The sequence below is a fragment of the Spirosoma aureum genome (genome assembly GCF_011604685.1).
Classification (GTDB): Bacteria; Bacteroidota; Bacteroidia; order Cytophagales; family Spirosomataceae; genus Spirosoma; species Spirosoma aureum.
Genome location: NZ_CP050063.1, coordinates 2,257,303 through 3,180,048, shown reverse-complemented (window position 1 = coordinate 3,180,048; position 922,746 = coordinate 2,257,303). Strand labels below are relative to the sequence as shown.

719 protein-coding genes, 3 tRNA genes and 1 pseudogene (2 of these 723 cut by a window edge) are annotated in these 922,746 nt (G+C 47.6%); 345 read left to right on the top strand and 378 right to left on the bottom strand.

All coding sequences use genetic code 11. The annotated features are described in order from the left end of the window. On the top strand, positions 1–1,165 hold the 3' portion of the coding sequence (locus G8759_RS35860; RefSeq protein WP_232074228.1) for a hypothetical protein. The gene continues 548 nt to the left of window position 1, outside the view; 1,165 of the gene's 1,713 nt are visible here — the last part of the coding sequence; the start codon falls outside the window, past its left edge; the stop codon is at positions 1,163–1,165. 82 nt (positions 1,166–1,247) lie between these two features. Here G8759_RS35860 and G8759_RS12580 read toward each other — a convergent pair whose 3' ends face one another. The 6 genes from G8759_RS12580 to G8759_RS12555 form a co-directional block, all read right to left on the bottom strand. Beyond that, a complete protein-coding gene (locus tag G8759_RS12580; RefSeq protein WP_167208439.1) occupies positions 1,248–2,813 on the bottom strand; it encodes a WG repeat-containing protein in 1,566 nt (521 codons plus the stop codon). Between the two features lie 103 nt (positions 2,814–2,916). Further along, complete coding sequence (locus G8759_RS12575; protein WP_167208437.1) at positions 2,917–3,735, bottom strand: hypothetical protein; 819 nt, start codon at positions 3,733–3,735, stop codon at positions 2,917–2,919. Between the two features lie 4 nt (positions 3,736–3,739). Further along, positions 3,740–7,300, bottom strand: a complete 3,561-nt coding sequence (locus G8759_RS12570; protein WP_167208435.1) for a hypothetical protein — start codon at positions 7,298–7,300, stop codon at positions 3,740–3,742. Between the two features lie 104 nt (positions 7,301–7,404). Beyond that, positions 7,405–8,901, bottom strand: a complete 1,497-nt coding sequence (locus G8759_RS12565; RefSeq protein ID WP_167208433.1) for a hypothetical protein — start codon at positions 8,899–8,901, stop codon at positions 7,405–7,407. 86 nt (positions 8,902–8,987) lie between these two features. Then, complete coding sequence (locus G8759_RS12560) at positions 8,988–9,362, bottom strand: hypothetical protein (protein WP_162386180.1); 375 nt, start codon at positions 9,360–9,362, stop codon at positions 8,988–8,990. A gap of 9 nt (positions 9,363–9,371) precedes the next feature. Then, positions 9,372–10,688, bottom strand: a complete 1,317-nt coding sequence (locus G8759_RS12555; RefSeq protein WP_232074227.1) for a hypothetical protein — start codon at positions 10,686–10,688, stop codon at positions 9,372–9,374. Between the two features lie 313 nt (positions 10,689–11,001). Between G8759_RS12555 and G8759_RS12550 the strand changes: the two genes are divergently transcribed. From G8759_RS12550 to G8759_RS12490, 13 genes are all read left to right on the top strand, one after another. Beyond that, positions 11,002–12,828, top strand: coding sequence for an Ig-like domain-containing domain (locus G8759_RS12550; RefSeq protein ID WP_167208431.1), 1,827 nt, complete (start codon positions 11,002–11,004; stop codon positions 12,826–12,828). Between the two features lie 83 nt (positions 12,829–12,911). Beyond that, positions 12,912–13,919, top strand: coding sequence for an ankyrin repeat domain-containing protein (locus tag G8759_RS12545; protein ID WP_167208429.1), 1,008 nt, complete (start codon positions 12,912–12,914; stop codon positions 13,917–13,919). 283 nt (positions 13,920–14,202) lie between these two features. Continuing rightward, a complete protein-coding gene (rsmA, locus tag G8759_RS12540; protein WP_167208427.1) occupies positions 14,203–15,027 on the top strand; it encodes a 16S rRNA (adenine(1518)-N(6)/adenine(1519)-N(6))-dimethyltransferase RsmA in 825 nt (274 codons plus the stop codon). A 58-nt stretch (positions 15,028–15,085) separates the two neighbouring features. After that, the gene (gene mgtE, locus G8759_RS12535; RefSeq protein ID WP_167208425.1) at positions 15,086–16,438 is read left to right on the top strand and encodes a magnesium transporter; all 1,353 of its coding nucleotides are present in this window, start codon (positions 15,086–15,088) and stop codon (positions 16,436–16,438) included. A 16-nt stretch (positions 16,439–16,454) separates the two neighbouring features. Further along, entirely contained in the window at positions 16,455–16,991 is a 537-nt protein-coding gene (locus tag G8759_RS12530; RefSeq protein WP_167208423.1) for an arsinothricin resistance N-acetyltransferase ArsN1 family B, read from the top strand. Between the two features lie 277 nt (positions 16,992–17,268). After that, positions 17,269–18,009 carry a hypothetical protein gene (locus G8759_RS12525; protein WP_167208421.1) on the top strand — a complete coding sequence of 247 codons (741 nt, stop codon included), beginning with the start codon at positions 17,269–17,271 and terminating at the stop codon, positions 18,007–18,009. A gap of 88 nt (positions 18,010–18,097) precedes the next feature. Continuing rightward, on the top strand, positions 18,098–18,550 hold the full coding sequence (gene dtd, locus G8759_RS12520; protein WP_167208419.1) for a D-aminoacyl-tRNA deacylase: 453 nt from the start codon (positions 18,098–18,100) through the stop codon (positions 18,548–18,550). Beyond that, entirely contained in the window at positions 18,550–18,927 is a 378-nt protein-coding gene (locus G8759_RS12515) for a DUF2237 family protein (RefSeq protein ID WP_167208417.1), read from the top strand. The genes dtd and G8759_RS12515 overlap by 1 nt, the downstream gene beginning before the upstream one ends. Before the next feature lie 141 nt (positions 18,928–19,068). Beyond that, positions 19,069–19,710 (top strand): O-methyltransferase, encoded by a 642-nt coding sequence (locus G8759_RS12510; protein WP_167208415.1) that lies wholly within the window; start codon positions 19,069–19,071, stop codon positions 19,708–19,710. Positions 19,711–19,751: 41 nt separating this feature from the next. Next, the gene (locus tag G8759_RS12505; RefSeq protein WP_167208412.1) at positions 19,752–22,118 is read left to right on the top strand and encodes a LysM peptidoglycan-binding domain-containing protein; all 2,367 of its coding nucleotides are present in this window, start codon (positions 19,752–19,754) and stop codon (positions 22,116–22,118) included. A gap of 169 nt (positions 22,119–22,287) precedes the next feature. Continuing rightward, on the top strand, positions 22,288–23,673 hold the full coding sequence (locus G8759_RS12500) for a T9SS type B sorting domain-containing protein (protein ID WP_167208410.1): 1,386 nt from the start codon (positions 22,288–22,290) through the stop codon (positions 23,671–23,673). 68 nt (positions 23,674–23,741) lie between these two features. After that, the gene (locus G8759_RS12495) at positions 23,742–24,308 is read left to right on the top strand and encodes a DUF3109 family protein (RefSeq protein WP_167208408.1); all 567 of its coding nucleotides are present in this window, start codon (positions 23,742–23,744) and stop codon (positions 24,306–24,308) included. Positions 24,309–24,360: 52 nt separating this feature from the next. After that, positions 24,361–24,696 (top strand): MGMT family protein, encoded by a 336-nt coding sequence (locus G8759_RS12490; protein WP_167208406.1) that lies wholly within the window; start codon positions 24,361–24,363, stop codon positions 24,694–24,696. 64 nt (positions 24,697–24,760) lie between these two features. On the opposite strand, the gene G8759_RS12485 is transcribed toward G8759_RS12490, so the two are convergent. From G8759_RS12485 to lgt, 6 genes are all read right to left on the bottom strand, one after another. Continuing rightward, a complete protein-coding gene (locus G8759_RS12485) occupies positions 24,761–25,048 on the bottom strand; it encodes a hypothetical protein (RefSeq protein ID WP_167208404.1) in 288 nt (95 codons plus the stop codon). A gap of 118 nt (positions 25,049–25,166) precedes the next feature. Beyond that, positions 25,167–25,871, bottom strand: coding sequence for a LytR/AlgR family response regulator transcription factor (locus tag G8759_RS12480; RefSeq protein WP_167208402.1), 705 nt, complete (start codon positions 25,869–25,871; stop codon positions 25,167–25,169). After that, positions 25,852–26,904, bottom strand: a complete 1,053-nt coding sequence (locus tag G8759_RS12475; protein WP_167208400.1) for a sensor histidine kinase — start codon at positions 26,902–26,904, stop codon at positions 25,852–25,854. Before G8759_RS12475 ends, G8759_RS12480 begins: the two co-directional genes overlap by 20 nt. Further along, positions 26,901–28,040 carry a serine hydrolase domain-containing protein gene (locus tag G8759_RS12470; RefSeq protein WP_167208398.1) on the bottom strand — a complete coding sequence of 380 codons (1,140 nt, stop codon included), beginning with the start codon at positions 28,038–28,040 and terminating at the stop codon, positions 26,901–26,903. Before G8759_RS12470 ends, G8759_RS12475 begins: the two co-directional genes overlap by 4 nt. A 174-nt stretch (positions 28,041–28,214) precedes the next feature. After that, positions 28,215–28,829 carry a transposase gene (locus G8759_RS12465; RefSeq protein WP_317166781.1) on the bottom strand — a complete coding sequence of 205 codons (615 nt, stop codon included), beginning with the start codon at positions 28,827–28,829 and terminating at the stop codon, positions 28,215–28,217. Between the two features lie 249 nt (positions 28,830–29,078). Further along, a complete protein-coding gene (gene lgt, locus G8759_RS12460) occupies positions 29,079–29,927 on the bottom strand; it encodes a prolipoprotein diacylglyceryl transferase (protein ID WP_167208393.1) in 849 nt (282 codons plus the stop codon). A 97-nt stretch (positions 29,928–30,024) separates the two neighbouring features. Between lgt and yidD the strand changes: the two genes are divergently transcribed. From yidD to G8759_RS12435, 5 genes are all read left to right on the top strand, one after another. Then, a complete protein-coding gene (yidD, locus tag G8759_RS12455) occupies positions 30,025–30,234 on the top strand; it encodes a membrane protein insertion efficiency factor YidD (protein ID WP_167218909.1) in 210 nt (69 codons plus the stop codon). Positions 30,235–30,364: 130 nt separating this feature from the next. Continuing rightward, entirely contained in the window at positions 30,365–30,745 is a 381-nt protein-coding gene (locus G8759_RS12450; RefSeq protein ID WP_167208391.1) for a co-chaperone GroES, read from the top strand. Between the two features lie 85 nt (positions 30,746–30,830). Next, complete coding sequence (locus G8759_RS12445; RefSeq protein ID WP_167208389.1) at positions 30,831–31,268, top strand: DUF4174 domain-containing protein; 438 nt, start codon at positions 30,831–30,833, stop codon at positions 31,266–31,268. Positions 31,269–31,559: 291 nt separating this feature from the next. Then, positions 31,560–32,246: a CAP domain-containing protein gene (locus tag G8759_RS12440; RefSeq protein WP_167208387.1), complete on the top strand. Its 687-nt coding sequence runs from the start codon at positions 31,560–31,562 to the stop codon at positions 32,244–32,246. Between the two features lie 134 nt (positions 32,247–32,380). Then, positions 32,381–33,307 (top strand): YihY/virulence factor BrkB family protein, encoded by a 927-nt coding sequence (locus G8759_RS12435; protein WP_167208385.1) that lies wholly within the window; start codon positions 32,381–32,383, stop codon positions 33,305–33,307. A gap of 115 nt (positions 33,308–33,422) precedes the next feature. Here G8759_RS12435 and G8759_RS12430 read toward each other — a convergent pair. Beyond that, positions 33,423–34,195: pseudogene (locus tag G8759_RS12430) on the bottom strand (mandelate racemase/muconate lactonizing enzyme family protein); the annotation flags it as partial. 48 nt (positions 34,196–34,243) lie between these two features. Between G8759_RS12430 and G8759_RS36170 the strand changes: the two are divergent. From G8759_RS36170 to G8759_RS12400, 7 genes are all read left to right on the top strand, one after another. Beyond that, on the top strand, positions 34,244–34,378 hold the full coding sequence (locus G8759_RS36170) for a hypothetical protein (protein WP_262890662.1): 135 nt from the start codon (positions 34,244–34,246) through the stop codon (positions 34,376–34,378). Between the two features lie 194 nt (positions 34,379–34,572). Beyond that, the gene (locus tag G8759_RS12425) at positions 34,573–35,607 is read left to right on the top strand and encodes a M4 family metallopeptidase (protein WP_167208383.1); all 1,035 of its coding nucleotides are present in this window, start codon (positions 34,573–34,575) and stop codon (positions 35,605–35,607) included. Between the two features lie 15 nt (positions 35,608–35,622). Then, positions 35,623–35,913, top strand: coding sequence for a protealysin inhibitor emfourin (locus G8759_RS12420; RefSeq protein WP_167208381.1), 291 nt, complete (start codon positions 35,623–35,625; stop codon positions 35,911–35,913). A 185-nt stretch (positions 35,914–36,098) separates the two neighbouring features. Continuing rightward, positions 36,099–37,871, top strand: coding sequence for an ABC transporter ATP-binding protein (locus G8759_RS12415; RefSeq protein WP_167208379.1), 1,773 nt, complete (start codon positions 36,099–36,101; stop codon positions 37,869–37,871). Positions 37,872–37,937: 66 nt separating this feature from the next. After that, entirely contained in the window at positions 37,938–39,338 is a 1,401-nt protein-coding gene (locus tag G8759_RS12410; RefSeq protein WP_167208377.1) for a PQQ-dependent sugar dehydrogenase, read from the top strand. Between the two features lie 420 nt (positions 39,339–39,758). After that, positions 39,759–39,998: a hypothetical protein gene (locus G8759_RS12405; RefSeq protein ID WP_167208375.1), complete on the top strand. Its 240-nt coding sequence runs from the start codon at positions 39,759–39,761 to the stop codon at positions 39,996–39,998. A gap of 365 nt (positions 39,999–40,363) precedes the next feature. Then, entirely contained in the window at positions 40,364–40,699 is a 336-nt protein-coding gene (locus tag G8759_RS12400; RefSeq protein WP_167208373.1) for a YXWGXW repeat-containing protein, read from the top strand. Positions 40,700–40,941: 242 nt separating this feature from the next. Here G8759_RS12400 and G8759_RS12395 read toward each other — a convergent pair whose 3' ends face one another. Beyond that, positions 40,942–41,298 (bottom strand): winged helix-turn-helix transcriptional regulator, encoded by a 357-nt coding sequence (locus G8759_RS12395; protein WP_167208371.1) that lies wholly within the window; start codon positions 41,296–41,298, stop codon positions 40,942–40,944. A gap of 167 nt (positions 41,299–41,465) precedes the next feature. Between G8759_RS12395 and G8759_RS12390 the strand changes: the two genes are divergently transcribed. Then, positions 41,466–42,341 (top strand): pirin family protein, encoded by an 876-nt coding sequence (locus tag G8759_RS12390; RefSeq protein ID WP_167208370.1) that lies wholly within the window; start codon positions 41,466–41,468, stop codon positions 42,339–42,341. A 244-nt stretch (positions 42,342–42,585) separates the two neighbouring features. Here the strand turns inward: G8759_RS12390 and G8759_RS36370 are convergent, their stop codons facing one another. From G8759_RS36370 to G8759_RS12375, 3 genes are all read right to left on the bottom strand, one after another. Continuing rightward, entirely contained in the window at positions 42,586–42,765 is a 180-nt protein-coding gene (locus G8759_RS36370) for a helix-turn-helix domain-containing protein (protein ID WP_394353324.1), read from the bottom strand. 222 nt (positions 42,766–42,987) lie between these two features. Beyond that, positions 42,988–43,185, bottom strand: a complete 198-nt coding sequence (locus G8759_RS12380; protein WP_167208368.1) for a hypothetical protein — start codon at positions 43,183–43,185, stop codon at positions 42,988–42,990. 40 nt (positions 43,186–43,225) lie between these two features. Then, on the bottom strand, positions 43,226–44,014 hold the full coding sequence (locus G8759_RS12375; protein ID WP_167208366.1) for a ThuA domain-containing protein: 789 nt from the start codon (positions 44,012–44,014) through the stop codon (positions 43,226–43,228). A 186-nt stretch (positions 44,015–44,200) separates the two neighbouring features. On the opposite strand from G8759_RS12375, the gene G8759_RS12370 reads away from it, so the two are divergent. Then, the gene (locus G8759_RS12370) at positions 44,201–45,241 is read left to right on the top strand and encodes an endonuclease/exonuclease/phosphatase family protein (RefSeq protein WP_167208364.1); all 1,041 of its coding nucleotides are present in this window, start codon (positions 44,201–44,203) and stop codon (positions 45,239–45,241) included. 27 nt (positions 45,242–45,268) lie between these two features. Here the strand turns inward: G8759_RS12370 and G8759_RS12365 are convergent, their stop codons facing one another. From G8759_RS12365 to G8759_RS12355, 3 genes are all read right to left on the bottom strand, one after another. Then, positions 45,269–46,081, bottom strand: a complete 813-nt coding sequence (locus G8759_RS12365) for an MIP/aquaporin family protein (protein WP_167208362.1) — start codon at positions 46,079–46,081, stop codon at positions 45,269–45,271. 170 nt (positions 46,082–46,251) lie between these two features. Next, a complete protein-coding gene (locus tag G8759_RS12360; RefSeq protein ID WP_167208359.1) occupies positions 46,252–47,202 on the bottom strand; it encodes an alpha/beta hydrolase in 951 nt (316 codons plus the stop codon). Positions 47,203–47,385: 183 nt separating this feature from the next. Beyond that, positions 47,386–48,384, bottom strand: coding sequence for a type I glyceraldehyde-3-phosphate dehydrogenase (locus G8759_RS12355; RefSeq protein ID WP_167208357.1), 999 nt, complete (start codon positions 48,382–48,384; stop codon positions 47,386–47,388). A gap of 261 nt (positions 48,385–48,645) precedes the next feature. Here G8759_RS12355 and G8759_RS12350 point away from each other — a divergent pair, with 261 nt between their 5' ends. Then, the gene (locus tag G8759_RS12350) at positions 48,646–49,251 is read left to right on the top strand and encodes a 2,3-bisphosphoglycerate-dependent phosphoglycerate mutase (protein WP_167208355.1); all 606 of its coding nucleotides are present in this window, start codon (positions 48,646–48,648) and stop codon (positions 49,249–49,251) included. Between the two features lie 141 nt (positions 49,252–49,392). Continuing rightward, positions 49,393–51,009 (top strand): catalase, encoded by a 1,617-nt coding sequence (locus G8759_RS12345; protein WP_167208353.1) that lies wholly within the window; start codon positions 49,393–49,395, stop codon positions 51,007–51,009. Between the two features lie 241 nt (positions 51,010–51,250). Here G8759_RS12345 and G8759_RS36165 read toward each other — a convergent pair whose 3' ends face one another. Continuing rightward, a complete protein-coding gene (locus G8759_RS36165) occupies positions 51,251–51,352 on the bottom strand; it encodes a Uma2 family endonuclease (protein WP_262890661.1) in 102 nt (33 codons plus the stop codon). Continuing rightward, on the bottom strand, positions 51,319–51,528 hold the full coding sequence (locus tag G8759_RS36365; protein ID WP_394353323.1) for a PDDEXK family nuclease: 210 nt from the start codon (positions 51,526–51,528) through the stop codon (positions 51,319–51,321). The genes G8759_RS36165 and G8759_RS36365 overlap by 34 nt, the downstream gene beginning before the upstream one ends. Before the next feature lie 404 nt (positions 51,529–51,932). On the opposite strand from G8759_RS36365, the gene G8759_RS12335 reads away from it, so the two are divergent. Continuing rightward, positions 51,933–53,270: a Gfo/Idh/MocA family protein gene (locus G8759_RS12335; RefSeq protein ID WP_167208351.1), complete on the top strand. Its 1,338-nt coding sequence runs from the start codon at positions 51,933–51,935 to the stop codon at positions 53,268–53,270. A gap of 61 nt (positions 53,271–53,331) precedes the next feature. Here G8759_RS12335 and G8759_RS12330 read toward each other — a convergent pair whose 3' ends face one another. The 5 genes from G8759_RS12330 to G8759_RS12310 all read right to left on the bottom strand — a co-directional run bounded on the left by G8759_RS12330 (position 53,332) and on the right by G8759_RS12310 (position 58,496). Then, on the bottom strand, positions 53,332–54,297 hold the full coding sequence (locus G8759_RS12330; RefSeq protein ID WP_167208349.1) for a Kelch repeat-containing protein: 966 nt from the start codon (positions 54,295–54,297) through the stop codon (positions 53,332–53,334). Between the two features lie 161 nt (positions 54,298–54,458). Next, positions 54,459–55,361 (bottom strand): 3-keto-disaccharide hydrolase, encoded by a 903-nt coding sequence (locus G8759_RS12325; protein ID WP_167208347.1) that lies wholly within the window; start codon positions 55,359–55,361, stop codon positions 54,459–54,461. A 166-nt stretch (positions 55,362–55,527) separates the two neighbouring features. Next, entirely contained in the window at positions 55,528–56,196 is a 669-nt protein-coding gene (locus tag G8759_RS12320; RefSeq protein ID WP_167208345.1) for a class I SAM-dependent methyltransferase, read from the bottom strand. A gap of 403 nt (positions 56,197–56,599) precedes the next feature. Next, entirely contained in the window at positions 56,600–56,878 is a 279-nt protein-coding gene (locus G8759_RS12315) for a helix-turn-helix domain-containing protein (protein ID WP_197933121.1), read from the bottom strand. Positions 56,879–57,305: 427 nt separating this feature from the next. Beyond that, positions 57,306–58,496, bottom strand: a complete 1,191-nt coding sequence (locus tag G8759_RS12310; protein ID WP_232074305.1) for an asparagine synthetase B — start codon at positions 58,494–58,496, stop codon at positions 57,306–57,308. A gap of 380 nt (positions 58,497–58,876) precedes the next feature. Here G8759_RS12310 and G8759_RS12305 point away from each other — a divergent pair, with 380 nt between their 5' ends. The 4 genes from G8759_RS12305 (at position 58,877) to G8759_RS12290 (ending at position 63,212) form a co-directional block, all read left to right on the top strand. After that, positions 58,877–61,420, top strand: coding sequence for a M1 family metallopeptidase (locus G8759_RS12305; RefSeq protein WP_232074225.1), 2,544 nt, complete (start codon positions 58,877–58,879; stop codon positions 61,418–61,420). A 2-nt stretch (positions 61,421–61,422) separates the two neighbouring features. Beyond that, entirely contained in the window at positions 61,423–62,337 is a 915-nt protein-coding gene (locus G8759_RS12300) for an AraC family transcriptional regulator (RefSeq protein WP_167208341.1), read from the top strand. Between the two features lie 71 nt (positions 62,338–62,408). Further along, positions 62,409–62,876 carry a hypothetical protein gene (locus G8759_RS12295; RefSeq protein WP_167208339.1) on the top strand — a complete coding sequence of 156 codons (468 nt, stop codon included), beginning with the start codon at positions 62,409–62,411 and terminating at the stop codon, positions 62,874–62,876. An 18-nt stretch (positions 62,877–62,894) separates the two neighbouring features. Continuing rightward, positions 62,895–63,212: a DUF3817 domain-containing protein gene (locus tag G8759_RS12290; RefSeq protein WP_162386229.1), complete on the top strand. Its 318-nt coding sequence runs from the start codon at positions 62,895–62,897 to the stop codon at positions 63,210–63,212. 19 nt (positions 63,213–63,231) lie between these two features. Here G8759_RS12290 and G8759_RS12285 read toward each other — a convergent pair whose 3' ends face one another. Beyond that, positions 63,232–65,232 carry a M56 family metallopeptidase gene (locus G8759_RS12285; protein ID WP_167208337.1) on the bottom strand — a complete coding sequence of 667 codons (2,001 nt, stop codon included), beginning with the start codon at positions 65,230–65,232 and terminating at the stop codon, positions 63,232–63,234. 9 nt (positions 65,233–65,241) lie between these two features. Further along, positions 65,242–65,646, bottom strand: coding sequence for a BlaI/MecI/CopY family transcriptional regulator (locus G8759_RS12280; RefSeq protein ID WP_167208335.1), 405 nt, complete (start codon positions 65,644–65,646; stop codon positions 65,242–65,244). A 179-nt stretch (positions 65,647–65,825) separates the two neighbouring features. Between G8759_RS12280 and G8759_RS12275 the strand changes: the two genes are divergently transcribed. Then, complete coding sequence (locus tag G8759_RS12275; RefSeq protein WP_167208333.1) at positions 65,826–67,370, top strand: serine hydrolase domain-containing protein; 1,545 nt, start codon at positions 65,826–65,828, stop codon at positions 67,368–67,370. A gap of 78 nt (positions 67,371–67,448) precedes the next feature. On the opposite strand, the gene G8759_RS12270 is transcribed toward G8759_RS12275, so the two are convergent. Further along, positions 67,449–67,751: a hypothetical protein gene (locus G8759_RS12270; protein WP_167208331.1), complete on the bottom strand. Its 303-nt coding sequence runs from the start codon at positions 67,749–67,751 to the stop codon at positions 67,449–67,451. A 147-nt stretch (positions 67,752–67,898) separates the two neighbouring features. Between G8759_RS12270 and G8759_RS12265 the strand changes: the two genes are divergently transcribed. The 7 genes from G8759_RS12265 (at position 67,899) to G8759_RS12240 (ending at position 75,064) form a co-directional block, all read left to right on the top strand. Next, positions 67,899–68,612, top strand: coding sequence for a lysoplasmalogenase (locus G8759_RS12265; RefSeq protein WP_167208329.1), 714 nt, complete (start codon positions 67,899–67,901; stop codon positions 68,610–68,612). A gap of 188 nt (positions 68,613–68,800) precedes the next feature. Beyond that, positions 68,801–70,303: a catalase gene (locus G8759_RS12260; protein WP_167208327.1), complete on the top strand. Its 1,503-nt coding sequence runs from the start codon at positions 68,801–68,803 to the stop codon at positions 70,301–70,303. 434 nt (positions 70,304–70,737) lie between these two features. Next, a complete protein-coding gene (locus G8759_RS12255; protein ID WP_167208325.1) occupies positions 70,738–71,418 on the top strand; it encodes a response regulator transcription factor in 681 nt (226 codons plus the stop codon). Further along, positions 71,418–72,803 (top strand): sensor histidine kinase, encoded by a 1,386-nt coding sequence (locus G8759_RS12250; RefSeq protein WP_167208323.1) that lies wholly within the window; start codon positions 71,418–71,420, stop codon positions 72,801–72,803. Before G8759_RS12255 ends, G8759_RS12250 begins: the two co-directional genes overlap by 1 nt. 76 nt (positions 72,804–72,879) lie before the next feature. After that, positions 72,880–73,533, top strand: a complete 654-nt coding sequence (locus tag G8759_RS12245) for a hypothetical protein (protein WP_232074224.1) — start codon at positions 72,880–72,882, stop codon at positions 73,531–73,533. Further along, the gene (locus G8759_RS35850) at positions 73,530–73,829 is read left to right on the top strand and encodes a hypothetical protein (protein WP_232074223.1); all 300 of its coding nucleotides are present in this window, start codon (positions 73,530–73,532) and stop codon (positions 73,827–73,829) included. Before G8759_RS12245 ends, G8759_RS35850 begins: the two co-directional genes overlap by 4 nt. Positions 73,830–74,023: 194 nt before the next feature. Then, on the top strand, positions 74,024–75,064 hold the full coding sequence (locus G8759_RS12240; protein ID WP_232074222.1) for an endonuclease/exonuclease/phosphatase family protein: 1,041 nt from the start codon (positions 74,024–74,026) through the stop codon (positions 75,062–75,064). Between the two features lie 48 nt (positions 75,065–75,112). On the opposite strand, the gene G8759_RS12235 is transcribed toward G8759_RS12240, so the two are convergent. Both G8759_RS12235 and G8759_RS12230 read right to left on the bottom strand, forming a co-directional pair. Beyond that, entirely contained in the window at positions 75,113–77,158 is a 2,046-nt protein-coding gene (locus G8759_RS12235) for a xanthine dehydrogenase family protein molybdopterin-binding subunit (RefSeq protein WP_232074221.1), read from the bottom strand. A gap of 639 nt (positions 77,159–77,797) precedes the next feature. Further along, positions 77,798–78,277, bottom strand: a complete 480-nt coding sequence (locus G8759_RS12230; protein ID WP_167208317.1) for a hypothetical protein — start codon at positions 78,275–78,277, stop codon at positions 77,798–77,800. Between the two features lie 291 nt (positions 78,278–78,568). On the opposite strand from G8759_RS12230, the gene G8759_RS12225 reads away from it, so the two are divergent. The 3 genes from G8759_RS12225 to G8759_RS12215 all read left to right on the top strand — a co-directional run bounded on the left by G8759_RS12225 (position 78,569) and on the right by G8759_RS12215 (position 84,653). Then, entirely contained in the window at positions 78,569–81,214 is a 2,646-nt protein-coding gene (locus G8759_RS12225; protein WP_167208315.1) for a DUF7133 domain-containing protein, read from the top strand. A gap of 93 nt (positions 81,215–81,307) precedes the next feature. Beyond that, on the top strand, positions 81,308–82,849 hold the full coding sequence (locus tag G8759_RS12220) for a sensor histidine kinase (RefSeq protein WP_167208313.1): 1,542 nt from the start codon (positions 81,308–81,310) through the stop codon (positions 82,847–82,849). 211 nt (positions 82,850–83,060) lie between these two features. Next, entirely contained in the window at positions 83,061–84,653 is a 1,593-nt protein-coding gene (locus tag G8759_RS12215; protein ID WP_167208311.1) for a hydrolase, read from the top strand. Positions 84,654–84,707: 54 nt separating this feature from the next. Here the strand turns inward: G8759_RS12215 and G8759_RS12210 are convergent, their stop codons facing one another. Next, positions 84,708–85,727 (bottom strand): glycosyltransferase family 9 protein, encoded by a 1,020-nt coding sequence (locus tag G8759_RS12210; protein WP_167208309.1) that lies wholly within the window; start codon positions 85,725–85,727, stop codon positions 84,708–84,710. 30 nt (positions 85,728–85,757) lie between these two features. On the opposite strand from G8759_RS12210, the gene G8759_RS12205 reads away from it, so the two are divergent. Beyond that, positions 85,758–86,993, top strand: coding sequence for a M16 family metallopeptidase (locus G8759_RS12205; RefSeq protein WP_162386250.1), 1,236 nt, complete (start codon positions 85,758–85,760; stop codon positions 86,991–86,993). Between the two features lie 70 nt (positions 86,994–87,063). Here G8759_RS12205 and G8759_RS12200 read toward each other — a convergent pair whose 3' ends face one another. Further along, positions 87,064–89,115: an alpha-1,4-glucan--maltose-1-phosphate maltosyltransferase gene (locus tag G8759_RS12200; protein ID WP_232074220.1), complete on the bottom strand. Its 2,052-nt coding sequence runs from the start codon at positions 89,113–89,115 to the stop codon at positions 87,064–87,066. A gap of 375 nt (positions 89,116–89,490) precedes the next feature. On the opposite strand from G8759_RS12200, the gene G8759_RS12195 reads away from it, so the two are divergent. From G8759_RS12195 to G8759_RS12175, 5 genes are all read left to right on the top strand, one after another. After that, positions 89,491–91,665: a hypothetical protein gene (locus G8759_RS12195; RefSeq protein ID WP_167208304.1), complete on the top strand. Its 2,175-nt coding sequence runs from the start codon at positions 89,491–89,493 to the stop codon at positions 91,663–91,665. 135 nt (positions 91,666–91,800) lie between these two features. Further along, positions 91,801–92,574 carry a hypothetical protein gene (locus G8759_RS12190; RefSeq protein WP_167208302.1) on the top strand — a complete coding sequence of 258 codons (774 nt, stop codon included), beginning with the start codon at positions 91,801–91,803 and terminating at the stop codon, positions 92,572–92,574. A gap of 83 nt (positions 92,575–92,657) precedes the next feature. Further along, positions 92,658–93,779 carry an aminoglycoside phosphotransferase family protein gene (locus G8759_RS12185; RefSeq protein WP_167208300.1) on the top strand — a complete coding sequence of 374 codons (1,122 nt, stop codon included), beginning with the start codon at positions 92,658–92,660 and terminating at the stop codon, positions 93,777–93,779. Next, a complete protein-coding gene (locus G8759_RS12180; protein WP_167208299.1) occupies positions 93,776–94,762 on the top strand; it encodes a T3SS effector HopA1 family protein in 987 nt (328 codons plus the stop codon). The genes G8759_RS12185 and G8759_RS12180 overlap by 4 nt, the downstream gene beginning before the upstream one ends. Positions 94,763–94,771: 9 nt before the next feature. Continuing rightward, entirely contained in the window at positions 94,772–96,055 is a 1,284-nt protein-coding gene (locus G8759_RS12175; RefSeq protein ID WP_167208296.1) for a lanthionine synthetase LanC family protein, read from the top strand. A gap of 74 nt (positions 96,056–96,129) precedes the next feature. Here G8759_RS12175 and G8759_RS12170 read toward each other — a convergent pair whose 3' ends face one another. From G8759_RS12170 to G8759_RS12140, 7 genes are all read right to left on the bottom strand, one after another. Then, positions 96,130–97,614 carry a phosphatase PAP2 family protein gene (locus tag G8759_RS12170; RefSeq protein WP_167208294.1) on the bottom strand — a complete coding sequence of 495 codons (1,485 nt, stop codon included), beginning with the start codon at positions 97,612–97,614 and terminating at the stop codon, positions 96,130–96,132. Positions 97,615–97,719: 105 nt separating this feature from the next. Then, on the bottom strand, positions 97,720–98,631 hold the full coding sequence (locus G8759_RS12165; protein WP_167208292.1) for a hypothetical protein: 912 nt from the start codon (positions 98,629–98,631) through the stop codon (positions 97,720–97,722). A 199-nt stretch (positions 98,632–98,830) separates the two neighbouring features. Next, complete coding sequence (locus G8759_RS12160; RefSeq protein ID WP_167208290.1) at positions 98,831–100,378, bottom strand: phosphatase PAP2 family protein; 1,548 nt, start codon at positions 100,376–100,378, stop codon at positions 98,831–98,833. 11 nt (positions 100,379–100,389) lie between these two features. Beyond that, positions 100,390–101,286 carry a transporter gene (locus tag G8759_RS12155; RefSeq protein WP_167208288.1) on the bottom strand — a complete coding sequence of 299 codons (897 nt, stop codon included), beginning with the start codon at positions 101,284–101,286 and terminating at the stop codon, positions 100,390–100,392. Between the two features lie 70 nt (positions 101,287–101,356). Beyond that, positions 101,357–103,579, bottom strand: a complete 2,223-nt coding sequence (locus tag G8759_RS12150) for a TonB-dependent receptor family protein (protein ID WP_167208286.1) — start codon at positions 103,577–103,579, stop codon at positions 101,357–101,359. A gap of 182 nt (positions 103,580–103,761) precedes the next feature. Continuing rightward, entirely contained in the window at positions 103,762–104,883 is a 1,122-nt protein-coding gene (locus G8759_RS12145; protein WP_167208284.1) for a hypothetical protein, read from the bottom strand. Positions 104,884–105,152: 269 nt separating this feature from the next. After that, positions 105,153–105,692: a hypothetical protein gene (locus G8759_RS12140; protein ID WP_167208282.1), complete on the bottom strand. Its 540-nt coding sequence runs from the start codon at positions 105,690–105,692 to the stop codon at positions 105,153–105,155. 429 nt (positions 105,693–106,121) lie between these two features. Here G8759_RS12140 and moaA point away from each other — a divergent pair, with 429 nt between their 5' ends. After that, positions 106,122–107,102: a GTP 3',8-cyclase MoaA gene (moaA, locus tag G8759_RS12135; RefSeq protein WP_167208280.1), complete on the top strand. Its 981-nt coding sequence runs from the start codon at positions 106,122–106,124 to the stop codon at positions 107,100–107,102. Between the two features lie 74 nt (positions 107,103–107,176). On the opposite strand, the gene G8759_RS12130 is transcribed toward moaA, so the two are convergent. Next, positions 107,177–108,136, bottom strand: coding sequence for an ABC transporter substrate-binding protein (locus G8759_RS12130; RefSeq protein ID WP_167208278.1), 960 nt, complete (start codon positions 108,134–108,136; stop codon positions 107,177–107,179). 118 nt (positions 108,137–108,254) lie between these two features. Next, positions 108,255–109,028: an NUDIX hydrolase gene (locus G8759_RS12125; protein WP_162386267.1), complete on the bottom strand. Its 774-nt coding sequence runs from the start codon at positions 109,026–109,028 to the stop codon at positions 108,255–108,257. An 86-nt stretch (positions 109,029–109,114) separates the two neighbouring features. Here G8759_RS12125 and G8759_RS12120 point away from each other — a divergent pair, with 86 nt between their 5' ends. Genes G8759_RS12120 through G8759_RS12110 form a run of 3 tightly spaced genes read left to right on the top strand, consistent with a single transcriptional unit; the run spans position 109,115 to position 113,831 of the window. Next, positions 109,115–111,889 carry a PQQ-dependent sugar dehydrogenase gene (locus tag G8759_RS12120; RefSeq protein WP_167208276.1) on the top strand — a complete coding sequence of 925 codons (2,775 nt, stop codon included), beginning with the start codon at positions 109,115–109,117 and terminating at the stop codon, positions 111,887–111,889. A gap of 52 nt (positions 111,890–111,941) precedes the next feature. Continuing rightward, a complete protein-coding gene (locus tag G8759_RS12115) occupies positions 111,942–112,967 on the top strand; it encodes a sugar phosphate isomerase/epimerase family protein (RefSeq protein WP_167208274.1) in 1,026 nt (341 codons plus the stop codon). Between the two features lie 21 nt (positions 112,968–112,988). Further along, positions 112,989–113,831: a ThuA domain-containing protein gene (locus G8759_RS12110; RefSeq protein WP_167208272.1), complete on the top strand. Its 843-nt coding sequence runs from the start codon at positions 112,989–112,991 to the stop codon at positions 113,829–113,831. 61 nt (positions 113,832–113,892) lie between these two features. Here the strand turns inward: G8759_RS12110 and G8759_RS12105 are convergent, their stop codons facing one another. From G8759_RS12105 to G8759_RS12095, 3 genes are all read right to left on the bottom strand, one after another. After that, positions 113,893–114,753: a polysaccharide deacetylase family protein gene (locus G8759_RS12105; protein WP_167208270.1), complete on the bottom strand. Its 861-nt coding sequence runs from the start codon at positions 114,751–114,753 to the stop codon at positions 113,893–113,895. A 119-nt stretch (positions 114,754–114,872) separates the two neighbouring features. After that, positions 114,873–115,808, bottom strand: a complete 936-nt coding sequence (locus tag G8759_RS12100) for a polysaccharide deacetylase family protein (protein ID WP_167208268.1) — start codon at positions 115,806–115,808, stop codon at positions 114,873–114,875. A 233-nt stretch (positions 115,809–116,041) separates the two neighbouring features. Next, positions 116,042–116,347, bottom strand: coding sequence for a hypothetical protein (locus G8759_RS12095; protein WP_167208265.1), 306 nt, complete (start codon positions 116,345–116,347; stop codon positions 116,042–116,044). A 225-nt stretch (positions 116,348–116,572) separates the two neighbouring features. On the opposite strand from G8759_RS12095, the gene G8759_RS12090 reads away from it, so the two are divergent. Together G8759_RS12090 and G8759_RS12085 are read left to right on the top strand one after the other, a co-directional pair. Next, a complete protein-coding gene (locus tag G8759_RS12090) occupies positions 116,573–119,005 on the top strand; it encodes an endonuclease MutS2 (RefSeq protein WP_167208263.1) in 2,433 nt (810 codons plus the stop codon). A gap of 144 nt (positions 119,006–119,149) precedes the next feature. Then, the gene (locus G8759_RS12085; protein ID WP_232074219.1) at positions 119,150–119,785 is read left to right on the top strand and encodes a Uma2 family endonuclease; all 636 of its coding nucleotides are present in this window, start codon (positions 119,150–119,152) and stop codon (positions 119,783–119,785) included. Positions 119,786–119,794: 9 nt separating this feature from the next. On the opposite strand, the gene G8759_RS12080 is transcribed toward G8759_RS12085, so the two are convergent. From G8759_RS12080 to G8759_RS12060, 5 genes are all read right to left on the bottom strand, one after another. After that, on the bottom strand, positions 119,795–119,998 hold the full coding sequence (locus tag G8759_RS12080; RefSeq protein ID WP_167208261.1) for a hypothetical protein: 204 nt from the start codon (positions 119,996–119,998) through the stop codon (positions 119,795–119,797). A gap of 315 nt (positions 119,999–120,313) precedes the next feature. Next, entirely contained in the window at positions 120,314–121,366 is a 1,053-nt protein-coding gene (locus tag G8759_RS12075) for a sugar phosphate isomerase/epimerase family protein (protein WP_167208259.1), read from the bottom strand. 244 nt (positions 121,367–121,610) lie between these two features. Then, positions 121,611–122,756 (bottom strand): Gfo/Idh/MocA family protein, encoded by a 1,146-nt coding sequence (locus G8759_RS12070; protein WP_167208257.1) that lies wholly within the window; start codon positions 122,754–122,756, stop codon positions 121,611–121,613. Between the two features lie 98 nt (positions 122,757–122,854). After that, on the bottom strand, positions 122,855–123,262 hold the full coding sequence (locus tag G8759_RS12065) for a four helix bundle protein (RefSeq protein WP_167208255.1): 408 nt from the start codon (positions 123,260–123,262) through the stop codon (positions 122,855–122,857). 44 nt (positions 123,263–123,306) lie between these two features. Further along, positions 123,307–124,440, bottom strand: coding sequence for a Gfo/Idh/MocA family protein (locus G8759_RS12060; protein ID WP_167218901.1), 1,134 nt, complete (start codon positions 124,438–124,440; stop codon positions 123,307–123,309). A 435-nt stretch (positions 124,441–124,875) separates the two neighbouring features. On the opposite strand from G8759_RS12060, the gene G8759_RS12055 reads away from it, so the two are divergent. The 5 genes from G8759_RS12055 to G8759_RS12035 all read left to right on the top strand — a co-directional run bounded on the left by G8759_RS12055 (position 124,876) and on the right by G8759_RS12035 (position 131,341). Continuing rightward, positions 124,876–126,126 (top strand): MFS transporter, encoded by a 1,251-nt coding sequence (locus G8759_RS12055; protein WP_167208253.1) that lies wholly within the window; start codon positions 124,876–124,878, stop codon positions 126,124–126,126. 96 nt (positions 126,127–126,222) lie between these two features. Continuing rightward, positions 126,223–127,086, top strand: coding sequence for a LytR/AlgR family response regulator transcription factor (locus G8759_RS12050; RefSeq protein WP_167208251.1), 864 nt, complete (start codon positions 126,223–126,225; stop codon positions 127,084–127,086). Between the two features lie 123 nt (positions 127,087–127,209). Beyond that, a complete protein-coding gene (locus G8759_RS12045) occupies positions 127,210–127,932 on the top strand; it encodes a hypothetical protein (RefSeq protein WP_167208249.1) in 723 nt (240 codons plus the stop codon). A 191-nt stretch (positions 127,933–128,123) separates the two neighbouring features. After that, a complete protein-coding gene (locus G8759_RS12040) occupies positions 128,124–129,674 on the top strand; it encodes a DUF1800 domain-containing protein (RefSeq protein WP_167208247.1) in 1,551 nt (516 codons plus the stop codon). A gap of 101 nt (positions 129,675–129,775) precedes the next feature. Then, positions 129,776–131,341 (top strand): DUF1501 domain-containing protein, encoded by a 1,566-nt coding sequence (locus G8759_RS12035; protein ID WP_167208245.1) that lies wholly within the window; start codon positions 129,776–129,778, stop codon positions 131,339–131,341. Positions 131,342–131,344: 3 nt separating this feature from the next. Here G8759_RS12035 and G8759_RS12030 read toward each other — a convergent pair whose 3' ends face one another. Next, positions 131,345–132,811, bottom strand: a complete 1,467-nt coding sequence (locus tag G8759_RS12030; RefSeq protein ID WP_167208243.1) for a dihydrolipoyl dehydrogenase family protein — start codon at positions 132,809–132,811, stop codon at positions 131,345–131,347. A 69-nt stretch (positions 132,812–132,880) separates the two neighbouring features. After that, positions 132,881–133,789, bottom strand: a complete 909-nt coding sequence (locus G8759_RS12025; RefSeq protein WP_167208241.1) for an LEA type 2 family protein — start codon at positions 133,787–133,789, stop codon at positions 132,881–132,883. A 182-nt stretch (positions 133,790–133,971) separates the two neighbouring features. Here G8759_RS12025 and G8759_RS12020 point away from each other — a divergent pair, with 182 nt between their 5' ends. Next, the gene (locus tag G8759_RS12020; protein WP_167208239.1) at positions 133,972–134,610 is read left to right on the top strand and encodes a 3-keto-disaccharide hydrolase; all 639 of its coding nucleotides are present in this window, start codon (positions 133,972–133,974) and stop codon (positions 134,608–134,610) included. Between the two features lie 84 nt (positions 134,611–134,694). On the opposite strand, the gene G8759_RS12015 is transcribed toward G8759_RS12020, so the two are convergent. Further along, positions 134,695–135,708 (bottom strand): SMP-30/gluconolactonase/LRE family protein, encoded by a 1,014-nt coding sequence (locus G8759_RS12015; protein ID WP_167208237.1) that lies wholly within the window; start codon positions 135,706–135,708, stop codon positions 134,695–134,697. Between the two features lie 279 nt (positions 135,709–135,987). On the opposite strand from G8759_RS12015, the gene G8759_RS12010 reads away from it, so the two are divergent. From G8759_RS12010 to G8759_RS12000, 3 genes are all read left to right on the top strand, one after another. Continuing rightward, positions 135,988–136,347 carry a hypothetical protein gene (locus tag G8759_RS12010; protein ID WP_167208235.1) on the top strand — a complete coding sequence of 120 codons (360 nt, stop codon included), beginning with the start codon at positions 135,988–135,990 and terminating at the stop codon, positions 136,345–136,347. 120 nt (positions 136,348–136,467) lie between these two features. Continuing rightward, positions 136,468–137,511, top strand: a complete 1,044-nt coding sequence (gene queA, locus G8759_RS12005; protein ID WP_167208232.1) for a tRNA preQ1(34) S-adenosylmethionine ribosyltransferase-isomerase QueA — start codon at positions 136,468–136,470, stop codon at positions 137,509–137,511. A gap of 68 nt (positions 137,512–137,579) precedes the next feature. Next, positions 137,580–138,263, top strand: a complete 684-nt coding sequence (locus G8759_RS12000) for a 2-C-methyl-D-erythritol 4-phosphate cytidylyltransferase (protein WP_167208230.1) — start codon at positions 137,580–137,582, stop codon at positions 138,261–138,263. A gap of 24 nt (positions 138,264–138,287) precedes the next feature. On the opposite strand, the gene G8759_RS11995 is transcribed toward G8759_RS12000, so the two are convergent. After that, the gene (locus G8759_RS11995) at positions 138,288–139,730 is read right to left on the bottom strand and encodes a pyridoxal phosphate-dependent decarboxylase family protein (RefSeq protein ID WP_167208228.1); all 1,443 of its coding nucleotides are present in this window, start codon (positions 139,728–139,730) and stop codon (positions 138,288–138,290) included. A gap of 113 nt (positions 139,731–139,843) precedes the next feature. Here G8759_RS11995 and G8759_RS11990 point away from each other — a divergent pair, with 113 nt between their 5' ends. From G8759_RS11990 to G8759_RS11975, 4 genes are all read left to right on the top strand, one after another. Continuing rightward, complete coding sequence (locus tag G8759_RS11990; RefSeq protein ID WP_167208226.1) at positions 139,844–140,719, top strand: LysR substrate-binding domain-containing protein; 876 nt, start codon at positions 139,844–139,846, stop codon at positions 140,717–140,719. Positions 140,720–140,724: 5 nt separating this feature from the next. After that, a complete protein-coding gene (gene meaB / locus G8759_RS11985; protein WP_167208224.1) occupies positions 140,725–141,720 on the top strand; it encodes a methylmalonyl Co-A mutase-associated GTPase MeaB in 996 nt (331 codons plus the stop codon). Positions 141,721–141,924: 204 nt separating this feature from the next. Then, positions 141,925–142,995: a plastocyanin/azurin family copper-binding protein gene (locus G8759_RS11980; RefSeq protein ID WP_167208222.1), complete on the top strand. Its 1,071-nt coding sequence runs from the start codon at positions 141,925–141,927 to the stop codon at positions 142,993–142,995. A 74-nt stretch (positions 142,996–143,069) separates the two neighbouring features. Next, the gene (locus tag G8759_RS11975) at positions 143,070–144,581 is read left to right on the top strand and encodes a PQQ-dependent sugar dehydrogenase (protein ID WP_167208220.1); all 1,512 of its coding nucleotides are present in this window, start codon (positions 143,070–143,072) and stop codon (positions 144,579–144,581) included. Here the strand turns inward: G8759_RS11975 and G8759_RS11970 are convergent. From G8759_RS11970 to G8759_RS11915, 12 genes are all read right to left on the bottom strand, one after another. Next, positions 144,558–146,195: an ArnT family glycosyltransferase gene (locus G8759_RS11970; RefSeq protein ID WP_232074218.1), complete on the bottom strand. Its 1,638-nt coding sequence runs from the start codon at positions 146,193–146,195 to the stop codon at positions 144,558–144,560. The genes G8759_RS11975 and G8759_RS11970 overlap by 24 nt on opposite strands. Positions 146,196–146,273: 78 nt before the next feature. Continuing rightward, entirely contained in the window at positions 146,274–146,732 is a 459-nt protein-coding gene (locus tag G8759_RS11965; protein WP_167208218.1) for a hypothetical protein, read from the bottom strand. An 89-nt stretch (positions 146,733–146,821) separates the two neighbouring features. After that, a complete protein-coding gene (locus tag G8759_RS11960) occupies positions 146,822–147,343 on the bottom strand; it encodes a hypothetical protein (protein WP_167208216.1) in 522 nt (173 codons plus the stop codon). A gap of 798 nt (positions 147,344–148,141) precedes the next feature. After that, positions 148,142–149,689 carry a SusD/RagB family nutrient-binding outer membrane lipoprotein gene (locus G8759_RS11955; protein WP_167208214.1) on the bottom strand — a complete coding sequence of 516 codons (1,548 nt, stop codon included), beginning with the start codon at positions 149,687–149,689 and terminating at the stop codon, positions 148,142–148,144. 21 nt (positions 149,690–149,710) lie between these two features. Continuing rightward, on the bottom strand, positions 149,711–152,947 hold the full coding sequence (locus G8759_RS11950) for a SusC/RagA family TonB-linked outer membrane protein (RefSeq protein WP_167208212.1): 3,237 nt from the start codon (positions 152,945–152,947) through the stop codon (positions 149,711–149,713). Between the two features lie 262 nt (positions 152,948–153,209). Beyond that, positions 153,210–154,694 carry a SusD/RagB family nutrient-binding outer membrane lipoprotein gene (locus G8759_RS11945; RefSeq protein WP_167208210.1) on the bottom strand — a complete coding sequence of 495 codons (1,485 nt, stop codon included), beginning with the start codon at positions 154,692–154,694 and terminating at the stop codon, positions 153,210–153,212. A 45-nt stretch (positions 154,695–154,739) separates the two neighbouring features. Beyond that, a complete protein-coding gene (locus G8759_RS11940; RefSeq protein WP_167208208.1) occupies positions 154,740–158,000 on the bottom strand; it encodes a SusC/RagA family TonB-linked outer membrane protein in 3,261 nt (1,086 codons plus the stop codon). A gap of 561 nt (positions 158,001–158,561) precedes the next feature. Then, on the bottom strand, positions 158,562–160,055 hold the full coding sequence (locus G8759_RS11935; RefSeq protein ID WP_167208206.1) for a glycoside hydrolase family 130 protein: 1,494 nt from the start codon (positions 160,053–160,055) through the stop codon (positions 158,562–158,564). A 94-nt stretch (positions 160,056–160,149) separates the two neighbouring features. Then, positions 160,150–162,471: a glycosyltransferase family 4 protein gene (locus G8759_RS11930; RefSeq protein ID WP_197933120.1), complete on the bottom strand. Its 2,322-nt coding sequence runs from the start codon at positions 162,469–162,471 to the stop codon at positions 160,150–160,152. 299 nt (positions 162,472–162,770) lie between these two features. Then, on the bottom strand, positions 162,771–163,118 hold the full coding sequence (locus tag G8759_RS11925; RefSeq protein WP_167208204.1) for a WYL domain-containing protein: 348 nt from the start codon (positions 163,116–163,118) through the stop codon (positions 162,771–162,773). Between the two features lie 297 nt (positions 163,119–163,415). Beyond that, positions 163,416–167,912: an endonuclease/exonuclease/phosphatase family protein gene (locus tag G8759_RS11920; RefSeq protein ID WP_167208201.1), complete on the bottom strand. Its 4,497-nt coding sequence runs from the start codon at positions 167,910–167,912 to the stop codon at positions 163,416–163,418. 274 nt (positions 167,913–168,186) lie between these two features. Next, positions 168,187–168,489, bottom strand: a complete 303-nt coding sequence (locus G8759_RS11915; protein WP_167208199.1) for a DUF4286 family protein — start codon at positions 168,487–168,489, stop codon at positions 168,187–168,189. A 61-nt stretch (positions 168,490–168,550) separates the two neighbouring features. Between G8759_RS11915 and G8759_RS11910 the strand changes: the two genes are divergently transcribed. Next, positions 168,551–168,985 carry a cytochrome B gene (locus tag G8759_RS11910; protein WP_167208197.1) on the top strand — a complete coding sequence of 145 codons (435 nt, stop codon included), beginning with the start codon at positions 168,551–168,553 and terminating at the stop codon, positions 168,983–168,985. A gap of 56 nt (positions 168,986–169,041) precedes the next feature. On the opposite strand, the gene pyrF is transcribed toward G8759_RS11910, so the two are convergent. Then, positions 169,042–169,893: an orotidine-5'-phosphate decarboxylase gene (gene pyrF, locus G8759_RS11905; protein ID WP_167208195.1), complete on the bottom strand. Its 852-nt coding sequence runs from the start codon at positions 169,891–169,893 to the stop codon at positions 169,042–169,044. Between the two features lie 115 nt (positions 169,894–170,008). Here pyrF and rfbC point away from each other — a divergent pair, with 115 nt between their 5' ends. Further along, the gene (gene rfbC, locus G8759_RS11900; protein WP_167208193.1) at positions 170,009–170,554 is read left to right on the top strand and encodes a dTDP-4-dehydrorhamnose 3,5-epimerase; all 546 of its coding nucleotides are present in this window, start codon (positions 170,009–170,011) and stop codon (positions 170,552–170,554) included. 60 nt (positions 170,555–170,614) lie between these two features. On the opposite strand, the gene G8759_RS11895 is transcribed toward rfbC, so the two are convergent. Continuing rightward, positions 170,615–171,307, bottom strand: coding sequence for a type 1 glutamine amidotransferase domain-containing protein (locus G8759_RS11895; RefSeq protein WP_167208191.1), 693 nt, complete (start codon positions 171,305–171,307; stop codon positions 170,615–170,617). A 157-nt stretch (positions 171,308–171,464) separates the two neighbouring features. Continuing rightward, on the bottom strand, positions 171,465–172,970 hold the full coding sequence (locus tag G8759_RS11890; protein ID WP_167208189.1) for a 4Fe-4S binding protein: 1,506 nt from the start codon (positions 172,968–172,970) through the stop codon (positions 171,465–171,467). 223 nt (positions 172,971–173,193) lie between these two features. Between G8759_RS11890 and G8759_RS11885 the strand changes: the two genes are divergently transcribed. After that, a complete protein-coding gene (locus tag G8759_RS11885) occupies positions 173,194–173,589 on the top strand; it encodes a hypothetical protein (RefSeq protein ID WP_167208187.1) in 396 nt (131 codons plus the stop codon). Positions 173,590–173,652: 63 nt separating this feature from the next. On the opposite strand, the gene G8759_RS11880 is transcribed toward G8759_RS11885, so the two are convergent. The 6 genes from G8759_RS11880 to G8759_RS11860 all read right to left on the bottom strand — a co-directional run bounded on the left by G8759_RS11880 (position 173,653) and on the right by G8759_RS11860 (position 181,115). Next, on the bottom strand, positions 173,653–175,182 hold the full coding sequence (locus tag G8759_RS11880; protein WP_167208185.1) for a hypothetical protein: 1,530 nt from the start codon (positions 175,180–175,182) through the stop codon (positions 173,653–173,655). Positions 175,183–175,278: 96 nt separating this feature from the next. After that, positions 175,279–176,316, bottom strand: a complete 1,038-nt coding sequence (locus tag G8759_RS11875) for a DUF6807 domain-containing protein (RefSeq protein WP_167208183.1) — start codon at positions 176,314–176,316, stop codon at positions 175,279–175,281. Between the two features lie 174 nt (positions 176,317–176,490). Next, a complete protein-coding gene (locus G8759_RS11870) occupies positions 176,491–177,108 on the bottom strand; it encodes a hypothetical protein (RefSeq protein ID WP_167208181.1) in 618 nt (205 codons plus the stop codon). A gap of 56 nt (positions 177,109–177,164) precedes the next feature. Further along, positions 177,165–178,805: a DUF3857 domain-containing protein gene (locus G8759_RS11865; RefSeq protein ID WP_232074217.1), complete on the bottom strand. Its 1,641-nt coding sequence runs from the start codon at positions 178,803–178,805 to the stop codon at positions 177,165–177,167. Beyond that, positions 178,781–179,074, bottom strand: a complete 294-nt coding sequence (locus G8759_RS35845) for a hypothetical protein (protein WP_232074216.1) — start codon at positions 179,072–179,074, stop codon at positions 178,781–178,783. The genes G8759_RS11865 and G8759_RS35845 overlap by 25 nt, the downstream gene beginning before the upstream one ends. A gap of 7 nt (positions 179,075–179,081) precedes the next feature. After that, a complete protein-coding gene (locus tag G8759_RS11860) occupies positions 179,082–181,115 on the bottom strand; it encodes a DUF3857 domain-containing protein (protein WP_167208179.1) in 2,034 nt (677 codons plus the stop codon). A 562-nt stretch (positions 181,116–181,677) separates the two neighbouring features. Here G8759_RS11860 and aat point away from each other — a divergent pair. The 3 genes from aat to G8759_RS11845 all read left to right on the top strand — a co-directional run bounded on the left by aat (position 181,678) and on the right by G8759_RS11845 (position 184,773). Continuing rightward, entirely contained in the window at positions 181,678–182,319 is a 642-nt protein-coding gene (gene aat / locus G8759_RS11855) for a leucyl/phenylalanyl-tRNA--protein transferase (protein ID WP_167208176.1), read from the top strand. Between the two features lie 85 nt (positions 182,320–182,404). After that, positions 182,405–183,439 carry a glutamate 5-kinase gene (gene proB / locus G8759_RS11850; RefSeq protein ID WP_167208174.1) on the top strand — a complete coding sequence of 345 codons (1,035 nt, stop codon included), beginning with the start codon at positions 182,405–182,407 and terminating at the stop codon, positions 183,437–183,439. A gap of 83 nt (positions 183,440–183,522) precedes the next feature. After that, positions 183,523–184,773 (top strand): glutamate-5-semialdehyde dehydrogenase, encoded by a 1,251-nt coding sequence (locus tag G8759_RS11845; RefSeq protein ID WP_167208172.1) that lies wholly within the window; start codon positions 183,523–183,525, stop codon positions 184,771–184,773. A gap of 94 nt (positions 184,774–184,867) precedes the next feature. On the opposite strand, the gene G8759_RS11840 is transcribed toward G8759_RS11845, so the two are convergent. The 3 genes from G8759_RS11840 to G8759_RS11830 all read right to left on the bottom strand — a co-directional run bounded on the left by G8759_RS11840 (position 184,868) and on the right by G8759_RS11830 (position 188,080). Further along, entirely contained in the window at positions 184,868–185,179 is a 312-nt protein-coding gene (locus G8759_RS11840) for a hypothetical protein (RefSeq protein WP_232074215.1), read from the bottom strand. An 86-nt stretch (positions 185,180–185,265) separates the two neighbouring features. Then, positions 185,266–186,738, bottom strand: coding sequence for a gluconokinase (locus G8759_RS11835; protein WP_167208170.1), 1,473 nt, complete (start codon positions 186,736–186,738; stop codon positions 185,266–185,268). A 130-nt stretch (positions 186,739–186,868) separates the two neighbouring features. After that, positions 186,869–188,080: an ROK family transcriptional regulator gene (locus G8759_RS11830; protein WP_167208168.1), complete on the bottom strand. Its 1,212-nt coding sequence runs from the start codon at positions 188,078–188,080 to the stop codon at positions 186,869–186,871. Positions 188,081–188,473: 393 nt separating this feature from the next. Between G8759_RS11830 and G8759_RS11825 the strand changes: the two genes are divergently transcribed. The 3 genes from G8759_RS11825 (at position 188,474) to G8759_RS11815 (ending at position 191,870) form a co-directional block, all read left to right on the top strand. Next, positions 188,474–189,628 (top strand): glycoside hydrolase family 18 protein, encoded by a 1,155-nt coding sequence (locus tag G8759_RS11825; RefSeq protein WP_167208166.1) that lies wholly within the window; start codon positions 188,474–188,476, stop codon positions 189,626–189,628. Between the two features lie 211 nt (positions 189,629–189,839). Further along, complete coding sequence (locus G8759_RS11820) at positions 189,840–191,399, top strand: FG-GAP repeat domain-containing protein (protein WP_167208164.1); 1,560 nt, start codon at positions 189,840–189,842, stop codon at positions 191,397–191,399. 114 nt (positions 191,400–191,513) lie between these two features. Next, positions 191,514–191,870, top strand: a complete 357-nt coding sequence (locus tag G8759_RS11815) for a nuclear transport factor 2 family protein (protein WP_167208162.1) — start codon at positions 191,514–191,516, stop codon at positions 191,868–191,870. Between the two features lie 104 nt (positions 191,871–191,974). Here the strand turns inward: G8759_RS11815 and G8759_RS11810 are convergent, their stop codons facing one another. The 4 genes from G8759_RS11810 to G8759_RS11795 all read right to left on the bottom strand — a co-directional run bounded on the left by G8759_RS11810 (position 191,975) and on the right by G8759_RS11795 (position 198,019). Further along, a complete protein-coding gene (locus tag G8759_RS11810) occupies positions 191,975–192,955 on the bottom strand; it encodes a type I phosphomannose isomerase catalytic subunit (RefSeq protein WP_167208160.1) in 981 nt (326 codons plus the stop codon). A gap of 165 nt (positions 192,956–193,120) precedes the next feature. Continuing rightward, entirely contained in the window at positions 193,121–194,485 is a 1,365-nt protein-coding gene (locus G8759_RS11805; RefSeq protein WP_167208158.1) for an alpha-L-fucosidase, read from the bottom strand. 101 nt (positions 194,486–194,586) lie between these two features. After that, the gene (locus G8759_RS11800; protein WP_167208156.1) at positions 194,587–196,698 is read right to left on the bottom strand and encodes an outer membrane protein assembly factor BamB family protein; all 2,112 of its coding nucleotides are present in this window, start codon (positions 196,696–196,698) and stop codon (positions 194,587–194,589) included. A gap of 58 nt (positions 196,699–196,756) precedes the next feature. After that, positions 196,757–198,019, bottom strand: a complete 1,263-nt coding sequence (locus tag G8759_RS11795) for a hypothetical protein (RefSeq protein WP_167208154.1) — start codon at positions 198,017–198,019, stop codon at positions 196,757–196,759. A gap of 106 nt (positions 198,020–198,125) precedes the next feature. On the opposite strand from G8759_RS11795, the gene G8759_RS11790 reads away from it, so the two are divergent. After that, entirely contained in the window at positions 198,126–198,638 is a 513-nt protein-coding gene (locus tag G8759_RS11790) for a DUF2911 domain-containing protein (protein ID WP_167208151.1), read from the top strand. Between the two features lie 105 nt (positions 198,639–198,743). Here G8759_RS11790 and G8759_RS11785 read toward each other — a convergent pair whose 3' ends face one another. From G8759_RS11785 to G8759_RS11745, 9 genes are all read right to left on the bottom strand, one after another. Continuing rightward, positions 198,744–201,044: a GH92 family glycosyl hydrolase gene (locus tag G8759_RS11785; protein WP_167208149.1), complete on the bottom strand. Its 2,301-nt coding sequence runs from the start codon at positions 201,042–201,044 to the stop codon at positions 198,744–198,746. A gap of 81 nt (positions 201,045–201,125) precedes the next feature. After that, a complete protein-coding gene (locus G8759_RS11780) occupies positions 201,126–202,289 on the bottom strand; it encodes a glycoside hydrolase family 88/105 protein (RefSeq protein WP_232074214.1) in 1,164 nt (387 codons plus the stop codon). Positions 202,290–202,429: 140 nt separating this feature from the next. Beyond that, on the bottom strand, positions 202,430–203,863 hold the full coding sequence (locus G8759_RS11775; protein ID WP_167208147.1) for a RagB/SusD family nutrient uptake outer membrane protein: 1,434 nt from the start codon (positions 203,861–203,863) through the stop codon (positions 202,430–202,432). An 18-nt stretch (positions 203,864–203,881) separates the two neighbouring features. Then, positions 203,882–207,472, bottom strand: a complete 3,591-nt coding sequence (locus tag G8759_RS11770) for a SusC/RagA family TonB-linked outer membrane protein (protein WP_167208145.1) — start codon at positions 207,470–207,472, stop codon at positions 203,882–203,884. 28 nt (positions 207,473–207,500) lie between these two features. Beyond that, a complete protein-coding gene (locus tag G8759_RS11765; protein WP_167208144.1) occupies positions 207,501–208,553 on the bottom strand; it encodes a FecR family protein in 1,053 nt (350 codons plus the stop codon). A 44-nt stretch (positions 208,554–208,597) separates the two neighbouring features. After that, entirely contained in the window at positions 208,598–209,248 is a 651-nt protein-coding gene (locus G8759_RS11760; protein WP_167208142.1) for an RNA polymerase sigma-70 factor, read from the bottom strand. A 135-nt stretch (positions 209,249–209,383) separates the two neighbouring features. Next, positions 209,384–210,469 (bottom strand): M20 family metallo-hydrolase, encoded by a 1,086-nt coding sequence (locus tag G8759_RS11755; protein WP_167208140.1) that lies wholly within the window; start codon positions 210,467–210,469, stop codon positions 209,384–209,386. 60 nt (positions 210,470–210,529) lie between these two features. Beyond that, positions 210,530–211,174 carry an SDR family NAD(P)-dependent oxidoreductase gene (locus tag G8759_RS11750; protein WP_167208138.1) on the bottom strand — a complete coding sequence of 215 codons (645 nt, stop codon included), beginning with the start codon at positions 211,172–211,174 and terminating at the stop codon, positions 210,530–210,532. Next, positions 211,174–211,614 carry an OsmC family peroxiredoxin gene (locus G8759_RS11745; RefSeq protein ID WP_167208136.1) on the bottom strand — a complete coding sequence of 147 codons (441 nt, stop codon included), beginning with the start codon at positions 211,612–211,614 and terminating at the stop codon, positions 211,174–211,176. The genes G8759_RS11750 and G8759_RS11745 overlap by 1 nt, the downstream gene beginning before the upstream one ends. Positions 211,615–211,862: 248 nt before the next feature. Between G8759_RS11745 and G8759_RS11740 the strand changes: the two genes are divergently transcribed. After that, complete coding sequence (locus G8759_RS11740) at positions 211,863–212,117, top strand: hypothetical protein (protein ID WP_167208134.1); 255 nt, start codon at positions 211,863–211,865, stop codon at positions 212,115–212,117. Between the two features lie 57 nt (positions 212,118–212,174). On the opposite strand, the gene G8759_RS11735 is transcribed toward G8759_RS11740, so the two are convergent. The 3 genes from G8759_RS11735 to lysM form a co-directional block, all read right to left on the bottom strand. Continuing rightward, on the bottom strand, positions 212,175–213,059 hold the full coding sequence (locus tag G8759_RS11735) for a S1 family peptidase (protein WP_167208132.1): 885 nt from the start codon (positions 213,057–213,059) through the stop codon (positions 212,175–212,177). Between the two features lie 247 nt (positions 213,060–213,306). Next, the gene (locus tag G8759_RS11730) at positions 213,307–214,218 is read right to left on the bottom strand and encodes a DUF937 domain-containing protein (protein WP_167208129.1); all 912 of its coding nucleotides are present in this window, start codon (positions 214,216–214,218) and stop codon (positions 213,307–213,309) included. Between the two features lie 138 nt (positions 214,219–214,356). Continuing rightward, positions 214,357–214,830 carry a peptidoglycan-binding protein LysM gene (lysM, locus tag G8759_RS11725; RefSeq protein WP_167208127.1) on the bottom strand — a complete coding sequence of 158 codons (474 nt, stop codon included), beginning with the start codon at positions 214,828–214,830 and terminating at the stop codon, positions 214,357–214,359. A gap of 225 nt (positions 214,831–215,055) precedes the next feature. Between lysM and G8759_RS11720 the strand changes: the two genes are divergently transcribed. Further along, positions 215,056–215,832, top strand: coding sequence for an outer membrane beta-barrel protein (locus G8759_RS11720; RefSeq protein ID WP_167208125.1), 777 nt, complete (start codon positions 215,056–215,058; stop codon positions 215,830–215,832). 73 nt (positions 215,833–215,905) lie between these two features. On the opposite strand, the gene G8759_RS11715 is transcribed toward G8759_RS11720, so the two are convergent. Continuing rightward, positions 215,906–216,514, bottom strand: a complete 609-nt coding sequence (locus tag G8759_RS11715) for a hypothetical protein (RefSeq protein WP_232074213.1) — start codon at positions 216,512–216,514, stop codon at positions 215,906–215,908. Positions 216,515–216,582: 68 nt separating this feature from the next. Beyond that, on the bottom strand, positions 216,583–216,921 hold the full coding sequence (locus G8759_RS11710; RefSeq protein WP_167208123.1) for a winged helix-turn-helix transcriptional regulator: 339 nt from the start codon (positions 216,919–216,921) through the stop codon (positions 216,583–216,585). Positions 216,922–217,583: 662 nt separating this feature from the next. Here G8759_RS11710 and miaA point away from each other — a divergent pair. Continuing rightward, entirely contained in the window at positions 217,584–218,483 is a 900-nt protein-coding gene (miaA, locus tag G8759_RS11705; RefSeq protein WP_167208121.1) for a tRNA (adenosine(37)-N6)-dimethylallyltransferase MiaA, read from the top strand. A 51-nt stretch (positions 218,484–218,534) separates the two neighbouring features. On the opposite strand, the gene G8759_RS11700 is transcribed toward miaA, so the two are convergent. The 8 genes from G8759_RS11700 to G8759_RS11665 all read right to left on the bottom strand — a co-directional run bounded on the left by G8759_RS11700 (position 218,535) and on the right by G8759_RS11665 (position 225,684). Beyond that, positions 218,535–218,828 carry a rhodanese-like domain-containing protein gene (locus G8759_RS11700; RefSeq protein ID WP_162386339.1) on the bottom strand — a complete coding sequence of 98 codons (294 nt, stop codon included), beginning with the start codon at positions 218,826–218,828 and terminating at the stop codon, positions 218,535–218,537. 74 nt (positions 218,829–218,902) lie between these two features. Further along, entirely contained in the window at positions 218,903–220,870 is a 1,968-nt protein-coding gene (locus G8759_RS11695) for a T9SS type A sorting domain-containing protein (protein ID WP_167208119.1), read from the bottom strand. Between the two features lie 23 nt (positions 220,871–220,893). Continuing rightward, complete coding sequence (locus G8759_RS11690; RefSeq protein WP_162386341.1) at positions 220,894–221,673, bottom strand: PASTA domain-containing protein; 780 nt, start codon at positions 221,671–221,673, stop codon at positions 220,894–220,896. 140 nt (positions 221,674–221,813) lie between these two features. Further along, a complete protein-coding gene (locus G8759_RS11685; protein WP_167208117.1) occupies positions 221,814–222,407 on the bottom strand; it encodes a riboflavin synthase in 594 nt (197 codons plus the stop codon). Positions 222,408–222,484: 77 nt separating this feature from the next. Continuing rightward, positions 222,485–223,249, bottom strand: a complete 765-nt coding sequence (locus G8759_RS11680) for a class I SAM-dependent DNA methyltransferase (protein WP_167208115.1) — start codon at positions 223,247–223,249, stop codon at positions 222,485–222,487. Next, positions 223,246–224,184, bottom strand: coding sequence for a glycosyltransferase family 2 protein (locus G8759_RS11675; protein ID WP_167208113.1), 939 nt, complete (start codon positions 224,182–224,184; stop codon positions 223,246–223,248). The genes G8759_RS11680 and G8759_RS11675 overlap by 4 nt, the downstream gene beginning before the upstream one ends. A gap of 4 nt (positions 224,185–224,188) precedes the next feature. Further along, positions 224,189–225,280: a DegT/DnrJ/EryC1/StrS family aminotransferase gene (locus G8759_RS11670; RefSeq protein WP_167208111.1), complete on the bottom strand. Its 1,092-nt coding sequence runs from the start codon at positions 225,278–225,280 to the stop codon at positions 224,189–224,191. Next, positions 225,277–225,684, bottom strand: a complete 408-nt coding sequence (locus tag G8759_RS11665) for a sugar 3,4-ketoisomerase (RefSeq protein ID WP_167208109.1) — start codon at positions 225,682–225,684, stop codon at positions 225,277–225,279. The genes G8759_RS11670 and G8759_RS11665 overlap by 4 nt, the downstream gene beginning before the upstream one ends. 192 nt (positions 225,685–225,876) lie before the next feature. Here G8759_RS11665 and G8759_RS11660 point away from each other — a divergent pair, with 192 nt between their 5' ends. The 10 genes from G8759_RS11660 to G8759_RS11615 all read left to right on the top strand — a co-directional run bounded on the left by G8759_RS11660 (position 225,877) and on the right by G8759_RS11615 (position 238,199). Continuing rightward, on the top strand, positions 225,877–226,512 hold the full coding sequence (locus G8759_RS11660; protein ID WP_167208107.1) for a DUF1684 domain-containing protein: 636 nt from the start codon (positions 225,877–225,879) through the stop codon (positions 226,510–226,512). A 105-nt stretch (positions 226,513–226,617) separates the two neighbouring features. After that, the gene (gene pheT, locus G8759_RS11655; protein WP_167208105.1) at positions 226,618–229,062 is read left to right on the top strand and encodes a phenylalanine--tRNA ligase subunit beta; all 2,445 of its coding nucleotides are present in this window, start codon (positions 226,618–226,620) and stop codon (positions 229,060–229,062) included. Between the two features lie 90 nt (positions 229,063–229,152). After that, positions 229,153–229,491: a coiled-coil domain-containing protein gene (locus G8759_RS11650; protein ID WP_167208102.1), complete on the top strand. Its 339-nt coding sequence runs from the start codon at positions 229,153–229,155 to the stop codon at positions 229,489–229,491. Positions 229,492–229,538: 47 nt separating this feature from the next. Then, positions 229,539–229,826 (top strand): cell division protein ZapA, encoded by a 288-nt coding sequence (locus tag G8759_RS11645; RefSeq protein ID WP_162386350.1) that lies wholly within the window; start codon positions 229,539–229,541, stop codon positions 229,824–229,826. A 105-nt stretch (positions 229,827–229,931) separates the two neighbouring features. Continuing rightward, positions 229,932–231,542 (top strand): ribonuclease Y, encoded by a 1,611-nt coding sequence (gene rny / locus G8759_RS11640; protein WP_167208100.1) that lies wholly within the window; start codon positions 229,932–229,934, stop codon positions 231,540–231,542. Positions 231,543–231,725: 183 nt separating this feature from the next. Continuing rightward, positions 231,726–232,379 carry a DUF4230 domain-containing protein gene (locus G8759_RS11635; RefSeq protein ID WP_167208098.1) on the top strand — a complete coding sequence of 218 codons (654 nt, stop codon included), beginning with the start codon at positions 231,726–231,728 and terminating at the stop codon, positions 232,377–232,379. A gap of 56 nt (positions 232,380–232,435) precedes the next feature. After that, a complete protein-coding gene (locus tag G8759_RS11630) occupies positions 232,436–234,442 on the top strand; it encodes a M1 family aminopeptidase (protein ID WP_167208096.1) in 2,007 nt (668 codons plus the stop codon). Between the two features lie 15 nt (positions 234,443–234,457). Next, entirely contained in the window at positions 234,458–234,916 is a 459-nt protein-coding gene (locus tag G8759_RS11625; RefSeq protein WP_167208094.1) for a VOC family protein, read from the top strand. Positions 234,917–235,232: 316 nt separating this feature from the next. Beyond that, positions 235,233–236,837 carry a sensor histidine kinase gene (locus G8759_RS11620; RefSeq protein WP_167208092.1) on the top strand — a complete coding sequence of 535 codons (1,605 nt, stop codon included), beginning with the start codon at positions 235,233–235,235 and terminating at the stop codon, positions 236,835–236,837. Positions 236,838–236,984: 147 nt separating this feature from the next. Continuing rightward, positions 236,985–238,199, top strand: a complete 1,215-nt coding sequence (locus G8759_RS11615; protein WP_167208090.1) for a glycosyltransferase family 1 protein — start codon at positions 236,985–236,987, stop codon at positions 238,197–238,199. Positions 238,200–238,242: 43 nt separating this feature from the next. Here G8759_RS11615 and G8759_RS11610 read toward each other — a convergent pair whose 3' ends face one another. Continuing rightward, positions 238,243–239,919, bottom strand: a complete 1,677-nt coding sequence (locus G8759_RS11610; RefSeq protein WP_167208088.1) for an NFACT RNA binding domain-containing protein — start codon at positions 239,917–239,919, stop codon at positions 238,243–238,245. A gap of 311 nt (positions 239,920–240,230) precedes the next feature. Between G8759_RS11610 and G8759_RS11605 the strand changes: the two genes are divergently transcribed. From G8759_RS11605 to G8759_RS11595, 3 genes are all read left to right on the top strand, one after another. Beyond that, entirely contained in the window at positions 240,231–243,521 is a 3,291-nt protein-coding gene (locus G8759_RS11605; protein ID WP_167208086.1) for a SusC/RagA family TonB-linked outer membrane protein, read from the top strand. A gap of 84 nt (positions 243,522–243,605) precedes the next feature. Then, entirely contained in the window at positions 243,606–245,345 is a 1,740-nt protein-coding gene (locus G8759_RS11600) for a RagB/SusD family nutrient uptake outer membrane protein (RefSeq protein ID WP_167208084.1), read from the top strand. A gap of 113 nt (positions 245,346–245,458) precedes the next feature. Next, positions 245,459–245,722 (top strand): hypothetical protein, encoded by a 264-nt coding sequence (locus G8759_RS11595; protein WP_167208082.1) that lies wholly within the window; start codon positions 245,459–245,461, stop codon positions 245,720–245,722. A gap of 326 nt (positions 245,723–246,048) precedes the next feature. Here the strand turns inward: G8759_RS11595 and G8759_RS35675 are convergent, their stop codons facing one another. Next, a complete protein-coding gene (locus tag G8759_RS35675) occupies positions 246,049–246,246 on the bottom strand; it encodes a hypothetical protein (RefSeq protein ID WP_197933119.1) in 198 nt (65 codons plus the stop codon). Between the two features lie 144 nt (positions 246,247–246,390). On the opposite strand from G8759_RS35675, the gene G8759_RS11585 reads away from it, so the two are divergent. The 5 genes from G8759_RS11585 (at position 246,391) to G8759_RS11565 (ending at position 249,288) form a co-directional block, all read left to right on the top strand. Next, on the top strand, positions 246,391–246,981 hold the full coding sequence (locus G8759_RS11585; protein ID WP_167208080.1) for an RNA polymerase sigma factor: 591 nt from the start codon (positions 246,391–246,393) through the stop codon (positions 246,979–246,981). A 62-nt stretch (positions 246,982–247,043) separates the two neighbouring features. Beyond that, positions 247,044–248,066, top strand: a complete 1,023-nt coding sequence (locus G8759_RS11580) for a S1C family serine protease (protein ID WP_167208078.1) — start codon at positions 247,044–247,046, stop codon at positions 248,064–248,066. A 64-nt stretch (positions 248,067–248,130) separates the two neighbouring features. Continuing rightward, on the top strand, positions 248,131–248,412 hold the full coding sequence (locus G8759_RS11575) for a hypothetical protein (protein WP_167208076.1): 282 nt from the start codon (positions 248,131–248,133) through the stop codon (positions 248,410–248,412). 151 nt (positions 248,413–248,563) lie between these two features. Further along, entirely contained in the window at positions 248,564–248,812 is a 249-nt protein-coding gene (locus G8759_RS11570; protein ID WP_167208074.1) for a MoaD/ThiS family protein, read from the top strand. A 65-nt stretch (positions 248,813–248,877) separates the two neighbouring features. Then, positions 248,878–249,288: a molybdenum cofactor biosynthesis protein MoaE gene (locus tag G8759_RS11565; protein WP_162386365.1), complete on the top strand. Its 411-nt coding sequence runs from the start codon at positions 248,878–248,880 to the stop codon at positions 249,286–249,288. 67 nt (positions 249,289–249,355) lie between these two features. On the opposite strand, the gene G8759_RS11560 is transcribed toward G8759_RS11565, so the two are convergent. Then, positions 249,356–250,489, bottom strand: coding sequence for an endonuclease/exonuclease/phosphatase family protein (locus tag G8759_RS11560; RefSeq protein WP_167218889.1), 1,134 nt, complete (start codon positions 250,487–250,489; stop codon positions 249,356–249,358). A gap of 185 nt (positions 250,490–250,674) precedes the next feature. Between G8759_RS11560 and G8759_RS11555 the strand changes: the two genes are divergently transcribed. From G8759_RS11555 to G8759_RS11530, 6 genes are all read left to right on the top strand, one after another. After that, positions 250,675–251,187, top strand: a complete 513-nt coding sequence (locus G8759_RS11555) for a ribosome maturation factor RimP (RefSeq protein WP_167208072.1) — start codon at positions 250,675–250,677, stop codon at positions 251,185–251,187. Positions 251,188–251,267: 80 nt separating this feature from the next. After that, positions 251,268–252,512: a transcription termination factor NusA gene (gene nusA, locus G8759_RS11550; protein WP_162386367.1), complete on the top strand. Its 1,245-nt coding sequence runs from the start codon at positions 251,268–251,270 to the stop codon at positions 252,510–252,512. 164 nt (positions 252,513–252,676) lie between these two features. Next, positions 252,677–256,141: a translation initiation factor IF-2 gene (gene infB, locus G8759_RS11545; RefSeq protein ID WP_167208070.1), complete on the top strand. Its 3,465-nt coding sequence runs from the start codon at positions 252,677–252,679 to the stop codon at positions 256,139–256,141. A gap of 149 nt (positions 256,142–256,290) precedes the next feature. Next, complete coding sequence (locus G8759_RS11540) at positions 256,291–256,995, top strand: metallophosphoesterase (protein ID WP_167208068.1); 705 nt, start codon at positions 256,291–256,293, stop codon at positions 256,993–256,995. A gap of 88 nt (positions 256,996–257,083) precedes the next feature. Beyond that, positions 257,084–259,171, top strand: a complete 2,088-nt coding sequence (locus tag G8759_RS11535) for a BatA domain-containing protein (protein WP_167208066.1) — start codon at positions 257,084–257,086, stop codon at positions 259,169–259,171. A gap of 475 nt (positions 259,172–259,646) precedes the next feature. Continuing rightward, positions 259,647–261,620, top strand: a complete 1,974-nt coding sequence (locus G8759_RS11530; protein ID WP_167208064.1) for a HAMP domain-containing sensor histidine kinase — start codon at positions 259,647–259,649, stop codon at positions 261,618–261,620. Positions 261,621–261,648: 28 nt separating this feature from the next. Here G8759_RS11530 and G8759_RS11525 read toward each other — a convergent pair whose 3' ends face one another. Continuing rightward, the gene (locus tag G8759_RS11525; RefSeq protein ID WP_167208062.1) at positions 261,649–263,409 is read right to left on the bottom strand and encodes a tetratricopeptide repeat protein; all 1,761 of its coding nucleotides are present in this window, start codon (positions 263,407–263,409) and stop codon (positions 261,649–261,651) included. A gap of 441 nt (positions 263,410–263,850) precedes the next feature. Between G8759_RS11525 and G8759_RS11520 the strand changes: the two genes are divergently transcribed. From G8759_RS11520 to G8759_RS11420, 21 genes are all read left to right on the top strand, one after another. Then, positions 263,851–264,636, top strand: a complete 786-nt coding sequence (locus tag G8759_RS11520) for a response regulator (RefSeq protein WP_167208060.1) — start codon at positions 263,851–263,853, stop codon at positions 264,634–264,636. A 334-nt stretch (positions 264,637–264,970) separates the two neighbouring features. Continuing rightward, positions 264,971–265,798, top strand: coding sequence for a type 1 glutamine amidotransferase domain-containing protein (locus G8759_RS11515; RefSeq protein ID WP_167208058.1), 828 nt, complete (start codon positions 264,971–264,973; stop codon positions 265,796–265,798). Next, positions 265,788–267,497: a thiamine pyrophosphate-binding protein gene (locus tag G8759_RS36540; RefSeq protein ID WP_167208055.1), complete on the top strand. Its 1,710-nt coding sequence runs from the start codon at positions 265,788–265,790 to the stop codon at positions 267,495–267,497. The genes G8759_RS11515 and G8759_RS36540 overlap by 11 nt, the downstream gene beginning before the upstream one ends. 151 nt (positions 267,498–267,648) lie before the next feature. Then, positions 267,649–269,166: a GMC family oxidoreductase gene (locus G8759_RS11505; protein ID WP_167208053.1), complete on the top strand. Its 1,518-nt coding sequence runs from the start codon at positions 267,649–267,651 to the stop codon at positions 269,164–269,166. Between the two features lie 75 nt (positions 269,167–269,241). Then, a complete protein-coding gene (locus tag G8759_RS11500; protein ID WP_167208051.1) occupies positions 269,242–270,117 on the top strand; it encodes an ester cyclase in 876 nt (291 codons plus the stop codon). Between the two features lie 122 nt (positions 270,118–270,239). Next, complete coding sequence (locus G8759_RS11495; protein WP_167208049.1) at positions 270,240–271,100, top strand: DUF2182 domain-containing protein; 861 nt, start codon at positions 270,240–270,242, stop codon at positions 271,098–271,100. A gap of 39 nt (positions 271,101–271,139) precedes the next feature. Further along, complete coding sequence (locus G8759_RS11490) at positions 271,140–271,766, top strand: DUF1326 domain-containing protein (RefSeq protein WP_167208047.1); 627 nt, start codon at positions 271,140–271,142, stop codon at positions 271,764–271,766. A 9-nt stretch (positions 271,767–271,775) separates the two neighbouring features. Further along, entirely contained in the window at positions 271,776–272,555 is a 780-nt protein-coding gene (locus tag G8759_RS11485; RefSeq protein ID WP_167208045.1) for a nuclear transport factor 2 family protein, read from the top strand. Between the two features lie 22 nt (positions 272,556–272,577). After that, positions 272,578–273,759 (top strand): nuclear transport factor 2 family protein, encoded by a 1,182-nt coding sequence (locus G8759_RS11480; protein WP_167208043.1) that lies wholly within the window; start codon positions 272,578–272,580, stop codon positions 273,757–273,759. 56 nt (positions 273,760–273,815) lie between these two features. Beyond that, positions 273,816–274,256: an ester cyclase gene (locus G8759_RS11475; protein ID WP_167208041.1), complete on the top strand. Its 441-nt coding sequence runs from the start codon at positions 273,816–273,818 to the stop codon at positions 274,254–274,256. A 72-nt stretch (positions 274,257–274,328) separates the two neighbouring features. Further along, on the top strand, positions 274,329–274,721 hold the full coding sequence (locus G8759_RS11470; protein WP_167208039.1) for a nuclear transport factor 2 family protein: 393 nt from the start codon (positions 274,329–274,331) through the stop codon (positions 274,719–274,721). A gap of 90 nt (positions 274,722–274,811) precedes the next feature. Then, positions 274,812–275,237 carry a hypothetical protein gene (locus tag G8759_RS11465; RefSeq protein WP_167208037.1) on the top strand — a complete coding sequence of 142 codons (426 nt, stop codon included), beginning with the start codon at positions 274,812–274,814 and terminating at the stop codon, positions 275,235–275,237. 95 nt (positions 275,238–275,332) lie between these two features. After that, positions 275,333–275,902, top strand: a complete 570-nt coding sequence (locus G8759_RS11460) for a DJ-1/PfpI family protein (RefSeq protein ID WP_162386387.1) — start codon at positions 275,333–275,335, stop codon at positions 275,900–275,902. A 92-nt stretch (positions 275,903–275,994) separates the two neighbouring features. Beyond that, on the top strand, positions 275,995–276,417 hold the full coding sequence (locus G8759_RS11455; RefSeq protein ID WP_167208035.1) for a VOC family protein: 423 nt from the start codon (positions 275,995–275,997) through the stop codon (positions 276,415–276,417). A gap of 50 nt (positions 276,418–276,467) precedes the next feature. Then, a complete protein-coding gene (locus tag G8759_RS11450) occupies positions 276,468–278,363 on the top strand; it encodes an AGE family epimerase/isomerase (RefSeq protein WP_167208033.1) in 1,896 nt (631 codons plus the stop codon). 109 nt (positions 278,364–278,472) lie between these two features. Further along, complete coding sequence (locus tag G8759_RS11445; RefSeq protein WP_167208031.1) at positions 278,473–278,811, top strand: STAS domain-containing protein; 339 nt, start codon at positions 278,473–278,475, stop codon at positions 278,809–278,811. A 2-nt stretch (positions 278,812–278,813) separates the two neighbouring features. After that, positions 278,814–280,931: a glycogen debranching protein GlgX gene (gene glgX / locus G8759_RS11440; RefSeq protein WP_167208029.1), complete on the top strand. Its 2,118-nt coding sequence runs from the start codon at positions 278,814–278,816 to the stop codon at positions 280,929–280,931. Positions 280,932–281,058: 127 nt separating this feature from the next. Beyond that, positions 281,059–281,373 carry an STAS domain-containing protein gene (locus G8759_RS11435; protein WP_162386392.1) on the top strand — a complete coding sequence of 105 codons (315 nt, stop codon included), beginning with the start codon at positions 281,059–281,061 and terminating at the stop codon, positions 281,371–281,373. A gap of 262 nt (positions 281,374–281,635) precedes the next feature. Next, a complete protein-coding gene (locus G8759_RS11430; RefSeq protein ID WP_167208026.1) occupies positions 281,636–282,061 on the top strand; it encodes an ATP-binding protein in 426 nt (141 codons plus the stop codon). 26 nt (positions 282,062–282,087) lie between these two features. Next, complete coding sequence (locus tag G8759_RS11425; protein WP_167208024.1) at positions 282,088–285,237, top strand: nSTAND1 domain-containing NTPase; 3,150 nt, start codon at positions 282,088–282,090, stop codon at positions 285,235–285,237. A 12-nt stretch (positions 285,238–285,249) separates the two neighbouring features. Continuing rightward, a complete protein-coding gene (locus tag G8759_RS11420) occupies positions 285,250–287,943 on the top strand; it encodes a TonB-dependent receptor plug domain-containing protein (RefSeq protein WP_167208022.1) in 2,694 nt (897 codons plus the stop codon). Here G8759_RS11420 and G8759_RS11415 read toward each other — a convergent pair. Then, positions 287,876–288,646, bottom strand: a complete 771-nt coding sequence (locus G8759_RS11415; RefSeq protein ID WP_167208020.1) for a hypothetical protein — start codon at positions 288,644–288,646, stop codon at positions 287,876–287,878. The two genes, G8759_RS11420 and G8759_RS11415, sit on opposite strands and share 68 nt — an antisense overlap. Positions 288,647–288,852: 206 nt before the next feature. Here G8759_RS11415 and G8759_RS11410 point away from each other — a divergent pair, with 206 nt between their 5' ends. From G8759_RS11410 to G8759_RS11390, 5 genes are all read left to right on the top strand, one after another. Then, positions 288,853–291,705, top strand: coding sequence for a HEAT repeat domain-containing protein (locus G8759_RS11410; RefSeq protein WP_167208018.1), 2,853 nt, complete (start codon positions 288,853–288,855; stop codon positions 291,703–291,705). A gap of 100 nt (positions 291,706–291,805) precedes the next feature. Further along, positions 291,806–295,525, top strand: a complete 3,720-nt coding sequence (locus G8759_RS11405; protein ID WP_167208016.1) for an ATP-binding protein — start codon at positions 291,806–291,808, stop codon at positions 295,523–295,525. Between the two features lie 32 nt (positions 295,526–295,557). Continuing rightward, a complete protein-coding gene (locus tag G8759_RS11400; RefSeq protein WP_167208014.1) occupies positions 295,558–296,424 on the top strand; it encodes a sensor histidine kinase in 867 nt (288 codons plus the stop codon). 42 nt (positions 296,425–296,466) lie between these two features. Continuing rightward, positions 296,467–297,639, top strand: a complete 1,173-nt coding sequence (locus G8759_RS11395; RefSeq protein ID WP_167208012.1) for a PP2C family protein-serine/threonine phosphatase — start codon at positions 296,467–296,469, stop codon at positions 297,637–297,639. Positions 297,640–297,673: 34 nt separating this feature from the next. Continuing rightward, complete coding sequence (locus G8759_RS11390; RefSeq protein ID WP_167208010.1) at positions 297,674–298,687, top strand: bestrophin family protein; 1,014 nt, start codon at positions 297,674–297,676, stop codon at positions 298,685–298,687. Positions 298,688–298,745: 58 nt separating this feature from the next. On the opposite strand, the gene G8759_RS11385 is transcribed toward G8759_RS11390, so the two are convergent. The 3 genes from G8759_RS11385 to fmt all read right to left on the bottom strand — a co-directional run bounded on the left by G8759_RS11385 (position 298,746) and on the right by fmt (position 301,309). Beyond that, entirely contained in the window at positions 298,746–299,267 is a 522-nt protein-coding gene (locus G8759_RS11385; protein WP_167208008.1) for a dihydrofolate reductase, read from the bottom strand. Between the two features lie 55 nt (positions 299,268–299,322). Beyond that, a complete protein-coding gene (locus G8759_RS11380) occupies positions 299,323–300,309 on the bottom strand; it encodes a polysaccharide deacetylase family protein (protein WP_167208006.1) in 987 nt (328 codons plus the stop codon). A gap of 76 nt (positions 300,310–300,385) precedes the next feature. Continuing rightward, a complete protein-coding gene (fmt, locus tag G8759_RS11375; protein ID WP_232074212.1) occupies positions 300,386–301,309 on the bottom strand; it encodes a methionyl-tRNA formyltransferase in 924 nt (307 codons plus the stop codon). 318 nt (positions 301,310–301,627) lie between these two features. Between fmt and greA the strand changes: the two genes are divergently transcribed. Then, the gene (gene greA, locus G8759_RS11370; RefSeq protein ID WP_162386404.1) at positions 301,628–302,101 is read left to right on the top strand and encodes a transcription elongation factor GreA; all 474 of its coding nucleotides are present in this window, start codon (positions 301,628–301,630) and stop codon (positions 302,099–302,101) included. Positions 302,102–302,191: 90 nt separating this feature from the next. Next, positions 302,192–302,581: an HIT family protein gene (locus G8759_RS11365; RefSeq protein ID WP_167208004.1), complete on the top strand. Its 390-nt coding sequence runs from the start codon at positions 302,192–302,194 to the stop codon at positions 302,579–302,581. A 92-nt stretch (positions 302,582–302,673) separates the two neighbouring features. Here G8759_RS11365 and G8759_RS11360 read toward each other — a convergent pair whose 3' ends face one another. The 14 genes from G8759_RS11360 to G8759_RS11295 all read right to left on the bottom strand — a co-directional run bounded on the left by G8759_RS11360 (position 302,674) and on the right by G8759_RS11295 (position 320,373). After that, a complete protein-coding gene (locus tag G8759_RS11360) occupies positions 302,674–303,594 on the bottom strand; it encodes a metallophosphoesterase family protein (protein WP_167208002.1) in 921 nt (306 codons plus the stop codon). A gap of 352 nt (positions 303,595–303,946) precedes the next feature. Further along, positions 303,947–304,465 (bottom strand): GNAT family N-acetyltransferase, encoded by a 519-nt coding sequence (locus G8759_RS11355; protein WP_167208000.1) that lies wholly within the window; start codon positions 304,463–304,465, stop codon positions 303,947–303,949. 243 nt (positions 304,466–304,708) lie between these two features. Further along, a complete protein-coding gene (locus G8759_RS11350) occupies positions 304,709–307,117 on the bottom strand; it encodes an FtsX-like permease family protein (RefSeq protein ID WP_167207998.1) in 2,409 nt (802 codons plus the stop codon). Between the two features lie 15 nt (positions 307,118–307,132). Beyond that, complete coding sequence (locus G8759_RS11345) at positions 307,133–307,840, bottom strand: ABC transporter ATP-binding protein (protein WP_167207996.1); 708 nt, start codon at positions 307,838–307,840, stop codon at positions 307,133–307,135. Between the two features lie 65 nt (positions 307,841–307,905). Then, the gene (locus G8759_RS11340) at positions 307,906–309,126 is read right to left on the bottom strand and encodes a helix-turn-helix domain-containing protein (RefSeq protein ID WP_167207994.1); all 1,221 of its coding nucleotides are present in this window, start codon (positions 309,124–309,126) and stop codon (positions 307,906–307,908) included. A gap of 104 nt (positions 309,127–309,230) precedes the next feature. After that, positions 309,231–310,769 carry a sulfatase family protein gene (locus G8759_RS11335; protein ID WP_167207992.1) on the bottom strand — a complete coding sequence of 513 codons (1,539 nt, stop codon included), beginning with the start codon at positions 310,767–310,769 and terminating at the stop codon, positions 309,231–309,233. 45 nt (positions 310,770–310,814) lie between these two features. Continuing rightward, the gene (locus G8759_RS11330; protein ID WP_167207990.1) at positions 310,815–312,995 is read right to left on the bottom strand and encodes a hypothetical protein; all 2,181 of its coding nucleotides are present in this window, start codon (positions 312,993–312,995) and stop codon (positions 310,815–310,817) included. Positions 312,996–313,042: 47 nt separating this feature from the next. Beyond that, positions 313,043–313,369 carry an L-rhamnose mutarotase gene (locus G8759_RS11325; RefSeq protein WP_167207988.1) on the bottom strand — a complete coding sequence of 109 codons (327 nt, stop codon included), beginning with the start codon at positions 313,367–313,369 and terminating at the stop codon, positions 313,043–313,045. 2 nt (positions 313,370–313,371) lie between these two features. Continuing rightward, positions 313,372–314,763 carry an L-fucose:H+ symporter permease gene (gene fucP / locus G8759_RS11320; protein ID WP_167207986.1) on the bottom strand — a complete coding sequence of 464 codons (1,392 nt, stop codon included), beginning with the start codon at positions 314,761–314,763 and terminating at the stop codon, positions 313,372–313,374. A gap of 118 nt (positions 314,764–314,881) precedes the next feature. Continuing rightward, a complete protein-coding gene (locus G8759_RS11315; protein ID WP_167207984.1) occupies positions 314,882–315,667 on the bottom strand; it encodes an L-fucose dehydrogenase in 786 nt (261 codons plus the stop codon). A 75-nt stretch (positions 315,668–315,742) separates the two neighbouring features. Beyond that, the gene (locus tag G8759_RS11310; protein ID WP_167218885.1) at positions 315,743–316,567 is read right to left on the bottom strand and encodes an amidohydrolase family protein; all 825 of its coding nucleotides are present in this window, start codon (positions 316,565–316,567) and stop codon (positions 315,743–315,745) included. A 78-nt stretch (positions 316,568–316,645) separates the two neighbouring features. Then, the gene (locus tag G8759_RS11305; RefSeq protein WP_167207982.1) at positions 316,646–317,503 is read right to left on the bottom strand and encodes a fumarylacetoacetate hydrolase family protein; all 858 of its coding nucleotides are present in this window, start codon (positions 317,501–317,503) and stop codon (positions 316,646–316,648) included. Between the two features lie 324 nt (positions 317,504–317,827). Further along, positions 317,828–318,601: an SDR family NAD(P)-dependent oxidoreductase gene (locus G8759_RS11300; protein ID WP_167207980.1), complete on the bottom strand. Its 774-nt coding sequence runs from the start codon at positions 318,599–318,601 to the stop codon at positions 317,828–317,830. 98 nt (positions 318,602–318,699) lie between these two features. After that, a complete protein-coding gene (locus tag G8759_RS11295; RefSeq protein WP_167207978.1) occupies positions 318,700–320,373 on the bottom strand; it encodes a UxaA family hydrolase in 1,674 nt (557 codons plus the stop codon). Between the two features lie 188 nt (positions 320,374–320,561). Between G8759_RS11295 and G8759_RS11290 the strand changes: the two genes are divergently transcribed. The 6 genes from G8759_RS11290 (at position 320,562) to G8759_RS11265 (ending at position 326,088) form a co-directional block, all read left to right on the top strand. Next, positions 320,562–321,722 carry an acyltransferase family protein gene (locus G8759_RS11290; RefSeq protein ID WP_167218883.1) on the top strand — a complete coding sequence of 387 codons (1,161 nt, stop codon included), beginning with the start codon at positions 320,562–320,564 and terminating at the stop codon, positions 321,720–321,722. 3 nt (positions 321,723–321,725) lie between these two features. Continuing rightward, positions 321,726–323,429, top strand: coding sequence for an adenine deaminase (ade, locus tag G8759_RS11285; protein WP_167207976.1), 1,704 nt, complete (start codon positions 321,726–321,728; stop codon positions 323,427–323,429). Positions 323,430–323,530: 101 nt separating this feature from the next. Continuing rightward, complete coding sequence (locus G8759_RS11280) at positions 323,531–324,130, top strand: RNA polymerase sigma factor (protein WP_162386425.1); 600 nt, start codon at positions 323,531–323,533, stop codon at positions 324,128–324,130. 94 nt (positions 324,131–324,224) lie between these two features. Further along, on the top strand, positions 324,225–325,496 hold the full coding sequence (locus G8759_RS11275) for a replication-associated recombination protein A (protein WP_167207974.1): 1,272 nt from the start codon (positions 324,225–324,227) through the stop codon (positions 325,494–325,496). 32 nt (positions 325,497–325,528) lie between these two features. Next, a complete protein-coding gene (locus G8759_RS11270) occupies positions 325,529–325,864 on the top strand; it encodes a DUF6883 domain-containing protein (RefSeq protein WP_167207972.1) in 336 nt (111 codons plus the stop codon). Positions 325,865–325,875: 11 nt separating this feature from the next. After that, positions 325,876–326,088 carry a DUF4926 domain-containing protein gene (locus G8759_RS11265; RefSeq protein ID WP_167207969.1) on the top strand — a complete coding sequence of 71 codons (213 nt, stop codon included), beginning with the start codon at positions 325,876–325,878 and terminating at the stop codon, positions 326,086–326,088. A gap of 46 nt (positions 326,089–326,134) precedes the next feature. Here the strand turns inward: G8759_RS11265 and G8759_RS11260 are convergent, their stop codons facing one another. The 7 genes from G8759_RS11260 to G8759_RS11230 form a co-directional block, all read right to left on the bottom strand. Beyond that, a complete protein-coding gene (locus G8759_RS11260; RefSeq protein WP_232074211.1) occupies positions 326,135–327,028 on the bottom strand; it encodes a hypothetical protein in 894 nt (297 codons plus the stop codon). A 99-nt stretch (positions 327,029–327,127) separates the two neighbouring features. Next, entirely contained in the window at positions 327,128–328,108 is a 981-nt protein-coding gene (argC, locus tag G8759_RS11255) for an N-acetyl-gamma-glutamyl-phosphate reductase (protein ID WP_167207967.1), read from the bottom strand. Between the two features lie 121 nt (positions 328,109–328,229). Beyond that, entirely contained in the window at positions 328,230–329,486 is a 1,257-nt protein-coding gene (locus tag G8759_RS11250; RefSeq protein ID WP_167207965.1) for a glycosyltransferase family 4 protein, read from the bottom strand. Next, the gene (locus tag G8759_RS11245; RefSeq protein WP_167207963.1) at positions 329,470–330,684 is read right to left on the bottom strand and encodes an argininosuccinate synthase; all 1,215 of its coding nucleotides are present in this window, start codon (positions 330,682–330,684) and stop codon (positions 329,470–329,472) included. Before G8759_RS11245 ends, G8759_RS11250 begins: the two co-directional genes overlap by 17 nt. Positions 330,685–330,841: 157 nt before the next feature. Next, positions 330,842–331,423 (bottom strand): hypothetical protein, encoded by a 582-nt coding sequence (locus G8759_RS11240; protein ID WP_167207961.1) that lies wholly within the window; start codon positions 331,421–331,423, stop codon positions 330,842–330,844. Positions 331,424–331,432: 9 nt separating this feature from the next. Then, the gene (locus tag G8759_RS11235; RefSeq protein WP_167207959.1) at positions 331,433–332,311 is read right to left on the bottom strand and encodes a diacylglycerol/lipid kinase family protein; all 879 of its coding nucleotides are present in this window, start codon (positions 332,309–332,311) and stop codon (positions 331,433–331,435) included. Between the two features lie 168 nt (positions 332,312–332,479). Continuing rightward, the gene (locus G8759_RS11230) at positions 332,480–333,217 is read right to left on the bottom strand and encodes a beta-ketoacyl-ACP reductase (protein WP_167207958.1); all 738 of its coding nucleotides are present in this window, start codon (positions 333,215–333,217) and stop codon (positions 332,480–332,482) included. Positions 333,218–333,340: 123 nt separating this feature from the next. Here G8759_RS11230 and G8759_RS11225 point away from each other — a divergent pair, with 123 nt between their 5' ends. Beyond that, positions 333,341–333,784 carry a YybH family protein gene (locus G8759_RS11225; protein ID WP_167218879.1) on the top strand — a complete coding sequence of 148 codons (444 nt, stop codon included), beginning with the start codon at positions 333,341–333,343 and terminating at the stop codon, positions 333,782–333,784. A 17-nt stretch (positions 333,785–333,801) separates the two neighbouring features. On the opposite strand, the gene G8759_RS11220 is transcribed toward G8759_RS11225, so the two are convergent. Beyond that, positions 333,802–335,043 (bottom strand): acyltransferase family protein, encoded by a 1,242-nt coding sequence (locus G8759_RS11220; protein ID WP_167207956.1) that lies wholly within the window; start codon positions 335,041–335,043, stop codon positions 333,802–333,804. A 204-nt stretch (positions 335,044–335,247) separates the two neighbouring features. Between G8759_RS11220 and G8759_RS11215 the strand changes: the two genes are divergently transcribed. Continuing rightward, positions 335,248–335,664 (top strand): MaoC family dehydratase, encoded by a 417-nt coding sequence (locus tag G8759_RS11215; RefSeq protein WP_167207953.1) that lies wholly within the window; start codon positions 335,248–335,250, stop codon positions 335,662–335,664. A gap of 73 nt (positions 335,665–335,737) precedes the next feature. On the opposite strand, the gene G8759_RS11210 is transcribed toward G8759_RS11215, so the two are convergent. Next, entirely contained in the window at positions 335,738–335,923 is a 186-nt protein-coding gene (locus G8759_RS11210; protein WP_162386436.1) for a histone H1, read from the bottom strand. Positions 335,924–336,066: 143 nt separating this feature from the next. Next, on the bottom strand, positions 336,067–337,371 hold the full coding sequence (locus G8759_RS11205; protein ID WP_167207951.1) for an aminotransferase class I/II-fold pyridoxal phosphate-dependent enzyme: 1,305 nt from the start codon (positions 337,369–337,371) through the stop codon (positions 336,067–336,069). A 223-nt stretch (positions 337,372–337,594) separates the two neighbouring features. Between G8759_RS11205 and accC the strand changes: the two genes are divergently transcribed. Further along, positions 337,595–339,103, top strand: coding sequence for an acetyl-CoA carboxylase biotin carboxylase subunit (gene accC, locus G8759_RS11200; RefSeq protein ID WP_167207949.1), 1,509 nt, complete (start codon positions 337,595–337,597; stop codon positions 339,101–339,103). Between the two features lie 31 nt (positions 339,104–339,134). On the opposite strand, the gene G8759_RS11195 is transcribed toward accC, so the two are convergent. From G8759_RS11195 to G8759_RS11170, 6 genes are all read right to left on the bottom strand, one after another. Further along, positions 339,135–339,419 (bottom strand): osmoprotectant transporter permease, encoded by a 285-nt coding sequence (locus G8759_RS11195; protein ID WP_167207947.1) that lies wholly within the window; start codon positions 339,417–339,419, stop codon positions 339,135–339,137. Positions 339,420–339,661: 242 nt separating this feature from the next. Next, complete coding sequence (locus G8759_RS11190) at positions 339,662–340,918, bottom strand: hypothetical protein (RefSeq protein ID WP_197933118.1); 1,257 nt, start codon at positions 340,916–340,918, stop codon at positions 339,662–339,664. Positions 340,919–341,312: 394 nt separating this feature from the next. After that, the gene (locus G8759_RS11185; protein ID WP_167207945.1) at positions 341,313–344,735 is read right to left on the bottom strand and encodes a ThuA domain-containing protein; all 3,423 of its coding nucleotides are present in this window, start codon (positions 344,733–344,735) and stop codon (positions 341,313–341,315) included. A gap of 251 nt (positions 344,736–344,986) precedes the next feature. Beyond that, positions 344,987–345,763, bottom strand: coding sequence for an META domain-containing protein (locus G8759_RS11180; protein ID WP_167207943.1), 777 nt, complete (start codon positions 345,761–345,763; stop codon positions 344,987–344,989). Positions 345,764–345,902: 139 nt separating this feature from the next. Next, positions 345,903–346,475: a DUF1572 domain-containing protein gene (locus G8759_RS11175; RefSeq protein WP_167207941.1), complete on the bottom strand. Its 573-nt coding sequence runs from the start codon at positions 346,473–346,475 to the stop codon at positions 345,903–345,905. A 117-nt stretch (positions 346,476–346,592) separates the two neighbouring features. Further along, complete coding sequence (locus G8759_RS11170) at positions 346,593–347,306, bottom strand: hypothetical protein (protein WP_167207939.1); 714 nt, start codon at positions 347,304–347,306, stop codon at positions 346,593–346,595. Between the two features lie 211 nt (positions 347,307–347,517). Between G8759_RS11170 and recQ the strand changes: the two genes are divergently transcribed. From recQ to G8759_RS11145, 5 genes are all read left to right on the top strand, one after another. Continuing rightward, positions 347,518–349,650 carry a DNA helicase RecQ gene (gene recQ / locus G8759_RS11165; RefSeq protein WP_167207937.1) on the top strand — a complete coding sequence of 711 codons (2,133 nt, stop codon included), beginning with the start codon at positions 347,518–347,520 and terminating at the stop codon, positions 349,648–349,650. Positions 349,651–349,832: 182 nt separating this feature from the next. Then, the gene (locus G8759_RS11160; protein WP_167207935.1) at positions 349,833–350,918 is read left to right on the top strand and encodes a lytic transglycosylase domain-containing protein; all 1,086 of its coding nucleotides are present in this window, start codon (positions 349,833–349,835) and stop codon (positions 350,916–350,918) included. A gap of 473 nt (positions 350,919–351,391) precedes the next feature. Continuing rightward, positions 351,392–351,772: a hypothetical protein gene (locus tag G8759_RS11155; protein WP_167207933.1), complete on the top strand. Its 381-nt coding sequence runs from the start codon at positions 351,392–351,394 to the stop codon at positions 351,770–351,772. Positions 351,773–351,910: 138 nt separating this feature from the next. Continuing rightward, positions 351,911–353,080 carry a lytic transglycosylase domain-containing protein gene (locus G8759_RS11150; RefSeq protein ID WP_394353308.1) on the top strand — a complete coding sequence of 390 codons (1,170 nt, stop codon included), beginning with the start codon at positions 351,911–351,913 and terminating at the stop codon, positions 353,078–353,080. A 139-nt stretch (positions 353,081–353,219) separates the two neighbouring features. Then, positions 353,220–354,386, top strand: a complete 1,167-nt coding sequence (locus G8759_RS11145; RefSeq protein WP_167207929.1) for a lytic transglycosylase domain-containing protein — start codon at positions 353,220–353,222, stop codon at positions 354,384–354,386. On the opposite strand, the gene G8759_RS11140 is transcribed toward G8759_RS11145, so the two are convergent. The 7 genes from G8759_RS11140 to G8759_RS11110 form a co-directional block, all read right to left on the bottom strand. Continuing rightward, positions 354,387–355,409 carry a DUF4249 domain-containing protein gene (locus tag G8759_RS11140; RefSeq protein ID WP_167207927.1) on the bottom strand — a complete coding sequence of 341 codons (1,023 nt, stop codon included), beginning with the start codon at positions 355,407–355,409 and terminating at the stop codon, positions 354,387–354,389. Between the two features lies 1 nt (position 355,410). Beyond that, complete coding sequence (locus G8759_RS11135) at positions 355,411–357,768, bottom strand: TonB-dependent receptor (RefSeq protein WP_167207926.1); 2,358 nt, start codon at positions 357,766–357,768, stop codon at positions 355,411–355,413. 63 nt (positions 357,769–357,831) lie between these two features. Further along, complete coding sequence (locus tag G8759_RS11130) at positions 357,832–359,142, bottom strand: cryptochrome/photolyase family protein (protein ID WP_167207924.1); 1,311 nt, start codon at positions 359,140–359,142, stop codon at positions 357,832–357,834. Positions 359,143–359,249: 107 nt separating this feature from the next. Further along, complete coding sequence (locus tag G8759_RS11125) at positions 359,250–359,597, bottom strand: hypothetical protein (RefSeq protein ID WP_167207922.1); 348 nt, start codon at positions 359,595–359,597, stop codon at positions 359,250–359,252. 267 nt (positions 359,598–359,864) lie between these two features. Next, positions 359,865–361,787 carry a CocE/NonD family hydrolase gene (locus G8759_RS11120; protein ID WP_167207920.1) on the bottom strand — a complete coding sequence of 641 codons (1,923 nt, stop codon included), beginning with the start codon at positions 361,785–361,787 and terminating at the stop codon, positions 359,865–359,867. Positions 361,788–361,979: 192 nt separating this feature from the next. Further along, positions 361,980–364,250 carry a heavy metal translocating P-type ATPase gene (locus G8759_RS11115; RefSeq protein ID WP_167207918.1) on the bottom strand — a complete coding sequence of 757 codons (2,271 nt, stop codon included), beginning with the start codon at positions 364,248–364,250 and terminating at the stop codon, positions 361,980–361,982. A 58-nt stretch (positions 364,251–364,308) separates the two neighbouring features. Then, complete coding sequence (locus G8759_RS11110; RefSeq protein ID WP_167207916.1) at positions 364,309–364,536, bottom strand: heavy-metal-associated domain-containing protein; 228 nt, start codon at positions 364,534–364,536, stop codon at positions 364,309–364,311. Positions 364,537–364,973: 437 nt separating this feature from the next. Between G8759_RS11110 and G8759_RS11105 the strand changes: the two genes are divergently transcribed. After that, positions 364,974–366,533 carry an ATP-binding protein gene (locus G8759_RS11105; RefSeq protein ID WP_167207914.1) on the top strand — a complete coding sequence of 520 codons (1,560 nt, stop codon included), beginning with the start codon at positions 364,974–364,976 and terminating at the stop codon, positions 366,531–366,533. Between the two features lie 33 nt (positions 366,534–366,566). Here G8759_RS11105 and G8759_RS11100 read toward each other — a convergent pair whose 3' ends face one another. After that, entirely contained in the window at positions 366,567–366,929 is a 363-nt protein-coding gene (locus G8759_RS11100) for a hypothetical protein (protein ID WP_167207912.1), read from the bottom strand. Positions 366,930–367,046: 117 nt separating this feature from the next. Then, positions 367,047–369,308, bottom strand: coding sequence for an FG-GAP-like repeat-containing protein (locus G8759_RS11095; RefSeq protein ID WP_167207910.1), 2,262 nt, complete (start codon positions 369,306–369,308; stop codon positions 367,047–367,049). A 124-nt stretch (positions 369,309–369,432) separates the two neighbouring features. Between G8759_RS11095 and G8759_RS11090 the strand changes: the two genes are divergently transcribed. Both G8759_RS11090 and G8759_RS11085 read left to right on the top strand, forming a co-directional pair. Continuing rightward, complete coding sequence (locus G8759_RS11090) at positions 369,433–370,782, top strand: UDP-N-acetylmuramoyl-tripeptide--D-alanyl-D-alanine ligase (protein ID WP_232074210.1); 1,350 nt, start codon at positions 369,433–369,435, stop codon at positions 370,780–370,782. Positions 370,783–370,954: 172 nt separating this feature from the next. After that, a complete protein-coding gene (locus G8759_RS11085; protein ID WP_167207908.1) occupies positions 370,955–371,614 on the top strand; it encodes a GDSL-type esterase/lipase family protein in 660 nt (219 codons plus the stop codon). A gap of 27 nt (positions 371,615–371,641) precedes the next feature. On the opposite strand, the gene G8759_RS11080 is transcribed toward G8759_RS11085, so the two are convergent. Then, on the bottom strand, positions 371,642–372,616 hold the full coding sequence (locus tag G8759_RS11080; protein ID WP_167207906.1) for a bifunctional helix-turn-helix transcriptional regulator/GNAT family N-acetyltransferase: 975 nt from the start codon (positions 372,614–372,616) through the stop codon (positions 371,642–371,644). A 137-nt stretch (positions 372,617–372,753) separates the two neighbouring features. Here G8759_RS11080 and G8759_RS11075 point away from each other — a divergent pair, with 137 nt between their 5' ends. The 8 genes from G8759_RS11075 to purQ all read left to right on the top strand — a co-directional run bounded on the left by G8759_RS11075 (position 372,754) and on the right by purQ (position 380,705). Then, on the top strand, positions 372,754–373,218 hold the full coding sequence (locus G8759_RS11075; RefSeq protein ID WP_167207904.1) for a RidA family protein: 465 nt from the start codon (positions 372,754–372,756) through the stop codon (positions 373,216–373,218). A gap of 18 nt (positions 373,219–373,236) precedes the next feature. After that, positions 373,237–373,524: a hypothetical protein gene (locus G8759_RS11070; RefSeq protein WP_167207902.1), complete on the top strand. Its 288-nt coding sequence runs from the start codon at positions 373,237–373,239 to the stop codon at positions 373,522–373,524. Between the two features lie 225 nt (positions 373,525–373,749). Then, a complete protein-coding gene (ahcY, locus tag G8759_RS11065; protein ID WP_167207901.1) occupies positions 373,750–375,060 on the top strand; it encodes an adenosylhomocysteinase in 1,311 nt (436 codons plus the stop codon). A 207-nt stretch (positions 375,061–375,267) separates the two neighbouring features. Then, a complete protein-coding gene (locus G8759_RS11060; RefSeq protein WP_167207899.1) occupies positions 375,268–376,413 on the top strand; it encodes a hypothetical protein in 1,146 nt (381 codons plus the stop codon). 37 nt (positions 376,414–376,450) lie between these two features. Beyond that, on the top strand, positions 376,451–378,115 hold the full coding sequence (locus G8759_RS11055; RefSeq protein WP_167207897.1) for a M1 family metallopeptidase: 1,665 nt from the start codon (positions 376,451–376,453) through the stop codon (positions 378,113–378,115). A 115-nt stretch (positions 378,116–378,230) separates the two neighbouring features. Then, a complete protein-coding gene (locus tag G8759_RS11050) occupies positions 378,231–378,977 on the top strand; it encodes a 5'-nucleotidase C-terminal domain-containing protein (protein ID WP_232074209.1) in 747 nt (248 codons plus the stop codon). Next, the gene (locus G8759_RS11045; RefSeq protein ID WP_167207895.1) at positions 378,955–379,878 is read left to right on the top strand and encodes a bifunctional metallophosphatase/5'-nucleotidase; all 924 of its coding nucleotides are present in this window, start codon (positions 378,955–378,957) and stop codon (positions 379,876–379,878) included. The genes G8759_RS11050 and G8759_RS11045 overlap by 23 nt, the downstream gene beginning before the upstream one ends. A gap of 140 nt (positions 379,879–380,018) precedes the next feature. After that, the gene (purQ, locus tag G8759_RS11040; protein WP_167207894.1) at positions 380,019–380,705 is read left to right on the top strand and encodes a phosphoribosylformylglycinamidine synthase subunit PurQ; all 687 of its coding nucleotides are present in this window, start codon (positions 380,019–380,021) and stop codon (positions 380,703–380,705) included. Between the two features lie 93 nt (positions 380,706–380,798). Here the strand turns inward: purQ and G8759_RS11035 are convergent, their stop codons facing one another. Both G8759_RS11035 and G8759_RS11030 read right to left on the bottom strand, forming a co-directional pair. Then, positions 380,799–381,893 (bottom strand): alkene reductase, encoded by a 1,095-nt coding sequence (locus tag G8759_RS11035; protein ID WP_167207892.1) that lies wholly within the window; start codon positions 381,891–381,893, stop codon positions 380,799–380,801. A gap of 97 nt (positions 381,894–381,990) precedes the next feature. Continuing rightward, positions 381,991–382,260 carry an ArsR/SmtB family transcription factor gene (locus tag G8759_RS11030; RefSeq protein ID WP_167207890.1) on the bottom strand — a complete coding sequence of 90 codons (270 nt, stop codon included), beginning with the start codon at positions 382,258–382,260 and terminating at the stop codon, positions 381,991–381,993. 132 nt (positions 382,261–382,392) lie between these two features. On the opposite strand from G8759_RS11030, the gene G8759_RS11025 reads away from it, so the two are divergent. Further along, positions 382,393–384,030 carry a CotH kinase family protein gene (locus G8759_RS11025; protein WP_167207888.1) on the top strand — a complete coding sequence of 546 codons (1,638 nt, stop codon included), beginning with the start codon at positions 382,393–382,395 and terminating at the stop codon, positions 384,028–384,030. Positions 384,031–384,101: 71 nt separating this feature from the next. On the opposite strand, the gene G8759_RS11020 is transcribed toward G8759_RS11025, so the two are convergent. Then, complete coding sequence (locus G8759_RS11020) at positions 384,102–385,589, bottom strand: hypothetical protein (RefSeq protein WP_167207886.1); 1,488 nt, start codon at positions 385,587–385,589, stop codon at positions 384,102–384,104. 316 nt (positions 385,590–385,905) lie between these two features. On the opposite strand from G8759_RS11020, the gene G8759_RS11015 reads away from it, so the two are divergent. After that, positions 385,906–386,844, top strand: coding sequence for a PLP-dependent cysteine synthase family protein (locus G8759_RS11015; RefSeq protein WP_167207884.1), 939 nt, complete (start codon positions 385,906–385,908; stop codon positions 386,842–386,844). 338 nt (positions 386,845–387,182) lie between these two features. On the opposite strand, the gene G8759_RS11010 is transcribed toward G8759_RS11015, so the two are convergent. Then, positions 387,183–387,869: a class I SAM-dependent methyltransferase gene (locus G8759_RS11010; RefSeq protein ID WP_167207882.1), complete on the bottom strand. Its 687-nt coding sequence runs from the start codon at positions 387,867–387,869 to the stop codon at positions 387,183–387,185. Positions 387,870–388,011: 142 nt separating this feature from the next. Then, entirely contained in the window at positions 388,012–389,652 is a 1,641-nt protein-coding gene (locus tag G8759_RS11005; protein WP_167207879.1) for a CehA/McbA family metallohydrolase, read from the bottom strand. A 126-nt stretch (positions 389,653–389,778) separates the two neighbouring features. On the opposite strand from G8759_RS11005, the gene G8759_RS11000 reads away from it, so the two are divergent. Continuing rightward, positions 389,779–390,531, top strand: coding sequence for an SDR family NAD(P)-dependent oxidoreductase (locus G8759_RS11000; protein ID WP_167207877.1), 753 nt, complete (start codon positions 389,779–389,781; stop codon positions 390,529–390,531). Between the two features lie 85 nt (positions 390,532–390,616). Here G8759_RS11000 and G8759_RS10995 read toward each other — a convergent pair whose 3' ends face one another. Both G8759_RS10995 and G8759_RS10990 read right to left on the bottom strand, forming a co-directional pair. Beyond that, on the bottom strand, positions 390,617–393,118 hold the full coding sequence (locus G8759_RS10995; protein ID WP_167218873.1) for an ABC transporter permease: 2,502 nt from the start codon (positions 393,116–393,118) through the stop codon (positions 390,617–390,619). Positions 393,119–393,229: 111 nt separating this feature from the next. Further along, on the bottom strand, positions 393,230–393,919 hold the full coding sequence (locus G8759_RS10990) for an ABC transporter ATP-binding protein (protein WP_167207875.1): 690 nt from the start codon (positions 393,917–393,919) through the stop codon (positions 393,230–393,232). A 215-nt stretch (positions 393,920–394,134) separates the two neighbouring features. Between G8759_RS10990 and G8759_RS10985 the strand changes: the two genes are divergently transcribed. Next, entirely contained in the window at positions 394,135–394,848 is a 714-nt protein-coding gene (locus tag G8759_RS10985) for an arylesterase (RefSeq protein WP_167207874.1), read from the top strand. Between the two features lie 83 nt (positions 394,849–394,931). On the opposite strand, the gene tamL is transcribed toward G8759_RS10985, so the two are convergent. Then, complete coding sequence (tamL, locus tag G8759_RS10980) at positions 394,932–397,409, bottom strand: translocation and assembly module lipoprotein TamL (RefSeq protein WP_317166776.1); 2,478 nt, start codon at positions 397,407–397,409, stop codon at positions 394,932–394,934. 6 nt (positions 397,410–397,415) lie between these two features. After that, on the bottom strand, positions 397,416–402,503 hold the full coding sequence (locus tag G8759_RS10975) for a translocation/assembly module TamB domain-containing protein (protein WP_232074208.1): 5,088 nt from the start codon (positions 402,501–402,503) through the stop codon (positions 397,416–397,418). Positions 402,504–402,998: 495 nt separating this feature from the next. On the opposite strand from G8759_RS10975, the gene G8759_RS10970 reads away from it, so the two are divergent. The 29 genes from G8759_RS10970 (at position 402,999) to G8759_RS10830 (ending at position 434,241) form a co-directional block, all read left to right on the top strand. Beyond that, complete coding sequence (locus G8759_RS10970) at positions 402,999–404,141, top strand: outer membrane protein assembly factor BamB family protein (RefSeq protein WP_167207872.1); 1,143 nt, start codon at positions 402,999–403,001, stop codon at positions 404,139–404,141. A gap of 13 nt (positions 404,142–404,154) precedes the next feature. Continuing rightward, positions 404,155–404,946, top strand: a complete 792-nt coding sequence (locus tag G8759_RS10965; protein WP_167207870.1) for a hypothetical protein — start codon at positions 404,155–404,157, stop codon at positions 404,944–404,946. 64 nt (positions 404,947–405,010) lie between these two features. Next, positions 405,011–406,171 (top strand): caspase family protein, encoded by a 1,161-nt coding sequence (locus tag G8759_RS10960; protein ID WP_167207867.1) that lies wholly within the window; start codon positions 405,011–405,013, stop codon positions 406,169–406,171. Between the two features lie 178 nt (positions 406,172–406,349). Next, positions 406,350–408,692, top strand: a complete 2,343-nt coding sequence (locus tag G8759_RS10955) for a hypothetical protein (RefSeq protein WP_167207865.1) — start codon at positions 406,350–406,352, stop codon at positions 408,690–408,692. A 35-nt stretch (positions 408,693–408,727) separates the two neighbouring features. Then, positions 408,728–409,498 (top strand): hypothetical protein, encoded by a 771-nt coding sequence (locus G8759_RS10950; RefSeq protein WP_167207863.1) that lies wholly within the window; start codon positions 408,728–408,730, stop codon positions 409,496–409,498. Positions 409,499–409,511: 13 nt separating this feature from the next. Beyond that, positions 409,512–410,039 (top strand): OmpA family protein, encoded by a 528-nt coding sequence (locus G8759_RS10945; RefSeq protein ID WP_167207861.1) that lies wholly within the window; start codon positions 409,512–409,514, stop codon positions 410,037–410,039. Between the two features lie 86 nt (positions 410,040–410,125). After that, a complete protein-coding gene (locus tag G8759_RS10940) occupies positions 410,126–411,274 on the top strand; it encodes a caspase family protein (protein WP_167207859.1) in 1,149 nt (382 codons plus the stop codon). A gap of 27 nt (positions 411,275–411,301) precedes the next feature. Then, on the top strand, positions 411,302–412,057 hold the full coding sequence (locus G8759_RS10935) for a caspase family protein (RefSeq protein ID WP_167207858.1): 756 nt from the start codon (positions 411,302–411,304) through the stop codon (positions 412,055–412,057). 267 nt (positions 412,058–412,324) lie between these two features. Beyond that, complete coding sequence (locus tag G8759_RS10930) at positions 412,325–414,856, top strand: ATP-dependent Clp protease ATP-binding subunit (RefSeq protein ID WP_167207856.1); 2,532 nt, start codon at positions 412,325–412,327, stop codon at positions 414,854–414,856. 75 nt (positions 414,857–414,931) lie between these two features. Further along, on the top strand, positions 414,932–415,387 hold the full coding sequence (locus G8759_RS10925; protein WP_167207854.1) for a hypothetical protein: 456 nt from the start codon (positions 414,932–414,934) through the stop codon (positions 415,385–415,387). Positions 415,388–415,507: 120 nt separating this feature from the next. Beyond that, positions 415,508–416,554, top strand: coding sequence for a hypothetical protein (locus G8759_RS10920; RefSeq protein WP_167207852.1), 1,047 nt, complete (start codon positions 415,508–415,510; stop codon positions 416,552–416,554). Between the two features lie 28 nt (positions 416,555–416,582). Beyond that, a complete protein-coding gene (locus G8759_RS10915; RefSeq protein WP_162386490.1) occupies positions 416,583–417,038 on the top strand; it encodes a hypothetical protein in 456 nt (151 codons plus the stop codon). 42 nt (positions 417,039–417,080) lie between these two features. After that, the gene (locus G8759_RS10910) at positions 417,081–418,454 is read left to right on the top strand and encodes a type VI secretion system contractile sheath protein TssC (protein ID WP_167207850.1); all 1,374 of its coding nucleotides are present in this window, start codon (positions 417,081–417,083) and stop codon (positions 418,452–418,454) included. 39 nt (positions 418,455–418,493) lie between these two features. Beyond that, on the top strand, positions 418,494–418,886 hold the full coding sequence (tssD, locus tag G8759_RS10905; RefSeq protein ID WP_167207848.1) for a type VI secretion system tube protein TssD: 393 nt from the start codon (positions 418,494–418,496) through the stop codon (positions 418,884–418,886). A 160-nt stretch (positions 418,887–419,046) separates the two neighbouring features. Beyond that, complete coding sequence (locus G8759_RS10900) at positions 419,047–419,445, top strand: hypothetical protein (protein WP_167207846.1); 399 nt, start codon at positions 419,047–419,049, stop codon at positions 419,443–419,445. 55 nt (positions 419,446–419,500) lie between these two features. Next, entirely contained in the window at positions 419,501–420,181 is a 681-nt protein-coding gene (locus G8759_RS10895; protein ID WP_167207844.1) for a hypothetical protein, read from the top strand. A gap of 60 nt (positions 420,182–420,241) precedes the next feature. Continuing rightward, positions 420,242–422,113 (top strand): type VI secretion system Vgr family protein, encoded by a 1,872-nt coding sequence (locus tag G8759_RS10890; protein WP_167207842.1) that lies wholly within the window; start codon positions 420,242–420,244, stop codon positions 422,111–422,113. 1 nt (position 422,114) lies between these two features. Beyond that, on the top strand, positions 422,115–422,648 hold the full coding sequence (locus G8759_RS10885) for a hypothetical protein (protein ID WP_167207840.1): 534 nt from the start codon (positions 422,115–422,117) through the stop codon (positions 422,646–422,648). 5 nt (positions 422,649–422,653) lie between these two features. Further along, positions 422,654–423,076 carry a GPW/gp25 family protein gene (locus G8759_RS10880; RefSeq protein ID WP_167207838.1) on the top strand — a complete coding sequence of 141 codons (423 nt, stop codon included), beginning with the start codon at positions 422,654–422,656 and terminating at the stop codon, positions 423,074–423,076. A 10-nt stretch (positions 423,077–423,086) separates the two neighbouring features. Continuing rightward, positions 423,087–424,889 carry a type VI secretion system baseplate subunit TssF gene (locus tag G8759_RS10875; RefSeq protein WP_167207836.1) on the top strand — a complete coding sequence of 601 codons (1,803 nt, stop codon included), beginning with the start codon at positions 423,087–423,089 and terminating at the stop codon, positions 424,887–424,889. Beyond that, entirely contained in the window at positions 424,890–425,855 is a 966-nt protein-coding gene (locus G8759_RS10870; protein WP_167207834.1) for a type VI secretion system baseplate subunit TssG, read from the top strand. Between the two features lie 81 nt (positions 425,856–425,936). Beyond that, positions 425,937–426,785, top strand: a complete 849-nt coding sequence (locus tag G8759_RS10865) for a TssN family type VI secretion system protein (RefSeq protein WP_167207833.1) — start codon at positions 425,937–425,939, stop codon at positions 426,783–426,785. Between the two features lie 72 nt (positions 426,786–426,857). Beyond that, positions 426,858–427,997 carry a hypothetical protein gene (locus G8759_RS10860; RefSeq protein WP_167207831.1) on the top strand — a complete coding sequence of 380 codons (1,140 nt, stop codon included), beginning with the start codon at positions 426,858–426,860 and terminating at the stop codon, positions 427,995–427,997. An 84-nt stretch (positions 427,998–428,081) separates the two neighbouring features. Beyond that, entirely contained in the window at positions 428,082–428,381 is a 300-nt protein-coding gene (locus tag G8759_RS10855) for a PAAR domain-containing protein (protein ID WP_167207829.1), read from the top strand. 100 nt (positions 428,382–428,481) lie between these two features. Further along, entirely contained in the window at positions 428,482–428,982 is a 501-nt protein-coding gene (locus tag G8759_RS10850) for a hypothetical protein (RefSeq protein ID WP_167207827.1), read from the top strand. A gap of 115 nt (positions 428,983–429,097) precedes the next feature. Continuing rightward, complete coding sequence (locus G8759_RS10845) at positions 429,098–430,057, top strand: hypothetical protein (RefSeq protein WP_167207825.1); 960 nt, start codon at positions 429,098–429,100, stop codon at positions 430,055–430,057. A 45-nt stretch (positions 430,058–430,102) separates the two neighbouring features. Beyond that, positions 430,103–431,635 (top strand): C1 family peptidase, encoded by a 1,533-nt coding sequence (locus G8759_RS10840; RefSeq protein ID WP_167207823.1) that lies wholly within the window; start codon positions 430,103–430,105, stop codon positions 431,633–431,635. A 172-nt stretch (positions 431,636–431,807) separates the two neighbouring features. Further along, the gene (locus tag G8759_RS10835; protein WP_167207821.1) at positions 431,808–432,620 is read left to right on the top strand and encodes a TerC family protein; all 813 of its coding nucleotides are present in this window, start codon (positions 431,808–431,810) and stop codon (positions 432,618–432,620) included. Positions 432,621–432,702: 82 nt separating this feature from the next. Further along, a complete protein-coding gene (locus G8759_RS10830; RefSeq protein WP_167207819.1) occupies positions 432,703–434,241 on the top strand; it encodes an NADH-quinone oxidoreductase subunit N in 1,539 nt (512 codons plus the stop codon). A gap of 14 nt (positions 434,242–434,255) precedes the next feature. Here G8759_RS10830 and G8759_RS10825 read toward each other — a convergent pair whose 3' ends face one another. From G8759_RS10825 to G8759_RS10805, 5 genes are all read right to left on the bottom strand, one after another. Further along, positions 434,256–434,888 carry an ABC transporter ATP-binding protein gene (locus tag G8759_RS10825; protein WP_167207817.1) on the bottom strand — a complete coding sequence of 211 codons (633 nt, stop codon included), beginning with the start codon at positions 434,886–434,888 and terminating at the stop codon, positions 434,256–434,258. A 98-nt stretch (positions 434,889–434,986) separates the two neighbouring features. Then, positions 434,987–435,781 (bottom strand): acyl-ACP--UDP-N-acetylglucosamine O-acyltransferase, encoded by a 795-nt coding sequence (gene lpxA, locus G8759_RS10820; RefSeq protein ID WP_162386509.1) that lies wholly within the window; start codon positions 435,779–435,781, stop codon positions 434,987–434,989. A 97-nt stretch (positions 435,782–435,878) separates the two neighbouring features. Continuing rightward, complete coding sequence (locus G8759_RS10815; protein ID WP_167207815.1) at positions 435,879–437,273, bottom strand: bifunctional UDP-3-O-[3-hydroxymyristoyl] N-acetylglucosamine deacetylase/3-hydroxyacyl-ACP dehydratase; 1,395 nt, start codon at positions 437,271–437,273, stop codon at positions 435,879–435,881. Positions 437,274–437,389: 116 nt separating this feature from the next. Then, positions 437,390–438,418, bottom strand: a complete 1,029-nt coding sequence (lpxD, locus tag G8759_RS10810) for a UDP-3-O-(3-hydroxymyristoyl)glucosamine N-acyltransferase (protein WP_167207813.1) — start codon at positions 438,416–438,418, stop codon at positions 437,390–437,392. Positions 438,419–438,596: 178 nt separating this feature from the next. After that, positions 438,597–439,850 (bottom strand): HD domain-containing protein, encoded by a 1,254-nt coding sequence (locus tag G8759_RS10805; protein WP_167207810.1) that lies wholly within the window; start codon positions 439,848–439,850, stop codon positions 438,597–438,599. 127 nt (positions 439,851–439,977) lie between these two features. Between G8759_RS10805 and G8759_RS10800 the strand changes: the two genes are divergently transcribed. After that, positions 439,978–440,051 (top strand) — tRNA-Ile (locus tag G8759_RS10800). Positions 440,052–440,207: 156 nt separating this feature from the next. Here G8759_RS10800 and G8759_RS10795 read toward each other — a convergent pair. The 13 genes from G8759_RS10795 to G8759_RS35825 form a co-directional block, all read right to left on the bottom strand. Then, complete coding sequence (locus G8759_RS10795) at positions 440,208–440,669, bottom strand: transposase (protein WP_232074207.1); 462 nt, start codon at positions 440,667–440,669, stop codon at positions 440,208–440,210. After that, positions 440,593–440,901, bottom strand: a complete 309-nt coding sequence (locus tag G8759_RS35840; RefSeq protein WP_232074206.1) for a transposase — start codon at positions 440,899–440,901, stop codon at positions 440,593–440,595. Before G8759_RS35840 ends, G8759_RS10795 begins: the two co-directional genes overlap by 77 nt. Positions 440,902–440,953: 52 nt before the next feature. Further along, a complete protein-coding gene (locus G8759_RS35835; RefSeq protein ID WP_232074205.1) occupies positions 440,954–441,604 on the bottom strand; it encodes a transposase in 651 nt (216 codons plus the stop codon). 4 nt (positions 441,605–441,608) lie between these two features. After that, positions 441,609–441,857, bottom strand: a complete 249-nt coding sequence (locus tag G8759_RS35830) for a hypothetical protein (RefSeq protein WP_232074204.1) — start codon at positions 441,855–441,857, stop codon at positions 441,609–441,611. An 883-nt stretch (positions 441,858–442,740) separates the two neighbouring features. Beyond that, positions 442,741–442,995 carry an IS3 family transposase gene (locus G8759_RS10785; RefSeq protein ID WP_167207808.1) on the bottom strand — a complete coding sequence of 85 codons (255 nt, stop codon included), beginning with the start codon at positions 442,993–442,995 and terminating at the stop codon, positions 442,741–442,743. 152 nt (positions 442,996–443,147) lie between these two features. Then, positions 443,148–443,438, bottom strand: a complete 291-nt coding sequence (locus tag G8759_RS10780) for a transposase (RefSeq protein WP_167207806.1) — start codon at positions 443,436–443,438, stop codon at positions 443,148–443,150. A gap of 36 nt (positions 443,439–443,474) precedes the next feature. Then, positions 443,475–444,161: an integrase core domain-containing protein gene (locus tag G8759_RS10775; protein ID WP_167207804.1), complete on the bottom strand. Its 687-nt coding sequence runs from the start codon at positions 444,159–444,161 to the stop codon at positions 443,475–443,477. A gap of 342 nt (positions 444,162–444,503) precedes the next feature. After that, complete coding sequence (locus G8759_RS10770) at positions 444,504–445,145, bottom strand: IS630 family transposase (RefSeq protein WP_232073998.1); 642 nt, start codon at positions 445,143–445,145, stop codon at positions 444,504–444,506. A 20-nt stretch (positions 445,146–445,165) separates the two neighbouring features. Then, positions 445,166–445,645, bottom strand: a complete 480-nt coding sequence (locus tag G8759_RS10765) for a helix-turn-helix domain-containing protein (protein WP_167207802.1) — start codon at positions 445,643–445,645, stop codon at positions 445,166–445,168. A 30-nt stretch (positions 445,646–445,675) separates the two neighbouring features. Continuing rightward, the gene (locus G8759_RS36350; protein WP_394353321.1) at positions 445,676–445,801 is read right to left on the bottom strand and encodes a transposase; all 126 of its coding nucleotides are present in this window, start codon (positions 445,799–445,801) and stop codon (positions 445,676–445,678) included. Between the two features lie 28 nt (positions 445,802–445,829). Beyond that, a complete protein-coding gene (locus tag G8759_RS10755) occupies positions 445,830–446,048 on the bottom strand; it encodes an IS110 family transposase (protein WP_167207798.1) in 219 nt (72 codons plus the stop codon). A gap of 447 nt (positions 446,049–446,495) precedes the next feature. Next, entirely contained in the window at positions 446,496–446,747 is a 252-nt protein-coding gene (locus tag G8759_RS10750) for a transposase (RefSeq protein ID WP_232074304.1), read from the bottom strand. Beyond that, a complete protein-coding gene (locus tag G8759_RS35825) occupies positions 446,675–446,821 on the bottom strand; it encodes a hypothetical protein (protein ID WP_232074203.1) in 147 nt (48 codons plus the stop codon). The genes G8759_RS10750 and G8759_RS35825 overlap by 73 nt, the downstream gene beginning before the upstream one ends. Before the next feature lie 418 nt (positions 446,822–447,239). Here G8759_RS35825 and G8759_RS10745 point away from each other — a divergent pair, with 418 nt between their 5' ends. Beyond that, positions 447,240–447,809, top strand: coding sequence for a Crp/Fnr family transcriptional regulator (locus tag G8759_RS10745; RefSeq protein ID WP_167207796.1), 570 nt, complete (start codon positions 447,240–447,242; stop codon positions 447,807–447,809). Positions 447,810–447,883: 74 nt separating this feature from the next. Then, on the top strand, positions 447,884–448,474 hold the full coding sequence (locus G8759_RS10740; protein ID WP_167207794.1) for an HD domain-containing protein: 591 nt from the start codon (positions 447,884–447,886) through the stop codon (positions 448,472–448,474). 245 nt (positions 448,475–448,719) lie between these two features. Here G8759_RS10740 and G8759_RS10735 read toward each other — a convergent pair whose 3' ends face one another. Further along, positions 448,720–449,265 carry an alpha/beta hydrolase gene (locus G8759_RS10735; RefSeq protein WP_167207792.1) on the bottom strand — a complete coding sequence of 182 codons (546 nt, stop codon included), beginning with the start codon at positions 449,263–449,265 and terminating at the stop codon, positions 448,720–448,722. Between the two features lie 208 nt (positions 449,266–449,473). Next, complete coding sequence (locus G8759_RS10730) at positions 449,474–449,989, bottom strand: dihydrofolate reductase family protein (RefSeq protein WP_167207790.1); 516 nt, start codon at positions 449,987–449,989, stop codon at positions 449,474–449,476. Positions 449,990–450,070: 81 nt separating this feature from the next. Between G8759_RS10730 and G8759_RS10725 the strand changes: the two genes are divergently transcribed. The 3 genes from G8759_RS10725 to G8759_RS10715 all read left to right on the top strand — a co-directional run bounded on the left by G8759_RS10725 (position 450,071) and on the right by G8759_RS10715 (position 452,098). Then, positions 450,071–450,448, top strand: a complete 378-nt coding sequence (locus tag G8759_RS10725; protein ID WP_167207788.1) for a winged helix-turn-helix transcriptional regulator — start codon at positions 450,071–450,073, stop codon at positions 450,446–450,448. Between the two features lie 556 nt (positions 450,449–451,004). Further along, positions 451,005–451,934, top strand: a complete 930-nt coding sequence (locus G8759_RS10720; protein WP_167207786.1) for a hypothetical protein — start codon at positions 451,005–451,007, stop codon at positions 451,932–451,934. A gap of 11 nt (positions 451,935–451,945) precedes the next feature. Then, positions 451,946–452,098, top strand: a complete 153-nt coding sequence (locus G8759_RS10715) for a hypothetical protein (RefSeq protein ID WP_167207784.1) — start codon at positions 451,946–451,948, stop codon at positions 452,096–452,098. 42 nt (positions 452,099–452,140) lie between these two features. On the opposite strand, the gene G8759_RS10710 is transcribed toward G8759_RS10715, so the two are convergent. Beyond that, positions 452,141–453,307: a glycoside hydrolase family 43 protein gene (locus G8759_RS10710; protein ID WP_167207782.1), complete on the bottom strand. Its 1,167-nt coding sequence runs from the start codon at positions 453,305–453,307 to the stop codon at positions 452,141–452,143. Positions 453,308–453,583: 276 nt separating this feature from the next. Beyond that, a complete protein-coding gene (locus G8759_RS10705; RefSeq protein WP_167207780.1) occupies positions 453,584–454,972 on the bottom strand; it encodes an FAD-binding oxidoreductase in 1,389 nt (462 codons plus the stop codon). Positions 454,973–455,500: 528 nt separating this feature from the next. Between G8759_RS10705 and G8759_RS10700 the strand changes: the two genes are divergently transcribed. The 3 genes from G8759_RS10700 (at position 455,501) to G8759_RS10690 (ending at position 458,819) form a co-directional block, all read left to right on the top strand. Then, the gene (locus G8759_RS10700) at positions 455,501–457,108 is read left to right on the top strand and encodes a glycoside hydrolase (RefSeq protein ID WP_167207778.1); all 1,608 of its coding nucleotides are present in this window, start codon (positions 455,501–455,503) and stop codon (positions 457,106–457,108) included. Positions 457,109–457,371: 263 nt separating this feature from the next. Continuing rightward, positions 457,372–458,085, top strand: coding sequence for a DoxX family protein (locus G8759_RS10695; protein WP_167207776.1), 714 nt, complete (start codon positions 457,372–457,374; stop codon positions 458,083–458,085). A 143-nt stretch (positions 458,086–458,228) separates the two neighbouring features. Then, positions 458,229–458,819: a DUF308 domain-containing protein gene (locus G8759_RS10690; protein ID WP_167207774.1), complete on the top strand. Its 591-nt coding sequence runs from the start codon at positions 458,229–458,231 to the stop codon at positions 458,817–458,819. A gap of 52 nt (positions 458,820–458,871) precedes the next feature. Here the strand turns inward: G8759_RS10690 and G8759_RS10685 are convergent, their stop codons facing one another. Continuing rightward, positions 458,872–459,459 carry a Crp/Fnr family transcriptional regulator gene (locus tag G8759_RS10685; protein WP_167207772.1) on the bottom strand — a complete coding sequence of 196 codons (588 nt, stop codon included), beginning with the start codon at positions 459,457–459,459 and terminating at the stop codon, positions 458,872–458,874. A gap of 334 nt (positions 459,460–459,793) precedes the next feature. On the opposite strand from G8759_RS10685, the gene G8759_RS10680 reads away from it, so the two are divergent. From G8759_RS10680 to G8759_RS10655, 6 genes are all read left to right on the top strand, one after another. Continuing rightward, entirely contained in the window at positions 459,794–460,651 is an 858-nt protein-coding gene (locus G8759_RS10680) for a helix-turn-helix domain-containing protein (RefSeq protein WP_167207770.1), read from the top strand. Between the two features lie 63 nt (positions 460,652–460,714). After that, positions 460,715–461,707, top strand: coding sequence for an aldo/keto reductase (locus G8759_RS10675; protein WP_167207768.1), 993 nt, complete (start codon positions 460,715–460,717; stop codon positions 461,705–461,707). A 648-nt stretch (positions 461,708–462,355) separates the two neighbouring features. Beyond that, entirely contained in the window at positions 462,356–465,571 is a 3,216-nt protein-coding gene (locus G8759_RS10670) for a putative Ig domain-containing protein (RefSeq protein WP_167207766.1), read from the top strand. A gap of 311 nt (positions 465,572–465,882) precedes the next feature. Beyond that, positions 465,883–467,247, top strand: a complete 1,365-nt coding sequence (locus G8759_RS10665; protein ID WP_167207764.1) for a DUF418 domain-containing protein — start codon at positions 465,883–465,885, stop codon at positions 467,245–467,247. A gap of 383 nt (positions 467,248–467,630) precedes the next feature. Continuing rightward, positions 467,631–470,936, top strand: coding sequence for an efflux RND transporter permease subunit (locus G8759_RS10660; RefSeq protein WP_167207762.1), 3,306 nt, complete (start codon positions 467,631–467,633; stop codon positions 470,934–470,936). Next, positions 470,920–472,041, top strand: a complete 1,122-nt coding sequence (locus tag G8759_RS10655; protein ID WP_167207760.1) for an efflux RND transporter periplasmic adaptor subunit — start codon at positions 470,920–470,922, stop codon at positions 472,039–472,041. The genes G8759_RS10660 and G8759_RS10655 overlap by 17 nt, the downstream gene beginning before the upstream one ends. A gap of 11 nt (positions 472,042–472,052) precedes the next feature. Here the strand turns inward: G8759_RS10655 and G8759_RS10650 are convergent, their stop codons facing one another. The 3 genes from G8759_RS10650 to G8759_RS10640 form a co-directional block, all read right to left on the bottom strand. After that, positions 472,053–472,568 carry a DUF6169 family protein gene (locus G8759_RS10650; RefSeq protein WP_167207758.1) on the bottom strand — a complete coding sequence of 172 codons (516 nt, stop codon included), beginning with the start codon at positions 472,566–472,568 and terminating at the stop codon, positions 472,053–472,055. Beyond that, positions 472,540–472,737 carry a hypothetical protein gene (locus tag G8759_RS10645; RefSeq protein ID WP_167207756.1) on the bottom strand — a complete coding sequence of 66 codons (198 nt, stop codon included), beginning with the start codon at positions 472,735–472,737 and terminating at the stop codon, positions 472,540–472,542. Before G8759_RS10645 ends, G8759_RS10650 begins: the two co-directional genes overlap by 29 nt. Before the next feature lie 79 nt (positions 472,738–472,816). Beyond that, positions 472,817–474,178, bottom strand: coding sequence for a M24 family metallopeptidase (locus tag G8759_RS10640; protein WP_167207754.1), 1,362 nt, complete (start codon positions 474,176–474,178; stop codon positions 472,817–472,819). A 214-nt stretch (positions 474,179–474,392) separates the two neighbouring features. Between G8759_RS10640 and G8759_RS10635 the strand changes: the two genes are divergently transcribed. The 8 genes from G8759_RS10635 (at position 474,393) to G8759_RS10600 (ending at position 482,477) form a co-directional block, all read left to right on the top strand. Further along, complete coding sequence (locus G8759_RS10635) at positions 474,393–477,110, top strand: DUF5686 and carboxypeptidase regulatory-like domain-containing protein (RefSeq protein ID WP_167207752.1); 2,718 nt, start codon at positions 474,393–474,395, stop codon at positions 477,108–477,110. Positions 477,111–477,126: 16 nt separating this feature from the next. Then, positions 477,127–477,711, top strand: a complete 585-nt coding sequence (locus G8759_RS10630) for a Crp/Fnr family transcriptional regulator (RefSeq protein WP_167207750.1) — start codon at positions 477,127–477,129, stop codon at positions 477,709–477,711. Between the two features lie 280 nt (positions 477,712–477,991). Next, on the top strand, positions 477,992–478,177 hold the full coding sequence (locus tag G8759_RS35670; RefSeq protein ID WP_197933117.1) for a SnoaL-like domain-containing protein: 186 nt from the start codon (positions 477,992–477,994) through the stop codon (positions 478,175–478,177). A gap of 53 nt (positions 478,178–478,230) precedes the next feature. Continuing rightward, entirely contained in the window at positions 478,231–478,737 is a 507-nt protein-coding gene (locus G8759_RS10620; protein WP_167207748.1) for a DoxX family protein, read from the top strand. Between the two features lie 195 nt (positions 478,738–478,932). After that, complete coding sequence (locus tag G8759_RS10615) at positions 478,933–479,394, top strand: VOC family protein (protein WP_167207745.1); 462 nt, start codon at positions 478,933–478,935, stop codon at positions 479,392–479,394. 172 nt (positions 479,395–479,566) lie between these two features. Beyond that, the gene (locus G8759_RS10610) at positions 479,567–480,457 is read left to right on the top strand and encodes an oxidoreductase (protein ID WP_167207743.1); all 891 of its coding nucleotides are present in this window, start codon (positions 479,567–479,569) and stop codon (positions 480,455–480,457) included. Between the two features lie 176 nt (positions 480,458–480,633). After that, the gene (locus tag G8759_RS10605; RefSeq protein ID WP_167207741.1) at positions 480,634–481,434 is read left to right on the top strand and encodes an SDR family NAD(P)-dependent oxidoreductase; all 801 of its coding nucleotides are present in this window, start codon (positions 480,634–480,636) and stop codon (positions 481,432–481,434) included. A gap of 236 nt (positions 481,435–481,670) precedes the next feature. Continuing rightward, positions 481,671–482,477: a helix-turn-helix domain-containing protein gene (locus G8759_RS10600; protein ID WP_167207739.1), complete on the top strand. Its 807-nt coding sequence runs from the start codon at positions 481,671–481,673 to the stop codon at positions 482,475–482,477. Positions 482,478–482,576: 99 nt separating this feature from the next. Here the strand turns inward: G8759_RS10600 and G8759_RS10595 are convergent, their stop codons facing one another. From G8759_RS10595 to G8759_RS10555, 9 genes are all read right to left on the bottom strand, one after another. Beyond that, entirely contained in the window at positions 482,577–483,584 is a 1,008-nt protein-coding gene (locus G8759_RS10595; protein WP_167207737.1) for an IS110 family RNA-guided transposase, read from the bottom strand. A 258-nt stretch (positions 483,585–483,842) separates the two neighbouring features. Continuing rightward, positions 483,843–485,135 carry a Zn-dependent hydrolase gene (locus G8759_RS10590; protein WP_167207735.1) on the bottom strand — a complete coding sequence of 431 codons (1,293 nt, stop codon included), beginning with the start codon at positions 485,133–485,135 and terminating at the stop codon, positions 483,843–483,845. 69 nt (positions 485,136–485,204) lie between these two features. Beyond that, positions 485,205–486,368 (bottom strand): DmpA family aminopeptidase, encoded by a 1,164-nt coding sequence (locus G8759_RS10585; RefSeq protein ID WP_167207733.1) that lies wholly within the window; start codon positions 486,366–486,368, stop codon positions 485,205–485,207. Positions 486,369–486,382: 14 nt separating this feature from the next. Continuing rightward, positions 486,383–487,402 carry a proline iminopeptidase-family hydrolase gene (locus G8759_RS10580; protein WP_167207731.1) on the bottom strand — a complete coding sequence of 340 codons (1,020 nt, stop codon included), beginning with the start codon at positions 487,400–487,402 and terminating at the stop codon, positions 486,383–486,385. A gap of 135 nt (positions 487,403–487,537) precedes the next feature. Next, positions 487,538–488,404 (bottom strand): alpha/beta fold hydrolase, encoded by an 867-nt coding sequence (locus G8759_RS10575; RefSeq protein WP_167207729.1) that lies wholly within the window; start codon positions 488,402–488,404, stop codon positions 487,538–487,540. A 44-nt stretch (positions 488,405–488,448) separates the two neighbouring features. Continuing rightward, positions 488,449–488,952, bottom strand: coding sequence for a RidA family protein (locus tag G8759_RS10570; RefSeq protein ID WP_167207727.1), 504 nt, complete (start codon positions 488,950–488,952; stop codon positions 488,449–488,451). Between the two features lie 246 nt (positions 488,953–489,198). Beyond that, on the bottom strand, positions 489,199–489,777 hold the full coding sequence (locus G8759_RS10565; RefSeq protein ID WP_167207725.1) for a hypothetical protein: 579 nt from the start codon (positions 489,775–489,777) through the stop codon (positions 489,199–489,201). A gap of 114 nt (positions 489,778–489,891) precedes the next feature. Beyond that, complete coding sequence (locus tag G8759_RS10560; protein WP_167207723.1) at positions 489,892–491,151, bottom strand: hypothetical protein; 1,260 nt, start codon at positions 491,149–491,151, stop codon at positions 489,892–489,894. A 140-nt stretch (positions 491,152–491,291) separates the two neighbouring features. Then, positions 491,292–493,070 (bottom strand): hypothetical protein, encoded by a 1,779-nt coding sequence (locus G8759_RS10555; RefSeq protein WP_167207721.1) that lies wholly within the window; start codon positions 493,068–493,070, stop codon positions 491,292–491,294. A gap of 448 nt (positions 493,071–493,518) precedes the next feature. Here G8759_RS10555 and G8759_RS10550 point away from each other — a divergent pair, with 448 nt between their 5' ends. Further along, on the top strand, positions 493,519–493,929 hold the full coding sequence (locus G8759_RS10550; protein ID WP_167207719.1) for a DoxX family protein: 411 nt from the start codon (positions 493,519–493,521) through the stop codon (positions 493,927–493,929). A gap of 185 nt (positions 493,930–494,114) precedes the next feature. Then, the gene (locus G8759_RS10545) at positions 494,115–494,639 is read left to right on the top strand and encodes a lipocalin family protein (protein WP_167207717.1); all 525 of its coding nucleotides are present in this window, start codon (positions 494,115–494,117) and stop codon (positions 494,637–494,639) included. 166 nt (positions 494,640–494,805) lie between these two features. Here the strand turns inward: G8759_RS10545 and fbaA are convergent, their stop codons facing one another. Continuing rightward, positions 494,806–495,885, bottom strand: a complete 1,080-nt coding sequence (gene fbaA, locus G8759_RS10540; RefSeq protein WP_167207715.1) for a class II fructose-bisphosphate aldolase — start codon at positions 495,883–495,885, stop codon at positions 494,806–494,808. Between the two features lie 349 nt (positions 495,886–496,234). Here fbaA and G8759_RS10535 point away from each other — a divergent pair, with 349 nt between their 5' ends. Continuing rightward, positions 496,235–497,041 (top strand): sugar phosphate isomerase/epimerase, encoded by an 807-nt coding sequence (locus G8759_RS10535; protein WP_232074202.1) that lies wholly within the window; start codon positions 496,235–496,237, stop codon positions 497,039–497,041. Positions 497,042–497,139: 98 nt separating this feature from the next. Next, positions 497,140–498,702: a hypothetical protein gene (locus G8759_RS10530; protein WP_167207713.1), complete on the top strand. Its 1,563-nt coding sequence runs from the start codon at positions 497,140–497,142 to the stop codon at positions 498,700–498,702. Here G8759_RS10530 and G8759_RS10525 read toward each other — a convergent pair. After that, positions 498,671–498,901, bottom strand: coding sequence for a DUF2905 domain-containing protein (locus G8759_RS10525; protein ID WP_167207711.1), 231 nt, complete (start codon positions 498,899–498,901; stop codon positions 498,671–498,673). The two genes, G8759_RS10530 and G8759_RS10525, sit on opposite strands and share 32 nt — an antisense overlap. Before the next feature lie 525 nt (positions 498,902–499,426). Here G8759_RS10525 and G8759_RS10520 point away from each other — a divergent pair. Then, entirely contained in the window at positions 499,427–501,493 is a 2,067-nt protein-coding gene (locus tag G8759_RS10520) for a DEAD/DEAH box helicase (protein ID WP_167207709.1), read from the top strand. A 69-nt stretch (positions 501,494–501,562) separates the two neighbouring features. Here the strand turns inward: G8759_RS10520 and G8759_RS10515 are convergent, their stop codons facing one another. Then, complete coding sequence (locus tag G8759_RS10515; RefSeq protein WP_167207707.1) at positions 501,563–502,636, bottom strand: zinc dependent phospholipase C family protein; 1,074 nt, start codon at positions 502,634–502,636, stop codon at positions 501,563–501,565. 103 nt (positions 502,637–502,739) lie between these two features. Between G8759_RS10515 and G8759_RS10510 the strand changes: the two genes are divergently transcribed. From G8759_RS10510 to radC, 3 genes are all read left to right on the top strand, one after another. Continuing rightward, positions 502,740–503,138 (top strand): Dabb family protein, encoded by a 399-nt coding sequence (locus tag G8759_RS10510; RefSeq protein ID WP_162390201.1) that lies wholly within the window; start codon positions 502,740–502,742, stop codon positions 503,136–503,138. A gap of 105 nt (positions 503,139–503,243) precedes the next feature. Then, complete coding sequence (rpsT, locus tag G8759_RS10505; RefSeq protein WP_167207705.1) at positions 503,244–503,510, top strand: 30S ribosomal protein S20; 267 nt, start codon at positions 503,244–503,246, stop codon at positions 503,508–503,510. A 123-nt stretch (positions 503,511–503,633) separates the two neighbouring features. Then, the gene (gene radC / locus G8759_RS10500) at positions 503,634–504,329 is read left to right on the top strand and encodes a RadC family protein (RefSeq protein WP_167207703.1); all 696 of its coding nucleotides are present in this window, start codon (positions 503,634–503,636) and stop codon (positions 504,327–504,329) included. Positions 504,330–504,349: 20 nt separating this feature from the next. Here radC and G8759_RS10495 read toward each other — a convergent pair whose 3' ends face one another. The 6 genes from G8759_RS10495 to G8759_RS10470 all read right to left on the bottom strand — a co-directional run bounded on the left by G8759_RS10495 (position 504,350) and on the right by G8759_RS10470 (position 510,238). Next, positions 504,350–505,501 (bottom strand): site-2 protease family protein, encoded by a 1,152-nt coding sequence (locus G8759_RS10495; protein WP_167207700.1) that lies wholly within the window; start codon positions 505,499–505,501, stop codon positions 504,350–504,352. 72 nt (positions 505,502–505,573) lie between these two features. Further along, positions 505,574–506,212 (bottom strand): HAD family hydrolase, encoded by a 639-nt coding sequence (locus G8759_RS10490; protein ID WP_167207698.1) that lies wholly within the window; start codon positions 506,210–506,212, stop codon positions 505,574–505,576. Between the two features lie 371 nt (positions 506,213–506,583). Beyond that, positions 506,584–507,792 carry a glycosyltransferase family 4 protein gene (locus G8759_RS10485; RefSeq protein ID WP_167207696.1) on the bottom strand — a complete coding sequence of 403 codons (1,209 nt, stop codon included), beginning with the start codon at positions 507,790–507,792 and terminating at the stop codon, positions 506,584–506,586. Between the two features lie 193 nt (positions 507,793–507,985). Further along, on the bottom strand, positions 507,986–508,765 hold the full coding sequence (locus G8759_RS10480; RefSeq protein WP_167207694.1) for a glycosyltransferase family 2 protein: 780 nt from the start codon (positions 508,763–508,765) through the stop codon (positions 507,986–507,988). Next, positions 508,762–509,355, bottom strand: a complete 594-nt coding sequence (locus tag G8759_RS10475) for a WcaF family extracellular polysaccharide biosynthesis acetyltransferase (RefSeq protein WP_167207692.1) — start codon at positions 509,353–509,355, stop codon at positions 508,762–508,764. The genes G8759_RS10480 and G8759_RS10475 overlap by 4 nt, the downstream gene beginning before the upstream one ends. Further along, positions 509,321–510,238: a glycosyltransferase family 2 protein gene (locus tag G8759_RS10470; RefSeq protein ID WP_162390209.1), complete on the bottom strand. Its 918-nt coding sequence runs from the start codon at positions 510,236–510,238 to the stop codon at positions 509,321–509,323. Before G8759_RS10470 ends, G8759_RS10475 begins: the two co-directional genes overlap by 35 nt. 133 nt (positions 510,239–510,371) lie before the next feature. Here G8759_RS10470 and G8759_RS10465 point away from each other — a divergent pair, with 133 nt between their 5' ends. The 3 genes from G8759_RS10465 to G8759_RS10455 all read left to right on the top strand — a co-directional run bounded on the left by G8759_RS10465 (position 510,372) and on the right by G8759_RS10455 (position 514,130). Beyond that, on the top strand, positions 510,372–512,357 hold the full coding sequence (locus tag G8759_RS10465; protein ID WP_167207690.1) for a sialate O-acetylesterase: 1,986 nt from the start codon (positions 510,372–510,374) through the stop codon (positions 512,355–512,357). Positions 512,358–512,422: 65 nt separating this feature from the next. Continuing rightward, positions 512,423–513,187, top strand: a complete 765-nt coding sequence (locus G8759_RS10460; RefSeq protein ID WP_167207688.1) for a methionyl-tRNA formyltransferase — start codon at positions 512,423–512,425, stop codon at positions 513,185–513,187. An 88-nt stretch (positions 513,188–513,275) separates the two neighbouring features. Continuing rightward, positions 513,276–514,130, top strand: coding sequence for a polysaccharide deacetylase family protein (locus G8759_RS10455; protein WP_167207686.1), 855 nt, complete (start codon positions 513,276–513,278; stop codon positions 514,128–514,130). Here the strand turns inward: G8759_RS10455 and G8759_RS10450 are convergent. The 20 genes from G8759_RS10450 to G8759_RS10355 all read right to left on the bottom strand — a co-directional run bounded on the left by G8759_RS10450 (position 514,099) and on the right by G8759_RS10355 (position 538,237). Continuing rightward, positions 514,099–515,250, bottom strand: coding sequence for a glycosyltransferase family 4 protein (locus tag G8759_RS10450; protein ID WP_167207684.1), 1,152 nt, complete (start codon positions 515,248–515,250; stop codon positions 514,099–514,101). The genes G8759_RS10455 and G8759_RS10450 overlap by 32 nt on opposite strands. A gap of 16 nt (positions 515,251–515,266) precedes the next feature. Next, a complete protein-coding gene (locus G8759_RS10445; protein ID WP_167207682.1) occupies positions 515,267–516,460 on the bottom strand; it encodes a glycosyltransferase in 1,194 nt (397 codons plus the stop codon). Next, the gene (locus G8759_RS10440; protein WP_167207680.1) at positions 516,460–517,839 is read right to left on the bottom strand and encodes a hypothetical protein; all 1,380 of its coding nucleotides are present in this window, start codon (positions 517,837–517,839) and stop codon (positions 516,460–516,462) included. Before G8759_RS10440 ends, G8759_RS10445 begins: the two co-directional genes overlap by 1 nt. 85 nt (positions 517,840–517,924) lie before the next feature. Continuing rightward, a complete protein-coding gene (locus tag G8759_RS10435; RefSeq protein ID WP_167207678.1) occupies positions 517,925–518,818 on the bottom strand; it encodes a glycosyltransferase family 2 protein in 894 nt (297 codons plus the stop codon). A 4-nt stretch (positions 518,819–518,822) separates the two neighbouring features. Beyond that, positions 518,823–519,926, bottom strand: a complete 1,104-nt coding sequence (locus G8759_RS10430; protein WP_167207676.1) for a glycosyltransferase family 4 protein — start codon at positions 519,924–519,926, stop codon at positions 518,823–518,825. Positions 519,927–520,031: 105 nt separating this feature from the next. After that, the gene (locus tag G8759_RS10425) at positions 520,032–521,048 is read right to left on the bottom strand and encodes a glycosyltransferase family protein (RefSeq protein WP_167207674.1); all 1,017 of its coding nucleotides are present in this window, start codon (positions 521,046–521,048) and stop codon (positions 520,032–520,034) included. Positions 521,049–521,066: 18 nt separating this feature from the next. Beyond that, positions 521,067–522,089 (bottom strand): glycosyltransferase family 2 protein, encoded by a 1,023-nt coding sequence (locus tag G8759_RS10420; protein ID WP_167207672.1) that lies wholly within the window; start codon positions 522,087–522,089, stop codon positions 521,067–521,069. Between the two features lie 9 nt (positions 522,090–522,098). After that, positions 522,099–522,926 carry a DUF5672 family protein gene (locus tag G8759_RS10415; protein ID WP_167207670.1) on the bottom strand — a complete coding sequence of 276 codons (828 nt, stop codon included), beginning with the start codon at positions 522,924–522,926 and terminating at the stop codon, positions 522,099–522,101. Further along, positions 522,923–523,957: a glycosyltransferase family 9 protein gene (locus tag G8759_RS10410; RefSeq protein WP_167207668.1), complete on the bottom strand. Its 1,035-nt coding sequence runs from the start codon at positions 523,955–523,957 to the stop codon at positions 522,923–522,925. Before G8759_RS10410 ends, G8759_RS10415 begins: the two co-directional genes overlap by 4 nt. A gap of 1 nt (position 523,958) precedes the next feature. Beyond that, positions 523,959–524,966, bottom strand: coding sequence for a glycosyltransferase family protein (locus G8759_RS10405; RefSeq protein ID WP_167207666.1), 1,008 nt, complete (start codon positions 524,964–524,966; stop codon positions 523,959–523,961). 52 nt (positions 524,967–525,018) lie between these two features. After that, positions 525,019–526,137: an acyltransferase family protein gene (locus G8759_RS10400; protein WP_232074201.1), complete on the bottom strand. Its 1,119-nt coding sequence runs from the start codon at positions 526,135–526,137 to the stop codon at positions 525,019–525,021. A 57-nt stretch (positions 526,138–526,194) separates the two neighbouring features. Further along, positions 526,195–527,310, bottom strand: coding sequence for a glycosyltransferase family 4 protein (locus tag G8759_RS10395; protein ID WP_317166775.1), 1,116 nt, complete (start codon positions 527,308–527,310; stop codon positions 526,195–526,197). 139 nt (positions 527,311–527,449) lie between these two features. Further along, the gene (locus G8759_RS10390) at positions 527,450–528,103 is read right to left on the bottom strand and encodes an acetyltransferase (protein WP_167207664.1); all 654 of its coding nucleotides are present in this window, start codon (positions 528,101–528,103) and stop codon (positions 527,450–527,452) included. Positions 528,104–528,189: 86 nt separating this feature from the next. Continuing rightward, positions 528,190–528,891: a WbqC family protein gene (locus G8759_RS10385; RefSeq protein ID WP_167207662.1), complete on the bottom strand. Its 702-nt coding sequence runs from the start codon at positions 528,889–528,891 to the stop codon at positions 528,190–528,192. Positions 528,892–528,933: 42 nt separating this feature from the next. After that, positions 528,934–531,030 (bottom strand): ArnT family glycosyltransferase, encoded by a 2,097-nt coding sequence (locus tag G8759_RS10380; RefSeq protein WP_167207660.1) that lies wholly within the window; start codon positions 531,028–531,030, stop codon positions 528,934–528,936. Positions 531,031–531,071: 41 nt separating this feature from the next. Then, positions 531,072–532,166: a DegT/DnrJ/EryC1/StrS family aminotransferase gene (locus tag G8759_RS10375; protein ID WP_167207658.1), complete on the bottom strand. Its 1,095-nt coding sequence runs from the start codon at positions 532,164–532,166 to the stop codon at positions 531,072–531,074. Between the two features lie 101 nt (positions 532,167–532,267). Continuing rightward, a complete protein-coding gene (locus G8759_RS10370) occupies positions 532,268–533,524 on the bottom strand; it encodes an ABC transporter ATP-binding protein (RefSeq protein ID WP_167207656.1) in 1,257 nt (418 codons plus the stop codon). Positions 533,525–533,610: 86 nt separating this feature from the next. Continuing rightward, positions 533,611–534,441 (bottom strand): ABC transporter permease, encoded by an 831-nt coding sequence (locus G8759_RS10365; RefSeq protein ID WP_167207654.1) that lies wholly within the window; start codon positions 534,439–534,441, stop codon positions 533,611–533,613. A gap of 45 nt (positions 534,442–534,486) precedes the next feature. After that, the gene (locus G8759_RS10360) at positions 534,487–535,599 is read right to left on the bottom strand and encodes a GumC domain-containing protein (protein WP_167207652.1); all 1,113 of its coding nucleotides are present in this window, start codon (positions 535,597–535,599) and stop codon (positions 534,487–534,489) included. Between the two features lie 13 nt (positions 535,600–535,612). Beyond that, a complete protein-coding gene (locus G8759_RS10355; protein ID WP_167207650.1) occupies positions 535,613–538,237 on the bottom strand; it encodes an SLBB domain-containing protein in 2,625 nt (874 codons plus the stop codon). Positions 538,238–538,489: 252 nt separating this feature from the next. On the opposite strand from G8759_RS10355, the gene G8759_RS10350 reads away from it, so the two are divergent. The 3 genes from G8759_RS10350 to G8759_RS10340 all read left to right on the top strand — a co-directional run bounded on the left by G8759_RS10350 (position 538,490) and on the right by G8759_RS10340 (position 542,371). Continuing rightward, on the top strand, positions 538,490–540,388 hold the full coding sequence (locus G8759_RS10350; protein WP_167207648.1) for a DNA topoisomerase IV subunit B: 1,899 nt from the start codon (positions 538,490–538,492) through the stop codon (positions 540,386–540,388). Between the two features lie 99 nt (positions 540,389–540,487). After that, positions 540,488–541,561, top strand: coding sequence for a prephenate dehydratase (gene pheA / locus G8759_RS10345; RefSeq protein ID WP_167207646.1), 1,074 nt, complete (start codon positions 540,488–540,490; stop codon positions 541,559–541,561). A 99-nt stretch (positions 541,562–541,660) separates the two neighbouring features. Next, positions 541,661–542,371 (top strand): sulfite oxidase-like oxidoreductase, encoded by a 711-nt coding sequence (locus tag G8759_RS10340; RefSeq protein ID WP_167207644.1) that lies wholly within the window; start codon positions 541,661–541,663, stop codon positions 542,369–542,371. A 39-nt stretch (positions 542,372–542,410) separates the two neighbouring features. On the opposite strand, the gene G8759_RS10335 is transcribed toward G8759_RS10340, so the two are convergent. Further along, a complete protein-coding gene (locus G8759_RS10335; protein ID WP_167207641.1) occupies positions 542,411–542,968 on the bottom strand; it encodes a D-sedoheptulose-7-phosphate isomerase in 558 nt (185 codons plus the stop codon). A gap of 14 nt (positions 542,969–542,982) precedes the next feature. Next, positions 542,983–545,211: a phosphoribosylformylglycinamidine synthase subunit PurL gene (gene purL / locus G8759_RS10330; RefSeq protein ID WP_167207640.1), complete on the bottom strand. Its 2,229-nt coding sequence runs from the start codon at positions 545,209–545,211 to the stop codon at positions 542,983–542,985. A gap of 175 nt (positions 545,212–545,386) precedes the next feature. Between purL and G8759_RS10325 the strand changes: the two genes are divergently transcribed. The 3 genes from G8759_RS10325 to G8759_RS10315 all read left to right on the top strand — a co-directional run bounded on the left by G8759_RS10325 (position 545,387) and on the right by G8759_RS10315 (position 548,081). Then, positions 545,387–545,471: transfer RNA gene (locus G8759_RS10325), tRNA-Ser, on the top strand. A 136-nt stretch (positions 545,472–545,607) separates the two neighbouring features. Further along, positions 545,608–546,564, top strand: coding sequence for an MrcB family domain-containing protein (locus G8759_RS10320; RefSeq protein WP_167207637.1), 957 nt, complete (start codon positions 545,608–545,610; stop codon positions 546,562–546,564). Positions 546,565–546,575: 11 nt separating this feature from the next. After that, a complete protein-coding gene (locus G8759_RS10315) occupies positions 546,576–548,081 on the top strand; it encodes a caspase family protein (protein ID WP_167207635.1) in 1,506 nt (501 codons plus the stop codon). A gap of 371 nt (positions 548,082–548,452) precedes the next feature. On the opposite strand, the gene G8759_RS10310 is transcribed toward G8759_RS10315, so the two are convergent. From G8759_RS10310 to G8759_RS10290, 5 genes are all read right to left on the bottom strand, one after another. After that, a complete protein-coding gene (locus G8759_RS10310) occupies positions 548,453–549,334 on the bottom strand; it encodes a CHC2 zinc finger domain-containing protein (RefSeq protein ID WP_167207633.1) in 882 nt (293 codons plus the stop codon). Between the two features lie 396 nt (positions 549,335–549,730). Next, positions 549,731–550,810, bottom strand: coding sequence for a hypothetical protein (locus G8759_RS10305; RefSeq protein WP_167207631.1), 1,080 nt, complete (start codon positions 550,808–550,810; stop codon positions 549,731–549,733). 87 nt (positions 550,811–550,897) lie between these two features. Next, positions 550,898–551,110 (bottom strand): hypothetical protein, encoded by a 213-nt coding sequence (locus G8759_RS10300; RefSeq protein ID WP_167207629.1) that lies wholly within the window; start codon positions 551,108–551,110, stop codon positions 550,898–550,900. Beyond that, positions 551,107–552,396, bottom strand: coding sequence for a site-specific integrase (locus G8759_RS10295; protein WP_167207628.1), 1,290 nt, complete (start codon positions 552,394–552,396; stop codon positions 551,107–551,109). The genes G8759_RS10300 and G8759_RS10295 overlap by 4 nt, the downstream gene beginning before the upstream one ends. 20 nt (positions 552,397–552,416) lie before the next feature. Then, the gene (locus G8759_RS10290) at positions 552,417–552,635 is read right to left on the bottom strand and encodes a hypothetical protein (protein ID WP_167207626.1); all 219 of its coding nucleotides are present in this window, start codon (positions 552,633–552,635) and stop codon (positions 552,417–552,419) included. A 124-nt stretch (positions 552,636–552,759) separates the two neighbouring features. Here G8759_RS10290 and G8759_RS10285 point away from each other — a divergent pair, with 124 nt between their 5' ends. Then, on the top strand, positions 552,760–553,245 hold the full coding sequence (locus G8759_RS10285) for a helix-turn-helix domain-containing protein (protein ID WP_167207624.1): 486 nt from the start codon (positions 552,760–552,762) through the stop codon (positions 553,243–553,245). A 51-nt stretch (positions 553,246–553,296) separates the two neighbouring features. Then, the gene (locus G8759_RS10280) at positions 553,297–555,429 is read left to right on the top strand and encodes a WD40 repeat domain-containing protein (RefSeq protein ID WP_167207622.1); all 2,133 of its coding nucleotides are present in this window, start codon (positions 553,297–553,299) and stop codon (positions 555,427–555,429) included. 1,023 nt (positions 555,430–556,452) lie between these two features. Here the strand turns inward: G8759_RS10280 and G8759_RS10275 are convergent. From G8759_RS10275 to G8759_RS10260, 4 genes are all read right to left on the bottom strand, one after another. Next, entirely contained in the window at positions 556,453–558,066 is a 1,614-nt protein-coding gene (locus tag G8759_RS10275; RefSeq protein WP_167207620.1) for a RagB/SusD family nutrient uptake outer membrane protein, read from the bottom strand. Between the two features lie 10 nt (positions 558,067–558,076). Further along, the gene (locus tag G8759_RS10270) at positions 558,077–561,190 is read right to left on the bottom strand and encodes a TonB-dependent receptor (protein ID WP_167207617.1); all 3,114 of its coding nucleotides are present in this window, start codon (positions 561,188–561,190) and stop codon (positions 558,077–558,079) included. Between the two features lie 305 nt (positions 561,191–561,495). Further along, positions 561,496–561,861 carry an RING finger protein gene (locus tag G8759_RS10265; protein ID WP_167207615.1) on the bottom strand — a complete coding sequence of 122 codons (366 nt, stop codon included), beginning with the start codon at positions 561,859–561,861 and terminating at the stop codon, positions 561,496–561,498. A gap of 409 nt (positions 561,862–562,270) precedes the next feature. After that, on the bottom strand, positions 562,271–562,870 hold the full coding sequence (locus tag G8759_RS10260; RefSeq protein WP_167207614.1) for an RNA polymerase sigma factor: 600 nt from the start codon (positions 562,868–562,870) through the stop codon (positions 562,271–562,273). A gap of 1,226 nt (positions 562,871–564,096) precedes the next feature. Here G8759_RS10260 and G8759_RS10255 point away from each other — a divergent pair. Both G8759_RS10255 and G8759_RS10250 read left to right on the top strand, forming a co-directional pair. Beyond that, positions 564,097–567,063: a polysaccharide lyase family 8 super-sandwich domain-containing protein gene (locus tag G8759_RS10255; protein WP_167207612.1), complete on the top strand. Its 2,967-nt coding sequence runs from the start codon at positions 564,097–564,099 to the stop codon at positions 567,061–567,063. A gap of 363 nt (positions 567,064–567,426) precedes the next feature. Next, positions 567,427–568,068: a LuxR C-terminal-related transcriptional regulator gene (locus tag G8759_RS10250; RefSeq protein WP_167207610.1), complete on the top strand. Its 642-nt coding sequence runs from the start codon at positions 567,427–567,429 to the stop codon at positions 568,066–568,068. A gap of 254 nt (positions 568,069–568,322) precedes the next feature. On the opposite strand, the gene G8759_RS36345 is transcribed toward G8759_RS10250, so the two are convergent. Continuing rightward, positions 568,323–568,412: a winged helix-turn-helix domain-containing protein gene (locus tag G8759_RS36345; RefSeq protein ID WP_167207607.1), complete on the bottom strand. Its 90-nt coding sequence runs from the start codon at positions 568,410–568,412 to the stop codon at positions 568,323–568,325. A 666-nt stretch (positions 568,413–569,078) separates the two neighbouring features. Between G8759_RS36345 and G8759_RS10240 the strand changes: the two genes are divergently transcribed. Then, positions 569,079–569,732, top strand: a complete 654-nt coding sequence (locus tag G8759_RS10240) for a response regulator (protein WP_167207605.1) — start codon at positions 569,079–569,081, stop codon at positions 569,730–569,732. On the opposite strand, the gene G8759_RS10235 is transcribed toward G8759_RS10240, so the two are convergent. Then, on the bottom strand, positions 569,662–572,694 hold the full coding sequence (locus tag G8759_RS10235; protein WP_167207603.1) for a sensor histidine kinase: 3,033 nt from the start codon (positions 572,692–572,694) through the stop codon (positions 569,662–569,664). The genes G8759_RS10240 and G8759_RS10235 overlap by 71 nt on opposite strands. 849 nt (positions 572,695–573,543) lie before the next feature. Between G8759_RS10235 and G8759_RS10230 the strand changes: the two genes are divergently transcribed. The 7 genes from G8759_RS10230 (at position 573,544) to G8759_RS10200 (ending at position 584,813) form a co-directional block, all read left to right on the top strand. Continuing rightward, positions 573,544–574,194, top strand: coding sequence for an RNA polymerase sigma factor (locus G8759_RS10230; protein ID WP_232074199.1), 651 nt, complete (start codon positions 573,544–573,546; stop codon positions 574,192–574,194). A gap of 83 nt (positions 574,195–574,277) precedes the next feature. After that, positions 574,278–575,345 (top strand): FecR family protein, encoded by a 1,068-nt coding sequence (locus G8759_RS10225; RefSeq protein ID WP_167207601.1) that lies wholly within the window; start codon positions 574,278–574,280, stop codon positions 575,343–575,345. A 120-nt stretch (positions 575,346–575,465) separates the two neighbouring features. Continuing rightward, positions 575,466–578,852 (top strand): TonB-dependent receptor, encoded by a 3,387-nt coding sequence (locus tag G8759_RS10220; RefSeq protein WP_167207599.1) that lies wholly within the window; start codon positions 575,466–575,468, stop codon positions 578,850–578,852. Positions 578,853–579,061: 209 nt separating this feature from the next. Next, entirely contained in the window at positions 579,062–580,378 is a 1,317-nt protein-coding gene (locus G8759_RS10215) for a RagB/SusD family nutrient uptake outer membrane protein (protein WP_167207597.1), read from the top strand. Positions 580,379–580,389: 11 nt separating this feature from the next. Next, positions 580,390–581,946, top strand: a complete 1,557-nt coding sequence (locus G8759_RS10210) for a sulfatase family protein (RefSeq protein ID WP_167207595.1) — start codon at positions 580,390–580,392, stop codon at positions 581,944–581,946. Between the two features lie 76 nt (positions 581,947–582,022). After that, positions 582,023–583,426, top strand: coding sequence for a sulfatase family protein (locus G8759_RS10205; RefSeq protein WP_167207593.1), 1,404 nt, complete (start codon positions 582,023–582,025; stop codon positions 583,424–583,426). A 67-nt stretch (positions 583,427–583,493) separates the two neighbouring features. Beyond that, a complete protein-coding gene (locus G8759_RS10200; protein WP_167207591.1) occupies positions 583,494–584,813 on the top strand; it encodes a sulfatase-like hydrolase/transferase in 1,320 nt (439 codons plus the stop codon). A gap of 572 nt (positions 584,814–585,385) precedes the next feature. Here the strand turns inward: G8759_RS10200 and G8759_RS10195 are convergent. From G8759_RS10195 to G8759_RS10165, 7 genes are all read right to left on the bottom strand, one after another. After that, positions 585,386–586,846 carry a TolC family protein gene (locus G8759_RS10195; protein WP_167207589.1) on the bottom strand — a complete coding sequence of 487 codons (1,461 nt, stop codon included), beginning with the start codon at positions 586,844–586,846 and terminating at the stop codon, positions 585,386–585,388. Then, the gene (locus G8759_RS10190; protein WP_167207587.1) at positions 586,815–590,027 is read right to left on the bottom strand and encodes an efflux RND transporter permease subunit; all 3,213 of its coding nucleotides are present in this window, start codon (positions 590,025–590,027) and stop codon (positions 586,815–586,817) included. The genes G8759_RS10195 and G8759_RS10190 overlap by 32 nt, the downstream gene beginning before the upstream one ends. Before the next feature lie 90 nt (positions 590,028–590,117). Continuing rightward, the gene (locus G8759_RS10185; protein WP_167207585.1) at positions 590,118–591,257 is read right to left on the bottom strand and encodes an efflux RND transporter periplasmic adaptor subunit; all 1,140 of its coding nucleotides are present in this window, start codon (positions 591,255–591,257) and stop codon (positions 590,118–590,120) included. 190 nt (positions 591,258–591,447) lie between these two features. After that, on the bottom strand, positions 591,448–591,933 hold the full coding sequence (locus tag G8759_RS10180) for a hypothetical protein (RefSeq protein WP_167207583.1): 486 nt from the start codon (positions 591,931–591,933) through the stop codon (positions 591,448–591,450). Positions 591,934–592,094: 161 nt separating this feature from the next. After that, entirely contained in the window at positions 592,095–594,986 is a 2,892-nt protein-coding gene (locus G8759_RS10175) for a type IIG restriction enzyme/methyltransferase (protein WP_167207581.1), read from the bottom strand. A 109-nt stretch (positions 594,987–595,095) separates the two neighbouring features. After that, positions 595,096–595,575 (bottom strand): hypothetical protein, encoded by a 480-nt coding sequence (locus G8759_RS10170; RefSeq protein ID WP_167207579.1) that lies wholly within the window; start codon positions 595,573–595,575, stop codon positions 595,096–595,098. Positions 595,576–595,725: 150 nt separating this feature from the next. Further along, entirely contained in the window at positions 595,726–596,292 is a 567-nt protein-coding gene (locus tag G8759_RS10165; protein ID WP_167218857.1) for a hypothetical protein, read from the bottom strand. A gap of 124 nt (positions 596,293–596,416) precedes the next feature. Between G8759_RS10165 and G8759_RS10160 the strand changes: the two genes are divergently transcribed. The 4 genes from G8759_RS10160 to G8759_RS10145 are packed head-to-tail and all read left to right on the top strand — an operon-like array spanning position 596,417 to position 599,634. Further along, positions 596,417–596,632, top strand: a complete 216-nt coding sequence (locus G8759_RS10160) for a hypothetical protein (RefSeq protein WP_167207577.1) — start codon at positions 596,417–596,419, stop codon at positions 596,630–596,632. Then, positions 596,629–597,489: an SDR family NAD(P)-dependent oxidoreductase gene (locus G8759_RS10155; protein WP_167207575.1), complete on the top strand. Its 861-nt coding sequence runs from the start codon at positions 596,629–596,631 to the stop codon at positions 597,487–597,489. The genes G8759_RS10160 and G8759_RS10155 overlap by 4 nt, the downstream gene beginning before the upstream one ends. Before the next feature lie 56 nt (positions 597,490–597,545). After that, on the top strand, positions 597,546–598,388 hold the full coding sequence (locus G8759_RS10150; protein WP_167207573.1) for an MBL fold metallo-hydrolase: 843 nt from the start codon (positions 597,546–597,548) through the stop codon (positions 598,386–598,388). A gap of 22 nt (positions 598,389–598,410) precedes the next feature. Further along, the gene (locus tag G8759_RS10145) at positions 598,411–599,634 is read left to right on the top strand and encodes an FG-GAP repeat domain-containing protein (protein WP_167207571.1); all 1,224 of its coding nucleotides are present in this window, start codon (positions 598,411–598,413) and stop codon (positions 599,632–599,634) included. Positions 599,635–599,718: 84 nt separating this feature from the next. Here G8759_RS10145 and G8759_RS10140 read toward each other — a convergent pair whose 3' ends face one another. The 11 genes from G8759_RS10140 to G8759_RS10090 all read right to left on the bottom strand — a co-directional run bounded on the left by G8759_RS10140 (position 599,719) and on the right by G8759_RS10090 (position 607,567). Beyond that, a complete protein-coding gene (locus tag G8759_RS10140; RefSeq protein ID WP_167207569.1) occupies positions 599,719–602,049 on the bottom strand; it encodes a PDZ domain-containing protein in 2,331 nt (776 codons plus the stop codon). A gap of 93 nt (positions 602,050–602,142) precedes the next feature. Then, a complete protein-coding gene (locus G8759_RS10135) occupies positions 602,143–603,273 on the bottom strand; it encodes a RagB/SusD family nutrient uptake outer membrane protein (RefSeq protein WP_167207567.1) in 1,131 nt (376 codons plus the stop codon). After that, a complete protein-coding gene (locus tag G8759_RS10130; RefSeq protein ID WP_167207565.1) occupies positions 603,270–603,743 on the bottom strand; it encodes an RNA polymerase sigma factor in 474 nt (157 codons plus the stop codon). The genes G8759_RS10135 and G8759_RS10130 overlap by 4 nt, the downstream gene beginning before the upstream one ends. 303 nt (positions 603,744–604,046) lie before the next feature. After that, positions 604,047–604,397, bottom strand: a complete 351-nt coding sequence (locus G8759_RS10125) for a hypothetical protein (RefSeq protein WP_167207562.1) — start codon at positions 604,395–604,397, stop codon at positions 604,047–604,049. 1 nt (position 604,398) lies between these two features. After that, entirely contained in the window at positions 604,399–604,746 is a 348-nt protein-coding gene (locus G8759_RS10120) for a hypothetical protein (protein ID WP_167207560.1), read from the bottom strand. A gap of 63 nt (positions 604,747–604,809) precedes the next feature. Continuing rightward, positions 604,810–605,154, bottom strand: a complete 345-nt coding sequence (locus G8759_RS10115; protein ID WP_167207558.1) for a hypothetical protein — start codon at positions 605,152–605,154, stop codon at positions 604,810–604,812. A gap of 92 nt (positions 605,155–605,246) precedes the next feature. After that, the gene (locus tag G8759_RS10110; RefSeq protein ID WP_167207556.1) at positions 605,247–605,585 is read right to left on the bottom strand and encodes a hypothetical protein; all 339 of its coding nucleotides are present in this window, start codon (positions 605,583–605,585) and stop codon (positions 605,247–605,249) included. A gap of 90 nt (positions 605,586–605,675) precedes the next feature. Beyond that, entirely contained in the window at positions 605,676–606,038 is a 363-nt protein-coding gene (locus tag G8759_RS10105; protein WP_167207554.1) for a hypothetical protein, read from the bottom strand. A gap of 138 nt (positions 606,039–606,176) precedes the next feature. Further along, positions 606,177–606,797 (bottom strand): hypothetical protein, encoded by a 621-nt coding sequence (locus tag G8759_RS10100; RefSeq protein WP_167207552.1) that lies wholly within the window; start codon positions 606,795–606,797, stop codon positions 606,177–606,179. 35 nt (positions 606,798–606,832) lie between these two features. Next, entirely contained in the window at positions 606,833–607,204 is a 372-nt protein-coding gene (locus G8759_RS10095; RefSeq protein WP_167207550.1) for a hypothetical protein, read from the bottom strand. Between the two features lie 21 nt (positions 607,205–607,225). Further along, the gene (locus G8759_RS10090) at positions 607,226–607,567 is read right to left on the bottom strand and encodes a glycoside hydrolase family 95 protein (RefSeq protein ID WP_167207548.1); all 342 of its coding nucleotides are present in this window, start codon (positions 607,565–607,567) and stop codon (positions 607,226–607,228) included. Positions 607,568–607,671: 104 nt separating this feature from the next. Between G8759_RS10090 and arfB the strand changes: the two genes are divergently transcribed. After that, positions 607,672–608,076, top strand: coding sequence for an alternative ribosome rescue aminoacyl-tRNA hydrolase ArfB (gene arfB, locus G8759_RS10085; RefSeq protein ID WP_167207546.1), 405 nt, complete (start codon positions 607,672–607,674; stop codon positions 608,074–608,076). A gap of 167 nt (positions 608,077–608,243) precedes the next feature. Here the strand turns inward: arfB and G8759_RS10080 are convergent, their stop codons facing one another. From G8759_RS10080 to G8759_RS10065, 4 genes are all read right to left on the bottom strand, one after another. Then, a complete protein-coding gene (locus G8759_RS10080; RefSeq protein WP_167207544.1) occupies positions 608,244–608,936 on the bottom strand; it encodes a 3-keto-disaccharide hydrolase in 693 nt (230 codons plus the stop codon). A 130-nt stretch (positions 608,937–609,066) separates the two neighbouring features. After that, complete coding sequence (locus tag G8759_RS10075) at positions 609,067–610,158, bottom strand: hypothetical protein (RefSeq protein WP_167207542.1); 1,092 nt, start codon at positions 610,156–610,158, stop codon at positions 609,067–609,069. A 203-nt stretch (positions 610,159–610,361) separates the two neighbouring features. Next, positions 610,362–613,337: an FAD-binding and (Fe-S)-binding domain-containing protein gene (locus tag G8759_RS10070; RefSeq protein WP_167207540.1), complete on the bottom strand. Its 2,976-nt coding sequence runs from the start codon at positions 613,335–613,337 to the stop codon at positions 610,362–610,364. 24 nt (positions 613,338–613,361) lie between these two features. Next, complete coding sequence (locus G8759_RS10065) at positions 613,362–613,841, bottom strand: hypothetical protein (RefSeq protein WP_167207538.1); 480 nt, start codon at positions 613,839–613,841, stop codon at positions 613,362–613,364. 105 nt (positions 613,842–613,946) lie between these two features. Here G8759_RS10065 and G8759_RS10060 point away from each other — a divergent pair, with 105 nt between their 5' ends. After that, a complete protein-coding gene (locus tag G8759_RS10060) occupies positions 613,947–614,510 on the top strand; it encodes a biopolymer transporter ExbD (protein ID WP_167207536.1) in 564 nt (187 codons plus the stop codon). Positions 614,511–614,531: 21 nt separating this feature from the next. Beyond that, positions 614,532–614,975 (top strand): biopolymer transporter ExbD, encoded by a 444-nt coding sequence (locus tag G8759_RS10055; protein WP_167207534.1) that lies wholly within the window; start codon positions 614,532–614,534, stop codon positions 614,973–614,975. A gap of 24 nt (positions 614,976–614,999) precedes the next feature. Here the strand turns inward: G8759_RS10055 and G8759_RS10050 are convergent, their stop codons facing one another. The 4 genes from G8759_RS10050 to G8759_RS10035 form a co-directional block, all read right to left on the bottom strand. Next, on the bottom strand, positions 615,000–615,263 hold the full coding sequence (locus G8759_RS10050) for a hypothetical protein (protein WP_167207532.1): 264 nt from the start codon (positions 615,261–615,263) through the stop codon (positions 615,000–615,002). Between the two features lie 56 nt (positions 615,264–615,319). Beyond that, complete coding sequence (locus G8759_RS10045) at positions 615,320–615,667, bottom strand: hypothetical protein (RefSeq protein WP_167207530.1); 348 nt, start codon at positions 615,665–615,667, stop codon at positions 615,320–615,322. Between the two features lie 84 nt (positions 615,668–615,751). Then, on the bottom strand, positions 615,752–616,801 hold the full coding sequence (locus tag G8759_RS10040; protein WP_167207528.1) for a DUF4097 family beta strand repeat-containing protein: 1,050 nt from the start codon (positions 616,799–616,801) through the stop codon (positions 615,752–615,754). Between the two features lie 256 nt (positions 616,802–617,057). After that, on the bottom strand, positions 617,058–618,815 hold the full coding sequence (locus G8759_RS10035) for a S41 family peptidase (RefSeq protein WP_167207526.1): 1,758 nt from the start codon (positions 618,813–618,815) through the stop codon (positions 617,058–617,060). Positions 618,816–619,213: 398 nt separating this feature from the next. On the opposite strand from G8759_RS10035, the gene G8759_RS10030 reads away from it, so the two are divergent. Then, positions 619,214–622,459 (top strand): SusC/RagA family TonB-linked outer membrane protein, encoded by a 3,246-nt coding sequence (locus G8759_RS10030; protein ID WP_167207524.1) that lies wholly within the window; start codon positions 619,214–619,216, stop codon positions 622,457–622,459. 22 nt (positions 622,460–622,481) lie between these two features. Beyond that, on the top strand, positions 622,482–623,918 hold the full coding sequence (locus G8759_RS10025; RefSeq protein WP_167207521.1) for a SusD/RagB family nutrient-binding outer membrane lipoprotein: 1,437 nt from the start codon (positions 622,482–622,484) through the stop codon (positions 623,916–623,918). 63 nt (positions 623,919–623,981) lie between these two features. Here G8759_RS10025 and G8759_RS10020 read toward each other — a convergent pair whose 3' ends face one another. Beyond that, complete coding sequence (locus tag G8759_RS10020; RefSeq protein WP_167207518.1) at positions 623,982–625,070, bottom strand: OmpA family protein; 1,089 nt, start codon at positions 625,068–625,070, stop codon at positions 623,982–623,984. 26 nt (positions 625,071–625,096) lie between these two features. Next, positions 625,097–627,472, bottom strand: coding sequence for an ABC transporter permease (locus tag G8759_RS10015; RefSeq protein ID WP_167207516.1), 2,376 nt, complete (start codon positions 627,470–627,472; stop codon positions 625,097–625,099). A 48-nt stretch (positions 627,473–627,520) separates the two neighbouring features. Here G8759_RS10015 and G8759_RS10010 point away from each other — a divergent pair, with 48 nt between their 5' ends. After that, entirely contained in the window at positions 627,521–627,970 is a 450-nt protein-coding gene (locus G8759_RS10010; protein WP_167207514.1) for a PDDEXK family nuclease, read from the top strand. Positions 627,971–627,991: 21 nt separating this feature from the next. On the opposite strand, the gene G8759_RS10005 is transcribed toward G8759_RS10010, so the two are convergent. The 42 genes from G8759_RS10005 to G8759_RS09800 all read right to left on the bottom strand — a co-directional run bounded on the left by G8759_RS10005 (position 627,992) and on the right by G8759_RS09800 (position 712,233). Continuing rightward, complete coding sequence (locus G8759_RS10005; protein ID WP_167207512.1) at positions 627,992–630,376, bottom strand: ABC transporter permease; 2,385 nt, start codon at positions 630,374–630,376, stop codon at positions 627,992–627,994. Positions 630,377–630,570: 194 nt separating this feature from the next. Then, complete coding sequence (locus G8759_RS10000) at positions 630,571–633,024, bottom strand: ABC transporter permease (RefSeq protein WP_167207509.1); 2,454 nt, start codon at positions 633,022–633,024, stop codon at positions 630,571–630,573. A 339-nt stretch (positions 633,025–633,363) separates the two neighbouring features. Then, positions 633,364–635,769 carry an ABC transporter permease gene (locus G8759_RS09995; protein WP_167207507.1) on the bottom strand — a complete coding sequence of 802 codons (2,406 nt, stop codon included), beginning with the start codon at positions 635,767–635,769 and terminating at the stop codon, positions 633,364–633,366. A 43-nt stretch (positions 635,770–635,812) separates the two neighbouring features. After that, a complete protein-coding gene (locus G8759_RS09990; RefSeq protein WP_167207505.1) occupies positions 635,813–636,109 on the bottom strand; it encodes a hypothetical protein in 297 nt (98 codons plus the stop codon). A 39-nt stretch (positions 636,110–636,148) separates the two neighbouring features. Next, positions 636,149–638,539 (bottom strand): ABC transporter permease, encoded by a 2,391-nt coding sequence (locus tag G8759_RS09985; protein WP_167207503.1) that lies wholly within the window; start codon positions 638,537–638,539, stop codon positions 636,149–636,151. Between the two features lie 12 nt (positions 638,540–638,551). Then, the gene (locus G8759_RS09980; RefSeq protein WP_167207501.1) at positions 638,552–639,166 is read right to left on the bottom strand and encodes a hypothetical protein; all 615 of its coding nucleotides are present in this window, start codon (positions 639,164–639,166) and stop codon (positions 638,552–638,554) included. 12 nt (positions 639,167–639,178) lie between these two features. Then, positions 639,179–641,578: an ABC transporter permease gene (locus G8759_RS09975; RefSeq protein WP_167207499.1), complete on the bottom strand. Its 2,400-nt coding sequence runs from the start codon at positions 641,576–641,578 to the stop codon at positions 639,179–639,181. A gap of 42 nt (positions 641,579–641,620) precedes the next feature. After that, complete coding sequence (locus G8759_RS09970; protein WP_167207497.1) at positions 641,621–642,157, bottom strand: GIN domain-containing protein; 537 nt, start codon at positions 642,155–642,157, stop codon at positions 641,621–641,623. 28 nt (positions 642,158–642,185) lie between these two features. Then, complete coding sequence (locus tag G8759_RS09965; RefSeq protein ID WP_167207495.1) at positions 642,186–644,624, bottom strand: ABC transporter permease; 2,439 nt, start codon at positions 644,622–644,624, stop codon at positions 642,186–642,188. 49 nt (positions 644,625–644,673) lie between these two features. Then, positions 644,674–647,139, bottom strand: a complete 2,466-nt coding sequence (locus tag G8759_RS09960) for an ABC transporter permease (RefSeq protein ID WP_167207493.1) — start codon at positions 647,137–647,139, stop codon at positions 644,674–644,676. 9 nt (positions 647,140–647,148) lie between these two features. Beyond that, positions 647,149–649,575, bottom strand: coding sequence for an ABC transporter permease (locus G8759_RS09955; protein WP_167207491.1), 2,427 nt, complete (start codon positions 649,573–649,575; stop codon positions 647,149–647,151). Between the two features lie 13 nt (positions 649,576–649,588). Next, entirely contained in the window at positions 649,589–651,979 is a 2,391-nt protein-coding gene (locus tag G8759_RS09950) for an ABC transporter permease (protein WP_167207489.1), read from the bottom strand. A 26-nt stretch (positions 651,980–652,005) separates the two neighbouring features. Further along, complete coding sequence (locus tag G8759_RS09945; RefSeq protein WP_167207487.1) at positions 652,006–654,465, bottom strand: FtsX-like permease family protein; 2,460 nt, start codon at positions 654,463–654,465, stop codon at positions 652,006–652,008. A 34-nt stretch (positions 654,466–654,499) separates the two neighbouring features. Further along, positions 654,500–655,396, bottom strand: a complete 897-nt coding sequence (locus G8759_RS09940; protein ID WP_167207485.1) for a PD40 domain-containing protein — start codon at positions 655,394–655,396, stop codon at positions 654,500–654,502. A 117-nt stretch (positions 655,397–655,513) separates the two neighbouring features. Continuing rightward, the gene (locus tag G8759_RS09935; RefSeq protein ID WP_167207483.1) at positions 655,514–657,949 is read right to left on the bottom strand and encodes an ABC transporter permease; all 2,436 of its coding nucleotides are present in this window, start codon (positions 657,947–657,949) and stop codon (positions 655,514–655,516) included. A gap of 93 nt (positions 657,950–658,042) precedes the next feature. Then, positions 658,043–658,672 (bottom strand): hypothetical protein, encoded by a 630-nt coding sequence (locus G8759_RS09930; protein ID WP_167207481.1) that lies wholly within the window; start codon positions 658,670–658,672, stop codon positions 658,043–658,045. A gap of 170 nt (positions 658,673–658,842) precedes the next feature. Next, complete coding sequence (locus G8759_RS09925) at positions 658,843–660,078, bottom strand: exo-beta-N-acetylmuramidase NamZ family protein (protein WP_167207479.1); 1,236 nt, start codon at positions 660,076–660,078, stop codon at positions 658,843–658,845. Between the two features lie 123 nt (positions 660,079–660,201). Then, positions 660,202–661,014: a C10 family peptidase gene (locus tag G8759_RS09920; RefSeq protein WP_167207477.1), complete on the bottom strand. Its 813-nt coding sequence runs from the start codon at positions 661,012–661,014 to the stop codon at positions 660,202–660,204. A 70-nt stretch (positions 661,015–661,084) separates the two neighbouring features. Further along, positions 661,085–662,263, bottom strand: a complete 1,179-nt coding sequence (locus G8759_RS09915; RefSeq protein ID WP_167207475.1) for a helix-turn-helix domain-containing protein — start codon at positions 662,261–662,263, stop codon at positions 661,085–661,087. 24 nt (positions 662,264–662,287) lie between these two features. Next, the gene (locus G8759_RS09910) at positions 662,288–664,960 is read right to left on the bottom strand and encodes an ABC transporter permease (RefSeq protein ID WP_232074198.1); all 2,673 of its coding nucleotides are present in this window, start codon (positions 664,958–664,960) and stop codon (positions 662,288–662,290) included. A 97-nt stretch (positions 664,961–665,057) separates the two neighbouring features. Continuing rightward, on the bottom strand, positions 665,058–667,700 hold the full coding sequence (locus tag G8759_RS09905; RefSeq protein WP_232074197.1) for an ABC transporter permease: 2,643 nt from the start codon (positions 667,698–667,700) through the stop codon (positions 665,058–665,060). A gap of 94 nt (positions 667,701–667,794) precedes the next feature. Next, the gene (locus G8759_RS09900; RefSeq protein WP_167207473.1) at positions 667,795–670,458 is read right to left on the bottom strand and encodes a permease prefix domain 2-containing transporter; all 2,664 of its coding nucleotides are present in this window, start codon (positions 670,456–670,458) and stop codon (positions 667,795–667,797) included. Between the two features lie 47 nt (positions 670,459–670,505). Then, on the bottom strand, positions 670,506–673,256 hold the full coding sequence (locus G8759_RS09895; RefSeq protein WP_167207471.1) for an ABC transporter permease: 2,751 nt from the start codon (positions 673,254–673,256) through the stop codon (positions 670,506–670,508). A gap of 16 nt (positions 673,257–673,272) precedes the next feature. Next, positions 673,273–673,608 carry a PadR family transcriptional regulator gene (locus G8759_RS09890; protein WP_162384896.1) on the bottom strand — a complete coding sequence of 112 codons (336 nt, stop codon included), beginning with the start codon at positions 673,606–673,608 and terminating at the stop codon, positions 673,273–673,275. Between the two features lie 220 nt (positions 673,609–673,828). Then, positions 673,829–676,441 (bottom strand): ABC transporter permease, encoded by a 2,613-nt coding sequence (locus G8759_RS09885; protein ID WP_167207469.1) that lies wholly within the window; start codon positions 676,439–676,441, stop codon positions 673,829–673,831. A gap of 25 nt (positions 676,442–676,466) precedes the next feature. Continuing rightward, entirely contained in the window at positions 676,467–677,189 is a 723-nt protein-coding gene (locus G8759_RS09880; RefSeq protein WP_167207467.1) for a hypothetical protein, read from the bottom strand. A 45-nt stretch (positions 677,190–677,234) separates the two neighbouring features. Next, positions 677,235–679,874, bottom strand: a complete 2,640-nt coding sequence (locus G8759_RS09875) for an FtsX-like permease family protein (protein ID WP_167207465.1) — start codon at positions 679,872–679,874, stop codon at positions 677,235–677,237. Between the two features lie 27 nt (positions 679,875–679,901). After that, complete coding sequence (locus G8759_RS09870) at positions 679,902–682,499, bottom strand: FtsX-like permease family protein (RefSeq protein WP_167207463.1); 2,598 nt, start codon at positions 682,497–682,499, stop codon at positions 679,902–679,904. Between the two features lie 38 nt (positions 682,500–682,537). Then, positions 682,538–685,135 carry an ABC transporter permease gene (locus G8759_RS09865; RefSeq protein WP_232074196.1) on the bottom strand — a complete coding sequence of 866 codons (2,598 nt, stop codon included), beginning with the start codon at positions 685,133–685,135 and terminating at the stop codon, positions 682,538–682,540. A gap of 82 nt (positions 685,136–685,217) precedes the next feature. Continuing rightward, positions 685,218–687,899 carry an ABC transporter permease gene (locus tag G8759_RS09860; protein ID WP_232074195.1) on the bottom strand — a complete coding sequence of 894 codons (2,682 nt, stop codon included), beginning with the start codon at positions 687,897–687,899 and terminating at the stop codon, positions 685,218–685,220. A 37-nt stretch (positions 687,900–687,936) separates the two neighbouring features. After that, positions 687,937–690,555, bottom strand: a complete 2,619-nt coding sequence (locus tag G8759_RS09855) for an ABC transporter permease (RefSeq protein ID WP_197933116.1) — start codon at positions 690,553–690,555, stop codon at positions 687,937–687,939. An 88-nt stretch (positions 690,556–690,643) separates the two neighbouring features. Beyond that, on the bottom strand, positions 690,644–690,982 hold the full coding sequence (locus G8759_RS09850) for a PadR family transcriptional regulator (protein WP_167207461.1): 339 nt from the start codon (positions 690,980–690,982) through the stop codon (positions 690,644–690,646). Positions 690,983–691,256: 274 nt separating this feature from the next. Next, a complete protein-coding gene (locus G8759_RS09845) occupies positions 691,257–693,611 on the bottom strand; it encodes an ABC transporter permease (RefSeq protein ID WP_167207459.1) in 2,355 nt (784 codons plus the stop codon). A 149-nt stretch (positions 693,612–693,760) separates the two neighbouring features. Beyond that, on the bottom strand, positions 693,761–696,409 hold the full coding sequence (locus G8759_RS09840; protein WP_167207457.1) for a permease prefix domain 2-containing transporter: 2,649 nt from the start codon (positions 696,407–696,409) through the stop codon (positions 693,761–693,763). Between the two features lie 43 nt (positions 696,410–696,452). Continuing rightward, positions 696,453–699,086, bottom strand: coding sequence for an ABC transporter permease (locus tag G8759_RS09835; RefSeq protein ID WP_167207455.1), 2,634 nt, complete (start codon positions 699,084–699,086; stop codon positions 696,453–696,455). A gap of 63 nt (positions 699,087–699,149) precedes the next feature. Further along, entirely contained in the window at positions 699,150–701,834 is a 2,685-nt protein-coding gene (locus G8759_RS09830) for a permease prefix domain 2-containing transporter (protein WP_232074194.1), read from the bottom strand. A 79-nt stretch (positions 701,835–701,913) separates the two neighbouring features. Further along, complete coding sequence (locus G8759_RS09825) at positions 701,914–704,571, bottom strand: ABC transporter permease (protein ID WP_232074193.1); 2,658 nt, start codon at positions 704,569–704,571, stop codon at positions 701,914–701,916. A 64-nt stretch (positions 704,572–704,635) separates the two neighbouring features. Then, on the bottom strand, positions 704,636–707,269 hold the full coding sequence (locus G8759_RS09820) for a permease prefix domain 2-containing transporter (protein WP_232074192.1): 2,634 nt from the start codon (positions 707,267–707,269) through the stop codon (positions 704,636–704,638). A 99-nt stretch (positions 707,270–707,368) separates the two neighbouring features. Then, positions 707,369–709,984: an ABC transporter permease gene (locus G8759_RS09815; RefSeq protein WP_232074191.1), complete on the bottom strand. Its 2,616-nt coding sequence runs from the start codon at positions 709,982–709,984 to the stop codon at positions 707,369–707,371. Further along, positions 709,981–710,325 carry a PadR family transcriptional regulator gene (locus G8759_RS09810; protein ID WP_162384887.1) on the bottom strand — a complete coding sequence of 115 codons (345 nt, stop codon included), beginning with the start codon at positions 710,323–710,325 and terminating at the stop codon, positions 709,981–709,983. Before G8759_RS09810 ends, G8759_RS09815 begins: the two co-directional genes overlap by 4 nt. A 278-nt stretch (positions 710,326–710,603) precedes the next feature. Next, the gene (gene fdhA / locus G8759_RS09805) at positions 710,604–711,794 is read right to left on the bottom strand and encodes a formaldehyde dehydrogenase, glutathione-independent (RefSeq protein ID WP_167207453.1); all 1,191 of its coding nucleotides are present in this window, start codon (positions 711,792–711,794) and stop codon (positions 710,604–710,606) included. 28 nt (positions 711,795–711,822) lie between these two features. Next, positions 711,823–712,233, bottom strand: coding sequence for a GlcG/HbpS family heme-binding protein (locus G8759_RS09800; protein ID WP_167207451.1), 411 nt, complete (start codon positions 712,231–712,233; stop codon positions 711,823–711,825). Between the two features lie 176 nt (positions 712,234–712,409). On the opposite strand from G8759_RS09800, the gene G8759_RS09795 reads away from it, so the two are divergent. Continuing rightward, positions 712,410–713,324 carry a helix-turn-helix domain-containing protein gene (locus tag G8759_RS09795; RefSeq protein WP_167207449.1) on the top strand — a complete coding sequence of 305 codons (915 nt, stop codon included), beginning with the start codon at positions 712,410–712,412 and terminating at the stop codon, positions 713,322–713,324. 82 nt (positions 713,325–713,406) lie between these two features. Here the strand turns inward: G8759_RS09795 and G8759_RS09790 are convergent, their stop codons facing one another. The 5 genes from G8759_RS09790 to G8759_RS09770 form a co-directional block, all read right to left on the bottom strand. Further along, a complete protein-coding gene (locus G8759_RS09790) occupies positions 713,407–714,300 on the bottom strand; it encodes a winged helix-turn-helix domain-containing protein (protein ID WP_167207447.1) in 894 nt (297 codons plus the stop codon). A gap of 59 nt (positions 714,301–714,359) precedes the next feature. After that, positions 714,360–714,887: a hypothetical protein gene (locus G8759_RS09785; RefSeq protein WP_167207445.1), complete on the bottom strand. Its 528-nt coding sequence runs from the start codon at positions 714,885–714,887 to the stop codon at positions 714,360–714,362. 12 nt (positions 714,888–714,899) lie between these two features. Further along, positions 714,900–715,310: a hypothetical protein gene (locus G8759_RS09780; protein ID WP_167207443.1), complete on the bottom strand. Its 411-nt coding sequence runs from the start codon at positions 715,308–715,310 to the stop codon at positions 714,900–714,902. 155 nt (positions 715,311–715,465) lie between these two features. Next, on the bottom strand, positions 715,466–717,820 hold the full coding sequence (locus G8759_RS09775; RefSeq protein WP_167207441.1) for an ABC transporter permease: 2,355 nt from the start codon (positions 717,818–717,820) through the stop codon (positions 715,466–715,468). A 59-nt stretch (positions 717,821–717,879) separates the two neighbouring features. Then, positions 717,880–720,282 carry an ABC transporter permease gene (locus G8759_RS09770; protein ID WP_167207439.1) on the bottom strand — a complete coding sequence of 801 codons (2,403 nt, stop codon included), beginning with the start codon at positions 720,280–720,282 and terminating at the stop codon, positions 717,880–717,882. A 38-nt stretch (positions 720,283–720,320) separates the two neighbouring features. Here G8759_RS09770 and G8759_RS09765 point away from each other — a divergent pair, with 38 nt between their 5' ends. Continuing rightward, a complete protein-coding gene (locus G8759_RS09765) occupies positions 720,321–720,764 on the top strand; it encodes a hypothetical protein (RefSeq protein ID WP_167207437.1) in 444 nt (147 codons plus the stop codon). Positions 720,765–720,785: 21 nt separating this feature from the next. On the opposite strand, the gene G8759_RS09760 is transcribed toward G8759_RS09765, so the two are convergent. The 17 genes from G8759_RS09760 to G8759_RS09680 form a co-directional block, all read right to left on the bottom strand. Beyond that, entirely contained in the window at positions 720,786–723,203 is a 2,418-nt protein-coding gene (locus tag G8759_RS09760) for an ABC transporter permease (RefSeq protein WP_167207435.1), read from the bottom strand. 103 nt (positions 723,204–723,306) lie between these two features. Beyond that, positions 723,307–725,733: an ABC transporter permease gene (locus G8759_RS09755; protein ID WP_167207433.1), complete on the bottom strand. Its 2,427-nt coding sequence runs from the start codon at positions 725,731–725,733 to the stop codon at positions 723,307–723,309. 51 nt (positions 725,734–725,784) lie between these two features. Next, a complete protein-coding gene (locus G8759_RS09750) occupies positions 725,785–726,894 on the bottom strand; it encodes a DUF2911 domain-containing protein (RefSeq protein WP_167207431.1) in 1,110 nt (369 codons plus the stop codon). Positions 726,895–727,238: 344 nt separating this feature from the next. Beyond that, positions 727,239–729,656, bottom strand: coding sequence for an ABC transporter permease (locus tag G8759_RS09745; protein ID WP_167207429.1), 2,418 nt, complete (start codon positions 729,654–729,656; stop codon positions 727,239–727,241). A gap of 184 nt (positions 729,657–729,840) precedes the next feature. Further along, positions 729,841–732,255: an ABC transporter permease gene (locus tag G8759_RS09740; RefSeq protein WP_167207427.1), complete on the bottom strand. Its 2,415-nt coding sequence runs from the start codon at positions 732,253–732,255 to the stop codon at positions 729,841–729,843. Positions 732,256–732,313: 58 nt separating this feature from the next. Then, positions 732,314–732,766: a YybH family protein gene (locus tag G8759_RS09735; protein ID WP_167207425.1), complete on the bottom strand. Its 453-nt coding sequence runs from the start codon at positions 732,764–732,766 to the stop codon at positions 732,314–732,316. A gap of 2 nt (positions 732,767–732,768) precedes the next feature. Next, complete coding sequence (locus G8759_RS09730; protein ID WP_167207423.1) at positions 732,769–735,174, bottom strand: ABC transporter permease; 2,406 nt, start codon at positions 735,172–735,174, stop codon at positions 732,769–732,771. A 19-nt stretch (positions 735,175–735,193) separates the two neighbouring features. Then, positions 735,194–737,575: an ABC transporter permease gene (locus tag G8759_RS09725; protein ID WP_167207421.1), complete on the bottom strand. Its 2,382-nt coding sequence runs from the start codon at positions 737,573–737,575 to the stop codon at positions 735,194–735,196. 69 nt (positions 737,576–737,644) lie between these two features. Continuing rightward, on the bottom strand, positions 737,645–740,020 hold the full coding sequence (locus G8759_RS09720; protein ID WP_167207419.1) for an ABC transporter permease: 2,376 nt from the start codon (positions 740,018–740,020) through the stop codon (positions 737,645–737,647). 376 nt (positions 740,021–740,396) lie between these two features. Next, positions 740,397–740,993, bottom strand: a complete 597-nt coding sequence (locus G8759_RS09715; RefSeq protein ID WP_167207417.1) for a hypothetical protein — start codon at positions 740,991–740,993, stop codon at positions 740,397–740,399. A 196-nt stretch (positions 740,994–741,189) separates the two neighbouring features. Continuing rightward, a complete protein-coding gene (locus tag G8759_RS09710) occupies positions 741,190–743,640 on the bottom strand; it encodes an ABC transporter permease (protein ID WP_167207415.1) in 2,451 nt (816 codons plus the stop codon). 33 nt (positions 743,641–743,673) lie between these two features. Then, positions 743,674–743,868 carry a hypothetical protein gene (locus tag G8759_RS09705; RefSeq protein WP_162384866.1) on the bottom strand — a complete coding sequence of 65 codons (195 nt, stop codon included), beginning with the start codon at positions 743,866–743,868 and terminating at the stop codon, positions 743,674–743,676. A 64-nt stretch (positions 743,869–743,932) separates the two neighbouring features. After that, positions 743,933–746,350, bottom strand: coding sequence for an ABC transporter permease (locus G8759_RS09700; protein ID WP_167207413.1), 2,418 nt, complete (start codon positions 746,348–746,350; stop codon positions 743,933–743,935). A gap of 182 nt (positions 746,351–746,532) precedes the next feature. After that, complete coding sequence (locus G8759_RS09695; RefSeq protein WP_167207412.1) at positions 746,533–748,890, bottom strand: ABC transporter permease; 2,358 nt, start codon at positions 748,888–748,890, stop codon at positions 746,533–746,535. A 333-nt stretch (positions 748,891–749,223) separates the two neighbouring features. Further along, positions 749,224–749,901, bottom strand: coding sequence for an ABC transporter ATP-binding protein (locus G8759_RS09690; protein ID WP_167207410.1), 678 nt, complete (start codon positions 749,899–749,901; stop codon positions 749,224–749,226). Positions 749,902–749,926: 25 nt separating this feature from the next. Next, positions 749,927–751,174, bottom strand: a complete 1,248-nt coding sequence (locus tag G8759_RS09685; RefSeq protein WP_167207408.1) for an efflux RND transporter periplasmic adaptor subunit — start codon at positions 751,172–751,174, stop codon at positions 749,927–749,929. Between the two features lie 181 nt (positions 751,175–751,355). Next, positions 751,356–753,050, bottom strand: a complete 1,695-nt coding sequence (locus G8759_RS09680) for an ArnT family glycosyltransferase (protein WP_167207406.1) — start codon at positions 753,048–753,050, stop codon at positions 751,356–751,358. Between the two features lie 169 nt (positions 753,051–753,219). On the opposite strand from G8759_RS09680, the gene G8759_RS09675 reads away from it, so the two are divergent. Continuing rightward, the gene (locus G8759_RS09675; protein WP_167207404.1) at positions 753,220–754,596 is read left to right on the top strand and encodes a sigma-54-dependent transcriptional regulator; all 1,377 of its coding nucleotides are present in this window, start codon (positions 753,220–753,222) and stop codon (positions 754,594–754,596) included. Positions 754,597–754,678: 82 nt separating this feature from the next. Here G8759_RS09675 and G8759_RS35665 read toward each other — a convergent pair whose 3' ends face one another. Both G8759_RS35665 and G8759_RS09665 read right to left on the bottom strand, forming a co-directional pair. Beyond that, on the bottom strand, positions 754,679–755,137 hold the full coding sequence (locus G8759_RS35665; RefSeq protein WP_197933115.1) for a hypothetical protein: 459 nt from the start codon (positions 755,135–755,137) through the stop codon (positions 754,679–754,681). Positions 755,138–755,206: 69 nt separating this feature from the next. Further along, the gene (locus tag G8759_RS09665) at positions 755,207–755,959 is read right to left on the bottom strand and encodes a lysophospholipid acyltransferase family protein (protein WP_167207402.1); all 753 of its coding nucleotides are present in this window, start codon (positions 755,957–755,959) and stop codon (positions 755,207–755,209) included. Between the two features lie 201 nt (positions 755,960–756,160). Between G8759_RS09665 and G8759_RS09660 the strand changes: the two genes are divergently transcribed. Together G8759_RS09660 and G8759_RS09655 are read left to right on the top strand one after the other, a co-directional pair. Next, entirely contained in the window at positions 756,161–757,105 is a 945-nt protein-coding gene (locus G8759_RS09660) for an acyl-ACP desaturase (protein WP_167207400.1), read from the top strand. 3 nt (positions 757,106–757,108) lie between these two features. Beyond that, on the top strand, positions 757,109–758,491 hold the full coding sequence (locus tag G8759_RS09655; protein ID WP_167207398.1) for a sensor histidine kinase: 1,383 nt from the start codon (positions 757,109–757,111) through the stop codon (positions 758,489–758,491). Between the two features lie 130 nt (positions 758,492–758,621). Here the strand turns inward: G8759_RS09655 and G8759_RS09650 are convergent, their stop codons facing one another. From G8759_RS09650 to G8759_RS09640, 3 genes are all read right to left on the bottom strand, one after another. Further along, a complete protein-coding gene (locus G8759_RS09650) occupies positions 758,622–760,004 on the bottom strand; it encodes a RagB/SusD family nutrient uptake outer membrane protein (protein ID WP_167207396.1) in 1,383 nt (460 codons plus the stop codon). Between the two features lie 7 nt (positions 760,005–760,011). After that, the gene (locus tag G8759_RS09645) at positions 760,012–763,212 is read right to left on the bottom strand and encodes a SusC/RagA family TonB-linked outer membrane protein (protein WP_167207394.1); all 3,201 of its coding nucleotides are present in this window, start codon (positions 763,210–763,212) and stop codon (positions 760,012–760,014) included. A 366-nt stretch (positions 763,213–763,578) separates the two neighbouring features. After that, on the bottom strand, positions 763,579–764,982 hold the full coding sequence (locus G8759_RS09640; RefSeq protein WP_167207392.1) for an MATE family efflux transporter: 1,404 nt from the start codon (positions 764,980–764,982) through the stop codon (positions 763,579–763,581). A gap of 115 nt (positions 764,983–765,097) precedes the next feature. Here G8759_RS09640 and G8759_RS09635 point away from each other — a divergent pair, with 115 nt between their 5' ends. The 3 genes from G8759_RS09635 to G8759_RS09625 all read left to right on the top strand — a co-directional run bounded on the left by G8759_RS09635 (position 765,098) and on the right by G8759_RS09625 (position 767,882). Beyond that, entirely contained in the window at positions 765,098–765,907 is an 810-nt protein-coding gene (locus G8759_RS09635; RefSeq protein WP_167207390.1) for a DUF4290 domain-containing protein, read from the top strand. An 83-nt stretch (positions 765,908–765,990) separates the two neighbouring features. After that, positions 765,991–767,298, top strand: coding sequence for a UDP-N-acetylglucosamine 1-carboxyvinyltransferase (murA, locus tag G8759_RS09630; RefSeq protein WP_162384851.1), 1,308 nt, complete (start codon positions 765,991–765,993; stop codon positions 767,296–767,298). Between the two features lie 128 nt (positions 767,299–767,426). Continuing rightward, entirely contained in the window at positions 767,427–767,882 is a 456-nt protein-coding gene (locus G8759_RS09625) for a ferritin-like domain-containing protein (RefSeq protein WP_167207388.1), read from the top strand. Positions 767,883–767,957: 75 nt separating this feature from the next. On the opposite strand, the gene G8759_RS09620 is transcribed toward G8759_RS09625, so the two are convergent. From G8759_RS09620 to G8759_RS09610, 3 genes are all read right to left on the bottom strand, one after another. Continuing rightward, on the bottom strand, positions 767,958–768,305 hold the full coding sequence (locus G8759_RS09620) for a hypothetical protein (RefSeq protein WP_167207386.1): 348 nt from the start codon (positions 768,303–768,305) through the stop codon (positions 767,958–767,960). A gap of 69 nt (positions 768,306–768,374) precedes the next feature. Further along, the gene (locus G8759_RS09615) at positions 768,375–769,235 is read right to left on the bottom strand and encodes an aldo/keto reductase (protein WP_167207384.1); all 861 of its coding nucleotides are present in this window, start codon (positions 769,233–769,235) and stop codon (positions 768,375–768,377) included. Between the two features lie 183 nt (positions 769,236–769,418). Then, positions 769,419–770,042 (bottom strand): TetR/AcrR family transcriptional regulator, encoded by a 624-nt coding sequence (locus G8759_RS09610; protein ID WP_167207382.1) that lies wholly within the window; start codon positions 770,040–770,042, stop codon positions 769,419–769,421. 69 nt (positions 770,043–770,111) lie between these two features. On the opposite strand from G8759_RS09610, the gene G8759_RS09605 reads away from it, so the two are divergent. Beyond that, positions 770,112–771,314, top strand: coding sequence for an FAD-dependent monooxygenase (locus G8759_RS09605; RefSeq protein ID WP_167207380.1), 1,203 nt, complete (start codon positions 770,112–770,114; stop codon positions 771,312–771,314). On the opposite strand, the gene G8759_RS09600 is transcribed toward G8759_RS09605, so the two are convergent. From G8759_RS09600 to G8759_RS09590, 3 genes are all read right to left on the bottom strand, one after another. Then, positions 771,277–772,134, bottom strand: a complete 858-nt coding sequence (locus tag G8759_RS09600; RefSeq protein WP_167207378.1) for a prephenate dehydrogenase — start codon at positions 772,132–772,134, stop codon at positions 771,277–771,279. The two genes, G8759_RS09605 and G8759_RS09600, sit on opposite strands and share 38 nt — an antisense overlap. After that, the gene (locus G8759_RS09595; protein ID WP_167218836.1) at positions 772,134–773,288 is read right to left on the bottom strand and encodes a pyridoxal phosphate-dependent aminotransferase; all 1,155 of its coding nucleotides are present in this window, start codon (positions 773,286–773,288) and stop codon (positions 772,134–772,136) included. The genes G8759_RS09600 and G8759_RS09595 overlap by 1 nt, the downstream gene beginning before the upstream one ends. Positions 773,289–773,411: 123 nt before the next feature. Beyond that, on the bottom strand, positions 773,412–773,963 hold the full coding sequence (locus tag G8759_RS09590; protein WP_167207376.1) for an NUDIX hydrolase: 552 nt from the start codon (positions 773,961–773,963) through the stop codon (positions 773,412–773,414). Positions 773,964–774,415: 452 nt separating this feature from the next. Between G8759_RS09590 and G8759_RS09585 the strand changes: the two genes are divergently transcribed. Next, on the top strand, positions 774,416–775,003 hold the full coding sequence (locus G8759_RS09585) for a hypothetical protein (protein WP_167207374.1): 588 nt from the start codon (positions 774,416–774,418) through the stop codon (positions 775,001–775,003). A gap of 59 nt (positions 775,004–775,062) precedes the next feature. Here the strand turns inward: G8759_RS09585 and G8759_RS09580 are convergent, their stop codons facing one another. Beyond that, positions 775,063–776,001 (bottom strand): nucleoside hydrolase, encoded by a 939-nt coding sequence (locus G8759_RS09580; protein WP_167207372.1) that lies wholly within the window; start codon positions 775,999–776,001, stop codon positions 775,063–775,065. Positions 776,002–776,213: 212 nt separating this feature from the next. Here G8759_RS09580 and G8759_RS09575 point away from each other — a divergent pair, with 212 nt between their 5' ends. Next, positions 776,214–777,878: a M28 family metallopeptidase gene (locus G8759_RS09575; RefSeq protein WP_167207370.1), complete on the top strand. Its 1,665-nt coding sequence runs from the start codon at positions 776,214–776,216 to the stop codon at positions 777,876–777,878. Between the two features lie 113 nt (positions 777,879–777,991). Here G8759_RS09575 and G8759_RS09570 read toward each other — a convergent pair whose 3' ends face one another. Together G8759_RS09570 and G8759_RS09565 are read right to left on the bottom strand one after the other, a co-directional pair. Further along, positions 777,992–778,612, bottom strand: a complete 621-nt coding sequence (locus G8759_RS09570; protein WP_167207368.1) for a thioredoxin family protein — start codon at positions 778,610–778,612, stop codon at positions 777,992–777,994. Between the two features lie 5 nt (positions 778,613–778,617). After that, positions 778,618–779,106, bottom strand: coding sequence for a TlpA disulfide reductase family protein (locus tag G8759_RS09565; protein ID WP_197933114.1), 489 nt, complete (start codon positions 779,104–779,106; stop codon positions 778,618–778,620). Positions 779,107–779,370: 264 nt separating this feature from the next. Here G8759_RS09565 and G8759_RS09560 point away from each other — a divergent pair, with 264 nt between their 5' ends. The 9 genes from G8759_RS09560 to G8759_RS09520 all read left to right on the top strand — a co-directional run bounded on the left by G8759_RS09560 (position 779,371) and on the right by G8759_RS09520 (position 791,919). After that, a complete protein-coding gene (locus G8759_RS09560; protein ID WP_167207364.1) occupies positions 779,371–780,708 on the top strand; it encodes a sigma-54-dependent transcriptional regulator in 1,338 nt (445 codons plus the stop codon). 480 nt (positions 780,709–781,188) lie between these two features. Continuing rightward, the gene (locus G8759_RS36280) at positions 781,189–781,269 is read left to right on the top strand and encodes a potassium-transporting ATPase subunit F (protein WP_162391580.1); all 81 of its coding nucleotides are present in this window, start codon (positions 781,189–781,191) and stop codon (positions 781,267–781,269) included. Positions 781,270–781,310: 41 nt separating this feature from the next. Then, positions 781,311–783,029, top strand: a complete 1,719-nt coding sequence (gene kdpA, locus G8759_RS09550; protein WP_167207362.1) for a potassium-transporting ATPase subunit KdpA — start codon at positions 781,311–781,313, stop codon at positions 783,027–783,029. A gap of 71 nt (positions 783,030–783,100) precedes the next feature. Continuing rightward, complete coding sequence (gene kdpB, locus G8759_RS09545; protein WP_167207360.1) at positions 783,101–785,170, top strand: potassium-transporting ATPase subunit KdpB; 2,070 nt, start codon at positions 783,101–783,103, stop codon at positions 785,168–785,170. A gap of 52 nt (positions 785,171–785,222) precedes the next feature. Further along, positions 785,223–785,786, top strand: a complete 564-nt coding sequence (locus tag G8759_RS09540; RefSeq protein ID WP_167207358.1) for a K(+)-transporting ATPase subunit C — start codon at positions 785,223–785,225, stop codon at positions 785,784–785,786. A 61-nt stretch (positions 785,787–785,847) separates the two neighbouring features. Continuing rightward, positions 785,848–786,975 carry a porin gene (locus G8759_RS09535; RefSeq protein WP_167207356.1) on the top strand — a complete coding sequence of 376 codons (1,128 nt, stop codon included), beginning with the start codon at positions 785,848–785,850 and terminating at the stop codon, positions 786,973–786,975. Positions 786,976–787,025: 50 nt separating this feature from the next. Continuing rightward, entirely contained in the window at positions 787,026–788,150 is a 1,125-nt protein-coding gene (locus G8759_RS09530; RefSeq protein WP_167207354.1) for a sensor protein KdpD, read from the top strand. Further along, positions 788,147–789,940: a sensor histidine kinase gene (locus G8759_RS09525; protein ID WP_167207352.1), complete on the top strand. Its 1,794-nt coding sequence runs from the start codon at positions 788,147–788,149 to the stop codon at positions 789,938–789,940. The genes G8759_RS09530 and G8759_RS09525 overlap by 4 nt, the downstream gene beginning before the upstream one ends. 29 nt (positions 789,941–789,969) lie before the next feature. Continuing rightward, positions 789,970–791,919: a KUP/HAK/KT family potassium transporter gene (locus G8759_RS09520; RefSeq protein ID WP_167207350.1), complete on the top strand. Its 1,950-nt coding sequence runs from the start codon at positions 789,970–789,972 to the stop codon at positions 791,917–791,919. Between the two features lie 238 nt (positions 791,920–792,157). Here the strand turns inward: G8759_RS09520 and G8759_RS09515 are convergent, their stop codons facing one another. After that, a complete protein-coding gene (locus G8759_RS09515) occupies positions 792,158–793,327 on the bottom strand; it encodes a threonine aldolase family protein (RefSeq protein ID WP_167207347.1) in 1,170 nt (389 codons plus the stop codon). 259 nt (positions 793,328–793,586) lie between these two features. Here G8759_RS09515 and G8759_RS09510 point away from each other — a divergent pair, with 259 nt between their 5' ends. From G8759_RS09510 to G8759_RS09495, 4 genes are all read left to right on the top strand, one after another. Continuing rightward, the gene (locus G8759_RS09510; protein ID WP_167207345.1) at positions 793,587–794,759 is read left to right on the top strand and encodes a DUF4856 domain-containing protein; all 1,173 of its coding nucleotides are present in this window, start codon (positions 793,587–793,589) and stop codon (positions 794,757–794,759) included. A 72-nt stretch (positions 794,760–794,831) separates the two neighbouring features. Beyond that, complete coding sequence (locus G8759_RS09505) at positions 794,832–795,986, top strand: imelysin family protein (protein ID WP_167207343.1); 1,155 nt, start codon at positions 794,832–794,834, stop codon at positions 795,984–795,986. A 95-nt stretch (positions 795,987–796,081) separates the two neighbouring features. Next, positions 796,082–797,431 (top strand): HTTM domain-containing protein, encoded by a 1,350-nt coding sequence (locus G8759_RS09500; RefSeq protein WP_167207341.1) that lies wholly within the window; start codon positions 796,082–796,084, stop codon positions 797,429–797,431. Then, positions 797,409–799,829, top strand: a complete 2,421-nt coding sequence (locus G8759_RS09495) for a TonB-dependent receptor domain-containing protein (RefSeq protein WP_167207339.1) — start codon at positions 797,409–797,411, stop codon at positions 799,827–799,829. Before G8759_RS09500 ends, G8759_RS09495 begins: the two co-directional genes overlap by 23 nt. An 89-nt stretch (positions 799,830–799,918) precedes the next feature. Here the strand turns inward: G8759_RS09495 and G8759_RS09490 are convergent, their stop codons facing one another. The 4 genes from G8759_RS09490 to G8759_RS09475 all read right to left on the bottom strand — a co-directional run bounded on the left by G8759_RS09490 (position 799,919) and on the right by G8759_RS09475 (position 804,048). Then, entirely contained in the window at positions 799,919–801,538 is a 1,620-nt protein-coding gene (locus tag G8759_RS09490; RefSeq protein ID WP_167207336.1) for a SulP family inorganic anion transporter, read from the bottom strand. A 41-nt stretch (positions 801,539–801,579) separates the two neighbouring features. Next, positions 801,580–801,867, bottom strand: coding sequence for a hypothetical protein (locus G8759_RS09485; protein ID WP_167207334.1), 288 nt, complete (start codon positions 801,865–801,867; stop codon positions 801,580–801,582). A gap of 126 nt (positions 801,868–801,993) precedes the next feature. Continuing rightward, positions 801,994–803,361 (bottom strand): HAMP domain-containing sensor histidine kinase, encoded by a 1,368-nt coding sequence (locus G8759_RS09480; protein ID WP_167207332.1) that lies wholly within the window; start codon positions 803,359–803,361, stop codon positions 801,994–801,996. A gap of 3 nt (positions 803,362–803,364) precedes the next feature. Then, positions 803,365–804,048, bottom strand: coding sequence for a response regulator transcription factor (locus tag G8759_RS09475; RefSeq protein ID WP_167207330.1), 684 nt, complete (start codon positions 804,046–804,048; stop codon positions 803,365–803,367). A 366-nt stretch (positions 804,049–804,414) separates the two neighbouring features. On the opposite strand from G8759_RS09475, the gene G8759_RS09470 reads away from it, so the two are divergent. From G8759_RS09470 to G8759_RS09420, 11 genes are all read left to right on the top strand, one after another. Further along, positions 804,415–807,096, top strand: coding sequence for a M14 family zinc carboxypeptidase (locus G8759_RS09470; RefSeq protein ID WP_167207328.1), 2,682 nt, complete (start codon positions 804,415–804,417; stop codon positions 807,094–807,096). A 66-nt stretch (positions 807,097–807,162) separates the two neighbouring features. Continuing rightward, positions 807,163–808,377, top strand: coding sequence for a sterol desaturase family protein (locus tag G8759_RS09465; protein WP_167207326.1), 1,215 nt, complete (start codon positions 807,163–807,165; stop codon positions 808,375–808,377). A 51-nt stretch (positions 808,378–808,428) separates the two neighbouring features. Next, positions 808,429–809,397: a DUF1684 domain-containing protein gene (locus tag G8759_RS09460; protein WP_232074190.1), complete on the top strand. Its 969-nt coding sequence runs from the start codon at positions 808,429–808,431 to the stop codon at positions 809,395–809,397. Between the two features lie 15 nt (positions 809,398–809,412). Then, positions 809,413–809,688, top strand: coding sequence for a hypothetical protein (locus tag G8759_RS09455; protein WP_167207324.1), 276 nt, complete (start codon positions 809,413–809,415; stop codon positions 809,686–809,688). Between the two features lie 21 nt (positions 809,689–809,709). Then, positions 809,710–810,870, top strand: coding sequence for a methionine aminotransferase (locus G8759_RS09450; protein WP_167207322.1), 1,161 nt, complete (start codon positions 809,710–809,712; stop codon positions 810,868–810,870). 12 nt (positions 810,871–810,882) lie between these two features. Next, entirely contained in the window at positions 810,883–811,368 is a 486-nt protein-coding gene (locus G8759_RS09445; RefSeq protein ID WP_167207320.1) for a DUF4395 domain-containing protein, read from the top strand. A gap of 9 nt (positions 811,369–811,377) precedes the next feature. Then, the gene (locus G8759_RS09440) at positions 811,378–811,926 is read left to right on the top strand and encodes a carboxymuconolactone decarboxylase family protein (protein WP_167207318.1); all 549 of its coding nucleotides are present in this window, start codon (positions 811,378–811,380) and stop codon (positions 811,924–811,926) included. 3 nt (positions 811,927–811,929) lie between these two features. Continuing rightward, complete coding sequence (locus tag G8759_RS09435; RefSeq protein ID WP_167207316.1) at positions 811,930–812,733, top strand: mycofactocin-coupled SDR family oxidoreductase; 804 nt, start codon at positions 811,930–811,932, stop codon at positions 812,731–812,733. A 49-nt stretch (positions 812,734–812,782) separates the two neighbouring features. Further along, complete coding sequence (locus G8759_RS09430; protein WP_167207314.1) at positions 812,783–813,268, top strand: GNAT family N-acetyltransferase; 486 nt, start codon at positions 812,783–812,785, stop codon at positions 813,266–813,268. 369 nt (positions 813,269–813,637) lie between these two features. Next, positions 813,638–816,856 (top strand): SusC/RagA family TonB-linked outer membrane protein, encoded by a 3,219-nt coding sequence (locus G8759_RS09425; RefSeq protein WP_232074189.1) that lies wholly within the window; start codon positions 813,638–813,640, stop codon positions 816,854–816,856. A 48-nt stretch (positions 816,857–816,904) separates the two neighbouring features. Beyond that, entirely contained in the window at positions 816,905–818,401 is a 1,497-nt protein-coding gene (locus G8759_RS09420) for a SusD/RagB family nutrient-binding outer membrane lipoprotein (protein ID WP_167207312.1), read from the top strand. A gap of 72 nt (positions 818,402–818,473) precedes the next feature. Here the strand turns inward: G8759_RS09420 and G8759_RS09415 are convergent, their stop codons facing one another. Next, positions 818,474–819,760 carry a DUF1501 domain-containing protein gene (locus G8759_RS09415; protein WP_167207310.1) on the bottom strand — a complete coding sequence of 429 codons (1,287 nt, stop codon included), beginning with the start codon at positions 819,758–819,760 and terminating at the stop codon, positions 818,474–818,476. Between the two features lie 132 nt (positions 819,761–819,892). After that, positions 819,893–821,497, bottom strand: coding sequence for a DUF1800 domain-containing protein (locus G8759_RS09410; RefSeq protein ID WP_167207308.1), 1,605 nt, complete (start codon positions 821,495–821,497; stop codon positions 819,893–819,895). 315 nt (positions 821,498–821,812) lie between these two features. On the opposite strand from G8759_RS09410, the gene G8759_RS09405 reads away from it, so the two are divergent. After that, on the top strand, positions 821,813–822,208 hold the full coding sequence (locus G8759_RS09405) for a T9SS type A sorting domain-containing protein (RefSeq protein ID WP_162384809.1): 396 nt from the start codon (positions 821,813–821,815) through the stop codon (positions 822,206–822,208). Between the two features lie 199 nt (positions 822,209–822,407). Beyond that, positions 822,408–823,604 (top strand): hypothetical protein, encoded by a 1,197-nt coding sequence (locus G8759_RS09400; RefSeq protein WP_167207306.1) that lies wholly within the window; start codon positions 822,408–822,410, stop codon positions 823,602–823,604. A 154-nt stretch (positions 823,605–823,758) separates the two neighbouring features. Here the strand turns inward: G8759_RS09400 and G8759_RS09395 are convergent, their stop codons facing one another. Continuing rightward, on the bottom strand, positions 823,759–824,826 hold the full coding sequence (locus G8759_RS09395) for a PLP-dependent cysteine synthase family protein (protein WP_167207304.1): 1,068 nt from the start codon (positions 824,824–824,826) through the stop codon (positions 823,759–823,761). Positions 824,827–825,134: 308 nt separating this feature from the next. Between G8759_RS09395 and G8759_RS09390 the strand changes: the two genes are divergently transcribed. From G8759_RS09390 to G8759_RS09380, 3 genes are all read left to right on the top strand, one after another. Continuing rightward, positions 825,135–826,382, top strand: coding sequence for a TolC family protein (locus G8759_RS09390; RefSeq protein WP_232074188.1), 1,248 nt, complete (start codon positions 825,135–825,137; stop codon positions 826,380–826,382). 1 nt (position 826,383) lies between these two features. Next, a complete protein-coding gene (locus G8759_RS09385; RefSeq protein WP_167207299.1) occupies positions 826,384–827,343 on the top strand; it encodes an efflux RND transporter periplasmic adaptor subunit in 960 nt (319 codons plus the stop codon). 88 nt (positions 827,344–827,431) lie between these two features. Continuing rightward, positions 827,432–830,614, top strand: coding sequence for an efflux RND transporter permease subunit (locus G8759_RS09380; RefSeq protein WP_167207297.1), 3,183 nt, complete (start codon positions 827,432–827,434; stop codon positions 830,612–830,614). A gap of 65 nt (positions 830,615–830,679) precedes the next feature. On the opposite strand, the gene G8759_RS09375 is transcribed toward G8759_RS09380, so the two are convergent. From G8759_RS09375 to G8759_RS09325, 11 genes are all read right to left on the bottom strand, one after another. Then, complete coding sequence (locus G8759_RS09375) at positions 830,680–831,228, bottom strand: RNA polymerase sigma factor (RefSeq protein ID WP_167207295.1); 549 nt, start codon at positions 831,226–831,228, stop codon at positions 830,680–830,682. A 441-nt stretch (positions 831,229–831,669) separates the two neighbouring features. Further along, positions 831,670–833,892 (bottom strand): TonB-dependent receptor, encoded by a 2,223-nt coding sequence (locus G8759_RS09370; RefSeq protein ID WP_167218830.1) that lies wholly within the window; start codon positions 833,890–833,892, stop codon positions 831,670–831,672. A gap of 235 nt (positions 833,893–834,127) precedes the next feature. Then, positions 834,128–834,526, bottom strand: coding sequence for a hypothetical protein (locus G8759_RS09365; protein ID WP_167207293.1), 399 nt, complete (start codon positions 834,524–834,526; stop codon positions 834,128–834,130). Between the two features lie 55 nt (positions 834,527–834,581). Then, on the bottom strand, positions 834,582–835,907 hold the full coding sequence (locus G8759_RS09360; protein ID WP_232074187.1) for a tetratricopeptide repeat protein: 1,326 nt from the start codon (positions 835,905–835,907) through the stop codon (positions 834,582–834,584). Positions 835,908–836,055: 148 nt separating this feature from the next. Then, positions 836,056–838,317: a DUF4331 family protein gene (locus tag G8759_RS09355; protein WP_167218826.1), complete on the bottom strand. Its 2,262-nt coding sequence runs from the start codon at positions 838,315–838,317 to the stop codon at positions 836,056–836,058. Positions 838,318–838,371: 54 nt separating this feature from the next. Further along, positions 838,372–840,132 (bottom strand): DUF4331 domain-containing protein, encoded by a 1,761-nt coding sequence (locus G8759_RS09350; protein WP_167207291.1) that lies wholly within the window; start codon positions 840,130–840,132, stop codon positions 838,372–838,374. A 601-nt stretch (positions 840,133–840,733) separates the two neighbouring features. Next, the gene (locus G8759_RS09345; RefSeq protein ID WP_167207289.1) at positions 840,734–841,867 is read right to left on the bottom strand and encodes a cellulase family glycosylhydrolase; all 1,134 of its coding nucleotides are present in this window, start codon (positions 841,865–841,867) and stop codon (positions 840,734–840,736) included. 127 nt (positions 841,868–841,994) lie between these two features. Continuing rightward, on the bottom strand, positions 841,995–843,188 hold the full coding sequence (locus G8759_RS09340; protein ID WP_167207286.1) for an aldose epimerase family protein: 1,194 nt from the start codon (positions 843,186–843,188) through the stop codon (positions 841,995–841,997). A gap of 149 nt (positions 843,189–843,337) precedes the next feature. Continuing rightward, the gene (locus tag G8759_RS09335) at positions 843,338–844,456 is read right to left on the bottom strand and encodes a glycoside hydrolase family 43 protein (RefSeq protein WP_167207284.1); all 1,119 of its coding nucleotides are present in this window, start codon (positions 844,454–844,456) and stop codon (positions 843,338–843,340) included. 107 nt (positions 844,457–844,563) lie between these two features. Further along, positions 844,564–845,079, bottom strand: a complete 516-nt coding sequence (locus G8759_RS09330; RefSeq protein WP_167207283.1) for a Fur family transcriptional regulator — start codon at positions 845,077–845,079, stop codon at positions 844,564–844,566. Between the two features lie 240 nt (positions 845,080–845,319). Then, positions 845,320–849,963 carry a translocation/assembly module TamB domain-containing protein gene (locus G8759_RS09325; RefSeq protein WP_167207281.1) on the bottom strand — a complete coding sequence of 1,548 codons (4,644 nt, stop codon included), beginning with the start codon at positions 849,961–849,963 and terminating at the stop codon, positions 845,320–845,322. Positions 849,964–850,095: 132 nt separating this feature from the next. Between G8759_RS09325 and tsaD the strand changes: the two genes are divergently transcribed. From tsaD to G8759_RS09285, 8 genes are all read left to right on the top strand, one after another. Further along, positions 850,096–851,115: a tRNA (adenosine(37)-N6)-threonylcarbamoyltransferase complex transferase subunit TsaD gene (tsaD, locus tag G8759_RS09320; RefSeq protein WP_167207279.1), complete on the top strand. Its 1,020-nt coding sequence runs from the start codon at positions 850,096–850,098 to the stop codon at positions 851,113–851,115. 16 nt (positions 851,116–851,131) lie between these two features. Next, positions 851,132–852,028: an MOSC domain-containing protein gene (locus tag G8759_RS09315; protein WP_167207277.1), complete on the top strand. Its 897-nt coding sequence runs from the start codon at positions 851,132–851,134 to the stop codon at positions 852,026–852,028. A gap of 72 nt (positions 852,029–852,100) precedes the next feature. Continuing rightward, positions 852,101–852,928 (top strand): hypothetical protein, encoded by an 828-nt coding sequence (locus G8759_RS09310; protein ID WP_167207275.1) that lies wholly within the window; start codon positions 852,101–852,103, stop codon positions 852,926–852,928. 598 nt (positions 852,929–853,526) lie between these two features. Continuing rightward, complete coding sequence (locus tag G8759_RS09305; protein ID WP_167207273.1) at positions 853,527–856,706, top strand: SusC/RagA family TonB-linked outer membrane protein; 3,180 nt, start codon at positions 853,527–853,529, stop codon at positions 856,704–856,706. Between the two features lie 29 nt (positions 856,707–856,735). Continuing rightward, positions 856,736–858,259, top strand: a complete 1,524-nt coding sequence (locus tag G8759_RS09300; RefSeq protein ID WP_167207271.1) for a SusD/RagB family nutrient-binding outer membrane lipoprotein — start codon at positions 856,736–856,738, stop codon at positions 858,257–858,259. 132 nt (positions 858,260–858,391) lie between these two features. Beyond that, complete coding sequence (locus G8759_RS09295; RefSeq protein ID WP_167207269.1) at positions 858,392–861,292, top strand: tetratricopeptide repeat protein; 2,901 nt, start codon at positions 858,392–858,394, stop codon at positions 861,290–861,292. Between the two features lie 32 nt (positions 861,293–861,324). Continuing rightward, positions 861,325–862,812 carry a S10 family peptidase gene (locus G8759_RS09290; RefSeq protein ID WP_167207267.1) on the top strand — a complete coding sequence of 496 codons (1,488 nt, stop codon included), beginning with the start codon at positions 861,325–861,327 and terminating at the stop codon, positions 862,810–862,812. A gap of 55 nt (positions 862,813–862,867) precedes the next feature. Next, a complete protein-coding gene (locus G8759_RS09285) occupies positions 862,868–864,454 on the top strand; it encodes a S10 family peptidase (RefSeq protein WP_167207265.1) in 1,587 nt (528 codons plus the stop codon). A gap of 79 nt (positions 864,455–864,533) precedes the next feature. Here the strand turns inward: G8759_RS09285 and G8759_RS09280 are convergent, their stop codons facing one another. Further along, positions 864,534–865,763 carry a proline dehydrogenase family protein gene (locus G8759_RS09280; RefSeq protein WP_197933113.1) on the bottom strand — a complete coding sequence of 410 codons (1,230 nt, stop codon included), beginning with the start codon at positions 865,761–865,763 and terminating at the stop codon, positions 864,534–864,536. 427 nt (positions 865,764–866,190) lie between these two features. On the opposite strand from G8759_RS09280, the gene G8759_RS09275 reads away from it, so the two are divergent. Continuing rightward, a complete protein-coding gene (locus tag G8759_RS09275) occupies positions 866,191–867,078 on the top strand; it encodes an AraC family transcriptional regulator (RefSeq protein ID WP_167207263.1) in 888 nt (295 codons plus the stop codon). Between the two features lie 110 nt (positions 867,079–867,188). Here G8759_RS09275 and G8759_RS09270 read toward each other — a convergent pair whose 3' ends face one another. Continuing rightward, entirely contained in the window at positions 867,189–867,647 is a 459-nt protein-coding gene (locus G8759_RS09270) for a GNAT family N-acetyltransferase (protein ID WP_167207261.1), read from the bottom strand. A gap of 72 nt (positions 867,648–867,719) precedes the next feature. Here G8759_RS09270 and G8759_RS09265 point away from each other — a divergent pair, with 72 nt between their 5' ends. After that, on the top strand, positions 867,720–868,112 hold the full coding sequence (locus G8759_RS09265) for a VOC family protein (RefSeq protein ID WP_167207259.1): 393 nt from the start codon (positions 867,720–867,722) through the stop codon (positions 868,110–868,112). On the opposite strand, the gene G8759_RS09260 is transcribed toward G8759_RS09265, so the two are convergent. Beyond that, the gene (locus G8759_RS09260; RefSeq protein WP_167207257.1) at positions 868,109–869,092 is read right to left on the bottom strand and encodes an alpha/beta fold hydrolase; all 984 of its coding nucleotides are present in this window, start codon (positions 869,090–869,092) and stop codon (positions 868,109–868,111) included. The two genes, G8759_RS09265 and G8759_RS09260, sit on opposite strands and share 4 nt — an antisense overlap. Before the next feature lie 243 nt (positions 869,093–869,335). Continuing rightward, positions 869,336–869,884, bottom strand: a complete 549-nt coding sequence (locus G8759_RS09255; RefSeq protein WP_167207255.1) for a PAS domain-containing protein — start codon at positions 869,882–869,884, stop codon at positions 869,336–869,338. Positions 869,885–870,142: 258 nt separating this feature from the next. Here G8759_RS09255 and G8759_RS09250 point away from each other — a divergent pair. Further along, positions 870,143–870,219 (top strand) — tRNA-Asp (locus tag G8759_RS09250). Positions 870,220–870,638: 419 nt separating this feature from the next. Here the strand turns inward: G8759_RS09250 and G8759_RS09245 are convergent. Then, complete coding sequence (locus G8759_RS09245) at positions 870,639–871,139, bottom strand: DUF3299 domain-containing protein (RefSeq protein ID WP_167207253.1); 501 nt, start codon at positions 871,137–871,139, stop codon at positions 870,639–870,641. Between the two features lie 88 nt (positions 871,140–871,227). Here G8759_RS09245 and G8759_RS09240 point away from each other — a divergent pair, with 88 nt between their 5' ends. From G8759_RS09240 to G8759_RS09220, 5 genes are all read left to right on the top strand, one after another. Then, positions 871,228–872,772, top strand: a complete 1,545-nt coding sequence (locus G8759_RS09240) for a sensor histidine kinase (RefSeq protein ID WP_167207251.1) — start codon at positions 871,228–871,230, stop codon at positions 872,770–872,772. 4 nt (positions 872,773–872,776) lie between these two features. Then, a complete protein-coding gene (locus G8759_RS09235; RefSeq protein WP_162391556.1) occupies positions 872,777–873,415 on the top strand; it encodes a response regulator transcription factor in 639 nt (212 codons plus the stop codon). 200 nt (positions 873,416–873,615) lie between these two features. Continuing rightward, on the top strand, positions 873,616–874,251 hold the full coding sequence (locus tag G8759_RS09230) for a peroxiredoxin (RefSeq protein ID WP_167207249.1): 636 nt from the start codon (positions 873,616–873,618) through the stop codon (positions 874,249–874,251). Positions 874,252–874,440: 189 nt separating this feature from the next. Beyond that, on the top strand, positions 874,441–874,686 hold the full coding sequence (locus G8759_RS09225; RefSeq protein WP_167207247.1) for a hypothetical protein: 246 nt from the start codon (positions 874,441–874,443) through the stop codon (positions 874,684–874,686). A 112-nt stretch (positions 874,687–874,798) separates the two neighbouring features. Then, entirely contained in the window at positions 874,799–875,572 is a 774-nt protein-coding gene (locus G8759_RS09220) for a glycoside hydrolase family 25 protein (protein ID WP_197933112.1), read from the top strand. A 68-nt stretch (positions 875,573–875,640) separates the two neighbouring features. Here the strand turns inward: G8759_RS09220 and G8759_RS09215 are convergent, their stop codons facing one another. Together G8759_RS09215 and G8759_RS09210 are read right to left on the bottom strand one after the other, a co-directional pair. Further along, on the bottom strand, positions 875,641–877,305 hold the full coding sequence (locus G8759_RS09215; RefSeq protein ID WP_167207245.1) for an ArnT family glycosyltransferase: 1,665 nt from the start codon (positions 877,303–877,305) through the stop codon (positions 875,641–875,643). A gap of 129 nt (positions 877,306–877,434) precedes the next feature. Further along, positions 877,435–878,283: a 2OG-Fe(II) oxygenase gene (locus tag G8759_RS09210; protein WP_167207243.1), complete on the bottom strand. Its 849-nt coding sequence runs from the start codon at positions 878,281–878,283 to the stop codon at positions 877,435–877,437. A 225-nt stretch (positions 878,284–878,508) separates the two neighbouring features. On the opposite strand from G8759_RS09210, the gene pgi reads away from it, so the two are divergent. From pgi to G8759_RS09170, 8 genes are all read left to right on the top strand, one after another. Then, positions 878,509–880,164, top strand: coding sequence for a glucose-6-phosphate isomerase (gene pgi, locus G8759_RS09205; RefSeq protein WP_167207241.1), 1,656 nt, complete (start codon positions 878,509–878,511; stop codon positions 880,162–880,164). 289 nt (positions 880,165–880,453) lie between these two features. Then, positions 880,454–881,329: an outer membrane beta-barrel protein gene (locus G8759_RS09200; RefSeq protein ID WP_167207239.1), complete on the top strand. Its 876-nt coding sequence runs from the start codon at positions 880,454–880,456 to the stop codon at positions 881,327–881,329. Between the two features lie 217 nt (positions 881,330–881,546). Further along, positions 881,547–882,452, top strand: a complete 906-nt coding sequence (locus tag G8759_RS09195) for a hypothetical protein (RefSeq protein ID WP_167207237.1) — start codon at positions 881,547–881,549, stop codon at positions 882,450–882,452. A gap of 103 nt (positions 882,453–882,555) precedes the next feature. Beyond that, positions 882,556–883,122 (top strand): precorrin-2 dehydrogenase/sirohydrochlorin ferrochelatase family protein, encoded by a 567-nt coding sequence (locus G8759_RS09190; RefSeq protein WP_167207235.1) that lies wholly within the window; start codon positions 882,556–882,558, stop codon positions 883,120–883,122. Positions 883,123–883,144: 22 nt separating this feature from the next. Further along, on the top strand, positions 883,145–883,678 hold the full coding sequence (locus tag G8759_RS09185) for an NADPH-dependent FMN reductase (protein WP_167207233.1): 534 nt from the start codon (positions 883,145–883,147) through the stop codon (positions 883,676–883,678). Between the two features lie 278 nt (positions 883,679–883,956). Beyond that, entirely contained in the window at positions 883,957–884,832 is an 876-nt protein-coding gene (locus G8759_RS09180; protein WP_167207231.1) for a helix-turn-helix domain-containing protein, read from the top strand. A 91-nt stretch (positions 884,833–884,923) separates the two neighbouring features. Continuing rightward, positions 884,924–885,766, top strand: coding sequence for an SDR family oxidoreductase (locus G8759_RS09175; RefSeq protein ID WP_167207229.1), 843 nt, complete (start codon positions 884,924–884,926; stop codon positions 885,764–885,766). A 199-nt stretch (positions 885,767–885,965) separates the two neighbouring features. After that, a complete protein-coding gene (locus G8759_RS09170) occupies positions 885,966–886,502 on the top strand; it encodes a YceI family protein (RefSeq protein WP_167207227.1) in 537 nt (178 codons plus the stop codon). Positions 886,503–886,671: 169 nt separating this feature from the next. Here the strand turns inward: G8759_RS09170 and G8759_RS09165 are convergent, their stop codons facing one another. Further along, complete coding sequence (locus tag G8759_RS09165; protein ID WP_167207225.1) at positions 886,672–887,025, bottom strand: hypothetical protein; 354 nt, start codon at positions 887,023–887,025, stop codon at positions 886,672–886,674. Between the two features lie 76 nt (positions 887,026–887,101). Here G8759_RS09165 and G8759_RS09160 point away from each other — a divergent pair, with 76 nt between their 5' ends. After that, positions 887,102–887,560, top strand: a complete 459-nt coding sequence (locus G8759_RS09160; protein WP_167207223.1) for an OsmC family protein — start codon at positions 887,102–887,104, stop codon at positions 887,558–887,560. 180 nt (positions 887,561–887,740) lie between these two features. Here G8759_RS09160 and G8759_RS09155 read toward each other — a convergent pair whose 3' ends face one another. The 3 genes from G8759_RS09155 to G8759_RS09145 form a co-directional block, all read right to left on the bottom strand. Then, positions 887,741–888,922, bottom strand: coding sequence for a glycoside hydrolase family 88 protein (locus G8759_RS09155; protein ID WP_167207221.1), 1,182 nt, complete (start codon positions 888,920–888,922; stop codon positions 887,741–887,743). Between the two features lie 30 nt (positions 888,923–888,952). After that, positions 888,953–889,783: a 5-dehydro-4-deoxy-D-glucuronate isomerase gene (kduI, locus tag G8759_RS09150; protein ID WP_167207219.1), complete on the bottom strand. Its 831-nt coding sequence runs from the start codon at positions 889,781–889,783 to the stop codon at positions 888,953–888,955. A 404-nt stretch (positions 889,784–890,187) separates the two neighbouring features. After that, positions 890,188–890,658 carry an Lrp/AsnC family transcriptional regulator gene (locus tag G8759_RS09145; protein WP_167207217.1) on the bottom strand — a complete coding sequence of 157 codons (471 nt, stop codon included), beginning with the start codon at positions 890,656–890,658 and terminating at the stop codon, positions 890,188–890,190. A 108-nt stretch (positions 890,659–890,766) separates the two neighbouring features. Between G8759_RS09145 and G8759_RS09140 the strand changes: the two genes are divergently transcribed. The 13 genes from G8759_RS09140 (at position 890,767) to G8759_RS09080 (ending at position 908,076) form a co-directional block, all read left to right on the top strand. Further along, positions 890,767–892,224, top strand: coding sequence for a CoA-acylating methylmalonate-semialdehyde dehydrogenase (locus G8759_RS09140; RefSeq protein WP_167207215.1), 1,458 nt, complete (start codon positions 890,767–890,769; stop codon positions 892,222–892,224). Between the two features lie 40 nt (positions 892,225–892,264). Continuing rightward, positions 892,265–893,614 (top strand): aminotransferase class III-fold pyridoxal phosphate-dependent enzyme, encoded by a 1,350-nt coding sequence (locus tag G8759_RS09135; RefSeq protein WP_167207212.1) that lies wholly within the window; start codon positions 892,265–892,267, stop codon positions 893,612–893,614. Between the two features lie 55 nt (positions 893,615–893,669). Next, a complete protein-coding gene (locus G8759_RS09130) occupies positions 893,670–894,713 on the top strand; it encodes a nucleoside hydrolase (RefSeq protein ID WP_167207210.1) in 1,044 nt (347 codons plus the stop codon). Between the two features lie 94 nt (positions 894,714–894,807). Then, positions 894,808–896,316 (top strand): NCS1 family nucleobase:cation symporter-1, encoded by a 1,509-nt coding sequence (locus tag G8759_RS09125; protein ID WP_197933111.1) that lies wholly within the window; start codon positions 894,808–894,810, stop codon positions 896,314–896,316. Between the two features lie 54 nt (positions 896,317–896,370). After that, complete coding sequence (gene hydA / locus G8759_RS09120) at positions 896,371–897,753, top strand: dihydropyrimidinase (RefSeq protein WP_167207206.1); 1,383 nt, start codon at positions 896,371–896,373, stop codon at positions 897,751–897,753. Between the two features lie 93 nt (positions 897,754–897,846). Next, a complete protein-coding gene (locus tag G8759_RS09115) occupies positions 897,847–898,713 on the top strand; it encodes a nitrilase-related carbon-nitrogen hydrolase (RefSeq protein ID WP_232074186.1) in 867 nt (288 codons plus the stop codon). An 89-nt stretch (positions 898,714–898,802) separates the two neighbouring features. Next, positions 898,803–900,146 carry an NAD(P)-dependent oxidoreductase gene (locus G8759_RS09110; protein WP_167207204.1) on the top strand — a complete coding sequence of 448 codons (1,344 nt, stop codon included), beginning with the start codon at positions 898,803–898,805 and terminating at the stop codon, positions 900,144–900,146. A 62-nt stretch (positions 900,147–900,208) separates the two neighbouring features. Then, positions 900,209–900,619 (top strand): GxxExxY protein, encoded by a 411-nt coding sequence (locus tag G8759_RS09105; RefSeq protein WP_167207203.1) that lies wholly within the window; start codon positions 900,209–900,211, stop codon positions 900,617–900,619. A 29-nt stretch (positions 900,620–900,648) separates the two neighbouring features. Next, a complete protein-coding gene (gene preA / locus G8759_RS09100) occupies positions 900,649–901,917 on the top strand; it encodes an NAD-dependent dihydropyrimidine dehydrogenase subunit PreA (RefSeq protein ID WP_167207201.1) in 1,269 nt (422 codons plus the stop codon). 17 nt (positions 901,918–901,934) lie between these two features. Continuing rightward, positions 901,935–903,290 (top strand): uracil-xanthine permease family protein, encoded by a 1,356-nt coding sequence (locus G8759_RS09095; protein ID WP_167207199.1) that lies wholly within the window; start codon positions 901,935–901,937, stop codon positions 903,288–903,290. 63 nt (positions 903,291–903,353) lie between these two features. Beyond that, positions 903,354–904,769 carry an FAD binding domain-containing protein gene (locus G8759_RS09090; RefSeq protein ID WP_167207197.1) on the top strand — a complete coding sequence of 472 codons (1,416 nt, stop codon included), beginning with the start codon at positions 903,354–903,356 and terminating at the stop codon, positions 904,767–904,769. Between the two features lie 54 nt (positions 904,770–904,823). After that, positions 904,824–907,139 (top strand): xanthine dehydrogenase molybdopterin binding subunit, encoded by a 2,316-nt coding sequence (locus tag G8759_RS09085; RefSeq protein WP_167207195.1) that lies wholly within the window; start codon positions 904,824–904,826, stop codon positions 907,137–907,139. Further along, a complete protein-coding gene (locus tag G8759_RS09080; protein ID WP_167207193.1) occupies positions 907,102–908,076 on the top strand; it encodes an XdhC family protein in 975 nt (324 codons plus the stop codon). The genes G8759_RS09085 and G8759_RS09080 overlap by 38 nt, the downstream gene beginning before the upstream one ends. A 59-nt stretch (positions 908,077–908,135) precedes the next feature. Here the strand turns inward: G8759_RS09080 and G8759_RS09075 are convergent, their stop codons facing one another. Then, the gene (locus G8759_RS09075; protein ID WP_167207191.1) at positions 908,136–909,806 is read right to left on the bottom strand and encodes a RagB/SusD family nutrient uptake outer membrane protein; all 1,671 of its coding nucleotides are present in this window, start codon (positions 909,804–909,806) and stop codon (positions 908,136–908,138) included. 81 nt (positions 909,807–909,887) lie between these two features. Then, positions 909,888–912,914 (bottom strand): SusC/RagA family TonB-linked outer membrane protein, encoded by a 3,027-nt coding sequence (locus G8759_RS09070; protein ID WP_167207189.1) that lies wholly within the window; start codon positions 912,912–912,914, stop codon positions 909,888–909,890. 615 nt (positions 912,915–913,529) lie between these two features. Here G8759_RS09070 and ureA point away from each other — a divergent pair. The 9 genes from ureA to G8759_RS09025 all read left to right on the top strand — a co-directional run bounded on the left by ureA (position 913,530) and on the right by G8759_RS09025 (position 920,208). Continuing rightward, on the top strand, positions 913,530–913,832 hold the full coding sequence (gene ureA, locus G8759_RS09065) for an urease subunit gamma (RefSeq protein WP_167207187.1): 303 nt from the start codon (positions 913,530–913,532) through the stop codon (positions 913,830–913,832). A 95-nt stretch (positions 913,833–913,927) separates the two neighbouring features. Continuing rightward, positions 913,928–914,302: an urease subunit beta gene (locus G8759_RS09060; RefSeq protein ID WP_167207185.1), complete on the top strand. Its 375-nt coding sequence runs from the start codon at positions 913,928–913,930 to the stop codon at positions 914,300–914,302. Continuing rightward, the gene (gene ureC, locus G8759_RS09055) at positions 914,299–916,020 is read left to right on the top strand and encodes an urease subunit alpha (RefSeq protein WP_167207183.1); all 1,722 of its coding nucleotides are present in this window, start codon (positions 914,299–914,301) and stop codon (positions 916,018–916,020) included. The genes G8759_RS09060 and ureC overlap by 4 nt, the downstream gene beginning before the upstream one ends. Positions 916,021–916,241: 221 nt before the next feature. Beyond that, the gene (ureE, locus tag G8759_RS09050; protein WP_167207181.1) at positions 916,242–916,751 is read left to right on the top strand and encodes an urease accessory protein UreE; all 510 of its coding nucleotides are present in this window, start codon (positions 916,242–916,244) and stop codon (positions 916,749–916,751) included. After that, the gene (locus G8759_RS09045) at positions 916,748–917,434 is read left to right on the top strand and encodes an urease accessory protein UreF (RefSeq protein ID WP_167207179.1); all 687 of its coding nucleotides are present in this window, start codon (positions 916,748–916,750) and stop codon (positions 917,432–917,434) included. The genes ureE and G8759_RS09045 overlap by 4 nt, the downstream gene beginning before the upstream one ends. 87 nt (positions 917,435–917,521) lie before the next feature. After that, a complete protein-coding gene (ribA, locus tag G8759_RS09040) occupies positions 917,522–918,034 on the top strand; it encodes a GTP cyclohydrolase II RibA (RefSeq protein ID WP_167207177.1) in 513 nt (170 codons plus the stop codon). Between the two features lie 35 nt (positions 918,035–918,069). Beyond that, positions 918,070–918,708 carry an urease accessory protein UreG gene (gene ureG / locus G8759_RS09035; RefSeq protein ID WP_167207175.1) on the top strand — a complete coding sequence of 213 codons (639 nt, stop codon included), beginning with the start codon at positions 918,070–918,072 and terminating at the stop codon, positions 918,706–918,708. Then, complete coding sequence (locus tag G8759_RS09030) at positions 918,705–919,517, top strand: urease accessory protein UreD (RefSeq protein WP_167207173.1); 813 nt, start codon at positions 918,705–918,707, stop codon at positions 919,515–919,517. The genes ureG and G8759_RS09030 overlap by 4 nt, the downstream gene beginning before the upstream one ends. After that, complete coding sequence (locus tag G8759_RS09025) at positions 919,507–920,208, top strand: hypothetical protein (RefSeq protein ID WP_167207171.1); 702 nt, start codon at positions 919,507–919,509, stop codon at positions 920,206–920,208. Before G8759_RS09030 ends, G8759_RS09025 begins: the two co-directional genes overlap by 11 nt. 30 nt (positions 920,209–920,238) lie before the next feature. Here the strand turns inward: G8759_RS09025 and pucL are convergent, their stop codons facing one another. Continuing rightward, positions 920,239–921,099 (bottom strand): factor-independent urate hydroxylase, encoded by an 861-nt coding sequence (gene pucL, locus G8759_RS09020; RefSeq protein ID WP_167207169.1) that lies wholly within the window; start codon positions 921,097–921,099, stop codon positions 920,239–920,241. A gap of 157 nt (positions 921,100–921,256) precedes the next feature. Between pucL and allB the strand changes: the two genes are divergently transcribed. After that, positions 921,257–922,600: an allantoinase AllB gene (allB, locus tag G8759_RS09015; RefSeq protein WP_167207167.1), complete on the top strand. Its 1,344-nt coding sequence runs from the start codon at positions 921,257–921,259 to the stop codon at positions 922,598–922,600. After that, positions 922,597–922,746: the start of an allantoate amidohydrolase gene (locus G8759_RS09010; RefSeq protein ID WP_167207165.1), read on the top strand. 1,098 nt of this gene lie beyond the right edge of the window; 150 of the gene's 1,248 nt are visible here — the first part of the coding sequence; the start codon lies at positions 922,597–922,599; the stop codon falls past the right edge of the window. The genes allB and G8759_RS09010 overlap by 4 nt, the downstream gene beginning before the upstream one ends.

Below are 922,746 nucleotides of genomic sequence, written 5' to 3'. Positions count from 1 at the left end.
TGTCAACACGCAGCAGGTAGCCTTCAGCTATGTACCCCTGCCAACAGACATTAATCTGAACGCTGCCGACCTGTTCACCATCAAGATCGATGTATTAGCCGATTCAGGGCGAGTACCTACAGGCGGGCTGCTGTTTGGCGTAAAAGATTCGTTGAATTTCAGCGCCTTTACCTTAAATAACAAAGGGGAAGTTTCGATTATCCGGGTGTCCAATGGCGAAACATTTACCGACTATATGCCCGGTGATTTTTTCAAGCCAGGCGTACCCGTCGATCGAAACCGAAATCGACTTACTATCCGACGGAAGGGGTATGCGCTCCACTTCTACGTGAATGAACGGGAAATTCGTGACAGCCCCTATCGCTTCAAAATGCTGGCAGGTAATAATGTAGGTATGATCTCCTCTGCCTATTGGACTGCTTTTCAGAAATTAAGCGTCACGTTAGGAGCATCCGGGCCCGACCTGCCCACGGCTTACACAACTACGGTTGAGACGCCTACGCCCACCGTAAGTACACCGATCCCGGAAAAAAAACCAGCGCCGGTCGTGGAAACTCCCGTTAGTGAAGCACCTAAACCTATCAATTCCGCTCCAAACACATTCAGCGAGACATTCACCAAAAATCAGAACCGCTGGTTGGTGGGCCAGAAGAATGGGTATGAGCTTGAAATAAGTCTTGGCAATTATTACATCCATAAAACGTCTGCATCGACCGTAAATCCCGCTCGCAGCTACATCAGCCTACCGCCATCGATTGATTTAAATAAAGCGGAATCGTTTACTGTAACGATCGATATGATCGTACCTCCGGGTGTCCAGCCTGATGGTGGCTTACTGCTCGGTGTAAAAGATGTCAACAATTTTTGCCAATTCCGGCTGATGGGAACGAATCAGGTATCCATAAAGTCGCTTATCAACGGTGGCACATTTGCGAACTACATGCCGGGAAAACCCACGCCCCCCCGGGTAAATGTGAATCGGGAACGGAATACTTTAATGGTAAAAAAAGAGTTGAACCAACTTCATTTTTACATCAATGGAGAAGAGGTGGAGGATAGCCCGCACGTTTTCAGAAAGTTCAGCGGGAATAAAATTGGCGTTATAACGGCTTCCAAAACGGTTAAATTTCAGAACCTGAATGTAGAGGTTGCACCTGGGCAGTAGGCGGTGGGCAGTCTTCAGTAGGTAGTTCACGATAAGGCCTCTGCCAACTGAAGACTGCAAACTGCTCACTGCCTGCTGAAGACTAATTCTTCACCTGTTCGCCTGCCCGATTTATTTTCATAAGCTGTCCGTTGAAGAAAACAGACGCTACATTTCCCCGAAATGGGGTTGTTGCCTCAAACTGGGGTTCAATGACCCATTCGTCGAATTCATTGACATAGCCCCAGCGTTTCCCTTTTCGAGCCATCCGCCAGCCCTGCTCATCGGTGCGATTGTCTACTTTGTCGTAAGGCTTATCATTGGGTTCCGAATACTGTGGCTTGGCGGTTTGCGACGATGACCGTGTTTCGGATGATTCACTTCTGATCGGCTTGGACATAGTCTGAACCGGCGTTTCCTGTTTTTCAGGCTTGGTTTTCGGTGCGGGCTCAGCCCTGGCAATGGTTTCTGTTGGTTTTTCTGACTCCGGCTTAGTCGTTCTGGCCGTTTTTTTTCGCCGTTTCCCGGCCAAATGCACAGGCGTTTTTCCAGTCCGTTCGGAGGTCTTTTCCGTTCGCGGCTTTTCGACTGGTTCCGTTTTCTCTGAATTCGTATTTTTAATGAACCAATAGATCAGAGCCAGCAACGCCAGCGCGAACATGACCCCATAAACTCCGCTTCGATCAGGCCGTATGACCTCCACCCGAACGGTACTCAATGGATTATTATTGACATCGAACAGGGTATAATCCGTGGTTTTCACTGGCTTTACCCAACCCCTGTTCTGAGGAGACAACCCGGCTCCGAGATCATCGATCGTAACCGCCAGCAGATTCTCTACCTCCCAGGCCAGCGTCACGGCTTCGCCCTTACGGACACGGGCTGGCTGGGCTGTAAACGAGCGTACAATTGGCTGAGGTTCGGGAATGCGCGATGGCTCCGGACGGTAAGGCTCGGGTGTTACAACGGGGGCAGGTTCCGGATTGACTTTAAATAGAACGTTTTCCCAATCGGCTGACACCAATCGTTCCCGCAGCGTGTTTCCCTGTGGTTCGCGGGCGGCTTTGAAAAAATTACTGACGAGATACGAGAATATCTCCTCCGTTACGATCGATTCATCACCATTGATCGCATAAAGCAAATCGCGCAATACCCAGGCAGGAATGGTCCGTTGTGATTTATAGTCGTCTAGTTTGGCAGCAACCTTTCGGCGCACCTCGTCCCGGCTCAGGCTTGTTGGAACAACGGGAACAACAGGGGGCGGAGTAACGGGCGCCGGTGGCGGAACCGGTACGGCAACCGTTTCTGATTTAGGCGGATCTGGAATAGTTGCCAGAATTGCCGGAAGCCAGCGTTTTGTTACGAAGTTTCTGGATAATGTCAACCGCTCGGCTTCAGCAACTAGTTCGTCGAGGTGAAGTGGCAGAAGCTGTTTTTTATCGGCTCGGGCGTAGGTCTCGGCCGTGGACTTCAGCGCATTGATCCGAGGGAACAGCCCTCCAAGCTGATAACTCACATCATTAACCAGCCGCATGAATTCTGCGGAGGCAATACCATCCTGCTCGGCTTCGGTTAGCAGACCATTTCTGCGCCACTGCCATTCTTTCAAGTCACCCTCATGCAGGACAACTTCTTCCTTAATTCGTTCTTTTAGTTCGGTAAGCGTCATCTTGACTGCCTAAATACGTAGCAAAGGTAATTGGGTAAGTAAGGTAAATGGCAACGAGTGAAACCCAATTCCTCAGTTACCTTACTTACCAAACACTAACACATTAGACATAGAAACTAATTTCCGCTTTTTCAACAATATGCCACTTTTCACCCTGTAATTGCAGTTTTCCGTCGGAAATCATGTGAATCCGGCTATTTATCTCGGGCCGGGACTGATAATTACAGGCATCGCTCAGGTACGAATACGGATCGCTCAGAGCCAATCGCTGGGCTTCAGGATCGTCGGTTACGCGGAAGGTGGCCTGAGTTGGCCCGGTTGGCGTTATCACAAATACCATTGGGCGATTGGGCGTTTCCACCAGGCTGCTTACGCTGAACCCACCAGGAACATCGGCAGTGCGGGCATACAATTTAACCGGGGGTGTAATAACCGGTGCTGGCCGCTGCGACTGCGCTGATACGGCTGCCGACTTTTGGACAGGTTCACTGGGCCGAACCGGTTGTTGCGCAGGAGCTTGCCGTGGTTCAACAGCTGGTGTTGACGGAACAGCCGTGGCCGCTTGCCGGTTATCACTGCGAACAAGTTGCCGTAGTTGTATTACCTGCTCGTCCAGGGCTTTCATCTTAACAATCAGCGCTTTGTTATCGCGCTCCAGCGACATCACCCGCCCGCTTAACTCCCGAACTCCATCGGAATTACCGGTAGCGGATCGTCTTTCCGAGTTGATCTTGTCCCAGGCCAGTCGATTCTGCCACCAGAGTAGAACAAGACCAATGAGGGCAAGCAGGGCAAGAATCAGCCCCAGGTACGTATAAAAAGATGGTTTTGACGCCGTTTCACCATCCTGAGCCTGCGCTACCAGACTGACTGTCAACCCAATTACCAACAGCCAGCCTTTTCTGAATCGTTGCATCATCATTCCGTTACGACTGGTTTTTGGCAATGTATTTCGACAGTTCGTAGAGCGCGTTTTTAAGTGGCAGGAAAAAGAACGTCTCCGCCAGCCGCGCATCAGCGTCGCGCTCAAGAGGCAGTTTAGCCAGCATGTAACTATCATGCAACACGCTGCTTCGGGTTACATCTGATCCAACCAGGAAGTCATAATAATCCTGTGTCCGGCGAATACCAAAATCACCCAGAAACGCCGATACGGAGTTATTTTTTAGTGTTTTCTCCAGAAAATCACGCACGTTGCGTAACACCGAATCATGGAAATCATTCTCGTGCCCAACGGTATCAACGGTCGTTTCATTATACGTAAACGTTACCGGATGCGTCGGTTCATTCCCCCAATAAGCTGTAGTCTGATTACCCCGGTATTGATCCCGATCCGTAGCAGTCTGATAAAGCACAGCGCCATTAGCCGTCGTTTCCTTCGGATTGTCGGTCAACAGAATCTGGAAGTTGGCCGGTACTGATTTCGTGGTATAAGCCGCAAACAACCGCTTCGTGTAATCGACCAGGTCGGCCCGCGTTCCAAGCAGGTTCAGGTACTGGCTTCCCCGGCCCGTAAACGTCAGAAAACGCGGTAGCTCAAGCGCAGTACCACCTTCCTGTTTTTCCTGCGATTCAATCAGTTGAACCAGGTGATAAATAATGGCTGCATAGTGCAAATACAGCACAATCAACAAAGCAGGCTGCTGATTCTGAATTGCCTTCGTAAACTGGAAGTGGTCATCGTATTTAAACAATAGACTGACCACATCTTCGGGCGACATCCGGCGTTTGGGGTCCAGAAAGGCATCCAGCGTTTGGTCGGCACCCGTTTTCTGGCTCGATGGGTTATTGCTGCGGTATGTCAGGAAATTCGACACAAATCCGTTATCCATCCGGCCCGAAGGCGCCCCGGTTTCATCGAGACCACCGCCCCAGATGTCGTTGGCCGCAAACCGGAACGACGTATTGAAGTAATGCCGTTGCCCCTGCGCAAAAAACATCAGGTCCGACGTACCTCCCCCGATATCGACGTTTACGGCATTGGCTGTCGGAAGAACACCCTGACGCTGAAGATAAAAATACGGCGCCAGTGATTCCAGAATCGGTTCATCCTGGAAATAAGCTGTAGTACCGAACACTTCCTGCATGGCTTTGTTCCACTCGGCAGTCAGGCGATTTCGGGTGCGCCGGGTCATGCTCGACGGTGCCAGCCAGACAATCTTCGTTAGCGCAACGTCGCCTTTGTTCTGAACCACTTTATGGCGAATCAGAAGCAAAAGCGTCTCAAAAAACGCCCGTACGCGCAGGTCATTCAGCGTGTCGTTCGGTTTGTTTTCGAACAGCCATTTCAGAGTCGATACATAACGATTGTTATCGCCAACGGTAACCTGCTCGAGGTCAATGTTAAAACCAAGATTCAGTTTCGTAAACAGGTAATCGCCACCCTGGGTCAGGCCCTCGCGCTCGTAGATGGTTGTTCGTAGCGGGAAAGCAAACGGCGTTCCAAGCCGTGGATTACGGCCAATGAGTGGGGGAACAAACTCCCGCCGAACCAGCGGTTCCAGCTGTTCGAACGCGCCAAAACTACTTTTGACACTATATCGATCATAGTCACGACTAATACCCGGCCCCGAATACGGCTTGTTCAGCAGCACCATCTGAAGATCTTCATCCGTAACGGTCAATGGCTCAGGATCGGGCTTGGCTCCACCCTGATCTTTGACAAGGTAGGCCACGTGTGTATTCGACGTTCCGAAGTCGACAGCAAACGTAAACTCTTCGTAACCGCGATTGGAAACCGTCGTAAATTCCGGCATCACAATTCCCCGGTACGGGATGTCATTATGCGCCAATTGAATCTCGACCAGATCGAAGGCTTCGTTGACTTTGTAGTAGTACGAGGCAGGCCGTTCGCCCACTTTTGGGCTTCGGGGCTGTGGTTTTCCGCTCGTGAGCGCGTGTCGATTGACGACATCCGGGAAACGGTAGAAACTGGCCTGGGTCGCCTGCGATGTTGTGCCATCGGCCAGTAGAACTGTATATTTGTTCAGGGCCTGCTGGTCGGGAATTGTGAGTCGGTAAAATGGAAAGAAACCCATACCGACCGGCAAATCAAGCACTTTTTCGGGCTCGTTCAGTTCATAGGTTTTCCGGAACTCCACAAAGCGCACACCCTGTCCCCGTACAGGAACTTTGAGCGTAGCCGTTACCCGCAGGTCGCTGATGTCCAGCACCAGGTAATTGCGAAGGTCTTCGAGCGTGAAAAAATTAAAGTATTCTTTCCGGATCGGCAGCAGGAAATCGCAATCGGCGCGATTGACAGTTCCCGTAAAAAACCGTTCATTATTGATCTTGAACGGCATCCGAATCAGGAAATCCTCCAGAAAATCGTCGGTCGAAACAAATGGGTACTGCACATTGTCAACACCCGGTAGCCGACGGTCGGCCAGTAGCCCACCCGCTCCCAAATCGTTGAGCAATGAGGATGGAATGACCGTCCGCGAATCCCAATCGGTGTTTTTCACGTAGCGACCACGCACATCCATGCGCGAAGCCAGCGCCAGTGGTGGCCGCACGTTTGTTTTGACGCCGTTTTTGTTGGTTTCTTCTTTATAATAACCAACTGTTGGCAACATCACAAAATCACTGTTGCCTTCCACTTCACGCAACACATCGTCGGCACGGACGCTGTATAGCGGCAATCCCGTTACAACCTGAAGCGTGCTGAATCCTTCGATATTCGTACTGATCGGATTGAAATCATTCAGCGTTTTGCCGCCATCTACGGGCAGTGGATACGGGTTATCGCGGAAGAGTTTGTCCAGAAACTTGGTCAGACCGCTGTTTTCGGGCAACAGGCTTTTGTATTGCTCAAATAACCGGCTTAAATACGTCACGAACGTCCGGTCGCGGCTTTCGAGCGGTACATATTCCTGCTGGAACAATACCCGGCCCGTGCTGCTCTTGGGCGGGTCCAGAAATTTGTTCTGACGCTCCTGCTCCCAGTTGGGCGACGTAAATACCAGCGTTAGTGGTGAGGTACCGCCCAATAGTGCCCCTTTGTAATAAATCAGGGTGAATGTTTGCAGGTTGGCCAGATCGTGGCGCATATCCAGCTCAAGCGCTTTGGCCAGCACCCGATGCGGATGCCGACGATTCGGCGCATTCGGCAATGGAGCTTTCTGGTTCAGGGCGCTCAAACGATCGGCCCGGCTCCAGACACGGTAGGTCAGATCGGGGCTACCACCTGCCTGAAACAACAATTCGAGCAGATCGAGGCAGTGTGACACCAGTACGTGATACATGGTCGGCTGAGCCGGTCGGAGGTCGTTCATGACCAGCCTGAAAGCCGCGTCGAATAAATACAACCGCGCAAACGGCGACGGAATCGACGTACCCGCTTTGGCCGCCAGACCAGCCTGATTCAGCAGCGTGTCGGGAATGTGTTCAATACGATTACCAACCAGCCCGACGGTTCCGCCTGTCCAGCCGAGGTGATTCTGTTCGACCACGTTCGGGTCGTTGTCAATGCGAAGGATATGGGGCATACTGAAATTTTCCGTTTTCAGTTTTCAGGTATATGTTTCGGTAGTAACGTGCGAGCGTATAATCTCAGCAGGTAATCTACCAAAACGATACCCTGCAAACTCATTTAAACAAGTTGCCGGTTGAGGTCGCCAAGTTTTTGCATGCACTTGTCCGCTACGACCATCAGCATTTGCATCAGGCGCGTTTCGGGCTGAGGGTATTGCGCGAGTAGTTTCGGTTCGGCGTCGCCCGCTTCGTTAAGCAGGAAGCTTTCACTGATGCCTTTATCGCCAAAGCCCATGAACGTTTTGGGTTCAATCTGTTTGGCACGAACCAGCGCATTGAAATCTGTCTGAAAGTTGAACGGGTCAAATTTCCGGTCATTATCGCCCATTTCAGCGAGCCATTTGCGGAAAGCTTCACCCATAAATTTCGTCAGCGCCACAAAATAGGTACTGCTACCCAGTTGCTGTTGCAGCCCCAGACTCTTGGCAAACGATTCCCGCAGGTTGGCCGGTATGTATTCTGTGTAGAACTTGCTGGCGTATGCAAACCGAATTAGCGGTTGCATCACATTGCGGAAAGTTGAATCGGCAAAATGAACAAAGTCTAACTGGCGATCATCGCGCCGAAGGCCATATTCGTAATAGGTTTTCGCCCCGGCAAACTCACCGGCTCCCCGGTTGGCAAAATCCAGTACGGTTTCGGCCGCCAGCAATTCGACGATATGCGCATTGTTGGCCTGTTTGGAACCTCCCTCTACGTTTGCATACAGTTTAGCGCCGGGTTTATCGCCAATGTAATACAGCGAATCCAGATGAATCTGGTTCTGATAGTACGACAGTGCCGCTTTGGTTTTGGAGTTAAAGCGATTCTGGTCGATGGCACTTTGCCCGTTTTCTTCCAGTGCGAAATAGGGCATCACCGTAACGGCACCCTTCCGGGCGTTGCGAATCGGCATTTTCTGGCTCGGTTCCTGCAACAGTTTCACCAACTGCGGGAAACCCGATGATCCGGTTCCGCCAAAGATGGAACTGATGATAAAAATCCGGTCCGTTTCGTTGTTAAACGCTCCGACGAAGTATTTGTAAAGTGCCGAATCTTCCAGCGCGTTGAAGACTACGCTGCCGATATTCGGATTCCCCTTAAAACCAACCGAGAGATCGAGTTTAAGCTCGGCACTGGTCGGTTTTGCTGAATTATCGTAGAGGACTTTGAGCAGTTCACGGTCAATATCATCCATGGTACTGACATTCAGGAACTCCTCGAACGTACCCTGATGCTCGGTCAGCTGGGGCAAAAATGAATCGCCGATCCGCTCCTGAGTGGTTTCGCTCTGGAGCGTTCCCAGCGACTGGATCGGGGTAGCAAAGAATGGTCGGGGTGCATCGCTCTGACCAGCCGGTGCTGCCCCGTTTGGATAAGCCGCATTGCGAATAGTTCGGTACAGTTCGACGCCGTTCAGAGCACGAGCCGTATCGCCGTTCTGCATATCCATATCCAGCAGAATCGGAATAATGGTCAGGTTGTCGGGCACTTTAGCCCCAGCTGCCAGCAGCATCGTTAGCGAGCGCAACACACGTGCACCCGTACCACCGATGGCAAAAACGAAAAGTTTCATACTTAAACGATTTCAGTCTTCCGTTTCCTGCGTAGCGCAACAGAGCTTCGACCCAGTAAACGGAAGACTTTTTTTAAAACTGAAATTTAAAAAGGTGTGTACCGGGCGAACTTCGATCCACGCCGGAACAGGAGCGAAAAACCAAAAAACAATAGCCCGGCCAGAATTAAATTAACGCCACCAAAACCAAGCATATAGCTGTCGGCTTCGGGCTCACCCGTTGCGTCTTTGGCGTAGCTGACAGCCAGCGAAAAGGCAATAATCAGGGCGACAACCAACGTAATCACCCAGTGACTGGTTCGGTGAAAAATCGCTTTCCAGCGGCCCAGCAACAGGTAAAAAATAGCCGCCAGGCCCAGCATCAGCACCAGCGTTAGCAGGCCGACGGGCGTAAAAACAGTGTTGCGGTACGTAGGATCAGGGTTTTTGCCAATCAGCAATTCATACAAAGCAGTGAACATGGGTGCCGTTTATTGTTCGAGGGTGATGGTAAGTTGTAGAAACGATTTATCAGCGCCGGAGCCTGTTTCATAGGCATCGCGGACACCATTCATGAGGTGTTCAAGTGCAAAGGTTTTGCCCTCCCGGCCAGCCGAAGTACGGTCGTCCATTGTGGACTGATTTAGGTACCAGGTATCGTAGCGCACAGGTAATTTGATGGAAACGGGCGTTTCGTTTTCAAAAAGCTGTGTTACCCGAAAGGTCAGCACGTGGGTAGCCTCGCTCAGCATTCGGGCTTCATTGGTTTTCAGCTTTTCGGTACCTTTCACATCGTCTTTTGGCTCAATTTTCAGCAATTTAACCCCGGCATTTCCTGCCGAAACGATCAGGTTTTTGGTCAGATAGGCTTCCGTTTGTGCGTAGGCAGGCAATCCGCTCAGATTAACACCGATTGCAAACTCAGCCGGTTGATCGGCCCGAACCCCTTTAAGGTTCGTGATGCGCTGCCCATCGGCATTCCAGTTTTCACCCTTCCGATTGAGGGTAAAAAACAGGTTGTAACCCGCTGTCGAGCCGCTCCCGCCAAAATCAAGTTGCTTATCAGGTTTGGTCGTTAAGGCAGCCTGTAACTTCTGATTGAACAGATTCAGGATGCGTTGTTTACCGATAACCCAGATATAAAATGGCCGCGATTCGCCATTGAGTTTCTGCTTTTTGTTCTGATAATCGTAGTATGTGCCATTGAAAGCCGACGAATAGGCATAAACCGTTGCATTGATAGTGTCTTTGCTCAAGGCAGCAAACTGTCGGTTGATCTCGTTTTTCAGGACACTCGATGCATCGGTCGCATTGATCTGCGGATTCTTCTTAATGTCTCCGTCCGGAAACGAGAGAATACAATCGGATACCAGAAGCGCCACGCTGTTGTTGCGCGCCTTTTCGCCCACTTGCCGAAAAATGGTGTGAAGTTCCGAACTACGGGCGTTGGCCAGCGGAACCGTGGCCAAGCTTGTCACAAACTTATCCACGTCGCCAGGATAGGCCTGTGCTTCGGCACTGATGGTATAAATGGCAAGGGGTTTACGCACCGGCTCAATCTGGCTGATCTTGTTGGCGAATTCAGAAACAATATTTTTAAATTCCGTACTCCCATTCAGGTAACCACCCATGCTGGCCGATGTTTCCAGAAAAAAATTGATCTGATTTATTGTATCAGCTTTAACGGTTGGCTTTTGCTCTTCTTTAGGAGCCAGATTACAGCTCTGTAAAAAGATAGCCACCCCTAAGCCAAGAAATAGGTGGAACCGGCAGATTCGTGTGCGGACCATGAATAAATTTTTCGTCATTACGGGAATGTGTGAGGAGCAAAAGTACCAAACTGCCCCGTTCTCTACCCTCCGTTGTGGCGGAGACCTTTAATTTTTCTTAAAATTCTACTTAAGGTAACGAAGCAGACATCCATTTTATGTCAGTCGGTACAGTTTAACGATGAACGGACGTTTACCTTTGTAGCCTGATTGCACTGGATACTTAGTTTATGGTTTTAAGTTTGTGGCTGATTGTTGTCAGAAATTATTCCTGACAGTCTCTGAACAGGCAAATACATAAACCATAAGTCGCTCAGTTGACGACTGCCAACTGTATACTGCCTATTAACGTATGACGCTTCGCCATTTTATAGTATTTTTTTTACTGTCACTTCCCATTCTGCTTCAAAATTGCGCCCAGGTTGCTCAGCCGCCCGGTGGCAAGAAAGACACCCTGTCGCCCAAACTGGTGAGCAGCATGCCAACGGCCCGACAGTTGAACTATACCGGCAAGACAGTTGAACTGGAATTCGACGAGTACGTCAATGTCGAAAATATTCAGCAAAAGGTCACCGTTACACCCCAGGATAGCAATACGTTTGTTGTAAAAGCCCTGCCAAAAGGCCTGCGGCTGAATTTTAACCGGCCACTGCAACCGAATACCACCTATACCATTAACTTTTCTGACGGCATAAAGGATATTACAGAGCGCAATATTGCTAAAGATGCCAAGATTGTGTTTAGCACCGGCCCTGTTATCGATTCACTTTATTTGGGCGGTACTGTTCTGGATGACGAAAGCCGTCTGCCTATCCTCAACTTCGTAATCGGCCTGTTTGCACCGACCGATACGCTCCCTATCAACCGGAAGCGTCCCGCCTATTACGCCCGAACCGATAGCAATGGCGTTTATCGCATTGAAAACGTGAAAGCAGGCCAGTATAAAGTGTATGGATTCGACGACAAGGATTTGAATCTGGTTAACAACACACCGGGCGAACGGGTGGCCTTCCGCGACAGTCTTGTGAATCTCAACCGCAATTATACCGATATAAACATGGTAGCTTTCCGGGGATCGTCCAAGCCTCGAATCAGCCGACGCGAGCGCACCGACGAAACGTTGGGTCTGGAACTTAGCAGCGGCATTGCCAGCTATAAACTACGTTTTGGTAAAATGGTCTCCACCACAGTCGTATCTACATCGGCGGCTTCCACGACGGCTGCTTCCACGACGGCTGCTTCCACATCGGCTGTTTCCACGACGGCCGCTTCCACGACAGCGACGACAGGTGTATCAACCTCAGCGGTCTCTTCAACAGCAACATCGGCAACAGCTGTTCCAACCTCAATGTCGTTTGTACCGTCGACCGATACGCTGGTGTCATTTTTAGAAAGTCCCAAGATGATCCGGCTTTTTCGGCCAGCAAACCGGGCGGCTAACGATACGATCAATTTGATCATTATGGCTCAGGATTCGGTCGGCAATATTACGGAACTCAGGGAGCGCATTTATTTTTCGCCCATCAAATCGCGGGCAAAAGACCGGAAACCCCTGACCGTTCAGGTGGCACCACCGGCCAGTGAACCGATTGATAACAATCTGGATTTCTCTATCAAATTCTCCAAACCCATTCTCCGCTTCAGCACCGATCTTATCGTCATTGGCCCCGACAGTACAAAACCCTTTAAGTTTACACCAGAAGAGCTGGCCTGGAGTAATAGTTTCAGTCAACTAGTCATAAAACGAAAAACGAATCTTAAAGACACACTGCTCTTCAGGCTACTAAAAGGGGCATTTATCAGTGTTCAGGGCGATACGCTGGCCCGGTACAATGGTCGGTATAAAATTGCGGATGAAGACAGCTACGGCCTGATCGCTGGTCGGATCAACCCAGCAACTGTCGGCGGGGCCAATAAGAACTTTATTGTTGAGCTACTTGACGATAAATATACGGTTATCCGATCCTCTTACGGAACAACAAACTACAGTTTTCCCCGGCTTAAACCAGGCCGCTACCGGGTCCGCCTGATCATCGACGCCAATGGAAACCGAAGGCGTGACATTGGCAATGTGCAGAAGGGTATTCAGCCCGAAACCATTATTTATCATCCCGGTGCCGAAGAAGGAGGTATTATTCCACTCAAGCAGAATTTTGAGCTAACCGACATCGATTTTTGATTTTACCCGCTACTTATTAAGTAAGTAGTACCAGTTATGGATTACCGATAGACATGCTCATACATAAGAGCTTAGTTAGCGGCATGAAAACGATCACACTCATTAACTGGGCCATTCTAAGCTTTTATGGGTTTATGCTGCTCTGGGCGTTTCTAACACCGGCAGGCTCTGGACAAGATGCGGCTGGTCGCGGAATGGCTGCCGGAATTTTATTTCTGGCTGTGATCATTCTGGTAGTGCTTGTTGGCTTAAACCTGCTACCCTATTCCTTTACAAAAATACTGACCCTGATTCTTAGCGGATTTCCAATAGTCGGCTACCTGCTGAGTCTGATTTTCGGACCAATAATTGCGGATCGACGCCAGAAAAATTACGACAAGGAACTCAGCGACCGAGCCAATGGCGCTTACTACTTTCAGGACCCTGTCAGACGGCAGCTTGCCGCAGCGATAGCCAGCGGGAATGTAGCTCAGCTAAAACTTGGGCTACAACAGCCGATTCCTGCCATCAACGAGAGCGGCACGGATCATACGACATTACTCGATTTTGCCACCCTTCGCGCGAAAGAGAATCCTTCACCCGAAGCCATTCAGTGCCTCGATTTGCTCATGGCGCACGGAGCCACGGTAGAAACGGCGGATAAGCTTCGATCACCAACCCATTTTCTGGTGACCGACGGCGCCCCAACTCTTTTAGAGTGGTTTTTAAAGAAAGGAGCCAATCCAAATGCAACCGAATATCCTACAGGGAGGCCAATCCTGTTCAATGCCCTCTATTCGGGAAATGATGATGGCTTTAAAACCCAAAAGGTAAATCTATTGCTTGCGCACGGGGCTGACCCGAACTCTATTCCGCCCCAATACGATGAGCGCGTTATTATTACCTCAGCATTGATGTATGCAGCCGACAACGATCTGTGGGATATCTGCCAGTTGCTGCTGGATAAAGGAGCCAGCCCGGTCTATAAAACGGCCAGTGGCCTCGATATATATCGGGTAATCGATTACAAAGAAAAAGGGTATACCGATTTTGGCAAAACCCCACCACAAGCGCTTACCGCCGTGAAAGAACGGTTGCGTACCCTACAGTAAACAGGTGTATGTAAACAGATCCCGACATGCATTCAACGTGGATGAACGGTCTCCATTTTCTCAAGTTAAAAGATTGATTATCAGCTCATTTTTAGACTTTTACGGATACTGATTCCGTGTCGTAATTTTGATTCGAAACAATAGACGACTCAGGTTACACACAATAAACGAAAACCGTCCATATAATTCGCCCAATGCCCCGTACCTTTGTGGTCGAAAACTAATCGCATGGGTTGACGTTCCGTTTCGGCGACAGCAACCTGCGATCTGACCCTCCAGCATCGTGTACGTTAAGCCTAAAAAAGAACTCGGTCAGCATTTTTTGAAAGACCTCAGCATCGCCCAGCGTATTGCCGAATTATTGACCGGTCATGGTACCCGCAATGATGGTGATGCGCCGGTACGATCTTATAAAAAAGTACTCGAAATTGGGCCGGGCACGGGTGTGCTGACGCAATATTTGTTGACCAATGACCAATTCGAAACCTTTGTCATTGAAATTGACCGCGAGTCGGTTGATTACCTCAAACTACATTTCCCTAAACTGGAGGGGCACATCCTGGCAGCCGATTTTCTGAATATCCGGCCCGATCTGCTACCGAATAAACAGCCCGACAACACTGAGCCTTTTGCTGTGATCGGCAATTTTCCGTATAATATCTCAACGCAGATCCTCTTCAAAGTGCTGGATATGCGTGATAGGGTTCCCGAAGTAGTCGGCATGTTTCAGCGCGAAGTCGCTCAGCGTGTGGCATCAGGACCTGGCAATAAAGATTATGGCATTCTCAGTGTGCTGTTGCAAGCCTGGTACGATATCAAGTATGAATTTACCGTCGATCCGGGGGTCTTTAACCCTCCGCCCAAAGTATACTCGGGGGTACTTTCGCTCCGACGCAACGACAAAACCGATCTTGGCTGCGACGAGCGAAAGTTTGTTCAGGTCGTTAAACATGGCTTCAGTCAGCGTCGAAAAACCCTCCGTAATGCGCTAAAACCGCTTAATCCGACCGAAGCCGCTTTGGCGAGCCCGTTCATGGATAAGCGGGCTGAACAGCTAAGCGTGGCTGAGTTCGTGCAACTGACGCTGTTAATGAAGAATGAGGAATGAAACGTGAAGAATCCATAATAACTCTTCATTCTTCATCTTATATTCCTCATTCTTCACTATGACTTTCGAACTCACCAAAGACTATCTTGAGCATATCCAGTCGGCTATTGAAGCGGGCGACGACGCGCTGCTTCGGACCGAAATGGAGGAGTTGTATCCAGCCGATATTTCGGGAATTCTCTATGAATTAGAACCCGAACCTGCTCATTACCTGCTGAGCTTATTAGATCAACCCGTTGGCGCTGAGATTCTGGCAAACCTCAACCCCACCGATCGCACAAACCTGATCAAAACCTTTACGTCGGAAGAACTGGCCCCGTTTATCAACCAGATGGATTCCGACGACGCCGTTGACTTGCTCAACGAACAACCCATTCAGGTTCGTGAAGAAGTGATCGGTCTGCTCGAAGACCGCGAACAGGCTCGTTTTATTCTTGATCTGCTCCATTACGACGACAGCGTGGCGGGGGGATTGATGCAGAAAGAGCTCATCAAAATCAACGTGAATCTGACCGTCAATGCCTGTATTGAAGAAATCAGGCAACAGGCCGAAGATGTCGAAAACGTGTATGCCGTTTATGTAATCGATGACGTTGGTAAACTGCTTGGACTGGTTTCGCTCAAAAAAATCGTATTGGCCCGCAAAAATGCTAAAATCGCTGACATCTACGACGACGACGTTGTTTTCGTAGAGACGTATCGCCCGGTGACGGAGGTGGCTGAAGTGATGCGAAAGTACGATTTAGATGCGATTCCGGTCGTCAATATTCAGCAGCGATTGCTCGGCCGGATCACCATTGATGACGTGGTCGACGTTATTACCGAACAGGCCGAAGAAGACATTCAGGTGATTTCAGGTTTATCGGGTGAAGTAGAAGAGGCAGATAGTGTCTGGCAGCGCTCGAAAGTACAGTTACCCTGGCTGGTAGCGGGGGCTATCGGGAGTTTGCTGGCAGCTACAGTCATCAATGGGTTTCAGAGCGAACTGGGCAAAGTAGCCGCATTGGCGGCTTTCATTCCCATCATTGGGTCAACGGGGGGCAATGTCGGTATTCAAACCTCCTCGCTAATTCTGCAAAGCCTGACCGATACCTCAGGACTAAGCATGACACTGGCCAAACGATTACTCCGGACGCTGCTCGTAGCGATTATCAATGGGTTGGTCGTTGGGTTAATTGCCGGAACCTACACCTTCATTATTGGTGAACCACGCTTGTTTTTTGTGGTTGCCACATCTTTGCTGGCGGTGGTGCTACTGGCCTCGTTTATGGGCACGGTAACGCCATTGCTCCTCAACCGCATTGGCATAAATCCGGCAGTAGCTTCCGGACCGTTTATTACCACGGCCAACGACTTGATCGGCATTGGCGTTTACTTCCTGATTGCCCAGTGGTTACTTGCCGAAGTTTGATTATTTTGCAGGTACCATGACCATTCGTTTTGCTAAACTCACCGACACGCCAGCTATTCTGGCCATTTATGCGCCTTACGTCAATAACTCGGCGATCACATTCGAGTATGTTGTTCCCACCCTGAGTGATTTTTCGGAGCGAATCCAGATCATTCAGGAGCAATTTCCCTATCTGGTTGCCGAATCAGACGGTCGGGTACTTGGGTATGCCTATGCGTCGCGGCACCGCGACCGAATGGCCTATCAATGGGCTGTCGAAACGTCGGTCTACGTTCATCCGGATGGGCAGCGGCAGGGAATTGCCCGACAGCTTTATACCACCCTGTTCGACCTTCTACGCCGTCAGGGCTATTACAATGCCTATGCTGGCATAACAGCGCCCAATCAGAAGAGTGAAGCACTTCATCAGGCCATGGGTTTCGAACCCATCGGCATCTACCCAAACGTGGGCTATAAACTCGGTGCCTGGCACGATGTTGCCTGGTTTAAACTGACTTTGCAACCTCACCAGGTTAATCCGACAAGGCCGATACCGATTACCCGGCTTATCTGACAACCGACAATACGTTTAAGGCTGTTTTTGCCAGCTTCTCGGCTGGAAAGTGGCGTCATTGGCTCCTATGTGGTCAATATGAGCTTTGCCTGCCTTTTATCACAAACCCACTTTTAACACATTGATTCACGAGCTGATCAATTTTAGCGACTGTATTAACGATTTGTTAGCGATCAACCATAAACCGTTCACTCAAAAGGAGACAGCTAAACGCTATTCTATGTTAATAGCTCGATAAGTTATCGCGACTCAACTGGCAACATCAAACCTCTTTGCCATGAATCGATCATCTTTTTTTGTCGCGTTAACATTATTGATCCTATCCCTTTCGTCTTGCCGATCCACTTATTTGCTCAAGGAAAATTTTTCGGGCAATGCCATCGGCAGTTTGCCTTTGCAAAATATCCCCGGCGATCCTACCGGCGACTCTGTCTCGTATACATCGGTGCTTCATCCGAGGCTTGGTATTCAGGCTTCCAGTGTAACATCCGGTAGTAAATCGCTGGTTTTTTCGGAAGCTCCGATCACGGGTGAAACCGCCTTCAATCAGTGGCTTGCTTTTAAAGGCATCGTATCTGACTACGCCCAACCGATCTGGTTCTACTGGACAGCTAAACAACGGAACTCGCAGGGGCAGCTGATGATCGATATTCAGGGTGTACAGGGCTTATGGGTTGCCCGCCTTCGTATTCTGCCCGACGGTCAGCTTGTTCGCACGACCAACGTTGCCACTGGAACACGGGAAGTACTTGGCCACTTTAACCCAACACAAACGCACACCATCGTTATTTCGCTTAGTCCTGCTGCCCGAACCTACAATATTACCGTATTTGGTACGCGGGAAGGAACCGCTTCCAATCGTTTGAATGTGCCGGTACTGACCGAACCCAGCCCCGGCAGGCCCGTTTTAGATTTTGAAAAACCAGCGATTTATTTACGCTACGAGAATGAAAGCTTTAACGCGAACCCGGCTTATGTTTTCGAGAGTGTTTACATCACCCGCAAACAACCCGATTGACATTTCTTTTTCAACTTCCGCCGGTTCGTTCTTATTTTTAAGCCCCGTTTTGCGCAAAGCAGGACGGGCTTAACTGTTATATTGGTCTATGCTCGCCGTTATTCAGCGTGTTTCTCACGCTTCCGTTACTATCAACAATCAGGTGAAAGGTCAGATTGGGACAGGCTTTCTCGTTCTGATCGGTATAACGCATGCTGATACCCGAGACGATGTAGACTGGCTCAGCAAGAAGATCGTTGGTATGCGGATTTTCAACGATGCTGATGATAAAATGAACCTCGATCTGGCTACTGTTGGCGGAGATATTTTGCTCATTAGCCAATTTACGCTCCACGCCAGCACCAAAAAAGGGAATCGTCCCAGCTTTATCGAAGCGGCCCGGCCTGATATAGCCATTCCGCTCTATGAAGCAATGATTAAGCAATTATCGACCGATTTAGGCAAGCCCGTTCAAACCGGCGAATTTGGCGCCGACATGAAAGTATCTTTACTCAATGATGGCCCAGTAACGATTGTGATCGACTCAAAAAACCGAATCTGATGCCAACAAATCCAGAACCCCGGAATGTGTTGGGAAGTAGCCTCGGCTGTTGCTGCACCAGCCCCATGACCGGGTTTTATCGCGACGGATTTTGCCGGACGAATGCGCAGGATCAGGGGCACCACGTCATTTGTGCGATCATGACCGAGCCATTTTTGCGATTCACCCGCAGCCGGGGCAATGACCTCTCAACACCTTATCCGGAATTTCAATTTCCCGGCTTAAAACCCGGCGACCGGTGGTGTCTCTCTGTCCTTCGCTGGCTCGAAGCTTACGAAGCAGGCATGGCACCACCAATATTGCTGGCCTGCACACATGAGCGTGCTCTCCAGTACGTCACCATCGATATGTTACGTGAGCTTGCATTCGAAGAATAACTACCTTAAGTTCCCATTTCTATTTTTTTAGTACTACGAAATCATTTTGAACGTTCGTTACCTAAAAAACACTACTTTTACTTAAACCAGCCCATTGGTTATGCCATTCGCCCAAAGCGAGGGGATAACTAAGTCAGCCGAATGGATTTTTTGCCCTCCGATCTTACTGCCTATGCCGAAGCGCACACATCGCCCGAGAGCGATCTGCTGCGCCAGCTCAACCGCAATACCCGCGCCCATATCATGGCTCCCAGGATGCTGTCCGGACATATGCAGGGTCGTTTCCTATCCATGATTTCCTGGATGATTCGCCCCCGGCGCATTCTCGAAATAGGCACTTACACAGGTTATTCAGCGCTTTGTCTGGCCGAAGGGCTAACAGACGACGGTCGGCTGATAACGATTGACCACAATGAAGAACTGGAAGGTTTTGCCCGCTCCTACTGGCAGCAATCGCCATTGAATGCTAAAATCGATTTTCGCCTTGGCCTGGCCGCTGCCATTATTCCAACCCTCGACGAGACGTTCGACCTGGTATTCATTGATGCCGACAAGCGCAATAATTCATTGTATTTCGACCTGATTTTCGACAAACTCCGACCGGGTGGTTTTATCCTGGCCGATAATGTTTTATGGAGTGGCAAGGTTATTGAATCCCTGAAACCAGCCGACCAGGACACGCCCGCTGTACTGGCTTTTAATCAGAAGATACAAGCCGACTCACGCGTTGAAAATGTGCTTTTGCCCGTCCGGGACGGGATTATGATGATACGCAAACGCTGAATTACGATTGACAAAAACGGGCCGCCGTAGCGGTACGATTTATGAAAAAATTGACGTACTCCCTAACCCTTTTATTCGCACTAATCAGCCTGGTAGTAGCAGCCCAAACATCGGTGCCCGTTGTACCTGAGCAAGTGACGTTTGCCGATATTTCGGTTCGGTTAGACCCCGACGCCCGACGCATCGTTCAACAGGATGTCAATGCCTTACTATCGAATCGACAATACTGGACGGCCAAACTCGATCGCGTGGTCTTGTATTTTCCGATGATCGAAGCGATTCTGATTGACGAAGACGTACCTACCGATTTCAAATACCTCGCCGTACAGGAAAGCTCGCTCACACCTGATGCCGTCTCGGCGTCAACGGCTGTTGGCTACTGGCAGTTCAAGCGCGAAACGGCTACTGATCATGGTTTGCGGGTCGATGACGAAATTGATGAGCGTAAAAGTATCACGGCTTCTACCCACGGGGCCGCTAAATATTTAAAAAAGAGCAATTCACAGTTTAACAACTGGGTAGCATCGCTCTATTCGTATTACCTCGGTGCGGGTGGTATTTCCAAACTGATTCCACCCGATTGGTCCTATGCCCGCGAGGTAGCGCTGGATGGCCGCACGGATCGGTATATCCTACGCTTCTTCGCCCATAAGGTAGCCATTGAAAATGCCCTGAAATTCCACCAGACAACGAATCAGTTCGCCCTGATTGAATATGCAAACGGGGGAGGAAAAAGCCTTAAATCCATTTCGGATGAACTGGGTGTTGATGAGTTCGAACTTCGTAAATACAATCGCTGGATTCTGGGCGATGCTGTTCCAACAGACAAGGCCTATGTGATGGCTATTCCGGTTTTAAATAATCAGATCAATGACGTTCGGCAGAAAATCGTTAGCGTTGGTGCCCGGAAAACCCCCGATTTTGTGCAGAATGATGTGGGTTTCCCGGTTCTGCGTCGCGTAACAACGGGCCTCAGCAAAAATGAGCCGGTGCTGTATGAAATCAATGGGCTGCCGGGCATTCAGGCACAGGCGGGAGACAACAGCGCATCACTGGCCCGGAAAGCAAAAATCAGCCTGTCGAGCTTTCTGCGTTACAATGACATGAGCGAGCGCGATCCGATCATTGTCAATGATGTGTATTACCTGGCCAAGAAAATGAAAAAAGCCCTGGTGCCCTTTCATACAGTACGCCAGGACGAAACATCGCGCAGCATCTCGCAACGCTACGGTATCAGGCTCAAAAAACTGATGCGCTACAACCGTCTCGACCGACTTCAGAAACTGGCCGTTGGCCGGGTAATGTGGCTGCGCGAACGTCGGCCAGCGAACAAACCCATTGAGATCATCAATGCGCCAACACCACCAGTTTATGACCAGACGCCTACCCCGCCCACCCGTGCCGATGTGGCTGATCGTAGCTCCGGAGGGCCAAACCGACCAGTAACGGGCATTGACAATGTCCCCCGGAATGCATCGGAGCGAAAAAAATACCAGCCTAAACTGGTTGAAGGAGGGATTACGCCTAATGATGGAACGTCGGAACCAGCAACTGCGCCCCGTCAGGAGCCAGCGCGCCCGTCGATCAGTCCCGTTGGCGAGAATAATCCGGTTGTCAACGACCGTCCGGTTCCGACCACAACCAGTCGGTCAACCACTACCGACGGCTCGCAGCGTGTGGTAATCGTTCGTACACCCGATGCGTCAGAAGCACCCCGTACCGTTCCGGTCGCCACCGCACCTGAGCGCGAACAACCGGCGACAGATATACCAGCCGCGCCCGTAAAAACAGCAAAACCGTCGGATACCTACGCCAGTAACCGTCCCGTCAAGGCAGCGCCTGTCCAGCAGAGCGGCTACGAAGGCCCACGTGAACAGCAGGCCGATGGCACCTTATCCGCAGTAACTCCACCATCGACCCGCCCAACTTCGCCAGCGGTCGTCAAAACGGAACCACGCTCAACTCCTCCTGCCGAAAAACCTTTGCCAGAGCCGGTTAAGCCGTCACCATCCGTTATGAATCGGGTCACTCCGTCGACCAGTTCGGTCACTAAATCAGCCGCCACCCACACGGTTGCGCCTGGCCAGACTTATTACAGTATTTCCAGACTATATGGCTTACGTGTCGAGGAGTTACTGGCGTTAAATAATCTGACCATGAACAACGTGCTTGAAGTTGGTCAGCAGTTAACTGTAAAACCAACCGCTGGCCGTGTCGTTCAGCCATCGCGCACCAGTGATGCCCCGGCAACAAAAGCAGACGTGACCTATCATACCGTCGAAAAAGGCGAAACGATGTTCCGCATTTCGAAGCAATATGGTGTAACGATCGAACAGATTCAGGAATGGAACAACCTCAGCGACAATAGTGTCAAAGTGGGTCAACGGATTAAAATTCTGAAGCAGTAGATAAGTTTATTGCCTCATTTTTTCTTAAAAAAGCCGCTCTGTCATCACTGAGCGGCTTTTTTCGTGCATTCGACCGGCAACACCGATTGATACGCATCAATTATACACTTAATTTAGAGTAATCGGTATAGCTATATAAAATGCTTTATCTTTATTCAACTACCCATAAATGAACCGGTTCCTACGCTTATGCGGAGTTCTGGCTGTTCTGTTTTCCTGGCTACTACCAACGTATCACCTTTGGGGAATGCATGCGGACGTTACGACAACCCTTGCGGCCCCCGGTGCGTGGGGTGATTGTAAAAGCGGTTATGACCAATCGATAGTAGTTCAGGCTTATGGACCTATAAAGCTCGAACGTCCGGCAAAAACATCCCTATGTCCGGGTTCTGATGCAATCGTACTGAAAGCACCTGACTTACCAGCAACGTACACCTGGTACTGGAACGGTTCAGCGATAAGCGGATTAAACGCCAATACACAGGTTGTTTCGCAACCGGGCAGCTATTATGCCCGCGTTCGGGACAAGAGCACTGGCCTGGAAACGAATACCGATACCATCACGCTGACCAAAGCAATAAATCCAACTGCCACGCTTAGCGCAGCGAATCCTGGTGGTACCTTCTGCGAACGTGATTCGTTACAGCTCATAGCCGGAGGTGGCCTTTCGTATCAGTGGTTTTTAAACGATCGGGAGATCATTGGACCACATAGCCCGACGTTCACGGCCAAACAGGCCGGACGCTATTCGGTAACGGTAACTGATGCAAACGGTTGCCATGCGAATTCAGACCCACTTACGATTACAGTACAAGCTCGTCCGAAACCCGCCATCGACTCCATTCCACCAGTTTGCGGCATCGATGCATCGGCGATCAGCCTTCGTGCCTCTCCGCCAGGCGGCACATTCAGCGGACCGGGCGTCAGTGGTTCGTCGTTCGATCCGAAGCTGGCCGGATTTGGGGTCCATACAATCAGCTATCGATCTCCACCTGCCAATGGTTGTTCGGGCGAAAACGACCAGCGGCTGGTTCGCGTGAATCCGCTACCGACGGTCCAGCTTCCGGAACAGATCGAGACTAGCCCTCAGGGTATTTTCACACTTGAACCAATCGTTACAGGTACCGGGCCCTTCTCGTACCAGTGGCAACCGGCCATCTGGCTAAACAATTCAACACAATCGGCGGTCAAGGTTATCTTCCCCAGGCAGGATACGACCTATATCGTTCGTGTACGGGATGTGTTCGGTTGCGTAGCTGAAGGATCGATACGAATCATCGTCCGCTCAAAAGCCAGCATTCCAGATGCCTTTACCCCAAATGGTGATCAGATCAACGACACCTGGAAATTGCCCGGTATCGAGTCATATCCAAAGGCACAAATGACCGTTTTAACTCGCTGGGGTGAGGTCGTATTCCGTTCTCAGGATGGCTATATCACTCCCTTTGATGGCCGCTACAATGGTGAACCTTTGCCTACAGGAGTGTATCTTTACATACTGAAACTATCGCCCGATGCCGAGCCGCTGCGCGGATCGGTTGTGCTGGCGCGATAGAATTAAGTATAAAGCAGGGAAAACCTGCATCAGATACGATATGGCGGTTTTCTATCCGCTTTACTGCTATGATTCTCATTGACAATACGTGCATCAGTGACGATGTTGCTGAAAAATTTTTCGTCTGCAACCTCGATAAATGCAAAGGAGCCTGCTGCGTCGAGGGCGATATGGGTGCCCCGCTCGAAGGCGACGAACCGGCTATTCTGGACCGGATTTATGACGATATAAAACCTTACCTTTCGCCGGAAGGTATTCGGGTAATTGAGCAAAAGGGCGGCTACGAATCCGACGGTGACGGTGGCTTTGTCACCAATACGGTTGGCGGTCGTGAGTGCGTTTATGCTACCTGGGACGATCGCGGCATTCTAAAATGCGGCATTGAAGAAGCCTACAACGATGGCAAAGTAGACTGGAAAAAACCCATCTCGTGCCACCTCTACCCGATCCGCGTTACCAAATATGAATCGTTTCATGCCCTTAACTACGACCGTTGGCCCATTTGCAGCCCCGCCTGTAGTTTCGGCGAACAGTTGAATGTACCCATTTATAAGTTTGTTCGTGAAGCCCTGGTTCGGGCCTACGGCGGAGAATGGTACACCCGATTAACGAAAGCCATTGAAGAGAAGGAATAAGGACTGACGGCAAAACCGAATTGATCAGTTATCCTACTTGCTGAATTTCCCGATGTCTGAACAGCGCGACTATTTTGAAGAAGTGTATGAGGTTGTGCGTCTGGTCCCTAAAGGACGGGTCACAACCTACGGGTCTATTGCCCGCTACCTGAGCCTGCGGGCGGGTGCCCGTATGGTTGGCTGGGCCATGAACGGCTGCCACAACCGCCCGGATGTACCGGCCCATCGGGTGGTTAACAGCGTTGGGCTATTATCTGGCAAGCATTTCTTTGGTGGACCAACGATCATGCAGCAACTGCTGGAAGACGAGGGGGTTCGGATCGAAAAAGACCGGGTTGTGGATTTCAAAACATTACTTTGGGACCCATCGCTGGAGTTAGCCATCTAGCTTCTGACATGATTCTGTTCGCCTGATTAGGTGAGATTCGTTGTCGCAAAGCGGATTGTGACATTTAGGGCAGCAGCTTTGCAGCCTGCTTAACCTTGTTCCGAAGCCGCCACAAAGCGGAATCGTCGCCCTCTAAATAAGCAACAAGCTCCGTCTTACAGATCTCTTCGACGAGTCGGCCCGCTGGTATATAAGGCACTACGTCATCGTCTTCCACAGAGTCGAGCAGACAGTGCATTTCGGTTCTAACCTCTACGAAAGCCTGAGTAATGTCAAGCGCGCTGGCCGTATCGGGTAGCCGACAAAGCTGACGGACAGCGGCACGAAAGCGGTCATGTGGATCGTATGACATGGGTAGTGGCTATCGAAAACGATAAGCGAAGTTAGTTTAATGCTTAACGAAGTCAATACCACTGAGTCAACGGTATAATTTTCCGGGTAAATGGTCCAGTTGCTTTTTTAGATGCACTCTACCGGGGGCTTTTCAACGGGCGGCCAATCGATTGATAAAAACGTTCCCGATACGTATCCGATATAGGAATCAGGGTATTCTGAATCCGAATCCGGTCGCGCTCAATGGCTTCTATTTTATTCAGAGAAACCAGATACGATTTGTGAACCCGACAAAACGTCGATTCGGGCAATTGCTGCGCCAGTTCGCCGAATGTTTCGAGCGTCATAATTTTCTCCGTGTCGAGATGAATCCTGCGGTAATCCCGCATGCCTTCAACAAACAGGATGTTTTCAAGCGATACTTTCTGGAGCCGGTATTCCGTCTTAATAAACAGGAAACGGCTTTGTGTCGCTTCGTTTTCTTTGCCTGTAGGTATGGATTCATACGCCCGCGTTACGGCCTGCAGGAAACGCTCAAAGGTGTAGGGTTTAAGCAGATAATCGACCACTTGCAAATCAAATCCTTTCAGGGCATATTGATCGAAAGCGGTCGTTAAGATAACGGCGGGTCGTTTGGGCAATGATTCCAGAAGCTGGATTCCCGAAAAGCCATCCATCTCAATGTCCAGAAAAAGTAAATCGATTTTTTCTTTTTGCAGGACACCAATCGCATCCAGCGCATTATCCAGCGCGTGGTTTAGTTGCAGGAACGGTACGCGCTGTACGTACTCTTTGAGCCGAAGCATGGCCAGAGGTTCGTCTTCAACGATGAGGCAGTTCATGGGCTTTTACCTGTACAAGTAAATCGACACGGTATTCGTCCTCTGTTGCCCGTACGTCCAGCTTATGCTGATCGGGATACAAGAGCGCTAACCGTTGGCTTAATAATTGATTGCCTAAGCCGCCATGCGTTTGCACGGTAGTTCTGCCTTTGTCGATCACATTGACACAGCAAAATCGTAATTCTTCGCCATCTATTGCGATCTGAATTCGAATCGCATCGTTCACCTTTTTATTGGTGGCATGCTTAAAGGCATTCTCAATGTAGGGAATAAAGATCATTGGTGCAATGGTCAGCGATCCGGGTTGACCAATGATCTGGAAATCGACAAAGTGGGAGTTGGTCGTTCTTATTTTCTGTAATTCAACGTATTTCCGGATGTATTCCAGTTCATTAGTCAGCGAGATCTGATCGGCCTGAGCTTCATACAGGACGAATCGCAGTAAATCTGAGAGCTTATTCAGATAAAGTGACGCGGTTTTGGCGTCATGTTCGATCAGTACATCAATGTTGTTGAGCGTATTGAACAAAAAGTGAGGATTGATCTGGGCTTTCAGTAACGACAATTCAATTTGCAGGTTCTTGTTGACTAAAGCTTCCTTTACGCGGATTTCGTCGAACCAGGTAATGAATCCGCGAATGATAGTACCCAGCAATCCATTGACCAACGCCAGCACGGTAAAGGTGCTTACCAGCGTCACCTCCCCTTCTACTTCCGGAAAAATTGACGCAATGCTATAAACCGTAAGGGATATAACCAGTGTCGTCAGAAAGCCCGTGACAACGCTGACGGCCAGCCCGTACGCGATGAATTCCGGAACGCGCTGCTTCGTCAGATAAATTGGAACCAGCCAGCTGTAAAATGCATAGAAACTGATAAATCCGGTGAGTGATGCCAGTCCAATAATGACTGCCCAATCGTCGTCGAAGATAGCATGCGAGGTAGCTCTGGACAGGAAATAGAGAAAGGTGAACAGAAACCAGTAGAGCAGCCAATAGCCAATATGTAGAAAAATAATGACCGGCTTTTTCATCGGTTTGCTCTGTTGCCAGCCGTCGACCTGGTGGGCGCAGCGCTACGAAAAAAATTGGCCAATGCTTCCATTTCGGGCAAATTAATGGTAACACCGCTCATGTTGGCCGTAATCGCAATAACCAGATCATCATCCGGATATAGGATCAGGAAAGCCCTTCCGCCATCGATTGTTCCGCCGTGGTGAATAATTTTCCGGCCCTTAGTGTCCTTCCCAATACGCCAGCCCAGGCCGTATTCTGTATTCTTTCCATTCTGGAGTAACTGTGGGGTAAATAATAACGTAAGGGTTTCTTTTTTGAAATGCGTTGGCTGCAAGAGCTCACGGCCCATACTGACCAAATCGGAAGGAGTTGACAATAAGCCGCCACCGGCCCATTTATAGCTGTTGTCAACCTGATTCGCATTGACCAGTCGCCCTTTACTGTGTTCGTAAAAGCGCACTCGGTTCACCACAATGCTATCGCTGTAGTCGGGTCCGGTATGCGCCATATGCAACGGGTTGAAAACCGTAGTCTGCAAAAACGTCAGAAAATCGGTGTGGCTGGCCCCTTCAATAGCGGCACTCAGCAGGTTGTAGCCATATGTCGAATAATTGTAGGCCGTGCCCGGTTGAAACAAGAGGCTGTCGTCGCGAAAGATAACCAGTGCTTCGTTGACAGATGTGTAGCGTTTGAGGCAGTTCAGCGGATCGTCGCTTCGGTAATGGCGGATACCGGCAGTGTGGGTGGCGAGTTGCCGACCGGTGATTGGGAACTTTTTCGGGGGAAATCCCGGCACATATTGCTGAATGGGTACATCCAGATTCAGTTTTCCATCTTCAACCAGTTTGCCGACTGCCAGCGAAGTAACTGATTTGGAGACCGAGCCCAACCGAAACCGGGACTGCACGGTAACGGGCAATTTATTTTCGACATCGGCATAGCCGAAACCTTCCGCCCAGAGTATTTTATCGTGAGTTCCGACGGCTATCGAGATGCCGGGAATGTCTTGCCTGATCCGGAGTGAATCGACAAATTGTTCTGCTTTTTGTATGGCCCGACGGTGGGCTTTATCCTTGAACGCGTCGGGTGATAAAGTGAACTGGGCAGCAGCGCTAAACGAAATCAGGCAAAAAAATAAAACTGTTTTTTTCATGGCAGGGCGTTGTTCGTTGAATTGTAGGCCAAATTTGCAACGCCTTATTCCCGTTCCTAAAACCAGTCTGCATATAGCCCTTTTTTATCTGCGAAAGGGTTATTTTGACTGTTAAACCTGTACCGGTATTCGATTTATGAGCATACAAATACAACCGAATACCGGTAGCTACTTTTATTTCAAACTGGCCAGCTTCGACAGGTCAACATCTTCGAGTATGGATTTGATTTTGTCCATGCTCATGCCCCGCCCTTTCACCGTTACGATAAACCGTTTCGCGACCAGTACGGCGATTTCGCCTTCTTTATTGGCATTATCGTATTTTTCGTACGATTTATAATCACCCATTTTGCCTGTCTTTTCGTAGCCGTTTTCGGTTTCTTTATCAACTTCGATCATCGACCAGGCAGCCAGTCCCATCAGCATGCTGGAACCGCCCCCGTCAACGATTGCCAGTTCAACCGTTTCGCTATTATCGTCATTGGCATATTTTGCATTGGCCGTCGAAATGACCATTCCGGCGGCTCCATTTTTCTCGCCGTTCGCTTCTTTACGGGCCAGGCCATCAGCATCAGCCGGAAGCAACTCTTTTAGCGTTCGAAAATCAATCGCTTCGACAGGGCCGTTTTTTTGTAGCTCCTCAGCCTGTTCGGCCATTTCTTTCATGGCGCTTACTGCTCCCCGTGCCGAAACGGATTCTTCATCTTTTTTCTCTTCTTCTTTATTGCCCCCGCAGCTGGTCAGAAGTGCTGCACAAAGCAGGCCGGTATAGAGTAGGGTATTACTCATTTGCATAACAGGAAAAAGGGTTATAAAAGAAAACCAGAACTTTCGCCGTTCTGTCAACCATATCGTGTTTACCACATGAATTTAAAACCTGATCTGGCTAACTGAACGACTTAAGCTCTGGTTCTGGATTCAAATAACGGGTTTCTGGCAACGCAATCATCAATCTTTTGAGTAAACGTATGGTCGAATCGTCGTAAAACCGAAAAAGGGGCGAACTGCCCCTTTTTCATATGGTTTTCTACACTTCTATCATGACTTGATTTTCTTCGGTATATCGTCCGGCTCTGCCAATACGACCGGTGTGCGGTAGCTGCGAACGAGGAAGTAAACGCCCAGCAAAACGGCCGGAATACTAAGAATCTGCCCTACGTTCAACGGCAGACTATCTTCAAAAGGCACCTGATTTTCTTTCAGGTATTCGTAGAAGAAACGCAGACCGAATACCCAGATCAGGAAGATGCCCAGCATACTGCCACGCGGAGTACGTTCTTTGTAATAATTCCAGAACCAGAGCAGAAAAAAGAACAGCACCAGACATGACAGCGATTCATATAACTGCGCAGGATGGCGCGGAATTTTTGCGTATTCGCTGTTATTCAGGAAAATAAATGCCCAGGGAACGTCCGTTGGGCGGCCAACAATTTCGGAATTCATCAAATTGCCCAGCCGTATGCTTGCACCTCCCAGTGCTACCGTGATCACGATACGATCAGTTACCCAGAGGAACGTTTGCTTTGTCAGGCGGCTTTCTTTCCGGCGTGAATACAACCACAAACCAGTCAGAATACCGATCGTAGCACCATGGCTGGCCAGTCCCCGATAGGGTGGCAAAATAACTTCGAGCGGATTTTTAAGGAGAACTTCGGGTTCATAGAACAGAAAATGCCCAATACGAGCGCCCAGAATGGTGGCAACGACCATGTAAATCAACAAGGTATCGGTGTCGGCAACGGGTTTGTTTTCTTTTTTGAAGATGTAGGTCATGATCTGCATTCCGATCAAAAAACCCATTGCGAATAACAGGCCATACCAACGCACTGAGAATGACCCAATGTGAAAAATTTCGGGATTAACGTCCCAAATCACGTATTGCAGCATAACGAATCAGAGTCAACGTCGATTGATAACGAGCGACGGCGGACAAATATACGGATTGCGGGAAAGTTTTTAGTCGTTTTCGTGTTATAGACGTATGATGAAATCTGTTCTGATTGGGATGGTCAGGATTTATCAGGCCGCAATCTCCCCTTATTTCCCGAATGCATGCCGTTATACGCCAACCTGTTCGCAGTATGCGATCGAGGCTATTCATAAGCATGGGCCTATTCGGGGCGGGTGGCTTGGTCTGAAACGGATCAGTCGGTGTCATCCCTGGGGCGGTCAGGGTTATGATCCGGTACCCTAACTGCGCTGATAGTCGATCCTTCTGACTAAAATCCGTTTTCTGACTGTCAATTTGTCTGTTTATGCAGCTTTTGTCCCAAAGTTGCTGCTACCCTTCCCTGACGATTATTGATTTTTGACTAGCAACTGACATGGTTAATATTACAGCTGACAATAAACTTACACGCCTGATTGTGGTTGGCGATCGGGTTCTTATAAAACCCAAAGATCCATCCGACCGCACGGCCAGTGGCTTATACCTGCCGCCAACGGTGCAGGAGCGTGAACAAGTCCAGTCTGGTTATGTTATTAAAGTAGGACCTGGTTATCCAATTCCTTCGCCTGCTGATGATGAGCCCTGGAAAGAAACGGAGGAGAAAGTGAAATACATGCCCCTTCAGGCGCAGGAAGGCGACGTTGCGATTTACCTGCAACGAAATGCCATTGATCTGCAATATGAGGGCGAGCAATATGTCATTGTTCCACAGGCTTCTATTCTGATGCTGGAGCGGTCTGAGGATTTGTTTAATTGAACTGAACATAGCTACCGGACGCTAGCCTGATTTAATTCAACGTCCAGTATCCATCGTCCAACATCTTTTATCGTCGATAAACACTATGCGCTACCATTGGTTGATACCACTAATTGGTTTATTAATTGGACTCACCCCTATTATGGAAAGCGTAGCGAATCAGCAGAAATCGCTCAAGGCGATATTGAGTGAAAAGAAAGATCATCGGCGCGTGTTATTGCTTTATGGCCGCGACGACGCTCAGCACTACCTCATTGAGCAGCAGGAATCCCTTAATGAAGCGAAAGATGGCCTCACCGAGCGCGACCTTGATGTTATTGTCATTGTAGCCTCTGAATTACAGGAACCCGATCGCCAGTTTCTGATGCACGATTACAAACTGGTCCCTTCCGCAGATTTCATTGGCTGGCTCATCGGTAAAGATGGTGGTGTCAAGCAAACCTATCAAAAGCCTGTTGCCTCGCAGGATCTGTTTCGCACCATTGACAGTATGCCGATGCGGAAACAGGAAACAAAGCAATAACCTGACTTGCGTTAACGGGCAGGCTTGCGAAACGATCAACAGCCGCCTGGTTATAGTTCTACTTTTTTTCAGTCCCGTTTTTGCGGGACTTTTTTTGTGCTTAGCCGGGCTTTTGTCAGGAGGTTTACCACCGCACGGCGGAGCGTGGTTTGTTTGCGCATCAGTAGTAACCGTGGCACACCTTCTGACAAAAGCCCGGCTAAAGTAGAATAGTGTTTTCAGCCGCTTTTTCCTTCACCTTGCGACATTCATTTCAACTGACAGAGAATGCCTTAACGTAGTTCTGAAATCATGAACTGGTGGATCATTTTTCAACTATACCACTGGATAACCGCAGCGAACACCATACCTGCTTATTACCAGTTGACGGATGAAGCTTTTTTCGCCCAACCCGCGGGCTGTCAACTCATATCGCTGGCCAATCCCGACACACTGCTGCTGGATGCGGCTCTATTTCATGCTACCAATGAGGCTCGCCATCACGCAGGTTTACCTTCTTTGCAATATGACCTAGCTCTTTATCTGGCGGCCAGTTCTCATGCCGAGTCGATGATTAAACGAAAGTACTATAGTCACGAAAATTTATACAGTTTAGCTGAGCTTACCGCAGCTAAGCGTATCCGTCAGCGAACAGACCGGTTCAACTGGACGGCCGAGAACATCGGACAGTACCAAACCATTGATACGCCCGAATGGTTTGGGGTTCGTCGGAATGCTCGTACGGGGCGTTATGAGTATTTAGATAGTGAGACCAAGCAGTTGTATCAACCCTATAGCTATGCTGATTTTGCCCGCTATGCTGTTCGGCAATGGCTGGCTTCTCCTCATCACCGGGCTAATCTGCTCAATCCGACCTTCTCGCATGTAGGTTGTGCTGGTCGTTTATCACCTAATCCGTACGTTGAGCTGCATGCTCCGTTTGGTCGGCTGGTGCAGAATTTTGGCGGGAAACACGATTCTGCCCAGGCTTCCAACTAACGAAATCCAGCCTGAACAATAGTACGTTTAACCAAACTGAGTCGGCAGATCGGTACCCATCATTAAATCACAACATTGGCAAAACTCTATGGTTGTACATCGGGTTACTTCATTGTACCTGACCCGTTTAGCCGTTGAAAAAAGTTACTCCTGTCTTATTACTCCTAAAGCAAGCTTTCGACAACTTACGGGCTAACGATCCGATACGCATGGCCGGGGCTACGGCCTTCTTTACCTTCTTTGCGTTACCACCCATTGTTATTATTCTCAGCAATGTACTTAGCCATGTCTTTAACGATCATTATCAGCAAATCAGTGGGCAGCTATTTGATGAGCTGGCGGGCTTGTTTGGCCCAAAAAGTGCCAATCAACTAGAAGCTATTTCGCATCGCCTTAAACAACCCAGGGCCGGGCTCCCATTAACGGTGCTTAGTATTCTGTTACTCTTTGTAGCCTCAACTACGTTGTTTGCAATCGTTAAAAATTCGATAAATCAACTGTGGAATATTAAAACGAAACCAGGGCGTAACTTCCTGTATGTCTTGACGGATAAGCTGATTGCACTGGCAATTATTGTTGGCTCTGGCTTTCTATTCAGTTTATCCGTGACCCTGGAGCAGTTTATGGCGCAGACACCGATCAAAACGTTCTTTTCTTCACTCGCCTATTATGGTGGCATGGTAACGCTCTGGAATTCCTTAACATCTATCCTGATCCGCACAGTCTGGTTTGCATTACTTCTCAAGTTTTTGCCGGATATCCGAATCCCCTGGCGTGCCATTTGGCTCGGAGCCCTTTTTACAAGCGTTCTGTTTAAAGTAGGCGAGGTTGTTTTAAATCGCCTGCTGATTCATGGTCAGATAGCGTCGCTATATGGAACCTCAGGGTCTATTATTTTATTGCTGCTTTTTGTCTTTTACTCCTCCTTGATTTTCTATTACGGAGCCGCTTTTACCCGTCAATACAGCGAGTGGACTCATTTAAATGCAGAACCCAACAACCGCGCGGTCTCCTATACCATTACCGAGAATCCTGAAAATGCAGTAAGCAGTGAGCAGTAGACAGTCTTCAGTTGGCAATTGGCGATGCCTTACTGAAAACTGCCTACTGCTTACTGAAGACTCTTACACCTAACTCCACTCCCGGTCGGGGCAAACCAGGTACCTCCTTTCAGAGGGTGTCATACCCGACATTCTCGCCTACTTTGCCAACGTGCTCCACTAACCTTTGGTAACCTGAATACGGGTGAACGGGTGCTTTGTATTGGCCTAGTTCCCCAGTTTACCAGGCTCTGAGTCATTCCGTTGTCTTTTTACACTCCAGTTATTGGCATTGACCAGCATGCCCGGCTGATCGGCCAGCATCCCGATACCAAAGTCCATTTTCAGGAACGTATAACCCTGATCCCGGCGTTTCTTCATGTTCTCAGCAAAGCCTTCATAGGTATCAGCTTCAGGCGTATCGGCATACAACCGGATAAAATCGCGGTATTTACCGCCCAGCAGTTGATAAGCCGGTACGTTATAGGCTTTACCGGCCAGATTCCAAAGGGCCATTTCTACCCCGCAGACCCCACCGGCCGCCCGGCTCTGACCACCAAACTGCTTGATCTGATTGAAGATCTGCTCAACATTACAAGGATTTTTGCCCAATATGCGGCTTTTGAGCATCAAGGCATAGCTGGCGCTGGCTCCGTCGCGAACTTCTCCCCAGCCTACAAGTCCCTGATTGGTATCGATGCGAATGATGGAGCTGCTGAAGGGCACACCGTTCAGCACTGCAATCTGCATATCGGCAATTTTCAGCTCCGATGGTTTGGAATCTCGGCTAACCTTCTGCGTGATAAACTCCATCTCGGCATCCGGGATGCTGTCTATTGTGATTTTATGTATAGTCAATCCAGCGAAGAAAATCCCTAAATGATTGTGAAGGTTCCCGCTATAATTCAATCAAATAAATTAATTTATAACTTTTTCAAGTTACCGGACGATGTATTTATGAAAAATAATTTGGCAAATACGAATCGATTAGCCACTTTTATACTAGTAAACACCACAGGCAATTCTGATTCAGGATCGATTTTCGACCTGACAAGCTACTACGATCCGGGCGTAACCATTGTCGAAAGTTAAGCCTAATTCTATTGATTCTCTGGCAACCTACCTCCTCAGTAACAGACGTATATTTTATATAAGTAGCCGGATTAAGGCAAAGAAATCAGTAAATACAACACTTCGCACTGGCAGTCAATCTGTTATAGATTAATCGTCGATCAACTATCCTATTTCACCCCAGCACGTCAACCCAGTTTAAATCCCTTTATTTTATGAAAAACTATCATGCCTGCAATTGCCACATTATACCGCCATTTGTGGTCGATGAACTGAAAAAATCAGGGGTGAATATCTCCACCCAAACGAAAACGATCAGCCGCGAATTCAGGGCACGCCGTGCTGAACAGATATCGTTACGCAACAGCCAGCCTTTTCTGCTGGCTCCTCCAACTAAAAATTCCGACCGCTTTGTCTATGACTCCAAAGCAACGCAGCATCAGCGCCTTCTGCTCGTTCGTAAAGAAGGAGGTGTCGCTTCGACCGATCAGGTAGTCAATAAAGTCTACGAAAATGCCGGAGCCGTACGCGATTATTACAAGAAAGCGTTCAATTATCTGTCAGTAGACAATCACGGGGCCGATCTGATTCTGAACGTACATTTCGGGCAGGAATACGCCAATGCGTTCTGGGATGGCGATCAAATGACGTTTGGCGATGGCGACGGTCAGGTTTTCATCAATTTAGCGAACGCGCTGGACGTAACGGCACATGAACTTACGCATGGAGTTGTGCAATACACGGCCGGACTGAATTACCAGGGCCAGTCGGGAGCGCTCAACGAGCACTATGCCGATGTGTTTGGCTCGGTGATCAAACAGGTGGCTAAAAATCAGACCGCAGCAACGGCCGACTGGCTGATTGGTGATGAAATTATGGGGCCAGCGCTTCAGGGTCAGGCGCTGCGGTCGATGAAAGCGCCCGGCACTGCGTATAATAATTCGCTGATGGGCAAAGACCCGCAGCCCGATCACATGAATACAATCTACAAAGGATCGGCAGACAATGGCGGAGTACACATCAATAGCGGCATTCCCAATAAAGTGTTCTTCCTGGTCGCTACGGCCATTCAAACCGACAAAGCGGCTTTGCTATGGTTCGAAACGCTGAAAACGCTCAAGCCAACAACAAGCTTCAAGAGTTTCAAAACGGCGATGCTTAAACTGGCAAAAAAACTGGCGAAAGCAGGAAGCGTGCCAGCAACGACCGAAGCAACCGTGAAACAATCGTTTGAGGCAGTCGGTTTGTAAAGAAAGGTGCCAACCATGAAATTAGTTTATTCGCGCGAAGGGGGCTTATTTCCTCAGGTAGCCCAAACGGAAATTAAAACCACTGACTTACCGGCCGATTTACAAAAGTTGGTAGATCATCTTATAGCGCATCCCGATGCTTATACATCCGGCTCAGGGAACCCTGCAATGAGGGATGGTTATCAATACCGGCTCGATCTGCATGACGGCTCAAAGAAGGTCAGTTTGACTTTCGATGACACGAGCCTGCCCGACGACGTTCAGCCGTTAATTCATTTCCTGCAAAAACGCACCGGCAAGCCGTAAGGCAGGCAGCCGGCCTGCGCATAGAACGCTTATAGTATGGCAAAAAAGCCGGTTGGAAACATCCGGCTTTTTTTCATTTTATTGACTCAATACGATTTTTTTTGTGTTATAGAAACAGATCAGACCGGCATTCTGTACAGCCGGAATAACAACAAATACGAACTGCATTTACTACCAACTCACTTATGCAACTTCTTTACACCTATTTACGGCGCTATTGGGGCCTGTTGGCGCTTGCGCTATTATTGGCAGCTATCAATCAGATTTTCTCGCTGCTCGACCCTTATATCTTCCGAAAAATTATTGACCAGTCTGTTGTGAAGCCCGGCGGTACACTACGCACCATCGATTTCTGGGGATTTCTCAAAAACGGTGCTGGTGTCCTGATTTTGCAGGCACTCGGCGTCGCGATGGTGAGCCGGATTGCCAAGAATTTCCAGGATTACTATGTCAATGTAATTACCCAACGGCTCGGCGCACAACTCTATACCGATGGGCTCCGGCATTCGCTCGAACTGCCCTATCAGGTTTTTGAGGACCAACGATCCGGCGAAACATTAGGTAAACTACAAAAGGTACGTTCCGATGTCGAAAAACTGATTCAATCGTTTGTGAATGTTCTCTTTACATCGGTGGTGGGCATTGTGTTTGTCATGTGGTATGCTGCCACAGTGTACTGGCCCATTGCTCCGGCCTATTTTCTGACCATTCCGCTGCTGGGTTTTGTGAGTTCGCTGCTGAGCAAAAAGATCAAGACTGTACAGAAAACGATTGTGGCCGAAACCACCGCCCTGGCCGGTTCAACCACGGAAAGCCTTCGCAACATCGAGCTGGTAAAAAGCCTTGGTCTGGCCCAGCAGGAAACTGAACGACTGAACGCCACAACCGGCAAAATCCTGAAGCTGGAACTCAAAAAAGTACGATACATCCGGTCGCTCTCGTTTGTTCAGGGAACGTTCGTAAACCTGCTCCGCAATGCCATCATGCTGCTTATGCTGTTCCTGGTGGTGCAGGAGCGCATTACGGTGGGCGAATTTTTCTCGTTGTTCATTTATTCGTTTGCCATTTTCGGACCGTTGCAGGAACTGGGTAATATCATCAACGTTTATCGGGAAACGGAAGCTTCGCTCGCTAATTTTCAGCAAATCCTGAATACACCCCGCGATGTTCAACCGATTCACCCGCAGCCGGTCAAAGCACTCAAAACTCTGGCTTTCGAAGATGTGCATTTCAAACACCTGACCGCCGAAAAACCAGCGCTCGATGGCATTTCATTCGATGCAGGAGTTGGTGAAACCATTGCGTTTGTTGGTCCGAGCGGCTCCGGCAAAACCACACTCGTGAAGCTGCTGGTCGGTCTGTACAAACCCCTGAGTGGCCAGATTTTGTACAACAACATTCCGGGTTCTGATGTAAATCTGGATGAGTTGCGCGAGCAAATTGGTTTTGTGACGCAGGACACACAGCTTTTTGCCGGAACCATCCGCGAAAACCTTCGGTTCGTAGCACCCAACGCTACCGATGCCGAATGTTTGACAGCACTGCGTCAGGCGGCTGCTGATTCGCTGCTTTCCCGCGCACCTCAGGGTCTCGATACGGTCATTGGCGAAGGTGGTGTCAAAGTATCCGGTGGCGAAAAGCAACGACTGAGCATTGCACGCGCCCTGCTCCGCAAACCAGCACTACTGGTTTTCGATGAAGCTACCTCGGCCCTCGACTCCCTTACAGAAGAAGAAATTGGCCGAACCGTTCGCGAATTGTCGGGCTCGCGCCAGCATATTACGATCCTGATCGCTCACCGGCTGAGCACCATCCTCCACGCCGACCGGATTTTCGTTCTGGAACAGGGACAGGTGGTCGAACAGGGTTGCCATGCTGATTTATTAGCTCAAAAAGGACTCTATTATGCCATGTGGCGTCAACAGATTGGTGAGCGCAAAGAGTTGGCAGTATTGTAACTACCCAAAAAATTAGTTAGTAAAATTGCCCCTTCTCATGCTTCATTCCTAAAACAACCTGTCTGTATGCTACGCTATACCATTGGTGCTGCCTTTGCGGTCGTGTTCTGCCTGAGCAGTTTTCTTATCGACCAAAAACCAGTCGTTAAAACCGCCCGGGAGAATTATCAGACTTATTGCTCTTCGTGCCATGGCGAAAAAGTGGAAGCTTTCGTGGATCGGAAGTGGAAACATGGTACGGGAAAAGCCGAACTCATGACGAGTATTTCGGGAGGATACCCTGACCTGGGAATGCCGACCTGGAAAGCTACGTTGAATGAAAAAGAAATCGGCGAACTCGCTGACCTGATTCTGGAAAGCCTGAAAAACGTTGATCAGTATAAGTTTGCCAGCAAACCGACATCAAACGTTTTTTCGTCGGAAGGCCAGACCGTTAAGCTTGATACGATTGCGAAAGATTTAGGCTCTCCGTGGGGGCTGGCTTTCTTACCCGAAGGCGATATGCTGGTGAGCACCCGTTCCGGCGATATTTACCGGGTTGGGCAGAACCAGCAAAAAACCAAAATTTCGGGCGGCCCGACTGTTTTGGCCGAAGGGCAGGGTGGCCTTCTCGACGTTGTATTGCATCCTGATTTTGCCAAAAATCAGTTTGTGTATTTTTCGTATTCTGCGGTCAAGAATGAAGGCGATCAGAAACTTTCTACGACGGCCATCATGCGTGCCAAATTAGCAGGCAACACGCTGACCGATCAAAAGGTCATTTTTGAAGCGATGCCCTACTCAAAAACCCGTCACCACTATGGTTCCCGGATGGCCTTCGATAACAAAGGTTATCTGTTTGTATCCGTGGGAGAGCGAGGAAATGAAAAGGAAAACCCGCAATCGATTGCCAACGATCTGGGTAAAGTTCACCGACTGTATGACGATGGCCGAATTCCGGAAGATAACCCGTTTGTAAAGGATAAAAATGCACGTGGCTCCATTTATTCTTATGGGCACCGCAATCCACAGGGCATGCTCAAACACCCGGTTACAGGCGAAATCTGGACGAATGAGCACGGTCCTCGCGGGGGCGATGAGTTGAACATCGTTAAAAAAGGAGCTAACTATGGCTGGCCGATTATTTGCTACGGCATCAATTATGATGGAAAACCCATCACTAACCTTACAGCAAAAGAAGGTATGGAACAGCCACTTACCTATTGGCTACCGTCTATTGCGCCATCGGGTCTGGCCTTCGTCGACAGCCCTAAATACCCCGGCTGGAAAGGTAATCTATTGATTGGGTCCCTGCGGTTCCAGTACCTGAATCGTTGTGTGATGGAGGGTAACAAAGTTGTTAAGCAGGAAAATCTGCTCAAGAACGTCGGACGCCTTCGCAACATCAAACAGGGGCCAGACGGTTATCTGTACGTATCAGTTGAAGAACCGGGCTATATATTCAGGTTGCAGCCTGTAAATCAGTAAACCTTTAAGCAAAACCGCTGGGCAGAGAAATCCGGCGGTTTTTGCTTTTATGATAGTGAACTTTTGTCACTCCATTTGTAGACACGCAGCCGTTCGTTCACTCTTCCTTAACTGCTGCTATCAGATATCAGGCCGCATAGAGTAGCCATTGTTCAGCCCATCGCTGCACTAACTGCCTGCTACAGCCAAATGGATTATTTACTTTGTGAGTCAAGGCCAGTTTATAAGCCATTGACCGTTTTATGATTTTTTTGATTGCTTTCTGAACGTCGGTCGAAGCCAGTGGATAATAATAGACCAGACTAACTACGAATAACTAATTGTATAGTTCAATTTATTTAGGTAAATCAGATTTAACGGAAAGACTTTAGGAGTGCTATCTCTCGTTTTAGGGATACAATAAAGGATCAATCAATAAGCATGCATTCAATTTCATTACGCTTTTCCCAGGAATTAACCCAGCGCCTTAACCAGATGAAAATCCGAAGTACCCGTTATAAGGTAGCACTGTATAAACAACTTAATCAGGAGCAGCCAGACGGACACAAGTTGACCGAGATTAAGGGAGAAAATACAGAGTTTGCCTTCAACATTATGTTTGAGCGCAAAAATCCAGAGTCAGAATGGCGATTAGTAACCCCACTAAAATTTACGGATTAACCAAGAGTTCCATGAGTTGGAGCTATATGTTCAGTTCAGTTTCATTAAGGTATTGAAGTAGTTTCGTAGACGAATCAAATAAGTTCATTAATTGTACTTTTAAAAGAAGTGATCAGCTATTATTATCTATAATTTATGCCAATCATATAGTTCATTAAAGTGCCTTTCAATCCTTCCCCAATAGGACCAACCTCCTGAGAACTCCAATACGTTATAACAATATCGCATTAAGATAGGTTGATATATTGCCAGGTTTGAAACTTTTCGGTTTATAAACTATAGCCTAGCAATGATAATTGGAGCAGAAAACGGTCTTCAGACTTGATGAAGTTTGCGGTTTCTGCCGAACTTAATCAGTAAACGCTATGAAAACGAATGTGAAAGTATTGGCATTAGCAAGTTTATTACTCCCTGCGTTGTGTACAATCGAGTCAGATACGGCTACGGCACAAACGCCCAGTAGGGTCATCGTCATTCCTAGTACCCCGCCCATGCATAAAGCACCAATAGAGCAAGTATGGGTTCCGGGGCACTACGTCCAGCGAGGGCGGGATCGCATCTGGATAAATGGTCACTATCAGACAGTTACACCTAGATATGCTACTTATTCAAAACCAGACCGGTATAAAACCTGGAATCCCGGCTACTGGCGCCAAACACCCCGAGGGCGGGTTTGGGTTGAAGGGTATTGGAGTTATTAGAGAATAATAAAAAAACGTCCTGAGCACTTACTCAGGACGTTTTTTTATTATTCTCTATTACTGGGTAATAACCTGATGCTCCAGTGGCTTGCTTCCCAGGCCCCTTCGGTTTGGATACGAGTAATAACCCGACGTGTAAGTGCTACATTTAACCGAAGAATACTTCAAACATACTCTTACTGTTCAGTTAAAGGTAGTAAGCCAATGTTTTTTAAGACGGTCCAGCTAAAATTTCCTTTCCTTCATTTATCGTTCGAGATCATCTTTTTCCGGTGTAACTCTCCCCATTTTCGTAAGGATTCAATCACTTCATGTAGCGTTTGGCTATGAGCTGTTAACGTGTATGTCACCTTAGCGGGATAGGTATCGTATAAGTGGCGCTTGACCAACCCGTTCAACTCCAGATCCCGTAATTCTTTGGATAGCATTCGATCCGTAATCCCGTGAACCTCTTTGGCGATTTCCCCAAAACGCTTCTCCCCGAAGGTAAGGGCTACGATAATAGGCAACTTCCACTTTCCATTTAATACATCCAGTGCATCTCGGATTGGACGCAAAGTACGGCCACATTCCTCAGGTATTACGTTTGTTGGTTCCATAGAATATCGGTTTGTTATGAGCTGGTTGCTTATCTTATTGGGATTGGCACTATACTTGAGTATAGTACTATACTCAAGTATATTACTTACCAAAGTATAGTAAATGTAGTAAATTTGCCGAAGAAAAGGGTACCCAATCATTGACCCTTCATAAACCAGGTAGTGGTATGATCATTCAACGAAATCTTGCCAACATATATACACCCCAGGCCCAGCGGGGATTTTTAGGAGCGGGCCATCTTGCCAGTCCTCTCATTCAGGTTGACTTTTCAGAGAGCGATCCGTTTATCGTGTTGATGGATGATCGGCTCGAAAAACGGGATGAACAGCCAGCCGGTGGACCACATCCCCACGCTGGTTTTGAAACGGTATCCCTATTGCTGGAAGGTGAAATGGGTGATGAGGCTTACCGCATGAATGGGGGCGATTTACAACTAATGACGGCTGGTAGTGGCGTGATTCATACCGAAACCATCGAGCGAGAAGCGAATATGAGACTCTTGCAATTATGGTTGACTCTGCCCAAGAAAGACCGCTGGGCTACACCACGGGTACAGGATATTCCTTTAAACCATGTGCCCAGCGTCACGGATGGGTCAGTGGATATCAAGGTATACAGCGGCTCTTTGGCGGGTGTAACGTCACCCGTTCAGAATTATACGCCCTTGATTCTGGCCGATATCCGGTTGTCACCCCATACATCTACCGTACAATACATCCCTGCACATTACACCGCCTTTTTATATGCGCTTGAAGGTAGTGTGGAAGTTGGCGACGCGATGAAACATTTAACGCAAGATCAGGTGGGCTGGCTTGACAGATTCGCGAATGATGATGCCCTGAGCGAACTTAGATTAGCGGCCGGTGAAACGGGCGGTCGCGTCATTCTTTATGCTGGCGAACGTCAGGGGGACGAAATTGTATCACATGGGCCTTTCATTGGCGATACGCAGGAGGACATTCGTCGGCTTTACCAGGATTTTAGACAGGGTAAGCTGAACCATATTTCAACCATTCCTAAAGGGCAACGAATTCTATACTAATAAGCTGTGTGCTATTTGGATGGACTAGTTCACAGGGGTTACTAACCAGAAATGACCGTTTCTGATTGTAACCTCTGTTAGATAAATTCTCTTTATTCGCTCCGCTTAAGAAGCATATATGAAAGTAGTTTTTCGTCTTTTGTAGGAGCGTTTTGTTGGCCGATTAGTTTCTACTAAAGGAAAACTCCAAGGAGTAGGCTATGGACTTTCAGCTCATGGTCTTGATCGTAATAACTGTATTGTGTTACAAATCCGAAGCGTTGACGCCAAACTTTTTTTTAAAGGCAGTCGAAAAATGCGACAGGTTTTCAAAACCAACTTCCAAATACACCGCTGAGGGACTTAGCTTTTTCGTTGAAATCAGATAGTAGGCTTGCTCCAAACGCTTTTTCTGTAAGCACTTTTCGGGTGTTGTGTTGAAGATTTTTATAAAATCCCGCTTAAACTTCGTCCCGAAAGCTTGGCAAAGGAGGATAGGGAAATATTGTATTGATAATGAGGGTTCATATACGTCTCCAGATCGATCTAATACGGTTCCTGAAAATCAAACAAAAAAGGCAGAAACAGATTCCCTGTTTTGTAGCAGCAACCCAATGGCATCAGCTGTTTTAAGTGCCGCCATTTTTTCCATTTTTTTACCGGACCACTAAATACCGGCTCCCGTATTGTTGAGTTGAAAATTCGGAATGGTAAGTTGTCGATCAGCGACAACAATCGCTTTATTTGCTTTACTGCCCTCATAACCAACCTGGTTGGTAAGCACCTGAACGGATTGCGCACGCAGTGTTTGAGTAGCAGGCTGGAAGTAGAGTAAAATTCCCGCCCTGCTTAATTTCCCCGGCATTGGTCTATGTATCGTTTGGCTACGTAAATAATCTCTTCACTCATTTTCCGGCACCCCAAAATATAGCATTTCTGAAAATAGTTGTGAAGACATTGTTCCTGAACAGATCAGGATGATGGCCCATAAAAACGTATACATTCCGTGCCTTCACGTGCTCATTTGACCACACTACCGGGTGATCGCCCCCCATTTTTATCTCCGAATCGGGTGAATAACTCGATTCATCAACGGTTGCCAGCACGTTGACATTCGGGCGGGGACTTTTGTTGTACGTATACCATTCCTCTTTTTGCACCTCAAACGTGGCCGGTACTCCTTTCATGCAAGGATGATTTTTAGCCTCGACCTGTACGGTTGCTTTAGCAAAGCTTGCGATGTAATTTTTATAACGGATGCCGCCCATAAACTCCGAAAACCAGGGCCACATCGGATAACCGTCGAACTCGCCCAGCAGCGTAGCGTGATGAAACCCAACCCAGCCTCCTTTGCCCTGCGTGATGTAGTTCCGGAAAGCCTCCTTTGCCGTATCGCTCCACATGTAAGGGGGATAATTTAACTGGATAAATAGCTGATAATTAGCCAAAAATGCATCATTGACAGGTTCTGCGTTTTCGATGTAATCAATTGTAAAGTTGTTTTCATCGGCCAGCTGTTTTAACCAGACTTTAGCCGCAGCCACAAAAGGCGCATGGATGCCACCAGCTTCGGTCATGGCCAGGACCCGAAACTGTGGTTTCGAGGTTTGTCCAAAGGTTAAAGTTTCCGAATAGATAACCAGAAGAGTAAATAGACAGCTGCTGACAAGTCGCCCGATGGCCCGTTTTTTCATGCTTGTTTTTTTGGCGTGTGCTAGACCGTAAAGAGACCAATGAGCCTTTTTTAGCTATATTTGAGAAGTATCCAACACATTTAAGATCAACCGACGGATAAAACTACTCGTTGATAACGACGAGAAACCCGACCAAACAGGCTATTCGTTAGTCAAAATCGTTGTCGGGTATGATAGCTTTACTCTATGCTTGCCTCGACTTCATCTGCCGCATACCGATCTCGTTTACCCAAAAAACAAATTAATGCGCACTGGCTTAATCGCTGGCTAGCGGTTTTGTCCATTGGGCTCTTTACCTGTTCATTAGCGGGTCGGTTTCTGGGGCGTTTCTATTTTTTTGAACTGTTCAGCCATTTTACCATTCAATACCAATGGTTATCGTACGGCTTCATTGGGCTATGGTTTCTTTACTGGCTTATTTATTGGAAAGAAGTAAAGCCAGCTCTATCAGTTCTGGCAATTGTATCGCTGATCGGTACGGCTTATCTGAATCAAACTCCCTGGATACCGGGCGATTATGATTCGGTAATTCCATCGCCGAAGGGCGATGTCCGGGTAGTTCATGCCAATGTGCTTTATGCGCGCGAGGAGTATGCGACTACAGTAGCCATGCTCAAACAGAAACGTTCTGACCTGTATGTATTGCAGGAGATGACACCCGATAAAATTCGTTTCGTAACAGCTCAGGTAGCAGCCGAATTTCCCTACTGGTTTGCCTGCCCGTCGAAGCAGCAGGTTTGGACGCTCGTTGGAAGTCGTACTGCCTTCCAGATCGATTTGCCGCTGGCTCGCAAACTTCACATTATCTCCCTAACTACACAGGTTCGTGGTCGGGCGATAGAGCTGGTTACGGTTCATCCACACACACCGGTAATTCCCAGCTGGTTTCGCGAACGGAATGCGCAACTGGCTTATGCTGCCCATAAAACCCGGTATAACGCAAGGCCAACGATCCTGATTGGCGACTTTAACATTAGCCCGTTTTCGCCTATTTACGAAGAATTGTTCAAGCCTGATGAGGGCCGTATGAAAACGGGCCAGAAAGGAGTATTGGTCGCTGCCCGGCAAATCAAAACGCAACCTACCTGGCCAAGCTTTTTACCGCCCATGATGATCCCGATCGATCATGCGTTTGTGAACGGCGGTTTCACTCCACTGTCCTTTCGAACCCTCGATCAGGAAGGTTCTGATCACCGCGCGATCGTGGTTGATCTAAAATTTCGATAGCTTTCAGGCAACATATTCACCTTTAAATCAAGAACTTACCCCAACCGGCGCCGTTTCTTTGAATAGGTTATCGGTTGTTTTTAAACATTGGGGCGTATAACTGTTGTGATAACTAACCCGAGCCGCTTCAAGGTGGTAATAATGGTGTAACCGGAGCAGCCGGAATACGGTCACGACCGCAATGACACCCGTCAAAGGAGCCAGCCAGTATAGCCAATAATCCGTGAAGTACTGACTAATAATGGCAGGCCCAAAACTACGCGCCGGATTCGTGCTACATCCGGAAAAAGGGGCCTCAGCCCAAACCATAAATCCGTATAGAAAAGGGATCGTATAAGGCGTATAATTCCGAAGCTTTTTATTGCCAACGAACAGGAACAAAAGAAGAATCAGGCAGGCCGTGGTTAACGCTTCGCCAATAAATGCCACTTGTATGCCTGCGTCGCCGGGCAACGTGATTCCATAGCGTATGCTTTGGCCTTGTTGTTCCCAAAATAACAACGGCAGACTGCCAATAACGGCCCCAATTAACTGGCTAAAGACGTAGCCAATCATAATCCGGGTTTTCATTTTACCCCGAAGCCAGAAAGCTATACTTACTGCTGGATTGATGTGTGCTCCACTGATTTTGCCAACCGGCGACAGTGTTATCAGGCAGCCCGTTAAACCAAACAGAAAACCGGTTATGACCCGACGTAACGATTCTGAGGGGACAAGCGTTGCCATAACAGAATCTGTTCCCCAGTTGAAAATAACAACACTCAACCCGATAAAAAGCAAGAGAGCGGTCCCTACCAATTCGGCGCCGAAAAGCGCTGTATTAGAACGAGTTGATGCCATAAAGGTTGTATCTGATCAAAATACAAAGATCGGCAAGCTCTGGCAAAAATTGATTTAGTACAATTTAAAATAGTTGTATCTATCTTATAGATAATTAAATAAATCAATTATTTTCCCTACATTTCTAACTATATCACAAATATACTATACGTCTTACCAGGCAATATTGGCTATTTTCCAATGGTTTGTAAAAAATGCTGAGTATCTCGAATCCACGCTCGTTTGTATTGTTTTAAAAAATTTTCATGTCCGGCAAGTGGATACGTTATTAGCTCTTTTTTGCCGGTTAAATTTTTGTAAATGTCATCGATTTCCTGCCTGCTTACATTCTTATCCTGCTCGCCGTAAAGTAGTAGCGTTGGGCATTTCACACGGGTTGCATAGTCGGTTGGGTTATGCCCGAACGCCCAAAAGTCATTTTGAAAACCTCCCCAGAAAACCAGCAGTCCGGCCATTGGAAACGAAGGAACTTTCATAGCTGTAAACCTTGCACAAGTCGTTTGATACATTGACCCAAAGGGGGATTCCAGTATGATTCCCTTCGGACTAAGTGGGTAATCGTAGAGTGCCTTCAAAATCGCAACGGCCCCTTGCGAGGTTCCAAACAGATAAATGTGTTTCTCTCCATTTCTTGACAAATAATCAAATGCGGTTTTTACTTCTTCGGCTTCTTTGAAACCAATGGTTGTTTGATTCCCCTCCGACTCGCCACTTCCCATAAAGTCCACCAAAAAAGTATTATAGCTCTGTTTTAAAAACTCATCTGACTTATCAAGCATTTTTGATTTGTCACCAGCGTAGCCATGGAATAAAATTATAGTCCCTTTCGCGCTATCGGCCTTTATATGCCAGCATCCGATTGACTTATTGCTTTGAAGCTTTACGGTTTCAAACAGCTGTGTTGGCTTCATTCTATTTTCTGGCCTTGGATTATTTATACCAAAAAGCAAAGGCTCTATTTTATCGATCACAGAAAGCTTATCAGGGCTTTCTGTGATTTTACCTTCAGTATCAGCGAAATGGGTAAACTTATAGGCGTGAAAAAAGGCAACAACATTCACTAAAATGAAGCCAATGGCTAATCCCCAAAGTATACGTCTTTTTAATTTCTGTCTGTTCATTTACGAATAGCCAAGTATCAGAATCGTTTAAATATATAAAATTTATAATTATACATACCTTCCCTATTTTTAACGGATACTATTAACAGCTTCATTGCTCTCTTTGCAAAAAAAGAGCCAGGGGCAGGATAGGCCATATATTGAAAATATAGTCTATCCTGCCCCTGGCTCCAATTCATTACTCTATTTCGATGCTAAATGAGCGGCTACTTCAGCCAAACGGGTAGCATAGCCCCATTCGTTATCGTACCAGGCCGCAACGGATAACAGGTCACCCTGTTTGGCCGTCAAAGGCAGGTCAATAATCGATGAGTGTGGATCAGCAACAATCCGGTTCGATACCCATTCGCCTTCCAGTACATCCATGACCCCATTGAGCGGACCTTCAGCAGCTGCTTTCCGGAATGCCTCGTTTACCTCCTCAACCGAGCAATCTTTTTCGGTCAGCAGGTTCAATTCGGCGATACTGCCTGTCCGAACCGGTACGCGATACGCTTTACCCGTGATCTGTAAATCTGGCCAGATAAATTTCAGCGCCTTGGCCGCACCTGACGAAGACGGAATCACGTTCTCAGCCGCTGCCCACGAATCGCGCCGGTCTTTCATTGGCTGGTCGGTCAGCGACTGGGTGTTAGTATAAGCATGAACCGTGGAGAACAGACCCGATTTGATGCCAAAATTATCTTTAATAACCTTTACAACAGCCGCCAGCGCATTGGTTGTACAACTGGCCATGCTGATAATTTTGTGTTTTTCCGGATCGAATGTTTCCAGATTAATGCCCTTCAGCAATACAGCATCACAATCGTCCAGTGTTTTACTGGCCGCGCTGATCAGGACGCGTTTAGCACCCCGGTCGATGTGAGCTTGTGCTATCGAGCGAACCGTAGCCCGCCCTGTACAGTCAATGACCAGATCGACGCCCATAGCGCCCCAATCCGGAATTTCTTTTGCCGAATTGTAATAAGGAATGTCACGATCGCCAATTTTCAGATGGCCTTCTGTTCCACTAACGGGCTCATGCCAGCGACCGTAGTTGGTATCTACAGAAAAAAGGGCTGCCAGTGTAGATTCGTCTTTGATGTCGGCGATAGCGACAGGCGTAAAGAGGTTATCGCGCAGAGCGATTCGGAGAGCTGTACGACCAATCCGGCCGAAACCAAACAAAGCAATTTTGCTCATAATAATTGGTTGGTATGTGAAGGAAAAATCGCCGGTTAGAAACGGCAACCGACGCACGATTAATTGAGATTAGCTCAATTTGACAACACACTAAATCAGGTGGCGGTTTCAAAAAAATCAGTTTTCATAGGGTGCCCCCTCAGAATCAGCCGGGGAGGAGAAGTAATAAGCCACTGGAATGGCTGTAGCCAGGAACCAATCCATTGGCAAACACTTTGTGAGTCAAACGAGTAGTATTAAACAGGACCATTCGCCCACCTCATGCCTTTATTTGTCATCGTCCGACACGGACAATCCCAGTGGAATCTGGAAAACCGGTTCACTGGTAATGTAGACACGCCCTTAACCGAACTGGGTCGGCACGAAGCCCGAGAAGCAGGAATCCTGCTAAAAGACGATCGATTCGGCATTGGATTTACATCCGAATTGCAGCGGGCTATTGAAACGATGGCCATTATTCTGCAGGAAATCGGACAGACCGACCTCCCCATCCAACGCAATGCCGCCCTCAACGAACGCATGTACGGCGATTTACAGGGCATGAATAAAGACGAAGCCGAACAACGATTCGGTGCCGAACAGGTGTTCCGCTGGCGTCGAGGTTTCACAGACCGCCCTCCGCATGGCGAAAACCTGGCCGATACGTATAACCGCGTCATTCCGTATTTCGAATCGACTATTCTGCCTTGTCTGCAAGCCGGAAAAAATGTGCTCGTAGCCGCCCACGGCAACAGTCTGAGGACATTGGTTATGAAACTGGAATCGATCAGCCCCGAAGACATCGAGAAAGTTGAACTAGCCACCGGTATTCCGCGCCAATACAATTTCGACCCGACCACCGGCTCATTTGACCTGTTGCCCAAATAGCAGAAATCAGCTTTTGGCCTGCCAACTTCCCGAAAGAACAGCCCGTTCAGTATGCTCCCTTCGTACATTAAATTTCCGTATCTGCCTAAACACCCTGCAAAGTCTGGTGGTTAACTAGATACTACGTTTAATCTTTTCACTATGGAAACGAAAAACCAGAATGGCAATGGTCATCCGGCAAATGGCCAGTCAGATAAGGGCAATGCCAATGCCGATGATCAAACGCTAACAACCCGACAAGGCCACCCCATTAGCGATAATCAGAACACGCGCACGGTTGGGAGCCGCGGGCCAACGACACTGGAGAATTATCAGTTTCTGGAAAAAATCACCCATTTCGACCGAGAGCGGATTCCGGAGCGGGTTGTGCATGCACGTGGCGCAGGTGCCCATGGGTATTTTGAAGCCTATGGTATGGTGGGAAACGAGCCCATTGCGAAATATACGCGGGCGAAATTGTTCCAGCAGAAAGGTAAACAGACGCCCGTATTTGTGCGGTTCTCGTCCGTCATTCACGGCGGCCATTCACCCGAAACACTACGCGACCCACGGGGTTTTGCGACCAAATTTTATACGGAAGATGGCAACTGGGATTTAGTCGGGAATAATCTGAAAGTGTTTTTCATTCGGGATGCGATGAAATTTCCGGATCTGGTTCACGCTTTCAAACCCGACCCGGTAACGAATCGGCAGGATGGCGAACGTATTTTCGACTTCATTAGCAATACGCCGGAAGCCATGCATATGATTACGTTTCTGTTCTCGCCCTGGGGTATTCCGGCCACTTACCGGCAAATGCAGGGCTCAGGGGTCAACACCTACAAATGGGTCAATGACGCCGGCGAAGGGGTTCTGGTAAAATACCACTGGGAACCGAAACAGGGAATCAAAAACCTGACCCAGGAACAGGCCGAACAGATTCAGGGTAAGAATTTCAACCACTCGACGCAGGATCTGTATGAAGCTATTGAGCGGGGTGAGTTTCCGGAATGGGAATTCTGCGTACAGATCATGAGCGACGACGACCATCCCGAACTCGATTTCGACCCATTGGATGATACCAAACTCTGGCCAACCGACCAGTTTCCATTTTTACCCATTGGCCGGATGGTGCTAAATCGTAATCCCGAAAACTATTTCGCAGAGGTTGAGCAGGCAGCATTCGGGACAGGCGTACTCGTTGACGGTCTGGATTTCTCGGACGATAAAATGCTTCAGGGACGGACGCTGTCGTATTCCGACACGCAACGGTATCGCGTTGGCGCCAACTACCTGCAACTTCCGATCAATGCACCGAAAAAACGAGTGGCAACCAACCAGCGCGATGGTCAGATGGCCTATATCGTAGACACCGCACCGGGGCAAAATCCACATGTCAATTACGAGCCATCATCACTGGGTGGCTTGAAAGAATCGACAAAACCCGGTCCCGACCACACGCCTTACGTTGCCGGGAATCTGGTTCGGCAAAAAATTGAGCGTACCAACGATTTTAAACAGGCAGGCGAACGGTATCGGTCGTTTGAAGACTGGGAACGCGATGATCTGATTAATAACCTGGTTGGGGCGTTGAAACCAGCTCATAAAGTCGTTCAGGATAAGATGATCGAGTTGTTCACGAAATGTGACGAGGATTACGGGCGTCGGGTGGCAGAAGGTATTCGACAGGACAACACCGGTCATGCTACACCGAATGAAACGCAGGCAGAAGGAGTCCGTCAGGCAGCTGAAGAATCGCAGTCGGCCCAACCGTATTGATTTTCGGATCGGAAGTCCGCGCCACCAACGATTTTCCGGTTTAGCGAACTTTCGGTCGTTCACGCCATAAGAATGCCCCGCCTGACATCAGGCGGGGCATTCTTATAGTATGAGCAAGAAGTTATAACTCCAGAATATCGGCCAATACTGTCTCAAAACCCGGCAACACATCCTCTCCATAAAGTGTACTGGCGAAAAGAATCAGGCTGACTTCCTGACCTGATCGGTAACGATACGTCTGCTATTCACGGGTTGACACTAACCACGCCAACCGAACACCATTCTGAATAAATTTTTCCATCTTTCTTTTCAGGTCATTGATGTTGTCAGAATCAGATTGCAATTCCAGGACAAAATCAGGAGCCAGGTACGGAAATGATTTTTTTCATCGTGACTCTGTGCATCCCAACGATCTTTACGAATCCAGGCTACATCCGGCGCTTTCAAGGATTTATCTTTCAGAAAAAACCCACCATTCGAGTCTATGACCTTCCCGGCTTTGCTCTTTCGATTCCAAATGACAAATTCGCCAATTAGCTCACTATTATTAGAACTGGTTAGAAGGTGGGGGAAGACCTAGTAATAAACAATATGCCGTTCTCGTCACGCTCAACATTCAGTTCTGGATTAGCAAGGCAAAACCGAAGCAGTTCATCATCACAGAATTGTTCGATTTGAGGTATGTGCGAAGGCAATTGCATAGGCCGAAAAAGTGACATAACAAACAAAGAGAACAAACTAGTCGATCGCCAATCAGCAAGCTGAATCATAGCTATTCGTAACAATGTGGGCCATTTGTATAGATTTCCAATCAACCACTATTGCCGATTAGCGCAAAACTTACAGTGAATCGTAAAGAAAAAATGATTCGCTGGCTTTTGGTAGTACTCCTAACTAACTCCTGGCTCTTACTACCTTTTTTCATGACGACGCGCCGACAATTTCTACAAAACTCTACTCAGCTGGCTGTTACCACGGGCTTGACAACGTTGCTTCCGAATGAGCTGACAGCAACTGACCTGCAACGAAAGTTTTCAGCCGCCGACACCGTATCGATTGGCCTGATTGGCTGTAACAATATGGGCTGGGCCGACCTGACATCGATGCTAAAAAATCAGGGTGTACGTTGTATCGCGCTGTGTGACGTCGATCAGAACGTACTCAATAAACGGGCGGCCGAGCTGGCAAAACTACCCGCAGCAGCAGGTCAGAAGGCTACGCTCTATGCTGATTTCCGAAAGCTTTTGGAAAACAAAGACATCGACGCGGTTATTGTTGGAACACCCGACCACTGGCACTGCCTGCCAACGGTTTATGCCTGCCAGGCGGGTAAAGACGTGTATGTAGAAAAGCCATTAGCCAATAGTATCGAGGAATGTGATCTGATGGTGGCGGCCGCTCGTAAACACAAGCGCATTGTGCAGGTTGGGCAATGGCAGCGAAGTGGTGAGCATTGGAAAGCAGCTCTCGATTTCGTACGATCTGGGCAAATCGGCAAAATCAGGTCGGTGAAAACCTGGGCTTTTATGCCCTATGGCAAAACCTTTCCGGTAGTTGCCAATGAGCCCGTTCCGGCAGGTGTCGACTATGCGATGTGGCTGGGACCATCACCCCAACGTCCATTCAACCGCAACCGTTTCCATGGAACTTTCCGTTATTTCTGGGATTATGCCGGTGGTTTAATGACCGATTGGGGAGCCCACATGATCGATATTGCGTTATGGGGAATGCAGGTCACTGCGCCCAAATCAGTGATGGCGATGGGTGGCCGATTTGGCTTTCCGGATCACGACGGCGAAACCCCCGACACCATGCAGGTCCTTTATGATTATGGCAATTTCTCCCTGTCGTGGGAGCAATCACTCGGTACTGGGCGCGGCCCCTACGACCGCGATCACGGGGTGGCTTTTATTGGTAATCTGGGGACAGTAGTTATTGATCGGGGCAAGTGGGAGGTGTTGCCAGAGGTTGAAGCGGGCAAGTACCTCACTCCCGCTATGCCAGTGCGATTCGGCGATGGCAAAGATCTCGACAGACACACGCTTAACTTCGTTGAGTGCATTCGAAGTCGTCAGCAGCCTAACTGCCCGGTCGATGTGGGGCGTAATGTAGCCGTACACGCACAATTAGGAAACATGGCGCATCGGCTGGGACAGCAATTATTCTGGGACGATGCGACAGGCACAGTTACCAGTAATCCTAAAGCAAACGAGCTGGTAAAGGCGCACTACCGTAATTCATGGCAATTGCCGACCGTTTAAGATAACCGACAGTTCCACTGGCATCAGTAGAAGATTTTCCTGATGCCAGTGGAGTCAACGCTTATTTCAAGACCTCAACCGTATTCAGTTCAGGCCCTCCACCGTGATTGGCCGAACCGGCAACAATATAAATTTTTCCGTCGTACACAACCGCCTGTGTACCATGACGACCCTGGTTCATTTTCGGGCCGGATGTCCAGCGATTGGTTTTGGGATCGAGGGCTTCGGCCTCGTTATGGGCTAGTAGCTGTGTTGTTTCACCGCCAATTACCCAAACTTTTCCGCCCTGCGTAACCGCCGTGCTACCGGCCCTTTGCGTTGGAATGTTGGATGTGGCTGGCAGTGTTTCCCAGCGATTGGTCTTGAAATCATAGACATCGACCTCCGCGATAGTCGTTTCGAGCACTTTATTGATACGAGCCGTCGAATTTCGACCACCTGCCAGATACATTTTGTCGCCGACTACAGCCGCTGAAATGTGATCGCGGGTGCGGGGCGCATCGGCCAGTCGTTTCCAGGTATTGGTTTTCGGATCATATTCATCCAGCCAGGCAACATGGCCGTCCCAATGGCCATCGATTATTCCGCAGCTCAGGTAAATTTTGTCTTTGTAAACCACAACGCCTGCCGAACCGCGAAGCCGCTCTTTCGGAATTTCTGGTCCTTTGCGCCATTCGCCCTTTTTAGGGCTGTAGATATAAATGTTCGGAATGGGTGTTTCGTGCGGGTATTTCCCCTCAAAAGCACACATTACATAAACTTCGCCGTTGTAGTTGATCGCCTGAAAATGATTCATCTCGACCGGTGGAGTCGGTAAACGTTTCCAGATTAATGTTTTCAGATTGAGTGCCTCAAGCGGTTTTATCCCTCGTCCGCCAATGGCATACAGGCTGTCTCCAACCAGAGCGGCCGCGTTTTCATGACGGGTTTCACAGGTATTTTGCGGAGTAACCGGTTGCCAGGACTGTGCATGAGCAGAAAGTCCACCGATCAGCAGACCAAGTGTATAAAGACAGGAACGATTCATCAGGTTTGACGTAAAGGAAGATTGAGAAACTGGTTAAATCCGTACACTTACTTTTTCTTATCAGGGCTTTGACTTCGAGCCGTGCCACCGCACGGCGGACAGTGGTTTATTTGCTCATCAGTAATAACCGTGGCACGGCTCTACGGCTCGAAGCGAAAATCCTACTTATATCGACACTGGGTGTTATCTGATTTCAGGAAATAGGACTTGTAGTTCAGCGCTTTCGGGTCAGTACAGCCCTTCAGATTAAGCACTTCAACGCTTTTAAAATCAATTGGATGGCTTTCGGCCTGGAGAGCAATGTAGCCTTCGCTCAGGGGTGTGTTGGCACGGCTAATCCAATAGGAAGCCGCTTCCTGGCTGAAATGGCCAGCATTCCAGTCGTGATCGCGACTGACAAACCCACCACCAACCTGTGTTTTTTCGTAGGTCAGAACGGTGTCCCTGCCAATCAGGTGATGGACTATGGAATCGCCCAGCACAATGGCCGACGATGTTACCCACTGATCACCATTGTAGGTTTTAGAATCGGAGTCGATGCAATGTTCGGCCCGGAGTTTGCCACCCATGTGTACTTGTGTGCCGGGCGTACACAGATTGGCGGTATGACGCTCTCCTTTGTCTAATCCGCCCAGTAATTGCAATTCCAGCGATACGGGAAACGTCTGCCCCAGCGATAAGCTCGAAGCCGACTGCGAATGCACCATAACTCCGCTATTGCGAACATTCCACGAATCTCCGCCGGGTGTCTGGTTGCCAACGAAACGGTATGTAAACCGGACGATGTAGTATGAAAAGGGCGTTTTGTAATACATGTGCCCATATTTCCCATCGAACGTTTTGTATTGATCGTAGGCTATTCGAAGCACCCCATTTTCGACCCGGAAGGTATTTTTGTAATTATCATTCAGGGGAAGCCCGGCAATCTTGATGTCCCAGTCGCGCAGGTCCTTACCATTGAATAGTGGAATCCACTCCTCTTTACTGGCGTTTGGCTGTGCAACAACAGGAAGAGACATCATAAGCAGGACAAGACTGGCGAACACACGTACGACTACGTTCATAAATCAGCGTTTTTCGAGAGAATACGGTTACCAAAGGCAATTGAGAAGCATTGCCTACTGTTGCTGAACGGAGTGATTTCGTCAATCCTTTCAACCTGTCGCAACAACTGTTGGCAATTGGTCTCTTTACTGATGCTGATTAACGCCCTGAAAATAGTGGATCGGCTTACGGCTTTTTTAGTTGTTTGGTGCATTCAAGCACAACCGCCGACTGAAAGCGGTCAGGGTCCTCTACATAGCGAAACATCGGATCGGTTGAGTCGTTAAATGCACAGGGTCGGATACTGACAAAGCCAGCGGCTTGCAGTTCGTTGGTTAACGAATGGCGATCCCACATCCACAGATGGTGCGAATTACCCAACAAAGCCGTTAAAATGCCCTTCGCCCCGCGCGGACGACTCTCAACGCCCAGCATGGCGCGTTCACCCCAGGGTGATAAAAACCGGTGACTGGCCCTGGGGTCGCCCGATTCAAGTTCGGCAACATATTGTCGGGCATACGTCTCCAGATCGGGAACGATGCAGCGAAATAACCCACCCGGTTGCAGGATGGTATACGTATTTTCCAACGCCTTCCGAAAATCGTTCAGGCATAGGTGTTCCAGTATGTGCGAACTATACACACCCAGACAGGAATTGGCTGGTACGGGCAATCCCGTGATAATATTACCAATACGAACATTGGCGGGGAAAGTGCAGGGAAGCTGATTTTTAAGCAAACGCCCCAGTAAGGGTATTTTTTGAATACGTAGAGTTGGGGAGGTGTCAAAGTTAATCCATTCTGTGGGTGCCGATAACCCACAACCATATTGTACGTATAGTCCCTTCTGGCTCATAGTCTGCTGGTTTTCAACCCTAAATATAACAGGCCGTTACACATTGACATGGTAGTCTCGTCGAGTTAAATGAAGGCCTGAAAAACCTTTTTCAACTAACTACTTAGCCGGGCAGGATCCGTTTTTAGTTGGCAGTAAGCCGAACCAATAAGGTATGGATTAGCCATCAAGTCGTTCTACTTCTATCCCAATGGCGACGATCATCCGTTGGTATCTGCCTGAAATCGGCCCTGATTTGGCTGTTGCGACCTATTGCGTAAAAGTATAGCCACTTTTTGTAGACGCTTTACTTATTCGGGACATTTTCTATCAAATTTGGGACAGTAGGCTAGTAGATAACAGTAGTCTGACCGGGAAACCGGTGAGGCCAGTCATGTTGGTCAATCTGATGATTTCAGAATTACTATTTTATCAAAGAATCAGGAGAATAGCCAAACTGTTTTTTAAACGCAAAAGAGAAATGCGAGAGGCTTTCGAAACCTACTTCAAAATAAACCTCTACTGGTTTCCGCTTTTTCCTCGTCAACTGATAATGCGCTCGTTCGAGTCGTTTTTGAGTAAGCCATTTCTGCGGTGTCGTGTTGAATGCCTTCTTAAAATCACGTTTTAACGTGGTAAGACTTCTGCCGGTCAGGTAACCAAATTTCTCCATGGTCATATTGAACATGAAATTCTTATCCATGAAACCCGGAAAGCCATCCACCCCGCAACGGCGACCACGTAGTAATCTACAGTTTTGTAATTCATCTCTTCTGCGCTAAATACCAGTCAATTCGACAGTTATATTGCGTCGAGAGCAGGACTTTGGCTTCGAGCCGTAGAGCTGTGCCACGGTTCGCTTGTACATAATTAGTAACCGTGGCACAGCTCTACGGCTCAAAGCCAAAGTCCTACAGAGTTTAAAGCCTTTCAGGGCTCTGTATGGATCATTTTCTGCCGTTTTGATGGAACAAAAGTAGACGACACCCCCGCAATCGACTTTGTTTTAAAGGCCAAAACAATTATAAAGCTGGTCAATAGCGAAAGCGTTACGCTCTATAAGCACAAAAAACCAAAGAGTCGATTACTATCAACTCTTTGGTTTTTTGTGCTTATAGAGCGTTATGGCATTATGTCTTCCGTTTCTTCTTCCGGGCCGACGGAAAGAGTACATTATTGAGAATCAATCGATAACCCGGCGAGTGAGGATGCAGATTCAGGTCCGTCGGGTTGCGAAAGTTACCCCCGCCCCCACCGCGTGCTCCTTCCGGATCATGACCGCCGTAGAATGTCCACTGCCCTCGACCTACTTCACCATAGATGTAGCGATCGGAGGTTTTACCTTCACCCATTACCAGACTACTCGGCTTAACGGCTCCCTTACGAAAAGCCGTCGTCTGCCCGAAGAATTCCTTGATAATCGACTCGTGGTTCTGCGTGAGCATGGCCGGAATAACATCCCATTTGGCCGAGAAATTGAACAGTTCAAAGAAACCACCCGGCTGATCGAAACCGCGTCCACCCGCCGAATTAATGTCGGAAAAAGTCGAAAAACCGCGGTAACCATTGTCGCCTTCCAGCGTAAAATTTCCAAAGGCTAATGTTTTTGTAAAATCGAGTTTATCCTGAGCGTCGGGATCAGCTCCATCACCGTCGTAGGCGCTGCCGACAATGTCGACCCCTTCGGCCGCCAGTGCAATATCGAGCGTTTCAGCGGCTGAGCACATTGCAAACAAATAACCTCCACCGGCGCAGAATTCCTTAATCCCTTTGGCAACGGCCAGTTTCATCTGTGATACTTTCGAGTAGCCATATTTCCGGGCAATATCCTCCTGCGCTTTTATATCGGCCAGCGATTGCCGATGCATATTGCGGCCGTATTGACCGGTAAAATCCTCATGGTGTAAGTGAAGCCAGTCATATTTGGGCAGGTCGCCTTTCAGTATTTCTTCATCATACACGAGTTCATACGGAATTTCAGCATACGTCAGTACCAGCAACACGGCATCGGTATTCTCGAACTCCGCCGGGCTAACTTTGATTGGTGAGTACACGATAATTTTAGCCGCCTTCTGCAACGTTACGACGTTCATATTCAGATCAGGATCAGACAGTTGCTGCCTGATCGACGCAGCTTTGGCATCCGATATGGCTTCGAACGAAACACCCCGAACGCGGCATTCTGTTTCAACGGCCTGCGTCTGCTTAACCAGAAAACTACCGCCCCGATAATTCAGGAGCCAGTCAACATCTTCGCCGTCTTTCAGCACTTTGTAGGCAATGCCGTAAGCTTTGAGGTGATTACTCTGCTGGTTATCCATCGGAATCAACACCGAACCAGCGCGGCCAGTAACAACTAGCAGAAGCAACAGGAAAGAGAAAGCAATTGATCGGAAACGGCTGAAACGAATGCCGTAACCAGCAGATAAAGGATTTATTTCGGCTGTATTCGACCAATCACCACGAAAAGTAAGATGCCATTTCATAGTGTGCATTATTTTTGACCCAACGTTGCGAACTCACTGCCAAACCAGGTTTAGTTTGTAGCTTAAGGGTTTGTTGTTTATCATTTCCGGTTGATCGGCCGCCAATACGCGATAATCAACAAACTTTGCACTTCCTTCAACTACGTAAAATGGTCTGGAACTCTCCACGAAATACTCGTTACGGCATTACTGCAAGCCTACTCTATGTACTTACTATGCTTTCTGGTCACCACCCTGTACTTGCTCAATCGCCACCGGTCGAAACCGGTGTATCGCAGGCTTTGGCAAAAACCCGGAAGCAAACCATCAGTAAAGTGACTTATGCTTTAAAGTTCGACATTCCGGAGCAAAAAAACCAACCTATTCCAGCGAGTGAATCAATTACATTTAACTGGGCGACCTCCCGCAACAGGAAAAATGAAACTATGGCTTCACTCCAACTTGATTTTAAGGAAGAACGCGCTCATTTGCAGTCAGTTTCTGTCAACGGAACCGTCATTCCCATTGTCTTTGAGAGCGAACATCTGTTAATTTCTACTGCTTTTCTGAAGCCGGGAAATAATACTATTTCGATTCAGTTTACGGCAGGCAATTCATCACTTAACCGTAACGATGAATACCTCTATACATTGCTCGTTCCTGACCGCGCCCGAACAGTGTTTCCCTGCTTCGATCAACCCGATATAAAGGCCTCGTTTCAACTGTCCCTCACCGTTCCGAAAGGCTGGCAGGCTATGACAAATGCTTCCGTAAAGGATTCATCGGCAACAGGCAACCGGAAGACGATCAACTTTCTAGCTTCGGAAGTCATCCCGACGTACCTATTCTCGTTTGTAGCCGGTAAATTCACGCCCATTTCCCGGACAGTGAAAGGTCGACCGATGACGTTACTTCATCGCGAAACGGATACGACCAAAATCCGGCTCAGCCTGGACCCGATCTTTAACCTCCATGCTGATGCTTTAACGTTTCTCGAAGAATACACCCAGATTCCCTACCCATTCCGGAAGTTTGACTTCGCAGCCATTCCCGATTTCCAATATGGTGGCATGGAACACGCGGGAGCCATCGATTACAAGCTGTCGAGTTTATTTCTGGACAATGGAGCTACCCGCGATCAGAAATTGTCCCGCGCCACGCTGATTTCGCACGAAACGGCCCATATGTGGTTCGGCGATTTGGTAACGATGCGCTGGTTCGACGATGTATGGTTAAAAGAGGTATTTGCCAACTTCATGGCTGACAAAATCACCGAAGTTTCTTCGCCGGATGCGAATTATGACCTTCAGTTTGTGGTCGATCATTTTCCAGCGGCCTATGCCGTTGATCGCACCGAGGGAGCGAACCCAATCGGGCAGCCACTGGCAAATTTGAAAGAAGCCGGTACGCTTTATGGCGGCATCATCTACCACAAGGCACCCATTATGATGCGGCAACTGGAGCGATTGATGGGCAAAACCGCCCTGCGCGACGGGTTACGAGCGTATCTCAAAAAATACGCCTTCGATAATGCTACCTGGGCCGACCTCATTGCCATTCTGGACCCTTATACGCCCACCGACCTAAAAGCCTGGAATCGGGTTTGGGTCAATGAAACCGGGCGGCCAACATTCACGTATCAGCTCGACCAGAAGGCCGGCAAAATCAACCGGTTTGTTATTACGCAGAAGGGCGAAGATGGCTCGAACCGGTTATGGCCGCAGGGATTTGAGGTTTCGCTGGTTTATCCGGACCATGTCGATGAACTGACCGTAGCCATGACGAAGTCGCAGGTCGAGTTGCCGGAAGCAGTCGGTAAAACGGCACCTTCTTTCGTCGTATTCAATTCATCAGGGCAAGGGTATGGCCTTTTTCCGATCGATACGGCCATGATTTCGCAACTGGCTACGCTTAAAAATCCGGTAACGCGGGCAGCGGCCTACATTAACCTCTACGAAAATATGCTCTCGAGGCAGGTCATCGACCCGGCACGTCTGGCCAAAATCTACCAAAGTTTGCTGGATAAAGAACCGGAAGAACTGAATCTTCGCCTGTTAACGAACCAGTTATCGGACATCGTCTGGAATTTCACAAAACCAGACCAACGCACGAGCCTTGCAGCCAGCGTTGAGCAGGCCACCTGGCACGCAATGGAACACGAAACCGCTTCTGGAAAGAAGAAATTGTTGTTTCGTCTTTATCAGGCCATTGCATCCAGCCCGGAAGCCCGCGACAGGCTTTATACCATCTGGAACGACCAGAAAGCACCAGCGGGAGTCACGCTTACCGAAGACGATTATACCAGTCTGGCTCTCGCTTTGGCGGTACGCGACTATCCGGCCGAGGGCATTCTGGCCAGGCAATTGATTCGCATCAAAAACCCGGATCGGAAGAAACGGTTAGAATTTATGATGCCCGCCCTTTCATCCAACGTTGCCGAACGCGATGCTTTTTTTGCGTCGTTGGCCAGCGAAGCAAACCGCGAACGGGAAGCCTGGGTAACAGCCGCACTGGGCTATCTGCACCATCCATTGCGAGCACAAACCTCAGCAAAATACCTCGCAAAGAGCCTGGAGTTACTGGAAGAAATTCAGCGAACGGGCGATATTTTCTTTCCGGAATCGTGGCTACGATCCATTCTGTCAGGCTACCAGACACCCGAAACAGCGCAGTTGGTGCGTAAATTTCTGGCAGAACGGCCGACCTATAACCCACGTCTACGGGCTAAATTGCTCCAGGCTGCCGACAGTCCGTTTCGGGCTAGTAAATTACTGTATTAGCCATGACAAACGGTGATGTTTTTCCGGCGATTAGTCCGGAGATGGCCCGCGAACGGTTTCTGATAAAAAACGAATCGTGGTCAGAGCGGTTTAAGGATAACTTTAACCAGTTCATAATTGCGCCCCTTGCGTATAGCTGGCCGGTTATTAAACTCCCCCTCCCTCCTTCCCGAACCAGCAATCACGCGCTGATTATGCTCACGAGCGGACAGGTCGATCTGACCGTTGGGCATCAGGCATATACGCTCACCGGGCAGGATCTGGTACTTGTTCCGGCCTTACAGATTTTCACGTTAAACGCTATTCGTAACGATTCGGTGGGGTTTATGTGCTTTTTTAGTCAGGAATTAGTGCTTAGCGCGGTTGGCGATACCGATTTTGAATTTCTAAAACTGACCAGCAATCCCCATGTTTCGCTATCGGCACAGCAAACGACATTCGTAAACAATATCCTGGATAGGCTAACGATTGAATACACCGAAAACGGATCGGCGAAAACGGATCTGATTCGGCCCTATCTTTTAGCCCTGCTTACCGAAATCAACCGGGTATATACGGGTGCTGTCACGACAAAAATCGATGCAGGCGACCGGCTTGTGCAGCGATTTATGGATTTGCTCACGATGCAAATCCGCGAAACCCGATCAACCAGTCAATATGCAGACCAGTTGAATGTCAGCCCGAACCACCTCAACAAAGTGATCAAAAGCAGAACGGGTAAATCACCTTCGGTATGGATTGACGAACGGATTGTACTGGAAGCAAAAGTATTGTTGTTTCAATCTGGCTTAACTATAGCTCAAATTGCTCACGAGATGGGCTTCGACGACCAGTCGACGTTTGGCAAGCTTTTCCGAAAATATGCGCAGGTTAGTCCAACTGATTTCCGTCGAATGATTGATTCAAACCAATCTTAGCCGGTTTATGACTACTCATGACAAGTCAGACTGACAGAACTTTGCGTCGATTTACCTGACTTGTCGCTTCAATGATCTACCCTATTCTTTTAGTTGTTCATAACACCCTGCGATGGCTCGTCTTCGGTAGTTTACTGGCATCCCTTGGCGGAAGCTATTGGGGCTGGGTAAAAAACAGCACTTATCGGCCATTTGATCAGACGTTACGGGTTGTTGCCACGTCGCTTGCACACACACAATTACTCGTTGGTTTCTATCTTTACGCCAAAAGTCCCATTGTCAGCTACTACTGGAAATTCTCGCCCGATGCCAGCCAATCGCCCGAATTTCGTTTTTTTGCCCTGATTCACATTAGCCTGATGATTGTATCGGTAGTAATCATGACCATTGGGTCAAGCAAGGCCAAACGCCAGCGGTTGGCCCAACAGAAATTTAAAACAACCGCTCTTTATTTTACCATCAGTCTCCTGCTAATTTTAGTCGCTATTCCGTGGCCATTTTCGCCCCTGGCAGCCCGGCCCTGGCTTCGTTCATTCTAATTCGTTAACATACCAGCTATGCATTTCTTCAATTCGCCCAAAATCCGGTTACGCTTCGTTAGTTTCGCAGAAGGTCTTTCGTATGTTCTGCTGTTATTTATCGCTGTGCCCTTAAAACGAATCGGCGGCCATCCGGAAGCAGTACAGATCATCGGCCCGATTCACGGCTTACTCTTTGTAATGTATGTTCTGACCGTCATTCAGGCAAAAACAGAATACGGCTGGCCATTGGGTAAAACAGCCTTAGCGTTGCTGGCGTCCATTATTCCCGGTGGTACATTCTATGCTGATTATAAAGTCTTTCGCCACCTACCGGCAACAACCGAACAGGTATGAATTTGGACTTCGCACTATGTCATAAATCGCCTTTATCCAGGAATATACCGGTGCCAGTCATCTGTACGGGTCCATAGTATAGTCCGTATCTGGGCTTTATGTCGTAGTGCGCTTTCAATCGTTGGTGAAGTTCATCTGGTTGTTTCTTTCCGTTCACAATCAACTCTTCTTCACTTAGACCGAACCAATCTACCGACGCCGGATCAGTAACCACCTTCTCTTCGACCAGCGTTGCAATTATGCCGCGTACACGCTCCTGATCACGGCTTATATCCGGTGGCGATGGCCGTCTTTTCTTCGGCCATGACTGTTGTTTAGCCACACTGTCGGCCTGTGCGATGTATCTTTTTTTGTCGCCAGGTTCTTTCCCGATCTTATCCGTTTCAGCAGGCAGTCGTTTTTGCTTACTTACTGGATCGGCCCATTTTTTTTCCGGATTGCCAGTCTTGTTAAACGCTTGCTGGTGGTTTGCCTTATTCAACTGACTTTCCTTCAGGCGTTGTAGTTGCTGCTGTCTTTCCGTTTCTCTTTTCAGGTTAACTCCAGCGATTGCCTCCTGCTTTTGCTGCCGTTTTTCGGCCAATACGGCATCGATCTGACGAAGCAAATTCTGGTACTGATTCAGGTTTGACTCTGGGACAACAACACCATTAATTGCCAGCGACTTAAGTTTATTGTCTGCGATTTTCAGGTGATAGCGATTCCCGGTTTCATCGCGAACATCCATCTCCCGGTTCATCATATCCCGATTGTTATTGACAAAAAGAATACTGGTAAACTGTATTGTCGTGTCCTTTGGAAGTTCAGTGCTCACCCTTGCGATGGCTGGCCTGGCAACTGGACGACTTCTGGAGAGCTGATGCGATAGGGCCTCACGAAGGCCAACCTGTTCATGAATTGGATTTACTTCGGGCCTGTCATTTGCCACCGCCAGCCTATTCTTTTTTATAGCTATTGTAGTTGGGCGACGTTCGGGCTTTAGTTCAGGGATCAGAAAGGAGGTCATAACCAGGAGTAGTCCGGCTACCAGCGCAATTTTTTCAACCACATTTAACCGTTTGTTTTCCTGTGTAACAATCCGCCTTAACCGATCAACCAACAGTTGACTCCTGAAACCCAGCGGCATAGCAAACTCGGCGGACGGGTTGTCGTAGCCCTGAAAAGCAAGCAATGCTTCCAGGTAATTGCTTTTGCTGGTCGTCTGAGAAAGTACGATGTCATCACAGCAGATTTCCCGTTCTTCGCGAATCAGCGCAGAAATCCACAACAACGCCGGATTAAAGAAGAAAACTGTTTCGACCAGACTCTGCAGCAGGTTCATGAAGTAATCGCGTCGCCAAACGTGCGCCAGTTCGTGCCAGAGAATTGTTTCGATCTGCTCAGGAGGCAATTGCACCAGCAGGCCCATCGGCAACACAATAACCGGCTTCAAAAGCCCCACGGTTACCGGTACTTTCACCAACTGAGACTGTAGCAAGGTTATTGACTGACGAATGCCCAGACGCTGGCTAAAGGCCAATACTTTATTCTGCCATTCTTCGGCGGGGCCATAAACCTTATGCGTTCGGATGCGATGAATGTAGAACAGCCCGCCAATTACGTTCAGGCTTTTCAATACGAAAAACAGGAACCAGACCGCTAAAATCCAGACCGATTCACGATTGATGAAGGCGATCAGCCCATTAACCAGATTCGTATTTTCGACGATTATATCGTTAGGCGAGGTTGTTACCGAATTAATGAGGGCAGTGCTTGCTGAGGTCGAGCTAATGACGGGCTGCATTGATCTATAGTTCGTCAGTTCCCGATAAAGGACAAATCCTGACAATAAGACAAACAACAGCAGGCTACCGCACAAAAGTTGATACCGCAGGCGAGACGATGATTTTTGCGTGCCGATAATAATTAGTCCGGCAAGCAAGGCAACGATCACGCCTAGCCATAAGGAATGAATCAGTGTCCAGCAAATAGCTTTGGCTATTGGCCCGGACAACCATTGGGTTAAAAACGGCGCTTCCATCGTATTATGCTATTGCTTTTGGTCTATTTTTTTCAGTAACTCACGAAACGTTTCGATCTCCTGCGGGGAGATTTTTTTATTGCCTAACAGTTGCATCATCAGATTTCCCGCCGAACCATTGAACAACGTATCCACCACCCGATCCAGGAGAAATCCTTTCGTTTTCGCTTCTTCGACGGCCGCCCAATAAATGTGTTTCATCTGGCTTTCGTCCTTTTTCAGCAATCCCTTTTCCACCATGATCTGCATTAATTTCAGTGTGGACATATAGATGACTTTTCGGGTGTGCTGATTGAGGTGATCGTTTACGAAACGAGCCGTTGTTGGCCCAAACTCCCACAGGATCTGTAGAATCTCAAGCTCCGATTTGGTTGGCTCCGATGGAGCGCTATTTTCATGTTTAGTCGCTTTCATGACACAAACCTAAGAAAGTTTTCTTAATTGCACTAAGAAAACTTTCTTACTTTCAAAAAAAATAATTAACCTTGCCTCGAAGTTTGTCAATCAGTGCTTTAAACATAAGAATAATTTCTTACACTTAAAGCACTGATTGACCCTTCATCACTTAACGCTAATTAAAACCGCTAAAAACAATGAAGACAAAAACAATGATCAAACACGTATTGGGCTTGCTCCTGATGGGATTAAGTAGACCCAACTTTGCACAATTGCCCGCCCAGACCCAGCACCCCAAAGTTTCCCGGATCGATTCGTTTATAACGACTCTGGCCGATCACCGCTTGTTTAATGGAAGCATTTTAGTAGCTGAACACGGGAAGATTATTTATCAGAAATCTGTAGGTTATGCCGATTTTGGCCGTCGCATTCTGAACACCGATACGACCCATTTTAATCTGGCTTCTCTGTCCAAGCCCTTTACAGCCATTGCCGTATTGCAATTGGTGCAAAAGGGCAACATAAAAGTAGATGATGCCCTGGCAATCCACTTTCCGGACTTCCCGTACCCCACCGTTACGATACGGCATTTGTTAACTCATACTTCCGGTTTGCCAATTCTTGAGCGTCAGGAAGATTCCTATATAATTGCCCATCCGGATGAATTAATAAGCAGTCAGAAAGTCTATACCCATCTGGTCGAGCAGAAAAAACCACTCCTTTCCCAACCGGGCGATACCTGGCGTTACAACAATACCAACTATGTCGTACTGGCTATGCTGGTCGAAAAAATTAGCCGCCTTTCGTTCGCTACGTATCTGAAAAAAAACGTATTCACTCCTGCCGGTATGACAGGAACGTATGTGCGGGAAGCAGGTATGCGCAATACAGTTCGTTATACCCGGCCGACTCAATACATGTCGGCCTACCTAAACGTCGATTCGCTGGATCACAACCAGTTTTATACCTATTATCAGTTGGGAAGTCTGGCAGGCCCAGGTAATGTTGTAAGCACCATCCAGGATTTATGGCGCTTTGACCAGACTTTATTGACCGGAAAACTGATCAGTCCGGCCTTACTGGAAGAAGCCTTTCAGCCAGTGACATTAACAAACGGAAAGGTTTATCACATGGGTAGCAGCAGCCGTTCCTACGGTTTAGGCTGGAGCCTTTATAGCAGTAAAACGGAGCCTGTCAACAAATTCATTTTTCACGATGGGCATATCGTTGGCCTGACCACCTTTCTGCATCATAACCTTACGAACGATCAAACCATACTCTTTTACGACAATACCGATAATAATCCCATTCAGGTCATGGTCTCCGTTTCTAACCTCCTGAATGACCTTGCTCCCCTTAACATTCAGCTCAGGCAATCGCTGGTAAGGGTATACGGAGAGGCTCTGGTAACGAAAGGACCCGATCACGCCATTAGCAAATTCAACGAATTAAAAGACGACAGTACCCATTATTACCTGGATGAGCTGGAAATGAATCGATTAGGATTTGACTTACTAAAAGCAGCCTTGCCCAACCATAATGAGCTATCTCTGGAGGCCTTCAAGCTGAACACGCTACTCTACCCGAAAAGCGGCAATACCTACGATAGCTATGCCATTGCTCTGGCGCAAACTGGTAAGAAAGAAGAGGCTATCTCCATGTACCGAAAGTCTATTCAGTTATGGCCTGATAATAAAGATGGCAAGAAAGCATTGCAGAAATTAGTCGGGCAAGAAGAATAAGGCTTGGGGTTAGTCACCAAACAGAACAAGCCGGACGAATCGATTCGTCCGGCTTGTTCTATTGTGATTATGTGTAGATTATTTCACGGCTTCTATGGCCGCAGCGGCTTCGGCAGCGGCAATGGCAGCACCATTCTTTTCGGCATAATCATCGCGCTGGGTTTCGAAGTGAGAGAAAATCTCATTGATCGAATCGACGTTTTCCGCGATTTTCGAATGCATATCGCCCAGGTTTTTCTCCAGATACGAATCGTTCAGCCCATTCATATTGTCTACTTCAATCTGGCTGATTTTAGTAATGAGTGCCGTCTGGCTGTTTTGAAGGTCTTCCAGTTCACGAACAACTTTGTTCATCAACTCAAACTTCTGTGCCTTATCCATGGTGATCCTATTTTTCGTTGAGTACTTATTTATAAACGGGCTACCGGGCAAATGGTTTGATTATCTGCTATTTTGATTCACTTTGGCACCGGTTAGCTGAACCAATTAACCTGTACTTTTGATCAACCTAAACCACCCACCAACACCATGTCGGCCAGTCCAACCCGCTCATTTACACTTACGTTCGCTGCTATTACCCTGCTCGAAATCATCGGCGATACCCTTTCCAATCGGGTGCTTCACTACGGCTGTAAACCACTAATTATGGCCCTTCTTATTCTTTATGTCCGCCAGTGCTGCCAGTCGATCGGGTATTCGGCCTACATACGATGGTTGATGACCGGCATGGTTTTCGCGCTGATCGGCGATATATTTCTAATGATCCGCGAAGTTGATCTATTCGCCTTAGGGCTCGGTGCTTTCCTGTTGATGCAGTTATGTTACAGCAGGGCTTTCTGGTTATCAATGCGTCAGGACAGAAAACGTAGCTGGACAAAATCGGTCTGGTTGTATGCTGCCGGATTTGCCCTGTACGATACCATCTTTCTGGTCATGCTCCGACCTGAATTTATCGAAAATTCGCTGCTAAACGGACTTTGGTGGCCTGTGGTTGTTTACGTAGTCTGTTTGAGCCTAATGGGCATACTGGCTACTCAACGCCGAAGTTTGCCGGGTTTCGCGTGGGTTGTTGCCGGAGCCCTGCTGTTTATTCTTTCCGATTCAGCTATTGCCATCGATAAATTTCTCCACCCTTTTACGGAAGCGGCCTGGGTAATTATGAGTACCTACGCGGCTGCCCAATATTTGATCGTGGTTGGTATGGTGCAGCAACTGGTTTCCGAGAAGCCCCAAAACGCATGATGGCTGATCAGTAGCAAGATACTAGTTTATAGTCTATAAATTCATCCACTCTCATAGTTGTTCTCGATACTATAATCAATTAAATCAATTTGATTGATAAGTAGCTTACTCTTACTATTGTCTTGTTAAACGTGCCATCACCCATCTGGTGTGGCTATTATTCACTACTAAACCGTTCGTTTACCCGTATGGAAAACCAACCTAAAAAACTCACTACGGCATCGGGAAGCCCTTATTACGAAAACGAAAATTCCATGTCGGTCGGGCCGCGCGGTCCGCTGTTGTTGCAGGATTATATTCTGCACGAGAAAATGGCTCATTTCAACCGGGAACGTATTCCGGAGCGTGTCGTACACGCCAAAGGATCGGGGGCATTCGGAACATTTACCGTAACCCACGACATCACGAAGTATACACGGGCGAAAGTGTTCAGTGAAATTGGCAAACAAACCCGGACATTTCTACGTTTTTCGACGGTTGGTGGTGAAAAAGGATCGGCTGATACCGAACGCGACCCACGTGGCTTTGCCTTAAAATTCTACACCGAAGACGGTAACTGGGATCTGGTCGGCAACAACACGCCCGTATTTTTCATCAAAGACCCGAAAAAATTCGGCGATTTTATTCACACTCAGAAACGCGACCCGTATAACAATTGCAAGTCGCCAACGATGATGTGGGATTTCTGGAGCCTGAATCCTGAAAGTCTGCACCAGGTTTTGATTCTGATGTCAGATCGGGGCACGCCCGACGGTTACCGGCACATGAATGGCTACGGCTCACATACGTTCTCGCTGATCAATGCTGACAATGAGCGGGTTTGGGTGAAATTTCATTTCAAAACGGCCCAGGGTATCAAAAACTTTGAAAACGATGAGGCTGTAAAAATGAAAGGGCTTGACGCCGATTATGCACAGCGTGATCTGGTAAAAGCCATTGACGGCGGGGATTTTCCACGCTGGAACGTAAAAATTCAGGTTATGACCGAAGAACAGGCCAAAACCTTCCGCTGGAACCCTTTTGACCTGACGAAAGTATGGCCACATGGCGACTTCCCGCTGATCGACGTTGGCGTTCTGGAACTGAATGAAAACCCGGAAAACTACTTTGCCGATGTTGAGCAGTCAGCATTCGCTCCAGCCCACGTTGTCGATGGCATTAGTTATTCGCCCGATAAAATGCTTCAGGGTCGCATTCTCTCCTACCCCGATGCACACCGCTACCGGCTTGGCGGCAATTACGAGCAGATTCCGGTAAACCGGTGTCCTTTTGCGGTTACCAACTACCAGCGTGACGGTAAGATGCGTGTCGATGGCAACGGAGGCCGTAACCCAAACTATTTCCCGAATAGCTTTGATAACATCGTGGCCGACGAAAGCTACAAACAACCGTCCTGGGAATTGGGTGATTCACTGGCAGGCTGGTATGACCGCAATGCACCGGGCGAAAACGACCATTATACGCAACCGGGCAATCTGTTCCGCCTGATGACGCCCGATCAGAAGCGCAATACGATCAATAACATTGTTGGTGCGATGAGCGGAATTGAAGGCCCTAAACGCGATCAGATCATTAATTTACAGTTGTGTCACTGGTTCCGTGCCGACCTTTCTCTGGGTATGAGCATTGCCCAGGGATTAGGCATCAACATGGAAACGATCCAGAATGCAATGCCTGCACAGCACGCATAATTTTTAGCTTTCTCCATATGTAAACACGCCGGGCAAATTTGTCCGGCGTTGTTTTTTGCAAAAATTTACTTTATAGTCAGTAGCTGGTATTATTCGAAATTTTATTCATCTATCATCACTGATCGTTTACACTTTCCCCTAATTCCATCGGCATAGATATACCTTTAGTTACTAATTTCAGATACAGACGTAACTCCCTTGTAGCTAGGCATGTCTACCAATGAGAATCGTTCGTTATCTTACTGCAAATTGTGTCCCCATGCCTGCATTAATTCGATCCAGAAAGAACCGGTCTATATCTCATCAGAAAGCCAATAGGTAGTCAACTTGGGTAAAGATGACCGATTCAGTATCGGCAAAAAGGCCCGTTATCGATCGATAAAGCTTATTTAATGCTTTATTTCTATAAATTCGACTGCAGAAATAGCAGTAACATGAGAATTCTGATTATTGAAGATGAGGTCAAAACAGTCCAGAGCATTAAACAAGGCCTTGAAGAACATCAATGGGAGGTTGATGTAGCTTATGACGGGACTATGGGTTTTCAACTGGCTTCCCGATCGTCCTACGCACTCATTATATCAGACATTATTTTGCCTGGCATGAACGGTCTTGAGCTTTGCCGAAAGCTGAGAGAATCCGATGTATCTACCCCAATTTTGATGCTGACAGCCCTTGGAACGACCGATGACAAAATCGTGGGGCTCGATGCAGGAGCGGATGATTACCTGATGAAACCCTTTGAGTTTCGCGAACTGATGGCCCGCGTCAGGGCGCTGACCCGTCGAAATAACAGTACGGTTCAAACGACCAATCTACTGAAAATCGCCGACTTGGAATTAAATCCCGATACTAAAAAAGTGGTACGGGCGGGTAAAGAAATCTCGCTGACAGCCAAAGAATTTCAGTTGCTCGAATACTTTTTGCGTCATCAGGGGCGGGTAATCTCCAAAGTTGAACTAGCGGAGCGGTTCTGGGACCTGACATTCGATACCGGTACGAACATCATCGAAGTGTACATAAATTTCCTCCGCAAAAAGATAGATAAAGACTTCGATTCTAAATTGCTCCATACCCAGATTGGGATGGGATATGTCGTAAAGTTATTGTCGTAATGATCAATATCCGTACCCGGCTCACCTACCAATTCTCCTTTCTGGTAACGCTAATTCTGCTATTTTTCTCGCTGGGTGTTTATTTCTTCAGCAAGCTTTACCTCGAAAAGCGGTTCTTCAAGCGGCTTCAGGATCGGGCCATTACCACAACAACCCTGCTTTTCGATTTACAGCAGACCGATAGCACGGTTTTGCGGCTCATTGACGCGGCCAATAAAGAACCGTTGCTTAACGAGAACATTTCGGTCTATAATGAAAAAACCAAAGAGGTTCTGTTCTCCACAAACCCGGCAAACACCCAATTCCACGAGCAATTCATTCCGCAGTTCGACTCCACAGCCCAGACACTGTATCTGCATCAGAATGAGTACCAGATCGTAGCCATCCACCTGACCGGCGGAGGAAAGAGCAGTAACTGGGTGATCGTTAGCGGTATTGACCAGGCCGGGAAAGAAGCGCTGGATGATTTAAAGAAAATTCTGATGGTCATGATTCTGGCCGCCATTCTTTTACTGGGCATTTCGGGCTGGCTTTTTGCCGATCGGGCGCTGGCTCCAATGTCGCGCATTATCCAGCAGGTAAATACCATTTTTCCGGCCAATGTGGCCAAACGGGTTGAGCACCCGAATCGTTCGGATGAAATTGGTTTGCTGGTCGCCACCTTCAATCAATTGCTCGACCGCATCGAGCAGGCGCTGAACACGCAAAAAATGTTTATCGCCAATGTCTCGCATGAGTTAAAAAACCCCCTGACCAAGATCAATTCGCAAATCGATGTCGCGCTTATTCAGAAACGCAATCCGGAGGTTTATGAGCGCACCCTTCAATCGCTCCAGGAAGATACCCGTACGCTGATCCAGTTGACCAATACGTTGCTGGAACTGGCCAACACGTCGATTCAGGCCAATGCGATGCCATTTGAGCCGGTCCGGATGGATGAGTTGCTCTGGGAAACGAAAACGCAGTTGCAGGAATGGCACGAAGACTATCGAATCATACTGACATTCACTGACTTTCCCGACGATGAAGACGCCCTGATTACACCGGGAAACAGAGCCTCGCTTCAGGTTCTGCTGATGAATCTGATTGATAATGCCTGTAAGTTTTCACCGACGAAAACCGCGAAAGTTAACTTTAAATCCAACGGAGGAACGCTCACTATAGCAGTTTCTAACGAGGGCGTCCAGATACCTGAAGCTGATTTACCTTATATTTTTCAACCTTTCTTTCGGAGTAATTCAACGGCGCTGTCAAGCAAAGGGCATGGTGTAGGATTGGCCATTGTTTCACAGATCACCCAGATCCATCAGGGCAACATTGCGGTGCGTTCTACACCCGAAGGAACCACCTTTACCCTAACACTTTCTACTATTTTTTCATTTTAAGGTAAATTTAAGGTCAGCTTAAGTCCTCCTTAAGTTCAGTGTTGTTGCTTTGTGCACTACCTACTGAAAGAGGGCGATGGAAGCAGAAGCGACGAATAATAAGCAGGGAGTATTAAATATGACTATCGGGGCTCTGGCAGGCATTCTGGCTTTGCTGGCCTATCTGTTCATTGGCTCCCGGAACGAAACTCTGGAAGTCCAGAAATTACTTACCTCCAAAGTAGAGCAATTTGCCACTACTCAGCTTAAACTCGACTCCATTTCAAAGGTACTGGATGAGAAAATTGTCGAAGTGCGTCGGCTTGGCGGCAGCGTTTCTGAACTCGAGCGAATCCGAAGACAGTTAAACAACGACAAGAAGAAACTGAAGTACGATCTCTCCTTTTCGGTTCAGCGTTACAATTTAAAAATCAGGGATTATAAAAACTTTCTCGCCCTCCATGAGGACGACAATCGTAAGCTGAAAGACGAAAATGGCTCGCTACTCAGCCGAACCCGCGCACTCGAAGAGGAAAAGCAAACCATCATCACTGAAAATGAAGGCTTAAAGCACGAAAAGGCAGCACTAGCCAGAACGGTCGTTGATTATTCTCTCCAGAATGCCGATCTACAGGATAAGGTTACGCTGGCTTCTGCCATGAAAGCGGTCAATGTGGAGGTAATCGCCCTGGCTGCCAACGGAAAAGAACGTCGGGGGGCACGTATAAAGCCTCACGCATCGACCGATTGAAAATTACGTTCATCATGCCGTCGAATCCGCTGGCACTCAAAACGAACAAAGACATCTACGTGCGCATATTAGACATCAATGGGGCTGTTGTCAATGAAAGCGGCCTTGGTGGTGTTTTGTGGTTCGAAGGTCGCGAGATTGGCTACAGCACACGCCAGTCAGTCCCTTTCGAAAATAATGACCAACAGGTCGATATTTTTTTCCGCCGGGATACCTCCTACAAGCCAGGCAGCTACACTGTAGAGTTGTACTCGGAAGGCATCAGAATTGGCGATGGTCAATTCGATGTGAAGTAATCAGGGCTGCGTTTGCCGCTCCATCAATTAATCTCAACGTTCACGCTATGTCAATTTTTCACAAATTCGCCGGTCTTTTAATGGGGGTCCTACAGCTTCTTTGGGGAACATTAACTAACGCAGGCAGGCTATTCGTCAACAGATACCGTCAGTTCCCTATCGCCTATACAACACTCAGCTACTTCTTTTTTACAATGGCTTTTTGTTACTATCCCGTTGTTGGCCATTGGCTGACCGGGTTTGTTATGATGAGCTTACCCCTGGCCATTCCGTGTGGCTTAATCTCCTGTATCTATCTACTCTACAAGCAACAGAAGATGATTGCTACGGCTGGTCTGATCTGGGTTTTATTCTCATTTCTGGTCGTAAAAAGGCTGGTAGGAACAAGTGTTGGCGATATCGATATGAGCCCGACACAGACGCTGAAAGTACTGAGTTTTAACAGCGAAACATTTCCAACAAACATCAATAACGGCTTCGATGCCTCTCCACTGAAGGCCGATATTGCCTGTTTTCAGGAATATTCACCCAATCAACAGATTGAACGTCAGTATGCAGCCAAAGTAGAAAAGCTGACCTGTTTTGATAAAGATCGGGAAATAGGGCTGGCTTTATTTTCCAACTACCCCATTGTGAATCAGTATGGTCGTATCTGGAACAGAATTCATGGTCCTGATATCAATGGCTTTCTGTGCGCCGATATCGCGTACGGAACCGATACCATACGGGTAGTCAATGTGCATCTATGGTCGATGGGCGTTCGAACCAATCAGGCGGTAAGCGCTCTGAAAGAAGGGCATATCGGCCAGTTTTGCTTTGAGGTGATCGATACGTTTCGTCGCTTGAAAGAAGGATTTAAAAATCGAAACGAGCAGTTACTGGAAGTTGAATCATACGTAGCGGGCAGTCGCTACCCGGTCATTATTTGTGGGGATTTCAATGAAACGCCGATGGGCTATTCGTACGGAAAGCTAAGCCAAAACTTCAGGAATGCATTTGAGGAAGCTGGTCAGGGACTGGGCTTTACACTGAACCGTCATCCTTTTTGTGTACGGCTTGATCAGCAATTCGTTAGCAGTGATTGGCACATTAAAACCTGCGAGACCCTGTCAGGCATCTCCTTTTCTGACCATTTTCCGGTCGTGGCTCAATATGTGCTCAAAAAATCGTTAGCTATTCCAGCGAATATACTGGCTCAGCGGAAACCGCTTACCCATACAATGGCCAGGAATTGATAGCACGTCTACTACTCTTAGCTCCCACTGCGAATCTGTTCGTCAACATTAGGGCTTCCCAATATCGTCCAGTCGAATCGGCAGGCGCCGAAACCGTTTGCCGGTAGCTGCGAAAAGTGCATTCGCAAGCGCCGGCGCAATGGGAGGAACACCTGGTTCACCAGCCCCGCCCATGCTTCCTGTACTCGGCACGATATGCACCTCGATCACTGGCATTTCATTCATCCGCAGCATGCGGTAGTCATGGAAATTACTTTGTTTTACCTGCCCATTCTCCAGGGTTATCTCGCCATAAAGCGCAGCTGTCAGGCCATAAACGATGCCCCCTTCCATCTGCGCTCGAACGCCATCGGGATTTACCGCCAGCCCGCAATCAATAGCACAAACGACACGGTGTATCCGTATTTGCTGGTTGTCAATCGATAACTCAACTACCTGTGCAACATAACTGCCCATTGCTGCGTGAACCGCTACACCACGAAATGCCCCTTTAGGCAAGGATTTGCTCCATTCTGCTTTTTCGACCGCCAGATTGAGCGCAGCCAGGTGCCGTGGATGATGGTTCAACAGAATGCGTCGATAGGTAACAGGATCGGTTGAGGCCAGCACCGCCAGTTCATCAATCAGCGTTTCCATAACAAAGGCGGTATGCGTATTCCCTACAGATCGCCAGGGCAGAACCGGAACACCAACAGTAGTGGTGTGTAACTCAAACGAATGATCGGGAATGGCATCGGAGTAAGGCCTTCCTGTCGTTACTGAGCTATAATCAATCCCATTCTGAACGATTACATCGGCTAAAGGCGTGTTCACAAAAAGGGATTGCCCAACAATCCGGTGTTGCCAGGCTACAGGAAATCCAGTGGAGCCGACGCCAATTTGCACACGATGCACATAAACCGGTCGGTAATAGCCACCCTGAATATCGTCTTCCCGCGACCATACCAGTTTGATAGCTTTGCCGCTTGCTTTAGCGATATGGACTGCTTCCATGATCCAGTCAGAACTAAAGGAACCACGCCGACCAAAACTGCCTCCCAGAAAAGGTGTGTAAAACGCGACCTGTTCAGGCTTTAACCCCAAAAACGCAGCGACTTCTGCCTGATGCAGTAAAGGCGATTGGGTACCCGCCCAGATTTCGCATTTATCGTCAGAAATCGACACGGTACAGTTCAGCGGTTCCATCGGTGCGTGGGCGAGGTATGGAAAATAGAACTCCGCATCGATCGTGTTAACGGCATTTTTCAACGCTGAAGCCACATCGCCTTTTTTCTGAACGATTACCCCTTCTGTACTGGCTAATTTTCTGTATTCTTCCCGTTGCGCGTTACTGTCTATAGCCGAGTTCTCGCCAGGCTCCCAGTCAATTTTCAGAGCATCCCTTCCAAGTTTGGCGGCCCAGAAATGATCGGCAAGCACAGCAACGCCCGAAGGAATCTGGACTATCGCACGAACACCCTGTATTGCTTTTGCCGGCGTAGCATCAACTGACTTTACTTTTCCGCTAAAAACAGGAGCATGGGCAACAAGGGCTACCAGTAAACCGGGGAACTGAATATCCAGGCCATATTTTGCTTTACCGTTCAGCTTGTCGGGGCTATCCAGCCGCTTTTGCGATTTACCGATGTACTTCCAGTCTTTAGGGTCTCGAAGTTTAACCGAAGGGATTGGTAACGTTGAGGCTTCGGTTGCCACTTCACCATAGCTGAGACGCCTTGTACCAGCTAAGACATACCCATTTTCTGTTCGACAATCCTGCGGTAAGACGCCAAATCGTTTTGCTGCGACACTCACCAACATCGTTCGGGCTGTTGCACCCGCCTGTCGATAGCGATCAAATTCAGACACAGTTGACTCCGATCCGCCAGTAGAGCTTCGGATTAAAGGTTCGGTAAAATCAGCCGCCTTTCCTGGGGGGCTGTGTTCTACCTTGATGTTGTTCCAGTCACAATCCAGTTCTTCGGCAATGAGCATCGGTAAAGTTGTCCAGATACCCTGTCCCATTTCCACTTTTGACAGGACAATATGGATGCTATTATCCTCGCTGATCCGCAGAAACGCATTCAGGGTAGCTGTTGCTGGCGCAGATACCATGGCTAAGCGCGGGGTAGCTCTGGCAGGTATAACCAGGGAGATTAACAGGCCTCCGGCAGCACAAGTACCGATTTTCAGGAAATCTCTACGATTAATAGGCTTAGCTTTGGTCATTTTTTGCCAGCTTGTTTAGGCGTTGCGGCAAGATGAATGGCTTTACGGCTACGCTGATACGTCCCGCATCGGCAACAGTTCCCCGACACTGCCTGGTTACCACAACCGGACAAAAGAAAGCAACCAGCAGAGAAGGAAAAAAAGAGATTGACCACCGGCGTACCTGTAGGGATCAAGTGCATTTTTTGGCTGACAATCGTTCATCATTCTTACAAGGCAATTGGTTAGAAGGAAGTTATTGTCGAAGGAAGTTCTACTTTGACACATTCACACCGCATTAACGTCCTGAAGTCATCTTTGCCCTGTTAATTGAGAGGCCGAAAAGCCAGATCAGGCAAAACAATCTGCATGGATAAAACGAATACCTGATTGTTACACTTTTTTTTCAGGTCAGATTAGGCAGATTTTCTTTGGCCCACTTGCGGATCGCTATGGGCGCTTACCTATTTTAAGCGTCGGATTTGTCCTTTACATAGCCCAGTGTACGCGATCAATTTCAGGGCATCGATCTTGCTTCTTCCTGTTTCACTTACTCAACTGACCAATTGGCTCGCTCCGGCTGGTTACCCATGAGATCGGCAAGCCCACGCTCACCAATAAAATGCCAAGGTTGAGGATGGCATTGGCCAGATTGAACGGACCTCTGGATACGTTGGACAGAGGAACCACTCCCAGATTCATCACCGCCCAGACAAAAGCTCCGTAGAGTAATCCCGCTAACACCCAGTGCCGACGGAGCCATCTTATCTGCCCGGAGATCAGGACGAAAAACACCGCAAAGAGCATGGCAATCAAGTAATGAAAGAAAACACCCCATGCCAGCATTGGCCATCCTCCACCGAAGGCCGCCCGACCAAAAACGCCACTAGCGATGTAGGGAAACACACCCAGCGGATTTTTACCAGTAGCGTTATAATACAGCCAAAGCCCCGCTATTCCGTCAAGGGTCCCGGCTAGCAAGCCAGCCTGTAAACAAGTGCGAAGCAGCGATTGAGAACGTGCCATAATTGAAAATGGAAGGAGGATTTAGCCTTAAAAGCAAGCCGACTACCGTTTTCTACCGAATTCAAGGGACTCACATTCCATTGTTACTTAACCAAACCTACCAGGAAGGCATAAGAATCTCTACGGCATTCTGGCTTACCCACGGTCGGAATAACCGAAAGGCTACATCAATGATAATAGTATGGGCGGGCAAATAGAGTATGATTTTTATGTGAAAGGACTTTTATTAGCATGAGCATCCTTTAACACCAGTCGGCTGGATCTGGAACAAATACATGCTCTTTGTAAATCATGATAAAATCTACATTAACGCTTTTTTCAGCTCTTTTTATTTTATTCTGGCATAACACAAACCGGGAGACTGCTAAAACAGAGGCAACCTCAAACAGTCTTAACCGGGTTGACTCCTTACCCAAAACAACCACCTGGCCTCCCGAACTCAGTTTAATCAAGTTTGCTGGTTCCGATCTGACGCCAAGCCCTGCCTGTCTGGCGGTTGCACCGGCTGGCGAGGTATACGTAGGCGTCGATATGATTGGTTCGCTTGGTAAAAAGCCTGGGCAGGGACGCATTGTCAGGCTGGTCGATGCCGATAACGATGGCAAAATAGATCAGCATACCACCTTTGCAATGGTTGATAATCCACGGGGTATTCTGCCGGTTGGCGATCAACTATTTGTTTTGCACACCACCTTCTCAAAAGAAACGGGTATCGCTTCGGGCATGGATCTGGTCGTTTTTGACGATAAAGACCACGATGGCGTTGCAGATGGCCCCTCACGGCCCCTCATTGAACACATCAGTTCGCCTAAATTTCTGCAAAGCCGGGGTACTGACCACGCTACCAACGGCATCCGCATGGGAATCGATGGCTGGATTTATATTGCCGTCGGTGATTTTGGCTTTCATGATGCGACAGACCGCTCTGGCAAAAAATTAACCATGCTGGGCGGAGGTATTGTCAGAGTAAGACCCGATGGAACCGGGATGGAGATCTATACACACGGGTTACGGAACATTTATGACGTAGCTATCGACCCATACATGAATATATTTACCCGCGACAATACCAATGATGGCGGGGGCTGGAACATCCGGTTCAGCAATCAGATCCAGTCTGGAGAGTATGGTTATCCGGTTCTGTTCAAACAGTTTACCGATGAAATTATACCTGCTTTGGTTGATCTGGGTGGAGGTTCCGGGACAGGTGCTTTGTTCATGGACGATTCTACCTGGCCGGATCAATACAACCACGTTCCGATGATGGCCGATTGGGGGAGAAGCCAGCTCTTTGTTCACCGCCTTACGCCAGATGGAGCCAGTTTTACCCAAAAAGAGGAAGAGTTTATTAAACTGGCACAAATCACCGATGTGGATGTCGATGCTTCGGGTCGTGTATACCTATCGGCCTGGGATGGTGCGGGTTATTCGGGCAATCCCAGCAAAGGATTTGTGGTGCGGGCTGTTCCTAAAAACTGGGCTTACAAGCCATTCCCGGTCATTCGAAAAATGTCGGTAAAAAAACTGGCTTCGCTCCTGAAATCTGGTAGTGCCGTGGCCCGTTTAGCCGCTCAGCAGGAATTGCTGACCCGGCCTTCCGAGAAAACGGCCCCGGTAGCCTGGAAAATTGCAGCAGATAAGAGCATCCCACTTTATGCGCGGGTCGCCGGGATGTATACCTACGCTCAGGCTACTGGCACCAACGGCATCGATAAACTGCTAACCCTGACATCTGAAAACGAGATGCGGGCCTTTGCTCTTCGTGCCCTGTCGGATCAGAAACCGATGCTGAGTAAGGTCCCGATTGAACCCTTCCTGACTGGATTAAAAGACCCCTCGCCCCAGGTTCAGATCGCGGCCATTATTGGTCTTGGCCGACTCGGTCGGCAGGAAGCCGCCCCGGCGCTGTTGCAGGTCAGTGTCCCCGCTTCATTCACAGCCCCAGCTATTGGTATCGAAGGGCCACATGCTACACCTAACTCGGCCATAATTCCGGCGCATCTGGCTGTTCGGGCATTGGTTAGCCTCCAGGCCGTCGACGCCTGCGTGAAGGCCATAGGGTCAGCCAACTCAACGCTTGCGCTTTGGGCGTTACGCTACATGCACGATTCTAAAGCGGTCAATGGATTGCTAGCCGCTTATACTGCCACAGCCGATGCAGCCCTAAAAAAGCAACTGCTGATCACGCTGGCCCGTCTGTACAAAAAAGAAGCAGATTATGACGGTTCGTGGTGGTGGAGTACCCGCCCCGATACACATGGTCCCTATTACAAAGCTATTACGTGGGAATCTTCGCCTACGATCAAAGATTTTCTGATCAGGGAGTGGAATCAATCCAGCGATAAGCCATTTTTTGCTGACCTGAACAGCAGGCATCGCATGGAGATCAGTGAACTGGGCGGAGATGAGCCAGTGGTTGCCAAAGAAGAGGTAAAAATAGATCTGGATAAAATCCGGAATAAAAAAGGTCAGATTGGCGAGTCGTCCATTGAAGATGTGATGCTGGCAATGGCCCGGATTAAAGGCGATGCCGCTTTAGGGAAAACGCTGTTTACCCAGCAGGGTTGCGTAGCCTGCCACAGCCTGACTAAAAGCGAAACCATGAAAGGCCCTTTTATGGGGCAAATCGGTTCGATTATGAACCGGGACCAGATTGCTGAGTCAATTCTCAAACCGAATGCCTCCATTTCGCAGGGATTTGCTACGGTTCTCATCACGGCCAAAGGCAACAAAAGCTATACGGGCTTTATTACCGAAGAATCGTCAACACGAATTGTTCTTCGCGATATTACCGGGCAGGTTTATACCCTGAAAGCGTCGGATATAATCAGTCGCAAGGAAATGGAAACCTCGATGATGCCGACGGGGCTGGTCAATGCGTTGTCTTACGAGGAATTTGCCTCGCTTATCACCTTTCTATCTCAACAGAAAAAGTAACCAGCCGTAAGCTTACTTAGTTGATGGTGTTTCATGGGATGAATGAATAATCTTTTATTTTTGTAAGCATCCCTTATGTAATGAATGAGTGACATGAATGAGCCGTCTGCTACACTAGCCCATGAACGGTTTGAATTACTGGCCAAAGCTACCCACGACGCGGTTTGGGACTGGAACCTGCTAACCGATCAGGTGTGGTGGAATGAAGGCTTTCTGGACTTATTTGGCTATCAACCCGGAACCATCCAGGACGGCGCCAACTTTTGGGTCACCCGAATTCATCCCGCCGACAGGCAGCGTGTTCACGACAGTATTTATCACACCATCAAACAGGGGAAAACGAACTGGTCTGACGAGTATAGGTTCCTGAAAAACGATGGGTCCTATGCTTATGTACATGACCGGGGATATACGCTATTTCAGGACGGCCAGGCTGTGCGGATGGTGGGCGCGATGCAGGACATAACGCAGCAGGTAACCGAAATGGCCCGTCAACAGCAGGCCGAGCAACTCAAATTTATTACCGATAGTGCGCTTACAGCCATTGGTCTCTATTCAATCATTCGGGATAGCCATACTGGCGAAGTGATCGACTTGCGGTATGAGCTCATTAACCAAATGGCTCAACGAATGACGGGCCGACCAGCCGAAGAATTAATTGGTCGAACCATGCTGGAAGTCTTCCCCGGTATTGGCCTCAGTGGGGTTTGGCAACAGTATAAAGAGTTGGCGCAAAGTGGCGTTCCCCTCCGCTATCAGAATCATTACACCTACGAAGGCTATGATCTATGGTATGAGGTACAGGGTGTCCGACACGGCGACTGGATCGTTTTATCGTTTCTGGATATTACTGAGCTAAAGAAAACACAGCTTCAGCTTGAATCGCTCAATGAAGAACTGGTACGATCCAACGAAAGTCTTCAGCAATTCGCTTATATCGCCAGTCATGACTTACAGGAGCCTTTGCGTAAAATTCAATCGTTCGGCGATATTCTGAAGAACAACTACGCCGACCAGCTAGGTACTGGCATAGACCATCTCGAACGCATGCAGTCGGCAGCTGGGCGCATGGCTGTTCTAATTAAGGATCTATTGAATTTCTCCCGAATTTCCACCCATCATGACACCCCGACTTCGGTTTCGCTGGAACGGGTTGTGGAGCGGGTTCTGGATGATCTGGCTTTGAGTATTCAGGAAAAGCAGGCCGACGTGCAGGTAGAATCATTGCCTACCGTATCAGGCGACGCATCGCAACTACAGCAGTTGTTTCAGAATCTGCTGTCCAACGCTCTCAAATTTCATCGACCAGCGGCACCACCTCACATTCGGATCTGTTCACAGCTGGTAACCGCAACGGACTTACCCGCAACGATAAAACCCAGTCGGCAGGCACCAGCCTACTACCGCATTAGCGTATCAGACAACGGTATTGGATTCGATGAGCAGTATCTTGGGCGCATTTTTCAGGTCTTTCAACGACTTCATACCCGAAGCCAGTACGCAGGAACGGGCATTGGGCTGGCTATTTGTGAGAAGGTGGTAACAAATCATGGAGGAGCCATCACGGCAACGAGTGAGCCAGGAGAAGGGGCGACATTTGATGTGTATCTGCCCGCGACACCACAAAACTACTAAGCTACAAGTCTATTTTTATAACTTTATTCCCCATAAAATAAACACCATGTTTTTCCAGAACTGACAGATGACGGCTACTACGAAAATGTCCGTAAAGAAACTTATTGATTTATAACGTAACAGAATAGTAATACTTTACTTAAATTGTCATCAGTAAGAATTTAGATTTTTGCAGGGTTTTTACTTGTAAATCACTAAAACGTTTATTCTGATGCTCAATTTGTTCACCACAAAGAACACGCTCATTACCTGCCTGGTTGTTGGAGCAGTACTGGCAGGTTGCCATTCTCTTGACGAGTTTACACCCGCGGTTACAAACGTGAGTCAATTGGGCTCAGCCCGGCTTCAGGCAATCACTTTATCAGAAGGATTTGAAGTGGGAGCCAGTAGTCCCAAAACAGCCTATGACGTCACTCCAACGGGCTCATCCAGTGGCGACAACGTTACCCTCCAATCGAAATCCTGGAATCTATATGATGCCCTGATCGGCAACTTAAGTGGCGATTTAAAAGCAGGCTCCTGGTCGGCCCGGATTCGGAATTCGGGGAAGATCACCATGCTATTCGACGTCACAACGGGAGCCAGCACCGTTACGATCAAACATGGTACCTACGGCAGCGATGCTGCGAGCCAATGGGGATTGTGGTACTCGGTTAACAGTGGCAGTAGCTGGGCTCAGGCTGGCTCAACCATTACGACCACAACTACGCTTCAGACCCAAACGTTTACGCTTAATGTATCGGGTACTGTCCGCCTGGAGATCAGAAAACTATCCGGATCAACGAACCGTATCAATATTGACGACATTGTCATCAACGACAACGCGGGGGGCGGTACGCCTACGGGCAAGAAGTTTTTATTTGATGCCAGCAAACGCGAGAATGCAGGTAGTGCCGATTGGCAGATTGATGCGGATGGCACCGAAAGCGTCCCGATCTACACCGGTGGAACTACGGTAGAAACCAAGGCACAGCGCTATCCAACGCCTTCTTATACAGGCATCACCGCAACAACCTCCGAAACCTACTGGAAAGGGGGAATTTCGGCATGGGCGGTTGATCTGGTAAAACGTGGCAATCTGGTAGAAACGTTACCCAACACGGCATCGCTTACCTATGGCAACGCATCCAACGCGCAGGATTTGAGTAATTACGACGTATTTATTGTGGTGGAACCAAACCGTCTTTTCACAACGGCCGAAAAGACAGCGCTGATGAACTTTATCGCGAATGGTGGCGGACTGATGATGGTTGCCGACCATACGGCTCCTTCACTAACCGGCACCGATCCAAATGGCTACAATCCATCAGACAGAGATGGTGATGGCTACGATTCGCCACGCGTCTGGAACGATCTGATGTCAAACAATGGCATCAACAACAACAAGCCCTTTGGTTTCACCGTAGATTATGTTGACATCAGCGAACAACCGACAACGAAGGTATATACAGGCACAAACACTAATGCCCAGAAGGTGTTAGGCGGTTTAGCCGGTACAGCGTCTAAACTGGCCTTTTACAATGGGACCACTGCTACGCTTTACCCGACCAATAACGCTTCCGTTCAGGGTCTGTTCTGGCGAATGAGCGGTACGGTGGGCAGCACCACCAGTGTAATGGCCCTTCTATCGACTTACGGAAATGGTCGTGTCGTCTTTATTGGCGATAGCTCTCCGGCCGATGATGGCACCGGCGACACGAACGACAATCTGTTCAACGGATGGTCGGGCGATGTTCCATCGGGTTACACGTCTCACCCGGCTTTGCATATCAATGCATCTTTGTGGCTGGCAAAAGTTCAGTAGGAAAATCTCAATAATCAGTGGCCCGTTTTCAGTAGGCAATTCTCCGTAGAGAGTCTATTGGAAATGGGCCATTTCGTCAACTGATATTCCCCAGGCACAGCGAAAGTGTCCCAGTGGACATGCCGACTTGCCATGTAAATTACACGGTTTACAATCGAGTTCTTCAGTCGTCTGAACAACTCTCGATTGATCGGCCAGTGGGCCAAAGCCAAATTCGGGCACCGTCGAGCAAAAAACGGCGGTTGTTGGCGCATTCATTGCCGAACACAGGTGCAGGGGGGCCGAATCGTTCACATAGTTCATAGCTGCCCCGGCTTGCAAAGCCGCTGATTGCAATAAACTTAACCTCCCCGCCAGATTAATGACCGATCCCGGTGCTAACCCTGCCCGTGCGATCATCGCATTACAAGCCTGGGCATCGGCGGGCGCTCCCAACAAATAAATCACGGTACTACCCGGCAACTTCTGGATTAGTTCAATCCAGCGTTCGGATGGATATTGCTTTGTAAACCAGACCGATGTTGGCGCAATGCAGATATAGGGTTTATTCTGATAAATCCTGACCGCATTGTAATCAGCTACCGACGGGTAGAGCTTTGGGCGAGTCAACCGCACAATGGGCGAAGCCAGATTTAACGGTTTCAGCAATTCAGCATTCCGCTGTATTTCGTGAATACCTGGCTCGATCCGGTGTTCGATTCGATGAGTAAAAAATCGCGAAAAGGGGTTTTTCGTAAAGCCAACGGTTGTTTTCGCGCCCGAAAAGGCAGTTAACAAACCGGTTGTACCAAACCGCTGAAGGTTGAGTACGGCATCATATTTCCGGGAACGGATGGTTTGAAGTAGTGTCCAGAGACTTCGGTATTTGGCTCCTTTTTTATCCCAGATCAATACCTCATTCACAAATGGGTGATTAGCCAGCAGACTCTCGTTACCTTTGCGAACCAAAACGTCCAGCACTGCATCGGGCTGGGCCTGATGCAACTGCTCCAGAAGAGCCGTTGCCAGAATCACGTCGCCAATAAAGGCTGTTTGACTAATCAGGAACCGGGGCGAATTAGTTACGGTTATCATTAGTGCGCCTAGAGCGTCAATTGCTTAAGAATGGAAGATTACGAAGTTTATACCCTGCCAAACGGAATCCGGATCGCTCACAAACAGATACCGCATACCCAGATTGCTCATTGTGGTATCATGCTTGATATCGGAAGCCGAGATGAACAACCACACCAGCAGGGACTGGCCCACTTTTGGGAACATATGGCATTCAAAGGTACGGAGAAACGAAAATCGTACCACATAATTACACGACTAGAAACGGTTGGTGGCGAATTAAACGCATATACAACGAAAGAAAAAGTTTGTTTTCATGCATCCGTGCTGGGTGCTCATTTTGAGAAAGCAACTGAACTACTGTCGGATATAACGTTTCATTCGGTCTTTCCCGAAAAACAGATCGAGCGCGAGCGGGGTGTTATTCTGGAAGAAATGGCCATGTACTATGATTCACCTGAGGATGCCATTCAGGACGATTTCGATGAGTTGGTCTTTCCTAACCATGCCCTTGGTGGCAACATCCTCGGCACCACCGAAACCGTCAGCTCGTTCCGGCGCGAAGATCTGCAGAGCTTCATTGCCGAGAATTATGACACCAGCCGAATTGTATTTGCGTCCGTAAGCAACCTGCCATTTAAGCAGGTCGTTAAAGTAGCCGAAAAATATTTTCGTGATGTACCGGCCCAGCATACGACACGGCTTCGCAAGATGCCAACGGATTACGTACCACGCCACAACCGGGTAGAACGCCCGATTACGCAGGCACAATGCGCAATTGGCCGCCCGGCTTATGGCCTGACCGATCCGCGTCGACTACCGTTTTTTATGCTCGTCAATCTGCTCGGCGGACCCGGTATGAACTCCCGGCTCAACCTGAATTTACGCGAGAAATACGGGCTGGTCTATTCCATCGACGCCAGTTACACGCCCTATCTGGATACGGGTTTTCTGGGTATTTACTTCGGTACCGACCCTAAGAAAGTGGAGAAAGCCATCGGATTGATCAACAAGGAACTAAAGCGACTTCGTGAAGAGCCGCTCACGACCCTGCAACTTCACCAAACCAAGGAGCAGCTTATTGGCCAGTTGGCTATGGCCGAAGAAAGCAATAATAGCTTCATGCTCATGATGGCCAAAAGTCTGCTCGACATCGATCGGGTAGAAGCGCTGAACGACATTTTTAACGACATCAAAGCCGTAACAGCCAATCAGTTACAAACGCTGGCTCAGGAAATTTTCGATGAAGGCCAGTTCAGTTCCCTGACCTTCGTACCCGAAAAGTAGGTATTCAGTCACGTGATGTCGGTTTCAGGAGCGCTAACATTGCCTAAACCGACATCACGTTTATAATTAGTTACACTTCAATCCGGAGCAGGTGCATAGGTAGCACATACGGGTCGAGCTCCACATAATTCCATTCGCCCTTCCAGGTGTAATAGGCTTCCGTCAGTAAATCGTGGACTGAATAGGTCTGGTCTGGTTCGATACCCAACTCCCAGATCGGAACCTGAACCATACCCGCCCGACGGCCGTAAGCTTCCGTATTGACGACAATAAGCAGTCTGTTCTCGCCCGACGTTTTAAGGTAAGCCATAATAGCGTCATCGCTAACGGTGCAAAACGTCAGGTTATTTGTCTTTTGTAAAGCCACATTCTCATTCCGGATGCGGTTCACCAGCGTAATGAGGTAAGTGAGTTTATTGGTTTTATTCCAGTCCCAATGCCGGATTTCGTATTTCTCCGAGTTTAAATACTCTTCTTTATTTGGGAACGGAACGTATTCCATCAACTCAAACGATGGGCCGTAAATACCATAGTTGCTCGATAGCGTTGCCGCCAGGAAATAGCGAATCAGGAACTGCGGCTCGTGTCCCGGTTGAAGGATATTGGGATTGATGTCGTGGGTTGTTGGCCAGAAGTTCGGGCGAAAAAAATAGCTGATCTCGTCTTGTGTCAGCTCGGTCATGTATTCCTCCAGCTCAGCCTTCGTATTGCGCCAGGTGTAATACGTATAAGACTGCGAAAAGCCCCGTTTGGCCAGTTCCTGCATCACCTTGGGCTTTGTAAACGCTTCGGCCAGAAACAACATATCCGGAAACTCACGCTTTACTTCAGCAATGATCCACTCCCAGAAGCCAAACGGTTTCGTGTGCGGATTATCGACCCGAATGATGCGAATACCCCATGAGGCCCAAACCAGTAAAACCCGCTTTAATTCGTCCCATAAGTTCTGCCAGTCGTCGGTCTCAAAATAAATCGGATAGATATCCTGGTATTTTTTGGGCGGATTCTCGGCATACTGAATGGTGCCGTCGGGCCGTTTTTTAAACCATTCGGGGTGGTCCTTTGCCCACGGATGGTCAGGTGAACACTGAATGGCAAGGTCCATCGCGACTTCCATGCCATAGTTGGCTGCAATAGCAATGAGGTGCTTAAAATCGTCTACCGTGCCTAGCTCGGGGTGAATCGCATCATGCCCGCCTTCAGGAGAGCCAATACCATATGGAACCCCAGGTTCACCAGGCTGGCAAACAACCGAATTATTTTTCCCTTTACGATAAGCCATACCGATCGGGTGAATAGGCGGCATATAGAGCACATCGAAACCCATCCCCGAAATACGTGGCAATAAGGCTTCAACATCTTTAAACGTACCATGAACGCCCTCCTGCTGCGAAGCCGAACGGGGAAACAGGCAGTACCATGTGCTAAAGCCAGCCCTGGTGCGATCAACCTCAATACCAAGTTCATGAACATAGCGGGTTGGGTACTGGCGTTCGGGATACCGGCTTGCGTAGAACGTAAACTGATCGCTTTCAGCCACCGAAACGGCTTCGTCATAACGACTCTCTTCCCGAAATAACGCAGCCATCTCCCGTAGTGCAGCGGCATCGGCCGATTCGTCAACTGACGCCACGGGTGTTTTCTTTTTCCCCTTCCCTGCTTTTATCTCCTGCCCGCCAGCTCGCTTAAACATTCCATCCAGAAACTGCGCACCAGCCAGCAGTTCGCTCGTAATACGCTGCCCATCGGCTACTTTCAGATGAATTTCGTGCTGCCATGAGGCCGGATGGTCGACCCAGGCTTCAATTGTATAAACGTAACGGCCCTGCTTTTCAACAATAAAGGATGCACCCCAACGGTCATTGTTGAGCAACGTCATGGCCATTTCAGTCCAGTCAGACTCATCACTATGCCTGTAGAGAAGCAAAGCCGCTAAATGATCATGACCATCAGCAAAAACATCAGCTTCAATAGCGATTACATCACCAACAGTTGCTTTTATCGGAAATCGGCCACCGTCAAGTTCGGGCGTTACATGCTCAATAGCCACGCGCACCTGACCGGATCGGGCCGGATAGTCGGAGGCTGGGTGTATATTCTCAACAACTGATATCGCTGGCACGGCTAACGCTGTGCCGGTAGTAGGTAATGCAGATTCCTTCGATCTTTTTTTCGGTGAGTTCATTCGTAATTCATGTATGTTAATTAATCCATTTGGGAGTAATTCTGACCGTTAAGCAATGTTACGAAGAAAACGCACATTAGTCGTTTTTTGCTTCTGAATGGTAAACAGCTTACCCCCACAATGCGTACATCTACGCCCCAAAATCCTACCATTTACCTGCGCTGCAAAAACGAGTAATTGTGCGCTAAAACACTGACTACCAATACTATAATTTTACCAAACCAACGCACCTACTTCATTGATTCGGTTTCATTGAAGCGTTCATTCCTGTGGAACGATTTAGTCACGGGCTATCTTAAATAAACCCTTTTCATGTTCACATCACCTTCTCCCAATGACCCAGAGAACGGCACAACGCTGTCTGATCATAACGCAACCGAATTTGCGTTAGAGCAGTTGTTTGGGCCCACAGATCCGAATCCGGCCGCCCCCATTGTTGCCGATCCGGAAACATTTCATGATACCATTCAGGAACTGATTCCTGAATTGCCGATTCCACCGATACCACTGGTAAAGAACCGGGTGAGTGGAAGCTACCGTAGTGCTGCTTCGAGCGGCTATGAACTGGAATTACGGGTCGATGTCGATGGCGTCGGGCCAACCCAACGTGTGAGTGGTGATTACTACTCGGTATCGGGCGCGACTAAAACGTATTTCGGGTCATTTATCGTCAATGTAGTTAGTGTAACGTTCACCACTACACAAGCCACGCTTACGGGTACTGCCGAGTGTACGTGGACAACGGATTTCCGCCGGTTGCAGATTACGATTCAGCGAACAACGATCTTTCAATCACCGGCACCCGCACAACTGCGTTGGTTTTCAGTAACAAACAACGCTCCGGGTGCCGCTTATCAGTGTAACTATGTATCCCGCTACTTCCGCACGGTCGTGCTGGAACAGGATTCATTGGTTGGTGTAACACCATTCAACTCCTACAATACCGGCGGTTTACCATCGGGCGGGGCAGCCCGAACCCTGGGCGTTATTCCGTCCTACCGGGAAGCAGGCATCGACATACAGATTGGGGGTACGACCAATGTGATCGCCAACAGTGGTGCTGGCGCCAATGGAACCTGGAGCGACGCCGAGTTACACAACGCGATGCAGGCAAATTTCGCGCTGTGGCAAAACATTCCGCAGTGGAAAGTATGGCTGTTTCATTCGTATCAGCACGATCTGGGACCGGGTTTGTATGGCATCATGTTCGATCAGCAGGGGCGGCAGCGTCAGGGTTGCGCAACGTTCTACCGGGGTATCGGTGGCACCACCAATGATCAGCTCAGGCTTCAGTTGTACACCAACGTGCATGAACTCGGCCACTGCTTCAACCTGATGCACTCGTGGCAGAAAAGTTATGCCCAGCCAGCGCTACCTAATCGCCCATCGGCTCTATCCTGGATGAATTATCCGTGGAATTTTCCCGGAGGACCAGCTGCTTTCTGGAATTCCTTTGATTTCCGGTTCGACAGTCAGGAGTTGATTCATTTACGGCATGCGTTCCGCGATAAGGTCATCATGGGCGGTAATCCTTTTACAGAAGGTGCTGCGCTTGATTCGGGCGATCTGTTTGCCGATACTATTGAGAACAATACAGGTCTGCAAATCGAACTGGAAGCGAAACCAAGTTTTGCGCTGGGAGAACCGGTAGTCGTCGAGATTCGTCTACGCACCACCAGCACCCTAGGCAAATCGGCCAATACCTGTATCCATCCCAAATTCGGCTACGTACACATCGGTATTGTGAAACCAGGCGGAAAGGTGGTAACCTATGAACCGCTGGCCGAATACCTGATGGAACCGGATATAAAACTGCTTACCGAAGAAAGCCCTTCGGCCTACGACAGTGCTTATATCGGCTACGGCAAAGACGGATTCTACTTCGACCAGCCGGGCACCTACCAGATCCGGGCATCTTATTTCCACCTCGATGGATCACGGATTGTATCCGACATTATCAAAATCAGGGTCAAATCGCCCCTATCGGCCGACGACGATTCGGTAGCCGACCTACTTCTGGGCGATGATCAGGGCCAGCTCTTTTATCTGCTAGGCTCTGATTCTCCCTACCTCAAGGCTGGAAATGAAGCATTTGACCAGATAATCGATCAATTCCCAACGCATCCGCTCACGATGTATGCCAAATTGGCTAAAGGCGTGAATGATCAACGGAGCTTTAAGTCGATCACGGACGATAAAGAACTAACCGTTCGATCAGCCAAGCCAACCGAGAGTGCAGCCCTGTTAACGGACGTTGTCGACCAGTCGAAAGCAGGTGTCGGGTCGAAGGCGAGTATCGGGCTGGATAACATCTCACTGAATATGGCTATGCGCAAATTGGCCAAAGCGCAATCGATGGAAGGCAACGACGAGGCAGCAAAAGAAACGCTGACCGACATGGTGAACTTCCTGGGCAAACAAACCAGCCGCCCACACGTGCGCAAGCTGATTCGGGAGCAGGCTAAAAACGCCCTTAAAGAGCCTTAGAGCCAGCTAACGCCCTGTAGCCTACAGCATTGTTTCGCCTAAAAGCGGGGCAATGCTGTAGGCTCCTTAATTACCAGCACCTACATCGAATCCAATCAACCGGATTATACTGACTAATTCTAAACCCTTTTTATCATGGCAGATCAAGCAAAGTTCGAATACGACGACTGGGTGGGGGCCGTGCGCCCTGATCCACGTAATACCGACCAGGTAACGCTCCTTCAGGGCTATATTGGCCAATCGTCGGAGAGCGGCCATATCCGCGTATACGCCGACGATTCATTGAATGGCTTCGTCGAAGTACCCGAAGAAGCCATCGTGTATGCCCTTAAACTAAGTGCAACCGAATCATCGCTGGGTGGAAGCCGAATCTGGATCCGTTCCGATACGGTTGTTACCCACGGTGACCCGAAGCTGGCCAACCGGCCCAGGAGTACCTTTCTGGAAGGTGACATTATGCAGCAGTATGGCGCATTCGGTCAACCCGACACGACGCAGATGCAGGGATTTGCGGCTGCCGGACAGCCCGACACAACGCTCCAGGCGGCAACGATTGGTATTGCGTGCGGGCCATTAACCCGGGTTTCTGTTTGTCAGATTTGCGTTTCCACGCCAATCATTTGCCGGACGAGAATAAGCATCTGTCAATTACGGACCTGTTTCGTTACCCAGTGTGGATTTGCAACCTGTCAGATTACATTCTGCGGTAAATCGTGCTTCAGAACCGTTTGCTGCATTCCAGGGGATCGGTTCCCGATCACAAAGACGCCTACCTTCCCAACCACCGAGCCAACGGTCGGCCCCGCCGGACCATTTGGACAGCCGGGTGGTGCCGGATTCATGGGCGGTCAGCCGGACACGACGCAGATGGGTGGTTATTACGGCACCTTCAATCCGTATATGTATTGATTAGACTGGCAGCGACTGGCAATTCCAAAGCTACCCAAAAGGCTACAGCTGCCAGTCGCTGTTTCTTAACTCCCACTCAGGCTATGCTACTAACTGGTTTTACTATCGCCCACTATCTGCTGGATAAAGGCTACCTATCTTCCGAATCGATACTCGATGGTCGGTTTACAGCTCATCTGGCATCCAGCCGCAATACGAACTACCTCATCAATCGGGATGCCGATAAAGGCTCACTATTCGTCAAACAGGTACAAGCCTGGGATCAGGAGAAAATAGAGACCCTACGCACAGAAGCTACCTGCTACTGGCTTGCCGAGAATGAAGCAGAATACGCCCAGCTCCGAAAATTTCTGCCCCCCTACCTCGCCTTCGATTCACAAAACCACATTCTGATTACAGAGGCAGTACAGGGGGCCATAAGCCTCAACGATTTTTATTTACAACAGCGGTCGTTTCCGCTACAATTAGCCACACGTCAGGCCGAACTGCTTGGCTCATTCCACAAAACCATTGCCCGATCCGTACAGGAAGCACCAAGTTTTCGACTGTTCAGGAAACAGGAGCCGGTGGTGTTTTTGTGGAGTTCATCGGGTTTTCCGGCCTATTCGGGTCAGCAAAGTCAGGCCGAGCGCCAGATGGTACAACTGATCACGAAAAACGAAGACTATATGACACGGCTGTCAGCCGTTCGGGAGAAGTGGCAGGCAACCAGTCTCATCCACGGCGATATTAAACCGGCTAATTTCCTGATCAATCAGGATGCTCTGTCAACGGGTCGTTACGATCTGCGCCTGATTGACTGGGAAACCGCCGATATTGGCGACCCCTGCTGGGATGTTGCGGCTATTTTCCAGAGCTATCTGTTCTACTGGATATACTACGAACCTCTACAGGGCCAGTCGGCACAAAACCCCTATGCCAGCTATGGCTTCTCGCTCGAAACCATGCAACCATCCATGCGTCAGTTCTGGCAGACTTACATTCGCTTAATGGACTGGACTGCCGAAGAAGCGGATACCAACCTAAGCAAAATTGTTGGGTATTGCGCTCTGAAACTGATTCATACCTGTTATGAAACGATTCAGCAGGCTTCGGCCATGCCGCTCCACAGCGCCCGTCTGCTTCAATTAAGTTTAAACATGCTACGCTCACCTGACGAAGCGATCTGGTCAGTGCTGGGTATTCCAAACGCGGTACGGCTATGAAAACCCACTACGAACAGCAACTCGATGCGATCCTCAACGGATTACACATTGATCAGGCTCAGTGCCAGATAACGCTTAAAATTGACGGCTATCAGACTAGCTATAAACCGGATACACTACAGGTGACCCTAGCGGGTTTGATCTATCAGCATTTTTACTGTGCCGCCGATACAGCTGCCCCAACTCTCGCTGGTTTGCCGACCGACAATTCGTTTATGGACGAATTGAGCAGAAACAACCATAGCGTTGAAACGTTCGACACGGCCTGGTCTGTCGAAACGGTAGACCAGGCCGGAATACCCTACGTCACGAAAGGCAATGACCGACGGATGGTCTATGCGGGCGAGTTCGTTTACGACAGCCCGAAGCGCGGACCGGCACAGGCTGGGGATACAGTCAGGCTACTCATGCACCGCGAACTTCGGGATTTACAGAGTGGCTTTTATTATGTATTCGGCCAAAAGCCCGGCGAGGATTCGATTACCCTACAGACCCGGCTCTATTTTCACTCGACACCGGAAGGCAGTCTTCGGCTGGTGTCCTGGGTGACGCAGACGCTCAATACGTATCGGATACCCTTTCAATTTAAATGCCTCAACCATCCCGATTTATATGGTCGCAGCGACTCGGCTGTGCTTTATCTGTCAAAACCATACGTGAATGTTGTACTGGATTTATTGACGGAAGCACTGCCTGATTTGGAACCCTGGCTACAACCGTCCATTCCGCTCTTCACCCGATTGATCGCACCGGGCATTGGCTTTGCCGAAAGTCCACCCAACCCAAGCGAAAGTTTCGGGACAAGCCGAAGTGGTCTTATTGCGCAGGGAATTGCCAATGCCGTAGCAAAACAGCAATCTGGCGAAACATACAACGAAGCCGTGCAGTCGCTATTCGACAAGCTAGGTCTTTCGCTTGATCAACCCTACCGCAATCCTCAGTCAACGTACCCTTACACCTTCCCCACTCATTCGACTAACTAAATCCGGCCCATGGAAACGCTTACCGCCCCTCAGGTTTCAACTACAGCTACGACACTCGAAACGAGTTTTATTGAAACAGCCGCTCAAATTGGCCGGACTCTATGCCGTGATGCGATTTGGTTTGGCTCTCGCTGCAACTTTTTGTCATCGACCAATGACCCGGCTTTTGAGTATCCCAAGCCTTATTTCAAATCGCTCGAAGCCGATTTTTATTCCGGATCAGCGGGCGTAGCGTTTTTTCTGGCAGCCCTCTACAATGCCACCGGCGATCGCCTTATCCGAAAAACAGCGATAGGAACCCTGCAAAATTCCCTGGAAACAGCCCAGTTCATTCCTGCAAACTCGACTTTAGGTTTCTTTGCCGGTTGGACAGGTATTGCCTATTCAACGATTCAGGCGGGACAGTGGCTACATGATGACGAACTGGCTATTCAGGGACATCACCTGCTCGACAGGATTACGAAACTCGATGTGCAACAGGCCGGAATCGATGTAATTGACGGAGCAGCTGGTGCCATTCCGGCCCTGATCAAGCTAGAACGTGCCCAGCCGTCGCGCGCACTTCGTTCGCTCATCGTTCAGCTCGCCGATCAGTTGGTGAGTAAAGCCGAACGGTCGCCAGAAGGCACGTCGTGGAATACCGTCATGGGTGCCGACCATCGGAACCTAACCGGGCTGGCTCATGGGGTTGCAGGCATTGTCAACGCCCTGCTCGAATCGTTCGCACTGACCCAGGATGTTCGTTATCAGGATACTGCCTTTGAGGGCTTGCGGTACGAAAATGCCTTTTTCAATCAGCAGGAGCAGAACTGGCCCGATTTCCGCATGAAAAGCCAGCCAACGGCTTACAATCTTACTGAAGAATCGGCCGACCCAACCTGTTCGTGTGCCTGGTGTCATGGTGCACCCGGCATTGCCCTCTCGCGGTTGCGCGGGTATGAACTCACCCGGCATCCGGCGCTGAAAACCGAAGCGCTTACAGCTCTGCATACAACGTCAAAACAGCTCACCTGGGATCAGCAGATGAATTTTTCGCTATGTCACGGATTGGCTGGTAATGCGGATGTATTGCTGGAAGCTGCCAACATTCTGGCCATGCCCGACTGGCACACGCAGGCAACAACCATTGGCCAACTCGGACAGGAACGCTACCACCAGACGGGCCTGTGGGCGAACGGCTTATACAACGCCTTTCAGATTCCTGATTTTATGCTCGGCTTATCAGGTATCGGCTATTTTTACCTGCGGCTGGCTGATGCAACGACCTATAAATCGGCACTTATAATGCGCTAAAGCCAGCTTTATCGTGTTTGAGATGGTCAAACACTACAAAGCTGGCTTTAGCGCGTAATTTTTAAACTCTTTCCCTACTTCGACCCGTCGGCCTTGGCCGATTCAACCGCTATGGCACCAACTGCCGCACCAAGCTTTGCCCCGGCTTCATTATCGAATCGGAACGAAGTGCCACCATACAATTCGGACAACGTTGCTTCAGTAAGCTGTGCATTCAGCGCAGTGGCTTCTTCCGGGAATACATAAAGTAAAACTGCCGTAGCAGCCGACGCAAAGGTGGCATGCTCGGATGGGTAACCCGGCGTATTGGGAATAATGGTTGCCGTTTTGATGGTTGGATCGATCTGCGAAGGACGGGGTACAAAATAGGCAAATTTGGTTACCCAGCAGGCCGTACCCCCATCCTGTAGGGCACGATTCACGAGCGCATAGGTACGGGCGGCCCGAAGTTCGTTCTGGCGATATTGATGAATAAACTCTTCAGTTATCATATTCCAATGGCCTGGAATCGTAAAGGTGCCGGTGCCATCGTCCCATTTAGCCGCAATGCGTGATTGATCGCGGGTGCGGGCGTCTGCCATCGTGCGAACTTCTGTCAAATCCTTTTGAAATGACGCCGATGTTGTTGATGGGGGCGCAGCAGGAAGGCTTTTGGCAATTGCCGTTGAGTCGAACCAGGTTTTTACTTTTCCTGCTAAAGGCAGTATGGGCGGTCGGGTCGGTATAATCAGGCTTGTCCACTTAACATCGTAAGGTGCCTTGGCAAGCAAGGTTGTCCAGGTGTTATTCGGGTCGCTGGCCGTGCTGAAACGGTCGATTTTAAGCCGATCGACCACTTTTGTCGTTACGGCAGCCCCAATATCCTCACCCCCTTTTATATCGCTCGATACGTTGGCCCCATTCCAGATCCGGCTCTGCTTATGCTCGGCCGCTTTCGTCTTAAGCCAGGGCGCTTCATTCGGAAAGAAATAAGCCAGCATCTGACACGAAACCTCAGCAACTGCGGCATCTTCTGACGGATACGAGGGTACGTTGGCAATGGGTGCGCGGGTGGTCACCCCCTGATCGACCAGCGAAGGGCGGTTGTATTGATACTTGGCTCGCCAGGCTACGACCAAAGCATCATATTGTGCAATGCTGAGCGCAGCATAGAGTCGGGCCGCAAACGGCGAACTGGCCGGTGAGTTCGTTGCATCCAGCGGATTACCTGATTCAGTATTGTATTTCGCTACTAATTGACGGGCAATCTGGTTCCAGCGGGTCACTCCGCCAACTGCCCAATAGTTGATGGCCGTAATTTTTTCCGGTTCCAGGCTCGCTACGCCATTTTTCACCTGAGCGAATTCGCTTTTGTAGGCATCGGAAGTAATCGCATCGGGTTGCGGAACACTAATATCAGCTGCGGATTTGAGGACAATCGTTCGCCAGTTTCCGCCACTGGGATCCACCGTAGCCGGTTCGCTGAACGGCAGAACACCCTCGTCGATAACGGGTTCCTTGCAGCCCGATACCCACAGGAAGAGAACGCTTAAGGAAACGATAGAAAGTAACTTATTCATTCTTGATTTGATCACAAAGCGTACGAAGTAGATGAAATGTACACGACGAATTTCTTGAGACCATTGAGCCTTTTTGTGCTCATGGTGGCTCTGTTTTACTCTACATTATCTGGCAATCCGCCCAATTACCAACCCACCCGTCACTCGGGTAGACTTACCAATATTTTGCCCATCGAGGGTTGTGCTATAACCCGCCGTTAAACCGAGCTGGCCCACAACTTTCAGATAAACCGTAGCCCCTACCTTCGAGAAACCAACTGCATTTGTTGGAAATGGAATGCCCGGCGCAATATTCGTTCCTTTGCTATAAGGCGTTTGTTGCTGAAACCAGGCGTCTACATAAAGCGGCTTGGTAACAATTCCCGTTCGAATAATCAGCTCGGTTACGTCAGGCACATTGACCTTGGAGCCACTGTTTGAATTTGGCTGATCAGGATCATAGTAATTAACGACACGGTCGAGGGTGACCTGACCACGCCGAATATAGCCGTATTGGCCTGTCAGGAAGAAAGGGCCGCTTTTAAAGTGAAGCATCGTACGACCATCGAGATTTTTAGAACCACGCCCAATCGCAATCAGATCGTCGTTCATGTAATTCTGGAGTGGCATTGAATAACCAATCGCAAACAGCCAGGATAGCCGGGCTTTCCCAAACTTGTAGTCGTAGGCCTCCCACCGCAATGCGGCCGAGATGTCCTGAAAACCTTCCTGTTTCTGTCGATAACCCGCGCTGGATTCGGTACGAATATAGGGTGCCGATACGACCAGGTCGAGGTCATAACCCAGACCGAAACTCCCATACAGATTAACCGCCTGCGACGTGACTGTACCCAGATTAGGATCGCGCGTCTGGGTTTTGTTGATGTAGTAGGAGTCGTAGGTTTCCTGCGAATAAGAAATCCCTAAATTGGCCTTACGGTCACCGCGCATAAAGCCGTCTACTAAGCCCTGAGCGTGTATTGGCCGGGCTAGGCTCAGCAGGACAATAGCAACGAATGTGAATGGTATAAATCGCATAATTCTGCTTTAGGCAGGTAAAGGTAGCCGTTAGCCTGTATCGTTCCCATTAAATTGGGTGATTCTGTGCCAGTGGTCTTTGCTAGTAACGATCAGAATCAGGAATGTCTTATGATACGTACCAAAAACAATAGTCCCCGGCCACAAAGTAGTCGGGGACTTATAATTAACCTATGATTAAGAAAACTCTGAGCGTCTTTTACAAGCCAGACCCGTCGGCTTTGCCACGAGCGACTGCATAAGACCCAATATTTTTACCACACGTCAGTCCTACTGTACAATCGAACCGGTAGTGAATTAATCCGTAAATCCGCGAGTTCGACGCTTCCTGCGCCTGTGCCCAGAAGGCATCGGCCTGATCAGGGAAAATGCTGCCCAGCACCACAGCGGCAGCTGCTGAAAAGGTGGAGTGACCTGATGTATACGACGGAAAGTTGGGTAATCCGACTGACGTTTTAACCCCAAATTGCTGCGGCCGAGGATAGTAATAATAGTACTTCGTTTCCCAGCAGCAGATACCGGCATCCATGAGCGCCGTATTGACCAAAGCCAGTGTTCGCGCCATCCGTACCTCACTATATTTGGCATCCATGCCCGCATTGGCCGCCGTACGGTTCCAATGGCCCGGCGGTGTATAACTACCCGCGCCATCGGCCCAATAGTTAGCAATCCGGGCCTGTTCTCGCGTTTGGTTTTTATTGATGTCTTTCAGCTCATTGAGAGCCGTCGTGAATTCCTGGCTGTTCAGGGCTGGTGGTGCTTCGGGCCGTAGTTTCACTTTGGTTGCCGCATCAAAGTTCCAGGTGATTACGGCTCCGTAATTCGGCAACATCGGCGGCCGGAGCGGGCTCTCCTGACTTAACCAGACATCGGCCAGACCACGTGCTTTGGCCGATTCAATCATACCAGCTGTTAGCGCCTGGTTATTGGCGGCACCCATACCATCGGCTCTGGCCCGTGTCATTACTTTTGCCGCTACCTGATTTCCCAGATCAGCGCCAGCCGTAAGATCGCTCGCCACATTCATACCCGCCCACAAACGGCTATTCTGATGTTCGGCCAGTTTGGCATCCAGGAAAGGCCCTTCGCCGGGAAACATCGCTTTCAGAACCGTGTAGGAAGCAGCAGCCACAACCGCATCTTCAGATGGATACGATGGTAACGACGATGTGGGCAATGCCACCCGAACCGTAGCATCAACTTTGCCGGGAGCCGACCGCTTATACTTGTATTTATAGCTCCAGGTAGCTACCAGCGCATCGTATTGCGCCACGTCCAGATAAGCCAGTGCACGAGCGGCATAGGGCGGATTGGCAAACGGGAACTTAGGGTCAGCCAGTGGATTGGCGGCATCGGGCACCGGGTATTTATCATCAGCATTTGAAGCAGGTGGTACATTATACCGGGCCGCCAGTTCGCGAGCGATCTCATTCCACCGGTAAACGGCACCGGTTCCCCAGTAAACAACGGCCTGTTGCTGTTCGGCTGTCAGGCTGGCTGATTTTGTCTTTAGATCAGCCAGTTCGGCCAGATAGGCTGACGACGTGGTTGATGTTGGTTCAGCAACCGTCACATCGGTAGGTGCGCTCAGCACGTAGGTTTTCCACGTACCCGCTTTTTCATCGACGCTGGTCGGTGTGTAGCCTACACGCAAAGGCTCTGTAATACTTTTGTCGCAGGAAACAATCGCGACAGACATGCCTGCTACTGCACTGCAAATGGACAGAAAGTGAATATACTTTTTCATGACGCTACGGTCTATTTCTTGAAATCGATTTGGTATAATAATCCTACAGTAAAGCTGGTGCTCTGGCCAACGTTGCGCCCATCAACGACATAGCCAATACGAGCGTTGAGGCCGATGTTTCGGGGCTGTACTTTGCCATACCAGCCAACGGATGTTGCTTCCATGTTATTCGTCGGATAAGGCATATCGTTCCGGCGAATGTCGTCACCACTGAGTCCGGCCATGCGTTCGGCCCAAACTTCGGTTTGCCAGATCTTCCGTAAAATACCCAGTCGAACAGCAGCATCGTAGGTATTTGGCACATTTACTTCGTTGGTATTATAAACCCGCCCGTCGGCCTGATAGGCATCGCGGTCAACCTTAATGGTACTTCGCCAGTTATACGAACCGTGGGCAGTCAAGTAAAGGCCGGTTTTGGAGTGTCTGTAATTAAGCAATAAGCGGCCTGTAGCCGTGCGAGCCTGTAAACCAATCGACATCGGCAGAAAATCCGGCACATAATTACCAACAGGCAATGATCCGCCAAGGATGGTATGCACCGAAAAACCACCCGCCTGCCAGGCATTTACCTTCAACCAACCCGACAGATCCTGAATTCCTTTCTGCCCCATCAGATTACCCGCGCTGGTGCTGGTCCAGACATAGGGCAGACTCAAAATCACATTCACCCGACTGCTTATTCCGATGGCAGGCATCAACATCACGCTCTGTGTCGTATGCTTACCAATATTCAGGTTTTCGCGTTTGAGCGAACCTTCCCAGTACTCAGTCCAGGCACTTTGGCTGTACATTCCGGCCACGCAGACGGAACCTTTACCCATGTAAATGGCATCATTCGGCATCTGTGCTTTAGCCACGAATGGAGCCAGCAACGATGCGCTAATCAGGTATTTTAGAATTGTTTTCATTTGGTATTAGGTAAGTCAAACGTTCACGATGGTAATCGTTCAATTCGTTTATTAGTAGAAAAACAGATTGTTACAACCTAAATCCAACCGTCAGCACGGCACTTCGGCCATCGGAGGGCCACACACCAGGCCCCGGATAAAAGGTCGGACGTTTAGTAAAGTATTGCTTGTTGAGCAGGTTATTGATACTGCCCCTCAGGGTTAGTTGACGACCAAGAGGCCAGGTTCCGTTCAGATCCCAAAGGCTGTAAGCCGGTACTGGCCCAACGGCTCCATTGGCCGAAGCGGCTCCCGTATTGAGCGCATCCGAGAAGGTTTCGCTCACGTAGCTGTACTGGAGCGTCAGACTCGCCGTTCCATAGCGGGCCGTCAACCCATTCCGCGTTGTCCAGCGAGGAGCCGACTCCACCCGATTGCCTGTAACCGATCGATTCTCAGTTCCTGCCGATACACGACCGTTCAGGTAGCGGGCATTGTTGTAGGCTGTTGATGTAAAGCCACTGATCAGCACTTTTTCGGTCCGCAGAATTTGTGATTCGATCAGTGCTTCAACACCTGTACTGCGGCTATCACCAATGTTTGTCCGGAATATGTAATTCGTTCCATCGGTATTCGTCAGCAGCACTGTGCCCAGCCGATTCCGATAGAGTAAATCGAAGGCTGTAATATTGATATGCAAGCCCTGCCAGCGGCCCTCGATGCCTAATTCGGCATTATACCCATAGGCGTCTTTCAAATTCTTGTCAATCCGTTCGTAGACCGACGTTGGGATAATGTCTTTAAACACCACCGGCCGATAAGCCTGCGCCCACCCACCATATACTTTGACCGCTTCATTAAACTGGTATTGCGCGTTGATACCCAGCAAAGCAAACTTGTGGCTGATGTTGGTTGGCAGATTCTCCGGGTCATAATACGTAATGATACCCCGCATTTCTGTCGTTCCATTTTCGATCCGAATGCCGGGCGAAACCGTTAGCCGATCGGTCAGATGAAACTGGCTTTCGGCAAAGGCAGCCAGATTCTTCGTCCGAAAATGCAGATCGCGTCTGAAAGGGCTGGTCAGTGATAGATCGAAATCGCTGGCGGTGGTTCCTACGCCGAGTTGCCGCCGGTGCAAATCGGTGCTCATCAGTTGAACACCTCCAGCCGCCGTTGCCTGTACCGGACCCAGCTTATAGTAGTGCAACAACCGGATTTCGGTGGTATAACTATTGAAATTATCAATATCGACCTGCCGGGCTCTATACTGTCCTGTAGCCCGATTGATGGTATCGGGTACCGTTGCGAAGGCATCCACCTGAACGCTGTTTCGGGCACCCAACACGGCCGATGATGTCCAGAGCAGGCGTGTCCGGTCAGAAAGCTGCCAGTCCAGTTTTAGCGATGGCACATAAATATCGGGGTTAAAGTAGTTGCGGCTCCGGGTCGATTGACGCGGGTCCTGCGCAAACATCGCATCGGTAAGCGGGCCAGGAATCTGGTAGGTGTAGGCTGATCGCCCCATTTCGGCCGTTATACCCAAACGCTGGGTGGCCTGATAGTGTAATCGTCCAAATTGAGCGTCTGCTTTGGATTCGCTATTCTGCCGATAGCCGTCCGAATGGCGCCGATAGTAATACGCATAATATGTCCATTTACCGACCCGCCCCCCAATGGCATTGTAGGTACTCAGCAAGCCATAGGACCCAATCGAGTTAACCGTCTCGAACCCAAAGCGCCGTGTACTGTCGGCCCGCTTGGTCACGTAGTTCAGCATACCCCCAAATTGGGCTCCATACTGAAGCGAAGCCGTTCCGCGAACGAATTCGACCCGTTCAATACTTTCCATGGGCGCCGAATAATGACTGGCTGGATAACCATACATATCGGAATTGGTAATGACCCCATTCTGACGAATATTATTCTCCCAGGATCGGTGTGGGTCCAGCCCCCGCGTCGAAATATTGACCTGATTACCGGTTCCATCCATATCATAGACGAACACGCCCGGAATCCGGGCAAACACCTGCCGGGGTGTTTTCTCGGCCACATTGGCATCAATATCCGATAGCTTAATCACTTCACTGCGCTTACCGCCCATCAGATAGGTACCATGCACTTCGGGGAGTGCGTCAATAACTGTTGACTTAATTCCTTTTACCGTTACCTGGTTTAGCATACGGGCTGGTAAAGAATCGGTGTCCTGTTTTGGGCTTAATTCCCGTTTAGCAGTTATATCCTGAGCAGATAACTGCGTGGATAGAAAAATCACAAATCCGATAAGCTTTATTTTTAGTTGAGTTTTTTTCATAATCAGGCGGTAATGTTTACTCGCATTCTATTCGGGATCTAATGCTAAATCCCGAGCAGTATTGATTCTTTATTCTACTGACAAACTCTTGCTTTATGGCTACTAATCAGCTTACTCACAATGATCTGATTAGTAGCCATTCGGGCCAGTTTTTCACCGAAAATGCCTTTTCGGCGGAACAGTTAGAACCACCGGGATAAACTGATAGATACCAAGTAGTCTGCAAAGGCCGCATCACCATGTTTCAGACCTAATGGATCTAACCGATCGGCATAGCTCTTAATGCGGTTACGGTAAACGGCAATCGGCACCGTTGCAGCCACCGACGTTTTGTGACGCATATAAGCCAGTCCAGGCTCAACAGACACGATGTAACCCGGCCGGCGGAAACCTGCACTGCCACCAAACGCATCGATAGCGGGCACCCCCTCAACCCGGCCGCCCAGCATCACCGACAATCCAGGAATGGCCGAAATAGACTGGCTTAAGCCAATGCGGGCAGCAAACTGGTCAGCAACCGAGAACGTACCCGTTACCAGATCAATGGAAGTAGCCAGTGGATTACGCAAAACACCATTGGTTTCGCGCGGATTGAACAGGTAAAAACCATTCGCATAAGCTGTCAGGCCCTTCGTCAATTGAGCATATCCCTGTAATTCAACACTTACGCCAACACCCCCGTCACCGAGTTGAATCGACTGATCGACCGGTAGTTCTACGGTATAATCCTTTCCTTCCTTATTCAGTTTATGAAACTGGTCGGTTGCCTGATAATTCCCCGTCGGCAATTTGACGCCCAACCCAACAGCCAGGTTAGCTTTCGGTAACTTGACCGGATTAACGATCCAGTAGCTACCCGAAAGGCGCAGGTCGCCAATACCGTCTGAACCCGTATGAAACCGCTTCTGATCCGGATTTTGCGCTACTGCGTTGCCATAATGTTCATAGAGCGAAGAACGGTCATTGTATTGAATTGGCAGATTGACCGAAAACGAAAGTCGCTGATTAACCAGGTAAGTCAGCCCTAAATCGATGGCATGCGACACATTGATAACCTGAGTTCCCTGCTCCACGCGCTGTTTCTGTTCTTCATCGCCCACAAAATGCTTGTAGGAGCGAAAGAAGCGATAACCTGCTGATACCTGCCAGTGACCGTTACGTTGTTTGAAATAATCGGCAGAATTTGCGCCGGCGGGAGCTGTAGAACTCATATGGCGAACAGCCACGCAGCCCTGTGCCGAGGTTTGTGTATAAGAAATTAGTGTATAGGCTACCGCCAGAACGATAGTATAAATCGTTTTCATACTTGAAATGTCTGAGTTAAACGAACTGAATAACTGAATGCCCAATGCAGGCAGGATATGCATTTACAGAACCCATCTCCCCACCATCAGGGAATATGCTGGCTCATCGGTAAAAGCAATGTTTGTGCAGTGTTCGATGCATATGAATCAGCCAGTAGGTTTTATTACCTACTGAATGCATACCAGTTGGTGGTACTGTACCCAATGACACAGCCAACTAATCAGCATGAATTACTGATAATACACGACACAACGATTCAGGAAATACCTCAGACTTCGGGCGGGGGGGAATGAACGGGCAGGGAGCGAGCCGCAATCACGAATGCTAGTTCGGGAATACGAATGGCATCACGCCAGGTTGGGGGGAGAAAACTAAATACGGTTCGCGGATTAGGCGAATATTCCTTCAACAGGAACTTCAGGAGTTGATTTGCCTTTTTGTTGGACTCGGTAGATCCGGTAATACGATCATTCAGGAACGAGAGTAAATCACTTTGCCAAAACGAGCGGCCTTCCGTTTCCAGACCCGCAATATGAAGCGTATCGCCCTGAATTTCCAGACTTACTACACTGTAATAATGACCACGATAGGTAAATCCATCCGTTGTTGTGTTGGTGATGGTACGCTCATCGGGCTTGTCTTTGAGCGGAATCTGGAACTCAACGATACTATCTACCGATCGATAAACCAGAAGCCGTTCGGATAAGTCATGTTCCGCCTGCCACCATGCGCCCACGCCCACTAATACATAGGCCAGCGTATGGTACAGAAGTAGTACAAAAAGACCGATCGAAACGAGTTTCTTCACCAGAGACCAGTTAAATTTATCCCAAAAATAATACTAAAAATCAAACAAATTCCAAGAAAGTCTGGTTACCGCGTATTTTTACCTAATTTTTATAGAGTATTCAGCCAAACACCTGGTTCAGACAAATTAAAGCCCGTGGCCCAGGTTGATAGCAGTATAAGCAAATTACGAATCAAATTCTGAAATATATAGCCTACTTTAGCCATTCGAATAAATGTTCGGATCTCATTCATTGATCAGGAAGATAACCATCACCTCACAAGTATACACTTATCAAAATGTATGCCACATTACACATTTACTTCTTCAGTAAACAGAATTTAACGATTCAACCTGACTATTAAGCGAGTAAATCCTGTTATCATACATGGTGATATCTGCCGGTCAATGCAATCAAATTGCGTATTTTTGTGTTGGTTCAACATCCGTATGATCTACGACAACCACAATCGCCCCATCTCCTACCTTCGGCTGGCCGTGACAGACCGCTGTAATTTGCGTTGCTTTTACTGCATGCCCGAAGAAGGGATCAAATATCTCCCTAAGCATCAGTTGCTTACGTATGAAGAAATGGAGCGAATCGTGCTGGTTCTGGCCAGGCTGGGCGTTCAGAAAGTGCGGATTACGGGAGGAGAGCCTTTCGTAAGGGCCGGTCTGATGGATTTTTTGCGTCGGCTCGCTGAAATCGACGGTCTCAAGGATATTTCGCTCACAACGAATGGCGTATTGACAGCACCGCATGTAGCTGACCTGGTTGCTCTTGGAGTTTGCTCCGTCAACTTAAGCCTGGATACACTCGACCGCGAACGGTTCCGGCAAATTACCCGGCGCGATGAATTGCCTGCTGTGCTGAAAACACTGGATGCGCTGCTGGATGCCGGTATCCAGACAAAAATCAATGCCGTTGTAATGGATGGGCAGAATACCCAGGATCTGATTCCACTGACCGACCTGACCCGGACACTACCCGTCGATGTGCGGTTTATTGAAGAGATGCCCTTTAATGGCGAGGGTAGTCATTACCCGGTTTTACACTGGACACACCGGCGTATTATCGACGAAATCCGGACTTATTACCCCAATCTGCAAAAAATACCAGATCCGCTGTTTTCCACATCGGCAAATTACCAGATTCCAGGCCATCAGGGAACAATAGGTGTTATTGCTGCCTTCAGCCGTACCTTTTGTGGCACTTGCAACCGCATTCGTCTGACAGCGCAGGGTACGCTTAAAACCTGCCTGTATGACAACGGCGTACTGGATGTTCGTGCATTGATCCGATCGGGTGCATCGGATGATGAACTGACCAGTGCGTTTCTTCGGGCGTTTGCTCATCGTCCGGCCAACGGTTTTGAAGCCGAACAAAGCCGGGATACCGTTACGGAATCCATGTCGACAATTGGTGGCTGATCAGTTGTAGTACCACCTGATTGTGTTGTCAGACCGAACACTTTACTACTACAGATGGGCGGCACCAGTCGAACTTATAATCGAATTGGCACCGACACGTTTTCCAGATATTCGTTTGTAAACAGCGAATCAGCATTCATTTGCTGGATTAGTTCGCCTTCGCGATCGATCAGCATGTGATTGCGAATCATCCAGTTGGCAAACGATGCCCAAACACTTCGGTGCATAAAGCCCCAATTACCTTCACCATCCAGGTAGTAACATGATGCTAAACGCTGGCTTTGCTCAACAAAATTACGATCGGCTAATGAGGCATGTCCGGCCGTTTTGACCAGCATACGAGCTGCTTCATCAGGCTTCCTGACGGCAAACCGAAATCCAGCCCCTGTTGCTTCCAGAAATCGTCGTAAAATATCAGGATTTTGATCAATCCAGGTTCGATGCGCTGTCAGCACCGGATTATAGCCGTAAGGTATTCCATAATCATCAAACAGAAATTGATTGATGTCGATGCCTTCGATGTCGGCCCGAACGCCTTCCCACGTTAACCAAAACCAGGCTGCGTCAACTTCACGCGTCAACAAGGCACGCCAGATTCCCGACCACGCTGATTTATGGGCAACGAACTGCCCACGTCCATCGTCGTTCTGAATCAACTGCCGGATAATATCTTCCTCATACCGAGCGCCATACGAAGCATATACTTTTCCATCTAACTGCTGCGGCCGGTCGATTCCACTTTCCCGAAGCGTCACAATTGCGCTGACATCACGAGCAAGCACCGTGGCAACTGCCACTAACGGATTACCGTTCGTTTGATAACTAATAACGCTTTCTGAAGGCGTAATAGCCAGTTCGCACCTATTCTGAGCCACCCGCCGGGCTGGCATCAGTTGATATTCATCCTGATCAGGAGAGATGAATTCTACATCAAGACCGGCTTTCTGGTAAGATCCGTTCGCCAGAGCGACGTAAAATCCGGTGTGGTTAGTGTTAGGCGTCCGATCAAGCGCCAAACGAATTTTTGTATTCATGGTATTCGGTACTGTTACGGCTTATTTAACCATCCTGACGTGGGAAGGTTTTTTTGCAAACGTATGGAAATAGTTGATAGTTTGTATTACGGAAAGGCTAACAGCTCGAAAAAATCATTTAGCCCACAAACAGGCTTTCATTGGCCAATGCTTTTTCATACTTCTCTTTATCAAATCGATATAAATAGGGCGCCTTGTGAGCTCCCCCAAATTTCCGTTCCTCCAGCCGCTCCAGAATGTTATAGCCCAGCATCCGCTTCTGAAAATTTCGACGGTCAAGCTCCTGGCCTAGTATGGTTTCGTAAAGCTGTTGTAAATCAGGCATTGTGAACTTCTCAGGCAACAATTTATAACCGATCGGCTGATAGCTAAGCTGCCGCCGAAGTGTCTTTAACGCTATGGTAATCATATCATTATGATCAAATAAGAGCAGCGGAATCTGATCCACGTCCCACCATCGACACTCTTCTGTAAAAAAATCGGGTGTTGGTGTCACTTCGGCAAACTCGACCAGTGCGTAATAACCAACCGAAACATCTCTCGAAACCAGTTCCCGCTGTGCTTCATCAGGCAACCCCAGCTTAAGCAATGTTTCCTGCTTGCTAAAATTTTTATAGCGCATGACATCGCCAAAGGTGTGGAATTGTTGAAGAAAAATCTCACTCAACCCCGTTCGCTCGCGCAGGCTTCGGTACGCGGCCTCATCCAGATTTTCTTCATGTAAAATTCGCCCACCCGGCAAACACCAGTCATCAGTCCCTTTCCAGCGAAGAAGCAGAACTTTTAGCTGACCATCGTGAAAACCAAATATAACTAAATCAATGGACACAGAGGATAGGTAGTTGGTCTTAAACTCAGCAATCAGCCGCTGTAGCTCTTTTTTGTACTCCATCGTGGATATTTAAAAATATTTTTAGTGTGTTCTCAATACACAATAAAAATTTGTCTTTATTATTGTGTTCAATTTACGCATTGAAAATGAAACGCAATTTCTTTTCTCTACAATCGTATCGAACGGTGGCGGTGCTGTGTATTGGTGCCATTGGCCTATGGGCCTATTCAGCCAGACCCGTCGTTGATCCCGGTGGTTTGCCCGACGAAAATCGATTCACAAAAGTAGTACTGGCCGAAAAGCTAAATGAACCGCTAGAAATGGCAATTTTGCCCGATGAGCGAGTCTTATTTATCGAACGGCATGGCGACGTCCGGCTTTACTCGCCAACGACAAAACAACTCAGGACGATTGCGACCATCCCGGTCAGTACGAAATATAAAGATAAGGAAGGCCATGAAAGTGAGGCAGAAGATGGCCTTCTGGGCATCAACATAGACCCTAATTTTGAGAAGAACCACTGGATTTATCTTTACTACTCCCCCGCTGGTAGCGAATCAAAAAATAGCCTGACCCGTTATGAACTCCGTGGCGATGAGCTAATTCTTTCGTCGAAGAAAGTACTGCTGGATGTCCCCGTACAACGCGAGTCCTGCTGCCATACGGGCGGCTCAATCGATTGGGATCGTAACGGTAATCTTTACCTATCCACTGGCGACAACACCAGCCCCCGCGCGACACTCTACGCTCCTATTGACGAACGACCCGACCGTGGCCCCTGGGATGCGCAAAAATCATCGTCAAATACCAATGATCTGCGTGGCAAAATCCTACGCATTCATCCCGAAGCCGATGGCACCTACACCATTCCGGAAGGAAATCTTTTCCCGAAAGGAACCTCGCAAACCCGCCCGGAAATTTACACGATGGGGCACCGCAATCCATACCGTATTTCGGTAGACAAACGAACCGGCTATGTGTATTGGGGTGATGTTGGGCCTGATGCAGGAACCGATTCTGTGGGCGTTGGTCCAACGGCCGAAGACGAATACAATCAGGCAAAAAAGCCCGGTAACTTTGGCTGGCCTTATTTTGTGGGCGATAATAAGGCCTACAACGATGTCGATTTTGTAACGAACAAGTCAGGTGCCTTATTTGATCCGGCGCATCCGTTCAACGACTCGCCCAACAACACGGGTATGCGTGACCTCCCTCCTGCCCAGCCCGCTCTGATTTCGTATCCGGCAACCGATAGTAAGAAGTTTCCGATCATGGGCAGTGGCGGGCGCAGTGCGATGGCCGGGCCGGTCTATTATAAAGACGACTTCAAAAATGCGAAACGGCCTTTCCCGGATTACTACAATGGTAAAGTTTTCCTGTTTGAATGGATGCGCGACATGATTCTGGCAGTTAGTTTCAACGAGAAAGGCGGCATGGATAAAATCGAGCGATTTCTGCCCAACATGCCGTTTAGTCACCCGATCGATATGGCCTTTGGTCCAAATGGCGATCTGTACGTTCTGGAGTATGGTACAGGCTGGTTTCTCAAAAATGACGACTCGCGGTTGGTGAAAATTGAATTTAATGCCGGAAATCGCAAGCCGAATGTGCAGGTAGCAGCCAATCTGAAAGCAGGGTCGGTTCCGTTGAAAGTAAATTTATCGGCCGAAGGCACGAAAGATTTTGACGGCGACGCATTGACATATCAGTGGAAAATTGTCAGTCGGGCCGGTGGTCAGCCAACGGTTCTGAACGAACCAAATCCAACGTTTACCTTTCAGAAGCCAGGCCAGTATAAAGCTATATTGACCGTTACAGATGCACATGGACTGAAAGATTCCCGCGAGATCGACATCATGGCGGGCAACCAGCCTCCCCAGGTAGCGCTGAATCTCGTTAAGGGCAACAAGAGCTTTTACTTTCCCGGTCAGCCCATTGCTTATCAGGTGAACGTAACGGATAAAGAAGATGGAAGCCTGGCCAATGGCCGTATCCAGGCTAAGCAAGTCCTGGTACAAGTGAAAGCCCAGAATGAAGCGACCACCCAGAATTCAACCGAAGCGGGCCATAAATTCTCGGAAGCTACGTACTTGTCTACAGGGCGGGTGCTGATGGAAAAGAGCGATTGCAAAGCGTGTCACTTTACGGATAAAAAATCAGTAGGGCCGTCATTTAGGGACGTTGCCAAACGATACAAAGGCGATGCCAATGCAGTAGCCAGCCTGTCGAACAAAATTATCAAAGGCGGTGGTGGTATCTGGGGCGATGCAGCCATGACCGCACACCCTCAATTGGGCTTACCCGACGCTGGTGAGATTGTCAAGTATATCCTTACCCTGTCGGATAAGAAAGTGGCCAGTCCGTCGCTGCCAACGCAAGGAACATATACGCCTGACAAAAATGAGAAAGACGATTTGGTTTTACAGGCCTCCTATAAAGATAAAGGGGCAAACGGCCTGCCTCCTCAAACAAACGAGCAGGTATTGGTACTGCGAAATCCGCTGGTAGCCCTCGGAACAAGCAACAGCCAGTCAAAAGGGATTACCTTATTCAAGATGGGTGGTCAGCCTCATCCGCTGGTGATCGTGATGGCCCCCGATACCTACGTACAATTCAATCAGCTCGATCTGACTGGTATTCGATCGATGGCGTTTGCGGTAGCCGCACCCAAAGCTCAGTTAAACGCGGTTGGTGGGCGCATTGAGGTCCGAATGGACTCGCCCACCGGTCAGCTTCTGGGACAAACGGACGATATTTTACCGACCGATAGCAAAGATCCGGCCGCTATGTTTCAGCCCGGCATTGTGAAGGCATCGATCACCCCTGCCACCGGGCTTCATAACCTCTACTTTGTCTTTAAAAACGAAAAAGCGGGTAAAGCTCCCCTGTTTGTACCCATAACCGTTCAATTTTCTAACTAACCTTACTCCTGCCCTTTCCTGAAGTCAGGAAAGGGCTTTCATCTACTGAACCATGACACAATCTCGTCGCGAATTTCTGAATCAGCTGGGTCTGGCAGCCGCAGGTATGAGCCTGTCAACCGCTTTTCCATCGTCAACAGTGGCCAATACGACCGCTAAAAAATTCAGTTTCGATATTTCACTGGCGGAGTTTTCGTTTGCCGGTGAACTGATGTCGGGCAAGATGACAAACATGGATTTTCCGGCCAGGGCCAAAAACGATTTTGGCATCAATGTGCTCGAATATGTTTCCATGTTTTTCAATAATAAGCATACCGATCAGGCTTACCTGAAAGAACTTAAACAACGATGCGATGATCTCGGTCTGAAAAATAACCTCATTATGGTTGATGGGGCTAATATTGCCGATCTGGACGCGACCAAACGCCAGCAAGCTGTGGAGGCACACTATCCTTGGGTCGATGCGGCCAGGTACCTGGGTTGTAGTTCGATTCGGGTCAATTTCGGCGATACGTCAAAAGCCATTTCGGGTGCTGCCGATGATCCGGCCTCTGAAGCCGCCAAAACCGCAGCCGATGGCTATCATAAATTACTGGAATATGCCGCCAAGTCAAGCATGAACGTCATTGTTGAAAATCACTTCGGCAATTCAACCGACATCGACTGGCTGGTGGGCATTCTTAAGCAGGTAAACATGCCCAATGCTGGCTTACTACCCGATTTCGGCAACTTCTGCAGGCAGCGTAGCAAACCCGAATCCAACGACATCAAAGGCATTATGGGCACAAAATGCATTCAGGAATATGATCGCTATGAAGGCGTCAAAAAAATGATGCCTTACGCCAAAGGTATCAGCGCAAAAACACACAAGTTCGATGCGAATGGCAACGAAACCGAAACCGATTTCCGGCGCATGTTCAAGATCATCAAAGATGCCGGTTTCAAGGGTTATGTAGGCATTGAATACGAAGGCGGCATCATGAGTATGTACAATCCAACGGGTGGCTATCTGCCCAGTACCGAAGGAATCAAAGCAACCAAAACGCTGCTCGAACGGGTTCGAACAGAACTTGCTTAAACGCTTAATAATCTACTTTTTATGCTGCGTAAATTTCTGAAAATCCTGCTGGGCCTGGTCTTGTTTATGGTTCTTCTAGTAGGTGGATTCGTTGTGTTTGGCATGTATGTTACCCGTCAGCTTCCCTGGCAAAAGCCCGTGTTCGACACCGTTCGGCCAGCCGATCCCGGCCAAGTTGGCGATAATGGCGTTTTGATCTTCTCGAAAACCAACGGTTTCCGCCACGAATCGATTGAGCCGGGTATCGAAGCACTCAAAAAAGCGGGAAAAGAAAAAGGCTGGGACGTTAGAACCACAGAGAATGGTGCGTTTTTCAATGATGATTACCTACGCCGATTCAAAGTGGTCGTATTTCTCTCCACGACAGGCGACATTCTGATTCCGGATCAGGAAAAAGCCTTCGAATCCTTTGTCGAAAATGGGGGTGGCTACGTAGGCATTCATGCAGCTTCCGACACCGAGTATAGCTGGGATTGGTATGATCACCTGCTGGGTACGCACTTCCGCGATCACCCTCTATATCCCGAACATACGCCTGAAGCTGAACTAATTACCGATATTCGTACACATCCAACTACGAAACATCTACCCGCTAAATGGCGGAAAGCTGATGAATGGTATAACTTCAAACAAAGCGTTCGGGGAAAAGACAGCATTCAGGTATTACTGACATTGAACGAAGCCTCTTATAAAGCAACCTGGCCTAAGGCGATGGGTGGTGATCACCCGATTTCATGGACCAATGTGGTTGGAAAAGGGCGTATTTTTTACACAGGCATGGGGCATACCAACGAAACCTTCACAGATCCAAACGCAATGCCGCATATAGTAGCCGGGATCGAATGGGCTGGACGGTTTGAGTAACCTAAGCCTTTTGCCGGATGCTTTGGCGGGGTCAGGTTTCAGAGCCTGGCCCCGCTTTCGTTTATTTAGTCAGATTATTGTAGCCAATTAGCTGAATACCTTTGGCTTTGATGAGTTCTTTCACGCGTGGGTTGGTCCAGATATCCGTTACGCCCTGACGGTCACTAGCAACGTTCTCATAACCAATGTGATGAATGGCCCGCACTTCGGGCGTATCAAGCCCAGGATGATCGACGAACAGATAGGTTTTCCCAGGTTCCAGGCTTTCCAGCATCTTCGTAAAACTTTGTAGCTTTTCTTCAGAAGTCGCATGTTCTCCTATGTAACCCGTATAGGTAACTCCCGATTCGGCCAGACTCATATCGTAGTGAGGAACATGATACTCCTGCGCCAATTTCTTAACAAGGGCTTTCACCTCATCATTCAGACTGGTACAGCCCATGTGGCCGGAAAAGTGGCTTATTTTGGGAATTTTCTTGAACGCAAGCTCTATTTGAGCCCGAAATTCTTTTTCTACTTCGGCCAGTTTCCAGTCATTTTCTACCACCGAACGCTTCGGATAATTTTTGTTTGGGCGAACCATGGGGTAAAAATAGCCATCGGCATCGCGAAGACTGGGGCAGTCGGACAGCGGTCGCCACTTGATATTATCCCACTCGCTGGTTAGCGTTAAATGAATGCCAATGTCCGCATCCGGAATCTGTTTCAGCATCTCAACGGCTTCCGGAAACCACGGTGAAGGAACAAGTACTTCGATCGATTTTTCGATCCCGTCTTTATAGCATTTAAGAATTGCTTCATTGCCCGCGTGCGAATAACCCATGTCATCACCACGAATGATCAGACGGGGAGGATTTACCTGAGCATCAGCCGGATATAGACTGGCCAGAAGCAGGCATGAAAGCAGAATTTTTCTAGTCATCAGTTGCAGGAAGGGTTTTAATTGTAAGAGCGAAAGTAAATTAAACTTTTGTACGAATTTCTCCCAAACGAAGAAAGCGGCTGCTCTGCCGCTTTCTTCGTTTGGGAGGGAGCCCACTATTATTTATCATCAAAACTCTGGATCATGTTCCGATACATGGTTTTCGTTTTCCACTGTCCGCCCGCAATAATGCGCCGTACTGTATACAACGGCATCTGATCATCGCGCTTGTCAGCCAGCGTAAATGCCGCCAGATAACCGCGCTTTTGCAGCTCAGGAAGGGCTGCTTTATTCCAAAGGCCAAATGGATACGCAAAGTATTTGATCGGCTTACCGACAATACTTTCCAGCTTGGCATTAGGCTCTTCAATCTGAATTTTCCAGTCATCGCCCTGGTATTTCTTCACGTTGTGGTGATCCCATGTATGCGCACCGATTGTATGGCCGCGATCCGACAGGTCTTTGATCTGGGTCTTGTCCATATAGGGCTGCTTACCATGTCGGCCAATAGCAACCGTCATGATAAAAAACGTACCCTTAAAGCCATGTTTTTCGAGTTCGGGAGCCGCAACGGTATATTGATCAAGGTCGCCATCGTCGAAGGTGAGCATCACCGGCTTTTTAGGTAACGGTGCCCCTGTGGTCATATACGCATAAAGCTGGTCGGGCAATATAGTATGGTAGCCACTGTCAGCCAGCATTTGCATCTGCTCGCGGAAAGCCGCTACGGGTATGATGTAATCTTTCGACGTTTGCGAGTCACTGGGCCGCCAGTCGCGAATTTGGTGATAACAGAGGATCGGTACCTGAGGACGCGCCAGAATGGTTGCCGCATCGGCGATTTTATCGGCCGGAATGCTTGCCGGATCAACCGTGGGTGTTGTTTCAGCTTTAGCCTCATCTGGTTTATCGGCTTTGGGCGCATCAGTCGCAGCCGTTGTGTCTGCTGTTTCGGCCGTATCAGACCCTTTGGATTGACATCCGGTTAAGCCACTGGCTATAAACGTAGACAGACAGATTGCTGCCAGGAAAGGAAATAAGTTACGCGAAATCATAATAGTCTAGTATGTCCCCAAACATACAGAAAAGAGTTTGGCTGATAGTAGACTTTTTACTTGATCAGGTGAAATTTAATGCTACGGCCCTGCATAGTAAGGCCGCGCCAACTATAAAATGTGTTCAGCGCAGCCACACAGGTGCTATTTTATTCTATTAGTCTACTAATCCTTATTGAGAAATAATTACTATAATCAGTCTTCCTATCAAAAATAATTACTACAAACCTCTTCTAAACAGCTGATTTAAAAAACTTTATGCCTATCCAGTTCAGGAATGACTTGACCAGAGAACTACTGGTAAATCCGTCTAGTAGAGATGGACGTGCCACCGCATTTAGCTCACCCACTAAATTTTTACCTTTTCCGTAATAAATAATTTTATCGGTTGCTACTTCGACGATTGACAACACGTCATTCTTCGCATTCTTTTGACCGGCCGCCATCGATATAGCATATGTACGAGCCGTATCAACAGTTTCTGTATAGATAAATGTGGGCTCACTGTTTCTGTAGTAAACCACTAAGTAATTATTCATGTCAGAGGTACAAGTGTTGTGAATTGGAGTTACCTTTTATTTAAGCTAAACCACTAATTACTAACTCAAATGTAAACTATTGGATGCCTAAAACCCAATAAGTAACTTTATGACTTACCAATAGGATTGTTGGTCACATTTAACGAATGATATTTTTATAACGAACCTCCCTTTTCTTAAAAACGTTATGTAAAAGGCTATTCATAACGCCCTTTCTCTGATTAAATGCTTTACCCCAATACACTAGAACTAAAATTAGGTTTTGATACCATTCGCGAACGGCTCAAAGACGCCTGTGTCAGTCAGCTGGGTCAGGACTATGTTGAGAAGATTCGCTTTACGGATAATATTCAGCTGATCGATAAATTACTGCGTCAGACGGACGAGTTTAAACAGATCGTTCAGTACGAACCCGATTTTCCAAGTAGTAATTACATTGACGTTCGTCCGCACCTGAATCGTGCCCGGGTTGAAGGACTTGCGTTGACAGAGACCGAGTTTTTTGACCTGAAACTGGCACTTCGGACCATTCAGGATTGCCTGAAATTTCTCTCGAAACGTGAAGAAAACAGTGCTAATTCGGATCGTAGTTTCCCATTCCTGCGCGAATTGGCAGGACCAATCGGCGTTGATAAAAAACTAACTGATGGCCTCGAACGAGTTATTGATGATCGTGGACTTGTCCGCGACTCTGCCTCACCTGAGCTGGCCAGCATTCGTCGGCGTATTATCAGCGAACAGGCCAATCTGCGCAAACGGCTGGACAGTATTTTGCGGCAGGCCCGGCAAAATGGCTGGATTCCCGATGACCTGAGCCTGACCATTCGGGGTGGACGGCTGGTGATTCCAATTGCCGCCGAACACAAACGCAAGATTAAAGGCTTCGTGCATGATGAGTCGCAAACGGGTCAGACGGTCTTTCTCGAACCAGCCGAGGTTTTCGATGCCAACAACGAAATTCGCGAACTGGAGTACGAAGAACGGCGGGAAATTTACCGTATTCTGCTGGCGCTGACAGACCTGATCAGGCCAAACCTTGATGAGTTGAGAAAGGCAATTAATTTTCTGGCCCAGATCGACTTCATCCGCGCGAAAGCAAAGTTAGCCATACAATTGGAGGCTATCATGCCAAAGCTGAACGAACGCCCACTTGTTGACTGGACGAATGCACGACATCCTTTGCTTCATTTATCGTTTCAGAAGCAAGGCAAATCAGTGGTGCCGTTGAGTGTCCGGCTCGAAGAAAAGACCCGCATTCTGATCATTTCCGGTCCGAATGCGGGTGGTAAATCGGTGGCTCTGAAAACCATTGGACTCATTCAGTACATGCTGCAATGCGGTTTGCTGGTACCAATGGCCGATTATTCAGAGATGGGTGTGTTTCAGAATCTGTTTATCGACATTGGCGACGAACAATCGCTTGAAAATGACCTGAGCACCTATTCGTCGCACCTGACAGCGATGAAGCAGTTTGTGATCGGAGCCAACAAACGAACCCTCTTTCTGATCGATGAATTTGGAACGGGAACAGAGCCCGGTCTCGGTGGTGCCATTGCCGAATCGATTCTGGAGGAACTGAACAAGTCGGGGGCTTATGGTGTCATCAACACGCACTATACCAACCTGAAAGTTTTTGCCGACAAAACACCGGGCCTGATCAATGGGGCCATGCGTTTCGATGGCGAGCATTTGGAACCACTTTACCAGTTGGAAATCGGCAGACCGGGCAGCTCTTTTGCGTTCGAAATTGCCCAGAAAATTGGATTGCCCAAAAACGTTATTGATCGGGCAAAAGAAAAGCTGGGTAATCAGCAGGTGAATTTCGAGAAATTGCTGAAAGAACTGGATATTGAGAAGCGTGTCTTCTCCGAGAAAAATCTGGAAATCAGCATTAACCAACGCAAACTTGCCCAGCAACTCGCTGAATACACAGCCCTGAAAACCCGCCTGGATAACGAGCAAAAGCAATTGCTTAATAACGCCAAGCAGAAAGCCAAAGCGTTGGTACAGGAAGCCAATCAGCGGATTGAAAACACGATCCGCGAGATTAAGGAAAACAAAGCAGAACGCGACCCAACCCGGCAGGTTCGACAGGAACTGGAACAGTTTGAACAAAAAGAATTAAAACCGGAAGTTCTGGAGGTCGATGTTCCGAAGCAAACCGAAGAGGAGTTTGAAACCGATAATGGTGCTATTGTAGTCGGTAGCTACGTTCGCATTGCCGGTCAGAACGCAATTGGACAGGTATTGTCGTTACGCGGAAAAGACGCCGAAATTCGGATTGGTGATCTGAAATCGAACGTAAAATTGAACCGGCTTGAACGGGTAAGTAAGAAAACATTTAAAGACGCAACCGAAACGAAAGATGATCGCCCACGTAGCCAGGGTGTGGATATGAACGAGAAGATGCAGAACTTCAGCTTCAACCTCGATATTCGGGGCAAACGGGGCGAAGAGGCTCTGGGCGAAGTAGACCGCTTTGTCGATGACGCCCTGATGCTTGGCTATCCTGAGTTACGCATCGTTCATGGCAAAGGCGACGGTATCCTGCGGACACTCGTCCGAAATCACCTACGCGGCTACAAACAGGTTGGCAAAATGGAAGACGAACACGCCGACCGTGGTGGTGCGGGCGTAACGATTGTGAAGATGAAGTAAGTGAAGTAACACAGCCGGAAACCGTGCCACGGCTTCTGGTGAAATTCCTGATCGCAAGAATCCTCTTATCTGGCGTTTAGATGCTGCTGGATAAGGGGATTTTCACAATAAATCGTCGGGTAAAATGTGTAGTATTGTCAAAGTATGAATCGAATCGACAAAGTCATGCCAGTAGCTGTAGCCATCGTACCCCAGAAGCGGAAAAGGTCGAAGGTGCCATCGTACCTGATTTACGAGACACTGAACGGTCGGCCTTTGTACTACCGTAACTATAAGACCGTTATTGCCGGCCAGAAAAAACCCGCCGAAATTATGGGAAGCAGTTCACTACAGGCCGCTTTGGTTGCAACTTTAGTCATGTTTTTAGGCCGTACTATAAACCGAAAAAAGTACTTGGTCGTCACGAATGAATCCGGTGTACACGTTGACCGAGGAAATAACCTATCGAATGACATTGCCATTTTCGATAAAGCGACCAATATTATATTAACCAACAAATATTTCGATACAGCTCCCAAAATTGCCATCGAAGTGGATGTGCGTATCGAACCCGAAGAATTTGAAGGAAAAGAATCGGGTTATGTCTATGAAAAAACGCAGCGACTGCTCGACTTCGGCGTTGAGCGCGTAATCTGGATTACAACCCAACCCAGAAAGATTTTTGTTGCCACCCAAATCGCGCCCTGGACCACTCAGGATTGGGCTGTAACGATCCCCGTACTGGATGATGTGGAATTGAATCTAGCGGAGTTGTTAACGGAAGAAGGGATTGAGTTTTAGCCTGCAAGTTCATTTGGCGGGATCGTATCGGGCGGCATCAATAATAGACCAAAGGTGGACTAGCCAGCCCATCAGAAAGAACCAAAGAACGGCAGCTAAAACAAATTGCAAAATTGCCATCAACAGGCGACCCTGTAAAAGCTGTCCCAAACCCGGAATAAAGAAACTACAAAGAGCAGCAAGTACATTGCCTCCCGAACCTTGACCTGCCATAGTTTAGCCGTGTTAAGTTTTTAAAGCTGCTTTGTTATTGTTATCCTGTTATTTCCTCCTGGTTTTCCAGATAAAGGCTTCAATTTTCGATGAAGCTGATCTTCAAATTGCTAAACTGACAGACTGCCTTTTAGTTCTATATAAACAACTGTGAATGGAAATTGATCAACTCCAATCCATTGACTAAGCTGTAATAAATCCTATTATCTGACCATTTGATTTTAGGCAATTCAAAGATTCTCTTTTCAACTGATATAAAAGAAGTGTCGGGTTATCAAACCCGACACCGTGAAAAAAGCAAGAGCCCATTTCATCTTACAATCCCAGCACCTTTTTATTGAAGGCGTCGTCGGCACCCGTTCCGGCGAAATCGTCGAAGGCGCGTTCGGTGACACGGATAATGTGACTTTCGATGAATGGTGCTCCTTCTGCGGCTCCCTGTTCGGGGTGTTTCAGCGCGCACTCCCACTCCAGAACTGCCCAACTATCGTAGTCATACTGCGCCAGTTTGCTGAAAATACCACTAAAGTCGACTTGTCCATCGCCCAGCGAGCGGAAACGCCCGGCTCGCTCGACCCAGCCCTGAAATCCACCGTAAACGCCCTGCTTACCCGTCGGATTGAATTCAGCATCCTTAACGTGATAGGCATAAATTCGCTCGTGGTAGAAATCGATGAACTGGAGGTAATCGAGCTGTTGCAGCACAAAGTGGCTCGGATCATAGTTGATACCTGCCCGAGGATGGTTGCCTACTTTTTCGAGGAACATCTCGAACGTAATGCCATCGTGCAAATCTTCGCCGGGATGCAGTTCATAACCCACATTGACGCCCGCTTCATCGAATGCATTCAGAATAGGTAACCAGCGCGTAGCCAGCTCCGTAAAGCCCGTCTCGACCAGACCCGCCGGACGTTGCGGCCACGGATACACGAACGGCCATAGTAACGCACCTGAGAACGTAACGTGGCCGGTAAGACCGAGATTTTTAGATGCTTTTGCAGCCAGCATCAACTGGTCAACCGCCCAGGCTTGCTGCTCTTTCGGTTTGCCGGCCAGTTCGGCCGGACCGAAGCCATCGAACATGGGGCCGTAGGCCGGATGTACGGCGACTAACTGTCCTTGCAGGTGGGTCGACAATTCGGTGAGTTCGACACCAATGTCTTTGAGTTTACCTTTATACTCGTCGCAGTACGTCTGACTCTCGGCAGCCTGCTTGAGGTCAATCATACGCGGATCCCAGGTAGGAATCTGAATACCTTTATAGCCCAGATCAGCCATATATTTGGCAATCGTATCGAGCGAATTAAATGGGGCCGTATCGCCCAGAAACTGGGCAAGGAAAATGCCCGGACCTTTCATGGTTTTCATTTTTCAAAGAGCGAAAGAGCAAAAGAGTGAATGGATGAAAAAACCATGCAACATAATAATCACATCGGGCACTTTTCATTGATTCACTCTTTCACTCCTTATTTCAGTCGCTCGCTGTTTTACGTGATTTGGCTAAAATTTTCAGTATTTGATATCCCTCCCCTCGCTTATAGCCGATCTATCCCCTATCTTCCATAAGCTCGCTTTCAGACATCGCTCTTTCATTCATTCGCTCTTTCGCCATTTAAATCTCCACCCAGGCCTGCTTGCGGTTGCTCTCCAGGATTTTTTCGCAGATGAGCAACTCACGGTAACCATCGGCAAAGGTTGGAAAGGTTGGATTCTCAGGCTGCTTTCCGGCGGCAACCGCATCATAAACCTCCTTGAACAACTGCTTCGATGTGTCGGGGAAGCCTTCGTTGTGGCCACCGGGGAAACTGATAACCGAGCGGGCTTCGGGGTGAGCCAGTGAAGGGTCACGCATGAAGGATTCATTGGCACCATCCCGGTTACCAATCCACATCTCGTTAGGCGCTTCAGAGTTCCAGGCAAACGTTTTCTTCGATCCGGCAATTTCCAGTTTCATCTGATTTTTCCGGCCCGCTGATACCTGCGATACTGTAATTACCCCCCGGTTGCCATTGTCGAAGCGGAGCAGCACGTTGGCGTGATCTTCAGTATTAATGGGTACGTCAGCATAATCTTCTGGCTGGAGCATTTTACCCGAATAGGTTTCAACCGGTTTCAGGGGTTTCTTACGCACCTTATGAACGGTGTTGAAATCAGCCATGACAGCTACGGTTTTCAGCCCAGTGATGTATTCAAGACTGTCCATCAGGTGGGAGCCAATATCAGCAATGGCCCGCGAATCGCCCGACTTATCGGGTTCCAGACGCCAGTTGTAATCCGTGTCGTAAAAGAGCCAATCCTGCAAGTATGAACCAATAATTGAATAGATATCACCCAGTTCTTTCCGTTCCCGCATGACTTTCATCTGCCGAACCAGTGGATAATAGCGCAGGTTGAAATGAACAGCATTAACCAGGCCAGTTTCTTTCGCCAGTTTGACCAGTTCTTCGGCTTCGTGCAGATCTTTAGCCAGTGGCTTTTCGCACACTACATGTTTGCCAGCCTCCAGCGCTGCTTTCGACTGCTGATAGTGCAGGAAGTTTGGTGTACAGATATGTACCACCTGAATGTCATCCTGTTTCAGAAGTTCGTCGAACGTATACGCCCGTTCGATACCGAGCTGATCGGCTTTCTGACGAGCGAGCTCGGGGGTTACTTCGCACAAGGCAACCACATTTGTGTTTGGCAAGCGACGGAGAGCTTCGATGTGTGCGGGTCCGATAAAACCGGTGCCAACGACACCAACATTGATTTTTTGCATGAGGGTTTAAAAAGCGATAGAGTGAATGAGTGAATGAGTGAAAAGACTACGCGAACTACCGTTTGTGGTAACACTCATTCGCTCGCTCACTCTTTATTTCAGTCGCTCACTGTTTTACGGGATTTAGATAAAATTTTCAATAACTGATAGCCTTCATCAATTAAGTCAGCCAATCGGTGTTCAGCTATAATTTCGGTAAAGATGAGTGTCTCGAGCCAAAAGAGCGATTCATCCAATTCTTCAATTGTAATACTGAGCTTGGCATAAAACTCCTTTTGGCTTCTGCCTCTACGAACCGCCCGAAAGTTGGCCGCAGCAGACGAAGAGGAACGAATAAGCTGATGACCGAAGTGCTGAGCGTCATATTCTTTCGGCAAAGTACGACATGCTTTTATGCAGCGCAGCATAAACAATTTCAGACGTTTTTCAATGTCGTCTAAAAACTGGTTTTTTGTATGAGTCGAATAGTCTACGCACGCTTCACTAACACTGTCTTCAACCTCCATATTACTGGTTCAGCCTTTCACTCATTCACACTTTCACTCATTTCTTATTGAACAAATTTCGTCCATTTCTCCTCTGTTTTTGAGGAGGCAATGACCGTGTCGATAAATGCCAAACCACGAACGCCATCGTCAACGCTGGGGAAGTCGTAAATTGGATCGGCTTGACGACCTTCCATGTGTGCCTTCACAGCATAGGCAAAGTTGCGATAGATGTTCGCAAATGCTTCGAAAAAGCCCTCGGGATGCCCGGACGGTAACCGCCAGTGCGCTTTAGCGGATGCCGACAAATCGCCCACGTTTGGACGGATGATCCGCTGCCCTTCCTGCGTTTTGTATTTCAGCGTATTGGGCTCCATCTGATGCCATTCAAGACCGCCCAGTTCGCCATAAACGTAGATCTTCAAGGCGTTTTCTTCCCCATTGGCAATCTGGCTGGCGTGAAGAACACCCTTGGCTCCCCCCTCAAAATGCAGCAATACATTGCCGTCATCATCCAGTTGCCGTCCTGGTACGAACGTGCTCAAATCAGCGCATAATTCACTGATTTTCAATCCCGTAACATATTCAGCCAGATTTTCGGCATGAGTACCTATATCGCCCATGCAACCAGCCGCCCCCGACTTGGCCGGGTCTGTGCGCCAGATGGCTTGTTTGTAATTGTTATCTTCTTCTTTTTTCGATAACCAGCCCTGTGGATACTCGACCACTACTTTCCGAAGCTTTCCCAGTTTGCCGTTACGGACCATATCACGAGCTTCTTTCACCATTGGGTAACCCGTATAGTTGTGGGTCAAGCCAAAGACGAGGCCTGATTTCTCTACGATTTTCACCAATTCTTTAGCCTCTTCCAGATTCAGCGTCATCGGTTTATCACAGATAACATGGAAGCCATTTTCGAGGGCCATTTTGGCCGGAGGGAAATGTAAATGATTAGGTGTAACAATGGATACGAAGTCCATACGTTCACCATCGGGCAGGGTTTTCTCGCGTTCGATCATCTCTTCAAACGACGTATAAACGCGGTCTTCGGGTAGATAGAGCGCATGGCCAGTGGCTTTCGACTTGTCGGACGATGCGCTAAAGACACCACATACCAGTTCGATTTCATTATCAAAACCAGCAGCCCGTCGGTGAACGGCCCCAATGAAGGCATCAAGCCCCCCGCCTACCATACCCATTCGCAATTTTCTGTGCATCGGTGTTAGAGTTGAGTGTACGTAAAGGATAATTTATGATTGATCATGAGCGTTTTTGTTATGCGGTATTTGCACGAGTCCGACGCCAACAGACTCGACAACAAGGAAATGCAAAAAAAGCAGTCGCAGTCTTACTACGTCAAGGCTCACTTCTAAGGAACCTACTCTTGTTTTTGCGGCCGGAAATTAGCTGTTTTCTATTATTTTTCGGAAATTTTGCACAAATACAGCTAGTCTGCGGGGAGTTTATTCTTCCAGCTGCCTTTAGCAAACAACTGGATAAAGCAAAAAGAAGCAGAAAATAAGGATTATTAATTTCGATAAATCCATGATAACTCTTGTTTTCTCTTGCCTGTCCAGCAACAACCCTTTAACTTTTAAACGGATTACAAACCACTAAATCCCCTTCTTTCAAAAATGGATCAAACCGTTAATCCTTCGCGGCTCTTTCTGGCCAGTTGCCTTGCCATTATTACAACAGCCTTTTCCTTCAGTATCCGGGCGGGTATTCTGCCTCAGTTAGGTACTGAGTTTGGGCTGACTGCCGAGCAGTTAGGCTTTATCAATTCAATGTTCTTTTTTGGTTTCCCCATTTCGATGATCATTGGTGGTATCGTCTATCACACGGTAGGGCCTAAATTGATTATGCAGGTTGCTGTTGTTGCGCACACATTGGGTATTCTGCTAACCATTTATGCAGGTGGATACACTGGTCTGTTATTCTCAACGTTCTTCATCGGCTTTGGTAATGGTTGTACCGAGGCTGCCTGTAACCCGATGATCGCCGACATGTATCCCAATAATAAGCTGAATAAAATGCTGGGCCGGTTCCACATGTGGTTTCCCGGAGGAATTGTAATTGGTAGTTTAATATCCAAGTTTATGACTGAAGGAGGTTTTAACTGGCAGGCTCAGATTTGGGTGCTTATGTTGCCGACCGTGGTCTATGCATTCCTGTTTTTCGGCCAGGCGTTCCCGAAACCAAAAGTGGAGGGCGTTACCTCATTGGCGAAAAACTTCCAGGCCATGCTAACTCCTTTGTATATCGCCCTTTTCTGCTGTATGGCGCTGACAGCCATTACCGAATTTGGTCCTAACCAGTGGGTAGCTGTAGTGTTAGGCAGCAGCGGAGCTGATGCTATGTTAGTATTAGCGCTGACATTCGGCGTCATGACGATTGGCAGGCTTTTCACCGGCCCGGTTGTGTCTGCATTGGGTCAGACGGGTGTATTACTTGGCGGTGCGATCTTAGCCACCGTCGGTATTTATATGTTCAGTACCGTTACGGGCCCAATAGCCTATCTGGCCGCTGTTATATTTGGTCTGGGTGTATGTTTCAACTGGCCAACCATGATTGGCTTTGTTGCCCAGCGGGTTCCCCTAAGCGGAGCCTTAGGTATGTCTATTATTGGTGGTGTCGGCATGCTGTCTACATCCATCTTCCAGCCTTTTATTGGGAGTTGGATCGATGCAGATCATGCTGAAGCAGCAGCTAAGGGTCTTACCGGACCAGCACTGGAACTAGCAGCGGGTCAAGCTACGCTGTCTACCATGATGACCTTTCCGATTATTCTGATTTTTGCCTTTACGGGCTTATGGTTCTGGATGCGTAACCGCAAAGCAGGCCATATAGACGAGAATATCGTGCTGGAACAGCCACAGTTGTAAGTTCAACTTTAGCTCAGCTATTAAAATCCCCGTAATGTGATCGTTGCGGGGATTTTAGTTTAAAAATGGATGCGGCATAGCGCTATTTTTGCCCCTATGGCTCCTCTCACTCGTCAGCAAAACCGTTACGCCCGACTCATTGCAGTACCTATAGCTGCATTTGTCGCATCCCATCTGGTATTTTATCGGCACTTTCCTTACGAAATCGGCTACCAGTTTCCGTGGGTTTATTTTCTTACGGTGTCGACGGTAATGCTCAGTTGCTGGGAAGTCAATCTGGCCGTTTTCCGCCATCTGGATCAACGATCTCCTTTCTACCGAAACCCGGTCAGGCGTGTTCAGCAACAGATTCTGTTGGGTGGTGTAGCGACTATGCTCACCTTTTCAGTGGTCTTTCCAGCCGCAATCAGGCTCTATTCGGGCAACTGGCCTTCACTGCCTATCGTTACATCCGGCGTTTTCGTTTGTGCCACCATTGCTACCGTCGTTAATGGAGCCTACGTGGGTCTATATCTACTACAAACCATTTATCTCGAAAAGCAACAGAGCACCGATGAGGTGAATGCTCAGTTAAAGCAGTTACAACTCCCTTCATCGCCTTCATCCATTCTTATTGAAACCGGAATACGACAGCTTCGTTTACAACCCGATGAAATTGCTTATTTCTATTCGACTGGAGGAGTAGTGTTACTCATCAGAGCAGACGGTCAACAGATCACAACTGCCTATAACTCGTTCAACAAACTGGAGAACCAATTACCGGCTGCTTTCTTTCAGCTAAATCGTCAGTTTATCGTACATCTAAATTCGATTCGGTCGGTTCAGGATGATAGTAATCAGAAGCTTATTGTCGACCTGGTGCCTGCTCTCCACAAAAATCAACCCTACGAACAGGTTGTTATTAGCCGCTATCGCAGGGCCGAATTTAAAAAGTGGTTTCGTCAAGCCACTTTAGCCTGACCATTCATTGCAAAATCAGCTACCATTCGTTGATTTTGCGCGTTTTAGCCTTGCAGCCATATTTTAGTCATTGTTTCCTTTGTGACATCGGGCCATTCTCCCGACACGAAATCAATCGAAACAATGCTACCAAATTTAGCTTACCTCACCACCGAGCCACCATTCTGGCTGGCTGTTTGCTTCGCCATCGTCACCGCGTTGACGTTAGCTGGTTTTATGCGGGCTGTTCATCGGGCAAAACCCAGCTTAACTATCGCCGTTTTCGCCGGGTTATTTGCCTGGCTTTTCCTGCTTGGCCTGTTAGCCTCGCAGGGCTTTTTTACACTGCTCGGCCCCACACCGCCCCGCCTTTTCCTGGCTGTTTTAGTTCCACTTCTACTGATTTCCGGATTGTTTGTTTCGGCGAATGGCCGCCGGTTTCTGGATGCCTTACCCCTTTCGACACTTACTTATCTGAACAGCATCCGGGTATTTGTTGAGTTAATCCTTTACGGGTTGTATATCCATCATCAGATTCCAGAACTCATGACCTTCGAGGGTCGTAATTTCGATATTCTAGCAGGATTGACAGCGCCCGTTATTGCTTACTTTAGCTTTAATAAACCCATTCTGCCAAAGCAATGGCTATTTGTCTGGAATGTGTGTTCGTTACTCCTTTTGCTCAATATTGTTATTCATGCGATGTTATCGGCACCATCCCCCTTACAACAAGTAGCCTTTGATCAGCCGAATATTGGCGTGCTGAAATTCCCGTTTATCTGGCTTCCTGGCTTTGTTGTCCCGGTAATTCTCCTGGGACACTTCGTTTCTCTTCGGCATCTTCGCGCTACTAACTTCCCTGATTAATCCAGGTAGGTCTAAGCAATTCCCACAAGTTAACAATATCAATCTATTGCCAACAAATTGTAGGCAAAAATTCATTTTTACTCATTTAACTAATTAAAAATCAGTTAATTAACACTCAAAAACTAAACCCTTATTGTCGTATATTGTCATGGCTTTGCGGACCTATTCTAAAGACCTTATCCTTCTATGCCGTGGCTTTACTCGATGCGTACACGCAACCTCTGACAGCAGCACAAGTCGGCCATCTACTCCGGCGAACGATGTTTGGTCCCACGCCCGATCAGATCAAAACCCTGACGGGCCAAACAGCCAATCAAATCGTTACCAAACTTTTAGCCGATCAACCAGTTCCTGACCCTCCGCTGGATCTCACAACCGGCAAAGTCTTTCACGACCAACCGTTCGACACAGTAAATGCGGGCAAACGAAATGTGTATATCAAAAACTGGTGGGCAAATCTTATGCTTAATCAGCCGGTGTCACTGCTTGAAAAAATGACTTTATTCTGGTCAAATCATTTCGTAACCAATACCGCAACGGTCAATGACTATCGGTACATGTATCGATATAATATGTTACTCAGGCAACAGGCACTTGGAAATTTCAAGGCATTCACGATAGCCATTACGCAGGACCCGGCTATGCTCCGGTTTCTGAATGGAAACCAAAACGTAGTTGGAACTGCCAATGAAAACTACGCTCGGGAGCTTCAGGAGTTATTTACCATCGGCCGCAAGGGTGGCTATACCGAAGATGATGTTCGGGTAGCGGCAAAAGTGCTTACTGGCTGGGCCGATACGGGTTACCGGGATGCTGTAAATGCAGCCATTGGCAGTACATTTCGGGCCAATCGGCACGATACGACGGATAAAACGTTTTCGGCAACCTATCAGAATACAGTCATCAAAGGGCGATCGGTGGCCAGTGCCGGGTTGGATGAATTGACTGATCTGCTCGACATGATCCTTCGAAATACGGAAACACCACGCTACATCTGTCGTCGGCTCTATCTCTGGTTTGTCAATTCCGATATCACACCAGACATCGAATCAAACGTTATTCAACCCTTGGGCGACCTCTTCAGAAAAAACAATTTTGAGATCAAACCTGTATTGGCAGCCCTGTTTCAGAGCCAGCACTTTTTCGATGAAAATTTGCGGGGTGCTCTCATCAAATCGCCAGCGGATCTGGTTATTGGCACTTTGCGATTCTGGGGAATGCTGGCCCCCGACCCCAAACAGAACATAACGGCTTTTTATCAGGTTGGCAATTACGCATACGCCCGTCTGAAAGAGCAGCAACAGGATCTGCTAGACCCACCAACCGTGTTTGGCTGGACGGCTTACTACCAAACGGGATATTACCAACAGTGGATCAATTCAACAACATTAGGTCTGCGTGGCAGTTTCGGTGATTCGCTCACCAACGGAGCTTTAAAACTGGCGGGCAAACCTGTTGTCGATATACTGAGCTATGTCAAAACCCTGTCGGACCCAACCGATCCGGCTAAGCTGGTAAACGACATGACGGCTCAGCTATTTGCCATTCCGCTCGCCCAAACGCTGAAAGATTTTCTGACCGATACGATCCTGCTCAACTCCATTCCGCGCTATGAATGGACCGGCGAATGGAACGACTATGTCAAAAACCCGAACGATGCGGCTAAGAAACAGGCTGTTCAACTGAAACTGACCAATTTTCTACAGTACATTTTCCGCATGGCCGAGTATCAGGTAAGTTAATACTTGATTGATTGAGTGGTTGAATGATCGAATAGAAGAATCCCTATCCAATCATTCAACTACTCAATCAGTCAATCATTTAACCAGTCAATCATTTCCTTATGAAACGTCGTAATTTTCTACAGTATGCGGCTTCGTCGCTGGTGTTACCCGTTCTGATTGATGGCTATGGAGCCAAGGCGTTTGCCCGGCCCTCGTCGTTCGTTCGGTCATTAATCAATCTGGCCAATCAGACCGACCGGGTTTTGATCATTATTCAGTTGCAGGGGGGAAATGATGGGTTAAATACGGTCATTCCGCTCGATCAAATGAGTGTATACACTTCGTCGAGCTTTCGGGGAAACATTGCTATTTCGGAAGCGAAGGCCCTAAAGCTGAAGAATTATTCGGGAACGGGCCTCCACCCGTCCATGACGGGCATGCAACAACTTTTTAATGACGGCAAACTGAGCATCATTCAGGGCGTATCGTATCCAACGCCAAATTTCTCCCATTTTCGGGCCAGTGATATCTGGATGACCGCCGTCGATTCCAGCCAGACCTCTACGTCTGGTTGGGCTGGTCGTTACCTGGATAAACGGTTTCCCAACTTCCCGGATGCCTACCCGACCAGCGAGATGCCCGACCCACCAGCTATTCAGATCGGTTATGTGACAGCCACAACCCTGCTTGGTCCAACCGACTCGATGGCCATTGTCCTTCAGGACCCGGATACATTTGCCCGTCTGGTCGGCGATAAACCAAATAATCCTACAAGTACCGTTTCGGGCTATGCCGGTCCACAAATTGACTACATTCGCCAGCAACAGGCCAGTTCGGTTAGTTATGCCGGACAAATCAAGACTGCTGCCGGAAAAGGGAAAAATCTGGCAACCTATCCAACCGGGAATGCCCTTAGTGATCAGCTAAAAATCATTGCCCGGCTTATCAGTGGTGGCTTGCAGACTAAAGTGTATTACGTTACTCTGGGTGGCTTCGACACGCACGCCAGTCAGGTAGACGCGACCGACACTACTATTGGCACACACGCTAACCTCCTCAAAACGCTCTCTGATGCCGTTCTGGCTTTTCAAACCGATTTAGGGAAATTAAAACTTGAAGACCGGGTTGTGGGCATGACTTTTTCCGAATTTGGTAGACGGGCAGTCTCAAATGGAAGTCGGGGGACAGATCATGGCACCTCCGCCCCAATGTTTGTTTTCGGTACGGCAATCAAGTCGCCACTGGTTGGTAAAAACCCAAACCTGAGTGATCTGGACAATAATAACCTGAAAATGCAGACAGATTTTCGGCAAGTCTATGCGGCTATTCTGACCGACTGGTTCGGTACCGACGCGACTACCGAAACCACAACGCTCCTGCGGGATTTTGCTATAGCGCCTGTATTTCGGGAAACCGTCACGGCTGTTGAACCAAGCCTCTCCGATGCCCGGCTGTATCCCAATCCGGCATCGTCAGAAGTCGTTCTGGAGGCCGACGGAATCAGCCGGAGCCTACAGTCGGTTGCACTGACTGACGCTCAGGGACGCCTATTGGTCCTCAATGCATCGCAAATGACTCCCGGTGCCATAAGGTTCAATGTTGGTATGCTGCCTACCGGTTCGTATGTGCTTCATGTGGCTACCAATCAGGGAACACTAACTAAACGGCTGCTGGTAGCCAGGTAAGCATCAATACAACCACTTTACGGCCTTCCTGACCACACCGGGCAGATTGTCGGAAATATGATCGACCCAGATCGATTTATTTACACGACTGGCCGTTGGGTAAGGATAAATTTTGTTAAAGAAATCGCCTGCGGTCAGCTTTTGCTGAACAGCCAGAATCAATTCCTGCGCTAATTCACCCGCGTTAGGCGCAATCATAGTTCCACCTAATATTCTGGTGCTGAACGGGTTGATACCCGTTGGTTCAGTAAACAGTATCAGCCGGGCATATTCATAGTCTTCGATCACGGCACGATCATCGTGATCAAAGTCATAATCGATACGTTCGTAGCTAATTTTACGCGTCTTAAGCTCATGTTCTGACAGGCCGAATGTCACTACTTCCGGATCGGTAAACGTCACCCACGAAAAATGATCGTAGCTCAATTTTTTATCGAGTACCTGACCGGGGGTAATAAAATTTGCAATCAACGTCGAAACGTGTAATTCGGCAGCATGGGAGAAATAACGCTGACCGGCGGGTAATCCGGCAGCGGCATCACCAGCAGCAAAAACGTGTTCGTTGGTGGTTTGGAGGTAATCATTGAGTTTGACCTGTCCCTTATCGTTCAGTTCGATACCCGCAGCAGCCAGATTAAGATCATCAAAATTGAATGTACGGCCAATAGCAACCAGTACAGCATCAAATTCGATCCGTTCCGTTAAGCCATTCTCCAACTCCAGTTCGGCCGTATTCGCATCAGGAAAGGCCTTGACTTTCCGATTCAGCTTAACGATTACGCCTTCTTCTGTCAGTCGTTTTTGCAGTAGATCAGACACATCGGGCAGTTCTTTTGTTAAAATTCGTTCTTCTGCTCCCACAACCGTTACCTGGCTTCCCATCCGCTGAAATGCCTGGCACAGTTCAATGCCAATCGGCCCGGCACCAACGATCATCAACCGTTCTGGCAGCGTTTCGAGCGAAAAGATCGTCTCGTTGGTATGTAGTTTTACCTGTTCAATCCCATCGGCGTTCAGCATCTTTGGCTTTGAACCAGTACAGAGAACAATATTTTTGGCAGAAACCACCCGCGACCCATTATCCCCGTTAACCTCAATGGTTTGTTTATCAACGAATCTGGCCGTACCCAATTCAACATCAAGCCCTTCGGTTTCACGCAGGTAGGCGGCATTCTCGTGAACGCGAATACTATCCTGACGCTCACGTACATACTGCATCACAGCCGCCAGGTCTGTCTTTCCTTCAACTTTCCATCCGAAGGGTTGTGAGCGTTTAGCCGAATGAATCAGTCGACTCACATGGATCAATGCTTTACTCGGAACACAACCATCATTCAGGCAATCGCCCCCAATCCGATGATCATAACGATCAATAAGCAGGACGTTAAAACCGAGCCGCTTCATGGCAATACTTACTCCCAGGCCCGCCGAACCAGCCCCAATAGCAATAAGATCGTACTGTGATTTCATACGTATGCAGTCGGCTTTTGGCCGCCTTTATTCATCTAAAAATAGTTGGTTCAAGGCTAAGTGGTGGCGTCATTTCTTCTTGAAATCATCCAATGTTCCTTTGATCGTTGCAATAAACTTGCTGTTTTTAAACATTGGGTTATCATTTTTATCCAGCATCTTACACCGAAAATCAATTACATACGGCGTATCCTTTTTGTCGAAAAGCATCTTGGGCAACAAGCTCAGTGTTTTTCCCGGCTTACCGGTTACCGGAAATACGACGGGCGTAGTACTCTGTGCCTTGATCAGGATAGGTTCCGGCTGATCGCCCTCCGCAATCTGCTTTCCATCGATCGTGACCGTATAATGAGTGTCCGTAAAATTGTACGGAAATTTATTCTTATTCCTCACATTAACTTTCGCGGCTACATCTGCCCGCTTGAAGCCAAGTTTTCCGAAATCAATATCCTCAATCTTAATCGTTGGAATGTGGTACGTCGGTAACCGTCGCTCGGTTGTGGCAGCGAACGTTTTTTCACCCAGAATCGGTACATCAAGCGCAAACGAAGCCCGTATTTTGTAGGTAGTACTGTCAATATTCCTGCGCTCCAGTGTTTCCAGTACCTTCGTTAGTTTCTTGCTGAATAGTTTAGCGGGCATAACAATGAGCGTACTATCCCCTGATTTGACCTCAATCGGCTTTTTGTAGGAGTCAACGACCACAGGCGTATCGGCAATATAAAACGTATAGTCAAGCTGGCGAGCTTTAAATCCGACAGGAAGCGGATTGTCGACCAGCATGTACATGTTCATTGTAATCACATCGTCACTAATGTCCGTAAAATCAAACCGACTAAGTTCAAGTCGGGGTTTGAGCGTATTATCGTAAGGGCCGTTCTCAGCGGCAGCGTTGCTTTTGAGTTTACTATACCAACTGTACCCCCCGATTACACCGGCCAGCAATATGGCCAGGGCAATGATCCATCCTTTTTTCATAACGTGTCGCACATAGCATAAGACATTGTAACGCTTGTTGGAAGCAGACTGTTTAACAGTTCATTTCCTGTCTGACTATGACGCTATCAGGTGGAAGACTTCTTATCTTTTTTGCTGACCGGAGAGTAAAGATTGGCTCATTTCTTCTTACCTAAGTACTCCTAAACATGTTACTCTATCACATGAGAAAACTTTCGTTTATTCTGGCAATCGGATTAGCCGGAATTTTTATGAATCTGACTATTCGTCCGGCAGCCGACGGTTGGGTTAGCATTTTTGACGGCAAAACATTCAATGGCTGGAAAGTCACCGAGGAGAGCCCGGCAACGTTTAGTGTTCAGGACGGTGCCATTGTTGTGGCAGGCCCCCGCGCTCACTTGTTCTATGAAGGGCCTGTTCATAATCACGATTTCAAAAATTTTGAGTGGAAAGCACAGGTCATGACAACGCCTGGCTCAAACTCGGGTATGTTTATTCATACGGCCTATCAGCCATCAGGATGGCCCTCCAAAGGATACGAAATCCAGGTGAACCAGAGCCACACCGACTGGCGTAAAACGGGTAGCGTTTATGGGCTTCAGGACGTAAAAGAGGTGTTTGTCAAAGACAATGAATGGTATACCGAACACATCATTGTGCAGGGCAAAAAAGTAACGATCAAGGTCAATGACAAGACGATCAATGAGTATATGGAACCCGACAGCATTAGTACGGGCAAGTCAATGAAAAAGCTTAGTACGGGCACGGTTGCCCTGCAAGGCCACGACCCGAAAAGCAAAGTCTTTTACAAGGACATCATGATAAAGGTTCTGCCCGATTGATCTGGTTAATAGCTAAAACGGGGAATGGGTAATTGAGGTAGAATTCACCTCAATTACCCATTCCCCGTTTTATAGCTGACGTTTCTAATTGCCTCCTTCTCTCGGTTTGAATTGCTGAATACTATACTCATTCGCCTGAAGTTGATTGGGATTCTTGGCCGCTACGGCAGCATTTACCTCACCGATGCGGGCATTCAGCGTGAAAATCTTACCATTAACCTCTGCACTGGTCGTTGCCTGATCATAACCACTGGTGTCGGTCTCCACAACAGTGAATGTATTCCATCCATCGGAACTACGCACCCGCGAAACCCGATTACGATTATTGACGATATACAACTCGTTGTTATAGAGAACCATACCATCGGCATTGAGCAATGTTGGACCGGTTATCTGCTGAGGGAGGGTCGGTTTATTCAGATCAACCCGGTATAAGCTCCCTTCGTTGGATTTGGCCACAATCAGAAATTTGTCGGGATGATAGACAATACCATTCAGATTAAAGCCCTGGCTTCCAGTAAACAAGGGAGAATTGACCAGTATGCTGGGTTGAGTTGAATCGGCGGGGACTTTATAAATCACCGGGGAAAACGAGTCCGTAACGTACGCGTTTCCGCTAGGGTCAAAAGCTACATCATTGGCAAAATGAGCAGAATTCGGGAACCACTGGGTCAGATCGACCCGCTTGATATTTTGACCTGTGGCAAGATCATACACAAACAAGCCAGCTGTTTTGCCTGTCGTTTCCGGCTTGCTTTTGGTTGATACGCCCAAATCACCATTGCAGACATAGAGTTTCCCTTCCCGTACTTTAATACCAATCGCACTGATGAGCATCGCATCGTCAGCAATTGGGCTTATATCGATGTAGCGACCATTCTGATCGACCGTTCCAACTTTTCCCTGAGTGATTGAACTGATCAGAAATTTATCGAGCGCGGGCGAATAAGCAACCCCTTCCGGGTACTGTCGATTAGCCAAAAACTGGATGCGGCCGGGAAAAACCGACGCGTTAAATTCAGGATCCAACGTATTGCAGGCCGACAGGCAACAAACTAATGCAAGCAGTCGGCAGGCTCTTTTGACGAAACTATTCATTGGCATAAGATCTTACAGACGGTCAATCAATTCATACGTTCACGCTATATACAGGCTGACTGTTCATTTTTTTACTTATTAGTCTTCTGTTTGAGTTTAGGTCCCTGCCACCACAGCATGAACCTAAACCCAAACAGAAGTCTTAACCTATACACTGAAGTATAATCTAACTAATCTTTTACTCAACTGTGCAAGATTGAGGCCAATCGATTCGATGGCGAATGCAAAAACTATCCCTTCGTTTTCGTGTTCTATATAAACACAACTCCTTACAACGCTATGAAACATTTTGAGACCCTTACTGAAGCGATGGAGGACCTGCGCAGCCGTGGCTACACGCATGAGTTTGCTCCCAAGAAAGATTTTTTGATCGAAAAAAGCACCGAAACCAAATTAAGCGGTGAAGAATTTAACGTAGACGAATTTCACCGTTTCGAAGGCACGTCCGATCCCGGTGATGAAATGACCTTGTATGCCATTACTACGAATGGCGGCTTGAAAGGTGTATTTGTTTCGGCGCAGGGGACTTATGCCAACGAAGTGTCGTCTGAATTAATGGCAAAGTTCAACATAGTCGACCGCCGGGAGGTAAATACACAAGGTTCTGTTGAGCCAATTGCGCATTTACCGGCCAGCTGATAAATGTTTTTGATCATATTTGCAAGAAAACAACCCGGAACATGTCAAATTTTCCGGGTTTTACACTATATTTGCGGCCTTTACACAAAAACGCGCTGTTCTTTTCCGTACTGATACGCCATGAAGTTATCCGAGTTTAAATTTGATTTGCCCGAAAGTTTAATTGCCAAATACCCAGTTGAGCGGGGTGAATCACGGTTAATGGTTGTTGACCGTAAAACAAAAACCATTGAGCACAAGCAGTTTTCGGATATACTGAGTTATTTCGGTGACGGCGACGTGATGGTCATCAACAATACAAAAGTATTTCCGGCAAGATTATACGGCAATAAAGAGAAGACTGGTGCTAAAATCGAAGTTTTTTTGCTGCGCGAACTCAACCGTGAGATGAAGCTCTGGGACGTATTAGTCGATCCAGCCCGCAAAATCCGCGTTGGAAATAAACTCTATTTCGGTGATAGTGATCTGGTAGCCGAAGTGATCGACAATACAACATCACGCGGCCGCACGATCCGGTTCCTCTTCGATGGCAATCATGAAGAGTTTATGAAAGCAGTTGATGAACTGGGCGAAACCCCACTTCCCCGCGAGATCAATCGCGATGCTGAGCTTTCTGACCGTGATCTTTACCAAACAGTTTTTGCTGAACACGTTGGTGCAGTAGCTGCCCCGACGGCTGGTTTGCATTTTACGCGAGCCATGATGAAGCGGATGGAAATTAAAGGCATTCATTTTGCCCCCATCACCCTACACGTCGGCCTGGGCACCTTCCGTCAGGTTGACGTTGAAGACCTCACCAAGCACAAAACCGACTCAGAAAACTATCGTATTCCCGAAGATGCGGCTCAAATTGTCAATACAGCCCTCGATGGCGGCAAACGTGTTTGTGCTGTTGGCACCACATCGCTTAAAGCCATTGAATCGTCGGTATCGGCCAACAGCCGCCTGAAGCCCGTTGAAGGCTGGACCGATAAATTTATCTTTCCTCCATACGACTTCAAAATCGCAAACTCACTGCTGACCAGTCTGCACCTGCCAGAGTCGATCCTGATTATGATGACCAGTGCGTTCGGTGGGCATGAACTGATCAAACACGCATACGAAGTAGCAATCAAAGAAAAATATCGCTTTTTCAGCTACGGCGACGCGATGCTAATTCTTTAAGGCAATTAGTTGGTGAGTCAATCACCTGGTAAGTACTTTTGAGGGGCTTTATGGCCCCTCATTTTGTTATGACGAATTCAGGCACCAACGCGCCAAACCATCACCATTTTGCGATTATTGTTGCCGGCGGAAGCGGCAGCCGGATGAAATCCGATGTACCCAAGCAGTTTCTATTGCTCGGCGGCAAGCCCATTCTTCAACACACACTCGAACAGTTTCTGGCCGTAATCCCTGCTTCTCAGATCATTCTGGTACTCCCTTCCCGTGATCAAATGGTCTGGGATGCCCTCTGTGATCAACATAATTTTCATCCTTCGATTCAGACCGTTACGGGTGGAGCCACTCGTTTCCAATCCGTTCGTAACGGGCTGGCTGCCATTGTGTCCGATGAAGGATTGGTCGCTGTTCACGACGGTGTTCGGCCGTTTATTACGCCGGATATCATTAGTACCAGCTTCGCGACAGCCGCCCAAACGGGATCAGCCGTGACCTGCGTTTCCGTGAAGGATTCGGTACGAGTTGTCGATGCCAACGGAAGCAGCAAAGCTGTTGACCGAAGTCTGTATCGCCTGATACAAACTCCTCAAACCTTCCGGCTGGGTTTATTCCGGCAAGCGTTTAAGGCCGAGGAACAACCATTTTTTACCGATTGCGCCAGCGTAATGGAGTATTCTGGCTTTCCGATTACGCTCATCGAAGGATCGTACGAGAATATCAAGATTACAACACCCGACGATTTGAAAGGGCGTTAATTGCAAGAATCAGATGGGACTAACCTAGAGAGTAGGGAGGTAATTGACACTTATTTGATGGATCTGCTCAAGCAACTCCTCCAGTTGAACGTCTGTTGTTAGTGGGTTCATCAGCGATACTCGCAGGTAAACCCGGCCCCGTAATGTCGTTTGTACGATGTAAACCCGGCCATTTTTCAATAACCGATCGCGGAGTCGCGTATTCAGTGCATCAAGTTCGGCGGGCATATGCGCACCGCCTAAATACCGAAAACATACGATATTGCTTTCTGGCTCAACGGCGAGTTCGAAGTCAGGCCGGTGTCGTACCAGATTGGCAAAACGCTGTGCCAGCCCGTAAAGTGTTTCGACGTTGGCCGTAAAGATTTCTTCACCATACGTTCGTAAAACAGTATATATTTTCACGCTCATCATCAGTTTGGTACACTCAAAAGCCCGCTTACCCGAATTGAACCAATCTTTTGCCGTGGCATCGGCCCAGAGGTACTGCGCTTTTTGCTGAAATGTCTGGTACGAGTCGGCGTCACGCTGGTAAAGAACTGCCGTCACCAGCGCGGGAATCATCATCATTTTGTGGAAATCGATCACTACCGAATCGGCACGTTCGATACCCTGAACCAGGGACCGGTACTTATTCGAAAGTACGACAGCCCCACCATGCGCCCCGTCCACATGGAACCACAACTTGTGTTTCTGACAGAAATTGGCGATGGCTACCAGATTATCGTACGAGCCTGTCGAGGTTGAACAGGCACTACCCACAACGGCAAAAACCGTTAATCCTGCGGCTTTTGCCTGCTCCAGATAGTTCTCCAGCAACTCGGTTCGCATCTGAAAACGATCATTTGTCGGAATTTTGATAATGCCTTCGCTACCGAGCCCCATAATTCGGGCGGCCCGATCTACACAATAGTGGGCTTCTTCAGAAACCATAATCGCTAACCGGGTAGTATGGCCTGCTTCCCAGACGTCTGTAGGGGCCGTTACGGCACGGGCTGTGAGCAGGGCTGTCAGGTTTGCGAGAGTTCCTCCCGAGGTTAGCACACCACTGGCATTATCACCAAAATTCATTTTCCGGGCGAGCCACTGGGTTACAATGCGTTCGAGCGCGTTGGCCGTCATCCCCATTTCATATACTGCCATCCCGTTATTAAGCAAGCCGGTCAACATGCCGGTCATAGCCGCCAGAGGCAGTGGAGGGGCAACCTGATGCCCCATAAATCGAGGATTGTGTAAATGGATGGATCGCTGCACGATGTCGGCTAGTAAAGGCAACGGATCATCATTGGCTGGCTTCTGAAAATCGGCTTCCCAGTAGGCCAACTGTTCATCGGGTTCAGCATAGGGCAAAACGGGTTGTTCGGCCTTTTCAGCTGTATCGAGATGATCTGCCAATAAATCGACCAGCGCGTGTGCCTGCCGGCGAAATGTCTCGGAAGAGTAAGCAGCAATTAATGAATCATTCATGGCATTAGCTACCTGACGGGGAGTTTGTTGGTGTCATTCTGCGACAAATGAAGAACTTAATTTTGATACACGGAAATGCTTAATTTTGATGAATTGATAGCAAAATCGCATCAGTGGATATCTACCAGCTCAGGCATTTTCTGGCTTTAGCCAGTACACTAAATTACCGAAAGACTGCCGAAAACGTCTTCATTGCCCAACCTGCCCTGAGTCGGCAGATTCAGCAGCTGGAGCGTGAAGTCGGTGCCTTGCTATTCAAGCGTGATAAACGCAACGTTGCCTTAACGCCGGCGGGTATCTACCTGCAACAGGAAGCAGGTCGTTTGCTTGAACAATTGGAACAGGCTTTTCGACGAACGGCCCAAATTCATCGGGGCGAAGCGGGCGAGATTCGGATTGGCCATGCCAGTTCGGCCATGCAGTCGATTCTGCCAAAGTTGCTGGTCAGTATTCGTGAGAAAACGCCTGATCTGCGGGCAATCCTGATGGAGACGCCCAATCGCTTTCAGATGGAAGCACTCCTGAACCGGGAAATAGATGTAGGATTTTCGCCTAACATCATCGCCCCACCAGCTATCAGTAGCCGGGTTGTTTACACCGAGAACTTCGTAGTGATCCTGCCCGAAAATCATCCTGTAAGTCCGGAATCCTTTTCGAATCTCTCTGTTTTTACCCACGACTCATTTATCTTGCCACCCCAGTCTGAAGGAAGTGGCTATGTCGAAAGCATTCAGGCGATGTGCCAACAGCATGGTTTTCTGCCGCATATTGCCTACGAATCGGCTTATTCGGGTACGGTTTTGCGGTTGGTAGAAGCAGGTATGGGTATATCTATTGAGCCGATGTCAGCCTTGCGTGGTCAAAATCTTCGACTCAAAACCATTGCCTTGATCAACGTAGCCCAGAAAGCAGAGATGCATATGCTATGGCTAACTGAACGGACCACTGAGCTCCAACCATTTTTTTCGTTAGTCGACCAGATTTTATAAGATACATGCGTAATCGACTATCTTCCAATCAATACGCCAATGGTATCCTGGCCGGAGATCGGCTCCTGTTGAGCCGGGCCATTACGCTCATCGAAAGCCGACGCTCCGACGATCAGGCGCTGGCACAGGAGGTGCTGGCAAACGTAGTCGCTCAAACGGCCAGTTCACGTTCAGAATCATCCATTCGGGTCGGCATTACGGGTGTACCGGGCGTTGGTAAAAGCACATTCATCGAAGCGTTGGGTAAACACCTGACCGAACTTGGCCATCGACTGGCGGTGCTGGCCGTTGACCCCACCAGTCAACGCTCGGGCGGAAGCTTACTTGGCGACAAAACCCGCATGGAAACGTTGTCCATGAATCCAGACGCTTACATTCGTCCTTCGCCAGCAGGCGACGCACTGGGGGGTGTGGCGCAACGCACGCGCGAAACCATTCTTTTGTGCGAAGCCGCCGGATTTGATATCATTTTGGTTGAAACGGTTGGCGTAGGGCAATCAGAAACGGTTGTTCATGGTATGGTTGATTTCTTTCTGCTGTTGATGCTGGCAGGAGCAGGCGACGAACTCCAGGGCATGAAACGTGGCATCATGGAGCTAGCCGATGCACTGACCATTACCAAAGCCGACGACGATAATATAGCGCACGCCCGGCGTGCCCAGGTCGATTACCAGAATGCCTTACATCTCTTCCCGCCTACCGGCACAGGCTGGTTTCCGCCCGTACTGACCTGCTCGGCCCTGACTGGCGATGGCATAGCGGCCATCTGGCAAACGATTCTGGAATACCAGCAGCTAACCACAGCGAATGGCTATCGTAAACAACGGAGACAGGAGCAGCAATTAACCTGGTTTCGCTCGTTGATACAGCACGAACTGAATGCCCGGTTTTACGCCCAGGCAGGTATGCGCGAGCGGCTGGAAACCATCGAAACTAAGGTAAAAGCAGGTACCTTACTGCCCGTTCCGGCCGTACAGGCTTTGCTGGATTCCAGCCTTTAGTGAGCTGTGTCGAACGGATTGTAGTGCAAGCAATGAAATAAAAATGTCGATCAGGCAAACCGAACAGCTAAACACATAATTTACTGACAAAGAAGCCATTAATTACTCTATTAAGTGAACCGTTAACTACTGCGCAACGACTAATCACGGCGAACCACCTATCGACAACAGCAACCTGCTTACTTCTTTTTTATTTTTACACTCATGCACAGATTTCTATTCCTTGTTAGCTTTCTGCTGTCTACAATGGCAGCTTCTGCTCAACGAGATACATTGATCACGATCACCTCATCGGGCGGCCTACAGTTTGACCAGAAACGGCTTATCGTTAAACCGAATACACGCCTTCGGCTCATTTTTCAGAACAAAGACGACATGGCCCATAATCTCGTTGTAACGCGGCCAAACTCACGTCTGCGGGTGGTTGAGTTTGCCCTTGCTCTGGGCGCTAAAGGTCCGGCTCAGCATCATGTGCCGGTCATGGATGATGTACTGGCGCATACAACGAGCATTGAGCCGGGCAACTCCGACTCGCTCACCGTCACACTGGCCGAAGGGGCTTATCCGTTTGTGTGTACCTACCCCGGACATGGTTCGATCATGTATGGCGTCATTTACGCTACAAATCAACCGAAACTTCTCCCCGCTCCCGAAACGGATCGGAACCTTCCGAACCCCGAGCGGACAGCCGAAGCAGCCCACCATCACGCGGCAGCGTCCGGCCATCCTTATTCTCTACAATTACCCGCTGTGTACCGAACATTCATGCCCGATTGCGGCCCTGCAGCTATTGCGGTAGGTTTGCCCGGTCCCGAAGGTGGTCAGTCATATGTGTTCGATGCTGGGCAGTGCCGGTTGCGTTATGCCTGGTCGGGTGGCTTTGTGGATAATACGGAGCAGTGGGATGGCAAGGGGCAACGATTTACGAAACTGGTTGGCGACATCTATTTTCGGGATACGGGCGGCTTTCCCTGGAAAATCGGTACAACAAAGCAGGAAGTACCCCAATTTAAAGGCTATCGATTGATCAACCAATATCCTGAGTTCCGGTATATCGTCAACGGTGTCGAAATTCGGGAATTGATCAAACCAATGGCGAGCGGGCGGGGGCTTGTCCGAATCTTTACGCTTAGTCCATCAAAACAGCCCGTCACTTTTGTCACAACGTCCCAGCCCGGCATCCATTTCAAACCCTCGGTCGGTCGAGTGCAGAACGGAGCGATTCAGCTACCCAACGGAACGCGTCAGTTCTCTCTAACCGTGTCAACGCTCTAAACTTACAGGAGGTAGGCCATCAGCTTTAAAATGGCTGCATAGCTGATTGTATGCCTCCAGCACCCTCCAAAACCATGCTTGCTACCCTTCTTCTCTCGGCCTTGCTTGTAACTTCGGCACCGGCTGATACCATAACTGATTATTACGAAGTCGAAACCATTCCTACGCCACCGGGTCTGGTGGCTGAAACAGGTGGTCTGTCTTTTTTACCCGATGGACGACTGGCGGCTTGTTTCCATCGGGGCGAGGTAATGCTTTACAACCCAAAAACAAAGGTCTGGAAGCTCTTCGCCGAAGGTTTGCACGACCCTCTGGGCGTTGTTGCCGTTAGTAATAATCAGTTATTAGTTATTCAACGACCTGAACTGACACGCATCACCGACACAAACGGCGATGGTCTGGCCGACCAATATGAAACCGTAACGGATCAGTTCGGCATGTCGGGTAATTATCATGAGTTTGCGTTTGGGCCTGTGCGCGATACGAAAGGAAACTTATACATCAGCCTGAATACAGCGTCGAATGGAGCTGGTATCCGCGACGAAGTGCGTGGGCAGTATGACGCGCTTGGGCGACAGGGACGCATGTATGCCTGCGTACCTTATCGGGGCTGGGTTATGCAGATTACGCCCGATGGCAAGGTAAAGCCCTATGCCAGTGGTTTCCGGTCGCCCAATGGCCTTGGATTCGACGCACAGGGGCGGCTATACGTTACCGATAATCAGGGCGACTGGCTCGGAACCAGCAAGTTATTTCACGTGGAAGAAGGTAAATTCTATGGCCATCCGGCCAGTCTGGTCTGGCGACCGGGGTTCCCCGACATTGACCCACTGACGTTGTCCGTAAAAACCCTGGATAGCATGCGTACGGTTGAATCAATTTCTTTTCCGCATGAGGTCATGGCTCACTCGCCAACGCAACTGGTTACGGATAATACAGGCGGTAAATTTGGCCCATTTGCCGGACACCTCTTTGTGGGTGAAATGGATTTTTCGCGCCTTATCCGCATACTGCCCGACGAAGTAGACGGGCAAATACAAGGGGCCTGCATTCCATTCTACGACAAGGCTGGGGGAAAAATTCCACTCCGGATTGGTAATAACCGACTGGCTTTCGCCCCCGACGGCAGTTTGTGGCTTGGTCAGACCGATCACGGCTGGCTTGGCGATCGGGGCATACAGCGAATCCGGTATAAAGGTGCAGCTGCCGGCGTTCCACTAGACATTCTTGGCATGAAGTTAACGACCACCGGTTTCGACCTGACGTTTACGCAACCGCTTGATGAAGCCACAGCCCGTGATCTGGCCAATTATCGATTCAAGAGTTATTATTACGAGTACCATCGAGCCTATGGTTCACCACAGATGGATGTTCATACGGTAGCCGTTGCAGCTGTTAAATTATCCGCTGACCGTAAAACAGTCTCTTTAATGATCAATGAGTTGAAGGCCAGCCGTATTTATGAACTGAATTTAGGCAGTTTGCTGGCCAGTAACGGGCAGAAAAAACTAGCGAATCACCTAGTTTGCTATACACTAAACCGACTTGTTAAAGACGACACATCAGCGGTCCGTAAAACGCACTAACCGGGCAGGATGGCGGTCAAACAGACGCATCGTATCGATGGTCTCATAACGTTCACCCAGCAAGCTAACCGAATCGGCGATATAATACGCATTGGCCAGTTTACGATCCGTCTTTCGGAGAATCTCTCCTCTAAGCGCAGCAATGTGAAACGAATTTACATCCGTTGCCCCGGTACTGCCAATCGTTTCCCGATAGCCATACAAGGGTGAACCGATCGTTTTTCGGGCAATACGTTCCGATTCATTTTTATAAAACTGTCGGGACGCCAGCCGACCTGGCAAGGCTATCCAGTTGATTCCGATTCGCACTACAACCATCACCAGTAACATTCGTCCGAGCCGGTTTTCGGTATCCTGCCACAACCACCAGGCACTGGCCGCCAGCAGGATAAAAACTAGGCCCGTTTTCCAGATTATACCATCGACTACGCGCGTTTTAGGATGAAAAACGGCTACCCAGCAGCCTATGGTAACAATACCAGTTAGTACCAGCCAAATCCATTCGACCCATTTGCGTGGCGAATGAGCTGGTGTACTTTTTTCGTAATAGAAATAGGCTAACACCGTAAACAAAAGTGGTAACAAACCAATAAGATAGCGTGCATAGACCTGTGGCGATGACCAGTAAACTAGCACATTGGCCAGAAATATGATCGCATTAAACGCAATAAAGGACTCTGCTTTAATCTGAGCCAGGCTACCCCGACGAAAAGGTAAACAGATTAGTAAAAGATAGGGCACGAAATGATAAATCATCTCAAACGGAAACGTAAACAGATGGAGCAGCGTCTCCCCTACACCAAATGTAACCACTGTCCGTTTTGTGCTTTCGTCGAATAGAACGCTGGCTACGTTTTCCAACGGAATCTGATTTCGGCTAAAATAAGCAACGTAATAACTCCCCGTAATGAGAAGAAATAAGCTAATACCTACAAAATGAGCAGGATGCCACAACCGTCGGAACTGGCGGGTATAAACAAACCAACTCATCAGCGTAAGCCCCTGAAATACAAGCGATGGTAAGCCTTTTGTTAGAAAACCAAGAGCTGTCAGCGTGTAGGTGGCCAGAAACAAGGCCCAATAGTTACGGCGTTGATCAAAATGATAAACCAGCATCATTGCCGAATAGGTCAACCAGGCAAAGGGGATGTCAATTGAGCTCCAGAGCGAGTCGTAAATCAGAACCCGGCCATTCGTCAGTACCATCATCGCCACAACGAAAGCGATCATTGTTGAGCGATCAGCGCGAACGGGCATGTATCGCCGTACGAAGCCGAATATTGTCAGGCCAAACAGCAACAAGGCAACTACCATCGGCAGCCGCAGCGTAAACGACGAGTAACTGCCAAAGAGCTTATAAGAAGCGATAATAATCCAGTTGTAAAGCGGTGGTTTATTAAAGTACAATTCACCGTTCAGCGTTGGGGTAATGTAATCGCCCGATAGTATCATTTCGAGCGCTACCAATGCCCGGCGCGGCTCGTCAGAACTCGTATCGAGTGGCAGGTAACCCAGATGTGACAGTAAAGCGATCAATAACAGGCTCACTGTCAGTGCAGGCCAGCGAATCAGGTAAAGAAGCCAGGAATGATGAGTTACTGTATTATTGACCACAAATACATTGAGTTTACATTTCTACCACAAAAAAAGGCGAACCATCGGTTCGCCCTACATTTCACTTAAAATTAATCCCTATGAATTTCCCAGAGTCCGGTCTGGCTCATCGGTCCGATTTACGGGAACTGAGCTTTCCGACGTGCTACGGTTCCAGTCAGCATCGGCTACTTTTCCGGAATCCGATACGGTAGTGTCGTTTGTTGGCTGCTGATAGGCCGTCATTGGATTGTCTTCATCGGTTGATGCGTCGTCGGCATCGACAGACAATGGCGGCTGTCCCCAAGACGCTCGCTTTGCTTCTTCGACATCGGCAGCGGTAGGCTGATTATCTTCGGTCGCTGCCCGTGCCTCGGCCTCCTCAACATCACCCGGCACATCGGTATCGCTACTGGATGCGACTCGAGATGGCAATTCGTTATCCAGATTCTTATCGTTCAGTTGTGCCAATTCAGGAGCAATGCCCATTGTATTGTGCATCTGCTGAGCAGCATACGACTCCGTGCTTTCTTTGCGGCTTTTACTACTTACGCTCATAACGTTGTTGGTTTAGTGTTGAGTTAGTAATGTGATCGGTAATCTGCTCAATCGAGAACTCATTACACAATCAGTATTCGTTGACTATATCAGTAAGTTGGCTGATTGTTAAGATCGGTCCCCGTATGCGCAATATCGTGATCGGTTTCCTCCTGCGAGTCATCAGCAGACTCGTCAGCTTTTGCTTTATCGTCCTGTTTCTTAGCTTCTTTCTGTGCTTCAGGAGTATCTACTTTGTCGGCAGAGGCATAATCGTCGGGGCCGCTCGTAGTTACATCGACCATAGCCGTGTTTGTTTTTCCCTGATCGCCAACAGCAGTATCAATGCCCTCCTGCGTTACCTCCATGGTACTGTTATCCTGATCGCCCATACGCAGAATACCATTTTTACCATCCATATCCGTACTTCCAATGGCACGATCATTGCGGCCATCCTGCCCTCCACGAACTTGCTGACTATCCAGACCGTTGGCGGAGTTTTCCTGCTCGTACTGATGTTTATTATCCTGTTCGCGCCGATCGACATCGGCGTCATCCGAACCAAAAGGGCCTTTGGTCCGTCCGTTAATTTGCGCATCGTCGCGCTTTACGTCTTTCGTGTCGTTTTCCATGGCGTTGAGTACTATTTGTGTTTAGAATAACTTGGATTTCCCGAAAAGGTTTGTCTTTCAGATCGCTGATATGTGGGTATGTAGTAGCTATTTTCAGCGAAACGACTAGTCCTGCAATAAGACCATTTGGTTAAAAAATAAGATATTTTCGCTATAAATCAGTAACTACCGCTTAGTAAATACTACGCATTGGCATCACCATAAACACATAATAATTATATTAAATATATTAATAGCTATACTTTTTGTAAACCGATTAGTGGTCTGCAATGTACTCAGGGACTTTATTTATTCGACGGTATGTTAGCCTGTTAGAAAGGATAGGTTCTTTGTAGCCGCATATACCCAATCTCAATGGCCAAATCGATTCGGCCATCGGGTAAGATGCTTCATTTTAGAATAATTTAATAGTTGGATAAAGCGTAATGCGAAAAACGGGCTGACATTGTCGGCTCGTTTTTTTGTTTTTTTCTCAATCAACAAATAAGATCAGACACCTTGATGAGGATAACCTAATCGAACTCGCAATTCTATTATTTCTAAAAACCCTACAATAATAGCGCCAGAATTACTACTTACTTTATTATCAGTGAAATTTTTAATCAGTTTAAATTGTGTCTCTCTAAAGTTAATCAACTGTAGTAGAGAACATCCTTATTGGTTTCAAAATTAGTTTTGTACTAACCGCCTAAATCGGTCATGTTCTGTCGCCAGCTAAACGGTGGTAAACAGCTTCTGGCAAAAAAAAGGAGGTCATCAAATTGATGAGCCTCCTTTTCAGAAAACGATCCGGGTCGTTTAGTCTACGTCCCAGAACAGTTTCGTCGCAAATGCGTCAATATTGCCCTGAGCGGTTACGTTGGCCGTATTTGAACCAGACTCCGTATTGGGGTAGAAAAACCGCACTGGACGTTTGTTGTCAGGCACCTGAATACTCTGCGGAATAACCGGCAGGTTCGTCCGTCGGTATTCAGCCCAGGCCTCCAGACCGTTGAAGTTTACGAACGAAATCCATTTCTGAATAGCTATCGCGGCCAATTTATCAGTCGATGCATCCCAGTCATAGTTTTGAATTTTGCTACCTTTAAAAGCTGCAGCACCGGCAGTATTTGCTCCCAGGACACGGAACGACTGAACAATACCTTCTTCAAAATATGCTTTCGCAGTATTCGGTAGTGTTACATCTGTATAGCGTTGTTTCGCTTCTGCCAACAGAAATTGCACTTCGGAGGCTGTCATAAGAATGTAAGGACGGTTGTATTCCCCTTTCACGATCAGACTTGGCCCCAGCGAGGTTGTATTGGCGGGTAAGTAGCCAGAACTGGCCCCAAACGGTGTACCAGAATAGTTAGCTGCGACTTCTTTGAGGGTACTTACGCCCGGCGTACTGGAATTCTCACCGCCATTGGCATAGGCAATCCGCTTCAGGCGTAGGGTATCACCAGACGCTTTGAGGCTATTGACGAGAAACTGCGTTAACCGCGGATAGTTGTTAAGAGCTCGTTTTGCGCCGTTAGCGTCATAACCCCAGCGGTCGTATACAGGATTTAGTTTCCCGGCCGTCGCTAAAAAGAACGAAGGCCCACCAACCGCAACCTCTGATGCCGTAATAAAACCAGAACCTTCAGTAACAATCTTATTGATTTCAGTTTTGATATACGTATCGCGCCCTGAAACTTTAGACTGACGAATAAGAATTCTCATTTTGAGGGAGTTGGCAAATTGAACCCATTTGGTAATATTACCACCGAAGACAATATCGGAACCAGTAAAAGCACTGGCAAAGGCGTTGGCTTTTAAATCCGTAATAGCCTCGTCTAACAAGGCAATAAGCGATTCGTAGACCGCTTTCTGATCATCGAATTTTGGGGCCAGCGACGTTGTCGCTTTCAATGCATCTGAATACGGCAAATTCCCATACATATCGACCAATTGCTGGTACAGCATGGCTTTCATGACTTTTGAGGGCCCTTTCAGATACTTCTGGCTATTTGCGTCAGCATTGTCGATTACAAACTGGTAATCCTGCAAATTATCATAATACGGGTCCCAATAGTTGAAATCGCCATTGGTAAATTGATAGGCGAATTGAGCCGTATTGATGATATACCCATTACCCTGCGTCCATTGGCCAGACCAGTAGAAACCGATTTCGCTTGATCCCTGTCCATCTGTATTTCCAGCAATATTTCTGGCTGACGTATTCAGGGCATTCGTAAAGACAAAGCTCGGTGAAGCGGTTGGCAACTGATTCGGATTGGTGTTAACGTCCAGATATGATTTCGGATCACAGCTCGTACCAATCACGGCCACTAAAGCGGCTATAATTATTGTTTTGAATTTCATGTCAAGTCAATCGTTGGGTGATTAAAACGAAAGGTTAATGTTAACCCCATACTGACGTACAGGTGGAGTCTGGCCCGTGGTGTTAATACCAAGGCCGATAGCTGACGTAGTGGTCGGCGTTGACGTTGCCTGGCTTCCTGGTAGCGGATTACCCTGGTAACTAAACTCAGGATCCGTATAGTAGTTGAGCTTATCGACAATGGTGATAAGATTCCGGCCATACAAGGCAATGCTGGCTCCCGAGAAGATTTTCGTTTTAGACAGCAATTTCTGGGGCAAACGATAGGACAGGTTAATGTCACGCAGTTTGATGAACCAGGCTGGTGTAACAAAGTTCTCCGAGATCAGCCGGTAGTTATCTACCCATAAAGAATATTCAGCTTCGCGTACATTAACGCTCGTATTCGGAATCACCGTTGTTCCATCAGGGCCCAGATAAGCTGAATTCGCGAAGATGTGCGGTGCACGGTCTTCGGTCCATTTACCTGTTCCGGTAAAGGTCATCTGCCGACCCAGATCGCTGAACATTACGTTGCCACCCCGGTATTCGAAGTTAAACGTAAAGCCAAAATCACCGTACTCGATTTTCGAACCCAGCCCAGCAATATGCCGGGGCAGAACACCACCCCGACCCGTTAAGGTAGTCTGACGCAATGGATAGCCCGTGGTTGCGTTAACCAGTACACGACCTGATCCATCCGGCGCATATTGATAGCCGTCGGTTTTCAGGTAAGGGAAACGCATATCTTTAATTACGTTCGTATTGGCGTAAGAAAATCCACCGTACTGGAATTCTGTGATGCCCGGATAGAGGTCAACAACTTTGTTATCGTTGTAAGAATACCGTACGCTGGCATCCCACGAAAATTTACCTCCTCTGGCAATCAGGTATTTAAACTCAGCTTCGTAACCCCAGTTTTTGGTTTCGCCGACGTTGATCAGCAGGTTCTGAAACCCGGTCGTGTTTGGAATTCTAACCGTAATAACCTGCCCTTTAGAGGTTTGCGAGTAAGCGGATACGTCAATATTAATCCGGTTGTTGAGCAACTGGAATTCAGCTCCAACTTCGCCAGAATAAACGTTTTCCGGTCTTAAATTAGCATCGGGCAACGTGTTTCCTACTGTCAGGCCAACCGTATTGCCATATGGAAAGCCTGCTCCGTTCGGATAGGTTAGATCCAGCCCATACAACGGAATGTTGTCGTTAGCGTTTTTGTTGTAATTCGCCCGCAACTTCATGTAGTTCAGGAACGAACTCTGTATCCTTGGGAAGGCATCCGTCGCAATAAAGGAAAGAGCGGCTCCATAGTATGGATAAGACCAGTAGTTGGTTGGACGAGTGGGTTTAAAGAACTTGGATGTCTGATCGAAACGGAACGAACCATTCAGTATCAACCAGTTTTTATAGTTCATTGTGAGGTCAGCATAATAACCCAGACGGCGTTCCTGCGTTGTAATCTCTCCACCCTGTAGTTCGCCCTGACGGTTCGATACGTTGTAGATATCAGGTACGACAATCGAAGTCGATCCTACACCGATACTCTTGGTTGTGCGCTGGTACAAGCTACTACCTAACAACAGTTTAGTAGACAATGGTCCAAAATCTTTGGATGCTGTAGCCTGAAACTCGTTGTTAATAACATTCTCCGTTCCCGAATAATCCAGCACCGAGCCCAGGATATCCGTAATGGCGCGGTAGATACCCGTTCCATCACCATCGCGGAAAAAGGGAGCCGGAATAAACGATTTGCTTTTAGCCCAGTCCGAATATAAAAACTTACCCGTCGTATTTTTGCCTGTCCGGGAGTTATTCATCACCCCTATCCGCTCATTGAACGATAGCCAGCTGGTCGGTCTGAAATTCAGGTTCAAGTTACCGTTCAGGTTAGCATCTTTGTATTTCATCCGGTTATTGTCGGCATTAAAATACGGGTTGTTGTAATAGTCGTTATAGAAACCGTTGGGATTGGCAAACTTGTTGTTTTGCCAGTCGCGCAGGTCGTTTAACGGCAGGTTTGAAGGCTGGTTGAGTACATCATTGTAAAAATCGGATGAGGTACGATCATAATTTGCCTGGGTGAAGGCAGCGTTAAAGCTGGCGGTCACTTTACCATATTCTTTCGTAGCCGACATGCGGGTACCCGTCCGTTCGCTTTGGTCATGAGGTACAATACCCGCAATTTTCTGGTTTTCAATCGACATGTAGAACGAACTGGTTTCGTCGCCCCCCTGGAAGCTCGCCTGGTTATTTACTGACACTCCCGTATTAAAAGCTTTCCGGCGAGCATTTGGAATAGCCGAATAGGGTAACATAAGTTGCCCCCCATCTTCAGTTGTCCGGCCCTGCATGCGGATCGAACCATCGAATGCATCGCCATACTGCTGGTTTTCATACGAGCGCCAGTTGTCCTTCATGCGCTCCAGATAATCAGCCTTGTAGCCAGTTGTACCAAAGGCAGTCGCATAATGTGATCCGGAGCCATACTTATCCTGAAGTTGAGGCATGAAGCTGATCTGATCAAAGTTCGTGCTGTTCGAGTACGACACCTTCAGCTTTCCCTTCACACCCTTTTTGGTTGTAATTAAAATGGCGCCATTGATACCAGCCGAACCGTATAACGTCGCGGCCTGACCACCTTTCAATATCGTTACGCTCTCAATATCATTTGGGTTGATGAGTGCCAATACAGTCGAGGTAGTTTGCATACCATCGAGAACCACCAGGGCTTCGTTGTTACCGGTTAATGAGCGATAACCCCGTAAAACGACTTTTACGGCGGGATCAACGCTGTTATTGATGTTATACACGGCCAGTCCAGTTACTTTACCGGAAAGTGCCTGCGCTAATTGTGGCGAACGACCAACCGTTACATCTTCGGTTTGCACTTTTGAAATGGCATAGCCGATTTCACGCTGGCTTTTCCGAACGCCCTGGGCCGTTACAACAACCTCCTGAAGTTGAGATGCATCGGGTTTAAGAGAAAAATCAAGTGTTGTTTGATTTTCGAGCTTAACGCTGGCCGTAGCGAAACCAATAAAGCTGGCCTGAATTACATCGCCTTTTGAGGCATTAAGCTGGTAGGTGCCATCGGCATTCGTTGTTGTACCCTGGTTTGTCCCTTTGATCAGGATGGTAACTCCTGGTAACAACGAACCGTCTTCTGATGAAGTGATCTTTCCAGTGATGCCCCGATTTTGGGCAAGCAAAGGAATAGCTAGTAAACACAGTAGGAACTGCGTCAGTAGAAATTTGTACATATCACAAAGTTTAAGTTAAGAAGTAATACTCTATTTACTCACTAGCTTCAAAGATATTAAGAATTGCTTAAAGTCATCTCAATGAGTCACCATATTTATACTTAATTGATGGGTCAATTTCCAAAACAAGATAAATAAGCCATAAAGCCGAATACACAATAGAATTACAAAGCATATTACCCGATACCCATATACCCTAAAAGCAAAAGCGGAGACTTCAAAAAAGTCTCCGCTTCGAAAAAGGGTTTTTGACTATCGAAAATTACTTATCCCACCAAACGCGGGAACTCGTTTTATCACCATTTGTCAGCTTGCCTATTGCCTCATTATAGGCTGTTGTATTCAGTGTTGGTTCAGTATTGGGATAGCCATATCGACGCGGAATCTGCTTGCTTTCATTGACAGCATATGGCGTTGGTTTTAGGTCGGGATAACCCGTACGACGCCATTCTGTCCAGGCTTCAGTACCATTCGGGTAAAGTGAAATCCAACGCTGATCACCGATTTTAGCCAGGAAGTCAGCTGTTGTTGGGGCAACTTTTGCACTGGTCGTATAAGCCGTGAACTTAGCTGCGTCATACACTCCATACTGCTCCCAGGATGCCCGAATAGCCGCATTGTAGGCAATCGTGGCATCATCTGTAATCCAGCCCCGAACGGCTGCTTCTGCCTTGGCAAGTAACATTTGCGAGGCCGTAATTATATAGCCCGGTTGCGTTTTTGCCAGGATTTTGGTTCCCGGCCGCGAGAAATCATTCGCCCCTGTATACTGAATCAACAGGTTACGGTTCAGCCCGTAAGGCAATCCGGAGTAGTCACCAGCCGTAGTCGGTGCGGCATAAATCGGTAATCGCGGATCACTCAGGTCTTTCAGCTTATTGACCAGCACATCACTGACACCATAATCATCACGGCCATCGAACAAGGCGTTATCAGGATTCCGGAATTGGTTTGCATCGGTATAAGCCACGAGCGCATTATCGGCATTGGCGCTTATGTAGCCCCCCGCATCCGCATACGCAGCCGTAAACTCTGTTTTGGCGGTAGCCGGATCTACTTTCGTGAGTCGAAGAGCCATCAGCATTCGCATCGAATTGGCAAATTTCTTCCACTTTGCCGCACTACCACTGTAGATGATATCCCCGCTGAACACAGTACCGCCGTCAAACTGAGCAGACGCTTCTTTCAGTTCCTTGAAGAGGTCAGCATAAATGGCCTGCTGCGAATCATATTTAACCTGGGTATCCTGCTTCAACGCACCGAAGTATGGAATATCGCCCCAACGATCCGTCGTTACCCAATACATATATGCTTTCAGGATTCGAGCAATGGCCAATTGGTTGTTGTTTGAGCCAAACTGTGCCACGTAGGCTTTCGTAGCCGGATCGTTATTGTAATTGATAATCGTTTGCAGATCCTCAAGCGTAACGGCGTAGTATCGGCTCCAGTCAGCAAATGTTGTCGAGTAAAGTGAGCTTTCAGGGTATTGAGTCTGCGACCAGTATTGCGCAAACAAGCGTGGCTCAGGAGCCAATCCCGTCAAACGACCGGCAACCCCGTCTAACAAGGCTCCCGTTGCGGTTGTAGGTGGAACGCCCGTAATAGCCTCCGTTAGCAGAGCCGACGTAACTGGCGTAAGAGCCGCATTGGGCGTTACGTTTTCATTACCAAAATCGCTGCAACTGGTCATAAAACCCAATGCAGTGAGGAGGCTGAGCGCCAGAACTTTATTTTTTATCGTTATCATGTGTAAGCTTATGGATAAGCTGAGCCGATGCGGCCCAGACTGTTTTTAGAGACCTAACCGAATGTTGAAACCAAGTGAGCGCGTGCCAGGCTGCTGGCCATTCTCACCAAAACGCTGCGACAATTCTGAGGGATCTATGTTGCGATTGGTTGCATAGATTAACCAGGGGTTACGAGCTACTACAGAGACGTTGATGCTCTGAACAAATTTGTTTGCTCTGATTGGTAACCGATAACCCACGCTTACTTCACGCAGTTTTACATACGACGCATCGAACACCGAATTGTCGATGATTGAGTTATTCCCAAACTGGTGGTAATAGTCATAGGCTCCAACATACGTATCAACGGCTTCGCCATTTTCGTTAACGCCTTTTACATGTACACCACCGCCATCGGCTACCTCATCACGAACATTTTTGCCTTTGTCATTTGTCGCAGCGGTTTCGGCATAAAGCCCGGAATAGGTTCCCCAGAAGTTCGACAGTGAGAAGTATTTACCACCTTTCTGGTAATCGATACTGAAAGCAAGCGAAATGTCTTTATACCGTATTGTATTCACAAAACCACCTGTAAACGTTGGCAGTACAGAGCCAAAGTACTGGTTTGTCGCGAACTGGTATGTGCCATCAGAATTCAGCACAGGCTGACCATTTTTGTAAACAATGCCATTGCCACGAAGTTGCCCCCAACGGTTGTTTCCGCCGTTATCGACGCCCGTTGAGTGAATAACATAGGCATAATTAAACGCATCGTTGGTGGTGTAGGACTGAGTCGTCTGACCGAACGGTATTGCCGATGTTGCCTGAATGGAATTTACACCAGGTGCCAGACTAATAATGCGCGAATTGTTTACGGCAAAGTTCAGGGTCATATCCCAGTTGAAGTTTTTACCAACAACGGGTTTACCATCCAGTTGAATTTCAACCCCATCCCGCTCGATCCGTCCGGCATTGATTACTTTTTGGGTGAATCCACTGGTAGCAGTTACATCAACATTCAGAATCTCATTGATCTTATTCTCGTGGTAGTATGTAACAGCTAAACCCAGACGGCTTTTTAGGAAGCGTAAGTCAATCCCCGCTTCGTAAGCCGACGACAAAGACGGGATAATTCCAGCATTAGGCAATAAGTTAGGCGTCGTCATCAGGCTATTAACGCCATTATATTTGGCCTGATCGACAGCATACGTCAATGCCAGCTGATAGGGATTCAGGTCCGATCCGACCTGTGCCCAGCTACCACGTAGTTTACCAAACGACAGGAATGGAAGCGCTCCTCGGGTCAACTCGGAGAAAACGAAGCTGCCACCTACCGATGGATAGAAGTAGGAGTTGTTATTGGCCGGTAATGCCGAGCTCCAGTCATTACGTCCTGTTACTTCTAGATATACCAGACTACGCCATCCCAACGAAGCCCGTGCATAAGCACTTCGAACGGTTTTGCGGAATCGGTTATTTGTCTGCGTAAATGCCTGCAGGGAGTTACCGATCGTGAACAAATCCGGCACAAATAAGCCACCATTCGTAGACAGATCGACACGCGTGTACATATTGTCGCGAATGTTGCCACCGACGTTGGCATTCACATCAAACTCGCCAAAGTGATTATCGTAGGTCGCCAGGAACTCGTAGTTATCTTCGCGCTCTGTGATCTGACCTGTTGTATAGGTCGCCTTCTGCCCTGTCTGACCACCACTGGTTTCAATAATCGTTGGCGTTTTATTCTCGTAATTCGAGTTGCGCTGATTCCGGCGCATCCAGCCTTGTACTCGAAAATGGTCGTTCAGTTTATATGTCAGGTTCACGTCGCCAAACAGTCGGTCGCGGTTGCTCGTATTGTTAATACTATTCAGATAAGAATACCAGTTGTACCAGTAATTCCCCTTGTTAAAACCTGCCGTTGTGAAGTTAGTTGTAGCAGTTGGGTTCGTATGGTTCCAGCTGGCAAAGTTTCCTGTTGGTGTTCTAAAATCCTGCAATTCCTTGATAATGCCCATATCAAGGTCCCGGTGAAACCACTGGTTGAATGATCCCGCTCCTGAATAGTTACCATATCCATCGCCGAAATTACCCAGTAAGTGCTCTGTCGTGAAGTTCAGGTTAACCCCTGCTGTCAGGTGTTGCCCCAGATCAAAGGTACTAGCCGCTGTAATGTAATTCCGCTTCAGTGACGTACTGGGTAAAATACCTGTTTGGTCTAGATTCGTGTAAGACATACGCAACGTATAACCAGCCCCACCGCCCTTCAGGCTAATGCTGTTGTTAAACGAACGGCCAGTGTTGTAGAAATCGCGGACGTTGTTTGGCTGCGCCGTATAAGCGGCTGTCTTAAACGAATACGGATTGTTTGGGTACCAGGCATACCAGGGTATATACTCACCACCGTCGATTTTTGGTCCCCACGACGCATCATCCGAATAATCGTGGTACCGCTTCCCATCAAGCGCCTTCCATTCTGCCGGATTGCCTGCTGCCCAGGTAAATGTACGCCAGTCAGATTCACCCCCGCCCCCGTATTGGTTCTGATACTTAGGGATAATGTTAATCTGCTCGAAAGTCGTTGTACTGTTGATGTCGACTCCAATCCCTTTTCGGTTCAGCCCTTTTTTTGTCGTAATCACAATAACGCCCGCATCGCCACGCTGACCATACAGGGCCGTTGCGTTAGGCCCTTTCAAAACAGAGATATTTTCGATGTCATCTGAATTGATATCGAGTGAACCAGGGGTATCGCTATCACTTGTTAGCGGGGTGCCATCGATTACGTAGAGTGGGTTTTTATCGACCAGTGAAGCTGCTCCGCGAATACGAACAACGGCCCCTGAACCAAGTTTTGAACCGGCCTGGCTTAGCACCTGCAAACCAGCAACTTTACCGGCCAGTGCATTAGCCGCATCGGGTTGACGGGTTACTGTCAGCTGCTCAGCACTGACCTGTTGCGTAGCGAACGATATTGATTTCGCATCCCGTTTAATACCAAGCGCCGTTACAACAACTTCCTGGAGTTGCGCAGCATCGGATACAAGACTTACATTAATAATTGATTGGTTACCAAGTTTAACTTCTTGTGAGATGAAGCCTATGAAACTAAAAACCAGCGTTGAGCCCGCTGGTGCATTTAACTCATACTCACCGCTGGCATTTGTACTTGCCCCCCGCGATGTACCTTTTACAGTAATGTTTACTCCAGGAAGTAGTGAGCCGTCTTCTGTCGATGTGACTTTACCGCTGACTGCTATGTCCTGGGCTAGCAACGGCAAGCTGAAAAAGCACAGCATTAGCTGTGCAATTAGATGTTTTCTCATAAAGCAAATTCGTCTAGGTTAATAATAAGTTTACAAAGAAACTTATATCAAAATTGTACAAAAATTAATTCACAACAAAATTTCCTATTCGGTAGATTATGCCGAATAAATAGTTAGACTTATTACCTTTTCTGATATAATTACTTAAGTTGGATTTAATATTTTGATAATCAATCTATAACGTATACATTAAAATGGGATTAAAAATTAAAATTCCCTAAAAATTCATAGCAACAAAATGAGTAATAATATTGTTTTTTCAAGTATCGAAAATCTTACTCAATGACTGAAAATCTTACCCAAAAATTAGATTAGTTATATTTACCTAGAAATATACTTATTACTAAAATCACTGCGTATTTATACTTAAAGTATATAAAGGAATATTTAATTTGTAAAAATTAGCCGTGCATTAATTATCCGTTTTCTTTGAAGTATATATAAAATGGGTAAGGGCTTTGGCACTGGTTTCACCTCGCAGGAGAAACACTCAGTACCAAAGCCCTTATCTACTTTTACTTACATGCTCGGCAAAACAATAACTGATTACTTTGCCGGTATTTACGAAACTACTTCCTGAGAGTTCACCACTTCTGGTTTGTTCTGCCCGACCAATTCCGTCAATAATTCATCAACATTTACCGTTGCGAAACTACTGGCATAGTCAGACATAGCGTAAGGAATGATCAGTTCACGACCATTAAGAAGTCCACCGCAGCTGTACACCACATTAGGCACGTATCCCTCGCGCTCATTTTCATCAGGACTTAGAATTGGCTCACTCGTACGGCCAATTACTTTAGCTGGGTCATTCAGATCCAGTAAGAAAGCGCCGATCGCATATTTCCTCATCGGACCCACGCCATGACTTAGTACCAACCAGCCAGCTTCGGTCTCAATGGGTGAACCGCAATTACCAAGCTGTACATACTCCCAGTGGTAGGTCGGCTTCAGAATCAGTTCTTTGGTTTGCCAGAAATACAGATCATCTGAATACATCAGATAGATATTTTCACCATCCTGCCGGGATATCATCACGTACCGCCCACCGATCTTACGCGGAAACAGCGCCATGCCTTTGTTGGACACTTCAGCGCCGTTCAGTGTGCTGATGCTAAAGTGAGTAAAGTCTTTCGTTTCGAGCAGTTGCGGGAAGGTAACTTTGCCGTTGTAGGCCGTATAGGTGGCATAGTAGGTCACTTCGCCATTGTCGTCGGTGAATTGTACGAAACGGGCATCTTCAATACCATTTGTTTCATTGGGCGAGGTCGGGAAAATACAGCGCTCATCCAGGCTCTGATCCTCCTCAAAGTGAATCTCGTAATTCGATTTGGCAAGCGCCAGCAGACCACCGGCAATCGTCTCATATTCAGCATTATAACGATACTGAGCAGAAACCCGTTTGATCTGGGCGTCAAGTTCGGGGAGACTAAATTCATCCCCAAGCCCAGCCATCATTTTTTCCTGAATACTGTTTTCCAGCCGTAGTTCATACAACTTACGCTCAAACTGTGCACGATTGAAGCGGTGGTTCGATACAATTTCGGGCGATGTAACATAACGGGAGGGCTTCCTCAATACAATTTTACCCTCTTCATCAATATACCCCATCCGAAACGAGATGGAGGAAATATGCCCCTCCCCCGTTGCCCGAAGGCTTAAAATAAAGCGCTTATAACCTGGCGGCACATTGCTCTGATCGGGGTGCCAAATCATGGAAGGGTTAAACAGCGCGGCCGATTCCAGCGAGTACTCCATTGTGAAGTAAGCCCCCAGTAAAAGCTTCCGTTCGAGCGTTAATGGCTCATCGGTCAGCAATTGTGGCTTAATCTGCTCAAAACGCTGTAACAAAAAACGTTCGAGCTTATAGTGGCGCCCCCCAAATTCGCGGATTACCTCGTCAAGTTTCTGTTCGGCTTCCTCGTCGGTCATACCACCAACCCGGGCGATAATTTTAAGAGTGCGCGTAGTGCTACCCAGCTCAAAAGGGCGAAACAAAACGCGGGTGGGGTCAGGCCTAAGCACAATGCCTGTACGGGTGGCTTTTATACTCATGTACGTTAAATTGCTGAATAGTAGAATCGTTGAACGATTGAATTTAGGCGATTTTGCGTAAACTCAATAAGTCAACGATTCAATTACTCAATCATTATCCGTTTACCAGCGATGTAATGGCAACCTTAACTGATTTCGTTTCCAAACGTCGCTTCTGGGTGTTGTATAATTCGGCTAACGCCAGTAGATACGATAGGGTCGATTCGGCTCCCTGATTCTGATTTACCCGATCGATATGCAGCCCGTCGCGGCAACCGCCCGTTTGCTGGTCATAAATAGGAAGGCTCAGGTCATTAAGGCCCGTAAACCATTTGAATACACGGATGGCAGAACGATGCCACTGATCATCGCCCGTTATATCGAAAGCGGACAGACAGGCGGATACGGTACTTTGAGCTTCTAACGGCTGCTGATCGAAATAGGCACGACTCTGGCCTCTTGTATAAAATCCGTTAGAACCAATAGGCTGGAAATGACCACGTTCCGATGTTTGCAGATTCACTAACCAGCGCAACGACCGCAACCCGATTTCAGCTAATCGTTCATCACCCGAACGGATCAGAACATGAGCCAGCACAGCGTTATCGTACGATAAAACGTTCTCGAACCAGGGCCACTCTTCCGTTGCCGTTTCCGAATACCGGAACATCAGCTTATCCAGCAACTGGCGTTGAATCGTTTTTGCCAAACGGTCGTCATTGAACCGTTTCTGATATTCGTAAATGCCTAATAACGCAAATGCCCAGGCACGAGGTGATGTCATATCGGCAATAGTAGGAAGCACCTTTTCCAGTAGGCTCATTGCCCAGGTAACGGCATTTCGATCTGTTGCGCGACCAATGCAGACACCGAGTGCCCAGATGGTTCGTCCGGTGCTGTCGTCAGAACCGAATTCTTCGAGCCAACGGCGGTCATAACTCATAAAGTTTCGAAAGCGCCGGTGATCTTCTGTATAGGCATGATTCAGGAATGCACAGTAGTTATCAGCAGCCTGACTCAGTTTACGGTCGCTCAGACCAGCTTCCTGAAGGGTAATAGCCAGAATTAGCGCTCGGGCATTATCGTCGGTACAATAGCCTTCTTCATAAAAGGGCAAATGATAGCGGGCATGCTGGGCAATACCCGTTGAGTCGGTCAGGCGGTATAAATGATCGAGCCGGATTTCAGGAAGTTTGAAAGCGGCACTGCCATTTCCTCCCATATCGTAAGGAGTCTGGTTATTAATTGTGGACATACGCTCCCGACGTGCTTTCGCAAATGATCCGGCATATTCCTGAATCACGCGCTCCCAGATCATATCGCGCCCCATCATGTATCCTTTCTTACGCATGGCATGACGGGTCGGTTCGTCGGTCAGCAGGTTAATAATCTGATCGGCAATAGCTTCCGAATCGCCAAACGGCACCAGAACACCACGGCCTTCTGCCAGTAGCTCCTCAGCGTGCCAGTAAGGTGTTGACACGACAGCCTTGCCACAACCAAACGCATAGGATAGCGTTCCCGACGTAATCTGGGCTGGATTGAGGTAGGGAGTTACATAAATATCTGCCGCACCCAAGTATTCCAGGAGATCGTCAAGTTCAACAAACTGATTGTAGAATTGTACATTGTCGCGCACACCGCACTCATCGGCCAGTTTTTTCAGGCTATCACGATAGACTTCTCCTTCATGGCGAATCAGATGCGGATGCGTAGCCCCAAGTACCATATAAACCACATTCGGAAACTGCTTCACGATGCGTGGCAAGGCACGTATCACATTTTCGATGCCTTTGTTTGGCGACAGGAGTCCGAATGTCAGCAACGTTTGTTTCCCCTCCATACCAAAGCGATCTTTATAAAAATGCGGATCGACAAATGGCATGTCGGGAATGCCATGCGGAATCAGGTCGATTTTTTCTTCGGGTACTTCGTAGATGTTGATCAGAAAATCACGGCCTTTTTCAGACATGCAGATCACTCTTGACGAAAGGTCTGCAATGCTTTTCAGCACGAGTAATTGTTCTTCATTCGGATTTTTAAGAATTGTATGGAATGTTGTGACAACCGGCATGTTAAGGTTTCGTAGCAATGTCAGGATATAGCTACCGGCCGGTCCACCAAAAATACCGTACTCATGTTGTAGGCAAACGACTTCAGTATCCTTCGCATTCAGGAATTCGGCAGCTTTACGGTAAGCTTCCTGATCATGCTGGTAAAAATCGTATCGAACTTCGCTGGGATAATCGTATCCGTCGGGTGTATCATTGACCGAAACAACCATTGCCCGCGAATCGGGAATGAATGAGTTGTATGATTTATATAGATCAGAAGTAAACGTAGCAATGCCACATTGACGGGGAAGATAATCGCCAATAAACGCTACATTTTTAGGATTGTGCGCCCACACTACCGAATCATTCATATGTGTTGTCATAGCCGTTGAGGAATGTCTTTAAGCCCAAACTTTAGAACTGTAGAGGCTGCTTAGAGCACTGTTTGTCTATGATAAATAGACTTACGGGGGCTTTTGTTTGGCCAAAAAGCACCTTTTTGTCTTATATGACACTAATTAATAAGCATATAGGACTATTATACAATAAAACCTACATTTTACCATAATCTCATTCGTATTATCCCAAAAAAAACGTTCGCTACCAGATATAGGTAGCGAACGCAAAGGAATTTCGGCTTGCTGCTTTTAGCAGATAATGGCTAGTGTCAGTATACGCTTTCTCATCGGCCGGCAGGTATACCAGGAGCCAATTTCATGTACACGGGCTGCATTCGGTCATAGTTACCCGTGTATTCAAGATGAGGCCGAAATTCATAATACGTCAACTCAATGTCTTCAATGTCACTAAAACGAAAGATCTGCCACCGGTTATCCTTATCTGTATAGAGCGTTGGTATGACGTCACGGCAAAATCCATACAGACTTGGCATTTGTGATTCTTTGTGCAATCCGGCCATGTAGGGTTCAACAGTTCGCCAAATGCTATTATGCTTGATTTGGATTACTCGATGGTCAGTTATTGCGGTACCAATAATCGTCAGAAAGTGATTTTGTGATTGTGGGGTCATAATGTTGGCAGTTTGAGGTCTTTCATAGAATTTGTGTTGAGGAGACGTTGATTATCTGAACTAATTGCCCCACATAACATGCCAAATGCTTTCAATCAACTATTTTTTTTCATATTTCGTGTTCGGTATTAATACAATAAAAATACCATCAACAAAACGCCACCATTCGTTAAAAATGGTGGCGTTCTCAGTAACAACACAACAAGTAAGGATATTCCAGATTACGCCGTGCCAAAACTGCTACTTACACGTAAGATAATTTTGGCGGGCATTACCCGAGAGGTATATACGAGCTATTTATTTTTTTATAAGTTCCTGAAGTAATTGCTCCAAACGAGCCTGTTTCTCCTTAACAGCCTGTAACTCCTGTTGTTGTTTTTGATTAGACTGTTCCAGTTGAATACTGTATAACGTAAGCTCTTCTATCTTCTCCAATAATTTGGCATTCATCTTACCGAGATCAACACCCTGTTCAACCACCTCGGCAGCTGAAGGTATTCCCGGCAAATGCCGATACTGACGGATATAGGCAGCAACTTCAGCTAATGGCTTTAGCCGGTAATCGGTTGCGAATACATAATCAGACCACTCTGATGTGTTTTTGATCGCTACCTTTACCTTCTCAGTCAGAATTCCTTCTTCTACAAAAAGCTTATATCCTTTTGGGGTTTTATTTAAACTGGTACCGATAACAACGGAGTTCCCATCTATACTACGAAGCACCTGACCATTGCGCTCCCAGAAAGCGGCAGTTGTGGTTTCACCCTCTCGTGCTCCACTTGCAATAGTACCCAAAACGACATTACCGGCTACATCAACAGTAAGAAATTTCGTAGTTCTTAATGTGGTAGTTGTTCCTATTGGCAAGTTTGTTAATTTAAGACCCGCTGTTCCAGCACTTCCGCTAACAATTTCGAGCTTGGTTGTCGGCGCTGAAGTACCGATGCCCACGTTGGCTCCCTTTCCCAGCACAACGCTGTTATTGGCCGATACCTCTGCTCCATACCCGATTGCTGTTGCATTGACCAGGGCAGGATTGGCTGGATTAACGCCAGCTCCGGTACCCAAAAAAGTATTTTGACTGCCAAGCGTATTCTCTAAACCTGCTGCTCCGCCAATCATCACATTGTCGGAACCCGTTGTCTTGAAGCCGCTATTGAGCCCAACGAGGGTGTTGTTACTACCTGTCTGATTATAATATCCTGCTCCATTACCCACAAACGTGTTATATACGCCCGATGTATTGGTATAGCCCGTTTCAGTTCCCATAAACAGGTTAAAATTTCCACTCAGGTTGTTAAACCCTGAATGATAACCCAGGAAGACATTATTTTCTCCATTGATATTGCCATAACCACTAAAAAGGCCTATGAAAGTATTAAAGCGGCCACCGGTATTCGTGAAACCTGCGCTAGGCCCTAAAAACAAGTTTTCGCGGCCCGACGTATTGCCTGCTCCAGCGTTGTCGCCCACGAAGAGATTATAACTACCGGTTGTATTGCTCAATCCTGCCTGTGTGCCCAGAAAGGTATTGAAACTGCCAGCGGTCGTGTTAAGGCCACTTTTGTAACCAATAAACGTATTCGACAACCCATTGCTCGATAAGCCAGCCGAATCGCCGACAAAGGTGGCTCGTACACCGGTCGTATTGTTCAAACCAGCTTTGGCGCCAACAAACGTATTACCAGAAGCCAGATTCTGGTAACCAGCCGAGTCGCCCACTGCTACATTGTTTTTGCCAATTAGATTTAAAAACAGTGCTTCAGGACCAAGCGCTACATTGTTACACCCCGTTGTATTAGAAAAACCTGCTCCTGTGCCCATGAACAGGTTATCGCAGAGGCCAACTGTACCCGTACCATTAGTTACTGTTACCGATGTAATTGCCGAAGCAGTTTGACTGGAAGCATCTGACACTTTAACGGTAAATGATTTTACACCTGAAGCCGTCAGGCTGGTAACGCTAGCCGTATTGCCACTTAGCGTGATCGTTCCTGGCCCGGTAAACGAATAGCTGAATGGCGCGGTACCACCCGACGTTGTTGCAGATAATGTTGTCGTTCCTGTTGTCACCAGAGCAGGATCGGCCGTAAGTCTAACCGTCAAAGGACCCTGTAAAGTACCCAAATTAAACCGGGCCAACACCGGATTGTGATCGGAAGTTGTACTGGCATAGGGCCCTTCTATACCCGTCGTTGGTCGTAATACCGCTGCTGAATTGCTAATGTAAGCCTGTACCAGCTCATTGCCAATGGTTATGTGGTCAATAAAAACAACCGATGAATTGACGGTAACACAACCTGTTGTTTCAAGCGGTTTGGTAATAATCCGGTAATTAGTGGCATCCTGATCAAAATTAGCGTAAGAGGATGGCTGGCCAGTTGTTATGGATGTTGTAATCCGGTCATTAAAATCACCGAGCATAATCAGATTCGCTTTCGGATAATTCTGATCCAATTCGGCCTTCAGATCAATAATATCCTGTTTCCGGCGGCTGTAATCGGCGGCTGCACTTCCCGATTTAGCATGTATACCGACAACGTGAATTTTACGGGTCTGCCCATTAACCGTAACATCTGCAACAAACAGATAAGGTAATCTCCCCGATTCCCAACTATTGCTGCTCGGGTAACTGTATTTGCTTGTCAACAGTGGTTTGCTTTCGGCAAGAACTGGCGTTACGGTAGCCGTATTATACATCACGCATACTTTTTGGGCGAATTTGGTCGGCCCAAAAACTGTTCCATCGCTATTAATTGCCTGATCGCACTCATTCTGGAAATAATAGGAGAACTTATCGGAGCACACATAGCTATAACTACCGGGCAGCGATCTGACAACGCCAGCATAACGAGCCTCGTCGCTTACTTCTTCATTAACAATAATATCGGCGTTTAATCGCTGTAGGATTGTTTTTACGTTTCGTGCCTGTTTATCCTCGTCAACAGGTCCCTGATCAGGGTAGGCTCGGCTAGTCGGCGCTGTTGTACAAGCAATTGAACCAGCATCAGCGCCGAAAAAATCAATATTCCAGGTAGCGATGTCAAATGTCTGATCAGTTGATAAGCCTGACCCACCCGTTCCGCCACAAGCCTGATCGGCCAGACTGGACCCGGACACATCAGCCAAAATTCTGGGAAACAATTCGGTGATCGTGGCGGTACCACTGGTAACACGATCCGCAATACCCACGATCGTAATCGGCCCCGCTGGTTTACTAGCGCCATTCAACTCCGATTGTGCTTTAATGAAAAGCGTCCCAATACCTGATACGGCAGAAAGCGAATAAGTCGTGCTGGCAAAGGTGGCTCCTGTTCCACCGATTGTGGTATTTTGCACCTGTACCAGCTGGCCTTCATACGAAGACAGTTGACTAACCGATATTACTCTGGGCGTTGGAATTTTGGGGGCTCCCGCAACGACCGTATAGCTGGTAATATCAAGTTCCCGTGCCCCCTGATAAGTGTTGACAGTACCTATCACCTGAATGGAGTCTCCTAACTGAGCCAGTCCTCCTATAGCAGTTGTACTGTTAAAGACAGAAATACCGCCGGTAACATCCTGCATATAAAACAGATTGCCCCCGAACTGGCTGCTTACTGTGACCCGGCCACCTATTTTACCACCGGGCAGGGCTAACGTCGATGTTCCATCGCGTTGACTTCGGACAGTTGCAATGGACGTTCTGGGTACATTAGGATCACCGACCGTGCCCGTTACCACGACTACAGTACGGGCCGTTCCTGCTGCTGTCGTAGCCGTGTTCGTAACAGTTGCACTAACGGGGCCAACAGTAGCTCCTGTCAAACGAACCTTAATGGCTTGATCGATATTTCCTGCAATCGGCGTTATTGAAATAGTTGGTGTATAAATACTGCCGATCGGGTCATTACTGATCTCTATTCCTGCTGTAACTGACAGCGTAACAGGCCCCGTTAGGTTACGCCCCGTAATAGTGTATGAACCCGGCGCTGAGGTTACACCAACAAAAGTTGCCAGTCCTGTTATACTGGCTGGTGCAACCGATAATGTCTGATTCGGGGTCGGCCCGGTCGTTGTAGCCGTTACGGCTATGTCATCAATCGCTAAGCCATGATCGTTACCTGTTTGATCAGGATCATACCAGCGTAACATTATTTCGGAACCAGCCGGAATTGAAAGGCCGGAAAGAGTAGCGGTTCGGGTGGTACGATTAGCGGCTAAATTCCCATTAAGTGCCCCAATAGCAACGCTGGAACCAGAAATAGGGCTGGTAAAGTCCAAAGCTGGCACAGCCGTATAACTGACTGGAAGAGCAGCGTTAACGCTTAGACTTGTAATAGGGGTTGCTGATACCAGATAGGAAAAGCTGACTGTCTGAGCTGCAGCCTGACTAGTACGCCACTGTTCACCGGTATAATTAATTTGTAGTGAAGTAATCGTAGAGCCTGTGTTGTTTTTTAAGCGAAGCCCATGAACGAAATTGCCGGTTGTGGCCGTGGTGGACCCTATTGCCCCCAGTGCCCGGTCGTTGGCAATGCCCGTACCAAAGCTATATAAAGCACTAGTTGCTGACGATCCGTCACTTGCGGTAATTGTGGTGCCAGTTCCAGCGAATTCTGTATAAACTCCTGGTATAGTTGTGTTCTGAGTAAATGTTGCCGTACTGCTTTTGGGCAACGCATCGAAAGTCTGCGTAACAGGTACACCGGAAGCAGTAATAGAAATCTGGGCTGCGGCTGGCAACACCAATGCAAGCCAACAATATACCACCAGGCAGAACTGACTATAAAAGAATCGGTAGATATTGCTCATACTATCAGTAGATTAAAAATTGTAGCAAATCTACCAACTTCCCTCATAAACACTATTTTATGATTTGTCTCTTACATTTTTTTTATTAAACAATTGCTATAAAAGCCAAAACCGTGTTACCAATATGCCAAGAAAATATGACTAACAGAGACTATGGTTTTCTATAATGCATTTTAGAAACATACAGACTCACTCTTCAACACATTGCAGCGTATATACTGGTTTCGGTATGTTATTTCGCTTCAGCTTCGCTGAGAACTGGCTCAACTGCCATCTAAGCGTCTTCCAGTAAGGTATCGAATGAAACAAATTGATTGGCAAAACGGTCATGGATCCGCTGTTGCATGGTATCAGCGTGTAAACTCTGATAGGTGAAGTAATCCTCCATTGCATTAAAATCGAGCTGCACCGAAAAGGTAGTTCCTCCATTATCGAGTTCGGTTAGAAGCCGTAGCATCTTATGGCCAACAGGTAATCCCGTAGCAAGAATCGTCGGAATATGGTTGGTTTTCATCCAGTGAAGCCACTCTCGCTCAACTTCGTTGGCAACGCTATACGTTGTGTTGTAAAGAATCATGTTTGTCAAACAACCTAAGTTAGCGTTTTGGTTGTTTCTTTACGGTTAAAATCAATTTTGTATGTACACCGGCTTAGTTCACATGCACTCTGGCTTGCGCTGGATTGCGCTCGTTTTATTGATTGCCGCCGTATTTACTGCGCTTAGCAGATGGCAGGGACGCAACGGCTACACTGATGGCAATCGCAAACTGTATTTATTTACGCTGATCAGTATTCATCTTCAGTTAGTTATTGGTCTGATTTTGTACTTTATCAGCCCTAAAGTGAATTTCGGTATGATCAGCGATAAACTGTATCGTTTCTATACCGTTGAGCATCTCACAGGCATGTTGGTCGCTATCGTATTGATTACCATCGGCTATTCGCGTTCCAAACGCGCTTCCGATCCCACAACGAAACAGCGTTTAATTGCCATTTTTTACGGACTTGGTTTACTGCTTATTCTTGCCATGATTCCCTGGCCATTTCGAAATCTGGGCGCAGGCCTGTTCTAAACTAGAAGCAGTCTTCAGTTCAGTAGGCAGTTCCCTATTCAGTACTGCCTACTGAACTACTTAATGGCCAGTACCCCTGCATCCAGATACCCTGCCATTTCTGTTTGCAATAGCTGCGCTTCTGCTCGAGCACGATCGGCAAAATCCGTTCCGCCCGATGCATATAAAATGCTCCGCGATGCATTGACTAACAGGCCACCATCAGCAGTTAAACCCCGGCGCGATACATCCGCCAGCGAACCACCCTGTGCTCCTACTCCGGGCACAAGCAAAAAACTATCGGGCGCCAGCTCGCGAATTCGACTTAATTCATCAGCCTGGGTCGCTCCAACAACAAACATCAGCTTATCGGAACCTGCCCAGTTTTGGGCTGTTTTAATAACCACCTCGAATAATTCCTGTTCACGTGCGGAGTCTGTAAGAATTCGCTGACGCTGAAAATCTGCACTACCTGAATTTGAGGTTAAGGCCAGTAGAATTACCCATTTGCCGGCATAATCTAAAAATGGCAGTACAGAATCTCGACCCATGTAAGGCGCCACTGTAACCGAATCGAAATTCAGACCGGCGGCATCGGGGTCAAAAAAAGTACGGGCATAAAGGCTCGATGTATTCCCGATGTCTCCTCGTTTTGCGTCAGCAATGGTGAAACAATCAGCAGGAATATATTCCAGCGTTCGTTGCAGGCTTTCCCAACCACGAGGGCCCTGGGCTTCATAGAATGCAATGTTGGGCTTGTAAGCTACTGCAAGATCGGCGGTTGCATCGATAATGGCCTGATTGAAAGCAAATACCGGATCCGGTTCTTTTAATAAATGAGGGGGCAATTTGTGCGGATCGGTATCGAGACCAACGCAGAGATACGATTTTTTGTTAAAAATATGGCTACTTAATTCCTTGTACGTCATGCTCATAAGGCAAACCCACTCAATAAATAGGTTTACGGCAAAGGTACAAACTATGGCTACGGTTTTGTAGCTTTGTAGCCAAAGAGCAGCATTTTTTACTATTCAACTATTCTCTATGCAGGTTCGCGAAACGGCTATTAGTGGCCTGATTGAACTGATTCCCCGCGTGTTTGAAGATGAACGTGGCTACTTCTTCGAGTCCTACAATAAAACGCTGTTTACGGCGCTGGGCTTGCCGATGGAGTTTGTACAGGATAACCAATCGTTCTCGGTGAAAGGTGTACTCCGCGGGCTGCACATGCAAAACGAACCTTTTGCACAAGGCAAGCTTGTCCGGGTTATTACTGGTCAGGTACTTGACGTAGCCGTCGATTTACGTCCAGATTCACCCACATTCGGGCAATATGAAACGTTTCTGCTTGACGCGAAACTAGCCAATATGGCCTACATTCCTGAAGGGTTCGGGCATGGTTTCGTAGCCCTGGAAGACAGTATTTTCAGCTATAAATGTACGAATGTGTACAACAAAGCGTCTGAAACGGGTATTATCTGGAACGACCCTGACCTGAATATTGATTGGGGTGTCACTAATCCCATTGTTTCTGAAAAGGACTTAGAATTAAAATTCCTGCGCGAAGTATTTCCCGATGTAGTCGTTTAAGGACCATAGGTCAGCAGGCAGTATCCGCCATCCTGCCTGCTGGCTTATAAAAAGGACTACTTACTTCTCATACATTTCCTCCATCACCTTCCGGCCAACTTTCCGCGCCGACAGTGGGTTTTGCCCTGTAACCAGGCGCTCATCTACCTCAATGTAGGGTAAAAATGGAATGAGGCTTTTGCTATACAGCGCATTTTTTTGCCGCAATGCATCTTCCAGAAGAAAGGGTACCTGATCATCGAGACGAACTAGCTTTTCTTCCATATTTGAGAAGCCAGTTACCTGCCGGTTGTCAATCAGTTGTGAACCGTCGGAAAGTTTGACGTTTAACAGGCCACTTACTCCATGGCAAACGGCGGCCACCAGCCCTCCATTTTCATAAATATACCGGGTGATGTTTTGTAAGGCCTGATTATTCGGGAAATCCCACATAGTGCCATGACCACCCGTAAAGTACAGGATTTGATAGTCGGCTGGATTTACTTCGTCTAACCGTAATGAGTTATCGAGTTTATGCCGAAATATGGGATCGTTGTACCATTTTTCGTTAATGGTATCACGTCGGTCAATACTTTTTTCGTCGATTGGCACTCGGCCACCATTCGGACTTGCGATGTCATAGGGCAATTTACGGTCAGCAAGTTCATCGTAAAAATGCGTCGCTTCGCTCAACCAAAGTCCAGTTTTATGCGGTTTAGTTGGGTAGTCTGTATGGTTAGTACAAACGATTAACGCTTTATAAATAGGGTCCATGTGTCAACAGTAGGCAGGGACAGTCTTCAGCAGAAAGTGAACAGTTTGCCCTATACAACCGCCCACGGGAGACACGAAGATAAAGGGTTTTCCTGAATCTGTCCGCTACCAATCAGCTTACTCTCTTCCGTAGCCTCCTGAATGCGATCCGTTAGGATCAAATCTTCCGCGATGACACCGGCCCAACTTCCAGATTGAGCACTCCGCGCGGACAGACTGCCGAACATATGCCACATCCAACGCACGACGACCGCACGATATCCTGCCCACGCTGCGCATAGGCGCGCACATCAATTCCCATCTCGCAATAAGCCGAACAATTTCCGCACGAAATGCATTGTCCGCCATTGGTGGTAATCCGAAAGCGGGATTTAAACCGCTGAACCAGCCCTAAGTAAGCCGCCAGTGGACAGCCAAATCGACACCAGACACGATTACCCATCAGCGGGTAAAAGCCCGTTCCTACCACACCTGCAAAAATCGAACCGATATAAAGACCGTAGGTTGAGCGGATGCTATAACTATCCAGAAAACCAAGCACAGTCGACTGGCCGGTAAAGTATGTATAAAGTACCAGCAGTGTCATGACCACCGCAAACACTAAAACGCCATGAACGATAACCCGCTCAGCTTTCCAGGCCTTTAGCGTCTTATCCGATAAATGCCGATACGGATCGCCGAGCGTTTCTGCCAGTCCCCCACAACCGCATACCCATGAACAATACCAACGTTTGCCAAAGAAATAGGTCATCACCGGCACCGCTACCAGCGCCAGAACAATACCCCACACGAGCATAAAAATACCCAGCGAACCAGCCTGTAATTTTTCATTTAGCTTGTAGTCGAAGAAGAATGTATAATCGAGTGGCCAGATATTTTTCAGATCCTGATACGGCTGATTAAGTCGCTGCATGATTTCTGGAATCAGGAACGCAAATGCCGTCTGGAAGAACATGACCGATAAGGTACGAAGTTGTTGGTATCGGCTGTGTCGATAATTTATCAGCATCCGAATCCCCATGACCAGAATTACCAGCGTGTATAAAAACCCATATAGAAACCAGCGACTGGCCGGACCAGCGTTCAGCGCACGACTAATTGGGTCTACTAACAACACCCAATTGGTCAGGTACTCCGGATAAAAATAAAGTGCAATATAAAATCCGATCAGAAAAACCCCCACACTAATTCCAATCCACCCCCGATCGGTAGCCGGGTGTCGATACTGTCGATTATTTTGAATTCCGGGCAGTCGTTTAGTCCCTGCCCATGCATACAGCAAACCACCTAGAGTAGCCAGCCCAAAACTCAACCAAAACCAAATCCATACGTTATTAGTCGTCAGCATTCCGAGTGATGCACGTTTCGCTACGTCGAACGTATAATTGTCGTAAATAACCTCACTCCAGGCTTTTTTAGCCCGCATATCGGCATTGTACGTAGCAATTGCTCCCCGAAAATCCTTAATAAACGCCCAGTTACTTGAATAGAGTTTATCTTTTATGAAGGCCGTTTGCCTATGTACAACAGCCTTATGTTCTGTTTTGACAACCTGATTGATAATCGCATCAGTCAGGCGGTATTGGCTTAAGGTCAGCGTAAAAATCCAACAGGCGAACCCAGTAATGAATAGAACCAGGCCGAAACGATGCAGGGATTTCATAATAGAATTGATTTGGGATAGCAATGTAAGCCAACCTTTTTATATACGCGGTTGATTAGCCGGTAGTTTTTGAAAGTCGATTAAACCGAATTGCATTATTCTTGTCTAATCATCGGCTATACTACCGTTTAACAAATTAAAATTTTCCGAAACCAAGAATTAACACATTGAAAAGTCGGCGTAATATGTATATTTGTTCGTAAACCGTATTGTACTGATTGCCATGAAAACTGTCTCTTATGAAGCACTTCAGGCCGAACATGCCTGGATGATTGTTTCTGATCAGCTCCAGCAGCGCAATAATGTGCTTGCTAAGGGAATTTCACATATGGAACGTAATCCGGCAGAGCTACCGATGGCCAGCCGGTTGATGATTCTGCGCTACCACCTGAAAATGAGCCTGCGCCAATTAACGCAGGAAGCACGGCAGCAGGCACGTACGTTGCAGGATACAAATCGGCTGCATCAACAGTGGCAGCACGTTCATCAGTTATTCTTTCTCCTTCGTCAGATCGACGCAGAACTCAACCGCGCCAGCTACGAGAATAATACCCTCCGATCGTGGATGGACACACTCGAAGGGCGCGTCTACCGTTCTGCGCTGGTACATCTTAACTAATGCCAATAGGGGCACTCAACCGAGTGCCCCTATTGCATGATCCTTTCCGGACAGATACGGCTATTAATGCCCATGTATCAGACGGATTTTTTGTACGCTTACAGGGGCGATACCGGGTTCGCAAACAGCAGGAGCCAGAGGGTCATTGGGTACAACAACTACAGAATTATTATTCCCCTTAGGGCCATTGGTACTGGTGGCCAGCCATTCCATTTTTACCCAGCCGTTAACATCCGGCCCATTTGGTGGCGGCCGAAACTCAATCAGCCCAATGTTAGCATTCAGCCAGCCCTGCTTATTACTTAGGTCAATTTCATAAGTGTGAAATTGACCATCATTAATAATCGGGAAATCAATATACTGATCCTCAGTTCGATAAAGAGTAGCATCATCAGGCTTTCTCCACGATAGACGAAAAGCGGTATTTTGCGTTTGAAAGGCAGCCCGCAGGTATAGTTTAGGGTTACTGCTACCCTGCCAGAAAACATTTGGCGATTGGATAAGATCCCGCTGTTTGTTGGTCAGCTGAACAGTCAAATTACCCTGAACAGGCCATCCCGAATCGACAGCATTGAAATAATGCCAGCCTTTGCGCGATGTATCGAACCGATAATTTGGGCCAGTTTCTGGCCTTGGTTTATCGTACATGTACCGCCGAATGTCGGTAATATGCCCAACGACCATTTCATAATCCCATTCATGCGTAAAGTTATGATCAAAAACAATATACGGTGTATTGGCAATGTAAGAAGCATCAGCCGTAAATTCATCCCCAGCCAGATCAGTACCAAAATAGCCTTTTTTCCAATCATACGAATTCTCAGAAAAAAGCCCAACACCAAAACCTCTGTCATCCGTTGAAGCCATCCAGGGTTCTGTCGGGTGAATATCGCCGAAACCAATAGGTGGGCGTATCTGCGTTAGCCCATCGTTTAAGAATGGTTTATTACCTGTGTAAGCATATATATTGTGATAATTGCCATTCAGATAAATACACGGCATTTCCTGCTGACGACCTTCATATTTGGTTTGGTCCGATCGAAAGAGTGTCACTTTTGCGTGAACTTTCACTACGTTATTCTCTAATCGTATCCAGTGTTCTATATACGATTCCCCCAACACGTCATTGAGGGCAAAATGCCGGGGATGGGTCTTTACATACAACAGATTAGCCTCTTTCCGGAAGGCCAAAATATCGGATGGATTACCGTAAACGTCACCCGCCTGAATTGGATTCCAGCCCAATCCAGTCCAGTTAGGGTTCGGTTGCTTGCCTTTCTCGGTATACGGATTAGGACCACTGTACAGGCCAACCTGCACCTGGCGGCCAAGGTCAAAATTATTGACCATGTTCTCACCATTGGCAAACGACAGGTAGGTAATAGCTCCTCCATACCGAGAATCTACACCAACCATTATACGGTCATTCTGAATCGTTTGTAAGCCGCTAAACGCGGTTACAGCTGGATCATGTGGCGTGTAAGTACCAACACGGCCTTTTGTTGAGCTCGGAGCCGTCCTCAGCTGAGCGCTTACCGCCCCTATTGTTACCAGCCAGATACTAACACAAAGTCGGAAAGATAAAATTCGCATAGGGGTGCAAGGCATACGTACTACTGATTGTATGTACTTGTATGATCCTCAACAATAAATATGCCAATTGCACCCTATAGAATAACGCGTTTATGATTAACGGTTAAATGCTGAAATTTGCTCATCAATAAACGTATTGGGCGTATTGCCAGACCGCACCAGCAACCGGTATCTGAACGTAACCGATTTGCCCGCCGGGAGCGTGTAGTTCAGAGCAGGAGCCTTTCCTTCCGAAAGAACTGAAGGTCCTAACGGATTGGCGGCAAACAATCCATATCCTCTGGCATGCCAGTAGGTTGGATAACCAACATTTTGTGGATGGTCTAACAACACTAACGATACGGCTTCTCCATTAACTGTTCCGGTCAGATTTACCCATTTTCCCCGTGTGCCCCAGACAGCATCGCCTTCTATCCCCTCGCTGCTATGGTATTTCCCCGTTACACCGGCATTGTCGAGTACGGGCACTTTTGTCGCTACACCCTGCGCATCCGTGAATACTTCGGGTTTGGTTGATGGTTGTTCGAGCTGACGGGCCAGGCGAAGTGCAATGAGCCCTTCTTTATTATCCTTGAAAACGACCTCCTTATCCACCGCTTTCAACGTAGTAACACGATCAATGGTCCGGCTATCAGTTGTTCCCTTAAACTCGTAGGTTGTCGTTTCCTGAAGCATCACTTTATTGTCTTTATCGAGCCAGTCGGCCGTGACAACTAGTTCTGCTTTATCCTTGCCGCTTTTCATCGATTTGACGCCCGTATGAACGATGGTTCCGAACGGACCTTTGTGTTCAGGGCCAACAGCCGTTGAGTTATTCCAGAAATCATGGCCATTCACATCGCCATAGTTGAACCACATACCAACGTGGTGCGGATGGTCGATTCGTTCGCCGGGTCGTGGGTCCATTGGCCAGCCCCGCGTAATAAAGTTCCCGCCTGCCGACCGAATCGGATAGAGAACGGGCTTTTTAAGCACAGTTGGGCCGGGATAAATGTAGGCCGTAAATGGCTTGCCATCTATGGTAACATCCACTCGCTTTTTGGCTTCGTCGTGGGTTAGTTGAATCCGGTTCGTTTGGGCTTGCGATAGCGTTGCTGTGGTAGCAAGCAGCAAGGTAAAAATGAGTTGGCGCATCGGGTTGTATCGTTTAATCGGTTTAATAAGCCCTATCTGGATTGGGCTATTGTAAAAAAGCCCCGGCCTAAAAAGCCAGGGCCAACGAAATGCTACTGATATATGCGGTCGGGAATTGGAAGAGATTACCGATTGGGTCACTTGATCCGCATAAATATCGGTTTCCCAATTACCTTAATTCCCCATCAAAATTTTGTTTGTCACGTCCTGATCAATCGTAATATAACCCGGATAATTGACCTGTTTGCCGAGCAAATCCAACGTTGGTTTGATTCGGATGGTCAGTTTTGATGCCTGTGTACCTGAAGCTCCCGACAGATTCTGCACAAGTTGGGTAAATGCATCTCGGGTTTTAGGATCGGTCAGAAGTTGGTAGGCATTAGTGTTCAGGCGAACCGGAACACGGGTCCGGCCTCCACCGGGCTGCACTTCAATCCGCTGATTCAGGAAACCATTAAACAATTCCTGACCAGCCAGCAGAATTTTATACTCTAACTGATTGATACCGGCCAGTTTATTGGTCGGATTTGTGATATCAAGATTAATTCGGGCATCCAGCGGGACATTGCGTGTCAGCAGGCCAGTGGCTAAACGCGGAAACCGGGCCGGATTGAGGTCTTCTAGCTTACGCAATTGCCGGACATCTATTCCTGCCAGATAAATACTGTCGGCCGACGCAATCGTATAGCGGCAATCGCCAAGAGTTTTCGCCTGCGAAATCTGCTTGTTCATACTACACTGGCTAAACAGTAATGGCAGGGCAACCAGCGCTAAAATAAGTCCTTTTTTCATGGTCAATTGTTAAATCATTTTACACGTAACGTTCGACAGTACGGAAAGGGTTTGGTTTAATTACTTTTAACGAACACTAGCTGGGCCCGATCTGCTTTGGCAACCTTTTTACGAAAATCTACCCACTCCGCATAAGCCGTGGCTGGAAAGCGCCCCCGATGCATGATTACACGCCGAATATAGACAACCCGGTCACCTTCCATTACTAACTGCGCCGTATATGTCCCAAATTTCGAGTCAATTTTCAGGGGATCTATTCTATACTCTGGCAAATACCCTTTAGGAAGTTGGTAGGTAATTGTGTCGCTATCAATAAAATCATAAGCCGATCCTAACTCCATCGGCGACTTACGGGATTGCGTCAAGGGTGTTGCCGACGAAAGCGATGACATCAGATTAAGGGGTAAAAACAGGCGCGTACCACTGGCATTCGCCCACCGCCGAATAGTCAGCTCCAGTGTTTCAATGACGGCAGGTACGTCGCCCACCTGTTCGCTATACGCGAACGTGTTTAATTCAAACGCAGGTATGGTAATCCGTTTGATAAGCCAGCTGCGCTGATCATCGTGGTTCAGGCGATGAAGAATGCTGCCATAATCGTCCTGTTGCAGACCCGTATAGCGCGTTATCACTTGAGCTGCAGCATCACCCTGTTCGTTGATTTTAATGGCGATCCGTCGTTGCTGAAGATTATCTGCTGGCTGATAGGCAGGCGTTTTTATCAATCGGCCACCTTCCGGCAAAATAAGCAGAACATGCCGGTTTCCGGTAAAATCACTGACATATCCGGCCGGATCATGGCTGCTTGTGCACTCCAGAAAGAGCGTATCCCGTTTATCAGGCACGCATAAAATAACATGGTTAAACTGGAAACTCGGAAAATCCGACATGGTATCCGGCTCTTTTTCGCCCGCTCGCACCAACGCCGGGTAAGCCACTACACCAGCTGCCTTTAACATTGCCATCGTATAATTTGTCAATGCCTTGTAATCGCCATAATTGCTAACAGCCACTTTCTCGGCTTCAATGGTTTGCCAACCGCCTATGCCGAGCTGAACACTTACATAGCGAGTCTGCTCCTGTAAAAAGTGGTAAACCTTACGAACTTTCCCAACTGTGGACGCTTCATTTTTTGTCAATTCGATCACCTGCCGACGCAGGTCTTCCGGTATGCGATCACGACCATCATTGAGGCTATAATAAAATCGGCTTACATCGCTCCAGTTGGTAATTTTTCCCTTATATTCCTGTACTTCAAAGTCTGTCGGAGCTGTATAAACGATGGGTAACTGCTCTCGTGCCGGTGGCGACAGCGGTTCAAATTCGACTGCCGGACGATTGGCCAGTTTCCAAACATACGTTTTACTCCCGTTTGCAGCCATCTCTTCGACCACAGGTGTTGGAATATTCACTTCTTTGTAGCGCAACGCAAGTCCTGGTGGCATATTCAACGTAAACGTCGCCTGCTCAACGGACAGATGCTCTTTATCCTGGGGAATCCACGTCGGATAAAACATCAGGTTGCGTTCGATAGTCACGACAATAAATTCAACCGTGTACGGATAGGTTGGCTGCTTCGGGAAGGAGGCTGCTTTGAGCCGGTTATCGTCGAATAAATTATAGTCTGAATAGGTACTATAATCTTCAATATCAGCTTTCTTAAGTTTCCTGATCAATTTCCCCGATGCATCGTACAAAGCTCTTCCAGGTTGGTTATTTTAGACAATTTATCATAACCGACTACCATTTTGGCATGCTCATCACCCTGCTCATCCAGCACTGTGATAACACTACGCACGCGCTGAGTAGCCTCTCCTGCTGATTTGACAGTAAATGTTGTTTCATGCCGACGAACTACGCCGTGTGCATTTTCTTTTAGCGCAGGCTCTACTATACCGGCCTGGTACTCGACCTGGGCACAGACCGTTTGACTAACCAACAGGGCTAGTGAAAGAAGTTTTTTCATGCTTTACTTATTTCTTCTCCGCTACGGTTCCACGTTTCAGAACAATCTGCTCGGCATGTTTCGCCACAATTCGACTGAACAACTCCCGTAAAGAGCCATATTCTTCGGTGAGATATAGTTGACGGCGTAGCACAATCCGGCTGGCAATCTGAATCTGATTAGCTGCATTGACAGATACCTGAAACAAAAATCGGCCGCCATCCTGAGGAAGTAGCATGGATACTGGCTTGGGCATTTCTTCTACCAGAAAGCCGGTCGGTAACGTATACGTAACCGAAAATGTCTTCTCCATTGGTACGCCAAAATCTACCGGGTAAAGTCGTTCCAGTTCCTTAAATGGATTAGCCGCGAATGCTTCAGTCAGCATAGGTCTGAAATAGAGCCGATCTCCCGCTCTGGAACAGGCCTCCGGAATAGCCATTGTGTACTCTACGTTAAAGGCACTACTTGATACATCAGCTCCTGAAAAATCAGCCATCTCGATCTGCCAGGCAGGTCTTGTTTTTTGAATGTTTTCAAGAAATTTCGATTTTCCTTCTTTGGCAAATTGCTTGCGGGCTTTCCGGGCGCTGTAGCCACCGTGAGAATGGAGCAGCTTACCCGACACCTCTCCTTCAGCATCAATTGTAAATGAACCCGTATGCATATCAACGTCGCGCTCCAGCGCCAGCAAGGGTATAAAACGGGAGTTCGTCTCATGAACAAGTCGTCCGGTTTCGTTCAGGCAATGTACGGGAAGCATTCCGGGCGTTAGGTAAGGATCGGTAGCATCCAGCAGCATATCTTTCCCGCCAACGGATACCTGCGCGATAACGTAATTAAACTTTTTCAATAACGCGTAGGCTTCACTAATTCGCCCATGCGAGCGAGTGCTAAGAATAACCGGATTGGCACTGATGTCCATTTCACGCAGGAGTGCAACCAGCATCAGGTTGATATCGGCGGCATTGCCTTTTTTGTTATCGAAAACCTTCTTAATACCATCCATCGACCATAGCGAAGCCTCATCGTTCCATTTGACAGTTTTCCGGATAAAATCATACGCTGCTTTTATGCGCGACAGGGTATCTGATTGTTGAGCTAGTAGTGATCTGGCCGTTTCCCGCATAAAACCAGCCCGCTTGATCTGTCCGCCAAAGTTGGCATCACTAAGGAGCGTTTTATCCATAGCATCCCAGCCAACCGATAAATTATGATTCCGTAGACCACCAGCGCCGGGTAACTGATAACTGGCCAGTTCAAAATCAATTTTGGACAGGTAATCGTCATCCGTTGTAATGTAAGCCTCATCTCTGAAAGCCGGTACATCTTTCATGGCGAACCGATAGGAGGAGGCCGACACACTCCCCTGGCCTGGCAGGAGATCAATAGAACTCTTTTTCTGTTCATTAACCACCATGCTCAGGTAGCCACTCATCAGCATTTTGTAATAGAAATAATCAGGGATCGTGATACGGTATTCGCTCCATTTAACCGGTATATCCTGCTGAAATCGCCACGTTCGAGGATTATGATTAACACTAAAGGGCGTATGAACGGTGTATTTATAGTCAAGGATAGCCCCTTCCCGGACGTTGGGCAGTGTATATTTTTCAATCCAAAACTGATCTGATGCTTTTTCGGTAAAGTGGCCAGCGTCGGTCAGTCGGTCAAAAGATACATTTCCATCAACCAGTTTATAGGTATAGGCCTCAAAATCCGAGATAAATTCATGCTGCCCTGCCTTTCCACGACGGGTAAACAGTTCAATTGTCGCTCGATCGTAGGCCGATTTCTTACGGATTTGTAGCCTGATATGATGCTGGGATACAAGCCACAAATCAGTGGCATTATGCTCAAAGGTTACCTCTCCATAATCGTAAAGAACCACGGCTTCTGCGCTGGAATCTGAAATGGTATGCGTAAACTGGTCGGGGGTGATCTTACCAAATTTAATGGCTGGGCCTGGATCGATTTTCTTCTGGGCAAATGCAATAGAAAGGCACAACCAAAAACATACGGCTACAATAAGTAGACGATACCAGGTAAAAGTAGGGACCATAAATGGTGGGTAGTATGAATGAATTAAGGGCGGAAAGGTATTATTTAATGAACTTATCTCAAAATATAGACTAATTCTTACTAGTCATTTATCCATTTTTACTCTATAAGTTAATTACATTGGCTGATCATTCGTACAAAACTTGAGCAATATATTCATGGAAATGATAACGGATCGGCAATGAAGAAAAGTAATCCGAGATTCGAAACGAACGGTCAGGACCGATTCTATCACTTATTGACACTAAGCTTTGGGGTTTTCTGAACTATATGAATCCTCCAAAACTTACTCTGATTTAAACGGAGTTTACCATCAGTCTCAAGTAAGTAATAACTAGCCGTCATAAAGAGGTGAAATAGCGATTTTTCTAAATAAACAGATAAATGAGGATGGCAGCAGGAAGCTATAATTGAAATTTTATAACCAGATGCCCAATTTATTACGTCCACTCATATCCAGACGTTTAAAATAAGGGCATTATTTCAGAAATAGAGCCAGCAATAGGCGTGATAACTGTTCATAGAAATCGCTATCTTTGTCCTGGAACGCACCGTCAATTTTAATGAACAAGCTGACCGCCGACGACCTGATTTACGGGTACATCCACGGTATTTTTCCGATGGCCGACGCAGACGGTACGCTCTACTGGTATGCGCCCGACCCGCGTGCTGTAATTCCGATCGATACCTACAAACCAGCCCGTTCGTTACGTCCTGTATTAAATAAAAAACATTTTGACATTCGGGTAAATGCTGATTTTGAACAGGTTATGCGATACTGTTCGCTGCCCCGATCGGAGACAGACAGCACCTGGATTTCAGAAGAAATTATTGAGGCTTATACGGAGTTACACCGGATGGGGCTTGCTCACAGCATCGAAACGTATATAGACAACCGTTTAGTTGGCGGATTGTATGGTGTATCGTTGGGAGCTGTTTTTTTTGGCGAATCGATGTTTCATCTTGTCGATAATGCCTCGAAAGTCGCGTTTCATTACCTGATCATGACGCTTCGTGAGCAGAAATTTGAACTCCTTGACACTCAATTCATTAACGACAATGTTCGACGTTATGGGGCTATTGAAATTCCCAAAGCGGACTACATGAAACAACTCAAATCGGCCCTCCGTAAGAAAGCCCGTTTTACCGAGCCTGTGCTGGAGCATTTATTCAGAAACCATGCAGATGATTCGGTAACTGACTAGCCTGCATACACACATCTTGCCAGCAATCATTATTTTTGTGCCCCTTTTGTTCAGGAACATCTTCGCTGATAAAAGGGATTTTTACATGTCAAAACCTGTTCTTGTACTTAAATTCGGAACGGCGTCCATTACGAAATCCACGGGCGAACCGAATGAACCTGTTATGGTGGACATTGCCCGGCAAGTGGCGGCACTGCACCCCTACTATAAAATTGTACTGGTATCGTCGGGCGCAGTCGGTGCAGGCAAAGCTCAAATCCGGGATTATCGGGGTGATATTAGTCAGCGTAAAGCCGCTGCCGCAGTTGGTAACCTGTTGCTACTCAATCAGTATTCTCGTTTTTTTTCGATTTACGGCATTTCTATTGCGCAGAGCCTTTGCGAACGGCACCACTTTGCCAACCGTGACCAGTTTCTGCAACTCAAACAAACGTATGAGGAGCTTTGGGCCAACGATATTATTCCCATTGCCAACGAAAACGACGTTGTCAGCAATCGAGAGCTTAAATTTTCGGATAACGACGAGCTGGCGACATTAATTGCTGTTGGTTTTGGGGCAGAAGCCCTGATGTTATGTACCTCCGTCGGTGGATTGCTGGATGCAGATGGGCAGATTATCCGGCAAGTCACTCACTTCGATGAACGAATCTTCAGTGTCGTCAGAACCGAGAAATCATCACTGGGCCTGGGTGGAATGGCCTCTAAACTGACGTTTGCCAAGCTCGCTACACGCATGGGAATTCGGGTCGTCATTTTTGGGCTTAACGAACCCGATAGCATGGGAAAGGCCCTGCGAGGTGAAACTGGAACAGAATTTTCACCTCAACCAACAACCATGTCGGCTCGCAACCGCTGGCTGGGCAGTGGTAGCCTGGCTGTTGGACAGATATGGGTCGATGCAGGCGCTGTACGGGCGCTGCAACAACGTCGAAGCCTACTGGCAGTTGGCGTGCGTGACGTGATAGGCGAATTTGCTACTGGCGAAATGGTCGAAATTCTGGATGAACAGGAAATGACCATTGCGGTTGCGCGAGCCCGTATATCATCCGCAACGCTGGCGCAACAGCTTAATCAGCAAAATGTTGAGGTAGCAAATGCAAATGATATTGTACTTTTGTAGCCGTTGCCCGGATGGTCACGTCCGGTTGTAATACAACTAGTTGCCTGACTTTATGCTCGGACATAGCCGTCCGTGTTACTTTTATGACACCGATCACCCCACTCCTTCAGGATACGCAACAGGCTTCTGCGGCCGTTCGACGGCTCAGCTCAGAACAGAAGACCGAGTTACTGAACCGGCTTGCCGACGTTCTGGCGTCTCATACGGCTGAGATTATTACTGAGAATCAGAAAGATCTTGACCGAATGCCGGAAACGGACCCGAAATACGACCGGTTGAAGCTGACAGAAGCACGCATTGCCGATCTAGCCAAAAGTCTGCGGGATGTAGCTCAGCTACCCGATCCGGCTGGTGAAGTCATTTTTGAGCGTACGATTGAGCAGGGGCTGAAACTAAAAAAAATTGCGGTTCCGCTGGGTGTTGTTGGCGTCATTTATGAATCCCGACCCAATGTAACGGTCGATGTCGCGTCGCTTTGCCTGCGGTCGGGTAATGCCTGCGTTTTAAAAGGTGGCAAAGAAGCTGATTTTTCCAATCGTTATCTGATCGGATTAATTCAGGGCGTTCTGGAAGAATTTGGCGTACCTAAGGCTGCTGTAACGCTGTTACCGCCCGATCGGGCCGTTGTCAATGAGCTTTTGACAGCAACGCGTTATGTCGATATTATTATTCCCCGCGGTTCCGAATCGCTGATTCAGTTTGTTCGCAAAAACTCGCTGGTGCCTACCATCGAAACAGGTGCTGGTGTCTGTCATGCCTACGTTGAAAAAACGGCAGATCTGGACAAAGCGGCTGCCATTGTTGTTAATGCACGCGTTTCACGTCCGTCGGTTTGCAACTCCCTCGATTGCGTCCTTGTCGATGAAGCCATTGCGGATACCTTTCTGCCCATGCTGACGGATGATTTCAGGAAATGGAACGTTGAGGTTTTTGCCGACGAATCTTCATACAACATTTTCGAGAAAGCCGGATACGAAAACCTACAACACGCTCGCCCTGACGATTTTGGACGTGAATTTCTGGATTACAAATGTGCCGTAAAGGTCGTTGCCGGACTCGAAGACGCGTTGTCGCATATTCAGGCGTATTCGTCGCGGCATTCTGAAGCAATTTTATCGCAGGATCAGTCGCTTATTGACCGCTTTCTGTTCGAAGTTGATGCCGCTGCTGTTTACGCCAATGCATCTACCCGTTTCACTGACGGAGGAGTGTTTGGATTGGGGGCCGAAATTGGCATTTCGACTCAGAAACTACACGCCCGCGGGCCATTTGCCCTCGAAAAACTGGTGACCGAAAAATGGGTAGTTGTTGGCGATGGGCAGGTAAGATGGTAACAAAAGCAAACGCTTAATCCATCAGAATTTTTTCTTTGTAAACAGAACGTGGAGTCGTGTTTAAACATCTGACTCCACGTTCTGTTTACAAAGCTTAATTAACAGTATCAGCAATGATAAGCGTATCTACTGTTCCCTGGTAACGGTCATCAATATTCCCCGAGCTATCTCTGAGCAAGAGGGTTACGTCATAACTTACTGCATTACCATTGATCCGAGGGTCGCTAATGTCCACAATTTGCCTCAGAATGTGGTGGTCTCCGTCCGTGTACCGAACATCAAAGCCATTTAAGGCAATATGAGCGGTGCGTACCTGGCTAGGGAAACTAACCGTCCGGGGTTCATTTTGAATCTGGCCCTGAGTTGGATCGAATACGACCCGATCGCGAATAAATCGAAGTGCCATTGTGTATAAGGGTTTATGTGCACCTGATTAGTCGCCTTACCCTAACAAAACGGAAACACTAAATTTATGATTGGCCCAAAAACGATTTATAACCGTTTCTGCAAGGCATTTTCCCACTGTTCAAATACGGTTTGATACCATTTGTGGCATTCTGGATCTGGTTCAAATGCCTGACCGAATGATACCTCTCCGGCCAGTTTTTCGAGCGATGTGGTCAAGTCCGAAATCAACAAAACAGCGCCCATTGCACTGCTTTCGTTACTGGCATTAAGCCGTACGGGCACCCCAAATACATCGGCCATCATCTGCACCCAAAACGTTGATTTGGCGAAGCCACCATTCGCATAAATCATGCGCGTTGGACCCGTTTGCTTTGCCAGTAACTTTTCAATACTTAACAGATTGAACATAACGCCCTCTAACGCAGCCCGAACAAAGTGCGCCCGTGTATGCCTGTAATCAACATTCAGGTAGGCTCCCCGCGCAGAGGCATCCCAGAGCGGGGCCCGTTCACCATGCAGATAGGGCAGAAAAAGTAAGTCCTCCGCACCCACCGGAATCGTACCAGCCTCGGTTAATACCTCATCAGTTTCCTGCAACGTCAACTTTTCGGCCAGCCATTGCAGTACATTGGCCCCATTGTTTGTCGGTCCACCCACCACATAATAAGGAGTCTCGTTCCGTTCGTCCAGATAATAACAAAACAGCCGTCCGTGCGGATCGCGCTGGGGTTTATGAACCGTCTGTCGTACCGCACCGCTCGTACCGATTGTAATGGTCGTGATACCAGGCTCAATACAGCCAGATCCAAGATTAGCGAGAACCCCATCCGATGCTCCAGGAAATAATTGCACACCCGCAGGCAATGCCGTTTTCATGACGCCTTCTTTGCCTGGATCATAGTCTACCACAAAGGTAGTCGGGTGCGGCTCCGAAAGCTGGTCAGACCGGATGCCCGCAAAATCAAGGGCAGGCTGAAACCAGGTTCGCTTTTCCATATCGAACAATCCAGTGGCAGTAGCCATCGAATAATCGATATCATAGCGAGCTGTCAGCTTCCACCAGACGTATTCTTTCAGCGAAATAAATTTTGCGGCCTGGTTCAATAAGTCAGGCTGATTCGCTCGAAACCAGGCTAGTTTGCAAAGCGGAATCATCGGGTGAATGGGCGTTCCCGTTTGGGCGTAGATAGAATCACCCAGGTCCTTTTGCGTCGTGTGAAGCTCAGTCGCCTGTGGTTCAGCCCGATTATCGGACCACAGCAGCGCGTTTGTTAACGGTTTGCCTACACTGTCAACCGCCAACAGGCTATGCATTCCGGCGCTAAAACTAATGGCCTTAATAGTAGCCTGTTGTCTTTTTGCGCCAATAACCACTTCACTCAATCCCTGCCGAACCGCCTGCCAGATGGCTTCAGGCTCCTGCTCAGCATAGCCCGGCTCGGGCGACAGTGTCGTTAGCGGCAACGATGTATGAGCAATGATTTTCCAATCGTGGGGAGTGACAGCGAGGATTTTAACGTTGGTGGTGCCGATATCTACGCCGAGCAGACAATTCATAGAACAAGAAATAATTTACGAAATGCCAAAGCAACGTATTTTTCCGATTCATCGCTGCGAAAAGGTGAAAAAAGCAGGCAGTCTTCAGTAAGTCTGATGCCCTCTGAGAACTGCTTATAAAGACTTATTTTTACGGTATCAGTTCATGTTGCAGTAAATTCTGAACAACATAAGCCTGCGTTCCGTAAAACTTGGCCATCTCACCTAATTTGGAGAGTTCAATGGAGAGATTATCCCGATAATTAGGCAAACAGTATTTATCGATTGCTTGCTCAATTGGCCGTGTAATCGACTTTTCGGCTTTGGCCAGCACACCGTTTACGATAATCAGTTCAGGGTTGAATAAATGTACGGCGGTCGATAAGGCTTTCCCTAACGCACTCCCGACATCGCTAAGCAGATCAATGGAAAATGCATCGCCAGCATTTGCTTTGGCGATAATACTCTCTATATCAATGGCATTCGTATCCATTTCGGACAGGAGCGATACCCGCCCTTCCAATAACCCTTCTTTAGCCCGACGAATCAGCGAAGAGGCCGATGCGAGCGTTTCCAGACAGCCAACTTTGCCACAGCTACATAGCTCCCCGTCTGTTTTCATCTGGATATGGCCCAGTTCTCCGGCAAATCCTGCTGATCCCTGCAAAATTTCACCATTGGTGATAACACCTAACCCAATACCCCAGTCGATATTGACGGACAATACGTGTTTTTTACCCTGTGCCAGACCAAACCGGTGCTCCCCAAAAATGGTCGCCTTTGTATCATTGATCAGGTAAACCGGTGCATTGAATATTGTTTGCAGGAGCTGATCCAGCGGCTGATCGGGACTGTTTATGCTCGGATAGGTATGGTTAACCGCTTCCCAGGGATTTACCAAACCGGGCAAGACAGCTCCCACGCCTATTACCTGAAGTTTGTCGGTTTTGATACGTTGGGCTAATTGGTCCAGTGGTTCGGCCAATATCTTTAGCAAGGCAGGGGATTTATCCAGGCGTAAATCTACCTCCAGACGATGGACGACCTGGTTAGCCAGATTAAATACCAGCAGTTTCGTATCATGAATATTAATATCGACTACTACGGTCACGAATTGAGTGGTATCGAGCGCAAACAGCGACGGTTTTCGCCCATACTGGGCAGCTCCGGTGCCAATTCCCTGTACCCAATGGGCCAGACTTAATTCATCGATCAGCGATGTGGTCGATGGAATACTGGTATGCAACCGATTGGCCAGCTGCGAAATAGTGCGCGACTCAGAACGATATAATTCCGTGATAATCTGACGCTTCAGCTTATTTTTTTTCGCATCTATGACGGAAAAGAAGACATTATCCTGCATATATAGATAGCGCAATAAGTCATTTTACCGACCCTGCACTTGCCGGTTTTATTGGAATTTACGAAATCTTCTCCGCAAGCAGTTTGCAAACGATTCTTTCGAAGAGCATCTCTCTTAAACTATAAACACTACAAGGTAGGTCCAATACCCTTCTTTTCTACTTTTCTTATACCAAATATTCGTTTTTTTTCTAAAGGGTTTTAGCCTATATCCTATTTTATTCAGGACTTTCGCTTAAAGCCGTGCCACGGTTACTAATTATGTCAAGCAAACCGTGGCACGGCTCTAAGCGAAAGTCCTGTTATTGTTTCCCGAAAAATACACTTGATACCGGTATAGTACCTTATTTTGCGTTTACCGCTTGTTCGTACAATGTTCTTTTAACTTAAATGCATGAAAAATCAACTTAGCGTTCTTTTGCTTATCATCCTTACATTCTTCTTCATCGACTACCCGTATCAGTCATCCGGGCAGTCAGCCCCGGCCTCCCCTTACGTCATTATTGGCTACATCAGTGGAAATGGCTGGACAAAGAACCAGATTGAAGCTCAGAAACTTACCCACATCAATTATGCTTTTGCCGTTCCGGCCGCGAATGGAGAGCTGGCCCCGTTGAGCGCCAAAGATTCCGAAAATCTGGCAGCGCTAAACACGTTAAAAGCCGACAATAAAAACCTGAAAATCTTAATTTCCATCGGGGGCTGGGGTGGTTGTAAGTACTTTTCTGATGCAGCCCTCACAGAAGCTTCTCGTCTGAAATTCGCGAATAGCGCGGTGGCCCTACTGAAAAAACACAAATTGGATGGCGTCGATATCGATTGGGAATATCCCGACCAAATTGGCGATAATAACATCTTCCGACCAGCCGACAAACAGAATTATACGCTCCTCTTTAAAGCCCTGCGTGAACGCCTAGACGAAGCTGGAAAGCAGGATAATCGCACAGGAGCCAATCACTATCTACTCACAACGGCTACTGGAGTGGATACCGCTTTCGTTAATCACACCGAGCTGGGCAAAGCACAGAAATACCTGGATTACGTCAACATCATGACGTATGACATTTATCATGGAAATGACAAGGTAACCGGCCACCACAGCAATCTCTATCAGTCGAAAAAGGGGAACCAGTCGCGCAACAGCTCAGCTGATGGCGTCGATGGGCACATCAAAGCTGGTGTTCCGGCCAGCAAAATTGTTCTGGGTCTTCCGTTTTATGGACGGGGCTGGGCGGAGGTTAACCCAAAAGATAACGGTCTCTACCAACCGTCAACGGGTAAGCACTCCTTCATCAGTTACGACGAACTGGCGGACAAATACATTGGCAAAAACGGCTTTACTCGCTATTGGGACGACGACGCCAAAGCGCCCTACCTCTGGAACTCAACCACTCGCATGTTCATTTCCTACGCAGACGAAGCCTCTTTCGAGCCAAAAATTGCTTATGTCAAGTCAAAACATCTTGCTGGTGTGATGTTCTGGGAATACATCTATGATTTACACCAACAGAAACTTCTGAACAAATTGGTTAAGGATTTGGGGAAATAACGGATGCCATGCTAATCGAATAATTTCCAGTATGACTACCAAACAGTGCCAGGGTTTTAATAGAGAAGCGAGCTACGGTTATCAGCGAAAGTATCAGTAGCTACCATCCGCGGCTGCGGTGGCACGCTTCTCAGCTAAAATCCTGAGAGCGATATGGTATACTTTAATTGCCTGGGGCTTTAGTATTAAGTTGTAACCTTTATGCTAAACTATGTTTCAGCTCCGATTGGCGGTCATCATCCTTTATAGCTTCTTGTTATTTTCGTCCTGCCGGTCATCATCGTCAAATGAAACGTCCAGTCCGGCTGCTCCGCCGGTTGCCACTCAGCTCACGGGCAAACAACTCAGTCAGAGCTACTGTGCTAGTTGTCACCAGTTTCCGGAACCGTCATTGCTCGATAAAATAACCTGGCAACGGGGCGTATTACCCCAGATGGCCTTGCGGATGGGGCAATCGGGCAACTCGATGGCGGAGTACATGCGCATTAGTCATGCAGATGAACTGACACGGCTTATGGAAGCAAAGGTATTTCCCGATACGCCCTTGCTCCACCCCACCGATTGGCAAAAAATCGTGGATTATTATGCATCCGAAGCACCCGTAAAACTCCCACCTCAATCCGCTCATACACCCTTGCAGGTGGGTTTGCCGCTCTTCCAGGTACAACAGTCGAAGCAGGCCATCGATGCATTCGTAACGCTTCTTCGCTTTGATTCAATTTCGCACCGGATATGGGTTGGCGATGGACGCTCTAATCTATATGCCCTCAATCAGAATCTAATCCGGATGGATTCTGTCCACCTGGACAGTCCGGCGACTGATTTGCATCCACAATCGGATGGTAGTTTTGATCTGCTTACGGTAGGTGTATTAAACCCAAATGACCGGCAAATGGGAATATGGCGGCATTTCACGCAAACAGGTATTGTTCCCCCTCCCTTACTGAGCGGCTTGCAACGACCCGTTCGGGCTATACCCGCCGACCTGAACCGCGATGGGCTGGACGATGTAGTTATCTGCCAGTTCGGAAATCATTTAGGCAAGCTAACCTGGCATGAACGACTGTCTGAAGGGTATCGTGAGCACATACTTGATAGCCTGCCCGGCGCACGGCAACTTATTATTCGGGATCTTAATAATGACCAGTGGCCCGACATCATTGCTCTGCTGACCCAGGGCAATGAACAGGTTTCGGTTTATTATAATCAGCAAAATGGTCAATTCCGGAAAGAAACGGTATTGCGTTTTCCGCCCGTTTATGGCTCCAGTGACCTTACTCTGGCAGACATTGATCACGACGGCGATCTGGACCTGATCTATACAAACGGCGACAATGCCGATTATTCCATCGTACTGAAGCCCTACCATGGCATCCGTATTTTTATGAACGACGGCCGCTTTCACTTTCGACAGGCCTGGTTTTATCCGATGTATGGTGTAACGCAGATCCTTGTGCGGGATTTCGATCAGGATGGCGACGACGACGTTGCGACAATTGCCCATTTCCCTGATTTTTCGCGCCAGCCCAATGAAGGCTTCGTGTATTTCGAGAATCAGGGAAATCTACGCTTTTTGCCCCGAACATTCCCGGATGCAGAACAGGGTCGCTGGCTAGTCATGGAGACTGGCGACGTGGATCAGGATGGCGATGACGATATTCTACTCGGCTCATTTTTCCGGCCAACCGGTCCCGAACACATGGACTTAATGAATCGCTGGAGAAAACCGGGAACGGGTATTCTGTTGCTCAAGAACAATCTAAAAAAGTAAGCGTTTATAATTCCTGCCAGGCAATTAATACAGTAGATCTGGTGATCATACTGACATAGGGCTGTCACTCTTGTGCTGCAACTTTGTGTTTTAATCGACTAAAAAGTTATAAACATGGCAAGTAAAACAGGCGTAAAAGAGGTAGTATCTGCGTTTATAACAGCACTCAACAATGAAAACTTTGATGAGGCTCGTAAACGAATTAGCGATGACCTGACCTTCGTGGGTGTTTTAGGCACTCGCCAAGGCGGAGATACCTATATCGAGGACATGAAAAAAATGCGGCTGAAATATACCATCCAGAAAGTCTTCGTAGACGAACAGGACGTCTGCCTGTGGTATGAGATCGATATGTCCGGAGTTAAGGTATTAAGCTCCGGCTGGTATCAGGTCGAGAACGAGAAAATTACGCAGTTCAAGGTGCTGTTTGACCCACGGCCTGTTCTGGAGGCAGCAGCGAAAAAAAGCTGAATTTACGTTTTTCACCAAAACAGCAGTATATAAAACAGGGGCAGAAACAAAATATGTTTCTGCCCCTGTTTTATATACTGCCAGATTCTAACCTTACACTTCAACTACGGCACATAGGTTTCCAGAACCGTCATCGACCCGTCGGGAACGAGCGTAACAATATCGACGGATGCCGGAATGAGTGCACACTGACCCATTTTGAGCGGTGTACTGTAGCCACCTTTCGTCTCAATAGTCAGTGAACCATCGACACAGATCAAGATCACAAACGAGTCGATATGCGTATAATCGTGCTCTACCTCTTCATCGAAATTGAGCACGTTCGTAACGAAATAATCACTCGCTACGGTATTTACGCTTTCGTTCAGTTTCTTTTCGTATTGTGTTTTATAATGATCATAATGGTGATAATCGATCGCATCTACTGCCAGTTCAGTATGGAGTTCGCGTTTCTGCCCCGTCGTAGCGTCGACCCGATCGAAATCATAAATCCGGTACGTTGTATCGGACGTCTGCTGAATCTCGGCTAATAGCAGCCCTTTGCCGATGTAGTGAACGCGACCGGCTGGCAGAAAAAATACATCGCCCGGTTTGGCCGGTTCGATGTTCAGAATATCCTGAATGGTGTTGTCGGCTACGGCTTTAACATACTCGTCTTTTGTAACTTCCTGATTAAAGCCCGAATTGAGTTTTGCGCCTTCATCGGCCTGCATGATATACCACATCTCGGTTTTGCCGAAACCGCTTTTACGCTTTGCCGCTAATTCATCATTGGGATGCACCTGAATCGAAAGGTCGTCATTCGCGTCAATGAACTTGATCAATAATGGAAAACGGTTGCCGTAGGTATCGTAAACATGGTTACCGACCAGCTCACCTTTGTATTGCTCCACTAACTCGCGAAGGGATTTGCCCTGCAAAACGCCTTCTTTTACAATGGACACATTACCTTCTACATCAGAAACTTCCCAGGTTTCACCACAATTCGGCAGTGGCGAAAAGTCTTTCCCCAAAATGGTATTTATTTTCTGTCCACCCCAGATTTTGTCTTTAAAAATGGTCTCGAATGTAAGAGGATATAGCATGATGTGCTTGAGAAATGTATAATGAACAATGAAGAATAACTTCAAAGAACGGCATTTGTTACCGTCTGTACGTATTTTTAAAGGTAGTTTTTTCAATACATAGGCCCAATAAATGTGGAGCTGTTACTTTCTCCACGCTTATTGGGCCTATGCAAACCGTCAATTTTATTCCCGTGCCGATGCCTTAAATACACCAACCTCGGCCAGTTGAACAGGGCCATTGGCATTGGTAATGAAGAGCCGCAGTTTCGATGATTTCACTTCGGGGAACCGCAGGAGACGCTTATGCCCTACAGTCGTGAAAGTCTGAAGGGGTTGCCAATCAGTGCCATTCCAATACTCTACCCGGCCGCTGGCCACCCGCTGGCCAGTGGCGATGTTCTCCTGAATCGACATTCGATCGAATGATTTTTCCGATCCCAGCTCAATAATCAATGGCTGGTTAGCCGATACCGTTGAGTAGGTATTCAATTGTTTATCGGTCAGCTTAGGCTGTTTAGCTACCAGATTGGTTTTGAATGTCTCGTCCAGAATACTCCGGAATTCCCGCAGGCTGGCAATATCCGGCTCCGAAAACAACCCATCCCGATTGGGTGGTACGTTAAGCAACAGGAGGCTGTTCCGCCCAACGGACTGATAATATAGACTTACCAGATTCTTACCCGACCGAACCTTAGCGTCTTCAGCAGCATGGTAAAACCAACCCGGACGTATCGATACATCGGTTTCGGCGGGCACCCATTGCTTACCCGTTGCATCGCCCCGGTTCAGGTATTTTGAGTCTGCCTTACCCGGAGCCAGCCCTTCGGTATTGATGGTCGACCAGCAGGTCTCACCCGCATTGCCAGCTTCGTTACCAACCCACCGAACATCTGGTCCTGCATCTGAAAACATCACCGCATTGGGCTGTAATTCACGAACCAGAGCCCAGTAACCCGCAAAATCATAGGTCATGTCTTTGGCGTTTTCACCCTTCGCGCCGTCAAACCAGACCTCCGAAATGGGGCCGTAATTCGTCAGTAATTCGCGCAACTGGCTTTTATAGTAATCGTTGTATGAAGCGGTGCCATAACGTGGCTCATGGCGGTCCCAGGGTGAAAGATACACCCCAAACTTCAGGCCAAACTCGCGGCAGGCATCAGCTACTTCTCTGACAACATCCCCTTTCCCATTCTTCCAGGGACTGTTTTTAACCGAGTGTTCCGTCATTTTCGATGGCCACAGGCAAAATCCATCGTGGTGCTTGGCGGTGATAATAGCCATCTTGAAACCCGCATCCTTCAGTGCTTTAATCCACTGCCGGGCATCGAGTTTAGTTGGATTAAAGATGCTTGGACTTTCTGTGCCATCGCCCCATTCCTTGTCGGTATAGGTGTTGACGGTAAAATGCAGAAAGGCTGTTGTTTCAAGGGGTTGCCAGGCAAGCTGGCGGGCAGAAGGACGGGGTAACGCAGGACTGGTTTGCGCCTGGCATACCGTTTCGAATAGCAGGCTGATCAAAAATAAGCACACACGAGATACTGGTGTCATAGAGTCGAAAAAAGTAGAGCGGTTTTGTACGAACTACAAAGAAGCCAATAAATTCAGTGCAATGAGGTTTCTTCTACCGAAAAAAAATAATTTACCGCATCCTACGGCAACGAAAAGGCTACATATTTGTCACCAGACTTCGTATTCAACTTACCGCCCCCACAGGCAATAACTACAAACTGTTTTCCTTTGATCGAGTACGTACTGGGTGAGGCATAACCAGCTGCGGGTAATTTTGCCTGCCACAACTGCTTACCTGTCTTTACATCAAATACCCGAAACTGTTCATCACGACTGGCCGCAATAAAAAGCAGCTTACTGGCCGTAACCAGTGGTCCACCGTAATTATCCGTGCCGGTCAATGGAACACCCCGCTTTGTTAGTTCTGGGTATTCACCCAATGGCACCTGCCAACGACGATCACCCGTATTTAGATCGATAGCGGTCAGCGTTCCCCAGGGCGGTGTGCTGACAGGGTATCCATTGGCATCATACCACCGGTTATAGCCCGTGTGCTGGTATGGAACGTCGGTCTGCTGAGTCGTTGCCACTGTCGATTGTACAGCTTTCTGATCCAGGAAGTCGATAATTGCTTTCCGCTCCGCTTCGGGCAGATGTACAAAAGAAGGCATCATACCGCGTCCTTTCAACAATAGCTGATTGATCTGCCCGTCAGAAAGTCGTTTATCGATGCCAATAAGCGACGGATAGGAACCATCGTGATTACCGCGACGATCGGCTCCATGACAGGCAGCACAACGAAGGCCATACAATTTTGCTCCGGTCAATGCACTTCCACTGGTATTCTGTTCCCGTTTCACTAACGATGTATAGACCGGAATTTCCTTCGACGGAACATAGAGCGTCCCTTCCGGATCTGTAGCCGCTCCACCCCATTGGCCACCCCCATCCGTACCGGGGAAAAACACAGTCATATCCTGCGTGAGCGGAATGTAGGCTTTCCCTGTGCGCCCTTTTCGCAGCACAGCAATCAGCGAATCGCGGTTAGCCACGAATGAATTAAAGTCTTTTTCGGTGAACGATTGACGGGAAAAATACGGCTTTACCGGAATTGGCTGTGTTGGACTCAGTTGTTCACCGGCAATAGCCTGCTGAGAAACGGGCTGTTCATTGGTTGGAAACAATAGCTTGCCCGTTACCCGATCAAACACGAAAACATAACCTTGTTTGGTGATCTGAGCCACCGCATCGATGCGCTTGCCATTCTGCACAATTGTGAGCAGGTTGGGTGGCGCGGGCGGATCGCGGTCCCAAACGTCATGATGAACGAGCTGGTAATGCCAGAGCCGTTTTCCCGTACTGGCGTCCAGAGCCAACAGGCAGTTGGCAAACAGATTATTTCCCTTCCGGTTGCCGCCGTAAAAATCATAAGCAGCAGAGCCAGTCGGTATATAAACGATTCCCCGCTGACGGTCAATGGCCATCCCGGCCCAGGCATTTGCCCCGCCAATGTGCTGCCGGGCTGGTCGTGGCGACCACGTTTCATAACCAAACTCCCCGGCTTGTGGAATCGTATGAAATGTCCAGACAAGCTTCCCCGTTCGTGTATCGTAAGCCCGGATGTCGCCCAGTAAGGCAGTTTCGCTTTCGGCCACTCGTACGCCAACGATTATCAGGTTTTTGAAAATTGTATTGGGTGTATTTGACAGTACATAATTATCAGCGCCGGGTCGCTCAAGGCCTTTTTTGAGATCGATCCGTCCCTGTTCACCAAACGATTCAATTGGTTTGCCAGTACGGGCATCGAGCGCATAGAGCCACTTACCGGCACCAAAGAAAATGCGATTGTCTGCATTCGGTGTGCCGTCGGTCCAGTAGGTCACACCCCGGCTCGTGGTTCCTCCGTTATCGCTGATGCTCGTCTTCCAGCGTTCCTGGCCGGTTGCCGCATCCAGTGCAAATGCCTGCGTATTCGCCGAAACACCATACAATGTACCATCAATAACAATCGGGTTGCATTGCATCTGGGTACGATTCAGCACCGTATCGGCTCCACCCGATGAATAAGTCCAGGCCACTTGAAGCTGATGGACATTCTGCGGGGCGATCTGAGTAAGTGGGGAGTAGTGACTACGGGTGCCGTCACCATTATATTCGGCCCAGTTGGTATCAGGTGTAGGGTCAGGCAAGAACTGATTTTCCAGAAAAACAAAAGCGCCAATAGTCAGTGCATACAGTAGCAGGTATTTCATGCAGCGAAAAACGTCTAGACTTGTAAGGTTCGTCTAGACCTATAAGGTTTTGAGAGCCTTATAGGTCTACATTTTGAAAACGGGCAAACTTTACGGTTCCTGTTCCCAGAAATCCGTAACGCAGTCCGACGACCTGTCCAACATCACCACTTTCGTTGCCCTGATAAACCAGTCGATTGTTGACATATACGGAAGCCTTTTTCCCATTTACCTCGTATCGAACAAGCACCCAACGGCTGAAATCTACCCCTAAACCAGTTAAATCGGTAGTCTGACCACTAACCATCGTATTCCCCGTCACCAGTCGCAGTTCGCCCACACAACCCGGTACTGATAACGGAATCCGATGGAACCCCGTTGAACACAACAGCGCAATGCTAACGGGCTGGCAAACAGCTTTCCCCTGGCTAAATGTACTTCGTACGGCTGTTTCAAACACAAAATGCCTCCCGTCGACGATCCCCGTACTATCAATCAGAAACAGGCTTGTTTCGGGTATATCACCCGTTAGCGATATACCGACAGTTTGTAGATCAGCTTGCGTAATCGATACTTCGCCCGACTTTTTAACCGTGTTTGCCCGAAGATAGAGCGGGATCGGCTCCCGATCGACAGTGCCAAGCCAACCATCCGAAGCGACAAAAACGTCGTGTTCCCGCACGATCGAATCGTTCAGAACCAATTTAGCCCGATAATAACCGGGATAATAATAAGTACTGGTGTACGTATGACCAGTTTTATCGACACGGGCACGGAGTCTGGGGTCCCAGCTTTGCTGAATAAAAACGCTGTCGGCATTGGAGTCGGTCGCATCATATTGAAAAATAACCGTGTTGGGTGCACCTTTTGCCACCGGGCGACTCGCGAACGATACCGGGCCATACCGCAGGGTAGTATCCCGCTGGCGATACGCCCATACGATGCAAATAACCAGCAGTAAACTCAGCAACGATGCCGTCAGCCAGCGTCCGATGCGAGGTGTGACAGGCAACACTCTTGGTTCTGGCAAGGGCTCTTGCTGAGGTTCAGGAATAACCAGGGATTGGTTGCCGGTGTCCTTTTGCCGGAAGGACCGCCAGCTGTCATGTCCAACAAACCGAGCGAGGGTATCGAGGGTAGTGGGTGTCGGAACACTGTCGTAGCGTATGCGGCCCCAGAGCCGCTTTAGTGTACTCACGCTTAACGACACACCCGTTTCGGCCAGAATCTGCTCGCTAAGTTGCTCAAAGTCGCGGTTCTGCCAGTGTTCACTATCGCCCCACCCAACTTTCTGTTCTACCAGCCGGCGGCAACGAACCCAAGTATCTTCTTCAGAAATCATTGTTAATCAGTGTGAACGCACTTGAATAAACATGAATAACACCTGCTCACCTCATTTCAGCTCCGGCAGAACACCTTTGTGAGGTTTTTAAACAAAGATAAACAAAATGAACGCAAAGCAACTTCTGCTCACCCTGACCTGCCTCCTGGCCACATTAACGATCAACGCTCAGGACGATCCGGCCAAACGACCCAGTCCACCTGCACAGGCTAAAGCGACAGTCGGTGGTAAAACCATCACGATTAACTACAGTCAGCCATCGGTGAAAGGGCGGGAGCTCTGGGGGAAACTCGTTCCCTATGGGCAGGTATGGCGTACGGGTGCCAATGAAACCACTTCCATCGACTTTTCGGACAATGTTACGCTCGAAGGTAAACCACTTGCCAAAGGCCGCTATGCGCTGTTCACCATTCCGAATGAAAAAGAATGGACGATTATCATTAACAAGACCATCAAATGGGGCGCTTTCACCTATAAACAGGATGAAGACATATTGCGGGTCAATGTACCCGTGAAACAGTCAAAAGAATTCGCCGAAAAAATGGCCTTCACGATTTCCCCCAAGGGTGTGGTGTCGCTGGTGTGGGGGAATGCAAAAGTCGATTTTACGGTAAAGTGATTTAGAAACAATGTAGTTCGTATCCTGAATAGGCAACTGTAGGGGTTTTGTTGTGGTTTCAGCGGGCGATTTTCTCCAGTCTGATCTCAATAAGACCCTTAACAGTTATTCCGGCAAAACCGATGGCATGGCATCTTCAGGCCTATTTCCCCAATTTTTATTCGGTAAAGGGCCCATCTGAAGAATCAACTCTCCACCCTTCACTAGCTCATTGTGAGTCAGATAAGTACGACTAAAAGACTTTCCATTCAGCGTAGCCGATTGGATATAGACATTTTGAGGAGAATTAGCCAGCGCTTTGATTGTAAATGAAGCGTTGCCAGCCCCCGGCCTGATCGTTACAGCATCAAGCGTCGGGCTACCCAGCACGTAATACGGCGTTCCGGGACATACCGGATACAGTCCCGCCATACTAAACACCAGCCAAGCCGACATTTGTCCACCATCTTCATTGCCGCTCAGCCCCCCCGGCGACGTATCGTATTCGTCCTGAACAAGCTGACGAACGCGAGCCTGTGTTTTGTAAGGAGCGCCAGCAAAGGCATAGAGGTACGAAATCTGGTTATTCGGTTCATTACCATGCCAGTAGCGCCCGTCGTTAAACAGGGTATCCAGTTTGGCCACGAACCGCTCCCGTCCGCCAACGAGTTTGGCAATTCCCTGCACATCCTGCGGCACAAAAAATGTGTACTGAGCGGGCGAACCTTCGGTAATAAACGATACGCGCAACGCAAATGGATCAAATTTGGCAATCCATTGTCCATCTGCATAACGTCCACGTACATAGCCCGTCGCGGGATCCAGTACATTCCGGTAGTTTCGGGCACGCTGATTCAGGGTAGTGGCATCGCTCGTTTGACCAAGCGCTTTCGCGAGTTGGCCAAGGCAAAAGTCATCGTATGCATATTCGAGGGTTCGCGAAACCTGTTCCCGCTTGTGAAATGCCTGCCAGACCGAATCTTCAAGCGGAATGTACTGGTATTGAAGGTAGGATGCCAACGCTCGTCGCCCTTTACCGGCTTCGTAGCTTTTGGGATCACTGTTTACATCAAACGCGTTTTTACGCAGGTACTTATAAGCCGCTTTTACATCAAAATTCCTGACTCCTTTGCTGTAAGCATCGGCAATAGCCGATTGTGCATGATCGCCGATCATGGCCGCAGTATAGCTATTCCAGCATGGAAAAATAGGCATCCATCCGCCCTGTTCGGCCTTTTTCACCAGTGATTGCATCATATCGCCCGACCGTTTCGGATTCAGCAGATTTTGCAGCGGCTGACAGGCCCGAAAGGTATCCCAAAGGCTAAAATCACAATAATAGTCGAAGCCGCTGGCCTTGTGAATGGCCGTATCATCCGCAAAACCAGGATAGGCTCCGTCGCTATCCGAGAAGATGCGGGGGGTCAGATTCGCATGATAAAGAGCCGTGTAAAACATGGTCTTATCCGTATCGCGCCCCGTAGCCTGCATCCGGCCAAGTTCGCCATTCCAGGCTGCCTCCGTTTGCTGGCGAACGCGGGCGAGATTCCAGTCAGGCAGTTCGGTTTGCAGGTTTTTTCGTGCTCCGTCCTCGCTCACGAACGACGTTCCAACCCGAACACGAACAACTTCGCCCGGTTTCAGATTCCAGCGAACATAAGCGCCAATGGACTCTTTTCTGCCGGCTCCTTTGGCCTGTTTCGACCCGGCCGATGGTTCATAATTTGTCCAGGTCCCGAAGGTGGTGAGCGGCCGGTCGAACTGCACTACAAAATGGCCACTAAAACCTGCCGATTGCCCGGCACCCTGATAGATTCGATGAGCCGGATTGTAGCCTACGATCTCGTTCCGTTCAGGATGAATTTCGACATATCCTTCCCCTTCATCGCTGTTCGGCTCAACAAGAATAGCGTTGTCGCCACCCTTACCAAACGTAAACTGCAACAGTCCCGCCCGCGTATGCGCCGACAACTCTGCCCAAATATTCGAGTCTGTTAACCGAACATCGTAATAAGCAGGAGTAACCGTTTCGGTTTTGTGATCAAAGTGCGACCCTCGTTCAGCCGGACGTAACGCGAGTTTTCCGGAAACTGGCATAATCGTGACGCTACCATAATCCTGAACGCAACTGCCATTGAGCCAGTGGGTTCCGCGAAACCCGTTGATTTTGGGATCGTTGTAATAGTAGGGAGCAATGCACTTTGTTTCTGTTGCCTGTGTCTGCGGTGTCCAGGTTGTCATGGCATGCGGTCGCCCGATGGCAGGAGCAATCTGCCCTTTCAGTTCACTCCCCGCTTCGCTATGCCGCTTGGCAGTTGGTGTCTGACTGGGTGCTGAACCAATCAGCGGATTAACATAATCGACCGGCTGTTTTGTCTGGGCAAAGAGTGGTCCCGCCAGCAGAAACAGGAAGAGAATTTTACGCATATGATGTTGGCTTAAGCTAAACAAGGTCATACTAACCATTTCTGTAGAGACGTGATACCTTGCCGCTTCCGTAAGGCATCTCTACGGTTTTAACTTGATAATTTGTGAACCGGCCAGCAGAAAAGCACCCGTACCGTAAACCTCCCAACTGTCTTCGCTGAAATTACGCCGGGGATCTCCACCGATGGGCTGCACCCACCCTACCCGGCCTTCGGGCGAAACAAGCTTTGTTAACGCTACCCATGCTTTTTCAACAGCGGGCTGGTAGGTTTTCTTCGGCAGAATTCCCTGATTGATTCCCCAGGCAAGGGCATAGCAATCGAAACCGGAACCACTCGCTTCGCCACCCGGATAGGCGGCCGGGTCCAGCAAACTGGCTCGCCACAATCCGTCGGCTTGCTGAAGCGCCAGCAGGCGTTCACTCATCTGCCGATATAAGGTCAGATAAAAAGCTCGGCTTGGGTGTTTGGCGGGAAGCTCCTCCAAAACGCGCACCAGACCGCCCATAACCCAGCCATTGCCCCTCGACCAGAAAATTTTCTGACCGTTTGCTTCTTTCTTTCCAACACCGTTTGCATCGACCAAGTAATTGGCGTCGCGGGCAAACAAATGCTCCTGCCGGTTGTAAAGAAGAGTATAGGTCTGTTTGAACAACGAATCCGAGAAGGTATTATAGGCAGGGTCGTTTAACGTCGTACTCAATTTTGCCAGAACGGGTGGAGCCATAAATAAGGCATCACACCACCACCAGGTCTGTCCATGTTTGGCAAGTTCGGGCCCTGTCACTTTTTGCATTTTCTGGACCGTATCGATCGTCGGCTGAATCATTCGCCGATCTTTTTTAAGCCGGTACAAATCAATATACATCTGACAAACCGCTATATCATCGGCATGATCGAAGCGTTTGCCGGGACGCCACTGATTTCGTTCACCGATCGCCATCAATGAGTCCAGAATCAGTGGCGATTTTGTGGTTTCATAAGCGGCAAAAATACCTGCATAGAACGCCCCATTGGTCCAGTCAGTTGGGCTGTGCTTGGGATGCTGCAATTGCCACTGCGTTGTTTTCAGGAGGACATCTTTAATGTATTTCGGAGAAAAAACTTCATCACGAACCCCATTTCGGCGCATCGGGATGGCTTTTCGACCTTTTTCTTTGGGCACATTGGCAAATCCCGTTCCAACGAGTAGAGTTACACTCAGAACTGCAATCAATAATCGTTTAAAGCTCGGCAAATTATCCATTTTCAATCGTCTGTTTCTCCGAGAAAGAATAAGTTGGGGCAGAGACTACTCATCCGGCAACACGCCCGGCGAGATAAAGCAACGACTGCCATGACGGTTAAGTTATGGCAGTCGTTACCTCCTCCCGACCTATTCAGGGGCTAATAACCAGGGTTTTGCTTGATCTTGGTCGGGTTTATATCGATCTGACTTTGGGGAATTGGGAATACCAGATTATTCTCCGTCAAAGCCGTTTTGATACCAATCGACGTTGCTTTAGCCTGTAGGATCGGCAATGCTCTTCCTGTACGAACGATATCGAACCAACGATGCCCTTCAAAGGCCAGTTCGACCCGTCGTTCCTGCTCGATAGCCAGTCGCAGATCGGCCTGGGCGGTAATGGCTTTGTCGGCCAGCCCAACCCGCTTCCGTACCTGATTCAGATAGGGTAATGCCTCGGCAGTTTTACTGGTTTCGTTCAGCGCTTCGGCATACATCAGCAACACATCGGCATAGCGCAGCACATACCAGTTATCGTCTGAATCACCGTTAACAACCGGTGGATCAGCGTATTTTTTGATGTAATAGTAATCGATCTTAACCCCGCTCGTGTTCACGTAGCTACTGGCCATCGAGACATTCCGGCGGGGATCGCCGGTTTCGTAGCTATTATCCAGATCGGGGGTTGGGTGATTATTGCCTCCTCCGCCAAACGTAATCACGGCATTACCCGAATTTTCGGGCGCATACGAGTTAGCAAAGGGGCTTCCTTCGCCAATATTCCCTTTCTTGTATTGTACTTCAAATACCGACTCTTTGCTGTTTTTATTGGCCGCTTTAAACAGATCGGCATAGTTAGGCAACAGGGAATAGGTAGCCTTATCAATCACTTCCTTCAGTTTGGTAACCGCATCAGCATACCGCTTTTGAGTCAGATATACTTTGCCCAGCAAGCTCTTGGCGGCTCCCGCGGTGGCGCGGCCCACATCGGCTCCGGTATAGCTAACCGAGAGAACCGCTTCGGCATCGCTCAAATCTTTGATGATCTGGGTGTATACATCAGCAACCGGAGTCCGGCCATATTCGTAACCTTGTAGGGGATCTGTAATCTCGGTCAACACCAGCGGAACATCACCAAAAACGCGTACGAGGTTGAAATACATCAGCGCCCGCAAAAATTTGGCTTCACCAACAATGCGTTTTTTGAGTGTTTCGTCCATCGTAACCCCGCCGATCCGTTCGATCACGGCGTTAGCCCGATAAATACCCTTATAGCCATCATTCCAGCGGGCCAGGGTGTAGGGGTTTGTCGTCCGGACGTAGAATTTATCAAACTCATCCTGGTCTGTTACTGATCCCGACAAAACCGGGCTGGTGTCGTCGGATGGGATCTCCGAAACGACATACAGTTGCCCATACTGCCCGTTGAACTGCAACGCTCCATAAGCGCCGTTCAGGGCTGTTAGCACGTCGGACTGGGTCTTGAAAAAAGTAGAGGTACCAACCGCAGAAACCGGTGACAGATCCAGAAACTGCTCTTTGCAGGCTGTCAGGCTTAGCATTAGCAGACCAGCAAGGATATATTTTGTTTTCATGATGATCAGGAAGAAGGATTAAAAGCCCAGGTTTAAGCCAATGGTATAGGTACGCGCCAACGGATACGATCCGTAATCGACACCGCCCGTCAGTGGCCCTTCGTAGCCGCTCACTTCCGGATTGTAGGCCAGGTATTTCGAAACAGTAAGGGCGTTCTGCACACCAGCATAGACCCGCAACGACTGTACTTTAATTTTTTGCAGGAAAGGCCGCGGCACGTTATAGCCCAGGGTGATATTCCGAATCCGGAAATAGGTCGCACTTTCTACCCAGCGGCTCGACACTTGGTTGTTGTTACCCGTTGAGCGCGTATTGGCCCGTGGGGTTACACCATCGCCAGGTTCCTGCGGAGAACGCCAGCGACCTAGTACGGTCGTTAGCTCGTTGGCATTCCCTTCCAGGTTCTCGTAGAATCGGCGGGAAAGGTTCAGAATCTGACCGCCCTGAACGCCCTGCGCAACAATATTCAGATCGAATCCTTTGAATGACAATGAGTTGGTGATACCGTAGATAAAATCAGGCTGGTTATTGCCGATCGTTGTCCGGTCATTTGCATCGATCTTTTTATCCCCGTTCACATCCTCAAATTTCACATCACCGGGTCGGCTATCGGCAAAGTGCGGATAACTATCTAGATCGGTCTGATCGCGGAAAATGCCCAACTGTCTGTAACCAAAGAAACTCCCCAGTGGTTGACCGATAACGGTGATATTGGTTTCGCCCACACCGGTGCCGCTCCGGATCGGATCACCCGTGGGTCCGAGTGCCAGCACTTTGTTCCGGTTGAAGGAAATATTCAGATCCGTTGTCCAGGTAAAGGCACCCGCGCCCGATCCATTGATATTCCGGGTCGACAAGGCAAACTCCATTCCCTTATTTTCAACCTGCCCAATGTTCCGAACGGCCGTTGAGAAACCGGTTAGTGTTGGCACCTGAACTTCGAGCAATAAATCGGTAGTGATGCGTTTGTAATAATCCACCGTCAACAGAATGCGGTTCTGAAAGAATCCCAGATCGAGGCCAACATCCGTCTGCCGACTCTTTTCCCAGCTCAGTTGTGGATTGGCAATACTGCTGGTGGCCAGACCGTTTGCCAGTGCACTACCCAATACATAATTGTCTTTACTCAGCACACCAATGGCCGGGTAGTTGTTCGTAGAGCCGTCGTTGTTCCGGAACGCATTATTACCCGATAAGCCATAGCTGGCCCGCAGTTTCAGTTCCGAAATCAGGGGCACCGCTTTCATAAACGGCTCTTCAATGACCCGCCAGCCAACAGAAGCCGATGGGAACGTACCGAAACGGCTGGTTTGCCCAAACCGCGATGAACCATCCCTCCGAACCGAGGCATTGAATAGATACCGGTCTTTGTAGCTGTAGGTGACGCGGGCAAAATAGGATGCCAGCGACCACTGATCCCGGTAGGAAGTTCCCCCTATTATGGTACCTGCATTGACCGAGCGAACAATATCATTGGGGAAGTTATTGGCATTCACTCGGCTCTCTTCATAATCGTTGCGCTGCGACTCCAGACCAACCAGGGCATCCAGATGGTGGGTTGTTCCCAGATCGAGCGTGTAGCTCAGCGTATGGTTTGTGACCCAGTTGATGTTCTGATTGGTATAGGCCGAACCGGTGCTTACGTTTGGCGGCAGCAACTGGTTCAGGGGTATTGCCGATGTCTGATACTGATTCTGGCGAAGGTAGTTCAGATCGCCCCCAATGGTTCCCCGGTAGCGGAGTGTTTTCCAGATCGATAGTTCAGCATATGCGTTACCCAGCAACCGAAGCTGCGTTACGCGGTTATCGACCTCGGTGATATTGGCAACCGGATTGGTAATGCCGGGCCAGTCGTAGGGGGCCGCGTAGAATGCCTGAGAGTTGTAGGTTATGCCGTTTGCCTGATAGATGGGCATAAACGGTGGTAGCGAAAGGGCCGCGTTGATAACCCCATTGCTGGCCCAGTGACCATCGGAGTTGACCCGATTTTCGGCCATGAACGAGGGACTGAAACTCAAGCCAACTTTAAGTTTGGAAGAGAGTTGTGCATCAATGTTCGAACGAACCGTATAACGGTCAATTCCCGACTTTTTAATGATCCCATCCTGTTTCAGGTAATTTCCGGAGATAAAATACTGTACTTTTTCAGTACCTCCCGATGCCGACAACTGGTAGTTGCTGATGGGCGCTTTCCGGAAAATCATATCCTGATAATCGTAGGACGTTAAGCTGGTCGGATCGTCGAAATTCGCGCCCGGAAATTCACCCCTTGGATACCGATAGCGTAGCAGGGCGGGGCGGGCACTGTTCGGATCGGTAATTTTTGCGCCCGGAACGCGCTCCAGATAAGCCGTATTGAAGGCTTCTTTTGAATACTCCGCAAACTGCTGTGCATTGAGCATATCCATTTTCTTGCTCACCTGCTGCGTACCGGTATAGTAATCGAAATTGATCCGGCTTTGCCCCGATTTCCCCCGTTTGGTCGTGACCATTACTACGCCATTTGATCCGCGCGACCCATAAATAGCTGTTGCCGACGCATCTTTGAGCACGTCGATCTTCTCAATATCATTCGGATTCAGTTGGTTTAGACCACCGGCATTGGTTAGTCCACCCGAATTCAGTGGCTGTCCATCGACGACCACCAGCGGCCCATTACCCGCGCTAATTGACCCTAACCCACGCACTTTTATGGAAGGTGCGTTACCCGGAGCTCCTGTATTCTGCTGAACCAAAACACCCGGCATTCGACCAGTAAGCCCTTCAACTACGTTCGTTACGGGCTGATCTTTAATGGTTTGTGTTTGAAGCGAAGCTACAGAACCGGTTAACTCACGCCGATTTTGGGTACCATAACCCACAACCACAACCTCATTCAGGGTTTTGTCGTCGCTGACCAAGGCTACATTCACCGAACTCCGATTCCCGACAACTACTTCCTGCGTGGCGTAACCAATGAAGGAAAAAACGAGTGTCAAATTACTGCCGGTATTCTGATCTGGTACATTAACCCGGTAATTTCCTTCGCCATCGGTTGTGGTACCCCGGCTTGTTCCCTTCACAACCACACTCACTCCGGGCAGGCCATTACTTGTCGTGCCGTCGGTAACCCGCCCGTTTATTGTCTGATCAACAGTAGTTAGTGTCAATTCTTTGGGCTGGAACTGCCCCAACTGCACTGACTGCGGTTGTTCGTTAGACGCTGCCACAGCCGTTGGCAACGTATTGATGTCCGCCATCGATGTCTGTTTTCTGGATTTATTCTCTTCCAGTACGACATAGACGCCGGTTTTTACTTTCGAGAAGCGAAGCCCCTGTGGCTTTAACAGTTTCGTCAGGTTTTTTTCCAGCGAAGCCGACAGATCAATTACGCCGGGATTGACCAGTTGGTCGCTTACCAGCCGATCTTCAAACAGAATATCAACCTGATAACGAATTTTAAACTGATTCAACACCTCTCGCAGCTGTTGGGTCTGAGGGCGTTCGACCTGATGGGTCGTTCTAGGAAAAGCTTTGGCCGTTGCCACAAATTGTGCCAGTCCGGGACGGCCTCCTGCCAGCAGCAAACTGATCAGTAAGGCACGGAATACGCGTACAGAGTACATCATTTAAGTGATTGGTTTTTGTGGTTAGGAGTCAATCAGTGAACGAGACACGGTTATTCTCGCGGATATAATTTATTTGTAGTAATTGCGCGATCAGTTGCAACACTTCATTCGCGTTTCGGGCAGTAAATGAGCCTGAAATAGTCCGTCCAGCCAGCTCCGAATTTTCGATGGTTACGGCCAGGCCATAGTTCTCGTGGAGCATATCGGCAATCTCGCGTAGGGGTGTCTGCTCGAATACAAACCGATGGTCTTTCCAGGAAGCCATTGCTTCCGGATGCGTAATTCGGGTCAGTGCCAGTCTTCCCTGTCGGTTAAGCGTTACCAGATCGCCGGGGCGCATGATGAGCGGGGGTTCGTTTTTTTGCTGTGTCGTTAGCTGAACCCGGCCTGAGCGTAACGCGACCCGCGTAGCCCGTTCGCGGCTGAAGACCGTAAACTGCGTTCCCAATACGATCACATTCAGCCCTTTAGGTGTCACAACCACAAACCGCTGGTGATTCGGCAGATGCCGGACCGAGAAATCGGCCTCTCCGGTCAATTCCACCGTTCGCTGATTCTGATGTGAATCATCGGTCATGATCGTCAACTTGCCGAAGCCAATCGGCGTGTCAAACCATCGCGGGAAACGGAGTGATGAATTCGCATTTAGCGTTACGACCGAACCGTCGGGTAAGGCTACGCTTTTTGTTTCACCAAACCCTGTGCGAATGGTCTGATACAGCAGCACATCACGAAACAGCCAGCCTGCCAGGCCTATTATTAGCATTATAGAGGCAGCCGCTAACCAGACGTGGTTTATCCACTGCATCGCGCGTCCAGATCGCCAGTTGGCTGGTGGTTGCTCATTTTCCTGCTGATCTACAGCCGATGTGTCGGTGATACGCATCGACGTTCTTTCGTAGGCATGCTGCCAGTTGGCATTGGTTTGTAATCGGTTCAGTTCCCACTCATGGAGCCACTGATAATAGAGCTCCAGATTACCTGAGACGGATAGCCAGCTCTCCACTGACTTCTTCTGTAACGGACTCACCCGACCCGAAAAATAGTCGAACAGAACCGCTTTGTTGACGATGTCTTCCATGAACAGACGTTTGCTTATTTTGACACAAGCGAATAGCGTTACCCTTAGTGAAATGGGAGAAAAAGAAACAGACCAATCGGTAGAAACACGCGACGCAATTGCTGAAGGGCGCGAGCCATATGCGCTTCAACGGTTTTGAGCGCCAGGCCCAGTTCGTCGGCGATTTCCTGATTTTTGCGATTCTCGAAGCGGCTCATCAGGAATATTCGCTGGCATTGCGGAGGCAGTTCGTGAATTACTTTTTCTACCCGCTGGAATGTCTCATCGTATTCAATGAGCGTTTGGGGCGTTTCGTCCAGGCTTGTTTCGTCTATGTCGTCGAGCGATGCTGGCGTTCGATTACCCGTTAGTTCGTCGCGGAGGTAGTTATAAGCCCGATGCCGAACGGCTGCATAGAGATATGTTCGGTAGGTGTGCTGAATCGTCGCATAACTACCCGTTTTCCAAAGCTGGTAAAACACTTCGCCGACAATGTCTTCGGCGACTTCACGGGTATAAACAAAGCGTACCGCGTGGCTGCAAAGGGGCAGATAATAAAGCCGGAATAAAGCCTCGAACCCCTTCTGGGGCGAGTTGGTAAAGGCAGATCGGACAATATGTTCGTTATCCACGATCGACGTAACACGGTCAGGTGTCTGGAACGGACGCGGGAAATTGCCTTGATTAGATAGAGGTTGGCCTTCAGATTCAGTCATCGGTTAGGCGGTCAGATACCAGAGTGACACGAACAAGAAGGCTTACCCTTAGTCTAATCTATCGATTTGATTAAAAATATTCCTGATTTTTTCACAAAAAGGTGATACGGCCGTAGCACCTTCCGGAAAACAGTCTTACAACACCTGCTCAAGCATCCGAATGTATCCATCCACTCCTTCGATAATTTCCCGAAGATAGATAAATTCATCGGCCGAGTGCGAGCGCCCCGAATGACCAGGACCGCATTTCAGTGAAAAACAGTTCAGTACAGCCTGATCGGAGGTGGTGGGTGAGCCATACGTATGTCGACCCAATGCAATGCCTGCCTTTACGATCGGATGATCGATCGGAATGCTCGACGGTTTCAACCGAATGGAGCGTGGTTTGACTTCCGACTCGATGTTTGCCTGTATCGTTTCAATAACCTCCTCCAGCGTGTATTGCTCCGTAACGCGTACATCGATCGTAAACGTGCATGTATCGGGGACAACGTTGTGCTGAGTACCGGCATTAATGATCGTGACGGATAGTTTAACCGGCCCCAGCGTTGGCGACACCTTCGGAAACTGGTAGGTTGTGAGCCAGTTTATATCCTTGATTGCTTTGTAAATAGCGTTGTCGCCTTCGTCTCGGGCAGCATGGCCACTGATACCATGGGCGATGCAATCGATCACGAGCAAGCCTTTTTCGGCAACGGCCAACTGCATTTCGGTCGGTTCGCCTACAATGGCAAAATCAATTGGAGGTAGTTCAGGGAGCAGCAATTCCAACCCATCGCGACCCGATATTTCTTCTTCAGCCGAAGCAGCTATAATCAGATTATAAGCCATGTCGGCCCGATCGTAAAAATAGGCGAACGTGGCCAAGAGCGAAACCAGACACCCACCCGCATCGTTAGAACCAAGACCATACAGTTTGCCGTCGCGTTCCAGTGGCTCAAACGGATCAAGCGTCCAGGATTTATTGGGCTTAACCGTATCGTGATGCGAGTTAAGCAATACAGTGGGTTTCTGTGCGTCGAAATGGCGGTTTTTTGCCCAGATGTTATTCTTTAGCCGCTCAAATGGAATCTCTTTTTCGCTTAAAAAATCGTCAATCAAAACCGCCGTTCGATCCTCTTCGCGACTAAACGACTGCGTTGCAATGAGACGTTTCAGCAACGCAAGCGCGTCGGTCGTAAGGGACGTTTGCCTGGAGGTCAGCGTTGTTAATTCGGACATAAAAAAAGTGTTGGCCGCTCAAAGATACAGCCAACACTTGGTTGTTCGGTCACGAACCGATTAGAACCGCACTTCCACCGTACTGCGATCCGAATACAGTTTCCAGAATTCTTCAGCAATATTATCGGGCGTGTGTTTCTCAGCTGTAGGCCGCACAGTTCCGCTGACGGTTATAGTGCCTACGAATATGCCCGCAGGTTTCAATGTTTTATTTAACAGGTTTGCCAGCGTTACAGTTGCTGCCTTGCCTAATGTCAGTGACAGGTAATCTGTTGCATTCATGTAAGCCAGTCCCCCACCTGTTAACAGAATGCCCCCCTCACCCGGCACCATTTTTCCACGCACCGTATTGACAGCCAAAACAATATTGGCCGTATTAACCCGAAAATCGGCAACGAGTGAATCCGCCGTTTCCTGCTCAAGGCTTCCTTTATGGAGCGAAGCCGCATTATAGTGAAGCACAGTGGTTGGGCCAAGCTGCTTTTCAACCTGTTTCAGGGCTGTTTCGAGGGAGGCCGAATCAGCAGAGTCATACTCAAAAGCACCCGCTTCAATACCAGCGGCTTTTAGATCGTTAACGTAGCCTTCAACCTTTGCCAGATCACGTGAGATCAGGGCGACGGCAAAACCCTCGCGCGCAAACCGATGTGCCACCGCCAGACTAATGCCAGGTCCGACACCGACAACTGAAAGTACTTTTGCCATTATGCTATGAGCGTTGCAACTTTCGTTACGTTAATATTGGGATTCAGAGCCTGCGAAATGATACACGTTTTGGATGCACTCGACGCGATTTCCTCGAATTGCTCCTGCGAAATGCCGGGCACTTTACCCGTAATCTGTAAGTCGACAGCCGTTATTTTGGGAGCGCCATCGGTTTCTAAGGTCAGTGTCGCATTAACGCTCAGTTCGTCAGCGGTGAAACCAGCCTGCCCAAGCACTGCACTGACGGCCATACCATAACAACCGGCATGGGCTGAGGCCAGTAGTTCTTCAGGATTAGTACCGGCTTTACCATCTTCGCTGACGAGCCGGGTTTTAAACGAATACGGCGTGTTATTCAGCACACCACTAAAGGACGAAATAATACCAGAACCGTCCTGTAGGCCACCTTTCCAAACGGCCGAACCTCTGCGTTTTAACATGTTTCTGTAGTGAATGCGAATTAGTGACATCCAACCTGTTAACTGCTGAAAGCTATCGAGAGTTTTCGAGGAATTGAAATAACACTCGGTCCATTATTCCCCTAAAATGGCTAATCCATCCGCCTGAAAAGTGCAACTAATCAACTCACTTTAAGAGCCTTTTAACATCATTTTAAAAGCCATTTAAGACCATTTTGCCACTTTTGATGCATTGAAATACACAAGAATTTAATAAAAAAGGTTTCGTTATGAATGCAATCAAAAAGTGGGTTGTCAGCCTCCTGATCGGTGGCTGGCTCGTGAGCTGCTCATCGGCCGATAAACCCAACGCAACAGTCGAGCAGGCATTTGTCAAAAAATTCGGTAATGTTTCAGCCATTAACTGGACCGAAAACGCCGACTATTCATTTGCTCATTTCACGCAGCACGGCAAGCCCGTTGTGGCTGTATTTGGCAACGACGGCCAACTGATTGCCACAGAACCGGCCCGGCCAATTCATTAAACAGTTAAGGATATTGTTTCACTAAACAATGACGAAACGCCGTATGGGCAGACCCGGCTATCCTTCGTAATACTTCACGCCACGCTCCCGTAAAAATGCCTTGATCACATCAACGTGAACGCATTGCCCAACATTCAGAAATGGATAGTTCGACACGCGGCTTTTACGTCCATTGACCAATACTTCACGGTCTTCGATGTCAAATCCGAGATGGAGGTGGCGAGTCGCTGACTGCATGCCATAGATCAGGCCATTGGTGTCAAATAAAGGTCCCCCACTTTGCCCTCTAAGGCCCGGAGTACTTAGCTCGATACCGGTTATACCACCGTTTTCGCTCAGTAATCGGGTCACAATACCATCAATTGGAAAACGGGGGGATGTTACGCGACCATCGGCCGTCCATTCGATATCATCAACGGATGCATTATAGCGGAAATTCGTAAACTCAGGAAATGGGTAGCCCAGGCGGCAAAGGCTCCGGCCAGGTTTTACCCGGTTGCTATCACCCAGAAACGTGGCATAGGAACCGTATAGCAATCGATTGTACCCCTTAAACCGTAGAAGAGCCAGATCTTGTGTAGGGTGCATATCAATGGTCAGCTCTTTATACTGATCAACGCACCCCACAAAACTATTACGGACCCGAATAATCGTTTCAGACTGGAGTTTAAATTTTACTTCCAGCTGGCTAATTCGCTGTGCTGCGTCTTTTTCGCGCAGAACGTCCCGGCGTGCCCCCTGAAAATCGCGATAATTATGATAAATGGCGTCGGCTTTGGCAACCAGTTCGGCAACATGCTTACAAGTAATCGCACAGCCTTGTTCGTTCACAAAAAACAGGGTAGCACTGCCCGGTACAATTTCGTTGTGGCCATATAGCCGAACAATGGAATGAAGAGGTCGGGTAAAGAGATCAATGCGCTCAATGGCGTCAACAAACATAATGAAGTCGGTAAGTCAATCAGACGGCAATATAGGTCATATAGGGATTGACTCACCGACTTCCGGGGTTATTTCTTCGCTTTCACTTTAATTTCGGCAGGGACAACTGCTCGCCGAGCATCGGCACTATCGGGAGGGGCCTGAATGGGTGCATTCAGGCTTGTGTTTATAGTAGAGACATGATAGCGGTTAGTCTGTTTGCTATTACAGTCAGGGCTGTCTCCTACTCTAACGTCATAGCCTTTGTTTATGGACGGGACTGAGCTGAATCACGGCTCCCTAATGGGCCAGAAGCGGTTGAATCATCAACCTGACCGTGGGCTTCCTTTATACTTTGCTTTGTTGCTGCCGACGTATCTTCTACAGCATTTGATTCGACCCGACTGGTTGAGTCAGTACTGACACCATCGACACCGTTTTGGTTTTCGCGGCACTTTTGCACGAGTAAGGCCAGAACCAAAGCGGCAATAGCAAACATAACCCAGCGCAACCAGCTAACATTTTCACGTCGCCGGTCGCCTTCAGCACTTTTCGGAATATTAGGATTCAGAACCGTACCGCTGAAATTATCTTCACCCTGCACCTCGGTTGTTGGTCCTGATGTTGTTTCCAGTTCGTTAAACCCAAGCAAACTTCCAACGGCATCCAAACCGCTAGGCAGCGCCGTTCTGAAATCGGAAGCCTGTCCCTGTAACAATGTGGTAAGGCTGTTGGCAGTCAGGCCTTTTTCCTGTTCCTGTCTTCCCAGAACACCCATTAGTACCGAGCCAGCTAATTCCAGAATTATCAGCGACGACTCTGGTTTCACACCACTGTATGTACTGATCAGGCCGGTGGTTCGGGTGAGTTTATCCTCAAAAACCGCATCCAGAAAAGCACGTCCAGCGGCAGATGTGTCGGCAGTTTTCGGCTGCGAATCGGTCACCTGCCCCACATCGAGGGGCGTATCACTGTAATCACCTTTTTCCAGAAAACTAATAATTGACATAGCCCCTCCGCTTGACTGAATCCGCCGGGTTAAAGCGCCCAGCAAAGTGGGTAACGAACCCGTAACAGCTTTAAGAGTGCCGGCGGGGGTCTCGCCAAGATCGCCACTGAGCTGATCGATCACGCCCGGCGTGAACTGTTCTTTCAGGTAGGATAATAAATGAATAGCCATATGTTTTCCAGTCAGTTGAGACTACTAGAACTGGTCCATTCGTACGAATGTTCGGAAAGCTTATTCAATGCTCTACAAACGAAAAAGGGCTGTGTGATTATCTGCATAATCACACAGCCCTCAAAAATTTCAATACAATTACAACGTAGGAATACGCAATACCTGATCAGGATAGATCAGATCCGGATCTTTCAGCATTGGCTTGTTAGCCTCGAAAATAACGCCGTATTTCATTGGATCACCATAAACTTCCTTGGCGATTTTTGACAATGAATCTCCCGATTTCACCGTGTAATATTTCCCTTCTGGAGTCGGCTCGGCCACATCCAGTTGGTTATCCACTGCGCTAACACCTTCTACATTACCAACAGCTAAAGCGATCTTTTCTGAGTCTTCCTGCGACTTAACAGAACCTGTCAGCGTAACAGTATCACCTTTCGTTTTAACAGTCAGACTGTTATACGACAATCCCAATTGTTTGACATGATCAAGCAATGCCTGGGCACGTACTGGTTCGACCTTTTCTGCTTGTACCGGATCAGCGGGGGGGGCCGTTTGCTCCTTATGGAAGATCTTTTCTCCAACTCCTTTGAAAAACGATAAGAGACCCATTCGTTTAGCGTGGTTTATAGTGAAACATCAATTTAACGGTCGGCAAATAAGCCAATAAATCTATTTCAAACAACCATCCTACCCTGTTAATGTTTACTCTATTATCAAGAAAGGCTAATAACAATTCGATAATAAAGCCCGTTTTAGATGCAGGAACGCTTATTTTCGCGCTTCAACGTCAATTATTTCTCATTTTTTTACTATTGGTAGTTAGCTGACTCATTCATGAAACGACTAAAACTTGCTGCGCTGGTGTTCTTCACAAGTACGGTAACTGCATTAGCTCAGGGTAATTTTGAAGGTGGCCTTAAAGGAGGTGCCACATTCACACATGGTCACACAACAATCCCGTCAGTTCCCCTTTCCGCTTCTCTTGCCATTCCTCAGTTGAATAATCAGAATAACGGGGTTGGCTATGGCTATTCGTTCGGACTTTGGGGTCGCCAGAACTTCAACAAATTCTTTATACAGGTTGAAGTTGACTACAATAGGTTCGTTCTCAATCAGAAAACGGACTTCACAGTACCCGCAGCCGTTGCTGCCGTTCTGGCTGGCCAAACGCTTCCTGCACAAATACCGGCTTCAACTCCCGCCAGCATCAATACCGTTTCGGAATCAGTACTTGAATCCGTCAATATTCCAATCTTACTTGGCAAAAAATGGGCGGGTGGTAAATTACGGGCATTCATTGGGCCAAATCTGCTGTTTACAACCAAAGCCCAGGCTAAGCGAACATCGACAGCAACAATTTTGTCGCTTAGTATCCCAACGCCGGAAACGACATCTGATTTAAAAAATCCGAACCCACAAAGCCCTACGGAAAGTATTCTTGAGGTTAAATCATTTACATACGCGGCCGAAATTGGCGTCGGGTATACATTCTTCAATCGCTTGGATCTCGACGCCCGGTATGCGGTACCCGTGGGCGGAATCTACAAAAACAAAGATATTACCGGTTATCTGGGTATTGCCACTTTATCACTTGGCATTCGATTATTTTAGGAAAAGAAGTTCCCGGGAAAAAAGAGAACGCAACCGTATGGCTGCGTTCTCTTTTTTCCCGGGAACGTGTGAACTATCTGCCTGCCGATTGGTCGGTTGGCTGATCTGGAATAAGCGTAAAGGATTGCCCACTGGGCCGCAACCGGTATCTTTGCATCTTTACTCCGCCGGTTGGTTCAGCATTGGCATCCCCCGAGTTGTAAATCGGGAATTTCCGGCACAGAACGTCCCGCTCGACCCACAGACTGTCATGTCCCATATAGCCTTCAAAGCCTTTTAACCAGTTTGGAGTCTGAATAGGAGCCATTCGTTCGGGTAAGAACTGCCAGCCATAAACTCGTCCAAATGACCCGCTTCCATCGCTGGTGCTGTAGACATACAGCTCAGGAAATCGGTTGTTATCCAGATCGGCGACTTCAGCACCAGTAACGGCTCCATCGACGCGGGTATGGAAATTGGTGAGCAATAAAGTGCCCCGATACGCCTTTACGGCCAGATCACGAACGGCACCACTATCAGTTGCCGTAATGGTGAATGTATAAATGTTAAATCGTAATGAGGTTTCATACAGAACAGTTGTAGCAGTGGTTGCCTGGCGATAAATGCTGCTCTGAAGAGGAGCAACGTCTGGCCTCAGCAACCATAACACACCCGCAAAAAAACTGCTAATCAAAAGTTTCATGTATTCTTCGTACCCAGCGATTCAGATCGAATAACGATACGAAGCCAAAAATAGTTACGTCCTTACAACTATGGCACAAGAAACGTTTTTCCAATGACCATTATCTGTTGTAAAATAGGTAGTATTTCCCGTGCTTTTTCGGTAAGGCCGTATTCAACACGTGGAGGGACTTCGTTATACGATTTTTTCTGTAGCACCCCTAGTGCTACTAAAGCTTTCAACTCCTGGATCAATACTTTTTCGCTGACATCAGGTACCATTCGGCGCAATTCACCATATCGTCGATCCTGTTCACTTAATTGGAAAATAATGTAAAGGCGCCATTTGCCGCAAATAATATCCAATGTTTTTTTCAGAACCGGATGCGAGACGTCAGATAGGATTTGAGTATGGGTATTATCGTTCATGGGAAAGGATCACACTAACCTTTTGGTGTGCAACATACTGATTAGTAGGTAATTGTACCAACATGGGCAAATATAAATGATTATGCCAACTTTATTATATATGACAAAACCTTAGATTGAGCCACATCTAAAAAAGCACTTGTAACTACCTACCATTCAGCAGAAAGCCCTTTAGCTAAGTAAGCAGCAAAAAGCGTTTTTTTAGTATCTATCTCTATAAACTGGCATCTTCGGATATAGTTAAAAAATCACGCAAAATAATTAATACAAAATTTAAAAATAATAGTTACATATCAGAGATGAATCATTATACTATTTCTGGTTAGATGAACTTTATTATTGTATAAATTTCTAATAAATTCCTCCTTGTTCATAGACTCGAAATCCTGAATAAATATGTTTATGTGAGCTAAATTTTTTGAGCTAAATAAGTATAATTAACCATAGAAGTTAAGTGATTAAATACCCGTAATTAATACAATATTTTTCACAATTCTTCTTAACCATCAGTCGGAAATAATTTACTTAGCCAGTCAGGAATGAACGGATTAGAAAGTAAATGCCTGACAGCCATATCGATGCAATACAACGAGATGCCTATAGAGCCCTTACGCTTAAAAGCTACTACTTTTGTCTTTTCTGGTATTTTGTATTTATAGTAGTTGAAGACATTGCTCATCGTAGCCGGGCCTACAGCTGTAGGTAAAACGGCTCTCTGCGTCCGGCTCGCCCGGTCACTCCATACCGACGTCGTTTCTGCTGACTCACGGCAGCTATATCGTGAATTGAACATCGGTACAGCCAAGCCCAGGCCTGATGAAATGCAGGGTGTCCGGCATTATTTTATCGATTCCCATTCGATAACCGACGCCGTAAATGCGGGCCGTTATGAGCGCGAATGCCTGGCTTTATTAGATGAACTCTTTCAGAAAAAAGACATTATAATTTTATCGGGCGGAACCGGTCTTTACATCAATGCCGCATCTTTTGGCCTGGATGATATGCCTCCCGTAGACCCGAACCTACGTCAGCAATTACGAATCAGGTGGCAAACAGAAGGGTTAGAAGTGCTTCAGAATGAATTACGTCGACTAGATCCTACCTATGTAGAAACTGCCGATATGCAAAACCCCGCCCGAGTATTGCGTGCGCTGGAGGTCTGTTTATCAACGGGAAAACCCTATTCATCGTTTCGACAACAACGCAAGGCTAATCGCCCTTTCCAATCGATGTTTATTGCCCTCGATCGGCCGCGCGAAGAACTTTACGACCGCATCGATGCCCGAATGGATGCCATGCTCAATGCCGGATTAGTTGATGAAGCTCAATCACTCCTTCCCTATCGGCATTTGTCTGCGCTCCAAACGGTGGGCTACCAGGAAATTTTTCCTTATCTGGATGGTGATTATGATTACGACGAGATGGTGCGTTTACTCAAACGCAACTCCCGGCGTTATGCCAAACGGCAACTCACCTGGTTTCATAATCAGGGCGACTATCACTGGTTCGGCCCTGAAGATGACAAAGCGATTTTTGAGTTGGCAGTAGGCGGTCTACAGTAGGCCGTTTGCTCATTGCTTACTGCTCACTGAAGACTGCCTACTGTCGATTATTTATTGTGCCCGGTAGGCCAGCATGCCGCCAATAACATTGCGAACATTGTTGAAACCATTCTGTTCCAGAATTTGCTGAGCCATCGCGCTACGCTTACCCGACCGGCAATGAACAATTACTTCTTCATCCTGAAGGCCGTCGAGCTCGTCAAGTTGATACGGCAAATCACCTAATGGAATAAGCTGTGCGCCAATGTTATCGGCTTCGTATTCGTTTGGTTCCCGGACGTCGATAAGATTCAATTTTTCGCCTTTTTCAAGCCGTTCTTTCAATTCCTGTACTGTAATATCCATGTTTATCTTAAGCAATAAAATGTTCTGTTTGGGTTTATGCCCCGGAAAAGTGCAACACTAAACAACATGCCTGTTTAGTGTTGAATAATTACTTTTTGAATAGCTGACCGATCGCTCTCAACGAATCGAAGCAGATACAAACCATCGGGCAGATGACTCAGATCTAACGTTTGCTGCCCCCGACTTGGTTCGACTGAATGCAGGATTCGGCCAGTCAGATTGATTACGTCCAATCGATTTACTCGTTGACTGTCCCAATGAATGAGTCCTGTTGTTGGATTAGGGTAGGCCTGTAGTGGAATCTGTGGTCTAGGTTCGTCAATAGCGGTTACAAGGCCCGTTCCTTTACCGCCCATTACCGGACGAAGCATAAACGCACCGAGCAAATTTACGCCTGCATTATTGGGGCTAGTCGCATTCGCTAAGTTCTGTTCCCAGAGACTTCCTCCATTATAGAAAATCTGCGAACCGAAGGGACTGTTTTTGTCAAAACCCAATCGCAGAAATGTTGTATCAATCGTACTTATCTGCTGATAACCAATATAGAATGTATCTTTAACGGCAATACCTCTGTCAAACTGAAAGTTTATAAAACCATTGCGCGAGGGTGGATACTGCATGGTGAAGGCTTTTTGATAGAGGACTGGGCCTGGTTGTCCATCAACCTTTCCATTGTTGCTTCGGCCAGTATTACCATACACAGTAATCACAAAAGGCTGACCAGTCTGATTGGTCCGGAACGGCACAATACAGGCCTGAACGCCAGCCATTGTATCGGGTTTGTTCAGGATAAAGCGCACAGCAACCCGTTCGCGTGGTCCAAGCTGCAGGCCATACTCCCAGGTTCCATCGTCATAAGCATAGTAATTATCGAGTACCGCCCTGGTTGAAATGGTATCATTCTGCTTCAGTACACTGCCTGGAATAGTTGGATTCTGCTCATCTGACGTTTTTATGCTATACTCATACCGCAAAACAGCACGGGTGGCTCCACTAAGGCTCCTGGCTGAAATCGGTCGGACAGTTTTACGCAGTAAAGCTGACTCTCCAATCAGAAATCGGTTTGTAGCTTCTAGTGTATCGGCCTGCAACACCCGACCCGACACCTCATCACGAACGATGAAATTGTATTTCAGGTTGTTCAGTACATTGTTCAGGTTCCTGACATCGGTCGTAATGGTATCGGCCGTTTCAGCATCCGGCTTAACCAGATATTGGGCCAGCGGCATAGCTGTGTATCGTTTTAGAAACGGGCTCAGTGCCTGTCGCATAGCCGCATCCAGCACAAATTTATCGTTTGGTGAACGACCTTTATTCAGGTACACATAATCGATGTGCCAGGTATCGAATGGACCGGATGCCCGCCCAAACGAGCGAAACCGAAAAGCAAAGCCGGGGTGGAAATAGATTGGATTAGTAACTGGTACAAATGTCTGAATAAAATTATTGTTGGTTGTATCACCCGCAATTGCCCATACATTTCGCCATACATTGTCTTTTCCCAGAAACTGAAGCAATAGCGAATCGGCCGGCTGATTCACGATGGTATCAAATTTCGTAGTCGTATCACCGGGAACAACACTCTTCCTTGGCAAAATGGATATACTGCCTCCATCGGGCTGCTCGCCCAAGCCTTTAATCTGATAAAAGAAACTAAGATAAACGCCACTACTGGCAGTCATAGCGCCCAGATTAATAGGCTGGGATGTGAGCGTATCGGTATAATCCTGAGCGAGCTGATTAGTCTGAATATAGGGTAACCCATTGGCCCGTAATCCATCAAAGGTGGCTATGTTGACGGTGGGCTGATTAATACCCATCGTATTGTTAATGTAAACGCCACTGCCCGGCATCCAGAGCGCTGTATTCGGCTGCTCTCCTGTTGCACCGGATGGTTTCGAGAAATCATCGAAGAAAGGTAAGTTCAACGGGGTTTGGGCCAAGCCAATCGACGCTGACAACAAACAAGCCAAAAGAAGAAAACCGCATAAAAACACCCGACGAATGTATCGATGCGGAATAACAGGTAGCGCAATATCCATGTATAATCGGTTCCCGAAACGGGTTATTCCTGATTTGGTTCAATCGGCCCTACAACCCACAAATCCATTGTTTCGCCAACACGGATTCGCTCGCCCGATCGGGCTTCGGGCCGTTGCCGAACAACCGTACCAACTTCCTTTTCAGGATCTTCTACGGAAATTTTCGTGCCAACTTTCAGGTTCGAGCCACGAATAGCCGCTTCGGCCTCATCAAGTTGCAATCCTACAACGTTAGGAACCTCAAACATCGTATTCCCTAGCCCATCGCCAACTTCAAGATCAATTCGGGCACCCTTTGGCACAGGAGTACCGGGCACAATTTCCTTGCCATTATAGAGCTGGCGGAGTACTGAATTCTTGGCGACATCCGGCACATAGGTCCGCTCGCCCTCAACCAATCCGAGCGATTCTAAGGTTCGGGCTGCGCTACGGTCGATCATATCGACCAGATTAGGCATCGATACCATCGGTGGAACGCGCTTAATAAGCGTAAGGTAGATTTTACGACCTTCTTTCACTTTTGAATTGGCCCGCGGATACTGCTGAAAGACTGTCAGTGGCTGCGCACCCGCCACAAATGTACAATCACTGACTTCATAGCGAAGATTACGGTCGTTCAGGATATTTTTCATCTCGTCAAAACTCAACTTGGAAACATCCGGAACGGTAATCGTTTGGCCATGATTGGTTGTAAATGGCAAATACACAAAAAAGAAACCCAGAAATAAAACGGCTACCAGAGCCAGGATGATGCCAATCTGAATCAGCAGGTCAGGAAGGGAGCGTGTGCTGATTTTAGCCATTCAGGTGATAAATTGCGTAATTAGGGATAAATAGTAAACGATGGATGGTAAATGAAGTCACAAGAAATCTACTACTATTTATGTATCCTCTTATTTGATTAGTTACCAATGGCCACAAAAGTAGCAGAATCTGAAAACGCTTACCGATAGCCTACCAGCATTTTTTTAATATACTTCCCTACAACGTCAAATTCCAGATTAACAATATCTCCGGATTTCAGATCCCGAAAACTCGTGTGTTCATACGTGTAGGGTATAATTGTTACCCGAAAACCGTCGTCATGTGAATTGAAAACGGTTAGACTGACTCCATTGATACAAATCGATCCTTTTTCAACTGTTACATTGCCCGCCAGATTGGGGTCGTACTGAAAATCAAACAGCCAGCTCCCATCCAGATCCTGCACATTGGTGCAGATTCCCGTTTGGTCGACATGACCCTGAACGATATGGCCATCAAACCGACCATTGGCAGGCATGCATCGCTCCAGATTGACCCGTTCGCCAATCTGAAGCTGACCCAGATTGGTTTTTTTCAGGGTTTCGTCAACGGCCGTTACCGTATAGCTTCCATCGGCAACGCTCGTAACAGTCAGGCAGACGCCATTATGGCTGACACTTTGATCAATTTTCAATTCAGCAGCCAGCGACGATTCAATACGAAAGGTCAAATTAGTGCCCTCAGCTTCGATACCTGCCACCAGGCCAGTGGTTTCTATGATTCCAGTAAACATTTCTAATCGTTAATTACGTAGCTCCACCAGCTAACCAATTTGGGGATTATCACATCCTGCAAACTACCACAATCAGTTTAAACTGGCTTCGAGACTATAAACAGCGAACTTCCAAATGGGGTTCGGGGAAGGATTTTTGCTTCGGCGCTGACAATCGCATAAAGCGTTTCGTTAAGCCATGCGCCGGGCAAATATACATCCGACTGGACATTTTCGGGCTTTATCCAGCCAGATCGAAGCTGCCAGCTTTGCCACTGCCGGATCGCCAGGATGAGCGGTGACAAAATAAAACTCCAATACGTTGCTTTTCTGATGCGTAATCCAGCATCTGGCATCAGCTGATTAAAATCGGACTGAACAAACCTTCGGCCACTTCCTACAGCCAGATCGTGCTCCCCCCGAAATACATTGAAGGCGTTGTTGTTACTGATCAGCAGCCCATCGGGTTTAAGTCGATGAGCCAGCGCTTTTACTAAATTGAGCAAATCGTCATCCTCGAAATAGCAAAAGACATCGTTGCAGACAATGACATCGTAGCGTTCATCCGGTCTAAAGGCAGCCAGTTCATTCAGATTGACTAATACAACGGGTAAGCCGCGTTCATGACAGAACGCTACGGCATCCGTCGATCCATCGATACCATTGAGATTTTTGTAGCTGAGTTTTCGCAAAAAGTCCAGTAACCCACCGGTTCCACAACCCGCATCTAGAATCTGAATATCCCGACGCTCACCGAAGTAGTTTTTGATTGTAGCAGCTACGCGCTCATGCAGAATACGATACCACCATAACTGCCCTTCCAGCCGAAACATTTTTTCATATTCTCCTCTGTGCTCAATCATTGTAACTCGTCAGCTGAATGTCGATTTGATTGTTTCTTTTCTACATAGGTAGGAAGCCCGCTATAGGCCATAAACAGTTTACCCAGATATTCGCCTATTATGCCTAAAAAGAGGAGCTGTAACCCGCTGGCGGTTCCAATTGCCCAACAGACAATAATCCATCCCGCAGGATTTATGAGATCAGTTATATAGCCTATCCACAACCCGGTACCCATTATTAACCCGAAGCCGAACAAAACAACACCAATCATCGTGAAGACACGAATTGGCCAGAGCGAATACCCAATAAATACAGTCAAAAACAGAGCGACCAGTTTCCTGATCGTATAGTTTGAGCGACCTTCCGTACGGCTATGATGAGGTACTTCGACCCGGCCAATGTTCGCTGTAACCCGAAAAATCAAGCCGTCAATATAGGGGTATGGTCCTTTGTATTTAATAATCTCTTCGACAACTTCACGACGAATAAGTTTGAAACTGGACAGATACAAATCACGCGGTTTATCCAGCGAATATGTTGTTAACGTGTTAACCAGCCAACTACCTGCGTTTCGGAACCAGTGATGTTGCTTTTGGGCATAATAACTGTAAACCACGTCATAGTTACCGACTGTTGCTTTCGTGAGCAGGGTCAGTATCGCTTCGGGAGGGTTCTGAAAATCGTCGTCAATAATAACGACATACTGGCCTTTTGCATGGTTTAGTCCACACATGACGGCGTTAAACTCACCGAAATTTCTGCGTAATGAAATAAAGCGAACGTTGGTATACTTATCGGCAACTTGTAAACAAACGGCTTCTGAATCATCGGCACTACCATCGTTCACTAATACCACCTCAAACGAATGCTGCGTTATACAGGACTGCAACCGTTCTACCAGTGGCCCAATTGTCCGCTCGCTATTGTAGACTGGTATAACGACGCTTAGCTCCATATCATCAGTCGCTAAATTGATTTATCGTGTCAATTATATAAATCACCTCTTCGTCTGTCAGCGATGGATTGAGTGGCAAACTGAGTACTTCACCATGCAGTTGCTCCGAGATTGGCAGCGAGCAGTGAGCATACTGTTTGTAAGCATGTTGCCTGTGAGGTGGAATGGGGTAATGAACATCCGTACCAATACCTCGTTCAAGCAGAAATGTGCGCAGTATATCGCGCCGAGGGTATCTGATCACAAACAAATGCCAAACATCCTCTTCAAGTTGATCGGCCGGTGGCAATAGCACTTCAGGATTGGCAATACCCGTCAGATACAGTTTTGCCAATGTTCTGCGTCGCTTATTTTCCAGCATCAGCGATGGTAATTTTGCCGACAAAATAGCGGCTTGTAGTTCATCCAGGCGGCTGTTGTGTCCGATAAAATTATTGACGTATTTCTGCGATGATCCATAATTCCGCAACGCCCTGATCCGGTCAGCCAGAACATCGTCGTTTGTGGTAATGGCCCCGGCATCACCTAAAGCACCCAGGTTTTTGCTGGGATAAAAACTCCAACCGGCAGCATCTCCAAGGTTTCCTGCCTGTTTTCCGTTATAAGTTGCACCGTGGGCCTGAGCAGCATCTTCCAGAATAGTCAGGCCATATTTTTCGGCTACCTCACGAATCGGCCCCATATCACAGCAGCGACCGTATAAATGAACAGGGAGAATCGCTCTGGTGCGGTCGGTTATAGCCGCTTCAATACAGGCTGGGTCAAGGAGATAGGTATTCGGATCAGGTTCGACCCAGACAGGTATCAGGTTAGCCAGTGTAACGCTGAGGACGGATGCGATATAGGCATTGGAAGGTACGATTACTTCACTATTGGCCGGGAAGTCCCACGCTTTCAGTACCAGCGTGAGTGCGTCAAGCCCGTTGGCAACGCCAATGCAGTGACGAGTTCCGCAAAAATCAGCAAACTGGCGTTCAAAGCGCTCAACTTCCTGCCCCAGAATATACCAGCCCGAATACAATACTCGCTCGTTGGCTTCACGTATCTGCTCCAGATGGGGTTGATTAATACGCTTTAAGTCCAGAAAAGGAATCATTCTGAATCGGCTAGTACCGACTCATCAGTACGTCGGCTGTTCGGGTAGGGTTCGTGGATATAGTCGTCTTTATCGTAAAGCTCATTCGAAACAACGAGCAGAATCGCATCGTCCGAAAATTCATCCATGATATGCCAGTCTTCAGGCTCCAGAACAAGGCACTGCCGCGGATCATCCAGATAATAAGTATTTTCTACCTTTCCGTTATGATTGTATACACGGCAACTTCCATTCAGACAAATAAGCGCATTCCACGCACGCACGTGACGATGACCGGCACGTGGATTCTGCCCAGCTCCATATATATAGAAAACCCGCTGGATTGTCCCCGGAATCACGTTTTCGAAGACAGTCAGGTTTCCGTTATCAGAAACAAATGTTTTTAGCTCGTAGAGTTTAGCCATTGACTAATGTGAAAATAAGCAATCTGGAGGGCTCTAAATTACCCAAAGATATTAAAGTAGGATTAAAAACTAAATTAAGTAAAAATCATCATTTGTAATGATAGTCACTTTAACACAAAGAAAGTGCAGTCTTGCGCGATTTATTTATATGATTTTAGCACATTATAAATAAAATTTCGCACGTTTGCAATTATGTTGACGAACAAATATTTATTAATTGGCCTTTCATTTCTTGTTCTGCTCGTTCTGTATTTCAGCTTTTTCGATGGCAATCAATCGGGTTCATCAGAAGGGCTGAATGCGTCTGTTCAACCTGAAGAATACAATCGACAACTACAGCAGGAACGTCAAAAAAAGGATCAGCTTTTCAAAAGCGGTACTGACTCACCAATTACAGATAAAGCGAATTTCAAAGGTCTCTCCTATTTTCCATCTGATCTGAACTTTAGAGTAATCGCTAAACTTGAGCCTTTCGCCGACAAAACGCAGAAGCTCGTTGTTCGAATGAGTGATGGCTCTGAGGAAGTTTATGATAAATTTGCCCATGCAGTTTTCACTCTTAATGGCGAAACATGCAGGCTACTTATTGTAAGAGTCCAAAATACGTATTCGATACTCTTCCGCGATGCGACCTCCGGTACTGAAACTTATGGTGGAGGCCGTTATCTGGAGATTGCCCCGGCCCAACTAACAGATTCACAGGCATTATTAGACTTTAATTCGGCCTATAATCCCTACTGTGCCTACAATCCTACTTTTGCCTGTCCATTGCCTCCTGCCGAAAATAAACTTCCTATAGCCGTAAAAGCGGGAGAACGCTATCATTGAACAGACAAGACGGGAGTAATAAAGCTGGGCAAATAGTTCTTTCTACTCCACTCCCCTTGTTCCTATTTCTCCTTACCTTTGCGATATTTATCGCATTGGCATCGTATGGAGATTTCCTATAAATGGTTGCAAGAGTATATTAATTTACCCGAGTCACCCGAAGAAGTAGGCAAAATACTGACCGGAACTGGCCTTGAAGTTGAAGGAGTCGAGAAAGTTGAGGCTATACCTGGTGGGCTGGAAGGCGTCGTCATTGGCGAAGTGCTGACCTGCACTCCCCACCCCGACGCCGATAAACTGAGTCTGACAACAGTGGATGTCGGTGCCGAACAACCACTTTCTATTGTTTGCGGAGCACCCAACGTTGCGGCTGGGCAGAAAGTGGTGGTAGCTCTTGTGGGAGCAACATTGCATCCAGCATCGGGAGAGCCATTCCAAATCAAGAAAGCCAAAATTCGTGGGGCTGCCTCCGAAGGGATGATTTGCGCCGAAGATGAAATCGGATTAGGGGTTTCTCATGCGGGCATTATCGTGCTGGACACGAGCGGGCCAGCGGCTCAAATACCCAATGGAACACCAGCCGCCCGCTATTTCAATCTCGAAGCCGACTATCAGATTGCGATCGGTCTGACTCCGAACCGCATCGATGCCGCTTCGCACTTCGGCACTGCCCGCGATCTGAAAGCTGCCCTGAACCGACCACTGAACATGCCATCAGTGGCCGATTTTGCAGTGAATAATCGTGATCTTACGCTCGACGTACGTGTAGAAGACCTTGCGGCCTGCCCGCGTTATGCAGGATTAACCATTACCGGGCTGACTGTTGGAGAGTCGCCAGACTGGTTGAAGAAACGATTGATCAGCATTGGGCTCAATCCGATCAACAACGTGGTGGATGTGACCAACTTTGTCTGTCATGACCTTGGGCAACCGCTCCACGCTTTCGACACAGGCAAGATTGCAGGTGCTCAGGTCATCGTTAAAACGTTGCCGGAAGGGACGCCCTTTGTAACCCTCGATGGCATCGAGCGCAAACTCAGCGCTACCGATCTCATGATCTGTGATGAAGAAAAACCGATGTGCATTGCGGGTGTTTTCGGTGGTCAAAATTCAGGGGTAACTGCCGAGACGACAAGCATCTTTCTGGAGTCGGCTTATTTTTCCCCGACATCTGTTCGAAAAACGGCCCAACATCATGGCCTTAAAACCGATGCCTCCTTCCGATTCGAGCGAGGTACCGACCCTAACATACCCGTATTCGCACTGAAACGTGCTGCTTTGCTGATTCAGGAAGTGGCAGGTGGTGTGGTGAGTTCTGAAATAACCGATCTGTATCCAGACCCTATAGAACCGTTCCGGGTGCTGGTACGCTACCGGAATATCGATCGGCTGATTGGCATAGCGATTGACCGGACAGAGATTCACCGTATCCTGAACGCGCTCGATATTCAGGCTGACGAAATGAGTGCCGACAGTTTCATCGCTGTTGTTCCTCCTTATCGAGTAGACGTTACGCGTGAAGCCGACGTTATTGAAGAAATATTGCGGATCTACGGGTTAGACAACGTGCCTTTATCGGTCACGCTTTCTGCCGACTCGCTATCTGAGTTTCCTAAAACCGACCCCAATCAGTGGCAAAGCCGTGTGGGCCAGCTTCTGGCGGCTAATGGCTTCTACGAAATTCTGACCCTCTCGCTTACCCGGCCAGCTTATAATGATGCAATCCGGTCTACGCTGCCTGGTGAGGACGTCACGTTACTGAATCCACTGAGCGAGGAATTATCGGTTATGCGGCAGACAATGTTGTTCTCATCACTCGAAACGCTGGTCTATAACCTGAACCGCAGGCAGAAAGATCTGAAGACATTTGAGTTTGGCAAGGTTTACCACAAGATCCAGAACGACGATGGAACCAGTAGATACAACGAGCGGATGCGGCTCAGCCTGGCATTGGCTGGTAATCAGGAAGCCGAAAGCTGGCTGCAAAAAGGCCAGGCAGTAGTTTACCATGATATAGCAACAGCAGCCCAGCGGGTGTTGAATCTATTTCGAATAAAATCGGTTGATACACAGCCTGCTGACCCTGCTATATTCCAGTATGGCTTGACTTATCTGGTTAATAAGAAACCGCTGGTAAGCTTGGGACTGGTTCAGCCAAAATTAACCAAACTGGTTGACTTGAAACAACCCGTTTTTTACGCCGATTTCGACTGGAGTGCCTTGCTGAAGCTGGCTAATACTAAAGCCCGTTACGCAGAAGTACCCCGTTTTCCGGAAGTCCGGCGCGATTTATCACTGGTGCTCGACAAGGCAGTTACATTCGAACAGATCAGCCGATTGGCTCATCAAACGGAACGCAAATTGTTACGTTCGATAAATGCCTTTGATGTATATGAGGGAGAAAGCCTGGGCGCGGGTAAAAAATCATACTCTGTTAGCTTTACGCTGCAAGACCCGACCCAGACACTGACTGATGCAGTTATCGAAAAAACCATGCAGCGGCTCATGACTGGTTTTGAGCGGGATCTGGGCGCCGTAATTCGTAAATAATGCGAAAATAAGTGCGAGCGAAATTGCATTTTGGGAGAGTACACTAGTCAATTGATCAATCACTCATTTACGTAATCACTCAAATAAACCGTGGTTAGTGAGCATCAAATCGTGGCATTGGTAGAGCAACTCGAACGCAAGATCGGGTTGCTAAAAGATGTATATGATGATGCCAAAAGGCGTATCAGGCAATTGGAAAGTCAGAATAACGACCTGAATAATCGCCTGAAGGAACAACAAACCCAAACAAAAGAGTTACAGAAAAAATTAGATAATTCAGAGAAAAAGGTACTAAAGTCAAAAGACTTTGGTATTATTGTAAGTACCAATCTGTCAGAGACAGATACGAATGCCGAATTAAAAAAACAACTCGACGAGTATATCCGGGAATTAGAACGGTGTATAGCTCACTTGAGTAGTTTGTCATAAACCCAAATTGGCTCCAGGCTTAAGCCTATTCTGAGCCGACCGCAGCGATGGAAGAACTGTCTATTCGCGTAAAAATTGCCGACCGATATTACAAACTGTTTGTAGAATCGGAGTCGGAAGCAATCGTGCGCGAGGCCGCCAAACTGCTTCAGGATGAACTGAAGCAATATCGGGATCTGGGCATCAGCGATACGCAGGATGCTTTAGCGCGAATAGCCTTCGATTGCCTGATTACCAAGCTCAGAGGAGAACGACAGGTGCAACGATTACAACAAATGGTGTTTGACAAAATAACTCAGTTAGATCAGGTCGTCACGCCGGCCATAACAACATAAAAAACGGCGGGTCACCCACCCCACAATGCTCCGGGTCATATACTGGGCACTCGTATCGCGGCAGGTTGAATGGTTTATTTGTTCACCCCAAACGATATAAGTACAATGGATATCCCACTTTGGTTAGCCGTCTTTGCCGCCCTTGCGGGTGGCGGAATCGGGCTAGTGATCGGTCGCCGGATGATGGCGGGCGCTCATGCCAAACGCGAACAGGAAGCTGAAGAAAAAGCAGCTTCTATATTGAAAAATGCAGAATTACAGGCCGAAACAATTAAAAAAGATCGGATGCTGGAAGCGAAAGAAAAATACCTTAAGCTGAAAGCCGAATTTGAAGAGACAACCAATCAGAAACGAAATCTACTTCTTCAGAACGAAACAAAACTCAAGCAGCGCGAGCAGCAACTTAGCCAACAGGCCGACCAGCAGCGAAACCGTGAAAACGAATTAAACCAGCAACGGAACGAACTTGCGCAACAGAAAAATAGCCTATCGCAGCAAATCGATGCGCTTAACCGACGGAAAGAAGATGTTGATCGTCGTCAACAGGAGGCCGACCGTATGCTGGCCGATCAGGTTGCGCAACTCGAAAAAATAGCTGGCCTCTCCGCCGATCAGGCCCGTGAACAACTTGTTGATACGCTAAAGGCCGAAGCTGAAACCAGGGCGTCATCGTACATCAAAAATATTGTTGAGGAAGCCAAACTAACGGCTACCAAAGAAGCCAAAAAGGTGGTTATCGAAACCATCCAGCGGACAGCTACCGAACATGCCATCGAAAACTGCGTTTCGGTTTTCAACATCGAATCCGACGATGTAAAAGGGAAGGTCATTGGCCGGGAAGGTCGTAATATTCGAGCCCTGGAAGCAGCAACCGGCGTCGAAATCATTGTCGATGATACGCCCGAAGCCATCATTATTTCCGGTTTCGATCCGGTTCGGCGCGAAATTGCCCGATTATCACTACACCGACTCGTGCAGGACGGCCGCATTCACCCGGCTCGCATTGAAGAAATAGTTGCCAAAACCCGTAAAAATATTGAAGATGAAATCGTGGAGATCGGTGAGCGAACCGTTATTGATCTCGGCATTCACGGCCTTCATCCCGAGCTGATCAAGATGGTTGGGCGGATGCGATTCCGGTCCAGCTACGGCCAGAACCTGCTCCAGCACTCTCGCGAAGTAGCTAAACTCTGCGCCACCATGGCGGCTGAATTAGGGCTGAATGCCAAGCTGGCTAAACGTGCCGGCCTCCTTCATGACATTGGCAAAGTTTGGCCCGAAGAAGCCGAACTGCCCCATGCCATTCTGGGCATGGAGTTAGCCAAGAAATACAAAGAGAATCCCGAAGTAATCAATGCCATTGGTGCCCACCACGATGAAATCGAGATGACGAGTATGATCTCGCCCATCGTTCAGGTTTGTGATGCCGTTTCGGGCTCACGGCCGGGTGCCCGTCGTGAAATGATGGAATCGTACATCAAACGGCTCAAAGAACTGGAAGAACTGGCAGGCAACTTCCCAGGTGTAACGAAATGTTATGCGATTCAGGCTGGTCGCGAACTACGCATTATGGTCGATGCCGATCACGTTTCAGATGAGCGGGCAGGTGTGTTATCCTACGAAATTTCGCAGAAGATCGAAAAGGAAATGCAATACCCTGGCCAGATCAAAGTGACGGTTATCCGGGAGATGCGGGCGGTGGCCTACGCGAAGTAGTCGTCAGTCGATAAAATTTATAGATACGAAAGGGGGTCATTGCTGGCCCCTTTTTGTTTTCAACAAACCCACGCAAAATCCGTTTCTTTGCCAGCGTATAAGCAGGTTATTTCCTGCTTTTTGCCAATCAGCGAGTGACACCCGGAAGTGTAAGTCGTCAAACGATAACTTGATTTTAACCCAATGGATTTCTTAACCACCGTACTTCTTCTCATTGTCGGCGCAGGCGGAGGTGTTGCTTTCGCGAATTTTCTGCGTAATCGTTCAGGTGTCACAGACGTCCGCCATGAATCAACCCTCCTACTGGAACGCATCGAGAAAGTATTCAAGGTCGTCATGGCCGAAGGGTACTTCTCGGAAATTTATAATTATCAGGATCAAAAGAAAATTCTTTATTTGCTCAATGACCCCAAAAAGGCAATGGTCATTGCAAAGTCAAAGGTTCTGGTTGGCTTTGATTTTGCTAAAGTCCGGTTTCGGGCTTCCGACACTGGCGATAAGAAATTAATCATCGAATCGTTTCCGGAGCCAGAAGTGCTGTCCATAGATACCGACTACAAATTCTATGACATTCAGGCAGGAATCCTTAACCACTTTAGCGGAGCTGATTATACGCAGATTCTGGATGAAGCCAAGCAGGCAATGAATGATCGGGCCTTACAGAGCGATCTGCCTAAAATTGCCAACAATCAGATTCAGTACATGATGTATCAGCTCGCCAGTTCGATGGGCTGGCAACTTCAGCTCCCCGAGGCTGAACAGCGACAACTCGATGTCTTGAAGGAACGGGCAGAAGAAAAAATAAAGGAGCAAAAACAACTATCATCAGGCCAATAACTTTCCATTCGTTTCAGCGTTTTCGGGTATAGTACCTCAATAGGTGCAGTTCTATTATGCGTTTAGTCTCTATTTTTTTTCTTCTACTTTCGCATCTTACTCAGGCACAGACCGACACACTTGATGACGGCGGAGTAGCCTGTCGGACAGGCAAAGTTGGCTATTATGATCGATTAGCCACGAATCCTAAAGCGCGTATTGCCTTTGCTGGCGATCCGACCATCGACGTTACCTATTATGGCCTTGATCTTTCTCTGACTCACACGCCAAATTACCTGAAGGGGGTTGCCACGATTACGCTCAGAAGTACAAGCTCAATCCGTAGTTTCTTTCTGGATCTGAACTCAACTACGACGCCAACAGGACAGGGGTTGCGCGTTGATTCCGTAAAAGCCGGTAATCAGAAACTCACCTATCAGCATGCGCAAAATCAACTAACCATTACTCCTTCGCAACCATTGACTACTGGGCAGGCGCTGACGTTAACCGTCTACTATCAGGGCATTCCCAATAGCCGTGACTTGGGCACTTTTGTATTCAGCAAACACGAATCGACTACCGATCCGGTAATCTGGAGTTTGAGTGAGCCCTACGGTGCACCGGACTGGTTCCCCTGCAAAGACACTCCCGGCGACAAAGCCGATTCATCAGCGGTCAGCATTACAGCACCCGCCCGATTTGTATCCGTTTCCAATGGAATCCTGATCGGCACCACCGACAACCCTGATGGCACCCGAACCTATCGCTGGCGAAACAGCTACCCAATTGCCCAATACCTGATCTCCATTGCGCTGACAAACTACGAGCGTTATGACACCCCGGCAACGCTCCCAACTGGTGGGCCTCCCTTGCCAATTACCCACTACATTTATCCGGAAACCTTACCGAAGGTTAAAGCCGCTCTGGATCAGACACCCGCCATGATTCAGTTATTTACCGATCGTTTTGGACCATATCCATTTTTGCGCGAAAAATATGGCCATGCGCAGATTGGCCTGAATACAGGTGGGATGGAGCATCAAACAATTTCATCGATGGAAGAGCGGGCGTTAACGCCGAATGTTATCGCTCATGAGTTGGCCCACCAATGGTTTGGCGACAAGATCACCTGCCGCGACTGGCAGAATATATGGCTTAATGAAGGATTTGCCTCTTATGCCGAAACAATCTATGCCGAGTCGACAACGGGAATGACGGGATACCAAACGGCCATCACTAATTTCATGAATCGCGCCCGTAACGCCCGTGGCTCCATATACGTCCAGAATATTACCAACTTCGGCAATATTTTCGATGGTAACCGCACTTATGCAAAAGGAGCAACTGTACTGCATATGCTCCGGGGTGTTGTGGGTGATGAGACATTTTTCAAGATTCTTCGTGCATACGCAGCCTCACCGACCGTTGCCTACAAATCGGCCGTAACAGACGATTTTCAGGCCGTTGCAGAACAGGTTTCCGGTCAAAAATTAGGCTATTTCTTCCAGCAGTGGATTTACGGCGAAGGGTATCCAACCTACCGCGCCACAGCTTCGATCATAAACGGGTCGCGTACTATACAACTACGGCTTGAACAACGCAATACGGTTGCCACTAACCCTGCTTCGTTTACAATGCCGGTTCAAATACGGGTGCAATCGGCCTCAGGCGATACAACCGTAACAGTGTTAAACGATCAAGCCGATCAGACCTTTACCTTACCTACGCGCGGGGCGGTAACGGGCGTGTTGATAGACCCGGCCAATTTAATTCTGAAAACAGTCGAACCCGTTGTTCTGGCCCCCATAACGGCGATTAACGAACCCGTGTCGGGTCCTATACGCGTATACCCAAATCCAACAGTAGAAACCTTGACCGTTGATTTTTCAGCACAGTCGGCCGGACCTGTCACATTAACGCTGACGAGTATGCTCGGGCAGAGGCTGCGAACCATAACCGAGTCAATTCCCGGTGCTGGCGATTATTCCCGAACAGTTAATTTACGCGGCCTTCCTTCCGGACGTTATATACTCACAATTGATCAAAAAAATAGTCAAACTACCCAAGTCGTTTTAATTCATTGATTACTTTCGTGGACTATGAAAAAGCGACTTATTTTATTTCTATTGGTATGTATTGGCTTCACATCCGGTACACTTTTCGGCCAGGATAAACTTGGGATCATCCGGCACAATCACCTGGCTATTCACGTAAAAGATGTCGCGAAGAGTGCCCTCTTTTATCGCGATGTTATGGGCTTAAAACCAATTCCTGTTCCTGATAATCTGAAAGCGATCCGTGCCTGGTTCGATTTAGGTGATGGTCAGCAGATTCACCTCATGGACGGGCGAACGGAACAAATTACACACGACAAGAACGGAAGCCATTTTGCGTTATTTGTCGCGGACATTAGCAAGGCCGAACAATACCTGAAAGCCCAGAACATACCCTTTCACAAACAGGTGCGTTTCGATGGCGTGGTTCAGGTTTACTTTTCTGACCTTGATGGCTATTTGTTTGAACTGAATGAAGGTAAAAAATTGACACCAGGGTCCTGATCCGTTTGCTCCCTGCCCAAATACTGTCAATGATATACAATCATTATGCGTCAACGCATGGCTCGACAGAAACTTGGTTATTGGCAATTTCCATTCATTTATTTAACGGTATTTCTGCTAAATAGGGCGATTGGAGTCAAGTAACAACGCATTCATTATCAACACAATGCCCAAAACGCTCACGAAGAGTGCCAGGGCATTTTTTTTAGACCAACTAGTACGCATTTCTCCCAATTTTATTGTTTTTTTTATACCAAACTCATAAATCCTGAAGTTCTATAGATGCGTATCTATCCTTAACTATACCGTAACCTTCATGAATCACCTATCTTCTTTTAATGCAGCTCCTCCCGGATTTGTACTATCCACCGAAGAGCAGGCATTCCTCTGGCAACAGGTACTGGCTCATTCAATTAATGGATTAGTTGGTTTGATAGCCGTCCGTGAAGGTTCCGCTCCTGATGGGCCAATCATTAATTTTCAGTATCAATTTGCGAACCAGACTGCGCTGAAAGACACCTTTCCTGGTAGCCAGAGCGAAAAAACAGCTATTATAGGACGGCTATTGACGGATTTTTTTCCATCCGTCCGCGAAACAAAACTCTGGCAAACCTACCTCAAGGTGATCGAAACAGGCGAAGCGCACCGCATCGAACAGAATTACAAGATTGACGATCGGGAGGTCTGGGTAGTTCAATCAGCTGCTCCATTTGGTCGGGATGGTCTATTGCTTTCCTATACCGAAACGAGTGATTTACACCAGACTGCCCGTCGATTGGCCCGGCAAACTACGCTGCTCAATGGCGTTCTGAATTCATCGCCTAACGCCATTGTGGTGTTTGAAGCAGTTCGTAATGCTCAACAGGCAATCATTAATTTTAAGATTACACTCACCAATCGGCAATTTGACGAACTTGTCGGGCAGGCTGATATGCGCTTTACGGGCCTGTTATTAACCAATATCTATCCGCTTAAACCCCAGCGCATGGATCGATTGCGGCAAATGCTTAACACGGACGAAACGATTCGGATTGAAGAATTTGTGCCAGCATTGGGGCGATGGTTCGACGTTACGCTGAATCACCTCAACGATGGATTTGTGGCTACCGTGCAGGATATTACGACGGCCAAACAGATGCACCAGCAACTGGAGGTTACTGTTCAGGAACTCCACCGTTCTAATCATAACCTGGAGCAATTTGCCTACGTAGCTTCGCACGATTTGCAGGAGCCTTTACGTAAGATTGTTTCTTTTGGCGATGTACTGAATGATCAGTTCGCCCATGAATTGAGCGAATCAGCAGCTGATCTGATCCGGCGAATGCAGACATCGGCCGGGCGCATGCGATCATTGGTACAGGATTTACTGACTTTCTCCCGGTTGTCGGGCAATTCAACTACGTTTGGCTTAGTAGATCTCAATCATCTGGTTGCATCGGTGGCCGACGATCTTGAACTAACAATTTATGATCGAAAAGCCCAGTTGACGATCAATATCTTGCCAGCCGTTTGGGGTGATGCCTCTCTGCTTCGGCAATTATTCCAGAATTTATTAAGTAATGCACTTAAGTTTCAGAATAGCACTCCGACTGGCGGCCCGATACCTCCCCGAGTTAGTATTGGTGGTTACGTAGCCACCGAATCTGAGCTACCTGCTGCTCTATCCCAGTCGGATGTGTCGCAGGCAGGTCGTCGTTTTGCCGTACTGACTGTTTCCGACAATGGTATTGGATTTGACGAACGGTATCTGGATCGCATTTTCACTATTTTTCAACGGCTCCATGGACGGATGCAATATGCCGGAACAGGCATGGGTTTAGCGATTTGTAAAAAGGTAGTTGATATTCATGGTGGGCATATTACGGCAAAAAGCCAGGAAGGAAATGGCGCTACGTTCAGCATCTTCCTGCCTATGATGTAGGCTGCTGGAGCGACCAGGGGCCACTCCCTCAATTAATTATTTTTGCAATCAACATTTCATATACAGTCATGTTTTTTAAATTGGAGGAATACCGGTCTAATCAAGTTCTGATTGGACTATTCAATCAATTTTCTTCACAACCTGTTTATGGAAATTACGGACTCATCGCCTGATTCAACCAAGGCTATTAACCTATCTACCCGGCAGCTCAACCCGGCTACAGTAAATCACAGTGCCACTTCATTCCCAGTCGACGATGTCCAGGATCTGATCTGTTTCTCTCACCTCCGCTGGAATTTTGTGTATCAGCGGCCTCAGCATTTATTAAACCGGGCGACCAGAAATTACCGGGTCTGGTTTATTGAGGAACCGATTTGGGGAGACCAGTTGACACTTACCCGTTGCCATCAAACCGATCGTCTGACGGTTCTGGTGCCTCATTTACCCCACGGAACCAAGCCTGCCGAAGCAATTCGCTTACAACGACAATTGATCGATACGTTCATGGCGAATGAACGAATTAACAACTTCATAGCCTGGTATTACACACCGATGGCTCTTCTGTTCAGCGATCATCTTACACCCAGAATAACCGTCTACGACTGTATGGATGAGTTATCGGCATTTTGGGGAGCACCACCACAATTACTGGAAGAGGAGAAACGACTAATGGAGCGGGCTAATATTGTTTTTACTGGCGGACACAGCCTTTATGAAGCAAAGTGTACCCGACACCCACATGTATTTGCGTTTCCAAGCAGCATCGACTTTTCACATTTCTCGGTAGCTCGACAGCCACAGCCTGATCCTGCTGATCAACGTGTAATTCCCCAACCCCGTATTGGCTTTAGCGGTGTCATTGACGAACGGTTCGATTATGAGCTATTACGCGAACTCGCACAACGCCGACCACAGTGGCAGTTTATGCTGCTGGGCCCAATCGTCAAGATTAACCCAGCTATACTGCCCCGTACCTCCAATGTCCATTACCTGGGCATGAAGTCGTATAAAGACTTGCCCGCCTATTTCAGCAACTGGGATGTTGCTATGCTGCCATTTGCCCTCAACAACTCGACCCGGTTTATTAGTCCGACTAAAACTCCTGAATACCTGGCAGCTGGCTTACCAGTCGTATCAACACCCATCCGCGACGTTGTACGAACCTATGGTAATGCCGACTTTATCCAAATTGCCGATTCGGCATCAGCCTTCGAATCTGCTATCGAAACGGCCCTTACGGGTGGGCACCCAACAGATTGGACCGCCATTGACGAATTCCTCATGGAAAACTCCTGGGATCATACCTGGAGTGAAATGAACCGGCTTATTGTGGCCACAATGAGCCTCTCTGTAGAGCAATAGCGACGACCAGTACGTGAGCAATCCGGACTGCTCACGTACTGAATTATTCTTTAGGTACGACCAGAATACTAGATTCTTTCTCTACGATCACTTGCCCTTCAGCAAGCCCTTTTGGCTTACGAACGAATTTCTTAGGTGTCACAATAACCGGGCACAGGCTATCTGTTCGGCGTTTTGAGTACCATGCGGCCAATTCAGCGGCCCGCTCGATCACGTTTTTAGGAAATGGCTTACCAGCCTGATGTTTTATGATAACATGTGAGCCAGCCACATCGCGGGCATGAAGCCACAAATCGTCTTTGTAGGCGTATTTCTGCGTCAATAAATCGTTGTTCCTGGCATTGCGCCCAATCAGAATTCGGAAGTTATCCACTGTTACTTCCTTAAAAAGCTGGATGGTGCCATCCTCATTTATTCCCTTACCCGGTTGATCGCCCAATAGATTATGCTGTTTTGTATACCGGCGTAATTCTTTTAATGTCTGAATAGCTTCCAGATCGGCTTTTTGTTGATCAAGACGAATAATTTCTTCCTCACGAGCCGTTACCTGCGCTGTTAGGTAATCTGCCTCCAGTTTCTCGTTCTTGGCCTTTCTGTAATAATTTTCGGCATTCTTCTGCGGACTTAGATCGGGCTTCAGTCTGATTGTAATAGGTTGATCCCGGTAAAAATCGACCAACGTTACTGTCTCAGGCGACTTCGCTCCTGGGCCTTTCGGAATGTCGTGTAAATTAGCCATCAGGATATGCCCTATTTCTTCATGGCTTGCCCCCTCCTCCCGGTCAATCATTCGCTGAAGATTGACTTCAATGAGTGACTCAGCTCGTTTCCTCCTTTTTTCAAGTAACCGTAATAAATCCCCTTTTTCGCGCTCAAAGACGTTTAAGCCATTATAGGAGATAAAAAAGCGATTGGCAGCCTCTATGGAATCATCAAATTCACGCTGTATGTCGCCAATGGGCACCAGGCTAAGTGTCGGTCTATGATCTAGCCGGGTCAGATAGTAGCGGGGTTGTTCCAGCCTTTGTAATGTTTGCTGAATTATTTCCCACTCTTCATGCGGCCCTATCTTTTCTTCAAGCCCAGCTTTTTGCTGGGAAATCCACTCATTTACTACTCTGCCAAATGTCGGGAAGAGCTTTCGATACTCAAATCCTGCCTGAACAAATGCCTCCCAGGATTGATCGATAGGCCGGTCAAAGGCGTCGAGGACGAGTTGCTGATCTGAGGCCAGCTTTTGATTAAAGAGTTCAATAACTGCATTCCCGTGAAAGGCCAGCAAATTGGGGCGATTACCAAAAAACTTAAACAGCAACGTATATTGGTCTTCGAGCAAAATTGCCAGGCAACGTTCGTTCAGAAAAAAACGAACACCGACTACCGCTCGGCCGGGTCGATTGGCAGTAACTTCTTCGGCAACATTGCTGGCCAATTGATCCTGTTCATGTGCTCGCACAGGATTGATCACCTCCTCAAACAGGTCGATACTATTGGTACGGGCACGCTGCACTCGCTCCGGAAACAATAAACCCGAAAAGTCCGGGCGGAGCGTTGCCTTGATATAAAAGGGCTTGTAGTAATTCAGCCTCCCCTTCGCCTGAGCAAATACGAGCACGACTTCGTCGCGATCCTGACTAAAGCACTCGACAAACCGAAGTCCTGCTAATTGTAAGTCAAGAGCAGGTGCAAGCTGACGAAGAAAATAATAATTAGTATGCATAAGTTGACAAAGGTAAACCGTCAAAACAGCCGATCCTCGGCCTTGCAGCCACCTTTTGAAATATTTTATTAGATTTTTTAAAAATTCATTGATAGTGCATTATCTATACCAATTATATAGTAATTGATTGTTTTTCAGCTATTTGCAAAAACGCAATAAGTGATATTACCTAGAATTTGTACTTCGCGAAGGCAAATACGCTAAATTTTATTCTGATTCTACTTTGGAATATGATTAAACAGCTATAATATTTGTATGATTATTTTCTCTATAGAATTAGTACAACCCTTTAAACCAATTTTTGCCAACCTATGAAGTCAACACTTTACAGACTTCTGCATGCCTCAATTTTAGGTGCAGTCATGCTGCTGTGGAGCTTAAATGCTTCCGCTCAAGACCGTCGGGTGACGGGTAAAGTCACCGGCGCAGATGGACCAGTTCCAGGTGCCAACGTCGTTCTGAAAGGAACAACTACGGGTACCGCCACCGATGCAAATGGTGCTTACAGTTTGAATGTTCGGGGTGCTGCCCCGATAATCGTTATTTCCGCGATTGGTTTTAAAACGCAGGAGGTAACCGTGGGTAATCGCACGGCCGTAGACGTTACGCTTGAGGACGAATCCACCGCCCTGAGCGAAGTAGTAGTAACGGGTTATTCGACCGAAAATCGCCGGGATGTTACCGGTGCCGTTTCGACCGTAAAGCCAGCACAGCTTAAAGTCGTTCCCTCAACAAACGTTGAGCAACAGCTACAGGGTCGTGTTGCCGGGGTAACCGTTATCACAAACGGACAGCCTGGTACGACCAGCCAGGTACGGGTTCGGGGCTTTGGCTCCTTTGGTGGTAACCAGCCTTTATATGTTGTCGATGGTGTTCCTACCCAGACTTCTCAGTTCATTGCACCAGATGATATCGAAACAACCACCGTACTGAAAGATGCTGCTTCGGCTTCTATTTATGGAGCGCGTGCCGCGGCTGGGGTTATTGTTTTAACGACCAAGAAAGGTCAGCGCCGGGCGCAAAAACTAAGCGTTAGTTACGATGGATTATATGGTGTTACCGATCCAGGACACGGTCCCAAAATTTTGACTCCGCAAGAACAGGCCGATTGGACCTGGCAAGCTCGCAAAAATGATAATTTCCAGACCGGCACTCCAATCGGACCAGATAGCTTTACAGGTATAGCCAGTAATCAGTATGGCACAGGCCAGACGCCAGTTCTACCCGATTACATCCTGGTAGGCGGCCGGTCAGGCCTGGCTGCCAGTAGTGTTGATTTAGCTGCGGAAAAACTTAAGTACAATACTGACCCGGCCAACGGAGCTATTTACAATGTTATTGCTGCCAACAAGCAAGGTACCGACTGGTATAAGGAAATTACTCACGTAGCTCCACTGACCCGGCATACATTAGGCTTTTCGGGAGGCACCGAATCCAGCCGTTACTACATCAGCGTTGGTGTGCAACAGCAGTCAGGGATCATCACCTATAACAATTTCTCTCGTTACAACTTCCGGGCAAATACGGAATTCGACATCACGAAGAAATTACGTTTTGGTGAAAACATTCAGTTTGCCTATGTCTCGGCAACGGGTCTACAAGGTGGCACAGGGGGAACACTTGGGAACAATACCAACAACAACTCGAGTGTATCGTCTGATGAAAATGACATTCTGTTAGCTTTCCGGATGCCGCCAATCATTCCAGTTTATAACGCGTTTGGCGGTTATGCAGGCACGGCCGCTCCTGGTTTCAACAATGCACGGAACCCGGTAGCTAACCGCATTGCAGCTGCTGATAACAAAAATTTCACGGTGTTTGGCTTTGGTAATGCTTACTTAGAGTACGATGTTATTCCAGCATTAACGCTCCGCAGTAGCATCGGTGGCACGTACTTCAGTAATTACAACAATAACTACTCGCGGGCCCAGTACGAAAACTCCGAGAACAATACGAACTATACCTATAGCGAAGGTTCGAACGTTGGCTTAGCCTGGACGTTTACCAATACGGCCTCTTACAAGCAAAAATTCGGCATTCACGAGGTTGGTGCATTAGTAGGTATCGAAGCGCTGAATACCGGAAAAGGCCGGGGTGTTAGTGGATCGGGTCTCAACCCGTTCACCACTGATCCAAACTACGTAACGATCAGTACAACAACTCCAGGAGCTACGCGCCAGGTTGGTAGTTATTATAGCTTAGGCAACAATTTCTACTCGCTGTTTGGCCAAGTCAAGTATACCTACAATGATAAATACATTGTAACTGGAGTTGTTCGTCGTGATGGTTCGTCGCAGTTTGGTGCCAACAATCGGTATGGGGTCTTCCCAGCGGCTTCGGTAGCATGGCGGCTTTCGTCGGAGGATTTCATGAAAAACCTTCCCTGGGTATCCGATCTGAAAATTCGGGGTGGTTATGGATTGATGGGTAACTCAAATTACCTGAGCTCTACAAACCAGTATAACCTCTTTGCCTCTAACGCAGGTAATGGTTATGACATTGGCGGTGCCAATACATCAATCTCCCCTGGTTTCTACCGGAGCCAGATTGGTAATGCCAATGCGAAATGGGAAACCAGCGTCACATCTAACATCGGTATCGATGGATCGTTTTTCAACAATAAATTAGAAGTTGTACTCGATTTATGGCAAAAAGATACCAAGGATCTGCTTTATCCGCTGGCTCTGCCTGGTGTAGTAGGTGTACGTGCCAATGCTCCTTATGTTAACGTTGCCAGTATGCGTAACAAAGGGATTGACCTCTTAATTACGACACGTGGCAATATTACCGGCGACCTGAACTATGAGGTTACTGCCATCGGTAGTATTCTGGACAACAAAATCACGGCTATTGCTCCATCGGTTCCCTATTTTACGGGGGGTGGTACACGCCTGGGTACGCCTGTTGTTCGGAATGAGCCTGGTCATGATCTGTCTTCGTTCTATGGCTATAAAGTTATTGGCTTGTTCAATAGCAAAGAGGAAGTTGCCGCTGCTCCAACACAAGATGGTAAAGCTCCAGGCCGTTTCCGCTACGCCGATACAAATAACGATGGTAAGATTGACGACAACGACCGGCAGTATCTGGGTAGCCCGATTCCTAAATTTACAGGTAGTTTAACGCTGACGCTGAAATACAAAGGATTCGATCTGAACACAAACCTGTATGCATCGTTGGGCAATAAGATTTTTAATAACCAACGCTGGTTTACCGATTTCTATCCTTCGTTTACGGGAGCTGCGGTTAGCGCTCGGGTGAAAGATTCGTGGCTGCCAACACACACAGATACGAGTGTCCCCATTTTCGAAAACACATCGAACTTCAGCACGAATACACAGGCCAATTCTTACTACGTGGAAAATGGCTCGTATGGCCGTATGCAATACCTGAATATCGGTTATACGTTCCCAGCTGTTTTGCTGAACAAGATCAAGTTTAGCCGGTTGCGTGTTTCGGCTTCGGCTACCAATTTGTTCACCATCACGAAATACGCGGGCTTAGACCCAGCCGTAGGTGGATCAGCCGATACAAACTTTGGTATTGATGTTGGTAACTATCCTGTCACGCGTGGCTACAACGTTGGCTTGAGCTTTGGTTTCTAAACGACTTTGGTAAGAAATGGGGAGGTTAACTGACATCTGATAATCTCCCCATCTACAAATCTAACTTTTCAGGTACATTTCACTATGAAAAATCCTATTACAAAAGGAACCATAGCCACAGCAGTGCTCATGTTGGCTACGTTTTCTTGCAAAGAAAAATTCTTAGAAGTGCCGGCCACTGGCCAGTTGGCCAGTACCCAGTTAACGTCCAAAGCGGGTTTTGAAGGACTGTTGCTCTCTACTTATGCACAGTTAAACGCTCGGGGCTTTAGCCAGTCGGCCAGCTCCTATAACTGGGTTCGGGGTAGTATCTCAGGTGGAGATGCCAACAAAGGCTCAAACTCGGGCGATTTTAACGCACTAACTCCCTACGGAACGTACCAGCTCCTTGCTTCCAGCGGTGAAGTAAATGCGAAATGGAACGCTATGTATGAAGGTGTAAGCCGTGCGAACATCGTACTTCGGTCTCTGCCTTCGGCTGGGACAGATGTAACAGCTACCGATAAAACACGGCTCACCGGTGAAGCCCGTTTTCTGCGGGGTCACTATTATTTTGAATTGAAGCGAGCTTTCAACATGGTTCCCTACGTCGACGAAACAGTTGATTATGGAACAGGTATCGATCAGGTTAAGAACGATGTTGATATCTGGCCTAAGCTTGAAGCTGATTTCAAATTCGCGTATGACAATTTGCCCGAAACACAGACCGCAGCTGGTCGTGCCAATAAATGGGCAGCTGCTTCGTACCTGGCGAAAACATATTTATATCAAAAGAAATATGCGGAAGCCAAAGCGCTGTTTGATCTGATTATTGCCAATGGTCAAACAACCAATGGAAAAAAATATGGTCTGGTACCTCAGTATGCTCAGGTCTTCAATGCAGCAAATGATAACAATGAAGAATCGATCTTTGCCACTCAGGCTGCAGCTAACACAGGTAGCTCCGACAATGCTAACCCCGATCTGGTTCTGAACTTCCCGTACAACACGGGTTCTAATGGTCCTGCTGGTTGCTGTGGTTTCTTTGCACCTAGTTTCGAGCTAGGTAATTCTTTCCGGGTAGATGCCAAAGGGCTTCCTTTGCTGGACGGTTCCTATAATACAGGAGCTAACCAATTGAAAACAGATCAGGGGCTTGCCTCAAGTGCTCCTTTCACACCAGACGCAGGTACGGTTGATCCACGTTTAGACTGGTCAATTGGACGTCGTGGTATTCCTTATCTTGACTGGATGGTTCACCCAGGCCTTGACTGGATTCGTGATCAGAGCTTTGCCGGTCCTTATTCTCCTAAAAAGTTCGTCTTCTACAAATCGCAGGATAAAACCCTTACCGATGGTAGCTCCTGGACAGATGGCTATTCAGCAATTAACTACTGCATTATCCGTTATGCCGACGTACTGCTGATGGCGGCTGAAGCCGAAGTCGAAGTAGGTAGCTTAGAAACAGCCCGTAAATATGTTAACCAGGTTCGTACGCGGGCAGCCAATGCCGACGGTTTTGTTAAAGGTGCAGATGGTAAGCCAGCGGCCAATTATTTGATCGCTAACTATACGACTCCCTTTGCCGATAAGGCAGCAGCTCGCACCGCCGTTCAGTTTGAGCGCAAGCTAGAATTATCAGGTGAAGGCCACCGTTTCTATGACCTTGTTCGCTGGGGCATCGCTGCTACTGCTCTTAACGCATTCCTAGCATATGAAGGCGCAAGGTTGACAGTGGCTTATGGTGGCGGAAAATTCACCGCTGGTAAAGATGAGTACATGCCTATTCCACAAACTCAGGTTGACTATCAGAAAGGCATTCTAAAACAGAATCCTGGCTACTAATCGTAGTGTTATGCAGTCATAAACAAAAAGACCCGCTGCAAGGCGGGTCTTTTTGTTTATGAACATTTCAGATGCCAGTCAGTTTTTAGATTACTCAACAAAAGACTAAAATCATGGCTAACAACAAAACCACAAACCAACCAGGCTCCAATAATTTGCAGCCAAATGATGGTCGGACCCGTAATCAGAATGCTCACGATACCGGAGGTCAACGTCCTAATGGCGAGCGCACGATGATCAATGCCAATAAAAGCAAACAAGGGCCCGAAGACGAGCATAACGTTGAGGGTAAGACTAAGAGCGAATTAGCTGAAGAACGAGGAGGGCATGGCCACTCCGGGCATAGCGATAGTCGAAATGGAAGCCGGAAGCATTAACGAATTTGAGACTGAATGGTGACTGCTTGTCGGTCACCATTCGTCATACTAGACCTTAGCCAGTAGTATGGCAGAAAAAGCTTTACCTGAAGAAATGTAGATTGGACAGCTACAAAAATAGGCTCCGGTTGATTGACGTTCTTTATTGGCAATATTCGGTACGATTTATGCGTGAGCACTACATGTGAGCCATTCTTTACCGCGAACGTCTTTTACTTTATTCTTGTAATGTATATAAAAAAGAAGAAGCCCTTCGACTATCGAGGGGCTTCCAAGCGTTTATAGCGTTGTCGGTATTATTACCGGCAGTTGTGCCTTAGCAAAAATTACTTCGCGCTATCCGACGACATGGTCGAAGCCGAATCGCCAGCCATCGTCGAGTCCGTAGCGGTCGTCGAGTCAGACATCATGGTCGAAGTAGAATCGGTCGAAGTCGTCTCAGTTTCAGTCTTTTTCGAGCTGCAAGAGGTTGCAAGGGCGATCATAGCCATGAAAAAGAAGGCAGATTTCGTGAATGCTTTCATAGTTTTGGGGCGTTTTTGTTTACGTGTGATTACTGTAACAATGTCAACGTTAATACGCCATTGGAAAAAAGGTAACCCAATTTTTTTTAACTTTTTTTTGGGTTACGTTCGGAATGATTTTGTATTAAGTAATGAAGCAATGCAATGAAGGAAAGTAGGCGGCCCGTATTAACCGACGATGAATTGCTGGCGGGCCTGGCCACTGGTTCCGACGATGTGCTGAACCAATTGTATCGACGGTATTTTCCGATGGTATTACATTTCGTCACCAGCAATAGCGGTAGCGAAGATGATGCTAAAGACATTTATCAGGAAACCATCGTCGTACTATACGAAAAAGCACAGAGTGGTACGCTGGAGTTGCATTGCCAACTAAAGACATACTTGTATTCTGTTGGTCGTCGTCTTTGGCTGAAGCAGTTGACGCAACGTAATCGATTCATGGTACGCGATATAGAAACGCCTGCCGCTGATGATTTTGCGGGGCAGCAAATCGACGCTGATTTAACTGAACACGAAGAGCGGGATCGGCAATTCGATTTAATGGCTGATTCGCTCGACCGACTTGGCGAACCCTGCCGCACACTGCTGGAAGATTTTTATATCCGGCACCTGAGTATGCAGGCTATAACCGACAAGTTTGGCTATACGAATCCTGACAACGCAAAAACGCAGAAGTATAAATGCCTGATGCGGCTTAAGCGATTGTTTTTTTCCGAGTACAAACAAAGCTAAGGGTGCTTCGGCACCTCTGCCAACCGTTATACTTAACTGACTGTAAAGTCTGCACAACAACAATGGAGACTAATGACGAAAAAGACATTGAAGGCACATTGCGGGCGTATGGCGAACGAGTTCGGCTTCAGCAAAAGCTGACAGCCATTCACAGCAAACTGGATATGGATGCCGTACGTGAAGAAGTTGGTCTATACCAGGCTGAAGCACAGCAGTCAGGTCAGATTCGTTCGCTCTGGCGTACATACCGTACGACACTGGCCGTTGCGGCTTCTGTTGCCGTTATTACAACATTCGGATCAATTTTTCTATACCGATCCTATCAGCAGGGCCATCGACAGCAGGAACAGCAATACAGCTTATTAAGTAAGGAGATTCAGGCCGTTAAATCATCGCAGCGCAAATTACTGAGCGATCTTAACGGCCGAGGCCGCGCCCTCTCGGTTAATCCGGCCCAGGTTTCAGGGTCAGGATTTATGCTGACAGCCGATGGCTATATGGTTACCAATAACCACATTATCCGGGATGCTGATTCGGTGTACGTACAAAGCCCAACCGGAGAAGTCTATAAAGCGCGTGTTGTTCATGCCGATCAAACATACGATCTGGCATTTCTACAACTCTGCGACGACAGTGCGTTCCGGGCGCTCACGCCAGTTCCCTACAGTTTCGATGCACACCAGTCAGATCTGGGCGAGCGGGTCTACACACTTGGCTATCCTCGCGAAGAGATTGTCTATGGAGAGGGTTATCTTAGCTCTGGGACTGGCTACCGGGGCGATTCGACGGCCTATCAGGTAGCTATTGGCGTTAACCCAGGAAACTCGGGTGGACCCCTGCTGGACGAAAAAGGCAATGTGATCGGTATTATCAGCGGTAAGCAAACAACATCGGAAGGAGTTAGCTTTGCGGTAAAAACCAATTATCTTCTTAAAGCCTTGAATAACATACCGGTCGACTCACTAAAGGGTCTGCCTTTACGACTGAACCGGAAAAATACCCTTGCCAGGCTGCCGCGCAAACTGCAGATTAAACGGATGCAGGCTTACGTTTATCAGGTAAAAGTTTTCAAGCATAAAGACTAACTCATTAAACAATTGAACTCGTTGGGCGGTTGTACAAGCGTAAATTCGCAAACACTCAATGACTATGAAAAAGTTAATGACGTTGGCCGCAGCGCTGGTCTTTACTCTGTCTGTTGCCTTGGCCCAGGATACCAAAGAGAAAGCTAAAGAAACAGCCAAGCAGGCTGGTCAAACCGTTGACGCAGCTGCCGATAAAGCTGGCCGTGAGACAAAAAAAGCAGGGCGAAAAGTATCGAGGGCCGCTAAAAATACGAAAGAAGACGTAAAAGACGGAACGAATAAAGCGCTCGACAAAACCGATAAAAAGTTAAAAAAGGCTGAGCGCAAGCTAGATAAGTCCAATTAATCAGCAATTTCCCTAACTCTCCTAATAAAAATGGTGACATTACCTTCGGGTGGTGTCACCATTTTTATTGGTTACGAGAAACTTCATTAAACGATTATTATGTTACCAGCATACAATTGTTTGCTGTTCCTTTAAAGCGTTATTTTGACTAATGAACACCCCTATTTCAGTACTTCTGTTTGGTATAACCCGTGACCTGACCGGCCAGTCGGCAGTTTCAGTGCCGGTTGGTGAAGGAGCCCGTGTGAGTGATCTGCTGGCCCAACTCTATCAAGACTATCCTGACTTGTCGGGTATTCGATCATTGTTGGTAGCAGTTAATGGCGAATATGCCGAAACAGATCAGTTACTCACCAGCAAAGATGAAATTGCCCTTATTCCGCCCGTTAGCGGAGGATAAATCCGCTTAAACTTTCAGCTTATCAAAGCTGCCACAGTAGACCGCTAACGATCAACTAACCTGCAATGATTTCACTTGTCACGAATCCTATTGATGTTGCTTCGGCTCTAAGCTACCTACAAACCGATCAGGCTGGAGCACTTGACTTATTTCTGGGTGTTGTGCGCGATAATACACAGGAGCGCCCGGTTGATCGGCTCGAATATGAAGCCTACGACCGTATGGCGATCATGGAGATGCAGAAAATTGCGGATGAAGCCCACCGTCGCTGGCCAATCCTCCGTTATACGATTATTCATCGAAAAGGCACATTACTCACGGGCGAAATAGCCGTACTTATTGGCGTAGCTACTGCTCATCGCGCTGATGCCTTTGAGGCATGTCGGTACATAATCGATACGATAAAACAAACTGTACCGATCTGGAAGAAAGAAGTTTTTACAGACGGCGAAGTGTGGGTAAATGCCCATCCGTAGGTGATGAGCCCGAATTTCCCTGATTACGAAAAGCAGTCCTGAATTTTCTAATTACTAAACGAGTAATTTATTTCTTTGCTGCCCGACCTAACAGATACGTACCTACAATCGGATAATGATCGGAGTACGCGATATAATTGATTGTCTCGAAATCCAGTAGTGATAATTTAGGATCATGAAATTGGTGATCGATGCGTATGAAACCGGGTAAGCGGTTATACGTGAAGCCAAAACCACGACCAGCGTCCTCAAAACTATTTGGCAACAACCGTCGGAGCCGTTCATACACAACACTATAAGGCGTATCGTTATGGTCACCCGTGACGATTACCGGAAATTCGCTCTCGCGGATATGCCGCTCAACCCGTTGAACCTGTTGCCCTCGTTCAATAAATCCGAACCGCAAGGCACTCAATACTCCTCTTGTTTCGTGGCGAACACCGGTAAGTTTTTCCTGATCCAATACTTTACCGACCCGGATACCCATCGATTGTAAATGTACATTGATGATCCGGATCGTATCATTGCCAACTTTTATATTAGCCCAAACCAGCCCGTTGCCCCGGCTAAATACTTCCCGACCAGAATGAAGAATCGGGTAAATAGAAAAGATCGCTACGCCAACACCACCATCAGCCGTTTCAGCCACTTCGGGGTGTAAGAAAGCTGAATATCCATAACCCTTCTGACGGAATCGGCGAACAACATCATAGTCTGCCACAGCGGTGGATGTGTAAAATTCCTGAAAACATTTTACGGGTGCATCGTAGCGCAACGCATAATTCATGATCCGACGAACTCTGGGCGAACTATGGTTCCGTTCCCATGCATTATCCAGTCCAAATGATTGAACATTATAGCTAAATACTTTTAGTGGCGTGTTGGTACTCACCAACTTACCCGGCGAATTCCAGACAAACGTACGCTGACCAAACAGGACGATACCAACAATAAGGACGAGGCCCGACAGCCAGCTTCGCCAGGGACGTATAGTAAGCCAGATCAGGACACATACGAGATTGAAAATCCACACAACCGGGATCGAAATCATAACCATTCCCGCCGACCAGTGCTGGATCGGCAGCGCATACAAAAGCCAGTAGCTTAATAGCGTATATAAAGCAAGGAGTAAATTCAGCGACCAGAATAAAGATCGAAAGAAAAAAGTAATGAACCGACTAACTTGAGCACCTACCGCCATAGCATCATTGAGCAGCCAAAAATTCGTTTTCGGGCTAAAATTAGGCATTAGCCACGCAAACCCGCTATACACTACAGCAAGCGAGGTTGCAAAACACTAAAGTATGTCGTATATTTGTGACATAATTACCGTATGGCGTTAGTAAAGAAAGGGAGTCGGACTCCCTTTTTTGTTAGCCCTACCTTATGGACGATAAAGCACGCATAACCGAACTACTGCAACCATATCTGAACGATGGCCAGTTTTACATTGTTGATGTTCAGGTAGTTGGTCGACAAGGTGGCCGAATCAAAGTCACAATTTTAGTAGACAGCGATGCCGGTATTACCATTGACGAATGTGCAGATATCAGCCGTCGTCTTGGTTTGCAGATGGATGAGTCAAATTTCTTTGGCGAATCTGCCTTTACACTTGAAGTTTCTTCGCCCGGTGTAGATTATCCGCTGCTGTTTCCGCGTCAATATGTTCGTAACTTAGGCCGAAATCTACTTGTTACGCTGACGAATGGAACTGTATACAAAGGTCAATTGGAGTCTATAGACGACACCTCCATTGTGTTGGTAATTGAGCCAGAGAAAAAGTCGAAGAGTAAAAAGAAAAAAGAAGTGAGTTTGTCTATTGAAGCTCCAGCGGTTGGCCCTACGCCAATTCCATTTGAGCAGATTAAGAAAGCTAATGTAGAAGTATCATTTAAATAGTGGGCAGCAGGCAGTTGCCAGTAAGCATTCGCTTCTACTGAACAACTGCTGTCTGTGAACTGTAAACTGCTAACTTGAAAATGACCAGTGGATTATTAATCGAATCGTTTGCCGATTTCGCACGGTCGAAAAATATTGACCGGCCTACAATGATCGCTATTCTGGAAGAAGTCTTCCGGACGATGATTCGTAAAAAATACGGTACTGACGAAAATTTCGACGTAATTATTAACGCCGAAAGTGGCGACCTGGAAATGTGGCGAACACGCGAAATCGTGGACGACAACTCCGAAGACATTTGGGATTACGACAAAATACCACTCACCGAAGCCCGTAAAATTCAGGATGACTTCGAAGTGGGTGAACAGGTTGCTGAAGAAGTAAAGCTCGAAGACTTTGGTCGTCGGGTTGTACAAACGGCGCGCCAAACACTGATTCAGAAGATAAAGGACATGGAGAAAGAGCTCCTTTATCAGAAATATAAAGATCAGGTTGGCGACCTGATCGGCGCTGAAGTGTATCAGCTCCTAAAACACGAAATCATACTGGTTGACTCGGAGAACAATGAACTGAGCCTGCCCCGTACGGAGCAAATCCCGAAAGATCGCTACCGGAAAGGTGAAGCTGTAAAAGCAGTTGTGAGCCGTGTTGACATGCTGAATGGTACACCCAAGATCGTGTTATCACGCACATCGCCTGTTTTTCTGGAACGCCTGTTCGAAATTGAAGTGCCCGAAATTTACGATGGCCTGATTTCGATTCGGAAAATCGTTCGGGAGCCTGGTGAGCGGGCCAAAGTAGCTGTAGAATCATACGACGACCGCATCGACCCCGTTGGTGCCTGTGTCGGTATGAAAGGGTCACGTATACACGGCATTGTACGGGAATTAGGGAATGAAAATATCGACGTCATTAACTATACCGAAAACCTCGAACTATTAATCAGTCGGGCATTGAGTCCGGCCAAAATCAGTTCGATGCAGATCGACCGCGAGGCAAAGCGTGTATCGGTCTTTCTGAAACCCGATCAGGTTTCCCTGGCAATCGGAAAGGGCGGTCAGAACATTAAACTGGCTGGCCGGTTAGTAGACATGGAAATTGATGTCTTCCGCGATAACGAAGGCCACGAAGATGATGAAGACGTTGACCTGATGGAGTTCTCGGATGAGATCGACGAATGGATGATCGACGAACTTCGCAAAGTTGGTCTCGACACAGCAAAGAGTGTTCTGGCCCTTAACAAAGAAGAACTTGTTCGCCGTACGGATCTGGAAGAAGACACCGTGGAGGAGATTCTGAATATTCTGAAACAGGAATTTGAATAAAATTGATGGGGAATGAATAATAGAAAATGGGAAATGATCGACTAATCTGCATCCTCCATTCTACATTATTCATTCTACATTTAAAAAGACGGGATTTTTATTGCAGTAACTGTTGTTCATACCATATCAACAACCATTAAATTTGCCGAATATAGACCGAACGTATGGCAGAAGATAAGTCAATGCGCCTAAGCCAAGTGGCAAAAATTCTCAACAAAGGGCTTTCCTCTGTTGCGAATAGTCTGTCTGCCAAAGGGTTTAAGGTTGAAATTAATCCTAACACCAAAATCAACATGGAACAGTTGGAGGTGTTAGCGAAGGAGTATAAATCAACGGAACTCCTGAACGGAGCTCGCCGGGCCGAACCGTCGGTTGCGGTCGCCGAGCCACCGCGTCGTCGGGAGGAAGATGTCATTTTGTACCGTCGTGATGACGCAGGCCGTCCCATTGTGGACGCGAAGGCGGACGCCCCTAAAACAGACGTCCCTCGGGTAGATGCGCCTAAACCAGCGCCAACCGAGTCAAAACCAGCCCCAGAAACCGTTTCAACCGGTTTACCAGGGTTAAAAGTGATCGGCAAAATTGATCTTAACGCAAAACCAACTCCGCCACCTGTTCCGGTAGCGAAAGCACCGGTTCCGCAGGAAGCGAAGCCAGTAGAAACACCTCGTGCAGAGCCAGTTAAGGCAGAGACTCCAAAGCCTGTAACTCCTCAGCCGGTAGCTGTTCAGCCTCCGGTACAGGCAGAAGTTCCGAAGCCAGCTCAGCCAACAGAGGCTAAACCTGCCGTTACACAACCCACAGTAGCTCCGGCTCCTGTCGAAGTACCTAAGGTAGAAACCCCACAGCCAATAATAGCTCAGCCTAAAATCGAACCAGTACAGACTGCTCCCGTTCAGCCAAAACCTGAACCGGTGCAGCCACAGCCATCAGCTCGTACAGAAGCGCCACGTGTGGAGCCGCCTAAACCAGCTGAACCCGTAAGCCAGCCAGCTCACAAAGCTGAACAGCCCCAGCCCCGTCAGCAGGATCGCGAGAAACCCATAAGCAATCAGCCAAAAGCGAATGTCCCTCAAGCGACACCGCCAGCCGCTACCAATGATGTCGATGAGCCAACCGCTAAAACCGAAACGATTCGGGCAGCTGGTAGCCATCAACTTGGCGGTCTGAAAATTCTTGGTAAAATCGAACTGCCGGTCAACAATCCGCGTCAGGGAGGAAACAGCAATGCTGACAAGAAAAAACGGAAGCGAATTCGCGGTGGTCGCGAAGGAGCCGTCGGTGGTACCAACCAACCTAATCAGGGCGGTAACCAGCCACAAGGGCAGGGCAATACCAATAACCCTCGCAACGACCGTGGCCCACGTGAGGGTCAGGGCGATCGCGGACCAGCCAACCGGGTAGCAGGCGACCGTAATCAGGGCGGCCAACAACGGGATGGTAATCGTCCACAAGGCGACCGTAATCAGGGAGGTGGTCAGCGCGATGCCAATCGTCCGGCTAATCCAGCAGCAGGCAATGGTCAGCCACAGGGTCAGGGGAATAACCAGAACCAGGCCAACCGGGGAGGTCAAAACAATGCCAATGCAAACACCAACAACCGGACCGGTGGCGGTGGAGGTAATACCAACAATAATAACAATCGCTCAGGTGGCAATAATGCCAACCGGGGTGGTAGTAATACCAACAACCGTGACCGGGGTGGTAATCGCCGGGAAGCGCCAACTCAGGCTGACGTACGGAAGTCCATTCAGCAGACCAACGCCAGAATGCAGGGCAATACGCCCAACCGGGGTGCTGATCGCCGACGGGATCGTCGTGCCGACCGCGCCGAACGGGACCGTCTGGCCAGCGAACAGGAGGAACTGGAAGCAAAAATCCTGAAAGTAACCGAATTCGTATCGGCTAACGATCTGGCTTCACTGATGGATGTATCGATCAACGAAGTTATCTCGGTTTGTTTGAACCTGGGTATGTTCGTTTCAATCAACCAGCGACTGGATGCCGAAGCAATCACGGTCATTGCCGATGAATTTGGTTACGACGTACAGTTTGTATCGGCTGAAGATGAAACAGAAGCGGGTATCGATGTTGGTGAAGATGAGCCAGATGAATTACAGCCACGGGCTCCGATCGTAACGATCATGGGTCACGTTGACCACGGTAAAACATCCTTGCTTGACTATATCCGTCGGGCAAAAGTGGCAGCCGGTGAAGCCGGTGGAATTACGCAGCACATTGGTGCCTATAGCGTGAAAACCAGCGACGACCGTATGATCACATTCCTCGATACACCGGGTCACGAAGCCTTTACGGCGATGCGGGCTCGGGGTGCGAAGGTCACAGACGTCGTTATCATTGTTATTGCTGCTGACGATAGTGTCATGCCGCAAACCCGTGAGGCTATCAACCATGCCCAGGTAGCTGGTGTTCCAATCGTGTTTGCCTTTTCGAAGGTAGATAAACCAGGAGCCGATACCGAAAAAATACGATCAGAACTGGCCTCGATGAACCTTCTCGTTGAAGAATGGGGTGGTAAATACCAGGCACAGGAAATCTCATCGAAGTCGGGGATGGGGGTTGACGAATTGCTTGAGAAAGTTTTGCTTGAAGCCGAACTGCTCGAATTAAAAGCCAATCCAGATCGTCGTGCGTTAGGTACAGTTATCGAAGCATCACTGGATAAAGGGCGAGGCTATGTTTCGACCGTACTGGTTGAAAATGGAACGCTTCATCAGGGAGACATCATGCTGGTTGGTGCGCACTACGGTCGCATCCGGGCGATGACTAACGACCGGGGAGAACGGATTAAAGAAGCAGGACCATCAACACCGGTTCAGATTCTTGGTCTTCCAGGCGCTCCACAGGCAGGTGATAAATTCAACGTGATGGAAACGGACCGTGAGGCCCGCGAAATTGCAAACAAACGGGAGCAACTCCTCCGTGAACAGACACTCCGCACACGCAAGCACATTACGCTTGAAGAAATTGGCCGCCGGAAAGCGATTGGTACCTTCAAAGAGCTCAATGTGATTGTGAAGGGTGACGTGGATGGTTCAGTTGAAGCCTTGTCGGATTCGCTGCTACAGCTCTCAACGGAAGAAGTTCAGGTGAACATTATTCACAAGGCTGTCGGTCAGATTTCCGAATCGGATGTCCTGCTGGCATCTGCATCGGATGCGGTTATCGTTGGTTTCCAGGTACGCCCATCATCGAGCGCACGGCGACTGGCAGAACAGGAGCAGATCGAAATTCGACTTTATTCGATTATCTACGATGCGATCAACGAAGTAAAAGACGCAATGGAAGGCCTGTTGGCACCAACTGTTGAAGAAGTTATCGTTGGCAATATCGAGGTACGCGATGTGTTCAAGATCAGCAAAATTGGTACGGTGGCGGGTTGCTACGTAACAGAAGGCAACATCAAGCGGAACAACAAAATCCGTATTATCCGCGACTTTATCGTCATTCATACTGGCGAAATCAGTGCACTGAAACGGTTCAAAGACGATGTCAATGAAGTGAAGTTTGGCTACGAATGTGGCTTGAGCATCAAAAACTTCAATGATATCGAAGTTGGTGACGTTATCGAAAGCTTCGAACTAAAAGAAGTGAAGCGGACGCTGTAAACTGGTTAACCTCAGTTCATAAGTTTGCCCCAACCGGATAACCGGTTGGGGCTTTTTTTTGTTGTAATACAAACTTATCCACGACTCGCCCTGCGGCAACTTTCACATTCTGAACTGGATGGTTTTATCAGGCGGAGAAAACAGACAGCATGACGATCCTAACCATCAGTGATCTGCACGGGCGATCCGTTTGGCGGGAAGCAGACCTCAACACCTATGATCAGGTTATTTTTCTGGGCGATTATACCGACAGTTACATCTTCGATGATGAGACAATTTATAACAACCTGAGCGCTATCATTGAGTTAAAACATCGGGAACCCAACCGGTTTGTGCTCCTGATTGGCAACCACGATGCACAGTATCTGCATTATCCACAATATCGGTGTTCTGGCTTTCGGAGCTGGGCTCAACCCGAATTAAGTGTGTTATTTGATAAACATCGGGATTTGTTTCAAGTGGCCTATCAGCATGGTTCTTATTTATTTAGCCATGCGGGTGTAACAAATCAATGGTTGGCACGACTATTGGCGAAAACTAGGCAGGAAGAGACAACGATCAGTCCTGATAAAAACCTTGCCGACTTGATTAATAATAGCCACAAGCAACCTTTACCAATACAAAGCGTCCTTTTTGAGGTTAGTGCAAGGCGGGGCGGTTACGATGCGTTCAGTGGCCCTGTCTGGGCCGACCAATCTGAATCAAGCCTTGACTATTTACTCAATTTTCATCAGGTCGTAGGCCATACTCCAGTTGATAAATTCACGACAATCGGTACTAAAAGCAGTTCGATAACCTATACAGACGTATTACAAACAAGAACAGCATTTTATGAAATCATAATCCCTGATTAACTTGGGCTTGCAGAAACCAAAGTCCTGAGTTGGGTCGTTAATAAAATGACCTACGTTTGCAGCAATAATTTCGTCGAAAACACCCTGAATGAATTTTCTATATCCGTCCTTCCTCTTCGGCCTGCTGGCTGTATCGGTACCAATTGCGATTCACCTCTTTAATTTCCGGCGGACACGACGGGTGTTTTTCACCAATGTAGCCCTGCTCCGTACTGTTCAGACCGAAACTAAGTCGTTCAGGCGGTTGAAACACTGGCTTATTCTGGCGGCTCGCTGCCTGTTTCTGATTTGTCTGGTCCTGGCATTTGCCCAGCCGTTTATTCCCAGTAAAAATAAACTGGGGTTATCGCGGCAGGGTGTTACCAGCCTGTATCTGGACAATTCGTTCAGTATGCAGAATGAGCGTAATACCAAACGCTATCTTGACATCGCTACCGGTCGATTGGATGAACTATTGACGCTCTTTCGAAACGCCACTTCCCTACAACTCCTTACGAACGACTTTTCGGCGGCTGAACAACAGACCGGAACTGCCGAATCGATTCGCGACCGCGTCACCTCAATACATTTCGCGCATACGCCACGAGCCCTTGAAACGGTTTACCGGCGGCAGCGGAACCTGCTATCGAGTTTAAATCCGGGAGGGCGTAATCAGTTATTCTGGTTTTCTGATTTCCAGAAAAGCACTGTCGGCGATTTATCGCGGCTACAGATCGATACGACTGACCGGTTGTTTGTTGTGCCTTTAGAGGCTCAGGCTACTAAAAATGTCTATGTCGATTCGGTCTGGCTGAGTACGCCGTTTATCCGCGAAATGCAGAATAATAGCCTGAATGTAAAACTAAATAACGGAGGACGCGAGAATGTAAAAAATCTTCCGGTACGGCTTTATCTGGATGACACGCAGACGTCGACGGCTTCGGCTACCCTGCAGCCGGGCGGATCGGCAACGATATCGCTCAACTTCAATGTGACGAAAAAAGGATATCATAGGGGCCGGATCGTGTTCGAGGATTTTCCTATTACGTTCGATAACCAGTATTTCTTTGTTATTGAAGCCTCCCCCGCTGTTCGTGTTCTGCATTTGTTCGAGCAGAAATCCAGCTCTCCGGGTCGTTCTACTGATTATGTTGATGCCGTTTATTCGAATGATAGTTTATTTGTCCGGCGAAGTTTCAATGCGCAGAATTTCGATGTCGGTCAACTGAAAGAAACGGATCTGGTGATCCTGGAAGGTGTTGCTCAGGTGAATGGCACCCTTCGAACTGAACTGGAGCGGTTTGTTCAACAGGGCGGCAGTCTGACGATTATACCGCCCACGAATCCCGATATGGCTACTTACGGGCCATTTCTAAACACCTTAGGACTAGGTAATGTGCAAAGTACAGCTGGCACGCCGGGTAGCAGTCCCTCTCCCCTACCCGTTGCTGATCCTGATCGCCGGAATCCATTCTTCCGGGATGTGTTCCAGCAGAGCTATCAGTCAGAGCCTCTCAATATGCCGAGTGCGGCTCCTGTCTGGCGATGGAACGCGGGCGAAAGACTTCTGAGCACACGAGATGGCAGTCCATTGCTTACTCAGTCGAAGGCAGGTCAGGGAAGCGTATACCTGATCGCTAATCCCTTAGCGAGCGCCTACGGTAACTTAGCCGAACATGCCCTTTTTGTTCCGGTAATGTACAAAATGGCAGCGCTTAGTGTCCGGGCACAACGAACGGCCTACTCCTTCGATGATAACCTGATCACGATTCCGGTCACAAACCCATCAGAACGGGCAGTTTATAAACTGAAGCACGGCAAACTGGAAATTATCCCCGTACAGCGCACCATCGGTAACCAGCTCCTGCTCGAAATGCCCAAGAGTAATGAATTGAGCGCTGGTCAGGAAATCGAATCCGGGTATTATGAACTGCAGCTTGATGGAAAAACCGAGCGTTTGTTAGCGTTCAATCATGGCAACAAAGAATCGGTCATGGATTTTTATTCGGCCGATGAATTACGCCGGGCGTTTGCTAACCAGCCCAACGTTGAAGTTTTCGACAGTATTCAGGATGGTGATTTTGTGCAGGTTCTGGAACAGGAAAATTTAGGGCGTAGTCTCTGGAAATATTTCCTGCTGGCCGCACTCGCCTTTCTGTTGTTTGAAATTGGGCTGGTGCGATTCATGAAGGGCTAAATCCATAGTCATTTACTTTTCCGGCCTTATGCATCTCGCCGATGGCTGTCTATCTGCTCAGATAGACAGCCATCGGCGAGACTTTTTATTAAACCTGTCCTTTTACTCAATATACGTCATCGGTAGTTTCTAATTACCCTAAGTTTGCAACCAGATTCTTCGCGAACGCAGCGGTTTCGCTAACGCTCAGACGCTTATCATTTTGGCAGCGGCAACGAAAGTCATGCCCAAAACCATGTCGTTTACTCCATGTCTCTCGTAGTTCGCGGCAAATACACGCTATCCTTTAGCCAATTTATTAGTTTCAAATGTACTATTGATGTATTCGCCATGCCCTAGTAAACTTCATGCCTATTCATATAAAAGGCTCTTTTTCTGTGTTTTAGCTATTAGTGATAATGGCTCCGGCTATTATTACTAGATGATCAATAAGCAGCATCGACATACATCTGTAGCCCATACACTACTTAGCAAAATGGATCTGATTTTACTGCATACGCATTCAGTAATGGCTTACATACTTGTCCTGGTGTCGAGTAGTATGTACGTATACCTCGTCAATCTCAAGGTCGAGGCTCCTGGTAAGCAATGGTTTAAAATCTTCTATTTCAGCCAGATCGTCTGGCAAACCGGCGATATGATACGGTACAGTATTCATCCCGCTTATGTTGGTTCACTGCTCTATCAACTTCAGATCATACTCATGTTTGTGCCCGCTTTGGGCCTTGTTGAAATTGCCTACATTCAATTCCTCTACCGCTTTGTTAAGCCCGCTTTTGAACGCGAACGAAAGATCGTCTTTTACGTAATGATCGCTTATGTTGTTGGGTTGATTGCGTTTAACAGCTGGAATGAATTCTATAACCAGAGCCATTTGCTCCTGATGCAATCGTCTATGTTTGTCTATGGCTTACTAACAAACCTATGGGCCATTTATCTGGGGTGGCGAAAAGGGCGGCTATTCGCCAAACAGGGCAATGAACGGGCAGCAAAAGGGAATTCGTACATGGCAATTGTCAATTTATGCTTTGTAATACCCTGCATTGTTGCGGTTATTTACGGGATTTATAGCACGGTTGGTTTCTGGACGTTTTTCATCCTGATCTGGTTGGGAAATCTGGCTCAGATTGTCGTTTCGATTACCTATGCTGCAGTGCCGACCAGCTTTCAAATCAAATTAGTAGGCTTTACCTTCGTCATGATAGCCACTGTGCTGCTGATCGTGACACTGGTATTTTATCCACCCTTATACCCTACGGATTACGGCCCTCGTATGGCTCAGCAGGACGGCATCGTTAAACTACTGGCCATCATTACCTTATCTACAGCTGGTCTGATTTTAATTCTCCCCCGAATTCTCCGCGTTACCCTCACCCGTCCGTTACAGCAATTACTGGAAGGTGTTCAGCAGGTTAATTCGGGCAATCTGACAACCGTTGTTCCCGTTGGTTTACCCGACGAAATCGGCGATCTAACGCAGAATTTCAACTGGATGACTCAATCCCTTAAAAAAGCGAATGATGAGTTGACAATGTACACAGAACAACTGGAGGAACAGATTGTAGAACGAACAGCCGAGATAACCCAGCAAAAGAGCGAACTGGAAATTCAGCGGGATTCTCTGGAGAAAACCCTACTCGAACTGAAGGAGACTCAGGTGCAGCTTATTCAGAAAGAGAAAATGGCTTCGCTGGGAGAATTGACTGCTGGAATCGCTCACGAAATCCAGAATCCGCTGAACTTCGTCAATAATTTCTCGAAGATCAGCATTGAACTCCTGGAGGAACTTAAAGAAGAAATTACGGCCGACCATAAAACGGATGCCACTGATCTCGCTGATGATCTTATTCAAAACGTGCAGCGTATTTCAAATCACGGACAGCGCGCCGATAGCATTGTCAAGGGAATGTTGCAGTTGTCGCACAGCAGTACCAGCACCGGCAAAAAGCAGCCTACTAATCTGAATGACCTGGTATCGGAGTATTTACAACTGGCTTACAAGGACATAGTGTCCAAAAATAAAAACTTTAACGCAGAATTGTCGGTACAATTAGACGCTGCTATTGAGCACGTGAAAGTAGTACCGCAGGATATCGGCCGGGTACTGCTTAATGTTTTCAATAATGCCTTTTATGCTGTCAATGAAAAACAGAAACAGCTCAACACCGATTATAAACCGACAATTGTGTTGAGTACCCAAACTGATCCAGGGAGTCAAATGGTCGTTGTTTGCATTCGCGACAATGGAACGGGTATCCCGGAGACCATACTCGACAAAATTTATCAGCCCTTTTTTACAACAAAACCAACGGGCCAGGGAAGTACCGGCCTGGGGTTATCGTTGAGCTATAACATTGTTACACAAGGCCATGCAGGTATTATGACAACGGCCTCTGAATTCGGTCAATACACCGAAGTGACTATTCGACTCCCCGTTAGCGCAGAATAAACCCAAAAATTTGGCCAACTGAGTGATTTTAAGCATTTAAGCGGCTCTGCGGAATGATCAGTCGGAACAGTGTTCCATTATGTTTTATCACCTCAAACATACCGTTCAACTGTTGACTGAGCAGTGTGACCAAATGCTTACCGAACGTATTCCGCTTCCCGGTCTGTTGCCAGTCAGCCATGTCTATGCCGGGTCCGTTATCCTGAACTTCGAGAATAATATCCGAATCCGATAACCTGTTGACAGTGCCTAACCAGATGTGCAATAAAGGCCGTTGGCCGCACTCATAAGCGTACTTTAACGAATTGGTAATCAACTCGTTGGCAATTAATCCTAGCGGCATGGCAATGTCTACATCCAGTTCTTCAACATCGATTGTAAGCTGGAGATCAAAATCATCGACCTGATAACCATACGCTTTCAACAGGCTTTCGGCCAGGTCGGTCAGGTAGTCTGCCATTTCGATAGTAGTTGTCTGGTCGGTCTGATACAACCGCTGATGGATAAGGGCCATAGCCTCTACCCGCTGCTGACCTACCCGCATGGTCTGGATAACGTCGTCATCGTCGAGGCTAGCCGTCTGTAAGTACAGCAAACTTGATACGATTGCCAGATTATTTTTTGCCCTATGATGAATCTCCCGCATCATCAGCGTTAACTGCTCAGACTGATGCTGGATTTTCTGACGGTTCCGACGGACACGTTCATACAGATTATATAAAGTCCCCAGCAATATCGCTAAAAGTATCAGTCCTCCCACAGCAGCCCAAATTTGCCGATTCTTCTCGGCATTGGATTCAGCCAGCTTCTGTATTTCGGCTTCCTTCTGCCGGGTTTGGTAGCGGGTTTCCAGCTCAGCCACCTGCCGATTTTTTTCAGCACTAACAATACTATCATGGCTAACCATCTGTAGGCGATAATACTGAAAAGCCTGCTGGTAATTTCCCCGTTTCTCCCAAAGATGGCTCAGGTGCCCATTGATCTCCTCCAGAAATGTATGTTTCTCTCCACCAACCTGATTCACCCAGGCCAAAGCCAATCGGCAGCAAGTCTCCGCTTCATCGAGTTTGTTTTGAGGAATCAGCGCATAGGGCAAACTGATGTACGCATAACCAATTAGAAAATCGCTCTTCTGGCGCTTTCCATAGGCCAGAACATCCTTGAACGCCTGCTCCGAACGACCGTATTGGCCCATATTTTTGTACAGTAAACCAATATTATACAGCGCCTGGTAATAAGAAACCGAGTCTTTAGTTGACTCATAATAAGCCAATACTTTTTTTCGAAGCGTTAGTGCCTGCTGGTACCGCTTAGCCTTTGATTCATAGATAGCCAGCCCTTCATAGCCTTGCATTACCAGATCAGTGTATTGATATTTCTCGGCTAAGGCCAGACTCTGTTTAATATAGTTTAAGGCTTGTTTGAAATCCTGTAATCGATCATAACAGGCGCTGACAAATCGCAGCGTTCGGGCATACTGCTTCGTGTTACCACTCTCCTGAAATGCCTGCAATGCCTGCTGATACCAGGCAATTGCCTGTCCGTAATCGCCCGTTTGTTCATGCCAGAAACCCATACCCCGATTCCCCATTGCAATCGCATTCCGATCGCCCTTTGCCTGCGCCAAAGCCAGTGCCTGCTGAAAAGCCTGCTTAGACATGACGTACTGTCCTGCAAAAATTAATGAATCGCCAACCTCTCGTAAGGCCCACATCTTTACCGAATCTGGTGCATTGGCCAGCGAGTCAGGTAACAAAGTAGTCTGAGCAAACGAAGTATTTAGGATCAAAAGGTAAATTATTAATGAAAAGTAAAGTTTATTCATCGTTTTTAGTTACATCAGTAAGAGAGATCCCCTTACTGATATTCGTTTTACAACTACTTCAAAAGTATATGATTTTCCATTTATATTTGTTGGGATATGGAATGGTCCCTTTGGTGATCGTTTTCCTTAAATGACCGTTTATTCCCTGTTTATTCTTCTGCGTATTTTAACAATGCATTTGTTTATTGAGTCATTGTTTTTGTATTAAATAAATACTTTTTTTTATTAACATAGTTAGTAGATGTCATTGTTATTACCGCTTAGTTAATAAAGTCCAAATAATAAAGGAATCGCGGAAAAAATAGTGATTTTATCAGCTTTAACTCGGTATTTCGTGTTAGCTTGATGCATTTGGCCAGGAAACTGTGATAACCTTATCAATCTGTAAATAAGAGTCGATAAATCATGACCACCATCCCTGTTAAACCTGTTTCTATTCTAATCGTTGAAGACGAAGCGATACTAGCACTAGAGCTTTGTGTTAAACTCGAAGCTGAAGGGTATAACATTGCTGGCACGGCTACAACTGGTCGGCAAGCCCTTGCTCTGCATAAAGAACAAAGCGCCGATATTGTAATCTGCGACATTAATCTGCGGGGCGACTGGAGTGGCATTGAAACTGCCCGACAACTATCCGCCCTGAATCCAATACCCATTATTTATCTCTCAGCATTAACCGACCGCGCAACCCTCGAACAAGCCAAATTAACAAAGCCTGCGGCCTACCTGACGAAGCCCGTTACGACCGACAGTTTGCGGATTGCCATTGAAATTGCGTTAAGTAACTTTGCCTACGTAACAGCCAGTAATGCACCCGTCATTCATGAGCCAATGTCAATGCCAATGGCAGCCCGCGAAGGCGAGACGATTTTACAGGTTGGCGACTATATATTTATCAAGCAGAACTACCAATTTGTGCGTTTACACAAAGGTGAGGTACTTTATATCGAAGCAGAAGACAAATACACAACGGTTGTGACACCAACCAGAAAGTTCGTTTTACGGCTTTCACTGGCCGTTTTATTGCAGCGGCTGGCCGACATGACCCTGATTCGGGTACACCGCTCGTTTGCGGTTAATCTCTCTCATGTGGAGTCATTCAGCGACTACGAAGTGCAGGTTCCGGGCCAGACTGTACCGCTCGGAAGAGTATACAAAGAAGAGTTTTTACACCATTTTCGTTTCCGCTAAAAAACCGCTTTCTTATTCACGCCCAAAAGCGTGTCGTTTACTCCATGTCTCTCGTTGTTCACGGCAAATATCTGTTTTGGAGATTTTAAACTGATAGTTTTGATCAGTAATCCAAGACAGAGCCATCACCTAAATTCCCTTCCTCTTTTTATGAAACAAGTTAACTTCCCAATTTTTTGTAGGTCCTCATCCTACTTCTAGCACACATCAGCTAGTACGCTTCATTTTTTCTTACACACAGCCAGAGGACTACTCAAGTCCTCACTCGCCCGGCGAGTGTTGTCGGTTATTCTACGCACTTATCTCTCTTTTTTTACTATAACTACTCTGTTACATGTCTAAGAAAGTTCTGGCTATCCTATCAGAATACGGATACTGGGGAATTGAACTGGTGGGTCCATTAACAAAACTCGAAGAAGCTGGGTACACCGTCGAGTTTATGACCCCCAAGGGAAAGAAAGCAGAGGCTTTACCGCCTAGTTATGACACAACGTATGTAGATCCACCGTTAGGAACTTGTGTTACGACCCCGCTAGCCGCTGAAATGGTAACAGCATTTGAGGCTACGAATCGTTTAGAGACACGTCGTAACATGTCGGAGGTAGTGCCAGAACGTCCTTATTTCTCGGTCCCCGACTTCCTGCGCACCTTTGAAAAATACTTTAGCGACCTGAAAACCGTTCAGGAAGAGCTAACAACAGAATATGCCGCCTTACTCCTCGTTGGCGGTAGTGGACCGATCATCGATATGGTTAACAACCAGCGGGTTCACGACATTATTCTGGCTTTCTACAAGAAGAATATGCCGATCGGAGCTATCTGCTACGGTGTGGCTCCATTAATTTTCGCCCGTGATTTCAACGAACGGAAATCGATCATCAAAGGAAAGCACGTTACAGGCCACTGCATCGAGTACGATTACCACGACAACACCGGATTCCTGCACACAGACCTGAACATGGGGCCACCGCCATATACGCTGGAATATATTCTGAGCGATGCCGTTGGACCAGAAGGCCAGTATCATGGCAATTTTGGGAAAGAAACATCCGTCATTGTCGACTATCCATTCATAACTGCCCGCTCATTGCAATGTGCGTTTGAGTTTGGCGATCAGTTCGTTAACGTTCTCGATAATGGATTGAAGCGATATGGCTGGTAAGACTGGGAATCAGAAGATTATCGAACAGTTTCTGGCCGATGGGATGAACCACATGTTCGGAAATCCCGGTACGGTTGAACAGGGATTCCTGGACGCCGTTGCTGACTATCCGGACATGAAATACATCCTGACGCTTCAGGAGAGTGTGGCTGTTATGATGGCCGATGGATACGCTCGCACAACCCAGAAACCAACGCTGGTACAACTACACAGTTCGCCAGGGATCGGTAATGCTGTTGGCGCCCTTTATCAGGCCAAACGAGGCCACGCACCACTGGTCGTGATTGGAGCCGATGCCGGTTTGCAGTATATGAACATGGACGCCCAGATGGCCAACGACCTCGTGGCTATGATGGCCCCTGTGACCAAATATTCGACACTGGTACTCAGCCCGAAATCGCTTTTGCGCACAATACGCCGAGCCATTAAGATTGCCTCTACGCCCCCAATGGGTCCAGTGTATGTCTGTTTACCAATGGATGTACTGGATGCAGTCAACGACGAGCCTGTTGTACCAACCAGTTTCCCGTCAACACGGGTAGCTCCTACTCCCGAGCAAATCGATGAGGCAGCCAACATGTTGTTAGCAGCCGAAAAACCAGTCATTTTTGCCGGCGATGGCGTTGCCTATTCGGGCGCGAACGATGATCTGGTCCGAGTGGCTGAGCTACTGGGAGCCGACGTGTATGGAGTCGATTTCGGTGATGTATTTATCGATACGACCCATCCGCTCTATCAGGGTACGACAGGGCACATGTTTGGTGAGTACAGTCACCCCATGACCAGTAAGGGCGATGCCAACCTGATTGTTGGTACGTATATGGTTCCGGAAGTATTTCCGAGACTGGAAGACATCTACCAGCCCGACGCGAAAGTCATTCATTTTGACCTGAATGCGTACGAAATAGCCAAGAACCACCACGTCGACTTAGGCGTTGTCAGCGATCCTAAACTGTCATTGCAGGCACTTGCGAAAGCCATAGAAAGTAAGCAGAGTGACTCACAGAGGTCCGCTGCCGATAGTCGATTAAAGGCCGCTCGTGACGCTAAAAAACCAGCTCCAATCGCTGAGCCGGTAACTGTAGCTGCTGAATCGGCAGAAGCCAAACCGCTCAAAATGGCACAGTTTGCCGAGGTGCTTGCGCAAAAAGTACCCGACGATGTGGTTATTTTCGACGAAGCGCTGACAAATTCTCCTCCTGTTCAACAGGCGATACCACCCCGTAAACCAGGTTCGTATTTTACGACCCGAGGTGGTTCGTTAGGCGTTGGATTTCCGGGAGCAATCGGGGTTAAATTGGCCCATCCGGATAAAACGGTGATTGGCTTCTCAGGCGACGGCGGTAGTATGTACACGATTCAGGCCTTATGGTCGGCGGTACGACACAATACCGGGGCTAAGTTTGTAGTCTGCAATAATGGTTCTTACAAACTGCTGCAACTGAACATTGATGTATACTGGCAGGAACGCAGTATTGCCAGCCGTGAACATCCGCTCTCATTCGATCTTTCGTATCCGCCAATCCGGTTCGACATTCTGGCCCAATCAATGGGTGTCGATGCCGTTCGGGTTGAACGCGCGGAAGAAATCGGCCCCGCCATCGACCGAATGCTGGCCGATGATAAACCATTCCTGATTGACCTGGTGCTGGAAGGCAACCATCATAGCGATTGGGTAAAGACAAATTGCTCGCAATAAAGTAAGCAGCAGGCAGTTGGCAGTGCACAGTCTTCAGTAAGCAGTAGGCATTTTCGATCTGGAAAATGAACACTAGTTACGTACTGACGATTGCTTCCTGCAAACTGCCTGCTGAAGACTCTAATATCCTACCTCTTTTTTAACCGTACTCATGAATTCACACTGTCACTACGCCATTATTGGAGCGGGTGCATCTGGGAGTGTTATCGCCAATCGGCTCAGCGCAAACCCTGATTGTCAGGTTGTGTTGCTGGAAGCTGGTGAGTGGGATAAAGGTCCTAATGTGGCAGATCCGGGAGGCTTTGTCCAACTATGGGGATCACCCATTGACTGGGCAATCCCAACGACGCCACAGGAGGGTTTAGCTGGTCGCGAACTGACTATTAATCAAGGCAAAGTCGTGGGCGGCAGTACGTCAATCAACGCCATGATGTACGTTCGCGGAAATCCGGCCAATTACAACCAGTGGAAGGCACTGGGAGCCGACGGCTGGAGTTACGACGATGTGTTGCCCTACTTCAAAAAGATCGAATCCTACGAAGGTGGACCATCTGCGTACCATAATACCGATGGCGAACTATCTGTACGGGACTGTCCGGATGACGTAATGCGTTCACCTGAATTTCTGGAAGGTGCCGTTGAACTTGGATATGATGGGCCAAATTGGGATTACAACGGTGCCCGGCAGGAAAATGGTGCCGGGTTGTTGCAGTTCCACATCACTCCCGATGGTCATCGTGCCAGTGGCGCAACAGCCTTTCTTCAACCCGTACTGGACCGCCCGAATCTGACCCTGATTACCGGGGCTCAGGTAAGCCGCATCCTGATTCGCGAAGGCCGGGCCGTTGGTGTTGAATATCTGTTAAATGGCGAAAAGCACCAGCTTCTGGCAGAAAAAGAAGTCATTCTCAGCGCAGGGGCGCTCAACTCGCCCAAGATTCTGCTGCTATCAGGCATTGGCCCAACCGACCATCTGCATGAATTTGGCATTCCGGTCCATGTAAACTTACCTGGTGTTGGGCAAAACCTTCAGGATCACGTTCAGTTACCCGTTATTTTTCGGGCGAAAATCGACCGGCCGCATACAACACTGTTAACGGGCAATGTGCTTTTTGTCAAGACAAATGATGAAGCACCTGCGCCCGATCTGCAACTGAATTTCACGCCTAGCATTCCTGCTCCTCTGGCTCCGTTTCTACCCGACTTTGGCGGTAACGTTTGTATTTTTCTGCCCATTCTGGTACAACCCAAAAGTGTAGGTACGGTTAAACTTCGTTCGGCCGATCCACTCGATAAGCCAGTCATAAACCCCAACTATCTGCAGGAAGAAGCTGATGTTGAGGTATTTAGAAAGGCGTTGGACATTATCAGAAAGCTGAGTGAGACCGAAGCGTTTTCGTCACTTAATGGCGGGGAACTGGCTCCGGGACCCGGCGATCCTGATGGCTTTATTCGTACGCAAAGTTCTACCCTCTGGCATCCAGCCGGAACCTGTAAGATTGGTACCGATGCGCTGGCCGTAGTCGATTCTAAATTGCGGGTTCATGGCATCTCTGGCCTTCGTGTGGCCGATGCTTCGGTGATGCCCGTAGTGACGAGTGGCAATACCGTTGCAGCCTGCTTCATGATTGGCGAGAAAGTCGCCGATATGATCCTGTCTGATGCCTAGCGTTTCATTCGTTACGGCATCCGTCAACTAAGTACTGTAGACCAAAACCATTAACCAATAATCTCCCCCCTTCCAATGGCACAAGGAAATTCAAACAAAGCCCTCTCACGACGCTATTTTCACGAAATCATGAATCAGGCCAATAAGGAAACGGCCTATGAGATTCTGTCCCCCGATTTCGTCTTTACGTTACCGACACACCCTGAGCCGTTTCATGGCCCCGATGGCTTTCTTGGCCTGATCGAGATGCTACATGGAGCGTTTCCGGACTTTTACATCGATCCCCAGGATATGGTAGCCGATGGCGACTGGGTTGCAACACGCTGGCTGGGTGGTGGTACGCATACCGGCGGACCATTGCTGACGGTGAAAGGCAACGTTGAAGCAACGGGTAACTTTTTCCAGATCGATGGCATGACCTGGCATACCATTAAAGACGGTAAGATTGTCGAATCGATCGGTCACGAGGATACGCTCGGCCTGATGCTGCAACTCGGTGTTCTGCCTCCTCAGGAGGGTGCTCCTGCCCCAACTACGCCAGCGGAAAATGAAGCGCTCGTTGCCCGCTATTTTGGCGATATCATGAGCGAGGGTAAACTGGAAGTAATCGAAGAAATTCTCGATCCCTTGTTTGCCTTCATCATCCCAACGCAACCGGAGCCAATCAGTGGTTACGATGCATTCCGGGGCTTTGTTCTTTACCTCCGCAACGCCTTCCCCGACATTAAATTCACTGTACTTCGCCAAATGGCCGAGGGCAATAAGGTGGCCAGCCGCTGGCAGATCGAAGGGACGCACCAGGGTGAGTTTTTGGGCGCTCCGGCTACGGGCAACCACATCAAAGACTTCGGTATCGACATTTTCACGATTCGCCACGGCAAAATTGTATCGGTACATGTCAACGAAAACGATTTTGGATTGATGCAGCAGTTGGGTGTTATTCCAGCTTAAAAGTTGACTGTAGGCAGTGAGCAGTCTTCAGTAGATAATTTAGTTACTGAGAACTGCTCACTGGAAGCTACCAGACAAAGACTGCTCATTGTAAACTTTTATCCCCTTAACGGAGCAAGCGTATGTTGATGATTGTTGATGTTCCGGTTGAAGTATCCCGCCGGATAAATTGGGCATTCTTTTTCATATTATCGGCCGTTACAGTGCTGGCCTGGGTGGCTACACTGTCGCCCAAAATGGGTTCGGCAATGATGGTCGACTTAGACGCGCTCTCGGTCAATCAGGCGTCTAACTATGTCGTGGCCTGGGGTGTTATGATGGCCGCCATGATGCTACCCAGTGCCATGCCGATGATATTGCTCTACGGCATCCTGCGGCAAAAACAGGCTAAGCTTGGGCAGAAAGGTCTCTCGCCATTCATTTTCGCGCTGGTCTATATAATCGTCTGGCTGGCCACTGGCATTCCCATTTATCTGGTTAATGTCTCCATCGGTTTGCTCGAACGAGCCTACACTGCTTTTTCGGCCGCTGCACCCTACCTGTTAGGAGCATCGTTTGTGCTGGCTGGCTTGTTCCAGTTTTCTGATTTCAAGAAAAAATGCCTGAAAGTATGCCAAACGCCCTTTCAGTTTCTGATGGGGCACTGGTATACGGGCTATACCGGAAGCCTGCGTCTGTCGTTTGAACATGCGCTTTATTGTGTCGGCTGTTGCTGGGCACTAATGGGCATTATGGCCCTTCTCGGTTCGATGTCGCTCCGGTGGCTGCTTCTCATTACGGTTGCCGTGTTCATCGAAAAAATCATGCCGCGCGGACAATGGTACGCCAACTCAATTGGTGTAGTACTCATTGCACTGGGTTTGGTGATTGGTTTCCGTCCCGATCTGATTTCGATCATTCAGGGACCGCCAATGCCCATGGAACACGCCCAGTCATCGCTTACGATACCACTATGCGCTCCTGATGCACCCAAACTAAAATAAACCAACTCCTTCCTATCATTTACTAAAACAAACTCTATTATGGAAGCACCAGTTAAGTGGCATATTCAGGGTGATTTCTTTGGTAACTGTAGCTGCGAATACCTTCGCTGCCCTTGCCCGATCAGTAATTTCACGGAAATGCCTACGCAGGGTTTTTGTAAAATCTGCATCGTTTTCGACGTCGAAAAAGGGCACTTTGGCGATGTGCAACTCGATGGTATTGCCATTGCACTAATTGTTGACGTTCCGGGCATTATGGGCGATGGCAACTGGGCACTTGGTCTCATCGTCGACGAGCGCGCTACGCCAGAACAACAGGGTGCGCTGGCTACGATTCTGGGTGGTCAGGCAGGTGGTCCTATGGAACTGGCTTCCGGTTGGGTAACCAAATTCCTGGGTATGGAAGCCCGGCCGATGACGATTGAGAAAACCGACAAAACCTTCTCGATTTACGTGCCCAATATGGTCGATTACCTGGTCGAGAAAACGGAAGGCCTGATTCCAGGCGAGCCGATCTATATCGAAAATACAATTCACCCGGCCGCTCCCCGTTTCGCCCTGGGTCGTGGCAAACGCAGCTACATGCACGCCTTTGGCGTTGATTTCGAAGGTGTTGATGATCGGCAAAATGGGGTCTTCACCAAGTTCAACTGGTCTGTTAACTAATCGTTGATCATGGAAAACGACCATCTGAAAGCTGCACAGGAATTTCAATCAAAACAGATTGACTATCTGGTAAAAGGCGACGTCGACGGATTGGTAGCAGCCTGCTATACCGACGATGCCCGCCTGCATGGCTTTCAGTTTCGGGCACAGGGTCGCGCGGCCATTAAAGATGTGCTAACGCTCTATCTGCAACGGTTGAGCACACTGGGTGCCCGAACGATCGACAAGTTTGCTGCCGGCAAAAATTACATCTGGCTTGAACTGACTATCGAAAATCCAGCGGGTGAGCCGGTCAAGGTATATGAAGTAAAATTTCTACGGGATGGCCAAATCTACCTCCAGCTCTATGGGCTTCGGCAGGGTACAGTTTGGCAATCTGGCGATTTTGCGGGCTTTATACCTCCGGATGCTACCGCTGCTCACGAGTTTCACAACAGGTACCTCGATTTTCATAGCCGGGGCGACGCCGACGGGCTAGCCGACGACTTTTTCACATTAGATGCTCAGTTAGTTACCGCTCGGGTGGATGTGTCTGGCCGGGAAGCCATCCGGCAAATGTTTCGCGAACTGTTCAGCAAGGAGGCCGACTTTACTCCGCTCTCCGTCGAAAACATTACGAGTGACACGGATTACGTCTGGTTCGAAGCCACGGTTACGAGTACCCTCGGTATGCGTCGCGTCTATGATGTGATGCTGGTGCGCGATGGTGAAGTTTATCTGCAACTGGTCGGTCAACTGATGGGCGTACTGCCCACCGAAGCGGCATTTGGCCAACTGCAAAATCAATAGCCAGTTTAACTACTCGACAACGATGACAACCACAAACGGACAACAATACTGGCTATCTGAAACGGCGGAACAACCGTTGGTTATAGCCGACTTTCAGGCAGACGACGATGTATTGGTGCTGCCTTATCCGAACCTGTCGCGTTCCGACCTGGAACTGGTTCAGGAGGGGACAGATACGGTAATTCGGGTGAATGGCTCCCTAATAGGCCGGGGCGACGAACCCGTAACACTGGCCGTGCTGTCGAATACACAGGTTTATGACGTCAACCCCGTTCCGCTACTCCAGGCATTTTACGCGGCCTTGTCAGCAGGCGACCTCTCGGGCGTTCTCGACCGGGTAGCCGATGATGTTACCTGGCAAGTATCTGGTCCAACCGATCTGTTACCCTGGTCGGGTGAGTGGACGGGAAAACAAGGCGTGTCTGATTTCTATGATCGCTTACGGGAGCATGTAACATCGCCAAACTGGGAACCCAAACAGTATGTCGCGCAGGGAAATACGGTTGCCGTTATTCTCACACTCAGTGGTACATCCATAAAGAGTGGTGTGAGCTTCTCGGGCGACATTGTTCACTGGATAACGGTGCGGAATGGTAAAATCAGCCTGCTACAATTCTATCTGGACAGTTTTCCGATCGTTGTAGCCGTTGCCGGTGGACGCCCCTTTACGATAGGAGCCAGCGACAAGCCAGAGCCGCACTATGTTGCCAAACCGTTAACCTCTAACCGGGCAACCGACAGTATCGTTCTGGACCCGGCGCTTCTGGAAAACCCGCCCCAAACTGTCCACACGGTTCGGGCGATGTATGCTGCCTTGCAGGGACTGAACGTACCGGAAGTACGGAAAGTATTTGCGCCCGACGTTGTCTGGGACATTTTCGGTGCACCCGATTTACTGTCCTGGGCTGGAGAACGCAACGGCCCGGATGCTGCCGCCGAATCGGCTAATCAGATCCTGGAGACCATGCACTTCGATCATTTTAAGCCAACCCGTATGATTTATCAGGGCAACACGGCGGCCATTGTCATCGACGAAGGTGGTACATCGCTCGCAACGGGTGTTCCGTTCAAAACCAGCGTCGTGCATATTGTCGTGGCCAACGAGGAGGGGAAAGTAGTGCTTTTCAGAAACTACATCAATACCACCTGGATCGTCGAAGCCTTTCTGGGCGGTCGCCCCTACTCAGTTCCGGCGCTTCCCTAGCCTTTTCTGAAACCAAACAACTATCTCAAGTAATAAACCCTCAAACAAGCTGACTTATGTCATTTACACCCGAACAAAATAACGCCATTTGTCTGGAATTTTTCGAAACCGCCTGGAACACTGGTGTCGTACGCGAAGACCTGCTTTCTGAAGATGCGGTCGATCATTCACTGGTTGGTGGCAAGAGCAAAGCAGAACCTGGTTCAGGTAGCTTCAAGCACATCATTGGTATGTTCCACCATGCCATGCCAGACATTCATATTACTCTGCTGGACCAAATTTATACTGGAGACAAGGTTGTTCACCGCTGGAGCCTGACCGGAACCGACACGGGCGGTGTGATGGGGATGCCGCCAAGTGGCAAGACCCTGACGTTCACAGGAACAACGACGGTTCGGATGGCCGATGGCAAAATTGCAGAACGCTGGGCTAACGTCGATGAACTGGGGCTGTTGCAACAGCTCGGCGTCGTACCGCCACCACCAGGTGCTGAGTGATCGTAATCTGCAAACAAAGATGCTGTCTCATAAACCAGCAATCCAATCATCACATCAAGCCTTCCTTTTTCAATGACTAACGTACCCGACAGCCCGCTGGGCAAGATGTACCGCGAACATATTCAGCATATCCTCGACAAAAACATTGAGGCTTTGCTGGATCAGTATACCGACGATGCCTTACTCATCAGCAGTTTCACGAAGAAGCCGATCATTTACAAAGGCCGTGAGCAGATTCGTGAGCATATGCAGGGCATTCTGGGAATCGATGGCCTGGAAACCGATATCATTTTCTGGGCAGAAACCGAAGATCCGCAAACACTGATGATTACAGAACAAATCACGATGAAAACCAAAGACGGTGATGCCAACATGCGCTTTGCCGATAGCTGGGTTCTTCGTGATGGCCAGATCGCTATTCACTTTGCTGGGATGGTACAACACCCCGACGGTTCGCTGGCGTAAATCTGATTTTGGTTTACGGTATTCGCAGAATTCCCGGCGAATACCGTAAACCAAAACCGTAAACCAAAAAACTACTTAACGCAATACACAATGTTGACTCAAGAATCTATACAGGCGTTTGTTGCCGATTGGTACCACAAATTAGACGTTCACGTGCCGATGGTAGAAGTGCTGCCTTTGCTGGCAGATGCTGAACTGGAATGCGTATTTCCGGAGGTAACTGTTTACGGCTATGCCGGTTTTGAAGGCTGGTACCAGCGTGTTATCCGTACGTTTTTCGATGAAGTGCATACCGTTACGAAAGCGGAAGCCGACATCCAGGGTGATACGGCTACGGTGTCTGTAGTAGTACAGTGGGAAGCCAGTGTCTGGACTGCCCCTGAAGCAAGCAGCAAGCGCATTAATGCCGATGCCTATCAGACGTGGACCTTAAAAGCTGGCCCAGCCGGTACGCCCATCCTCACAAAGTACGTAGTCGATGATTTCGTACCCCGCGAAGGCTCGGCCACCCTATAAAGCTGATTTGCGGTTTTGGCCAGCGGGTACGTCAGCGCGTCCCTGCAAATACCTAAAACCCTAAATCATCCCGAAAAATACTAAACCAAAAACTCATGAAACTGAGCGGCAAGAAAATCGGAGTTCTACTGGAAAGCGACTACTTCGAAAATGAAATCTTCTACTACAAGTTCCGCTTCCCCGAAGAAGGGGCTGACCTGCACTTCCTGACACGGCTGTGGGGGAATGAACGCATCACCTTCCACGGGCACGAATACAGAGCACCGATGGATTGCTGGGAGAGTTTTGAGAACATGAGCGACGAGGAATTGCGGAGTTATTCAGCCATCATTGTCCCTTCGGGCATGGTATCGGACCGGCTTCGCTACACCGAAGACGTTGAAAAAATTCCGCCCGCAACGGAGTTCCTGAAACGGGCGTTCGCCGAGAAGTCGATCCTTAAAGGAATTATCTGCCATGGTCTTTGGCTGACAGCGCCCGCTACTGAACTGATAAAAGGGCGGCCATTGGTTTGCCATAACAACCTCATTGGCGATGCCAAAGCATACGGGGCCATCTATACCAACGAAGACGTTGTGGTTGATGGTGATCTGGTAACGGGTCGGTCGGGTGGACATGCCCATCTGTTCGCAAAAAAAATCATTGAGCTTCTATCCACACCTTAACTATGTACACGGCACACGAAGCCAATTAAGGTGTTGACTGGCCATTTGCCACTTACCTCGCTTCGCTGGCTTTCCATTGTACCAATTAATCTATGGCAGACATGGTTTTTTCACACATCGCGCTGTCCTGCGCAGATCCGGCCCGAACCGAACAGTATTATAGTGATCATTTTGGATTTCGCCGGGGGCGGGTAATTCCACTGGGCGGTGATAATGAGATCGTTTTCCTGAAAAACGATCAATCCGTTTATCTGGAGTTATTCCGGGCCGATGCCGAGAATCCGGGCGTGCCTGTCGCCATTAACGACGGACCGCACTATGCCGGAATCCGGCACCTTGCTTTTCAGGTATCCGACGTCGACGCCACAGTGAAGGCCATGGGAAGCGCGGCCGAGATAACGCTGGGGCCATTGGATTTCAGTGATTTTATACCTGGCTGGAAAACGATCTGGCTCAAAGATCCCGACGGCAACATCGTCGAAATCAGCCAGGGTTATACCGATCAGACCGCCTAACGGCACACCAATACGTTTTTTTTCAACCTCAAACCTCCAATCAAGCATTTATGGAAACTGACATCACAAACATTGCTCCGGGTGCCGATGGGCAAACCTCCGCTACGCGAACTGCTAACATGCGGATCGACTTCACGTTTTCGGATACAATTTCGGGCTATATCGTCGAATTTATCCCGGCCGAAAAAGCCTTCATTCTGGAAACATCTGATGGTCGTCAATTCAAGCTGTATCTGATTGCGTCTACCTACGCCCGGTCAGTGCGCAACCTGAATGAGCCGTATCAGGACGCCACGGGAGTCATGTTCGAGATGCTTTCTCAAAAAGGCCAGTTCGTTCATGCCTATGGTACCTTCTACCCGGGTGTTGACGAAGGAGAACCCGTATTTGAAGTACAGTGGCTGATCTTCCCGGGCTCCCACCCACTGGAGTATCGGCATGAAAGCCAGGATTGGTGGATTCACCAGATCAGCTCCATTGCAACGAGCTACCTCAAGTGGCAATTCAACTACCCCGAGGAGCCAATTGACTACAGCCGCTATCGGACCATGCTGCACCTGGCCGGAGCCAAAAAAGGAGATTATCTGCAGGAAACCGATACCATCTCCCGGATGATTTATGGGTTTGCTTCAGCTTACATGCTCACCGGTAACGATGCGTTCCTGGAAGGTGCCGAAAAAGGAACCGCGTATCTGCGTGAGCACATGCGTTTCTTCGATCAGGATGCCGACCTCATTTACTGGTATCACGGTCTGAAAGTAGATGGCGCTAAAGAAACGAAACTGCTTACCTCAGAATTCGGCGACGATTACTATTCGATTCCGATGTATGAGCAGATTTATGCGCTTGCCGGACCAACGCAAACCTTCCGCATCACCGGCGATAAAAACATTTTGTTCGACATCGAAAAGACCATCGACCTCTTTGAGATGTATTACAAAGACAAAGAGCAGGAAGGCTATTTCTCCCACATCGACCCAATCGGACTCGATCCACGCGATGAGTCGCTGGCTCACAACCGCGCACGTAAGAACTGGAACTCCGTTGGTGACCACGCTCCTGCCTATCTGATTAACTTATACCTGGCTACCGGCGAAAAGAAATACGCCGACTTCCTGGAGTATACCTTCGATACGATCACCAAGTATTTCCCAGACTACGAAAACAGCCCGTTTGTTCAGGAGAAATTCATGGAAGACTGGAGCAAAGACCAGACCTGGGGCTGGCAGCAAAACCGGGCGGTAGTAGGTCACAACCTCAAAATTGCCTGGAACCTGATGCGTATGCAGTCGCTCACGCCCAAGCAGGAATACCTCGATTTTGCCAAGAAGATTGCCGAGCTGATGCCCAAAGCGGGTTCTGATCAGCAGCGGGGTGGCTGGTATGATGTTGTAGAACGTCAGGTAAAACCAAACACAAAGCGCCATCAGTTTGTCTGGCATGACCGCAAAGCGTGGTGGCAGCAGGAGCAGGCTATTCTGGCCTATATGATCCTGTACGGGATTCTGGACGATAAAGAATACGAAAAGCAAGCGCGCGAAGCAGCAGCCTTCTATAACGCCTTCTTCCTGGATACCGACGATGGTGGCGTTTATTTCAACGTTTTCTCCAACGGGATGCCTTATTTGTTGGGTAACGAACGTTTCAAAGGTAGCCACTCGATGAGTGCCTACCACAGCACCGAGTTATGCTACCTCTCAACGGTATATACCAACCTGCTGATTACCAAACAACCAACGTATTTCTACTTCAAGCCGTATCCAGATTCTTTCAAGGATAACATCCTGTATGTATCGCCGGACATTCTGCCTAAAGGAAGCATCTACATCAGTGAATGTTTTATTAACGATGAACCCTACACAAACTTCAACGCCGAGGAACTGACCGTTAAACTGCCAGACTCCAGCGAACAGGTACGTGTAAAGGTTTTGATTACACCGGTTTAACAGTCGGTCGGTTGGTGAGTCAGGAAATCGGTACCGTTACTTCTGAACCGATTTCCTCCTCCTGACTGACCAACTGACCAATTCACTGACCAACTAAACACAAACAGGCATGAACGTAACGTCAAGTACGGTTGAGGCCATCACCGTCATCGAAGCATCTGGTAGTATCGACAGCAAAACAGCACCCGAGTTCGAACGGACAGCTATCGCGGCTATTCAGGGGCAAAAAGAAGTCATCATCGACCTGACCAATGTCGAGTTTTTATCCAGTGCCGGTTTACGGGTACTGCTGATGATTTACCGACAGGTAAAAACCCAAAGTGGCAAAGTGGTGCTGGTGGGCACGTCCGAAGAAATTCAGGACATTATGGCCAACACCGGGTTTCTATCCTTCTTTATCACGGTCGATACGCTCGACGAAGGCGTCAAAACCCTTAAAGCCTCGTAACCATGACCGATAATCGGATTGATTATTACCCAACCCACGAGCATGAGGGCATCAAGTTTCGGCGCGGCCATACACTACCATTCGGAGCAACAATGGTGGCGAATGGTGTCAATTTCAGCATTTACTCCAGCGCATCGACTTCCTGTACGCTCGTGCTTTTTGAACGGGGTGAAGCCGAACCTTTTGCCGAAATTCCGTTCCCCGATGAATTTCGGATCGGGAATGTGTATTCCATGATCGTTTTTGAGCTCAATTACGAACGGCTCGAATACGGTTATCGGATGGATGGGCCTTATAATCCAGCCGCCGGGCTGCGCTTCAATAAGTCGCTCATTTTGAGTGATCCTTATGCAAAAGTTATTGGTGGACGGGACACCTGGCTGGCCAAACCCAACTGGGACAATGTGTACCAGTATCGCTCACGGCTGGCTTTCGAAGACTTTGACTGGGAGCACGATCACCCACTCGAAACACCCATTGAAGATCTGGTGATCTATGAAATGCACGTTCGGGGTTTCACGAAACACGAATCGTCGGGTGTTAAAAATCCGGGCACATTCAGCGCCATCCGATCCAAAGTTGCCTACCTGAAAGAGCTGGGAATCAATTGCGTCGAGCTATTACCCATCTACGAGTTCGATGAGTGGGAAAATAGTCGCGAAAGCCCCACAACAGGTGAAGTTCTGGTTAATTACTGGGGCTATAGCACCGTTAACTTTTTCGCCCCAAAAGCTGGGTATGCCGCTACGGGTAAGTTTGGTATGCAGGTCGATGAGGTCAAAACGCTCATTAAGGAACTGCACAAAAACGGCATCGAGGTAATGCTTGATGTGGTTTTCAACCATACTGCCGAAGGCGATCATCGGGGACCAACGATTTCATTCCGGGGAATCGACAATAAGACCTATTACATGCTGACGCCGGAAGGCTATTATTTCAACTTCTCCGGCACCGGCAATACGTTGAACTGTAATAATCCGGTGGTTCGTAACATGGTGCTCGATTGCCTGCGTTACTGGGCGTCGGAATACCACATCGACGGTTTTCGCTTCGATCTGGCCGCCATTCTTGGGCGTGCTCAGGATGGTCGGCCGCTGAGTAATCCGCCACTGCTGGAGTCGCTGGCGTTTGACCCTATTCTGGCCAAGTGTAAACTGATTGCCGAAGCCTGGGATGCAGGTGGCCTGTATCAGGTTGGCTCTTTCCCAGCCTACGGTCGCTGGGCCGAGTGGAACGGTAAGTATCGCGATAGCGTCCGCAAGTTTCTGAAAAGCGACCCTGGTGAGGTTGGTGGCATGATTCAGCGGGTTATGGGTTCGCCGGATTTATACAGTCTGCGCGGCCCAACGGCCAGCATCAACTTCATTACCTGCCACGATGGTTTTTCGCTGTACGACATGTTTGCGTATAACGATAAACACAACGAAGCCAACGGCGAGAACAATAACGACGGAGCGAATGACAATAACTCCTGGAACTGTGGCTGGGAAGGCGAAACGAGTGACCCGGCCATTAACTTCCTGCGTCATAAGCAAGTTAAAAATGCGCTCGCGATTCTGCTGGTAAGCCAGGGCGTTCCAATGGTGCTGATGGGCGACGAAGTGGGCCGGACTCAAAAGGGCAATAATAACACCTATTGTCAGGATAATGATCTTAACTGGTTCGATTGGACGCAGAAAGAAACAAACGCCGATCTGTACAATTTTGCCCGGTGCATGATCAATTTCCGACGCGTTCACCCCGTATTGCGAAGCCCAACGCATTTTCAATATTGGGACTACGTTGGCAGTGGCTATCCGGACATCAGCTTCCATGGTACCAAAGCCTGGAACTGCGACCGGTCGTCATCAAGTCGGTCATTTGCTTTCCTGCTCTGTGGTGATCATGCCAAGCAGGGTATTGTGAAAGACGATATGATATACGTTGCAATGAATATGTACTGGGGAGGGCTTCATTTTGAGCTGCCTGCGCTGCCCCCCGAAAAAAAATGGTATCTATTCGCCAATACCGATATGCCATCTCCAGTCGACATCTACGAAAATGGACAGGAATCATTACTAGCCAATCAGTCTGATTTTCTGGTTGGTAGCCGTAGCGTAGTTATCCTGGTCGGAAAGTAGACCGATGATTTGTGGTATGCGATAAAGGAGGAAAACGACAGGTAACCGAACTGAAGCCTTCATCCATAAAACATCGTATAGCATACATCCTAAAACGCATCTTTTTCACCTTAAATCAAGCATTGTCATGAGTTTTACAATACTCGCAGAAGCTAAAAAAATTGCCAAAATTACACTGACGGGCGAAATTGATTCGCTGTCGGCGAGAGAGTTCCAGAAAGAGATCGAGAAGATGGCGGCAGAGTCGCCGGATGAGCTCGTACTTTTTGTTGAGAACCTCACGTTTATCTCATCAGCCGGTTTACGGGTGCTGATTTTTGCCAAGCAAAAAATGGGTTCCGGCCTGGCGATCTATATCGTGAAGCCTCAGGAGTCGGTTATTGAAACGCTGGAAAAAACCGGCCTTCAACACAGCGTCAACATCGTGGATCAGTACCTCTAAGGTCGAACCCGAACGGTTCGGCCCGGTGGGAGCGTATTCGCCTGACTGTGGCCCGGTTAAAGGTTGGTACAGATCTGCACAAATAGTTGGGGGAATAGTCTTCCATTGGCCGTTTACAGTGTGTAATCAGTGATCTAGTTAGTAACTGACACTGTCCACAGCCAACGGAAGGCTATCAACCTCCCTTCAGACAAGCCACAGTTAAGCGAATGAACTCCCACTGCCCCTGTCCGGGCGTATATCACATTTCAATCCTATACCGATGGAACGTATAACGTTTCCGGGTACCCTCGATTCGCTTGAGGGTATCCGGCAGATAGTAAAAGAAGAATCCCAGCGGGCCGGATTGTCCAAGAAAGCCGCTTATAATCTCATACTGGCTATCGATGAGATTGCTACCAATATCATCGTTCATGGCTACGAGGAAACAGGTAACGAAGGACCGGTAGATGTGTTAACCGAGAATGCTGACGGCAAACTCACAGTCATTCTCGAAGATGATGCCCCGCCGTTCAATCCGTTGAAACGGGAGTTACCCAACGAAGACTTTTTCAATAAGCCTCTCGAAGAGCGGCCCATTGGAGGCATGGGTATTCACCTGACAATCAACGCCGTTGATGAATTCAAGTATGAACTGGCCGACAATCGAAACCGCAATATTTTCATCGTAAAAACCGGCGACGACTAAACAAGTAGCGACTTTGGAAACCAGAGATGATAGAGATTTACAATAAAATCGACTATACAAATCCTTTCCCTGGGTTAAGGAGTTTCGATCACGAAGACTCCTACTTGTTTTTTGGCCGTGATCAACACATCCGCGAACTTAAAGCGATGTTGCAAACGGCTCCCCTGTTAGCTATTGTCGGCAATTCAGGGAGTGGCAAATCATCATTAATTAAAGCTGGATTAATTCCTACCCTACAACGCGAAAGCACAAACTGGGCAGTTATTGCGCTAACACTGGGCAGCAGTCCGTTTCAAAGTCTTACAGCAGCTCTCCAGCAATATTTTACTGATCAGAAAATCGATATCAGCAATCTGGATATCGAATACATGCTGCGGAACGACTCAGATACGCTAACCAAGCTCCTCCCTAATCATCAACAGCAATCCATTCTGCTGTTTATCGACCAGTTTGAAGAAATTTTCCGGTATCGACTTGACGACACGGAAGGAACAACCCAACAAGACGACGTTACCCTTTTTATTCAGCTACTGCTGACGGCCACCCAACAGCGCGATAATCCAATTTTTATCGTGTTGACAATGCGTTCTGATTTTCTGGATTATTGTACGCTCTATGAAGGGCTTACGGAGGCCATCAATTCAGGATCGTATTTACTGCCCCGAATGAACAAGGCTGAAATTCAGGAAGTAATCACGAAACCTGTAGAAACGTTAGGTGCCCGGATAACCCCTTCACTAACCGAACGATTACTGCTCGACACGGGCCAGAATGCGCATCAGTTGCCGGTTTTGCAACATGCACTGATGCGCATTTGGAAGTGCTGGAAAGAAACGGCCACTCCGGATCAGCCGATCGACATTGTCCATTACGAAGCCATCGGCACAATGGTGAATGCGATATCGATCCACGCCGAAGAATTGTACGCCAGCCTGTCATCAGATAAAGGTAGACAGGCTACCGAAAAAATTTTTAAGTCGTTAATTACGCTGGGAATCGACGATAGGAGTGTCATTAATTCACTCAGTATCAATACCATTAAAGCAATAACCGGTTTACCGGAATATTTAATTTTCGACATAGTTGATCGATTTCGGGCACGCGAAGCATCATTTCTGATGCCTTTTGCCGGTACATCGGTTGGTCAGGATACGGTTATCAGTATTTCGCGGGGCCGCATCGTCCAGTTATGGGAGCGGCTGCTGGTCTGGAGTCAGGAAGAAACCGAATCGGCTAAACTCTACAAAGAAATTGCCAAATCATCGGCACAATATCAGGAAGGAAAAACAGGTTTACTGGTCCCCCCTGAGTTACAGATTGCCCTCAAGTGGCAGAAAGAAAATAAGCCAACCCTGGCCTGGGCTCAACGCTATGACATTTTCTTCGAACGGGCTATCACCTATCTAGAATATAGCAAAGACCAGTATGAGTTTGAGGTTCAAAGCCGGGAAAAACGCCAAAAACAAGACATTCGCCGAACTAGGACCTTAGCCGTTACTGGAATTACACTAGCCGTTCTTGCCATCATAACGGCTATTTATTTTACTCTACTGGCGGGTGAAGCAAAACAAGCCCGGAAAGATGCGGAAAGCAACGCTCAAAATGCCCGACGAGAGCAACAAAACGCCGAAAGCCAGACCAAAGAAGCGGTTTCCCAGAGCAAAATTGCCAAGCAATTGCAGGAGATCGCCGAACAGCAACGACTCTTAACCGAAGAGCAACAGAAAATTGCTGAATCACAACGCCAATATGCGCAGGAACAACAAAAACTTGCGATCAGTCAGCAGATCAGAGCCGACAAAGAACGAGGTATTGCTGTTCAGCAGAAAACTCTGGCCGATATAGCAACTGGCATTGCTTCGTCTGCCGAAAAACGGGCCAAAAATGCCAGCAGAATTTCGGACAGCTTAAAAGTGCTTGCCGAAAGGACCAGTGAGCGAGAGAAACAAAATGCCAAAGAAGCGAGTCGGCTGGGTATGCTGGCCATTGCCCAGTCCATTGCGATCAAGTCGCAACAGTTGCCCGAAAAAAACAAAGATTCACTGCCGCAACTGCTATCGGTAGTCGCCTATCAACTCAATATTGCCAACGGCGGCCAGCCCAATTCGCCCGCTATTTTTGCCGCCCTATCGAAGGCGGGCGAAAAGAAGGCTATCTTTGAAGGACATCGCGACAATGTCAGAGCAGTGGCAATTAAGCCGGGTGGCAACTTCATTGCCTCATCGAGCGACGATGGCACCGTTCGGGTCTGGCGTCTGGATAATGATCAACCTGTTACTATTTTTACACCTACCCGCCGGACAACGGGCGGGTTTCGATCGGTGGCCTTCTCGCACGATGGAAAGCAACTTTTTGCTGGTAATACCGATGGGCGGCTCCATGTCTGGGACATGGCCCAGCCGAAAAAAGGAATGTATTATTCAACGACTCCCTCCCCTATTTTTGACTTACTACCCTATAAAGATGGGTCACAACTGGTGTCAGTGAGTACGTCGGGAAATGTCAGAATCTGGAAAATTACGCCGAGGGGTCTCGACTCGCTGGCACATATCTCAACCGGCTATAAACTCTACGCGGCCCAGCTATCTCCTGATGGCTCTCATCTGATTTGTGGGTCTGATAATGGGCGGCTAATAGCCATTAATCTAGCCGACAGAACCAAAGAACCAGTGGTTACGAGCCGGCCTGAGTTTAGAGGGAACCGCGTATCAGCTCTTGCTTTTAGCAATGATGGAAAATCACTTGTTACAGGTAGTTTGTCGGGCGATGTAATACTCTGGAACTTTAGTAATAACAGAATTAATAGCCTGGTATCATTTCTGCCAGGTGCTCACGCAGCCAGCGTGACAGGTGCCCTTATTTCGCCCAATGGTGAATTTATCCTGACGAGTAGTCTGGATGGGTCGGTTCACATCTGGACTCATGCCGACATTCGGCAAGCACCAATCGTGATCAGCGATTACCGGACCTGGATAATGAACATCACCCTTAGCGCCGATGGGAACACCTTGTTCTATTACGGGGCAGACCAGACAATTCGTTCGATGAGCATCAATACGAAGAAGCTCTACGACAAAGTATTTAAAGTGGCCAAAGGTAACCTAACGGATCAGGAATGGAACAAACTAATGGCTGGCTACCTGGCACAACCAGGCATTTTACTCAATACAAACTAGATGTAAAGCGTTATGAAACCAATAGTTTACCTGGTGTTTTTGGCTGCGTTACTGGGCATCCTTGCTTCAGCAACGTCAGCTACTGCCCAAGGTGGATGCGGGGATTATAAAATCAAAGATGCACAGGATAAGTATGATCGGGCCAATTTCAATGAAGTATTTGACCTGCTGATACCCTGCCTGAACAATGGGTTCGATACAAAGCAAAAGATACTGGCCTATAAGCTGCTTTCATTGACGTATCTCGCCCTCGACTCAACCCAGCAGGCCAACGAGGCCATCGCCCAAATGCTGGTTTATAACCCAGGCTACGAGCCAGAGGCTGACTTGCTGTTGCCCTATCGCTTTGTTAACATGGTTAATGTGATCAAGCAGACACAGACACAAGTCATTCGGGTCACATCTGTCTCAAAAAAGCCAGAAGAACTCTACAAGGCGCCAGCCACGGTTATGGTCATTAGCGATGAGGATATTCGTCAGCGTGGATACACGGATCTGGAGATACTCTTTAATGATTTACCTGGTTTCGATGTATCCCGGACATACGGGCTGACATATTCCAACATCTACCAGCGCGGCTATCGCTCCGATAATACGGAACGGACGCTGTTTATGATTGACGGTATCGAAGAAAATGACTTATGGAGCAACATTGTTTACTGGTCTACGCAAATACCGATTTCGAATGTAAAGCGGGTTGAAATCGTGTATGGACCAGCTTCTACAATTTACGGAGCAAATGCCTTCCTGGGAGTCGTTAATGTCATTACCAAAACACCCAAGGAGCTATTAGGCACTAAGAAAGCGGCTGTAATCGCCGATTTAGGGTATGGCTCCTACAACACACGCTATGCCGACGTTACGGCGGCAGGTCGTCTGGGAAACATGTCGGTCAGCGTTACAGGCAGGGGCTATTTTTCGAATCTGGCCGATTTATCAAAATACCCGGAATATGACTTCAATCCAGATGATTATAACAATGTAAATTACAAAAAGTCCCTGAGCTTCAAGGGAGCTGGTAACGCCCAAAAATATGGAATAGGAGGGCCTTATTTTACAACAGTTGGCGATTCGGTTTTGCTGACAGCAGCAGGCATCACCGCTGCCCAGAATCTCGATAAGCAGGCATTGCAACAAACGCCGAATGGCAATCCGGTTGCCTATTCAAATGAGCTGAAGGCTTATTACCTGAAAGCAAAACTAGCCTTCAATGATATTACACTTGGTTTTCAGACCTGGAATCTGAGTGAAGGAACGCTCAACTCCGCCAACGACAATTCGCGGGCAGGTTCAAAAAATGGCAATATCTGGCGGCCGATGCAAAGTCTGGTTTTTGCGGTTTACAATAACGAAATCATCAAAGATAAACTGTCCATTATCAATACAATCCAATATCGAGTGACCGAAGTTGGCGATCAATCACGCTCCGTTACGTTGCGGAATTACAGCAATCTGGGGTTGAATACACTCGCCAGAACGGCCAATGCTCCAATCGCGAGCGACCCTTCCAGCGTTCGATTGGCTTATAACTTAAGTCAAAATACGGTTCCTTACTGGGAAACACAGTATTTCTATCAACATTCAAATCAGTTCAGAAATGAGTTGCGCTTGCTGGCTACTCCTAATGACCGGCTGGATCTGGTTGGCGGACTTGAGTTTCGAAGCAGTAGTATTCAGGGCGACTATAAAACAATTACGATAAGTAAAACGCTGACCACTCCAATTGATACGAGCGCAAAAGATTATGGCAGAAGCACGCTAGACAATACGGCTGGCGGCAATTTATTTGAATACTTTAACTTGGGTGCTTTTTTCCAGGGCACTTATGCCGTTAATAGTCTCTTTACGATGACGCTAGGCGGTCGATACGATTACGCCCAAATACGTAAATCTGGTGGTTACGGATCAGAATTTAACCCGAGAATTGCCCTGATCTTTACACCTGGCCGGCTGGCCTTCAAAGCCATCTATGCAAAAGCATTTCAGGATGCGTCTAGCCGTGACCGGTACGCCATCAGTTCAACCCGGTTACTATCAAACCCAACGCTTCAACCCGATCGCATCGACAATTTTGAGCTTGCTGTCACGTATGCACAGAGCAATCGATCACAAATAGGGATAACCACCTATTATTCAGCCTTTTCTGACATTGTCGAGGAAAGTTCTGTCAGCTTTGGCACAGGTCGAACCCAGCAAAAGCAGAATACGGGTAAGGCCAATGTGTTTGGCATACAGGCAACAGCTGACTTGCAGTTAAGCAGTCGCTTTAAGGTATATGCTAATTATACATACACCAACGGAACACGGGAAGACACGCTGAAAAAAAATGAAACGCAGCGAACAGCACTTACAATCGGCGATATTGCCAAGCATCATTTTAATGCTGGCATCAATGGTCGATTTCTCAAAAATCGGCTCAACGGCAATCTGAGAGTAAATTATGTTAGCGATAGGCTGGTAGGGCCGGGTACATCGGTACCAACGAACACCTTACAACCTGGCGGTGTATTCCCGGCTTATTTACTTGTTAATGGAGCAGTTACTTATCAACTAAACAGAGTGGCTCAGATTCAGCTCATAGGCAACAACCTTCTTAACCTTGAGTATTTTGACCCTGGGACTCGATCAGCTAACGGAACTAGTCAGTCTTATCGGATGCCCCAAAAGGGAATAAATGGTATGGTTCGTCTGATGGTTTCGTTATAGCACAATTTGAAAGCAGGTGCTGAGGCCCCCAGAAAAAAATGACACGATCACCCATTGTTTCAATTACACCAAGCCGTTGCAAGAAAAGCTTTTCTGCTTCAGGAGCTTTATCAAGATTTACCTGTTCGAAATCACTGTAACGCTGCGGAAGGGAAGTTGTAAACTTAAATGGATGAGCATCTTCTAAAACAGTAATACCTAACTCGTTTTTAAGCCGGGAAACTAGTTGAGAGCCCCGTTCTGAAAAAGAGCCGTCGGAGAAAGGCTCCATGTATTCGCAAACATTTCGGTAAGCACGTAATGCATAAGGATTTGATGTAATGGCATATAAAAGAAGTTTCGAATTTGTTTTCTCGATCCGGCGGTTAAATTCAGCCGTAGCGAACGAAATAAGATTCTGAATAATTCGCTGGTTTCGATAACGAAGATCTGTAACAGCATAACCGTTATATACGGCAGAAAAACGTTGATTTTCTAAGACAACCGTGCAACGTTTTTGATAATTAAAGAGCAAAATACCAACAACATCAGCGCCTAATTTAGCCACAAAAGCAATGTCATTCACCGAATAAACACGTTCAATAAGGTCAGTCGGATTCAGATAACTTTGACCAACTAAATGAACAAGTACATTTTTCAAATATGCATTTTCCTTGAAGGCATCATCCTCAAGGATATCATAAGTTAGCAAGAAGTTATCCATAGGTAAAAAAAGCGAAACAAAAAATATGGCACTAAACAAAAATACAAATTTATTGAATAAATATCTAAATAATAAGTCAAAATAAAAGTCATGTACAGAATAAGCAGATCCGAAATTACTTGTAGAAATTAAGATCAAAATTATATAACTTTACAGTAAAGCAAACAACAGATAAAATATTGAAAAATTGTGTAAATTAAATTAAAATGACAAAAAGTGACGCTATAGCAAATTTTTTAACAATCAGACAGGAAGAAAAACCAATGGTACTTCTCTTGTTTGGTTATTCATTTTGCATTAGTCTGGGATTATATATATATTATACTGCTGCCACAACATTATTTTTAACAAGGTTCGATGGAGCGATGTTACCAGTTGCTTACATAGCAGGTGGCCTATTTCTTTTCATAATTGCCAAAAGTAATTCTTTCATTCAGAAGTATATTAAATTTTCGTCACTGGCAATTGGCTTGGTATTATCTCTTACTTTTTCGTTAGTTATACTTCTGATCTGTTATGAAATTACCGAAAATAAATGGATAATTTTTCTGCTTTACCTTTGGATTAGAGCAAATTTATTTGTTTTTAGTTTTACTTTTTGGGTATCAGCGTCCAGAATTTTTGATTTAGGGCAGGCCAAACGATTATATAGCTTAATCGGCACAGGAGAAGTGTTAGCCTCTATAGCAGCAAATTTTCTCGTAAAAACCTTAATAAGTGAGAAAATAGTTCAGGTCGAGGAACTGCTCTATATAGCACTATTTTTTATAGCCTGCTCATTATTTTTCATTAGTAGAATCACAAATAAAGACAGAGAAAAGTTATCATTCAAAAGAAGTACACGCGCAGCAGTCGATAGCACGATAAGTTCAGTCAGCAAAAAATATTCAGTATTAATGTATTTATTAGGGCTACTACCAGTGGCTTGTCTTTACATTATCGAGTTTAGCTTTTCAGTAGATAGCAAAGCTTTCTTCCCTGATAAAGAACAACTTGCGATATTTCTTGGCCAATTTTTATTCATCTGTTCTATCATTGAGTTCCTGGTAAAAGGAGTTCTATTCCGTTATGTTGCAGCTACTTATGGAATCATGTCAGGATTGATATTGATGCCTGTTTCATTAATAATAGTCACAGTTTTATTATTTTTCATGACGACTATTAATGTAAAGGTATTTTTCTTAATTCTAATTAGTCGATTTTTAATCACGTCAGTCCGTCGATCATTCAGCGATACATCGTATCAACTATTATATCAACCAATCCCTGGCAGAGAAAGTATAAAACTCCAAAATCAAGTTGAAACATATGCAAAACCATTAGGGTATGTTATCGCAGGACTATCATTAATTATTTTATTGAAATTTAACTTATCCAGTGCAATATACGTATATGCCTTTTTATTGATCTTTCTAATAATATGGGCACTTTTGGCCTTCATGATGCGGAAGGAATACAAATCTACATTATTAAATATTCTTCAGCTGACGGAAACATCTAGAAATAATTTATCAAAAATCGTAACACCAGTTTCGATAGATCAAGAGAGAGCTTACAAGGCCAGTTCAGAATTTGAAGACATAATTAGTCTAGCTGAATCTACAAACAGCGAAGACAGAAAACGGTCTGCCAGTTTGTTAACTAGCTCGGGTCGATATTCTTCATTCAAATATATTATAAAGCTTCTTGAAGATAAAGATATTAATGTGCGCCTTGCAGCTATTACGGCTTCACCTCAAATGAACCGTCCAGAAGTAGTTCCCTATTTATTACCATGTATTGTCCAGCCTGAACTCAAGTTGGCAACCCAAACTAGCTTACAAAAGATTGGTGAATCGGCAGTAGATTATTTTGTTAGTTATGTCAACAAAAATACTAACAATATAGAAGTAATAACCAGTCTAATTGAGAGCGCGGAAATAATTGGCGGGCCAAAAGCATCTCGGTTTCTCCGTTCAAAATTAGTTCATCAATCAAATGAAGTGGTCGATAGAGCTATTGAATCACTGATCGAAATTGGGTACACCCCAAATACGAGTGAAGAATCTCAGCTAATAGCACAGATCGACTTAAAAGTAGATATTTATCTGTGGATTGTTTCTGCCGAAATTGATCTAAAAAAATCAGAAGAAGGTAATACACTAATTAAAGCATTAAGCAATGAACGTAAAAGCGTAATGTTAAAAATATTGAAAATATTATCTCTATTACGTGGCGACAAGCAATTCGAAAAGGTTGTAGAATTGATGTACAATCCTAAATCTAAAGCAAAAAGTTATTTGGCTGATTTAGTTAGTTTCTTAATTGAATTAGAAGAAGTTAGAATGAGAGTATTAACTCTTTTCGAAAATATTTCTGATTACGAAATTCTGCTAAAATATCAGGACCGATATCCGCAACAGTATTTATCCCCTGAGCAACGACTATTATCAATATTAAACAGAGATAATCTAAGTGTTTGGACAAAAGCGCTTGCCCTAAAGCAGCTTCTAAGTTATACCGACGAAAAAGCAATAAATGCCCTGGCGGCCAATACTACTACCGAAAGTATTGTACTTGCAGAAACGGCACTTTTTGGATTAATGAAACTAAATCCGGAGCGATTTATTGAGTTGTCAACCTATTTTAAAGCGAAAAATGATCGCAAATATGCTACCCTTTGCTCGAAGGTTCAATCCTATAACAACAAATATGATCTAGCCATTAGCAAAGCTGAAGCACTCGTTTTTTCCAGGGCGACAAGGAACTGGAATCTAGATTATCTGCAAACTATAAGCGGCTCGCTTACAGTTGTTTCTTTGGAGGAAGGTCAATTGTTAGAGCCTGCTTTGGGTAGTTCTCAATCTAAAACCATCACGGGATTTATTGTCATAGAAGGGTCTATACAGATAACTAATGAAGACACCACCGAGACTATCTTAGCGGCATTTGATTGTCAATCACTTCCAGACTCGGTAAAGTCTATTCGAGCTATTGATGGCAGCAGCAGACTTTATGTGACAGTGTATCCCTTAACAGTCGAAAAACCAGCCGAGCAACGCTTAGTAACAACAGCCTAAAAGCCTGAAGCTAAGTAAAGCATTTATGAATAGAATCAGAAAAATAGCGCCCTACTCTCTTTTGCAAACTTACTTGTGGGTTAGTATTCTATTGACTGTCATGTCGAATTTGGTACTGGCTCAATCACATGAGGCAGCAAGCGAAAACGGCGCGCTATTTATCAAATTATTTTCTGCAGATGAATACAAAAACCATGACGAAAATTTTGCAATAGCTCAGGATAAGCGAGGAGTCATGTATTTTGGTAATTTCGGTGGAATACTGGAATATGATGGCGTAAACTGGCGAACGATTATTACAACAACCCAAACAAAAGTATCTTCGCTTTTTTATAGCCGTTCAGGCACTATGTATGTAGGGGCCCGCGATGAATTTGGTTATTTATATCCTGACAAATCAGGAAAATTACTTTTCAAATCTCTCGCCAACACAATCAATTCATCAATAGGAGAAATAAGCAGAATTATTGAGTATAAAAATCAAATTTATTTTATTTCCAACAAAAAGATATTTATATTAAAAAATAACAAAATAAAATCGATATCGCTCAGCGAACAAACCCGATCTGTATATTCTTTAGACGATAAACTGGCCTTAGTTCAAAAAAACAATGCTATTGTCTTTCTGGACAAATTATCATTAAAGCTTAGTGAACAAATAAACACTGGTTTAAAAGATATTGTTGATATTATACCCATAAGCTCAACAACTAACCTACTATTTACAGAGGATAGTGGAATTTATAAGCAATCAGAAAATTCTGTAAGTCTATTCAATTGTGCTGCTACTACTTTATTAACCAATAGTGCAGTAACTAGTGTTTATTCTTACAATAAAAATACTATTGCAGTATGGTCGGCAAAAAAAGGATTATTATTAATGAATAATGATGGGTCAATAACCAAATTAAGCAACAGTAAAGAAAAAATAGAAAACAGTAGGGTAAACTCTATTTTTAAAGATAAAGATTCAAACTTATGGCTAGCTCTTGATAATGGGCTAGCTCAATTAAGCATTAATTCACCTATATCTCAGTTTTTGGCTTCAACCAATAATTTTGGAAGTATCAATGGTATTATTCGCTATAAAGGTAAATTATGTTTAGCAACTAATAAAGGGTTATTTTATCTGGAAAACTCCAGGTTCATCCCTGTAAATGGGATTAATATAGGCTGTTGGGGTCTGCTACAGGTCAACGGAAATTTATTGGTAGCCAGTAGCAATGGTGTATATCTTTTAAGTTCTTTAGTATCTGCTCCGCAACGAGTAAATAAAGAATACAGCTTTTGTCTTGTTCAGGGTAAAATAAATTCAAACAAAGTATATGTTGGTAATAGAGATGGGTTAGCGCTCATAACCTTCACCAACAATACAACTACTTACCAGCAGCTTGAAAAATATGACGCTAATATTACCAATATTTTTTGCGATGATACCGGTGATATCTGGATGGAAAGTATTACAAGAGGAATCTACCGCTATTCGCCCACTAGCGGAGAAACTAATAATTATCATTATACCTCACCTAACGGCGAATTAACCAGAGTTGGCAACCATATTTTGCAATCAGATCAGGGAATCATATTATATAATGCAAAAGGAGTTTTCCAATATAACCAGCCAGTTAATGCATTCCTCCCATCGCCTTTTCTGACGGAAAAAAACACTAAAACTAACTTCAGCAACAAAAATTGGTATGGCTTAATTTCCAAAGATCGTTATAATAACTATTGGGTAACGAGAGGTGACGACAAAAATATTTCTTATTATAAACGGACAGGTACTTTATTCAAGAAAGATACAAACCGTTTTTTACCGCTTGCCGATGTATCCATACGTACCATTCACACAGATACAAATCGTATCGTGTGGTTTGGCGGTTCAGAAGAGCTGATCCGGTTCGATCTAGCTTTTAAAGAAAAAAACGCAGGACCATATCAAGCTTTTATTCGTAAAATTACCAGTGGCGATAGCGTATTATTTAATGGATATAGCGTGACCGGGAGCCTGGTCGATAAATCACTGGACCCAGATGGGGATGTAGTATTTAATTCTCAGATAAACGATTTAAAATTCGACTTTTCGGCAGCCAGCTATGCGCCTAATGATAAACTACAATTCCAGTATTATTTAGATGGATTTGATAGCGATTGGTCTGACTGGACAAATCAGACTACCAAAGAATACACAAATTTGTCACCAGGGAGTTACACATTTTATGTAAAGGCAAAAAACATATATGGTCTTGAAAGCACAGACTCCTCTTTTTCATTCACAGTAAAAACACCGCTATATGAGCGATGGTGGGCTATTATTTTCTATGTATTACTGGGAGGTTTTTTACTCGTTACCCTGATACGGTGGCGTTTAGAAAAAGCAAATAGAGAGCGTCAGCAGCTTGAAAATTTAATTAAGGAAAGGACAGAAGAGATTGTCGATCAAAAATTAGAATTAGAGCATCAGTCAGAAGAGCTGGCCGCAAAAAATGATCAGTTGGAAAAAATTGATTTAATCGTCCAGTCCATAAATGCCGAGGTCGATTTTTCCAATTTATTCCAGACAATTCTCGCAAAATTCAGTGTTATTCGTAATATGGATAACGGCAGTTTTCTGATCTACGATAAAGTTTCCGATACATTCAAATTTAAGGCTTTACGGGGCATTCAGGATTTAAGCGCCTTTGAATCCATAGAGTTAACGTTGTCACAAGCTAAAGAACGATATCTGGCGCAATCTGAGGAAGTTTACGAAGATATTTTCTACAAGAATAATTTTCAGTTTACTCCACTGAACAACCCAATTGATAACCTAAATACACCTAAATCATTATTAACAATAACGATAAAAAATGAGGGCACAATTGAGGCATTCATACTGCTTGAAAACATATCCAGGTCATATGCGTTCGATCAGCGTGATATAAGCATGCTGCGTAACCTGAAAGAGCATTTAATTGCCGCATACATTAAGACTCGGTTACTAGAAAACCTTGAAAATACACTTAATGATCTTAAAAACACACAGGGCGAACTTATTCGCCAGGAGAAGTTAGCTTCGGTTGGTCAATTAACTAAAGGAATTGTTGATCGTATTTTAAACCCACTAAATTATGTCAATAATTTCTCTCAATCATCCGATGATTTAATTGATGAAATAATTGAGATTATTGAAAAGCAGAAAGATACCCTTCCTGCTGATACATGTGAAGATCTGGTTGTCGAGTTAAAGATGTTGAAAAACAATCAGGAAAAAATTCAGGAGCATAGTAATAGTACGACCCGTATCTTAAAAGATATGCAGAAATTATTGAGGGAAAAATCCAAAGATTTTCTGGAAACAGACCTCAATAGTTTTATTGAAAGTAAAGCCAGAACGGCCTTGCAGGAATCTAAAGTTAATTACAAAGATTTTTCGGTTAATCTGACGTTAAACCTGGAACGTAATCCAATCCGAACCAAGCTTTTACCCTATGAGTTTGGGCAGGTCGTGCAAAACCTGGTCAGCAACGCCTGTTATACGCTGTTTGAAAAGAGTAAGCACACACCTGGCTTCGCACCTGAGGTACTTATCGAGACAAAAACTGTTAAAGATCATGTCTTAGTACGGTTTCGTGACAATGGCAAAGGGATTCCCCAACAGGAAATCGAAAAAATATTCAGTCCATTCTTTACCACAAAGCCAACCTCAAAAGGTACCGGTTTAGGCTTGTTTATGGTCAAAGACATCATTGAAACGCATAAAGGCAAAGTTGAAATTATATCCAGGGAGGGCGAATTCACGGAGCTTTTGGTGACACTACCTACAATTAACACCTTATGATTTTTACCACTACTACCTCGTAAACCCTGCGTATGGAAGACTCTAAACAAGTAGCAAGCCCAGGAAGCCCGTCAGATTCCTCACCGATAGGTGATCCGGAACTGGCCTTGCTTCGGGAACGCGTAGCAGAACTGGATCGGCTGGCATCAATTGGTCAGCTCACAGCAGGCATTCTGCACGAGATTAAGAACCCGCTCAATTTCATCACCAACTATGCCCGCCTATCTTTCGACTTGATTGATGAGATTGAAAGCATTACGGTGAAGTTTGAGGATCACCCAGAATACCCTGAGCTGATTGACGTGCTGGGAATGCTTAAGAGCAATGTTACCCGCATTCGGGAAAATGGCGAACGAGCCGAACGGGTCATTCTGGGAATGCTTGCGCAGACACATTCAGGTTCGTCAAATTTTGAATTGACGGAATTGAATACAATGCTGGAAGAGTTTACCAAACTGGCCTATCAGGGTGTGCGATCAGGCGACAAAGATTTCGTGGTATCGCTTGTATTTCAATTAGATCCAACCGTTGGAAAGGTACTTCTGGCACCCTACGAGTTTAATCGCGTCATTCTGAATTTAGTCCTCAATGCCTGCTATGCCGTGAATGAGCGCCGAAAAAAACAGATCGATGGCTATAAGCCAACCATCACAGTGGCGTCGCAGAGGTCAGACGATCATATTGACGTCAAAATTCGTGACAACGGCGATGGTATCCCTGATGAGGTCAAGCAAAAATTGTTTACGCCTTTTTTTACGACAAAACCCGTTGGAAAAGGAACAGGACTCGGTCTTTCATTAAGCCTCCAGATAGTCAATGAATTGCACAAAGGAAGCTTAAGCGTGGAGTCGGAGCCCGGAAATTTTACTGAATTTACCATCAATCTGCCGCTTAATTAAGCGAATGCAGAAACGTTCTATAACTCTTTAATAATCAAAACAATGGCAATTAAAATTCTTAGTGTAGATGATGAAGCGGATATGGAGATGCTGATAACTCAGCGATTCAGAAGGCAGATCCGTGACAAAAATTTTGAGTTTATTTTCGCATCCAATGGTTCAGAAGCGCTCGAAAAGCTTGAGGAAAACAAAGATGTTCGTCTGGTTCTCTCAGACATCAATATGCCTGAAATGGATGGCCTGACTTTTCTGTCAAAACTGAACGATCAGAACAATCCGTACCTCAAAGCAGTGATGGTTTCAGCGTTCAATGATATGGACAACATTCGAACGGCGATGAATCGGGGAGCGTTCGATTTCGTGACGAAGCCAATCAATTTCGATGATCTGGAAATCACGATCAATAAAACGATCCGGCACGTTGAAATGCTGGTAAACTCGCAGAAAGAGCACGATCAGTTAGTGGCCATTCAGAATGACATCAACATTGCGCAGGAAATTCAACAGGCCATGCTTCCTAAAACATTCCCGCCCTTTCCTCACCGCACCGATTTTGACCTTCATGCCTTTCTAAAGGCTGCCAAACTTGTGGGGGGCGATTTGTTTGATTATTTCCTGATGGACGAAAATCGGTTGTTTTTCCTGATTGGCGATGTTTCGGATAAAGGTATACCCGCATCGCTGTTCATGGCCATTACCAAAGCGATCTTCAAGAGCCATTTTTCCAATAAAAACTGTGAAGCAATTGCCGACGAAGTATACCAGATCAATTCATTTCTCAGTGCCGATAACCAGTCGATGATGTTCGTTACAGCATTCGTTGCTATTCTCGATCTTACAACCGGCGTAGTGGAATATGTAGATGCTGGTCATGAACCGCCCCTCATTATTCGGCGAAACAATGAGGTTGAAGTACTCAAAAAGAAGGGAGGTCTGGCGTTGTGCATTGATGGCGAATTCCCGTACGTATCAAGCACGTTTGTACTGGAGCCAGGCGATACACTCTTTACCTATACAGATGGTGTACCTGATGCCAACAACCATACGGGTGAACGTTTCGGCATAGAACGGGTAAAGAAAATATTGATTGAAGAAACCGTTTCGGCTGCTCCCAGGCACATTAATGAAACTGTGCTCAAAGAGATTCAGGCATTTATCGGCGACAATGCTCAATTCGACGACATTACGGCACTAACACTGCATTATGCAGGCTGAGGCACTTCATCCCACTTAAACTTGTGCTCAAATCATGTATACAGCTAAACGTATTCCTTTTCGCATTATAGCCCCATTTGCCTGGCGTGCTGTCCTTTTTTTTGCCGTATACTCGTTCATTATCTGTTCGTTATATGTGTGGGCTGGCTGGACATTTCTGGCTGTGCCATTTGTACCCATTGCCACTATAGGCACTGCCGTTGCTTTTTACATCGGGTTCAAAAGCAACTCTTCTTATGAGCGTTTGTGGGAAGCCCGGCGCATCTGGGGTAGTCTGGTTAATGCCAGTCGATCGTGGGGAATTTTAGTAATGGATTACGTCAGTACCCTTAATACACCGGTCTGCTATCCACCCGCCGAATTGTATCGTATTCAGCAATTGCTCATTTACCGGCACATTGCTTATCTGAACGCGCTCCGAATCCAGTTACGCAGTCGGCCAATCTGGCAGGAAGATGTCAACATCGGTGCCAACATCGTTGAGAAACAGCAGGCGTTTAACCAGGGACAACTGGATAAAGAATTGAGTTTGTTTTTGCACGACGACGAGGTCGAATATTTCGTTAATCGACAGAATCCGGCTACGCAGATTATCAAGTGCCAGTCAAAGCAACTTCGCGAACTTCGCGCAGCCGGATTGATTTCAGAATATTACCACACCGACATGGAGCGAATGCTCACGGAGTTTTATTCGCAGCAGGGTGCTTGTGAACGGATTAAATCGTTTCCGTTTCCCAGGCAATACGCTTTCTTCAGTTACTTGTTTGTGATGATGTTCGTCGGTATCCTCCCGTTTGGGTTGCTCACTGAAATGAGTAAAGTAAGTCCTGCTCATCTATGGTTAACGGTGCCTTTTTATACAGTAATTGCCTGGGTATTTTATACGATGGAGGTTGTAGGCGACACCAGTGAGAATCCATTTGAAAATAGCATCAACGACATTCCTATGACGGCTATTTGCCGCAATATTGAAATTGATCTACGCGAAATGCTCGGTGAGACTGAACTTCCCCAGCGGGTTCAGGCCGTCGACAACATTCTAATGTAAAGAACCTCACCTTCCCGAAATGCCAGTTAAACGTTCGGGAAGGTGGTTGTCAGACCCGTTACAGGTCGTTTTTTCGCTCATACTCTACAAAATCGAAGGCCACCGCGTGTCGGTCATCGGCGGGGTGCGGTCGGCGGCTAACTTCCTGCCAGTCGTCTTTGTTAAAAGCCGGGAAATACGCATCGCCCTCAAAAGCCTGATAAAGCTCGGTCAAATATAATGTTGTTGCGATGGGTAAGGCCATTGCATAAATCTCGGCGCCCCCAATTACAAAAATTTCATCAGGTAGATGGGCAGACGCCTGCTCGATCACTTTCGTTGCTTCAGCAATAGCATCGTTGAGAGTATGAACAATGATTACACCACCGGCCGAAAAATCCGGATTTCGGGTAATAACAATGTTTGTACGGTTGGGTAGCGGCTTTCCCAGCGATTCAAGCGATTTACGGCCCATAATAATTGGGTGATGGCTGGTTTTTCGCTTGAAAAACGCAAAATCATCGGGTAAATGCCAGGGTAAGTCATTATCACGACCGATAACCCCATTCTGCGCAACCGCAGCAATTAAGCTAATTTTCATAAGGATGGAATGACTGACTGAGTAAATGCCTCGAAGCATTCACCCAGTCACTTGGTTACATTTTTTTGCGCCTTTCCAGTAGCTCGCGCCAGGTTGTAACAATGATACCTTCTTTCTCGACAAATGCCTTCAGCGCCGGGTCCATCATGGCCAGCATATCACCGTTTCGGGTTTGACCCGAACTACTGATCTGATCAAATGTTGCAGTTGGTGCCGTGCAGTGCATGATAATATACGTTAGACCCGGTTGAGCCGACTTCAGCAGCTCAATGAATTTCTGGGTCTTGTACTTCTGTACGTTTTCATCGGTTACAGGCGTACCCGCAGGCAAAGTCCAGCCATAGCTCGTACCGTCCAGATCATCCAGAACCGGGAGCCCCGCATCCCAAAGCTGCTGACCAACCTGGTGAATCAGCTTCTGTAAGTCAGCAGGCACATTGTTTGCCTTAATAATTAACGACGCATGGCCGCCGGGAAAAAGGATCGGAATTTTTTCCTCCATTGCCAGCTTGGCATAGCTCATCACAAACTTCGGCTGGAAGAGCGTACCCATGTGTGAATCCATATGCGTTGGCTGAAATCCAAACGACCGATAACGAGCCAGTTGTGCCCTGATTTCAGCATCTACCTCCTCCACCGATGCGTGTTCTACGACCTGCGCCACCGAATGCCAGAACGCCCCCTGTTCATCGTACAAACCGGGGGCTTTGTCGCGCCCGACCAACGGCGACCACCGGTAGTTATCCCATTCTGATGTCAGAGTGAGGTGAACCCCCGCATCCACATTTGGATTCTTTTTGAGATACTTGAAGAATTGCGGAACCCATCCACAGGGCATCATAATACTCGTCGAATTGGCAATGCCTTTATCGATGGCGTTGATCGTTCCGACGTTCGATTCATAACTCATTCCGGCATCGTCTACGTGAAAAATGACCACCTTTTTCCCTTTCGGGAAGCCTAATTTTTCAGCATAGGTTGCCGTTTGAGCTTGTGTTGCACTGGTTGTAATCAGAAGGCAGAAAGCGATAAATAATTTCATATGTGAACGGTTTTAGGAGGAATAAAAGCAAACTGAGTTCGGTTAATCACAAAATTAGCCGGTTAGATACTAGTGATCAAAGGCGATTCCCCCGTAAAAACTCCTCAGCGGTCATTCGCCGTTTTCCCTCGGCCTGGATCGAATCAAGGCTTAACCAGCCATCGTCCGCCCGAACCAGAATTGTCTTTTTGTTATCGGTATAGGCCTCCCCTACTTCAGCCGCAAAAGGTGAGTCATTGGCCACTGTAACCGCATAGACTTTAAAGAATTTTCCGTTAATCATCGTCCAGGCCGATGGGTAAGGCGACAAACCGCGAACGAAATTCCGGATAGTATGTACTGATTGATTCCAATCGATCTCGGTGGTTTCACGGCTTAGTTTCGGGGCCGGTTTCAACGCATCAGCCGTAGGTTGAGGTGTTCGTGGATACTCGCCCTCTTCGATAGCCCGAACGGTTTTCAGGACCAGCGCAGCGCCACGCTCCATGAGCCGATCATGCACGGTTCCGGCGTTGTCGTCGGGATAAATGGGTTCGTAATCCTGAAAAATCATCTGGCCCGTGTCAATTTCTTTTTCAATAAAAAACGTAGTGACTCCCGTCTGCGTTTCGCCGTTGATGATGGCCCAGTTGATGGGAGCGGCTCCCCGATACTGGGGCAACAATGATCCATGCAGGTTAAACGTTCCAATAGTGGGCATCGCCCAGACAATCTCGGGCAACATCCGAAACGCTACGACCACCTGTAAGTCAGCTTCATAACTCGCCAGTTGTTCCAGAAACGCTGGATCACGCAGTTTTTCAGGTTGCAGTACTGGTAAGTTGGCCTCTTCAGCCGCTTTCTTTACAGGAGAGGGAGTAAGCTGCAAACCGCGCCCCGATGGACGGTCAGGAGCTGTTACAACGGCAACGACATTGCAGCCACCGCCCAGTAGTCGTTGCAGGCTGGCAACGGCAAAATCGGGCGTACCCATAAATACAATGCGAAGTGGTTTATTCATGAATCCTTAACTCAGTTTTTGTACCAGCAGATCAGTCAACTGTTGATATAGCCGGGAAGTATTTCTATTTTTGTATCAACGATGCGTTGCTCCAAACGTGTCTCGTCAGAAGTGATCGACCGGCAAACGGTTATGCCCATGCGACGAACAGACTATCATATCCCTAAACCGCTCGCTTCGGTCTCCCGACGGCGACGCTGACACGGCTGCAAAGAAAACCAATTTGGTTGCAGAACGGTCGGTGTACCGTTCTTTTTGTTTTAGGAGCAACCCAAAACCCAATGTGAAAAAAACGAGTAAGTAAGTTACGTACGTATTATGGCAAAAATTTCTTATTATACCGAAGAAGGACTCAACCGGCTCAAGGCAGAGCTGAATGACCTGAAAACTAAAGGCCGGACTGAAATTGCCCGCCAGATTGCTGAAGCCCGCGATAAAGGTGACCTTAGCGAAAATGCCGAATATGATGCTGCAAAAGATGCTCAGGGCCTTCATGAGTTAAAAATATCGAAACTCGAAGAAGTGTTGTCGAACGCCCGTATTCTGGATGAATCCACGATTGATGCCTCCCAGGTATCCGTTTTATCGAAGGTAAAAATCAAGAATAAGAAAAATGGGGCGGAAATGCTCTATACGCTCGTTTCGGAGGAAGAAGCTGATTTAAAATCAGGCCGGATTTCGGTGGGTTCTCCAATCGGCAAAGGGCTCCTGGGCAAGCGAGTTGGCGATACCGCCGAAATTAAAGTGCCCGCTGGGATTATGGAATTTGAAGTCGTTGAAATTGCCCGGTAAACCAATGGATAATGACTAATGTGAACTGGATAATGAGTACTGGCTCCTATCTTGCATCAGTCATTATCCTGTTCACATTAGCCATTTTTTATGCCCTCTATCTTCTCCCGCATCGTCGCTGGTGAAATTCCAGCTCATAAAATCGCTGAAACCGACGATTATCTGGCCTTTCTGGATGTCATGCCGACCACTACGGGTCATACGCTGGTTATTCCCAAAAAAGAGGTTGATTATATTTTTGATCTGGACGACGATCTGTATACCGGATTGATGGCTTTTGCCAAAAAGGTGGCCCTGGCTATCGAAAAAGCGATTCTCTGCAAACGCATTGGCGTAGCGGTTGTTGGCCTGGAGGTACCTCATGCACACGTTCACCTGATTCCGCTCAACTCAATGGCCGATATGAATTTCCATAATAAATTAAAGCCAAGCCAGGAGGAACTCGCAGAAACAGCAGCCCGTATCCGGCAGTACCTGTAAACGAAGCAACTACTTTACACCCAGACTATCAACACATTACAAATAGGGTTATTGGAATTTGTTCCCCAAATTCCAATAACCCTATTTGTGTATCAATAATTGACGTAGGTGTTTTCTAGCGAGCCATCATCGTATAAATCCACGACCGCATACCCGGCGGCTGTATGATGATACCTACCAAACCACCATGCTCCACTAACGGCTCCATTACAGAAATAGGAGATCCCGTTATAATCGACCCGGTCGACCAGATGAATGTGACCACTCAGGGCTGATTTCACGTTTGGGTGGCGCTGAAACAGGTTCGTCAATCGAACCGTATCGCTGTGCATCCAACGGGCGGGTATATTCCAGTTTTCACCGGCAAAACGCTGCCCATCGAAAAATACGCAGGCTGCCAGGATTGGAACGTGTGAGATCACCAGAACCGGCGTTTCGGCAGAAGTTGCCCTTAAATCAGCTTCAAGCCAATGGTATTGTTCATCGTCGATATGAGCCGTATACCAACTTCCATCTGCTTTAGGCTGAACGCTGTCGAGAACAATAATATGCCAGCCATTGCGGTCAAGGCTGTAATACCGGCTCGTCATCTGCAACTCATCCATTGCCCACTTACGACCTGCTTCAAAACAGGCAGTGGTCTCCTGCTTACACCAGATATCGTGATTGCCAATACAGTTCAGAATGGGTAATGTGTTCTCACTCCGCAGAACATCCTGATAAAGCCGCCACTGCCGACGAACGCTATCCTGCCCACGGCCATGTGCTTCCATAACCGCATCACCGCCGTTGATAATCAGATCAGGTTTGTCAGGTAGCCCCTGTGCATGGTGAAGGCACTTTTCAAAGCCTTTTACGGCTCCAACCAGCGGCTGAATATGCACATCCGTTAAATGTGCGATTCGAAGTACACGCTGTTTTGATGTTGCTGCCAGAGAAGCAGCAGTTAACTTAGTAGTAGAAAGAGCCGCAAGGCTCGTACCCATTCGCCTAACTACGTCCCGACGATTCATGCGTACATTGGTTTGCGCAAAGTACGGCCTCGCCTGTGAACTGCGGATTAAACGCGTTTTATGTTTCTGTTAGATATTTGAAGTCTTCAGCCGGATTTGTTCACAGGAAATCAATACGTTGTACTCATCTGGCGGATCTTTAGCACTATAGATCAGGAATATTGATGATCACTTTTCGCCACTGCCTGAACGATTCAGGTTCGAATATCGGTAGGTATACAATCCGGCATGCCGTATGCGATCATGCTGGAAAATCCGCAAATACGTTAATAAGCTCATTCTAACTTTACGCGAAGGCCACCGAATGGATTCAGTAACCCGGATGTGTATTCAGACAATCTAGTTTTCGTAGTTACTGATCTGTCGTATAGGCATATAAGGCCTGATCTAATACCTCGCCATTCTTGACAGCGCTTCGACGCATTATACCTTCCCGTTGATAACCCACCTTCTCCAGTACTTTTATGGAAGCCGTATTTCGTACAAAAGGGACGGCATAGATTCGGGTTAATTCAAACTGGCTAAAGCCATACTCGGTTACGGCTTTTAAGGCCGCCGTCACGATTCCCTTGCCCCAATAGCGCTCGCCCAGCCAGTAGCCCACTTCGGCCGAACAACGCTCAATATCCTGGTGCAACTCTAAACCAATGGCTCCCACGGCTTCACCAGTGACATCAATGGCAAAGCCGATTTCTGGCCTTTGATCAATTACATGGTTAATCCATACCTGTGCATCCGTTTGGGTGTAGGGATGTGGGAATCGATCCCGCAGATTAAGCCAGATACCTTTGTTGTTGGCATGGATGTGCAGGCGTTGTTCATCGCCATGCTGCCAGGAGCGGATAACACAAGGGCCACAGTCGATACGCATATTGATGTGTTTACGTCAAGCTAGATACAATTTCGGAGCATAATGTTACGAAAGTATTACCATTCCGAATATATTTGGACACACATAGGCTACTAAAACAACTAACCGTGGTTTGAAATCAGGAATCGGAGGTTAGCGGGCTTCAACGGTCTTATCAATTTCGGTACTGCTCAAAAAAAAAGGTTACCTACTGAGCTTTCCAAAAGATGAAACGTTCAGGAAGCTCAGTAGGCAAACCGTTCATTACTCATAAGCCAGGGCTTCGCGTGTGGTGAGCTTGTTTGCCCGGCGCGCTGGAAATAAAGTTGCCAGATAGGAACCGGCTATAATAATTCCGACCCAGATACTACAAGCAAGCGGTGAAATTATGAGTCCTAATTGCGTACGGAAAGCCATATTGCCAATAAAACGCCCAAGATAGGTTGATAGAAGAAGAGAGAATCCAAAGGCGAGTACAATACTTATGGCCCCAATTGCCAGTCCCTCCCACACAATCAGGTTTCTGATTTTTCGTGGCGTTGCGCCAATGGCCCGCATCACACCGATTTCGCGCGTTCGCTCCATAACATTCATACTCATCGTAGACAGTAACCCAAGCGTACCGACCAATGCCATGAGTATGGCCATTGCCAGTAGTGAATTTATTAAGATCTTCATGTGGCCCGCAATGGCATTATGCAACAGCCAGACCGGAACGCTCGAACGAACGGGGATATTATCTCGCTCAAGTACTTTTTCAACTGCACGGGTTTTGTCTGCGGCATACGCTTTATTCCGATCCATAAACGCAATACGCAATGATGTAGAGCGTCCGTCAGTAGCCATGTACCTGGCAAAGGCATCTGAAGAAACATAAGCGGTTGCCGGAGAACCAACATCTTCCGTAAATCCGATCACATTCCAGGTTGTTGCTTTTCCGTCGACGGATAGCGTTAGGGTGTCACCTAGTTTGATACCCGGCGATACGGCGCGGGCTAACTGATTCAATACCACATCGGTTGCGTTACGCTTACTTAACCAGTTCCCTTCGAGTAAGGTGGGTTTTAATAATCGGGTAGGAATCGGAATCGCCTGTATCGTAAAACTGCCGTGCCCTTTATCTGGATACGTTTGCGTAATGCTATAAGGGCCATCCTTCAGGAATGAAGCCGGGGCATAATTACCCCTTTCCACGATCTTCACCCCAGGTATATTCTTCAGTTTTTCCACCAGCGTTTCGGCTTGAATAGGCTGATTTAGCCGTATTTCAAGATCATATAACCGTTGCGTATAAATTCGGCGGAGGTTATTAGTCCAGGCTTCTGAGACATTCATCGCCGTCATAAACGTAGCTCCACCAGCGGCCAGTAAACCGAGTGTCATACCCAATCGTGAGCGTTGACGAAAAGCATTCCGCAGAGAAAGCTTAAGCGTATCGCCTAAAAAGCGGGCCTGAGTTAGCCGGGTAACCCAGTTTGAATGAAGCGAACTCGTTTGTGATAATCCATAATGATCCATAGCGCTCCGTACCGACAGCCTGCTTCCCCGGATAACGGGAACCGAAACGGCCAGAACAGGTATGATAATACCAGTACCCATCTGTACCAGAAACACCCAATTCGGTATCGAGCGATCGGTCAGGTCGATATTGAGCAGCACGGCAATTTTTGTGTAGAAGATCGAGGCAGCCAGCCAACTGAAGGGTATGCCGATACTTAAAGCTGCCAGACAGAGCAAAAACATCATAAACAGATAAAGTCTGGCGATCTGCCCCGAGTTAGCACCAATTGTTTTCATGACGCCAATCTGACGAATATGTTTCACCATCAGCGTAGCCATTGATGTAGCAACCAGAATGGATGCCAGAATCAGAATAAGAAAACTGAATACGATAAAAATGGACATCACGGCATTCATTTGACCCTGATGAGGGTGCCGATTCGGTGGTGGAACCTGAATTTCGTGGATCGCATAGCCTTCCTTCGTTAGCCAGGCCGCAACCGCTTTTGCCTGCTGGGTAATGTGCTGCCTGGAGTTTTCCTGCGTATTCACCTTTATTTTGAGCTGATCAAAATTTTGGCTCTCTCCCAGCCAGTGCAGCGTAGCCAGCGTAATGTACCCATAACCAGCCTGTTCCTGCCAGGCCGGAGCCAGCCCCGGATCGTGGACAGTGCCCGTTATTCGGATTAGCTTTGGTGAACCGTTTTGGGTTTTTATCGTAATTTCTGCCCCTTCTCCGGCATCCATCATGCCCAACGCCGTTCGTTCGGCAAGCATCGCCCCTAGTGCAGGTTCGGTATCGCCAGATACATGATTGAATTTACTGATACGTAGCTTCCTGAAATCGTCAATAACAAAAAGCAGTAAGGGATACCACTTATCGTGGATTTTCATTCTGGCCTGCAACGTAGCGCGCCGGTCGGCTTCCTGAATACCGGGCAGCGTTTTTACACGATCGACTAGTTCACGCGAAATACCTTCTTCCAGCTCAATAGTGGCCGAGGCTGGTTGGGTGCCCAGGTAATTCACTGCCATTTCCCGCTTCACGACCGCATAACCGCCCAGGATGCTACCAATCCCAAATACGCCAATGGCAATTGCGAGGACTAGCATCAGGTTTTTCGGGTAATCCGATGTCAGGTCCCGCAGGACTTTCAGGTATCTGATTTTCATGAGTTCAGAGTGTAGTTAGGCTGATACCGTGGATGTATTGGTAATAACCCCATCCGAAATAGCGATCGTATTCTCAAAAAAGGCCGAGAATTCTTTTTCGTGGGTAACAACAATGACGGTTTTACCTGCATGAGCCAGCGAAGCGAACAATAGGAAAATGGAGGATGCCGTTTGAGAATCCAGATTACCGGTTGGTTCATCGGCAACGACAATGGGAGGGTCGTTTGCCAAAGCCCTTGCAATGGCCGCCCGTTGCTGCTGACCACCCGATAAGGCCGAGGGAAACTTATCAGCCTGGTCAAGAATGCCTACCCGATCTAACTGCTGGAGAGCTCGTACTTTCCTGTCCTTTTTCGGGTATGAATCGCAGAAATCCATGGGTAGCATTACATTCTCCAGAATTGTCAGCGTAGGAAGCAGCTGAAAGAACTGGAACACTACCCCAATGGTTCGGCCCCGCCAGGAAGCCAGCGCGCTCTCTGAAAGTTTGTCAATATGAACTCCATTGACTGAAACACTTCCTTCGGATGGCTTGTCTATACCGGTAATGAGGTTGAGCAATGTGGATTTCCCACTACCCGATTTGCCGGTTACGGCCACCAATTGCCCCGCCGGAATACGAAGGGTAACATTTTTCAAGGCCTGAAATGAGCCGGAAGCCAGCGTAAATGATTTCGTGACGCTGGTGAGTTCGATTGCGTTTTTATGTTGCACCTTGTTCATTTGTTTTTAGGCAATGTTCGGGAACAAGAGCACGCTGATCGTCTGGCAAAATCCTGTTGGACGTCTTATTTCGAAACCGTTTTCATATACTCGGTTGGGGTCAGGCCAGTAAAGCGTTTGAAGATCAGATTGAAGGTCGATTTAGATTTAAACCCGGCTTCCAGGGCTACTCCCAGCAGACTAAAGTGTTTCATTTTAGGATCATTCATAAATTCCTTTACCTGCTCGACACGGTATTTATTCACGAAATCGTAAAAATTATCGCCTACGCCTTCATTGATCAGGTGCGACAAAACACTACGGCTAAGATTAAGCTGTTTAGCCAGACTGCTGAGAGTTAATTCCGGATCGAGGTAAGGCTTTTCGTCTTCCATGAACAGGCGTAAACGATCGATCAGCCGCTGGTCGGGTTTCTTAATCACAGTTTCCGCCGAAGCTGAATTCGCCGGAATTTCTACGTCATCAATCTGAAAAACCTCCTTCTGAAGTATCCCTTTGTAGCCTAGAGCGAATATAGACAGCGAGAAAATTACTGCAATGGTTCGATTTATCCAGGCCATATTGCCATGATGAATCAGGTTAATCAGAACAAGCAGAAAAAAGAGTGTGATTCCCAGAAAGATCCCCATAAAAAAGCGTACCCAGGCAATGCTAACATTCTCGGTATTGGAGACCTCCTGTTCAATGAATCGCTGATACGACAGCCATCGTTTATTGATAAAGAATAGATACACTGAAAATTGTACGACCACGAATAGCCAGAACAGAATAGCCAGCCAATGTGAATGACCATTTAAATGGATTATCAGGGGATCGTCGGAAGGTATTTTTTTTAGAATAAGGGAGAAAAATATCAGTACCAGGAACGGGATAAAATGAACGGTTAACCGAATCGATTGTTTGGCTCTCTGTCCCGTAAGTTCTTGAGTATAAAACCATAACAAAGGAGCAATAAGGGAAAAAGTAGGATCACCAAGCCGGAAGGCTTTGATGGAAAAATGCATCATTATCCGTCCGGCATATAAAATGTGCAGGACACTGAACGACATGGCCAGGAGCAAAATGGAGAGAAACAGATTCGCCCGGCTCTCCCGAACGCTCTTGCTGTTCAGGAGCAACGTAACAAAAATTCCCTGTACAATGCCTGCATAGGTTAAAATCAGAGAAAGCTGTTCGAAAAATACCGACAAGGTGCTGAATTGCTCTGGAGTGAAAAAACACGTTTTACGGGCGTAAAAGTACGAATTGACGCCAAGTCGCTCGTCCAGCTGGATTCTGATGGACACGTTATCGTCAACAAATCATCGCTTTAGTTCCAACCCCGTTTTCATGTGGCGGGTAGTTCACCGATTATACTCAACACGCCTGATGCCACCTCAACACTCTTTTATCAGAGCCCTTCTTTGGCCAGCATGTCGACGGCTTCTGTGTCTTTATAGGCCAGTGTTTGTTTCTTGAGTTCCTTTTTTAACTGGCTGATTATAGCTTGATTTTTGGGATTGTTGTAGTCATTTTTCAGCTCATTTGGGTCGGTTTTCAAATCAAAAAACTCCCAGAATTCGCCTTTCCCGTAAAAATATATCAGTTTGTAGCGATCTGTGCGAACACCAAAATGAGGCAATACCCGGTGATCGGCCGGATATTCGTAGTAATGGTAATAAACCGCTTTGCGGGCCTCGCTGGGTTTGGGCAGCGGTAAAAACGACTTTCCCTGCATATCAGCCGGGATTGGCAGGCCCGCCATTTGCAGGATAGTTGGCGCAAAATCGGTGTTGACAAACAGTTGATTCGTTACAGAACCCGCCTTGAGTCTGGGCGGATACCGAACCAGCAACGGCATATGCATCGACTCCTCGTACATAAACCGCTTGTCGAACCAGCCGTGTTCACCCAGGTAAAATCCCTGATCTGATGAATACATTATCAGAGTATTGTCGCGCATTCCCTGTTTATCCAGGTAATCGAGCACACGCCCTACGTTCCGATCAACGGATAAAACACAGCCCAGATAATCGTGCATATACCGTTGGTACTTCCAGTTATCCAGCGCTTTACCCGTCAGATTACGAGATTTGAAGTCTTGATTGAGCGGGTCATAGTAGGCTTTCCAGGCCCGTAGTTGAGCCGGATTCATGCGCTTAATGATTGGCATCGTATCAATATCGACTTTCAGGTCGAGGCCCAACCGCATGGTGGTTGTAATCTGCATATCCTGATGCTGGGCCGCTTTTCTGCCTTCGTAGGTGTCATAAAACGTAGCGGGTAACGGAAATGTCTGGCCATCAAACGCGTGCAGGTCGGTGGTGTCGGGTTGCCATTCGCGGTGGGGCGCTTTATGACCAATTACCAGACAAAACGGCTTCGAAGTATCCCGGTTATTTTGCAGCCAGTTCAGCGCATCATCGGTAATCAGGTTTGTCACATAGCCTTCTTTCCGAACAGTCTTGCCATCCATCTGAATGATATTAGGATTATAATACAATCCCTGGCCCGGCAGTACTTCCCAGAAATCGAAGTACTGAGGATTAGCTTTAAGATGCCATTTGCCAATCCAGGCGGTTTGATAACCAGCCTGTTGCAGGTACATCGGAAACATCGGCTGGCTAGCGTCGAAGGTGGTGTAATTGTCGCGGTGGCCGTTACTATGGCTGTATTTCCCCGTGAGTAATGTTGCCCGGCTAGGTGCACAGATCGAATTAGTGCAGAACATATTCTGAAACACGGCCCCTTCGCGCCCAATGCGATCAATGTTTGGGGTTCGAATGTATGGACTACCATAAGCGCTGATGGCTTGCAGGGCATGGTCGTCGGAAAAGATAATGATTATGTTTGGCCGGGGAGGAGCCATTTCCGTTACCGGAAACCAACGGAAAGCGGCCAGGCCAAGCAGTGTGATCAATCCCAAAAAAGCGTTCGTAAACCAGGTCATTGTTTTTTCGAATAAGGCATTAAACCTGTACTAATTAATTGTCGCTCACTTCAACACCACCTCACCTGTCGTTGCATTCAGCAGCAGGTTTGTTCCCTGTTTTAACGGAAACCTAACCGCCTTTCCATTTTTTAGTCGAATCGTTCGCAAACCACCTTCTTTGGTATGCAACAGGAGCAAGCCCGAATTAGCGTAGGTAAAGTCGTTTTGTTCGTTGTAAATATGGCAACCAGCTTGCCGAAATACCTCCCGGAAGCCGTCCGTGCCATTCAGCGGTAAAGCACAGAAAACCGATGTATAGTCTTCACCTTGTTTGCGGGCGATCACGGCCTGTCTGGTCTCATCTAACTCGGCCAGAGTCTGCGTAGTTTTATCATTCACAACCAGCATCGGCTCCACAATTCCATTAAATTTATAGGTATAGCTTGGTTTCAGGAATTTCACGATCGGGATCTGGTTAACCTGAGTTCGTTCCAGGTTCATACCCGTCAGCGATTTCACAAAATTCAGGTCTAATCGATCACCATTGGAATAACCCGTCAGGTAGTTCCAGACGATGGTACGCCCATTCTTTGCTACCTTTTCCTTGATAAATTTCCGCTGGGTATCCGTCAATTTATAGACGTTCATGAATACGATGGCTTTGTATTGATCCAGATTAAGTCGATCGAGATCAAAATCATAGACCTGATCGCCAACCGTTCCTGATCGTAAGGCCTGTTCAATGGAGTGGTCAATAACATTAACCGTAATGGGTAATGGGGCCGATTTCAAATAATAAAACACATCCTGGCTCCAGACATACAGTACATCGGCTTCAGAATGGTAGGGAATGGACAGTCGTTTTTCGAAAAACTGTTTCTCCTCCTTCATACTGGCCAGATATTTCGAATTATCCCACCAGCCAAAACCCTTCTGTGGACCAAAATCATAGAACCAGTAGCCAATACCCCGCATCAGTGGCAGTAAGGCACACCGACGAATGATACTGGCGTAGGTCGAGTCGTACCGTTCCGTGTAACGGATGTTCTCAAAGTCGTTTTTAGCATGCAGATAGCCATTATCAATCTCATCGAACCATAGTTTACCATGCAACAGCGTCGATTCAATAATACCCCGCGAATTACCCGACCCGCCCGCTTTTCGGCTGTCGGGCCAATAGGTTTGTGGAGCCGATAAGTAGTCTATGTAAGGACTGTCCAGAATCTGCCTGATAAACAAATGTCCGCCCACTGTCTGACGGTTGAATGTCATGTGCAGATAGCCGTAGAAAATGCCCGTAACAATGGGACGAGGCCAGGTTTCTTTCACCAGCCTGCAGAAGTAGATCGCATCGTCGGCTACCACTTGTTGCTGAGCGTTGAAGTAATCAATCGTACGCTGCTCCTGAACGGGATCTTTGAAAAAACCATCCTGAGTCCTAAGCCGCTCGACGGTAGTGGGCACCGTTGCATTGTCGAGAGTAAAGTCCTTTGTGCGCCAGTTTTTTTGAAGTGACTGAGTGGTTTTATATTTCGTCCTGAGCCAGTTGCGAAAATAAGTCGTCATGGCCGGACCCGTATCAGGATCATGCTCAATGAAGCCCCAATAATGCCATTCACCGTAAATACCACCGGCTACATGCATGCCAATAACGGCGTTTCCTTCGGGAGTTTTCGCTAGTTTCCGGCACAGTTCGACCAGCTTTTCCCCTGATTCCTGCTTCCATTTAGCCGACGCCAGACTCGCCCGCAGGGCTGCGTGAATATCGTGTTCTTCATTATGATACGGCGGCCCGGCTTTCAGGGTTGTATCGACCAGCGCATCGGCAAATTGTGTGCACTCATCCGGATTAGCTTTGTTCCACCAAAAGGGCGCGTTGACGTGAATGCGTACGACAACGCTGGCATCGGCGCATTGATCGAGCACTCCCCGCACCTGTCGTTGTGCCTTACGGATATCGAGTGTGTCGCTGTTTTTAGCCCAGATATCTTCAAGCCACAAATCAACTTGAAACAACCGAAAGCCAATCTGGCAGAAATTATTCAGATTTCGGGCAGGCACCTCCTCCCACGACCATCGGCCACCATACGCATGCGTAAGAGCATAAAAGGTTGGCGTTTGGGCAACTCCGTTGACGAATAGTGTAGGACGACCATTATCGGGCCTAATCACTGCCGATTTAGGCGACTGAGCGTAGAGAGCCTGACCAACGCAAACCAGAAACAGGAAACAAATAAGCTTCATCAGGCCTTTCTCAAAGCTGCCTCTCTTTTTGTATAACCCGATCACATTCACATCTTAAATATCTGATCCATCAGCAGCCACTTTTCTCCCGGTTTTGCCATCGGCAAGGTCTGTTGATAGGTCGACATGAGCGCTTCCCATTCCTGTACTTTCGGGTTGGCAGCATCAGCGGCCGATTTGGCCTCAAACGAAAACGTTTCGTCGGTTTCCATAATCATGAAGAGTCGATTACCGATTCGGTAAATCTCCATCTCCGTTATACCCGATTCCCGGATGCTGGCTTCAATTTCGGGTCGGATTTTTTTATGATAACCCTCATACTCAGCAATTAGAGTTGGGTCGTCTTTGAGGTCGAGAGCAAGACAGTAACGCATAGTTAAGGGGCAAGTTCAGGTGCAATATTTGGATTATGTAGATCACTGGTGTTGGTCCGATAGCCGTTCAGGGCAAAATAGACGATGAATGCGAAGCCAATTAGCGGAACCAGTAAGGCATAAACCGCTCCCTTAGCGAACAAAGCCCCAGCCACCAATGGCATCAGAGCCCCACCTACAATGCTCATAATTACCAGCGACGACGCAATTTTCGACTCGACACCAAGCCCTTTAGTAGCCAGCGCGAAGATAGTCGGGAACTGAATTGACTGGAAGAAATACGTAAAACTCAACGCAATCACTGCCGTCAGTCCACCAGCCAGCATAGCGATAACGACCATCGCTACGGCTCCAATGGCATATATAGCCAGAACGATATTGGGCCTGACACGCGTCATTAATGACGTACCAACGAATCGCCCCAGCATAAACAGGACCAGTGCGAACGAAGCGTGAAAGCCCGCAATCTGCGTCGCCGACAGATCTGTTGGTGAGCCGGTTATCGCATTAATAGCATTCATATAAGCTTCTGCCAGTGCCCAGTGTTCATCACGCGAGAAATCGAGCTTAAGATCAACAAAATAGCCCCATAGAGTTGCCTGAGCACCCACATTAGCAAACTGTGCAATAACCCCCAGCGCCAGATGGCGATGTCGCAATACACCCCAAATGGATGTTTTCCCCGCAGCCTGTTCTTCCTCAGCGCCCACTTCGGGCATTTTTGTAATGGCAAACAACAGGGTCACAAAGGCAATGATCGAACCGATGACAAGATACGGCCCCTGCACCGAGAGTGCTTCCTCGATTCGGATCGCTTCTGCCTGGGCCGGAGCCATGGCAGTGAGCATTTCGGGCGTGTATTCGGTTTTGGAGAAGATAAACAGCGCCCCGATAATTGGCCCAAGAATGATGCTGATGCCATTAAATGACTGTGAGAAGTTCAGCCGCCACTCCGACTTAGCCGGATCGCCAAGCACCGTAACGTACAGATTGGCTGCTGTTTCTAAAAAAGCAATACCGCAAGCCATCGTGAATAAAGCCAGCAGAAAGAAGCTATAGACCCGGACTTCGGCAGCCGGATAAAACAGGAATGCTCCTCCCCCGTAGAGCAATAAGCCAAACAGAATTCCGCGTTTATAGCCAAATTTCCGCATGACATATCCGGCGGGCAAAGCCATGAAAAAGTAGCCCAGATAGAATGCAAAATCGACGATGCCAGCCTGAAAACGGTTAAGGTCAAGTGCAATCTGAAACTGCTTAATGAGTGAGCCGTTGAGACTATTAGCCAATCCCCACAGAAAAAACAGGCTGGTAACGAGTGCAAATGCAAGACCGTAACTGCCGCTATCGCCCGACTTAATTTTGGGCGGAGTCGTTGGTGTTGGTAAAGCCATTCTTTTAGGTTTAGGTGTTTGTTTTGGGTAAGTAGTGAACAGCGGCCAGTACAGTACGTGCCGTTCCTGCGCATCAATCGGTACACGGCAGAGCCAGCAGTTCACAACTGTTGTTTAATCAATCAGTAATCGACCGATCAAGGTGTGTATAACCGCCATCGACATGAATTAATTGACCAGTCGTATGGCTGGATTTATCTGATAACAGGAATGCAACTGCATTAGCAAGCTCTTCGGTCGTTGTCATGCGGTGCTCGAGCGGAATTTTCGAGACAATTTGCTGAAGTTTTTTCTCTGGATTAGGTAAGGTTTTAATCCAGTTAGCGTATAAAGGTGTCCAGCTTTCAGCCACAATTACGCAGTTGACCCGAATACTATAGGGCAACAGTTCGACTGCCCATTCGCGGGTCAGCGCATTACGCCCACCATTGGCAGCGGCATAAGCCGATGTGTTGCCCTGCCCCGTTTCGGCTACTTTCGAGCCAATATTGACAATAGCTCCCTTCGACTCTTTAAGGGCAGGCAAAGCATGATGTGCCATCAGGTAATAATGGACCAGATTTCGGTGGAGAGATGCCATAAAATCCTCATAACTACCATTTTCAAGCCCTACACCGTCATTAACCCCCGCATTATTAACGAGTCCGTCAATGCGCCCAAACTGAGCCAGGGTTTGCTCAACGGCACGCTTACAGTCTTCGGGTTTGGTTAATTCGGCGGCAAACTGATGCGCCTGTCCACCCGTTTCCCGAATAGCGTTAACCGCCCGAAGGTTATCGTCTTCGTTGCGGCCAACAATTACCGGAATGGCTCCTTCTGCCGCCAGGACTGTCGAAATTCCTTCGCCGATGCCTTTTGCCCCGCCCGTAACGAGGATGATTTTATTGGTCAGGTTTAGATTCATTGTTGGCTGGGCCAAGCTCCAGCTTGGCCTGTCGAGCTTTATGTTAAAACACCAAACTGGAGCTTGGCCCAGCCATTAGAGGCTATAAAACGTTACGGCATTGGCTCCCATCACTTTCGCCTGAACATCATCACCCCAGGGAACAAGGTATTCTTCGATGAGATTTTTAACCTGTGTGTAATTGGCCGCGACCAGACATACAGGCCAATCGGAGCCAAACAGCAGCCGGTCGGGACCAAATTGTTCAAAGGCTACGTCGAGGTATGGGAAAAAATCCTTCTTACTCCAGTTTTGCCAGTCGGCCTCGGTTACCATACCCGACAGTTTGCATGAGACATGCTGGTTTTTAGCGATTTCGGTCATAAAATTCGACCATCGGCTAATTTCCTGCTTTTTGATATACGGCTTCGCCAGGTGATCTATTACGAAATTCACTTCCGGAACCTCGCGCACCAGATGCAAAGCCGCTTTAAGCTGGCTGGGATAAATCAGGATATCGTAGGTAAGACCAAACTCAGCTAGTTGACGAATACCCTGAATAACGGCAGGCCGCATCAGAAAATCGTCGGGTTCCGCCTGGGCTACATGCCGAAATCCTTTAACTTCCTTATACGTCGAGAACGCCTGTAGTTGGTCGTGCAGGGCTGGTGATTGCAGATCGACCCACCCAACAACACCTTTAACAATGTCGTAACTCTGCGCCATGCTGACTAGAAACATTGTCTCTTCTTCTGACTGCGAAGCCTGAACGGCAATACAGCCATCAACTCCGTTTTCGGTCAGAACAGGCTCCAGATCAGCGGGCAGGAAATCGCGCCGGATTACGGCCATATCCTCAGTAATCCAGCTATCACGAACCGGGTCGTAGTGCCAGAAATGTTGGTGAGCGTCAATAATCATAAGGTTACCCAGACATGCATGTGGTAGCATGAATAATGAGCGGGTCCTATCCGATCATCATTCATGCTACCGTACTCATTAGCCATTAAAAGAAACTGCCGTCTGTTTCTGTTCGCCCAGCCCTTCAATCCCCAGTTCGACCACATCGCCAGGTTTCAGGAATCGCTGTGGTTTCAAGCCCATACCCACACCAGCTGGTGTTCCGGTTGAGATGACATCGCCCGGAAGCAGGGTCATAAACTGGCTGATGTAGCTAACGAGGGTCGGCACGTTGAAAATCATATCGTCGGTATTGGAATCCTGCAACGGCTCTCCGTTAACGTTCAACCAAAGACGAAGAGCATTTGGATTCTCGATCTCGTCTCTGGTGACCAGATACGGTCCCAGTGGAGCGTATGTGTCGGCACTCTTGCCCTTCACCCACTGTCCACCACGCTCCAGTTGCCAGGCCCGTTCGCTGTAATCATTATGCAGTGCGTAGCCAGCCACATAATCCATCGCTTGATCCAGTTCTACATAACTGGCTTTCCTACCAATAATAATGGCCAGTTCAACCTCCCAGTCCGTTTTTTCAGACCGCTTTGGAATCACAACATTGTCGTTAGGACCCATGATCGCGGTTGTTGCCTTAAAGAACAGGATTGGTTCAGCCGGAACAGGCGCATTGGTTTCGGCTGCGTGTTTGGCGTAGTTCAAGCCAACGCACACAATTTTAGATGGGCGTTTGATACAAGGCCCGAAGCGTTCATCGGCCGGAACTTCGGGGCAGTTCTGGGCATGAGAAGCGAGCCAATGCGTCAATCGTTCAGGGCCATTGCTGGCAAAAAACGATTCATCGAAATCTTCGCCAAAATGGGTTACGTCAATGTGCTGGCCGGAAGGCAACAATACACCAGGATGCTCGTGATCGGGCTGACCGAAGCGGAATAGTTTCATGCAGAAAAAAGATACGTTAACTGGTAAAGCAGACTAGGCTGCAAGTTTAACCATTCTGCTGGAAACCCTCTCCTTTCGTGTTTTACGATTTTAGGCAAACAAACCTGTAATTGATTACTTATAATTTACAGGATCAGTATCTTTCCTACCTATTTCACCTCCAACTTTAACTATCCCTTACTTATGAAAATTTATACAGTACTCTTTTTAGGTCTCTTTTTTTCAAATTTGTTGACCTTAGCTCAGTCTCCAACGCCTTGAAACCACAAAACCTATAAGGTCTTCTAGACTTTATAGGTTTTGTGGTGTATTGATTTAAATAGCTCAATTATTCAATCGAATAAAGCCGCCATCCAATGGATAATCGGTGCCTGTAATAAAGCCTGCTTCATCAGAGCAGAGGTAGAGAGCTAAAGCTCCCACTTCTTTAGGTTCAGCCATGCGGCCAATGGGCTGTGTTTTCGAGAGTTTCTCAAACATTTCGGCCTCCTGCCCTGGATAGCTTTTGGCCAGGAATCCATCAACGAATGGTGTATGCACCCTCGCTGGCGAAATGCAGTTACAGCGAATATTGTCCTTCAGATAATCTTTCGCCACAGACAGGGTCATTGTCAGCACGGCACCTTTGCTCATCGAATAGGCAAAGCGATCCGGAATGCCAACTGATGCAGCCACCGAAGCCATATTCAGAATCACTCCTCCGCCATTGGCTTTAAAGTGAGGAATGATGGCATACAGGCAGTTGTAAACCCCTTTGACATTGATCCGGAAAATTCGATCAAAATCGGCTTCTGCGGTTGTATCGACCTTGCCGACGTGCGCAACACCCGCGTTGTTGACCAGAATATGGATCGGGCCCTGTGCCGCAATCTGGCCAACCAACTCAACGACCTGTGCCTGATTCGACACATCGATGGCGTGCGCTTCAGCACGGCCACCCGACGCGTTTATGTCATCGGCCACCTGGCGCGCCAGCGTTTCGTTGATTTCCAGTATGTGAACCGTTGCGCCAGCTTCCGCAAAAGTTTGAGAAATGGCCAGCCCAATACCACTGGCACCGCCCGTAACCAGGGCTGTTTTGTTGTTAAGAGAGAACATTTTTAACGAGCGAAAGAATGAACGAGCGAAAGAGTGATGACCGGGCAGACTGGCTAATGCGTTCGTTGCACAGATTCATTCGTTCGCTCGTTCACAATTTAAAGAGAAACACCCCGCTTCCAGGGAATAAAGTCGTCTTGACCAAGCCGCTCGGCCTGCGTAATTTCTTCACCGGAAGCCAGGTGGATAATGTATTCCAGCAAAGCGTCGGCGTTTTGCTCGATGCTCTGCTCACCATCGACAATTGGACCGCTATCGAAATCAATGACATCGGGCATCCGGTTTTTGAGCGTCGTGTTGGTCGAAATTTTAACGACCGGGCTAACGGGATTGCCAGTTGGCGTACCTAAACCAGTGGTGAACAGGATCACGTTCGTGCCAGAGCCAGCCATACCTGTTGTTGCTTCAACGTCGTTGCCGGGCGTGCAAAGCAAGTTCAGGCCAGGCGTAGTAACGGGTTCTGCATAATCCAGTACGTCGGCAACAGGCGCTGTACCGCCCTTTTTAGCCGCCCCCGCCGATTTAATGGCATCGGTAATGAGGCCATCCTTAATATTACCCGGCGATGGATTCATATCGAAACCAGACCCAACCGCTTCGGCCTGCGCCGAGTAATTACCCATCAGGTCAATAAACTTTTGAGCCTTTGCCGTATCGGCGGTGCGGTTAATAAGCTCCTGCTCTACACCATTTAGCTCGGGAAATTCGGCCAGTACGGTCTTACCGCCCAATCCTACAATAATATCTGACAGATGCCCAATGGCGGGGTTTGCCGAAATACCCGAGAAACCATCGGACCCACCGCATTTTAAGCCAACCGTCAACGCGCTCAATGGAGCAGGCTGTCGTTCAATCTTGTTCGCTTCAATCAACCCGAGAAACGTTTCTTTAACCGCCTGCGACATCAACGCATATTCCGTTCCAGCCTGCTGCTCGAACAACAGCAAGGGTTTATCGAACTTAGGATTCTGCCGCCTGATTTCGGCACCAATCATATCGGCCTGCAGGTGCTGACAGCCCAGACTTAGAACGGTTGCCCCGGCAACGTTCGGGTTATTGATAAAACCGGCCAGCAGCGAACACAAATAAGCAGAATCCTGCCGCGTACCACCACAACCCATCTCGTGCGTCAGGAATTTGATGCCGTCGATATTTTTGAACGGCCGATTTACCTGGTGACGCGTGTGATTAAGCGTTTGATTTTGTGATTCATCGACAAACGGCTCCATCTTTTTGATGATATTCATATCACCAGCCCGGTAGAGACTCAAAAGCTCATGAACCTGCTCGCGGTAGGTTTCGGGTTGTGAATAGCCCAATTCGCGCTCAAAGGCATCTTTCAGAATCAGAACATTCCGGTTCTCACAGAACACCAGTGGCACGACCAGCCAGTAGTTACGCGTTCCGACACTACCATCGGCACGATGATAGCCCAGAAACGTACGCCCTTCCCATTCCGACACGTCAGGAGGCTGCCAGGAATAAGGTTGTTTTTTGTCGAGACCATAGCGGTCAGCATCATGCTTCAGATTAAACGTCGTAATGGGCTCGCCCCGACGAATGAGCTGAGTAGCCTTCCCAACCAGTACACCATACATGGTGATCGGATCGCCGGGTTGCCGGTCTTCCGTTACAAATTTATGTTTAGCACCAACAGCATACGGAAGGTCATAAACAGTATTATCAAACTCTATTCGTTCACCGGCCGATAGATTACGCAAAGCGACAATCACATTATCGGCAGGATGAACTTTTAGCACACGGGCAGACATTAGGAAGCTATTTTTACGGTAAGAAACGCATTGGCCCGAAATATACACTCTTTCTTAAAAAACTTTACACAACACTATTGCGAATGTGGGCGGCAATCCCAAGTTTTGGTCTCGGATTTCCTTCCTTACCTATGCCTCCTTCCTTTAGTACTAATCAAACCGGTTTACCGGCGGGCCGCCTGATGTCTATGGATGCCTACCGGGGCTTCGTCATGACGCTGATGGCCGCCGAGTTGCTAAGCTTCCATCGTCTGCACGAAGCCTTTCCGGATAGTTCGTTCTGGGCGTTTCTGGCCCATCATCAGGATCATGTGTCCTGGGCAGGCTGTTCACTGCATGACCTCATTCAGCCATCGTTTTCCTTTTTAGTTGGCGTAGCTCTCCCCTATTCGGTCGCCAGTCGGGCGGCACAGGCTCAAACATTTCGTCTCCAGTTTGCCCATGCGCTTCGTCGATCGCTGATTTTAATTTTGCTTGGTATTTTTCTTCGCTCCACTCATTCAGATCAAACGTACTTTACATTCGAAGATACACTCACACAAATCGGCCTCGGCTACCCCTTCCTGTTTCTGCTTGGCAAGACGAATTCCCGAACCGTTTGGCTTGCTCTGGGACTGATTTTATTTGCTTACTGGCTGGCGTTTGTACTTTACACGCCCGGCATGGATGTGCCCGGAACATCTTTTGATTACAGCAAGGTCGGTGTTCCGGCAAACTGGCCGGAGCATTATTCAGGTTTAATGGCGCATTTCAATAAAAATAGTAACCTCGCCTGGGCTTTCGATCGCTGGTTTCTTAATCTTTTCCCGCGTAAAAGTCCGTTTGAGTTCAATGGAGGAGGATATGCAACGCTCAGCTTTATTCCAACGCTCGGCACCATGCTGCTGGGATTACAGGCTAGCCGGTGGCTTCGGTCTGGCTTATCGCCTTCTGATCTGCTGAAACGATTTCTTATTGCCGGAGCTGTTGGCCTGGCAGGAGGAGTTCTACTCCATGTTGCCGGTATCTGCCCAATTGTCAAGCGAATCTGGACACCCGCCTGGGTATTGTTCAGTGGCGGCTGGTGTTTTTGGCTGCTTGCCTTCTTCTATTACGTTATCGATGTATCGGAACGGCGTAGTTGGGCGTTTCCATTGGTTGTAGTCGGTATGAATTCGATTGCTATTTATTGTCTGGTTCATCTGATCGACCGATTTATTATTACTTCTTTTTACACGCATTTTGGCCATAGTCCATTTCAGATCTTTGGCCCTGCTTATGAACAATTGCTGGTCGGGGCTGCCACGTTAGGCATCTTTTACCTTATCCTCTGGTGGATGTACCGCCGAAAACTCTTTATCCGAATTTAACTTATGCCCACGGCCAACATTCTGAATCTCTTCGATCAAACGATCTTTTACGGCGCTCTCACCGTCGACAATGGTCGTATTGCCCGTATCGAACGACTCGGCCCCGAGCAGACTGGCGAACCATATATATTACCGGGTTTCGTCGATGCCCATGTTCACGTCGAAAGCTCACTGCTCACCCCTCCCCAGTTTGCGCGGCTGGCCGTGGTTCATGGGACAGTCGCAACCGTATCAGACCCGCACGAGATCGGAAACGTATTAGGCGTTGCTGGTGTCGAATACATGCTTCGCGAAGCCATGAGAGTACCCTTTAAGTTTATGTTCGGTGCTCCGTCCTGCGTTCCGGCTACTACTTTCGAAACGGCCGGGGCAACCATCAGCGTTCGCGATGTTCGATACCTGCTTGGTCTTAAAGAGATTGGTTATCTGGCCGAGATGATGAATTTTCCGGGTGTTCTGCACGAAGATCCGGATGTTATGAGCAAGATTGCACTCGCCAATGCCTTTAACAAACCCATCGACGGCCACGCCCCCGGTCTGATGGGCGATGAAGCGCAACGCTACATCAACGCGGGTATCAGTACCGATCACGAATGTTTTACCTACGAAGAAGGGCTCGACAAAGCTCAGCGTGGTATGTGTATCCTGATTCGTGAAGGAAGTGCGGCCCGAAACTTCGAGGCACTCATTCCACTACTGGCTGAATTCCCGGAGCAGATTATGTTCTGTTCCGACGATAAACACCCGGACACCCTCGCGGAAGGGCACATTAATCAGCTGGTTTTGCGGGCGTTAGCCAAAGGACACTCGCTCTGGAATGTCCTTCGGGCCGCCTGTCTGAATCCGGTTCTGCATTACCGCTTACCCGTTGGCCTCCTGCGCGAAGGCGACCCCGCCGATTATCTTATTGTTGATAATCTGCAAAACTTCCAGATAAAGCAAACCGTCATCAATGGCGAGGTTGTTGCCCAGAATGGTACGTCTATGCTTCCTGATTTACGGAGCGAACACGTCAATCAATTCAACTGCGAGCACAAAACGGTAGATGAGTTTACTGTTCACGCCGATTCGGAATCAGCCCTGATTCGCGTTATCGAAGCTCTTGATGGCCAGCTCATCACCAATGAACTCCATCTTGAACCCAGAATAGAGCATACGAAGATCGTAGCCGATCGGGAGCGCGATATACTCAAACTGGTTGTTGTCAATCGGTACACGAATGTTCCGCCAGCCATTGCCTTCATTAAAAACGTTGGGCTAAAACATGGAGCCATTGCATCGTCGGTGGGGCATGATTCGCATAACATCACAGCCGTAGGCTGCGATGACGAGTCTATCTGCCGGGCCATTAACCTGGTTATCGACGCCAAAGGCGGCCTATCAGCCGTATCAGGATCACATCTGCACGAGCACGATGCAGAAATAATGAGCCGACGTGAATTTTTGCATATCACAACAACACCCGAAACACAGCTGCTTCCATTGCCCGTTGCCGGACTCATGACCGACGTAGATGGTTATAACGTAGCCACACAATATGCCGCTCTGGATCAGTTCGCCAAACAAACATTAGGCAGTACATTAAAAGCTCCATTTATGACATTGTCGTTCATGGCCTTATTGGTGATTCCATCGCTGAAGTTAAGTGACAAGGGGTTGTTCGATGGTAAAACGTTCTCTTTCACCCCTCTTCAAATTGTTAAATAAGGCCACAAAAAAATTTTATTTGCCATACCATTTTAAATTCAATTTATTATCAATATGTTTACAGACTTCTTTCGCGTTCCTCAACCTATACCTACCTGCTCATGCCTCGTTCCCGTACGCAAACCGGACCTGACGACGAAACTCTTTGGAACCAGTTTCGCAGTGGCGATGAAACTGCATTCGCCCGCCTGTATCAAAACTATGTTCAAACGCTCTACCATTATTGCGCCCATTTTGCAACTGACCGAGCGTTGATCAAAGATTGCATCCATGATCTGTTTGTTGAACTCTGGAAACACCGAACAACCATCGGTCCAACAACATCAGTGAGGTTTTATCTGATGGCCTCCATTAAACGTAAATTAGTTCGTCACTTAACCGCAGAACAGAAACTAGTAAGCCAGGATGAAATAAGTAACGGTCGGCGAGTGGGTGATACCCTTCCCGGCGCAGACCCTTCTCACGAAAACCTGCTAATTGCCTTTGAAGAAGACTCTTACATGAATGACTGCCTGCATCAGGCGCTTGAAAAACTCCCCCGCCGTCAGCGTGAAGCCGTTCATCTTCGCTATTTTCAGAACATGAGTAACGAAGAAATTTCAAGCCTGATGCAAATCAATATCCAGTCTGTTTACAATCTGATTTTTGGCGCCATGAGCAATCTAAAGCGTTATATCACACCCGAAAACGTATCCCTATAACCCTGACTATTCTTAACCCCTGATTATTCCTAAACCTTTTCTGAACCCGGTAGCTACGCAAGTGGCTACCGTTTTTTGTATGTAACTTCGCCAGATGAATATGGACTCAACGCCACTGCCCGAGCGGGTTCGCCCCCGCACCATCGACGAAGTTATTGGTCAACGTAAGCTCATAGGCCCATCAGGCGCCCTGCGTCGGGCGGTCGATGCCGGACGGTTGCCATCCATGATCTTATGGGGCCCGCCTGGCGTCGGGAAAACGACCCTGGCCCTATTACTGGCCGAAGCCGTTAAACGACCATTTATCGCCCTGAGCGCCATCAATTCGGGCGTTAAGGAAATCCGGGATGTGCTGAGCCGCCCGTCGGGGATGTTTCCACCAGTAGTCTTTATCGACGAGATTCACCGGTTCAACAAAAGTCAGCAGGACGCTTTGCTGGGAGCCGTTGAGAAAGGCCAGATTACACTCATTGGAGCAACTACCGAAAACCCTTCATTTGAAGTTAACAGTGCTTTATTGTCGCGCTGCCAGGTTTACATTCTGGAAGCCCTTAGCCGCGACGAATTGATTCAGGTCGTGGATCGGGCTATTGAGCAGGATGCATTCTTGAAATCGAAACAGATTACGGTCGAATCCTACGACGCTTTACTCCGTCTGTCGGGTGGCGATGGGCGTAAACTGCTGAACCTTCTGGAATTGGTTGCTTCAGCCCACATTTCAGCCGATCCGCTGGTTATTACTGACGAAGGCGTAACAACTGTTGCCCAGCAGAACATTGCCCGGTATGATAAATCAGGCGAGCAGCATTACGACATCATTTCAGCTTTTATCAAGTCGTTGCGTGGTTCAGATCCCAATGCGGCTCTTTACTGGATGGCCCGGATGATTATAGCCGGAGAAGATCCGATTTTCATTGCCCGGCGCATGCTGATTCTGGCATCGGAAGATATTGGAAACGCGAACCCTACGGCCATGATAATGGCCTCGGAAGCCGTACAGGCGATTCGGGCGATAGGAATGCCCGAAGGCCGGATTATTCTGTCGCAGGTAGCCGTGTATCTGGCGACCTCGCCCAAAAGCAATGCTAGCTATGTAGCGATTGACGACGCCATTGCCCTGGCCGAACAGACCGCCCATCTGCCCGTGCCTCTACACCTGCGCAATGCACCCACAAAACTGATGAAGCAAATCGGTTATGGCAAAGATTATCAGTATTCACACAATCATGAAGGCAATTTTGCCCAGCAGAACTTTTTGCCTGATGATTTGAAAGGTCATAAACTCTACGAACCCGGCCAGAATGCCCGCGAGGCCGAAATCCGCCGGAGTTTACAGAAGTGGTGGGGGGAGTGGTATGGCTATTGAGTGACCAATAGTTGTTTTATTACATTTGTCCCATGCTCCTACCTTTTGCCGAAAAGGCCTATATTGACAATCAGAAATTAGTTGATTACTGCTTATCTGAGACCCATAATACTGGAAAACATAAGGCCCGCGTTTTTAAATCAGTTCTAGGACTTACTGCAACCGATTACTTCTTACTTAAGGAGACGATTTTAACGGAAATACTGTTGAACGAGGTGCAAGCGGCTGGCCCAAATCAACAAGGTGATTTATATACGGTAGACTTTACAATGACTCACCAGGGGCGAACAGCAACAATTAGAACAGCATGGATTATTATATTTAATGAATCGTTTCCCCGATTAGTCAGTTGTTATATAAACGATTAGCGCAATAAATTATGGATTCGCCCGCTTTATTAGATGTCGTTGTATTGCTCATTGATATTCCGGCCGAAAAACTGCGAAAAGGCAGTTTGGGAACGATCGTTGAGACGTTTGACAATGGCAATTTTCTTGTTGAATTTGCTAACCTAAACGGTGTTACCTACGCTATGCCTGTTTTGTCAGCCACTCAGCTAATGAAAGTATACCAGGAGCCTATTGCTGCATAAATTGAAATGCCCGCGAGGCTCAAATCCGCCGGAGTTTACAGCGAGATCAATTCGCCAAACTCAGCATTAAGCCCTGCAAATCCTGGTTTATTGACCGAACTGACGATTGGAGCTGATTAAGCATATTAGCCCGTGTATGCAGGTCGTCGGCCTGATAGTTTCCGCCCGATCCAAAATATAACTCCTGTTGACTGCTGGCTATCCCAGTCAGTACATAACCCTTCCAGCGTTGGCGTATATTGTCACTGATAGATGTCTGACCGCTATTGCTGAATGATTTTTCGTTGAGTACATACCAGACGAGCGGTGGATAAACCGACGACTGTTTAGGCTGGTACCAGAGGTCAGCCAGCAGATTCCGTTTATGCGCAAAGTAAACGGTCTTGTTAGACGAAAACGCAGCAAGTCCACCGGCTGTAGCACTGACCAGGCCACCCGATATGCCTACAATTTTGGTTGCGTTATCGGCCTCAATGAGTGCAGTAGCTACCGTTGTGATTGCACCAACAACAACCGAAAAAATTGTCAAACGGCGAATGCGCTGGGTATCTTTCTGGTCCAGGTAAGTAGCCAATTGATCGGCGCGTTCGCCTTCACAATCCAGTTCGGCTGCAACGCTCGACAGTTCCGTCGATGCCAGCGATAAGCGCTGCTGAATTTGCTGTCGTTTTATAACCTGCTCTAAGCGTACATCCGTTGTAAGCACCCGTTTATCTAACTGATTCAGTTCCCGCAATAAAGGCAAAACGCCTGTGGCATTAGCCATGAGCAAATCATGTCGCGTATACCGGTTGGTTAGGCTGGTATCGATCCGCAGAATAGAATCAATGTCGGGCCGGGGAAAGTCGGCCGGGTTGTAGGTATACTGCAAAGCGGGAGCGCAGTAATCGCTCCCGGATTTTGTTTGCGGATAAAGTTCTTTAGTTGAACGACAAGCCACTAGCAAACTAACCAAAGTAGCTATCAATAAAGCTCTTACCAGCAAGAATTGCATATAAGTTCAGCCAATATGACCGGGTAACCTGATACGATTCGCGTCCTAAAACGCTACGGATTTCAATCGTAGCCCCGTGTCTTCGGGTAAGCCAAAAACCAGGTTCAGATTCTGAACAGCCTGACCAGCCGCCCCTTTGGTCAGGTTATCAATGACACTTGTGATCAATAATTGCCCGTCGTGGAGTTCGAGATGCAGAAAGCATTTATTCGTATTCACCACCTGCTTTACATCGACCGGCGAATCGCTTACGTGTGTGAATGGGTGATTGGCATAGTAAGTCTTATACAACGCTTTAGCTTCATCCATCGTACCCGCAAACGGTGTATAGACATTGGCCATGATTCCGCGTGTAAAGTCGCCCCGGTAGGGTATGAAATTGATCGCGTGGTTAAAAGCCGGGTCGAGTGTTGTTAAACTCTGACGGATTTCGGTCAGGTGCTGATGCGTAAATGCCTTATAAATCGAGATGTTATTATTGCGCCACGTAAAGCCCGTGGTAGGTACGAGAGCCTGCCCTGCACCGGTGCTGCCCGTAATGGCACTAACCTGAATATCATTCAGCAAAAGATTCGCTTTGGCCAATGGCAGCAGGGCCAGTTGTATACTGGTTGCGAAACAACCTGGATTAGCAACACGTGTAGCTTCCTGAATCCGTTCGCGCTGAAGTTCGGGCAAGCCATAAACGAAATCATCGTGCTCATCGCGAAAATCGGTGCTAAGATCGATTACGGTAATGTCGTCTGAAATTTCATTTTCGGCCATGAACGTAGCGGATGCGCCATGCCCTGAGCATAGAAAAACAGCGTCCAGCCCGTCCTGAGCCAACAGAACCGCAGGTTCTTCTCCCGAAAACGTCAGGTCTGTATCACCCAGCAGATCGGTGTGCGTTACCCAAACGGGTTTTCCCGCCTGGCTTTTGCTATGCACAAAAGCTACGTTAACAAATGGGTGATTAATTAGAATTCGAAGCAATTCGCCACCCGTGTAGCCAGCTCCACCAATGATACCAACATTCAGTTCCATACTATCTTGAGGGGTCGGTCAATGCGTCTTCCAACCCGTAGTTCAATTGTTTTCCTGACTCTTGTCTTTAGCGTCGAGTCATACACCACTCAAAAGAAGAATCGTTTTCCCGACTAATCCATTAGCCAAGAATACGTTTGTATAAGACAACGTGTTCTGCGGTGAATTTGTCCCATGAAAACAAGGTTGCCTGTTTTAACCCTTTTGCCCTCAACTCTGCCTGGATCGACGGCGACTTTACCACTGAAGTTATAGCCTGGCAAAGCGCATCGGTATCGGTTGGCGAAACGCGAATAGCGGCATCGCCGACAACTTCCGTAATGGCCGGTATATCGGACGTAATGACCGGCAAGCCGCATTGCATAGCTTCTAACGGTGGCAGGCCAAAGCCTTCGTATAAAGAAGGATAAACGAATGCCGTTGCTCCTCCATAGAGGGGGGCCAGCTCTTCGTCCTGTACAAAACCCGTAAAGATCAGCCGGGATGCTAACGCTGGGTTTTTACTGGCTTCTGCCATAATCTCATCAAACTTCCAGCCTTTGGTACCGACCAATACCAGTCGTACATCAGCGGGCAGCTCTCCTCCATCGACCAGTTGACCAAAACATCGAATGAGATGGGCAATATTCTTGCGCGGCTCCAGCGTTGCCAGGCTCAGCAAATAGGGTTCATCGCCAATGCCTAACTTTTGCCGCACAGCCCGTTTGCGATCTTCGTCAACAGCGGGATAAAACAGCGCTGGTGAAGCCGCCAGCAAAATCGGAACGACTCGCTTAGAATCGAAACCCGTATGCTCGCAGAAGTCGTCTTTTGTTGCCTGCGAAATGGTCGTTACCCAGGCATCGGCCGGAAGCGTCGCCAGCACCTGCTTCACGGTTTGTTCGCCGGAAGTAAACCACTCCGGGTGCAAAATCGGAATCATGTCATAGACGCTCTGTACGACTGGTATACGCTGATTTTTGCGCAGAACTTCGGGAACCGGGAAAAAAGTAGCGTGGTATACGGATTGAGCGGGCAACTTATCAACGGAAAAACGCGACACGTCCCGCCCAAAGGTGCGACGTGTCCGATAAGCAATTTCCCGAATGGCTTTAGACGGTTTACTATCGGGAGAGAAAGGTTCCAGCAGGCTGTTTTCAAACCGTGCCAGCGACTGCTCGCCAGAGGCATTTGCAAACGACGGAACCCGGTTTCCAAACGCCGTTTGCGCATAGCGCATCGTTTCGGCCAGATGTGTCGGTGCAGCCAACAGCAGGTTAACGCCATCAGCCTGTTGCAGCCCAGCGACTAACTGTTCAACAACGCGGCTGATGCCGGTTCGAGCCTGCCGGTGATAAAACCCAATACCCAGCGGGCTGGCGTCAAGAATTATGTTCACGGATTTTCTCGTAAATCATGACCTGATTCGAAGCTACTTTCGAGAAGCCCCGCACGTCGTCGCCCGTCCAGGCGTTATTCATTTCACCGTAACTACCGAAAACCGACGACATGAGGTCATAATCTGATTCGATACCCAGTACCTGGAAACGGTAAGGTGCCAGCTGCACATGGACTTTACCTGATACGTGGCCCTGAGTATCGCTCAGGAAGGTTTCAATGTTCCGCATAACGGGGTCCATAAACTGCCCCTCATGAAGCATCGTGCCATACCAGTTGGCCAGTTGCTCTTTCCAGTACATCTGCCATTTACCCAGTACGTGTTTTTCGAGCGTGTGGTGCGCTTTGATTAAAATCAATGGAGCCGGTGCTTCGAAACCAACACGACCTTTGATACCAATGATGGTGTCGCCAACGTGAATATCGCGGCCAATGCCAAAAGGCCCTGCCAGCTCCGTCAGTTTACGGATCGCATCGACGGGATTGGCAAACGTTTCGTCGCCGATCGTCGACCCGGCGATTGCCTTGATTTCACCATGCTGAAAGGTCAGCGTAATGGTTTCGGGCTCCGTTTTTGAAACCTGTGTAGGCCAGGCTGATTCGGGCAGGAATTGATCCGATGTAAGCGTTTCTTTGCCGCCAACCGATGTACCCCACAATCCTTTGTTGATCGAATAAGCTGCTTTATGCCATTCCTGAACAACACCTTTTGCTTTCAGGTACTCAATTTCGGCTTCGCGTGATAAGCGCAGGTCGCGGATGGGCGTGATGATTTCGGCATCGGGAATTATGATCCGGAATGCCATATCGAAGCGCACCTGATCATTACCTGCTCCGGTCGAACCATGAGCAATGGCGGTTGCACTAATTTCCCGAGCGTACTCAGCTGCTGCTATAGCCTGGAAAATCCGTTCGGCACTTACGCTTAGCGGGTAGGTATTGTTTTTCAGCACGTTACCAAATACCAGAAACTTCAGACATTGCTGATAGTAGTCATCTGTTTTTGATATAGTCGCGTGAGATTTTACACCTAATGAGTAGGCACGCTCTTCGATAGCCTTGATTTCGGCATCCGAAAAGCCGCCCGTATCGACCAGTACGGAATGAACTTCCATGTCCCGGTCTTCGGACAAATATTTAACGCAAAAGGAGGTATCGAGGCCTCCGCTGAAGGCAAGAACTACTTTTTTCTGAGACATTTAGACATTGGACACCGGACACTGAACCGCTATTAGGTCTGCCTGTCCGCCATCAGGATAGTTTTGGAGGGGCAAATATCGGGCTTTCAGCGTTATGTTGCGCCAATGAATTTGTTATCGTTTTTAATTGGCAGTCAGATTAGCTGTTTTTAATCGTCTACTCATCAACTTTAACGTTTCGAAGTTCGATTCGCCGGGGAGTTGAATCGAAACGCCACTGTTCGCCATAGATCGATTTATACCCGATTTTTATGCGAATTTCTCCTCTTCCAATCGCTTCATCAACCCAACGGGCTGCGTATTTATGATCAATAGAACAAAGCTCCACAACCTGCCCCGCTGTAATGACTCGTGTCGGCCAAAAATCGCTCTTTGTCATCACAAAACCGGTAAAATCCGATGCTTTGGCCTGGCCCCTCTTTAACTTTTCCTCGACAATGGCATTGGTTATCTCCCGCATGTCATGAAACGGTTTACCTTTATAGGTAAGCTCAGTTTTCTCGATAATAGCAGGTCCGACACCATTGTTGACAAATACAAAAGCCAGATGCCAGGATTTATCATCACCGCCGTTGTTGAGATAGCTATCCATAATCGGCATCACCGATGCATAGTGTTCAGTCCGTTGCAGGTAAGCCTGATAGAAGGTGATACCGATGGCACAAAAGCTGGAAATAACCGCCAGAATACTCAGATATGTATCGAGCGTAACGACTAGTTTACGGGTTGATCTGGCCATAGAATATAATCATAACAGCACCAATAAACTCCCGGGTACTATTCGAACCTCGGCCTTCCCGTCGGGCAATGTCAACGGTTCGCCATCGGCATGAATAAGCAACGGCCCTTCGGCCTGAACAATAGCTTTCGTAATGGATCGGCCGCGCCAATAGGCTGATTGATCGATTGTTTTATTAAAAAGTCGCCAGGTTAAAATACCGGTAGCCTGTGCCGGGAAAGGCCGTATTTCACATTGTTCCAGCCGCCCATCGGCAATATTGGCTTTGGGTGCCATCCAGGCATTGTTACCAAACTGACCGGCATTGGCAAACGTAAGCGAAAACAGTTCTTTTTCCTGACCATCGAGTAAAAATCGTGTCGGTTTATAAGCCCAGAATGCCCGAAATGCGGTTCGCATATAGGTAGGCAGACCACGAACGGCCTGCTGTGCAAACGCATGGGCAACATGAGCCTCGAAGCCCAATCCGGCGGTACAGAAAAATGGATGCTCGTTGATTTCGGCACTATCAATCACTACGGGTCTGCCGTGCAAGGCTCGCTCAACGGCTTTCATCGGATTGAGTGGAACGCCCAGATGTCGAGCCAGTCCATTTCCCGACCCGATCGGCACAATACCAAGCGCGGTGGCTGATCGACGTAATGCCTGCGCCGTTTCATTAATTGTACCATCTCCGCCAATGGCTAATACCCGGCTAAAACCCCGCAGAACGGCGTCGGCTGCCAATTCCGTTGCATGACCAGCATGGGCGGTCATGGCAACTTCGGGAGCATAACCGAGTGCCTTGGCCTTACGCAGAAAGGCATCACGCAATAAGGCTTTCTGCTCGGCAGTCGTTGTGCCCGACAGCGGGTTTATGATGGCCAGAACGGACGATAAAGTGGCCACTCAGGAAAAGAAAATAAAAAGTATGAGAATAAAAACGATAATAAACACATAGTACCAGCCATCCGAAAAAATATATGGCTTATACTCCCTGTAGAATTTTCTGATTCGGTTCATAGGTGCGTCATGCTGAATCCTTCCGTAAAGGTAATCAGTTTGTAGGATTCGGTCTTACAGAGCTTGCCCACCATTAACGGCCAGAACATGCCCATTCACAAATGAAGCTTCGTCTGATGCCAGATACAAATAAGCATAGGCAATATCCTGTGGTTCACCGATACGCCGAACAGGAATTGTGGACACAGCCTGTTTTTTAACCTCTTCTGGCATGGCCTCTGTCATCGGTGTTCGGATGTAGCCCGGCGCAACGGCATTGGCCGTGATGCCTTTCGGGCCGAGTTCTTTCGCCCACGACCGAACCATACCAATAATTCCGGCTTTGGCAGCCGCATAGTTCGTCTGGCCAAAAGCTCCGTGAACGCCGTTTATAGACGATGTGCAGATGATCCGACCATATTGCTGCTCGACCATATAGGGCGCAATGACTTTCGTACAATTGAATACACCCGTCAGATTCACATCAATAACCTGTTGCCATTCAGCAAATGACATTTTGAGCAGGGTTTTGTCGCGCGTAATACCGGCATTATTGATTAGAATGTCGATGCGGCCATATCGGTCAAATACCTCACGGGCAGCCGCTTCAATACCGGGTACATCGGTCGTGCTGACTTTCATAAAATCAGCACGAAAACCCTGATTTTGCATCGATTGGGCTGTTACCTCGCCTTCGTCGAGCAAGTCCCAGATAATGACGGTGGCTCCTTCACGGCAGAATAAGTCAACAGCTCCCTGGCCAATACCCCGAGCCCCGCCCGTGATAATAGCAACTTTGTCCTGTAATCGCATGACCTAGAAATAAACAATAAACAAAGTGTAAGGTATTATGATTGAATAAATTCTACTCAACGATCAATTATGATAAATCGTAGTCTTTCTATTTACTACTCTCCTGCTCAGGTCTTGCGAAAAATGCAGTCAACGATAAAGCAATTCTTCATTCTTACCTTACTCAGTTTAGTCACGTTACCCGCTTTCAGTCAACAGGCTACCGACCGGAGAGCGATTCTACTGGCGCTTAAGCAACAGACCAATGACTGGAATGCCGGACGCATTGATCGGTTTATGAGCGCCTACTGGCCTTCTGACTCGCTTACTTTTGTCAGCCAAACAGGCATCACTTATGGCTATACGGCTACGCTGGCCAATTATAAAAAACGTTATCCTGACCGGGACTCAATGGGAACACTTAAGTTCGACATCCTGCAAATGGATTTTCCGGCCCCCAACGTTGCTTACGTCATTGGCCGCTGGCACCTAAACCGGCCTAAGATCGGCGACAAGGGCGGTCATTTTACATTACTATGGCGTAAAATCAAAAAACGCTGGATTATAGTCAGCGATCATACGAGCTAAAAATGGCAGGAGGTAACTCACTCATTTACCCGTTCTCCTTTTCGCTCAGTCAACAAAGTAGGTTCTTTCTTCGATATCCGATCGCGTAGCTCGGTGACGGGTTTTTCAAAATACTTGAACAACAGCGTCGATAATCCCACGACCAGTACCCAGAAAATTGCCACTTTCAACCAGCCGACAGTAAGTGACGTAGTTGGGAAATGCTCAATTACCGTCATCATAATGGGCGTCAGATTCAGCAGATACATGGAATACGAAATCAGGCTAATGTGCGTAATGGCACGAGCAATGCCGAAACGCGCCCAGCCACCACCAGCCATCCGCCATCCATCCATATACGGCATTACCAGAGCCATACTCAGCCCAATGAATGGGAAATAAAATGTTCGCTTGTAGAAAACGTAGGCAGGGTAAATGCCCGATACAACATAGAACCGCAGAATATAGATAGACGCTGAAAAAGCGGCCAGCACCGTCAAAATAATGCCGACGATAAGCAGTCGTTGCCGGACTTGCTGACTAGTCCACTGAGTTGGAAAATACTGCTTGGCATAAGCGGCCAGTACACCGTATGAGATCGCATCCAGCCGGGCCAGAACGATGCCCCGATAGCCCAGTTCACCTGCCGAAATAGGCACCTGCAATGCCGTAATGAAGCGATACAGATTTGTTCCGACTATCACAAACAGGATCGTTGCCAGCACAATGCGCTGACGTGGCCAACGGGCAGGCAACACCAGGTGCATGATCCACAATACCAGCGGCAAAGTGATATAGGACCACTCTTCAATGGCCAGACTCCATGTTTCAGGGAAAAAATCAGGAACGAAACTGGCAAAATTTTGAAGGAAGAAGAAATACTTGATCAGTATCCCTTTGGCGGGCAATGTATGGTGTAGGCCACTGCGCCACGCGCGCAGCAGCGTAATAGCAATTAACCCACCCAGAACCAGGTAGTAATTGGGTAAGGTACGAAACCACCGGCGCGTCCAAAAATTAAGGAGCAGATCACCATCGAAACGGCCTTTTTTTTCGTAGGATCGAATCAGAATACCGCCGATTAAAAAGCCGCTTAATACAAAGAAAAGCTCAACGCCATCGGGGATAAGTTGGTGCCAGAATGCGCCACTATAGTAGTCACCCAGAGCCACCCGCGCATGGGCGTCGACTACAACCAGGATCGCAATGGCCCGCATGACATCTAACCCAAATACACGCTTCGTCTGGGATGTATCGAGGGAAAACAGATTTTTAAGCATAATTATCCGCGAAGGTACGGGAGAATAATGAATGATAAATGGTGAATGATTTAGAGGTACATCCCGAATTTTACCGACTTTTGTTCATTATTCCAGGACTTTGGCTAGTAGCCGTGCCACCGCAACCGCGGACGGTGGTTTGTTTGCGCATCACTTGCAACCGTGGCACGGCTACTAGCCAAAGTCTCATATTCATTACTCATTATGATTCCAGAATTCGCACTAAACGCCGTTCATCAGTATGCTTTCCGGTTTTCGCAAGCCGAGGTAGTTGATTTTGCCCGAGTTACGGGCGATAATAATCCGCTTCACCTCGACGCTGACTTTGCCGCGACAACGCCTTTCAAACGGCCCATTATTCATGGTATGCTCGGAGCAAGTGTATTCACCAAAGTACTCGGCACCGAATTTCCGGGCTATGGATCGGTCTATCTGAGCCAGACCCTGGAGTTTCTGCGTCCTATGTTCGTTGATACCGACTACGAAGCCACATTTACGGTACAGGCGATTGATGCAGCCAAACATACAGCCCAGATTTTAGGTGAGATTCGCGATGTTCAGACCAAAAAAGTGACGATCCGCGGAATCGCGACCCTGATGCACCGCGAAAAAATCTTGTAGTGATCGATCAAACAAAACTCCCTCGCCAGATCCATGCCTGACGAGGGAGTTTTATGTTCGCAAAGAGACCCGACTATGCTTTTTCAGCATTGTTCTTGGTGTCCTGAACTTCCGAACGAATGGCTTGCGCCAGCGTCTTCAAATCCTGCATCCCTTTCCGAACACGAGTACCGGCAGCCTGGTTATTCTTCTCGTAGAACTTTTCAAAATCGCCTTCCAGCGACATAACCAGATTTTTTACTTCATCGAAGCGAGCCATATCGATATGTATGGGTTTAAGTGTGAAAAATGCCCAAATTCCGCTAAAAACGCGGTTTTCGGCTGAAATTTAGTCATTCTCCCATACAGCGCAATAGCTTAGCCAAAAAAATAACAAAAAAATGCAACTTTTTGACGAAAACCCTACTCAGTGGCTGCTTCAGCCGATACTTCCAGGGTTTCTGGAGCAATTTGGGTCGTTTTTTGCTGGTATTCGCCTTTAGCCAGCTTTTCAGCTACTGCCGAGAAGGCTTCGAGCGTATACTGTACATCGTCGAGCGTATGGGCAGCCGTCGGAATGATGCGTAGCATAACGATCTCTTTCGGCACTACCGGATAAACAACAATTGAGCAGAAGATCCCATGATTCTCCCGCAAGTCACGGATCAGAGCGGTAATTTCAGGAATCCCTCCCTTCACATTCTGTAACAACACGGGGGTTACCGGCGATTGCGTATCGCCAATGTCGAACCCACGTTCGCGCAGACCGTTTTGTAACGCCCGCACATTTGTCCAGAGCTTTTCGCGGAACTCCGACGAGTTCCGGATCATTTCGAGTCGTTTCAGACCACCCACCACATAAGGCATCGGTAAGGCTTTGGCGTACGTCTGCGACCGCATGTTGTACTTGAGGTACATGATGATGTCGTGATCGCCCGCGATGAACGCGCCAATAGCCGCCATCGATTTCGCGAACGTCGAAAAGTACAGATCGATACCATCCTGGCAGTCGAGCATTTCGCCAACGCCCGCGCCGGTTGCACCCATCGTACCGAAGCCGTGCGCATCGTCGACCAGCAAACGGAAATTATACGATTTTTTGAGTGCTACAATCTTGTCAAGGCTACCCACTTTACCCGACATACCGAACACGCCTTCCGTGATGACCAGAATACTGCCGCCTTTCTCAGCCGCTTTTTTGGTAGCCCGCTGGAGGTTTTTCTCCAGGCTGGCCATGTCATTATGGTTAAACTTGTAATACTCGCCCATCTTGGCTTTGTGAAGCCGGATACCATCAATGAGGCAAGCATGGCACTCGGCGTCGTAAACGATCACGTCGCGGTGATCAACAACAGCTTCAATAGCCGACATAACTCCCTGATAACCGTAGTTAAGCAGGAACGAATCTTCTTTTCCAACAAACTGGGCCAGTTCTTTTTCGAACTGTTCGTGGAGATCGCTGTTACCCGACATCATCCGGGCACCCATCGGGTAAGCCAACCCCCATTTTTCAGCAGCTTCCGCATCGGCCTTACGAACCTCGGGGTGGTTAGCCAGCCCCAGGTAGTTGTTCAGGCTCCAGTTGAGCATATCCTTGCCCTGGAAGCGCATATGGGGACCAAGTTCGCCTTCAAGTTTGGGGAACGCGAAATAATGGTGGCCATTGAACTCGCGGGATGGCGAGCCGATTGGGCCTAGATTGGTGCGCAGTTTCTCAAATAAATCCACTTTTTTTTATTGTTTAATGGGCTAATCCCTTCTTTTTTACGCGGTAAGTGCAAAAATACGCTTAACTTTTGGGAGTACAAATTCATCCCCGAAAATTCAGTTTTATAATCGTTTTGTTACAATTGCTTTAATTTGGGAAGATCCTGGACAATAGACGCTGTATTGTAGCCAATCAATTACAGCCAAAAATCCATCGTCCAGACTCCATTACCCTACATCCTTTATGCCTACCATCCAGAAAATTCTAGTGGCCAACCGGGGTGAAATTGCCCTACGAATCATGCGTACAGCCCGGGAAATGGGCATTCAAACGGTAGCCATTTACTCCGAAGCCGACAGAAATGCCCTGCATGTCCGCTATGCCGACGAAGCGGTTTGTGTAGGTCCGGCCCCCTCATCCGAATCCTATCTGAAGGCGGATACGATTATTGAGGTTTGCCGGAAACTAAACGTAGACGCCATTCACCCCGGCTACGGTTTCTTATCCGAAAATGCGAATTTTTCCCGGATAGTCCGCGATGCAGGGTTACTTTTTATTGGGCCTTCGCCCGAAAGTATTGAGGTTATGGGTAGTAAACTGGCAGCCAAAGCCGCTGTAGCCCATTATAATATTCCTATGGTTCCGGGAACCCCGTCGGCCATTACCGACCGCGATGAGGCCAAAGTAATCTCCGCTCAAATTGGCTATCCGGTTCTTATTAAAGCCAGTGCAGGCGGGGGCGGAAAAGGCATGCGTGTGGTCGAATGCGAGGCCGACTTCGATGAGCAGATGGACCGTGCGGTTAGTGAAGCCCTGTCGGCCTTTGGCGATGGATCGGTATTCATTGAGAAATACGTCACTTCGCCCCGGCACGTCGAAATTCAGGTATTGGGCGATCAGCATGGGAATATCATTCACCTCTTTGAGCGCGAATGTTCGGTGCAGCGCCGTCATCAGAAAGTGGTAGAAGAAGCACCTTCGGCTATTCTAACGCCCGAAATCCGTAACGCAATGGGCCAGGCCGCTGTCGACGTAGCCCGTGCCTGTGGTTATTACGGCGCCGGAACCGTCGAGTTCATCGTGAATGATTCGCTCGATTTCTATTTTCTGGAGATGAACACGCGCCTTCAGGTGGAGCATCCCGTTACGGAACTCATCACAGGTGTCGATCTGGTGAAGCAGATGATTTATATTGCTGAGGGCAAACCGCTGACCATCCGCCAGGAAGACCTGCAGATTAAAGGCCATGCGGTCGAAGTACGCGTTTATGCCGAAGACCCGGCCAATAACTTCCTGCCTGACGTGGGTACGCTCGATACGTACATTCGGCCACAGGGCAATGGCGTTCGGGTAGACGATGGCTTCGAACAGGGCATGGCCATTCCTATTTATTACGACCCGATGATTGCCAAACTCATTACCTACGGCGACTCGCGCGACGAAGCCATCCAGAAAATGATCCGGGCCATCGATGAATACCAGATTTCGGGCGTTCAGACAACGCTGCCTTTCGGTCGGTTTGTGATGGAACACGAAGCGTTCCGGTCCGGCCAGTTCGATACGGGCTTTGTGAGTAAGTATTTCACACCGGAGAAACTTGCGTCACCGGCTAATTCAACCGAATCTACATTGGCAGCTGTTCTTGCCGCCTACCTGCTGGAAAATACGAAGCCCAAAGCAACTCTGTCAATGCCAAACGGTACGGCAACTGGCACGAAAAAAAGCCAGTGGAAAGCAAATCGATTGGGGTAATTTTCAGGTGTTGTAGCCAAGCAAAATGCCATCAATTCCATCTCGCTTTTGAGTTCAACATCAAAAGCAGGAACAGGCCATATAACAAACACGGCACCGCTGGTAGCAACAGAATAATCTTGGCCAGAACACCATAGTCCTGGACCTGTAGCCAATAGCTGCCAATCAGAAGCGATGCCAAGCCGCTTAGAATCAAAACCCAGGTTCCCGCATTATACGATGAAATCGTACCGTCGGCCAGGCCAACAAAAAAGAAGTAGACAAAAACCAGAGAGATTATTGCGTCGATACTCCATAAAATCCAAAAGAGATACATGGTTTAGACTGAATTAAACAGCCAGGAGGCAGGCCATTATTTTGCCTGGCAAATTGACCGATAAACTCCTGACAATCAATCCCGGGTTTATAACTGGTAGCGATCGACGAATAACTAGTGGAAGAACTATTCCAGGAGACTTTTGGGTACACTTGTAAGCCGTGATCAAGCATTTACAGTGCTCGATCACGGCTTACAAGTGTACGAGTTATTGAATGTAGGTAAGTGGCAGAAAAACACCCTCAGGAATTCAATGTCAACTCAGCAACATAGGGTTGATGCGGGGGCGATTCAGCCAGCCTGCTTAGCAAAATATTGGTCAACGCTTCCCGGCCTGTCTCCCAGCGGCAGTGAACATTAACTTCCCGAACAGCTTCCTGCTCTTTAGACTGGTTTGCCGCTGCATAATAGTCAGTCATTCGGGACGTCATTTGGCTTACCACAACCTCTATAGGGTCTTCTAAAATTACCTCTGGCCTGGATTGAGCGATCTGAATTAGTGCACGAACCATAGAGGTCGTATAAAAAGCGCAATCAATGTCCTGGTGCCGTATAGGCACACCATCATGAAGTCGCTGAAGTTTAACACCACCATCCTCCAAAATAGCCGAAACCGGATCGACTCCGTCGGGCTGAGGGAAAACCGCATCTACTTTTCGCCTGAACGAATTCCACCAGGGAGGAATCCCCGACGGATTCAGCGTATCGCAAAAGATAATGCGCTCTGGTCTGTCAGGTCGTTGAGGATGCATAATCAGCAATGCAGCACCCAGATGGCGGTCGTCGGCAGCATGACGTCGTTGGATAACGAAGCAGTGCGGATCGGAGACCTCGTCATCCTGTAGTCGCTCGGTCATCTTTTTAACCATACGAAGCGAGTCCTCCATATATCCTTCCGTAATAACATGAACCGGCAGCGATGAAGTCGGCAAAACGGTGCTACGAAGTTGTCGAGCCAGAATAGTCAGCGCTGTCTGATCAGAACGTCGGGTTCCGAAATAGACCCCAATATCTTCTCTTCTCTGATCTGGATGCATCTCCGCAAGTCCGATCGTGTCGCCGTAAACTCCCTGCCGGCTTGGAGGGCTATACCGAAATGGTATTTCAGCTTGCTCGCGCTGTACGGCCAGATTGTAGATTCGCTGCTCAAATTTGGCAAATAGAGGCTCATATGCATCCTCCTGAAAGTAGACTTCAGTAACGGGCCGGAGTAAATGGTGAGCAATAGCTGGTTGTTCCAGCAAACGCTCCAACGCCTTATTTGTGTGTTTAAAGAACTGATAAAGGGCACCATTCTCGATGAACTCCCCAAGACTAGTCTCGTTGTTCAGATTCTGGACAGTTGATAAACCTGAATTATCTTCTATCCAATCGCGCAGAAACTGTTTTATTGACTCATCAAAGGCAGAGTTGGCATCAATCGCCAGCTCTTTGGCACACCCTATTTTAGTAAGCGTTTTGCAAACCACCGGGTCTGTGACCCGAACAATTTTTTCCATAGATGAAACTACGTGATACTATAAGTGCGCCAGGCTGCTTTTCGTAAGCAGTCAAAATAAGAAATTCAGGATTTGTTGGGGGGCAAACTAAACGACTTTTTAACGTGCCTTACGGAGCGTTTCCAGCCTTATAAATCGTTTTCATCAGGGCGATTTATAGTGGCACAAGTTACTTAATTTTTGTGGTAAAATGTAAACATTTACCTGATCAAATTTTGCTTTAATAGTAGAGCTATAATTTTCGGGTACTGATCAGATTGCAACAGCTCAAAAACGACACTGAATATGGGAATCGTTAGCTATAGCCGGGCAAAACAGCACATAAAAAACACGGCCCGCTCTGGCGGGCCGTGTGCAAAACAGGTTGTAATGTCCTTTTTCAAACAGATTGTAGTTACATTCCCTGGGTAGAGAATTGTACTTTATCTACGGCAAACAACGGTTTCTGTTTAGCATCAGGGTTTACAAAAATCAGGTACAATTTGTGAACGCCCTGAACCGGTTGACGGAATGGCAAACTCACAGGCCCCATTGTTCCTTGTTTAACATCGGCTTCTCCCAATAACGTGCCAGTAGGAGAATCCAGCCGGGCTTCCAGTTTTCCACCAACAACTTGCTCATTCGAAGCAAATACGGTTGGGGTAAGCCCCTGAATACCCGTCAGATCAACATCATTAAATGCCAGGAAGCTTCCCGATTGCGTACCAATGGCGGCTGGGCCCAGCTTTGGAATGTCGTACTCAAAGATATTCTGTTTTACATCCGCCGAAACCGCTTTCACAAGGGGCGACCGCAGCGCCAGTGTTGTTGAGCCCGTGTTTGGACCAATGTCGCCATTGCCCCGGTCGGTATAGCTGGCTGTAAGTACGTAGGAGCCATCTTTTTTCTGCTGAGCAGGCACGTAATCGCCCGCGAGTGGCTGCCGGTTAGCAGGCTTCTCATTTGCCAGTGACAGAATATAACGAACCATATCGGTGGCTTCGCTTTCTTTTAGTTGTGGGTGCGCGCTCATTGATTGCTCACCCCACACACCGCCACCACCGCTGATGATTTTGCGGGCCAGTTTTCCTTCGACCTGAAAACCACCTTTGTATTTTTTGGCAACGTCGATGTAAGCAGGTCCGATTGATTTTTTATCGATCGAATGGCAGGCTTTACAATCGCTCAGTTCAAGTAAACGCTTCCCGGTAGCCGAACCTGTATTGGCTTGATGCCCCTGAGCGAGCATTGTTTTATCAAAGCCTTCGAGGTAATCGATCGTTACCGTAACGTCTTCGGGGCTGATTCCTTTCTGAAGCGAACCATCTTCCTTGTCAACAACCTTTACCGCATATTTGACGGGTTTATTGGGAAAATAGAAGGTTCTGTTCCCAGCAACGGCAACCTCAACTTTGGGTTCATCATTACCCACTTTAATATCCATTGCTTTTGTAGCCGAGTTTCCGGCTGCGTCAGTAACTTTCAGCATGGCCGTATAGGTACCGGGCTTACTGAAGGTCACGGTCGGATTGGCAGTTGTCTGTTTGGGCAATCCATTTCCAAACGACCATTCGTATTTGAGCGCATCGTTGTCGTAATCCATCGACCCTTTCGAGTCGAACTTCACAACCAGCGGAGCTGCTCCAACCAGTTTGTTCGCACTGGCCATAGCAACCGGTTTGCGATTACCGGCATTGTAGGTGATACGCGACAAACGGGCATCGGCATTGGCGGCAAACCACTGCTGGCCGTATTCGAGCGTGTACAGCGACCCATCGTTAGCGAACTGCATATCAATGACGTGCGAGAATTTCGTGTTGGGTAAAAAGCGCTCCATCTGCACGAAATCGCCGTTCTCTTTCATTGTGACGGGGTTGATCCAGTCACGCATCCAGTCGTAGGCAAAGAATTTTCCGTTATAGGCACGGGGAAATTTTACGGGCGTTTCCGGATAGTCGTCGTAGTAATAAACAGGGCCACCCATGGCGTTACGGCCACCCTTACCGACGATCTCACCAAATTCCGGCGAATCAGCATAGGGGTAGTAGATAAATGCTTTTTGAGCAGGTGGCAACTCGCGCAGACCGGTGTTGTTAGGCGAATCGTTGATGGGTTTCAGCGGATCGAAAAGAGGTCCTACTGTGCTGTCGGCAAAGGTACGTGTGTGGTAAGGGCGGTTGTCGGCAACAAATAAAGGCCAGCCGAAGTACCCTGCTTTACGGGCCTGATTGATTTCGTCGTGACCACGAGGACCGTACTTTTCACTGTTGTTACCGGCGTCTGGGCCAACTTCGCCCCAGTACAGAAAACCCGTCCGCTGATCGATCGAGATACGGTACGGGTTGCGGTTGCCCATAACGTAGATTTCGGGGCGAGCCTTGGGGTTTCCTTTCGGAAATAAGTTGCCTTCAGGAATGGTGTACGTGCCATCAGCTTCGGGGTGAATCCGCATGATTTTACCCCGCAGATCATTGGTATTACTCGATGTCAGACGAGCATCCCAACCGCTCCGACCTGGCCGCTCATCAATGGGAGCGTATCCATCGGAGTTAAACGGGTTCGTGTCGTCTCCCGCCGACAGATAGAGGTTACCTTTCCGGTCCCAGGCAATCGAGCCACCCGTATGGCAGCAGCCATCGCGTTTTACCGGAATGGTCAGTAATACTTTCTCCGTATTCAGCAGCAGCGTATCTTTTACGTCATCGTAAACAAAGCGCGACAAATGCTGGGCCGTATCGGCAACCGATTTTCCGGTCACCGGAGAATAGTAGGCATACACCCACTTGTTCTGTTTGAAATTCGGATCGATGTTTAAGCCCATCAAACCGTATTCGAACTTGGTAAATACCGGAAAGTTAGCGACTACTTTAACCGACTTTTTCTGAGGGTCCCAGAGTTTCAGCGCCCCTTTGCGTTCGGCAAAGAGAACTTTACCATTATCAAGCACAACCAGTTCGGTCGGTTCATCGAGATTAGCCGTCAGTACCTGCCGTTCGAAGCGGTTTTCTTCGGGATAAGGCTGTGTTTTTGCCTGACCGAATTTGAGACTAGTGGCCATTACCGACTTGATACCGCCAAGAATGTGCTGCAAAAACAGCGGATCACTATAGGATTCATCCGTATGCCCACCACCCGTATAAAAAGCTTTCCCTCCATCGAAATCATGGTGCCAGATAAATGGGTGATTATCGCCATTCTTACCACCTTCGTAGGTTTTTTCGTCCAGTTTGCCCAGTACTTTCAAATCAGGCTGAATATTCTTGTAGCTATACCACTCATCCCACCGTTTCCAGCGGTCGGGCAGCATTTTCGTTGATGGGTGGTTTTTGTCTACGATCTCAATTTCGGCGTTTTGCTGTTTCGGATGGCTCAGGAAATAGGCCCCTGCCAACTGATTATACCACGGCCAGTCATATTCTGTATCGGCGGCTGCGTGAATACCAACATACCCTCCGCCTGCCTGGATGTAACGCTGAAAAGCCGCCTGTTGGGCATCATCGAGTACGTTACCAGTCGTGCTCAGCCAAATGACGGCACTGTATTGCTTCAGATTCGCTTCATTAATTTTGCTGGCATCTTCGGTCGTATCGACAGCAAATCCGTTTTCCTGACCAAGTTTCATAATAGCTACCTTGCCGACCGGAATTGATGCGTGACGGTAGCCTTTCGTTTTCGAGAAAACCAGCACCCGGTTAAGGGCAACAGGTGCCTGAGCCGAAGTCGTTGCTGGTTTGGTGGCTATATTGCGCTTAGCTGTCGTTTGCGCCATACCAGGCACAGAAGCAGCCAGCACGCCCGCCAGCAACAACGCGCGGGAGGGGAGCCGGAAGTTTTTCATAGAGATTCGGGATTTTTGCAGATTGGTTAGGTAAAAACAGCCTGAAAGAAAATCCAGGACTTTCGCTCAGAGCCGTGCCACGGTTATTATGAACGCAATTAGTAACCGTGGCACGGCTCTGAGCGAAAGTCCTGGAAAATCAAAGGTTAACTTATTCGATTATTCGATTGTCTTTTAGTAAGAAGCAAAAGTAACGAAAAACCTAACGCTGTAGTAGATATCTCCGCTCGAATTAACCGATCAGTGAACCGTTAATCAACCTTTTTAAATACGGCTACCGGCTTTCCCTGTTGCAGTAAAATCAGCTTCCCTTCACCAACCTGATACGCCAATGGCAGCAGCAGAGTAGTCAGGAATTTTGCCTCGGTCGTATTCCCTTCACCAGCACAGGCCATTTTGGTTGTTGCCAGCGGCCCGAACCGAATCAGACGGCTATCGGCCCGTACGCTCCCATTCAGCCGGTTGCAGCCTGTTGTGCCCGTTACGCGCCCTTCGGTGAGCGAAATTTCCAGGCGCGGTGCCTCGCTTCTTGAGCTGTTCGTTTTAACAGGCTGGCCCTGTAAGTCTGTCAGCACCCAAATATCCTGTAGGAGTGCGACTCGACGCAGAGAAACACCACATCCCAAATAATTTTTACCCCGTAGATCGACTTCAACGCGGTAGTCGAATCGTTGTCCAGACAGTTTATCCACGCAACTATCGAGCGCGAACAGTACTTTAAGGCGCCCCGACTCAACAGGCGTATCAAATCGAAAAGAACCATCGGAATCGGATTGACGCTCGGGTACTGGTATGTTCAGGCTATCGCCAGTTATTGATTTGAAACGGAGTGTATTTTTCGAGGAGTTAATGGTCAATGACCAGGATGGCCCGTTACCTAGGGCCAGAAGCTCGTCACCTGCCTTCAGGTAAGTGGTATAATCAGCTATTTCGGGCTGGTTTGTTGGCGTAAACATAGCCGCCAACTGTTTGGAAGGACGGCGGCAGGATGCGAAAAGAAGTAAAACGCTGAGCAGGATGAGTCGCATGGTAAATGGGAATAAGAGCCTTATCAGCAGAACAATCTTTAGAGCAGATTCCTTTTAAACCCTGGTTTTTCCAATCGAATGGCCGAAAACAATGATGAGTACACTACCGAATTATTTTACCATCCAGCAACTCAATTGACTACTCCGACCGGATATTTAAAAATTCATTGGTGAAGTGTTCTTTATGCTTAGGCTTCTCAAATTTTTCTGCGTTATAAGTGCTTGAATTACCCTTAGGAATCGATAAGGATGTCCAGTTATCGTCACAAACCATTTTACCAATAAAAACGATCTGGCCAATGTGATACGGGTAATGGGCCAATTGCCTGTTGATGGCTTCCGTTACCGTATGGCCCATATTCCGAATATAGATTTCCTTTTCCAGGTCCTCATTCGTTAGGGAACCAAGCGCATTCAGTAGGCAGTCCCAGCCCTCATTCCACTTGGTCAGCAGTTCCTTTCTCGTTGAAATATCGTTAACGAACTCGGCCTCTCGGTCCCGCCACTCTTTCTCGCCATCCGTTGTCAGAAAATCGGTCCACCGGGAGAGCATATTGCCCCAAAGGTGTTTGACAATGGTAGCAATGCTATTGCTGGCATCGTTATATTGCCAGAATAGTTGTTCATCCGAAACCTGAGAAAATGTTTTTTCACCGAGCATTTTATAATACTCAAACTGTTTTCGTGCACTTTCAAGATAGTCCGAAGTCATTGTTTTACCAGTTGTTTAATCCATATATAGACCAGCACACGTTCTAAAACTGGCTATCTGCTGGAGTCTGACCGGGAGCAGTATCCAGGCCAGACGCCAACAGACATCCGGTCCCGATCAGTTTTTCACACTGCTCAGGTAGGTCTTGTTACCGTTCTTGTTAATGTAATACTTACCACCACGTGGGCCGATATAAACGGTTGATCCGTCTGGCCCTTTCGTGGCTTTGTCGACGGGAGCTTTGTAGTCAGCAGGGGTCGCTTTTTCTTCTTTTGGTAGCTTTGCGACCTTTTCATCGGCACTTTTCTTCGCCGACTTGCTCATTTTATCGTCTTTCAGTCCAGCAACCTCATCGGACTTTTTCGTCGCTTTGGCGGTTGCGTTATCAGTTGTAGCGGCTCCATCCGTAGCGGCCTTTTTAGCGGCTTTGGCTGCCCTGGCCTTTGCCATCCGATCGTCTACAGCAGCTTGTTTAGCGGCATCATCGGCAGGCTTTGTGGCATCAGTCGATGCTGATTTCTTTTCCTCTTTAGCCGCTTTCTTCTCAGCTTTCTTTGCTTCTTTAGCCGCTTTGTCGGCGTCTGTCATGGTAGCCTCTTTAGCGGCCTTCTTTTCTGCTTTGGCGGCTTTTTTGGCCGCCTTTTCATCGTCGGTCATGATTGCCTCCTTGGCCGCTTTCTTCTCGGCTTTGGCGGCTTTCTTAGCCGCTTTATCCGCGTCATTTAGCTCTTTCTTAGCCTTATTTTTACCCGGCTTTTCGTCCTGAGCCACCCCGTTAAAAGCGACTAAAAGGCTGAGCACAAGGCTCAGCATAACAAATGTCTTTTTCATAATGACTAATTAGAATTTGTTAGAAAAACACTGAATTAAGGGTATTGTGACGGAAAGATGAGCATAAAATCACCATTCCGGTTACGCAAACCACTTAAATTTTTCTTAAATTTGACAGAAAGACTAAAGCCTGTTAGCCATTGGGTAATAGCGCTTTGTATTTACTGTTGAACGTCGTTTTATCCGACGAACTACGTATAGAATTTATCCGATGACCAGTGAAGCCCCAATCCGCTCTCAGAATCCTGCTGACTACCTAAAACGATATTATGGTTATGACGTATTCCGGCCCATGCAGGAAGACATCATCCAATCCATTCTGGGTGGGCGCGATACAGTCGTTCTGATGCCAACGGGTGGCGGAAAATCGGTTTGCTTTCAGATTCCGGCCCTGATGCTTCCCGGCGTTACCATAGTCGTTTCTCCGCTGATAGCGCTCATGAAAGATCAGGTAGGCGCACTGCATATGAACGGCATTTCGGCCGCTTACATCAACAGTACTCAACACAGTCGTGAACAACGGGATATCGAAGAGGATGCACTTAGTGGCAAGCTCAAATTGCTGTATGTTTCACCCGAAAAACTGCTGACCGAATCGTTTCTCCATTTCCTGAAACGCATCAAAATTTCGCTTTTTGCTATTGATGAAGCACACTGTATTTCTTCCTGGGGCCATGATTTCCGGCCAGAATACACACAACTGAACATTCTGAAAGAGCAGTTCCCCGATATACCCACCATTGCCCTGACTGCTACTGCCGATAAACTCACCCGGCAGGATATTTCGCAACGGCTTGGCATGGATGATCCTGCTGTTTTTGTGGCTTCATTTAACCGGACGAATCTGAGCTTGCAGGTATTGCCAGGTCAGAATCGTATTCAACAGATTTTTAAACTTTTACAGCAGAAACCAGACACGTCCGGCATTATTTACTGCCTTAGCCGAAAATCCACTGAATCACTGGCAGCGAAGTTGCAGGAAAAGGGCTTCAATGCGGCTTTTTATCACGCAGGTATGGACCCCACCGACCGCTCCCGTACGCAGGAGGCATTCCTCCGCGATGATGTTCGAATTATGTGTGCGACGATTGCCTTTGGTATGGGGATCGACAAATCGAACGTACGGTGGGTGATCCATTACAACATGCCTAAAAACATTGAGGGCTTTTATCAGGAAATCGGGCGGGCAGGTCGTGACGGAGCCGCGGCACAAACTGTACTGTTCTATAGCTTCGCCGATGTAGCGACGTATAAGGAAATGCTGGCCGAAAACAGTCCGGCCAATCTGGGGCTTCAACTGGCCAAACTGGAGCGAATGCAGCAGTATGCCGATGCGCATACCTGTCGCCGACAGATCCTTCTCTCCTATTTTTCGGAGGAACTGTCTGAGCCCTGCGGCAACTGCGATGTCTGCCGTGATCCACGCGTTACGTTCGATGGTACGATTCTCGCCCAAAAAGCGCTGTCGGCAATCGTTCGCACGCACGAACGCGTACCGATGAACCTACTGATCGATATTCTTCGCGGCTCCCGCAGCCAGCAAGTGTTGCAGGGCGGCTTCGATCAGATTAAAACCTACGGTGCCGGTCGTGATCTTCGCTTTGAGGACTGGCGTAACTATCTGCACCAGCTTATCAACATTGGCGTTATTGAAGTTGCTTACGATCAGCATTACGCGCTTCGCCGGGGCATTCTGGCCGATCAGGTTCTATATGGTAACCGCAGGATCGACCTTGTACGGCCCGATGATGCGCCCAAAGCGGTTGTCGAAAAAACGAAGACCAAAACCGAAACCAATCGTGACGAACTCTTCGAGCGATTACGGGCACTTCGCAAACAACTCGCCGACGAGCAGAACGTTCCACCATACGTTATCTTTACGGATACCACTCTGGAAGATATGGCCCGGCAGCGCCCTATTACTCCGGATGCTTTGCGTAACGTCAGTGGGGTTGGTGAACGGAAGTTGCAGTTGTTCGGCAAACGATTCCTCGACGCAATTATCGACTACGTTCGCGGGCGCGTACAGGCCGGTGAAAAGCCGAAAGGTTCAACTCAATTAATGACCCTCGATTTCTACAACAACGGCATGACAATTGAGGAGATCGCTGCCGAACGAAAACTCACACCGGGCTCTATTGCGGGGCACTTAGTTCAACTCTCAAAGGCAGGTTATGCCATTGATCTGGAGTCATTAATCAGCCCTGCCGAACGACGCGAAATAGAAAAAGCAATCGCTGCGGTTGGCCTTGAAGAAGGACGTTTAAAGCCCGTTTTCGATCATTTAGGGGGTCGATATGACTATAGCAAATTGACCATTGTAGTAGGTCTTATGGACAAATAAAATCCTATTTTCTGCCTGACCGCTGGATAATTCTTAGATCACTCATTTGGTATATACCAGACTATCAGTTATATTCGTATAATGTTCTTGGACGGGCCCGCTACTTCGGTACGGGTTTTTTCGTCTTATGTCTCACAGCAAATACCGTTATCTTGATTAAAGAAGTAAGTTTTTCACTGCTCATGGCCGCGATAAAACCGAGCGTTGCTACGCCGGTTGTCGCCCCACCCAAATGGGGGGCCGATACGAGCCGATCGCTTCCGTCGTCAAACGGCCTGAACAACCCCGCGTTACTGGTTGTCGACTCCTCCAGACGCGTTTTCCCCATCTATTTTTGCGGAGAAGAAGTTCCGGTTCACGAACCCCGCGTATCCCGCCGGTGGCTGCAAACCCTACGCACATACGGCGCTCAGGAAGAATGCCTTTTCGATCTCCGCAGTCGGGCTTCGACCTTTTTCCCGATCATCGATCCGATCCTTCGGAAGTACAAAATTCCGCGTGATTTTCGGTTTATGCCACTAGCCGAAAGTGCGTTGGTCAATGACTGCGTATCGCCTAAAGGCGCATCGGGCTATTGGCAACTCATGCCCGAAACCGCCCGGGAATTGGGTCTTACCGTGACCAAGAAACTTGACGAACGATATGATCTTGAAAAAGCAACCATAGCCGTTTGTCGATACCTACACCAGTTGTATGGTCAATTGGGTTCCTGGACGCTCGTTGCTGCTGCCTATAATGGTGGTATTACACACATCCAGAACAAAATGGAGCAGCAGGGTCACTCAAATTATTATAAGTTACGGCTACATCGCGAAACGAGCCACTATCTGTTCCGCATTCTGGCTTATAAAGAATTATTGAGTAACCCTCGTCAGTATGCCTTACTGCTTCGCACGTCGACGATCGAGCAATTGATGAAGCCATTGCCAAGCTGGCACAAACCATTGGCGCTTCCGAAGAAAATCAAAGACGCACCAACCGTTGAACTCGTCGACGCCGACTATACTGATCCTACCTGGGGACCACGTCCTAATACGGCGCTGACAAAGGCCCCTTCCGACACGGAACAGTTCATTGCCATGGCCACGTCGGCAAAAATGCGATCAGATTTGCCAAATGCTGACCTGGAAAAGCAAAATTCCGGCTTACCCATCAAAAAATTGATGATGGGTCTGATGGTCCTGCGATTCCGTAGGCCCCGTATCCTGCAATGGAAAAAAGGGGAAGGTGAAGGCATTCGCCCCCTCCATTTCTGGGATTGGCTTTAGGTTATATTATAGCTACTCACACGCCAGCAACCCTGGTCTGGTGGTGATAAAATGGAAGTGAATGGTTCACTAGCAGCTTTTAGAACCAAGTTTATTCTCAATTATTGGCTGGCTATTCATTAGTACGTCCAGAGAAAATGCTAAAGCCGAAGGATGTTTTATTCTTAGAGAATAAAACATCCTTCGGCTTTACGTTGAGGATGATGGGAAGGTTATGAAACTGATAAGGCTTACGTTTCAGATACGTACTACATAGCCCGATTTAGTATAAGCAAATTGTCATCCAATTGTAGCTTTTTAGCTATTCTAAATTAGCTTTCATTTCACCTAAGTGATCGTTTCATTAAGGTAAAAAGCATTTTCATGCCATCTTTCTTGTTTATATAAGCCTAAAAAATATAGTACTTTTTTTTTCAGGCATAAGGCATACATCTTGATTAATATTCTCAGTGGACAGAATTTAATCTATATGTATGAACACTTCTACACGCAGTTCGTTTTTTTTCTCCTGCTCACAAATTCCCGGCCAATCTCTGGAGATCAATGGATCAACCCATCCCACTGTTGGTTATTCGCGGGTATATCAATGGCAGCCTGAAGGATTCCAAGGGGCGATCTTACTTGACATTGTACAGTTTGGCGACGGCCAAAATAGGGTTTCCATAACCAAACAGAAAATTTCATCCGTTTCAGAGATTGGTATCGTTTGGGGCGCAAGCAACTCGCACAAGCTGAATCAAAATTTCTTCTCTGTTGCTCCAGAACAGCATTTTTCGTTAGGATCACCCCCCATCAACTATATCGGATTGACGGCGCGGGTTGTTTCGTTGGGGATGAAAAATACCCATCTGTAGTGTAACTGTAGACAAAAAATAAAGTCTGAATGGTATAACCTATAGATGAAAGTACTAACAGTTCTAATGCATTTCTTAGTTTCGTTATCACTGGCAACAGGAATACTAGCGTCAACAAGTCAATTGTACGCTTTCACTTTGTCAGCACCGACAAGTTCACAAGTTTCTGTCACCACATCCACAATTGGGATCTCCTTTGAACCAAACCTGAAACCACTGCTTCCTCCCGTATATTTCTGCGGAGAGTCTGTGCCACTTCACGAGGAAACGGTTGCCCGAAGGCTTGTATCAGCTTTAGTAGTCAATACGAATCAGAACCAGGCTTTATTCCGTATTCGGCAACGAGCTGCTTCGTTTTTTCCGATTATTGAACCGATACTAGCCCGTCATCGCATCCCATCGGATTTTAAGTACCTACCTTTGGTTGAAAGTGCCTTAACTGGCTTTGCCGTTTCCCCCAAGGGAGCCGTTGGTTACTGGCAGTTTATGCCTGCTACTGCCCGCGAATTAGGCTTATCGATTCGACCTGGCTATGACGAACGCCGAAATCTGGTAAAATCGACCGAAGCAGCCTGCCGGTATCTAAACTACCTTTATAATCGGCTCGGTTCCTGGACCCTGGCCGCTGCCGCCTATAACAATGGTATTGGTGCTTTATTGGGAAATATTCGTCGGCAACAGCAGCGTGATTACTATTATCTGCGACTAAATGCGGAGACAGGAAAATACCTGTATCGGATTCTGGCTTTCAAAGAGTTGTTTTCCAATTACCGGTGCTATGAAGGTCTTCTTTCAGCTCAGATGATTGCCTATCTGAGCCAGCCTCTCTCCCCGGATTCGGATGAGGCCGATGATGAAGTCTTACTGCCAGAAGTTGTCATGAATGAAGCGACCCAGGTAGCGGTGAATACACCCGTAGCGGAATCGCAGACGGTAGTAAATGATCGTATTGATGATATTCCATTACCTAACGCGGCCGATGTATTTTTGAGTGGCATAAAGGCGCAGTTATCCGAATCGGCAAGTTTGCAACGTGGTCAAGTTTGGGTCTTTCACCTCACCCGCGACGGCATTGCCGGAGGGAAGGATGTGGATGAAGGAGATGTGCTTTATGCTGTTGTGGAAGATATTGACACCAAGTCTGGGAAATTATTCCTTCGGGCCGACAAACTGTACTCAGCCGATGAAAAACATACCTATAATCTTGCGCTCGCAGCGGTAGATGCGTCAACAGGGCGCATTGGCATTAAACTGCCCGATATGGATCAGGTCAAATCGGGTTGGATACTGACTTGGAGAGCCTTATAGATTTGAGCTTTCTTTTCACAGCACCAACGTAACCTAATTGCACTGAACTAAACCTTTCAGTAGTTTTGTTGTCTATGGGCTGAACCATCAACCAACTGTTTTGACTTCTGCCATACGATTTGCTTCCCTATTGATTCTCATGGGTTTACTAGATAAACCTATTGTATTTGCTCAGAAAAAAAATGCAATTCGTCCGGTGGCACCAAAACCAAGGCCCGCCGTTGGCTTGACCAGACTTCATTTTTGCGGAGAAACCGTTCCGACCGAACAGGGCGACGTGTCTACAAAACTGGCGTTCGCTCTGGCCGGTAGTTCTGGTTACAGCAGCCACGTAAACGGTCTGAAAGCCCGCTCGGCTCCTTATTTCGCTGTTATTGAACCCATCCTGAGCAAACATGGTGTACCCAACGATTTTAAATATTTACCACTCATCGAAAGTGCCTGGCAGTCTAATGCTGTTTCGTCGGCGGGTGCAGTTGGCTACTGGCAATTCATGGACGATACTGCCCAGGATATGGGGCTTTCAATTGCTCCAGGCAATGACGAACGAACAGACCTGCGAAAATCGACCGAAGCAGCCTGTAAGTATCTCCAATTCCTTTATCGGAAGTTAGGTTCCTGGACACTCGTTGCAGCAGCCTATAATGGTGGTGTCGGTATGGTGCAACGTAAAATTACACGCGTTGGCCACCGCGATTATTATACAATGAGTATGAATGCCGAAACGGGCTATTACCTGTATCGGATTCTGGCCATGAAAGAGCTTTTCACGAATCCTAGCTACGGGATGAGTACAACCATGTTCATTGCGTCAGGGAATGCCTACGAGCGGGAACGGGCTCAGGCTCGACGGATGGGCTGGCTTCAGGATGAAGAGCCGGAGCCCGTTGGTGTACCGATTGAGTCGCTACCTAGGCCCGCCCGAGCTGAGGCTGTTGTCATGGATAGCGTTCTGAATCAGCTGCTCAAAAGCAAATCGGTTTCGGCTCCTGTTTTTCTTGGTGATTTGTCCGCGAAATTAATCCGGGCGGGCAAGCTTAAAGTAGGGCAAAGCTGGACATTTTCTTTAACGGAAGATGTTCAGATTGGCGAAGATGCTCTTAAAACAGGCGACGCCCTCTATGCTGTTGTGGATGAAATCGACGCTCAGGGTAACCTGTTCCTCCGGGCTACCAAACTTATTTCATCTGAAACCAAAAGCGTGATCCCCCTCACGCTTAACGCCATGAATCCGGCTACAGGTTTCGCTGGAATTCCACGGCCTAAAATAATCAAGCCGGGTTGGGTTGTCCAGTGGAAGTTATAATTACCGCCAGCCGTCTGGTTCGGAAACCGGTACAGGTCCATATGTACTCCTGCAATCGCCCGGAGGGACAATCTGGCTACTGATGAATCCATATACGGCGGTTCCGGTCGTTTCTTCCCCTTGATTTCTAAACCGCTTTCGGCTAATGGAGGTTACCGCAAAGTAACCACGTGCCACATCAGTAGGGTCATTACTATTGACAACATTGCCCGTAACAGGAGCCGGTAAAGGATCAAAAATACTACCCGTTCGAGCATTCTGTTGCTGATAAAGCTTCCAAAACTGGTAATTGCTCTGTGTCATGCCATACTGCTGTACTTCCATTAGTTGTGGACCAATCGCATAAACCGGCAAGCTCAGTACACTCCGGTTTTGAATGAGATTTCCGTTGATGGCATCGTCGCTGTAGATATTGACTACATTATTCACGACAGTAGTCCAGCAACGATCAAAACAAATTGACGGGCTCCCTAACGTACAGGGTATTCCGACCGATTTACGCGTCGTGACTCCATAGGCGGTCCAACGGTAATAGTTCTTTTCAGTAGCTGGATCCCGCGTTGTAATCGTGTACAAATATTGGTAGGGTGTAGCATAATTCTCTGTCCGTTTCAGTGTGCCCGATACACTGTCGACCGCTGGCACCGAAGGCATTTGCTCAGGTTGTGTAACATACTGTTTATCGGTGCTAAGCACGATCGTCAGGCTGTAGGTTCTACCGACCTGCCCCCGAAAGGTCGAATCGGACGTTTGATAAAGGCCCGACCCGACCGATAGAAACCCAGTTGAACGACCCTGATCATTGGCCAGACGCAGCCGGGCTCCCTGCACAAACCGATCAGCTGCGTTCGCTTCCCCATAGTTACCTGTATAAGTAAGTCGAACGGTATAGGGAGGGGCTTCATTCGTAATCTGGCCTTCAACTACGAGTCGGGGTACTTCGGAACGAATGGGCAACTCCACCCGATCGATACAGGCAGAAAGAGCAATTACTAAAAATAGACTGACGAGTACCCGAATCATCTCAAAAATAGAAATTATAGGCGACTGAAGGAATTAATGTTCCAAATACGGATAATCGATAAGACTCAGTCCGTTGATTATAGCGAGTGAAGTAGATGGAATAGGGATTTTTATGAGCATAAAGATTATAAATGCCTAATGTCCAGATTCCATACCGCCGTTGTGCTTTCGTAAAACGAGTGTCTTTCGAGAAAGCCACATCCAACCGATGATAGTCAGGAATCCGGTCAGCATTACGGCGCGAGTAGTCCTGAACGGGTTCGCCATTATAGGTATATTGGCCATCGGGATAAGTGGCTGGCACGCCCGTATAATAAACAAAATTTGTCGAGAATGACCAGTTATGCGACATGGCCCAGCGAGCCTGAATGTTTAGGGTATGAGGCCGGTCAATATAAGACGGATAATAATCGCCACCATTGATCCGCAGTTCATCGAAAGGCGTCTGCACGGCGATCAGTGACCGTGCGTATGTATAATTGAGTTGCCCCGTTAACCGCCCTTTATTACTGCTGACCCCTAACTCAACACCATAAGCTCGTCCGGAGGCCTGTAATAAGGCGGTTTCGAGCGTTGGATTCAGAATCAGATTCGCCCCATAGCGGTATTCAATCTGGTTCTGCAAGCGCTTGTAATAACCCTCTATACTGACTTCAATTGCATTTTCCCGCAGGTTCTGAAACAGCCCCAACGATACCTGATCCGCAATTTGGGGAGGCACATAGCGGTCGCTCAGTTTCCAGAAATCGAGTGGTGTAATCGCCGTTGTATTTGAAACCAGATTTACATACTGGCGCGTTCGGCCTGCACTGGCCTTAATAGCCGCATGTTTAGCAATCTGCACACGGAGCGAAAGCCGGGGCTCCAGTCCACCATACGTCTGAATGGATTGTCCTTTTCCATAGTGTATAGAATCCGTAACCGTTTCGGGCGAGCGCGGCACACTTTGATCATAGCCATAAACGGTGCGTGACCCCAGCAAAGCAAAGGCCGAGTAGCGTAACCCCGCCTGAAAGGAAATTTTAGGTGTTAACTCCCATTCGGTATTGATATAAGCACCTAGTTCGCGGCCGCGTTCCGGATCTATTCGTTTAGAGTTTATACTGGAATTTTCACCGGTAGGCTGAACATTGCCCGTTTGAATTCCATAAATAATGCCATTGACTCCCGTTTGAATTTTGTGTTTTTGCCTAATGGTGTAAAATAAGTCGGCTTTGCCTTCCCGCTGCTCGATATACGACGAGAATCGGAATGTTAGGCCAGGTGTAACACCGTCTACATTCAGATGATAGCCACTATATAAACCTGTCAAACTGAATTGCAGATTCGGCCGGATGAGATAACTCCAGCGCCCCGTCAGTACGTCTGACTTCCAGCCGTATAATGTATCCCCCGGAAATCGGAAATTATCCTGACTACGATATGCCGACAGCGAAATCGTGTTCCGATCATCTGGGGTATAGGTTAGTTTGAGATTACCGTCAAAAAAGAAGGCCCTACTATTTTTAACACTCGCTGATGGAAATAATTGCAGCAGATAGTTCGGGAAAGCAATTCGTCCGCCAGCCAGTAAGGTAAGCTTTTTCGTAATCGGCCCATCGACCACAGCCCGCACACTAACCGGACTAAGCCCCCCCGATACTCGCCAGCCATCTTTGTTCCCATTTCGGGTACTCATCAGCAGCAATGACGATACACGCCCTCCATATTGTGCCGAAAAAGCTCCTTTACTCAGGCTAACATCCTGTACCAGATCGGGATTAACATTGGTATAGAAGCCAAGTAAATGCGATGTATTAAACAAAGGAGCGCCATCAACCAAGACTAAATTCTGATCAGCACGACCACCGCGAACGTTAAATCCACCAGCTCCCTCGCCAGCAGTTGTAACACCAGCCTGAAGCGATAGCGCCTTCAGGATATCGGGTTCGCCCAGCACCACCGGCATACGCTTCAGTTCGGGCATACTAAGCTGAATTTGCCCCATCTGCGCCGATCGAATGTTTTTATCGGCCCGCACAGCTCTCACATCAACTTCTTCGAGGTCAGTGGAGCGCGGTTGGAGGTAGTACTCAATCTTTTTATTTGCGTCAAGTATACTGGCTTCCCGGCCCCTGATATAGCCAACAGCGGAAATATACAAGGTCAGAATCCCTGGCGGATGATTGATTGTAATAACGCCCAGACTGTCGGCACGCGCACCCGATTTCGTTTCAGCAATAAACAGACTAGCTCCAGGAATTGGTTTTTTAGTGGTTGCATCCCGCACAATGACGCTCAGGCGGAACCGCTGCTGGGCCAACAAAGGGATTGTTTGAAGAAAACAAACAAACATGATCAGGAATAGCCGAAAATTCATACCGTTTGAGCAGAAAACCAGGTCGAGGCAGGAAAGAAACAAAAAGCCTGGAAACGATACGTTTTACTTTGCCAATCCTTTTTTATACGTATCAACTGCCCGTTGCCGTGCCATAGCATGCTCAACTATAGGTTGTGGATAATTCAGGCTATTCAATTCAGGTACCCAATGGCGAATGTATTCGCCTTTTGGGTCAAATTTCTGAGCCTGTAGCGTTGGATTGAAAACCCGGAAATACGGAGCAGCATCTGTTCCAGAACCAGCCGCCCACTGCCAGCCACCGTTGTTGGCCGAAAGATCGTAATCCCGCAGTTTTTTACCGAAATACGCCTCGCCCCACCGCCAGTCGATGAGTAGATGCTTGCACAGAAAACTAGCCGTAATCATTCGGACTCTATTGTGCATCCAGCCGATGGTATTCAACTGGCGCATACCCGCATCTACGATTGGATAACCCGTTTCGCCCCGGCACCAGGCCTCAAATTCGTCTTCCCTGTTCCGCCATTTGATGTGATCATAGTCGCGTCGGAACGAGTGTTTCTCCACGTGTGGAAAATGGTCGAGAACCTGAAAATAAAAGTCCCGCCAGCAGAGTTCATTCAGAAACGTTCTGTCGTCGGCTTTCTTTGCCTGTCTCGCCAGCTCACGAATGCTGATTGTACCAAATCGCAGGTGAATGCTCAATTGGCTCGTACCATGCCGCAAAGCCGGGAAATCGCGTGTTTCGCCATACTTGCTCAGTAGCTTATCGGCAACCGTCCGTGCCGGGAAGGGCTCCCCTACTGGTCGAAAATTCATTTCGTCTAACGTTGGGATACTTAATGCGCCAGTTTTGTAGAACTGCCTGAAGTACTGTTTCGTCGGGTATGATTTCAAATAAAATGCATTTAGCTTCCCGTGCCAGTTACGGCTGTAAGGCGTAAATACAGTGTAAGGCGATTTGCTGCCACTCAGCACCTCATCGCGCTCAAAAATCACCTGATCTTTACTGGTATGAAAGCCAATTCCTCGTTCGGCCAATAGTTCGCAAACTGCTTTGTCGCGGTCTTTTGCATAAACCTCATAGTCGTGATTCGTAAACACATCGCCTATGTTGTACTGCTTCACTAGTTCTTTCCAGACATCAATCGGTTTGCCATATCGAACAATAAGCGCAGAGCCCATTTGAGCCAGCTCATCGCGCAGACGGTTGATTTCCTGAATAATAAACTCAACACGCCGATCGTGCCGATCTTCCAGGTTATCGAGAATGATACGGTCGAAAATAAATAGGGGAAGAACAGGACGGCCGCTTCTGAGAGCATGGTATAAAGCCGCATTATCGTGTAAACGTAAATCGCGCCTGAGCCAGACCAGCGATAGGGTTTCAGACATAGAACAAGTGGTTAATTGAGGGCTAACTGCTCGTTTATCCGAATTGTTCGGGCATAAAAAAGCCCTTCGTCAATCGCTGGACGAAAGGCCTTTTTGTAATCGATAAGCTATTCCGGCTGGAACCGGAGCCGAACCGTATGCAGTTCGCTGGCATCGCTGCCATAACCCGCCAGTTTTTTGCCCGTCAGTTGCCGAAGCAATGCATTATTGATCTGCTCATTCTGGCTAAATACTTCTAACTGGCACAATTCACTATCGGAATTGACACGAAATTGAATCACAACGACGCCCGCCCGCTGGGTCGGTCTAAGCGCGTCGGGATAGGATATATACTTTGCTAACTGTTGCTCCAGATTGGCTTTAGGGGCTTTAGTTTTGCGAATTTTTGTCGGCGTAGCGTAGGCTTGCGTCGCCAGGAAGCCTACCAGCGTAAGAAGAAAAAGTGACTTTTTCATGACTTCATGTTTGTTAAAAATAATACAATGCCCACTCGCCCGAATCCCTCTCGCGAGTCGTAAGGACTAATGTTATCGTAATATTACTTAAATATTACGCAAATGTTAACTGAATTGAAAAACTTAATATTGGAAATCTCTCCGACCCATATCACTCAAAAGAGAAATTCCACACATTTCATTAATTATCAGACTAATACAAGCAAAAGAGGTCACTATATAGCGACCTCCTAGAATTTCCAATATTATCCCAATGTTAACAAACCACTATTTAACAAGACTATTCAGTTCAATTTCTGATGGATGATTCCTATCATGATACAGGCGAATGGTGGCTTTTTGAAAGTCAGTAGCCTCAGCTTTTGCAATAGTCATAAACTTTTGCGGGTTGCGGTCAACAATCGGGAACCACGAATGCTGCACCTGTACCATCAGCCGGTGACCCTTTTTGAACGTGTGCATAACATCGGGTAACTGGATCGAAACCGCTGCTATTTGGCCCGGTTTAAAAGGTTCTGGCGTTGTGAAACTGTTTCTGAATTTCCCGCGCAACACCTCAGCTCGTACCAAGCGCTGGTAATTACCTTTCGGATCAGGGCTTGCCGATGAATCAGGTAATACATCAATGACTTTAACAATAAAATCGGCATCCGTACCCGTTGTCGAAACAAACAGTTTGGCATTGATCGGGCCTGCCACGGTCAAGTCTTCGGTCAGTGGTTCGCCTTCAAAGACGACAACATCAGGGCGATCGGCAACGAATCGCTGATCTTCAATCACATACTGGTTGTTTCGCCGGGTCTGTACACCGCTTGTATAAGGCACAGGCATGGCCGGATCACTGACATACTCCTTAAATAAATCATTCCCGGTTGATTTATCGGTTGTTAGCTTCCGATTCGGCGCCAGATAAAAATGCTGTGACTGGACAGCTTTGGGTGGCCAGGTATCGAACGATTTCCATTCATTTGTGCCCGTATCGAAGACCATTGCTTCAGCGGCAGTAAAATCTCCTTTATTTTTTAGATGAAACGCGAAAAATCGCGATTCCAGATTATCACGGTAGTATTTAGCCGTATTCTGACCAAACGAAAGCGGTCCAAACTGGCTCCAGTCGTCACGCGCCCATGCCCCGTGTGTCCAGGGTCCCATGACGAGCGTATTCCGATTTCCGCTGGACTGTTTTTCAATCGCTTCATAGGTCCGTAGCGCGCCAAACAGGTCTTCGGCGTCAAACCAGCCGCCAACTACCATCGTAGCGGGCTTAACATTCTTTAAATGTGGTCGGATATTGCGCGTTTGCCAGTAATCGTCATAGGTGTCATGTTCCAGATACTCGTTCCAGATTTTGGCACGATTATTAAAATAGTTCGGTCCATTGGCATTCCGGATGGGGCCTAAATCGAGAAAAAACTGGTACGCATCCGTTGGCTTCGACGTAAATAACGGTTCATAGTCCTCAACCGGTCCTTTGCGTGGAGCATCGAAGTAGTTCATGAACGAGAAATTATCGAGCAGAAAAAACGCACCATTGTGACGGGCATCATCACCAATAAATTCGTCGGTAACGGGAGCCTGTGGCGAAACCGCTTTCAGGGCCGGATGGGCATTAGGCAGGGCTGCCGATGCGTAGAAACCGGGATAAGAAATGCCAATAAGGCCAACACGACCGTTGTTATTCGGAATATTTTTGAGTAACCACTCAATGGTGTCGTAGGTATCCGTGCTTTCATCCGTCGCCAAAACGGGCGGGCTATTTTTTTTGGCACCTCCGGCTGATGACTTTTTTGTGTTACCCTTTGTCCGACCCGATGTGGCTATGGCGGGCGTCATCTCTTCGAAATTCCCCTCGCTCATGTAGCGCCCCCGAACATCCTGATTAACAAATATGTACTTTTCCTGCGACAGGTCTTTGTTCGGGCCAGGTCCAGCCGAAGGGTATTTACTTTCTCCATAGGGGCCGGCCGAATACGGCGTCCGCTCCATTAGAATTGGATAGCGATTGGCCGGACTGGCATCGTTCGGTACGTAGATGACGGTATAAAGTTTGGTGCCATCGCGCATTGAAATTTTCCGGTCAAGTTTCGTATAGTTCTGCCGGACGAACAACGAATCAGATGTGGTCGATTGAGCATAGCCAAGTGAAAAACCACCTAGCAGAATAATGATGAGTAGTTGTATACGAATCATGAATTGGTTTTCTTCTGGTTTGTCCACAGAGAATACGAAGTAGGTGCAAAGGACTCTAAGAAACAACTTTGTGTCTTCCTATAATCAGTTCGTTGCCGGGATAAATCCGCGCAAATCAATTACTGCATAAAACACGGAAGACCAAACTCTGTTGTGAGTTTGGTCTTCCGAAACATCCTGAATATAGATTTATTAAAGCCTTGTCGACCGTAGTCGAAGACTGTTACTAACGACGGACACGGAACTAAGGGCCATTGCTGCCCCGGCAATCATTGGGTTGAGCAGAAAACCGAACGCCGGATAGAGCACCCCTGCCGCAATTGGAATACCGATCAGGTTATAGATAAATGCCCAGAATAGATTCTGCCGGATGGTCAGAACGGTTTTCCGCGACAATTGCAATGCCTTCGGAACACTACTCAGGTCGGAAGTAATGAGCGTCATTTTAGCTACATCCATCGCTATATCGGAGCCTTTACCCATTGCAATGCTTACATCGGCCTGCGCCAGTGCCTGCGAGTCATTGATGCCGTCGCCAACCATCGCTACGACCTTTCCCTGGGCCTGTAATTCCTGAATAAATAACGATTTATCCGCCGGTAATACACCAGCCCGATAGTGGCTTATACCAACCTGACTGGCTACAGCCGCTGCGGTTTGTGCATTGTCGCCGGTGAGCATATAAACCGCAATACCCCGACGCTGCAAAGTCTCAACCGCCTGTCGGGATGTCGGTTTGACGGGATCGGCAATGGCAATTACGGCCAGCACTTGTTTCTGGTTCGCAAAAAACACGACTGTTTTTGCCGTCGTATAGAATGAATTAGCTCGTTGCTCAACCAATTCGCCAAGTGTAATGCCCTGGTTTTCAATTAACTGTCGGCTCCCTATTACATAAGTAATTCCCTGATAATCAGCTTTTACGCCATGCCCTGTTATGCTATCAAAACGGCTTACCGTAACACCCGAAACACCAGTCTGTTTCAAGTATTCAGTCACGGCTTCAGCAAGGGGATGTTCCGACTGTGCTTCAAGTGCATATAAAACAGGGGCTGATTGGACTTGCTCATCAGTTGGTATTAACCAATGCAAATCCGTTACGGTGGGTTTGCCTTCGGTGAGGGTGCCCGTCTTATCCAGAACCACTGCATTGACACGGTAACCCAATTCCAGGCTCTCCGCATCTTTAATCAGAATATTATTCTCAGCCCCTTTTCCCACGCCAACCATGATGGCTGTTGGGGTGGCAAGTCCCAGCGCGCAGGGACAGGCAATAATTAGCACCGTTACCGAAGTCAATAGGGCCGTTGTTAGTGAATTTTCGCCACCGGCTACCATCCAGGCCACAAATGTAAGGATGGCAATGCCTAATACAACCGGCACAAAAATACCTGCGATTTTATCCACTAATCGCTGAACGGGCGCTTTGCTTCCCTGTGCTTCCTGTACTGTACGAATTATCCGGGCCAGCACAGTATCTGAACCGACTTTATCGGCCCGAAACTGAAAGCTTCCCTTTTGGTTGATCGTTCCGGCAAACACAGTGGCTCCAGTGGTTTTCTCAACCGGCACCGGCTCTCCGCTAATCATGCTTTCGTCCACGAACGACGCGCCCGTTTCTACAGCGCCATCCACCGGAATACGTTCGCCGGGACGAACCAGCAGCAAGTTGCCGACTTGTACCTGAGCAATAGGAATGTCGCGCTCTTCTTTACCATCAACCAGTCGTACCGTGTCGGGTTGAAGTCCCATCAGTTTTTTTATGGCAGACGATGTAGTCGATTTAGCCCGCTCCTCAAGCAATTTACCCAACGAAATAAAGGCGATAATGACTGCAGCCGCTTCAAAATAAACGTGCGGATGTTGGCCACGATTCATCCAGAATTGAGGATTGACCGTTGAAAAGGCACTAAATAAAAAGGCAATACCCGTGCTAAGGGCAACGAGCGTATCCATATTGGCTTTCCCATGACGGGCCTGCTTCCAGGCGTTCACAAAATAGGATCGCCCTAGTCCAAACACCACTGGAGCAGCGAGCAGCATCATCGTATAGTTTCCGAACGATACCGAAACCATACTGCTTTCCATGAAAAACATGCCGATCAGCACAATAGGCACCGATAACACAATGGACCAGATCGTCCGTTTTTGCAGCGCTATATAATGCTGTTGCTGCGCTTCCTGCTGCACCCGTTGTGGATCTTCGGTATCAATAACTATATCATAGCCGATCGAACGCAGCGCCGTTTGTAAACCTTCGGGGTTAACAATGGCCGGATTAAATTGTATCAGGGCACTCTGATTAGCGTAGTTAACACTCACATCGCTTACACCCGGTGTGTGTTTAAGCATCGACTCCACGCTCACAGCACAAGCTGCGCAGGTCATCTCCAGCACCGGAAACGTTTTCTTTATTTCCGAAGCCGACGGTCTTGCCTTCGGTTCGTTAAGAAGTGTGTTCATTCGTTTTTGTGGTTCGGTCTTCAGTTTTTAGAACAAAAACTGAAGACCCTAAACCCGTTTAATTCAGTGGTTCGGCCTTGTAGCCAGCTTTTTCAATGGCCTGCTTAATCTGGGTCGAAGAAGCGGATGTGGTGTCAGCCGTCAATACCTTGTTGGGGTCCTGAATATCGACTTGCCAATGGCCTTCGCCAACAGCTTCGTTCAGATAAGGGGTGACGGTGGCAATGCAGCCTCCGCATTTGATATTGGTTTTGAACCGGACACTGTTTTGTTTTATCGTTTCCATAAGCGTATTTTTTTGTGCTTACTGATGTTAGAATAATTGATGATCAGCTTCGTTACCTGATTGATTTTCTGATCAGATCGGCTTTACAAAGGTCGTATCTACCAGATCAATTTATGTTATAGAATTCCTTCTGACCTTTATAAAATAACCTAAAACAGGCTGAATGAGTTGCGTTACTTGTCCCTACAACACCAAAATATAACTAGCTAACAAACAGCCCATTAATTTATTTTTAACATTAGTTTACTTATAATTCGGGGAGTGAGTTAGTTTGGTATGAGCTTTGTTGGCAGGATAACTACGAGTAAGTACAAAAGCACTAAGCTCCACGGCATATGATTACCATTTAATTAATAACTAAAACAAAATAATTGACCAGTCCGTTGTGCATAACGTGGCTTTCCCAAAAGTCAGTACCGTAACTCCGCAAAATAGTCATGAAAAGTCTACCAATGGCACCTACCGACAACCCGGTTCTGCTCCGGGCCGCATTGAATTTATCTGGCAACGGTGTTATGTTATTTGACTGTCTCCGTACGGCAACGGGGGCTATTCATGATTTTCGGTTAATCCTGGCGAATCGCCCAGCCGAAGAAATTATTGGAAAGAATGAAGAGGAAATCCTTGGCCAGTCAATGACTGATCTGTTTCCTGAAAAGTCCGAACTCAAACAGAATGCCGAACGGGTCATTGACACAGGCGATGCGTATAAAACGGAACTCAGCTGCCAACACAGCAATCATTCTTCGGTAAGCTGGTATTCGGTGCTCCTTCAGAAACACGGCGATGGTTTAGCGGTTTCGTTTTCTAATATTACCAGCTTAAAACAGGAGGCTAATCTGATAGAAAGCGTTCTGAACGGGTCCATAAACGGCATGATCGCTTATGAAGCCATTCGTGATGAAACCGGACAGATACAGGACCTTCGTATTCAGCTCGCAAATGATGCAGCGGCCCGGATAACGGGGGTTGCAGTCGAAAAAATGGTTAATGATACAATGGCGAATCAGTATCCTACCGTGTATGCATCAGGCCTTTTTGATCGCTACCGCAAAACAATAGAAACGGGGGAAGCGCAGCGTTTTGAGAGCCTGTATACGTTCGACGGTTTAAATGCCTGGTTCGACCTGTCAGTCAGTAAACTTGGGGATGGTATGCTGTTAACGTTTATGGATATTACGGCCTCAAAACGGTATGAGCAGGAACTTCAGAAGCTTATCGATAACCTGAAACAGTCGAATGAAAATCTGGAGCGGTTTGCCTATATAACCAGCCATGATCTACAGGAGCCGCTGCGAAAGATCCTCTCATTTGGCGATATGCTTCGCAATCAGCCATCGGGCGCTCTTGATGAATACAACCTCAACCTGATTACCAGGATGCAGTCGGCAGCCACGCGAATGAATACACTCATTCATGACCTGCTGACTTTTTCCAGGCTCTCTTCCGAAAAGCGTAAGCTCCAACAGGTTAATCTTCAGGAAGTTCTGGATGATGTTTTAATTGACCTCGAAACCTCTATCCGCGATAAGCAAGCGCAAATTGATGTAACGACTTTACCAGACTTGCAGGGCGACACACTTCAATTACGACAACTGTTTCAAAATCTACTGAGCAATTCGTTAAAGTTCGTTCCACCGGGAATTGTACCGCGTATTCGTGTGGACTGTGAACAAGTGACAGGCCGGGAAATTATTCCGTTGCCAAACCAGGAAGTAGCCGAAATAGACCTGGATCAGCCTTTTTTTGCCATCAGTATTGTCGATAACGGGATTGGCTTCGATGAGAAATATTTAGACCGGATTTTCACGGTTTTCCAACGGCTCCATACCCGTCGGGAATACCAGGGCACTGGCATTGGTTTAACTATTGTACAGAAAGTTATTGAAAACCATAATGGCTATATTGGTGCACACAGCCAGCCGGGCAATGGCGCAACGTTTACGGTTTATCTGCCCGATCAGCGCAGCCTGAAGGCAGTTTTCAGTAGGCAGTAGGCTGAAGACTGCCCACTGAAAACTGTTTCCTGGTTAATAGCGCTCGTTGCCTTCTTCCTCTTCTTCAGCGAGTTCGTCAATCTCATTATCCAGTTCCTCGTCCGAAATATCTTCCAGCAAATCCTCGGGAATATCGTCCATATCTTCATCATTCGATACTTCATCAGTGGCATGACGCGCTGTAAGTGTATCGGTATAGAGCAACGTATCAGAAGCTTCCTCGTCGCCGGGATTCAGGATATCGGGGTCGTTGTTGACACCCAGCCCGGCATAAACGACAGCATCCTCTTCGTTGTTATTTTCGGGGATGTTGGTATTTTGGGGCGACATACCCTCTAGTGGGCCACCCGAATTCTGGTCGACGCGTTGTTGATCGGAGTTGTTGGTATTTTCCATAGTGATTTAAATCAAGAGTCGGTAAAATCCATTATCTAGCAATAAGCCGTGCCATGGTTATTAGTAAGAGAGCCGATTCTAAAAGTTAGTAACGACTGAGACCCGAAAGAGTTTTCACTACTTCCATACCACTACCTTTTGTACCATTGCCGGGCGATTGTCGGACGAAAGTCGCAACAGGTAGGTGCCGTCGGGCAAACTGCCCAGATCGATCAACGTTTCAACATCAGCTCGAACGTCCTGACCAGGCACCATAGTTTGTCCCGACATCGACACCAGGTCGAGACGTCCGGCAAAAACTGGCCGAACTGTCAGAAAGCGATCCGTTGGATTTGGGAAGGCCCAGGGGCCGGTTGGCTCCTCGGGTAAGCCAGTGACAACTATTTTCTGAGAGGTATTTTTCAGATACCGCAAACCACCGGCTATGCTCCCCAGCATCAGGTCTGGCAACTGATCACCGTCAAGGTCCGCCATTGCGGCAATTAATCCCGTTCCCGGTAAACCCAAGGCGGGCAATGAATCGAGTACGATCAACGATTGATCAGGCTTATCGGGAAATTGGTAAATCCGCACCTTCCCGTTGTTCGATGCCGTTATTAGTTCGTCTTTCTTATCACCATTTAAATCGGCAACGACCAATGATCGGGCACGGTCGTAGTACGAATTATCATTGGTGAATCCACCAAACGTCTGATTTTGCAGTTGTAAAACCGGATTGGTAGCTGTTCCTGTATTGCGGTAATAGTGGACTGTTCCATCGCTTTTGCCAATCAACAGATCAGGCTTACCATCATGGTCTACATCGGTCAGGGCAGGAAATTCACCGGGAATCATCTGTCCGCCCGGATTCGGCCAGAGAATCGCGCCAGTAGGCGTATATTGGGCAGGTGCTCCTTTGGACGCCCCATTCAAAAATACCCGAATTTCGGCCCCTTTACCCGTTCCGACCAGCACCAGATCAATGCTTCCATTGGCATCTACATCGGCAAATGACGGAATCACATCACTCAATCCCAGGCCTTGCGTTAGCCCGAGGTAATCAGTCGTGATGAGCACAAAAGCCGGGTTCTGGGTAGTTCCTTTGTTCTCAAAATGCCATAAACCAGCGCGGTAACTCGTTCCACTACGGACACCACTATACCCAACCAGCAAATCTACATCACCATCACCGTCGAGGTCAGCTAGGGCTGGAGCCGCCTTTTCGCCCAGATCAAGCATGTCACTTTGTAGAAAATCTTTCTGGACCAGTTTGAAATCCGGCTTTTGATTCGTGCCAGCGTTATGGTAAAGCCAACCCGACGCCCGAAAATCATACACATTGTTTTCGTTGAAGTCAGAATAGGTTGAAGCCAGCAAATCTTTCATACCATCTCCGTCTACATCTTCCCAATATGTTGCCGCATAGGCTGGAAATGTAATTGGGTTTTGGGCCGGAAAGAGGCTATCGAACGAGGTAAAATTCGCGTTTTCGTTGTTTGATCCTGCATTGTGTAAAACAGCAATATTATCGCAGGAAACGAACCCGAACAGCATGTCTTTTTTGCCATCGCCATTGGCATCCAGTATCGTGAGTGTATTGCCGGAGTGCAAGGGTCGGGCTCCGCTCGGTTTGGCAACGTCCACCACTGGATTGGCTTTGCCCATGCCTACCGTACCGTCGCACGAGATGCCGAAGGTAAAATCATTACAAAATTCTTTAATAAAATGGCCCCACACCTGACAATCAGCCCGTTTAAAATCCAGCCCGTCTTTTTTACCCGTTCGTTCTACGCTCATATTCTGCTGATACGTGATCAGGTTCCCCGATGAGTCGAAGGTCAGAATATCGACATCACCATCATCGTCGAAGTCGGTAATAGCCGGCGAATCCGTTGGCGATACATAAAGATTCTGTTTGCCGCCAAAGCCTACTGTTGTGAGCGAACTCACGGCCAACCCAAAGGCTACCCGCCCGGTCTGCGAATCATTGTGATAGACATTTATATTGCCCGATGGACCGGGAGAGAATAAATCTTTTCGCCCATCGGCGTCGTAGTCAATGAGCGTCATCCAGCCATTAATGGTCGGAAATGCGGGTTCATAGACGGGTGCATATTGCCACGCAATCCCGCTCCCGGTTGGGTTATCAATGGCAACGAACGTACTGACTTTACCGGTTGCCCTGTCGTACACGACGAGATCATCGCGCGTGTCGTCGTTCAGGCGCATGGTTGCATATTGCGTTGCGTTCAGGCCACCCGCCCAAGGATTGAGCAACGCACGACCATTCATGCTGACCGTAGGGCGCTGGTCATACTGAAAGCTAAACGCCGGTGTTGCCGACTGGGCATAGTCGAGCAGCGGAATAACGAAAAAACAAAGCGTAAACAGCTTTTTCATCTAATTTTGGGCAATTCTCTGTAAAAGGGCGTCTTTGTGAACGCTGTAGAACCATTGTTCACAAAACGGGTTAGCCCGAAACGCCGACCGGATTCACAGAAAAGAACGAACTGCTACTTCATTTATGTCTACGAGTATGCTCTCAACGGCAGAACTTTATTCGAAATTTCAGGAATGTACTGGCGTTTCGACAGATACGCGCAAGATTACGGCCAACTGCCTGTTTGTTGCCCTCAAAGGAGACAACTTCAATGGGAATCAGTTTGCCCAACAGGCGCTGGCATCCGGAGCCCGGTATGCGCTTGTCGATGATCCGGCGGTAGCCAGTCAGGAGCCGCGCTGCCTGCTGGTGGCCGACAGTCTGCTGGCCCTTCAGGATCTGGCCCGCCACCACCGTCAGACATTGACGATTCCGGTAATCGGGCTTACGGGCACCAATGGCAAAACCACGACGAAAGAATTGATTGCCGCCGTACTGTCGAAAAATTACCGCACCTACGCCACGGTGGGTAATCTCAATAATCACATTGGTGTTCCGTTGACGGTGCTGTCGATCAGTAACAACGGATCGAATGAGCCATACGAAATGGCCGTTGTTGAGATGGGCGCTAACCATCAGAAAGAAATCGAACTGCTCTGCTCGATTGCTCAGCCAACGCATGGTCTGATCACCAACGTTGGCAAAGCCCATCTGGAAGGTTTCGGCGGAGTAGAAGGCGTCCGGAAAGGAAAAGGTGAGCTATATGATTACCTGGCTCAGCATGGCCGAACGGTCTTTATCAATTCCCGCGACAAGGTATTAATGGCTATGTACCGCGAACGGCTGAAATCCTTACGTTCGGAAACCGTTTTTGCCGAAGCCATTTTCTATCCAGCGATTGATTCGACCGAGCAGCCGATTGAACTCATTCAGGAATCGCCGGTGGTCATTTATCGGGATGAAGCTGGCCAGGAGATTACTACGCACCTGCCTGGCCAGTATAATTTTGAAAATATGCTGTCGGCACTGACTATCGGGCGCTATTTCGGTGTCTCAAGAGAAGAAGCCAACCACGCTATCGCTGAGTACAATCCAACCAATAATCGCTCACAGGTTATTCATAAAGGCACCAACACCATTCTACTCGATGCCTATAACGCCAATCCGAGTTCAATGGCCGCTGCAATACGTCAGTTTGCTGCCATGCCCGCCAGACATAAAGTAGTGATTCTGGGCGATATGTACGAACTCGGCCAGGAAAGCGAAGCCGAACACGCAGCGCTTGGCAAGCTCGTTGCTGAAAGTCGTTTCGATCTGGTGATTCTGGCCGGGAAAGACATGAAATACGCGTTGGGCTGGTTACCCAAAGCCTATTATATTCCCGATAAGTTTTCGCTGCACAACTGGCTGATGGATCACCCCATGACTGATACGCACATTCTGGTCAAAGGGTCAAGAGGTATGGGACTGGAATCGGTACTGCCGTTTTTATAAGCAGCTCATGAAATTCGCCGGAAAGCGCAGAATTGGGATAAAACCAATGCGCTTTTTTCAGTAGTTTTTATTGTCTGGAAACTTGTGAACGTAGGGAGCTGATCCTGCTCGAAATAGTTAATCAACCAAGGGGCCTTAACGACTCGTTTAGATTCTGGATGGCATGACACGTATGAATCACGTACAAAAAGCATTCATTTTTTTCGGCCTGCTGTTACTAACGTTCTGTACATCAGCGCAGACCCATCGTTTCGAGAACGAAATCCAGGCCTTTGAGACCCAGGATAAGCAAAGCCCACCGCCAGTGCAGCCCATCCTGTTTGTGGGTAGTTCGTCCATTCGGCTCTGGCCTGATCTGCAACAATACTTTCCGGATAAAGTGGTCTTGAACCGAGGGTTCGGCGGTTCAGAACTAAGTGATGTACGCTATTTTGCCGACCGCGCCATTGTGCCCTATAAACCCAAACAAATCGTACTTTACGCTGGGGAAAACGATATTGCGTCCAGCAAACTGACCGCCCAACAGACTTATGACAAATTTGTCGACCTCTTCCAGTACATCCGTCAAAAACTACCGGGCGTTCCCTTTGTCTATATTGCTATCAAGCACAGTCCGTCGCGTCGGCAGTTCTGGCCTGTGGTCAACGAGACGAACCAACGCATCAGCCAATACCTGGCGAAACAGACGGACGCAAAATTTGTCGACATCAGGCCATCGATGCTTGGGCCCAACAATCAACCCTTAGGCACTTTATTCAAATCGGACAGTCTGCACATGACCGATGCAGGTTATCAACGCTGGGCACCGGTATTGAAACCTTACCTGAAGTGACGAATAGGCTGCCTGCTATTTCAGGGCTTACAGGTTTATTTCCATACGAATATCGGCACGGGCGTAAGGTGTTGGTACGCGGGGCACTTCGCGGAAACCTACGCTTGCGTACATGGTCAAGGCAGGAGTCAGCACCCGATTCGATTCGAGCCAGACCGTTTTGACGCCTATCTGCCGGGCATAATCGATGGCTGCTAAACACAGTAATTTACCAACACCCCTTCCGCGGGCATCTGGTGATACAGCCATTTTTGCCAGTTCGAAACTTGAATCACCCCGTTCTGTCGTTCCGGTATTGACCATAGCGACACAGCCAATAATCTGGTTATCGGTTTTGGCAAAGAAAATCTGGCCCTTATTCGGCAAAATATAGATTTCGGGGTGATCCAGTTGCTCCAGATCGTGCTGTTCAACCCGAAAATACTTTTCAATCCATTCAATATTCAGTCGTTTAAAGTCAGACTGATACTCAGGCGAGTAAGAAACAATAGCGATGTTGCTCATGGCCAATTGCTGCGATTTATTGGTGTTTAATTGATCCTGAATCCGATCGAAAAAAGTACGTTCGGCTAATTGTGCTTCCATTTCCTGAAGCGAAATCAGCATGTTGTGTGTCTGCCTTGCCAGCATTTGCCGGTTGACTGTAATAAATGCATCCCAAAGTGGCTGAAGCTTGGGGAGCATATCCTGCCCGGTTTGGCTCAGCGACAATAGTCGTTTACGCCCATCCTGCTCCGACTTGGCCGATACGATCAGGCCATGTTTTTCGAGTTCATTAATAACCTGAATTACAGCCGGATGCGTAATACCTAAGCGGTCGGCGATTTCCATAACGGCTACCGGTCCCTGCCGGGCAATCAGGACAAAAATGGTGGCCCAGCGCACATCGAAGTCAACCCCCGACTGCCGATAGGTGGCCGTTACCCCCTGCCAGTATAGATCACTTAACCGCCGAAGCCGACTCGCAAGAGCCAGTTCGGCCATTTCTGCCATAAAATCCATAACTATGTAAGAACTTACGTAATGTCTTACATAATTAATAAAAGCTGTTTATTCTGCCAAGAAAACAAGCAATTATATTTTCAGACAGCTATTTATCGACTAACTGAATAGTTTTGTAGCCGCTAATCCTATGCTTTATGAACTCTTTTCGTCAGCTACTTTTCTGGTTTTGTCTGCTGCTAAGTGCCCACAAGCTGTTTGCTCAAAAAATTCAGTATAGTAACCCACCCGGACTACCCGTTTCTAAAAACTACACGCAGATTGTTGTCACGCAGGCAAACCGGATCGCCTACATTTCCGGGCAGGTTTCGGCCAACACCAAAGGAGAAATTGTTCATAAAGGCGATTTTCGGGGGCAAACCCGACAAGTGTATGAAAACCTGAAAACAGCTCTGGCCGCAGTGGGCGCTACGTTTGCCGATATAGCCAAAATAACGACCTATGTTGTCAATACGGATGAGGAGAAAATAGGGATCGTGCGGGAAGTACGCAATCAGTTTTACGCAGGTCCCAATCCACCGGCTAGTACGTATGTTGGCGTTCAGGGGCTATATGACAAGGATGTATTGATTGAAATAGAAGCAATAGTCGTTCTGAAATAATACAGGACTTTCGCTCAGATGCGTGCCACGGTTATTACTGATGCGCAAATAAACCGTGGCACGCATCTGAGCGAAAGTCCTATAATCGTCTGGTTCGTATGTTGCCAATCCGGTTATGACATTAGTCCATTGCCCATTGTCGAACAAGATGGTGTTATCTTTATTCTGACCGACAACGTGCGCTATGCTGTTTATCGCCAAACCCGACCGATAAGCTGGGCATACAAGTTATCCAGTTCAATGGTAAACCGGGTTTTCCTCCTTAAAAATCTGAAGTATCAGTCAGCACGATGGATGGCAAAGTAGCTCGATTACAACTTAGTAGTACATGATTTCTGAGGGTTTGATACGATTACCACTAGTTGAACTGCACATGAATTATCTGAAGTTGCGAACGCCGGATGCTAAAGTATTTGGCTTCAGGTAGGGATTCTGGATGTTGGTCGTTATTTTTGTATTTTGCTAAGAATCCAATTCGCGAAGGCTTTTCTCACTATATCAGTACAAGTTCTTCGTATTTCACTAAGCAGTATGCAAACTTCCACGTACGTTCCTTATAAAGTTAAGGACATCGCGCTGGCCGAGTGGGGCCGTAAAGAAATCAAATTGGCCGAAGCCGAAATGCCTGGCCTAATGGCCCTTCGCGCTGAGTTTGGCCCGTCGAAGCCGCTCACAGGTGCCCGTATTGCCGGTTGTCTGCACATGACGATTCAAACAGCGGTATTGATCGAAACGCTGGTTGAACTGGGTGCTGATGTAACCTGGTCTTCCTGTAATATTTTCTCGACTCAGGATCACGCAGCAGCCGCAATCGCAGCAGCCGGTATCCCTGTGTATGCCTGGAAAGGCATGAACGAGGAAGAGTTCAACTGGTGTATCGAACAAACCCTATTCTTCGGTGAAGATCGCCAGCCGCTCAACATGATCCTTGACGATGGTGGCGACCTGACCAACATGGTTTTTGATGTGTATCCTGAACTGATTGAGGGAATCAAAGGCTTGTCGGAAGAAACCACGACCGGTGTTCACCGCTTGTATGACCGGATGAAAAACGGGACGCTTCACCTGCCGTCTATCAACGTAAACGATTCGGTTACGAAGTCGAAATTTGACAATAAATACGGTTGCCGCGAGTCGCTGGTCGATGCTATTCGTCGGGCTACCGACCTTATGCTGGCCGGTAAAGTGGCCGTTGTGGCTGGCTACGGTGACGTAGGTAAAGGTTCAGCAGAATCGTTACGTGGTGCTGGTTGCCGGGTTCTGGTAACTGAGATCGATCCAATCTGCGCGTTACAGGCTGCTATGGACGGCTACGAAGTCGTACCGATGGATGAAGCGGTATCTCGTGCCCAGATTTTCGTAACTGCGACCGGCAACGTTCGTATTATTAAGGATCGGCATTTCAAGGCGATGAGAGACAAAGCGATTGTCTGCAACATCGGCCACTTCGATAACGAAATCGACATGGCATGGCTGAATGAAAACTACGGTCATACGAAAAGCCAGATCAAACCGCAGGTGGATATGTATGAAGTAGAGGGTAAAGAAATTATCGTTCTGGCAGAAGGCCGCCTGGTTAACCTCGGCTGCGCCATGGGCCACCCCAGCTTCGTAATGTCGTGTTCATTCTCAAACCAGACACTGGCTCAGCTAGAGTTGTGGGCTAACTCCGACAAGTACGAGAACAAAGTTTATGTTCTACCCAAAAAACTTGATGAAAAAGTAGCCGCTTTACACCTGGCTCACGTCGGTGCGAGACTCGAACCACTGGAGCAGGAACAGGCTGATTATATTGGTGTTACATTAGACGGGCCTTTCAAATCCGAAATGTACCGGTATTAAGTTAATTATACGGGTTAAAAATAGGCTACTATTTACACTTATTAGCTTATTTACATACTTACCCATTTGCCAAAAATGGCGCGACATCTGCAACGAGTCGCGCCATTTTTGCGTAAAATTTGTTAGTATTGAAACAAGGAATAGCTTGACTATCTTATCATAAGGCTCTTGTTATTACTTTTATGTCCCAGCGTTGCTCTATTGCCTATGAACCGTCTGCTCTACGTGCTACTTCTGTCTCCCTTGCTCGTTTCGGCGCAGGCGACGATTGACACGCTACACTGGAGCGCGACCCGACGATTACAGCTTACTGACTTTCGTTCTCCGACACAACCGGGTCTGGGTGGTTCAGAATTTTATTATCAGCTCGGCTATGAGGTACGCCCCACATCACTCTGGAGCGAACCCGCCGTTGATGCCTACTGCCTGATGTTCCGGAACCTGTCATGGGTTTCAGAAACGGCCAAAAATGAGCGAACACTGGCCTACAATCAGGTGCTGTTTGATCTGGTCGAAGTACATGCCCGGCAGATGAAGGCAAAACTCATTTCGCTGCGGGCCGATCGGCATTTTAAACAAAAAGCCAAGCAAATCGAATACCTGACCAATTCGGAACTGGGTTCCGAGGTCAATCGGTTCAGGGGCGAAACTGGCGGTGGCGACGATCTGGAGGCCTTACAACGATGGCAGCGTCAGGTTGTCCAGCGGCTCTATGATACACCCGATCTGGTAACAACATTCCATTCGTCGAAAGTCGGCTTTGGCATTTTCTTTGGTGTAAGCGGGGGCTTACCAACCGGCCCGCTGGCCGAAACAATCACCCCACCCGCTGGCCTGGCAATGGGTCTGGACATTGCCTTTCGGCGGACAATACTGCTGCTGCATCCGACCCAGTATAATTCGAAACTGACCCAGGGATTCATGCACCAAAATCAGTCCTGGGAAGAAGGTATGCGTGTCCGGCCGTCCTTACTTGAAGTAGGCATCGGGCGTGTCGTTTATGATTCACCCCGCAGTCGGTTTATTCCGTATGTTGGTTATCGCCTGCTCGACCTATCACCCCGCGACCGCAACGATGAGCGGTATAAGGGCTATTCGCTGACAAATCATGCCCCCACTGCGGGGCTTATTTTCGATTTTAAATTAGGCGATAATACCCAAAAACCCGATCGATCGGAAGACAGCTTCTGGTTCATACGGACCAAACTTTCCGTTAGTCCGGTTCAGGCGACAGCCCCATTTTCGGGTAGTCTGATTAATCTGCAAATCGGGCTGGGTGGTTTTGGGCGAATCCGTAAAGTCAACTATAAGCCCGAACGGACCGCTATTCCTCTGCCAGGTAGTATACTTTAGTCTGTATTTTTCGCTAATTCTACGTCGGTATGTGCTTATGAATCGATCTCGAAAAGCTGTTTTAGGACTGCTCTTCAGCTTATTCACCTTGTCGGGAATAGCTAAGGAAGCGACTGTTTCTCCACAGCCATTTAGTCATGCCGACTCTCTACGAGGGAGCCTTCGCCCGGAGCGGACCTGCTACGATGTAACCTTCTACGACCTGAGTTTGAGCGTCGACCCAACAACAAAACGCATTGCGGGAACAAATACCATTCGTTACCGAGCTGTTCGCTCTTTCCGGCGAATGCAGGTTGACCTCTTCGCAAATATGGCTATAAAGTCCATTCAGCAAAACGGAAAATCACTCGCCTACACCCGCGACGGAAACGCAATTTTCATTACCACGAACGATACACAACCCGCCGGACAAATTCGGGAACTGACCATTACATACTCAGGCAGTCCGAAGATTGCCCTAAACCCACCCTGGGGTGGGGGCTTTGTCTGGCGCACCGATACGACAACTGCTAAAAGTCCGGATTGGATAACCGTTGCCTGCGAAGGAACCGGAGCCAGTTTGTGGTGGCCCAACAAAGACCACTTGTCCGATGAGCCCGATTCCATGCGGATTCGCTGTCGCGTTCCAATAGGCTTGACCTGCGTTTCAAATGGAAAGCTAATCAGCCAGCAACCAACTCAGGATGGCCATCAAACTGAATGGACCTGGTTTGTGCACTACCCCATCAACAACTATAACGTTACGCTCAACATCACCGATTACGCCCATATCGCCGACACGTATACCGCCCGCGATGGACAGAAACTGGCGTTGGATTACTACGTGCTGCCGGGTAATGTTCAGAAAGCCAAAATCCATTTCGAGCAAGTTAAAACCATGCTCGGCTGCTTCGAAAAATATTTCGGAAAATATCCTTTCTGGCGCGACGGATACAAACTCGTCGAAACACCATATTGGGGCATGGAACACCAGAGCGCTATTGCTTACGGTAATCACTATTACAACAATCCATTCGGTTTCGATTTCATCATCATCCACGAAAGTGGACATGAGTACTTTGGCAATAGCCTGAGTTGTGCCGACCATGCCGAAATGTGGATTCACGAAGCGTTTACAACCTACGCGGAAGCTTTGTTTGTTGAGTATACACAAGGCAAAGCGGAGGCCGTCGACTATCTGAATACCCAGCGAAAACTGATCCGGAATAAATTTCCCATGCTGGGTCCACTGGGTGTCAATTACGATCAGGAAGATACCGACATTTACTTCAAAGGAACGTGGATGCTTCACACGATTCGGAATGCGGTAGGAGACGACACGAAATGGTTCGCAGCCCTCAAAGCGTTGACAACGGAAAAGCGATTATCGATCGTTTACACGGACGAAATCGTTGATTTCCTGAGCAAAAAAACAGAAGTCGATCTGAAACCGCTGTTTAATCAATACCTCCGCTACCCCAATCTGCCTACGCTGGAGTATAAGATCAATGCAAAAAATACCAGCGAACTGACACTGAGCTACCGGTGGGTGGCCGACGCTGATGGCTTTAATCTACCGGTTGTTGTTCGGGTTGGGCAGGGTAAATGGCAAACAATTCGCCCTACCAGCGACTGGAAAACGACTACCGTCAACACGACTGGTACGGTGGCAATCAATGTGGACAATGGCCTGTTCACTACACGGTCAGTAACGGTGGAATAAAGCCAGTAACCCGGTCAGGACTTACTAGCCTAATGATGGCCTGTATTACCCCAAAGGCCGTGGTTTCTAACCAATTATTAACACACGATTGCCAAGACTTTCCGAACTTGCACTTATGATGAAGAAACACCTACTGTTACTGGCCTTTGCTGGTCTATCGGCCTGTAACCCTGGCGGCTATCACCTCACCAACCGAACGGCTAACCGCATAGGCGTAGACTCTGTTGCTGCCCCGGCTGATAGCAGCATTGCCAACTTTCTGAAACCCTACCGGCAGGGCCTCGACAAAGCCATGAACGAGGTGCTGGCCCGCTCAACCGGGCGTATCGAAAAAGGGCAACCCGACGGTCCACTCAACGACCTGCTAACCGATGCGCTGCTGCAACAGTCAAGCCAACGATACGGAAAGCCAATCGACTGCTCCCATCTGAATTTCGGTGGCATTCGCAATAATCTCCCCGAAGGGAACATCACGACTGGCTCAGTCTTTGAGGTTATGCCCTTTGATAATCAACTTGTTGTGCTTACGCTTAAGGGCGATATGCTGCAACAGATGCTGAACCATTTTGCCGTTGGCAATAAATTGGTTGTGGGTGGTTTGCGGGCTAAAATTCGCAACGGACAGGCTACTTCGGTAACATTCACTAACGGCCGAACCCTTCAACCCAACGAAACGTATACCGTAGCCATGAGTGATTATGTGGCCGACGGGGGCGATGATGCAGGTTTTCTTAAGAATCCGGTCAAGCGCGAGAACATTAGCTATTTAATCCGGGATGCCCTAATCGACTATTTTCGCAATCAGGGCAAAACCGGTCAACCTATCAATCCTGTTTCTGATGGACGCATTAGCCTCGAATAGACGTCAGTTTTTGAAATTACTGGGCACAGCCGCCGTTGTCGGTTCGGTTGCTCCGAACGTGCTGGCGATGAGTAAAGCCAAAACGACATCCCTAACCATCCTCCATACGAATGATGTGCATAGTCGGCTCGACCCATTTCCGATGGATGGCAGCCGCAATGCGGGTAAGGGTGGGGTGGCCCGGCGGGCGACCCTGATCAGACAAATCAGACAGGAGCAAAAAAATGTGCTGCTGTTCGATGCAGGTGATGTATTTCAGGGAACCCCCTACTTCAATCTGTATAAAGGCGAACCGGAAGTACTGGCCATGAACAAGCTCGGTTATGATGCCGGAACGATTGGAAACCACGACTTCGACGGTGGTATCGATAATATGGTTACACAGTTTGGCAAAGCCAGCTTTCCCCTGTTAATCGCCAACTATGATTTCAAGAATACGGTGATGGATGGTCATTCGATGCCGTATAAAATCTTTGACAAAGAAGGCGTTCGGGTCGGCGTTTTCGGACTAGGTATTCAGCCCGAAGGGCTCATTCCGAAAAATGCCTATAAAGAAACCAAATACCTCGATCCGATCGAAATTGGTAACGACATCGCTGCCCAGCTTCGCTCAGACAAGAAATGTGATTACGTGATCTGCCTGTCACATCTCGGCTTTAAATACAATGAACCGACCGTTTCGGATAACGTTCTGGCGGCCAAAACCCGCAACATCGATCTTATAATCGGTGGCCATACGCATACCTTTCTCGATGCGCCAGTAGCCGTCAATAATCCGGATGGACAACCCGTATGGATCAATCAGGTTGGGTTTGCGGGGATCAATCTGGGACGGCTCGATCTGGCATTTGAACAGGGCAAGGCCGTTTCCAGTACCGGAAAGTCTGTTGAAGTAAAGTAAAGTTCGTACCTTTGCCTGTCTAAAAGAGTGAACAAATGAAAGAGTAAAAGAGTGATGGCCCGGCATACCGGCTGACGCTTCTCTTTCACTCTTTCGTTTGTTCACTCTTTGCATTTTCACTCTTTCGCTCTTTCACCCCTATGAAATTTGGCGTTGTTGTTTTTCCCGGCTCTAACTGCGATCAGGACGCCGTCGATACGCTGGAACTAATGGACCAGGAGGTCGTTAAACTCTGGCACAAAGACCACGACCTGCAAGGTTGCGATTTTATAATCCTTCCGGGCGGCTTTTCATACGGCGACTACCTTCGTACGGGCGCAGTGGCCCGGTTTTCGCCAATCATGAATGAAGTTATTGCCCATGCAAACCGGGGAGGCTATCTGATGGGTATCTGCAATGGTTTCCAGATTCTGGCCGAAGCCCGGCTCGTTCCGGGTGTGCTGCTGCGGAACTCCAATCAGCAGTACGTCTGCAAAAACGTTTACCTGACTCCTCAATCGCCCGATGCGCTCTTAACAGCGGGGCTCGATCGTCCGGCTTATAAAATTCCAATGGCTCACGGCGAAGGACGTTATTTTGCCGATGCCGACACGCTCAAAGCATTGAATGACAATGGTCAGGTTCTCTTCCGTTACTGCGACGAAACGGGTACAATCGTCGAATCGGCCAATCCGAACGGTAGCCTGGAAAACATTGCGGGGGTTACCAATAAAGGCAAAAACGTATTTGGGATGATGCCCCACCCCGAACGCGCGGCTGATCCTCTGCTCGGCAATACGGATGGTCGACTGATTCTTGACCAAATCCTGAAAGCGGTTTTGGTTTAGGCTACTAATTTATTTATAAGACAACGGGGTGATTAGAGGCTGGTTAACACCAAATTCTAATCACCCCGTTGCCTTTATGAACGAATCAGCTTACTACCCATTCACCTCCACCAGGACAGGGTAGTCAGTATAGCCTTTTTCGCCGGTTGTATAGAATGTTGAATAATCGAGTTCATTCAATTCAGCACCGATTTGCAGACGTTCAACGAAATCAGGATTGGCGATCAATGGCCGCCCGAAAGCGATCAGATCACCAGGTCCATTTGTCAGGTCATCTTCAGCCCGTTGTGCATCATAACCCCCGCTCAGGATCAGCGCCCCTTTGTAAGCGTCACGAATTGCGTTGACAACTGAATCGGGGATAACAGGCCCTCCCATCGACGAATGATTGACAAGATGGATATAAACCACGCCTAATTCATTCAGTTTTTGAGCGATGAATTCGTAGGTTTGATCGACATCAGCATAGGGTTTAATGTCGTTGAAGACATTATACGGCGACAAACGAACGCCCACTTTATCGAACCCGATAGCCTGTCCGGCCGCTTCGGCAATTTCGAGTAGAAAACGACTGCGATTTTCGATGCCACCACCGTATTCGTCAGTACGCTGGTTGGTATCAGGGCTGATAAACTGTTCGATCAGGTAGCCATTGGCTCCGTGTAGTTCAACGCCGTCGAAACCCGCTTCGATGGAATTTTTAGAGGCTGTTACGAATTCCTGAATAGTCAGTTTAACTTCGTCGGTGGTCAGGGCACGAGGGGTTGGATGCGCTAACATCCCTGATTCATCCGTGTAGATTTCGCCAGCCGCTGCCACCGCCGATGGAGCTATAACTTCCGCATTTTCGGCCAGGTGAATCGGATGTCCGATCCGGCCTGTGTGCATCAGTTGAGCAAAAATTTTACCCCCTTTCGCATGAACGGCCTCTGTTACTTTTTTCCAGGCCTCAACCTGCGCTGTGCTATAAATACTCGGCATTCGGGCATACCCTTCGCCATTGGGCGATGGGCCAACACCCTCTGTAATAATTAGCCCAACCGATGCCCGCTGAGCATAATACGTTGCCATAATGTCGGTTGGCAGGTGATTGGCCGTTGCCCGATTCCGGGTCATAGGGGCCATCACGACATGGTTCTGGAGAGTCAGGTTGCCAAGTTTAGCTTCAGAGAAAAGCTTTTGTGCCATAATTTATTATCCGTAATGAAACGGCCTTTAAGGTTTGTTTCCTGGTATGAAACACAATCAAATATTTAAAAGTTTGGATGTATTAAAATAAAAAAACTTAGGTGAGCTTTTCGATGAAGCCCGATAACAGTTGAAGCGATTCTTTATTTAAGGTCAAATGTAAGTTTCTACCTTCTTTTTGCGCATTAACCAACCCACTGTCTGTCAACAACTTAACATGATGCGACACACAAGGTTGCGATAATCCGGTGAGTTCCTGAATGTCGGAGGATGTCATGCTTCCTTTGTTAGACAGTTCCAATAAAATTGCCAGTCGGTATTTATCCGAAATAGCCCCCGTAGCTTTTTCAACAAAACGATTCTCCATTGCGATGCGGCTTAATTCCGCTTTTCTGAATAAATCTAACAAAATCTGCGCCAACAAGGTGCCCAGTAAATTCACCCAAAAATATTCATATTTTTACATAAAAAAATCAAACATGAGGTAATTTTACCAGCTATGCGAACCTATTGTCTATCCCTGGTCATTTTTCTGAGTCTAGTAGTTAGACCAACTCTTGCCCAGACGCTTAGCTCTTCCAATCTACCCATTATACTGATCAATACCAACGGGCAGGCCATTCAGGATGAACCCAAGATCGTGGCTGAGTTGCGAATTATCGATAATGGAGCTGGTAAGCGAAACAATATAACCGATAAACCTTCTTTCATCAGCAAAATAGGCATCGAAAAAAGAGGAGCTACCTCACAGCAATTTTTCCCTAAAAAACCATACGGCATCGAACTGCGTGACACATCGGGGCTGAATTCGGTCAACGCATCCGTATTGGGTATGCCGTCGGAATCAGATTGGGTGCTTAATGCCACTTACAATGACAAAACACTTATCCGTGAAACGCTTACATATGACCTTAACCGGCAACTGAGCAAGTATTATACACCCCGGTATCGCTACTGTGAGGTTATTTTGAACAACAGTTATGAAGGGATTTACATTTTGTTCGAAAAAATCAAGCGTGACAAAAATCGCGTCGATATTTCTAGTATCAAAAAAACCGATGTGTCAGGAGATGCCTTGACAGGTGGATATATTTTTAAAATCGATAAAACAGAAGGTTCACCCTCTCGTTCCTGGGTTTCGCCCTATACGGGTGCTCAGGGTCAACGTATTCCGATTCAGATTGATCGACCAAAACCCGAAGACTTAGCCGAAGAGCAGTTTCAATACACGAAAAAATTTATAACAGATTTCGAAAATGCCTTACGGGGAGATCAATATCAGGATTCGACGGCTGGTTACCGCAAATATATCAAGGACGACTCGTTTGTTGATTATCTGTTATTAACGGAGATCTGTAAGAATGTAGACGGTTATCGGCTCAGTAGCTTTTTTTACAAAGATCGCGATTCAAAAGGAGGGAAGCTGGTTATGGGGCCCATCTGGGATTATAATCTGACCTACGGCAATGCGAATTATTGCGCGGGCGACTCGTATCAGGGCTGGGCGTATGATTTTAACCGTACCTGCCCAACGGATTCGTATCAGATGCCGTTCTGGTGGGATCGGTTACTGAGTGACCGGGCCTTTGCCAAAAAGGTGCGAGTAAACTATCAGGCTTTACGCAAAACGATCTTAACCACTGATCGCATAAACACGTATATCGATTCAGTAGCGACGGTGCTGACCGAGGCCCGCGTTCGAAATTTTCAGCGATGGCCAGTTATTGGCGTAGCCGTCTGGCCAAATAACTTCGTTGGCAAAACGTATGAGGAAGAAACCAGCTACCTGAAGTCATGGATAAGACAACGTTTAAGCTGGATGGACTCGGCTATTTTACCGTTCGGAACCGACGTTCTCGCAATAGAGCCAGCGAACGCGTTTGATCTGCAAATCAGCCCGAATCCGTCGGCGGGCGAACTAACGGTACAATACCGCCTTGTCCACCGCTCTGACCTCCGGCTGACCATTACCGATGCAGCCGGGCGAACGCTCCGAACTATCCTCTGGCCGGGTCAGGCTGCGGGAGAACACAAGCAAACCCTGCCAACGCAAAGTCTTCCAACGGCGCCAGGCACCTACCTACTGCAACTCGATGCCGACGGGCAACCCGTTAGCCGAAAAATTCTCAGGCTTTAAGCAACACAACCTCAGCGAATGAACCAGACAGAGCCGGTAATGTGGTCTGCCTGGTTTATGATAAAAAGTACTTACTGTCTGATAATCTTCACCGTACGCACCTGCTGATTAGTAGCCGCCTTTAGTAACAACAACCCTGGGGTTTGCTGGTCTAACCGGAATAGCTGCTCTTCATACACACCTGCCGACTCAATTTGTCGGCTTTCCAGCAAGCGGCCAGTCAGGTCGCTTAACCATAATTTCACAGGCTGACCCTGTGCTCCTTCGATCAGTACTCGTACTTGTTTCTGGACTGGATTTCCCATCAGGGACAGTGATAAATTAGCGCTCGTTTCCGGTACGCCTGCACGAGCCCGTCCACAGGTCGCTTTCAGATCCCAGGTATAGGTGACGGTCTGGCCACTCTGACGCGCCATCAAGGTGAAAGGCTGTACATCATTGGCGGTCCGACTGTCTTTGTCTACAAATTGGGCCGGATTGGTTGTCCAATCGGTGATACCGACGGCTTTAAACTCAATCAGAGACCCATTACCACCCGAGGTTTTGAAGGTGATGGCTCCTGTAGCACAATCATAAGTCGGGGCCAGTAGCGACAGGCCATCCCCTGTAGGAGGCTGTGGGCTGTTGCAATTGGAAGCCAGATAGACGCTTAAATCAAACGTATAGCTCACGGTCTTTCCACTCTGGGTCGCCAGAATCGTAATAGGTTTCGGATCATTTCGTAACCCTTGTTCTACAATACCGAAGTTATCTGTCGCAGAGACCCGCGAGATGCCGGGTGCACTATACGTGATGGGTGATCCATCGCCACCGCTTGTGTTAAAGGCGATCGCCCCGGTAGTACAATTGTAGGTAGGAGCCAACAACGCTAACGAACTGCCTGATGGATTAATAATCGTAATTGTAAAGCTGGTTGTAAACGGAGGGTCATTTGGAACGCGTGGATTAATCGCCGTAACCGTCACTGGATAAGTACCCGCTGTTGCCGGACTCCCTCCTATTCCCACATAAAAGGCCGTTCTTGACAGCAGACCGCTCGATAAACTCATTCCAGGTGGTAAGCCTGTTGCACTGATCGGCCAGGTCAAATAATTATACGGCTCTCCCTCCTGGTAAAAACCACTACCGATCTGGAAGTCAGGGTAAGCCGTTATCGTCTGGCCGACCGTAAACGTTCGATCCGGTATAATTGACCAAACCGGCACAGGTAACAGGGGGCTGGCACAATAGGCAGCAAAGTTGAAGATATAGGTAGCAGTATGTCCACTCTGGGTCGCCATAATCGTAATCAGTTTCGGATCGTTTCGCAACCCCTGTTCAACAATACCAAAATTATCGGTCACCGACGCCCGCGTAATGCCCGGAGCCGAATAGGTAATGAGTGACCCATCACCATCGGCGGTGTTAAAGGTGATGGCTCCAGTCTGGCAGTTGTAGGAAGGTGCGGTCATTCTTAACGGGCCCTGAGCGAATCCCATAAAAGGCATGGCCAGAATCAAACTCAAAATCAGCATAACCAGCTCTCTACAGCTCGTTAGCGCTTCGTACTTGTTTTTCATAAAACAGATTTAGGGATAAACGTGAACTTCACTACCCGTTGATAGGCAGTCAGTAACGGACGTGAATGGATTTTAGAAAAAAAGTTTTGATGCTGCTGTACGAAACGACAATTGGCCTTATCAGTTTGCGTTATCAAACAACTTCTGGTTTGATGGCTTTTTGGCCAGACAACCCGATCTGGCAATCTCTGACCAGCACGCTTACTAATTAGTTGCAAGAAAATCAGGGCGATAGACTTAAATTTGACCAGTAGGTATCAATTCTCTATTAGCCATCACTCGGTGGCCTCCAGCAACATTCTTCGCCCTTATTTTTATGCCAGACAACTACGCATCGACAACACTTCACGCAATCGGCAATACACCACTGGTTCGGCTAAATCAGATTGTTCCGCCAAACAGCGCCGAAGTTTTTGTCAAACTGGAATACTATAACCCAACCGGATCTTACAAAGACCGAATGGCGCTGGCCATGATTGAAGAGGCCGAACGGAGTGGCGCTTTAAAACCAGGTATGACCGTTGTCGAATGTACAGGGGGTAGTACAGGCACGTCGCTCGCGTTCGTCTGCGCTGTAAAAGGCTACCCTTTTCAGGTTGTAACATCGGATGCATTCGCGAAGGAGAAACTGCAAACCATGCGGGCGTTTGGTGCTGATCTGGTTATTATAGCGAGCGAAGGCGGCAAGATCACACCCGATCTGATCCCATCCATGCGCGAAAAAGCCCGGCAGTTATCGGAAACTATCGGAACCTATTTCACGGATCAGATCAATAATCCAAATTCAATGAAAGGGTATTCCCGCATTGGTCAGGAGATTCTTCAGCAACTTGACAGACCTGTGGATGCCTTTTGTGGTGGCGTCGGCACAGCGGGTATGTTGATGGGCGTTTCCCGAGCTTTTCGTGAAGCGCACCAGACCACCCGAATTATTGCGCTGGAACCCGCTTCTGCCCCATTGCTATCGACAGGTACTCGCGGCACACATACCGTAGAGGGTATTGGCATTGGTATGGTTCCTCCCCTGCTTTCGAACGATTTTTACGATGAAGTTAGAACGGTAGATGAAACTGAAGCGCGGCAAATGGCCCGAATGCTGGCCAAAACGGAAGGAATCTTTGCGGGAATATCAAGTGGCTTAAATGTTACGGCGGCCCTCCAGTTAGCTCAGGAGCTGGGGCCAGGGCATACGGTCGTTACAGTTGCCTGCGATTCGGGTATGAAATATTTATCTGGCAGTTTATATACAAATTAAGAATCTCCTTATTTGATAAGACTTTCGCTTAAAAGCGTGCCACGGTTTGTTTGCGTATCATTAGTAACCGTGGCACGCTTTTAAACGAAAGTCCTGGGATCATTCATTTATCCCATGAAAAATAAATCAAGCCACTCCTTCATTAACCCTTATTGGCTTACTGTTGGCTATAACAACGGCAAAGCCGCCAACAAACGAAGAGCTGTTGTTATATGACGTTAAAGTAATTCAACAACTGGCCAATGACCCTGATGAGTATCCTTTTTCATAAACGAAGCTCCCGCCACAGTCTCCGGAACAGAACTATAGCGGGAGCTTCATTTATCGATAGGTATAGCCTATGCAGTTTCCATCAAATCTTCAATATCGATCAACACGGGCGAATCATATAGTTTACGCATCATGAAGCCATGCTCTTTCAGGTACGACAGGTTGTATTTACGCACCATCCCGTGAGTAGGAACCTCCTGACTTTCCACGTGATCAATGGCGTAGTTTGGGAAATAACTGGCTACCTCATCCGGCAAAATACTGAACGGTGGGGTTGCCAGCGCAGGTGCATATTCGAGCGTATTGAGGAAACTCAGCGTGCCGACTGGTGCCAGCCATTCGAGCGTTTGCAGGTAACGCATCCGCAGCGGGCGTGGTAACGCGACCAGCGCAGCCCGGTCATACACAATATCGAATGGCCCAATATCTTCGCGTTTCAGCGAGAAAAAGTCACGGCAGAGAATCGTGATATTGCCCGACACGAAACGGCTTCCGATCTGCCGATAGGCCAACTGGTTGTCCTCAAAAAACTGGTGGATTGCTTTCTCAACAATTTCTACCCCAATGACCCGCGTCGCAAACCGGCTGAAGTACAGCAGATCCAGCGATTTACCACAGAGTGGTACAAATACGGTTTGTCCCTCCAGAGCGAAAGGAGGCAGGTATTTAATGGCGTAGGGGTGAATGTCTTTACGATGAAAGCTGGTATAATGTCCCTCCAATTCCCAGGAGTTGAACCAGAATGCTTTTTCCATGATAAAAGAGGATGCCGTTTCGGAATGCGTTTGATGTCACAAAGTTCCGAACCAGCTCTGCTTTCTTTTAGCGCGAATTCACGGCTTTTGCAAAATGCGTAATTACCCGTACTCGACAGCGAAAAATCACGGACAAACACACTCAGCGAAGCTGCTTTCGCAATTCAGCAATTCGTTGTCGCGTTTCGGCGATCCGGCTTCTTAAACCATCCTGATAACGCCAGGCCTGCTCATCAAGTTTGGGTTGCTCCCCTGCAATTGTCTGCTCGATCTCCTGCAAATAGTGTTCGCTAAGATCCAGATAATGACTGGCCGTTTCAGGATTATGGAAACTACCCCCTTCAACAGTGACATACACGGGTGTTGTGTGAGCGGCCTGGCCAGGTCCGGCTGAGCATCGGGCAGCTATCCACCGTCCCTGCTCAATGTTCGGTAACGTTACGCTAAGCGATAAATGCGCCGACGACTGCCCCGATTGCTGAGCCGTAACACGGCCAATTACCCGCCCATGGCTAACGAGTTCCAGCGTGTCGAGGGGTGTTTGCCCCAGGTGTCCATAGGCATGTACAGTTACCGAAAGCTGGCTCCCCCGTTTAATGTTCAGGTAATCGCCCGGTATCGCTGATTGCCGGACATTATCACCATTGTTCACCTGTAAATCCAGAATCGGACCACTGGAAACAAACGTATGACCACGCTCAATAGCCGTTTTCCAGGCGATGAGTGTAAGGGGTTTAGGGGTAGCCGTTTTGCCGAGATAAACATAAAACCGGGCATTGCCGATGCGGGATGAATGCTCAGGAGGCCCATGCCCGTGATCCTGACCGCACCAGGGAAAATCAGATCCCGCCGTTGCGGTAAGCGGTATACCCAGATCGAGCAGGTGATAATAATGATCTGTATGCAACGGGTGTTCATCGACACAGAACTGAAGCAATTCTAACGCGTTTACTTTCCCCCGCAGACCATCCAGCATCAGTCCCCGATAACCATGGAAGGTTTCACCCTGATGAGCGTAGCCAGTTATGCCCCCCAGACGATGCACTTCATCAAAAATCTCATCGAAATAATAGTATCTATCGCGCCGACGAACCCGGTTGGCGGCTCCGATGGCAAAAGCGTGACCCAATTCCGGCGTTCGGGGATCTTCCTGGCCAGTTGTAAGCAGGTAATCATCCTGCTGATATACACCTTTCTCCCCATAGGCGTACTGCGGATAGTATGTTTCCCAGAAATCACCCATGCGCAAAAGTGCCCCAAAATGAACATCTTCAGCCTGCAACCAGGTCATGATCAGTGGATTTTCGCGCGGAGAGCGTCGAATATGAATGTGACCATCAGTCGAATACCAGCCTTTATCGACCATGTTTATCCAGCGAGATAGTCGATACGTCTTTTGCAGCTTCTTGCCAGCCGCAACCACGATGGTATGCTGCTGTTTTACATACTCATTTCCTTTGGAAAGCGATAATTGATAGGTACCGGGCCGAAGCGATAACCGACATTGTCCAGCGATGTAAAACGAGCTGTCGGGCTGAAAAGCATACCCATCTTCATGATCCCAAAGACCATACATCACAGCAACGGCCTGGGTAGGCAACTGAGCTATTGGCCGCCCATTGTGTGTAATTCGGACCCGAACAGGCGTAAGTTTGGACGTAGTGCCATCCTGAACCGTGACGATCAATTGCCCCGTCATCTGGCCAGATCCCGGCATCGGCATAGCCCATACCAGAGCGGTAAAAAACAGCCCGAAGAACGCATGTCTGTCCAAATGCACCATTGGTATGATCACCGTAATTAATTTTCTGGTTGTCTATCGAATTGGAAAGCCATCTCTCGCTCACTTGTCCTGCCAAACATAACTATTTCCGGGCAGATGGGTTCTTTTTACAAATATGTAACAATTATGGAACACTCATTAGCGGGTAAAACGGCTCTCGTTACCGGAGCCGCATCAGGGATCGGTAAGGCCATTGCTCTTCTCTATGCACAACACGGTGCAAATGTCCTTGTCTCCGATCTCGACGCTGAAAAAGGGCAGGTTGTGGTGGAGCAAATTAAGGGAATGGATGTACAAAGCCATTTTCTGTTAGCCGATGTCGGCGACCCGGCCGAATGCCAGCGTCTTGTTACAGAAGTGGTCAATCGGTATGGAAAACTGGACATTGCCTGCAACAATGCAGGTATTGGTGGCGAACTGAACATGACCGCAGACTACAGCCTGGAAGGATGGCAGAAGATCATCAACATTAACCTCAATAGCGTTTTTTTCTGTCTTAAATATGAACTGGCCCAGATGCTTAAACAGGGGCACGGCAGCATTGTGAATATGGCCTCTATTCTGGGTCAGGTTGGTACACCGAACTCACCGGGTTATGTAGCTGCCAAACATGCCGTAGTAGGTCTGACCAAAACAGCAGCTCTCGAATATGCTCAGAAAGGTATTCGCGTCAATGCGGTCGGACCCGCTTATATCGACACGCCCCTTCTGTCTGTCTTACCTGACGAGGCTCGTCAGCAGTTGATCGGTCTACATCCCATAGGCCGGTTGGGGAAGGCCGAGGAAGTAGCTGAACTGGTTGTGTGGTTATCTTCCGAGAAAGCGTCATTCGTAACCGGGTCGTATTATCCGATCGATGGCGGATATCTGGCGCAGTAGTTTAGTCAATAGTTCGCCCTGATGGCTGAGAACAAGATTAGTCTTCCAACCATCAGGGCGAACTTTTTCCTGTCAGAAGCATAACTCACACTTCCGAACGCAAAACATCTAATGGTGGGCGAACCAATACCTCGCGACTGTTGAAAAGACCGATCAATACGGTCAGAATCGTTACGATAGAAGCGACGATGATCAACGGTACAGCATCGGGTCGATACGGCACCTCGAATACAAATTGAGCCAACGCCCAGGTGCCGAGTACCGACAAAAGAATGCCCGACAACGCAGCCAGCAGTCCAAGCAAACCATATTCAAGCGCGGTAATGCGCAGAATCTGATTACGGCTGGCCCCCAGCGTTCGAAGCAGGACGCTTTCACGCAATCGCTGGTATTTGCTGATAACCACCGAACTACCCAGTACCAGCAAACCAGTCAAAATACTAAAGAGGGCCATAAACTGAATGACGAATGAAATCTGATCCAGAATTTCGTCTACCGTTTTTAAGATTAGACCAAGATCAATAGCCGAAACGTTCGGAAACTGACTGACCAGACCGCGTTGTAAGATAGCCGAGGTCCGGCTGTCGGGCACACGTGTCATCAGGACGTGAAACTGAGGAGCCTGTTCGAGCACGCCCGAAGGAAATACAACCAGAAAGTTAGTCTGTACCCGGTTCCATTCTACCTCCCTCGTTCCGCCAACAATGGCCGGTATCAGCATCCCCTGCACGTTGAAATTGAGCGTATCGCCGAGCTTCACATGCAACCGATCCAGAAAATCTTTCTCAATAGAAACATAAATGTTCCCATCGGCCTGATAAGGTGCTTTACCCGCAACCTGTTTCTCCGATGAAATTATTGAATCGCGATACGTAACCCGATATTCACGGGTGAATGCCCAGTTGGGTGTTTTTAGCGTAGTGTCTTTTTTAGCGGATTCAGGTGTTTTTCCATTAACATCCGTTAGGCGCATAGTCACGACGGGTACATCCTGCAAAACCGGCAATTTCTGCTGGTTAACCAACGCGCGCACGCCCGCGACCTGCTCTTTCTGAATATCGAACAGAACCATGTTCGGTTGATTGCCGCTACCCGACAGTTCGACCCGGCCGAGTAGTAGCCCCTGTGTCAGGTAAAGCGTTGCGATCAGGAAAGCACCCAAACCAATAGCCGTCACCAGAATTAACGTCTGGTTATTGGGTCGGTATAAATTGGCCAGACTCTGCCGCCAGACATAACTCCACGAAGTTGGAAAAAACTTCCGAACGAGCCAGATCAATCCCAAACCAAGCACAGTCAGGATGCCAAATGCCACGGTTAGTCCTCCAGTGAAACCAATAGCCAGCATTAGGTTTTTGGTTTGCAAATAGGCGAATCCAACGATGAACCCGATAACAAGCAGGTATACCAGCCACCGCCACGGATCACGGCCACTCAAATCATCTTCATAAGATGTTCGGAGCGTTCGCAGGGGCGACACATTCCGAATCGCCAGCAAGGGTAGAAGAGCAAACAATACGGAAATAAGTAACCCTGTACCGATGCCACCCAGTATGGCCGGTGCCGACAATGTGGTATCAACAGCAACCGGCAAAAACCTGCCGAACACCTGCGGCAATACCAGTTGCACCGCCGAGCCAACCAGAGCCCCAACTGTTGCTCCAATCAACCCCATCAGGGCGGTCTGAAACAGATAAATCAGTAAGGCCTGCCGTCCGCTGGCCCCGAGTGTCCGCAGAATTGCTACCGATGTAATCTTTTCCTTCACATACAATTGCACTGCACTGGCAACCCCTACGCAACCAAGCAACAACGCTACAAACGCAACCAGGCTCATGTATTTGGTTAAGTCGGCGAATGAACGACCTGTCTGACGTTTACGATCAGCAACGGTATCGACGTTGACGCCTTCCTTATCCAGTTGGGATGCATATTTCTTGATGTATGCCGACACATCGGTGCCGGGCGCAAACTGGTAATAGTATTTGTAAGCTACCCGGCTACCCCGCTCCAGCAACCCTGTACTGGCCAGAAACTGACTTGGAATAAATACCGTCGGCGCAACCGTAGCGGCAATGGCCGCCTGTCCCGGTGTTTTGGTGACCCGACCCGCAATCAGAAACGATAGTTTACCAACCTTCACCGAATCGCCGGGCTGGGCACCAAGCTGCACCAGTAAGCCATCATCTACCAGAGCAATCCGGCTTTTCGCCTGTCGGAATGCCTGAATAGCCGAAGCAGGTGCCACTTCCCAGGTTCCGTAGTACGGAAAATTACCTTGCAGACCTTTTATCTGGGCCAGTCGAACACCGCCCGTTTTAGGAATCGATACCAGTGACGCAAACGAAACTTCATAGGCCCGGTCGCGACCCATCGTTTTAGCCAATTGCAGGGTTTTGGCAGAAGGCGGACGCGTCCACGAGAGTGTCAGGTCAGCGCCGAGCAGTTCACGTGCCTGATCGTCGATACTGCGGGCCAGATTATCGCCAAAGGAATTGATAGCGACCAAAGCCGCAATACCCAGCACAATGGCCGACATAAACAGCAAGAGCCGCTGCCGACTCCGGCGACTATCGCGCCAGGCCATTCGAAAAAGCCACGAGAAACCAGGCTTTGGATACAGCGTCGAATAAAATCGTGGTGAGTCCATTATTGAAAAGTGACTAAGTGAATAAAATAGACGTTAGAATTCACCTGTTCACTCATTTACTAATTGTAGAGAATCAGAGACTACGGTGCCTCCTTTTATGCGAATAACCCGCTGCGTACGAGCCGCTAACTCCAAATCGTGCGTAACCAGTACAAGCGTTGTGCCTGCTTCTCGATTCAGTTCAAAGAGTAGATCGACAACCGTTGCGCTGGTATCAGCGTCGAGGTTACCGGTCGGTTCATCGGCAAACAGCAGTTTAGGCCGATTGGCAAAAGCACGGGCCAGCGAAACCCGTTGTTGCTCACCACCAGAGAGCTGAGTGGGGTAATGGTGCCCACGTTGGCCTAAACCAACCCGTTCCAGAAGGGCCTGGGCAGTTTTCTGCGCCCCTTTTTCGCCCCTCAGTTCCAGTGGCACCATTACATTTTCAAGGGCTGTAAGTGTCGGTAGCAGTTGAAAATTCTGGAAGATAAATCCGACGTACTGGTTCCTAATAGCTGCCCGCTGGTCCTCCGAGAGCGTATCCAGTCGAATATCATTCAGATAGACACTCCCCGACGACGCACGGTCTAATCCCGCACAAAGCCCAAGCAAGGTGGTTTTACCACTACCCGACGGGCCAACAATGGAAAACGTATCGCCCGGTTCGAGCGTAAAGTTGACGGCATGCAGAACCGTTAGTTCCCGGCCGCCACTTTGATAGGTTTTTGTAAGATTTTCGACGTGTAGAATACTCATGGAACCAAAAAGGTTGTTCTAAACACAGAGATAACGGAGATTTACACCGAGCAATAAATCAGGAGTTTGTTTCCGAACGCAGTATCCCGGTTTGTTGATGAACCGACTTTACCGGGGTACCACGTTCAGTGAAACAAACTCCTGTAGAAAATTTGGGATTATAGCCTGTAATCTTCTATTTGCTCCGTGTTTAAATCGTAACCACCATAAAACCAATGAAGTTCTTACACATTCGCCAAACGTCGTATTCTGTGATAAGCGGCCTGATGCTGCTCTTAACGGCGTGGGGATGCGGCTCATCTGACTCAAAAACTGAATCAGCATCAGCCACCAGTGCCTTGAAATCCGCTGAAACCAAATCGGCGACAACCGCTAAAAAACCAATCGTACTGTTCTATGGAAACAGCCTGACCGCAGGCTACGGTGTTGAGCCATCGCAGGCATTTCCGGCATTGGTAGGCCAGAAAATAGACTCCGCCGGGCTTAACTTCCAGGTTGTCAATGCTGGACTCAGTGGCGAAACAACAGCAGGTGGTAAAAGTCGCATCAGTTGGGTTATGCGCCAGCCCGTTGCCGTGTTCGTGCTCGAACTGGGTGGCAATGACGGACTTAGAGGCATTCCGCTTAAATCGACACGGCAGAATCTGCAAGCCATTATTGACACCGTTCGGCTGAAAAGTCCACAGGCGACTATCGTGCTGGCCGGTATGCAGATTCCACCCAATCTGGGTACCGATTATACGCGGGAGTTCAGAGGTTTATTTAAAGAACTGGCGGATAAGAACAAACTGGTTCTGATTCCGTTCCTGCTCGAAGGAGTTGGTGGTATACCGAAACTTAATCAACCCGATGGTATCCACCCTACCCCCGCCGGTCATAAAATCGTGGCCAAAACGGTCTGGAAGGTATTGCAGCCAGTATTGCAGTAAGGTTCAGTATTGTTTTTTATAGTTACTCAGGACTTTTTTCAGCCCCGTGCCAAGGTAAAAAACCGTGGCACGGGGCTGAGCATTTAGAACGGATACCCCACGGCTATGTTAAAGACAATATTCTGCTTTCGCCATTCCGAATCCCGGAAATTGATCTGATTAATGACCCATTCACTTCCATCGGTTTTATACGGTTTTCGGAGTGGTGTTGCCAGATCGAAGCGAACCAGGAAATACGACAGATCCAGGCGCAGGCCAATTCCGGTACCAATGGCGATTTGCTGGTAGAATTCAGGTGTGAACTTGGCCTGCGCTGCGGCACCTAGTATATCGTTATTTGAGAACGTCCAGACGTTGCCAGCATCCACAAAAATAGCGCCTTCAAGAAACTTGTTGAACTTAGCCCGGATTTCGGTATTGGCTTCCACTTTGATGTCGCCACCACCATCCTGAAATAACTGTAGTTCCCGAAGTGTATCGCGCGTAAATAGACCCGGCCCTATAGCACGTGCCCTGAAGGCGCGTATACTATTTGGACCGCCAACAAAATATTGCTTGGTCAGTGGTAGCTGCATACCCTTGGAGTTACCATAGGTAGCCCCTAGTCCACCGAATACCCGATTAGCCCAGGTTATATTTTTCGATAATTTCCGGTATAAACGGGCGTCGACATCAACACGTACGAACTGAGCAAACGGAACACCAAAGATAATTTGATCGCCATTGTCGTCCCGCTTATTAAACAATAGATTAGCCAGATTACCTGCGGGCTCTATGTTAGCCGATAATCGGAAGGTTGTTGGCGACGCTGAACGTGGCGAAGAATTATAATTGAACGTATACAGCGTACTCAGAATAAGCTGCTTTGAATTTTGTATGGCATAATACTGCCGAAATATAAGCGGGTTGTTTGCGGCTGAATCAATAAAGGCAGTACTGATGTTCGAGGGGCGGACGTAGGTAATATTAAAGGGCTGAAAAATATGCTCAATCTGTTGGTTTTGCCGCCACGCATACCCAAATGTTGTCTGAAACGAATTCAAATCATAGAGCCCACCTCGCTTGATAAGCTGATAGCCAAGTGTAACGTTTGTTTTAGGTAACGCCTGTCGTTGGTCATAGCGAAACCGGAATGGGCTCACCAAACGAGGAAAGCTCAAGAGCGCATCGGCCCCTAAACGATAGTTCGTTACGCTTTGCGAACCGCCACCCACCTGAAATTCAATACCTGCGTTGGCATTGATCGTCAGTAATTCGGCCCGTTTGAAATAGTTGCGATTTCGCCAGCTAAGAACCGCCTGCGACCCATTAAAATTGTTGGAACGAGAAGTACCATCAATTTCCAGACGTACCGATTTGGTCGGATAGGGCGTCAGGTAATAATGAACATCCAGAACGGCTGAATCGCCCTGCTGATCAGGATCGAATCGGTTACGAACAAACTTAAACGCACCGACATTGATAAATCGCGAAAGCGTTAAATCCTGCGCACGGCTGTTGTAACGCCTACCCGGCTGAACGGCCATAATATCCCGGAAAAGCTTTGGATCAAAGCGTCGGGTGGAGTCAACGATATGAAATTGCTCTTCAGACTGGTAAGCACTGCGTTTGTTGGTATCCTGCCGGGCCGTAGAAAGGTTATAATTCGGGTAAATGAATACATCCCGGATCGAATACGGAACCCCCGCTGCGGCAGGCATCTCGGGCTTGATGGCAAAATAGAGTTTGGTGCGGTGAATACTTGAGTCGTTGTCAGCGATAACAGCCACGTAGTCGGGCAGGAAATAATAAAATCCCCGTTGCTTAAGCGCCTGACTAATACGCTCCCGCTCCAGTTTTATGTTATCGAAGCTATAGGGGCTGCCTTTCTTAATAACTGTCCGGCGAGCCGATGCCCACAGCGCTTTTCGGACCGGCGTCGAATCGACCAGAAAAGCAACCGAATCAATAGAATAACGCGGCTTCACATCGACCTCATAAACACCCCGAGCCTTGTAGCCACTTTCCTTTAGTTCACCGGTCACCTCCGAGCCAAAGTATCCGTCATTTTGTAAGGTAGCCTCCCAGACGGGTATGTTGGATGAAATCGCTTTGGCGCTGGCCAGAACGGGTTCTTCACCAAATTTCCGTCGGAACCAGGACCGGAATCCCTTCGGCTTTTTGGGTTCGCCAAACAGATAATAGAGCCCAACTTTATACGGGAATCCGAATAGTTGCTTGTTTGGTTTTGGGCGAGCCAATCCGGCCAGTTGTTCCTCAATTGCCTTTTTATTATCCTTAGAAAGGATTGAATCTGACTTTATGTTAATATCTGTTCCGGCATAAAGGCGTTCTTTGGCCGGCAAATGCTTCCCAATATTACAGGCATTAAGCAGGCACATCATGGCGATCGGGATACCAACCGAAAAAAGGGATGAATGCCCTCTCTGTACCCGATGCCACGCCAGCCTTTTCCTATTGGCACTACGGATCGAAAACCCGTTGAGCTGCCGGGCGGTGCCTGTTGCTGCAAGGATACGATTCGCAATAAACCCAACTATGATTTTGAACAAATACACCATAATAAATTAATTCAGCGACGGGCCAGGCGACCGGCGCAGGATATCGGCCAGGGTATTGTAATCGACGGTAATGACAAACCCAACACCCGTTTCAATGATGTAGCCGTCCAGCACTGCCTGATAGTCGTTGCGCCGATAGCCACGCAATACATACCGGCCATCGCGGGTAAGGTTATAGTTCAGCGACACGTTGTCGAATACTTCATTCGGGTTACGGGTAGCGCTGTTGGCGGCATTTTCAAGCACAAAATTCCGGCCAACCGAAACGGTAAGTCGCCCTTCCAGAAAACTACGCGACAGACCGACATTAAGATCGGTTCGTGCTCCGTTTGTTGTTCCGCCAGTGTTGGCGCTTCCCGTTTGCGAGAGCAGGTTAAAGTCAACGTCAAACCCTTTCAGAATGCCCGAAGCCAGTCGGCCCAACTGATCCGAGATAAGCTTGCTAACACTATTCCGGGCAATGCCCTCCGCCTGCATATCCAGCCCTCCGTTGTTCGACCCGGAGAAGAAATCGGCGGTATTTTCGGGCAGGAACCGATTTAAAATCAACAAGGCAAAGACCTGTTTGTTCATCATCGATTGATCCTGACGCAACGTTTTCAATTTATTTTCGATCGTTGTCCCAAAGGCGCTCGATGCGGCTGCACTATTGGCGTCTTCAACCTCTGGTAACCGAATATCAAAATCCAGTTTTGGTGCCGCCAGATTATTACTCATGGTTAGGGCAACGTTGAATGGTAGCTTACGGTTAGTCGCTGTCGTGGGGAGTGTTGTCGATTCATTGCCAATCAAATCGGCGGGGGAGGTAGATACCTGATAGATTGCGGTAATGTTAATATCGGCTTTGAGCGGATCGCCGGTAAACTGAATATAGCCCCCTTTCTGAATCTTGAACTGGCGCTTAAGCACTTCGTAAGTCATCGAGTATTCACCCTCCGTCACATCGTAGCGTCCCAGCACCGTCAGTTGTCCAGCCGCGTTGATGCCCACATTAAGCCGGGCATTTCCCCGTGCCCGCAGGTAGTCGCCATTTAGTTCATCGACTACGATGGTAAGCTCCGATTTTTCGTCGGCTTCGAGGTCAAGAGAAATCGTAGCGTTGCTGAGCTGATCAAACTCCAAACGGGGTGTCGCTACCGTATCACGCTTGGGCTTATAGAGGTATTTGGCAATCGCTAATGAATCGTTATGGTTGATGAAGGTGACTATCTTACTCGATTCACTAACATCCATCGATTCGTCGGGCAAAACCATAGAAATTTTACTACCATCTTCCAGACGAACAGTACCGTTTATGGACGGGCTCGAACCCGTTCCTTTAATGCGCAGATCGGCACTGACCGCAGCCTGGCCATACGCGTAATCATTATCTTTCCGGGCCGCGTTCAGGACCTGAAAATTGTTGGCCCGAACCCGCAGATTGTAAGCAGCATTCGGCAGGTTTTTAAGGACTACGGTTCCATCGGTTGTTAGGGTTCGTCCAAGTGTATCGCGCACGTTGAAATCCGTCAACGTGATCGTTTGACCTGAGAAGGCTAACTTTTCCTGATCGATGCGATACGTAGCATTGAGTTGTTTGATATTGAACGCCACCGAATCAAAAGCTACACTGCCGCTTAGTGCCGGGTTATCGGTAGCTCCGGCTACGCTGAATGAACCCGTGAGTTTTCCCCGAGCCTGGCGTAATTCGCCGAAACTAAATGCTTCAATCGTTCGCGCATCCAGCCGTTTCAGGTTAATGGCCAGGTCGAGCGCTTCCTTGGCGTTTGCCGGATTATAAAAGCCCGTAACGGTTGCGTCGTTGTAGGGGCCGGACAGGGTTGTGTTTACGCTGATTCGACCGTCTGAATTATTGCTAAACCGGGCGGTGAGATTACCAATAGGCTTTTGCATCACCTGTAGGCTGTCGACGTAAATGGAACCCAGGAATGACAGATTGCTATCCTGCCCCATATAGTCCCGGACGATCACTGTGCCATTTAGCTGACCACTAGCCAGCGTTGTATCCTGATTGGCTAACCGGGCCAGATTAGCGATTTCAATAGCCCGTGCCGTAACTCGAATCGGCGCATTTGCATATTGCTCCGTGCTGTTTATTTCAAGCGATTGCTGGCCGGTTTCAATACGTAAGTTATTGATCAGGACACCATCGTTCCCATATTGAGCAAATCCACTGGTGTCGGTTTGCCAGCGCTGGTAATTGGTAAGCAACCCGTTCGGCGCAAACCGGAATCGATAACTGGAATCAACGATACTGAGTGTACCCGCCAGTCCGTGCAGATCCTGATCGATTGAATCTTTATTGACAACCGAAAAGCGGAACTGATTATTGGCAGCCGTTCCGGCCAGATCCGTTTGCCGAATGTTCAGCCCGTCATACAGAATACCATCGATTCGCCCGTTTACCAGTAGCTGATTGCCTACACCCCGCAGCGCGAAACGACTGCCCTGTACGGTCGTTGTGTCATAGACGAGTACACCCGTTCGAATCGTGGCCGAGAGTGTCGTGTCACGATTCTGGTTGTCAAGATAGGCATCCAGACGAACCGTATCCAGGCGGGTCAATGCCGGAACGAAGGCTTGCAGGAGCGGATTCTGGTAGGCCTTCAGATTCATCGTGAAGGCATGTGGGGGTGGAATGGTTTTATAGGTCAGAGCAGGCAAAGCAATATACTTGCTGATTTCACCCACGATAATATCGTACAGCTGGGCATACTCAAATTGGCCGTTTAGCCGCATTTGCGCACCCGGCAATCGGGCCACAACCCCTTTGTCGGTACCATCGGCCGTTAATCGGGCATAGAGCGAGTCAATCGGGTAGCTCTTTCCCTGTAGGGTAATTACTGCATCGTTTGCCGAAACCGTACCAACGGGTTTAGCTGGATCGGTAGATACCATATCCATCACGATGCGCCCTTTGAGCGAAAGCGGATCTTTGTAGAGTTTTAGCTGTTGTAAGTTCAGCTCATTGATAACCGTTTCACCGACGACACTTGGGAAATCGCCTTTCAGGCCAACTTTCGTGTCCAGGCTCAGGTTTGCGTTGGGGTCTTTAAGCGTCCCTGTAATGTCGAGATTGCCATTGACCAGGTTACCCCTGGCATCAAAATTCTGATACCGATAGCCATTCAGATCAGCCGATTGAACGGCCAGATCGAAGCGGGTAGCCAATGTATTTACGTCGATCCCTTTACCGTCGACGGTTGCCCGTCCGGTCACTTTGCCGACCGTTCCCTCCTGCTTCAGCCACTTGCCCGCATCAAAATCATTGAGATTAAGCGTCCCTTTGTAGGTCTGATTTTTACCCGTCACAAAACCAGCCAGACGCCCATCAAAGGCGGCCGTGCCCCAGTTGGTATTGATTTTGGCATCCAGAATAAGGTCGTTCAGCTGGCCTTTAACGAGCCCGGTCAGCTTAATGGCAGGAGGCAAAGCAATCGACGATGGAATCGAACCTTTTGGTGCGAGTTTAGTAATATCGGCCAACTGAGTCGTCGCTTCCTTGACGGTCACATTAACACCCAGATGTTCAGGATCGGTCACGTTCGTTAGCCGCCCGCTGGCTACGATTCGTGTACCCGACAGCATATCGAACTGAAGCCTGGGCAGATTTAGGGCCGCCAGTGTACCCACAGCCTGTGCATCGGCCCGGAACACGCCCCCACGATTACCCGCAAAGGGTGGCGTGTCGGCCAGAAAAGGGGCTAACTGCAGCACATCGTCTACCGACAGACGGCTCTGGCGTAGATTCACCCGAACACCTACCCGTTTCGCAAAACGCGGATTACTTAACTGTCCCAGCGAATCATAGCGCAGCACAACCTGATCGCGAATGACAGAGCTTGGCGTCTGAATGAACAGACGGGTCAGGGTTGTCGTCGTATCCGTATATAAAACGTCGCCGTTCAGGCTCTGTAGCACAAATCCGCTCGTGGCACGAAAACGACCATTCCGGAGTTGACCACTGATCCGCTGACCGCGTTTACCCAGATCGGCATAGCTTAGAAACTTCCCATCGATACCCAGACTTTGCAGATCAAGGTGGCCGTAATCGAGCCCTCGTTTTTGCCGGGGTGCCGTCTCGTCGTCGAAACGAATCCGGTTATTGGCAAACCGAACATTCGTTACTCTAGCCTGCCAGCCCGGAGCACTGGAAGAGGCACTGGCAGTTGCATCAGGTTTAGCTCCAGAAGCCGATTTGCTGGCTGGTTTTGTTAAAATGGCCGCAATATCGGCATTCGCCATGTCAAGCGATTTAATGCCTATTTTTTCGCCTTCCAGATAAAAGTAATTCGATTCCATCGTCAATTTCCCAACGCTACCCTGCGTCCGGAAATCCGATGTTTCGACCCGAACATCCCATTTGGCCCGATTGATCTGCCATTTACCCAGCCCAATATTGAGCGTATCGCCAGGCTTGCCGGGGGGGCTGGGCGGTGTTGGTAAACCCTGATATAAGCGCGTATAGGCATTTAAGCCATCAACCGTTACGCTCCCTAAACGATACCGCGACTTTGACACATCGGTCTCATCGAACGTGGCTTTCAGGCTATCGACAAACGTATTTACATCGGCTCCAACCACATCATCCCGGTATTTGATGCGAACGTCCCGAAGCATAATCCCTTTTAGATTGATTGCCATTGGTGTCGAGACCGTATCCGCTGGCTCAGGCTCCGAGGAGCCCGTATCAAACACATTAAGAATATACTGAAAATTGAATGCCGTATCGGGTAGCGTACGGCTGATATTCACCTGTGTTCGTTCCAGCTCAATCTGATTGATGGCTACCCGATTGTTGAGCAACCCCCACATATCGAGATCAACACGCATCCGGCCACCATTCAGGAGTGTATCACCCTTGGGGGTCTTGAAATAAACATCTTCGAGTTCAATCCAGTCAGGAATGGTGTAAGTGATCCGTCCAATCCGAAAAGGCGACTGTAACCGTTGGGCCAGGTATGAATTGACCTGGTTTGTTACGAATTGCTGGCCCCAGGGCGTGGTGGCCACAAGCATAACAAAACCTGCCAACAGTAAGATGAGGGCAAGCAAACCAATCAGAACACGGACAAGCGTTTTTGACACAGACATTCGTCGTGGATATTGGGTTTTCCGGCAGACACGAAGCCAGTCTTCTAGTTGTTTACAGCAACAAAGTATGCCTTTATAACGAGTATGAAGGGAATATGTTACCAGACGGCCCCAAAGCTACTGAATGATCCGAATAGATATTATCTCTTCGGCACAGAAATTGGCCCGGTCTGTAATTCCGTTTGTGACCTTTCAATAATTATACCGATTACACGCTCCACTTGTTTCTAAGTTCTTTCAAGTTTCCCTGTCAACCACAAGCTGCGACTAATCTAACGTCATCCGATAAACACGGTAACGCTAAGCCCAAACTTACCGAATACTCAAGAGAACCGACCGAATGCTCAAATCAATGGCTAATTAACCAAAAATAGATGTTGATTTGTTTTCTTCGGCCTATTCGGTAAGCCGCAAAAGCTGAGTCATTTACTAATCAGAACTCAGTCGCACCTGTTGATTGATGACGTTGGTTTTTGATTGAAACACAAACTGATTATGCGTCACACTCTATATACGCCAATTTTGGTCGGTCTGTTGCTGACAGGCTGTTCAAAATGGAATCTTGCGGATAAAACCATCAAACCTACCGACCCTGGGCCTGGTACTGGAACACCTCCCTCCTCACTTGTCATCTTTGGTAGTAAAGACAAGAAAGTGTATGCGCTCAACGCCCTTACAGGAGCGAAACAATGGGAATTTATTACCAATGGTGGTACGGTAAATACCAGCGCTGCTTTCCTCAACGGAACGGTTTATGTAGGCGGATTCGATGCGTATCTGTATGCGATCGATGCCGCAACAGGTGCCCGTAAATGGTCCCGACAAGCCGCTGCCGATAAGTTTGAAAGTAGCCCCGTCATTGATAATGGCGTTTTGTATATCGGCAACGACGATAAACGTCTTTTTGCGATCGATGCGGCAACGGGCAACGAAAAATGGCGCTTTACGGCTGGCGATAAAATTATTCCCAGCCCGGCCGTTAGCGGGGGAATCATTTACGTTGGTTCAAGCGATGCTAAAGTCTATGCGCTCAAGTCAGATGGCACGGCTTTATGGTCATTCCCAACCGGCGGGTATATTTTATCCAGCCCAACCGTAGTGAGTGGAACGGTGTATATCGGCAGCAGTGACAAAAAACTCTATGCCATTGATGCCACAACGGGTAAACAAAAATGGGCGGCCATACTGGGCGATAAAGTTAACTCCTGCCCACTAGTCGTTGGCAGCACGATTTACGTTGGCACCGATGATTTTAAACTCTACGCCGTAGCCACCGCAACAGGGGCGATTTTGTGGACAACGGCCAAAACTGGCAGCTTTGTAGGAGGTAGTCCTGCCTACAACAACGGGCTGGTCTATGTGGGTAGTGGCGATAACAAAGTATACGCGTTCGACGCGACCAATGGCGCCAAGCGGTGGGAATTTGCCACAAATAACGAAATATATGCGAGCCCGGTGGTGGCCAATGGTTTTGTGTACATTGGCAGTAACGACGGCAAGATGTACTGTCTGGACGCGACCAATGGGACTAAAAAATGGGAATTTGCAACGGGCGATCAAATCTATGCAACTCCGCTGGTTTTGAATAATGGTGCCGTTGCCGGTGACTATCCTACTATTAGTGGAATCGTCAATTAATTGTCTCAACCTCATGAAGCCTTTTTATCAACTTCTCATTACGCTTCTGCTACTTCTGACCAGCCAACTGGTTCAGGCACAGACGTCAGCCAGTAACATCCGTCTGCGCACCGATGCCACCGTACGTAAGGTGATTATTGAATATGAGCTGCCTCAGGTATTACCTGACGACTCGATCTACATCGAACTTGAAACGGCGTCAGGACGTATTATCCGTCCAATCAGCGTGAATGGCGATGTTGGGAAAGCGATTAAACCCGGCAAAACCAAATTAATCGCCTGGGACGTCGTGCGTGATAATGTCCGCATCAATGAAGATGTAAAAGTGCTCCTGCGGGTAGCACGGATGGTAACCGTAGCCAGTCCGGCTACGGTGGCAGCGGCCCCGCCTACTGTCAAAACAACAACGCCTGTCACCGAAGCGCCCCGCCCAACTACCGACCGAGTTGCCGAACCCGGTAGTGTAGTTCGTAAACCATCGCCCCTACCCCTCATCGGCTGGATTGCAACAGCGGGACTAACGGGCTATGCAACGGTACTGGCACTTGGCATTAATAAGGACGTGGATGAATACAACAGCAAGCCATTTGCTGATGATGCGGCCGATCTGCAACGCTTTAATGACCTCAAAGAAAAGGTCAACAAGAATAAAAGCACCTTTACCATAGTTGCCGGAGCGGCCGCGGCCGTAGCCATTGCTAATGTGATTTATACAATTGTAGCAAAACCAAAACCGGCCCGCACATCACTCCTGATTCAGTCGGGTAATCGCATAACGAGTGTCGGTTTGAGTCGTAGGTTTTAACGCTTTTGTCTGGCATTCAACGCTGAACCCGTTTCCAAAACCTTTAAGTCGCTTATCAATTCCCATGAAACCGTTTTTATTTTCCATCTGTGGTTTGTTGATAGCCGGTTCGTTATTGGCACAGTCTACCCCATCGGAGCCGAAGCCTGTCGCTACGTTTCAGAGCCCGACTACGCGATTGAATACAATGCCTCTGTTCCCCACTGCTCCGGCGCCAACTGTTGCATCGCGTATCGACTGGAAAAGCGATATGGAAGCTGACCAGACCGTTTCATCACCGACTTTTATTGCAAAAGCCTGCGTCACTTCGGCCAAACCCGTTGTACGCTATAGCCTGTTGGTAAACGATAAAGTGCAGACACAAGCGCGCGATCTTAGGGTTGAACGAGACAAAGATTGTCCGCAGGCCTTCAATCAGACAGTTCAGCTCATCGAAGGTGAAAACAAACTGCGCCTGGTAGCCTACATGGCAGACGGAGCAGAAGTGGCTTCTAATCTGAATGTTACCTACAAAAAGCCCCCCGTACTGGTCCTCGAAAAACGGCTGGCCCTTGTTATCGGCAATGCGAGTTACCTGGGAGCCAACAAATTGACCAACCCCGTTAATGACGCCAACGATATGGAAGTGGCTTTGAAGAAATTAGGATTCGAAGTGCTTCATTTTACCAATCTCGATAATAAAGGAATGAGGCAGGCCATTAACAATTTCGGCGAAAAGCTCCGCGATTATCAGGTCGGATTGTTCTATTATGCGGGTCATGGTGTGCAGAATAATGGAAACAACTACCTGGTTCCGATTGATGCCCAACCCGAAAGTAAAAACGAGATTGAGTACGAATGCATTGATGCAAATCGCATTCTGACCAAAATGGAAGATGCCCGTACGCGTACGAATATCGTCGTACTGGATGCCTGCCGGAATAATCCTCTGGATCGTAGCTGGAGCCGTGGCAACGATAAAGATAACACGGGCCTGGCTAGTATGAATGCCCCCATGGGTTCTGTAATTGCCTATGCAACTTCGCCGGGTCGTACAGCTGCCGATGGCAATGGGCGAAACGGGTTATACACGGCAGCTTTACTAAAAGCGCTACAGCAACCGAATCAAACCATCATTCAGCTTTTCCAGCAAGTTAGGGCTGAAGTGCTCAAGCAATCGAACAATAAACAACTACCCTGGGAGTCGACCTCTCTGACCGGTGATTTTTATTTCCAACGGAAATAAATGTAGCCTCAAACCGAGTCTGACCATGCCTAAACTATACGCCGGTGATTTAATGGGAAACAAGTCCCGTATTTCTACCCTAAAAATACCGTGAAAGTGGTATTGTCATAGTTCAGGCAGTTAGCTATATTTGTTCCCAATTAATTGATATACAATAAGTTAATACGATCATTCGTCCATGCCTACTCTTTTACGAAAGCTCTTACTTATATTGGCAGTCGGCGTGTTGCTGGTCAATTGCTCTAAGTGGAAACTCGATCCGTATGATTTAATTCCACAAGTTAAAACCGGAGCGGCTCCTTCTGGTCCGGCTACTACTTCTGTGCAGGTCGATTGCGTCATCGAAGCCTTAGGTGCCAATACTCTTCAGGAGTTCGGCGTTGTCTATTCCACATCCAATCAACAACCCACAACCAGCGATACCAAAGTAGTTGCAACCGGAACCAGTGGTAGTGCACAGGTCATGCTGAACGGTCTGCAACCCAACACGACCTATTACTACCGTACGTATGCCATCAATAATAAGGGGCTGATTGGCTATGGGGAAACGTTATCCTTCAAGACAGCGACGGTCATTGCCGAAGTTAAAACCCTTGATCTAGTAGGAACTCCGGGAGCAACGTCCTTTCAGGTACAGGTGCAGGTAACGAATACCGGCACGGTTACCCTTAAAGAATATGGTATCGTTTATTCGACAACGAATCAACAGCCCACTACAGCCGACACCAAAGTACTCGCTACTGGCACCACGGGCGCAACCACACCCGTATCGCTTACTAGTCTACAGCCAAATACTACCTACTATTATCGGGCCTATGCCATCACCAGTACGGGCGATGTGAGCTATGGTGATACCAAGCAGATTAAAACGGGCGAGCCAGCTCCGGTCGTTCAAACACAGGACCCGGTCGGCACACCGTCTTCGAGTTCGGCTGTTTTGCAGGCTCAGGTGAGCAATGCCAGTCAGATTACGCTGAAAGAGTATGGAGTCGTGTATTCACCTACCAGCCAGACACCAACTATTGCTGACAGCAAAGCCGTTGCGTCGGGCGTTACGGGGGCGTCGGTTTCCCTGATTGTTAGTAATCTGCAACCCAACACGACCTATTACTACCGTTCGTATGCCACCAATGGAGCTGGAACTACGATCTACGGCGATGTCAAGCAGTTTAAGACGGGAGCAGCGACACCAACTGTCAGTACAGTGGCATTACTCAATACCAAGCCGCTACAATTAGGCAATATATCCGCCACGGTCAGTTTTACTGTAGACCCGGCCGCTGCGGTTACTGAATATGGCATGGTATTAACACCTGATCCGAATCAGATAAGCGCATTGATGGCCGGTACTGCCGCACCCGTACGGCGATTTGTTACAGCTGCCCCAGCTAACGGCAAAATTGATTTTGAGATAAAAGATCTAACCGAAAATTCGCCTTACTATGCCGTGGCTTTTGCAAAAGATGCTACAGGTAAGACTGTATTTTCAAAAGAATTTGCTGGTTTTCAGACCAAGTTTGGGCAACGGGGGAACTGGCGTCAGCTAGCAAATTTGCCTACACAGCGGGCTTATGTGTTCAATCCTATGTTTACTATCAATGGTAAAGTTTACGTGGGTTCACAGTCAACAGGAACATCATCGGAGTATTATTACTTTAAGCAACTCTATGAATATGACCCGGCCACTAATTTATGGACACAGAAGAAAGACTTTCCGGGTTCGGGTCGAACAGAAACAACAGTAGCCGTCCTAAATAATAAAGCCTATATCTTGTTTGGGACCAACAAAGGGAGTTATACACCTGACGCCTGGGAATACGATCCGTCAGGTGATTCGTGGAGACAGTTATCGAACCCTCCAGCGACCAAAACAGGTGGGCAAGGTATCTACAATCAACAGGCGGGCGGTATTCCTTTCGTTTATAACAATCGCGTCTACTCTTTATTCGGCCGAGGACCATCTACCGACCCAAGTTTAACCAATATCTATAATTCGCAGTATGCGCTTGACCCAACAGGAAACGGGACTTGGGAAGTTAGCTTTCCTTTCAATGACAAGGGATTGACTAACGATGTTATCTATGCAGCTGCTCGTTCAAGTGCTTTTTCGTTCCAGAATGGGAATATACTCTATTTTGGTGGGGGCCTGGTAGCCAGTGCTTATACTTCAAGCTTTGGTCCTACCTATGCCTCTTATTTTAATACCCGTCAAATATGGACCTACAATCTAGATACAAAAGACCTTAAGAAGGTTGCGCTATTACCCAATACGTTCAATGATTGCTCGAGTGGTAATGATAGCGGTGGACGTATGCAGAATTGTGCATTTATAGTAGGCTCCAAAGCTTACATTATTGACTGTAGCCATAACACATGGGTGATGGATTTAACAACCAATGCCACACCAACTTTATTATCTACACTCAACAACCCGACAGGAACCGTTGGTATCGGTGTTGGGGTCGGCACAAAAGCCTACTTCGGTCTTCGAAATGCTGACTGGTGGGAATTCACCCCCTAAAACCACGCTATAACCATCTACGCCAACTCAATACTATGAATCGAGTTTTATATCATCGCCTGTTTCCCTTTCTGGTCATACTGCTCACCAGCCTGGCCGTCCATGCACAACAGGCACCGTCGGAAGCAACCAACATCCGGATTTCGCCAGACGAGAAAACAAAGCGTTTGGTCATCCAATATGACTTGCTGAGTGTACAACCCGGCGATTCACTCTACGTCGAGATCGAAACCGCATCAGGGCGACGTTTACGACCTATTTCTGTTACGGGCAATGTTGGGAAAGCTATCACGGTTGGTCGAAATAAAACCATTTACTGGGACATTGTCCGTGACAAGATCCAGCTCGACGAAGAGGTTGAGGTAATTATCCGGCTCGTACGGGGCGTAAATGTTACCAGGCCAGCAACGGCCAAACCGAAACCACCCGTGCCGGCTCCCGTGGTTAGCGTACAGAAAAAATCACCGCTTCCCATTATTGGCTGGATCGCTACGGGTGGTCTGGCAGCCTATACGTTTGTGCTGGCTTCGGGGCTCAACAAAGATGTGGATGCCTACAACCAGAAAACAGTGGCCAATACCCTGGCGGAATGGAACACTGCCGAAGACAAACGAAAAGACATCGATAGCCGTCGGGGAACGGTGACCATCGTAGCGGGGGCTACGGCAGCCTTGCTCATCGCCAATATTGTGTATACCGTCGTTCGTAAAACAAATCAGAATAGTAGACCAAATCAACTACGCACTGCCTGGCAGATCAGACCTGCCAGCCAATCGATGGGTGTTGGTCTGGTGCATACGTTTTAAGCCGCTCAATAGGATGAAACTAATTGGACTTTTCTTAGCCGGGCTTTTACTTGTATTTACAGCGCAAGCGCAGGAATCGGGAGATGGTGTTTCGGTCTCTCGTAGTGTACGTCAGAAGATCAGTACTAAAAGCCTTTATGTTCCTGAGCCAACAGCATCGTCGAAAAAACCGAAAGGGACAAACCCATCGGAGGAGAAAGCGGCCAATCCATTGCAAGCCATACAGTTTGTGCAGAGCCAGGCCGAATTCCTGCCTAGTTCCCAGCCAGCGCTCGAAGAGTTAGTAGCTTTTATGCGTAGTAAGCCAACTGTTGAAATCGAGTTGGCTGGCCATACCGATAATCAGGGCGATTTCGACCAGAATGTGCTGCTCTCGAAAAAACGCGTGGATTTAGTGAAGGATTATTTAGTAAAAAATGGCATTGCGTCCAGTCGCATTACGACACGTGGTTATGGTCCGACTCGCCCGATTGCCAGTAATAGCACCGAAACGACTCGAAAGCTAAACCGGCGTGTAGAAATGTATGTATTGAAACAATAATAGTCAGCTAGCTAACAATAAAGGAACGGCCAACGGATCATAAACCAATGTTAGCCAGACCAATACACAATAACCCTCTCAAGATCATGAAACTAACTATACTGTTCTTCATCGGATTTCTGGTCGTGCAGTCAGCACAGGCACAGGAATCGGAACCTGGCATTTCAACCTCTCGAAGTAGTCGCCAAAAAATAAATACGCAAAGTTTCTACGCACCCGAAACGGTCAATGTTCCGCAGATCACGTTTCAAATGGGCGATGGGCAAAGCAGCACAGTTCAGACCGACGAAATTGTTGTAAAAGCATGTATTAAAACCAGCAAGCCTCTAACCCGACTAAGTCTGTTTGTAAACGATGCCTTACAGCAGGCCAGTCGAGAGCTGAAAGTACAATCCGACGGGGTTCTAAAGGAGTGTGATCAGGCCCTTTCACAAACTGTTCAGCTTCGGGAAGGCGACAACCGGCTTAAACTGGTAGCCCAAAATGAAGGAGGAATTACGTCTGAATCGTTCCTGATCAGGTATGACAAACCCGCAGCAATTGTTGCCGAAAAACGGCTGGCGTTGGTGATTGGCAACGCTGACTATCCATCATCAAATCGCCTGACCAACCCGGCTAATGATGCCAATGATATGGCAGAAGCACTTAAAAATGTGGGTTTTGAAGTAATGATTCACACGAATATGGACGTTCGATCCATGCGTCGGGCCATTGATGAATTCGGCAATAAACTGAAGGACTACCAGGTCGGATTGTTCTATTATGCGGGTCATGGTGTGCAGAGCAGAGGCCGCAACTTCCTGGTACCGATTGACGCAAAACCCGAAAGTGAAAATGAAATAGAATACGACTGTTTTCTGGCCGACCGGATACTGACCAAAATGGAAGATGCCCGCACGCGCACCAACATTGTGGTGCTGGATGCCTGCCGCGACAATCCTTTCGAACGCAGCTGGAGCCGGGGAGGTAGTGAAAATACTGGACTTACAACAATGGATGCCCCTGTTGGATCGGTGATTGCCTATGCTACCTCGCCCGGCCGAACGGCTGCCGACGGGAACGGCCGCAATGGCTTATATACAGCCGCCTTGTTAAAAGCACTACAAGTTCCAGATCAACCACTGACCCAGCTCTTTCAGCGGGTTCGGGCCGAAGTGCTTAAGCAATCGAACAACAAACAACTACCCTGGGAGTCAACATCACTAACTGGCGATTTCTATTTCCGGCGCAAGTGATACGCTTCTTCTACTGTTCATTCCTTCATGAAAATTATATGCCTTCTGCTTGTAGCCAGCTTTGCCCTGGATTGCCCTGCGCAACCGGGTAATTCGGGGCTGGCCCATGAAAAGCGACTGGCGTTGGTCATCGGCAATGGCAACTACACCAATGGGGCATCGTTGCCCAAGGCGATCAACGATGCCAACGATATGGCTGTCGCTTTGCCACAGGCAGGATTCGAAGTCATGCTGTTTACAAATGTCGACAAGACATTTCTGAAACGGGTGATCAGCGAATTCAGCGCTAAACTAAAGGGCTATCAGGTAGGCATGATTTACTACGCGGGGAGCGGTATTCAGGCAGAAAATCAGGAGTATCTGGTACCAATAGACGCCGACTTCAGTAAAACGGACGCGATAAAGTCCATGTGTCTGCCCCTTAGTCAGCTCGTCGAGGAAGTGGCGGCTGCGAAAGTACCCGTCAATATCATTCTGATCGACGCCGACCGCACCAATCCTGTTGAATCAATGTACGCCCGTAACTCGCCCCGTTCGTTAGATACCCCTTTAGGTTTTGTCGTGGCTTATTCAACCGCACCAGGCAAAGCTCTGGTTGATAGCCCTGGCCGAAACAGCCTCTATACCGAAGCCTTGTTACAGGCAATGACAATCCCTGATCAAACTCTGATTCAGATGTTTCAGAGTGTTCGGGCGCATGTGATTAAACAGTCAAACAACAAGCAGCTACCCTGGGAGTCGACCTCACTAACGAGCGATTTCTATTTTCGACGGAAAAATTAGCGGGATCGAAGTTGTTTGCGGGACCAATACATTACCCTGACTAATTGACTATTTTTTGTTTTCTGCAACCGCTATTCGACCGACTAAGACAAAGTGTCTGTAGACATAGTTGCTGTTTCCTGTATCAATGAGTAACAAATCTATTGATCGTTAGGCAATTATGACCGTTCACTCAATCAAACCGCCATTCACTCAAACGACCACCGACCACGGGCAACAAATCGGTAAGTTGAATCCACGTTTGGGGCAAAATAAACCGTCCAGACCATGCTAACCCTTGCTTACACTGAAGAATTAAGACGCGCCGTCAGCATTGCTCAGGCCATTGCGCGAGAACACCAGCACCTGACGTTCTCGCCGGGACATTTGCTAACTGGACTGCTTCATAACGACGTTGGGCTGGCTTCGCAGTTGACCGTCTGGGATGTTGATGTACCCTATCTGCGCGACTGGGCTGATATTCGTGTCGAAAGCTATCCGAAATCGGCCCGAACAACCCAGGAACCCGCCGGTGACCCACAGGTCAAGGCGCTCATGGAAGTGTCGGATGTGGTGCGGATGAAACTCGGGGAACACGAGCTAACCCCAATGGCCGTACTTACAGCCATGTGCAAGCCCGATGTGGCTTTCACACGTGACCAGCTTAAATCCTTTCCACTGACGGAGAATCAACTGCTCGAAAAAGCCATGCAGGATGTTGGCTTCCAGCAGGCTATCAATGGCCAAACGGGAGGTACAGCAGGCAATGGGAAGGCCAGTAACAGCCCCGTTTCAGACGGAGCAGGTGATTTGGGCGCAACGGGTAAAACGCTATTTAAATTCTGCACCGACCGAACAGCATCGGCTCGTGACGGTAAACTCGATCCTATTGTTGGGCGCGATCGCGAAACCCGTCAGATGATCGAAATTCTGGGCCGTAGGCTAAAACCCAATGTCATTATTACGGGAGAACCCGGCGTGGGCAAAACCGCACTTGTTGAAGGGTTAGCTCAGCAGATTGTAGCGGGCAATGTTCCTCCGCACCTTAAAAATGCCCAGTTATTTCAACTGGATATGGGATCGCTCATTGCCGGAGCATCCTACAAGGGCGAAATCGAAGACCGGCTTAAGGGAATTCTGGCCGATCTGAAACAGTTTGACCGGGCTCTGCTCTTCATCGACGAAATTCATGTACTGATGGACCCTCACGGAGGTGCAGTCGGTACGGTGAACCTGCTTAAGCCCGAACTGGCGCGGGGCGAACTGACGCTTATCGGCGCAACGACCAACGACGAATACCGCAAATACCTCGAAAAAGACGAGGCTTTTGCCCGCCGATTTGAAGTGCTGGCCGTTGAAGAGCCCGACGAACAAACGGCTACCCGGATGGTGCAAACCATTCTCCCGTTATTCGAGAAGCATCACCAGATCGGTGTTGCCGATACAACCGTTGCTGAAACCGTTCGTCTTGCCAAGCGATATCTGAAAGATCGACGATTGCCTGATGCCGCCATTGACCTCATCGACCGGACGATGGCTGCCATGAAAATGGCTGCCGAAACCACTCAGCCCGAAATTGACCGACTGAGGGGCGAATTAGCCGATATACGCAAAAATGCCGACATAGCAGACCCCTTGACGTATATGCCTAACGTTAGGTGGTTTGAGCGCCAGATGAAGAACCGACTAAGCCCTGTGCTGCTCGGTCAGGTTGAAGAAGACCTGCATACCGATTTATTTGAAGTACCTGATGCCCTGGCCGATCATCTGGCCAGTTTACTTACGAAACTCGAAGCTCTAAGTGAACAGGTTCGGGATAAGGTCGAACCTGCCGAAGTGGCGGCTGTGGTTGCGAACCGTACCGGAATTCCGCTTGGCAAAATCCAGTCGAAAGAGCGCGATAAACTCCTGGCGCTGGATGAGCATCTGAAACAACGCGTGGTTGGTCAGGATCATGCCGTGAAGATCATTGCCGATGCCATTCTGGAAAACCGATCGGGCCTTAGCCGACCGGGACAGCCGATTGGCTCGTTTTTCTTCTCCGGTCCAACCGGAACTGGCAAAACCGAACTGGCAAAATCAATGGCCGACTTTCTTTTCAACGACGAGCGCGCCCTGATTCGGTTTGATATGTCGGAATTCAAGGAAGAACACTCGGCAGCCCTGCTCTATGGCGCCCCTCCGGGCTACATTGGCTATGAAGAAGGTGGTTTGCTCGTAACCAAAATCCGGCAACAGCCCTTTGCGGTTGTCCTATTCGATGAGATCGAAAAAGCGCACCCATCGGTATTCGATATTTTCCTGCAAATACTGGATGAAGGTTTGCTTCACGACCGGCTTGGCCGGGAGGGTGATTTTTCGAACGCAATCATCCTGTTCACCTCCAACATTGGGAGTGATTATGTTGTGGAAAAAGCCGCTAAGGGTGAGATAGCTGCATCGAACGATCTGCTGGAAATAATGGGGCGTTTTTTCCGTCCGGAATTCCTGGGACGACTAACGGAAATCATACCCTTCCAACCCATTTCGGAAGAAGCAATTGTGAGCATTTTCAATATTCAGTTGAAATCGCTCCTCAAAATGCTTGATAAACAAGGCATCACGGTCACTATCGACGATGCAGCCCGCAAGCAACTGGCACTCGAAGGCTACACACCCAAATATGGTGCACGACCGTTGCGGGGGGTGATCCGGAACCGACTCCGCCGACCGCTGTCACGCATGATTGTGTCGGGCGAGATCGGCAAAGGCTCTCACCTTAGGTTGGTAACGAATGAAGCGGGTGAATTGAGTTTCGAAACGGTACAGATGACCGTTTAATCACTTGTCTGTTTCCCCGACTAATTGAATTGCGACCAAGCTGACAAAACGAACAATCGAACGCAAACGTAAAAAATGGGTGTCAATAAAGTAATCGTACAGTACGCAGCCAATAAAGTGGGGCACCGCGATGGCGATGGACAGTGCTGGACATTGGCTGAGAAAGCGCTTAAAAACGCGCACGCCAAAACATCGAATGATATTATGGGTGCCGACGGAGTGAGTTCAGACGCCGATTACGTCTGGGGTACAGAGACAACGCTGGCCAACCTTCAACCGGGCGACATTATCCAGTTCAACTATTACACCATGCACATCGACAATGCGGATGGAAGCTGGCGAGAAGAAAGCCGGGGTGAGCCAAGGCATACCGCCATAGTAGCTTCGGTAGGTGCTGGCGGGAAAGTAGTTGTTTATGAACAGAATATACCGGATGGAGGGCCGGTCAAAAAATCAACCCTCTATTTTAAGAATAGCGACAGTGTTACCCTTGGCGGGAGTTGGTGGTTTTACAGGCCAATACCCAAATAAAGCCAAACAAGACCGTTTACTCAGTTGGCCGTTTCTCGAATTACCGAATATTGCGACCAACGAAATACGACGTTTCGCGTTCGGAAGTCCAATTATAAGACAACGTTACTGGTTAGGATCATGGCACATTTCTTTGATGCGACAACAACCGCTCCATTAGTCGACTGCCCCCTTCAGGTAGGGCAAAAAAAAACGGTGGGCCTTTTTGGTGGTGATTTCTTCGGAAATGATCTGGGGGTTATCATTGATCAGAGTCTGGTGAAAATGCAGGAAAAAAAGCCGGGAAAAAATTTCCGCTATTTTGAGTTAACCGGCCTAAAACCCGGCGATGCTATCCTCCATGCCTATGCGGGCCTGTTCGATTATGCACTCCCGATTGGGGTGAAGGTGACAAAAAAAATGTCAACTCCGCAGGGAAAATTAGTGCAACGGCAGGCCATTGTCAATGAAGCCCGTAGTCATGCCGGGAAGGCCCATTACCTGTGGGGGGCAGCGGGCAATTCGCCCGGACTGTCGGATGGCGCTAAGTACCGCCCTTCGATCGTAAAAATGCAGGCCGACTCCTTTGATACGAAAAAACCATCTGTTCAGACTGCCTACACCGATATTGGCGGGCGGAATACCTGTGCTGGCTCGTCGAATACAGTTATACAGCTGACTACACAAGCCACTAATGATTATCTCGCGTTACGTAAACAGGTCGGTGATATGCCCTTGCCACTGATTAACGTGACACCCCGGCTTTATAAGTTCAATGGGGCAGTGAAGCCGATTGGCGTCAGCCACAACGGAATCGTGTGGGGCGGAGGGTGCGAGAATGTGAAACACTTCGACTGTATTGGCTTTGTTAATTATTGCTACAGTCTGTTTGTAGCCCAGAGCAAGTATCCCTTTGGGACCAGCATTGAGGAATTCATGACACGGCCAGCCAATTATGGCTTCGTTGCAGTAGCTGATTCCACCGATGTGCTCGATGCCGATATCATTGCTCAGTATAGCGAAAAGGGTGGCTGGCACCACATCGGCATGGTCTATATGGAAGGCAAAACGGCAAAAATCGTACAGGCCGATGATTCACCGATTGGCGTTACCGACACTGCCATATATCACGCAGCTCAACCCGGCGCCTGGACGAAACGAATCCGAATTATGGACAACATGCTTTAATCAAAAACTCTATAAAACCCCAGCATACATGGCAGTCAATAAACCCCAGATCGGGGGAGTTATTATCCCCGAAGAAACCAGCGAGGCTATCAAGTTCCTCCAGGAAAATAAAACGGCAATGGTTGGCAAATTTACGGCCGACTCCATGAGTCAGGCTCCTGTTGAAGGGGTACAGAAATTACAGGATGCTTTCGATACATTTCAACCGGAGGTCGATGTAACGCATGAGACCGAAGATGGCGAAGAAGTCAATGAAACGCTGTTTTTTCAGAATCTGACGGCTTTCAGCAAACAGGGCATCATTGACCAGAGCGCGTTTTTGCAGGCTCTTCAGTCGCAGGAAGACAATTACCAGAGCCTGATCAAACGGCTCATGTCGAACAAAGCCTTTCAAAAATTACTGGCCGATCCACAGGCGAAACAGGCGTTTATCGACGCCCTGAATGTGATGGCCAATGAGCTAGACGACGCCGACGCAAATTAATTTCCAATCATCCCCACTCATCGCATAAAACGCATTGCAACGATGGCAAAAGAAGAACAGAATCCGGAGAATGCGCCCTTGCTCAGAGAGCGCGTAGTTGAACAACAAAAGCCTACGCGTTCACTCACCGAAAGCGTTCAGCAACTGACCAAATTTGGCGGATTTGAGTTCATAAAAACGGTCGTAGACGGTACCGAAAATATGGACCCGTCTAAAAAAGCACGAAAGTCGATCTTTCTGACGGAGGAGGACAATAAACAGGACCGCAAAAAACTCAAAAAACGGCTTAGGGATTTTGCCGATTTACTGGCCGCACACGACAATGTAGCTGACATGATTGCCGAGGCCGAACAAAAGGCTGCTTCGGCCAGCAATACGCTGAAAAAGAATCTGGCTACGGTACTTACTCAAACCGAAGAGTTAGAGGCATCTTATCGGTCATTGTCGCTGTTTTTCGAGAACGCCGAGTCAGAAAAGGTCAAAAACTTAGTGTTGTTCGATGCAGGTAATGACATGACAACCGACGCCGATGGATTCAGCAATCCGACGGGCATTTTCGAACAGGTTGCGAAAGAACTGCGCGATGGTTACGACAAACTAGATCTCTCCGAAAACTACTCGTTGCTGGTATTACCGGGCTGGCTTAAGAAAAATGTCATTGTCGACAAATGGGCTTCGCTGGCGTATCAGAACAAGGTGATGATGCTGACCGACTATCGTCACCTGGATGACCCGGATAGCGTTGAAGCAACTTTCGAGCGCGACAAACTAACGGGAGCAGATCCGCATAAAGCCAACGTGATGATGCCGTGTAACTGGATCGTAGGTCGCGAAGCTTACACAGAACTGGGCCAGGAAGAACACCTGTATGTGTCGCCCGCTATGGCTCTGGCCGGAATGCTCTGGGGAGGGCACATTGCCCAGCCATCAGCCGGTGTACAGCATGGTAAGCTCAAAATGGCCAGTGGTGTCCGGTTCAGCATGCGTAAAGGTGAAATAGCCCAGTTGGAAGACAAAGGTCTGATTCCAATGGTCTATGAATACGGCCGGGTAATTCCATTTTCGGCCAAAACGCTCTTCAACGGTGACAACGTAGGCCTGCAAACCTACAGCGTTGTACGGGTATTCGACTGGATCGGAAAAGTATTTCAGGATTTTCTGAACCGTCGGACATTCGAGAATATCGACAACAAGATGATCGAAGAAATCAAAGGACAGGTGGCCAGTTTTTTAGCCACCATCCGGGGACCAGGCAAGATCATCGAAGACTTCAGCAATCTTGACATCCGTCGGCATCCAACCATTCCGACCCACGTCATTGTGAATGTGAAACTCAAACCATTCTTTCCAGCTAAAGTATTTGAAATCAACCTGACCGGAACCAAAGGTCAATGGGATGCCGACTTAAAACAATAAACCAAACCAATTTTTAATCACGTAAAACTAATTACGACAATGGCTCACAAGTCAACCCTCAAAATCGACGGTAAAGAGTTTGAAGTACTCTCCCTTTCTTACAGTTTTCACCAACACGTCAACCCTAACACGAACGAAACAACTTCGGAAGTATTTGGTGGCAACATCGATGTTTCGATTGAAACCCGCAATGCCGACGCCAAGATCATCGAACTGATGGTACTTCCTCATAAAGATGATGTAAGCGGAAGCATCGAGTTGAAAAACCAGAAGGGCGAAGAATTGCGTACCATCAAGTTCGATCACTCGGCCATTATTAACTTCAGCGAGTCGTTCAGTTTGTCGGGCAACGGCACAGGTACCCAAAGTTTCACGATCTGTTCACGCGATCTGGATGTGAATGGACAGAAGCTGAAGCTCCTGCGCGAATAAAGCATCTAGTAACTAAACCCAAAACCTATAAGGTCTCTAAGACCTTATAGGTTTATGCAAGTGAATGAAAACGTCAATACGTCCATATCGACCCCGACACACGCAGCTAATAGGCTCTGTTAGCCACTGTTTAGGCCTTTTCGTCATCCTGAACTTGCTTGTGGCAAGTGCATATTCAGCCTGTGCGGCCAAACCACCGGCAACCATTTTCGGCGAGTATGTCGGCTTCACAGACAAGAGCAAATCGAGAGGTCAATATTTACCGACTAAAAAAACAGATAAAATACAGATTTCCAGAAGCTCGACGGCCGATGCGAAGGTGACGATTTCGATGACGTTTGATAAAGGCCAGAGTTGCGAACTGGAAGGTGATGCCGTTTGGACCAACGGTCAGCTGACAGTAAAGGCCGATGGTCTCGATGAAGCCAAGCCCTGTCAGCTTGTGCTCCGAATCAACGGAGCGATAATAACCTTGCAGGACTCGGGCATGTATTGCCGGGAGGTGTATTGTGGAGCGCGTGGTACATTCGATAAAGCCCGCTTCCAAAAGAAGCCCTAATCTATTTTTTTAAAGTCAGGTCGGTCCTCGATCAACTAATCAGTTCATTACAGCTATGCACACCAGCGTTAATCAGTCATTTAGAGCATTCAATGAGCCGTTCGAAGGCGTTGTTCGGTTCATGTATCTTGATATTCTAGGATTAGTTACGGTGGGAGTTGGCAATCTCATCGACCCAATAAGTGCAGCTTTAAGCCTACCCTTTCAATATAAAAACAAGCCTGGTATTAAAACACCGGGCGCGCCTGCCGCGACGAATGTGATCGAAGCCGAATGGAAACTATTGAAAGGCAAACAGGAACTGGCAAAATTAGGCCATCGCGCCTGTGAGAAATTTACGAATCTTGAACTAAGTGACGATTCGATTAACAAACTGATTCAGAATCGACTACAGCAAAATGAAAGCTTCCTTAAAAGACAGAAGCCATTTAAGAATTTTGATAACTGGCCTGCCGATGCCCAGATGGGTATTTTAAGTATGGCCTGGGCAATGGGACCTGGTAATCTGCATAAGTGGACACTGTTTGCCGGGGCCTGCGAACGAATGGATTTCGATGTAGCCGCCGACAATTGCCGAATTCGGGAAGCGGGTAATCCTGGAGTGATTCCGCGCAACAAGGCAAACATTCATCTTTTTCAGAATGCAGCCGCTGTTTTAGCGGGCGAAGCCGATGGCTTCTATCAGATCAGCACCTTATATTATCCAGTCTGGGCTATGAAACCGATGGTATTTTAAGCCCGAAGTACCTGGATACTCAACATAATATAACCTGTTAATTACTACCCTTGATCGATTATGTCTTCAACCAACCAATATATTGCCGTAGCCGAAGTAACGATCAATGGCACTCCGCTGAAGCGGTTTAATAGCGTTCGGATCAGTCAGCGTTTTGACGGCCACCATGATTTTGAACTAAGCCTTTCGCCCGATATGCTCGATGGTGGAACGGCAGCGGTTAAGCTGAAAGAATTAGGGCAGAAATTTGTAGGCGAGTTAGCTACCATCAAGCTCAAACAGGGCGAAATGGACAAAGGGACGCTTAAATCTGAAAAACAAAATTTAACCTTCAAAGGCATTGTTACGGGCGTACAACTCTCCAAGGGGCAGTCGGCCACCCAATCTATTTTAATTAGTGGCAGTAGCCCCACGCTCTTGTTAAATGCAGGCCGTACGACCCGCTCGTTCGATGAGATGACCCCGAGTGCCATTGTCGAAAAGATCATATCCTCGCTGGGCCTAACCGTTACGGTTGCGGCCACCAGCAATCCCGTACTGCCTTACATTACGCAATACGAAGAAGACGACCTCCATTTTGTCCAGCGTCTGGCTGAAGCCTACGGTCAATGGTTCTTTTACGATGGGGAAAAGCTATACTATGGTAAAAAGTCTGCCGACACAGGCGTTACTCTTGTTCATGGCAGCAACTTCTTCGATATGGAGTATAGTCTGCGCGTGGCTCCCATGAAGATGACCGCGAAATACTATGACTTCTCCACTGATCAATTTTTATCAGCCGAAGTAACGAGCAATGATGTTGATGGTTTACAGGAATTTGCCAAACTGGTCCGTGACAAATCCAGTGCCTTATTTAAAGATAACCCAGTTGAACTGGCCTACCAGAACCACCAGAAAGACAACACACTGAAAGATGTTGCCAAACTCAAAATCAGCGAAATTTCCAACAAATTAGCAGTGCTACAAGGGCGAACCTCCGAAATGCAGCTGAAAATCGGTGGTACGGTCAAAGTGAAAGATGAGATTTATGGCGTCAGTGATGCCCGTCAGGGAGCGCAGTTGCAGGAAACTGTTGACTATGGCACGTTTCTGATTACGCGTCTAAGCCATTATCTCGATTCAAGAGGTATTTATCAGGCTAATTTTGAGGCTATTCCGCAGGATGTTGATTTTCCGCCCGTCGATTACAAGATCAGTTCGCCTAGTGCTCCCCCACAGCCTGCCATTGTGAAACGCGTAGACGACGAGGAAAGCCTGGGGCGCGTGAAGGTACAGTTTGCCTGGCAACAGGATAGTAGCCAGACAACCCCCTGGGTTCGTGTCGCCCAGCCAATGGCCTATAAAGATCAGGGTGTCTATTTTATTCCCGAAATTGACGAAGTTGTATTCGTTGATTTTGAGATGGGCAATCCCGATCTACCGTTTGTGAGGGGCAGTATGTTTCACGGCGATAAAACACCGGGCCCACTGTTCGACAAAGACAACAACATCAAAGGCATTATTACCCGAAGTGGTAACCACATCCTGATCAATGACGAATCGGGCAAGGAGAGCATTAAAATTTACAACAAGGATCAGAAAAACACCATCGAACTGCTGCTCGACGGCGGAACAACAATCAACATAAAAAGCGAGGGCAATATCAACATCGAGGCCAAAGACACAATTACGATGAAGGCCAAAACGATTGATATGACTGCCGATCAGGAATGGAAAGTAAAAGCGGGCAAATCTGAGATTAACAACGATCAGGGCATGAAAATCAATGCGAATGCCAAGGTCGAAGTGGCGGGTCAGGCTGGCGTAAAAGTAGAAGGGGCAACGATTGATATAGAAGCCCAGGCAAAAGCATCGATCAAAGCCAATGCCCAGCTGGCGTTGGAAAGTAGTGGCCAGGCATCGTTGAAAGGAACAATTGTCATGATCAACTAATATGGCCGACTCCAGAACGACTGATAAGGAAACCGGTATGGTGACCGCCAATGAGGTACTGATGAAAGCGTATAAAAGCCGCTTCAACGAGGCCTTACCACCGAACAGTGAAAACTGCTCAGGCTTCCTCAAGTCGTTAGGCCAGGAAATGGGCTTTTATGTGCCTAATCTGCGAGCCGATGGTATCCTTGCGTATTTGGAAATGATGACGGTCAATAACAACTATGTTTCTTTATGGCAAAAGCTCGGCGTAGGGAAAGAAGGGTTAAGCAAAGCGATCAGTTATGCCCAGCAGGGACGGCTGATCATTGCGGCAACCAATAGCGTCGACTACGGCCAGAGCGAAGGCCATGTTGCCGTTGTGTTGTCGAAGCGGATCGGCCCGCACAATGCTCCCCTGATTTTCGGAGGAAGTACAATAGCTGGTCCCCGATCGCCCGGCACTAAAACAATTCGGATGGTCTGGAATATGCGAAAGCTCCATGTCATACACTTTTTTATGCATCGAACGATTTATCTGGGACTTTACGAATAAAGCCAATGCCAGCCGACTATTACGCCATACCACCCTCATTCGGTTCGCTGGTTAAACGCGAGCCACTCGACAAACTGCCGCTCGATGAATCCGTGCGACAGAACATTGCGCTCTACCTGTCGACCCGGCCCGGCGAATATCACTTCGATTCAGCCTATGGCTGTATTATTCACAACTACGAATTCCAGGAACTCAACGAAACACCCAGTAAAGACCAGATCAAACGCTCCATTGAAGACTATCTGCGTAAGTTCGACAAACGTATCGAGCCAGAGCGGGTGGCGATTGAAGTTGCCGATGTAGAAGAAAAAATAGATGGCCGTAATCCGCGTATCTGCCGATATGTGCAGATCGTGGTTCGCTGCCGATTGACCCAAACCCGTGAAATGCTACCCGAAATGAAGTTTCGGGTTGTGCGCTATTCATAAATCCATTACTATGACTCCGCAACGCCAACGATCTCGCGAGGCCATTCGCAGCGAAATGATTCAGGAAGTAGCCCGGCTCTGGAGTTATGACGAGTCTGATATGGCCGTCGAGAGCTTCGACCCGTTGGTCGGTATGCTACTGGGTGCGTTTGCCACCGGGATCGAAGGGCTACACCACGAATTGCAGAACTCGCGCAGTCGCATCGTGCAACGGCTCGCCACCCTACTCACGCCCGATGTGATGACCGGCCCGCAACCGGCTCATGCGATCATGCGGACGCACGTCATCGACCCTTCGTTTGAGGTACTGCCAACACATCCTTTTTCGTGTAGTGTAGGTGGTCGGGAGATTCATTTTTCGGCGGCCGGATCGTTCCCGCTCTTCAACGCCAAAATCAAAACCGTTGTCGTTCAGAATAAAATAAAGGAATACGGTCCATCGGCTAAAGAATCGTTTATGAACCAGATTCTGCCCGGCAACCAATGCTGGGTTGGGCTGACCGTTGACCCCGATCTTGATTCGTTCGAAAACCTGCTCCTATTTTTCGACTGGCGTAACGACCCGCTTCGTTCCGTACACCTCGATCAGGTGGCTGACATCCGGTTGTATCTGGGCCAGACGGAGATTAGCGCGACACCCGGCTTACCCGAGAGTTATCTGCTCAGTGACAATTCACTGTCCAGTCAGCTTCACGAGCATACCCGCCGGTATTATGGTCGACATTTTCTGTCGGTCAGCAGTATCTCAAAAAAAACGGAACAGCCGCTTTCGTTAGCTGAATACCGCCAGAAATGTCCCGCAGAATTAAGTCAGGGTTTGACTGCCGAAGAATCTGCCAAATTTTTCTCACAGGAGTTAGTCTGGCTAAAATTACAATTCCCGGAAAGCCTCTCCGACGAAGTTACCTACCGAACGCAAATTGACGTCAATGCCTTTCCGGTCGTGAATCGCAAACTATGCGTTGATCCGCACGATCTGCGCCCGTTGTTCAACGTTTTCCCGGTTCGACTTGAAGCGCAGGAGTCATTTCTCGAAATGATCGATCTCGAAACGAATAACGGGCAGAAAATCAGTCAGGCCCAGCAAATTACCCGCGATGCCCAGAATCAGTATGTACTGCGTCAGGGTGGTATTACACGCTTCGACGAACGCGATGGATATGATATTGTATCGTACCTGATTACCCTGTTGCGCGATGAAAGTGCCATGTTTATGGCCTTAGGACGGAGTGAACTGGAAAGTGAAGTCGAGGAGATTAGGAAACGGCTCGAAAAAATCAACACCGCCATTGGAGAAGGCAATGAGCAAAATACCTTTCTGACCGTAAAAACGACCGAAAAAACCGGACGACTAACCGTGAAATTCTGGAGTACGAAAGGCGATCTGGCCAACCGGATTCCCTTCGGAACCAAACTTAGCAAAGATCGCAGCCAGATCGTTTTTTCGGACGACGAAACCGTGTTATTGACCACCTCGACTGGTGGCAAACAACGGCTGAAACCGGACGAAAACCTACCCGCTTTCCGGCAGGCTTTGCTTACCCGAGGGCGGGTCGTAACGATCGAAGATATAAAAGCCGTTTGCTTTGCTGAACTCGGCGATAAGCTAAGTGGTGTTCGGGTAACCAAAGGGCTTTCAACCGGGGCCATGAAAACACAGGGATTAACGCGGACTATTGATGTCATCTTGATGCCTAATCCGGCCAAACCGGTAACGGCAGAGCAATGGGAGGATTATTGCCATCGTCTAAAACATCTTATTGAACAACAGTCGTTTGCAGCGATGCCTTACCGGGTTATGCTGAAAAAGTAAATGGCACAAACAACCGAGATAGAATCATTACTGAATCAGGCGGCTACCCGGCGGCTACGATTCGAGAATGTTGTCAACGAATTGCTGGACGATGGACTGATTGCCAAAGATGAACTGGTGATTAGCCCCGAACGAACATCGGCCTACAATTTCGAACGCGACATTCAGGAAATCCGTGACCGATCCAATGATCTGCACGAAAGACTCTGGCAAATCGAGATTCCGCGCGACGGGTTCTATGATACATTGCCGGAGCGTATGTTTCATCGGGCCAAAAAGCGTACCAAAGACGAAGACGAATGGGCCGAAATACGGCAACAGGAAGAGAAACAGGAACAGGAATCGCGGGAGTTTTTTTTACCTTTCGATAGCGAGTTCAATCATCAGCGAGCGGCCATTGCCCGGTTTGAAACCCGAACGCTGGCCGGCGATGATGAATTACTCGTTTCCGAATTATTGAAGCTGGTAGCCCCCGATGCCGAAACGTTTTCACTGACTAATCAGCAGAAACTGACCCTGTTTCTGCTGATTAGTCAGGCGTATCAGGTTGTCGGTAACTGGGAGCTGACTGCCTATTATTTCAGTAGTTTTTTACAGGCACCCGTTCAGATTCGATACGGGAGGCAGGTGGTTGCCGTAAACAGGCCAGCAGGCTCAGCAAGCAGCTGGCAGCCAAATCGGCTGGGCGACGGTCGACTTGGGCTAGACTGGGTATTGCCTCAACCAGCTATGCTGGACGATGGAGGCCTTATCCGGTTAACCATTGGCCCATTGACAGACAGTCAATTGCATGGTTTTTTACCGGGCGGCAGTGGTATAAAGCATGTTCAGTTGCTGGCCGGTTATTTATTTCCGGTCGATGCCGACTGGCGAATGGATATACTGACCGATGCGGTAAACGAAGCCTTTATGCTATCGGCAAGTGGTACTGCCGGGCGGCTGGGTTTAACCTCAACGCTGAGTTGACCAGCCATTCACTCAACCCTGGTTTGCAAAAATGAACGAAGAAACGACTAACAAATTGACTCAAAGGAACCCACATAATCGATGAAAACAGACGTTATACTGACCGTTTCACTTTACGTCGTTATGGCGATCTTATGCCTGATCGGCCTGTTTATGCGGCATTCGGCGAAAGATGTGTTTACGAAAAAACTGCTGATGTATTCAGTGGGAGCTATTGCGATTGCTGCCGCTCTGGGCGCAACTTTTGCCCGTTCAGAATCACTCGTAACCGTATTCTACTGGCTCGAAGGCCTTGCCTTGATGCTGGGCATTGCTCATGTATTGATTTCCAGAAAGCTGTTTCCGTTTCAGGCAACTGGTGGGTTCTGGTCTGAACTATTGTTTACGGGGGCCATCCTGTTTTTGATCGCAGGGGCATTTACCGGACTATTTCAGGGTCTTCAACGATCTGACCGGTTTCTGCCCGCCCTGGCTTCGGGTCTGTTGCCGTTTTTACTACCGCTGCTATTTCTGTATGCCTACATGGCCTGGTTAGCCATTCCGCCCAGAATTTACCGAAAGTGGTTCTATCCGATCGACCGGGCCGTACCGCTTATTGAGCTTAACGATACGGTTCGGCTTAATTTCCGCGTAGCCAAAGCGCCTGACGTTACAGAACTGGCCACTTACACCGTCAAAGCACCCATCGACCGTACGCTCCATGATCTATTCCACTATATGATTTATTCGCACAATGCTGAAGAGAATCCGGAACAACCCATTCTGTATTATGAGCAAAACCACGAAGGAAGCTTACTGGGATGGGTTTTTTATAAAGAGTCGTTTGGCGGTTTATCGAAACAGTTTCTGGATCCGGCACTAACACTAACCCGAAATGGAATAAAAGCCAACGACGTTATCATCGCCCGAAGTTTTGTCAGTACTGAATAAAGTAATCAGGCAATTGAGTACCTTAAACCTGCCTGATCAATCATTTACCCAATTCTCAGAAAAACCCAATCTATGTTACCTGAACTCTCACACTGGCCAGTCAACTGGGCCGATGGAATGAAAATAACCCGGTCGCATTTGCTGGGCAACGACAACGCCTTTCGCGATGCGGTTCGGGATGCAGGGGGCATGTTGCTGAGCCCGTTAACGTACGGTTTATTACCACCATCGCCCGGCAAAGACAGTCCACTGGCCATAATCTGCGATGGCCATGAGATGGTTTTGAGTGTTTGTCGGGCCGTAACACCCGGTGGAGCAAGAATTGAACTGGATGCATCTCAACCGCCCCTGCGTCTGGCCCTGAGCGCTGCTCGTGATGAGTGGATACGGTTAGGGCAGTCGACGGGTTATGCCGTTGTCGAAGTAAATCCGTTCGAGCCGCAGCCCTGGGGACAGCCAGATCCTGAAGAAGTTCCGTTGCGTTATCCATTCACAACGCCCGGCTATCGGTTGGGGGCGGTTCCACAATCGGCGCTGGCCAGTCCACTATCGGCCGCTTTTCATATGCCGGTTGGGCGGCTACTGCTCGCCAATGGTGTGTTTAGCCTGGCACCTGACTATATACCTCCCTGCCGGATGGTGGGTGTACTGCCAGCTATGCAACAGCACTATCTGACGATTGGTAGCCGGATGGGTGAAATTGCAGGATTTGCGACGGCCATTATCGTGCGTGTACGCACCAACGCCCGTTCAGGACAACAGAATTTGCTGGCTACCACCATCGGCTATCTGGCAGAATCTACCGTACGAACTATCGCTGACAATCTGGATGCTTTCCAGTTGCGGGGTGCTTATGAGTCGCCGGTGTTCGTTGCAGAATTCGGGATGCGGTTTGCCCGCGCCATGACGCTGATGATCCGCAGCACGCCCGATCGAGAGAAAGAGGCTATGTTCAATTACTTCAAAAACTGGTGCGGTATCAGTCCTGTACAATTCGAATCAGCCATGCAGGAAGTGCTGGATATGGAGTATGCTCATGCCGATTGCCAACCGGTACTGGCTTCCATCATTCGGCTATGCGACGTCGTGATTGCGCTTTATGGGAAGTTAAGCCAGTTGAATTACGTCGAGAAGGATAAAGATGAATTTTTTGTGGATCGGCAGGATGCTCCTGCCAAACCCAGCCCTAAGCCTAGTTTTTGGGGTCGGTAAACTAGTTTACAGTCACCGATTGAGTGCTTTGGATTACTGGAATATAGAAACCCAAAGCACTCAATTATTAAACAAAAGTCAAGTATGGGACAGCCAGCTGCCCGCGTGGGCGATATGCACGTTTGCCCGATGGTTACACCGGGCGTTCCACCCATTCCGCACGTGGGGGGACCTATTTTACCACCCGGTGCCGTAACGGTTCTGATTGGTGGACAACCAGCCGCCTGTGTGGGCGATATGTGTGTCTGCGTTGGCCCACCTGATAGCATCATCCTGGGTTCCATGACGGTCCTGATTGGTGGAAAGCCAGCCGCTCGAATGGGTGATTCGACGGTCCACGGTGGCACGATTACGTTGGGGATGCCAACGGTATTGATTGGCTGATACGGCGCTCCGTCAATTCGTCAAGGGTTAACAGCTTCTGAAGAATTGACAGAGTACGTTCAGCATCTTAAAAATCCAAAGTCCAGTATCCATAATAACCATGAATGCATCTTTTATAAAATTTCTGTTGGTAACACTTTTCCTGGGCGGAGGTATCGGAGCTATTTTTTATGCACTGAGCGGGCAGGGACCGTCAGATGGTAAGGGCACTTCCGTAGCGCAGGAAGAGCAATTTCTGAGCGATGTCCGGCAAGCCGACAGTTTACACATAAAACTCAAAAAAACCGACCCTACCGAGCAGGCCAGTGAGTTCTCTACCTTGCGATTCAAGCAAGAAGAAGCCATCGGCCGTATGGAAACGGGCTATAAAGCCGATACTGTTTTTCGGTCGCTCTCGCAGGTAACAGGCCGAAATTACAGCAAACTATTGGGTACAGTAGCGCTGCAAGCCTCTGATCGCCAGACGAAAGCCGAAACAAAAGATCAACTGGTGGATCAGGTCGCTACGTTAAAAACGGAAGTTCAAAGTCTGGAAACCCAATTAATGCTCAAACAATCGAGTCTGGAAAATCTGCGCACCATCAAAGCCACCCAACCGTAATTTCTATGTAGGAAGCGCATGAGAAGGTTAACGTAAAAGGATCAGACAATCATGAGCGTCCTGCCTGATCTCTTTATCCGTAATTCCAGTATGTACTTCCCGCCTTACACACTCTATGAAGCCACTTAATCAAGTTGAACGAACGAAACGGTGGGGCCAATTCATCGGCCTATATGCCACTCTACTCCTACTAACGGCATTGAGCTGGTGGTTATCGCTGGCCTTGATTCCGCGATTAACCAGCGTACAGCAAAATCAAACCATGCAGGAATTGATGGCTTATCGGAAACAACTCACCGGAACGGACAAAATGCTGACCGACATCGAACAGGGCGCTCCGCTGACCGATAACTGGCTTAGAACGTTCTATGCCAATGCCAGTGCTTTGGATCAGCAATTTCCGAAACCCTTATTTATGGCTACCACCAACAGCTACCGCCAGTTGGCCGGCGAGTACGAGAATGCCCGGAAGATAGGTGACGAAGGCGTTCAATTGCTGAATTCGCAAAAAATTCAACTAGAAGCAAAAAAAGCCGCACTACTGGCCGCCATGGCGGCTACCGGTAAAGAATTGAAAGAAATTGCCGCAGCGCCGAAACCAGGCGGAGCTAAACCAGCTCCTGCCGCACCGGCAGGCCCAGTCATTAATCCAGGGCTGTATGGTCCATTTAAACCATTGCTCATTTCAGGAACTGGCGAATTTGGCAAAAATCAACCTGAGATCAACGCTTCCGTCCAATTCATGATTGTCCGCGAGCATCAGGTAGTACTGGCCGTATACTTTGAAACCGGCGGTGCCGAAGCCGGCACATTGGCCAAAGTGACCGAACGAAAAGAGCTTTATACCGCTCCTCCCGGGTTTAAAATCGTCGGATTATCGGTGCCGGAGCGGACACCGTGGCGGATCAATTATGTCGATAAAAACACAAAGGAAGATCAGTTTGCTATTGCTGAAGGGTTAATGACCCTATTGATAAATGGTAATACGACCGGGCTCGATATTGGAGCAACGGGTGGAAGTGCGCTGTCAATTCAACTAAAAAAACAGATTAAAGTCGAGTTAGAAAAAGAATGAGTTTAACGTAGCCAGCTTAGGCTAGTTACTTACCTTACTACTCCCATGAAAGCAAACACATCATTGAAACGATACGGGATTGCCGTTTTCGTTCTGGCAACACTGACCACTCAGGCACAGGATAAACCGGTACGTAAATATGCTGGTGGAATGCGTCTGAATCGAACGCGCTCGCTGACAGTCATGACCAAAGCCCCGCTGGCAACACGCAGTTTTGCAAACCTGCCCGCCCAGGTGTCCTACGAACAGTTCTGCCCGAGTGTTGGCGACCAGGGAAAACAGGAAACATCAGTTGCTTTTGCGACAGCCTATTACCTGCGAACAATCATGGAGGGAAAGGAGAAGAACCTCACCCAAAAGCCACAGATTGACGAAGCCCGCTTTTCGCCGACCTTTGTTTATGATAAAATCCGGGACCCGAAAGACGTGAATTGCCAGGGAGGTGGTACCATCGAAGAAGCCCTGGATGTATTGAAAGTCGATGGTGTGCCTAAGTTGCGCACGTTAACGTATCCACTTTGTAATCAGGCCATTCCACCAACGGCAGCTAAAGAAGCCTCTCAATTCCGGATTGGCGATTATCAGCAGTTATTTACCGAACAGACCGAGTCGGCTCAGAAAGTACTGGCGGTAAAGAAAGCACTGGCCGAAGGTAATCCGGTTGTAGCAGGCATTGGTGCGCCTTTGTCGTTCGAAGAAGCGCGTACTGTTTGGGAACCGGCACCGAACGAAAAAGCCACGGATATTCTGTATAATCAGGCCATCTGCGTAATCGGCTACAGTGATAAACAATATGGTGGTGCTTTCCGGATCGTCAATAGCTGGAATACCGGCTGGGGCGAAAAAGGGTTCTGCTGGATTCCATATACGTACTTCGGAAAATTTGTTCTGAATGCGTTTCAGGTTTACGAAGCGGTTCAGGAAGCGGGTAATCGCCCTGGAACGGTAGTGCTGACGAGCACCAGCAAGGGAAATAAGGAAGCCGAAATTCGGCCGGGCGACGATGTGCGTCGAGGCTCCGCAGAGCTTAAGCTGAACGATGGTTCAGTCATGGAAGTAACCCGTCAGGCCACGCGCGACCTGAAAGTTGTCTCCGACGAGTCGGCTCCTACCGACATTCGACCCTACCGCATGGCTAAAGCCTACGATTCAGGAACTCGGTTCAAGTTCTATCTGAACAATTCTGAAAACGCGTATGTCTATGCCCTTACGACACAAAAAGACGGTGAAATTGAAAAGCTGTTCCCGGCAGACGAACTGACCAGTCCATTGCTGGGGCCCAACACAACCATTGCTTATCCGTCGGAAAACAGTTCGATCGTGATGGAAAAGCATAAGGGCAACAAATCAGACTATCTCTTGATTCTATTTGCAAAGCGCCCACTAAATATGGACGGTTTCATCAAAACACTTGACCGCAAAAAGGGTCCACTCGATAAACGCGTGGCCGATGTGCTGGGCGACCAGCTGGTCAAACAGGACCAGATCCGCTATCGCGACAATCAGGTCGGGTTCGAGGTTAAGCCCGGCGTTACGGGTAATGTTGTTCCGCTAATTATTGAATTACAATACAAGTAGTTAGGCGTAACGGGGTAATCAGGTCACTAAGCTCATTACCCCGTTTGCCCATTTCCTGCTCACCAATCACCCCTATTTAACAACCTTTCGTACGGTTTGGCGTTCATTCCTGAACAAGTTATTGCAGACACGGCTTGCAGCCGGTATTTTTGGGCTGTACTTTTGTTCAACCATGACCGATCTCTTCTCTGCCGAATCGATTGTCAGTTTACTGACCCTGACATTTCTGGAAATTGTCCTGGGAATCGATAACATCATTTTCATTTCTATTGCCGCTAATAAACTGGCCCGTCAGGATCAGGCCAAAGCGCGCAACATCGGATTAGCGCTGGCAATGGCCTTCCGATTGATATTATTGCTTGGCATTTCATTTGTGATTTCGCTCAGCAAGCCTTTTACTCACATTGACGCAGGTTGGTTCCAGGCTGCTTTCACGGGCCAGAGCCTGATTCTGTTTGCGGGTGGGTTGTTTCTGCTGTATAAAGCGACTTCCGAAATTCACCACAAGCTGGAAGGGGGTGAGCACGAAGAAACCGAAGGAGGTGCCAAAGGAAAATCAACTGTGGCCAGTGTGGTCACTCAGATTGCCATTACCAATATTGTTTTCTCGATCGATTCCATTCTGACAGCCATCGGTTTGACCCAAAATGTTGCGATCATGATGATTGCCGTTGTGCTTTCTATTCTGATCATGATGTTTTTTGCGGGGCCGGTCGGTAAGTTCGTCAACGACCACCCCACGATTCAGATGCTGGGGCTGGCATTCCTGATCATGATTGGCTTTATGCTCGTAGCTGAAGGCGCGCACCTCTCTGAAGTCGTCATTTTCAATCAGGAAGTTGGTACCGTGCCGAAGGGCTACCTCTATTTTGCGATCGCGTTCTCACTGCTAGTAGAATTTCTCAACATTCGTCTTCGGAAAAAGCAGGACCCTATTCAACTGCACGGCTACGAAGAAGAAGCGCATCGCGAGGGTATGATTTAATTTGAATCGATAGGCATCAGGCGTTTCAGGCGAGAAAACCCTGCTGACAACTGACGCCTATCGATCAACAACTTTAGTTATTTTGTCTCTCACCGACCAGCTTAACGACATTCTGACAAGTCTTGGCGGCTTCGGGCCTATGGCCTGGTTGTCGGCGGCTTTTTGCGGACTATTAATCACTGAACTTATTCTGATACGGTCAACGTCGCGGTTTAAAACGCGGTATTGGCTGGCTGGCCTAAGCATTTCCTCGATCCTACTCGCTGGCGTATGGACGGTGCTATCGCCCACACGAGGTTTTTTGTTTATGCATCTGCTGTTTGTCGATAACCAGGCTATTTACTTCCAGGTGGTCATTGCTTTAGCAGGTGTATTTGTCCTGTTGTATGAATTATTGACCACCCCTCCCTCTCAAGTTCATCAGCAGAAAGAAGGTTTCCTGCCTTTCGAATGGTATTCGATTCTGGTGGCCATGACATTGGGGCTGTTTCTAATGACTGTATCGGTGAACCTGCTCAGTATTTATCTGAGTATCGAACTGGTTTCCATCTGCTCGTACCTGCTTACGGCCTTCACTGCCGACCGGAAAGCGTCGGAGGGTGGCATTAAATACTTGCTATTCGGGTCTGTTAGCTCAGCCGTCATGCTCTATGGGATGTCGTTGCTGTATGGTATGACAGGAACCCTCGATCTTACGGCCGAAACGTTCGGTATCGAACTCGCCAGTCAGGATGCGGCCGTTGCTACCGTTGCCATCTTACTCACCCTGGCTGGCTTACTGTTTAAATTAGCCGGTGTTCCGTTTCACGTATGGACACCCGACGCTTATGAGGCCGCTCCTGTTCCTGTAGCCGCGTTTTTCTCCGTTGCCCCCAAAGTAGCCGCTGTATTGGTTCTGATGCGGATCGTAACGGCCCTTCCCGTCGGCTCATCGATAGCGCAAACATTAACCGGGACTACGACAATTTCCCTGCAAACCCCACTGGCTGTGCTGGCGCTGGCCGGTATTCTGATCGGAAATCTATCGGCCCTTCGCCAGACAGATGCCAAGCGACTACTCGCCTATTCCACGATTGCCCATGCTGGTTTCCTGCTAGTAGGTGTTGTGGCCTTAACGGAAGCAGGATTTGAGGCCGTCCTGTTTTATGCCGGAACGTATCTGTTCATTTCGCTGGCGGCTTTCTTTCTTATCGATTTGCTGGCTCGTGCCAATGGTACAGACCTAACGATTAGCCAGTTCGCTGGTCTCGGCCCGAAATTTCCGCTCCTGTCGGTTGCTCTGACGGTCGTTATGCTTGCGCTAACAGGATTGCCGCCAACCGTTGGTTTTACAGCTAAACTCCTGGCATTCTCGGCACTTTTCGATGCCTACCAGCATACCAGCGATAACTGGCTATTGGCACTTTTCGTGCTGGGCTTGCTAAATGCGTTGATTTCGCTGGTTTATTACTTAAAAATTCCCTTTCTGCTCTTCTTCCGACCAGCTCTCGCTTCATCGGAGCAACCATCAACTAGAAAGGTAGTGAAACCGGCGGTCTGGCTGGCGGTGGGGCTGGTCGTGCCAATCATTGTGCTTTTCTTAAAGCCAGACTGGTTACTGCAATTTTTGACAGGATGGTAGTGGATCAGGCCAACTCATTTCCACTGCATGACATCCAGAATATTCGGACAGAAATCATATTCATCTGGTTGATTGGAGCCAATAAGCAGAAGTTGGGGAGAATGATTGGCTGGTCCAGTAAGTTGTAATACCTGCTCTTTATACCAGGCCGCGCCCTGTCGATCCAGATTGGACGTTGGTTCATCGAGAATAACGACCGGGGATTCAGAGAAAAAAGCCAGACCGAGTTTAACGCGCTGTTTCATACCCGATGAAAAATACTTGATCTCTTTATGACGGGCATGAGTCAGCATTAATCGTTCGGCAACCAGCTCGGGCGTAAGTCCGGCTTTAAAAGGCTTGAACGTCTGGTGAAATGTCAATAACTCATCAAGAGAAAGCTCTTCAACCAGTTCGAGATAAGGAGCCGCAATGCTCACCTGCCTGAACCAATCATCGGGGTCAATTACCTTATCCTGCCGGCTATATATCAATTTACCCTCCGTAGCAGGCAAGTTGCCTGCAAGCAGTTGTAACAACGTTGACTTTCCACTGCCATTTGGGCCGACGAATGTGTAACTTGTTCCGGCAGTGAGGGTTAGGTCAACCCGGCGAAAGATCCACTCTTTCCGGTATTTTTTCCCTAACTGCTCAGCTCTGATTACCATAAACGAATTTTGTATAAATGGCTAGTATAAATGGATACGGTAAAATGACGTTTCTCACCTTGTCATTTTACCGTATCCATTTATACTAGCCATTAACTCTACTCCCGATCTCCGTTTGTTGAGGGGCCTTTCATAATACCTCGTTCCGAACTGCGGATAAAATTCACAATTTCATCGCGCTCGTCGGATGGCGGTAACTCCAGCTCAATCTGCGTTAAAGCCTCAGCATTATTCAGCCCACGCAGATAGATATAGCGGTAAATTTCCTGAATCTGATTAATCTTGTCGTTATCGAAACCACGACGACGGAGCCCAATCGAATTGATTCCTGTATAAGAGAGTGGTTCACGAGCTGCCTTTGTGAAAGGGGGAACATCTTTTCGAACCAGCGACCCGCCCGAAATCATGGCATGAGCGCCGATCTTAACCCACTGATGCACCGAGCTTGACCCGCCAATAATGGCCCAGTCGCCCATATGGACATGGCCGGCCATCTGTACGTTGTTAATAATCAGGCAATGATTTCCGATACGGCAATCGTGCGCTACGTGTGCATAAGCCATGACGAGACAATTGGCACCGATTTCGGTTTTCCAGTGCTCTTCGGTACCCCGGCTGATGGTGGCATACTCCCGAATGGTCGTATTATCACCGATGAATGTCCGGGTGTATTCGTTATTGAATTTTAAATCCTGGGGTGTTGATGAAATAACAGCACCCGGATAAATCTTACAGTTACGGCCAATACGTGCACCCTCGTTAATAACGGCGTGCGAACCAATCCACGTTCCTTCGGCAATTTCAACGTCTTTGTGAATGATGGCAAACGGCTCAATCACCACGTTCTGCGCAATCTTCGCTTCAGGGTGAATATAGGCTAATGGTTGAATCATATTTTCAGTTCAAATAGCTTTCAATTGTCAATTTACAGTTGCCTGAGAACTAGCAGCGCCGTCGGCTACCTGTAAATCGAAAACTGAAAACTGAAAACTATTTCTTTTTGACAAGACTGGCAATCATATCGGCTTCGCAAACGAGATTGGTGTTCACATAACCACGTCCTTGCATTTTTACGATTCCCCGCTTCATTGGTGACGTAAATTCACATCTAAAGATTACGGTATCCCCTGGCAAAACGTTGCGACGGAAACGGCAATTCTCTATCCCGATCAGGTAAGGCCAGTAGTTTTCAGGATCAGGCACTGTGCTAAGAACCAGAATACCCCCCGTTTGCGCCATTGATTCGAGTTGCATTACACCCGGCATTACCGGGTTGCCCGGAAAATGACCAGGGAAGAATGGCTCATTCATTGTCACGTTCTTGATACCAACTACGCTGTTTTCATCCAGCGCAATAATCTTATCGATCATCTGGAATGGGTACCGGTGCGGCAATAACTGCGATATACGATTGATGTCCAGAACAGGTGGCTGCTTGGGATCGTAATGGGGTACTTGATTAGCAGCGTTTTTCTGGATGAGTTTCTTGATTTTTTTGGCAAAAGCGACATTAGCCGCGTGCCCAGGGCGAGCCGCCAGAATCTGCGCTTTGATAGGCCGACCAATCAGAGCCAGATCGCCAACCACATCCAGCAGTTTGTGGCGAGCCATTTCGTTCGGGTAATGTAACTGCGTGTTATTCAGAATACCCTCCCGTCGATTCACGCTAACCTTAGGTTTGTGAAGCAGATCGGCCAGGTAGTCCAGTTCGCCATCTTCAACATCGCGATCTACAATAACAATGGCATTGGTCAGGTCGCCCCCTTTGATCAGATTCTGTTTGTATAAGGCTTCCAGTTCGTGCAGAAACACAAATGTTCGGGAGCTGGCAATCTGTTCGGGAAACTGGCCAATGTCGTTCAGGTAAGCATGCTGGCTACTGATCACCCGCGAATTATAATCAACCATCACCGTCAGTCGGTAATCATTGAGCGGAAGCGCAGCCAGTTCAATATCTTTTTCTGAGTTCTTATAATGAACGTACTCATTGACTTCGAAGTAGTTACGCGTTGCGTTCTGTTCTTCGATTCCAGCCTCCTGAAGTGCATTGATAAATTGAATCGACGAACCATCCATAATTGGTGGCTCTGGCCCATCCAGTTGAATCAGCACATTGTCTAGCTGTAAACCGACCAATGCAGCCAGTGTATGTTCGACTGTATGAATCCGCGCTCCACTCTGTTCAATGGTCGTGCCACGTGACAGGTCGACTACATTATCGACATCGGCATCTACGATAGGCTGCCCAGGCAAGTCAATGCGTTGAAATTTATAGCCGTGATTAGTCGGTGCGGGAAGGAATGTCATCGTAGCCGAAACGCCCGTATGCAAGCCTACACCTGATACCGAAACGGCTTTTTGAATCGTCTGTTGTTTGGTATTCATTCTTATCCAGTTCTCAGCTTTCAGTTCTCAGTTTTCAGTTGACTGACTGCCCCGGCAGACCGGAGCGTTTTACTGAACCCTGAAAACTCCAAACCGCACCGGCGGCCCGGTGTAAACTATTTTTCTGTTTTCTTTTCCAAATCAGTCAGTCGTCGTTCCAGGTCTGGTAATCGCCTGAAAACGGCCAGTGAACGCATGCTTTCTTTTAGTCCAAAAGCGGGAGAACTGTTGAGGGCTGTCCCTTCTTCATACACATTTTTACCGACGCCCGACTGTGCACCCACTTTAGTACCATTGGCAATAGTGAGGTGACCGGCAAAGCCCACCTGACCGGCAATTGTACAATTTTCGCCGATTTTCGTCGAGCCAGAAATGCCAGTTTGCGCGGCTATTACCGTGTTTTTACCAATTTCAACATTGTGGCCAATCTGGATCAGGTTATCTAGTTTAACCCCTTGTCGGATAATGGTCGACCCCATTGTGGCACAGTCTATTGTGGTATTGGAACCCACATTGACAAAGTCCTCCAGAATGACATTGCCAAGTTGCGGGATAGTCTTATACGTACCATCGGGCTGGGGAGCAAAGCCAAATCCTTCACTACCGATTACTGCGTTTGGATGAATAACGCAATACTGCCCGATAATGCAATTGTCCAGTATGCGAGCGCCAGTATGAATAATTGTGTTATCGCCAATGCGGACATTATCGCCGATATAAGCATGGGGATAAATCTTAACGTTGTGTCCAATGCGGCAGTTTCGCCCAACGTAAGAAAACGCTCCCCGGTAAACCTGTTCACCAAACTGAGCCCCATCACCGGCAAATGCGGGCTGCTCTACGCCAACGCGCGCAAAGCTCATTCGCTGGTGATACTCTTCAAGGAGACGCGTGAAGGCCGAGTACGAATTTTCGACAAAGATAAGCGCTGCCTCAACGGGTTTCCGAGGCTGAAACGAACGATCAACAATCACCGCCGATGCCTGCGTTGTGTAGAGATGCGGTTCGTATTTGAGGTTCGACAAAAACGAAATATCGCCGGGTCGGCCTTCCTCTATTTTAGCTAATTTAGTAATGGCCAGTGTATCATTCCCGGCTACCTCACCTCCCAGTAACGTGGCAATCTGCTTGACTGTAAACTCCATATGCGTATGACGACCATCGCAAAACAGTCGCTTATGCCGACTATTTTGGGCGCTAAGGTAGGTAACAAATTGCACTTTTCGGATAAAATCCCCGGAAATAGTGTTGTGTGGTTGGGTAATTGGTGGATTCGGCAAATTGACGATAGCATGAACGGTCGTAAACTCCCCGGTTATCAGCTCATTTACCTACCCAGTTATCTATTTTCAGTTCTTTCGCCCAGCAAACATAGTATCGGCGTACAATATTGGTTAACACCCGAATATTTGACAGATCAGACGCATCGGCAATATCAATTACCTTTCCGGATTTAAGCTTTATGTTAATCCGGTCGCCGGAGGGCAGATAAGCCGCATTGGTTGCCTGGCCCTCAACCAGAAAATACGATAGCTCTTCGTCTGGCAAACCCAATTGACGCAACTGCTCTTCGAGTTCATTGAGCAGTTCGCCCGCAAACGGTTCGGTTGAGAGCATAATTTTGAACAGGCGCCGATCGAGCAGCATCTGGCAAAGTGCCGACAACACTGAATCGTTGTGCAAGGCCCATTGTTTAACGCATCCCCAGACATCGTAATCATCTAGTTGGGTGAAGGCTTCTATATAAGCCGGTCTTGCCAGAAAAGCATCAAGCGAAACGCTTTCGCGTAGGAACAACATAAACGCCTGGGGCGCAAAAACATGTTCGCCCTGCCGGATAAGAAACCGGGCCCGACGCAGAATCTGAATCAGCATTGATTCGCAGCAAATGGACGTTTTGTGCAGATAAACCTGCCAGTACATCAACCGTCGGGCGTTCAGAAAATTTTCGACGCTCAAAATCCCCTTAGCCTCTACGACCAGTTGATCATCAACCAGATCGAGCATCTTTATAATCCGCTCGGCTCCAATGGCTCCTTCGGCTACACCCGTATAATAACCGTCGCGGTTGAGGTAGTCCATACGGTCCATATCGAGCTGACTTGAAATCAGTTGGTGGAAAAATGGGCGCTCGTACGTTCCTTCAAACATGCTGATGGCCATTGTCAATCGGCCATTAAACTGCCGATTCAGTTCATGCATGAGCAGCAGCGAAATTTTCTCATGGTGTACGTCGTCGAGCAGACAACATTCCAGCACATGTGAAAACGGCCCATGACCAATATCGTGAAGCAGAATAGCGATCTGTGCGGCCTCACATTCATCGTCGGACAAGTAATGACCTTTTCCTCTGAGTGTTTGGGTAGCCTGGCCCATTAAGTGCATGGCGCCCAGAGCGTGGTGAAAACGTGTATGCAGCGCCCCCGGATACACATATTCCGACAATCCTAACTGTTTAATCCGGCGCAATCGCTGGAAAAACGGATGCTCTACCAAATCGAACAACAAGTCGGTTGGGATGCTAATGAATCCATAAACCGGATCATTGAGAATTTTCTTCTTGTTATGCGCTGACATTCAGCAAAGATAGGCAGATGAGCGAACAGGATTGACAGGATTTTTTAACCATAATTAGCAACATACTGCAATTCTGTCGAAAAAATCGTAAATTTGCACCGCTGAATCTGAGCAATCAATCAGCAACGGGCTTGTAACTCAGTCGGTTAGAGTGCCTGACTCATAATCAGTAAGTCGCAGGTTCGAGCCCTGCCTGGCCCACCTGATAATCAACCACTTAGCTTTTCAACTAAGTGGTTTTTTATTTTAATTGCAATACATTTTTGGCAATTAGGAATGAAGATATCCTCCTTAAATTAAGAACTGTAAGATAATAACGGCACCAATGGGTTCTTTAACTAAGAACGTGTTGGGGAATTAAGTTTGGCAATGCCCTTCAATACGTTGTAACATGATCTGGCTGTTGGCCAAATATAGCCAACTGACCGACGAAGAGATGGTATGCTCGTAATCCTTAACGATCCGCCGGAAATGATTCGTCCAGGCAAGGCTGCGCTCCACTACCCATCGTTTTGCCACCGGCACAAAACCACGCGCTGATTCAGGTCGGGAGGCTTTTTCAACATCGATACTCCAGTTGGCCAGTTCACTCGCAAAGACCCCATTGTAGGCTTGGTCGCCAAAAATCTTTTCCAGCCGTTCGTCTGCTCGCCAAAGTATCGACACAATAAGCTGTTTAGCGAGCGGACCATCGGCTTGATTGGCCGCATTTACCTCCGCAAGCCAGAGTCGGCCCTGAGTATCAACGACGAAGGTCCGTTGACGCCTGTTGACACCCGTTGACACGTTTGTGTGGGTCAGTACCCCGGTAGCTGTCAATCCGTGGCCCTAGCTTAATTGATTGGGAATCAATACATAGTGCCAAGGGGCAGGCTTCGCGATTGGCGTTGAGTCGATCCAGTTGATTTAAGGCAGCATTCATTTGCACAAAGGTGCCCTTGGCTTTCCACTGCTCGAAGTAATAGTAAACGGCCTGCCAATGGGGCCAGTCAGGGGGAAGATTGCGCCACTGACATCCTGTGCGTAGCAGCCATAAAATCGCATCTACCATTTGCCCAAGATCATGGTTGCGCTTGCGCTGGAGCCGGGTGGATTTCTATGGTCTATGCAAGGGAAAGGGGATAAAATTTGTCATATTTTTCTCCTCGTCTAACCACTGCATACACTCGATGAATCAATTTGTTACGAACCGCATTGATCACCGACATCTTACTTTTTCCCTCACCAACTTTTCGTTGGTAATAGTCTCGCAGTTCTCCTTTGACTCGGATGGCAGAAATAGCTCCTAAGTGAAACAAGCTCTTGAGCCGTTTGCGGGCGTGCTGACTAACGCCAGGTCGACTTCTAACACTGGTGCCTGACCTATACTCAAAGGGAGCAACCCCAGCATGACAGGCCATCTGTTTAGGGTCGGTGATTGTCTTTAGTTCATTAGTGGCGATGACGACTTCTGTGGCTGTGGCTATACCGATGCCTGGCACTGAAATGATTAGACCAAAAAGTTCTTTGAGATGGCTATCTTCCTCAATGAGCTTGTCAATCGCTTTGTCGATGGCCTTGCGGTCCTTTTCTAAAGCCACTAAAGATGCTTTACAGTTTTTAAGAATCTGCTTTTGTAAAGTAGAATTGATAAAGCTCTGTTGTTCCGTTAAAGGATTAGCTAATTGGTTGTAAACCTGAATCAATCGCTGACGAGCAGCACTGAGGAAGGCTAATTGTTGAATAACAGGACGAGGAGGTTGCCATAACCGCATTCGGTCACGAAACCGGAAGGCATATCGCACCGGCGACCCGGTCAGCAATACGTTGTGCATCAATTGTGTCAGTTTTGCCACGCTGTAGGCCACCCGCTCTTTTGATCTGCAAACTGCCTTCTAACCGCCCGGCGGCCCGGCAAATAGGTAATTGAAGTCGATACAAAAAATCCAACAGATGCGCATTGTAAATTCCCGTATGTTCCATACAGAAGATCGCCTGTCTGGCGTTCCAGCCGGGTAAAGCTTTCACCAATCGAAGCACAGTTTTGATACCTGCTACTGAATTAACGGAATGGGTCTGCAATACAATGGTTTTTCCGTTAAAGACGGCGGCATCGGCCGTCCGACCAATCTAAGGTGCCTTTGGCGATGTCAACACCAATGAAGTATTGAATGTCCATGCTAAATAGTAATTTAGGATTGAAGATGATTGCCCTTGCCCTGTTGTTCGATACGCCGCGGGGCGCCCCGCTTGCTACTGGGCCCTAATGCCCTCATTTCTATGCGAACCTTGGCAAGTAGTAACAGAGCGGGTCCTGAATCCACCGGCACGGGCCGCCCCGCATTGGTCGTTAACCTGGCCGGTATGCCATAGGGAAGCCCGCTCTGTATCTCTTCCTGGTAAGCTACCAAAATCTTGGTTTCTTACCACACTACAAACCTAAAGGCCGGAGCCATCAAAAAAAGGCGATAGTGTCGCCCACTGGTAGTCGGTCAGTGGTTGCCACTGAGAGGTCATACATTTATTTCTTGCTCGATACAAAGTTGACTCGACTACCAGCCTTTCTCAATTCCCAACACGTTCTTAACTCATCCCCAGCTTGGCAATATCAAGGCCAAACCAATCAGCCCACAGATTCCCTCTCAGCCAGTTCTGAAAACGAGGGTTGGTCACTAAGTACAGAGGCTTCCAACGCATGCTTTGTTCTCTCATCATCGATTCGGTGGTAGCCCGGCCGACAGGAAATGGCCTGTCTCCAGTACAGTTCAGGCTGCTCTGCTTATGACACCCGCTTGGCAGCACCCAGCGAGCTTTGCAGCCCCCTTCACCCCAACTTCCCTAGTTGAGGAGGACAGTATTACAACTGCCGGTCAAAAATCAGCCAATGCAGTCTTCAATAAAAACTGCGTCCTCATGGCGCACTAATATCGCCGACCCACGCCTGATTAGGGGAAGTAGGTTTGCCAAACTCGATTAAGCGGTTGGGGCAAGCGATTAAACCATGCCTGGAATTAGTCGTTTTGGGCACGAAACTACGGGGTTGAATGGCCTGCCAGTCCTGCTCTTGCATCAAACGACGTACCAGATGTCGACCAGCCTTTACGCCCTGTTCTTTTAGCGCTTCCAGCACGCGAGGGCTACCATAGCGTCGGGAGTTTTCCCGCATGGACGGCCCCGCAGAAAATCTTGTCGATTGCTGTGGTCATGGCTAGATCGTTATCTGACGGAGTGAACGTTGTTCCATTACGATATGTGTACTATGCACTCTTGCTGACATTCAGCACTTTACAGAGTAGTCGTACTGGGAAATTGGTTTCTTCAAACTGAATAAACCGGTACGTCTTTTTTTAATATCTCGCGCTCCATCTCGCTTTGCCGCAGTTGTTTACGTAGGCTATCGACTTCTTGTTGAAGACTTTGATCCGTTTTCTTTTCCCCCGCTTCGGCGGACCGATTGTCATTGATCTTCCGCCAGGCGTGAATCAGGCTATCGCTAATACCCAGCTTACGGGCTACGGCCATGATGGGTTCACCATTGGCAACTAGCCGCAATACATCAGCCTTAAACTCGGCGGTATACTTTCGTTTGGGTTGTTGAGATTGGTTCATGGTACACGAAGTTAACTAAGTTTCGTGTCCGGATATTTAGGACCATATCACATCTACCGTTTGGCGTACTTGTCGGATACTTATAAATATGTGAGCGTCTAGTACTTCCCGGCGAAAGGTCCCCTTAAAGCGCTCAATATACGCGTTTTGAGTGGGCTTGCCTGGTTCGATCCAACACAACTCAATTGCCTCATCTTTACACCAGTCCCGCAATACCTGACGGATAAATTCAGGCCCATTATCACTCCGTAACCGTTCAGGTTTGCCAAAGGGAAGCCCGCTCTGTATTTCTTTGGGAAAGCTACCAAATCTTAGAATCTTACCACTCCACAAACCTAAAGGCCGGTGCCATTGTAGTCGTCTACTATATTCAGGCCGGGCCGGCGGGCGGGCGGTACGAAACTTACGCCCACCGGTTAAGGTATCCGATGTAAAATCCAGTGACCAGCATTGATTGCAAGCCGTTGCTTTGGGCAGCGGTTTACATACAGCATCAGGTAGTCGTTTCTTAGTTCGTCGCCGTAAATTTAACCCTAGCTTTCCGTACAACCGCCTGACGCGTTTATGGTTAACTAACTCGCCCTGCTTGCGCAACCGACGATAAATCTTGAGCACACCCCAGTGCTTATGCCGCCGAGCCAACTGCTCGATTCGAAGACTCATCGCTTTATCTTTCTCCTTAATGACCGCTGGTTCTGCCAGTGCATTGCGGCTGAGACCCACCTGACTACCCCTCGACGCTCGGTGGGCCTTACCACCGCTCAGATTTCCATGGTTTAAGCAAGCGTTGGCACATAATTTTTATTATATTTCTGTTGACGCTGTACTACTAAACAAACTCGATGGATAAGCTTGTTGCGAACGGCGTTGAGCACCAGCATTTTATTCTTGCCCTCGACTAGTTTTCGTTGATAATAATCTTGTATCTCCCCCGCCCCGGCGGCCCGGTTTCACTTGTATGGCCGACATGGCGGCTAAGTGAAATAAGGATTTCAACGGGGCAGCCCGCGCTGCCTTTTCGAGCATGCTGGCTCACCCTAGTACTCATCCAATTTAATCCTTACATCAATCTACCTTATTAGCTGGATTGACTTGCTCATACCACCGATTGAGTTTATCCTCAGCCGTAGCTGGGGTAAAACTCCAATGCACCTTAACGGCACGTTGATTGCGCTCACTGACCCAAAAGCTGACCTGCCGCTCCAATTCCTCCAGACTGCCAATGCGCCGATTCAAGCACTGGCGGGCCAATGCCGAAAATTCGATCTCCGCTGCGTTCAGCCAAGAGCCATGCTTAGGGGTATAATGAAACACCAATTTGCGACTCAATAATCGGGCTTGGGCTAGCGGTAAATGCTCATAAAAGGAACCATATTTATGGGTATTCAAATTGTCCTGCACCAAATCAATGTATTCAACATCAGCATAGTAAGTTGTCACTATCTGATGCATGAACTCTGCATAATCGGCCTTTGTGCGCTGCTTGCGCACTTGAGTGTAGCGTTGACCTGTGTCCGTATCATAAGCTAATAATACCACACACGTTCCTTTTCTGACATACTCATTATCCTCTTTAGCGGATTTTCCCGGCTGAATGGGTCGGGCTGCTATCACCTCATCCAATAATTGACACGGTCGTTCATCAAAGCATAACCGCGCTCGGCCTGGTGGAGTTAGCTGGTTATAAACGGCCAAAACGTTCTCCATTTTGGCCAAGTATTCACCATCTACTTGCCCGATGCACCGCCCGGCGGCCCGGCATTGCTTTTTGAGCCATGGCTTGAGCTTACTTTTTTTAGGGCTAAACGTACCGACTCGTCATCAATGTGGATCTCGAGTTTGACTAAGCGTTCATTAATCAGACTTGCTGTCCAGCGAGTACGCCCATCAGGAGCCTCACTACAGGCGATTTGAGTGATATGAGCCTCCACTTGGGGGGTCACTTTGCGGGGTTGGCCGGGTCGGGCTTTCTCACCAATGGCTCTTTGCAAACCCTCTTGCTGAAAGCGTTTACGCAAGTTGAAGACCGTGGCCAGACTGATACCCAACGATTGGCTAATCTGTAGTGGGTGTTGCCCCTGATGGGAAAACTGCAAGGCTCTGGCTCGGGTCAACTTACGGGCAGCGTCTTTCCCTTTACGAACGAGTTGGTCAAGCGTTGTGAGATCGGCTTCCGACAGCACAAACGGTTTAGCGATTTGGCCCATGTCGGAAAGGTAGCTATTTTTATCTAACCATTAAATTGGAAGAGTACTAGTGCGACCCCGTACACTACTACCTGAGCGGTATTCAAAAGGAGCCACCCCAGCGTGGCAGGCTAGCTTTTTTGGATTATGGATCGCAATAAATTCATCGGTTGCCACCAGTAATTCGGTAGCCGTAGAGTGGGCGTTATATATTCCCACGGTTCGCCGTTGCGGTATGTTCAAGACAGCAAACTATTTCTGACTTACTGAAACCAGGTAGATTAGCAATAGCTTTAAGTGCGATTTTGATACCTGTTTCAGAATTCTCAGTTTGCGTTTGCAGTACTATTGCTTTTCCAACAAAGACGGCCCAGTCGAGCGTAGCTTTAGAAATATCGATACCGATGTAATAGCGAATGTCCATGCGTGATAACAGCGTTGAAAGTGGCAGTTTAAAATAGGAGATCTTCGCCTGAATACTCAAACCCTTACTAATGGGCCATCACGCCCGAATTTCCATGGCTCGGGCCACCCCGTTGAGGCTTAGGTAAAAAAGACAAAGTAGGAGCTGAATCTGAGCATAGAGCGAAACCTCTGCAGCCCTGTAGGGAAGCCAACCTTGTTTACTTTCGGCAAACTAGCCAGATCTTGGAATTTTACCACGCTGCAAACCTAAAGGGCGGCCCTGTTTTTTGCTAAAGCCTCCTTGATGATTTCGTTTTGCAGAATCCATCCAACTTCATCGTCGTTTGGCTAGGTTTGGCACCCGCAGTATCTGTTTGGGGTTGGTAATAATACACGCTCCGAGGCAGGTCAAGCCACTGACATAACAGGGTACGGTTAATGCGGGCTTCGAACAGTTTCATCATTGCTAACTTCTCCTGAGTTGAATAGGCGTTTTTTTTAGCAACTCACTTTTTATTTCTAGTTCCAGGGCCTGTTTGGCTACAATCCGCTTTAATCGTTCATTTTCCTCCTCCAAGACCCGGAGTTGGGGATCGACACGTGTATAGGAGTCTTTCAGGCCTTCTTTCCCTTTACTCAAATATTTCAGCCGCCACTTTCGGAGTAACGAAGGGGAAAGATGGTATTTACGACATGTCTCGGCATGGCCATCGCGGATGGCTTCCTGAACGATAGAATAGCGGTCTTCTGGGCGGCCACCGCGCGGGTGAAACTTCGCCTTATTTTGCTCATGATTTCTGAATGTAGTAGGACTAAACTGTTTTTACAATTTTGTCCAGCCATTCAGGGGGTTAAGACATAAGCATGTTTATAGTCAATATGCTGTTTGTTAAGTTCAAAACCTATTCCAGTTCAATTCTAGGGGTTATCCTCTGCCATTCTGGCTTTAATCTAGGCATGACCTATTGTATATTTTACCTGCTATAATTGGTAACGATAGAGGCAATACTCATGGCTAACCTTTGTCAATCAGCCGAATGGGCCGTTACATAAAACACCCTGTTTAAGAAACAGGTACATGAAGATTTAGTGAGATTGCGAATCATTAACCGTAAAAGACAGAAAAAGAAGCTTCCAGGATTGTTTACCTACATTCTCTGTCTTTAACCATAGCGGTCAATGTTTGTGCACTATTTAATAGGTTTGACTAATGGAAGAACTCATCGCCTATTTGCTCCAGTTTGGGCACCTCAACGCACAACAACGTGAATTGATCCAGACTAAGGCTAAACGGAAGAATGTTGCGAAAGGTGCTTACTTTGCAGAAGCTGGAAAAATTTCCACACAGATAGGATACGTAACAGACGGGGTTTTCAGGGTCTGTTACTATGATAAATCAGGCGACAGTTTCACCCGATACTTCGTCTATGAGAACCGATTTGTCGTTGATATGAACAGTTTTCGCGATGAAATGCCCTCAGCCGAGTACATTGAAGCGATTACAGATTGCCAGCTTTTAGTTTTTTCCAAAGAGGACTTTACACAGCTTTCCGCTCTCATCCCCGAATGGCACGATATATTCGTTAAAATCACGTCCTATGTACTGGAAAATAAGTTGAAGGTTACCAGCAATATGTTGGTTCAGGACGCTCAAAAAAGATATCTGAATTTTCTCGACCATTACCCAGGACTGGCCAATCGTGTTCCGCTCAATATGTTAGCCTCTTATCTGGGCATCACTCCATCCTCGCTCAGTCGGATACGAAAAAATATTCCCTAATGTGTTTCTTGCCAATTGGCAATTGCGTTTACAGTCTTATCACTCAATTTTGTTCCATCATCAAACAGGAACAAATGGAAACGGCTAATCTCTTAAAGCAGGTTGAGTTTATAAAGGAAGTGGATAAGCTTAAATATATCCTTCGCAAGACGAAACTGTTAAACAGTGATCGAAACGAGAATGACGCAGAACACAGCTGGCATCTATCCTTGATGGCCATTGTTTTAGCCGAGCATACAAATTTTCCGATTGATTTGCTCAAGGTTATTAAAATGCTTCTGATTCATGATATTGTTGAAATAGATGCTGGAGACACATTTATTTATGATACGCAAAAAAGCCATGACAATACGACTGAAGAACGGGAAGCGGCTAAACGGATCTTTGGCTTACTACCTGACCATCAGGCAAATGAAATGATCGCCATTTGGGAAGAGTTTGAAGAGCGGCAAACAAACGAAGCTAAGTTTGCCCGAGCTATGGACCGATTCGAACCGCTACTCCAGAATGTGTCGAACAATGGGGGTACATGGACTGAATTCGGGGTGAATTATGATCAGGTGTACGCCAAAAAACAGGTGATTCAACAGGGTTCCAATACAATCTGGCAATATGCAGAAGAGCTTATTAACGACAGCGTTGACAAAGGAATCTTAAAAAAGTAAAGTATTTAGTTTAGAGACCTGGTAGCTGACATGTCTAAGGCCAATTTGAGTAATCAATCTGTCAGATGAGATCGTGACTAACACACATTATTCAATTATTCAGGTTCAATGCCTTAATTTTTTATGGTTTACCCTCTTTAGTAAGGGATGGCGATATACGTGTTACCTGTTCCATCAGAGACAATTTATGTAAATAATCCGTGGATTATTCAGCTTATGTACGAGATGACTGCTTTGTGAAGAATTTATAGATTTTGAATGTCCTTGGCTACTATAGTAAGATTGTTTCCGAGCTGGTGTCCCCCGCGTTCAATTTCGCGAAAAGTGGCTGCTGGAAGTTTTTGCCTATAAGTGGCAAGATGATCGAACGGGACCTCTTCATCGTCTCGGCAATGGTAGAAGAAGATCCGACTATTTAGGGGAAGGCGCTGGGCGAAATCTCCCTGAAGTTTTAAACCCTGTACCCATTCCTCGTTACCAGTCCAAAATGGGGTGGATAGCAACAAGATCCCGGCTACCTTTTTCGATGCCTTCTTTTCAGACAGGTATTTAAGCAATAGTGAGGCACCTAAGGAATGGGCAACCAAAATAACGCCATCTTCGAGTTTATCAATTTCATTTCCGATTTGTTTGATCCAACCAAAATCCGGAGCAGCCTCATCCGTTTGCAACCGGGGGTAACTGATCTCATAGTTTGTCCCCAATGCGTTTTGCAATGAAGCCACTAGCTTGTCGTCTGCCTCATATCCATTCTCACCTCCGCCCTGTATAAAAAGCACTTGTTTTCTCATAGCCAGTGAGTTACACTAGTTTAGTTGATCCATCTGTCTGAAGTGACTTTGTCATTACAAAAGCTCATAAGCCCAGTGACTGCCCCGTTTAAAACAGTCCAGCTATTTCGGTGTAATGGACTTTCGCCTTGCCACTTCCATATTGTCAGGCTTACTGATAACGACGGTCGATAACATAGCATTTGTGCTGATAAGACCTCAAATTAGGTTATTTTTGTAATTCATAATGCAATTGGAGAGAGCTATTATTTAATTTTGTAACCTCTAATAGATTCAGTTTAAAATCCATCTCAACTCCTTTCAGTAGGGGCAAGCCGTTTCCGAAAAGGACGGGCTCCATGACAAAATAAATGTCATTCACGAGACCAGCATTTACAAACTCACTCATAGCCATTGCCCCTCCAATTATAACCGCTTCGGTGTGGCCTTTGTCAGTGAGCATTTGAACGATCTCAGATGGGCTACCTTGCGTGAAAACTACGGTTGAGTTATCTGATTTTGCCTGTTTGTGAGTGGTCAGCACAACTGTTGTTCCCTCATTTTGAAGGGGAAGATAATTCGGGGCCAGTATATCATAAGTTGTCTTACCCATGATAACTGCGTTAAATTTTTGGCAAATAGCATAAAGTCCCTGCCCATATTCCTCCGACAACCAGTCAGGAACGTTTCTTGCATTGGATATGAAGCCATTTGTCGAAACAGCTATAAAGATGGTAATTTTCATTTTTTTTTATTTTTACAAATGTCTTTATAGGCCATTTTACGGGCAATGGCTAACATAATTGTTAGCCTTTACTTTTTGATTATGAGAAAAAAACAATCGACTAATTATCTGAATGAGCAGTTCTTGTTTCAGGTGTGTGAACGCAATTCCGCAATTAGTATGGTGAGTGGTCGGTGGAAATCACAAATTGTTTACTACATCTCCCAGGGTAATGATCGTTTTCATCTCTTACAGCAACGATTGCCCGGTATTTCTGAGATGGTTTTAGCAAGACAACTGAAGGAGTTGGAAAGTCACGCAATATTGATAAAAAGGGAAATCCCGAATACAGTACCAACTGGCATAAAGTATATTTTGACTAACAAAGGCCTTGACTTAGTTCCGATTTTGGACAGCTTATGTAATTGGGGCAAATTGTATGCTGATGGGAAGGAGATTTCGGTTTCAGAAGATAAGTGAGTCTTCAACCATTAATAATGCAGAAATTCGATCCTAATGCTAGTTGATGGCTTAACATCTGCCCGTGTGCTAGTTACGACTTCACCCAACTCTATATCTTACAATTTTTTTAAACATCGCTCTATTATATCATCTCGCCTTTTCTGGCTGATGCACTTTTGTATTCATCATGCTATCAACTTGAAAGCTTGAAACACTTAAGGCCATACATCGTTTTTTAGATCGGGGGCGTTTAAAAAGGGGGCCTTACCCCTCATGACTCGTTCAAAAGCATCGGCTTCGACCCCTCTAACCAACAAATAGCCCCTTCATTAAGAATGATTTTGAGCACCTTCAACGGTAAAATTTCTCTAAAAAGTGTCTTAAAGCACCATCCGTCGGGCATTGCCCTTCTCCATCAAAAAGCAAAGCGGCAGCCGCGCTGGCTCATTCCGTTGACTGCTTGACCAGTCCGCCATAACGAACAAGAAAAACGTATCATAACCGGGTGAACATGGGTTACTAAGACCCATTGTAAAACGGTACTTTTTGTTGATAGCCACAACTGTCAAGTCGTATGAAATTAACCAAAAGAATAAGGCAATGGCTTATCGAACCGCTGCAAGCACAAATCAATCAAGTGCAAGGGCAACTCAGACAAGCCAAAGAAGATAACATAGCCACTAAACTAGTGATGGGGGCTGCGCTGGCTAAACTTATCAAGCAGGCTACAACCATTAAGGAAGCCGAATTTAAGGTATTTTCTCAATTTGGGGATGACGGCATTATTCAATATCTGATTGATAGGGTCAAACCCCACGTAGACACATTCGTTGAATTTGGCGTGGAGGATTATGAAGAAGCCAACTCCCGCTTTTTGTTAATGAATAATAATTGGAAGGGGTTAATTATCGATGGTTCATCGACCTTTATTGATTCTATTAAGACGAGTTCGTTTTATTGGCGCTATAGCCTAAAAGCAATTACCAGTTTTATTACCGCCGAAAACATAAACCAACTGCTGGTTGACAATGGCATTGTTGGTCAGATCGGGTTGCTTAGTATTGATATCGACGGGAATGATTATTGGGTATGGAAAGCCATTACGGTGGTCGAGGCCGATATTGTGGTCATCGAATATAATAGTTTGTTCGGGTCCGAACGACCGATTAGTATACCTTACAGCCCTAATTTCAAGCGCGAGCAGGCTCATTACTCGTATTTGTACTTTGGTGCTTCGCTTCCCGCTTTATATGAATTAGCGATTGAGAAAGGCTATGCCTTTGTGGGCTGTAATCAGGCGGGTGTCAATGCCTACTTTGTCAGGAAAGAAAAGTTAAATGGTTTAGCCGCTTTGTCGCTTGAGGAGGGTTATGTGTACTCCCGGTTTCGGGAAAGCCGAAATCAAGCTGGTATAATGTCCTTTCTGGATGGCGTTGATCGTGGAGCCGTTATCAAAGGTCTACCAGTGATTAACACAAAAACGAATAAAGAAGAATATCTGTAAGTCTGATCAGTATGGGTGCGTTTGCCGACATAGGCCAGGCTATGGAGCGGGCAGATAAGATGAGCATTTCGGTCAATGAGTTGACAGCTATTTTCGAAGTCTTTGTGCAGGGCAATACTTCGCGGGTCCGACCGACCGTACGTACGGGTTCTGGCCTAGGCTGATCAGCCGTTGCTGCTGCCAACCACAGAGCAACGGCTTTGCCTTCAATTGTTATTCAGTGTTTTCGTCGCACCTGAGGGGAGTTTTTGTGGTGTAGTAGTTGGGCCGGCGATCATTATTTTGCCATTTTTCACCTCCATACGATCAATACAAACCACCCGTTCGTCTCCGGTTTTGGCGGTTCTTGCATGATAAACACAGAACATCTCTTTTCGATCCGGCGAGTAGGCAATGCTGTTATGCCCTGTTCCTGTAACATTCCCACCCTGGTCGGTATTTTGCTGCAGTATTGGGTTATTAGCCGCTTTTTTAAATGGTCCTAATGGTGAGCTGGACGTGGCGTATCCAATGGCATAATACCGACCGCCGAAGTGATTGGCCGAATACATGATGTAATACAGGTTGTCTTTTTTGAATGTAACCGAACCTTCCGTCCAACGGCGGTTGACTTCACGAGCCGTAACGGACCGGCTTTCCCAGTCGGCCTGTTTGTCGCTGAGGCTAACGGGCGGTCTCAGTACTAAAACCGGTTCGCCGATGACGCCTGAAAAGTCGGGTTTAAGTTCGATACCATATACCCAGCTTTCTTCAATTGCATTGTACCACCCTTTTTTTCGGGCCAAATCGGCCACTTCGCTATCGACCGGATGTTTGTAACAGCAACGCGAGAAGTATAAATAGGCTTTGCCGTTGGTATCAAAAAACACATTGGCATCAATGATGGGATATCCAGGATCAAAAATTGGTTTATTGGATAGGTCGATAAACGGACCGGTGGGCTTATCGGCAACGGCAACGCCAATCCGGAAATTTTCGACTTCCTGAGTTGGGTTAACCTGCCACTGTGCACTGTAAACCAGGTAATATTTACCTTTTACTTCATACACCTCAGGAGCCCAATAGGCACCACCCCAACTGGCTTTTGGATCGCTCCAGCCATTTTTATTATTGTGAAAATACACCTGCCCTTCCGACTTCCAGTTGACCATATCTTTTGAGGAATACGCGGCAAATCCCTTATCTGCACCACCGCCTGTGCCGTACATATAGTAGGTGCCCTGAGTGTATAAAACGTACGGGTCACCAAACTGGACTGGCAGGGGATTGGTATAGGTGGTTTTAGCTCTAGTTACGCTTTGTGTTGTTTGCGCCGAAGAATAGCTAAAAAATAAGAAGGTCAGGAAGCCAACCAGAAGCAGTGATTTTTGCATAGTAATACCGATTTTTAAAGCTGAGCCAACATTCATATTCTACCAGAGAAGCTTGCTCTCCCTAGAAAGACAGTAGAGGGTCGTATGCTACTACCGTAACTTCCCTCTTTGCCTTCTCCCTGCAAGACCGTTATCTTATCATTAACGATGACCTACTTTGTATCATGTTCATCAATGAGTTAACAATTCTGGCTGTCAGTCAGCCAGATAACAACGACCGATACCGTCGTCCCCTGGCAATCTATTGAATCCTCTTACCAGGTAAACCACCCCCACCTAATCAGGCAGCAATTTCCCCGGATTCAAAATGCCTTGGGGATCTAAAGCTTTTTTTAGTGTTTTCATCAGCTCAATTTCTTCCGCGGTGCGACTTAGGTAAAGCCATGATTTTTTTTCCAAACCTACCCCATGCTCTCCGGTTATCGAACCACTAATTTGTTGAAGGGGTTGGTAAACAATCGCATCGACCCGATGCTTTGTTTCCTGGTCATTCGTACCACAGTTTATAAACAAGTGTAAATTTCCATCGCCCATATGGCCAAAGGCATAAAAATTCAGAGATGGCCAAACTTGCTGAAGGTCTGATCTAATCTTTTTTATGTAGTCGTCCATGTCAGAAATGGCCAGGCTCACATCAAACAAAAAAACGGGACTATGTACAGAAAATATCAAGTCTATATTCTCGCGAATACCCCATATTGTTTCTAATTCCTGTTGCGATTGCGCCATAACGGCATCAGCAATCAACCCATCCTGCAACCAATTTTCCAGCAATTCAGCAAATAGAATTTTGTCTTTGCCTGCATCCTGTCCGAGTGCTTCCATCAGCACATAAAATGGATACGTTTGGGGTAAAGGGGGCGAATACGATGAAGGGGACGAAGTCATTAATTCGTAATAATCCTGCCAAAGTAATTCGAACGTAGTGAGGTCATTTTTTAGTTGTTTTTTGGCAGCTTGTAATAACAGATTTGCCTTTTCAAAACTCTCCAGTGCAACAAAAGCGGTATTCCTGCTTTTGGGCAGATCATCTATTTTTAAAACCGCCCGTGTAATGATTCCCAATGTACCTTCAGAGCCAATAAAAAGCTGTTTCAAATCATAACCTGCATTATTTTTCACCATTTTATTCAAGGATGATATAATCGTTCCATCCGCTAAAACGACCTCCACCCCCAATACTAAATTTCGCATAACGCCGTACCGCAGCGCCTGTAACCCTCCCGCGTTTGAGGCAATATTTCCCCCTATCATACAGCTTCCTTTAGCGCCTAAATCAAGCGGAAAATGCTGGCCATTTCCCGCCAGAACAGTTTGTAGATTCTGCAAAATAACTCCCGCCTGAACCGTTGCGGTTTTGTTCTGCACATTAATTTCCTCTATTTCATTCATCCGTTCCAGGCTCAGGGCAATCTCATCCGGCTTCGTAACTACTCCCCCGACAACATTGGTTAATCCGCCATGCGGCACAACGGGCTGATTGAATTCGTTGCAGATCTTGAGCATTTGGGATACTTCCTCGGTCGTTTTTGGGCGAAGAAGTGCCAGACAATTCAGGTGTTCCGTTTGCCGCCAGTTGCTCGCCACACGTACGCGTGCCTCGTCGCGCGTGCGAACACACTCTTTCCCAAACGTTTGGATCAGTATTTCCACAATAGTTGGCATCCTTCCAGGGTAGTTTTACTCTTTTTTGTAAATATTTTAGCAAACACGTATCGATTCTCCGGCAAGTAGGTAAATGTATGACACGGTTTTGCTTACAGTTATACATTCCCAAAAGATAAAACCTTACATTCATTTGCCGATCAAGTTTTTCACCATTTATTGATCGAAACTACCCCAGAATAGTACGTTTAAAACGCTTCAGAAGCAAAACGTTTATGGGGAACCAGCCTGATCGTCCACGGGCGACACTATCAATAAGAGGTCAGAGCCCATTATATTAAGTCCATACCAGCGCCCGAAAAGCCGTCTTTACTCCCGAGACATACAGTACGAAATGGCGGCTACAACTGTATTTTCGAAATTGGCGGGATGGCTTCTGAACAAATTCTCACACAGGAATATAGTTGCATAAGTAACTGTATAACAGCACATTTCAAGAATCATAAAGCGTATTCGTAAAAGACCATAAGTAGAGTCGAAGATCTACGTGCTCCTGTTATATCGACTACATATAAACCACCAGTAGTAATGAAAGTCATGGTTAACATTAATCTGCTGGCACTAATTGCCCTTACCTGTCTAAGCAGTACTGTCAGGGTCATTGATCCACCAGGCCAAAGCACTCAGCGACATCGAAATATTGGGAAATCGGTAACCATTAACCTACAGAAAGAATTTCAGACCATCCATAGTTTTGGCGCATCGGATTGCTGGTCGGCCAAGTTTATTGGAAAATGGCACGATGATAGTAAGAAAAATCATGTTGCTGACCTGTTATTTAGCTTAGATACACTGGCTGATGGTCAGCCTAAGGGGATTGGCTTGTCTTTGTGGCGGATGAACATCGGGGCTGGCAGCTATGAGCAAGGAGACAGCAGCTTCATTAGTGATCCATGGCGTCGGGAGGAGTGTTTTCTGGATAGCCGTGGCCGTTTCGATTGGACAAAGCAGGCAGGGAGTCAGTGGTTTTTGCAGGCGGCCCGGCAGAGGGGTGTGCGCTATACGCTCGGCTTTACGAATTCGGCTCCCGTTCAGATGACCCGAAATGGCAAAGCCTTCTCGCCGGGAGGCAAATCGATTAATCTCAAACCGGATGCGCTGGATGCCTTCGCTGATTTTTTGGCGACAGTTGCCGATCATTTCAAGTTCGATTACCTAAGTCCCATTAACGAACCGCAGTGGGACTGGACCGCCGGGAAAAATGGTAAAGCCGGGCAAGAAGGCTCACCCGCCGAAAACGCCAATATTGCTGCCGTTACCAAAACGTTATCGACAAAATTGGCCGCTAAAAAAGCACTAACGACTGTAATTTCTGGTGAAGCAGGCCAGCTAAATTTCCTCTACGAAAAAGCTGAAAGCGGCCGGGGTAATCAATTAGACTATTTTTTTGGCTCAAAACAAGGTGCGCCGGTAATCAAACTTCCTAACGTTGAACCGATTTGGGCATATCATAGCTACTTTACCACCTGTTCCGATTCGGTGCTGGTGGCTGTTCGACAGCAAGCGGCCCAGCGCGTTAAATCGGTCGGTAATCCGATGCTCTGGCAAAGTGAGTTTGGTGTTCTGGGCGACATCTGCGGGCGTTACCACGGTAGTCCCCGTCACACGGACATCGATTATGGTCTGTATGTGGCCAAGGTCATTCATAACGATCTGACCATTGCCAATGTCACGTCGTGGCAATGGTGGCTGGCTATCAATCCGTATAATTACAGTGATGGACTGGTGTACATCAACGGGCCTGATGGCGACTACAAAAAGCATGACAACGCCCGGCAGGATGGACAGGTCATCGATTCAAAACAACTTTGGGCCTTTGGCAACTACGCTCGATTCGTTCGGCCCGGTATGAAGCGGGTAGCGGTTCAACTGGCCGATAGCAATCCCGTACAAGAGACTGGTGCGTGTATGATTTCGGCCTACAAAGACATACGGACTAAGCAAATTGTGCTGGTTTGCATTAACGTAACCTCCGATTCAATAACCTTACCACTTCAGGGTTTGACTCTTCGCAACGGCCACTTCTCCAGTTATACAACAACTGAAACAAAAACACTGGCCAAATCCGTCGTTGCTGCTGGTCAAATTCATCTGGAGCCCAGATCTATTATGACGCTGGTTGGCCGGTACGAGTAAGTCGAGAAAGGCATGTATCCCCGAATTCGCAAAACCATTCATTAAGGAATTCTTAGGACGTTTCTGTCTATGTACTACAGATCAGGGAAATAGCAACCTAAAAAATAATTCCTGCCGGTATCGAATGTACTATATTTTTTCCATTACTTTGAAATTCAAAGTACTTTCATTTGCAGTCTAATTTAGCATGGCAACGATTGGTGAGGGCAATAGACGGCATCAAAAACAAGACTATTTGTGACTACCAGCTTAACTATTATTTTATGAGTATATCAGGCAGGATTAACCAAGTGTATGATGAAGCGAAGGGCAACAAATGGTTTCATTATTTTGCCGTTTTCTGCCGCGTCATGTTGGCGCTGGGATTTATTCCATCAGGGTTTGTAAAAGTTATGGGAGAACGGTTCGCCAGCGGCTTATCCGTTAATCATCCGCTGGGGCATTATCTGGAAGCACTTTATTACACCGAATCCTATTACACATTTATCGGCATTTCCCAGTTAGTAATTGCCCTTTTATTACTCATTCCAAGAACAGCCCTTCTTGGTGCATTGATGTATTTTCCCATTATCCTGAATATATGCATCCTGGCTTATGCTGTCCGATTTGAAGGCACTCGTATTACAACGTTAATGGTGCTGGCCAATTTGTATTTATTAGGCTGGGACTACGACCGAATTAAATACATTTTACCAGTTAAACAGGCTGGTCACTCCGCAAGAGAAAAACCATTGAGCAATAAATTTCCGCTCCTATTCTTCGGATGTGTTTTTGCAATGATCGCTACAGTAGTCGTTATAAACCAGTTTCTATATGACATTCGACCGGGTAATTCCCTGATTGAATGCACAAATGGCTGTGCCGGCAATAGTAATCCAAAGGCTTGCGAAGAATTTTGTGATTGTATTCATAACCGGGGCAAACCGCTTCACGAGTGCCTGATCGACTATAACAACGCAAACAGAACGAATCAATAGAGTTGCAACCATCATCCAGGGCTCGGAGCGAAAGTCCTACAGTACAATTTTCAGATTTTTTGGTCGGTTTTAACTTAAGTGAAAAACCGACAAAGGAGTATCAGTGACCTTTGATGTGGCAAAAAACTTAAAAACGTCACGTCATGAATTCATTAAATCAATCTAACGCTACCGTTGCCAATGAGACGGCTGAAACGGCTAAATCGTTAAGAAAACTTTACTTCCTGCGGGCTGCATTTTCGATTTTGTGGGTGATTCTGGTTTTGGCCTTTGCTAAAACCAATGCCGGTATAGCGACTATCCTCTTTATCATTTACCCAGTTTGGGATGTCATTGCCACCTTCCTGGATATCAAGGCCAATCCACCCGGGGCGCCCAAAAAGATGCAGTTTTTAAACGCAGTTATCAGTAGTACCACAACCGTGGCCGTCGCACTGGCCTTGCAAAAAGGCATACCCGAGGCACTGATCGTTTTTGGAGTCTGGGCGATCCTTACCGGGCTTGTCCAACTAATCCTGGGCTTGAGTCGCCGTAAACAATTAGGTGGTCAATGGCCGATGATCATTAGCGGTGGTCAGTCTATGCTGGCTGGTGGTTCCTTTATCGCTATGGCAAATGCGCCCAATTCGGGAATCACTACATTAGCCGGTTACGCGGCTTTTGGTGCTTTTTACTTTATTCTGGCCGCCTATAGGTTGTCGAAATCGATTAAAACAGCTCCGGTGGGTGCTTAAGAATATGGACGAAACCACACGGATTACATTGATAACCGGGGTACAAGTGCCGCTATTTCAATATTCGTTTGCGTATCCGGCTTAAGGACGGGTTGGTGATGCCAAGATAAGAGGATATATGGTAGGCAGGAATGCGGTTAATGATATTGGGGTGCTCTTCCAGCAATCTGATATAACGCTCCTCGTGCGTGTTGAACAGAAACTCCTCGGCACGCGTCTGTGAATACGTAAAAAATAGCTCGGCCAGCAACCGGCCGAACTTGGCCCAGTTGGGATGCGTCTCATATAAACTGGTCAGATCCCGGTAAGAAATATAAACAAGTTCTGAGTCCTCCATGGCCTGTATAAAGTAATGGCAGGCTTTACGGGTGATAAAACTCCTGAAAGAAACTATAAACTGGTTCTCGGAGAAAAAGAAAATGTTCTTCTCTTCGCTGGTCTCCGGATCGCTGTAATAGATCCGGAAGATTCCCTTGACGATCAGCCCCAGATCGTTGCACACGACAGACTGCATATTAAAGAAGTCGCCTTTTTTAAGCTTACGGGATTTCCAGTAAGGCTTACTATCGGCAATATCTTTACCGGTCATGGCGGCAAAGTTGGCTAAATGCGTATTCAGTAATTCGTGATGTTCATCCATAGGGTCAATTCTTTCATTTACCGCTTCCTTGCCCCAGCGAGTGAGCGGTAAACCAATGCCAAAAAGTTTAGGATAATAGCCTGACCAGGTAAAGACGCCTATCTCTACCTAGAGGCTGTCGCGCCAAATGTCAAGCTTAATAAATCAATCATTTTTAACTTAAGTAAATAAACATTTCTCAACATGTGTTGTCCTGATTTTAGACGGGCGTTTACATGGTCGGTTCGCATCTACACAAAACCCTATGAATCAGATAGTTATTGCTTTATCCAACAACATTAATTACACTATTATTATATATCCCCCAGCTACTTATTTTCACTATTTTTGCTTTATGCAAGACATCGAATCACTTCTCATTCTCAACCGACAAAATAACAAACTCGCCATCCGTCTTATCTCGCCTACCTTCGGTCATCTTCCGCCCGAAATCGCTGATCGGTACGGCCTTACCCACCGCAAACCCTACTACTTTTTTCTCTTTCTGCGAGAAGGCCAGACCCAGCATGGTGTTGATCTCCAGCAATTCGATCTAAAAAACAATGAACTCCTGTTCATTCTGCCGCATCAAATCCACCGGCTTCCCACTACCAAAGAAGGCACCGACTATTTTAAGCTCGGTTTTGATGAAAACTGCCTGTCTCTATTGCCCAAACAATATCCTTTTCTCATCAATCCATTCAACAATCAGAAAATACAATTCACTTCATCAGCTGCCGCCAGACTAAAATCCATCTTCGACATGCTGCTCGACTTATTAAGGTCGGTGGATACCGATCCCGAGCTTATCCTGGCTCACCTCAACAGCTTGTTAACCGAAATCAACACCGCTTATTTTTCAATCGACAAAAATCCCGCCGACGACAAACTTTCCCAATACATCCGGTTCAAACTTTTTGTCGAGAACAACCTCACCGAGCATACAACCGTTCAAGAAATCGCGGAACAACTTGCCCTCAACACCAACAGTTTATATACCCTTGTTAAACACTATTCCGGCCTTTCTCCCAAAGAATTCATCACCAACAGGCTCATACTGGAGGCAAAACGTCGACTCTATTATGCTGAAAGTTCAATCAAGGAGCTAGCCTATGACCTGGGTTTCAACGATCCTGAATACTTCTCCCGTTTGTTTAAAAAAGTAACTGGCCAAACAATAGCCACCTTCGTTCAGGATTTGTCAGGGAACTAATGCGATTTGTCCGGCTCCTTTCCTGAGGTTCTCTGGACCTTTGCGCTTCTAATAAATACGCAAATGATCAACAGAAAACTAGGAACAAACGGCCCTCTTGTATCGGCAGTAGGGTTAGGCTGTATGGGCATGTCGGGCGCCTACGGACAATCTGACGATACAGAGTCCATCGCCACCATCGAACGAGCCCTTGAACTCGGACACAACTTTTTAGACACAGCCGATTACTACCGCGTAGGCCATAACGAAGAACTGATCGCACAGGCCATCAAAGGCAAACGCGACAAAGCTTTCCTCTCCGTAAAAACAGGGCAGCTGGTAACTCCCGGACCAAACAAATCGATGGGTCCCGGCCCGGTAAGTGGCCATCCTGATTACCTTCGAAATGCTGTCTTTTACAGTCTCCAGCGCCTGAAAACGGATTACATCGATCTGTACACCCTCGCACGGGTCGATCCCAATGTTCCTATTGAAGATACGGTCGGCGCACTGGCCGATCTCGTAGAAAAGGGCGTTGTTCGTTACATTGGTCTCTCGGAAGCATCGGCAGCGTCTATTCAAAAGGCGGCTTCAGTGCATCCCATCACGGCACTACAAATCGAGTACTCGCTCTGGACGCGCGATATTGAAGCTGAAGTTCTTCCTGCCATCCGCGAATTGGGTATTGGTCTGGTTGCCTATGCCCCGCTAAGCCGAGGCTTTTTAAGCGGTGAAATCAGAACGCCCGACGATCTCAAAGACAGTCGTGTACACATACCCCGTTACCAGGGAGAGAACTTCTACAAAAATCTTGAGCTGGTTGAACAGATCAAAACGCTGGCCGCCGAAAAAGGGTGCACTCCAGCTCAGTTGGCGATTGCCTGGGTGCTGGCCCAGGGCGACGATATCATAACCATCCCCGGCTCTAAACGCATCAGCCATCTCGAAGAAAACATGGCCGCCGAAAACGTTCAACTCACCAGAGAAGATCTGGAAAGCATCGAAACGATCATGCCCGCCGGAATCGTCTCCGGCACCCGCTACCCCGAAAGGTTCTTAAATGCCTTAAACCAATGAACGTTCATCGAATAACAACAAGGATAGCCGAACATTAATCCGTAAACATGACTCATCCCGAAATTCGGGAAGTTTATAAGTAGGCCTTTTGCATAACGGTGTAGAGCCGTGCCACGGTTACTAATGATACTCAGTCGTGCCACTGTACGCGGCTGCGGTGGCACGACTCTATCCCCGTTATGCGTAAAAAAGCTCCTTTCTCGCTTTGGCGTTGTGATGATGCTCAAGCTAAAAAAGGAGGCTTTTTTATACCAGCGACATGCCAATAAAAAGGCTTTGATTTGCAAAAGTCCACAGCCGCTCTATTTCCCGGCTGATACACTACCCCCAAAGTAATTAGCCTGCTCCTTTTTAGCCTAGGTATTGCCTATGTCCATTTCGGCTAAATAATCTAAATCATACGCTCAATATCTCCTTCGATCACATCTGCAACGTATAAACCATAACGACGGCCCAACCGCTTTGTCCATTAGTCAAGGCATTCAGCCGAAGGTTTTCCTTTATAGGTTTTCTCCCTCATTCCTGTTCGTTATTAGGTCATATCCACTCGTTGTTGGTTTGACCTGTCACACCCTTGCCTTTTCCAGTAGGTTTGACCAGTAATCATTCCACTTACTTCAATTACCAATGGCAAGCTCTACTCAGCTTATGACTTCACAGGCATACACCTCAGGTATTTACCCCGGATTAATTCGACTCCTATTCAACGGCTTGCTGTTGGCAACGCTGCTGAGTGCGCAGGCACAAACCACCTGGACCAATCGGCCACAAACGGCGGATCAGCTCCTGACGGATGCCGCTTTTGGAGCCGGGCGATACGTCGTAGTGGGTGGCGATGGAGCAGGAGAATACATTCAAACCTCGACCGATGGCATTGGCTGGTCGACCCAATTCACCGATCACCCCAATTCCGGCGGATTATTCGCCCTGGTTTATGCCGCTGGCAAATTTGTGGCCGTGGGCGCTCAGGGGCGTGTACTGACCTCACCCGATGGGCTGAGCTGGACTCCTCAGGTATCCGGTACTGGCAAGTCCTTAAACGATATCGCCTATGGTGCCGGGCAATTTATTGCCGTGGGTGATAATGGTACGCTTATCACCTCCGCCGACGCGGTGACCTGGAGCCCGCAGGTATCTGGAACCCCTCAGCATATTCTGGTAGCAGCCTATGGTGCTGGCCTGTTTCTGGTGGCAGGACACGATGGAATGATTAAAACCTCAACGGACGGCGTAACCTGGATAAACAGACAATCAGGCATTGCTTCAACGCTGCGAAGTATGACAGCTGGACCCAATGGCCTTCTGGTAGCCGTTGGAAATAATGGTGCCATTGTTACTTCGCCGGATGGAGTGACCTGGACGCTACGACCAGGGCCTGGTGCCTTGTTGGATTTGTCCGGAGTGGCTTGTAATCCGACAACGGGTGCATTTGTGGCCGTAGCCAGGGCGAAAAATCAAGTGCTGACTTCACCCGACGGTATCCAATGGGGTGCTTTCCCGTTCAAGTCCGGAACAGAATTTTTCCTGTACGGTGTTCGATTCCTGAATGGCCAGTTTATCGCTACAGGGGCCGGTGGCACCATTCGCACCTCGACCAATAACGGTATATCCTGGCATCCACTCACGATAGACAGTGATTTGCAGCTTAGGGGGGCGGCTTATGGAAATGGGCGCTATGTGGCCGTAGGCAAATACCCAATTAGTATATCTCCAGCCATTGGCAGCGCGGCAATTACCTCGACCAATGGGGTAAACTACGTATTGGGGAGTCCCCAACATTTTGCCGGAGCCGATGAAGGGTTTAATAATGTTGTCTTTGGAAATGGACAATTTGTGGCCGTGGGCGGAGAGGGAATTATTCAAACCTCCCCGGATGGACTGGTATGGACGATGCGCTATTCAGGTCTAGGAGCCACCATCAGGGCCATTGCCTATGGAAATGGGCAGTATGTGGCTGTCGGTGCCGGATTTGGGCCAGGCTCGAATGGAAATATCCTACAGTCAACCGACGGCATTAGCTGGAGCAAATCTTCGACGGGAAGCACCTTCTATTCCGATATAAGTTATGCGAATGGACAATTTGTGGCCGTAGGGTTAAACGGAGCCATTGGTACATCCCCCGATGGGAGTAACTGGACACCCCGTTCGGCTGGCATCCCAGATAATCTTAGCTACGTCGCTTACGGAAATGGTACCTATATCGCCATTGGTATTGGGTCGGGATTTGGCACAACCGTTACCCGTTCGACCGATGGTGTAAGCTGGACGGTTGCGCCAGCATTTAAAAGTGACGGAGTCGCTTCCGGACTTACTTTTGGCAATGGTCAATTTGTTGCCCTTGTTCAGGGAGGGCGAATTTTTACATCTCCCGATGGTTTGACCTGGACACCCCGGATGTCCAATACCCAAAGTAATCTGGAAGGCATAACGTATGGAAACGGCCTGTTTGTGGCGGTTGGTTATAATGCAACCGTTGTGACCTCACCCAACGATGCGGTTGTTCAGCCGGGTAATTTGCCGCCCGTGGCCCCTGGCATCGGAAATGCAAGCGGTGTAGTTGGCCAGCCTTTTTTGCAAACGATCCCTGCCTTTACAGACCCGGAAGGCCTTCCCCTGACCTACAGTATCAGTAGCTTGCCTGCTGGCTTACAGTTCACGGCCGGATCGGCGGGAACGATAAGTGGTATACCCACTGGAACGGGGGTAACCGATATTACCGTAACCGCTACCGATCAGTCAGGAATGACAGCAACAGCTACCTTTACGATCACCATCAATTCTCCGGGGGGAAACCAGGCCTTACAGCTAGTGGCTCCAAGCTATAACTGCTCTACGGGTCAATTTACTTTCAACACAACCGGTGGCGATGGCTCGCAACCTGAATTCATGGCCATTGGCATCACTGCCTGGACGACCAACCCCAATCAGTTTGTCGATGCTGAATTACGCACGGCGGCCGATGCCCCCCTGATCAGTCTGAAAGCGCGCCAGAATGGACAGGAAGTCACCTACAGCTGGAACATTCGGGCCACATGCCCAATTGGGAACGCCAAGCCCCCCGTCTTCAATGGCCCCTTGGCGAACCAGACGGTGCTCCCCGGCAGTAATGTGCTGATCACACTGCCCTCCGGTACATTTACTGATCCCGAAAACCAGGTCCTGACTGTAACGGCGGCTGGACAGCCTGCCGGATTCACGTTTGATGGCAGCCTCCTAAGTGGAGTAGCTCCTGAATCGGGCGCGTTTTTGATTACCCTGACTGCTACAGATACGGATGGTTTAGCGACAACCGGTCAGTTCATGCTTACCGTGAGCAGCGGTGGTGGTTCAGATCTGCAGCTAGTGGCTCCAACTTATAACTGTGCTACGGGTCAATTTACTTTCAACACAACCGGTGGCGATGGCTCGCAACCTGAATTCATGGCCATTGGCATCACCGCCTGGACGACCAACCCCAATCAGTTTGTCGATGCTGAATTACGCACGGCGGCCGATGCCCCCCTGATCAGTCTGAAAGCGCGCCAGAATGGACAGGAAGTCACCTACAGTTGGAACATTCGGGCCACATGCCCGGTGAATGGCAGTCCCCGCCAATCAGCCGAATTGGAGGCAAACCTGATCACCCATGTGTATCCCAATCCGGTAGATGCTGACCTCACCGTACTTATTGAAGGGGCCAGCCATCAAACAGTAGACTTGTGGTTAATGAATCTGAGTGGATCGAATGTCCTGAATAAACGTGTGAAAGTAACCTCCTCCCGTCATCAGGAAGTACTAAACTTAGAACAGCAGGCGCCTGGTGTGTACCTGTTGCGGGTCACTACCCATAATCAGCAACAGACGGTAAAAGTGATCAAACGCTAATCAAAGAAATCTATTTAGTCAAAAAGCCCTCCGCCACACCAGGCAGAGGGCTTTCAGAGGCCGCTTCTCCCCAATAATATACTGATAACCAGCTAATTTACAAACCAGTAACCATTAACATGATCTGGAAAATCAGGCTACTTGCGGGTAATCGGTAAAGGCTTTCCACTATTTGTCCTGAAAAATGGCATCGGGTGCACTGAAACAGTACTTTTTGCTAACTACCGGTGGTGATTTCCAGTAGTTCTACGCTACAATTAATGGCTGATTATGAGTTGATTTGTCCAGACAATACACTAACAGACAGACATATGGCAAACCTATCCGCAGCCGTAGCTACCCTCCCCAATGACCAATCGCCCGTGTTGTATAAACCCGTGGCTCAACGTGAACGAATCAAAACCATCGACATTCTGAGGGGCGTGGCGCTACTTGGTATTTTATTGATGAATATTCCGGGGTTTGCTATGCCGGATCGCTTTACAGACGCTTTTCGCAATGATCCGGAAAATATAAATTACCGGTTCCATTTCTTTATCACGGTCCTGTTTGAAGGAAAAATGCGGGCCTTGTTTTCGATGGTGTTTGGCGCTGGCGTACTCATTTTTACGACCCGTAAAGAGCAGGCTGGCGCCGGAAAATGGGCCGTAACCGGTCTTTATTACCGCCGAATGGGCTGGCTGATACTCTTCGGTTTAATTCATGCTCATGTACTGCTCTGGCTAGGTGACATCCTATATATTTATGGAGTTTGCGCACTTATTCTGTTCTGGTTCAGGAAATTAAAACCAGCCTGGCTACTTGGCATTGCCTTAGCGCTGGGAAGTTTCGATGCCATTACGGGCCAGTTGTTTTATCATCATATTCGCGAGCAACGCCTGGCTTACCTGGACGTTGTAGCCGCTGAAAAACTAAATAAACCCATAACGAAAACGCAACAGGAGGCTAAAACGGCCTGGCTCGAAACAGCAAAGGAGTTTATTCCAGACAAAGCGGAAATCGACAAAAACACGCGGCTGATGCGGGGGAATTACACCGAAGTGGCCAGTCATGTTCGACCATTTGCCTTTAAAATAGAAACCAATTACCTGATTTTATCCATTTGGGATGCTCTTGGACTCATGTTACTGGGAATGGCTCTGTTTAAGTGGGGCTTTTTAACCGGACAACTCCCTCCTCGAATCTACAGGCGCTTGTTGGCAGTTGGCTATAGTTTGGGGATTCCCATTGTCGTATTCAGTTGGTGGTATGGCCATCAGTTTCCGAACACAACTGCTTTTTTAGATTCGCAACCTGTTTCGATCAGTAGCCTGTTATACCCTATTCAGCGGATGTTACTGGTAATTGCCCATGTCAGTGTGCTCATTTTACTGATTCAGGCAGGCGTGGCAAAGGGCGTTTTTCGAGCGTTGGGTGCCGTAGGACAAATGGCCTTCAGTAATTACATTCTTCATACAATTCTTTGCACACTTATTTTCTTTGGCTATGGACTGGGTTATTTTGGCCATTTACAATACTACCAGCTGTATGCCGTGGTGCTGGGAATCTGGACTGTCAACATTCTCTTTAGCTTATTGTGGCTGCAACGGTTCCAGTTTGGCCCGCTTGAGTGGGTCTGGCGTAGTCTGACCTACTGGAAAAGGCAACCATTACGTCGGTCCGTAGAAATAGAGTGATTATTCGAACAGGTGTTTTAACTTATACAGGTGCCAGATTTAGTCGATCTGGCACCTTTTTTTGTTCGCTATCGGTAGAAAATGTATAAAATACACATTAATAAGTAGCAGAAATGGCAAAATAAGACCTCAGCTACTAAGCATTTTTACTGGCTTTTTAACGTAAGTAGATCATGCATAAGGTGTTGTAACAAAAACGTTGCTGATTAATTCTCTCTTAAAACCAATAGACCAAAGGCCGAAAAGTATCAGACAAATTCGTAACTTTTAGGATCGAATACCGCAGTATGTAATGTATTCTGGAAAAAGTTGGGCAAAATCCTACTGATTGTTCAGGTATAGGAAAATCTGAACGCAAACCATTTAACTAGCTCAGTCGAGTAATGAATTTAATACGATCCGCGTTACGAAAGCCAATTACGATTCTGGTTTTAGTAGCTAGCTTATTCTTCTTCGGTATAAATGCAGTCCGCAACATCAAGATTGATATTTTCCCGAACCTGAACCTGCCAGTTATTTACATATCCCAGCCATTTGGCGGCTATACGCCCAACCAGATGGAGTCGTTTTTCGGGAAACAATATGTAAACCTGCTGCTTTATGTGTCGGGGGTAAAAAGTATTGAGAGTAAAAATATTCAAGGCATAACCTTACTGAAATTATCATTTTACGAAGGTACCAATATGGCGCAGGCAGCTGCCGAAGTGTCTGCCTATTCCAATCGAGCGCAATCTAGTTTTCCGCCCGGCTCGCAACCACCGTTTATTCTGCGTTTCGACGCGTCGACCTTACCGGTTGGACAACTGGTATTGAGTAGTCCGAAGCGTAGTAACAATGAATTGCAGGATCTGGCCAACGTATATATCCGCTCTGGTTTCACATCGATTCCAGGGTTAGTATCACCCGCTCCATTTGGAGGCAACTCCCGGTCCATTGTTATTAAAGCTGACCCGGAATTACTGCGTGCCCACAATCTGACTCCCGACCAGTTGGTGGCTGCCCTACGGATCAACAACCAGGCAACACCGGCAGGAAACGTACGAATTGGCGACCTGAACTATTTTACGCCTGCCAACACGACGGTCAAAAATATTGAAGACTTCGGGAATATCCCGCTCTATACCGGAACGGTTCAAAACCTGTATCTGAAAGACGTAGCGACCATTGAAGATGGAGCCGATATTACGCAGGGTTATGTATTGGTTAACGGGAAACGATCGGTGTATTTGCCCATTACCAAATCGGCCGATGCTTCTACCTGGGAGGTCGTACAAAACCTGAAAGCTTCACTGCCCCGTTTTCAAGCCCTGCTGCCGGAAGATGTAACGCTGACGTATACCTTCGACCAATCGGTATATGTGATCAATGCCGTGGAGAGTCTGATGACCGAAGGCGCTATTGGGGCAATTCTGACCGGTTTAATGGTCCTTTTGTTTCTGGGCGATGTACGGGGTGCGCTGATTGTGATCATAACCATTCCGACCTGTATCATTTCGGGGGTTTTGTTCCTGTCGTTATTTGGTCAGACCATCAACATCATGACGTTGAGCGGCCTTTCGCTTGCCATTGGTATTCTGGTCGATGAAAGTACGGTAACGATTGAAAACATCCACCAGCATATGGATATGGGCAAACCCAAAGCCCTGGCTATTTGGGATGCCTGTAAGGAAATAGCCTTTTCCAAGCTCCTGATTCTGTTTTGTATCCTGGCCGTATTTGCTCCCGCGTTTACGATGACGGGTATTCCAGGCGCGCTGTTTTTGCCTCTTGCCCTGGCCATTGGCTTTTCGATGATCACCTCTTATGTGATGGCCCAAACGCTGGTGCCCGTACTGGCCAACTGGATGATGAAAGAACACCATCCTGTCAGCAACGGGAAAGCGACAAAGCATGATCTGGTGAAAGGAAAACTGATCAAATCAAATGGCAGATCAGGTTCGAACGGACATGATGAACACGACGATCTACTACAGGAAAAGAAGAAACTGGCGCATCGGGTCGACCTTAACAATGACGGCAAAATAAGCTATTTTGAGCGCGTTCGGGCGCGGTTTGTCCGGTTCATCGGGCGGATGCTTCCCTACCGGAAACCCATTGTTCTGGTTTATGTTGTCGGGTCGATGGGGATTGCTTTTCTGCTGATCACATCCATTGGCCGTGATGTGTTACCGAAAGTAAGTGGTGGCCAATTTCAGGTTCGGTTGCGTAATCCTGATGGTACTCGGCTCGAAAAAACCGAAGGGACCATGCTCAAAACCATCGATGTGCTGAATAAACTAGTTGGTAAAGAAAATATCGAGATTACATCGGCTATGGTTGGAATGCACGGGGCTCAGTTTTCGACGAGCCCGATCTATCTCTTTATGGCCGGGCCACAGGAAGGAGTTTTACAGGTAAGCCTGAAAGAAGATTACGATGTTGATCTTGATGAATTGAAGGATAAATTCAGGGCCAGCATGAAAAAAGATCTGCCTGACGTAAAGCTGTCATTTGAGCCGATAGAATTAACCGACAAGATTCTTAGCCAGGGGTCGCCAACGCCTATTGAGGTGAAGCTTTCGGGTAAAAACAAACAGCAAAACGAAGAGTACGCCAATAAGGTGATTGCCAAGCTGAACAAGATTCCATACCTGCGCGATGTTCAGATTGGTCAGGCCACGAAATACCCCGCCATTAACGTAACCATTGACCGGACACGGGCGGCTCAGTTAGGAACCGACATTTCCGCTATTTCACGGTCATTGATTGCCGCTACGTCGTCGTCACGCTATACGGAGAAAAGCGTATGGATCGACCCAAAATCGAGTCAAACCTATACGGTGCAGGTGCAGGTGCCTGAAAACCAGATGACCAGCGTCAACGATTTGGGCGAAATACCCGTTTCACCGAATGCCAACCGCCCAATTCTGAGCGATGTGGCTACCCTGCAAAAAGGAACGACCTACGGCGAAAACGACAATGTTGGCGCCATTCCGGTTTTGTCGGTAACGGCCAATCTCAACGACATCGATCTAGGAACAGCGGCCCGCGATGTCCAGAAAGCCATTGACTCACTGGGTGAATTGCCACGGGGATTAACGGTAAAGATGCAGGGCCTGACGCAGGTGCTGATTGACACGCTCGATAGTCTGCAAACGGGCTTGTTTACGGCCATCGTCGTCATTTTCCTGATGCTGGCGGCTAACTTCCAGTCATTCAAAGTATCGCTGGTTGTACTGTGTACGGTTCCCGCCGTTTTGGTCGGTTCGCTAGTTCTATTGATGCTAACCGGCTCAACGCTCAATCTACAATCTTACATGGGTATGATCATGTCGGTGGGTGTATCCATTTCCAATGCCGTACTGATGGTAACTAACGCCGAAGAACTTCGAATGCGAAATGGAAATGCCTTGCTTTCGGCCCGAGAAGCGGCCTCTGTGCGTATGCGACCTATTGTGATGACCAGCGTAGCCATGGTTGTCGGAATGATTCCGATGGCCTCGGGCATAGGCGAAGGTGGTTCGCAGGCCGCTCCGCTGGGCCGTGCTGTTATTGGCGGCCTGATCGCATCGACATTTGCAGCCCTGTTTATTCTCCCGCTGGTATTTGCGTGGGTACAGGGTAAAACCTCAACCGATTCAGTATCGCTCGATCCTGAAGACAAAGAAAGTAAGTATTATATTCCATCCTCGTATGAACCGGTTAATTAACAAACCATATTTTAATCTGCTTGCCCTTGTTGGGAGTTTATTCCTGCTCAGTACTGTAACCAGTTGTCATTCATCTGAAGGCAAAGAAGAAGCTGCGGAAGCTCCTGATGCACCGGCAGCTACGGAAGTATTCTCGCTAAAAAAAGGAAAACTATCGTCGTCATTACAAGTGCCGGGCGAACTGGTAGCTTTTCGTGATGTTGATATTTATGGCAAAGTGAGTGGCTTCATCAAAGCCCTCCATGTTGATGTTGGGTCTGAAGTGAAGCAGGGGCAACTGCTTGCCCTCGCCGAAGCACCCGAATTGAGCGCCCAACTGTCGTCGGCTGAATCGAAACTCAAAGGACAGGAAGCGGTATCGATTGGGAGTAAGGCCAATTATGAGCGTATACTGGAAGCCAGTAAATTCTCGGGAGCCGTCTCGAAAAACGATGTCGATCAGGCGCTAGCGAAACGTAATGCGGACCTGGCTCAACTGGAAGCGGCTAAATCAGCCTATCGGGAAGTGTCTGACCTGAAAAAATACCTTGAGATCCGTGCTCCCTTTGATGGGATTATCAGCGCGCGTAATGCCAGTACAGGTGCCTACATCGGTCCCGCTGGGAAAGGCTCCGAGTTCCCGTTATTCGTATTAACCGAGCAGAAGAAATTACGTCTGGTTATTTCGGTTCCGGAAGCGTATACGGGTTATGTGGATCAGAACGACGCGGTGAGCTTTACCGTTAAGGCCTTCCCCGACAAGAAATTTACAGGACAGGTAAAACGTCAGGCTGGCGCGCTTGATAAACGCTTACGTTCTGAGCGTGTAGAGGTCGATGTCATTAACAATGACAAGAAGCTGTTGCCCGGCATGGTGGCCGAAGTCAACGTTCCACTACCGACCAAAAACAATACGTTTATTGTGCCGAAATCCGCTATAGTCAACTCAACAACGGGTGTCTTTATTGTCAAAGTTAAGGATGGTAAAGCCGAATGGGTTCGGGTGAAAACAGGGCTTGAGGCTGATGAAAAAATCGAGGTATTCGGCCAGTTGACCGAAGGCGATCAATACATTACTGCCGCTACCGAAGAAATTCGGGATGGTTCGCCGGTTAAAGTGAAATGAGGTAATATTGATTACTTTTCGGGATCACTGTAACCAAGTGATAACTTTTGAAAGGATATAATTATATCGGCCATTTGAGGATTATCTATCCGCATGATAAGCGATGTGTAAAAGAATTCTGTCCCAGTTCCGAAATGATAGTCAAACTTCACAAAACTTAACCCCGCTCGGCCGGATTGCTCAAACCACTGGTTAAATTTTCGATTTCGGGCGTTGGCACGTCCATCTGCATTCTCGCAGATATAGACAACAACTGTTTCTTTCAGCGTAAAGAATTCATTGAAAATAGTGGCAAGAGTAATTGGGATGCACTCGTCAGGTGGAGGAAGCTTAGGTAGTGGATTTTCGGCAACTTCAATCACAAATTCATAGGCGAATTCAGTGAAAGGAGGCTGTTTGCCGAAAATATAACTACTTGGTTTAAACTTTAACTCGTAAACAACCTGATCACTGGTTATGAATATATAGGTGTTATTGATACCACCCAGATAAATAAATTCATACCCCTTTTTGGGTGTGTTCTGCATTCCGTTTCTTCAGCTCGTAGATAGCAGCCTTTACTTCAGGTTTTCGTAGATCGTCCCGAATTTCCTGCTGAAGCTGCTGTTTGCTTTTTAACATGCATTTAGCAACAGCAACCATACGTTTTTGAATTTCCTCGTGTTCCTGACGTTCCAGCTCAATAATAGATGTCATGACTCTTAGACGTTTAAAGCTAGTAAAGTTACATAAAGCGATGAAACATAGTTCCCTGCATCTCATCGCTATATAGGGCTCATTTTACATAGCCCAATTTTCGGGGTATCGTATAAATTTCCGTTTGCCGACCGTCTATATAGCGAAATGTCTGACCGTCGAAAAAGCCATCTTCTTCGAGCATGATGCGTACGACTTTCTTCCATTCCGGAATTTCGACGGCAGCGTTGAGTTCAATAGAATAGGCGGTATTGGCCAATAGTGGATAATCGCCAGGGCCCGGAACGCCTTTCTGTTGATCCCAAAGCCCGATTGTCGGCCCAGCCGCATGACCGTGAACGCCAATGGGATGGGAATAAATCGTGCCTTTAATGCCTTCTTTCTGCGATTGATCCAGAGCCGCCAGTAGCATTTGATTCCCTGTTTTTCCGGACTTGAATTGCTCGATCAGAATATCCTGCAACCGATTTCCCTGCTTAAAGGCAGCCTTGATCGATTCTGGAACGTCGGTTTCACCGGGGCGCAATACATAGGCGTGCTGCTGTTGATCAGTGTTCAGGCGCAGATACGTGATTCCGAAATCAACGTGAAGCAGATCGCCCGGCATGATAACCTGTTTATCGGGGCGCTTCGAGAACGTACGAAGGTGATTGAAATCCTGCTCGTCGGCCCGTTGAACGTCAACCGTTGGGTGAAACCAGGTATCCAGGCCAAGGCTGGTAATGCGCTGGCGGAACCACCAGACTACGTCGTCGGTGGTGGTAACACCCGGCTGAATGACCTGTTCCGAAAAACCTTCCTGAATAATCTGGTGCGATAAACGGCAGATAAGCGGATAAATCGCCATTTCCTTTTCGGTTCGGGTTTCGAGCCAGCCAACCGCTACTTTCTCGGCCGAAACAAGGCGTTTCTGATAGTCGGCGGGTAGCTTTTTAAGGAACTCTTCGTGTTCCGAGAAGGATAGTCCATCCGCATGGCCATAGTTGGTGGACATATTCAGGCCAATTTTTTTGGGCTTCCGGTCTTCAATGATCTTCGCCAGTGCTTCCCATTGGTTCGGGCGAACGTCAATATCCCACGCACCTTTCAGCAGATTGCCTACATCATAGCGCGCAATGGCCAGTTTCTCAACCTCTTTCCCATTATCGAAAAAAACGATGATTGTCCGTCGCCGTGCCGATAGCCAGGTACTTGGCAGCATGGTTCTCAATACGGGATCTTCATTGTATTCGCGGGAAATAATGATCCACATATCGAGACCTTCCCGACGCATCAGTTTTGGGAGAAAGTTAGTGAAGCGATCGTCCAGAATGTCATCGATTACACGCGCCCGTTCGCGTTCCGGCAAAACGGTCGATGGTTGTGTGGGTTGGGCAGTTGCGGTGGAGGAAGCAAGCGAAAATAGAAATATCCAGAGGAGAAAGTGTACTGATTTATACATAGGTTACAGGTTGTGAGCAGTTTGAAGCAAGATACGCAAAGACATTATAGATTTTTAACAATACGCTCAGACAACGCTTTGATTCATATCTGCATCTGCCCTACAGAGTGCCTTCACTGACTGATTCTTCAAAATCTGATGTTTGGGCATAAAATGCTAAATTACGTTCGTTAGCTTGCTAGCGTCTGACACTGAATACACAACCTATTCTTGCATGAAGATTACCCTACTTAGTCTGTTTGCTTTCTTTTATTCAACAATAGGCATCGCGCAAACAGGCGGCACGGGCCTACGGGGAATGGTTAAGAATGCTCAGGGAGAAGCACTGCCTTATGCCGCTGTCATTGTTAAAGGGACACCGAACGGTACGATTACCAACGCCGAAGGGCGCTATGAAATCGCGCTGGCACCTGGCAAGTACACCATTGTTTTTCAGTTTCTGGGATTTCAGACAATCCAGAAGCCAGTAGAGATTGGAGCCGGATTTACCACATTAGACGCTACCCTGGAGGAGCAGGCCCTTCGGCTGGCGGAGGTAGAAGCGAAAGCCGGTAACGAAGATCCGGCCTATACGATCATGCGACGCGCCATTGCCAAAAGCCGGTTTCATCAATTGCAGGTACAGCGGTTTAAGGCGAGGGTCTATACCAAATCATCATTTACCGTGCTGGATCTTCCCAACCTGGCCGAGATGGCGTTTCGGAAGCAGCTAAAAGAAGCGGAAAAGGAAGCCAACTTCAAAGTTGGTGTGCCATTGCTGAACGAAACCGTGGCCGAAGTCTCGTTTAGTCAGCCCAATACCTACCGGCAACGGATCATTGCGAATCGTAATTCGCAGGGCGATTTTCTAAGTCCTAACCAGTTTTATAACGCCAGTTTTTATAATCCAACCATTGCGAACACGGTATCGCCACTATCGCCCAAGGCGTTTGCGTATTATAAATTTGAATACAAGGGTACATTTCGGGAGCCTGGGCCAGATGGGAAAGCGATAGAAATCAGTAAAATTCAGGTTATTCCAAGGCAGTATGGCGAGGGCGTTTTTCGGGGTACGATCTATATCATCGAAAACACCTGGGCTATTCACAGTTTACAACTGGAGACGGTCAACAGCATCGGAATTTCCTTCACCGTTCGCCATGTCTGTACGCCTATTCAGGGCGTTTGGATGCCGACAAACCAACGCTACAATGGCAGCGGGTCTTACCTGGGCGTGAAAGCAACAGGTTACTATATCCGCAACCTTACGTTCAGTGAATTCGTGGTCAATCCAGCCTTTGTGGAGGAAATTGAGGTTGCCGATGAGAAAAAAGGGGCGCCCGCTACAACACTATCCAAAGGGGATATCAAGGGCAAACAATTGGATGAGCTGGTGAAAAAACAGAAGGAATTTTCAACCAAAAATTTAAGGCAACTCGTCAAGGAATACGAAAAGCAGGAAAAACAAGCCCGAAAAAATCGAAAAGAAGACGTAACCGTTGTGCGCGACGATTCACTGGTAGTCGATTCTCTGGCTCGCAAACGATCCAATGTTTTCTGGGATTCGCTGCGGTCGGTGCCACTGACAACCGCCGAAATCAAAAGCTACCGCAAAGCCGATAGCCTGGGACTAACCCGTGAGATAAAAGCACCCGGAACTGCCGATACCACCCGACGAGACACAACCAAAAAGAAATCACCGAATAAGTTTTCCATTGGCCAATTACTGAGCGGCAACACATGGCGCCTGAGTAAGCGCAGTTCCCTGATTTACACCAGTCCAATCACCCGGATCGAGTACAATACGGTTGAAGGCTACACGCTGGAAGGCGCGCTGAACTTCCGCTATCGGGCCAGAGTAGACTCTGTAAATCGGTTCAGGCAAATTCCATTGGGCGAATGGAATATCGGTGGAACGGGCCGCTATCAGTTTGGCCGAAAGCAGTTTGTGGGATACGGTCAGGCCAGTTACCAGTACAAAAACACCCGAATTGGTTTAACAGGCGGCCGGTATTTGTATCAGTTCAATCCCGATAATCCAATCAGCCCATTTTTGAATTCACTGACAACACTCCTGTTCGAGCAGAATTTTGCGAAACTCTATCAGAAAGATTTTCTAAACTTATCTGTCAGCGCGTCGCCATTTAAACAACGACTAAACATAGCCGGTAGCCTGGAATATGCCCAGCGAACAGAACTGACCAACTACAAAGAAGACCTTAAACCGTGGATTAACTGGCGTAATCGTGTCTATACGCCCAACCGACCCGAAAATGCTGAACTGACCACCACGGGTTTCCCGGTGCACAATGCACTGATACTGAACCTGACGGCTTCGGCGCGACTGGGTTCTACCCAATACATCATCCGGAATGGACGGCGGACAGCCCAGCGTGATAATGATAGCCCGTTACTGACCGTAAATTACCGAAAAGGTATTCATGGCGTTGCTGATTCCGACGTCGATTATGACTTTCTCCAGGCCAGCATCAGCCATTCATTTGAAACCGGTATACGGAGCCGTTTGAATTATCAGATCAGTGCCGGGGCCTTTTTGAATGATAAACAGGTCTATTTCCCCGATTTCAAGCACTTTGCAGGAAATCAGTTTTTCTTCCAGCAGGGCGATGTTGTCTCCAGTTTTCGTCTGCTGCCGTATTATCAATACAGCACTGGGAAGCGGTTTGTCGAGGGCCATGTACTGGCCGAATTTCGCAAGTTTCTTGTAACCCAGCTGACGATTGTTCGGCTGATTGGCCTGAAAGAGAACCTGTTTGTGCATTACCTCTACACGCCAAATTCGCAGCACTACACCGAAGTTGGCTATGGTTTAGATGGCCTGATTCCGCAGGTGCTGCCATTTTTCCGGGTGGAAGTTATTTCGCAGTGGCAGGACGCCAAATACCAGGGATTAGGGTTCCGGATTGGCACAACACTGAAATTTGGCCGGTAAGCGTTGATGTATGACAATGTACGATCCGATCCTCGCTCATGTAGGTCAGTATATCCAGCTCGAACCGGCCGAAACGGACTATTTCACCTCGCTGCTGAAGTATAAACTGCTGCGCAAACGCCAATATCTGGTACAAGCCGGTGACGTATGCAAGTTCGATTCATTTGTGCTTAAAGGTTGCCTACGGACCTATTTTGTGGACGATCGTGGCGACGAGCATGTGGTGCAGTTCGCCGTTGAAAACTGGTGGACCGGCGATCTGTATAGTTTTCTGACACAATCGCCAGCGGCCTACAATACCGACGCCCTCGAAGACTCGGAGCTTTTACAGATCGATCAGGCATCGATGGACGAGCTGTATGAGCGTGTCCCCAAATTTGAACGATTTTTTCGTATTCTCAGTCAGCGGGCGTTTGTGGCAGCGGAACAACGCGTGATTGCCACCATCAGCCAAACCGCCGAGGAACGTTATCGTCACTTCATCGAGCGTTACCCTGGTATCGACCAGCGTGTTCCTCAACACCTGATCGCCTCCTATTTAGGTTTTACACCCGAGTTTCTTAGCCGCATCCGAAAGCAAATGGCTACCCGGAAAGCTTAAACTAGATCAATACTATTTCCTAAACTACATCAAGGAACCCGCCTAAGGGCTTGCCGTAGCTTTGTCCTGTCAAAACAAGACGATAATTATAAAAAGACAAAGCAATGGATAAGCTCCTCAACAACATTCAACAACTGAACCAGCTCGTGCTCGACGGCCGGGCAATAGATGCCTTTGAGTACTACTACGACGAACAGGTCGTCATGCAGGAAAATGCATTGCCCCTACAATCGGTAAAGCCGCAAACCGTCAGCGCGAACAGCTGTTTTATAGCAATCTCATGGCCGTACATACGGCTAGGGTACTCGACACAGCCGCGGGTGATGGCGTAACGATGGTCGTTTGGCAGTATGACTATACGCACAAAGAGTGGGGTCGCAAAAACTACACGCAGGTATCGGTGCAGCACTGGCGCAACGATAAAATCGTTCGCGAGCAATTCTTCTATGATTCGGTGCCCGCCTGAACTCTTTTTATCATCGAAGCCCAACGGTTAATCACCGTACAACTAACATCATCATGTTTCAAAAACTCATTGCCACCCGTAACGACTGGGCGGGATTGATACTTCGTTTGCCGCTCGGCACAGTAATGATCTATCATGGATTGCAGAAAGCTGTCGGTTGGTTTGGCGGCTTTGGTTTCAGCAATACCATGCATTTCTTCACCGACACGGTTCATATTCCCTGGCTTATTGGTCTTTTGACCATTGGTATCGAGACGATTGGCGCTATCGGACTGCTGCTGGGTTTGCTGGGGCGGATAAATGCGCTGGCGACCTTTGCCGTTATGCTGGGAGCGATGCTGACCACGCATTTGCCATTTGGCTTCTCCATGAACTGGTTCGGCAACCAGAAAGGAGAAGGTTACGAAATGGACTTGCTCATTTTCGGCATGAGCCTGGCCTTACTATTTATTGGCAGTGGTCGCTATTCGATCGACCGTCTCCTTATGCGACGTGCTGGTGCCTCGGAGAAAAACCCCGCCAGTCAGCCCCAGCCGCAAACGGCAACCTTCCTCAGATAGAATTAGTCGTATCTTTCTGTTACTTCTATGCCCGCTAAAGTCTGAAAATGCTTAATCTCATCTGATTTTGGGAATTGTATGGTTTGTTTACTAATGTGCCGCAATAGCCCCTCTTTTTGTCGTTTTTACCCTCCTTTAACGACGGCGAGCAAGCGTATATTTGCCTTAGTATTAATCAGTAACAAGGTAAACAACATGCAAAAGATCACGACATTCCTGACGTTCAAGGATCAGGCCGAAGAAGCCGCGAATTTGTATACGTCGATTTTTAAAAACGCAAAAATTGACCATATTTCCCGGTATGGCGAGGCAGGTCCGGCACCGGCAGGAACGGTAATGACTGTTATGTTTCACCTCGATGGACAGGAATTTATAGCCTTGAATGGTGGACCCCATTTTACATTTGCCGAAGGCATTTCACTCTTTGTTAACTGCGAAACTCAGGAGGAAGTAGACAATTTTTGGGAGAAGCTTTCTGAAGGTGGTGAAAAAGGGCCCTGTGGCTGGCTCAAAGACAAATTCGGGGTATCGTGGCAAATTGTGCCGTCCGTAATGAATAGCCTGTTGCAGAGCAAAGACGCTGAGAAATCAAAACGGGTTATGGAGGCCATGATGAAAATGTCTAAGCTTGATATCAAAACATTAGAAGAAGCGTAAGCTATTTCCGTATAAACAAAGCGGGCCGGAAACCTCATTGAGGGTATACCGGCCCGCTTTGCATTAAGAAGCCTCCCGTTTAATGTGAGCGTTTCAACAAACCAACTTTGAGCGTTTCAACAAAGTTGGCCCTACAAATACAGCCGACCTTTGTCAAAAAAAAGCACAGACAATGACAAAAGTTTGGTTTATTACAGGAAGTTCCCGGGGGCTTGGACGAAGCCTTACCGAAGCAGTGCTCGCCAAAGGCGATACCGTAGTGGCAACGGCCCGCAAGCCGGAACAATTAGCAGAACTCACGCAAACGTATCCGGATCAGATCTACCCGATCCAGCTGGATGTTACCGATAAAGCACAGATCATCTCCGCTGTTGAACAGGCAATAATCCGTTTTGGACGTATAGACGTATTGGTAAATAATGCTGGTTTTGGCATTGTCGGTGCTGCAGAAGCCTTTACCGACGAACAGGTACGGAGCCAGTTGGAAACAAACCTCTATGCGCCGATCGAAATAACCCGCGTTGTGTTGCCTTACATGCGTAAGCAGCGGTCTGGCCGTATTTTGCAAATCAGTTCAGTAGGAGGCCGAGTTGGGAATGCCGGTTTAACCATGTATCAGGCAGCTAAATTTGGACTGGGTGGTTTTAGTGAAGCATTGTCTAAAGAAGTGGCTCCACTTGGCATACGGGTAACGAGCGTAGAACCCGGCGGATTTCGTACTGATTGGGCCGGTGACTCCATGACCTATGCTCCGCAAATTGACGACTATGCATCGACCGTAAATCAACGGGCCGATTACTTTAAGAGCGGCTCCTTTGTTCCAATGGGTGATCCCGATAAGGCCGCAAAAGCAATGATTGATCTGGTCGAGCATCCGGAGCCACCTGTGCATTTGGTACTGGGCAGTGAAGCAGCCAGTCTTTTGACACACGCCGACGCCGAACGAAAGGCTGAGTTCGAAAAATGGATGCCGGTAAGCATCTCTACCGATCATGATGAAGCCGCCAATTTTCTGGAAACAGAGTTAGGGAAAGCGTTTGTGAACCGGAAGGGGAATGATTAAATGACTGACAACGGCCACGAGAGCAGGTGTTTACTTGTTGCCGGAGGTCATCTCACTGATCTATTGCAATAAAATTATATCCCTGCATTTCAGTCGTCTACACGGTCTTAATGGCTTATATCTAGTAGTGTTTGCAGGAAGTCAGAAAATAATAAAAAGTAAAAAAGGAGGTTATTTTGGACCTGAAATTAGTAGGTAAACGTGCTTTGGTGACCGGATCGAGTTCCGGTTTGGGCGAAGCGATTGTCAGGATGCTGGCCGCCGAAGGAGCAGCTGTTGTGGTGCATGGTCGTGACGAAAATCGGGCCAATGCCGTTGCGGAGGTTATTCGCCTAGAAGGTGGTCAGGCTGATGTTGCCATCGGTGATCTGGCCACAGATTCCGGTGCTGATACAGTAGCCAATACGGCCTTGAAGGGCGGAGCAATCGACATTCTGGTCAACAACGCCGGCGCCTATCACCACATGAATTGGATGGAAGCAACTCCCCAAAACTGGATCGAGACGTATGAATCGAATGTGTTGTCCGGCGTGCGCATGATACACCGGCTGGTGCCGCAGATGCGTGAGCGAGGCTGGGGTCGTGTCATTCAGATTGGAGGAGGCCTTGCCCAGCAACCGATCCCGATGCAGCCCGATTATAATGCTTCGTTGGCGGCTCGCCATAATCTGGCCGTTTCGCTGGCCCGCGAGTTGAAAGATTCAGGAGTGACTTCGAACGTTGTAGCGCCGGGAGCGATTCTTGTCCCAAGCGTTAAAGCGTTGCTGATGAATCTTGCACCAGCTAAAGGTTGGGGAACAACCTGGGACGAGATTGAACGAAATGCAGCCCGTGATTTCGTACCAAATGATATAGGACGTTTTGGACGCCCAGAAGAAATAGCCGGAGCCGTTTCGTATCTGGCGAGTTCTTTTGCCGATTATATAAGTGGTGCCGTTCTGCGTGTCGATGGGGGTACCATCCGCTCGGCTTTTTAACAGGATCAATGACCTATTGGCAAGGAGCATTAGAACTCATATACTAGTCCAGCGGGATTCTATTCGTACGAATTATTGTTCACCATTAAGCACATTGACCTCGTACTAACAACCCTGTTCGAGATTGCAAAAGCTCTAATAATAGGAGCTGCTTAACCACTTGCTGTAAGCTCTGGAAAGGAGGCTATCGTAAGCAGTTAAGCAGCTTCTGTTTATTTGTATAAATCTGTATCTGTATGACGCTGCCCGAAAACGATAAGAGATCGGCACACATCCTCTATTCCTGCTACCATACCCGAAGCCGGGAGGGCGAACAGTTCATTCCTGAGCATATTTTCAGTTACCAGATTGCGGGTACGCTGACCATGAATGACGGCAATAAAGAGTATATTTTTAATGAAGGTGATTTCAGATTCTGCAAGCGAAATCATCTGGTTAAATTTAATAAGCAGCCACCCGAAAGCGGTGATTTTAAATCAATTTCCGTTTATCTTGACCAGGAAACGCTTCGAAATGTGAGTCTGGAATATGGTTACAAAGCAGAAAAACACCAGGAAGGTGATACCATTCTTCCATTGAAGCCTGCCCCACTCTACGAAAGTTACATGAATTCGCTGATGCCTTATGATCAGCTACGGCAACCGGCTAATGAAAACCTACAGTCCTTAAAATTGCGGGAAGCAATTTTGATTTTGCTGCAAACGAATCCGGAATTAAAGACCGTGCTGTTCGACTTTTCGGAACCGGGCAAAATTGATCTGGAAGGATTTATGAACAAAAACTTTCACTTCAATGTGGAGTTGAAACGGTTTGCCTACTTAACGGGCAGAAGCCTTGCTACGTTTAAGCGGGATTTTGAGAAGATATTTCATAGTTCACCCAGTCGCTGGTTACTGCAAAAAAGGCTACAGGAAGCACATTATCTAATAAAAGAAAAAGGTAAAGCCCCCTCGGATGTGTACCTCGATCTGGGCTTTGAAGACCTGTCGCATTTTTCGTTTGCCTTTAAAAAAATGTACGGTTCATCACCGTCAAGGGTCTGATTCTTTCCTTAAAGAAGTAGTGCCTCAGTTTGAATTTTAATGCTTGATTACTTAGTGCTCAGCCACTTTAACCCTATAAACCGCACCGATTTCTATGGGTTAAACAAACGAAGGGGTATAAAATTTATCATATTTCTCGCCCCGACGCACAACAGCGCAAACGCGATGAATTAACTTGTTGCGAACCGCGTTGAGCACCAGCATTGTGTGCTTACCTTCACTTAGCTTACGCTGATAATAATCCTGAAGGTCGCCCTTCATCTGGATGGCTAACATCGTTCCCATATGAAGCAGCGACTTTAAACGCTTACGGGCTTGGTGACTCACTCGGGTCTTGCCTCGGATGCTGCTACCGGATCGGTACTCAAAAGGGGCCACCCCAGCGTGGCAGGCTAACTTTTTGGGATCACTGATGGTCTGCATTTCATTGGTGGCAATGAGTAACTCAGTGGCAATGACGGGGCCAATTCCTGGAACCGAAACCATCAGATCGAAAAGCTCTTTCAGCCGGGCATCGTCTTGAACAAGTTGGTGGATCTGTTGATCAACGGCTTTCTGTTCCTCTCTAAGGGCCGCCAACGACTTCTTGATATTGTCCTTTAGAGTCTTTTTCAGAGAACGGCCAATAAACGTTTCCTGCTCAGATGCCGGAACGGCTAGTAAATTATAGGCTTGATTGAGCCGCTGGCGGGTAGCGCTCAGCAAGGCCAGTTTTTGGATTACCTCGCGTGGTGGCTCCCATAAACGTATCTGGTCGCGGAAACGAAACGCGTACTGGGCGATTCGTTGAGCATCGACTTTATCAGTTTTACCTCGTTGCATCCCACCCGCTTGCTTGATCTGCAAGGATGATTCGAGCCAGACTGGTAACTTCAACTCGTAGAGTATCTCCAACAAGTGGGCACTGTAAATACCCGTATGTTCCATGCATAGAACGACCTGTTTAGCATTCCAGCCAGGCAGGACTTTGAACTCGGCTAAAGCAGTCTTAATACCAGCCACCGAGTTAGCCGTATGTGTGTTGAGCACTACTCCCTGTTGAGTCCAAACGGCCCAATCAAGTGTATCTTTAGCAATGTCGATTCCGATAAAATAGCAGAAGTCCATGAGGTTTGTTAGTTTTGAATGAGTAGTCAACAAGTTGCTTTTACTCGAACCCTTTCATGGGCCGCGAACCCGATTTTCTATCCGAGTCAGGGCAATTTATACAGAGTGGCAACTGAATCGGTGCTTAGGTCTAACTCCTCGGCGGCCCGTTAGTGTATCCCATTCTGGTTGACTGCTGATAAGCTACTAAATCTTGAAATCTTATGGCCCTCAAACCTAAAGGGCGGCCCGGCTTATAGGGTTGTAATCACAAGAGTACTAGTTTCGGTCGATGGCCAACATCGTTTGCAATAACACATTGGCCCCATTTCCAATGTCAACTCCTTTTGAGAATTCTTTGGGGGAGTGACTGATGCCCCCAACGCTGGGTATGAAAATCATGCCCACGGGTGCGATTTGCGCCATTTCCTGCGAGTCATGCCCGGCTCCGCTCTGCATATACCGGTACGATAGCCCCAACGCTTTAGAAGTACTGATGATTTTGTCCTGAATCGGTTTGGCCGTAAGAGCGGGAGTTACCGGCACTCCAGACTTTCCGAATGTGATTGTCGTTTCGGAGGCTTTGGCAATTTCCTGTGCTTTGCCTTCTACTTCGTGAAATAGCTTCCAGATTTTATCGTATGACAAATCCCTGATTTCTATACCCAGCACCACCTTACCCGGAATAACATTATATGCACCAGGCTCGATCGCTATTTTCCCGACTGTACCGACCTGCCTGCCTTCATGACTCGTAACCACCTCGTTCAGGGCCACAATCAGTTTAGCCGCTGCCAGCAGCGCATCGCGTCGACTATTCATGGGCGTTGTGCCAGCATGGTTGGCCGCACCTTCAATCGTTACGTCCCAGTGTTCAATCCCGACAATTCCCTCAACCACACCAATCTGCAAATTTTCTGTCATTAAGATACCGCCCTGTTCGATGTGCAGCTCAATAAAAGCCGTCAAATCGCCTTTTTTTCTGACTACTTTGCTCAGACTATCCGGGTTACCGCCAATTGCCCGAATACCATCGGCTATCGTCAGCCCACTTTGCGTTACCGACTTTAAGGCTTGTGGGGTGATTTTACCGATTATGGCTCCGCTCCCGATTGTGCCCCCTTCTTCATTGGCAAAAATGATCAGTTCCAGCGGGTGTTCCGTGATGATGTTATTTTCGTTGAGAGTTTCAATGAGTTCCAGCCCGCTAATGGAACCAACAGGCCCATCGTAATTGCCGCCATTGGGTACACTATCGATATGCGAACCAAAGGCGATGGGTTTCAGGGCAGGGTTCTTCCCTTTTCGTCGGCCAATGATATTGCCCGCGTAGTCGACCGTTACGACGAGTCCGGCTTTTTTCATCAATCCCATAAAATAGGCCCGGCCTTCCTGATCGGCTTTACTATACCCTACCCGACCAACTCCACCGTTGGGTAATGCGCCAATTTTCGATAACTCCAGCAGCCGATCCTGAATCCGCTGCTGATTGATTTTCAGGTTGCTTGTCTGTACCTGGGCAACGGCCACAGATGAAACCAGAAACAGGCAAACAAGTAGTATGTTTTTCATGGACTCTGTCAGAAAGGTTTGATATGTGTATTTAGCCGATATGGTGTTTTAAATTGAAACCTGCTGGGTTTACTTAATTCGCTTGTACTTTTTCAGTAAATCAATGACCCGCTTATGCGGAAGGCCATACGCTTTATTTCCATTAATGCCCTCCATGGTTTCGGCAGCAACCATGGCATTGATAATGGATTCCTCTACGGCCTGAACGGTGGCCTCAAAAAGCGGATTCATCTGATCATTGGGCAGTTGATCCAATTTGGCGATATTTTCTCGTTGAAAAGCCGTTGGGTTTGCGGTTGAAAAGGCAATGAAAATGTCTCCCGAACCATTGTTTCCTTTACCGCCAACAATACCCACGCCCAGCGAAACTCGGGTGGCTATTCGTTTCAACTGATGCGGTAATAAAGGAGCATCGGTGGCAACAACTACAATGATAGATCCATCCCCTTCCTGTTTGTAGGATGGCGGGCCTTTGATCTCATAATTCAGGGTATCTTTCAGTTCTTCGCCGATGGGTACACCTGCAATGGTTAAATGTCGTTTGGTGCCAAAATTAGATTGAACCAGTGCGCCGACCGTATAAGATAAGTCTTTAATCTTTACGACTCTTGATGATGTTCCTGTTCCCCCTTTGAAACCCAGACACATCATGCCTGTTCCTCCGCCCACATTGCCCTCTTCCAGAAAGCCGGATTTAGCCTTGTCTAATGCCTCAAAAGCATGGCTTTCCTTGACATGAAAGCCATAAATATCATTCAGTCCACCATCGTATGTTTCGGCCACAATTGGGTACGTGTACCAATAATCTTCTTTATACCAGCCTGTTTTGACGAACCATTTCAGGACGGCATCTCTAACAACCCCTACACTATTTGTATTGGTGATCATAATGGGCGTTTCCAGAAATCCGGATTCGGTAATCCAGGTTGTTCCTGTCATTTCGCCATTGCCGTTCAATGAATACCAATTTGAAAAAACAGGGTTATTCGTTCTGCCTCTTGGTAAAATAGCGGTAACGCCAGTTCTGACGGGGCCTTTTCCCCGTATATTTTTCCCCTGACCCGATATGATGGTGCTATACCCGACTTCTACACCTTTTACATCGGTTATGGCATTGAATTTTCCGGGCGTTCCAGAGAAAGGAATGCCAATTTCTCGTGCTCTTGGCTTTTGCCCAAAAACCGAAATCTGGCTTGCCAATACGAAAAGGAGTACGATAAAATAGTTGATCATGCGAACAGTCGGTTTTATAAGTTTCCAGAATCAACATCGTGAATAAACTTGACGACGCCGTTCATAAATACCTGTTGGTCATCCCACATGGCCAGATGGCTTCCGTTGGGGCAATATAGATAGCGACCTTTTTTGACCAGTTTGCTTTGCTCCTCCATCGCCTTGGGGTCCATCGTATCGTGTTTAGCGCCAATCATCAAGGTAGGGACCGTCAGTTCGTTCAGGCGATTTTTAATATCCCAGCGGGCAAGTCGACCGCTAATCCCAAATTCACTTGGCCCCTGCATCAATACATAAATGTCATTGTTAGCATGTTTCATAGACCGATTAAAACCATCAGGCCATTCAGCCAGACGGCATAAATGTTCATGATAGAAATTGGGGATGAGCAATTCCATATAATGCGGATTCGTGAAATCCTTTTTCGCTTCAATCGCCCGAACTTCTGCGAGCACTTCGGGTTTCATTTGTTTGGCGAGTACGTCGTCCGCGTATTTTCCATATTCAGGGGCGCTGGCCATCATATTGGCAACCAGCAATCCTTTTAAATGCTTCTGATACTTCAAGGCATACTCCATTGCCAGAATACCACCCCACGAATTGCCCAGCACATAGAAGTTTGTACTGTCGGCCCCAATGGCCTGGCGAACCTGTTCGACTTCCTCAACAAACCGCTCGGTTGTCCAGAGGCTGGTATCTTTTGGCTGATCGCTGTAGTAGGAACCTAATTGATCGTATTCATAAAATTCAAAGCCCTGTCGCTGAAAAAACGTCTCAAAACATTCCATGTACTCATGCGTCATGGCGGGGCCACCGTGTAACAGCAGGATTTTTATTTTTGGATTGTTGCCAAACCGTTTTGTCCAGACCTTGAACTCACCAACTGGCGTTTTAATCGGAATCAGCCTTACTCCCGCCGATTCCAGCGAATCACCATAACTAAAATAATCTGCGACGGAGACAGCAGTTGATTTGTCTTTTTGCCGGCAGGAAACAAGAAGGCAAATTGCCAAAATGAAGGAGAGTAAACGCATGTGTTTAGAGATGAAAATGTTGATGAATTCAGGTTATGACTTTCGTGCTGTGCCACGGTTAGTCATGACACTCAAAAATAACCGTGGCACGGAACGAAAGTAATGCAGGTGGCAAAGGCTGTGATTATCATACACCTAGTCGAGCTGGGCCATGCCCTTTACTTTTCGGTAGGGCGTTTTGAAAAAATCTCCGACAACCTGATTAAACATATCCTTATAAACGATGAGTGTCGAGTGGCCGGAGTTGGGTAAAATCCACAGATACGATTGTGGAATAGCCTGCGCAATGGCCATCGTATGCTTTGGCAGAATCACATCATTATCGCCACCGATAACCAGCGTCGGACATTTCACCTGTTTCAGATCCGCCGTTGAGATATGCGGATTAAATATCATCAGACTAAGCAGCTTCTTCTGTGCTTTAACCGCTGGTAGTTGCGGCACCTTCGCCAGACTATCATTAGTCGATACGATCCACTGAAAAAGAGAAGGCTCAATGGCCGTTGTATCGGGCCATAAATTTGCCCCGGTAATGGCCAGTTTCTTTACCTTTTCAGGATGCCGCATCGCTAACAACAATCCATCGATGCCCCCGTCGCTCCAGCCAACAACGTAGCACGAATCCACATGAAGCTGATTCAGCAGGGCATTAAAATCGTCAGCCATCATTTCGTAGGTAAGTGAATCACCAGGATCAGTCGATTTTCCCTGCGCCCGGCTATCGGCCAGAATTACTTTGTAATGTTTGGCAAAATACGGAATCTGGTTTTTGAAGTTATTGATAGAACCGCCGTTGCCATGAATGAAGAGCAGAGGTTTACCCGCGCCATAGACTTCGTAATACATGTTAAAACCCCGGATGTTGGCGTATTTTCCAACTTTGGCATTGTTGCCGTACTCCGTGTTACCGGTCGAAGCAACGGGTAATGTGGATTGGGCAAAAGCAAATAACGTCAACAGAGAGGTAACCACGGAGAGGAGTAGTTTTTTTGATACGCTCATGGTTTTGGGTTATTACCTTATTTTATGAAGACAATATACCCAACTTATTGGGTCTTATGGGCTTCCAGATTAATTTCAATCAATTGACCCGGTAACGCCAGCCCTTTGACTTCAAGCCACGTACCTGTTGGAAAATTCTTTTGGTAAATCAAATTTCTATAGCCCGATTGATTGATAAACTCACGCATGTTGGTCGTGTACACATTTTCAACCACAACGTCGTCGAAAGTGTAGCCGTAGTGTTTCAGCACTTTGCCAAGGTCGGCGTAGCAGTTTTTCATTTGCTCTCTCAGGTTGCCAGGGGCTATTAAATTCCCGGCATCGTCCATGCTCACGCCCCCCGATATTTTCAGATCGTTACCGATCCGGACGGCGTTTGAATAGCCGTAACTTTTTTCAACCTCGGGTCGTAGCAGGAAATAGTCCAGCGTGTCGGATTGAGTCCTTGTTTTCTCATCAGCTTTACCTGGTGTTGAAGTGCAGCTAACGGCAACCATGAGCAGAGTAATTGAGGTAGTTAGTACTCGAGTGAATTGTTCAATTTGCATAAGTTGAGGGGAGTTAAACCTAAAAAAACTTGTAGCACCAAAATCAGGTTGATTTTGGCGCTACAAGTTTCCGACGATACTCGCAAAAAAGCTTCTGATATAGTATCAAATATTTCGCTTATTGTTGCAGGAATGGTTGTTTTAGGGGATTTTGCTACCCGGTAAGCGACAGCTAGTCAATCGGGGCCTTTCTCGATTGACTTATTCTTGGTTACTTTAAACAAAATCAATCGTCGACACCGAGGCCTAAATTATTATATCGCCATCAGCCACCATTACTTGCAGAATGGCCGCGGCACCACATTGTTTTGACACAGCTTTCGGGTCAAATTTACCATCCTGAGTAAATTTTCCTTTTTGATAATGATTGGTGAAACTCCATAAGTAAGGGGTCAATACTTCCGGGTGCTTAATTCGGTAGCCAAACCCGTTAAAGCCTTCGAGTTTAAACAGAATGACGGGCAACGGCCAATTCTGCACACCTGATAAACCGTCAAAAGTTAACGCATCGATAGCACTTTCCTGCCAGGTAAAAGGGGCTTTTCCGGGAGGGCGATTCTTCGGAACATGAACCGTTTTGGCACTTAAGGGATCACCGTTGTGCAAATGAGTTTTAAAATTTAGCCCACCCTCTAAGCTGTGGATAACGGCTACAACAAACCAGGGGACCCTGGTAGCGTTCTCCACCAGTTCATAGACTGGTTTATTGGCCACTATTTTGTTTTTGATTTTTACGGCTTCGTTCTGCTTCACGGGATTAATCAGACAAGAGCCAAACAGACTCTCATATTCGGTCGTGAGTTGAGGATTTAGATTAATAGACATTGAAGTAGGAATTTAGAAACGGTTTATATTTTGATTTTAACTACCCGAACCCCGCAATTTTTAGCCAAACCTGCGATAAAGGCCCGGCAAATCTGTCATTCTATAATGGCGTTCTTATTGGCTTTTAGCCTGTTGCGATTGTTTAGCCTGCTTCGTGGGAATAAACCAGCCATCCATAAACGGTTCCCGCTGATCATTGTGAACCTTAAAGCCCATGACAAGTCCTAGCTGGACAAACGGGTAACTGTCTTCGAGATAGATATTATAAATATCCTGGCTGCGATAACCGGCGGCAATGAAAGCCGATGTCGTTGAACTACGTAGTGCCTGATAAAAACCAGCGTGGTATCGAAACTCGACATTGGGCCAGAGTCGCCACGGGCCCGAACCCGCGCCTATGTATTTACTGGAACCGATCGATACGTCGACAATAAAACGCTGTTTTTCATACTGCGAATCGGGTATGATACCTAAGGTCTGAGGGTCATTATAGTGGGCTACATCAATCCATTGCCCTCGCATATGCAGTTTAGCAAGGCTATAACAGTTGCATTTCAGCAAAGGCTCACCTGGTATCAGCACATGTTCAACACCAATAAACCAGCTCCGGATTTTGTCCCAATTATGAACGTTCGTTTTCGTTGCCGATAACTCATTCAGTGAGGTTTGCCCCCCTTTTTTCCAATAGCCCCAGGTAACGCCTAACTCAGTGACTAAATTGACGGAGAAATTACCATTATAGATGTTAAAATTCCGATTGGGCGGACGCGCAGGATCATCATTTCTCCCATCCTGACCATTTGAGTGATGGAAAAGTGAGAAACTGTAATAACGATACGGCAGATAACGATCGCTTTCCGACTCAAAAGCGCTAAAGGCTTCCAGTTTTTCACGATTCAGGTTGGGCATCGCAAAGTAAACGGTCCCACCAGGCAAATAGCTGGGCGTTCGTACGGGAAACGACCGGTCCCACGTTGCATTTTGATGATCGCGGGGCGAGTAACTACTGTCTCTTAGAATTCGTACGATATACCGGGGAGTCAGATCGATCGCTACACTTCCTTTCATATCGTTAAATAGAAAGAAATGTGGATTGATATCAGCAGAAAGGTAATAATTACGATGCGTTGTTTGGTTTCCCAGGTGCCATTCCGAAAAGGGAGGGCTCACATAGTTCTGTAACCCATTCCAACGATATAGCTTTTTATAGAGATAGTTCCGGAATTTTTTGACCGCCAGCCGTGACGAATCCTTATTGAGAACGGCTTCAATTTTCCCCTGCTTTAGCGTAAACAAAGGCGTCGGTTGTCCAGCAACTTTAAAGCTACTGGACAACACACAGATGAAAATGAGGCCATATAAATATCGATGCATAGCAGTATAGACCTGAAGGAAACCGGGCCAACTAGTGCCCGGCCCAACAATACGGCCAATAGCGTAATTGAGTACAGACAGTAGGCAGATTGACGGCATTGAACCTTAGTCAGTTAGGGCAGTTAGTCGTAAAAGTCAGCCTAGGGTAACGCATTAATTGCATCCAGCCGGGCAAAGACAAAATCACGTCCGTTTTCAAAAAATAGCCGATCTGCCACTTTGTCAATAGGTAACGAAGCAGGTAGACTTACATTGAAATTCTCCAGGTAGGATTCGAATTGCTGTACGAATTTATTTTTGAATTCGCCAATGTGTGTTGCATCAGGGCAGCATTCCAGCCCATCAATAAGGCCATCCAGGTCTGATCCAATGCACAGTGTTTGCCCGAGCATTTTCTCAACAGCCACTTCTCCGCCGATCCGGTCAGCCAGTTGCATGGCATGGAGTATGTGCATATAGAAATGGCGGGGATGGATAAAATCTTTAACGTTTGTACTATTGCCGCCCCCAATCGGATGCAACTGTATGAAGGTTTCAAGCCTAACGCATCCGGCTACCCGATTATCATTTTGTGAAACTTGCCCAAACAAGGGTTCAGCTTTTAACTCAGCCTGGGAGATAAAATCGGTATCGGTAACCAAGTTCACATCCTGTAATCCCCTGGCGTTCATGCTGACATTGTCCGTAAGCGGGCTGTCATCGATCTGATCAAATATGATTTCAGTATACCCAAGAATACGCTGATCCAATGACAAGCCGATCAGGCCATTGGACTTAAAAATGGCTACAATATCTTCATTGAACAGGTTTATAGTACTGGCATTGAACCCTATGCCATCCAACTGTTTACAGGGTTTACCCAATGTGATTTTCCGTTGAAAATTACCCTCATTGCTGATAGCGGCTAAATCACTATTTGGCTTATTCTTTGAGGTTACAATGAAATCTACGAATCGTTCTTCACCTGGCTGATCAAACCAGCATCCTGTGAATCCAGCATGAGAGCAAACAATAGGCGCATCAATTCCATGGTTCCCAAACTCCCTGTCTCTAAACGCATAAAACTGTTTTCGCGCCAGCCAACTCATGTGCTTGACATCAGGCAAAACCTCCCGGCTATACAGTTCCTTCACGATTAGTTCGCCCAGAGCGGTAAATCCGTTTCCAATCGGCCGCAAATGATCTTCATGAAACCCATTTTCCCGATACCCATCGGCGGCATAAGCCTGGTTGGCAAAAATGTCATTTCTGAAATCAGTATGGGCTATGTTGACCGCAATGATTTTATGATCACTGGTTAACAACGAATCCAGATTGGTGGTGATCTGGCCGACAATTGTATCTGGATTCGTCTCCTTCAGATCATTACGGAGGCAATGGAGTCCTTCTACTGCAAATACCGCATGGAGCGGATCAGCATCAGTAGGCTCAAAATTACGATCAATTAATTTTTCTATTTTTTGATGGGTCGCATTCTCCCTGAAGAGTAGGTCCAGATCATTTTTTATGACAGAAAAAGGGTCTATTTTGTCTAGATCTGTAGCATCTTTTCCAGCTAAACTATCAAAACGCCCTTTTGTCAATATATTCCCGAAGCCGCCGTTTGTGACAATATCATAGAAGCCTTTATTACTTCTGATCAATTCGAGGATGCCTTTATCGGGTGCGAAAAGTACCAGAATAGCTAGTTTATAATTGTTTTCCGTTAACTGAGTCAGCGATGCCTGAGAAGCCAGGGAGCTCTCAACGAATGGCCTTAGTAAACATTTAACCAGTGGATTAAGTGCTTTTAAAAATTCCTTTGTATCGGTTGTTCGCCAGGGGTTAACCGTCGGAAGACCTGAAACAGGTACTTCAACGGGGTTAGCAAACTGCTTTTTCAGCGAGGGATGAATGTGTGAATCAAAGAAGAAGGCCATGGGTTCTTAAAGGTTAAAAGTCATCTAAAGGTAAGCCTTCAAGAACACAGCTGCACGGGTAATTTCCCGTATTTTATCGGGCGAAAAAACTGGTTTTCAGCAAATTAAAATACAAATCTGTGGGTCAAATTTCTCTATAGCTCTACTGAGGCTCCATTTAACCGCAAAGCAAACGAAGGCAAACTCGCAAAGGGCGGTAAGTCTTTGGATAAATTCCTTTGCGGTCTTTGCGGATTCAACTCAGTATGCTTTCTGGTTAAATTGAATAGTTAAATAGGCTCACATCTACGGGGTAACGAAAGCTCATCGCCAGTGGGATGGGATTATTCCTACATGATAAACAGGTCTTAAGAATGTCTATTCCAGCTTTCATTTTGTCCGGTTAGCGTTCAAATACCTATGCCATCCAACGGCTAAGAACAAATTTTGAACAAAAAAAGAAGAAATCATGACGACCAAAACAGCAAAAACAATTTATTGGATCGGAACGGCGCTAACCTCCCTGTGGTTTGGTGCAAGCGGTTTTTTTGAAGTTACCCGGAACCCGATTGTTTGGGACATCACACTGGCGTTAGGCTACCCGGTCTATTTTATTTACGTGCTGGGTGTGGCCAAACTACTGGGCGTGGCTGTATTGCTGGTTCCAGACAAACTGCTTAGGTTAAAAGAATGGGTGTTTGCCGGTATATTTTTTGATATCATTTTTGCCTTTGCCTCCAAACTCAGTGTATTTGGCTTTTCAGCTACTGTCGACGCTATTGTTGCGTTCATTATGGTAACGGTAACTTACTTCATGTTCAGAAAAGTATTCAGTGGGCCTTATTTTAATCAATCAATGGTAGTTTCTGCTACTAATTGAACACTCCGCGATTGTTTCTGGATAGTGCATTATAAAGTAAAAGGTGTATGGCTTTCAAACCATACACCTTTTACTTGTATATAATTATCTAATTATACTATATTTAATATACTTCGATGTATATCTTTGGCGCAGTAATCATAAATATGCCAATCAGTTATCATTTTTTCATTCTACCATTTACAATGACACGCAAACACTATTTACTGTACTTTACGTTTCTGGCAATGACACTCGCAGGGTGTTCCAAGTCCGACGATAGCACCGTCACCCCAACTGATAACAACGCCGAATTACTAATCCGGAAATGGACTTTTTCTGAACTTACAGTCAAGACCGATGCCAAGTTGTATGTGATTCCACCAAGTAATGCCAATATGTTCGGTGACGACAATACTGTAACTATCAATAAAGATGGCACCTATTCTTATTTAGAGCAGGGAAAACAAACAACAGGAAAATGGACACTAACCGATAAAACTTTGGCCCTGATCGATACAGACAAAATAGAGTCGCACTGGACAGTGAATACACTTTCCAGCACAGCCCTCGAAATAGCTAGTGTAAATGTGAATGTGACGAAGACACCTGATAATGAAGGTCAAACGATAGCAGCGCTAGCCTATATATTGCTGACATCGCTCGACAATTTCGATTTTATGAAAGAACCTCAGCCCAAAAGTCTTCAATTGATAGCTAAGGCGAAATAACTTAAAAACACGACTTACCAATATAGGCCTCACTGATAGCCGTGCCACAGTTACTACTGGTTGATAAACAAACCGTGGCACGGCTATCAGTGAGGCCTATAATAAACTAAAAACGGCCGTACGAAATTCATCAGTACGGCCGTTTTTAGTTTATAGGAAAATCTAATTACGCCAGTCGATTGATGCAGTTCAGATCTTCGAACGCAATTTTCAGACGTTGAACCATGCTTTCTTCGCCTTTACGAAGCCATACGCGTGGATCGTAGTATTTTTTGTTCGGTGAATCAGCCCCTTCGGGGTTGCCCAACTGCGATTGCAGATAACCTTCCTTCGCTTTGTAGTATTTCAGAATACCTTCCCACATGGCCCACTGCATATCGGTGTCGATATTCATTTTCACGGCTCCGTAGCGGATCGCTTCCCGAATCTCCTCACGACTCGATCCCGAACCACCGTGGAACACGAAGTTAACCGGGAGTGGACCCGTAGCGTATTTCTCCTGAATGTATTTCTGTGAGTTGTCCAGAATGATTGGCGACAGCTTCACATTACCAGGCTTATACACACCGTGTACGTTCCCAAAAGCAGCCGCGATTGTGAAGTTTGGCGAGATTTTGCTCAATTCTTCGTAGGCGTAGGCTACTTCAGAAGGCTGCGTATACAATTTCGAATCATCAACATCGGAATTGTCGACGCCGTCTTCTTCACCACCCGTTACACCAAGCTCAATTTCAAGCGTCATGCCAATTTTGGCCATCCGTTCGAAGTATTTCGAGCATATTTCAATATTTTCTTCGATTGGCTCTTCCGATAAGTCGAGCATATGCGACGAATACAGTGGCTTACCTGTTTGGTCGAAATGTTTTTCGCCAGCATCGAGCAGACCGTCAATCCACGGCAACAGTTTTTTAGCGCAGTGGTCGGTATGCAGAATCACCGGTACACCGTAGAGTTCGGCCACATGATGAACGTGCAGCGCCCCGGAAATGGAGCCAGCAATGGCAGCCTGTTGTTTGTCGTTGGGAAGGCTTTTCCCAGCGTAAAAAATACCACCACCGTTCGAGAACTGGATGATTACCGGCGAATTAACAGCTTTGGCCGTTTCCAACACGGCATTGACGGAGTCTGTGCCGACAACATTGACGGCAGGCAGGGCGTAATCATTTTCGTTGGCGTGGCGGAAAATTTCGGTGACGCCTTCTCCGGTAACAACGCCGGGCGCAAAACGAGTGGCTACTTCGCTCATGATTAGGGCTAATTTTTGGATTCGTTCAAGAAATAGTTTGCCGAAAAACTGACCGGCCAACCTATCTGGTTTCAGTGGGTAAAGTTGGGGATATTGTGAAAAAAAAGCTAATTATGTAGCAACGCTTTCAATCACAGACACCTTTTACCAGCTAAAAATTAAGTGTACCGACCTGGTATTGAGTGGCTAAACAACATCCTTCCCTGATAACTTTACAACCAGTGAGGGATTTGGCGTTGAGCATCGACGCATTTATGAACCATACCACGAGCATAAACTAAAATTCTGACTGCTTTTTAGCCTATTTTTTTCTATCAACTTTGACCCTATAAACTAAGGCCTTACACTCTTGAAAACCCTCTTTTTCTGCCCGATGTGGGGTATGGAAAGCCTCTCCTACACAGAAGCCGCCCGTCGCGTGAAAACCGCCGGTTACGACGGCATGGAAATTTCTGCTGGTCCCGACAAACGCAATGAGGCCGTTCAGGTCATGTACGATAATGGCCTTGAGTTAATTCTGATGGCCTTTGGCGGAGGCAGCAATTTTATCGAACACAAAAAGAAATACCACGACGACCTCCTCGACATTGCGTCGTATAAGCCGCTGTTTATTAATGCTCATACCGGCCACGACTATTTTACCTTCGAGCAGAATATCGAGCTGATTCAGGTGGCAACTGACGTTCAGAAACAAACGGGAGTTCGCATTCTGCACGAAACCCACCGGGGGCGGTTCTCATACAGTGCCCCGGCTATACAATACTACCTGCTCAAAGTTCCCGAACTTCGCTTAACTGCCGATTATTCGCACTGGGTTAATGTAGCGGAGTCTTACCTGAGCGATCAGATGGAGAACGTTAACCGAGCCATTGCGGTCAGTGATCATATTCACTGTCGTGTCGGGCATCCAGAAGGCCCGCAGGTCAATGATACGCGCGCACCTGAATGGAAAGATGCGCTCGAAAGTCATGCAAAATGGTGGGATGCCATCCGCGCCCGTCTGCAAAAGGCCAATACCCCTACCCTGACCGTTACCTGTGAGTTTGGTCCGGCGGGTTATCTGCCAACACTCCCGTATACCCAACAACCAATTGCCAGTCAATGGGATATTAACGTTTTCATGAAAGATTACCTGAAAAAACGGTGGCAAGTGTAGTGATTTGTTGCGTTCTATTTTCAGGCCAATTCGCCGTGCGGTAAGATTTTTGCTCTAATATCTCATAAATAGAAACCGGACTTCGTAAATTCGATTATATGTCTCGAATTCTATCTATAATCTGCCTGCTTCTGTTCATCTCGCTGCGTCCGGTATGGGCTCAACTGGCCCAGTCGCTGCGGATCGAGATTCCGTCTGATCCCAATGAGGCCGAATCGTTCGATATAACACCGCTGGCCGAGCGGGGCGTTTTAATGACCATTCAGACAGGAAATTATTACGATAATACACCCAACAAATTCAACTTTCAGCGGTATAATACGGAGCTTAAACAGATTTGGCGAACCGAATTCAAACAGGACATCAAATTCCGGCCCGTACTTTCCTACGACAACAATCAATACGTATATCACCTTTTCCGTGAATACGATACGGATCATTTCCAGTTTTTACGCCTGCATCTCGACGATGGGGTTATTGAAACTTTCGAGGGCAACTTAATCGACCAGTTTGACATACAGCAGTTTAAAGTCATGGGAAGCCAGGCTTATATTGGTGGCTATCACCACGGACGCCCAGTCGTCATGTCGTTTTCGTTCTTCGATAGCTCCACCAAAGTGCTGCCAGGTATGTATGTCAATCACATGGAAATCAGCAGCCTGGAAATTGACGAAATCCGGCAGGAAGTTAATGTGCTGGTTCATTCGACTAAACGCAGTTGCCGGTTTTCGATCAGAACCTACACTTATGACAGCAAGCTGCTCCGAACGGTCGATTTTGACAAAGCCAAATACACCCTGATCTCCGGGAAACTCCTGCCGGTCAATAGAAATGAATCGATTCTGGTTGGCAATTATTCGACGGATTGTACGCCCTATTCTCAGGGTATCTATGTAACCCGCATTCATCATAGTGATCAGGTTGATGCGTCGGCTGAAGCGGTTAACAATATTCAGTACATCGAGTTTTCGCAGCTACAGAATTTTTTCAATTACTTAAAACCCCATCGGCAGCAGAAACTGTTGGCCAGAGCCTTGAAAAAGAAAGAAGAAGGTAAGGACTACAAATTCCATTATCGTTTGCTTGTTCATGATTTGCAACCCACACCCGACGGCTTAACGATGGTCGCAGAGGTCTATTACCCCCAATATCGCGGCAACACATTAGCTTATGGCGGCTATTTGCGTGGGGCCGACCGCTACGAGGGTTATCGCTATACACATGCATTCATTTGTGGTTTCGACATACAGGGCAAACTTCTCTGGGACAACTGTCTTCCGATTAAGGAGCTTCTTAGTCCTGAATTGACTGAAATGGTACAGGTTTCGCACCAGGGAGACCGCATGGTACTGGCTTACCCCAACGACGGTGAAATCACTACGGAAGTTATTCAGGGAAGCAAAGTGTTAAAGGAAACAGAGAAGTTTAAACTTCAGACCAATACACAGGATGAAAAAATAACATTTACGGCCCACGAAAATTTGATGGCTTGGTATGACCGGCATTTTCTGGCTTATGGTTTCCAGAAAATCGCTCCGTCGAAAAACTACGCCAGCCAACGTGAAGTCTTCTATCTGAATAAACTGACTTACACGCCTGAGACGTCACCCGCCAAACCTGCCGATGCGACTACCCGAAAAAACGACGGATCAGAACGATAAGTAGATTCAATACTACGCTGACAACGATACAGGTGACTATGGGAAAATAAAACACACCACCGTTTTTATTGTCAATTCGAATGTCGCCGGGCAAACGACCTAACCAGTTCAGTTTATCGCCCAGAAAATAGACGACGAGGCCAACCAGAACCAGACCGATTCCGATTAGTATGATATATTTACCAATGGTTGAGTTCATCGTATCAACTTGATAAGGTTCCAGCCAGTAGTAATTTATGATTGATAAACGATTTTCTTTCCATCTGCATCCACAAAATTGCAGAATGTTTATTTTAGGTATCATTGAGCGAAGAAATAGCCCCCGACAAACCCGATTCTAAAATAAATACAATTATTAAAGCGCTCACTTGCTTTTCAAAGAATCTTTTCTTACTTTTGCACTAGATTTTACAAGCGACATCCGTCGTATCTCTGTTTCTCTCCTTTTTACACGCTGAGTTAGGTCTGACAGAGTCCGGTATGGATGTACAGGATGGGTTTCTGTGTGGACGCTCCCGGGTGGGGCACTTGCGCGTGGGCTAATCGTCTAATTGTTCGGGCCAGTTGTTGGTTTGTTGTCTTCTCCCTGTAGATAGGTCGGGAGTGTGGTCCTTGTTGGGTCGTTGGGGCAATCGTTCGTTGGGCAATTCTCGCATTATCGCGCCGTTCACAGGCACTGACTCGTCTTCGCTTGGATGATTAATTCTACATTTTTCCCAAGTTAATGAAAACGAAAAAAACGAACACTGATAGTCAGGACGAAACGCTGACCGTGGATCAATCGGTAATGGAAATGGCACAAACAGACAATAACGATCTGGAAACACCTGTAGCCAATACAGAAGTAGAGAACGCTGTGGCGGAAGTTATTTCTGTGGAAGATACACCAGTAGCTGCCACCACACCCGACGCAACCGGTACGCCTAAAGTCGATCCTAACCAGATCCTTTTCTCAAGCCTTGATATTTCAGAAGACCTATTACGGGCTGTTACCGATATGGGCTTCATTAGCCCATCGCCAATTCAGGCGGAAGCGATTCCACCAATTCTGGCAGGTCGCGACGTTATTGGTCAGGCTCAAACTGGAACTGGTAAAACAGCCGCTTTTGGTATTCCTGCTCTTGATCTGATTGATGTTCAGGACCGTGCAGTACAGGTACTTATTCTTTGCCCAACCCGTGAACTGGCTCTGCAGGTAGCAGAAGAAATCAAAAAACTAGCTAAATACAAACGGGGTGTCCGTATCGAAGCGATTTATGGGGGTGATTCCATCGAACGGCAGATCCGGTCCCTTAAAAGTGGAGTTCATATCGTGATCGGAACACCCGGTCGTGTTATGGACCACATGGAACGCAATACGCTTAAACTCGACCACGTCAAGATGATGATTCTTGATGAGGCCGATGAAATGCTGGATATGGGCTTCCGCGAAGACATCGAGAACATTCTGGACGACATGCCCGAAGAGCGGCAGACGATCCTGTTCTCGGCTACGATGTCGAAGCCGATCATGCAGATCACTCAGAAATTCCAGAAAGACCCTGTTCTGGTAAAGGTCGTCAAACGAGAACTGACCAATACCAATATCGAGCAGGTGTATTTTGAAGTGAAGCCAAAAGCAAAAGTTGAGGTCATGTGCCGTCTGATCGACATGTATGACCTGAAACTATTGCTCGTATTCTGTAATACGAAACGCAAGGTCGACGAGATCGTTGAAGATCTGCAAATTCGCGGTTATCAGGCAGAAGGCCTACATGGTGACCTTCGTCAGGCACAGCGGAATAACGTCATGAGTAAGTTCCGTGCCGGTACGACCAGCATTCTGGTTGCTACTGACGTAGCCGCTCGTGGTATCGACGTAGATGACGTCGATGCTGTTATCAACTTCGACATTCCGCTCGACGAAGAATATTACGTACACCGTATTGGCCGGACGGGCCGCGCTGGCAAATCAGGCCGGGCGTTCTCGATGGTTGGTCGTGACGAAAAATATCGTTTCCGCGAAATTCAGACCTATACCAAAGTAAAGGTTGAAAAAGGTGTAATTCCGTCTTTTGAAGACATCGTTGGCGTTCGGAAAGCTCGCTTTATTGAGCAAATTCAGCAGACGATTCAGGAAAGCCAGGATCTGAACCTGTATTCGGATATGCTTACCCAACTGCAACACGCAGGCTTCTCGACCGAACAAATCGTGGCAGCTCTGGTGAAACGCAGCATGGGTCTCGAGAAAAACGAATTTGCCGATCAAAATCTTGGTCTGGAAGATGATCGTCGGTCGGGCCGTGACAAGTACGCCGATCGTGGCCGTGGCGATGCGCCGGGCCGCTTCGATGATCGCCGTGGTGGTGACCGCGGAGGTTCCCGTTTTGGCGATAGAGACCGGCCGTCTTATGGCGATCGGGGTGGAAACCGCGACCGGCCTGCTTTTGGTGATCGGGGTGGCAACCGCGACCGGCCTGCATTCGGTGATCGGGCCAGACGTTCTGATGCTCCAGACCGCGACCGTAAGCCTTACTTTGACCGTGACGAACAACGGGCACCCCGTGAACGTGACGCGAACATGACTCGTCTGATGGTGAGCATTGGCCGTAAGGATTACGTTCGGCCGGGCGATATTGTTGGTGCCATTGCTGGCGAAGCCAATATTCCAGGCAATACCATTGGCAGCATCGATATCTTCGACAAATTCACTTACGTTGATGTCCCTAAAGAAGTAGCCAACCGCGTTCTTGACGTTATGGAAGGCAATACGATCAAAGGACGCCGTGTAAATATTGAAGTAGCACGATAACAGTCAAGTTGATTGTTGTAAAAAAAGCCACCTTCTCAGGTGGCTTTTTTGCGTTAGATCCAGATCAGATCAATCCTCACTTCGTACCGAAAACAATCGTTTTAGCCAGCTTTTCTTTTCTTCATTCTCTTCTTTCGTCTCCTGTTCGGTGAGTTGATAATCCGCCAGTGCTTTCAGATCTGGCTGACCAGCGTCGACCCAGCATGTGTACCAAAAATCACCAACCATCCTGATCGATGCCCGCATTTGTCGCTCCACCTGACCACGCAGGCGATCATGGTATTTCTGCGAGAAATCGGACGAATAAACTTTTGTGGAAAGTCCATTCCGATCCTCAAAACCGAATTTACGTGTTTCGCCTATCTCTTCGGTCAGTTTCTCCTCAAACCGCAAAACCGAGTCTAGCGCAGCATTTGCATTGAACACCGCGCGCCAGGCTACTTTCTGGGGCGAGTTGAGGTAAGTGGCCTGTCCGGTTAGAAAATCGTAGTCGACACTGAACAACTCAGGCAAACGCGACTCCCAAAAGCCATGAATACCTTGTTGGTTTGTCAACTGGCCATTGTAGTTACGGGTCGTGTGTAAAGGCACATTGGCATCAGCAATATAATGACCCAAATCAGCAGCAACGCGCAGAATTCGGCGGACATTACGTTGCCTGAATGCTTCGGTTAGCTGGTACTTAGTCAGTTGTATCTGCCAGGGTACAAGTCCGTGTAAAGCAAGCGTATCTTCACCATATCGCTCCGTTGCTTCTTTATAGAAACGCGGAAGTGTCGTTACTGACGTATCAGGGTAAGCATCAAGGTCAATAAAATGACGCGGGGCCTCCCCTACTACCGCATATCGGCGTTTATCGGGATTGACAGCATTGTCGGCCAGAAAGCCGATATGTTTTTTAAAGAATGGCATCATTTCGGTTGGGAGCGTAAATACAGCCAGCCGATTAATCTGCTGATGCGCATAAAATCCCCACATAGGCTGAAGCTGTGGCGGCTGATGACAAATTGACTTTTTCCAAGAAATCCCGTCCTGATAAACCTCGCTTTGGGGGGTTATTTTTTCGTATACCGGCTTACCACTCAATAAACTTTCCACAAAAAACTGGACGGACAGGGCCAACCAAATAAAACCGTTGTACATTTGATAAAACGTGGTACTTTAAGACTAAAACATTTAACTATTCGAAAAAAGCACCACGTAATTCAAAATAAAATTCCGAAAAACAGAAAAATATCAAATAATCATGAATGCTAAATCACGAGGTTACGCTCTCATTGTTGTGCTGATGTGCGCTTTTGCTTTGACAATCTATGGTGCCTACTCACCTGCCAGAAAAGCCCAGAAACAGCAAGTTGTGTGTATAAAATTCAAAAAAGGGGTTGAAAACGCAGCTGTTGAACAGCATATGAATGGTTTTGCGGCCCTAAAGCACGAAATTCCACAGATCGTTGGTTATACGTCTGGTAAGACAATTTTGCCTAATCAGGCCGTTGCAGACTATGATGTGGTCCATTATCTGACCTTTCAGAGCGAAGCCGACATCAAGACGTTTGAGCAAAGTGCTGTCTACAAACAGTTTGTTGCACAGAACCAGGGAATTTGGGATAAAACCTTGGTCGTCAATGCAGATATTCGTCCATAAATAGGCAAAACTTCTAGAAATTCGGATGGAGCTATTGACTGTTCCATCCGAATTTCGTATTTTTGCGCCCTCTTATCGCGACAACGATTTTTATATTACATACAAATGGCAAACCATAAGTCAGCAAAAAAAGCAATCCGGTCGAGCGCCAAGAAGCGGTTGTTGAACCGTTACCAGCACGTAACGACCCGGAACATGGTAAAAAAACTACGTACCACCACCGACCACGCAATGGCGGTTGAATTGTTCAAGTCGGTTTCGTCTGCTTTGGACAAACTTGCTAAGCGCAATATCATCCACAAAAACAAAGCAGCCAACAACAAATCGAAACTGGCTCGTTTGGTGAATGGTCTGAAAACGGCAGCAGCTTAGGCTTTAGACGTCCTATTCCTGCATAGTAACATTTTTACCGATAATGAAACCTTATCTTTTGGTGGATAGGGTTTTTTTATGCACTTTGGAAACGAAAAGCTCGTCCGTAACTAACTCGTTTCCATGATTTACGCAACCTCCGGTACGATTCAAAGCTGGGCAGAGGAAGACCGCCCGCGCGAAAAACTAATGCTGAAGGGCAAAGCAGCCCTGTCTGAAGCCGAATTGATCGCCATTCTGATTAACTCAGGCACCATTGATCTGACGGCCGTTGATGTAGCGAAAATCATTCTCAAAAGCGTTGATAATAATCTCAACGAACTGGCCAAGCTCAGCATTAAAGAACTATCTAAATTTCGGGGTATCGGCGAGGCCAAAGCAATCAGTATTGTGGCTGCCCTTGAACTGGGTCGCAGGCGTAAAGAGCAGGATCGGCCCCAACGGGCACGTGTTACCTGCTCGCGCGATGCCTACAACGAAATGATTCCACACTTGATCGACAAGCCCCACGAAGAGTTCTGGATTTTACTGATGAATCGGGCTAATGAAATTCTTCGGCCCGTACAGATCAGTTCAGGAGGCATATCGGGCACAGTTGCCGATACCAGAATTATTTTCAAGCAAGCCATCGAGCACCTGGCCTCGTCAATGATCTTACTTCATAACCATCCTTCTGGCAATCTACTGCCTTCTCAGGCCGACAAAGACCTGACCCGAAAGCTTAAAGAGGCTGGGCGGCTCCTGGAAATTCCCGTGCTCGATCACCTGATTTTTACGGACAAAGCCTATTTCAGCTTTGCGGATGAGGGTATTCTATAGTTGATGGTTTGCGAGCTTAGCTATGTTACCAAAAACGGCTTCAGGCTAAAACACAGTACAAAAACAACTAAGGCTAGCCAACCCAGAATCTTACGTTTAGCATCCAGCGGCTCCTGTAACTCGGTTTCGGGATGGTAGATGCCAAGGAATCGACCCAATACGAAGACAAATACGAGAAAACCAGAGTAACCTTCCCATTGCGGCTGAATCCAGGAAAAGACCAGTTGTGTCGCCACAACGCTAAGCGTAATAAGCCACGAGGTCATCCGATTCTCACTGATCCGTGAAAAAGCCAGATACAGGAAGCCAACATATAAGCCAAAGGAGCCTAGTTCAGAAAAAAATGCCTCGTTAGTCGGTACAGCAAAATCCGACGGTTTAAACAAGCCTAATCCGGCATAAAACGCAAAAACGATGAATAAGGCTGGTGCCACCCACCGATATAAATCCCGGCCTATTAAGGCATAAAGAATATGGCCGCCATCTAATTGCCCAATCGGAATTAAGTTAAGCGAGGTGAAAAACAAAGCCAGATAACCCGCCATTAGATAGGGGTAGTGGATCATCTCATAGGGGTGCGGCACACGCGCAGGATCGGCTACGTAGGTCTTAAAAAAGTTGAACAGCAAATTATCGCCCAGCCCTACCGCTCCACCTGGTGGCAGATTCCGGTACGCATACTGCCCGTAATCAAGCCCCCACTTCTGGTATTCGGGGTGAATTGTAAAGATATACTCCGGTGGCGGCAAGTGGGTAAATCCATACCACAAGACAACCAATGCCAGCGCAAACCCAGCCAATGGCCCGGCAATACCAATATCGAAATATTTTTTGCGGCTGTTGATATAATCTTTAATCCTGATAAATGCCCCCAGTGTTCCAATACTCTGTCCGATTCCCAGCCACAGCGGAATGTAATAGGGCAGTGTTACGCGAACTTTATTGGCTTTTGCGGTAAAATAATGACCAAATTCATGGACAGTCAGAATGGCTAGAAAGGGAATCGAAAACTGAAAGCCAGCTACAAACTCCTCCCAGCCAAGCGTCTTCATTTTTTCGATCGGTATGAACAACCGACCGAACATCCACTCGGCCCCGGCCATAGTGGTAGTAATCAGAGTAACTAAAAAAAGACCTCCGTGGAGGAGGTACGTTTTGGTACGTTGGCTCATTAATGCTGTATGCTATAGGGTGTATTCAACTGGTTGCATGATCTGGAATTGTCATACATTTTAGTTCATACATCATATATCTTTTAAGTAATCCAAAATAGTTTTTGGTGTCTGCACATGAACTGCCTGAATCCCTAACTCCAGAGCTGCCCGGATATTCGCGGCATTATCATCAAAGAAAGCCGTTTCTTCGGCGGCTAATCCTGCCTCGGCCAGAACGTACTGATAAATTTCGGGAGACGGTTTGGCCAGCCGGACTTCATAGGAATAGAATACTTGCTCGAAGAGTTCCTCAAGCGTCGGCTGATTCATTTCCGAGAGCACATGGTTGACCTGGCGGATATGAATCGGGCTCGTATTACTTAACAGAAAAAGTCGGTAATTCTGCTTCAGTTCTTTAATGCGTTCGATACGTTCGACCGGAAGGTCGAGTAATACCGTATTCCAGGCGGTATCGATAACCTCATCGGCCCAGGAGTCATTTTTTAGCACCTGCCGTACGTGAGTCCGGAAAGCGTTGTCATCGACAAGGCCCGTTTCGTACTTATTCAGGATATCGTACTGCTTCCAGATAGCCTGTACTTCGGCCTCGGGCAAGTTAGAAAGCATTGCAAAGTTGCGGACGGGAGCAGTCAGGTCAATCGGGATAATAACGTCGCCGAGGTCAAATATGAGATTTTTGAGCGTTGAGGTATTATTTGCAGAATTCATTCGCAGCCGGAGGTAAAAGTTAGCTAAACCGGAACCCAAAGATAACTATCCTGCCAACGAAATCTAGTTGATTACCTTTAATCCAATGAATAGGCAAAGAACAGCCTTGTCTGTGGTTGAAAATCCTTCGTAAGGAAATTAGTATTCTTACTGGCTTAACGTATACCAGTGGGTGTTGCAAAAGTCGATACCTGCTTCTTTTACACTATTCCGTTTCTGTTTTTTAACCCGAACTAGTCAACCTCAAGTTCTTCACTCACGTTCGTTCTGAATGAACAGAGGTCGGTCTATCGTTCGAGACTTAGTTGCTTAACAGAAAGCCCCTTTAGATGCATCTAAAGGGGCTTTCTGTTAAGCAACTAAGTCTTTTCTTAAAGATAATCAACGATACGTCGGCCAATAATGCCGCTTTGTAGTTCTCGACGCAGAACAGCCCGACGACGACGCGGGTGTGTTGATACATACATGGCGCGCATCTTTAGTGTAAAACTCGCTATCATATAGAGCCCAAATAAGGCCCCCAGAATCAATAGCGACTGTGTATTGGTGATGTTCCGGTGCAGTAAAAAGAAGAGAAGTGTATTCAGTAACGAGGCTCCACAAAGTACGGCTGTTGCCTGTGCGTGTGATAGACCATTGTCTAACAGAATATGGTGCATGTGGTTTCGGTCAGCTGAGAAAGGCGACCGCCGAGCCAGAATACGTACCAGAAACACGCGTAGCGTATCGAAAATAGGAACAATCAGAATAACGATGGCAATAATTGGCGCATTGAAAAAGGCAGTTGGTTCAAATCGGTATGACGCATTAAGACTGACAAAACGCACCGCGAAGAACGCCAGCATAAAACCGATAATTAATGAGCCCGTATTGCCCATGAAAATTTTACTGGTCTTCGAAAAATTGAACCGTAAAAAGCCTAATAAGGCACCTGTCAAAGTAAATGCCAGACAAGCCATTGTGAAGTGGTTCGTCAGTAAGAACCAGGTTCCAAATGTTCCGCTGGCAATCGTTGCAATGCCTGCGGCCAGCCCATCAATACCGTCGATGAGGTTAATGGCATTAGTCAGAGCGATAAAAATGAAACAGGTAAGCAGAATACTAATAATCTCTTCGATATGGTGGAACCCCATAATCCCGTATAAATAATCGACTTTCAGATCACCGAAGAAGATCAGGATCATAGCTGCCAGAATCTGAAAGAGTATTTTTTTATTAGGGTCAATGCCGACCAAATCGTCTTTAATCCCGATGAAAAAAAGGATAGTCATGCCTGCCACAGACAAGTCTGTTCGGTATACATCGGTCTGATCAATACTAGGCCATAGAAAATAAGCGATCAGGATGGCTGCGAAAATGGCAATACCGCCAAAAGTTGGCGTGGGCGTCGTATGTGACCGTCGTTCACCGGGTTTCTCCATGAGCGATTTTAACTCAGAGATTTTAATGACAACAGGAATTGACACGACTGCGACGAAGCAGGCAACTAAAAATGACAAGATGCACTGATACAAGCCAAGCTTGAACAGTTCATCATCAAATTTATTTAGTAGATAGGCAATTAACAAATCAAGATTCATAAGGCTTTTAAGTTAGGCGATTAGATCACCGATTGGACCCTTTAGTAGAGCAGTTTACCAGACAAAGCCCATTCAAGTATAACGTGTGGACAACATTTATGCGCAAAACGATGTGCAGAGTATTCAGAATCTTTGTAAAAATCTATTCTTTACCTAAGAAGGCAAGTATAATTTGAGCGAACGGTTCTATGTACTACTTTATGGTGGTGCCAGGCAATGCGGGTGGTTTAGTAATATACTGCCTGAGTTTTCGTAGAGGTTTTAGCCATAGCGTAAAAAAATAAGGGGTTAATCCGTTTAATTCCCAGGCTATCCGGTCTTCACGGTTAGCACGAAGTCGATTCTTTAGACTGCTATTACTAATGCCACCAGCTCGCATAACAATTGTAACTTCATCCATATAAGCAAGTTTGGCCTTATTTTTGTGAATGAACCTCAATAGCAATTCGTAGTCAGCAGCACTCTTCATATCCAGCCTGAAGAGACCGTGCTGCTCGTACAGCCATCGCTTTGCAAAAAACGATAGATGACCGGGCATCCAGCCCCATAAAAAAGCATTCTCATGGTACCAACCTGATCGCCAGTAACGCTTAAGCTTCTGAATATCAGTTCGGTCGACGTAAATCATGTCACCATAAACAGCATCACTGCCCGTACGTTCAAAAGTAGTGACCATGTGCTCAATTACCTGATTGTGCCGATAAAAATCATCGGCATTGAGCAGACCTATCACCTCACCAGTAGCCATTTGTATGCCTTTATTCATGGCATCGTATAAGCCTTTGTCTGGTTCAGAGACAAATCGTGCAATTTTTGTACCATACGAGCGAACAAGCTCAATGGTTCCATCCGTTGAACCACCATCCACAACAATGTACTCAATATCGTTATAGGTTTGGTTCAGTATTGATTCGATACAGTCTCGGATGTGTTCGGCTCCATTGAACACAACCGTAATGATAGATACTTTCACGCAGTGATGTCTCGTTTTCGAACCCAAACGGCCGGGTTCCCCTGATAAATTCCGTATGCATCCAGCGAGCGCGTGGCGACTGAGTTAACCGCCAATACCGAATGAGAATGGCAGTGAACACCCGGGCAGACAACAGCTTTAGCACCAATCCAAACCCCATCATCGAGCGTTATTGGTAGGGCTGTCAGATCGAAGGTTGACCGACGGTAGTTATGGTTTCCTGTCAATAGCATAGCCCCCTGCGAAAGGCAGGCATTGTCGCCAATAATGACCTGGCTTAAGTTGTCAATCCATACCTTCTCTCCAATCCAGACGTGGTTACCCACCTGAAGTAACCAGGGGTATTTGATGTTGACCGCCGGTTTAATCACAACCCCAATACCCAGTTTCGCCCCAAATAGCTTCAAAATGAACCGTTTAATAGCAACAGGAATTGGCAAATAAGTATTTAACGTAATTGCATTAACAAGAAACCACAGAACGATTTTCCAGCGCGGGCCCGGTTTATACCAACTATTGTCGAAAAGCGATAGGTCCGTACGGCCGACCGCCTGTTCAGGGTCGGTTGTTTGGGCTAAGGTCTTTGCCATAGTGTGTTCGGAAAAATTGAATAATCGCCTGCTTGTCGCGCCCTGCATGGAAATAGACTTCAAACATTTTGGCATCTACCAGAAACCGGTACCAAAGTCCTTGCAAAAAGTGCCAGATCAGGCCTTTCTGACCATCTAAGAAACCTAACCGAACAAAGTATCGATAGAAAAAATACAAAAATGGCCGGGTAAACAAGGGCAATGAAGCATATTGTATTTTTAAGTACCGGATACGTTGTTCCTGCGATCCAAACAGTTTTGGTTCTACACGTTGAGTTTTATCAAAATTATACTTAATATTAAGTAAATCAATGACTTCACGAATGGCATAATTATTATGTTTTTGTGTCCACCAGGTCAAATCGTTAAGATTGTGGTCTACTAAGTCATGCTGAAACTGAATAGATTTTCCCTGTGATAACTTGATATGCTCATCCATCCAGGTTTCCTCACAAATACCTTGTTGGCGTCGCCATAGTCTAAGCAACCAAATTGGATAATAAGAACCATGCCGTATCCATTTGTCAAAAAACAATACTCGTCGCTTAACATATATGCCCGAGATGTCTTCCGATAATGTTACCAGACGCTGGTTGATTTCTTCGGCTAGCTCTGGCAATACATACTCGTCGGCATCCATCCGCATGAGCCAGGCCGTCTTAAACGGCGTATTATCAATTCCGTAGTTGAATTGTATAGCATAATTGACCCAGGGATTTTGTACAACGGTTGCCCCCAGCGAACGCGCAATCTCAACGGTTCGATCCGTTGAAAAGGAGTCAACAATGAATACTTTATCGGTAAACGGATGCAGGCTCTGCAAACACCGGGCAATATGTTTCTCTTCGTTGTGTGTTAGAATAATGACTGATACGTCGGCCATGCCCAAGTAATACGTCTGTTAAAATAGCTTTAGAAAGCATCCTTCGATACCGAAATCCGATTATTTTTACGAGAACGTTTTAGTACTGATTCGTACTGCAATACTATCACTTTTTTTAGACAGGAAAAAGCTAATGAAGTTCCTCTACCCCTGCCTTGTATTGTTTTTATGCTATTTTACTGCTTCGGCTCAGGTAAATTTTGATCAACTACCACGAGACCTTCAACTTTATCCCCGGGATGCGGCAGGCCAGGCCGATGTAGTAGTTAGTGGAACAATTGTTACTGCTGGCTATACAAAAGTTGGTATGCAGGTACTTCGTGAAGGAAAATTGTCGAAAGTAGTTAGTCAGACATTTATTTCCGGCACTAACACGCCCTTTAAACTAACTGGTTCCATTAAAGCGGAACGAGCCGAGTATCAGTTTCGGGTATTTCTCTATAAAGGCACTGATTCAGTGCTGGTTGCCGATCGGAAGCGCATCGTCTGTGGCGATGTGTATCTACTACATGGCCAGTCCAATGCGCTTGCGTTGGCAGGGCTTGATACCTATTACGCCTTTAATTTCGACGATAAATACCTTCGAAACGCTACCTACGTATACGGATCGACGGATATTCCCAACGACATGAGCTGGTATGCGGCCAAAGACCCCTATGGTAGCGTAGGTGGATTTGGCCTTACTCTCCAGCGGTTAATCCTGGAACAGTATGGTATTCCAACGCTTGTGCTGAACGGAGCTTATGGTGGAACCGGAATTGTGGCCCTTGGCGCACGAAATCCAGCCAATCATGCTGATCTGAGTACTTTTTATGGACGATTACTATTTCGGGCCCAGTGGGCTGGTGTCGATAAAAAAGTGAAAGCGATTATCTGGAAACAGGGCGAGGATGAGGCTGGTAATGACCCCGAAGGTTACGATGCCAAGTTTAAAACGCTTTATGATCAGTTCCATGAAGACTATGGAAATGCCCGGATATACGTTGGTCAGATCAATATTCTGGCTGATAAAGTGGAGGGAGCCGCGGCCCTGCGCGACTTTCAGCGACGTGCAAAATATCTGTTTGCCAACGTTGAGGCCATTGCTACCATTGGGGCAAGTGGGTACGACGGTATCCACTATGATCCACCAGGACACCAGCAATTGGCCTTTGAGCAGTTCCGGCAGATAGCCCGTGATTTCTATGGCTCCAAAGACACCGTTCAGATTAATTCGCCAGATATTAAAAAGGCGTTTTATAACCTACGGAAAGACTCGATTACACTGGCTTTCGACAACGAAATGCAGATGGTATGGAAAGATACGGCTTACTATAACTTTGCAACGGGGGAGAAATTGGGCAGTCGGGAAATGAAAGATCTTTTTTATCTGGATGGTAAGGCTGGACTTCTTTCGGGTGGTTCTGTCAATGGCAATCGCGTAACGCTAAGCCTTAAACAACCCGCATCGGCAAAATTTCTACGCTATTTGCCCGCCTATTTTTCCGATGTCTTATCGCCATTTTATAATGGGCCAACACTCAAAAATACGCGGGGAATGCGGGCTTTTAGTTTTGATGGAGTGCCCATTGCCGATGCAATCGCAACCGTAACAACGCTGGCCGCTAAACCCGTTTCTGATAAGCAAATTCAGCTTAGCTGGACCGCAGCGGCCGCAGCGCAGACCATTATTCTGGAACGAAGTGACGGGAATAGAACCGCTTTTAAGAGTCTCACAGCCTTAAGTGGAACCACTGTAACATACCTTGATAACAACCTGCCCGATCCGTTCGGTACTTATTATTACCGCTTGCGGGCCTATAGCAGTACGTCAGAATCAGGCTATAGCAATATCGCTGTTTCACAACCACTCATATTGGGTTTAGCTGAAGCCGAACCACCTGTTCGACTGTACCCGAACCCCATCTCAACGGATCGCACGCTACGGATCGAAACTAAAAACCTGACAATCAGCACTGTTTCCGTGCGAGATTTGATGGGTAGGTTAGTGAAAGACTGGCGCGGTAAGGCTCAGGGTGAATTATCGATTGGACTCGACGAGGCTGCTCCGGGTATTTATATTGCTGATCTGGAAACCACCGATGGTCAGACACTTCGTCATAAGATTGTGGTGCGTTGATTAAATGGAGCGTTGCTTTACGCTGGATTGCGTAGTTTTGTGATCAACAACCTATTTAACAATTTATGCGCCTTGTGATTCTGACGCAGGACGATCCGTTCTACCTCGCCCGAAATATTGATTATCTGCTGAAAAAACTGCCACCTTATGCCGAAGTAGTTGCTACGGTGGTGTTCGACGTATCGCCGTTTGGGAAGCGAGAAAGTTTTAAGGATAAAATCAAGAAGACATACGACATTTTTGGTCTGCCATTTTTTCTGCGTTATGGGTTTAAGTTCGTAACCTCTAAACTGGACAGTCGGAATAACGTCAGAAAAGTGCTGGCTGATCGGGGTATTCCGCTGATTCAGATCGAAGGAAACATCAACAAGGACGAAAACCTGGAAAAAATTCGGGCCTATAAACCCGATTTGCTAGTATCTATTGCTGGTAATCAGATCTTTAAGCGTAAGTTGCTTGATGTGGCTACCCATGGTTGCATTAACCTTCATACGGCGCTTTTACCCAAATACCGTGGCCTGATGCCCTCGTTCTGGGTATTGAAAAACGGGGAAACGCATACGGGTGTATCGGTTTTCTTTGTGGATGAAGGAATTGACAGTGGGCCAATTCTGGTACAGAATAAGCTTGAAATTGGTGGGATGAGCCAGGCCGCATTAATTGACGTGACGAAAAAAATGGGCATGGATGCTATCCTGGAATCCATCGACAAAATTCACTCAGGCAAGTATGAGCTTATCGAAAATGATGCTGCTCAGATGACCTATTTTACGTTCCCAACTCGCAATGACGTTAAAGAATTTCTCGCGGCTGGAAAGCGTTTTTACTAATTTCAGCCGTCAATTATTGGCCAATAGCTGCTGCAACCTAAAGTAGCCAGTAGCATTATTGACTGATTCGGATTGGCTATTGATCTTTATGAATATCCTGACATTTGATATAGAAGAGTGGTTTCATATTCTGGATAATGCGTCGACACGTACCGAAGCTGAATGGGGTCGTTACGAAACGCGCATATACGAAAATATGGACCGTATCTTCCAGCTTTTAGAAGAGACGAACAGTCGGGCAACGTTTTTTTGCTTAGGCTGGGTGGCCGATAAACACCCGGACGTTATTCGCCGGATTGATGCCGCGGGCTATGAAATTGCCACCCATTCGTATGCGCATCAGCTTGCCTACGAACAAACACCGGCTGAATTTCAGTCTGATCTGGAACGGTCTATCAAGCACTTGCAGGATATTACGGGCAAGAAAGTTCGATCGTACCGGGCCCCGGGTTTTTCGATTAAAGAATTTAATCGCTGGGTGTTCCCGATTTTAGTAGAGCAGGGTATCGAAATTGACTGCTCCGTATTCTCTGCCCGTCGTGCACACGGTGGCGATGCGTCGCTGGGTATGTTCGAGCCGGGTTATCTTAATGTAGGTGGCACCTTACTAAAAGAATTTCCTATTAACACAGCGGCAATTCTGGGCCAGGATCTGATTTTTTCGGGTGGTGGCTACTTCCGGCTTCTTCCCTACCGGGCAATTCGGGGGCTGATGAATCGATCACCTTATGTGATGACGTATTTTCACCCCCGCGATTTCGATGCTGAACAGCCAATGATTCCCGGCCTGAGCCGGGCCCGGCGATTCAAATCATACTACGGGCTCAAAAACTGCCTGCCTAAGCTCAAACAACTCCTTATCGAGTTTCCATTTGTTGATTTGACAGAAGCCGACCGGCAGGTAGACTGGACTAAGGTAGCTCAGAAACAGGTGACGGTTTAAGTTGTATATCAACAAGTGGTTGCTTTCTGATCAGCTGTTGATAGATGGTCTCCCACTTGTAGATGTTCTTCTCAATATCAAATTCCTCGACCAGTTTAGCGGCATTAGCTCGATACATAGCGTAGGTATCGTCGTCCAGATCTGCCATTTTATTAAGAGTTTCAGCCAACGGCTTAACTTCATTGGATGACCAGAAACCAGCCTGACGGTCGTTCAGGATTTTCCAGGGCGTTCCGAGCGATGCGATAACGGGCGTTCCCTGCGTCAGTGCCTCGGTGACAACAATACCGAAGTTTTCAGTATGCGAAGGCATCACCATGCAGTAGGCATTGGCCATCAGCTGGTATTTCTCCTCTCCTCGTTTATGTCCCAGAAAATCAACTTGATCGCTGCATCCCAGTTGTTTAGCCAGTGCTACCAGCTCATTTCCATAATCATTGTTATGGTCGCCTATGATCTTAAGCCGCTTTTTAGTCGTAACTAAAGGAAGTGCTTCGATTAACCGTTCAATTGCTTTTTTAGGGTGAATCCGACCTACATACAGCCAATAATTTTCGGGTGTTCGATGAAGCGTATCCGTTAATTCCATGAAATAAGGCATCTGGACAATGCGCACATCGGAGCCAAATTGATTCCGTACATAATCGGTTTCTGCGTCGCAGGTTGAATGAAAAACAACCCGTTTGCTCATCCACCGGATCAATTTCAGCACGACCTGTTTCCTGCCTTTGCTATAGATCATCGCATCCGGATCGAGTTCGCCATGAGGTGTCCAGACGATTTTTTTACCCAATAGAATGGCCAGTGGAGCCAGCAACCACGAAATGGGGTAATACATCGCGGAAAGGTGAATGACATCACAACGCAATAGCGGCTTTAACGATGCCAGAAATAATTTAACCGGCGCATAATGGATTGCAGTCTTTACATAAATAACCTTGCCGTAATCTGTATTTAACCACTTATCTGTTGCTACATCACTCCCGACTCCATCATCCGTTGTTGCTACCCAAACCTCATGCCCCCGTTTGACTAATGCCTTGGCATGCCAATACATAATGTTATCAGGACCGCCAATCTGAGCAGGATAAAAGGAGCCGATGGGGAGAAAGATCTTCATTGACCAGAGAAAAGAATTAAGATAAAACTGGTGTGTTTTGATTCGTTAAGACGACCCGTTTGAAACCATCGAGCATTTCCTGCCCAACAGCTTCGGGTGAATAAGGAGCAATATAGTGCTTAGCCGCTTCGCCCAGTTTGTCACTATCGACCGCGTCGTTCATGAACTGGGCGAGCAGTTTGGTCAATTGAACTGGCTGATTTGGGTCAAAAACAAAGCCGTTCCGCCCGTCATGAACTAAATCAATAACGCAGCCACACCGATCCGATACAATGACAGGTAAACCACAGGCCATCGCTTCGTTGACGACAAGCCCCCAGGGTTCAGAGCGACTTGGCAGGACCAGTACATTACTCAGAGCCATAACCTCGGGCACCTGAAACCAGGGACGTCCGGGCAGAAGCTTTGCTTTACCGGTTAGGCCCAGCGTATCTATTTGCCTGATTAATTTATCCCGTTCATCACCATCACCGAGTATGATCAAACCCCAGTCAGCCGCGTGCGGTGACTCTGCCAACGCATCAGAATAGGCCGACAAGAGCATGGGCAAGTTTTTGAATTCGATCAATCGGCCAATGAAAATGAAATTTTTAGGCCGTAATCCCAGCTCTTTCTGTTGGGCAGCGCGGGTAAATAGAGCCTGTTCGTATACTAATCGAAGTGTATTATTATCGACCGCGTTTTTTCGGACCAGAACTCGATCGGATGGAACGCCCAGTCCGATCATATAGTCGGCCGATTGACTACCAAAACAGAAGAATCCATCACATCGGCTGAATACCCATCGTTTGAAGCGCTCTTTCCAGCCCCCTCGCTGGTGATCGACGGCCGTACTTTCATTTTGCATGATAACACGGACACCATTAGCATTCGCCCAAAATAAGAGCAGAAGTTGAGCCGGATCGTAATAACCGGTCAGGTTAATAACGTCTGGACGATAGGCTTTTGCCCGTTGCAGCAAGGCACGAGCTCGCTCGAAAAGACTGACATCTTCGAGAAAACGATCGAAAAGAAGCTCGTAGTTATACGTATACGACGGTGCATTTCCATCCGTTTCCGCTTCGAGACCAGCGCGCGAACGTTCATTACGGGCTATCTGGATAACCTGTACAGTTACATCCGGTTGTTGGTCGACTAACCGTTGTAGAGCCTGAAACACACTGGATTTATAGTGTGCCCAGAGGATGTTATGAACAATCAGAATCCGCATCAGGCCGACTGAGCATTTGGAACGACAACAAATTGCTCACTTTCCTTAACCGGCGGATGGTCGGATAGATAAGCAGGAAATAAATGCTCGACGCCCATAAATCGAATCATGAGGGCGAGAGGGAACCAAAAGGCAATTTCATACGGTCGGCCATTGGTGAACAACATGACAAAAATGAGCATATAGAAATAGGCCAGAAACGTGCTCATTGGGTTCGGGTTTGTCCGCATGATTTTCTGGACATGATAGAAGGTCATGCCATTAACCCCCGCAAAAAGTACAAAACCCAGTACGCCCAGATTTGTAAGGGCTTCAACGATCGGTATATCGAGATACAAATACTTATAGCCAAATCCTAAAATAAGCATATAGATATGACCGACCAGAACATTTGACAGGAAGTTTGCGCTGACTGAGCGGTTGGCAGCCGAAGCATCCAGCGTCGCCTTATAGGCTACTCCTTTTGCTTTCAGGCCCAGCAGGGCGTATATATTCTCAAGATTTCGCTCCGCAAAGGCTAGTACGTAGCTGTAAAGAATTCCGTAGGTATCGCTAAATCGCTGGAAAAATATAACGATACCGACGATTCCGAGAATGATGGTAATGATGGGTATCGGACGAAAAATACCCCGAACCGCCATGCGTACTTGTGCTGGACGGACATTGTAAAACATAAAGAACGCCAGTGCAATAAGTAAGGCCAGAATACCGGACCGGGTTTGAGTCAGTATCAGAATGGCAAGACTTAAAACACCCGAAAACAAGGAAATCAGGCGAAAAAGAAGCCCGGTTTGAGGCCGTAATGCCCAAATAACGCAGGCCACCACGCCCATAAACGCATTCCGGGCGAAGGCATGTGGGTTGCCTGATCCATCATCACTGTCTCCCAGCGTAATCGTTGCCCGTTGGCCAATAACCCAGGTAGGATTCGTTGCCAACGAATAAACAAGGCCCAGATTTGATACTAATGTGAATAAAATGACAACCGGAATGAACACCCGGGCAATATCGTTCGGAATGTTGATCAGCAGAAAAAGGAAAATGAAAACGTAGGCGTAGTAAATCATGTCTTTGGTGTAATCCTTAAAACCCGGATCACCCATATAGACGTACATGTAGAAAATACTAAGTAAAATAAAGCCAACGCCCATCCAGAACATTGTGACGTTTGGTCGATACAAACGCCTGAACAGGGTAAATGGCACCATCAGTACTAAACCTCCGGCCAGCGCAGCGGCCGTGAAAGCCGTGCTGCCAGGTGCCAGCTTCAGTGTTTCCCGGAAGAAGAAAATGAGTGGGTACCCATCCACTAGAATGCAAATACCCAACACAATGCGCATGTAGTCGAGCGTCTGCAAAAAACGAATAAAACCGCTCATAGATACTGTATGGTTTATAATTTACTGATGGTAGAAAACCGTTTGAATTCCTATAACCAGCAAATGGTGTATGACAACTCAGAAACTATTTCTGATTAGCCCGGCGCAACTGTAACCGATGCCGAACGTAACCAAACTCACCCTGCAATGCAAAAGTCAACAATTTACGTAACCGGCAATACCGATGCCAGAATGATTCTCCCAGCGAACTTTGTAGCTGAGTCCGGTATTTTTCTTTGACTACTTGATGTTCTGAAAGGCCAACACTACGGATGGTCGAGGATTTTGCATTGGGCTGAACGCGAAATCCTCCCCAGAAGCCATCAACGTGCCGGAATCGAACACCCGCCTGAACACCCAGACGAGAGACAATCTCATAATCGATCACAAAGCGAAGGCTCTCATCCAGTAAGCCAAACTGGTTCAGGCGTTCCCGTTTGATAAAGAGCGACTGGTTAAAAACCTGCATTCCTTCATAAATCTGGCATTCAATACAAAACTCCGGAGCGCGAAGTTCTTCGAGAATAACGTCCTGCTCGTCAGTAATGTACATATCGCCAAAAAAAACATCAGTTTCCGGCGCTTTCCGCCAGGCCTCAGCTACGCGGATAAAAGCATTGGGCGCAAATACATCATCAGAATTTTGAAAGGCCACATAGTCGCCCGTTGCCATCCGAAAGCCTTTATTGATCGCATCCGTTTGCCCCCGGTCTTTCTCGCTTACCCAGCCCGCCAGAAAGGGTTCGTATTTTTTGATAATTTCTAAACTACCGTCTGTTGAGCCGCCATCAATAACAAAATACTCAAGGTTCGGATAATGTTGGTTGAGTACACTCAGGATCGTACGCTCTAAATAATCGACCTGATTGTAGGAAGGAGTCACAACTGTTAGTTTTGGATAAGATCGGCCATCGTTTGACGCGAGCGGTTGATAAGGCTGCGCAACGAACGAAGAAAGCGAATTATCGGAACGAGTCATGAGTTTACAGGAGTGATTGATAGACGGCAAGGGTTTGGCGAGCCGTTTGTTCGCACGAAAAATCGTTTAGCCGCTCCGTGCCTTTCCGACGGAGTTCGACACGTACGCTGTCGTTCATAACAACCTGATCTACAGCATTGGCAATTGACTCGTCATCTTCGGGGTCGAAATAAACGGCCGCGTCGGCAGCGACTTCGGGCAACGAGCTTCTGTTACTGGCAATGACCGGACAACCTGCGCTGAATGCTTCGAGCACAGGAATACCAAATCCTTCGTTAAGGGATGGAAAAACAAAAGCCTGCGCGTACTGATAAAGGCCAAATAAACTGGCATCGGTGATTGGTCGGTAGTGAACACGTTCACTCAGTCGGGCTGCGTAGAAGGAAGCCTGCTCTTCGGCTGTGAATGCACCACCGCCCGCACAAACGAGATGTAAATCGGGGTAACGGCTTAATATTGGCCTGATGGCCCGAAAAAAAACGTTGAAATTTTTGTATAACCCTCGTTTCCCGACAAAAAGCAAATAAGGAAATGCGAATGAACGGGGCGCATGATGCATGGAGTTATCCTTAAAATTAGTGCCCAAATGAATGACACTGATTTTATCGGGCTGTATCGGGAAAAAGCGAAGAATTTCCTGCTTGGAAAACTCCGAGACCGAAATAATCCTATCTGCCCGATGCAATAACTGCTTTTTTACCTCGTACAAACCTTCGCCAACGTCAGGATAAAGCTTCCCGTAGCGTTCGCTGGTCGCATCATGAAACGTTAGTACGAAAGGTTTTTTATTGATGGAATTTAAAAAATAGCGATGGTAATACGTCGGATGAAACACGTCAAACTGCCCTGACTTAACGCGCTGTAGGCTATACAGTCGATTTAGGAGAGAAGCGGCCCGATTCACATTACGCCAGTGAGCCAGCTGCCGATAGCGCAAATGGCGGCTGAATGACGCCTTATTTAGGTATTCATTATTGGATAAACGCAGCGAAAGCTCAAATTCTATGTCGGAACGGCTGGAAAACGAACTCATCAAGTCGAAGAAATACCTGGATACTCCTCCATATGTTAGGCCTGTAAAGCATTGATGGTCGTATAAAACGTTCATGAACAAAAATCAGATAGTTTGTATTTTTCTGAGAAAATACGCCTGCAAAAATACAACTTATAGCGATAAAGCCAAGATTATACCTGATTGTCCTAGTCAACGGATCTATCGTAGAACGGGTAAGGGCACATTGTCGACAAATTGCGTAATGGCTCGCATGGTATCAACCGTTGCCCGGCGCCAGCCTCTGAGCACCACAGGCTCTGGCTGCTGGCCATAAGTCGGACTAATAGCTGTCAGAACTGGACTAAGGTAAGAGGAAACGGCCTTTTTATAGGCTGCAACCAGCAAAGATGCATCAGGTCTGTCGGCCAGTTTAAGCCGGTTTTGATTCGAAAAAAAACCTTCGTCAGGATTATAGAGCCCTTTGGCGTTGATAAACAATAGGGGCTCTTCACTACCGCTTACTTTCCAGCGATCAGCTTCCTGCTTTACCTGCCGTTGCGGTAAATTCCACAAAGCAACGTGCCATGCAGCATCTTTTACAATCACTACATGCTGAAAAAAGACAGGCGCATGCATTAACCAAATCTGGTCGGTACACAATCCATTGCAGAAATCGATGTACGCACGTTCTTCGACACGGTCCCGCCACCACGCCAAGAGTTTGTTTGTTTCATCTGATCGACGAAAGGCCAGAAAGTCAGCACTATACAAGCCAATATTCTGAAAGAATTTTTCATCCGGCCAATCCTGCTCTACTTTGGCTGAATCAGTTGGAGATCGGGTTATGTGCGGTGTTAGCAGGACATTAGCTGAACTAAGCCGATTCCATACGGGGGTAAGGGTGCTTAAAAATAGTACATTCGGGTCTGCGTACAGGACTGTTTCCTCATCAGGAAAACGCCGGAATGCTTCCTGAATGAAGGCGGGCTTACAGGCAGCCGCTAATTCAGTTGGTGTATATTGGGCTGATAATTTCCCCAATTGCTCCGGCAGCAGCACTTCGCCAGCCAGCCACAACGGGTAAGGTGATCTAAAATCGGCAGGCAAATGAGCGGGGTCATCGGCCAAACCAATAACAATTGGGGGCGTCTTGCCAATAGATGCATATTTAGCAAAACTTTCGCCTAACGCCAGAGCCTGAGGCAGTTGGCGGATTGTACAAATGGTTATCAGCACAGCAGATACAGAACTAATTTATTCGAGCACATCGCCAAGAGCCGCCAAATAAGGAGCATACCAGTTGGCGGCAGCGTCGGCATATCGTTTATAATTACCTTGCTGAAGGCTATTCAAGACAGGTTTTAGCCGTCGCAGCCTGTCGTGAGGTAAGCAACTACGCATTGTAAAATGAGAAAGCCGCCGATGAAGCTGCGGCAAACCAGGCGCATTAGTCGTAACCCGTTGAGCCAGTAAACGGCTAATGGTAGCTAATTTCGCCTGTTTATCGCGCAAAGGTGCCAGTTTCTGGGCGCGGTGTCGGGCAAAACGATCACGCAATCGAACTCGTTCGGGTGGTTCTTCCTGTCGAACACCAACTTGTTGTTGAACATGAGTTCGGTATAACTGCAAGGGTTGATCGATGTACTGGATTTTGTTGTAAGCCGCTGCCACGAGCCCAATCCAGCCATCATAGATATAGCCCGGCACATCGTCGGGGATAGGCAATACTTTGCTCAGAAAAGCCTTGCGAATAACCGTAGCGCATCCCATAACGCGGTTCCCATCCAGCATCACTTCCATCATTTCACCATTTTTCCATCGCTTCTGGGCCACTTTATCAAATCGAATCCATGTCCAGAATCGATTCTGCCGGCCCTGCAAATGTTCGTCGGTTACCCAGGCATCGCAGAAGGCAAGCTGATCTTCAGGATGATTGCTCATATACTCAGTCATGACGCTGAGCTTATTGGGAAACCAATAATCGTCCTGATCACAAATGAAGATCAATTCGCCAGTGCATTCTGACAGAACACGCTCAAAATTTTTATTGGACCCTAACTGAACCTTGTTAACTAAAATCCGCACGGGGAAAGGCGCTTCGGCGGCAAGGCGTTCGAGCAGGGAAACGGTTCCGTCTGTAGATCGGTCATCACACACAACGACCTCATCGGGCAATTGTTGCTGATCGAGCAGACTTTGCCATTGCGCAGGCAGGTAGGACTCACCATTATAGGTGCACAAGGCAATGGATATAGTCGGTCGAACCGGAGTTTTCATTCTTAACTGTCAAATTTGGTAACCGTACTGAGCAAAAATAGGTCGCCAGTAGTCCGTGCCATGGATGTCCCAGGCATGGCATCCGAACGGTAGTTGCCCATTATTATATTGTTCAACTGCCCGTTGCGGGTAAAATTCAATGGCAAATCGCATCGCTGTGCGGTAATCAGGAATACGTAATAAGGGAAGATATCGATTTACCTCAACGCTCCAAAATATGTCTTCGTTGTATCGATAATCATGACTTTTTTCATACCTGGCAATTCGACCTTTAAAAACACGCAGCCATCGGAGCATGGCAGGGACTCGCCGTAAAGAAAAACCACCATTGCCAACCCTGTTCAAACTAGTTATTTCTCGGGGTGTTACCCCATCAGGTTTCTTCAGATCAATCAATAGTGCAATTCGTTGCTTCGTTCTGAACCAGACTTCGTCGCCCCAACCGGTATAATCCCGATCCCGAAGCCAGGGGGCCCCAATATAATCGTACCCTTTTTGGCACCAATCCGTCAGTTCATCGCTGAATACAAAGGCATCTAACTGATGTATCAGAATGTACTCCAGATCAGTAAAGGCCCTGTAGAAGACCTCAGACAACATCAATTTGTTGTAAGCCTGAATATCTACGAAAAAACGATCGTCAAACCTTCTTACCTGCAAAATAGGGTATAAATTCTGGTAAAGTGAAATATCGAGCGAATCAGGAGCCGCCAACAAAACTGGGTAGTGACCTAAAACTTTCATGCATTGCTTTAACGCAATTTGCTCATAATCAGTCAATGAAGATTTATAAACGGGAATGACGATACCGACACTTACCGGACTTTGATGCTTCATACGAGTTTCGGTTGGCCTAACCGCTGCAGGGCAGCATCCTGTACCCATCCATAGGGAAGTTCGGAACAGGGGTGGCCATAATTATTCAGAATAGTGATGCCTTCTCCGCGTTTATACCGACCTGAGTAAGGAAGATAATCGACAAAGTCGAATAATTGTCCAAGCAAAATAATACCATTGGCTCCATTTGCATTGGCCATATGTGCCGGACCACTGTCGATACCGATAAATAAATGAGCATTTCGAATAACTTCTGCTGTTTCAAGCAGGCTTAATTGACCGCAGAGATTCCGAAAATTAGGGTGCTCTTCGGTAACAACGGGTTGCAGGCCAATCTCGATAACGGGATAGGGATAGGTATCCAACAGCCATTTTACGAGCCGGTTCCAGTTTTCCGCTGGCCAGTCACGCATGATGTGGCTAGACTGGCAGTGGATGACAATGGGTGACTCCTGAAGGCGTAAAGCGGCCACTCGCTGGCGAATCGACTCCGGAATATACATTTTCGGATCGGCTGTCATGGCAGGTAAACCCGCAGCTTGCGAAAACATATATAACAAATCGCCACGGTGATAATAGTTATCGAAAGTGAGGCCAATCTGATCGGCCGTGGGGTTAACGGGGTCTTCCGGGCAATATTTACACTTGCGGTGTGAAATATGCATGTTGTAAACTTTATCGAAAATGCCCGTTCGTAATAAATAGATGCGTTCACTGGGGCATTTTTCGATCAGGTAACCATCGAGGTCGGGGTGGTGTTCAACCAGTTCGACGTATTGCTTCCGAACGAGCCAGATGATATAAGCATTGGGGTGACGCTGGCGAACTTCACGAGCGACGGGCTCACAGGCAATAATATCGCCCATTTGCTCTGACAAAACAATAGCCACCAATGGCCGGTCAGCTGCCTTGTATTTTAGCCAACGTAAGTATAAGTACTTCCACACAACTGACCGGTATTTACCGATAATGTGGATGTATTTATGATAACGGTAAGTCCAAAGTGCCCGTTGGTTCGACCACGAAGCCATATTATTGATTTTCTAACAGCGCAATTAGTTGATTAAATGGGGCGTTTAAAGCCTTTCTTACCCGTTTATACCGCAATATTTTCGGGGGTTTTATGTAAACACAAGGGTATTGTCGATACAGATCGTTATGGTTTGTTAATAACCGATTTCGATACAGATCAAACAGCGGTTTTGCATCTGGACGTTCCTTGCCTGGTGTTTCTGAATCTGCAAGACTATACCGCGTCTGGTATTTAGAGACTTCATCCGGCCGATCAGGATTGTAGCCACTATAATGGAAAAACTGCAAAAACTCCGTTTGGTTCACCCGCCACTGTCCATCGGAGTCAGCAGAGAGGTACCGTTCATGCATATTCCAGTAGGCAACATTATAACCCGGATGTCGATCAATCAGAACATTGTCATAATAAACCGGGGCAAAATTAACCCAATGCTGGTCTACGAAAAGACCATTACACAGATCGATCCGGCATTCATAGACTAACCGATCTTTCCACCAGTCAACAAAGGCTTTGGCAGTTGAGTCATTCCGCAGGCCAATGAACCCGAGGTTAAAGATACCGGTGCTCAAATGATGTTGTTCATTGGGGCGTTCCCAGTCTGGTGTAGGCGAACACGTATGAGGTGTTAACACCAGACTATATTGTTGCAGATCCTGATTTAATTTTTGCAGCGGCTGATAAACGATAATGTCAGGGTCAAAATAAATAATTTCGGTGACATTCGGGTTGTTTTTAATGAAAAAGTCGATGTAAAATGGTTTAACGGCTGTATTGAGTTCGGTAATATCGTACCGATCGCACATGGCCTCGAAATCGGGGATACCGATCTGATCTACCTCAAGCATCGAATAGTCGGGCATAAGGTCAGCGGGTAGATTGGCTACGCTGAGCTTGTCAACCAGACCGATTATGTACTGGTAATCTGGATTTGTTGCTTTTAATGAATCGCCCAGTGTTCGGGCCTGGGCTAGATAATTAACAGAACAGATGGTAAAAGCGAGTGTCATAACTACAGATAGTAAGCCGGTCTGGTAAAAAATGGTTCAGGCTGTTTCTATACTAGCCCACCGATTGACCGACCGACTTCCCGACTGGTTTAGTGTAAGAAAAATATCGTTTCAATTCATTAATTGGCTTTTCAAACAGATACCACGAGAGTGAGGCCACAACCAGTAAGGCCAGTAGACTAACAAAGCGGTGAGACCAGTAACCTAACGTTAAGGAGAACCCGAAACGGTTAAATACCTTCATGATAAACGGAGTAACAAATCCGGGCACAAGCATGTGAAAAACATAAATACCGTAGCTTATCCGCCCTACATATTGTAACGCCTTGTTGTTGAGCACTTGGCCAACAGGCCCTTTAATGCCCATACTGGCCCGAACAATAATGAATAAGGCTAGTGCAGCAATAAATAAACGCTGAAACAAAACGACAAGAACATGATCGCCCGGCAAAAACTGTAGCGCAATAAAACCGAGTAAAGACAAAGCAGCCGCAACAGATAATTTTTTCAAAAAATCGGGAAGTGCGTCAGGGCGCTCCGAAACTATATAAGCCCACAGAGCGCCCAAACCAAAGGCATCAAAACTGGCAGGGGTCAAAACGCCATCCAGGTTGCCCTGCATATAGCCGTAACCACGAAATAAGACACCAATAACGACCATACCGGCAATAACCCACCGAAATGAAGATCTTGGCGTCAATAAGACAACCCAGGGCCAGACAAAATACAATTGTTCTTCGACGCCAAGCGTCCAGAAGGGCGACAGAATATCGGCCCAGTTCCCCGTTTTATTCAGTAAAATGTTGTAGCCGTATAGATAGTAATATAGTGGGTGTTCATCAACGTCCGACGTTTGCGGAAAGGCGAACCAGACAAGCGTAATGGCGAAATAATACAGCGGAAAAATCCGTAGGGCGCGCCGAACAAAGAAATTGCGATATGTATCGGTGAGTTTACTCTGGCCCGCCTGAATCCGGTTGCGATTGTCAATAAGAATGCGCGTGATCAGAAAACCACTGATCACAAAAAATACCATCACGCCAATGGTGCCGTTGGGGAGCCGATTAAATCCTTCGCCAGTTGGAAACCAGTGATAAATGATTACCAACAGAACAGCAAATGTCCGCAGGGAATCTAACTGAGGCATATGGCCAGAAGGAATCTTGGACATTCGGGCGTCTACGGTTTGGCACATACTACTCGATCAGCCTGTAGCATGTGTATGATTCTAGGTTAGTTGCTGGAACAAAGTTACAAGAGTTTCAACGCTTTGATGTGCCGGATGACGTTCGAGTATCTTTTCGCTAAGCCGTTTGCCCATTGCCCGACGCTGTTCTGGCTGATTGAGCAAATCCAGAATGCACTTGCTCATGGCATCAAGATCCAGGTAAGGTACTACAAAACCACCGTCTGTTTCGACCAGTTCGGGAGAGCCCCCTGCCCCATTAAAACAAACAACGGGCACTTCGCTCAAACCGGCTTCAAATACGACGAGTGGGTATGGATCTTCGCGCGAACAGAGTACAAAAACATCGAAATGGCTCATGTAGCGCAGTACGTCGGGCGTTGGTGGAATCAGGTGAACGCGTTGTTCCATACCTGCTTTTCGAATGTCCAGCAGCAAATCGTCACGAAGCGATCCGGGCGGAACGCCAACCCATACAAAATGAATGGATGCCTCTGGCCCCCGGCCAATTACCTGCCGGGCAAGTGTTACAAATAAATCATTGCCCTTACGCCATTCGGCATTACCACAGCCTCCAACAATCAGCGCATCGTCGGGTAAACCTAGGGTCTTATAGATAGTCGGTTGCTGGCGGGCGTGCTGTACATTTCGCTCGAGTGCCGGGGTGTCGATAAGGGTGAAAAGCGTAATACGGGCAGGGTCAAAGCCATGTTGCTCTTCGTAGTAGCGTGCGGTTGCCCGCGATACAGCCAGCAGGTGATTGGTTCGATGCAGCAGGTACGCCAGTTCATCGGGTTGGGTATACATCCGCACCGACATATCCAATTCATGAACGAATGTTACAACGGGTGTTTTGTCTGGAATGCCTAGCTGGCCAAACCAACGACTGCTGGTAACCGTATTGACCAGTACCAAATCTATAGAATCCAACCCCAGACTGGCGCGAATTGCCTGTTGGCGCTCCTGCATCTGTTGTTGATAAAACCGATCCCATAAGCCCAGTTTTCCCAGAATTTTATCGGCCACAGCGCCCATAACATATCGATCAGGGGCTGGCCAAATAGTAACCGTACAGATCGAACGGTATTCATCAAGCAGTGGACCTCCTTCACCTAACAACAAATGCATCTGGAAGCCTTCTACTTTCAGAAGTCGCATCAGGTTTAGCAACACAAGTTGCGCCCCGGCACGATTGGCATCATGACCGATTAACAGTAACTTTTTCAGCGTGCGGTTTGTAGTTTATTGTTTTCAGCCTACGGTTTTAATCGCTATGAATAGCCGTATCCGTGAACTTTCAATAGGTTTCGTGGCTGGGCGTAGGGAGTTTTTTAGCTGGGTTCCCAATATAAACACCCCATTCGTCGGTGTCTTTATAGACCGCAGTTGCCATACCGACAAGTGTGCCCGTTGCGATATGCAGAAAATCGCGAATGGTGCTGTTTACGCCAAAGAAACAATAGGGTTCAATGACACAGTGGCCCGACATAACCACATGCGACGTAAAGAAGACATGGTCTTTTATCTGCCCGTGATGACCAATGTGATTGCCGCTCCACAGCACGACGTTATTACCGATCGTTGTGAATGGCTGAATGGTATTGTCTTCCAGAATAAAGCAGTTTTCGCCAATCTGGTTACCAAACAGTGTTGCTTTAGAGCTAATATAGGAGATGAATTCGTAGCCCTTACCTTTGGCTTCGAGGTAAATCCGTTCGCGATTGCGATTCATACCCCGGCCTGTCATTGGCGCAAAAAACTTGTAATCCTGAGGAGGGAATAACGTTTCTACGTCTTCAAAAGCGACTACCGGCAATCCGTGAAATTCCGGATCAGTCAGATATTCCCGGCTGACAGTGAAAGCCACAACGTCGTGTTCGGAGTCGTGGGTCAGGTAGAAATGAGCCAATTCGGCGGTATCCATCACCCCGAAAATGATAATCTTTGCCATTTTTTATCGAGTGGACGAGCGAAAGAGAGAAAACAATGAGGGTGAACACGAGAGGTTCGTTCAGGCTTTTGCTCTTTCACTCTTTGTTAAACTAACTCATACGCTCCTAACATAGTCCGAACGGCGGCTACGTCGTTGAACATTAGGGTATCCAAAATAGATAGCCACGGAATAAATTCAGTGCGACTAAACTGAGGGTATTCGACCCGGTTTGTCTTAATAAAATTCAGTTCAATACCTGCCTGCGTAAACGTAGGTTTATCATACAATTCGGTTCCACCGATCGGATTAATATAACGCGATGCGTTTTCCTGTCGGCAAATATCCAGAATCCGCTCCTGAGCTTTCAGATGGGTATTCGAATAGATCGTAGATGATTTTACCAACCGGGTTGTCAGACCGAGATACTGGTTTAGTTCGACAAGGCTGAAATGAATCAGATCAGCGATTGAATCGGTCGTAAAATTGATAATTTTTTCGGTTAGCGGCATTACCGTTCCATAATACGGCGCTTTCCGATAACCCTGTTCAATGGTTTTTAGTAGTTTACTGCGCCATTTAGGATCATCGGCCAAATGCACTTCGTTGATGCGTTTGTTCTGGCTGGCGTCTTTTAACGGAATCGTAAACAAGTACTCCTGACCGTTAATGAGCAGTTTATTTCTATTGATCCACCCCCGGTTAATAAACGCCACATCGTCATACAGCACGAATGTGTCAACGGCGTTCATCAACTGCATATAGCCAATATAGGGCAGGAAATAGGGCTGCATGATGGCTAAGGTCATTGGCTATTACGGTTTATGATCGCGATCTGTTCATATCGCGAATCAGTGTAATTTACGTAAATAATAATCCTCTGCCGGTACAATCACCTCCCGGCGCATGGTTGTGTCGGTACCTAAACGAATGTCGCCGGGTTTAGGCGGTATCACACTTTTATCGAAAAACAGATAGTCGGCGTTTTTGGGAATAGGTTTCAGACCCTGCTCAAAAGGATTGATGGCAATTAGCCGACGCGATAAGTCGGGTCCATAAAGTGGATACTCATAATCATCGTTGATGGTACCAAGCGCAACGGTAGCCGAATCGGGAACAAGCTCATCGAAACGCTTATAGGCTACATAAATATCCGGGCGTCCAAGTGTTAACTGCCGCATTCGATCGGTTGCGAAGGCAGACGAAAACGATTTTCCATCTAACGAAGTCCAGGCAAACGGCAAAGCCCGTGTATTGAAAAATACGCTAAGCAACGCCGAAATACAACCTAGTATGGTGATCAAACCGACGTAACTTTTCCAGATTGGTCGTCCGGGTATATCTACAGTTGTTCGCGGGTGTAAGAATACCAGTGCCAGAAAGGTTACACCAAAGAGGCCAGTCTCAATAAAATAACGCCCTTTAAACGGATCATAGGGTGCGGAGTAAGACAGCGCTGCAAAATGAAGTAATAAGGCGATACCAAGAAAAATGTGGGGTGTTGATCGAATAAAGCCAATCAGTACCAAAAACAGTAAGGGAAAGATCAACCCGAAGCCGAACACGCCCCAATAAGGATTGGCATTATAGAAAACAAACCGACGATCGAAGGCAAATGGCTGAATGGAGAAATCGGTCTCTTCATCCAGACGCATGTGTAATTTATCCTCCAGTACAACAAGCGGTTGCCGCATCACATGATTCACGTCAGCGCCGACTTTGAGGTTCCGGATACCGTCTAAATTGATATGATCATAGCCGTAGCGAATCACATTCCGGCTCCCCTGCTCGATCAGATTTCTGAATGTTCCCGCTCGCTCTACAGATTGGTGCTTCAGCGCTGTTGGTGGTCCAATTGGGTGGCCAAATACGGCAATATTCTTTAAATAGCCCGTTGGCAGTGTCCATAAACAAACCGAAACGGCAATAGCCGTTGCCAATCGCCAGGTCCGCCCGAAGGTGATTGCCAGTGATGGCGACAAAAAGACAGTGTAGACCATAATGGTAAACACCGATGGAAGCAGTAGGGCAAAGGTGATTTTATGACCGAAAGCAATACCAAACGCCATACCGGCCAGCCAGAGATAGCGATTATCCTGCGTTTGCCGATACGTGAAAAGCATATAGAGCAGAACGCTTAAGTAAGCGGTAAGCACAATATCCGTTTCGGTTGTGATGGCCTGCATCAGAAAATCGGGTAACAGGGAGTAGGCTAACGCACAGAAAAAACTCGCTGATAATGCCGTGCTTTCGGGCCGGTTAGCGCCTATTCGTTTCACGATCCCGAATACAGACACAATAGCGGTCCAGTAGCTTACATGATGAATAAACTTGAATCCATTCTCAAAGCGACCCGTCATGAGAAACGAATAAATCTGGAGCGTACAAACACTCTTGGGATATGTATCTATATTCCAGTTCGTACCGCCAAAATGCCTCATTGTTCCCCGCTGCACATACTGCATGACCCGATTCAGGTGACCGGTCATACTATCCCATTCATTAGGAACCGTGAAAAGTACAATCAGCAGGTTCGTAACGGCAATGATGGATAGCGTCCCAAAAAGTAGTGAAAACAGAAATTTTGCGTAGGGATTTAACCCGCCAAACCACTGCCCAAACGTTTTCTGGCGTTGGCGAATCAGCCGCGAAACGGAAAATGGTCGCTGGTTGGGGCGATTGATCTGCTCCGGCGTGCCGATTGTGGTTACTCGCTTTAAGATCAGACTGATAACTGTTGCTGTAACAAAAACCGACACGGCCCAAACAGGGGTATTGGCCGTTTGGTATAATGCCGACAGGATAAATCCGGTTAAGATTACACTACCAGCCCCCAGCAAAAATGTTGTCAGTAACCACTCCGTCAACGATTTACGGCAGATACCAGCCGCAAGTCGCCCGAGGTAAAAAATGAAAAGAAGAAATGGAATGAGATAGAAGACAGTCATAATAAATAATGAAAGATTGACAAAAGCGGCCAGTCAGTTCATTATACGGGTTCAGTTATGACGGCAACGGCTTCGTTTACAATGGCGGCTATCCGGTCAACATCTTCTTCTGGTAGATCAGGATAGAGCGGCAGACATAGTACCCGCAATGAAACATCCTCAGAAACCGGACAGGGTTCATGCCCAATGGAAAATGGCAGGGTATTGAGCGAGGGGTAAAAATAGCGCCGGGGAACAATTTCCTGTGCTTTAAGGGCATCTGAAACACGGAGCAAAGTCGCTTCTGAGTCGAATACAACCGGATAATAGGCATAGTTGTAATCAACCCCCGATGTAAGCGTTGGTCGGGTAATGCGTTCAAAGTTTAACCGGTCATCGTACCAGCTAAAAACCTGCTTCCGGGCCGCGATCAAGTGCGGAACTTTAGGCAAAACACACAGGCCCATTGCTGCGTGAAACTCCGAATTCTTTGCGTTGATACCAATGCTATAATAATCGTCGTTGCGATGACCAAACGAACGATAGAAATGTAGTTTTTCGGCCAGGGCATCATCGTCGGTAACAATACAGCCGCCTTCGACCGTATGGAAAACCTTTGTGGCATGGAAACTACAGGTACTGACATCGCCATAACTAAGGATCGAACGGCCATTATACGACGATCCAAAGGTGTGAGCAGCATCATAAATAACCTTGAGGTTATGTTTTTCGGCTATCGCCTGAATCTGCTCGATCCGGCAGGCATTCCCATAAACATGAGTAGCCATGATGGCCTGCGTATTCTCGGTAATCAATGATTCGATTTTGCCCGGATCAATACAGAAATCGTCAGGTCGAATGTCCGCAAAAACAGGCGTACACCCTTCCCACAGCAGCGCATTGGTCGTTGCTACGTACGAAAATGGAGTTGTAATGACTTCTTTCGTGATGTCCAGCGCTTTAAGGGCCATTTGAAGGACAACCGTGCCATTGGTGCAAAATTTCAGGTGCTTTACGCCCAGAAATTCTTTCATTTTCCCCTCCAGCTCACGTAATAAGGGGCCGTCGTTGGTTAAATGTACGCGCTCCCAGATACCTTTCAGGTAGTTTGTATACTCCTCAAGGTCTGGCAGATATGATTTGGTGACGTTAATCATCGGTCAAGTTTATCGTTTTCAATGATCCTACGTAACTAATTTCCAGTCAAAGCCATAAAATGATCAGAAAACGAAAAATAACTACGTCGGATTGCGAAAACTCATTTTATAGATGCTGGTTCCAACATACCCATCTCGAAAGGGAACTGTGGTCGAACGTAGCCCGGCCATTTCCCGTACCAGGCAATACCCTCGCGATAGTCTTCCACCTCGAAGGTAATTCCTTCTTCCATAACGTATAAGGGGGTAACCGTATCTTTCACAACCATTACCGAGATTGTGTAAGAACCGTCATTAAGAAAATACCCTGGAATGGTACACTCACCAGCGATTAATCCTTTTTCGTAAGGCTTCGATTGTGTGCCGACGTTGAAAATACATTCTCCGGTCAGGGAGTTAAGGTGCATCGACAGGTTTAGATTGGCACGATCCATCATATTCCAGAACTCGAACCGGAATTTCATGGGCGTCCGCACATCAATATGAGTCAATTCATCCTGATAATCCGGAACCAATTCAATTCGCTTGATCCGGACATAATCGTTACCTGGAGCTTCTTCTGGGGAATCCCACTGCCGAAGGAGCCGGGTTTTGGACACTTTACTTAAATAAGTGGCAATTACCTGATTTGTTTCACCCTGTTCAAGCAGTTGCCCTTTTTCAAAATAAAGTGTTTTGTTGCAAAGCGCCTGAACGGCAGTCAGGTTGTGGCTCACAAACAGAATTGTCCGGCCGCTCGCTGAGTTATCGCGCATTTTGCCCAGACTCTTTTTCTGAAATTCAGCATCACCGACTGCCAGTACTTCATCCACGATCATAATTTCCGGATCGAGGTGAGCCGAAATCGCAAATCCCAGACGAACATACATGCCTGATGAGTACCGCTTAACGGGTGTATCCAGAAATTTTTCGACACCGGCAAAGGCAACAATTTCATCAAATTGCTTCCGAATCTCATTTCGACTCATGCCCAGCAGCGAACCATTGAGGTAAATGTTTTCGCGGCCGGTTAGCTCCGGGTGAAACCCGGTGCCAACTTCAAGCAGAGAAGCAACTCGTCCTTTTATACGTACAGAACCTGTTGTAGGCTCAATAATTTTACTCAGGATTTTCAGAAGGGTGGATTTGCCCGCGCCGTTATGCCCAACAATACCAACGCGATCTCCCTGTTCAATAGAGAAACTTACGTCGCGTAACGCCCAAAATTCTTCTCGTGTGGTAGTTTCCTGTGCTTTCTTGCCACCGAAGAACTGCCGGAAGTTTTCAGTTAATACGTCACGCAAGGTATTAACGCCCTTGCCCTTCTGGTGGTCAATAATGTATTGTTTACTTATATTTTCTACAGTAATGACGGACATAGCTTGTGGTTATTAGTCATGAATGACGGTCATTGCTGGTTAGTTCCATCTGAAACTAACCAGCAATGACCGTCAATTAATGGCTATTATATATCATCAACAAATGTGTTCTCGCGTTTACGGAAAAAGTAAAGAGACAAACTTAAGCAAATGCCTACAATAATAACGGAGGCTACTAAACTGTCTGGATTAAAATACGCTTTTTCGCCGAGTAACGCCCAACGAAAGCCATCAATAATGCCCACTAATGGGTTAAGAATATAAAGCGGATACCAACTTTCTCCGGCAACTAACCGGCTGCTATACGCAATTGGGCAGGCATAGAAACCAACCTGTACAATAAACGGAATCAACTGACCTATATCACGGAATCGGACATTGATGACCGCAAAAAACAATCCAAAAGCAAAAGCCGCCAGAGCTGCTAGTACCACAAATACGGGCACAAGAATCAGATGCCAGTCGGGCATAAACCGATACCAGATTGCCAGTAAGATGAATAAACCCAATGATACTAAAAAATCCAGAAAACTCACGGCCACCGAGCTAATTGGCATGATCAGCCTCGGGAAATAGACCTTCGTGACCAGATTCGAATTTAGGGTAACACTGTTGCTGATTTGCGTAAAAGCCGTGGAAAAAAAGGTCCAGACCGTAATCCCACCTAATACCATCAGTGGGTAAGGTACACCGGGGTCGGCTGGTAGTTTGGCAATCTTGCTGAAGACAAATACCATAATAAGCATGGTCGTCAGCGGCCGGATTAAACCCCAGGCTGTGCCAAGAGCCGTTTGCTTATACCGAACCGATACATCACGCATCGACAAAATGTACAGCAATTCGCGATTTCGCCACAAATCGCTCCAATAGTGCCGCTCTGCGCGACCGGGTTCTATAAGTACTTCGTGTGTTTTCATGGTAGTGGTTAGTCGGTAGTGAATAGTAGCCGAAACTACAAATCACTAGCCTTCCCGCATCACGGAACGATAAGCCTCCCGTAAAAATATAACGATAAAAGCCAGAATCAACCCTAAGGCAATTCCAGCCTGCATACCAACCGGCGTAATAGTCTCCTTATAAAGTGGCAATTCTACCGGCTCAATAACGGTGAACAGGGGCGCTTCCCGAATAAGCGATAAACGCATATTATCAGCGCTCTGAACGGCCTGATAGTAAATGGTACTCAGGAATGTAGAATTGCGGGTCAGCTTCGTTTGCATGATCTGCCCCTGCGCCACCACCATTTGCTGGTTCTGGTCCATATACTGAGCCAGTTTGTTTTCTGTACCATTCAGGATACTGGCAATAGAATCGGCCCGGAAACGGAGCAACTGGTACATTTCGCTCGTTTTTTTCGTTTGCTTCTGGCGGTAATCCTGCTCGATTGTTGTCAGGTGATTATCCAGAAACTTAGCCGCCAGCATTTCATCCTGCATCGCACAACGCAATTCCATGAACGACGACTTCCGCTCAGGTTGCGTCACACTCATTTCGCCTTTAATACGGGTATAGATCTGCGACATGGCAATGCGCTCAAGCTTGCTATACTCTTCGGGCTTCTTGCTTTTGCCAAAGTAAAATGATCGTAATGTATCGCTGTCTTCCCATTCTTCGTCCCGAATGCCGCTGTGCCGGATATAATAATCGATCAGCAAGGTGTCCCGGTCGTTGATTTTAACGGTTTTCATCAGCGTCTTTTCCACGACCGGCCTTGATTTGGCATAGATCAGAAAGTTATCGCCTACGAAAATGCTGGCATCGGGCGCGCCCTGGCTTAATCCAAAAGCACCAGCCAGTGCACTCAGGTCCCCGAAGGTATTGCTGCTGCTACCTCCTCCGAGGTTGAAGGTCATTGTCGCATTAAAAACAGGTTGCTTCTTGTGGGTCATATCATAAATAAACCCAATTACCCCGCCAATCGCTGTCAGGATTAACAGTAGCTTCCAGTTGCGCCGGGCAACTTCCTTAAGCTTAAAAATACGGACTACAAGCGACTTCGGCGAAATCTGGTCAGGGGGTATTGTCCGCGTAACCATTCCGTTAGGATCTGTTGGTGTCAGGTTTGTTGAACTCATATCCTGATATGATTTAATTGCCAACTCGACTTAGGGCGATAACTAATCCGATCACTGATAAAAGTGACGAGATCGTACCGGCTGTTGAACTTAATATTTGCTGCGGGGTCAGAGGAGTACCCGTCTTTTTCGGGATAATAACTTCGGAACCAGGCTCGACACGTGGATAAATGTTGAAGAACATGAACTTTCGTGTGCGGTCTACAGAGCCATTGGCATAGACGATAAACGACTTCCGACGCTGCGATTTAGACGTGAAACCACCTGACTGAGATATGTAGTCCTGAAAGTTTTGACCAGAACGATACTTTACCGTTGTTGGCAGCAGCACTTCGCCCTGAATACGTACCGTTTCCAATATTTTGGGAATGCGAAGAATGTCGCCTTCCTGAACCAGAATATCTTCTGACGATCCGGGTTTTGCCAGAATCTTCTTCAGATTGATACCGATGGACTCCGGCTTGTCGGCAGACAAGGTTTCGGTTTCTACAACTGCTTTGCCCGAAGTCGCTGCTTCGGCCAGATCATCAACTGATTTTTGCCGCCGGGCCAGTTCATCAGCACTAAGCTGTACGCGCCGGATCAGCGTTGCCCCTTCAACATAAGCCTGAGGAGTTAATCCACCCGACAGGCTGACCAAATCGGAGATCTTCTGGTCTTTACTCCGAATCGGGTAAGCACCCGGCACAATAACTTCACCTTCTACATTCGCATAGGTCTGTACAAGGTAATTAGGCGACTTACGAACGAGAATCTGGTCGAAAGGTTGCAGAATAAACCGGTTCTCATCGGCATTGATCGATAAATCCCGGTTAACATTAAATCGGAAGGTTTCAGCTACCTGCGCAGAAGTCGAACGAGGGTCAACGTCTTTCTTCCGACGCACAACCTCAACCAATGAAGCCGCTGCTGATTCTTTCAGGCCACCCGCCCGTAACAGTGCATCTTCCAGGGTCATGTTGGCCATGTAAGGAATACCTTCCATGGGCAGATTCACTTCACCCTGTACCGATACACCAGCTTGTTCGGTTAAATCAAAGCGCGACGTAATGATGATCTGATCTTCGCGCTGAAGTTGAATGTCGGGGGCAGTTCCGGCCATGATGTCGGCCAGATTAACCGTGATATTTTCTATCGCCAGATCTTCGCGCGTTCTGACAATATTCACACGTCCCTGGAAGGCATCCCCTTTGAGCCCTTCTGCCGAGCGAATAAGGTCTTTAAGTGTCTTGTTCTGATCAAGCGAAAATTGCCCTGGCCGGTAAACAGCACCTTCGATGGTTACCTGGTTTTCGAAACGATCCAGCAATTGTTCTACTGTCACTTCATCGCCATCCTGCATGGTAAATGACTTGAACTCGGCTGCCGTTACATCAATCACTTTCAGCTCACGGTCGGTAAGGCGCTTTACTTTTACCCGGCCTTTGTAAGCATTGGCGGCAAAATCACCCGCGTAGAATAAAAGTCGGTCGAACGTTTCACCGGGCAACATCTCGAAGATGTTATTGCGCTTCACGGTTCCGATAATTTCAACTCGTACAAGATACGTTGTGAACCGAATGTTGTCGTTGTCCTGCAGGCGGAAATCATTCTGTTGTGTGCCATTCAGCAGGTAGTCGTACAAATCGAGGTTGGCAACAACTTTGTTATTGCGTATCAGCTGCACCTTCCGGAACGAGCCGAGTTCATTAGGACCGCCCGCCTGATAGATTGCATTCATCACCGTCGATAGGGATGAGAGCGTATATGTACCTGGCCGAACAGCATCCCCCGTTACCGTTACCCGAATGCTACGTATGCTACCCAATGATACTTCCAGAAACGTATTGGCGGGGCCATAGGATGAGTTTCGTAAGCCAACAAATTTTGACGATAAGCGACTAATCATCCGCGCTCTGGCCTGCTCAACAGTGAGGCCAGATACGTAGACTGGTCCAATTCCCGTTTGATTCGCAAAATAAACAGCGCCTTCTGGCGATACCTTTTGGGTAAAATCAAACTCAGAATAGCCATAAAGCCGGATATTGAGCTGATCCCCTGGGCCCACTATATAATTTCGGGGAGTTGCAATACTTATATTTGGCTGGAAAGCCTCTTTCATGGCCGGATCGTTGAAGAGCGTATAGCCAAATAACTTCTGGCGCTTTTCCTCTTTTTCACGACGCCGTGCCCGTTCGTATCCATCTTCAATTACCTCTGCACTGGTTGTTGGCCCCGTGTCGCTGGTATCGCCTGGAACGGTTGCATTCGTCCGTTCCGTCTGATTCGTCGGCTGGGAGGTTGTGCGGCCAGTAGTAACGTTTTTGCCGGGGATCTGCCCACCCTGTTGTTTGATCTGCTGCTGTATATTGGCGGGCAAATTGTTAATATTGACACCCTGAGGGAGAGCTGTCCCCTGCCCTGTTGTAGCACCCTGTGTGGCGGCTGGCGTGCTACCGGCGCGACCGGAACTAGGGGAGGTTGTTGTTCCGGCTCCGCTCCCTGTTCCGGCGGCCGGAGCAACCTGAGCCTGTACCGAAAGACTAACCAGGCCTAAACTCATCACGGCCAGACCGGCGCTCAGTTGGCGCGAGAATTGCGCCGTAATGTCATAAAAATATTTTAACACGAAGTTGTGATTATTTCGGATTTTTTGCATATTTTTAAGATGTCGAAGGCTGCTGACCAATCAGTTAAAAGGGCCTGTATGTAACGACATAATTGCCTGTGTAGTACGTTTCTTATGTTCAGTCGGCAAAGTAAATGAACTTTTGCCGGATTATGAACGATTTCTTACTATCCGGAGTCTTTTATTCCCATGCCTGCTATAGGTATGATTTTTCTAATGTATTAATTTGAACTTTGGTATGTAAAACCATTCGTTCGTTCTTAAATTACCTATAAACCGTCCATGACAGAACAGGCAAATCAGCCCGTACAGTACAACGAAGACAGTATCCGTTCACTCGATTGGCGCGAACACATCCGCCTTCGGCCGGGCATGTATATTGGCAAACTTGGCGATGGCGCTGCCGCCGATGACGGCATCTACGTCCTGATTAAAGAAACGATCGACAACTGCATCGATGAACACGTGATGGGTTTCGGAAAGAACATCGACGTGCGTGTTACCGATCACCGGGTTGAAGTTCGCGACTACGGCCGGGGCATTCCGCTTGGTAAAGTTGTTGAAGTTGTCTCCAAAATCAATACCGGTGGAAAATACGACTCCGGTGCTTTTCAGAAATCGGTTGGCCTCAACGGAGTCGGTACGAAAGCGGTCAATGCGTTGTCGGGTTACTTTCGGGTACAGGCTTTCCGCGAGGGACGCACCGTTTGGGCTGAATTTGAACGGGGTATCCTTAAAAATCAGGGCGAAGAACCAACCAGCGAGCGGAACGGAACCCTTATTTGTTTTGAACCAGACGATACTGTATTTAAGCATTTTCATTATATACCGCAGTTTCTGGAGAACATGATCTGGAACTACTGCTATCTGAATGCAGGTCTGACAATTACATTCAATAAGCAAAAATACGTTTCACAAAATGGTTTGCTAGATCTTCTTCGTGACAAGACCAAAAAAGACGAAGACTCACTGCGTTACCCGATCATTCACCTGAAGGGTAATGACCTGGAAATTGCCATGACGCATGGTAACCAGTATGGCGAAGAATATTATTCATTCGTTAATGGTCAGTATACTACCCAGGGTGGAACGCACCTTCAGGCATTGCGCGAAGCAATCGTTGAAACCATTCGCAAACACTTTGACAAGAATTATGACGTAGCCGATGTCAGAGCGTCAATAATTGCAGCCGTAAGTATTCGCGTACAGGAGCCAGTGTTCGAATCGCAGACCAAAACGAAGCTTGGTTCGATCAATATGTCACCCGAGTCGAATGCCCAATCGGTCAACTCATTTGTTAAAGATTTCGTCAAAGAACGGCTTGACGATTTCCTGCACATGAACCCCTCTGTTCGTGATGCGCTCAAGAAACGTATCGAACAATCAGAGCGGGAACGGAAGGAACTCGCCGGTATAAAAAAATTGGCCAATGATCGTGCCAAAAAAGCAAGTCTTCACAATAAAAAACTTCGCGACTGCCGCAATCATCTGCCTGATTTGAAAGCCGAAGACCGCTATCAGTCAACGCTTTTCATTACCGAAGGCGATTCGGCCAGTGGTTCGATCACAAAATCACGTAACGTTCAGTCGCAGGCCGTATTCAGCTTGCGGGGTAAACCCCTGAATTGTTTTGGTCTCACCAAGAAAGTCGTGTATGAAAACGAAGAATTTAACCTGCTTCAGCACGCGCTCGACATTGAAGACGGGCTGGAGGGGCTTCGCTACAATCGAATTGTGATTGCCACCGATGCCGATGTCGATGGAATGCATATTCGACTCTTGATGTTGACATTCTTCCTGCAATTTTTTCCGGATCTGGTTCGTAATGGCCACCTGTATATTCTTGAGACGCCATTGTTTCGGGTACGTAACCCTAAAAACCATAAGGAGACGACCTATTGTTACTCAGATGAAGAAAAGCAGAACGCGATCAACAAGCTGTTGAGAGGGGGCAAAAAAACCGAAATCACCCGATTCAAGGGTCTGGGTGAGATTTCACCGGAAGAATTCGGGCTGTTTATCGGCGAAAACATGCGCCTGGAACCGGTGATCATGGAGAAAGAAACATCCGTCCCAAAATTGCTCAGCTACTACATGGGTAAGAACACCCCCGATCGTCAGCGGTTTATTATCGACAACCTGCGCATCGAGAAAGATATAGAAGATGCGGCTTTAGTTTAGTCAAGAGTTTGCAGGAGGCAGTAGGCAGTGTACTTTTGCAGTATACTGCTTACTGCTTTTTTATTGTGCTGGCAGATGACGGCACGCGACTGACAAAAAATGACTCTCGAATCCCTCCGTAATGACATCGACGCGCTTGATGATCAACTCCTGACACTCCTCAACCAGCGAATGGAACTTGTGCGTCGGGTTGGCGAACTCAAACGTTCGACAAACGCCGTTATTTATCGCCCTGAGCGCGAGAAGCAAATAATAGACCGTTTGCAGACGAAGAACAACGGCCTGATGAATCGCCCGGCGATTGAGGCTATCTTTCTGGAAATCTTTGCGGTATCGCGCAATCTTGAATTACCGGAGCGGGTCGCCTATTTAGGTCCGGAAGGAAGTTTTACACACCAGGCCGCCGAAAGCCGTTTCGGGGCGATGAGTGCCTACATGGCTTTGCCAACCATCCGATCGGTATTCGAGAGTGTAGAAACAGGACGGGTCAGGTTTGGTGTCATTCCGATCGAAAATAATCAGGAGGGTATCGTCGAAGAAGCGATCGACCTGCTGCTCGAAAAAGACCTGACCATTGCAGCCGAGGTTCAGATTCCTGTCCACTTTACTTTTGCGACCCAGACCGAAAATCTGGCCGAAATCACGCAGATCTATTCCAAGGATATTGCATTTCGGCAGTGCAGCAAGTTCCTTAACGATTCCTTTGAGGGTTTGCAGGCGGAACTGGTTCCGGTCGAATCGACATCAAGAGCGGCTAAACTGGCTGCCCAAAATCCACATACGGCAGCTGTCTGTTCGCACATTGCGGCCAAACTGTTCGATGTTCCTGTTTTATTCGACAATATTGAAGATAGTGATCTGAACCGCACCCGGTTCCTGATTCTGGCCAAAGATTTTAAAAATCAGCCGAGTGGCAGCGATAAAACAACAATCATTGCCAAGCTGCCTAACACCGAATCGCCGGGTGTATTGGCCGAGTTCCTGCAGGAATTCAATGCCCGGAATATTAACCTGACCAAAATCGAAAGCCGCCCCCTGCGCGAAGGGGCAACATTTCGCTATTGGTTCCTGATTGAATGTGAAGGTCATTCTGACGACCCGGATTTGCAGGAAATTCTAAATCATCATGCGGCCGAAGTAAAACTGCTGGGAAGTTACGTACGGGTGGCCTAAGCAGTCGCTCAGAACCGTGCCACGGTTACCAGGAACAGCATCAGTAACCGTGGCACGGTTCTGAGCGAAAATCCGAGTTTTACTAAAAATGGTATCTGTATGGAAGCCAATACATCCTCTGAAAACCCTGATAAGCTCGATCGGATTATCGATGCACGGATGAAACTGAAGCGTCGGTTCGAAGAGAAAATGGCGCAAACGCCATCCATGACCGATGAGCAGCCACGCGGATCGGGTTTACCAAACCGACACGGCATGCCCACAATACCCATCGGGCAGACAGTCACAACAAAATGGCCCGTCCTCGACCTTGGTTATCAGCCCAGTATTCCGCTCGACAAATGGCAACTCAACATTGATGGAGAAGTAGAGAACCCGATTCGGCTGAAATGGGAAGACCTGATGGCATTACCACAGGTTGAGGATACCAGCGATTTTCACTGCGTAACCACCTGGTCGCGGCTGGACGTTCCGTGGGTTGGAGTTCGGTTTATGGACCTGGCTGCTCTGGTCGATCCGAAAAGTACCACAACGCATGTAATGTGCTACGGATATGATGGTTATTCGACCAATCTGTCGCTCGAGGAAGCGCTCAAGCCCGATGTGTTGCTGGTTCATACGGCCGATGGTCAGCCTTTGGCCCGCGAACATGGTGGACCACTGCGTATGATTACACCCCAGCTCTACGCCTGGAAAGGCTCTAAATGGATCAAACGCATTGAGTTTTTGACTAAAAATCAGCTCGGTTTCTGGGAAGAGCGTGGTTATTCAAACACGGCATATCCCTGGCGTAATGATCGCTATTCATGATGAGAAGAGACGCAGGATAGCGCGTCTCTTCTCAATTCATTATGATTCAATAAACCCATAGCACAGCATGTGGCAGATGGTCATCTGGGCGTCTTCAACACGGCCATAGTGTTCGTCCTGAACAATAATGACTTCATCGGCAATGGCAGCGAGCCGACCGCCCTTGCCACCAACCAGGGCAATGGTTGTTAAGCCATTTTCCTTCGCCCAGTGAATCGCTTTTACCACATTGGGCGAGTTTCCACTAACGCTCAACGTTAGTACCAGATCGCCGGGTTGCGCATAATTGTGCAATTGCTGGACATACACATCCTCGTAGGCATAGTCATTGCCAAGGGCCGTAATCCACGAAATACTTTCATTCAGGGATAAGCAACGGAACCGTTTCCCCATCCGATCGGATGCGCTTTTGCCAAGATCGGTAATAAAATGCGAAACATTCGACGCGCTACCTCCATTCCCGAACGCAAAGAGCTGACGATCTTCTTCCCAGCATTTTTTGATCAGATTGATAATATGTTCTACCTGATCAATAGGGATAGCATCATAGGCAGCTTTCTGCCGTTCGAGATAGGTTTCAAAATAGGCTTTATTCATTCGTATTGGAGCAGTTAGCTCATAATTTTACCTAGAGCGTTATCGTAGCTGTCTTTTGCTTCGGCCAGGGTTAGTACGGCTATATCGTCGACGACGAAACCACCAGCGGTTACTTTTCCCAAAAAGGCAAAGGGCAGAATCGTATCATCCAGATATCCTTCAACGTGTTGTTGCTGGTCAGGCGAGATCGAAATAACGACCCGGCTCTGGCTTTCACCAAACAGGAATGCATCCGTACGATAGCGGTCATCGGTTTCGATCTGGAATCCTTTGTCGCCCGCCATTGCCGATTCGGCCAGGGTTACGAACAGGCCACCGTCCGATATGTCATGGGCAGATTTGATCCAGCCATTTCGAATCATTGTTTTGATCGATTCCTGGATACGCCACTCGGTCTCAAAGTCGAAGTTCGGTGCTGGAGAAGCTTTAATGCCCTTGTATGAATACAGATATTCCGACGAGGCAATGTCATCGGTTGAAGGGCCAACCAGATAAATCAGATCATCTTCATTTTTAAAATCGAGTGTCATTCGGTGGCTGGGGTGTTCCATCAGACCCAGCATACCAATCGTTGGCGTTGGGAACACCGGGCCATCGTCGGAGCTTTGGTTGTAAAAACTGACATTACCTCCCGTAACGGGCGTACTGAACCGGCGGCAGGCTTCGCCCATACCCTGAACGGCCTCAACAAACTGCCAGTAGACTTCCGGCACATACGGGTTGCCGAAATTCAGGTTATTAGTAACTGCAATAGGCTCTCCACCCGAACAAACGATGTTCCGGGCGGCTTCTGCCACGGCGATCATTGCCCCCTGACGAGGATTGGCATTGACGTAACGGCTGTTGCAATCGACCGTAATAACAATTGATTTATCCGATCCTTTTACACGCACGACAGCAGCATCAGAAGGTGCATTGGTACTGCGGTTTGCCGTTCCGACTGTAGAATCATATTGCTGATAGACCCACTTGCGGGAACAGATATTTGGGTGAGTCAACAAATGCTGCGCTACTTTTTTTAGCTCATCCTTTTCCAGATCATCGACATCCGAGGGGTCAAATTTGGCAAACTCTTTAATGTATGCTGGTTCGCGGTATTCGCGATGGTATTGAGGAGCACCACCACCCAGCACAAGATCATAGGCCGGAACATCGGCTACCAGTTCGCCATACCGGTAGAAATGAAGCCGCTGAGTATCGGTAACTTCACCAATCTGGGCACAATTTAAATCCCACTTATCAAAAATGCCCTGAATAACGTCTTCTTTGCCCTTCTCGATCACAACGAGCATGCGTTCCTGCGATTCCGAAAGTAGAATTTCGAATGGGGCCATATTGAGCTGACGAGTTGGCACTTTGTCGAGGTCGATGATCATGCCATGCTCACCCTTCGCACTCATTTCGGACGTTGAACAGATGATGCCGGCGGCTCCCATGTCCTGAATACCGATCACATAGCCCGTTGCAATGATTTCGAGCGTAGCTTCGAGCAGCAGTTTTTCCATAAAGGGGTCACCTACCTGTACGGCTGGTAGCTTATCGGTCGATGCTGCCGATATATCTTCCGACGCAAACGTTGCCCCGTGAATACCATCTTTACCCGTTGCCGAACCAACGATAAATACGGGGTTGCCGACACCATAGGAGGTCGCTTTGGCTACTTTTCCGACCTCAACAATGCCTGCGGAGAACGCATTGACAAGCGGATTTGTATTGTAGCACTCATCGAAATACAGCTCACCACCAACGGTCGGAATGCCAAATGCGTTGCCATAATCGCCGATACCTTTCACGACACCGCGCAGCAATCGCTTGGTTTTGGCCAGATCGAGACTACCGAAACGGAGCGAGTTAAGCTGAGCAATCGGGCGTGCACCCATCGTAAAGATATCGCGGTTGATACCGCCCACGCCCGTTGCAGCACCCTGATAGGGTTCCAGTGCGGACGGATGATTATGAGATTCGATTTTGAACGAGCAGGCCAGGCCGTCGCCAATGTCAACTAATCCGGCATTTTCATCTCCAGCTTTCGCCAGCATCCGATCTGAGTCGCGCGGCAATGTTTTGAGCCAGACGATCGAGTTTTTGTAGGAGCAGTGTTCCGACCACATCACCGAGAAGATACTCAGTTCAGTAAAATTTGGCCGACGGCCCAGAATTTGGGCAATACGGTCAAATTCGTCGGGCAGGAGGCCCAGTTTACGGGCGGTTTCAAGCGAGGGTAGCGATTCGGTAGCGTCCACGGGAAGATTAATTGTTGACTGGTTGCGTAGTTGAGTACTAGCCGTTTAGCCGTTTATGAGTCAACAAGCGAACCATTCATGTATTGAAATGACTCCTCAAAATTACGGCTTTTGCCGGAAATTGGCCCGGTATGGGTTGACAAATCTCAAAAGGGTTGTATATTTGCACCCAGAAAGAGAGATGGCAGAGTGGTCGATTGCGTCGGTCTTGAAAACCGAAGACTGTCACAGGTCCGGGGGTTCGAATCCCTCTCTCTCTGCAAAAGAAAAATTAAAGCACTCATAATCAGCGATTTGAGTGCTTTTTTTAGTTTAGAATGTATCCTTTTGTATCCTAATTAACTTTTAGATACGCGGTATCACTTTTTATATAACTGCTTTTAGGTATATATCATAATGATAGTCTATTTTGAAGAGGTGCTTAAAAAGTACACAATAGCATATTCGCAACGATTTACTGGACACCCTCTAGCAAAAACCATCAGACATACGTTACCAGATATAATTTCAAAGTTTATTAATAATGATAGATATTTAATTAAAGGGTCTGCTGGCGCTGGGAACTGGACTATAATCCCATGGATAGCCATATTTGATACTTTTATTACTAGTAGTGCTCAATCAGGATACTATCCAGTTTTTCTTTTTAAAAGTGATATGAGCGGATTTTATTTATCACTGAATCAAGGTGTAACTGAAATTAAAGAAAAATACAGAAAAGGCGCAAAGAAAGTATTAGAGCTGAAGGCAGAAGATTATAGAATGCAGTTAGATTTAAATAATATAGTTTTTAAGGAAAAGAAAATATGTTTAACTAGTACGAACAGTATAAATTCAGATTTAGCATCGCTGTATGAGTCTGGTAATATTATTGCAAAATATTATCCTTTAGTAGACCTTCCAACTGATTCAGAGCTATGTAACGATATATTACATATTATTAAAGCATATGATTCATTATTCTATAATGAATTAATTTCAATTTCTCAATATGATAAAGAATCAAACGAAGAAAATTATTTAGGAGTAGAAAATTTACAAAAAATAAGATTACATAAACGTATAGAAAGAAACGCAAAACTTGTTAAAAAAGTAAAAGATATTCAAGGTTACACGTGTAAAGGATGTGGATTTAACTTTGAAAGTAAGTATGGTATCCTTGGAAAAGATTTTATTGAGGCTCACCACTTGAAGCCTCTCTCAAAATTAATTGGTGAGAAGATTTCATTGAATGCTCAGACGGATTTTATAGTACTTTGTTCAAATTGCCATAGTATGATACATCGTCTCCAAGATGTAAGCGATTTGATTTATTTACAATCTATAATAAATAATAATTTTGAACAAAATTAAAAGATTTTACTGTGGATATTACCAATATTGGACAGGTGATTATTAAAGATACTATCGCAATAATTATTGCGATAGAAAGCTATCGTTTTTCTGAGATTACTTCAGTTAAGTACGCACTAAAAGATGCTGAAGATTTTCAAAATGTTTTAATTAGTTCACTAGGTGTTAAAGAAGAAAATATTCATATTAGAGTTGACAGCCTTGCTTCCAATACAGCCCTAAATGATGAGATACAATATCTCATTAGAAACCTTACTGAAACTGATCGATTTATTTTCTATTATGCAGGTCATGGTTTCTATGAAGCAGGACATGGTAATAGGCTTACGGCTTGGGATTCCAGTATCCAAAATCTTACGGACACAACTCTATCATTAAATGAGCTAGTTTTAGCTCCCTTAAGTAAATCAAAGTGTAAACAGAGCTTGATTTTTTTAGATGCATGCGCTAAAGAGTTAAAAGACAAACTTACTTCTAGAGAGTCTATTGGTGAATTATCCTCTAGAGGGCTAGAAAAGTACGTAAAAGATATACCCTACCATGCAATTTATTATGCATGCTCCCCGACTGAGAAATCATACTCAGATGACACATTACAAAATGGGATATGGTCATATTTTTTATTTCAAGGGCTAAGTGGTCGGAATAGGAGTGCATTGATAAATGGGCAGCTTACAGACACTTCGCTTAGAGACTATTTGAAGTCATCTGTTCAAGACTTTATTGCAACAAAAACTAATATTAAATATAGTCAGACACCCTATGCAACTATAAATACATCAAATTCATTTGTAATTTTTGAATATAACGAAGAAGTTTCAAATCCAAATGAAGCTATAGCTGATGAATACGTTGATCTAAAGCTACTTTCAAAGGATATTACTTTAGTTGATGAATCATTAATGTTAGTAGAAAAAGCCCCTGGATTTAAGAGAAGTCATTATCCTCCTGATGGTAATTCGTCTAGTGCAAAAATATTTGTCATTTCAGTATTTCAAACATTTATACTTGAAGAGCTTCAGGCAATTTACTTGAAAATTAAAGATGTTTTAAACTTAAGGAGAAAAGGTATCATAAAAAATATTGATCGAATCACACTGGGCGAAGGCGAAATTATAACTGACTATTTTGTTTATAGAATATCAATACAGCAAAGCAATAATTATATCAAATATGCCTTCATAAAACGCCAACTATCTCTAAAAGCACCTAAAGAAAGTTTACCATTTAATTTTGACTATATATTCCCTGTGGCCCTTAAGGTGGCTTATTTTCCAGTTCAGTATAATGAAAATAGCTTTGAGAGTTTAGTTAGCGAATTTGAAGATTCAGTTGAAGAAAAAAAAGGTAGTTTGGTGGAAGATGACATAAAAGAAACTATTAAATATACAACAAATGACAAGATAGTATATGAATTTTTTATCAAAGAAAGTAGATTGAAAATTAGTATTGAAGGCCACAGTAAAATAGTAGATACCATTTCTATTATTGAACAGTTTATAAATTCCTTAACATAGACTAAAGATAAGGATGGAAATTTCCATCCTTATCTTTAGTTATACTTATTATTTTTTTTCCTCCTGGCCGCCTTTGCGCATCGATGACAACAAAAGGCCGAATCCATCCTGATACTTTCGTACTTACCGTTACAGTGTAAACAGATCTTTTGATAGTACACCCGCTCCCCATAGCGTTCGGCGCGTTCATATTTGAAATTACGTACGGGTTTAGATTTGGTTGGTTCTTCCATTGGGATAAAGTTAAGTAGTGAATTGGACTCGATAAGTTTTGTATAATCGCTGCATAAGCAATGTATAAGCACATGATAAGCTGCTCCTAATCGGGCAAAACCATGCCGGAAGCCCTTAAAAAGCCTCCCAAAAGCCTATTAAGACTTTTGCTGTAGTAGCTCATTCAAATCCTTGTGATTAGCGTATAGACTTGAGCGGTCTTTAACAGGGAAACCAACGGCCTGTAATTTGCCATAGGCCGCACGTCCGGCAGTGTCATTGTCAAAATAACAGTTGATGCGTTTCGCGCCTTCCAGTGCCGACAGAGCTTGCTTGAGGTTGGTTGTGGAATTAAGAATGATCGTCGTGCAAACCGGACGTACGAACAGGTTCATGGTTAGGTAAGACAGAAAATCAAAAAAGCCTTCAAACAAATCAATTTCGTCGGAGCCTGCTACCGGAATGGTTCGGATGGCACTGACACCTAACCAGCCTTTAAAGAGCTTGGAGCGTAAAGCGTAGCTATCCTTATCGGTCTTGAAACCGACAGCGTAATAGGCCCGGTTTTTATTGAGGTAGCGAATCTCATAGAGGTATCGTTTGGCGAAGGTGGGTGGAATACCCCGGCTCATGACATAATCCATCAGGACGCGATTAAATAAGGCTCGTTCGTCGAGCAAGGTCATAGCTGACGACTCGTCGGTTTTTGGGGTTGTAGGGGCAATAGATAGACCGCTGAAAGAAAAGGAAGGGGGTTGTTCAGCGTCGAAGCCACAGAGTCGTTCACAGGCGGGTTTGAAGGGAATTTTTTCCACTAAACTAACCAGCCGGATCACGTCGCCTTTCTCGCCACTGCTAAAGCAATTAAACCGATTCTTTTTCGGGTTGACATAAAATGATGGACTGCGTTCACCCGTCAAGGGGGAGCAGTAAATAAGCTCCTGACCGGACGAACGGACCGGTTCAATCCCCAAGCTATGCAGGTAACTGGTAATGGGGGTTTCTTTTAGTTGATTTACGGTGGCTTGATCAAAATACATCGGTGGAAATTGATTAAGTGAAACAGAATGAAATTTGGTGCGCTTTTTTGGGCCTGTCTGAAATGGGGACAAATCACCGGACGGACACGGACGGACAACTTTCACTATGTATAGGGGTTTGTCCTGTCCGTCCTGAATGTCCAGTTTTGGGCGACAAATAATATTTTGTTTTCGCCTTACTTTTGGCCGATTTGCCAAATTTTCTACAAAACCACAGTTGCTTTTTCTTTCAGCGGTCTATTCTTCTTGGCTCTGTCCAATTCTAGATGTGGACGGACAAACTCCTTTTTGGACTGGACAGACAGGACAAACCCCCTATATATAGCTGTCCTGTCCGTCCTTTATAAAGAGACGGACGGAAATACATGTATTCGCCCGTCCGTCTTGTCTTTTGTCCTATTTGCCATTCAGAAACAGGCTTAACATGCTGGGGGCTGGCTCTACTTCGCACAGATACTTGAAGGAGTCCTTGGGTTCGCCCAGGTTGGTAATGATATTATAGTTATCCAGCATGTCTTTAATGGTTCGCTGAATTACCTTGTCATAGGCTTCGTCTCCCTGTCCGGGCTTGCGGGATATGTGTTGCCGTAAACCCTTTTTCAACTCGGTGCGCGTAATGCGGATTTCTTCGCCATAAATGGCTTGAGCCAAACGGTGAAGTTCGGCTAGTCGGCTTTCCTGCTTATCGAGTTGGGTACGTAATTCTTTGGACTTGGCATCGGACAGAGACACAAACCCTTTTTGGTCTTCGTCGTACTGGAAGGCGTGGCTATCAAAATCACCTGACCCTCGAATTAATTTGGGTTGTATCCAATGCGTTTTGGTTTCCCGGTCTTTGCGAATAGAAATAGCCCCCCCGCACTTTCGTTCGGCTTCACTGCCTAAATGCCCCCGCAACTTGCCCGTATTTTGAATTTCATGGATGAGTAGAACAATAGTCGTGTTTAGGCTGGTCGAGTAGCGCATGAAAAAGTTAATCAATTCATTACTTTTCTCTTCGTCATTGGCCGTACTCAGAAAATCGGTGATACCATCCACAACCCATAAAGCCGAATCGGTGAAGTGATCAAACAGCAATTGAATTGCTTCCCGGTTTTCCTTATAGGTCTGATGCCGCCAATTGAAAATGTGCAGATTTTCAGGAAGGGTTTCGGTTCGCAAAAGCCGTTTGATTTCGTCTTTCGCCTTCATCGTAAAGGCTTTGGGTTGCTCGGTATCAATATAGACCACCGGACGGCCTTCACAGTAGATGGAGCGAATGCTTAACGAATCGAAATCGTCCGGTATCGTTTCCATCAGGGCCGTAGCTATGATGTAGCGGCAAATGGTTGACTTGCCCGATTTTGCCATACCAGAGACAAACGAAATATCTCCTTTAATGGCAAAAATCCCGTCCTTGACGGTGATCGTTGTCTCAATAGGAGGAACATTGCTGGCATCAGTTAGGCGGGTTTGTAAAAGGTCGGATAAATTCATAGACTTGTATACCAAAGCGGGTTAGTAGCGATTAACCAGCACTGAAATTGACTAAAGGCACTTGCGCGCCAACGCAAGTGCCTTTTCTTATGAATGGGGAGAATCGTAAGCCCGTAGTAAAAGGGCTTGTACACTGGTGCAGAAATCAATGGTGTAGGCTTGTTGGTGGCGAGTCAGATGATGAAACTCTTTCGATCTGACTAACGACACGATCAGCAAGGCCATTAGCTCTCTTATTTCTTCTGCATCAAAGATTTCGGGCATTCGTTCCAGCGTCAAGAGTGGATAGAGCTTACTCATGCCTGTTTTAATTTCGCTACCCGAATGACCCGTTGCATGTTCTTAATGACCATAGCGGGTGAAATATCCAGATAGTGCCGTTCAGTCATGGCCGTGTTGGTATGGCCTAACATCACCGATATGTTTTTCACGTCCATGCCCTTTGCCTTGAGCAAATTGGAGAAGGTACGTCGGGCTACGTGGGTGCGGACAATCTTGGAGATATTGAGACAGGCAGCAATTTGTTGCAGATAGCCATTGGTTTTCTGGTTAGAGGGAATGGGTAAGAGCAAGCCCGTTCGCTTGCAGTCCTTATCCTCCCGGTAGTGTTCCAGAATCGCCAGTGCTTGTGGGGTAAGGGGTACTATCTGAGTAACCCCGCTTTTTTCCCGTTCTTTTTTGATATACTGCCAGCCGGTTTCCTTATCGGTGAGAATGTGGCTTTGTCGGAGTTGCGCCACATCCTTGTAAGCAAGTCCAGTATAACACTGGAATAAGAAGATTGAGCGGATACGGTTCAGGACCGGACTAGCTAACCGGCTTTCTTCGATCAGGCTTAATTCTTCAGCCGTCAGAAACTCACCTTTTTTAAATTCCCGACGAGCGCGGTAATTCATGAATGGATTACGGCTAATCCATTCTTTTTCTACTGCGTAATTCAGTATCCGTTTGGTATGCTGAACGATCTTTTCAGCATAATTGTGACAGTGCTTACTTTGCTGTTTGAGGTCGATCAATAAGCCCTTTGCATCAGCCGGTTTGACTTGATTCAGCTCACAATTAGAGCCATACTGTTTTACGAAGTATTCAGCAATGCGAATCGCCCAACGCTCATGCTGTTTATGCGTATCTAAATCAATATCGCCCGTCTGGACTTCGGGTTTAGAGCGTTCATCTAAAAAATGCTTAAAAGCAACGACCAAAATAGGGACTTGCTCAAAGGTCAGGGTTTTACCTAGTGCCAAGTCACGAATAGCACTGGTACTAATTTTTCGTCCTGTTACCCGTAAATCGGAAAAGCCCCTTTCAGCTTGCGCTTTCAGGGCTTGTAAGACTCGCGTTTGATCAGGCTGGCCGTTAATGGTTACTGCTTTGGCATCAAAATCAGCCAGGGTGCAATGAACGCCCGTTGCAAACATGGTTCGTTGACCGGCATAAGTCAACCGACAGTAAATAGGCGCTGATTTGCTTTTTCGGCCAAGTTTACGCGGAATAAAAATGACTGAAAATTCAGGAGTACGTTCCAGCTTGCGCGGACTCACAGTAACCTTGTTGGTAAGCCGTTTTCTGATAAGTTGCTTTTGCATCGTTAGGGTGGGTTAAAGGGTTAGAGAAGATCAGTGACAGTAATACCGAAGTAATTGGCTAATGCTTGGGCTTCATCCGTAAACATTCGCTTTTTGCCCTTGACGAGTTGCCAGAACCGTATCCGGTTAATACCAATACGATCATAAAACTTCTCGTCTGGCGTGAATTTGAGGTTGCTACGCTGCTCATAATCATGAATAGCAACGCTTAAAGTAGTAGTGCTCTTCGTGCCTAACATTTTCAATTGGTTTATTTAGGCCACAAACATGGCAATATAAAACCAACAACACAAGTAATTATTGCCATTATATTGGCAAATTATTACCAACGAATTGTTCGAATAAAACCAATAAGTTTGGGGTATGGAATTATCAGAGCATATAAAGGCACTGCGAGAGAGTAAGCGAATCAAGCTTAGTGAGATGGCTACGGCCTTAGGAGTGGATGTGTCAAACTACGCCAAGATTGAAAAGAAGGGTAAGAAATTGACACTAGAACGGATTGAGGAAATCGCGTCTGCACTGGGTGTTTCAACGCCTGAATTACTAGGCTATGGAAGTAGCGAAACTAGTGAACGAGTAAAGGAGTTGGAAAAAATGAATGCTGAATTAAAAGAGAGGTTACGGGAGGTAATTGGAGTGCGTGCAGATTTGAAGTCCTTCGAACAGAAATATGATCACCTCTATACACAGTTTAAGTTGTATGAAGAGATGACAATACAGAAAAAGGAAAATGATAAGAAAGTAAAACTGTTTGCTAGAGAAGTTCTAGCATCGTCAGGCGAGAAAGAAACTCAAGAAAATTTGATACGCTTTATCAAAGCTTTCTTCTTGGAAGATGAAATTTAATTTATCTTATTCCTAATTTTACCAAATTAAAAAAATAAGAACTATAAATTTATGTTAAACAAAATAATTACTACCAAAGGCTTACAGTTCATTTTGCTTTTTATGCTATTGAACAGTTTAATATCCTGTAAAAAAGAAGCTGAACCTACAAAGACTTGCATTAAACCAGCGGGTTTATCCTCAGTTGTAGATGCAAGCGATCTAAATAAATATATTTTTTCATTATCTGGAGAAGTTGCTGACATTTCTGACCAAATTACATGGAGTATTACAGATGGGAGTAATAAAAAAATAAATTCCACCACACTCTTAAAAAGTCAGTCATTTTCATATAATTTTTCGAATGATGGAAACTATAAAATAACCGCCGAAGCCTTAACAAGTTGCAACGATAAGATATTACTTGAAACTTCGATTAATGTATCAATAGTAATTCCAGTTGCTTCTGGCTTTTCAATTACCGAAAAGATGGTCTATAAAAATATCGGTGCTGTTGCTATTACAAACAATGGTATTGTAATTTCACAAGAACTAGATAAGATAAAAGTCTGGGATTATTCAAATAAAGCTCTTTTAAAAACATTAGACGGTGGGTCATTTACAAATCAAATTTTAAGGCTTTCGGTTGATGAAAAAGATTTGTTCTCTACAAGTAATAATAAGATTTTTATTTGGGATTGGAAAAATGGTATTCTAAAAAAAACCTTGAGTGCACATACAGGCTATATATACAGCATAAATGTTTCTGCTGATAATAAATATTTGGTTAGCTGTGCCGATTTGACTATTCGATTGTGGAGTATCTCTACTGGTGAGTTGATAAAAACAATAAACACAGTTGAGACCCCTTATAGCGTATCAATGACAAAAGATCAAAAGTATATCGTTGCGGGGTTTAGTAAATATTTTATCCTATATGATGCGGCCACTGGGAAAGAAATTTGGAAGCAAACGGATAGTGAAACTCCACTTTTCAATTTATTTATCGACCTAAATGGTGAGCGAATTTTTGCAAATAGCTATGATTATTCTAGCAATAAATATTCTGTCAATATATGGAATATAGCTAGTAAGCGAATAGAAAAAAAATTGGATTTGGGCTATGGTTATAATATAAGCTACGATGGGCGTTACTATATCACTAATTTGGGTGTGATAGATGCTAAAAATTTGGCAGTATTATGGTCTCAACCGTCTCAGGAAATCGGAATTGCAGCAATTAGCTCTGATGGTAAGTTCTTAGCTAAAGCACATTCGATGAATGATAATATAATTTCACTATATAATCCTGCAACCGGAGAGGCATACAATATTCCAACTGAAAGGCATATACATTTAGTAAAAGCAGGAGCCATTTCTATCAATAGCAAATTAATGGCGACGGTAGATCAGAGTATTTTTAAAATTTGGAATACTATTAATGGTCAGCAATTAATGCCGAGTTTAAGTAATAACAACTATATAAAAGTAGTAAACATTAATAATAATATTTTGACCACTTTGGGGCAAAATCCTTGTCCTGAGGTAACTAGATGGGATATAAATCAAGGTACAAATACTCCAATACTTAAGCAATCATTAGGCTCAAATTCTACATCCATTTGCGATACTTCATCAATACTCAGCTCAGATGGTAATTTTGTATTTTACAATAAAGATGGCGATTACAACGAAACTAGTATTTGGGATATAAATTCTGGCAAAAATATTTTTTCATTTAAAGGGCGTTATCTTGGCATGAGTAATGATAATCAAAAAGTTTATTCTTTTGATTATAATACCGGAAATATAAAATTACTAGAATTAGCAACTGGCAAAGAGCTTAAAAATATATATTTTTCCAATAAAGATTTTATTTATTACTCTAGCGTAAGTAAAGATGGTAGCTATTTAGCAGCTTCCTCAAATATAAATACGTTGACAATATTTAATCTAAACACCGGAGCAATAGTAAGTAAGCTACCATTTTCGAATATGAAAGATATTACTCGGATCGAATTTAGTAACGATGGAAAAAAGATTGCATTCGGAGATTTGAATAATATATTAATCAAAGATGTGGCATCCGGCACAACGATTAAAGATGGCCAATTTAATGATTCAATTACTAGTATTAAATTCCATCCATCGGGTAAAGCATTGTACGTTATTACAGAAAGAGATTTCTCAGTTATTAATTTTTAGTTTCGTTAATGACTAATAACAAGAAAAGCTACTAATCTGTGAATAAGCCTATAAAATTTATATTAGACATAGTGTAATATGACTTTTGCTATACACTGTATCTGGGTTCTAATTCACCCATTACAACTAAATAGGATACTTGTTTTCCTAAAAGAACACAGAGTAAATATCTCATAATCAACCCCTTACAACATTATGTTTTTGTGATAGTCTGCTGTATACAAGTTCCTATAAGGTGTATATATTAGACTGATTACCAGTAAATAACTGATTATCAGTCTAATATCAGCTACCCTCTCTCTCTGCAAGTAAAAAGACAAAGCACTCATAATCAGCGATTTGAGTGCTTTTTTTTTGTTTGATTTGTATCCGGATTAAGGAGCAATCTCAAAGGTTGTGGAGATATGTGTGCTAAGTATATTACTGCGTAAGCAGGTAAAGAAAGAATTCGGTGTTCTTTACCCCATGGAATGGCATCGAAAGGCCTTGGTTTTGGCATTAAACGATCCATTCGACGCATCCGTGCTACGATTGTCAAAATAGATAAGGTTTCTCCACGCTGGTGGGCTGATCGAAGTGGTTTTGAATGAACGAGCTAGATGAATGCCTTGAAGTCAGCCCGTTAAATCCACTCATTCCAGTTTACCAAACGGTGTTAAGCCGTAGAGTTTACCCCTTTTGTGCTCAAAGAGTTGACTCAGTGATTGGCTCAATTCAAAGGCAGTCTTCAAGATCAAGATACTATTCATAAAACAGTAATGCCTACTCTTGTCGATTTGGGTCACAATCCATCGTTTTTTTAGAGTACATTGCGGCTACTAGCCAGAAATTGTTTCACGGTGTCTCCATGGGCAATTACTTCAGGCTCATAAAGTCTTTGGGTCAGCCTGTGCCAACTTTGGACGTTATAATTAATAAATAGACTAAGTATCATCGTTGCAACACGTCCAATGGTATTGTTAAGAATTGCAGTTTGTTGAATTTTGCCGATAAATACCGAATTCGGTATTTATCGGCAAAAGATTACCATCCTGGATTTTGAGTCATGGCCGCATTGCCATTCATTTCTATTAAGGGTATGGGCCAAAGATAATCCCGTTTTGGGTCAAAAACGCGGGTCTCAACTACTACCGGCTGATTGGTAATGGGATTGATTGCCCCCTGTGCAGGTCCGGTTAGCACCTGCTCGGCAATGCCCCATCTCCTGATATCAAACAACCGCTGGCCTTCAAAGGCCAGTTCTACTTTTCGTTCCCTACGGTATAGTTCGCGTAATTTTTCCTGGGAATTATATGCCTTCTCATCATAGTTTGGCATTTTAGCTCTATTCCTGATTTTATTGAGATACAATTTAATATCTGGATGCTGCCATTGACCGGATTCAATAAGCGCTTCGATGTAATTCAGCAAAACTTCCGCATAACGGATCGTCATAAAGTTTAATGAACCGCTGTTGGCTCTGGATACGTCTAAGGCACTCACATATTTTCGTACCCAATAACCGGTTTGGGTAGACTGGGCAGCCCCTATAGGATCAGCCGTCCCCGAAAAAGGGTCTAATAGCCTATTTACAAAGGTCTGACCGGGAAATAGTATACTAACAGCCATCCGCGGATCACGGTTGTTTTTGTACAGCGGATTCTTCCAGTAAATCTGAAGGCTGTCTTCTCCTAATTCCTGCAATGTTTTTCCCTGTAGAGTCTCGTATGAATTAACCATTGAAGCTGTAGGGCTGTTACAGGCCTGCCCCGCCAGGCTTTTTGGGGCAAACCGAAAAAAGGCACCGGCGTTTCCGGCACGTCTGAACAATATCCGCTCCTTATTCTCAAGGGCATCGTAGCTGAATAGCTGCTCATAACTGTTGATCGCAGTATTAGTAGCATAATGTAGATCATAGCTCTTAAGGTCAATAAGCTTCCGGGCGTATTCAATCGTTTTTGGATAATCCTTCACTGTAAGGTACAATTGGACCTGCAAAGCATAACAAGCACCTTTTGATATTCGGTAAGCATCGCTGGTGGGATAGGTCACAGGAAGCACGGCAGCAGCAGAGTCCAGTTGAGAAGAAATAAAGCTTATTACTTCTTTTTCTGAGTTTCTGGCAATGTTTCTTGCCTGTCCAATAGAAAGGCTATTGGTAACAATGGGTATCGGACCAAAAAATTGGAAAAGTTTCAGATGAGCATAGGCCCTTAACGCTCTGGCCTCGGCCGCATATTTCTCCTTTACTGATAGATCTTCCATATACACCCGGGAGTAATTTTCAAGAATGCGGGAAGTATTGCGGATATCGCGGTAATTTTGACTATATAATTCGCCCACATAGGCGTTGCTGGTAGTGGCCGAACCGAGCGGAAAATCTTGCCAGCTCCCAAAATTTGCCCTGAACACGGTTTCGTCGGTAACTCCCGACATGTGCATGCGACAATTTGCCTGAAACGATGCTCCTAACGCGCCAGGTGAAATAGCGTTATTATAGACCAGCTCCAGATACCCTCTTAAATCAGATTCCAGTCTCCACCATTTATCATCCGTTGTGGCTGTTAGGTTGTCCCTCACCAGAAAGTCTTCCGTACAGCCCAACAGCGCTCCAGTCGATATAAACACAGGCAAAACGATTCTGAATATTTTTTTCATCGCAGTCATTTTAAAACTTGATATTGATTCCACCCGTAAATACCTTCATCAGTGGTACTGCGGTTTGGTCCCCTCCGGTTTCGGGGTCTATTAATTTTACCTTGGAGAAAGTAAACGGATTTTGGGCATTCAAGTAAAGCCTGACGCTTTGACCCCTGATCGCTTTAACCATTCCTTTAGGAAGTGTATAGCCGATCTGTATGTACCGAACTCTTACGAAAGCACCATTGAGACGAAAAAAATCGGAGAAGTTATTATTGCTTCCTGGCGTGAGCGTCAATCTTGGTAGGCGGGCATCCTGATGCTCGGTCGTCCAGTAATCCAGGTGATAGCGCTGTGGGGTTCCACTTTCCCCTCCTACATTTAACGGAATCGACACCAGACCGGTATAAAACCGAGGGCTGCCTGCCTGTCCAGAAACCAATGCATCAAAATCAAAATTCCGGTATTTAAATCCTAAATTTCCGAAGAAGATATCCTTGGGTTGTGTGCTTCCAAGCGGCACACGATCCAGGTCTGAAATGATCCCGTCCTTGTTGATATCCAGAAAATGGATGTCCCCCGCCTTTTGGCCCTGAAGCTTAACCACCATTGTGTCAGTGATATCTTGCTCTCGCAGTAATCCCTTGGTGGCATAACCATAACTCTCTTTCATGGCACCTCCAATGCGCATGATCGTATTTCCATCAATGATTGAGTTGTTGTTACCGATCAGTTTCAATATCCGGCTTTTGTTATGCGTGTATCCCAACCCGAAATTGAAACTAAAATCCTGTGAAATCCGGGCGTGATATTTGACGCTTGCTTCTATTCCCTGTACCCTTACACTGGCTGTATTTACCGGTGGCATCCTGTTATTATTATTATTTACCCCTATCCCTCCCGTATACAATGGCTGAGCGCTAATTATTACATCTCTGGTGGTTTTGTCAAACCATTCCAGCATTAGGTCCAGCCCGCGAAAAAGACTGATATCCGTAGCAATGTTGAGCACGTTAGATCGCTCCCATTTAAGGGCGCTGTTGCCTATAATTTGCTCAGTGCCATCGTTATTGATTGTACTCTGGTACAAATACGGATCGATTGAATTATTTCCAAGAGTACCATACGAGGCCCTCAGCTTCCATGCAGATATAAACGGAATATGGAAAAATGGCTCCTGGTCGATATTCCATCCCACCGCCAGAGAAGGGAAATACCCCCATTTATTGCCTTCGCCAAAAAGGGAAGACCCGTCCCTACGTACTCCCGCTTCAACCAGATAGCGATCTTTATAGGAATAATATGCCTTGGCAAAAACGGAACGGATGGCTACATCCTTCCAGGACTCATAAGTCCGCAGTTCCTGAGTGTAACCTGCAATGGCATTTAAGCTGTGTTTTCCAAGCGATAGTTTATAGTCAAGATTACCCCCAAAATAAAAATAGTTTTCTCTACCCGTCAGGGTAGCGGTTTTTTCGTTGGTATACGGAACTCCCGATTGTTTTTCACTGAAATAATCAAAGAAAACATAAGCGTCCCGATCAATTCTGTCGAGGCCGGAAGTTACCCGGTAGCTGGCTTGCCCGTTTAGTTTAAGGTTCGGGAAGATCTCCCATTGAGGCCGCATATTGATAATTGCCTCGTCTCTGGACCGGGTTATTCCTCCCCCTTGCTCCAGAATTGCTGTCAAATTCCAGCTTTCCCCATAATTCCCATAATATGTATAATTAGGTCTCACTTCTGGTTTGGAAGGGTATTTGGAGACAACATTAGGGGAAATAGTAAAAAGCTTTCCATAAACATAAGCAGTATTACGGGAGGCACTGTTTGCAGTCGGTTCATTTTGATCAGACCGAGAAGCGAAAACATCCATGTAGACAAACAGGTTTTTCAATAAATCTACGGTGGTGTTGGCCCTGACTGTCGTCCGCCTATAAGAAGACTGCTGCTCTCTCAGATTCAGTAGATGACCTACCTGCTGTGTGTGGTTCACTGAAAGAGAGAAACGGGCTGCGGTGTTTCCGCCCGAGACCAATATCGAATGCTGCTGAATGGGTGCCGACTTTCTTAGGATCAGATCCGCCCAACGGGTGTTCGGATACCGTATAGGATCAATGCCGGAGCGTGTGGAGTCTATCGCCCCTTGCGAATAAAGGTTCCCCCCGCCCGAATTAGCGCTTGCCTGGTTGTTCATCTGCATCCACGTAGCCGCATCCACGAAATCGGGCTGGTAAACAGGTTTCTGAATCCCCAAAAATCCATTATATTCTATATTGGGTGCCCCGGCGACGCCCCGTTTGGTCGTGATAAGTATTACGCCGTTGGCCCCTCTTGCCCCATACATGGAAGCAGAAGCTGCGTCTTTAAGGACCGTGATGCTGGCTATAGTGTTCGGGTCCAGATTATTCATATCAAAAGGTACCCCATCTACCAACACAAGCGGTGATGCATTGCCTATGGTAGCAATCCCTCTTATGGTAATTGACCCCTTATCCCCTCCGACAAGGCCCGTGCTTTGTGCGACCTGGATGCCAGTCCCTCCTCCTTGCAAGGCCTGAGACAGCTGAGTAACAGGCTTATTTTCAATATTTTCCATATTGATCACAGCCACGGAGCTTGCTATTTCTTTTACCTTTTGCGTAGCAAAGCCCGTTACAACAACCTGATCAAGCACTTTCAGGTCTTCAACCAGCGAAATAATCACGTTGGCCTGTTCGGATCTTGCTACATATTCCTGGGTTTTGTAGCCAACCATACTGATCAATAGGGTGCTTTGTTTGGGAACCCGAAGTTCGAATACTCCGTCTACATCAGTGGTAGCCCCCTTCTGAGAACCTTTAATGGTAATGGAGGCACCGGGAAGCGGAATGGGAGGATCTTTTACCTCCATCACACGTCCCAGGATACGTATGGTAGTAGTATCCTGAGCTTGTTTCAGTCCTGTTTCTGAGGCTTCTTTTAGTTTAAGGACTACTGTTTTTTCAACGATCGTATACGTAAAGGGTTGATTTTTAAATACCTCTGCCAATGCTCCTTCCAGGTCCTTATTATTAATATTGAGGTCGATTCTGCTTGCCCTTTTCAACCATTCCAGCTTATAAACAAAAGCGTAACCGGAATTACGTGTAATTTCATGGAGCACTCTTTCAAGATGAACATTTTTGCCCGAAAAGGTTATTCTATGTGGCAGGGCTGTGGCTGGCAAATGCAGGCAAATCATAAGGAGCAATGGCAATGCTGTTGTCCTTCGTATAAAAAAAAAGTGTGCCTCCCGTACAGCCCAATACCGGACATCTGACCTAATACTGAAGCTGTTGGCACAATTTAATGTACACATTTTCATGAATCTGGATTAAGGATTGATAATCAAAGAATTTCTTTTGATGCTGATATTTGTGTCGCTCCTATTTAAAACCTCAACTACCTCGTGAAGTCGAGCCGAACGGGTCATTTCCCGCCAATTTTCATAGCAGGCACTTTTGCGTTTTTGCAAACCAACGCTATATCATACCACACGGCGATTGGGAATAATACTTTCTTAAATCCATTGCCCGTGAAAATAAATGTACCCGCTTTCCGCCCTAGGGCTTGCCGAACATTTACCCTGCTGATGATCTTTTCAAAAGCTTCCTCGAGTAACGATCCGTTTTCATCGATAGCTTTTTCTGTTGAAGGATCATGCAGGTTTTCTTCGATGAATTTTTCTATCAGCTTACGATCTTTCCCGGATTTAATATGAGCAAAAAGCCTTCTGGCTTCTTGCTCAGTGCATTGATTACTTTGGTAGCGGGCCAGCATTTTATTAGTATCCATAGTTCCAAGTTTGTATTACAAACAATACAAACTTGGGCCGCTCATCATCTGCTCAGAAAAATAATTTTTTTAGATGCAAACAAAATATTAGATTAATTCAAGAAGCAGTTACGCCATTCCCAATGAAATTGGACAATTAAAGATTAGAGATTTTCGGTGACAGAACAGGTCACAAAATGTTACTTGCCAGAAACGCGACGGCAGCAAAATGCACGGCAGCACAAATAGAGTATGCTCTAAGACAGTTAGAAATGAGCGATGTGAATGTAAGAAATCGCGAACAGGCGAATCAGATACTATTATCCAGAAGAATTATTAAAGCTGTTCTGATTATATCGAAATAGACGGCAATTCATTGCGGAAGTGAAAGCGTTTCAGAGTTCGATAATATTTAAATTTTACCTTTCCTTCATTCATAAAGTAGGACTAATAAAGAGACCAATGACAATGTTCGGTCCATGTTTCCAAGATCAATTTTCAATGAATGTGTTGCCTTGACGATATGGTCGTTAATGGTTGCAACCGAAATACCCAGCAATTTGCTCACTTCTTCATAGCTCTTTCCATCAATTTTGCATAGCATAAATATTTTTCTGCGCTGAGTGGGAAGGCGGAGGATGGCACTATTTATAGTTTCTTCAATTTCCTTATATTGAATTTCTTCCTCGACGTGGGTATATAACTCCGATTGCGAAGCTGATAAGTAGGCATGAATCTGTAATTTTAGGGAAGTTCTTCTCAGGTAGTTATAAACCATATTTCTGGAAATTGCAAATAAGTATGACTGGAAAGAATTTTCCGGATCAATAACTAAACGTTTTTCCCATACTTTGATAAAAACATCCTGAAGTAGCTCTTGGGCTACTTCTCTGTCTTTAATCATAGACACTATGGCTTTATAGATGCGGGCGCTATAAGTTTTATAAAAATTTTCAAAAGCTCGGTGGTCGTCCGCTCGTAATCTTAACAGAATTTCCTTTTCCCTAGCTGCAATAACTCCTGAATTCATTTTATTATTCAGTTTGAAATTCATACCATTTGCGAATTCTCAACACAGCCTAAGTAAAGACTGAGTTAACGATAAAAATCATACTATCGAAAATTTCCCAATGGCTATTACCATAAATTGTTAGACCAATAGTGTTGGTTCGATAAAATATTAACGGCGATATCATTGCTATATGAGCCATAGTATTAATTACTACGAGGCTGAATTATTATGTTCGCGTGCCTCCGCTCGGCATACTATCTATCTTTTTTTGCTTCGACAAATCCTGACTTAAGTGCCTGTTTACAGCCTTTACTCGAAGCAAAGTATTTTACTTTTTATTTGCAAAGCAAATTCCAAGCAAAGTATAACTACAAAATCTTTTTATTTTATTTAAATCCATTTTTTAAAATTCGCCATGCAATATTTATAGAGTTTCCCTATAAGATATCTATATTAGCAATTTTTAAGGTATTTCTTCAATAAGGGTCTATTCTTTTTGTCAATTTCCTCTCATGTATTTTACAATATTCAACTATAAATTAACAATCCATAATTCTACAAATATTCTATTTTAAGCTCATTATAAATACAATTTTAAAGCATATATCATAAATTCAAATATATCTTTTTAAAGTATACTTCGGTGGTTTATATATATGGGCCAATAGTCATAGGTTCGTCAGTTTAAAAATAAAAAAAGCTCAATGGGAATCTAGTATAAATAAGCCAGAAAAGTAAGAACTATCCCTGGATGCCTAGTGGATACTTGTATGATTACGGCACACAATCAATCTATAATTTACTGAATATCAATATTTTATCAAATAGATTGAAATCATTTTTTTTATAAACTCATCATTTTAGCAGGGAGCCAGGCTATTAATAATCCGGGACGGAGTTTAGATAGTTGGGCATGCAGGGAAGTGCAAAATATAGCAAGTGTGAAGCACTTTTTTAACACAAGTAAGTCCAGATTATAAAGAGAGAAAACTAATAAAGTTAAAGTCTTATTTTTAATATATAAAAAAACTCGTACGTCCCGGACCCATTCGATCGAAATATTACTTCATCCTTGTTACCAAATATAGTATCAATTCTATTTGACGAGACTTGTTCATTAGTTATTCACTGTGGCTTAGTAGCTACAGCACAATCCACGTTCCTTTACAAGTATAATAATTTATTTCTCTCATCTTTACCGACGTTACAACTAAAATATTTCTAGACCACTTAAACAGTTTGACATGAAAAATATTGTTTATTCTTCTTTGTTATGCGTCTTTTTTATTTTTGTTGCGGGCCGAAAACCGTTATACGCACAAAGTGACTTTGAAATAATTTTAAGCAATATTCAAAAGTACGCGTGGGGTTCGCTAAATAACATCTCAGGCCTGGATAACGGTGTCGAGGCTAATCTCAAAACGCTTCTCATTGATCAATCACGTGGCGGAGCAAGATACTGGGCGGATATCAATTATTCGAGTACTTCGGCGACCCAGTGGAAACCGATGAATCACTTAGTTCGTGTGAGCCAGTTCGCATTGGCTTACACAATGCCTGTTAGTAAGTATTATAAAAATCCAGAACTTTTCGAGGCAATTAAAAAGTGCCTTGAGTATTGGCAAATTAGAAAGCCAACCTCAACTAACTGGTTTGTTTATACGATTGCTATCCCGAAATCTATAGGAGAAACGTTGGTGATCATGCGCGCAGGTGATCAGCGATTATCGAGCGAACTTGAAGATAACCTGATCAAGTTGATGACTGGCTACAGCCCTGAGAACCAAGTGGGCGCGAACAAACTCGATGTTGCAATTCACTGTATCTATCGCGGGTGCCTGACTTCAAATTTAACACCTCTTAAACTTGGGATTGACCAGGCCCTTCTTGTACTCAGACAGACCGAGGGAGAGGGACTGCAACGCGATAATTCCTTTCACCAACATAATGCGCAATTGCAGGTTGCAAGCTACGGCCAAACGTTTTTATTAGGGCAGGTCAAAACGGCTTACTATTTAAAAGGCTCTACGTATGCAGTCACTGGCAGTCAATTGAAGCTGCTGACTGATTATGTCAGAAACACCTTTTTGAAAGCAATTCGTGGCAATGTAATGGATTTCAGCGGATTGGGAAGAAAGGTCGCTTTGCCCAACACCGGACATCCGATGGAAAAAAATGTGTTAAGTAGTCTAATAGCCATTGACCCAGCCAATAAGCAGGATTATCAGAATGCGATGGATAGGATAACCAAAGTCCAGCCACCGTCATACGGAGTCGGAAAGTCTCATGCGCAATATTGGAGGTCCGATTATGCCCTGCACAACAGGCCTAATTATACATTTAGTGTTCGTGCCGTTTCTGGGAGGACAATCAGAACAGAAAATGTGAACAACGAAAATTTAAAAGGCTATTTCCTTCCAGATGGGGCAACAAACATCGTAGTTAATGGAAGTGAATACGATGGCATTTTCCCAGCGTGGGACTGGACAAGGATTCCCGGAACAACTACAGCGCAACTAAAAGACATTCCTAAGATTAATGGTTACTATGGCAGAGGCACAACTGGCTTTGTTGGGGGGGTATCTGATTCAACCTATGGGGCTAAAACATACTACATGAAAAGTATGGGTGTAACAGCCCATAAATCATGGTTTTTCTTTGATGATGAGATTGTCTGTCTGGGTTCATCTATCAGCTCCGACAGAGAGGAACAAATTAATACCACCGTTAATCAGAGTATGAGTGAAGGAACTATTAAGATTAGTCGTGTTGGAAAATCAGTTGAAGTTCATGTTGACAGTGCCACTTATAAAAATGATTTGAAATGGGTACTTCATGATAGTATCGGATACTTTTTCCCAAAAGGCGGTAACTTGACAATTACACAAAGGCAGCAAACAGGGGACTGGAAGGACCTGGCCAGCGCCTTACCGTCAAATGTAGTAAGTAAAAATGTCTTTAAAATCTGGTTCAACCATGGCCAAAAACCCGTTGACTCAACCTATGCATATATCGTTGTCCCAAACAAAATCACCGAAGCGGATATGGCAGGCTATAATGTAGCCAATATTTCCATCATGAGAAATGATAATAGGATCCAGGCAGTAAGACATAACAAGCTCAGAATCTGGCAGATCGTCTTTTTTAGTCCGGGAACTTTTAGCGATGGCTCGGTTACAATCGACGTAGACAAGGCCTGTGTTGTTCAGCTCAAAAATGTGGGTGATCCGAATGTAACTGCCCATATCGCCGATCCTTTGGGAAGCAACAGCAAAATTGAAATGATTGCAGAATTACCCAACATACCGGGCATGCGTCGTATCTCTTTTTCACTCCCTACATCCACTGGTTATGCCGGATCAAGTGTCTCACAAGTCATTAATAACCAAAGTCAATTAATTGAAAAAGGCTTAGCACCTGTCGCCGATACCTATGTTAGTATGGACGCTCCATCTTCTAACTATGGAAAAGTAACTTATCTTCATACTGAAAAAGGGACGAACGAAAATAATCATTATTCCTTCATGAAATTCGACATTTCGAGTCTTGCGTATGCCGGACAAACGACAAACCTGCGTTTGCATATCAAGAATACAGAAGGGTCAGTTGGAAACACTACTTGGGAGCTCTGGAAGGTTACGAATGATAGTTGGAGCGAAACGGGATTAACCTGGACAAATAAACCGACACTTTCTGCATCGCTTGGTAAGCGGCTTGCACGAATTGGGGGATTAGTCGAATGGGACGTGACCGATTTTATCAAGAATGAGTATAACGGAGATAAGACAGTCTCCTTCGCTCTGATATCAAATGGTGGTGATGATAACAGTGGCGTTGATTTTGATTCAAGGGAATCCTCACAAAAGTTTTATCCACAAATTGTTCTTGTCAGCACGCAAGCCAGTGGAGCTCGATCATCTTTTACAACTGAGGCCAGTGCCGAGCTCATCGAAACCGAGATTTCCGATGAAACCAATTTTGGAAAAGTTTGGCCAAATCCAAGTGCGGACAAGTTTGTGGTTACCTTACCCGGCTCCTCCCAAGAACCAGGCGAGGTTATCGTGACTACTGTTAGCGGGACCGTCGTCGAACAGCTTTCAAATGTGTTTGACCAACGACTTGAATTCGGTAATCAATTAAAGCCAGGTCTATATGTAGTCCGTGTTCGTCGTGGAGCATACGTAAAAGTATTCAAGATTATAAAACAATAGAAGGCTACCTGGCTATGGGCGGCCAAAATGCACATTGACTAATTACTTTGTACCTGGTTTATTTTAGTGCAGGTCAGGCATCGGCCTAAGCCTAGTCAACTACCTTTAAGGGGAGTAATGGATCTACCAAAGAAGCTACAATTTCTACGATAGATTCATTACTTCAATGAAAATACAAGCCGAATAAGAAAGATTCTGAAGTCTATTTTGCTAATAATGTAATTTTATTAGCTATCCCATTAGGTACATCCCTGATCGGTTTTACCGATCAAGCTACTTTATTATTCGAAATTTTGTACGAATCGAACTCTCTTATTATCTAAGCGAGTGAATTAGTTAATTTCAATAATTTTTGGAATTGAAATGCAGTCTATACTTATTGCTCACGGGCAATGTGTGTCCCGAATTGGTTTTGACGTATTGATAAAAGAATTGCTCGGTAGTAGCGTCAATGTGGTCTTTGTAGAGGATGGTAAGGGAATCATGGCCTTGTTGGAGCACAAAATGCCCTGCATGTTAATCATAGACGCTCATTTGCCTAAATCAAATGTCTTAACGACGGTCATGGCGATTCTTAGGAGTCATCCTGTGCTCAGAATCCTGATGACAAGTTCAAGTCCAGATGATGTGATGGCAACCAATTTTTTCAAATTGGGGGTCCTTGCGTTTGTATATATGGGGTCAACATGTGATGAATTTCGATCGGCCATACTGAACGTGTTCAAAGGTAAGCGTCACTTCTCCGAAAGTCAGTCGGAAATGTTGCTTCATGGAATGATCGAAAATGGTAACTCTAACCCATTTCAAAGGTTGTCGATCAGAGAACTGGAGGTATGCCATCTACTTTTATTGGGATACGGGCCTATGGGAGTCGCCGACGCATTATCCATCAATGCTTCCACTGCCAGCACTTACAAACGTAGGGTCTTTGAAAAGCTTGGGATTAAGAATATTCTTGAACTCAATAGGTTGGCCGGTCTGTTTGAGGTTATCCTATCGGGCTGATATCAACAAGTGAAGGTTGTTTCTACGTTTTACTCCTTCATCTCAACCTGAAAAGCCTATGCAAATAAGATCTAAATCATATCCATAATTTCATTTGAGCTGTACGTTAAAAGCTGGGTTTTTGTATCAAGCCAAGGTAGCTCCTCACCTTTTTTAGGCTAATCTTCGATCGTATTGTCGCTTTATAATTTACTATCGCTCCTTTATTTAACAAGTTTAGTAATTAATTATTCAATTTTGGGGATAACTGATTACTAAATCGGCGCCCAGGTCCAACCTACTTTCTTCAAAATACGACCCACTTGAGTAGGGTCAAAGCTTACCCCAAATAGCTTCTTGATCACCTCATTAACGCAAGGACGAGTCCAGATGACTCCCCTAAAGTCATGGTATTCAGCACCCTTGCTGAGTTCAGCTACTAACTGGTAAGGTTCTCCTGTCCGATTACTCTTGATCAGCGCAACACTGCCTTGTAGTCGCTATTTCTTCAAGGTTCGACTCACCTAAGATTGAGTCAACCCAAACGCTTGCGCAATGGTTGCTTGGGGCCAACCCTCTTGGTTGAGTTCCACACTGCGTCGTCTTAGAGCTTCCTAATCCGATTGTTTGTAATTTGCCATTAAGTCAAACGCATCTCACAGAACAGACTTACTCACACATCAATAATGTTCCTTTTTTTTAAGGAAGTTGATATATTTATTTTTAAAATTTTCTTAATCGCTCCTAAGGAAATTTCAAATGGTAATAGGATTAAATTGTAGAGATAGTGTACATTCAAGAGATGGTATTACCCAAATTTTATATGAACAACTAAAGAAATATGGTTCTGGTATGTATTATAACTTGTACCTTTTAGTCTATATGAATTATATATAAATTAAAAATATTTTAATTTATATACATAAATTTCCATTTTCATCAATTATGCATTGCAAGACATTAAACAAACACATAAATTTCACTGTCTAGGACAGAACTGCCCATATTATTTACGTTTGGAATCAAAATTTATGTCAAAGTCCATATTAATAGCAGATGACCATCAGTTGGTTAGAAAAGGGCTTCAACTGGTAATCAGGGAAGTTCTGGGATTTAACTCTCATGTTGAATTTGCTGAAAATGGAACGCAGGTTCTTGAAAAACTTAAAGCGAAAAAGTTCGATTTGTTGCTTACCGACTTGAGTATGCCCGAAACCGATGAACTTGGAATGATCACGAACGCCTTGTCAACCTCTCCCGGACTCAAAATTCTAGTGATAACAGTCAAACCAGACAAGGTTTTTGCTACACGTTTTTTCAAGGCAGGTGTGATGGGGTACGTTAATAAATCAGAATCTGATTATGTATTGTCGGAGGCAATCAGTGTCATTAGCCAGGGTAGACGCTATATTTCGCACTCACAGATAGAGTTATTTACCAATGCGCTTATTAAAAACGCTCTTGATTCGCCATTTGATAAACTCTCTAATCGGGAATTCGAGGTTACTTTAATGCTACTGAAAGGTTTTGGCGCAATTGAGATAGCAAAAAGTTTGTCCATAAGTGCTTCTACAGCTAGTACTTTCCGTTGCCGAATATTCAGTAAGTTGGAAATTAACAATCTGCTAGAACTGAATCACCTTGCTCAGCAATACCAGATTCCTGTGGATTTTGAAAACGGATAGAAAAGGTGCTGCCTTCTCCGATCTCGCTGGTAATTGTGAGAATACCCTTTATCTGATCTAACATTCGATGGATCAATATGCTTCCTGTTCCATGATTACCAAGCACCTTTTCTCGATCCATAAATACATTGATTTGATTCTGGTCGAGGCCCATACCAGAGTCACTAATAGAAATGACTAAGTTTGATCCTTCAGCATAAGATGATATGGACACCAGTCCGCCAGCAGTATTTTTATTAGCATTATCAATCAGATTCCGGATGATAACTGACAACACTTGATAATCAGTGTAGCAACGAAGCTGGGTATTGTGGATTTGAAATTGGTTTCTATTGATTTTAAGTATTTCACTATACAGGCCAGCAATCTCATCCAAAAGATCCTGTAATAAAAACCAGGAATTATTCACTCTGAACCCTTTTTGCTGAGACATAACCCAAATGAAAAATTGCTCGGTAAAACCTAAAAGGTTCTGGGTTCCAATGTATAGATCGGACAAGGATTCATGAAGATCATTATTGCTAAGGGTTGAGTGGTTGCGGAACAGATTTCCACTCATTAATGAAAGAAACCGAATGGGTGACCTCATGTCGTGTAATACCATTGTGATGACATGATCTTTAAAACGGTTACTTTCAAGCAATGCCATTTCCGAGTTTGCTAAATCAAGCACAGCGGCATTTAATTCACTGGTGCGTTCAGATACAATTTTTTCAAGTTCTTCAGATTTCTTGTTCAAAACACGCAAACGCTGTTTGAAAGTCAAATAAATACCAACAATTAAAAGAAACACTACCAAGGCATAGAACTGTAAAGTATTATAAAACCATGGCAGTACTGTCAATGGTATAGACAGTTGGAATACGCCATCTTTATCTCTGTTGCTGCTTCTACGGAACAATAGTTTGTAATCTCCTGCGGGAAGGTTATTGATTGTAAATGTTCCTCTATCGTCCAGCGTGTGCCAGTGCGAATCAAGGCCAGCCACCTTATATTCAAGATTTAAATTGGCCTGATTACCAAAGTATGGCGATGATACAAGCATCGACAATCTGTTGAAATCGGGCTTTAATTCAATCTGATCCGTTGTTATTTTGATGGGTTTGCTGTTAACCACTAAACTATCAATGTAAATTGGTCTGGACGGATAATTCGGCGATAGTTTATTAGGGTAAAACCAAATCAGACCTTTTAAAGAAGAAATTGATAACAGACTGTCTTTGAGCCAAACATGAGACGGGTCACATCCTCCATTGAACTCGTTGGTTTTTAAACCGTCATTTCTATCAAAGCGAAAAAAATAGACATTGCTCGTTTTTCCCAGTGCATAATTGATCAAATCTGTCTTCAGAACTTTGAATAAACCATTGTTGGTAGGTAGCCAGAAATAACCATGGCTGTCGTCAATAAACGAATGGACGGTTTTTAGGGCTTGTTTAGGACCAAGTGGCATTTTATAAAGTTTCCCCTTTTCAAAAAGATAGAAGCCTTTACCATAGGTAGCTATCCATACCCGGCCATCGGAATCGGATAGAGATGCTCTTACCTGAATAGCGTCTAAAACGGACTGGTAAATCTTATTTTTTTTAGAATCATACCACTTTAAACCATCGTTAGTCCCAATCAGATAACGAAACCTACTTAGTGCCGTCACACTTTTGATTTGGGTCACCCCTGGGAATTCCTGAAATTGGTACAGCGAATCACGAATGACTCTTCCAAAATGCATTTGCGAAAAAAAGACATATGAATCGCTAACCGTTTTGTCAACCCGTATATATAGTAAAGGGTACTGAAGTGAAAGTAGGTTTTTTAGTCTCCTTTTCTGAAAGTCGTATCTAGCAAGTGAAAGCTCATTTTTTTGAAAATATATTTGCTGATCCGATGATACATCAAAGCCTGCAAAGGGTTCATGACCAATATTCAAGTTAATTGTCGGCAAACCTGGAGACATTATCAAGTTGTGGCAGAAAATGGTGGAGTCATTTACTTTTGCCTGTGAATAGAAACTTTCATCTGGCACTGTTTTGGGAAGAGTCGGCTGCATAAAATGAGATTTTTGCACCACAAGCAAACCATCAGTGAGAGAACCTAAGTAATATTTATTTTGCTCCTTAGAAAAGTATACGCAAGCTAGCGCCGTGACATTGATGTTTTCGAGTACTTTAGTAGATATAATTTTTTCATCTTTGATTGACAGTTCGTGTAAGTTACCATTTACATAAATGAACGAGCCTGACACGTTGCAATAGCATTTAAATTTGCCACTTAAGAAATCTATATCTTTCGCAAGCGATCCTTGAATTGCTTTTATATCACGTTTCCGGTATCCGAGTTCCCAAGCCTCAATCTTATTTCCTGAATTAATAGCTATAAAAAAACGATTGCCAACAAGGGCATATTTAGGGTAATTGTTTTTTGTATGAAGTCTTATGGAGATAAGGCTGGACTGATTAGCGGGTAGGTAGAAAACATTTCCCTCAGAATATACATATTGATCTTTGGTTTTCAAGCCGCAGGTGCCGTAGTGCCTTCCTTTGTCGGTAGTTCTATGAAATTGTTCAATAACACGACATGTTGCCTCATCCCTTATAGCGAACCCCTGATTCGATATTAGTATTGCATGGCTATCTATTAGGATCGGGCATGGCATTGTTTTTGAAGTTTCCGAATCGATTTTAATAACTTGCCCGCCTTCGACAGAAATGTATAGGTTACCTAAGTTATCATAGTTCATCCCAGACATTCGTTCGGATCTAAGTCCCTTGATCTCTGCCGTGCCATATGTTGTAAAAAATCTGCCGTCAAACCGGACTAGCCCCATTTCTGTAGCTATCCAACAGAACCCCCATTTGTCAAAAGCGATACCTTTCGCACTATTTTGAGGTAATCCATTATCTGTCGAATATTGAAAAAGAATGGGTTGAGCAGGTTGAGATATCCCGTTGGTGATGAGAAACAACAGAAGAAATAGAAGTTGATATAATGTCTTCATATACAATGACACATTAATGGACTACCTGTCTACATCAATTCTTTGTAGTGAAGCTGTTTAAACGTTAGTTGAAAGCCCAAAACATGTGTTTATTTAAAAACAAACTTTAAATAAACACAATAATGGATATCATGCACAAAACTAGGACTGAAAAATTGATATTACCATATCTAGACAGCAGGCGTAAGCGTCTTTAATAGCTTAGTTCTGCTCATGGAGGTTGCATACTATATATTCAATCGTTTAAATACGGGCCAGAAGGAATAGCAATGGGGCGAGTTACCTACTAAGCCGTTTTTTAATGATAAAGTACTTCACTGGGATTCAGTCCTTATGCTAATAAATAGAGAAAGAGGGCAGTTGAAGGTCCATCAACGGCCATTTATTGAGTAAAACTTTAAGCATATAGACCTTGACGGCCTCATTCTTCCAACGCATTGTAATGGGTACGAGCACCCTCTTTTACCTACCGTCAACTGGCGTTATTTGGCTAACATCAACCAATGCTTCAGCGAGTTCATACTTCCACAAAATCTAATTTCCCGACGCATTCTAAGCAAACGTATTGTAAAAATAACAAAGTATCGATTGAATTGGGTCGTCCTTTAAAATACGTTTAAGCTCCTCTGAATGAAGACTTGGCTATCCAAAATCATCCTTTACTGATTTACTCTCACAGCCACATTCTGGGTGTAGCTATAAAGCCACATTTGAATAGCTAGAAGGCTATTTGAAATAGCTACGATACAATAAATCTTTGCTTGACGACACGAGTACACCTTCTGTGTACCTCACCACTCTCTAACTTAATCTCACTTGGAGCATCTGGATTCGAAATCGACACAGCAAATCCAGGAAGAAGGGTTGTGGAATCTATTTCTGGAAGGAGAACAGGCGGCTTTGGGAAAGTTAGCCGACATGCATTACAGAAAACTTTACAACTACGGAGCCCGATTTTCTCAGGATAAGGATTTTGTGCGAGACTGCTTGCAAGAGCTTTTTATGGAATTATGGGAAAGGAGAGCCAGGCTTTCGAAGGTCCAGCACGTAAAACCTTACTTGCTGACGGCGCTACGGCATAAGATGATTAATGAATCATTTAAATTGAAGCGCTTTAAGCAATATGAAGAGCTGCCGTTCCTGTCCGATGTTACAGAAAAGCCAATTGAACTGGCAATTATTGAACTCGAATTGTCTTGGGAAAATGCCATGAGGCTCAAAACTATCATCTCCGGACTTACGAGCAGACAACAGGAAATAATTTATCTCAGGTTTTATCAGGGGCTGGAATTTGTAGAAATCACTCAGATTATGGACATGGAACGACAGAGTGTTGCAAATCTGCTTCACCGTTCTTTGAGAGAAATCCGCGATAAATGGCTCGCTGCAGAATTTCCGACAACATTGTTACTATTTTTCCTCCCTTTCAACTATCTTATTATCAGATATTTATCTAAATTTCTTTAATTTATTCAAAAAAAAACATTTTTCCCTGAGTATGTACATCCAAATATTTCACCTATGCAATTAAAATGGACACATAAACTCAGATGGAAAAATACAGTTCGTATGACGTTCCTGATTTTGCGGCTGACAAGTTTTTTCAGGAATGGGTACTGCGTCCAAATCAATCAAGCGAGAGATTTTGGAGGCAATGGATATCGAATAATCCTGGCTCCCAAAGCATACTTTTGGAAGCCGCAGAATGGGTTATAGCCATCCACTCGATGTATCAGGATGATCTTACAGAACAATGCAGGAAACAGGAAGTATCTAAACTCTTTGAGAAAAAAACAATAAAAAGAACAAGGTGGTTTCACATCGCCGGACAAACCAGTTATCGGCTACATACGGTTCTTATTTGTATTCTTTTGGCAGGCCTGCTAGGATGGTATTATACATCAGCATTTCTGTCTATAGAGCCTCCTCCTTCTTTCGGGTATGCATCAGATGAATTAGTCACGAGAGTGAATAGAACCGGTAAAGCCATTACAATTTTGCTTGATGATGGCAGTATAATCCTACTCGATACTGGAAGCTCCATTCGATATCCAAAAGAATTTAGACACTCAGTCAGAAAAGTGGAACTGATAGGGGATGCTTTTTTTGATGTCGCTCGAAATACGGAGAAACCATTTCTAGTGATTGCCGGCAAGACGTTGACCAAAGTTCTTGGCACAAGTTTCAAGATCAAATGTAATGGTGAAAAAGTAGTCGTAGCTGTTAAAACCGGGCAAGTTTCCGTTCGGTTCAATGCGGATCAGGATAGTATAGATGCTAACGTCCACCTCACCCAGAATCAGCAGGTCGTTTATGATAGTCAAAGCGAAGACTTTCGAACGGGTAAGGTGGAAGCCCCCTGGGTTCTGCCAGATATGCAAAATGTTCAGGTAGTACCGGATTTGGAGGATACGCTTGTCTCCGAGCTTTTTCGGAAGCTTGAAATAAGTTACGGCGTCCAAATATCCTATAATGAAACAAGTTTTTCAGATTGTCGTATCACCACCCAATTTACTGATGAAACACTACGGCAGAAATTACAGGCAATCTGCTCAGTTACCAAAGCGACTTTCAGATTTGAAGATGGACGCATTGTAATCGAAGGTGCCTGCCAGTAAGCCACATAACGATCAGCAACCTTGACCTACTATGAGAATCAATCAAGGATATCACATCCATTCCGGATGAATGAAAAAAATTGCCCATTATTTAATGAAACTCACCAAACCCTTAAAGAAATGCAAGTACATAAACAACTACCACTCTTAGGACGTATATTGGTAGGCGTTGTATTCAATACGCTCGTAGTAATCCTTATATTTAGTGGTAGTAGCCAAGCTTTCCGCTCTGAGACTCAGGACATGCTGAGCAAAAAGATCAGTATCCAGGTCAATAATGAGCCGGTAAAAAAAGTGTTTCGAAATCTCAACCGGCTTACTGGTGTCAAATTCGTCTACAACTCCGGGTTAATCGATGAAAACAAAAGAGTTAGCGTAAAGGCGAACGAGAAATCACTTGCCGAGGTCTTAAACGGAATTTTCGAGCCGCTGGGTATAGGTTACAGCGTTCAGGACAAACTGGTCTTGCTTAAATCGTTACACTCGCCTGCCACCGCTGAAGCAGGTGCTTATCAAACAGCATCGAATACCCTCAAGGTCGTAACCGGAAAAGTTACAGAAAAGAACGCAGGCCCCCTTCCAGGTGTAAGTATCGTTGTAAAAGGCACTCAGAGAGGGACTGTTACCAATGAAAATGGAAGTTTTACGATTGATTTGCTGGCGCAGGATTCCATTCTCGTTTTCAGCTTTATAGGCTATCAGAACCTCGAAGAAAACATTCGTAATCGTTCCGAAATCAACGTCGAGCTCATTCCCGAAAACAGATCTTTGGATGAGGTGGTCGTGGTTGGTTACGGCACTCAGAAAGTTTCCGACTTAACCGGCTCGGTTACCAGAATTTCGGAGAAGGAGTTGCAGAGCCGGCCGGTCCCATCCTTTCAGGACGCCATTCAGGGGCGGTCTAGTGGTGTTTATGTACGGCAAACCGGCGGAAATCTTGACGGCCGATTTTCAATCTCCGTGAGAGGGACAGGCTCCGTTACCGGAAGCAATGATCCTCTGGTCGTAGTTGACGGCGTCCCGCTGTTCAGCGGAGGCTTTTCTACAATCAATCCGAAAGATATTGTGGCCGTTGATATCCTGAAAGATGCCTCAGCAACTGCCATTTATGGTGCCAGGGCAGCAAATGGTGTACTGCTGATAACCACTCGGCGCGGAAAAGAAGGAAAATCCAACATAACCTTTAGCGCAGACATTGGCATCGAACAAATGTCAAAGCAGTACCATGTACTCACAACCGAACAACAGAGAAGGTTATTTGTAGATGCTTTTAAAAATACAGGCAAGAACACGGCAGCCTATGAAGATCTGACTAATCCGGCCTGGCAGGTTGACACAGACTGGCAAAAACTGGGAACCCGGACAGCCGCAAGACGTAGCTATTCGTTAGGACTGAGCGGTGGGACCGACAAAAGCACCTACTCGATTTCGATTGCGCACCTTGACCGGCAGGGAACGATGAGAAACTCCGACTTCAAATCGTACAGCTTTCGGGCGAACAACGACATTACCATCAAAAACAGATTAAAGGTTTCGGCGAATCTAACGGGAAGCCATCAGATACAACATGTTCTAAACCAGGATAGCTGGGGAGGTGGTTCGTACGGCGGATTGCTATCCAATCATTCCTACACCAAGCCATATGACGACAACGGAAACCTAACTGCAATCAACACAGCAGCAGATCCCTATTTCGGAGCTAATGCCAATCCGTTGATCGACCAGCTCCAGCCCGTCAGGGAAGAAAAGCTTACCCGTTTGCTTGGTGCTGTCAAAGCTGATCTTGACATTGTGAAAGGTCTGCGGTTTGGCGGCAGCCTGGGTGCCGATCTGGTTATCGGCAATAACTACTCTTACCTCCCAGTTTATCAGATCGGGTTATTCAACAGGCAACAGGGAAGTGTAACTACCAGGGCAGGGCAAGACCTCAACTGGTTGACGGACGCCACTTTGCAATATGACAAGAATATCAACAAACACGCTGTCAAGGTTCTGGTGGGATTTTCAACCCAACAATTCAATACTCGTTCGGCCACTACCACAGGGACAGGAACGCTCGACAATGCGCTGAACCAGCTTTCCAACCAAACTAACTTCAATGCTACAGGCGCAGAGGTTACCTCGGGACTTGTTTCGTCTTTTGCCCGTCTGAATTACAGTTTTGACGACAAATACCTGCTCACCGCCACGGTCAGAAGGGATGGATCATCCAAATTCGGGCCAACCAAACGGTACGGAACTTTCCCATCAGCTTCAGTTGCGTGGCGGGTTACGCAGGAAGATTTTGCTCGTAATATTCCCGGCCTTCACGAGCTGAAATTAAGGTCTAGCTATGGACTGACGGGGAACCAGAACATTGGCGATTTCTCATTTATAACAAGGGCTGGCCCGGCATCGTACGTTTATGATAATACTGTTGTAATAGGAAATGCTGTACAAAACATTGGCAATCCGAACCTGCAATGGGAATCAGCCCGGCAGTTTGACGCTGGACTGGATCTGAGTTTGCTTAAAGGCCGGTTAGCGCTCACACTCGACTATTATCACAAACTATCGGACAATCTTCTCATTAGGACGCCAGTCCCCTTTACGTCCGGTGTCCAGGAAGATCCGACTGTCAACATCGGATCACTGAAGAATACGGGGTTTGAATTTTCCCTGAATTCTCAGAACGTAGTGGGTAAAGTTAACTGGTCCACCAATTTTAATTTTAGTACTAATAAAAATGTAGTGCTGGATATAGGCAAAAACTCAATAGGAAATCCTTTACAAATTCAAGGGGCTATTTTACCGCTTTCCAATGAGGCCACCAACCTGACTGTAACCGGAAGGCCAGTAGGCTCTTTCTACATGTACAGGTTTATAGGGATATGGCAGCTAGGAGAAGAAGAAGCCGCTAAAAAATGGGCAAATGCTGTACCTGGGGACCTCAAATTCGCAGATAATAACCAAAACGGAATTATGGATGAGGGCGATAAAGAGTTTGTTGGGCAACCGCAACCGAAAGTGTTTGGAGGGATAAACAACACAATATCGTATAACGGCTTTTCGGTTTCGTTCTTATTCAATTTTGCAGCGGGCAACAAACTCTATCATTCCATGAGGAACCTGAACGCCAGAGCTGTACCATTCAACCAGCAACTTGCCGAGGTTGCCGATTATTGGACTCCTACAAACCCTACCAACAAAGTTCCCCGAGCCTCTCAGCAATCAGGCAACACCACGTTTTTAGCCACCAAAGTTTCGACCCGCTATCTCGAAAATGCAGATTTCCTGCGTCTTAAAAATGTAAACCTGTCATATGACTTTTCTGAACAAGTAGTTAAAAAATTACGATTGGACGCTGCCAGATTAACACTAAGTGCAACCAATTTATTCACCTTAACAAAATATACCGGGCTAGATCCCGAAGCCTCAAGCAATACTAGTTTGCTCTCTGCCGGTATCGACCTTACGCCCTATCCGCTTACCAAGCTCTATTCTTTGTCCATTTTGGTAACCTTTTAATATCAGACCCCATGCTAAGCATCAAAAAAAGCAGCAGGCGATCTTTATACGCATTGATCATAAGCATTACATTGGCCTCCTGCACCGATCTTCTGGAACCCCAACCGAAGGGTATTATCGAGCTGGATAAACTCTTTACTACCCGCGATGGGATAATTGCTGCCGTAAATGGAAGCTATGCACCGTTACAAGCCCTTTACCGTGGCCCAATGCAGCAGTTAACAGACCTTGCCAGTGACGATGGCTGGACCTGGCGTAATGAAATTGATGGGGATGTTTATATTATTCAAGCAAATTCTACCTATACTCAAAATGTATGGGAGCCGCATTACCTGGGAATTTGCCGTGCAAACACCATTATTGACAACATCGACGTTGCCGTAGATCTGACAGACCCTATATTGAAAAAGGCTGTGGAAGGGCAGGCGAAGTTCATCCGTGCTTTTTATTATTTCAACCTTGTAAGGCTTTTCGGAGACGTTCCATTAATAGTCAGGCAAATAAAAACGCGTGATGATTCCGAACAGCCGAGGACAGCAGCTAAAGAAATCTATGCCCAGATAAAAAAAGATCTTTCCGACGCTGAAAAACTGCTTCCAGCGAGTTATTCAGGCTCGTTTGGTATGGAAAAAGGCCGACCAACCGCCCAATCTGCTTCCGCATTGAAGGCCCTGGTCCATTTGGAGCTCGAAGAATGGGACCAGGTGAAGATCGCCACTGAAGGAATTATCAACAAAGCAGCTCTACCCGTGAACTATGCCAGTAGCTTTAACGGAACTGCCGAAAATAGTCCGGCGAGTTTTTTCGAAGTACAATACGGTGGTGTTTCCAGCGCGACTACTAGCGGCCTTAGTCAGTCGTGGTCGCCGACAAGCGCAGGCGGTGGTGCCGCTATGCTTCCTTCCGACGACACTATGAATGGAACTGGTGGCGGACTTTCGTCTGGAAACGGTATTGTTCAGGCTTTTGAGCCCAACGACCTCCGCAAATCCGTTTGTCTTGCGAGTTACGATCTGATTAATTTTCTTGATGCCAAGCGGCCAAAAGGAAGTCTGCTTTACATTAATAAATATTTAAATAACGTCGACCCGAGAGGACAGAGTACCTGGAATTATCCTTTGATCAGATTGTCCGAGATAATTTTGACGCGGGCCGAAGCCTTGAACGAAATTGGTTTTCAGGCGGATAAAGAGGCTTTCGAATTGCTGAATCTGGTGCGTACGAAGGCGGGTTTGAAGCCTTTACTATCCTCTGATATCGCCGGGCAGGAGGAATTTCGCAACGCGATCAGAAAAGAGCGACGAACGGAGCTGGCCTTTGAAGCAAAACGGTACTTCGATCTGAACCGCTGGGGGATACTAGCAAATACAATTCAGGAACAAATGAATTTGTCCAAACGAACATTCCCAACAGCCAGATCGGTTTCCCATGCTATTACGGGTAAAACGTACTTCTTATATCCATTGCCGGCAACTGAATTTATTAATAACGCACGGCTGGGGCAACAAAATCCAGGCTATAACTAAACCGACAACCAATGAAATTACCTTGCAGACTGTCACTGGCCAAAATGATGACGGCAGGCGTTGTCATCGGAACAACCATAAGTGCACTGTCTTTCCGTAATGCACTTACAAACGAACCCGGTGCAAAAATCAATCAGCCCAATATCGTTGTCATTCTTGCAGATGACATGGGCTATGGTGATATTCGAGCCTATAATCCTGAATCTCAGATTCCTACTCCAAATCTGGATAAACTGGCCGTTGGCGGTCTGAGGTTTACGGATGCCCATTCGGGTTCGTCGGTATGTACGCCAACGCGTTATGGACTGATTACTGGCCGCTATTCATTCCGGTCTTCACTCAAAAAAGGCGTTTTGGGAGGATATTCACCCCCGCTGATTGAAAACGACCGCTTCACCATCGCCGATCTGCTTAATAATGCTGGCTATCATACGGGTATCGTTGGCAAATGGCACCTTGGTTTATCCTTCGCAATCGATAGTGTTATTACTTCGACAAATTCGCCTGCAGATTCAACATTCGATTGGCCCAACGGCAACGGGATCAATGTAGAAAAACCCTTGTTGAATAGTCCAAATGAGTTGGGGTTTGACTACAGCTACATTATTTCGGCTTCGCTGGACATGCCCCCATATGTCTACTTTGACGATAAAAAGCCTACTGAACAGGGCATTATAAAACTCGAAGGAAGCAAATATCCGCGTGGGGTGTTCTGGCGTGAGGGAAAAGCATCGCCAAACTTCAACATCCACGGAACACTTGACCATTTTTCGAAAAAAGCTACTGAATTTATATCAAAATCGGCCCGGTCGGAAAAACCTTTCTTTTTATACCTTCCGCTAACAGGGCCGCACACGCCATGGCTCCCTTCCCAACGTTTTAAGGGCAAATCCAAGGCAGGTATATATGGTGATTTTGTAGCCCATACCGACGCTGTCGTTGGCGAGGTAATGCATACCTTAGACAGTCTGGGAATCACCGACAATACGTTGATTATATTCACGTCAGACAACGGAGCGGACTGGAAACCCGGGGATAAAAAGTTATTCCCTGCCCATCAGGCAAATTATATATTCCGCGGCCAAAAATCGGATATTTGGGAAGGCGGGCATAGGGTGCCATTTTTGGCAAGTTGGCCTGGGAACATTAAACCAGGCCGGCAGACTTCAAACACTATTTGCCTTACCGATCTTCTGGCGACCTTCGCAACGATCACACACCAAAAAATACCCGCTTCGGCCGCGCAGGACAGCTTCGATTTCTCAACTGTCCTCACAAATAATGCACCAGTAAACCCTACAAGGCAAAGCATTATTCACCATTCGATCAATGGAATGTTTGCGCTCAGAAAAGGTAAATGGAAGTACATTGAAGGAAAAGGAAGCGGTGGATGGTCGGAAGACAATTCACCAACGGCAGATTTGCAGGCTCAGTTGTATGATCTGGAAACGGACCCCACCGAAAGCAAAAATGTGATTAAATCGTTTCCAGACATAGCTCGCAATCTAGACAGTGAGTTACAAAAGCAGAAAAAATCGGGTTACACCAGATTGGGGAGCAATAAGTGACCCGCAACGCAAATAGCCGCTTAGGAGACAATAAGCCTCATTCTTGTAGGGGCACGAGAAACATCTACGATGCATTATGAAGAAAAACGATGGCAGGAGATTTTTGCTTTTAACTGTATTTTTGTCATTGATCACATCAGGCATTTGGGTTTCAGGGCAAAACACGAAGAAAACTAAAAATCGACCCAATATTGTATTCATTTTTGCAGATGATTGGGGCTATGGTGATTTAGGCTGTTATGGAAATGCCGATGTCACTACCCCCAATCTAGACAAATTAGCCTCTCAGGGAACCCGTTACACGCAATTCCACGTGACCAGCGGTGTTTGCTCTCCTAGCAGAAGCTCGATACTTACCGGACATTTTCCGGCGAGGCATCGTATTCATGGCCATTTTGCAGGAAATGGGGAGAATTCCAGGCGAAACATGCCGAATTGGCTGGATGAGACCTTGCCGGTATATTTACCAAAACAAATGCGTGAAGCGGGTTACGTAACCGCTCATATAGGAAAGTGGCATTTGGGCGGTGGAGGTGCACCAAATGGAGATACGGGAGCGCCCGAACCGAAGGTATATGGTTATGATGAAACCAGAGTGTGGAATGGTAACGGACCCACCTGGAAAGGTGATCAGCATTGGCCGACGACGAGGTACATGGATGATGACACGCTTTGGATTCAGAATTCGAGCAAACTGGCAGTCGACGAGTCAATTGATTTTTTGCGTAGGAACAGGGGGAAGTCGCCCATGTTTTTAAATATTTGGTTGAAGGATCCACATACCCCGCTTGCCCCATCAGAGCGTCAAAGAAAACCGTTTAAAGGCTTAGAACCCGATAAAGAAACGTATTATTCGGTGTTGGCGGATGCGGATTACCATATTGGAAGGCTAATGGATAGCTTGGCAAAAATGGGACTTGATGATAATACATTGCTGATTTTTAGCAGTGACAATGGCCCCGCAAACTATGCGCCGGCAAGAATCGCGGGGTCAACGGCGGGCTTGAAGGGTCGCAAAACTGATATTTTTGAAGGTGGGGTTAATGTCCCCTTTATTATAAGGTGGCCCGGCCACGTTGCTGCGGGAACGATAGATACCCTGAGTGTTTTGTCGGCGGTTGATTTGCTGCCTACCTTCTGCGAATTGGCAGGGAAGAACCTTCCTACAGATTTTAAGCCAGATGGGGAAAGTTTTGCCAACTTGTTGCAAAAAAAGCCTTTTAAGCGCTCAAAGCCACTGTTTTGGGAATGGAGATTTCCTTATCTGGGAACCGACCGGTACAGACAAAATAGCTGGGCCACCATCGCGGTACGAGATGGAGACTGGAAATTAATAGCGAACAATAGTATTAATCGAATTGAACTATATATGATCTCCGTCGATCCGTTTGAAACAAAAAACCTGGCGAACGACAATCGGGAGAAGGTGAAAGAGCTACTTAATAAATGGAATGACTGGAAATCCGGACTTCCGGACTGAAGGACATTAGTATTTCGTTGGCTGTACCCTGGAGCTTAAACCCTTTACACGTTTACCAACTAAATCTATGCGAAGTTTTTTTCAATATTTTCTTATACAACTTCTGCTTTTGGCAGGATCTTCTTACAGTCAGATTAGTCGGCCCTCTACTTCGCGTCCCAATATTATTGTCATTGTTGCCGACGATCTCGGCTTTGGTGATTTGGCTTGTTATGGCAACAAAAATCACCGGACACCCAATATCGATAAGCTAGCACGAGAAGGTATAAAGTTTCTTGATTTTCACTCGAATGGTGTTGTTTGCAGCCCTACAAGGGCATCGTTACTTACCGGGAAATATCCTCAAAATACTGGCATCACGGGTGTAATAACAGCAAAAAGCCATCGGAATGTTGGACTAGATTTGAGCGAAAAATTGATTTCAGAAATTTTAAAAGAAAATGATTACAAGACTGGTATAATAGGGAAATGGCATTTAGGATACGACACAATCTATTCGCCTGTTAAGCAAGGCTTTGACACCTTCAAAGGATACGTCAGTGGCAATGTTGATTACAATACACATTTCGATCTGGAGAACCATTTCGATTGGTGGTCCAATATCAGTAAATCAGACGAAGCAGGGTATACAACAGATCTGATAACAAAACATTCTCTGTCATTTATCGACCAAAATAAGAGTAACCCGTTCTTTTTATACATTGCTCACGAGGCACCACATGCACCATATCAGGTAAGGGATAGCCGACCTGAACGCACTGGTAATCCTGGATATAAACCTGAAGTGATTACGGATGAACGAAAGATTTACGGACAGATGATTGGAATCATGGATGAAGGTATAGGGGAAATTATCACAGCGCTCGACAAACACAAGATTTTAGAAAATACGCTTATTCTATTTCTATCAGATAACGGAGCTACTGAAGTTGGTTCTAATCTTCCTTTCAAAGGCCAAAAAGGGCAGGTTTGGGAAGGTGGACATCGTATCCCAATGATTGCCTACTGGAAAGGAGTAGCAGCCCCTCAAGTCACCGATGAACTTCTTATGACGATGGATATATTTCCTACAATTTCAGAATTAACAGGTTCAAAAATCCCGGAAAACGTGCAGTTAGAAGGTAGAGGCTTTAGGAATATTCTATTAAATAGAGCCTTCCATTCAACAGAAAGGCCGGTTTTCTGGAGCTATAAAAATTCTGGGGCAGTAAGAAAGGGTAAGTGGAAGCTAGTCAGGGAAAATCAGGACTATTATTTATATGACTTAAGTAAAGATTCGGGAGAGACGGAAAGCCTATTTAAGCAATTTCCCTCCACGGCCAAGCAGTTAGTGGACTTACTAGTCCAATGGGAAAAGAAAATGTCGGCCATTCCAGCGAAATCGTAATTGCTATAGAATTTTAGTGAATTTAAAAGGAGGCATTTTGTCCCTGCTTAACTACCTAGCTCAGTAGGCTTATTTTGCATCTACGACGAGTATGATACCAAAGGCCAGTATTCGTCGAAATGAAAATGTCTGGATTTGAAGCAGGCTATGACAGGCCACATATAGTTAACATATAATAATATAGGTTAGCTTAAATTTTCGGTTCTACCTCGGTTTATTACTATATTCATTTGACTGGTTGATCGCAGTTTATTAATAGATTACCCAAATCATTTTATCAGGCTAAGATGTGAGTATTTGACAACAATCAAGTAGTTATTAAGCTGACCATAGTGGTGAATGAATTCATAAACACCGGAGAGATAACTCGGGATAAACTGTCAGCCGATAAGCAAAACTCGGTTTTCGTATGCAAATTAGTCGCATTCATATAAAGCACTGACAAACAGTCGACTACCTAGCAAAACAATTACACCTTAATCTAAAATCGATTATATGGCCGCTAAAAAAGGGTTGTTCGTCTGCCACACTTTTAGAATATAGCAGACGAACAACCCTTTTTTGGGTAAGTCTTACTGCCAGCCACCGCCCAGCGACCGGTATAACTCAATAAGAGATAAAAACTGCGCCCGTTTTGTCTCGATCCGCGATAGTTCAGCATCCAGTACGCTCCGCTGGGCCGTTATGACTTCCAGATAAGTAGCATATCCATTGATGAACAGTTCATTCGATGTCGTAGCCGCCTTCCGCAGCATGGCTACTTCCTGATCCTGGATATCGGCAACACCCCGATAGTTTTCCAGGCCTTTCAGGCTACTAACCACCTCGCTAACGCCATTCAGAATCGTTTTTTGATAGGCATAATACGCTTCTTTGCTCCTGGCGACCGACACGGCATAATTACCTTTCAGCAATCGCCGGTTAAAGACTGGAGCCGTCAGACCACCTAAAGCACCCAGCGCCAGCGATGCAGGATCGATCAAGGTAGCAGCCCGGAAGGAATTCAGCCCAATATAGGGCGTTAGCGTCAGCGATGGCAGAAAGTCAGCCTGCGCCACGGCCACATCAACATTGGCTGCTTCCAGTTCGCGTTCGGCCTGCCGAATATCGGGTCTGCGACGTACCAGTTGCACCGGTAGCCCAGCAACAACCGAGGCTGGAACCTTCTGATCTTCTATCGACCGACCGCGCGCAATCGGTTGAGGATAACGACCCAGCAAGGCATTTAGCTGATTTTCGACCTGAACAATCTCCTGCCGAACTTTGCCTTCCAGACTCCGCGTGTTCAGTAATTGAGCCGTAAACTGCTGAACAGCCAGCTCCGTTACCCGACCGGCCGCTTTCTGTACATTCACCAGTTCGACAGCCCGCTGTTGCAACACAACGTTTTCCCGAATAATGTCCAGTTCGCCATCCAGCGCCAGCAAGGTGTAATACAGTCGGGCAACTTCTGATGTAAGTGCCGTTACGACCAGATTACGGCCCTCCTGTGAAGCCAGCACACGTGTGTATGCAGCCCGTCGGCGGTTGCGAAGCTTACCCCAGATGTCAAGCTCCCATGAGCTGCGAAAGCCCAGAAAAAAGTCGGGAGTCGGGTTTGGAATACGGCTCTGTCCGTTAATATTTTCCGACAGATTCGTGTCGTAATTCCCGATCCCGTTCATCGTATACCGCCCGTATCGATCCAGACCGGCAGCCGCTACGGCATTGACCGTCGGCAACAATGCCCCCTGACTGATCTGAAAACCGGCACGAGCTATTTCTATGCGCTGGATAGCCATCTTCAGATCGGGATTCTGTCCCAGAGCCGTATCGATCAACCGAACCAGATACGGATCGGAAAATAGTTCTTTCCGGTCCAGATTACCGATGCCGACCGAATCGGTGCGGCCGATAAACGACGCAGGCACGGACATATCGGGCGTTTTTGAAGGCGTATGAACAACCCGACAACCACTCAGACTGGTCAGAAAAACGACCAGACTAAGTCCGTACGTGAGGCTATGTTTCTTGAAGGATTGCACCGTTGGCATTCGTTTTAGTAGCTAGTAAATTTGAACCTGGCTCATCATCTGCATTCGTATTTTTCGAGGCAAAACGCTGAGCCAGCTTAGCGAATAGAATATAAAGTCCGGGCACCAGAATCAGGCCGAAAATGGTCCCGATGAGCATGCCTCCCGCAGCCGCCGTTCCGATCGATCGGTTGCCCAAAGCCCCCGCTCCCGACGCAATACAGAGGGGAATCAGCCCGGCAATGAAAGCCAGTGAAGTCATCAGAATAGGCCGCAAACGGGTAACAGCCCCCTCCACAGCCGCTTTTACAATCGATAATCCCTCCTGTTGTCGCTGGTTGGCAAATTCCACAATCAGAATAGCGTTCTTGCCGAGCAAACCAATCAGCATGACCAGCGAAACCTGTGCATAAATGTTGTTTTGCAGCCCCGCGAATTGCAGGCACAAAAACGAACCAAAAATACCGGCAGGTAATGACATCAGAACCGCCAGCGGCAAAAACAGGCTCTCGTATTGTGCCACCAGCAGCAGATACACAAAGACCAGACAGATGGCGAAAATGTAGATGGCCTGATCGCCCGACAGAACTTCTTCACGCGACATACCCGACCATTCGAAGGAATAACCGCGCGGCAGGGTTTCTTTAGCCACCTCCTGCACCGCCCGCAGAGCATCACCACTACTGTAACCCGGTTTAGGATCGCCATTGATCAGGGCCGACATGTACATGTTGTAGCGGGTGATCTGTTCCGGACCGTACACACGCTGAAGGCTGACAAAATTCGAATAAGGGACCATTTCGCCCTCCCGGTTCTTCACCCGCAGATTCAGTACATCTTCTGGCTTTGCCCGGTATTCGGGAGATGCCTGTACCATAACTTTGTACATCTGCCCGAACCGAATGAAATTCGATGCGTAATAGCTACCCATCAGTGTTTGCAGCGTACTCATCGCATTATCGATCGAAACACCTTTCTGAGCGGCTTTATCCTGGTCTACCTGCAACAGATACTGCGGAAAACTGGGATCGAAGCTTGTAAATGCATTCCCGATTTCTGGCCGCTTTTTGAGGGCTGCGATGAAATCATCAGCCACCTTTTTTGTCTTTTGGAGATCGCCGGAACCTGTACGGTCCAGCATTCGCAGTTCGAAACCACTGGAGTTACCAAAACCCGGCACCGTTGGTGGTGGAAAAAACTGAATACTGGCATCTTGAACAGTCTTCGTTTTCTGTTCCAGATCGGCAATTACCTCTTCCATCGTTTGCTTGCGCTCATCCCAGCTTTTCAGGTTAATCATGCCCATCCCGTAAGAAGCTCCCACCCCATCGGTCATCAGGCTATAGCCTGCCAGCGTTGATACGTTTTCGACAGCTTCCATGCGTGAGGCCACCTGCTGGATTTTGTCCAGTACATCTTCCGTACGTTTTACTGTAGCACCAACAGGCGTGGTCACGTTCACGTAAATCATTCCCTGATCTTCCGTTGGAATAAAACCACTCGGCAAAAACGAGGTGATTCCCCAGGTACCGGCGGCAAACAGCAGCAGCATGGCAATGGTGACCGCACCCCGGCTGGCAACCCGCCGGAGAATTTTCTGATAGCGGCCCGTCATGGCATCGAAGCCCCGGTTGAAGCTGGCAAAAAACCGTCCGAGCAATCCGGTTGATTCATGACCGTGAGTAGGTCGTAGCAACAAAGCACACAAAGCGGGCGTGAGCGTTACGGCATTGATACCCGAGATCACAATGGCTACGGCCAGTGTCAGCGAAAACTGTCGATAGAAAATACCGACCGGCCCCGACATGAAGGCTACGGGCACGAACACCGCTGACATAACCAGCGTAATAGCAATCAATGCCCCACTAATTTCCTTCATGGCCGCAAATGTGGCAGCTCGGGGCGACAGATGGCCAGATCCGTCACTGGTCTCAGCCATCTTGGCGTGAACGGCCTCAACGACCACAATGGCATTATCGACCACAATACCAATGGCCAGCACCAGGGCAAACAGAGTAAGCAGATTGATCGAAAAACCGATCATGCTCATGAACGCGAACGAACCAACCAGCGCTACCGGTACAGCCAGGGCACAAATCAATGTCGATCGCCAGTCCTGCAGAAAGATAAACACGACCAGAAACACCAGCACAAAAGCCTCGATCAGGGTGCGTACCACCTCGTGTATCGACGCATCCAGAAACCGCGATACATCGTAAGCGAAGTTGTAGGTCATACCGGGCGGGAAGTTCGTTTTCTTCAGTTCAGCCATCCGCGCTTTCACGTTGTTGATAACTTCCTGCGCGTTCGATCCCGGCCGTTGTTTTAGCATGATCGATGCCGACGGGCGACCATCCGTTTTCGAGAGAACATCGTAATCAAGTGAGCCGAACTCCACGTCGGCTACATCCTTCAGGCGCAGAATCGATCCGTCGGATTCGGATCGCAAAACGAGATTTTCGTACTGTTTCGGATCGAAGAACTTACCGCTGTATCGAAGTACGTATTGAAGCATCTGCGATTTACGGCCCGAGCTTTCGCCCGCTTTACCGGGAGCGGCTTCGACGTTCTGTTCACGGATGGCAGCAATTACCTCATCGGGCGATACCCCGTAGGATGTCATACGATCGGGTTTGAGCCAGACCCGCATGGAATATTCCCGCGAGCCCATGATGTCGACAAACCCAACGCCATCGATCCGTTTCAGTTCTGCCAGCACGTTGATGTCGGCGAAGTTGTAAATGAACTTCTCATCGACGCTCGGGTCATCGCTGAAAATATTGAGGTACAGCAGCATACTATTCACCTCTTTTTCGGTCGATACCCCGGCTTTAATAACCTCTTCAGGTAATTCATCGAGCACCGTCGTTACCCGATTCTGAACGCCCATAGCCGCCAGATCGGGATCAGTACCCACTTTAAAAAACACCTGAATAAGCGTACTACCATCGTTGCCCGAAACCGAGTTCATGTATACCATACCCGGCACACCATTAATGGCGCGCTCCAGCGGCATGGCTACAGCCTTGGTGGCTACTTCGGCATTAGCGCCTGTATATTTGGCTGTTACCGTTACCGAGGGTGGCACAATATCGGGAAACTGCGTAATGGGCAAACCGACCAGCGCAAGCCCTCCCAGCAGTGTAATAAGCACCGATATAACCGCCGACAGCAACGGTCTTTTGATAAATAAATCGAACATAATTTCAGTGGGCAGTTTTCACCAGACACCTTCCCGTTCATCGTATGCACCGATACGACAAACCAGAATTGCCTGCTGAGCACCTTTTGGTTATTGTTGAGCTAGCGTATTTTGCGACGAGAGACTATCAGCAGAAACGGCCTCCGGAATGATCTGCATACCGTCGCGGACATTCTGAATTCCTTCATAAACAACCCGTTCGCCCGGCGCCAGACCCGATTGTACCAGATAGTACTGGTCTACCCGGCCCTGCGTTACAAAACTCCGCGACTTCACTTTGTTGGATGCATCCACGATGTAGACATAGTTTTTGTCCTGCACCTCAAAAACGGCTTTCTGGGGCACCAACAGCGCATCGTCTACATCATTCGCCAGCCGGATCTTACCCGACGATCCGTGTCGAAGGAGTTTTTCCGGATTCGGGAATCTCGCCCGGAAAGCAATGGTCCCTGACCCTTCTTCAAAGACACTTTCTACTGTTTCGATCTTGCCTTTATGGGCATATTTGGAATCATCGGCCAGCAACATTTCCACCGTCTGGATGCCCTCATTGGGATTTTTTCGGTGTTTTTTGACGTAGGCCAGGTATTCCTTTTCCGAAACGTCGAAGTAGGCATACACTTCGCGGGTATCCGACACGGAAGTCAGTAAGGCCCCTTCTTCGATCAGGCTACCCATCTTGAACGGAATCCGGTTAATAACTCCATCAAAAGGAGCTTTAACACTCGCATGCGACAATCGGAGCGCAGCGTTATCCTGCATCGACTTTGCTTCGTCAATAGAGGCACGGGCGGCATCTAATTTGGCCTTGGCCAGTTCGAGTTCGGACGGAGAAACGACGTTTTTATCGACCAGTAATTTCACCCGCCCCAGCTCAACTTCGGCGGTTTTAGCTCCTGCCACGGCGCTTTTTAAATTGGCTTTGGCTTTATCGAGTTCGGCCTGATATTCGGCCTCATTGAGTTTAAACAACAGTTGTCCCTGCCGGACAGGTTGCCCCTCATCGACGAAGATTTTTTCCAGAAAGCCCGACACCCGAGCCCTGATTTCAACATTGCGGACCGCTTCCAATGTGCCGACATACTCTTTTTTGAGTGTCGTAGATTGACGTGCCAATTTCACAACGGGCAACGTCAGCGTTTCCGGCTGATCGGTTTGTGCTTCCTTATCCGAACAGCCGATTAGTACCGCACCCATGAGAAGAGCGGCTAGAATTCCATAATTTTTCATCTTTTAAGGCAGAAAGTATACGCGTGAATACAAGGCAGATACTGCCATCCTTTCGGTGGCTTCTACCAGCTATCACACAGATTGATTTATCGTGAAGACCAGGCCATATGTGTAAAGGCGCGACCTATTCATCAATAGACCAGATGGTTCTGCTCTATTGACGCATAGGGTATCGCATCAGCAACGTTTCTTACACACGCGGGTATGCCGCGAACTGGGGGGGAGGAGACGAAATTTCAGGCACATGTGTAGGAACATGTGCGAGTTTGAAAGGCACAGCCTGCCGGATCAAATACCAATAATGATCGGGCAAGGTGGTAAACACAAACAATTGGTGAAAGAAGTAATCCTGTTCAACGTTGGTCACCTCAGAGTCGTCGTCGGATTCTTCATGTTCGGGAATGGCATTTTCGAGACCGAAACATTCTTCCAGCAGGAGCTCGCTGAAGCTTTCTATTTCGTTGATCGATAAATTCTCGCGCCGTTCGCCCGGAAATCTGGGTGCCTCGTAAGGATCGGGCGCATCAATACTGACATTGATGACATGTAATGCCATCAACAGGCAAAGGAGCCGGTACAGTACGGATTGACGCTGAAGCTTACCCATAAACCCAATTCGGTTGGTAGGTTCACAAATATAACCAGCGACAAGCATAACCTGTTCCATCTTGCCCATTCTAAGCGCAGATTGGCAATTTCTTTTAAGTTTTCCTTGGTTTGCTACAATTTAGAAAGTTATGTTATCAGACGATGGGGCAAATTATCGTTTAAGTAATTAAGCCAAATGGATCAATTAAGTATTGATTTGCTCGTAAAAAACGGATTTGCCTAATTTTATTATTCTTCTTCCTTACGAATTGACAAAATACTCAGTTGTGCTGTCTTTTCGTCGGTAATGGCCAGACTGCTTACAGCTACTTTCTGCTCGAGAGCTCCGGTCTGTAGCCAGCTGCGCAATTTACTCGCATAGCCTACCTGCGTCCATTTCGTTGGTAGCCCATAGGTCAATTGCCCACCCGGTTTCAGCAGGTTGAGCCCTAGTTCAACAAATAGTACATACAGCTCGGCCTTACTTACGTATGTATTTGGAAACGCTCCCTGAAAATACGCCCTGGAACCAGGGAATCCTTCGGAGCGAGTGAATGGTGGCACACCGATCACAGCATCAAAACCCACATAATTTCCGGTTTCATCAAGCACATCAGGAAACGCAAATCGCCACTCAAACGCCTGCTGAAAAATGCGTTGTTTATTGATGTAAGCTGCTTTTTTCTGTTGTAGCTGGCTGGTTAGCTTCTGTTGTCTATCATCCTGACTAATGGAATCAAACGGTAAAGCCGCCTGTGCGAGTCTGGCTTCGAGCCGACGAATCTCAAGAACTTCTTTCTGCCCAGCGAGTGCTACCTGATTCAGGAATTCGGTGAACTCCTGTATTCGGGCATGAATTTGTTCTTCATCCAGCTTTTCTGGATTTTGCCGGAGGGCCAGCACATCCATTCTATACTGGTTGAAGTCGATCATAAATTTCTCGCGGATTGGACTCTTCAAACCATCAGCCTGAAAATCCAGACTGAAGCGCGACACCAGCGCATTGCCGATTTTTATATTTAAAGCGCATGGTAGAGACGCAATGTCGCGTCGGTCAACTTTACCCATCACTTCAGTAACCGGAACGCTTTTTATCAATTCGATCCATAGCATCAAGATACAGAAATTGACGGCGGTGGAGCTGGCATCTACGCCAAAGAGACAGTTTTCCAGAAGCGTCCGTTTCTCATGAATTATTGTTTTCTGGACCCGCTGCATTTCCACAGAGGAAAATTTAGTCAGGCTCCCTCCTTCCGGAATGTACTCAAACGGCTCACCATCCTCATTGGTGAGCACTAATTCACTATTGACAGAGCTGACACAAAGTTGATGAATACGTTGCCCGTCGCTATCGACCAGAATGCCCAGCTCGGCTTTCAGAGCGATAAGTTCATGCAGCACTGCTACAAGAAAACGTCCGCTGCCAACGGCTGGGTCTACAATGCGAAGGCTATTGAAAACAGCATTGAAGCGCAGCAGCGACTGGGGTTCGTGAAAATGACTAAAGTAGCTACTGAGTTCTTCAATACTTGTTGCCTTAATCGAATCGTCGGGGCGCAGGGAATTCAGATCGGGATAGGTGGTAAATTTCGAGATCACCGCTCTACGCACTGTATCGCGAACGATCTCCGCAACCAAGTGATCGGGAATTAGCACTGAATTAGTAAGATAGCAGTTGATCTTCTCAAAAATCGCTCCCAACGCGGTCGCCGTAATACTCGGTTTATCTTCCTGCACGACAACGGGATCGTCAACGGAGAAATCGTACGCATCCAGAAAATCCAGTAAATAGTGTAGTGTTGAGCGTTGTGCTGCCTCTGATTCGGCCTGTGTATTATAGAGAACCGTCTGGCCAGCTATTGGTAATTCGAGCGTGTTGTCAAGATCGCCGATCGTTACTGTCTGTCGTTCAAGAGCGGTTTTATCAAACAGGGAACAACCTAAATAGGGAACACGTCCAAACCGGTTTATGCTATCAGCCGACCGCTGTTCTTCAGGTACGCCCATTACGTCGAAAAACAACGCGTTAAGTGCAGTGAAGTCCTGAATTCGCTGTGCAGTCAGAACGTGGGCGCTTCGGTCGCGCAGGCCATACCTAACCAGTTGTGCATCGAACAGTTTAATAAACAGCAAACGGCCAAGCCAGGTAAAGCATAGTTCCAACCCAATGTCAGCCAGTTGATCCGTTTCGGTAGCAACGTAGGTATTTAGTCCTTCCGCATTTGCCAGCGCATTCTGTTTAAGTAGCTGACTAATGGAATTTTCCAATAACGACCCCTCCGCCCGTTCATTTTCGGGCAGTCGTTGAATAAGCCTGCTTTTCTTATTCGTCGGCAATTCGTGTAGTCCAACGATATAAAGCAGTTCATTATAAAAGCGTTGGCTGACGGCGTCTGTGCCATTTGGCAGCGGTTGTTTTAGTAAATGTTCTGGCGAAAACACCTTAACGACTGGTACCAAGGCGCGATTGCCTTCTTCAATTGGGAGTTTGAGCGCATCGGCAAATTCACGCAGATTCAGGTATGTGACTGGTAAGTCGACGTCAAGATCACGCAGAATACGAGCCGTTTCGGCATAGAAAATAGCGTCGTCTTTCTTCTGCTGTTGCCTGAGCTGAAATAATCGTTTAAGCCGGGCATTGTCATAAAAGAACTGACGAAAATCGGTTTCGTCGAAAATGAACCAGTTATAAACGTCCGTAATAATTAACTGGCAAACTACTTGATTCGGGTCGCGTTCACGAAGCTCAAAGTAGTATAAAATCAGATCATGAAGGGCTTTGACATTATTTTTGAGCGGAGTCATCATCTCGGCCGCAAACACTTTTCGGGTCTCGATAATGGCGCTCGACGGGAAGCTGCCGGGCAACAATTTGTCAGGAATTTCCGGCGAGACCGGCCTGGCCTCAATGATGAGATCAATCCAATCGTTCGTATGAACCTCGAAGGTATTGTTATAGAACGTTTCGCACAGGAAACCAGCAACAATGTTTTTCTGGAATTCTTCAGACTCCTTCTCGTCTACCCGCGAAAACAGCCGAGTCAATGCGCTACGAAATGTATCTAGTTGCTCCTGCGGGACTGATTGCCGGGCATACGCTTTATTGAGTGACTGAAGTGGTTTACGAAGGTGGAGCCTCATGGAGGCAAATTTAACGCTAAACAAAGAGAACACAGAGGCTTTGCAGTGTTCACAAGTTTTTTTCGACTTGCCCCTGCTCACTCTCCGTGTTCTCTATACTTACTAGCTATTAATTCCCGAACAGCTGATTCCAGACGCTCTTGGCCTTTTCCTTCGCTTCTTCAATTTGAAGAGCAGCTTCAGCCTTCAGTTCGTCGAGCTTAACCTGCGCAGCTTCGAGTTGCACGGATGCTTCGGCTTTCAGTTCATCAAACTTATCTTCGGCAACGTCCGATAGTTCGTCGGCTTTGGCAGAAGCTGCGGCAAAAACGGTTTCAGCCTGAGCTTGCAGAGAAGCCAGATTCTCGGCTGTAGATGCTTTCGCTGCGTCGAAATGCTCAGTCGCTTTCGCTTTAATTCCTTCAATATCAATATCTTTTCCAAATTCCTGCGCTTGAGCGATCAGCTTGTCTTTCAATTCGTCGAGTTGTGTAGCTGCTGCATTCAGGTGTTGACCAGCCTCGGATTTGAAGGCCTCAAGTTTCTCGGCAGTCGTTGTCTTGGCAGCCTTTACTTCTTCGGCGGCTGTGTTTTTTGCGTTGTCTTCCATAAAATCACTTGTGGGCTTTTAATAATGAGCGAAAATTGAACAGAAACGGGGGCAAAACCAAAAAGAATAGGAAGAAGGGAAAAAGACGAGCGGAAATGGCAGCAGGACCTGAAGAGAGGCAGGCCTTGTTTTTGGATCGTTTTCCCTGGGCTACCCCAGCCGTCGAACAATCAGGCTATTGACCAATTCAAACAGGTTGGCGGGTTTTAGCGTGCGCCAGTTAGCAATGTCCAGCGTACCCCCAAAGTTGATGTAATAGTCCAGGTGGTATTTTTTCCACTCGCGTTCAATAAACTCCGGCGAATGAATAGCCGCAATCCAGCCATCTTCTACATCCTCAAACCATTCTTCATAATAACTGTCGTCAGAACCGTGGAAATTGAAAATATTTTCACTGATCAGAATAAAATACTTAATTCCCTCATAGACCAGTAGGTCTACTACCTGCCGTTTCAGGTACATGATATCGTTATGAAGCGTATCGTTCCATTCCCCAAAAAGTTCGATCACGACAAACTGACGATCATAATTGGCAAACAGTATCTTGCAATACAGGGTTTCGGAGCCAATTTCGTCCCAAAGCGGATGGATGTAATAGCCGTATATATTGTTTTCGTACTGCTGCATATTATACTCCCGTTCGTGAAACGGCGACCGCTCGTCGTCAGCCGATGTATAATATTTTTCCCAGCCGTAAAAGGGTTCGATGTCCTGCATAATCAATTTCACAAATGAATGATTAATGAATAATCGGGTCACTGGCGCAATGAACATGTGAATGGAACGTCTATTCACGCACTCGCCAGTCTACTCACTCACTAATTAATTTCGTAACCGCTTTTTGAACGAATTGGTTGAACGAATTGCGTATTTTGCTGACGATGAAAATGCGGTTTTGTCAGCCCAAATCGTTTGTCGTACTGCTTACGTATCCCGCAAGGCACTAAGTCAGGCATTTACGCTTATTGGGCGGGTAAAATACAGTTTTTTTGTACAAGCCGAAGAACTCACGATATCCGTACAGGCCTATTGCATTACTCGTAGCTTTACGGCATGAAACCCATCAGCAAAAACATTCTTATTACGGGTGTCTCAACGGGCATTGGGTTCGGCGCAGCCAAACAGTTCGTTCAGCGCGGCTACACAGTTTTTGGGAGTGTTCGTCACCAGACCGATGCCGATCGGCTCGTGGCTGAGTTGGGCGACAATTTCATTCCGCTGCTGTTTGATGTAACCGACACGGATGCTGTTGCCGAAGCAGCAAAATTTCTCAACGCCCGGCTGGCTAACAGCGGGCTTGGTGGTCTCATCAATAATGCGGGTATTGCCATGGGTGGCCCCCTGCAATATCAGCCCATTGACACAATACGAAACCATTTTGAGGTCAATGTGCTGGGATTAATTCAGGTCACGCAGGCGTTTCTGCCCTTGCTCGGAGCGCGGGCCAATCATGCTGTCCAGCCTGGCCGGATTCAGAATATCAGTTCGGTGAATGGACAGGTCGCGATTCCGTTTATGGGTGCTTATGTCGGCTCCAAACACGCCGTAGAAGGCATTTCGCACAGCCTGCGACGGGAACTGGCGCTGTTTGGCATTGATGTCGTTATTGTTGGACCGGGAGCCGTTAAAACACCCATTTGGGGTAAAGGAACGGACATTAGTGCCTACAATAACACCGTGTATTATCCAGCCATGCAATGGTTTCTGAAACAAGTCGAAACCTCCGAAAAGCGTGGATTTTCAATTGATTACCTTGGGGAGCGCATTGTACAGATTCACGAAACATCCCAGCCACGAACCCGTTATGCATTAGTGCCCAACAAGCTAACAAGCTGGATACTACCCCGACTCCTCCCCGATCGAATAATTGACTGGGTGTTGGGACGAGTTAGCGGATTGCGGTATAAACCGTAAGGTTTGCTCCTTTCACTGGTTAAGTCAATAGCTTTCTTTTGAGCAAGTAAAAAACCATGCTTAAACCCGCTTTTCAAAAAGACGACGCCCTCCTGGCCGACATCGAAACGGCCCGAAACCAACCCGACTCACTGCATATCTGGTGGCTCGGGCAGAGCGGTTTTCTAGTACAGCACAATGGCAAACAGTTACTGTTCGACCCGTACCTGTCAGACTCATTATCGGAGAAATATGCCCATACTGACAAGCCCCATGTACGCATCTCAGAACGGGTTATTCAGCCGGGCCATTTGGGTATGATTGATGTTGTCACCTCCAGTCATAACCATACTGACCATTTAGATTATAACACCTTGTTCCCCTTGTTTGCCGCCAATTGGCAGATGCAGCTGGTTATTCCTGAAGCCAATCGCACCTTTGTCACAGATCGGCTTGGTATCGCACCAAGTCAGCCTATTGGCCTCAACGATGGTCAGACAGTTCCTGTAGGCGGTTTCGTCTTTCATGGTGTTCCGGCGGCACATAATGAATTGGAGCGTGATGTAGAAGGCCGTTGCAAATTTATGGGCTTTGTGGTCGAAATCGGCCCCTATCGTGTTTACCATTCCGGCGATACACTCTGGTACGATGGTATGGTCGATATCCTGAAACCCTTCAAGGTAGACGTGGCTTTTCTGCCCATTAACGGCAACAAACCCGAACGTCGCGTGGCGGGTAACCTTGACCCTGATGAAGCAGCCCGGCTTGGCCGCGACATTGAGGCCAAACTCGTTATTCCTCACCATTATGATCTGTTTGAATTCAACACTGCCGATCCGGCCGATTTTGTGAAAGCCTGTGAACAGTATGGCACGCCCTACCGCGTCATGCAACTGGGCGAAGGCATTCGCATTGACTAGTAGAATCACGACAAAACACACGATGAAAACCTCCCTCCTGCTCCATTTACCGGCTTTATTGCTCGTGGTTGCACAACTAAGCGTAGCTCAAACGCCTAACTTCAAGATCCAGGTTGTCGATAACCAGATCAATATTGGTTATGGGCTGGCCATTGGCGATGTAGATGGCGACAAACAGCCCGATATTTTACTGGCCGATCAGAAGGAGTTTGTCTGGTATCAGAATCCCGGCAACAAAACCAGTCCGTGGAAAAGATACGTCATGGCAGCCAATCTGACTCCGCAGGATAACGTCTGCATTGCCGCCCGCGACCTGGACGGCGACGGGCGCGTGGAGGTGGCTGTTGGCGCAGGCTGGAACCCTGCCGAAACCGGAGATAGTACCAAATCAGGAGCCGTATTTTATCTTGTCCGCCCGCAAGATCCAACACAACGCTGGGAAGCCATTCGCTTACACCATGAAGTAACTACCCACCGGATGCGCTGGGCGAAAATTGGCAAAGACAATTATCAGTTAATCGTTGTGCCTTTACACGGACTGGGCAACAAAAATGGCGAGGGTCGGGGCGTACGAATCTGGGGCTATGAATTTCCGAAAGATCCGCGTAGTACATGGAAGCGTCAGCTGGTAGATTCAACAATGCACTTGACCCATAACTTCGAGATTTGGGAAGATGGAGCAACTACCGGACTGATCGTGGCCGGGAAAGAAGGTGGCAATGTGTTCGAATGGAAGAAAAAGAGGTGGCATCCGGTCGACGACGAATCGGCCAGTAACGCGTTGCCGCTCCTCAACAAAGGAGTCGAAGGCATTGGCGAAATCCGGCGTCTGAACGGTGGAAGTGCGATTGCAACGATTCAGCCGATGCATGGTAATCTGTTGCAGGTAGAAAGCGGCTCCTACTCGTTCAAAAAATCGACGACTAAGGGTTCCGATAAAGAGGTCGACGTTCTAACCGATATGTTCAGCCAGGGACATGCGCTTGCCTGTGGTGATTTTCTGGGTGTTGGCAGTGATCAGATCGTGGCTGGCTGGCGTAACCCAAACGCAGCCGGAAAAGTAGGTATCCGGCTCTTTAAGCCCAAAGAAGAAGGAAATGTGGAAGGCTACTCGCTGGACGATAGTGTCCGAATGGCCTGCGAAGACCTTCAGGCAGCCGACCTCGATGGCGATGGTGATCTCGACATCATTGCTTCGGGCCGCGCCACGTTAAACGTACTGATCTACTGGAACCAGTTGAAATGACCTAGTCGCCGATCTTAACCATGAAAAGGTCGATATCGAAATTCAGCCATAAGTTATATGACCTTACTGACTAACTATCAGTACCTATGGCTTATCTAAGGTTATATTGATCAATTGCTGGTTCCGTATGACGCCAATTGGTAAGGTCGGTAGATAATGTAGTTGTTTTTGAGTAGCTACTAATTGACTGACAGTGGCTACCGTTGTCCCATTCACGGTTCGGATCACGTCACCCTTCTGAAGTCCAGAAGCCGCTGCGCCCTTGGGGATCTCAATGACAAGGATACCCAGTTCATCTGGTAGCCCATAAGCTGACCTATCCCCAGCCCCCCGTATATTTCGCACTTTTATACCCAACCATGTTTTTTCCAATTGTTCCTTCTCTACAGTCGATTGAATCAACAAGGGCAGCTTGGGTGACCGGGCCAAACTGCGTAACCTGGGCTTCTGCACACCAAACCCATTCATTGGAAAATTCTGAAATCCTAACGCTAACGCCGGACTGCTTTTAGCTACCCGGTAATCACCCTGTTTCGGATTCAGAAAATGGGGATCACCGAAACGACTGTGGGCATCGGTTCCATTATGCTGAGCCTTCAGTAAAGCCTCCTGGTCAGGGAATAAATTATTATCAAGCTCTTTGCCCCAATAATTAATTCTTATTGGCGCGTAAGGCCGTGTAACAATATTTTTTCGAAAGACATCCTCATTGTCTTTAAACCAGACGTGTGGATGGAACGAGTTGTTTAGAATGACATTATTTTCGGCAGTCCGATAAAAGCCCTCCCGAAATTTTAAACCGCCATTCAGCAATACGTTATTATATATGAGGTAATTACTACTGCCATCATCCAGATCAATGTCCCAGCCATGATCGCAACGAAATCGATTATTCCGAATAACGATCGTCTTTTGTGCATCTAACTTAATTAATTCCGGATGGGCAGCCACAAGGCTATCCATCGTTTTCCGATTCGGATGCCAGAAGCGGTCACGTCCCCATGAATTGAAGGCACCATGATCCCCCGTTTCCAACACTGTGTCAAACACATCGTTGAATTCTAACAGATGACCGCCCCAGGTACCATCGCCAATATTGATGCCTGCCCGAGGTGTCTGATAAATTGTGTTATGGCGTACGGTAATGTCGGAAGCCATCGAAATTTCGATAGCCGTTGCCTGTTTCTCAATCTCCCCAATATGATGAATCAGATTGTCCTCCGCATTGCACTGAGCCGGGTAACGGTCATTCTTTGGCCCGGGTTGTAAATCCATTTTTTCATAAGGCACAAACCATTCATATCGGAAGGCGGGCGAACGTACTGCCGAGGTATCACCAACAAAACCAATAGCCGTCGCACCAATGTGGTGAATATGGCACCCTTTCACCGATGTGTTTCGGTTGTGACGGCTAACCAGTATGGCATTACCACCCAAATCTGATAACTCACAATTAGCTATCTGGCAATTTTCCGTGTTCTCCAGGTAAACAGCCGCCCCTCTGTAAAGCATCCAGTCGCTCCGTAATAGGGGTTCGTAGGGTTCCATAAACGTACGCTCCGTATTGACCAGTCGTAAACCCTGAATCTGTACCCCCCGAAGTGGAGCTTCGGGGGTACCTTTCAATTCAATTAATGATCGTAATCCTGTTACTTCAATACGAGCCGTTGTTAAGTCAGTGCCTTGTTGGGGGATTACCGAAAGCGTATGCGTTACTCGATCATAGAACCATTCGCCGGGATAATCCAACTCCTCAATGATGTTTTCCACAAACCGATATTTAGGGTGCATCTCCGAAGGACGGTTGTTTTGCCAACCGCCTTCAGTGATCAGTTTTCCATCAACTTTCCCCTTAATCCGATAGTGAAAACTCCCCCATTCATGCGAATGAAGTGCATGAATGTAGCCCCCTTCCGGATTTTTCCATCGCTGAATTCGTTCCTCACCAAGTGCATCGGAGGCCGTTCCATGAAAAATGCGGGCCGTCGAATCATAATTCGGATACCGGGCCAGGTTCTGCTTCTGGCCGTTTATAACTAATTGCCCAAACGAATCTCCCGTTACCGTTGTCGTCCAGATATGCTCTCCATTCTTCTGCCAACGTCCGGTAATTTTCCTGCCACCATTCAGTTCGACACGCTCGTCTCCATACGCACGAATTAATACCCGTTTAGAACCGATTCGCTCTGGATCAATATGAATTGTTTTGGTAAGATAGTAAACGCCCTGTCGAAGATAGATTTGAACCTCAGCATGGGGGGCTGTTCTTACTTTATCCAGTGCTTTTTCCAGTGTAGCTACAGGCGCGGTCAACGTACCGGCCTGCGTATCGTTACCGGAAGGGGCCACGTAGAGCCGCGTTTGTGAATAAGCGAATGAGGATACTAGTAGGGCGCAAAAAGCCAATTGTTTCATACAATGAATGATTAACCAGTCAGCATGGAATTACTTCACGCTAGATTAGTAAGAATCAGCAAGCGTTCTGGGTTATTTTCGATGGCAACGGTTCTATTTGCCGTAAGTTGGGTTCTGGGGAATATTGTTATTCTGAATTTCAAAATCCGGGATGAGCCAGGTATTGTTGTAGCTGCCAATTGGCACGGACAATTTGTCGCCCCGCGCCTGCTTCACTTTAGCGAAGTTATTGGTACGCTTAAGATCAAACCAGGCTTGATCTTCGGCATGTAACTCCCATTTACGTTCATTAAAGACAGCTTCCCGAAATTGATCTTTGCTCAGACCAGCCAAAGCAGGCACCTGAGTCGAATCCGATTTGTTGATGCGTGCTCGTTCCCGAATCGCATTAATATAGCTGTAACCCAACGTTGGGCCCGCCAGCTCGTTTTCAGCTTCAGCAGCAATCAGGTACATTTCAGCCAGTCGAAAAATGGGTGTCGTGTAAATTACTTTTCCGGCTACGGCCGTAGGTGTCAGGTTTTGACTAACAAATTCAGGATTCACATACTTATTGTAGTAAGGCCGAAGTGTGTTGCCCGCCTGATCTTTTGTAGTCATGACAATTCCCCAATCATTTCGGCGATCACCTTTTGGAAAGCTGTTCACAAAGGCCATTGTGGGTAAAAGAATTGGACTATAGCCAGTACCAGGATACGTTATAGTTTGACGGTCACTCCCCGAAACAACTCCATTATACAGTATCTCCCAAATGGATTTTGACGTATAAGCTGAATTATGGAATACATTATCATAATCGGGGGTCAAGCTATATTTACCAGAATTTATAACGGCAATCGCTTTATCACGGGCATCCTTGAAAAAGGAGGTTTGATTGAGGGGATTTCCGGCCATTGTCAGGTATACTTTTGCCAGCATAGCAGTGGCTACCCATTTGTTTACGCGGCCCTGAGCCGCTGTTTCGGGTAATTGCTGTTCTGCCGTAGTCAGGTCAGCTACAATTAAGGCATAAACATCCTTCTGGGGCGACCGGGGTATAGCTACCGGATCAAATGATTGAACCGTTTGCGTGCGCAATGGTATATCGCCAAACAACTGTACGAGATTGAAGTACGAAAAACCACGTATGGCTTTAGCCTCTCCTTCCAGTCGCTTTTTATCCGCGTCCGTTAAGAAACTCGCACCCGGCAGCTTTTCAAGCAGCTGATTGGCATTACTAATCATTTGATACCACCCTTGCCAGGTGTTGCGGAACGTCCAGTAGGTGGTGGTAATTGATTTGTTAATTGCTGAATGTGTTGTGCGTTAGCGTGGTCCCTTTCGGCCTCAATCAACTGGTCTTCAGCCGAAAAAGATATATTAAATCTTGTATCTTCATACTCATCAGCTATGGAGATTAAGCTGACTCGTTGACGAAGCAGGTGTTTTTTGTGAAGCAGCCGACGTAACATAGCCATCAGGTAAGGCAGAACCTGGCTGGTAGTTAACCGGCTAAGGGTGGTACGACAGTTCCAGAGATCAACAAATACATCCTGAATGCAGTCCCGTATATCATCTTTTTCCCGGTTAAACCTGGTACCGTACTGAATCAGAGCTGTATAGTTTCTGGTCATCAATTTCCCTAAAGCAATAGGATCACCTTGCTGAAACTGAGCCCATAACAGCGCATCATCGGTAGTGTCTACAACATTCATACCTTTATTATCAGGGAATAATATAAGTTTATCTTTAAAAATAATTATTAGTACAAATATAACTCAACAATAATATCATTTAGGCTGACTTTTAGTTTTTAGTCATGTTTTGCCTAACTACTGACTTGAATAATCAGCGTACAATCCTGTTGACTGTACTGATTGCTGCCCTACAACACCAAAGGGAGCGTATAGACTATTAATGCAAATAGTCTATACGCTCCCTTTGGTGTTGAAATTTACAATTGTCTAACTATTGATTAACTAATAATCAGAATATTATAACTTAACTACCGTAAATTATCACTGATTCCCCAACTGGCCGGCCAGTGAACGAAGCGCCGAAGATAAGCCTTCGAGCCGGGGAGCAATATCACCTTCAGACCCCATCAGTGTACTAAATTCGACCGTTTGGGTTGCTAGCCGATCAAATAACTGACTCAACTCAGTGGTGTTAATCTGACCACTTTCCAGCTCGGTTTTCACCTGTTCGAGTGTAGTTGTGATTTCGGTAGCATTTTCAGCTTTGCGGAGCTCTACCAGCCATTCGTCAATCACACCCGTGCCACTCTGTGGTGTCGATGTTGTAAAGTCTGTGCCCAAAACACTCATCGTTGAATCGAGCAGATCGGTTGATTCTTCGTGTGATAGCATATTAGAGTTGACTGCTAAAGTTTCGTAATGCATTTACTAACTGCTTCAACTGGCCAGCGGTTGCCTGATCAACACTTGGCTCATGCGAAAGAGCCGTTGTATGACTGGCTAAACTCAGGAGCAAATGCCTGATTTTATCGCTGTCGTACTGTTCTGACTTGAGGTGATCGCGTAGCTCACCCAACTCGGCCAGAATACGTTCTGCGCCAACATCGCCCCGTAATGCATTCAGCCAGCCTTCCAGCAACAGGATGCCCCGCTCAGCCGAAAGAATGGTTGTAATCCCTTCGCCAAATGCGCCCAGTGTATCAGTAAGCATCCGATGCTCAAGTGTGGTTTGCGTTTCCATAATGTAGTGAATTAGGTTTTGTACGTCGTAAAAAGGAATAATGGCTAGCCATTCAGGTATCCGTTACAGTTTATTTCCAAAACTTCGTAGAATTTTTGACAAGCTCTCCAGACCGCCCGTCCAGGTTCCTTCGGCATACGGTCCTTCGGCAACACTCTGGGTTTTATCGGCCAGACTGAGCATTAATTCACGAATGTGCTGATCGTTCGGCTGAGCGCCCTGCAATTCTGCACGAAGCTCATTAAGGTCGGCCTCCAATTGATTTAAATTTGGCTCACCCTGTAAGGCCTGTAGCCAGCCATCAATGAGCATCACGCCCTGAGCTGGCGAAATAGTCGACTCATTCTCATGGCGAAGCGTTCCGAGTGTGTCTTGCAGCATTCGTTCTTCCAGTATGTTCGATCCCATTTGCGTTTGTGGTTTGTACGGTTTAGAGTTCCCCATTAATGTGTCCGTTACATTGGAGCCAGCTAAACCGAATTTCAATAAACTGTAAACTTTTATAGTTGTCCAGCCAGCTTTCGGAGCGATGTTGCCACGTTTTCCAATTTACCAGATGTCTGATCCTGAATATTCGACCCCTGCGCCACCTGCGACGTGTGATCGGCAAGGCTAAATAGTAATGCACGAATACGGTCAGCATCTGGATTGGTGAACTGTAGCTCACTTCGTAACTCCTTTAGCTTTCCTTCAATAATTTCGGCACTTATGTTTCCTTCAATGACTTTCAGCCATCCATTAATAAGTTGGACGCCATCGGCAGGAGATGTTGCCGTTCCATCCCCAAACGCCCCAACTGTCTGATCAAACAGACGCTGATCCAATGCGTGTGAAGCCATAACCTTTAGTGATTAGATTAGTGAGTGTCGGGTCATAAAAACACCGCGCGCGGTTCTTAACGCTGGAACGTTATGACTCCTGACCATTATTTATACCGCCGTTGAAATCTGTCCGGCGAAGTTGCGAAGCGCAGTAGCCAGTGTCTGTAAGCGGGATTGTAGATCGCCTTCAGCTTTCGGAGCTGCTTTGTCAGTCTTATCGGCCAGCTCGTTCAATAATTGCTGAAGTCGCTTCGGATTCGGCTCTCCCGATTTTAACTCATCATGAAGGTGAGTAAGAGGTTCCACCAGATCGCCGGTGAGGTGATTATTTTTAATCGATGAAAACCAGTCCGTAATGAGCGACATTCCTTCCTGGGGCGATGCTGCCTGTCCCTGATCAAAAGCTGCTACTGTAGCATTGAGCAGGGTTGTAGCCGACGAACCGGTTGTTTGCGAATGTTGATTTGCCATAGTCGTTGAGAACCACCGAAGCGGAGGTTAATTGGTTTTGTATTTACTAAAACCCATCAATCGGCGCTTTGTTTGGGGGCAAAACAAAAGAGAGAGCCTGCTTTATCGCAAAACCCTCTCTTCCTGTTTATTGTGAATCTAATACTGAGAGCGTCCTCCCGAGGAGCCAGTATCGGTATCTGATTCGCCCCTGGCCGAATGGTCGGGCCTATTTTCGCTGGATACACCCGACGATCGGGTGCCTGATTCCAGACTATAATCGTCGCCGGTTGCCCCCCCAACACTGCGTGCATCACCGTCGCTCCCGGTTGTATCGTCCATGTCAATGATTGATGCACCTGCGCCACTGGTTGTCGACTCGCCACCAACCGTACTCGTCATGGGTGCCTGCCCTCCCATATTAGCCGGTTTCGACGAACCTCCGAGTTGATGGCTGAATCCTTCCAGCGCTTCGATCAACGGAGCCAGCTTTGTTTTCACCTCACTATCAGCCAAACTGGCGGTATGTCTGACCTGATTAACCAGGTTTTCGAGAATTCCCCGGATATGCCATCCGTTCGGGTTTCCGCTCTGTAGCTCAGCTTTCAGTTCACTCAAACCGTTTGCAACGGAAATCGTGTTCTGCTCGCCATTACGTAAAGTGGTTATCCAGGTGTCAATGAGCGAAATACCGTCAAATGGGGAGATATCGGTCGTATTGCCATTGAAGGCATTAACGGTTATATCAACTAAATTCGATGCATGCTGATTCAGTGCCATAATGATCGGGTTTAGGATTAGTTAATTTAAGCTTGTCAGCTATTGGTTGCCACCTGCCGATGCAGGTTCTCAAGGGTTGCCACCAATTGAGAGAGTTCTTCCTGCTCGGCACTGGCTTCGGCCGTGGCAGCCACTTTCTGGGTTTGGCTGATCAAATCTTCTAACAGAGTTGCAATACGCTGGTTATCGGGCCGGTTATACTGCTGAGCTACATGAACCTCGGCCCGTAAACTTTCAAGCGTATCGGCAATGTCGTCGGTATCTTCATCACCTGCAACGTCGAGTCGATTCAACCATTGATCGATGATAGTTAAACCGTCAGTGGCCGTTGTTTCGCCAATCCGTCCATCGAATGTATTAACTGTTTGCTCAATGAGCGACGTCTGGTTTTGATTCTGAGAAATCATAGTTTTGTCTGTTGATTAAAGTTATTTCGCCAGCCCCTGCGCAAAATCTTTCAGGGCTGTCGACAGGTTCTGCAAACCTTGTTTATAGTCACCTTCGGCGGCATTGTTGGCCAGATCGATCGTTTCGCCGGAGAGGTCGTATAAAAGGCGTTCGACTTCCCGGATATTATTGGCGTTGATTGCGTCACGAAGTTTTTCAAGGGGTTCGGCTACCCATTGCGTGCTTACGTTTGACCGCACAACCCCAATCCATTCCTGTATTAGATTCACTCCATCATCGGGTGTTGTTGAGGGCGCTCCACCACCGAGGGTAGCCAGTGTATCGTCCAGCATCGTGGCGATTTTTTGATCGTGATGTGCCATAACGTTGAATCCATTAGTTTTGACAAAAAGAACTGTTCCTTTCAGGGATTGTTCGTTCAGTGATCACTTTTTCAAATAAAATCTACTAACTGACTCGACTATAGATGGACCCGAACCGCCTACTATCCGACATACATTATCAGTTTGCCCGAAGTGGGGGTGCAGGTGGCCAGAACGTGAATAAAGTAGCGACCAAAGCCGAACTCCGCTTCGATGTTCGCAACTCAGCCCTGCTTAGCGACGAGGAACGGGCCATTCTGGAAGAAAAACTGGCCGGTAAACTCACTACCGACGGCGAGCTGGTGCTTACCCACCAAACCGAACGGACGCAGTTGGCTAACAAAGAGAAGGTTACAAAGAAATTCTATCGCCTGATTGAAAAAGCCTTTGAGAAACCAAAACCCCGAAAAGCAACCAAACCGTCGAAGGCATCGGTCGACGAGCGGATTGCGGAGAAGAAGCGGAAGGGAGACGTAAAAGCGAATCGAAAACGAATAGATTATGAGTAGCTTGATCCACTTGCCTGTTCAAGGTTATTGGGTGAATCGAGTAAATGATTTCACCTCGCAAAGTGGTCGATAAGATTGATCTCATCGTTTACGGTTGCTTTCCCTATTATTCATAAAAAAAGGCCCAAATGCATGCATTTGGGCCTTCATTCCAACTCAATAGTATATTACAACTCCCGAATCTGAACGTTCCGATACCAGACGCGCTCTTTGGGACTATGGTTTTGCAAGGCTATTTTACCTTTTGCATGAGGTTTGGCATAAGGCCAGTTCGCAAACTTACTTTTGGCCACCAGTTGCTTCCAATCGTCGGAACCGTATTCATAATCGACCATTTTCTTCCCATTCAGATAATGTTCGACATGATTATTGTTGACTACAATCCGTCCTTTGTTCCATTCGCCCGGCGCTTTTGTCACGTTCATATCGGCGGGCGGAATCATATCATAATTAGCGCCCGTTAACTGAGTATCTTTCAGTTTATACGGTTTCCCGTCGCCATCCAGATACCCTTTATCATCAATTACCTGGTATTCAGGGCCCGACATATACGTCGATTTAATATCTGGGCTGTCGATAATTTTGTAGACAACACCACTATTGCTGCCTTTTGGAATTTTGAATTCAAACTCCAGTTCAAAATTTTCATATTCTTTATCGGTAACAAGATCCCCACCCGTACCGTCGGGCGTTAATGCCCCATCTTCAATGCTCCAGCCAACAACACCATCTTTATGATAGCTATGCCACCCTTTAATTTCTTTACCATTAAAAAGGGCCGTCCACTTTGGTTTTTTGTCGGGGGGAGTTGCCACTGCCATTGCGCTTAACAACAGACAGGGAATCAGTAATTTTTTCATGGTCTTAAAAGATTTAGCGGCTAAAAGTAGGAAAAAAGTAACGCGGGCGGAAACCCACGCTCTGAGTATACACAAATTGTGCTTATCAGAATCGCGTTTCCGCCCGCGTTACATCAATCTATTCACTAGCTTAACTCGCCATATCGCGGGCAGCTTCAGGATCATTGTATTTTCGATCGAGTCCTTCTGTCGACTTCTGATCCGATCGATCCGGGCCGGAAATCATATCCTGCGCCGTTATACTGCTTTCGTCAGCCATTTCACGGGGTAGCTGCTGGGCTTCTTTTTTCTCTTCCGGACGTTCACCTGGCTGATACACGTCAGCATCTTTAGCGCTCACATCATAGGGATGGGCAGCATCGCCGGTATCCGGTTTCTCTTCCATACCCTGATCATCAGGACCAGCGGCCTGCCCTTGGTAGCGACTATCTGGCGTAGATTCATCCGGAGCGGATTCATTCAATTCCACATCCGTCTCATCGATCAGGCCTGACACTTCGGCGGTATACGTCAGAAAATCGGTAGTTGCTACCCGATGTCGCGCCGTTGTATATCCTGCATTGATTTCATGTGAGCGATCGGGCTGATCGGGCTCCTGAATTTCGGGATTTGCCGGTCTGGGCGATCCTGGCAGATCCGGAATTTCGGGACCGGGAACGGGTGGCGTTGGTGGTGTTTCAGGAATTCCCGGCACAGGCTGCGTTGGATCAGGTGAAGGCGGTGTTGTCGGAACCGAGTTCTGAACCGATATATCGCCTACTCCGGCCGGAAATGCCCAGGTACCAAATGCCCCCGTTGGGGTAGAATCTGTACCCTTTTCGGTACGATCATTCGGGGCATCTTCAGATGGCAAACCCGTGTTAACGGTATCGCCCGCATCGGGATTACCCGTTAATTCGGCTTCAGCAATTGGGTCATTAGGTAGTTCACGACTGTCGATCACATCCCCTATGCGTAAGGCAGCATCCGAGTTTTCGTACGTTTTACTATGCTGCTGGTCACCCTGCAAGCTCCGCTCTTCGTCACTACTGTAACGGTTGCGGAGCTGTTCGTCCATAACATCGTCTTCGGTATCACCAATGGGCGTCAACTTGCCGTCCACGAGTTTAACCATATTTGTTTCGCCCTGATCGGCACCGAACATGGCTTCCGCATTTTCGTTGGAAACGATATTGGCTTGTTGTGCACCATCGCTAAGGGCTGATGAATTTGAGTTCTCCATGATTGCTGTGAATGTTTTCGGTTTATGCAAAACCACCAGGAACAGAAAAGGTTTGGTGTTTGCAAACAGGATGTCTCCGTTAGAAAATCATCTTGCTCGTTTCAGACGGACACATCCAGTTGCGAAGCGGAGCTAAGTAGCTATTGCTCTGTTGATGTTGCGCTTTGGAGGATCGTTTACTCAATCACAAGGTCTCGTCCACGCTACTTAAGTGCATCAAATAAAATTTCGGCGGGGTGCTGCGCTTTTCGTCCGGTTCCGTCTTTTATCTGGTGTCGGCAACTGGTACCGGCAGCCGAAATGATGGCTTCTTCTGCCTGTCGGACAGCAGGGAACAACACGAGTTCGCCAATTTGCATCGACAGATCGTAATGTTCGGTTTCGTACCCAAACGAGCCTGCCATGCCGCAACAACCTGATGGTATTAACTGAACCTGATAGTTTTTAGGAAGCGATAGCATTTTTTTCACCGGAACCATCGACGACAAGGCTTTCTGGTGGCAATGGCCGTGGATTTTCACCTGTCTTACCTCGTCAATGAATGAGCTGCTATCAATTCGCCTGTTGTCAATCTCACGCGCAACCCATTCCTCAAACAGGAAAACGTGCTGAGCGATTCGCTGAGCATCGGCCTTTAATTCAGCCGGTACAAGATCAGAATATTCGTCGCGGAAGGTCAGGATCGCCGAAGGTTCCAGACCAATCAATGGCGTTTCGGCTGTAATCAGGTCTTTGAGCAACGTTACATTTCGAATAGCGATCTGCCGGGCATCATCAACCAATCCTTTCGATAAATACGTTCGCCCGCTCTCAACGTGGTTAGGAATAGTAACGGCATAACCTAAACGCTCCAGCAACTGAATTGCTTTCTGGCCAACCTCCACATCGTTGTAATTCGTAAATTCATCGCAGAAAAGGAGAACCTGAGCACGTTGCTGTCCGTTTTTCTCCTTACTCCTCGCCGAAAACCATTTTCTCAACGTCGTTCCAGCCAGTTCCGGCATTGTTCGGTCGGGGTGAAAACCAACCGTTTTATTGGCAATACGTCGAAGCGAAGGTGTATCGTATATCGCATTATAGGCCCAGGGAGCGATACTGGCCAGCGACATCAGTTTTGTAAAATTCCCGACCAGTTTTGCCCGTAATGGAATCCCGGATTCGCGGTATTGCTGCTGCGTAAATTCAGCCTTCATGCGTGTCATGTCCACGCTTGATGGACATTCCGCTTTACAGGCTTTGCACGACAGGCATAAGTCCAGAACTTCCTTGACCGTCGCGTAGTCGTGGTCGGTCGGTTTCTGGGTATTGCCGTAAAAATGCCGCAAAATATTGGCTCTTGCCCGCGTCGTATCGCGTTCGCGCCGGGTAGCCATATAGCTTGGGCACATCGTTCCACCGGAGATTTCCGTTTTGCGACAATCGCCCGAACCCGAACATTTTTCAGCCAGTTCGAGCAGTCCACCATCTTTGGAGAAATCAAAAACGGTCTTCGGTTGCGGAATCACCACATCAGCTTCCGAACGCAGTGACTCGTTCATGGGTGGCGTATCGACAACTTTGCCGGGATTGAATGTATTATGTGGGTCCCAGAGCGCCTTCACATCTTTGCACAGCTGGTAGTTTTCGGGACCGAGCATAAACGCGATGCATTCACCCCGCAGCCGCCCGTCACCATGCTCGCCCGACAACGAACCGCCGTATTTTTTGACCAGTTGCGCCGTATCCATCAGTAACGCCCGAAACTTGGTACGCCCCTCCGACGATTTGAGGTTAATGAGTGGCAACACGTGAATTTCTCCGGCTCCGGCATGGGCCGAATATTCGAGTTTCAAGCCGTGATTTTCCCACGCCATTTTATCCAGTTCGTCGATATAGTCGGGCAGGTCGTGCACATCAACCGCCGTGTCCTCAATGACGTTGGCCGGTTTTTCGTCGCCGGGAATATTATACATGATACTCAATCCGGCCTTCCGTAATGCCCAGGGCTTTTTGGTTTCTTCGTCAAACAGAATCGGGTAGGCATAGCCCAGATTTTTGGCCCGAAGAGCAGCCACAAACGCTTCGGCTTGCCGTTGAACACCGGTCACGGTATCATCAAAAAACTCAACCATCAGGATCGCCTTCGGATCGCCTTCGACAAACGTGCGGTTCTTCGTCTGCTCGATGTTGGTTTTGGTCAGTTGCAGAATATAATCATCCACCAGTTCCGAAGCATAGCACTGATGGGCCAACGCCACCAGGTTTGCTTCCAGTGATTGCCGAATGGTATCGAAATGCGCACATACGAGCGCCGTTTCTTTAGGTGGTAAGGGCAACAGGTTCAGTTTTGCTTCGACAATAAAGCAAAGTGTCCCTTCAGATCCAGCAATGAGATGAGCAAAGTTGAATGTTTTAGCAGGGAGATGTGAATCATCCGACTCCACGCCCCAAAAATCGACCAATGCATCCAGCGCATAGCCCGTATTTCGGCGCGAAACGGTTGGTTTTGGGTAGCCATCCCGGATGTGCTGCTGAACATTTTGACTGGATAACCAGTCGCGGAACTGAACATATAGTCGCTGCTCCAATGGACTAACGACATTTTCGCCCCGGCATTTCGCGTCGAACTGCTCGCGGGTAAGCGGCCCGAACGTTACTTCGGCGCCATCGCTCAATACAACACGAACGTCGAGCAGATGGTCGCGGGTGGTTCCCCAAACAATGGAATGAAGTCCGCATGAATTGTTGCCAATCATGCCACCAATCATGGCACGGCTTGCGGTCGATGTTTCTGGTCCGAAGAGGAGACCATGTGGTTTCAGATAGGCATTGAGGTCGTCGCGGATAACTCCCGGCTGAACACGCACCCATTTCTGGTCAGCGTTGACATCCAGAACCTGACCAAAATATTTAGAAATATCGACCACAATACCACTTCCTACAACCTGCCCGGCCAGCGATGTTCCGGCCGCACGCGGAATCAGACCCAGTCCGTGTTGCTGGGCAAACCGCAGCAGTCGTTTAATATCGGCAACCGACTTCGGCAGTGCTACGGCAATGGGCATTTCCTGATACACCGATGCATCGGTGGCATAGAGCACACGCTGAGCGGTATGTTCAGGCGATTCATCAAAATATAAATCACCTTCAAAAGAAGGCTCCAGCGTGGCGAAGGGCGGTTTATGAGGGAGACGGAACATAGGTCAAAGATACGACGAAACTGTTTAGCGATCTGCGGATAATCGTAATGCGCTGATTAGCCCGAATAACGTACTAGCCAGGATAAGCGCTATAAACAGGAACGATGGCCATAGAATAATCTGCTTCTGATGGTAGAAACTCACCCATAGGATTTGGCTAATGACGCCTAAAAACAAGCCAGCCACTATGGCGCGAATCGTAGCCAATAATTGGTTGGTATTCTGTTGTTGATTGGCCCTGTTCTCTGACGTAGGCGAACCAGAAATATTCATCAGTTCGGTGGACGAATGGCGAATAATCCACAATAAGCCGACTAAACAACAACCGACAAAGGCGATCACCAGTAACGTTGACGGATTACCCCAGCGATTGGGTTCGCCGTTCCCTTTAAAGTGAATTGGGATGGGTCCTGATAGTTTTATTGTTCCGGCGACGGCCAAACCAATCTCCACAAGTAATAGAAAAACGGTTAGTCGGTTCGCATTACGTTCGTACGTGCTCATATCCATATCTACCAATAGGATAATAACAGTAAAGGTACGAAAACCAGAGTGGGTTTATGGAAATACAGCCAATAAGACATCAATCGGCTAAAAAACCTGATCGCTATGATAACCCGCCGATCCTATATCCCGGTCCGAATCGACTTCACACCGTTTGTCAGTATTGCCTTGTTACTGATCGTGTTCTTCGTGTTTCAGAAAGCCATTCAGCGCCCGGTTATCATGGGTGTTACAGTGCCATCGGGTTGTCATAATTATGAATCGCCGGTTTATCCCCAGAAAGTAGTAACGCTATTCTTACTGGATAAAGACCGAATTGGTTTTATGCAGTATTGGCACGGGAACGATAAGTCGGAATTACAGCAAACTGGTTACGGACCAGAAGGCCTGAATAAATTGCTGGAAACCGTGAAAAATTCAGCGAATGGCGATGTAGCAGTCGTAATTAAGCCGACTTCCTTTGCCACTTTCGGAAATGTGGCCAACACGCTGAAAGCACTAAAACTTGTCGGCAATCTACCCTATCTGCTCCTATCCGACCTCACCAGCGATGATCAGCTAATGATCCAGCATTATGAACGGCTGTTTATCCGGTATCCATCCTCGTTTTTCAGAGAGCCCGTGTATCTAAAAAAACCAGCTTATTTCAGTTCACAGCCAAACAGTTGACCAATCGAAAAAGCTACTTTTATGCGCAATCGCCGAAATCGTTCGTTACCCCGTATTGACATGACACCCTTTGTCAGTATTGCCCTGTTGCTGATCGTCTTTTTTGTGTGGGTAAAGGCAGTTCAACAACCGACTGTAGTTAGTGGCTGGGACGTGCCGGGCTGCAGGAAAGGGATTATCCCTGAACGGTCGAAATGGGTGCTGGAAATTATACTGGTTGATCGGGATACAATTCAGTTCTGCCATTTTCCAGGCGGGTCTGTTTGTCGGGCAAACTTTGTTACCGCTCATCGGCACTCGACCAAGCTACGCGAAGCCTTGTTTCGCCATAGAAAAGAAGCGCTAACGCCCGGTGAACTGGCGATTGTTGTACGACCCTGCCCAGAATCAACAGTTGGCAATTTTGTTGATGTACTGGATGAATTCCGGATTGCAGGCAACTTGCCTTATCTGCTTCGCTATTGACCGATGTTTAAATACGGGTTGCCTTCATTTTGAAGCCATAAACTTCTTCACTTCCGAAACGACATCAATAGGCTCATTTCGCTCCAGAGCGTCGGCAATTCGTCTAATGTCTTCGTAAGGCAATGCGTAATCATGATTGGCCAATTCATTTTTCGCCACTATATCCGTCAATGTATCTTCCGGCTTTACTATAATCTCGATCCGCCGATTCCCAAAATAAGCTTTAATACTATCCAGTAGATAAGTATCGACTTTGTCAGCATCAATATGAAAAACGAGTGAATCCATGTATTTCCTTTTTCAGAGATAACCAAAAATACGCTCTATGGTTCAAGGTCTACAAGTCACCCCCGGTCTAATGCCCGCTTGAGCAGACCGCCAATGAAGCTACCCACAAACGTCAGAATCATAGAGCCATATAGGCCGAAGTTTTCAATATCCCGGTCGGCAGGGCCATCGGGCGTTGGCACAAAAATCATATAGCCAAGCCAGATAACGACGGCCTGCACAATGGCCAGCATCCAGCCCCGGCGCGGCTCCAGAAAACCCAAACCAGCCGCCAGGGCAGGCGTTATAAAATAGGGCAGATGAATCGTTGGCGTAGTTTTAATGCAAAACAGAATGATGGCACTACTCAGGAACGTCAGGCCCAGATTAATACCCAATTGGCGGTCAAAGAAACTGGTGGACATAAAATAAGGCCCGCCGGATGTTCGGCGGGCCTCAAAGTTATCACACAATCAGATCGAACTATGTCTTTTCAGACTGTGAGTGTATTAACGGTTAATCGAAACGCTACCGCTGCTCGCCGAAATGTTGACCGCGATCCCACCGCCGTTTAGTTTTCCGCGAACGCGATCTTTTTCAATATTGCCATCAAACTTAGATAGCGACTCAGGAATATTGACCCGGTTGCCGCTCAGATTCAGGTCCATGCCTTTGTCCATAGGCATTTTTACGCGAACGCCACCTGCGCTGGTGCTTAGCCGAACATAGTCGCCCAGTTTGACGATCTCTACGTCAACACTGCCCGCGCTTGTATTCGCATCGATGCTACCCGACACGCCCGCAAGCCGAACCGAACCGCCGGAAGTACCTGCCTTGATATCGCCTTCGATATCATTACCGTTCACGCTACCTCCGCTGGTTTGTGCATCAACACTGCCTTTCAGGTCAGTTAGCCGAATGCTTCCACCCGATGTATGCAGACGCATTTTGCCGGTCGATTCCTTCGCTTCAATCGACCCACCCGATGTTTGCAGGTCGATATCTTTACGGCAACGATCCATGTGAATCGATCCGCCCGATGTCTGACCATTGATGTCGCCTTCGATATCGCTCAGGTGCAGGCTACCACCGCTGGTGCGAAACTTCTGCGTTCCGGTGAGAGTTGCCATATGAATCGAACCGCCGGATGTACGCAAATCTGTCGATACATTGCGGGGTGTGTAGAACTTAAACCCGATACTTAACGATTTTTTCCAGTCACGATCATTATTACGACGTTTTGCCGTTGCCACGATGGTGCTGCCTTCCTGGGCAATCGAGATATCGTAATCTTTGAGCCGTTCTTCGATCTCCGCTTTGTCGAGTTTGTCGTTCCAGTTGTTGGCCCGAACAAACATCTCAACTTTTGCATTATTATCGGTGCCGCCTTCGATGGTGAGGCTACCACCCGACGTTTCAGCCCGAACGGCGTTGATTTTCCCCGAAAAGGTTTTGGTTTGATAAGGGGTATCGCGGTCGTCGTTCCGATTTTGGGCGGGCGATGTGAGCGCGAGTGTCGTTGCACTCAAAAGGGTTAGTAGAAACTGGTTGCGTTTCATGTGGTTTCGTTTTGTATGTAGTAAAGATGTAGTCGAACAGGAGAAGGTTGCACGACGTATGTTTTTTCCTTGCTCGATTAGCCTACCATCTTTGTTTCAACAGGTTTGCAAGTGCCGTGCCATATCAAAAATAGCACTGAAAATCAACCTCTTAAGTAACGCATCTATTTTAAACTGTCCATCATCGGACAGACATTGTTCGATGATGGACAGTATCTGGGGGCTATCCTGTCTATTGGAACCGGTAAAAATCCGGCTACTTTTTAGCCTTTTTTTTATTTTTTACCGGATCTTTCTGCACACCCAAATGGGCAAGTGCGGCTTCCAGAACTGTATCGCGGCCAGCCTGCCAGTCGGCAACTCTCGGCCTGACCAACACGGTTGGCTGAATCCCTTTCGCATTCCATTCCGTACCGTCGGGGTACATATCCCGTTTTGTACAAACCCGCGCCATAACACCACCTGGCAGTGAAAACGCCAGCGGTTGCCCCGTACTACCACCCGTAGGTTCACCAATGATTGCACCTCGTTTCATGACATCGAACACTACCGCAAAATCTTCAGCTGCCGAAAACGTCTGACCGCTGGTGAGTACAACTACAGGCTTTTTATACAGCTTTTTACCATTGGCAGGCCAGCCGTGTTCGTTTGTTTCGACGGGCTCGAACACAACCGTTTCACCTCGTGCCCGGCGCAGAGGACTGTATAGACGCGAAGAATACGACCCGGTCTGCATTGGTTTGTCAGTCAGAAAACCCAGAATAGCCCAGCCATATCCGCTATCGCCACCGCCGTTTTGCCGGATGTCAAGAATAAGCGCGTTCGTAACAGCAATTGAATCAAAAGCCGCTTCGAATCCCTTCAGTGCCTTGTCGTTCTCGAAGTTATTCAATTGAACATAGGCAACATTTCCGGGTAAAATACGAAAGGTAAAGGCTGGCAATGATTTCAGTTTTGTATAACCCGAGCGCGGCAACTGGCGGCTGAACGTTTGCCCTGATTGGTCACGAAATTCAAGAGTAACAGGCTTATCTTTAGGCCCTCTTAGCAGCCGATAGCTGTACGTACCAACATCTATGTTCTGTGGTGTTGACCCACTCTGATAAGGCCGCACATAGCGATCAGCATACTCCCGGACGGGTGTACCGTCAATCCGTATGATTTCGAGCATCGGCCGGATACCCGTTTTTTCGAGACTATCCTGGGTTACATCCAGAACCAGCACCTTGTCTTCTACCAGCATCGGGCGAATGGGCGGACGCCGGGCTACCGAATCGGCAAGTATTGGGTCACTGGCCCAAACATCGGTGTGGCCATCGTGCAATTGGGCACAGAACGATTCGAGTACATGTAAATAATCGACCGTTGAACGGGTAGCGCGAATTTTAGGAAGATATTCCAGGTATAATTTATCCCAGTCGATGTCCGGAATATGGTCGAAGTAGGCAAAGTTGTATTTAGCTTCCGACCACAACTTTGAAAGACCAGCTACTTTTTCGTCTTCGCTAATGTTGGCTTTATAGGGTGTTTTCAGCGCCGTAGAATTAAACAATCGAGCAGCAGCCTGTCCTTTTGCCAACATAGACTTAATGGACGGATCTTTTCGAACTTCCTCAAATTCATTCATTTCGGTGATATAGCCTGCATAGGCCGAAGCGAATTTTCCTGTCAACGGATAGATCAGCGTTTTTGCTGCGGCTTCATTATTTCCCAGTTTAGCCTGAATACGGGCCAGGTCGAATGAAATATCACTTTTTCGATAAAACAGACTGGAACTTCCTTTAGCTAAGTCCTGCACGTCTGGTCGATGATAGTAAGTTAATGCATCCAGTAAAATCTGCTCAGCCTTTTTAAGACTATCAACGGGAGGCTTGTCCATTCCATTCTGGGGCACGCGAGCCCGGGCACGTTCGCCCTGAAGATAATCATAAGCCTGCGTGGCAGTCAATCCAGATTGAGCCGTAGCGATACGCAAATCAAGAAATAGAAATAGTGCAATTAAAAGCTTATTCATAGCTACATAAGGCGAGTCTGATTGGTGATGCCAATTACCTTAAAATCAAATCAATTCTCAACAGACGAAGCGTAATTAATAGAATATTTTAAATATTTGAGTTTTAAATATAATATAATTGGCAAAATTATAAGAATATAATATTTTATCTTGACTATTAGATAAATACCACATTATATTTGGATTAAAAGCACCACTACCTGTTCATTCCTTTTCATCCATATACATCCGAATAACATTTACTCTGACGCCAGATGGCTGTTGGTTTTTTGCCCGTATTCGGAAAAAGGTCTTAATAGCCAGCTCTGGTTTAGCTGCTGGTAGCCCAAGGCAATCAGTTCCGGTATCCGTTCAATAATCAGTCAAAATAGTACTTTTTTAATCTAAAACTAAGTGAGATGCGAAACAGAAGTTTACTATTGATGCTGTTTTTCTCCTTGTATTTACCTATCCAGCTCGTTGCACAGAGCCGGACCATTAAAGGTATAGTCACATCTGGAGAAGATAACTCGCCCACACCCGGTGTGAACGTAGTTGTAAAGGGAACAATCGTTGGTGCATCGACCAATGCAGAAGGGGCGTACACCATTTCAGTTCCTGATAATTTAATTAAAAATGGTGTTCTGATTTTCTCCTTCATTGGCATGAAAACCACTGAGGTGCCGATTGGGGCTCAGAGTTCTATTTCGGTACGCTTACAAAATGACGCCACATCGCTGGACGAAGTCATTGTCAGTGCGCTGGGATTCAAGGAAAACGCCGATAAACGAGGAGCGACAGCGTCTAAAATCGAAGCGAAAGACCTGGTTCGATCCGGTGAAACGGGGGTTATTAACGGTATGTCCGGAAAAGCCGCCGGGGTGCAGATTACCCGCTCTGCCGGTGATCCGGGAGCGGGCTCCTACATCCAGATTCGAGGGCAAAACACCATTACCGGCTCAACGCAGCCGCTGGTCATTGTGGATGGTATCCCCATTAGTAACTCGACGCTTGGCGATGGTGTGGCAGGCGTAACGCAGCAGTCGCGGCTAAATGATATTAATCCCGACGACATTGCCTCGATGCAAATTCTGAAAGGTGCATCGGCTGCTGCTCTGTGGGGTTCCCGTGCTGCCAATGGCGTAGTGGTAATCACGACGAAGAAAGGTGCCAACAGCGATAAGGTCAACATTTCCTATAGTTCTACGGTATCGTTCGATAAGCCAAACTTACTGCACCCATTGCAAAACACCTATGGACAGGGAGCAGACGGGGTGTATAACCCAACCAGCCAGAATTCATGGGGCGATAAAATTGCGAACCGGGCCGGGGGCGACGATGTCGTTAATATGAACGGCGCGCGCTTTGAAGCCTATAATGGGCAGACCTTCTATCCTATTATCACCAAAAATTCGAAACAAACTTTTCAGGAGGAGCGCAAAGATGCCGTTTTCCGGACAGGTACTTACATCGATAATAACCTGGCGATCAGTGGTGGAAACGACAAAAGCAACTTTTACCTGAGTGTGGGCGATCTGCGTCAAAAGGGTATCATCAACGGGCAAAGTGATTACAATCGAACCACGCTTCGGTTTAACTCTGAACGTCGCTTCAACGACATCATCAAAGCCACTACGAATGCGACCTACGCCCGCACAACATCCAACCGGATTCAGCGCAGCAATAGCGTTAATGGGCTCTATATCGGGATGTTACGCACGTCTCCCGATTTCGACAGTCGTGCCTATAAAGGTAATTATTTCGCTTCGCCAACGGCCAGTGCCATTCCTAACCGGCAACGCGCCTATCGAAACTACCTGGGTGCTTTAGCCAATCCAATCTATAACGATCCGTTGTGGGCCATCAATGAGCTGACCAACTTTTCGGAAGTAGATCGCTTCATTTTGAGTTCAGAACTGCTCATCACGCCAGCCAGCTGGTTCGACATAACACTTCGTGGGGGTCTTGATGCGAACACGGATCACCGCATTACGAACTACCCCGTAAACTCGGCATCAAACAGCGGTTTGGGCACGTACAACGAAGAGATTTACAAAGAATCGGAAATGAACGGCGACCTCATTGGCCGTATCTTTAAAGACTTTGGCAAGAACATCAACACAACGCTGATCGTAGGCTTTAACATCAACGATCGGAAGTATCTCAATATCGGGGCAAACATGAACACGTTCATTGTTCCGGATGCCCCCGCCAACTTTGGCAATTCGCTGGCCGTCAATGATGCCCCTTACCGGACAACCACAAATCGTCGAATGGCCCGGCTCTATTCGACCCTGAATGTGGGCTTCTACAATCAGCTGTTTGTGAATGCGTCGGTAGCCGGGGAAGCGGGATCGACCTTTGGCAGTCAGACAAAATCGACCTTCTATTACCCCTCTGCTGATGTGGCCTGGCAGTTCACCCAATTACCGATGCTGCGCGATAAAAGCATTCTGTCTTTCGGTAAATTACGGGCTTCCTACGGAGTTGTGGGTGTTCAGCCCGATGCGTATCGAAACACGACAACGTACGTCAATGCGTCGTTTAGCAGCTGGGCCAATACACTCAGTGGCGCAGGCTATGGCAATGGGGCGTATGTACGAAGCAGTCGTCAGGGCGATCCGTTTCTGCGACCTGAACGGAAAACCGAATGGGAGTTAGGTACTGATCTGCGGTTCTTCAACAACAAACTGACGGCTGGCTTTACCTACTATCAGAATGAAATCAAGGACCTGCTGCTCGACGTAGCCGCTGCCGGATCGACGGGATACACGTCGAAATACACGAATGCAGGGTCGATGTCCAACAAAGGCTGGGAACTGGAATTACACTATAACCTGCTGACGAATAAAGACTTCAACTGGAACGTCTTCGGCAATGTCAGCCGGAATATTAACCGCGTGACGAACCTGGCCGGAACCGACATCATTACACTGGGGGGCTTCAGCACTACAGCCAGCACCGTAGCGAAAGTGGGGTATGCCATGTCGGCGCTCTATGGTGGTGTTTACCAGCGAACCGAAACGGGTGCACTCCAACTCAATGCCAATGGTTTCCCACAGGTAGCGTCGCAGTTTGGCGTGATTGGCGACCCGAACCCCGACTATCGCGGTGGTTTCGGCACTAATTTTTCCTACAAGAAAGTCTCACTGAATGTTCTTTTCGAGACTTTTCAGGGTGGTGATTTCTACAACGGCACACGGGGCACGCTCTATAATTTTGGTACACACCGGGATGTCGGAAACGACGTGACACTGACGCAGGATCTGAAGAACTATGCAGGCAAAACCATTACGGCCGGAAGTACCGTTCGGGGTAATATTCAGGACTTCGGTGCGGGTCCGGTACTCCTCGATCAGTCGTACTATACCTCCATTGGCGGTGGTTTCAGCACATTGGTCGAGCAGTTCATTACGGATGCCAGCTGGACCCGATTACGCGAAGTATCGCTGGGCTATTCGATCAGTTCGCCAAAGTTCCGTCAGAAGAGCCGTCTGCAATCGATTGACGTGACCGTTACGGGCCGCAATCCCGTTCTGTGGACGAAAATGGTCGGTGTTGATCCGGAAACGGCGCTTAACGGAGCCAGCAACTCGCGGGGGCAGGATTATTTCAATAGCCCCAATACCAAATCACTGCTGGTCAGTATAAAAATCAATTACTAATTCTCACGAAGAAGTATCTATCATGAATCGAGCCTATAAATCCATTTTTTCGATATTGTTTGGTCTACAGCTTTTCTCCTGCTCGTCTATTGTTGAGAATCTGAACGTAGATCCAAACAACCCGACCAACTCAACGGCCAGCCTGTTGCTGACCGGCACTGAGATTGCGAACATGGCTACCCAGGAAGGGATGGCCAGTCGACTGACAACCATCTGGGATGGGTACGCTTCTGGTGCCGACCGGCAATGGCTGGATTACCACAACTACAACGTATCGGCGGGCGTCTATGATGGTGACTGGAATCTGGTTTTCACCGGAACAAATGCCAATGCGCTCCTGACCATCAATCAGGCAACGGCGCTTGGAAACCGGAAAATGGCGGCCATTGCCAAAATTTTGCGGGCCAATGCGCTGGCAACGGGTACCGAACTTTGGGGTGATATTCCGTTTGATCAGGCGGGCGACATTACCAAATTCCCGAATCCCGCCTTTGAACCACAGGCAACGGTATACACCAAATTACTGGCGCTGCTCGACGATGCTATTACGGATCTGAAATCAGGAGTAGGCACGGTTAGTACTGAAGATATTCACTTTGCGGGCGATGCCACGAAATGGACGCAGGTTGCCTACACGCTGAAAGCCCGATTGCTGACCGATACGAAACAGTATGATGCGGCTTATACGGCCGCTCAAACGGGGGTTAGTGCCTATGCCAATTCGCTGTATGCACCTCACGGTACAACCACCAATGTGAACCAAAATGCGTACTTCTCGTTTCTGGCCAGTTCACGAACCGGCGACATTAACGCGGTTGGCGCTTATAACGTCAGTTTACTGAATCCGACCAATGCACGGTATAGAGGCAATGCGAAAACCATTGAGACGGCTCGGTTCAAGTTCTATTATTTAGAGAACGGCATCAACAGCCCTGGCAAAATTGAGCCCAATACAACGGCAGCCGCTGGTTTCTTTGCTCAGAGCGCCAGTTTTCCGCTCGTAACGTACCAGGAAAACATTCTGACACTGGCCGAAATGGCCTTACGTTCGGGAAAAGGATTTACGACTGCTTTGGGGCACCTGAATGCGTACCGGGCTTTTCTGAATACGGGTGGGTATATCACCACGACCTATCTCACAGCCGGAGCCTACAAATATGAACCGTACGTAGCGGCAGACTTTGCGGCTGGTGGTATTGAAAATGCCGATGGCATCACGGCCGACAATGCACTGCTTCGGGAAATTTTGCAGGAACGCTACGTTTCGTTCTATGGCCAGCACCTGGGCTGGAACGACGAGCGCCGGACCCGCACCGAAGCGTATGGGATCAAGCTGACACCCAACACGGGTACGGCGCTCCCGTGGCGGTTCATTTATCCGCAAAATGAGATCAATTCCAACCCAAGTACACCTAAGCCGGTGCCGCCAACGTTCGACGCTCCGGCTATTTATAAGTAGCCTACGAGTGTAGTAATGCCGTGGAGTCAGTTGAGAATAACTGGCTCCACGGCATTGCCATTTTTAGTGGATTTTGATGGCTACACGTCGATTCTTGACCCGCTCTGTTTCGGTCGTGTTGTCAGCAATGGGTTGTGTTCCACCATAGCCTTTTGTCTCAATACGATTGTCATGTATGCCCCGCCGACTCAGATAGCTGGCAACAACTTTAGCGCGGTTTTCAGAAAGTGCCAGATTCAAACGGGGATCACCGACATTGTCGGTATGCCCTTCTATGTCAATCATCCAGTTCGGATTTGTTTTCAGAGCCTGCACCAATCGATTCAACTCGGCTGTCGATTCAGGTAATAAGGTATAACTGCTCTGCTCAAACTGAACTGTACGCAACACGACTGTTTCACCAATTGTCAGTTTCAATTCTGGCTCAACTGACCGCTCGGGTGCTGGTGAGTTCGTTGACGCTTTAGTAGTTGATACGGGCTTAGGTCCCGCTCCTGGCTTTACAACCGACGGACGAACTGGCCTGGGAGCCAATTTGGCAATTCTGCCAGGCGTGGTAACTGTTTGTTTCGGAGTCTGAACCGGCGATGCTTTAGGCGACACCGGAACCGGCTTGGGCGCGGCAATGGCTACTGGCTTTTTTTGAAAGAAATATTCTGCTGTTATCGGCTCGCTGGGGGTATTGAATCGGTCCGAAACTAGTTTTTTTGCGTCGGGCTTTTGCCAGTAAAGCTCAATTTCACCCTCAAGCATGGCATTAAAATAATCGACTCGCAAATCATAGTATTGACCAGCCTGTAGAATTACGGTACCTGTAAAGCTTTTGGAGTCATTTAGTTGCCAGGAATCGATTACTTTCTTATTGCCTACCCAAACCCGAATGCCATCATCTACTTTCGCATAAAATCCGTATTGTCCGGTGGTCGGAGCCAGCAGTTTGCCCGTCCAGCGAATGGAATAATAGGATTTGTCGACGCCCCTTGCCGGAGTACGATCTCGCCAATTGAACCGAATGGCTGGATCTATCCGTGTTCCGACTTTCCGGTCGAAGTTGGTGCCGTTATAATACTCACCCCTCAGGCCCGGCTGGGCTTGTATCTGCTCAGTTGCAAACCAGAGCAGAATTCCGAAAAGTACGGTTGTGTATTTCATTGGCAAATTGCCCAACCTCCTCCATCCTATTCAGTCCGCAAACTAGTTGCCGGATTCGCCAAAGCCGTCCGGTATGTACGCCAGCCAATGGTTAAAGCGCCTAAAATCAGCATCGTTCCAAAACACAAGCCGAGCGTTCCGACTCCTATCGAGACATGATAGGCAAAGGTCATCAGGAAAAAGCTCGCAGCCAGATAACCAAGGGGTAATGCAATCGCCCCCGCAATCAGCAGTAATTTCAGAAAATCCCACGACAAAAGCCAGACGACCTGATCAACTCGTGCCCCCATAACTTTCCGTACGCCAACCTCTTTCGTGCGCAACTCGGTTGTGTAGGTAACCATTCCCAGCAAACCCAGACAGGCAATCGCCACGGCCAATCCAATTAGTAACGCCATGAAACTTACGTCGTCAGAAATATTATTCCGATTACTCAGGAAGTCATCGTACCATACACCCGCAAACGGTTCATACGGATTCAGGCGCTTCCAGATACGGGCAATGTCATCGTGAATAGCTTCGTGATTTCCACCCGCAACTTTTACATTGAGGTACCGAAACTGCTGCGGTTGATAACGAAGGACAAGCGGGCTGATTTTCATTGCCATTGTTGTAAACTGAAAGTCTTTCAGAACCCCGGCAATCCGCACTTCTGTGCTATCATTCAACCAAAGCGTCTGCCCAACGGCCGCTCCTGCTTCGCCCAATCTGAATGACCGCACAGCCTCTTCATTGATCAGTACGAATCGGGACGACGAGTCAGCTACCGACGTGGGCAAATTCTTACCTGCCAGCAGTTTCAGTCCCGTAACGGGAACCAGATTCGCATCGGCAGCCAGGACATGAGCTTGGGCCGAATCGCTCTTTGCCTGTTGGCGTCGAACAACCTGCCAGCCACCGCCATGATCGCCAAACAGGGTAGACGTTGCGGCTACCCGCTCTACCCCTGCCAACCGATTAATCTCGGCGGATAAATGCCCCGCCGGGAAGCCATTGAGTGGCACAACAAATACATCTTTACGCTGAAATCCATAATCGGCAGTGCCCATGAAATGTTGTTGCCGCGCCAGGGCCAGCAACGCGATCATGGCAAATAGGGAAATAGAAAACTGTGCGACTATCAACGACTTACGAAGGGTAATACCCCGAAATACGCGCAAACCGGTCTGGCTTCGCAGTACCTGCGCCGGTTGAAATCCCGACAGAACCCTTGCAGGCAGCAGGCCAGCCAGCAAACCAGTCGCAACGCTGAATGTGATGAAGATCAGCCACATTCGCGTGTCGCCCTCCCACTGCACTCCGCCAATGAGCCATTGCTGCACAAATGGCATCGGTTTTACCAACTGAAGCATTCCGTAGGCCAGACCAAGTCCCAATAGCGACAATACGGCTGATTCGGCCATGAACTGCCCCATCAACTGCCAGCGCAACGCTCCTGCCACTTTCCGGATGCCAACTTCGCGGGCGCGGCTCAACGAACGGGCCAGTGTCAGGTTGATGTAGTTAAAAGCAGCTAACAGTAGTGTAAGCAGGCCCACCCCCAGCTCCGTTTCCAGCTTTCCGGCCGTTGGTTCATAGGTCGAGTACATCAACTCTTCGCGTGAAGGCGAAAGCGCTGCCAGCGACTGACTACGAAACGTATAGCCTTTCTCGGTAGTGAATCGTACATCTTTGGTGACCCGGCCAGCCAGTTTTGGCAAGACGCCATCCAGTGTCTCTACCGGCGTATTGGCTTTTAGCAAAACGTAGGTATAACCCCGCGAATACGTCTTCCAGTCGGTCGACGATCGTTTCCAGTTAGGACTGGAAAAAGTCGCCATGGATACCAACGCGTCGAAGTTGAGATGCGATTTGGCAACTGGTTCGGCAAAAACGCCCGTAATAGTCAGTGCACCCAGTTCCGGATGCTCCATGGTTTTACCGATAGGATTTGCCGTGCCAAAAAACCGTTTTGCGGTCTTTTGCGTCAGCACAACGGTTTGTGGTGCAATGGTGGCCTGACCTTTGGCCAGCCGAAAACCGAAAATTTTAAAGAAGCCCGGATCAACGGCGCTGTATATCACCGGCAATTGTTTACGATTGGCCGTAAAATCGCCATTATTTCGAATTACCCGGGTTGCTTCTTCTACGAAAGGGTAGTCCTGTTTTAATGCCTGAGCCAATGGCATAGGCGATGTGGCAAATCCCTGTTCATCGTTATTACGGGCGGTTACGTCGGTTAGGATGCGATACGTCCGATCCGGGTGCGGGTGGAATGAATCGTACTCAAAAGCACCTTTGATATCGATCATTGCCAGCAAACAAACCAACATCCCCGATGCCAGCCCAAAGATGTTTATAAACGAAAACAGCTTATGTTTCCAGAGGTTTCGAAGTGCCGTTTTCAGGAAATTGCGTAGCATATTTTTAGTGTATCTTTGAGATAGTTACCAACTTAACCCGGTCAGCTAATGTACCCACCAAATCCTTTATCGCCAACGTTCGTTCATGACGATGACATGGGCGTAAATGCGCCTTTAAAGCATCAGCAGGTTATTTCAAGGCTCCATGTCGAACTGGGCATTTTGTATTACAAGGACCAAAGCATTCCGTATGAGCCGCTGGCCGAAACCATGCTGGCTGAGGGATATGGCAATCCGGTTCCTGATGTGCTCCTGTTCGACCACACGGCCGAACAAACCCGCCTTATTATTGAGGTCTGTCAGACCAACGGTGAACGAAACGACCTGCTGAAAGTAGTCCGGCTGATCGAAGACCACGATTATGGGATTCAGGAAGGGTTTGTCTACAATTATAAAACCCATCAATGGTCCCGTTACCGAAAGGGCGATGGTGGCGTAGCTACTCGTTCATCCTTTTCCGAAGTGCTCCATCTTGATCTGGGACAGTTTGCCTTATAATAAAGAGCTGTTCGCCCGACTTTACTCGGCCCTCAAACTCTTCACCGGATTCATCAACGCAGCTTTGATGGACTGAAAACTCACCGTTGCCAGAGCGATGATTATAGCCAGTAAACCCGCTGATGCAAATACCCACCACTCGATCGTAATACGGTAGGCAAAATCCTGAAGCCATCGACTCATGGCATACCAGGCCAGGGGCGTAGCGACCACGATGGAAATCAGGACCAGTTTCAGAAAATCGCGGGAGAGCAGAATGACGATGCTACTCACCGATGCTCCTAGTACTTTACGAACGCCAATTTCCTTGTTTCGCTGTTCAGCAGCAAAAGCGGCCAGGCCAAATAGGCCCAGACAGGCGATTAAAACGGCCAGAATTGTAAAGGATAATAAGACTGCACCCTGCTTCTGCTCCGCTTTATACTGTTTAGAGAAGTTTTCGTCGAGAAAATGAAAATCCAGTGTTGCCGTCGGATCAAACGTTCGATAAACAGACTGGATGTAGGCTAGCGCTTCCTTCGTTTTGGCGGGCTGAATCCGAACGAACACATTGTCCTTATCGGCGGGTTGAGGCATCTGTAATACCAACGGTTCGATCTTGTGCTGCAACGAGTAGGTATGAAAATCCTTTACAACACCCACGACCCGAGCTTCGGCCGTGTGTTTCTCGTTATCAATGTAATATTTCACCCGTTTGCCTATTGGCTCTTTCCAGCCCAGTTGCTTCATCAGGGTTTCGTTGATCAGCATGGCACCTCCCAAATCGCTCTTAAACGATTCTGAGAAGCTACGACCGCTCAGAAGTTTGATTTGCAGCGTTTTCAGGTAGTCTGAATCCACCGAAAACTTCTGAACAATTTGCGTACCGGATGGCATTGCGCCGTTCTGCTCGAAGAACATACCGGCTCCGCCAATGCTGTTATTGCCCAATGGATTGCTGGCGGCCGCTACACTTTCAATCAATGGACTTTGCGTTAACCGTTCTTTCAGCGCATCGACTCTTTGACGAACTTCCTCATTATCTATATGAAAAGTAAGTACCTGCTCTTTGTTGAATCCCAGATTCTTATGCAGAACGAATTCCATTTGGCGATAAACCACACCCGAGCAGGCAATCAATACCACCGTTGCTACAAACTGAAAGACCACCAGCGACTGTTTGAAGGTGATGCTTCCCAGTTGATTTCCGACTATACCTTTCAGGGCGGCTACCGGCCGAAAGTTGGCGAGTAACAATGCGGGATACAGACCGCTTAACACCCCAACAAGTATTGAAAATAAGGCAACAATAAACAGCCTCTCCCCTATTCCTCCAATCGACAGCGTTTTGTCGGCCATCTGGTTAAAATAAGGCAGTGCCATAATCACCAGACTAAAACCGACCAGGGCAGCCATGAACGTCATCAGCATGGACTCCGTCAGGAACTGCCCGATGAGCTGTAATCGGTATGAACCGATTGCTTTCCGGACACCTACTTCACGAGTACGCTTGAGCGAGCGGGCCGTATATAAATTCACGTAATTGATGCAGGCAATCAATAAAATCAGGGCGGCCACTATTCCGAAAATTGAGACGGTTGCCACATTACCATTGGGGCCGATTTCATAATCGAGATGCGAGCGTAGATGGATCGAAGTCAGTGGCTGAAGCTCCATACGATAGTCAAGCTCCCCCATTTCTTTTTTTATGTATTTCTGATAAAAACCCGGCAGCTTAGCCTCCAGCGCCTTATGGCTGCTCCCTTCTGTCAGCAGCAGATAGGTGTACAATTCAAAATTTTCCCAGCCGTTTGTGTAATTCGTCGGCAAGGACCGCAATGCCCTGAATTGCAGGTGCGAATTAGACGGAACATCGTCCATTACGCCCGTAATGGTATTCGGGAAATGATTACCAAACTCAATGGTCTGACCAATCGCTTTGCGGGAATCACCAAACAAATTTTCGGCAACGCTCTTTGTCAGTACAATGCTTTGGGGTTTACTCAGCGCCGACTTCGGATCGCCATAGAGTAACGGAAAAGTGAAGACATCGAAGATTGTTTTATCGGCAAAAAAGATATCGCCTACCTCCATTTTTTTGTCCCTGAACGTAATCGTTCCTCCTCCTTCGGGGTTGATACGAACCGTTTTTTCAATTTCCGGATAATCATTTTGCAGGGCTGACGCGTAGGGGGCCGATGTGGGTGCCAGTTTTAGATTACCACCTGGCCACTGCGCATAATGAACCACCCGAACGATGCGGTCGGCTTTGGTATGAAACCGGTCGTAGCTCAATTCATCGATTACATACAGCGCCATCAACCATACGGCGGCCATGCCGATTCCGAGGCCAACTATATTGAGACCACTGAACAGCTTGTTTTTCCAGAGCGTGCGAACGGTTATTTTGATGTAATTACGTAGCATAGTTGCAAGTAGCTTAGGTATAACTCGATATAGGGACTATTCCAAACGCCGTACCACAATCACAACAAGCCTAATTATCAGCATATTACCTTAACAACCTTTACTCTATTGTCCGCAAACGGACGGTTTCTCTGGCCATTTGCGGACAGGTTTCTCGACAGATCGGATCGAAAAGCGATGGGTTGATCCTTATCTTACTCCGATCGCAAACTCTTCACCGGATTCATCAGGGCCGCTTTGACGCTCTGGAAACTCACCGTCAGAACGGCAATGCCGGCAGCCAGCAAACCGGCCAGGGCAAATACCCACCACTCCAGATCAACCTTGTACGCAAAGTTCTGCAACCAGTTATTCATACCCCACCAGGCCAGGGGCGCTGCAATAACAATGGCGATAAAGACTAGTTTCAGAAAGTCTTTGGAGAGTAGTGTAACAATACTGCTCACCGATGCACCCAGCACTTTGCGCACCCCAATCTCCTTTGTGCGTTGTTCAGTGGTATAGGCAGCCAGACCGAACAAACCCAGACAGGCAATAAAGATGGCTAGGGCTGAGGCTATCGTGAAAACCTGGCCGTACTGCAGCTCACTCTGGTATTGTTCGTTATAATGTTCATCCACGAAGTAATACTCGAATGGATTGCCCGGATAGCTGGCTTTATAAATCCGCTCCAACTCCGCTATTTTCTCCGTCAATCGACCACCCTGGACGGGATCGGTAGCTAGTTGAATAGTCAGGTCACTTACCGAACGGCGGGGCATAAAAATAACCGGCTCAATAGCCTGTTGTAAACCCTGATGATGGTAATCGCGGACGACGCCCACAATTTCGTAGGGTTGCCCCCAGTTGATCAATTTACCCACTGCCTGTTGAGCCGATGTAAAGCCTAACTGGCGAACAGCTGTTTCATTGACCAGCAGTTTAGCACTCTTTTCCCAGCCTAATTCGGCTTCGCGCTGGGTGAAGTTCCGCCCGGCGGCCAGCCCGATTTCATACGTTGGCAGGTAACGGTCATCAATAATTCCCATTGAATAGCTTTTCTTATCATCGCCGGGTCGTGCGTTTTGCTTGGTGATACCGCCAGCTGTGAAGTTGTAGAAGTTACCGGGCACAATGCCTGTCTGGCAAAAGTTTTTTACGTACGGTAACTGACTTAATTCATTTTCCAGACGTGTTGTCCCCGACGAAAACGAATCATTTATCTTGACCTGTGGCCCCTGAATAACCACACGCTGAGATAATTTAACCCCCAGATCTTTATCCTGCATATATTGCAACTGCCGATATAACACCATCGTTGCGATTACCAACGCTACCGACGCGCTGAACTGAGCGATCACCAGCGTTTTGCGTAGCCAGTTCCCCTTGCCAGTCTGATAAGCACCTTTTAGGGTCTGCACCGGCCGAAACGATGTGAGGGCAAAGGCCACGTACCCACCCGACGCCAGTGCACCCACCACCAGTAACCCCAACCCAACCAGCCAGAAGCCACTGTTACTCAGCATAGTCATTGATAAATCTTTCTTCACAAAATCGTTGAAGACTCCTTGCAATGAGGTGACGAGGCCAATTCCCAGTGCAAATCCAACGATATTCAAAAGCAGTGATTCACCCAGAAACTGTCCGATCAGCTGACCCTGTCTAGCTCCAATCACTTTCCGAACGCCCACTTCTTTTGCCCGCTTCAACGCTCCGGCAGTAGACAGATTTACATAGTTGAACCAGGCGATCAGCAGAATTAAGCTAGCAATGCCACTCAGCAGATACACAAATCCCAGGCTACCACTCGTACGATATGGATCATCGAGCGAAGCTGCCAGATGAATGTTTTTGGCGGGTTGCAACAGAAATACACTTTCGTCTTCGGGCTTTATTTTTTTCTTGTATGCGTTAAATTTTGCCTCCAGAGCTTTGTAATCGCCATCCGCCGGAAGTTGCAGAAACGTGGTCAGATAAGAACCGTCGAAACCGTCGAGCCGTGCCCACGTATTTCCATTCAGGTTTGCCGGATTGGCCAGCGTTTGCAGCGAAAAAACGGCATCAAAAACCAGATCGGAATTTTGGGGAATGTCGGCATACACAGCCGTAACCGTATATAATGTTTTTCCAAACTGATTGTTGAGCGTCAGGGTGCGGCCTAATGCTTTTGCATTGCCAAAATACTTCCGGGCCTGCGACTGGGAAAGCGCAACGGTATTCGGCTGATTTATCGCTGATGCGGCTGTTCCCTGCACCAATGGAAACGTAAAGAGCGTGAAAAAACTGGCATCGGCATAGCCCAGCTTACTCTCCCGAAATGATTTTGGGTCCTGGTTATCCTGATCATTGCTCAAAACCGAAACAATACCATTGGCGGAGTTTTCAGCTATCCGGCAAAAATTCTTCACTTCAGGGAACTGTTGTTTGGCCAACGGTGCCACAGCCGGAGCCATATCGACCCAGATATCGCCCGATTTGGTTTGCGACAGCATTCGGTACAGTGTGGGCAGATTCGCATGAAAGCTGTTCACGCTCCGTTCGTAGGCAACGTATTCCAGAATCAGCACAAAAGCGGCAATGCCGAGAGCCAGGCCCGCACTATTGATGAGCGAGAACACCCGATTTTTACGCAGATTGCGCAGGGTGATTTTCAGGTAGTTTACGATCATTGTTGGTTTTTAGTTGAGGTTAATCGAACAGGTCATACAGCTTTTCCTGATCGTCGAATTACAGCGTAACCAGTTGTTTACCCGGAATGTCACGACCCACCATCGCTTTTTTTTGCTAAGTAGTTAACGGTGCCCCCGGTGCGAATAAGTTTCCTATCCGCCAGATAATCAGACTAGTATTTCAAGCTCAACTCCTATGCCATAACGTCAATCGGGCGTTTTAACTCATTGTGAGCCTTACCACGAAACAAACTGTCCGCAAACGGACGGCATCGCTGACCATTTGCGGACAGTTTGTTGTAGAAACTGGTCGGAATATTCCGGCGGACAGCCTCTACATCATTCACTTCGTAAACTCTTCACCGGATTGACCAATGCGGCTTTTATGCTTTGAAAGCTGACAGTAAAAAGGGCAATACTGACCGCCAGGATGGCCGCCAATCCGAACACCCACCAACTGAGTACCGTATGATAGGCGAAGCCTTTGAGCCACTGCGCCATAGCCCAGCCTGCGAGGGGCGACGCAATCAGAATAGCAATCCCAACCAGTTTCAGAAAATCCTGCGACAACAAAGCAACCAGACTGGATACTGACGCGCCGAGTACTTTCCGAACGCCAATTTCTTTGGTACGTTGCTCAGCCATGAACATGGACAAACCAAACAAACCCAGACACGAAATCAGAATGGCAACGCTGGCAAAAATACTGAATAACGTCTGTTGCGTTTGTTCACGGGCGTAAAGCCGACCAAACCGCTCGTCCAGAAACTGGTAGTCGAACGGCCGTTGTGGAAAAAACCGCTTCCAGACTGATTCAACGTGTCGGACTCCGGCAGGCACATTCCCCTGAATCGGAATGGATAACCAGTTGAAATCTTCGGTTGACATGACCATGGCAATGGCTGCTACCTTCTGATGCAGCGACTCAAAGTGGTAATCTTTCGTTACGCCGATGATCTGGCCATTTGCGGGGCCATAGCGAAACGACTTGCCAATAGCCTGCTGGGGCGTCCAGCCTAACAACCGGACCGCTGTTTCGTTCAACACGATCATTGACGTATCGGTCGAATATGAAGGGGAGAAATTACGGCCAGCCGCCATGCCTATCTGGTAGGCCGGAATGAAGTCGTAGTCTACCCGCAAACCGCGCAGATTAATCGTAACCGGGGCCATCGTATCGCCTTTTTCGGCATAGGCATCATAGGAGTCCAGCAAACGGCCCGACGGTATCCGCGACGAACGACCCACCTCGCCTACAATACCCGTTTCTTTCAGTTGCTGTTTAAGGGTCTCATAATTCGTTGTTGAATCGCCCACATCGGGCAGCAACAGCACCTGATCTTTCTTATAGCCTAACCGGTAATCCTGAATGTATTTCATCTGATTGTAGACCACCGCCGTGCTGATGATCAGCGCAACGGCAATGGCAAACTGCGTAACAACCAGTGTCTGGCGTAATTTGCCGGTACGCATAGCCGACGTAATCTGCCCTTTTAATACACCCAGCGGCCGGAACGAGGTCAGAAAGAATGCGGGATAGCTCCCCGCAACCAAACCGGTCAACAAGGTAATAGCGACCAGAATGCTTAGGAAGACCGGATCGAGGAGTTGGCTAAATTCGAGTTGCTTGTGTGTAAAGCTATTCAGTGCGGGCAGGCAAATCAGTACCAGAACAATAGCGACGCCCAGGGCAAACAGAACCAAAATAATCGACTCGCTCAGAAACTGGCTGATAAGTTGGGAGCGCAAGGCCCCTACAACCTTGCGCATACCCACCTCCCTTGCCCGCCCAGCCGAGCGAGCTGTTGCCAGATTCATGTAATTGATGCAGGCAATCAGCAATATGAACAGGCCGATTGCCGAAAATAGATAAATGTATTTTATGTCGCCGGTTGCTTCCAGTTCCGAATCGGTGTGCGAACGTAGGTGAATATCGGCAATATTCTGCAAGTTCAGCACCGACCATGTCGAGGGTTTATTCCCTCCTTCTGCCGGAACGTGTTTGTTCTGAAATTCAGGGAAAGCGGCTTCAACACGTTTTGGATTGGCACCCGGTTTCAGTAACAGATAGGTATTGAACGAGTTGTTGCTCCAGTTAGTCCGCAATCCCTCGGCACCGTAAAAACGGGGGTCGTTCAACGTCGAAAATGACATCAGAAAACTGGGATGAAAATGAGCCTGTGCGGGCAATGGCTCATAGACTCCCGTTACGGTCAGATCATACTGGTTATTGAGTCGTACAGTCTTGCCAATCGGGTTTTCCTTACCGAAATATTTCTCCGCCATTGGCCGGGAGAACATAATCGAAAATGGATTTACGAGTGCATGATCGGGATTACCACTGACAAGCTGGAAACTCAATACCTTGAACAGATTGGGTTCAGCAAGATACATATTCTCCTCATTGAACGAATGTTCGCCGTAGCGCAGCAACCCATTGTTATCAAGCGTTCGAACAACCTGCTCTACGTCGGGAAAATCCTGTTTGATCAAAGGCCCGAATGGTGGAGCGGCCTGTGCCAGTTTCAGAGAAGCAGTTCCTTCTGATGATAGAAACGTTCTGGTGACGCGGAAGATACGGTCGGTATTGGCGTTATAGCGGTCGTAACTTAGTTCATCCCGTACGTAAAGCGCAATAAGCAGGAAACAAGCCAGCCCCACAGCTACACCCGTAATGTTAATAAAACTGAAGGTTTTGTGTTTCGACAGATTGCGAAAAGCAATTTTGATGTAGTTGCGGAACATGGCTTTTTAACAGTTTGATTGAGTAGATGTTGGGTCTATAGGCTCAGATAGCTCCGGTTAACAGCTTACGCTGGATTTCCCGATCGCCCTTTTTCACAAATGCGATGGGCACAAAATCATCGGTTGGTGCACCAATGTAGTAGAGCGTCCAATCCTGATCGTAATGGGAGATCATTTCGCGCAGACAGTCCACCCGGTCGAAGGTTGGAATCGTGCAATCGCCCCAGTAAAAAAGCTCCACCCGATAGTGTAGTTCATGTTTTTTACCATTGATCGTTACATCGATTTCGATGTCCTGTTTGCCGGGCGTCGAGGGAATGGGAATAGCAATGTGTGCCATGGTTGTTTAGATTTAGATAGTAAGAGAATCAATTAAACTCTATTCACTTCGCAAGCTTTTCACAGGATTCATCAACGCGGCTTTTACACTCTGAAAACTCACGGTTGCCAAAGCAATAAACACAGTAAAACAAGCCGCCCCTATGAACAGCCACACACTCAGATTTACGTGGAACGGATACATTTCCAGCCAGTTATTCAGTGATAGCCAGGCTATAGGTATGGCTATCAGGATGGCAGGCAGCAGCAACCAAAGCAAATCGCGCGAAAGCAGGGTCGCCACTTCGGCAGTCGATGCACCGAGCACTTTACGAACCCCAATTTCTTTCGTACGTCGTTCGGCCGAGAACGTGGCAATACCAAACAAACCCAGGCACGAGATGAACAGGCATAAACCGGCGGCCCAGCTGATGATTTGCCGTAGACGCGTTTCCAGCTCATACTGCTGCGCAAGAATTGTATCCATAAACTGGTAGTGATAATAATGCTGCGGAACAATCTCGTGGTACATATGGTCGAGCATGGTCAGTGTTCGGGCGCTATTGCCGGGTCGTATTCTGACCCATACCTCACCAAATCCCAGATCCGAATCGCCAATGAAAACCTGTGGCCTGATTGCTTCATGCAACGACGAAAAATGATAATCCCGCACGACGCCCACAACCCGGTACGCCTTGTTCGTACGATCCGGGAAAAAGACCCGTTGCCCGATGGGATTTTTCCAGCCTGCTTCGCGAACAAAGCTTTCGTTGACCAGCGCGTTGTCGAGTGTATCCGATGCATACGCCGTCGAAAAATTTCGACCCTGAGCCAGTTTAATACCCAGCGTCGGCAAATAATTGTCATCAATGCGCAGGTAATTGACGTCCAGCTCTTTGTCGGCAGTCCGTACGCTGGTGTATTCATCAAGCCGGTCTTTAGCCGTAACGCTGACAACATCTGGCTGGCTGGCGAGTTTCTGCCGGAATAGTCGGGCAAAATTGTCATTACCCTCCCGTTGTGGAGGAAGTTCAATCCGAACCAGATGCTCTGGATTATAGCCAAGTTCCTTTGTGGTCAGAAAGTCAAATTGGGCAAAAACGGCCAGCGTTGCTACGATCAGAATAACCGACAGCGCAAACTGCACGACAACCAATCCCTGGCTGAGGTAGTTTTTCCCCGGAAGCCCAACCCGTCCGGACAATACGCGCGACGGATTGAACTTCGACAGGACGAAGGCGGGATATGATCCGGCCAACAGTGCGGTGATGACCAGCAGGCCCACGTAAAGCAGCACCAACCGGGTATCAAACAGATATGACAGACTAAGATTTTGGCCTACAATTGCGTTGACGTATGGTAAAATAAGCTGCGCCAGCACCAGGGCCAGACCGAATGCAAGTGTGCTCAGCAGAAATGATTCGCCTAAAAACTGCTTGATCAACTGGCTTCGCTTTCCGCCGATTACCTTCCGAACGCCCACTTCCCGCGCCCGTCGCAGTGAACGGGCAATGGTCAGATTAACAAAATTGATGCAGGCAATGGTCAGGATAAAAATGGCTATTCCCCCCAGCAGATACAGAACCATGGGACTATTGGGCGAAGCGAGTTCATTGCCGCCACCATAGCTCACCGTTAAATGAATGTCGGCAAGGGGTTGCAGCCCGAATAACCGCTGTTCCTGATAACCGCGCTCCTGAGCTGCTTTGGCTACCTGCTCCCGGCCCAGGACAGCAAATGTCTGAGCCATCTTCTGCTCCACGTTTGCTGTCGATACGCCTGGCCTCAGCACGAAAAACGTGGCGAGATACTGACTGAGCCATTGATCGTCTTTGTAGTTGTTAAATGGCAGCAGCATCTCAAATTGCAGCGACGAATTTGGTCGTGGATTATAGGCAACTCCCGTAACGACAAACGGTTCAAACTTCCCGTTGATCTCTAAACTAAGTCGCTGGCCCAGCGCGTACGTGGTTCCAAAATACTTCTTGGCTCCTTTTTCGGTCAATACCACCGAATTAACCCCTGCAAGTGCTGATCGGGGTGTACCTTCTAGAAGAGGCAGCGAAAACGTCTGAAAGAAATTACTATCTACATAGTGTGCATTCTGAAAGAAGCCTTGGTTGCCCTGACGAACGTTAAACGAAACGCCCATCATCCGTGTTACCGACTCAATTTCGGGAATGCTGGTGGCAAAAGCGGGCCCTTGAACAGCGCCGGTATTACCTGTCCGGTGTTTGATTTCTGTACCGCTGGCATTGGTTGTAGTATTCGTCAACCGGTAAATACGGTCCGCCTTTTCGTGAAATCCATCGAAGGTTACTTCATTTTTAAGGTACAGCGCAATAATCGATACGCAGGTAAGGCCAAGGCTTAAACCCGACAAATTGAGCAGACTGTAAACCCGTTGGTTGACAAGATTTCGCCAGGCGATTTTCAGATAATTCCGGATCATTGAGCGTATTCGTTATTTACTATTTTTAGGGACGCCTATTTCTTTTTCAATCCCATCGATGATCTGCTGCCGTTCCTGCTGCGATTTATCATGGGCATCTACTTTACGTTCATACGTGAACTCTTCGCCATCTTTATTAAACCGATAGCGCAGGAATAGTTGCCCGGATTCTGAATTGTATTTCACCTCTTTGGTATAGGGATTCTTGCCCCCTACTGCCACCGCCTGATTATCACCACTACTCACCGATACAATGGATTGATCACTACTGATGATGGTCATAGGTTCGGGCGAAGTTGGGGGAGTTGGAGCCGATGGGGTTCTGGGAGTCCTCGGCTCACGCGGGGCCAGTGCTGCCCGTGGAGCAATAGGCCGTTTGGGCGGCTCGGGCATTCCCACGTTCAGCGAATCCAGAATATGCTCGCGGAGTGCATTACGCTCATCCCGACTTAACCTGGAGACATCGAAAGTGCGGTCATAGTCAATCGGTTTGCCATCCATAGTGCCGTTTACCCGAATCGATAAGGTTTTGCCATCATCGTTAATGCTTCGACTGATTGAGTTCTTCTGCTGAGCCAGTGCCAGCGATGCAGTAAGGGCGAATAAAGTTGTTACGAGCGTTTTCATACGAATTGTTGTTTATTCAGTTTTCAATGATTTTACCGGATTCATCAGAGCCGCTTTAATGCTCTGGAAACTTATTGTTACTAAAGCGATCCCCACGGCCAGCACACCCGCCAGCGCGAATATCCACCACTCGATGGCAAGCTTATAGGCAAAGCCCTGCAACCACCGGTTCATGGCATACCAGGCCAGGGGCGACGCTATGACAATAGCGATCAGTACCAGTTTCAGGAAGTCTTTAGAAAGCAAGCCTACAATACCACCAACGGAAGCGCCGAGTACTTTGCGGACGCCAATTTCTTTGGTACGCTGTTCGGCCGTAAATGCGGATAGGCCAAACAACCCCAGGCAGGAAATGAAGATGGCTAAAAACGCGAAATAATTCGCCAGCATGCCTACAACGGCTTCGCTTTTATAGAGCTTCTGATATTCATCGTCGGCAAACCGGTACGAAAATGGAAATTTCGGATTCAGTTGTTTCCACAACGTTTCCACACTAGCCAGCGCCTGCTTAGTTTGCCCCGGTTGCGTACGAATCAGGAAATTCTGGGAGCCGGGATTAGTATTTAACCGGATGATCAATGGCGCGATTGGAATGTGCAGCGACTGAAAGTGAAAGTCTTCCATAACACCAATTATTTTTCCCGGCTTACCCCACATCGTAATGGGCTGCCCAACGAGCGACCCGGCCAGTCCGCCGGTGCGGTTTTTATACCCAATGCGCCTGGCCGTGGCTTCGTTGATGAGGTAATTGCTGGTATCTGTACCAAATTCGGGTGAAAAATCGCGGCCCGTTACGTTTACCTTCAGAGTCTTTATCAGATCGTAGCCGACAGCTGTCTGCGTAATTTCAATATTGACGTTCGGATCTTTCCCCGGCCAGGTTACTCCACCCGTACTGCTTCCGATATTTGTCGGAGCTTCCTGCATGGACGATACGGCCAGAATTCCGGGCTGGCGTAACAACTCATCCTTGAAAGTTTTATAGGTCGACAGGGTTGACAGTTCGCCCTCAACCGGAACATAAATCAGGTTCTCGCGCTCATATCCAAGGTTTGTGGTTTGCACATAGTTGACCTGCCGATACACAATGATCGTACCCACAATGAGCAGCATCGACAGCACAAACTGAAACACAACCAGTCCCTGCCGGAATAGTCGTGCGCCAGAGCCGAATTTTAGCGAGCCCTTCAGTACCCGAACCGGCTCAAGCGACGATAGAAACAAGGCAGGATAACTTCCGGCAAGTAAGCCGGTGAGCAATGCCATACTGATCAATATGACCCAGAACGATGGTTGCGTCGTTTGCAGACTGATGTGTTTTCCCGTTAATGAGTTGAATGAAGGCAGCAGGAAGAAAGCAAGAAATAACGCAAACCCTAAAGCCAGAACGGTAAACAATAACGCTTCGCCAATAAACTGCCCGACCAGTAAACTTCGTACGGCGCCAATCACTTTTCGAACGCCCACTTCTTTCGCCCGTTTGATCGAACGAGCCGTGGCCAGATTCATGAAATTGATGCAGGCAATCAGCAAGAGAAAAACGGCAACAATACTAAACAATCGTACATATTCGATGCGTCCGCCATCCTGTTGGCCATTCTTAAAGTTGGAATACAGATAACCGTCGGGATAAGCCTGTAGAAATAACTGCGCATCGAAGTTTTTGCCAATGTCCTTATTATACTTCCGCAAAAACGGTTTGAGCTTAGCGTCGAGGTTTGCTACGTTCGCATCAGGTCGAAGCATGATACGCGTATGCGGACCGTTATTTCCCCACTCTTTCATCCAGGGATTGCGCGCCAGGCAATTCTGCCAGTTGAGCAAAAAATCATAGTTATCCGATGAGTTTTCCGGCAGATTTTCAAAAACGGCCGTAACCTGAAAATCATCCCGATTGTCGATTCGGATGCTTTTCCCCAGAGCTGCTACCGAATTGCCGAAATAGGACTCAGCTACTTTTCTGGAAATAGCAATACCACTCGGCGAACTCAGAGCCGTATTGGGTGTACCGGCCAGAAGTGGTATACTGAACATCTTGAACCAGTCGGCTCCCGCCCAATGGCCGGTTTCTTTGTTAATCTTATCGCCAACGGCAAATGTCATCTGAGCTTCCCAACCCGTATAGCCTGCTGCATATACAATTTCGGGGAATTGCTTTTTCAACTCATCGGGCAACACCCCCGGCGTAAAACGGCCCGCTTCTACCTTCCCATCGTATAGCTGACGTTGCATCACGTTATACAACTGAGGGCCGTTGGCATGGTAATTATCGATGCTCAGCTCATCCTGAATCCAGAGGAAAATCAATAAGCTACAGGCCATGCCAAGGGCCAGCCCCAGAATATTGATGGCCGAGAAGGCTTTATTCCGAATGATGTTTCGCCAGGCGATTTTAAAATAGTTAAAAAGCATCGTTTTAGTAAGTTCAGGTATAGTGAGTGGCTGATTGGCGAACTATTTAGTGGTGATTAACCCGCTCTTATTCAGGCGGCCATTGATCGGACCTGTTGTTACAATCTTCTCGGATTTCGCCCGGCCTCCGATCGTCAGATTTCCGGCTCCCGTCATCGCGATCTGGAGATCATCCACATCAACCGTTAAAAAAGCGTCTCCGGCTCCACTGGTAGCTATGGCGAGCGTTTTACTTTTAATGGTAGACTTTCCGAATAATTTGGAAGCGCCACCAACCGCAATGCTTTTCAGCTGTCGATAGGTCACGTACACCTTAATCTCTTCGCCGTTATAGTCACCCTCCGTTTTTACGGTCAATACGTTATTCTCTACGTTAGTAATAATATCCTTCAGACCAATTCCTTTAACCGACAGTTGAAGGCCTTCTTTTTCGGCCTGCTGAAGGTACACTTGTACTAACCCATCCGTTTTAATCCCGTCAAAAGATTGAATGGATCGCGTTTCTGTTGCTTGTCCATACCCTTTGACAAGCGTTACCAGAAGCAGAATGAGCGTTCCTAAACTCGTGTGTTTTTGCATGTCATGTGTTTTATAAAGACCTATTTCTTTACTCGCTTCTCAGGGATTTCACCGGATTCATCAAGGCGGCTTTGATGCTCTGGAAGCTCACCGTCAATAGCGCAATGCCCACAGCCAGTAAACCCGCCAGCCCAAACGCCCACCAGGGCATATCGATCCGATAGGCAAAGTCCGACAGCCATTGGCTCATGGCATACCAGGCGATGGGCGATGCAATCAGAATGGCCACCAGAACCAATACCAGAAAATCTTTGGAAAGAAGCGCAACCAATCCTGGCACCGACGCACCCAGCACTTTCCGAATGCCAATTTCCTTCGTGCGCAACCGGATAACGTACATCGCCAGCCCAAGCAAACCCATACAGGCAATAAAAATCGCCAGCATGGCAAACAGTCCGAAAATTCGCTGAGCCACCTGCTCTGACTGATACAACGCACTCCAGTCGGTATCCAGGAACGAGAAATGAAAAGGCTGATCGGGCAGATAGCGTTTCCAGACACGCTCGATCTGGCTCACGACTGCCGTTGGTTCATCGGCCTTTATACGAATAACGAGTTCATTATTGGTCCGGCGAAACACCCGGTCATTCAGCACAAAGAGTGGACTAATGCGCTGATGTAGTGAGCCAAAATGAAAATTACGAACCACGCCAACCACGGTGTAGGTTACCGGTGGGCCACCCTGTTGCACGAAGTTGTCAGGACTGATCAGTTGCTTCCCGATGGGGTTCGTCAAGCCTATTTGCCGAACCGCTTCTTCGTTCAGAATAACCGATAGCGAATCATTGCCCGATCGATGGAACGGACGACCGGCCAACATATCCATCTGAAGTGTTTGCAGATAGTTTTCATCAACGACACATCCCCTCCCCGTAACGGTTTCAGTTTCGCCGTTTTTCCGGAATGTGATGCCAAAAAATCCTTCATCGCCCGGTGCACTTGACGTACCTCCAACGCCCGCTACGCCCGCAAGCTGGGATACCTCCTGCTTGAAAGCTTCCGTATTTTTGTCGAGGAAAAACGCGCCTTTTAACTTAACGACCGACTCTTTTGTGAAACCCAGTTCTTTTTGCTGGATAAAATTCAACTGGCTAAATACAACGATGGTGCTCACGATCAGCAGTACTGATACGGCAAACTGAAATACGACCAGTCCATTTCGCAGCCAGTGCCCCTGCCGGGTCGACGAGAATTTACCTTTTAATACTTTGATCGGTTCGAATTTCGACAGGACGCCTGCCGGATAGCTACCCGCCAGCAGACCAACGAATAACGCACCACCTACCAATAACGGCAGCGTTTCCCACCGAACGATCGACCACAATGTGAGCGGCTTACCAGCCAGATTATTGAATGGCGTAAGCACGACAGCCACAATCAGAATGGACACGACCAGACTGAACAGGCTCAACAACACCGATTCGGTCAGAAATTGAGTCGCCAGCTGGCCAGTCGTTGAGCCAAGCGATTTGCGAATGCCTACCTCACGTGCCCGCTCTGATGAACGGGCGGTGGCCAGATTCATAAAATTGATACAGGCAATGACCAGTACGAAAGCCGCAATCACCGAAAAAATTGACACCAGTGAGCGACTTCCATTAGGGTGATACTCTGCTTCCAGGTGCGAGTCAAGGTGTATGCTCCGAAGCGGTTGCAGGAAATAAAAATATCCGTTGCCCGCTTTTACGTACGCTTTGTAGGACACGCCAAAATTCCGTTCAACTTCACCAGCCGCGTATTTCTCTACAACGGCGGGCAATTTTGCCTGAACTGTTTCGGGGGTCGTATTTGGGCGAAGCAACAAATACGTATGAGCCGCAAAACTGATGTGGTTAGGTCGCTCTTCCTGCTGCCCCCGCGTCGACACCAGGAAATTGAACGTAAAATGGGCATTGCGAATAGGGTCAGCACAGATGCCTGTTACTTCAAGTTTAGGCCCCTGGATAATCTCCAGCACCTTTCCGATCGGGTTGGCCGTGCCAAATAGCCGCCGGGCCGTGCGTTCTGTTAAAACGACCGTATTGGGCCGGGTTAGCGCCTGACTGGCCCTGCCACGCAGCAACGGCATCTGAAACACCTGAAAAAAAGTTGAATCCACACCCAGAACACCCCGCTCCTCCACCGTCCGTCCGTCGATTTTGAACAGAGTCGGATTGTTGTTCCCGCCAAAATCAAAAACGCGCGTAGTCTGCTCGATTTCAGAAATTTCCTTTTTAACCGATTGCGCGTAGGATGGTGGAATAATGGCGTATTTCGTACTCCGCCCCGGATAGTTGCGTTCCAGCGCCATGCGGTAAATCCGATCACCATTTGCCCAATGACGATCATAACTCAATTCATCGGATACGTACAGTACAATCAGCAGGCAGCAAGCCATGCCAATAGCCAACCCCGCAATATTGATAGCCGTGTTGGTCCGGTGTTTCGCCAGATTACGAAGTGCGATTTTAAGGTAGTTTCGTAGCATGGTTGTTTAGGTTTTGTCGAAGTGCAAATGGGCCGGGACAGTCTCTACATTACTCGGCTCTCAGACTCTTTACGGGGTTCATCAGGGCGGCTTTAATACTCTGGAAACTCACCGTCAATAGCGCAATGCCAACAGCCAGCAAACCAGCCAGGGCGAACATCCACCACGAAATGTCAATTTTATAGGCAAAGTCGGCCAGCCACTTATTCATCACATACCAGGCAATGGGCGAAGCAATCACCAACGCGATTAAAACCAACCGAACAAAATCGAACGAGAATAAGCCAAAAATGTGGGCGGTGGAAGCCCCTAGTGCTTTCCGGATACCTACCTCTTTTGTGCGCGACTCAGCCATGAAGGCAACAACGCCATAAAGCCCCAGGCAACCAATGAAGATGGCAATGCCTGCCAGCAACTGGAACAATGAATACATGCGCTCCTCGCTCTTGTAGAAATTAGCCAGGGTTTCGTCCAGGAAACTGTACTTGAACACAAAGTCGGGGAAGGTGGCATTCCAGGCCGTTTCCACTTCCTTCAGCAAGCCGCTCACGGCCTCTGCACCACCTTTTTGCATGGAGAGTTTGATGCCCAGGCTTCGATATTGATCACGGTAAGAGGTTAGCACACTCGGCTCGATTCGCTGGTGCAACGAAAAGGCGTTGAAATCCTTCACTACACCCACAATTGGCTTTTTCAGATCTTCGCCGTTAACCCGCATGAACTTCCCAATGACCTGCTCTGGCTTCTGGAAACCCAGCCGCTTCATAAAAGCCTCATTGATCACAAACTCCCGCATTGTATCGCCCGGTTGGTACATCCGTCCGGCAATCAGCTTCAGGCCGTAGGTATGCAGATAAGCCGTATCGGCCGGACGCATAAGAATCCCATAATCAGGCTCTTTCTCATCATTCTCAAAACGAAAACCCGTAGTCCAGTTGCTACTTGATGAAGGTGTCGTCATGCCATAACTCAACGACTGTATGCCGGGCAGTCCGGTCAGTTTGGCTTTCAAACTTTCTAACTGCCCCGGTTTTTTCTCGGGTATCAATACGCTCACTACTGCATCCCGGCTATAGCCCAGATCGGCCGAGCGGAAGTATTTCATCTGGCTGTAGGCAATGATGGTTCCGATGATCAGTATCTGCGAAATGGCAAATTGACCCACAATCAGTCCCCGACGCAGGGTCAGCTGGTTGATGCCCGACGAACCACCCTGACCCGACGCCCGAATTTTACCCTTCAGGGCCAGGATGGGTTGATAACCCGATAACACTAAAGCGGGATAAAATCCGGCAAGGCCGGTAGTGAGTAAGCCCAACGTAACCAAAAAAGCAATCACAACCGGGTCGAACAGGGTTGCCGCACCCGGCTTAATGTTGAGCAACTCACCCACGTAGGGCAGCGATATCTGTGCCAGAAGTAGTGATAAAACCACTGCCATGCCTGTCAGGACACCCGTTTCTCCCAGAAACTGGCGGACCAGTTGGCCACGCGAGCTACCCAACACTTTACGAACACCCACTTCTTTCGCCCGACGGATCGCCTGTGCCGTAGCCAGATTGATAAAGTTTACACAGGCCGTGATCAGAATGAATAATCCGATCAGGCCCATCGCCCAAATCATTTCCTTGCTGACGGTTCGCTTGGCATAATTGTCGGTGCGGGTATCGAAATGAATTTGGGTCAGCGGTTGTAGTTCATAGCTCAGGTCGCGGGCATCGTCGGACTTATGGTATTTTTTGACAAAAGCGGCTAATTGCTGTGTCATTTTTGCGGACTCAATGGCCTGATCATCCGGCGTACCGGGCAGTTTCATATAAATCTGCGCTCCGCCGTAGGTCGACTGCCAATCATCCCAGTTCGTATAAGCCCCGTACTGTTTCAGCGATGCAAAGGATAGTAATACGTCAAACGGTACACTACTCGTAACGGGGGGCTCCTCCACAACGCCTGTAACGACAAAATCCATCTTATTTTCGACGCGCAGGGTCTTGCCGATTGGGTTGCCCGCACCGAAATATTTTTGAGCCATGTGCTCGCTCAATACAACCGTATTTGGATTGGAGATGGATGTTTGCGGACTGCCGCTTTTCCAGGTATAATCGAACAATCGAAAATATTCGGGTTCGACAAAAGCCAGAATGCCATCGCCCTCCTGAAATTTTTTAGTGGCCCGATTTGCTTTATCATTCACCGTTACGACTACATTGGCAATTCGGTGAACCATCGTAACATCATGTTTCAGGCTCGGGAAGTCGGTTCGTAAGGCAGCCAGTGCGGGAAGGGGTATGCCCGCACTCCGCCGGTCGTTGTTCGATTTTTTATTGAACGAGACTATCCGGTAGGTTTGATCAGCGTATGCATTATGCCGGTCAAAGCTCAGCTCATAACGAATCGCCAGAAAGAGAAGCAGGCAGCAGGCCAGACTCAATGTCAGACCTAACACGTTGATGACCGAGTAGTTCCAGTTGCGCTTCAGCGCGCGAAAAGCAGTTGTGAAATAGTTGCGTAACATAAAAAGCGATTATTCGGATCGTAAGGATTTCACAGGATTCATCAGGGCCGATTTAATACTTTGGAAGCTGACCGTCAGGAGCGCAATGGCAACAGCCAGTACGCCCGTCAGGGCAAACATCCACCACGAAATATCGACCTTATAGGGAAAATCGGCCAGCCACTTGTCCATCACATACCAGGCAACGGGCGAGGCCAGCACCAAAGCAATTAATACAAGCCGAACAAAATCGACGGAGAACAAACCGAAAATATGGGTCATCGATGCACCCAGCACTTTTCGAATGCCCACTTCTTTCGTTCGCGATTCGGCCATAAACGCAACGACACCGTAGAGGCCTAAACAACCGATGAAAATAGCAATGCCCGCCAGCAGCCGAAACAGCGAGTACATGCGCTCCTCACTCTTGTAGAAATTGGCAAGGCGCTGATCCAGAAACTCATAGCTGAACACAAAATCGGGGAAAGTCGCATTCCAACTGGTTTCAACCTCACGGATAAAACTGCTGATACCCTCCGTACCGCCCTGTTGGGTCGATAACTTAATCCCGAGAACGTTGTAGGCTCCGCGATTACTGGTTAATAAACAGGCGTTTGTTTGCTGGTGTAGCGAAAACGTGTTGAAATCTTTGACAACCCCAACAATTTGTTTTTTGGGATTTTCCGGCCCGCCCAGCGCTATGTATTTACCCAGGATCTGGCGCGCATCGCGAAGGCCCATTCTCTTGACAAATGACTCATTCACCACATACTCCCGCATGGTGTCGGCAGGTTGATACATCCGACCGGCAATCAATTTCAGGCCGTACGTACTGAAATACGATGTATCGGCGGGGCGCATTACAACACTAAAATCGGCCGGTTTTGGCTCATTCTCATAGCTAAAGCTCGTCCACCAGTTGCCATCTGAGGAAGGCACCGAAATGCTATAACTGAGCGACTTTACGTTGGGCAATATGGCCAGTTTGGCCTTCAGATTTTCCAGTTGCCCCGGTTTACGTTCCGGCACCGGTATTGTCAGGACGGCTTCTTTGTTATAGCCCAGATCGGCAGTACGGACGTACTTCATCTGACTATAGGCAATGATGGTCCCGATGATCAGCATCTGCGAAATGGCAAACTGAAATACAATCAGGCTCCGGCGCAATGTCAACTGACTGCTGCCCGCCATCCGGACTTTTCCACGCAGCGCCAAAACGGGCTGATAACCCGACAACACTAATGCGGGGTAAAAACCAGAAAGCACCGTTGTCAGGAGTGTCAATAAGAAGATAAAACCAATAACGACGGGATCGAACAGCACCAGTGCCGAGGCTTTGATATCCAGCAGTTCCGATACATACGGCAGCGCTAGACTAGCGACTAGAAACGCCAGTCCAACGGCCAGTGTGGTCAAAAATCCCGTTTCGCCCAGAAACTGCCGGACCAGTTGTACGCGCGAACTACCCAGCACTTTGCGTACGCCCACTTCCTTCGCCCGGCGGATTGCCTGTGCCGTGGCCAGATTGATAAAGTTGACACAGGCTGTTATCAGAACAAATAACCCGATTAGCGCCATTGACCAGATCATCTGCCGGCTCACTGTGCGGTTGGCGGAATTGCCCGTGCGCGTGTCAAAATGAATGTTCGTGAGTGGTTGCAGTTCGTACTGAATGTCTTTCGCTTCTTCCGGCTTCATGTATTTCCGGATAAATGGAACCAGTTGCCGTTCCATCTGCGCCGAGGCAACCGTTTCTGGCAAGGCCAGATAAATCTGGGCACCGCTGTAGGTTGATCCCCATTCGTCCCAGCCGCCGTTAGCCCCATACTGTTTCAGGGAAGAGAATGACAGCAACACTTCGAAGGGCAAACTACTCGTAACGGGAGGTGTCTGCACCACACCCGTTACGACAAAATCCATCTTATTTTCGATGCGAATTGTTTTTCCCACGGGATCAGCGCTACCAAAATATTTGTGCGCCATCCGCTCCGACAGAACCACCGTATTAGGATTTTTTACGGCTGTTGCCGGATTTCCTGCTTTCCATTGAAAATCGAACAAGTGGAAATATTCAGGTTCGACAAAGGCGATAACTCCGCCCGCTTCCTGGAACTTACTGGCTTTGTGGTCGCTGACTTTGAGCAATGCGCCATACAGCTCATAAGCCATGGTGACCTGATGCTTTAACTCAGGAAAGTCGTTCCGCAAAGCGGCCAAAGCGGGTAAGGGTATACCCACGTTTCGATCATCGCCTTTCGACCGTTTATTATAGGTAATGAGCCGGTAGGTTCGATCAGCATTGGCATGATGCTGATCGTAGCTCAGTTCGTAGCGAATTGCCAGAAACAGGATCAAACAACAGGCCAGGCCAAATGTCAGCCCGAGGATGTTGATTATGGTATAATTCCAGTTGCGCCTGAGGGCACGTAGTGCGGTAGTGAAATAACTTTTTAGCATAATTATCGCGTCCTTATTCAGATCGTAAACTCTTCACTGGATTCGTTAAAGCCGCTTTCACACTCTGGTAGATCACGGTTGCCCAGCAGATTCCCAGCGTGAGCAGGCAGGCCACCACAAAAACCCATACGCCGATGTCGGTTTTGTAGGGAAAGTTCTGTAGCCATTTATACATGGAATACCAGGCAATCGGAATGGCGATAGGAAATGAGAATAACACCAGTTTGGTAAAGTCTTTCGACAACAGCAGGACAACGCTGGAAATCGATGCACCCAACACCTTGCGCACGCCAATTTCCTTCACCCGTTGCTCCGTCGTGAATGTAGCCAATCCAAACAGGCCCAGACAGGCAATGAGAATGGTCAGGCCCGAGAAGGTCGAGAAAATCCGGCCCCGTAGTTCATCAGCGTGGTATGCCGACTCAAAATCCTGATCCAGAAACCGGTATTCAAACAATCGATCCGGATAGGTTTCACGCCATTTCTGGCCAATGAACGCTACGGTTTTGTCCGCATTTTTCGGCTGTATTTTAATGTGAATGACCGGATTGGCCCGGCGACACATCAGAATCATCGGTTCAATGGGGTTGTAAAGCGACTGCTGATGAAAATCCTTGATTACCCCGATCACCTGTGCTGTGGGCGGGGGCGGGCCCTGCTGATTGCCCTGAGGAAGGCTTCCCAGAATAACCTTTTTACCCAAGGGTTCTTTCCAGCCCATCCGTTCTACCACGGCCTGATTGATAATAACCGAGTTCAGGGTATCTGCCGGGATTTTTTCGGAGAAATCACGACCCGCTACGACTTTCATACCCATCGTTTTCAGGTAATCGTAGTCGATCTGGAAAGGCTTGAATCCCATTTCCTTCAAGCCGGTATTGGACTCGACGGTGAAGATAACCCGGCTGCCAATGTTGCTGGTTGGCGCCGAGGCAGAGGCTACTTCCCGAATGTTCGGATTAGCCAACAGGTCATTCCGTAGCACATTGAACCGCGCTCTGGGTTGCCTATCCTGATAATCGATCGTCAACACCTGTTCCCGGTCGTAGCCTAAATCATGATCCTGCATGAAGTTTAGCTGCTTATACACAATCCAGGTGCAGATAAGCATCGTCAGCGAAATAGCAAACTGGGCAACCACCAACGTTTTTCGGAAGAAACTGCCCCCTTTGGCATTGAATGAGCCTTTGAGTACTGCCGCCGGTTCAAAAGAGGATAAGTAAAAAGCAGGATAGCTGCCACTGATGAAGCCCGTAAACACGACGATGGCCAGGGCAATGAGCATAAACTGCGGTTGTAACAATTCCCCAAACCGGATTTCTTTCCCCGAAACACTATTAAAGAAAGGAAGCAGTAAGACAACCAGAATCAGACTGGCTACCAGCGAGAGAACCGTCATCAGCACCGATTCGGTGATGAACTGCGCCATCAGCCGACCTCGTACTGATCCCATCACTTTTCGAAGCCCTACTTCTTTGGCGCGTTTGGCCGACCGGGCCGTGGCTAAATTCATGTAGTTGATACTCGCCAGCAGCAACATAAAAAAGGCCACCGCACTGAACGTATACACGTAGCCAATGTTCCCATTCGATTCGCCTTCGAGATTTGAGTACAGGTGAATACGGGTCAGTGGTTGCAATTCATAGGTGATTTTAATGCCCATTCGCTTAAAAATCGGCCCTATGTATTTGTCGTAGACCTCAGGAAACTTGCTTTCGAGAATTTTGGTATCGAAATTTTCGGGCAATACCAGATAACTGTATATGTAAAAACCACCCCAGCCAGTTGCCTGGCGTTCGTTCTGGCCCGTAGATAACAGGGCGTTGAACGTGAAGTGAGAGTTCTTCGGCACATCTTCCAGCACACCCGTTACTTTATAGAACGTCGTATCATTGGTTTGAAGCGACTGACCCAGCGCACTACCGGTGCCAAAAAATTTCTGAGCCACCTTTTGAGTCAATACCACGCTACCGGGCTGATCGAGAGCCGTTTTGGCGTCACCTTCGATAAACTTATAGCTAAATACATCGAACACCGTTGAATCGGCGGCATAGATCTCATCTTCGTAAAACCGCTTCTCACCTTGCCGAAACATCATCCGACCATAGGGAAAGAATCGAACGTAATTTTTGACAAACGGATAATCCTGCTTCAGTTGTTTGGCTAAAGGCGGCTGTGTACTGCTCCAGCGATTGACTTTGTCGGGCTCGGTAATGTGCGAAACGATGCGATATATCTGGTTTGCATTCGCATGGTAGCGGTCATAGCTCAGTTCGTCAGTAACATACAGCAACAATAATAAGCCGCATGTGACACCGATGGTCAGGCCCAGAATGTTGATCAGACTGTAGAATTTATCCTTTCGAAGATTCCGCCAGGCAATTTTGAGATAATTAAGTAGCATAGTTGTTGGGGTTTAGGCACCAGGCATTATTCACTTCTCAATGAGTTCACCGGATTCATCAGGGCTGCTTTAATGCTTTGAAAACTAACTGTCAATAAGGCAATACCCACTGCCAGAAGCCCCGCCAGGACGAACACCCACCACTCTATATCAGCCTTGTAAGCAAAGCCTTGTGACCATTGACTCATGGCATACCAGGCCAGGGGCGAGGCAATAACAATGGCGATCAACACCAGTTTCAGGAAGTCTTTGGAGAGCAAGCCTACTAGGCTGGCCACCGATGCACCCAATACTTTCCGGACGCCGATTTCTTTGGTTCGTTGATTCGCTGCGAACGTGATGAGCCCGAATAGGCCAAGGCACGAAATGAAAATCGAGATAGCAGCAAAAATCCGGAATGCGTCGAATACCAATTGCTCAATGATGTAATTTTTCGCCAGAGACTCGTTCAAAAATGTGTACTGGTACACATCGTCCGGAAAGAGTTGCTTCCAGTTTTTTTCAATAAAACCGAGCGTTTGCGGCAGGTTTAATAAACGGCTGTTCTGCGTTTGTACCCGCAAATGAATTTCATCATAAAATCCTGTATTCCAAACCATTAACACACATGGCGTAATAGCTTGCTGCAACGAAACATTATGAAAATCTTTGACTACGCCCAGTATAGGAGCTTCTCCTTCATTGATAATCATGGTTTTACCAATGGCCTGTTCGGGAGTCAGGCCGAGCATTTTTACCATTGTTTCATTGACGACAAAGGCATTGAACCGCGAACCTTCCGGCAGATTATTCGACTGAGTGAACCACCTTCCGGCAATGAGCTTCAGATCAAAAAGCGATTGATAGGCCAGATCAACAAATTTCTCTTCGGCCTGCCGATTCATTTGAACGGCTTCTGATTTTAGCCGAAAATCGGTGCCATAATGATTATTGGTAATTGGAGCCCCTGAACCAAAACTAACTTCCTTAATGGCAGGGCTTTGCAGCAATTCCTCCCGGAACGTACCGAGTTTCCCGGCAACCTGATTGCGTGGTCCGTTTATGGTAATGACAGCGTCCTTCGTAAAGCCTAAATCCTTACTACTGAATAAATTCATTTGCCGGCTGACGACAAAGGTGCTAACCAACAGGGCATAGGTGATGCAGAATTGCAGCACAATTAATCCCTGCCGAAGTGAAAAACGGGCGTGTCGCTGGGGGGTAGTGTTCTTTAACGCGGTGATGGGTTGAGCATTGGATAGAACAATTGCCGGATAAAATCCGGCCAGTAGCGCCACGACCAGAATCAGGCCGGCGCTGAACGCCCAGATGGTAGGATCGGCACTGAGGTTTAGATCAATGATTGTCAGCGATTGGTTGATCCAGTTCAATAATGTATGAAGGATCAGTAGTGATAACACACCGGCTACAATAGCAATGATGAGGGTTTCGCCAATAAACTGACTGAACAATTGCACTTGTGTACCACCCACTACTTTCCGGACGCCTACTTCTTTCCGTCGGCGGATGGCCTGGGCCGTGGTCAGGTTGATAAAGTTGAAGGAGGCTATCAGAATCAGGAAAACGGCCAGACTGACCAATCCCCAGAGCATATCGCGGCTAACAATGTAGCTCCCTTGTGAACTTCCATACAGCGTTTCGGTGTGGATACTGGTGATCGGTTGAAGGAAATAACTGATTCGGCGGATATCATCCACTTTCATGTATTTCTTTTGCAATGCCTGTAACTGACGTTCAAAGGCCTTTGGATCAGCCCCGGCGGGCAGCGTAACATAGGTCGTTCCGCGATAATTGCCCGACCAGTTGGTAGCCTGATACGGATTGTTGGCCTTAAAAAACTGGTAATTGACTAAAATATCGAACAGCAGGTTCGTTGTAGAGGGCGGGTTGCGAATGATGCCTGATACGAGTAGCGGATCACCGTTGTTGAGTGTCAATGTCTTGCCCAGCAGTTCCTCAAAACGTCCTGTGTATCCGGAGAAGTATCGCTCAGCCATTTTCTGTGTCAGCACGACGCTATTGGGTTGCTGAAAGGCCGTACGGGCATTGCCCGCCAGCCAGATACCTTCCGGAAAAACGTTCACAAAATCGAACGTCCGCAGATAGTTCGCATCGGCAAACATGACACGTTTCTCGTCAAAGCGATGGACAACGCCCCGGCTATCGACCGAACTGATCAGCCGGCTATCCGGTCCGGCCGTTTGGGTAACGCCAACGCCCGGTATGTTCTGACGGATGGCTTCAGCTAACGGATAGGCCGTAGTAGGCCAATGCTGGACACCGTCGGCCGTTTTGTTGTGGTGAACGACCCGGTATATCCGGCTTACGTTTGTATGAAATCCATCAAAGCCAGATTCATAACGCACGAAAATATAGATCACTAAGCAGCACGTTATGCCCAGGGTTAACCCCAGAACATTGATAGCCGCGTTTGTCTTGTCGGTCCAAAGACGGCGAAAAGCGATCTTAAGATAGTTTCGTAGCATTACTATTTTTTTTGCAAAGACCAGCTCACATGCCTTATCGCAGGGTATTGATTATGTCGGCGCTTACCCAATAGATATCACCGCTCCGGCTAAAAAACAGGTACTTTCCATCGCTGGAAACAAACGGGCAAAACTCGTACTGATCGGTATTGATTTCTTTCCCCATGTTCTTTGCTTTCTGCCACGCCCCTTTTTCATCTTTAAAGCTGATGAACAGGTCTCCTTTTCCATACCCATCCGACCTTTCTCCGCAGAATATGAGGTACTTCTCATCGGGCGAAACGAATACGTCCGCTTCGTACTGTTCGCTGTTTATCGAGCTCCCAAGCTTCTGGGAAGGTTGAAATCCACCACCCGAAAATCGGGAAGCGTAGATATCATAATTCTGTTCATTAGGTGGCTTTGTCGCTCCATTCGATGAAAAGTACATCGTACCATCAGTCGTAAAGGACATGTAGTATTCGTTTTTATCCGAGTTTATAGCCCGACCGGCATTGACCGGTTCCGACCAGCCGTCTTTCCTGCGATCGATGTACCAGATATCAAAATCTTTCTTGTCGCCCTGCCCATCCAATGCCCGATCGGAGATAAAAAACAGCTTCGTCCCGTCCGGCGACAGGAATGGGTCATTGTATTCATACCTGTCACTGGCCAGGATGACCGAAGGCTCCGTCCATTTTCCGTTTTTAAGCGTTGAAAGCCTGATCTGGGGCTTTTTATTCACGATTACGGCGTAATAGAATTCCTTCCCATCACTCGAAAAAACGGAGCCATATTCATACTGACCTTTGAGAGACACCTTATCCGGCGCAAAAACCTGAGCCACTAAACCAGGTCGTGGCTGATTCAAGTACATCGACTCCGCAGACTGTCCTTGTGTTACAGCTGTCATGGCCAGTATCAGGATGGAAATGAATAGTGGACGTTTCATGGCGGCAGCAATGTCAAGGCAACAAAAATTCCCGTAAATCCCTAATAATCAACACTTACCACATTAGGACTTAGACTGGACAAATCCAGTATTCGCTGTTACTTACCCGGCCTGGCACTATTCAGACCGTAAGCTCGTCACCGGATTCATCAATGCCGCTTTTACGCTCTGGAAACTGACGGTTAACAAAGCGATTGCAATAGCCAGTACACCCGCCAGCGCAAACATCCACCACGAAATGTCGATTTTATAGGCAAATCCCTGCAACCAATTGTTCATGGTGTACCAGGCTACCGGCACGGCAATCACGATCGCAAGGGCAACGAGTTTTAAAAAGTCTTTGGAGAGTAAAGCCACGATGCTGGTAACCGACGCACCCAGCACTTTGCGAACGCCGATTTCTTTCGTGCGCTGTTCGGCGGTGAAGGTAGCTAAGCCGAACAGTCCCAGGCAGGCCACGAAAATGGTTAATCCCGCGAACAGGCCCAGTATCTCACCGATTTTCTTCTCGGCCCGGTAGGTGTCATTAAATCGTTCATCCAGAAATGAGTACGTAAATGGTCCTTCGACTTTAAAGCCATCCCAGTTCTTTTTCATGACCGCCAGCAAACCCGTAATGTCTTTGGTCTTTGCCTTTACAATCATGGTTCCGGCATTCTTGTTGAGCACCATGACAAGTGGAGAAATCCGTTCGTGCATGGATTTGAAGTGAAAATCCTTAACGATCCCAATTACTCGTAGCTGTGTCTTCTTTCCCTGATTATCGGAGTTCGTGATCGTGTGACCCAATGCCTTGTTTCCCCAGCCGAGTACTTTAGCGGTTGTCTCGTTTAGAATGGCTCCCGACGAATCAGTACCATAGTCTTTCGAGAAATTCCGGCCAGCCACCAGTTGCATGCCCAGTGTCGATATGTAATTGTAATCGACATCGTATCGGAGCGTTTTTATCAATTCGGTTTCATTCGATTCGGGATAAACCGTGAAGTTGTTATTGTAGCTTGGGCCAGCTGGCAGGTAGCCTGATGTGCTTACATTCACCACCCGAGGGTCTTGCAGGAGTTGATTTCGGAACACTTCGTTCTTATCGCCCAGCATCCAGGCTTCCGGCAGCACGATAACCTGGTCTTTGTTATAGCCTAATTTCTTGTTCTGGATATAAGCCAGTTGCTGATAAACAATGATGGTTCCTACTGTTAGCGTAATGGAAATAAAGAACTGAAACACAATCAGGCCGCTACGCAGGCCAAAGCTTTTTTTACCGGATGTGAACCGGTCAAGCGAATTTCCACCTTTCAGCACAGACACCGGCTTGAAGGATGACAGGAAAAAAGCGGGGTAACTCCCGGCCAGAACACTAACAAAGAGCCCAAATAGCAACAGGCCCGGCAGAAGCCAGGGATTCGCTAACAAGTGCAGGCTTAGTGTTTTGCCCGCCAGTTCGTTGAAGGCTGGCAAAACCAGATAAACCAGTCCAACACCTAGCAGTAAGGCAACAGCCGTTAGTATCGAGGATTCGAGCAGAAACTGCCCCACCAGTTCCAGTTTCATCGAGCCCATTACCTTTCGGATACCAACCTCCCGCCCTCGCTTTGAGGCCCCGGCCGTAGACAGGTTCATGAAGTTGATGCAGGCGATGAGCAGAATAAATAACGCAACGGCCCCAAAAATGTACACGTACCGAATATCACCGTTGGCATCCAGTTCACCGCTTAGTTCTGAATGCAGGTGAATCGTGGTGAGCGGTTGCAGAAATAAACCAAGGTCGTTGCCTTTTTTGCGAAATTGAGCAAAGCTCATTCCAAAGGCTTTCTGCAATTGCGGCCCCATGTACTTTTCGACAACCTGAGGTAGTTTTGCCTCCAGCTGTTTGTAGTCGTAGCCTTTGGGTAATACCAGGTAGGTGAAAAATTCAGACGTCATCCAGGAAGGCTGTTTCGCATCCGGGAAACCGGCCATCGATGCGAACATATCGAAATGAAAGTGCGAGTTAACCGGTAGCTTATCAATCACTCCCGTAACTGTGTAGGGCGTGTTCAAGCTTTTAACCGTTAACACCTTCCCGATCGGATCACCATTACCGAAATATTTATGGGCTACTTCCTGCGTAACAACAACGGTATTGGGCTGGATCAACGCTGTTTTGGGATCACCCTTTACGAACGGAAGCGTAAACACCTGGAAGAAATTAGAGTCGGCAAAAGCAACCTCGCTTTCCCTGAACGTTTTGTCACCATAGACGATAAAAGGCATTCCTCCACGACGTAACCGCGTAGCTTCCTGCACTTCGGGGTAGTCGGCTTTAAGCGTTTGCGCAGTAGGCGGCATAACGTGTGCCTCGTTCATTTTTTCGCCCTGGATCGATCCCCGAAAAATAACGCGCACAATACGATCGGCCTTTTCGTTGAAGCGGTCGTAGCTTAACTCATCCAGAACGAACAGGCTGATAAGCAAACACGTAGCCAACCCCATAGCCAGCCCAACGATGTTGATCGCTGAAAAGGCTTTGTTACGGGCCAGATTCCGCCAGGCGATTTTAAAATAATTTTGTAGCATCGGGGTCGAGGGTTATTATATACTGCCAAAATCAGTGCTACGATTTTGTGAACCTCACGATAATCGAAGCACTGATTTTATCGAAACACTGACTTATTTAACGACAACCGTATTTGTTTCGCCCGACTTCACTGTGAACTTCGACTGAATTTGCAGTACTCCGTTCTGGTAGTATTTCAGGTTATATTCTCCCGAACTCAGTGGTATCTGGTACGGGAATAATCGTTTGTCGGTATTCACTTTTGCATCCCGTTCAATGGAGTAATCTTCAGTTGGACTGGTAATTTCAAGCTTTACTTTTCCGGTACAGCTTTCGCAACGGAATGTGACAACCGTCTGGCCAGCGTCTGCCGGAGGGATGGGCGGAACAGGCGGCTTCGGTATCGTTACCGATGGGGCCTCTCGCGGTTTGGCCGGAACAGCTACCCCCTCCGAATCGCCGGGGGAGCGATCCCGATGGGCAACGGCTTCCGGAATCGAGATTGATTGGCCGATTCCCAGCGAATCGAGAACCCGGTTTTTAAGTGCATCCTTTTCTGAACTGCTTAGTTTAGTTACATCAAATGTTCGATCATACTTCACTGCACGCCCATTTCGTTCGCCATCGACCTGAATGGACATTACCTTACCGTCTTCGTTTATGACCGTATTGAGCGTCGACGATGATTGCGCCAACGACATAAAGCCAGAAACGAGCATTAAAAGAATTAGAATAGGTTTCATGAACTCCTGCAGGATAATTAAATCTGATTGGTCAACAGCCGTGCCATGAACGAAAAAGGCCGTTTCTGACGTCAGAAACGGCCTTCATCTGAATAACGCTGTCCGAAAGTGGACACTTTACGTCCGATTGTGAACGAAGAAGCAGCATCTTTAGCCTGCTTTACACCTGATCAGGGATAGATCAGGTATTTTTTGCGCATTTGCTTAAATGCCGACAGCCCCGGTTCCCAGCTCTGGCGAATTTCCTTTTCACTTTTACCCGCAATAATTTGCTGTTTTAGGTTTTCGGTACCAGCCAGAAACGCGAAATTCCCCATCTGCGTACTCTGGCTCCTATCAAAAAACCGGGCTTTGTCGGGATACGCCTTGTACAGTTTCATTAGCCATTGCAGATTGAGCTTCTTCGTTTTTCGCAGGATAGTGATATCATATTTTCGTAGATCAATCCCATAGCAATCGGTATTCTGATGTAACGGCGTTTCGCTCATGCCTTTCAGGCTGACCGGCCGAAACGAAAAGGGATAAATGCCTTTCAGTGCGGGCGCACCCAGTACCGTAAAAGGCATATAGGTCCCTCTCCCCTGACTGACAATTGTTCCCTCGAACCAGCAAATGCTGGGATACAGCATGACCGATTGCTGCGTGTTGAGGTTAGGCGAGGGCATTACGGGTAACGTATACGGCATATCGTGCGTGTAGTTAGCTACTTTTACGATCCGAAGTTTGCACTGGTTTTTCGGGATTCCCCATCCTTCGCCATTAATCATCTGAGCAAATTCGGCCATGGTAAGCCCATGCGTAATGGGAATTCGATGCATACCAATGCCCGAATGGAGATGATCCTCTAAAATAGGGCCATCGACAATAAAGCCGTTTGGATTAGGCCGGTCCAGAATCATCAGCTCCTTGTTATTTTCGGCACAGGCTTCCATCACATGGTTAAGCGTATTGATGTAGGTGTAAAAACGGGCACCAACATCCTGAATGTCGAAAATCAGTAAATCAATATTGGCCAGATGCTCCTTCGATGGTTTCCTGTTTTTGCCGTATAAAGAAACAATCGGAATGCCGGTTCTGGAATCAACACTATCATCGACATGATCGCCGTTGCTGGCATTACCGCGAAAGCCGTGCTCAGGCCCGAAAATCATTACGATGTTTACGCCCAGACTGACCAGGCTGTCGACGCTCGGTTTACGGCCAATAATGGAGGTTTGATTCACCACCATTCCAATGCGTTTCCCCTTTAGATAAGGCAGATAGGACGAAATTTGGTCTGCACCTGTCACGATTGGATTTGCGTTCACACCAACAGCAGTAACCGGTCCATCGACAAATGCTAAATGGTTAATCGGAAAAAGAAATCCGAGTAGCAACGGGAGAAAGAAAAGGAAACCAGTTTTCATGTAAATCCAGCATACAGGCAGTCTGATAGCAAATTGCGGATAAAAGCGTTTGCGTACAAGATGTAATGAGTCGACGATAACGTTTTATTGGTAAAGACCGGCACGTTTTTACCGATCCACCCTCTATTCCCGATTCGGCTTAATGGCGACAAAGGCCCTGAGTTTTATGTCGTCAGTTACATCGATTGGCTTAAACAAATCGTACCATCCATTACGTTGACCACCAGATCCATAATTGATGTGAGCCCAGAATGTGCCATTTTCCTGTTGATAACCATCAATGACGGTCGAATGCCCGTAGGTTGTGAAATTGCCGAAATGAAAATATACGGGCCGTCCGGCATCGATCTCCTTCCGGATCAGCCCTACCACATCGTCTTGTTTCAGCACATTTCGAATATCTTCCTGTTTGGCAATGGCTTCCAGCTGAGCTTGCGGAATGGGAATCGGCTCGGAGAACGACACATAAAATTCAGCGTTACACGGAAAGTGTTTGTTGATTTGCCCAACCGGATTGACCATCTCCAGGTATCGACTCGTGCCAAAATCTTTGCGAATCGCTTCGGCGGTTAGGTACGAAAATAAGGCTACCGTGTTTTTTGCATCGGCGGATGTAGTTGGTTCAATACGTGATGCAAACTGATCCCACGAAAAGGCATGATTCGATAAGGTATCCTGAATTTTATACCCTTTTGAACACTGGTAATTCACGATACCGGTCGGTCGTAACTGATGGTAAAAAAAGATTTGAGCAAGGGCGGTACTCCAGCAACCCAGCACGTGATTTTCGGGTGTATAACTGGCATAACTACCATATTGATCCCACTGGGTTTTCAATAGAAACGGCGCATTCTTTTGTGTTGGTTGTTGTAATTGAGCCGACGCAATAGCCTGGGTAAAGCAGGCAAGTAAGATCGTTAACAGGAAGCGTTGCATAGTTCGATTGAGTTTGGATTGACGATTAAATTGTCAGGCAAACCAACCGAAATCATTCTTTTCAAACCTCTCAGTTTGGCTTTTGAGAGCTCTCAATCGGTATTTTGAGCGTTTTTTGTGTACTATACTGCCGGGGCGAAAGACCTGTGGTGGCTTTGAAAATACGGTAAAAACTGGCTTCGGAGTTAAAGCCCGACTCTAATGCAATACCCAGAATGGATAGGTGCTGATAAGCCGGATCGGTCAACCGATGCTTTACTTCGTCGACCCGTCGTTCATTGATCAGACTGCGAAAGCTTTTATCAAATTCGCTGTTAATAACCCCGGACACAATACCCGGCGAAAGATTTAGTTTACGGGCAAGACTCGTCAGGCTAAGGTCCGGATCTAAAAAAACACGCTCCTGCTCGATAGCCATTTCGATTTTGTTCTTTACGTCCTGGATTTGATCCTGGCTTATCCCATCCAGTGTTCGTTTCGGCAAGGAATCGATCGCCGACTCATCGAAAGCAACCTCGAAAGGCGGCTGCTGGTAGCCCGTAATTCCGAGGTAATAGACATTTACTGCCAGATAAACATAGAAAAATTTCCAGTGCAGGAAGGAATAAGTCGTAAAGGATAAACCAAGATCCAGAAAAATATTCAGCGAGAGCAATAGCCACACGCCCCCGGTCACAAGCAGCATATTTCGAAGCCACAGGTAAGCTGGATAGGCTGGATTCGAAACCGTATCGAACAACCAGTTTCGATAGCGCATTAACCGATGTAAACCCAAAAATCCGTACACTCCGCCCAGTAATACCGACAATAGATCTTCTACTTCCTTTACGTTATTGAAGTACAGCGATTCGGCAATCTGATCTTTGAGAGCCAGATTATCAGTTGTTTGGGTCTGGCTGTAAACCAGTACCGCATGAATCATAAAGACCAGCGTCGGCACAAAATGAATCAGCCATGATCGGTTCAGTGTAAACTTACTTTGTGTCAACGAAACAACATACAGGTAGAGCAGCGGCTGTAGCGTGAGGTCGAAAGCCAGCGGAAAATAGCGCAGGGAAGGATTCTGCCACAAACCCAATGTATGAAGCAGAATCTTCCCGCTGAGAATGCAAAAAACAACCAGAATCAGCGCCAGCACCTGTTTACTGGCATATTGACGGTATTTAATCAGCAACAAAACAACATAAAGCAACCCCTGCGTAATACCCAGAATGACAATGAGGTCGAATAGATGGAAGCTTATGTTCATGCACTAACTTACACAAATTAGTGCTTATTCGCTCCTTAAACTCTTGACCGGATTCATCAGGGCCGCTTTGATGCTCTGAAAACCAATTGTCAACAGGGCAATGCCAATGGCGATGGAACCTGCCAGCGCAAACATCCACCACTCGATGTCAATCTTGTAGGCAAAGCTTTCCAACCACTGGCTCATGGCATACCAGGCAACGGGTGTTGTGCAGAGAATGGCGATCAATACCGGCTTCAAGAAATCTCTGGAGAGCAGGGTCACGACACTAGTTACCGATGCGCCCAGCACTTTGCGTACCCCAATTTCTTTCGTGCGCTGCTCGGCCGTGAACGTAGCCAGGCCAAACAGACCCAGGCAGGAGATGAAAATAGCCAGAATAGCAAAGTAATTCGCCAGTTGGCTGGCCATCTGCTCGCTTTGATAGAGCCGGGTAAACTCCTGGTCAGAAAACTGATACGTAAACGGAAACCTGGGATTCAGTTCCTTGCAGACTTTCTCTAAACTGACCAGTGCCTCTTTGGTTTTACCCGCTTCCGTACGAACCAGAACCGTTCCCCATTGCCGTTTTTCGTCCAGACGAACAATCAGTGGTTCAATGGCCTGGTGCATTGATGTGAAGTGAAAGTCTTTCAGGATGCCGATAATCGTACCTTGCCGCTGGCCCCAGGATAACGGTTGACCGATCGACGATCCGACAGTGCGGTTTTTATAGCCCATTTTTGCTAATGCCGTCTCGTTTACCAGAAACCCTAACGAATCGGTTCCAAACGCTTTTGAGAAATCGCGTCCTTCTTTCAGTTGTAGCTTCATGGTTTTCACAAAATCATAGCCAACTGTCTCATCGGCAAAGGATATAGCCTGATTTGGATCTTTGCCGGGCCAGCCGAAATCGCCCGTATGATGAGAAATCACAGTGGGTGTTCCCCGCATACGCGAAATGGTCAGGACACCCGCCATTTTACCGGCTTCTTCTTTAAAGAGGGTGTATTTCTGGCCCAATTCGCCTTCTAATGGAATATAAATTAGGTTCTCCCGATTGTACCCGAGATTTTTCGTCTGGATGTAGTCCATTTGCCGATACATGACAATCATGCCGACAATCAGTAGCATGGAAAGGGCAAACTGAAACACCACAAGGCTTTTGCGAAACAGCGTTGCCCCCGGACTGAACCGAAGGCTTCCTTTCAGGACCCGAATAGGGCTCATAGCCGACAGAAAAAGAGCCGGATAACTGCCCGAAACAAAGCCCGTTAACGTGAGTAAACCCAGCAGTGTTGCCCAGAATGCAGGCTGACTAACGGGCAATATTAACTGCTTTCCGGTCAGTGTATTGAAGGCTGGCAGTAGCAGCGCAACCAGACTCACAGCAATAATAATCGAGAAGAAGGTGAGCAACATCGCTTCACCTACAAATTGCCCCATCAAGGCCGACCGAACCGCTCCAACCACTTTCCGGACACCGACTTCTTTGGCGCGTTTAGCCGACCGGGCCGTGGCCAGATTCATGAAATTGATGCAGGCAATGATCAGGATGAAAAGGGCGACAAGGCTAAAAAGACGCACATACTCAATCCGGCCGCCATCGAGCTGACCATTTTTAAATGTAGAATGAAGGTATTTTTCCGGATAGGGTTGCAGGGCCAGCTCTTCAACAATTGCCTTACTTTTGGGTTTGAATCGATAGGTAAACGCCTTGATTTTGGCTTCAACTTTAGCCGGATCGGCACCCGGTCGTAGTTGTATGAACGTAGACGGATTGTAGTTGCTCCAGTTATTTACCCAATCGTTTACTTTCACATAGTCTTTCCAGGTTCTTAAAAAATCAAATTGCTGCGATGAATTAGCCGGTAAATTGTCAAATACCGCGGTTACGGTCAAGTCATCTTTATTTTCGTAGCGAATCGCTTTTCCAATGGCTTTTTCCGGGCTTCCAAAAAACTGATCGGCCATCTTTCGGGAAATCGCAATGCCATTGGGCGCATCCAGTGCCGTTTCAGGATTTCCCTGCAGGAGTTTATAACTAAACATCCTGAAAAAATCAGCCCCGGCAAATGTTCCCTCCATCTTATTAATCCGATCGCCCACCTGGAATGTAAATGGATTGTTCCACTCCAGACTACTGGCATATTGCACCTCCGGAATGAGCCGTTTCAGTTCGTCGGCCAACAGCCCCTGAGTGCTATAGCTTGCTTCCGTTTTGCCATCAAATTGCTGACGTTCATACACCTGATACAGGTACTTCCCATTCGCATGAAAACCATCTACACTATGTTCATCCTGCACCCACAGCAAAATCAGCAGACTACAGGCCATACCCAAAGCCAGCCCCAACATATTGATGGCCGAAAAGGCTTTATTACGAATCAGATTGCGCCAGGCAACCGTGAAATAATTGCGTATCATAATAGGATTGGGGAAATAGGATTGAGAATAGTCGCCGAATCGTCCTGTCCGCCCATTCGAGTGGTGCGCGGCTGTCTGCCAGGACATGCTAATCCTGGGTTTGCGGTTGATGATCGACGGTCGTACATAAGCCATTACATCCCACCAGTAGCGTTGCCGGGCTTTCGCTTTGCCCCATCGCGCGACCCGCAAGGCGTAGCGTTCGTGGAGATCGCCCAGCACCTCCTCCCGCAGATGCGGGGCGCAGAACCAGTTGAGCAATTGGTCAGCGAAACGGGGTGGTTGGTTCATCAAGAAATTGGGCTAATTAATGAGGATGTCCGGCGGCCAATTGATAATACAAATTCGGTTGTCTCCCGCGCAGTTCAGTTTACATGATCCATGTTTTTCACTCCGACCGCAGTGATTTGACTGGATTCATCAGGGCTGCTTTGATACTCTGGAAACTGACCGTCAACAAGGTAATCAACAAGGCACCACTACCCGATGCCGCAAAAATCCACCATGATATGTCCGTGTGGTACGTATAGTTCTGGAGCCAATTACTGAGAAAATAATAGGCAATTGGCGTAGCGATAGCGAAGGCGATCAGTACCAGAAACACAAAGTCTTTGGAGAGCAAACCCCACAGATTCAAGACTGAAGCGCCCAGCACTTTCCGAACGCCAATTTCTTTAGTGCGCTGTTCGGCAATAAAGGAAGCGAGTCCGAAAATTCCCAGGCAACTGATCAATATAGCGAGAATAGCAAAGAACGAAGCCAGCGTGCCAATGTGCTCTTCTGCTGCAAATTTTTTGGTGTATTCGGCATCAGCAAATTTGTAATCGAAGGGAGCAGTCGGATTGTATTTTTGAAAAACGTCCCCAATCTTACTGACCGCTTCACTGGCGCTTATCGTCGGGTTCATCCGAATATTAATAAAGTTGCTGGGGAAATTGCTTATGTAAAAAAACGTTTGTCTGGCGGGTTCATAAGGCGACTCCATCACCATGTCTTTAATCACACCGATGATTTTATACCGCAGACTTCCTTCTCTGATTATTTTGCCGACCGGATTTTTCAACCCCATAAATTTTAGGGCTGCTTCGTTGATAACCATACTGGCGGAGTCGGTTCCGAAGGCTCGGGAGAAATCGCGTCCTTCTTTAAATTGCCAGCCTATCGTTTTTCCAAACTCGTAGGTTACACCAACCACCGCAAAATCGGGTTGCTGATTCGGGTCTTTTCCATCCCAGTCAAAACCACCATTTACATTCCAGACTCCCGTTAGCGGACTTTCGGATTCGGCAATTTCTGTTACTGCTCCTGATTGCAGTAAATCGTTGCGAAAGGCATCGTAATGATTGTGGATATCAGCAGTGGTTGTCTGCACGTATAACAGCCCATTTCGGCTGTAGCCCATGGGTCTGTTCTTAGCATATTGAATCTGGCGAAACACAATAATTGTTCCGATAATCAACGTGACCGATACCGTAAATTGAATGACTACCAGCACTTTCCGGGGAAGCGAAGCAAATCGGCCAACCTGAAAGGTTCCTTTCAGCACTTTAACGGGTTGGAAAGAAGACAAATAGAAAGCCGGATAACTGCCCGCTATGATGCCAGTCAGCAATGTAAATCCAATGCTGGCGACCCAGAACAAAGGTGTTGACCAGAGAATGGTCATTTTCTTAGCGGCAACCTCATTAAAGAATGGCAAACTGAGTTGTACGAACAGCAATGACAGGACAAAGGCAATCAGGACAACCAATAAGGATTCGCTAAAAAATTGCCCGATCAATTGCCCACGAATAGAGCCAACCGCTTTGCGAATACCCACTTCTTTGGCGCGTTTTTCAGAACGGGCTGTGCTTAGATTCATGAAATTGATGCACGCCAGCAAGAGCACAAACACGCCAATGATGCCAAACAGCCAGACAAACTGGATTTGGCCGCCCACGTTTACACCATTTTTAAACTCCGAATACAAATGCCAGTTTTTCATTGGCTGGAGAAAAATTTCGGGCTTAAACTGAGCCAATACTTCACCTACCTTAACCAGCTTGGCGTCTTTTATTTTTGCCGAGACATGGTCCATATCTGCGTGGTCGGCAAGCTGAACAAACAGTTGAAATGAATTATTATCCCACTTTATCTGCGAGTTTTTCACCCAATCCCGTATGGCTACATTTACCTGCCAGGGAACCATGTAATCGAGGTTATTGAGTTGGGTGTTATAGGGTAAATCTTCATAAACCCCGGTGACTTTAACCGCTATCTGATTATCAATTTTCAGTAGTTTACCCATCGGGTCGCCAGTGCCAAAAAACGCATTGGCTACTGATTCAGAAATCATGATCGAATACGGCTCTTTCAGTCCTGCCCGCGTGCCTTTGATCATCTTTAAGGAAAACATGTCGGGCGCTTCCGGCTCTATATAATTACCATTCTTCCAGAATTTTTTGGTTCCGATCGACAGAATATGTCCTTCTGTCCAGGAGGATAGCAAAACATGCTTAAAATCAGTACCATAGGCCGTGCGAAGCTCATTGGCCAGCGGTATCGGTATAGCGGGTCCGGTGGCGGTATTTCCATTGATGGTTTGGTGCTGCATGACCTGGGCAATACGATCGTAGTGCTGGTGGTATCTATTGAATGACAATTCATCATAAATCCACAGGCCAATGAGTATAGCCACAGTCATACCGACGGCCAGCCCGCCAATATTAATAAAGGAATATACTTTTTGCCGGACCAGATTGCGAAAGGCAATTTTTAAATAGTTGCGTAGCATGGCACTATTCGTTGGTTTAGGGTATTCGGATGGTTGTCGTTTGATCATAGCAGGCCGCACATAAGCCAGCACTTCACGCCAGTAGCGCCATTGGGCTTTGGTTTCACCCAAACGCGCCATTCGTAAGGCGTACCGTTCATGTAAATCGCCCAGTACCTCCTCCCGCAGATGCGGGGCGCAAAACCAGTTGAGCAGCCAATCAGCTAAGCGGGGTGGTTTGACCGGGCGGCCGGGTCGGTTTCGGGGTGTATTCATCATGGATAAAGACTACTATAGAATGAAAAAAAAGATCGTCAAGACTACGGTATCAGGAATTAGCCATTCTACAGTAGCTTTTATCCAGTTTACCTCACTACTCTGACCTCAGTGATTTCACAGGATTGATCAAGGCGGCTTTGATACTCTGGAAACTCACCGTCAGCAATGTCACAGCTAATGCCCCTACGCCTGAGATGGCAAAAATCCACCATGACAGTTCGGTGCGATATGTGAAATTCCGGAGCCAATTACTGAGGAAGTAATAGGCAAATGGCGTAGCGATACCGAAAGCAATGCTGACTAATTCGACGAAATCTTTCGAGAGTAATCCCCAGACGCTGAACACCGATGCGCCTAATACTTTCCGGATACCAATCTCTTTTGTCCGTTGTTCGGCCATAAACGAAGCCAGCCCAAACAAGCCCAGGCAAGAAATAAAAATGGCAATTATGGTGAAAACAAAGGCCAGATTACTAACTCGTTCTTCTCTGGCGAACTTTTGGGCATACTCCTGATCAGCGAATTTGTAGTCGAAGGGTGCCGAGGGAATAAGCTTCTTAAAGACAGCCTCCAGTTTGGGCAGAACTTCCGCTACACTCACATTTGGATTGATTCGGATATTGATCCAGTCATAAGCATTCTCCAGGAAGAAGACAGTCGGTATCGTTGGCTCGTAGGGCGATAAGGCTACCATGTCTTTTACGACACCCAGAATAGTAAATGGCTTGGGCTTACGCCATCCAGGCGCCCACACAACGGTTTCACCTACAGGATTTTTCAACCCGGTCAGTTTGGCAAACGATTCATTGACAATGAAACCCGACGAATCGCTAGCGAAGGTTCGGGCAAAGTCGCGCCCTGCAGTAAATTGCCAGCCTACCGTTTTGCCATATTCTGTACCGACTGGCAGTGTACCACATCCATTAGGGCAGGTGATTACATTTCCTTTCCGGGAAAAGCCGCCATTCCACATGGTGATATTCGTTACCGAACTCCTCGACTCCGCTACCTCGGAAACGAAACCTGTATTTTTCAGTTCCTGCCTGATCAGATCAAACTTACCATCGAAATCGGCCGTTTTTTCCTGAATCATCAATAAGCCTGCCCGGCTATAACCAATCGGGCGGTTTTTAGCATGTTGAATTTGCCGATAAACAATCAGTGTACTGATAACTAAGGTAACCGAAACCGTAAATTGTACCACGACCAGTACCTTTCGGGGTACAGCCGCCAAACGCCCAACCCCGGATGCGCCTAAACCAGGAGCACCTTTCAACACCCTGACTGGCTGAAAGGAAGATAAATAAAGTGCGGGGTAACTCCCGGCCAGAAAGCCCGTTAGTCCCACAAAACCAAGACCGGCGAGCCAGAAATAGGGATTAGTCCAGGGGAAATTCAGCTGCTTGGCAGCCAGATCGTTAAACCAGGGCAACGACACGGTAACCAGAAGGATAGTTACTGTAAAGGCGAGAAAAATGACCAGAAATGACTCGCTAAAGAATTGGCTGACTAATTGGCCACGCTGCGAACCTACTGCCTTACGAATACCGACTTCCTTAGCTCGCTTCGCCGAACGGGCCGTTGCCAGGTTCATAAAATTGATGCAGGCCAGGAGTAAGACAAAGACACCAATCAGACCAATTAGCCATACCATCTGTACAGGTCCTGTGTCATCTACATCATAGCTCCCATACAAATGCCATTTACTCATCGGGAGCAGACTGATTTGCGGTTGCCTCATCAATAGTTCCTGCGTTCCCTCGAGCTTTTTAAGCTTATTGATTTCAATATCTTTAATACTAGAAGAAACCTGGTCAAACCCCACTTGTGGCTGAAGCTGGACATAAATAGAGAGGAACCAATTATCCCACTGTTGCTGCTTTACCCAGGGATTGACAGAAGTCCATAAATCAAAAGGAGCAAAAAATTTCACCTCGTGAAATTCGGTATTATGGGGTAAGTCCTCATAAACGCCAGTTACTTTGGCATCCATACTGGCATTGATCTTTACGAGCTTATTTATTGGATCAGCCTTTCCGAAGATAGCCCTGGCTGTCGATGCCGAAAGTAAGATCGAGTTCGGATCGTTCAGGCCCGCCCAGGTACCTTTGAGCATTTTTAAGGATAGCATTTCAGCAATGCCCCCATCTATGAACTGCCCTTTCTGACTTAATTTTGTTTCGCCAGCTGCCAGAATATAATCTTCTGCTTCCCGCGCAATGAGAATGTGTCTGAAATAGCCAGGGTAATTGGTTTTAAGTTCCGTAGCCAGCGGGTAGGGCAAAGTCTTATTGGAATATCGTTTCCCTTCATCCCGTATACCTAATTCCGTAACCTTGGCAATTCGGTTGTAATTGTTGTGATAAGTATTGAATGTCAACTCATCCCATACCCATAAACCATTCAGCACCGCGACGGCCATACCAACAGCCAACCCTCCAATATTAATGAACGAGTACCCTTTGTTTTTAACAAGGGTTCGAAAAGCAATTTTGACATAGTTGCGTAGCATAACTGTAGTTGTTGGTTGGGAATAGTCACTACGTTGTCGTCTGATAATCGCAGGTCGTACATAAGCCAGTACTTCCCGCCAATACCGTCGGCGGGCCTGGGCCTCACCCATTCGCTGCGCCTTCAGGTAATACCGCTCATGCAGATCACCCAGCACCTCCTCCCGCAGATGCGGGGCGCAGAAGAGCCTGAGCAAGCGGTCAGCAAAACGGGGCGGTCCGTCAGCGCGGTTTCGGGGTGTATTCATACTGGATAATGCTAACCTGCATGTTCCGATCAGGAATTCGACATTCTTTATTCTGAGCGCAGGGATTTTACTGGATTCATTAAAGCCGCTTTGATTGCCTGATAACTGACAGTAGCCAGGGCAATGGTAATCGCTACTACGCCGGCCACAACAAATACCCACCATTCGACGCTGATGTGGTAAGCGAATTCGTTTAGCCATTGATTCGTTACCCACCAGCCTAGCGGAAAAGCAATGCCATTGGCGATCAGGACCAGCTTCAGGAAATCTTTCGACAACAAAGCTGTTAAATTCAAAATACTGGCTCCCAGTACTTTGCGAACACCAATTTCCTTAATCCGTTGTTCGGCAGCGTAGGTGGCCAGGCCAAAAAGCCCCAGACAGGCGATGAAAATCGTAGCCAGCGCAATCCAGATCAATAAGGTTTCACGGCGTCGGTCTTCGGCATAAAAACGGGCCAGTTGCTCATCCAGAAAGTGATACTCCAGCAGATTTGTAGGGTCAATTTTGACCAGAACATCATTCATTTTGGCCAGTGTAGCCGGAATATCCTGGCCTTCGATCCGTGCGGTAAAGTAGTCGATGTTATGCACCGGATTCTTCTGGTAGGCCAATACCATCGGAGCAATTTTTTCGCGTAATGATTGAAAATGAAAATCGTTTACAATGCCGATGACTCTTGCTTTAAAAGGCTGATTCGTCTCGTTGAGCGGATTATAGCTTCCTCCCATTGCTCTGGCTGGCATTTCAATTGGTTGTGCCGAGGCCTCCTTGATACCGAGCAGCTTAGCAGCTGTTTCGTTGAGGATGACAGACGTAGAATCACTCATTCCACCAAAATTCCGACCGTTCAAGAGACGCACATTAAAGGTTTTGGCAAAGTTTTCATCAGCACCGATCAGGTAAGCAACTTTGTGTTCATCGGTATTTCCTTCGGTCCTGATTTTGACCGTTGGAATTGTTTTCCATTCTCCCGGCACTCTGGAGGTAACCGATACATTTTTGACCGCAGCGATTCGTCTAAATTCGCTTTTGATCGTTTCGGCATCAGTTCGTACTTTACTACTATTGATATCGATTACCAGCAATAATTCTTTATCGAAGCCCAAATTCTTGTTATTCACAAACTGGACCTGCTGAAAAAGCACGATGGTAGCAATCATCATGACGACCGATATCGTAAACTGAAAAACAACCAATCCTTTCCGCAACGACAAACCACTCCTGTTCTGGATCTTGAGATTTTTCAGCAAAAACAGCGGGCTGAACTTCGACAACAAAAATGATGGATAACTACCTGACAATAAACCTGTAACAACAAGAGCAAGCAGGGTATAAATCCAGATACGGTAATCACTATGAATACCCAGCGAGAGTTCTTTATTGGTGAATTCATTGAAGGTAGGAAGCAGTATATTCACCAGTACTACGGCCAAACCAAACGAGATGGCGGTTACAACCAGTGATTCAGTTAGAAACTGATGAATAAGATGACTCTGAAACGCTCCACTGGCTTTGCGAACGCCAATTTCTTTCGACCGGTTGGAAGCCCTGGCTGTGGCCAGATTCATGTAATTGATGCAGGCAATGAGCAAGACAAACAGAGCCACAATCGCAAAGATTTTGATGTAGAGGAAAACGCCCCGGCTCATTGCTTCTACGTTGGAATTTCTGGCACCGTCTATAATATGCTCCGAAAACAGGTGAATGTCAGCCAGCGGTTGCAGGCTATAGCTCATAGAAGTGCCTGCATCCAGTTTGACATTGGCATTGAGTAAATGCGTAATTTTCGACGCGGCTACCTCCGGATTGGCTTTATCTTTCAACAAAAAGAACGTCATGAAATTTTGGGACGCCCAGTTAGACGTACTTTCATCAAAATCCTGATCGCTGCTGATCGTCGCTTCTGATATAACCAGATTGAAATCGAAACTTGAATTCCGGGGATGATTTTTCAGAACGGCAGTTATCTTCAGCGGCTTATCTGGTATAAATTCAAACTCAACGGTTTTTCCGACAACCTGCGTCGTGTTAAAAAGACGTTGTGCCAACTCTTCGGCAAGAATGATGGAATTAGGCTCGTTCAAAGCCGACTTACTATCACCATCAATGGCCTCAAAATCAAAAATCTCCAACAAGCCTGGGTTACCAAAGACGACGGTTTCCTGAAACGTATTCTTGTTTTCCGGATTTGTTATATTGGCTCTTCCGGTTCGGGTAATCCGAGCCGAGTTTTCGATTTCGCCAATGCTTTTCTTCGATTCTTCGGCTACTTTGTAACTCGATGCCGCAATGGTCAGGTCTTCTGTAGGTGTTTTTTTATGCTGAATGGCCCGGTAAATCCGGTTCGTTCGGCTATGCTGCTGGTCGAACGTCAACTCATCGAACAGGTATAATCCGATCAGCAGAAAACAGGTGATACCGAAGGTCAAACCAGCCACGTTGAGGGCCGTATAAAGTTTATGTCGGCTCAGGGTTCGAAAAGCGATTTTGACATAATTCCGTAGCATGTCTGTAGCTGTTGGGTTAGGATATTGGCCGAATCCTCGGACCGCTGATTTTCGTTTAATCACAGAAGGCCGCATATAGGCCAGCACTTCCCGCCAATACCGTCGGCGGGCCTGGGCTTCACCCAATCGCTCTACTCGTAAGGCATAGCGTTCGTGGAGATCGCCCAGCACCTCTTCCCGCAGATGCGGGGCGCACAGCCACTCAATGAGTTTAGTTATCCATCCAGGCGCGGGCCGATGTTTCACGGATGATGGGCCTTTTCCGGGGTTTGGGGGCTTCGATTTCATAGCACACAACGGGCTACTAGCTCCATTCCAGCCGAATAGTAGGAATGATCCGCTCCCACATCCGATTTCGAACCAGATGCACCTCGCTCATGATCCGCCCGCCCAGTGCCGTAACCGTAAACAGGCGTTTCCGTCGTCCGCCCCGTTCGGCCGTTGCCTCGCCCAGATAGGAGGTTAAATACCCTTTCTGTTCGAGTCGTTGCAGGGCGGCATGCACGGCCCCCGTACTGACAGTCTGGTTGGTTTCCCGTTCGAGCTCTTCAGCGATAACCACCGAATAAGCTTTGGGAGAAAGTACGGCTACAGCCAGCAAAACAACCTCTTCAAACTCACCTAAGTCACTTCGTCGCATGAGGTAATCGATAAAATTGTAGCGCTCTTTTTATTTCCTCTATTTCTGTATGTCAAATGCCTTGCCAAACTGACTAATGGGGCTTTTCTGAGCAGGAATCGCCAGATTCCGGATTTATCGCTACGAAGCACTGTCCAAAAACGGACAAGTTGCGTACGCTGACGGACAATAAAAAAGGCACCGTTTGCAGTACGGTGCCTTCGAATGGAATGAATAGTATCTATTCGGATCGTAAACTTTTGACCGGATTCACCAAAGCTGCTTTTATACTCTGGAAACTCACCGTCAATAGCGTAATAGCCAGAGCGCCTACGCCAGACAGGGCAAAAACCCACCACGAAATCTCGGTACGATACTCGTATTTCTGAAGCCAGTTATGCAGAAAATAGTAAGCAATTGGCGTAGCGATACAGAAGGCGATCAGTACCAGAAACACAAAGTCTTTGGAGAGCAGGCCCCACAGATTCAAGACTGAAGCGCCCAGCACTTTGCGTACCCCAATTTCTTTGGTGCGCTGCTCGGCCATGAACGAGGCCAGGCCGAAAAGTCCTAAACAACTGATGAAAATGGCGAGGCTAGCCAGCACCGAAGCTAATTTGCCAACCCGCTCTTCGGCGGCAAATTTTAACGCATGCTCCTGATCGACAAATTTGTAGTCGAACGGAGCAGCCGGATTATACTTTTTGAAAACTGCTTCGGTTTTACTCAACGCTTCACTGGCACTGGCTGCCGGATCTATTTTCAGAACGACAAAATTGCCTTTTCTTTTATTGATCACAAAAACAGAGGGCCTTACAGGTTTATAGGGTGATTCCATCACCATATCCTTAATGACACCGATAACCTTGAACGATTCCCCGTTTAAAAAGCCACCTCCTTTCACAAGTTCGCCAATCGGATTCGTAAAGCCCATGAGTTTCGCGGCCGATTCGTTCAGCACCATACCTACCGAATCGGTCGTAAATTTTCTTGAAAAATCCCGCCCCTGCGTAAACTGCCAGCCAACGGTTTTCCCGAAATCATGCGATACTTTAATCGTACCAATACTCGCTTGTAGATTCGGGTCTTTACCCCGCCAGTCAAAATCAGGTAATGTTAGAAAAAGGTCGGTTAACGGGCTGTGTGATTCGGCCATTTCCAGAACGGCGCCAGCCTGTTGCAATTCATTCCGAACGGCCTCAAAATGCTCATGAATATCGGGAGTAGGCGTTTGAATCATAATCAAACCGGCCCGGCTGTATCCAATCGGGCGGCTTTGGGCGAATTGAATCTGTCGATAAACAATGATAGTGCCGATGATGAGGGTGACCGATACCGTAAATTGTATCACAACCAGCACCTTGCGAGGCAGCGCGGCAAATCGACCTACCTGAAATCCATATCCTTTCAATGCTTTGATCGGCTGGAAAGAAGACAGGTAAAGAGCCGGGTAGCTCCCGGCCAGAAAGCCCGTCAGCGCAATAAATCCTACACTAACCAGCCAGAAATAAGGGGAGAGCCAGAACATGGCAATTTCTTTCCCCGCCAGCTCATTAAAACCGGCCATCGAAACAGCTACTAGTCCGATCGCCAGCGCAAATGCCAGTAGAACCACCAAAAACGATTCGCTGAAAAACTGACTGATCAACTGAGCCCGTACTGATCCAATCGCTTTCCGGATGCCCACTTCTTTGGCCCGTTTTTCGGAGCGGGCTGTACTCAGATTCATGAAATTGATACAGGCCAATAGTAGGACAAACGCACCGATTATACCAAATAACCAGACGTACTGAATTCGTCCGCCTATGCTCACGCCATTTTCAAATTCGGAATAGAGATGCCAGTTGCGCATCGGATGCAGGAACATCTGAGCTTTATATAGCCGACTTTCTTTCCGCCCGTTTATTAATTTAATGTCTTTGATCTTCGCCGAAACGTTATCCAGATCAGCCTTATCGGCCAGTTGGACGTACGTGCGAAATTGATTGCTATCCCAATCGTCTTTGTTTTTGGTTGCTCTGGCAATGATGTCCCAGGGTGCCAGAAATGACACCTCATTGAATTGCGAGTTTTGGGGAAAATCTTCATATACTCCTGCCACTTTCACACTCGACTCGTCATTGATTTTCAACAGCTTACCAATCGGATCGCTTTCCCCAAAGAAAGCCTTCGCTACTGATTCAGACAGCAAGATGGATGATGGATCTTTTAACCCGGCCCGTGTTCCCCTCACCATCTTCAGGCTCAGCATCTCGGCAATTTCAGGTTCGGCATAATTTCCGAGTTTGGTAAATTTCTTTTCGCCAACGGATAGGATCGTAGAAAAAGTACCCGACGACATTGCCACATAGGTAAAATCCGTTCCATAAATCCGGCGCAGTGCATTGCCCAATGGCATTGGATTGTGCTCCTGCGTGGTAACGACCCCATTATACGTCTGGTTTTGCATGACCTGGGCAATACGGTCGTAGTGTTGGTGGTATTTATTATAGGAAAGCTCATCCCAGATCCATAAGCCAATAAGCATAGCCACGGCCATACCAACAGCCAGCCCACCAATATTGATGAGCGAATAGGCTTTGTTTCGGACCAGATTGCGAAAAGCGATTTTGAAATAGTTGCGTATCATAGTAGGACTTAGGTAAAAAGGGGGCGAATAGTATTGTTTTCGTTTAGCGAGCGGCCGCAGCAGTTTCAGCACACTCAAACCATATCGCCAACGGGCGCGTCGCTCCCCTACGGTTTCTACCCAGTAGGTATAGAGTTCGAGCAGATCGCCCTGCACTTCCTCCTCCGTAGTAGGATTACCCCACCAGTGAAGGAGTTTTTGGAGCCAGCGAGGTGGTTTGTTCATACTGGATACTAGAAAGTTTTACGCTTTAGTGATTGCGCTTTCTTATGTGAATGCCACTATGATTTTGCTGGTTACCGCCATAAGAAAAATTGCCAGCTGCCCACGTACTATACTTTTCTTTATATCGGTTAAAAATGGCGCTGGGCAACTTCTTTTCATTGACCGTCATCTCGGTGGCAGACAGTGTAACCGACATTAATTCTTTCTGACTCGATACAATACCGTCCTTGATCAGGTCATTGATCATGTTGCTCATCATCGTCTGATCGGCATCAACGTTTTTGTGACCTATGCCTGTAAGCGTCTGGCTAGTATGAGTTTGCTCCTGATCAAACCTGGTTTCGGAATGGACATTATTGACTTCATTCAGCGTAAAATGGGTATTAACATTTGCCTGAAAATCCTGCTCATGAACACGTTTTCCCCGATCCCTACTCTCCTCTAACTGGTCTTTCGCCAGTTGCTTCCTGATTGCATTAATGACGCCATTGTAGGATGCGTAGTTGTCGGCAGGAATTTTCCTCTCATCAACACGAAATTCATCAAGTAGGCCGTTGCTCAACGCAAATAGATACTCGTGTCCCTCATAAAATGTATGAACCGTTTCTTTAATAGCTCCCGATTTATCATGATTGACGATGTAGTAGTTGTTATATTTTTCTACATCACGATTCTGTGCGTGCGCTCCAATTCCTGATGACGAGGCAATTACCGCCAGCAATCCTGTTATCAAAAAATTACAGTTCATTTTCTTCGACGTTCAGTTGTGGTAAAAAATATACTTTACTACAGTCTATTCACTACGCAAGCTTTTTACGGGATTGACCAGAGCTGCTTTGATACTCTGAAAACTGACCGTCAACAGAGCAATTACGGCCATCAACAGACCCGTCAGCGCAAACACCCACCACTGGATCTCAACTTTGAACTCAAAATTCTGAAGCCATTGACTCATGGCGTACCAGGCAATGGGAGAAGCAATGACAATGGCAATCAACACCAGTTTCAGGAAGTCTTTGGAGAGCAGTGTAACAATACCAGTAACCGAAGCGCCCAATACTTTCCGTACACCGATTTCTTTCGTTCGCTGTTCGGCCGTGAACGTAGCTAAGCCGAACAAACCCAGACAGGCAATCAACATGGCCAGAAATGTCGAGACCTCAATTAGTTCCGCTGTCCGGGTTTCAGACTGGTAAGCCTGCGCCAGTGATTCGTCCAGGAAACTGTAATCAAATACATGAGTTGGGAAGGTGGCTATCCATGCTTTTTTAATTTGCGACAAAGCAGCCTGTACGGTCTCGGCCGTAGGCTTTTCGGTTTGCAGCTTGATACCCGCCTGGTAAAAATTTTTGGGTACAACCTGAATTACCGTCGGATCTATTTTCTGATGCAACGAATTGACGTTAAAGTTTTTGGCAACGCCGATAATCGTTGCAAACTCTTCGCCGTCTCCATAATACACACGCTGTCCAATGGCATCCCTTGGCCGACTAATGCCCATCCGATTGATAAATACCTCATTAGCAATGAGTTTAAAGGAGGCTGAGGACGTATCTGTGTCTTTAAGTTTTTCGCCGGCCAACAATTGAATGCCATAGGTATCCAGGTAGTGGGAATCACCCATTTTCATCTGGGTTTTGATATCGGTGGCCTGGGCTCCTTTCCGATACTGCATGGCCTGCATCCAGTTACTTTCTGCCGATGCGCTATTGTAGGAAAAACTGACATCTTTAATCAGTGGTGATTCGATAAGCTGATTGCGTAGGGCCTGTAAATTTTCGAGTTTATTATCTGGTAGACCAACCGTGATGATGGCCGCTTTATTAAAACCCAGATCAGCATTCCGGAAAAAGGTAAGTTGCTGATTGATCAATAAGGCGCTGCTGATAAGAATCAATGACACAGTAAACTGAACGACCACTAATCCCTGCCGCAGGGAAAACCACTGTTTTCCGTATGCTAACCTATTGCTTTTCAACGCCCAGATCGGCGCCATACCCGATAGCCGAAACGCGGGATAGACCCCAGCCAATAAAGTTGTCAGGCCCGCCAGTACAAGCGCGAACAAAGCCGTTTGCCAGGTAAATAAATCAGGTGATTTCAACGGGACCGCCAGCGTATCAGCCATAGCAGGCAGCATAATCCAGGCCAACAGGATGGCTAACAGGACCGCAAAAAATGTGAGCAGACCAGCTTCGGTGAGAAACTGGTAAATCAGCGACCAGCGATTACTGCCAATGGCTTTCCGAATACCAACTTCTTTTGCCCGTTTGAATGCCTGAGCCGTACTTAAATTGATAAAGTTAAAACAGGCAATCAGTAGCACCAGCAAGCCAATGAACGACAGCGTCCTGAGTAAAGGTAGATTAGCTGATCGTCCGCCCAGGTTGCTGCCATAATGAATTTCGGACAACGGGCCCAGGAAAAAGCGTTTGTCGGCAAGGGCTTCCTTGCTCATGTATTTGACGATTATAGCCTGAAATCGTTTGGTCAGTTGGGCGGGATTGATGCCATTTTTCAGTAACACAAACACCTGAAAATTATCACTCCAGCCATTCCACTTATTCAAGTCAATATCGGGCTTGGCCGTTTTGATCGTAGGAAACGAAACCAGCAAATCGAATGGAAAACTGGTGGTTGCTGGATGGTCTTCCAGTACACCGGCCACCAGCAAATCCTGCTTGTTATCGAGCCGAATGGTTTTGCTGAGTACATCGGTGGTGCCAAAATACTTTTCGGCATAGGCGCGTGTCAGTACAACGGTATTCGGTTGCGACAGCGCCGTGCGGGGATCGCCCGCTACCCATTGATAATCAAGCAAATGAAATAACTTATTGTCGGCAAATATGAACGGTTCTTTGAACCGTTTGTCGGAGTTGGGTACTGCAAAGGTACTGCCCCAAACCTGAAGCAGGGGAACGACTAATTCCGCTTCGGGGAAGTCGGTACGCAGGGCATTGGCCATACCAGTATATGTACCCGGATAGCTGTGTTTTTCTTTAATATTTTCGCTTTCAACCCGATACACCCGGCTCCCGTTTACGTGGTTCTGGTCGTAGCTGGTCTCGTGTCTGACGGCTAAAAATATCAATACCGTACAGGCCATGCCTGTTGCCAGACCAGTGATGTTAATGAAGGAATAACCCTTGCTTTTGGCGAGGTTTCGAAAAGCGATTTTGACATAATTACGTATCATACCAGGACTTAGTAAAAAAGGTGAGGGGTAGTCTAACGATGATTTTGGCTTAGCCAGTGGCCGTATTAGTTTCAATGCATTCAGGGCATATCGCCAGCGCGCTTTTCGCTCGCCAACGGTCTGTACCCAGAAGTCGTAGAGTTCGAGCAAGTCGCCCTGAACCTCTTCCGAAGTGTTGGGGTCGGCCCACCAACTCAGGAGAGTAGATGCCCAACGGGGAGGGAGAGTTGGCTTCATGGTTTTTTACTCATTTTTTAATAAATATTACTCTGCCCTCAATGTTTTTGCCGGGTTGGTTTGGGCTGCTTTCCATGAAAAATATCCCACCACCCCTAACGCAATACCCAAGACAATTAATAGAAGAAAGGACATGGTTAAATAACTTATCCCATTATTAAAAACAAGATAACTATTCATGTACAAGGCGATGGCTATTCCGAGAGGAATGGCTATTGCAGTAGCAATGGCCAGCAGTTTAATAAAGTCAGCTGACATCAATTTTATCACTTCAGAGCCAGTGGCGCCCATTACTTTTCTTATACCGATTTCTTTCGTTCGTTTTTCTAAACTGTAAGTAAGTATACCGATGAGTCCTAATATGGCTATCACGAGAATCACAGTGCTTTCCATTCCCGCAAACTGCATGTCTTCATAAGGATAATAGCGTTCGTACATATCCGTATCCAGCCATAAAGCGTTCATTTCCAGGTAAGGATTGTGTTTCTTCCATACGTTTTTAATTGTGGCTTCGAGCGCTTTTCTATTGTTTACAGCGCTTGTTTTCAGGCACATAATTTTAAATAATGAAGGCTGGTACTGGAAAACTATGGGCTCTATTTTACGTTCATAATCATAATGGCAAAAATTTGAAACAACCCCTATAATGGTTGCGGAAAGAGTATCATTCACAAGAATGAGCTTTCCTATTGCGTCTTGTTCAGAACCAAGTTTAAGATTTTCTACTAACTTTTGGTTTACAACAATCATAGGTGATGGCGATTCTGAATTATTTTCAATCAGGTTTTTTCCCGCCATAATTTCCAGACCCATATTGTCAATAAAATTATGGTCTGTGGCATAATAAAACGCTGGCCTTGGGGCTTCATTTTTGCTATTTTTAATACTATAATAGATTGGTTTGTTACCAAAACTAAGGGAGGTATACCCTATTTTTTGGACGTCTTTAATGGTACTGATCTCAGCAGCAAACTGTTTATTTTGATTTCCTGCCAGGTTTATATTGAGTATATGATCACGTCGGTAATTTTCATTATCTGTGGCCATATAATTTGTTTGATAAAACGCATGCCCAGTAAAAAATATATATGTCAACGCTATCGTAAATTGACCGATTATTAATGATTTTCGTAAACCTATTTTACCAAAAGTCGTAGGCAAAATGCTTCCTTTTAACACGTTGACAGGTTGAAAGGAAGACAATATAAGACTTGGAGACGCACCAGCTACTAAACCCAGAATCAGGTTGAAAATGAAAAACAACAGAATAAGGTAGCCCAGATGATCAATATCCCAATTGAGCCATGAAACATGAACCTGCTTCTTTATAAACCATAATAAAAACAAACCAATACCCAGGGCTAAATAAGAAACTAATACCGATTCAGTTAAAAATTGAAGAATAAGCTGAGATTTTGTTGCACCCATTACTTTTCTTACACCTACTTCACGGCCTCGGTTCATGGATCGGGCAAGAGTAAGATTGATATAATTAAAAGCTGCCAGTAAAATGATAATTAATTGAAATCCAAAATTTATATAGATACTTCTGTAGTCCTGAATATAGGGGTCGTTCTTTAATATTTCCTTTGATGGTGAGATTTCTGCCAAGTATTGTGCTTTGAAACGCAGGGTTGTATTTACCGCCGGTCCAATTAATTTATTGACTTCTGCCGAAGTTTGGGATAACTGCTTATCAAGGTCGATGGAAGTCTTGCCCTTTGCTATTTTTATAAACGTGTGTGCATTCAGTGCTGACCAATTAATTGTTTTACTATTGAGACCCCGATAACCGATCATTGGTACGATTGCATCGGTTCTGAACTGAGTTTTTTTCTGATTAAATGGCTTTAAAACCCCAACAATTTTAAAAGCGCCATACTTTGGATTTTCAAGAATGTTACCAATCGGATTTGCATCTCTAAAGAACCATTGAGCAGTCTCGTAGGTGAGAACAATTGTATTAGGTTCAACGGGATAAGTTCCTTTTTCTAATGGAAAATTAAATAATTGAAAAAAAGATTCATCGGTATAAATAGCCTTTATGTTTTTTGTTTTTATTCCGTTGCTCAAAACCCAATCGAAATCTCTTATTATAGTCGCCGAATTATCTATACCCGCAAAATTTTCCTTGATATGTTTGGCTAATAGAACAGGGCTTGATGCCCAGTTTGTCAGTTCGCCATCTTTATTTTTTTCGTCAGTTATTATTCGTACTATCCGGTCGCTATCCCGGTGAGAATTATCGTATTCGTAATAATTCACAATTTGAATTAATGCCATCAATGCGGAAGGAATGGCAAGACTTAATCCTACTATATTAATTAGAGAAAAAAGTTTATATTTTAGCAGATTCCTCCACGCGATTTTAAAATAGTTACGTATCATGGTTGGGCTGTATAGATAGCTTGTTGGATAACCGTTTGTCTTTTTTCGTTTGGCGAATGGCCTTACTAACTTGAGCGCGCTGAACGTATAGCGCCAATTGGCTTTTCGCACCCCTACGGTCTGTACCCAGAAGTCGTAGAGTTCGAGCAGATCGCCTTCAACTTCTTCCGAAGTGTCGGGATTCCCGAAGGTCTTCAGAAGCCATGTGGCCCAGCGAGGTGATGGATTGGTAGCCATGTTCTATTTGAATAAAAACCAGTCTGCCGGTTCGGTCTTTATTCCGATCGTAATGATTTGACTGGATTCATCAGGGCCGCTTTGATACTCTGGAAACTCACCGTCAATAAAGCAATACCAATTGCAAGGAAACCCGCCAACACAAACACCCACCAGCTGATGGTAATTTTGTAGGCGAAATTCTGAAGCCATTGATTCATCACGTACCAGGCAATTGGAGAGGCCGTAACAATGGCGACCAGAACCAGCTTCAAAAAGTCTTTGGAGAGCAGGGTGGCAATGCTGTAAACCGATGCGCCGAGTACTTTCCGGACCCCAATTTCTTTGGTCCGCTGCTCGGTAGTGAAAGCGGCTAAACCAAATAAGCCAAGACAGGCAATGAAAATAGCCAGGAACGCGAAAACGGTAGCCAGCGTACCAACAACTGTTTCGCTTTTATAGAGCGTCGCAAAGTCGGAGTCGACAAACGAATAAGCAAATGGAAACTTCGGATTTAGTCTATGGCAAAGTTTCTCGACACTGGCTAATGCCTGTTCGGTTTGTCCAGGTTTGGTACGAATCAGAATATTGTCATGGTTCCAGGTTTCGGCTAACCGGATAATGAGTGGACGGATCGGATTGTGTAGTGAGTTGAAATGAAAATCCTCGATCAGCCCCACAATTGTTCCCGGTTTTTGTCCGAACGATAAGGGCTGTCCGATCGGGTCTTTATAACCAATTCGTTTGGCAGCAGCCTGGTTGATGAGGTAATTGCTCGAATCTGTGCCAAAACTGGGCGAGAAATCACGACCGCGAATGATGTTAACTTTCATCGTTTTAGCAAAATCGTAGCCAACCCAGGTATTGTTGAATTGAATAGCGGATGTAGGATCTTTGCCCACCCAGTTTACGCCGTCGGTCGTATTTCCGTTTTGCAGCGGGCTTGTCTGTATGTGTGAAACCGACTGAATACCTGGCTTCTGGAGGAGTTCCTGTTTAAAAAGCTGGAATTTTTGGGCTATTTCACCTTCGCCCTGAATCCTGATCAGATTTTCCCGATCGTAGCCAAGATTCTTCGTTTGGATATAGTGCAGTTGTCGATAAATAACGACGGTTCCGATGATCAGCAGCATCGATAAGACAAACTGAAATACGACCAACCCCCGTCGAAACAGTTGGGCCCCAGCACCCAAACGGAGCGTTCCTTTCAGCACGAGTACCGGCTTGAGCGACGACAAAAACAACGCTGGATAGCTTCCGGCCAAAGCCCCCGTAACCACCAGCAATACGGGAAGACCTATCCAGAGAAGAGGCTGGTTAAAGGGGAGTATAAGGTGCTTATCGGTTAGCTGATTAAATACGGGCAGAACCAGCGCTACCAACCCAATCGCCAGACCAAGCGCCAGCGTAGTCAGGAGCATGGCTTCGCCCATAAACTGCCCCATCAGCGATGCCCGTTTAGCCCCCACCACCTTACGAACACCCACTTCACGCGCTCGTTTGACCGAACGAGCCGTCGCCAGATTCATGAAGTTGATGCAGGCAATAAAAAGTAAAAACACGGCCACAATGACAAATAGCCGCACATATTCGATGCGTCCGCCATCGCGATGGCCGTTTTTGAAGTTAGAATACAGGTACGCTTCAGACTCGGGTTGCAGGAATAGCTGAATGTTAAAATTCGGACCAATGTCCTTATTCCTGCCCTTCAGAAACGTTTTGAGCTTGGCATCAACGACAGCCGGATTGGCATCTGGACGAAGTTGCAGGCGGGTTCCCGGCCCTGCATTTTCCCACTGGTCGAGCCAGGGCTCCCGCTTCAAGTACTTCTGCCAATTCAGCAAAAAATCATACTTATCGGGTGAACTGGCGGGTAAATTATCAAATACGGCCGTAACCTGATAGTCGTTCCAGCTGTCGAATCGAATGGATTTACCCAGAGCCGCCTGTGGGTTGCCAAAATAGATTTCAGCTATCTTTCTTGAAATGGCCAGGCTGTTGGGCGAGTTAAGTGCATTGGCATAGGTTCCGGCTACTAACGGAATACTGTACATCGTTAACCAGTCGGAACCAACAAAATGGCCAGTCTGCCTGGTAGCTTTCTCACCTACAGTCAGCACATGCTGTTCCGGGCTTGAAAAACCAGCCGCATAAACAACCTCTGGAAATTGCTTTTTGAGTTCATCAGCTAAAATTCCGGGAGTGTCCTCATCGGTAACGATTCGGCCGTCGGCAATCTCGTTCTCCATGATTCGGTACAGATCCGCGCTGTTTTCGTACTGAGTACCTATGCTCAATTCATCCTGAATCCACAGGAATATCAGCAGGCTGGAAGCCATACCCAAGGTCAGCCCTGAAATGTTGATGACGGAAAAAGCTTTGTTGCGAATCAGATTCCGCCAGGCGATTTTAAAATAATTCCGGATCATAGCAGGGCTCAAAAAAAAGGGTGAATCATAATCGGAAAATGGTCTTCTTTTGGCCAATGGCCGCAGTAATTTCAGCACACTCAGGCCATAGCGCCAGCGGGCACGTCGCTCACCGATTGTCTCAACCCAGTAGGTATAGAGTTCGAGCAGGTCGCCCTGTACTTCTTCTACTGTGTTGGGATCACCAAAGGAGTCCAGCAGTCTATTGGCCCAGCGGGGTGGTTTCATAATGGAAACGACTAATGGCTAATGTAAAAGAAAGATGAAGGGGCATTCATTGGCTTTCATATGGCATTATCCACTCCTATAGTCATTCCGATCGTAAGGATTGAACCGGATTCATCAAGGCTGCTTTAATGCTTTGAAAACTCACCGTCAGTAGCGCAATACCAATTGCCAGGAATGCCGCCAGAACGAACACCCACCAGTCAATATCAATCTTATAGGCAAAATCCTGAAGCCATCGACTCATGGCATACCAGGCTAGTGGCGTGGCAATAACAATGGCAACCAGAACCAGTTTCAGGAAATCTTTCGACAACAGGGCGACCACGCTGCCAACCGATGCGCCGAGTACTTTGCGAACGCCGATTTCTTTAGTCCGCTGCTGGGCCGTAAACATGGCCAGACCAAACAGACCCAAACAGGAGATAATGACGGTCAGGCTGGCGAAGATGCCAAACAATTGGCCAACCCGTTGTTCAGACTGGTAAATCCGGTTGAATCGTTCGTTTAAGAATGAATAAGCGAATGGGTTATCCGTCTGAGCTTTCCATTTCTGTTCCAGTGTTTTTAGTAACCCCGGCATGTCTGCGGTTCGGACTCGCAGGGCCATTTGATAATTATCGGCTCCATAAAACATAACCAGAGGGGCAATGTGCTGGTGCATCGACTCGAAATGGAAATTCTTCACAACCCCAACAATCGTATACAGCCGGCGACTTTCCGGGCTACCATTGCCTATTGTCCAGAGCCGTTTTCCAACCGGGGCTTTCCAGCCGAATCGTTTGGCAGCAGCTTCGTTAATCAGTATAGCGGAACTGTCGGAGGGAAAAGCTTTCGAGAAATTCCGCCCCTGAGCCAGGTTAATCCCTAATGTTGGCAGGTAATTTTCGTCGATGTAGTAGGTTTTCTCCCGGTAAATAGTTGCCTGGGCAGCCCCATTATCCGGCTGAAATCCATCGTTTCCGCTGTTCGATACGCCAGCAGGCAGGTACCCCGCCTGCGTTGCATTGATTACCTGCGATAATTTGGCCAGTTCAGATCTGAATGCCTTGCCTTTAGGCCCAAGCGAATAGGTATCATGCAGGATAAGAACCTGATCCTTATCGAATCCTACTTTTTTATTCTGAATAAAATAGAGCTGCCGATAAACGACCAGTGTTCCAATAATCATCCCAATAGAAACCACAAACTGACTGGTAACCAGTGCATTTCGTAGCCATCCGCTACGGAACCCGGCCCGCATCTGCCCTTTCAGTACACTCACTGGCTTAAATGCAGACAGGAAAAAGGCGGGGTAGCTACCTGCCAGCAGCCCAATCAACAGGCAAGTCAATACGATACCTGCCAGCATCCAGCCACTCGTTAAGACATTCAGTTCAAACTGTTTTCCTGCCAGTTGATTAAAGCTTGGCAGCACAACCACTACGATACTCAGGGCAACCACCAGGGCCATGAATGTAATCAGCACCGACTCGCTTAAAAATTGCCCGATCAATTGCTGTTGCACTGACCCCAATACCTTTCGAATACCCACTTCTTTCGCCCGTCCGGCCGATCCGGCAGTGGATAGGTTCATGAAGTTGATGCAGGCAACCAGCAGAATAAATACCGCGATAATCGAAAAGATATAAATGTATTTGACGTCACTGTTGGATTCAATTTCAGCCTCCAGGTCTGAGTGAAGGTGAATATCCGTAATGGGTTGAAATCCGAATCCGAACCGATCTCCTTTTCGGGTAAACTCGTCCAGACTAATGCCGAAAAGCGCCTGGATTTCAGAGCCAATGTGCTTCTTCACCAGGTCCGGCATTTTAGCCCTTAGGTCGTCAATCGAATAACCCGGACGAAGAACCACGTACGTATAGCAACCACTGCTCAGCCACGTATTACGAAGCTCAATCGAGCGCATTGACCCGAACATATCGTAGTGAAAGTGGGTATTTGTGGGAACGTCCTGACAAACACCTGTTACTCGACATAGCCCCCGTGTACCGAGCGTCAGCGTCTGGCCGATTGGGTCCTGCTCACCAAAATATTTTTTGGCAATTGTTTCTGTCAGGACGATAGTATTCGGTTCCGTTAATACCGTCTTTGGGTTGCCTTTCAGCAAGGGTATTGAGAAGACATCAAAAAAGTTGGAATCCGCAAAAACGACATGCTCTTCCTTAAAGCTATCATGGTTATGCTTTACGATAAACGTACCTTCCTGATCAAAGCGGGTAGCGGCTTCTACCCCGAAATAATCACGAACCAGCGCTGGTCCAACCGGAACGCTCACCGGAGCTGTATTAATCTCCTTTCCCCCAACCTGACCATGTATATTCACTCGAAAAATACGGTCGGCTTTGGCATGGTAGCGATCATAACTCAGTTCATCCAGAACAAACAGTACAATCAACAGGCATGTAGCCAGCCCAATAGCCAACCCAATAATGTTAATGGCAGTAAAGGCTTTGTGGAGCACAAGGTTCCGCCAGGCAATTTTCAAATAGTTTCGTAACATGGTAAGGCTCAAAAAAAAGATGGTCTGCGGTTCCCTGCCGGAATTTCCTGATTCCGAAAACGCGTTCGTTGACTTTGCAAATGGTCGTAACAACTTCAGTACGTTCAGTGTATATCGCCAACGGGCTTCGCGTTCACCCACGGTCTCTACCCAATAATCGAAGAGTTCGAGCAGATCGCCCTGCACTTCTTCGACCGTGTTGGGATCACCAAAGGCATCCAAAAGCCAGTTGGTCCAACGGGGTGGTTGAGGGTTGGTGTTCATGGATTTCTCTTCTAGAGACCTGTCCGCCGGTTTCTCTTTATTCGCTACGCAACGACTTCACTGGATTAATCAAGGCCGCTTTGATGCTTTGATAACTCACTGTCAGCAACGTAACCGCCAAAGCGCCCAAACCTGATACAGCAAAAATCCACCACGACATCTCGGTTCGGTACTCATATTTCTGAAGCCAGCTATGGAGAAAATAGTAGGCAATGGGTGTAGCAATACCAAATCCGATCAACACCAGAAAAACGAAGTCTTTCGACAGCATGCTCCACACATTTAAGACAGATGCTCCTAATACTTTGCGGACACCGATTTCTTTGGTACGTTGTTCGGCCACAAATGAAGCCAATCCGAAAAGACCCAGGCTGGAGATGAAAATGGCCAGAATGGCGAAGACCGATGCGAGCTTGCCAATACGTTCTTCAGCAGCAAATTTCAGGGCATATTGCTGGTCGATGAATCGGTAATCGAACGGGCTACCGGGATTGAATTTGCGAAAAACGGCTTCGATCCTGGCCAATGACTCGCTGGTACTTCGATTGGTGTTAAGCTTAATATTGATGACATTTGCCCATCCATAATTCAGCACATATACGGTCTGATAAACAGGCTCAAAGGGCGAGCCCATCAGCATATCCTTAATAACCCCGACCACTCGATATGGGGTATCATTCCATTTGATCTGCTTGCCTACAGGATCTTTTATACCCATATAACGGACGGCTGTTTCATTCAGAACCATCCCCGATGAATCACTCGGAAACTGCCGGGAAAAATCGCGGCCCTGCACAAATTGCCAGCCGACTGTTTTGCCAAAATCGTGCGTAACAGCAATAGTTCCAAAGTTGTCTTTGAAGTTAGGGTCTTTGCCTACCCAGTCGAAACCACTATTCTGCGAATTCAGATCGGTTGCGGGGGTCGATGAGGTCGACATATCTACAACGGCGCCGGTTCGTAGCAGGTCATCGCGAAGGGCATTGTAATGATCATGCAATTCCGGCGTATTCATCGCAACGGTAATCAGGCCACTTCGGTCATAGCCTACAGGCCGACTCTTGGCGTGCTCAATTTGCCGAAACACGATAATCGTTCCAATAATCAGCGTGACGGAAACCGTAAACTGCACCACGACCAATACCTGACGAGGAATCGACGCAAACCGGCCGACCCGAAAGGTTCCTTTTAGCACCTTGACCGCCTGGAATGACGATAGGTACAGGGCTGGATAGCTCCCTGCAATCAGGCCAGTCAATAAACTAAAACCGATACCGCAAAGCCAGAAAATAGGGTTCGTCCATAAAATACCGATCTGTTTATCAGCCACTTCGTTGAAAACAGGCAATATAAGTAGCGCCAATACGATTGACAGTACAAATGCGAAGGCAACCACGAGCAGCGATTCGCTAAAAAACTGGCTGATCAACTGACTCCGTACCGAACCGACCGCTTTCCGAATACCCACCTCCTTGGCTCGTTTTTCGGAGCGGGCCGTTGACAGATTCATGAAGTTGATGCAGGCCAGCAGTAACACAAACACGCCAATGATGCCGAAAAGCCAGACGTATTGAATCCGTCCATCCAGATTTCCCGATTTATCCCAGCCCGAGTAGAGATGCCATTTGCTCATGGGCTGGAGGTATACCTTTGGCTTGATAAACGCGGTTTCGGGATTATGTTTGAGCCGAATGTTTTTGATTTTGTCTGAAACCGCTTCAAACGATGCATTCGGCGCGATCTGAGCCAGCACCTGCCAGGAGAAATTCCCCCATTCGACATTGTCCTGAGCCCGTTTCACCCAAGATTCCGACGACACATACAGGTCCCACGGAGCAATAAATTTCATTTCTCTGAACTCGGTATTGTAGGGAAAATCTTCATAAACGCCCGTCACTTTCACGTCTAGCTTGTTGTCGATCTTCATGAGCTTACCCACCGGATCGGACGTACCGAACAGGGCCTGTGCGACCGATTCTGACAATAAAATCGACGAAGGATCTTTTAAACCGGCCCGCGTTCCGCTGAGCATCTTCAGCGTTAGCATATCAGGCGCATCAGCACTCAGATAATTACCGGTTTTGGTAAATTTTTTGTCGCCATACGACAGGATGTGATCGCGCGTCCAGGACGACATGATGACATGGGAAAAATCATCGGCATAAACCGTCCGTAGCTCCTGGCCCATAGGTGCTGGATTATATTCTCCATGAAATACCTCACCGTTGAACGTTCCGTTTTGCATGACCTTCGCAATACGGTCGTAATTCTGGAAGTACTTATCAAACGATAGTTCGTCATAAATCCATAGGCCAATGAGCATGGCAACGGTCATGCCCATGGCAAGCCCACCAATATTGATAAACGAGTATATCTTGTTCTTAACAAGGTTTCTCAGGGCAATTTTCAGATAATTTCGGATCATGGAAGGGCTCCCAAAAAAGGGAGGGGAATAGTCATCAGATTGTTTTCGGGTAGCCAATGGCCGCATTAATTTCAAAACACTCAAGCTATATCGCCAGCGAGCCTTACGCTCACCTATCGTCTCAGTCCAGTAATCGTAGAGTTCGAGCAGGTCGCCCTGCACTTCTTCCCGCGTATCGGGATGGCCGAATGTTTCCAGTAGCCAGTCGGCCCAACGGGGCGGGTTTTTCATAGGAATGGATCATTGATACTGTAAAATGGATGGTGTAAGGGATGCTGCTGATCGACAACCTGTTATACATTTTACACTATTCTTTTCGTTAGCCTCCCATCAGTTGAAGGGTTTGCGGAGGTAGCGAATCCCACAGTTGCTCACGAATCTGTTTGACCTCAGATAGTGCTTTTCGACCGGCTGCTGTTACCATAAAAAAGCGCTTCCGTCGGCCACCCCGCTCGGCAGTGGCACCGCCCATTCTAGAGGATAAAAAGCCTTTTTCCTCCAGACGTTGTAACGTCGTGTGAACAGTACTGAACCCAACCGCGCGGCCCGTTTTCTGCTCGATTTCCTGCGTAACCGTAACTCCATAGGCGCTTTCGTCCAGGATCGCTACGGTCAGCAGAACAACCTCTTCAAACTCTCCCAAGAAGGCTCTTTTCATGCCCTTATTATTTTATACGATAATGTCGATCAAATGCGGTGCCAAGAGTCAAATAGTGGCCTGATTTGAGCTAAAAGCACGTTTTTGCTAATTATGAAAAACCGAGTTGTCCGATTGTGGACATTTGCTGTACGTAAAACGGACAGAACTCCTCACGAATAATGCGCCTTACACTCCTCAAAAATTTGACCAGTTCAGTTTTTTTGAGGAGTGTAAAAATCTGAAAACGGGCGATGGGACCAGAAACGATCCTCTCCTTTCCAGACTCCGTGACTTATTCACTTCGCAGGCTCTTCACCGGATTCATCAGGGCGGCTTTGATACTCTGAAAACTAACCGTCAATTGAGCAATGCCCACGGCCAATAATCCCGCCAGCACAAATACCCACCACTCAATATCGATTCGATACGCAAAATCGGCCAGCCATTGGTGCATGGCGTACCAGGCCAGGGGCGATGCAATGAAGATGGAAATCAGGACGAGCTTCAGGAAGTCTTTGGAGAGTAACGCCACGATGCTGGTCACTGACGCCCCCAGCACTTTGCGAACGCCAATTTCTTTGGTCCGCTGTTCAGCCGTAAACATGGCCAGCCCAAATAACCCCAGACAGGCGATAAAAATGGCAATAATGGCAAAGTAATTAGCCAGCTTTCCAATGAGCGTCTCACTTTTATACTGCTCCCGGAAACTCTCGTCAGCAAAGCGATAGTCAAATGGATAGGCGGGGTTGAACTGCTTCGCCAGCCGCTCCATACTCTTGAGCGCCTGTTCGGTCTGGCCGGGATGGGTGCGGACCAGCAGCGTATAATTCGTTGAATCCAGCCGAATAATCAGCGGTTCGATGGCAACGCGTAATGAATTTACGTGAAAATTTTTCATCAAACCGATAATCTTACCTGACTTACTCCAGAATTTCAAATCCTGCCCAACTGGATTTTTCATACCCATCCGGCGGGCTGCCTCTTCATTGACGAGGTAGTTGGTACTATCGGTCACGAAGGCTTTCGAAAAGTCACGTCCGGCCAATAGCTTGATTTTCATTGTCTTTATGAAATCATAACTAACGGCCATATTTGTAAACAGGGTTTTATCGCCTTCGGGTTTTCCTTTCCATTCCACTCCAATAGTTGAGCTACCAATTTCCATCGGATCATTGCCCGATGATGATACTGACTGAATACCGGGTGCCTGCAATAACTCTTCACGGAATGAATCGAATCGTTTCGACAAATCGCCTTCAAGTGTCATATAAACCACATTCTCGCGGTCGAGTCCCAGGTTTTTCGTGCGGATGTAATCCACTTGCCGACCAGCGATCAAGGTTCCTATAATCAATAGCAACGAAAGTGAAAATTGAAACACGACCAGTCCCTGCCGAAATAAAACGGCTCCGGCATTGAACCGCAGCGTTCCTTTCAAAACCCTCACTGGCTGAAGCGACGACAGAAACAAAGCCGGATAACTTCCTGATACAAGGCCGGTTATCACTGCCAGTCCGAGTAGCCTTAACCAGTAAAACGGATTCGTATATTGAATGGAAATGTGTTTCTCCGTCAACGTATTGAACACCGGCAGTAGCAACGGCACCAAAATCATGGCAATCAGCAGCGAGAGTAAAGACATCAGCACCGCTTCGCCGACAAACTGCCCAACGAGGTAAGACCGCTCTGCTCCTACTACCTTCCGAATCCCAACTTCTTTCGCTCGTTTGGCCGACCGGGCCGTGGCTAAATTCATGAAGTTGATACAGGCAATGATCAACAGAAAAATAGCAACGATCGTGAATAGCCGCACGTATTCAATGCGACCACCGTCGGGCTTTCCGTTTGTAAATTTTGAGTGTAAATAAGCCTCTTCATAGGGAAACATGAATGTCGTGATGGTTGTCACATTTTTGTCGTGCTTCCGAACCATGTTCAAAATCTTGGCATTAACGACATTTACGTCGGCATTCTGGTGCAATAGTGCGTATGTCCGAATGCCGTTATTTTCCCACTTTGTCAGCCACTCGTTCTCTTTCTCATAGGGTGCTTCGGGCAGCACAAAGTCAAATTTCAGCGACGACGTTTCAGGAATATCCTGCACAATACCCGTTACCTGATGATCGTCTTTGTTATTTACCCGAACGGTCCGGCCAACAACGTCGGTCCGACCGAAGAGTTTCATCGCTACTTTTTCAGAGATAACAATGGACGATGGCCCAACAATGGCTGTCTTCGGGTTGCCCTGAACGAAGGGGAAGGAGAAAATCTGGAATAAATCCGGGCTGGCATAGCGTCCTTTCTCTTTGTAGGCTTTATCGCCTACGCTCAGCAACTGTTCTTCCTGCCAGGTAATCTTGACGCTTTTTTCTACTTCCGGCACTTCGGCCGTCAAGGCCAGTGCCAACGGGCCGGGTGTCGAGGGTGTGGTACTGATATCATTGCCCGTCCATTGTTGATTTTCCATCACCTGATAGATGCGCGGACCATTGGCGTGAAACTGGTCGATACTCCGCTCATCCTGCACCCAAAGAAGAATTAGCAAACTACTGGTCATGCCCAGCGCCAGACCCAATACATTGATAAAGGAAAAGGTTTTACTCTTGGCAATGTTGCGCCAGGCGATTTTGACGTAGTTCCGGAACATAGTTTCCTGTCTTTTGAGGAGCGATCGTCCTAAAAGACAGGAAATTTCTGCTTTCGTTGCTTGGCGTATGCGGTCTTATGAAAAAATGTGCTTTTGGGCGTATTTTGTAGCGTTGTAAAGTATTGTGCACCAGCGGTCAGGTCTCTGCATTAATCATTCCGCAGACTTTTAACGGGATTTGCCAGGGCAGCTTTCACGCTCTGAAAGGATATAGTCAATAAGGCAATGCCTGTTGCCAGTCCGCCCGCCAGTGCAAATACCCACCACTCAATGCTGACCTTATAGGCAAAATCCTGCAACCATTTGTTCATCGCGTACCAGGCAATCGGCGATGCGATGAGGATGGAAATCAGGACGAGTTTGAGAAAATCTTTGGACAACAAAACGACAATGCCCGAAACCGATGCACCCAGCACTTTGCGAACGCCAATTTCTTTAGTCCGCACTTCAACCGAAAAGGTCATCAGACCGAGTAAACCCAGGCAAGCCACCAGCAGTGTGAGTATCGTAAAGCCATTGAACAGCTGCATCAGGCGTGTTTCCCGTGAATATAGTTTATCATAGGCTTCGTCCAGAAAATAATAGTCGAATGGAGCGGTGGGCTGACTATGGTTGTATAGCGTTTTGAGTTGATCGAGGGATTTGGAAACATCGGTGTTCGGATTCAGCTTCACTAACAGATAACCACCTTTTGCCAGAATAGAACGGTTCGTATCACTAACAACGGTTAATTTCATGGGCGAAACAGCACCATGCAGACTGCGCAGATGAAAATCTGTGGTAATTCCGTCGGCGGGCTGATCTTTTAGGGGAGCAGGTTGCTGGAGCGGATTCCCTTTAATACCGGCTTCTTTGATCAGCGTTTGGTTATATACAGTCAGGTCTTTGGTTACCGGGCCGACTTCCCAACCAAGTGGACGATATTGCCAGCGAACACCCATCATATCAAAAAACGGCTTATCAACGCTTAAGACATTCACCATAAGTTGCTTCTTATTTTTTTCAGCGTTTATAAACATGATGGCAATTCTGTTGGTAAATAACGCCGAGTTCGAAACCGCTACGTTACCAGTTCCCGCCCATTGCCGAATGGCATCGCGAAGGCCCGGGAATTGCGGCACCATTTCTCCGTCGATATGAATGGCAACCACCTGTGCGCGATTAATGCCCAGGTTTTTCGTTCGCAGAAAACGCATTTGCGCATACAGCACCAGACTGCAAATCAGCAACCCAATACTCGCCGTGAACTGAACCGTCGTAAAAACCCGACGAACCCCTACCCCACTCTGCCGCCAACCGATTGCGCCCTTGAGAACAAGGGCTGGTCGAAAACCGGACAGCAATAATGCCGGATAACTTCCCGACAGAATTGAACACCCCAACCATAAAGCCAGCATCAGCCCCAGGTATGGGCCCTGGGTCAATACGCGTTTGTCCATATGCAGATCAAGGGCATGATTTGCCCACGGAAAAAGCCCCTGAAGCAGTGCGAGCGACAACAGAAACGCCAGCGTAGTGGTCAGAAATGATTCCATAAAAAACTGACCGATCAGTTCGCTTCGCTGCCCACCAATGGCTTTGCGAATACCCACTTCACGCGCCCGCTTGGTAGCTCTGGCGGTCGTGAGACTGATGTAATTGATGACGGCTAACACCAGAATAACCAGCGCAATCGTCATCAGGATGTATAAAGACTGCCGAACGCTCTTTGAGGTGTTGCGGCTATCCAGGTGCAACGTGGGCAAGGCTTCCAGAAAAAATTTTGCCGACATTCCAACGAAATGGATTCCGCTTTTAATCGTCTTCAGTTTCGTTTCAACCGCGCTTGCGCTGGCTCCCTGGTGCAATACCAGATAGGTACTTAGAAAACCTTGCCCTTTGTATAAATCCTGTTGTTGAGCACCAAGCGAAGGCATTGAATGTAAAGAAACCAATCCATTAAACTGAATCACGGAATTGGTTGGCAAATCATCAAGTACGGCCGAAACGGTGAGCGGGAAATGTTTGTCATAAATCATCGTTTTGCCAACGGGATTTTGGGTACCAAAATATTTCTCGGCCAATTGCCGGGTCAGTACGATTCGACCGGGCTCCCGAAGAGCCGTTCTGGCATCGCCCTGAAGTACTCGCAACCCGAATACAGATAGCGTTGAAGCATCAGCAAAGCCAATGTGTTCTTCGTTAAACTGGTGATTCTGATCCGATTGAAGTATAGCGTCGCCATCCGAAATGCGAACAACCTCTTCAACTTCCGGAATCTGCTGTTTTACTTCACGGCCAAACGCTTCCTGTAATCCGGTGAATGTAACATCCTGATCACCATATTTCATGATTGACATGATCCGGTAGGTTCGATCAGCAAAGGGCTCGAAGCGGTCATAATGAAACTCGTGCCAGACGTATAACGCTATCAAGGTGCTGACGGCTAATCCAACGGTTAAGCCAATGATATTTACCGCGCTGAACAATTGATTTTTCCAGAGTTGACGAAAAGCGATTGCGAAATAATTGCGAATCATATCCATACTTACTAAAGGCGTTGAAGTAAATTTCTGGTGATTTTGTTTTACAGCAAAGAGCCATCCCGGCGGAGGTTTGACAAACCCCAGAACATCCCACACATAGCGCCACCGCGCCCGACGTTCTCCAATTCGACCCACCTGATAGGCAAACTCCTCATGCAGATCGCCCAGCACTTCCTCAAGCCGTTCAGGAGCGAGTAGCCACGCTAAGAGTCGATCAGCCCAGCGGGGCGGTTCAACCGGTTCGTCGGCGCGGTTTCGGGGCGCGTTCTTCATATAGCAGCCAGATTGACAAGGGATACGCGTAGCTTCGTTTACATTACTCCGACCGTAGTGATTTGACTGGATTCATCAGGGCAGCCTTAAGCGCCTGATAGCTCACCGTCAACAACGTGATTAGCAAAGCCCCGAAGCCCGCAGCAACAAAGATCCACCCGGCTATTTCTGTCCGGTATTCATACTTACTCAACCAGTTGTCCAGCAAATACCAGGCAATGGGCGACGAAATGAGACAGGAAATGATGACCAGGACCACAAAATCTTTTGACAATAAACCCCAGAGATTTGCCACTGAAGCCCCCAGCACTTTGCGGACGCCAATTTCTTTGGTCCGCTGTTCAGCCATGAATGAAGCCAGACCAAAGATGCCCAGACAGGATATAAAAATGGCTAAGCCCGCGAAGAAACTGGCCAGTTTACCGATCCGTTCTTCAGCCGCGAATTTTGCCGCATATTCCTGATCGGCAAAACGGTAATCGAAGGGAGCAGCGGGGTTGATTTTTTTGAAAACGGCTTCTATTTTACCCAAAGCCTCCCGAGCACTGAGCGCAGGATTCAGCTTGATATGAATGACATTTAAGCCCCGTTCCTTCGTATCGATCATAAAAACCGTGGGCATGACGGGCTCGAACGGCGATTTCATCACCATATCTTTTACGACCCCGATAAGTTTCCAGTTTTTACCATGCCATTTGATAATTTCACCAACCGGATTTGTCAATCCGGTCTGTTTTACGGCCGCTTCGTTAAACAAAAAAGTCAGTGAATCGCTCGCAAACTGTCTTGAAAATTCGCGTCCTTCCTTGATTTTCCAGCCAATAACTTTTCCAAAATCCGGCGTAACGGAAATTGTTCCAAATGATGCCTGTCGGTTCGGATCTTTACCACGCCACTCCAGATTATTGGCCGATGACCAGATGTTCGTGATCGGGCTCGACGATTCGGCCATGTCGGCAACGACACCAGTTTCTAACAATTCATTTCGGATGGCATCGTAATTTCCCTGTATTTCGGGCGTATTCATCATAATGTTGATCAGCCCTTCCCGGCTGTAGCCAATCGGTCGGTTTTTGGCGAACTGAATCTGGCGAAAAACAATGATCGTTCCGATAATCAGCGTAACGGAAACGGTAAACTGCACCACGACCAGTACCTGACGGGGAATGGACGCCAATCGGCCAATAGTAATGGTTCCTTTTAGCACTTTTATCGGCTGAAACGAAGAGAGATAAAGAGCCGGGTAACTTCCGGCTACAATTCCCGTGAAGAAGCAAAAGCCAATACTGAAAAACCAGAATCTCGAATCCAGCCATAGGATTGTCATTTGCTTGTCGGCCACTTCATTAAAATAGGGCAGACTGAGTTGAACCAAAAGCAGCGACAACACAAACGACAAGCACACGATCAGAAACGACTCACTAAAAAACTGGCCAATAATCTGTCGTCTCAACGAACCAATAGTTTTCCGGATGCCTACTTCTTTGGCCCGTTTCTGCGAACGGGCTGTGCTCAGATTCATGAAATTGATGCAGGCCAGCAGTAATACAAAAGCACCGATGATGCTGAAAAGCCATACAAACTGAATCCGGCCGCCCTTGCTAGCTCCGTTCTCCCACTCCGAATACAGATGCCATTGGGTCATGGGATACAAAAAGAGCGCAGATTGGGTCTTGTCTTTAATGTGACTGTAAAATACATCCTTGATTTTCAGAGAAACCGCATCAAAACTGCTGTTTGGCTGGAGTTGTGTAAAAATTTCAAATGAACTACTGCGCCAGTTATCCATTCCTTCTCCCGACGCGAAAAGCAGGGCAATCGGCGCAACAAACGCAACGTCTTTAAACGCTGAATTATGGGGCAAATCTTCATAAACACCCCTGACCTGCACCGTATGTTTATTGCCAATTTTAATGATTTTATGAAGCGGATCGGTATCGCCAAAAAGCGCAGTGGACATTGATTCGGAAAGCAAAACCGAAGCTGGATCTGTTAACCCCTGGCGTGTACCTTTCAGCATTTTCAGTGTCATCATTTCCGGAAATTCAGCTTCTGCATAGCTTCCGGCTTTTGTAAATTTTTTATCCTGATACGCCACGATCTGATCGAAACCCCAGGTCGTAGCCACTACGTATTTGAAGTCATTAGGGTATTTGGTGCGCAGTTCCTGGCTTAGTGGCATGGGCAAAGCCCCAAATGTTTGAATACCCTTATCCAAGGTCTGATTTTCCAGTACCTGCGCAATGCGAGCGTGGTTCTGGTGGTACGTATTGAACGATAATTCGTCGTACACCCAAAGTCCGATCAGCATCGCAACGGCCATACCAACAGACAAACCAACGATATTGATTGTCGAGAATCCTTTGTTGTTAACTAGATTCCGATACGCGATTTTTAGATAATTCCCTAGCATGGTTGGGTTCATTAAATTAGTTGTTGAATAAGCCCCATATCGGTGGGCTACCGGTTTACGCTGATTCCGGAATGGCCATCCCGGCGAAGGTTTGATAAAGCCCAGCACATCCCACACATAGCGCCACCGCGCCCGACGTTCCCCAATTCGACCCACCTGATAGGCAAACTCTTCGTGCAGATCGCCCTGCACTTCCTCCAGTCGATCCGGAGCGAGAAACCAGCTTAAGAGTCGGTCGGTCCAGCGGGGCGGTTTATTTATCATGAGGAATGGCGAATGAATTTACGGGGCATCTATTGACTATCGATATGCGTTGCTTCGTTTACATTACTCCGACCGCAGCGATTTCACAGGGTCCATCAATGCCGCTTTGATCGCCTGATAGCCCACAGTCAACAATGTAATTATCGTGATCGAGGCTGCGGCTAGTATAAATATGCCCATGCCCAGATCAATATGATAAGCAAAGTTGTTAAGCCATTGATTCAGTGCCCAGCCAATCAGGGGAAACGCAATCAGCATAGCAATGAATAGCAGTTTCAGAAAATCCACTGATAGCATAGTCGCAACATTGCCCACAGTGGCTCCGACAACCTTTCGGATACCGATTTCCTTTTGCCTCCGTTGAGCCGTGAAAGCGGCTAACCCAAACAGGCCCAGGCAGCAAATGAGGATCGTGAGCCCGGCAAAATACTGCGACAGAATACTGATCCTGCGTTCTGACGCGTAGAGCGCGTTGTAGTTTTCGTCCAGAAACTGGTAATCAAAAACAATCCCTTTGTTATAAGCCTGAAACGTTTTTTGAATCTGCGCAATAGTCTGTTTCTCAGATCCTCCTTTAATCTTCACCATGATATTGGGCATGACTGGATAAACCTGAAAAAAGCAGGGTTTTACGGTTTCGTAGAGTGATTCAAAATTGAAATTCTTCACCACACCCACGATCTGTCGTTTCCGATCCCAGAACTTTACAGTCTTTCCAATCGGATCTTTCAGTCCCATGCTTTTAATGGCGGCTTCGTTGAATATGATCTCGTTCTGGGCATTCGCATTGTTGGAAAAGCTGCGCCCCTCTTTCAGGTCCATTCCCAGCGTTTCGATAAAATTGTAGCCGACTTCCAGATTCGAAAATTCGATATCTCTTCCCGGTGGTCTTCCCGGCCATTCAAACCCGGAAATAGCACCATGATCACCCGTCAAATTGTGATAATAGCTCGATGCGTTAATAACGCCCGGAATTGTTTTGATTTCGCTCAGAAATGCCTCTGCGGTTTTCAATTTGACAGAATCCATTTCCAGGGGAATTTCAAAATGGATAATGTTCTCCCGGTTGTAGCCCAGATTTTTAGATTGTATGTAGTCAATTTGCCGGTAAACAGCCAAAACGGAGACGATAAACACGATCGAAACCGTGAACTGAAATACGACTAAACCCTTTCTTATCCATAATTCACCGACTGAGGTTTTGAGTTTGCCTTTCAGTACGGCTGTCGGATTAAAGCCCGAAAGATATAGGGCGGGATAGCTACCCGCCACCAGACCAGTCAATAAGGCGATCCCTAAAACTGACAGAATAAGCGGGCCGTTAAAGTCGATCCCAATATGCTTTCCGGTAATGGTGTTAAATTGAGGAAGCAATAAAATGAGCAGGAAAAAGGCCATGACGAGGGCCATAAAAGCCATCAGAATGGACTCGCCCAAGTACTGAAAAACAAGCGAACTGCGAAGGGCTCCAACTACTTTTTTGATACCCACTTCTTTCATTCTGCCAGATGCTTTTGCCGTCGATAAATTCATAAAATTGATGCAGGCAATCAGCAGGATAAAGAGTGCAATAATCGAAAATAGCTTCACATAGGTAATTCTTCCGCCAACCTGCACACCATTTTCAAATTGGCCATAGAGGTATTTGTCAGCGTATTTAATGGCAAATAATTGTGCCGTCTGTGTTTTATCTTTTGACTTGAGATAATCCTTTATTTTAGCGTTGAACCGGTTCATTTCTGTTCCGTTCTTTACAATCAGAAATGTACTGGGGTCGCTATTGCCCCAGGATTTCATACCAGGTCTTTTTTCGACAAACAGTTCGAAGTTAAACAGCATATCGAACGGCTCTGTCGAGTTGACCGGGCTGTTTGCAAACACACCGCCAATGCTATAAAACCCACTAAACTCACCATAATCCCATTTGACCGTTTTGCCGAGAATATTGTCAACTGTACCAAATAGTTTTATGGCCAGATCCTGTGAAATGGCAATCGTTTGTTTGCCCGAGAAAACGCTGTTTTTATCACCCAGGATAAATGGGCACGTAAATACATTGAAATAATCCTTTCCAATAAATTGACTGCCCGCTTTTAAATGCGTCTCGCCAGAAGAAATTATTCCTTTACTGGAAAACCAGGAGGCAGGAACGACCGGTACAGCATGCTCAATTTCAGGCATTTCCGATGCCAGCGCATTCGCCAGAAGACCGGGTGTATGGTTGATCGTTTTGATACCATCTTCGTGGTGGTGATTGGCCATCACCTGAAAAAGCTGATCATCTTTTTCGTTGACTTTGTCAATGTGTAATTCATCATTTACCCACAGATAAATTAACAACGTACAAACCAAACCAGTAGACAAACCGATCAGGTTAAGTAGCGTAAATTGACGGTCTTTCAGCAAATTGCGCCAGGCGATTTTGACATAGTTCTGGATCATAATCGGACTTAGAAAAGATGATGATGAAGTGGTTCCATACCAGTGATGTACGACCCCTACTGCTGATTTACGCTGACTCGCGAATGGCCATCCCGGCGAAGGTTTGATAAAGCCCAGCACATCCCACACATAGCGCCACCGCGCCCGACGTTCCCCAATTCGACCCACCTGATAGGCAAACTCCTCATGCAGATCGCCCTGCACTTCCTCCAGTCGATCCGGAGCGAGAAACCAGCTTAAGAGTCGGTCGGTCCAGCGGGGCGGTCCAACCGGTTCGTCGGCGCGGTTGCGTGGCTTGTTCTTCATGAGTAATCTGGAATGACTACTAATTTTTAAAGTTCATCGACAATCCACGTTCGGGGTCGCTAGTACGGTTCATTTTTCATTACTCCGATCGCAGCGATTTCACCGGATTCATCAGAGCCGCTTTGATGCTCTGAAAGCTGACTGTTAGCAAGGCTATAACCAACGCCAGTAAACCCGACAATGCAAAAATCCACCACTGAACATCGACTCGATACGCGAAATCCTGTAACCACAAGCGCATCGAATACCAGGAAATTGGCACAGCAATGACAATGGCGATAATAACGAGTTTAATAAAGTCTTTGGCTAACAGCTCAATGATACCCACAACACTGGCACCCAGCACTTTACGGACGCCAATCTCGCGGGTTCGTACCTGTGCCGTGTACGTTGCCAGACCAAACAAACCCAGGCAGGATATCAGAATGGCAATCGTTGCAAAGACATTGAAGAGAAATCCGGTCTTCTGCTCCGACTTGTAAAGATTGTTAAACACATCGTCCAGGAATGAGTAGTCGAACGGGTAATCAGGATTATATTGTTTCCAGGACCGTTGGGCGGCCGCAATCACCTGCTCGGCATCCTTTCCGGTTGTTTTTATATAAATCGCCCGCATTTGACTGGGCTCATAATAAAATATGGCGGGCTCAATTTTTTGCCGCATGGAGGCAAAATGAAAATCTTTGACAACGCCAATAATGGTTCCGTTGTGATTCCGAAGTTTAAAGCGTTTGCCAATCGGGTTTTTAATCCGGGCGGCTTTTATAGCTGTTTCGTTTAAGATAAAATGGAGTGAATCAGAAACGGCACCGGTAAAATTGGCACCCTGCTGCAACTTCATTTTGAAGAAGGGAATAAAGTCCTTATCGATCGCCACAGGTCGCATCATCATGGTTTCGCCCTGCGCTTTCCCATCCCACTCATTATTACCGGTTTGCTCACCAAGCCTGACTATGTTTGAACTGGCCCTGGTAACAGCAGCAATACCCGGCTGATTGAGCAGTTCTGCTCTTATCGCATCGTAATGCTTGCTCATATCGCGCATGAAAAAAGCGAAGACATGCGTTTTATCATAACCCAATTCTTTTGAGCGAATGTATCGCAGCTGATTGCCGATAATGAACGTACCGGCGATCAGAATTATCGAAACCGCAAACTGAGTTACTACCAATACCCTCCGAAATACAGCTTCACTAAAGCGGGCCGATATTTTGCCTTTTAGTGCTTTGAGTGGCTCGAGCGAAGAGAGTAGCAATGCCGGATAAATACTCGAAGCGATCAGTGTGCCGGTAATGGTGAGGCCAATCACCTGCCAGATGTGATAGTCAGAAAAATCAATGACAAGTTGTTTGCCCGAAAGGTCATTGTATGAGGGCAAAAGCGCATAAATCAACCCAATAGCCAGGATTGCCGCCAGAAAAAACAGTAGCGCCGTTTCAATCACGAACTGCATAAATAACTGTGTCTTAGCAGCCCCCACAATTTTACGCATACTCACCTCTTTAGAACGGAGCATGGAACGGGCCGTCGAGAGATTTACGTAGTTAATGCAGGCAATCGCCAAAATCAGCAGCGCAATCATGGCAAACATCCTGACCGTTTCAATACCACCATTGGTGCCATCCGCTTTATATAAATGCATGTCGGGCAGTGGCTGTAACAGGTAAGTCAGGTCGGTGTCGTCGGGCTTATTTCGGAGGTGTATGTTACGCAGTTTAGTTGCCAGATTCCCGATCGACGTACCGGGTTGCAGCAAGAGGTAGGTATCATAACTAAACTGAGAAAAATCATTGTCCATGTTTTTACCATCCCGGTTGTCCTTATACATCGTTTTGAACAGGAGGGATATAGGCATAAACATGTCGTTATCAATAGTCGAATTTTTGGGGAAATCCCGAATGATACCACTCACCTTAAAGGATACGTTTTCATTGGCCGCCAGTATTTTCCCCAATGGATTTTCATTCCCAAAATAGCGTTTGGCGGTGGTTTCGGTCAGAACAATCGAATGGTCGTCGGGAAATGGATTTGCCGGATTTCCCTGAATGAGATTGAAGTCAAATACAGAGAAAAAAGCCGGATCTGTAAACGATGTACGCTCCTCATTAAACGTTTTATCCCTGTATTTAAATAAGGTGAAATACCCATTCCCCGTTAAGCGAAGGGCGTTTTTTACTTCGGGAAGCTCTTTTTTGGCAAAATTGGCAATGGGTGCTACAGTCGTCGTCCAGATTTGCTGGCTCGTTCCGGTGCCGACTCTATTTTCGAGCCGGTAGATGTTGGTAGCCTGACCATGAAAACGATCAAAGCTAAGTTCATCCTGTACCCACAGTAAAATCAGAATACCGACTGATAAACCGGCAGTCAGGCCAGTAATATTAATCACCGAATAGAATCGGTTCTTCAACAAATTGCGCCAGGCGGTTCTGAAATAATTACGTAGCATATAGATATTGACTAAAGATGGAGTTGAGTACTCGTTTAAATGCGGTTTTCCGGCAAATGGCCTTCCAGACAACTGTCGGGCAGATTGAGGTTTTATAAATCCCAGCACATCCCAGACGTAGCGCCACCGCGCCCGACGCTCGCCAAGCCGCCCCACCTGGTACACAAACTCTTCGTGCAGATCGCCCTGCACTTCCTCCAGTCGATCCGGAGCGCAGACGAGTTTGAGCAAACGATCAGCGAAGCGGGGCGGTCCGACCGGTCCACCAGCGCGGTTGCGGGAGGAACTCATTGTGAGTAATGGTTACTGAAAAATGATTATTTTCTGAGGTTATCAACGTAGGCTTTCGCTTCTATCATTCAGCTCGCAGTGATTTTACCGGATTCATCAAAGCCGCTTTGATACTCTGGAAACTAATGGTTAAAACGGCAACGGCAATAGTCAGAAAGCCTGTTGCAGCGAACATCCACCACTCAATGTGAATTGGATAAGCAAAGCTCTGCAGCCACTGACTCATAGCCCACCAGGCCAATGGCGACGCAAGCAGGATGGCTATTAGGACTAATTGCAGGAAGTCTCTGGAGAGCATTACCATGATGCCCGAAACCGTAGCGCCAAGTACTTTCCGAATGCCGACTTCTTTGGTCCGCACCTGGGCAGCATAAGCGGATAAGCCAAAAAGACCCAGGCAGGAAATGAACATAGCGAAAATGGCAAACACATTCAGCACATTTCCTACCCGCTGTTCTGAATCGTATAGCCGAGCCAGTTTTTCGTCCAGAAACGTATAAATGAACAGGCTTTCGGGCGAAAGACGTGCCAGAGTAGAGCGGGCAAACTGCATGGTTTCAGGGAGTTTATTACCTTTTATTTTTAGCAGAAAATAGTTTGCCTGGCCTGGATCCTGAACAATCACCAATGGGTCTACGGTGGTATGCAGGGAAGCAAAATGAAAGTCTTTCGCGACGCCGACTATCTCTCCCGTATCGCCTAATGCGGCCACTTTCTGCCCGATAGGAGAATTCAGTTTCAGGGCTTTAACCGCCGATTCGTTCAGAATAAAAGACAAGGGCGACCTATTCGCTTTTTTGACAAAATTGTTGCCCGATTTTACCCCAATCTGGAGTACTGGAAGCGTGTTTTCATCGGCCCACAAGAACCGCATCTGGCTGGCATCTTCCGATTTTCCCAGTGGCGTAAGCATATCTGTACCAAATCGATCGCCGGGCAAAGTAGAAATCCGGGAAACATTCGTGATGGCTGAATTTTTCAGTAATTCCTGCTGAAGCGTGTTTGCTTTTTCCCACATTTCCCGCCCATAGAGCTTTACGGCGACTACCTGCTCATGATCGAAGCCCAGGTCTTTACTCTGGAAAAACTTCATTTGTCGATACACGACGATGGTACCGAAGATCATGAAGACCGATACGCTAAACTGGAATACAATCAGCCCTTTTCGAATCAGCGTAACTGATGAAACCTGATTTTTCTTCCCTTTCAGGGAATTAATGGGATCGAAATTAGAAATGAACCAGGCGGGATAAAATCCGGCGACCACGCTGATTAAGGAAACCAGCATTATAATTAGTAGGGCGTTGGCTGGACTGAACAACTCACCAAAGTGAAGATCCTTGGCCGTCAGCTCATTATAAAAGGGAATGGCCAGCCTGAACACAAGAAACGCCAATAAAGCTGCCGCCAGTGTCAGAATAAATGATTCACCTAAAAACTGGTTGATCAGCTGTTCTTTGCGGGCGCCCAGTACCTTCCGTACGCCCACTTCCTTCATTCGGTTAAATGCCTGAGCCGTGGCCATATTGACAAAATTGACCGCAGCAAGCAGCAGGATAAACAGGGCCGCAATGGAAAAAACATAGACATACGTAATGTCGCTGTTAGGCCCCATTTCCTTTTCCAGTTTTGAGTGCAGGTGAATGTCCGTAATCGGCTGAAGGTTCGTCTTTCGGGTCGCCAGAATTTCATTTCTGGTTTCACCTTTTACCTCATAGAACTTCACCATAAACTCGGGTATTCGCGCTTCTACGGCCGAGCGCGTCGAGTTGCTGTTGAGTAAAACATAGTTATAAAATCCAGCCCATCCCCGGCTTTCGCGATCACGTTTATCGACATACTTATCGTACGTGGACATGGAAATGAGGTAGTCGAATTGCAGGTGTGCAGGAAACGGAAAACGCCTGATTACGCCAGTTACGGTTAACGGACGTTTGTCCAGATCATCCTGAATCCGTTTCCCCAGTGGCTCTTCGTCACCAAAGTATTTTTTCGCCAGCGCTTCGGTCAGCACAATCGCATCAATCTGCTTCAACGCTGTTCGTGGATCACCTTTCACAAACGAAAGATCGAATACGTCGACTACTGTCGAATCGGCAAAATATCCGCTTTTCTCTTCAAACTGATGCAACTCACCACCCGACGATTTATAACTGAATACCCGATCTGGATAAGGGCGATGAAATCGGGCCACGCGCTCAATGGCAGGGATTTGTTGCTGCATTTCTACGCCCAGAATTGGCGAAGTGGCAGCCCACTGCCGGCTCTTCTGTCCAATATTCTCTGACGTAATCCTGTAAATGCGATCTGCCTTCGAAAACCCTTTGTCGTAATTCAGTTCCTCCCGTACATGAAGAATAATCAGTAATCCACAGGCCAGCCCCAGGGCAAGTCCAACCACAGTAAGCGAACTGTTTAGGCGATACCGCAGTACGTTTCTCCAGGTGATTTTAGCGTAATTCCGAAACATGATCGGGTTTGTTTGATAGGTTGATACGTTTAGTTTTTGTCGGCGTTTTATAACCGAGAGCCAAATAAATCCCAGTACATCCTGCCAGTAGCGCCACCGCGCCCGACGCTCGCCAAGCCGCCCCACCTGATAGGCAAACTCTTCGTGCAGATCGCCCTGCACTTCCTCCAGTCGGTCCGGAGCGCAGACGAGTTTGAGTAGACGATCAGCGAAGCGGGGAGCGTTCATGGTGAGTAATGGCTACTAATTGTTAGAGGCAGTTTATCAATGTTCACTCAGGGCTGTCTGTACGGTTCATTTTATAGTGTACATGCTTCATAATCGCTATTACTCAGCTCGCAGACTCTTTACGGGATTCATCAAAGCCGCTTTAATACTCTGGAAACTGACCGTCAAGAGCGCAATTGCTACCGACAATATCCCTGCCACGACGAACATCCACCACTCAATATCAATTTTGTAGGCAAAACCCTGCAACCACTGATTCATTGCCCACCAGGCTATAGGCGACGCGACGAGGATAGCGATTGCCACCAGTTTCAGAAAATCCTGTGAGAGTAGGCCTACAATGCTGGAAACCGATGCCCCGAGCACTTTGCGAACGCCAATCTCTTTGGTCCGTTGTTCGGCGGTGAACGTAGCCAGGCCAAACAATCCCAGACACGAAATGAAGATGGCCAGGAAGGCAAAGTAATTCGATAGCTTACTGACAACCTGCTCACTCTGGTATTGGCGGGCATATTCCTGATCGGTGAACGAATAGGTAAAGGGGAACTTAGGATTCATTTTTTTGCAAAGGGCCTCCAATTTGGCAAGTGCTTCCTTTGTTTTCCCGCCTTCAATGCGAACGATCACATTACCGCCCTGCCGCCTGGAATCCGTACTTAGATAAGCAATCAGTGGCCGTATGGACGTGTGTAGCGATTGGAAATGAAAGTCTTTCAATACGCCAATTATAGCACCTTTACCATTTCCCCAGTTTATGATTTTCCCAATTGGATTTTTGTAGCCGATCACTTTGAGTGCAGCTTCATTAATTAAAAAACCAGTGGAGTCTGTTGGATATGCTTTCGAGAAATCACGGCCATCGGCGACGCTTAGGTTCATGGTTTTGACAAAATCGTACCCAACACCAACGGGCGTAAACCGGACTTTGCCGTTTGGATCACTACCCGTCCAGGTTATACCCTCAGTGCCCGAGCCATTAGAGGCTGGTGACGCGGTCATATGTGATACGTGTTTTATGCTGGAAATCTGCGAAATCTGCTCTTTCAGCACGTCGTAATTCTTAACCAGATCGCCTTCCAGTGGAAAGTAAACCAGGTTTTCGCGATCATACCCCAGGTTTTTGGTCTGCACATACTCAACCTGTCGATAAATGATAATCATACCGACAATCAGAATAATGGAGAGTGCAAATTGAAATACGACTAACCCCTGCCGAAGCCAGGTAGACTTTGTATCAACTTTCATCGCTCCTTTCAAGACCCGAATTGGGTTGAGCGCGGAGAGAAAAAAGGCTGGGTAACTACCAGCAAGTAACCCCGTCAACAATGTCAATCCTGCCAGAATACCCCAAAACGAAAGATCATTAACAGGAAGACCTATCTGCTTGTCCGTCAGACTATTAAAAGAAGGCAACAACAAAGCAACGAATAAGATGGCCAGGAAAATTGAGAAAACGGTCAATAACATGGCCTCGCCGACAAACTGCCCAATTAGCAGTGAACGCATGGCACCAACGACTTTGCGAACGCCAACTTCTTTAGCCCGTTTGCCCGAACGAGCGGTCGCCAGATTCATGAAATTGATGCAGGCTATCAGCAGGATAAAAACAGCGACCATAGTAAACAGCCGTACGTATTCAATCCGCCCGCCATCGATCTGAGCATTCTTAAAATTGCTATTCAGATAATACTCATGGAAAGGCTGCATGGCCAGTTCGGTATGAACGGGCTTATTCCCATCCCGATTAAATTTATCCAGCAAATGTTTGATTTTGGCTTCTACCTTCGCCGGATCGGCATCGGGGCGAATCATAAAAAACGTGAGTGGGTCCGTACTATCCCAGCCTTTAGCCCAGCCATTATCCTCAACAAATTCATCCCAATTTCGTAAACAGTCGAACGTCAGTGTGCTGTTCTTCGCTATGTTTTCAAAGACGGCCGTTATCAGTAAATCTTTCCGATTGTCGAAGCGGATGGTCTTGCCAATAGCTGCTTCGGGGCTGCCAAAGAAACTCTCAGCCATGCTTCTGGAAATAGCCAGGCTATTTCGGTCTTTCAACGCGGCTTCGGCTGTACCCTGCAAGAGCTTATAGCTAAACATTTTGAAGAAATCAGCACTTGCCGCATTGGTCGCCTGTTTATTGACTTTACTTCCGACAGAAAACGTCTGGTCACTCACCCACTCATAAGGTGTTGATAGCTGAATTTCAGGAATTGACTTTTTCAGTTCATCGGCTAACGGACCGGGTGTCCAGATTACGCCCTGCACTTTACCGCTGAAATACTCCCGCATATAAATCCGATACAGTTGCTGCTTGTTAGCGTGAAAAGCATCGATACTTAGTTCATCCTGCACCCAAAGCATAATCAATAGACTACAGGCCATGCCCAATGCCAGGCCCAGGATGTTAACGCCCGAGAACGTCTTGTTCTTAACGAGGTTCCGAAACGCGATTTTTAGATAATTCTGTAGCATGGTTGGGTTCATTAAATTAGTTGTTGAATAAGCTCCGTGTCGGCGGGCTACCGGCGGAGACTTCACAAATCCCAGTACATCCCAGATGTAGCGCCACCGCGCCCGGCGCTCACCGATCCGTTCAATCTGATAGGCAAACTCTTCGTGCAAATCGCCCTGTACTTCCTCCAGTCGATCAGGAGGGCAGATAACGTTCAGCATCCGATCGGCCCAGCGAGGAGGATTCGGAGCCGATTTCATAGGCTGGTCGACAGCTTGAACGGGCTGACCAGGCGAGTCCATAAACTAGCCCGGACATCCTGAATTTCCTGCAAGGTTCGACGCCCATAGGCAGTTACCGTAAACAGGCGCTTGCGTCGTCCACCTCGTTCGGCAGTCGGTTCTCCCATTTCCGACTTCACCATACCTTTATCTTCCAGCCGCTGTAAAGCTGCGTGAATCTGGTTCAGCCGAACGGAACGGCCTGTCTCCTCAATGATTTCGTGAGTAATCGCTACGCCATACGCCTGGCCTTGCACTTCCAGTACGGCGACAGTCAGCAAAACCACTTCTTCAAACTCGCCCAACGAAGCCCGTTTCATGCGGCAGGATTTAGTTCTACTTTTGCTGAGCAAATGATCTGCCAGAAAACAAAAAGCGGCTCAAGAGTAGCTGAGCCGCTTTTTTATTCATTTCCCTAAAAACTCAGTGTCCGATTATGGACAACTGTTCGTCCGGTTCAGGACGGTGGTTAACCCAAATTCTGACGTTGATTGAGGAGTGATTGATACACAAAAAGTCCGTAAGCAAATGCCATGCACCTACTTACGGACACCCTCTCCACCTTTAACTAAATGGCCAATTCCCGGCAAGCCGTTTTTTAATTAGGAATCAGGCCATGTGGGTCAATCACGAATTTTTTAGCGGCCCCTTTATCAAAATCCTGGTAACCTTTCGGTGCTTTGTCCAGACTGATAACTTCTACATTAACGGCTTTAGCAATCTGTATTTTATCGTACAGAATAGCATTCATCAATTGCCGATGGTACTTCATTACAGGGCATTGGCCGGTGTAGAATGAATGTGATTTGGCCCAGCCTAAACCAATCCGGATAGTCAGATTGCCTTCTTTGGCGGCCTCAGTAGCAGCGCCAGGATCACCCGTTACATAAAGGCCGGGGATACCAATGGCCCCACCGGCCCTGGTGATAGTCATGGCTGCGTTTAATACAGTGGCTGGTTGCTCAGTACCTGCATCGGCCCCATGCCCATGAGCCTCGAAACCCACACAATCAACGGCAGAGTCGACTTCTGGTACACCAATAATGGCAGCAATCTGATCGGCCAGCGATATCTCTTTGCGAAGATCGACCACTTCGCAGCCAAAACTTTTGGCCTGCTCCAGTCGCTCGGGAATCATATCGCCAACAATAACGACAGCCGCGCCCAACAAATGACAGGAAGCGGCACAGGCTAATCCAACTGGCCCTGCCCCAGCAACATAAACGATTGAGCCCGGCCCAACGCCTGCTGTAACTGCGCCGTGATAACCCGTCGGAAAAATATCGGAAAGAAGCGTTAAATCCCGGATTTTGGCCATTGCCTGATCTTTATCCGGAAATTTCAGCAAATTAAAATCAGCGTAAGGAACCATCACATATTCGGCCTGTCCGCCAACCCAACCGCCCATATCGACGTAGCCATAGGCAGCGCCGGGCCGGGAGGGATTAACATTCAGGCAAATACCAGTTTGACCGGCTTTGCAGTTTCGGCAGCGTCCACAGGCAATATTAAATGGAACCGATACCAGATCACCTTCTTTAATGAATTCAACATCGCGCCCGGCTTCAATGACCAGGCCCGTTATTTCGTGCCCGAGCACCAAACCGGCAGGAGCCGTTGTTCTTCCCCGCACCATGTGCTGATCGCTGCCGCAGATGTTGGTTGAAACGATCTGCAGAATAACTCCATGGTGGCATTTACGATCACCAAGGGCCAGCTTCGGATACTCAATGGATTGTACTTCAACCACACCGGGTTTTATGTAGGCCACGCCATGATTCTGACACATATTACTGAGGTTTTGAAGGTTACTGAGTTTAGCGAAGGGAATCAACACCTGCCTGCGCTACGTCATTGTCGTTTTCGACAGTGCTACCCGAAACGCCAATGGCTCCTATGATTTGGCCATCTGCATTTTCGATAGGAATACCGCCTGGAAATGTAATCAACCCACCATTGGAATGCTCAATATTGAACAGTGATCCACCCGGTTGAGACAGTTTACCAACTTCGCCCGTTGGCATATCAAAATAGCGGGCGGTTCGGGCTTTTTTCTGCGCAATGTCAACTGAACCCAGCCACGCGCCATCCATTCGGGCAAATGCCGTTAGGTTGGCACCGGCATCGACAACGGCAATGTTCATCAGGGTCCCTAATTCTACTGCCTTTACTTTGGCCGCTTTGACGGCAGTTTCAGCCTGTTCTAACGTGATGTTTGTTGCGCTCATGATTACCTGATTTTAATCGATCGAACTCTTTCTTCTGAGTCTTGAGCAAAACTAGACAATCGCAAAGGCTTCCACTTGCACGATAATACCAACAAATACTACTATTGTCCAATTCTATTTGTAGATTGGTATAGATTGGGTCTAAAATGCGTTTATAGGTAATAGCGCAAAACACGATGAAAAACGGGTATCCCCTTCAGACGATTAACCTATCAGACACCAGAGAATTAGATTCACTGGTCGAACACCGTCGGGTATTCAATCTGAATCACTGCGAGCTTAATATTTTTGAAACGTATCGGCAATGCTCAGACGTTGTTCTGTCGTATAACGGCCTGGTTATTACCAGCATGTTACGTGGAAAAAAGGTGATGCACCTATCTCAGAACCCCGGCTTTGATTTTCTGCCAGGAGAGACAGTGATTCTGCCGGAAGGGGTTTCGATGAAGGTGGATTTTCCGGAAGCAGACCAGAAACATCCCGTTCAATGCGCAACGATTGCCCTGGACTGGGACGTGGTGACCAGTATGCTAAACTTTTTGAATGACTATTATCCCCGGAAAGATGAGGGTACAGAATGGAAGCTGAATTTCAGCCAATACCATTTTTACAATAATCGGGAGTTGGCCAATGTCATGAACAAGCTGATCAGCATCAGCATGGAAGATGATATAGCCAAAGATGCACTGGCCGATTTGACGCTCAAATCGCTGTTGATTCGGGTAATTCAGACGCAGAATATGGCTCTGTTAGAAGATGGTCTAGCGGCCAACAACCGGTTTGGGTCGGTAATCGAATACATTCGTGAAAACCTGGCAGAAAAGATTGGAATCGAGGTATTGTGCCAGAAAGCCTGCATGAGCAAATCCAGTTTCTTCCGGTCGTTTAAAGAAACCTTTGGTCTCTCTCCACTGGAGTTTATTATCAGGGAACGGATCAGTCTGGCTAAACGACTGCTGGCCAATCCAGCCACAACCGTCACTGAAGTTTGTTATCAGGCAGGGTTTAACAACCTGCATTATTTTTCCCGACTGTTTAAAATGCTGGAAGGTGTTACACCATCATCATATCGACAGACGGTTTGTTTGTGAGACGTTACCGATGAGTCTGTCGCATATTATTTTACACCAGAGCGGTGATGTACGGATCTTTGTGGGGCATATCAACTGGCCTCTACTGCTGTACCTCCAGTCGATAGCCAACGCCATGTACGGCTACGATTCGGACTGTAGAGTCGGGCTGTAGCAGTTTCCGGAGTCGCGACACAAAAACGTCCAGGCTACGCCCAACGATAATGCCTTCGTCTTCCCAAACCGATTTAAGGATAAAGTCCCGCTCCAATACCTGATTAGGATACCGTACGAAAAGATGAAAGAGTTTGGCTTCCCGATAGGTGAGTATATGGCTAATGCCAGCCACCTTAACGGACTGATTAGCCATGTTTAAAGCCACCCTCCCTACCCGAATCAAATTTTCGGGTTCGGCACTTGCCTCAGGCATTATCTGTCCCTTTGTTGCCTTGTCGGCCCGATGCCAGACAGCATATACGCCACCCAAAAGCAGGACTCCCAAAGCCCATGACCACCAGATGGTAGCCTGCTGATCATGAGCTTTTTCGGTTGCTTTGAAAATTACCTGCAAATTATAGCAGCCCCGGCCTTGTTGACGGCCTCCACAGGGTACTTCATTCTTCTCACTGACATCCCGAAAATTATAGCCAAGCTGCAATTCCCCATTTGTGCAGTCGAGTACGGCAACATCATAATTCGTTCTGATCTCATGCACATCCAGCGATTGCTGTAACAACGCCGGCAACCGACCATAATCGAAGGGGCGCTCCAGACGAACAATGAATGTAGTGGCATTAATTTGTTGCACTGGTGGAATTCGGGAAGTAGAATCCCCTTTTTCTATCAGCAAAAGATGGGTTGTACGACGAAGAGCCAGATTAACTTTCTGAGCAAAGTGGTCAGTTTCGGTATAACGGACAACAGGCGTTAACCACACAAACTGTGTGAATAGCAAACCAGCGACCAGCAATCCGATTATAACCGCTACTTTTCTCATGTCTGACGGAGATCTTAGGGTAAAAATAATACAATCAATCCGTTTTTGAACAGCATGTATTAACAACCGTCTTTACCACTTCTCATTCGTAAGAAAGGGAACAAATTATACGTAGCCTTAGACAGATAATCGCTCAACAGAATGCTTCGCCCGGCTGGCCAATCCTCTTTCCGCACAGGTTCAATGATCAGATCATCACCAGGTTTTGCTACGGCAAGGACCAAAGCTACATCTATGTTGAAAACCGACCGATTCGTGTTCGAAGCGCCACTGTTGATTGGCTGCCCTTTCCGTTTCAGATAAATTCTAAATGGGATTTTCGTCGCCACAGTCGTTTCAGGATTTCCTACTACCAGTGAAAGTATACCTTTGCTGGACATTGAAAACCAGTCGTAATTCAGGGGACTATTATCCAGCAAGAGAGGATTAGCGTAAAAAATGGTAGTACCTGTTTCCTTGCCGGCTGCTGCTCTATTGGCGCTGGCCAGGGCCATGTTATACGTGCTACGCTGACCAAACGTTTCGATCATCGTTACAAGTAGCACGAGCAGTGTCATTGACAAACTCGCAAATTGTTTAGCTTTCATAAGGCCCAATGTTTATTGTACTACAATTTCGTTGTGCGGTACAGCATATTGATCGTCCAGAGTTAATAAAACAACCCGGTCGCCTTTCTTACATTTCGCCAGAACTTTCCTGACGTCGATCTGTTTAATTTCCTTCTGGGTAAGCAACAACAGTGTTTGCGTAGCTTTATCTTTAATGGCCACTCTAAAAGGGACTTTCGCCAGCCCTTTACTTCCTGTGGGCGAAAGGCTAACTGTTTGTAGCGTTAACTGGCCTGTAGCTGTTGATGAGAGCAGGCACTTCCCTTTATCGGTATAACTGTCGACGACCATTTTGTTATTCAAAAAAGCAGCCGAACACGTACTGAAGGAATGCTGGCCCAAACAGGCGTTAGACACGGCCAGACCCAATAGGGAAAGCATGAGTCCATTTATTTTTTTCATGGTTCCTGTTGTTTATGTAAACACTGAACCAAAAGTATGGTCTCCGCTTGCCGTAGTTGAAAAATCCCTGTAAAACATTGTAAACGAATTGTAAAACTCAGTTATCAAGCGTTTTTCAGGGGGAAATACACTACATCAGCAGCCCGATCTCTGTATTATTCCGACCGTAACGACTTCACGGGGTTCATCATTGCGGCCCTGATACTTTGATAGCTTACAGTCAGTAAGGCAATGCTCACAGCCAGCAAACCAGCCAGAACAAAGACCCACCCGTCAATACTGATTTTGTAGGCGAAATCCTGTAACCATTTATTCATAGCCCACCAGGCAATTGGGGAGGCAATGACGATTGAAATCAGCACTAATTTCAGAAAATCTTTAGAGAGTAATGTAACAATACTGGCTACCGATGCCCCAAGCACTTTTCGAACACCAATTTCTTTGGTCCGTTGCTCGGTGGTGTACGTAGCTAACCCGAATAGACCAAGACAGGAAACCACTACTGTTAGCAAAGCAAATCCATTGAACAGTGTCATCATCAGCTTGTCTTTCCGGTATTGAGCATCGAATGAAGCGTCTAAAAATGTGTAGTTAAAGGGGTAATTCGGGTAATGTTTCTGCCAGGTAGCCTGTATTAGTGGCAGGTGCTCCGGCTTCATTTTCAGCATTAAATTTGAGGGAGGAAATGTATTAAAAATCAGCACTAATGGCTCAATAGCCGTGTGAAGTGAACGATAGTTAAAATTTCTGACTACACCGATTACTTTGCCTTTATGCATGAAACCCTCCATCGATTGCCCAACGGCCTGCTTCCAGCCTGCCATTTTAACAAAAGCGTCATTGACCAGGAATGCACCATTCTTATCGGTTTCCAAAGCAGTCGATAAATTTCGCCCACTACCCAATTTAATGTTCAGCAATGGCAAAAACCGATCATCGATGAATAGATAATTACCCATTACTTCCCGTTTTTTTCCCGTCGTCTGAAACAACGTAGTCGCTTGTGGCAGCAGCGCATCCGGCTGAAGCCCTGATCCAAGCGATACGTCCTTAATTTCACTCCGTTGCCGTAAAGTAGTTGCGAATGCATAAGCTGAAGCTCTGGCCAGCGAATCGTCGGGAAGATGAACTGTCATAACCTGCTCTTTAATGAACCCTAAGCCAACGTGCTGCATATAATTCATCTGGTTGTGAGCGACCAGCACCCCGGCAATCATGCCCATTGCCAGCGTAAACTGGAAGACAGTGATGGTTTTGCGAAGCAAGCCCCCGCGCGCAAAACTGCCTGATCGTGTACTAAGCACAGCAGCCGTCTTATAATCCGACAATACGAAAGCAGGATACAGCCCGCCCAGTAACGTCGTACTTAGCAAAGCGATACCCGTCATCAGCAACCCATCACGCCATGATACGCCAAGCTGAATGTTCAGCAAATCATTAAAGAAAGGAATGATGACTACTAAAAAAACTATTGCCAAAACGACCGAAATGAAACTCAACAGGAATGATTCAAACAAAAACTGACCCACCAGCTGTCTGCGCAATGCGCCGTTTGCTTTCCGGATACCCACTTCCCTGGCCCGTCCGGTGGCTCGTGCGGTTAACAGATTGATATAATTCAGTATAGCAATGATCAGTACAAAAATGGCCAGAAACAGGAATATATACCCGTATTGCTTATTCCCTTTAGGCATATCGGCCATTTTTCCCTGGCTAAAATGCACATCCTTCAGGAACTCTGTCCGAAAAACAACCGAATAACCTGTAGCGCCGAGTTTCTTAAATTCCGGTTGAATGGAATTCCGGCTGATCAGATCTAATTTCTTGCCGAACGCTTTCAGATCAGGACGCTCCCGGAACAAAACGAATGTATAGACCGGAAAATCTTCACCTAACCAGGACGTCGACGTTGAAAAGTCCTTTGACAATATTGCATTGATTTTCATATCCGCGTTCGAAGGCAAATCGGCCATAACGCCAGTAATGCGATACATTTTTTTATTGCACCAGAATAATTCACCAACAACCCTAGTACGTCCTGCGTATTTATGGGCAAAGCTTTCTGTAACAACAGCCGTATTTGGCTCTACCAATGCTCGTGTCGAACTTCCCTCTACGAAGGGATAGGTGAACATAGAAAAGGCATTCTGATCGGCGTAATAAACATCAGGTTCATTCAGCAATTTAGTCCCATACCGTATTGTCGCCGAAAGCGGCTCAAACCGAACAGCCATTTCAACTTCAGGGTAGTCACGTGTCAATATATCAGCCAGTAAAATTGGGCTGGATGCTACCGACATAGGGGCATCGGGAGTGGTAAGATTTGTGGTAACACGAACAATGCGCTCGGCATTTTCGTGAAATCCATCGTAGGTAAACTCATGGTTTACGTACAGGAACATGAGCAGGCAAGCAGTCAAACCAACGGCCAGGCCACCCACATTAAGACTAGTGTAGAGTTTATTATGCCAGAGATTTCGGCATGCAATTTTGATGAATGAGCGAAGCATGATGGTGTTTTGAAAGAGATTGTGCCGAAATACTGAATCCTGATGAAACAATTACCGGACTAATCGGAACGTAATGATTTTACTGGATTCATCAGAGCCGCTTTCACACTCTGAAAACTGACGGTCAATAACGCAATGGCAATGGCCAGCAATCCGGCCAACACAAATACCCACCAGGCAATGTCGATCTTGTAGGCGAAATCCTGTAGCCACTGGTTCATGGCCCACCAGGCCACAGGCGAAGCCAGTACAATGGCGGTGAATATGAGCTTCAGGAAATCTTTGGAGAGCAGGGCTACAATACTGGCTACCGATGCACCCAGCACTTTGCGGATACCGATTTCTTTCGTGCGCTGCCCAACCGTGAATGCAACAAGACCGTATAACCCAAGCCCACAAATGACCATCGCCATCAACGCGAACGTATTGACAAGTTGCGATATGGTGGTTTCGGTTTCATAAAACTGAGCGAGTTGATCATTTAGGAATTCATAGTCAAAGACATCGGTTGGATACAGGCTTTGCCAGACTTGCCGAATATGAGCCAGGGTCTGAACCGATGATTGACCTGAAATTCGAATTCCAGCCTGCCGGTACATGGCAGGAAAAGAGGCTATAAAACAGGGCGCAATGGCTTCATGCAACGACTTTTGATGAAAATCTTTAACGACTCCCACAATGGGCAACGGCACCTGCGACAGATAATACTGCATTGGTTTACCGATGATATCCTGTGGGTTTCGAAAGCCAAGTTTATGGGCCAGGGTTTCATTAATAACATATTCCCGAATTGAGTCTCCTTCGCTAATATTTCGTCCGGCCACCAGTTGTAGATTGTATGCTTTCAGATAATCAGCATCAGCGAGCCGTTCCCGAACCGGAAACGTAACCCACTCGGTCCTACTGCCAAACCTGAATGACCCACCGTTCATTACGCCAGCTGATGGCGGTCGGTATTGCAAGGTTACTGCCTTGATATCGGGATACTGATTCAGTTTGTTTTTGAAGGCCTGCCACGTTTCTTTTCCGGAGTTAGGCAGATTGACGATCAATACATTGTCTTTTTGAAAGCCCAGGTCGGTTTGTTGAATGAAATTCATTTGTTTCATCACCACCAGTGACCCTACCAGCAAGATCTGACAAATGACAAACTGTAGAACGACCAATCCTTTCCGCAATGAATAACCACCCAGCGACGAAGCCATAAGTTTGCCCCGAAGGCTTGCCCAGGGGCTGAAACCCGACAGTACAAAAGCCGGGTAACCACCCGCCAGAAGCACCACAATGGCCATCAGCAGGCCGATGAACAACAGCATCGGTCCATTGGGATTGAGAGACAGCGAAATATGCACCCAATTACTGAATACCGGCAAACTTATAAATACCACCTGTAATGCCAGAATCGTGGCGATAACGACAATCAGGCTGGTTTCGAGCAGAAATTGCCGGGCCAGTTGAACTCTCGAACTACCCAGCGTTTTGCGGATACCCACTTCCTTGCTCCGCCGAAACGCCTGAGCCGTGGCCAGATTAACAAAATTAATGCAGGCAATGACGATCAAAAATAAACCAATCAGCCCCAATGACCCTAGCAATGAAAGTCGAATAACACCACCCACACGCTCTACATCAAAATGCACATCGGTCAGGGGCTGTATGTGAAAATGGAAAGCGTGGGCGACGTCGCCAAAGTGTTTTTTCGAGAGTATTGGGAAGGTAGTTTCGATTTTTCTGGCGGTGGCGGGATCAGCATCTTTCAGCGTACAGTACAGCCGGTTCGTGCTGCTCAACTGCCCCCACTCATTTACAGAAAACTCAGGGTCGAGCTGCCGAATGGTCGGCATGGAGATAAACAGGCCAATATTCGTATCTGTCGGATGAACGGGATCAGCGATAAGACCTTTAACGGTCGCGTTGACCTTGTGATCCAGCTCCATAACCTGACCCATAGGGTCGCTGTCTCCAAAGTAGCGTTTGGCCCATGACTCCGTTAAAACCACGCTATTCGGTTCGCGGAGGGCCGTTTTTGGATCACCTCCCAGCCACTGATAATCGAAAATCTGAAACAGTTCAGCTTCGACTATAGCCGTCCCCTCCTGTTCGAGATAGCGGTTAGGAGCCGTCTGACCGGGGCGGGTAACACTGACCGTTAATGACCGATTCATCCGCAAAAAAGCAGCCTGATCGACTTGAGGATAGTCGGTTCGCAACGTTTTCGACATAGGCAATGGGGCCTCGGGGTAGTGCTCAATCGAACCATCATCGAGGTGCAGATCCAAAACAATCCTGTATATACGGTCGAATTTTGTATGATGCCGGTCGGTGTTCAGGTGATGGTAAATGAACAAAAAGATGAGCAGTCCACCCGCCATGCCAACAGTAAGTCCAACAACATTGAGCAACGTGTAAGCACGCTGGGCGTTAAGGTTTCTGAAGGCGATTTTGAGGTAATTGCGGAACATAACTTTTTGGTTAAATTTGTTTATATAATTTAGCTTTTATGTATAAGCCAATTTTCCCCGAATATGCTCAGGTCAATGATGATATGAGTATTTATGGCCCCAAAGCGCATCAACGGGTCATTTCTAAACTCAATTCAGGCCTTGGTCCACTTTTCTATCGCGAACACTGTATCCAGCTTGAACCCCTACCTGAAACGATGCTCGATGAGGGACAAGCGAGTCCCGTTCCTGATTTGATATTATATGACAATACGGCTCGAACAACTCCAATAATCATTGAAGTTTGCCATACAGATGGGTTACGTAAAGACCTTAAAAAAGTGATCGCCCTGCTTGAAGCCGATGATTATGGTATACAGGAAGGATTCGTATACGACTACATAACAGCTCAATGGTATCGTTATTCTAAAGGAGACGGTGGGTTGACTCAGTCGACATCATTTTCGGAAGTCCTGCAATTAGATCTGAATCAATTTCTGTAACGTATTGCCGATGCGCAGTTGCTACTCGCTCCGCAAACTCTTCACCGGATTCACCAGCGCAGCCCGAACCGCCTGCACACTAACAACTACCCCAGTCAACAGGGCCAGTACACCAGTGACCATCAAAAATGGTGTCCACGACAGGTCGGTTCGGTAGGCAAAGTGTGCCAGCCAGTCAGTCAGGAAATAATGCACGAGCGGGAAAGCAATCAGACTCGCAACCAGCAGAATCAGTACGAATTCCTGCATGAACAAATTGACAATCCCTATCGTCGATGCCCCGAGCACTTTCCGAATACCAATCTCTTTGGTACGGCGGGTCACGTTCAGCGACACCAGCCCCAGCACACCTAATAACACAATGACCAATGCCAGTGTAGTGGCCAGTCTCGATGCTTTTTGTAGTTGCACTTCAGTCCTGTAAAGCTTCTGGAGCGTATCGTCCATGAACGAATACTCGAACGGAGCATCGGGAAACAGTCGCGCCCATTCCTGACCGATAGCGGCTACCGTTTCGGGCAAATGACCGGGCGCAAGTTTGAACGAAAAATATCGATAAATGGGATTCGCCCGTACGTGGAAGAAAATGATCGGATTGATGGTTTCGTGCAGTGAACCAAAATGAAAATCACGCAGAATACCCGCTACCCGACAGGTGTAACTACCACCCTGTAATCGAACCAGTTGCCCCATTGCGTTTGCCGGATTGGCCCAGCCAAGTGCTCGGGCTGCTGACTCATTCAGGATAACGCGTGTAGAGTCGTAGCCTTCGCCATTGGCATGAAAAAACTGTCCCTCCCGCATTTGTAGACCGTAGGTTTTCCCAAAGTGTTCATCGGTTGTCATGATGGTAACCACCGCTGCACTACTGCTGTCGCGGCCCTGCCGGAACAACCTGCCGCTACCACTGCTTTTCCCATCCGGAATTTCGAACGAAAAGCTCACATCGCTCACACCGGGTATGCGGGCCAGTTGATTTCTGACTCCTTCCATACGCTGCACACCAACGGGCGACCAATCGCGTGGTACTGACGCCACCGTCATCACGGCCTCTTTTTGATAGCCTAACTCTTTAGTAAAAAAATACGCTACCTGCCTCCCAATAACTAAAGCCCCCACGAAAACACAGATAGCAACCGTAAACTGAAAGACAATCAATGCCCGGCGAAATCCGATTCCCTTCTGAACAGAGGCTACAAGCTTCCCTTTTAGTGACTCGACCGAGGGCAGGCCCGACAACACAAAGGCCGGATAGCTACCCGCCAGCAGGCTAATCAATAAAACCAGCCCCAATAAGGCTGCGAACGAGGCTATCGGCCAATCGACCAGCGACAGTATTGGCCTTCCTAAAAGGTTGGCAAACATAGTGCGGAAGAGTTCATGACAGCCCAATGCCAGAAATGTAGCTCCGGTGGTCAATAATAAGGCTTCAGCCAGGAATTGGCTAATGATCTGTTTTTTCAGTCCACCCAACACCTTCCGAACGCCAATTTCGCGTAGGCGCGTTGCCGACATGCCTATCGTAATATTGACGAAGTTGACTACGGCCATCAGCAGAATAAATACGGCAATGATCGTCAGGGCCAGTACCATCTTTTCGACTAAGCCGTTCTGCGCTTTCAGGTAATAGGTTTCCAGCGGGCTGAGATAAGCCTGTAAATTTTCTCTGAAACCCGGTGGTGCATAGGAAGCCAGACACTGCGCAATTGGTTGCGTTAACCTGTCGGCTGTAACACCCGGTTGTAGTTCCAGATAAGTCGGGATATACTGATTCTGCCAGGAGCGCATACTCGCTTCCACCGTGAAATAGCCCACATTGCGCATCGGAATAAAAATCTGGTCCGGCAATTCAACCAGGTTCGTGACGCTATTCTTTGGCAGGTTTTCCAGCACACCCGTAACCGTAAAGATCTGCTTCCCTCTTGCGGGTGTTTGTACGGTTAGCTGTTGCTGAAGCACATCGGTTTTGCCAAAATACTTTTGGGCAAGGGCCGCCGTAATGACAATAGAATTGGGTTCAAGAAGAGCCGTTTTGGGATTACCCTGTATCATCGGAAAACCAAACATCGACAGCAGCGTCGAATCGCCGATTTCAATGGCTTCCCGAAAGTGTTTCTGCCCATTCGAGACGATGGCCGTTACGCCGTAGTAGCGGTAATAATTGGCAATCAGGTTGGGGTATAACTGTTTGAGCGTCGGGCCAAGTGGTGCCAGCGTCGTGAGGTCGAGGCCCATGTTTTCCTCCTTCCAGCGGCTTTGCACTACATACTGCTGACCAGAATTCCGGAGAGTTTTATTGACGGCTAATTCACCCTGAATATAGTTACCAATGAGCAGCAAAAATGTAATCCCAACTGTCAGACCAATTAGCGTTACGAGCGCGTAAAGCCGCCGTCGGAGGAGATTCCGAAACGCAATTTTGAGATAGTTCTTAACCATATTGCCGTACATTATTTTGTAGCGGCAAGGTACATACAAAGCTCTTGGTCAGCCTGTTAAAAAAAGTTAAGGTTTCTGAGCTGCCCGGTCGGGCAGCTCAGCCTTATTCACTACGCAGACTTTTCACCGGGTTCATCAACGCGGCTTTAATACTTTGAAAACTAACGGTTAACAAGGCAATGCCAATGGCCAATACTCCTGCCAGGGCAAACATCCACCATTCGATATCAATCTTGTAGGCAAAGTCTTTTAGCCACTGGCTCATGGCATACCAGGCCAGTGGCGAGGCAATGACAATGGCTACCAGCACCAGTTTCAGGAAGTCTTTGGAGAGTAAACCAATGATGCTGCCCACCGAAGCGCCTAATACCTTCCGAACGCCAATTTCTTTCGTACGCTGTTCGGCCATGAATGCGGCAAGACCGAACAGACCCAGGCAGGCAATCAATATAGCCAATGCAGCAAACGTTAACGCAATCGTACCCACGCGCTGTTCGGCCCGGTACATATCATCGAAACTTGCATCCATGAACTGGTAGCTGAACGGTTGATCAGGAGCGATTTGCTTCCACTTCGCTTCAATTTGCTTCATCAACACCGGCACATTGGCGCTACTCAGCCGAAACGAAGCGGCTCCTGAATTGGAATCGAGCACCAGCGATAAGGCACCGATGTTACGCCGGAGCGATTCGAAGTGAAAATTTTTGACAACGCCAATAATCGTGAACGTTTTTCGGGTTTTGCCCTGGCTATCGTCAAAGCGCCAGACGCGCTTACCGATGGGGTCTTTAAACCCTAAAACGTTCACAGCTGCCTGATTGAGAATAATACCCGATGAATCGGAACCGAAGTCCCGTGAAAAATCGCGGCCATTAACCAGTTGGATCCCCAGCGTTTTCACATAATCGTAATCAACTCCCCAGTTTTGCATACTAACGCCTTTATTCATATCAGCCTGACCCTCGGCGAAATAGGCATTATCATTACGGCTCGAGGGAGTTGGCAGATAGCCGGAAATGCTTCCACTCACGACACCCGGCAAACGAAGTACTTCCTGCTTAAACGTTTCCGCTTGCTTGCCCATCGAATAGACGCCATGAACAGTCATGACCTGATCGCGGTTGAAACCCACGTTTTTTGTCTGTATGTAGGTGATCTGACGATACACGATAATTGTCCCCACAATGAGTACTACCGACATCATAAACTGAAATACCACCAGGCCACTCCGCAATCCAACACTCTTGAAGCTGACATTAATTTTGCCTTTCAGGACAGTAATTGGCTGAAAGGAGGATAGGAATAAGGCGGGATAGCTACCTGCCAGTAATCCGACCACAATTGGCAGGGAAATCAGTAAAGGCAGATAATACGGTGAAACCAACTGGTTCAGGCTCATTTCTTTGGCTGCAATGGTATTGAAGCCCGGCAATGCTACAGCCACCAGGATCAATGCCAGCATCATGGCCAGTACCGTCGTCAGAATTGATTCGGTCATAAACTGCCCAACAAGCTGTTGCCGTTCTGACCCCATTACTTTCCGCACACCTACTTCTTTTGCTCGATTCGCCGAGCGAGCCGTCGCCAGGTTCATGAAGTTGATGCAGGCAATAATCAGAATGAACAAGGCTACTGCCGAGAAGATATACACATATTGGATGTCGCCGTTGGGCGCCAGTTCGATTTGTTGTTTGGAGTGTAGGTGAATATCGGTAAGCGGAATGAGCCAGAACCCCATTTGATTACCCGCTTTCCGGAACTGTTCCATGGTAGTACCGATAATCTGTAAGGCCTGCGGACCAGCGTATTTTTCAATAATCGTATCGAAATTTTTGGCAAATGCGACCGGATCAGTTCCTGGTTTCAGCAAAATATAGGTATAGTGATTATTACTGAGCCATTGCCCCCACGTATAATCATCGTTGAGCATACTCAGGAAGAAGTTGCTATGGAAGTGCGAATTTTTGGGCATATCCTGCATCACGCCCGATACGGTAAAGGTCCTGTTACCATCGAACAACATTGGCTGGCCCATAGGATTGCGGTTGCCAAAGTGACGCTTAGCCGCCGACTCGCTAATAACTACCTTATTAGGCTCAGCCAAAGCCCGTTTCGGATCACCCGACAGCAGAGGCAACGTGAATACGTCAAACAGCGTTGAATCCGCAAAGGTGATATTATCTTCGCGCAGATTCGTCGGTTCGCCGACCCGCTTCACCGACCATGTTCCGCGATCATGCAGACGCACGAACTGCTCGACCTGCGGATAATCTTTTTTAAGGGTTGGGCCTACCGGATCAGGTGAAACCGCAAAGTGCATGTCATTGCCTCCGAATTTGATATCGGACTGAACGCGGTAGATACGGTCAGCTTTCGCGTTGTAGCGATCATAGCTCAGCTCGTCCAGGACATAGAGCATGATGAGCATACAGCAGGCCAGACCAACTGCCAGCCCGAAGATGTTGATGAATGTAAAGCCTCGCTGTTTCTGAAGTGTCCGCCAGGCGATTTTGAGATAGTTCGTAAGCATAGTTTTGAAGATTTTTGTCGAATTGTAACTACGTTGCAGCTCGACACAGAGTCAATTAATAACAGTTTTTCCTTCTGAAATCGATTTTATCATAGCCTCCACATTAGCCCTATTCAATGAATCAGGAGCCTGTGGTAAGGCCGCCCGCAAATAGGGCAGGGCATCTTTCGATTTACCAATAGCGATCAGTGCCCGGCTCATCCCCATATTGGTCGTAAACTGATTCGGATTTTTGTCGTAATTGGTTTTAAAAACTGCGTAAGCCTCCTGATCGCGTTTCTGGGAAAGCAGGGTACGCCCATACTGATGAAGTTCGTTCATCGTACCCATCGGCAACGCTTCTTTCATCAAAATAGACGCTTCGTCGGGTTTAGCAAGGGCGGTAAGTAAGGCGGCTTTCGTGCTAAGCGTCTGAAAATTCTTTTGCCCAATATACCGCGCATTTATAGCCTGATCAGCCCACATCATGCCCTGTTTCAGATCATGGCTCGTCGTCAGACAGTATGTAGCAGCCTGCACCAGTGATTCCCAGGTGAAACCCGGCTTCGAAAGCAGTTCCCGCCGGAATGATGCCATTTGCTGGCCAACCATATCGACACTCACCGTGAATGGAATCATCCGTTTCTCCCAGCTCAGAGCAACTGCAGCCGAACTATCCGTCTGGTTGACGAACGAATACGTCAGCAATTCCACCGACCGGTCGAGTGCCTGGTTTTTCACTGTCACGCGCAGGACGTCCAAAGCCGGGTCGTAGTAATAGCTTCCCCAGGATACGGCTATTCTGGAAAATATTACGGTGGTTTCCTGTTCGCCAAGGTTCATAAACAGCCCATATGTACCGGCAGCCAGTGGTTTTCCTTCAACGCGTACATCCTCCGAAAAGGTAATCGTTGTGGTTTCATTGGCTCCGGCCCGCCACGGAGCCGCCTGACCAGGCCCGTACCCAAGATCCTGAAAGCCATAGTGGGCAATGGGTGTTCCCCAGATTTTCCCTTCGCGGCCCTTCACACCGGGTCGGTCGTAATGAATGGTTACAGTCGTCAAACCAATCTGTTCCGAGACTGACGCTTTTTTATTACCACCAATTGGGGGTGTAGTCAGTTGAGCCCAGCTTGCGAGTGAGCCATGCAGGAGAACAATAAAAAGTAATGTGTTACGCATGGTTTTGCCAGAAGTAGCCCCAAGCATACTAACATCAAATGTCGCACCGCAAAGATAACAAGCTGTCTATTAGCACAATAATTCAGAACTCAGTCAATCAAACGTCCGATTTCGGACAATAGGCGGACAGAAATAGAGTCTTAGGCGGTTTGCCTGCGGTTTAGTGAAGACCGGTTTATTCCATTTCGGAATAGCTTGAATAAAACGAACCTTGAAGATTCGCGGTATGTATGGTTACCACTGGAGGTCAGGCCGGAGAAAGTTAACATTTGGTGGCAGCCCGAATCATTGACAAAATTTTAAACGTTGTCAACGATTCCAGGCTGGCCGAATCTGTTTCAAAATTATTCGGAACGTAACGATTTGACTGGGTTCATCAGGGCCGCTTTTACGCTCTGGAAACTGACTGTCAGCAAGGCAATGAGCAAAACCAATACGAATGGCATCACAAATAACCACCACTGAATATCTGTACGGAAAGCATAGCTCTGGAGCCACTGACTAACCGCATACCAGGCTAATGGCGTTGCAACAACAAAAGCAATCAGAATCAGCACCGCAAATTCCTGGTAAAGCATTTGCACAATCTCACCCACCGACGCACCCAGCACTTTACGAATGCCAATCTCTTTTGTACGTTGTGCCGTTGTAAATGAAGCCAGACCAAACAGACCCAGACAGGCGACCAGAATAGCTAAGCCGGTAAACAAACCAAACACCTGCCCAAATCGCTGGTCAGCACGGTACTGTTCGTTAAAGCGTTCGTCCAGAAACGAATATTCAAACGGATTACCGGGGAAAAAGTGATTCCATTCCGTGCGTATAACATCAACCGTGTTATCGAGTTGTCCGGATGCGAGCTTGATGGAGAAATACCCCCGCACATCGGGAATCAGGCGCAGGATAAGCGGTTCGTAGGCATCCCGCAATGACTGCTGATGGAAATTGTCGGTAACCCCAACCAACGTAAATGTTTCACCCCAGAATTCGATCTGTTTGCCAATGGCCTGATCGGGCTGATCGAACCCAAGCTGTTTGGCGGCCATTTTATTGAAAATGAGCGCCTTGGGATCACTTCCGAACTCTTTGGCAAAGTTGCGCCCAGCCAGTAGTTTCAGATCGAATGTTTTTAGAAAATCGTAGTCAATACCAATGACCCGATATTGCTTGCTTTTACTTTCGTCGGTGCCTTTTAATCGAATGCCGCCAGCGTTCCAGTCTGAAGCCTGGCCAGGCACCACCGTAGAGGCTGCAATGGAACGGACACCCGGCCGGCGTAGCAGTTCTTCCTTAAACGCCAGCATCTGCCGCATGAACGTCGAGTCTGTTTTAATAATCGGCGGATTGATTACCAGCGTTTGCTCGATGTTCAGGCCGAGGCTTTGTGCCCGCATGAACTGAATCTGGCTGAATACGGCCAGTGTACCCACCAGCAGGAATAAGGAAGCCGCAAACTGAAACACAACCAGCGACTTACGCAAAACAATGCCCTGCCGCGAGGTGCTTACCTTACCTTTCAGAACCGATACGGGTTTAAATCCTGACAGGACAAACGCTGGGTATAAACCCGAAAGAAACGCCCCTACCACAAAAAGCCCGAGCAAAGGCAACCAGAACATGCGGCTCCCTAACAGCGAAAATGACAGTTGCTGGCCTGACAACTCACTAAATATGGGCAACGACCCGACAACGATAAGCAGAGCCAGCCCAACTGCCAGCCCATTCAGCAAAACAGACTCCGTCATAAATTGCCGAATGAGCTGTCCGCGCAACGAACCGACGGCTTTCCGTACGCCCACTTCTTTGGCCCGGTTGATCGCACGCGCAGTGGCCAGGTTGATGTAATTGACCCAGGCAATGACGACAATAAAGAACGCAATGGCCAGCAACAGATACACGGTTTTGCCATCGCCATTGGGCTCAGCTTCTTCCATGAAATGCGAGTACAGATGAATATCCCGCAGCGGTTGAAGCGTGTATATTGCATCGGCGTCGTATTTTTTTAGCTCAGCGCCGATTGTCTTCTGAATATAGGGCACAAACTTAGCTTCGAGCGCTTTCGGGCTGGCATCTGAACGCAGCAGCAGGTACGATAACGCGCCATCCCACATCCAGGCATTATCGGGATTATTGTCTTTCCCCATCTCCTTAATGAAGGTTAGATGTGGAATCAGTAAATCGGCGTGCAGGTGGGTATTGGCAGGCATGTCCCGATAAACACCCGTTACTTTGACGGCCTGCTGCTGGTTGATGCGGATCGTCTTGCCCATTGGGTTTTCACTCCCGAACAGACGCCTGGCTACTGATTCGGAAAGAACGACGGTATTGGGTTCGGCCAGGGCTGTGGTTGCATTCCCAGCCAGCAACGGATACGAAAAAATCTTAAAGAACGACTCACTGGCCACGAACACCCGCTCGACCTTCAGGCTTTTTTCGCCGTAATCAGCGATGAGCGCCCGACGTTTCAGCACTTTTACATAATCTTCGACTTCACCGAAATTGGCTTTAAACGAATTACCGGCGGCCTGTGCCCCGCCTACCCATTGCGTGCTGAGTTTGCCTTTGTCGTACCGATCCTGCCGAACGCGATAGATACGGTCGCCTTTAGCATGAAAATTATCAAAGCTTAACTCAAACGTAACGTATTGCAGAATGAGTACGCAGGCAGCGATGCCAATGGCCAGCCCCAGAATGTTGATGGCCGAAAAGGCTTTGTTACGGGTAAGATTCCGCCAGGCGATTTTGATGTAATTTCGTAGCATCGGGTAGTGGGTTCAGAAACTGCAGTGAGGTATAGCATGCACGGTTACTGCTCCATGCCATTTGCGCGATAAAGACGCAGCAGAATTCAGAAAGCTGCTTAGGCTGACAAAAAAAGCGTGGTCGGTCCGTCGTCATGACAAGAAATAAGCGACCTCGTACCACGCTTTTGCACTGTCTTCTCTCCTATTCCGTTCGAAGTGATTTGGCCGGATTCGTTAAAGCCGCTTTTAGCGACTCGTAACCCACCGTTAAGACCGTAATAACGATCACCAGCCCGAAGGTTAGCGCAAATATCCACCAGCCGAATTGAATGTGATACACATAGCCCCGAAGCCAGCCATTCATCAGTAACCAGCCAATGGGAGCCGCCAGGACAAATCCAATTAACAGTAACCGGCCAAATTCACGGCCAAACAGCCAGAGCAGTTCATTTATACTAGCCCCCAGCACTTTTCGTACACCAATTTCCTTCGTTTTTGCCTCGGCCATAAACGCGACTAAACCATACAGACCAAGGCATCCAATGAGAATGGCAATGAGCGAAAACACCTGCGCTAAGCCTAACAGGATTCGTTCAGTAAGGTAAAACTGATTCAACAGATCATCGACAAAATCGGCTTTGAAGACATGCTCAGGAAACAGCTCATTCCAGTTATCTTCAACGGCTTTCACGGTAGCGGTGAGATTGGCAGGATTCAGTTTCAGGGCCGCGACGTGGTTTTCTCGATAATAATTCAGGATGGTTGCCGGCGGAATAGCTTCCCGCAATTCGCTCAGATGAAAATCATTGACGACGCCAACAACAGTTTTCGTACCGCCCCAAATCTTGATCTGCTTCCCCAGCACCTCAGCGGGAGAACGAAGTCCCAGTTGTTTTATCATCGTTTCATTGACCAACGCTTCGCTATTGGTTGTGTCGTTATTCATAAAATTCCGGCCAGCCAGCAGCTTAATACCAAACAGCGGAACGAAATCTTTATCGCCAACCTTAACAGCTGTTGGAAATTTCTCCGGTTCGGTGTGGGTATCGAAGGTGAATGGAACCGGAATTCGGCGGTATGAAGCGGGTGGTTCGGCAGCCAGCGCCACCTGGTCAACACCCGCAATTTGCCGCAACTGATTTCGCAGCACGTCCTGTTTCAGCGGGTTACTGGTCGGAACGGGTATAGTCAAGATAGCTTCTTTACGGAAACCCATATCCGTTTGCTGCATATGCCGCACCTGCGCCATCATGACAACGACCCCAATAATGAACAGTTGGGTAATGAAAAACTGCATCACAACCAGCCCGCGCCGAACCGATACGCTTCCAACCTGTTTTGCGGTCAGTTGTCCGTAACCCGCCCGCAGGGCCGCCACCGGATTGAAACGGGCCATCACCAGTGCAGGATAAAAGCCAGCCAGCAGAATCACACCCACCAGCAGGCTCCCAAACCAACGGATCGAATCCGGCTTAAACACATCAAAAATCGATAGATCCGTTTTCAACACGGCCAATGCGTTGTTCAGCATCGGCAGGCAGAAATAGGCCAGCACCAACGCCAGCACAACAGCCAGCAGCGTCACAAGCGTTGTTTCAGTCATAAACTGCCCGATCAGCTGCCTGCGTGAACTACCCATCACTTTCCGAACACCCACTTCTTTCGACCGTTTCAGGGCATGAGCGGTGGCGATGTTGATGAAATTGATGCAAGCCGCCATCACCAGAAACAGGCCGACGATAATCAGTGCGTAGAGAATAGGCCGGGGTGCCTGCCCTCCGTACATTGGATTATGGTTCAGATCGTCGAGCGTTAGGGCATGAAAGTCCAGTTTCTTTGCCTCCACCGTGTTCAGGTATTTCTGCCGGATCGTTGGAAATACGCTTGTCAGCCGATCAACAGGCGTTCCTTCGCGAAGGGTTACAAAACAAAGCGTTGAAACGCCTTCCCAGTTCTGCATTGCCTGCTTTCCACGATCGCCAATCAGCGCCGGAATAGTCGCGTATGAGATGAATACATCGTAGCGCAGTTTGGTATTAGATGGAAGGTTTTTAACCAGTCCCGTAACCGTCAGATTCGTCTGGTTATCAAAGCGTACCGTCTTGCCAATTGGATCTGCCGTACCAAAATATTTTTCGGCGTATCGTTCCGATAACACCACCGTATTCGGGGCTGACAAGGCCGTTGCAGGATTGCCGCTCACCCATTTCGTATCGAACACATCGAAAAATTGCGGCTCTGTAAAACACAGGTTACGCGACTCCTCAAACTTTTTAGCGTAACCGCCCTTGCCATCAGGTATGCTGATGATGCGGCCGAACATGTTTTCGAGCCGGACAGCGTTCTCCACAAAAGGTACATCCCGACGCAAAACCTCCCCTAATGGGCGTGGTGTAGCATCCGTGGGAACGACATTATCTTGTCGGATGTCGGTAACGATCCAGAAGGTACGGTCAGCTTTGGCATGGTACCGATCGAAACTGAACATATAACTGACCAGCAGAAAAATGACGATACCACAGGCCAGACCTATGGATAAGCCGGCGATACTGATGGCACTGACTTTGCGGTTGCGCCAGAGGTTGCGCAGGGAAATTTTCAGATAATTCCGAACCATATTCGCTTAGCTAGTAAAGGATTGAGAATAGACGTTTCAATTCGTTTACTGTAAGAGATTATTTTATCGAATTATCCATATCAGCCGCAATAAACCAGCGATTATTTTTACCCTGACGCAATGCCAGAATAAATTTTCCAACATCAGCGCCCTTCTCCTGGTAGCGGTAAGCGCCAATGATATACCCGACAGTACCCGATTGTGCAAACGACAGCGTACGCAGGTAAAGTGGCCCGCCCGCGCCCCGATATGCCTGCTGGAGGCCAGCGTGACCACGTACGGGCGGGCGTTGTGGCTGCATGACAAACCCATCGGGAACGAATAAGGCAACCAACGCTTTTGTATCCTTTGCCTTCCAGGCTCGTTCATAATCACGCAGAACGCGATCGATTTCGGGCGGCAGTGTCACCGATGGTAACTGATCGGCATTAACGCTGGCTGGCCCCGATGACTGTGCCAACAGAGGATTCATACCAGCGATGAAGACAAGGACTAACAGCAGGAATTTCATAGCTATTCGGCTCTGAGGCTCTTGACCGGATTCATCAAGGCGGCTTTAATGCTCTGGAAGCTGACCGTCAGCAATGCAATTCCGACAGCCAGTAAACCCGCCAACGCAAAGACCCACCAGTCAATGTCGATGCGATAGGCAAAATCTCGCAGCCACTGGCTCATGGCATACCAGGCAATCGGTGAAGCCAGGACAATAGCAATCAGCACCAGTTTCAGGAAATCTTTGGAGAGTAGTCCTACGATGCTAAACACCGAGGCTCCAAGCACTTTCCGAACGCCAATTTCTTTCGTGCGTTGCGCCGTTGTGTAGGCCGATAAACCAAACAAGCCAAGACAGGCCAGAAAGATGGATAGAAAAGCAAAGACACTGAAGATTCGGCCGGTACGCGTTTCGGCCACATAAAGCTTATTGAACTCTTCGTCCATAAATTCGTAGGAAAACGGGCGATCGGGTATCAATGATCTCCATTTACGTTCCAGAAACTGAAGGGTATTGGGCAACTGGCTACCCGATAGTTTAACGAGCAATACTTCACCGCCCATTTCCGGAAACAGAATTAATGGACCAATTTTCTGTTTCATGGAAGCAAAGTGAAAATCAGCGACAACGGCTTTGATTTCGCCCTTCCGATTGCCACCCATGTCAATTTTCTGGCCAATGGCTTGCTGGGGTGTCCAGCCTAGTTCTTTTACGGCTGATTCGTTTGGGATAAAATGATAGTAATTCAGACTATCGCCGTCGGGATGCATGGCCTGTTCCACATCCGTTTGCGTTAAATCCCGACCCGCAACCAGCTGTAATCCAACGGTTTTTATGAAATCTTCATCGATCTGTAAGCCAGCGACCATTTTGTAGTTTGCATCGGGTCTATTAGCCCGGCGCATTCCATAGCCACCATTGATAAACACCGGCGATTCAGAAGCCATGGAAACCTGCTGCACATCAGCACTTTGCCGGAACTCGCTTTTCAGGGATCGTATTTTTTCCTTAACCTGCTTATCGACGGGCAGCATCAGTACATGGTCTTTGCTATAGCCTAGTTTTTTCTTCTGAATAAACGTCAACTGGTTCCGAACCAGTAGCGTACTGATGATCAGGAAAGCCGTAATGGCAAACTGAAACACAATCAATGCCTTACGGAACTGGCCCGCTCCGGCGGTTTTCAGGTGACCTTTCAGCACACGGATTGGCTGAAACCGTGCCAGAACCAGCGCCGGGTAGCCACCGGCAATCAGGCTCACCACGACGCCCACACCCAGTAACAACAGAAGATTTTCGGGCTTGAACCAGACTTCCACCGAAAATTGCCGGTCCGACAGTGTGTTGAATAAGGGGAGCGTCAGACTGGCCATTAGCAACGCCATCACCAGAGCAATTGATGTTACAATGACTGATTCGCCAATGAATTGCCCAAACAGTTGCCGCTGCATAGCGCCCATCACTTTGCGAACGCCAACTTCCTGTGCTCTTTCTACGGCACGAGAGGTTGCCAGATTAACGTAATTGACACAGGCAATCAGCAAAATCAGTAAGGCAATCGACCCAAAAATATAGATGTAAGTCAGATCACCATTGGGTTCAAAACTGCCTTCCACATCGGAGTATAAATGCACCCGACGGAGCGGTTCGAGATTGTAGGTCAGGTAATTACTGCCCGACATTTCCTCCTTACTAAACTGCGTTTTCATAAAGCCCGGAACTTTTGCCTGTAAATAGGCAATGTCTCCGGGTTTACGAAGCAATAAATACGTCGCGTAATTCGCCGAGTACCACTCTTCCGACTTAGCCGCGGGAAGTGTCATAAACGAAGTCAGCAAATCGTATTTGATCTGCGAATTGGCGGGGCAATCGTTCACAACACCCGTTACGGAATAATCCCGAAACGAGCCCCCCGTATTAATGCGAAGATTTTTGCCTACCGGATTCTCCGTACCGAAATATTTCCGGGCCGTTGTTTCCGACAACACCACCAGATTTGGTCCGGCCAGCGCGGTTTGCGGATTTCCTTTAATTAAGCGAAATGAAAACAGGTTGAAAAACGCAGAATCGGCAAATACAATTCGTTTTTCGCTGAATTGCTGGTCGCCATTACTCACAATACCGTCCCGATTAATAAGCCGGACACCCGATTCTATTTCCGGAAATTGGCGCCCAAATTCAGGGGCGACTTTCGTGCCCGTTTGCGGTATTTTAGCCGTATGGCCTTCCATACTATATTCCATCGTTACCCGTGCAATCCGGTCCGCTTTCTGCTGGAAATCGTCATAGCTTAGTTCGTGGGTAATATACATGAACAGTAGCAGACAGGAAGCGAGTCCTACCGACAACCCAATGACATTGATACCGGAGAATGTTTTGTTTCTCCACAAGTTCCGAACGGCAATTTTCAGGTAGTTTCGTAGCATACTAATTGGGGCTTTATCGTCATTCAGATCGTAAACTCTTCACTGGATTTGTCAATGCGGCTTTGATACTCTGCAAACTGACGGTTACGAGGGCAATACTTCCGGCCAAACCACCCGCCAGGATGAATACCCACCAGTCAATATCAATTTTGTAGGTGTATTGCTTCAGAAATTGACTCATCGCATACCAGGCAATGGGCGTTGCAATCACAAAAGCAATCAGTACCAATTTCAGAAAATCCTGCGACAACAGCGAAACGATACTGGCCACTGTAGCGCCGAGTACCTTGCGCACGCCAATCTCTTTGGTTCGTTGCGTTACCACAAATGACACCAAACCAAAAAGGCCTAAACTGCCGATAAAAATACCGACAATAGCAAACAATGTCAGAAAGTTAGACAGCTTCTGTTCGTCGGCGTAGAACGTTTGTAGTTCCTGATCCAGAAATTTTGTCTCGAAATAATAATTCGGAAAAATCGCTTTCCAGTATTGTTCAATGTGAGCGAGTGCTTTTGTAGATTGGCTCGGATTAATACGAATACTGGCCTGCTGAAAATTCCAGTCGGCGTACAGAAAAACGTGTGGAACAATTGACGATTTCAGACTTTGCGAATGATAGTCTTTGACCACACCCATGATGGTAAACAAGTTTCCATCCGACAGCTTAATTCGTTCGCCAATTATCTTATCCGGCCGTTGATAACCTAAATCACGAGCCGCTTTCTCGTTAATAATCGCCACGGTATTAGTATCAGCGCGCGTCCAGGATCGGCCAGCTACCAATGGGATTTTGAAAAAATTAAAGTAGTTGGTATCGACGTATTGAATGCGAAATGTGGATTGGCCTTTGGGTAGGTTTCGGTGATGGATCGTATTCCACCACCAATTGTGATTGCTCGACGGTGTTGTTAAGGCAAATGCGACATCTTTTACTTCCGGATGCTGAAGCAATTGTTGCCGAAACCGTTCGCGCACTACCGCATTGCCCCGATCGGGCATCGTAACGGTTACAACAGCAGCTTTATTAAAGCCCAGATCTTTCTGATAAAAGTAGCGAATCTGCCTGATGCCAATCAGCGTGCAGATAACCAGCACCTGAGCAATAACAAACTGCGTAACAACCAACAACTGCCGCAGCGTAATGCCGCCCTTGCGCGGCATTACCAATCGACCGCGTAGTATCCGAACTGGCTGAAAGCCCGACAGCACCAAGGCCGGATAGCTGCCTGCCAGCAGCGTCACAATTCCACCCAGAATAAGCAGGAATGAAACCGTACCATTATCCCATACAGGGGATTGAGTCACCTGTGTATTCAGCAACTGATCGGCATAGCGAATTAGCTGTGTTGCCAGAAAACTACCCAATCCGATCGACAGGAAAACCAGAAAGGCTGTTTCACCAAAGAATTGTGCAATGAGCTGACTGCGACTGCTTCCCAGCACTTTTCGGACGGCAATTTCACGACTGCGCTGCACAGCCTGCACCGTTGCCAGATTAATAAAATTGATGCAGGCAATGAAGATCAGAAACAATCCGATGCCTGCCAATGTATACAGCATCCATTCCGGAAGTACATAATTATACGGGTCAGCATCACTCTGTGTATCGAGATGGACGTTCGTTATTGGCAACAGGTCAAATCCAGTATAGGCAGATTCATTCTTATGCTGGCTTGCCAATGTGGCCAACAGTGATTCAATAGCAGATGGAGACGCCCCATCTTTCAAGAGCACATAGCCATGATGCATGGAGTCACCACCAGCCCAGTAATTTTCATGGTTATATTCCGGTTGAATTCGCTTTAACGTCTCGCGGGAAGCCAGCACTTCAAACTGAAATTCGGTATTAACCGGCATTTTCCGGATGATTCCCGACACCGTAAGGTCAACATTGTTTCGAATGCGAATTGTTTTGCCCAGCGCGTCATTGCTGCCGAAAAAACGGTGGGCTGTGGGTTCGTCCAGAACTACCTGAAACGGTTGATTTAACGACTGCATGGGCGAACCTTTCACCCATGCCACATCAATCATGTCGAGAAATTGAGGTGGTGCAAAAAAGACATGCTTAACATTAAAAACCCGTTGGCCAACTTTCAATCCATCCGAGTCGATCGCATAGGTATTGACAGCTTTCTCGACACCCGGTATCTGTTCATTGATGGCTTTAATGAGGCCCTGCGGCACATGAGAGCCCGTTTCTCCAAATTTATCATTCGCAATAAGCCGATACAACCGGTCGGCATGCCAATGGTATCGATCAAAACTATACTCAAAACGCACAATCCAGAATAACACAATTGCTACACCCAATCCAAGGGTCAGACCGGTTAAATTGATGAGCGCATAATTCCGGTTACGGATTAAACTGCGCCAGGTGGTTTTGAGGTAGTTTCGTAACATAAGTTTAGGCTTTGTAGAGCCCGTTTCTCCAATGCGAAAAAGTCTTGCACTGGAGAAATGGACTCTCTCTTATTCAGATCGCAAACTCTTCACCGGATTCATCAGGGCCGCCCGAATGGCCTGATAACTGACAGTCAATAAGGTAATTACAGTGGCCCCAATACCCGACAGTACAAAGATCCACCAGGAGATGTTGGTACGGTATTCGTATTCCTGCAGCCAATCGTCCAGGAAAAAATAAGCAATGGGCGTTGCAATCAGGAAGGAGATGATGACCAGTCGAACAAAGTCTTTAGAGAGTAGGCCCCACAGATTCAAAACGGAAGCGCCCAGTACTTTACGAACACCAATTTCTTTAATTCGCTGTTCGGCAATGAACGATGCCAGCCCAAACAGCCCTAAACAACTGATAAAAATGGCCAGTACCGCAAAAATCCGGGCCAGTTTCCCAACGCGCTCCTCCGACCTGAATTTAGCATCGTATTGTTCATCAGCAAACTTGAAATCAAACGGACTGTCGGAATCGTATTTTTTGAAAACCGCTTCTACTTTCTTAAGGGCATCTTCTACCGGTGCATTAGGCATTAGTTTGACATTGATCACATTCGCCCAATCATAATTTACCATAAAAATGGTTGGTTTGATGGGTGTGTACGGCGACTCCATCACCATATCTTTCACCACGCCGACAACCGTACAGGGTTTATCATTATAGCGAATGATTTTACCAACAATATTTTTCAAACCCGTCAGCTTAACAGCCGCTTCATTCAGGACAAAAGCGGAGGTATCGGTTGAGAAATCCCTTGAAAAATCCCGGCCTTCTTTAATCTTCCAGTTTATGGTTTTTCCGAAATGATGGGTGCAGGCAACCACACCAAACAAGGGTATCGATTTCGGATCTTTCCCCTCCCATTCAAAACCAATCTGGTTTGACCAGACACCCGTTGTGGGGCTGGATGATTCGCTCATTTCATAAACGGCCCCTGATTTCAACAAATCATCCCGCAAGGGGTCATATTTCTTGTTGAGGTTGGAGCTTAACGAGATTTGCAGCAATCCCTGGCGGTCATAGCCAACGGGTCGATTTTTGGCGTGCTGAATTTGCCGAAAAACGATAATGGTTCCAATGATCAGCGTAATGGAAACGGTAAACTGAACCACGACTAACACCTTGCGAGGCACAGCTGCCCATCGACCCACTCTGAATGTTCCTTTGAGTACCTCCAGCGGATTAAACGACGACAGATACAGAGCCGGGTAACTACCTGACAGCAAGCCCGTCATGAGCGAAAATCCAATAATCATTGCCCAGAACAGAGGAGCCTGATACGGAATACTAACTTGCTTACCCGATAAATCGTTGAATGCCGATAAAGAAATCAGAACGATCAGAATGGCCAAAACCAGCGCAAAACCAACTACTAGCAGAGACTCGCTCAGAAATTGAGTTATGAGTTGTTGGCGGAGCGAACCAACGGCTTTTCGGATACCGACTTCTTTGGCGCGTTTTTCGGATCGGGCCGTGCTCAGGTTCATAAAATTGATGCAGGCCAACAGCAACACAAAGACACCGATAATAGCAAACAGCCATACGAACTGAATGGCTCCGCCTACATTTTTCCCTTCCTTAAAGTCAGAGTATAAATGCCAATGACTCATCGGATGCAGAAAATACTCCGGATTTTCCTGGGGCGACGTGTGTTTTTTCTCTACGTCTCTGATCTTGGCCGAAACCTTATTCATGTCGGCCTGGTCAGCTACCTGAACGAAGGTTTGAAACGAGTGATTACTCCACTGTTGCTGCGACTCTTTTACCCAGGACTGTTCGGCTAGATAGGCGCTCCACGGCAAATAAAATTTTGTATCGTAAAAGTCAGAGTTAAAGGGTAAGTCTTCAAAAATACCCGTCACTTTCATGTTGTTTTTACTGTCAATTTTAATGATTTTGTTGAGCGGATCTTTATCCCCAAAAAGGACTTTAGCAACCGACTCCGACAACAAAATAGAAGCGGGCTCTTTAAGGGCCGTAGCATAGTCGCCTTTGAGCATCTTGAGCGAGAGCATCTGCGGAAAAACAGGCTCTACATACATGCCCTCTTTATTGATTTTCTTGTCACCATTTACCAGCAGATGCCCGAAATTCCAGGAGGCCAGCGATGCGTATTTGAAATCGGGAGCATATTTGGTTTTTATCTCGGTGGCCGACGGAATCGAAACGGCCCGGCTACTTCCTGTGGTGCCGTTGAACGTCTGATTGATGTACAATTGCGCCAGCCGATCATATCCTTTATGGAATTTATTGAAGGATAGTTCGTCGTAAATCCATAAGCCAATGAGCATAGCCACCGCCATACCCACGGCTAAACCAAAAATGTTGATAAACGAATAAACCTTGTTTTTAGACAGGTTCCGGAGGGCTATTTTAAAATAGTTTCGCAGCATAGTGTTAGGGGTTGATTGAGCGTTTCTCATGCGTTAGCAAAACACCGTGCAGAGAGATACTCACAGACAGCGTAAAGATGCAATCGGGGTCAGAAACGCTGCTTTAGGGCATCAAAAACTTACGATCAGCAAGGAGTTAGCTTTACAATTCCTGCCAATTTCCATTCTATCTGTAAGCAATGTCCTATAAAAAAAGAATAACAGTGACCAATACGATCAATGTTATTCTTTTAGAGCCATACCGCTCACATAAGTTGACTATCACAGGGTGTCAACTTGTTTCGGATAATGAGATGATTTTCTTGGTCAGGGCATAAAAAATTTAGAGCAGAGAAACGGTTTCCCTGCTTATATCAGCTGCCCTATGCAGTTTTATCTACTGATTCATGGATTTGATACCCAGACTACGTTCGGTTTCCTGAATGATAGCCTTCTTTTCGCTCTCGCTTTTGCCGAGAACATTGGCAGTACGCTCGAACACGAGTTCATCACCGTCTTTCTTGAATGTATATTGCATCCAGAGCCGACCGTTTTCTTTGTCTTCCCGGTGAATGACAGATGCTGGAGCTACATCACTTGACGATAACTCATGCTTCGATGTGGCAACAATTTTTTCGTCGCGGTTCGTGTCTTCGTTGGTGTTCACGACAACCATAGAAACAGTTGCTTCATCACTCTGCTTCTTCTTGTTTTTTACGTCGCGCTTACGCTCATTAAATACCCCTGCATAACGACCATCAAATTCCTGATCCAGCGAATCGAGTATATGATTCTCCAGTGCTTTAACCGCTCTGGCATCCAGTTCAGATACATCGAATGAACGATTGAAATGCAGGGAGCGCCCTGATTGTTCAGCATCGACACGAATCCGAAGTTGCTGACCGTCGGTCGTCACTTCTTTGCTAAACGATGACCGTTGCGCTACTGCGCTAAAGCCGACTGCAAGGAGGAGGAGGGTAAGTAGCGTTTTCATAAATCGGCAGCGGTTCGTCTTAATTAGAGGTGAGCATAGTTGTGCGATATGTTTCCAGCTAGGATCATGCCAAGCTATAAACTTTCTGAATATCAGCAAATTACACCGAACAGAACACGAAAAATGTCCGAAAACGGACATTTTTCGTACGGCAGTGGACAGTCAGAATCACACCAAGGCTTACGCGCCGTTCAGCCTACTCCGCCCGCAAACTTTTGACCGGATTTACCAGGGCAGCTTTGATGCTCTGGAAGCTAACGGTTAGTATTGTTACAACGACAACCAGCAATCCTGCCAGCGCAAATACCCACCAGTGAATGTCAATTCGATAGGCAAAAGCCGTTAGCCATTTGTTCATAGCCCACCAGGCAACCGGAGAAGCAATGACAAGGGCGATCAGGACCAAAATGACAAAATCTTTCGACACAAGTCGAACAATATTCGTGACTGACGCGCCTAATACTTTCCGAATACCAATTTCTTTTGTTTTCTGCTGCGTTACGAGTGATACCAATCCGAACAAGCCCAGGCAGGAAATCAGAATGGCCAGTCCGGCAAAATAACTAATGAGTTTACTCAACCGTTGTTCACGTTCGTAGCGCTGCGCCAGATTCTGATCAACAAACTCATACGCAAATACTTTCTCTGGAAAATACCGATCCCACTCCTGCCGTATTGCGTCTAATGTTTCGGGAACCTGCTGAGGCTGAATTTTAATCGAGAATAATGTCAATAACGGCTGATCGATGGTCAATAGCATACCTTCAATCGGGTTCTGAAGCGATTGATTATGAAAGTCTTTCAGCACACCAACAATCTTTCCCTGTTTGCCTTCGAGATTTACCGACTTGCCGACGGCTGCGTCTGGTGACTTCCAGCCGAGTTGCTTTACGCCCGTTTCATTAATCAGGAAGGCCGAGGTTTTATCAGTCGGATAGGCTTCGGAAAAATTGCGTCCGGCAACAAAGGTCAACCCATAGGTTTCAGCAAAATTGTGATCAACACCCATCGCCCCCACAAACAGATTATCGTCGGGTGTGTGTCCTTCTGGAACCACATTTCGTCGTACCGCACCATCACCCATCCGACGGGTCGATAACGTTACTTCTTTAACATGCGGATTTTTAAGCAGAACCTCCCGAAAAGCCTTCAGTCGTAGATAAGCACTGTCGGTACGCGTGGCAAATACGTTCGTAATTTTATCATTACGGGTATTGGCGGTGATGATAAAGTCTTTATCGAAACCCAGCGGCTGGTCTTTCATATACCGAAGCTGCTGGAACGAAATTATAGCACCAATAATCAATGCGATCGATGCCACAAACTGCGCGCCCAACAATACTTGCCGAACTGCGCCACCCCGTGCCTTACCACTCACAAAATTGCCTTTCAACGTAGTAATTGGCTGGAAACTGGACACAAAAAAAGCGGGATAACTACCTGCCAATAGCCCGGTCAATAAACCCATTCCCACAAACAGCAGGATTAACCATCCATTGGTCAGAAAATAACTTATCGTAAGCTGTTTACCGGTCAGATTATTCAATACAGGCAGCAGTAAAGCAATCAGAAATAGAGAAAGCAGTAAGGCAATACTGCTAAGCAATACTGACTCTCCCAGAAACTGCCCAATGAGTTGCTTCTTTTCGCTACCAAGCACTTTACGAATACCAACTTCTTTGGCCCGTTTGAGCGAACGGGCCGTCGATAGATTCACAAAATTGATACAGGCAATCAGCAGTGTAATGACGGCAATGCCAATAAATACATAAATGTAGGTCATGCTTCCCGAAGGTTCAGGCCCACTCTGTGCATCGGAACGAAGATGAATGTCTTTCAGGGGTTCGAGCGAATAGACAATGTCTTTGGCGAATTGTTTATTGGCATGATCGAGCAAAAATTTCGGGAATCGGGCATTCACAGATTCGGGCGATCGTCCCGGCCGCAACAGCACATAGGTATATCCATGCGAAATGACCCAGTTTTGCGGGAGATTTTCCCGAACCAGATCGCTTTCAGTGGCAAACATTGTCTCATAATTCGACAGCAAATCAATATGAATGTGCGAGTTATCCGGAAACTTATCCACAACACCCGTTACGCGCAATGGATGTTGTCCTTCATAGATCAGGGTTTTGCCAAGTGGATTTTGCGTACCAAAATATTTGGCGGCTATTTCGTCGGTGATGACAACAGTAAATTTGTCTTTCAGGGCCGTTCGGGCATCGCCTTGTCGGAAATTGAACGAGAAAATATCGAGCAGTGTCGAGTCGCCAAAGAAAAATCGTTCTTCATCGAATTTTACGGGACGAGTCTGTTGCGGATTGGGTATTTCAATCGTTGCACTACTCCTATACACGCGTGCCGATTTCTCAATTTCGGAAAAGGCACCTGTCAACAATGGAGAAACTGGCGGTGGGGTCAAGGCCAGCGGCTCTGTCAAACCGGCAAATTTGGGTAAATACGAAATCCGATAAATCCGGTCAAATTTCTGATGAAATGTATCGTAGCTAAGTTCGTGACGAACAAAGAGCAGAATCAGAAAGCAACAGGTTAGTCCGACTGTCAGCCCGACAATGTTGATGACGGAAAAGCTCATCTGACGAAGCAGATTTCGGTACGCGATTTTAAGGTAGTTGAGGAACATGATCGAGGATTTATGTAGTAACCAGTTATCAGATTAGCCAGCCAGATGACCAGAATTGTTCATCAGTCTTACTCGTAATAATCGTAACTGACGGTTCAAATCCCGGATTTCCTGTAGATAATGCGAATAAGCGTCTGGATTACAATCTCTCAAGCCGCTTCGATGGCCATATAAGGCGACCAGTGCATCCCGTCGTGCACTTAATTTTTCGTATAGTTGAGTAAGCATGGTTTTAGGAATAGGAAAATCTAGAGTTGCAGGTATCTGATAGCGAGATACCTGCAACTCTAGATTATTCGGAACGTAATGATTTTACTGGATTCATCAGAGCCGCCTTAATACTTTGGAAACAAACGGTTATCAAGGCAATGGCAATGGCTAATGCGCCCGCCAGTACAAACACCCACCAGTCAATGTCAATCTTATAGGCGAAGTCCTGCAACCATTTATTCATGGCCCACCACGCAATGGGTGATGCAACGACTATGGCAATCAAAACAAGTTTCAGAAAATCTTTCGAAAGCAGGGTTACGATGCTGGTTACGGATGCACCCAGCACTTTACGTACCCCAATTTCTTTGGTCCGTTGCTGAATCGATATCAACGCAATGGAAAACAATCCCATACACGATAATAAAATAGCAACCCCGGCGGCCGATGAGAAAATGGTAGCCAACCGCTGTTCTTTTTTATACCACCGCTCGGTATTTTCATCCAGAAATGATCCAATAAACTCCTGCTTCGGCGCAACCGTCTTCCAGGCTTTTTTAATGCTTTCCATCGCGCCAGTCAGATTTTGAGGATTTACCCGAACCAGAATGTATTGAATGGGAGAGTTCGATTGCATTTGCAGCGCAATGGGCTTGGCCTCCTGATGTAGTGAATACAGATTGAAGTCAGAGACAACACCAACGATCTGAAACTCTTTGTTATCAGGCTTGATGAACTTGCCAATTGGGTTGGTTTCTCCCAATTGCTTTGCCATACTTTGCGTAATGAGTATGGCCGAACTCGAGTCGGTACTGAACGATGTACTAAAATCACGGCCCTGTAGCAATTTGACACCCATCGTTTTCAGGTAATCTGTGTCGATCCGTAGCCAGTCGCAGGTGATATTTCGTTTGCCGTATAGAAAGCCGTACATCATGCGCGATGAACTTCCATCCAGCCCGGCACCAATGTTAACGCCTGAACCCGATACGGCGGCTATGTTTGGTTGATTAGCCAGTCGGTCTCGCATGGTTTTCAGCGCATCGTTACCATTTAAGTCATTCCCTACCGGTATGCTGACAACCTGCTCCTTATCAAGGCCCATCGGTTTCTGTTGCAGGTAATTGATCTGCTGACGGACAATGACCGTACACACAATGAGCAGGCAGGCAATGGTAAACTGGGTAACAATGAGCGAATTACGGAGCAAACCGGGTCGACTCATCTTCACTCTCCCTTTCAGCACCTCAACGGCATTGAAACGTGTCACGAACCAGGATGGATAGCCACCAGCCACCAGTGTAATGACTAGAAAACCGAATCCGGTTATAAGTAACACGCTCGGTTTCAAAAAATCGGCTAATGTCAGGTGGCTTTGAAATGATCGATTAAAGTAAGGTAAGGCCGAATAAGCTAACCCCAATCCAATCAGTAAGGCGCCCAGACAAAGCATCAGTGTTTCGCCCCATATTTGCCCAAATAACTGCACACGCTGCGCCCCCAGTGACTTCCGAACGCCTACTTCGCGCGCCCGTGAGAACGATTGAGCAATTGTTAGATTGATGAAATTAATACAGGCAATCGCCAGTATGAAGAACCCAACCAGCAACAACGTGACTACGTATGTGCGGCTAATACCAAGCCCGTGCGTGGTTTCGGTGTCAAAGTGAACCGTTAATAACGGCTGTAGAATCAGGCTTCGCTGGAAACCCAGCTCATTTTTTGGATACCCCAACTCCTTTTGCTCTTTATTGTCTTTCGCAAAGTATTTGTCCATGAATGCCTGCGTCCGCCTTTGCAGCGTTTGCGGGTCAGTACCTGCTTTTAGTTTGACGTAGACATCATGATTACCATGGTCCCAACGGCTTTTATTTTCTTCATAGTCGCCGGCATTCTCGCTTCGAATAAGTGCATCATAGTCGAATGTTGAATTTTTAGGCGCATCACTAACCACACCCGTGACCGTAAAGGCCTGCCAGGTGTTATTCATCCGAAGCTGGAGTGGTTTACCGAGTGGGTCTTCCTTACCGAAAATATCCCTGGCCATGCTCTCGCTGATGACAATATCACTTAAGCTATTCATCGCCGTTCCTGAATTACCTTTCAGGAGCAGAAACGTGAACATTTTCAGAAAATCAGCACCGACCATTCTGACGTTTTTGCCGTAGGCCTGATCTTTCCGCCGAACGCTCGCCGTTCGATTAAAATAGCGGGAAACCCCTTCGATCTCCGGAAACTCCGCTTTGAGTGCGGGCGAAATCGGATAAGGCATCGTACTACTTTTGTCGGGAGTACCATCTCGATTAGAAGACAGGAAATAAAGACGAAACAACCGGTCTGAATCCGTATGAAACCGGTCATAGGATAGTTCAAAGGTGGCTGTCAGAAATAGCAATACACAGGTACCAAACGCGACCGATAAACCAACAATGTTGATCAGTGAATGTGTACTGTTTTTCCAGAGCGTGCGAAAGGCTATTTTCAGATAATTGCGCAGCATACGAATGATCTATCTGTATGTAATTTTTTGAAAATCAGTATTTTACAAGGATTCATATCCCCTATTATGACTCAACATACTTTTCGGCAGACTACACTTCCTACAAATGATTCTGCTCGCTAAAAGCACAGGCCAGTAGCGAGCAGAAAAAAGAAAAGCTACTTCATACCGTTTAAGGTCCTTTATTCGCTTCGCAAACTCGTAACCGGATTCATCAGGGCTGCTTTAATGCTCTGATAGCTGACCGTTAAAAAAGCGATTAATAGTGCCAGAAGACCGGCAACACCGAAAATCCACCAGCCCAATTCTGTTTGGTATGCAAACGTCCCCAGCCAGGTACTCACCGCCCACCAGGCTAACGGCGAAGCCAGGACAAGCGCAATGACGACGAGTTTCAGGAAGTCTTTAGAAAGCAACCCAATGATGTTTGTGACACTGGCGCCCAGCACTTTCCGGACGCCTATTTCCTTGGTACGCTGTTCAGCGGTAAATGCCGCGAGAGCAAATAAGCCCAGACACGAAATCAGAATAGCGAGTACGCCGAAATAATTGACCAGGGCGTTCACCTGCTGTTCACTACGGTATAATTTTTCGTAGGCTTCGTCAACAAAATGATAGTTGAAGGGATAATTCGGATTAAACTCCTTCGTGATTCGTTCTAAATCAGCGATGGCCTGCTGGGTTTGACCAGCACGAGTTTTCACCAGTAAATAACTCGTATTCAACGGATTAAAAACCAATACCAAGGGATTAATGGCCTCGTGTAATGAAGTCAGATGAAAATCTTTCATCAGCCCGACAACCCGTCCTTTTCCATTCCAAAATGTGATTTCTTTACCAACGGGATCTTTCATTCCCATCAGTTTGGCCGTGGCTTCGTTGATCAGGTAATTTGATGAATCGGCGGGGCTATCTGCGCGAAAATCGCGACCACTTACCAATTTGATATTCATCGTTTTAATGAAATCGGCCCCGATAGCCATCGCTGAGACGGTTGTTTGTAAGGCTGGGTCTTTGCCCGTCCAGTTCAAATCGCCGGATGTGCTTTGTACACTTACGGGTAATGACATCGCTGTTGATGCCGAAGCAATGGATGGTGCCCGCAGTACCTCCTGTCGAAATGGTTCCAGCTTTTTAGGCTGAGCAATTTCGCCTTCCAGGGGTATGTAAACCACATTTTCGCGGTCAAGGCCCAGGTTTTTAGTGCGCAGATAATCCATCTGTTTACCCACAACCAGCATACCCACAATCAGGAAAATAGACAGCGAAAACTGAAAGACAACCAGTGCCCGGCGAAACAGAGCAGGTCCGGCACCGAACTGTAAGCGACCCTTGAGAATTTTGATGGGTTGCAGCGATGACAGAAACAAAGCCGGGTAACTTCCTGACAGGAAGCCTGTTATCAGTACCAGTATTGTAACAATGAGCCAGAGTGTCGGCTCGGCAAGATTAAGTACGATCTGTTTGCCAAATAAGGCGTTAAAGGTTGGCAAAACGGCCCAAACCAGCCCGAATGCCAACACAACGGCTAATAAACTCGTAACGATTGATTCGCTCAAAAACTGTCCGATCAGCGATGAACGTAAAGCGCCAACCACTTTTCTGACGCCCACTTCTTTGGCACGCATTGCCGAGCGGGCGGTTGCCAGATTCATGAAATTGATACAGGCAATGAGCAGGATAAACAGCGCAACAATCGAGAAAATGCGAACGTATTCAATCCGTCCCCCAACCGAGTGTCCATTTTTGTAGTCTGCATACAGGTGCAGGTCGGTCATGGGTTGCAATGTTGGCCGTCCTGTATCGAAGTTTTTTCCTCCGTAGCGCGGATAGATATGTTTCATGGCGGCTTCGGCCTGGGCAATCGTCGTATTAGGTTTGAGCCGAACATACGTATAGAACCCATTATTGCCCCAGGTTTTCATCCAATCCTGCTCCTGTACTTTCCAGTTTACGAGCCAGTCGAATTGCAGCGTTGAGTTGTGCGGTAAATCGTCAATTACGGCACCAACAACGTAGAATTTGTCATTGTCAAGTTGCAGTGTTTTACCAATGGCCGGGCTATTCGGGAAATATTTTTCGGCTATCTTTTTGGTAATAACAATCTGATTGGTTTGGGCTAGTGCCGCTTTGGGATTGCCATCAACTACGGGCAGATCGAATACCCCAAAAAAATCGTCGGTGGCGTAATGACCTTTTTCTTTGGCGTTTCTTTCACCGACTTTTATCAAAAGCTCCGGCCCATAATTAATTTTTGTGACAGCGGCCACCTGAGGCACATCTTTCGCAATGGCTTCCTGTAAAGGGCCGGGTGTGACGAAATTCGTGACGGTTTCGCCGTTATAAGGAAAATTAACCCGAACATACTGGATATGCTCCGCATCGGGCAGAAAGCGATCATAGCTCAGTTCATCACGTACCCAGAGCCCAATCAGCAAACTACACGCCATTCCGAGCGCTAACCCCAATACGTTGATGGATGAGTAGAGTTTGTTCTTTAGCAAACTCCGAACTGCAATTTTGAGGTAATTGCGGAACATAGTTGTTGGGGTTAATTTCGAACTGTAGCACAGTTGCTCCACTTCCAGTAACGTTGCTTACTGAAGGTTTTGGAAGCTCTGTTCCTGATTTAGTGCAATACGATTATCCATCAGAACAGGCAAAAGCCATTGTTGAGCTTTGTCAGACAATTGGCCTGAACACGGCGCCGAAAGAATTAATCAGCTGACTGACAAAAATAAATATGGTATTCCGGCAGGCTTAGTCTTCAACGACAAGACCCAGGAATGATAGCGGTCTGTTAACCACATCTTTTTTTCCCAGGTCTTGCAATCAGACTTAAATCTTTCCTGTAAAACGGCTTTCTACGCGAGTTAAACGTGGAAGTTTTCCGTCACAACTTTACCATCGAACAGGTTCACAATACGGTGCGCAAAGCCAGCATCGTAGGGTGAGTGCGTTACCATGATAATCGTTGTTCCTTCGTCATTTAATTCTCCAAGAAGCTTCATCACTTCCTCGCCGTTTTTCGAGTCGAGGTTACCCGTCGGCTCATCCGCCAGGATTAATTTTGGTTTTGCAACAACCGCCCGTGCAATAGCTGTCCGTTGTTGCTGACCACCCGAGAGTTGCTGCGGGAAGTGATTACGCCGGTGCATAATGCTCATGCGTTCGAGGGCTTCTTCAACGCGCTTTTTGCGTTCGTCGGTAGGCGTTTTAAGATAAAGCAGTGGCAGTTCGACGTTTTCATAGACGGTAAGTTCGTCGATCAGGTTAAAGCTCTGAAACACGAACCCGATAGAGCCTTTCCGCAACTGCGCCCGCTGGCGCTCAGTCATTTTGGCAACAGCTGTTCCGTAGAAATTGTATTCGCCCTCGCTCGGATTGTCTAACAGGCCAAGGATGTTTAGCAGGGTGGATTTACCACAACCGGACGGACCCATGATGGCCACGAACTCGCCGTCTTTAACGTCCATGTTGATGCCATTGAGGGCGGTGGTTTCTACTTCTTCGGTAGCGAAGAGTTTCTGTAGGTTAACTGTCTGGATCATACTTTTTCAGAATGGTTCTGAGGGTTTAAAATTCTAGAACTTCGTTATCGCCAAAATTTTCGTAAGAACTCGTAATAACCTGCTCGCCGGGCTGCAAACCTTCAAGCACTTCATAAAACTCCGGGTTTTTACGGCCCAGCGTAATTGGCCGCTTCACCGCTCGCTTGCCCGACTTATCGACTACGTATACCCAGTTACCACCTGTGTCGGAGAAGAAACCACCTACGGGCAGTAACGTAGCTTTTGCTGCTTTGCCCAGCTCCAGCTGAATCGGTGATGATTGACCGCGCTTGATGCCTTCGGGTGTGCCCTTCGGAAAAACCATATCAACTTCAAATCGACCACTTTTTACTTCGGGATACACGCGACTAATTTCCAGATCGTGCATTTTCCCGTTGAACTCAAATGATCCTTTCAGGCCCGAAAATACGCGGCTAATGTAGTGTTCATCAATACCAACCCGCATTTTAAACCCATTTAGATCATCGATCTGACCAATATTCTGGCCCCGGTTAATGTTCGACCCAACTTCGACATCGATACTCGACAACTGACCCGATACCGGTGCTTTGACGACCAGATTATCGAGCGTCTGTTGCCAAAGAGCGACATTTCGCTGCGTACGTTGCAAGGTACCCTCAAGTTGTTTGATCTGAAATTTTGCGTTTTCCTCCTGATACTTCTGCGTTTCGATTTCGATGGTACGCTGGGTGACTAATCGTTCGTAAGCCCGTTTCGCTTTCAGATAGTCTTCTTCTGACACAACTTTATCTTTGTAGAGCTTTTCCTGACGATCGTAAGTGTCTTTCGCCTGAGAAATTTGAGCATCTACATCAGCCAGCGTTTTACGGAGCGTAAATCGTTCGATCTGTATCCGTTGGCGCGTATTCTGCAAGTCGTTGACAAGTCGATTGGCTTCTGTTTCCGATTGTAGAAAGCTCAGTTTAAGGCTCTGGTTTTCGAGCTTCAGGAGCACATCGCCCTTCTTAACCATGTTGCCACCCTCAACGAGTTTTGATGTTACATAACCGCCCTCGATGGCATCCAATCGAATAGTTTTCAGCGGTTGAACGACGCCCGTAACGGCGATGAAGTCCTCAAACGGTCCGGTAGATACGTTCGAGACGGTGATTTTATCTTTTTCGACGTTCAGTTTCGACCGGCGGTCAGCAAACAGGAACGTATAAGCTAATAGACTCAAAATCAGCGTACCACCACCAAAAATTGCGATACGTTGTGTTGTCCAGAAACGTTTAGGTAAGGCGCGATCCATTGTAATTTTTCAATTAGCACATTAAGAAATAAAACACTAAGCGTGTGCTTTACTCCTTTTGAGCCAATAGTCGTGCCAACTAATAAAATATACTGATTATCAACAAATTAATTCAGAACTAAAAATTACAGCTGTCCGGTTTCGGACAAATAGCTGTCCGGTTTCAAAACCGGTTCATTTATCATTTAACCTCTATGAGCACATAGGGCTTAAGCGTTGTTGCCCGTGTGTCATAATTCAGGAAATCGGCGGTTAGCTGGCTGATGTGAAAATAAGGAAAAATCGCTACCCGACGAACACGAAAACCGCGTATTTCCAGCGAATCAGCATACGTATTTGTAGTAAAAACCTGCACCGCCCGATGGCTGCTCATTTGTCGTAATACTGAGTCTTCGCGAATGTATTGCGTTGGTGCATGGGCGTAAAATTCATACGACCACGAGCTTTCGCCAAACGTACCGGGGCCGTAAAGTGCCGTTGGCCGCTTGGCAAGCAGCGGCTGTTCATTAACGAACCGGGCAGCGGTCAAACCAGCCTCATATTGCATAAAGGTTGGATACAGAAACAGGTTGAGTACACCAGCCAATACCAGCATTGCTCCCACCATCCGACCCATTAAGGACAACATCGTCGTTTGCCGAAACAGGGTGATTGTCGCCAACGTGATGATAATTACCCAACTAAGCGCGATGCCGAGTTTAGCGGGTTTTACAACAAACAACACGGCCACGATCAGTACGACTAACAACAACCCAATAATTGACTGTGCGACCGTCCACCTACGAAGGTTAACCGGATTCAGACTCACCAGAAACTGAGCGGTCAGAATGGCATAGAACGGAAAAACAATATTCAGATAATGCGGAAGCTGAAAGCCCGATAACGAAAACAGCGCAAAGGTAGCGAGGCTCGACCCCAGTGAAACGTACTCTGGTAAGGGATTCTGCCGCTTTACTAATGCGACCAGTGCTTTTCCAACACCAATGTACAAGGGTAACGACCACGGCAGAAAAGCCCAAAGCAGCGTATGAAGAAAGAAAAATTTGTCGCCCGCGCCCTTAATTGGACCCGTGTTAAAAAAACGCCCGAACTGACTGTCCCAGAAGAAAAATCGAATGCCCGAAACGCCCGTATTCCCAAAAACTACTTTTCCGGGCTGCAGGTCGAATTGTTGATATAAACAATAAATCTCAGGCAACGTAAAAACAAATGATAGCACAACTGCCAGATACCACCTCGGCTTTAATAACTCCCGCCAGTTACCGGTCAAGAGCCAGTGAAGTCCTAAACCTGCACCAATTGGAACGATCACGAAGAGTCCTTTCGTCATCAGGGCGCAACCAGTCAGGAACGACCCAAGTAGCAGATGAAGCCAGTTTTTAGAAAGGTCATTTTTATCCCCCAGAAAGACCCGGTAAAAATGGTAAACTGGCCCGATGATTAGTAGTGTCAGATAAGGCTCAGCCCGCACATCGCTATTCGAAAGTACACCGTGAAAGGCCGTCAATAGAACCAGCACAGCTAGTTGTGCTGTCAATTTTGAATAGGCCAGCCGAACAAATTTATAGGTGTAAATGGCGCTACCCATAAAGAACAAAAGAGCCGGAAATTTATAGGCGAATGTATTAATCCCAAAAATAAGATAGCTCAGGGCCGATACCCAGAAGGGAAAATGCGGCTTATCGAGCCAGTCACGGCCAACGGCATACAGATTAACAAAATCCCCGGTTTGGGCCATTATTTTGGCAATACAGGCATAGAGTGCGCCATCGGGTTCCAGAATTGGCGGAAATAAGCCTGTTGCATTGAGGAATATGCCAGCTACTACCAGGGCATAAAACCAGCGATCGTTGAGAGGTGGGGCAATGTCAGTCATTAGTTGGCATAAAATTATCGCTCAACGGTCAACTTCCAGAAAATGACCATAAATCACGACCAATGACCGCTCAACGACTTTTGGCAACGAAAGTACGTAAGAAAAGCTTAATTCGTCGTTGAAACAGTGCCTGCGTGCAACAAATCGCCAGACTCTTTATCTTTGGTATATGCAAGATGCTAAACTTCTCCTCGTCGACGATGACCCCGACGTGCTGCTGGCTGCCCGGTTGCTGCTGAAACGACATTTCGGCGCGGTGGACATCGAAAAAAATCCCGAAAAACTGCCTTTTCTGCTCAACAATAACCGATACGACGCAATTGTGCTGGACATGAATTTTCAGCGTGATGTTAGCAGTGGCCGTGAGGGATTTGCCTGGCTTGATCGTATTTTAGATATCGATCCGGCCGCTCGGGTAATTTTGTTTACGGCGTATGGCGACGTCGAAATGGCTGTACGGGCCATGAAAGCCGGTGCCATTGATTTTGTGCTCAAACCCTGGCAAAATGATAAGTTTCTGGATACCATCCGCGGGGCAGTTGAAGGGCGAAAGGACGAAAAAGAAGACGGCGAAAAGGGCGCCAAAGACAAACAATCGGCCAAAGTAAATGGGAAACATGCCACCATCATCGGCTCGGCCATGCGTCCGGTTCTGGAAACCGTCGAACGTGTTGCTCCTACTGACGCCAACGTGCTGATTTTGGGAGAGAATGGAACGGGCAAAGATTTAATCGCCCGGGCAATTCACGAACAGTCAGATCGCCGGGACAAACCGTTTATAAGCGTTGATGTAGGTGCGCTGACCGAAAGCCTGTTTGAGAGTGAAGTTTTCGGGCATGTGAAGGGTGCGTTTACCGATGCCCGCGACGATCGGGCTGGTCGGTTCGAAGAAGCGAACGGCGGAACAATTTTTCTGGACGAGATTGGTAATCTTTCTCCTTCTCAACAAGCCCGTTTGTTAACCGTCCTGCAACAGCGGCAGGTAACACGCGTTGGTTCGAACAAGGCCCGGCCAATAGATGTCCGGCTCGTCTGCGCAACGAATGCTGACCTGAATCAACGCGTAGCCGAGCGGCAATTTCGGCAGGATTTGCTTTATCGGATCAACACAATTGAGCTTCATTTACCTCCCCTACGCGAACGTCCGTCGGATATTGGTCTGCTGGCCGAACATTTTCTAAAAAAATATGCCAAGCAATACAATCGATCCGTTTCGGGGCTGAGCCCGGCATTATTGGCTGAAATGAAACAATATCGCTGGCCTGGAAACGTGCGTGAACTACAGCATGCTGTTGAGCGGGCCGTTATTCTGGCCCGTCCTGAACTAACGCAGGGCACTCTCCTGGAACCGGGCAATTTTGTATTCCGAAAAGACGCGTCTACAACAACATCTCCGGTAAACGAAACGCTGCAACTGGAAGACATGGAGCGTCAATTGATTCAACAGGCAATGCAGAAACATCGGGGTAGCATCACGGATGTTGCGCGAGAACTGGGGGTATCCCGTCAGGCGTTGTACAGACGACTGGAGAAATTTGGGCTGTGAGTTATTGCCTGATCTGAATCGGCATTGGTACCGTAATTCAGCCATTGTCAATTCAGGTCAGGCCGTATAGTTACCCTACTATCTACTTTAACCGATCTTTGAGGATAGTCAAAATTTCGATCTGAGTATCTTTCGGAAATTTTATTTCCTCCTGTAGCCCATCTACGTTACTGTCAATTTTGGTATCAAGTTGCTCTAGCCCAAGCTGCACTTCACCTCGAAGGCTTTCAAATTGACTCTGCTGTTGATCGAATCGATGATCAACCTCAACAAATCGATGGTTGATCTGGACAAACTGATGATTTACATCGGCAGTGAGTTGATCAAACCGCTGGTTAACACTAACGGTTAGATTCGCCAGCCCTCTGGCAGTACTATCTGCCTGCTGAACTACTTTTTGCACCTGCGCCTGGGTCTCAGTAGCCAGTTGGAAAATCTGGCCGTTCGACTCAATGAGCCGATCTGTTTTTTGAGCTACGTCGGCTAGTATGGGTTCAATCTGGTCAAGACCGTTCCGCCGATGCGGTTTATCTAGAGTCAAACAAGCAAAACGGTTTCTTTATAAATATACGGAAATACCAGAGTCAACTACAAATACATCATTGCTATTTTACTGGCTAACCGCCCCTAATACACCGAGTTCCAGAGAAATAGCCTCCTGCGCTAGTCTCACTATTTCATCGGGGGTTTGGCCAGCAGGCTCGATACCGGGTAGCACCACCCACGACATCCGCGAAAATGAGGTCAATGGAAATACGCCAGTCGGATTGAAAGGACCCGTCCCACGGATAGCAATAGGCACCACGAGCGCATCGGGTGCCCGCTTGAGCAGCATGGCCAATCCACCCGCTACAAAAGGACGCATTTTCCCCGATGATGACCGCGTTCCCTCCGGAAAAATAACCGCAGAATGTTTCGTTTGCTGAATATGCTTACCCAAGCGGGCAATCTCAACGATGGCTTGTTTCGGATCGTTACGATCGATCAGTGCCGCTCCGCTTTTACGCAGGTTATAGGACACACCCGGTATTCCATGAGCCAGCTCAATTTTGGAAACAAAAATGGGGGTATGACGACGCAGAAACCAGATAATCGGTGAAATATCGAACATACTCTGGTGGTTGGCCACAAAAATAATCGGACGATCAGTTGGCAGATTGGGCTGTTGCTGAAACCTGATACTACTACCCGTCAGATACCAGCCATAAGCAATGAACGCATTCATCCAATCGACCACTTTTTTGTGCGCCGGTTTCCCAAATACATGAAACGCAATGACCTGAAGAACGTGAAAAACCACTAAAGTCAATCCGAAGTAGAGCAGGTAAACAGAGCTCAAAAAATAATCCAGAATTTTTTTCATAGCGCCTTTTTGGGCATCGAAATACGCCTATTGCCTTATTTTAGCTCAAAAATAGCAATCCGTCAGGTTTTGTTTGGTAGAAAAAGGCAAAGCACACTAAATCTGTCGTTTGTTTTAAGTGTACCTTGCAAGTTTATTGAATTGATTGATCATCTTCTTTGTTGATTTTACATGATTCTATCGGCCTCTCGTATAGACGTAATGCGTTTCGTCGGCGAAAAAATAAACGCCTTAATTGGGGAGTATCTTAAGCCTATCGAAACAAACTGGCAACCGGCTGACCTGCTGCCCGATTCCGCACAGGAAAATTTTCTGGACGAGGTCAAGCTCCTTCGCGAAAGCACGCGTGAATTATCCTACGATTACGTAGCCGTTCTGGTGGGCGATACCATTACCGAAGAAGCTCTCCCAACCTATGAATCATGGCTGATGGGAATGGAAGGCGTTGACCAAAATAGCCCGCAACACTGGACGCAATGGATTCGGGGCTGGACAGCCGAAGAAAACCGGCACGGTGACCTGCTCAACAAATTCCTGTATCTGTCGGGCCGGGTCAATATGCGGGCCATGGAAGTTTCTACCCAGTATCTTATTGCGGATGGCTTCGACATTGGAACGGGCCGTGACCCTTACCGCAACTTTGTGTATACCTCGTTTCAGGAACTGGCAACCAATGTATCGCACCGTCGAACAGCCACGCTGGCCAAGCAGGCTGGCTGTCCGCAGTTGTCTAAAATATGTGGCGTAATTGCTTCCGACGAAATGCGTCATGCTAAAGCCTATAAGGCATTTGTCGGACAGATTTTTGAGGTCGATCCGTCGGAAATGATGCTGGCATTTGAAGATATGATGCGCAAAAAGATTGTGATGCCTGCTCACTTCCTGCGCGAAACAGGGGTTAAAATTGGCCAGACGTTCAGTCACTTTTCCGATGCAGCTCAGCGGCTTGGGGTATATACAACATACGATTATATCGATATTCTGGATAATTTGCTGGCCGACTGGAACATTGGGGCTATCACGGATCTCGACGATGCTGGTCAACGTGCCCGTGATTACCTGATGGCGCTTCCTAATCGACTGCGCCGGATAGCTGAGCGGACCAAAGTACCTACACTTGAGTACCCGTTCAGTTGGATTGCATAACTCATGGATCGTTTCGCCATAGGCATTGGCTGGCGCATTGTTGTCGTGGTCATTCTGACCGTTGCGCTTACCTATTTTTACCTTCAGGGTAGCAATAGCTTGTTGCTCTTCCCGTTGTTTATTGCCCATTTGGTCATAACCATAAACCTGTATCGATTCGTCACCAGCCTGAATCGTAAACTGACACGGTTTCTGGAATCGGTACGCTATTCTGATTTTGCGGTTGCCTTCAGGGCCGATAGTAATCTCGGCCCTTCTTTCCATGAGCTAAACGATCAGTTCAATGAGGTACTGGACGCATTTCGGCAGGCAAGGGCTGAGAAAGAAGCGAATTTGCACTATGTAAATACCATTGTTCAGCACGTAAGTGTTGGCTTGCTAACGTTCGATGCCGCCGGACAGGTCGAACTGGTTAACCAGACAGCCCTTCGGTTATTGGGTACTTATCGGCTTCGTACGCTCAGCGACCTGAACTCGACTCATGCCGATCTGGTAAACGTACTTAAATCATCAACTGCGTCTTCTACCCCCGTATCGTATCAAACCGGTACGGACGGGGAATTGTCGGTACGCTGTACGGTCGTTCGATTACGGGGGCGGTTAGTGACCGTGGCATCCCTGCAAAACATTCGTTCGGAATTGCAGCAGCGTGAACTTGATGCCTGGCAAAACCTGACCAAAGTACTGCGTCACGAAATCATGAATTCAATTACGCCTATTGTGTCACTGGCAGGCACGATGCGTGATATTGTAGAGACGGATCTGGTCCCTATTGTCGAAGCCGGAATGTCTTCAGAAATCGATACGACTGAACTTCTTTCTTCGTCGTTGTTTGCCTCCTCGGTTACTGACCTTCGGGATGCGCTAACCACAATCGAACAGCGCGGGGCGGGTGTTATGCGGTTTGTGGATGCCTATCGGCATTTTACAACGATTCCTCAACCAAGTTTTGCTGAAGTTCCTGTGGATCAGCTCATGAAGCACGTTGTTCAGCTTACACAGGCCAACAATCAGAAACAACCGGTCAAAATCACAACGAAAACTACGTTGCCCAATCTGGCCATCCGCGCCGATATTGATCAGATTGAAATGGTTCTCATCAATTTGCTCAAAAATGCCGTAGAAAGCTTAGACAAAACACCTAATCCAACGATTCATCTGGAGGCTATGGCCGATGGGCCCCGCGTGATCATCAGCGTGGCCGACAATGGCCCAGGTATTGAACCGGAAGCACTGGAGCAGATTTTTATTCCGTTCTATACAACGAAAAAAACGGGATCGGGTATTGGTTTAAGTCTATCCCGTCAAATTATGCAGCTGCACGGTGGTCAATTAACCGCCACGTCGACACCTGGCACTGGCAGCACATTTAATCTGGTATTTTGATCCCTTTGTGTGAACAAATTGCGTTTGTGCTAATCGTTTAAGTTCTTAATCGAACCGATACTCTGACAACAGAAACCCCCTGACTGAAGATAATTCCAGTCAGGGGGTTTCTGTTGTCAGTTACTTTAAATCAATACCCGTCGTTTTGAGGAAACGTGGTTTTGTTATTATACACATCAATTTCAGACTGGGGTACTGGATAGACCGTACGGTACGTGGGCATCGTAATGCCGGTTACTTTTATAGCATCCACAGCCGTTCCTGTTCGAATCAGATCGAACCACCGGTCACTTTCCAGAGCTAGTTCCAATCGCCGTTCATTGATAATGGCTACCCGGAAAGCTTCTTTAGTTGCCAGCTGGGCGGCTGTATAGTTTGCCACACCTGCCCGCGTACGAACCCGATTTAGGGCTTTGAATGCATCACCGTCTGCCTGGTAACCGACCTCATTTAAGGCTTCGGCATAGAGCAGAATCACATCGGCAAAACGCAGCACCGGGAAATCATTACCGACATCGTTTGTCCCAGACAGTTCATCGTAATATTTCCTCGGCACAGCGTTGATACTGGTAGGTACCGGGATCATTACCGTTAGCGGAAGCCGTTTATCACCCGCCGGGTAGGCAGCCCGCAACGACGGCTCAATGGGGTCGCCAATGCTCGTACCAAACCAAGAGCCATGCCCTTCGCCCAATAAACCACCCTTCTTGAATTTTACAGCAAACAAAAGTTCTGCGTTGTTTTTGTTCGTGACCAGAAACACATCGGCAATATTGGGCAGCAACTGATAGGTCGTTCCGTTCACCAGATCCCTCAGGAGAGGCACGGCCAGATCGTATTTCTTTTCCGTGACATACACTTTACCCAGCAAGCCTTTAGCCGAACCAGTTGTTGCCCGGCCAATATCATTACCCGTGTAGCTTACCGGCAAACCAGCCGCTGCGGCTGTCAAATCCTTTTCAATAGCGGCATAAATATCGGCCACTTCGTTGCGTGAAAAGGATCGGGCTTCGGTGGTTGTTCCGGCGGTTAAGACAAGTGGCACTTTACCCCATAACCGCACCAGGTTGAAGTACGACAGAGCCCGAATAAATTGTGCTTCCCCTTTATAACGCGCTTTCAATGTCGCGTCCATCGTTACACCATCGATCTTATCCAGTATCAGGTTGCAACGATTGATACCCGTATACAAACTCCCCCACGTATCACGCAGAACCGTGTTTGTGGTTGGTTCAATGAAACGGTCTATATTGTAACGCAGACCGGAACCAGACGATGGGTCATTATCAAGTACATTATCACCACGTGCTTCAATCAATGTATTGAAGTCGCCACCATACTGGTTGGCACTTTGCAGCGCATCGTAAGCACCATTGACGGCATTCCCAAAGTCGTTTGCCGTTTTGTAGAAGTTGTCTACGTTTGGCTGCGACAAAGGTTTTAGGTCCAGAAAATCCTTCTGGCAAGCCGAAAGGCTAATTAGAGAAATTAAAAGTAAGGTTATCTTTTTCATGGCTATGTCAGAATGAGAGGTTAATACCAACCGATGTTGTGCGGGGTAATGGATAAGTCCCGTAATCTTCACCCGATGAAAGCGCGCTATCAGGACGGCTGTTTACCTCTGGATTAAAGCCAAGGTATTTGGTAAATGTGAATGGATTCTGCGTTGTCACATAGACACGCGCCCGGCTAACATGCAACCGATTCAGTAACGTCGTAGGCAAGGTATACCCCAGCGTAATGGTACGGATTCGCACATACGAACCATCTTCAATATGCCAGGTCGAAATTTCCCCGTTCGAACCCGATGCCAGCCGATTGGCACGGTTAACCAGTCCATTGCCGGGGTTCTCGGGCGATTGCCAGCGGTCCAGCGCACCTTTGAACAGATTACCGTTTCCTTCCATATTGTAGATATACCGACGGATCAGGTTCAGAATTTTATGCCCCTGAACGCCCTGTACAGCTATGCCCAGATCAAATCCAGCATAAGCCAGATTTGTATTAAAGCCGAAGGTATATTTCGGGAAATAGCTACCCGTAACGGCCCGGTCGCTGCTGAAGTCGATTTTACCGTCTTTATTCGTATCGATAAATTTGAAATCGCCGGGGCGGGTCGTGGTCGTATGTGGATACGCATCGATCTCAGCCTGATTTTTAAATACACCATCGTAAACCATGGTGTAGTATTCGCCAATCGGGCGTCCGATTTGGGTGATGAACTGTGCTCCGGCCACACCACCCGCCACAATGATCGGATCACCGGCGGGTCCGAGTGCTTTCACCTTGTTTCGGTTAGCGGCAATGTTGGCACTGGCATCCCAGCGGAACCGACCGAACGTCTGATGTGTACCAAGCGTAAATTCCAGCCCCTGATTATTTACTTTGCCAATGTTCTGCAATTCGGTGCTGAATCCCGAAGCCCGTGGAACCGGCACATTGAGCAGCAGATCAGAGGTATTGGCATTGTAATAATCGACGGTCAGATTCAGCTTATTGCGGAAAAAGCTTACATCGAATCCGACATCAAACATGGCTGTTTTTTCCCATCTCAGCTTAGGATTCGCCGAATTACTGGGTGCCAGCCCACTTACGATTGTTTCAGGCCCAAGAATGTAGTTTGAGTAGCTCAGCAAACTGATCGACCCATAGTTCGGAATCTGGAAATTACCCGTCAGACCATAGCTAGCCCGGAGTTTCAGATCACTCAACCACGTCGCCGATTTCAGGAACGGCTCCTGCGAAACGTTCCAGCCTCCGGAAACCGATGGGAAATAGCCCCAGCGATTATCGCTTCCGAAACGGGAGGACCCATCAGCCCGGACAGCCGCCGACAACAGGTATTTTCCGTTGTAATCATATTGAACGCGACCCAGATATGACAGCAACGACCACTCCTGAACGTCAGAACTACCCGACGACACTTGCCCGGCGTTGAGTGTGTAAACCAAATCGTTCGGATAGTTTGTAGCCGTCAGTTCGTTGGCAACCCGGCGGTCTTTCTGCGACGTGAAACCCGCCAGTGCCGATACGTTATGCGCTCCGAAAGAATGGCTATAGTTCAGGGTATTTTCGACAAGCCAGTCTACAAAGTTCTGCGCCCGCGAGAAACCCGTTGGTACCGATGGACCTTTACGATCCCGGATTTCGAGGGTTGATGGCCGGTAATAGTCGCGCTGAAAGCTATTGATGTCGGTGCCAAGGCTGAGCCGATACGACAGGTCTTTTGTGATGTTGTATTGGGCGTAAACATTTCCCAGGAGTCGCAACTGGCTCATCTTATCACTAACCTGATTGGCAATAGCTACCGGATTCAGGATCGATGTAGCCCCGTATCCCCAGGCATTACCACCCCAGTTATACGAGCCGTCGGCGTTGTAGACCGGGAAGATTGGCGGCATTTGCAAAGCCAGGCCGATTACACCCTCACCCAGGTATGGCCCTTCGGCTTTGATGAGGTCATGGTATCCATAAGTCGGGTTCAGGTTGATTCCAGCCGTTAAACGACCGCTTTTTACTTCAACATTGGCACGCGCACTATAGCGTTTGTAGCCCGAATTAATCACGACACCCCGCTGATTGAGGTAATTACCCGACACATAGAACCGAACATTGTCTTTACCACCCGAAATAGAAAGTGTGTGGTTCTGAATGGTTGCTGACCGGAAAATAGCATCCTGCCAGTCGGTGTTGGTTAGGCCAGGCTGATTAGAGAGGTAAGGCACAATTTCTGGCTGGATTAGCGTACTTGGCGCGCCTACTCCCTTGTTCCGAGTATCGTTAGAATCGGTTATTTTCCCCGTTGGATTTCGGTCGATATAGGCATTATTTTTTGCTTCAGCGCTTAATTGAGCGTACTCATAGGCGTTGATCATATCGATCTTTTTGGACACCTGCTGCACTCCAACGTAGGAATCATAACTAATGACCGTTTTGCCCTCCTTACCCCGTTTAGTAGTCAGCAGCACAACACCATTCGAACCACGCGAACCATAAATAGCAGCCGCAGAGGCATCTTTCAGCACTTCGATACTCTCGATATCGTCGGTATTGACCGTGCTGAGTACGTTAATTGGATTATCAGGGAACTGGGTATTGGTACTGCCAGTGGCATATTTGGTATCGCGCGAAAGCGGAATTCCATCAATTACATACAACGGATCATTACCCGCGCTGATCGATCCCGTACCCCGTACCCGCACAGATAGAGCTGCCCCCGGCGCTCCCGATGTCTGTGTCACCTGCACACCCGCGATTTTAGCAGCCAGTGCCTGATCGAAACTGGCAACGGGCTGATTGGCGAGATCTCTTGCTTTTACGGAGCCAATCGACGTAGTAATGTCGCGTCGGTTCTGCACACCATAACCCACCACAACAACTTCGCTAAGCGCATTATCGGAATTGGTCAACTTTACATCAACGACGCTTCGACTTCCAACCGTAACCTCAGTAGGCTGATACCCGATGAACGAGAATACAAGCACTTTTCCAGTAGCAGGCAGCGAAATCTGATACTGCCCTTTCGCATCGCTCGTTGCTCCGACGTTGGTTCCTTTGACCTGAACTGTAGTTCCGGCCAGTACTTCACCGGTGCCTCCGTCGGTAACGGTTCCGGTAATGATTGTCTGAGCGTAGCCGACCGATGAGGCCAGCACAAGTAGGCTCAATAGCCACCACTGCCGAAGTCTTTTTCGCCCATGGTTGAGTAAATAAATAGTCATAGGAACTAGATTTAGAGGTACATGTATTGACTGAGGATTTGACGAAACAGTCTACCTAAAAAAGAAAAGACACATTCATCAAATCGATGATGCACAATGATACCTACATCTTCCGATTTTCTAATTATAAGGCTAATTCTACCTAGTACAATTCAAATAATATTCTATTTAATCTACCTATACTACCAATTAACTTTCAAAAAAGTAGAAAGGTGTCTATCTGACAATCACTCGGTTATATGCACAATCCCTATCTACACTATATGCTTTTATAAAATCTTATTACTTATAGGTAATCTTCGTACAGCCAGCAAAAATGCGCAAAGGAGGACCGATTTCAGAAGCTCGTAAACAGCCAGTTAGTGATCAACTACTAATGCCCTGTGGTATCGTTTCAAGGGGAACGCCATAATTGATGCGGCCTAACCGCCGGAAAAATCGAATAGTCAGCAATACGGCCGCAATGCTCAGTCCTAATAACAGACCAATCCAGACCCCAATGGCGTCCATATGAAGAGGGAAAGCGAGTAAATAGCTCAACGGTAAAGCTACTATCCAGTATGAAAAGAGCGTAATGACGGTCGGCACATTGACATCCGACAAACCACGCAAACTACCCAACGCTACTACCTGAACTCCATCGGAGAGTTGAAAAAAGCCACCAATAATAACCAGTGAAGCCGCTATCCGCATAACCTCTGGATTATCGCGGATATACAAAGATACAAGCCAGTCATTTGCCGTGAGAAACAGTACGGCCGCCAAACTCATGAAGCTGATTGACAGCATAAAAGCAGCCACGCCCGCGCGAAAAACGCCTTCACGGCTACCTCGTCCGACCGCTGCGCTCACCCGAATAGCCGCGGCTGATGAAATACCCGTAGCCATCATATACGTTACCGACGCCATATTGATGGCAATCTGGTGGGCAGCGAGCCGATCTTCACCCAGCCAGCCAACAATCACGACCGCCAGTGAAAACGTAGCGACCTCAAAGAAAAACGTCAATCCTCCCGGTACGCCTAACGCAAGAATTGTCTTCACTTCCTCGCCAGAGGGTAATCGACGAAACGCCTTTTGTAAATAGGGTTGAAATCGGGCTGATCGAAATATATAGGCCAGCATCGCTCCCGCCATAAACAGCCGGGAGAGTAAGGTAGCCGTTGCCGACCCCATTAATCCTAATTCGGGAAATGGCCCAACTCCCTTGATGAGTACGTAATTGAAGAAGGCATTCAGGGCCAGAGCAGACATGGTTATCGCCATAGCCACACGAGGGTGACGTAATCCGTCGGCGAGTTGCCGGGCTGCCACGAATACCAGCAAAGGGAACAGCGACAGGCTCAGAATCAGCATAAAGTCCCGTGCGAGTCTGGTTACCTCTGCCGTTTGCCCGAAAAGACTAAAGTTGAACGCTAACAAGGCCGATAAGCCTCCAAATACTACGCTGAACAGTATGGCAACCCGCAAACCACCCCTAAATAAACGGTTAATGGCATGTGCATCATGCTGGCTATGCGCTTTCGATACCAAAGCAGCTACTACCGTCAGTCCGCCAACCCCAATACTTGACATCAGGAATGAAAGCGAATTGGCCAGCCCCGCGGCTCCTAATGGCACAGCCCCCAACAGCCGCCCAACAAACAGATTATCCGTAACGCCCATTAACACAACGCCTAACTGGGCAATAATAATAGGAACGCTTAATCGAAATGTATCAGCGAATTCGGGACGATAGATACCTGGCAGAGGGCGTAGAGCAGCAACCATGGGGAGGAGAGCAATTGTCAACAAAGATAATGCTTCTTTTCTACACTCTCCTGCCCCTTGCTCCCTGCCGCATTCTTCGTACTTTTGTTTTCTTTACACGAATCAGGCAAAGCCCTTGAAAGAATACGGAAGTAGTATCCAGAAGCTGGTTGACAACATGGTCAACATCGAAGATCGGGAAAAACGTACTCGTTACGCGCATATCCTGATTGAGTTGATGCGGCAAATTCACCCTAACATGAAGGATGGTCAGGATTACTACAACAAACTGTGGGATGACCTTTACATCATGTCAGGTTTTACCTTAGACGTAGATAGCCCCTACCCGCCCCCATCGGAAGAGGCTTTAGGCAAAAAGCCCCAGCGAGTTCCTTATAATACGCACCATCTGAAGTTCAAACATTTTGGCCGAAACGTCGATTTGTTAATTGCCAAGGCCATTTCGGTTGAAGATCCTGAAGAAAAACGCGCTTTTGTGTCGTATCTGACCCGATTGATGCGCACTTTTTATCAGGCCTGGAATAAGGAATCCGTTGAGGATGAAACCATTTACCAGAGTCTGCTGGAGCTTTCCAATGGTAAACTCGCCGACGATATTAAACTGATTCGGGAACAGGGACTGGTTGACGCCACTCCCCGAGAACGCACCGGCGACCAAACGCAGCCCCAACGCGTGGGCGGCAACTTCGGTGGGAATCAGAATCGCAATAACCGGGGCGATGGCCCAAATCAGGGACGGCAGAATAACCGGAATGAAGGTGGTAACCAGCGTAACTTCGGTCGTAACAACCGGAACGACGGACCTCCGGGTCGCCCCAATAACCGCAACGACGGCGGTAACCCGCGCAACTTTGGTAACCGTGGCGACGGTCAGAATCAGGGCGGACGGCCAAACAATCGCAACAACGACCGTCGCAGACGCTAATTATGAGTACTCATAAATGATGAATGATAAATGCTTTTCGAACAGGCATTCATTATTCATCATTTTAATTTATCCTCCAATCAATGGCTTCTTTTCAAATTACGGGTGGGCGCAAGCTCAAGGGTGAACTGATTCCTCAAGGGGCAAAAAACGAAGCCCTTCAAATTCTATGTGCCGTTTTGCTGACGAAAGAACCCGTCACAATCCATAACATTCCTAACATCCGCGATGTCAATCAGTTGATCGATCTGCTGGGCGATCTGGGTGTCTGGGTAACTAAAATTGGCGAAAACTCGTACCGTTTCGTTGCATCAGATGTCAATCTGGATTATCTGGAAAGCGACACTTACAAGCGAAAAGCAGCCGCTCTTCGTGGTTCGGTTATGCTGTTAGGGCCCATGCTTGCCCGTTTCAAAAAAGGCCGGATTCCACGCCCTGGTGGTGATAAAATTGGCCGTCGGCGCCTGGATACTCACTTCCTGGGTTTTGAGAAACTCGGTGCTCAGTTTAACTATGATGCCAATGATGGTGGTTATTACCAGGTTGACGCCAGCAATCTGCGCGGTACGTATATGTTGCTCGATGAAGCATCGGTGACCGGTACTGCCAACGTGCTGATGGCGGCCGTGATGGCTGAAGGAACAACGACAATCTACAATGCGGCCTGCGAACCTTACCTACAGCAATTGAGCAAGATGCTTAATTCGATGGGGGCAAAGATTTCTGGCGTTGGCTCCAATTTACTGACGATCGAAGGCGTTTCGGAACTTCAGGGCACCGAACACACGATGTTGCCTGATATGATCGAGATTGGCTCGTTCATTGGTCTGGCCGCTATGACCCAATCGGAAATAACGATCAAAAACTGCCGGATTCCAGAGCTGGGGATAATTCCTGATCAATTTCGGCGGCTAGGTATTCAGGTCGACTTCCGGGGTGATGATATTTTTATACCGGCTCAGGAGCGTTACCAGATCGAAACCTTTCTGGATGGGGGCATGATGACCGTTGCAGATTCGCCCTGGCCTGGCTTTACGCCCGATTTGTTAAGTATTGTGCTCGTTACAGCCGTACAGGCGCAGGGAACATTACTGATTCACCAAAAAATGTTTGAAAGTCGGTTGTTTTTCGTAGACAAACTCATCGATATGGGTGCTCAGATTATTCTCTGCGATCCACACCGGGCTACGGTTGTCGGTCTGAACCGCCAATTACCATTGAAAGGTATCCGCATGTCATCGCCCGATATTCGGGCAGGGGTTGCCTTACTCATTGCGGCCATGTCGGCGCAGGGAACCAGTATTATCGATAACATTGAGCAGATTGACCGGGGCTATCAACACATCGATACGCGTCTGAATGCGATCGGTGCGGAGATTATCCGGCTTTGATTAGTCTTCAAACCTATATAGCTTCAAAAACCTTATAGGTTTAGAATGAATCTACGGTTTGTTGATAAACAATTAGCCGAAGTCGGGGTTATTAATTGGTAATCCATTAACTATCGAACTCATTTGTTATGATCACGAACAAAGAAATTGTTGATGACCTCAACGATCTGGTCAAAATCAACAACGACCGCATTCACGGCTACGAAGACGCCATTAAAGACAATGAAGATGCTCAGTTAAATGAGCTGTTCCGTCACATGGTTATCCAGAGCGAGCAGTTCCGTAGTCAGTTAGCCGACCACATTGTCCGGATTGACGGTTCGGGTGTTGCTGATGTTGATTCAACCGATCTGACCAGCAAACTACACCGCGCCTGGATTGATATTAAATCGGCGGTAACCGGAAAAGAACGGTCAGCGATCCTGAGTTCCGTAGAATTCGGTGAAAATGCAGCCGTAGAAGCCTATGAGGATGCCATTGCGAAAGATCATATTCCGGCTTATATCAAAGAAGATTTGCAGAAGCAATTGAGCGAGCTAAAGGGCGCTTATGATAAAATTAAGGGCCTGCACGAGACCGCTTAAGCTTAATTGGGCCTAAGAACGAAACAGGGAATGCCGAACGGCATTCCCTGTTTCGTTCTTAGGCTACTAACCATACTAACGCGATTGAGCGACTCTGGCCGACAGGTCGTCGAGAACTTCGGCGAGTTGAAGAAGCTGACCTACCAAGCCAATTTCCGACGACTCATTAGCTGCTCGCTTGGTCAGTTTGCTAAGTGTATGCAGCGATCCCGCAATTTTAGGAGCCTTTCCTTCCGTCAGGGCCTGCTTTAGAGAAAACAGTTCATCGGCAACATTTTCCAACGTCTGATTTCCTTCGCCAAGAGCCTTACTCCACTCACTAATCAACTCGTCGACTGGGCTAATATGCTCTGCGCCCTGTTGCAACCGTTGCAATGTTGTTGCCAGCAGTTGCCCTGTGTCCTGGTTCGTTTGTAGTGCCATGATCGTTTTATTTACGGTTCAGTATTCGATTAACGGTTTATGGATGTTCAGACAAACCAATTCGCAGGCCTATTTCGGTAACGGCATATCCTGAAAATCTTCGTCAGTTAACCGGATCGTAGCAGCCTGTACATTTTCTTCCAGGTGTTTCACCGAAGAGGTACCAGCAATGGGCAACATAACAGGTGAAGCAGCCAGCAACCAGGCAAGTGCAATCTGGTACTCAGTCGCATTGTGCCGTTCTGCTACTTTTTTAATCGCTTTTTGAGCCGATATATTACCTGCATTGAGCGGGAACCACGGAATAAACGCAATATTGTTCTGCTCACAGTAGTGCAACACGTTATTCCATCGCTGCTCACCAAAATTATACATATTCTGGACTGAAACCACCTCAAAATATTGCTTCGCTTCTTCGATTTGTTCGATACTTACCTCCGATAAACCAATGTGTTTGATTTTGCCCTGTTGCTGAGCTTCCTGCAAAAAGCCCAGGAATTCTTCCGAGGGAACTTTACTATCGAAGCGGTGGAGCTGATACAGGTCAATCTGATCGAGTTTCAGGCGCTTAAGGCTGCCATTCAAGGCCTCTTCCAGGTGTTTCCGGCTCCCATCTACCGGCCATTGATTCGGGCCCGTTCGCAGTAATCCGCCTTTGGTTCCAATAACCAACCCTTCCGGATAGGGATAAAGTGCTTCGGCGATCAGCTCTTCTGCAACATGAGGGCCATAACTATCGGCGGTATCGATGAAGTTAATACCAAGATCGAGAGTACGTTTTAGCACACGAATGCACTCATCATGGTCTTGAGGTGGTCCCCAGATGCCGTGGCCAGTTAGACGCATAGCTCCGTAGGCCATTCGATTGACGGTTAAATCACCAATGGTAATCGTACCAGCTTGTGATGCTGGCGTTTCTGTTACTTGCATAAGTGTTTCTGGTTGTTTGTTGCAAAACAGGACAACAGATCGTGTCCTGTATCCTACTCATAAACCAATAGAAACGCTTTTTGTATAAACGGAACCAAGAAGTTTTCATTTTTTTTATGCCTTTACCTGCGCATAGCGCTGAAAAAGAAGCTGCTGCTTTAGTAACAACAGGCTCCGACATTTTTAGGCGAATTGCTCAATCGAGCGCCACTCGGCGATTCCTTTTTCGGTCAACAATGGAATCAGGAGCGCCAGAAAGATGCGCTGATAGTGATTAAGTTTCTCGTCAATCGGACCATCATGAAAAATAGTAGCACTGGATAACCAGAAATCGCCGACTATAAACAACTGATCCAGCAAATCGTCATCGTGGCCCGGATATAGCTCCCCCCGCATTCTGTCCGATGCTCTTAACTGAAGCAGGATTTGCCGGAACACGACTTTGCGTTTTACAACCAAAGCCCTATGCTTCTCGCGCAGTTCCGGTATTCGTCGCATAATACCAGCGAAATCCAGCATCAAAAAACGATAGTCATGCAGGATCGCCATGCTTGCTTTAGCCGATTCGATGAGAACTTCCATTTCCTGATCAGCAGTCGCATAAACCGCCCCGATCCGAACGCTCAGCTGATCGACCAATTGGTCGTAAAGGTGGTTTATTATAATGTCGGTATTGGGGAAATGATAACACAAATTCCCGTGGCTGATGCCTACTTCTTTGGCAATATGCCGAACCGTACTAACATCTGCTCCCTGCTCATTAAACAATTTCAGAGCCGCCTGTAAAATTTTAGCTTTTGTATCCACCGATAAATAGAACGTTTGTTCTAAATGCAAATCTCATTAGTACATTTGTCCTAAATATAACAAATAACAATGGAACAAACAGGAATAATCATCGGAGGAGGTATTGGAGGGCTGATAACGGCGTTAGCCCTGAACCAGCAGGGCATTCGGTCAACTATTTATGAGAAGGCTATCCGTCTACAGGAAGTGGGCGCCGGATTAGTTTTATCGTCCAATGCACTTTTTGTATTCGATCAGTTAGGGCTGTTGGAAGCGCTTACTTCGATTAGCTGGCCGCTTACAAAAGGGTTGATTACAGATCCGAATGGTCGAATTGTACAGGAATTAGATGTTCAGGAACTGACAAAGCAATACGGTTACGGAACGCTTGTTGTCAACCGCGGGAAACTTCAACGGTTATTGCTGGATTCTCTAAATCCGGATCAGATTCATACAGGCAAGCAACTAGCCGACCTATATGACGATGGTCGGCAGGTGCACGCCCGATTTACGGATGGTTCTACAGCGGATGGCTCGTTTTTGATTGGGGCGGATGGCATTCGATCAGCCGTTCGTACGCGACTCTTCAGTGAGCAACCCCTGCATTATTCAGGACAATCCTGCTGGCGAACGATCATCAACTATCCTTTACCCGTTGATGAACAATCGACATCTATTGAATATTGGGGCCGCTCAGCTGGTCTGCGCGTTGGCCTGGTACCATGCGGTCTCAACCAGCTTTATGCCTACATCACCGTGGCGACTCCAGCCAATGGCCATGATGTACCAGGTAAAACCATTCCCTACTTACAGTCTTTAGGCCAGCACTTTCCGCCAATTGTTTCACGGATACTCGAAGCCGCCGAAGAAGGGCGAGTTCACCGCGCCGATCTCTATGACTTACCAACCTTACGAACCTGGTCGCGCGGTCGATGTACCTTACTGGGCGATGCCGCCCACGCCACTACGCCTAACGTAGGTCAGGGAGCCTGTCAGGCAATTGAAGACGCGTTTGTTGTAAGCACATGTCTGGGTCAAACAACGACTGAGGCTGAGGCCTTCCGTCAGTACGAATCAATCCGTAAGGCAAAAGTCGACCGTATTGTAAAACTTTCACGCCAGATTGGGCAGGTTGTTAATTTGCCCGGATGGCTCAAACCACTTGCCTTCACAGCCATGCGAATACTGCCAAAATCGGCCAGCAAACAGCAATTTGACGGAATTTACAACATGGACTATGCTCGAAAACTGGCAATCAACGCTTCTCGATCCCATCCAGCACCCGTCGAATGACATTGGCCCGCTGCATGAAATCGAGGGAGGTTTTTACATCCTGATCGTCGATAACCTGCTTAAACTGCTGTAGAAACTCGATATAAGCCGAAAGCGCATCGGAAACATTGATCCGGTTCTGGTCAAAAATAGGTGCCCACATCTGCGGAGAGCTTTTGGCCAACCGTACCGTTGAGCTGAAACCGGTGCTGGCCATATCGAAGATGGCCTGTTCGTCTTTTTCCTTTTCCAATACCGTCAGGCCAAGTGCGAAAGCGCTGATATGGCTCAGGTGCGAGACATAGGCCAGATGAAGATCATGCTCCTGCGGAGTCATATAAAACAATTTCATACCGGCATCCCGGAATAGGCTTTCGGTCAGCGTCAGGCTATCGGGATTGCTTTTCTCGCGGTCGCAGATGATCAGATTTTTGCCGGGTAACAGCTCCTTGAAGGCAGCGCTGGGGCCAGAATTTTCGGTTCCGGCCATGGGGTGAGCGGCCACAAACTGCGCCCGTTTTGAATGTGCATCAGCAATGCCGCAAATCAGTTCTTTGGTCGACCCCAGATCGACAACGGTTGCACCGGGTGGCAATAAATCCAGAACCCTGGGCAACAGATCGATAATAATATTGACGGGTGTAGCCATCACGACCAACGTGCTTTGTGCTACAGCTTCCTCCAATGGCAAGACCTCATCGACAATGCCTTTAGCTAGTGCTAGCTGGCCATTGACGGTTGAGGTATCGACACCAACGAAGCGTATTTTGGGGTATTTTTCGCGTATGGCCAGGGCGAACGATCCACCTAATAAGCCTATTCCAACGATGCTTACAACCATTATTTTATTCGTTTTACAGCTTCTTCGATCCGTTCTTTAGGCATACACAACGACACCCGTATGTAGCGATCGCCTTTGGGTCCAAAAATGAAGCCCGGTGCAATGAAAACGTGCTTCGTCAGGAGTAAGTCATCCACCAGTTTTTCGGCCGATTCGGTTGAATCGGAGAGTTTCGCCCAGATGAACAACCCTTCCTGATCAGTCGTATAGGTACAGTTGAGCGCATCCAGAAAAGCATGAACGGCATCTAACCGTCCCTGATACACGGCATTACGCTCGCGGTGCCAATCGTCGGAGTTGGTTAGGGCTTCGGCAGCGGCATCCATCAAGGGTTTGAACTGTCCCGAGTCGACGTTACTTTTAATGGTCAATACGGCATCTACATAAGCTTTGGCCGCAGCCATCCAGCCAATACGCCAGCCCGCCATATTATGCGACTTACTCAACGAATTCAACTCGATACCTACCTCTTTCGCTCCGTCGACCGATAACAGACTAATAGGCGGTTTTTTATTCAGAATCAGGCTATAAGGGTTGTCGTGACACAACAATATCCGATGATCGTGGGCAAACCGTACGGCCCGCTCAAATAAAGCACGGGTTGCGGGTGCACCGGTCGGCATATGCGGATAATTGAGCCAGATAAGTTTGGTCGTATCGGTCAGCAAATCGGCCATAACCTCCCAATCGGGTTGCCACCCGCCATACTCCAGTAAAGGATATTCGCGAACATAAGCGCCAATCATACGGCTCACAGCCCGGTAGGCCGGATAACCCAGTTCAGGAACGAGAACGCCATCGCCGTCATTCAGGAACGTCAGCGAAATATGGGTAATACCTTCTTTTGAGCCAATTAATGGCAAAATTTCGGTATCGGCATCAAGCGGAACTCCATAGGTATGGGCATAAAACTGAGCGATGGCCTGGCGCAAGCCTGGCGTACCCTTATAAGGCTGATATCCATGCGATGCTGGCTGTTGCGCCGACTTGATGAGCGCATCCACCGTGTTGGCAGACGGCATCAGGTCAGGATTGCCGATACCGAGGTTAATTACATCATGTCCAGCCGCCTGAAGGCGACGGACTTCGGCCAATTTCACCGAAAAATAGTATTCCTGCGTTTGATCAGCGCGGTGGGCAAGAGGGATTATCATTCCAAACTGTGCTTCTTCTGGTTTGGCCGATCTCATTGATTTTTGTGTAAATCAGCCTTCATTACGATAATAAACCGCAAAGATACCGGGAAATAAATCCTGCTGATCAGCAAAACAGAATAATCATCGTTCAGCGAGGTATTTCAGCAATGGGGCCAGATGCAATGCCTGCATCATCTCGCCCTTATTGATGATGTCCCATGCCCGTTCCGGCGATACAATATGAACGGTTATTTCTTCAGTCGATTCGAGGTGCTGCGCCTGTTTAGGCTCTACCCCGATCGCCAAAAATGAATGCGTCAGGTTTGCATGCGTTCCCGGATTGGCAGAGAGTGTCATCAATGGTGTCCACTGGCCACCCCCAAAGCCCGTTTCTTCCAGAAGTTCGCGCTGAGCCGCCACGAGTGGCTCTTCGCCGGGATCAACAACACCCGCGCAAAGTTCGTAGTGAACACCTGCAATACCATGCCGGTATTGCCGGATCAGTACAACCTGTCCTTCGGTCGTTACAGCCACGACATTGATCCAGTCAGGATACTCTAAAATGAAATAATTGGGAATAGTACCGCCATTTTGCATTCGGACGGCATCTTTGCGAACCGTAAACCACGGCAATTGATGGAGGTATTCGGAGCTTTCGACCGACCAGGGCCGAGGGTCATTATCTGGAATCATAGACACAAAGGTAGGCAGGACTACCGGACTAATTCATCCGCAAACCGCAAGTATTGTTCCCAATTGTAGTTCGTAACATCCTGTTTGACGGTTCGGACGTGAAAACGAACCGTTTGACCAACGGGTTGATTAATGGCAGGAAATGTGATCGCACATACGTACCAACTTTGGCTTCATCGTAATTATAAACTGGTTCAGCAGTTTGCCCATTGGCAAGGCTGACAACGAAAAGACTCAATGCTTGCCAATCTGGTATACGATTCATAAACAGAGAAAAGTGGGCTTATAATCCAACGAAAAGACCCCTAACACCCTTACTTTTCCGGCTTATTTTCAGTAATACCAGCGGCTATTTAGTCGACTTTTTTATCCAAATCATATCAAACCGCCTTTCCAGTTCGTTGTAAGGGGAAATTTTGCATCTGCAATTTCCGATCGTACAACACAACCTAATGAAAAATATCGCTGTCGTTTTCGTTGCTGCGTTATGTCTTTTCTTTTCGTCCTGCCACCGGCCCGTCGCCTATTTCCAACGAACTCCTCATCCAGCAGCGGCCAGACTTTCTGCCAATCAGTCGGTTGCTCCTAATCAGGTAGTAATTCCTGATTCCGTTTCAGTAATTGAGCAACCCGTTGCCATTGCTTTGGAGACAGCGACTCCGGCGGTTGTCAGCCGGGGCAATACACCGGACCAATTGGCTTCGAAGCGCGTAGAACGCCGGATGCAGCGCATTCAGTCGTTGTTAACGCATTCGACAGAGGTTATTGATAAACAACCGAAGCCAAAACCTAAACCCAAGAGTCAACTTCGGCTTGGCAATAAAATTCGTCAGGGACTGGGTTTACCACTGCGCGAGGAGTTGAACTGGTGGCAACGGATTAGTTGGAAGCTTAAAGCATCGATAATTATACTATTGGTGGCCGTGCTATTTGCCATTCTGCACATCACGATACTGGCCATCATTTTCGGTGTCGTCGGCGCATTCCTGATGATCAGTGGCCTGAAAAAGTCATTCAAGGTTAAGCGGCCGTGGTTCTGATGACAATTACCGCCAATTTCTCGCAGACGGGAAAACGCTCATTGGTCGAGAAATGGTAGTTAAGGCAAATTCTGGATCGAGTCGTAAATCAATTTGATGTACTTCTTTCTATCGATGTCGTACACAAAATCGACATTCGGTTTCTTTTTCAATACATCGAAAAAATCGACTACGGTGGTGCCCAGCGTTAGCTTGCCCGTCAGTTCTACATCTACGTAACAGGCTTTCGATTGAAACATGGATGGATCAATCAACCAGGCAATGGCACAGGGATCGTGCAGTGCGGCTCCCCCATTCAACTCGGTCCGCTCTTTTCGGTAAAAGATGGAAAAGAAGTCCATCAATTCAGCGATCACTTTGCCCGTTTTATTCCCAACAGCTCTGAACAGTTCTATATCTTCCTGAAAAACCAATGCCTTGTGCGTAACGTCCAGACCGCACATGGTGATCGGAACACCAGAATTAAACACAACAGCAGCGGCTTCGGGATCGACATAGATATTGAACTCGGCAGTAGGCGTCATATTCCCTCGAAAAGCGCCACCGCCCATCAGCGAAATCCGCTCAATTTTCGACTTCAGATGCGGATAGGCCAGCAAAAAAGTGGCAATGTTGGTTAGTGGTCCGGTCGGCACAAGGGTGACCTTCTCCGGGCTATCGGTCAGAATTTTGGCAATGGCTTCGATGGCCGATAAGGGCTCGGCTTCAATAACAGGCTCCGGCAGAATAGGACCGTCCATTCCCATCTCGCCGTGCACATAATCGGCAATAATGAGTTCACGAAAAAGAGGCTTGTCGCAGCCTTTATAAACGGGGATATCAACGGCTAGCAAAGCCTTAATTTTCAGCGCGTTTTTCAGCGTTTTTGCCTGTGTCTGGTTTCCGGCCGATGTCGTGATTGCTTTAATATCAAACAAGCCACAACCAACCGCCAGCATCAACATCACGGCATCATCGTGACCGGGGTCACAGTCAATAATCACGGGTAATTTCTTCATTCGTTGGTGGTTTTCATAGCGTTCCAGCTACCGTATACCTGGGTATACTCAGCTATAAATAGCCAATATACTACGAGTCCTGAAGAACCTGACATCCCGGCTTTGACAAAGTTTAGACCCCAGTTGATGGTCAATGAGAATCCATGTCAAATTTGATCTACAGAAATCGTCGGCTATCTTAGTCAATTGTTTTTGTATTCCAGCGTTGTCCTATGCGTTTTTCTACCTCTTTCCCGCTCGCTCTGCTCATCAGTCTGACTGTCGTGACGGTGTCTTTGGCTCAGTCGGGCAGTATTCCTTCCGAGGCACAAACCATTGCGAAAACCGTCCGCCCTGAAGCGATCCGGGCCGCCATGCATTTTCTTGCCGATGATGCGCTCGAAGGCCGCAAACCCGGCACACGAGGGTTTGCGCTGGCTGCCAATTACATGCAAACCCAGCTCGAAGCACTGGGTCTACAACCAGCCGGAGAAAACAATACGTATCGCCAGGCCGTACCCCTCCGCCGGTGGCAGGTCCGGGAAAAGACTAGTTTTCTGACGCTTTCCTTTAAAGATGGCGAAAAGACACTGCTTTATGGACAACAGTTTATTCTGAACCCAAATCCAGATCATGCCAACAGCGATGTCAGTGCACCTGTTGTGTTTGTCGGCTATGGCGTGTCGGCACCAGAGTTGGGGTATGATGATTATGCGAACATTGATGTTAAAGGTAAAATCGTGGCTTATGTAAACGGAGCGCCAACCATTTTTCCGTCAAACCAGCGGGCTTATTATTCGTCGGCGAAGGCAGAGATCGCTGCGGCACATGGAGCAGTCGGTGTGCTTTCGTTTAGCTTACCAACCGACTTGCGTAACCGCATCGAAACAGCCGCTCCCCGAACCCGGCAAGGCATTTATCGCTGGCTCGATAAGCGTGGAAAGCCACAACGCACGTTTCCGGCCATTAAAGGCTCTGCTTCCCTAAGCGATTCGACCGCCAGGCTGATTTTTACGAATTCGGCCACTTCGTTCAGCGATGCGGTAGCCGCTGTCATGAAAAACCGCTCTCAGGCATTTCCGCTTAACATTTCGGCTCAGATGCATACCCAGACTGATGCAGTAGAAGATGTAGCCGGACAAAATGTAGTAGCCGTATTGCCTGGCTCTGATCCTGTTCTGAAAAACGAATACATCGTCTATGTCGCGCACCTCGATCATTTAGGCATTGGCCGCCCGGTAAAAGGCGACTCGATCTATAACGGTGCGCACGATAACGCGTCGGGGGTTGCTATCAATCTCGAAACGGCCCGGCTATTCGCATCCCTGCCCAAAGCTCCGCGCCGATCGCTTGTGTTTGTGGGCGTAACGGGAGAGGAAATGGGCCTGCTGGGTTCCGATTATTTTGCCAGTAACCCAACCGTTCCGAAAGACAAAATCGTTGCCAATTTCTGCCTCGATATGCCCTTTTTCTTCCACCCATTGCTCGATATCGTGCCCTATGGTGCCGAACATTCAAGTCTGGGTCATGAAACAGAACTGGCCGCTGCATTTGTTGGCGTTCAGATCAGCCCGGACCCGATTCCGGAACAAACTGTGTTTATGCGCAGCGATCACTTCAGCTTTGTTCGGCAGGGCATTCCGGCCATCTATATCAAAAGCGGCTCCCAAACAGGCAATCCCAACCTCGACGGCACCAAACTCAACCTCGATTGGCGGGCTACCATTTACCACTCTCCACAGGATGATATCAACCAGCCCTTCGATTTCAATGCCGCGGCCAAACATGTGCAACTGCAATTCCTGATCGGCTATCTAGCGGCTCAGGCCGACAGTCGCCCTACCTGGAACAAGGGTGATTTTTTCGGAACGAAGTTTGGGAAGCCCGCTACACCCTAAAAATGAACTAGCGACAAGCCCTATTCATTGTGGATTGGGCTTGCCGCTAGTTTGCTTAACCAAAATCAGTCTCAAAAAGAATAATAAGCTATTCTTTTTGAGACTGATTTTGGTTAAGCATTTTTCCACTTAATACCGCAACCAATGGCTCTGGCCGATGTTGTGGTTACCGACTTGCCCGACAGCAACGCATTGACGGCTTCTTCGACGTATTTTTTATCGGCAGCCGATGCGTCGCGCTGATTGTTATCAATGGCCCCGATGTAAGCAATCTTATATTGACCACCGTCTTTTTTGACAACGAACATATGGGGAGTGTTCGTTGCACCAAAGGTCCGGGCAACGGCCTGACTCTCATCATACAGATAAGGGAATGCGTATTTTTTTGCTTTAGCCCGGTCCTGCATGGCCATGAATGAATCGCCGGGCGACTGTTCAGCATCATTGGCCTGAATCGCCAGAACAGGATACCCTTTCGACGCAAACTCTTCATTCAGTGCCATAATCCGGCTTTCATAGGCTTTCGCTACCGGACAGCTGTTGCAGGTAAAGGCGATAATGTAGCCTTTCGCGTCTTTTTTGTCAGCCAGCGAAACCGTTTTTCCATCTACATTTTTCAGTTTAAAATCCTGAACCGTATCCCCTACCTTATACCCATCCGACAAACTCCGGGTACTCATCAACGCTACAGTCAGTAGCAGTGCCAACATTGACAAAAAAGCGGTCTTTTTCATGATGATTATAGTTTGTATTGATCAATTATGGTTGTAAGTTCTCCTTCCTTCAAGGGTTTACCAATGTACTGTCTGATTTTCCGCCGTTGGTTGATAATCAGCGTCATTGGCAGTGCTCCCGACCACTCCGGGGCTATTTTATCGATCCACGTATTCAGGTCAGTTTCATCGAGTAAAACGACTTTTGACCGAATTTTCCGGTTTCGAACGAATGGATTTACCTTCCTGGTCAGATCGCTCTTATCATCCAGACTTACCAGCAGAACAGCCAATTTCTTATCGGAATACGCTTGCCTCAACGCTTCGAACTGCGGCAATTCCTTAACACATGGCGCACACCACGTAGCCCAGAAATTCACGACATAAAGTGTGTCATTCGGCTGATTGACCAGTTGATTCAACTGATTGAATTTAATGACCTTCACCAACTGGCTTTGTGCTGGTTTAGCGCCAGCCAGCAGTAATATCAAAAATAAGCCAAAAATTGATTTCATGTTCATAATCAACAAAATAGCTATTTAATAGCAAAACGCGAGTGTAGCCAATTCAGTATAAAAAAGGCGGTTGTGTATTCTGGTTGTAGGTTAGAGTAGGCGTGCCACAGTTTTGAACCGTGGCACGCCTACTCTAACCTACAACCAGAATAAAATAAATTATTCAACTCTTCTGGCTAAAAACGGCAACAGCTTTCCCATCTTTACCGCACGAATTCATCTGCATCGGTACTCCTCACTACGCCGGAATGTCAATCAACAACTATGCCTGGCACCATCCTACTCATCGACGACGAACCCAAACTTCGTCAACTATTAGCCCGAATCCTGACTCTGGAAGATTATCAGGTACTGGAGGCTGATGATGCCCGAAGTGGCTTACGCACACTGGAACGAACAGAAATCCAGTTGGTTATCAGCGATGTAAAGCTCCCCGACGGTAATGGTATTGACCTGACAGCCCAGGTAAAAAAAATCCAGCCCGCCACTGAAGTCATTGTCCTGACTGCTTATGGGACTATTGCCGATGGCGTAAAAGCGATCAAAAATGGTGCTTTCGACTACATAACCAAGGGCGACGATAATGATAGGATCATTCCGCTGGTGAGTCGGGCAATCGAGAAGGCGCAGTTACAGTTTCGGATTAAACGGCTCGAAGAACAGGTACAACAGAAATACGGTTTTGAGAAAATTATCGGGCAGTCCAAAACCATTCAGCAAGCCATCGATCTGGCCCGCAGAGTTGCGGTGACCGACACGACTGTACTGCTGACCGGCGAAACGGGCACAGGAAAAGAAGTTTTCGCGCAGGCTATCCACCAGGCGAGTCCACGCCGGGCGGGGTCGTTTGTGGCTGTCAATTGTAGCGCGCTGGGTAAAGAAATTCTGGAAAGTGAACTCTTCGGGCATCGAGCCGGTGCATTTACGGGAGCTACACGCGACAAAAAAGGGCTGTTTGAAGAAGCCAATAAAGGCACTATTTTTCTGGACGAAATCGGCGAAATGGCCCTTGACCTACAGGCCAAACTGCTGCGTGTGCTCGAAACGCACGAATTTATGCGCGTAGGCGACACAAAGCCTACCAAAACCGATGTGCGGGTTGTTGCCGCCACCAATCGTGATCTGAAGCAGGACGCCGAAACCGGCCATTTTCGGTCTGATTTATACTACCGGCTCTCCGTTTTTTCCATCGAACTTCCTCCCCTGCGCGACCGGCGCGACGACATTCCTGTCCTTGCCGAAGTGCTGGCTCAGCAGGAAGCTGCCAAAATTGGAAAAAAGCAAATGACGCTAAGTCCGGCATTTATCGACGCGCTAACCCGCTACAGTTGGAAAGGCAACATTCGCGAATTGAAAAACGTCATCGAGCGGGCGGTTATCCTCAGCGATGGGCAAACCTTATTGCCAACCTATCTACCGCTGGATGTTCAATCCCCTTCCAGTCAACCTCCTGCCTTTTCATATGACCTGGCGACCGTCGAAAAAAACCATATCGAACGTGTGTTGCAGCATACGAATGGCAACAAAGCCGAATCCGCCCGGCTGCTCGGTATTAGTCTGAGTACGCTCTATCGGAAATACGATGAATATCAGTTAGGGTGACCGATTAACTACTTAATGAAAAAGGAATTCCGGTTCAGTATGGATGGGTCGAATCTTCATTCGCGCTATAGATCAGGTGTCTTCAGTTTTGACTATCCCATTTCACGGGCTCATTCCAATCTTTTCGCTCCATTCCTAAAATGAGAACTGACCTTGTCAAAATGAGAAGGTTGCCGAATTTCTTTTTCATTGCAGAAAACAAATCCTATAATTAATTTACTGATTATCAATTATATAGCCAATAGTCTCTCTTTCCAATCAAGCCTGGAATACTTTTTGGCATACCCTGTTCGAACCAAACAGAATTGCTTTTTATGGAAATCGTCCTTCTGATTATAACTGCCCTGCTCTGCTTCGCATTTTTCTACAAATCCATCGAGTGGTTTGAACACATTTAATACATTGAATTACGGAATGATTGAATCTGGACTGACATACACTCACTCTATCATTCAATAATTCAATCAGTCAATCCTTATCATGCTCACAGGCTTATTCATCATCTCGCTGATGGTTTTCGCGTACATGCTGTACGTGCTGATAAAACCAGAAAAATTTTAACCCGAACGTCTCTCCCGGTGTGGGAGTAACACACATTCACCATGTCAACTGAATTAATAGGCGTTATAGCCATGTACGGAATAACCGTTCTGCTGGCCATTCCGCTGGGCAAATACATTGCCAACGTCTTTAAACCTGAATCGGCCAACGGACCGCTGGAACGGTTCATTTATCGCATAGGAGGTATCGATCCAACCCGCGAAATGAGTTGGAAAGAAAACCTCGTTGCCCTACTAACGATCAACGCCGTGTGGCTGGCTTTCGCCTTTACGCTGCTTCTGCTGCAAGGCATTCTTCCGCTTAACCCGGACGAAAATCCGTCCATGACGCCTGATCTGGCGTTTAATACGGCCATCAGCTTTATGGTCAACTGCGATTTGCAGCACTATTCGGGCGAATCGGGTGCCACCTATCTGACGCAGTTGTTCGTTATGAACTTCCTGATGTTTACGTCGGCGGCAACAGGTATTGCATCGCTGCTGCTCGTTGTGCGGTCGTTTCTGCCTAAAGTAGTAGACACCGTCGGCAACTTCTATGTGTTTTTCGTAAAGTCGATCACTCGAATCTTGCTGCCAATTTCCTTCATAGTGGCTCTGCTCCTGACATTTAATGGAACACCGGCCAGCTTTGATGGCAAGGACAGTATCGTAACCATGCAGGGTGATACGGTTGGCGTTTCCCGCGGACCAGCGGCTGGTATGATCGCCATCAAACACGTCGGTACCAACGGCGGTGGCTGGTTTGGTGCTAACTCAGCTCATCCACTCGAAAACCCAAACTATTTCACCAACATAGTCGAAATGGTGGCGCAGGTGCTCATTCCGATTGCGATGCTTTTTGCCCTCGGCTTCCTGATCAACCGCCGTCGGTTTACCTGGGTGGTCTATAGTGTCATGACGCTCGGCATGCTCTGTCTGCTGATACCAACGCTGGTAACCGAAGTCCATGGCAACCCAGCCATAGCACACTTGGGTGTGAGCCAGCCCACGGGAGCTATGGAAGGGAAAGAGGTTCGGTTTGGGCCGCTGGCATCTGCCTACTGGAGCATCGTAACGACCATTATTTCAACGGGTTCGGTCAACTCCATGCACGATTCGTCAATGGCTCTCTCGGGTACCATGGAACTGCTGGGTATGATGACCAATGCCTTCTATGGCGGCTGTGGCGTCGGCTTCCTGAATTATTACTACTACCTGATTATCGCCGTGTTTATTTCCGGACTGATGGTCGGACGAACACCCGAACTATTCGGTCGAAAAGTAGAAGCCCGTGAGATCAAGATTGCATCCATCGTAGCACTGCTGAGTACATTACTGGTGAAAGGCGGCACGGCTTTGGCTGCCTGGTTTTTTGTTAAGTACTCCAGTGCTGCCGGGGTCGCGTTCGACATGGCTGTTAAGCCCTCAGCCTGGCTCAACAATCCGGCAAACCACGGCTTCTCGGAAATATTATATGAGTTCACCTCGGCCAACGCCAACAACGGATCGGGCTTTGAAGGCCTGGGCGACAACAACTTTTTCTGGAACTTCGCAACGGGTATTGTCCTGATTCTGGGCCGGTTTATTCCGATCATTGGTCCGGTAGCAATAGCGGGTCTGCTGGCGAAGAAAAAATACGTTCCTGAATCGTCGGGCACTTTGCCTACCGACACAGCGACGTTCGGCCTCATGACCTTTGCCGTTATTATCATCATCACCGCACTTTCGTTCTTCCCGGCACTGGCCCTTGGTCCACTAGCCGAATATTTCTCACTCAAGTAATCCGACCGGCGATTTCTCCGATTTTCAGATAAAGCCAATTGGCGAATCACCGGTCCAGACAACATAAAAAAATGGCAAAGCAAAATTCATCCCCTTCTCTGTTCCAGCGCGAGCTCGTTGGCACGGCTATCCGGGAGTCGTTTGTCAAATTAAGTCCCTCAATTCTAATCAAGAACCCGGTTATGTTTACGGTCGAAATCGGTACCATCGTTATGGTACTGGTAACGGCTTACATCGCCATCACGGGCGATACATCGCAGGGATCGCTGGGGTATAACATCGCCATCACGGCAATTCTTTTACTGACCATTCTGTTCGCCAACTTCGCCGAAGCCATTGCCGAAGCACGTGGGAAAGCACAGGCCGAATCGCTTCGTAAAACTCGGCAGGAAACGCCCGCCAAGGTCATTCGGCCAGTAGGCAATATGTACACCGACGAAGTGCAGATTATTTCATCTGCACAACTCGTTAAAGGCGACATTTTCATATGCGAACCGGGCGACATTATTCCATCCGACGGGGAAATCATTGAAGGATTGGCCACCATCGACGAATCGGCCATTACGGGCGAATCGGCGCCGGTCATTCGCGAAGCCGGTGGTGATAAATCATCGGTAACAGGCGGAACGAAAGTGCTGTCTGACCGCATCAAAGTGCAGGTGACTACACAGCCCGGCGAGTCGTTTCTTGACAAAATGATTGCACTGGTAGAAGGAGCCAGTCGGCAAAAAACGCCGAATGAAATCGCACTCACGATTCTTCTGGCCGGTTTTACGCTCATTTTCATCATCGTCTGTGTGGCGTTGAAACCCTTTGCCGAGTACGCAAACACACCGATTACGATCGCGGCTCTGATTTCACTCTTTGTCTGTCTGATTCCAACAACCATCGGTGGGCTGCTGTCAGCGATTGGGATTGCCGGCATGGACCGCGCCTTACGGGCAAACGTCATTGCCAAATCAGGGCGGGCCGTTGAAACCGCGGGCGACATCGACACGCTGTTGCTCGACAAAACCGGAACGATTACGATTGGCAACCGGAAAGCCACCAATTTTTACCCGGCTCCGGGTGTCTCAGAAGACGATATGATCCGGGCTTCGGCGCTCAGCTCACTGGCCGACGAAACACCAGAAGGCAAATCCATCGTAGAGCTGGCAGGGCCCAAAGTGACGAATAAACTCTCTACGGATGGAGCTACACTCATTAAGTTCACCGCCGAAACACGCTCGTCGGGCATCGACATGCCTGCGGGGAAAAATGGATCGATCGTACGCATTCGTAAAGGAGCTACGGATTCAATTCGGAACATCATTACACGGGCTGGCAATCCATTCCCCAAAGAGACAGAAGATCAAGCCAAAAAGATTGCGGCCAACGGGGGCACGCCACTGGTCGTATCCGAAAATGATCTTGTAAAAGGTGTTATTGAATTACAGGATATCATTAAACCGGGCATTTCGGAACGCTTTGAACGGCTACGAAGAATGGGCGTAAAAACGGTTATGGTAACTGGCGATAACCCGCTGACAGCGAAGTTTATCGCCGAAAAAGCTGGCGTAGATGATTACATCGCCGAAGCCAAACCGGAGGATAAAATGAACTACATCCGTCATGAGCAAACAGGCGGTAAACTGGTCGCGATGATGGGCGATGGCACGAACGATGCACCGGCTCTGGCTCAGGCCGACGTTGGTGTAGCGATGAACTCAGGTACGCAGGCGGCCAAAGAAGCAGGCAACATGGTGGATCTGGATAACGACCCAACCAAACTGATTGAGGTGGTTGAAATTGGAAAACAGTTGCTGATTACACGCGGTACGCTTACAACGTTCTCGATTGCCAACGACGTAGCCAAATACTTTGCCATTGTTCCTGCACTCTTCGTGGTGTCGATTCCTGCCTTACAGGCTATCAATATCATGAAGCTTCACAGTTCAGAATCGGCTATTTTATCGGCAGTGATCTTCAACGCCATCATTATCCCGATGCTCATTCCGCTGGCCCTGCGTGGTGTCGAATACAAACCAATTGGCGCATCGGCCCTGCTCCGCCGGAACCTGTTCATTTACGGATTAGGCGGCATTATTGCTCCGTTTATCGGCATTAAATTGATTGATCTGGTTGTGGGGTTGTTTGTGTAACCAAACCTATGCCCACCCTCAGACCAGTCTCCACAACGAAAAAATAGTAATCATGAAAAATCATATTGGACCAGCCATTCGACTTACGTTCGTTCTGCTGGTCATCCTCTCCGTTCTTTATCCACTCGTGATCGCTGGCGTCAGTCGGTTTGCACCAGGGGGTGGTAAAGGTGAAACCGTCACTGTAAATGGTAAGGTAGTTGGCTACGCACTGGTAGGCCAGAAATTTACTGAAGACCGCTATTTTAACGGGCGTCCTTCTGCGGTTGACTACAATGCAGCGGGCTCGGCCGGATCGAATAAAGGCCCCTCGAACCCTGATTATCTGAAAGCTGTTCAGGTACGTATCGATACATTTCTGGTTCATAATCCCGGAATTCGTAAAGAAGACATTCCTGCCGAGTTGGTAACCGCATCAGGCTCAGGTCTGGACCCCGATCTGTCGCCCGTAGCGGCTAAGATTCAGGTGGCACGGATTGCGAAAACTCGTGGCATCAGTGCCGATCGGCTGAATCAACTGGTCGACGAACACACTAAAGGCCCGTTAATAGGCCTGTTTGGTCCTTCTACGGTAAACGTCCTGAAGCTGAACGTTGCCCTGGATGGTCTAAAATGAAGCCATGCCCCGAGCAGACCATTTTTGTTCGGGGCAGTTTATCGAGTACAACAAAACAACCATGAAAAAGACAGTTTACATCTTGCTGACCACCATCTGCTCGGCATTTGGTACACCTTTACTGGCACAAATGTCCGCAGATACGACCGCCAGCAAGAGTTCAGCCAGTTTAACCTTCAGCGGTTATGTAGAAGCGTACTATACGCATGATTTTACCGCTCCGAAAACCAACCAGGAACGGCCCGGATTTTTGTATAATCATAAGCGAAACCGCGAAATCAACGTAAATCTGGCGTTTATTAAAGCGGCCTATACCAGTGAGCGGATTCGCGGTAATCTGGCCATTCAGGCAGGTACCTATGCGCAATATAACTACGCGGCTGAGCAACCCTTACTGCGGAATGTTTTTGAAGCCAATGCTGGCGTGAAACTCAGTAAAACACGCGATTTATGGCTGGATGCAGGCATTTTTACATCGCACATTGGTTTTGAAAGCGCGATCTCAAAAGATTGCTGGACATTGACCCGCAGCCTGCTGGCCGAAAATTCGCCCTATTATCTGTCGGGAGCAAAACTAACCTACCTTACGCCAAATGGTAAGTGGACACTGCTGGGATCGGTGGTTAATGGCTGGCAACGGATTGCGAAACTACCGGGTTACACCGGACCGGCAATCAGCACGCAGGTGCAGTATAAACCCAATGCAAGCGTCCTGCTGAACTGGAGTACGTTCATTGGCAGTGATCGTCCCGATTCGTTGAAACAGTCGCGTTTTTTCAACAATTTCTACGCGATTCTGAATCCGAACGGAAAAATCAGCACCATTCTTGGCTTCGACATTGGCGCTGACCGCAAGCCAATCGTATCGGGTGATCGTCGGGCCGGAAGTGGTAGCTATGTCTGGTATTCGCCGGTAGCGATTGTACGCTATTCGATCAGCGATGCCGTGAAACTGGCCGGACGGGTTGAGTATTATGACGATAAAAATGGTGTAATCATTGCCACCGGAACCGCGAATGGCTTTAAAACCTGGGGTTATTCTGTAAATTTTGACTATTTCATTCTGCCTAATGCTGTCTTCCAGATTGAAGGTAAAGTGTATTCTAGTCAGGACGCTATCTTTGAATCGGCCAGCGGACTGAGTAAAACAAATACATCACTCACAACGAGTCTGGCCATAAGTTTCTAGTCCGGCTTTGTCATTCCTCCTTGTTGGGAGGACAATATAATCCTGCCACCATGACATCCAACGACCAGAATGCCGAACATTTTTTGAATCTCCTCCGTCAGTCAAGGCGGGGGAAGTTCAAGATTTATATTGGTATGAGTGCCGGCGTTGGAAAAACGTACCGGATGTTGCAGGAAGCCCATGCGCTATTGTGTGGCGGCATCGACGTCAGGATTGGATTTGTTGAAACACACAACCGGGCCGAAACTGTAGCTCTGGTCGATGGTTTGCCCGTTATTACCCGGCGTCGGCTCTTTTATAAAGGGCGCGAACTGGACGAGATGGATTTGCAGATGGTCATCAATCTGCATCCCGAGCTGGTCATCGTTGACGAACTGGCCCATACAAACATTCCTGGGTCTAAAAATGAGAAGCGGTGGCAGGATGTGCTGGAGATTCTGGATGCTGGCATCAACGTGATCAGCGCCGTTAATATTCAGCACATCGAAAGCCTCTATCTGTCGGTACGGCAAATTACGGGCATCGATGTGGCCGAACGTGTACCGGATCGGATTCTGCAAATGGCCGACGAAGTTGTCAATATTGACCTCACCGCCGACGAACTGATTACGCGCCTGAAAGATGGTAAAATTTATGATCGGGCGAAGGTTGAAACAGCCCTGGGTAATTTTTTTCAGCCCGATAAGATTCTCCAACTCCGCGAACTGGCTCTCAAAGAGGTGGCCACTGCCGTAGAACGTAAGATCGAAACGCAGGTTGCGCCCGGAACACAGCTAAAACCCGAGCGATTTATGGCTGCCATCAGCAGCAATCATGAAGTAGCCCGGCGGGTTATCCGCAAAACGTCGCGATTGGCGAGTTATTACCAGTCGCGCTGGTTTGTCCTCTACGTTCAGACACCCGCCGAAGACTCCAACCGGATTAAGCTGGATGTACAGCGTCATTTAATCAATAACTTTAAACTGGCTACCGAACTGGGGGCAGAAGTCATTCAGGTAAAAAGTAAAAATATCGTCAGTGCCATTGCCGAAACAGCTGAGGAGCGTAAAATTACGACGGTATGTATCGGCAAGCCACATATAAACTTGATTCAGGTCATTTTACGCACCAACGCCTTTAACCAGTTGCTGAATAAGTTATCCGATTCAGCTACCGACCTGATTATTCTCTCATGACGATTAAATCAAAAATATCGCTCGGTTTAGCCTTCATGTTCGCCATTATTCTTGGATTGGGCGGGCTGGGCGTTTATTACCTGAACGAACTGGCCAACGATTCGCAGGCTATTCTGAAGGACAATTACATCTCCCTCCAGTACGTCAGTGATATGCAGAAGGCCTTGCTTGAGCGGACTTCCGACCCCGATGCATTCCAGCAGTTCGACGAAAATCTGCGCAGGCAGGAAGCTAACGTTACGGAAGAAGGCGAGCAGGAAATCACGACGGCTTTACGACGCGATTTTAATCGATTAAAGCTAATACCCACAGACACTGCAGCAACGAAACGATTACAAACCAACCTGTTGCAGCTCGATGACATTAATCGGCAGGCTATGTTTCGGAAGAACGGAACGGCAAAAAAAACCGCAACGGATGCCCTCCTGCTCCTGGCGGTTGTGGGCACCTTTTGTTTTCTGATCGTTCTGTCATTCGTCGTTAACTTTCCCAGTTACATTGCCCGGCCAGTACGCGAACTAACGCGCGGAATCCGGGAAATAACCAGTCGTAATTTCGAAGAACGGTTGCACTTCCGCTCCAGCGACGAATTTGGCGAATTAGCCCGGTCATTCAACTCGATGGCGCAGAAGCTGGACGAATATGAACACTCGAATCTGGCTAAACTGCTGTTTGAAAAAAAACGTATTGATACCCTGATCCAGCTCATGGGCGATGGCATTATCGGGTTGGATGAGAACAAAAAGGTTCTATTTGCCAACCCGGTCGCCTGTCGACTGCTCGGCATGGACGAAGCGAAACTGATCGGGCGGTACGCTCCCGACATCGCTTCGGTCAATGACCTCATGCGAACGTTGATTCAGGATCTGATGACCGAACATTGGCCCGAAACCACGCCCAGACCCGAAAAAAATGGGCTGCTAAAAATTTATGACCCCACACCTACCAGTCAGAGTCTGTCAGGGAATGGATCGGATGGAAAAGGCAAGGAGAGTTATTTTAACAAGCAAATTCACGCCGTTACGGTAGCTCCTACGGGCGAGGGTGAACCTCGTCCGGCTGGCTGGGTAATTATGCTGGAAAATATTACCTCATTTAAAGAACTCGATCAGGCCAAAACAAACTTCATCGCTACGGTTTCGCATGAGTTGAAAACGCCAATCAGCAGCATTAAACTCAGCCTGAAATTGCTCGACGACTCGCGAATCGGCCAGCTCAATGAGGAGCAGAAACAACTCGTTGGCCATGTGCGTGATGATGCCGAACGGCTCCTCAGCATTACGGGCGAACTGGTTAATATGGCTCAGGTAGAATCGGGACAGATCCAGTTAAAGATCGAAACCGTTGCTCCGGCCGATATTGTCCGGTACGCTACCAATGCGCTTCAGGTATCAGCCAATCAAAAGCACATTCGTTTCGATGTAAATGCCCCTCTTGACTTACCAACGATCAAGGCCGATCCAGACAAAGCGTCGTGGGTATTGGTCAATTTCCTCTCGAATGCCGTTCGGCATAGTCCCGAAGACAACCGGATCGATGTATCTGTTTATCCAGTAGGAAACCAGGTGGAGTTTCTGGTTCGCGACTATGGTGCAGGCATCCGGGCCGAGCACCGCGACCGTATTTTCGAACGCTATTTCAGAGCACCCGGCAACAATGGCCAATCAAGTGGTACGGGTTTAGGGCTGGCTATCGCCAAGGAATTTATCGAATCGATGGGTGGTGAAATTGGGCTAAAATCAGATCTGCAAGATGGCGCAGCGTTCTATTTTAGGCTACCAGGTAGTTGAAACTTTAATGAATTGAGTTACTTTGCGACATGAACTCGTCGACTAATTCGCACCTCAACAAAGTTTCTCTCTCTGGTTTACTGATTTCCATCGGTATCGTCTTTGGCGACATCGGCACATCACCACTTTACACCTACAAAGCCATTTTTGGCGATCGTATTCTGACCGAAAACCTTGTGCTGGGGTCATTCTCCGCCGTTTTCTGGACACTTACGTTTCAGACCACACTGAAGTATGTCATTATCACCCTCAATGCCGATAACAACGGGGAAGGTGGTATTTTTTCGCTGTATACACTGATCCGGCGATACACGGGCAAATGGATGCTCTATCCGGCGATTATTGGTGGTAGTTTTCTGCTCGCCGACGGCATCATTACTCCGCCAATTTCAGTCTCTTCGGCCATTGAAGGCTTACTCATTTACTACCCAAAGCTCGATACGGTCCCTATCGTGCTCGCTATTATCATCTTACTGTTTATTACCCAGCAGTTTGGCACGCAATGGCTTGGTCGTCTTTTTGGCCCAATCATGGTGGTCTGGTTCACATTTATCGGCGTAATAGGATTATTATCGCTGGTGCAACATCCGGGCGTGTTACGAGCCTTAAATCCGTGGCATGTTGTTACACTACTCCGCGATTATCCGGGCGGATTCTGGCTGTTGGGCGGGGTTTTTCTCTGTACAACGGGAGCCGAAGCTCTCTATTCCGACATGGGGCACTGCGGTCGGGGAAACATTCGGGTCAGTTGGGGATTTGTTAAGCTTATGCTGCTCCTTTCTTATGCTGGTCAATCGGCCTGGCTGATGCAGCATTTGGGCAAGCAACTTGGCCCAACCAGTTCATTCTACGAAATTGTTCCTCCATCAATTCTGGTGTTTGCCATCGGAATCGCTACATTGGCGACCATTATTGCCAGTCAGGCGCTCATTAGTGGGTCCTTTACGCTCATTGGTGAAGCCATTCGTCTTCACCTCTGGCCACGGCAGCGCGTCATTTACCCGACCGATTTCCGGGGTCAATTATACATTCCTCAAATCAACTGGTTGCTGATGGCGGGGTGTATCGGGGTTGTGTTACACTTTCAGGAATCGAAAAACATGGAAGCGGCCTTTGGGCTGGCCGTTACGCTTACCATGCTCATGTCGACAGTACTCATGAATGCCTATCTGCGCATAAAACGCGTAAATGCGCTCCTGACGGTGGTTATAACAGCCCTCTTTCTGTCAATCGAAACCTCATTCCTGATTGCGAACCTGATTAAGTTTGAAGAAGGTGGCTGGATCTCGATTGTACTGGGTCTGATGCTCATAACCGTAATGACCCTATGGCATAAAGGTAAAGACCTCAAGCGAAGTTTCGTTCAGTTTGAGCCACTTCCTCCGTTTATCGAAACACTCAAAGAACTCAGCAACGATACTACTGTTCCCAAATATGCTACACACCTTGTCTATCTGACAGGCTCCGAGACTTCGGCAAAAATTGAGTCCGAAACGATTGAGTCCATTTTATACCGAACCCCCAAACGGGCCGATGTATACTGGCTTCTGCACGTTCATGTTGAAGATGAGCCATTTACGATGCGCTATAAAGTCGAGACGCTGGCCGAACAGGACGTTTACTACATCACGTTCTACCTCGGTTTTCGTATCGAACCCCGGCTTAACCTGTTCTTCCGGTTAGCCGTTGAAGACATGGTTCAATGCAATGAGGTTGAAATTACGAGTCGCTACCGATCGCTGAACCGAAAAAATCTGATGGGTGATTTCCGGTTCGTGGTTTTTAAGAATTTCCTTTCGTACGAGAATGAGTTGCCGCTGATCCAGAAAATAATCATGAACAGTTATTTCCTGATCCGACGAACGGCCCTGCATGAAGATTCGGCCTATGGCCTTGACACGAACAATGTGGTTGTCGAAGATGTGCCCTTACTCTTTTCTCATCCCAAGAACATTAATCTGACCCGGGAGCGGAATTGATAAAAAGGATTTTACCTCCTGGCTGGCCTTTGGATATGGTTAAGAATCTGGTTGCGTTAGCACTTTGTGACTGTCAGGGGCGGATTAACGCAACCAGCTTCATTCGCTATACCTAGTACTCGGCTAATTTAAACCGATAAGGTTTTGAAACCTTATCGGTTTGTAATCAACCTCATTCATGACTAGTATGTATAAACTAGAAATTGGAAGAGTACTAGTGGTCTGTTGAATGCTTATTTTACACTTTAGCCAATACCAGCGCATCCTTGAAAGCTGCCACGATCTGGTTGTTATCGCGGTTCAACAGACTGTCGTTTACCATTAGTTTCATTTCGCCCTTCGGGTTAATTCCCGGTAAACCAATACGATACTTATCCCATAGTATTTCACCCAGTTTGTAGGCATTCACGGTTGGAGCTAACTGAGCAGTTGAAATATTAGTGCCATTATCAATCGTCGTTATTTTAAGGCCCGGCAGTTGGTTCAGCAAAGCGAATAATTGTTTCGACTGGGTAACAACCCGCTTGAAACGATCCTCTATTCCGTTCAGGTGATGCAACGCCATAGCTGCATTCGCCCAGTTCATAAAAATAACGCCACCGTGGATTTTGGCTAAATGATCCATCCGGTCAATAATTTCTTTCGGCCCACACAGAATGGCACCACCAGCCGCGCCCAGGTATTTGTAAAGCGAGATGTAAATGGTATCGAAGTAAGACGCATACTCGGCAACCGATGTACCCGCATAGGCAGAAGCCAGGTAAATCCGGGCACCATCCAGATGAAGCTTATAGCCTTTCTCCCGACAAAAAGCCGATATTCTCTTTATTTCATCGAGGGGAACAAATGTTCCATCGCACCGCCTGACCGGATTTTCGATCGATACGGCGCCGATACCACTTTTGAAAGCCTCACCCTGCGAATGCTCCTCAATGGATTTTTGAAGTTCTTCCAGCGTAAAATAGGTTTTTCCGGGAGCCAGTGGGATTAACCGCTTCCCATAAATCGATTGAGCGGCATCGGCTTCGTCACGATAGACATGGCTGGTTTCCTGAACGAAAACTTTGGTATTTTCACCACTTAGCACCGAAATGGCCAGTTGGTTGGCCAGTGTACCGGAAGCCAGATAAATAGCAGCCTCCTTGCCGGTAAGCGCAGCAACTTTTTTGGTTAGCTCATCAATACTCCCCCCTTTGCCATAAAAATCCCACTTAATGGCTTGTGTCTTACTTATTTCCTGCAGCTTAGTGATGAACTGATCGGGCTGATACATGGGTCCATCGCCACTAAATCGCACAAAATCAGAAGGAGGGTCGACAGAAAATTGAGCAGTAAACTGGTCTAATGGCGCGAACGTTGGAACGGCAGACAGGCCAGATACGCGCAGGAAATTTCTTCGTGAAAACATGCAGGTTAATTGATGAACGTGAGAGTTATCAGAACTAAAATCGAATACCAGTAACGTAGATTCAAAAGTAAAGCAATCGCCGTCAGTTAGGATGGCTACTCGGTTTTCTCAGCAAAATAGGTTGAATCGATTACCGAAAATGAGAATACTCACTGTCAGGAGATTAAAATAAAACTTAAAAAATTTTACTGGCGATAATTAGACTTAATCTAAATAGTACATACATTTGCCAATGATTTGAAATAATACGCTACTGATAATGTTCAAACCTATCTCACTACTTCGCTTCGCTCCTGCGATAATTCTGGTTGCTGGATTAGCCTCCTGCGACAAAAAGGACAATCCGGATACCGTTGCCCCACAGCTTCGCAAATCCATCGATTACGCGAAACTGAGCGATACAACGACCTACGCGAACTTCTTTGTGGATGATGCGGGCGCCAAAACCGTTGATCTCTCGAACGGTGCCAACCGGCTACTCATGTTCCGGGCCATCAATACCTACAACGGTACGGCTGTAGGAACAGGTGCTACGCTGGATGCTAACGTCCTGAAAAACATGTTTGCCAATACAAGCAGTCCTTATTCGGGTTCGCTGGCATCGTTAAATACATCAGGTGTTCAGCTGCGGAGTGTAACAGCCTCGTCGCTGGCAGCTGCCGATGCAGAAAAAGAACGGCAGACTATCGAAGCTGGCTTTACGGCCATCGCTACCGCCAGCAAATCGGTTTCGGCCACGGCTTCGGAAGGGAAAGCGGGTAAATTAGGTACGTATCTGGTCGACGAAAAGGGTATCGAATACGGTCAGATTATCCAGAAAGGTTTGATTGGGGCATTCCAGTTAGACTATATCAGTAATGTTCTGCTGAGCGATAAAAGCCTTGCCGCTGACAACACCACACTGGTAGCCGGGAAGAAATATACGCAGCTGGAGCAAAACTGGGACGAGATTTATGGCATTCTAACGGCCAATCCAATTTATGGGGCAAAAGCTACGGCAACCTCATCGGGCGAAAGCTTCATTGGTTCCTATATCTGGGAATACAATAAAGATGATTTTCCAAAAATTCATCCGGCTCTGTTAAAAGGTCGTGCGGCCATCGTGAACAACGACGCGACAACGTTGAAAGCACAGGTTGCCATTCTTCGGTCGGCCATGGAGAAAGCCGTTGCCAATGCTGCTTTAGGCTACCTGGGCAAATGGAAAACCGCAGGGACCAATACAGCCGCTGCTGCCCACGCTATGGGCGAAGGACTGGGCTTTATCTACAGTCTGCGTTATGCTAAACTAAACGGGGGCGATGCAGCCTTCTCCGACGGAATTCTTACCAATCTGATTTACTCAGCGCCTAATGGTTTTTGGGGGTTAACAAACGCCAAGATCGACGCAGCAAGCACGGCGATCAAAACCAAATTTAACATTGCTGGCTAATAAGCGAGACAAACCAACTAGTTGAGTATACAGAGCGGTACACGACGTATCGCTCTGTCTCTGTTTTACAACATGATACATTTTAGCTGGAAAAAAATCGGAATTGCCTGCGCCCTGATAGGCGTTTTATGGGCTTGTTCAAAAACAGGTGACCCGGATTCGCCCACACCAACCACGCCCACCGATCAGGCCAGTAGTGACCGTAAGGCCATGCTGACCAACATCGCCGACAACATTATTCTGCCCAGCTATGCGAACTTCAAGGTTAAACTGGATGCTATGCTGGCAAAATCGGACGCCTTTGCGGCCAAGCCCGATAAAGCAGCTTTAACCGATTTACGGCAGGCATGGGCCGATGCCTATACCGAATGGCAGAAAGTTGAATTGTTTGATGTCGGGCCAGGTGAAAAGTACACGATTCGCAATTTTTTCAATATCTACCCGACCAATGTTACGGGTATTGAAGAATACATTGCCGCTGGTACAGGTACGTTCGAAACGCCAGTGTCCTATCCTAAACAGGGATTTCCGGCTCTTGATTACATGATCAATGGCCTGGGTACCACCGACGAAGCCATCCTGGCCCGCTATACGACCGCTGCTGACGCGACCAAACGCATCGCTTACCTAAAGCGGGTAACGACCCAGATGAACACAACCTTTACAACGGTCTATGGCGAGTGGACGGGTGGTTACCGCGACACATTCATCAACTGCACCGGGCTGGACGCGGGTTGCTCGACCTCCAAACTAGTCAATGGCTATGTGTTACATTACGAACGATACATCCGGTCAGGCAAAATTGGTATTCCATCCGGGGCGATGACGAACGGAACTCCCAACCCCGAAACAGTAGAGTCTGTTTACAAAAAAGCCCTGTCGCTGACACTGGCTAAAACGGCGCATCAGGCTGTTGTCGATTTTTTCAATGGAAAAAATGTCAAAACGGGCCAGGAAGGGCCAAGTCTGAAGACCTATCTGAATGGGCTTGGGGCTAAAGACAGCCGCACCGGAACGTCGCTCACAGACATCATCAATCAGCAATTTACGGCCTCAACGGCTCAGCTCAACGGGTTGCAACCGATTCTGTACGATGCCATCAAGACCAACAATGCCAGTGTGGTTCTGGTGTATACGGAAATGCAGAAAGCCGTTCGGATGCTCAAGGTCGATATGACAACAGCCATGAGCATTACCATCACCTACACCGACAACGACGGCGATTAACAGCCGTCTTCAGTACTCAGTCCTCAGTTTCCGGTCGCACGCAAAAGACGCTTCGTGCTGTAGACTGAGGACTGGCCATTGAAAACTTTCTCCCTATGCAGGCGTATTTTCACAGAACAACCTCAGCTGCTCCACTGGCCGTTTTTCGGATGGCGTTCGGATTGATGCTCTTTTGTAGCATTGTCCGTTTCTGGAGCAAAGGATGGATCAGTGATTTATACATCAAGCCGCGTTTTTTCTTTCCGTTTTATGGGTTCGAATTCGTCAAACCGCTGGGGCCGTATACGTACGTACTCTTTGCGGTTTGTAGTGTATCGGCCCTGTTCGTTGCGTTGGGGATGTATTATCGGGTGGCTATTGTGAGTCTGTTTCTGAGTTTTACGTACATCGAACTGATCGATAAAAGCACCTACCTGAACCATTACTATTTCACAAGTATGGTTTGTCTGCTCCTGATCATTCTGCCCGCCCATGCCTATTTTTCAGTAGATGCTTACCGCAATCGTGCACTGCTTGCTGACAAGATTCCGGCCTGGTGTATCGATTCGCTGAAGCTATTCGTATCGGTACTTTATTTCTTTGCTGGCCTGGCCAAGCTCAACAGCGACTGGCTACTGCATGCTCAGCCTTTACGTATCTGGTTACCAGCCCACAACGACCTGCCCTTGATTGGCTTTCTGTTCAATTACAGTTGGACGCCTTACGTGTTTAGCTGGTTTGGTTGCCTCTATGATCTGAGTATACCATTTCTGCTCTGGAACCGTCAAACGCGCCCCTGGGCCTACATAGCGGTGGTAGTTTTTCACGGTTTGACAGCTGTACTCTTTCCGATCGGTATGTTTCCCTATATTATGATCGTAACGGCGCTGATCTTTTTCTCGGCCGACTTTCACCAGTCGCTGCTCAGCCAGATTGCCCGATTGTTTTCACTGTCGACTACGTTTCTGAACCCGCATCGTACCTTTGTCTATCAGCCCCTCGTTGACCGCTCGATACGCAGATTTCTGGCTGTTTTTCTGGTTGTTCAGCTCCTGTTTCCGTTCCGTTATCTGCTCTATCCGGGTGAGTTGTTCTGGACTGAGCAGGGTTACCGGTTTTCGTGGCGGGTTATGCTCATGGAAAAAGCAGGTTATGCCCAGTTTACAGTGAAGGACAATGCAGGTCATCGCACAATTGTCAACAATACCCAATTCCTGACACCTTTGCAGGAAAAAATGATGTCGACCCAACCGGATATGCTGTTGCAGTTTGCGCACATTCTCCGGGATTATTACGCTCAGCATGGTTTTCAATCGCCACAGGTTTATGTCGACTCATACGTAGCCCTCAATGGCCGTTTAGGAAGACCCCTGATTGACCCCACAATTGATCTGGCCAGCAAACAGGAGTCGTTTGCGGCCAAATCATGGATTACTTCTTTCGATGATACGATTTACGGTTTTTAGTCTTTTTATCCTTTGCACTGGAACAAGTGTCCTGGGTCAGTATCGGCTCACCGGGACGGTTCAGAGTCGCCACGATAGTACGTCAATTCATGGCTGCACGATTTACCTGAACGACGGTAAACGCACGGCTATAACGGACAAAACGGGACAATTTGTCTTCCAGAATCTACCCAGTGGCAACCATGTATTGCAAACCAGTTGCCCCGATTTTAAAGTGTCCAAACAAACCATAGCCATTAACGGGCAGGATCAGCAGATAACAATCTGGCTCAACAGTCGCGACGAAACCCTGAGCGAAGTTGTGGTTACCGATAAACAGTCCGATTTCGGCTTCACCCGAATGCGGGGCGTCGAAAGCATGGGAATCTACGAAGGCAAAAAATCAGAGGTGATCATTCCCGAACAACTCGTAGCCAATCTGTCTACCAACAATGCACGCCAGATTTATGCGCGCGTTGCCGGGCTGAACATCTGGGAGAACGAAGGTGCGGGCCTGCAACTCAGCATCGGCGGACGCGGACTCGATCCCAATCGAAGTTCTAATTTTAACGTACGACAGAACGGTTATGACATCAGTGCCGATGCGCTGGGTTATCCGGAGAGTTATTATACGCCACCCACCGAAGCCGTTGGCCGCATTCAGGTGATTCGGGGAGCTGCTTCACTGCAATATGGTACGCAGTTTGGCGGGTTGCTCAACTTTGTCATGAAAAAACCCGTGACCGACCGCAAAATTGAACTGGTTGCGCGGCAAAGCATTGGCTCATTCGGTTTTTACAATGCGTTCACGAGCCTGAGCGGAACCGTGGGGAAACTAAGTTATTACACCTTTTTCCAGTACAAGCAGGGCAATGGCTGGCGCCCAAACTCGCACTTCACCAACTATACGGCTTATGCCGATGTCGATTACCATTTCTCGGAGAAAACGACGCTCGGTTTCGATATTACCCAGATGAGCTACCTGGCGCAGCAACCGGGCGGCCTCACCGACGAGATGTTTCGGGCCAATCCCCGCCAGAGTAACCGGGAGCGAAACTGGTTCAAGGTAAACTGGACGATGCCTGCGCTGCATTTCGACCATAAATTCAACGCCCTCAACGAATTCAATGTCAGGCTGTTCGGGCTTTATGCGTATCGATATTCATTGGGATTCCGGCCGAATCGGGTCGCCAGTGTAGACGACAACAGCGAACGCGATCTGATCAAAGGCGATTTTCAGAACTGGGGAGTCGAAGCCCGGTATTTAAAACGGTATTATCTGGGTAAGAAACAGGCGGTTTTGCTGCTGGGTAGCCGTTATTATCATGGCTATAATCACAGCATACAGGGCCTTGGAAGCACGGGCAGGGATGCCAATTTCAATTTCATCGACGACAAACAGGCGATTTCATCTGATTACCAGTTTCCGAACCGCAACGTGTCGGTCTTTGCCGAGAACATCCTGTATGTAGGCGAAAAATTGTCGATTACGCCCGGCGTTCGCTTCGAGTACATTCACACCACCGCTGACGGTTTCTATGGCACGGTTACGCGCGATCTGGCCGGGAATATTATCAGTTCGACCCGTACGAACGAATACCGCACCAATGATCGGCAGTTTGTGATCGGTGGAATCGGGATAAGCTACAAGCCAACGCCCCAACTCGACATCTACGGCAACCTATCGCAGAACTATCGCTCCATTACCTTCAGCGACATGCGGATTGCGAACCCATCGTCGGTCATTGACCCGAATTTACAGGACGAAAAAGGCTACTCCCTCGACCTGGGTATACGAAGTGCCCAAACGACGCTGTATAATTTTGATGTGAGCGGGTTTTACCTCAATTACAACAACCGCATTGGCGAAGTACAGTTCTACGACGAAAACGACCGGGTTCTCCGGCGTCGGGGCAATATTGGGCAGGCCATCATCATGGGTATCGAATCCTACGCGGAGGCTGATTTTCTGCGGTTGGCCAATCCAGTAAATCAGGATTTAAGCGGGGTTCTATTTGCGAATGTAGCCCTGATTCATTCGGAATATAACGCCAGCGAGATTGCCGGAGTAGCGGGTAAGCAGGTTGAATTTGTGCCGGATGTGAACCTGAAAAGTGGTATTCGGCTGGGGTACAAAAATCTAAAAGCGTCGTTTCAGTACACGTACCTCTCCGATCAGTTTTCCGACGCGACCAATGCCCGCGACGGCGGTGTTTCAGCGGTAATCGGCCTGATTCCGGCCTATACCATCATGGATGCCAGTTTGTCTTATCAGTTCAGCAAGTTCCGGATCGAGACCAGCCTGAACAATCTGGCCGACCGAGCTTATTTCACCCGACGGGCCACGGGTTATCCGGGGCCGGGTATTCTCCCCTCCGATGGCCGTAGTGTTTATGTGACAGTGCAGGTAAAGCTATAAAGAGTCAGGGGCTGACCGAACCATACGCCCTATACCAACGATATAGTGCCTGGTTCGGTCAACCCCGACTGCCAACTCACTTACTTCTTTCACTCAAACACTTCCATTTTCAATTCTGAACGAGCGTAATTAGGTTGAAACTCCTTCGTTGTATTCTCCAGGAAAATAAGCTGGATATTCCGTTGGCGGGCTACGGCGCCAAAATTTCGGATAGCCGTCACAACATCACTGTCGATATAAGAAGAGGCTGTTCCATCAATTTCGAGAATTGAGTTAGCCGGTACATTCTTCAGCATTTTCAACAGACGGGCTTTACTGAGAAACGACACGTGATCACCAAGTTTGACGTAGATGCGAGTTCGATCTTCCCCACTATCCCAGTCGGTGCGAATACGGTGCGCATTCAGGTAATGATCGCGAAGGATGAAAAAGATGCCCGTCACCATTCCGATCGCAATACCACTCAGCAGGTCAGTTAGTAAAATAGCCATTACCGTGACGACAAACGGAATAAACTTCGAAACCCCTTCGGCAAAAACAGCCTTAACGATCTCTATTCGGGCTAGTTTATAGCCCGTTACCAGCAAAATAGCCGCCAGAGACGCCCACGGCATCTTATTCAGTAAGGTAGGGAGCGTGACTACACACACCAGAAGCAGGGTGCCATGGATCAGCGCAGCCAGCTTGGTACGAGCACCCGCATTGATGCTTACCGAACTCCGAACAATAACCGATGTGAGCGGTATTCCCCCAATCAAGCCACTCACCAGATTGCCGATGCCCTGCGCTTTCAATTCATGGTTCGTAGGCGTTTTGCGTTTTAGCGGATCGAGTTCATCCGAGGCTTCGATAGCCAGCAAAGCCTCCAGGCTAGCCACCAGTGCGATCGCAATCGCCGATGTATACACCAGCGGGTTGTTCCACTGCGAAAAATCGGGGAAGGTAAATAAGTTCAGAAATTCGGCGGCATTTTCCGGTACTGGCAGTTGCACCAGGTGATTTCCCTGTAAGGCCCATTGCGGATTGATCATCCGAACAAGTTCGTTTGTACAGATACCCAGCACAACCACAACCAGTGCTGCGGGTATGTTTCGGGTAACTCGATGTTGTTTGAAGGCTGGTTGCTCCCACAGATAAAAGATAAACAGGGAAATCACCGAAATCAGAATAGCCACCCCACGAAACTGACCAAGCGCCATATGCAATTGCTCGATGATGTTGAAACCACCGGGCTGAAACAACGCAAATCCTTCAGCAGCATCGGCATCATAGCCAACAAGGTGCGGCAATTGCTTTATAATCAGAATAATACCAATACCGGCCAGCATTCCTTTGATGACCGACGACGGAAAAAAATTACTGATCATGCCCGCTCTGGCGAAGCCCAATCCAATCTGAATAATTCCCGCCAGGCAGGTAGCCAGCAAAAAAGCAGGAAATGACCCCAGCGACTGAATAGCGCCCAGGGTTACGATGATCAACCCGGCTTCGGGTCCCGAAATACTCAGCGACGAACGGCTAACGGCCCCCACAACCAAACCGCCTACAATTCCGGCAATGATACCGGCGAATAATGGAGCACCCGATGCCAGAGCAATACCGAGACATAAAGGCACGGCTACCAGGAATGAAATCGCTCCTCCCCGAATGTCGCCCTGCACGTTACTTAAATCAATTCCCAGGTGTGTATTTTTTTTTAGGGTTTCCATCAGGTTCCGTTGAGATTTATGTTCCTGCGGCTGGTTGCATTTCACAACGCATTAGCCACGGCTACTTTTTGTTGATTATTTCCTTGCCGAATCACCGACACGCCCTGATTCGCTGTATTCTCCAGCTCGCGCAGGCGCTGTTCCAGGCGTTTCTTCTCGACGAGAAGGGAGTCGGCCCGCCGGCTTTCGGCGTTATACTGTGCACGAAACTCCTGCCGTTGGTGTCGATAATCGACGTACTTGTTAAAGGCAATGCAGGCAATGATGAACCCCCAAACGGTAATCCAGTTGATCAGCTTTCCGGTCTTTCTGTTAACGTTGTCGTACATAGCTCAAGGCGGTTAATGAGTGTACTAAAAATTTTGCGCAACAAAGATAGACCAGCCAATAACTGCTGTCATTAGGGATCAGTTAGAAGGTGATGAGAAACCAATTAGAAACCGATTAGAAATCGATTAGAGCTTTTTGGGCAGTTGAATGGTGAAGGTTGTTCCGCGATTTATCTGTGACGAAACCCTGATCTGGCCGTGGTGAAGCTGAATAATTCGATAGGTGAGCGGAAGGCCAACGCCGTGTCCGTGAATGCGTTTGACGTTCTCGGCCCGAAAAAAGGGTTCGTAGATGCTTTTGATGTCGGTTTCCAGAATGCCGATTCCTTCATCTTTAAACTGAACCGTAACCCAGCGTTCAGTAGCACCCAGGATGACCTCTACCCGCTTGTTTTCGGAAAACTTACAGCCATTTTCCATCAGATTGAAAAAGGCCGAATACAGGAGTGATTTGTTGCCCTCAATGGTTAGTGAGGGCTGAATTGTTTCGATCTGCCCATCAAATGAGAACACAACCGAATAATCAGGCTGACGATTCATCAGCATCTGGGAAGCCTGAAAAATAACTTCATCAATCGATACCTCACTGAATTTCAACGGTGTAGCTTCCAGACTTACCAGGGTCAGATCCAGTAGGTTATTCGTTAGTTTGTTCATGCGCTGAATTACCTCCAGTACCGCTTTCCATTTAGCTTCGTGCTCTTCGACCGTACGCCGTTTTATCAGCGTTACTTCAATCTGGCCCGTTATGATCGTCAGGGGTGTACGCAGCTCATGCGATGCATTGGAAACAAAATTGCGCTGCATCTCAAAAGCTTCCTGTACCCGGTCGAGCATCAGGTTGAAGGTATGCGCGAGCTGGGCTAATTCGTCATGATCATTGCCTGCATTGACCCGTTGGTTCAGATTGGACGCGGTAATCCGGTCTACCTGCCGAATTACGTCGGAAATAGGCCTTAAAGAACGTCCGGCATAGGCCCAGCCCACTGCCCCCATCAGAGCCAGACTGCATAGCAACCCCACGCCCATGATGGTTCCCAGGTGTTGCATTTCCTCCAGACCATACTGGTCATAGGCTGATGCGATCAGGATATATTCCTGTGTGTTATGCTGGTGAATGAAACCGACGATTTCTTTTCCATGATGGCGAAAGAAAACTTCTTTCTTTTTCCGAATAAGATCCAGAATCTCAGGCTTTACGATTGCGCTATCCCGAGTGGCATACAGCATTCGGTTGCTCCGATCATAAATATTGATCTGCTCTTCGGGGAGAGCGGTTAAATTATTTTGCTCGATGATCCGTAGCAGACGCGTCGTAATCTCATCTTCATCAAGGAGCAACCGGGCCGTTGTTCTTGCTTTATCGCTCAGTCGCAGGTAAAAGTCACGCTGCCGGAAATACTCGGCTGTGGCATAGACCACAAACGAAAACAGCAGTAGAATAGCCGCAACAATTCCGACAAACGTAAACGATAGGCGAGTCCTTATTTTCATGAGTTAGTCGTCGGTGGCCTGCATAATGTACCCAATACCACTTAGGGTATGGATTAGCTTGAGCGGAAAATCCTTGTCTATTTTCTTGCGTAAATAATTGACGTACACATCCACGACGTTGGTGCCTGTATCGAAATTAATGTCCCAGACATGCTCAATTATTTCGTTTCGGGTCAGGGCACGATTCTGGTTTTTCAGAAAAAACTCAAGCAAGGCCAATTCTCTGGCTGTCAGCATTATTTTCTGATTTCCACGTTTTACCGTTTTACTCTGCTGGTTCAGTTCCAGATCCGCAATTTTAAGAACCGGCAAGTCGGTCGACTGGACAGAATTTCGCCGGGTCAGTGCGCGCAACCGGGCAACGAGTTCGCGAAATTCAAACGGTTTTACGAGATAGTCATCCGCACCAGCATCGAATCCATCCAGTTTGCTTGTGGTACTCCCAAACGCGGTCAGCATCAGAATTGGCAAGGTTTCAAAGCGGTTCCGAATCATCCGACACAGATCAAATCCGCTGATGATGGGTAAATTCACATCAAGAATGACAATATCAAAGTCCCGTTCCGCCAGCCTTTGTTGAGCTTCCATAGCATCGCCCGCTATTGTTGCCTCGAAGCCATAATCCTCTAAACCCGTTTTGATGAGCGCTGCGACTTCCCCTTCATCTTCAACGATCAAAATTCGCATAATATCCAATATTGAGTAAACCCTTTCTGAAGAATTCAGGTCAGGCAATTAGCAAAATCAACTTAATACTGGTAAAGTAACAGTGTTAGTGGGTCGATCAAGTTCCGAATCAATCACGTAATTTGAATTAATTCCTCTAATGCTTTAAAGAAACTGACTAACTGGCTTTGACATAAAGCACTAAAATCGGGCCATCCGGCAATAGCCTGCTGCCTGATATAAGCGCCATCCCTAGTCAACCTAATGTGCAATATCTTACTTCCCAAAATCCTATCGACCGGTAAATCAGAACAATAGCGTCAAAAAAAGGAGATGATCTATTTTTTCATATCGAAAAACCTATAAGTTTGTAAAAAAACGACCATCATGCACAAACTAAATCTACTACTCCTATCGACTATATTATTTATAGCCCTTTCTCCACCCCTACTCGCTCAGAATAGGTACTATTTTTCTGGATACAAACCCACCTTCGACCCTACGATTCCAACCCCTGAGCAGTTTCTGGGCTACCCGATTGGTACTCACTACACACGATACGATCAAATCGTGGCTTATCTTAAAGAGCTCGATCGGCTATCCGACAAGGTAAGTCTGATCAACATTGGCAAAACTTATGAAGAACGTCCTCAGGTGATCGCGTTCTTTACATCAGTTGCTAATCAGAAAAATCTGGAGCAGATACGTAAAGACCATCTGCAACTGGCTGATCCAAAAATTCCGGCACCAGACTACAGTAAATTACCGGTTGTTGTTCATCTGGCCTACACAGTTCATGGCAATGAAAATTCCAGCAGCGAAGCGGCCCTATTGACAGCTTACTACCTGACAGCTTCGACCGACGCCGAAACAGGCCGATGGCTCAATGAAGCTGTTTTAACACTTGATCCAGCCGAAAACCCCGATGGTCGCGACCGTGCCGTGCAATGGTTCAATCAGCATAAATCATTCCCGCCGGTTACTGATCCGCTCGACCGCGAACACAACGAGCTCTGGCCCGGTGGACGTTTTAACCACTACCTCAACGACCTCAATCGCGACTGGCTTCCACTGGCTCACATCGAGAGTCGCAACCGGATGAAGTTTCACCATGACTGGTACCCAAACGTGATGATCGATTTTCACGAGATGGGCACCAATAGTACCTATTATTTTGAACCATCGAAGCCTTACAGCACCGAAAATGACCTGATTCCACGCGCTACCTACGATGTGCTGAATGTGAAACTGGCGAAATATTTTGCCAAAGCCCTGGATAATCTCGGCACGTTTTACTGGACCAAAGAGCAGTTCGATAACCTCTCTCCCATTTATGGTTCTACCTATCCTGATTTTACCGGGGGCGTGGGCGTAACCTTTGAAGTGGGTAGCTCACGTGGACTGGCACAGGAGGGCACCAACGGCGTCGTGACATTCCCGTTCACGATTCGTAACCATGTAGCAACCGGTTTAGCAGCCATAAAAGGAGCCGTTGAGGAAAAAGACGTTTACCTGAAACACCAGAAAGAGTTCTTCGCATCTGCCCTGACCGAAGCGCAGAAATTTCCAACCAAAGCCTACGTATTTGGCAGTAGTAACGACGATAATCTGACCAATCGCTTCCTGGAAACACTCCTGCAACACCACATTCAGGTGTATGAGCTACCCCAGCGCACTACCGTTGAGAGCAAGACCTTTACGCCGGGGAAAGCCTATGTCGTTCCGACGGCACAGCCCAATTACCGAATTGTTCATTCGCTTTTTGAGGAAGTGACAGCCTTCCACGATAGTGTTTTTTACGACGTAACCGGTTGGTCGCTCGTGCATGGTTATGGACTTCCATACGCCAAATTGAAAGACGCGGCTCTGGTGAAAGGCAATCCGATTTCGGTGGCCAAGCCATTGGCAGGAGGTATTCTGAACGGCCCATCGACCTACGCTTATGTGCTGAACTGGTCCGACTATCACGCGTCGACGGCACTATCTTCTTTACAACTGGCAGGCGTTCAGGCCAAAGTAGCGCTGAAGCCATTCCAGGTGAATACAGTGGCTCGTTCCAGTTCAGGACCGCAAAGCATTAATCCCGTCAAGGATGACCCAAATCGTGATTTCGGATACGGTTCCATCGTGATCCCGGTAGCCGCTCAGTCTATCAGTGCCGATTCGCTCTACAAGGTCGTCAACGCTATCAGTAAACAGGCTGGCGTAACCTTTACGGGTGTTTCAACGGGATTCAATGCGGGGGGCATCGACCTGGGCAGTAACAACATCCGTACGCTGAAAAAGCCCGAAGCTGCTTTGCTGGTTGGCCAGGGCGTTAACCCATCCGAAGCAGGTGAAGTCTGGTTTTTGCTGAGCGAACACCTGAAGCTACCACTCTCAAAGATCGAGATCAGTAACGCCGGACGGGCGAATTGGAGCCGTTACAACACTGTGATTCTGGTGGGCGGTCAGTACGCATCGCTCGACAAAGCGGTTGTTGCCCGACTGAAAAACTGGGTTGAAGAGGGCGGCACCCTGATCACCCTCAAAAACGCGTCTGAATGGGCCATCAAACAGGGTCTGGTTAAAGAAAATCTACTGGCTCCGGCTGCCGTTGCGAAGGCAGATACGGGCAAATCGGCAGCAACCCGCCCGAACGATCGAATTGACTTTGTCAACATTGCGGCCAAAGAAGGGCCTCGTGCCGTGGCTGGCTCGATTTATACGGCCGATCTGGATATTACGAACCCACTTGGATTCGGTTTTACGGATCGCAAAATCTTTGTGTTCCGCAACGGAACGACCATTCTCAAACCAAGTAGCAGTCCCTATGGCACGGTGGTAAAATACACGGCGTCGCCCTATGTGAGCGGGTTTGTTTCAAAAGAAAATCTAAAGAAAATCAGCAATTCCGCGGCTGTGGTTGTGAGTCCGGAAGGAGCCGGGCGGATCGTACTGTTCGCCGATAATCCGAATTTCCGCAGTTACTGGCATGGCACCTCGAAATTGTTCCTGAACGCGCTGTTGTTTGGTCAGCATCTGACGGTTCCGGCTACCCAATTGTCGAACGGGCAGGAAGAGAATTAGCATGGTGTCGCCAAAGCGAACGGTCTCTTTGGCGACAATTTTATAAATAAGTAGTAGCGAATACCTATGCAGATTAACTGGATTGCCTTTGCCGTTCCCTTGTTCCTGTTTTTTATGGGGGTGGAATATCTCGTTGCCAAACGGCAGAAGAAAAAGTACTTTACATTCAACAATTCGGTTGCCAACCTGAACGTGGGCATCGCCGAACGGCTTATCGATAGTTTTACGGTTGGCGCGTTTTATTTCGTGTATAATTATTTACATCAACATTATGCCCTGTTCGACATTAAAACCAATGCCTGGACTTGGATAGCCTTGCTCATCGCCACCGATTTTGTCTGGTACTGGTATCATCGGCTGGCCCATGAGATTAATGTGTTCTGGGCCGTTCATGTAGTGCATCATCAGAGCGAAGATTTCAATTACACTGTTTCGGCCCGCATTACGGTCTTTCAGGCCGTGGTACGCACAGGTTTCTGGTCGATTTTGCCGGTCATCGGTTTTCCCGCCGAAATGATTACGACCATGCTGCTGGTTCACGGACTCTATCCGTTTTTTATTCACACCCGCACAATAGGCAAACTGGGCTGGCTCGAGCATGTCTTCGTGACACCTTCACACCACCGCGTTCACCACGCGAGCAATCCCGACTACCTGGACAAGAACTATGGTGACGTCTTTATTTTCTGGGACAAGCTGTTTGGCACCTTTGCCGAAGAGCAGGAAGAACCCGTTTATGGCTTAACCAAACAGCTCGACAGCCATAGCTTTCTGTGGCAGCATTTTCATTTTCTGCTTGAGTTAGTTGAGCATGCCCGCCGAACACCGGGGTTCCGGGCTAAAATCAAGCTTCTCTTCGACAAACCGGATGCCGTTGACCCGACGATTCGCGAGGGATTAGAAAATCAGCTGTTGTTGCGCTCATCCGTACGAGCAACGAGCCGACGATTTCGGGGCTATGTCGTTGGGCAACTTACGGGTATCCTGTTGATCTTATTTACCTACCTGCTGTTTGACGGCTACGTGTCTGTACCCGTAAAGGTTCTAACCACCCTCTTTATTTTGCTGACAGTAATTAATTGTGGAGCACTGCTTGAACAACGGCAATGGGTACTGTACCCTGAAATTGGCCGGTTGATCGTGCTCTGGCTTGGTTTATACCTGACGCTGGGCTATCCGATGCTGGTCATTCTGGCCTATATCGGTGGGCTGTCGCTCTGGGCTTATTTCTCATTGATCCAAAAACGTTATTTCCGGCTCGTGTATGGAACGGTGGGGTAACCACTTACTATCCAGCCGAATACCTTCATTACTGACTACAGCCTGAATTTTATGAGACACAAACTCGAAAACAACCAAATGGCGTTCCGGGGCAATAAGGCAGCCCGAAAATCACCGTCTTTGACGGTGTACTCACGCTGGTTTATGGCCCTCTGCCTGCTGATGACTCTTGTAGTATCCGGGTTTCGCATCACCGACGATCCGGCTTATCGGGAAAAAATCGATCAATGGCACCAGAAACGCGTTGTTTCGTTGAAGAGCGAAAATGGCTGGCTCAATCTGGCCGGGCTATTCTGGCTGAAAGAGGGTAAAAACTCACTTGGTCGGGGTTCTGATTTTGATATAGCCTTTCCGGTGGCCGACGCACCGGCCGATCTGGGCCAGCTTTATCTGGAAAAAGGAGACGTTCGCTTTGTTCCGCACAAGGGAGCAACCGTATCGGCCAATGAGCAGCCCCTAACTGAATCTACCGTCATTTTTGGTCCAAATCAAAAGCCCCTAACCCTGGCTCATGGCTCGCTGCGATGGTTTATCATTAAACGAGGCAATCAATATGGCATTCGCTTACGCGATCTCGATAGCCCTTATGTAAGCGAATTTCACGGTGTCGAGCGTTTCCCGGTCGACGAAAGCTGGCAGGTTAAAGCGCGGGTGGAAACCCCATCGACTCCAAAAACCATTCCGATTCTTGACGTACTGGGCCTGACATCCCAGCAACCGTTAGTAGGTACGCTTGTCTTCGAACGGGCAGGCAAAACCTACCGGCTCGATGCGGTTGGTGAAGGACAAAAGTTATTTATCCTGTTTGGTGACGCCACCAACACCCACGAAACCTACGGGTCGGGGCGGTTCCTGTACGCTGACAAGCCGGGGGCCGATGGCACCACGATCCTCGACTTCAATCAGGCCATAAACCCACCCTGCGCCTTTACTCCCTACGCCACCTGTCCGCTGCCACCGAAACAGAACAAGCTGGCGTTGGCCGTTACGGCCGGAGAAAAACGTTACGGAGATCATTGATGGATTAGTTATCGTATGCAAAGCGACCGAAATCAGAACAGAGCGGCTCATTTCCAGGACCTGACTTATCAGGGCCAGTTGGACACGGTTTGGCGGCAGGGGAAATCACTGCAGATCCGGCGAATTCCGGGCTATTGGATTCACCTCTACGCCGTTGATGCTCTTTTTGTGGAAATGTGGATCTGTCAGCGACAATATGATGTTATGCTATTACGCGTGCTGGACAGTATCGATGAATTAGAACCCTATCTGCATACGATTCAACTGTCGCTGCAAGAACTTCTGCCGTAACACGTTTTAAACACAACTTTCATGAATACGACATTAGGCACTGGCCTCCAATCGAAACTACCCCATGTTGGCACCACCATTTTTACGGTCATGTCGAAGCTGGCAGCCGAAACCGGGGCCATCAATCTCTCGCAGGGATTTCCGGGATTCGATTGTTCGCCCGAACTGGTGTCGCTGGTTGAGCACTATCTGCGAAAGGGATTTAATCAATACGCGCCCATGACAGGGGTTCCTGCCCTGCGGGAAGCACTGGCTCAGAAAGCGTTCGATCAATACCGGGTTGCTTATGACCCCGACACCGAAGTAACCGTTACGTCGGGAGCTACCGAAGCTCTTTTTGCGGCCATTACGGCAGTGGTTCGGCCGGGCGATGAGGTGATCGTTTTCGAACCCGCCTACGACAGTTACGTTCCTGCTATTGAACTGAATGGCGGTATTCCGGTCTATGTAACGCTGACACCACCCGATTATCAAATCGACTGGCAGGCGGTAGGGCAGAAAATTACCGACAAAACCCGGCTGATTTTAGTCAATACACCCCATAACCCTACCGGACGAGTCTGGACAACGGATGACCTTCAGCAACTAGCCGATCTGATTCAGGATCGCGACATCTGGATCGTGAGTGATGAGGTCTACGAACATATTCTGTTCGATCATCGAACACACCTGTCACTGATGACGCATCCGGTCTTACAGGAACGTACGTTTGTAGTTGGCTCCTTTGGAAAGACATTCCACATTACTGGCTGGAAAATAGGTTACTGCCTGGCACCGAAGGACTTAACGACTGAATTTCGAAAAATCCACCAGTACCTGACATTCAGTACGGTTACGCCAATCCAGTATGCGCTGGCCGATTATTTAAACGATCCGGATCACTATCGGCAACTACCGGATTTTTATCAACGAAAGCGGGATCTGTTTCTGGCCGGACTGAGCCAGTCACGGTTTAGCTTCAAACCGGCAGAAGGCAGTTTTTTTCAGACGGTTTCGTACACCAATATCACCGACGAGCCCGACTACGATCTGGCCGTGCGGCTTACAAAGGAAATTGGCGTAGCGTCGATTCCCGTTTCAGTTTTTTATCAGCAGAAAAATGATTACCGAATCCTGCGGTTCTGCTTTGCCAAAGAAGACGCGATTTTGCAGGAGGCCGCTCAACGACTTAGTCAATTATAAACTTAACGATCAATGAAAAACGTAACTATTCAGAAGCCCCAGAACCAACTGGCGGGCTTTAGTCAATCGGAACTGGATTGCCCGGTAGATGGGGTGAAAGTCAATGAAAATAAAGTGCGGACGGTTGCTTTCTTTGTGCTGTTGATTGCCATCACCCATGTGTTTACCAGTTTCTGGCTGCTGCCGGTTGTACTTCTGGTTGATTTTGCACTCCGGGCGTTCGATTATGGCAAGTTTAGCCCCTTTGCCCGGATCAGCGATACCGTGGTAAAAGCGCTGCATTTTCCGGTTCGCCCGATCGATCAGGCTCCAAAACGCTTTGCAGCTGGTGTCGGTATGGTATTTGCGGCTTCTATTCTGACAGTAGATCTGCTGGGTGGCAACCCGCTCGTTCTGACCATTACACTAGCCCTTTTTGCGGCTCTTGAATCGCTGGTAGGCATTTGTGCCGGTTGCTATGTCTACACCCTTCTGAAACGCAGCAAAATCATAAACTAGCCATTCCCCATGCCCCGGATAACACCCCTTCCGTCTGACGACGTTACACCTGACGTACAGACGGCTTTCGATGCCCATGTAACCGATTACCCAGGTAGTCGAATTACGAACATGAAGGCTACGCTGGGCCGATCGTTGCTATCATTTCAGATTTATATGCAATGGTATCCGCTGTATGAAGAAGTGAAGAAAACGCTCGGCGACCGGCTGGCTTATCTGTTTGCCCACACCATTTCGGAAGGTTCGAACTGCCCACTGTGCACCACATTTTTCCGGCGAATCATTATTGATAACGGCGAACGCCCCGAAGACCTCCATCTGAGTAACCATGAGCAGGCCGTAATCAACTTCGGAAGTGCTATTGCGCAGCATAAAGGAGAGGTACCTGACGAACTCTATGAACCCATTGCCGAACGGTATACCGACCAGCAGATTGTGGTACTGGTTGCTTTTGCTGGTCAGATGATTGCCACAAACGTGTTCAACAATGTACTCGACGTAACTATTGACGATTACCTGTATCCTTATTTGCCCCTGACCCAACAACACCAACCGTAACTAATGGCTGATTTACAGAAAAAAGTAGCGTTCATTACCGGCGCGGCTCATGGTCAGGGCCGCGCCGTAGCTCTTGCTTTAGCCAAAGAAGGAATCAATATTGTTGCCTTCGATTTGGCCAAACCCCTGGCCTATCCTGGTTATAAGCTTGGCTCCAAAACTGAGCTCGAATCGTTGCAACACGAAGTAGAAGCGCTGGGGGTCGGGTGTCTGACCGTTCAGGGAGATGTTCGACGCAATGATGAAGTAAAACAGGCTGTCGATGCAGCCGTTGTCGATTTTGGCCGAATCGATATTCTCTTCAATAATGCGGGCATCTGTGCCTACGGATTAGCGCACGAACTTCCCGAAGAAGAATGGGACGCCATGCTCGACATTAATCTGAAGGGTGCCTGGCTGGTAGCCAGGCACGTGATTCCGGTCATGATCAGGCAAAAGAGTGGTGCCATCATCAATAATTCGTCCATTGCCGGACTACGGGGTATGAATCGACTGAGCCATTACGCAGCCTCAAAATGGGGCCTGGTTGGCTTAACCAAATCGTGGGCCATTGAACTGGCCCCACATAACATCCGGGTCAACTCGATCCACCCAACCGGCGTCAATACACCCATGAACGATGGCCTGGCCGAACTCGAAGGTACCACCACGCAGGCGATTGCCGAACGGTCGGCGGGCAATCTACTTCCTGTACCCTGGGTAGAGCCCGAAGACGTTTCAGCTATGGTTCTCTATCTGGTTTCCGACGGAGCACGGTACATAACCGGTTCCCAGTTTGTGCTGGATGCGGGCCTGTTGACACGGTAAGCAAGCGGATAAGATTTTTGTCCAATTCATTCAGAATCTATAGCGCCGTATGCGTTTCCGACGGATTGAAGAAAAGGATGCGGATGTAGTTTGGGACATCATCAGCAACATTATTCAGACAGGTGACACCTGGGTTTTCGCTCCTGATTCGTCACGGGAGAAAATGCTGGCTATCTGGTTCGACACACAGAAGTACGCATACGTTTGTGAGCTGGAAAACGAAATAGTCGGCACATTTTTCATCAAAGCCAATCAGCCCGACTTAGGTTCGCACGTAGCCAATGCGGGTTATATGGTAAAACCGGACTACCGTGGCCGTGGAATCGCCGAAGCCATGTGCCGCTTTTCGCTGGACGAAGCCAGGCGATTAGGCTTTAGAGCCATGCAGTTCAATAGCGTTGTCAGCACGAACGAAGTAGCAATCAGACTTTGGAAACGGTGTGGTTTTGAGGTTATTGGTACATTGCCCAAAGCCTTTCACCACCAGACATTGGGCTTTACCGATGCGCTGGTTATGTACCAGTGGCTGGGATAACGAGTTATACGATTTCCCATTGCTTCCCTGTTTATAATTAGCTCCCCTATCAGGCCAAGGCTATCTCTTTCTACTATAGTGCCCCGCCAAGCGTCAGCAGCCAATTGCATTTGGTTTTGCTGATTGTGCTGTATTTGGCCACCAGTAATCTGGCTAGAAAGTCCCCCCTCAATACAGCATCTTCCACGCAAAGCCGATTTTTCACCCATAAACACATGGTTATCTATAAGTCGATACTAGCCTGTGTTCATTATTTTGTTAGCTTTGGAAATATCAATATTAAATTAGTGTTAAGAAATTATTAACAAATTGTTAAGAAATATGAAAAGACATTTCCATTCATTTACCCTAAAAAGGCTATCTCTGAGTATGATAGCCTTTTTGATTTCCGGGTTTTTGTGGGCTCAGACCGCTATTCAGGGAACGGTCCTGGATGCCAAAAAAGAGCCATTAGTAGGAATAAACGTTCTCGTAAAAGGAACCACTCGTGGAACGGTTACCGATGTTACCGGCAAATTTTCAGTGAATGCAGACCCTACTGCAACGCTCATTTTTTCGGGTGTTGGATTTGTCAGGCAGGAAGTGCCCGTCGGCAACCGAACGGAACTTTCGGTAACGCTTGCCGAAGACAATGCCGTATTGAGTGAAGTGGTCGTAACAGCCCTCGGCATCAAGCGCGACAAGCGTTCACTGGGGTATTCAATCCAGGAATTAAATGGACAGGATATTTCAACGGCCAAAGAAGCCAATGTAGCGACTACACTTGCCGGTAAAATGGCGGGTGTTCAGGTAACTCGTTCGGCCAATGGCGCAGGCGGCTCGTCGCGGGTGATCATCCGGGGCGCTAACTCACTCGTGGGAAACAGCCAGCCGCTGTATGTCATTGACGGGATTCCAATGGACAATCAAAATCCAAAGGCCCCCGGCAGCACAGGCGGTATTGACTATGGCGACGGAATTTCCAATATCAACCCAGAAGATATCGAAACAATTTCTGTGCTGAAAGGGCCCAATGCAGCTGCCTTGTACGGTCAGCGGGGTAGCAACGGCGTTGTTCTGATTACAACCAAGTCGGGTAAAAACCGAAAAGGCATTGGTGTTAAATACGGTATCGATTATTCGCTGGGCAATGCGCTGGTATTACCTGATTTTCAGGACGAATACGCACAGGGGCTGGATGGCACCTTCACAAATTTCCGGGGTAACGATGGCAAAATTTACACCTGGGCTGCTGCTCAGGCGGCTGGTGTTCAGGGCATTCCCAAGATGAGCGGTGGCCGCGATCGCTTCACGCGAGCCAGTTGGGGACCTCGCATGGATGGTCAGCAGTATGAAGATCAGTGGGGAAATGTGTTGAGTCTCACACCGCAGCCGAATACCTTTCAGAAGTTTTTCAATACAGAAAAACAGATGGTCAATAACCTGAGTCTGGAGGGTGGAAATGATGCCGTGAGCTATCGACTGGCTTATTCCAATACGAACATTAATGGTTATGTGCCTAGCAACACCCTCAACCGTAATAACATCAGCCTGCGCACCGTAGCCAAAGTGACGTCGAAACTGGAAGCTGATATTAAAGTCAATTACATTGCCCAGGCGGGTGTAAATCGACCTACGGTTTCCGATGCCGCCGATAATCCAGCTTATATTTTCATCAGCCAGCCAAGAAGTATGCCAATGGATATTCTGGCGAATTCAGCCTGGACTGCTGCCGATATCGCTAAACAACTCGGGTATGGCACAACCGCTTTTGTTGGTCTCGAAAAGACCTATGCAACCAACTCATCGACAGCCAACCCTTACTGGACGATGACACGTACACGCAATTCCGACGATCGTCGTCGTATTATTGGCCTGGTTAAACTCAGTTATCAGTTCAACGACTGGATTCGCCTGACGGCCCGGACCGGAACGGATTTTTATACCGATCAGCGTTTCCGGTATCGCGATAAAGGTACCTATGTAACAACCAACAAAAATGGCGACATCACGGAAGAAATTACGCGTACCCGCGAAGATAACAGCGACGTTTTGTTGTCTCTTACACCCAAAATTTCGGAGGATTTTTCATTAGGTTTAAACATTGGCGCTAACCATCAACGCTATTATTCCCGTACGACCGGCAATACGGGCAATGAATTTATCGCACCGAACCTGTTCATTATCAATAATACGCTGACAAATTCGTATGTATTTGGCCTTACCGAGTCGTCGATCAATTCGGTGTATGCATCAGGATCGGTAGGGTATAAGGAGATGGCCTTCATAGATTTCTCGGCCCGTAATGACTGGTCGTCGACGTTGTCGCCAAAAAACAACTCGTTCTTCTATCCCGCCATCAGCGGCAGCCTGATTCTGACGGATGCACTTCGTTTACAGAGTCCTACCCTAAGTTTCCTGAAAGTAAGAGCATCCTGGGCACAGGCAGGCAGTTCGGGTAGTCCGTATCAGCTCAATGGAAACTATTCACTGGATCAATATACTCAGGGCGGTATTCCCCTTGCGTCGTTTGCGTCGACCATTCCCGACCCAAACCTGAAAAACGAGCTGACCACATCGACCGAATTTGGCGTCGAAGCCCGTTTGTTTAAAAATCGCCTGGGTCTGACGTTTGCCTACTACAATGCCGGAACCAAGAATCAAATTCTGAATGTGCCTTTACCACCGTCGAGTACGTTTACATCCCGCTTGATCAATGCAGGCGAAATTCGTAATCACGGTATTGAGTTGTCGCTCAATGGAACACCCGTCAAAACGGCATCGGGTTTCTCATGGGATGCTACACTGAACTATTCGCACAATCGGAACGAAGTGGTTTCGCTGGCAGAAGGTGTTTCGACGTACATTCTGGGTAGCGATCGGGGAGTACAGGTTATTGCGACACCGGGCAAGCCTTTTGGTACGATTCTCGGCAATGGCTTCCAGTGGCTTCGGGATGGATCAGGAAACCGCATCATCGATCCAGCAACGGGCCTTCCGGTGAAAACAAACGCCAAAATCCTGTACGAAATGGGCAATGCGTTACCTAAATGGATTGGTGGTTTCAACAACGTATTCCGTTACAAAGGCCTGATGTTGTCAGGACTGATTGACGTCAGTCAGGGCGGCAAAGTATACTCGCAAAGTTTACGCGAAGAATTGATTTACGGAACGATCAAGAAGACGCTGCCGGGCCGCGACGGAAGTTATGTGGCGGAAGGAGTTGTCGGTTCGAAATCGGCCGATGGCACCTGGACCGGAACCGGGCAGGTTAATACCAAGACCGTACGCGCGCAGGACTACTGGAACGTTGTGGCTCCCGATAAAGACAATGTTGTATCAGAAGAGCTTCTCAATGACGCCAGTTATGTGATGCTGCGGGAAATGACGCTCAATTACAGCATTCCAGCCAAGTGGGTCAACAAAACACCCTTCCGCAGCATTCGGGCGGGGATCTATGGCCGGAACCTGTTCTATTTACAGCGTAAGACAGATGGGTTTGCGCCAGAAGCCTCTTCTTTCAACGTCAACAATTCCTCCTTGGGTCTTGAATCGACAGCCTTGCCCCTACTTCGGTATTTTGGCTTTAGTCTGAACTGTGAACTGTAAATCGTCCCCTGAATCGATACGATTCTTTACGCCAAACTTGATTCATCCATGAAAAAAATACTGACACCCATTTATATAGCTGCAGTTCTGTTATTATCTCAGGCCTGTACGGATGACTTTGAAAAAATAAATACGCCACCAACCTCGGTCACAACGATTGACCCTGGGCTGGTGCTGTCGAAAGTTCAGCGCGATGCTGCCTTTTCGGAAGGTTTTGAATACCCCAACAACCAATTTGGTTCCTGGATACAGCAATGGGCTGGTGGAGTACTAATTTCAAGCTCGCGCTATGTTCAGCAGGCCGATACTGATCTCTGGGCGAGTCATTACGTCTATCTGCGGAATATCAGCCAGATTAGAAATCAGTTGTTGAAAGGACTGGAAAACGATCCGAAAGGCCGTACCAAGCTAGCCATTGCCCGAATTGTCGAGATCTCGATTTGGCAGCGGCTAACCGATTTATTCGGTGACGTACCCTATTCGCAAAGTGCGTTGGGTGTCGAAAATGTGAATAACCAACCCACATTTGATACGCAGGAATCTATTTACAAATCACTGATCACCAGTCTCGACGCGGCTATTGCGCAGCTCAACGCGGCTGACGATAGTTATGGCACGGCCGATTTTTACTACAAAGGTGATGTGACAAAATGGAAGAAATATGGTAACTCGCTGAAGCTTCGATTAGGAATGCGCATTCGCTACGCAGATGCGACCCTGGCTCAGAAAACCGTTACCGAAGCAATGGGCCAGCCGTTGCTGGAATCGAATGCCGATAATGCGGTCATCCCAACTTACAACGATGCGACCAATGCTAACGTCCACCCTGTATTGAACCATTGGCTGGCTGGAAGTCCTGACCTGAAATATCTGGCCGATACATTTGTGAACCAGTTGGTTGCAACCAGCGACCCCCGATTGCCGCGTCTGGTTGAACCGACTGTCAATTCCGTAAAAGCCGGAAAACCGGCCTACAAAGGCATTGGCGTAGCCCTGACCGATGCGTTGCTCAAAACCATCATCAAGGATGATTACTCAACGGCTTCACAGACAACGTTTTTCAATAAAGCCTATTCGCCCGCCATTCCGTGTGCCCAGTTTACCTTTGCTGACGTGAGTTTTTACAAAGCCGAAGCCGCTCTTGAAGGCTGGGGTGCGACAAGCGATCAGGCCGAGAAGTTCTATCAGGATGGCGTAAGAGCAGCTATGTCGATGGCTCCGTATAATGTAACGACCATCCCGGCCACTTATACCGAGTTATCGTTTACGGGGTTGACGAAAGAACAAAAACTCGAAAAAATCGGTACCCAAAAATGGATTCAGCTGTTCGGGCGGTCCTACGAAGCCTTTATCGAATGGCGGAGAATGGGCTATCCAAAACTGGCTCCCGGCCCAAATCCGGGTTCAACAAATGGACAAATTCCTCGTCGGTCGGTCTATTCCACACAGGAAGCATTGCTTAATAAAACCAACTATGATGCCGCTGTCGCTCGATTTGCCAACGGTGATTCGTATTTGAGCAAAGTATGGTGGGATAAACGCTAACGGTCAGACAGACACAATACGTATCGCTCGATCAGTGGAGGCCGTTTCATCTACTTCTGAAACGGCCTCTTTTTATACCATGGGCAGCAATGGAAACTGCCCCATCAATACCCGCTGCACTTCATTCGGTGGCAGGTTGAGCCACTGCTGCAATACAGTCGCGTAGACCGAACGGAAATCATACTGCATGGCCACATTATCATTGACCGTTGCGGTGGTAGGCAGTTGCGGATTCGTTCCAATAACGCCCACCTTGACCGCATTCCCGAAGTAAAAAACCGGCGCAGCCGCACCATGATCAGTGCCACCACTGGCGTTGGATTTGATCCGGCGGCCAAACTCGGAAAACGTCATACCCATCACCCGATCAGCTACGTTTAGTCCTTTTAAGTCGTCCATAAAGGCTCCGACTGCTTCGGATACCCGGCGGAGCAATTGGGCGTGTGTACCCGTAGTCGTATCATCAGGTTCGGCTTGTTTCGCATGCGTATCGAAACTGCCGGTACTCACCAGATACACCTTTGTCCGAAGCCCACCCGCCACCAGTCGGGCAACGATTTTCAACTGATCGGCAAGCGGGTTTTTGCCCGGCGTGGGGTATTTATCCGATTGTCTGGTTATGCTCAGCGCGGCTTTCTTAATCACACCGGCATATTGATCAGTTTTCTGCGACACTTTTTCGAGATACGCCAGCTGTTCGCCCCAGCGGGTATTGCTCGTTGCATCGGTTTTGTCTTCGATGAGGTTATAAAAATTAGCCGGATTACTAATCGCCAGTCCCATTGTAAAGGCCGGTCCCTGAAAAGCCGACGCCACTACCGAACCAACCTGAATCGCCAGCGGATCGGGCATGGTTTCATTGGGGTACTTATCCGGGAAACCTGGGAACGAGTCGTTCAGATAACGCCCGGCCCAACCCGTATTCAATACCTTATCGGAGTCAGAGCCGGTCATCCAGATGTCGGTAGCCCGAAAGTGAGAGAAATTAGGTTTAGGGTAACTTACAGCCTGCACAATGCCCGCTTTGCCCTCGTTGAATAACAGCTGAATTTCTGAAAGCGCAGGGTGCAGAGCCATGGCGTCGGCGCCATTGAGTTTCAGAACTTTGTTTTGTGGCAGGGCGATATTGGGCCGGGCCGCCTGATACGCGCCATACTGATCGACAGGAATAACCGTATTCAATCCATCATTACCGCCGTTGAGCTGAATAAGCACCAGTACACGGTCATTAATCTGATCATGACCAGCGGCAGGCATCAGCGATGTCTGGGCCATTGCCCTAATCGAAAACCCGTTCAGAAACTGGGGCAACAAAACCCCGGCTACCGCTGTGTTTTTTATGAAGTCTCGTCGTTTCATAGGTAATGAGCGAAAGGGTGAATGAGTGAATGGTGAAAGGGTGAATGAGCGAAAGAGTGAATGGCTACCTCGATTTAATTACCCTTTCACTCATTGACTCTTTCACTCTTTCGCTCATTCATTCTTTCACCATTAGGTTAACTGATACTGCGGTAAATTCATCAGGTACTTGTATAAGCTCTTCAGCTTGCGGGTCACGTTGGTTTTGTTTACGGTATCATCGGGCTTGGCGGTCAGGTTTTGCCAGGCCTGCGTCCAGTAATGATCCGACATCATATCCTGCAAACCCGACAACAAAATGCTGGTTTTAATGTACTGTTTGTCTTTTTCGGGCAGTTCCAGCATATATAGTCTCCGGACAGCATCGTCGATGAGCGCAGCCGGATCGGCGGGATTAGGCAGTGTTTGGGTAAATGCCAGTACGTCGATAGTCAGTTTTTTGCCATTACGCCCAATAGCACCGTTGGTCATGCCATCCGTAAACACGTTGCGCTTAGGCAGCGTATCGGAGTTTACCCAGAGCTTGTCGAACATTGGTTCCTGATAGTAGGCAGGCCAACCAGCCACGTTAGGCGGATCGCCAATATTCTGCTGCATGGCCGCCGTCTGATTTTGAACGGCTAACCACAAACCGTATTGATCGGCGTAGTCTGTAGACTCCGGAAAAGCAATCCCAAACTCGCGGCATAGGCCCACGGTATAGTCGAGCGGACTTTTGATCATTGCGCCCCGATTCATGGCCTGAAAAAAGTGCTGGCTGCCGAACAGTTCACGCAATACGGGTTTAATTTCATAGTTATTGGTCCGAAAAACGTCGGCCAATGGCGTAATGATAGTCGCTTCGGTATCGGCATCAATCTGGTGATAAACAAAAAAGCGGTAGAGTTTCCGGCAGATAAACCGGGCCACTTCGTCCTGCACAAAAATCATTGTCAGCAGATCGTCCAGTTCCTGTTCCCCATCAGGTCCACGCCGTCCTTTTATGGTTGTGTTCCGATAAAATTCGGAGAACGTTTTGTCGCTACTATCGTGTCGGCCCGGATCAAAAAGGCTGACGAACGTAATGGTATCGTTTCGAAAGCCAGTGAGCACTTTAGCAGCGGCTATCACGTCGGCTTCGGTATACTGCGAACCCGGCCCTTTTCCGACCGTAAAGAGTTCCTGCAACTCACGACCGTAGTTTTCGTCTGGTGCTTTTTTGTTGCTGGCCGTACCGTTCAGGTATTTCAGCATGGCCGGATCTTTGGTTATGGCTTTTACCAGCTCTTTAAAGTTGCCCAACGCGTGCTGACGCAATAGCGCATTGTGCCGGTAACACATCAGCGCATTGTCGACCATGTTTGTCTCGGTGGCGAAATGATTGTGCCAGAATACGACCATTTTCTCGCGCAACGTCCGGCTCTGGTTCAGCATCAATCCCAGCCACCAGGCTTTAAATGAGTTTCTACGCCGACCATTGTTCATGCCATCGTAGTTGATGGATGTTGTCCAGGTCTCGCCGGGCATAATCTCATCATCAGTAAACTTGTCGTCGTTGTAGTTATTGATCGGCGGAGGTGGAGCCGGTTCGTCGGCCAGGAGTTCGTTGAGTGCCTTGCGCGGTGTGAGCGCACGAACGTGCACGACGTCATCGGGTTTTGCCCCAAACATTGTCCGTTTCAGCAAGTGCTTTACGTCTTCATCACTCCATTTTCCACGAAATGCTTCCAGTCGGGTTGTGGCTTTTGTGCTTTCCATACCGTTGATTCGTTGATGGGTCACGACTCGTCAGATAGATACCTAACACGAATCAGCGCCTTAGTGGCTCATTTTTAACAAAAGTTTAACCAGTTGAGGAGTCTTTTTCGGTGATCGTTCAGCGGATAAACCGTCGAAAAATGCACTCGTTGCTTTCCCATTCGTTCAGCCATCATCACATTCCCACCACTCATCAAGCGTCTAAACCGTTCCAGTAGTTTGCATTACATAGTACCAGCTAGTGCCTATATCTTTGTTTCACCAATCGGGAATAACCCGGCTAGATTTTAAACTGAAACAAAAAACACATAAATCATGAAAACGCTCATCAAACCTCTGCTTTTGACCCTTTCACTGGGAATCCTTACCTCATTCGCTTCGTTTTCTGAAGCTAAACCAGGTCGTCCTGCTACAGTAGCTTCATATAAATCGGGTATTTACACGACCCTGGCAGGAAAATTAAGCATTGCTCTCGACAAAGAAACGGGTGGTACTGTCGATGTTCGTCTGAAAAATTCGGATGGTTCGGTCGTGTACAGCAAACACCTGGGTAAAAATGAAAGCAAGTACCGGACCCGCCTGAACCTGAGCGAACTGCCCGACGGCGTGTATCAGGTAGAAATTACAAATGGCGTGGAAACAACCACGCAAAACGTGACTCTGGCGACTCAACAACCAACAACACCCAGCCGCGTTGTTGCTATTAAATAACGGTTTGCACCTGATTATCTGCAAAAATCCTCACCTGTTCTGATGGGCGAGGATTTTTCTTTTTAGCCGAGCGAGGTTTACTCATTTTAAACCGATTCTACTGCAATTTAGATAGCCTTTATGCCGGTCTGGCAACTTCATCGAAGCTCGCTATCGGTGATATGCCAAGTTTAGCATCTCAGAATTTGCGTGAACTCACATGAACCGCTCATTCAAAAAAGATAAATTTCGGATGCGTACACTTCGTCATCGACTCCCTATCACTTTTTTAGGCTTAGGTCTGGCCGTGGCTACCATGGCACAGCCATCCGATTGTACGCCCGACTATGCTCAACAAGTTTCCACGTCCTGGAAACGCCAGGCCACTGTCGCTACGAAGCTACGTGCTGGCTTTCCGAAACAGACGTTACCCGCTATCTATGCGCGTCAGGAAAAGTTGCTGGATTTATTTCAGCATGCTTACCCAAATCCCAGCGGCCTGGAAGCTCGGGCTTATCGTAATTTTTATAGTTCCCCGGATGATTACAGGCTGGAGCCGACGGGTTCACCTTTACATTACTCGGTGGTCACCTATTATAAGCATTTCTGGTGTTTTAGAGGTAAAGTTGAGCTTTCGGGTGAAACCGGCACCTGGCTCGAATGCTACGTCAATATGCTTTGGCGATTCATGGATTCGATCGGAAGTGAGTTCACCCTACCCAATGGTCAGAAAATTTATTTCCTACCTGATAAAACGGGTGAGCTTAAAGGGTATCCGATCTACAGCACCCAACGTAATGACCGGACCAACCCGCGCGAATCGATCGTCATTACCGCAGATGGTCGCTTACCTGTTCGGCCAGTCAGCCGGGAGGAGTTTATTCGATCGCTACAGCGTACACTTCAGCAATGGATAAAGGAAAATGACGAAACAACGCTACAACTTGAAGCGTCCTTAAAAGAATCGACGGCATATGCCGATAAAATCCCGTTCAAAACAGAGGCTGAGCGTCAGAAATACAAGGATGATAATCGGCGAAGTGTGGAAGATGGCCGTAAAATCCGGGATAAAACCGCCCAGAAAAACCGTATTCGCTATCAGGAACTAGAAGCCATGTTAGCCGCGATGACACCTGCCCAGCGGTCCTCTCAGGCTATTATCGAGAATGCGACGGGTATGCTGCTTAACGAGCGTGAGCAGGGCACATTCGACGAACAGGCCAAAAACGGTCACCCACTTGTAACCCATGATTTTGCGTATTCTGATCCGAAATTACCGCGTCATGCCATTCAGTTCGTGCAATTGTGGTTGCGATACGAAGACGCGCCAGACATGGTGGCTAAACGAGAATTAATGCGCCAGTTTCGACAAAATATTGATCTGGACGGTTTCAGGGCATTAATCGAGAAAAAATAATTTACCAACAGAACGCTTAAAAAAGTAGAAACCTGTCTTTTCAGGAATCTTGACTGGCTTTATTCTTATAGGACTTTCGCTCAGACGCGTGCCACGGCTATTAATGATGAGCAGACAAACCGTGGCACGCTTCACAGCGAAAGGCTTATCTTAGTCAAAAAACACCAGGTCGGCCTACCAATAGGCGACTGATGGGCCGATAATCGGTAAACATAATGTCGGGAGCAACATAACCTGGTTTTACAGGCTCCTCCTTGACCAGATCGGTGCTCAGGTATTTTTTGTTGCTGTCGCACAGAATGGTCACGACCCGGGCATCGGGGCCCAGTTCACGCTGGAGGTTAATGGCTCCTATCAGGTTAGCCCCCGATGAGATTCCGACGGCTACTCCCAGTTGTAAGGCCAGTTTCTGAGCCACCAGAATAGAATCGCCATCGCTGGCCTGCACCACCCGATCCAATTCATCCAGCTTCAAAATATCCGGAATAAACTCATCGAAAAAACCCTGAATCCGGTGGGTTCCTGTTTTGTAACCTACCGATAATGTTGGCGATTCGGCGGGCTCGAGTGGGTGAATCCGAATATCAGGCTTCCGGGATTTAAGGTAGCGTCCAACGCCCATTACCGTACCGCCCGTACCAACTCCGGCCACAAACGCATCCGGCGTAATATCAACACCCTGTAACTGCAACCAGATTTCCTTTCCCGTAGTCAGCCGGTGCGCTTCGGCATTATACTGATTAGCGAATTGACGAGGCAGGAAAACGTGCGGATCGCTGGCGGCTAATTCTTCCGACCGTCGGATGGCACCCATAAAACCACCCTCTTCTTTCGTAAACAGAACAATATCAGCACCCAGACTCCGAATAATATCAATCCGCTCCTGACTGATACCTGCGGGCATAATGATCGTTACAGGATGGCCCAATGCACGTCCTACCGCCGAAAAGGCAATACCCGAACTGCCGCTGGTCGCTTCTACAATGCGGTCGCCCGGTTTTATGTGACCCTGTCGGTAGGCCTGATGCAGAACATGCAAAGCCATTCGATCTTTCATGCTACCCGTCAGGTTGTAATGTTCACACTTAACATACAACGAACGGGGTTGCCCCTGATCGGTATAAAATAATTCCAGCATTGGCGTATTGCCAACCAGATGCCAGAGGTGCTCAAACTTTTCCTGGATAGCCGGTTTCAACCCGGTTTCGATCGATGAATTCATAAAAACCTTGCCCTTAACAGCACTACGGACCAATTGCAGGCTGGATTTGGCTTACAACTTAATCATTAGTGAGCAAAAAAATGCCATTAGTCAGTGTATAGCTAACTGCATCTGATCGGTAAGCTATCGATTTCAATTGCATCCTGTGTTAACGTTTACATTATGAGCAATTCTTCGAAATAGTAGTAAGTACATTTAACAACCTTTTAATTGATGTTTTGCCTGTTTTAGCTGATGAGCGTTGTTACTTTGCTAAGTTCACTTTCGATCGAATGCTGGTAAAAAGAATCCTATACTGCCTACTGTGCATGGGTTATACAAGTCTGGGGGTTTTGGCCCAGGCTCCCCTAACGTTACGCCAGGCTTTGCAGCAAGTTCGTGCCAATAGCCCTGCCTTACGGGTTGAGCGTCTGAACATAAGCGCTGCTCAAGCCGATCAGACCACGGCCAATCTGCGTCCAAACCCCGTTCTGAACAATCAGACGCTGATTCAATTGACGCCAACACCCGGTGCCGAAGCGGTAGGTCCATTCGGCCGACAACGTCGACAGTTCTGGCTTCAGGCAACGAAAGAATTTGACATTTACAATAAACGGCAATACCGCAGCCGCTTTGCCGAAGCAAGCACCAATCTAGCTACCCAGAGTGTAGCCGAAACCGAGCGAAACCTGCTTTTCGATGCTGCAAATCGATTTCTGGATGCCTGGTATGCCCGAATTCAGCTTTCACTGCTGCAACGTGCCAAGGCAAATGTCGATACACTGGTTCAGTTGAATAAAGTACGGTTAAAAAACCTGGTCATCAGTAATACGGATCTGACTCGTACGCAACTCATCTCAGATCAGTATGAGATTCAGACCCGCACCGCTCAACAGGATCTGCTCAACCGGCTGAACGAATTACGGCTTGTGCTGGCAACGACCGATAGCATCAATGTTGCGATGAACGACTCGATTGTCAGTGCAACGGTTATCAACCCACTTGGCTTTTTCCCGACAGTAAATGCCAGCGCCGATAGTCTGCTGCGGCTGGCTACGACAACCCGAACGGATGTAAAAGTCGCGGAGGCAAACCTCGAAACGGCCCGACGCAATGTAGATCTACAACAGGTTCTGGCCAAGCCCCGGAATGAAGCCGGCCTAATCTGGAACCCACAGAACGCCATCCCTTATGCAGGTGTCTTCCTGACCATTGAATTACCCGTCTACAGTCGAAATCAGGGCGAGATACAAAAATCGCGGGTGTTGCAGGAGCAGGCCGGGCAAGCTGCCGCTTTAGTACAGGCACGAATCCGATCTGAAGTCCAGACATCCTATCAATCATTCGTAACCAGCCGCCAGAACGTAGATCGATACACTGCCATACGGCGCGATGCCGATCAGGTGCTCGCTTCGGTACGGTATGCCTATCTGCGGGGAGCCACTACCCTGATCGATCTTTTACAGGCGCAAAGTTCCTGGTTCGATACCCAAACGGCTTACTACCAGACTCTCTATACCTACCGTCAGAACTACGTTCGATTGCTATATGCGACCGGGCAAATCAATTCCTACTAAAATGAAATTTTATCATATCCTTTTCGCGCTCATCGTCCTGATGGCTGGCTGCAAAAGCAAACCCAAGCCCGTTGTCAAGTCGATACCACGTCCAACGGTGAGCACAGACGGCGGCCGCATTGCCTTTCCGGATGCGATTATGATGCGCTCTTTCACCACACAACCCGCTCATTCAGAAGTAATTCGGACCGACTTTTCGGCTCCGGGCCACGTAGCGGCTATGGTATTGAAATCAACCGAAAATCCCGCGGAGCGTTTAGTACTGTTCGATGATCCGGGCCTGTCGGATAATTATACCGCCATTTTGCAGCACCGAATAAACATCCAGACCCAACGGGGTAACCTCGACCGGGTGAAAGATTTACAGGCTCACGGTGCTGCATCTGGTAAAGAAGTGATCGAAGCTCAGACGCAGCTGGCCAACGAAGAGGCAGCCATCATTTCTGACGAAGCCACTCTGAAACTTGCGGGCTTCGATCCCGAAGAATTACGCCGTGCCCGGCCAAATACAATTCTGGTCGTTTGTGAAATCCCTGAAAATCAGTTTGGTATCATCACAAAAGGGCTACCCTGTACACTCAACTTTACTTCCTTCCCCAACGATCGTTTTGTCGGTCGGATCGACAATGTAAACGATTACGTAGACAATACAACCCGCCAGATTAAACTGCGCATTTCGGTCGCGAACCCCGATGGTCGACTTAAGGCAGGGATGTTCGCAACGGTGGGCTTCGGTGTTACAGAAGGTAAATTCATGACCGTATCGCGAGACGCTGTGGTAACCGTGCAGGGTCGCGATTATGTCTTTGTAAAAACGGGTCCACAAGTTATTGAACGTCGGGAAGTGCAGCTTGGCCAGCAACGCAAAGATCTGGTGGTTGTTCTTGGCGGCCTGCGCGAAAACGAGCCGGTTACGGTAGAGAATACACTCCAATTGAAGGGATTGAGTTTTGGCTATTAACCATTAAGATCTGAAAGGACAGACGCTGGACACTGAGTTTAATTCCGATAATTCAGTATCCGATAGCTAACTGCCCGGGTCCTCTACTATGATTCAGAAACTAATAACATTTTCCCTCAAAAATCGCTGGATCGTGGTTGGTCTGGCGATCGCTGTCATGGGATTGGGGCTCTGGTGCTTCAAGCTGCTGAAGATTGAAGCTTACCCCGATATTGCCGATACAAACGTCATTATCATTGCCAAATATGACGGTCGTGCGGCTGAGGAAGTCGAGCAACAGGTCACGATCCCGATCGAACGGGTACTGAACAATGTTCCCCACGTTACGGACAGACGCTCCCGCACCATTTTCGGCCTGTCGGTCGTTCAGTTGAACTTCGATGAAACCGTTACAGATTACTTTGCCCGACAACAGATCATTGAACGGCTGAGTGGCGCTCAACTGCCGGATGGCGTCGAACCTGAACTGGCTCCACTTACAACGGCCGTGGGTGAGATCTACCGCTACGTTATTGAAGCGCCGGCCAGCATGACGCCCATGCAACTGCGTGATTTACAGGACTGGACCATTATTCCGCAGCTATTGCAGGTACCCGGCCTGGCCGATGTAACAACGTTTGGCGGACCAATCAAGCAATACCAGGTTATTCCGGACCCGGCCAAACTACGCAAGTACAGCCTGACGTTACAGGAAGTCATTGAAGCCCTCCAGAAAAATAACCAGAACACAGGGGGCAACATCATTGCCCGAGGAGGTCAGGGATTTGCCGTACGGGGTCTGGGTGCGCTGAAATCACCGGAAGATGTTCAGAATATTGTCCTGAAAACCAACGAGGGCGTTCCGGTACTTGTCCGCGACGTAGCCAGCGTCGAAATCAATCCTCCGTCGCCATCCGGTATTCTGGGGTATCGGATTCCCGACGAAAATCTGGACGTAATCGGATATACGGAAGGTATCGTTCTGCTGCGCCGGGGCGAAAACCCGAGCGAAGTGCTGGAATTGCTGAAGGAAAAAATCGCGGATCTCGAAGCGCGTGAATTGCCCAAAGGCGTTCATCTGCGCGTACTGTATGACCGCGGCTTCCTGATCGATCACTCACTCGAAACCGTTGCCCATACGCTCATCGAAGGCATTTCGATTGTCGTTATTCTACTCGTATTGTTTCTGGGGAGCCTTCGGGCCGCGCTGGTGGTTACGGTCACAATTCCGTTTTCGCTGTTGTTTGCTTTTATCCTCATGAAACTGGTGGGCATTCCGGCCAACCTGTTGTCGCTGGGGGCGATTGATTTTGGTATCATTGTCGACGGTGCCAGTGTTATGGCCGAGCACCTGATCCGACGCTACCGCGCATCGGGACCTGCCGAACAAAACCAGGGCATTGTGAATCTTACCGCGCGGTCGGCCGGTGAGGTGGCGCGGGAAATTTTCTTCTCGGTCACCATTATCATTCTGGCCTACATGCCCATCCTGCTCATGCAACGGGTTGAAGGAAAGCTTTTTAGCCCGATGGCATTAACCTTATCGTTTGCCGTAATAGGCTCGCTTCTTTGCGCGCTGACTGTTATACCGGTGCTGATTTCGTTTGCGTTCCGAAAAGCCCTGGCTCCCGGTGGCAAGCCGTTAAAGGAACACAAAAACTTCCTGCTGTCGCCCTTAGAAAAAGGGTATCAGTGGCTATTGCACTCGACTTTATTCCGGGCTCCCCGATTGGTGGTCGGGGTTGGTATGGCGGTTGTACTGGTGATGATTGGTTTTGGCATAAAGCTTGGCACTGAGTTCCTTCCTGAACTCGATGAAGGCTCTATTTTCATGCGGGCGTTTATGCCATCGGGGATCACAATTCAGGAAAACGCCAAAATTGCACCTAAAATCCGCGACATTGTTGCCAAATACAAACCCGTTAGCTTCGTCATTACCCAATCTGGACGGAATGATGATGGTACAGACCCCTTTCCCTCCGACCGTACCGAAATTCTGGTTGGCCTGAAGGATTACAGTACCTGGTCCGACAGCATTTCGAAGAAGGAAATTGTGAGCCAGATGCAGAACGAATTGCAGGAAGCATTCCCTGGCGCGTTTTTCTCATCCGGTCAGCCGATCATTGATCAGGTCATGGAAATTGTGACGGGCAGCGCGGCTGATCTGGCAATCTCCGTTGTGGGGAATGACCTGACGCTTATGCGATCCAAAGCAGACAGTATTGCCGCATTGGTTAAAGGGATGAATGGCGCAGTTGCTGTCAATATCGAGCAGGAAGGCCCTCAGGACCAGTTGGCGATAAAAATAAATAGACCGGCCGCAGCTCGTTATGGTATCAATGTGTCAGAAATTGAAAACATGATTGAAGCCGCTATTGGCGGCAAAGCCATCGGCACGATCTATGACGAAGCGAAACGATACGACATTGTCGTGCGCTTCACACCCGAGAGCCGGGGCAGTATCGACGCGATCCGGCTCCTTCAGGTTCCGTCGGCAACGGGGGCGCTGATTCCGATGAACGAACTGGCCGACATTCGTTATGTGCAGGGGCAAACCAATATCTACCGCATCAATGGCAAGCGCATGGTTACCGTACGGACCAACATCCGGGGTCGCGATCAGGGCGGTTTCGTGAAGGAAATCAGCCAGAAAGTTCGGAAGAATGTCAAGATTCCGGAAGGCTACAGCATTATCTACGGCGGCCAATACGAAAACCTCGAACGTGCTGGTGGCCAGCTCAGTATCTCCATACCCCTGACTATCGTTGTGGTATTTTTATTCCTGTTTATGCTCTACGGCAACGTGCGGGATACGTTGCTGACTCTCACCTGCCTGTTGTTTGCCCTGGCCGGTGGCATAGGCGCCCTGCTGCTTCGTGGCTATAATTTCAACGTCTCAGCCGGGGTTGGATTCGTGTCTATCTTCGGTATATCGGTCATGGCGGGCGTATTGCTGGTATCCGCCCTGAACCGCAATCTGATGGCTAGCTCCAAACCGTTGCTTGATGTCACGATTGAAACGGCGCAGGAGCAGTTCCGGGCCATAATGGCGATCATGGTTGTGGCGATTATTGGCCTTGTACCGGCGGCTATTTCGAGCGGTATCGGCTCCGATGTGCAGCGCCCTCTGGCTACAGTTATCATCGGCGGTTTAACAACGACCTTGTTTTTTACGCCCCTGATCATTCCACCTCTGTTCTACCTCGTTTACCGTCGCCGTCCTCGCCCAACCCCGCTCGACTCGACCGGCAAACACCTGCCCGAACCAATTGAGGAAGGAACAGAAATCTGAACCGAACTGCCTATTTAAGAATACCGATAGCAATCCCAGAAGGCAGTTTCTGTATGCACAGCAAGCTACATTGGCTCGTTATACATTCCATTCAATTTATCCCGAGTACGCTTTAACCGCATTTTGACAGCACTCTCTTTAAGATTGTATTGCTGAGCAATAGCTTTTATTGATAGGCCTTGTTCATATTTAAGCCGAACCAGTTCTAATTCACTATCTGGCAGACAATTAATCATTTTTTCAAGATATTGAAGGCGAAATTCAAGTAAGCCTGACTCATCCTGATCAGCCAACGATTCACCCAGATTATCGGATAGGTACTCAAGATTGATTCGTCGACTGGCCTTAATTCTGTCTATACAGTAATTATGAGAAATGGAAAAAAGCCAGGTAGAAAAGGCGGATCGATTCTCAAATGACTTTATATTCTCAAACACTTTCAGAAAGATATCGTGTGTATAATCCTGCGCTATTGACCTGTTTTGCGTCATGAACAGGCATTTTTGATATACCTTCTTCACATAGCGTGTGTAAATCGTTTCAAATGGATTCGTAGCATAAGACGTCTGATTACCCTTATGCCATTCTTTTTTAGTTTGTAAAGATGGATTCATAATATTTATCTTATTACATAGAATTAATAGAGATAAATATAATAGACTAAGTATAAATACAAGTCAAGTTGGCGTTATGCTTACTACTTTCAATTATTGTAAATATTATAAAATACTATTAGAATAATCTCATTAAGATCATAGGTAATCTCGAATTAGGTATAATATTCAAACCAAAGAGAATCAATTTATTTACATATATATATTACCTATTAACCAAGTATATTTACTAAGTGGCACTAGCGCCAAACGGCTTTGTCATCAATTACCAATAGAACTAGTTACAAAAGAAGACATACTCAACTGTTTAGTTTGGCCAGGAGTGTCACTTGATGCGTCTGATCAGCACTCCATGAAATTACCCCTAGCCAGCGTTAGGTTTTATAGTTCGACTGATGCAATTATTTCTCTTAACATCCCATCCAGAAAATTTAGAAGCGATTACCAGGAATAGGTTAGACTCAGTCGGGCGAAGAACGGCGTACCCGGCGTAAAGTGAATCTCATCGACCGGAGCAGCTTCGCCCTGCAACCGGCTTTCGGTGGCAAACTGCGTTTCTTTCCAGCGCGCGTTGAAGAGATTTTGTACAGACAGGCCAATGTTGTAGCTACGCTTTGAATAGTTAGCCTGTAGGTCTGTTACAAAATACCCTTTTGCGACAATGGAGTTGTCTTCATTAGCCGGACGATCGCCCATGTATCGATACCGAATTGATCCATTCAGGCCTGAACGGGTTTGTAGCGATAAACCGCCCGTTGAGGTAAACGTTGGCGCTAACGGTAAATAATTCTGTCCCGTTTCAGCATCTATGGCACGCGGTTTAGCCGTATTCAGGTCGACATCTGCATACAGATTTTTGGTAAGCTGATACCGCATCGACACATCGATACCTTCCCGGCGCGAGCGCCCACTTGGTTCTACCACACCCTCATCACCGACATAAACAAACTCTTGCTGTAGCCATAAATACCAGGCAGCAGCATTGATCAGTAGCTTAGGAAACGGCTTGAAAATCACACCCAGATCGGAACCATAAGCGCCCGGCAAAATCTGCCTCCCATCCTGAGCAACCACCACACGAGCGTCGTTAGAGTGAAAGCCTTTTCCCGTATTGAGGTATAGTTGCAGACCTGGATTGAACGTATAATACAGATTCAATTTGGGCGATACAATGGCCTGTGTCGCCCATTTGGTTGTTGCTGTCACTGGTAGCAAATCTTCATACTGGCTCCGAAAATAATCCAGACGAACCCCGGCATTAAGCGTGAAATGATCCGAAAACTGAATAAGCTCATCGGCATATGCAGCCGCATTGAGCTCGTTAATATTTCCGAATTTGATTCGATTCAGCGTTTCTATACGGTTTTTGGTATGCGACAGTTCAGTATGATAAGTTATATCCTGTCGGTATTGCGCGCCCAGTGTTGTGGTCCAGCGGCTTTTGTCCACATAAGCCTGTGTTGAATAACTGCCATTATAGCCAAACAGATTGCGGTGTTCTTTCTGCCGGATCTGATCGCCATTGATGCTGTCTTCCTTGAAAAATGTAAAGTTGGAATACAGTTCAAAATTATAATTACTGTAGAAAAACTGGTTTTTAATGACATGATTGCGGGGTGTCACCGTTACCAGTTGCGCATTCAGATTAGTTCGGCTGGTTTCGCCACCTTCCGAGGGATCGATAGAACCAAAGAAACCAGTCAGTCCGGATTCGATAGCCCGGCCGGGAACCTGACCGGAATGGTTCCATTTACTCCAGAACGTGGAGCCCGTCAGGGTTAGGTTTGTGTTGAGCGCAAGATGACCGTGGTATTTGCCCATTACGTTCAGTCGCTTAAAATGCTGCGGATTATCGAAATAGGAATCTGAATATGAATATTCCGACGCCAGATAGGCCGACTGATTTTTGGCTCTCCCCTTCTTGCCGAGTAAATCCAGACCGGCCACAGCGCGATAGGTATTATACTGCCCGGCTTCGAGTTTCACAAAGGAGTGATCCAATGCTGTTTTCGTCCGAAAATCGACCCAGCCTGCCGTCGCCAGATTGCCCTTTTCGGTGTTATAGGTCCCTTTTTTAAAATCGGTGCCTTCTACTAATTCCGGAATAACAAAATGTAGATCGGCATAACCCTGTCCGTGAGCGTGCGATACCATGTTAACCGGCATCCCATCGACTGTCAGACGAATATCGGTGCCGTGGTCGAGGTCGAAACCGCGCAGGAAAATCTGTTCCGCCTTCCCTCCGCCTGCATGCTGTCCAATAAATAAACCCGGTACCAGTCGTAAAATCTCCTGCGAGTTAACGATCGGGCGAAGCTTAATATCAAGGCTACTGATTAGGTGCTGATCGTGCGCCCGTTGCGACGATACGACCACTTCGCTCAGTTCAACCGGCGCATTGGTAAGCGCCGTTTTCAGAAAAGTGACCTTATCATCGTGAACAATTACGTCGATGATCAGCGCTTTAAAGCCAAGATGCGACATCTCGATTTTATAAGGAGCGGCCACTAAGCCATCAAAACGAAACTGTCCTAACTCATTGGTTAGTGCAGCTTTACCTAAACCCGTTAGCTGCACAGTAACGCCACGTAGCGGCAGATTGGTGGCCTGATCGTAAACTACTCCTGAAATACCGCCGAGATGTGCATACACCGGCGCACCCATGAACAGGAACAGCAGGAAGGGTAAGAGCACCTTAAGCGGTCGTGATCTGGCCGAAAGTTTTTTATCAGAATCGTCTGGCATTGCCATTGGCAGCAGCGACGAATAAATAGAAGCGTAAGGCATATAATGGAGTAAAAGAGATGCCTGGCGACTTACGTAGCCGATAGCATTCGGTGAAGAGATAAGACAATCCGGCTAGTCGAAATTAATCGGCGGCAAAGGCCCAATGCCGGTCTTATGCACTCCAGGGAGGGTTATCTACTTTACTTCGTACTCCAGTCGCAACAACAGGAAGGTAAAGGATTGGTGCACTGACGGCCCGATATACTACTGAAACCGGCAGGAACCAATATGAAGGCAGTACGTCATGCGAGTCGATACCGTTAAGTACTGAAATCAGGTGTTTGGGTGGATGCTGTGGAGCATCCTGGTAACGGCTGGCTAATGATTCGGCCAGAAACGACTCAAGGCCATCCATCCGAAGATACCGGCATTGCTGATAATGCCCATCTTCGCCAGAGGTTTGGATCATCAGTAATTCATGCTGATCGTCCGGGCGGTTCACGCAGCCAGCCCCAACTACCCAGAGGTAGTTGACGAGCAGGATGATGGCAAACCATGAACGGATCAGCATATAACAACTAGCCAAAATTTCTTAATCCAGCTATATTAGTCAGGAAAACCTCTACTTAGAGGGCAAATTTAGGGTTTGTTTTGCGGGCAGCCGCAATCAATTTATTCCCCTGATCGGTATGGCCCATTGCCAGTTCGATCGATCCGGCCTGTCGCAACAGTTCCGGGTCTTTGCTACCCGTACGCAAGGCCACTTCTATGTGTTGCTGTGCTTTTGGCAGGTCTTTCTGGTTGAAATAAACCCATGCCAGCGCATGATTGACGTCAATATTTTTCGGACGTTTCTGGTATTCTTTCAATCCATACGTTTTTGCCAGATCGAACTGACCCGACTTTGTGTAGAGTTTGCATAATTCCAGATCAACGGCATGACCCGAACGGGCATCTTCGTCCAGCATTTTAGCCACTTCGGCAAATTTCTTCTGCGCTTTCTCTTTATCACCCTGCAACGCGTAGATTTCGGCCATTTCTTCATGGAAGGAGAACTCAGGCATGATGGCAGCCGCTTTATCGAGGAGAGCCAGCGCTTTGTCGTATTCTTTGCGCGCTTTGCGGACCCGTGCCTGTCCAGCCATCGCAAACGCATAACTAGGGCGCAGAATCAGAATACCAGCATATTGGTTTTCGGCTTCCGCGAGCTGGCCGGTTGTTTCGTATAAATGACCCAGAATATTCTTACTCCAGCACTGCGGTTCTGATCCGGGTAAACCAGCCTGCACGGCCAATTTCATAGCGGCAATTGAGCCGGGATAGTTTCCATAGATTTCACGCAGGTAGGAAGCGCGCGAGTAGGCTTCGAGCGACGGTTTCAGGGCCTGCATCTTATCCGACATTGCTACAGCTTCTTCGTAATTTCCCAGTTCGACGTTGGCATCGACCAACACGCCGTACACATAGGCATTGTTCGGGTTAATTTGCCGGGCTTTTTCGGCTAATTCCCGGGCTTCAGCAAACTGATGCTGAGACATTTTTACGGATGACTTAAACGTCGTAGCTTCAAAGTTCTTGGGGTCCATTGCCAGAACGCCATCCAGAATGGTCAGAATAGCCGGATAATAATAGGGATGCTCGCCTGTAATCCGCGCTTCCGACAGGTAAATTACCGCAATCTGTAAACGAGGTTTCACATCGCCCGGTTCTTTTTTAATTTTCTCTTTCAGTTCAGCAACTTTCTCTTTGGTCTTCTGCCATTCTACCGCCGACGCCAACTCCCCCCGACGGTCGAACAGAGCCGGAATTTCCATGTTCGGCCCCGCCGTAGTTGCGGCTGTAGTTTCTTTGGGGCTGTTTGTGCAACTGAACGATCCGACGATCAGTAAGCCAGCGAAGATCAACGTACATGCCGACAGGATTCGCTTGTTGATTGTTGTATTGAAACGCATGATTGATAGGGAGATTGGGAGTGTTGTCGGTTTATTATGTCTGGCGTATTGCTACCAGGTAGGTACCATACCAGCAATCCAATTTAATTGGAAGTGCTAAATAGGTGGAGTCAGATCTGGAAGGCTGACTCCACCTAAAACATCTTACTTAATTACGAATTATCTTAACAGTCTGGCGCTCCGTCGGTGTCACTGCCTGTAGGAAGTAAGCGCCCGGTTGCTCGCCCAATCGTACGGTCCGGAGTTCAACTGCACCGGGTATACTGATCGTTTGTTGACCAATCCGTTGCCCCCGGCTGTTGCTGAGATAGAGTTGCACCGGACCCGATGCGCCACTCACTTCTACCGTCACTTCATCGCCAATGGTCGGGTTACCCATGATCCGAACAGCCATTGGTTCGGTGAACTCGGCAGCTCCCTGACGGGCCTGGCCACAGGGGGTACGGAAGTCATACATGAAGTTTACCAGCGAAGACTGATCACCTACGTAGCGCGCCCAGATCCAGAGGAATCGGTTGCTGTTCGCATCTTTCCGCAATTCAGCCTCAATCTGGCGGGTTACATTCGTACTCCAGGTGCCATTGACGACACCCGCAGCCTGGTATTCGACAACACGATTCGGATCGCCCCCAATGCGCCCAAAGGTAATATCACCTGTATTGCAGTTGTAGCTCAGCACGGTTGCGGCCAATGGTTTGGTCACGTCGGCATCCGGACCGATGTAGGGATTACCCAGAAAACCGCGCCAGGGGTCCTGCACGAATGGAAAAGCTCCTTTCAGTGTGGTATCGTTCTTTGTAACGCCCGCGTTAAAGCTCAGCACTTTTACCAGACTCGGCGTAACAGGATTTGCGCCCGGACCCGGCGTAAAGTCGTCATACCACAACCCAACGGCAGCTAAAACAACTCCACCAACGGCTTGTAATTCAATGGTGGTCACGTCATCTTCCAGCCGACGACCGTTCGGAAAACCATCCATGTTTGGAATAAACTGGAGGTTTGTATTCGCATACATTGGATCGGTTAAGCCTAAAACAGCCGCCTGAACCAGTCCCAGTGAACTGAACTTGGCATCGTTGCGCGGAGTGGCCGGAACGGCCATGTTCAACCGAAGCATATCGCCCAACGTAGGCAGGAAATTGTGAATGAATGGCTTACCGACTGCCAGTGGATTGCCACCTTTGCCGGTAGCCAGTTGATAGGGAGCCAGGTTGGGCACACCGGTGTAAAAGATCGGCAATAAGTCAACCGCACGGGGGCTGGCTGCATCAGGCAACAGAACACTTCCAAAAGCAGCTTCGGACAGCGCGGTTCCATTTAGAGCGGCATTACCTTTCAGGCCAAACAGACCCGGCTTGCCATTGCGGAAGTCAAACGAACCCAGCGATTTCGACTGTATTCGAAGGGCAGATAATCCGGGAACGGCACTACCAAACTGGGAGTCATCCATGTACAGAGCCAGTTCGGGATTGGTGAAGTATTTGGCAAACTGAAGGTCATTGCCGTTATAAGGGGTCATCGAATTCCATTTGTCTTTCATGCCCACCGGAATGACCGCTTCATTGGTCAATGGCATACCCAAACGCGAAACCTGCACCCAACCGCCGTCGTAGCCAACATCGCCCGCAGCATAAAGGGTTTTGATCATTTGCCGACTCGAAGAGGCCCACACCCCGATCACATAATCAGGATCAAGAATAGTGGCCGCCTGAGCTACTGCTTTGCCGCTTTTCTGTAGAGTCGATACGGGCACTTCAATGGCAATGGTATGGCAGTTAAAGCGTGACAAACCATCGCGCCCCTTCGGTCTGAAGTTACCTACGTCAAACGCGCCACCCAGATCGACAAAGAACGGATCGTCGATTGGTCCGCAGAAAATTCGCTCACCCGATGTTGCGGTCGTAATGGCCTTCGTTGCCAGAGCGTTATAGTTAGCAGCACCCAATCCAACCGTTTTGTCTTCAATCGAGCGCGGGCCGATGTTAGCCGGTGGCACTACACCGTTGGTAACGATGGCCGTAAAGGTTCTGCCTCCATCAATACTGCGTTCACAGGTGTAGGTTGCTTTCTGATTTTGCTTCCCTAACCGAATATTGAAGAACGTAGTCGGGTCTTCATTAACAACCGTAAATGTAAATCGGTAGGTAATGTCGTCTCCGGCCGTAGCGGCATTGTTTTTAACGTGGATTTCGTACCGGATATTCTGCCCGAACGTATACCAGTTTGGCCCGCCTGATGGATCTTCAAACGGAATGTAGTTGGCAATCAGAACGATCTTTTCCGCATCGGTTGGGCTTTTAAACGCGTAAACGTCCGTATTGTCAGCGAGTGGATCATTCGAGATGAGCGGGGCCTCCCGGTGCGACGAAGCAATAACCTGATTATAGGGCAGATACGTCAATACTGCCATCAGTAATAGGGAAAGTAATTTTTTCATTGTCTTATCCGAAGAATGATGAGCAGATTAGAAACGGTTCTTTTTCGTATAGTCAAGACCTCTCCACGGAGTTTGCACGTAGGGGAATGAAGCCTTGAGCGTCGTATCATTTTTCGTTACTCCTGCGCTAAAGCCTAGTACTTTCGCCAGATTCGGCGTAACAGGGTTTGCGCCTGGACCCGGCGTAAAGTCGTCATACCACAGCCCAACGGCAGCTAAAACAACTCCACTAACAGCCTGTAATTCAATGGTGGTCACGTCATCTTCCAGCCGACGACCGTTCGGGAAACCATCCATGTTCGGAATAAACTGGAGGTTTGTATTCATGAAGTCCGGAACCGTTAATCCAATGACCGCAGCCCATACCAGACCGAGCGAGCTAAAATTCGGATCGTTACGGGGAGTAGCCGGAACGGCCATGTTCAACCGAAGCATATCGCCCAACGTAGGCAGGAAATTGTGAATGAACGGCTTACCAGCTGCCAGTGGATTACCGCCCTTACCCGTTGCCAGTTGGTAGGGTTTCAGGTTCGGAACGCCGGTATAGAAAATCGGCAATAAGTCAACCGCACGAGGGCTGGCTGCATCGGGAAGCAGAACACTCCCAAAAGCAGCTTCGGCCAGCGCTGTACCATCCAGAGCGGCATTACCTTTCAGGCCAAACAGACCCGGCTTGCCATTGCGGAAGTCAAACGAACCCAGCGATTTCGATTGTATCCGCAAAGCCTTCAATGAAGGAACGGCTCCACCAAACTGGGAATCATCCATGTACAGGGCTAGTTCGGGATTGGTGAAGTATTTGGCAAACTGAAGATCATTACCGTTATAAGGCGTCACCGAATTCCATTTGTCTTTCATGCCCACCGGAATGACCGCTTCGTTGGTGAGCGGCATACCCAGGCGCGAGACCTGCACCCAGCCACCATCATAGCCAACATCACCCGCGGCATAAAGGGTTTTGATCATTTGTCGGCTAGCAGAGGCCCACACCCCGATCACATAATCAGGATCGAGAATAGTGGCCGCCTGCGATACCGACTTCCCGTCTTTCTGTAGAATGCTTACTGGAATTTTAAGGGCAATGCTATGAACGTTATAGCGAGCCAGCCCATCTTTGGGTGGGTTAACTTTGTTACCGTCAGGACGAAAGTTGCCCGCATCAAACGCACCCGCCAGATCGACAAAGAACGGATCATCGGCAGGACCACAAAAGACCTGCTCACCGGTCTTCGCTGGAGCGATTGCATTCTTGATCAAATCGTTGTAGGTAGAACCCAATCCTAAACCCGGCGTATCGATAGAACGAGGCCCAATATTAGCTGGTGGAACAATGCCATTGCTAACGATGGTCATATACGTCTTACCACCATCGATACTTCGTTCGCAGGTGTAGGTTGTTTTTAAGTTTTGCTTCCCCAGCCGAATGTTGAAGAACGTAGTCGGGTCTTCGTTCGTATTGGTAAAGGTAAACCGATAGGTAATATCGTCACCGGCTGTGGTTGCTTTGTTTTTAATGTGGATCTCATACCGAATATTGGAACCGAAATTATAATAGTTCGGTCCGCCTTCGGGCAACTGAAAAGGAATGTAATTAGCAATGATCGTGATGGTATTCGGGTCGTCGGGGCTTTTGAACGCATATACGTCAGTATTGTCAGCCAGTGGATCGTTCGAGATCAACGGGGCTTCGCGGTGGCTGGAGGCAAAACCAGCAGTTGCCAGCAGCACTAAGGCACAGCTAAGAATTTTAGTCCTTAACTGACCCCTAAACAAGGGAAACGTGCGCATTGTCGTTTGGGTTTGAGCGTGAAAAATGAGCAAAAAATCCTCTGAAGTGGTTACTAAAGACAAACAGATACCCATAGAAGCACAATCGGGCAATGAGCTTTACCCTGCGCTACTTTAGCGAAAAAACACAACAAAAATCTGGTGATTTTACTTAAGTATAGAGATCCATAGCCAGCTAGTTTACAGCACTTTAGAAGATTGATTATATATACTCCGATATCGGGCAAATGGATTTTTAAACGAGCATTAATTTTCTGAGTACAAGAAATTATATGGTTTTAGATAGTGCCCCAGTCTGACCAATCCTCTATCTTAGAGTAGCCTATTGCTAGTTGCACCTATAATTGGTAAAAGAGTTCTTTTTCATTTTGCCCAAGCCGGTAGAAATGGACGTAATTGAATTACTCGCAAAGTGGTTTTTTGAGTTTCTTGGCGGAGGTGGCGTACATGTCATCGTAGAAAAATTTGACAGTAAGAAGGGAGTTAGCCCAAAGACCCCACAGGTATAACATACACGCCCAAATTGTGAAGAACGAAATCCAATAAAAAAAGTCGGCCAGACAAAATGCCCGACCGACTTTTAGTGTATTCCTGTCAATTTCTATTTTCCCGTTGCCTGTTTGATGGCTGCCACTTCGGCCGGATCAACAGGAGTGCCGTCCTGTTTGAATACTTCATGAAACCAGATGGCTGGTTCGCGACCATTGACATATGGTTTCTGCCAACTATCCCAGGGCAGGAACGTTTGTGTTTTACCCGCAACAAACCCCCAGTTAATCATACCCACTTTGGCTTTTTTAGCAATGGGCAAATGAGTCTGGAACTTACTATTAACGCCACGGGCCATGTATTCCGTACAGATAACAGGGCGGCCAAACGACTCTAGCGCCGGAATTACTTTTTCGAGTTCCGTTGGATTTGAGTATTGGTGGAACGTAATGATATCCGAATTCTCAAACTGTATTTTCTCCATTGGTGACCATTTCGCCGGATTCTGCCAGTCAGCGGGTGTACGATAGATCCAGACACCTGATGTTAGTGGCTGCGTTGCCCCGGCCGACCGGGCCCACTGAAATACACGAGGCAGCAGTTTGGTCACCAGTGCGACTTTATTCGCCGGTTCGAGCTTCTTGTTGTTCTTACCATAACTATTATCGTTGGTATTGTCGGGCTCATTCCAGACATCCCATGCCAGAATACGCTTGTCATTCTTAAAAGCGCCAACTACACCTTTTACGTATGTCTCCAGTCGTGGGTATTGCGATTCGTCGGTCAGGGCAGCTGCGCCGGGACTTTGTAACCAGCCCGAATTGTGGATTCCCGGAACCGGCTCATGCTGTTTTCCCAATTTTGGAAAAGGGTCCCAGCAGGAATCAAACAATACCAGCATTGGCCGGATCTTGTGTTTAGCGCACAGACTCAGGAACTGATCCAGTCGTTTGGTGAAGCCAGCAGAATCTTTCCAAAGCAAATCATGGAGAAAAACACGCATGGTGTTCATGCCAATACGCTCGGCCATAGCCAGTTCTTTATCGATCGTTGCCGGATCGAAACTGTCGGCCTGAAACATCTCAAGCTCATTGATAGCATTGGCCGGTGCATAGTTTGACCCAACCAGAAAGGGTTCTTTGGCGTACCAGGCATTTGCCTTTTCGGCCGACCATCGGCCGGGTGCATTCTGCCCATAGGTAATGGCAGCACTAAACAGACAAAGTATGAGCAATAAACGCTTCATAATTGAAAATAAGGGTTGTTCTGTTATAAAAGGAGTAGAGAGTATTATTTGGGCTTCCATCGATCAGATAGTTTATTTCTAATCGGCGGAAGCTTTCAATAATTGATTTAAGTATCGCTACTAACTGCTACTTTACAGTCGAAAATCGATACTCGGTCGTCTGGCTGTAGGTCTGTCCCGGCTTCAGAATGGTGTTAGGGTAAGTCGGGTGATTGGGTGAGTCAGGATAGTGCTGTGTTTCCATGGCAAAGGCACCCCGATAGACAATTGGTTTGCCATACTTACCGATATCTGTCCCTTTAAAGAAATTGCCTCCGTAGAACTGTAAAGCTGGTTCAGTTGTCAGCACCTGCATCTTGATGCCCGATTTATCGCCAATCACTTCGGCAGCTGAAGTCAGTTCACCGGCTTTTGGTTTGTTCAATACCCAGTTATGGTCATATCCTCCGCCAAAACTCAGTTGCTCGTTTTTTTCATCGACCCGTGCGGCAATGGTGGTTGGCTTCCGGAAATCGAAGGGTGTTCCAGCAACGGAAACAGGCTCTCCCTGTGGAATCAGCCCCTTGTCGACCGCCGAGTATTTATCGGCATTGATCATCACCAGATGATCATTGATCGTGCCACTACCTTCGCCGTTCAGGTTGAAGAAACCATGGCTCGTTGGATTGTAAGGAGTTGCCTTGTCTGTTTTGGCCGAATAAACCAGCTTCAGTGCATTATCGTCGGTCAGCGAATAGGTAACGCTGGTTGTCACCGTTCCGGGAAAACCACCCTCTCCATCTTTCGAGACATACGTCATTTCCAGGGTTTTATCGTCTACCTGTTTTGTATCCCAGACATGGCTATGAAAACCGCTTGGACCGCCATGTAATGTGTTGCCATTGTTATTGAGGGCTAGTGTATATGCCTTGCCATCGAGCGTAAATTTACCCTTGGCAATTCGGTTCCCAAATCGGCCTACAACAGGGCCAAAGAAAGCCCCATCGGGTTTTTCATAGGCAGCAACGGTCAGAAAACCGGGAGCGACGTCGGTTACTTTCCCGTTTTTGTCTGGTACGAGCAAGCCAACAATCCGGGCACCGTAATCGGAGATCGCGACCTGAATCGTTTTGTTCTTTAGAATATAGAGGCTGGCTTTTTTGCCATCTGCCTCACCGGCAAACGAAGCTGGGTCAGGGAGTTTAGCATCAATCATGGCGGTAGTATCACCAGTAGCTACAGCGATAGAATCTGCCGCTTTTTGTTCGTTCTTGTTGGCTTTCTGACAGGCATTCAGACTGAGAATAGCTGCGGCTGTCGTAAGAAAAAGGAATTTCTGCATTAGTTTGGTAATTGGGTAAATGGGTGATTAGGGAGTTCTGACGAATCGATAATTGAGTAATTTGACTGAATAAACAAGTTAAAAACGGATCTGGCCTGCCCATTTGTTGCGAATTACCTCAATTATCTGTTTACCTCAATCACTCCCTGTTATTTTTCTGCCGGTACTGGAATGGGCACATTGGCAACAGGCTTCCCAAAACTGGGTGACCCATCGGCATTCCAGGTAAAGGGTTGAATATGCGGGGCGCGTTTGTTCCCGCAACCGTCGGTAGCCGACGGATTAGCGTGATAGATCATCCAGTCCTGCTTTCCATCGGCCGAGCGAAAAAAACCGCCATGACCGGGTGCCCAAACCCCATTCTCTGGTGCCTGCGTAAACACCGGACTTTTACTTTTGGTCCAGTTCGCCGGGTCCAGCAAATCACCGTTGCCGCTATAGGTCAGAAGGCCAAGGCAATAGTCGAGCCAGCAGGCATTGGCCGAATACACGATGAATAGGTTGTTATTATGGCTTAAAAACTCTGGCCCTTCATTCACGTAAATTTTGGGTACTTCGCCATTTTTCTGCCACTCCTGCGGCACATCGCCATGCATCTCCCACGGCTGATCGGGCTGCGAAACTTTAACCCGGTCACCGTCAATTGTCCAGGGATTCTTGAGTCGGGCCAGGTAAATATCCTGCCGCCCGTTTTTAGGTCCCTCCCAGCCCGACCAGGTCGCGTAGAGCTGACCTTTGTAGTCAATGACCGACATATCTATCTCCCAATGGTCAGCTTTGTCGCCGATTTTTCCTTTCATGACCCATTCGCCCTGCATCGGATCGGTTGATGCATTCTCGATCACCCAAACCCGGTGCGACAGGTTGTTGAGCGAATCGGCCGAGAAATAGATGTACCAGCGACCGTTGAATGAGTGAATTTCGGGTGCCCACAATTCCTTTGAGTAAGGCTTCCCGGCGGGAGGAGTATAAACGACTTTCTTCTCAGCAGTGGCCAGGTCGGCCATGTTATGCGTTCGCCAGAGCGTCAGATTGTTGCCGGTAGTATTCATGTAATAATACCAGCCGTCCTTTTGCAGCACCCACGGATCGGGGCCAGAAGGTTTTATGGGGTTTGTAAACGTACGCTGAGCTAGAGCGTGCTGCTGCAAACTAACCAGGAAAAGCGTGTAAATAATCCAGGAAAAGTATCTTTTCAGTAAAAGATAGGTTGGTTGAGGATGTGATCGGCTACTGAGCGACCGCGCGTAGGTTTGACAGGTTCGCATAGAATAGGCAAGGGAGTTTATCAGGTAAAGAGCGAAAGTGGCAATTTTACCCCTGCTACTCACCATGTAATTATCCGTACCCCTACGACTTTGTTAACACCTGCGCACTATTCCTGCGTTTTACGGGAGTCTTCTGTATTGGCAGAACTATCGGTTGGTTTGGTCTCGCAGGCATCATCCGTGCATTGCCCGTAAAAGACCAGCGAATGCGATTCGACCTCAAACTGTAGCGCATTGCCAACGTTTGTTTGAATCAGATGCAAACGGGGATCGCAGAACTCCTTCACGCGATGACAGACCGTACAGACCAGATGCGCATGCTGTTGCCGCCCCAGCGACTTTTCATAACGACTCTTGCTGTTGTCCTCCTCGCCGAAATGGTGTCTCCGAACCAACCCGCAATCGACCAGCACATCCAGTGTATTATAGACCGTTGCCCGGCTAACGGGATACGATCGCTGGTGCATGGCCTGAAATAGTTCTTCTGCGTCGAAATGGTCGTTTCGGGAGTACACCTCTTCCAAAATGGCGAACCGCTCGCCCGATCGACGTAATCCTTTTGCCAGTAGCGACTTTTCCAGTTTGGAGCGGGCTGTGGCAAGCAATGACTGTGATTCCTGCATAACCGATTTGTTTGCCAGAAAGGAACCAGTCAAACGCCAGCCCCTTTTCTCATAACCTAACCTATGACTTGTCTCAAACTTTATGGAGCTTATTGATAAATAAGCAATTCACTTCATTAATCTTAGCTAAATTTCTTATTTAGACTAATTTTAAACAAACTTAAGTGAATACGATTTGAAACGCAAGAATTGGCCAAAGAAATTGGTTAAAGGCTATCTGGAAAGTAGTGGATGCCGTGCTTAGAACGCCGTTCTGCCGCTTCCCGCGGAGGTAGTGATCGGAGGTGGCGGGGCAGGCGTCGGCTCGCTGGGCTTTTCGGGAGTTAAACCGGGGGCGTTTCGCTTCCCGCCAAATAACCGATTAAAGGAGCGTGTATAAAGAAAACTCAGCCCACCACCCGTTGTAATGGTACTGCCAACGCTGTATTGACTAAGAATACTTTGCTGATTTCGGTTGTAGACTTTAGCCCGGAACTTTCCATCCGGCGTGATAAAGTACTCCAGCGTCCATTCACCAAGCAGGCTGGCGGCATTGTATTGGCTTTGGCCGTAGGTAAACCCGCCATCCCGGCTAATGCGTAAACGGTCGTTCAGGAGCCGATAAGAGAACCGGAGTTGCAGGTTGTTAAGTAGGTTTTCGTTCTGCGTGTTGTTACTGGTGAAACCACCGATCGACACACCAATATCCAGTTTTTCGTCCAGGTTCGATGCCAGCCGACTAATCTGATTTGAGATTAATTCACTTACACTGTTGGCGACACCGGAGTTAACCTGTCCCTGATCGAACAGGTTAGTTCCTTCGGGCAGTAGCTGATTGAACAGCAGAACACTGCTCACCTGTCGGGTCAGTTCCTGATCGTTACTCTGGATACGGGATTTAAACGCCGTTACTGCCTGCCGGAAATCCGACGAAGCGGGATATTCTTTCACGTCCAGGTCATAGCTGATGGCTGGTGAGCCTAGCTCGCCATTTAATTTAATGACGAGATCCACCGGATACCGACGCGTTTGATCGGCACTTGTACTCGATGAAGGCAGTAAAGGTGATAGTGACGTATATTGCGTATAAGCGGCTGTCACATCGAGCAAGGCACCATAGGGATCGCCCGTCCAGGTCATGCGGCTGTTGGGTCGAATCTGGAAGCGCTTATTGATTATATTTTGAAAGGTGAATGTGTATTCTCCCCGCTGAATTTCGTAGTTACCCGTCATCGAGAAATCCCCTTTCGTATCCACCTTCATCGCCAGCCGTCCCTGTCCATAGGCTTTGATAATGTCGCCGGTCTGACGATCCAGCTGGATTTCGCAGTATGCATCGGGCGTAATGTCAAAATTGAAATCCATCTGAATCCGCGACAAATCAAGGTCGGAGGCTCCAATTTTGTTCGACGTGTTGGTAGTTGTCTGACTAGCTGGTGAGCTGCTGCGGTTTACAAACCGAATCTGATCGTCGGAAGCCAGCGTTGTGGCACCATCTAGCGGGATATAAATACGGGTTCCTTTATTACTGGCAACGTTGGCCCGGATTGTCAGATTATTGAGCGGCCCGTATAGTTCGGCCTTACCCGTCACAACCGCCTGCCCATAAAACATATCGTTGTCTTTGGCCGCCGTATTCAGAATTCGAAAGTTTTTCAGGTCGGCGTCAAATCCCAGCGTGAAATACCGGAAGCCATCGTGATAAACGCCCCCTCGTATTTGAGCGGTATTGCCGTCTGGATCGCGCAAGGTCAGCTTGCGGGTAACGATTTCATTCTCGCCAAAATAGATCTTATCATCGAATGTAAAATCGGCTTTCAGATAATCGAAACGGCCGCGACCACCAATCACATCGACATCACCGTTCAGCACCGGGGCCGACGGCGTTCCGGTAATGGCCACCATTCCACTGGCAGTACCGCCCAGGTTAGAAAACAGGTCGGTCGTAAAGGCTTCCAGAATATGCAGATCGGCATTGTTAAGATTCGCTTTCAGAGCCAGCGGATTGGTCTTTTGCTGGGGCGTATAGTTTCCGGTAAGGGTTAGCACATCGGCCCCGTTCCGATTCAGGTTAGCATTGACATTAAGTCGCTGTGTTGCCTGGTCCCACTTAGCCCGACCACGCATATCGCCCACCAGCGCCTTCTGATACGACAATGTATCAACCGAAAATTCACTCTCGATAATGGGCGTTGCATACACATCGCGCACCGTCAGGGTTCCATTGAGCGTTCCTCCAAAATCCGTATTCAGCAAGGGATTCAGCGACCGAAGCAGGAAGTGTTGAGCTTCCAGGTTTAGCCGCTGAACAGAATCGGCCGAGAGTTTTCCCGATGCCCGAATTAGTTGGTTCTTATTGAGTACCGACAGATTGGTAATGGTATATTCGTCCCCTACTTTCCGAATAAGACTTTGTGGATTTAGCGTCCAGTCGCCATCCAGCACCCTGACTTTCGATTGATGAAATGTCAGGTCGATGGCATCGCCTTTGAAACGCATTTCACCATTCAGATCGGCCCTATTCGAGCTACCCGTCTGTTCGACACTACTGGTAAAATTGATGTGGTCGACATCCCAGGAAGCTTCAGCCTGAAGGTTGCGGGTAGGAATCAGTGAACTGAAGGCCTGTCGCTGTGAAGTCACCACGGCCGATGCCAGCACCTCTTCATCATACGTAAATTTGGACGTAGTCAGATCAAGCTCGCTCGGCCCGAACCCCAGTTTATTAAAGCGCAGCGAATCGGTCTTGACGTTAGCCGTCAGAAAGGATGTATTGTCGACCATAAAGCGACCTTCAAGGCGGGTCGCCGGAGCTATGTATACCGATGGGCTCAAAAACGTCAGCAACGGTGCAATGTCTTTTGAAACAAACTGGAAATCGACACCGTATCGGGCCATTGATTTAGCGCGAAGGGCGCTGGCCTGGCGCTGTTTCTGCTGATAATAGGCCTTCATTCCGGCAGCGTCTCCTGCAAAATGAAGTTCATATTCACGAGCCAGCCGCTTTAGATCATCAATCGTACGCTGAGGCTGGAAATTACCCTGCAAGCGGGTTGTCAGGAAATCAGAATCAAGGTCAAAATAACGCTGCGTACCGATGGAGTCTTTGCGTTCGATCGACGACAGCAACGACAGTGTCCCTACGTTCAGCTTCCGCTTATTAAGACTCAACTCGGCATTGTGGAAATAGGCATTTCCAACAATATCATCCAGTTTACTGCCTTCCAGCTTAACATCTAAATCTGTTTTTACCACAAGTGAGTCAGACATATACCCTAACTCGCGCAGGTCGGCGTGTCGAATCGTACCTTGCAGGTCATAACGGTTCTTCGGACCGCGCAGATCGAATTCACCATCCACCAAAAAGTTCAGATTCGCATCAGTCATGTTTACGTGGCCATGAAAAAACGCTTTCTGTAAATTACCCTGCGCCACCACATTGTGATAATCGTATCCCTGCCAGCCCAGCCGCTCCAGTCGGCCATCAATGTCGATACTGGCCCGTTCCAAATCTGTTCCATGTCCGATAATACGACCTTCTCCGTCGAGTTTACCGAATTGGTCTGGCTGGTCGATCAACTGACCGAGTTCCAGATTCTCACTTTTCAGCGTGGCCGTGTAGGTAGTCTGATCCGAATTGTCGGCTAGTTTCAGGGCCAGATCGCCCGTTACGGTGCCAATGCTCGTCCGGAAGGTGCCTTTGGTCTTGAAATTATCGAATGCACCGACAAACTTGGCGTCAAAGCCAACGGTGCCCAGCTTTTGAATCGTGTGATTGAACGACGTGTCCGGATAATATTGGCGAATATCGGCCATATTAACCAGTGAAGGCGTAAAGGCAAAATCGACCGTTGTCCGGTCCATATCTGGCAGCCCTTTCCAGGCAATATCGCCGGCGAGTCGACTGCGGCCGCCGGGTCCAAAACGCAGATCGGTATGACTCAACCGAAACTCATTGACCGTACCCGTAAAAATGCCGCTCAGATACCAGGTTTCGTTGAGCTCCCGCAGGTAATCCGAAAAGAAACCCAGATCTTTTGACTGCACTTCGCTATCGCGAAAATGGGCCTGCATAAGCACACGGCTGTTGAAATCACTGAATGCCGATGGCCGATCATAGAAGAATGTCAGGCTGTTACGAATGATCGAGTTACCGATATGAGCGCGCAATCTGGCCAGCTCCATTTTTGTATTGCAGTACAGAAAACGGGTATCCAACTGCCGAATTAACAAGCGCGAATCCCGGTCAACGCCGGACAGTCCTTTAATGTCGAGCGCAATCGTATCGCCCAATATTAAAAAATTACTAACCTCTGCCGTCAGGTTTTTCAGCGTAAAGTGGTTGTAGTCGAATCGTTTATGATTTCGCATAAACGGTTCACGCGGATCTTCGAGCGTATAGGCTCCCTCAACCAGGTGTATGTGACTGACCGTGAACGGAACATTCTGGTTCGGAACACTGGGTTTGGCAGGATCAGACGTCAGTTCTTCGATCCGGGCAATAAATTCGTCTAGATTGGTATCACCGGTTTTCGGATTTTTGATCATCCGGACATCAGGCCGATACAACACAATTTCGTCGAGGTGAATGTTGTGCGCCGACGAATCGATGAGATTTTGCAGATCATAATCTGCATCGAGTCGCCCAACCCGAATCATGGGCCGCCCTTCACGATCGCGAATACGAACGCCGGTGAGTGTGATCGAATCGAACCATTTGATCGAAACACCCTGAATATCAACAGGAAACTGAAGTGTTTTAGAGAAACGTGTAGCCAATTCGCTCACAACCCTGGTCTGCACTGCCGGAATTTGCAGACCCAGCACAGCGCCTAGCAGCAAGCCGATCACCGTGAGCAGCAGGTAGAGCAGTGTTTTAAGGAATATGGCGAAGAATTGACGCATTCGGGCCGGAAATGCCTAATGTACAATGATTATTGGAAAATACTCCTACCTCTGACAACTAAGAGAGGGAACGGTTTAGTAGCAACTTCCATTATATATTCTACAAGAATCATTATCCATTAGTTTTGTACGGTGAATATTTTAGCTATTGAATCCTCCTGCGACGAAACATCGGCGGCTGTTTTAGCCAACGGACAGTTGAGATCCAACATCATTGCTACGCAGTTGATTCACGAACAATACGGGGGTGTTGTACCCGAACTGGCCTCGCGAGCCCACCAGCAGCATATTCTCCCCGTAGTCGAACGGGCTTTAATTGATGCAAATATAGCCAAAACGGAGCTGTCGGCCATTGCGTTCACGAGAGGACCTGGTTTATTAGGGTCATTACTGGTTGGTGCATCCTTTGCCAAAGCCCTGGCGCTGGGATTAAACATTCCGCTCATTGAGGTTAACCACATGCAGGCTCATGTTCTGGCCCATTTCATCGACGACCAGCACGAAGGCATTGCCCGTCCGAAACCGGGCTTTCCCTTCCTGTGTCTGACGGTCAGTGGCGGGCACACGCAACTCGTGCGCATCAATAGCCCGCTCACTATGGAGGTTATTGGCCAAACTCAGGACGATGCCGTTGGTGAAGCCTTCGATAAGTCGGCTAAATTGCTTAACCTCCCCTACCCTGGCGGTCCTTTGATCGACAAATATGCGAAAGCCGGTAATCCACTGGCCTACAAGTTCCCAATGGGTGAAATGCCCGGTCTGGATTTTTCATTCAGTGGTATAAAAACGGCTATTTTGTACTTTCTCCGCGATAACGTCAAGAAAAATCCTGATTTCATCGCGGAAAATCTAGCCGATATTTGTGCCAGTATCCAACATACACTGGTGCAGATGTTACTGTCGAAACTGAAGCGGGCGGTCCGCGAAACCGGGATTCACGACATTGCCATTGCGGGAGGAGTATCAGCCAACAGCGGTTTGCGTTCGGCACTCACCCAGCTTGGGAATGAACAGAACTGGAACGTTTTTATCCCGCGCTTTGAGTACTGTACCGACAATGCTGCTATGATTGCCATGGCCGCTCAGTTCAAATATGAACAGGGAGATTTTACGGCGCAGACTGTAAGTCCCCTGCCAAGAATGAGTTTTTAAGGCAACAATTCCGAACATGGTCACAATTTCCGAACTCCACATTTATCCCATAAAATCACTCGGGGGTATTTCTGTAAACGAAGCGGTCATTGAAGCAAAAGGCCTTCAATACGATCGGCGTTTTATGTTGGTTTCGCCCGATGGACAGTTTATGACCCAACGCGCCAATCAGCAGATGGCCCTGATCGACGTAGCCATTGATGGCGCTCGGTTACGCGTCTGGCATCGCCACCGCCCCGGCGATGTGCTGGAACTGCCGCTGGTCGTGCCAGACGAATCGACCGATTTGCCAGAATCACGGGAGACGATGTTGGTTACCATCTGGGATAGCCACGATGTACCGGCGGTTACGGTCAGCGACCAGGCTGATCAGTGGTTCACGGCGGCACTGGGCGTACCAAGCCGACTGGTTTTTATGCCCGATACCACCTACCGGGCCGTTGATCTGAAATACGCCCGCCAAGATGATGCGGTTAGCTTTGCCGATGGCTATCCGTATCTGCTCATTGGTGAAGCCTCGCTCGACGAACTTAATCGACGCTTACCCGTCCATGAGAATGGGCAACCTCAGGTGCTTGAGATGCTCCGGTTTCGACCCAATATTGTTGTAACCGGAAGCTTACCGAACGAAGAAGACGCCTGGAATCATTTCCAGATCGACGGAATTGATCTGTATGGCGTAAAACCCTGTGCCCGCTGTGTTCTGACTACGATTGACCCTGCAACGGGGCAAAAAGGTAAAGAACCTCTCCGAACACTGGCTACCTATCGACAGTGGAATCACAAAATTCTGTTCGGTCAGAACGTTCTGGCAGCCTCAAAGGGAGATCGGCCGCTAGGTACGCTTCGCGTTGGGCAGTTGGTTAATGTGATAAGTCGTCAGGAGCCCTGGCTGGCTCTGCCCATTACCTAAATCACATAGGGTTTCAAAACCTATGGGGTTTACCCAAGTTTATTGCCTATTGTTACCTGTTCATTGAGTCCTTTGCTTACACCTTTACGCAACGCTTATTACCTGAGTTTACCGGTCGTATTTGGGGCCGTGTTGTCGAATCGTATGGCAGCCCGGCTATCGGATGTAACACCGATACACTGGGCTACACCCCTGGTTCTGGCTCTGGTTGTTTTCATTATTTATACCGTCGACCGGCTCCTGGATATCCGGAAGCCTTCTGGACCCGCTACCGCCCGGCATCGATTTCATCGACACTACGCACCATTGCTCTGGCGGGTCGTGATGGCAGCAGCTGCACTGGCGTTTATACTGGCCTTTTTTCTACCAGGCAGTGTTATTAAGTTCGGCCTTGTTTTAGGAGGTATTTGTGCGGCCTACATTGGTGCAGTGTTTAGGCTCCCGTCACGACACCCGGCGCTGTTGTTGAAAGAGCCCTTGGTGGCTATACTCTATTCGGCGGGTGTGTGGGGCAGTGTATGGGTTCAGCGCCCACGTGTCAGTGGGATCGAAATTGCCGAATTTCTGATGTTTCTCGGTATTGCGTTTCAAAACCTGCTGCTGTTCGCCATCATGGAAAAGCGCGAACAGTCTGGCAAACGCGAATTCTCGCTGGCCACAGAATGGGGGGAAGAACGAAGTGACACCCTCCTTCGCTGGCTGACATTTGCCATCATTGCCACGGGTCTGACCCTATGCTTCGTTACAAACGATCGCTTTGCCCAACGGTCGGCAATCATGTTAGCGCTGATGAGTTTGACATTATATGGCATACAGCGTTATCCCGCTTATTTTCTCAGAAACGAACGATACCGCTGGCTCGGTGATGCTGTTTTCTGGTTCCCGGCACTAGTCCTCTGATTAACTGTATGTTCCAGCAGAGCGAACCTATGCAACACAACCAATTGATTACCAATGATATATGCCATTATTCAGCCTTTTGCCTGAGCAATCTATCCTTGATAATTTTTGTAAAGACACCAGTTATAGAGGTACGAAGAAAATTAACGTATGCCCAACAAGTTCAACTATTATATTCCCTCAGTGCTCACATTTTTAGTTTTAAATTCTGAGTTTTAACAAAAATTATCCTTTCGTACATAAATATTAGTCGAAACGCCACTATCCCGTTTAGCGTCTAAAAACGTATCTGCTCTTTTTATTTACTTTACTGATAAACCATGCCAGATGGACTGTGGTCAATCAAACATAGCATTGGTTTTACCATCATTCAGCCTGATCTGAATGACCTACACCCTCATAAATTTTGAAATGATTCAAGGCTTAGAAACCTGCCGATGGTGGATCATTTGGAGGTTTCATACGAAAAAGCATGACTTCTGCTGCGGAAAAGTAATTGGATCTAAAAATTATGACTACCAAAAATGCTTAAACTTTCAGGTATGGCTCATCATCCTCTGTTTAACACATTACTCAATTAACAATCGCGCCCACATATATGAAACAATCTCTAACTACAATGCGAGGCTTCATGGTACTACTTGCCGCCTGTTTTTGTCTATTGACAGAAAGCAGCGGACTTGCAGGAACCGTATCTTCTTTTCCTAAACCAGCCGATGTTGAAGTGACGGGTACTGTCACCTTCAAAGATGATGGCACACCACTACCTGGTGCTTCTGTTTTGTTAAAAGGTAGCCCCAATGTTGGTACGATTACCGATGCGAATGGCAAATTCCGCATCAATGTACCCGACGATGCCACGCTGGTTGTGAGTTATATCGGCTACATTGCCCAGGAGATCAAATTAAATGGTCGCTCTACCTTGACTGTTTCTTTAGAAGCGGACGCTCAGCAGTTGAGCGAAGTTGTAGTCACTTCATTTGGTATAGCACGCGACAGAAAAACGCTGGGCTACGGCGTCAGTGAAGTAAAAGCCGAACAGATCACCAAATCCCCCACCACCGACGTGACCAACTCACTGGCTGGTAAAGTTGCCGGGGTGCAGGTAACCGGAGCAGGCGGTGGCTTTGCGGGTTCTAACGTAACGATACGGGGTTTTTCGACATTTACAGGGAGTAACCAACCGCTGTACGTCGTCAATGGTGTTCCGCTCGATAACTCCAACGGTAGTGCGGCATCGAACGGCAGTAATTCGGTCAATACGGGGGTTGTCAACTCCAGTCGGATCTCCGACATAAACCCACAGGATATTGAGAGCATCAGCGTCCTGAAGGGAGCAGCAGCTACCGTACTGTATGGGTCAAGAGCCGCATCGGGCGTTATTCTGATTACGACCAAGAGGGGCAAAAAAGGGACGAACAAGCAGATTTCCTTCTCGACCAATACCGCGGTTGGAACGATTAGCCGTTTTCCCAAATTCCAGAATCAATATGCACAGGGCAGCAATGGAACGTATGCCAACAACGTAGCTGGTTCCTGGGGGCCGCTCATTCAGGGACAAACCGTAACGAACTGGTTTGGCAATCAGGAAACCTTGACCGCGTATCCAGACAATGTCCGGGATATTCTGCAAAACTCGATCTCGTCGCAGAACGACCTTAGTTTTTCGGGTGCCAGTGATAAATATGATTACCGGGTATCGTATGGAAATGCCTACGAAACGGCGCTTATTCCGAACAATAAATTAAGCCGAAACAACCTGACCGTTAATGCCGGTACACAACTGACCAATAAGTTCAGAATAGCGACTGCCTTTACGTATACCAATAACGTTTCTGACCGCACCCAATCGGGTAATCAGGGTTCTAACCCATTATGGCGGGGTATTTATACGCCACGTAGTTATGATTTAACCAATATGCCTTCGCAGGATGCGGCAGGCAATCAGCTTTGGTTTGCGGCAGAAGATCAGCCTTACTGGGCCATTAACCACGTTAAAAACCATCAGGAAGTAAACCGGTTTTACGGCAACATCAACCTGAAATATGATATTACGGATTGGTTACAGGCTGATCTGAAGGTGGGTAGTGACGTATTCACTTACGTAACCAAAGGGTTCGATGACAAAGGCGTTCGGAGTAATGCCAACACCTCTTCGGCTGGCGCAGGTGGTGTTTTAGATCGCTCAGAAATAACCCGGAACCTCAATTCGTACTTAACCGTAACGGCGAACCGGAAACTCACCAGCGACCTGCACCTGACAGCTACCGTTGGGAATGAAATCATTTCCAACTACAACAGTTTCATTCAGGATATTGGTTTAGGTATCGTTGTGGCCGGATTCGATAACGTTAAAAACTTTTTGACGTTTAACCCAACATCGGCTATTACGCAACAGCGGACGGTCGGCTTTTTTGGTGACGTTGTTTTCGACTACAAAACCTGGCTGTCGGTGAATGCAAAGGCGCGGAATGACTTTGCTTCGACCCTGTCGCCGGGCAATCAGTCTATTTTCTATCCGGCGGTTGCCGTAAGTTTTGTACCAACCGAGGCCTTTCCTTCCATCAAATCCAAGTTCCTGTCGTCGGCCAAAATTCGGGCTAACGTCGGTGAAGTTGGTAAAGGCGCGACGCCTTACGTAATCAATACGTATTACGGAAAAGCCAGTGCATCAGATGGCCTTGGCTCAACTGCCGTTAACTTCCCGTTCAATGGTCTGGCCGGATACACGTATAACAACAGCACAGGGAATCCAAACCTGACACCAGAATTTACGCGTGAAATCGAATTGGGTGCTGAACTGGCCTTTTTCAATGGACGACTCAGCATTGATGGATCGGTTTACCGTCGGGATAGCCGGAATCTGATTTTCTCTGTTCCGGTTCCTTCGACGTCAGGTTTCACGAGTCTGGCTACCAACGCGGGTAAGCTTTCGACCAAAGGAATTGAATTGCTGGTTACCGGCAATATTATCGAAAAGGAAAACTTCAGTTGGGAAAGCTCCCTCAACTTTACCAGCTTCAGATCAATTGTTGAAGAGCTGGCACCCGGTGTAGCCAATATCTCGATCGGTGGCTTTACATCGCCCAACATTCAGTTGGTTCCCGGTCAGCCATACGGGCAAATCTGGTCAAATGCCTATCAGCGGAACGCACAGGGGCAAATGATCATTGGCAGCAATGGATTGCCAAAACCAACCACCAACGTTCAGGCAGTTGGCAATCCGAATCCGAAGTTCACGATGGGCTTCAGCAATACCTTCAATTACAAGGGTTTCAGCCTTTCGTTCCTGTTTGATTACAAATACAAAGGCGATCAGCTCTCGCGGACCATTGGTGATTTGCGCATCAACGGTGTTTCGGAAGAAACTGCTAAATATCCCCGATTCAATGCCGATGGCACCGCCAATAAGCCGTATGTATTCGATGGTGTTCTGGACGATGGCACGAAGAACACGATTGGTGTAACGGCCCAGCAATACTTCAGTCTGCAAGGCAAGTATGTAGCCTGGGAAGGGTATGTACTGGATGCTACGTATCTGAAATTACGCGAAGCCAACCTTACCTACAAATTACCCGCATCAATACTGGGCAAGTCGAATTTTATTAAAGGCTTACAATTGTCGGTTTATGGTCGCAACCTGTTCATCTATGCGCCTAATTATCCAGACCTCGATCCTGAACAAAACCTGTTAGGGGTCAGCAATGCACGCGGTCTTGAATTTGGTATCACGCCTACTGCACGGACTATTGGTGGCAGCCTGAGAGCGACGTTTTAACCGTGACTAACCCACAAAAAATTGACATCATGAAGAAGTTACTCTATACAACGGTACTTGCCACTGGATTGGCCTTTAGCTCTTGCAGTACGTTTCTGGATGTAAACGATGATCCAAACAACATTAAGGGCGTACAAGTCTCTCAATTGTTGCCATCCGTTACGGTAAACATCGGCTACATGGGTGCCAGCGATCTGTTGCGCTACTCTACGCTGCTGATGCAGCAATTCAGCGGACAGGGGCCTAATACGGGTTTTGCTACCTTTAAAGAATATGAGCGGTATAACATCAACAATTCGGATGTAAACGGTCAGTGGAGCACGATCTTTTCGACCATTGTGAGCGATCTGGAATTAATGATCGCACAGGCAACAACCGAAAATAGCCCACACTATGCCGGGGTAGGCAAGATCCTGAAAGCCTATGTCTATCAGATCGTTGTCGACAGCTGGGGCGATACGCCCTACTCAGAAGCTGGTCGTCATAGCGCCAACTTCTATCCTAAGTTTGACGATGACGAAGCGATCTATAAAGATCTGATTCGTTTGCTCGACGATGGCATTAAAGACGTCAGTGCAACCACGTCGACCATGTCGCCCAACGTCAACAGCACGATTTACAGTGGTGCTACCTGGGCCGCTTCGCAAACCAAGTGGATTCAGTTTGCCAATACCCTGAAACTGCGCATCTTCCTGCATTATTCGGCAAAAGATCCTGCCTTTACGTCGGCACAAATTACGGCGCTGATCAATAGTGGCGCTAAATTTATGGCTAGTAATGCAGACAATTTTCAGATGCTTTTTCTGTCGGAATCGCAACGTCAGAATCCGCTCTACAGCATGGAAAACGGTCAGTTCAAAAACCAGTTTTTCCCGCATCGCTTTATTGTGGATTTGATGAATTCGAAGAATGATCCCCGTCGGGCATCCTACTTCATTCCATTTCCGTTCAACTCCAGCCCTGCCACCTATAAGGGCGCGAGTGCACTCGATCCCGACCCATCGGCAAACTACTCGCGGAGCTATCAATACGTATACGGTACGCCCTCAGCGCCGAACCAGGCGCTGGTCAACGCCAATGGCAGTTTGAAAGATGGCGCGATTACGTTTAGTGGTAACAGTCCGGCTCGGTTACTTACGTTTGCTGAGTACAATTTCATTCGGGCCGAAGCGGCACTCTTATACAGCGCTCCTGGCAGTGCACAGAGCTTTTTCGAAGCCGGGATTCGGGCGTCGATGACTGATGCCGCCGTACCGGCAGCCGATGTTACTACGTACCTGACTGCTAACGGAACGCTGAAAGGAACTCCTCAGCAAATGCTCCAGCAAATCATTAACGAGAAATATGTGGCTAACCACGCCGTACTGGTCGAACCGTGGACTGACTACCGCAGAACGGGTTATCCGGCTTTAACGCCTTTCAAAACGCCGTTTGCCATCTACGATGAAGTGCCGCGGTCACTGTTCTATGCTCAGTCTGAAATAAGCAATAACCCAAATGCCAAACAGAAAAGCACGATGCTTGAACGGGTATTCTGGGATACGCGCAAGTAATTAATAAATAGTCCGACGTTTGGCACCCGAAGTTTCGCCGTTTCAATTATACTTCATCAATAACCTCTTAAAAGTAACTTCAACAGTCGAACGTCGGACTATTTATAACCTATTCCCTTTGACCAGTACGCCATGCTGAAATTCTATTTTCTGCCTATACTCTTCCTGTGCGTTGCGGGCAACTTATCAGCCCAACAGGCTGGCGATACCAAAGCAGCACAAACCCTTTTGGAGCAGACCCGAACGTCGGTGCGCAGTCAGCTTCGGCAAAGCACTACCGGTAGAGCCGCACTACTCAAACGGATGCTCGACCTTGGCCTCTGGCAGGAAGCAACGGATGCCCTCAAAACAGGGGAAGGCTTAAGTAACGCTGAGAAATCGCTTCTTTGGGCGGAATATCACTGGCTAACGAACGATTTTCAACAGGCTGAAAAAGACGTAAAAAGCGCGCTGGCATTCGATAAAAACAATAGCTGGGCAAAACGGTCGAAGGCACTACTGGCTATTGAAGCCTGGGACTTGCAGAACGCCGAGAAGCAATGCAAGGCGCTTCTTACCAGTAACCCAAATGACGAAGAAACGTCGGTGGTGCTGGGTCGGGCACTGTTGCTCCAAAAGAAATACCCTGAAGCGCTGGCCGTTGCGAAGAAACTTCAGAATAAGAACCCTAAACTGGCCGCAGCTTACCTGCTCGAAGCCAATGTTTATTTCTGGGATCAACACCCCGAACAGGCAGAAGCTCCGCTCGTGAAGTCCCTAACGCTCGACCCGTTGAATGCCGATGCCCGCTTCAGTTATGGCTATGCCATCTGGCGACGGATCGATGCCACGCAATTGAACGACATGGCGGCTCAGTGGCAACTGGCGCTCGCTATTAATCCGCTTCATTTTCAGACACACTGGCATTGGGGAAATGGCCATACCAACCTTACCTATGCCGATTACTCGGATAAGGACGAGAAAGAAATTCGGGAGAAGTTAAAAGAAGTCGATAAGTTGTTCCGGGCCAACCGGCTTGCCGACGCCGTAGCCATTACGCGTCAGGTTGAGCAGCAATACCCATCGTCGGTACTGCCCGCCATGCACCGGGCGTCTATTTACTACAGCGATTTCGACAGTCCGAATCGCAAGGCCAATCTGGACTCGGCCCAGCAGATATTTACGACCATTCTGGATCGAAAAAAGCATTATGGTCCGGCTCACAATGGATTGTCGGCGGTCATCAAATCGAAGCGAATACCGTATCTGATGACCTATGATTCGATCACGAACGTACTCAAAACCACAAAAATTAACGATCCGGAAAACTTCGCGAACGTATTTCCTGATCTGAGTTACTATTCGGGCAACCGCGCCAAGGCAATGGTCTGGAATCAGATGTATACCAGCGTTGTGTATTTCCCTTTCCTCTCGAAACAGGGCAATGCGTTTGTGGTGCCACCGCTCCATATTGACCTGGCCATCGCCATGCGATCTCCTTATTTTCGGTTCACGACTACGTTCGATAACCGGCAATGGATGGACATTCGGGGTGTAGGTAGCGGAGCCGCAGCCATCGAATACGTAGAACGGGGTGCTTATGAGGAGCGGAACGTGGTGTTGCATGAATACGTCCACCTGTTTCATGGGCGAGTGCTCACCGATGCCGAAAATCGGCAAATTCGTGAGCGGTATTATCATGCTATGAAAAACAAGCTCACGCTGGATTATTATTCGCAGAATAACGAATCTGAATATTTTGCGCAGACATACCCCGCTTATTTTGAGTCGATGAAAGTGCATCCGCTGGACTTCAAGTCGATGAATATAACCGCGGAACTGAAAGCTAAAGATCCGGAAATGTATAAGTTTCTGGACGCTTTGGTCAAAAAAGAACGCGCGTATCTAAACGGCAACAAGGCTGTTATGGCCTCTAACTGGGCGCAGGTTTACATTAATCTGAGCAACAAAGTAATCAAGTCAGATTCGGTAGCTGCGGCTAAGTACCTCGATACGGCCTTAGTCTACGATAACAAATACCAGCCTGCTTACCTGGCCTACGCCCGACTCAAACAACAACAGAAGGATTTCGAGAAGGCGCTTAGTTACATCAAATCCGCCGAAACGATCGATCCCGGCTATGCTCCTGTTTATGCGGCCTATTCGCAGCTTGAAGAAGCGAAATACACTCCTGACAAAAGCCGGGATGAGTTAATTAAAACGCAGGCTGGCTGGTTGCAGAAAGCATTGGATCTGGAGAAAGATTTTCAGACGCGGGCCTCCGTTGCTATCCAGTTACGGGATATGTATTTCCAGAACGGTCGTATCAGTCAGGCGATCAAAGCGGCAGAAGACTATGCCGCCAACGGACCCGATGTGTCGACCTACCTGCGCGACCGGCGCGACGATGCGAAAGCGTTTGCCGCAGCCCAACGGGGTATGTTAGGCTATGCCGATCAGCTCGATGTGCTCAAAAAACTGGTCTTGCAACGACCGCAGAACTATGAATTACGTGGCTTATACGCCGATGCATTACTGACTAACGGACGCTACCAAGAGTGTATCGAAACCATGAAGCAGGTTCAGCGGATACTGGAAGCGGGCAAAAACGGGCGTACCGACTTTGATTTACGCATCGCAGAAAGTTATGCAAAACTGAATAAACAGGATTCACTCACCTACTATCTGGATAAGGTGAAAGCCGAGAAAGCCGAGCTTACGGCTATCGATAAACAGCGATTGGTCCGTCTGTTTGCGCTGGCGAAACGGGTACCCGAAGCCGAAGCCCTTTTCACCAGCCTGCCATCGAAAGGGACATTGATTTATCAATCGGCAGCATTCCAGTCGAATGGGCACATTCAGGCACTGAATGGCAAATCGGATGACGCCATAACGAATTTCAAAAAATCGCTGGAATACAATCCCTATAACCTCGACAGTTACGTCGGGCTGGCTAGTCTGTATAAGCAGGCAGGAAAACAGGCTGAACTGAAGGGCCTACTGGCAGCTGCCAACCAACTCGACATTAAACCGGGAGAAATCGCTGGTTTATAGAAAGATAACAAAACCACAATGACTGTAAGCCCATGAAACAACCGATTACCCTATTCCTTATTTACCTCGTTACCCTTACTTTTTCATTTGCACAATCCCGTTCGCTGAAACTCGATGCCGACGTAGTTACCAACGATCAGGTTACGATTAAAGGAAAAGTTGTTCCCTACAAAGCGACGGCCGGAACGCAACCCGTATGGGACGAAAATGGAAAGCCAATTGCCTCCCTGTTTTACGTATACTATGAGCGGTCAGACGTTTCTGATAAGACGACCCGCCCACTGTTCATTTCGTTTAACGGTGGACCTGGGGCCGCATCCTGCTGGATGCACATTGGTTACACAGGACCCAAGCGCGTAATGACGGATAGTGAAGGCTACCCAATGCAACCATATGGCGTTAGAGACAACCCAAATTCAATTCTGGATGTCGCCGATATCGTGTATGTTGAGCCCGTTAATACCGGTTTTTCACGGGCAATTAATGACTCGATACCCAAGTCGAAGTTCTTTGGTGTAAACGCCGATATCAAGTACCTGGCCGAATGGCTCAACGTGTTCGTGAGTCGCAAAAACCGCTGGCCTTCGCCCAAATACCTCATTGGTGAAAGCTACGGGACCACCCGCGTATCGGGTCTGGCTCTGGAGTTACAGAATGCCAACTGGATGTACCTCAATGGAGTCATTCTGGTTTCGCCAACCGATCTGGGTATTGAGCGGGGAGGCCCGATTGAGGCTGCCAACCTGCTACCTTACTATTCGGCAACGGCCTGGTATCATAAAGTACTTTCTGCTGATCTTCAGAAAAAAGATTTGAACGATATCCTGCCTGAGGTCGAGCAGTTTACCATCAATGAACTGGTTCCGGCCATTACGCGAGGAGGGTTTCTGGAGCCAGAAAAAAAGAAACAGATTGCCGCCAAAATGGCTCGCTACTCGGGTCTATCGGAAAAAGTGATTCTGGAACATAATCTGATCGTTCCCTCTACTTTTTACTGGAAAGAGCTATTGCGGGATAAAGGCTACCAGATCGGACGTTTGGATTCGCGGTATCTGGGTATCGACCGGGAAACCGCTGGTGATCGTCCCGACTATGCCGCCGAATATACCTCCTGGCAACACTCCTTTACGCCGGCTATCAACTATTACCTGCGCCAGCACCTCAACTACAAAACGGATCTGAAATATTACATCGCCGGGCAAACCCGTCCCTGGGATCGCGATGGCGCTAATGCAGACCGTACGGGCGAAAATCTGCGGCAGGCCATGGCCCAGAATCCGTACCTGCATGTCATGATCCAGTCGGGTTATTTTGATGGCGCTACGGATTATTTCAACGCGAAATTCAACATGTGGCACATTGATCCGAGTGGTAAACTAAAGAACCGCCTGGACTGGAAAGGCTACCGGAGCGGCCACATGATGTATCTGCGGGATGAAGACATGGCAACCTCGACCGACGACATTCGCACGTTCATCCAGAAAACATTACCCAAACCCAACCAACCGGCGAAGTACTAACTAACATCTTACAACAAAACAATTACCACTCATTCTTTAACCAGTACGCTACTACATGAAACGGATTGCTATTTTATTGCTCATTGGACTAACCACAGGGTCGTTATCGTTTGCGCAAGGGCAGCGCGGGCAGGGTCAACGAGCAGCGGGAGGTCCACCAGCCGACGCACCGGCAGCAAGACCCAACTCCGGCCCTTCTGCCAAACCAGCCCCAGGCGACCTTACGTTGCCAATGGACTCAACCATTACAACCTCCAGTGCCGTTACCATCAAAGGGCAGCGCGTTCCGTATACGGCTACCGTTGGTACGCAGCCGGTTTGGGATGAAAACGGTAAACCCATTGCCGGTGTGTTTTATACGTATTACGAGCGGTCGGATGTAAAAGACCGGACTACGCGCCCACTGGTGATTTCCTTCAATGGTGGGCCAGGAACAGCATCAGTCTGGATGCACCTCGCCTATACGGGTCCTAAATTGCTAAATATCGACAATGAAGGTTATCCATTACAGCCATATACGATAAAGGACAATCCGAACTCGATCCTCGACGTTGCCGATATTGTTTACATTGACCCCGTCAACACCGGCTATTCCCGGATGGCTAACAAAGACGTTCCCCGGTCGAAATTCTTTGGTGTGAACGCCGATATCAAGTACCTGGCCGAATGGCTCAACGTGTTCGTGAGTCGCAAAAACCGCTGGCCTTCGCCCAAATACCTCATTGGTGAAAGCTACGGGACCACCCGCGTATCGGGTCTGGCTCTGGAGTTGCAGAATGCCAACTGGATGTACCTCAATGGAGTCATTCTGGTTTCGCCAACCGATTTAGGTATCAACCGGGAAGGACCAGTAGGTGCGGCTAATCTGTTGCCTTATTACTCAGCAACGGCCTGGTTTCACAAAGCGCTCCCAACCGATCTTCAGCAAAAAGACCTGACGGCCATGTTGCCCGAAGTCGAGCAGTTTACCATTAATGAATTTATTCCGGCACTGGCCAAAGGTGGTTTCCTGGAAGCTGATAAGAAAAAACAGATTGCAGCGAAGGTAGCCCGCTACTCGGGTTTATCCGAAAAAGTAATTCTGGAACATAATCTGATGGTTCCAACCTCTTTCTTTTGGAAAGAGTTGCTGCGCGATAAAGGTCAAACGATTGGCCGTTTAGATTCGCGGTATCTGGGTATCGACCGGGAAGATGCTGGTGAACGGCCCGATTATTCGCCAGAACTTACGTCGTGGCTTCACTCGTTTGCGGCTCCCATTAACTATTATTTCAGGGAGTTCCTGAATTACAAAACAGACCTGAAATACTACATGTTTGGGCCCGTTCATCCGTGGGCACGGACGGCAGAAAATACGGACCGTACCGGCGAAAACCTTCGTCAGGCCATGGCTCAGAACCCCTATCTGCATCTGCTGGTACAATCAGGCTATTACGACGGTGCCTGCGATTATTTCGGTGCTCAGTACAACATGTGGCAAATGGACCCAAGTGGAAAGCTTAAAAGCAGAATGGACTGGAAAGGGTATCGCAGCGGTCACATGATGTATCTGCGTCAGGAAGACCTTGTCAAGTCGAATGATGACCTTCGTGATTTCATCAAAAAGTCGACACCAAAACCCAATCAACCAGCTAAGTATTAACTAGATTCTGGTTGGCTGACGCATTAATCTTAGTACCGTGTCAGCCAACCAGAATCTGAAAGCTATAACCTGAAAACACTTAAATACCTCTCCTCTTTATTTCCTTCTCAATTAAAAACAGCTCCCTGCTGGTTTGTCCAGCAACGGAGCTGTTTTCTTGTGCCCTTCTCATCAAATACGGAATTACATCCTCAATCGGACCATACGGCAGGTATTTACTCACATTACACCCAATCTTGGCCAGGTTGAATGTAATGTTATCGCTCATGCCATAGAGTTGGGAAAAATGAATGTGCGGATGATTAACGGCCAGATTGGCTTCATCCAGTAATCGGACTGCGAATTGAGCACTGTATTCGTTGTGAGATGCAATGATAACCGAGATGGTATCAATATGCTGGATACTGTACGAAATGGCTGCGTTAAAATCCTGGTCGCTGGCCGATTTATCGCGTTGAATTGGTGAGGAGTCATTCAATGCATTCGCCCGTTTGCGCTCCTTTTCCATATAGGCGCCCCGAACAATTTTGGCGCCTAAAATAAACTTGTTTTTTAAGGCAAACTGATGAGAGAATTTTAAAAATTCAAGCCGGTCGTGCCGGTAAAGTTGTATGGTATTATATATAACTGCTTTTTTCTTATTATATCGCTCCATAACCTGCATGGTAAGCGCATCAATCGTATTCTGTATCCACGACTCTTCAGCATCAATAAGAATCCCTACTTTTTTTTCAACGGCAAGCTCACAAATCTCTTCGACCCGACGCACAACATTTGCCCACTCCTGCCCCTCTTCCGAATTCAGTTGTTTTGTGTCGATCGAAAAACCAGCAGACGATCTTGCCGAAAATTGGTTTAATTTCTCAAGTAGTGAAAATCGGGCGAGCGCCGTTAATTTGATGCTAATAAAATTAATATTATCAAGGCTCGATGCATGATTAATTACCCGAATAAATTCATTTTTAGCTTCCTCAAAATCCTTTTCACTTTCTTTTCCTTCAGCACCATAATCCAGGATAAGGCTGATACCATATTTCTTTAAGTCGTTGACAATAACCGTAGTTTGCTCAAGGGTTTCTCCGCCCACAAATTGTTCAAATATCGTTGAACGAAGCAAGCCATTAATTGGTAATTTCCAGTTAACGGCAAGTAATGTCAATCTTGTTCCTACCTTCACTAACCAGGACTGGTTCATTAATTGAAACAGTCGATATGTTTTTTTTAGCTGGGCATTTGACTTATAAATAAAGGCTTGCTCAGTATCGTCAAAAGAAATTTTAGCTTGCAAATTCATACCATTTTTCTTCAAAGCTATTGATAGAATTAATGCAATAAATGCATCGGCAATTTTCGATTAAACATGGATAATTATTGCCTATTTATAAAAACGGCCAACAAAGCATTCAAAGCATCGTCGTAATAGCAAACCATCAAAAGAAACCTATCGTAAACTATAGTGACATACCGATTAAATATAAATACCCGACACAAAAGCAAGTTCTGTAAAAATACTAAGTACTAATACTTATGTAATATATTTTTTCTGATAGATGACAAAAAATTACCTTCATTTTTCTGCTAATTTGGTTCAGTCAATAAAATTCATAGTATTATCTTGCGGGCTGTACTTGCCAGGATAAGTATTGGTTAATGAGTTATTTACCAGCAAACGCGTCGAGCTGTGAATAATGTAATTTAGTTTTTGAAAAATAATATTTACTCCTCTATTTATGAAAGTGTTGGACTTTACACCCCCGGTTCCTAAAGAGGATTCGGTAGTAGTGGATGAAGACATCCTGCCTAATTTTTATAATTATTATCATCGCCATAAACAATTACAGATCACCATGATTATTCGTGGTGAAGGCACGCTTATGGCTGGCAATTATAGTCAGGCGTTTAAGCCAGGCGACATTTACATTCTTGGAGCAAATCAACCCCATATTTTCAAATCAGATCCATCTCATTTTTCAAATCCTGATAAAATAAATGCTCATGCAATTCATATCTATTTTGATCAGGATCGAATTCCAACTGAGTTTTTCAGTCTTCCGGAGATGGAATCAATCAGTAGCTTTCTAAACACGACGCAAAACGGGTTCCAGCTTCCATCCGAACATGCCAATTATGTGGGTAAAATAATTAGCAGATTGACAACCAGGTCCAATCTGGAACGCTTACTTACGCTGATCAATTTATTCGATTATTTTTCAAAAGAAGTACGCGGCTGGAAATCATTGGATTCCGGATTATCTAACAATTATTTCCCTGAAGGAGAAGGAGTCAGGATGAATGAGGTTTTTCAATATACACTGGAACACTATGCAGAAAATATTACACTAAATAAAATTGCAGAAATAGCTCATATAACACCACACGCCTTCTGCAAATATTTCAAAAAACATACCAGAAAAACGTACAATTCTTTTCTAAACGAAATACGTATCAGCGAGGCCTGTAAAAAGATCATTAACAGTAATCATGATGGCATATCTACCATAGCCTATTCAACGGGCTTTAACAGCGCAACCAATTTCAATCGGGTTTTCAGAAAAACCACAGGCATGTCGCCAAGAGATTATATAAGGGAATACAAAAGCAAAGGCAATCTGTATTCAAATTGATATAGGACTTTTGCTGTAAAGCGTGCCACGGTTTATTTGCTCATCAATAGTAACCGTGGCACGCTTTACAGCAAAAGTCCTAAGATAGGTACAGAAATGAGGCTATCTTTTTATCTCAAATGAAGTTTCATTCCCTCATGGGAATCAATAAAACCCAGTGATTCGTAAAACCGTTTGGCTTCCGGACGCTTTTTATCGGTAGTTAGCTGAAGCAGATGAGCGCCTTTTGACCTGGCCCGTTGAATGGCATACTGAAAAATCTTTTTCCCAATTCCCTTTCCGCGGTAGTTCGATTTTACCCGAACGGCTTCAATCTGTGCTCTTATACCACCCTGATAGGTCAGGTACTGAATGAAACTTAGTTGAAAGGTAGCGACAATTTCGGCGTTGACCTCAACCACAGTTAGCTCCTGATGCGGATCATCGGCAATAATGTTAAATGCCTGCCGATACGCACCTGGCAATGGCAATTGAAAGTTTTCCCGTAATGCGCCTAATTTATCATCGGAGAGCATCCTGATAATTTCTACCAGATCATTCTCGGTAGCTAATCGATACGTTACTTCCATCCCCTATTTTCGTAGGTTAAGTAGCTGGAGACACTTATTGGGTGATTCAGGAAAATCGTTCATCTTTGCTCCATGCACATTGAACACCTGGCAATTTGGGTTCGTAATCTGGAGCAGATGCGACACTTTTATGAAACGTATTTTGACGTCGTTTCCAACGAAAAATACAGCAATGTAACGAAAGGGTTTTCGTCTTATTTTCTGACATTTCCCGAGGGTGGCCCGCGGCTGGAGATCATGCAGATGCCCGGTATTCCGGAGACGCTTAATAATGCATTCGCTCAATTTATAGGCCTCACCCATTTTGCCATATCCGTTGGTAGCGAAGCAGCCGTCGATGCATTGACCGAACGATTACGAGCCGATGGATACTCTATAGTAGGCGAACCCCGTCGAACGGGCGACGGCTATTATGAAAGCGTTGTATTTGACCCGGAATTAAACCGGATTGAAATAACGGCCTAATGAATAAGTACTGATGAATAGAGGCCTTTGGCTGATTTTTCTCGCTTTATAGCCATCTGATTAGGCTTCCCAACATCTTTATTCGCACGCTGAGTCAGAATGTCGAGAAGAATGTCGGTCATATACTCACGCTTATTAAATACGATATCATGCCGATTTTCAGGCAGTAAAAACTGCTTAACCCGAGCATTAATGAGATGTTGTTGCGCGAATGATACATTAGTCGGATAAACCAAGTCGTCGCGCTGACCATGAAGCATCGTGATTTTCGCTCTGATTTTAGGCCAATCGGGCAAAATTGCTTCTAATGCCTTCCGGTGGGCTAATTTTTCGTCATTAGCCAGACGCAACAATGTTGGAATACCCCAGCGGAGCAACGGTGTATCCACCCAATGGCTTATCGGGTAGGTCCGCTCCAGTCCAGGCCCCAGCGCCGACGACACAAACACTACATGATTAACTTCTTCAGGATTATTCATGGCCAATCGCGCCGACACAGACCCTCCATACGACGACCCAACTACCATTAAGTAAGGTGCATTCTTATATCGATTAATGAGTGGCTGTAAAAACTGCGCCTGCCGCACAACCGATGTTTCTACACGCCCAAAATCGGAGTAGCCATAGCCGGGCCGATCAACAGCCACCAATTGAGCGCGGTTCAATAAGGCCGTATCCTTGAAAAATTCATTGAAAAAGGAAAGTGAACTGGGCGCACCATGCACAAACAGGACCACCGGAAGGGCCGAATCACCCGAAAGTGCGGGCGTTTCCATGAATCGGATCGTCCGGGGTTGATTGTTGCCGTCTTTTATCCGATAATGGTGCACCGTAGGCCGCACGCGTTGCCCCTTGAATTCATCGGCCAATTCCTGATCAGTTTGCCGAAAATCTATAAACCAGGCCGCTAATAATGTTCCAAGAGCGAGAACCAGGATAGCCAACAGGCTCCATCGAAGTACAAGCAAAAACCGTTTCATACGCAGTGTCGTGTGAGGATATAACTGCAAATCGGCGGCCAAAGGTTTACGAAAATACATAAAGCTTCGTAAACGGCGTATATTATATAGAATAAGCAGGTTTACTGCACAAAAAAACTCCAGACAGATTGGCAACTCCTCCCTGATTGTCAGCCCAGCATTAGTAGTCTTGGTCCATCCGCAATCCAGATAAAACCACTGCGCATAAGCGACATTAAGTTGGCTATTAAACCGGGAAGATGGCTATAAACTTTCTTTCACTTCACTCTCTACGGCCAGAAAGTGAGTCAATTCACCGTGGCTATCGTAGAGTGGATCGATTTCCACCCGGCACAAATAGGATTCACCGCCCTTACGATAGTTCAAAAGATCGGCTTTTACGGAGTCTGCCCGTTTGAGTGATTCATGTACACGCAACAACGTGGCAGGGTCTGTTTCGGGACCCTGTAAAATTCTGGGCGTCTTGCCCACTGCTTCCGCGTGTGAGTATCCGGTCATCGTCAAAAAATTGCAGCTTGTCCAAAGAATCGTCTTGGAAAGATCGGTCAGTATGAGTGTAAAACCGGATTGTAGTTTTTTGACATAAGTATTCCGTTGTCGACGAGGCATATTCCAGTCAAATATCTCTCCAAGTTGCCGAAACAACTGGACTTCTTTACGGCTAGCCCGCTGTTGTGCCTGTTCAAGCATAAAAATCTCGAAACAGGCAACAGGATACGATCGATTTCCCTCCTGTCGAGACCGGTTATATACCTTATTCACCAATTCTGAGTATGATTCCGATGTAAGCATCGTATTGGAGAGGAACGGTTTCTAGTAGAAAGATAGCAGGTGCGGTTAGCAAAACCTAAATCGGCACGTTAAATAATTAGAAGTGTAGCCCGGCATTATTTTTTTTTGTGGTAAACAGACTGATTTCCAAGGGATGTCCACACGGATCAGTCATGGATCTCATTTTTTTTTGGCCCACCTCTTGTACATACCATCAAAAGCGTCTACTTTTGTGCCACGATTAAGGAAAACGGCAGCGTTGACCGAAAAATCAAAATTGGTTCGGTAGTTCAGTTGGTTAGAATACCTGCCTGTCACGCAGGGGGTCGCGGGTTCGAGCCCCGTCCGGACCGCCACTGAAAATCAAGCACTTGTCAGAAATGGTAAGTGCTTTTTTCGTTTATTAGGCCGGTGCAGTTCGATTGGTTAAGTTCCGACTTGTGGAGAGCGATGTATTTTCGTTCAATGCTAAAATCAAGGCATTTTTTAGAGTTCGAAATATAGAATTCTTTCTGGATCGACTGACTTAATTATATGCTTAATCCTAAATGCTTCCCAACGTTTGGGGCTGATTCGATCGAATTGTATAAACACAGGCCGTTTAATTACTTGTAATTAGGTGCTAACTCGACCGTCTAAATAGTTTCTACTGGTCAAACATGAAGCGTATAATTTACCCTTATTAATCATTTATTGGCTACCTGGAACAACAGACGGCAAACTAAAAAGCCAGCAAATTTCTGATTTGCTGGCTTTTTAGTTCATTCTATTTTCCTTACTGCTCGATCATCTCAGCATCAGCCAGGATATAATTGAGCTCGTAAATATTATCAGCGTTCAGTTTGAGTGTTCCATGAAAAGTACGGCGCTCATCGGTTTTAAACTTTTTACCATTTTTCTTGAATTTCAAGGATACAACCGACTCCGGCCCGGCTCCTCCGCAAAAAAAACAGGCACTGTATGGAAAGGCCGACAATACATACAGATTTGATTCCAGATCCACTGGCAGTACATATCCAGTTAATTCAACCGTTTTTCCGTTCAGTTTCTGAATGCCCTGCCCAAACGTTGGATATAGCATATAGACGGATTCTTCCGCATACCACTTCTTTTTGAAAGTGACGTCGCGCAAAACCTCCCACGACAATTTAACCGGTTCGGCAGTTGCCGAAATGGCCGTTGAATTGGTTCTACGGCCTGAGCTTAGTGGCTCCAGAGGCCGGAAAGAAAATGCAATAAAACTGGCGAATAGCAGAGCAACGAGTAGGCGATTCATGGCGTTGGGCACAGTATGGGACAAGTGTGAGGTAAAACTACGAAATTTACTACATTTACTCAATCATTTGGCTTCGATCTAACTGACCGTGTCCGAACTACTCAGCGATAACACAAAAAACGATCAGGCAATTCCATTTCGGTTCACACGCCTGTACGTAACTTTATTTATTATACTGGCCATTCTGCTTACAGGTGGCCAGATTCTTACTCAGTGGCGGCTTAGCACTGTACAGGATGAACTATGGATTATCCGATACACGGCCCTGCAACGTCACCAAAGTCAGCAGATTGTCAAACAGGCACTTCAGGTAACTGACATTAATGAGCGCGATAATTTTAATCAGAACCTTACAGAATTAAGCCATGTATTCAGCACTTTTGAGCGCTATCATCTTCAAAGTCGGGAAGGGCAGGTAATTGCTCATAATGTGCTGATTCCTAACTCTAACACGGTTCAGCGGCTATACGATAGTATCCGTCCGGAATTTTCCGCTTTTCAGCGTAGCATTGGGTATCTGATCCGGCTGAAGCGCCCCGAAGATGTAACGAGTCCAGATACACAGGCTAGCCTGAAATTACTCCTGGCCAATGAAAAGCCGTTTCTGGAGGAAATCGACACCATAGTACGCCAGCATACGAGCGAGTTACGGAATCAGCTCAGCAGGCTTGAGTCCATTGAACTCTACTTATATCTGGTATCTATAATGGTTTTGCTGGGGATTGGCTTATTAATTTTCCGACCGGCTACACGTCGGCTAAAGCAGACCATTGCGCAGCTCATTGAAGCTGAACGACAGGCAAGTATTGCCAATAAACAGCTATTGAGCGTTAATAAATCGCTGAGTGAAACGAGACAGAAATTGTTTGAGGCCACCCGGTTGCAGTATCAGCAGGAAATCGATGAGCAGAAATTGCGTACCTCCTACCTGATGGCCGGGCAGGAAGACGAGCGGAAACGACTGTCGCGGGACCTGCACGACGGGCTTGGCCAGATGCTGACTGCAATCAAACTTCAAATTGAAGGTCTGGAAGCTGGTCTAAAGCGTTCGTCGATCGGGTCTGAAACAACAGAATTTATGGTTCGCTCTAAAAGTATCAGTAACCTCAAAAAGTTAGTTACGCAAACGATTCAGGAGACACGCACTATATCTAATAACTTAATGCCCAGTGTCTTAAGCGACTTTGGCATTATCCCCGCTATTAAAATGCTGGCCGAAAATGATCGTAGTGATACCGTAGATGTAACGTTTGAATCGAACCTTACTACCGACGATCCTCGTTTAGATAAAAACGTTGAAATTATGCTGTATCGGATTACACAGGAAGCCCTGAGCAATGCTGTTCGTCATGCTCATCCCTCGCAAATCCATATTGAATTAATTGAACGACAAAATTATGTTCACCTGATTGTCACGGACAACGGCCGGGGATTTCGACCAGAAAGCCAGCGTTCAAAGCTCTCGCAGCCAGCTAAAAATGATCGCGCTCCTTCACAGGGGCTACATAATATGCAGGAACGTGCCAAATTGCTTAATGGTAAGTTAAAAATCAGTTCGGTGCCCGGTAAAGGCACCAAAGTTCAAGTTAGTATTCCGTATAAGATGCAATCCGCTCACTATGACGTCAATTAAATTAATGCTGGTAGACGATCATTCGATCGTCCGCGATGGGATTCGGCTTTTGCTGGAACAAGCCGAAGGCTTGGAAATTATCGATGAAGCCAATGATGGTGAAGAGGCTCTCGAAAAACTGAAGACTCATCAGCCGGATCTGGTACTGATGGATATTTCGCTGCCTGGCATGTCGGGTATCCAGACAACGCAGGTTATCAGCCGATTATACAAAGGTGTGCGGGTATTGATGCTATCGATGCACAATAATGAAGATTATATCCTGCGTTCGGTAGAAGCTGGAGCCTATGGCTACATCCTTAAAGATTCGTCCTCCGATGAAATGATTAAAGCAATACGCATGATCGCAGCGGGGGAAAAATATTACAGTTCGCCGGTGGCCTCCATTATTCTGAGCGGCTACATGCAGCAGTTGAAGAAAGGAAGTAAGCAAGGTCGTGAGGTTCAACCCTCGCGCCTGTCGAACAAAGAAAAAGAAATATTACAATTTCTGGTTGATGGCATGAGCAGTCGTGAGATTGCGGAACGTCTTCAACTTAGTGTTCGTACCGTCGATAACCACCGGGCCAATATGATGCGCCGTTTACAGGTTCGCAATGCAGCCGAACTGGTCCGGATTGCCGTTGAAGAAAAGCTTATCTAATTAGTAGATTGACAAGGAAGTGTTTTTTTTGCAGCCTCTGGCGAGCAATTTACCCCACTAACCTTTTAGTCAAATCTCATTGCGAACCTGGAAAATCTTTTCTACGTTTGCTCCGTGAAACCGGTCTGAAAAGCCGGTTTTTCCATTTTGCTTTTACTAGATTAAGTATATCGAATTAATCAACAAAACCCATTTCAATTATGTCACTTCGTTTAGGAGACATCGCCCCCGATTTTGAAGCCGATACTACCCAGGGTCACATCCATTTTCACGAATGGCTGGGCAATTCGTGGGGAATGCTTTTCTCACATCCGGCTGATTTTACGCCTGTCTGCACAACTGAGCTAGGAAGAACTGCTCTTCTGAAAGATGAGTTCGGAAAGCGCAATGTGAAGGTTATCGCCGTGTCGGTCGATGATCTGGATTCGCACAACCGCTGGACGCCCGATATTAAGGATGTCACGGGATCAGAGGTAAACTTCCCAATTATTGCCGATCCCGATCGGACTGTAGCAACCCTCTACGATATGATTCATCCAAACGCCAGCGAAAAAGCAACTGTGCGTTCGGTGTTTGTCATCGGCCCCGACAAAAAAATCAAGCTAACGCTGACCTATCCAGCTTCAACTGGCCGGAATTTCAATGAGTTGTTACGCGTCATCGACTCGTTGCAACTAACGGCTGACTATCAGGTGGCTACCCCTGCCGATTGGCAGCAAGGCGATGATGTTATCGTGACACCAGCCGTAACGAACGACCAGCTGGAGGCTAAATTTCCGAAAGGTGTGACGTTTGTGAAGCCATACCTTCGCACTACACCCCAGCCGAATAAGTAATCTTTTTTAAGATCAATAAAAGCCGGGCTACCAATACGATATCTATATAGATGCTGTATTGGCGGACCGGCTTTTATTTAACGCCCATTTTAACCGGTGCCTAACGACATCAGGCAAATAATGCAAAGACTGAACAAAGGCTTTTATCAATGGGTTAAGGTCTCGTTATCAACTAAACTTTTCAACGTTATGGCTAAGCAAAAGAATTCAAATCCAGAGCATAATGAAGGCCAGGTTACAAAAGCAATTGAAGAACAGACCGCCAAATTGCCATCCGATATTTTTCTTTGGGCGGCATTAGGCTCAATGGGAGTGTCCTTATTTCTACAATATCAGGGTTCTAAACATCGTAGTTTGTTTGTTGGCCAATGGGCAGCCCCGTTTCTGATTCTGGGACTCTATAATAAGCTCGTCAAACTCGAAGGCCACGACTGATTTTTTTACAATCAGGAAATAACTGGCCCACTGCACGTTGCAGCGGGCCTTTTTTATGTTCGTTACATTCGCCGGTAAAGCTGTAATTTTGCGCCAAAAGTAAGTCTTCTGCATGAAAACACGCGTTCTGGTCAACATCATATTCCGGCGATATGGTCTTTGGATTTCGGCGTTTATGGTGTTGTTTGTCGCCTACTGGATCTTTCGATCGTTTCGGCAGGACGACATGGACTGGCGCTTTGTCCGGGCATTCGGCATCCGCCTACCCATGCGCTATGGCATTCATGGCATTGATGTTTCGCGGCATAATGACCGCATTAACTGGAAACGAGTCCGACAGATGGAGGCCGATGGGGTTCGGCTTCAATTCGTTTTTGTTAAAGCAACAGAAGGAGCCACAATGACCGACAGGCACTTTGATAAGAACTGGAGTGAGGCAAAAAAATCAAATCTGCGCCGGGGAGCTTATCATTTTTATCACCCCACCCGAGACCCGGTCAAACAAGCCAATAATTTTATTAGACACGTTGAGCTATCGACTGGCGACTTTGCCCCGGTTGTTGATTTTGAGGTTACGAACGGCCAATCGGACGAAGCCATTGTCGATGGTCTTCGGCTGTGGCTGGCAACCGTAGAAGAACATTATCAGGCCCGCCCTATTATTTATACGAATGGGAGCCTCTATAAACGCTATATCAAAGGCAACCTGGATGAGTACCCGCTCTGGATTGCCGATTACTCTACCAAACACCTTCGGGCCTATGACCCTGATCGCCTGTACTTATGGCAACACAACCAGAACGGATGGGTCCAGGGTATTCGTGGACAGGTCGATTTCAATGTATTTGTCATGGACGAAAACCGCCTACAAGAAATCTGTTTATGATAAGTGCTTGCATTCGAGTATCTGATATAAACCGATTAGACACATCAGATAATCGAATGTAAATCCATTTATTTCGCCTTCCGCAGATAAAAAACGAATCCATTTTCTTCGCCCGTTTTTTTGATGTCAGGCAAGGAGTCGAGGGCGGTGTGCTCTTCAACGTTCTTCTTGATAAACCAAACGTCTTTGTCTATTTTACCACGTAGAAGCCAGTCTTCGTCGTAATAATTGGGGTTTGTAATGGCGGGTTTCTGCGTATAAAAGAACGGTCCATAACTACGATAGCCATACGATTTTACATACACGTTTTGGCCCTGTGCCTTCTCGAAAAAGCGCATAGCCGCATCCTGAGAGATCCCTTCGATCCGACCGATAAAAAACCAGAGAGTCAGTGTAATAAATACGGCCATACCGCCAAATAAGGCAACGATTGCCCGGTCAGTCTGGCGTTGATCGAACCAGATCAGGCTCAGCGACAGAACGATAAGCAGCCAGATTCCGGGTATTACCTCCCAGCCTGTCCAGTTAATTTTTGCGTTCAGGTTAGCCTGCGTAAAGGCATCCTGATCAGCGACAGCCCGTACCAGATCCATACGATGAGCCAGAATAGGCAAGCCAATGGTAGCCAGAATATATATCCCGCCAATAACAATCAACCCAGCCCGCAACCAGTTGTTGAACCGGATTTTATTCGATTCCAATTGCGTCAGTGTCAAAGTGGCCATATAGGTCAGCGGGAAATAACACATGGACGAATAGTGGACAATTTTAGACTGTACGATGCTAAACAGGATCAGCACAACCCAAAACAAAATGAGCATCCACTTACGGAATTCACGCTGGTAATTACGCTCGATCATCAGCGGTGCAAACGCCCGTAGCGCGAAAATCGAGGCCGGAAAGCAGCCAACCAGCAGGATCACAAAATGATAACCGGGGAAACCTGAATGACCTGCATCTGGCGTACTGAACAGACGGAAATTATACTTCAGAAATTCGGTGATGAAAACCGGACCATGAAGGAAGGTTTCCAACCCATACCAGGCCACAGAAACCAGCGTAGCCGCTACCGAGTAAAACAGGAATTGCAGGGGCGTTATAAACCAGCGAAACCGGCTCAGAATCCAGTAAACACCCAATGTCAGGCACACGATCAGGTAAGCAACCGGGCCTTTAGTGTTAATGCCCATTCCCAGCACAAACCCGCCGATAAACAGGTAATTCCAAACACCGCGGGGTACAAGCATACTACTGGCTGTACCTTCCCGCTTCCAGGAGGCAAAAATCAGATTAATTAACCCAATAAAAATGAACAGGTTAAAAAACGGATCAATAATACCCGATCGAAAATACAGGTGGGGTGTAACCGAACCCAGATAGGTTAGCGCCCAAATCAGGCCAAAACGATGGCCGTGTAGTTTAGCGCCGAGATTGTACAGGTAAATCAGCGAGATAATACCACATATGGCATTCGGTAAACGAGCTGCAAATTCATTGGTGCCAAATAGGTTCATCATCAGCGACTGGCACCAGAAGAAAAAAGGCGGTTTCTCGTAAAATGGCTTAAAATCAACGTGAACCCGCAGGTAATCGCCCAGCACAACCATTTCGCGGGAGCACTCGGCAAAATTGATTTCGTCCCAATCAAACAGCCGAACCCCACCTAAAAAGGGAACGAAGAGTAAAATGCCCAGTACCGCAAAGAGGAGCGAATAAAAAAGTTTTTGATTCATACGTAACGCAAAAAAGCCCTGTCCACAAAGGTGAACAGGGCCGTAAAAGTAAGGAAAATGTTTGAGCCAGCATCCCGACGGATTCTCGCCAAGTCCGTTCTGTCATTAAAAAGAGCAACGGGTTGAGGCTTATTTCTTACCACTTAGTCGGTTCAGGATGTTGCTGATGAACGCATCATCAATACCCAAAGCACGTTTTAAGGTAGTATAAGTGGCCACCATTTTTTTATCTAACCAGATCAGAATCGCTTTCGCACCATCGTCGGGCCGGGCTTTGTAGTTCGTTGCCCGGAGCGTGGGCGTCACGGCTTCTTCCGTAAAATAATAGAGAGCGATTGATTTCCGCGTCATATCTTCCGGACACAAAATCGGATCGGGCAATCCGTGATAAGAATCTTCATCCGTGTTGAAAACTACACACCGGTTAAAAATCGGCGCAATTTTCTGCACCACACCCTTCATCTGACGATCCCAGAGTTCCAGATCACCCCGGTATTCAGGTTTCCAGTCGTGATTGAGGTAAATCAGTAAATTTACGCGCCGACGCCAGTTGCGTTTATGTGGGTGAACGGTAAAATCGGCATGAACATTCAGAAAACCATTTCGCTTCGACTGGTGAAGTCCGCCACCTTCCAGTGAATCATCCGAAATCAGGTTTGGAATGCCCGTTAGCTTGCTTAGGTAAGCCACAAAACGGGGCGAGTTCATCTCGCGAATAACATCCTGAATGGCAGGTGGCAATAAATCCATTTTGTTCAGGCCGTGTTTTTTCTCGTTTACGTGGACATAGTGAATCCAGCCAGCATCGCCTACAGCAGGGAAAGACGCGAGTGCCCGTTCGGCTGCCCAGGGTTCCAGAAAATTCTCGAGCGCAATGTGCGGGTAAGGTTGGTTCTGTTGATACCGTTGAGCGTCAGCGGGCAGCGATTTCTGCCAGCGTTCATAGTCGAAGAGCGTATCGGTCGTAATCGTATTCATACCACAAAGGTAAGTTGAGAATTGAGGCAGTTTATAAGGAAACCGATTTATACAAAAAAAGATTGCGTTGGAAATACGATATTCGCGCCGACATTCTGAACTGGTTTACAGTTTTCAGGTGGCAGCATATAGTGCGCACTTTGTGAAATCGTACCTATGCAAGCTTATGTCAGCTCAATCTGAATACTGCCAACTGAAGACTGTACACTAATAACTTCCTTTCTTATGCTCCCGAATCATCGATTTACCCGTCTCCCTGCTTACGCGCAATTACAAGCTCATTACGACCTTCTGAAAAACCGGCATCTCCGCGATTTATTTGCCGAAGATGCCGAGCGTTTCCCGAAGTTTACCCGACAGTTTGAAGACATTCTGCTCGATTTTTCCAAGAATCGCATTACCGATGAAACGTTTGGTTTGCTGCTTCAGCTCGCCGAACAGGCGGGTCTGACCGATGCAATCGGGAAGATGTTTTCGGGCGACAAAATCAACCGAACCGAAGACCGCTCCGTATTGCATGTGGCTCTGCGCAATCGGTCGAACACACCCGTTCTGGTCGATGGGAAAGATGTAATGCCCGATGTAAATGAGGTGCTGGCACACATGAAAGAGTTTTCGGAGCGGGTTCGGTCGGGTGCCTGGAAAGGTTATACGGGCGAAACCATCACCGATATCGTGAACATCGGGATTGGGGGTTCAGACCTCGGCCCGGTTATGGTGACGGAAGCGCTGAAACCTTACGCCAGTCCTGATCTTCGGGTCCATTTTGTCTCTAACGTCGATGGCGTTCACATGTACGAAACGCTGCAAACGGTTAAACCCGAAACCACGCTGTTTCTAATCGCATCAAAAACGTTTACGACCCAGGAAACAATGACCAATGCCCAAACAGCCAGGCAATGGTTTCTGGATACAGCCCAAGACGAAGCAGCCATTGCCAAGCATTTTGCCGCGCTGTCAACGAACCAGGCCGCCGTGGAGAAATTTGGTATTGATCCGGCCAATATGTTCGGCTTCTGGGATTGGGTTGGCGGACGCTATTCACTCTGGTCGGCCATTGGCTTGTCGATTGCGCTGTATATTGGTTACGACAAATTTGAAGAGCTGCTGGAAGGTGGTCATGCGATGGATCTGCATTTCCAGAACACCCCCGCCGAACAAAGTCTGCCCGTTGTGCTGGCACTGATTGGTATCTGGTACAATAATTTCTTTGGGGCACAAACGGAAGCTATCCTCCCCTATGATCAGTACATGCACCGATTTGCAGCTTATTTTCAGCAGGGCGATATGGAGAGCAATGGTAAATCGGTCGATCGCGACGGCAATCCGGTTGACTGGCAGACGGGTCCGATCATCTGGGGAGAACCCGGTACCAATGGTCAGCATGCGTTTTACCAGCTCATTCACCAGGGAACGAAACTAATCCCCTGCGATTTTCTGGCTCCGGCCATTAGCCAACGGCCCATTGGCGAACATCACAAAATTCTGCTGGCTAACTACTTCGCCCAGACTGAAGCGCTGATGAACGGCAAAACAGCCGACGAAGCTGCCGATGAATTACGCAAAGCGGGGAAGAGCGAAGACGAAATTAGCTTTTTAACGCCTTTCAAAGAGTTTTCTGGGAACAGGCCCACCAACTCGATTCTGTTCAAAAAACTGACTCCCCGAACGTTGGGTAGCCTGATTGCGCTCTATGAACATAAAATTTTCACGCAGGGCGTAATCTGGGACATCTATAGCTTCGATCAATGGGGTGTGGAACTGGGTAAGCAACTGGCCAGCCGGATTCTACCCGAGTTGCAGGATGATGCCCCCGTAAGTACGCACGATAGCTCAACCAATGGTCTGATAAACACATTCAAAAAATTACGCAGTGAGTAAATAATTATTCCCGCAGATGACCGTAGAAAAGTGTGACTTTTTGGGCGTTTGTCTGCGGGATATTTTGTTTTTTCCAGACAGACGGAATAAACGAATCGTTTTGCGAATGAGATTCTATAGTTTCAATAAGTTGAGGCTTTTACCGAAGGATATGAGTAAAGAAACTTACCATATTAACATACGAAGAAATTAGAATAATCTAAAAACATTGACCGTAAGCGGTCTGTTAATAGGGTGTAATTGACATTACACCTTTTTTTTGTGCAACTCAACGCGATAAAAGAAAATTATGAAAACTCAACTTACTTTGCTGGCTTCCTGCCTGCTTGGTGTTGGCCTTGCTAGTGGCCAAACCACCACCAATCCCTCATCGACAACGACGGGTACGTCAACGTACAGTGCGTCGCCAGTAACGGATACAACCAGCACGTCGAACAGTACTTATTCAACGACGCCAACAACAATGTCGTCGGATAGCGCTTCGAGAGCGAATATGAATGCCAATGGCACCTATTCAACAACGCCGACAACGAACAGCTACAACAATTCAGCGACAACAACGACGACGACCGATACATACACGACGCCGGCCCGCGACAAGAAAACAAAGGATTATAAAAACTTTGTGTTTGGCATCTATGCAGGTTTAAATACGACACGTTTTAAGGGCGAAGATGTTAATGGTGATAATCTCTCGGGTCGTTTAGGGTATCAGGCGGGTTTCTTTGTGCGGGGTGGTGGCCGATTATTCGGCCAGTTAGGCGGTGAATATTTTGCCTCCAGTTCGAACTACTTCCGTAAAGGAGATGGGCAGTCTGCTCAAAACATTCAGGATCAGATCAATATCCAGTATGTTCAAATTCCAGTATACATTGGTTATAAACTGGTCGAATCCGATCGGGGTATCTCTGCCGTTCGGCTACAGGTTGGTTTAGAGTATGCCAATCGGATCAACTCCAATAGCAACTCATTTAACCTGAGCAACTCGGAGATCAAAAGTGGTACGTTTAACGGTTTGGGCCAGCTTGGCTTCGACATTGGTCCGTTGCTGATCGATTTGACCTATCATTATGGTTTCAGCAACTCGATCGAAGCTGTTAGCACAACAGGTTTTGCCGGTTCGCAACGTAGAATTTTGAGTGCTAGTGTAGGATTCAAATTCTAATCGAAACTTCTTTCTTCAGTAAAAAATGCCGGCTTTTTAAGTCGGCTTTTTTTTGTCGCTATAGCACAGCCTGTTTATTAACCTTTCCTGCGTAGGAATAGGAGCTATGTCTCCTGCGCAGGAATAGGAGCTATGTCGATAAATAAGCGAAACATTCAATAAGGAGACATGGTTGTAAGTCAATATGGGCATATGCCCTTGCTCAACTCAACACGTTATGAAAAAATCAGTAAATGCAGCATTACTACTGGTGGGAGTATGTAGTGCCGGTTTGGCAGTAGGCCAGCAAAATTCCTATGACGACCGTTACGATCGGGATAGGGATTACCGTCCGTCATCGCGTCGGGATGAGCGCCGTTATGATCGGCAGCTCGATGATCGTCTGGATGAACGTAGAGATTTTAACCGGCGAAGTGACGAAAATAGCCGGTACAATAATCGCTATGAAGATCGGGCGGGAAATGACCGAAATTACGGCCGGATGTATGATGAGCGCGATTTAAGCCGGGCCTATGACGATGGTTATCAGGATGGTCAGCGTAGTACGGAAATAGAGGAGCGCAAAGCACATCGGGAAAACTACAAGAATTTTACGTTTGGCGTATATGCCGGAGCCAACTCAACCCGGTTTGAGGGCGAAGATGTTCAGGGCAATAACCTGAGCGGCCGACTCGGTTATCAGTTGGGTTTCTTTATACGGGGTGGGGGCCGGGTTTACGGGCAGATTGGCGCTGAATATTTAACATCGAGTTCTGATTTTTATCAGGCTGGCGATGGCCAGGTAAATGGAATCAAAGACATCACATCGAATGTCGACCAAAAATATTTACACATTCCGGCCTACATTGGTGTTAAGGTAGCCCAGTCGGAACGGGGCATTTCAGGAGTCCGCTTACAGATCGGGGCGGAGTATGCAGCTCCCCTTGGCGTCAATAATAATGCATTCAATTTCTCGCAAAGCGATTTTGCTGCGGCTACCGTCAATGGTCTGGCTAACATCGGTTTCGATGCCGGGCCGTTGTTTCTGGATTTTGTGTACCACTACGGATTGGCTGACGTACTCAATAATGTCAGCAACACCAAACGTCGGATTCTGGGTGTCAACTTAGGATTTAAGTTTTAAATCCATTAACTCGACTGCAATAGTCGGTAGTCGTTCGTTTATAGTCGTAAGTTTGTTCATAGCTACTGCAACCGACTATCGCCGAACGGCTACCGACTTTTTTATGAATACCTTATTCCCAATTTTTGTCAAGGCCGAAAACCTGCATACACTCATCGTAGGGGGTGGTTATGTGGGTCTGGAGAAAACAACGGCCCTGCTGGCCAACTCACCGGATGCCCGCATTACGCTGGTAGCCCCCGAAATTCGGGCCGAAATCCGGGAGCTGGCCCGGCAACATCCTAAACTGGCTCTTATTCAGGAGCCTTATCATGAGTTATTCCTGGCCGACAAAGACCTGGTTATTGTGGGTACGAACGACAAAAATGTGAACCGGCAGGTACAGGCCGATTGCAAAAATCGGCGAATTCTGGTCAATGTGGCTGATACGCCTGATCTGTGCGATTTTTATCTGAGTTCAGTCGTCAAAAAGGGAGATCTGAAAATTGCGATTTCAACCAACGGCAAATCGCCAACCTTTGCCAAACGATTCCGCGAAGTATTGGAAGACATTCTGCCCGATAGCCTGCAGGAAACGCTCGATAACCTGACGGCCATTCGCAATCAGCTAAAAGGTGATTTTGTGCAGAAAATGGAGAAACTAAATGAAATCACGAAGGTGTTGAAATGAGCACAACTACAACCAAACGCTCATGAAAATTCTGGCGATCTCCGGCAGTTTACGCCTTAATTCGACGAATACAAAACTTCTCCGTGCCATCGTTCAACTGGCTCCTCCCGATGTTGAGATTAACTTATATGATAAACTAGCGACTATTCCACCCTTTAATCTTGACCTTGACAATGAAAATGCGCTGGCCGCCGTAGCGGACTTTCGCTCCGAACTACAGGCGGCCGATGCTATCGTGATTTGCAGCCCTGAATACGCTCATGGCGTATCGGGTGTTTTGAAAAACGCACTGGACTGGATCGTCAGCAGTGGTGAGTTTATGAATAAGCCAGTGGGTATTATCAATGCGTCACCGCGTTCTCTCTACGCCCACAATGCCCTCATAGAAACTCTTACAGTCATGATGGCCATTGTCATTACTGAAGCTTCACCAGCGGTGCCAGTTGCTGGCCGGTCGCTTGACGAAGCGGGTATTCTGGCCGATCAGGAACTAGCCGCCAGTTTGCGCAATGCTATCAATGCCCTGGTAAATTATAAAGAAAAAAGCGACCAGTAAGCCGGGAGATTCTGATTTTTTCAATCCAAAAGGTCTTTTCGTGTCTCCTGAATCAACTCTAAAACTGTTGCATAACAGCTACACGGGTTTTGTGTGGCGATTGGATCAATCGAATAAACGACTCTATTCTACACTATACTGCCTTTCCTGACAGCATCATTCCAGGCTACTGTGAAACTCTCTCCCGGATAAACCCCATCGCGTTTCTAACCTCATACCATCGGGAACACTGGCCACAGGCATATACACACAATCTTTGATTTTCTTAACTTTGTGTTATGAATAAGCTGGAAAGCACTCGCACGTCAGATTTTAATACCGAACTAAAGCTAAAGGGATTTAAAGTCTACGAAACAGACAGTAAGTCGAATGGCCATGACTATAGCCGCAAAGACTTTTACAAAATCAGCCTGACGTCCGGAAAGTATATTTTTCATTATGCCGACAAAAGTTTTGAAACGGATGAGCCCATTTTATTTTTTGGCAATCCGCGTATTCCTTACTCCTGTGAGATTGTTACACCTACAATCGACGGTTACGCCTGCCTCTTCACTGAGGATTTTCTGAAAGTAAGCGACCGGTCTGAAAGCCTTCTGCAATCACCTTTATTTAAACTGGGCGGCACACCCATTTTAACCTTAAATACGGAGCAAAAAGACACCATCGCTACGATCTTTCAAAAAATGCTTGCCGAGCAGGATTCTGACTATATCTTTAAGGATGAGTTGATTCGCAACTACATCAGCCTGATTGTTCACGAAGCGTTGAAAATGCAGCCTTCCGAAAACTCCCCTGAACACAAGAATGCGGCTGTACGAATCACATCGGTATTTCTTGAGCTTCTGGAACGACAGTTCCCGATTGAAAGCACCGATCATCCACTGGAATTAAAAACAGCACAGGATTTTGCCAAACAGTTATCCGTACACGTCAACCATTTAAATAGCTCGGTGAAGGAAGTTACCGGCAAACCCACGACAGTTCATATTGCTGACCGAATTATCAGCGAGGCCAAAGCGCTTCTACAACACACGAACTGGACTGTTGCTGACATCGCTTATGCCCTTGGGTTTGAATACACGACTTATTTCAATAATTTTTTTAAAAAGAAAACGGGTGATATACCCAAATCGGTGAGAGCGGCATCTCTTTGAAATTCTTATTTTATTCTTTGTTTTTCATTAACGGCCAGCCTACAGGACACTGATCTTTGCACCGCCAATTAACAACAAAGAAGAAAAGAATATGACTACCCGTAAAGTTTGGCTCATCACTGGTGCCGGGCGCGGATTGGGCCTGGATATTGCCAGAGCGGCACTTGCCACCGGCCATAAAGTGGTTGCCACCGGTCGAAACTCAGGCAAAGTTGCTCAGACTCTTGGCCAATCTGAGGATTTGTTAGTCGTAAAACTGGACATTACCAACCCTTCTGACGCCGAGTCTGCGATTAAGGCAACCCTCGACCGGTTTGGCCGCATCGATGTTCTGGTCAATAATGCCGCCAGCTTTTACGCAGGCTATTTTGAAGAACTGACACCGGAGCAGATGGGGAAGCAGCTGACGACTAGCCTCATCGGCCCCATGAATGTCACCCGCGCGGTACTCCCCCACATGCGTAAACAAAGATCAGGGCAGATCATTACGATCTCATCAACTGCTGGACTCGTCGGATTTGAGTTTGGTACTGCCTATGCTGCGTCGAAGTTCGGCCTGGAAGGTTGGATGGAGTCGCTTCAGGCTGAGGTAGAACCGTTTGGCATCGATACCATTATCGTCAACCCAGGCTTTTTCCGCACCGAACTGCTTACTGAGGAGTCTACGAATTACGCCGAACCCTCCATCGAAGACTACAACGAGCGTCGGGCAAAGCAAATGGAATTTTGGAAAGGCGCGAATGGTCAACAGTCGGGCGATCCGGCCAAGCTCGCTCAGGCACTGATTACAATTTCTGGGCAGGCTAGCCCACCACGACGCTTCATTGCCGGCGCTGATGCTATTGGCACCGCCGGTCAGGTGATTGCTGTGCTTCAACAGCAAATCGACGCCTACCGTGAGCTGTCTACCTCGCTAGCCCATGAGGATGCGTAATGGCAACCCGTAGTTCACCATCAAAGCCTTTCGAGAGCCCACGATGACGCTATATGCTATACCAAAGGATAGCGGTATCCTTTGGTATAGTGCTACATTGTCGATCCTGTTGAGAAATAAATTTGGAGCCCAGGCAAAGTTGTCATCAGGACAATCGCCTGCGATAGCTTACCGAGTTTAAATCTAAAGATCAACCTGTATGTCAAAGACAACATGGACTGTAGATAACCTACATTCAGAAGTACAATTTAAAGTAAAACATCTTGTCATCTCAACGGTCACAGGAACATTTAAATCATTTAGTGGTCAGGCCATTACGAATGGAGATCAGTTTGAGGACGCACAGATACAATTCGATGTTGATGTAAACAGTGTAGATACTGGCCAGCCCGGCCGTGATGAACACCTTAGAAATGCAGACTTTTTCGAAGCAGAGACTTATCCTAAATTCTCCTTCGTCTCTACTTCATTTAAAAAGGTCAAAGGTGATCTGTACAAACTAGTTGGCGACCTCACGATCAAAGGCATTACAAAAGAAGTAGCGTTCGACGCCGAATATGGTGGTACGGAAAAGGATCCATGGAACAACATCAAAGTAGGTTTTGAGGTAACTGGCACAATTGATCGCAAAGCGTTTAATGTTACCTTCAACGCGCTGACCGAAAGCGGAGGACTTGCGTTGGGCGAGAATATTAAACTCCTGGCAAACATCCAGTTAGGAAGGCCAGCTGCATAGATCCAGACCCCATAAAAGGAAAAAGCCTTTGGTGAGTCACCAAAGGCTTTTTCCTTTTATGGGGCGATTAGATGCTCTTTACGAATTATTTGATTGCCCTTTAGTCGGTCTATAAAAATTATGCCAGACCAATACGGAACTGCCTATACGCATTCGGGCAACTGCTGAATTAAAATAATCCCTGGCCGAAAATCTTGCCTAACGACATTGGTTCGTTGTGGAGAATAAAGAAATAAACCAGAACGGCAAGCACTACATAGCTAAACGCCAGCCATTTTTTCTTCTGGGCGAACTCGCTCGGGTGATGGTAATAGTCATAAATCATTGATGCCGACAAACCCATAACCATCAGAAAGAACGCGAAGACGCCAAAATCTGTTCGGTACATGCTCAGCGAATGCATGAACCGAGCACCCGACACGATATAGAGTAGCCAGCAACCGAAGCCCGCCCGGTAGAGGTAAACGCTCAGCCGCCTGTCATTTTTAAGATCGAAAAGATCGTCGGTGAATTTCTCGGACATGATTTTGGTTGTTTGGGCTGCGGGACCACCCGTGCTGTGAAAATACAAACTATACGCTATAAACGCAAAAAGTACCATGCTTGATTCACAACAAGTTGACACGGTTCAGGAATTTAATACAATGCAGGTTGAACTCGTGCGTGTGGATGACGCCTTTCATTTCGAAGCCATTGGAAAATCGGGAGTGGCTCAGCACATTGACGGAGCTGTTGATATTGGCGGCCATAATGCAGGGGCCAGACCGATGGAAATGCTATTGATGGGCCTGGCTGGCTGCACGGCCATTGACGTGATTCTGATCCTTCAGAAACAGAAACAACAAATTGACGATTTCCGATTGAAGGTTGACGGGTTACGCGAGAAAGGAGCTAATCCTGCCCCTTTCAAAAAAATTCATATCACTTATCTACTAAAAGGTCAGCTTAATGCCGATAAGGTTAAACGGGCAATTGATCTGTCTATGGACAAGTATTGTTCGGCTACGGCGCAGTTCCGTCCGTCAACTGACATTACCTACTCATTTGAAATAGCGTAGTGGTTTGCCGGGTCTTGTCTTGACCGCTGTTTCGTTCGCTGAAGACACTCACAACTTCTCTGCACGAAAGGAAGTTACTTCTGCCTGTAAGTTAAATGATCAACGCCGACCGGATCGGATACCCTTATCTGCGAGAAAGGGCATCCGATCCGGTCGGCGTTTAGGCCTATTCGATACGATTTACGACTTATTCTCTGGCTTTTTACGGAGAGTATCGTAACGCAGCAGCCCTTCCAGAAAATAGTAATCGGCATAAATAATAGGCGTATCCACTTCGCTCTTACCCGGCTTATGCCCGACACTGTGCTTCAGAATAAAATTATTATTTTCTCCTAAATTGGCTTTATAAGCCGGACTGGCCAGACTTTGCAGCATTTTCACAGCCGACTGATAGTAGGTTTTTGCCGAAGGGCCACCGTATGTTGATAGCTCAAGCAAAGCCGAAGCGGTAATCGCACCTGCCGATGCATCACGCTCTTCGTTCGGAATATTCGGTGCATTGAAATCCCAGAACGGGATTTTATCGGCGGGAAGATTGGGATGATTCAGGTAAAAATCAGCAATGTGACGGGCCTGATCCAGGTATTTTTTGTCTTTCGTTTCGCGATACATGACCGTATAGCCGTACAATCCCCAGGCCTGGCCCCGCGCCCAGGCCGATCCATCGGCAGCCCCCTGCGCTGTTTTTTTGGCAGCTACCGTTCCATCTGGATTATAGCAAATGACGTGGTAACTGCTGTAATCAGGACGAAAATGGTTTTTCAGCGTGTTATCGGCATGGGTGATCGCGATATCCCGAAACTGCTTATTACCTGATTCCCTGGCAGCCCAGAACAAAAACTCCAGATTCATCATGTTATCGATGATAACCGGATACATATAGTTCTGAAATTTATTCCAGGATTTAATGACGCCTACTTTTGGATCGAAACGGGTCGACAGTGATTTGGCTCCGGTCAGCATAATCGGCTTATACGATTCGTTTTTCGTCAGCCGATAACCATTACCAAATGGACAATAGAGCATAAAACCCAAGTCATGTGTGCCGGTATTGTACTGTTCTTTTGCGACTGCCATCGACCATTTATGAGCAGCATCTTTCATAGCAGGAGCTTTCGTCCGTTCGTACAGATACCAGAGCGATCCGCCAAAGAAACCACTGCACCACCAATCCGATTTCATGTCCCGAATAGTACCGTCGGGATTTGTCGATTGGGGAAATTTTGTTGTATCAGGGTGAGCTTTCAGCATTAGTTCGTATTGCTTCGTGGCAAAAGCGAACTCCTTATCAACGTCTATTGGCGTTTGGGCAAAGGCAGAAAAGGTAAGTGAAGCAAATAGAATACTAAAATAGTGTTTCATGAAAAAGAGAGTTTAAGAAAAAGGAATCTACTACCGCAAATCAGCGATCGCAGTCATATCCATATCGGCATAATCCATATTTTCGCCAGCCATTCCCCAGATGAACGAGTAGTTCGTTGTCCCGCATCCCGAATGGATCGACCAAGGAGGAGATACTACGGCCTGATGATTAGCCACGAGCAGATGCCGGGTTTCGGCAGGCTGGCCCATCAGATGTACAATCCGATGAGCTGGATCAAGGTCGAAGTAAAAATAGGCTTCCATCCGGCGGTCGTGTACATGGGCTGGCATTGTATTCCAAACACTTCCTGACTTCAGGATCGTTAGACCCATCACTAACTGGCAACTTGGCAACCCATCCCGGTGAATATACCGGTAGATGACCCGTTCATTTGCTCCTTCTTTTGACCCCATCGGTGCTGAAAAAACATCATTTTGGGCTGCCTTTTGGGTCGGATAGGTCGTATGGGCAGGTGCCGACAGTACATAAAAAAGAGCCGGTTCATCCGCCGACTGGCTTCCAAATGTCACTTGCCGACTACCTCGTCCGATATAAAGACAGTCCAGTTTGGCCAGTTCGTAGCTCTGTCCATCAACCTGAATGGTTCCGGTACCGCCAACATTGATTACGCCTAGCTCCCTGCGTTCTAAAAAATAGTCGCTCTTTAGTTCGTCATAAGTAGTCAGTTCGACCAATGAATCGACTGGCTTTACGCCCCCAACAATAACCCGATCAAAGTGACTGTAACAGAGATGAACCGTATCTGGAAGAAAGAGGGTTTCAATCAAAAAATTCGCCCGAAGGTCGTTCGTTTTAAACGAACTCGTTTCATTCGGGCCAATAGCATAGCGTACCTGCATGTTAAGTGAATAAGTTGGTAATTAAACGTTGCAATTCGTAGATAAATGCAATTCCAGATGAATCGGCCTTCCAAGCATAGCTACTCAGTTTCGACAAGGCATAGAAGCCCATACTGGCTTTTTACAGAATATTATCTGAATTATTCAACTATTCAAAAGAATTGCCATAAGAATTACCCGCTAATTACTATAAAATTCAATGCAACCGCTACCGCAAACGTTTGCATACAGGTCATTTGGTCTATGCTTTTTTAGGAATCCTTACTATTTTTAGGCCTCCCCTTCTAACTCTATCTATCTTTAGAAGGCTGGTATCTTTTTGAGGAACAACTAAGAAATTTTACATTTTATAGTATAGTCTTCAGTGGCCTTGTAGTCACCAGTTCCAAGTCTTGCAGAACAGCTTACTTTAACAGATTTAAATCAGGCTGAGCGTATTTATATACCTTAAAATAAAGCGTCGTTTTGGTTTGATAGACGCCTTCAATTGTTGAAATTTCGTTGATAAATTCAACTAAGTCGTTATTAGTCTGGCACATAACATCGACCTCCAAATCATAATCTCCGGATGTGCTGGCCAGAAAACTAACTTCAGGCCGGGTCGAAATTTCCTGCGCTACGTGCTCTTTCAGCGTAGCCGGGCGCACATATACCGCAACGTGTGCATAGGCACGAAATCCTACTTTATCGGGATTGACCCGGCCGACAATACTAATAATTCCTTCTTCTATTAATCGGTTAAGTCGGGTGCGGGCTGTGCCAACGGACACATTTAATTGCTCGGCAATTTCTGTAAATGACATTCGGCCGTCTTTTTGAAGACAGGACAGAACAGCAAAGTCCAGGTCGTCGAGTGTACTATGATTCTTTTCCATCACCGTGATTTTATCTGGCAAAAATATTGCTAAAATTTGACTTAGATTTAAATTATTTTTAGTTTGCACTTCATATTTCTGCAAAAAATGCAGAACTACAACAAAACCATGAAGTATAGTCCCATACAGAATTACATAAACGGTCAGTTTATCGATGCGGCAACGGATCAGACACTGGCGGTCATTTCACCAGTAGATGGCACCCAGCTATCGACCGTACCATTATCGACTGCCCAGGATTTAGATGCTGCCGTCAAAGCGGCAAAAGCGGCCTTCCCTGCCTGGAGCAGAACAACCATTAAAGAAAGAGTACAGGTTTTCTTCCGCTATAAAGCACTGCTGGAGAAAAACATCAACGAATTAGCCGCACTGGTCCAGGAAGAGAATGGTAAAACCTACGATGAGGCCGTTGCCGAAATTGAAAAAGGAGCCGAACTGGCAGAATTTGCCTGTTCGTTACCGCAAATCGTTACTGGTGAAATTCTGGAAGTGAGCCGGGGCGTTGAGTGCCGAACCGAACACGTACCCCTGGGTGTAGTTGCCAGCATTGTTCCATTCAATTTCCCAAGCATGGTGCCAAACTGGACAATCCCGAACGCTATTGCATTAGGTAATTGCATGATTATAAAGCCCTCGGAAAAGGTACCCTTGAGCGTAGGTCGACTGGCAGAGTTACTTCAGGAAGCCGGTTTGCCCAAAGGCGTCTTCAACGTCGTTCACGGCGATCGCGAAATCGTTGAGGCCATCTGCGATCATCCGGGTATTGAAGCCGTTTCGTTTGTTGGTTCCACAAAAATCGCCAAAGCCGTTTATAAGCGCGCAACCAGCAATTACAAACGCTGTCTGGCGCTGGGCGGGGCCAAAAATCACCTGATTGTATTGCCCGACGCCATTCCGGGTATGACGGCGCAAAACATCACAGCATCGATGGCGGGTTGTGCAGGTCAGCGCTGCATGGCAGCATCGGCCATGGTTGCTGTTGGTCCGGTCGATCATATCATCGAGAAACTGTGTGAGGAAGCCCAGAAGATGGTTCCCGGCAAAAACCTGGGAGCGGTGATCAATCGTGCTTCCAAAGACCGCATTGAGCGATACATTACTGAAGCCGAAAGCCAGGGCGCCAAAGTGCTGGTTGATGGGCGTAATCCGACAGTAGAAGGCAAAGAAGAAGGCACCTACGTGGGGCCAACTGTTATTGATTATGTACGACCAGACATGGCCATCGCTCAGGAAGAAATCTTTGGACCGGTCATTAGCATCATGCGGACAAATACAGTCGATGAAGCGCTGGCCATCGAGAATGCGAACCCATATGGTAATGCAGCCTCGGTATTTACCCAAAACGGCGGCATGGCGCGCTACGTGATCGATAAAGCCAGCGCCGGAATGGTCGGCGTCAACGTGGGCGTACCTGTCCCGCGCGAGCCATTTTCGTTTGGCGGCTGGAATGATAGCCGCTTCGGCGTCGGCGACATTACCGGCAAAAGCTCCATCGAATTCTGGACGAAGCTCAAAAAAAGCACAACCAAATGGAACCCCGAAGCCGGCATTAACTGGATGAGCTAACTGTAGACAAACGACCAATTAACCATTAACGCTTTTTCTCATGCTTGACACAACAACGCTTTCTGAAACGCAGGAAGTGCTTCAGGATAGTTTCGATCATACCGTATTTGCCTGGAGCAAACAGAAAGGTATTTCACCCATTGCAGTAAAATCTGCCAAAGGAGTTTATATGTACGATTACGATGACAAACGTTATATCGACTTCTCATCGGGGCTGATGAATGTCAATATCGGCCATGGTAATCAGCGCATTACGGAAGCGGTTGTTAAACAAATGCAGGAGGTAAGCTATGTGACTCCCTACTGCGTAACGAAAGTCCGGGGTGAATTGGGCAAAAAACTGGCCGAAATCTGCCCCGGCGATCTAAACAAAGCCTTCTTTACGTTATGCGGTGCGACATCAAATGAAGCAGCGATCAAACTGGCTCGTTTGTATACAGGCCGGCATAAAATTCTAAGCCGCTATCAGTCGTATCATGGCGCTACGTATGGCACCTTATCGGTTGGTGGCGACCCCCGTAAACTGCCCGACGATTCGCAGCAGGCTCCTAACTTCGTACACATCGATATCCCGTATCGTTATCGCTGGAACCACGACGAAGAAAGTATGCTGAACGACTCTGTTGCCCAGTTGGAACGAGTCATCGCTTACGAAGGCCCCGGTAACATAGCCGCTATTATGCTGGAAGGCGAGTCGGGCACATCGGGTTGTCTGCAATACCCGGTTGGCTATTTAGCCGCCGTTCGGAAAATCTGCGATAAACACGGTATTCTGATCATCATAGACGAAGTGATGAGCGGTTTTGGGCGTACCGGCAAATGGTTTGGCTTTGAAAATCACGGTATTGTTCCTGACATGGTTACAATGGCCAAAGGCATAACCAGTGGCTATATCCCATTCGGCTGCCTGATGGTTACGGATAAAATCGCTGCCCGCTACGATGATACCGTACTAGCTACGGGCATGACCTATGCCGCACATCCGGTTGGTTGTGCAGCGGCTCTGGAAACGCTGAAAATTTATGAGGATGAAAATCTGATTGAAAATGCCGTTGAAATGGGCAAATACATGGATGCGCAGGCAGCAATCCTGATGGAAAAGCATCCGAGCATTGGCGATTTTAGAAATACCGGCCTGTTAGGCTGTTTTGAACTGGTCAAAAACCGGACGACGAAAGAACCAATGGCTCCCTTCAACGCCAGGCCGGAAGAAATGGCCGTTATGAGCAAAGTAGCTGCCAGGATCAAGGAGCTGGGTATGTACACCTTTGTTCGCTGGAGTTACGTGTTCGTCGCCCCTCCCCTATGCGTCACGAAAGAACAGATCGACGAAGGACTGGCGATCATTAGTGAAGCGCTGAAGATCGCCGACGAGTACGTAAACCAGTAAACCCATTTGGGCTTTGAGACCGTATAGGTTTCTTTCGCAAATTATAATAACGAGCATGCTCACATCAAGACGCAGATTTATTGAGGCACTTTCGGTAGGTACAGCAACAGCTTTACTGCCAGCGACAACGTTTGCGTCTATTGGCAAAGCCGATCCGGTGAAGCGAATTATTCTTGATAGCGATACAGCAACCGATGATGCACTGGCAGTTTTAATGGCCGTAACTTCGCCCAGGTTGAAAGTCGAAGCCATCACCATTACCTGTGGGAATGTAGGGTTTGATCAGCAAACTAAAAATGCGCTTTATACAATTCAGTTAGCCGGAAAGAACGGCCAGATTCCCGTTTATCAGGGTTCTGCCCGTCCGCTCGTTCGGCAGGTCCACGGGAATGCGACGTACGTACACGGTAGTGATGGGATGAGTGATTCGTTCTTCCCTGATCCGCAGCAAAAACCCGAGAAAGAACACGCCGTCGATGCCATTATCCGACTAGTCGATAAATACCCGAACGAGATAACGATTGTTGCCATTGGCCCGCTCACCAATGTTGCGCTGGCGCTATTGCGTGACCCATCCATTGCCAAAAAGGTCAAGGAACTGTATTTCATGGGTGGTTTCTACAAGTTTTACGGCAACATCAATCCGGGCGCTACCTACAATGCGTGGGTCGATCCGGAAGCGGCCCGTGTTGTTTTCCAGTCGGGGATTCCCATAACGACGGTTGGTTTCGATGTGAGCGTAAAGAGCTCGGTTTTCACGGATGACGATTACGCGAAAGTGGAAAAACTGGGCACTAAATACGCTGACTTTTTCATGAAGATTAACCGAATTCGGCGGAAATATTGCAAAGAACACCAGAAGATGAATGGCTCTAATCACCCGGATGCCATTACCATTGCGGCCGTTATCGACCCCAGTATTGTTTCGCAATCCGTATCGCGTTTCGTCGATATCGAAACCCGTGGCGAATTAACACTTGGCGCTTTGGCCATCGACGAGTTGGGCGTCTGGGGCAAACCACCCAATGCCACCATCTGCGTGGAAGCCGACGAAGCAAAGTTTAAGAAAATGGTATTCGATACGTTGAAAATGAGTTAATTGGTTCGTAGTTTACAGTTCATGGTATTGAGTTGACTGGTTTATGCCTGAGCTTACCCAATACCAGAAAACCAGAAACAGTAAATCTGAAATTATGCAGTTAGCAACCGAAGCAAACGTAGACGAATCATCCGCTCTGTATAGCGAGGATTTAGCCCCCATTCCCATGTCGAAACGGACATGGACTACCTGGAATTATGCCGCTCTCTGGATCAGCATGAGTTTGTGTATTCCAACGTATATGATGGCTAGTTCACTTATCCAGGGCGGCATGAACTGGTGGCAGGCTATTTTTACCATCTTTCTGGGCAATACCATTGTTTTGATTCCAATGGTATTAAATGGTCATGCCGGTGCTCAGTACGGTATTCCTTTCCCCGTTTTGGTACGATCCAGTTTCGGAACGAGTGGCGCCAATATTCCGGCGATGCTTCGGGCCATTGTCGCCTGTGGCTGGTTCGGCATCCAGACCTGGATTGGCGGGTTTTCGATCTACCAAATGCTTCGGTTATGGATTCCGTCGCTGGAAACATTACCCCAGGTGTTCCCTGTTTCGTTTGGCTTACAAACCGGCCCTGCCATCTGCTTCTTTTTGTTCTGGATGCTGAATATGTACGTCGTTTATCTTGGCGTCGAAAGCATCAGGAAACTGCTGGTATTCAAGGCTTTTTTTCTACCTGTTGCCGCACTGGCCTTGCTCTGGTGGGCCATTTCGGCCGGAAACGGTCTGGGGCCAATTCTGAAACAACCGGCCAAATTCGCAACCTCGGCGGAGTTCTTTGCCTTTTTCTTTCCAGCCCTAACCGGTATGGTTGGTTTCTGGGCCACTTTGTCGCTAAACATCCCGGATTTTACGCGCTATGCAACCAGCCAGCAAGCCCAGGTACGCGGTCAGATTATTGGGCTACCACCAGCCATGACATTGTTTTCATTTATTGGCGTTGTCGTTACCTCAGCAACGACTATCATTTACGGGACAACCATCTGGGACCCGCTCGTTCTGGCCGGGAAGTTTGATAGCAAGTTGCTGGTCAGCATCGCTATGATTGCGGTGGCCATTTCGACCCTGGCAACAAACATTGCGGCCAATATTGTGAGTCCGGCTAACGATTTTGCGAATCTGGCACCGTCGAAAATTGATTTTCGGAAAGGCGGCTACATTACTGGTATCATTGGCATTTTGATTTTCCCCTGGAAGTTGATTGCCGACCCGACCGGATTCATTTTTACCTGGCTAGTCGGCTATTCCAGCTTACTCGGGCCGGTTGGTGGCATCATGATCGCCGATTATTTCTTCCTGCGCAAACAGCAACTGGTACTGACCGATCTATATAGCGAATCCGGCATTTATCGATTTAAAAATGGCTTTAACCCAGCTGCTATCATTGCCTTACTCGCGGGTATACTGCCCAATATTCCGGGCTTTCTGACGACCATTCAGGTGATTCCGGCAGACAGCGTTCCGGGTTGGATTTCGCATCTGTATAATTACGCCTGGTTCGTCGGATTTCTGGTGAGCGGGATAGTGTATTTGGGTCTAATGAGAAACGTGCCGATGCGTATAGAACAGCAGCAAAAGCCCGAAAAACTGACATTTTTATAGAAAATATACTACGAACGAAAGCTTAATCCCGAAGGGGTGAAATGATTCTATAAAATGAGCATTTTGATTAAAAACGGTCGGATTGTTACGGCTACCGACGATTACGTTGCCGATATTTTCGTGGAAGGCGAAACGATTAGCGCCATCGGTAAGAATCTGCCCGTTGAGGCCGATTCGACTATCGACGCGTCGGGGAAACTGGTATTTCCTGGTGGCATCGACCCGCATGTCCATTTGGCTATGCCGTTCATGGGTACGTTCTCAAGCGATACGCATGAAACGGGTACCCGTGCGGCTCTCTTTGGCGGCACCACTACGGTTATTGATTTCGTCCTGCAAAAACAGGGGCATTCGCTGAAAGAAGCCCTGGCCGACTGGAACTCCCGTGCCCGCGGTACTACCGTAGGCGACTACAGTTTCCATATGGCCGTGACCGATTTCAATGAAGATACGAAGGCCGAAATAAAGGAGATGGTTGAAACCGAAGGAATTACTTCGTTCAAAACCTTTATGGCCTACAAAGGGGCGTTGATGATTGACGACCGGCAAATGATCGGTCTGATGCAGGAAGTCAAAAAACAGGGCGGTATGGTTACGGTTCACGCGACCAACGGCGATGTCATCGATTACCTGACGGCCAAACACCGGTCTGAAGGGAAGTTGGCTCCGCTGTATCATTACCTCTCGCAACCCGAAGTGACAGAAGCCGAAGCCAGTGGCCGTTTCGCTGACATGGCCGACTATACCGGCTGCCCCGGCTACATCGTTCACATGACCTGCGAAGGTGCCCTGAATGCCGTTCGAAACGCCACCCGGCGAAACCAGAAAGTGTTTGTCGAAACCTGTATCCAGTACCTCATTCTCGATGCCTCACTCTATGAGTCTAATTTCGAGGGAGCCAAATGGGTCATGAGTCCGCCATTGCGGGAAAAGAAAGACCAGCAATCGCTCTGGGCCGGAATCAATCAGGGTTTAGTGCAGGTCGTCGCCACCGACCATTGTCCGTTCATGTGGGAACAGAAACTGATGGGCAAAGATGATTTCTCGAAAATTCCAAACGGGCATCCAGCCATCGAAAATCGCATGGAATTACTCTTTAGCGAAGGTGTTCATAAGGGTAAGATTACGCCGAACAAATACGTTGAGGTAGCCTGCACAAACCCGGCTAAAATCTTCGGCATGTTCCCGCGAAAAGGAACGATCGCGATTGGCAGCGATGCAGACATTGTCATCTTCGATCCGAACGAAACGCACACACTCTCCGCCAAAACCCACCATATGAATGTCGATTATTCGGGTTACGAAGGATGGGAGCTAACGGGCAAAGTCAAAACCGTTTTACTGCGGGGCAAAGTTGCTATTGACGACGATAAATGCCTCGTTGATAAGGGATATGGTCAATTCATCAAACGCAGTAAAGTAAGCGGAAAGATCTAGGTATTTTTATAATTCGGTGTTTTTATCCTGACCACTCTTGTTGGACCTAATGGCTCGGGCCAGGACAAAAAGATCATTAACTTCTACGTAAGCATGCCACGAATTATTAAGTCGGGATTGATACAAATGAGTCTGCCGAAGACCGAAGGCGAAGGTACAATTGAGGAAATTAAGGAAGCGATGGTACAGAAGCACCTGCCGCTTATTGATGAAGCCGGTCAGAAAGGGGTGCAGATTCTATGTTTACAGGAAATTTTCAATACCCCCTATTTCTGTCCGGGACAGAACAGTGCCTGGTATGCTTCGGCAGAATCAGTTCCAGGACCAACTACTAACCTGATGGCCGAATATGCCAAAAAATACAACATGGTCATCATTGTTCCCGTCTATGAAAAAGAGCAGGCAGGAATCTTGTACAACACGGCGGCTGTGATCGACGCCGACGGAACTTATTTAGGTAAATATCGCAAGAATCACATACCACACACATCAGGTTTCTGGGAGAAGTTTTTCTTCAAACCCGGTAATCTGGGCTATCCGGTTTTTCAAACCCGTTACGCAAAAATTGGTGTGTATATCTGCTATGATCGTCACTTCCCGGATGGTGCCCGCTGTTTAGGTCTGAACGGTGCTGAAATTGTCTACAATCCGTCGGCAACGGTAGCTGGTTTGTCGCAATACCTCTGGAAACTGGAACAACCTGCCCATGCTGCTGCCAACGGCTACTTTATGGGATGTATCAACCGGGTTGGTGAAGAAAAACCCTGGAACCTCGGCCGATTCTATGGCTCATCCTATTTCGTTGATCCGCGTGGCCAAATCTTCGCCACAGCTTCGGAAGATAAAGACGAATTACTGATCGCCGATTTTGATCTCGACATGATCGAAGAAGTTCGTAATGTCTGGCAGTTCTTCCGCGATCGGCGTCCGGAAACGTATGATAAACTGGTTGAATTGTAAATGACTATAAAATGGATAATGCATCGAGCAGAAGTCCATTTCTAGTGGAGTCTGCCTGCGAAGTCCATTCTGCATTATCCATTCCCAATATGGCAATAACCAATAACCGATTAACGGCTGAACAATACGAGCAAAACTTCAGCGACATCCACCCGCCCTTCGACTCACGGGAAGCAGCACTGGTGGACGCGAATCGCTGTCTGTTTTGTTACGATGCCCCGTGCACCAAAAGCTGCCCGACAAGCATTAACATTCCAAAATTCATCAAGCAGATCACCACCGATAACATCAAAGGGTCGGCCTACACCATTCTTGATGCCAACATTATGGGGGGCGGCTGCTCGAAAGTCTGCCCGGTCGAGAAATTATGTGAAGGTTCCTGCGTCTTTAATTTGATGGACGAACCACCCATTCCGATTGCCAAACTGCAACGCTATTCCACCGAAAAGGCCATTGCTCATAAATGGCCCCTGTTTCAGCGCAAACCATCGACCGGTCGTAAAGTAGCGATTGTGGGGGCTGGTCCGGCGGGCTTGAGCTGTGCTCACGTCCTGAGTCGGGAAGGCGTCGATGTGACCATCTACGAGAAAGAACGGAAAGGTGGTGGTCTGATGACGTATGGTATTGCGGCTTACAAGGTGACACCGGAGTTCTGCGAAGATGAAGTCAATTTTATCACGTCGTTAGGCGGGATTGAGATTAAGTACGAGCAGGAGTTGGGCAAAAACGTATCACTATCCGACCTTCAGGCCAACTACGACGCCGTATATATTGGCATTGGCGTTGGCGTTGCGCGACAACTGGACATTCCTGGCGAAGACTTGGCCGGCGTTGAAGATGCAATTCGCTTCATTTACGACATCCGCGAAAAAGGGTATCCGTCCGTACCCGTTGGTGATCGGGTCGCCGTCATTGGCCTCGGCATGACTGCTATTGATGCAGCTACACAAGCCAAACGACTGGGAGCCAAAGAAGTAACCATCGTTTATCGCCGAACACAGGCCGAAATGCCTTCTACCGAAGTTGAGCTAAATCTGGCTAAACTGGATGGCTGTAGCCTTATCTGGCTGGCATCGCCCAAAGAAATCAAAGGAGAGAATGGGCGGGTTACGCAACTGATCTGCAACGTAATGGAATTGGGCGTACCCGATACCAGCGGTCGCCGGACCCCGGTTGAAACAGGCGAGACCATTACATTGGCTGTCGATATGGTTATCAAAGCCGCCGGTCAGGTTCCGTTTGAAGACCTGGTCGATAGCAACCAGCTCAACAACTGGAAAGGGAAGATCGCTATCGACAGCAACTGCGCCACGAATATTCCGGGCGTGTTTGCCGGTGGCGACTGCGTAAACGGCGGCAAAGAGGTGGTCGATGCCGTTCAGGCGGGTAAGGATGGAGCAAAGGCGATATTAAAATTATTTGTCTCTAAATAGAACGCTGATTAGTAGGATTGTTAAGATAGTTTCATGATTTTTAGTATTCAATTATTAAAATTATGAATACTAAATACAAACACACCGACATTACTCATCTTGTTCTAAAGTCCTTTTATAAAGTGTATAATACACTAGGGTACGGTTTTTTAGAAAAAGTATATGAGAATGCCATGCAGTTCGAACTTAACAGGATAGGCTTGGACTGTATTGCGCAACAACCGATCGCCGTGTACTATGAACATCAGAAAGTAGGCTCGTATTATGCTGATCTGGTTGTCAATAACTGCGTTATTATTGAATTGAAAGCCGCTGAGAGTATAGCACTCGAGCATGAAGCCCAATTGACTAATTACCTCAAAGCTACTGATATTGAAGTTGGTTTATTACTAAACTTTGGTCGAGAGCCGCAACATAAGCGCAAAGTCTTTGCCAACGAACGCAAAAACCATCATCGATCATACGAATCATAAAAATCAGCGTTCCATTAATCATTGAAAACGTGGCAGATTTAAGCGCAAATTTCCTCGGCATCAAATCGCCAAATCCGTTCTGGCTGGCGAGCGCCCCCCCGACGGATAAACAATACAACGTCCTGAGAGCCTTTGAAGCGGGTTGGGGCGGAGTGGTCTGGAAAACATTAGGAAGCCAGGTTAAAAACGTGTCGTCTCGCTATTCGGCGGTTGATTACGGTGGCTCCAAGATTATGGGGTTCAACAACATCGAACTCATTTCCGACCGTCCGCTCGACATTAACCTACGCGAAATCGCCGAGTGTGTTCGCCTGTTTCCCGACCGGGCGATGATTGTGTCACTCATGGCCGACAATACCCGCGAGAAGTGGCACGAATTAATTGCTCAGGTCGAAGATACGGGCGCCCACGGCCTCGAACTAAACTTCGGCTGTCCACACGGGATGACCGAGCGTGGCATGGGCGCAGCGGTTGGCCAGGACCCGGAGATTGCCAAAATGGTCGTTGAATGGGTCATGGAAAAAGCGACTTTACCGGTTATTACGAAACTGACACCCAATGTTCATTCGGTGGTGCCGACAGGCCGTGCATCAGTCGAAGGGGGTACGAATGCGCTATCGCTCATCAACACAATCCAGTCCATTACCGGCGTCGATCTGGACACGTTCGTGCCAAATCCATACGTAGCAGGGAAGTCGGTATATGGCGGTTATTGCGGCCCTGCCGTCAAACCGATTGCGCTGAAAATGCTCACAACCATTGCCCAGGACCCTATCACATCACGAATGCCTATTTCTGGAATTGGCGGTGTCAGTACGTGGAAAGATGCGGTCGAGTTTATGTTACTGGGGGCGTCAAACGTACAGGTCTGTACAGCGGTCATGAAGCATGGCTTCCGCATCATCGAAGACATGTGTGATGGCATGAACAACTGGATGGACGAAAAAGGCTTCAAAACCCTTGATGACTTTATTGGTAAATCCGTGCCAACCATCACCCATTGGGAAGACCTCGATATCAATTACCACATCGTCGCGAATATCGACCAGGACAAGTGCATTCACTGCGGTTTGTGCTACATCGCCTGCGAAGACACGTCCCACCAGTCGATTAATCTGTCGTACGGCAACCCCTACAACACCTATTCAATTAAAGAAGATGAGTGTGTTGGCTGTAATTTGTGTAAATTAGTATGTCCCGTTGACAGTTGTATCACGATGGTGGAGCAACGCAAAGGTGATGAATACCTTAACTGGAAAGAATTTCAACGGCGCGGTTTGCCCTTGAACGATCATTAACCAAAGCAGCCCAACCGATGAGCGAACCCGTTAACGCGCAAACTACCCGTCTCGTTTACGGCCTGGAAGATAAAGTCCCTCTGATTCCGGCGCTCCTGGTTAGTTTACAACAGGTTGGGGCAATGGTTGTAGGAACCATTACCCCAGCACTGATTCTGTCGGGCATTTTATCCATTAATCCGCAAGACACGGCTTATCTGGTCAGTATGGCGCTGGTAGCATCGGCTTTGGGTACGTTTCTGCAAACAATGCGGTTTGGCGTTATCGGTTCCGGACTACTCAGCATCACAGGCACCAGTTTTGCGTTTCTGGCACCGCTGATTCAGGCAGGTACAACAGGAGGACTGCCGCTCATGGTGGGCATGTCGCTGGCCGGAACGCCCGTACAACTTGCCCTAGCGCCCTTTTTGCCAAAGCTGAAGCGTGTATTTACGCCCCTGGTTTCGGGTATTGTTGTGTTGCTAATCGGTCTTTCGCTGATTCCTACGGGTATGCGCAGCATTGCCCGATTACCCGCTGAAGGCGCACCAGCCTGGAGTGGCGGGCTGGTTGCCCTGGTTGTTATTGTGGTCATGGTGATTGCCCAGTCGATAGGAAAAGCCTGGGCACGTATGGCCGCCGTACTGGCTGGAGTCGTAACGGGCTATACAATTTGTGGGCTGATGGGCTGGTTGCAAAGCCCAACTCCAGGTAGCGGCTCATGGATCACGGTTCCCCAGATTCTTCCGTACGGGTTGGCTTTCAAATGGGAGTTGCTGTTTCCTTTTGCGTTCATCTATCTCGTGTGCGTACTGGAAGCCATGGGCGACATAACGGCTACTTCTCAACTTTCTGGCTTATCTACCGATGGGCCTGATCACTGGCATCGGATTCGGGGTGGTATTTTAGCCGATGGTCTTACCTGCATTGGTTCGACGCTGGTCGGTGGGTTTCCCAGTGCAACGTATGCGCAGAATAACGGGGTGATTCAGATGACAGGTGTTGCCGCCCGCCGAATCGGCTGGATCATGGCCATTATCTTGCTTTGTCTCGGTCTCTTTCCGCCCGTAGGTCGCTGGATTACCGTAATGCCGCCCTGTGTGTTGGGCGCACTTGCCCTTATGCTCTTTGGTTTGGTAGCCGTATCGGGATTACGTCTGATGGTTTCGGGAGGATTATCGCAACGGGATGCGCTCATTGCCGCCATCGCTTTGGGCGTTGGCATTGGAGTTCCTTCACAGGAAGAGTGGTTAAAGACATTGCCCGGTGTGGTTCAGACGTTTCTGGAATCGGGCGTTTCGGCTGGCGGATTGGTTGCATTGCTCCTCAATCTGCTCATACCAACCGGGAATAAAGCGCAGAAACTGAAAGAAGAACCTGCCGAAATGTTGTAAGTCGACTTGTATCAGCAACGGCTTGCCGTTTGATACAACTTAACCAGTAACGAGTCAGTAACCTTGATAAAATTCATCCTAAATAATAAAGAAGTTAGTACGGCGATGCCATCTGGAACGCCGGTACTCGATTTTGTGCGCTATCATCAAGACCTGACCGGCACAAAAATTGGTTGCCGCGAGGGCGATTGTGGTGCCTGCACCGTCGTTATAGGTGAATTAAAACATGGAGAATTACGGTATCGATCGGCAACATCCTGCCTGATGCCGCTGGGAAATGCGCATGGGAAGCACATCGTAACCATCGAAGGTGTCAACATGGACGAACTGAATCCCGTGCAACAGGCTATGGCCGACGAATCGGCGACGCAATGCGGGTTTTGCACACCGGGTTTTGTGATGTCAATGGCGGGATTCTGCCTGAGCAAGACAGTGCCAACGCCACAAAATGCCGTTGCCGCCGTTGACGGAAATATCTGTCGGTGCACCGGTTACAAATCCATTGAACGGGCAGCCGGTCATGTCGCCAATCTTTTAGCGGAACGCAGTGCTGAAGATCCAATTACGTTTGCGACAAAGCAAGGTATTTTGCCCCCCTATTTTTCCAGTATTCAGGAACGATTGCAGGTCATGACCTTAGGGCTGAACGGCGAACTGGCCAATGACAATCCAGTTGCTCAGCGCGTTGGTGGCGGCACGGATTTATATGTTCAAAAACATGACGAAATTAAAGATGCATCCATCCGATTTCTGTTCGATGATGCCGATTTAAAGGGAATTTCCAGGATAGGTAACCAATGCGTAATTGGTCCGTCAACAACGGTAACTGACCTGATCGAATCGCCGGTTATGCAGGCCCATTTCCCCGATTTTAACGCGTACACAAAGCTGGTATCGTCTACACCGATTCGCAATATGGCGACCATCGGGGGGAACTTCATCAATGCCTCGCCCATCGGTGATTTTACGATTTTCTTTCTGGCCCTGGATGCCACCCTGACGTTGAGTGATGGCGCTACATCGCGGGAGTTGCCGCTTCGAAATCTGTACCAGGGCTACAAAACGCTGGACAAACGCCCGGAAGAATACCTGGAACAAATCCGGTTTGACTTGCCTGATGCACGCACACGTTGCAATTTTGAGAAAGTCAGCAAACGGACCCACCTCGATATTGCCAGCGTTAATTCAGCCATTTTTATTTCAGTAGAGAACGATATCATTACCAGCGCCAGATTGTCGGCCGGAGGTGTTGCGCCCATTCCGAAACAACTGGTAAAAACGGGTCAATTTCTAACCGGGAAGTCGATAACGGAGGAATTGATCATTGAATCCACAGCCATTGCTCAAACGGAAATTACTCCAATCAGCGATGCTCGCGGTACAGAAGTCTATAAGCGTTTATTGCTTAGTCAACTGATCAAAGCACATTTTATAAAGCTGTTTCCGGAGCTGAACGTGAAGCAATTGCTCGCCCAATAGCGCATAAACATCTAACAATCAACAAATTACTTTCCTCTCATTTTCTAAAAAGAAATGAAAAATATAGATTCCAGAACACACGTAAGGGGCGAGTCGATTTATCTGGACGACATTCCGGTGATTCGCGGTACGTTGTTTGGAGCAGCATTCGGTTCGCCGGTTGCGCATGGTGTCATTCGGCACCTTGATCTGACCGTTGCCGAAGCAATGCCCGGTGTCGTGCGTATTCTGACCTATAAAGACGTAACCGGCGAAAATCAGATAGGCGGAATCGTCCCCGACGAACCGCTGCTGGCCGAGCATCATGTTCATTACTGCGGTATGCCGATCGCTTTTGTTGTGGCCGCAACCGACGATGAAGCCCGCGCTGCGGTCAAAAAAATATCGGTCGACATAGATCCGCTACCTGTCATAACCGATCCTCGCGAAGCACAGGCACTCGACGAATTAATTATTCGTCCGCGAACGTTCCGACTGGGTGACACAGCTACCGCCTGGGAGCAGTGTGCTTACATTTTTGACGGAACCGCCGACACCAACGGTCAGGAGCATTTATACATCGAAACGCAGGGCGCTTATGCCGTTCCGCAGGAAAACAACGGTATAAAATTGTACTCCTCCACCCAGGGACCAACGGCAGTCCAACGGGCTGTAGCCCGGTCGTCGGGTTTGCCGATGCACCAGATTGATGTCGATGTAACGCGGTTAGGCGGTGGCTTTGGGGGCAAAGAGGATCAGGCCAATATGTGGGCGGCTCTGTGCGCGCTGGCAGCACATATACTCCGCAAACCCGTTAAATACGCCCTGCATCGAATGGAAGATATGGCCATGACCGGTAAGCGTCACCCCTACTCGTCCGACTTCAAAATTGGTCTTGACAACGACCTGAAGATTGTTGCCTACGAAGCTACGTTCTATCAAAATGCGGGTGCCGCGGCCGATCTGTCGCCAGCCGTAATGGAACGTACGTTGTTTCACTGCACAAACAGCTATTTTATCCCGAATGTAACGGCAACGGCTTATTGCTGCCGGACAAATCTTCCGCCAAACACTGCTTTTCGGGGATTTGGTGGCCCTCAGGGTATGTTCGTCATCGAAGCCGCTATTACTAAAGCGGCAGAATCCCTGGGAGTTGATGCAGCCATTATTCAGGCGCAAAACCTCAATAAAACAGGCGATGAATTTCCGTATGGGCAAAAAGCGGTGAGCGAATCGCACATTTGCTGGAACAAAGCTCAGGACGTATACGAAATCGACGTTATCCGTGGTCAAATAGCCGCTTTTAACGACACCAGTACGTTATACAAAAAAGGTCTGGCGCTTATGCCGGTCTGCTTCGGAATCTCGTTCACGAATACTCGCATGAATCAGGCTCGGGCGCTGGTACACGTATATACCGATGGTAGCGTGGGCGTCAGCACGGGTGCCGTCGAGATGGGACAGGGAGTAAACACCAAAATGGTCCAAGTTGCTGCTCATGTGCTTTCCATCCAGTCGGAGCGGGTAAAACTGCACTCGACGAGTACCTACCGGATAGCCAATACCTCACCCTCAGCCGCCAGCGCAACCGCTGACCTGAACGGGAAAGCGGTGGAAATGGCCTGTACCAGCATTATCCAGCGCCTTAAGGCTGTTGTAGCCGAGGAATTGCAGGTTAGTGTTGATGAAATCACGCTGAAAGATGAGTTTGTTTATTGGGGAGACAAGAAGACAGACTGGTATTGGCAGCGGCTGGTAATGGCCGCTTACACGAAACGCGTCAGCCTGTCCGAACACGCCCATTATGCTACTCCCGACATTCATTACGATGCGACCAAAGAAAAGGGGCATCCGTTTGCCTACCACGTCTACGGTACAGCTATCGTGGAAGTGACTGTCGATTGCCTGCGGGGCACCTATGAAGTAGATGCCGTCAAAGTGGTGCATGATTTTGGCGTTAGCATGAACCCACTGGTCGACCGGGGACAGATTGAAGGCGGCATCGTGCAGGGCATTGGCTGGATGACAATGGAAGAAGTGGTTTTCGATAAAGCAGGCCGATTGCGGTCCAATGCGCTGTCTACCTACAAAGTGCCGGATATTTATTCTGTGCCGAAACAGATTATCATCGAGCCGCTGAAAACGGAACAGGACAATCAGGCTATTTTTCGGTCGAAAGCCGTTGGTGAGCCGCCATTGATGTACGGCATTGGCGCTTATTTTGCGTTACGCAACGCTGTTCTGGCATTTAATCCGGCCGCTACGATCCCGTTTGATGCACCCATGACGCCCGAAAAAGTCCTGCTGGCTTTGTATAACGTCAATGCCATTCGTCGCACCATGCCTTTTGCTAATGACCAAACAGCTAATAGTCTGGAAATTAATCCATAAAAGCATTCAGCAGAAGCTGCCAGTCATGCTATTGTACGTACTGGAAAGTCACGGCAGCAGTCCAGGCAGGAAGGGCTTTCTGATGGCTGTCAATGCGACAGGCGACATGGAAGGCTCCATTGGTGGTGGCATCATGGAGCACAAGTTCGTGGAACTGGTGAAAGAAAAACTAACGAATCACCCGACTGAACCAGCGCTTTCAATCCGGACACAGTACCACGATAAAAGTGCGGTCAGCAACCAGAGCGGCATGATCTGCTCCGGCGGCCAAACGATTCTGATTTACCGGATTCAGCCGAACGACACGCCCGCTATTCAAGGTATTATAGAATGCCTGCAACAGCACCAGAACGGCTTGCTTACGTTATCGCCCACCGGTATTCAGTTTTCAGCCAGTAAGCTCCCTGAGGTTGATTACCAGTTCACGATGCAGTCGGAGCAGGAATGGCTCTACCAGGAGCGCATCGGCAATAAAAACCAGCTTTTCATAATCGGTGGCGGCCATTGTGCATTGGCCTTATCCAGAATGATGAGCCTGATGGATTTTCACATTCATGTGTTCGATGATCGTTCAGACCTGCACACGATGATGCTAAACGATATAGCCCATGAGAAAACAGTGGTCAATAGCTATGACGAACTGGCCGGTCATATTTCTTCCGGCACGCACCACTATGTAGTGGTGATGACATTCGGCTATCGTACCGACGATCTGGCAATCAGGGCACTGCTGGACAAAGAGTTGACGTATTTGGGTGTACTGGGGAGTAAGGCCAAAATTAAAAAACTATTTTCCGACTATCGCGCGGAAGGAATCAGCGAAGAAAAGCTAAAGCGTATCTATGCCCCGATTGGACTGTCCATTAACAGCCAGACACCCGAAGAAATTGCGGTTAGCATTGCCGCAGAGATCATTCGGGTAAAGAATACAAAATAGCAAACCCCTAAGCGGTCATTAGTCGCTTAGGGGTGCTGAAATAGGGGTCACGTCACTGATTAATAGCCTTCGTTTTGCTTTAGATAGCCGGGCAGGTTAGACGCTCCGTCGATGGCCGTCTGCGGAATCGGGAAAACCCGTTTCAGTTTATCGGCATTGGTCTTCTCGGTCCAGGTACCTTCGTACTTACCAAACCGAACAAGGTCGCTCCGACGGACCATTTCCCAGTACAACTCAAAACCACGTTCGCGTAGCAGCAGGTCGAGATTCATACTGGTCAGGGCCGGTGCACCGGATGTACGTGAAGCCCGAACTGTATTCACATCGGCCAGGGCACTGGCGGCATCGTTGCCTTTCCGAAGCTTAGCCTCGGCCCGCATCAGATACACGTCGGCCAGACGGACGATGGCAATGTCGGCATCACCCAGGTTCCGGCCCGATTGCGATTTTTTGCCAAACTCATACTTCAATACCCGGTAGCCCGTGTTGTAATTACTACCCGCTACAGAAAAATCGACCTGCTCGGGGAAACTTACCGGCAAGGTAGGTCGGTTGCGGGTCACGTAGAAGAGTTTACCGACCCGATAATTGTTACCACACCGGACAAACGCACCGTTTACCCGCAGCAACCCATATTGCTGGCCCCGCAGAATGCCCCGATCCATAACAATGTCGCTGGCTGCCATGCAGGAGTCGGCAGGAATGGTCATGTTCTTTTTATAAAAGCGCGGATCAACTCCAGCCGGGTCGTTGGGGGCGTAGGCATTCACCCAGGTACGGTAGAAATCCGGCGTAATGGCTGGTCCATCGGTGCCGTTGGCAGCCGGGAAGGCAGGCAGCGGAAACTGGTCGCCTGATATCGAGAAATAGGCCAGACGATTGTGGCCATTCAGCTCGGCACGCTGGTCAACGGCAAAAATCAGTTCTTTATTATCGTGGTTGTTGTCGTTGAAAATTGAGAAATAATCCTTGGACAACTGGTACTGATTAGAACTGATGATCTTATCGCTGTATTCTACCACCTTGTCCATGTCTTCAGGTTTGAACGTAAACTGGGTAGCAAACCGGTCGCGATAGACAGCCGCGTTCAGGTACAACCGGGCCAGCAGCCCCCATACCGCCCCTTTAGTCAACCGACCGGGGCCAACCGTCGTCAGCAGGTCGGGTTCAACCGCCAGAAGCTCATTTTTTACGTACTCCAGTGCCTGTTCACCGCGAAGAATTTGCGAGACTGCTTCTGCATCCTCCTTTACAAATACCAGCCCGAACAGGTCGAGCATCAGCATATTGTAGTAGGCACGCATACCCCGTGCTTCGGCAATATAGATTTTAGCGTTCGAATCCTTGATGGTAGGCAGGGTGTTCAGTGCCGTCACTGCTCGCGAAATACCCTGCGCCAGGACCAGCCACGTATTCCGGATGTTCGGGTCTGTGCTGGTATGCGTATGTTGATGCAGGGCGATATAAATACCGTTGTCGCCCCAGTCGGTTCCACCCCGATAAGGCAGAATCGCTTCATCGGTCGAAATCTCCTGAATGGCAAAGTAGTTTGTGTGCGTAAATAAATCCGGCAGGCGGGCATACACCGGGGCGATGTTCCCATCGGCAGCCTGTTTGTCCGTTAAGCCGGTTGCCGAGGCTTCATCAAGCACATTCTCGGTCAGGTCTGTACAGCTGTTCAGGCTGATCAGACTGGTTAGTATCAAGGTGATTATGAAAGACTTTTTCATGATTTTTGGTTAGACCAGTAAAGTTTTTAAACCGGGACATGTAGTCCTTACATTACAGCAGTGATAAACTTATCGGTCTGATTAAAATGTCAGATTCAGGCCAAATACAAACGAACGGGCTTTTGGGTAGCTGAGGTAATCAATACCGTACGACGAAATGCCATTGACTGTTCGATCGGTGTTTACCTCTGGATCATAACCGTTGTACTTGGTAATCACGAACAGGTTCTGTCCCGTTGCCGACAGCCGGACGTTAGAAATCCAGCGCTTCATCCCGATAAGTTTCGGATCGAGACTGTAGCTCAACGTCAGGTTGTTCAGTCGGAAGAATGCACCATCTTTCAGGAAGCGGGTCGACACCGGGGCCGAGTTGTTGATTGACTCATTGGGCTCACCAACTGCTTCGGCAGGGCCATTTAATCCTTTTACCAGACGCGCTTTGTAGAAGAAAGCGTTGGCCGTGTTGTCGTACAACTTATTGCCCGACACACCATTGAAGTTGGCTGTCAGATCAAAGCCCTTGTAGCCAACCCTGGCGTTCAGGTTGAACTGCTGGGTCGGCAGTGCGCTACCAGCGGCAATCCGGTCTTTATCAGTCCCGCCAATGCCATCACCATCGATATCGCTGTACTTGCTGACTCCTTTGTCGTCAATGCCAATGTACTCACGCAGGAAGAAGGTCCCAATGGGCTGGCCGTTCACATAACCGTTAACCGTAGCCGATGTTAGGCCTGCTCCCGTGGCCGATCCCGACGTAATTACCGAGTAGGGCGAGTTATTTACCACGTTTTTAATGAACGTAATGTTGCCCCCAAGGTCGAACCGGAACCCACGCTGGCTTGCGTAACGGTAGTTCAGACCTACTTCTACTCCCTGGTTCGTGATGCTCATATCGGGCACATTGGTCCAGTAGGTAGCCGCCGGCTGAATGGGGTCAGCGGGAATTACTTCGAGCAGAATCTTGCCCGATACCTTCCGAAAGTAGTCGATTGTACCCGTCAAGGCGCCTTTAAACAGGCCAAAATCCAGTCCAACATCGGTTTGCGTTGACACCTCCCACTGAATGTCGGGATTGGCAAGTCGCGTGTATGTCGTTCCGGCAGGGTAGTTCGTTGAGTTGTCCAGCGGATAGCTGGTCGTTGCACCAACCTGCGACGTAAACAGGGCCTGGGTGATTTTTGACGGAATCTCCTGGTTACCTGTCTGACCCCAACCCGCCCGAAGTTTCAGATCAGAGAACGGTCCTGATTGCAGGAAAGGCTCTTCAGACAACCGCCATCCCGCCGAGAATGACGGAAAAACACCGTATTTGTTGTTGGCCCCAAACTTGCTCGACCCATCGGCCCGTACGGTAGCGGTGAACAGATAGCGATCCCGAAACTGATAATTCAGACGACCAAAGAACGACTGAAGCTCGTTTTCGATCGACGATCCACCCGGCCGGTTGTTAGCCAGTGTGAGATCCTGCCCAAGACTTGGATTGTTGATTGGTTCAATGGGCGAAATCGGAAATTTATTGATACTCCAGCTCCGCTCCTGAATATAAAATTTCTGATACGAATGCCCCACCAAAGCTGTCAGATTGTGATTAGCCCACCCCCGCGAATAGGTGAAGTAGTTCTCAATCAATACGTTTCGGTTGGTCTTGTAGATGCTTTCAAGCCGACCATCCTGTTGGGGCACAGCACTGGCCAGCGACTGCAAATCACGGGTCGACGTTGCATTATCGATACCCAGATTCAACTTATAAACGAGGTCTTTATTAATCTTGAACGAAGGCGATATCGTAGCTACTACCCGATTAATAGTCGTTATATCTTTCTGCAAAGCCAGCGACAGTACCGGATTTGTAAACGCCTGATACCGTGCCGGACCACCCGTTGAGTCGTAGGCCGGGTAGGTTGGGTTGGCAGACAGAGCCGCGCCAAGAATACCCTCGATTGGTGGGCGCTCGTTGACGGTTTGCGAAGCAGTTAGGTTTACATCGAGCGTCAGTCGATCATCGAGAAATTTCTGCGACGCATTAAATCGGCCGGTATAGCGTTTCAACCGGCTATTTTTTAGTACACCCTCCTGATTCTGAACACCCAGTGAACCGTAGTAGGTTAGCTTTTCGGCGCCACCACTAAAACCAAGATTGTAATCCTGCGTAATGGCGGTCCGGCTGATTTCGCGCTGCCAGTCGGTCGAAGCCTTCTTATCATCGACAATACCCCCGACAGCAACTACCTGCCGTCGGTATTCGTCGGCATTGAAGACAGGAATGGGCCGGGCTACATTTGAGATACCGACGTTTGCCGAAAGAGTGAGATTAGACGTGCCCGCTTTCCCTTTTTTGGTCGTAATCAGCACTACGCCATTGGCCCCGCGAGCGCCGTAGATAGCCGTAGCCGACGCATCTTTCAGAACATCAATCGCTTCGATATCCTGCGGATTCAGGAAGTTGAGCGGGTTCGTAACTCCACCTGTACTGGAGTTGTCCAGGGGAATACCATCCAGGACAAACAAAGGCGTACTACCTGTGCGAACGCCACCCGGCCCCCGAATCGTAATACTCTGAGAAGCACCAGGTTCACCACTGGCGGAGGTGACGTTTACGCCGGCCACTTTACCCTGCAAAAGTTGTTCGGGTGAATTGATTATACCCCGGTTGAAGTCTGTACTTTTCAGACTTGTCATGGCACCCGTGGCGTCTTTCTTTGTCGTAGTACCGTAGCCAATAACGACCACTTGTGTCAGTTCAGACGCAGCAGCAGCCAGGGATACATTGAGTATTGTGCTGTTGCCAACCTGTATCTCCTGCGAGACAAACCCAATAAAGCCAAACACCAGTACTGCATCACTACTAGGGACTACAATCCGATATTCGCCTTTGGCATCGGTGGTCGTGCCCCGCTGTGATCCTTTCAATACAACAGTACAGCCAGCCAGTGCTTCGTTCGTTGCTGCATCGGTAACGCGCCCGCTGACAGTCAACTCCGCCTGGGCTTTGCTAGTACGAAAATCAGGGTTTTTCCCCTGAACGGTCAATACACTGATCGCCAGGAAAAACCAGCACAATACGCTCCATTTTTTTATAAATGGAGGTGAAATGTAAAAAATCTTCATGATTGTAGACGTTAATTAGAGGTAGCAAAATTTGATTTCTCAATAAATTTCAATTGATGAAGTAAGTATTAAAAAAAAATTAAAAAATCCCAGAAAAATACAAAGAGATGTCAACTAAGTAGCCTGATCGTCAAGAATGTGCTACAGAAGTGGATTCTCTACAGCCGGGTCATCATAAGACCGGTTGAGTAAATTTCACCTGACTGGCTGATGGGCTATTCTGTAGAAGGCCGTCTGACTTGTGGAAGGTTTCAGCGAAAGACAATTGCATTTCATGCACTCAACAGGCCTTTCCCTAAGAATTGAACATTGTAGAAATTGCACTGGTAATGATTCTTGTGGAGCGCAAAACTAACTGGAAGGCGCTTCACCACCCCAAAATCCCCATTCAAGGGTATGTTAACAAATCAACGGCACTCTTAACGTTTCCATAAAATCCCAATACTGATAGCGATGCACAGCCCTCATTAACAGATTACTCCTGATTCAATACGAAGTCATAATCAGGAGTCGGACAGACAAATCCCGTTCCTTGTAGGATGTGCCTACCGATGAAAATCGAACCCCTTTTTGGCTTATATTGCTCTAAAATCAGTGAATCCCAATTCGTAACCTATGCACCTGACACCACGTGAAAGTGAAAAATTACTTCTGTTTCTGGCGGGCGAACTAGCCGGGAAGCGAAAAGCCCGTGGCCTGAAACTCAACTATCCCGAAGCCATTGCACTTATTAGTAGCCAGCTTCAGGAAGCCGCCCGCGACGGCAAATCGGTGGCCGAACTCATGCAATACGGCACCTCGATTTTAACCCGCGAGGATGTAATGGAAGGCATTCCCGAAATGATTCATGAGATTCAAATCGAAGCGACGTTCCCCGACGGAACTAAATTGGTTACCGTCCATGATCCCATTCGCTAGATCTGTTCACCGTTATCAGCAGATGCCTATACTATAAATACCAGCTACCAAATGCTGCTTTTGGAAAACCGACTCCCCATAAACTGTAAACCAGCATGATACCCGGAGAATACATTCTTGGCAGTGACCCGATTGAGTGTAATGTGGGGCGGCCGACTGCTAGCCTAACCGTTGTTAACACTGGCGACAGACCCGTACAGGTCGGTTCGCATTATCATTTTTTTGAAGTCAATAAACAGATGGAATTTGACCGTGAGAAGGCATTTGGGATGCGGTTGAATATTCCGGCCGGAACGGCGGTTCGCTTCGAGCCGGGAGAAGAAAAAGATGTTGAGTTGGTCGCCCTTGGCGGCAATCGTAAAGTCTACGGATTCAGCAACTTAACCAATGGCGATACGATTGATGAGCTTAGCAAACAACAGGCGATGAAACAGATAGAGGCTCAGAACTTTAAACATAAGCCATCATGAGTCTATCCATCAGCCGAATAAAATATGCAAACCTGTATGGCCCGACAGTGGGCGATAAAGTGCGTCTGGCAGATACCGATCTGATCATCGAAATCGAAAAAGATTATACCGTTTACGGGGACGAAGCCAAATTTGGCGGGGGTAAAACCATCCGCGATGGCATGGCTCAATCGGCCACGGCCACTCGTGCTGAAGGCGTTCTGGACATGGTTATTACCAGCGTTATGATCATTGACTATTGGGGAATTGTGAAGGCCGATATTGGATTGAAAGACGGCAAAATTGTTGGCATCGGCAAAGCCGGAAACCCCGATACAATGGACGGTGTAGACCCGAACATGGTTATTGGCGCTTCGACCGAAGTTCATGGTGGGGCGGGTCTGATTGCTACACCGGGCGGCATCGATTCACACATCCATTTTATTTGTCCGCAACAGATCGACCATGCTTTGTTTAGCGGCATTACAACGATGATGGGCGGTGGCACCGGCCCTGCCGATGGCACCAGCGCCACAACCGTCACACCGGGTGCCTGGAATATTCAGAAAATGCTCGAAGCAGCCGATGCGTTCCCAATGAACCTCGGCTTTATGGGCAAAGGCAATTGTGCCACAACGGCCCCGCTCGAAGAACAGATCGAAGCCGGTGCGCTGGGCCTGAAAATTCACGAAGACTGGGGTTCGACGCCCGCAGTAATCGATGCTTCATTGAGAGTTGCGGATAAATATGACGTTCAGATTGCCATCCATACCGACACGCTGAACGAGAGTGGTTTTCTGGAAGATACCATCAGCGCCATCAACGGTCGGGTAATCCATACGTTTCATACCGAAGGTGCCGGTGGGGGTCATGCCCCCGATATTATCAAGGCAGCGATGTACCCGTATGTGCTGCCGTCTTCAACCAATCCGACACGCCCTTACACCATCAACACCATCGACGAACACCTCGACATGCTGATGGTTTGTCACCATCTCGACAAATCGGTTCCCGAAGATGTTGCGTTTGCCGATTCGCGTATTCGTCCTGAAACCATCGCAGCTGAGGACATTCTGCACGACATGGGTGTTTTCAGCATGATGAGTTCTGACTCGCAGGCGATGGGGCGCGTGGCCGAAGTCATCACACGCACCTGGCAAACCGCCGACAAGATGAAAAAGCAGCGGGGCTTTTTACCGGAGGATGAAGGGAATAAAAATGATAATTTCCGGGTGAAACGCTATGTAGCCAAATACACGATTAACCCCGCCATTACGCACGGTATTTCAGACTATGTTGGGTCTATTGAAGCCGGGAAACTAGCCGATCTTGTTTTATGGAATCCGGCAATGTTTGGCGCCAAACCTGAAATGATAATCAAAGGTGGCATGATCATCGCCAGCAAAATGGGCGACCCCAACGCATCGATTCCAACCCCTCAACCCGTTATCTACCGCCATATGTTCGGAGCTTATGGCAAAGCTCTTTACAAGACCTGTGCTACGTTCGTGTCGCAGGTTTCGCTGGAAATAGGAATCGTACAACAATACGGGTTGCAGAAGATGATCTTACCGGTGAAGAATTGCCGGGCTATCTCAAAGAAAGACCTGATCCACAACGATGCAACGCCCCAGATCGACGTAAATCCCGAAACCTATGAAGTGAAAGTTGATGGCGAACCCATTACGTGTGAACCCGTTGCCGTCTTGCCCTTGGCACAGCGGTATTTTTTGTTTTAGGTAACTTAGAACATTCGCGGGGAGCCTGGAGCCGTGCCACCGCAGCCGCGGACGGTGGTTTGTTTGCGCATTATCAGTAACCGTGGCACGGCTCCAGGCTCCCCGCGAATGTTCTATAACTTATTTTTTGTCGTCCCGGCGCAGGATGAATCTTTGGGTAAGACGAATACTTTCGGCTGCATCAGGATGCCTTCTGCCGTCGGGATGACAAAACCAAAAAAATGCTTATTCAACAGAAACTCGGTCATCTTGATGCTATTGACCCTGGCGACCGAATCATCGACTGGCTGCCGCTGGAATGGTTTGAAACCAGCAAGCGGATTATGCGAAAGCGAACACAATTGGGGCAGGAAATTGCGTTGAAGTTTCTGGCCGAAAATCCGCAACTGACACAGGGTGACGTGTTATACGAGGATGCTCAAACCCTGATTGTGGTTGAGGTGCTGCCGTGCGATGTACTGGTTATCAGGCCAAAGTCCATGTACGAAATGGCATCGGTCTGTTACGAAATCGGCAATAAGCATTTACCCCTGTTTTTCGATGATGATACGCTGTTGGCCCCCTATGATGCCCCACTGTTTCGATTATTGACCGCATCGGGCTATGTTGTAGAGCAGCAACAACGAAAATTAATGCAACCCCTGAGAACGACTGTTTCGCCCCACGGGCATGACAGCAGTAGTGAAAGCTTATTTTCAAAAATCCTTAAACTCACTACACCCTCAGCATGAATAGTGGTCTGATCCGTCTCCTGCAATTAAGCGATCCTACCTTACCGATCGGAGGTTATGCGCACTCGGCAGGCCTCGAAACCTACGTACAGGCCGGTGTTGTGTATAATGTCCTAACAGCAAAAATGTTTGTCGAAGAAATGCTGGCCCGGAATCTGTTCTACACCGATGCAGCCTTGGCTTCGCTGGCCTATGATGCTGCCGCCCGGAATGGCTGGAATGAACTAGTAACGCTGGATGACGAATGCACAGCCGTAAAATTGCCAAAAGAAATGCGGCAGTCCAGCCAGAAACTGGGCATTCGGCTGATGAAACTATTTCAACCGCTTTGTGACAGTGCACTGGCAAATCAGTATCGAGAATCCATACATAATCAGGAAGTTATGGGGCATTATTGCCTTGCGTTTGGTCTATATGCACAGGCATTACAAATTCCGAAAGCAGATGCCATGACCGGGTTTTATTACAATGCGGCCGTTGGTATGGTTACCAATTGCGTTAAACTGGTTCCGCTAGGCCAGCAGGACGGTCAGGAAATTCTGTTTTCGCTGCATCCGCTTATTCAGGAATTGGTTATGAATACATTACAACCCAACCGGGAGTTAATCGGTCTTTGCTGCCCCGGTTTCGACATTCGAAGCATGCAGCACGAACAACTGTATTCGCGGCTGTATATGTCTTAAATAAGTGGAAAGAGGTAAAGTCAGAGCTTTCGCTCAGCGCCAGGCGGACATCCCCGATACCACGACTAACTATAAAGTAAACTAGCAATGATCGTTAAGATGGCCGAGGGAAACCTCAAAACAAAATTTGGGGAGTACCACGAGATTCTCTTTTATGATGGACAAAAAGAGTCGATTGCTCTGATTATGGGCGATGTAGATGGCGAAGAAGACGTACTGTGCAGGGTTCATTCGTCATGCCTGTTCGGACACGCCTTTAATAGTATCGAATGTGATTGTAGAGAGCAAATGGAGATTTCTCAACAACTCATTCAGCAAGCCGGGAAAGGAATTATTATCTGGCTAGAGCAGGAAGGGAAAGGAAACGGTCATTTTGCCCTCTTAAAAAGCGTCGAATACAAACGAAAAGGATTGTCCCAGGCTGATGCGTATGAAGCAGTAGGCTTTAAACGGGACGCCAGGGACTACACGAAAGCAGCCGAAATTTTAAGTGAGCTCGGCGTTAAATCAATACGTATGTTGACCGACAATCCGAAAAAAGTAGAGATGCTCACCCAACATGGCGTTAGTGTCGTTGGCATTCAGCCTACTACCTTGTAATCAGTAGACGTAATATTCTGTAGTAAACCTACGCAATGAAGTCAAGAACCTACATAAAAATTGGTGTGGCAGGGCCCGTTGGGTCAGGAAAAACGGCCCTGATCGAGCGTTTGTCACGCCAGATGACCAGCCAATATAGCATTGGTGTGATTACCAATGATATTTATACCAAAGAAGACGCGGAGTTTTTAACACAAAACAGCCTGTTGCCCGCCGACCGAATCATTGGCGTCGAAACGGGCGGTTGCCCGCATACGGCCATCCGCGAAGATGCGAGCATGAATCTCGAAGCCGTTGAGGAAATAGCCCAGCGGTTTCCGGATGTCGAACTTATTTTCATCGAAAGTGGGGGTGATAACCTTTCGGCTACCTTCAGCCCCGATTTGGCCGACGTGACCATCTTCGTCATCGATGTGGCCGAAGGCGACAAAATTCCCAGAAAAGGTGGGCCCGGCATTACGCGTTCCGATCTGCTCATCATCAACAAAATTGACCTCGCCCCCTACGTGAACGCCGATCTGGGTGTGATGGAACGCGATGCACGCAGGATGCGCAATGGCAATCCGTTTGTATTCACTAACTTAATGAGCTTACAAGGCCTGGATAGTGTCATTGACTGGATACGTCGGTATGCCTTACTGGAAACCGTTGACGAGCCAAAACTGTGGCGATGAAGGCTGAGTTACACATCCAGACCGCCCGGCGCGAAACGCGGACTTATCTGAAACAAGCTTTTTTTACACCACCGTTCAAGGTGGCGAATATTACGGAGGATAAACGGGCGGATCCCTTAAAGCTGATGCTCATGAGTTCGTCGCCGGGAGTTTTAGATGGCGATGATTATCAACTCCAGATTGACTTGGCCGAAGGTTGTTCACTGGAGTTACAGACGCAATCGTACCAACGATTGTTCACCATGAAGCAGGGAGCGTCGCAGCGTATGCACGTTCAGATGGAAAAAGGATCGTCGTTTTGTTTCCTGCCACACCCGTCGGTGCCGCATGAGCAATCCAGTTTCTCGGCAACCAACCAGATTTATATGACCGATGGTTGTTGTCTGATCTGGGGCGAAGTAATTACCTGTGGCCGAAAACTGAACGGTGAGGTTTTTCAGTTTTCGAAATATCATACGGTAACGCAGGTATTTATCAACAATAAAATGGTGATTAAGGAAAATGTTCTGATCACCCCGGCAACAATGAACCTGACCGCAATCGGGCAACTTGAAGGCTTCACTCATCAGGCCAGCCTGATTTATCTGAATGAGAAAGAGCCTGTTGCTGAACTCCGCAAAACGATAATAGCCTATTTAGCTCAACAGACGGGTATTTTGTACGGCGTTTCGGCAGCTCCGGTCAACGGGCTGGTGGTCAGGCTACTTGGGCAACATGGTGAACAGCTTCATACATGCCTGAAAACGATTGCCGGGCAACTGCCTCAACCTACGCTTCGTCAATCCAAGTCCGTAGCCTATGAGCCATGAAACCCAGTTGCTGATCCTAACCTCCATCACGGTGGCTTTTTTGCACACGGCTACCGGCCCCGACCATTACCTGCCGTTTCTTGCATTAGCCAAAGCGCGAAGCTGGTCACTCCCGCGAACCATCGGCTGGACCATCGTTTGCGGCTGCGGACACGTGTGGAGTTCAGTGCTGTTGGGTTTGGGCGGAGCTGCCCTCGGCTGGTCGGTTGCTAAAATCAGCTGGTTTGAATCGGTCCGGGGTGGAATAGCCGGTTGGGCGTTATTCGGTTTTGGGTTGATTTACAGCATCTGGGGCCTTATTCGAGCGTACCAGAACCGGCCTCACAAACATTTTGACCTACAGGACAACGGTGAACTGTATGTTTTCGAGCATAAGCACGATCAGGCAGTATCTCCACAAAATCGTTACAAAGTCACGCCCTGGGTTATGTTCCTGATTTTTGTACTGGGTCCCTGCGAACCGATGATTCCGCTGCTTTATTTTCCGGCAGCCCGACAGTCCTGGAACGGTATGCTACTCTTAATCAGTACCTACACTATCTTTACCCTGGCTACTATGATCGGTTTGGTTCTGCTTGGATATTATGGCATTTCCCTCCTGAAAACAGAGCAGTTGGAGCGTTATATGCACGCGCTGGCCGGGCTAACCATTACTACCTGTGGCGCAGGCATGGTGTTTCTGGAATGGTAATACGTTCGCAACGACGAATAGCTCCAAATGCTAGTCTTCACTGTCCTGCTCCCTCGTCACTGTCCCGGTAATGTAGCCATACGGTTCGTCGGTGGCGATAAAAATCTCATTTTTGTTGTCCAGACCAAATTGCTCCAGATTGAACGGTATATGGTGCTTGTTGGGCATGATCAGACTAATCTCGCTCACAGCCTCATTCTCTTCCAGAACGGCCGAACCCATTGCCAGTAAGGTTTGCTGGACCGACAGACTTTTATGATGGGCAAACGTTTTCAGGAGTGTTTCTCTAATTTTAGCAAATGCCACGGTAAAATCAAGCTCCTGTGTTGTATAGGTCCAGGTAGCCTCGCATTGGGTCGCCAATATGCGATCGGCCGTTTCTTTTAGCGTTGTGAATTGGTCTTTGATATAGCCTTCGAAGCCCGAATCTGTCGTTTTCAGAATCAGTAGGTCTTTGATACCAGACGTAATGGCAATATGATTCCCGGTCTGTATGATGGTTGTTGTATGGTTCTCAGAACCACCTCCGATGTAGGCATGGTGATGTGGCTCGCCGTCGAAAGTCATTCGGCGATAGGGATGCTCGACGATATCGACTGTCGCCTGGGTTACCTGTGGGTTATTGGTGATAAAATAATTCGCTAAATACAACCCGAAATTTTCAATAGAATCCACGAAATGCGCTTGAGCTAACGCATAGACGGTGTTCTTCTGCGTGTCGGTGGGCAGTATTTTCGAGTTATCGCCTAGTGTGTGCGCAGTTTCAAAATCCCCCTGCAAAGACACATTGACGGAGATCTGCCTGAATTCATGATAGGTAGGATGCCGAATTATTTTTGACAGATTCACAGCGTTCTTACCGTACGCATTTTTTTTCAGTTTAAGCTTCATGGTTGTTTCGGCTGTTTTAGGTAGTATTAACCCCTATTATAGAAATTAATTTTCTATTTTTAGTCTACATCCTCAACTCTTCAAGGCTACCAGTTGAGTCTAATCAGCAATAAGCTATCGCCACGCTAAAGATTGACTCCAGACAATCGTTCGTATTATGGTTGATTTCGCAATCAAAGGGAATAATATTCTTACGCCTGCAGGACTCCAGAAGGCGGTAGTTGTACTAAAAAACGGATTAATTTCTGATGTTTTAAAGGATCTACCGCCAACTATCGATGTCGAAGTCATTGATATTTACGACAAGGTGCTGATGCCCGGAGTCATTGATCCCCACGTACATATCAACGAACCTGGCCGGACCGATTGGGAGGGTTTCGATACGGCTACGCGGGCAGCTATTTCCGGCGGATTGACAACACTGGTCGACATGCCCCTCAACTCATCACCGGTTACGACATCGGCAGCGGCTTTCGACCAAAAACTGGCAGCCACCGCAGGCCAGCTTCACACAAACTGCGGTTTCTGGGGAGGTCTCGTACCGGGGAATACCGGCGAAATCGAGAAACTGATCGCCAAAGGTGTATTAGGATTTAAAGCCTTTCTGACTCATTCCGGCATCGACGATTTCCCGAACGTTAATGAAGCGGATTTGCGGAAAGCGATGCCCATTATTGCCAAGCATGGGTTACCATTGCTTGTCCATTGCGAATTATCTACCGACGAAATACTGGCGACCGGCGATGTTCGATCCTACCAGAATTACCTGTCATCACGGCCAGCCGAATGGGAAGATAAAGCCATTTCCTTACTGATCCGGCTGTGCGAAGAATACAACTGCCGAACCCATATTGTGCACCTATCCTCGGCCAGTTCCATCGAACCCATTGCCAAAGCCAAACAAAACGGGTTGCCACTAACGGTCGAAACGGCACAGCATTATCTGTTTTTCAATGCTGAAACCATTCAGGATGGCCAAACGCAGTTCAAGTGCGCACCACCCATTCGTGAAAAGGAAAACAACGACCAGTTATGGGTGGCCTTGCGCGACGGCACTATTGACTTTGTGGCTACTGACCACTCCCCTGCCCCGCCCGACTTAAAACTACTCCAACGTGGTGATTTTATGAAAGCCTGGGGCGGCATCGCATCCCTTCAGTTAGCCTTGCCCGTTCTATGGACAGCCGCCCGGCAACGCGGCTTCTCGATAACCGATATAGCCCGCTGGCTAAGTGAAAAACCAGCCCAGTTAACAGGATTATCGCATCAAAAAGGGCAAATTGCAATTGGGTACGATGCCGATTTAATCGTATGGGACCCCCTAAATTCGTTCACGGTTTCGGAAGAACTCCTGCAACACAAGCATAAAATGACCCCTTATCTGCATCAGGAATTGTATGGTGTGGTCGAACAAACCTATCTCGGTGGCCTGAAGGTTTTTGAGAACGGAACGATCAGCCAGTTGAATGCCGGAAAACTTATTACGCCCTTCATGAAATGACCGATTATTTACAACGGGCCGAAAACGTACTGAATAAAATCAACGAACTGGCTTCGATCAGTGAAGACCCAGCGTGCATCACCCGCACCTTTGGCACTACGGCGTTTCAGCAGGGAAGCCGCATCATTCAAAACTGGATGCAGGAC

Excerpts from the sequence above, each read along its gene's own strand:
- G8759_RS11760 (WP_167208142.1), bottom strand. The coding sequence starts at position 209,248 with ATGACTGAATCTGAAGGCCAACCTCTATCTAATCAAGGCAATTTCCCG.
- G8759_RS10100 (WP_167207552.1), bottom strand. The coding sequence starts at position 606,797 with ATGGCACTGAATCAGCATGCATCGAATTTAGTTGATATAACCGTTAAT.
- hydA (WP_167207206.1), top strand. The coding sequence starts at position 896,371 with ATGAGCATTTTGATTAAAAACGGTCGGATTGTTACGGCTACCGACGAT.
- G8759_RS10945 (WP_167207861.1), top strand. The coding sequence starts at position 409,512 with ATGAAACTAATTGGACTTTTCTTAGCCGGGCTTTTACTTGTATTTACA.
- G8759_RS09220 (WP_197933112.1), top strand. The coding sequence starts at position 874,799 with ATGAAAACACGCGTTCTGGTCAACATCATATTCCGGCGATATGGTCTT.
- proB (WP_167208174.1), top strand. The coding sequence starts at position 182,405 with ATGTCAAAACCTGTTCTTGTACTTAAATTCGGAACGGCGTCCATTACG.
- G8759_RS12575 (WP_167208437.1), bottom strand. The coding sequence starts at position 3,735 with ATGATGATGCAACGATTCAGAAAAGGCTGGCTGTTGGTAATTGGGTTG.
- G8759_RS11435 (WP_162386392.1), top strand. The coding sequence starts at position 281,059 with ATGAGTTTTACAATACTCGCAGAAGCTAAAAAAATTGCCAAAATTACA.
- G8759_RS09115 (WP_232074186.1), top strand. The coding sequence starts at position 897,847 with ATGCCACGAATTATTAAGTCGGGATTGATACAAATGAGTCTGCCGAAG.
- G8759_RS10125 (WP_167207562.1), bottom strand. The coding sequence starts at position 604,397 with ATGCTATCACACGAAGAATCAACCGATCTGCTCGATTCAACGATGAGT.
- G8759_RS09800 (WP_167207451.1), bottom strand. The coding sequence starts at position 712,233 with ATGAGCGCAACAAACATCACGTTAGAACAGGCTGAAACTGCCGTCAAA.
- infB (WP_167208070.1), top strand. The coding sequence starts at position 252,677 with ATGGCAGAAGATAAGTCAATGCGCCTAAGCCAAGTGGCAAAAATTCTC.
- G8759_RS10675 (WP_167207768.1), top strand. The coding sequence starts at position 460,715 with ATGATCAACAGAAAACTAGGAACAAACGGCCCTCTTGTATCGGCAGTA.
- G8759_RS09695 (WP_167207412.1), bottom strand. The coding sequence starts at position 748,890 with ATGTTCCGCAATTACCTCAAAATTGCAGTTCGGAGTTTGCTAAAGAAC.
- G8759_RS09895 (WP_167207471.1), bottom strand. The coding sequence starts at position 673,256 with ATGAAATCGAAGCCCCCAAACCCCGGAAAAGGCCCATCATCCGTGAAA.
- G8759_RS09860 (WP_232074195.1), bottom strand. The coding sequence starts at position 687,899 with ATGAACACCAACCCTCAACCACCCCGTTGGACCAACTGGCTTTTGGAT.
- G8759_RS11275 (WP_167207974.1), top strand. The coding sequence starts at position 324,225 with ATGAATATGGACTCAACGCCACTGCCCGAGCGGGTTCGCCCCCGCACC.
- G8759_RS10025 (WP_167207521.1), top strand. The coding sequence starts at position 622,482 with ATGAATCGAGCCTATAAATCCATTTTTTCGATATTGTTTGGTCTACAG.
- G8759_RS11735 (WP_167208132.1), bottom strand. The coding sequence starts at position 213,059 with ATGTTTGTTGACGCCATTGAGCGCATTGATCTCTTTACCCGACCTCTT.
- G8759_RS12285 (WP_167208337.1), bottom strand. The coding sequence starts at position 65,232 with ATGGAAGCGCCGTTTTTAACCCAATGGTTGTCCGGGCCAATAGCCAAA.
- G8759_RS12220 (WP_167208313.1), top strand. The coding sequence starts at position 81,308 with ATGAATGAGCCGTCTGCTACACTAGCCCATGAACGGTTTGAATTACTG.
- G8759_RS09360 (WP_232074187.1), bottom strand. The coding sequence starts at position 835,907 with ATGCGTTTCAATACAACAATCAACAAGCGAATCCTGTCGGCATGTACG.
- G8759_RS09500 (WP_167207341.1), top strand. The coding sequence starts at position 796,082 with ATGCAGGCGTATTTTCACAGAACAACCTCAGCTGCTCCACTGGCCGTT.
- G8759_RS09415 (WP_167207310.1), bottom strand. The coding sequence starts at position 819,760 with ATGAAACGACGAGACTTCATAAAAAACACAGCGGTAGCCGGGGTTTTG.
- G8759_RS10650 (WP_167207758.1), bottom strand. The coding sequence starts at position 472,568 with ATGCAGAACACACCCAAAAAGGGGTATGAATTTATTTATCTGGGTGGT.
- G8759_RS12050 (WP_167208251.1), top strand. The coding sequence starts at position 126,223 with ATGGCTCCTCTCACTCGTCAGCAAAACCGTTACGCCCGACTCATTGCA.
- moaA (WP_167208280.1), top strand. The coding sequence starts at position 106,122 with ATGATCTACGACAACCACAATCGCCCCATCTCCTACCTTCGGCTGGCC.
- G8759_RS11935 (WP_167208206.1), bottom strand. The coding sequence starts at position 160,055 with ATGAGTATAAAAGCCACCCGTACAGGCATTGTGCTTAGGCCTGACCCC.
- G8759_RS12300 (WP_167208341.1), top strand. The coding sequence starts at position 61,423 with ATGACAAACGGTGATGTTTTTCCGGCGATTAGTCCGGAGATGGCCCGC.
- G8759_RS10855 (WP_167207829.1), top strand. The coding sequence starts at position 428,082 with ATGGGACAGCCAGCTGCCCGCGTGGGCGATATGCACGTTTGCCCGATG.
- G8759_RS11000 (WP_167207877.1), top strand. The coding sequence starts at position 389,779 with ATGGAACACTCATTAGCGGGTAAAACGGCTCTCGTTACCGGAGCCGCA.
- fbaA (WP_167207715.1), bottom strand. The coding sequence starts at position 495,885 with ATGAGCGAAGTAGCCACTCGTTTTGCGCCCGGCGTTGTTACCGGAGAA.
- G8759_RS11035 (WP_167207892.1), bottom strand. The coding sequence starts at position 381,893 with ATGGCACAAAAGCTTTTCTCTGAAGCTAAACTTGGCAACCTGACTCTC.
- G8759_RS10130 (WP_167207565.1), bottom strand. The coding sequence starts at position 603,743 with ATGAATGTTGTAGACACTACCGATGATGCGCTGTTATGGGCTCAGTTT.
- G8759_RS11070 (WP_167207902.1), top strand. The coding sequence starts at position 373,237 with ATGCGTGCCACGGTTATTACTGATGCGCAAATAAACCGTGGCACGCAT.
- G8759_RS10755 (WP_167207798.1), bottom strand. The coding sequence starts at position 446,048 with ATGGACATTCGCTATTACATCGGTATCGATATTTCTAAAGCTACGCTC.
- G8759_RS11455 (WP_167208035.1), top strand. The coding sequence starts at position 275,995 with ATGGCAGACATGGTTTTTTCACACATCGCGCTGTCCTGCGCAGATCCG.
- kduI (WP_167207219.1), bottom strand. The coding sequence starts at position 889,783 with ATGCAGGTACGCTATGCTATTGGCCCGAATGAAACGAGTTCGTTTAAA.
- G8759_RS10840 (WP_167207823.1), top strand. The coding sequence starts at position 430,103 with ATGAAAGCAAACACATCATTGAAACGATACGGGATTGCCGTTTTCGTT.
- G8759_RS09105 (WP_167207203.1), top strand. The coding sequence starts at position 900,209 with ATGAATACTAAATACAAACACACCGACATTACTCATCTTGTTCTAAAG.
- G8759_RS11955 (WP_167208214.1), bottom strand. The coding sequence starts at position 149,689 with ATGAAATTCAAAACAATAATTATAGCCGCTTTAGTGGCCGTGATTGGT.
- G8759_RS10030 (WP_167207524.1), top strand. The coding sequence starts at position 619,214 with ATGCGAAACAGAAGTTTACTATTGATGCTGTTTTTCTCCTTGTATTTA.
- G8759_RS12015 (WP_167208237.1), bottom strand. The coding sequence starts at position 135,708 with ATGAATAGTTTCGTCAAAAGAGCCTGCCGACTGCTTGCATTAGTTTGT.
- G8759_RS11290 (WP_167218883.1), top strand. The coding sequence starts at position 320,562 with ATGGATGCCTACCGGGGCTTCGTCATGACGCTGATGGCCGCCGAGTTG.
- G8759_RS10965 (WP_167207870.1), top strand. The coding sequence starts at position 404,155 with ATGAAGCCTTTTTATCAACTTCTCATTACGCTTCTGCTACTTCTGACC.
- G8759_RS12400 (WP_167208373.1), top strand. The coding sequence starts at position 40,364 with ATGAAAACGAATGTGAAAGTATTGGCATTAGCAAGTTTATTACTCCCT.
- G8759_RS10320 (WP_167207637.1), top strand. The coding sequence starts at position 545,608 with ATGATAGTCTATTTTGAAGAGGTGCTTAAAAAGTACACAATAGCATAT.
- G8759_RS11310 (WP_167218885.1), bottom strand. The coding sequence starts at position 316,567 with ATGATTATTGACGCTCACCAACATTTCTGGCACTACGACCCGGTTCGT.
- G8759_RS10255 (WP_167207612.1), top strand. The coding sequence starts at position 564,097 with ATGAAAAATATTGTTTATTCTTCTTTGTTATGCGTCTTTTTTATTTTT.
- G8759_RS11460 (WP_162386387.1), top strand. The coding sequence starts at position 275,333 with ATGAAACTGAGCGGCAAGAAAATCGGAGTTCTACTGGAAAGCGACTAC.
- G8759_RS09210 (WP_167207243.1), bottom strand. The coding sequence starts at position 878,283 with ATGAATACGATTACGACCGATACGCTCTTCGACTATGAACGCTGGCAG.
- G8759_RS09135 (WP_167207212.1), top strand. The coding sequence starts at position 892,265 with ATGCTTGACACAACAACGCTTTCTGAAACGCAGGAAGTGCTTCAGGAT.
- G8759_RS11565 (WP_162386365.1), top strand. The coding sequence starts at position 248,878 with ATGATTTCACTTGTCACGAATCCTATTGATGTTGCTTCGGCTCTAAGC.
- G8759_RS10205 (WP_167207593.1), top strand. The coding sequence starts at position 582,023 with ATGAAGAAAAACGATGGCAGGAGATTTTTGCTTTTAACTGTATTTTTG.
- G8759_RS09960 (WP_167207493.1), bottom strand. The coding sequence starts at position 647,139 with ATGTTACGCAACTATTTCACAACTGCTTTTCGCGCGCTGAAGCGCAAC.
- G8759_RS11580 (WP_167208078.1), top strand. The coding sequence starts at position 247,044 with ATGGAGACTAATGACGAAAAAGACATTGAAGGCACATTGCGGGCGTAT.
- G8759_RS12475 (WP_167208400.1), bottom strand. The coding sequence starts at position 26,904 with ATGAAAAAGCCGGTCATTATTTTTCTACATATTGGCTATTGGCTGCTC.
- G8759_RS09640 (WP_167207392.1), bottom strand. The coding sequence starts at position 764,982 with ATGGTTGCTGCTCTACGCCCTCTGCCAGGTATCTATCGTCCCGAATTC.
- G8759_RS12485 (WP_167208404.1), bottom strand. The coding sequence starts at position 25,048 with ATGTCATACGATCCACATGACCGCTTTCGTGCCGCTGTCCGTCAGCTT.
- G8759_RS09945 (WP_167207487.1), bottom strand. The coding sequence starts at position 654,465 with ATGCTACGAAACTATCTTAAGATCGCTTTTCGCCGTCTTTGGACCGAC.
- G8759_RS11730 (WP_167208129.1), bottom strand. The coding sequence starts at position 214,218 with ATGGCTATTCATTTATTATCCTACCTGAAAGAACAGTTCACGCCGGGC.
- G8759_RS09540 (WP_167207358.1), top strand. The coding sequence starts at position 785,223 with ATGAAAAATCATATTGGACCAGCCATTCGACTTACGTTCGTTCTGCTG.
- G8759_RS10460 (WP_167207688.1), top strand. The coding sequence starts at position 512,423 with ATGCGCCTTGTGATTCTGACGCAGGACGATCCGTTCTACCTCGCCCGA.
- G8759_RS10420 (WP_167207672.1), bottom strand. The coding sequence starts at position 522,089 with ATGAAAACTCCGGTTCGACCGACTATATCCATTGCCTTGTGCACCTAT.
- G8759_RS10930 (WP_167207856.1), top strand. The coding sequence starts at position 412,325 with ATGCTAACCCTTGCTTACACTGAAGAATTAAGACGCGCCGTCAGCATT.
- allB (WP_167207167.1), top strand. The coding sequence starts at position 921,257 with ATGGTTGATTTCGCAATCAAAGGGAATAATATTCTTACGCCTGCAGGA.
- G8759_RS12390 (WP_167208370.1), top strand. The coding sequence starts at position 41,466 with ATGATCATTCAACGAAATCTTGCCAACATATATACACCCCAGGCCCAG.
- G8759_RS09335 (WP_167207284.1), bottom strand. The coding sequence starts at position 844,456 with ATGCGAACCTGTCAAACCTACGCGCGGTCGCTCAGTAGCCGATCACAT.
- G8759_RS09605 (WP_167207380.1), top strand. The coding sequence starts at position 770,112 with ATGGAACAAACAGGAATAATCATCGGAGGAGGTATTGGAGGGCTGATA.
- G8759_RS10060 (WP_167207536.1), top strand. The coding sequence starts at position 613,947 with ATGATAACCCGCCGATCCTATATCCCGGTCCGAATCGACTTCACACCG.
- G8759_RS11355 (WP_167208000.1), bottom strand. The coding sequence starts at position 304,465 with ATGCGTATCGACTGTGGCCCTTGTGTTATCCGCTCCTGGCAGCATGGC.
- G8759_RS09355 (WP_167218826.1), bottom strand. The coding sequence starts at position 838,317 with ATGGCAGTATTGACGTATCTGCCCTATAATCAGGTTATTGCTTCGTCG.
- G8759_RS12240 (WP_232074222.1), top strand. The coding sequence starts at position 74,024 with ATGGCTTTTTGTTACTATCCCGTTGTTGGCCATTGGCTGACCGGGTTT.
- G8759_RS11160 (WP_167207935.1), top strand. The coding sequence starts at position 349,833 with ATGGCCGCGATAAAACCGAGCGTTGCTACGCCGGTTGTCGCCCCACCC.
- G8759_RS11115 (WP_167207918.1), bottom strand. The coding sequence starts at position 364,250 with ATGAACACACTTCTTAACGAACCGAAGGCAAGACCGTCGGCTTCGGAA.
- G8759_RS10035 (WP_167207526.1), bottom strand. The coding sequence starts at position 618,815 with ATGAATAAGCTTTTAATTGCACTATTTCTATTTCTTGATTTGCGTATC.
- G8759_RS12025 (WP_167208241.1), bottom strand. The coding sequence starts at position 133,789 with ATGAAAAAAGGATGGATCATTGCCCTGGCCATATTGCTGGCCGGTGTA.
- G8759_RS09330 (WP_167207283.1), bottom strand. The coding sequence starts at position 845,079 with ATGCAGGAATCACAGTCATTGCTTGCCACAGCCCGCTCCAAACTGGAA.
- G8759_RS09770 (WP_167207439.1), bottom strand. The coding sequence starts at position 720,282 with ATGTTCCGCAATTACCTCAAAATCGCCTTCAGAAACCTTAACGCCCAG.
- G8759_RS11885 (WP_167208187.1), top strand. The coding sequence starts at position 173,194 with ATGAAAACTGTCTCTTATGAAGCACTTCAGGCCGAACATGCCTGGATG.
- G8759_RS09165 (WP_167207225.1), bottom strand. The coding sequence starts at position 887,025 with ATGTCCGAGAAATTCACCGACGATCTTTTCGATCTTAAAAATGACAGG.
- G8759_RS11050 (WP_232074209.1), top strand. The coding sequence starts at position 378,231 with ATGATGAAGAAACACCTACTGTTACTGGCCTTTGCTGGTCTATCGGCC.
- G8759_RS12075 (WP_167208259.1), bottom strand. The coding sequence starts at position 121,366 with ATGAAAACCATGAAAGGTCCGGGCATTTTCCTTGCCCAGTTTCTGGGC.
- G8759_RS10210 (WP_167207595.1), top strand. The coding sequence starts at position 580,390 with ATGAAATTACCTTGCAGACTGTCACTGGCCAAAATGATGACGGCAGGC.
- G8759_RS09510 (WP_167207345.1), top strand. The coding sequence starts at position 793,587 with ATGTTCAAACCTATCTCACTACTTCGCTTCGCTCCTGCGATAATTCTG.
- G8759_RS10045 (WP_167207530.1), bottom strand. The coding sequence starts at position 615,667 with ATGTCCACCAGTTTCTTTGACCGCCAATTGGGTATTAATCTGGGCCTG.
- G8759_RS09835 (WP_167207455.1), bottom strand. The coding sequence starts at position 699,086 with ATGATAAATAAACCGCCCCGCTGGACCGACCGACTCTTAAGCTGGTTT.
- G8759_RS12355 (WP_167208357.1), bottom strand. The coding sequence starts at position 48,384 with ATGAGCAAAATTGCTTTGTTTGGTTTCGGCCGGATTGGTCGTACAGCT.
- G8759_RS10280 (WP_167207622.1), top strand. The coding sequence starts at position 553,297 with ATGTTAAACAAAATAATTACTACCAAAGGCTTACAGTTCATTTTGCTT.
- G8759_RS11295 (WP_167207978.1), bottom strand. The coding sequence starts at position 320,373 with ATGTCTGCCCGTGTGCTAAAAGTTCATCCTGCCGATAATGTGATTGTC.
- glgX (WP_167208029.1), top strand. The coding sequence starts at position 278,814 with ATGACCGATAATCGGATTGATTATTACCCAACCCACGAGCATGAGGGC.
- G8759_RS12180 (WP_167208299.1), top strand. The coding sequence starts at position 93,776 with ATGAAAACCCACTACGAACAGCAACTCGATGCGATCCTCAACGGATTA.
- G8759_RS11880 (WP_167208185.1), bottom strand. The coding sequence starts at position 175,182 with ATGCGAATTTTATCTTTCCGACTTTGTGTTAGTATCTGGCTGGTAACA.
- G8759_RS09045 (WP_167207179.1), top strand. The coding sequence starts at position 916,748 with ATGAATAGTGGTCTGATCCGTCTCCTGCAATTAAGCGATCCTACCTTA.
- G8759_RS10530 (WP_167207713.1), top strand. The coding sequence starts at position 497,140 with ATGTCTCGAATTCTATCTATAATCTGCCTGCTTCTGTTCATCTCGCTG.
- G8759_RS09620 (WP_167207386.1), bottom strand. The coding sequence starts at position 768,305 with ATGGCACTACAAACGAACCAGGACACAGGGCAACTGCTGGCAACAACA.
- G8759_RS09410 (WP_167207308.1), bottom strand. The coding sequence starts at position 821,497 with ATGGAAAGCACAAAAGCCACAACCCGACTGGAAGCATTTCGTGGAAAA.
- G8759_RS10450 (WP_167207684.1), bottom strand. The coding sequence starts at position 515,250 with ATGAAGATCTTTCTCCCCATCGGCTCCTTTTATCCTGCTCAGATTGGC.
- G8759_RS10640 (WP_167207754.1), bottom strand. The coding sequence starts at position 474,178 with ATGTATAAATCAGTACACTTTCTCCTCTGGATATTTCTATTTTCGCTT.
- G8759_RS10915 (WP_162386490.1), top strand. The coding sequence starts at position 416,583 with ATGGCAGTCAATAAACCCCAGATCGGGGGAGTTATTATCCCCGAAGAA.
- G8759_RS11555 (WP_167208072.1), top strand. The coding sequence starts at position 250,675 with ATGGACGATAAAGCACGCATAACCGAACTACTGCAACCATATCTGAAC.
- G8759_RS09885 (WP_167207469.1), bottom strand. The coding sequence starts at position 676,441 with ATGAACAAACCACCTCGCTGGCTCCAAAAACTCCTTCACTGGTGGGGT.
- G8759_RS12070 (WP_167208257.1), bottom strand. The coding sequence starts at position 122,756 with ATGCAAAAAATCAATGTTGGTGTCGTTGGCACCGGTTTTATCGGACCC.
- G8759_RS11945 (WP_167208210.1), bottom strand. The coding sequence starts at position 154,694 with ATGATAACGATAAAAAATAAAGTTCTGGCGCTCAGCCTCCTCACTGCA.
- G8759_RS11245 (WP_167207963.1), bottom strand. The coding sequence starts at position 330,684 with ATGTCTCAGAAAAAAGTAGTTCTTGCCTTCAGCGGAGGCCTCGATACC.
- G8759_RS11845 (WP_167208172.1), top strand. The coding sequence starts at position 183,523 with ATGACACCGATCACCCCACTCCTTCAGGATACGCAACAGGCTTCTGCG.
- G8759_RS09735 (WP_167207425.1), bottom strand. The coding sequence starts at position 732,766 with ATGAAATTCCTGCTGTTAGTCCTTGTCTTCATCGCTGGTATGAATCCT.
- G8759_RS12580 (WP_167208439.1), bottom strand. The coding sequence starts at position 2,813 with ATGACGCTTACCGAACTAAAAGAACGAATTAAGGAAGAAGTTGTCCTG.
- G8759_RS10710 (WP_167207782.1), bottom strand. The coding sequence starts at position 453,307 with ATGCAAAAATCACTGCTTCTGGTTGGCTTCCTGACCTTCTTATTTTTT.
- G8759_RS10200 (WP_167207591.1), top strand. The coding sequence starts at position 583,494 with ATGCGAAGTTTTTTTCAATATTTTCTTATACAACTTCTGCTTTTGGCA.
- G8759_RS09215 (WP_167207245.1), bottom strand. The coding sequence starts at position 877,305 with ATGAATCAAAAACTTTTTTATTCGCTCCTCTTTGCGGTACTGGGCATT.
- mgtE (WP_167208425.1), top strand. The coding sequence starts at position 15,086 with ATGACTTTCGAACTCACCAAAGACTATCTTGAGCATATCCAGTCGGCT.
- G8759_RS12185 (WP_167208300.1), top strand. The coding sequence starts at position 92,658 with ATGCTACTAACTGGTTTTACTATCGCCCACTATCTGCTGGATAAAGGC.
- G8759_RS11365 (WP_167208004.1), top strand. The coding sequence starts at position 302,192 with ATGCCCTCTATCTTCTCCCGCATCGTCGCTGGTGAAATTCCAGCTCAT.
- G8759_RS12555 (WP_232074227.1), bottom strand. The coding sequence starts at position 10,688 with ATGACGAAAAATTTATTCATGGTCCGCACACGAATCTGCCGGTTCCAC.
- G8759_RS11615 (WP_167208090.1), top strand. The coding sequence starts at position 236,985 with ATGGAAATTACGGACTCATCGCCTGATTCAACCAAGGCTATTAACCTA.
- G8759_RS09175 (WP_167207229.1), top strand. The coding sequence starts at position 884,924 with ATGACTACCCGTAAAGTTTGGCTCATCACTGGTGCCGGGCGCGGATTG.
- G8759_RS11685 (WP_167208117.1), bottom strand. The coding sequence starts at position 222,407 with ATGTTTACTGGAATCATAGAAACCACTGGCCTGGTGGCAGGTATCGAA.
- G8759_RS09315 (WP_167207277.1), top strand. The coding sequence starts at position 851,132 with ATGGTCACAATTTCCGAACTCCACATTTATCCCATAAAATCACTCGGG.
- G8759_RS09965 (WP_167207495.1), bottom strand. The coding sequence starts at position 644,624 with ATGCTACGAAACTACCTTAAAATCGCACTTCGTAATCTGGCGAAACAC.
- G8759_RS09270 (WP_167207261.1), bottom strand. The coding sequence starts at position 867,647 with ATGGAAGTAACGTATCGATTAGCTACCGAGAATGATCTGGTAGAAATT.
- G8759_RS09285 (WP_167207265.1), top strand. The coding sequence starts at position 862,868 with ATGAAACGGATTGCTATTTTATTGCTCATTGGACTAACCACAGGGTCG.
- G8759_RS11765 (WP_167208144.1), bottom strand. The coding sequence starts at position 208,553 with ATGGAAGACATCGTCAACAAAGCGGTTCTGTTCGACTATTTTTCGGGT.
- G8759_RS09400 (WP_167207306.1), top strand. The coding sequence starts at position 822,408 with ATGAACCGCTCATTCAAAAAAGATAAATTTCGGATGCGTACACTTCGT.
- G8759_RS09865 (WP_232074196.1), bottom strand. The coding sequence starts at position 685,135 with ATGAAACCACCCCGCTGGGCCAATAGACTGCTGGACTCCTTTGGTGAT.
- G8759_RS11330 (WP_167207990.1), bottom strand. The coding sequence starts at position 312,995 with ATGAAGCTTATTTGTTTCCTGTTTCTGGTTTGCGTTGGTCAGGCTCTC.
- G8759_RS09925 (WP_167207479.1), bottom strand. The coding sequence starts at position 660,078 with ATGAAAACTGGTTTCCTTTTCTTTCTCCCGTTGCTACTCGGATTTCTT.
- G8759_RS11140 (WP_167207927.1), bottom strand. The coding sequence starts at position 355,409 with ATGATTCGGGTACTCGTCAGTCTATTTTTAGTAATTGCTCTTTCTGCC.
- G8759_RS12510 (WP_167208415.1), top strand. The coding sequence starts at position 19,069 with ATGGATTTTTTGCCCTCCGATCTTACTGCCTATGCCGAAGCGCACACA.
- G8759_RS09295 (WP_167207269.1), top strand. The coding sequence starts at position 858,392 with ATGCTGAAATTCTATTTTCTGCCTATACTCTTCCTGTGCGTTGCGGGC.
- G8759_RS11835 (WP_167208170.1), bottom strand. The coding sequence starts at position 186,738 with ATGAATTGTCTGCTCGGCGTAGATATCGGCACCACCAACGTTAAAATC.
- G8759_RS11960 (WP_167208216.1), bottom strand. The coding sequence starts at position 147,343 with ATGGAAAACGACACGAAAGACGTAAAGCGCGACGATGCGCAAATTAAC.
- G8759_RS11980 (WP_167208222.1), top strand. The coding sequence starts at position 141,925 with ATGCACAGATTTCTATTCCTTGTTAGCTTTCTGCTGTCTACAATGGCA.
- G8759_RS09525 (WP_167207352.1), top strand. The coding sequence starts at position 788,147 with ATGACGATTAAATCAAAAATATCGCTCGGTTTAGCCTTCATGTTCGCC.
- fucP (WP_167207986.1), bottom strand. The coding sequence starts at position 314,763 with ATGGCTTTACCAACACCAACGACTCCGCCCAAAATTAAGTCGGGCGAT.
- G8759_RS10400 (WP_232074201.1), bottom strand. The coding sequence starts at position 526,137 with ATGTCCAAGATTCCTTCTGGCCATATGCCTCAGTTAGATTCCCTGCGG.
- G8759_RS12275 (WP_167208333.1), top strand. The coding sequence starts at position 65,826 with ATGAAGACAAAAACAATGATCAAACACGTATTGGGCTTGCTCCTGATG.
- G8759_RS11755 (WP_167208140.1), bottom strand. The coding sequence starts at position 210,469 with ATGTCCGAATTAACAACGCTGACCTCCAGGCAAACGTCCCTTACGACC.
- G8759_RS12480 (WP_167208402.1), bottom strand. The coding sequence starts at position 25,871 with ATGAACTGCCTCATCGTTGAAGACGAACCTCTGGCCATGCTTCGGCTC.
- G8759_RS10180 (WP_167207583.1), bottom strand. The coding sequence starts at position 591,933 with ATGGGCAAGATGGAACAGGTTATGCTTGTCGCTGGTTATATTTGTGAA.
- G8759_RS11940 (WP_167208208.1), bottom strand. The coding sequence starts at position 158,000 with ATGAGAAAACATCTAATTGCACAGCTAATGCTGTGCTTTTTCAGCTTG.
- ribA (WP_167207177.1), top strand. The coding sequence starts at position 917,522 with ATGATCGTTAAGATGGCCGAGGGAAACCTCAAAACAAAATTTGGGGAG.
- G8759_RS12365 (WP_167208362.1), bottom strand. The coding sequence starts at position 46,081 with ATGGCATCAACTCGTTCTAATACAGCGCTTTTCGGCGCCGAATTGGTA.
- G8759_RS12250 (WP_167208323.1), top strand. The coding sequence starts at position 71,418 with ATGATCAATATCCGTACCCGGCTCACCTACCAATTCTCCTTTCTGGTA.
- G8759_RS09995 (WP_167207507.1), bottom strand. The coding sequence starts at position 635,769 with ATGTTCCGCAACTACATCAAAATTGCTTTTCGCAATCTGTCGAAACAC.
- G8759_RS10290 (WP_167207626.1), bottom strand. The coding sequence starts at position 552,635 with ATGTTAGGCACGAAGAGCACTACTACTTTAAGCGTTGCTATTCATGAT.
- G8759_RS10725 (WP_167207788.1), top strand. The coding sequence starts at position 450,071 with ATGAGAAAAAAACAATCGACTAATTATCTGAATGAGCAGTTCTTGTTT.
- G8759_RS11775 (WP_167208147.1), bottom strand. The coding sequence starts at position 203,863 with ATGAAAACAAAATATATCCTTGCTGGTCTGCTAATGCTAAGCCTGACA.
- G8759_RS09905 (WP_232074197.1), bottom strand. The coding sequence starts at position 667,700 with ATGATGAATACACCCCGAAACCGACCCGGCCGCCCGGTCAAACCACCC.
- fdhA (WP_167207453.1), bottom strand. The coding sequence starts at position 711,794 with ATGTGTCAGAATCATGGCGTGGCCTACATAAAACCCGGTGTGGTTGAA.
- G8759_RS10705 (WP_167207780.1), bottom strand. The coding sequence starts at position 454,972 with ATGCCAACTATTGTGGAAATACTGATCCAAACGTTTGGGAAAGAGTGT.
- G8759_RS09680 (WP_167207406.1), bottom strand. The coding sequence starts at position 753,050 with ATGACTGACATTGCCCCACCTCTCAACGATCGCTGGTTTTATGCCCTG.
- G8759_RS12205 (WP_162386250.1), top strand. The coding sequence starts at position 85,758 with ATGGAAGATTACGAAGTTTATACCCTGCCAAACGGAATCCGGATCGCT.
- G8759_RS11385 (WP_167208008.1), bottom strand. The coding sequence starts at position 299,267 with ATGAAAATTAGCTTAATTGCTGCGGTTGCGCAGAATGGGGTTATCGGT.
- G8759_RS35845 (WP_232074216.1), bottom strand. The coding sequence starts at position 179,074 with ATGAAAAAACTTCTTTCACTAGCCCTGTTGGTTAGTCAAACGGTCTGT.
- G8759_RS09470 (WP_167207328.1), top strand. The coding sequence starts at position 804,415 with ATGCACAAACTAAATCTACTACTCCTATCGACTATATTATTTATAGCC.
- tssD (WP_167207848.1), top strand. The coding sequence starts at position 418,494 with ATGGCTCACAAGTCAACCCTCAAAATCGACGGTAAAGAGTTTGAAGTA.
- G8759_RS11485 (WP_167208045.1), top strand. The coding sequence starts at position 271,776 with ATGGAAAACGACCATCTGAAAGCTGCACAGGAATTTCAATCAAAACAG.
- G8759_RS12405 (WP_167208375.1), top strand. The coding sequence starts at position 39,759 with ATGCATTCAATTTCATTACGCTTTTCCCAGGAATTAACCCAGCGCCTT.
- G8759_RS10170 (WP_167207579.1), bottom strand. The coding sequence starts at position 595,575 with ATGGAAGACAACGCAAAAAACACAGCCGCCGAAGAAGTAAAGGCTGCC.
- G8759_RS10660 (WP_167207762.1), top strand. The coding sequence starts at position 467,631 with ATGAATTTAATACGATCCGCGTTACGAAAGCCAATTACGATTCTGGTT.
- G8759_RS11190 (WP_197933118.1), bottom strand. The coding sequence starts at position 340,918 with ATGGAAAAAATTGTTCGGGTCACAGACCCGGTGGTTTGCAAAACGCTT.
- G8759_RS11530 (WP_167208064.1), top strand. The coding sequence starts at position 259,647 with ATGGATCTGATTTTACTGCATACGCATTCAGTAATGGCTTACATACTT.
- G8759_RS09085 (WP_167207195.1), top strand. The coding sequence starts at position 904,824 with ATGAAAAATATAGATTCCAGAACACACGTAAGGGGCGAGTCGATTTAT.
- G8759_RS12415 (WP_167208379.1), top strand. The coding sequence starts at position 36,099 with ATGCAACTTCTTTACACCTATTTACGGCGCTATTGGGGCCTGTTGGCG.
- G8759_RS09375 (WP_167207295.1), bottom strand. The coding sequence starts at position 831,228 with ATGAATCCATCTTTACAAACTAAAAAAGAATGGCATAAGGGTAATCAG.
- G8759_RS09350 (WP_167207291.1), bottom strand. The coding sequence starts at position 840,132 with ATGCGCACGTTTCCCTTGTTTAGGGGTCAGTTAAGGACTAAAATTCTT.
- G8759_RS11060 (WP_167207899.1), top strand. The coding sequence starts at position 375,268 with ATGAACCGTCTGCTCTACGTGCTACTTCTGTCTCCCTTGCTCGTTTCG.
- G8759_RS10645 (WP_167207756.1), bottom strand. The coding sequence starts at position 472,737 with ATGACATCTATTATTGAGCTGGAACGTCAGGAACACGAGGAAATTCAA.
- G8759_RS11790 (WP_167208151.1), top strand. The coding sequence starts at position 198,126 with ATGAACGCAAAGCAACTTCTGCTCACCCTGACCTGCCTCCTGGCCACA.
- G8759_RS12270 (WP_167208331.1), bottom strand. The coding sequence starts at position 67,751 with ATGGATAAGGCACAGAAGTTTGAGTTGATGAACAAAGTTGTTCGTGAA.
- G8759_RS11810 (WP_167208160.1), bottom strand. The coding sequence starts at position 192,955 with ATGCTATATCCTCTTACATTCGAGACCATTTTTAAAGACAAAATCTGG.
- G8759_RS09395 (WP_167207304.1), bottom strand. The coding sequence starts at position 824,826 with ATGAATTCATCGATCGAAACCGGGTTGAAACCGGCTATCCAGGAAAAG.
- G8759_RS12230 (WP_167208317.1), bottom strand. The coding sequence starts at position 78,277 with ATGGCACGTTCTCAATCGCTGCTTCGCACTTGTTTACAGGCTGGCTTG.
- G8759_RS10600 (WP_167207739.1), top strand. The coding sequence starts at position 481,671 with ATGACGCTGCCCGAAAACGATAAGAGATCGGCACACATCCTCTATTCC.
- G8759_RS12490 (WP_167208406.1), top strand. The coding sequence starts at position 24,361 with ATGTCTGAACAGCGCGACTATTTTGAAGAAGTGTATGAGGTTGTGCGT.
- ade (WP_167207976.1), top strand. The coding sequence starts at position 321,726 with ATGCCCACGGCCAACATTCTGAATCTCTTCGATCAAACGATCTTTTAC.
- G8759_RS10975 (WP_232074208.1), bottom strand. The coding sequence starts at position 402,503 with ATGTCTGTGTCAAAAACGCTTGTCCGTGTTCTGATTGGTTTGCTTGCC.
- G8759_RS12545 (WP_167208429.1), top strand. The coding sequence starts at position 12,912 with ATGAAAACGATCACACTCATTAACTGGGCCATTCTAAGCTTTTATGGG.
- pheT (WP_167208105.1), top strand. The coding sequence starts at position 226,618 with ATGGAGATTTCCTATAAATGGTTGCAAGAGTATATTAATTTACCCGAG.
- pheA (WP_167207646.1), top strand. The coding sequence starts at position 540,488 with ATGACTCTCGAATCCCTCCGTAATGACATCGACGCGCTTGATGATCAA.
- G8759_RS09730 (WP_167207423.1), bottom strand. The coding sequence starts at position 735,174 with ATGCTACGAAACTACCTGAAAATTGCCGTTCGGAACTTGTGGAGAAAC.
- G8759_RS10295 (WP_167207628.1), bottom strand. The coding sequence starts at position 552,396 with ATGCAAAAGCAACTTATCAGAAAACGGCTTACCAACAAGGTTACTGTG.
- pucL (WP_167207169.1), bottom strand. The coding sequence starts at position 921,099 with ATGAAGCTTAAACTGAAAAAAAATGCGTACGGTAAGAACGCTGTGAAT.
- G8759_RS10870 (WP_167207834.1), top strand. The coding sequence starts at position 424,890 with ATGGCACAAACAACCGAGATAGAATCATTACTGAATCAGGCGGCTACC.
- G8759_RS09380 (WP_167207297.1), top strand. The coding sequence starts at position 827,432 with ATGATTCAGAAACTAATAACATTTTCCCTCAAAAATCGCTGGATCGTG.
- G8759_RS10115 (WP_167207558.1), bottom strand. The coding sequence starts at position 605,154 with ATGGGATCGAACATACTGGAAGAACGAATGCTGCAAGACACACTCGGA.
- G8759_RS09985 (WP_167207503.1), bottom strand. The coding sequence starts at position 638,539 with ATGATCCGGAATTATCTGAAAATCGCCTGGCGAAATCTTGTCAACCAA.
- ureC (WP_167207183.1), top strand. The coding sequence starts at position 914,299 with ATGAGTCTATCCATCAGCCGAATAAAATATGCAAACCTGTATGGCCCG.
- G8759_RS11780 (WP_232074214.1), bottom strand. The coding sequence starts at position 202,289 with ATGGATAATTTGCCGAGCTTTAAACGATTATTGATTGCAGTTCTGAGT.
- G8759_RS12395 (WP_167208371.1), bottom strand. The coding sequence starts at position 41,298 with ATGGAACCAACAAACGTAATACCTGAGGAATGTGGCCGTACTTTGCGT.
- rfbC (WP_167208193.1), top strand. The coding sequence starts at position 170,009 with ATGCAGGTTCGCGAAACGGCTATTAGTGGCCTGATTGAACTGATTCCC.
- G8759_RS10350 (WP_167207648.1), top strand. The coding sequence starts at position 538,490 with ATGACAGAACAGGCAAATCAGCCCGTACAGTACAACGAAGACAGTATC.
- accC (WP_167207949.1), top strand. The coding sequence starts at position 337,595 with ATGCCTACCATCCAGAAAATTCTAGTGGCCAACCGGGGTGAAATTGCC.
- G8759_RS09070 (WP_167207189.1), bottom strand. The coding sequence starts at position 912,914 with ATGAAGATTTTTTACATTTCACCTCCATTTATAAAAAAATGGAGCGTA.
- G8759_RS09455 (WP_167207324.1), top strand. The coding sequence starts at position 809,413 with ATGCAAAGCGACCGAAATCAGAACAGAGCGGCTCATTTCCAGGACCTG.
- G8759_RS11470 (WP_167208039.1), top strand. The coding sequence starts at position 274,329 with ATGACTAACGTACCCGACAGCCCGCTGGGCAAGATGTACCGCGAACAT.
- G8759_RS09595 (WP_167218836.1), bottom strand. The coding sequence starts at position 773,288 with ATGATAATCCCTCTTGCCCACCGCGCTGATCAAACGCAGGAATACTAT.
- G8759_RS09580 (WP_167207372.1), bottom strand. The coding sequence starts at position 776,001 with ATGAAGAAATTACCCGTGATTATTGACTGTGACCCCGGTCACGATGAT.
- G8759_RS11210 (WP_162386436.1), bottom strand. The coding sequence starts at position 335,923 with ATGGCTCGCTTCGATGAAGTAAAAAATCTGGTTATGTCGCTGGAAGGC.
- G8759_RS11325 (WP_167207988.1), bottom strand. The coding sequence starts at position 313,369 with ATGCGTTACTGTCTTGCTCTCGACCTCAAAGACGACCCAACTCTAATT.
- G8759_RS10875 (WP_167207836.1), top strand. The coding sequence starts at position 423,087 with ATGACTCCGCAACGCCAACGATCTCGCGAGGCCATTCGCAGCGAAATG.
- G8759_RS11095 (WP_167207910.1), bottom strand. The coding sequence starts at position 369,308 with ATGAAAAAGCTGTTTACGCTTTGTTTTTTCGTTATTCCGCTGCTCGAC.
- G8759_RS12465 (WP_317166781.1), bottom strand. The coding sequence starts at position 28,829 with ATGAGTAATACCCTACTCTATACCGGCCTGCTTTGTGCAGCACTTCTG.
- G8759_RS10815 (WP_167207815.1), bottom strand. The coding sequence starts at position 437,273 with ATGAATACCAAACAACAGACGATTCAAAAAGCCGTTTCGGTATCAGGT.
- G8759_RS11560 (WP_167218889.1), bottom strand. The coding sequence starts at position 250,489 with ATGGCGGTAGGTGCTCAAGTTAGTCGGTTCATTACTTTTTTCTTTCGA.
- G8759_RS10700 (WP_167207778.1), top strand. The coding sequence starts at position 455,501 with ATGAAAGTCATGGTTAACATTAATCTGCTGGCACTAATTGCCCTTACC.
- G8759_RS09445 (WP_167207320.1), top strand. The coding sequence starts at position 810,883 with ATGAAAAACGTAACTATTCAGAAGCCCCAGAACCAACTGGCGGGCTTT.
- G8759_RS10475 (WP_167207692.1), bottom strand. The coding sequence starts at position 509,355 with ATGGCAAAGACCTTAGCCCAAACAACCGACCCTGAACAGGCGGTCGGC.
- rpsT (WP_167207705.1), top strand. The coding sequence starts at position 503,244 with ATGGCAAACCATAAGTCAGCAAAAAAAGCAATCCGGTCGAGCGCCAAG.
- tamL (WP_317166776.1), bottom strand. The coding sequence starts at position 397,409 with ATGGTGTATTTGTTCAAAATCATAGTTGGGTTTATTGCGAATCGTATC.
- recQ (WP_167207937.1), top strand. The coding sequence starts at position 347,518 with ATGACCAGTGAAGCCCCAATCCGCTCTCAGAATCCTGCTGACTACCTA.
- G8759_RS10960 (WP_167207867.1), top strand. The coding sequence starts at position 405,011 with ATGAAACCGTTTTTATTTTCCATCTGTGGTTTGTTGATAGCCGGTTCG.
- lgt (WP_167208393.1), bottom strand. The coding sequence starts at position 29,927 with ATGCTGCAATACGTGATTTGGGACGTTAATCCCGAAATTTTTCACATT.
- G8759_RS11665 (WP_167208109.1), bottom strand. The coding sequence starts at position 225,684 with ATGGCTAAACTCTACGAGCTAAAAACATTTGTTTCTGATAACGGAAAC.
- G8759_RS11840 (WP_232074215.1), bottom strand. The coding sequence starts at position 185,179 with ATGGCACTTCGATTTATTCGCGATCGGGTCGTATTCGATCCAACTCAG.
- G8759_RS09265 (WP_167207259.1), top strand. The coding sequence starts at position 867,720 with ATGCACATTGAACACCTGGCAATTTGGGTTCGTAATCTGGAGCAGATG.
- G8759_RS11030 (WP_167207890.1), bottom strand. The coding sequence starts at position 382,260 with ATGGAGAATCGTTTTGTTGAAAAAGCTACGGGGGCTATTTCGGATAAA.
- G8759_RS11815 (WP_167208162.1), top strand. The coding sequence starts at position 191,514 with ATGGCAAGTAAAACAGGCGTAAAAGAGGTAGTATCTGCGTTTATAACA.
- G8759_RS09235 (WP_162391556.1), top strand. The coding sequence starts at position 872,777 with ATGCTGGTAGACGATCATTCGATCGTCCGCGATGGGATTCGGCTTTTG.
- G8759_RS09570 (WP_167207368.1), bottom strand. The coding sequence starts at position 778,612 with ATGAAAAAGACCGCTTTTTTGTCAATGTTGGCACTGCTACTGACTGTA.
- G8759_RS10995 (WP_167218873.1), bottom strand. The coding sequence starts at position 393,118 with ATGGCCTGGCGCGATAGTCGCCGGAGTCGGCAGCGGCTCTTGCTGTTT.
- G8759_RS12330 (WP_167208349.1), bottom strand. The coding sequence starts at position 54,297 with ATGAATCGTTCCTGTCTTTATACACTTGGTCTGCTGATCGGTGGACTT.
- G8759_RS11575 (WP_167208076.1), top strand. The coding sequence starts at position 248,131 with ATGAAAAAGTTAATGACGTTGGCCGCAGCGCTGGTCTTTACTCTGTCT.
- G8759_RS09825 (WP_232074193.1), bottom strand. The coding sequence starts at position 704,571 with ATGAGTTCCTCCCGCAACCGCGCTGGTGGACCGGTCGGACCGCCCCGC.
- G8759_RS11710 (WP_167208123.1), bottom strand. The coding sequence starts at position 216,921 with ATGAACGATAATACCCATACTCAAATCCTATCTGACGTCTCGCATCCG.
- G8759_RS10885 (WP_167207840.1), top strand. The coding sequence starts at position 422,115 with ATGGCCGACTCCAGAACGACTGATAAGGAAACCGGTATGGTGACCGCC.
- G8759_RS09260 (WP_167207257.1), bottom strand. The coding sequence starts at position 869,092 with ATGAAACGGTTTTTGCTTGTACTTCGATGGAGCCTGTTGGCTATCCTG.
- G8759_RS11380 (WP_167208006.1), bottom strand. The coding sequence starts at position 300,309 with ATGAAATTATTTATCGCTTTCTGCCTTCTGATTACAACCAGTGCAACA.
- G8759_RS12500 (WP_167208410.1), top strand. The coding sequence starts at position 22,288 with ATGAACCGGTTCCTACGCTTATGCGGAGTTCTGGCTGTTCTGTTTTCC.
- G8759_RS09305 (WP_167207273.1), top strand. The coding sequence starts at position 853,527 with ATGAAACAATCTCTAACTACAATGCGAGGCTTCATGGTACTACTTGCC.
- G8759_RS12380 (WP_167208368.1), bottom strand. The coding sequence starts at position 43,185 with ATGCCGGGGAAATTAAGCAGGGCGGGAATTTTACTCTACTTCCAGCCT.
- G8759_RS11535 (WP_167208066.1), top strand. The coding sequence starts at position 257,084 with ATGAATTTTCTATATCCGTCCTTCCTCTTCGGCCTGCTGGCTGTATCG.
- G8759_RS12155 (WP_167208288.1), bottom strand. The coding sequence starts at position 101,286 with ATGAAAACAATTCTAAAATACCTGATTAGCGCATCGTTGCTGGCTCCA.
- G8759_RS10335 (WP_167207641.1), bottom strand. The coding sequence starts at position 542,968 with ATGAATAAAGCCTATTTTGAAACCTATCTCGAACGGCAGAAAGCTGCC.
- G8759_RS11130 (WP_167207924.1), bottom strand. The coding sequence starts at position 359,142 with ATGTCTGAAACCCTATCGCTGGTCTGGCTCAGGCGCGATTTACGTTTA.
- G8759_RS12410 (WP_167208377.1), top strand. The coding sequence starts at position 37,938 with ATGCTACGCTATACCATTGGTGCTGCCTTTGCGGTCGTGTTCTGCCTG.
- G8759_RS12350 (WP_167208355.1), top strand. The coding sequence starts at position 48,646 with ATGCCTTTATTTGTCATCGTCCGACACGGACAATCCCAGTGGAATCTG.
- G8759_RS12100 (WP_167208268.1), bottom strand. The coding sequence starts at position 115,808 with ATGATTTCGCGTAACTTATTTCCTTTCCTGGCAGCAATCTGTCTGTCT.
- G8759_RS35825 (WP_232074203.1), bottom strand. The coding sequence starts at position 446,821 with ATGAGCAAAATAAGGCGAAGTTTCACCCGCGCGGTGGCCGCCCAGAAG.
- G8759_RS10680 (WP_167207770.1), top strand. The coding sequence starts at position 459,794 with ATGCAAGACATCGAATCACTTCTCATTCTCAACCGACAAAATAACAAA.
- G8759_RS09125 (WP_197933111.1), top strand. The coding sequence starts at position 894,808 with ATGCAGTTAGCAACCGAAGCAAACGTAGACGAATCATCCGCTCTGTAT.
- G8759_RS10950 (WP_167207863.1), top strand. The coding sequence starts at position 408,728 with ATGAATCGAGTTTTATATCATCGCCTGTTTCCCTTTCTGGTCATACTG.
- G8759_RS12335 (WP_167208351.1), top strand. The coding sequence starts at position 51,933 with ATGACGACGCGCCGACAATTTCTACAAAACTCTACTCAGCTGGCTGTT.
- G8759_RS36540 (WP_167208055.1), top strand. The coding sequence starts at position 265,788 with ATGGCTGGTAAGACTGGGAATCAGAAGATTATCGAACAGTTTCTGGCC.
- argC (WP_167207967.1), bottom strand. The coding sequence starts at position 328,108 with ATGGAACTGAATGTTGGTATCATTGGTGGAGCTGGCTACACGGGTGGC.
- G8759_RS12315 (WP_197933121.1), bottom strand. The coding sequence starts at position 56,878 with ATGGATAAGAATTTCATGTTCAATATGACCATGGAGAAATTTGGTTAC.
- G8759_RS10590 (WP_167207735.1), bottom strand. The coding sequence starts at position 485,135 with ATGAAAAACATACTACTTGTTTGCCTGTTTCTGGTTTCATCTGTGGCC.
- G8759_RS11145 (WP_167207929.1), top strand. The coding sequence starts at position 353,220 with ATGGGTTTACTAGATAAACCTATTGTATTTGCTCAGAAAAAAAATGCA.
- G8759_RS09140 (WP_167207215.1), top strand. The coding sequence starts at position 890,767 with ATGAAGTATAGTCCCATACAGAATTACATAAACGGTCAGTTTATCGAT.
- G8759_RS09990 (WP_167207505.1), bottom strand. The coding sequence starts at position 636,109 with ATGGCACACATTGCTATTCCCATTCCCTCGACGCCCGGCAAACAGGAC.
- G8759_RS09190 (WP_167207235.1), top strand. The coding sequence starts at position 882,556 with ATGAATACCTTATTCCCAATTTTTGTCAAGGCCGAAAACCTGCATACA.
- G8759_RS09900 (WP_167207473.1), bottom strand. The coding sequence starts at position 670,458 with ATGAATACACCCCGAAACCGCGCTGACGGACCGCCCCGTTTTGCTGAC.
- G8759_RS10925 (WP_167207854.1), top strand. The coding sequence starts at position 414,932 with ATGGGTGTCAATAAAGTAATCGTACAGTACGCAGCCAATAAAGTGGGG.
- G8759_RS10510 (WP_162390201.1), top strand. The coding sequence starts at position 502,740 with ATGAATGCTAAATCACGAGGTTACGCTCTCATTGTTGTGCTGATGTGC.
- G8759_RS09750 (WP_167207431.1), bottom strand. The coding sequence starts at position 726,894 with ATGCGTAACACATTACTTTTTATTGTTCTCCTGCATGGCTCACTCGCA.
- G8759_RS12165 (WP_167208292.1), bottom strand. The coding sequence starts at position 98,631 with ATGCGATTTATACCATTCACATTCGTTGCTATTGTCCTGCTGAGCCTA.
- G8759_RS09775 (WP_167207441.1), bottom strand. The coding sequence starts at position 717,820 with ATGCTTCGCTCATTCATCAAAATTGCATGCCGAAATCTCTGGCATAAT.
- G8759_RS10595 (WP_167207737.1), bottom strand. The coding sequence starts at position 483,584 with ATGGACTTCTGCTATTTTATCGGAATCGACATTGCTAAAGATACACTT.
- G8759_RS10745 (WP_167207796.1), top strand. The coding sequence starts at position 447,240 with ATGGAAGAACTCATCGCCTATTTGCTCCAGTTTGGGCACCTCAACGCA.
- G8759_RS10395 (WP_317166775.1), bottom strand. The coding sequence starts at position 527,310 with ATGCGACTTCTGAAAGTAGAAGGCTTCCAGATGCATTTGTTGTTAGGT.
- G8759_RS11920 (WP_167208201.1), bottom strand. The coding sequence starts at position 167,912 with ATGAGCAATATCTACCGATTCTTTTATAGTCAGTTCTGCCTGGTGGTA.
- G8759_RS12020 (WP_167208239.1), top strand. The coding sequence starts at position 133,972 with ATGAGAAAACTTTCGTTTATTCTGGCAATCGGATTAGCCGGAATTTTT.
- G8759_RS10665 (WP_167207764.1), top strand. The coding sequence starts at position 465,883 with ATGGCAAACCTATCCGCAGCCGTAGCTACCCTCCCCAATGACCAATCG.
- G8759_RS09560 (WP_167207364.1), top strand. The coding sequence starts at position 779,371 with ATGCCTGGCACCATCCTACTCATCGACGACGAACCCAAACTTCGTCAA.
- G8759_RS10550 (WP_167207719.1), top strand. The coding sequence starts at position 493,519 with ATGACGACCAAAACAGCAAAAACAATTTATTGGATCGGAACGGCGCTA.
- fmt (WP_232074212.1), bottom strand. The coding sequence starts at position 301,309 with ATGAATAAACCACTTCGCATTGTATTTATGGGTACGCCCGATTTTGCC.
- G8759_RS11805 (WP_167208158.1), bottom strand. The coding sequence starts at position 194,485 with ATGACACCAGTATCTCGTGTGTGCTTATTTTTGATCAGCCTGCTATTC.
- G8759_RS12310 (WP_232074305.1), bottom strand. The coding sequence starts at position 58,496 with ATGGATAACCAGCAGAGTAATCACCTCAAAGCTTACGGCATTGCCTAC.
- G8759_RS11895 (WP_167208191.1), bottom strand. The coding sequence starts at position 171,307 with ATGGACCCTATTTATAAAGCGTTAATCGTTTGTACTAACCATACAGAC.
- G8759_RS12225 (WP_167208315.1), top strand. The coding sequence starts at position 78,569 with ATGATAAAATCTACATTAACGCTTTTTTCAGCTCTTTTTATTTTATTC.
- G8759_RS10005 (WP_167207512.1), bottom strand. The coding sequence starts at position 630,376 with ATGCTACGTAATTACATCAAAATAACCGTTCGCACGCTCTGGAAAAAC.
- G8759_RS10935 (WP_167207858.1), top strand. The coding sequence starts at position 411,302 with ATGAAAATTATATGCCTTCTGCTTGTAGCCAGCTTTGCCCTGGATTGC.
- G8759_RS10165 (WP_167218857.1), bottom strand. The coding sequence starts at position 596,292 with ATGCAGGACATCGAACCCTTTTACGGCTGGGAAAAATATTATACATCG.
- G8759_RS09910 (WP_232074198.1), bottom strand. The coding sequence starts at position 664,960 with ATGAACCAACCACCCCGTTTCGCTGACCAATTGCTCAACTGGTTCTGC.
- meaB (WP_167208224.1), top strand. The coding sequence starts at position 140,725 with ATGCGTAATCGACTATCTTCCAATCAATACGCCAATGGTATCCTGGCC.
- G8759_RS12440 (WP_167208387.1), top strand. The coding sequence starts at position 31,560 with ATGAACTGGTGGATCATTTTTCAACTATACCACTGGATAACCGCAGCG.
- G8759_RS11020 (WP_167207886.1), bottom strand. The coding sequence starts at position 385,589 with ATGAAAAACAAGTACGAAGCGCTAACGAGCTGTAGAGAGCTGGTTATG.
- G8759_RS10195 (WP_167207589.1), bottom strand. The coding sequence starts at position 586,846 with ATGCCAACGGTGCAATCCTTCAAGAAACATAGCCTCACGTACGGACTT.
- G8759_RS10075 (WP_167207542.1), bottom strand. The coding sequence starts at position 610,158 with ATGGAGAACTCAAATTCATCAGCCCTTAGCGATGGTGCACAACAAGCC.
- G8759_RS10545 (WP_167207717.1), top strand. The coding sequence starts at position 494,115 with ATGACACGCAAACACTATTTACTGTACTTTACGTTTCTGGCAATGACA.
- G8759_RS11120 (WP_167207920.1), bottom strand. The coding sequence starts at position 361,787 with ATGATTCGTATACAACTACTCATCATTATTCTGCTAGGTGGTTTTTCA.
- G8759_RS09365 (WP_167207293.1), bottom strand. The coding sequence starts at position 834,526 with ATGCTGATCCGTTCATGGTTTGCCATCATCCTGCTCGTCAACTACCTC.
- G8759_RS35835 (WP_232074205.1), bottom strand. The coding sequence starts at position 441,604 with ATGCGGTTATGGCAACCTCCTCGTCCTGTTATTCAACAATTAGCCTTC.
- G8759_RS10655 (WP_167207760.1), top strand. The coding sequence starts at position 470,920 with ATGAACCGGTTAATTAACAAACCATATTTTAATCTGCTTGCCCTTGTT.
- G8759_RS12325 (WP_167208347.1), bottom strand. The coding sequence starts at position 55,361 with ATGAACGTAGTCGTACGTGTGTTCGCCAGTCTTGTCCTGCTTATGATG.
- G8759_RS10520 (WP_167207709.1), top strand. The coding sequence starts at position 499,427 with ATGAAAACGAAAAAAACGAACACTGATAGTCAGGACGAAACGCTGACC.
- G8759_RS09715 (WP_167207417.1), bottom strand. The coding sequence starts at position 740,993 with ATGAAAACGCTACTTACCCTCCTCCTCCTTGCAGTCGGCTTTAGCGCA.
- G8759_RS10555 (WP_167207721.1), bottom strand. The coding sequence starts at position 493,070 with ATGGCCTTCTTCTTTGATTCACACATTCATCCCTCGCTGAAAAAGCAG.
- G8759_RS10565 (WP_167207725.1), bottom strand. The coding sequence starts at position 489,777 with ATGTCTATTAATCTAAATCCTCAACTCACGACCGAATATGAGAGTCTG.
- G8759_RS09845 (WP_167207459.1), bottom strand. The coding sequence starts at position 693,611 with ATGTTCCGGAACTACGTCAAAATCGCCTGGCGCAACATTGCCAAGAGT.
- G8759_RS10770 (WP_232073998.1), bottom strand. The coding sequence starts at position 445,145 with ATGGAGAACGTTTTGGCCGTTTATAACCAGCTAACTCCACCAGGCCGA.
- G8759_RS10465 (WP_167207690.1), top strand. The coding sequence starts at position 510,372 with ATGAAGTTCCTCTACCCCTGCCTTGTATTGTTTTTATGCTATTTTACT.
- G8759_RS11240 (WP_167207961.1), bottom strand. The coding sequence starts at position 331,423 with ATGGCCAGATCAACCCGTAAACTAGTCGTTACGCTCGATACATATCTG.
- G8759_RS10890 (WP_167207842.1), top strand. The coding sequence starts at position 420,242 with ATGTCTTCAACCAACCAATATATTGCCGTAGCCGAAGTAACGATCAAT.
- G8759_RS09655 (WP_167207398.1), top strand. The coding sequence starts at position 757,109 with ATGGATCGTTTCGCCATAGGCATTGGCTGGCGCATTGTTGTCGTGGTC.
- G8759_RS10845 (WP_167207825.1), top strand. The coding sequence starts at position 429,098 with ATGAAGCCACTTAATCAAGTTGAACGAACGAAACGGTGGGGCCAATTC.
- G8759_RS09480 (WP_167207332.1), bottom strand. The coding sequence starts at position 803,361 with ATGAAAATAAGGACTCGCCTATCGTTTACGTTTGTCGGAATTGTTGCG.
- G8759_RS09075 (WP_167207191.1), bottom strand. The coding sequence starts at position 909,806 with ATGAAAAAGTCTTTCATAATCACCTTGATACTAACCAGTCTGATCAGC.
- dtd (WP_167208419.1), top strand. The coding sequence starts at position 18,098 with ATGCTCGCCGTTATTCAGCGTGTTTCTCACGCTTCCGTTACTATCAAC.
- G8759_RS10910 (WP_167207850.1), top strand. The coding sequence starts at position 417,081 with ATGGCAAAAGAAGAACAGAATCCGGAGAATGCGCCCTTGCTCAGAGAG.
- G8759_RS11110 (WP_167207916.1), bottom strand. The coding sequence starts at position 364,536 with ATGGAAACGATAAAACAAAACAGTGTCCGGTTCAAAACCAATATCAAA.
- G8759_RS09980 (WP_167207501.1), bottom strand. The coding sequence starts at position 639,166 with ATGAAAACGCTCGTAACAACTTTATTCGCCCTTACTGCATCGCTGGCA.
- G8759_RS09755 (WP_167207433.1), bottom strand. The coding sequence starts at position 725,733 with ATGCTTACGAACTATCTCAAAATCGCCTGGCGGACACTTCAGAAACAG.
- G8759_RS11180 (WP_167207943.1), bottom strand. The coding sequence starts at position 345,763 with ATGCGACTCATCCTGCTCAGCGTTTTACTTCTTTTCGCATCCTGCCGC.
- G8759_RS11195 (WP_167207947.1), bottom strand. The coding sequence starts at position 339,419 with ATGTATCTCTTTTGGATTTTATGGAGTATCGACGCAATAATCTCTCTG.
- G8759_RS12110 (WP_167208272.1), top strand. The coding sequence starts at position 112,989 with ATGCTGCGTAAATTTCTGAAAATCCTGCTGGGCCTGGTCTTGTTTATG.
- G8759_RS10615 (WP_167207745.1), top strand. The coding sequence starts at position 478,933 with ATGCAAAAGATCACGACATTCCTGACGTTCAAGGATCAGGCCGAAGAA.
- G8759_RS11695 (WP_167208119.1), bottom strand. The coding sequence starts at position 220,870 with ATGGATATTGCGCTACCTGTTATTCCGCATCGATACATTCGTCGGGTG.
- G8759_RS12320 (WP_167208345.1), bottom strand. The coding sequence starts at position 56,196 with ATGAGCCAGAAGGGACTATACGTACAATATGGTTGTGGGTTATCGGCA.
- G8759_RS10010 (WP_167207514.1), top strand. The coding sequence starts at position 627,521 with ATGTACCCACCAAATCCTTTATCGCCAACGTTCGTTCATGACGATGAC.
- G8759_RS09760 (WP_167207435.1), bottom strand. The coding sequence starts at position 723,203 with ATGGTTAAGAACTATCTCAAAATTGCGTTTCGGAATCTCCTCCGACGG.
- G8759_RS10445 (WP_167207682.1), bottom strand. The coding sequence starts at position 516,460 with ATGCGGATTCTGATTGTTCATAACATCCTCTGGGCACACTATAAATCC.
- G8759_RS11480 (WP_167208043.1), top strand. The coding sequence starts at position 272,578 with ATGACAACCACAAACGGACAACAATACTGGCTATCTGAAACGGCGGAA.
- G8759_RS12120 (WP_167208276.1), top strand. The coding sequence starts at position 109,115 with ATGAAACGCAATTTCTTTTCTCTACAATCGTATCGAACGGTGGCGGTG.
- G8759_RS10055 (WP_167207534.1), top strand. The coding sequence starts at position 614,532 with ATGCGCAATCGCCGAAATCGTTCGTTACCCCGTATTGACATGACACCC.
- G8759_RS11135 (WP_167207926.1), bottom strand. The coding sequence starts at position 357,768 with ATGAATTTTCGGCTATTCCTGATCATGTTTGTTTGTTTTCTTCAAACA.
- G8759_RS11410 (WP_167208018.1), top strand. The coding sequence starts at position 288,853 with ATGACAAAAAGTGACGCTATAGCAAATTTTTTAACAATCAGACAGGAA.
- G8759_RS10190 (WP_167207587.1), bottom strand. The coding sequence starts at position 590,027 with ATGTTCGATTTATTTATCAAAAGACCGTTGCTGTCGGCGGTTATATCG.
- G8759_RS10385 (WP_167207662.1), bottom strand. The coding sequence starts at position 528,891 with ATGACCTTAGCCATCATGCAGCCCTATTTCCTGCCCTATATTGGCTAT.
- G8759_RS09700 (WP_167207413.1), bottom strand. The coding sequence starts at position 746,350 with ATGCTGCGCAATTATCTGAAAATAGCCTTTCGCACGCTCTGGAAAAAC.
- yidD (WP_167218909.1), top strand. The coding sequence starts at position 30,025 with ATGAAATCTGTTCTGATTGGGATGGTCAGGATTTATCAGGCCGCAATC.
- kdpA (WP_167207362.1), top strand. The coding sequence starts at position 781,311 with ATGTCAACTGAATTAATAGGCGTTATAGCCATGTACGGAATAACCGTT.
- G8759_RS09370 (WP_167218830.1), bottom strand. The coding sequence starts at position 833,892 with ATGGGTGCGCCGGTGTATGCACATCTCGGCGGTATTTCAGGAGTAGTT.
- G8759_RS09740 (WP_167207427.1), bottom strand. The coding sequence starts at position 732,255 with ATGGTTCGGAATTATCTGAAAATTTCCCTGCGCAACCTCTGGCGCAAC.
- lysM (WP_167208127.1), bottom strand. The coding sequence starts at position 214,830 with ATGGGTCTCTTATCGTTTTTCAAAGGAGTTGGAGAAAAGATCTTCCAT.
- G8759_RS11475 (WP_167208041.1), top strand. The coding sequence starts at position 273,816 with ATGTCATTTACACCCGAACAAAATAACGCCATTTGTCTGGAATTTTTC.
- G8759_RS10765 (WP_167207802.1), bottom strand. The coding sequence starts at position 445,645 with ATGGGCCAAATCGCTAAACCGTTTGTGCTGTCGGAAGCCGATCTCACA.
- G8759_RS10215 (WP_167207597.1), top strand. The coding sequence starts at position 579,062 with ATGCAGCAGTTAACAGACCTTGCCAGTGACGATGGCTGGACCTGGCGT.
- G8759_RS10090 (WP_167207548.1), bottom strand. The coding sequence starts at position 607,567 with ATGGCACATCACGATCAAAAAATCGCCACGATGCTGGACGATACACTG.
- G8759_RS09340 (WP_167207286.1), bottom strand. The coding sequence starts at position 843,188 with ATGCAGAAATTCCTTTTTCTTACGACAGCCGCAGCTATTCTCAGTCTG.
- G8759_RS09460 (WP_232074190.1), top strand. The coding sequence starts at position 808,429 with ATGAGACACAAACTCGAAAACAACCAAATGGCGTTCCGGGGCAATAAG.
- G8759_RS10715 (WP_167207784.1), top strand. The coding sequence starts at position 451,946 with ATGGGTGCGTTTGCCGACATAGGCCAGGCTATGGAGCGGGCAGATAAG.
- G8759_RS10340 (WP_167207644.1), top strand. The coding sequence starts at position 541,661 with ATGGAAGCCAATACATCCTCTGAAAACCCTGATAAGCTCGATCGGATT.
- G8759_RS11420 (WP_167208022.1), top strand. The coding sequence starts at position 285,250 with ATGAAACCAATAGTTTACCTGGTGTTTTTGGCTGCGTTACTGGGCATC.
- G8759_RS11280 (WP_162386425.1), top strand. The coding sequence starts at position 323,531 with ATGCCTCGTTCCCGTACGCAAACCGGACCTGACGACGAAACTCTTTGG.
- G8759_RS10365 (WP_167207654.1), bottom strand. The coding sequence starts at position 534,441 with ATGAAAACACACGAAGTACTTATAGAACCCGGTCGCGCAGAGCGGCAC.
- G8759_RS12370 (WP_167208364.1), top strand. The coding sequence starts at position 44,201 with ATGCTTGCCTCGACTTCATCTGCCGCATACCGATCTCGTTTACCCAAA.
- G8759_RS12175 (WP_167208296.1), top strand. The coding sequence starts at position 94,772 with ATGGAAACGCTTACCGCCCCTCAGGTTTCAACTACAGCTACGACACTC.
- G8759_RS11915 (WP_167208199.1), bottom strand. The coding sequence starts at position 168,489 with ATGATTCTTTACAACACAACGTATAGCGTTGCCAACGAAGTTGAGCGA.
- G8759_RS11630 (WP_167208096.1), top strand. The coding sequence starts at position 232,436 with ATGCGTTTAGTCTCTATTTTTTTTCTTCTACTTTCGCATCTTACTCAG.
- G8759_RS11265 (WP_167207969.1), top strand. The coding sequence starts at position 325,876 with ATGGATTCGCCCGCTTTATTAGATGTCGTTGTATTGCTCATTGATATT.
- G8759_RS11690 (WP_162386341.1), bottom strand. The coding sequence starts at position 221,673 with ATGGCTAAAATCAGCACACGCTCCCTTCCTGACCTGCTGATTCAGATT.
- G8759_RS09180 (WP_167207231.1), top strand. The coding sequence starts at position 883,957 with ATGAATAAGCTGGAAAGCACTCGCACGTCAGATTTTAATACCGAACTA.
- G8759_RS09200 (WP_167207239.1), top strand. The coding sequence starts at position 880,454 with ATGAAAACTCAACTTACTTTGCTGGCTTCCTGCCTGCTTGGTGTTGGC.
- G8759_RS11045 (WP_167207895.1), top strand. The coding sequence starts at position 378,955 with ATGGACGCATTAGCCTCGAATAGACGTCAGTTTTTGAAATTACTGGGC.
- G8759_RS11305 (WP_167207982.1), bottom strand. The coding sequence starts at position 317,503 with ATGAAACTATTCCGCTTCGGTCAGCCCGATCACGAGCATCCTGGTGTA.
- G8759_RS11680 (WP_167208115.1), bottom strand. The coding sequence starts at position 223,249 with ATGATTGAGCACAGAGGAGAATATGAAAAAATGTTTCGGCTGGAAGGG.
- G8759_RS11335 (WP_167207992.1), bottom strand. The coding sequence starts at position 310,769 with ATGACCTGGTTTACGAACGCTTTTTTGGGATTGATCACACTGCTTGGC.
- G8759_RS09765 (WP_167207437.1), top strand. The coding sequence starts at position 720,321 with ATGTATAAGCCAATTTTCCCCGAATATGCTCAGGTCAATGATGATATG.
- G8759_RS11445 (WP_167208031.1), top strand. The coding sequence starts at position 278,473 with ATGAACGTAACGTCAAGTACGGTTGAGGCCATCACCGTCATCGAAGCA.
- G8759_RS12255 (WP_167208325.1), top strand. The coding sequence starts at position 70,738 with ATGAGAATTCTGATTATTGAAGATGAGGTCAAAACAGTCCAGAGCATT.
- G8759_RS11500 (WP_167208051.1), top strand. The coding sequence starts at position 269,242 with ATGGCACAAGGAAATTCAAACAAAGCCCTCTCACGACGCTATTTTCAC.
- G8759_RS10620 (WP_167207748.1), top strand. The coding sequence starts at position 478,231 with ATGTTTCAAAAACTCATTGCCACCCGTAACGACTGGGCGGGATTGATA.
- G8759_RS11100 (WP_167207912.1), bottom strand. The coding sequence starts at position 366,929 with ATGGAAAATACCAACAACTCCGATCAACAACGCGTCGACCAGAATTCG.
- G8759_RS09160 (WP_167207223.1), top strand. The coding sequence starts at position 887,102 with ATGCTTGATTCACAACAAGTTGACACGGTTCAGGAATTTAATACAATG.
- G8759_RS10720 (WP_167207786.1), top strand. The coding sequence starts at position 451,005 with ATGAAATTAACCAAAAGAATAAGGCAATGGCTTATCGAACCGCTGCAA.
- G8759_RS11830 (WP_167208168.1), bottom strand. The coding sequence starts at position 188,080 with ATGCAGGATAATGTCTTCTTTTCCGTCATAGATGCGAAAAAAAATAAG.
- pyrF (WP_167208195.1), bottom strand. The coding sequence starts at position 169,893 with ATGACGTACAAGGAATTAAGTAGCCATATTTTTAACAAAAAATCGTAT.
- G8759_RS10440 (WP_167207680.1), bottom strand. The coding sequence starts at position 517,839 with ATGAGCGGTTTTATTCGTTTTTTGCAGACGCTCGACTACATGCGCATT.
- G8759_RS09830 (WP_232074194.1), bottom strand. The coding sequence starts at position 701,834 with ATGAAGAACAAGCCACGCAACCGCGCCGACGAACCGGTTGGACCGCCC.
- G8759_RS09440 (WP_167207318.1), top strand. The coding sequence starts at position 811,378 with ATGCCCCGGATAACACCCCTTCCGTCTGACGACGTTACACCTGACGTA.
- G8759_RS11400 (WP_167208014.1), top strand. The coding sequence starts at position 295,558 with ATGGAAGACTCTAAACAAGTAGCAAGCCCAGGAAGCCCGTCAGATTCC.
- G8759_RS12445 (WP_167208389.1), top strand. The coding sequence starts at position 30,831 with ATGCGCTACCATTGGTTGATACCACTAATTGGTTTATTAATTGGACTC.
- G8759_RS10635 (WP_167207752.1), top strand. The coding sequence starts at position 474,393 with ATGAAGATTACCCTACTTAGTCTGTTTGCTTTCTTTTATTCAACAATA.
- G8759_RS10920 (WP_167207852.1), top strand. The coding sequence starts at position 415,508 with ATGGCACATTTCTTTGATGCGACAACAACCGCTCCATTAGTCGACTGC.
- G8759_RS09490 (WP_167207336.1), bottom strand. The coding sequence starts at position 801,538 with ATGGAAACCCTAAAAAAAAATACACACCTGGGAATTGATTTAAGTAAC.
- G8759_RS09225 (WP_167207247.1), top strand. The coding sequence starts at position 874,441 with ATGGCTAAGCAAAAGAATTCAAATCCAGAGCATAATGAAGGCCAGGTT.
- G8759_RS12035 (WP_167208245.1), top strand. The coding sequence starts at position 129,776 with ATGAAACGTCGTAATTTTCTACAGTATGCGGCTTCGTCGCTGGTGTTA.
- G8759_RS11740 (WP_167208134.1), top strand. The coding sequence starts at position 211,863 with ATGAATGCAATCAAAAAGTGGGTTGTCAGCCTCCTGATCGGTGGCTGG.
- G8759_RS10670 (WP_167207766.1), top strand. The coding sequence starts at position 462,356 with ATGACTTCACAGGCATACACCTCAGGTATTTACCCCGGATTAATTCGA.
- G8759_RS09705 (WP_162384866.1), bottom strand. The coding sequence starts at position 743,868 with ATGCTTACTCAACTATACGAAAAATTAAGTGCACGACGGGATGCACTG.
- G8759_RS10155 (WP_167207575.1), top strand. The coding sequence starts at position 596,629 with ATGAAACCCATCAGCAAAAACATTCTTATTACGGGTGTCTCAACGGGC.
- G8759_RS11890 (WP_167208189.1), bottom strand. The coding sequence starts at position 172,970 with ATGAAATCCCTGCATCGTTTCGGCCTGGTTCTATTCATTACTGGGTTC.
- G8759_RS09435 (WP_167207316.1), top strand. The coding sequence starts at position 811,930 with ATGGCTGATTTACAGAAAAAAGTAGCGTTCATTACCGGCGCGGCTCAT.
- G8759_RS12235 (WP_232074221.1), bottom strand. The coding sequence starts at position 77,158 with ATGGTATCTGCGCCAGCAACAGCTACCCTGAATGCGTTTCTGCGGATC.
- G8759_RS09720 (WP_167207419.1), bottom strand. The coding sequence starts at position 740,020 with ATGCTGCGAAACTATTTTAAAATAGCCCTCCGGAACCTGTCTAAAAAC.
- radC (WP_167207703.1), top strand. The coding sequence starts at position 503,634 with ATGATTTACGCAACCTCCGGTACGATTCAAAGCTGGGCAGAGGAAGAC.
- G8759_RS10120 (WP_167207560.1), bottom strand. The coding sequence starts at position 604,746 with ATGGAAACGCAAACCACACTTGAGCATCGGATGCTTACTGATACACTG.
- G8759_RS12115 (WP_167208274.1), top strand. The coding sequence starts at position 111,942 with ATGACACAATCTCGTCGCGAATTTCTGAATCAGCTGGGTCTGGCAGCC.
- G8759_RS12280 (WP_167208335.1), bottom strand. The coding sequence starts at position 65,646 with ATGAAAGCGACTAAACATGAAAATAGCGCTCCATCGGAGCCAACCAAA.
- G8759_RS11015 (WP_167207884.1), top strand. The coding sequence starts at position 385,906 with ATGCCAGACAACTACGCATCGACAACACTTCACGCAATCGGCAATACA.
- G8759_RS10825 (WP_167207817.1), bottom strand. The coding sequence starts at position 434,888 with ATGGTAATCAGAGCTGAGCAGTTAGGGAAAAAATACCGGAAAGAGTGG.
- G8759_RS09890 (WP_162384896.1), bottom strand. The coding sequence starts at position 673,608 with ATGCGACGAAGTGACTTAGGTGAGTTTGAAGAGGTTGTTTTGCTGGCT.
- G8759_RS09575 (WP_167207370.1), top strand. The coding sequence starts at position 776,214 with ATGCGTTTTTCTACCTCTTTCCCGCTCGCTCTGCTCATCAGTCTGACT.
- G8759_RS10850 (WP_167207827.1), top strand. The coding sequence starts at position 428,482 with ATGAATGCATCTTTTATAAAATTTCTGTTGGTAACACTTTTCCTGGGC.
- G8759_RS09390 (WP_232074188.1), top strand. The coding sequence starts at position 825,135 with ATGGGTTATACAAGTCTGGGGGTTTTGGCCCAGGCTCCCCTAACGTTA.
- G8759_RS11930 (WP_197933120.1), bottom strand. The coding sequence starts at position 162,471 with ATGACAACACATATGAATGATTCGGTAGTGTGGGCGCACAATCCTAAA.
- G8759_RS09795 (WP_167207449.1), top strand. The coding sequence starts at position 712,410 with ATGAAAAACGGGTATCCCCTTCAGACGATTAACCTATCAGACACCAGA.
- G8759_RS11570 (WP_167208074.1), top strand. The coding sequence starts at position 248,564 with ATGAACACCCCTATTTCAGTACTTCTGTTTGGTATAACCCGTGACCTG.
- G8759_RS09840 (WP_167207457.1), bottom strand. The coding sequence starts at position 696,409 with ATGAAGAACGCGCCCCGAAACCGCGCCGACGAACCGGTTGAACCGCCC.
- G8759_RS11715 (WP_232074213.1), bottom strand. The coding sequence starts at position 216,514 with ATGAAACTTTTGATTAGCAGTTTTTTTGCGGGTGTGTTATGGTTGCTG.
- G8759_RS12505 (WP_167208412.1), top strand. The coding sequence starts at position 19,752 with ATGAAAAAATTGACGTACTCCCTAACCCTTTTATTCGCACTAATCAGC.
- G8759_RS11795 (WP_167208154.1), bottom strand. The coding sequence starts at position 198,019 with ATGATTTCTGAAGAAGATACTTGGGTTCGTTGCCGCCGGCTGGTAGAA.
- G8759_RS09030 (WP_167207173.1), top strand. The coding sequence starts at position 918,705 with ATGAAGGCTGAGTTACACATCCAGACCGCCCGGCGCGAAACGCGGACT.
- G8759_RS11520 (WP_167208060.1), top strand. The coding sequence starts at position 263,851 with ATGACCACCATCCCTGTTAAACCTGTTTCTATTCTAATCGTTGAAGAC.
- G8759_RS12125 (WP_162386267.1), bottom strand. The coding sequence starts at position 109,028 with ATGGAGTACAAAAAAGAGCTACAGCGGCTGATTGCTGAGTTTAAGACC.
- G8759_RS10865 (WP_167207833.1), top strand. The coding sequence starts at position 425,937 with ATGAAAACAGACGTTATACTGACCGTTTCACTTTACGTCGTTATGGCG.
- G8759_RS11505 (WP_167208053.1), top strand. The coding sequence starts at position 267,649 with ATGAATTCACACTGTCACTACGCCATTATTGGAGCGGGTGCATCTGGG.
- G8759_RS12160 (WP_167208290.1), bottom strand. The coding sequence starts at position 100,378 with ATGAAAAAGTATATTCACTTTCTGTCCATTTGCAGTGCAGTAGCAGGC.
- G8759_RS09520 (WP_167207350.1), top strand. The coding sequence starts at position 789,970 with ATGAACTCGTCGACTAATTCGCACCTCAACAAAGTTTCTCTCTCTGGT.
- G8759_RS09495 (WP_167207339.1), top strand. The coding sequence starts at position 797,409 with ATGATACGATTTACGGTTTTTAGTCTTTTTATCCTTTGCACTGGAACA.
- G8759_RS11025 (WP_167207888.1), top strand. The coding sequence starts at position 382,393 with ATGCGAACCTATTGTCTATCCCTGGTCATTTTTCTGAGTCTAGTAGTT.
- G8759_RS09475 (WP_167207330.1), bottom strand. The coding sequence starts at position 804,048 with ATGCGAATTTTGATCGTTGAAGATGAAGGGGAAGTCGCAGCGCTCATC.
- G8759_RS12470 (WP_167208398.1), bottom strand. The coding sequence starts at position 28,040 with ATGAAAAAAACAGTTTTATTTTTTTGCCTGATTTCGTTTAGCGCTGCT.
- G8759_RS12105 (WP_167208270.1), bottom strand. The coding sequence starts at position 114,753 with ATGACTAGAAAAATTCTGCTTTCATGCCTGCTTCTGGCCAGTCTATAT.
- G8759_RS11785 (WP_167208149.1), bottom strand. The coding sequence starts at position 201,044 with ATGCGTAAAATTCTCTTCCTGTTTCTGCTGGCGGGACCACTCTTTGCC.
- G8759_RS11185 (WP_167207945.1), bottom strand. The coding sequence starts at position 344,735 with ATGAAAAACTTCCGGCTCCCCTCCCGCGCGTTGTTGCTGGCGGGCGTG.
- G8759_RS10310 (WP_167207633.1), bottom strand. The coding sequence starts at position 549,334 with ATGTATTTTGATCAAGCCACCGTAAATCAACTAAAAGAAACCCCCATT.
- G8759_RS09920 (WP_167207477.1), bottom strand. The coding sequence starts at position 661,014 with ATGCAACGCTTCCTGTTAACGATCTTACTTGCCTGCTTTACCCAGGCT.
- G8759_RS35670 (WP_197933117.1), top strand. The coding sequence starts at position 477,992 with ATGGCCGTACATACGGCTAGGGTACTCGACACAGCCGCGGGTGATGGC.
- G8759_RS09585 (WP_167207374.1), top strand. The coding sequence starts at position 774,416 with ATGAAAAATATCGCTGTCGTTTTCGTTGCTGCGTTATGTCTTTTCTTT.
- G8759_RS10260 (WP_167207614.1), bottom strand. The coding sequence starts at position 562,870 with ATGAATTCAGGAGTTATTGCAGCTAGGGAAAAGGAAATTCTGTTAAGA.
- G8759_RS10485 (WP_167207696.1), bottom strand. The coding sequence starts at position 507,792 with ATGAATCTTGATTTGTTAATTGCCTATCTACTAAATAAATTTGATGAT.
- G8759_RS09060 (WP_167207185.1), top strand. The coding sequence starts at position 913,928 with ATGATACCCGGAGAATACATTCTTGGCAGTGACCCGATTGAGTGTAAT.
- G8759_RS11465 (WP_167208037.1), top strand. The coding sequence starts at position 274,812 with ATGTTGACTCAAGAATCTATACAGGCGTTTGTTGCCGATTGGTACCAC.
- G8759_RS11220 (WP_167207956.1), bottom strand. The coding sequence starts at position 335,043 with ATGCTTAAAAATCTGTTTTCCCTCGATACATCCCAGACGAAGCGTGTA.
- G8759_RS12425 (WP_167208383.1), top strand. The coding sequence starts at position 34,573 with ATGAAAAACTATCATGCCTGCAATTGCCACATTATACCGCCATTTGTG.
- G8759_RS12145 (WP_167208284.1), bottom strand. The coding sequence starts at position 104,883 with ATGAAAACGATTTATACTATCGTTCTGGCGGTAGCCTATACACTAATT.
- G8759_RS09590 (WP_167207376.1), bottom strand. The coding sequence starts at position 773,963 with ATGATTCCAGATAATGACCCTCGGCCCTGGTCGGTCGAAAGCTCCGAA.
- G8759_RS09345 (WP_167207289.1), bottom strand. The coding sequence starts at position 841,867 with ATGAAGCGTTTATTGCTCATACTTTGTCTGTTTAGTGCTGCCATTACC.
- G8759_RS09880 (WP_167207467.1), bottom strand. The coding sequence starts at position 677,189 with ATGAACTGTAATTTTTTGATAACAGGATTGCTGGCGGTAATTGCCTCG.
- G8759_RS11300 (WP_167207980.1), bottom strand. The coding sequence starts at position 318,601 with ATGTTCTCTCTTAACAACAAAACAGCCCTGGTTACGGGCGGTGCCAGT.
- G8759_RS12530 (WP_167208423.1), top strand. The coding sequence starts at position 16,455 with ATGACCATTCGTTTTGCTAAACTCACCGACACGCCAGCTATTCTGGCC.
- G8759_RS11925 (WP_167208204.1), bottom strand. The coding sequence starts at position 163,118 with ATGACCCCACAATCACAAAATCACTTTCTGACGATTATTGGTACCGCA.
- G8759_RS11620 (WP_167208092.1), top strand. The coding sequence starts at position 235,233 with ATGAATCACCTATCTTCTTTTAATGCAGCTCCTCCCGGATTTGTACTA.
- aat (WP_167208176.1), top strand. The coding sequence starts at position 181,678 with ATGAACAAGCTGACCGCCGACGACCTGATTTACGGGTACATCCACGGT.
- ureG (WP_167207175.1), top strand. The coding sequence starts at position 918,070 with ATGAAGTCAAGAACCTACATAAAAATTGGTGTGGCAGGGCCCGTTGGG.
- G8759_RS12495 (WP_167208408.1), top strand. The coding sequence starts at position 23,742 with ATGATTCTCATTGACAATACGTGCATCAGTGACGATGTTGCTGAAAAA.
- G8759_RS35840 (WP_232074206.1), bottom strand. The coding sequence starts at position 440,901 with ATGGTAGATGCGATTTTATGGCTGCTACGCACAGGATGTCAGTGGCGC.
- G8759_RS10185 (WP_167207585.1), bottom strand. The coding sequence starts at position 591,257 with ATGAAAAATTATGGAATTCTAGCCGCTCTTCTCATGGGTGCGGTACTA.
- G8759_RS09195 (WP_167207237.1), top strand. The coding sequence starts at position 881,547 with ATGAAAAAATCAGTAAATGCAGCATTACTACTGGTGGGAGTATGTAGT.
- G8759_RS10630 (WP_167207750.1), top strand. The coding sequence starts at position 477,127 with ATGTACGATCCGATCCTCGCTCATGTAGGTCAGTATATCCAGCTCGAA.
- G8759_RS09095 (WP_167207199.1), top strand. The coding sequence starts at position 901,935 with ATGAGCGAACCCGTTAACGCGCAAACTACCCGTCTCGTTTACGGCCTG.
- G8759_RS10685 (WP_167207772.1), bottom strand. The coding sequence starts at position 459,459 with ATGGATGAACATCACGAATTACTGAATACGCATTTAGCCAACTTTGCC.
- G8759_RS36170 (WP_262890662.1), top strand. The coding sequence starts at position 34,244 with ATGAAAAATAATTTGGCAAATACGAATCGATTAGCCACTTTTATACTA.
- lpxD (WP_167207813.1), bottom strand. The coding sequence starts at position 438,418 with ATGGAGTTTACAGTCAAGCAGATTGCCACGTTACTGGGAGGTGAGGTA.
- G8759_RS09385 (WP_167207299.1), top strand. The coding sequence starts at position 826,384 with ATGAAATTTTATCATATCCTTTTCGCGCTCATCGTCCTGATGGCTGGC.
- G8759_RS10275 (WP_167207620.1), bottom strand. The coding sequence starts at position 558,066 with ATGAAAAAAATATTCAGAATCGTTTTGCCTGTGTTTATATCGACTGGA.
- G8759_RS12095 (WP_167208265.1), bottom strand. The coding sequence starts at position 116,347 with ATGAATAATTACTTAGTGGTTTACTACAGAAACAGTGAGCCCACATTT.
- G8759_RS10020 (WP_167207518.1), bottom strand. The coding sequence starts at position 625,070 with ATGAAATACACAACCGTACTTTTCGGAATTCTGCTCTGGTTTGCAACT.
- G8759_RS11405 (WP_167208016.1), top strand. The coding sequence starts at position 291,806 with ATGTCGAATTTGGTACTGGCTCAATCACATGAGGCAGCAAGCGAAAAC.
- G8759_RS11870 (WP_167208181.1), bottom strand. The coding sequence starts at position 177,108 with ATGAAAAAAGGACTTATTTTAGCGCTGGTTGCCCTGCCATTACTGTTT.
- G8759_RS09255 (WP_167207255.1), bottom strand. The coding sequence starts at position 869,884 with ATGCTTACATCGGAATCATACTCAGAATTGGTGAATAAGGTATATAAC.
- G8759_RS09790 (WP_167207447.1), bottom strand. The coding sequence starts at position 714,300 with ATGAGAAAAGTAGCGGTTATAATCGGATTGCTGGTCGCTGGTTTGCTA.
- G8759_RS11425 (WP_167208024.1), top strand. The coding sequence starts at position 282,088 with ATGATAGAGATTTACAATAAAATCGACTATACAAATCCTTTCCCTGGG.
- G8759_RS11350 (WP_167207998.1), bottom strand. The coding sequence starts at position 307,117 with ATGAAAATCAGATACCTGAAAGTCCTGCGGGACCTGACATCGGATTAC.
- G8759_RS11515 (WP_167208058.1), top strand. The coding sequence starts at position 264,971 with ATGTCTAAGAAAGTTCTGGCTATCCTATCAGAATACGGATACTGGGGA.
- G8759_RS11495 (WP_167208049.1), top strand. The coding sequence starts at position 270,240 with ATGTTGATGATTGTTGATGTTCCGGTTGAAGTATCCCGCCGGATAAAT.
- G8759_RS09080 (WP_167207193.1), top strand. The coding sequence starts at position 907,102 with ATGACCAAACAGCTAATAGTCTGGAAATTAATCCATAAAAGCATTCAG.
- G8759_RS09820 (WP_232074192.1), bottom strand. The coding sequence starts at position 707,269 with ATGAACGCTCCCCGCTTCGCTGATCGTCTACTCAAACTCGTCTGCGCT.
- G8759_RS09565 (WP_197933114.1), bottom strand. The coding sequence starts at position 779,106 with ATGAAATCAATTTTTGGCTTATTTTTGATATTACTGCTGGCTGGCGCT.
- G8759_RS09505 (WP_167207343.1), top strand. The coding sequence starts at position 794,832 with ATGATACATTTTAGCTGGAAAAAAATCGGAATTGCCTGCGCCCTGATA.
- G8759_RS10575 (WP_167207729.1), bottom strand. The coding sequence starts at position 488,404 with ATGAGCGTATCAAAAAAACTACTCCTCTCCGTGGTTACCTCTCTGTTG.
- G8759_RS35675 (WP_197933119.1), bottom strand. The coding sequence starts at position 246,246 with ATGAAAGCATTCACGAAATCTGCCTTCTTTTTCATGGCTATGATCGCC.
- G8759_RS09660 (WP_167207400.1), top strand. The coding sequence starts at position 756,161 with ATGCGTTTCGTCGGCGAAAAAATAAACGCCTTAATTGGGGAGTATCTT.
- G8759_RS11360 (WP_167208002.1), bottom strand. The coding sequence starts at position 303,594 with ATGAATCGTCGGGACGTAGTTAGGCGAATGGGTACGAGCCTTGCGGCT.
- G8759_RS11820 (WP_167208164.1), top strand. The coding sequence starts at position 189,840 with ATGTTTCAGCTCCGATTGGCGGTCATCATCCTTTATAGCTTCTTGTTA.
- G8759_RS12065 (WP_167208255.1), bottom strand. The coding sequence starts at position 123,262 with ATGGAGGTTGAAGACAGTGTTAGTGAAGCGTGCGTAGACTATTCGACT.
- G8759_RS10495 (WP_167207700.1), bottom strand. The coding sequence starts at position 505,501 with ATGAGCCAACGTACCAAAACGTACCTCCTCCACGGAGGTCTTTTTTTA.
- G8759_RS11700 (WP_162386339.1), bottom strand. The coding sequence starts at position 218,828 with ATGGATATTACAGTACAGGAATTGAAAGAACGGCTTGAAAAAGGCGAA.
- G8759_RS11490 (WP_167208047.1), top strand. The coding sequence starts at position 271,140 with ATGGAAGCACCAGTTAAGTGGCATATTCAGGGTGATTTCTTTGGTAAC.
- G8759_RS11975 (WP_167208220.1), top strand. The coding sequence starts at position 143,070 with ATGCTTGCTACCCTTCTTCTCTCGGCCTTGCTTGTAACTTCGGCACCG.
- G8759_RS10580 (WP_167207731.1), bottom strand. The coding sequence starts at position 487,402 with ATGCGTTTACTCTCCTTCATTTTGGCAATTTGCCTTCTTGTTTCCTGC.
- nusA (WP_162386367.1), top strand. The coding sequence starts at position 251,268 with ATGACCAGTGGATTATTAATCGAATCGTTTGCCGATTTCGCACGGTCG.
- G8759_RS10610 (WP_167207743.1), top strand. The coding sequence starts at position 479,567 with ATGACAAAAGTTTGGTTTATTACAGGAAGTTCCCGGGGGCTTGGACGA.
- G8759_RS10730 (WP_167207790.1), bottom strand. The coding sequence starts at position 449,989 with ATGAAAATTACCATCTTTATAGCTGTTTCGACAAATGGCTTCATATCC.
- G8759_RS12190 (WP_167208302.1), top strand. The coding sequence starts at position 91,801 with ATGGCAGATCAAGCAAAGTTCGAATACGACGACTGGGTGGGGGCCGTG.
- G8759_RS11075 (WP_167207904.1), top strand. The coding sequence starts at position 372,754 with ATGAACTCTTTTCGTCAGCTACTTTTCTGGTTTTGTCTGCTGCTAAGT.
- G8759_RS09955 (WP_167207491.1), bottom strand. The coding sequence starts at position 649,575 with ATGCTAAAAAGTTATTTCACTACCGCACTACGTGCCCTCAGGCGCAAC.
- G8759_RS10690 (WP_167207774.1), top strand. The coding sequence starts at position 458,229 with ATGAATTCATTAAATCAATCTAACGCTACCGTTGCCAATGAGACGGCT.
- G8759_RS10560 (WP_167207723.1), bottom strand. The coding sequence starts at position 491,151 with ATGCATCGATATTTATATGGCCTCATTTTCATCTGTGTGTTGTCCAGT.
- G8759_RS11625 (WP_167208094.1), top strand. The coding sequence starts at position 234,458 with ATGAAAAAGCGACTTATTTTATTTCTATTGGTATGTATTGGCTTCACA.
- G8759_RS10105 (WP_167207554.1), bottom strand. The coding sequence starts at position 606,038 with ATGGCAAATCAACATTCGCAAACAACCGGTTCGTCGGCTACAACCCTG.
- G8759_RS09850 (WP_167207461.1), bottom strand. The coding sequence starts at position 690,982 with ATGAAAAGAGCCTTCTTGGGAGAGTTTGAAGAGGTTGTTCTGCTGACC.
- G8759_RS10265 (WP_167207615.1), bottom strand. The coding sequence starts at position 561,861 with ATGGATACTAATAAAATGCTGGCCCGCTACCAAAGTAATCAATGCACT.
- G8759_RS12090 (WP_167208263.1), top strand. The coding sequence starts at position 116,573 with ATGCTTTACCCCAATACACTAGAACTAAAATTAGGTTTTGATACCATT.
- G8759_RS11610 (WP_167208088.1), bottom strand. The coding sequence starts at position 239,919 with ATGCATACTAATTATTATTTTCTTCGTCAGCTTGCACCTGCTCTTGAC.
- G8759_RS09130 (WP_167207210.1), top strand. The coding sequence starts at position 893,670 with ATGCTCACATCAAGACGCAGATTTATTGAGGCACTTTCGGTAGGTACA.
- G8759_RS10695 (WP_167207776.1), top strand. The coding sequence starts at position 457,372 with ATGAGTATATCAGGCAGGATTAACCAAGTGTATGATGAAGCGAAGGGC.
- G8759_RS11600 (WP_167208084.1), top strand. The coding sequence starts at position 243,606 with ATGAAAAATCCTATTACAAAAGGAACCATAGCCACAGCAGTGCTCATG.
- G8759_RS10095 (WP_167207550.1), bottom strand. The coding sequence starts at position 607,204 with ATGATTTCTCAGAATCAAAACCAGACGTCGCTCATTGAGCAAACAGTT.
- G8759_RS11720 (WP_167208125.1), top strand. The coding sequence starts at position 215,056 with ATGAAACGACTAAAACTTGCTGCGCTGGTGTTCTTCACAAGTACGGTA.
- G8759_RS10070 (WP_167207540.1), bottom strand. The coding sequence starts at position 613,337 with ATGTTCCGTCTCCCTCATAAACCGCCCTTCGCCACGCTGGAGCCTTCT.
- G8759_RS09810 (WP_162384887.1), bottom strand. The coding sequence starts at position 710,325 with ATGAAACGGGCTTCGTTGGGCGAGTTTGAAGAAGTGGTTTTGCTGACT.
- G8759_RS09155 (WP_167207221.1), bottom strand. The coding sequence starts at position 888,922 with ATGAAACACTATTTTAGTATTCTATTTGCTTCACTTACCTTTTCTGCC.
- G8759_RS12260 (WP_167208327.1), top strand. The coding sequence starts at position 68,801 with ATGGAAAACCAACCTAAAAAACTCACTACGGCATCGGGAAGCCCTTAT.
- G8759_RS10570 (WP_167207727.1), bottom strand. The coding sequence starts at position 488,952 with ATGCAAATTGAACAATTCACTCGAGTACTAACTACCTCAATTACTCTG.
- G8759_RS09170 (WP_167207227.1), top strand. The coding sequence starts at position 885,966 with ATGTCAAAGACAACATGGACTGTAGATAACCTACATTCAGAAGTACAA.
- G8759_RS10220 (WP_167207599.1), top strand. The coding sequence starts at position 575,466 with ATGCAAGTACATAAACAACTACCACTCTTAGGACGTATATTGGTAGGC.
- G8759_RS12215 (WP_167208311.1), top strand. The coding sequence starts at position 83,061 with ATGCTCAATTTGTTCACCACAAAGAACACGCTCATTACCTGCCTGGTT.
- G8759_RS12055 (WP_167208253.1), top strand. The coding sequence starts at position 124,876 with ATGGATCAAACCGTTAATCCTTCGCGGCTCTTTCTGGCCAGTTGCCTT.
- G8759_RS12345 (WP_167208353.1), top strand. The coding sequence starts at position 49,393 with ATGGAAACGAAAAACCAGAATGGCAATGGTCATCCGGCAAATGGCCAG.
- G8759_RS09230 (WP_167207249.1), top strand. The coding sequence starts at position 873,616 with ATGTCACTTCGTTTAGGAGACATCGCCCCCGATTTTGAAGCCGATACT.
- G8759_RS09710 (WP_167207415.1), bottom strand. The coding sequence starts at position 743,640 with ATGTTCCTCAACTACCTTAAAATCGCGTACCGAAATCTGCTTCGTCAG.
- G8759_RS12265 (WP_167208329.1), top strand. The coding sequence starts at position 67,899 with ATGTCGGCCAGTCCAACCCGCTCATTTACACTTACGTTCGCTGCTATT.
- kdpB (WP_167207360.1), top strand. The coding sequence starts at position 783,101 with ATGGCAAAGCAAAATTCATCCCCTTCTCTGTTCCAGCGCGAGCTCGTT.
- G8759_RS10405 (WP_167207666.1), bottom strand. The coding sequence starts at position 524,966 with ATGACACTCGCTTTTACCATCTGTTCTGTTAATTATCTAGCCCAGGCC.
- G8759_RS10410 (WP_167207668.1), bottom strand. The coding sequence starts at position 523,957 with ATGGCTTCGTGGTCGAACCAACGGGCACTTTGGACTTACCGTTATCAT.
- G8759_RS10895 (WP_167207844.1), top strand. The coding sequence starts at position 419,501 with ATGCACACCAGCGTTAATCAGTCATTTAGAGCATTCAATGAGCCGTTC.
- G8759_RS10175 (WP_167207581.1), bottom strand. The coding sequence starts at position 594,986 with ATGAGGCTCCACCTTCGTAAACCACTTCAGTCACTCAATAAAGCGTAT.
- G8759_RS11965 (WP_167208218.1), bottom strand. The coding sequence starts at position 146,732 with ATGAGCGTAAGTAGTAAAAGCCGCAAAGAAAGCACGGAGTCGTATGCT.
- G8759_RS10455 (WP_167207686.1), top strand. The coding sequence starts at position 513,276 with ATGAATATCCTGACATTTGATATAGAAGAGTGGTTTCATATTCTGGAT.
- pgi (WP_167207241.1), top strand. The coding sequence starts at position 878,509 with ATGCTCCCGAATCATCGATTTACCCGTCTCCCTGCTTACGCGCAATTA.
- G8759_RS11230 (WP_167207958.1), bottom strand. The coding sequence starts at position 333,217 with ATGCGATTACAGGACAAAGTTGCTATTATCACGGGCGGGGCTCGGGGT.
- G8759_RS11635 (WP_167208098.1), top strand. The coding sequence starts at position 231,726 with ATGGATTTCTTAACCACCGTACTTCTTCTCATTGTCGGCGCAGGCGGA.
- G8759_RS12150 (WP_167208286.1), bottom strand. The coding sequence starts at position 103,579 with ATGAAAAAAACTCAACTAAAAATAAAGCTTATCGGATTTGTGATTTTT.
- G8759_RS10430 (WP_167207676.1), bottom strand. The coding sequence starts at position 519,926 with ATGAACGTTTTATACGACCATCAATGCTTTACAGGCCTAACATATGGA.
- G8759_RS10110 (WP_167207556.1), bottom strand. The coding sequence starts at position 605,585 with ATGGCTTCACACGCATTGGATCAGCGTCTGTTTGATCAGACAGTTGGG.
- G8759_RS12085 (WP_232074219.1), top strand. The coding sequence starts at position 119,150 with ATGAATCGAATCGACAAAGTCATGCCAGTAGCTGTAGCCATCGTACCC.
- G8759_RS11010 (WP_167207882.1), bottom strand. The coding sequence starts at position 387,869 with ATGGAAAAAGCATTCTGGTTCAACTCCTGGGAATTGGAGGGACATTAT.
- G8759_RS11415 (WP_167208020.1), bottom strand. The coding sequence starts at position 288,646 with ATGGATAACTTCTTGCTAACTTATGATATCCTTGAGGATGATGCCTTC.
- G8759_RS11395 (WP_167208012.1), top strand. The coding sequence starts at position 296,467 with ATGGCAATTAAAATTCTTAGTGTAGATGATGAAGCGGATATGGAGATG.
- G8759_RS09940 (WP_167207485.1), bottom strand. The coding sequence starts at position 655,396 with ATGAAACGTCCACTATTCATTTCCATCCTGATACTGGCCATGACAGCT.
- G8759_RS10360 (WP_167207652.1), bottom strand. The coding sequence starts at position 535,599 with ATGAGTTCAACAAACCTGACACCAACAGATCCTAACGGAATGGTTACG.
- G8759_RS11155 (WP_167207933.1), top strand. The coding sequence starts at position 351,392 with ATGAACACTTCTACACGCAGTTCGTTTTTTTTCTCCTGCTCACAAATT.
- G8759_RS12195 (WP_167208304.1), top strand. The coding sequence starts at position 89,491 with ATGTTCACATCACCTTCTCCCAATGACCCAGAGAACGGCACAACGCTG.
- G8759_RS10735 (WP_167207792.1), bottom strand. The coding sequence starts at position 449,265 with ATGAGAAAACAAGTGCTTTTTATACAGGGCGGAGGTGAGAATGGATAT.
- G8759_RS12080 (WP_167208261.1), bottom strand. The coding sequence starts at position 119,998 with ATGGCAGGTCAAGGTTCGGGAGGCAATGTACTTGCTGCTCTTTGTAGT.
- G8759_RS10515 (WP_167207707.1), bottom strand. The coding sequence starts at position 502,636 with ATGTACAACGGTTTTATTTGGTTGGCCCTGTCCGTCCAGTTTTTTGTG.
- G8759_RS09535 (WP_167207356.1), top strand. The coding sequence starts at position 785,848 with ATGAAAAAGACAGTTTACATCTTGCTGACCACCATCTGCTCGGCATTT.
- G8759_RS10250 (WP_167207610.1), top strand. The coding sequence starts at position 567,427 with ATGCAGTCTATACTTATTGCTCACGGGCAATGTGTGTCCCGAATTGGT.
- G8759_RS12565 (WP_167208433.1), bottom strand. The coding sequence starts at position 8,901 with ATGAAACTTTTCGTTTTTGCCATCGGTGGTACGGGTGCACGTGTGTTG.
- queA (WP_167208232.1), top strand. The coding sequence starts at position 136,468 with ATGAAGTTATCCGAGTTTAAATTTGATTTGCCCGAAAGTTTAATTGCC.
- G8759_RS10135 (WP_167207567.1), bottom strand. The coding sequence starts at position 603,273 with ATGATTAGTAATGCCAATCAGCTGCTTGAAAAGCTGCCGGGTGCGAGT.
- G8759_RS10370 (WP_167207656.1), bottom strand. The coding sequence starts at position 533,524 with ATGTCCGTCATTACTGTAGAAAATATAAGTAAACAATACATTATTGAC.
- G8759_RS11225 (WP_167218879.1), top strand. The coding sequence starts at position 333,341 with ATGCAGTCAACGATAAAGCAATTCTTCATTCTTACCTTACTCAGTTTA.
- G8759_RS10860 (WP_167207831.1), top strand. The coding sequence starts at position 426,858 with ATGTTACCTGAACTCTCACACTGGCCAGTCAACTGGGCCGATGGAATG.
- G8759_RS09450 (WP_167207322.1), top strand. The coding sequence starts at position 809,710 with ATGAATACGACATTAGGCACTGGCCTCCAATCGAAACTACCCCATGTT.
- G8759_RS10065 (WP_167207538.1), bottom strand. The coding sequence starts at position 613,841 with ATGAGCACGTACGAACGTAATGCGAACCGACTAACCGTTTTTCTATTA.
- G8759_RS10040 (WP_167207528.1), bottom strand. The coding sequence starts at position 616,801 with ATGAAACGCAACCAGTTTCTACTAACCCTTTTGAGTGCAACGACACTC.
- G8759_RS10140 (WP_167207569.1), bottom strand. The coding sequence starts at position 602,049 with ATGAAACAATTGGCTTTTTGCGCCCTACTAGTATCCTCATTCGCTTAT.
- G8759_RS10390 (WP_167207664.1), bottom strand. The coding sequence starts at position 528,103 with ATGGCAAAGATTATCATTTTCGGGGTGATGGATACCGCCGAATTGGCT.
- G8759_RS12130 (WP_167208278.1), bottom strand. The coding sequence starts at position 108,136 with ATGAATACAAAAATTCGTTTGGCGCTTGATCGGACGCCTAACACTAAC.
- purQ (WP_167207894.1), top strand. The coding sequence starts at position 380,019 with ATGAAATTTGGCGTTGTTGTTTTTCCCGGCTCTAACTGCGATCAGGAC.
- G8759_RS12060 (WP_167218901.1), bottom strand. The coding sequence starts at position 124,440 with ATGGGTATGGTAGGCGGGGGGCTTGATGCCTTCATTGGGGCCGTTCAC.
- G8759_RS10080 (WP_167207544.1), bottom strand. The coding sequence starts at position 608,936 with ATGAAAAAATTACTGATTCCCTGTCTGTTGTTAAGCGCAATGGCAGTG.
- G8759_RS11910 (WP_167208197.1), top strand. The coding sequence starts at position 168,551 with ATGTACACCGGCTTAGTTCACATGCACTCTGGCTTGCGCTGGATTGCG.
- G8759_RS11345 (WP_167207996.1), bottom strand. The coding sequence starts at position 307,840 with ATGAACAAGGTGCAACATAAAAACGCAATCGAACTCACCAGCGTCACG.
- G8759_RS09875 (WP_167207465.1), bottom strand. The coding sequence starts at position 679,874 with ATGAAGCCAACTCTCCCTCCCCGTTGGGCATCTACTCTCCTGAGTTGG.
- G8759_RS09325 (WP_167207281.1), bottom strand. The coding sequence starts at position 849,963 with ATGCGTCAATTCTTCGCCATATTCCTTAAAACACTGCTCTACCTGCTG.
- G8759_RS11950 (WP_167208212.1), bottom strand. The coding sequence starts at position 152,947 with ATGTACAAATTTCTACTGACGCAGTTCCTACTGTGTTTACTAGCTATT.
- G8759_RS09685 (WP_167207408.1), bottom strand. The coding sequence starts at position 751,174 with ATGGATCGCGCCTTACCTAAACGTTTCTGGACAACACAACGTATCGCA.
- G8759_RS11995 (WP_167208228.1), bottom strand. The coding sequence starts at position 139,730 with ATGAATGATTCATTAATTGCTGCTTACTCTTCCGAGACATTTCGCCGG.
- G8759_RS12515 (WP_167208417.1), top strand. The coding sequence starts at position 18,550 with ATGCCAACAAATCCAGAACCCCGGAATGTGTTGGGAAGTAGCCTCGGC.
- G8759_RS10990 (WP_167207875.1), bottom strand. The coding sequence starts at position 393,919 with ATGAGTATTCTACACGTCGAAAATCTTACAAAAACCTATCAAAGTGGC.
- G8759_RS10305 (WP_167207631.1), bottom strand. The coding sequence starts at position 550,810 with ATGAATTTATCCGACCTTTTACAAACCCGCCTAACTGATGCCAGCAAT.
- G8759_RS12290 (WP_162386229.1), top strand. The coding sequence starts at position 62,895 with ATGCATTTCTTCAATTCGCCCAAAATCCGGTTACGCTTCGTTAGTTTC.
- G8759_RS10285 (WP_167207624.1), top strand. The coding sequence starts at position 552,760 with ATGGAATTATCAGAGCATATAAAGGCACTGCGAGAGAGTAAGCGAATC.
- G8759_RS10785 (WP_167207808.1), bottom strand. The coding sequence starts at position 442,995 with ATGCGGGAAAACTCCCGACGCTATGGTAGCCCTCGCGTGCTGGAAGCG.
- G8759_RS10300 (WP_167207629.1), bottom strand. The coding sequence starts at position 551,110 with ATGAGTAAGCTCTATCCACTCTTGACGCTGGAACGAATGCCCGAAATC.
- G8759_RS09420 (WP_167207312.1), top strand. The coding sequence starts at position 816,905 with ATGAAAAAAATACTGACACCCATTTATATAGCTGCAGTTCTGTTATTA.
- G8759_RS11745 (WP_167208136.1), bottom strand. The coding sequence starts at position 211,614 with ATGTTAAAACGCAGAGGTTCGGCCGTTTGGAAAGGTGGCCTACAGGAC.
- ureE (WP_167207181.1), top strand. The coding sequence starts at position 916,242 with ATGCTTATTCAACAGAAACTCGGTCATCTTGATGCTATTGACCCTGGC.
- G8759_RS10805 (WP_167207810.1), bottom strand. The coding sequence starts at position 439,850 with ATGTCAGCGCATAACAAGAAGAAAATTCTCAATGATCCGGTTTATGGA.
- G8759_RS10150 (WP_167207573.1), top strand. The coding sequence starts at position 597,546 with ATGCTTAAACCCGCTTTTCAAAAAGACGACGCCCTCCTGGCCGACATC.
- G8759_RS09650 (WP_167207396.1), bottom strand. The coding sequence starts at position 760,004 with ATGAAAAAGATAACCTTACTTTTAATTTCTCTAATTAGCCTTTCGGCT.
- G8759_RS09915 (WP_167207475.1), bottom strand. The coding sequence starts at position 662,263 with ATGAACATAAGCTTCCATCTATTCGACCTCATTGTCATTCTGGGTATT.
- G8759_RS11670 (WP_167208111.1), bottom strand. The coding sequence starts at position 225,280 with ATGATTCCTTTTCTGGACTTAAAGCGTATTAATCAACCCCATCTGGAG.
- G8759_RS09970 (WP_167207497.1), bottom strand. The coding sequence starts at position 642,157 with ATGCAAAAACACACGAGTTTAGGAACGCTCATTCTGCTTCTGGTAACG.
- G8759_RS10000 (WP_167207509.1), bottom strand. The coding sequence starts at position 633,024 with ATGATCGTAAACTACCTGAAAATCACCCTGCGCAATCTGCGTAAAAAT.
- G8759_RS11170 (WP_167207939.1), bottom strand. The coding sequence starts at position 347,306 with ATGAAAAAGACATTTGTTATGCTGAGCCTTGTGCTCAGCCTTTTAGTC.
- G8759_RS10225 (WP_167207601.1), top strand. The coding sequence starts at position 574,278 with ATGGAAAAATACAGTTCGTATGACGTTCCTGATTTTGCGGCTGACAAG.
- G8759_RS09725 (WP_167207421.1), bottom strand. The coding sequence starts at position 737,575 with ATGTTACGAAACTACCTCAAAACCACCTGGCGCAGTTTAATCCGTAAC.
- G8759_RS12010 (WP_167208235.1), top strand. The coding sequence starts at position 135,988 with ATGAAACATTTTGAGACCCTTACTGAAGCGATGGAGGACCTGCGCAGC.
- G8759_RS11080 (WP_167207906.1), bottom strand. The coding sequence starts at position 372,616 with ATGGATTTTATGGCAGAAATGGCCGAACTGGCTCTTGCGAGTCGGCTT.
- G8759_RS11645 (WP_162386350.1), top strand. The coding sequence starts at position 229,539 with ATGGAAGAACTGTCTATTCGCGTAAAAATTGCCGACCGATATTACAAA.
- G8759_RS10240 (WP_167207605.1), top strand. The coding sequence starts at position 569,079 with ATGTCAAAGTCCATATTAATAGCAGATGACCATCAGTTGGTTAGAAAA.
- G8759_RS11860 (WP_167208179.1), bottom strand. The coding sequence starts at position 181,115 with ATGGTCCCTACTTTTACCTGGTATCGTCTACTTATTGTAGCCGTATGT.
- G8759_RS12550 (WP_167208431.1), top strand. The coding sequence starts at position 11,002 with ATGACGCTTCGCCATTTTATAGTATTTTTTTTACTGTCACTTCCCATT.
- G8759_RS11215 (WP_167207953.1), top strand. The coding sequence starts at position 335,248 with ATGATTCCAGAATTCGCACTAAACGCCGTTCATCAGTATGCTTTCCGG.
- lpxA (WP_162386509.1), bottom strand. The coding sequence starts at position 435,781 with ATGATTCAACCATTAGCCTATATTCACCCTGAAGCGAAGATTGCGCAG.
- G8759_RS11585 (WP_167208080.1), top strand. The coding sequence starts at position 246,391 with ATGAAGGAAAGTAGGCGGCCCGTATTAACCGACGATGAATTGCTGGCG.
- G8759_RS11770 (WP_167208145.1), bottom strand. The coding sequence starts at position 207,472 with ATGATGTACTCTGTACGCGTATTCCGTGCCTTACTGATCAGTTTGCTG.
- G8759_RS12375 (WP_167208366.1), bottom strand. The coding sequence starts at position 44,014 with ATGAAAAAACGGGCCATCGGGCGACTTGTCAGCAGCTGTCTATTTACT.
- murA (WP_162384851.1), top strand. The coding sequence starts at position 765,991 with ATGGCTTCTTTTCAAATTACGGGTGGGCGCAAGCTCAAGGGTGAACTG.
- G8759_RS09290 (WP_167207267.1), top strand. The coding sequence starts at position 861,325 with ATGAAACAACCGATTACCCTATTCCTTATTTACCTCGTTACCCTTACT.
- rny (WP_167208100.1), top strand. The coding sequence starts at position 229,932 with ATGGATATCCCACTTTGGTTAGCCGTCTTTGCCGCCCTTGCGGGTGGC.
- G8759_RS09855 (WP_197933116.1), bottom strand. The coding sequence starts at position 690,555 with ATGAAAAACCCGCCCCGTTGGGCCGACTGGCTACTGGAAACATTCGGC.
- G8759_RS11800 (WP_167208156.1), bottom strand. The coding sequence starts at position 196,698 with ATGAAATACCTGCTACTGTATGCACTGACTATTGGCGCTTTTGTTTTT.
- G8759_RS11090 (WP_232074210.1), top strand. The coding sequence starts at position 369,433 with ATGTCTACGAGTATGCTCTCAACGGCAGAACTTTATTCGAAATTTCAG.
- G8759_RS12210 (WP_167208309.1), bottom strand. The coding sequence starts at position 85,727 with ATGATAACCGTAACTAATTCGCCCCGGTTCCTGATTAGTCAAACAGCC.
- G8759_RS10985 (WP_167207874.1), top strand. The coding sequence starts at position 394,135 with ATGAAGTTCTTACACATTCGCCAAACGTCGTATTCTGTGATAAGCGGC.
- G8759_RS11595 (WP_167208082.1), top strand. The coding sequence starts at position 245,459 with ATGGCTAACAACAAAACCACAAACCAACCAGGCTCCAATAATTTGCAG.
- G8759_RS11105 (WP_167207914.1), top strand. The coding sequence starts at position 364,974 with ATGAAAAGTCTACCAATGGCACCTACCGACAACCCGGTTCTGCTCCGG.
- G8759_RS10380 (WP_167207660.1), bottom strand. The coding sequence starts at position 531,030 with ATGACTGTCTTCTATCTCATTCCATTTCTTCTTTTCATTTTTTACCTC.
- G8759_RS09245 (WP_167207253.1), bottom strand. The coding sequence starts at position 871,139 with ATGAATCGCCTACTCGTTGCTCTGCTATTCGCCAGTTTTATTGCATTT.
- G8759_RS12450 (WP_167208391.1), top strand. The coding sequence starts at position 30,365 with ATGGTTAATATTACAGCTGACAATAAACTTACACGCCTGATTGTGGTT.
- G8759_RS11175 (WP_167207941.1), bottom strand. The coding sequence starts at position 346,475 with ATGACTTCGGACTATCTTGAAAGTGCACGAAAACAGTTTGAGTATTAT.
- greA (WP_162386404.1), top strand. The coding sequence starts at position 301,628 with ATGGCAAAAATTTCTTATTATACCGAAGAAGGACTCAACCGGCTCAAG.
- G8759_RS11430 (WP_167208026.1), top strand. The coding sequence starts at position 281,636 with ATGGAACGTATAACGTTTCCGGGTACCCTCGATTCGCTTGAGGGTATC.
- G8759_RS12420 (WP_167208381.1), top strand. The coding sequence starts at position 35,623 with ATGAAATTAGTTTATTCGCGCGAAGGGGGCTTATTTCCTCAGGTAGCC.
- G8759_RS12000 (WP_167208230.1), top strand. The coding sequence starts at position 137,580 with ATGACGAATTCAGGCACCAACGCGCCAAACCATCACCATTTTGCGATT.
- G8759_RS11750 (WP_167208138.1), bottom strand. The coding sequence starts at position 211,174 with ATGGCAAAAGTACTTTCAGTTGTCGGTGTCGGACCTGGCATTAGTCTG.
- G8759_RS11450 (WP_167208033.1), top strand. The coding sequence starts at position 276,468 with ATGGAAACTGACATCACAAACATTGCTCCGGGTGCCGATGGGCAAACC.
- G8759_RS09950 (WP_167207489.1), bottom strand. The coding sequence starts at position 651,979 with ATGCTACTTAATTATCTCAAAATTGCCTGGCGGAATCTTCGAAAGGAT.
- G8759_RS10355 (WP_167207650.1), bottom strand. The coding sequence starts at position 538,237 with ATGCAAAAAATCCGAAATAATCACAACTTCGTGTTAAAATATTTTTAT.
- G8759_RS12045 (WP_167208249.1), top strand. The coding sequence starts at position 127,210 with ATGCTACCAAATTTAGCTTACCTCACCACCGAGCCACCATTCTGGCTG.
- G8759_RS10050 (WP_167207532.1), bottom strand. The coding sequence starts at position 615,263 with ATGGATTCACTCGTTTTTCATATTGATGCTGACAAAGTCGATACTTAT.
- G8759_RS09515 (WP_167207347.1), bottom strand. The coding sequence starts at position 793,327 with ATGTTTTCACGAAGAAATTTCCTGCGCGTATCTGGCCTGTCTGCCGTT.
- G8759_RS10970 (WP_167207872.1), top strand. The coding sequence starts at position 402,999 with ATGCGTCACACTCTATATACGCCAATTTTGGTCGGTCTGTTGCTGACA.
- G8759_RS10525 (WP_167207711.1), bottom strand. The coding sequence starts at position 498,901 with ATGAACTCAACCATTGGTAAATATATCATACTAATCGGAATCGGTCTG.
- G8759_RS10740 (WP_167207794.1), top strand. The coding sequence starts at position 447,884 with ATGGAAACGGCTAATCTCTTAAAGCAGGTTGAGTTTATAAAGGAAGTG.
- G8759_RS09145 (WP_167207217.1), bottom strand. The coding sequence starts at position 890,658 with ATGGAAAAGAATCATAGTACACTCGACGACCTGGACTTTGCTGTTCTG.
- G8759_RS09425 (WP_232074189.1), top strand. The coding sequence starts at position 813,638 with ATGATAGCCTTTTTGATTTCCGGGTTTTTGTGGGCTCAGACCGCTATT.
- G8759_RS12170 (WP_167208294.1), bottom strand. The coding sequence starts at position 97,614 with ATGAATAAGTTACTTTCTATCGTTTCCTTAAGCGTTCTCTTCCTGTGG.
- G8759_RS11540 (WP_167208068.1), top strand. The coding sequence starts at position 256,291 with ATGACGATCCTAACCATCAGTGATCTGCACGGGCGATCCGTTTGGCGG.
- G8759_RS10435 (WP_167207678.1), bottom strand. The coding sequence starts at position 518,818 with ATGACTCGTTCCGATAATTCGCTTTCTTCGTTCGTTGCGCAGCCTTAT.
- G8759_RS10955 (WP_167207865.1), top strand. The coding sequence starts at position 406,350 with ATGCCTACTCTTTTACGAAAGCTCTTACTTATATTGGCAGTCGGCGTG.
- G8759_RS09600 (WP_167207378.1), bottom strand. The coding sequence starts at position 772,134 with ATGGTTGTAAGCATCGTTGGAATAGGCTTATTAGGTGGATCGTTCGCC.
- ureA (WP_167207187.1), top strand. The coding sequence starts at position 913,530 with ATGCACCTGACACCACGTGAAAGTGAAAAATTACTTCTGTTTCTGGCG.
- G8759_RS12245 (WP_232074224.1), top strand. The coding sequence starts at position 72,880 with ATGGAAGCAGAAGCGACGAATAATAAGCAGGGAGTATTAAATATGACT.
- G8759_RS09025 (WP_167207171.1), top strand. The coding sequence starts at position 919,507 with ATGAGCCATGAAACCCAGTTGCTGATCCTAACCTCCATCACGGTGGCT.
- G8759_RS09930 (WP_167207481.1), bottom strand. The coding sequence starts at position 658,672 with ATGAAACCTATTCTAATTCTTTTAATGCTCGTTTCTGGCTTTATGTCG.
- G8759_RS12360 (WP_167208359.1), bottom strand. The coding sequence starts at position 47,202 with ATGAACAGACAGAAATTAAAAAGACGTATACTTTGGGGATTAGCCATT.
- G8759_RS11660 (WP_167208107.1), top strand. The coding sequence starts at position 225,877 with ATGTTGACGAACAAATATTTATTAATTGGCCTTTCATTTCTTGTTCTG.
- G8759_RS11390 (WP_167208010.1), top strand. The coding sequence starts at position 297,674 with ATGTATACAGCTAAACGTATTCCTTTTCGCATTATAGCCCCATTTGCC.
- G8759_RS09780 (WP_167207443.1), bottom strand. The coding sequence starts at position 715,310 with ATGAAAAAAATAAATGGACTCATGCTTTCCCTATTGGGTCTGGCCGTG.
- G8759_RS09785 (WP_167207445.1), bottom strand. The coding sequence starts at position 714,887 with ATGAAAGCTAAACAATTTGCGAGTTTGTCAATGACACTGCTCGTGCTA.
- G8759_RS09625 (WP_167207388.1), top strand. The coding sequence starts at position 767,427 with ATGATCACGAACAAAGAAATTGTTGATGACCTCAACGATCTGGTCAAA.
- G8759_RS10145 (WP_167207571.1), top strand. The coding sequence starts at position 598,411 with ATGAAAACCTCCCTCCTGCTCCATTTACCGGCTTTATTGCTCGTGGTT.
- G8759_RS12560 (WP_162386180.1), bottom strand. The coding sequence starts at position 9,362 with ATGTTCACTGCTTTGTATGAATTGCTGATTGGCAAAAACCCTGATCCT.
- G8759_RS09110 (WP_167207204.1), top strand. The coding sequence starts at position 898,803 with ATGGCAATAACCAATAACCGATTAACGGCTGAACAATACGAGCAAAAC.
- ahcY (WP_167207901.1), top strand. The coding sequence starts at position 373,750 with ATGCAAACTTCCACGTACGTTCCTTATAAAGTTAAGGACATCGCGCTG.
- G8759_RS12295 (WP_167208339.1), top strand. The coding sequence starts at position 62,409 with ATGATCTACCCTATTCTTTTAGTTGTTCATAACACCCTGCGATGGCTC.
- G8759_RS36280 (WP_162391580.1), top strand. The coding sequence starts at position 781,189 with ATGCTCACAGGCTTATTCATCATCTCGCTGATGGTTTTCGCGTACATG.
- G8759_RS11605 (WP_167208086.1), top strand. The coding sequence starts at position 240,231 with ATGAAGTCAACACTTTACAGACTTCTGCATGCCTCAATTTTAGGTGCA.
- G8759_RS09430 (WP_167207314.1), top strand. The coding sequence starts at position 812,783 with ATGCGTTTCCGACGGATTGAAGAAAAGGATGCGGATGTAGTTTGGGAC.
- G8759_RS10940 (WP_167207859.1), top strand. The coding sequence starts at position 410,126 with ATGAAACTAACTATACTGTTCTTCATCGGATTTCTGGTCGTGCAGTCA.
- G8759_RS10490 (WP_167207698.1), bottom strand. The coding sequence starts at position 506,212 with ATGAATTCTGCAAATAATACCTCAACGCTCAAAAATCTCATATTTGAC.
- G8759_RS12305 (WP_232074225.1), top strand. The coding sequence starts at position 58,877 with ATGCTTTCTGGTCACCACCCTGTACTTGCTCAATCGCCACCGGTCGAA.
- arfB (WP_167207546.1), top strand. The coding sequence starts at position 607,672 with ATGGACCCGAACCGCCTACTATCCGACATACATTATCAGTTTGCCCGA.
- G8759_RS09975 (WP_167207499.1), bottom strand. The coding sequence starts at position 641,578 with ATGCTTTTTAACTATTTTAAAATCGCCTGGCGAAACATCATTCGGAAT.
- G8759_RS12525 (WP_167208421.1), top strand. The coding sequence starts at position 17,269 with ATGAATCGATCATCTTTTTTTGTCGCGTTAACATTATTGATCCTATCC.
- G8759_RS09300 (WP_167207271.1), top strand. The coding sequence starts at position 856,736 with ATGAAGAAGTTACTCTATACAACGGTACTTGCCACTGGATTGGCCTTT.
- G8759_RS10835 (WP_167207821.1), top strand. The coding sequence starts at position 431,808 with ATGACCGATCTCTTCTCTGCCGAATCGATTGTCAGTTTACTGACCCTG.
- G8759_RS11825 (WP_167208166.1), top strand. The coding sequence starts at position 188,474 with ATGAAAAATCAACTTAGCGTTCTTTTGCTTATCATCCTTACATTCTTC.
- G8759_RS10415 (WP_167207670.1), bottom strand. The coding sequence starts at position 522,926 with ATGAAGCATCAAAGTCCGGTAAGTGTCGGTATCGTCATTCCCGTTTAT.
- G8759_RS09815 (WP_232074191.1), bottom strand. The coding sequence starts at position 709,984 with ATGAAATCGGCTCCGAATCCTCCTCGCTGGGCCGATCGGATGCTGAAC.
- G8759_RS12570 (WP_167208435.1), bottom strand. The coding sequence starts at position 7,300 with ATGCCCCATATCCTTCGCATTGACAACGACCCGAACGTGGTCGAACAG.
- G8759_RS09675 (WP_167207404.1), top strand. The coding sequence starts at position 753,220 with ATGCAAGATGCTAAACTTCTCCTCGTCGACGATGACCCCGACGTGCTG.
- G8759_RS09615 (WP_167207384.1), bottom strand. The coding sequence starts at position 769,235 with ATGCAAGTAACAGAAACGCCAGCATCACAAGCTGGTACGATTACCATT.
- G8759_RS10375 (WP_167207658.1), bottom strand. The coding sequence starts at position 532,166 with ATGATTAACGTCACCAAATCATATCTGCCAGACCTTGAGGAGTATACA.
- G8759_RS09690 (WP_167207410.1), bottom strand. The coding sequence starts at position 749,901 with ATGATCCAGACAGTTAACCTACAGAAACTCTTCGCTACCGAAGAAGTA.
- G8759_RS09745 (WP_167207429.1), bottom strand. The coding sequence starts at position 729,656 with ATGCTACGAAATTACATCAAAATCGCCTGGCGGAATCTTACCCGTAAC.
- G8759_RS09935 (WP_167207483.1), bottom strand. The coding sequence starts at position 657,949 with ATGCTACAAAATTATTTTAAAATCGCCTGGCGGAATCTGGCCCGTAAC.
- G8759_RS11315 (WP_167207984.1), bottom strand. The coding sequence starts at position 315,667 with ATGAATCTAAACCTGACCAATAAAATCATCCTCGTTACGGGCGGGGCA.
- G8759_RS11085 (WP_167207908.1), top strand. The coding sequence starts at position 370,955 with ATGAATCACGTACAAAAAGCATTCATTTTTTTCGGCCTGCTGTTACTA.
- G8759_RS12030 (WP_167208243.1), bottom strand. The coding sequence starts at position 132,811 with ATGAAATCACAGTACGATCTTATTGCTATTGGGGCTGGTTCGGCGGGC.
- G8759_RS11125 (WP_167207922.1), bottom strand. The coding sequence starts at position 359,597 with ATGAAAAAGTCACTTTTTCTTCTTACGCTGGTAGGCTTCCTGGCGACG.
- G8759_RS10585 (WP_167207733.1), bottom strand. The coding sequence starts at position 486,368 with ATGATCAACTATTTTATCGTACTCCTTTTCGTATTGGCAAGCCAGATT.
- G8759_RS09665 (WP_167207402.1), bottom strand. The coding sequence starts at position 755,959 with ATGAAAAAAATTCTGGATTATTTTTTGAGCTCTGTTTACCTGCTCTAC.
- G8759_RS09530 (WP_167207354.1), top strand. The coding sequence starts at position 787,026 with ATGACATCCAACGACCAGAATGCCGAACATTTTTTGAATCTCCTCCGT.
- G8759_RS10780 (WP_167207806.1), bottom strand. The coding sequence starts at position 443,438 with ATGAACCAATCTCAACAACCCAAACGAAAGTATACCGCCGAGTTTAAG.
- G8759_RS10470 (WP_162390209.1), bottom strand. The coding sequence starts at position 510,238 with ATGGCCGACGTATCAGTCATTATTCTAACACACAACGAAGAGAAACAT.
- G8759_RS09485 (WP_167207334.1), bottom strand. The coding sequence starts at position 801,867 with ATGTACGACAACGTTAACAGAAAGACCGGAAAGCTGATCAACTGGATT.
- G8759_RS09465 (WP_167207326.1), top strand. The coding sequence starts at position 807,163 with ATGCAGATTAACTGGATTGCCTTTGCCGTTCCCTTGTTCCTGTTTTTT.
- G8759_RS10880 (WP_167207838.1), top strand. The coding sequence starts at position 422,654 with ATGCCAGCCGACTATTACGCCATACCACCCTCATTCGGTTCGCTGGTT.
- G8759_RS09405 (WP_162384809.1), top strand. The coding sequence starts at position 821,813 with ATGAAAACGCTCATCAAACCTCTGCTTTTGACCCTTTCACTGGGAATC.
- G8759_RS11875 (WP_167208183.1), bottom strand. The coding sequence starts at position 176,316 with ATGCGCCAACTCATTTTTACCTTGCTGCTTGCTACCACAGCAACGCTA.
- G8759_RS11055 (WP_167207897.1), top strand. The coding sequence starts at position 376,451 with ATGAATCGATCTCGAAAAGCTGTTTTAGGACTGCTCTTCAGCTTATTC.
- G8759_RS11270 (WP_167207972.1), top strand. The coding sequence starts at position 325,529 with ATGCTCCTACCTTTTGCCGAAAAGGCCTATATTGACAATCAGAAATTA.
- G8759_RS09185 (WP_167207233.1), top strand. The coding sequence starts at position 883,145 with ATGAAAATTCTGGCGATCTCCGGCAGTTTACGCCTTAATTCGACGAAT.
- G8759_RS09870 (WP_167207463.1), bottom strand. The coding sequence starts at position 682,499 with ATGGCTACCAATCCATCACCTCGCTGGGCCACATGGCTTCTGAAGACC.
- G8759_RS10015 (WP_167207516.1), bottom strand. The coding sequence starts at position 627,472 with ATGCTACGCAATTTCCTGAAAACGGCACTTCGAAACCTCTGGAAACAT.
- G8759_RS11005 (WP_167207879.1), bottom strand. The coding sequence starts at position 389,652 with ATGGTGCATTTGGACAGACATGCGTTCTTCGGGCTGTTTTTTACCGCT.
- G8759_RS09645 (WP_167207394.1), bottom strand. The coding sequence starts at position 763,212 with ATGACTATTTATTTACTCAACCATGGGCGAAAAAGACTTCGGCAGTGG.
- G8759_RS11675 (WP_167208113.1), bottom strand. The coding sequence starts at position 224,184 with ATGGAGCTAAGCGTCGTTATACCAGTCTACAATAGCGAGCGGACAATT.